This window comes from Thiobacter subterraneus, from assembly GCF_055379455.1.
On record NZ_AP042402.1, the window covers coordinates 234546 to 1137218 of the forward strand.

General features: G+C 66.9%; 845 protein-coding genes, 14 tRNA genes, 1 other RNA gene, 10 pseudogenes and 1 CRISPR repeat array (2 of these 871 running past the window's edge). Of the genes and pseudogenes, 371 read left to right on the plus strand and 499 right to left on the minus strand.

Annotated features, from left to right (window positions below; genetic code table 11):
• The 3 genes in view from sdhA to sdhC are tightly spaced (at most 8 nt apart) and all read right to left on the minus strand, a layout consistent with a single transcriptional unit that may run on beyond the window.
• Nucleotides 1–263, minus strand: partial view of a succinate dehydrogenase flavoprotein subunit gene (gene sdhA, locus ACZ42P_RS01335; protein ID WP_464898310.1) — the 5' portion only. The gene continues 1501 nt to the left of window position 1, outside the view; only the first 263 of its 1764 coding nucleotides appear in the window; the start codon lies at nt 261–263; the stop codon falls past the left edge of the window.
• Nucleotides 260–595, minus strand: a complete 336-nt coding sequence (sdhD, locus tag ACZ42P_RS01340; protein WP_464898311.1) for a succinate dehydrogenase, hydrophobic membrane anchor protein — start codon at nt 593–595, stop codon at nt 260–262. The genes sdhA and sdhD overlap by 4 nt, the downstream gene beginning before the upstream one ends.
• Before the next feature lie 8 nt (nt 596–603).
• Nucleotides 604–969 carry a succinate dehydrogenase, cytochrome b556 subunit gene (sdhC, locus tag ACZ42P_RS01345; protein WP_464898312.1) on the minus strand — a complete coding sequence of 122 codons (366 nt, stop codon included), beginning with the start codon at nt 967–969 and terminating at the stop codon, nt 604–606.
• Between the two features lie 120 nt (nt 970–1089).
• Between sdhC and ygfZ the strand changes: the two genes are divergently transcribed.
• The gene (ygfZ, locus tag ACZ42P_RS01350; protein WP_464898313.1) at nt 1090–2127 is read left to right on the plus strand and encodes a CAF17-like 4Fe-4S cluster assembly/insertion protein YgfZ; all 1038 of its coding nucleotides are present in this window, start codon (nt 1090–1092) and stop codon (nt 2125–2127) included.
• A 10-nt stretch (nt 2128–2137) separates the two neighbouring features.
• Entirely contained in the window at nt 2138–2419 is a 282-nt protein-coding gene (locus tag ACZ42P_RS01355) for a DUF4936 family protein (protein ID WP_464898314.1), read from the plus strand.
• A gap of 4 nt (nt 2420–2423) precedes the next feature.
• On the opposite strand, the gene ftsB is transcribed toward ACZ42P_RS01355, so the two are convergent.
• From ftsB to ACZ42P_RS01375, 4 genes are all read right to left on the minus strand, one after another.
• Nucleotides 2424–2762: a cell division protein FtsB gene (gene ftsB / locus ACZ42P_RS01360; protein ID WP_464898315.1), complete on the minus strand. Its 339-nt coding sequence runs from the start codon at nt 2760–2762 to the stop codon at nt 2424–2426.
• 49 nt (nt 2763–2811) lie between these two features.
• Entirely contained in the window at nt 2812–4095 is a 1284-nt protein-coding gene (gene eno / locus ACZ42P_RS01365; protein WP_464898316.1) for a phosphopyruvate hydratase, read from the minus strand.
• Nucleotides 4096–4177: 82 nt separating this feature from the next.
• A complete protein-coding gene (gene kdsA, locus ACZ42P_RS01370) occupies nt 4178–5020 on the minus strand; it encodes a 3-deoxy-8-phosphooctulonate synthase (protein WP_464898317.1) in 843 nt (280 codons plus the stop codon).
• Nucleotides 5017–6663: a CTP synthase gene (locus ACZ42P_RS01375; protein ID WP_464898318.1), complete on the minus strand. Its 1647-nt coding sequence runs from the start codon at nt 6661–6663 to the stop codon at nt 5017–5019. Before ACZ42P_RS01375 ends, kdsA begins: the two co-directional genes overlap by 4 nt.
• Nucleotides 6664–6867: 204 nt before the next feature.
• Here ACZ42P_RS01375 and ACZ42P_RS01380 point away from each other — a divergent pair, with 204 nt between their 5' ends.
• Entirely contained in the window at nt 6868–7095 is a 228-nt protein-coding gene (locus ACZ42P_RS01380) for a FeoA family protein (RefSeq protein ID WP_464898319.1), read from the plus strand.
• Between the two features lie 2 nt (nt 7096–7097).
• Entirely contained in the window at nt 7098–8885 is a 1788-nt protein-coding gene (gene feoB / locus ACZ42P_RS01385) for a ferrous iron transport protein B (RefSeq protein ID WP_464898320.1), read from the plus strand.
• Here the strand turns inward: feoB and ppsA are convergent.
• On the minus strand, nt 8879–11245 hold the full coding sequence (ppsA, locus tag ACZ42P_RS01390) for a phosphoenolpyruvate synthase (protein WP_464898321.1): 2367 nt from the start codon (nt 11243–11245) through the stop codon (nt 8879–8881). The two genes, feoB and ppsA, sit on opposite strands and share 7 nt — an antisense overlap.
• Nucleotides 11246–11280: 35 nt before the next feature.
• On the opposite strand from ppsA, the gene ACZ42P_RS01395 reads away from it, so the two are divergent.
• Nucleotides 11281–12093, plus strand: a complete 813-nt coding sequence (locus ACZ42P_RS01395) for a pyruvate, water dikinase regulatory protein (RefSeq protein ID WP_464898322.1) — start codon at nt 11281–11283, stop codon at nt 12091–12093.
• Here ACZ42P_RS01395 and ACZ42P_RS01400 read toward each other — a convergent pair.
• A complete protein-coding gene (locus ACZ42P_RS01400; protein ID WP_464898323.1) occupies nt 12076–12864 on the minus strand; it encodes a TrmH family RNA methyltransferase in 789 nt (262 codons plus the stop codon). The genes ACZ42P_RS01395 and ACZ42P_RS01400 overlap by 18 nt on opposite strands.
• Nucleotides 12861–13769: a pentapeptide repeat-containing protein gene (locus tag ACZ42P_RS01405; RefSeq protein WP_464898324.1), complete on the minus strand. Its 909-nt coding sequence runs from the start codon at nt 13767–13769 to the stop codon at nt 12861–12863. Before ACZ42P_RS01405 ends, ACZ42P_RS01400 begins: the two co-directional genes overlap by 4 nt.
• Before the next feature lie 101 nt (nt 13770–13870).
• Here ACZ42P_RS01405 and senB point away from each other — a divergent pair, with 101 nt between their 5' ends.
• Entirely contained in the window at nt 13871–14839 is a 969-nt protein-coding gene (gene senB, locus ACZ42P_RS01410; protein WP_464898325.1) for a selenoneine biosynthesis selenosugar synthase SenB, read from the plus strand.
• Here the strand turns inward: senB and ACZ42P_RS01415 are convergent.
• The 18 genes from ACZ42P_RS01415 to rpsB all read right to left on the minus strand — a co-directional run bounded on the left by ACZ42P_RS01415 (nt 14821) and on the right by rpsB (nt 31501).
• Complete coding sequence (locus ACZ42P_RS01415; RefSeq protein ID WP_464898326.1) at nt 14821–15555, minus strand: class I SAM-dependent methyltransferase; 735 nt, start codon at nt 15553–15555, stop codon at nt 14821–14823. The two genes, senB and ACZ42P_RS01415, sit on opposite strands and share 19 nt — an antisense overlap.
• A 13-nt stretch (nt 15556–15568) precedes the next feature.
• A complete protein-coding gene (gene motB, locus ACZ42P_RS01420; protein WP_464898327.1) occupies nt 15569–16504 on the minus strand; it encodes a flagellar motor protein MotB in 936 nt (311 codons plus the stop codon).
• Nucleotides 16505–16510: 6 nt separating this feature from the next.
• On the minus strand, nt 16511–17371 hold the full coding sequence (gene motA, locus ACZ42P_RS01425; RefSeq protein WP_464898328.1) for a flagellar motor stator protein MotA: 861 nt from the start codon (nt 17369–17371) through the stop codon (nt 16511–16513).
• Nucleotides 17372–17525: 154 nt separating this feature from the next.
• A complete protein-coding gene (gene rnhB, locus ACZ42P_RS01430; RefSeq protein WP_464898329.1) occupies nt 17526–18125 on the minus strand; it encodes a ribonuclease HII in 600 nt (199 codons plus the stop codon).
• Nucleotides 18118–19272, minus strand: coding sequence for a lipid-A-disaccharide synthase (gene lpxB / locus ACZ42P_RS01435; protein ID WP_464898330.1), 1155 nt, complete (start codon nt 19270–19272; stop codon nt 18118–18120). The genes rnhB and lpxB overlap by 8 nt, the downstream gene beginning before the upstream one ends.
• Before the next feature lie 17 nt (nt 19273–19289).
• Nucleotides 19290–20063, minus strand: coding sequence for an acyl-ACP--UDP-N-acetylglucosamine O-acyltransferase (gene lpxA, locus ACZ42P_RS01440; protein WP_464898331.1), 774 nt, complete (start codon nt 20061–20063; stop codon nt 19290–19292).
• A complete protein-coding gene (gene fabZ / locus ACZ42P_RS01445; RefSeq protein ID WP_464899344.1) occupies nt 20060–20497 on the minus strand; it encodes a 3-hydroxyacyl-ACP dehydratase FabZ in 438 nt (145 codons plus the stop codon). The genes lpxA and fabZ overlap by 4 nt, the downstream gene beginning before the upstream one ends.
• A 5-nt stretch (nt 20498–20502) precedes the next feature.
• The gene (gene lpxD / locus ACZ42P_RS01450) at nt 20503–21555 is read right to left on the minus strand and encodes a UDP-3-O-(3-hydroxymyristoyl)glucosamine N-acyltransferase (RefSeq protein ID WP_464898332.1); all 1053 of its coding nucleotides are present in this window, start codon (nt 21553–21555) and stop codon (nt 20503–20505) included.
• 28 nt (nt 21556–21583) lie between these two features.
• Entirely contained in the window at nt 21584–22090 is a 507-nt protein-coding gene (locus ACZ42P_RS01455; RefSeq protein WP_464898333.1) for an OmpH/Skp family outer membrane protein, read from the minus strand.
• Between the two features lie 9 nt (nt 22091–22099).
• Nucleotides 22100–24376 carry an outer membrane protein assembly factor BamA gene (gene bamA / locus ACZ42P_RS01460; RefSeq protein WP_464898334.1) on the minus strand — a complete coding sequence of 759 codons (2277 nt, stop codon included), beginning with the start codon at nt 24374–24376 and terminating at the stop codon, nt 22100–22102.
• Nucleotides 24377–24380: 4 nt separating this feature from the next.
• Nucleotides 24381–25718 carry an RIP metalloprotease RseP gene (gene rseP, locus ACZ42P_RS01465; RefSeq protein WP_464898335.1) on the minus strand — a complete coding sequence of 446 codons (1338 nt, stop codon included), beginning with the start codon at nt 25716–25718 and terminating at the stop codon, nt 24381–24383.
• Nucleotides 25715–26896, minus strand: coding sequence for a 1-deoxy-D-xylulose-5-phosphate reductoisomerase (gene ispC / locus ACZ42P_RS01470; RefSeq protein ID WP_464898336.1), 1182 nt, complete (start codon nt 26894–26896; stop codon nt 25715–25717). The genes rseP and ispC overlap by 4 nt, the downstream gene beginning before the upstream one ends.
• A 10-nt stretch (nt 26897–26906) precedes the next feature.
• Complete coding sequence (locus ACZ42P_RS01475; protein ID WP_464898337.1) at nt 26907–27734, minus strand: phosphatidate cytidylyltransferase; 828 nt, start codon at nt 27732–27734, stop codon at nt 26907–26909.
• On the minus strand, nt 27727–28476 hold the full coding sequence (gene uppS, locus ACZ42P_RS01480; protein WP_464899345.1) for a polyprenyl diphosphate synthase: 750 nt from the start codon (nt 28474–28476) through the stop codon (nt 27727–27729). The genes ACZ42P_RS01475 and uppS overlap by 8 nt, the downstream gene beginning before the upstream one ends.
• A 15-nt stretch (nt 28477–28491) precedes the next feature.
• Nucleotides 28492–29055 carry a ribosome recycling factor gene (gene frr, locus ACZ42P_RS01485; protein WP_464898338.1) on the minus strand — a complete coding sequence of 188 codons (564 nt, stop codon included), beginning with the start codon at nt 29053–29055 and terminating at the stop codon, nt 28492–28494.
• A gap of 26 nt (nt 29056–29081) precedes the next feature.
• Nucleotides 29082–29798: a UMP kinase gene (gene pyrH / locus ACZ42P_RS01490; RefSeq protein ID WP_464898339.1), complete on the minus strand. Its 717-nt coding sequence runs from the start codon at nt 29796–29798 to the stop codon at nt 29082–29084.
• Between the two features lie 4 nt (nt 29799–29802).
• On the minus strand, nt 29803–30681 hold the full coding sequence (tsf, locus tag ACZ42P_RS01495) for a translation elongation factor Ts (RefSeq protein ID WP_464898340.1): 879 nt from the start codon (nt 30679–30681) through the stop codon (nt 29803–29805).
• A gap of 73 nt (nt 30682–30754) precedes the next feature.
• On the minus strand, nt 30755–31501 hold the full coding sequence (gene rpsB / locus ACZ42P_RS01500) for a 30S ribosomal protein S2 (protein WP_464898341.1): 747 nt from the start codon (nt 31499–31501) through the stop codon (nt 30755–30757).
• A gap of 261 nt (nt 31502–31762) precedes the next feature.
• Here rpsB and map point away from each other — a divergent pair, with 261 nt between their 5' ends.
• Both map and ACZ42P_RS01510 read left to right on the plus strand, forming a co-directional pair.
• A complete protein-coding gene (gene map / locus ACZ42P_RS01505) occupies nt 31763–32578 on the plus strand; it encodes a type I methionyl aminopeptidase (protein ID WP_464898342.1) in 816 nt (271 codons plus the stop codon).
• Nucleotides 32565–35153: a [protein-PII] uridylyltransferase gene (locus ACZ42P_RS01510; RefSeq protein WP_464898343.1), complete on the plus strand. Its 2589-nt coding sequence runs from the start codon at nt 32565–32567 to the stop codon at nt 35151–35153. The genes map and ACZ42P_RS01510 overlap by 14 nt, the downstream gene beginning before the upstream one ends.
• A 6-nt stretch (nt 35154–35159) precedes the next feature.
• On the opposite strand, the gene ACZ42P_RS01515 is transcribed toward ACZ42P_RS01510, so the two are convergent.
• The 19 genes from ACZ42P_RS01515 to smc form a co-directional block, all read right to left on the minus strand.
• Nucleotides 35160–35438, minus strand: a complete 279-nt coding sequence (locus ACZ42P_RS01515; RefSeq protein WP_464898344.1) for an EscU/YscU/HrcU family type III secretion system export apparatus switch protein — start codon at nt 35436–35438, stop codon at nt 35160–35162.
• Nucleotides 35431–36510 (minus strand): flagellar hook-length control protein FliK, encoded by a 1080-nt coding sequence (gene fliK / locus ACZ42P_RS01520; protein ID WP_464898345.1) that lies wholly within the window; start codon nt 36508–36510, stop codon nt 35431–35433. The genes ACZ42P_RS01515 and fliK overlap by 8 nt, the downstream gene beginning before the upstream one ends.
• A 27-nt stretch (nt 36511–36537) precedes the next feature.
• Nucleotides 36538–36909, minus strand: a complete 372-nt coding sequence (locus ACZ42P_RS01525) for a DUF2802 domain-containing protein (RefSeq protein ID WP_464898346.1) — start codon at nt 36907–36909, stop codon at nt 36538–36540.
• Nucleotides 36910–36965: 56 nt separating this feature from the next.
• Entirely contained in the window at nt 36966–37148 is a 183-nt protein-coding gene (locus ACZ42P_RS01530; RefSeq protein ID WP_464898347.1) for a hypothetical protein, read from the minus strand.
• Nucleotides 37149–37157: 9 nt separating this feature from the next.
• Complete coding sequence (locus ACZ42P_RS01535) at nt 37158–37490, minus strand: flagellar protein FliT (RefSeq protein WP_464898348.1); 333 nt, start codon at nt 37488–37490, stop codon at nt 37158–37160.
• 2 nt (nt 37491–37492) lie between these two features.
• Nucleotides 37493–37942 (minus strand): flagellar export chaperone FliS, encoded by a 450-nt coding sequence (gene fliS, locus ACZ42P_RS01540; protein WP_464898349.1) that lies wholly within the window; start codon nt 37940–37942, stop codon nt 37493–37495.
• Between the two features lie 24 nt (nt 37943–37966).
• Nucleotides 37967–39328, minus strand: a complete 1362-nt coding sequence (gene fliD / locus ACZ42P_RS01545) for a flagellar filament capping protein FliD (RefSeq protein ID WP_464898350.1) — start codon at nt 39326–39328, stop codon at nt 37967–37969.
• 73 nt (nt 39329–39401) lie between these two features.
• Nucleotides 39402–39785 (minus strand): flagellar protein FlaG, encoded by a 384-nt coding sequence (locus ACZ42P_RS01550; protein ID WP_464898351.1) that lies wholly within the window; start codon nt 39783–39785, stop codon nt 39402–39404.
• A 95-nt stretch (nt 39786–39880) separates the two neighbouring features.
• Nucleotides 39881–40735: a flagellin N-terminal helical domain-containing protein gene (locus ACZ42P_RS01555; RefSeq protein ID WP_464898352.1), complete on the minus strand. Its 855-nt coding sequence runs from the start codon at nt 40733–40735 to the stop codon at nt 39881–39883.
• A 189-nt stretch (nt 40736–40924) separates the two neighbouring features.
• On the minus strand, nt 40925–47176 hold the full coding sequence (locus ACZ42P_RS01560) for a glycosyltransferase (protein ID WP_464898353.1): 6252 nt from the start codon (nt 47174–47176) through the stop codon (nt 40925–40927).
• Nucleotides 47177–47744: 568 nt separating this feature from the next.
• A complete protein-coding gene (gene gmhB / locus ACZ42P_RS01565; RefSeq protein ID WP_464898354.1) occupies nt 47745–48287 on the minus strand; it encodes a D-glycero-beta-D-manno-heptose 1,7-bisphosphate 7-phosphatase in 543 nt (180 codons plus the stop codon).
• On the minus strand, nt 48287–48820 hold the full coding sequence (gene def / locus ACZ42P_RS01570) for a peptide deformylase (RefSeq protein WP_464898355.1): 534 nt from the start codon (nt 48818–48820) through the stop codon (nt 48287–48289). Before def ends, gmhB begins: the two co-directional genes overlap by 1 nt.
• Before the next feature lie 2 nt (nt 48821–48822).
• Nucleotides 48823–49569 (minus strand): S-methyl-5'-thioinosine phosphorylase, encoded by a 747-nt coding sequence (locus tag ACZ42P_RS01575; RefSeq protein WP_464898356.1) that lies wholly within the window; start codon nt 49567–49569, stop codon nt 48823–48825.
• A 217-nt stretch (nt 49570–49786) separates the two neighbouring features.
• Entirely contained in the window at nt 49787–50335 is a 549-nt protein-coding gene (locus ACZ42P_RS01580; protein ID WP_464898357.1) for a hypoxanthine-guanine phosphoribosyltransferase, read from the minus strand.
• A gap of 401 nt (nt 50336–50736) precedes the next feature.
• Complete coding sequence (locus ACZ42P_RS01585; protein ID WP_347306109.1) at nt 50737–51105, minus strand: DsrE family protein; 369 nt, start codon at nt 51103–51105, stop codon at nt 50737–50739.
• 17 nt (nt 51106–51122) lie between these two features.
• Complete coding sequence (gene galU, locus ACZ42P_RS01590) at nt 51123–52007, minus strand: UTP--glucose-1-phosphate uridylyltransferase GalU (RefSeq protein WP_464898358.1); 885 nt, start codon at nt 52005–52007, stop codon at nt 51123–51125.
• Between the two features lie 10 nt (nt 52008–52017).
• Nucleotides 52018–54039 carry an NAD-dependent DNA ligase LigA gene (gene ligA, locus ACZ42P_RS01595; RefSeq protein WP_464898359.1) on the minus strand — a complete coding sequence of 674 codons (2022 nt, stop codon included), beginning with the start codon at nt 54037–54039 and terminating at the stop codon, nt 52018–52020.
• Between the two features lie 15 nt (nt 54040–54054).
• Nucleotides 54055–55158: a cell division protein ZipA C-terminal FtsZ-binding domain-containing protein gene (locus tag ACZ42P_RS01600; protein ID WP_464898360.1), complete on the minus strand. Its 1104-nt coding sequence runs from the start codon at nt 55156–55158 to the stop codon at nt 54055–54057.
• A 32-nt stretch (nt 55159–55190) separates the two neighbouring features.
• The gene (gene smc, locus ACZ42P_RS01605) at nt 55191–58706 is read right to left on the minus strand and encodes a chromosome segregation protein SMC (protein WP_464898361.1); all 3516 of its coding nucleotides are present in this window, start codon (nt 58704–58706) and stop codon (nt 55191–55193) included.
• A 117-nt stretch (nt 58707–58823) separates the two neighbouring features.
• Here smc and queF point away from each other — a divergent pair, with 117 nt between their 5' ends.
• From queF to ACZ42P_RS01625, 4 genes are all read left to right on the plus strand, one after another.
• Nucleotides 58824–59243, plus strand: coding sequence for a preQ(1) synthase (gene queF / locus ACZ42P_RS01610; protein ID WP_464898362.1), 420 nt, complete (start codon nt 58824–58826; stop codon nt 59241–59243).
• A gap of 288 nt (nt 59244–59531) precedes the next feature.
• Nucleotides 59532–60788 carry an FGGY-family carbohydrate kinase gene (locus tag ACZ42P_RS01615; RefSeq protein WP_464898363.1) on the plus strand — a complete coding sequence of 419 codons (1257 nt, stop codon included), beginning with the start codon at nt 59532–59534 and terminating at the stop codon, nt 60786–60788.
• Between the two features lie 7 nt (nt 60789–60795).
• Nucleotides 60796–61305, plus strand: coding sequence for a PilZ domain-containing protein (locus ACZ42P_RS01620; protein ID WP_464898364.1), 510 nt, complete (start codon nt 60796–60798; stop codon nt 61303–61305).
• 148 nt (nt 61306–61453) lie between these two features.
• Nucleotides 61454–63727 carry a TonB-dependent receptor gene (locus tag ACZ42P_RS01625; protein ID WP_464898365.1) on the plus strand — a complete coding sequence of 758 codons (2274 nt, stop codon included), beginning with the start codon at nt 61454–61456 and terminating at the stop codon, nt 63725–63727.
• Here ACZ42P_RS01625 and ACZ42P_RS01630 read toward each other — a convergent pair.
• Together ACZ42P_RS01630 and ACZ42P_RS01635 are read right to left on the minus strand one after the other, a co-directional pair.
• A complete protein-coding gene (locus ACZ42P_RS01630; RefSeq protein ID WP_464898366.1) occupies nt 63711–64091 on the minus strand; it encodes a VOC family protein in 381 nt (126 codons plus the stop codon). The genes ACZ42P_RS01625 and ACZ42P_RS01630 overlap by 17 nt on opposite strands.
• The gene (locus ACZ42P_RS01635) at nt 64088–64978 is read right to left on the minus strand and encodes an EamA family transporter (protein WP_464898367.1); all 891 of its coding nucleotides are present in this window, start codon (nt 64976–64978) and stop codon (nt 64088–64090) included. Before ACZ42P_RS01635 ends, ACZ42P_RS01630 begins: the two co-directional genes overlap by 4 nt.
• Nucleotides 64979–65074: 96 nt before the next feature.
• On the opposite strand from ACZ42P_RS01635, the gene dapC reads away from it, so the two are divergent.
• The 5 genes from dapC to prmB all read left to right on the plus strand — a co-directional run bounded on the left by dapC (nt 65075) and on the right by prmB (nt 69621).
• Nucleotides 65075–66265: a succinyldiaminopimelate transaminase gene (gene dapC / locus ACZ42P_RS01640; RefSeq protein ID WP_464898368.1), complete on the plus strand. Its 1191-nt coding sequence runs from the start codon at nt 65075–65077 to the stop codon at nt 66263–66265.
• Between the two features lie 91 nt (nt 66266–66356).
• Nucleotides 66357–67181, plus strand: a complete 825-nt coding sequence (gene dapD / locus ACZ42P_RS01645; RefSeq protein ID WP_464899346.1) for a 2,3,4,5-tetrahydropyridine-2,6-dicarboxylate N-succinyltransferase — start codon at nt 66357–66359, stop codon at nt 67179–67181.
• A gap of 54 nt (nt 67182–67235) precedes the next feature.
• Nucleotides 67236–67583: an ArsC family reductase gene (locus ACZ42P_RS01650; RefSeq protein WP_464898369.1), complete on the plus strand. Its 348-nt coding sequence runs from the start codon at nt 67236–67238 to the stop codon at nt 67581–67583.
• Nucleotides 67580–68713: a succinyl-diaminopimelate desuccinylase gene (dapE, locus tag ACZ42P_RS01655; protein ID WP_464898370.1), complete on the plus strand. Its 1134-nt coding sequence runs from the start codon at nt 67580–67582 to the stop codon at nt 68711–68713. Before ACZ42P_RS01650 ends, dapE begins: the two co-directional genes overlap by 4 nt.
• The gene (gene prmB, locus ACZ42P_RS01660) at nt 68704–69621 is read left to right on the plus strand and encodes a 50S ribosomal protein L3 N(5)-glutamine methyltransferase (protein ID WP_464898371.1); all 918 of its coding nucleotides are present in this window, start codon (nt 68704–68706) and stop codon (nt 69619–69621) included. Before dapE ends, prmB begins: the two co-directional genes overlap by 10 nt.
• A gap of 134 nt (nt 69622–69755) precedes the next feature.
• Here prmB and ACZ42P_RS01665 read toward each other — a convergent pair whose 3' ends face one another.
• The 18 genes and pseudogenes from ACZ42P_RS01665 to ACZ42P_RS01750 form a co-directional block, all read right to left on the minus strand.
• Nucleotides 69756–70274, minus strand: coding sequence for a DUF302 domain-containing protein (locus ACZ42P_RS01665; protein WP_464898372.1), 519 nt, complete (start codon nt 70272–70274; stop codon nt 69756–69758).
• 125 nt (nt 70275–70399) lie between these two features.
• Nucleotides 70400–71158: pseudogene (rluB, locus tag ACZ42P_RS01670) on the minus strand (23S rRNA pseudouridine(2605) synthase RluB); the annotation flags it as partial.
• Nucleotide 71159: 1 nt separating this feature from the next.
• A complete protein-coding gene (scpB, locus tag ACZ42P_RS01675; RefSeq protein ID WP_464898373.1) occupies nt 71160–71915 on the minus strand; it encodes an SMC-Scp complex subunit ScpB in 756 nt (251 codons plus the stop codon).
• Nucleotides 71890–72732: a segregation and condensation protein A gene (locus ACZ42P_RS01680; RefSeq protein WP_464898374.1), complete on the minus strand. Its 843-nt coding sequence runs from the start codon at nt 72730–72732 to the stop codon at nt 71890–71892. The genes scpB and ACZ42P_RS01680 overlap by 26 nt, the downstream gene beginning before the upstream one ends.
• A 340-nt stretch (nt 72733–73072) precedes the next feature.
• The gene (locus ACZ42P_RS01685) at nt 73073–73768 is read right to left on the minus strand and encodes a hypothetical protein (RefSeq protein WP_464898375.1); all 696 of its coding nucleotides are present in this window, start codon (nt 73766–73768) and stop codon (nt 73073–73075) included.
• 43 nt (nt 73769–73811) lie between these two features.
• On the minus strand, nt 73812–74540 hold the full coding sequence (locus ACZ42P_RS01690) for a hypothetical protein (protein ID WP_464898376.1): 729 nt from the start codon (nt 74538–74540) through the stop codon (nt 73812–73814).
• A 43-nt stretch (nt 74541–74583) separates the two neighbouring features.
• Nucleotides 74584–75276 carry a hypothetical protein gene (locus tag ACZ42P_RS01695; RefSeq protein WP_464898377.1) on the minus strand — a complete coding sequence of 231 codons (693 nt, stop codon included), beginning with the start codon at nt 75274–75276 and terminating at the stop codon, nt 74584–74586.
• 1 nt (nt 75277) lies between these two features.
• Entirely contained in the window at nt 75278–76609 is a 1332-nt protein-coding gene (locus tag ACZ42P_RS01700; protein ID WP_464898378.1) for a LysM peptidoglycan-binding domain-containing protein, read from the minus strand.
• A complete protein-coding gene (locus ACZ42P_RS01705) occupies nt 76606–79257 on the minus strand; it encodes a type VI secretion system Vgr family protein (protein ID WP_464898379.1) in 2652 nt (883 codons plus the stop codon). Before ACZ42P_RS01705 ends, ACZ42P_RS01700 begins: the two co-directional genes overlap by 4 nt.
• Before the next feature lie 88 nt (nt 79258–79345).
• Nucleotides 79346–80614, minus strand: a complete 1269-nt coding sequence (locus tag ACZ42P_RS01710) for a T6SS immunity protein Tli4 family protein (RefSeq protein ID WP_464898380.1) — start codon at nt 80612–80614, stop codon at nt 79346–79348.
• A 34-nt stretch (nt 80615–80648) separates the two neighbouring features.
• Nucleotides 80649–81071, minus strand: coding sequence for a hypothetical protein (locus ACZ42P_RS01715; protein ID WP_464898381.1), 423 nt, complete (start codon nt 81069–81071; stop codon nt 80649–80651).
• Nucleotides 81068–81778, minus strand: a complete 711-nt coding sequence (locus ACZ42P_RS01720) for a DUF3304 domain-containing protein (protein WP_464898382.1) — start codon at nt 81776–81778, stop codon at nt 81068–81070. The genes ACZ42P_RS01715 and ACZ42P_RS01720 overlap by 4 nt, the downstream gene beginning before the upstream one ends.
• Before the next feature lie 228 nt (nt 81779–82006).
• On the minus strand, nt 82007–83272 hold the full coding sequence (locus ACZ42P_RS01725) for a T6SS immunity protein Tli4 family protein (RefSeq protein WP_464898383.1): 1266 nt from the start codon (nt 83270–83272) through the stop codon (nt 82007–82009).
• Nucleotides 83203–84957: an alpha/beta hydrolase gene (locus ACZ42P_RS01730; protein ID WP_464898384.1), complete on the minus strand. Its 1755-nt coding sequence runs from the start codon at nt 84955–84957 to the stop codon at nt 83203–83205. Before ACZ42P_RS01730 ends, ACZ42P_RS01725 begins: the two co-directional genes overlap by 70 nt.
• 441 nt (nt 84958–85398) lie before the next feature.
• Entirely contained in the window at nt 85399–86601 is a 1203-nt protein-coding gene (locus ACZ42P_RS01735; RefSeq protein WP_464898385.1) for a tryptophan--tRNA ligase, read from the minus strand.
• A gap of 11 nt (nt 86602–86612) precedes the next feature.
• Nucleotides 86613–87275 carry a site-2 protease family protein gene (locus ACZ42P_RS01740; RefSeq protein WP_464898386.1) on the minus strand — a complete coding sequence of 221 codons (663 nt, stop codon included), beginning with the start codon at nt 87273–87275 and terminating at the stop codon, nt 86613–86615.
• Nucleotides 87275–87904 carry an L-threonylcarbamoyladenylate synthase gene (locus ACZ42P_RS01745; protein ID WP_464898387.1) on the minus strand — a complete coding sequence of 210 codons (630 nt, stop codon included), beginning with the start codon at nt 87902–87904 and terminating at the stop codon, nt 87275–87277. Before ACZ42P_RS01745 ends, ACZ42P_RS01740 begins: the two co-directional genes overlap by 1 nt.
• 38 nt (nt 87905–87942) lie before the next feature.
• Nucleotides 87943–88794 carry a 3',5'-nucleoside bisphosphate phosphatase gene (locus ACZ42P_RS01750; RefSeq protein WP_464898388.1) on the minus strand — a complete coding sequence of 284 codons (852 nt, stop codon included), beginning with the start codon at nt 88792–88794 and terminating at the stop codon, nt 87943–87945.
• Nucleotides 88795–88980: 186 nt separating this feature from the next.
• On the opposite strand from ACZ42P_RS01750, the gene ACZ42P_RS01755 reads away from it, so the two are divergent.
• The 5 genes from ACZ42P_RS01755 to ACZ42P_RS01775 all read left to right on the plus strand — a co-directional run bounded on the left by ACZ42P_RS01755 (nt 88981) and on the right by ACZ42P_RS01775 (nt 91928).
• On the plus strand, nt 88981–89520 hold the full coding sequence (locus ACZ42P_RS01755) for a septation protein A (RefSeq protein WP_464898389.1): 540 nt from the start codon (nt 88981–88983) through the stop codon (nt 89518–89520).
• Complete coding sequence (locus ACZ42P_RS01760; protein WP_464898390.1) at nt 89520–89822, plus strand: YciI family protein; 303 nt, start codon at nt 89520–89522, stop codon at nt 89820–89822. Before ACZ42P_RS01755 ends, ACZ42P_RS01760 begins: the two co-directional genes overlap by 1 nt.
• Nucleotides 89819–90082, plus strand: a complete 264-nt coding sequence (locus tag ACZ42P_RS01765) for a BolA family protein (protein WP_464898391.1) — start codon at nt 89819–89821, stop codon at nt 90080–90082. The genes ACZ42P_RS01760 and ACZ42P_RS01765 overlap by 4 nt, the downstream gene beginning before the upstream one ends.
• A 22-nt stretch (nt 90083–90104) precedes the next feature.
• On the plus strand, nt 90105–90932 hold the full coding sequence (locus ACZ42P_RS01770) for a peptidylprolyl isomerase (RefSeq protein ID WP_464898392.1): 828 nt from the start codon (nt 90105–90107) through the stop codon (nt 90930–90932).
• Between the two features lie 156 nt (nt 90933–91088).
• Nucleotides 91089–91928: an HDOD domain-containing protein gene (locus tag ACZ42P_RS01775; protein WP_464898393.1), complete on the plus strand. Its 840-nt coding sequence runs from the start codon at nt 91089–91091 to the stop codon at nt 91926–91928.
• 10 nt (nt 91929–91938) lie between these two features.
• Here ACZ42P_RS01775 and purL read toward each other — a convergent pair whose 3' ends face one another.
• Together purL and ACZ42P_RS01785 are read right to left on the minus strand one after the other, a co-directional pair.
• Nucleotides 91939–95889: a phosphoribosylformylglycinamidine synthase gene (gene purL / locus ACZ42P_RS01780; protein ID WP_464899347.1), complete on the minus strand. Its 3951-nt coding sequence runs from the start codon at nt 95887–95889 to the stop codon at nt 91939–91941.
• Nucleotides 95890–95968: 79 nt separating this feature from the next.
• Complete coding sequence (locus ACZ42P_RS01785; protein ID WP_464898394.1) at nt 95969–96175, minus strand: DUF3330 domain-containing protein; 207 nt, start codon at nt 96173–96175, stop codon at nt 95969–95971.
• An 88-nt stretch (nt 96176–96263) separates the two neighbouring features.
• Between ACZ42P_RS01785 and ACZ42P_RS01790 the strand changes: the two genes are divergently transcribed.
• Nucleotides 96264–97760 carry an NAD(P)H-hydrate dehydratase gene (locus tag ACZ42P_RS01790; RefSeq protein ID WP_464898395.1) on the plus strand — a complete coding sequence of 499 codons (1497 nt, stop codon included), beginning with the start codon at nt 96264–96266 and terminating at the stop codon, nt 97758–97760.
• On the opposite strand, the gene ACZ42P_RS01795 is transcribed toward ACZ42P_RS01790, so the two are convergent.
• The 4 genes from ACZ42P_RS01795 to ACZ42P_RS01810 are packed head-to-tail and all read right to left on the minus strand — an operon-like array spanning nt 97750 to nt 100575.
• Nucleotides 97750–98505, minus strand: a complete 756-nt coding sequence (locus tag ACZ42P_RS01795; protein ID WP_464898396.1) for a sulfite exporter TauE/SafE family protein — start codon at nt 98503–98505, stop codon at nt 97750–97752. The two genes, ACZ42P_RS01790 and ACZ42P_RS01795, sit on opposite strands and share 11 nt — an antisense overlap.
• 7 nt (nt 98506–98512) lie before the next feature.
• Nucleotides 98513–98836, minus strand: a complete 324-nt coding sequence (locus ACZ42P_RS01800; RefSeq protein WP_464898397.1) for a DUF190 domain-containing protein — start codon at nt 98834–98836, stop codon at nt 98513–98515.
• 4 nt (nt 98837–98840) lie between these two features.
• The gene (crcB, locus tag ACZ42P_RS01805) at nt 98841–99224 is read right to left on the minus strand and encodes a fluoride efflux transporter CrcB (protein WP_464898398.1); all 384 of its coding nucleotides are present in this window, start codon (nt 99222–99224) and stop codon (nt 98841–98843) included.
• 37 nt (nt 99225–99261) lie between these two features.
• Nucleotides 99262–100575, minus strand: a complete 1314-nt coding sequence (locus tag ACZ42P_RS01810; protein ID WP_464898399.1) for an arsenic transporter — start codon at nt 100573–100575, stop codon at nt 99262–99264.
• Between the two features lie 167 nt (nt 100576–100742).
• Between ACZ42P_RS01810 and ACZ42P_RS01815 the strand changes: the two genes are divergently transcribed.
• The 15 genes from ACZ42P_RS01815 (at nt 100743) to ACZ42P_RS01885 (ending at nt 111775) form a co-directional block, all read left to right on the plus strand.
• Nucleotides 100743–101132, plus strand: coding sequence for an ArsR/SmtB family transcription factor (locus tag ACZ42P_RS01815; protein ID WP_464898400.1), 390 nt, complete (start codon nt 100743–100745; stop codon nt 101130–101132).
• Nucleotides 101129–102049 carry a sulfurtransferase gene (locus ACZ42P_RS01820; protein ID WP_464898401.1) on the plus strand — a complete coding sequence of 307 codons (921 nt, stop codon included), beginning with the start codon at nt 101129–101131 and terminating at the stop codon, nt 102047–102049. Before ACZ42P_RS01815 ends, ACZ42P_RS01820 begins: the two co-directional genes overlap by 4 nt.
• 169 nt (nt 102050–102218) lie before the next feature.
• Nucleotides 102219–103283: a permease gene (locus ACZ42P_RS01825; protein ID WP_464898402.1), complete on the plus strand. Its 1065-nt coding sequence runs from the start codon at nt 102219–102221 to the stop codon at nt 103281–103283.
• Between the two features lie 10 nt (nt 103284–103293).
• On the plus strand, nt 103294–103584 hold the full coding sequence (locus ACZ42P_RS01830) for a hypothetical protein (RefSeq protein ID WP_464898403.1): 291 nt from the start codon (nt 103294–103296) through the stop codon (nt 103582–103584).
• Nucleotides 103585–103601: 17 nt separating this feature from the next.
• Nucleotides 103602–103898, plus strand: a complete 297-nt coding sequence (locus tag ACZ42P_RS01835; protein ID WP_464898404.1) for a thioredoxin family protein — start codon at nt 103602–103604, stop codon at nt 103896–103898.
• Between the two features lie 160 nt (nt 103899–104058).
• Nucleotides 104059–104358: a thioredoxin domain-containing protein gene (locus tag ACZ42P_RS01840; protein WP_464898405.1), complete on the plus strand. Its 300-nt coding sequence runs from the start codon at nt 104059–104061 to the stop codon at nt 104356–104358.
• Between the two features lie 120 nt (nt 104359–104478).
• On the plus strand, nt 104479–105015 hold the full coding sequence (locus tag ACZ42P_RS01845) for a hypothetical protein (RefSeq protein ID WP_464898406.1): 537 nt from the start codon (nt 104479–104481) through the stop codon (nt 105013–105015).
• 8 nt (nt 105016–105023) lie between these two features.
• Nucleotides 105024–105266: a DUF2789 domain-containing protein gene (locus ACZ42P_RS01850; protein WP_464899348.1), complete on the plus strand. Its 243-nt coding sequence runs from the start codon at nt 105024–105026 to the stop codon at nt 105264–105266.
• Between the two features lie 81 nt (nt 105267–105347).
• The gene (locus ACZ42P_RS01855; RefSeq protein ID WP_464898407.1) at nt 105348–105659 is read left to right on the plus strand and encodes an ElaB/YgaM/YqjD family protein; all 312 of its coding nucleotides are present in this window, start codon (nt 105348–105350) and stop codon (nt 105657–105659) included.
• Nucleotides 105660–105665: 6 nt separating this feature from the next.
• The gene (locus ACZ42P_RS01860; RefSeq protein WP_464898408.1) at nt 105666–106103 is read left to right on the plus strand and encodes a phage holin family protein; all 438 of its coding nucleotides are present in this window, start codon (nt 105666–105668) and stop codon (nt 106101–106103) included.
• The gene (locus ACZ42P_RS01865) at nt 106081–106419 is read left to right on the plus strand and encodes a YqjK family protein (RefSeq protein WP_464898409.1); all 339 of its coding nucleotides are present in this window, start codon (nt 106081–106083) and stop codon (nt 106417–106419) included. The genes ACZ42P_RS01860 and ACZ42P_RS01865 overlap by 23 nt, the downstream gene beginning before the upstream one ends.
• A gap of 76 nt (nt 106420–106495) precedes the next feature.
• Nucleotides 106496–106801, plus strand: a complete 306-nt coding sequence (locus ACZ42P_RS01870; RefSeq protein ID WP_464898410.1) for a hypothetical protein — start codon at nt 106496–106498, stop codon at nt 106799–106801.
• A gap of 106 nt (nt 106802–106907) precedes the next feature.
• A complete protein-coding gene (locus ACZ42P_RS01875) occupies nt 106908–107972 on the plus strand; it encodes a TDT family transporter (RefSeq protein WP_464898411.1) in 1065 nt (354 codons plus the stop codon).
• 21 nt (nt 107973–107993) lie between these two features.
• Nucleotides 107994–110501: a cation-translocating P-type ATPase gene (locus ACZ42P_RS01880; RefSeq protein ID WP_464898412.1), complete on the plus strand. Its 2508-nt coding sequence runs from the start codon at nt 107994–107996 to the stop codon at nt 110499–110501.
• Nucleotides 110498–111775 (plus strand): hypothetical protein, encoded by a 1278-nt coding sequence (locus ACZ42P_RS01885; RefSeq protein WP_464898413.1) that lies wholly within the window; start codon nt 110498–110500, stop codon nt 111773–111775. Before ACZ42P_RS01880 ends, ACZ42P_RS01885 begins: the two co-directional genes overlap by 4 nt.
• A 6-nt stretch (nt 111776–111781) precedes the next feature.
• Here ACZ42P_RS01885 and speE read toward each other — a convergent pair whose 3' ends face one another.
• The 3 genes from speE to ACZ42P_RS01900 form a co-directional block, all read right to left on the minus strand.
• Nucleotides 111782–113047: a polyamine aminopropyltransferase gene (gene speE / locus ACZ42P_RS01890; RefSeq protein WP_464898414.1), complete on the minus strand. Its 1266-nt coding sequence runs from the start codon at nt 113045–113047 to the stop codon at nt 111782–111784.
• Between the two features lie 139 nt (nt 113048–113186).
• On the minus strand, nt 113187–114458 hold the full coding sequence (locus tag ACZ42P_RS01895) for an ABC transporter ATP-binding protein (RefSeq protein ID WP_464898415.1): 1272 nt from the start codon (nt 114456–114458) through the stop codon (nt 113187–113189).
• Nucleotides 114459–114461: 3 nt separating this feature from the next.
• Nucleotides 114462–116177 (minus strand): ABC transporter permease, encoded by a 1716-nt coding sequence (locus tag ACZ42P_RS01900; protein ID WP_464898416.1) that lies wholly within the window; start codon nt 116175–116177, stop codon nt 114462–114464.
• 162 nt (nt 116178–116339) lie between these two features.
• On the opposite strand from ACZ42P_RS01900, the gene merT reads away from it, so the two are divergent.
• Together merT and merA are read left to right on the plus strand one after the other, a co-directional pair.
• Nucleotides 116340–116684 carry a mercuric ion transporter MerT gene (gene merT / locus ACZ42P_RS01905; protein ID WP_464898417.1) on the plus strand — a complete coding sequence of 115 codons (345 nt, stop codon included), beginning with the start codon at nt 116340–116342 and terminating at the stop codon, nt 116682–116684.
• 39 nt (nt 116685–116723) lie between these two features.
• Nucleotides 116724–118420, plus strand: a pseudogene (gene merA, locus ACZ42P_RS01910) (mercury(II) reductase).
• Nucleotides 118421–118434: 14 nt separating this feature from the next.
• Here the strand turns inward: merA and ACZ42P_RS01915 are convergent.
• The 7 genes from ACZ42P_RS01915 to ACZ42P_RS01945 form a co-directional block, all read right to left on the minus strand.
• The gene (locus ACZ42P_RS01915) at nt 118435–118854 is read right to left on the minus strand and encodes a DsrE family protein (RefSeq protein ID WP_464898418.1); all 420 of its coding nucleotides are present in this window, start codon (nt 118852–118854) and stop codon (nt 118435–118437) included.
• Between the two features lie 8 nt (nt 118855–118862).
• A complete protein-coding gene (locus ACZ42P_RS01920) occupies nt 118863–119558 on the minus strand; it encodes a cytochrome c biogenesis CcdA family protein (protein ID WP_464898419.1) in 696 nt (231 codons plus the stop codon).
• A gap of 3 nt (nt 119559–119561) precedes the next feature.
• A complete protein-coding gene (locus ACZ42P_RS01925) occupies nt 119562–120176 on the minus strand; it encodes a hypothetical protein (protein ID WP_464898420.1) in 615 nt (204 codons plus the stop codon).
• Entirely contained in the window at nt 120173–120445 is a 273-nt protein-coding gene (locus tag ACZ42P_RS01930; RefSeq protein WP_464898421.1) for a thioredoxin family protein, read from the minus strand. Before ACZ42P_RS01930 ends, ACZ42P_RS01925 begins: the two co-directional genes overlap by 4 nt.
• Entirely contained in the window at nt 120442–120885 is a 444-nt protein-coding gene (locus tag ACZ42P_RS01935) for a heavy metal-responsive transcriptional regulator (protein ID WP_464898422.1), read from the minus strand. Before ACZ42P_RS01935 ends, ACZ42P_RS01930 begins: the two co-directional genes overlap by 4 nt.
• Before the next feature lie 133 nt (nt 120886–121018).
• On the minus strand, nt 121019–123505 hold the full coding sequence (locus ACZ42P_RS01940; protein WP_464898423.1) for an arsenate reductase (azurin) large subunit: 2487 nt from the start codon (nt 123503–123505) through the stop codon (nt 121019–121021).
• An 11-nt stretch (nt 123506–123516) separates the two neighbouring features.
• Nucleotides 123517–124035: an arsenate reductase (azurin) small subunit gene (locus ACZ42P_RS01945; protein ID WP_464898424.1), complete on the minus strand. Its 519-nt coding sequence runs from the start codon at nt 124033–124035 to the stop codon at nt 123517–123519.
• Between the two features lie 124 nt (nt 124036–124159).
• Here ACZ42P_RS01945 and ACZ42P_RS01950 point away from each other — a divergent pair, with 124 nt between their 5' ends.
• The 3 genes from ACZ42P_RS01950 to ACZ42P_RS01960 are packed head-to-tail and all read left to right on the plus strand — an operon-like array spanning nt 124160 to nt 127778.
• Nucleotides 124160–125050, plus strand: a complete 891-nt coding sequence (locus ACZ42P_RS01950; RefSeq protein WP_464898425.1) for a substrate-binding domain-containing protein — start codon at nt 124160–124162, stop codon at nt 125048–125050.
• Entirely contained in the window at nt 125047–126462 is a 1416-nt protein-coding gene (locus ACZ42P_RS01955; protein ID WP_464898426.1) for an ATP-binding protein, read from the plus strand. Before ACZ42P_RS01950 ends, ACZ42P_RS01955 begins: the two co-directional genes overlap by 4 nt.
• On the plus strand, nt 126459–127778 hold the full coding sequence (locus ACZ42P_RS01960; protein WP_464898427.1) for a sigma-54-dependent transcriptional regulator: 1320 nt from the start codon (nt 126459–126461) through the stop codon (nt 127776–127778). The genes ACZ42P_RS01955 and ACZ42P_RS01960 overlap by 4 nt, the downstream gene beginning before the upstream one ends.
• Before the next feature lie 23 nt (nt 127779–127801).
• Here the strand turns inward: ACZ42P_RS01960 and ACZ42P_RS01965 are convergent, their stop codons facing one another.
• The 8 genes from ACZ42P_RS01965 to ACZ42P_RS02000 all read right to left on the minus strand — a co-directional run bounded on the left by ACZ42P_RS01965 (nt 127802) and on the right by ACZ42P_RS02000 (nt 131735).
• A complete protein-coding gene (locus ACZ42P_RS01965) occupies nt 127802–128209 on the minus strand; it encodes an arsenate reductase ArsC (protein WP_464898428.1) in 408 nt (135 codons plus the stop codon).
• On the minus strand, nt 128206–128703 hold the full coding sequence (locus ACZ42P_RS01970) for a hypothetical protein (protein WP_464898429.1): 498 nt from the start codon (nt 128701–128703) through the stop codon (nt 128206–128208). The genes ACZ42P_RS01965 and ACZ42P_RS01970 overlap by 4 nt, the downstream gene beginning before the upstream one ends.
• A gap of 47 nt (nt 128704–128750) precedes the next feature.
• Nucleotides 128751–129095 carry a winged helix-turn-helix domain-containing protein gene (locus ACZ42P_RS01975; RefSeq protein WP_464898430.1) on the minus strand — a complete coding sequence of 115 codons (345 nt, stop codon included), beginning with the start codon at nt 129093–129095 and terminating at the stop codon, nt 128751–128753.
• Nucleotides 129092–129547 (minus strand): molybdopterin synthase catalytic subunit MoaE, encoded by a 456-nt coding sequence (gene moaE / locus ACZ42P_RS01980; RefSeq protein WP_464898431.1) that lies wholly within the window; start codon nt 129545–129547, stop codon nt 129092–129094. Before moaE ends, ACZ42P_RS01975 begins: the two co-directional genes overlap by 4 nt.
• 1 nt (nt 129548) lies before the next feature.
• Nucleotides 129549–129806 (minus strand): molybdopterin converting factor subunit 1, encoded by a 258-nt coding sequence (moaD, locus tag ACZ42P_RS01985; RefSeq protein WP_464898432.1) that lies wholly within the window; start codon nt 129804–129806, stop codon nt 129549–129551.
• A complete protein-coding gene (locus ACZ42P_RS01990; RefSeq protein WP_464898433.1) occupies nt 129803–131026 on the minus strand; it encodes a molybdopterin molybdotransferase MoeA in 1224 nt (407 codons plus the stop codon). The genes moaD and ACZ42P_RS01990 overlap by 4 nt, the downstream gene beginning before the upstream one ends.
• A complete protein-coding gene (gene mobB, locus ACZ42P_RS01995; protein WP_464898434.1) occupies nt 131023–131532 on the minus strand; it encodes a molybdopterin-guanine dinucleotide biosynthesis protein B in 510 nt (169 codons plus the stop codon). Before mobB ends, ACZ42P_RS01990 begins: the two co-directional genes overlap by 4 nt.
• 80 nt (nt 131533–131612) lie before the next feature.
• The gene (locus tag ACZ42P_RS02000; protein ID WP_464898435.1) at nt 131613–131735 is read right to left on the minus strand and encodes a 30S ribosomal protein THX; all 123 of its coding nucleotides are present in this window, start codon (nt 131733–131735) and stop codon (nt 131613–131615) included.
• Between the two features lie 139 nt (nt 131736–131874).
• Between ACZ42P_RS02000 and moaA the strand changes: the two genes are divergently transcribed.
• Entirely contained in the window at nt 131875–132852 is a 978-nt protein-coding gene (gene moaA / locus ACZ42P_RS02005; RefSeq protein WP_464898436.1) for a GTP 3',8-cyclase MoaA, read from the plus strand.
• Here the strand turns inward: moaA and glk are convergent.
• Nucleotides 132830–133786, minus strand: coding sequence for a glucokinase (gene glk, locus ACZ42P_RS02010; RefSeq protein WP_464898437.1), 957 nt, complete (start codon nt 133784–133786; stop codon nt 132830–132832). The genes moaA and glk overlap by 23 nt on opposite strands.
• Before the next feature lie 199 nt (nt 133787–133985).
• The gene (merR, locus tag ACZ42P_RS02015) at nt 133986–134399 is read right to left on the minus strand and encodes an Hg(II)-responsive transcriptional regulator (RefSeq protein ID WP_464898438.1); all 414 of its coding nucleotides are present in this window, start codon (nt 134397–134399) and stop codon (nt 133986–133988) included.
• 178 nt (nt 134400–134577) lie between these two features.
• On the opposite strand from merR, the gene ACZ42P_RS02020 reads away from it, so the two are divergent.
• The gene (locus ACZ42P_RS02020; RefSeq protein WP_464898439.1) at nt 134578–135420 is read left to right on the plus strand and encodes an MlaA family lipoprotein; all 843 of its coding nucleotides are present in this window, start codon (nt 134578–134580) and stop codon (nt 135418–135420) included.
• Here the strand turns inward: ACZ42P_RS02020 and ACZ42P_RS02025 are convergent.
• The 7 genes from ACZ42P_RS02025 to ACZ42P_RS02055 all read right to left on the minus strand — a co-directional run bounded on the left by ACZ42P_RS02025 (nt 135379) and on the right by ACZ42P_RS02055 (nt 143823).
• Nucleotides 135379–136668 (minus strand): DEAD/DEAH box helicase, encoded by a 1290-nt coding sequence (locus ACZ42P_RS02025; RefSeq protein ID WP_464898440.1) that lies wholly within the window; start codon nt 136666–136668, stop codon nt 135379–135381. The two genes, ACZ42P_RS02020 and ACZ42P_RS02025, sit on opposite strands and share 42 nt — an antisense overlap.
• Nucleotides 136669–136772: 104 nt before the next feature.
• Entirely contained in the window at nt 136773–137177 is a 405-nt protein-coding gene (locus tag ACZ42P_RS02030; protein ID WP_464898441.1) for a thioredoxin family protein, read from the minus strand.
• Nucleotides 137174–137560: an HIRAN domain-containing protein gene (locus tag ACZ42P_RS02035; protein WP_464899349.1), complete on the minus strand. Its 387-nt coding sequence runs from the start codon at nt 137558–137560 to the stop codon at nt 137174–137176. The genes ACZ42P_RS02030 and ACZ42P_RS02035 overlap by 4 nt, the downstream gene beginning before the upstream one ends.
• Nucleotides 137560–139515, minus strand: coding sequence for an ATP-dependent DNA helicase (locus ACZ42P_RS02040; RefSeq protein WP_464898442.1), 1956 nt, complete (start codon nt 139513–139515; stop codon nt 137560–137562). Before ACZ42P_RS02040 ends, ACZ42P_RS02035 begins: the two co-directional genes overlap by 1 nt.
• Before the next feature lie 85 nt (nt 139516–139600).
• Complete coding sequence (locus tag ACZ42P_RS02045) at nt 139601–141103, minus strand: M48 family metallopeptidase (protein ID WP_464898443.1); 1503 nt, start codon at nt 141101–141103, stop codon at nt 139601–139603.
• Nucleotides 141100–141489, minus strand: a complete 390-nt coding sequence (locus ACZ42P_RS02050; RefSeq protein ID WP_464898444.1) for a hypothetical protein — start codon at nt 141487–141489, stop codon at nt 141100–141102. The genes ACZ42P_RS02045 and ACZ42P_RS02050 overlap by 4 nt, the downstream gene beginning before the upstream one ends.
• 609 nt (nt 141490–142098) lie before the next feature.
• The gene (locus tag ACZ42P_RS02055) at nt 142099–143823 is read right to left on the minus strand and encodes a CHASE2 domain-containing protein (RefSeq protein ID WP_464898445.1); all 1725 of its coding nucleotides are present in this window, start codon (nt 143821–143823) and stop codon (nt 142099–142101) included.
• Between the two features lie 229 nt (nt 143824–144052).
• Here ACZ42P_RS02055 and ACZ42P_RS02060 point away from each other — a divergent pair, with 229 nt between their 5' ends.
• Nucleotides 144053–144937 carry an alpha/beta hydrolase gene (locus tag ACZ42P_RS02060; RefSeq protein WP_464898446.1) on the plus strand — a complete coding sequence of 295 codons (885 nt, stop codon included), beginning with the start codon at nt 144053–144055 and terminating at the stop codon, nt 144935–144937.
• On the plus strand, nt 144937–147168 hold the full coding sequence (locus tag ACZ42P_RS02065) for a putative bifunctional diguanylate cyclase/phosphodiesterase (protein WP_464898447.1): 2232 nt from the start codon (nt 144937–144939) through the stop codon (nt 147166–147168). Before ACZ42P_RS02060 ends, ACZ42P_RS02065 begins: the two co-directional genes overlap by 1 nt.
• On the opposite strand, the gene ACZ42P_RS02070 is transcribed toward ACZ42P_RS02065, so the two are convergent.
• From ACZ42P_RS02070 to ACZ42P_RS02105, 8 genes are read right to left on the minus strand one after another with little or no spacing between them, the layout of a single operon-like run.
• A complete protein-coding gene (locus ACZ42P_RS02070) occupies nt 147157–147939 on the minus strand; it encodes a secretin N-terminal domain-containing protein (protein WP_464898448.1) in 783 nt (260 codons plus the stop codon). The two genes, ACZ42P_RS02065 and ACZ42P_RS02070, sit on opposite strands and share 12 nt — an antisense overlap.
• Nucleotides 147936–148400: a hydrogenase maturation protease gene (locus ACZ42P_RS02075; RefSeq protein ID WP_464898449.1), complete on the minus strand. Its 465-nt coding sequence runs from the start codon at nt 148398–148400 to the stop codon at nt 147936–147938. The genes ACZ42P_RS02070 and ACZ42P_RS02075 overlap by 4 nt, the downstream gene beginning before the upstream one ends.
• A complete protein-coding gene (locus ACZ42P_RS02080; protein WP_464898450.1) occupies nt 148397–149695 on the minus strand; it encodes a Ni/Fe hydrogenase subunit alpha in 1299 nt (432 codons plus the stop codon). Before ACZ42P_RS02080 ends, ACZ42P_RS02075 begins: the two co-directional genes overlap by 4 nt.
• The gene (locus ACZ42P_RS02085) at nt 149679–150461 is read right to left on the minus strand and encodes an NADH-quinone oxidoreductase subunit B family protein (protein WP_464898451.1); all 783 of its coding nucleotides are present in this window, start codon (nt 150459–150461) and stop codon (nt 149679–149681) included. The genes ACZ42P_RS02080 and ACZ42P_RS02085 overlap by 17 nt, the downstream gene beginning before the upstream one ends.
• Complete coding sequence (locus tag ACZ42P_RS02090) at nt 150461–151297, minus strand: FAD/NAD(P)-binding protein (protein ID WP_464898452.1); 837 nt, start codon at nt 151295–151297, stop codon at nt 150461–150463. The genes ACZ42P_RS02085 and ACZ42P_RS02090 overlap by 1 nt, the downstream gene beginning before the upstream one ends.
• The gene (locus ACZ42P_RS02095) at nt 151287–152396 is read right to left on the minus strand and encodes a 4Fe-4S dicluster domain-containing protein (RefSeq protein WP_464898453.1); all 1110 of its coding nucleotides are present in this window, start codon (nt 152394–152396) and stop codon (nt 151287–151289) included. Before ACZ42P_RS02095 ends, ACZ42P_RS02090 begins: the two co-directional genes overlap by 11 nt.
• Nucleotides 152397–152444: 48 nt before the next feature.
• Nucleotides 152445–154124, minus strand: a complete 1680-nt coding sequence (locus ACZ42P_RS02100; protein WP_464898454.1) for an ABC1 kinase family protein — start codon at nt 154122–154124, stop codon at nt 152445–152447.
• On the minus strand, nt 154124–154786 hold the full coding sequence (locus tag ACZ42P_RS02105) for a DUF6781 family protein (protein ID WP_464898455.1): 663 nt from the start codon (nt 154784–154786) through the stop codon (nt 154124–154126). The genes ACZ42P_RS02100 and ACZ42P_RS02105 overlap by 1 nt, the downstream gene beginning before the upstream one ends.
• 128 nt (nt 154787–154914) lie before the next feature.
• Here ACZ42P_RS02105 and ACZ42P_RS02110 point away from each other — a divergent pair, with 128 nt between their 5' ends.
• The 6 genes from ACZ42P_RS02110 (at nt 154915) to ACZ42P_RS02135 (ending at nt 163066) form a co-directional block, all read left to right on the plus strand.
• Nucleotides 154915–155418, plus strand: a complete 504-nt coding sequence (locus ACZ42P_RS02110; protein WP_464898456.1) for a C40 family peptidase — start codon at nt 154915–154917, stop codon at nt 155416–155418.
• A gap of 64 nt (nt 155419–155482) precedes the next feature.
• Nucleotides 155483–156175 (plus strand): hypothetical protein, encoded by a 693-nt coding sequence (locus tag ACZ42P_RS02115; protein ID WP_464898457.1) that lies wholly within the window; start codon nt 155483–155485, stop codon nt 156173–156175.
• 72 nt (nt 156176–156247) lie between these two features.
• Entirely contained in the window at nt 156248–157243 is a 996-nt protein-coding gene (locus ACZ42P_RS02120) for a Fe(3+) ABC transporter substrate-binding protein (protein ID WP_464898458.1), read from the plus strand.
• 105 nt (nt 157244–157348) lie between these two features.
• Complete coding sequence (locus tag ACZ42P_RS02125) at nt 157349–158923, plus strand: ABC transporter permease (RefSeq protein WP_464898459.1); 1575 nt, start codon at nt 157349–157351, stop codon at nt 158921–158923.
• Between the two features lie 2 nt (nt 158924–158925).
• Entirely contained in the window at nt 158926–159972 is a 1047-nt protein-coding gene (locus ACZ42P_RS02130) for an ABC transporter ATP-binding protein (RefSeq protein WP_464898460.1), read from the plus strand.
• A gap of 46 nt (nt 159973–160018) precedes the next feature.
• Nucleotides 160019–163066 (plus strand): hybrid sensor histidine kinase/response regulator, encoded by a 3048-nt coding sequence (locus ACZ42P_RS02135; RefSeq protein ID WP_464898461.1) that lies wholly within the window; start codon nt 160019–160021, stop codon nt 163064–163066.
• 11 nt (nt 163067–163077) lie between these two features.
• Here the strand turns inward: ACZ42P_RS02135 and ACZ42P_RS02140 are convergent, their stop codons facing one another.
• The 6 genes from ACZ42P_RS02140 to ACZ42P_RS02165 all read right to left on the minus strand — a co-directional run bounded on the left by ACZ42P_RS02140 (nt 163078) and on the right by ACZ42P_RS02165 (nt 166798).
• Nucleotides 163078–163455, minus strand: coding sequence for a DsrE family protein (locus ACZ42P_RS02140; protein WP_464898462.1), 378 nt, complete (start codon nt 163453–163455; stop codon nt 163078–163080).
• A 72-nt stretch (nt 163456–163527) separates the two neighbouring features.
• Nucleotides 163528–163797: a hypothetical protein gene (locus tag ACZ42P_RS02145; RefSeq protein WP_464898463.1), complete on the minus strand. Its 270-nt coding sequence runs from the start codon at nt 163795–163797 to the stop codon at nt 163528–163530.
• 175 nt (nt 163798–163972) lie between these two features.
• A complete protein-coding gene (locus ACZ42P_RS02150) occupies nt 163973–165163 on the minus strand; it encodes an iron-containing alcohol dehydrogenase (RefSeq protein ID WP_464898464.1) in 1191 nt (396 codons plus the stop codon).
• A complete protein-coding gene (locus ACZ42P_RS02155) occupies nt 165160–165465 on the minus strand; it encodes an antibiotic biosynthesis monooxygenase (protein ID WP_464898465.1) in 306 nt (101 codons plus the stop codon). Before ACZ42P_RS02155 ends, ACZ42P_RS02150 begins: the two co-directional genes overlap by 4 nt.
• An 11-nt stretch (nt 165466–165476) precedes the next feature.
• The gene (locus ACZ42P_RS02160) at nt 165477–166376 is read right to left on the minus strand and encodes an ankyrin repeat domain-containing protein (protein WP_464898466.1); all 900 of its coding nucleotides are present in this window, start codon (nt 166374–166376) and stop codon (nt 165477–165479) included.
• A 2-nt stretch (nt 166377–166378) separates the two neighbouring features.
• The gene (locus ACZ42P_RS02165; RefSeq protein WP_464898467.1) at nt 166379–166798 is read right to left on the minus strand and encodes a secondary thiamine-phosphate synthase enzyme YjbQ; all 420 of its coding nucleotides are present in this window, start codon (nt 166796–166798) and stop codon (nt 166379–166381) included.
• A gap of 87 nt (nt 166799–166885) precedes the next feature.
• Here ACZ42P_RS02165 and ACZ42P_RS02170 point away from each other — a divergent pair, with 87 nt between their 5' ends.
• A complete protein-coding gene (locus ACZ42P_RS02170) occupies nt 166886–167449 on the plus strand; it encodes a hypothetical protein (RefSeq protein WP_464898468.1) in 564 nt (187 codons plus the stop codon).
• Between the two features lie 56 nt (nt 167450–167505).
• Here ACZ42P_RS02170 and clpB read toward each other — a convergent pair whose 3' ends face one another.
• Nucleotides 167506–170103, minus strand: a complete 2598-nt coding sequence (clpB, locus tag ACZ42P_RS02175; protein ID WP_464898469.1) for an ATP-dependent chaperone ClpB — start codon at nt 170101–170103, stop codon at nt 167506–167508.
• A gap of 182 nt (nt 170104–170285) precedes the next feature.
• Between clpB and nadC the strand changes: the two genes are divergently transcribed.
• Nucleotides 170286–171125, plus strand: coding sequence for a carboxylating nicotinate-nucleotide diphosphorylase (gene nadC, locus ACZ42P_RS02180; protein WP_464898470.1), 840 nt, complete (start codon nt 170286–170288; stop codon nt 171123–171125).
• 13 nt (nt 171126–171138) lie between these two features.
• Here the strand turns inward: nadC and thrC are convergent, their stop codons facing one another.
• The 3 genes from thrC to alaC all read right to left on the minus strand — a co-directional run bounded on the left by thrC (nt 171139) and on the right by alaC (nt 175173).
• Entirely contained in the window at nt 171139–172557 is a 1419-nt protein-coding gene (gene thrC / locus ACZ42P_RS02185; RefSeq protein WP_464898471.1) for a threonine synthase, read from the minus strand.
• A gap of 9 nt (nt 172558–172566) precedes the next feature.
• On the minus strand, nt 172567–173880 hold the full coding sequence (locus tag ACZ42P_RS02190; protein WP_464898472.1) for a homoserine dehydrogenase: 1314 nt from the start codon (nt 173878–173880) through the stop codon (nt 172567–172569).
• 108 nt (nt 173881–173988) lie between these two features.
• The gene (gene alaC, locus ACZ42P_RS02195; protein ID WP_464898473.1) at nt 173989–175173 is read right to left on the minus strand and encodes an alanine transaminase; all 1185 of its coding nucleotides are present in this window, start codon (nt 175171–175173) and stop codon (nt 173989–173991) included.
• Between the two features lie 100 nt (nt 175174–175273).
• Between alaC and ACZ42P_RS02200 the strand changes: the two genes are divergently transcribed.
• A complete protein-coding gene (locus ACZ42P_RS02200) occupies nt 175274–175642 on the plus strand; it encodes an Mth938-like domain-containing protein (protein ID WP_464898474.1) in 369 nt (122 codons plus the stop codon).
• 19 nt (nt 175643–175661) lie between these two features.
• Here ACZ42P_RS02200 and yrfG read toward each other — a convergent pair whose 3' ends face one another.
• The 15 genes and pseudogenes from yrfG to ACZ42P_RS02275 form a co-directional block, all read right to left on the minus strand.
• Nucleotides 175662–176312, minus strand: a complete 651-nt coding sequence (yrfG, locus tag ACZ42P_RS02205; RefSeq protein ID WP_464898475.1) for a GMP/IMP nucleotidase — start codon at nt 176310–176312, stop codon at nt 175662–175664.
• Nucleotides 176312–177259: an RNA polymerase sigma factor RpoS gene (gene rpoS / locus ACZ42P_RS02210; protein WP_464898476.1), complete on the minus strand. Its 948-nt coding sequence runs from the start codon at nt 177257–177259 to the stop codon at nt 176312–176314. Before rpoS ends, yrfG begins: the two co-directional genes overlap by 1 nt.
• 16 nt (nt 177260–177275) lie before the next feature.
• On the minus strand, nt 177276–178241 hold the full coding sequence (locus ACZ42P_RS02215) for a peptidoglycan DD-metalloendopeptidase family protein (protein ID WP_464898477.1): 966 nt from the start codon (nt 178239–178241) through the stop codon (nt 177276–177278).
• Nucleotides 178242–178266: 25 nt separating this feature from the next.
• Nucleotides 178267–178908 (minus strand): annotated as a pseudogene (locus ACZ42P_RS02220) (protein-L-isoaspartate(D-aspartate) O-methyltransferase); the annotation flags it as partial.
• A 27-nt stretch (nt 178909–178935) separates the two neighbouring features.
• Nucleotides 178936–179679, minus strand: a complete 744-nt coding sequence (surE, locus tag ACZ42P_RS02225) for a 5'/3'-nucleotidase SurE (protein ID WP_464898478.1) — start codon at nt 179677–179679, stop codon at nt 178936–178938.
• Nucleotides 179680–179739: 60 nt separating this feature from the next.
• Nucleotides 179740–179816 (minus strand) — tRNA-Pro (locus tag ACZ42P_RS02230).
• A 128-nt stretch (nt 179817–179944) separates the two neighbouring features.
• Nucleotides 179945–180310, minus strand: a complete 366-nt coding sequence (locus ACZ42P_RS02235) for a MerR family transcriptional regulator (protein ID WP_464898479.1) — start codon at nt 180308–180310, stop codon at nt 179945–179947.
• Between the two features lie 50 nt (nt 180311–180360).
• The gene (locus ACZ42P_RS02240) at nt 180361–180723 is read right to left on the minus strand and encodes an integration host factor subunit alpha (protein ID WP_464898480.1); all 363 of its coding nucleotides are present in this window, start codon (nt 180721–180723) and stop codon (nt 180361–180363) included.
• A 22-nt stretch (nt 180724–180745) separates the two neighbouring features.
• Nucleotides 180746–183103 (minus strand): phenylalanine--tRNA ligase subunit beta, encoded by a 2358-nt coding sequence (gene pheT, locus ACZ42P_RS02245; RefSeq protein WP_464898481.1) that lies wholly within the window; start codon nt 183101–183103, stop codon nt 180746–180748.
• A 1-nt stretch (nt 183104) separates the two neighbouring features.
• A complete protein-coding gene (gene pheS / locus ACZ42P_RS02250; RefSeq protein WP_464898482.1) occupies nt 183105–184094 on the minus strand; it encodes a phenylalanine--tRNA ligase subunit alpha in 990 nt (329 codons plus the stop codon).
• A 115-nt stretch (nt 184095–184209) separates the two neighbouring features.
• Entirely contained in the window at nt 184210–184569 is a 360-nt protein-coding gene (rplT, locus tag ACZ42P_RS02255; RefSeq protein ID WP_464898483.1) for a 50S ribosomal protein L20, read from the minus strand.
• Nucleotides 184570–184581: 12 nt separating this feature from the next.
• Nucleotides 184582–184779 (minus strand): 50S ribosomal protein L35, encoded by a 198-nt coding sequence (gene rpmI, locus ACZ42P_RS02260; RefSeq protein WP_347306343.1) that lies wholly within the window; start codon nt 184777–184779, stop codon nt 184582–184584.
• A 101-nt stretch (nt 184780–184880) separates the two neighbouring features.
• On the minus strand, nt 184881–185462 hold the full coding sequence (gene infC / locus ACZ42P_RS02265) for a translation initiation factor IF-3 (protein WP_464898484.1): 582 nt from the start codon (nt 185460–185462) through the stop codon (nt 184881–184883).
• Nucleotides 185463–185524: 62 nt separating this feature from the next.
• On the minus strand, nt 185525–187432 hold the full coding sequence (gene thrS, locus ACZ42P_RS02270; RefSeq protein ID WP_464898485.1) for a threonine--tRNA ligase: 1908 nt from the start codon (nt 187430–187432) through the stop codon (nt 185525–185527).
• Between the two features lie 68 nt (nt 187433–187500).
• Nucleotides 187501–187577 (minus strand) — tRNA-Val (locus ACZ42P_RS02275).
• A gap of 250 nt (nt 187578–187827) precedes the next feature.
• On the opposite strand from ACZ42P_RS02275, the gene ACZ42P_RS02280 reads away from it, so the two are divergent.
• The 12 genes from ACZ42P_RS02280 (at nt 187828) to ACZ42P_RS02335 (ending at nt 204428) form a co-directional block, all read left to right on the plus strand.
• A complete protein-coding gene (locus ACZ42P_RS02280) occupies nt 187828–188817 on the plus strand; it encodes a helix-turn-helix transcriptional regulator (protein ID WP_464898486.1) in 990 nt (329 codons plus the stop codon).
• 474 nt (nt 188818–189291) lie between these two features.
• Nucleotides 189292–191856, plus strand: a complete 2565-nt coding sequence (gene cas3, locus ACZ42P_RS02285) for a CRISPR-associated helicase Cas3' (protein WP_464898487.1) — start codon at nt 189292–189294, stop codon at nt 191854–191856.
• Nucleotides 191837–193462, plus strand: coding sequence for a type I-E CRISPR-associated protein Cse1/CasA (locus ACZ42P_RS02290; protein ID WP_464898488.1), 1626 nt, complete (start codon nt 191837–191839; stop codon nt 193460–193462). Before cas3 ends, ACZ42P_RS02290 begins: the two co-directional genes overlap by 20 nt.
• A complete protein-coding gene (gene casB / locus ACZ42P_RS02295) occupies nt 193459–193989 on the plus strand; it encodes a type I-E CRISPR-associated protein Cse2/CasB (protein WP_464898489.1) in 531 nt (176 codons plus the stop codon). Before ACZ42P_RS02290 ends, casB begins: the two co-directional genes overlap by 4 nt.
• Before the next feature lie 4 nt (nt 193990–193993).
• Nucleotides 193994–195127 carry a type I-E CRISPR-associated protein Cas7/Cse4/CasC gene (cas7e, locus tag ACZ42P_RS02300; protein WP_464898490.1) on the plus strand — a complete coding sequence of 378 codons (1134 nt, stop codon included), beginning with the start codon at nt 193994–193996 and terminating at the stop codon, nt 195125–195127.
• Nucleotides 195128–195130: 3 nt separating this feature from the next.
• Nucleotides 195131–195862, plus strand: coding sequence for a type I-E CRISPR-associated protein Cas5/CasD (gene cas5e / locus ACZ42P_RS02305; protein WP_464898491.1), 732 nt, complete (start codon nt 195131–195133; stop codon nt 195860–195862).
• A complete protein-coding gene (locus ACZ42P_RS02310) occupies nt 195859–196557 on the plus strand; it encodes a type I-E CRISPR-associated protein Cas6/Cse3/CasE (RefSeq protein ID WP_464898492.1) in 699 nt (232 codons plus the stop codon). Before cas5e ends, ACZ42P_RS02310 begins: the two co-directional genes overlap by 4 nt.
• On the plus strand, nt 196554–197453 hold the full coding sequence (cas1e, locus tag ACZ42P_RS02315) for a type I-E CRISPR-associated endonuclease Cas1e (protein WP_464898493.1): 900 nt from the start codon (nt 196554–196556) through the stop codon (nt 197451–197453). Before ACZ42P_RS02310 ends, cas1e begins: the two co-directional genes overlap by 4 nt.
• Nucleotides 197425–197781, plus strand: coding sequence for a type I-E CRISPR-associated endoribonuclease Cas2e (gene cas2e / locus ACZ42P_RS02320; protein ID WP_464898494.1), 357 nt, complete (start codon nt 197425–197427; stop codon nt 197779–197781). Before cas1e ends, cas2e begins: the two co-directional genes overlap by 29 nt.
• A gap of 42 nt (nt 197782–197823) precedes the next feature.
• Nucleotides 197824–202427: a CRISPR direct-repeat array (repeat unit 28 nt; unit sequence GTCTCCCCCGCGCACGCGGGGATCGACC).
• Between the two features lie 292 nt (nt 202428–202719).
• Nucleotides 202720–203253 (plus strand): HD domain-containing protein, encoded by a 534-nt coding sequence (locus tag ACZ42P_RS02325; protein WP_464898495.1) that lies wholly within the window; start codon nt 202720–202722, stop codon nt 203251–203253.
• A gap of 178 nt (nt 203254–203431) precedes the next feature.
• On the plus strand, nt 203432–203959 hold the full coding sequence (locus ACZ42P_RS02330; RefSeq protein ID WP_464898496.1) for a hypothetical protein: 528 nt from the start codon (nt 203432–203434) through the stop codon (nt 203957–203959).
• Nucleotides 203952–204428, plus strand: coding sequence for a hypothetical protein (locus tag ACZ42P_RS02335; protein ID WP_464898497.1), 477 nt, complete (start codon nt 203952–203954; stop codon nt 204426–204428). The genes ACZ42P_RS02330 and ACZ42P_RS02335 overlap by 8 nt, the downstream gene beginning before the upstream one ends.
• A gap of 48 nt (nt 204429–204476) precedes the next feature.
• Here the strand turns inward: ACZ42P_RS02335 and metK are convergent, their stop codons facing one another.
• From metK to ACZ42P_RS02355, 4 genes are all read right to left on the minus strand, one after another.
• Nucleotides 204477–205649 carry a methionine adenosyltransferase gene (metK, locus tag ACZ42P_RS02340; protein WP_464898498.1) on the minus strand — a complete coding sequence of 391 codons (1173 nt, stop codon included), beginning with the start codon at nt 205647–205649 and terminating at the stop codon, nt 204477–204479.
• Between the two features lie 103 nt (nt 205650–205752).
• Nucleotides 205753–206304, minus strand: a complete 552-nt coding sequence (locus tag ACZ42P_RS02345; protein WP_464898499.1) for a DUF3293 domain-containing protein — start codon at nt 206302–206304, stop codon at nt 205753–205755.
• Nucleotides 206305–206549: 245 nt separating this feature from the next.
• Nucleotides 206550–207535 (minus strand): IS630 family transposase gene (locus ACZ42P_RS02350; protein ID WP_464898500.1). Its coding sequence is split into 2 segments (ribosomal slippage): nt 206550–207064 and nt 207064–207535, totalling 987 coding nucleotides; the frame shifts between segments, so codons are not numbered across the junction.
• 184 nt (nt 207536–207719) lie between these two features.
• Nucleotides 207720–209939, minus strand: coding sequence for a RelA/SpoT family protein (locus ACZ42P_RS02355; protein WP_464898501.1), 2220 nt, complete (start codon nt 209937–209939; stop codon nt 207720–207722).
• Between the two features lie 70 nt (nt 209940–210009).
• Between ACZ42P_RS02355 and ACZ42P_RS02360 the strand changes: the two genes are divergently transcribed.
• Nucleotides 210010–211275: a phosphate/phosphite/phosphonate ABC transporter substrate-binding protein gene (locus ACZ42P_RS02360; protein ID WP_464898502.1), complete on the plus strand. Its 1266-nt coding sequence runs from the start codon at nt 210010–210012 to the stop codon at nt 211273–211275.
• Nucleotides 211276–211282: 7 nt separating this feature from the next.
• Here ACZ42P_RS02360 and typA read toward each other — a convergent pair whose 3' ends face one another.
• Nucleotides 211283–213106, minus strand: coding sequence for a translational GTPase TypA (typA, locus tag ACZ42P_RS02365; protein ID WP_464898503.1), 1824 nt, complete (start codon nt 213104–213106; stop codon nt 211283–211285).
• A gap of 145 nt (nt 213107–213251) precedes the next feature.
• Between typA and ACZ42P_RS02370 the strand changes: the two genes are divergently transcribed.
• Nucleotides 213252–214823 carry a bifunctional aminoglycoside phosphotransferase/ATP-binding protein gene (locus tag ACZ42P_RS02370; protein WP_464898504.1) on the plus strand — a complete coding sequence of 524 codons (1572 nt, stop codon included), beginning with the start codon at nt 213252–213254 and terminating at the stop codon, nt 214821–214823.
• Here the strand turns inward: ACZ42P_RS02370 and ACZ42P_RS02375 are convergent.
• Nucleotides 214820–216130 (minus strand): vWA domain-containing protein, encoded by a 1311-nt coding sequence (locus tag ACZ42P_RS02375; RefSeq protein WP_464898505.1) that lies wholly within the window; start codon nt 216128–216130, stop codon nt 214820–214822. The two genes, ACZ42P_RS02370 and ACZ42P_RS02375, sit on opposite strands and share 4 nt — an antisense overlap.
• Before the next feature lie 8 nt (nt 216131–216138).
• Nucleotides 216139–217188, minus strand: a complete 1050-nt coding sequence (locus ACZ42P_RS02380; protein WP_464898506.1) for an AAA family ATPase — start codon at nt 217186–217188, stop codon at nt 216139–216141.
• A gap of 142 nt (nt 217189–217330) precedes the next feature.
• Here ACZ42P_RS02380 and ACZ42P_RS02385 point away from each other — a divergent pair, with 142 nt between their 5' ends.
• Nucleotides 217331–217870, plus strand: coding sequence for an NUDIX hydrolase (locus ACZ42P_RS02385; RefSeq protein WP_464898507.1), 540 nt, complete (start codon nt 217331–217333; stop codon nt 217868–217870).
• A gap of 29 nt (nt 217871–217899) precedes the next feature.
• On the opposite strand, the gene fliR is transcribed toward ACZ42P_RS02385, so the two are convergent.
• The 16 genes from fliR to ACZ42P_RS02465 form a co-directional block, all read right to left on the minus strand.
• The gene (fliR, locus tag ACZ42P_RS02390; protein ID WP_464898508.1) at nt 217900–218691 is read right to left on the minus strand and encodes a flagellar biosynthetic protein FliR; all 792 of its coding nucleotides are present in this window, start codon (nt 218689–218691) and stop codon (nt 217900–217902) included.
• Between the two features lie 34 nt (nt 218692–218725).
• On the minus strand, nt 218726–218995 hold the full coding sequence (gene fliQ, locus ACZ42P_RS02395; RefSeq protein ID WP_464899350.1) for a flagellar biosynthesis protein FliQ: 270 nt from the start codon (nt 218993–218995) through the stop codon (nt 218726–218728).
• The gene (gene fliP / locus ACZ42P_RS02400) at nt 218995–219831 is read right to left on the minus strand and encodes a flagellar type III secretion system pore protein FliP (RefSeq protein WP_464898509.1); all 837 of its coding nucleotides are present in this window, start codon (nt 219829–219831) and stop codon (nt 218995–218997) included. Before fliP ends, fliQ begins: the two co-directional genes overlap by 1 nt.
• Complete coding sequence (gene fliO, locus ACZ42P_RS02405) at nt 219755–220180, minus strand: flagellar biosynthetic protein FliO (protein WP_464898510.1); 426 nt, start codon at nt 220178–220180, stop codon at nt 219755–219757. The genes fliP and fliO overlap by 77 nt, the downstream gene beginning before the upstream one ends.
• On the minus strand, nt 220177–220632 hold the full coding sequence (fliN, locus tag ACZ42P_RS02410; protein ID WP_464898511.1) for a flagellar motor switch protein FliN: 456 nt from the start codon (nt 220630–220632) through the stop codon (nt 220177–220179). Before fliN ends, fliO begins: the two co-directional genes overlap by 4 nt.
• Before the next feature lie 20 nt (nt 220633–220652).
• Entirely contained in the window at nt 220653–221627 is a 975-nt protein-coding gene (fliM, locus tag ACZ42P_RS02415) for a flagellar motor switch protein FliM (RefSeq protein ID WP_464898512.1), read from the minus strand.
• Between the two features lie 9 nt (nt 221628–221636).
• Nucleotides 221637–222149: a flagellar basal body-associated protein FliL gene (gene fliL / locus ACZ42P_RS02420; protein ID WP_464898513.1), complete on the minus strand. Its 513-nt coding sequence runs from the start codon at nt 222147–222149 to the stop codon at nt 221637–221639.
• Nucleotides 222150–222346: 197 nt separating this feature from the next.
• A complete protein-coding gene (locus ACZ42P_RS02425; RefSeq protein ID WP_464898514.1) occupies nt 222347–223399 on the minus strand; it encodes a flagellar hook-length control protein FliK in 1053 nt (350 codons plus the stop codon).
• A 71-nt stretch (nt 223400–223470) separates the two neighbouring features.
• Nucleotides 223471–223932 carry a flagellar export protein FliJ gene (fliJ, locus tag ACZ42P_RS02430; protein WP_464898515.1) on the minus strand — a complete coding sequence of 154 codons (462 nt, stop codon included), beginning with the start codon at nt 223930–223932 and terminating at the stop codon, nt 223471–223473.
• A gap of 11 nt (nt 223933–223943) precedes the next feature.
• Nucleotides 223944–225365, minus strand: coding sequence for a flagellar protein export ATPase FliI (fliI, locus tag ACZ42P_RS02435; RefSeq protein WP_464898516.1), 1422 nt, complete (start codon nt 225363–225365; stop codon nt 223944–223946).
• Complete coding sequence (locus ACZ42P_RS02440; protein ID WP_464898517.1) at nt 225346–225966, minus strand: flagellar assembly protein FliH; 621 nt, start codon at nt 225964–225966, stop codon at nt 225346–225348. Before ACZ42P_RS02440 ends, fliI begins: the two co-directional genes overlap by 20 nt.
• 61 nt (nt 225967–226027) lie before the next feature.
• Nucleotides 226028–227023 (minus strand): flagellar motor switch protein FliG, encoded by a 996-nt coding sequence (gene fliG / locus ACZ42P_RS02445; RefSeq protein WP_464898518.1) that lies wholly within the window; start codon nt 227021–227023, stop codon nt 226028–226030.
• The gene (gene fliF, locus ACZ42P_RS02450) at nt 227020–228636 is read right to left on the minus strand and encodes a flagellar basal-body MS-ring/collar protein FliF (protein WP_464898519.1); all 1617 of its coding nucleotides are present in this window, start codon (nt 228634–228636) and stop codon (nt 227020–227022) included. Before fliF ends, fliG begins: the two co-directional genes overlap by 4 nt.
• Nucleotides 228637–228847: 211 nt before the next feature.
• Nucleotides 228848–229168: a flagellar hook-basal body complex protein FliE gene (fliE, locus tag ACZ42P_RS02455; protein WP_464898520.1), complete on the minus strand. Its 321-nt coding sequence runs from the start codon at nt 229166–229168 to the stop codon at nt 228848–228850.
• Between the two features lie 71 nt (nt 229169–229239).
• Complete coding sequence (locus ACZ42P_RS02460) at nt 229240–230589, minus strand: sigma-54-dependent transcriptional regulator (protein WP_464898521.1); 1350 nt, start codon at nt 230587–230589, stop codon at nt 229240–229242.
• Nucleotides 230590–230604: 15 nt separating this feature from the next.
• Complete coding sequence (locus tag ACZ42P_RS02465; RefSeq protein WP_464898522.1) at nt 230605–231762, minus strand: sensor histidine kinase; 1158 nt, start codon at nt 231760–231762, stop codon at nt 230605–230607.
• 157 nt (nt 231763–231919) lie between these two features.
• On the opposite strand from ACZ42P_RS02465, the gene ACZ42P_RS02470 reads away from it, so the two are divergent.
• The 8 genes from ACZ42P_RS02470 to ACZ42P_RS02505 all read left to right on the plus strand — a co-directional run bounded on the left by ACZ42P_RS02470 (nt 231920) and on the right by ACZ42P_RS02505 (nt 241072).
• Nucleotides 231920–233560, plus strand: a complete 1641-nt coding sequence (locus tag ACZ42P_RS02470; RefSeq protein WP_464898523.1) for a methyl-accepting chemotaxis protein — start codon at nt 231920–231922, stop codon at nt 233558–233560.
• Between the two features lie 37 nt (nt 233561–233597).
• Complete coding sequence (locus ACZ42P_RS02475; protein WP_464898524.1) at nt 233598–234725, plus strand: methyl-accepting chemotaxis protein; 1128 nt, start codon at nt 233598–233600, stop codon at nt 234723–234725.
• Between the two features lie 15 nt (nt 234726–234740).
• Nucleotides 234741–235706 (plus strand): chemotaxis protein, encoded by a 966-nt coding sequence (locus tag ACZ42P_RS02480; RefSeq protein ID WP_464898525.1) that lies wholly within the window; start codon nt 234741–234743, stop codon nt 235704–235706.
• Nucleotides 235707–235733: 27 nt separating this feature from the next.
• Nucleotides 235734–236669 (plus strand): chemotaxis protein, encoded by a 936-nt coding sequence (locus ACZ42P_RS02485; RefSeq protein ID WP_464898526.1) that lies wholly within the window; start codon nt 235734–235736, stop codon nt 236667–236669.
• Nucleotides 236670–236730: 61 nt separating this feature from the next.
• The gene (cheY, locus tag ACZ42P_RS02490; RefSeq protein WP_464898527.1) at nt 236731–237126 is read left to right on the plus strand and encodes a chemotaxis response regulator CheY; all 396 of its coding nucleotides are present in this window, start codon (nt 236731–236733) and stop codon (nt 237124–237126) included.
• A 128-nt stretch (nt 237127–237254) separates the two neighbouring features.
• Nucleotides 237255–237875 carry a protein phosphatase CheZ gene (gene cheZ / locus ACZ42P_RS02495; RefSeq protein ID WP_464899351.1) on the plus strand — a complete coding sequence of 207 codons (621 nt, stop codon included), beginning with the start codon at nt 237255–237257 and terminating at the stop codon, nt 237873–237875.
• A gap of 30 nt (nt 237876–237905) precedes the next feature.
• Nucleotides 237906–239777 carry a chemotaxis protein CheA gene (locus ACZ42P_RS02500; protein ID WP_464898528.1) on the plus strand — a complete coding sequence of 624 codons (1872 nt, stop codon included), beginning with the start codon at nt 237906–237908 and terminating at the stop codon, nt 239775–239777.
• Nucleotides 239778–239824: 47 nt separating this feature from the next.
• The gene (locus tag ACZ42P_RS02505) at nt 239825–241072 is read left to right on the plus strand and encodes an EAL and HDOD domain-containing protein (RefSeq protein WP_464898529.1); all 1248 of its coding nucleotides are present in this window, start codon (nt 239825–239827) and stop codon (nt 241070–241072) included.
• A 19-nt stretch (nt 241073–241091) separates the two neighbouring features.
• Here the strand turns inward: ACZ42P_RS02505 and ACZ42P_RS02510 are convergent, their stop codons facing one another.
• From ACZ42P_RS02510 to ACZ42P_RS02580, 15 genes are all read right to left on the minus strand, one after another.
• Complete coding sequence (locus ACZ42P_RS02510; protein ID WP_464898530.1) at nt 241092–242321, minus strand: nucleoside recognition domain-containing protein; 1230 nt, start codon at nt 242319–242321, stop codon at nt 241092–241094.
• A complete protein-coding gene (gene mltB, locus ACZ42P_RS02515) occupies nt 242315–243340 on the minus strand; it encodes a lytic murein transglycosylase B (protein ID WP_464898531.1) in 1026 nt (341 codons plus the stop codon). The genes ACZ42P_RS02510 and mltB overlap by 7 nt, the downstream gene beginning before the upstream one ends.
• On the minus strand, nt 243337–244179 hold the full coding sequence (locus ACZ42P_RS02520) for an SDR family NAD(P)-dependent oxidoreductase (RefSeq protein WP_464898532.1): 843 nt from the start codon (nt 244177–244179) through the stop codon (nt 243337–243339). Before ACZ42P_RS02520 ends, mltB begins: the two co-directional genes overlap by 4 nt.
• Before the next feature lie 13 nt (nt 244180–244192).
• Nucleotides 244193–244897, minus strand: coding sequence for a hypothetical protein (locus tag ACZ42P_RS02525; protein ID WP_464898533.1), 705 nt, complete (start codon nt 244895–244897; stop codon nt 244193–244195).
• Nucleotides 244898–244946: 49 nt separating this feature from the next.
• Nucleotides 244947–245612: an SOS response-associated peptidase gene (locus ACZ42P_RS02530; protein ID WP_464898534.1), complete on the minus strand. Its 666-nt coding sequence runs from the start codon at nt 245610–245612 to the stop codon at nt 244947–244949.
• A complete protein-coding gene (locus ACZ42P_RS02535) occupies nt 245612–247009 on the minus strand; it encodes an MBL fold metallo-hydrolase RNA specificity domain-containing protein (protein ID WP_464898535.1) in 1398 nt (465 codons plus the stop codon). Before ACZ42P_RS02535 ends, ACZ42P_RS02530 begins: the two co-directional genes overlap by 1 nt.
• Nucleotides 247010–247017: 8 nt before the next feature.
• Nucleotides 247018–248196, minus strand: a complete 1179-nt coding sequence (locus ACZ42P_RS02540; protein WP_464898536.1) for a pyridoxal phosphate-dependent aminotransferase — start codon at nt 248194–248196, stop codon at nt 247018–247020.
• Nucleotides 248197–248351: 155 nt separating this feature from the next.
• On the minus strand, nt 248352–250046 hold the full coding sequence (locus tag ACZ42P_RS02545) for a putative bifunctional diguanylate cyclase/phosphodiesterase (RefSeq protein WP_464898537.1): 1695 nt from the start codon (nt 250044–250046) through the stop codon (nt 248352–248354).
• 104 nt (nt 250047–250150) lie between these two features.
• Nucleotides 250151–250627 carry a hypothetical protein gene (locus ACZ42P_RS02550; protein ID WP_464898538.1) on the minus strand — a complete coding sequence of 159 codons (477 nt, stop codon included), beginning with the start codon at nt 250625–250627 and terminating at the stop codon, nt 250151–250153.
• A gap of 10 nt (nt 250628–250637) precedes the next feature.
• The gene (locus tag ACZ42P_RS02555) at nt 250638–252077 is read right to left on the minus strand and encodes a DNA recombination protein RmuC (protein ID WP_464898539.1); all 1440 of its coding nucleotides are present in this window, start codon (nt 252075–252077) and stop codon (nt 250638–250640) included.
• Between the two features lie 143 nt (nt 252078–252220).
• Nucleotides 252221–252532, minus strand: coding sequence for a glycine zipper domain-containing protein (locus ACZ42P_RS02560; protein WP_464898540.1), 312 nt, complete (start codon nt 252530–252532; stop codon nt 252221–252223).
• 83 nt (nt 252533–252615) lie between these two features.
• Complete coding sequence (locus ACZ42P_RS02565) at nt 252616–253020, minus strand: group II truncated hemoglobin (protein ID WP_464898541.1); 405 nt, start codon at nt 253018–253020, stop codon at nt 252616–252618.
• Between the two features lie 334 nt (nt 253021–253354).
• Nucleotides 253355–254677, minus strand: coding sequence for a sigma-54 interaction domain-containing protein (locus ACZ42P_RS02570; RefSeq protein WP_464898542.1), 1323 nt, complete (start codon nt 254675–254677; stop codon nt 253355–253357).
• Nucleotides 254678–254698: 21 nt separating this feature from the next.
• Entirely contained in the window at nt 254699–255967 is a 1269-nt protein-coding gene (locus tag ACZ42P_RS02575; protein ID WP_464898543.1) for an FCSD flavin-binding domain-containing protein, read from the minus strand.
• Complete coding sequence (locus ACZ42P_RS02580; RefSeq protein WP_464898544.1) at nt 255964–256257, minus strand: c-type cytochrome; 294 nt, start codon at nt 256255–256257, stop codon at nt 255964–255966. Before ACZ42P_RS02580 ends, ACZ42P_RS02575 begins: the two co-directional genes overlap by 4 nt.
• Nucleotides 256258–256521: 264 nt before the next feature.
• On the opposite strand from ACZ42P_RS02580, the gene ACZ42P_RS02585 reads away from it, so the two are divergent.
• The 5 genes from ACZ42P_RS02585 (at nt 256522) to ACZ42P_RS02605 (ending at nt 261860) form a co-directional block, all read left to right on the plus strand.
• On the plus strand, nt 256522–257877 hold the full coding sequence (locus ACZ42P_RS02585; RefSeq protein WP_464898545.1) for an FAD-dependent oxidoreductase: 1356 nt from the start codon (nt 256522–256524) through the stop codon (nt 257875–257877).
• 63 nt (nt 257878–257940) lie between these two features.
• Complete coding sequence (locus tag ACZ42P_RS02590; RefSeq protein ID WP_464898546.1) at nt 257941–258639, plus strand: Rieske (2Fe-2S) protein; 699 nt, start codon at nt 257941–257943, stop codon at nt 258637–258639.
• A gap of 285 nt (nt 258640–258924) precedes the next feature.
• Nucleotides 258925–260205, plus strand: a complete 1281-nt coding sequence (locus ACZ42P_RS02595) for an NAD(P)/FAD-dependent oxidoreductase (protein ID WP_464898547.1) — start codon at nt 258925–258927, stop codon at nt 260203–260205.
• 29 nt (nt 260206–260234) lie between these two features.
• Nucleotides 260235–260558 (plus strand): c-type cytochrome, encoded by a 324-nt coding sequence (locus ACZ42P_RS02600; RefSeq protein ID WP_464898548.1) that lies wholly within the window; start codon nt 260235–260237, stop codon nt 260556–260558.
• 21 nt (nt 260559–260579) lie between these two features.
• Complete coding sequence (locus tag ACZ42P_RS02605) at nt 260580–261860, plus strand: FCSD flavin-binding domain-containing protein (RefSeq protein WP_464898549.1); 1281 nt, start codon at nt 260580–260582, stop codon at nt 261858–261860.
• An 88-nt stretch (nt 261861–261948) separates the two neighbouring features.
• Here ACZ42P_RS02605 and ACZ42P_RS02610 read toward each other — a convergent pair whose 3' ends face one another.
• Both ACZ42P_RS02610 and ACZ42P_RS02615 read right to left on the minus strand, forming a co-directional pair.
• Nucleotides 261949–264420: an ABC transporter permease gene (locus ACZ42P_RS02610; RefSeq protein WP_464898550.1), complete on the minus strand. Its 2472-nt coding sequence runs from the start codon at nt 264418–264420 to the stop codon at nt 261949–261951.
• On the minus strand, nt 264417–265091 hold the full coding sequence (locus ACZ42P_RS02615; RefSeq protein ID WP_464898551.1) for an ABC transporter ATP-binding protein: 675 nt from the start codon (nt 265089–265091) through the stop codon (nt 264417–264419). The genes ACZ42P_RS02610 and ACZ42P_RS02615 overlap by 4 nt, the downstream gene beginning before the upstream one ends.
• Here ACZ42P_RS02615 and ACZ42P_RS02620 point away from each other — a divergent pair.
• The gene (locus tag ACZ42P_RS02620; RefSeq protein WP_464898552.1) at nt 265090–265719 is read left to right on the plus strand and encodes an arylesterase; all 630 of its coding nucleotides are present in this window, start codon (nt 265090–265092) and stop codon (nt 265717–265719) included. The two genes, ACZ42P_RS02615 and ACZ42P_RS02620, sit on opposite strands and share 2 nt — an antisense overlap.
• A 3-nt stretch (nt 265720–265722) precedes the next feature.
• On the opposite strand, the gene ACZ42P_RS02625 is transcribed toward ACZ42P_RS02620, so the two are convergent.
• Genes ACZ42P_RS02625 through ACZ42P_RS02635 form a run of 3 tightly spaced genes read right to left on the minus strand, consistent with a single transcriptional unit; the run spans nt 265723 to nt 268133 of the window.
• Nucleotides 265723–266028 carry a putative signal transducing protein gene (locus tag ACZ42P_RS02625; protein ID WP_464898553.1) on the minus strand — a complete coding sequence of 102 codons (306 nt, stop codon included), beginning with the start codon at nt 266026–266028 and terminating at the stop codon, nt 265723–265725.
• The gene (locus ACZ42P_RS02630; protein WP_464898554.1) at nt 266028–267410 is read right to left on the minus strand and encodes a HAMP domain-containing sensor histidine kinase; all 1383 of its coding nucleotides are present in this window, start codon (nt 267408–267410) and stop codon (nt 266028–266030) included. Before ACZ42P_RS02630 ends, ACZ42P_RS02625 begins: the two co-directional genes overlap by 1 nt.
• A gap of 6 nt (nt 267411–267416) precedes the next feature.
• Nucleotides 267417–268133, minus strand: coding sequence for a response regulator transcription factor (locus ACZ42P_RS02635; RefSeq protein WP_464898555.1), 717 nt, complete (start codon nt 268131–268133; stop codon nt 267417–267419).
• A 150-nt stretch (nt 268134–268283) separates the two neighbouring features.
• Between ACZ42P_RS02635 and ACZ42P_RS02640 the strand changes: the two genes are divergently transcribed.
• Nucleotides 268284–268451 (plus strand): hypothetical protein, encoded by a 168-nt coding sequence (locus ACZ42P_RS02640; RefSeq protein ID WP_464898556.1) that lies wholly within the window; start codon nt 268284–268286, stop codon nt 268449–268451.
• A 37-nt stretch (nt 268452–268488) separates the two neighbouring features.
• On the opposite strand, the gene selD is transcribed toward ACZ42P_RS02640, so the two are convergent.
• Nucleotides 268489–269529, minus strand: a complete 1041-nt coding sequence (selD, locus tag ACZ42P_RS02645; RefSeq protein ID WP_464898557.1) for a selenide, water dikinase SelD — start codon at nt 269527–269529, stop codon at nt 268489–268491.
• A 109-nt stretch (nt 269530–269638) separates the two neighbouring features.
• Between selD and mnmH the strand changes: the two genes are divergently transcribed.
• Together mnmH and ACZ42P_RS02655 are read left to right on the plus strand one after the other, a co-directional pair.
• Nucleotides 269639–270700, plus strand: a complete 1062-nt coding sequence (gene mnmH, locus ACZ42P_RS02650; protein ID WP_464898558.1) for a tRNA 2-selenouridine(34) synthase MnmH — start codon at nt 269639–269641, stop codon at nt 270698–270700.
• Nucleotides 270701–270755: 55 nt separating this feature from the next.
• Nucleotides 270756–271187 carry a host attachment protein gene (locus ACZ42P_RS02655; protein ID WP_464898559.1) on the plus strand — a complete coding sequence of 144 codons (432 nt, stop codon included), beginning with the start codon at nt 270756–270758 and terminating at the stop codon, nt 271185–271187.
• 55 nt (nt 271188–271242) lie between these two features.
• Here ACZ42P_RS02655 and thpR read toward each other — a convergent pair whose 3' ends face one another.
• The 3 genes from thpR to ispD are packed head-to-tail and all read right to left on the minus strand — an operon-like array spanning nt 271243 to nt 272955.
• Nucleotides 271243–271776 carry an RNA 2',3'-cyclic phosphodiesterase gene (thpR, locus tag ACZ42P_RS02660; RefSeq protein WP_464898560.1) on the minus strand — a complete coding sequence of 178 codons (534 nt, stop codon included), beginning with the start codon at nt 271774–271776 and terminating at the stop codon, nt 271243–271245.
• Between the two features lies 1 nt (nt 271777).
• Nucleotides 271778–272257, minus strand: a complete 480-nt coding sequence (ispF, locus tag ACZ42P_RS02665) for a 2-C-methyl-D-erythritol 2,4-cyclodiphosphate synthase (RefSeq protein ID WP_464898561.1) — start codon at nt 272255–272257, stop codon at nt 271778–271780.
• Nucleotides 272254–272955 carry a 2-C-methyl-D-erythritol 4-phosphate cytidylyltransferase gene (gene ispD / locus ACZ42P_RS02670; protein WP_464898562.1) on the minus strand — a complete coding sequence of 234 codons (702 nt, stop codon included), beginning with the start codon at nt 272953–272955 and terminating at the stop codon, nt 272254–272256. Before ispD ends, ispF begins: the two co-directional genes overlap by 4 nt.
• A gap of 213 nt (nt 272956–273168) precedes the next feature.
• On the opposite strand from ispD, the gene amrB reads away from it, so the two are divergent.
• The 7 genes from amrB to ACZ42P_RS02705 all read left to right on the plus strand — a co-directional run bounded on the left by amrB (nt 273169) and on the right by ACZ42P_RS02705 (nt 280693).
• Nucleotides 273169–273975, plus strand: coding sequence for an AmmeMemoRadiSam system protein B (gene amrB / locus ACZ42P_RS02675; protein ID WP_464898563.1), 807 nt, complete (start codon nt 273169–273171; stop codon nt 273973–273975).
• On the plus strand, nt 273965–274546 hold the full coding sequence (amrA, locus tag ACZ42P_RS02680; RefSeq protein ID WP_464898564.1) for an AmmeMemoRadiSam system protein A: 582 nt from the start codon (nt 273965–273967) through the stop codon (nt 274544–274546). Before amrB ends, amrA begins: the two co-directional genes overlap by 11 nt.
• Nucleotides 274543–275640 (plus strand): AmmeMemoRadiSam system radical SAM enzyme, encoded by a 1098-nt coding sequence (gene amrS / locus ACZ42P_RS02685; protein ID WP_464898565.1) that lies wholly within the window; start codon nt 274543–274545, stop codon nt 275638–275640. Before amrA ends, amrS begins: the two co-directional genes overlap by 4 nt.
• 75 nt (nt 275641–275715) lie before the next feature.
• A complete protein-coding gene (locus ACZ42P_RS02690; protein WP_464899352.1) occupies nt 275716–276354 on the plus strand; it encodes a dienelactone hydrolase family protein in 639 nt (212 codons plus the stop codon).
• A gap of 53 nt (nt 276355–276407) precedes the next feature.
• On the plus strand, nt 276408–277118 hold the full coding sequence (locus tag ACZ42P_RS02695; RefSeq protein ID WP_464898566.1) for an ABC transporter ATP-binding protein: 711 nt from the start codon (nt 276408–276410) through the stop codon (nt 277116–277118).
• Nucleotides 277115–279490, plus strand: coding sequence for an ABC transporter permease (locus ACZ42P_RS02700; protein WP_464898567.1), 2376 nt, complete (start codon nt 277115–277117; stop codon nt 279488–279490). The genes ACZ42P_RS02695 and ACZ42P_RS02700 overlap by 4 nt, the downstream gene beginning before the upstream one ends.
• 9 nt (nt 279491–279499) lie before the next feature.
• Nucleotides 279500–280693, plus strand: a complete 1194-nt coding sequence (locus tag ACZ42P_RS02705; RefSeq protein ID WP_464898568.1) for an efflux RND transporter periplasmic adaptor subunit — start codon at nt 279500–279502, stop codon at nt 280691–280693.
• Between the two features lie 15 nt (nt 280694–280708).
• Here the strand turns inward: ACZ42P_RS02705 and ACZ42P_RS02710 are convergent, their stop codons facing one another.
• Nucleotides 280709–281341 (minus strand): phosphoribosyltransferase, encoded by a 633-nt coding sequence (locus ACZ42P_RS02710; protein WP_464898569.1) that lies wholly within the window; start codon nt 281339–281341, stop codon nt 280709–280711.
• A gap of 221 nt (nt 281342–281562) precedes the next feature.
• On the opposite strand from ACZ42P_RS02710, the gene mfd reads away from it, so the two are divergent.
• Nucleotides 281563–284985, plus strand: coding sequence for a transcription-repair coupling factor (gene mfd, locus ACZ42P_RS02715; protein WP_464899353.1), 3423 nt, complete (start codon nt 281563–281565; stop codon nt 284983–284985).
• Nucleotides 284986–285073: 88 nt separating this feature from the next.
• A complete protein-coding gene (gene serB, locus ACZ42P_RS02720; RefSeq protein WP_464898570.1) occupies nt 285074–285907 on the plus strand; it encodes a phosphoserine phosphatase SerB in 834 nt (277 codons plus the stop codon).
• A gap of 6 nt (nt 285908–285913) precedes the next feature.
• Here serB and ACZ42P_RS02725 read toward each other — a convergent pair whose 3' ends face one another.
• Nucleotides 285914–286984 (minus strand): PA0069 family radical SAM protein, encoded by a 1071-nt coding sequence (locus ACZ42P_RS02725; protein WP_464898571.1) that lies wholly within the window; start codon nt 286982–286984, stop codon nt 285914–285916.
• A gap of 111 nt (nt 286985–287095) precedes the next feature.
• Here ACZ42P_RS02725 and ACZ42P_RS02730 point away from each other — a divergent pair, with 111 nt between their 5' ends.
• The 4 genes from ACZ42P_RS02730 to ACZ42P_RS02745 all read left to right on the plus strand — a co-directional run bounded on the left by ACZ42P_RS02730 (nt 287096) and on the right by ACZ42P_RS02745 (nt 290342).
• The gene (locus tag ACZ42P_RS02730) at nt 287096–287338 is read left to right on the plus strand and encodes a hypothetical protein (RefSeq protein ID WP_464898572.1); all 243 of its coding nucleotides are present in this window, start codon (nt 287096–287098) and stop codon (nt 287336–287338) included.
• Between the two features lie 177 nt (nt 287339–287515).
• Nucleotides 287516–288394, plus strand: a complete 879-nt coding sequence (gene dapA, locus ACZ42P_RS02735; protein ID WP_464898573.1) for a 4-hydroxy-tetrahydrodipicolinate synthase — start codon at nt 287516–287518, stop codon at nt 288392–288394.
• 35 nt (nt 288395–288429) lie between these two features.
• Nucleotides 288430–289575, plus strand: a complete 1146-nt coding sequence (bamC, locus tag ACZ42P_RS02740) for an outer membrane protein assembly factor BamC (protein WP_464898574.1) — start codon at nt 288430–288432, stop codon at nt 289573–289575.
• On the plus strand, nt 289575–290342 hold the full coding sequence (locus ACZ42P_RS02745; protein WP_464898575.1) for an MBL fold metallo-hydrolase: 768 nt from the start codon (nt 289575–289577) through the stop codon (nt 290340–290342). Before bamC ends, ACZ42P_RS02745 begins: the two co-directional genes overlap by 1 nt.
• A 58-nt stretch (nt 290343–290400) precedes the next feature.
• Here ACZ42P_RS02745 and ACZ42P_RS02750 read toward each other — a convergent pair whose 3' ends face one another.
• From ACZ42P_RS02750 to ACZ42P_RS02760, 3 genes are all read right to left on the minus strand, one after another.
• Nucleotides 290401–290670, minus strand: coding sequence for an endopeptidase (locus ACZ42P_RS02750; RefSeq protein ID WP_464898576.1), 270 nt, complete (start codon nt 290668–290670; stop codon nt 290401–290403).
• A gap of 124 nt (nt 290671–290794) precedes the next feature.
• Nucleotides 290795–291286 carry a DUF7931 domain-containing protein gene (locus ACZ42P_RS02755; RefSeq protein ID WP_464898577.1) on the minus strand — a complete coding sequence of 164 codons (492 nt, stop codon included), beginning with the start codon at nt 291284–291286 and terminating at the stop codon, nt 290795–290797.
• Nucleotides 291279–292418: a JmjC domain-containing protein gene (locus tag ACZ42P_RS02760; RefSeq protein WP_464898578.1), complete on the minus strand. Its 1140-nt coding sequence runs from the start codon at nt 292416–292418 to the stop codon at nt 291279–291281. The genes ACZ42P_RS02755 and ACZ42P_RS02760 overlap by 8 nt, the downstream gene beginning before the upstream one ends.
• 152 nt (nt 292419–292570) lie before the next feature.
• Here ACZ42P_RS02760 and ACZ42P_RS02765 point away from each other — a divergent pair, with 152 nt between their 5' ends.
• Together ACZ42P_RS02765 and ACZ42P_RS02770 are read left to right on the plus strand one after the other, a co-directional pair.
• On the plus strand, nt 292571–293050 hold the full coding sequence (locus ACZ42P_RS02765; protein ID WP_464898579.1) for a peroxiredoxin: 480 nt from the start codon (nt 292571–292573) through the stop codon (nt 293048–293050).
• Entirely contained in the window at nt 293038–293520 is a 483-nt protein-coding gene (locus ACZ42P_RS02770; protein ID WP_464898580.1) for an FKBP-type peptidyl-prolyl cis-trans isomerase, read from the plus strand. Before ACZ42P_RS02765 ends, ACZ42P_RS02770 begins: the two co-directional genes overlap by 13 nt.
• A gap of 63 nt (nt 293521–293583) precedes the next feature.
• Here the strand turns inward: ACZ42P_RS02770 and mutS are convergent, their stop codons facing one another.
• Both mutS and ACZ42P_RS02780 read right to left on the minus strand, forming a co-directional pair.
• On the minus strand, nt 293584–296133 hold the full coding sequence (mutS, locus tag ACZ42P_RS02775) for a DNA mismatch repair protein MutS (protein WP_464898581.1): 2550 nt from the start codon (nt 296131–296133) through the stop codon (nt 293584–293586).
• Nucleotides 296133–296921: an inositol monophosphatase family protein gene (locus ACZ42P_RS02780; RefSeq protein WP_464898582.1), complete on the minus strand. Its 789-nt coding sequence runs from the start codon at nt 296919–296921 to the stop codon at nt 296133–296135. Before ACZ42P_RS02780 ends, mutS begins: the two co-directional genes overlap by 1 nt.
• A gap of 95 nt (nt 296922–297016) precedes the next feature.
• Between ACZ42P_RS02780 and ACZ42P_RS02785 the strand changes: the two genes are divergently transcribed.
• From ACZ42P_RS02785 to motD, 17 genes are all read left to right on the plus strand, one after another.
• A complete protein-coding gene (locus ACZ42P_RS02785; protein WP_464898583.1) occupies nt 297017–297784 on the plus strand; it encodes an RNA methyltransferase in 768 nt (255 codons plus the stop codon).
• Nucleotides 297785–297840: 56 nt separating this feature from the next.
• Complete coding sequence (gene cysE, locus ACZ42P_RS02790) at nt 297841–298593, plus strand: serine O-acetyltransferase (RefSeq protein WP_464898584.1); 753 nt, start codon at nt 297841–297843, stop codon at nt 298591–298593.
• Between the two features lie 137 nt (nt 298594–298730).
• Nucleotides 298731–299204, plus strand: coding sequence for a Fe-S cluster assembly transcriptional regulator IscR (gene iscR, locus ACZ42P_RS02795; protein ID WP_464898585.1), 474 nt, complete (start codon nt 298731–298733; stop codon nt 299202–299204).
• A gap of 46 nt (nt 299205–299250) precedes the next feature.
• Entirely contained in the window at nt 299251–300462 is a 1212-nt protein-coding gene (locus ACZ42P_RS02800) for an IscS subfamily cysteine desulfurase (protein WP_464898586.1), read from the plus strand.
• Between the two features lie 34 nt (nt 300463–300496).
• Entirely contained in the window at nt 300497–300916 is a 420-nt protein-coding gene (iscU, locus tag ACZ42P_RS02805; RefSeq protein ID WP_464898587.1) for a Fe-S cluster assembly scaffold IscU, read from the plus strand.
• A gap of 20 nt (nt 300917–300936) precedes the next feature.
• On the plus strand, nt 300937–301260 hold the full coding sequence (iscA, locus tag ACZ42P_RS02810; protein WP_464898588.1) for an iron-sulfur cluster assembly protein IscA: 324 nt from the start codon (nt 300937–300939) through the stop codon (nt 301258–301260).
• Nucleotides 301261–301341: 81 nt separating this feature from the next.
• Entirely contained in the window at nt 301342–301872 is a 531-nt protein-coding gene (hscB, locus tag ACZ42P_RS02815) for a Fe-S protein assembly co-chaperone HscB (protein WP_464898589.1), read from the plus strand.
• A gap of 63 nt (nt 301873–301935) precedes the next feature.
• Nucleotides 301936–303798: a Fe-S protein assembly chaperone HscA gene (gene hscA / locus ACZ42P_RS02820; RefSeq protein ID WP_464898590.1), complete on the plus strand. Its 1863-nt coding sequence runs from the start codon at nt 301936–301938 to the stop codon at nt 303796–303798.
• Between the two features lie 25 nt (nt 303799–303823).
• On the plus strand, nt 303824–304162 hold the full coding sequence (fdx, locus tag ACZ42P_RS02825) for an ISC system 2Fe-2S type ferredoxin (RefSeq protein WP_464898591.1): 339 nt from the start codon (nt 303824–303826) through the stop codon (nt 304160–304162).
• Nucleotides 304162–304356, plus strand: a complete 195-nt coding sequence (gene iscX / locus ACZ42P_RS02830; protein WP_464898592.1) for a Fe-S cluster assembly protein IscX — start codon at nt 304162–304164, stop codon at nt 304354–304356. Before fdx ends, iscX begins: the two co-directional genes overlap by 1 nt.
• Before the next feature lie 141 nt (nt 304357–304497).
• The gene (flhB, locus tag ACZ42P_RS02835) at nt 304498–305640 is read left to right on the plus strand and encodes a flagellar biosynthesis protein FlhB (protein WP_464898593.1); all 1143 of its coding nucleotides are present in this window, start codon (nt 304498–304500) and stop codon (nt 305638–305640) included.
• A 35-nt stretch (nt 305641–305675) separates the two neighbouring features.
• Entirely contained in the window at nt 305676–307721 is a 2046-nt protein-coding gene (gene flhA, locus ACZ42P_RS02840) for a flagellar biosynthesis protein FlhA (protein WP_464899354.1), read from the plus strand.
• A complete protein-coding gene (gene flhF, locus ACZ42P_RS02845; protein ID WP_464898594.1) occupies nt 307718–309013 on the plus strand; it encodes a flagellar biosynthesis protein FlhF in 1296 nt (431 codons plus the stop codon). The genes flhA and flhF overlap by 4 nt, the downstream gene beginning before the upstream one ends.
• A gap of 15 nt (nt 309014–309028) precedes the next feature.
• On the plus strand, nt 309029–309907 hold the full coding sequence (locus ACZ42P_RS02850) for a MinD/ParA family ATP-binding protein (RefSeq protein WP_464898595.1): 879 nt from the start codon (nt 309029–309031) through the stop codon (nt 309905–309907).
• A gap of 27 nt (nt 309908–309934) precedes the next feature.
• Complete coding sequence (locus ACZ42P_RS02855) at nt 309935–310633, plus strand: RNA polymerase sigma factor FliA (RefSeq protein ID WP_464898596.1); 699 nt, start codon at nt 309935–309937, stop codon at nt 310631–310633.
• Nucleotides 310634–310680: 47 nt separating this feature from the next.
• Entirely contained in the window at nt 310681–311421 is a 741-nt protein-coding gene (locus ACZ42P_RS02860) for a flagellar motor protein (RefSeq protein WP_464898597.1), read from the plus strand.
• A 47-nt stretch (nt 311422–311468) separates the two neighbouring features.
• Nucleotides 311469–312287 carry a flagellar motor protein MotD gene (gene motD / locus ACZ42P_RS02865; protein ID WP_464898598.1) on the plus strand — a complete coding sequence of 273 codons (819 nt, stop codon included), beginning with the start codon at nt 311469–311471 and terminating at the stop codon, nt 312285–312287.
• Between the two features lie 138 nt (nt 312288–312425).
• On the opposite strand, the gene ACZ42P_RS02870 is transcribed toward motD, so the two are convergent.
• The 3 genes from ACZ42P_RS02870 to flgA all read right to left on the minus strand — a co-directional run bounded on the left by ACZ42P_RS02870 (nt 312426) and on the right by flgA (nt 314342).
• Complete coding sequence (locus ACZ42P_RS02870) at nt 312426–312923, minus strand: flagella synthesis protein FlgN (RefSeq protein WP_464898599.1); 498 nt, start codon at nt 312921–312923, stop codon at nt 312426–312428.
• 178 nt (nt 312924–313101) lie between these two features.
• Entirely contained in the window at nt 313102–313416 is a 315-nt protein-coding gene (gene flgM, locus ACZ42P_RS02875) for a flagellar biosynthesis anti-sigma factor FlgM (protein WP_464898600.1), read from the minus strand.
• 221 nt (nt 313417–313637) lie between these two features.
• Nucleotides 313638–314342 (minus strand): flagellar basal body P-ring formation chaperone FlgA, encoded by a 705-nt coding sequence (gene flgA, locus ACZ42P_RS02880; RefSeq protein ID WP_464898601.1) that lies wholly within the window; start codon nt 314340–314342, stop codon nt 313638–313640.
• Nucleotides 314343–314474: 132 nt separating this feature from the next.
• Between flgA and ACZ42P_RS02885 the strand changes: the two genes are divergently transcribed.
• The 13 genes from ACZ42P_RS02885 (at nt 314475) to ACZ42P_RS02945 (ending at nt 327203) form a co-directional block, all read left to right on the plus strand.
• Nucleotides 314475–316271 (plus strand): GGDEF domain-containing protein, encoded by a 1797-nt coding sequence (locus ACZ42P_RS02885; RefSeq protein WP_464898602.1) that lies wholly within the window; start codon nt 314475–314477, stop codon nt 316269–316271.
• A gap of 156 nt (nt 316272–316427) precedes the next feature.
• A complete protein-coding gene (gene flgB, locus ACZ42P_RS02890; RefSeq protein WP_464898603.1) occupies nt 316428–316829 on the plus strand; it encodes a flagellar basal body rod protein FlgB in 402 nt (133 codons plus the stop codon).
• 12 nt (nt 316830–316841) lie between these two features.
• Nucleotides 316842–317255, plus strand: a complete 414-nt coding sequence (flgC, locus tag ACZ42P_RS02895; protein WP_464898604.1) for a flagellar basal body rod protein FlgC — start codon at nt 316842–316844, stop codon at nt 317253–317255.
• Between the two features lie 13 nt (nt 317256–317268).
• A complete protein-coding gene (locus tag ACZ42P_RS02900) occupies nt 317269–317916 on the plus strand; it encodes a flagellar hook assembly protein FlgD (protein WP_464898605.1) in 648 nt (215 codons plus the stop codon).
• A 25-nt stretch (nt 317917–317941) separates the two neighbouring features.
• Nucleotides 317942–319177, plus strand: a complete 1236-nt coding sequence (gene flgE, locus ACZ42P_RS02905) for a flagellar hook protein FlgE (RefSeq protein ID WP_464898606.1) — start codon at nt 317942–317944, stop codon at nt 319175–319177.
• A 16-nt stretch (nt 319178–319193) separates the two neighbouring features.
• Complete coding sequence (flgF, locus tag ACZ42P_RS02910) at nt 319194–319937, plus strand: flagellar basal-body rod protein FlgF (RefSeq protein ID WP_464898607.1); 744 nt, start codon at nt 319194–319196, stop codon at nt 319935–319937.
• A 4-nt stretch (nt 319938–319941) separates the two neighbouring features.
• Nucleotides 319942–320724, plus strand: coding sequence for a flagellar basal-body rod protein FlgG (flgG, locus tag ACZ42P_RS02915; RefSeq protein ID WP_464898608.1), 783 nt, complete (start codon nt 319942–319944; stop codon nt 320722–320724).
• A gap of 11 nt (nt 320725–320735) precedes the next feature.
• Nucleotides 320736–321395: a flagellar basal body L-ring protein FlgH gene (locus tag ACZ42P_RS02920; protein WP_464898609.1), complete on the plus strand. Its 660-nt coding sequence runs from the start codon at nt 320736–320738 to the stop codon at nt 321393–321395.
• A 12-nt stretch (nt 321396–321407) separates the two neighbouring features.
• On the plus strand, nt 321408–322514 hold the full coding sequence (locus ACZ42P_RS02925) for a flagellar basal body P-ring protein FlgI (protein WP_464898610.1): 1107 nt from the start codon (nt 321408–321410) through the stop codon (nt 322512–322514).
• Nucleotides 322514–323449, plus strand: coding sequence for a flagellar assembly peptidoglycan hydrolase FlgJ (flgJ, locus tag ACZ42P_RS02930; protein ID WP_464898611.1), 936 nt, complete (start codon nt 322514–322516; stop codon nt 323447–323449). Before ACZ42P_RS02925 ends, flgJ begins: the two co-directional genes overlap by 1 nt.
• A gap of 79 nt (nt 323450–323528) precedes the next feature.
• Nucleotides 323529–325463, plus strand: coding sequence for a flagellar hook-associated protein FlgK (gene flgK, locus ACZ42P_RS02935; RefSeq protein ID WP_464898612.1), 1935 nt, complete (start codon nt 323529–323531; stop codon nt 325461–325463).
• Nucleotides 325464–325475: 12 nt separating this feature from the next.
• On the plus strand, nt 325476–326381 hold the full coding sequence (gene flgL / locus ACZ42P_RS02940) for a flagellar hook-associated protein FlgL (protein WP_464898613.1): 906 nt from the start codon (nt 325476–325478) through the stop codon (nt 326379–326381).
• Between the two features lie 45 nt (nt 326382–326426).
• Complete coding sequence (locus tag ACZ42P_RS02945; RefSeq protein WP_464898614.1) at nt 326427–327203, plus strand: glutaminyl-peptide cyclotransferase; 777 nt, start codon at nt 326427–326429, stop codon at nt 327201–327203.
• A 38-nt stretch (nt 327204–327241) separates the two neighbouring features.
• Here ACZ42P_RS02945 and htpG read toward each other — a convergent pair whose 3' ends face one another.
• The 22 genes from htpG to rnr all read right to left on the minus strand — a co-directional run bounded on the left by htpG (nt 327242) and on the right by rnr (nt 351983).
• The gene (htpG, locus tag ACZ42P_RS02950) at nt 327242–329122 is read right to left on the minus strand and encodes a molecular chaperone HtpG (protein ID WP_464898615.1); all 1881 of its coding nucleotides are present in this window, start codon (nt 329120–329122) and stop codon (nt 327242–327244) included.
• A gap of 144 nt (nt 329123–329266) precedes the next feature.
• On the minus strand, nt 329267–329953 hold the full coding sequence (locus ACZ42P_RS02955) for a hypothetical protein (protein ID WP_464898616.1): 687 nt from the start codon (nt 329951–329953) through the stop codon (nt 329267–329269).
• On the minus strand, nt 329950–331122 hold the full coding sequence (locus tag ACZ42P_RS02960) for an O-succinylhomoserine sulfhydrylase (RefSeq protein ID WP_464898617.1): 1173 nt from the start codon (nt 331120–331122) through the stop codon (nt 329950–329952). Before ACZ42P_RS02960 ends, ACZ42P_RS02955 begins: the two co-directional genes overlap by 4 nt.
• A gap of 33 nt (nt 331123–331155) precedes the next feature.
• On the minus strand, nt 331156–332673 hold the full coding sequence (purF, locus tag ACZ42P_RS02965) for an amidophosphoribosyltransferase (RefSeq protein WP_464898618.1): 1518 nt from the start codon (nt 332671–332673) through the stop codon (nt 331156–331158).
• A gap of 8 nt (nt 332674–332681) precedes the next feature.
• A complete protein-coding gene (locus ACZ42P_RS02970; protein WP_464898619.1) occupies nt 332682–333173 on the minus strand; it encodes a CvpA family protein in 492 nt (163 codons plus the stop codon).
• 49 nt (nt 333174–333222) lie between these two features.
• Nucleotides 333223–333858, minus strand: a complete 636-nt coding sequence (locus ACZ42P_RS02975; RefSeq protein ID WP_464898620.1) for an SPOR domain-containing protein — start codon at nt 333856–333858, stop codon at nt 333223–333225.
• A gap of 15 nt (nt 333859–333873) precedes the next feature.
• Nucleotides 333874–335172, minus strand: coding sequence for a bifunctional tetrahydrofolate synthase/dihydrofolate synthase (folC, locus tag ACZ42P_RS02980; protein WP_464898621.1), 1299 nt, complete (start codon nt 335170–335172; stop codon nt 333874–333876).
• A gap of 6 nt (nt 335173–335178) precedes the next feature.
• On the minus strand, nt 335179–336045 hold the full coding sequence (gene accD / locus ACZ42P_RS02985; RefSeq protein ID WP_464898622.1) for an acetyl-CoA carboxylase, carboxyltransferase subunit beta: 867 nt from the start codon (nt 336043–336045) through the stop codon (nt 335179–335181).
• A gap of 15 nt (nt 336046–336060) precedes the next feature.
• Nucleotides 336061–336876: a tryptophan synthase subunit alpha gene (trpA, locus tag ACZ42P_RS02990; RefSeq protein WP_464898623.1), complete on the minus strand. Its 816-nt coding sequence runs from the start codon at nt 336874–336876 to the stop codon at nt 336061–336063.
• 16 nt (nt 336877–336892) lie between these two features.
• Nucleotides 336893–338086, minus strand: a complete 1194-nt coding sequence (gene trpB / locus ACZ42P_RS02995) for a tryptophan synthase subunit beta (RefSeq protein ID WP_464899355.1) — start codon at nt 338084–338086, stop codon at nt 336893–336895.
• The gene (locus ACZ42P_RS03000; protein ID WP_464898624.1) at nt 338079–338756 is read right to left on the minus strand and encodes a phosphoribosylanthranilate isomerase; all 678 of its coding nucleotides are present in this window, start codon (nt 338754–338756) and stop codon (nt 338079–338081) included. The genes trpB and ACZ42P_RS03000 overlap by 8 nt, the downstream gene beginning before the upstream one ends.
• Entirely contained in the window at nt 338687–339493 is an 807-nt protein-coding gene (gene truA, locus ACZ42P_RS03005; protein WP_464898625.1) for a tRNA pseudouridine(38-40) synthase TruA, read from the minus strand. Before truA ends, ACZ42P_RS03000 begins: the two co-directional genes overlap by 70 nt.
• Nucleotides 339490–340095: a hypothetical protein gene (locus tag ACZ42P_RS03010; RefSeq protein WP_464898626.1), complete on the minus strand. Its 606-nt coding sequence runs from the start codon at nt 340093–340095 to the stop codon at nt 339490–339492. Before ACZ42P_RS03010 ends, truA begins: the two co-directional genes overlap by 4 nt.
• Nucleotides 340096–340179: 84 nt before the next feature.
• The gene (locus tag ACZ42P_RS03015) at nt 340180–343176 is read right to left on the minus strand and encodes a motility hub landmark protein FimV (protein WP_464898627.1); all 2997 of its coding nucleotides are present in this window, start codon (nt 343174–343176) and stop codon (nt 340180–340182) included.
• A 76-nt stretch (nt 343177–343252) separates the two neighbouring features.
• Nucleotides 343253–344287 (minus strand): aspartate-semialdehyde dehydrogenase, encoded by a 1035-nt coding sequence (locus tag ACZ42P_RS03020; protein WP_464898628.1) that lies wholly within the window; start codon nt 344285–344287, stop codon nt 343253–343255.
• 60 nt (nt 344288–344347) lie between these two features.
• Nucleotides 344348–345457, minus strand: a complete 1110-nt coding sequence (gene asd, locus ACZ42P_RS03025; protein ID WP_464899356.1) for an aspartate-semialdehyde dehydrogenase — start codon at nt 345455–345457, stop codon at nt 344348–344350.
• Nucleotides 345458–345558: 101 nt separating this feature from the next.
• Nucleotides 345559–346620: a 3-isopropylmalate dehydrogenase gene (leuB, locus tag ACZ42P_RS03030; protein ID WP_464898629.1), complete on the minus strand. Its 1062-nt coding sequence runs from the start codon at nt 346618–346620 to the stop codon at nt 345559–345561.
• Between the two features lie 43 nt (nt 346621–346663).
• Entirely contained in the window at nt 346664–347302 is a 639-nt protein-coding gene (gene leuD, locus ACZ42P_RS03035; protein WP_464898630.1) for a 3-isopropylmalate dehydratase small subunit, read from the minus strand.
• Nucleotides 347302–347427: an entericidin A/B family lipoprotein gene (locus tag ACZ42P_RS03040; protein ID WP_464898631.1), complete on the minus strand. Its 126-nt coding sequence runs from the start codon at nt 347425–347427 to the stop codon at nt 347302–347304. The genes leuD and ACZ42P_RS03040 overlap by 1 nt, the downstream gene beginning before the upstream one ends.
• Nucleotides 347428–347447: 20 nt before the next feature.
• Entirely contained in the window at nt 347448–348875 is a 1428-nt protein-coding gene (leuC, locus tag ACZ42P_RS03045; RefSeq protein WP_464898632.1) for a 3-isopropylmalate dehydratase large subunit, read from the minus strand.
• Between the two features lie 76 nt (nt 348876–348951).
• Complete coding sequence (rlmB, locus tag ACZ42P_RS03050) at nt 348952–349692, minus strand: 23S rRNA (guanosine(2251)-2'-O)-methyltransferase RlmB (protein ID WP_464898633.1); 741 nt, start codon at nt 349690–349692, stop codon at nt 348952–348954.
• Complete coding sequence (rnr, locus tag ACZ42P_RS03055) at nt 349689–351983, minus strand: ribonuclease R (protein WP_464898634.1); 2295 nt, start codon at nt 351981–351983, stop codon at nt 349689–349691. The genes rlmB and rnr overlap by 4 nt, the downstream gene beginning before the upstream one ends.
• 37 nt (nt 351984–352020) lie before the next feature.
• Here rnr and ACZ42P_RS03060 point away from each other — a divergent pair.
• Nucleotides 352021–352107, plus strand: a tRNA-Leu gene (locus ACZ42P_RS03060).
• A 49-nt stretch (nt 352108–352156) separates the two neighbouring features.
• Here ACZ42P_RS03060 and ACZ42P_RS03065 read toward each other — a convergent pair.
• The 17 genes and pseudogenes from ACZ42P_RS03065 to ndk form a co-directional block, all read right to left on the minus strand.
• Nucleotides 352157–353449 (minus strand): adenylosuccinate synthase, encoded by a 1293-nt coding sequence (locus ACZ42P_RS03065; protein WP_464898635.1) that lies wholly within the window; start codon nt 353447–353449, stop codon nt 352157–352159.
• A 31-nt stretch (nt 353450–353480) separates the two neighbouring features.
• Complete coding sequence (locus tag ACZ42P_RS03070) at nt 353481–354647, minus strand: ATP phosphoribosyltransferase regulatory subunit (protein WP_464898636.1); 1167 nt, start codon at nt 354645–354647, stop codon at nt 353481–353483.
• Between the two features lie 3 nt (nt 354648–354650).
• Entirely contained in the window at nt 354651–354836 is a 186-nt protein-coding gene (locus ACZ42P_RS03075; RefSeq protein WP_464898637.1) for a DUF2065 domain-containing protein, read from the minus strand.
• Nucleotides 354837–354840: 4 nt separating this feature from the next.
• A complete protein-coding gene (gene hflC / locus ACZ42P_RS03080) occupies nt 354841–355719 on the minus strand; it encodes a protease modulator HflC (protein ID WP_464898638.1) in 879 nt (292 codons plus the stop codon).
• Nucleotides 355719–356885 (minus strand): FtsH protease activity modulator HflK, encoded by a 1167-nt coding sequence (hflK, locus tag ACZ42P_RS03085; protein ID WP_464898639.1) that lies wholly within the window; start codon nt 356883–356885, stop codon nt 355719–355721. The genes hflC and hflK overlap by 1 nt, the downstream gene beginning before the upstream one ends.
• Before the next feature lie 45 nt (nt 356886–356930).
• On the minus strand, nt 356931–358061 hold the full coding sequence (hflX, locus tag ACZ42P_RS03090; RefSeq protein ID WP_464898640.1) for a GTPase HflX: 1131 nt from the start codon (nt 358059–358061) through the stop codon (nt 356931–356933).
• A gap of 4 nt (nt 358062–358065) precedes the next feature.
• Nucleotides 358066–358302 carry an RNA chaperone Hfq gene (hfq, locus tag ACZ42P_RS03095; RefSeq protein WP_347308657.1) on the minus strand — a complete coding sequence of 79 codons (237 nt, stop codon included), beginning with the start codon at nt 358300–358302 and terminating at the stop codon, nt 358066–358068.
• Nucleotides 358303–358730: 428 nt separating this feature from the next.
• Nucleotides 358731–360050: pseudogene (gene der / locus ACZ42P_RS03100) on the minus strand (ribosome biogenesis GTPase Der); the annotation flags it as partial.
• A gap of 16 nt (nt 360051–360066) precedes the next feature.
• Complete coding sequence (bamB, locus tag ACZ42P_RS03105; protein WP_464898641.1) at nt 360067–361245, minus strand: outer membrane protein assembly factor BamB; 1179 nt, start codon at nt 361243–361245, stop codon at nt 360067–360069.
• Nucleotides 361242–361877, minus strand: coding sequence for a YfgM family protein (locus ACZ42P_RS03110; RefSeq protein ID WP_464898642.1), 636 nt, complete (start codon nt 361875–361877; stop codon nt 361242–361244). Before ACZ42P_RS03110 ends, bamB begins: the two co-directional genes overlap by 4 nt.
• Nucleotides 361878–361907: 30 nt before the next feature.
• Nucleotides 361908–363170, minus strand: a complete 1263-nt coding sequence (gene hisS / locus ACZ42P_RS03115) for a histidine--tRNA ligase (protein WP_464898643.1) — start codon at nt 363168–363170, stop codon at nt 361908–361910.
• A gap of 29 nt (nt 363171–363199) precedes the next feature.
• The gene (locus ACZ42P_RS03120; RefSeq protein WP_464898644.1) at nt 363200–363994 is read right to left on the minus strand and encodes a DUF3050 domain-containing protein; all 795 of its coding nucleotides are present in this window, start codon (nt 363992–363994) and stop codon (nt 363200–363202) included.
• Nucleotides 363995–364100: 106 nt separating this feature from the next.
• On the minus strand, nt 364101–365225 hold the full coding sequence (gene ispG, locus ACZ42P_RS03125) for a flavodoxin-dependent (E)-4-hydroxy-3-methylbut-2-enyl-diphosphate synthase (protein ID WP_464898645.1): 1125 nt from the start codon (nt 365223–365225) through the stop codon (nt 364101–364103).
• Between the two features lie 2 nt (nt 365226–365227).
• Nucleotides 365228–366055: a helix-turn-helix domain-containing protein gene (locus tag ACZ42P_RS03130; RefSeq protein WP_464898646.1), complete on the minus strand. Its 828-nt coding sequence runs from the start codon at nt 366053–366055 to the stop codon at nt 365228–365230.
• Nucleotides 366052–366837: a type IV pilus biogenesis/stability protein PilW gene (gene pilW / locus ACZ42P_RS03135; protein WP_464898647.1), complete on the minus strand. Its 786-nt coding sequence runs from the start codon at nt 366835–366837 to the stop codon at nt 366052–366054. Before pilW ends, ACZ42P_RS03130 begins: the two co-directional genes overlap by 4 nt.
• Nucleotides 366834–367922: a dual-specificity RNA methyltransferase RlmN gene (gene rlmN / locus ACZ42P_RS03140; protein ID WP_464898648.1), complete on the minus strand. Its 1089-nt coding sequence runs from the start codon at nt 367920–367922 to the stop codon at nt 366834–366836. The genes pilW and rlmN overlap by 4 nt, the downstream gene beginning before the upstream one ends.
• Before the next feature lie 48 nt (nt 367923–367970).
• Nucleotides 367971–368399, minus strand: a complete 429-nt coding sequence (gene ndk / locus ACZ42P_RS03145) for a nucleoside-diphosphate kinase (RefSeq protein WP_464898649.1) — start codon at nt 368397–368399, stop codon at nt 367971–367973.
• A gap of 204 nt (nt 368400–368603) precedes the next feature.
• Between ndk and ACZ42P_RS03150 the strand changes: the two genes are divergently transcribed.
• A complete protein-coding gene (locus tag ACZ42P_RS03150) occupies nt 368604–369287 on the plus strand; it encodes an SPOR domain-containing protein (RefSeq protein WP_464898650.1) in 684 nt (227 codons plus the stop codon).
• On the opposite strand, the gene ACZ42P_RS03155 is transcribed toward ACZ42P_RS03150, so the two are convergent.
• The 8 genes from ACZ42P_RS03155 to ACZ42P_RS03190 all read right to left on the minus strand — a co-directional run bounded on the left by ACZ42P_RS03155 (nt 369288) and on the right by ACZ42P_RS03190 (nt 377305).
• Entirely contained in the window at nt 369288–370583 is a 1296-nt protein-coding gene (locus ACZ42P_RS03155; protein WP_464898651.1) for a TRAP transporter large permease, read from the minus strand. It abuts the gene before it with no gap.
• On the minus strand, nt 370580–371107 hold the full coding sequence (locus tag ACZ42P_RS03160; RefSeq protein WP_464898652.1) for a TRAP transporter small permease: 528 nt from the start codon (nt 371105–371107) through the stop codon (nt 370580–370582). Before ACZ42P_RS03160 ends, ACZ42P_RS03155 begins: the two co-directional genes overlap by 4 nt.
• A gap of 6 nt (nt 371108–371113) precedes the next feature.
• Nucleotides 371114–372130, minus strand: a complete 1017-nt coding sequence (locus tag ACZ42P_RS03165) for a TRAP transporter substrate-binding protein (protein WP_464898653.1) — start codon at nt 372128–372130, stop codon at nt 371114–371116.
• A gap of 98 nt (nt 372131–372228) precedes the next feature.
• Nucleotides 372229–373581, minus strand: a complete 1353-nt coding sequence (gene tilS / locus ACZ42P_RS03170) for a tRNA lysidine(34) synthetase TilS (RefSeq protein ID WP_464898654.1) — start codon at nt 373579–373581, stop codon at nt 372229–372231.
• Nucleotides 373550–374518 carry an acetyl-CoA carboxylase carboxyltransferase subunit alpha gene (locus tag ACZ42P_RS03175; RefSeq protein ID WP_464898655.1) on the minus strand — a complete coding sequence of 323 codons (969 nt, stop codon included), beginning with the start codon at nt 374516–374518 and terminating at the stop codon, nt 373550–373552. Before ACZ42P_RS03175 ends, tilS begins: the two co-directional genes overlap by 32 nt.
• Nucleotides 374519–374580: 62 nt before the next feature.
• Nucleotides 374581–376269, minus strand: a complete 1689-nt coding sequence (gene ggt / locus ACZ42P_RS03180; protein WP_464898656.1) for a gamma-glutamyltransferase — start codon at nt 376267–376269, stop codon at nt 374581–374583.
• 8 nt (nt 376270–376277) lie between these two features.
• The gene (locus ACZ42P_RS03185) at nt 376278–376766 is read right to left on the minus strand and encodes a hypothetical protein (protein WP_464898657.1); all 489 of its coding nucleotides are present in this window, start codon (nt 376764–376766) and stop codon (nt 376278–376280) included.
• A complete protein-coding gene (locus ACZ42P_RS03190) occupies nt 376748–377305 on the minus strand; it encodes a chorismate--pyruvate lyase family protein (RefSeq protein ID WP_464898658.1) in 558 nt (185 codons plus the stop codon). Before ACZ42P_RS03190 ends, ACZ42P_RS03185 begins: the two co-directional genes overlap by 19 nt.
• A gap of 128 nt (nt 377306–377433) precedes the next feature.
• Between ACZ42P_RS03190 and msrA the strand changes: the two genes are divergently transcribed.
• The 3 genes from msrA to ACZ42P_RS03205 are packed head-to-tail and all read left to right on the plus strand — an operon-like array spanning nt 377434 to nt 379908.
• Complete coding sequence (gene msrA, locus ACZ42P_RS03195; RefSeq protein WP_464898659.1) at nt 377434–377988, plus strand: peptide-methionine (S)-S-oxide reductase MsrA; 555 nt, start codon at nt 377434–377436, stop codon at nt 377986–377988.
• The gene (locus tag ACZ42P_RS03200; protein WP_464898660.1) at nt 377988–379040 is read left to right on the plus strand and encodes a glycosyltransferase family protein; all 1053 of its coding nucleotides are present in this window, start codon (nt 377988–377990) and stop codon (nt 379038–379040) included. The genes msrA and ACZ42P_RS03200 overlap by 1 nt, the downstream gene beginning before the upstream one ends.
• 1 nt (nt 379041) lies before the next feature.
• A complete protein-coding gene (locus tag ACZ42P_RS03205; protein WP_464898661.1) occupies nt 379042–379908 on the plus strand; it encodes a PfkB family carbohydrate kinase in 867 nt (288 codons plus the stop codon).
• Here the strand turns inward: ACZ42P_RS03205 and ACZ42P_RS03210 are convergent.
• Both ACZ42P_RS03210 and ACZ42P_RS03215 read right to left on the minus strand, forming a co-directional pair.
• Nucleotides 379886–380209 (minus strand): hypothetical protein, encoded by a 324-nt coding sequence (locus ACZ42P_RS03210; RefSeq protein ID WP_464898662.1) that lies wholly within the window; start codon nt 380207–380209, stop codon nt 379886–379888. The two genes, ACZ42P_RS03205 and ACZ42P_RS03210, sit on opposite strands and share 23 nt — an antisense overlap.
• Nucleotides 380206–380805: an NUDIX domain-containing protein gene (locus tag ACZ42P_RS03215; protein ID WP_464898663.1), complete on the minus strand. Its 600-nt coding sequence runs from the start codon at nt 380803–380805 to the stop codon at nt 380206–380208. The genes ACZ42P_RS03210 and ACZ42P_RS03215 overlap by 4 nt, the downstream gene beginning before the upstream one ends.
• Nucleotides 380806–380941: 136 nt before the next feature.
• Here ACZ42P_RS03215 and ACZ42P_RS03220 point away from each other — a divergent pair, with 136 nt between their 5' ends.
• The gene (locus ACZ42P_RS03220; RefSeq protein ID WP_464898664.1) at nt 380942–381394 is read left to right on the plus strand and encodes a hypothetical protein; all 453 of its coding nucleotides are present in this window, start codon (nt 380942–380944) and stop codon (nt 381392–381394) included.
• A gap of 78 nt (nt 381395–381472) precedes the next feature.
• Here the strand turns inward: ACZ42P_RS03220 and nuoN are convergent, their stop codons facing one another.
• The 23 genes from nuoN to ACZ42P_RS03335 form a co-directional block, all read right to left on the minus strand.
• On the minus strand, nt 381473–382921 hold the full coding sequence (gene nuoN / locus ACZ42P_RS03225; RefSeq protein ID WP_464899357.1) for an NADH-quinone oxidoreductase subunit NuoN: 1449 nt from the start codon (nt 382919–382921) through the stop codon (nt 381473–381475).
• Between the two features lie 14 nt (nt 382922–382935).
• Nucleotides 382936–384432: an NADH-quinone oxidoreductase subunit M gene (locus ACZ42P_RS03230; protein ID WP_464898665.1), complete on the minus strand. Its 1497-nt coding sequence runs from the start codon at nt 384430–384432 to the stop codon at nt 382936–382938.
• 77 nt (nt 384433–384509) lie between these two features.
• Entirely contained in the window at nt 384510–386507 is a 1998-nt protein-coding gene (gene nuoL / locus ACZ42P_RS03235) for an NADH-quinone oxidoreductase subunit L (RefSeq protein WP_464898666.1), read from the minus strand.
• Nucleotides 386508–386511: 4 nt separating this feature from the next.
• Entirely contained in the window at nt 386512–386817 is a 306-nt protein-coding gene (gene nuoK, locus ACZ42P_RS03240) for an NADH-quinone oxidoreductase subunit NuoK (protein ID WP_347308630.1), read from the minus strand.
• Between the two features lie 5 nt (nt 386818–386822).
• Complete coding sequence (locus ACZ42P_RS03245; RefSeq protein WP_464898667.1) at nt 386823–387455, minus strand: NADH-quinone oxidoreductase subunit J; 633 nt, start codon at nt 387453–387455, stop codon at nt 386823–386825.
• Nucleotides 387456–387538: 83 nt separating this feature from the next.
• Complete coding sequence (gene nuoI / locus ACZ42P_RS03250; RefSeq protein WP_464899358.1) at nt 387539–388027, minus strand: NADH-quinone oxidoreductase subunit NuoI; 489 nt, start codon at nt 388025–388027, stop codon at nt 387539–387541.
• A gap of 13 nt (nt 388028–388040) precedes the next feature.
• Nucleotides 388041–389081 carry an NADH-quinone oxidoreductase subunit NuoH gene (nuoH, locus tag ACZ42P_RS03255; protein WP_464898668.1) on the minus strand — a complete coding sequence of 347 codons (1041 nt, stop codon included), beginning with the start codon at nt 389079–389081 and terminating at the stop codon, nt 388041–388043.
• A complete protein-coding gene (nuoG, locus tag ACZ42P_RS03260) occupies nt 389081–391426 on the minus strand; it encodes an NADH-quinone oxidoreductase subunit NuoG (protein ID WP_464898669.1) in 2346 nt (781 codons plus the stop codon). Before nuoG ends, nuoH begins: the two co-directional genes overlap by 1 nt.
• Nucleotides 391427–391438: 12 nt before the next feature.
• The gene (nuoF, locus tag ACZ42P_RS03265; protein ID WP_464898670.1) at nt 391439–392713 is read right to left on the minus strand and encodes an NADH-quinone oxidoreductase subunit NuoF; all 1275 of its coding nucleotides are present in this window, start codon (nt 392711–392713) and stop codon (nt 391439–391441) included.
• A 3-nt stretch (nt 392714–392716) separates the two neighbouring features.
• On the minus strand, nt 392717–393190 hold the full coding sequence (gene nuoE / locus ACZ42P_RS03270; RefSeq protein ID WP_464898671.1) for an NADH-quinone oxidoreductase subunit NuoE: 474 nt from the start codon (nt 393188–393190) through the stop codon (nt 392717–392719).
• Nucleotides 393190–394443, minus strand: coding sequence for an NADH-quinone oxidoreductase subunit D (locus ACZ42P_RS03275; protein WP_464898672.1), 1254 nt, complete (start codon nt 394441–394443; stop codon nt 393190–393192). Before ACZ42P_RS03275 ends, nuoE begins: the two co-directional genes overlap by 1 nt.
• Nucleotides 394436–395029, minus strand: coding sequence for an NADH-quinone oxidoreductase subunit C (locus ACZ42P_RS03280; RefSeq protein ID WP_464898673.1), 594 nt, complete (start codon nt 395027–395029; stop codon nt 394436–394438). The genes ACZ42P_RS03275 and ACZ42P_RS03280 overlap by 8 nt, the downstream gene beginning before the upstream one ends.
• Nucleotides 395030–395046: 17 nt before the next feature.
• The gene (locus tag ACZ42P_RS03285; RefSeq protein WP_464898674.1) at nt 395047–395523 is read right to left on the minus strand and encodes a NuoB/complex I 20 kDa subunit family protein; all 477 of its coding nucleotides are present in this window, start codon (nt 395521–395523) and stop codon (nt 395047–395049) included.
• A 451-nt stretch (nt 395524–395974) separates the two neighbouring features.
• Entirely contained in the window at nt 395975–396331 is a 357-nt protein-coding gene (locus ACZ42P_RS03290; RefSeq protein ID WP_464898675.1) for an NADH-quinone oxidoreductase subunit A, read from the minus strand.
• 169 nt (nt 396332–396500) lie between these two features.
• A tRNA-Leu gene (locus ACZ42P_RS03295) sits at nt 396501–396585 on the minus strand.
• 25 nt (nt 396586–396610) lie between these two features.
• Complete coding sequence (gene secG, locus ACZ42P_RS03300) at nt 396611–396949, minus strand: preprotein translocase subunit SecG (protein WP_464898676.1); 339 nt, start codon at nt 396947–396949, stop codon at nt 396611–396613.
• Between the two features lie 18 nt (nt 396950–396967).
• Nucleotides 396968–397729 (minus strand): triose-phosphate isomerase, encoded by a 762-nt coding sequence (gene tpiA, locus ACZ42P_RS03305; protein WP_464898677.1) that lies wholly within the window; start codon nt 397727–397729, stop codon nt 396968–396970.
• 46 nt (nt 397730–397775) lie between these two features.
• Nucleotides 397776–398492: a phosphate signaling complex protein PhoU gene (gene phoU / locus ACZ42P_RS03310; protein WP_464898678.1), complete on the minus strand. Its 717-nt coding sequence runs from the start codon at nt 398490–398492 to the stop codon at nt 397776–397778.
• A 10-nt stretch (nt 398493–398502) separates the two neighbouring features.
• A complete protein-coding gene (pstB, locus tag ACZ42P_RS03315; protein WP_464898679.1) occupies nt 398503–399342 on the minus strand; it encodes a phosphate ABC transporter ATP-binding protein PstB in 840 nt (279 codons plus the stop codon).
• A 29-nt stretch (nt 399343–399371) separates the two neighbouring features.
• On the minus strand, nt 399372–401027 hold the full coding sequence (pstA, locus tag ACZ42P_RS03320; protein WP_464898680.1) for a phosphate ABC transporter permease PstA: 1656 nt from the start codon (nt 401025–401027) through the stop codon (nt 399372–399374).
• A gap of 10 nt (nt 401028–401037) precedes the next feature.
• Nucleotides 401038–403311, minus strand: a complete 2274-nt coding sequence (locus tag ACZ42P_RS03325; RefSeq protein ID WP_464898681.1) for an ABC transporter permease subunit — start codon at nt 403309–403311, stop codon at nt 401038–401040.
• Between the two features lie 97 nt (nt 403312–403408).
• Complete coding sequence (locus tag ACZ42P_RS03330; RefSeq protein ID WP_464898682.1) at nt 403409–404005, minus strand: hypothetical protein; 597 nt, start codon at nt 404003–404005, stop codon at nt 403409–403411.
• A 53-nt stretch (nt 404006–404058) separates the two neighbouring features.
• Nucleotides 404059–405045: a PstS family phosphate ABC transporter substrate-binding protein gene (locus ACZ42P_RS03335; RefSeq protein WP_464898683.1), complete on the minus strand. Its 987-nt coding sequence runs from the start codon at nt 405043–405045 to the stop codon at nt 404059–404061.
• A 254-nt stretch (nt 405046–405299) separates the two neighbouring features.
• On the opposite strand from ACZ42P_RS03335, the gene pstS reads away from it, so the two are divergent.
• The 5 genes from pstS (at nt 405300) to ACZ42P_RS03360 (ending at nt 410230) form a co-directional block, all read left to right on the plus strand.
• Complete coding sequence (gene pstS / locus ACZ42P_RS03340) at nt 405300–406334, plus strand: phosphate ABC transporter substrate-binding protein PstS (RefSeq protein ID WP_464898684.1); 1035 nt, start codon at nt 405300–405302, stop codon at nt 406332–406334.
• 74 nt (nt 406335–406408) lie between these two features.
• Nucleotides 406409–407371, plus strand: a complete 963-nt coding sequence (pstC, locus tag ACZ42P_RS03345) for a phosphate ABC transporter permease subunit PstC (protein ID WP_464898685.1) — start codon at nt 406409–406411, stop codon at nt 407369–407371.
• 1 nt (nt 407372) lies between these two features.
• Complete coding sequence (gene pstA, locus ACZ42P_RS03350; RefSeq protein ID WP_464898686.1) at nt 407373–408218, plus strand: phosphate ABC transporter permease PstA; 846 nt, start codon at nt 407373–407375, stop codon at nt 408216–408218.
• A 10-nt stretch (nt 408219–408228) separates the two neighbouring features.
• Entirely contained in the window at nt 408229–409044 is an 816-nt protein-coding gene (gene pstB, locus ACZ42P_RS03355; RefSeq protein ID WP_464898687.1) for a phosphate ABC transporter ATP-binding protein PstB, read from the plus strand.
• Nucleotides 409045–409186: 142 nt separating this feature from the next.
• Nucleotides 409187–410230, plus strand: coding sequence for a polysaccharide pyruvyl transferase family protein (locus ACZ42P_RS03360; protein ID WP_464898688.1), 1044 nt, complete (start codon nt 409187–409189; stop codon nt 410228–410230).
• Here ACZ42P_RS03360 and ACZ42P_RS03365 read toward each other — a convergent pair.
• From ACZ42P_RS03365 to ACZ42P_RS03385, 5 genes are all read right to left on the minus strand, one after another.
• Nucleotides 410205–412502, minus strand: coding sequence for a putative bifunctional diguanylate cyclase/phosphodiesterase (locus tag ACZ42P_RS03365; protein WP_464898689.1), 2298 nt, complete (start codon nt 412500–412502; stop codon nt 410205–410207). The genes ACZ42P_RS03360 and ACZ42P_RS03365 overlap by 26 nt on opposite strands.
• A 60-nt stretch (nt 412503–412562) precedes the next feature.
• Nucleotides 412563–413924 (minus strand): phosphoglucosamine mutase, encoded by a 1362-nt coding sequence (glmM, locus tag ACZ42P_RS03370; protein WP_464898690.1) that lies wholly within the window; start codon nt 413922–413924, stop codon nt 412563–412565.
• The gene (gene folP, locus ACZ42P_RS03375) at nt 413921–414748 is read right to left on the minus strand and encodes a dihydropteroate synthase (protein WP_464898691.1); all 828 of its coding nucleotides are present in this window, start codon (nt 414746–414748) and stop codon (nt 413921–413923) included. Before folP ends, glmM begins: the two co-directional genes overlap by 4 nt.
• A gap of 94 nt (nt 414749–414842) precedes the next feature.
• Nucleotides 414843–416735 (minus strand): ATP-dependent zinc metalloprotease FtsH, encoded by a 1893-nt coding sequence (gene ftsH / locus ACZ42P_RS03380; protein WP_464898692.1) that lies wholly within the window; start codon nt 416733–416735, stop codon nt 414843–414845.
• 76 nt (nt 416736–416811) lie between these two features.
• A complete protein-coding gene (locus tag ACZ42P_RS03385; RefSeq protein WP_464898693.1) occupies nt 416812–417438 on the minus strand; it encodes an RlmE family RNA methyltransferase in 627 nt (208 codons plus the stop codon).
• 42 nt (nt 417439–417480) lie between these two features.
• On the opposite strand from ACZ42P_RS03385, the pseudogene yhbY reads away from it, so the two are divergent.
• Nucleotides 417481–417744 (plus strand): annotated as a pseudogene (gene yhbY / locus ACZ42P_RS03390) (ribosome assembly RNA-binding protein YhbY); the annotation flags it as partial.
• A gap of 41 nt (nt 417745–417785) precedes the next feature.
• Here the strand turns inward: yhbY and ACZ42P_RS03395 are convergent.
• The 6 genes from ACZ42P_RS03395 to ACZ42P_RS03420 all read right to left on the minus strand — a co-directional run bounded on the left by ACZ42P_RS03395 (nt 417786) and on the right by ACZ42P_RS03420 (nt 424656).
• Nucleotides 417786–418232, minus strand: a complete 447-nt coding sequence (locus tag ACZ42P_RS03395) for a DUF4149 domain-containing protein (RefSeq protein ID WP_464898694.1) — start codon at nt 418230–418232, stop codon at nt 417786–417788.
• 27 nt (nt 418233–418259) lie between these two features.
• Complete coding sequence (greA, locus tag ACZ42P_RS03400; RefSeq protein WP_347309035.1) at nt 418260–418736, minus strand: transcription elongation factor GreA; 477 nt, start codon at nt 418734–418736, stop codon at nt 418260–418262.
• Nucleotides 418737–418766: 30 nt separating this feature from the next.
• A complete protein-coding gene (gene carB / locus ACZ42P_RS03405) occupies nt 418767–421979 on the minus strand; it encodes a carbamoyl-phosphate synthase large subunit (protein WP_464898695.1) in 3213 nt (1070 codons plus the stop codon).
• Nucleotides 421980–422046: 67 nt separating this feature from the next.
• Nucleotides 422047–423183 (minus strand): glutamine-hydrolyzing carbamoyl-phosphate synthase small subunit, encoded by a 1137-nt coding sequence (gene carA, locus ACZ42P_RS03410; RefSeq protein WP_464898696.1) that lies wholly within the window; start codon nt 423181–423183, stop codon nt 422047–422049.
• A 142-nt stretch (nt 423184–423325) separates the two neighbouring features.
• Nucleotides 423326–424126 carry a 4-hydroxy-tetrahydrodipicolinate reductase gene (gene dapB, locus ACZ42P_RS03415; RefSeq protein ID WP_464898697.1) on the minus strand — a complete coding sequence of 267 codons (801 nt, stop codon included), beginning with the start codon at nt 424124–424126 and terminating at the stop codon, nt 423326–423328.
• Between the two features lie 59 nt (nt 424127–424185).
• Nucleotides 424186–424656, minus strand: coding sequence for an outer membrane protein assembly factor BamE (locus ACZ42P_RS03420; RefSeq protein ID WP_464898698.1), 471 nt, complete (start codon nt 424654–424656; stop codon nt 424186–424188).
• A 124-nt stretch (nt 424657–424780) separates the two neighbouring features.
• On the opposite strand from ACZ42P_RS03420, the gene fur reads away from it, so the two are divergent.
• Entirely contained in the window at nt 424781–425209 is a 429-nt protein-coding gene (gene fur / locus ACZ42P_RS03425) for a ferric iron uptake transcriptional regulator (RefSeq protein ID WP_464898699.1), read from the plus strand.
• A 122-nt stretch (nt 425210–425331) separates the two neighbouring features.
• Here the strand turns inward: fur and recN are convergent, their stop codons facing one another.
• A complete protein-coding gene (gene recN, locus ACZ42P_RS03430; RefSeq protein WP_464898700.1) occupies nt 425332–426987 on the minus strand; it encodes a DNA repair protein RecN in 1656 nt (551 codons plus the stop codon).
• Between the two features lie 34 nt (nt 426988–427021).
• The gene (locus ACZ42P_RS03435; protein ID WP_464898701.1) at nt 427022–427894 is read right to left on the minus strand and encodes an NAD kinase; all 873 of its coding nucleotides are present in this window, start codon (nt 427892–427894) and stop codon (nt 427022–427024) included.
• A gap of 100 nt (nt 427895–427994) precedes the next feature.
• Between ACZ42P_RS03435 and hrcA the strand changes: the two genes are divergently transcribed.
• From hrcA to dnaJ, 6 genes are all read left to right on the plus strand, one after another.
• On the plus strand, nt 427995–429011 hold the full coding sequence (gene hrcA / locus ACZ42P_RS03440) for a heat-inducible transcriptional repressor HrcA (protein WP_464898702.1): 1017 nt from the start codon (nt 427995–427997) through the stop codon (nt 429009–429011).
• Nucleotides 429011–430108 (plus strand): ferrochelatase, encoded by a 1098-nt coding sequence (gene hemH / locus ACZ42P_RS03445; protein WP_464898703.1) that lies wholly within the window; start codon nt 429011–429013, stop codon nt 430106–430108. Before hrcA ends, hemH begins: the two co-directional genes overlap by 1 nt.
• 72 nt (nt 430109–430180) lie before the next feature.
• The gene (locus ACZ42P_RS03450; RefSeq protein ID WP_464898704.1) at nt 430181–431164 is read left to right on the plus strand and encodes a hypothetical protein; all 984 of its coding nucleotides are present in this window, start codon (nt 430181–430183) and stop codon (nt 431162–431164) included.
• 164 nt (nt 431165–431328) lie between these two features.
• Entirely contained in the window at nt 431329–431883 is a 555-nt protein-coding gene (gene grpE, locus ACZ42P_RS03455; protein ID WP_464898705.1) for a nucleotide exchange factor GrpE, read from the plus strand.
• Nucleotides 431884–431972: 89 nt separating this feature from the next.
• Nucleotides 431973–433892 (plus strand): molecular chaperone DnaK, encoded by a 1920-nt coding sequence (gene dnaK, locus ACZ42P_RS03460; protein ID WP_464898706.1) that lies wholly within the window; start codon nt 431973–431975, stop codon nt 433890–433892.
• 89 nt (nt 433893–433981) lie between these two features.
• A complete protein-coding gene (gene dnaJ / locus ACZ42P_RS03465; RefSeq protein ID WP_464898707.1) occupies nt 433982–435088 on the plus strand; it encodes a molecular chaperone DnaJ in 1107 nt (368 codons plus the stop codon).
• 154 nt (nt 435089–435242) lie between these two features.
• Here the strand turns inward: dnaJ and ppa are convergent, their stop codons facing one another.
• Both ppa and queD read right to left on the minus strand, forming a co-directional pair.
• Nucleotides 435243–435791, minus strand: a complete 549-nt coding sequence (gene ppa, locus ACZ42P_RS03470; protein ID WP_464898708.1) for an inorganic diphosphatase — start codon at nt 435789–435791, stop codon at nt 435243–435245.
• A gap of 15 nt (nt 435792–435806) precedes the next feature.
• Nucleotides 435807–436256 (minus strand): 6-carboxytetrahydropterin synthase QueD, encoded by a 450-nt coding sequence (queD, locus tag ACZ42P_RS03475; RefSeq protein ID WP_464898709.1) that lies wholly within the window; start codon nt 436254–436256, stop codon nt 435807–435809.
• 143 nt (nt 436257–436399) lie between these two features.
• Between queD and ACZ42P_RS03480 the strand changes: the two genes are divergently transcribed.
• Complete coding sequence (locus tag ACZ42P_RS03480) at nt 436400–437257, plus strand: radical SAM protein (RefSeq protein ID WP_464898710.1); 858 nt, start codon at nt 436400–436402, stop codon at nt 437255–437257.
• A 9-nt stretch (nt 437258–437266) separates the two neighbouring features.
• On the opposite strand, the gene ACZ42P_RS03485 is transcribed toward ACZ42P_RS03480, so the two are convergent.
• Nucleotides 437267–437578, minus strand: coding sequence for a helix-turn-helix domain-containing protein (locus ACZ42P_RS03485; protein ID WP_464898711.1), 312 nt, complete (start codon nt 437576–437578; stop codon nt 437267–437269).
• A 282-nt stretch (nt 437579–437860) separates the two neighbouring features.
• Between ACZ42P_RS03485 and ACZ42P_RS03490 the strand changes: the two genes are divergently transcribed.
• The 3 genes from ACZ42P_RS03490 (at nt 437861) to ACZ42P_RS03500 (ending at nt 439531) form a co-directional block, all read left to right on the plus strand.
• Nucleotides 437861–439084 (plus strand): aspartate kinase, encoded by a 1224-nt coding sequence (locus ACZ42P_RS03490; RefSeq protein ID WP_464898712.1) that lies wholly within the window; start codon nt 437861–437863, stop codon nt 439082–439084.
• A gap of 47 nt (nt 439085–439131) precedes the next feature.
• Nucleotides 439132–439225, plus strand: a tRNA-Ser gene (locus tag ACZ42P_RS03495).
• A 229-nt stretch (nt 439226–439454) separates the two neighbouring features.
• Nucleotides 439455–439531: transfer RNA gene (locus tag ACZ42P_RS03500), tRNA-Arg, on the plus strand.
• A gap of 428 nt (nt 439532–439959) precedes the next feature.
• Here the strand turns inward: ACZ42P_RS03500 and mscL are convergent.
• From mscL to ACZ42P_RS03515, 3 genes are all read right to left on the minus strand, one after another.
• Entirely contained in the window at nt 439960–440418 is a 459-nt protein-coding gene (mscL, locus tag ACZ42P_RS03505; protein WP_464898713.1) for a large conductance mechanosensitive channel protein MscL, read from the minus strand.
• 609 nt (nt 440419–441027) lie between these two features.
• The gene (locus ACZ42P_RS03510; protein ID WP_464898714.1) at nt 441028–441792 is read right to left on the minus strand and encodes a hypothetical protein; all 765 of its coding nucleotides are present in this window, start codon (nt 441790–441792) and stop codon (nt 441028–441030) included.
• Nucleotides 441793–441872: 80 nt separating this feature from the next.
• Nucleotides 441873–441963, minus strand: a tRNA-Ser gene (locus tag ACZ42P_RS03515).
• 323 nt (nt 441964–442286) lie between these two features.
• Between ACZ42P_RS03515 and ACZ42P_RS03520 the strand changes: the two genes are divergently transcribed.
• Entirely contained in the window at nt 442287–442979 is a 693-nt protein-coding gene (locus ACZ42P_RS03520) for a Bax inhibitor-1/YccA family protein (protein WP_464898715.1), read from the plus strand.
• Nucleotides 442980–443031: 52 nt separating this feature from the next.
• Here the strand turns inward: ACZ42P_RS03520 and rlmD are convergent, their stop codons facing one another.
• From rlmD to ACZ42P_RS03535, 3 genes are read right to left on the minus strand one after another with little or no spacing between them, the layout of a single operon-like run.
• Nucleotides 443032–444324 carry a 23S rRNA (uracil(1939)-C(5))-methyltransferase RlmD gene (rlmD, locus tag ACZ42P_RS03525; protein ID WP_464898716.1) on the minus strand — a complete coding sequence of 431 codons (1293 nt, stop codon included), beginning with the start codon at nt 444322–444324 and terminating at the stop codon, nt 443032–443034.
• The gene (locus ACZ42P_RS03530) at nt 444321–444716 is read right to left on the minus strand and encodes a VanZ family protein (protein WP_464898717.1); all 396 of its coding nucleotides are present in this window, start codon (nt 444714–444716) and stop codon (nt 444321–444323) included. Before ACZ42P_RS03530 ends, rlmD begins: the two co-directional genes overlap by 4 nt.
• Nucleotide 444717: 1 nt before the next feature.
• On the minus strand, nt 444718–445491 hold the full coding sequence (locus ACZ42P_RS03535) for a 3'-5' exonuclease (protein ID WP_464898718.1): 774 nt from the start codon (nt 445489–445491) through the stop codon (nt 444718–444720).
• A gap of 137 nt (nt 445492–445628) precedes the next feature.
• On the opposite strand from ACZ42P_RS03535, the gene ACZ42P_RS03540 reads away from it, so the two are divergent.
• Nucleotides 445629–445907 (plus strand): hypothetical protein, encoded by a 279-nt coding sequence (locus tag ACZ42P_RS03540; protein ID WP_464898719.1) that lies wholly within the window; start codon nt 445629–445631, stop codon nt 445905–445907.
• Here ACZ42P_RS03540 and ACZ42P_RS03545 read toward each other — a convergent pair.
• Genes ACZ42P_RS03545 through ACZ42P_RS03570 form a run of 6 tightly spaced genes read right to left on the minus strand, consistent with a single transcriptional unit; the run spans nt 445897 to nt 451865 of the window.
• Nucleotides 445897–446316 carry a YdbL family probable chaperone protein gene (locus ACZ42P_RS03545; protein ID WP_464898720.1) on the minus strand — a complete coding sequence of 140 codons (420 nt, stop codon included), beginning with the start codon at nt 446314–446316 and terminating at the stop codon, nt 445897–445899. The two genes, ACZ42P_RS03540 and ACZ42P_RS03545, sit on opposite strands and share 11 nt — an antisense overlap.
• The gene (locus ACZ42P_RS03550; protein WP_464898721.1) at nt 446316–446498 is read right to left on the minus strand and encodes a hypothetical protein; all 183 of its coding nucleotides are present in this window, start codon (nt 446496–446498) and stop codon (nt 446316–446318) included. The genes ACZ42P_RS03545 and ACZ42P_RS03550 overlap by 1 nt, the downstream gene beginning before the upstream one ends.
• Before the next feature lie 10 nt (nt 446499–446508).
• Nucleotides 446509–448515 (minus strand): hypothetical protein, encoded by a 2007-nt coding sequence (locus tag ACZ42P_RS03555; RefSeq protein WP_464898722.1) that lies wholly within the window; start codon nt 448513–448515, stop codon nt 446509–446511.
• The gene (gene cysM / locus ACZ42P_RS03560; RefSeq protein WP_464899359.1) at nt 448499–449389 is read right to left on the minus strand and encodes a cysteine synthase CysM; all 891 of its coding nucleotides are present in this window, start codon (nt 449387–449389) and stop codon (nt 448499–448501) included. The genes ACZ42P_RS03555 and cysM overlap by 17 nt, the downstream gene beginning before the upstream one ends.
• Nucleotides 449386–450375, minus strand: coding sequence for a GGDEF domain-containing protein (locus tag ACZ42P_RS03565; protein WP_464898723.1), 990 nt, complete (start codon nt 450373–450375; stop codon nt 449386–449388). The genes cysM and ACZ42P_RS03565 overlap by 4 nt, the downstream gene beginning before the upstream one ends.
• Nucleotides 450372–451865 (minus strand): mannose-1-phosphate guanylyltransferase/mannose-6-phosphate isomerase, encoded by a 1494-nt coding sequence (locus tag ACZ42P_RS03570; RefSeq protein WP_464898724.1) that lies wholly within the window; start codon nt 451863–451865, stop codon nt 450372–450374. Before ACZ42P_RS03570 ends, ACZ42P_RS03565 begins: the two co-directional genes overlap by 4 nt.
• A gap of 178 nt (nt 451866–452043) precedes the next feature.
• Here ACZ42P_RS03570 and ACZ42P_RS03575 point away from each other — a divergent pair, with 178 nt between their 5' ends.
• Entirely contained in the window at nt 452044–452241 is a 198-nt protein-coding gene (locus ACZ42P_RS03575; protein WP_464898725.1) for a hypothetical protein, read from the plus strand.
• 17 nt (nt 452242–452258) lie between these two features.
• On the opposite strand, the gene icd is transcribed toward ACZ42P_RS03575, so the two are convergent.
• Nucleotides 452259–453500, minus strand: a complete 1242-nt coding sequence (icd, locus tag ACZ42P_RS03580) for an NADP-dependent isocitrate dehydrogenase (RefSeq protein WP_464898726.1) — start codon at nt 453498–453500, stop codon at nt 452259–452261.
• Between the two features lie 65 nt (nt 453501–453565).
• Here icd and ACZ42P_RS03585 point away from each other — a divergent pair, with 65 nt between their 5' ends.
• Genes ACZ42P_RS03585 through ACZ42P_RS03610 form a run of 6 tightly spaced genes read left to right on the plus strand, consistent with a single transcriptional unit; the run spans nt 453566 to nt 457143 of the window.
• The gene (locus tag ACZ42P_RS03585; protein ID WP_464898727.1) at nt 453566–454138 is read left to right on the plus strand and encodes an rRNA large subunit pseudouridine synthase E; all 573 of its coding nucleotides are present in this window, start codon (nt 453566–453568) and stop codon (nt 454136–454138) included.
• 26 nt (nt 454139–454164) lie between these two features.
• Complete coding sequence (locus tag ACZ42P_RS03590; protein ID WP_464898728.1) at nt 454165–454803, plus strand: MarC family protein; 639 nt, start codon at nt 454165–454167, stop codon at nt 454801–454803.
• Entirely contained in the window at nt 454800–455255 is a 456-nt protein-coding gene (locus ACZ42P_RS03595) for an NUDIX hydrolase (protein WP_464898729.1), read from the plus strand. The genes ACZ42P_RS03590 and ACZ42P_RS03595 overlap by 4 nt, the downstream gene beginning before the upstream one ends.
• A gap of 2 nt (nt 455256–455257) precedes the next feature.
• Nucleotides 455258–455803 (plus strand): hypothetical protein, encoded by a 546-nt coding sequence (locus tag ACZ42P_RS03600; RefSeq protein ID WP_464898730.1) that lies wholly within the window; start codon nt 455258–455260, stop codon nt 455801–455803.
• Nucleotides 455796–456848, plus strand: coding sequence for a tRNA 2-thiouridine(34) synthase MnmA (gene mnmA / locus ACZ42P_RS03605; RefSeq protein ID WP_464898731.1), 1053 nt, complete (start codon nt 455796–455798; stop codon nt 456846–456848). Before ACZ42P_RS03600 ends, mnmA begins: the two co-directional genes overlap by 8 nt.
• A gap of 7 nt (nt 456849–456855) precedes the next feature.
• Nucleotides 456856–457143, plus strand: a complete 288-nt coding sequence (locus tag ACZ42P_RS03610) for a hypothetical protein (RefSeq protein WP_464898732.1) — start codon at nt 456856–456858, stop codon at nt 457141–457143.
• On the opposite strand, the gene ACZ42P_RS03615 is transcribed toward ACZ42P_RS03610, so the two are convergent.
• The 6 genes from ACZ42P_RS03615 to ACZ42P_RS03640 form a co-directional block, all read right to left on the minus strand.
• Nucleotides 457127–457639: a class I SAM-dependent methyltransferase gene (locus ACZ42P_RS03615; RefSeq protein WP_464898733.1), complete on the minus strand. Its 513-nt coding sequence runs from the start codon at nt 457637–457639 to the stop codon at nt 457127–457129. The two genes, ACZ42P_RS03610 and ACZ42P_RS03615, sit on opposite strands and share 17 nt — an antisense overlap.
• Nucleotides 457636–458835, minus strand: coding sequence for a GGDEF domain-containing protein (locus tag ACZ42P_RS03620; protein WP_464898734.1), 1200 nt, complete (start codon nt 458833–458835; stop codon nt 457636–457638). The genes ACZ42P_RS03615 and ACZ42P_RS03620 overlap by 4 nt, the downstream gene beginning before the upstream one ends.
• A 7-nt stretch (nt 458836–458842) precedes the next feature.
• Nucleotides 458843–459454 (minus strand): glutathione S-transferase, encoded by a 612-nt coding sequence (locus tag ACZ42P_RS03625; RefSeq protein WP_464899360.1) that lies wholly within the window; start codon nt 459452–459454, stop codon nt 458843–458845.
• 101 nt (nt 459455–459555) lie between these two features.
• Nucleotides 459556–462117: a bifunctional aconitate hydratase 2/2-methylisocitrate dehydratase gene (acnB, locus tag ACZ42P_RS03630; protein ID WP_464898735.1), complete on the minus strand. Its 2562-nt coding sequence runs from the start codon at nt 462115–462117 to the stop codon at nt 459556–459558.
• Nucleotides 462118–462187: 70 nt separating this feature from the next.
• On the minus strand, nt 462188–462892 hold the full coding sequence (locus ACZ42P_RS03635; protein ID WP_464898736.1) for an alpha/beta fold hydrolase: 705 nt from the start codon (nt 462890–462892) through the stop codon (nt 462188–462190).
• Nucleotides 462889–463470, minus strand: coding sequence for a uracil-DNA glycosylase family protein (locus ACZ42P_RS03640; protein WP_464898737.1), 582 nt, complete (start codon nt 463468–463470; stop codon nt 462889–462891). Before ACZ42P_RS03640 ends, ACZ42P_RS03635 begins: the two co-directional genes overlap by 4 nt.
• A 123-nt stretch (nt 463471–463593) precedes the next feature.
• On the opposite strand from ACZ42P_RS03640, the gene ACZ42P_RS03645 reads away from it, so the two are divergent.
• The 4 genes from ACZ42P_RS03645 to ACZ42P_RS03660 all read left to right on the plus strand — a co-directional run bounded on the left by ACZ42P_RS03645 (nt 463594) and on the right by ACZ42P_RS03660 (nt 467273).
• Entirely contained in the window at nt 463594–464106 is a 513-nt protein-coding gene (locus ACZ42P_RS03645; protein WP_464898738.1) for a DsrE family protein, read from the plus strand.
• Between the two features lie 64 nt (nt 464107–464170).
• Entirely contained in the window at nt 464171–465541 is a 1371-nt protein-coding gene (purB, locus tag ACZ42P_RS03650; RefSeq protein WP_464898739.1) for an adenylosuccinate lyase, read from the plus strand.
• A gap of 57 nt (nt 465542–465598) precedes the next feature.
• Nucleotides 465599–466453, plus strand: coding sequence for a thioredoxin (gene trxA / locus ACZ42P_RS03655; RefSeq protein WP_464898740.1), 855 nt, complete (start codon nt 465599–465601; stop codon nt 466451–466453).
• Nucleotides 466454–466511: 58 nt separating this feature from the next.
• Nucleotides 466512–467273: a GAF domain-containing protein gene (locus ACZ42P_RS03660; RefSeq protein WP_464898741.1), complete on the plus strand. Its 762-nt coding sequence runs from the start codon at nt 466512–466514 to the stop codon at nt 467271–467273.
• Nucleotides 467274–467282: 9 nt separating this feature from the next.
• Here the strand turns inward: ACZ42P_RS03660 and ACZ42P_RS03665 are convergent, their stop codons facing one another.
• The 4 genes from ACZ42P_RS03665 to glgC all read right to left on the minus strand — a co-directional run bounded on the left by ACZ42P_RS03665 (nt 467283) and on the right by glgC (nt 473115).
• Complete coding sequence (locus ACZ42P_RS03665) at nt 467283–467774, minus strand: FKBP-type peptidyl-prolyl cis-trans isomerase (protein ID WP_464898742.1); 492 nt, start codon at nt 467772–467774, stop codon at nt 467283–467285.
• Between the two features lie 213 nt (nt 467775–467987).
• Complete coding sequence (locus ACZ42P_RS03670; protein WP_464898743.1) at nt 467988–469997, minus strand: alpha-amylase/4-alpha-glucanotransferase domain-containing protein; 2010 nt, start codon at nt 469995–469997, stop codon at nt 467988–467990.
• Nucleotides 469998–470036: 39 nt separating this feature from the next.
• Nucleotides 470037–471782, minus strand: coding sequence for a glycoside hydrolase family 57 protein (locus tag ACZ42P_RS03675; protein ID WP_464898744.1), 1746 nt, complete (start codon nt 471780–471782; stop codon nt 470037–470039).
• Nucleotides 471783–471807: 25 nt separating this feature from the next.
• On the minus strand, nt 471808–473115 hold the full coding sequence (gene glgC, locus ACZ42P_RS03680) for a glucose-1-phosphate adenylyltransferase (protein WP_464898745.1): 1308 nt from the start codon (nt 473113–473115) through the stop codon (nt 471808–471810).
• Between the two features lie 182 nt (nt 473116–473297).
• On the opposite strand from glgC, the gene glgB reads away from it, so the two are divergent.
• Together glgB and pgi are read left to right on the plus strand one after the other, a co-directional pair.
• Entirely contained in the window at nt 473298–475484 is a 2187-nt protein-coding gene (glgB, locus tag ACZ42P_RS03685) for a 1,4-alpha-glucan branching protein GlgB (protein ID WP_464898746.1), read from the plus strand.
• Nucleotide 475485: 1 nt separating this feature from the next.
• Nucleotides 475486–477126 (plus strand): glucose-6-phosphate isomerase, encoded by a 1641-nt coding sequence (pgi, locus tag ACZ42P_RS03690; RefSeq protein ID WP_464898747.1) that lies wholly within the window; start codon nt 475486–475488, stop codon nt 477124–477126.
• 3 nt (nt 477127–477129) lie between these two features.
• On the opposite strand, the gene ACZ42P_RS03695 is transcribed toward pgi, so the two are convergent.
• The 4 genes from ACZ42P_RS03695 to ACZ42P_RS03710 all read right to left on the minus strand — a co-directional run bounded on the left by ACZ42P_RS03695 (nt 477130) and on the right by ACZ42P_RS03710 (nt 480078).
• On the minus strand, nt 477130–477939 hold the full coding sequence (locus ACZ42P_RS03695) for a cobalamin-binding protein (RefSeq protein ID WP_464898748.1): 810 nt from the start codon (nt 477937–477939) through the stop codon (nt 477130–477132).
• 65 nt (nt 477940–478004) lie between these two features.
• Nucleotides 478005–478613 (minus strand): histidine phosphatase family protein, encoded by a 609-nt coding sequence (locus tag ACZ42P_RS03700; protein ID WP_464898749.1) that lies wholly within the window; start codon nt 478611–478613, stop codon nt 478005–478007.
• Between the two features lie 9 nt (nt 478614–478622).
• Nucleotides 478623–479546: a CobD/CbiB family protein gene (locus tag ACZ42P_RS03705; protein WP_464898750.1), complete on the minus strand. Its 924-nt coding sequence runs from the start codon at nt 479544–479546 to the stop codon at nt 478623–478625.
• A 1-nt stretch (nt 479547) separates the two neighbouring features.
• Nucleotides 479548–480078, minus strand: a complete 531-nt coding sequence (locus ACZ42P_RS03710; protein WP_464898751.1) for a GyrI-like domain-containing protein — start codon at nt 480076–480078, stop codon at nt 479548–479550.
• A gap of 155 nt (nt 480079–480233) precedes the next feature.
• Here ACZ42P_RS03710 and ACZ42P_RS03715 point away from each other — a divergent pair, with 155 nt between their 5' ends.
• The 3 genes from ACZ42P_RS03715 to lplT all read left to right on the plus strand — a co-directional run bounded on the left by ACZ42P_RS03715 (nt 480234) and on the right by lplT (nt 484877).
• A complete protein-coding gene (locus tag ACZ42P_RS03715; protein ID WP_464898752.1) occupies nt 480234–481181 on the plus strand; it encodes an MBL fold metallo-hydrolase in 948 nt (315 codons plus the stop codon).
• Nucleotides 481182–481415: 234 nt separating this feature from the next.
• Nucleotides 481416–483554 carry a bifunctional acyl-ACP--phospholipid O-acyltransferase/long-chain-fatty-acid--ACP ligase gene (gene aas, locus ACZ42P_RS03720; protein WP_464898753.1) on the plus strand — a complete coding sequence of 713 codons (2139 nt, stop codon included), beginning with the start codon at nt 481416–481418 and terminating at the stop codon, nt 483552–483554.
• Between the two features lie 93 nt (nt 483555–483647).
• Nucleotides 483648–484877, plus strand: a complete 1230-nt coding sequence (lplT, locus tag ACZ42P_RS03725) for a lysophospholipid transporter LplT (protein WP_464898754.1) — start codon at nt 483648–483650, stop codon at nt 484875–484877.
• Nucleotides 484878–485016: 139 nt separating this feature from the next.
• Here lplT and pbpG read toward each other — a convergent pair whose 3' ends face one another.
• From pbpG to apbC, 4 genes are all read right to left on the minus strand, one after another.
• Nucleotides 485017–486000 (minus strand): D-alanyl-D-alanine endopeptidase, encoded by a 984-nt coding sequence (gene pbpG / locus ACZ42P_RS03730; protein ID WP_464898755.1) that lies wholly within the window; start codon nt 485998–486000, stop codon nt 485017–485019.
• A 191-nt stretch (nt 486001–486191) separates the two neighbouring features.
• Nucleotides 486192–488435: an Orn/Lys/Arg family decarboxylase gene (locus tag ACZ42P_RS03735; RefSeq protein WP_464898756.1), complete on the minus strand. Its 2244-nt coding sequence runs from the start codon at nt 488433–488435 to the stop codon at nt 486192–486194.
• 138 nt (nt 488436–488573) lie between these two features.
• A complete protein-coding gene (dcd, locus tag ACZ42P_RS03740; RefSeq protein WP_464898757.1) occupies nt 488574–489140 on the minus strand; it encodes a dCTP deaminase in 567 nt (188 codons plus the stop codon).
• Nucleotides 489141–489223: 83 nt separating this feature from the next.
• Nucleotides 489224–490315: an iron-sulfur cluster carrier protein ApbC gene (gene apbC, locus ACZ42P_RS03745; RefSeq protein WP_464898758.1), complete on the minus strand. Its 1092-nt coding sequence runs from the start codon at nt 490313–490315 to the stop codon at nt 489224–489226.
• A 193-nt stretch (nt 490316–490508) separates the two neighbouring features.
• Here apbC and metG point away from each other — a divergent pair, with 193 nt between their 5' ends.
• A complete protein-coding gene (metG, locus tag ACZ42P_RS03750; RefSeq protein WP_464898759.1) occupies nt 490509–492602 on the plus strand; it encodes a methionine--tRNA ligase in 2094 nt (697 codons plus the stop codon).
• Between the two features lie 95 nt (nt 492603–492697).
• Here the strand turns inward: metG and ACZ42P_RS03755 are convergent, their stop codons facing one another.
• Entirely contained in the window at nt 492698–493138 is a 441-nt protein-coding gene (locus ACZ42P_RS03755; protein ID WP_464898760.1) for a DsrE family protein, read from the minus strand.
• Between the two features lie 161 nt (nt 493139–493299).
• Here ACZ42P_RS03755 and ACZ42P_RS03760 point away from each other — a divergent pair, with 161 nt between their 5' ends.
• Nucleotides 493300–493614, plus strand: a complete 315-nt coding sequence (locus tag ACZ42P_RS03760) for an acylphosphatase (protein ID WP_464899361.1) — start codon at nt 493300–493302, stop codon at nt 493612–493614.
• On the opposite strand, the gene ACZ42P_RS03765 is transcribed toward ACZ42P_RS03760, so the two are convergent.
• Nucleotides 493581–494060, minus strand: coding sequence for a WbuC family cupin fold metalloprotein (locus tag ACZ42P_RS03765; RefSeq protein ID WP_464898761.1), 480 nt, complete (start codon nt 494058–494060; stop codon nt 493581–493583). The genes ACZ42P_RS03760 and ACZ42P_RS03765 overlap by 34 nt on opposite strands.
• Nucleotides 494061–494456: 396 nt before the next feature.
• A complete protein-coding gene (gene dnaE, locus ACZ42P_RS03770; RefSeq protein ID WP_464898762.1) occupies nt 494457–497930 on the minus strand; it encodes a DNA polymerase III subunit alpha in 3474 nt (1157 codons plus the stop codon).
• 55 nt (nt 497931–497985) lie between these two features.
• Between dnaE and trhP the strand changes: the two genes are divergently transcribed.
• Nucleotides 497986–499332, plus strand: coding sequence for a prephenate-dependent tRNA uridine(34) hydroxylase TrhP (gene trhP / locus ACZ42P_RS03775; protein ID WP_464898763.1), 1347 nt, complete (start codon nt 497986–497988; stop codon nt 499330–499332).
• 99 nt (nt 499333–499431) lie between these two features.
• Here trhP and pgl read toward each other — a convergent pair whose 3' ends face one another.
• The 3 genes from pgl to gnd are packed head-to-tail and all read right to left on the minus strand — an operon-like array spanning nt 499432 to nt 502542.
• The gene (gene pgl, locus ACZ42P_RS03780) at nt 499432–500133 is read right to left on the minus strand and encodes a 6-phosphogluconolactonase (protein WP_464898764.1); all 702 of its coding nucleotides are present in this window, start codon (nt 500131–500133) and stop codon (nt 499432–499434) included.
• Between the two features lie 7 nt (nt 500134–500140).
• Nucleotides 500141–501628, minus strand: a complete 1488-nt coding sequence (gene zwf / locus ACZ42P_RS03785) for a glucose-6-phosphate dehydrogenase (protein WP_464898765.1) — start codon at nt 501626–501628, stop codon at nt 500141–500143.
• Nucleotides 501625–502542 carry a phosphogluconate dehydrogenase (NAD(+)-dependent, decarboxylating) gene (gene gnd, locus ACZ42P_RS03790; protein ID WP_464898766.1) on the minus strand — a complete coding sequence of 306 codons (918 nt, stop codon included), beginning with the start codon at nt 502540–502542 and terminating at the stop codon, nt 501625–501627. The genes zwf and gnd overlap by 4 nt, the downstream gene beginning before the upstream one ends.
• 125 nt (nt 502543–502667) lie before the next feature.
• Between gnd and glgA the strand changes: the two genes are divergently transcribed.
• Nucleotides 502668–504122: a glycogen synthase GlgA gene (glgA, locus tag ACZ42P_RS03795; RefSeq protein WP_464898767.1), complete on the plus strand. Its 1455-nt coding sequence runs from the start codon at nt 502668–502670 to the stop codon at nt 504120–504122.
• 66 nt (nt 504123–504188) lie between these two features.
• Nucleotides 504189–505112, plus strand: a complete 924-nt coding sequence (locus ACZ42P_RS03800; RefSeq protein WP_464898768.1) for a GGDEF domain-containing protein — start codon at nt 504189–504191, stop codon at nt 505110–505112.
• Nucleotides 505113–505119: 7 nt separating this feature from the next.
• Here ACZ42P_RS03800 and glgP read toward each other — a convergent pair whose 3' ends face one another.
• The gene (glgP, locus tag ACZ42P_RS03805) at nt 505120–507675 is read right to left on the minus strand and encodes an alpha-glucan family phosphorylase (protein ID WP_464898769.1); all 2556 of its coding nucleotides are present in this window, start codon (nt 507673–507675) and stop codon (nt 505120–505122) included.
• A 106-nt stretch (nt 507676–507781) separates the two neighbouring features.
• On the minus strand, nt 507782–508333 hold the full coding sequence (gene orn / locus ACZ42P_RS03810; RefSeq protein ID WP_464898770.1) for an oligoribonuclease: 552 nt from the start codon (nt 508331–508333) through the stop codon (nt 507782–507784).
• 44 nt (nt 508334–508377) lie between these two features.
• Here orn and ACZ42P_RS03815 point away from each other — a divergent pair, with 44 nt between their 5' ends.
• The 12 genes from ACZ42P_RS03815 to ACZ42P_RS03870 all read left to right on the plus strand — a co-directional run bounded on the left by ACZ42P_RS03815 (nt 508378) and on the right by ACZ42P_RS03870 (nt 521065).
• Entirely contained in the window at nt 508378–509634 is a 1257-nt protein-coding gene (locus ACZ42P_RS03815; RefSeq protein ID WP_464898771.1) for a M48 family metallopeptidase, read from the plus strand.
• 12 nt (nt 509635–509646) lie between these two features.
• Nucleotides 509647–509949, plus strand: a complete 303-nt coding sequence (locus ACZ42P_RS03820; protein WP_464898772.1) for a cytochrome c family protein — start codon at nt 509647–509649, stop codon at nt 509947–509949.
• Nucleotides 509950–509959: 10 nt separating this feature from the next.
• Nucleotides 509960–510301 carry a 4a-hydroxytetrahydrobiopterin dehydratase gene (locus tag ACZ42P_RS03825; protein WP_464898773.1) on the plus strand — a complete coding sequence of 114 codons (342 nt, stop codon included), beginning with the start codon at nt 509960–509962 and terminating at the stop codon, nt 510299–510301.
• Between the two features lie 10 nt (nt 510302–510311).
• Nucleotides 510312–511208, plus strand: a complete 897-nt coding sequence (rsgA, locus tag ACZ42P_RS03830) for a ribosome small subunit-dependent GTPase A (RefSeq protein ID WP_464898774.1) — start codon at nt 510312–510314, stop codon at nt 511206–511208.
• 198 nt (nt 511209–511406) lie between these two features.
• A complete protein-coding gene (locus tag ACZ42P_RS03835; protein WP_464898775.1) occupies nt 511407–512990 on the plus strand; it encodes an alpha/beta hydrolase in 1584 nt (527 codons plus the stop codon).
• Nucleotides 512991–513094: 104 nt separating this feature from the next.
• Nucleotides 513095–514363: a T6SS immunity protein Tli4 family protein gene (locus ACZ42P_RS03840; RefSeq protein ID WP_464898776.1), complete on the plus strand. Its 1269-nt coding sequence runs from the start codon at nt 513095–513097 to the stop codon at nt 514361–514363.
• A 229-nt stretch (nt 514364–514592) separates the two neighbouring features.
• A complete protein-coding gene (locus tag ACZ42P_RS03845; RefSeq protein ID WP_464898777.1) occupies nt 514593–515303 on the plus strand; it encodes a DUF3304 domain-containing protein in 711 nt (236 codons plus the stop codon).
• Complete coding sequence (locus ACZ42P_RS03850; RefSeq protein ID WP_464898778.1) at nt 515300–515722, plus strand: hypothetical protein; 423 nt, start codon at nt 515300–515302, stop codon at nt 515720–515722. The genes ACZ42P_RS03845 and ACZ42P_RS03850 overlap by 4 nt, the downstream gene beginning before the upstream one ends.
• A gap of 34 nt (nt 515723–515756) precedes the next feature.
• A complete protein-coding gene (locus tag ACZ42P_RS03855; protein WP_464898779.1) occupies nt 515757–517025 on the plus strand; it encodes a T6SS immunity protein Tli4 family protein in 1269 nt (422 codons plus the stop codon).
• Nucleotides 517026–517169: 144 nt separating this feature from the next.
• Nucleotides 517170–518096, plus strand: a complete 927-nt coding sequence (locus tag ACZ42P_RS03860; RefSeq protein WP_464899362.1) for an AAA family ATPase — start codon at nt 517170–517172, stop codon at nt 518094–518096.
• Nucleotides 518097–518106: 10 nt separating this feature from the next.
• Nucleotides 518107–519057: a DUF58 domain-containing protein gene (locus ACZ42P_RS03865; protein ID WP_464898780.1), complete on the plus strand. Its 951-nt coding sequence runs from the start codon at nt 518107–518109 to the stop codon at nt 519055–519057.
• Nucleotides 519050–521065, plus strand: a complete 2016-nt coding sequence (locus ACZ42P_RS03870) for a transglutaminase TgpA family protein (RefSeq protein ID WP_464898781.1) — start codon at nt 519050–519052, stop codon at nt 521063–521065. Before ACZ42P_RS03865 ends, ACZ42P_RS03870 begins: the two co-directional genes overlap by 8 nt.
• On the opposite strand, the gene ACZ42P_RS03875 is transcribed toward ACZ42P_RS03870, so the two are convergent.
• Nucleotides 521011–523416, minus strand: a complete 2406-nt coding sequence (locus tag ACZ42P_RS03875; RefSeq protein WP_464898782.1) for an EAL domain-containing protein — start codon at nt 523414–523416, stop codon at nt 521011–521013. The two genes, ACZ42P_RS03870 and ACZ42P_RS03875, sit on opposite strands and share 55 nt — an antisense overlap.
• Nucleotides 523417–523423: 7 nt before the next feature.
• A complete protein-coding gene (locus ACZ42P_RS03880; protein ID WP_464898783.1) occupies nt 523424–524329 on the minus strand; it encodes a phosphate/phosphite/phosphonate ABC transporter substrate-binding protein in 906 nt (301 codons plus the stop codon).
• A 303-nt stretch (nt 524330–524632) separates the two neighbouring features.
• On the opposite strand from ACZ42P_RS03880, the gene ACZ42P_RS03885 reads away from it, so the two are divergent.
• The 3 genes from ACZ42P_RS03885 to ACZ42P_RS03895 all read left to right on the plus strand — a co-directional run bounded on the left by ACZ42P_RS03885 (nt 524633) and on the right by ACZ42P_RS03895 (nt 526459).
• A complete protein-coding gene (locus tag ACZ42P_RS03885; protein WP_464898784.1) occupies nt 524633–525214 on the plus strand; it encodes a sigma-70 family RNA polymerase sigma factor in 582 nt (193 codons plus the stop codon).
• Nucleotides 525211–525921 carry an anti-sigma factor gene (locus ACZ42P_RS03890; RefSeq protein ID WP_464898785.1) on the plus strand — a complete coding sequence of 237 codons (711 nt, stop codon included), beginning with the start codon at nt 525211–525213 and terminating at the stop codon, nt 525919–525921. Before ACZ42P_RS03885 ends, ACZ42P_RS03890 begins: the two co-directional genes overlap by 4 nt.
• A 79-nt stretch (nt 525922–526000) precedes the next feature.
• Complete coding sequence (locus ACZ42P_RS03895) at nt 526001–526459, plus strand: group I truncated hemoglobin (RefSeq protein ID WP_464898786.1); 459 nt, start codon at nt 526001–526003, stop codon at nt 526457–526459.
• A 448-nt stretch (nt 526460–526907) separates the two neighbouring features.
• Here the strand turns inward: ACZ42P_RS03895 and pgeF are convergent, their stop codons facing one another.
• Nucleotides 526908–527636, minus strand: a complete 729-nt coding sequence (gene pgeF / locus ACZ42P_RS03900) for a peptidoglycan editing factor PgeF (RefSeq protein ID WP_464898787.1) — start codon at nt 527634–527636, stop codon at nt 526908–526910.
• Nucleotides 527633–528586, minus strand: a complete 954-nt coding sequence (gene rluD, locus ACZ42P_RS03905) for a 23S rRNA pseudouridine(1911/1915/1917) synthase RluD (protein ID WP_464898788.1) — start codon at nt 528584–528586, stop codon at nt 527633–527635. Before rluD ends, pgeF begins: the two co-directional genes overlap by 4 nt.
• On the opposite strand from rluD, the gene ACZ42P_RS03910 reads away from it, so the two are divergent.
• Nucleotides 528585–529373 carry an outer membrane protein assembly factor BamD gene (locus ACZ42P_RS03910; RefSeq protein ID WP_464898789.1) on the plus strand — a complete coding sequence of 263 codons (789 nt, stop codon included), beginning with the start codon at nt 528585–528587 and terminating at the stop codon, nt 529371–529373. The genes rluD and ACZ42P_RS03910 overlap by 2 nt on opposite strands.
• A gap of 4 nt (nt 529374–529377) precedes the next feature.
• Here ACZ42P_RS03910 and ACZ42P_RS03915 read toward each other — a convergent pair whose 3' ends face one another.
• The 9 genes from ACZ42P_RS03915 to ACZ42P_RS03955 form a co-directional block, all read right to left on the minus strand.
• Nucleotides 529378–529716, minus strand: coding sequence for a P-II family nitrogen regulator (locus ACZ42P_RS03915; protein ID WP_347307034.1), 339 nt, complete (start codon nt 529714–529716; stop codon nt 529378–529380).
• A gap of 13 nt (nt 529717–529729) precedes the next feature.
• Nucleotides 529730–531349 (minus strand): NAD+ synthase, encoded by a 1620-nt coding sequence (locus ACZ42P_RS03920; protein ID WP_464898790.1) that lies wholly within the window; start codon nt 531347–531349, stop codon nt 529730–529732.
• Nucleotides 531346–532218 carry a succinate--CoA ligase subunit alpha gene (gene sucD, locus ACZ42P_RS03925; RefSeq protein ID WP_464898791.1) on the minus strand — a complete coding sequence of 291 codons (873 nt, stop codon included), beginning with the start codon at nt 532216–532218 and terminating at the stop codon, nt 531346–531348. Before sucD ends, ACZ42P_RS03920 begins: the two co-directional genes overlap by 4 nt.
• Before the next feature lie 81 nt (nt 532219–532299).
• Nucleotides 532300–533187, minus strand: a complete 888-nt coding sequence (gene rfbD / locus ACZ42P_RS03930; RefSeq protein WP_464898792.1) for a dTDP-4-dehydrorhamnose reductase — start codon at nt 533185–533187, stop codon at nt 532300–532302.
• On the minus strand, nt 533184–533729 hold the full coding sequence (rfbC, locus tag ACZ42P_RS03935) for a dTDP-4-dehydrorhamnose 3,5-epimerase (RefSeq protein WP_464898793.1): 546 nt from the start codon (nt 533727–533729) through the stop codon (nt 533184–533186). Before rfbC ends, rfbD begins: the two co-directional genes overlap by 4 nt.
• Before the next feature lie 84 nt (nt 533730–533813).
• Nucleotides 533814–535061, minus strand: a complete 1248-nt coding sequence (locus ACZ42P_RS03940; RefSeq protein WP_464898794.1) for an ATP-grasp domain-containing protein — start codon at nt 535059–535061, stop codon at nt 533814–533816.
• A gap of 8 nt (nt 535062–535069) precedes the next feature.
• Entirely contained in the window at nt 535070–536449 is a 1380-nt protein-coding gene (locus tag ACZ42P_RS03945) for a CUAEP/CCAEP-tail radical SAM (seleno)protein (protein WP_464898795.1), read from the minus strand.
• Nucleotides 536450–536573: 124 nt separating this feature from the next.
• Nucleotides 536574–537077, minus strand: a complete 504-nt coding sequence (locus tag ACZ42P_RS03950; RefSeq protein ID WP_464898796.1) for a TlpA family protein disulfide reductase — start codon at nt 537075–537077, stop codon at nt 536574–536576.
• Nucleotides 537074–537613: a hypothetical protein gene (locus ACZ42P_RS03955; protein WP_464898797.1), complete on the minus strand. Its 540-nt coding sequence runs from the start codon at nt 537611–537613 to the stop codon at nt 537074–537076. Before ACZ42P_RS03955 ends, ACZ42P_RS03950 begins: the two co-directional genes overlap by 4 nt.
• A 127-nt stretch (nt 537614–537740) precedes the next feature.
• On the opposite strand from ACZ42P_RS03955, the gene ACZ42P_RS03960 reads away from it, so the two are divergent.
• Genes ACZ42P_RS03960 through ACZ42P_RS03975 form a run of 4 tightly spaced genes read left to right on the plus strand, consistent with a single transcriptional unit; the run spans nt 537741 to nt 541785 of the window.
• A complete protein-coding gene (locus ACZ42P_RS03960) occupies nt 537741–538694 on the plus strand; it encodes a phosphoribulokinase (RefSeq protein ID WP_464898798.1) in 954 nt (317 codons plus the stop codon).
• Nucleotides 538691–539098, plus strand: coding sequence for a hypothetical protein (locus tag ACZ42P_RS03965; RefSeq protein WP_464898799.1), 408 nt, complete (start codon nt 538691–538693; stop codon nt 539096–539098). Before ACZ42P_RS03960 ends, ACZ42P_RS03965 begins: the two co-directional genes overlap by 4 nt.
• Nucleotides 539095–539856, plus strand: coding sequence for a flagellar brake protein (locus ACZ42P_RS03970; RefSeq protein ID WP_464898800.1), 762 nt, complete (start codon nt 539095–539097; stop codon nt 539854–539856). Before ACZ42P_RS03965 ends, ACZ42P_RS03970 begins: the two co-directional genes overlap by 4 nt.
• Nucleotides 539857–539862: 6 nt before the next feature.
• Nucleotides 539863–541785 carry a sensor histidine kinase gene (locus ACZ42P_RS03975; RefSeq protein WP_464898801.1) on the plus strand — a complete coding sequence of 641 codons (1923 nt, stop codon included), beginning with the start codon at nt 539863–539865 and terminating at the stop codon, nt 541783–541785.
• Here the strand turns inward: ACZ42P_RS03975 and ACZ42P_RS03980 are convergent.
• A complete protein-coding gene (locus tag ACZ42P_RS03980; protein WP_464898802.1) occupies nt 541739–543277 on the minus strand; it encodes a 2-isopropylmalate synthase in 1539 nt (512 codons plus the stop codon). The two genes, ACZ42P_RS03975 and ACZ42P_RS03980, sit on opposite strands and share 47 nt — an antisense overlap.
• A gap of 272 nt (nt 543278–543549) precedes the next feature.
• On the opposite strand from ACZ42P_RS03980, the gene ACZ42P_RS03985 reads away from it, so the two are divergent.
• Nucleotides 543550–543735 carry a hypothetical protein gene (locus ACZ42P_RS03985; RefSeq protein WP_464898803.1) on the plus strand — a complete coding sequence of 62 codons (186 nt, stop codon included), beginning with the start codon at nt 543550–543552 and terminating at the stop codon, nt 543733–543735.
• Nucleotides 543736–543877: 142 nt separating this feature from the next.
• On the opposite strand, the gene ACZ42P_RS03990 is transcribed toward ACZ42P_RS03985, so the two are convergent.
• From ACZ42P_RS03990 to ACZ42P_RS04010, 5 genes are all read right to left on the minus strand, one after another.
• Nucleotides 543878–545170 carry a TolC family protein gene (locus tag ACZ42P_RS03990; protein WP_464898804.1) on the minus strand — a complete coding sequence of 431 codons (1293 nt, stop codon included), beginning with the start codon at nt 545168–545170 and terminating at the stop codon, nt 543878–543880.
• Nucleotides 545167–545469: a DUF3240 family protein gene (locus tag ACZ42P_RS03995; RefSeq protein ID WP_464898805.1), complete on the minus strand. Its 303-nt coding sequence runs from the start codon at nt 545467–545469 to the stop codon at nt 545167–545169. Before ACZ42P_RS03995 ends, ACZ42P_RS03990 begins: the two co-directional genes overlap by 4 nt.
• Nucleotides 545466–548549 (minus strand): efflux RND transporter permease subunit, encoded by a 3084-nt coding sequence (locus ACZ42P_RS04000; RefSeq protein WP_464898806.1) that lies wholly within the window; start codon nt 548547–548549, stop codon nt 545466–545468. The genes ACZ42P_RS03995 and ACZ42P_RS04000 overlap by 4 nt, the downstream gene beginning before the upstream one ends.
• A 3-nt stretch (nt 548550–548552) precedes the next feature.
• Nucleotides 548553–549653, minus strand: coding sequence for an efflux RND transporter periplasmic adaptor subunit (locus tag ACZ42P_RS04005; RefSeq protein WP_464898807.1), 1101 nt, complete (start codon nt 549651–549653; stop codon nt 548553–548555).
• Nucleotides 549654–549814: 161 nt separating this feature from the next.
• Nucleotides 549815–550603, minus strand: a complete 789-nt coding sequence (locus ACZ42P_RS04010; protein WP_464898808.1) for a polyamine aminopropyltransferase — start codon at nt 550601–550603, stop codon at nt 549815–549817.
• A 136-nt stretch (nt 550604–550739) separates the two neighbouring features.
• Between ACZ42P_RS04010 and ACZ42P_RS04015 the strand changes: the two genes are divergently transcribed.
• The 3 genes from ACZ42P_RS04015 (at nt 550740) to ACZ42P_RS04025 (ending at nt 554345) form a co-directional block, all read left to right on the plus strand.
• Nucleotides 550740–551921 carry a methyl-accepting chemotaxis protein gene (locus tag ACZ42P_RS04015; RefSeq protein ID WP_464898809.1) on the plus strand — a complete coding sequence of 394 codons (1182 nt, stop codon included), beginning with the start codon at nt 550740–550742 and terminating at the stop codon, nt 551919–551921.
• Nucleotides 551922–551985: 64 nt separating this feature from the next.
• A complete protein-coding gene (locus tag ACZ42P_RS04020; protein ID WP_464898810.1) occupies nt 551986–553698 on the plus strand; it encodes a proline--tRNA ligase in 1713 nt (570 codons plus the stop codon).
• Nucleotides 553695–554345 carry a lytic transglycosylase domain-containing protein gene (locus ACZ42P_RS04025; protein WP_464898811.1) on the plus strand — a complete coding sequence of 217 codons (651 nt, stop codon included), beginning with the start codon at nt 553695–553697 and terminating at the stop codon, nt 554343–554345. Before ACZ42P_RS04020 ends, ACZ42P_RS04025 begins: the two co-directional genes overlap by 4 nt.
• A 7-nt stretch (nt 554346–554352) precedes the next feature.
• Here the strand turns inward: ACZ42P_RS04025 and ACZ42P_RS04030 are convergent, their stop codons facing one another.
• Genes ACZ42P_RS04030 through ACZ42P_RS04045 form a run of 4 tightly spaced genes read right to left on the minus strand, consistent with a single transcriptional unit; the run spans nt 554353 to nt 557411 of the window.
• A complete protein-coding gene (locus ACZ42P_RS04030) occupies nt 554353–555099 on the minus strand; it encodes an efflux RND transporter periplasmic adaptor subunit (RefSeq protein ID WP_464898812.1) in 747 nt (248 codons plus the stop codon).
• Entirely contained in the window at nt 555096–556409 is a 1314-nt protein-coding gene (locus ACZ42P_RS04035; protein WP_464898813.1) for a TolC family protein, read from the minus strand. Before ACZ42P_RS04035 ends, ACZ42P_RS04030 begins: the two co-directional genes overlap by 4 nt.
• Nucleotides 556406–556924 carry a thioredoxin family protein gene (locus ACZ42P_RS04040; RefSeq protein ID WP_464898814.1) on the minus strand — a complete coding sequence of 173 codons (519 nt, stop codon included), beginning with the start codon at nt 556922–556924 and terminating at the stop codon, nt 556406–556408. The genes ACZ42P_RS04035 and ACZ42P_RS04040 overlap by 4 nt, the downstream gene beginning before the upstream one ends.
• Nucleotides 556925–556949: 25 nt before the next feature.
• Nucleotides 556950–557411, minus strand: coding sequence for a TlpA family protein disulfide reductase (locus ACZ42P_RS04045; protein ID WP_464898815.1), 462 nt, complete (start codon nt 557409–557411; stop codon nt 556950–556952).
• Between the two features lie 49 nt (nt 557412–557460).
• Between ACZ42P_RS04045 and ACZ42P_RS04050 the strand changes: the two genes are divergently transcribed.
• Nucleotides 557461–558846, plus strand: coding sequence for an aspartate ammonia-lyase (locus ACZ42P_RS04050; RefSeq protein WP_464898816.1), 1386 nt, complete (start codon nt 557461–557463; stop codon nt 558844–558846).
• A 27-nt stretch (nt 558847–558873) separates the two neighbouring features.
• On the opposite strand, the gene ACZ42P_RS04055 is transcribed toward ACZ42P_RS04050, so the two are convergent.
• On the minus strand, nt 558874–559764 hold the full coding sequence (locus tag ACZ42P_RS04055; RefSeq protein WP_464898817.1) for a hypothetical protein: 891 nt from the start codon (nt 559762–559764) through the stop codon (nt 558874–558876).
• A 34-nt stretch (nt 559765–559798) separates the two neighbouring features.
• Nucleotides 559799–560194 (minus strand): DUF3568 family protein, encoded by a 396-nt coding sequence (locus ACZ42P_RS04060; protein WP_464898818.1) that lies wholly within the window; start codon nt 560192–560194, stop codon nt 559799–559801.
• Between the two features lie 119 nt (nt 560195–560313).
• Between ACZ42P_RS04060 and ACZ42P_RS04065 the strand changes: the two genes are divergently transcribed.
• Nucleotides 560314–560523 (plus strand): hypothetical protein, encoded by a 210-nt coding sequence (locus ACZ42P_RS04065; protein WP_464898819.1) that lies wholly within the window; start codon nt 560314–560316, stop codon nt 560521–560523.
• A gap of 95 nt (nt 560524–560618) precedes the next feature.
• Nucleotides 560619–560930, plus strand: a complete 312-nt coding sequence (locus ACZ42P_RS04070; protein WP_464898820.1) for a PsiF family protein — start codon at nt 560619–560621, stop codon at nt 560928–560930.
• Here the strand turns inward: ACZ42P_RS04070 and ACZ42P_RS04075 are convergent.
• Nucleotides 560902–563292 (minus strand): DNA internalization-related competence protein ComEC/Rec2, encoded by a 2391-nt coding sequence (locus tag ACZ42P_RS04075; protein ID WP_464898821.1) that lies wholly within the window; start codon nt 563290–563292, stop codon nt 560902–560904. The genes ACZ42P_RS04070 and ACZ42P_RS04075 overlap by 29 nt on opposite strands.
• Before the next feature lie 9 nt (nt 563293–563301).
• On the opposite strand from ACZ42P_RS04075, the gene ACZ42P_RS04080 reads away from it, so the two are divergent.
• Nucleotides 563302–563853, plus strand: a complete 552-nt coding sequence (locus ACZ42P_RS04080) for a DUF2062 domain-containing protein (RefSeq protein WP_464898822.1) — start codon at nt 563302–563304, stop codon at nt 563851–563853.
• An 82-nt stretch (nt 563854–563935) separates the two neighbouring features.
• On the opposite strand, the gene ACZ42P_RS04085 is transcribed toward ACZ42P_RS04080, so the two are convergent.
• The 4 genes from ACZ42P_RS04085 to ACZ42P_RS04100 all read right to left on the minus strand — a co-directional run bounded on the left by ACZ42P_RS04085 (nt 563936) and on the right by ACZ42P_RS04100 (nt 569200).
• A complete protein-coding gene (locus ACZ42P_RS04085; RefSeq protein WP_464898823.1) occupies nt 563936–565450 on the minus strand; it encodes a SpoVR family protein in 1515 nt (504 codons plus the stop codon).
• Nucleotides 565447–566715: a YeaH/YhbH family protein gene (locus ACZ42P_RS04090; RefSeq protein WP_464898824.1), complete on the minus strand. Its 1269-nt coding sequence runs from the start codon at nt 566713–566715 to the stop codon at nt 565447–565449. The genes ACZ42P_RS04085 and ACZ42P_RS04090 overlap by 4 nt, the downstream gene beginning before the upstream one ends.
• Nucleotides 566716–566725: 10 nt before the next feature.
• Nucleotides 566726–568645: a PrkA family serine protein kinase gene (locus tag ACZ42P_RS04095; protein ID WP_464898825.1), complete on the minus strand. Its 1920-nt coding sequence runs from the start codon at nt 568643–568645 to the stop codon at nt 566726–566728.
• 231 nt (nt 568646–568876) lie between these two features.
• Nucleotides 568877–569200, minus strand: a complete 324-nt coding sequence (locus ACZ42P_RS04100; protein WP_464898826.1) for a c-type cytochrome — start codon at nt 569198–569200, stop codon at nt 568877–568879.
• Nucleotides 569201–569294: 94 nt separating this feature from the next.
• Here ACZ42P_RS04100 and ACZ42P_RS04105 point away from each other — a divergent pair, with 94 nt between their 5' ends.
• The 5 genes from ACZ42P_RS04105 (at nt 569295) to ACZ42P_RS04125 (ending at nt 574970) form a co-directional block, all read left to right on the plus strand.
• A complete protein-coding gene (locus ACZ42P_RS04105) occupies nt 569295–569531 on the plus strand; it encodes a hypothetical protein (protein WP_464898827.1) in 237 nt (78 codons plus the stop codon).
• 2 nt (nt 569532–569533) lie between these two features.
• Nucleotides 569534–570214, plus strand: coding sequence for a class I SAM-dependent methyltransferase (locus ACZ42P_RS04110; RefSeq protein ID WP_464898828.1), 681 nt, complete (start codon nt 569534–569536; stop codon nt 570212–570214).
• 164 nt (nt 570215–570378) lie between these two features.
• The gene (locus ACZ42P_RS04115) at nt 570379–571266 is read left to right on the plus strand and encodes a GGDEF domain-containing protein (RefSeq protein WP_464898829.1); all 888 of its coding nucleotides are present in this window, start codon (nt 570379–570381) and stop codon (nt 571264–571266) included.
• 88 nt (nt 571267–571354) lie between these two features.
• Nucleotides 571355–573772, plus strand: coding sequence for a DEAD/DEAH box helicase (locus tag ACZ42P_RS04120; protein WP_464898830.1), 2418 nt, complete (start codon nt 571355–571357; stop codon nt 573770–573772).
• Nucleotides 573759–574970: a ribonuclease H-like domain-containing protein gene (locus tag ACZ42P_RS04125; RefSeq protein WP_464898831.1), complete on the plus strand. Its 1212-nt coding sequence runs from the start codon at nt 573759–573761 to the stop codon at nt 574968–574970. Before ACZ42P_RS04120 ends, ACZ42P_RS04125 begins: the two co-directional genes overlap by 14 nt.
• On the opposite strand, the gene ACZ42P_RS04130 is transcribed toward ACZ42P_RS04125, so the two are convergent.
• From ACZ42P_RS04130 to cydP, 9 genes are all read right to left on the minus strand, one after another.
• Nucleotides 574937–575737, minus strand: a complete 801-nt coding sequence (locus tag ACZ42P_RS04130; RefSeq protein WP_464898832.1) for a hypothetical protein — start codon at nt 575735–575737, stop codon at nt 574937–574939. The two genes, ACZ42P_RS04125 and ACZ42P_RS04130, sit on opposite strands and share 34 nt — an antisense overlap.
• Nucleotides 575738–575741: 4 nt before the next feature.
• The gene (locus ACZ42P_RS04135; protein WP_464898833.1) at nt 575742–576629 is read right to left on the minus strand and encodes an AEC family transporter; all 888 of its coding nucleotides are present in this window, start codon (nt 576627–576629) and stop codon (nt 575742–575744) included.
• A 30-nt stretch (nt 576630–576659) separates the two neighbouring features.
• On the minus strand, nt 576660–577931 hold the full coding sequence (locus tag ACZ42P_RS04140; RefSeq protein WP_464898834.1) for an NAD(P)/FAD-dependent oxidoreductase: 1272 nt from the start codon (nt 577929–577931) through the stop codon (nt 576660–576662).
• Nucleotides 577932–578025: 94 nt separating this feature from the next.
• Nucleotides 578026–578313, minus strand: a complete 288-nt coding sequence (locus tag ACZ42P_RS04145; RefSeq protein ID WP_464898835.1) for a cyd operon YbgE family protein — start codon at nt 578311–578313, stop codon at nt 578026–578028.
• Nucleotides 578314–578318: 5 nt separating this feature from the next.
• Nucleotides 578319–579455 (minus strand): NAD(P)/FAD-dependent oxidoreductase, encoded by a 1137-nt coding sequence (locus ACZ42P_RS04150; RefSeq protein WP_464898836.1) that lies wholly within the window; start codon nt 579453–579455, stop codon nt 578319–578321.
• Nucleotides 579452–579574, minus strand: a complete 123-nt coding sequence (gene cydX / locus ACZ42P_RS04155; RefSeq protein WP_464898837.1) for a cytochrome bd-I oxidase subunit CydX — start codon at nt 579572–579574, stop codon at nt 579452–579454. Before cydX ends, ACZ42P_RS04150 begins: the two co-directional genes overlap by 4 nt.
• Before the next feature lie 15 nt (nt 579575–579589).
• Nucleotides 579590–580729, minus strand: coding sequence for a cytochrome d ubiquinol oxidase subunit II (cydB, locus tag ACZ42P_RS04160; RefSeq protein ID WP_464898838.1), 1140 nt, complete (start codon nt 580727–580729; stop codon nt 579590–579592).
• 10 nt (nt 580730–580739) lie between these two features.
• Nucleotides 580740–582332, minus strand: a complete 1593-nt coding sequence (locus ACZ42P_RS04165; RefSeq protein WP_464898839.1) for a cytochrome ubiquinol oxidase subunit I — start codon at nt 582330–582332, stop codon at nt 580740–580742.
• 9 nt (nt 582333–582341) lie between these two features.
• Entirely contained in the window at nt 582342–582503 is a 162-nt protein-coding gene (cydP, locus tag ACZ42P_RS04170; RefSeq protein ID WP_464898840.1) for a cytochrome oxidase putative small subunit CydP, read from the minus strand.
• Nucleotides 582504–582690: 187 nt separating this feature from the next.
• Here cydP and ACZ42P_RS04175 point away from each other — a divergent pair, with 187 nt between their 5' ends.
• Nucleotides 582691–583971 (plus strand): sigma-54 interaction domain-containing protein, encoded by a 1281-nt coding sequence (locus ACZ42P_RS04175; RefSeq protein WP_464898841.1) that lies wholly within the window; start codon nt 582691–582693, stop codon nt 583969–583971.
• Between the two features lie 7 nt (nt 583972–583978).
• Here the strand turns inward: ACZ42P_RS04175 and ACZ42P_RS04180 are convergent, their stop codons facing one another.
• From ACZ42P_RS04180 to imuA, 3 genes are all read right to left on the minus strand, one after another.
• On the minus strand, nt 583979–587071 hold the full coding sequence (locus tag ACZ42P_RS04180; protein WP_464898842.1) for an error-prone DNA polymerase: 3093 nt from the start codon (nt 587069–587071) through the stop codon (nt 583979–583981).
• 139 nt (nt 587072–587210) lie between these two features.
• Entirely contained in the window at nt 587211–588680 is a 1470-nt protein-coding gene (locus ACZ42P_RS04185) for a Y-family DNA polymerase (RefSeq protein WP_464898843.1), read from the minus strand.
• Nucleotides 588665–589396, minus strand: a complete 732-nt coding sequence (gene imuA, locus ACZ42P_RS04190; RefSeq protein WP_464898844.1) for a translesion DNA synthesis-associated protein ImuA — start codon at nt 589394–589396, stop codon at nt 588665–588667. The genes ACZ42P_RS04185 and imuA overlap by 16 nt, the downstream gene beginning before the upstream one ends.
• A 131-nt stretch (nt 589397–589527) precedes the next feature.
• On the opposite strand from imuA, the gene ACZ42P_RS04195 reads away from it, so the two are divergent.
• On the plus strand, nt 589528–589863 hold the full coding sequence (locus tag ACZ42P_RS04195) for a hypothetical protein (protein ID WP_464898845.1): 336 nt from the start codon (nt 589528–589530) through the stop codon (nt 589861–589863).
• A gap of 21 nt (nt 589864–589884) precedes the next feature.
• The gene (locus tag ACZ42P_RS04200) at nt 589885–590262 is read left to right on the plus strand and encodes a hypothetical protein (protein WP_464898846.1); all 378 of its coding nucleotides are present in this window, start codon (nt 589885–589887) and stop codon (nt 590260–590262) included.
• 39 nt (nt 590263–590301) lie between these two features.
• On the opposite strand, the gene ACZ42P_RS04205 is transcribed toward ACZ42P_RS04200, so the two are convergent.
• The 3 genes and pseudogenes from ACZ42P_RS04205 to ACZ42P_RS04215 form a co-directional block, all read right to left on the minus strand.
• Nucleotides 590302–590928 (minus strand): ceramidase domain-containing protein, encoded by a 627-nt coding sequence (locus tag ACZ42P_RS04205; RefSeq protein ID WP_464898847.1) that lies wholly within the window; start codon nt 590926–590928, stop codon nt 590302–590304.
• A gap of 16 nt (nt 590929–590944) precedes the next feature.
• A complete protein-coding gene (locus tag ACZ42P_RS04210; protein ID WP_464898848.1) occupies nt 590945–591247 on the minus strand; it encodes a hypothetical protein in 303 nt (100 codons plus the stop codon).
• Nucleotides 591248–591435: 188 nt separating this feature from the next.
• Nucleotides 591436–592298 (minus strand): annotated as a pseudogene (locus tag ACZ42P_RS04215) (transposase family protein); the annotation flags it as partial.
• 87 nt (nt 592299–592385) lie between these two features.
• Between ACZ42P_RS04215 and ACZ42P_RS04220 the strand changes: the two are divergent.
• The 10 genes and pseudogenes from ACZ42P_RS04220 to ACZ42P_RS04265 all read left to right on the plus strand — a co-directional run bounded on the left by ACZ42P_RS04220 (nt 592386) and on the right by ACZ42P_RS04265 (nt 602168).
• The gene (locus ACZ42P_RS04220) at nt 592386–593099 is read left to right on the plus strand and encodes a DUF3304 domain-containing protein (RefSeq protein ID WP_464898849.1); all 714 of its coding nucleotides are present in this window, start codon (nt 592386–592388) and stop codon (nt 593097–593099) included.
• Nucleotides 593096–593518, plus strand: coding sequence for a hypothetical protein (locus ACZ42P_RS04225; RefSeq protein ID WP_464898850.1), 423 nt, complete (start codon nt 593096–593098; stop codon nt 593516–593518). Before ACZ42P_RS04220 ends, ACZ42P_RS04225 begins: the two co-directional genes overlap by 4 nt.
• Before the next feature lie 109 nt (nt 593519–593627).
• Nucleotides 593628–594817: pseudogene (locus ACZ42P_RS04230) on the plus strand (T6SS immunity protein Tli4 family protein).
• 143 nt (nt 594818–594960) lie between these two features.
• Nucleotides 594961–596124, plus strand: a complete 1164-nt coding sequence (locus ACZ42P_RS04235) for a hypothetical protein (protein WP_464898851.1) — start codon at nt 594961–594963, stop codon at nt 596122–596124.
• Between the two features lie 86 nt (nt 596125–596210).
• Nucleotides 596211–596711, plus strand: coding sequence for a hypothetical protein (locus tag ACZ42P_RS04240; protein ID WP_464898852.1), 501 nt, complete (start codon nt 596211–596213; stop codon nt 596709–596711).
• Between the two features lie 9 nt (nt 596712–596720).
• Nucleotides 596721–597059 carry a DUF2934 domain-containing protein gene (locus tag ACZ42P_RS04245; protein ID WP_464898853.1) on the plus strand — a complete coding sequence of 113 codons (339 nt, stop codon included), beginning with the start codon at nt 596721–596723 and terminating at the stop codon, nt 597057–597059.
• A 23-nt stretch (nt 597060–597082) separates the two neighbouring features.
• Complete coding sequence (locus ACZ42P_RS04250; RefSeq protein WP_464898854.1) at nt 597083–598087, plus strand: ribose-phosphate diphosphokinase; 1005 nt, start codon at nt 597083–597085, stop codon at nt 598085–598087.
• An 83-nt stretch (nt 598088–598170) separates the two neighbouring features.
• Nucleotides 598171–598521 (plus strand): hypothetical protein, encoded by a 351-nt coding sequence (locus tag ACZ42P_RS04255; RefSeq protein ID WP_464898855.1) that lies wholly within the window; start codon nt 598171–598173, stop codon nt 598519–598521.
• 165 nt (nt 598522–598686) lie between these two features.
• Nucleotides 598687–600348, plus strand: coding sequence for a thiamine pyrophosphate-binding protein (locus tag ACZ42P_RS04260; RefSeq protein WP_464898856.1), 1662 nt, complete (start codon nt 598687–598689; stop codon nt 600346–600348).
• A 5-nt stretch (nt 600349–600353) separates the two neighbouring features.
• Nucleotides 600354–602168: a hypothetical protein gene (locus ACZ42P_RS04265; RefSeq protein WP_464898857.1), complete on the plus strand. Its 1815-nt coding sequence runs from the start codon at nt 600354–600356 to the stop codon at nt 602166–602168.
• A gap of 9 nt (nt 602169–602177) precedes the next feature.
• Here the strand turns inward: ACZ42P_RS04265 and ACZ42P_RS04270 are convergent, their stop codons facing one another.
• Nucleotides 602178–602909, minus strand: a complete 732-nt coding sequence (locus tag ACZ42P_RS04270; RefSeq protein ID WP_464898858.1) for a hypothetical protein — start codon at nt 602907–602909, stop codon at nt 602178–602180.
• A gap of 156 nt (nt 602910–603065) precedes the next feature.
• On the opposite strand from ACZ42P_RS04270, the gene ACZ42P_RS04275 reads away from it, so the two are divergent.
• A complete protein-coding gene (locus ACZ42P_RS04275) occupies nt 603066–603308 on the plus strand; it encodes a hypothetical protein (RefSeq protein WP_464898859.1) in 243 nt (80 codons plus the stop codon).
• Between the two features lie 301 nt (nt 603309–603609).
• Here ACZ42P_RS04275 and ACZ42P_RS04280 read toward each other — a convergent pair.
• The 4 genes from ACZ42P_RS04280 to gltX (ACZ42P_RS04295) form a co-directional block, all read right to left on the minus strand.
• Nucleotides 603610–603685: transfer RNA gene (locus ACZ42P_RS04280), tRNA-Glu, on the minus strand.
• A gap of 22 nt (nt 603686–603707) precedes the next feature.
• Nucleotides 603708–603854 (minus strand): hypothetical protein, encoded by a 147-nt coding sequence (locus tag ACZ42P_RS04285; protein WP_464898860.1) that lies wholly within the window; start codon nt 603852–603854, stop codon nt 603708–603710.
• A gap of 53 nt (nt 603855–603907) precedes the next feature.
• Nucleotides 603908–603983, minus strand: a tRNA-Ala gene (locus tag ACZ42P_RS04290).
• A gap of 47 nt (nt 603984–604030) precedes the next feature.
• On the minus strand, nt 604031–605419 hold the full coding sequence (gltX, locus tag ACZ42P_RS04295) for a glutamate--tRNA ligase (RefSeq protein WP_464898861.1): 1389 nt from the start codon (nt 605417–605419) through the stop codon (nt 604031–604033).
• A gap of 103 nt (nt 605420–605522) precedes the next feature.
• On the opposite strand from gltX (ACZ42P_RS04295), the gene ACZ42P_RS04300 reads away from it, so the two are divergent.
• Nucleotides 605523–605597 (plus strand) — tRNA-Val (locus ACZ42P_RS04300).
• Between the two features lie 74 nt (nt 605598–605671).
• On the opposite strand, the gene ACZ42P_RS04305 is transcribed toward ACZ42P_RS04300, so the two are convergent.
• Genes ACZ42P_RS04305 through ACZ42P_RS04330 form a run of 6 tightly spaced genes read right to left on the minus strand, consistent with a single transcriptional unit; the run spans nt 605672 to nt 612576 of the window.
• Nucleotides 605672–607750, minus strand: coding sequence for an EAL domain-containing protein (locus ACZ42P_RS04305; RefSeq protein WP_464898862.1), 2079 nt, complete (start codon nt 607748–607750; stop codon nt 605672–605674).
• On the minus strand, nt 607747–608655 hold the full coding sequence (locus ACZ42P_RS04310) for an ABC transporter substrate-binding protein (RefSeq protein ID WP_464898863.1): 909 nt from the start codon (nt 608653–608655) through the stop codon (nt 607747–607749). Before ACZ42P_RS04310 ends, ACZ42P_RS04305 begins: the two co-directional genes overlap by 4 nt.
• 13 nt (nt 608656–608668) lie before the next feature.
• Nucleotides 608669–610645: a TonB-dependent receptor plug domain-containing protein gene (locus ACZ42P_RS04315; RefSeq protein ID WP_464898864.1), complete on the minus strand. Its 1977-nt coding sequence runs from the start codon at nt 610643–610645 to the stop codon at nt 608669–608671.
• Between the two features lie 23 nt (nt 610646–610668).
• Nucleotides 610669–611373: a DNA polymerase III subunit epsilon gene (gene dnaQ, locus ACZ42P_RS04320; RefSeq protein WP_464898865.1), complete on the minus strand. Its 705-nt coding sequence runs from the start codon at nt 611371–611373 to the stop codon at nt 610669–610671.
• Nucleotides 611370–611834 carry a ribonuclease HI gene (rnhA, locus tag ACZ42P_RS04325; protein ID WP_464898866.1) on the minus strand — a complete coding sequence of 155 codons (465 nt, stop codon included), beginning with the start codon at nt 611832–611834 and terminating at the stop codon, nt 611370–611372. Before rnhA ends, dnaQ begins: the two co-directional genes overlap by 4 nt.
• A complete protein-coding gene (locus ACZ42P_RS04330; protein WP_464898867.1) occupies nt 611827–612576 on the minus strand; it encodes a class I SAM-dependent methyltransferase in 750 nt (249 codons plus the stop codon). Before ACZ42P_RS04330 ends, rnhA begins: the two co-directional genes overlap by 8 nt.
• Before the next feature lie 116 nt (nt 612577–612692).
• Here ACZ42P_RS04330 and gloB point away from each other — a divergent pair, with 116 nt between their 5' ends.
• Both gloB and ACZ42P_RS04340 read left to right on the plus strand, forming a co-directional pair.
• Nucleotides 612693–613463, plus strand: a complete 771-nt coding sequence (gene gloB, locus ACZ42P_RS04335) for a hydroxyacylglutathione hydrolase (protein ID WP_464898868.1) — start codon at nt 612693–612695, stop codon at nt 613461–613463.
• A 173-nt stretch (nt 613464–613636) separates the two neighbouring features.
• Nucleotides 613637–615202, plus strand: coding sequence for a LysM peptidoglycan-binding domain-containing protein (locus tag ACZ42P_RS04340; protein ID WP_464898869.1), 1566 nt, complete (start codon nt 613637–613639; stop codon nt 615200–615202).
• Nucleotides 615203–615224: 22 nt separating this feature from the next.
• Here the strand turns inward: ACZ42P_RS04340 and ACZ42P_RS04345 are convergent, their stop codons facing one another.
• The 4 genes from ACZ42P_RS04345 to ACZ42P_RS04360 form a co-directional block, all read right to left on the minus strand.
• Nucleotides 615225–617216: an ABC transporter ATP-binding protein gene (locus ACZ42P_RS04345; protein WP_464898870.1), complete on the minus strand. Its 1992-nt coding sequence runs from the start codon at nt 617214–617216 to the stop codon at nt 615225–615227.
• Between the two features lie 145 nt (nt 617217–617361).
• The gene (locus tag ACZ42P_RS04350) at nt 617362–618765 is read right to left on the minus strand and encodes an ABC transporter permease (protein WP_464899363.1); all 1404 of its coding nucleotides are present in this window, start codon (nt 618763–618765) and stop codon (nt 617362–617364) included.
• Complete coding sequence (locus ACZ42P_RS04355) at nt 618765–619742, minus strand: ABC transporter permease (protein ID WP_464898871.1); 978 nt, start codon at nt 619740–619742, stop codon at nt 618765–618767. The genes ACZ42P_RS04350 and ACZ42P_RS04355 overlap by 1 nt, the downstream gene beginning before the upstream one ends.
• A gap of 3 nt (nt 619743–619745) precedes the next feature.
• Nucleotides 619746–621905, minus strand: a complete 2160-nt coding sequence (locus tag ACZ42P_RS04360; RefSeq protein ID WP_464898872.1) for an ABC transporter substrate-binding protein — start codon at nt 621903–621905, stop codon at nt 619746–619748.
• A 120-nt stretch (nt 621906–622025) separates the two neighbouring features.
• On the opposite strand from ACZ42P_RS04360, the gene fabI reads away from it, so the two are divergent.
• From fabI to ACZ42P_RS04415, 11 genes and pseudogenes are all read left to right on the plus strand, one after another.
• Nucleotides 622026–622805, plus strand: a complete 780-nt coding sequence (fabI, locus tag ACZ42P_RS04365; RefSeq protein ID WP_464898873.1) for an enoyl-ACP reductase FabI — start codon at nt 622026–622028, stop codon at nt 622803–622805.
• 82 nt (nt 622806–622887) lie between these two features.
• Complete coding sequence (locus ACZ42P_RS04370; protein ID WP_464898874.1) at nt 622888–623196, plus strand: STAS domain-containing protein; 309 nt, start codon at nt 622888–622890, stop codon at nt 623194–623196.
• Nucleotides 623197–623207: 11 nt separating this feature from the next.
• Complete coding sequence (locus ACZ42P_RS04375; RefSeq protein WP_464898875.1) at nt 623208–624947, plus strand: SpoIIE family protein phosphatase; 1740 nt, start codon at nt 623208–623210, stop codon at nt 624945–624947.
• Nucleotides 624948–625235: 288 nt separating this feature from the next.
• Nucleotides 625236–628082, plus strand: coding sequence for a methyl-accepting chemotaxis protein (locus ACZ42P_RS04380; protein WP_464898876.1), 2847 nt, complete (start codon nt 625236–625238; stop codon nt 628080–628082).
• A gap of 723 nt (nt 628083–628805) precedes the next feature.
• A pseudogene (locus ACZ42P_RS04385) lies at nt 628806–629117 on the plus strand (methyl-accepting chemotaxis protein); the annotation flags it as partial.
• Nucleotides 629118–629485: 368 nt separating this feature from the next.
• Complete coding sequence (locus tag ACZ42P_RS04390; RefSeq protein WP_464898877.1) at nt 629486–629851, plus strand: response regulator; 366 nt, start codon at nt 629486–629488, stop codon at nt 629849–629851.
• A gap of 25 nt (nt 629852–629876) precedes the next feature.
• Nucleotides 629877–631985 (plus strand): chemotaxis protein CheA, encoded by a 2109-nt coding sequence (gene cheA, locus ACZ42P_RS04395; RefSeq protein ID WP_464898878.1) that lies wholly within the window; start codon nt 629877–629879, stop codon nt 631983–631985.
• A gap of 21 nt (nt 631986–632006) precedes the next feature.
• Complete coding sequence (locus ACZ42P_RS04400) at nt 632007–632498, plus strand: chemotaxis protein CheW (protein ID WP_464898879.1); 492 nt, start codon at nt 632007–632009, stop codon at nt 632496–632498.
• A complete protein-coding gene (locus ACZ42P_RS04405; RefSeq protein ID WP_464898880.1) occupies nt 632488–633417 on the plus strand; it encodes a CheR family methyltransferase in 930 nt (309 codons plus the stop codon). The genes ACZ42P_RS04400 and ACZ42P_RS04405 overlap by 11 nt, the downstream gene beginning before the upstream one ends.
• Nucleotides 633418–633430: 13 nt before the next feature.
• On the plus strand, nt 633431–634045 hold the full coding sequence (cheD, locus tag ACZ42P_RS04410) for a chemoreceptor glutamine deamidase CheD (RefSeq protein WP_464898881.1): 615 nt from the start codon (nt 633431–633433) through the stop codon (nt 634043–634045).
• Nucleotides 634042–635124, plus strand: a complete 1083-nt coding sequence (locus ACZ42P_RS04415) for a protein-glutamate methylesterase/protein-glutamine glutaminase (protein ID WP_464899364.1) — start codon at nt 634042–634044, stop codon at nt 635122–635124. Before cheD ends, ACZ42P_RS04415 begins: the two co-directional genes overlap by 4 nt.
• 62 nt (nt 635125–635186) lie before the next feature.
• On the opposite strand, the gene ACZ42P_RS04420 is transcribed toward ACZ42P_RS04415, so the two are convergent.
• The 9 genes from ACZ42P_RS04420 to ACZ42P_RS04460 all read right to left on the minus strand — a co-directional run bounded on the left by ACZ42P_RS04420 (nt 635187) and on the right by ACZ42P_RS04460 (nt 644101).
• Nucleotides 635187–637085 carry a SurA N-terminal domain-containing protein gene (locus tag ACZ42P_RS04420; RefSeq protein WP_464898882.1) on the minus strand — a complete coding sequence of 633 codons (1899 nt, stop codon included), beginning with the start codon at nt 637083–637085 and terminating at the stop codon, nt 635187–635189.
• A 203-nt stretch (nt 637086–637288) separates the two neighbouring features.
• Nucleotides 637289–637365: transfer RNA gene (locus ACZ42P_RS04425), tRNA-Asp, on the minus strand.
• A 35-nt stretch (nt 637366–637400) separates the two neighbouring features.
• A tRNA-Val gene (locus tag ACZ42P_RS04430) sits at nt 637401–637476 on the minus strand.
• A gap of 70 nt (nt 637477–637546) precedes the next feature.
• Nucleotides 637547–637837, minus strand: coding sequence for an HU family DNA-binding protein (locus ACZ42P_RS04435; RefSeq protein ID WP_464899365.1), 291 nt, complete (start codon nt 637835–637837; stop codon nt 637547–637549).
• Between the two features lie 216 nt (nt 637838–638053).
• Entirely contained in the window at nt 638054–640471 is a 2418-nt protein-coding gene (gene lon / locus ACZ42P_RS04440) for an endopeptidase La (RefSeq protein WP_464898883.1), read from the minus strand.
• Between the two features lie 247 nt (nt 640472–640718).
• Nucleotides 640719–641972, minus strand: a complete 1254-nt coding sequence (gene clpX / locus ACZ42P_RS04445; RefSeq protein WP_464898884.1) for an ATP-dependent Clp protease ATP-binding subunit ClpX — start codon at nt 641970–641972, stop codon at nt 640719–640721.
• 31 nt (nt 641973–642003) lie between these two features.
• Nucleotides 642004–642651 (minus strand): ATP-dependent Clp endopeptidase proteolytic subunit ClpP, encoded by a 648-nt coding sequence (clpP, locus tag ACZ42P_RS04450; RefSeq protein ID WP_464898885.1) that lies wholly within the window; start codon nt 642649–642651, stop codon nt 642004–642006.
• A 6-nt stretch (nt 642652–642657) separates the two neighbouring features.
• The gene (tig, locus tag ACZ42P_RS04455) at nt 642658–643959 is read right to left on the minus strand and encodes a trigger factor (RefSeq protein WP_464898886.1); all 1302 of its coding nucleotides are present in this window, start codon (nt 643957–643959) and stop codon (nt 642658–642660) included.
• Between the two features lie 57 nt (nt 643960–644016).
• A tRNA-Leu gene (locus ACZ42P_RS04460) sits at nt 644017–644101 on the minus strand.
• 203 nt (nt 644102–644304) lie between these two features.
• Between ACZ42P_RS04460 and hpnC the strand changes: the two genes are divergently transcribed.
• The 4 genes from hpnC to ACZ42P_RS04480 are packed head-to-tail and all read left to right on the plus strand — an operon-like array spanning nt 644305 to nt 648033.
• Nucleotides 644305–645123 (plus strand): squalene synthase HpnC, encoded by an 819-nt coding sequence (gene hpnC / locus ACZ42P_RS04465; protein WP_464898887.1) that lies wholly within the window; start codon nt 644305–644307, stop codon nt 645121–645123.
• Between the two features lie 8 nt (nt 645124–645131).
• On the plus strand, nt 645132–645962 hold the full coding sequence (gene hpnD, locus ACZ42P_RS04470; protein ID WP_464898888.1) for a presqualene diphosphate synthase HpnD: 831 nt from the start codon (nt 645132–645134) through the stop codon (nt 645960–645962).
• Nucleotides 645959–647287 carry a hydroxysqualene dehydroxylase HpnE gene (hpnE, locus tag ACZ42P_RS04475; RefSeq protein WP_464898889.1) on the plus strand — a complete coding sequence of 443 codons (1329 nt, stop codon included), beginning with the start codon at nt 645959–645961 and terminating at the stop codon, nt 647285–647287. The genes hpnD and hpnE overlap by 4 nt, the downstream gene beginning before the upstream one ends.
• Nucleotides 647284–648033 (plus strand): YciK family oxidoreductase, encoded by a 750-nt coding sequence (locus ACZ42P_RS04480; protein WP_464898890.1) that lies wholly within the window; start codon nt 647284–647286, stop codon nt 648031–648033. The genes hpnE and ACZ42P_RS04480 overlap by 4 nt, the downstream gene beginning before the upstream one ends.
• Here ACZ42P_RS04480 and ACZ42P_RS04485 read toward each other — a convergent pair.
• Both ACZ42P_RS04485 and ACZ42P_RS04490 read right to left on the minus strand, forming a co-directional pair.
• Nucleotides 648026–648721 carry an FHA domain-containing protein gene (locus ACZ42P_RS04485; protein WP_464898891.1) on the minus strand — a complete coding sequence of 232 codons (696 nt, stop codon included), beginning with the start codon at nt 648719–648721 and terminating at the stop codon, nt 648026–648028. The genes ACZ42P_RS04480 and ACZ42P_RS04485 overlap by 8 nt on opposite strands.
• Before the next feature lie 9 nt (nt 648722–648730).
• The gene (locus tag ACZ42P_RS04490) at nt 648731–649543 is read right to left on the minus strand and encodes a PP2C family protein-serine/threonine phosphatase (protein WP_464898892.1); all 813 of its coding nucleotides are present in this window, start codon (nt 649541–649543) and stop codon (nt 648731–648733) included.
• 378 nt (nt 649544–649921) lie between these two features.
• Here ACZ42P_RS04490 and ACZ42P_RS04495 point away from each other — a divergent pair, with 378 nt between their 5' ends.
• The gene (locus ACZ42P_RS04495; RefSeq protein WP_464898893.1) at nt 649922–651493 is read left to right on the plus strand and encodes a protein kinase domain-containing protein; all 1572 of its coding nucleotides are present in this window, start codon (nt 649922–649924) and stop codon (nt 651491–651493) included.
• Nucleotides 651494–651502: 9 nt separating this feature from the next.
• The gene (locus ACZ42P_RS04500; protein WP_464898894.1) at nt 651503–651919 is read left to right on the plus strand and encodes a TssQ family T6SS-associated lipoprotein; all 417 of its coding nucleotides are present in this window, start codon (nt 651503–651505) and stop codon (nt 651917–651919) included.
• A gap of 9 nt (nt 651920–651928) precedes the next feature.
• Here ACZ42P_RS04500 and ACZ42P_RS04505 read toward each other — a convergent pair whose 3' ends face one another.
• The 11 genes from ACZ42P_RS04505 to aroC all read right to left on the minus strand — a co-directional run bounded on the left by ACZ42P_RS04505 (nt 651929) and on the right by aroC (nt 661560).
• A complete protein-coding gene (locus ACZ42P_RS04505; RefSeq protein WP_464898895.1) occupies nt 651929–652693 on the minus strand; it encodes an FHA domain-containing protein in 765 nt (254 codons plus the stop codon).
• A gap of 8 nt (nt 652694–652701) precedes the next feature.
• Nucleotides 652702–653505: a PP2C family protein-serine/threonine phosphatase gene (locus ACZ42P_RS04510; RefSeq protein WP_464898896.1), complete on the minus strand. Its 804-nt coding sequence runs from the start codon at nt 653503–653505 to the stop codon at nt 652702–652704.
• A gap of 117 nt (nt 653506–653622) precedes the next feature.
• Nucleotides 653623–654990 (minus strand): DNA repair protein RadA, encoded by a 1368-nt coding sequence (radA, locus tag ACZ42P_RS04515; RefSeq protein ID WP_464898897.1) that lies wholly within the window; start codon nt 654988–654990, stop codon nt 653623–653625.
• A 1-nt stretch (nt 654991) separates the two neighbouring features.
• Nucleotides 654992–656071 carry an alanine racemase gene (alr, locus tag ACZ42P_RS04520; protein WP_464898898.1) on the minus strand — a complete coding sequence of 360 codons (1080 nt, stop codon included), beginning with the start codon at nt 656069–656071 and terminating at the stop codon, nt 654992–654994.
• Between the two features lie 48 nt (nt 656072–656119).
• Entirely contained in the window at nt 656120–657484 is a 1365-nt protein-coding gene (locus ACZ42P_RS04525; protein ID WP_464898899.1) for a replicative DNA helicase, read from the minus strand.
• 162 nt (nt 657485–657646) lie between these two features.
• The gene (gene rplI / locus ACZ42P_RS04530) at nt 657647–658093 is read right to left on the minus strand and encodes a 50S ribosomal protein L9 (RefSeq protein WP_464898900.1); all 447 of its coding nucleotides are present in this window, start codon (nt 658091–658093) and stop codon (nt 657647–657649) included.
• 11 nt (nt 658094–658104) lie between these two features.
• The gene (gene rpsR / locus ACZ42P_RS04535) at nt 658105–658332 is read right to left on the minus strand and encodes a 30S ribosomal protein S18 (RefSeq protein ID WP_347306677.1); all 228 of its coding nucleotides are present in this window, start codon (nt 658330–658332) and stop codon (nt 658105–658107) included.
• Between the two features lie 9 nt (nt 658333–658341).
• Nucleotides 658342–658641 carry a primosomal replication protein N gene (priB, locus tag ACZ42P_RS04540; RefSeq protein ID WP_464898901.1) on the minus strand — a complete coding sequence of 100 codons (300 nt, stop codon included), beginning with the start codon at nt 658639–658641 and terminating at the stop codon, nt 658342–658344.
• A 1-nt stretch (nt 658642) separates the two neighbouring features.
• Nucleotides 658643–659032, minus strand: coding sequence for a 30S ribosomal protein S6 (gene rpsF, locus ACZ42P_RS04545; protein WP_464898902.1), 390 nt, complete (start codon nt 659030–659032; stop codon nt 658643–658645).
• Nucleotides 659033–659197: 165 nt separating this feature from the next.
• Nucleotides 659198–660376 (minus strand): MFS transporter, encoded by a 1179-nt coding sequence (locus tag ACZ42P_RS04550; RefSeq protein WP_464898903.1) that lies wholly within the window; start codon nt 660374–660376, stop codon nt 659198–659200.
• Between the two features lie 83 nt (nt 660377–660459).
• Nucleotides 660460–661560 (minus strand): chorismate synthase, encoded by a 1101-nt coding sequence (gene aroC, locus ACZ42P_RS04555; RefSeq protein WP_464898904.1) that lies wholly within the window; start codon nt 661558–661560, stop codon nt 660460–660462.
• 70 nt (nt 661561–661630) lie between these two features.
• Between aroC and ACZ42P_RS04560 the strand changes: the two genes are divergently transcribed.
• The 3 genes from ACZ42P_RS04560 to ACZ42P_RS04570 all read left to right on the plus strand — a co-directional run bounded on the left by ACZ42P_RS04560 (nt 661631) and on the right by ACZ42P_RS04570 (nt 665987).
• Nucleotides 661631–664312 carry a cation-translocating P-type ATPase gene (locus ACZ42P_RS04560; protein WP_464898905.1) on the plus strand — a complete coding sequence of 894 codons (2682 nt, stop codon included), beginning with the start codon at nt 661631–661633 and terminating at the stop codon, nt 664310–664312.
• Between the two features lie 77 nt (nt 664313–664389).
• Entirely contained in the window at nt 664390–665391 is a 1002-nt protein-coding gene (locus ACZ42P_RS04565; protein ID WP_464898906.1) for a zinc-dependent alcohol dehydrogenase family protein, read from the plus strand.
• A 2-nt stretch (nt 665392–665393) separates the two neighbouring features.
• Nucleotides 665394–665987 carry a hypothetical protein gene (locus ACZ42P_RS04570; RefSeq protein WP_464898907.1) on the plus strand — a complete coding sequence of 198 codons (594 nt, stop codon included), beginning with the start codon at nt 665394–665396 and terminating at the stop codon, nt 665985–665987.
• 66 nt (nt 665988–666053) lie between these two features.
• On the opposite strand, the gene ACZ42P_RS04575 is transcribed toward ACZ42P_RS04570, so the two are convergent.
• On the minus strand, nt 666054–667508 hold the full coding sequence (locus ACZ42P_RS04575) for a M17 family metallopeptidase (protein ID WP_464898908.1): 1455 nt from the start codon (nt 667506–667508) through the stop codon (nt 666054–666056).
• A 252-nt stretch (nt 667509–667760) separates the two neighbouring features.
• On the opposite strand from ACZ42P_RS04575, the gene pdhA reads away from it, so the two are divergent.
• The 6 genes from pdhA to ACZ42P_RS04605 all read left to right on the plus strand — a co-directional run bounded on the left by pdhA (nt 667761) and on the right by ACZ42P_RS04605 (nt 676166).
• Nucleotides 667761–668762 carry a pyruvate dehydrogenase (acetyl-transferring) E1 component subunit alpha gene (gene pdhA / locus ACZ42P_RS04580; protein ID WP_464898909.1) on the plus strand — a complete coding sequence of 334 codons (1002 nt, stop codon included), beginning with the start codon at nt 667761–667763 and terminating at the stop codon, nt 668760–668762.
• Nucleotides 668763–668772: 10 nt separating this feature from the next.
• A complete protein-coding gene (locus ACZ42P_RS04585) occupies nt 668773–669756 on the plus strand; it encodes an alpha-ketoacid dehydrogenase subunit beta (RefSeq protein ID WP_464898910.1) in 984 nt (327 codons plus the stop codon).
• A 78-nt stretch (nt 669757–669834) separates the two neighbouring features.
• A complete protein-coding gene (locus tag ACZ42P_RS04590) occupies nt 669835–672816 on the plus strand; it encodes an FAD-dependent oxidoreductase (RefSeq protein ID WP_464898911.1) in 2982 nt (993 codons plus the stop codon).
• 220 nt (nt 672817–673036) lie between these two features.
• Nucleotides 673037–674701: an energy-dependent translational throttle protein EttA gene (gene ettA / locus ACZ42P_RS04595; protein WP_464898912.1), complete on the plus strand. Its 1665-nt coding sequence runs from the start codon at nt 673037–673039 to the stop codon at nt 674699–674701.
• A gap of 11 nt (nt 674702–674712) precedes the next feature.
• Nucleotides 674713–675561 carry a 23S rRNA (adenine(2030)-N(6))-methyltransferase RlmJ gene (locus ACZ42P_RS04600; RefSeq protein ID WP_464898913.1) on the plus strand — a complete coding sequence of 283 codons (849 nt, stop codon included), beginning with the start codon at nt 674713–674715 and terminating at the stop codon, nt 675559–675561.
• Nucleotides 675558–676166 (plus strand): class I SAM-dependent methyltransferase, encoded by a 609-nt coding sequence (locus ACZ42P_RS04605; RefSeq protein WP_464898914.1) that lies wholly within the window; start codon nt 675558–675560, stop codon nt 676164–676166. Before ACZ42P_RS04600 ends, ACZ42P_RS04605 begins: the two co-directional genes overlap by 4 nt.
• Before the next feature lie 6 nt (nt 676167–676172).
• Here ACZ42P_RS04605 and ACZ42P_RS04610 read toward each other — a convergent pair whose 3' ends face one another.
• The 8 genes from ACZ42P_RS04610 to ccoS all read right to left on the minus strand — a co-directional run bounded on the left by ACZ42P_RS04610 (nt 676173) and on the right by ccoS (nt 681836).
• Nucleotides 676173–676433 (minus strand): hypothetical protein, encoded by a 261-nt coding sequence (locus ACZ42P_RS04610; protein WP_464898915.1) that lies wholly within the window; start codon nt 676431–676433, stop codon nt 676173–676175.
• Nucleotides 676434–676457: 24 nt separating this feature from the next.
• Nucleotides 676458–676949, minus strand: coding sequence for a FixH family protein (locus tag ACZ42P_RS04615; protein WP_464898916.1), 492 nt, complete (start codon nt 676947–676949; stop codon nt 676458–676460).
• A gap of 8 nt (nt 676950–676957) precedes the next feature.
• On the minus strand, nt 676958–678334 hold the full coding sequence (gene ccoG, locus ACZ42P_RS04620; protein WP_464899366.1) for a cytochrome c oxidase accessory protein CcoG: 1377 nt from the start codon (nt 678332–678334) through the stop codon (nt 676958–676960).
• Nucleotides 678335–678439: 105 nt separating this feature from the next.
• Nucleotides 678440–679342, minus strand: a complete 903-nt coding sequence (ccoP, locus tag ACZ42P_RS04625) for a cytochrome-c oxidase, cbb3-type subunit III (RefSeq protein ID WP_464898917.1) — start codon at nt 679340–679342, stop codon at nt 678440–678442.
• 18 nt (nt 679343–679360) lie between these two features.
• Nucleotides 679361–679534 (minus strand): cbb3-type cytochrome oxidase subunit 3, encoded by a 174-nt coding sequence (locus tag ACZ42P_RS04630; RefSeq protein ID WP_464898918.1) that lies wholly within the window; start codon nt 679532–679534, stop codon nt 679361–679363.
• A gap of 5 nt (nt 679535–679539) precedes the next feature.
• Nucleotides 679540–680154, minus strand: a complete 615-nt coding sequence (gene ccoO, locus ACZ42P_RS04635) for a cytochrome-c oxidase, cbb3-type subunit II (RefSeq protein WP_464898919.1) — start codon at nt 680152–680154, stop codon at nt 679540–679542.
• An 18-nt stretch (nt 680155–680172) separates the two neighbouring features.
• Entirely contained in the window at nt 680173–681588 is a 1416-nt protein-coding gene (gene ccoN / locus ACZ42P_RS04640) for a cytochrome-c oxidase, cbb3-type subunit I (protein ID WP_464898920.1), read from the minus strand.
• 74 nt (nt 681589–681662) lie between these two features.
• Nucleotides 681663–681836, minus strand: a complete 174-nt coding sequence (ccoS, locus tag ACZ42P_RS04645) for a cbb3-type cytochrome oxidase assembly protein CcoS (protein ID WP_464898921.1) — start codon at nt 681834–681836, stop codon at nt 681663–681665.
• Nucleotides 681837–681975: 139 nt separating this feature from the next.
• Here ccoS and aat point away from each other — a divergent pair, with 139 nt between their 5' ends.
• Genes aat through ACZ42P_RS04680 form a run of 7 tightly spaced genes read left to right on the plus strand, consistent with a single transcriptional unit; the run spans nt 681976 to nt 687342 of the window.
• Nucleotides 681976–682698: a leucyl/phenylalanyl-tRNA--protein transferase gene (gene aat / locus ACZ42P_RS04650; RefSeq protein WP_464898922.1), complete on the plus strand. Its 723-nt coding sequence runs from the start codon at nt 681976–681978 to the stop codon at nt 682696–682698.
• Entirely contained in the window at nt 682688–683407 is a 720-nt protein-coding gene (locus ACZ42P_RS04655) for an arginyltransferase (protein ID WP_464898923.1), read from the plus strand. The genes aat and ACZ42P_RS04655 overlap by 11 nt, the downstream gene beginning before the upstream one ends.
• Nucleotides 683407–684219: a hypothetical protein gene (locus ACZ42P_RS04660; RefSeq protein ID WP_464898924.1), complete on the plus strand. Its 813-nt coding sequence runs from the start codon at nt 683407–683409 to the stop codon at nt 684217–684219. The genes ACZ42P_RS04655 and ACZ42P_RS04660 overlap by 1 nt, the downstream gene beginning before the upstream one ends.
• 21 nt (nt 684220–684240) lie before the next feature.
• Complete coding sequence (locus ACZ42P_RS04665) at nt 684241–685035, plus strand: thymidylate synthase (protein WP_464898925.1); 795 nt, start codon at nt 684241–684243, stop codon at nt 685033–685035.
• A gap of 20 nt (nt 685036–685055) precedes the next feature.
• A complete protein-coding gene (locus tag ACZ42P_RS04670) occupies nt 685056–685559 on the plus strand; it encodes a dihydrofolate reductase (RefSeq protein ID WP_464898926.1) in 504 nt (167 codons plus the stop codon).
• Nucleotides 685560–685604: 45 nt separating this feature from the next.
• Nucleotides 685605–686423 (plus strand): metal-dependent hydrolase, encoded by an 819-nt coding sequence (locus ACZ42P_RS04675; protein ID WP_464898927.1) that lies wholly within the window; start codon nt 685605–685607, stop codon nt 686421–686423.
• Between the two features lie 4 nt (nt 686424–686427).
• Nucleotides 686428–687342: a GIDE domain-containing protein gene (locus ACZ42P_RS04680; protein WP_464898928.1), complete on the plus strand. Its 915-nt coding sequence runs from the start codon at nt 686428–686430 to the stop codon at nt 687340–687342.
• On the opposite strand, the gene ACZ42P_RS04685 is transcribed toward ACZ42P_RS04680, so the two are convergent.
• From ACZ42P_RS04685 to acs, 7 genes are all read right to left on the minus strand, one after another.
• A complete protein-coding gene (locus ACZ42P_RS04685; protein WP_464898929.1) occupies nt 687333–687959 on the minus strand; it encodes a LemA family protein in 627 nt (208 codons plus the stop codon). The genes ACZ42P_RS04680 and ACZ42P_RS04685 overlap by 10 nt on opposite strands.
• A 65-nt stretch (nt 687960–688024) precedes the next feature.
• On the minus strand, nt 688025–688474 hold the full coding sequence (locus tag ACZ42P_RS04690; protein WP_464898930.1) for a DUF2934 domain-containing protein: 450 nt from the start codon (nt 688472–688474) through the stop codon (nt 688025–688027).
• A 411-nt stretch (nt 688475–688885) separates the two neighbouring features.
• Nucleotides 688886–690364 (minus strand): metalloprotease TldD, encoded by a 1479-nt coding sequence (gene tldD / locus ACZ42P_RS04695; RefSeq protein ID WP_464898931.1) that lies wholly within the window; start codon nt 690362–690364, stop codon nt 688886–688888.
• A gap of 7 nt (nt 690365–690371) precedes the next feature.
• A complete protein-coding gene (locus tag ACZ42P_RS04700) occupies nt 690372–691259 on the minus strand; it encodes a carbon-nitrogen hydrolase family protein (protein ID WP_464898932.1) in 888 nt (295 codons plus the stop codon).
• Entirely contained in the window at nt 691256–691600 is a 345-nt protein-coding gene (locus tag ACZ42P_RS04705; protein ID WP_464898933.1) for a hypothetical protein, read from the minus strand. The genes ACZ42P_RS04700 and ACZ42P_RS04705 overlap by 4 nt, the downstream gene beginning before the upstream one ends.
• Nucleotides 691597–695418, minus strand: coding sequence for a YhdP family protein (locus ACZ42P_RS04710; RefSeq protein ID WP_464898934.1), 3822 nt, complete (start codon nt 695416–695418; stop codon nt 691597–691599). The genes ACZ42P_RS04705 and ACZ42P_RS04710 overlap by 4 nt, the downstream gene beginning before the upstream one ends.
• Nucleotides 695419–695505: 87 nt before the next feature.
• On the minus strand, nt 695506–697470 hold the full coding sequence (acs, locus tag ACZ42P_RS04715) for an acetate--CoA ligase (protein WP_464898935.1): 1965 nt from the start codon (nt 697468–697470) through the stop codon (nt 695506–695508).
• An 84-nt stretch (nt 697471–697554) separates the two neighbouring features.
• On the opposite strand from acs, the gene glnE reads away from it, so the two are divergent.
• From glnE to waaF, 4 genes are read left to right on the plus strand one after another with little or no spacing between them, the layout of a single operon-like run.
• On the plus strand, nt 697555–700251 hold the full coding sequence (gene glnE / locus ACZ42P_RS04720) for a bifunctional [glutamate--ammonia ligase]-adenylyl-L-tyrosine phosphorylase/[glutamate--ammonia-ligase] adenylyltransferase (protein ID WP_464898936.1): 2697 nt from the start codon (nt 697555–697557) through the stop codon (nt 700249–700251).
• A 33-nt stretch (nt 700252–700284) separates the two neighbouring features.
• A complete protein-coding gene (locus ACZ42P_RS04725; protein ID WP_464898937.1) occupies nt 700285–701205 on the plus strand; it encodes a branched-chain amino acid transaminase in 921 nt (306 codons plus the stop codon).
• Nucleotides 701198–701410, plus strand: coding sequence for a zinc-finger domain-containing protein (locus tag ACZ42P_RS04730; protein ID WP_464898938.1), 213 nt, complete (start codon nt 701198–701200; stop codon nt 701408–701410). The genes ACZ42P_RS04725 and ACZ42P_RS04730 overlap by 8 nt, the downstream gene beginning before the upstream one ends.
• 2 nt (nt 701411–701412) lie before the next feature.
• The gene (gene waaF / locus ACZ42P_RS04735; protein WP_464898939.1) at nt 701413–702432 is read left to right on the plus strand and encodes a lipopolysaccharide heptosyltransferase II; all 1020 of its coding nucleotides are present in this window, start codon (nt 701413–701415) and stop codon (nt 702430–702432) included.
• 144 nt (nt 702433–702576) lie between these two features.
• Here waaF and ACZ42P_RS04740 read toward each other — a convergent pair whose 3' ends face one another.
• The 3 genes and pseudogenes from ACZ42P_RS04740 to hemN form a co-directional block, all read right to left on the minus strand.
• On the minus strand, nt 702577–703086 hold the full coding sequence (locus ACZ42P_RS04740; protein ID WP_464898940.1) for a DUF6933 domain-containing protein: 510 nt from the start codon (nt 703084–703086) through the stop codon (nt 702577–702579).
• A 235-nt stretch (nt 703087–703321) separates the two neighbouring features.
• Nucleotides 703322–703861 (minus strand): annotated as a pseudogene (locus ACZ42P_RS04745) (transposase).
• A gap of 177 nt (nt 703862–704038) precedes the next feature.
• On the minus strand, nt 704039–705406 hold the full coding sequence (hemN, locus tag ACZ42P_RS04750; protein WP_464898941.1) for an oxygen-independent coproporphyrinogen III oxidase: 1368 nt from the start codon (nt 705404–705406) through the stop codon (nt 704039–704041).
• 60 nt (nt 705407–705466) lie between these two features.
• On the opposite strand from hemN, the gene ACZ42P_RS04755 reads away from it, so the two are divergent.
• From ACZ42P_RS04755 to ACZ42P_RS04765, 3 genes are read left to right on the plus strand one after another with little or no spacing between them, the layout of a single operon-like run.
• On the plus strand, nt 705467–705886 hold the full coding sequence (locus tag ACZ42P_RS04755; protein WP_464898942.1) for a YybH family protein: 420 nt from the start codon (nt 705467–705469) through the stop codon (nt 705884–705886).
• Nucleotides 705886–706926, plus strand: a complete 1041-nt coding sequence (locus ACZ42P_RS04760; RefSeq protein ID WP_464898943.1) for a hydrolase — start codon at nt 705886–705888, stop codon at nt 706924–706926. Before ACZ42P_RS04755 ends, ACZ42P_RS04760 begins: the two co-directional genes overlap by 1 nt.
• A gap of 12 nt (nt 706927–706938) precedes the next feature.
• Complete coding sequence (locus tag ACZ42P_RS04765) at nt 706939–708315, plus strand: phosphomannomutase/phosphoglucomutase (RefSeq protein ID WP_464898944.1); 1377 nt, start codon at nt 706939–706941, stop codon at nt 708313–708315.
• Between the two features lie 7 nt (nt 708316–708322).
• On the opposite strand, the gene ACZ42P_RS04770 is transcribed toward ACZ42P_RS04765, so the two are convergent.
• Complete coding sequence (locus tag ACZ42P_RS04770) at nt 708323–708550, minus strand: hypothetical protein (RefSeq protein ID WP_464898945.1); 228 nt, start codon at nt 708548–708550, stop codon at nt 708323–708325.
• Nucleotides 708551–708634: 84 nt separating this feature from the next.
• Between ACZ42P_RS04770 and ACZ42P_RS04775 the strand changes: the two genes are divergently transcribed.
• The 12 genes from ACZ42P_RS04775 (at nt 708635) to ACZ42P_RS04830 (ending at nt 720239) form a co-directional block, all read left to right on the plus strand.
• Entirely contained in the window at nt 708635–709699 is a 1065-nt protein-coding gene (locus ACZ42P_RS04775) for a quinone-dependent dihydroorotate dehydrogenase (protein ID WP_464898946.1), read from the plus strand.
• Entirely contained in the window at nt 709696–711573 is a 1878-nt protein-coding gene (locus ACZ42P_RS04780) for a potassium transporter Kup (protein WP_464898947.1), read from the plus strand. The genes ACZ42P_RS04775 and ACZ42P_RS04780 overlap by 4 nt, the downstream gene beginning before the upstream one ends.
• Nucleotides 711574–711607: 34 nt before the next feature.
• Nucleotides 711608–712723 (plus strand): alanine dehydrogenase, encoded by a 1116-nt coding sequence (gene ald, locus ACZ42P_RS04785; protein ID WP_464898948.1) that lies wholly within the window; start codon nt 711608–711610, stop codon nt 712721–712723.
• A gap of 96 nt (nt 712724–712819) precedes the next feature.
• A complete protein-coding gene (rsxA, locus tag ACZ42P_RS04790; RefSeq protein ID WP_464898949.1) occupies nt 712820–713395 on the plus strand; it encodes an electron transport complex subunit RsxA in 576 nt (191 codons plus the stop codon).
• A gap of 148 nt (nt 713396–713543) precedes the next feature.
• On the plus strand, nt 713544–714092 hold the full coding sequence (rsxB, locus tag ACZ42P_RS04795; protein ID WP_464898950.1) for an electron transport complex subunit RsxB: 549 nt from the start codon (nt 713544–713546) through the stop codon (nt 714090–714092).
• A 3-nt stretch (nt 714093–714095) separates the two neighbouring features.
• A complete protein-coding gene (gene rsxC, locus ACZ42P_RS04800; RefSeq protein WP_464898951.1) occupies nt 714096–715733 on the plus strand; it encodes an electron transport complex subunit RsxC in 1638 nt (545 codons plus the stop codon).
• Nucleotides 715730–716758, plus strand: a complete 1029-nt coding sequence (locus ACZ42P_RS04805) for an RnfABCDGE type electron transport complex subunit D (protein ID WP_464898952.1) — start codon at nt 715730–715732, stop codon at nt 716756–716758. Before rsxC ends, ACZ42P_RS04805 begins: the two co-directional genes overlap by 4 nt.
• On the plus strand, nt 716755–717402 hold the full coding sequence (gene rsxG, locus ACZ42P_RS04810) for an electron transport complex subunit RsxG (protein WP_464898953.1): 648 nt from the start codon (nt 716755–716757) through the stop codon (nt 717400–717402). The genes ACZ42P_RS04805 and rsxG overlap by 4 nt, the downstream gene beginning before the upstream one ends.
• Entirely contained in the window at nt 717399–718079 is a 681-nt protein-coding gene (locus ACZ42P_RS04815) for an electron transport complex subunit E (protein ID WP_464898954.1), read from the plus strand. Before rsxG ends, ACZ42P_RS04815 begins: the two co-directional genes overlap by 4 nt.
• Nucleotides 718076–718714, plus strand: a complete 639-nt coding sequence (nth, locus tag ACZ42P_RS04820; protein ID WP_464898955.1) for an endonuclease III — start codon at nt 718076–718078, stop codon at nt 718712–718714. Before ACZ42P_RS04815 ends, nth begins: the two co-directional genes overlap by 4 nt.
• Nucleotides 718715–718723: 9 nt before the next feature.
• Nucleotides 718724–719815, plus strand: coding sequence for an FIST N-terminal domain-containing protein (locus ACZ42P_RS04825; RefSeq protein WP_464898956.1), 1092 nt, complete (start codon nt 718724–718726; stop codon nt 719813–719815).
• The gene (locus tag ACZ42P_RS04830; protein WP_464898957.1) at nt 719808–720239 is read left to right on the plus strand and encodes a DUF1841 family protein; all 432 of its coding nucleotides are present in this window, start codon (nt 719808–719810) and stop codon (nt 720237–720239) included. The genes ACZ42P_RS04825 and ACZ42P_RS04830 overlap by 8 nt, the downstream gene beginning before the upstream one ends.
• 47 nt (nt 720240–720286) lie before the next feature.
• On the opposite strand, the gene ACZ42P_RS04835 is transcribed toward ACZ42P_RS04830, so the two are convergent.
• On the minus strand, nt 720287–720613 hold the full coding sequence (locus ACZ42P_RS04835; protein ID WP_464898958.1) for a c-type cytochrome: 327 nt from the start codon (nt 720611–720613) through the stop codon (nt 720287–720289).
• 15 nt (nt 720614–720628) lie between these two features.
• Complete coding sequence (locus ACZ42P_RS04840; protein WP_464899367.1) at nt 720629–720919, minus strand: c-type cytochrome; 291 nt, start codon at nt 720917–720919, stop codon at nt 720629–720631.
• Between the two features lie 245 nt (nt 720920–721164).
• On the opposite strand from ACZ42P_RS04840, the gene ACZ42P_RS04845 reads away from it, so the two are divergent.
• The 8 genes from ACZ42P_RS04845 (at nt 721165) to ACZ42P_RS04880 (ending at nt 729465) form a co-directional block, all read left to right on the plus strand.
• Complete coding sequence (locus tag ACZ42P_RS04845; RefSeq protein WP_464898959.1) at nt 721165–722970, plus strand: SulP family inorganic anion transporter; 1806 nt, start codon at nt 721165–721167, stop codon at nt 722968–722970.
• A gap of 71 nt (nt 722971–723041) precedes the next feature.
• Entirely contained in the window at nt 723042–723374 is a 333-nt protein-coding gene (locus tag ACZ42P_RS04850) for a hypothetical protein (protein WP_464898960.1), read from the plus strand.
• A gap of 16 nt (nt 723375–723390) precedes the next feature.
• Nucleotides 723391–724467: a sulfite exporter TauE/SafE family protein gene (locus tag ACZ42P_RS04855; RefSeq protein ID WP_464898961.1), complete on the plus strand. Its 1077-nt coding sequence runs from the start codon at nt 723391–723393 to the stop codon at nt 724465–724467.
• A 74-nt stretch (nt 724468–724541) separates the two neighbouring features.
• Nucleotides 724542–725234, plus strand: a complete 693-nt coding sequence (locus tag ACZ42P_RS04860; RefSeq protein ID WP_464898962.1) for a response regulator transcription factor — start codon at nt 724542–724544, stop codon at nt 725232–725234.
• Entirely contained in the window at nt 725215–726501 is a 1287-nt protein-coding gene (locus ACZ42P_RS04865) for a sensor histidine kinase (protein ID WP_464898963.1), read from the plus strand. Before ACZ42P_RS04860 ends, ACZ42P_RS04865 begins: the two co-directional genes overlap by 20 nt.
• A gap of 84 nt (nt 726502–726585) precedes the next feature.
• Nucleotides 726586–728385, plus strand: a complete 1800-nt coding sequence (locus ACZ42P_RS04870; protein ID WP_464898964.1) for a SulP family inorganic anion transporter — start codon at nt 726586–726588, stop codon at nt 728383–728385.
• A gap of 2 nt (nt 728386–728387) precedes the next feature.
• A complete protein-coding gene (locus ACZ42P_RS04875) occupies nt 728388–728849 on the plus strand; it encodes a universal stress protein (protein WP_464898965.1) in 462 nt (153 codons plus the stop codon).
• Between the two features lie 55 nt (nt 728850–728904).
• Nucleotides 728905–729465 (plus strand): LbetaH domain-containing protein, encoded by a 561-nt coding sequence (locus ACZ42P_RS04880; RefSeq protein ID WP_464898966.1) that lies wholly within the window; start codon nt 728905–728907, stop codon nt 729463–729465.
• A 15-nt stretch (nt 729466–729480) separates the two neighbouring features.
• Here ACZ42P_RS04880 and ACZ42P_RS04885 read toward each other — a convergent pair whose 3' ends face one another.
• The gene (locus ACZ42P_RS04885; protein ID WP_464898967.1) at nt 729481–729672 is read right to left on the minus strand and encodes a CopG family transcriptional regulator; all 192 of its coding nucleotides are present in this window, start codon (nt 729670–729672) and stop codon (nt 729481–729483) included.
• Between the two features lie 104 nt (nt 729673–729776).
• On the opposite strand from ACZ42P_RS04885, the gene hyfB reads away from it, so the two are divergent.
• From hyfB to ACZ42P_RS04930, 9 genes are all read left to right on the plus strand, one after another.
• Complete coding sequence (hyfB, locus tag ACZ42P_RS04890) at nt 729777–731765, plus strand: hydrogenase 4 subunit B (RefSeq protein ID WP_464898968.1); 1989 nt, start codon at nt 729777–729779, stop codon at nt 731763–731765.
• Nucleotides 731766–731768: 3 nt separating this feature from the next.
• Nucleotides 731769–732713: a respiratory chain complex I subunit 1 family protein gene (locus tag ACZ42P_RS04895; protein WP_464898969.1), complete on the plus strand. Its 945-nt coding sequence runs from the start codon at nt 731769–731771 to the stop codon at nt 732711–732713.
• The gene (locus ACZ42P_RS04900) at nt 732713–733375 is read left to right on the plus strand and encodes a formate hydrogenlyase (RefSeq protein ID WP_464898970.1); all 663 of its coding nucleotides are present in this window, start codon (nt 732713–732715) and stop codon (nt 733373–733375) included. The genes ACZ42P_RS04895 and ACZ42P_RS04900 overlap by 1 nt, the downstream gene beginning before the upstream one ends.
• Before the next feature lies 1 nt (nt 733376).
• Complete coding sequence (locus ACZ42P_RS04905) at nt 733377–734828, plus strand: hydrogenase 4 subunit F (RefSeq protein ID WP_464898971.1); 1452 nt, start codon at nt 733377–733379, stop codon at nt 734826–734828.
• A gap of 4 nt (nt 734829–734832) precedes the next feature.
• Complete coding sequence (locus tag ACZ42P_RS04910) at nt 734833–736371, plus strand: hydrogenase large subunit (RefSeq protein ID WP_464898972.1); 1539 nt, start codon at nt 734833–734835, stop codon at nt 736369–736371.
• Entirely contained in the window at nt 736372–736914 is a 543-nt protein-coding gene (locus ACZ42P_RS04915; protein WP_464898973.1) for an NADH-quinone oxidoreductase subunit B family protein, read from the plus strand.
• A 54-nt stretch (nt 736915–736968) separates the two neighbouring features.
• The gene (locus ACZ42P_RS04920; protein ID WP_464898974.1) at nt 736969–737286 is read left to right on the plus strand and encodes a DUF3579 domain-containing protein; all 318 of its coding nucleotides are present in this window, start codon (nt 736969–736971) and stop codon (nt 737284–737286) included.
• Nucleotides 737287–737355: 69 nt separating this feature from the next.
• Entirely contained in the window at nt 737356–737904 is a 549-nt protein-coding gene (locus ACZ42P_RS04925) for a cob(I)yrinic acid a,c-diamide adenosyltransferase (RefSeq protein ID WP_464898975.1), read from the plus strand.
• A 105-nt stretch (nt 737905–738009) separates the two neighbouring features.
• Nucleotides 738010–739326: an EAL and HDOD domain-containing protein gene (locus ACZ42P_RS04930; RefSeq protein ID WP_464898976.1), complete on the plus strand. Its 1317-nt coding sequence runs from the start codon at nt 738010–738012 to the stop codon at nt 739324–739326.
• A 28-nt stretch (nt 739327–739354) separates the two neighbouring features.
• On the opposite strand, the gene ACZ42P_RS04935 is transcribed toward ACZ42P_RS04930, so the two are convergent.
• The 9 genes from ACZ42P_RS04935 to gltX (ACZ42P_RS04975) all read right to left on the minus strand — a co-directional run bounded on the left by ACZ42P_RS04935 (nt 739355) and on the right by gltX (ACZ42P_RS04975) (nt 750860).
• Complete coding sequence (locus ACZ42P_RS04935) at nt 739355–739669, minus strand: hypothetical protein (RefSeq protein ID WP_464898977.1); 315 nt, start codon at nt 739667–739669, stop codon at nt 739355–739357.
• A gap of 74 nt (nt 739670–739743) precedes the next feature.
• On the minus strand, nt 739744–740643 hold the full coding sequence (locus tag ACZ42P_RS04940) for a CoB--CoM heterodisulfide reductase iron-sulfur subunit B family protein (protein ID WP_464898978.1): 900 nt from the start codon (nt 740641–740643) through the stop codon (nt 739744–739746).
• Nucleotides 740644–740655: 12 nt separating this feature from the next.
• Nucleotides 740656–741279: a 4Fe-4S dicluster domain-containing protein gene (locus ACZ42P_RS04945; RefSeq protein ID WP_464898979.1), complete on the minus strand. Its 624-nt coding sequence runs from the start codon at nt 741277–741279 to the stop codon at nt 740656–740658.
• Nucleotides 741280–741289: 10 nt separating this feature from the next.
• A complete protein-coding gene (locus tag ACZ42P_RS04950; RefSeq protein ID WP_464898980.1) occupies nt 741290–743491 on the minus strand; it encodes an FAD-dependent oxidoreductase in 2202 nt (733 codons plus the stop codon).
• Nucleotides 743492–743495: 4 nt separating this feature from the next.
• Nucleotides 743496–744782 carry a CoB--CoM heterodisulfide reductase iron-sulfur subunit A family protein gene (locus ACZ42P_RS04955; RefSeq protein ID WP_464898981.1) on the minus strand — a complete coding sequence of 429 codons (1287 nt, stop codon included), beginning with the start codon at nt 744780–744782 and terminating at the stop codon, nt 743496–743498.
• Between the two features lie 248 nt (nt 744783–745030).
• Nucleotides 745031–745588, minus strand: coding sequence for a metallophosphoesterase family protein (locus ACZ42P_RS04960; RefSeq protein WP_464898982.1), 558 nt, complete (start codon nt 745586–745588; stop codon nt 745031–745033).
• 28 nt (nt 745589–745616) lie between these two features.
• Nucleotides 745617–747920: a putative bifunctional diguanylate cyclase/phosphodiesterase gene (locus ACZ42P_RS04965; protein WP_464898983.1), complete on the minus strand. Its 2304-nt coding sequence runs from the start codon at nt 747918–747920 to the stop codon at nt 745617–745619.
• Nucleotides 747921–748079: 159 nt separating this feature from the next.
• Complete coding sequence (cysS, locus tag ACZ42P_RS04970; RefSeq protein ID WP_464898984.1) at nt 748080–749447, minus strand: cysteine--tRNA ligase; 1368 nt, start codon at nt 749445–749447, stop codon at nt 748080–748082.
• Nucleotides 749448–749453: 6 nt separating this feature from the next.
• The gene (gene gltX, locus ACZ42P_RS04975; protein WP_464898985.1) at nt 749454–750860 is read right to left on the minus strand and encodes a glutamate--tRNA ligase; all 1407 of its coding nucleotides are present in this window, start codon (nt 750858–750860) and stop codon (nt 749454–749456) included.
• Between the two features lie 91 nt (nt 750861–750951).
• Here gltX (ACZ42P_RS04975) and ACZ42P_RS04980 point away from each other — a divergent pair, with 91 nt between their 5' ends.
• The 7 genes and pseudogenes from ACZ42P_RS04980 to ACZ42P_RS05010 all read left to right on the plus strand — a co-directional run bounded on the left by ACZ42P_RS04980 (nt 750952) and on the right by ACZ42P_RS05010 (nt 756856).
• Nucleotides 750952–752019: a nuclear transport factor 2 family protein gene (locus ACZ42P_RS04980; RefSeq protein WP_464898986.1), complete on the plus strand. Its 1068-nt coding sequence runs from the start codon at nt 750952–750954 to the stop codon at nt 752017–752019.
• Between the two features lie 2 nt (nt 752020–752021).
• The gene (locus ACZ42P_RS04985; protein WP_464898987.1) at nt 752022–753284 is read left to right on the plus strand and encodes a L,D-transpeptidase family protein; all 1263 of its coding nucleotides are present in this window, start codon (nt 752022–752024) and stop codon (nt 753282–753284) included.
• Between the two features lie 111 nt (nt 753285–753395).
• Nucleotides 753396–753965: pseudogene (locus ACZ42P_RS04990) on the plus strand (peptidylprolyl isomerase); the annotation flags it as partial.
• A 40-nt stretch (nt 753966–754005) separates the two neighbouring features.
• Nucleotides 754006–754503: a peptidylprolyl isomerase gene (locus ACZ42P_RS04995; RefSeq protein ID WP_464898988.1), complete on the plus strand. Its 498-nt coding sequence runs from the start codon at nt 754006–754008 to the stop codon at nt 754501–754503.
• Between the two features lie 73 nt (nt 754504–754576).
• A complete protein-coding gene (locus tag ACZ42P_RS05000) occupies nt 754577–755299 on the plus strand; it encodes a UDP-2,3-diacylglucosamine diphosphatase (RefSeq protein ID WP_464898989.1) in 723 nt (240 codons plus the stop codon).
• A gap of 10 nt (nt 755300–755309) precedes the next feature.
• On the plus strand, nt 755310–756428 hold the full coding sequence (locus ACZ42P_RS05005; RefSeq protein WP_464898990.1) for a hypothetical protein: 1119 nt from the start codon (nt 755310–755312) through the stop codon (nt 756426–756428).
• Nucleotides 756429–756430: 2 nt separating this feature from the next.
• Nucleotides 756431–756856, plus strand: coding sequence for a GlcG/HbpS family heme-binding protein (locus ACZ42P_RS05010; RefSeq protein ID WP_464898991.1), 426 nt, complete (start codon nt 756431–756433; stop codon nt 756854–756856).
• A gap of 41 nt (nt 756857–756897) precedes the next feature.
• On the opposite strand, the gene ACZ42P_RS05015 is transcribed toward ACZ42P_RS05010, so the two are convergent.
• From ACZ42P_RS05015 to gyrA, 18 genes are all read right to left on the minus strand, one after another.
• Entirely contained in the window at nt 756898–757332 is a 435-nt protein-coding gene (locus tag ACZ42P_RS05015; RefSeq protein WP_464898992.1) for a hypothetical protein, read from the minus strand.
• 22 nt (nt 757333–757354) lie between these two features.
• Nucleotides 757355–757585: a hypothetical protein gene (locus ACZ42P_RS05020; protein WP_464898993.1), complete on the minus strand. Its 231-nt coding sequence runs from the start codon at nt 757583–757585 to the stop codon at nt 757355–757357.
• A gap of 13 nt (nt 757586–757598) precedes the next feature.
• Nucleotides 757599–758609, minus strand: a complete 1011-nt coding sequence (gene rfaD / locus ACZ42P_RS05025; RefSeq protein WP_464898994.1) for an ADP-glyceromanno-heptose 6-epimerase — start codon at nt 758607–758609, stop codon at nt 757599–757601.
• 22 nt (nt 758610–758631) lie between these two features.
• Entirely contained in the window at nt 758632–759564 is a 933-nt protein-coding gene (gene rfaE1 / locus ACZ42P_RS05030) for a D-glycero-beta-D-manno-heptose-7-phosphate kinase (protein ID WP_464898995.1), read from the minus strand.
• 2 nt (nt 759565–759566) lie between these two features.
• Nucleotides 759567–760889, minus strand: coding sequence for a UDP-glucose dehydrogenase family protein (locus tag ACZ42P_RS05035; protein ID WP_464898996.1), 1323 nt, complete (start codon nt 760887–760889; stop codon nt 759567–759569).
• Complete coding sequence (gene pyrF / locus ACZ42P_RS05040) at nt 760886–761599, minus strand: orotidine-5'-phosphate decarboxylase (RefSeq protein ID WP_464898997.1); 714 nt, start codon at nt 761597–761599, stop codon at nt 760886–760888. The genes ACZ42P_RS05035 and pyrF overlap by 4 nt, the downstream gene beginning before the upstream one ends.
• 3 nt (nt 761600–761602) lie before the next feature.
• Nucleotides 761603–762787 (minus strand): lipopolysaccharide assembly protein LapB, encoded by a 1185-nt coding sequence (lapB, locus tag ACZ42P_RS05045; RefSeq protein WP_464899368.1) that lies wholly within the window; start codon nt 762785–762787, stop codon nt 761603–761605.
• A gap of 12 nt (nt 762788–762799) precedes the next feature.
• The gene (locus ACZ42P_RS05050; RefSeq protein WP_464898998.1) at nt 762800–763090 is read right to left on the minus strand and encodes a lipopolysaccharide assembly protein LapA domain-containing protein; all 291 of its coding nucleotides are present in this window, start codon (nt 763088–763090) and stop codon (nt 762800–762802) included.
• Between the two features lie 91 nt (nt 763091–763181).
• Nucleotides 763182–763496, minus strand: a complete 315-nt coding sequence (locus ACZ42P_RS05055; protein ID WP_464898999.1) for an integration host factor subunit beta — start codon at nt 763494–763496, stop codon at nt 763182–763184.
• Between the two features lie 16 nt (nt 763497–763512).
• Entirely contained in the window at nt 763513–765246 is a 1734-nt protein-coding gene (rpsA, locus tag ACZ42P_RS05060) for a 30S ribosomal protein S1 (RefSeq protein WP_464899000.1), read from the minus strand.
• A 129-nt stretch (nt 765247–765375) separates the two neighbouring features.
• Nucleotides 765376–767370, minus strand: coding sequence for a bifunctional 3-phosphoshikimate 1-carboxyvinyltransferase/cytidylate kinase (locus ACZ42P_RS05065; protein ID WP_464899001.1), 1995 nt, complete (start codon nt 767368–767370; stop codon nt 765376–765378).
• A complete protein-coding gene (locus tag ACZ42P_RS05070; protein ID WP_464899002.1) occupies nt 767367–768227 on the minus strand; it encodes a prephenate dehydrogenase in 861 nt (286 codons plus the stop codon). Before ACZ42P_RS05070 ends, ACZ42P_RS05065 begins: the two co-directional genes overlap by 4 nt.
• 76 nt (nt 768228–768303) lie before the next feature.
• Nucleotides 768304–769320: a 3-deoxy-7-phosphoheptulonate synthase gene (gene aroF, locus ACZ42P_RS05075; RefSeq protein WP_464899003.1), complete on the minus strand. Its 1017-nt coding sequence runs from the start codon at nt 769318–769320 to the stop codon at nt 768304–768306.
• Nucleotides 769317–770435, minus strand: coding sequence for a histidinol-phosphate transaminase (hisC, locus tag ACZ42P_RS05080; RefSeq protein WP_464899004.1), 1119 nt, complete (start codon nt 770433–770435; stop codon nt 769317–769319). The genes aroF and hisC overlap by 4 nt, the downstream gene beginning before the upstream one ends.
• A gap of 137 nt (nt 770436–770572) precedes the next feature.
• Complete coding sequence (gene pheA, locus ACZ42P_RS05085) at nt 770573–771640, minus strand: prephenate dehydratase (protein WP_464899005.1); 1068 nt, start codon at nt 771638–771640, stop codon at nt 770573–770575.
• 9 nt (nt 771641–771649) lie between these two features.
• On the minus strand, nt 771650–772828 hold the full coding sequence (locus tag ACZ42P_RS05090) for a phosphoglycerate dehydrogenase (RefSeq protein ID WP_464899006.1): 1179 nt from the start codon (nt 772826–772828) through the stop codon (nt 771650–771652).
• Entirely contained in the window at nt 772821–773903 is a 1083-nt protein-coding gene (serC, locus tag ACZ42P_RS05095) for a 3-phosphoserine/phosphohydroxythreonine transaminase (protein WP_464899369.1), read from the minus strand. Before serC ends, ACZ42P_RS05090 begins: the two co-directional genes overlap by 8 nt.
• An 84-nt stretch (nt 773904–773987) precedes the next feature.
• Nucleotides 773988–776534 (minus strand): DNA gyrase subunit A, encoded by a 2547-nt coding sequence (gyrA, locus tag ACZ42P_RS05100; protein WP_464899007.1) that lies wholly within the window; start codon nt 776532–776534, stop codon nt 773988–773990.
• Nucleotides 776535–776813: 279 nt separating this feature from the next.
• Between gyrA and ACZ42P_RS05105 the strand changes: the two genes are divergently transcribed.
• The 4 genes from ACZ42P_RS05105 to ACZ42P_RS05120 are packed head-to-tail and all read left to right on the plus strand — an operon-like array spanning nt 776814 to nt 780220.
• Nucleotides 776814–777485 (plus strand): OmpA family protein, encoded by a 672-nt coding sequence (locus ACZ42P_RS05105; RefSeq protein ID WP_464899008.1) that lies wholly within the window; start codon nt 776814–776816, stop codon nt 777483–777485.
• 58 nt (nt 777486–777543) lie between these two features.
• Nucleotides 777544–778860, plus strand: a complete 1317-nt coding sequence (locus ACZ42P_RS05110; RefSeq protein ID WP_464899009.1) for a TRZ/ATZ family hydrolase — start codon at nt 777544–777546, stop codon at nt 778858–778860.
• Nucleotides 778857–779552: a bifunctional 2-polyprenyl-6-hydroxyphenol methylase/3-demethylubiquinol 3-O-methyltransferase UbiG gene (ubiG, locus tag ACZ42P_RS05115; RefSeq protein WP_464899010.1), complete on the plus strand. Its 696-nt coding sequence runs from the start codon at nt 778857–778859 to the stop codon at nt 779550–779552. The genes ACZ42P_RS05110 and ubiG overlap by 4 nt, the downstream gene beginning before the upstream one ends.
• Before the next feature lie 14 nt (nt 779553–779566).
• Nucleotides 779567–780220, plus strand: coding sequence for an HAD-IA family hydrolase (locus tag ACZ42P_RS05120; protein WP_464899011.1), 654 nt, complete (start codon nt 779567–779569; stop codon nt 780218–780220).
• An 88-nt stretch (nt 780221–780308) separates the two neighbouring features.
• Here ACZ42P_RS05120 and ACZ42P_RS05125 read toward each other — a convergent pair whose 3' ends face one another.
• On the minus strand, nt 780309–780521 hold the full coding sequence (locus tag ACZ42P_RS05125; RefSeq protein ID WP_464899012.1) for a hypothetical protein: 213 nt from the start codon (nt 780519–780521) through the stop codon (nt 780309–780311).
• Nucleotides 780522–780643: 122 nt separating this feature from the next.
• On the opposite strand from ACZ42P_RS05125, the gene ACZ42P_RS05130 reads away from it, so the two are divergent.
• The 5 genes from ACZ42P_RS05130 (at nt 780644) to ssrA (ending at nt 785236) form a co-directional block, all read left to right on the plus strand.
• Entirely contained in the window at nt 780644–781108 is a 465-nt protein-coding gene (locus ACZ42P_RS05130; protein WP_464899013.1) for a (2Fe-2S)-binding protein, read from the plus strand.
• Entirely contained in the window at nt 781105–783273 is a 2169-nt protein-coding gene (locus ACZ42P_RS05135) for a xanthine dehydrogenase family protein molybdopterin-binding subunit (protein WP_464899014.1), read from the plus strand. Before ACZ42P_RS05130 ends, ACZ42P_RS05135 begins: the two co-directional genes overlap by 4 nt.
• Nucleotides 783270–784235, plus strand: coding sequence for an XdhC family protein (locus ACZ42P_RS05140; RefSeq protein ID WP_464899015.1), 966 nt, complete (start codon nt 783270–783272; stop codon nt 784233–784235). The genes ACZ42P_RS05135 and ACZ42P_RS05140 overlap by 4 nt, the downstream gene beginning before the upstream one ends.
• Nucleotides 784232–784810 (plus strand): nucleotidyltransferase family protein, encoded by a 579-nt coding sequence (locus ACZ42P_RS05145; protein WP_464899016.1) that lies wholly within the window; start codon nt 784232–784234, stop codon nt 784808–784810. Before ACZ42P_RS05140 ends, ACZ42P_RS05145 begins: the two co-directional genes overlap by 4 nt.
• A 62-nt stretch (nt 784811–784872) precedes the next feature.
• Nucleotides 784873–785236: a transfer-messenger RNA gene (gene ssrA, locus ACZ42P_RS05150) on the plus strand.
• Between the two features lie 272 nt (nt 785237–785508).
• On the opposite strand, the gene cadR is transcribed toward ssrA, so the two are convergent.
• Nucleotides 785509–785928 (minus strand): Cd(II)/Pb(II)-responsive transcriptional regulator, encoded by a 420-nt coding sequence (gene cadR / locus ACZ42P_RS05155; RefSeq protein ID WP_464899017.1) that lies wholly within the window; start codon nt 785926–785928, stop codon nt 785509–785511.
• A gap of 139 nt (nt 785929–786067) precedes the next feature.
• Here cadR and ACZ42P_RS05160 point away from each other — a divergent pair, with 139 nt between their 5' ends.
• A complete protein-coding gene (locus tag ACZ42P_RS05160) occupies nt 786068–786964 on the plus strand; it encodes a cation efflux transmembrane domain-containing protein (RefSeq protein ID WP_425592673.1) in 897 nt (298 codons plus the stop codon).
• 255 nt (nt 786965–787219) lie between these two features.
• The gene (locus ACZ42P_RS05165; RefSeq protein WP_082438493.1) at nt 787220–787609 is read left to right on the plus strand and encodes an EAL domain-containing protein; all 390 of its coding nucleotides are present in this window, start codon (nt 787220–787222) and stop codon (nt 787607–787609) included.
• A 199-nt stretch (nt 787610–787808) separates the two neighbouring features.
• On the opposite strand, the gene ACZ42P_RS05170 is transcribed toward ACZ42P_RS05165, so the two are convergent.
• Nucleotides 787809–789191: a heavy metal sensor histidine kinase gene (locus ACZ42P_RS05170; protein ID WP_464899018.1), complete on the minus strand. Its 1383-nt coding sequence runs from the start codon at nt 789189–789191 to the stop codon at nt 787809–787811.
• Complete coding sequence (locus tag ACZ42P_RS05175; RefSeq protein WP_114649349.1) at nt 789192–789875, minus strand: heavy metal response regulator transcription factor; 684 nt, start codon at nt 789873–789875, stop codon at nt 789192–789194. It abuts the gene before it with no gap.
• A gap of 155 nt (nt 789876–790030) precedes the next feature.
• On the opposite strand from ACZ42P_RS05175, the gene ACZ42P_RS05180 reads away from it, so the two are divergent.
• The 7 genes from ACZ42P_RS05180 to ACZ42P_RS05210 all read left to right on the plus strand — a co-directional run bounded on the left by ACZ42P_RS05180 (nt 790031) and on the right by ACZ42P_RS05210 (nt 797299).
• A complete protein-coding gene (locus ACZ42P_RS05180; protein WP_464899019.1) occupies nt 790031–791845 on the plus strand; it encodes a copper resistance system multicopper oxidase in 1815 nt (604 codons plus the stop codon).
• A 23-nt stretch (nt 791846–791868) separates the two neighbouring features.
• On the plus strand, nt 791869–792786 hold the full coding sequence (locus tag ACZ42P_RS05185) for a copper resistance protein B (protein WP_165908662.1): 918 nt from the start codon (nt 791869–791871) through the stop codon (nt 792784–792786).
• A 54-nt stretch (nt 792787–792840) separates the two neighbouring features.
• A complete protein-coding gene (locus tag ACZ42P_RS05190; protein WP_464899370.1) occupies nt 792841–793353 on the plus strand; it encodes a cupredoxin domain-containing protein in 513 nt (170 codons plus the stop codon).
• 24 nt (nt 793354–793377) lie between these two features.
• Entirely contained in the window at nt 793378–793860 is a 483-nt protein-coding gene (locus tag ACZ42P_RS05195; RefSeq protein ID WP_464899020.1) for a DUF411 domain-containing protein, read from the plus strand.
• Nucleotides 793861–793895: 35 nt separating this feature from the next.
• Nucleotides 793896–794231, plus strand: coding sequence for a DUF2933 domain-containing protein (locus tag ACZ42P_RS05200; RefSeq protein ID WP_459551233.1), 336 nt, complete (start codon nt 793896–793898; stop codon nt 794229–794231).
• Nucleotides 794232–794235: 4 nt separating this feature from the next.
• The gene (locus tag ACZ42P_RS05205; protein WP_464899021.1) at nt 794236–796593 is read left to right on the plus strand and encodes a heavy metal translocating P-type ATPase; all 2358 of its coding nucleotides are present in this window, start codon (nt 794236–794238) and stop codon (nt 796591–796593) included.
• A gap of 409 nt (nt 796594–797002) precedes the next feature.
• A complete protein-coding gene (locus tag ACZ42P_RS05210) occupies nt 797003–797299 on the plus strand; it encodes a CopK family periplasmic copper-binding protein (protein ID WP_019562338.1) in 297 nt (98 codons plus the stop codon).
• A gap of 363 nt (nt 797300–797662) precedes the next feature.
• Here ACZ42P_RS05210 and katG read toward each other — a convergent pair whose 3' ends face one another.
• The 3 genes from katG to ACZ42P_RS05225 all read right to left on the minus strand — a co-directional run bounded on the left by katG (nt 797663) and on the right by ACZ42P_RS05225 (nt 801928).
• Nucleotides 797663–799837, minus strand: coding sequence for a catalase/peroxidase HPI (gene katG, locus ACZ42P_RS05215; protein WP_464899022.1), 2175 nt, complete (start codon nt 799835–799837; stop codon nt 797663–797665).
• 136 nt (nt 799838–799973) lie between these two features.
• The gene (locus tag ACZ42P_RS05220; RefSeq protein ID WP_464899023.1) at nt 799974–800384 is read right to left on the minus strand and encodes an EamA family transporter; all 411 of its coding nucleotides are present in this window, start codon (nt 800382–800384) and stop codon (nt 799974–799976) included.
• Between the two features lie 158 nt (nt 800385–800542).
• On the minus strand, nt 800543–801928 hold the full coding sequence (locus tag ACZ42P_RS05225) for a sigma-54 interaction domain-containing protein (RefSeq protein ID WP_464899024.1): 1386 nt from the start codon (nt 801926–801928) through the stop codon (nt 800543–800545).
• 181 nt (nt 801929–802109) lie between these two features.
• Here ACZ42P_RS05225 and ACZ42P_RS05230 point away from each other — a divergent pair, with 181 nt between their 5' ends.
• Genes ACZ42P_RS05230 through ACZ42P_RS05240 form a run of 3 tightly spaced genes read left to right on the plus strand, consistent with a single transcriptional unit; the run spans nt 802110 to nt 803199 of the window.
• On the plus strand, nt 802110–802439 hold the full coding sequence (locus tag ACZ42P_RS05230; RefSeq protein ID WP_347306915.1) for a DUF2173 family protein: 330 nt from the start codon (nt 802110–802112) through the stop codon (nt 802437–802439).
• Nucleotides 802440–802449: 10 nt separating this feature from the next.
• Nucleotides 802450–802779 (plus strand): DUF2173 family protein, encoded by a 330-nt coding sequence (locus ACZ42P_RS05235; protein WP_464899025.1) that lies wholly within the window; start codon nt 802450–802452, stop codon nt 802777–802779.
• Between the two features lie 48 nt (nt 802780–802827).
• On the plus strand, nt 802828–803199 hold the full coding sequence (locus ACZ42P_RS05240; RefSeq protein ID WP_464899026.1) for an SCP2 sterol-binding domain-containing protein: 372 nt from the start codon (nt 802828–802830) through the stop codon (nt 803197–803199).
• Nucleotides 803200–803579: 380 nt separating this feature from the next.
• On the opposite strand, the gene soxA is transcribed toward ACZ42P_RS05240, so the two are convergent.
• From soxA to ACZ42P_RS05255, 3 genes are all read right to left on the minus strand, one after another.
• Nucleotides 803580–804464, minus strand: a complete 885-nt coding sequence (gene soxA / locus ACZ42P_RS05245) for a sulfur oxidation c-type cytochrome SoxA (RefSeq protein WP_464899027.1) — start codon at nt 804462–804464, stop codon at nt 803580–803582.
• Nucleotides 804465–804480: 16 nt separating this feature from the next.
• The gene (gene soxX / locus ACZ42P_RS05250; RefSeq protein ID WP_464899028.1) at nt 804481–805029 is read right to left on the minus strand and encodes a sulfur oxidation c-type cytochrome SoxX; all 549 of its coding nucleotides are present in this window, start codon (nt 805027–805029) and stop codon (nt 804481–804483) included.
• Between the two features lie 182 nt (nt 805030–805211).
• Nucleotides 805212–806585, minus strand: coding sequence for a sigma-54-dependent transcriptional regulator (locus ACZ42P_RS05255; RefSeq protein ID WP_464899029.1), 1374 nt, complete (start codon nt 806583–806585; stop codon nt 805212–805214).
• 42 nt (nt 806586–806627) lie between these two features.
• Between ACZ42P_RS05255 and ACZ42P_RS05260 the strand changes: the two genes are divergently transcribed.
• Nucleotides 806628–808277, plus strand: a complete 1650-nt coding sequence (locus ACZ42P_RS05260; protein ID WP_464899030.1) for an ATP-binding protein — start codon at nt 806628–806630, stop codon at nt 808275–808277.
• Here the strand turns inward: ACZ42P_RS05260 and ACZ42P_RS05265 are convergent.
• Entirely contained in the window at nt 808253–809179 is a 927-nt protein-coding gene (locus ACZ42P_RS05265; protein ID WP_464899031.1) for a type 2 periplasmic-binding domain-containing protein, read from the minus strand. The two genes, ACZ42P_RS05260 and ACZ42P_RS05265, sit on opposite strands and share 25 nt — an antisense overlap.
• Nucleotides 809180–809328: 149 nt before the next feature.
• Between ACZ42P_RS05265 and ACZ42P_RS05270 the strand changes: the two genes are divergently transcribed.
• Nucleotides 809329–809778, plus strand: a complete 450-nt coding sequence (locus ACZ42P_RS05270) for a copper chaperone PCu(A)C (protein ID WP_464899032.1) — start codon at nt 809329–809331, stop codon at nt 809776–809778.
• A gap of 66 nt (nt 809779–809844) precedes the next feature.
• On the opposite strand, the gene ACZ42P_RS05275 is transcribed toward ACZ42P_RS05270, so the two are convergent.
• Together ACZ42P_RS05275 and ACZ42P_RS05280 are read right to left on the minus strand one after the other, a co-directional pair.
• Nucleotides 809845–810312: a cyanophycin metabolism-associated DUF1854 family protein gene (locus ACZ42P_RS05275; protein WP_464899033.1), complete on the minus strand. Its 468-nt coding sequence runs from the start codon at nt 810310–810312 to the stop codon at nt 809845–809847.
• Complete coding sequence (locus ACZ42P_RS05280; protein WP_464899034.1) at nt 810309–812564, minus strand: cyanophycin metabolism-associated ABC transporter; 2256 nt, start codon at nt 812562–812564, stop codon at nt 810309–810311. The genes ACZ42P_RS05275 and ACZ42P_RS05280 overlap by 4 nt, the downstream gene beginning before the upstream one ends.
• 234 nt (nt 812565–812798) lie before the next feature.
• Between ACZ42P_RS05280 and ACZ42P_RS05285 the strand changes: the two genes are divergently transcribed.
• The 5 genes from ACZ42P_RS05285 to ACZ42P_RS05305 all read left to right on the plus strand — a co-directional run bounded on the left by ACZ42P_RS05285 (nt 812799) and on the right by ACZ42P_RS05305 (nt 819194).
• On the plus strand, nt 812799–814976 hold the full coding sequence (locus ACZ42P_RS05285; protein ID WP_464899035.1) for a cyanophycin synthetase: 2178 nt from the start codon (nt 812799–812801) through the stop codon (nt 814974–814976).
• Nucleotides 814977–814986: 10 nt separating this feature from the next.
• Entirely contained in the window at nt 814987–817566 is a 2580-nt protein-coding gene (gene cphA, locus ACZ42P_RS05290) for a cyanophycin synthetase (protein WP_464899036.1), read from the plus strand.
• A 128-nt stretch (nt 817567–817694) separates the two neighbouring features.
• Nucleotides 817695–818102, plus strand: coding sequence for a DUF1924 domain-containing protein (locus tag ACZ42P_RS05295; protein WP_464899037.1), 408 nt, complete (start codon nt 817695–817697; stop codon nt 818100–818102).
• Entirely contained in the window at nt 818099–818587 is a 489-nt protein-coding gene (locus ACZ42P_RS05300) for a diheme cytochrome c (RefSeq protein ID WP_464899038.1), read from the plus strand. The genes ACZ42P_RS05295 and ACZ42P_RS05300 overlap by 4 nt, the downstream gene beginning before the upstream one ends.
• A gap of 1 nt (nt 818588) precedes the next feature.
• Nucleotides 818589–819194 (plus strand): cytochrome b/b6 domain-containing protein, encoded by a 606-nt coding sequence (locus tag ACZ42P_RS05305; protein ID WP_464899039.1) that lies wholly within the window; start codon nt 818589–818591, stop codon nt 819192–819194.
• Here ACZ42P_RS05305 and ACZ42P_RS05310 read toward each other — a convergent pair.
• From ACZ42P_RS05310 to ACZ42P_RS05335, 6 genes are all read right to left on the minus strand, one after another.
• On the minus strand, nt 819191–822286 hold the full coding sequence (locus ACZ42P_RS05310; protein WP_464899040.1) for a PAS domain-containing hybrid sensor histidine kinase/response regulator: 3096 nt from the start codon (nt 822284–822286) through the stop codon (nt 819191–819193). The two genes, ACZ42P_RS05305 and ACZ42P_RS05310, sit on opposite strands and share 4 nt — an antisense overlap.
• A 91-nt stretch (nt 822287–822377) precedes the next feature.
• Nucleotides 822378–822722: a copper-binding protein gene (locus tag ACZ42P_RS05315; RefSeq protein WP_464899041.1), complete on the minus strand. Its 345-nt coding sequence runs from the start codon at nt 822720–822722 to the stop codon at nt 822378–822380.
• Nucleotides 822723–822738: 16 nt separating this feature from the next.
• Nucleotides 822739–824103 carry a multicopper oxidase family protein gene (locus ACZ42P_RS05320; RefSeq protein WP_464899042.1) on the minus strand — a complete coding sequence of 455 codons (1365 nt, stop codon included), beginning with the start codon at nt 824101–824103 and terminating at the stop codon, nt 822739–822741.
• Between the two features lie 61 nt (nt 824104–824164).
• The gene (locus tag ACZ42P_RS05325; RefSeq protein WP_464899043.1) at nt 824165–825580 is read right to left on the minus strand and encodes a TolC family protein; all 1416 of its coding nucleotides are present in this window, start codon (nt 825578–825580) and stop codon (nt 824165–824167) included.
• An 11-nt stretch (nt 825581–825591) separates the two neighbouring features.
• Nucleotides 825592–825873, minus strand: coding sequence for a hypothetical protein (locus ACZ42P_RS05330; RefSeq protein WP_464899044.1), 282 nt, complete (start codon nt 825871–825873; stop codon nt 825592–825594).
• Between the two features lie 71 nt (nt 825874–825944).
• Nucleotides 825945–826343, minus strand: a complete 399-nt coding sequence (locus ACZ42P_RS05335; protein ID WP_464899045.1) for a hypothetical protein — start codon at nt 826341–826343, stop codon at nt 825945–825947.
• 350 nt (nt 826344–826693) lie between these two features.
• Here ACZ42P_RS05335 and ACZ42P_RS05340 point away from each other — a divergent pair, with 350 nt between their 5' ends.
• Both ACZ42P_RS05340 and ACZ42P_RS05345 read left to right on the plus strand, forming a co-directional pair.
• Complete coding sequence (locus tag ACZ42P_RS05340; protein ID WP_464899046.1) at nt 826694–828190, plus strand: DEAD/DEAH box helicase; 1497 nt, start codon at nt 826694–826696, stop codon at nt 828188–828190.
• Nucleotides 828191–828259: 69 nt separating this feature from the next.
• Nucleotides 828260–829783, plus strand: coding sequence for a B12-binding domain-containing radical SAM protein (locus ACZ42P_RS05345; RefSeq protein WP_464899047.1), 1524 nt, complete (start codon nt 828260–828262; stop codon nt 829781–829783).
• Between the two features lie 6 nt (nt 829784–829789).
• Here the strand turns inward: ACZ42P_RS05345 and ACZ42P_RS05350 are convergent, their stop codons facing one another.
• From ACZ42P_RS05350 to ACZ42P_RS05360, 3 genes are all read right to left on the minus strand, one after another.
• Nucleotides 829790–830974 carry an HD-GYP domain-containing protein gene (locus ACZ42P_RS05350; RefSeq protein WP_464899048.1) on the minus strand — a complete coding sequence of 395 codons (1185 nt, stop codon included), beginning with the start codon at nt 830972–830974 and terminating at the stop codon, nt 829790–829792.
• A gap of 346 nt (nt 830975–831320) precedes the next feature.
• Complete coding sequence (locus ACZ42P_RS05355) at nt 831321–833123, minus strand: putative bifunctional diguanylate cyclase/phosphodiesterase (protein WP_464899049.1); 1803 nt, start codon at nt 833121–833123, stop codon at nt 831321–831323.
• Between the two features lie 123 nt (nt 833124–833246).
• Nucleotides 833247–833642, minus strand: coding sequence for a TraR/DksA family transcriptional regulator (locus tag ACZ42P_RS05360; protein WP_464899050.1), 396 nt, complete (start codon nt 833640–833642; stop codon nt 833247–833249).
• 234 nt (nt 833643–833876) lie between these two features.
• Between ACZ42P_RS05360 and ACZ42P_RS05365 the strand changes: the two genes are divergently transcribed.
• Nucleotides 833877–833952: transfer RNA gene (locus tag ACZ42P_RS05365), tRNA-Arg, on the plus strand.
• On the opposite strand, the gene ACZ42P_RS05370 is transcribed toward ACZ42P_RS05365, so the two are convergent.
• Genes ACZ42P_RS05370 through ACZ42P_RS05385 form a run of 4 tightly spaced genes read right to left on the minus strand, consistent with a single transcriptional unit; the run spans nt 833953 to nt 838322 of the window.
• Nucleotides 833953–835638, minus strand: coding sequence for an FAD-dependent oxidoreductase (locus ACZ42P_RS05370; protein WP_464899051.1), 1686 nt, complete (start codon nt 835636–835638; stop codon nt 833953–833955).
• On the minus strand, nt 835629–836615 hold the full coding sequence (locus tag ACZ42P_RS05375; protein WP_464899052.1) for a thiamine pyrophosphate-dependent enzyme: 987 nt from the start codon (nt 836613–836615) through the stop codon (nt 835629–835631). Before ACZ42P_RS05375 ends, ACZ42P_RS05370 begins: the two co-directional genes overlap by 10 nt.
• Nucleotides 836612–837781 (minus strand): pyruvate ferredoxin oxidoreductase, encoded by a 1170-nt coding sequence (gene porA, locus ACZ42P_RS05380; RefSeq protein WP_464899053.1) that lies wholly within the window; start codon nt 837779–837781, stop codon nt 836612–836614. Before porA ends, ACZ42P_RS05375 begins: the two co-directional genes overlap by 4 nt.
• Nucleotides 837765–838322 carry a 2-oxoacid:acceptor oxidoreductase family protein gene (locus ACZ42P_RS05385; RefSeq protein ID WP_464899054.1) on the minus strand — a complete coding sequence of 186 codons (558 nt, stop codon included), beginning with the start codon at nt 838320–838322 and terminating at the stop codon, nt 837765–837767. The genes porA and ACZ42P_RS05385 overlap by 17 nt, the downstream gene beginning before the upstream one ends.
• A gap of 39 nt (nt 838323–838361) precedes the next feature.
• On the opposite strand from ACZ42P_RS05385, the gene ACZ42P_RS05390 reads away from it, so the two are divergent.
• Nucleotides 838362–838979: a 2OG-Fe(II) oxygenase gene (locus ACZ42P_RS05390; RefSeq protein ID WP_464899055.1), complete on the plus strand. Its 618-nt coding sequence runs from the start codon at nt 838362–838364 to the stop codon at nt 838977–838979.
• Here the strand turns inward: ACZ42P_RS05390 and ACZ42P_RS05395 are convergent.
• On the minus strand, nt 838951–839082 hold the full coding sequence (locus ACZ42P_RS05395) for a hypothetical protein (protein ID WP_464899056.1): 132 nt from the start codon (nt 839080–839082) through the stop codon (nt 838951–838953). The two genes, ACZ42P_RS05390 and ACZ42P_RS05395, sit on opposite strands and share 29 nt — an antisense overlap.
• Before the next feature lie 50 nt (nt 839083–839132).
• Between ACZ42P_RS05395 and ACZ42P_RS05400 the strand changes: the two genes are divergently transcribed.
• The 5 genes from ACZ42P_RS05400 (at nt 839133) to ACZ42P_RS05420 (ending at nt 842163) form a co-directional block, all read left to right on the plus strand.
• A complete protein-coding gene (locus tag ACZ42P_RS05400; protein ID WP_464899057.1) occupies nt 839133–840488 on the plus strand; it encodes a cyclic 2,3-diphosphoglycerate synthase in 1356 nt (451 codons plus the stop codon).
• Nucleotides 840489–840551: 63 nt separating this feature from the next.
• Entirely contained in the window at nt 840552–841091 is a 540-nt protein-coding gene (locus ACZ42P_RS05405) for a glycine cleavage system transcriptional repressor (protein ID WP_464899058.1), read from the plus strand.
• Between the two features lie 6 nt (nt 841092–841097).
• On the plus strand, nt 841098–841415 hold the full coding sequence (locus tag ACZ42P_RS05410; protein ID WP_464899059.1) for an AF1514 family protein: 318 nt from the start codon (nt 841098–841100) through the stop codon (nt 841413–841415).
• A gap of 18 nt (nt 841416–841433) precedes the next feature.
• Nucleotides 841434–841784, plus strand: coding sequence for a hypothetical protein (locus ACZ42P_RS05415; RefSeq protein WP_464899060.1), 351 nt, complete (start codon nt 841434–841436; stop codon nt 841782–841784).
• A 67-nt stretch (nt 841785–841851) separates the two neighbouring features.
• Complete coding sequence (locus ACZ42P_RS05420; RefSeq protein ID WP_464899061.1) at nt 841852–842163, plus strand: hypothetical protein; 312 nt, start codon at nt 841852–841854, stop codon at nt 842161–842163.
• Nucleotides 842164–842170: 7 nt separating this feature from the next.
• Here the strand turns inward: ACZ42P_RS05420 and lolD are convergent, their stop codons facing one another.
• Complete coding sequence (gene lolD / locus ACZ42P_RS05425; RefSeq protein WP_464899062.1) at nt 842171–842860, minus strand: lipoprotein-releasing ABC transporter ATP-binding protein LolD; 690 nt, start codon at nt 842858–842860, stop codon at nt 842171–842173.
• On the minus strand, nt 842853–844097 hold the full coding sequence (locus ACZ42P_RS05430) for a lipoprotein-releasing ABC transporter permease subunit (protein ID WP_464899063.1): 1245 nt from the start codon (nt 844095–844097) through the stop codon (nt 842853–842855). Before ACZ42P_RS05430 ends, lolD begins: the two co-directional genes overlap by 8 nt.
• Before the next feature lie 235 nt (nt 844098–844332).
• Between ACZ42P_RS05430 and ACZ42P_RS05435 the strand changes: the two genes are divergently transcribed.
• The 3 genes from ACZ42P_RS05435 (at nt 844333) to ACZ42P_RS05445 (ending at nt 847694) form a co-directional block, all read left to right on the plus strand.
• Nucleotides 844333–844671, plus strand: coding sequence for a hypothetical protein (locus ACZ42P_RS05435; RefSeq protein WP_464899064.1), 339 nt, complete (start codon nt 844333–844335; stop codon nt 844669–844671).
• Nucleotides 844668–846785, plus strand: a complete 2118-nt coding sequence (locus ACZ42P_RS05440) for a putative bifunctional diguanylate cyclase/phosphodiesterase (RefSeq protein ID WP_464899065.1) — start codon at nt 844668–844670, stop codon at nt 846783–846785. The genes ACZ42P_RS05435 and ACZ42P_RS05440 overlap by 4 nt, the downstream gene beginning before the upstream one ends.
• Nucleotides 846786–846911: 126 nt before the next feature.
• A complete protein-coding gene (locus ACZ42P_RS05445) occupies nt 846912–847694 on the plus strand; it encodes an oxygen-binding di-iron domain-containing protein (RefSeq protein WP_464899066.1) in 783 nt (260 codons plus the stop codon).
• 331 nt (nt 847695–848025) lie between these two features.
• Here the strand turns inward: ACZ42P_RS05445 and ACZ42P_RS05450 are convergent, their stop codons facing one another.
• On the minus strand, nt 848026–848475 hold the full coding sequence (locus ACZ42P_RS05450; RefSeq protein ID WP_464899067.1) for a SixA phosphatase family protein: 450 nt from the start codon (nt 848473–848475) through the stop codon (nt 848026–848028).
• A 55-nt stretch (nt 848476–848530) separates the two neighbouring features.
• Here ACZ42P_RS05450 and ACZ42P_RS05455 point away from each other — a divergent pair, with 55 nt between their 5' ends.
• The 9 genes from ACZ42P_RS05455 (at nt 848531) to lysS (ending at nt 861164) form a co-directional block, all read left to right on the plus strand.
• Nucleotides 848531–849562, plus strand: a complete 1032-nt coding sequence (locus ACZ42P_RS05455; protein WP_464899068.1) for a hypothetical protein — start codon at nt 848531–848533, stop codon at nt 849560–849562.
• A 30-nt stretch (nt 849563–849592) separates the two neighbouring features.
• Nucleotides 849593–851290 carry a single-stranded-DNA-specific exonuclease RecJ gene (gene recJ / locus ACZ42P_RS05460; RefSeq protein ID WP_464899069.1) on the plus strand — a complete coding sequence of 566 codons (1698 nt, stop codon included), beginning with the start codon at nt 849593–849595 and terminating at the stop codon, nt 851288–851290.
• Between the two features lie 22 nt (nt 851291–851312).
• Complete coding sequence (locus ACZ42P_RS05465) at nt 851313–852575, plus strand: MgtC/SapB family protein (RefSeq protein ID WP_464899070.1); 1263 nt, start codon at nt 851313–851315, stop codon at nt 852573–852575.
• 47 nt (nt 852576–852622) lie between these two features.
• Nucleotides 852623–853727, plus strand: a protein-coding gene (prfB, locus tag ACZ42P_RS05470; RefSeq protein ID WP_464899071.1) for a peptide chain release factor 2 whose coding sequence is annotated in 2 segments (ribosomal slippage) — nt 852623–852703 and nt 852705–853727 — 1104 coding nt in all. Because the reading frame shifts where the segments join, the coding sequence is not laid out codon by codon here.
• Nucleotides 853727–854989, plus strand: a complete 1263-nt coding sequence (locus ACZ42P_RS05475) for a hypothetical protein (RefSeq protein ID WP_464899072.1) — start codon at nt 853727–853729, stop codon at nt 854987–854989. The genes prfB and ACZ42P_RS05475 overlap by 1 nt, the downstream gene beginning before the upstream one ends.
• Nucleotide 854990: 1 nt before the next feature.
• Complete coding sequence (locus tag ACZ42P_RS05480) at nt 854991–855650, plus strand: hypothetical protein (RefSeq protein WP_464899073.1); 660 nt, start codon at nt 854991–854993, stop codon at nt 855648–855650.
• Complete coding sequence (locus ACZ42P_RS05485; RefSeq protein ID WP_464899074.1) at nt 855650–858433, plus strand: AAA family ATPase; 2784 nt, start codon at nt 855650–855652, stop codon at nt 858431–858433. The genes ACZ42P_RS05480 and ACZ42P_RS05485 overlap by 1 nt, the downstream gene beginning before the upstream one ends.
• The gene (locus tag ACZ42P_RS05490) at nt 858423–859604 is read left to right on the plus strand and encodes a DUF2399 domain-containing protein (protein ID WP_464899075.1); all 1182 of its coding nucleotides are present in this window, start codon (nt 858423–858425) and stop codon (nt 859602–859604) included. Before ACZ42P_RS05485 ends, ACZ42P_RS05490 begins: the two co-directional genes overlap by 11 nt.
• 54 nt (nt 859605–859658) lie before the next feature.
• Nucleotides 859659–861164 carry a lysine--tRNA ligase gene (gene lysS / locus ACZ42P_RS05495; RefSeq protein WP_464899076.1) on the plus strand — a complete coding sequence of 502 codons (1506 nt, stop codon included), beginning with the start codon at nt 859659–859661 and terminating at the stop codon, nt 861162–861164.
• A 34-nt stretch (nt 861165–861198) separates the two neighbouring features.
• On the opposite strand, the gene ACZ42P_RS05500 is transcribed toward lysS, so the two are convergent.
• Both ACZ42P_RS05500 and ACZ42P_RS05505 read right to left on the minus strand, forming a co-directional pair.
• Nucleotides 861199–862434 carry a beta-ketoacyl-[acyl-carrier-protein] synthase family protein gene (locus tag ACZ42P_RS05500; protein WP_464899077.1) on the minus strand — a complete coding sequence of 412 codons (1236 nt, stop codon included), beginning with the start codon at nt 862432–862434 and terminating at the stop codon, nt 861199–861201.
• Nucleotides 862431–862688 carry a phosphopantetheine-binding protein gene (locus ACZ42P_RS05505; RefSeq protein ID WP_464899078.1) on the minus strand — a complete coding sequence of 86 codons (258 nt, stop codon included), beginning with the start codon at nt 862686–862688 and terminating at the stop codon, nt 862431–862433. The genes ACZ42P_RS05500 and ACZ42P_RS05505 overlap by 4 nt, the downstream gene beginning before the upstream one ends.
• A gap of 244 nt (nt 862689–862932) precedes the next feature.
• Here ACZ42P_RS05505 and ACZ42P_RS05510 point away from each other — a divergent pair, with 244 nt between their 5' ends.
• From ACZ42P_RS05510 to ACZ42P_RS05525, 4 genes are all read left to right on the plus strand, one after another.
• The gene (locus ACZ42P_RS05510; RefSeq protein ID WP_464899079.1) at nt 862933–865374 is read left to right on the plus strand and encodes a heavy metal translocating P-type ATPase; all 2442 of its coding nucleotides are present in this window, start codon (nt 862933–862935) and stop codon (nt 865372–865374) included.
• Nucleotides 865375–865385: 11 nt separating this feature from the next.
• Complete coding sequence (locus ACZ42P_RS05515; RefSeq protein WP_464899080.1) at nt 865386–865592, plus strand: heavy-metal-associated domain-containing protein; 207 nt, start codon at nt 865386–865388, stop codon at nt 865590–865592.
• Nucleotides 865579–865908: a metal-sensitive transcriptional regulator gene (locus ACZ42P_RS05520; protein ID WP_464899081.1), complete on the plus strand. Its 330-nt coding sequence runs from the start codon at nt 865579–865581 to the stop codon at nt 865906–865908. The genes ACZ42P_RS05515 and ACZ42P_RS05520 overlap by 14 nt, the downstream gene beginning before the upstream one ends.
• A gap of 79 nt (nt 865909–865987) precedes the next feature.
• Nucleotides 865988–866284, plus strand: coding sequence for a hypothetical protein (locus ACZ42P_RS05525; RefSeq protein WP_464899082.1), 297 nt, complete (start codon nt 865988–865990; stop codon nt 866282–866284).
• Nucleotides 866285–866528: 244 nt separating this feature from the next.
• Here the strand turns inward: ACZ42P_RS05525 and ACZ42P_RS05530 are convergent, their stop codons facing one another.
• Together ACZ42P_RS05530 and rimO are read right to left on the minus strand one after the other, a co-directional pair.
• On the minus strand, nt 866529–867569 hold the full coding sequence (locus tag ACZ42P_RS05530) for an Sfum_1244 family protein (RefSeq protein WP_464899083.1): 1041 nt from the start codon (nt 867567–867569) through the stop codon (nt 866529–866531).
• 85 nt (nt 867570–867654) lie between these two features.
• Nucleotides 867655–868983, minus strand: a complete 1329-nt coding sequence (gene rimO / locus ACZ42P_RS05535; protein WP_464899084.1) for a 30S ribosomal protein S12 methylthiotransferase RimO — start codon at nt 868981–868983, stop codon at nt 867655–867657.
• Nucleotides 868984–869037: 54 nt separating this feature from the next.
• Between rimO and ACZ42P_RS05540 the strand changes: the two genes are divergently transcribed.
• Nucleotides 869038–869244, plus strand: coding sequence for a hypothetical protein (locus tag ACZ42P_RS05540; RefSeq protein ID WP_464899085.1), 207 nt, complete (start codon nt 869038–869040; stop codon nt 869242–869244).
• On the opposite strand, the gene ACZ42P_RS05545 is transcribed toward ACZ42P_RS05540, so the two are convergent.
• The 7 genes from ACZ42P_RS05545 to ACZ42P_RS05575 form a co-directional block, all read right to left on the minus strand.
• Nucleotides 869179–869955 (minus strand): ZIP family metal transporter, encoded by a 777-nt coding sequence (locus ACZ42P_RS05545; RefSeq protein WP_464899086.1) that lies wholly within the window; start codon nt 869953–869955, stop codon nt 869179–869181. The genes ACZ42P_RS05540 and ACZ42P_RS05545 overlap by 66 nt on opposite strands.
• Nucleotides 869956–870011: 56 nt before the next feature.
• Nucleotides 870012–872768, minus strand: coding sequence for a bifunctional diguanylate cyclase/phosphodiesterase (locus ACZ42P_RS05550; protein WP_464899087.1), 2757 nt, complete (start codon nt 872766–872768; stop codon nt 870012–870014).
• Between the two features lie 185 nt (nt 872769–872953).
• The gene (gene pssA, locus ACZ42P_RS05555; RefSeq protein ID WP_464899088.1) at nt 872954–873718 is read right to left on the minus strand and encodes a CDP-diacylglycerol--serine O-phosphatidyltransferase; all 765 of its coding nucleotides are present in this window, start codon (nt 873716–873718) and stop codon (nt 872954–872956) included.
• A gap of 34 nt (nt 873719–873752) precedes the next feature.
• Nucleotides 873753–874406 (minus strand): phosphatidylserine decarboxylase, encoded by a 654-nt coding sequence (locus tag ACZ42P_RS05560; protein WP_464899089.1) that lies wholly within the window; start codon nt 874404–874406, stop codon nt 873753–873755.
• Between the two features lie 66 nt (nt 874407–874472).
• A complete protein-coding gene (gene ilvC, locus ACZ42P_RS05565) occupies nt 874473–875489 on the minus strand; it encodes a ketol-acid reductoisomerase (protein WP_464899090.1) in 1017 nt (338 codons plus the stop codon).
• Between the two features lie 91 nt (nt 875490–875580).
• Nucleotides 875581–876072, minus strand: a complete 492-nt coding sequence (ilvN, locus tag ACZ42P_RS05570) for an acetolactate synthase small subunit (RefSeq protein ID WP_464899091.1) — start codon at nt 876070–876072, stop codon at nt 875581–875583.
• Nucleotides 876073–876081: 9 nt separating this feature from the next.
• The gene (locus ACZ42P_RS05575; protein ID WP_464899092.1) at nt 876082–877788 is read right to left on the minus strand and encodes an acetolactate synthase 3 catalytic subunit; all 1707 of its coding nucleotides are present in this window, start codon (nt 877786–877788) and stop codon (nt 876082–876084) included.
• Between the two features lie 213 nt (nt 877789–878001).
• Here ACZ42P_RS05575 and ACZ42P_RS05580 point away from each other — a divergent pair, with 213 nt between their 5' ends.
• The 3 genes from ACZ42P_RS05580 to ACZ42P_RS05590 are packed head-to-tail and all read left to right on the plus strand — an operon-like array spanning nt 878002 to nt 879406.
• Nucleotides 878002–878580 carry an RNA polymerase sigma factor gene (locus ACZ42P_RS05580; protein ID WP_464899371.1) on the plus strand — a complete coding sequence of 193 codons (579 nt, stop codon included), beginning with the start codon at nt 878002–878004 and terminating at the stop codon, nt 878578–878580.
• Nucleotides 878577–878954, plus strand: a complete 378-nt coding sequence (locus ACZ42P_RS05585) for a DUF3619 family protein (protein ID WP_464899093.1) — start codon at nt 878577–878579, stop codon at nt 878952–878954. Before ACZ42P_RS05580 ends, ACZ42P_RS05585 begins: the two co-directional genes overlap by 4 nt.
• Nucleotides 878927–879406, plus strand: a complete 480-nt coding sequence (locus ACZ42P_RS05590) for a DUF3106 domain-containing protein (RefSeq protein WP_464899094.1) — start codon at nt 878927–878929, stop codon at nt 879404–879406. The genes ACZ42P_RS05585 and ACZ42P_RS05590 overlap by 28 nt, the downstream gene beginning before the upstream one ends.
• Before the next feature lie 6 nt (nt 879407–879412).
• Here ACZ42P_RS05590 and ACZ42P_RS05595 read toward each other — a convergent pair whose 3' ends face one another.
• Genes ACZ42P_RS05595 through ACZ42P_RS05605 form a run of 3 tightly spaced genes read right to left on the minus strand, consistent with a single transcriptional unit; the run spans nt 879413 to nt 880560 of the window.
• The gene (locus ACZ42P_RS05595) at nt 879413–879745 is read right to left on the minus strand and encodes a DUF2173 family protein (RefSeq protein WP_464899095.1); all 333 of its coding nucleotides are present in this window, start codon (nt 879743–879745) and stop codon (nt 879413–879415) included.
• A 10-nt stretch (nt 879746–879755) separates the two neighbouring features.
• Nucleotides 879756–880100 (minus strand): DUF2173 family protein, encoded by a 345-nt coding sequence (locus tag ACZ42P_RS05600; protein WP_464899096.1) that lies wholly within the window; start codon nt 880098–880100, stop codon nt 879756–879758.
• A gap of 52 nt (nt 880101–880152) precedes the next feature.
• A complete protein-coding gene (locus ACZ42P_RS05605) occupies nt 880153–880560 on the minus strand; it encodes a DUF2173 family protein (protein WP_464899097.1) in 408 nt (135 codons plus the stop codon).
• Between the two features lie 82 nt (nt 880561–880642).
• On the opposite strand from ACZ42P_RS05605, the gene ACZ42P_RS05610 reads away from it, so the two are divergent.
• The gene (locus ACZ42P_RS05610; RefSeq protein WP_464899098.1) at nt 880643–881083 is read left to right on the plus strand and encodes an RDD family protein; all 441 of its coding nucleotides are present in this window, start codon (nt 880643–880645) and stop codon (nt 881081–881083) included.
• On the opposite strand, the gene lptG is transcribed toward ACZ42P_RS05610, so the two are convergent.
• Nucleotides 881080–882153: an LPS export ABC transporter permease LptG gene (gene lptG / locus ACZ42P_RS05615; RefSeq protein WP_464899099.1), complete on the minus strand. Its 1074-nt coding sequence runs from the start codon at nt 882151–882153 to the stop codon at nt 881080–881082. The two genes, ACZ42P_RS05610 and lptG, sit on opposite strands and share 4 nt — an antisense overlap.
• Complete coding sequence (gene lptF / locus ACZ42P_RS05620) at nt 882150–883232, minus strand: LPS export ABC transporter permease LptF (RefSeq protein ID WP_464899100.1); 1083 nt, start codon at nt 883230–883232, stop codon at nt 882150–882152. The genes lptG and lptF overlap by 4 nt, the downstream gene beginning before the upstream one ends.
• 144 nt (nt 883233–883376) lie before the next feature.
• On the opposite strand from lptF, the gene ACZ42P_RS05625 reads away from it, so the two are divergent.
• Genes ACZ42P_RS05625 through ACZ42P_RS05640 form a run of 4 tightly spaced genes read left to right on the plus strand, consistent with a single transcriptional unit; the run spans nt 883377 to nt 888850 of the window.
• Entirely contained in the window at nt 883377–884867 is a 1491-nt protein-coding gene (locus ACZ42P_RS05625; protein ID WP_464899101.1) for a leucyl aminopeptidase, read from the plus strand.
• 14 nt (nt 884868–884881) lie between these two features.
• Complete coding sequence (locus ACZ42P_RS05630; RefSeq protein WP_464899102.1) at nt 884882–885307, plus strand: DNA polymerase III subunit chi; 426 nt, start codon at nt 884882–884884, stop codon at nt 885305–885307.
• A 6-nt stretch (nt 885308–885313) separates the two neighbouring features.
• Nucleotides 885314–886054, plus strand: coding sequence for a hypothetical protein (locus tag ACZ42P_RS05635; protein ID WP_464899103.1), 741 nt, complete (start codon nt 885314–885316; stop codon nt 886052–886054).
• Nucleotides 886055–886105: 51 nt separating this feature from the next.
• Entirely contained in the window at nt 886106–888850 is a 2745-nt protein-coding gene (locus tag ACZ42P_RS05640) for a valine--tRNA ligase (protein ID WP_464899104.1), read from the plus strand.
• A 58-nt stretch (nt 888851–888908) separates the two neighbouring features.
• Here ACZ42P_RS05640 and ACZ42P_RS05645 read toward each other — a convergent pair whose 3' ends face one another.
• On the minus strand, nt 888909–889094 hold the full coding sequence (locus ACZ42P_RS05645; protein ID WP_464899105.1) for a hypothetical protein: 186 nt from the start codon (nt 889092–889094) through the stop codon (nt 888909–888911).
• A 144-nt stretch (nt 889095–889238) separates the two neighbouring features.
• Here ACZ42P_RS05645 and ACZ42P_RS05650 point away from each other — a divergent pair, with 144 nt between their 5' ends.
• Nucleotides 889239–889517, plus strand: a complete 279-nt coding sequence (locus ACZ42P_RS05650; protein WP_464899106.1) for a hypothetical protein — start codon at nt 889239–889241, stop codon at nt 889515–889517.
• 3 nt (nt 889518–889520) lie between these two features.
• Here ACZ42P_RS05650 and ACZ42P_RS05655 read toward each other — a convergent pair whose 3' ends face one another.
• From ACZ42P_RS05655 to ACZ42P_RS05665, 3 genes are all read right to left on the minus strand, one after another.
• Nucleotides 889521–892703, minus strand: a complete 3183-nt coding sequence (locus ACZ42P_RS05655; RefSeq protein WP_464899107.1) for an AsmA family protein — start codon at nt 892701–892703, stop codon at nt 889521–889523.
• A 205-nt stretch (nt 892704–892908) separates the two neighbouring features.
• Nucleotides 892909–893772: a tetratricopeptide repeat protein gene (locus ACZ42P_RS05660; protein ID WP_464899108.1), complete on the minus strand. Its 864-nt coding sequence runs from the start codon at nt 893770–893772 to the stop codon at nt 892909–892911.
• Nucleotides 893773–893817: 45 nt separating this feature from the next.
• Nucleotides 893818–894207, minus strand: a complete 390-nt coding sequence (locus ACZ42P_RS05665) for a DUF302 domain-containing protein (RefSeq protein ID WP_464899109.1) — start codon at nt 894205–894207, stop codon at nt 893818–893820.
• Between the two features lie 136 nt (nt 894208–894343).
• Here ACZ42P_RS05665 and ACZ42P_RS05670 point away from each other — a divergent pair, with 136 nt between their 5' ends.
• From ACZ42P_RS05670 to pbpC, 3 genes are all read left to right on the plus strand, one after another.
• Nucleotides 894344–895789, plus strand: a complete 1446-nt coding sequence (locus tag ACZ42P_RS05670; RefSeq protein WP_464899110.1) for an EAL and HDOD domain-containing protein — start codon at nt 894344–894346, stop codon at nt 895787–895789.
• Between the two features lie 209 nt (nt 895790–895998).
• Entirely contained in the window at nt 895999–901086 is a 5088-nt protein-coding gene (locus ACZ42P_RS05675; RefSeq protein ID WP_464899111.1) for an alpha-2-macroglobulin family protein, read from the plus strand.
• Between the two features lie 137 nt (nt 901087–901223).
• On the plus strand, nt 901224–902673 hold the 5' portion of the coding sequence (pbpC, locus tag ACZ42P_RS05680; RefSeq protein WP_464899112.1) for a penicillin-binding protein 1C. Its footprint extends 902 nt past the window's final position; the window shows 1450 of its 2352 coding nt (coding positions 1–1450); its start codon is at nt 901224–901226; its stop codon lies beyond the right edge, outside the window.

The window sequence follows — 902673 nt, forward strand, 5'->3', positions numbered from 1 at the left end:
ATGAACTCGATGGCATCCTGGTCCCCCAGGTAGTCGGAACCCTTCACCGTGTCGTACATGTGCCAGTACCAGTTGTCCGGCGTGACATTGCCCAGGGCGGCATTGATGCCCCCCTGGGCCGCCACGGTATGGGAACGGGTGGGAAACACCTTGGACACCACGGCCACCTTGAGATCGGCGTCGGCCAATGCCAGCGCCGCACGCAGCCCGCCGCCGCCGGCCCCCACCACGAGGGCATCGAAGGTGCGCTTCCTGAGCTTCATGGCTGGCCCCACAGGATGCCCGCCGCCCACAGGAGGCAGGCGAGCAGGAACATGAGGGTGAGGGCATGGGCGGCCAGGCGCAGGCCGGTGGGCTTCAGGTAATCCATGTAGATGTCGCGCATGCCGATCCAGGCGTGCCAGCACAGCGCGAGAACGAACAGCAGCGTGGCATGGCGCATCCACGCGGGCTGGAACAGGGCGCGCCAGGCAGCGAAATTCAGTTCGGGGGTGAGCCACAGGCGCACCCCGAGCAACGCACTGTAGGCCAGCAGCACCAGAGCGGTGAGACGCTGGGCGAGCCAGTCCACGATGCCATAGTGGGCGCCCGTCACGCCGTTCTTCACCATAGCTCGAGGCCCACGACCAGGGCGATTAGCGCGGCACCCAGGAGTACCAGCCGCGCGCTGCTGCGCGCGTGGCGATACAGGCCCGGTCGGTGCAGGTCGAAAATCAGGAAACGCACGCCCGCGAGCAGATGGTAGGCGTAAAACGCGGCGACCAGTCCCAGGCCCAGGCGCACCAGGGGCTGCTGGGTCACGCGGGCAAAGCCCGCCTCATCGGCAAGGGAAAGCTCGAAGGCGTGGAGGAGGAAGGGCAGCAGCAGAAACAAAAACGCGCCGCTCACCCGGTGCAGGATGGACACCACCGCGGGCAGCGGCTGACGGATCCGCAACAAATCGAGATAGACCGGGCGGCGCTCAGGCATCAGGCTTGCAAAACGGAAGATGCGCCATTATGTTTCGCCAACGCCGGGGCGAGTTGAAGCGTCATTTTTGCCCCTTTGCGCAGCATGAGTTTCCCTCCGACATTTCCACGGGCTTCAGACATGAACAACGACTGGCAGCAGTTTCTCCAATCCCGCGGCGCGGTCATCGAGAACGGGCAGGTGGCCCATTTCGGCGATCCGCTGGAGGACATCCGTCGTTCGGGAAGCGAGCCCATTTTAGCCGATCTCTCCCACTTCGCGCTGATCCGCTTCGCCGGCGAGGATGCCCAGGCTTTTCTCCAGGGACAGCTTTCCAACGACGTGCGCCTGCTCAACGGGCGCAACAGCCAGTGGGCGGCCTATTGCACCCCCAAGGGACGCATGCTGGCCACCTTCCTGCTGTGGCAGGACGGCGCCGACGGTTACCTCATGCAGCTGCCCATGAGCCTCGCGGAGGCCATCCGGAAACGCCTGTCCATGTTCGTCCTGCGTTCCAAAGTCAAAATCTCGGACGAGAGCGACCAGTGGGTGCGGCTGGGCGTGGCGGGACCGGGGGCGGCGCGCATCGTCGAGTCGGTGCTGGGAAGCGTGCCCGCGGCGGCCCATGACGTGCTCGCCACCGGGCGGGGCAGCGTGCTGCGCCTGCCCGGCGACTGTTTCGAGATCCTGTGCGCACCCGGCCAGGCAGCCGAGCTTTGGAGCGCCCTGGCCGCCCACTGTCGTCCCGTGGGCAGTGGGCGCTGGGACTGGCATCTCATCCGTGCCGGCATTCCTGTGGTGCTGCCCGCCACCCAGGAGGAATTCGTGCCCCAGATGGCCAATTTCGAACTGGTGGGCGGCGTGAGTTTCAAGAAGGGCTGCTATCCCGGCCAGGAGATCGTGGCCCGCACCCAGTACCTGGGCAAGCTCAAGCGCCGCATGTATCTCGCCCACCTCGACGGTGATCAGGCGCCGGCACCGGGGGATCCCCTGTACAGCGCCGACATGCAGGAACAGGCCAGCGGCATGGTGGTCAATGCCGCTCCCGCCCCCGAGGGCGGTTACGATCTGCTGGCGGTCATCCAGACCGCAAGCGTGGAGCGCGAACCCGTCCACTGGAAGACCCTGGATGGCCCGGTGCTGAGCCTGAAGGAGCTGCCCTACCCCATCCCGGTCTGAGGGCGCTGCCGTGTTCCACTATTACGTGTATTACCGTATCGCCCCCCGGCGCGAGGCGGAAGCGGCGGCGGCCGTGGATCAGCTGCTGTTCGAGATCGCGGCGCAGACCGGCGTGCAGGGCCGGCTGCTCAGGAAACGCGACGAGCCGGCGCTGTGGATGGAAGTGTACGCAGACGTGCCGGGGGACTGGCTGGAAGCGCCCCTGGCGGCGGCCGCTGCGCGGCTTCAGTTCGAGCGCTTCCTGCAGCCGGGCTCCAGCCGGCGCGTGGAGTGCTTCCAGGAACCCCTGTAACCCTTCAGCGGGACGCCGGCGGGGCCGCTGCGCCGGGCTGGGGCGGCGGCGCGCCGGGGCCCGGCGCCGCCGGCTCATCCATCACCTGGAAGAAGATCTCGTCCTGGCGCACCATGCCCAGCTCGCTGCGCGCCCGTTCCTCGATGGCCTCGTAACCGGTCTTGAGATCCTTCACCTCGGCCTCGAGGGAGGCGTTGCGGCTGCGCAGCCGCTCGTTTTCGGCGAGCTGTTTCTTGAGTGCCTGATCCACTTCCCACACCTTGAGCCAACTGCCCTTGCCCAGCCACAGGGGATACTGCAGCGCCAGGATGAGCAGGGCGAGGATCAGGGTGAGCCAGCGCACGGGTCAGGAGCCCTCGCGGGGTGCCGCTCGCAGCGCGCCGGCAGGCGCGTCAGCCGAGTTGATGAAACGCCTCGCGTCCCGCATAGGCGGCATTGTCGCCCAGCTCTTCCTCGATGCGCAGGAGCTGGTTGTATTTGGCGATGCGCTCGGAACGGGACAGGGAGCCGGTCTTGATCTGCAGGGCATTGGTGGCCACCGCGATGTCGGCAATGGTGGTGTCTTCGGTCTCGCCGGAGCGATGGGACACCACGGCGGTATAGCGCGCCCGCTTGGCGGTCTCGATGCACTGGAAGGTCTCGGTGAGGGTGCCGATCTGGTTGATCTTGATCAGCACGGAATTGGCGATGCCCTGGGCGATCCCTTCCCTGAGAATGCGGCTGTTGGTGACGAACACGTCGTCACCCACCAGCTGGATGCGGCGTCCGAGACGTTCCGTGAGCAGCTTCCAGCCGGCCCAGTCGTGTTCGCTCATGCCGTCCTCGATGCTGATGATGGGATAGCGTTCCACCAACCCTGCCAGGTAGTCGGCGAACTCCGCCGAGGTCATGGAGCGGTTTTCCGACTCCAGCACGTATTTGCCGTCGTGGTAGAACTCGGAACTGGCGCAGTCCAGGCCGATGGCCACGTCGGCGCCCGGCAGGTAACCCGCCGCCTCGATGGCCTCGACGATGAGTTTGAGTGCGGCCTCATTGCTCTCCAGGTTGGGGGCGAAGCCACCCTCGTCGCCCACCGTGGTGACGTGGCCGCGATGATCCAGCAGTTTCTTCAGGGCATGGAACACCTCGGCGCCGTAGCGCACGGCATCGCGGAAGCTGGGGGCCCCCAGCGGGATGATCATGAACTCCTGCATGTCCACGCTGTTGTTGGCGTGGGCGCCGCCGTTGATGATGTTCATCATCGGGACCGGCAGCAGCATGGGACCGGCGCCGCCCAGGTAGCGGTAGAGGGGCAGGCCCGATTCCTCGGCCGCCGCCTTGGCCACGGCCAGCGAGACGGCGAGGATGGCATTGGCCCCCAGGCGGCCCTTGTTCTCGGTGCCGTCCAGCTCGATCAGGGTGCGGTCGATGAAGGTTTGTTCCTCGGCATCGAGACCGATGATGGCCTCGCAGATTTCCGTGTTGACGTTCTCCACGGCCTTGAGCACGCCCTTGCCGCCGTAGCGCTGGGCATCCCCGTCGCGCAGTTCGATGGCTTCCTTGCTGCCGGTGGAGGCACCGGAGGGGACCGCGGCGCGCCCGATCACGCCGGACTCCAGCAGAACGTCCGCTTCCACGGTGGGATTGCCCCGGGAGTCGAGAATCTCGCGGGCGATGACATCAACGATTGCACTCATTTACTTTTCCCTTGACCAACGGCTTCCACGCGCGGGTTGCAAAGCAGTGCCGAAACGCTCCGCGTCCCCGGTGTGGGAAGCGCTACATGAATTCGTTTTCGACGAAGCCGGCGCGCTTCACCAGCGCGTCCAGCTCTTTCAGCGTGGCCAGCAGTTCCTTCATGCGCCCCAGGGGCCAGGCATTGGGGCCGTCCGACAGGGCGCGCTCCGGATCCGGATGGGTTTCCATGAAGATGCCCGCCACGCCCGAGGCGACCGCGGCACGCGCCAGCACCGGCACGAACTCGCGCTGTCCGCCGCTCCTTGTGCCCTGCCCGCCCGGCTGCTGCACCGAATGAGTGGCATCGAACACCACGGGACAGCCGGTTTCGCGCATCACCGCCAGTCCGCGCATGTCCGAAATCAGCGTGTTGTAGCCGAAGGAGACCCCGCGCTCGCACACCAGGATGGTGTCCGCGCCGCCGTTGGCCGCCTTGGCTTTCTCCACCACGTTCTTCATGTCCCAGGGCGCGAGGAACTGTCCCTTCTTGATGTTGACCGGCTTGCCGGTGGCGGCCACGGCCTGGATGAAATCCGTCTGGCGACACAGGAAGGCCGGCGTCTGCAGCACGTCCACCACTGCCGCCACCTCCGGAATCTCCGCTTCCGTGTGCACGTCCGTGAGGACCGGCACGCCGATCTGGCGGCGTACCTCTTCCAGGATGCTGAGCCCCTGGGCCATGCCCAGGCCGCGGAAGGAGGCGCCGGAACTGCGGTTGGCCTTGTCGTAGGACGACTTGTAGATGAAGGGAATGCCCAGTTCGGCGCAGATCTCCTTGAGGGCGCCCGCGGTGTCCAGGGCCAGCTGGCGCGATTCGATGACACAGGGACCGGCGATCAGGAACAGGGGGTGTTCCAGACCGGCATCGAAACCACACAGTTTCATGGAGCGTCTTTCCGGGTCTGCGCACGCTGGGCCAGGGCGGCGCGAATGAAGGCGGTGAACAGCGGGTGGCCGTTGCGCGGAGTGGAGGTGAATTCCGGATGGAACTGCACGGCGACGAACCAGGGATGATCCGGCAGCTCGATCATCTCGCACAGGTGCTCTTCGCCAGTGGAACGGCCGCTCACGCGCAGCCCGGCCTGTTCCAGTTGCGCAAGCAGGGTGTTGTTCACCTCGTAGCGGTGCCGGTGGCGCTCCACGATGAGATCCCTGCCGTAGGCCGCATGGCCGCGGCTGCCGGGTACGAGCCTGCACTCCTGCCCACCAAGGCGCATGGTGCCACCCAGGTCGGAGGTGGCGGAACGGCGCAGGAGTTCGCCGGAGCGGTCGCGCCATTCGGTGATCAATGCCACCACCGGATAGGGCGTGTCCGGATCGAATTCCGTGCTGTGGGCGCCTGCCATGCCGGCCACGTGGCGCGCGAACTCGATCACGGCGAGCTGCATGCCGAGGCAGATGCCGAGATAGGGGATCCGCTGTTCCCGCGCAAAGCGGATGGCGTTGATCTTGCCTTCCACGCCGCGCTTGCCGAAACCGCCGGGCACCAGGATGGCATCCATGTTCGCAAGCACGCCCAGATCGCCGCTTTCCAGCTTCTCCGAGTCGATGTAGTGGATGCGCACCCGGCTGCGGGTATGGATGCCGGCATGGATCAGGGCTTCCGAGAGGGACTTGTAGGACTCGGTGAGATCCACGTACTTGCCCACCAGGGCGATGTCCACCTCGTGCTGGGGATGTTCCAGGGCATAGACCAGTTCGTCCCACACGCGCAAATCCGCCGGCGGGGGATTCAGGGCCAGCTTGCGGCAGACGATGTCATCCAGATGCTGGTCGTGCAGGATACGCGGAATCTTGTAGATGCTGTCCACGTCGATGGCGGAAATGACCGCTTCCTCCGGCACGTTGGTGAACAGGGCGATCTTGCGCCGCTCGTCGTCCGGCAGGGGACGGTCGGCCCGGCACAGCAGCACGTCGGGCTGGATGCCGATTTCGCGCAGCTCCTTCACCGAATGCTGGGTGGGCTTGGTCTTGATCTCGCCGGCGGAAGCGATGTAGGGCACCAGGGTGAGGTGGATGAAACAGGCGTTGTCCCGCCCCACTTCGATCGCCATCTGGCGGATGGCTTCCAGGAACGGCAGCGACTCGATGTCGCCCACCGTGCCGCCGATCTCCACCACCGCCACTTCCGCATCGCCCGCCCCCAGGCGGATGAAATGCTTGATCTCGTCCGTGATGTGGGGGATGACCTGTACCGTCCCGCCCAGATAGTCGCCGCGGCGCTCCTTGCGGATCACGCTTTCGTAGATCTGGCCGGTGGTGAAATTGTTGCGCTTCGTCATCTTGCGGTTGATGAAGCGCTCGTAGTGGCCCAGGTCGAGATCGGTTTCCGCGCCGTCCTCGGTGACGAATACCTCGCCGTGCTGGAAGGGGCTCATGGTGCCCGGATCCACGTTGATATAGGGATCCAGCTTGAGCATGGTGACCCTGATGCCGCGGGATTCGAGGATGGCGCCGAGAGACGCGGCGGCGATGCCCTTGCCAAGAGAAGAAACGACCCCGCCTGTGATGTAGATGAATTTGGTCATGGAAGAGGCTGAAACAGACGGGAGCCCATCATACCGCAAAAGCCTGTCCCGGCCAAAAAAAGTTGGCGGCGAGGCGCCGCGCAGGGGTCAAACATGCGCCAGGGCGCGCGGCTTGGCCACACTGAGGATCAGGCAGGGCTTGCCTGCCCCTACTCGGCGTGGCAAAATCAGGAACAATTCTCATTTGTAAATAAGCGAAGTCTCATGGACACCCTGGCCAGCCTCAAACCCGGCGAGACGGCGATCATCACCGGCCTGCATTTCGACGACGCGCTCAAGGCGCGTCTCGCGGCCATGGGGCTGCGCGTCGGCCGCCGTGTGGCCCTGATCCGCCGGGCCTGTTGCGCGGGGCCGCTCCAGGTACGCGTGGGCAGCACCGATGTCATGCTGCGTCCACGCGAAGCCCGCCACATCGACGTCGCGCGCGCCTGACCGTGAAGCGCGTCGCCCTTCTGGGCATGCCCAACACGGGCAAATCCACCTTCTTCAATCGTCTCACCGGCGCCTCCGCCCGCGTGGGCAACTGGCCCGGCGTCACCGTGGACCTCCTGGGGGCCCGCGTGCTCCTCGGCGGCGACATGGTGGAGGTGGTGGACCTGCCCGGCATTTACGATCTGCACGGGTTCTCCGAAGACGAAATGGTGGTGCGCCATTTCCTGGAGCACAACCTGGTGGATCTGGTGGTGATCATCCTCAACGCCACCCAGCTCGACCGTCAGCTCGCCCTCGCCCTGCAGGTGAAACAGCTGGGCCTGCCCGCGGTGGTGCTCCTCAACATGGCGGACGAGGCGGCGAAATTCGGGATCAGCATCGACACCCGGCGCATGACGGCGGAGCTGGGCATGCCGGTGGCCCTGCTCTCCGCCAAGCATGGTCAGGGTTTCGCGGCGGCGGTGGAGACCATCCGCCAGCGGCTCGCGCAGAGCCGGCCCGTGCAGCTTGAGAATCTGCGCGAGAGGCTGGCAGGCGAGACTTCCATCGAGCAGCAGATGGAGCGCGTCCTGGCCCGGGCCGTGCACATTCCGCCCCAGCTCGACGACAACGTCACGGCGCGCCTGGACCGCGTCCTGCTGCATCCCGTGTTGGGTTTGCCCATCTTTTTCGCGGTGATGTACGGCCTGTTCCAGGCCATCTTCACTCTGGGCAAACCCCTGCAGGATGGGGTGGCCTGGCTGCTGGCCGGCTTCAGCGAAGCCGTGCTCACGCCGCTTTTGAGTGGCGCACCGCCCTGGCTGTCCGGCCTGCTCATCGACGGCATCTACAACGGCGTGGGAACCGTCGCCGCCTTCGTGCCCATCATCGTGCTGTTCTTCCTGTTCATGGCCATTGTCGAGGACACCGGCTATCTCTCCCGCGCGGCGTTTCTCATGGATGCGCTCATGTCGCGCCTGGGCCTGGATGGACGCAGCTTCGTGATGCTGCTCATGGGCTTCGGTTGCAACGTGCCGGCCATCATGGGCACCCGGGTGATGCGCTCGCGTGCCCTGCGCCTGCTCACCATGCTGGTTATTCCCTTTTCTTTGTGCTCGGCGCGCCTGCAGGTCTTCCTGTTCATCACCGCCGCCCTGTTTTCATCCCGCACGGCGCCCCTGGTTTTGATGAGCCTGTACCTGCTGAGCTTCGCCAGCGCCATGCTCACGGCCCTGCTGTTCAAGGGACGCTTCCGCAGCCACGAACCCTTCGTGCTGGAGCTGCCGCCCTATCGGTTTCCCACCCTGCGCCAGATGGTGCTGCGCGGCTGGCAGGAGGTCCGGCACTTCCTGCACCGGGCCAGCAAGTTCATCGTCGCGGGGGTGGTCATGGTCTGGCTGCTCACCCATTTCCCTGCGGGGGCCGCCCCGGGCAGCAGCGCCACCTGGGCCGGACAGATCGGAACGTGGCTGGCGCCGGTGCTGGATCCGGTGGGCATCGACGGCCAGCTCGCCATCGCCCTCATCTTCGGTTTCGTGGCCAAGGAGATCGTGGTGGGTTCGCTGGCAGTGATCTACGGTCTGGAAGGAACGGCGCTCACCCAGCACATGGCGCAGCATCTGAGCTGGGTGCAGGCCTACAGCTTCATGCTGTTCACCCTGGTCTATACACCCTGTCTTTCCACCATCGCCACGCTGCGCAGCGAATCGCGCGACTGGCGCTTCACCCTGGCCACGGTGGGCTGGTCCCTGGTGCTCGCCTGGCTTCTGAGTTTCACCTTCTACCAGACGGCGCGCTGGCTGGGTTACTGAGCGCGCGCCAGCGCCAGCCAGGTTTCCACGACCGTGTCCGGATTCAGGGACAGGCTGGCGATGCCCTGCTGGACCAGCCACTGCGCCAGATCCGGATGGTCTGACGGGCCCTGGCCGCAGATGCCCACGTATTTGCCGGCCTGGCGGCAGGCGCCAATGGCCTGGGCGAGCAGCGCCTTCACCGCGGGATTGCGCTCGTCGAAGGAGGCGGCCACCAGTGCCGAATCCCGGTCGATGCCCAGGGTGAGCTGGGTGAGATCGTTGGAGCCAATGGAAAAGCCGTCGAAGTGCTGCAGGAAATCCGCGGCGAGCAGGACGTTGGAGGGAATCTCGCACATCATCACCACGCGCAGGCCGTTCTCTGCGCGCACCAGACCCTGTGCGGCAAGCAGCTCCATCACCGCGCGCGCTTCCTCGACGGTGCGCACGAAGGGGATCATGAGCTCCACGTTGGTGTAGCCCATCTCGCCGCGCACCTTTCTCATGGCCCGGCATTCCAGCGCGAAACAGTCGCGGAAGGCCGGCGAAACATAGCGGGCGGCCCCGCGGAAACCCAGCATGGGGTTCTCCTCACGGGGCTCATACCGGTCGCCGCCGATCAGGTTGGCGTACTCGTTGGACTTGAAATCCGACAGGCGCACGATCACCGGCTTGGGCCAGAAGGCGGCGGCGATCGTGGCCACCCCTTCGGCGAGGCGCTCCACGTAGAAGCTCACCGGGTCGGCGTAGCCGGCGGCCTGGGTTTCCACCGTATGCCGGAGGGGTTCGGGCAGGGCCGGATAATCGAGCACGGCCCGGGGATGCACACCGATCATGCGGTTGATGATGAACTCCAGGCGCGCCAGCCCCACGCCATGGTTGGGCAGTTGCGCGAAGTCGAAGGCCCGTTCCGGATTGCCCACGTTCATCATGATTTTGACCGGCGGCTCCGGCAGCTTGTCCAGGCTGAGCTCGCGCACCTCCGCTTCCAGCAGCCCCTCATAGACCTTGCCGGTATCCCCCTCGGCGCAGGAGACGGTGACGGCCTGGCCTTCCGCCAGCTTCTCGGTGGCGTCGCCGGTGCCCACCACGGCGGGGATGCCCAGCTCCCGGGCGACGATGGCGGCATGGCAGGTGCGGCCGCCGCGATTGGTGACGATGGCCGCCGCGCGTTTCATGACCGGCTCCCAGTCCGGGTCGGTCATGTCGGTGACCAGCACGTCGCCCGCCTGCACCCGGTGCATTTCCGCGGCGGACAGCACGCGCCGCACGGGACCGGCGCCGATGCGGTTGCCAATGGCGCGGCCGGTGACCAGAACGCGCCCCTGACCCTTCAGGTGATACTGCCGCAGCACTTCCCGTGAGGCGCGGGATTTCACCGTTTCCGGCCGCGCCTGAACGATGAACAGTTCCTGGCTGATGCCATCCTTGGCCCATTCGATGTCCATGGGCCGTCCATAGTGGTTTTCGATGACCACGGCCATGCGCGCGAGCGCCCGAACTTCCTCATCGGCGAGGCAGAAACGCCGGCGCTCGGCTTCAGGCACATCCTCGATGCGCGTGCCGCGCCCGCCTTCGCCGTACACCATGCGCCGCGCCTTGCTGCCCAGTGACCGGCGCACGATGGCGGTCTTGCCCTGGGCGAGCATGGGTTTGTGCACGTAGAACTCGTCCGGGTTGACGGCCCCCTGCACCACCATCTCGCCCAGTCCCCAGGAACCGGTGATGAACACCACGTCGGGAAAGCCCGATTCGGTGTCGAGGGTGAACATGACGCCGCTGGAGGCGAGATCGCTGCGCACCATGCGCTGGACGCCCGCCGACAGGGCCACGTGGGCGTGGGTGAAACCATGGTGCACGCGGTAGGCGATGGCCCGGTCGTTGTAGAGGGAGGCGAACACTTCCTGCACCGCCTTGAGCACATTGGGCAGCCCCACCACGTTGAGCAGGGTTTCCTGCTGGCCGGCGAAGGAAGCGTCCGGCAGATCCTCGGCGGTGGCGGAGGAGCGCACCGCGACGGACAGCTCGCCGGAGGTTGCGTCAGCCATTTTCTGCCAGGCTTCCGATATAGCCTGCTCCAGTCGGGGGGGATAGCGGCCTTCGCTCACCCAGGCGCGAATCTGGCGCCCCGTCTCGGCCAGCGCCACCACGTCGTCCACGTCCAGCCGGTCGAGGGCCTGGGTGATGCGTTCGGCAAGTCCGTTGTACGCAAGGTAATCCCGGAAGGCCTGGGCGGTGGTGGCGAAACCGCCGGGCACGCGCACGCCCAGTTGCGACAGGGATCGGATCATTTCCCCGAGGGACGCATTCTTGCCGCCCACCCGGTCCACGTCGTGCATGGACAGTTCTTCAAACCAGATGATGTAAGATGGTTCGGTCATAGCCAGATCCCGTCGGCAACGGCGGGTGCATGCCCATGTCTGCACGACGCCGCGTCTTTTTCGTCTCGGACCACACCGGGATCACCGTGGAAACCCTGGGCCGTGGTCTGCTCAGTCAGTTCGATCATATTGAGTTTGTGCGCGAGACGCTACCCTTCGTGGACGAGGCCGGCAAGGTGGATGCAGCAGTGGCCCGGATCGATGCCGCGGCGGCCGGGGATGGCGTGCGTCCCATCGTGATTAGCTCCCTGGCGGACCCGGCGCTGCGGGCGCGCCTGGCGCGCGCCCGGGCTCTGGTCATGGATGTGTTCGATCATTTCCTGCCCGGGCTGGAAGCCGAGCTGGGCACCTCTCCGGCCGGGGCCGTGGGCCGGCTGCACGGGGTGGGCGGCGCCTACGGCAGCCGCATCGACGCCGTGAATTTTGCCCTGGCCCATGACGACGGGCTGGGACAGCACCTCGATAAGGCGGACGTGGTGTTGATCGGCGTGTCGCGCTGCGGCAAGACGCCCACCTGCCTGTATCTCGCGCTGCAGTATGGACTGTATGCGGCCAACGTCCCCATCACCGAGGAGGATTTCGAACGGGGCCGTCTGCCTTCCCCACTGGATGCCGTCCGGTCCAGGCTGTTTGCGCTGTCCATCCGTCCCGAACGTCTGCACCAGATCCGTGAGGAGCGGCGTCCCGGCAGCCGCTACGCTGCGCTTGCCACCTGCCAGCGCGAGGTGCAGGCGGCGCAGGTTCTGTTCCAGCGCCTGGATGTTCCCTGTCTCGATTCCACCAACATGTCGGTGGAGGAGATCGCCTCCACCATCGTGCACCGGCTGGGACTACGGCCGCGCCTGTAACTGACGCACCCGCTCGAACAGACACACCGCCACCGCCGCCGCGGCGTTGAGGGATTCCATCTTGCCCGGCATGGGAATGCGCACGCGGCGATGCGCCGCCGCGAGCAGATCGCTACCCAGGCCGGCCCCTTCGTTGCCAAAGGCAAAGGCAGTGGGGCCGCGCAGATCCAGATCGAACAGGGACGCGTCGGCCGCGAGGCTGGTGGCGATCACCTCTCCGGGAAACGCCCGTGCCACTGCGCATAGATCGGCATCCTCGTGGATCGCGAGCTGAAACTGCGCACCCATGCCCCCGCGCAGGGCGCGCGGTGACCAGACATCGGCGCAAGCCTTGGACAAATACACCGCCTCTGCACCCGCTGCGGCGGCACTGCGCAACATGGAGCCCAGATTGCCCGGATCCTGGATGCCCTCCAGCAGCAGGGCGCAGTGGACTTCACGGCGCGGGACGGGTGGAATGGCGATCAGCGTGAGCACACCGGTGGGCGTGTCCACCGGTGCCAGGGCATCGAACAGGACATCGTCGAGGACGGCGATGCGCCGGGCGTCCAGTCCCGCCAGTGCAGTGCCCGTGGCCGGTGCTGCCTGCACCCGTGCCGCCAGCAGCACCCGTTCCGGCACACCGCCGGCGCTGCGGAAAGCCTCCAGCAGGTGCCACCCGTCCAGGACGGCCCGCCGCTGGCGCCGCCGTTCCCGCGCCGAGGCCAGCAGTTTGCGCACGCTGCGCACCAGCGGATTGTCGGGGGAGGTGATGCGCGCCGGCTGGCTCACGGCAGGCAGACTCCCACCGATCCGGCCTGACAGGTCCGGCCATCGGTCCAGAGGGCGAGCCCCAGCTGCGCCCCGGTAAGATCCGTGGCCTCCAGACGGGCCCCGCGCAGGTCGGCCCGGGTGAGGTCGGCCTGCTTCAGGGTGGCGTAGGCAAGCGTCGCACCCTGCAGGCTGGCAGCCTGCAGATTGGCCCCTTCGAGATTCGCGTAGCTCAGATCGGCGCCGGCCAGGTTGGCATAGGTCAGGCGCGCAAGACTCAGGTTGGCGCTGTTGAGATGAGTGCCGGCGAGCACTGCGCTGGACAGATCCACGCCCCGCAGCCAGGCCCCGTTGCGGTCACAGCCGGCCCAGTTCACCTGGGGCATGGCCGGTGCGCGGCAGTCCGGCGCCACAGGGGCGAGATGGACATCGATGGGACGCACCGGCGCAAACCGGCTCGCCGCCCACACCGCCAGCACCACCAGCATGACGAGCACCAGCGCCACCCCCAGGAATCGCTCGCGGCGTTGGGCGAGGGCCTGCTCCAGCTCGGCATGACGCTGGCGCAGGAGCACCAGCTCCGCGCGCTCCGGAGCGCGGCGGTCGCGGCTCCGTTTTTCGGCGGCGTTGGGGCGCGGTAGCGTCTGGCTTCCGCGCCGGTCGGGCAGGCGCCGTTCATCCAGCCAGCGCAGCCGCGCCCGGCGTCTTTCCTCCCGCCATTCCGGCAGGTCGGCCGGCGCGGCCTCGGCTTCCGAGCCGAGCCAGTCGGTCCGTTCCCGCAAGGGGATCCAGGCGAGCTGGTCGGGGCTGATCTCGTCCTCGGGTCGCAGCCGTCCCAGGGCCAGATCGCGGCGGATCCACTTCTCCGGGAAAGGTCCGCTGATCTTGCCCTCACGCTTCACATACCAGAGATTCTGCAGCTTCATGTCCGACCTGGGGGGCACGGGGCAGGAAACATTGGGTATAGTGGCGCACGCACTGCAGTTTAACTCGGATTGTCCATTGGGCCGGCGCCTTGGCTGTCTCCATGAGAATCGTCATCGTCACCCCTGCCGGACCGCGTTTGCGCACCGGCAACCGCCATACCGCCCTGCGCTGGGCTCGTTTCCTGCGCCAGTTGGGGCATCGGGTGCGCGTCGTCACGCGCTGGGACGGGCAGCAGGCGGACCTGATGATCGCGCTCCATGCGCGCCGTTCCCACCGGTCCATCCAGCGTTTCCATCTGTGTTTTCCCGGGCGGCCGCTGGTGGTGGTGCTCACGGGCACCGACCTCTACCGCGACCTCGCGCAGGACGCGGCGGCGCGCCGCTCCCTCGACATGGCCAGCTGGCTGGTCGTGCTGCAGGAGGAAGGGCGGCGGGCCCTGCCCGGCCGCTGGCGGCGCAAGACCGGCGTGGTGTATCAGTCCGCGCCCCCTGGCCTGCCCCTGCCGGCGCGGGAGGGCTTCCCGGTCTGTGTCGTGGGCCACCTGCGCGCGGAGAAGGATCCCTTTCTGTGCGCCCTGGCCCTGACCCAGTTGCCTGCGACTTCGCGCATCGAGGTCTGGCATCTGGGGCGGGCCCTGGATGTCGCCCACGGTGCACAGGCCCGTCAGTGGAGTGCCGCCCTGCCCCGCTACCACTGGCTGGGCGAGGTGACGCCAGCGGCCGTGCGCACCACGATGCGCGAATGCCGTCTGCTGGTGTTGAGTTCGCGCATGGAAGGAGGCGCCAACGTGATTGCCGAGGCCCTGGCGGTGGGGCTGCCGGTGCTGGCCTCGCGCGTGCCGGGCAATGTAGGCATGCTGGGTCGGGATTACGCGGGCTATTTCCCCGCGGGGGACGACAAGGCGTTGGCGGCCCTCATGCTTCGGGCGGAATCCGACCCGGACTTCCTTGCCCTGCTGGCTGCCCAGTGCCGGCGCCGGGCCCGGCTCATGAGGCCGTCCCGCGAGCGGCGCGCGCTGGCACGGGTCATCGTCGCCGCCCGGCATCGCGCTCACAGGCGCCACAGGTAGAGCCGCTGACGGCCGCCGGTTTCGATGATCTCGTCCGGCGCCACGCCGGGCACCGGAAATTCCACGCTGATGAAGAGGCTCCCCGGACGCATCTCCGCGCGCACCTTGTGCCACAGCCGGGGCATGGCGGCTGGCGAGAGATAGGCGAACACCAGGTCGTAAGGTCGAAGATCGTGGTGCCAGAAGGAACCCCGGTGTAGGCGCAGGTTGGCGATTCCCCGCGCCCGCAGGCGGCTGACCAGCCAGGGCAGCGGCGCGGCCTCGATGCCCTCGAACTGGAGATCCGGCCGGCACCGGGCGAGATACAAGAGGGGGCCGCCCAGTCCCGCACCCAGATCCAGCACCCGGCCGGCGGTGGGGAGCCGCGCTTCGATGGCCTGCCACACCGGTGGCCCAGACAGATAAAGGGGCACCCGGGTGCGCCAGGTACTCCAGTAGATCAGGGTGAGCAGAACGAACCCGGCGAGGAACCACTCGGAGGCAATGTCCAGGGTGGCCACCAGGATGAGCGCGGGGGCGAACAAGAACTGGATGGGCAGCCACCACCAGGGCAGGCGCAGGGCCGCGGCCAGTGCCGTGGCCCCGAGACTGTGCAGCAGGAGCCAGACCCCGGCAGGCAGGGTCAGGAGGGACGCCAGCGCGGTCACCGCCAGACCCGCGCCTACCTGGGCCAGGGCCGCGCGCAGCGCCACCGGCCAGGATCGCGGTGCATTCACGGCGGATGCGGTCTCACGGAGCAGGCTTGAGGGCGGCAGCACCGGCGTCACCCTTGAGGGTTTCGGCGGAGACTTCGAGTTTGCCGCCATCGCTGCGCACCGCTTCTTCCGTGCGCTTGTTCATGACGATGATGCTGATGCGGCGGTTGATGGGGTTGTAGGGATCGTCCCTGTCGAAGGGCACCGCGGAGCCCAGCCCCACCACGCGCAGGATCTTGCCCTCGTTGATGCCGCCCGCCACCAGCTCCCGGCGCGAGGCATTGGCACGGTCCGCCGACAGCTCCCAGTTGCTGTAGCCGCGCTCGCCCCCCGAGTAGGGGGTGGCATCGGTGTGTCCCGACAGGCTGATGGTATTGGGCACGTCGTTCAGCACCTTGGCGATTTCCGTCAGGATGTCCCGCGCATAGGGTTCCAGCACGGCGCTGCCCACCTTGAACATGGGGCGGTTCTTCTCGTCCACGATCTGGATGCGCAGGCCCTCGCTGGTGATGTCGATCAAAAGCTGTTTCTTGAAGGGCTTGAGGGCCGGGTTGCTGTCGATCAGTTTTTCCAGCCTGTCCTTGAGCGCCTGGAGCTGCTGGCGTTCCAGCCTTTCCTGCTCGGCGCGCGCGGCCTCCAGATTGACGGTTTTCTTCTTCTGGGGGGTGTCGGTTTTTTCCACCTGGCCGGTCTTGCGGGAGACATCGGTGCCGCCGCCCTTGATCACCGAGGAGGCATCCCCTGCTCCGCTGCCGCCCGACAGGGAAATCTTGAGAGGGGCCTTGAAGTATTCCGCAATGCCTTCGCGCTGGGCCTTGGTGGTGGAGCCCAACAGCCACATGAGCAGGAAGAAGGCCATCATGGCGGTGACGAAGTCGGCATAGGCGATCTTCCACGCCCCGCCATGGTGGCCATGGGCCGTCTTCTTGACCCGCTTGACGATGATTGGACGCTGGGAGTCGTCGCTCATGGCCGGTCACTTGCCCTTGCGGCTCTTCACTTCCTCTTCCAGCTCGCTGAAGCTGGGCCGTTCGGTGGAGTAGAGCACCTTGCGCCCGAATTCCACGGCCATCTGTGGCGCATAGCCGTTGAGACTGGCCAGCAGGGTCACCTTGATGCACTCCAGGAACTTGGTCTGCTCCGCGAGGCTGTGTTCGAGGCGCGTGGCCAGCGGTCCCACGAAGCCATAGGCAAGCAGAATACCCAGGAAGGTGCCCACCAGCGCATGGGCGATGAGCATGCCCAGCTCGGAGGGCGGCAGGCCCACGGATTCCATGGTGTGTACCACCCCCATCACGGCCGCCACGATACCGAAGGCCGGCATGGCGTCCCCCAGCTTGCTCAGGGCATTGATGGGCACCTCGCCCTCGTGGTGGTGGGTTTCGATTTCATTGTCCATCAGGTTTTCGATCTCGAAGGCATTCAGGCTGCCGCTCACCATGAGGCGCAGGTAGTCCGTGATGAAATCCATCACGTGGTGATCGGAGACGATGGACGGATATTTGGAAAACAAAGGGCTTTCCTGGGGCGATTCCACGTCGCTCTCGATGGACATCAGGCCTTCCTTGCGCACCTTGGCCAGCACTTCGTAGAGCATGGACAGCAGGTCCATGTACAGGGCCTTGTTGTACTTGGAACCCTTGAACAGCTGGGGCAGGGCCTTGAGGGTCGCCTTCAGGGGCTTGCCGCCATTGGCCACCACGAAGGCGCCGACGGCCGCCCCGCCGATCATGAGCAGTTCCAGGGGTTGCATCAGCGCGGCGAGGTGACCGCCGGAGAGGACGAAACCTCCCAGCACCGAGCCGATGACGATGATGTAGCCGATGATGACAAACATGAGCGGGTCTCTGCAGCAAACGACGGGATGGCAGCTTGTCTGGTTGGGCCGTGCCCCTGTGGATGGACGGCCTGGAGACAACTACGGCAAACCAACCACGATCTTTAGGGTTGGGTTGCCCAGGGCGCTCCCGGCCCCTTGACCACCCGATCCCTCAATCCCTGCTGACGGCCGCGAGCACCCGTGCCACCGGTGCGAAACTCCTGCGATGCTCCGGACAGACGCCATGACGGCGCAGGGCCTCCAGGTGGTCCGGTGTGGGATAGCCCTTGTGCCGGGCGAAGCCGTAGGCCGGATAGAGCCGGTCCAGCCGGACGAGGGCGCGGTCGCGCGCCACCTTGGCCAGGATGGACGCCGCGGAGATCTCCGCCACCGTGGCATCGCCTGCCACCACGGTCTCCACGCCGGCAACGAGCCCCACTGGCAACACGGGCGCCCGGTTGCCATCCACCCGCACATGGTGAGGCGCCACGGGCAGATACGCCAGCGCCCGCTGCATGGCCAGCAGGCTGGCCTGCAGGATGTTGAGGCGGTCGATCTCCCAGGCCTCGGCGCGGGCAATGGCCCAGGCGACGGCCTGACGCATGATGTCCCGGCAGAGGGACTCGCGGCGCGCCGCCGTGAGCTTCTTGGAATCCGCAAGGCCCGCGATGGGACGGCCGGGATCGAGAATGACCGCCGCAGCATAGACGGGGCCGGCCAGAGGGCCCCTGCCCGCCTCGTCCACGCCGCATACCAGCAGTCTTTCAGCCACGCCTGCCCTCCAGATAAGCGGCGATGGTGGCGGCCACCCGTTCCGCATTGGATTGACGCAGCAGCTCGTGCATGCGCAGGAACTCGGTTTCCAGCGCCGCCGTGAAGCGGGGATGGGCGAGCAGATTGCACACGGCCTGGGCGAGGTTCTCGGGCGTTGCGTCCTCCTGGAGCAGCTCGGGCACCAGAAAGCGTTCCGCGAGCACATTGGGCAGGCCCACGTAGGGCAGATAGCGGCGCGGCCACATAAGCCGGTAGGTGAGCGCCGGTACCCGGTAGGTGATCACCATGGGGCGTTTCAGCAAGGCTGCCTCCAGGGTCGCCGTGCCGGAGGCCACCAAAACCACGTTGGCGGCCGTCATGGCGGCATGGGCGTGGCCGAACAGGATGCGCAGGGGCAGATCCCAGGCCTGCCGGCGATACAGGGCCGCCTCGAAGCGCTCGCGCGTCTCGCGCGTGACCAGGGGCACCAGGAAAGACACGCCGGGCCGCAGGCGCAGGATGGCCTGGGCGGTCTCGACGAAGAGATCGCCCATCAGCTCCAGTTCGCTTTGCCGGCTGCCTGGCAGCAGGGCCACGATCTCCCCTTCCGGCGGCAGGTGCAGGGCTTCCCGGGCCGCGGCGCGGTCCGGTGTCAGGGGCAGCATGTCCGCCAGGGGATGCCCGACATAGGTGGCGGGAATGCCCGCCGCCTCGTAGATGGCCGGCTCGAAGGGAAACAACAGCAGCATGTGGGAGACCGCGCGCCGGATCTTGCGCAGGCGCCCCGCGCGCCAGGCCCACACGGAGGGGCCGACGTACTGGAAGGTGGGGATGCCGGCGGCCTTGAGGGCGCGTTCCAGTCCCAGATTGAAATCCGGGGCGTCCACGCCGATGAACAAATCCGGCCGGGTCGCGAGAAAATGCCGGCGCAGCCGGCGCCGGATGCGCAGGATGGCAGGCAGGCTTTTGACCGCCTCCACATAACCGCGCACCGCCAGCGTCTCCATGGGAAACAGGGAACGCACGCCGGCGGCGATCATCTTCGGCCCGCCGATGCCCTCGAAGGTGGCGCCGGGCAGACGCGCCCGGAGGGCGGCGACCAGATGGCTGCCCAGCAGGTCGCCGGACGCTTCTCCCGCCACGATGCCGATGCGCACCTGCTCCATGGATGGGGAGGCGGGATTTAGCGGATGATGCCGCGCGTGGAGCGGGCGAGGAAATCCACCAGGAGCTGGATCGCCGGCTCCGTGCCGGCCTGTTCGGCCAGCCTGGCCTTGGCTTCCTCCAGGGTGAGGCCGGAGCGGTAGAGGGTCTTGTAGGCCTGCTTGAGCGCCGCCAGTGTCCCGGGCGAAAACCCCCGCCGGCGCAGACCTTCGGTATTGAGCCCGTGGGGTCTGGCACCATCGCTGCCGGCGGCGGTGACATAGGGCGGGATGTCCTTGAAAACGGTGGTGTTCACCGCCGTCATGACATGGGCGCCGATCTTGCAGAACTGGTGCACGCCGGTGAACCCGCCCAGGATGGCGTAATCGTCCACTTCCACGTGGCCCGCGAGGTTGGTGCAGTTGGCGAAGATGGTGTGGTTGCCGACGATGCAGTCATGGGCGATGTGCACGTAGGCCATGATCCAGTTGTCGCTGCCGATGCGGGTGACGCCGCCTCCCTGGACCGTCCCCACGTTGAGCGTGGTGAACTCGCGGATGGTGTTGCGGTCGCCGATTTCCAGGCGCGTGGGCTCGCCCGCGTATTTCTTGTCCTGGGGAATTTCGCCGATGGAAGCGAACTGGAAGATCCGGTTGTCGCGCCCGATCCGGGTGTGGCCCGTGATCACCGCATGGGCGCCGATGCGGGTACCGTCGCCGATTTCCACGTGTTCACCCACCACGGCATATGGACCAATCTCCACATTGGCGCCCAGACGCGCACCCGGATGAACGATGGCGGTGGGATGGATCATACGACCTTGCGCACCGTGCACATGAGCTCGGCCTCGGCGGCCACCGCCTCCCCCACCCGCGCCCTGCCGGCGAACTTCCAGATGCCCTTGATGGCGCGCAGGAACTCCACTTCCAGCATGAGCTGGTCGCCGGGCCCCACCGGCCGCTTGAAGCGCGCGCCGTCGATGCCCACGAAGTAATACACGGAATCGGCATCCGGCGTGGTGTTCTCGCTCTTGAAGGACAGAATCGCCGCCGCCTGGGCCATGGCCTCCACGATCAGCACGCCCGGAAACACCGGTCGGTTCGGAAAATGTCCCTGGAAGAAGGGTTCGTTCACGCTGACATTCTTCACCGCGACGATCCTCTTGCCGGGCTCGATTGTCTCCACCCGGTCCAGCATCAGGAAGGGGTAGCGGTGGGGCAGATATTTCATGATCTCGTTGATGTCCATGGCGCTCATGGCTGTTTCCTTTCCAGTTCCTGAATCTTCTGTTCCAGCGCACGGATGCGGCTCGCCATCTCCTCCACCTGGCGCAGACGCGCCTGCATGTGCATCCATTCCCTGTGGGGCTGGGCCGACCACACGCCGGTATAGGTGCTGCCCGGTTCGGTGATGGACTTGGTGACGAAGCTGCCCACCGAGATGGTCACGTTGTCGGCGATGGTGAGATGCCCGATGATCCCCGCCGCGCCCCCCACCATGCAGTGACGGCCGATGGTGGTGCTGCCCGCCACGCCCACGCAGGCGGCCATCACGGTATGGGCCCCGATGCGCACGTTGTGGGCGATCTGGATCAGGTTGTCGAGCTTGACGCCCTCCTCGATCACCGTGTCGTCCACGGCGCCGCGGTCGATGGTGGTATTGGCGCCGATTTCCACGTCATCCCCGATCACCACCCGGCCGATCTGGGGAATCTTCAGCCACCGCTCCTCCTCCGGCGCGAAACCGAAGCCGTCGGCACCGATCACCGCACCGGCATGCACGATCACGCGCCTGCCCAGCACGCAGCGGTGATAGATGGTGACACCGGGGTAAAGCAGGCAATCCTCGCCCAGCACCGCCTCCTCCCCCACATGGCAGCCGGCGCCGATGCGGCAGCGGGGCCCAATGCGTGCACCCGCCGCGACGTGCACCAGCGGACCGATGGAAGCAGTGGCATCCACCTGGGCGCCGGGGTCCACCACCGCGCTGGGATGCACACCCGGCCGCAGCGGCGGGGGCGGATGGAGCAGCGCCAGCGCCCGCGCCAGATAGGCGTAGGGATTGTCCACGACGATGCGCGGCAGGGTCGTGGCCTCCCGGTCGCGCGGCCCCAGGATGACCGCCGCGGCTTTCGTGGTGGCCAGCTGCGCGCGGTATTTGGGATTGGTGAGAAAGCTCAGCGTCCCCGGCCCCGCCTGGGCCAGGGTGGCGATTTCCCGGATGTGCACCGAGCCGTCGCCCACCACCTCGCCACCGAGGCGCCGGGCGATTTCGGCAAGGCTGAGGCCGGCGGACGCATCGGGCATGGTTGCAACGCTGGGGGAACGGCCTGCGTCACTTGTCCGCCAGGGCCTTCAGGATCTTGTCGGTGATGTCGATGCGGTTGCTGACATACACCGCCTCCTGCAGGATGAGGTCGTATTTTTCCTTCTCGGCCAGCTCACCGATGGCCTTGTTGACCCGCTCCTGGAATGCAGCGCGCTCCTCGTTCTGGCGGATGTTGAGGTCCTCCCGGAATTCGCGCTGGGCACGCTGCAGGTCCCGGTTGAGATTGGCGAGCTCGCGCTCCTTGTTGCGGCGCTCGGTCTCGCTCAGGGTGACGCTCTCCTTCTCCAGATAGGCCTGCAGCTCACGGAACTGCTTGGCCATTTTCTGGATTTCGGCATCGCGCGCGGCGAATTCCTTCTCCAGCTTCTTGCTGGCCCGGATGGCCGGCGCCGATTCGCGGAAGATGCGCTCCACGTTGACGAAACCCACCTTGAGCTCCGCGGCCGGAACCGGGGCGGTGAAACCTGCGGTCGCCAACAGCGCGACCGCCATGATCTGCCTGACTCTTTTCATACCTGCTCTCTAGAAAACGGAACCCAACTGAAACTGGAACACTTCGGTCTTGTCGTCCGGCTTGGCGTTCAGGGCCTTGGCCAGACTGAACTTGAGCGGTCCCACGGGCGACACCCAACTCAGGGCAATGCCCGCCGAATAGCGCAGATCGCCCAGACTCACCTTGGCGCCCTCGCCATAGACGGCACCGGCATCGACGAAGGCACTCAGGCGCGCCGACTTGTCGTTCTTCATGCCGGGGACGGGAAACAGGTATTCCGCATTGCCCACCAGACGGCGTGTGCCGCCGATGGCCTGCCCGAGGTTGTCCTTGGGACCAATGGTGCCGGCCTTGTAGCCGCGCACCGAAGTCACGCCCCCCGCGTAATAGTTTTTGAAGAAGGGAAAGGGATCGCCGCCCAGACCCTTGGCCCAACCCACTTCGCCGTTGAGCAGCAGGGCCGTCTCCCGTGACAGGGGTTTGAGCCACTGGTGCTGATAGGTGAGCTTGACGTAATTGAGTTCACCCCCGGGCAGGCCGATCTCACCCACCGCGCGCTGCAGCATGCCCTTCATGGGATAGAGACGGCTGTCCCGCGTGTCCCGCGCCCAGGAGGCATCACCCCGCAGGATGGAATAGCTGTTGCCGAAGGTGGAAACGAACTGGGCATAAACCGGCGAGGCGGTGGTGTCCACGGTGGACTTGGTGTGCTCATAGCCCAGCCCGAAGCCCACGGTGTCGGTTTCCGTGATGGGGACGCCCAGACGCAGGCCCAGCCCCTGGCTGGAGGTGGTGTACGTGGTCACGGACAGTGCAGTGGAATCCACCTTGCGGGTGTAGATGTCGAAGCCCAGGCTCAGCCCCTCATCCGTGTAATAGGGATTGGTATAGGACAGGGCATAGACGGTGTTCACCTTGCTGGTGTTGGCCTGCACCGCCAGGAAGTTGCCCGAGCCCAGCACGTTGGCCTGGGACACGGAACCACTCAGGATGAGACCTTCGCCACTGGAGAACCCGGCACCGGCCATGATGTTGCCCGTGGGCTTTTCCTCGACACGCACGTTGACGTCCACCTGGTCGGTGGTGCCCGCCACGGCGGGCGTTTCCACGTTTACTTCCTTGAAGTAGTCCAGCTTGTCGAGGCGCTCCCGGGAGCGGTTGATTTTCGCCGCAGAGTACCAGCCGCCCTCGATCTGGCGCATCTCGCGCCGGATCACCTCGTCGCGGGTGCGCGTGTTGCCGGTGATGCGCACGCTGCGCACATAGACACGCCGGCCCGGGTCGATGAAGAAGGTGAACGCCACCCGCTGGTGCTCCCGGTCCACTTCCGGCACTGCGTTCACGTTGGCAAAGGCGTAGCCCTCGTTGCCCAGCCGGTCGCTGATTGCCTTGGTGGTTTCGGTGATGCGCTCCCGGGAGAACACCTCACCGCTCTTGACGGTCACCAGCTTGCGCAGCTCGTCTTCGGGAATCAGCAGCTCGCCCGCGACCTTGATGTCGGACAGGGTATAGCGTGGGCCCTCGTGGATGTTGATGGTGATGTAGATGTCCTTCTTGTCCGGCGTGATCTGCACCTGGGTGGATTCGATGGCGAAATCCATGTAGCCCCGGTTGAGATAGAAGGAGCGCAGGGTTTCCAGGTCGCCCGCCAGCTTCTGCTTCGAATACTGGTCGTTCTTGGTGTACCAGGACAGCCAGTTGGGCGTGGACAGGTTCATCAGATCCAGCAGGTCCTTCTCGCGGAAGGCCTGGGCGCCGACGATGTTGATCTGGCGGATCTTGGCCACCTCCCCTTCCGAGATGTCGAACCGGATCGCCACCCGGTTGCGCTCCAGGGGCGTGACGGTGGTCTTGATCTCGACCCCATACTTGCCGCGCGCGAGGTACTGGCGCTTGAGTTCCTGTTCGGCCTTGTCCAGGAGCGCCCGGTCGAATATGCGCGACTCGGCCAGCCCCACTTCCTTGAGGCCGGTCTTGAGCTGATCCTTGCTGAATTCCTTGGCGCCGAAGATGTCGATCTGGCCGATGGCGGGCCGCTCCTGGACCTGGACGATGAGCACACCGTCCTGGACTTCCAGGCGCACGTCGCTGAAGAAGCCGGTGGCGAACAGCGCTTTGATGGCGGCGGCGGATTTTTCCTCGTCGAAGGTTTCTCCCACCTTCACCGGGAGATAGCTGAACACCGTGCCCGCCTCGGTGCGCTGGATGCCTTCGACGCGGATGTCCTTGACCACGAAGGGTTCGAAGGCGAACGCCGCCCGGCTCAGCCCCGCTGCCAGCAGCCACACCAGGAGGGAAGGTCTCATGCGATCACGGCCCAAGCAAGCGGTTGATGTCGTTGTAGAGGGCGAACAGCATCAGGGTGAACAGGAGCGCCATGCCGATCCGCTGCCCGAGCATGAGAATTTTCTCGGAGGGTGGGCGTCCCGTGATGATTTCGCCCACATGATACAACAAATGCCCGCCATCCAGCACCGGCACCGGCAGCAGGTTGAGCACACCCAGACTCACGCTGAGCAGGGCGAGAAAGAGCAGCCAGGGCATCCAGCCCAGCTGGGCCGTCTGTCCGGCATAATCGGCGATGGCCACCGGACCGCTCAGGTTGCGCCACGACACCTCGCCCCAGATCATTTTCCAGAGAAGCTGCACACTCAGCACGGCACCGTCCCAGGTCTTGCGTGCACCCGCCGTGAGCGCACCCAGCACACCGTGGCGCACCGTGGTGAAGGCGTAGGCACTGGCGCCGATGCGCCCGATGGCTTCCCCGTTGACCCGCTCCGGGCGCGGCGTGACCACGATCTCCAGAGACCGGCCTGCGCGCAGTACGCGCAGGGTCAGCGCCTCGCCGGGATGGCGGCGGATCTTTTCCACCAGTGCCTGCCAGCTTGCCACCGGCTCGCCATTGACCGCCGCCACCCAGTCTCCCGTTTGCAGGCCCGCGGCGGCAGCCGGTGAATCCGGCAGCACCTCGCCGATGCGCGGCTGGGCGAAGCGCGCGGGGGTGAGCCCAAGACGGGCGAGAAACTCGCGGCCCTGGTCCGCGCCATCGTCGGCGGTCAGGTGCAGGACATGCACCGCCCGGCCCCCGTCGGCTTTGCGTACCCAGATCTCCAGCTCGCCCGCGCGTCCCAGCTCGGCCAGCAGCGCCCAGTGCACGTCATCCCACACCGTCACCGGCGTGCCCCCGATGACCTCCAGGGTATCGCCCTTTTCCAGCCCCGCCGCGGCGGCGGGGGTGCCGGGCGCCGGCGCATCGATCACCGGCCGCAGGCCCGGCATCCCGTGCAGGAACAGGGCCCAGTAGATGAAAAGCGCCAGCAGAAAATTCGCGAGCGGGCCCGCCGCCACGATGGCCATGCGCTTCCACACCGGCTGGCGGTTGAAGGCCTGGGGTAGCGCCGCGGGCGGCACCGGGCCTTCGTGTTCGTCCAGCATCTTCACATAGCCCCCCAGGGGAAAGGCCGCGATCACCCATTCCGTGCCTTCCGGGTTGAAGCGGCGCGCCCACAGGGGCCGCCCGAAGCCCACCGAGAAACGCAGCACCCGCACGCCGCAGGCCCGCGCCGCCAGATAGTGGCCAAACTCGTGCACCACGATGAGCACGCCCAAGGTGACCAGGAAGGCGACGGGTGTGATGAGCCAGCTCATGCCGCTTCGCTCTGGGACAGCAGCCGGCGGGCGAGTGCCCGGGCCTGCGCATCGGCCGCCAGCACCGCTTCCAGACTGTGTGCCGGCTCGGCGGGCAGGCGCGCCAGCACGGTCTCGATCAGGGCCGGAATGCGCCGGAAGGGCAGCGTCTCGGCGAGAAAGGCTTCCACCGCCACCTCGTTGGCGGCATTGAGCAGCGCAGGCGCGGTGCCGCCCGCGCGCAGCGCGTCATAGGCGAGTGAGAGGCAGGGAAAGCGCGCAGGGTCGGGGGCTTCGAAATCCAGGCGAGCGACGCGGAACAGGTCGAGGGCCTCCACCCCGCTGTCGATGCGCTCCGGATAGGCCAGGGCGTGGGCGATGGGGGTGCGCATGTCCGGATTGCCCAATTGCGCCAGCACCGAGCCGTCCACGTATTCCACCATGGAATGGATCACGCTCTGGGGGTGGATCACCACCTGGATCTGTTCGGGCGAGGCACCGAACAGCCAGTGGGCCTCGATCACCTCCAGCCCCTTGTTCATCATGGTGGCGGAATCCACGGAGATCTTGCGTCCCATCACCCAGTTGGGATGGGCGCAGGCCTCGGCAGGCGTGACGTTGTCGAGGGACTCCGGCGCGCGGGTGCGAAACGGTCCGCCCGAGGCGGTGAGCAGGATGCGCCGAACCCCGCGCGCGGAAAGCCCGCCGCCTCCCGGAGGCAGACACTGGAACACGGCATTGTGCTCACTGTCGATGGGCAACAGTTCCGCGCCGCTGGCCCGCACCGCCTCCATGAACAGGGCGCCGGACATCACCAGCGCCTCCTTGTTGGCGAGCAGGATGCGCTTGCCGGCGCGCGCCGCCGCCAGGGTGGGCACCAGACCCGCGGCCCCGACGATGGCCGCCATGACCGTGTCCACCTCCGGTGCGGCGGCCACCTGCGCCAGTGCCGCCTCCCCCGCCAGCACCCGGGTGGGCAGGCCTTCCGCGCGCAGCGCGGCCGCCAGGGCATCGGCCGCGTCCGGGCGCATCAAAACCGCATAAACGGGACGGAAGCGCCGGCACTGCTCCAAAAGCCGCGGCCACTGTGCCTGCGCGGTCAGGGCGAAGACCTGGAAGCGGTCCGGATGGCGTGCCACCACATCCAGCGTGCTGGTGCCGATGGAGCCGGTGGAGCCGAGGATGGTGAGTCGCCGCATGACGTTCCTGCTAGTTGCCGAGCCGCCCCAGATAGGCCAGGGCGAGCAGCAGGAACACGGGCAGGGCCGCGGTCTGGCTGTCGATGCGGTCCAGCACGCCGCCATGGCCCGGGATCAGATGGCTGCTGTCCTTCACGCCCGCCAGGCGCTTGATGTGGGATTCGAACAGATCGCCCTCCACGCTCACCGCCACGACGAAGACGCAGGCCGCGATCAAAAGCGGCACCGACACCCCATGGCCGGCCAGGAGGAGGTTGGGGCTCGATGCCCCCACCAGCAGGGCCAACAGGGCCCCCGCCCCGAGCGCCCCGGCCACGCCTTCCCAGGTCTTGCCGGGGCTGATCCGGGGCGCGAGCTTGCGCCGTCCCCAGCGGTGGCCGGCGAAATAGGCGGCGCTGTCCGCGAGCCAGACCAGACCCATGACGAACAGGACCAGCCCCGGTCCGATCAGGCGCAGCTCCAGCAGGGCCACCCAGGTGGGCACGAGCAGCAGCCAGCCCGTGAGCATGCGCAGCAGGCGCCCCTCGGCGCGCCAGCCCCCCGCAAGCCAGAGGGGCGCCACTCCCAGCCAGAACAGGGTGGCCAGCACGGCGAGCGTCCGGGTGAGCGCCGCGCCGGTTTCCAGCAGGTGATAACAGGCAGCCAGAATGAGCGCGGTGAGAGTCAGATAGGCCCGTTCCCACCCCGCGCCGAAACCCGACAGCCGCGCCCATTCGTGGGCGGCGAGCAGGACCACGGCGCCCAGCAGCGCCGCCCATGCCCATTGCGGCAGCAGGAACAGCGCCGCCAGGAACAGCGGGATCAGGATCAGCGCGACGAGCAGGCGCTGTCTAAGCATTTTCCTTGAGCTGCTCGCTGGTGCGGCCGAAACGCCGCTCCCGGCGCTGGAAGGATGCAATGGCCGCATCGAAGGCCCTGGCATCGAAATCGGGCCAGAGCGTGTCGGTGAAATAAAGCTCGGTGTAGGCGAGCTGCCAGAGCAGGAAATTGCTGATGCGCTGCTCACCGCCGGTGCGTATGAAGAGATCGGGTTCCGGCGCGTCGGCCAGACAGAGGTAAGGCGCGAGATCCTCCTCATCGAAGCCGTGCACCAGTTCCGGGTGTTCCGCCAGCATGCGGTTGGCGGCCTGGAGGATGTCCCAGCGTCCGCCGTAGTTGGCGGCAATGGTCAGCGTCAGTCGGGTATTGTTGGCGGTGAGGGCCTCGGCATCGGCGATGAGTTTCTGCAGCCGCTCGTCGAAACGCGACACATCGCCGATGAGACGAAAACGGATGTCGTTCTCGTGCAGCTTGGTCACTTCCTGCTCCAGGGCCACCACAAACAGCTGCATGAGCAGGGAGACCTCCTCCGGCGGGCGGCGCCAGTTTTCGCTGCTGAACGCGAACAGGGTGAGGTACTGCACGCCGCGCTCGATGCAGGCGCGAATGATCTCGCGCACCGTTTCCACGCCCTTGCGGTGCCCCGCCACGCGCGGCAACATGCGCTGCCGGGCCCAGCGGCCGTTGCCATCCATGATGATGGCCACGTGGCGCGGCACATGGCTGGGTTCCGGAATGGCGCGGGTGGAGCTGCGGAACAGGGACACGGCCCCGCCTCAGATCGCCAGCAGATCGGCTTCTTTGGCCTGGAGCAGCTTGTCGATCTCGGCGACGAAGCGGTCGGTGAGCTTCTGCACGTCCTCTTCCGCGCGCCGTGCCTCGTCCTCGCTGATCTGCTTGTCCTTGACCATCTCCTTGAGGGTGTTGTTGGCATCGCGCCGCACGTTGCGCACCGCCACCTTGGCCGTCTCACCCTCGTGCTTGACCACCTTGATCAGCTCGCGCCGCCGCTCTTCGGTGAGGGGCGGCATGGGCACGCGGATCATGTCGCCCTGGGAGGCGGGATTGAGGCCCAGATCGGATTCGCGAATGGCCTTTTCCACCACGGGCAGCATCTTTTTCTCCCAGGGCGTGACGCCGATGGTACGGGCGTCCACCAGGGTGACACTGGCCACCTGGTTCATGGGCACCTGGCTGCCGTAATAGTCCACCATGATGTGATCCAGCAGGCCGGTGTGGGCGCGGCCGGTGCGCACCTTGCCGAGATCCGCCTTGAGCGCCTCGATGGCCTTCTGCATCTTCTGTTCGGCCTGTTTCTTCACTTCGGCAACGGAACTCATGTGTTCATTCCTCTCCGATCGATGGTTCAGTTCACCGTCACCAGGGTGCCCTCGTCCTCGCCGCGCACCACACGCTCCAGCGCGTCCGGCTTGAAGATGCTGAACACGCACACCGGCAGCTTCTGCTCCCGGCACAGGGCGAAGGCGGTGGCGTCCATCACACCCAGATTGCGGGCGATGGCCTCGTCGAAGGTGAGGGTGCCGTAACGCCGGGCATTGGGATCCTTCTTGGGGTCCGCGCTGTAGATGCCATCCACCTTGGTCGCCTTGAGCACGATGTCGGCACCGATTTCGGCGCCGCGCAGGGCGGCGGCGGTATCGGTGGTGAAGAAGGGATTGCCGGTGCCGGCGGCGAAGATCACCACCTTGCCCTCTTCCAGATAGCGCAGGGCCTTGCCCCGGATATAGGGCTCGGCCACCTGTTCGATGGTGAGGGCCGACTGCACACGGCACTCCACGCCCAGGCGGCGCAGGGCGTCCTGCAGCGCCAGGGCGTTGATCACCGTGGCCAGCATGCCCATGTAGTCGGCCTGGGCACGGTCCATGCCGGCCGCCCCCGCCGAGACGCCGCGGAAGATGTTGCCACCGCCAATGACGATGCCGATCCTCACCCCCAGCGCGGCGGTGCGTGCCACCTGGGCGGCCATGCCCTCCAGCGTCGCGCGGTCGATGCCGTAGCTGCCCTCGCCCATCAGGGCCTCGCCGGAGAGCTTGAGCAGGATACGCCGGTAGCGCAGCGCCATGAGCTCAGACTTTTGCTGCGGCGGCCACTTCGGCCGCGTAGTCCACGACCTTCTTCTCGATGCCCTCGCCCACGATGAACAGGGTGAAACCGTTCACGCTGGCCCCCTTGGACTTGAGCAGCGCCTCCACGGTCTGGTCCGGATTCTTGACGAAGGGCTGCCCCAGCAGGGTCACTTCCGCCAGGAACTTGGCCACGCTGCCTTCCACGATCTTGTCCACGATGTTGGCGGGCTTGCCGGATTCCAGCGCCCGGGCCTTGGCGATCTCGCGCTCGCGCTCGATGGTTTCGGCCGGCACCTGGTCCTTGGACACCGCGATGGGTTTGGAAGCCGCCACGTGCATGGCGATGTCCTTGCCCAGGGTCTCGTCGCCGCCGTTCAGGTCCACCATCACGCCGATCCGGTTGCCGTGCAGATACACCGACAGCCTGCCGGAGGTGGCGAAGCGGGCGATGCGACGGATGGTCATGTTCTCACCCAGCTTCATGATCAGCGCCTGGCGCGCTTCCTCGACGGTCTGACCGGAGGCCATCTTGAGCTGGGACAGGGCCGCCACGTCGGCGGGATCATGCTCGGCCACCAGTTTGGCGCACTCCTTGGCGAAGTTGACGAATTCCTCGTTCTTGGCCACGAAGTCGGTCTCGCAGTTGACTTCCACCAGGGCACCGATTTTGCCGTCCGGGCTCACGTAGCTGCCGATCACGCCTTCCGCCGCCACGCGGCCGGCAGCCTTGGAGGCCTTGGCGCCGCTCTTGATGCGCAGCAGGTCCTCGGCCTTGTTCATGTCGCCATTGGCCTCGGTGAGGGCTTTTTTGCATTCCATCATGCCGAGCCCGGTGCGCTCGCGCAGTTCCTTCACCATACTTGCGGTGATTTCAGCCATTGTGTGCTCCTAATGACAGATTCGAGAGAGGGGAGGTCCGGGTGAAACGAAAAAGGGGCTTGCGCCCCTTGCCTCAGGCGGCGGGCTGTTCCGTGTCCGCGACCTCGATGAATTCCTCGCCGCCGACGATTTCACTGATGATCTGGGCCTTGCCCTCCAGCACCGCGTCGGCCACGCCGCGCGCATAAAGCCGGATGGCACGGCTGGAGTCGTCGTTGCCCGGAATGAGGTAGTCCACTCCTTCCGGCGAGCAGTTGGTATCCACCACGGCCACCACCGGAATGCCCAGCTTGCGCGCTTCCGTGACGGCCCCCTTGTGGTAGCCCACGTCGATGACGAACAGGGCATCCGGCAGGTTGTTCATGTCCTGGATGCCGCCCAGGCTGCGCTCCAGCTTCTCCAGCTCGCGCCGGTAGCCCAGGGCTTCCTTCTTGGCCATCTTGTCCAGGGTGCCGTCCTCGGCCATCTGCTGCATTTCGCGCAGACGCTTCACCGACTGCTTGACGGTCTTGAAGTTGGTGAGCATGCCGCCCAGCCAGCGATGGTTGACAAAGGGCATGCCGGCCCGGCGCGCCTCTTCGGCGATGATGTCCCGGCCCTGGCGCTTGGTGCACACGAACAGGATGGTGCCCTTGTTGGCCGCCAGCTGGCGCACGAATTTGAGCGCCTCCTCGTACAGGGGGAGGGTCTTTTCCAGATTGATGATGTGGATCTTGTTGCGTTCCCCAAAGATGTAGGGAGCCATCCTGGGGTTCCAGTAGCGGGTCTGGTGGCCGAAATGGACACCCGCTTCCAGCATCTGACGCATGGTGACGGACATGGGAATACTCCTAGCCAAAGGGTTGAGCCTCCACCCGCCGGGCCGACACCGGCGCGCTGCACCGGCACCCTTCTGGCCCGCCGTCTTGCACACGGCGACGGCAGGTGTGGGAATTTTCGCGGTCGGGGACCCTCCCCGGCCTGGCGAAGCCGGGCATTATAGCGGGGCGGCGCTAATTCGTTCAAGGGAAAGCGCATTTTTTGGCGTGCCGGGGGCGGGCAGGGTATAATCAACCTTTTTCGTCAACTATTCGACCGTTGCATGGCCATCTCCATCAAGACCCCCGAGGAAATCGAAAAAATGCGCGTCGCCGGGCGCCTCGCCTCCGAGGTGCTGGATTACATCGCGCCGTTCATCCAACCCGGCATCACCACGGGGGAGATCGACCGCCTCTGCCACGACTACATGGTGAACGTGCAGGGCACCATCCCGGCGCCCCTCAACTACGCCCCGCCCGGCTATCCCCCCTACCCCAAGTCCGTGTGCACCTCGGTCAACCACGTGATCTGCCACGGTGTGCCCTCGGACACCAAGAAGCTCAAGAACGGCGACATCATCAATGTGGACGTCACGGTCATCAAGGACGGTTTCCACGGCGACACCAGCCGCATGTTCTACGTGGGCGAGCCCTCCATCCTGGCGCGCCGCCTGTGCGAGGTGACCTTCGAATGCATGTGGCTGGGCATCGAGGAGGTGGCGCCCGGCAAGCACCTGGGCGATATCGGCCATGCCATCCAGACCCACGCCCATGCCCACGGCTTCTCCGTGGTGCGCGAATTCTGCGGCCACGGCATTGGCCGCAATTTCCACGAGGAGCCCCAGGTGGTGCACTACGGCAAGCCCCACACAGGCGTGGAAATGAGGCCCGGCATGATCTTCACCATCGAGCCCATGATCAACGCCGGCAAGCGCGACATCCGCCAGCTCGCCGACGGCTGGACCATCGTCACCAAGGATCACAGCCTGTCGGCCCAGTGGGAACACACCGTGCTGGTCACGGAAACCGGCTACGAGGTGCTCACCCTCTCCGCCGGCGCGCCGGCCAAACCGGCGCGGCTCAGCCGTGTCGCGGCCTGAGCCGCTGCCCGGCGAATCCCTCGACCTTTCCGCGCTGCGCGCGGCCCTGAGGAACCAGCGCGCGCGCCTGCTCGCCGCCTATCAGGCGCACCCCCGCCCCCGCGCCTACTTGCGTGCCCACAGCGATCTTTTGGATGGCGTGCTGATCCGCCTCTGGCAGGCGGCAGCCCTGCCGGGTGAGACGGCCCTGGTGGCGGTGGGCGGCTTCGGACGGCGGGAGCAGTTTCCCCACTCCGACGTGGACCTCCTGATCCTGCTGCGGGAGGAGCCGGAGGCGCGGCTCGCCGCCGCCATCGAACGGCTGGTGGGCAGCTTCTGGGACGTGGGGCTGGAAATCGGCCACAGCGTGCGCACGCTGGCGTCCTGTCTGGAGGAGGCCGCACGGGACGTCACCGTGGCCACCAATCTGCTGGAGGCGCGCCGCCTCGCGGGCTCGCCCCGGCTGTTCCGGGACTTCCGCCAGGCCTTCGCGGCTAGCCTGGACGTGCCGCGCTTCGTGGCCGCCAAGCTGCTGGAACAGCAACAGCGCCACGCCCGTTTCCAGGACAGCGCCTACAACCTGGAGCCCAACGTCAAGGAAAGCCCGGGCAGCCTGCGCGATCTGCACAACTGCCTGTGGCTGGCCCGGGCCCTGGGAATCGGCCAGGGCTGGCAGGCCCTGGCCCGGCAGGGGCTCCTGACGGGGGCCGAGGTGCGGCGCCTGCTGGCGCTGGCAGCCCGGCTCCAGGATCTGCGCATCCGGCTGCACCGCCTGGCGGGACGGCGCGAAGACCGTTTGCTGTTCGATTTCCAGGACAGCCTCGCCCGCGAGCTGGGCTGCCGGCCGCGCGCCGGCCACGCCGCCAGCGACGTGCTGATGCAGCGCTACTACCGCACCGCCAAGCAGGTGCGCCTGTTCAACCACGCCCTCATCATCGGCCTGAAGGCGCGTCTGGAGCCGGTGGCCGGCGAACCCGTGCTCATCAACGCCAGTTTCTCCCGCCGCCGGGGGCTGCTGGAACTGAACGCGCCGGACGTGTTCGAGCGGCATCCTGGGGCCATCCTGGAGGCCTTCCTGCTGCTGCAGCAACGCACGGATTTGGACGATCTGAGTCCCGCCACGGTACGTGCCCTGCTGCGCGCCCTGCCGCGCATCGATGCCGCCTTCCGGCGCGCGCCGGAGAACCGTGCCCGCTTCCTCGCCATGCTGCGCGCGCCGCGGGGCCTCACCCACGGCCTGCGGCGGATGAATCTTTACGGGGTGCTGGGGCGCTACCTGCCGGTGTTCGGCCGCATCGTGGGCCAGATGCAGCACGATCTGTTCCACGTCTATACCGTGGACGAGCACATCCTCATGGTGGTGCGCAACCTGCGCCGCTTCACCCTGCCGGAATACGCCCACGAATATCCCCTCTGCTCCCGCCTCATCGCCAACTTCGAGCGGCCCGAGGTGCTCTACATCGCCGCCCTGTTCCACGACATCGCCAAGGGCCGTGGCGGCGACCATTCCCTGCTGGGCGCCCGCGATGCGCGCCGCTTCTGCCGCGAGCACGGCCTGCCGGAGGAGGACACCGAGCTGGTGGTGTGGCTGGTGGCGGAACACCTGACCATGTCCGCCACGGCCCAGAAGCAGGATCTCTCCGACCCGGCCGTGATCGCCGCCTTCGCGGCGAAAGTGCAAACCCTGCGCCGGCTCACGGCCCTTTATCTGCTCACGGTGGCCGACATCCGGGGCACCAGCCCCAAGGTGTGGAATGCCTGGAAGGGCAAGCTGCTGGAGGATCTGTTCCGCGCCACCGAGCGCCATCTCACGGGCGGTCGGGTGAGCCCGGATGAGCAGATCGAGACGCGCCGGCGGGAGGCGCTGCGTCTGCTGGCCCTGGAGGCGGTGGCCCCGGAAGTGCCGCAGGAAGTATGGCCGGCGCTGGGGGAAAACTATTTCCTGCGCCACAGCGTGCAGGAAATCGCCTGGCACACACGCATGCTGGCCCACAGCCTCTATACCGGGTCGCCGCTGGTGCGGGCCCGCGTCGCCCCTCATGGAGAAGGCATCCAGGTGATGATCTACACCCTGGACCGGGACGACCTGTTCGCGCGCATCTGCGCCTTCTTCGAGCGCATGAACTACAACGTGGTGGAAGCCAAGATCTACACCACGCCCCGCGGCTTTGCCCTGGACACCTTTCTCATCCTCGACCTGGGCGGCATCAGCCAGAGCTATCGCGACCTGCTGCCCTTCATCGAGTACGAGCTGGCGGAACGGCTGGCCTCCTCCACACCGCCGGAGCCGCCCCTGGCGGGCCGGGTGAGCCGCCAGGTACGCCATTTCCCCATCGAACCAAGGGTGAGTCTGGCGCCGGACGAGCGCGGCCAGTATCACGTGCTGTCGGTGACGGCAAGCGACCGGCCCGGGCTTTTGTCGCGCATCGCCCAGGTGCTGCTGCGCCATGGCATCCGGCTGCACATGGCCAAGATCGCCACCCTGGGGGAACGGGCGGAAGACACCTTCCTGGTGCGCGCCGACGACGACCGGCTGAGCCACCCGCGTCAGGTGGTGCAGCTGGAAGCCGACCTGGTCGCGGCCATCAGGCACTGACGGCGCTCAGCCGGCGCCAGCCTGCTCCTGTTCCAGCCGGTAGAGCCAGGCCAAAAGCTCGGCCACGGCCAGGTAGAGCTCGGGGGGAATCTGCTCGTCCAGATCCACCTGCATCAGCAGCGCCACCAGCGCCGGCGACTCGTGGACATACACCCCTGCCGCGCGGGCACGCTCGATGATGGTCTCGGCCAGGACGCCGCGCCCCTTGGCCACCACGCGCGGCGCGGCCATGCCCTCGCGGTAGGCCAGGGCCACGGCACTGCGGCGCATTTCCGGCTTATCCATGGTCCCTCACCCGGAACTGGGCAAGACGCAGCCCCGCCCGCTCAAACCCTTCTGCCAGGGCTTGCGCCCCTGCCTCCAGGGCGGTGCGTGCCTGGTCTTCGCCGGCCAGCAGATCCACATGCACCCCCAGGGCATCGAGTCGCAGCCGCGCCTCTACCCCGCCCAGGCTGGGCAGGGTGAGCGCCAGCCGGGTGACCCACTGCCGCTCCGCCGGTGCGCCCTCCCCTCCCCCTTCACGCTCCTCGATTTCCCAGCGCAGGGTTTGGCCGGGCCAAACCTCGCCCTGCCAGATGAGCTGGCGGGTATCCAGCGCTTCCAGTTGCTGCTGCACCAGGGACGCCGCCTGGGGATGAACGGGGTCCCGCAGTCCCGGCAGGCCCTCCGCCGCGCGTGCCGGCCCGCTTCCGGTGTCGGGCAACGGGGAGGCCGCCGGGGGCACGGGCTCACCATTGCCGGCCGCCGGGGCCGGCCGGCCCGCGTCAATATGGGCGGCGGCGAAGGCACGCGGCTGCGACAGCTGACCCTGGGGTTCCCGCAGCAGCGCCGCCAGGCTGCGCTCCCCCGCCACCCACTGCGCCTGGTGGGATTCATAAAACAGCCCGCTCTCGGCCAGGGCCGTCTTGAGGGCCACGGCAAGCTTCTGGGGATCGCTGGGCGGCGCGTTGAGCACCGGCGTGGCGGCGGTGGCTGGGGCACTCTGGGCGGCCAGGTTGCTGGCCCGGGCGAGCAGGGCACCGATGTAGCGGGCGGTGTCGCTCAGATTGACCGGGGAGCGGTTGGGCGCCGCGGGCTCGCCGGCCAGCATGAAGGTCAGGCGCGGCTGGCTGCCCACGTAGCGCAGCTCCACCTGACTGCCGGGCTGGGTGTCGCGGGGCAGGTTGAGGTCCAGGTGCTGGTCGTTGACCTGCACCAGAAACCGCCCGCTGGGCAACTGGGACAGCACGGTGGCGCGCACCTGCTGCCCCGGGGTGAGCTTGAGGAAGGTTTCGGGCAGGCGCTCCGCCCCTTCCACCAGGGGCGTGGTGCGGCGCAGCAGCTGCTGGAGCTGGGCGAGGACGTCGTTGACCGGCATCTCAGCGTCCCCGCGATGCGGAGAGGGTCAGAGGTGCCCGCCCCGCTGCATGGCGACGATGAGTTCCGCCTCGGCGCGGGAAATGCCGCAGGAGGCTGCCACTTCCGCCACGTCCAGCCCCTGCTTGGCGAGCTGGAAGGCTTTGGTATAGGGCGTGACGGGCGTTTCCTCGGTGGCGCGGCTCGCAGCCTGTTCCAGCCGGTTCACACGCTCCCGGAGCTCGGCCACCTCCCGGCGCAGCTCCATGAGTTCCCGCGCCTGGGCACCCCGTCGCCAGAGTGTCCTGCCCTGGCCACGGGAGCCGTGCATGAGGAGCAGCAGCTCGGCGATGTACACGCCCAGCACCACGATCGCGCCGATCAGGATTTCCTTCCAGGTGAGAACGAACGCGCCTTCCATGACCACTTCCTCGCAGGGCAGTCGCGACGTGAAGGATTATAGCCCCTCCCTTTTTCTCAGGCGTAGTCGTCCACGTGGCCGGGCGGCGTGGGGGCCTGGGGCGTGGGGGATGGCGGCTGGCGGCGGCGCTGGCGCTGGCGCGGCCAGTCGGGACGGCGCGGCAGCCGGTCAGGCTTGACGGGGACAAGATCCGGCACCTGCCCCAAGGGCCCGGTTTGCGCCAGCCTCTGCCCGTCCACGGCGCCGCCTCAGCCGCCCGCGCCCGACCCATGGTGATACGCCTCGGCGAGCTTGCGCTGGGCACGCAGGGTGGCCAGCATGTCCTGCATCTCGTCCATCCAGGCGCGGGTGAGGCGGGTGATTTCCTGGTCGGCCTTGAGGATCGCCCGGATGCAGCCATCCTTCTCGGCGGCGCGGGGGCCGAAATCCACTTCCTGGGCGGTCACGCGTTCGATCATGGCCTTGCGGTCGGTTTCCAGATTGACCAGGGTGTCCCAGTCCCCTGCCCGGGCGGCAGCCAGCATGCGCCGCGTGGTCTCCTCGATCACGCGGTACTGGTCGAGCGCCTCGGTGGCATCCATGGTCACGCCCTCAGGCTCACGCCGCTGGCCGCCTCGGTGAGCCTGGCCGGGGCCGCCTGCTGGCGTTCCTGCGCGGCCAGCTCCACCCAGGCCTCGCGCAGGCTTGCGAGCAGGCCCATGACTTCGTCCAGCATGGCGGGGTCGTTTTTCAGGTTGGCAGTGGCCATGCGCCGCTTCATGTAGTCGTAGAGATCATCCAGGTTGCGCGCGATCTCGCCGCCCTTTTCGTGGTTGAGCACCGAGCGCAGCCCCTCCACGATGCCGATGGCCTTGGAAATCAGGGCGCCCTTCTCGGCGAGCTTCATCTCCTGCATCCGCCCCTTGGCCGAGGCGAGGGCCGCCAGCGCCCCGTCATAGAGCAGCACGATGAGCTGCACGGGGCTCGCCGTGGAGACGGCGGTTTGCAGATCCACGTCCGCATAGGCGTTGAGAGCCCGGTTCATCGTGTTCATGGTGGTCGTCCGTCCTTTCGTCGGTCAGCGGGGAAGTGAGGAAAGCGCGCGCATGAGCTGGCTGCTGGTCTGCTGCATGCTGCCCAGCATGGCATCCAGCGCGGCAAACTGGGCGCGCAGGCGCTGCTCCATGCGATCGAGCCGCACCAAGAGCTGATCCTTGCGCCGCTCGATCTCCGAGATGTTGGCATTGAGACCCTGCGTGGCGGCATCCAGCACGCCGTTGGTCTGCAGCAGGTTGCCCAGTTCGGTGTACAGCCGCTGGCCGAAGCCCTGGGTGTCGTCCGTAAACAACCGGATCACGCTGTCCAGTTTGCCGGTGACGGCGGCATCGAAGTCGCTGGCATTGAGGGCCAGCTTGCCGTCCTTCTGGATGCTGATGCCGATCTGGGACAGGTAGTTGAAATCGTTTCCGGTCAGATTAACGGAAGCGTTGAATACGCCCAGGATCTGGGACCGGATCGTGAGCACCGTGTTGCGTCCTTCCAGGGTGCCGCCCTTGCGGTGCAGCTCGTCCATGTCGCTCACCAGCTTGTTGTAGGCGCTGATGAAATCGTTGACCTTGCCCTTGATCGCCTCCTTGTCCACGGCCACCGTGAGTGTGGTGCTGCCGGTCGCCTTGAGATTCAGGGTGACGCCCTGGATCACGCGGCTCACCGTGTTGGAGGCGCTGGTGATGCCGGTGAGTCCGTCCACGGTGAGGATGGCATCCTGCGCCGCCACGGTCTGGCTGAGGTTCTGCGCGCCCGGGACGTAGGAAAGGCGGGACAGGCCCAGGTTGTCCGTGTTGTTGCCGTCGCCGGTGTCGTTCACGGCCACCGTGATGGCCTTGGCCGCGCCCGTGTCCCGGGGCGAGAGCACCAGGCGGTAGCCGCTGCCATCGTTGAGCAGGGTGGCGGAGACGCCGAAGTTGCCCGTGGCGGAGTTGATGGCATTGGCGATGCCCGCCAGGGTGTTGTTGCTGCTGTCGATGGTGACGGAAAAACTGTCCGTGCCGTTGCTCAGGGTCAGGGTGCCCTCGCCCACCGGCGTGGTGTTGGTGTCGGCGAAGGCCGCGGACACCAGCTTCTGTGCCTGGGCGAGCTGGGTCACGGTGATGGAATGGGTGCCCGCCAGCGCGGTGGCATCCGCGGAGGCAGTGAAATAGCCGTCACTGGCCGGCGTGGCCTTGAAAACCTGAAAATCGGCCGCGTCCTTGAGCGCACCGATGGCGCTCTGCAGGGCGGCGAGGTCGCTCTTCAGCCGACCGTAGGCGGAAATCTCGCTGTTGAGCTGCGATTTCTTCTGGTCGAGGACGTTGAGCGGCTTGCGCTCGATGGCCATGAGCTGGGAGACCAGCCCGTTGACGTCCAGATTGGAACCAATCCCGGCCGATGAAATCGCCATGACACTCTCCTGTATTGCCTGTTTTCCCCGAAGGAACGGCATGGCGCACGAAGCGCCATGCCGGACTGCCCGATCAGACCTTGGACCGGAACAACACGCCCTGCGCCGAATCCAGATGCTTCGCGATGTTGAGCGCCTCTTCCGGGGGAATCTGGCGGATCACCTCGCCGGTTTCCCGATCCACCACCTTCACCACCACCATCTTGGTGTCCTTGTCCACCGAGATTTTGAGATCGCTCTGGGCGGACTGGATGAAGGCATTGATGCGCTCCACCGCCTGCTTCACCGCCTGGGCATCGGCCTGCTGCTTCTGCCCGGGCAGCGCCTGAACCGGCGCGGGTACGGCTATCGGCGGCGGTGTGGAAACCGGCAGCTCCGCCGGCGGGTTCTGCGCCGCAGACGGGGCACCGGTCATCCCCACCGACTGGCCCAACGGGGAAATGGGACCGTTTGACATGGCCTACCCTCCGTGCATGAGGGGATCAGATGGAGGAAAAGGCCGCCGGCGTGCGCCTTTGGCCCCTCCCGTCCTCATGCTCCCCTGTTCCGGATTTACCGCAGGAGCGTCAGCGCCGTCTGCGGCAGGGCATTGGCCTGGGCCAGCACCGCGGTGCCCGCCTGCTGCAGGATCTGGCCGCGGGTGAGCGCGGCGGTCTCGGCCGCGAAGTCGGCATCCATGATGCGGCTGCGGGAAGCCTCCAGGTTCTCCACATAGTTCTGCAGGTTGGCGATCACCGCCTCGAACCGGTTCTGCACCGCACCGAAGGTGGAGCGGATGGTGGAAATCTGGGCGATGTCCGCGTCGAGGTTTGCCAGTGCCGCCGAGGCAGTCGTCTGGCTCGTGACGTCGATGACTTTCGTTGCAGTGAGGGAGCCACTGTAGGTATAGAGACCACCCGCACCGTTTGTGGCCAGGTTGGTCGTCGTCACAGTGACCTGGTTATCGGCGGTACCGCTGGCACCGACCTGGAACGTGAGTGTATTGCTGCCAGACAGCAGCAACGTGCCATTGAACTGGGTGGTCTGCACGATCCGGGAAATCTCCTGGGTCAGCTGGTCCACCTCTTTTTGCAGCTGTTTCCGGTTGTCATCGCTCAACGTGCCGTTGGCCGCCTGCACCGCGATCTCGCGGATGCGCTGGATATTGTTGGCAATCTGGCCCAGGGCGCCCTCGGCGGTCTGGCCCAGGGAAATTCCGTCGTTGGCATTGCGCACCGCCTGGTTGTTGCCCCGGATCTGGGCAGTCAGGGCCTGGGAAACCGCCAGACCCGCCGCATCGTCCTTGGCGCTGTTGACGCGCAGACCCGAGGACAGCCGCTGCAGCGTGACCGCCAGCTGGCTGCTGTTGGTGGCCAGGTTGCGCTGGGCGTTCAGGGAGGCAATGTTGGTATTGACGATCAGAGCCATTTTTCATCTCCTTGACAGGTAAACCCGCATGGCGGCGGGCGCGGCGACAGGTTGGATGCGTCGCCGTCAAGCCCTTTAACGGAGAGGGGGGGCGAAACTTTAGCCTGGGCGGGCAGGAAGTGTGGACCTAGCTACGGGTGGACGCACGGCGCCCGGCCGCGCGCCCACCCGGCACTCCGGCACTGAACCTTACCGCGTCAGCGCCCGCAGCCATTCGCCGAGGTGGTCTTCCAGGATGTAATGCTGCAGAACCCATTGGCGAAGGCGCTCGCCTTCCCTTTCTGCGGCGTCCAGATCGTAAATCCGCTCGCGGATCGCCTCGATCCAGGCCTCCGGCGTATTGGGCACCCGTTTGACCGGTGCCTCCCGGTACGGATAAATGTCAGTGCAAACCACTGGCCAGCCCAGAATGCCGTATTCCAGAAGCCGCAGATTGCTCTTGGCTTCATTGAACGGGTTGATGGCGAGGGGCGCCACGGCCAGATCGAGGTCCAGGCTCGCCAGCTTGGCGGGATAGTCGTAAAACGAGACCACGAAGTCGTGATACTCCCTGACGAACGGCCGCAGCGCCTCGGGACACATGCCGAAGAACACCCAGTCCACCTCCTGCGCAGTGGCCTTGACCACCTCCACGATGAGGGCAAGGTCACCAGCGTGCTGCTGGGCGCCCGCCCAGCCAACGCGGGCCCTGGTGCCCCGCCGCCGGCGGGAAGACAATCCTCCCCAGATCGCCTTTTCGAGCCGGTTGGGGATGACGCGCACGTCCCCATGCATGGCGCGGCAAAGTTCGGCAATGGGTTCCGTGCTGACCACCACCCGGTCGCACAGGGAGAGCGCCTTCCGCAGCCGAGGCTTGACATCCCGCGGCGCGTGGCGAAAGAAAGGGTTCTCGGGCGGCATTTGGGTGACCAGATCGTCCAGGGCAAAAACCAGCATGACGTCGCCGTTGAACTGTCGGTAGTCAGCCATGGCCTGGAGCGCCGGATCCCCCAAGGCGGCCTGCAGCACCAGGGTGTCGGGCTTGGCGCGCTCGAGCTCCACCGGCGTGGGCAGGCGACTCTCGAAATATTTGCCGGTCTGAACCACATCACCGTGGGCCAGCGCGGCCCGGCTCAGGGCCCGGAAGGGGCTGATCACACGATATTCACCGGAGCCGCCCGAGAGAGGCAGGCCCAGCAGGCGGGGCCGATCATGGAAATAAGGATCCCAGTCGATGACGATGGCGGTTTCCACCTCGTATCCCGGAGGCTGGAGGCTGAGATGACGGTTGTAGGCAGGGTCGTTGGCCAGAGTGGGAAGCCACTTGGCCAGCATGGCACGGTGTTCTGCCTCAAACCGCTGGACCTGCATGGCCTGCGCGACCACATCTCCGCCGCCCGCCTTTTGGGAAGCAGAGCCGTGATGCACCACCGTCGCATAGGGGGTCCAGACGACCTTGTAGCCACGTATGCCGATCTTCAGGCAGAGATCCACATCGTTGAAGGAAACTGCGAAACGCTGTTCGTCAAACCCGTCCACTTCCTCGAAAACTGAGCGCCGTACCAACATGCACGCCGCCGTGACGGCGGAATAGTTCTGGTCCACCAGGGCGCGGTTCATGTAACCGGGATCGGTCAGGCCGAGCTCTCCAGTGAACACGTGCTCAGCCACCCCACGTAAACCCAGCACAACGCCTGCGTGCTGCAGTTTGCCGGTTTCGGGATAGACGAGGCGGGCACCTACGACGCCGACCTCCGGGCGCTGCCCGTGGGATACCATGCGCTCCAGCCATTCCCCCTGAACGATCTGGGTATCGTTGTTGAGCAGCAGCAGATATTCTCCCCGCGCCTGCCGCGCCGCCTCGTTGTTCATTGCGGAAAAATTGAACGGCGCGTCGTAGGCAAGTATTCGAACACGCTCCCCCTGGGTCTGCTCGAGATCACGGTAGTACTCGAGGAGATCCGGATCCGTGCTGCCGTTGTCAACGATCAGCACCTCATAGTTCGGATAGGTGGTCTTTTCCAGCAGGCTCTCGACGCAGGGCTGGAGATACTCCAGCTTGTCCCGATTGGGAATGATGACAGAGACAAGGGGGGTGCTCGTATGCCGGTACACGATTCTGTGCGTGCCCGGGATGTATCCGGGCAGCACGTCTCCACTGATGCCAGCCCGGACCAAATGCTCCCGCACTGCCTCCATGGCGGCCTCTGCCGACCAGGTAAGGATCCCGGTACCCGGCAGGTGCAGCAACACGTCAGCGACATGCCCAATGCTCGCCTCACCAAAGCGATCGAGGACCCTCAACAGGAGGTCATAGGATTCCGCCCCCTCCAGCCCGGAATAGCCTCCCGCTTCCAGCAGGGCATCTCCGCGCACAAGAAATGGTCCCACGTAGTCCATGGAGCGGAGCAGGTCCAGGTTGAAATCGGGTTTGAACCAGGGGTCGCCAAAATTGCCGTCGGCCAGGATGCGGTCGTCGTCGCAGTAGATGACCCGCCACTCCGGGTGCAAATCGATGTAGTCGCCCCAGCGCAGCAGCGCGTGCGGTTCTATTTTGGCTCCGCCCGGAAGCAGCCAGAGCCAGTCGCCAGCTCCTTCGGCAGCCAGGGCGTTGACTGCACGCACCCGTTCCTCGGAAGAATGCGCTTCGACCCAGCCGAGCTGCTCGACTTCGTTGAATGCCGGATCCGGCGCAGCAAAAGGCGCGACGACGACCAGGCGCCAGCCCGGGTAAAGCTGGCTGGCAAGCGAATCGATCGTGTCCGCCAGCTGGGTCTCCTGCCCAGGCTGCAGCATCAATACCAGGCGAAAAGTCGGCCGCTGCTTCCATTTGCGCATCATCCGCTCCGCGAAAGTCTGGGCATGTACCTCCGTCAAGGACTGTTTGGACCGCCACAGTGCATAGGATTCATCCCGAGGCGCACTGTGAGCCACACCCGCACTCAGGCTCTCGTGCTTGGGCGGCATGAACCTGCGCGCTTCCCAGATTGCCTTCAGCTCGCGCAGGAACAAGGCGCCCTGGGCAAGCTTCTGGTGTGCCTGCATTCGCGCCCGAGCCCGTTGCCCCTTTTCCACTCGCAATTTCTCGTCCTCGAATAGCTGGCGCATCCAGGCTGCCGCATCAGCAACCGAGGGTTCGGCCCATACACAGTCACCTCCGACAAACTCAGGGGTATAAACACGAATCGTGCCGTTCAATGGACGCAGCCTGTAACGTACCAGACAGGCCGACTCATGATCCATGAACGACATGTTCCCCGACCACGCCGTGGCAATGACCGGTTTCCCCAGGGCCATGGCCTCCATCAGTCCCAACCCAAGCCCTTCCGACCGATGCAACGAGACAAACACGTCGCAACTGGCATAGAGCTCAAGTGCGGTCCGGTAATTCATTTTTTCTACGACCAGAATGATTCTCGGATCGCGCTCCGCCGCAACCCTCACCTGCTCCGCGGCGGGATGAAGTCTTCCATTGATGTAAGCGTTGTTTATTTTGAAAACAAGCCTTACGTTTGGCTCGGACGGGAAAGCCAGCTTGAAAGCCTCGAGGACTGCGAACGGATTTTTTCGCGCGGGATCGCTGTGCGGCTCAAAGCTGTTGATGAAAACGAGGCAATCTTCCGGCAAACCGAATCTCGCACGATCACCCCGAATCCCATCCGGGAGGTACAACGGATGATGCGCGAGCAGGGTAAAGACGCCCGACAGGTTGAACTCGAAGGCATAACGAATGAACTCCGACTCTGCCAACAAGACATCCATGCTTTCCAAGGCGCCCCGCCATGCTTTGGGCACCACCGGAAGCTCCCACATGGACAGTCCCACCAAAAGTCGGGCCCGGTCAAAGAGCCGCGGCGAAGTACGCGCCAGGTATGCAATAGTTTCTGGGGGCAAGATAAAAATACTCACCTGATGTGTCAGATCCCTTTCGCTGGCCACCTCATAGTGCGCGTATGTCAAATCGGCACGCCAGCGCCCCAATCCAGGGTCAATGTCTAGGATTTTGACAGGTATGTTGTGTTCCAGCAGTAGCGCGATAAAATTCCTTGCGGTCACCCCGATACCAAGATTTCCGCTTACATGCCCGATAATATTGACGCCGAAACCAGGGCTTTTGCCTTGGCCTAGGCTATCAGATGGCTCGACAGCAATTTTTGCAACCGGTTCAGGATCGGCCACCTTCTTTTGCAGCTCTAATGAGAGCCCCTTGAACCGAAAACTTTCGCCTAGTGTATGGGCAATCTCCGCAATCAGGCGCGCCCCAACACCTTCCCAACTGAAATTGGCCCGCGCGTGTGCATGGCCCGCCTCGACCATACGGGCAACCAGCTTGTCGTTGGTGCTGCTTGTCAATTCGCGAATTGCTGCCGGAAACTCCGCAACTTCCCTGATCCTGCAGTGTATTCCGTCAACCAGCCCGAGCCCTCTGGCACCAAATGGCGTCGTGACCAGCGGCACTCCCGCAGCGAGAAATTCGATTGTTTTTAAGTTGGTCCCCGACCCAATCTCCATGGGGTTGACAGCCACCGCGGCTATTGCAAGCAGCTCCTTTTTCTCTTCCTCGCTTATCATCCCCACCAAATGTACATTGCTGCGCCTGGATCCATTTGGGAAAGCGTCGCAAACCGACCCGGCTGCGATAAATTGTATTTCCGGCAGTTGATCGGCTATGCGAAAAACGCTTTCTAATGCATGCACATTTGGAAGATGGTTTGACCCTATGAATACCGCGATTTTCGGCAAATTGCTGGTATCGCGTAGTCGTACGCGCTCCCCGAGGCTGACGAACTCAATCTCTGCTTCCGAATAGCCATTTGGCGCAACGAATATTTTTTCCAAGGGAGTGTTATAAAGCTCGCTTAGCCGTTTTCGGTCCTCTTCAGAACAGCAGTACACCACCTCGCTGCGTTTGCAGCAGGCTTTCTCCACCTCCTCGACAACCTTGAGCAGCACGTCACGTATCGGGGACTCTGGGAGCATCTGGCGTTTTAAATCAAATTCCACGTTGTGTGCGTCGTAAAAAATCGGTCCGTTCCACACCGCCGCTACAGCCGGATAGAGATACGGATGGCTCAAACAGACAAAATTAGCACCCTTTACAAGATCGCGAAGCACATCCATAAACTCCGGCGTATCAAATATGTGGGACGTCATTCCGATGTCCTCTGTCGACAGAGACGCCGCATTATTTAGTTCAACTTCGTGCGCAAGCTGCAGGATGCTCTTGGCCACCCTTATCTCCCTGTAGCCGGGCTGGATAACATATGTCCCAGGCGGCTTGTCCGGTCCAGAAATGGTCAAAAGCGTCACCTCAAATCTTCCCAACAAGGACCTATACAAATAAAAAACTCGGCGCTCACCCCCGGAAATTGCCGGATAAACCGGGAATGGGGCAGCAACCACGAGGCAAGGCTTTGTTTTCCCTGCCGCTTGGTCGATCGCGTGAAAACTGAATCCGTGTGTACGAGGACCTGTAGCGCCTGCGTCTACCCCGGTAGCAGGGTTTAGCAATGTTTCTAGATGGCTCAACTGCGCTGCATTGTACCCGTGGTTGGCAAACAGTCTTAGTACCTGATCCGCGCGGCGGATAAATCTTGCCACCTCGCGCGGATGGCGCTCATGCCGAGGCATGGCGCAGTCGTCGAAGGTAAGGTGCGCAATTCCCAGTTTAGCCAGGGATTCGAGGATGGTTTTCCGGTAGGCGGCGCTGCTGCTCAGCAAATCCATGGAAATCGTTACGTCACACCGGGGACCGGCTTCAAGCATGGCATAACACCACAGCCCTAAGAACGCGGTAAGGCGTGTATCCGAGTCCAACTCCAGTTCCTGATATTGACGGATAGCATCCCGTGGGTCGGTCTCCGTGAGGGCGGGGACGGCCAATCGCTCGCGTAACGCTTGCATCACCGGAGGCGCGAAGCTCGACCGCAATATCAGCAGAGAGGTCGCATCAAAATAGGAATTGACCTGGTACGAACGCCACTGATCATAGGGCGATCGCCACAAGAACACATTTACTGCCCGGAAACGATTCGTGATCCATGCCAAGCGTCCGGTGGAGCGACAGCATTGCAGGACGGGACGGCGTGGGGCTTTCGTGCATAGAAGTGAAAAATACCTCTCCAAATCGGGCGCGGCCGAGTGAGAATCCATGAAGTAAAGGTCATAAGAAAATTCTGGTCTGAAGACCCGGCCAATTTCTTCTGCTAGTGGCGCATACTCCTCAAAATATGCTTTCTCGAGCGCAGGGTGGCGCAACCCTGCGGCTAGACGCTTACTCTCGGTAAGATCTTGCAGCCAAGCAACCTCTTGGGCACACCTGAGCAGCTGTTCGTGCAATGGCTCCTGATAGCAATAATACTTGCTGCCACCGCCAGCACGCCTGAACACGTCGAAAATATAGGTGCTGCCCGAGCGAAAGAGAGAATGAACAATGACGGGGAGGTCAGTGGCTGAAACCATAGTGGCTATCCCTATAGTGACTTTGAACGCTCAGTCGGACAATCCTTACAATCCGCTCGATTACGTTCGGAAGCACGGCCTTAATTTGGCTGTAGCAGCAGCGAGTTACCATACTCAAACCATACCCCACCCCGTGCCAACCCAACAGCCGAGATTCACGCACATTTACGCTATTTGAATGAGGCACAAACAGGGAGACTAGAGGCTGTGCTCACTTGAATTTATTTAAGTCATGGTGCCTGGAAACCTAACAGGTTGGTAAAAACCGGGTCCATCTGGGCAGGCGGTGAAATTGGTTCACTGGAAATCCTGACACCCTGACCCCGATGCGAGGCAAGACGATCAATCAAGGCGCGATGTTCTCCTACGTGAGCCTGGAAGACCGTATCCATAAAACCCGTCCCCTGAGCAAGCTGCGCCTTCTGCTCGATGGGATGCCTGCACCCCTTGCACCCGTGCCGGCAGACCTTGCAGGGGCGAGGGCTTTCAGCCCGGCATGCTGGGCCCGTGGTTGACTACAGACCCATTGCGGCAGTCTGGCGCGGAACTTGAGGATTTTTTGCAAGTGTTACTGGAGAATCCACTCCACCGCCCGCCCCACGTCCTGGACGATGACGGTGGCCGGGGGGACGTTTTTCTGCTCCTCCACCCCGTAGCCGGTCAGGACGAGGATGGGCATGGCGCCCACGGCGAGGGCGGCTTCCACGTCCGCCGCCTTGTCGCCGATCATGTAGGAGCGGGTGAGGTCGATGTCATGTTCCCGCGCGGCCTGGAGGAGCATGCCGGGCTCGGGCTTGCGGCAGTCGCAGTCGCGGTTTTCACCGTACTGGGGATGGTGGGGACAGTAATAGTAGGCGTCGATGCGGGCACCGTGGCGTTTCAGGTCTTCGTCCACCCGCTGGTGCAGGGCGAGCACGTCGGCCTCGGTGTAGTAGCCGCGGGCGATGCCGGACTGGTTGGTGGTGACGATGACCAGGAACCCCGCCTCGTTCAGACGCCGGATGGCGTCGATGGCACCCGGTATCCATTCCCAGTCCTCCCAGCGGTGGAGGTATTCCTTCTCCACGTTGAGCGTGCCATCACGGTCGAGAAAAACGGCGGCCTTGCCCATCAGTCGTCCTGCAAATGCTGGCCCGGAAAGAGCACATCGGTGAAGCCGAACTTGCGCAAATCCCGCATGCGCATGGGGTAGAGAATGCCATAAAGGTGGTCCACCTCGTGCTGCACCACGCGCGCGTGGAAGCCTTCCACCGTGCGGTCGATGGGGGTGCCGCGGGCGTCGAACCCCTGATAGCGCAGGCGCCGGTAACGGGGCACCAGACCGCGCAGGCCGGGCACCGAGAGACAGCCCTCCCAGCCCTCCTCCATTTCATCGTCGAGCTTGGTGAGGGTGGGATTGATGAGGACGGTGTAGGGCACTTCCTCCGCGTCCGGATAGCGTGGATTGCGGCGCACGCCGAAGATCACCACCTGCAGGGGCACGCCGATCTGCGGGGCGGCCAGCCCCGCTCCGTCGTAGGCTTCCATGGTGTCGTGCATGTCCTGGATGAGTGCGTGCAGCTCGGGGGTGTCGAAACGTTCCACCGGATCCGCCACCCGCAGCAGCCGCGGATCGCCCATGCGCAGGATTTCCCGGACGGCCATGGTCAGCTCGCGTGCAGGCTCACCAGGTGCTCGAGAATGGTGCGCACCCGCTGCATGGCACCCTTGAGCACCGACTCGACATCGGTGAGACGGATCCCCTGGGCGCTCGAGCCGCGGCCTGCGGCATAGTTGGCCACCACGCCCAGGTGGGCGTAGCACAGGCCCAGCTCCTTGGCGAGAATGGCTTCCGGCATGCCGGTCATGCCCACCATGGTGGCACCATCCCGCTCCAGCCGGTCGATCTCCGCCTTGGTTTCCAGCCGGGGTCCCTGGGTGCAGGCATAGACCCCGCCGGCGACGTAGCTCTCCCCCGCGGCTGCCGCCGCCTGCATGCAGAGGTGGCGCATGTCCTCGCAATAGGGCTGGGTGAAGTCGAGGTGCACCACGGGCGTGTCGTTGCCTTCCCGGTAGGTGCTCTTGCGGCCCCAGGTGTAGTCGATGATCTGGTCCGGAATGACGATGCGTCCCGGGGTCAGGTCCGGGTGAATGCCGCCCACCGAGGCCACGGACACCACGTCCTTCACGCCCCGCGAATGGAGCGCCCACATGTTGGCGCGGTAGTTCACCTCATGGGGCGCGATGGTGTGGCCGTAACCGTGCCGCGCGAGGAAGATCACCTCCTCGTTTTTGATGCGGCCGAAGGTCAGCGCGCCGGAGGGCTCTCCGTAAGGCGTGCGGATGACCTGCCGGTGGGTGATTTCCAGATTGGCGAGCTGGGTGAGGCCGGTGCCTCCGATGATGGCGAGCATAATGCGGAATTCCGTGGCTGACTGCCGGCGACGCAACGATGCCGGCATTTTACCCGGGTTTCGCCGGCCCGGCTTGCGGGTGCACCAGGCGCCGCAGGCAGCGTTTCGGCGCGGGCGCGCCTTCGCCACGGCAGCTCTTCACCCGCCACGCTGGCCGCTGCAGGAACACGCTCCCGGGAGGCGGAAGGGGTGCCGAGCCTTCCGCAACGCTCAACGATCAGCCTTCCCGCAGGGCGTAGATCTCCGGCAGATTGCGCCAGGCACCATGGGCGTCCATGCCGCAGCCGAACACGAAGCGGTTGGGCAGCCGAAGCCCCACGAAATCGGCGTGCAGGGGCTTGTCTCGCCCGGTGTCCTTCTCCGTGAGCACGGCGCAATAGACTTCCGCCGCACCCATGTCCAGGAGTTTGTCGCGAATGGCGGCGAGGGTGCGGCCCTCGTCGAGAATGTCGTCCAGCACCAGCACCACCCTCCCCTTCACGCTTTCGCCGGGCAGCACTTTCCACAGGAGCTCGGCCCCTTGGGTTGCCCGGCCGTAGCGGCTGGCGTGCACGTAGTCGAAATCGAGGGGGAAACGCAGCAGGGGCAGGAGCTGCCCGGTAAACACCACCGCGCCCCCCATGACCGAGAGCACGAGGGGATAGCGCTCACCCAGGCGGGCGGTGATCTCGGCCGCCACCCGCTGGATGGCGGCAGTGACCTCGTCTTTGGAGTAGATCAGCTCCGCTTCCCGGAGCATGGCCCAGGCTTGTTCGGCAGTCAGCACGGATGGTCCTCGATGGAATGGATGCGGCCGAAAAACCTGCTCAAAGATTTTTCCGGCCCGTTTCATGCTTTTTGGCTTCGTCGGTGGCTGCCCCGGCCATCGCGGCTGAAGCCGCTCCCACATAGCCCCAGCCCCCACTGTGGAAGGCGCTTTGGCGGCGACCGGGGGGCCGGCTCCCAAAAGGCTGCTTCCATGGCCATCGCGGCTGAAGCCGCTCCCACACAGCCCCAGCCCCCACTGTGGGAGGCGCTTTAGCGGCGACCAGGGGGTCGGCTCCCAAAAGGCTGCCTCCATGGCCATCGCGGCTCAAGCCGCTCCCACCAGGGCCTGTGTCGCGGCTCAAGCCGCTCCCACAAGTTGCGCTGATCGCCGCAGGAGCGCGGTACCTGGGTCTCTTTCCCTCAATAGGTGAAGGTCACGGTGTCGTCATCCATGGCCCGCTGGATGAGGTAGGCACCGCCCACGGTTTCCTCGATCTCCGGGATCAGGTCCTCGCCCCACAGTTCCAGGGTTGGGGTGCACACCTTGAAGCGCACGCCGGCCTCATGGGCATCCCGCATGAAGTCGTACACGGTCTTGCCGCTGCCTTCCTTGATCTGGATGCGCTCGGCCACGCCGCGCTTGGCCAGTTCGCCCGCCCCCGCGGTCAGGATGATCTCCACGTCGTATTCCATGGCCGCGGCGACGGTGGCCTGGAAAAACGGCGCCCCCAGCTCCGCCGGATTGCGCGGGTCGGTGTTCACCATCACGATCATCAGCTTGTCGGCCATGATGCCCTCCTTGGCAGTCACCCGGGCAGGCGGCCCTGCAGGGAAAGCAGGTAGTCCCGGAACGCCCCGCCCACCTCCGGATGCTTCAAAGCATAGTCGATGGTCGCCTTGAGATAGCCCAGCTTGCTGCCGCAGTCGTAGCGGGTGCCCGTAAATTCGTAGGCGAGGATGGGTTCCTCGGCGAGCAGGGCGGCGATGGCGTCGGTGAGCTGGATTTCGCCGCCGGCGCCGGGCTGCACCTCCCGCAGCAGGTCGAACACCCGGGGGGTGAGGATGTAGCGGCCCACCACGGCCAGGGTGGAGGGCGCCTCTTCCGGTTTCGGTTTCTCCACGATGCCCTTCACCCGCCACAGGCGTTCAGCCGCGGGCTCGGCATCCACGATGCCGTAGAAGCGGGTGTGGGCGCGTTCCACCCGCTGTACCCCCAGAACGGAGCAGCGGTGCGTCTCGTACAGGGCCACCATCTGGGCCAGGGCGGGCGGCGTGCCGTCGATGAGGTCATCGGCGAGGATCACCGCGAAGGGTTCGCCGTCCACCACCGGCTGGGCACACAGCACCGCATGGCCCAGGCCCAGGGCCTCCGGCTGCCGGGTATAGACGCAGCTCACCGCAGGCGGGAGCATGGCGCGCAGGGTGGCAAGCACGTCGTGCTTGCCCCGTGCCGCGAGCTCCGCCTCCAGTTCGTAGTTCTTGTCGAAATGATCCTCGATGGCGCGCTTGCTGCGTCCGGTGACGAATACCATTTCCGTGAGCCCCGCGGCAATGGCCTCCTCCACGGCGTACTGGATGAGGGGTTTGTCCACCACCGGCAGCATTTCCTTGGGGCTCGCCTTGGTGGCCGGCAAAAAGCGCGTGCCCATGCCCGCCACGGGATAGACGGCCTTGGTGAGTTTTTTCTGCATGTCTCCTCGCTCAGGTTTCGCCCAGCAGGGCCTTGAGACCGTCCTCGTCCAGCAGGGGGATGCCCAGCGCCTCGGCCCGGGCCAGCTTGCTGCCGGGATCGGCGCCCACCACCACGTAGTCGGTCTTGCTCGACACACTGCCCGTGACCTTGCCGCCGGCGGCCTCGATTTTTTCCTTGGCTTCCTCCCGCGTCCAGTGGGGCAGCGTGCCGGTGAGGACGAAGGTCTTGCCCGCCACGCCGGCCACGGCCGCGCGCTGCCTGGGCCGGCCCTCCTGCCAGCGCACGCCCAGGCGGCGCAGATCGGCGATCACCTGCCGGTTGTGGAGTTCGGCGAAAAACTGGGCGATGCTCTCCGCCACCACCGGCCCCACCTCCGGCACCTGCATGAGCTCTTCCGTGCTGGCATGCATGAGGGGCTCCAGGGCACCGAAGTGACGGGCCAGATCCCGCGCCGTGGCCTCTCCCACGTTGCGGATGCCCAAGGCGTAGATGAAACGCTCGAGCGTGGTGTGCTTGCTTCTTTCGATGGCATCGAGCAGGTTCTGCGCGGATTTCTCGCCCATGCGCTCCAGGCCCGCCAGGGTGGGCAGGTCGAGCCGGTAGAGATCCGCCGGGGTCTTTACCAGTCCCTTGTCCACCAGCTGATCCACCAGCTTTTCGCCCAGGCCTTCGATGTCCATGGCGCGGCGGCTGGCGAAATGGAGCAGGGCCTGCTTGCGCTGGGCGGGACAGTACAGCCCCCCCGAGCAGCGGGCGATGGCCTCGCCTTCCAGACGCACTACCCGGGAGCCGCACACCGGACATTTCTCCGGCATGCGGAAGGGCCGCACGTCCTTGGGGCGCCGCTCCCTGACCACGCTCACCACTTCCGGAATCACGTCGCCCGCGCGGCGCACGATCACGTAGTCGCCGATGTGGATGTCCTTGCGCCGGATTTCGTCCTCGTTGTGGAGGGTGGCATTGGTCACCGTCACGCCGCCCACCTGCACTGGCCTGAGGCGCGCCACCGGCGTGAGTGCGCCGGTGCGTCCCACCTGCACCTCGATGTCCAGGATCTGGGTGATTTCCTCCTCGGGCGGATACTTGTGGGCGATGGCCCAGCGTGGGGCGCGCGCCACGAAGCCCAGCTCCTCCTGGGCGCGCAGGTCGTTCACTTTGTACACCACGCCGTCGATCTCGAACGGAAGACCGGGCCGCCGTCGGCCCATTTCCCGGTAATAGCCCAGAAGCCCCTCCAGGCCCGCCACCACGCGCCGGTCGGCGGTGACCGGGAAATGGAGCTCGGCCAGCCAGTCCAGCACCCCGCTCTGGGTGCGCGGCAGACGCGCCCCCTCCACCGCGCCCAGGGCATAGGCGAAGAAGGTGAGCCGGCGCGAGGCGGTGATGCGGGGATCGAGCTGGCGCAAAGAGCCCGCCGCCGCGTTGCGCGGATTGGCGAATTCCTTCTCCCCCTTTCGTCGCTGCTCGGCATTGAGCTGCTCGAAATCCTGCTTGAGCATGAGCACCTCCCCGCGCACTTCCAGCAGTGCAGGCGGATGGGCCGTGTGCAGGCGCAGGGGAATGGCGGGAATGGTGCGCACGTTGGCGGTGACGTCCTCGCCGGTGGTGCCGTCGCCGCGCGTCGCAGCCGTAGTCAGCAGGCCCTTTTCATAGACCAGGCTGATGGCCAGCCCGTCGAACTTGGGCTCGCAGTTGTATTCCACCTGTGCCTGGCCCAGGCCCTCGCGCACGCGCCGGTCGAAGTTCGCCACGTCCTCGTCGGTGAAGGCGTTGTTGAGGGAGAGCATGGGCACCCGGTGCCTCACCTCGCGAAACTCCGCCGCGGGCGCACCGCCCACGCGCTGGGTGGGCGAGTCCGGTGTCACCAGCTCGGGATGGCGGGCCTCCAGCTCCTGCAGTTCGCGGAACAGGCGGTCGTATTCCGCATCCGGAATCTCGGGCGCGTTGAGGACGTAATACAGGTAATCGTGCCGCGCGATCTCTTCCCGGAGCTTGCGGATCCGTTCGACGATCTCACGCGGCGCGGTCATGGAAGCGCATCCGGCTCAGGAGAACAGGCGCAGGGCCTGGGGACTTCCGGCGGGGATGCCGCGCGCGTCCATCTTCGCGTAAAGGGCAGAGAGCTGCTGCCGGATCCTGGCCACGCCCTCGTCGCTCAGGGGACGCAGATTGTCGTCCACCAGCGTCCCGGGCAGGGTGTCCGCGAGGTGGCGCGCGAACTGCATCATCTGGTCGAACACCCGCAGGCCGTGGGCCACCCGCGGCACGTCGAACAGCAGCGTCACGCCATGGGTGGAAAACTGGCGCAGGGTCTCCGCCTCGAAGGGCGCAGGCTCCTGATTGGCGAGCGCATAGAGGGTGTTGCCCTGCTCATCGCGGTACTGGAAGGTGCCGTCGGCGGCAAGCTGCAGGCCGGCGGCCTCCGCCAGGCCGCGCAGCTTGGTGCCGGGAAAGCTCCCCTGCCCCACCGCCACCACGTTCACACCCACCAGCACGTCCACGTCGGCGCAGAATTCGTCCAGGGCCCGGGCGGCTTCCAGCGTGGGCCCCTTCTCTGGCAGCTGGGCCACGGCCATCAGGCGGGCGGCGGCCTCCTGGGCCTGGTTGAGGAAGCGGTCCAGGGTTTCGGCGGGCACGGCGCCGGCCCGGTCCGCAAGCTGCAGCGCACCCACGACCACCGCGAACTCCGCCGACTCGCGCGCATCGGCCACGTTCAACCACTCCCCCGTGACGGTGCGGCCATACCAGGTGCAGGGCTTGTCCCAGGGCATGTCGGTGGCGAGGGCCGCCTGCACCGCAGCGGCCGTGCGCGGCTCGGCGAGCTCCAGACGCACCACGCAGGCGATGCGGCGGTCCACCTCCGCCGGCCATTCCCTGTCCGCCGCAGCCTGCGCTGGGGCGCCCTCTGTTTCGGCCGGTGCCGGTTCGGTGGGCGCCTCTTCCGCCGGGGCCGAGACGGTGGGTTCGATGCGCGTCCCGGTGACCGCCCCCGCGCCGCGGCCGGCGCCAAACAGGACGTCGTCCCCCTGGGCCTGAAAGCGTTGCTGGGCGAGCTTGCGGAAGCGCCGTTCCTGCCAGGCGTTGTAGGCCACCACGCCGAGGATCACCACCACCCCCAGCGCGAGCAGGCTCAATTGCAGATCGTTCATCGTTGCATCCCCTTCGGCGTGCGGCGCACCGCTTAGGCCACGGCCTTTTGCTGCATCTTCATGGCGTCTTCCACGTCCACCGCCACCACACGCGACACGCCCGGTTCGGGCATGGTGACGCCAATGAGCTGCTGGGCCATTTCCATGGTGATCTTGTTGTGGGTCACGAACAGGAACTGGGTATGCTCGGACATGCGCTTGACCAGTTCGCAGTAGCGCAGGGTGTTGGCGTCGTCCAGGGGCGCGTCCACCTCGTCCAGCAGACAGAACGGCGCCGGATTCAGGCGGAACAGGGAAAACACCAGCGCCAGCGCAGTGAGGGCCTTCTCACCCCCCGAGAGCAGATGCAGGCTGTTGTTGCGCTTGCCCGGCGGCTGGGCCACGATCTGCACCCCGGCATCCAGCAGATTGTCGCCGGTGAGGATGAGCTCGGCGTGCCCGCCGCGGAAGATGGAGGGGAACAGTTCCCTGAAGTAGCCGTTCACCGTGTCGAAGGTCTGCTGCAGGCGCTCGCGGGTCTCCCGGTCGATGCGGGCAATGGCGGTTTCCAGGGTTTCCACGGCCTGGGCCAGGTCGGCGGCCTGCGCGTCCAGATAATTCTTGCGCTCCGTCGCGGCTTCCAGTTCCTCCAGGGCCGCGAGGTTGACCGCTCCCAGCGCCTCGATCTCCTGCTTGAGCCGGCCGATTTCCCGCGCCAGCTGATCGGCCCGCGCACCCTTTGCCACCTGGGCGGCCAGGGCCGCGAGGTCGGCCTGGGCCTCCCGGAGCTGGGCTTCCGCCTGCTCGTTGCTCAGGCGCGCCTCCTGCTCCTTGAGCCGCGCCTGTTCCAGCCGGTCGCGCAGGGGCCCCAGCCGCTGCTCGGCGCTGGCCCGCTCCTGTTCCACCGCCTGCAGGGCCTGGGTGGCCTGACCCAGGGCGTCGCGCGCAGCCGCCTGCAGCGTTTCCGCCTGACGGCGCGCCTCCAGCGCCGCGTCCAGGGCGGCGCGCAGGGGCGCCTCGTCGAGCCCGGCCAGCTCCGCATCCAGGCGTGTCAGTTCCGCCGCGAGCCGCTCCGCCTCGTCCCGGGACAGGCGCAGCAAATTCTCCAGCTCCGCCACCTTGGCCGCACAGCTGCGTTCGCCGAACACGGCCTCCTGGGCCGCGCGTTCCACTTCCCCCAGCCGGCTGCGCTGGCGGTTCAGGGCCTCTTCGGCTTCGTCCCGGGCGTGCTTGGCATCCTGCAGGTGTTCCAGCAGTTCCTCCATGCGCAGGCGCAGTTCCCGCAGGGCCTTGGCGCTCGCCTGTTTCTGTTCCTGTTCCCGCTCGATGGCGCTGCGCACTTCCGCGAGCTCCCGTTCGATGGCCTGGGAACGCTGGTGGGCCTGGGCTTCGAGCTGGGCGAGCTTCTGGACCTCCAGCTGGAGCTGATGCAGATCCTGCTGCATGCGGCTGATGTCGGCCTGTCGCGCGGCCATTTCCGCCTTGTGGGCGGCGAGCCGGGCTTCCGCCTGTTCCACGGCCTCCTCCAGCTCGCCCTGGCGCGCACGCCGGGTTTCGATCTCCTGGGTGAGCTGCTCGATCTCGCGCTGCCGCAGCAGCACCCCGTGCAGGGCCGACTGCTCGCCGTGAAAGCTCAGGCCGTGGCGGGTGATCACGTGACCGGCCTGGCAGACGATGGCTTCGCCCGGCGCAAGGCGCTCGCGCAGGGCCAGGGCCTCGGCGCAGTCGGCCACGGCATAGACGCCGGTGAGCCAGTCCGCGAGGCAACCGCCGCCTTCCCCTTTCCAGCGCACGTACCGGGACAGCGGGGTGAGATCGGACCGGGGGCTTGCCCCAGCGCCGGCGGCCGTTTCCGCCAGCACCACCGCGGCGGGGGGAAGATCGGCCAGCCACGCGCCGGCCCGCGTCACGTCTTCCACCACCAGCGCGTGCACGCGCTCGCGCAGCACGCCTTCCAGCGCCACGTCCCAGCCGTTGGCAATGTCCAGCTTCTGCCAGAGGCGGGCGAGGTGATCGAGGCCGTGGCGGGCGAGCCATTCGGCGAGCTTCTCGTCCTGATCGGCGGCGGCCTGCAGCTGTTCCAGGGCCTGCCGGCGTGCTTCCAGCGCCGCCAGCTCGCGCACGCCCTCCTGGACCCTGCGCTGGGCTTCGCGCACATTACGCTCCAGATCCGGCTGGCGCTGGTGCATGTCGGCATAGGTCCGGCGCGCTTCCTCGAGCACCCGGGCGGCGGCCTCCGCCTCCCCCCGCAGGCGCGCGAGGCGTTCGGAATCCGGCACCTGCAGCCGGCTGCGCTCGTCCTCCAGACGGCTCAAGCGCAGGTTCAGCTGTTCCAGCGCCTTTTCCGCATGGGCGTAATGGGTCTCCTCCACGCGGCGGTTCTGCTCGGCATCCGTGAGGCTGCGCTGCAGCTCGCCGTGGCGCTGTTGGGCGGCCTCGAACACCGCGCGGGCTTCGGGCAGCGCCGCCTTTTCCGTGGCGACCACCTCCTCGGCACGGGCCACGGCCTCCCGTGCGGCGACCAGCTTCTCCCGCCAGTCCGCCAGCTCCGCCTCGGCTTGCTCCTGACGGGCCCGGCTGTGCGCCAGCTGCTCCACGAGGTGTGCCCGCTGCTGGGTCATGCGGCTGCGGCTGTCGCGCTGGTGCTCCAGTTGCTGCTCGATCCTCGCCACTTCGCTGTTGGCCGCGTACACCTGACTCTGGACCTCGTGCAGGCGGTCGCTCGCCTGGTAGTGGGCGGCCCGCGCCTCCTCGAGCCGGGCCTCGGCTTCGCGCAGGTGTGCGGTCTCCGCCTCCAGTTCGTTCACCAGGCGCTCCACTTCGCGCGCCATGCGTTCCCAGAGCGCCTGGGCCTCCTGCTTGCGCAGAAACCAGAGCATGTGCTGGGCAGCGGTCAGCTGGTCGTTGAGGGCGTGGTACTGGCGGGCCACCTCGGCCTGGGCGGCGAGTTTTTCCAGCTGGCCGGCGAGTTCCTGGCGGATGTCATCCACACGCAGCAGGTTCTCCCGCGTATCGCGCAGGCGCAGCTCGGTCTCGCGCCGGCGTTCCTTGTAGATCGAGACACCCGCCGCTTCTTCCAAGAACACGCGCAGTTCCTCCGGCTTGGCTTCCACCACGCGGGAGATCATGCCCTGCTCGATGATGGCGTAGGCGCGCGCGCCCAGGCCGGTGCCCAGGAACATGTCGGTCACGTCCCGCCGCCGCACGTGCATGTTGTTGATGTAGTAATTGGAATCGCCGTTGCGGTCGAGCACCCGCTTGACGGAAATTTCGGCATAGGCCGACCACTGGCCATGGGCACGGCCCAGACTGTTGTCGAACACGAGCTCCACGCTGGCGCGGGAGACCGGCTTGCGGCCGCCGGAGCCGTTGAACAGGACGTCCTGCATGGACTCGCCACGCAGATGCTTGGCGGAGGATTCCCCCAGGACCCAGCGCACGGCATCGATGACGTTGGACTTGCCGCAGCCGTTGGGGCCGACGATGCCGATGAGCTGTCCGGGAACGTGGATGGTGGTGGGATCGACGAAGGACTTGAAGCCCGCCAGCTTGATGTGGGTCAGTCGCACGGATGTCTTGTTCTCGATCGGGGAAGCGCGTCGCGCGCCTCGTGGTGATGGTGGGCGGCGCGGAGGCCGCCGCGGGATGGCGTATAATTCTACCCCAATTCCCGCGAGATTCGATCCATGCCCAGCCAGCCCTCCAAGTCCCTGGAAACCTTCGACAATCCTTATTCGGACCGGGACTACCACATCCACATGGAAATTCCGGAATTTACCTGCCTCTGTCCCAAGACCGGGCAGCCGGACTTCGCGACCCTCTTCCTCGACTACATCCCGGACCGCAAGTGCGTGGAGCTCAAGAGCCTCAAGCTCTATATCTGGTCCTACCGCAACGAGGGCGCGTTCCACGAGGCCGTCACCAACCGCATCCTGGACGACCTGGTCGCGGCCACCCAGCCCCGTTTCATGCGGCTGACGGCGAAGTTCTACGTGCGCGGCGGGATTTTCACCAACGTGGTGGCGGAACACCGGCAGCCCGGCTGGCAGCCGCAGCCCGTGGTGGAGCTCACCGCCTTCCCACCCCAGTCCAACATTCGGGGCTGAAGCGCCCGCCACGGCGGCTCGCCCGGGCGACCGCCGCCGCAGGGGCCTGCCCGAAAAAAACGGCCGCCCTGCCCGGATCAACGACAGCAGGGGGTGACAGTGCCATTACGGGATGGGTACTGCGATCAAAGCGGGCCCGAATGCCGTCCGCCGCGCAGGAAACGAGCCCATGCGAGAAGCGCCGCGCCATCCAGCCATCTGTCCCCTTTGGCGGCAATTTGTCTGCCGTGTTTTCCCGGTTCGCGTTACTATACTGGCTTAATTTAACAAGAAAAGAACATTGGCGTAATGAGCAACGATCTTTCCCTGGGCCTGGATTTCGGCACCAGCGGCGCCCGGGCGTGCGTCATCGACGAGGGAGGACGCGTCCTGGCCCGGGCCCATGCCCTCTACGACGTGCACGACTGGATGAGCTGGTTGAAGGCGCTCGCCTGGCTGGTGGCGGAACTGCCCAAGAACGTGCGGCACCGGCTCGGCGCCATTGCAGTGGCGGGCACCTCGGGAACCGTGCTGCTCACGGACGCCACCAACCGGCCCCTCACCGCGCCCCTGCTCTACAACGATGACCGCGCCCGGGAGGAGGCCGAGCGCATTCGCGCCGTGGCCCCCGCCGGCCATGCGGCGGCCATGGCCAGTTCCGCCCTCGCCAAGCTGCTGTGGCTGCGTGCCCAGCCCGGTACCGCGCGTGCCCGCTATTGCACGGACCAGGCGAGCTGGCTTGCGGCCATGCTCACCGGCCGTCCGGGCCTGAGCGATTACCACAACGCCCTCAAGCTGGGATACGACGTGGAAAACCTCAGCTGGCCCGACTGGGTGCGGGGCTTGGGCATCGCCTCCCTCCTGCCGCGGGTGGTCGCCCCGGGGGAGAGCCTGGGCATGGTGCCCCTGGAAGTGGCGGTGAAGCTGGACATCCCGGACGACTGCCTGGTGCGCGCGGGCACCACGGACAGCATCGCGGCCTTCATGGCGGCGGGCGCCTCGGAGAATGGCGACGGCGTGACCTCCCTCGGTTCCACCCTGGCGCTGAAGCTGCTCTCCGCGCGCCCGGTCCAGGATGCCGACAGCGGCGTGTACAGTCACCGCTATGGCAGCCGCTGGCTCGCGGGCGGGGCCTCCAACACCGGTGGCGCGGTGCTGCGCCAGTTCTTCGACGACCGGCGGCTGGCCGAGCTGTCGGAAAGCATCGATCCCAACGTGCCCAGCGGGCTCGACTACTATCCCCTGCTCGCGCCCGGTGAGCGTTTCCCCGTCAACGACCCCAACCTCCCGCCGCGGATGGAACCGCGCCCCGAGGACGACGTCCGTTTCCTGCAGGGGCTTCTGGAAGGCATTGCCCGCATCGAGGCGCAGGGCTACCGGCGGCTGGTGGCGCTGGGCGCCAGCCCCCTGCGGCGGGTGTACACCACCGGCGGCGGGGCACGCAACGCCGCCTGGACGGCGATCCGCGCGCGTTTGCTGGGCGTGCCGGTCACCGCGGCGCGCCACACCGAGGCTGCCTACGGTGCGGCACGCCTGGCCCAGCAGGGCACGCGCCTGTTGGCTTGAGACCGGCGTGGAAACGGGCGTCACCCTCGAGCTCAGCCTGCCGCTGGCCTTCACGCCCCAGGCCTCCTTCAGTCCCCAGCAGCTCGCCGAGTGGATGCGGGACAACGTCACCCTGCTGCAGGCCCTTGCCAGCCTGGAATCCGCCCGGGAACGGGACGGCGACGGCGGCGATCCCGCCCTGGCGCGGCTGGAAGCCAAGGTCGATCTCGCCCTCCAGCTGATTGCTGAGCTCCTGCGGCGCGAAGCGCGCCTGCCCGATCCCACCGCGGTCAGCCTGAGCAGCAGTGGGCTGTCCTGGCACGGCAGCGCGCCCCTGCACAGCACCGGGGTGGTCGCACTCTATCTTTCGCCCCGTCTGCCCTGGCCCCTCATGCTGCCGGTGCAAATCACCGGGGTCGCAGGCGAGCGCGTGCAGGCGCGCCTCCTGCACCTGGACGAGGACAGCCAGACCTGGCTCGACCGCACGCTCTTCCGCCATCACCGGCGCAGTGTCCAGGCACGGGGCCGCACCGCCTGACTCCCCGCCCGACGATGCCTTGCAGAGGCGCTCCCATCAGGCCCCGCACCGGTACGCGACCCCGGGTGCGACACTGTGCCGCATTCCGCGCCGCAAGCGCCCCTTCTACACTCGCGCCTGTTCTCGCAACGTTAGGACAGGAGCAACCATGCCCGAGCCTTCCGCCCCCCGTCTGCTGGCCTTCCTCGTCGCCGGCCTGTTTCCCGCCGTCCACGCCCCGGCCCACGCAGCAGACACGCGCCTGCCCACCCTGGAGGTCACGGCCACACCCCTTGCCGAGCCGGCGCAGACACGCCTGAGCGGTGACGCCCTGGCAGCCTCCGCGGCCGCGAGCCGGGACACTGCACGGCTGTTGAGCGAACTGCCCGGGTTCTCCCTGAATCCTGCCGGCGGCATTTCCGGCCTGCCGGCCTATCACGGGCTGGCGGATGACCGGCTGCGGCTGACGGTGGATGGGGCCGACCTCATCGCCAGCTGTCCCAACCACATGAATGCGCCGCTGTCCTATGTGGATCCCGGCCAGATCCACGAAATCCGCGTCTATTCCGGCATTGCGCCGGTCTCCGCCGGCGGCGACAGCCTGGGTCCGGTGGTGCAGGTGGAAACCCGCGGCCCCGAATTCGCCAAGACCGGGGAACGCCTGGTCAAGGGCCGCGTGGGCGCAAACTACGGCTCCAACGCCAATGCCCGCGGCGTCAACGCCTCGGCCGTGCTGGCCAATGACAGCCTGTCTTTGAGCTACACCGGCGCGGCGAGCCAGGCCGACAACTACACCGCGGGCGGTGAGTTCAAGACCTATGATTTCACCGGCCGGCTCGGCCACACCCTGCCGCGGGACGAAGTGGGCTCGACTGCCTACAAGGCCGTGAACCACCAGCTGGGAATGGGCTGGAAAAGCGGCGAGCACCTGCTGGAGGCGAAGTTCGCCTTCCAGGACGTGCCCTACCAGCTCTATCCCAACCAGCGCATGGACATGCTGGACAACACCGAGCACCGGGCCAGCCTGCGCTACCGGGGACGCTTCGGCTGGGGTGAGCTGGAGGCGCGCCTGTACCGGCAGACGGTCGACCACTACATGGATTTTGGGCCGGACAAGCGGTTTTATTACGGCACGGCCTCCGGGGGCGGCAGTGCAGTAAATGGCACGGCCTGCAGTCCGATCAGCCCCAGCTGTGCCTGGGGCATGCCCATGTACACCGAAAGCCGCACCACCGGTGGCAGCGTGAAAGCCGACGTGGCACTGGCCGCGCGCGACCTGCTGCGGGTGGGGGCAGAGTTCCAGCGCTACCGGCTCGACGACTGGTGGCCGCCTTCAGGCGCGGGCATGTGGCCCGGCAGCTTTTGGAACATCAACGACGGCCAGCGTGACCGCACAGGCGTGTTTGGCGAATGGGAACGCAAGTGGAATGGTCAATGGAAGACCCTGGCGGGACTGCGCTACGAGCATGTGAGGGCCGATACCGGGCCGGTGGTGGGATACAACCCGGCTGGCATGGGCAATCAGGGGCGTGACGCGAGCCTGTTCAACGCCATTGATCACAAGCGCACCTTCAACAACTGGGATGTGTCCCTGATCGCCCGCTACACGCCAGGCGCCACCCGGGACATCGAGTTCGGCTTTGCCCGCAAGACCCGCGCGCCGAGCCTCTACGAGCTCTATCCCTGGTCCACCTGGTCCATGGCCGCGGTGATGAACAACTTCGTGGGCGATGGCAACGGCTACATCGGCAATCCGGACCTGAAGGCGGAGAAGGCCCACACCGTCTCCGCCACCCTCGACTGGCACGCGCCCGACCGCGCCTGGGAATTCAAGGCCACCCCCTACTATAGCCGCGTGACGGACTACATCGACGCCATCCAGTGGAACGCGACGGCGAATGCCCCGGCCACCACGCTGGCCACCAACCAGTTCGTCACCCTCCGATACGTCAACCAGACGGCGCGCCTCTATGGCCTGGATCTTTCGGGCAAACTGCCGCTCGCGCACAACACCCTGGGCGACTGGGGTTTGAAGGGCGTGCTGGGTTACACCCGGGGCAAGAACCTGGATACCGGCGACGACCTGTACAACATCATGCCCCTCAACGCCAGGCTCAGCCTGACCCAGAAGCTCGGACACTGGAACAACGGTATCGAGGTGGTGGCGGTGCGTCGCAAGGACGCGGTCTCCGACGTGCGCAACGAAATGAAGACGCCGGGCTACGGTCTGGTCAACCTGCGCGCCTCCTACACATGGAAGCAGGCACGGCTGGACTTTGGGGTGGAAAACCTGTTCGACCGGCTCTACTACCTGCCCACCGGCGGTGCCTACCTGGGCCAGGGCACCACCATGGCCATCAACCCTGCGACCCAGCCGAAATGGGGGACGCCGGTACCGGGCATGGGACGCAATTTCTACGCGGGTCTCACCCTGGATTTCTGACTTCGATGAACTCCAGCGCGTTGCCGTCCGGGTCGCGGCAGAACACTGCCGGGCGGCCCGAGCGGCTGGCGGTGTAGGCGACGCCGGCGGCAGCCAGCGCCTGCTTCAGTCCTTCCAGGTCATCCACCGCCAGCGCCACGTGCCGGTCCCGCCCGCCATGGGCGGGGCGTCCCGTCACCGGGTCCGGATTGGGCAGCAGCATCAGATGGAGCTGCTGGCTGCCCACGTCATACCACACGCCGGGATAGCCCAGATCAGGACGCAGCGGGCTGGGAACGAGACCCAGCGTCCCTTCGTAGAAGGCGCGGGCCCGGGCGAGATCCGCCACCAGCAGGGACGCGTGCAGGATGGCCCGGATGCTCACGGACGCTCCGATGCGGGTTTGGGTTGCATGTGGCCGGACAGCAGGCTGGCGGCGACGATCATGGCACCGCCGATCCAGTCCCGCAGCGCGAGCTTCTCGTCCACCAGAAACCACGCGGCCACCGCGGCCACCACCAGCTCGAACAGCAGAATCACGATGGCCTGGTTGGCGGGCGTGTGGGTGAGACCATACTGCATCACCGCCGTCACGCCACACATGAGCAGACCCAGCCCTGCCACCAGCGGCCCATGTTCCAGCGCCGTGGCCGCGACGGGCAGGTCCGGTGCCCCCTGCAACAACGCCACGATCAGCGCCACCACGACCACGCCACTCCAGACCGAAAGCGACTTGGCCGCCACCGACAGGGCCTGTGCCCTGCGGCTCAGCACATTGGAACAGGCGAAGGCGAAACCGGCGGAAAGGCCCAGCCATTCCGCGCCGTTCTTCGGCCAGGGCAGGCCCATGTCCGGGTGCCAGAGCATGATGAGCGCCCCGGCAAGCGACAGGGCGATCACGCCGTAGCCCGCAAGCAGCAGACGCTCACCCAGCAACAGCCGCGACAGCAGAACCGTCCACAGGGGGGCGAGGTAGAAAAGGAGCAACACCCGCACCACCTCGCCGTGGATCACCCCCAGCACGTAGGCCAGATTGGCCCAGCCGGCGGCAAGTCCGATGCCCAGCAACAGCGCCGTGCCCACCCGAAACTCGCGCCACGCGCGCCAGGTAAACGGCAGCCCCAGCACCAGGGCGATGAGGAAGATGGTGAGAATGGCCGACGGCCCCGCGAGCCCGGCCTGCTCCAGCAGCCGCAGGGGATACCAGACCAGACCCCAGGTGGTGGCGCCGGCCAGCAGGCCGCCAATGGCGAGCGGTTTGGCTTTGGTCACGGTGTGGTCGCCCCTTATAATCCGGTTCTTTGCTGCGTGCCGCCTGCCAGCCCCTGTCTGGCGGGTCTTCCTGCGAGCGTTCCCCAGGAGCGTGTGTTGAATCCCGATCTCGCCAAACTCAAGCCCTACCCGTTCCAGCGTCTGCGCACTTTGCTGCATGGGCTCACGCCGCCCGCGGATTGTACCCCGATCAATCTGTCCATCGGCGAGCCCAAGCATCCCACGCCGGCCTTCATCCGCCAGGCCCTGGTGCAACATCTCGACGGACTGTCCGGCTATCCCGCCACCCAGGGCATGGACGAGCTTCGGCTTGCCATCGCCCACTGGCTGGAAAAACGTTATGCCCTGCCCTACCTCAACCCCCAGACCCAGGTGCTGCCGGTGCTGGGCAGCCGTGAGGCCCTGTTCGCCTTCGCGCAGGTGATCGTGGACCGGGGCCGGCGGCCGGTGGTGATCTCACCCAACCCCTTCTACCAGATCTACGAAGGGGCCGCCCTGCTGGCAGGCGCGGAGCCCTACTATCTCAACACCACGCCGGAGAACGGCTTCCGCATGGATCTGCGCCAGGTTCCGGAGCACATCCTGGAACGCACCCAGTTGATCTACGTGTGCTCCCCGGGCAATCCCACGGGCAGGGTCCTGAGCATGGACGACTGGCGTGAGCTGTTCGAGCTGTCCGACCGCTACGGCTTCGTCATCGCGGCCGACGAGTGTTATTCGGAGATCTACTTCGACGAGTCGGCTCCGCCCCTTGGGGCGCTGCAAGCGGCACATCGCCTGGGACGGCGGGACTTCGTCAATCTCGTGGTGTTCAGCAGCCTGTCCAAGCGCTCCAACGTGCCGGGCATGCGTTCCGGCTTCGTCGCCGGGGATGCCGAGATCCTGGAAAAATTCCTGCTCTACCGCACCTATCACGGCTGCGCCATGAGCCCCACCGTCCAGCATGCCAGCGCCGCCGCCTGGCGCGACGAAACCCATGTCGCGGAAAACCGCCGCCTCTACCGCGCCAAGTTCGAAGACTTCCGCGCCATCCTCGGCGACGCGCTGCCCCTTGCCCTGCCCGACGCCGCCTTTTACTACTGGGTACGCACACCCATTGGGGACACGGCCTTCGCCCAAGGGTTGTACCGCGAATATAATGTCACGGTTTTGCCCGGCAGCTTCCTCGCGCGCGAGGCCCATGGCGTAAATCCCGGCGCGAATTTCGTACGCATCGCGCTGGTGGCCTCGGAGGCGGAGTGCCGCGAGGCCGCCAGGCGTATCAGGGAATTCGTGAAAGGCCTTTGAAAGTGACGGCACAGGAGACGCCGGGGAAAGCCGGTCAGTCCCTGTGACGTTGCGTCTTCGCGTTGAAAACCGCCAATCGAAAGGATCCTCCATCATGCAGGAACTGCAAAGCATCATCGACGAAGCCTACGAGCGCCGCGCCGACATCACGCCGCGCACGGTGGACGCCAAGACCAAGGAAGCGGTGAACACGGTGATCGACCATCTCGACCGTGGCACGCTGCGCGTGGCGGAGAAAATCGACGGCCAGTGGGTCACCCACCAGTGGATCAAGAAGGCGGTGCTGCTGTCCTTTCGCATGGAGGACAACTTCTTCATCAAGGGTGGGTTCACCAACTACTTCGACAAGATTCCCTCCAAGTTCGCCGACTACAACTCCCGGGATTTTCGTGAAGGGGGCTTCCGCGTGGTGCCGCCCGCCGCGGCGCGGCGCGGCGCCTACATCGCGAAGAATGTGGTGCTCATGCCGTCCTACGTGAACATCGGCGCCTACGTGGACGAAGGCACCATGGTGGACACCTGGGCCACGGTGGGTTCCTGTGCCCAGATCGGCAAAAACGTGCATCTGTCGGGCGGTGTCGGCATCGGTGGCGTGCTGGAACCGGTGCAGGCCAACCCCACCATCATCGGCGACAACTGCTTCATCGGTGCCCGTTCGGAGATCGTCGAGGGCGTGGTGGTGGAAGACAATTGCGTCATCTCCATGGGCGTCTACATCGGCCAGAGCACCAAGATCTACGACCGTGAGACCGGCGAGATCCACTACGGGCGCGTGCCCGCCGGCTCGGTGGTGGTGTCCGGCAGCCTGCCTTCCAAGGATGGCAAGTACAGCCTCTACTGCGCGGTGATCGTAAAAAAGGTGGACGAGAAGACCCGCAGCAAGGTGGGCATCAACGAGCTGCTGCGGGGCGTCTGAAAGCGAAAGCCTTCCCCTGGATCAGCGCCCGCAATCCCCAGGAGTTTTTCCGTCATGAAACTGTATGGCATTCCCAACTGCGACACGGTGAAAAAGGCCCGCGCCTGGCTGGAGGCCCACGGCGTTCCCTACGAGTTCCACGACTGGAAGAAAAACGGTGTGGATGCCGAGCTGCTTGCGCGCTGGATGGACGCCGTGGGCTGGGAGCAGGTGGTGAACCGCAACGGCATCACCTGGCGCAAACTGCCGGAAGAGGAAAAGGCCCGGGTCAGGGACAAGGCTTCCGCCATCGCCTTCCTCCAGGAAAAACCCAGCGCCATCCGCCGCCCTGCGTTCGAATATCAGGGCAAGCTGGTGATTGGCTTCGATCCCGACACCTACGCCCAGGTGTTCGGCAAATGACCTCTCCCACCCAGGCGCTGGCGGAGGCCCTGATCCGCCGTCCGTCGGTCACGCCGGACGATGCAGGCTGTCAGGATTTGCTGGCCGAGCGCCTCGCCCCTCTGGGCTTTAACATCGAGCGCCTGCGTTTCGGACAGGTGGAGAATCTCTGGGCGCGGCGCGGAGACAGCCGTCCGGTCCTGTGCTTCGCCGGCCATACCGATGTCGTGCCGCCGGGGCCGCGCGAAGCGTGGCGCAGCGATCCCTTCACCCCCACCGTGCACGAAGGTCGCCTGTATGGCCGCGGCGCGGCGGACATGAAGACGTCTCTCGCCGCCTTCGTCACTGCCATCGAACGCTTTCTGGAGGTGCACCCGGATCACGCCGGTTCCATCGCCCTGCTCATCACCTCGGACGAGGAAGGCCCGGCGGTGGATGGCACGCTGAAGGTGGTGGAAACACTCGCGGCCCGCAACGAGACCCTCGATTACTGCGTGGTGGGGGAACCCACGGCGGTGAACCGCACCGGCGACATGATCAAGAACGGCCGCCGCGGCTCCCTCTCCGGTCGGCTGGTGGTGAAAGGCGTGCAGGGCCACGTGGCCTATCCCCAGCTGGCGAAGAATCCCATTCATCTCGTCGCTCCCGCCATCGCCGAACTGGCGGCCACGGAGTGGGACCGGGGCAACGAATACTTCCCGCCCACCACATTCCAGATTTCCAACATCCACGGCGGCACGGGTGCCACCAACGTGATTCCCGGCAGTGTGGAGATCCTGTTCAACTTCCGTTTTTCCACCGCCAGCACCGTGGAGAGCCTGCAGCAGCGCGTCCAGGCCATTCTCGACCGCCACGGGCTGGAGTACGAACTGGTGTGGGAGTGTTCGGGGGAGCCCTTTCTCACGCCCCGGGGCGAGCTGGTGGCGGCGGCGACGGAGGCCATCCGCGCGGTGACGGGACTGGAGCCGGAACTGTCCACCACCGGCGGCACCTCCGATGGCCGTTTCATCGCCCGCATCTGTCCCCAGGTGGTGGAGGTGGGACCGCCCAACGCCACCATTCACAAGGTGGATGAATGCGTGGCGCTGGCGGACATCGAGCCGCTCAGTGCCATCTACACGGGCATTCTGGAGCGTTTGCTGTGCCGGTGAAGGCGCTGTTTGCCCAGGCACGCAGGCAGCTCGTCACCGTGCGCGACCTGCTGCGCTTCGCGGTGAGCCGGTTCAACGAGGCCGGGCTGTTTTTCGGCCATGGCACCAGCAACGCCCACGACGAAGCGGCCTATCTCATCCTGCACACTCTGCACCTGCCGCTGGACCAGCTCGAGCCCTACCTGGACGCACGCCTGCTGCCCGCCGAGGTCGAGGCCGTGCTGCGCATCGTCGAGCAGCGTATCACCACCCGCAAGCCGGCCGCCTATCTCACCCACGAGGCGTGGCTTGGGCCCTACCGGTTCTACGTGGACGAACGGGTGATCGTGCCCCGGTCCTTCATCGCCGAGCTGCTGCAGGAAGGCCTGGCGCCCTGGGTGGACGATCCGGCGTCGGTGGAATCGGCACTGGATCTGTGCACCGGCTCCGGCTGCCTGGCCATCCTGTTGGCGGAAGCCTTTCCCCAGGCCAGGGTGGATGCGGCGGACGTTTCGCCGGAGGCGCTGGAAGTGGCGGAACGCAACGTCACCGACTACGGTCTGGATCAGCGCGTGACCCTGATCCGGTCGGATCTGTTCAAGAGCCTCAAAGGACGGCGCTACGACGTGATCGTCAGCAATCCGCCCTACGTGGATGCCGCCGCCATGCGGGCGCTGCCTGCGGAATACCGGGCAGAACCCCGCCTGGCCCTGGCCAGCGGCGAGGACGGCCTGGACCACGTCCGCGTGATCCTCAAGCAGGCTTTCCAGCACCTCAACCCGGGGGGACTGTTGATCGTCGAGGTGGGCCACAACCGGGCGCGGCTGGAACAGGCCTTTCCCAATCTGCCATTCACCTGGCTCGAGGCCGGCGGCAGTGACGAGTACGTCTTTCTGCTTACCCGCGAGCAGTTGCGGGCACACCATTGAGCATTGCGTAAACGCCTGCCCCGACCTCTCCCTGCCCCACCAAGAGGGAAACAGCCGCGGGATCACAAGGCGGCAGCCCGTGTGGCGGCCGGGATGGCGAAGAGCCGGCAGCCATTTCCGCAAAGCTCGGGCAATCAGAGCTCACCGTTGGCGCCGGCGCGCATGATGCTCTCCAGCATGTCGCGCACCTCGATGGCCTTGGCCTTGAGTTCCGGCTTCAGGTTGGCGGCATTGATGAGCATGTTGAGATCCATCATCACCAGCCAGCCCTGCCCCTTCTCGTCCTCCACCAGGGCGATGCGGCAGGGCAGATAGGCTGCGAAGTCGAGGCTGTAGTCCAGCATCTGGCGCGCCGTCATGGCGTCGCAGAACTGGAAGATGGTCGCGTGACGCGAGGGCTTGCCGGTAATCGCCTCCACCTGCTTGGACAGGGGCAGCTCGGCCACCAGCTTCATGTTGAGCGCATTGGCCCGCAGCTTGAGGGACTGTTCCGCATCCTCCAGCGACACGCCCTTGGCCAGGGGCATCTTCACCACCGTTTCCGAAATCGATCCCAGACGCGGCGGCTGCCCCTTGCGAACCCCCTGGGCGGCATGGACGGCCGAGCAGGCCATCAGGCTCACTACGACGATCAGAACGGACAATGGGCGCATAAGACCTCCGATACAGTCGATGACACCACGCGCCAGACCCGGCGCCATTCCACTAGCATAGCGAATGTTTCCGGTGCCAGCGAGGATCAGTGCCCCGGACCTTTCTTGCCGGACACCCGGCCCGTGCGCCGGCGGGCTCCTGCCCCCCGCGATGCACCACCCAGCCCGACTTCCGCGAGCAGGGCGGACACCTCGTCCCGCGTAAGTTCCACGAAACGGCCGCGCCTGAGACGGGGCGGCAGACGCAGGCTGCCATAGCGGACGCGGATCAGACGGGAAACCAGGAGCCCCACCGCCTCGAACATGCGCCGCACCTCGCGGTTGCGTCCCTCGCGGAGCACCACGTGATACCAGTGGTTGGCCCCTTCGCCGCCCCGGTCTTCGATGCTCTCGAAGCGGGCCGGCGTGCCGTCGATGTCCACCCCCTCGCGCAACCGCTGGGCCTGCTCGGGAGTGAGCCGGCCCATGACGCGCACGGCATATTCCCGTTCCACCTCGTAGCGGGGATGCATCAGCCGGTTGGCAAGCTCGCCCGAGGTGGTGAACAGCAAGAGACCGCTGCTGTTGAAATCCAACCGGCCCACCGCGAGCCACTTGGCGGTGCGCATGGGCGGCAGATGGCGGAACACGCTGGGACGGCCCTGGGGATCGGAGCGGCTGACGATTTCCCCTTCCGGTTTGTTGTAGAGCAGCACCCGCGGCACGCGCCTGGATTCGAGCTGCAGGCGCACCGGTTTGCCGTCCACGAAGATGCGGTCGCGCGGCCCCACGCTCTGGCCGAGCACCGCCGGCTTGCCGTTGACCTGCACGCGCCCGGCGCGGATCCACGCCTCCATTTCCCGCCGCGAGCCGAGACCCGCCGCCGCCAGCACCTTCTGCAGGCGTTCAGACATCGGTACCCGCCGTCTCAGCGCCGCGTACGCCCAGATCCTCGATCACCGCTTCGATGGTCTCGCCCTCCCGCGCCGGGAAGGCTTCCTCACCCTCGATACTCTCGCGCCGCACCGGCTCGCCGTCCACCGCCGCCGTGGTGGATGCGGGCGCCTCCTGCGCAGGCGGCTGCGCATCGTCTTCATCCCCCGGCACCAGATCCGGCATGAGCAACTGTTCGTTGACCACGAACTGATCCAGCGAAGGCAGTTCCTGGAGGGAACGCAGATTGAGATCGTCCAGGAACTGCTTGGTGGTGGCATAGAGCGCGGGCCGGCCGGGCACGTCGCGGTGCCCCACCTGATCGATCCAGCCGCGCGCCTCGAGGGTTTTCAGGATGTGGGGTGAAACCGCCACCCCGCGGATGGCCTCGATGTCGCCCCGCGTGACCGGCTGGCGATAGGCGATGATGGCCAGGGTCTCCAGCACAGCGCGGGAATACTTGGGCGGCTTCTCCGGGTTCAGGCGGTCGAGATAGACCTGGTACTCGGGCTTGCTCTGGAAACGCCAGCCGCTGGCCACCTGGACCAGCTCCACGCCCTTGTCCGACCAGTCGGCACGAATCTCGTCCAGCACCTTGCGCAGGTTGTCGTGATCGATTTCCGCGTCGAACAGTTTGGCGAGCTGCTGCAGCGAAAGGGGCTCATGACTGGTAAGAAGCGCCACCTCCAGCACCCGCTTGACTTCATTCAGGTTCAGGTTCTCGTTCATCCGGATCGGCTTCGGCCAGTTTGACGTAGATGGGGGCATACACTTCGGCCTGGGTGATCTGGATCATGCGCTGTTTCGCCAGTTCCAGAATGGCCAGGAAAGTCACCACCAGTTCGGGCACGCCGGCGGCGGGATCGAACAGCTCGCTGAATTCCCTGTAGCCCTCGACGGACAGCACACGCAGCACCCGGCTCATGTGCTCCCTCACCGAGAGCTCCTCGCGTGTGATGCGGTGATGCACGTTGCGCCGCGCACGCGCGACGATGGCCTCCCAGGCGGCGGCGAGATCGGCCACGCTCACCTGGGGCAGACGCTCCGCCGCCACCTTTTCCATGTAAACGTGGACCAGATGCAAATCCCGGCCCACCTGGGGCAGCTCCTCCAGTTGGCGCGCGGCAAACTTCATCTGCTCGTATTCCAGCAGCCGCCGCACCAGTTCCGCGCGCGGATCTTCGGCCGGCTCCTCGCCCTCCTCGCGCGGCGGCCGCGGCAGCAGCATGCGCGACTTGATCTCGGTGAGCATGGCCGCCATCACCAGATACTCGGCTGCCAGCTCCAGCTGTCTGGCGCGGATGCGCTCCACGTACTCGATGTACTGGCGGCACAACTCGGCCATGGGAATGTCCAGGATGTCCAGGTTGTGCTTGCGGATCAGGTAGAGCAGCAGATCGAGGGGGCCCTCGAAGGCTTCGAGGATCACCTCCAGCGCGTCGGGCGGGATGTACAGGTCCGGCGGCAGCTCCACCAGCGGCTCGCCATAGACCCGGGCGCGGGCTTCGATGGGCGCAGACGCTGGCGCGGCGGTGGCTTCGGTCATGATCCGGCGATTTTACCGGATCGGGCCCGCCCCGCCCAATCCGAAGGAAGGCGCGCGCCTTCAGCTTCCGGTGTCGGGCCGGCCTGCCCCGTAGGCCCCAGGACCCGGCGCCACCGACGGGGATGTTGGGCCGGCCCCTCGTGACAGCGGCAAAGGCGGCATTGCGTTCTGGAGGGCAGACAATGTCGCCCTTAAGCCACCCGTGTCGAAGGCAGACGCCAAGGCACGGGCGTTACGCGCCGAGGTCTTGTTTAGGCGTCCTGACCCGGCCGGCTCCCTCACACAGCGCCGCCCCGGACCGGCAAGAGACCGCCGAGTCACCGCAGATGCTTCGCCTTGCTCAGCGCGCCGGCTGTCCCGTCGCCACACAGCGGGCCAGCGCCTTCTGCGCCAGGGGCGTTCGGCTGAATGAGTTGGGGTTACCCAGACAACTGTCGTCCTGCCGCAAAACGAGCTTCCCGTCCCGCTCCTCGAAACGCACCAGCACGGTCATCTCCCGATCCTTGGCCGATGGCCGACTCGCCGGCAAGTAGCCCACACCCATCACGACGCCCGGAATGCCCGATCCGGCGGCATCGAGCCCCCAGGCCTTGTAACACCATGTGTCATGGTTTGCCTCCGGAAGATCGATGGTGAGGGAGGCCAACTTCCTCAGCCCCTCATCGAAAACATAAAGAGCGCAGATGCTCCCGCCCGGAAGACGACGGCTGTCGCGGCGCTCTTCGAGCGCCGCCTGGTACTCCCTGTATTGGGCCGCCACCGCATAGGCCACGTTCCAGGCGTAGTAGTGCTTGCCGTTCCAGAGGATGTGATAGGCGCCCCCCACATGCGGTGGGGGGGGCTCCATCCCGTCGTTATCCTGGGCGATCTCGCGTTTGAGTATCTTTTCCCATTTCACGAAGAACGGATGGACGGTGCGGTTCCATGGCTCTACGGGATGGCCGTTGAAACGATTGTCCACGATGAACTCCGCCCGGCTGGGCGAAAGGCTCAGCAGACACACCAGGCCAAGCAGAATGGTGAATGGATTTCTCACAAGCTTCCTCCGTAAAAAATGCCTATCCGGTCACCCACGGCATCTAGCGTGGCATCGCCTCACAGCGCGCCAGCACCTGGCGCGCCACCGGAATCTCGCCGACCCGGTTGGGATTGCCCAGACAACTGTCGTCCTGCCACAAAATCAGCTTACCGTCCCGCTCCTCGAAGCGAATCAACACCGACATGTAACGCCAGCCCTTGCCAATGTCCTCTATCCGCTTGGCCGGCGGCTTGTCGGTGAGGTAATAGCTCAAACTCACCAGCACACCCTCGATGCCCCCACCGGCTGAACCAATGCCATTAATCCCATTGCACCAGGTGTGATGGTCCGCCTCCGGCAGATCGATCCTGAGCGCCGCCAAAGGGTTCAGATCCCGGTCGAATACATACAGCGCACAAATGCCGCCACCGGGGATCGCCCTCGCGGATTCCCCGGGCCTCCGATTCCGGAGAATTTGCTCTGCGGACAAATAGCTTACCGCCCAGGCATAGTAATCCCGGCCATTCCAGCGGATATGGCCCCTATGAAGGGTAGCAAAACCATAACTATCATCTTCGACCCCTTTGTTGTCCCGGGTGATCTCCCGCACCAGGATCTTGTGCCATCTGTCGAGGAACGACTTGGTAAACAGATCGCTTTCCTCTGGGGTCAGTCGCTCGATATCCGCGGGCGCGCCGTTGTAACGCTTGTCCACGATGAACTCCGCCCGGCTGGGCGAAAGGCTCAGCAGACACACCAGGCCAAGCAGAATGGTGAATGGATTTCTCACAAGCTTCCTCCGTAAAAAATGCCTATCCGGTCACCCACGGCATCTAGCGTGGCATCGCCTCACAGCGCGCCAGCACCTGGCGCGCCACCGGAATCTCGCCGACCCGGTTGGGATTGCCCAGACAACTGTCGTCCTGCCACAAAACCAGCTTACCGTCCCGCTCCTCGAAGCGAATCAACACTGACATGTAACGCCAGCCCTTGCCAATGTCCTCTATCCGCTTGGCCGGTGGCTTGTCGGTAAGGTAATAGCTCAAACTCACCAGCACACCCTCGATGCCCCCACCGGCTGAACCAATGCCATTAATCCCATTGCACCAGGTGTGATGGTCCGCCTCCGGCAGATCGATCCTGAGTGCCGCCAAAGGGTTCAGATCCCGGTCGAATACATACAGCGCACAAATGCCGCCACCGGGGATCGCTGGAGTTGCACCAGGCCTCTTGTACAATGCAAGCTGCTCTGCGGACTGATAAAACACCGCCCAGGCATAGTAATCCCGGCCATTCCAGCGGATATGCATCGTATGAACGTCTCCAATGAATCCATCCTGCTCGACCCCACTGTTGTCCCGGGTGATCTCCCTTCGTATGATCTTGTGCCATCTGTTCCAGAATGGCTTGATGAACAGATCACTCTCCTCCGGGGTCAGTCGCTTGATATCCGCGGGCGCACCGTTGAAACGATTGTCCCCAATGAACTCCGCCCGGCTGGGCAGCGGGGTCAGCAGAAATGCCATGCTAAGCAGAATTGCGATTGAGTTTTTCATAAGCCTCTTTGAGTTTGACATCGTATTGATTCGTCCGGTATTCCTTTCCATTGTAGTAATAGGCGATCCGCACCCAGTCCTTTGCCTTCACCGCTTCCCACAAGGGTTTTTTGTTCCGGATGAAGTAAGCCAGCAGCTCCACCTGCCCGGCTTCGTTTCGGCACATCTTCGCAACGAAATCATCCAACTTGTCCGTTGCGCAGAGCTCATAGTTGAATCCCATGATCTGAAACTTGCCCCAGGAAGTCGCCTGGATGGCCGCCACCTCCGTTCCGTCCTTCAACGACCAGGCCTTCACCAGGCGCATGTAGGCCTGGTGCTCATCGTACAGATCCTCCGGATCCACACGTTTGTCATGGAGGGAGGCATTGGGACTTCCCACCGGAGCTTGGCTCCTGCTCAGGTAGCGCGTTGGCCATGAAATATCCGGGTTCGTCTGGTCGTATTTCCTGGCCGTCAGTCGGCTGAAGTGATGCCGCTCGAAGTTGATCTTCGGTGCGTGGACCTTGTGGCCCGCCTGATCGTTGACGACCCAGAAGGCCGAATTCCCACCCGATTCCACGATGGCGAAGGCCTTGAGTACATTCACCTCACACTCCACGATCTCGGCGAAGTTTTCCCACTGGGCTTCAGTGATAGGCTCGCCGTCATAGGCCGCCATGAAGTTCAGCAGCTTTTGCGGCAGCACGACGCCGATTTCCATGACGGATTCGCCATGCTGGCCTTTCCTGGTGTTCGTTCGGACGGCGGGGTTGTTTTTGGTCGGCTCGCCCTTGGGCGCCGCAGGCCGCTGCGGTATCTTCGACGCGCCCCCGGCAGCCGGTGCCGGAGGCTGCGTGAAGGGCGCGCCCGGCGGATGGGGTTCCAGCTTGCCGCTGAAACAAATCGCGGGACTGCGCAGGCTGATGAGCTTGAATCCCACCCCCGACACCGTGCGCACGAGACAGCGCCAGGCATCCGATACAACATCCCGGACCCATACCTCGACGGAGGATGTCCCGTCCTGCGTCACGATCTTGCCGCTTAGGCCATTGGATCCGGTGCGTCCCTCCTCGGTCTTGCCGTCGTAAACCAGACGGTAAGGCAGGTTGGCAATGGGATGGTGCAGCGCATCCAGGAACAGGGCCTGCACCCCAAAGGCCCGCTCCTCAGTGAGGTAGAGCACCTGCCCCACCTGCAGCCGGTCCGGGTTTTCGAGACCGTTGAGCCGCACCAGCTCCGGCACGCTCCTGCCGGTGGCGCGGGCGATGGCAGTGAGGGTATCCCCCGCCTTCACCCGGTAGATGCCGCTCGATGCCTTCATGCGTCCTCTCCGGAATCGTCCAGTGGCTCCTCGATTTCTTCCGTCACCCGCCAGTCGTCATGGAGCATGGCCACGTAGCGCACCACATCGCCGCTGTCGGACACCACGGCGCGTGTGAACGGCTGCTCCTCCCGGGCTGTCAGGACACCCAGCACCGCCTCGCCCTTTTGCACCACACTCTCCCACGCCCGGGCGCAAGGCAGCCACGCCAGCGGGAAAGACGTCCAGTCCAGGCGCTGGCTGAACGCCCCCTGGAAGCTTTCCGGCACATCCAGGGGCGGCAGGTTCACCCCCGCAGGTCCCGTCATGGGATGCCGGGCCGCATGGCGCGTATGAGCTCCCAGGGTGCGGGAGCTGATTCGTCCCTCGCCCATGTCGTAGGCCGCGCCCTCGGCCACCAGCCGTACCCGCGGCGCCTGCAGGCGCACACCGTCGAGCCCCGTGATCACGATGCGGCGGGCGGCGAGGATCTCCACATCATCCCCCTGCGCCTCGATGCGGAGCTTGCCGGCGGCGGCGACGAGGGTGAGGCCCAGGCGCCGGGCGAAGAGGGAGATGGCCTCTTTGGCCCGCACGGCCAGGCGCCGGCCCAGGCTCAGGTTGGCATCCTGCTGGGCGACGAGGTCCAGCTGACCCGCCGCCAGGTTCATGTCCGCCGGTGTAGCCAGGGCCATGCCCCCGGGGCTGCTCGCCGCGATCAGCGGCTGACCCCCGCCCTGGCCTTCGGGGGCGGTGTTGGAGCCCCCCTCCCACTGGCGCAGGGCGTCGTGGAGGCGGTCCTGCAGGCTGGTGTCGGTCTCCCCGGCCCGGTGGACCTGGGCCTCGCGGGCGAGCGCCCGGGTGAGCGCCGCGGCGGCCTCGAATTCGGCCAGGAGTCCCGCCCGGGCGAGCTGAGGCCCCTGGCCCCGGGGCTGGGCCTCGGTGGACAGCAGCAGCCCCCGCCCGGCCCGGAGGGCGCCACTGGCATCGGTGCGCAGCTCGAAGCCCTCGCCCCGGGGAGTGCCTTCTCCCTCCCGCCGGGGGTGGATGAGCCAGCCCTGTTCCAGACTGGTGGCCCCATGGTCGGTGGCCAGCCGCACCCGCAGCTGGCCGGTGGTGTCGTCGAAGAGGAGTTCACTGGCCCCGCCGCCCCGGTATTCCCGGCTCACCATGCCCGAGAGGGTCTTGTGGGCAGGCAGACTGCCCTGGTGGCTGAAACGGGGCGGGGGCTGGCGGCCGTTGTGCAGCACCCCCACCACCACCGGCCGGTCGATGTCGCCTTCCAGGAAGTCCACCAGCACTTCCTGCCCCACCCGGGGCAGGCTCTGCCAGCCATAGCCGGCCCCGGCCGCGGGGGTGGCCACCCGCACCCAGGTGGAGGCGGTCTCGTCGCGCAGGCCATGGCCGTCTTCGGGCCGCTGCCAGTGGAAGCAGATGCGCACCCGGCCCAGGGCATCGGTGTAGATCTCCTCCCCCGGCGGGCCCACCACGGTGGCGGTCTGGGGCCCCCGGCTGGTGGGCTTGGCGTGGGACGGCCCATACTCGGGCACCGCCGCCGTGCCCGCAGGCAGACAGCTGGCCTGCAGGTCATACAGGGGGGTGTCCTCGGCCGTGAGGTTGTTGCGGGCGGCAATCTTCAGCGCCGTGACCAGGAAGCGGCCCGCCTGGACGGGGTGGTCCAGCAGATCGAAGTGCACGCCCACCCCCAGGGCGCGCACGTGGCCGCGGGCGGTAAAGCGCCGGGCGGCGGCCTCACGCGCGGCCTGGCGCAGCCGGGCATAGCGGGCAAGCTCGGCGGCATCGCCATAGTAGAGGGTCTGGGGGTCGTAGGCTTCCAGGTGGGCTTCGATGGGCCGCGCCCGCAGGCTGTCCGCCTCACCCTGGAGGCGGGCCACCTGTTTGTATTCGAAACTCGCCAGGCGACTGGTGCCGCTTTGTACGCGCTGGTCCTCCCAAAAGCCGGTGAGGCCGTCTTCGGTCTCGGCGGCATCCTGGCGGTGAAAGCGCACACCCCCCAGGTGGGGCAGCACCGCCTCGTCGTCGAACAGAATGAGGGTGTGGCGGGGAATCTCGCCGGTGGTGTCGAAACGGTAGGTGGTGCGGATGCCTTCTTCCCGCAGCAGGCGGTCGAGGAAGGCCAGGTCGCTTTCCCGGTACTGGAGGCAATAGGAGCGCCGGGGGTAGGAGCCGGTGAGTCGGTCTTCCAGGGTGAAACAGGCACCGATCAGGGGCTGGGCCCGGTGTTCGGCCAGCACCGCCGCGACGATCTCGGGCACGCTGCGGTCCTGGAACACCCGGCTGCCCCAGCGCTGGCCGGTAAGCGCCAGGGCAGGCTCCACCACCAGACGGTAGCGCCCGAAGCCGCCGTCACTGCCCAGCCGGCCGGCTTCGGTGATGAGGCCGCACAGGGGGCGGTGGCGGCCGTCGGGCAGCAGGATGTCCACCCCCAGGGCCTGGCCCAGCCAGGCTTCGGTCTCAAGCCCCGCATCGGGGCTGAGGCAATGGAGCTCATAGCGATAGCCCCGGTTGAAGGCTTCAAAGCCTGCCAGCCGCTCGATGACAAGCCCACCCGGGGCGATGCCCATCCCCGGGCCGCAACGCAGGCCGAGCAGCCGGCCGTGATCGAGGAAAGGACTGGCAAAGTCCGCAAGCAGGGAGGAGAGATCCATGGGCGCCTCGTTCGAGGCGGCCATTGTCTATGACAGCGGGTTATGATGCAAGCATGATGATTGCGGCTGGCGCCTGGCCATTCCAGGCTCAGCCTTGCGGGGGATCGTCGCCGTAGTCCACCAGCTGCCAGGTGACCTCGACGGGGGTGTCTTCCATGCCGCCCAATAGTCCCCTGAGCCCTGGCGCGGGGCGGCTGGCCAGGCCATAGGGCATGGGGGCGCCGCGGGGGATGAAGCGGCGGCGGGGGGTGAGGCTGACGTCTTCGTTCAGACACTGCCACAGGCCGCTTTCGGGGCAGAGGGCGCGGCTGGTGACCCGGGTGCCCAGGGGCAGGCGCGGCGGGGTGGCGGCCGCGCCCTTGCCGGGCCCCGTGGGCCGCAGGCGGATGGAATTGACGATGGCGTCGAACAGGCGGATGGCCTGCTCGTCGGTGAGGGAGGGGGGGACATGACGGGCCCATTTGTCCACCTTGCGCGCATCGCCGGTGGCGAATTCCAAATGGATCTGGGGCCGCCAGATGGAGCGGGGCTCACCCAGCGCCTCCCAGACGAAGTGATGGGTGGAGTAACCCTGCCCCGTGGGCAGGGTTTCGAGCACCTCCTGTCCGGCAAATGGTCCCACCATCCGCTCTCCCTTGCGCAGCATGCCGATGTGGCTGGCGGCCCAGGCCAGGGCGGCAGGAAAGGGCTTGCTGATGCGGGACAGCAGCGGGGGATCCAGCTTTTCCCCATTGGTGCGTGCATACACGGTGATCAGCACATCTGGCCAGCGGGGGATGCGGAAGCTGATGCCTGCCCGCTCGTAGTGGAACTCATCGCCGGCATCGGCGATGAAGCCCTCCTCGAGGCAGAAGCCCGGCTCGGTGGGGATTTCCTCCGGCAGGCGGTAGCGCAGCTTGGGGAGGAGTTTGGTTTCCAGGCGGGTTATGACCGGGGTCATTTTGGATTCGTCAAATGCCGTCTCCGACATGGAATACAACATGCCCTTGTCCAGGCGGTAGGCTTCGAAACCGAAGGTGGTGAGCTTGATGACCCATTTGGACAGCTTGAACACTTGCGCATGGGGAAAGGGGCGGCGGGATTCGACTAGGCTAAATTCTTCTTCGTGCTTGCCCGCCCGAAGCTTGGCCTCCCGCTCGGCCATGCGCTGCTCGAACAGGGCGGGGCCACCGCCCAGCCGCTCGCTTCGGATCTCTCCGAACATGTACTCGTAGCTTTGGCCGCTCACCACGGCCTCCTGGGGCACGTCGATGAGAAAGCGCCCAAAACAGACGGTGCGCATGCCGGTCATGTCATCAGCGCCCCAGGCGAGGGGGCCGAGGAGGCAGAGGACGAGCCAGCAGAGCCATCGGGACATGGGAAGCGCTCCTTCTTCGATTGGGGCAGTTCAGTCACGGGTGTGCCCTGCGCCACCAGGCGGGCGATGCAGTAGCAGACGTCGTTCCACAGCCCAGGCAAAGAACATAGACGCGGAAGAAGTTGGGATAGCGCGCCTCGTCGGGCCAGCGGATGTCAAACCGCAGCAGTTCCCGCGGCGCAATGGTCTGGCCCGGATAGGCATCGAACAGCCGGGCCACATTGCTGTGGCTGCGATCCTGCCTCTCCTCGCTCACCGCATAGTTGTTGCGCGTGCCGTCGAAGAAAAACCCCAAAAACAGATTCTCCGTGCAGGATTCCCGAAAATCACACACAGGCGGGTGCTCCCGGAGTTCGAAGGCGGCTAAATCCTCACGGTCTTTTTTGGTAAAGAACACTTCCATCACGCTCGGATCCGCCGCGCTGAAGGGCATGGGCTTCGCCAGTGTCGCTCTCATGGCCGCTTCTCCTCCAGTTGCTTGATCCACTGCCGGGTCCGCTCGGCTGCCTTGGCAAAGCGTTGTTTGCGCCACTCGGCAAACGCCGGGTCATCGGGCCCGCTGAACCCTCGAACCGATTCCGGTTCCCACTTTTGGTAATGTTCCCAAGACTCCTGGATCTCCTCTGCTGTGCCCCCCTTGGCTGCGCTTTCGAAATCCGCCAGATCCCGTTTCAGCCGGTCCATCTCCTGCTGCCACAGCTTGCGCCTGTAGGCGAGGCTGGGCTGGGGCCAGTGCTTGAGCCGTCCCGGCCAGTCCACATGCCCCGGGTCCACATCACTCACCACCACCTCCACATCATCACCCCCGTAAAACACCGCCCACAGCATCCCCACCCGGCCCCCCGCATAAGGCGGCAGCTCAAACTCCCGCTCCGTGTCGGGCACATTTTCCGAGCCGTAGTACCAGTAGTACCGCAGCCGCACCTTGATCCCCGGCCGCCACTGCCTGGGCAGCTTGTAGCAGCACATGGTCCCACCCGCTTCATAGGGCGCCAGCCCCGGTCCCCCTGCCGGGATTTTGGTTTCCGGGTGGATGAACAGAAACGATCCCAGCTCCTGCTCCGTGTAGTTGATCGCCGACACCGGCACCGCCACCTCGTCATCGGGCACGGAACAGCCCGCCAAGCACCCCAGCACCACCCCCACCACCCAGACGCGTGTCATAGGCTTGCTCCTTTTCCGGTAAGACGCGTCAGCACCGCCTCCACCCGCCCCCGCCGCCCGGCCGGGGGCACGCAAGCCGAGCAGCCGGCCGTGATCGAGGAAAGGACTGGCAAAGTCCGCAAGCAGGGGGGAGAGGTCCATGGGCGCCTCGTTCGAGGCGGCCATTGTCTATGCATCGGGTTATGATGCAAGCATGATGATTGCAGCTGGCGCCTGGCCATTCCAGGCTCAGCCTTGCGGGGGATCATCGCCGTAGTCCACCAGCTGCCAGGTGACCTCGACGGGGGTGCCTTCCGTGCCGCCCAATAGCCCCCTGAGCCCCGGCGCGGGGCGGCTGGCCAGGCCATAGGGCATGGGGGCGCCGCGGGGGATGAAGCGGCGGCGGGGGGTGAGGCTGACGTCTTCGTTCAGGCACTGCCACAGGCCGCTTTCGGGGCAGAGGGCGCGGCTGGTGACCCGGGTGCCCAGGGGCAGGCGCGGCGGCGGGGTGGCGGCCGCGCCCTTGCCGGGCCCCGTGGGCCGCAGGCGGATGGAATTGACGATGGCGTCGAACAGGCGGATGGCCTGCTCGTCAGTGAGGGAGGGGGGACGCTCAGGGTCGGGCTCGCCGATGACATAACCCGTCTCCAGCTGCAGGTAGAAGGCCGGGTTGGTCAACGACCGGCGCTCACCCTGGGTGTCCCACACCAGATGGTGAGTGTAGAAACCGCCCTCGGTGGGATAGGCCTGGAGCAGTTCCTCGCCGCGCAGGGGGCCGACGTCGTGCCTGCCGGCGCGCAGGGTCCTGATCCGGCTGGCCAAAGCCAGCAGTTCGGCGGGAAACGGTTTCTTGGTACGGGAGAGCAGGGATTCCTCCAATTTGTCCCCGTTGGTGCGGTAGAAGACCCGGATGCTGACGTCCGGCCACTGGGGGAAACGGAAGTTGATGCTTGCCCGCTCGTAGTGGAACTCATCGCCGGCATCGGCAATGAAGCCCTCCTCGAGGCAGAAGCCCGGCTCGGTGGGGATTTCCTCCGGCAGGCGGTAGCGCAGGTTGGGAAGGAGTTTGGTTTCCAGATCCTGGAGCACCGAGTCGATTCCGCTGGCGCTGACGGCGATAGCCGCAGTCGAATACAACATGCCCTTGTCCAGGCGATAGCCCTCGAAGCCGAAAGTGGCGCGCGTGATGAGTTGTTTCGTTAACTTGAACACCCGCGCATGGGGAAAGGGACGGCGGGACTCGACTAGGCTAAATTTCTCTTCGTGCTTGCCCGCCCGAAGCTTGGCCTCCCGCTCGGCCATGCGCTGCTCGAACAGGGCGGGGCCACCGCCCAGCCGCTCGCTTCGGATCTCTCCGAACATGTACTCGTAGCTTTGGCCGCTCACCACGGCCTCCTGGGGCACGTCGATGAGAAAGCGCCCAAAACAGACGGTGCGCATGCCGGTCATGTCATCAGCGCCCCAGGCGAGGGGGCCGAGGAGGCAGAGGACGAGCCAGCAGAGCCATCGGGACATGGGAAGCTCTCCTTCTTCGATTGGGGCAGTTCAGTCACGGGTGTGGCCTGCGCCACCAGGCGGGCGATGCAGTAGCAGACGTTGTCCCACACCTCGGGATGGCGGTAGCTCGAGGCATGCTCCACGCCCTGCAGGCGGAAGCTGGCCCTGAGGCCGGCCCGTTCCACCTGGGCCCCCGAGGGCTCGGGCACCGTGCCATCGCCGGGGCCGTCCTTGGCCCCCAGCCGGAAGGGCACGGTGTCCTCGCCCAGGGCCACCTCGCAGCGTCCCAGCCCGTCCCAGTCCGTGGCCCGGGCCTGGCGGAGCCGCTCGCCCGCTTCCGGGCCGAGTTTCACGGGGCCGTCCTCGAACCGGGATGTGGCCTCCCAGCAGACCGTGTGGAAGGTGGGCAGACAGGGATCCACCCCGAAATAGGCATAGGTGTGGGGGTGGAAATAGAGACCCAAGGTGTCGTGGAAAGCCCGTGCCTCCGTGAGAGCGTTCTCATAGGCGTCAAACGGCGTAAGCTTTTTGTCCACCAGCCCCGCCGGATCGATGAGGGTTTCGTCCACCATGCCCCACCAGACGTCCTGCACCCGCTTGGCGTAGATCTCGCTGTAGGGGTCGGTTTCGGGCAGGCTCAGGAGGGTGTGGGTGCCCGCCTTCACCCGGAGCCAGCCCGGGGGATAGTCCCGGGTGGGCAGAAGCTCCAGGGCGCCGGGGGAGTGGGCCAGCACGCAGGTGGTGTCCGCCGCACTCCAGCCCAGCACCACGGCCGTGAGCTTGCCCACGAGGTCGAACAGGCCGTTGCTTTCCGTGCCCGCCCGGAAGCGGCGGTAGGTCACGGGCGCCCCCAGCGCGGGCAGCACCCCGTGCACCACCCCCAGGATGCGCTCGGGGGCCTGCTGGGCGGCGCGCCGCGCCACCAGCCCGCCCATGGAGTGGGTCACCAGGATCACCCGGCCTTCCGGGATGAAGAAGTCGCTTGCCTGGTAGTGCGCCAGGATGGCCTCGATGCGTTCGAGCAGGCGCCGGGCGGAGCGCTCGTTGCTTTCCATCCAGTTGTAGCCGCAGGCCCAGACGGGGTAGTAGTAGTCGTCCAGGCGCTGGAAGGCCGCCGGGCTCAGGGGAGGGGCCTCGCCCCGGGCGCCCCAGCGGCGGCGGGTGTCCTCATCGAGCCGCTGGGCCCGCTGCCAGACGGCAAGCGGCGTGGCGGTGGGGCGGCCGCAGTCTTCGTACTGGTCGTTGAGGGCGCGTTCCAGGGTGAGCAGAAAGGGGCCGTAGGACTCCCAGTGCACCTCCCCCCAGCCGCGCCGGCGGGCTTCCCGGGTGTCCAGGTTGTAGCAGTCGCGGGGGATCGAGACAAAGCCGCCGTCGTCCACTTCGACCCGGCTGGGGTGGAGTTGGAGCTGCCGGGCCTCCGGTTTTTGTTTTAACCGCATGCGTACTTCGCCCAAGCTTTCCCATAACCCGTTGGGCGGCCGCCAGGCAGGGACGGTTTTACCGTTTATCCGCTTCAACGACCGCAGATTGCTCCCCATGATGCCCGGCACGAACACGATGGGGATGACGTGGCGGGGTGGGGCGACACACAGGGCCCGCTGGCAAAAGTCCTCCGGGCTCAAGGTGGAGTGGAATTGCGGATTGCCCCGCTCATCGAAGCACAGCGCCACACGCCGGGTGGCAAAGGGGTTGACCGTTCCCATGCAGCTTCCTGGCTATGCAGAAAGCATACAGTATCCATGACGAAGACATAGCTCGCAAGAGGGCAGACCACTGGGTTGCCACGGGCCCGTGTTTGCGGGGGCGCACGAGTGGCGCCGCTTTCCGGGGACGGCGAGCAGTCCACACGCTTGCGCAACAGGGTGGGGGAAGTAATCCGGCAAGAGGCGCCTTCGCGACGTTCAGGCGTAACGCCGTGCCTGCCAGTCGAGGCGCTCGCGCACGATGGCCTGATAAGCAGCCGCCTGCAGCGATAAGCCCGGTTACAGCAATTCACACGCCCGGCGCGGCACGCAAGGCGAACCGCCGGCTGTGATCGAGGAAAGGGCTGGCAAAGTCCGCAAGCAGGGGGACAGATCCATGGGCGCCTCGTTCGAGGCGGCCGTTGTCTGTGACATTGGGTTATGAAGCGAGCATGACGGCCGTCAACCGTAGGACAGTCCCATGGCGTCGCGCACTTCGCGCAGGGTCTCCTGGGCCAGCTCGCGTGCCTTCTCGCAACCGTCGGCCACCAGGTTGCGCACCAGGGTGGGGTCTTCCTCGTAGGGACGCGCCCGCTCGTGCATGGGTTTCTGTTCCTCCAGCACGGCATCGATCACGGGCTGTTTGCATTCCAGGCAGCCGATGCCGGCGCTGGTGCAGCCATCGCGCACCCACTGGCGCGTGGCGTCGTCGGAATAGACCAGGTGGAACTGCCACACCGGGCATTTGTCCGGATTGCCGGGATCGGTGCGCCGCACCCGTGCCGGGTCGGTGGGCATGGTGCGGATCTTTTTCACCACGCTGTCGGCCGCTTCCCGCAGGCCGATGGTGTTGTGGTAGGACTTGGACATCTTCTGGCCATCCAGCCCGGGCATGCGCGAGGCCGCGGTGAGCAGGGCCTCCGGCTCCGGCAGGATCATCTTGCCGCTGCCTTCCAGATAGCCGAACAGGCGTTCCCGATCCGCCACCGACAGATTCTGCGCTTCATTGATGAGCGCCTTGCCGGCTTCCAGCGCCTCGACATCGCCTTCCTGCTGGTAACGGGTGCGCAGCTCCTCGTACAGGCGGGCCTTTTTGGAACCCAGTTTTTTCACCGCGAGCCTGGCCTTGTCCTCGAAGCCCGGCTCCCGGCCATAGAGATGGTTGAAACGCCGGGCGATCTCCCGCGTGAATTCGATGTGCGGCACCTGGTCCTCCCCCACCGGTACCCGGTTGGCCCGGTAGATGAGGATGTCCGCGCTCTGCAGCAGCGGGTAGCCGAGGAAGCCGTAGGTGGCCAGATCCCGGTCGGCCAGCTTTTCCTGCTGATCCTTGTAGGTGGGGATGCGCTCCAGCCAGCCCAGCGGGGTCATCATGGACAGCAGCAGATGCAGCTCGGCATGTTCGGGCACACGCGACTGAATGAACAGCGTGGCGTTGGCAGGATTGACGCCGGCGGCGAGCCAGTCGATGACCATGTTCCACACGTTCTCACCGATGGTGTGGGGACTGTCGTAGTGGGTGGTGAGGGCGTGCCAGTCCGCCACGAAGAACAGGCATTCGTATTCGTTCTGCAGGCGGATCCAGTTTTTCAGGACGCCGTGATAATGCCCCAGATGCAGACTGCCCGTGGGGCGCATACCGGAGAGGACACGTTCAGCGAACATGGCAGGAGATCCTAAGCAGCAAAAATCATGAGCAGAAGGCGGGTGGTCAACCCCACCAGCGGCCACAACAGCGCGCCCAGCACACCGGTGACCAGCAGCACGACCAGGATGAGCATGCCGTAGGGTTCGATGCGGGCGAAGCGCCAGGCATAGGGATTGGGCAAAAGGCTCACCGCGATGCGGCCGCCATCCAGCGGCGGCAGGGGGAACAGGTTGAGCACCATGAGAATGACGTTGATGAGAATGCCCTTTTCCGCCATGGCATAAAACCACGCGCCCACGCTGTCCCCAGGCAAACCGCTGCTGACGTTGGCCACCAGGATCCACAGCACAGCCATCACCAGGTTGGCCATGGGACCGGCCGCCGCCACCCACAGCATGTCACGCTTGGGCTGGCGCAGGCGGCTGAAGTTGACCGGCACCGGCTTGGCCCAGCCGAACAGGAAGCCCTGGCCGGCCAGGGCCGTGGTGAAATAGATGAACAGCGGCACCAGGATGGTGCCCACCGGATCGATGTGGCGCAGGGGGTTGAGACTGATGCGTCCTGCCTGCCAGGCAGTGGGATCACCGAAATGGCGCGCAACGTAGCCGTGGGCCGCCTCGTGCAGGGTGATGGCGAACAGCACCGGCAGCGCCAGCACCGAAATTTCGCGCAGGATCGCTTCCAGCTCCATCAGTGCTCCAGTCCGAAGGGGGCGAGACTGCCCTTGCCCTTGCGCAGCACCTGGGGGGTCTCGCCGGTGAGATCGATCACGGTGGTGGGCTCCACGCCGCAGGGGCCGGCATCCAGGATCAGGGCCACGCGTTTCTCCAGCCGTTCCCGGATCTCCTCGGGATCGTTGAGGGGCATGCCATCGCCCGGCAGGATCAGCGTGGTGGACAACAGCGGTTCACCAAGCTCGCTCAGCAAGGCCAGCGCCACCGGATGATCGGGAACGCGGATGCCAATGGTGGCCCGCCTGGGATGTTGCAACCGGCGCGGCACCTCCCGTGTGGCTTCCAGGATGAAGGTGTAACTGCCCGGTGTATTGGCCTTGAGCAGGCGGAACTGGCGGTTGTCCACCTTGGCATAGGTGGCGATCTCCGACAGGTCGCGCACCATCAGGGTCAGATGGTGATGTTCATCCAGGCCCCGGATCTGACGGAGCTGGCGCTCGGCATCCTTGTCACCCAGATGGCAGCCCAGCGCGTAACAGGAGTCCGTGGGATAAACGATCACGCCGCCGGCGCGCACGATGTCCGCGGCCTGGCGGATGAGCCGCGGCTGGGGATTCTGGGGGTGGATGGAAAAAAACTGCGCCATGGAGAAAAGACATCGCGCCCGCAACGGGCGGCCCGAATTCAGGCCGCTGCGGGCAGCACCTCGGGCCAGTCGTGCCAGACCGGAAGGCAGCCGGCGGGCAGCGGCGCGAGACGCCCCATCTCCACATAACTGTGGCCGGGACCGTGATAGTCGGAGCCGCGCGAGGCCCTGAGCCCGAACTCGCGCGCGAGCTGCGCGAAGCGCAGCGTTTCGTCCTGGGAATGGCTGCCGGACACCACCTCCACCGCGCTGCCGCCCAGATCGCGGAACTCGGCAAACAGCTCCCGCACAAGCCGCGGACCGAGATCATAGCGGCCAGGATGGGCGATGACCGCGGTGCCGCCTGCGCCGTGGATCCAAGCCAGAGCCTCGTCGAGCGCCGCCCAGGTGTGTTCCACGTAGCCGGGCCTGCCCTTCACCAGATATTTGCGGAACACGCCGCGCATGTCATCGGCATAACCCTGCTCGATCAGGAAGCGCGCGAAGTGGGTGCGGCTGATGATGTGTTCGCTGGCGTAGGCCATGGCCCCTTCCAGGCTGCCGACAATGCCGACACGCTCCAGCTCCAGCGCCATGCGCCGGGCCCGCTCGAAACGGGAGGCCCGCAGACGGGCCAGTCCCGCCAAAAGCGCCGCATTCGTCTCGTCGATGCGCAGCCCCACGATATGGACGGTGCGGCCGCGCCAGGTGACGGAAATCTCCACCCCGCTCACGAGCTGCAGGCCGTGGATGGCGGCCTCCTCGCGCGCTTCGCCAAGCCCCGCCACGTCGTCGTGGTCGGTCAGGGCGAGCACCTGCACGCCCTGGGCGGCAGCGTGGCGCACCAGCTCGCGGGGCGCGAGCAGCCCGTCGGAAATGCGGGAATGGGTGTGGAGATCGACGTGAAGCATGAAGTCTGCGCAAAAATGTCGGAGGATCATAGCAAAAATGCAGGTATGCTGTCTTGGGCGTCCGTGCTACACTTTTTGCGCCCACGAAAACCGGCCTGCGCGCCCCCCTGTGCTGGAACCCCCTGTGCTGGAACCCCCTGTGCAGGAACCCATCGTGCGCGGGTGTGTCCAACGCCGCAATCATCCGTGAAATTCTTTTTCGACCTGTTTCCCATCCTGCTGTTCTTCGTGGCCTACAAGATCTACGGGATCTTTACCGCCACGGCAGTGGCCATCGCCGCCACCTTCGCCCAGATCGGCTGGGTGTGGTGGCGCCGCCGCCACGTGGACGCCATGCTGTGGGTGAGCCTGGTCCTGATAACCGTGTTTGGCGGAGCCACCCTGTTCCTCCATGATCCGCTGTTCATCAAGTGGAAACCCACCGTGCTCTATTGGCTGTTCGCGGCGGTGCTGCTGGGCGCCGATCTCCTGTTCGGACGCAACCTGATCGCAGCCATGATGCGCCAGCAGATCAAGCTGCCCGAGTCCGTGTGGCGGCGGCTCAATTTCAGCTGGGCCGGTTTCTTCGCCCTGATGGGTGGGCTCAATCTGTTCGTCGCCTACCGTTTTTCGGAAGCAGCGTGGGTGAACTTCAAGCTGTTCGGCTTCCTCGGCATCATGCTGGTGTTCGTGCTGCTGCAGGCGCTGATGTTGGCGAAATACGTGGAGGAAGGAGAGCGTTCCTGATGCTTTACGTGATCTGGGGCGAGGACGTGCCGGACAGCCTGTCCCGCCGGCAGGCGGCACGTCCGGCGCATCTGGCGCGGCTGCAGGCGCTGCAGAACGAGGGCCGCCTGCTTTTGGCGGGCCCCTGCCCTGCCATCGACAGCCCGGATCCGGGACCGGCCGGCTTTTCCGGCAGTCTGATCGTGGCCGAATTCCCGTCGCTGGAAGACGCCCGCGCCTGGGCCGAAGCCGATCCCTATGTCAGCGCGGGCGTGTATGCGCGGGTCACCGTGAAACCGTTGCGCAAGGTCTTTCCCGCATGAGCACGGTGGAACGCATCCGGGAGCGCCTCGCGGCACTCGCGCCCCAGCATCTGGAGATCGGCGACGACAGTGCCCTGCATGCCGGCCATGCCGGCGCCCGCGAGGGTGGGCACTATCGCGTCACCATCGTGTCCGAACGTTTTGCCGGGCTGCCCACCCTGGCGCGCCACCGCCTCGTCTATGACACCCTGGGCGAATTGATGCGCACCGAGATCCACGCCCTCAGCATCACCGCCGCCACCCCGGACGAATTCTTCTGACCAACCCCAAAGAGGACCTTTCATGAAAGCCATGACTTCCCGCGTGTTGTTCGCTCTGTTCGGCAGCATGCTCACCCTGGGTGCGTGCAATGCCCAGCCCGCCGCCAAGACCGGCAATGAGGCCGTCGCCGCCACCGTCAATGGCACGCCCATCAAGCAGGCCGTGATCGACACCTTCATGCAGCAGCGCGCCGCCCAGGGTATGCCGGATACGCCCGAAGTGCGCAAGGCCGTGCTGGAGGAACTCATCAGCCGCGAGGTGGTGCGCCAGGCCGCGGTCAAGGAAGGCATCGACAAGCGGCCAGATGTGCAGATGCAGATGGATCTGGCGCGCCAGAACATCCTGCTCAATGCCTATGTGCAGGACTACGTCAAGAAGCATCCCATCACCGATGACATGATCAAGGCCGAGTACGACAAGATCCGGGCCCAGATCGGCGACAAGCAGTATCACGCGCGCCACATTCTGGTGGCGGACAGGAAAGAGGCCGAGGCCGTCATCGCCCAGCTGGCCAAGGGTGCGAAATTCGAGAAGCTGGCCCAGCAGAAATCCAAGGACTCGTCCGCCCAGAACGGCGGCGATCTGGGATGGAACGTGCCCAATGCCTACGTGAAGCCCTTTGCCGACGCCCTGGTGGCCCTCAAGAAGGGCGAATACACCAAAACGCCGGTGCAGAGCCAGTTCGGCTGGCACGTCATCAAGCTGGAAGACGTGAAGGATGCGCCCAAGCTGGAGGAGATCAAGCCCCAGCTGGTCCAGCGCCTGCAGCAGCAGCAACTGCAGCAGATGGCGGCCGAGCTGCGCGCCAAGGCCAAGATCGAATATCCCGCCCCGGCCGAAACCAAGTAAAACCCGTCGCCCGGAAACCCGGGTGCATTCCCGTTCACGAGACCGCGCCGCTCATCGCGGCGCGTTTATGCTCGCGGCCGGGGGCTGCCCGGGGCTAAAGGAAGTCGGAGAAAGGCCGATACTGTCCCCGCCTGCAAAACATTCCAATGTCGTGCCATGGTTCAGTCGCCCTCGCCGCCTCCCGACCAGGAAATCGAAGCCCTGCTCGCGCGGGGCGTCAATCTGCCACCGCAGCCGCGCATCCTCCAGGAAATCGACGCCCTGGCGCAACGCGACGATGTGAGCCTGCGGGCCATCGCCGGGCTGGTGGGCAAGGATGCCGGCCTCACGGCCCGCATCTTCAAGGTGGCACACTCGCCGGTGTTCGGCCTGCGGCGGGAAGTGGACAGCCTCGACCAGGCGCTCTCGCTGATGGGACTGAAACCGGCACTCACCGTCATCAAGAGTGCCGCGCTGCGTGATGCCCTTGGCACTGACAGCGCCCAACTGGACGCCTTCTGGGAGCGTGCCAACGACATCGCGCTGCTGTGCAGCCTGATCGTCCGGCGCCAGCAGGACGTGCTGCGCATTGCCCCGGAACACGCCCACATGGCGGGCCTGTTCCACGATTGCGGCGTGCCCATCCTCATGCAGCGTTTTCCCGGCTACTGTCGGGATATCGCCCGGACCTGGCCGGATCTGGAGCAGGAAGACGCCGCCCACAACACCAGCCACGCCGTGGTGGGCTATCTCCTGGCACGCAACTGGAAACTGCCGGAGCCGGTGTGCCAGGCCATCCGTCATCATCACGACCCCGGGCAGGGTCTCGCGACAGAGACGCCACTCATCGCCGTGCTGCTATTCGCCACCCACCTGCGCAACCTGTTCTGCGGCTACGGCGATCCGGGCTGGGCGGCAGTGGAGACCAACATCCTCGCCGAACTGGGCATCAGCCCGCTCACCCGGAACGAGTTCACGGACGAGATCCTGCACCAGTTCCAGGACAGCCTGAACTGACGCCCGCGCTTCAGCCGAGCCAGCGGCGCGCGTTGCGGAACATGCGCAGCCAGGGCCCGTCCTCCCCCCACTCCGGGGGATGCCAGGAATGCTGCACGGTCCGGAACAGGCGTTCCGGATGGGGCATCATGATGGTGAACCGGCCATCGCCGGTGGTGAGACCGGTGATGCCCTCCGGCGAACCGTTGGGATTCAGGGGATAGGTCTCCGTGGGCCGGCCGTGATGGTCCACGTAGCGCAGCGCCACGTGGGCGCGGGCGCGCTGCTCGGGGCTTGCGAATTCCGCATAGCCCTCGCCATGGGCCACCACGAGGGGCAGCCGGCTGCCCGCCATGTCCCGCAGGAAAATGGACGGGCTGTCCGTCACCTCCACCAGCACGAAGCGGGCTTCGAACTGCTCCGAGCGGTTGCGCACGAAGTGAGGCCAGTCAGCCGCCCCCGGAATGATCTCGTGCAGGTTGCTCATCATCTGGCAGCCATTGCACACGCCCAGGGCGAAGGAATCCCCGCGCCGGAAGAAGGCTTCGAATTCCTCCCGGGCCCGGGGGTTGAACAGGATGGACTTGGCCCAACCCTCCCCCGCCCCCAGCACGTCGCCGTAGGAAAAGCCGCCGCAGGCGGCGAAGCCGGCGAAGTCCTGCAGGGACACACGGCCGCCGATGATGTCGCTCATGTGCACGTCCACCGCCTCGAATCCGGCGCGGTGGAAGGCGGCCGCCATCTCCACCTGGCCATTCACACCCTGCTCGCGCAGGACGGCCACCCGCGGCCGGGCGCCGCGGGCGATGAAGGGCGCGACGATGTCCTCGGCGGGGTCGAAGGTGAGCCGCACGTTGAGCCCGGGATCGTCCACTTCCAGCAGCCGGTCGAACTCCTCCTGCGCGCACTGGGGATTGTCCCGCAGGCGCTGCATGTGGAAGCTGGTCTCGGCCCAGATGCGCTGCAGATGTGCGCGGGGCGTTGCATAGATCTCCGCGCCGTTGCGCAGCAGACGAATGGTATCGTCTGCGTTCAGGGTACCGATCACGTGCAGCTCGCTGCGCAGGCCCGCGGCGAAGAAGGTGTCCAGCACCACCCGCGTGTCGGTGCGACGCACCTGCAGCACTGCGCCCAGTTCCTCGTTGAACAGCACCGGGTAGATGTGGGGCGAGTAAGCACCGGGGGGCAGCTCCGGTTCCGGCTCGCCACGCCGCTCCACGCCCGCGCGGATCTGGTCGAAGCAGAGTTCGTCCAGATCCACCGTGATGCCCGTGTGGCCGGCGAAGGCCATCTCGCACAGGGTCACCAGCAGGCCACCGTCGGAGCGGTCGTGGTAGGCCAGGATCTTGCCCGCCCGGTTCAAGTCCTGCACGGTCTCGAAGAAGGCCCTGAGCTTGCCTGGGTTGACCACGTCAGGGCAGCGGTCACCCAGCTGGCCGTACACCTGGGCCAGCGCGGAGCCCCCCAGGCGGCCGCGCCCCGCCCCCAGGTCGATGAGGATGAGGTCGGTCTCGCCGCAGTCGGTGCGCAGCTGGGGCGTGAGGGTGCGGCGCGCATCGTACACCGGAGCGAACCCCGACACGATCAGCGACACCGGTGCCGTGACTTCCTTGCGCCGGCCGTTCTCCTCCCAGACGGTCTTCATGGACAGGGAATCCTTGCCCACGGGGATCGAGAGCCCCAGCGCGGGACACAGATCCATCCCTACCGCGCGCACCGTGTCGAACAGGGCTGCATCCTCGCCCGGATGGCCCGCGGGAGCCATCCAGTTGGCGGAGAGCTTAATGTCCGAGAGCTTCTCGATGGGCGCGGCGGCGAGATTGGTGATCACCTCCCCCACCGCCATGCGCCCGGAAGCCGGTGCGTCGATGAGGGCGAGGGGCGTGCGCTCGCCGAGGGCGAAAGCCTCGCCCAGGCAGGTGTCGTAGCCCATGAGCGTGACGGCGCAGTCCGCCACCGGCACCTGCCACGGCCCCACCATCTGGTCCCGTGCAGTGAGGCCGCCGACGGTCCGGTCACCGATGGTGATGAGAAAGGTTTTGGCCGCCACGGCAGGCAGACGCAGCACCCGCTCCACGGCCTCTTCGAGGCGCATGGACGAGAAATCCAGGGGCGGCAGGCTGCGCGCCACATGAGTCACGTCGCGGGTCATGCGCGGCGGTTTGCCCAGGATGATCTCGAGATCCACGTCCACCGGCAGATTGCCGAAATGGGGATCTTCCACCCGCAGGTGGGGCTCGGCGGTGGCGCTGCCCAGCACCGCGAAGGGACAGCGCTCCCGTTCGCAGATTTCCCGGAACCGCTCCAGGCTCTCGGGACGGATGGCGAGCACGTAGCGTTCCTGCGCCTCGTTGCACCAGATCTGCATGGGCGACATGCCGGGTTCCTCGATGGGAATCCTGCGCAGATCGAGGCGGGCCCCATGGTGGCTGGCATGCACCAGCTCGGGCAGGGCATTGGACAGGCCACCCGCTCCCACGTCGTGGATGGACAGGATGGGATTGGCCTCGCCCAGCTGCCAGCAGCGGTCGATCACCTCCTGGGCGCGGCGCTGCATTTCCGGGTTGCCCCGCTGCACCGAGTCGAAATCGAGATCTTCGGCATTGGCGCCGGTGTCCATGCTGGAAGCCGCGCCACCGCCCAGGCCGATCAAAAGCCCCGGTCCGCCCAGCTGGATGAGCAGCGCACCCGGCACCACCTCGCGCTTGTGCACGTGGGCCGCGGAAATGTTGCCGATGCCGCCGGCCAGCATGATGGGCTTGTGATAGCCCCGCATCTCCCCCGCCACCCACTGTTCGAAGGTGCGGAAATAGCCCGCCAGATTGGGACGGCCGAACTCGTTGTTGAAGGCCGCTGCGCCGATGGGCCCCTCCAGCATGATGGACAGCGCCGAGGCAATGCGCGCCGGCCGCCCGTAGGGATTCGCCTCCCAGGGCTGTTCAAAGCCGGGTATGGCCAGGTTGGACACGGAAAAACCGGTGAGCCCCGCCTTGGGCTTGGAGCCCGTGCCGGTGGCACCCTCATCGCGGATCTCGCCGCCCGCCCCCGTGGCTGCACCCGGGAAGGGCGAGATCGCGGTGGGGTGGTTGTGGGTCTCCACCTTCATCAGAATGTGGGTGAGCTCCCTGTGGAACTCGTAGCGGCCCGTGACCGGATCCGGATAAAAGCGTGCCACCGGGGCGCCCTGCATCACGGCCGCGTTGTCGGCATAGGCCACCACCGTGCCTTCCGGATGCTGCTCGTGGGTGTGGCGGATCATGGCGAACAGGCTCTTGTCCTGCCGGCGGCCGTCAATGATCCATTCCGCATTGAAGATCTTGTGCCGGCAATGCTCGGAGTTCGCCTGGGCGAACATCATCAGTTCCACGTCGGTGGGATTGCGCTCAAGCCGCGTGAAGTTCTCCACCAGGTAATCGATTTCGTCCGGCGACAGGGCGAGCCCCATGTCCCGGTTCGCCGCCACCAGCGCCTCGCGCCCACCCCCCAGGATGTCCACGGTGGCGAGGGGCCGGGGGCTGTGGTGGGCAAAAAGTTCGTTCACCCGGTCCAGCTCGGTGAGCACGGTTTCGGTCATGCGGTCGTGGATCAGGGGAAACAGCGCACGCCGCTCCTCCGCCTCCAGCGGCGCCCAGCCCGCCTTGCGGAAATACCAGGCCACACCGCGCTCGATGCGCTCCACTGCGCCCAGGCCGCAATGGTGGGCGATGTCCGTGGCCTTGGAAGACCAGGGGGAAATCGTGCCGATGCGCGGCACCACGAGGAACAGGTCACCCCGTGCGTCCCCGGGCTCGCCGGCCGGGCCATAGGTGAGCAGGCGTTCCAGCCGGCTGCGTTCCTCCGGCGTCAGCGGCCGGCTCACCGCGGCAAAGTGCCAGAATTCGGCATGGACCGCGGTGACCGAGGGCACCGCGGCGGCGAGGCTTTGCTTGAGCTTGTCGAGACGAAAAGGGGAGAGGGCGCTGCGTCCACGCAGCTGGATGATCTGGGACATGTTCCGGATTTCGCAGGGGAAACCGGAATTTTACCCGAAACGGTCAGGCGCCGGGCGCGCGCCGCAGCGGTCACTGCGGCTTACCGAGCTTTTCCTTCCAGCGTGCCACGCAGTCCAGGCCGCAGAAATACTGGACGTAGTCCGGTCCTTCCGCGGTGAGCGCCACGTCCGCCGGAATCTCGGCCAGACAGGTGGCACAGGACACGATCTCGCAGGCGTCCGTCTGGTCGCAGTTGACGATGGGCGCGCCCGCCGGGTTCACTTTTTCGCTTGCCATAATCGCCTCCTTGCGCAGGCGGGGGCTTGCGTCCCCATGCTATATTGCGGCAGCCCGCCGCAAAACCTTAGACCGCACGATTGGCCGAATGTCCCCGCCCCTGCCCATTTATCCCACCGCCGGTATCCGTGAAATCGAGCGTGGCGTCGTCCCGGCCCCGGACCAGCCGCCGCTCATGGAGCGCGCGGGTCTGGCCGCCGCCGAACTGGCCCGGGCGCTGGCGGCGGACGGACGTCCCATCCTCGTCCTGGCCGGTCCCGGCAACAACGGCGGCGATGCCCTGGTGGCGGCACGCTGGCTCAAGCAGTGGTTCTACCGGGTGGAGGTGGCGTTCCGCGCGGACGAGGCCCGGCTGCCACCGGACGCCGCGGCAGCCCTCGCCGCCTGGCGCGCGGCGGGCGGCACCTGTCGGCCGGCTCTGCCCGACGACCGGAACTTAGGGCTCGTCATCGACGGGCTGTTCGGCATCGGCCTGACCCGCCCGCTCGAGGCCCCCTATTCCGACTGGGTGCAGCGTGTGAACGCACTGGGCGTGCCCATCCTGGCGCTGGACGTCCCCAGCGGCCTGGACGCCGACAGCGGCTGCGTGCACGGTCCGACCATCCGCGCGCGGCACACGGTCACCTTCCTCGCCCTCAAGCCGGGGCTGCTCACCGGGGACGGTCCCGATCATTGCGGCGAGCTCCACTTGCGCACCCTGGACGTGCAGGCCCCCATGTACCACCCGGCACCGGGCTGGCTGCTGGATGCCACCCTGGTGCGAAGCCTGTTGCCGCCGCGCCCCCTCAACAGCCACAAGGGCCTGTTCGGCTCGGTGGGCGTCCTGGGTGGTGCACCGGGCATGACCGGTGCCGCTTTGCTTGCGGGACGCGCGGCCCTTCATGCCGGCGCCGGCCGGGTCTATCTTGGGCTCATCAGCGACGCGGCGCCGGCCGTGGATGCCCTGCAGCCGGAACTGATGCTGCGGCCCGCGGCCCACCTGCTGGATGCCCCCCATCTCACCGTCCTGGTGGCAGGTCCCGGCCTGGGCCGCTCGGCGGCCGCCGGCGCCCATCTGGAACAGGTGCTGGCAAGCGACAGGCCGGTGGTGCTGGACGCGGACGCGCTCAACCTCATCGCCGCAAGCGCCACCCTGCAGGAACTGACAGCCCAGCGCAGGGCGCCCACTCTGATGACGCCCCACCCCGCGGAAGCGGCGCGCCTGATCGGCGCCGGTGTCGGTGACGTCCTGTGCCAGCGGGTGGAAGTGGCCAGCCTGATCGCGGCGCGCTTCAACGCCTTCGTGGCCCTCAAGGGCGTCGGCACGGTATGCGCCATGCCCAACGCCACCTGGTTCATCAACACGAGCGGCAATCCGGGGCTCGCCAGCGCCGGCACCGGCGACGTGCTGGCTGGCCTCATGGGTGCCCTGCTCGCCCAGGGACTCGCGCCGCGCGATGCCCTGCTGCTGGCGGTGCACCTGCACGGTGCCGCCGCCGACCGGCTGCGGGACAAGGGCATCGGCCCGGTGGGCATGACCGCCACCGAGGTGATCGGCGCGGCGCGCGACCTGCTCAACGAATGGGTGTACGGCGTCAGCCGATGATGAGACGGGCGCCGATGAGGAGGGTCACCCCCTCGAAGGCACGCTTGATCCAGACATTGCCCTTCTTCAGGGCGAAATGGGCGCCGGCATAGCCGCCGAGCAGCGAGCCGGCGAGCAGGGCCGGCATCCAGTCCCAGGCGATGCGCCCGATCCAGCCCAGCACCAGGGCGCCGGTCCCGTTCCAGAACACCCCACACAGCACCAGGGTGTAGGCCACCGCCCGCCTGTAGTCCAGGCCGAACCAGCGGACCAGCCACAGGGTGAGGAAGAGCCCGGTGCCGGACGTGATGGAACCGTTCAGGAAGCCGACGCCAAACAGCCCGAGCATGCCCGCCGCCAGTGCCCGCCCTTCCCGGTTGCGCGGCGCATGCTCCAGCCCCAGCCGGGGTTTGAGCGCGGAATACAGGCCCAGGCCCATGGTCAGCACACCCAGCGCCACCGTGGCCCAGCGTTCCGGCACACGCAGGATGGTGTTGGCCCCCAGCACCACCCCTGGCAGCCCGGCCCCGAGGATGAGCAGGGAGAAGTGCCGCTCCAGGGTGCTCTCCCGCAGGTGACGCAGGGTCGCCCCCAGACCCAGGGCGACGCTGGCCACCTTGTGGGTGGCGAGCGCCACCCCGAAGGGCAGCCCCAGGAAGATCAGCATGGGAAACTGGATGAGCCCCGCCCCGCCGCCGGACAGGGCGGAAAACCAGTTGGCGACGAAGGAAGCGACGAAGAGGACGAGATGGCCGAAAAGATCCATCGGCCCGTCAGCCGGTCCGGCCGGTGACCCCGTGCTGGGCCGGCAGTATGGCGTAGAACAGGCTGAGTCCCTCCTCGCCGATCCTGTCCAGAAGACGCTGCGCCGCCTCGTCCGAGGTGACGAAGCCCACCTCCACCGGCACGTCGCCCGCCAGCTCGAAGAAGCTCTCCTCGTGCATCACGCCATGGCGCCCGTAGCCCGCGATGGCGCGAAAGGCGGACCCGCCGGGAATGCCCAGGGCGTGGGCCTGTTCCAGTAGCCACTCATAAAGCAGCCGGCCGCGGTGGCGCTGCTTTTCCTCGGTGTAGATCTTCAGAAACACGTCGGCCACGGGATCACCCCCTGATCAGTTTGAAGGTCCAGATACCCACCGCCGTGAGGCTCAGGGAACCCAGCAGATGCGCCGCGGCGGTGGCGAACGCCCAGCCAAACTGCTCCCGCAGCATGAGGGTCACCACCTCGGCGGAAAACGTGGAAAACGTGGTGAGCGCGTCCAGGAAGCCGGTCACGGCGAACAGCCGCCATTCCGGTGCCAGTCCTGCGTGATGGCCGAAAAAGGCCACCGCCAGCCCGATGAGATAACCGCCCAGAAGATTGGCCGCGAGGGTGCCGAAGGGCAGCGTCGGAAACACCGGGTTGAGCCAGAGGCCCAGGCCCCAGCGCAGCCACGCGCCCAGCACGGCACCCACCGCCACCGCCAGCAGCGCATACAGATTCATGGATCGTCTCCAGAAAAACGCAAGGATAACCCGTCCCTCAACGAATCAGGGCGAGCCAGCCCGCCAGGGCCAGCAGGGTCACTCCCAGCACGGGCAGCGTGAGCAGCACCCCCAGCCGCAGATATTCCAGCCAGCCGATGCGCATACCGCGCTGGGCCAGCACATGCAGCCAGAGCAGCGTGGCAAGGCTGCCGATGGGCGTCATCTTGGGGCCGATGTTGCAGCCCACCACGTTGGCGTAAATCATGGCCTCGCGCAGCAGGGACGGCAGCGCTGCATCGTGGATTGCGAGACTGCCCACCAGCACCGCCGGCAGATTGTTCATGACCGCCGAGAGCAAGCCGAACAGCAGGCCACTGACAAGGGTGGCGAGCAACAGGCCGTGGGATGCCAGGGCTTCCAGGGCCTGCGTGAGCAGGAGGGTCAACCCGGCGTTGCGCAGGCCGAACACCACCAGATACATGCCCAGGGAGAAAATCACCACCTGCCACGGCGCCTCCCGCACCAGTGTCCAGAGGGGGATCACCGCCTTCGGTTGGCGCCGCAGGAAATGCTCGCGGCCCGCGGCCAGCAGCAGTACCAGTGCGCCGCTGCCGGTGATGGCGGCCGTGGGCAGCCTCAGGGCATGGGCGGCCAGATAGCCCGCAAGCACGGCCGGCAGAACCAGCCAGCCGGTGCGGAAGACCACCGCATCGCGAATGGCCGCAGCCGGTTCGTCCAGGGTGCCGGCATCGAAGCGTGCCGGCACGTCACGCCGGAACACCAGCCACAGCACCGCCAGGCTCGCCGCCAGCGCTGCCAGGTTCACCACGACCATCACCGCCGCGTAGTCGAGGAAGCTCAGCCCGAAATAGTTGGCGACGATGATGTTGGTGAGATTGGAAACCTTGAAGGGCAGGCTCGCCGTATCCGCCACGAAGCCGGTGGCCAGCACGAAGGCCAGCATCGCCCGCGGCGTGAAACGCAGCGCGTGCAGCATCTCCAGCACCAGCGGCGTGAGGATGAGGATGGCCCCGTCATTGGCAAGCAGCGCCGCCACCGCCGCGGTGAGCAGGGCCAAAAGCAGAAACAGCCAGGGTCCCCGTCCCCCCGCCCAGCGTCCCACCGTGAGAGCGGCCCATTCGAAGAAACCCGCCGCATCCAGCACGAGGGAAATCAGGATCAGGCCCACCAACGTGAAAGTGGCGTCCCAGACGATGTCCCATACCACCGGCACGTCCGCCGGATGCACCACGCCCAAGGCGAGAGCGACCAGTGCCCCGCCCACGGCGGTCCAGCCAATGGGCAAGCCGCGCGGCTGCCAGATCACCAGCACCAGGGTGATGAGGAACAGCGCGAAGGCGAGCGTCATCGGCAAGGTTTCCAAGAGGGTCGGGGGCGCGCGGCGAAAACGCGCGCCACTCTACCGGAGTCAAAGTCGGGCAACAAGGCGGACGGCGAAAGGGAACGTCATTTTCTTTGGCCATGGCAGCAGCACCGCGCTTGACTTCATTTCAATGTTTGTTGTATCGTTGAATCGTGAACAACGAGACCGCCATTCCCATCCTGGAGTCCCTCGCCTCGGCCCCGAGGCTCAACATCTACCGGCTGCTGGTGCGCTACGGCAGTCAGGGGCTGGTGGCGGGCGAGATCGCCGGCATTTTGGGCCTTGCGCCCAGCAATCTCTCGTTCCATCTCAAGGCATTGGCCCAGGCGGGGCTGGTGACGCCGGTGCAGGAGGGCCGCTTCGTGCGCTACCGCGCCAACATTCCCCTGATGCTGGAACTGATCGCCTACCTCACCGAGGAATGTTGCGCCCACCAGCCCGGCGAATGCGCCAGCCTGCGCGCCGCGTCGCCCTGCCCGCCCCAGGTCCTGCCTCCCCTTGCCCGCCCACGTGCCAAACGCAAATCCGGAGTCAAAGCATGAAACGCCTGTTCCTGCTGTTTGCGGCCCTGCTCGCTTTCGCTCCGGCTGCCTTCGCCGACCGTTCCTTCCTGGTGGATGCGGACTGGCTCGCCAGCCAGATGAAAAATCCCAAGCTGGTGGTGCTGGAGGTACGCTACCACCCCCACCGCCACTTCACCGTGGGCCACATCCCGGGCGCGGTGCAGGTGCAGCGCTTCAAGGATCTGGGCGACAACGACGGCCGTTCCATCATGCTGTTTCCCAGCCGGGAGAAATTCCAGGCCACCCTGCGCCGCTGGGGCATCGACGACGACTCGCTCATCGTGCTCTACGACGATTCCCGCACGGCCCTGACCGCACGGCTTTATTTCCTGCTTGCGCTCTACGGCTACGACATGAGCCGGGTCAAGATCCTCGATGGTGGCACGGTGGAATGGACGGCCTTCAACGAACTCAGCCGCACGCCGACGCCGCCGCGCAGGCCCGGCAAGGTCACCCTCAAGCCCGCCGACCGGCGTCTGTTCGCGGAATGGCCGGAGGTCTATGACCAGGTGGTGTCGCGGCGGGACCCCAATATCGTGCTGGTGGATGCGCGCCCCCATGACATGTACACGGGCAAGGTGGTGCGCCACGCCGTGCAGGCCGGCCACATCCCGGGTGCCATCAACGTGGTGAGCCTGGACGGCACCGACGCCCAAACCCAGAAGTGGCTGTCCGAGGATCAGCTCGCGGCCCTCTACAGGGACGTGCCCAAGGACAAGACCGTCTATCTCTACTGCCATGACGGTTTCCGCATGAGCCTGGGCTGGCTGCAACTCAAATCCTTGGGTTATCGGGATGTGCGTGTGCTCAATGGTGGCTGGAGCATCTGGGACCGTGCCATGACCCTGCCCGTGGTGGAGGGCGAGGCCCCCTACGATGCCGATTTCGCGCTGTGATATGGGCACCCCCTCCCTTGATGGGAGAGGGCTGGGGAGAGGGTGAAACGATGGCGGACCGATTGCAAGTTGGCGAGATTGAGCCGCCGCCCCCTCACCCTGCCCCGCTCCCACAAGGGGAGAGGGAATATCCTCAATGCAGTCTTCGACCCATAAGGAGGGAGTCGGCATGAACACTGTTGAAACCGCGGCCGGCAAAGCGCCCCAGCCCATGGGCCTGGGCGCCTGGATCGCCGCCATTGCCGCCGCGGCCGCGCTCTGGCTGCTGGCCTACGCGCATCTGACCGAGTTCGCCGATTTCGTCGTCGGCGCCCTCGGGCTTTCCCGCAGCACCCATCTCGGCGAGGCGGTGCATTTCTTTTTCTACGACACGCCCAAGGTGCTGCTGCTGCTCGTCGGCATCGTGTTCCTGATGGGTATCATTCAGACCTTCTTCGCGCCGGCGCGCACCCGCGCCCTGCTGTCCGGCAGAAAACTCGGCATCGGCAACGTGCTCGCCGCCAGTCTGGGCATCGTTACCCCCTTTTGCTCCTGTTCCGCCGTGCCGCTTTTCATCGGCTTTCTCTCCGCCGGCGTGCCGCTAGGGGTGACCTTTTCCTTCCTGATTTCCGCGCCCATGGTGAATGAGGTGGCGCTCGCCCTGCTGTTCGGCCTGTTCGGCTGGAAGGTGGCGGCGCTGTATCTGGGCCTGGGCCTCACGGTGGCCATCGTCGCCGGTCTCGTCATCGGCGAGCTGAAAATGGAGCGCCACCTGCAGGACTGGGTGCGCGGCATCCACATGGGTGAAGCCGCCGCCGTCACCGGTGAAACACTCGACTGGCCGGCCCGTTTCCGCGCCGGGCTGCATCACGTGAAGGAGATCGTCGGCAAGGTCTGGCCCTACGTCCTGCTCGGCATCGCCGTCGGCGCCGGCATCCACGGCTATGTCCCGGAGGACTTCATGGCCTCCATCATGGGCAGGGACGCGCCCTGGTGGGCGATGCCGGCGGCGGTGGCCCTCGGCGTGCCCATGTACACCAACGCGGCCGGCATCCTGCCGGTGGTGGAGGCCCTGATCGGCAAGGGCGCGGCCCTCGGCACGACGCTGGCCTTCATGATGAGCGTCATCGCCCTGTCGCTGCCGGAAGTGCTCATCCTGCGCAAGGTGCTCAAGCTGCCCCTCATTCTCACCTTCGTGGGGGTGGTGTCGGCGGGCATCCTGCTGGTGGGCTACGTGTTCAACGCCATTCTGTAAAGGAGTTCCCATGAGTGAAGCGACCCTGCACCCCTCCATCGTCGCCCTGGTGTCGCTCGCGGCCAATATCGCGGCCAACCATCCGAAACAGGGCCTGTGCCAGGTGGACAAGCTCAAGTCCTACGGCGTCGCCAAGGAGCAGATCGACCTGGTGATCGAGATCGCACGTCATATCCGCGACGAAGCGGCGCAGATGCTCGACGCCCGTTTCGACGAAGCCTATGCCGGCACCACGCCGGCGGCGCCCGAGCCCGCGGCCGCCTGCTGCACGCCCACCAAATCCGGCGCATCCTGCTGCTGAATCAAGGAGACCTCCCAATGATGAACATCAAGGTACTGGGTACCGGCTGTGCCAACTGCAAAACCACCCTCAAGCTGATCGAGGACGCCGCCCGCGCCAAGGGCGTGGCCGTGCAACTGGAGAAGGTGGAAGACATCGCCGAGATCATGAAATACGGTGTGATGACCACCCCGGGTGTCGTCATCGACGGCAAGGTGGTGCACGCAGGCGGCATTCCCTCCAAGGAAAAGATCGACGGCTGGCTGGCAGGCAACGCCACGGCTGCCGCAACCGGCGCCGCGGGCGGCTGCTGCAGCGGCGGCAAGTGTGGCTGACAGGCCGTTGAAAAACGCAGCGGGCATGGCCCGCCGCGGGGCGCACGACGCGCGGCGACCGAAAGACAACGAGCCGTTGGGCGGGGGCGCGAACACTGCGCCGCTGATGGTACCCCACGGCGGTTTTGCAACGGCCTGCCCCAGCGTGTGATCCCACAACGTGCCTGCCTGCAGCCCCCCTTCCCCCGACGCTCCGCGCCTTGCCCTGACCCTGGTGGGTCGCGGCGAGCCCCTGTTGCGTCTGGAGAAGCGCCTGCACTGCGCGGCTGCCGGGCTGGGGCTGGCGGTGGATCTGGACATCCGCAAGGATGCCGAGGCGCTGGGCATCGCCCACGAACGCACGCCCGTCGTATTGCGGAACGGAGAGGTGGTGCTGGAGGGATTGCCGCGCACGGAAGACATCGAGGCCTGGCTGCGCGGGATTTTCCCGGCTGTGGCATGCGGCGTTCGGCGGACGTAGCCAAACCCCGGTTCCGCCATGTTATGCTCCATGGCCGTCACACCGCTGCCGGTTAAGTTTCGCCATGTTCCCCGATCTTGCATGCCCCAGGCCACCCATGACCTCCCGGAGACGCCACGCGTGAGCGACCCGTCCGAACCCGTCACCCTGCAGCGGGCCCGTCTGGAAGGCGCTCTGGACGCCCTTGCCGAGTTGCACGAGGAGCTCACCCTGCGCCGTGACGAGGCGCAGAGCGAAGCGGCCCGGGATGCCTATGACGAAGTGCTCACCGTGGTGGAAGCCCGGCAGGCCGAATATCGCCGCCGCCACGATGCCCTTCCGCCGGTGACGGGCCGTCATGCGAGTTTCATCTTCCTCCTGGACGAGACGGGTCGAGTGCATCCCCTGCCCCACACCCTGTATCTCGCCCTGGTCCGCCGGGTGGCGACTGCACCGGAATTCGCGGGGAAAATGCTGCGCGTGGCGGAATGGTACGTGCGCCTGAAGCATGATGAGCCGGAGGCGGTGGTCAACGAGCACTATGGTTTCCTTGCCTTCGACGAGGAGGGCCGCCTCGACCGGGAGCACAGCCGCCCCGCGGCGGAAGAGGCGCTGCCCACGCGGGAAGAGCGTGCCCGCATCGAGACCGTACTGTTTGCATCCAGCCGGGAGCAGTGAACATGGTCATGGAACACGGTTTCCACCCTTTCCACGAGCTGTTCGAACAACTGGGGCTGCCCAGTGATCCGGAATCCATTCGCCAGTTCATCGCCCGCCACGCGCCCCTGCCCCATGACGTGTCCCTGCCGGAAGCGCCCTTCTGGACGCCCGCCCAGGCCGCCTTTTTGCGGGAAGCCATCGAGGCCGACAGCGACTGGGCCGAGGTGGTGGACGAACTCAATGCCGCCCTGCGGGAGCCCGCCGCCTGAGGCGGGCCTTGAAAAGCCGACTGCGCGCCCCTATTCGCATGTAACTTCCGTTCCCCTTCCACCTGAAAGAAAGGTCCCATCATGGCAACCGAAGAACTCAATGCCCAGGAAAAACTCGTCGCCGACATGAAAGCCGTCATCAGCGACGCGGAAGAAGTCCTGAAAGCCACGGCCGACCAGACCGGCGAGAAAATCGCCTCCCTGCGGGCCCGCGTGCAGGAACGTCTGCAGGCCGCGCGGGCGCGTCTGGCCGCCGCCGAAGCCGTGCTGGTGGAAAAAACCCGGGCGGCCGCCCGTGCCACCGATGCCTACGTCCATGAAAATCCCTGGAAGGCGGTGGGCATCGCCGCCGGCATCGGCTTCCTGGTGGGCTTCATCCTCGGTCGTCGCTGATCGTCCATGCCGGGCACGACCGGAGGTGAAGGCCTCTTCGCCTCCCTGAAGACCCTGGCGGCCACCCTGGTCGCCATGGGCAAGACCCGTCTCGAGCTCCTCTCCACGGAAATCGCCGTGGAGAAGGCACGCTTGCTGCGCCAGCTGGTGCTGGTGCAGCTCGCCGTGTTTTTCCTGATGCTGGCCATCGTGTTCGGCGCCGGCCTGCTGGTGGTGCTGTTCGAGGCCCAGCGCGTCATCATCCTCGCCCTTCTCGGGCTCGTCTTCCTGGCGGCGGCCGGCCTGTGTGCCTGGCTTCTCGCGCGCACCACCCGGGACGCCGCCATCCCGCTGGCCGACACCCTGGCTGAACTCGAGGAGGATCTCGCCCGGCTCAGGGCTGCCAGCCACGACGGGCAGTCGCCCCGTGGCCAGTCACCCCATGACCAGTCACAGGGAAGCTGAACTCCTCGCGCGCCGCGCCATGCTGCGGGAACGCATCCGCGCCCAGCGGCAGGCCCTGGCGCATGCAGCACAGCCCCTGGCCGCAGCCTGCGCCCGCGTGGACGCGGCGCATGCATGGACCCTGGCGGTTTTTCATCGGCTACGGGAATTCCCTTTACGCCATCCCCTGGCCATCGCAGTCGGCGTCGCCCTGCTGGCCGCGCTGCGGCCCCGGCGCGTGTGGCGCTGGGGGGCCCGCCTGTTCTGGATGTGGCGCGCCAGCCGTCCGCTGCGCGCGCTGCTGGCTTCCTTCCTGCGGAAAGCGCCGGGAATGTAGTCTTTCTGTGCTATAAGAAAATGCGGGGCAGCCTCAGTCTGTTCCGTGATAGGTCAAACTACACAAGGAGTTCACCATGAGAGTCCCTCTTCTGCTTGCCACCGCCATGCTCACCCTAACCGTGTCCGGCACCACGCTGGCGCAGGGCCCACGCTATCGCTTCAACCAGAACAACACCCCGGGCTGGACCCTGATGACACCCGAGGAACGGGCAGAACATCAGAAAAAAATGCTCGCCGCCAAGACCTACGAGGAGTGCAAGCAGATCCAGGAAGAACATCACAAGATGATGGAAGCGCGCGCCAAGGAGAAGGGCGTGACCCTCAACGCGCCGCGCTACAATGCCTGCGACCGCATGAAGGCACGCGGTTTCTTCAAGTAACGGGCTTTTACGCGGCCTTCGGGTCTGCGCGATAGACTCCGTTTTTCCGTGGACGTCCGCCCGCCATCGCGGGCGGCGTTTTTTTGTGTCGAGGATCGAGCAGAACATGAACGTGTCAGCTTCCGCAGCCGGCGGTTTCCGGCGCGTGGTGCGCAACTTCGCCCCTTCCTGGTTCGCCGCCGTGATGGGCACCGGTGTGGTGTCCATGACCAATTTCCACTATGGAGACACCTTCCCCGTCCTGCGCAGCTTCGGCGGCTGGGTGCATGGCCTCAACCTGCTGCTGTTCGTGCTCCTGTTCGTCCCCTGGGCGCTGCGCTGGCTGCTGGCACGCGAGGCCGCCCTGGCCGCCCTGCGCCATCCGGTCATGGGGCAGTTCTATGCCACCTTCGGCATCGCCCTCCTGGTGCTCGCCGGCGCCTGTCTGCTCTACGGCCAGCCCTATGCCTTGGCACTCAGCCCGTGGAGCGTGGGCGTCGTCGCCAGCCTGCTATTCAGCTTCACCAGCTTCTGGCTGCAGTTCCAGGGGGAACAGACCGCCCTGGAGCATGTCACGCCCGGCATGTTCATTCCGCCCGTGGGCCTGGTGGTGGTGCCCCTGGCCGGCCAGGCCCTGCTGCCCCAGGCGCCGGAAGGCTGGCGTGAACTGATGCTGGTGATCAACGTGGCCAGCCTGGGCGCCGGCAGTTTCCTGTGGCTGGGCCTGCTCGCCCTCACGGTGCACCGTTTCATCCTGGGCAAGCGCATGCCCGGGATGCTGCTGCCCACGGTGTGGATCAACCTGGGGCCCATCGGCGTGATCAGCCTGGGCCTCGTCGGGCTGGCCCAGGCGCTGCCCCTTTCCGGCGTGCGCGAAACCTTCCCCGTGCTGGCCCTGCTGCTGTGGGGCTTCGGACTGTGGTGGTTCATCATGGCGCTGTTCATCACCCTGGCCTACTGGCTGCGGGGCGAGCTGCCCTTCTCCCTCACCTGGTGGGCCTTCACCTTTCCCCTCGGCGCCTACGCCGCGGCCAGCCACCGCCTGGGCACTCTGTTCGGGCTGGACAGTGTCTGGGGCATTGGCTTCGCAGCCTTCATCCTGCTCCTCGGCCTGTGGGCCGCGGCCTTCCTGGGCAGCCTGCGCGGTGTGTTGAGCGGCAGGCTGTTCGCCGACCCGCCGCCTGCGCCCTGAGCAAGAGGCCCCGTCTGGTTCATGACCACGCCTGATCCGGTCACCGGCCTCGCGGCGGCAGAAGCCGCCCGGCGCCTGCGCGAGGAGGGCCCAAACGCTCTCCCCGGCGAGACACGGCGCGGATGGGCTGGCCTCCTCGGCGCAACCCTTGGTGAACCGATGTTCCTGCTCCTGATTGGAGCGGGAATCCTGTATCTGGCCTTCGGCGAGCCCCAGGAAGGCCTGCTCCTGTTTGGCTTCGTGCTGCTCACCCTGGGACTGACCCTCTACCAGGAGGGACGCAGCGAACGTGCCATCGCCGCCCTGCGCGATCTATCCAGTCCGCGCGCCCTGGTGATCCGCGACGGACTGCGCCAGCGCATACCCGGACGGGAGCTGGTGCGCGGCGATCTGGTGGTGTTGAGCGAGGGCGATCGCGTCCCGGCGGACGGCTTGTTGATCGAAGGCAGCGGCCTCATGGTGGACGAATCCCTGCTCACCGGTGAGGCGGTGCCGGTGCGCAAGCTGCCTGCCTCCGCCGGCGTCCCGCCGGGACGGCCCGGCGGCGAGGACACGCCCTTCGTCTATTCCGGCACGCTGGTGGTGGCGGGCCGCGGCATTGCCTGCATCACCGCCACCGGGCCGCGCAGCGAAATGGGTCGCATCGGTTTAAGCCTCCTTGCCCTGCCGCGTGAAACCTCCCCCCTCAGGCAGCAGACCACGCGCCTGATTCGCACCCTCGCCCTGCTCGCCCTCACGGCCAGCGGCCTGTTGGCCCTGCTCTACGGCTTCACGCGCGGTGACTGGCTGGCGGCGGCCCTGGCCGGGATCGCTCTGGCCATGGCCCTGCTGCCGGAAGAGTATCCGGTGGTGCTCACCCTGTTTCCCGCCCTGGGCGCCTGGCGGCTGGCGCGCCAGAAAGTGCTCACCCGCCGCGTGAGCGCCATCGAGACCCTGGGGGCGGTGTCGGTGTTGTGCGTGGACAAGACGGGCACCCTCACCCAAAACCGCATGCAGGTCGCCGAACTGTGGACGCCCGGGGGCGGCCTCGACCTGACGCCGCATGGGGACAGCCTGCCGGAACCGTTTTATGCCCTGGTGGAATTTGCCATTCTGGCGAGCGAGGAGGATCCCTTCGATCCCATGGACCAGGCGTTCCACGCCCTGGGTGAACGGTTTCTGCAGGGCACGGCGCGCCTGCACCGGGACTGGCGCCTCGTGCACGACTACGGCCTCAACCCCCAGCTGCGCACCATGGCCCATGTCTGGCGTGCGCCCAGCGGCGAGGCGCTGGTGGTGGCGGTGAAGGGGGCGCCGGAAGCGGTGGTGGACCTGTGCCACCTGTCGCCCGAGCAGGCGCGCACGGTGGAAGCGGCAGCCCAGGCCATGGCGATGCGGGGCCGGCGCGTGCTGGCCGTGGCGGCTGCCAGTTTTGCCGGCGCAACCCTGCCCACGCTGGAGCACGACTTCGATCTGCGCTTCCTCGGCCTGCTCGGGCTCGAGGACCCGCTGCGCCCGGAAATCCCGGCTGCCGTGGCCGAATGCCAGCGGGCGGGCATCCGGGTGGTGATGATCACGGGGGATTATCCGGCCACCGCCTGCGCCGTCGCCCGCCAGGCCGGACTGCCGGCGGAAGAGGTGCTCTCCGGCGATGAGCTCGCCACCCTCGACGACCGCACGCTGTCCGAACGCCTGCGCTCGGTTTCCGTTTGTGCGCGCATTGCTCCCGAACAGAAGCTGCGACTGGTGCAGGCCTTTCGCGCCCAGGGCGCCATCGTGGCCATGACCGGCGACGGCGTGAACGACGCGCCGGCGCTCAAGGCCGCCCACGTGGGCATCGCCATGGGCAGCCGCGGTACCGACGTGGCGCGGGAGGCGGCCGCCCTGGTGCTGCTCGACGACAATTTCGCCGCCATCGTTCAGGCCATCCGCCAGGGACGGCGCATCTTCGACAACCTGCGCAAGTCCATGTCCTACATCATGGCGGTCCACGTGCCCATCGCGGGCATGGCGCTGATGCCGGTGCTCGCCGGACTGCCGCCGGTGCTCTATCCCGCCCACATCGCCTTCCTGGAACTCATCATCGATCCAGCCTGTTCGGCGGCCTTCGAGAACGAGCCCGGGGAGCCGGAGCTCATGCGCCGCCCACCACGGGAGCCCGGAGCGCTTTTATTCGGCGGCGCCTCCCTGACACGCGCCCTGGTCCAGGGGCTGGCCGTGCTGGCGGTGGCCACGGCAGCCCAGTTTTGGGCCGCGGCGCAGCTCACGCCGGAGCTGGGACGGGCCTTCGTCTTCACCCTGCTGGTGGCGGCCAATCTCGGTCTCATCTTCGCCAACCGGGGCGTGGCCATTTTCGCCCCCAACCGGGTGCTCGTCCTCGTGGTGGGAGCCACGCTGTTTCTGCTCGTGAGCGCGCTCTATCTGCCAGGCGTCGCTGCGCTGTTCCGTTTCGCAGCCCCCTCCCCCCTGCTGTTCCTCCTCGCCTGTGGGCTGGGGCTTGCCGCGGCCCTGCCCCTGGCCGTGCTCGCCCGACCGGGGAAAAAACCATGACCACGCTGCCCGTGACGGCGGAAGCCCTGAACCGCGGCTGTGGCTGCCGCACCCTGGATGCCGACCGGCTGCGCCAGCAGCTGGAGGCGGACCCCACCCTCGCCGGACTCTACCAACGCATCCAGGCAAGCCGTCCCCATCTCTTCTCCGCCACCGCGGTGTTCATCTCCTCGCGCCAGGCCCGCGCCATAGCGGAACTGGTACGCACCGTGGAGTCGGTGGTGGCCCTGCCCGCCTACCGGGAGGCGGTCCTCGCCCGCGCCCCCGCCATCGCGCGGCCCGACTTCGGCCCCCGTGGCGCGTTTCTCGGTTTCGATTTCCATCTCGGGCCGGCGGGTCCGCAGCTGATCGAAATCAATACCAATGCCGGCGGAGCCCTGCTCAACGCCGTGCTGGCGCGTGCCCAGGCCGCCTGCTGCCGGGAAATGGAATGGGCCTTCACGCCGCCAGCCGATCTGGAGCGCATCGAGGACCGTTTCGTCGCCATGTTCAGCGAGGAGTGGCAGCGCCAGCGGGGCGCGGGCGCGCCGCAGACAGTGGCCATCGTGGATGACCACCCCGCGCAGCAATATCTCCATCCGGAGTTCGCGCTGTTCGAGCGGCTGTTCCGGCGCCAGGGGTGGCAGGCTGCCATCGTGGATGCGGCGGAACTCGGCTTTGACGGCACGCGGCTTCGTCATGAAACGGCGGCCATCGATCTGGTGTACAACCGGCTCACCGATTTCCATTTCGAGGACGCGCGCCACGACGCGCTGCGCAGAGCCTATCTGGCGGGCGCGGCGGTGGTGACGCCCAATCCGCGCGCCCATGCCCTCTATGCGGACAAGCGCAACCTCGTGGGGCTGTCGGATCCCGGCTGGCTCGTGGCTTGTGGCCTGCCCCGGGAATCGGCGGAATTTCTCGCGGCCCACGTCCCGCGCACGGTGGAAGTGAATGAAAGCAACGCGGAGGAACTCTGGGCGACCCGCCGGGAATGGTTCTTCAAGCCCGCCACGGGTTATGGCAGCAAAGCGGCCTACCGCGGCGACAAGCTCACGCGCCGGGTGTGGCTGGAAATCCTTGCCGGCGGCTACGTGGCCCAGGCCATCGCCCCGCCCAGCGCGCGGCTTGCGCCGGTGGAGGAAGGCACGGCCGAGCTCAAGCTCGACGTGCGGGCCTATGCCTATGCAGGCGAAGTGCAGCTGCTCGCGGCGCGCCTGTATCGTGGGCAGACCACCAACTTCCGCACCCCCGGCGGCGGCTTCGCACCGGTATTCGTGGTGCCCGAAGGCTGAGGGGGTTCAGCCGACGGCGCGCTTCGCCTCGGGCCGCGCCGGCGCCTGGACCAGGGCGCGATAGTAATTGGGCAGCGCGAACAGCGCGTAGTGCACGTCCGCGTTGTAGTAGGACAGGTCGGGCAGCGCGGCCGCGCGCTGCTCCACCACGGCCCGCTCCACCGCCGTGGGATCGAGCGTGTCGGAAGCGAGCGCGAAACCCCAGTAGGCGCCATAGAGGGGCACATAAAGCCCGAAGCAGTGCACCTGGGGAAAAACCCGGCGCAGGCCGTGCACGATGGTGCGCACCTGTTCGCCCTCGAACACCGGCGTGCCCACGTGCAGCACCACCGCGGCGCCCGGATTCATCACCCGGCGCAGGGTCTCGAAGAACGCTTCGGTATAGAGCAGGCCGGCGGGCGTTTCCGGATCGGTGAGATCCAGCAGCACCAGGTCGAAACGGTCGCCGGTTTCCCGCACGTAGGCAAAGCCGTCGCCGATGCGCAGGGCAAGCCTGGGGTCGTCGAAAACGCCGCGGTGGATGGCGCCCAGATGCGTTTTCGCCACCTGCACCACTTCGGCATCCAGCTCCGCCAGCACCACCTGGCGCACGCTCTCGTGCTTGAGCACTTCCTCGGCGGCACCGCCATCGCCGCCGCCGATGATGAGCACCCGCTCCGGGTTGCCGTGGGCCACGGCGGCGGGATGCACCAGGGCCTCGTGATAGAAGAATTCCTCGCCTTCGGAGGTCATGAAATGACCATCGATGCGCAGGGCACGACCGAATGCGGGCGTATCCAGCACTTCGATGGTCTGATGGGGACTGCGCTTGATGAGCAGTCGCTCGCGGCTGCGAAATCCATAAACGGCATCGCCCGCCGCGTTGAGGGGCTCCAGGATGGTTTCATCCGGCGGCCGCTGTTCGCCGCCGCGTTCCAGATGATGGATCTCGCTCTTGCCGGGCTCGAAGGCCGCGACGATCTCGCGCAGCAGGGCTTCCGCCTTGCCGGAGTTGTCGGTGGTGAAGTTGCACACGTACACGTCCAGCGTGACGGCGCGCTTTTCCGGCCAGGTATGCACGGCCAGATGCGATTCGGCGAGCAGCAGCATGCCGGTCACGCCGCCGGGCTGGCCGTTGTAGGGTGGGAAGGCGTACCACTTCTCGTCCACGAGCGTGAGGCCCGCGGCGAGGGTGTGCTTGCGACACAGATCGGCAAGCTGTTTGGCGTCGGTCATCAGACCGTCGGCACACCGGCAGTCATACAGATCAGCCGTCAGATGAAGCCCTTGCATGGCTCAATCCCCCATCCAATCGGTTGCACCACCAGACCGAAGCGGCCTGGACGAAAAGCCGCTGATTATATCAGCGGCTCCCCCAGCGGGGAAAGGGTCATGACGGCCAGAATGGGGGCGGCGGACGGAAATTCCAGAGTCAGTCCGCTTCCAGATAGAGCTCGTGGCTGTCCTGGTCGTAGGCGAACAGGTCGGCGAAGCGGCCCCAGCTCACGGCGATGTCTAGCTGGGTATCGGCGTCCATGCCGAATTCCGGCCGCAGGCGCTCCAGGAAATAGTCCCGGTCCACGCGCTGGTTGTCGTCCTGTTGCAGGATCTCATAGATCCAGCGAACGAGGGGCACGCGCAGCAGGCGCCCGGCGATGATCTCCTTGCGCACGGGGATGCTGGCCTCGGCATATTCGTGTCCCAGGGGGGTGAGCATGATGTCGCCCGCCTCGACCCGGGCGAAGCCGAGACGTTCCGCCGCTTCCACCAGGGGCGCCAGGGCAGTGAAATCGGAGCCGATCAGTTGGGCCAGCCGGGGGAGGTCGGCGCGACCGTTTTCCGCGGCGATCTTTTCCACGAGGCCGGCCAGGGCGTCTAGATGCGTCGCGGGCAGCCGCCGTGGCGCGCCGCCGGTGCCGGGGGCCGGCCCCTGCACTTCCGATTCGCTGCCGGTGCGCCCGGTGACCGCCGCATAGACGCGATCCACCATGGCCTGGAAGGCGGTGTCCTTGCGGTTTCTCGGATGGCGCAGGGAGACCGCGATCTCCGTCAGCACCCGCCCTGGATCCTTGGCCATCACCACGATGCGGTCGGCGAGTTCCACCGCCTCCTCGATGTTGTGGGTGACCATCAAAATGGCCTGGGTCGGCATGGAACGCGCGAGCCACAGTTCCAACAGTTCACCGCGCAGGGATTCCGCCGAGAGCACGTCGAGCGCGGAAAAGGGCTCGTCCAGGCACAGCAGTTCGGGCTCCACCGCCAGCGCGCGGGCAAACCCCACCTTCTGGCGCATGCCCCCCGAAAGTTCGCGGGGATAGGCGGACTCGAAGCCGGACAAACCCACCAGCTCCACCAGTTCCCGGGCGCGCGCTTCCCGCCGCGCGCCGTCCACCCGGCGCGCCTTGAGCGCCACTTCCACGTTTTCCAGCACGGTGAGCCAGGGAAACAGCGCGAAGGTCTGGAACACGATGGCCGTGTGCGGATTCACGCCGTGCAGGCGCTGGCCGCGGTAGAGCACCTCGCCGTGGCTGGCCGCCGTGAGACCGGCGATGATCCGAAGCAGCGTGGACTTGCCGCAACCGGATGGCCCCACCAGACAAACCAGCTCACCTGGTTCGATGGTGAGGCTCACGTCCCGCAGGGCATGGAAGTGGCCGAAGGTTTTGCCCACGCGCTCGAGGGCGACGAGAGGGTTGGCAGTCATGCTTTATTCCAGACGGTAACGGGCCTCGGCCAGACGGTAGAGGCGCAGCCAGAACAGACGGTTGGCCAGCACCACCGCGAGCACCATGACCAGGGTAGCGGCAGCGAGCAGCGGGAAATCGCCCTGCTCGGTGGCGCGGGCGATCACCGCGCCGATGCCCACCGTGGCATGGGTGGTGCCTGCGAATTCCACGTATTCGGCCACGATGCTGGCATTCCAGGCACCCCCCACCGCGGTGATGGCACCGGTGATGGTGTAGGGAAACAGGGCCGGCAGGTAGAGCGTGCGCCAGCGGGCCCAGCCGGTGAGCCCGAGCAGTTCCGTGGTGTCGCGCAGCTCGCGGGGAATGGCAGAGGCCCCGGCGATCACGTTGAACAGTAGATACCACTGGCTGCCCAGCAGCATGAGCAGCACGGCGGAGACATCGAGCCCGCCCGGCAGGTGCAGGAAGGCGAGCAACACGATGGGAAAGAGCGCCGTGGCCGGCACCGAGGCCGCGACCTGCGCCACCGGCTGCAGCACGGCGGCCAGGCGCGGGCGCGTGCCGATGGCCACCCCCACGGGCAGCGTCCAGGCAAGCGCGATGAGGAGCGCCGCCGTCACGCGCAGGAAGGTGGTCAGCAACCCCAGCCCAATGTCCGCCCAGGCCGTGGCGGACAGTGCTGTGAGCAGTTCCAGGAGGCGCAGCAGGCCATAGGCGAGGCCGCCTGCGAAGGCGAACCAGAGCAGGCGCTGGCGCCAGGCGCGGCGCCCGTGCCGGCCTTCGAGGTGAATGGGTGCATCGGGGTCCTGCCAACGGCAGTCGAGCCGCGCCAGCAACGGCGCCCACACCCGTTTTACGAAGCGCGCCACCAGCACGGAATGGGACAGGGCATCGTACACCCAGGAGGTGGCGGAGCGCTCGCCCTCCACGGCCTGCAGCTTGAAGCGCTCGGCCCAGGCAAGCAGCGGCCGCCAAACGAGCTGATCGAGCGCGACGATCAATCCAATCAGCGTGGCAACACCGAGCAGCAGGGCGTGCACGTCGCCTGCGTGGGCCGCGGTCTGCAGGTAGCTGCCCAGTCCGGGCAGGCGGTAGTCGCGGCTGCCTACGGTGAACATTTCCGCGGCCATGAGAAAAAACCAGCCGCCCGCCCAGCTCATGATGCTGTTCCAGATCAGCCCCACGGCCGCGAAGGGCAACTCCACGTACTTGAAGCGAAACCAGCGCCCGAAGCGGAACACCGCCGCCGCCTCCAGCAGTTCGCGCGGCACGGTGCGCGCGGACTGATACGTGCTGAAGGCCAGATGCCAGGCCTGGGAAGTGAAGATGAGCACGATGGAGGCCAGCTCCACCGCCACACCGGTGGGCAGCACCACGGTGAGGGACAGCAGCACCACCGGCAGAAAGGACAGGATGGGCACACTCTGCAATACATCGAGCAGGGGCAAAAGCACCCGCTCCGCGCGCCGGTCGTGGGCTGCGTAGAGGCCGTAGCTCAGGGCAAACGCCAGGGAGAGCGCGTAGGCCGCCAGCATGCGCAGAAGCGACAGCGCGGCATACCAGGGCAGGGCCGCGGCCGACAGGGAAATGTCCGGCCCCTTGACCACGGCCGGCGCGTGGAAGGCAAGCTGCGCCCCGAGCCAGATGACCGCCGCGATGGCCGCCAGCACCAGGGCATCGCCCCAGGTGAGGGGCGGCCGGGCAGCAAGCATGAGACCGAAGTCGGGGCGGCGCATGGGTGTCGGGGCAAGAGGGAGGCGGCATGGTACCCCGCAGCGGGCCCAGTCTGCCACCGCCGGCCGGCCGGGGTGGCGCCGCAGCGCAGCCGGCACCCCGCTTGACTCCGTACCGCGGTACAGGGTCTAGCCTGTGACCCGTCTGGTCATCAGGAGTCCGTTATGTCCTCCAACCCGAAACTGCCTCTGGTCGGGGGCGTCATTGCCGCCATCGCCGCCTCACTCTGCTGCCTCGGCCCCCTGGTGCTGGTGCTGCTCGGCGTGGGCGGCGCGTGGGTGGCCAATCTCGCCGTGCTGGAACCCTTCCGACCCTATTTTCTCGCCGCGGCGGTGATCGCCCTCTGGTTCGCCTGGAGGAAGCTCTACTGCAAGCCCGCGGCCTGCACGCCCGGCTCCCTTTGCGCCCGCCCCACCACGGACCGTCTCTACAAGATCCTGTTCTGGCTGGTGGGGGCGCTGGTGCTGCTGGCCTTCCTCTTTCCCTATCTCGCCCCCCTCTTCTATTGATCAGGAGTCACCATGCTGAAAAAGCTCGTTTCCGTCTGTCTGCTCGCCCTCGGTCTCACCGGCCTCGCCCACGCTGCCACCCGCACCGTGACCCTGTCCGTGCCCGGCATGTATTGCGAGGTGTGCCCCATCACCGTGAGGAAGGCTCTGGAAAAGGTTCCCGGCGTGAGCAAGGTCAGCGTCTCCTTCGAGAAGAAGGAAGCCGTGGTGACCTTCGATGATGCAAAAACCAGTGTCAAAGCCCTTGAGGACGCGACCTTCGAAGCGGGCTACGAATCGAAGGTGAAGGACGGTCCCCGATGAGTACTGCCTGCCACTGCGAGATTCCCCCGTCCGCCAGCCGGCCGCTGTCCGTCGCCATCATCGGCAGCGGCTCGGCGGCCTTCGCCGCCGCCATTCGCGCGGCGGAGGCAGGCGCGGAGGTGACGGTGATCGAGGCGGCCACGGTCGGCGGCACCTGCGTCAACGTCGGCTGCGTGCCCTCGAAGATCCTGATCCGCGCGGCCCATGTGGCCCACCTTGCGGCGCGGCATCCTTTCGCGGGGCTTGAGCGGCATGCGCCGGCGCTGGACCGCAGGGCGCTGCTGGCGCAGCAGCAGGCGCGGCTGGCGGAACTGCGTCACGCCAAGTACGAAAGCATTCTGGAAACCAACCCCGGCATCCACCTGCTGCGCGGCTTCGCTTTCTTCGCGGATGCGAAGACCCTGGTGGTGCGCCACGCCGACGGAACGGAAAGGCGCCTGACCCCCGATCGCATCCTCATCGCCACCGGCCGCGCGCCGCAGATCCCCGACCTGCCCGGTCTGGCCGGCACACCCTTCTGGACGTCCACCGAGGCGCTGGTCGCCGAGGACACGCCGGACCATCTGATCGTGTATGGCGGCTCGGTGGTGGCGTTGGAACTGGCGCAGGCCTATCTGCGCCTGGGCTCGAAGGTCACGCTCGTCGCGCGCGGCGCGCTGCTGTCGAAGGAAGACCCGGCCCTCGGCGCAGGACTCAAGGCGGCGCTGGAGGAAGAAGGCATGCGGGTGCTGACGGGTATCGCACTGGAAAGCGTGCGCTTCGATGGCAAGGCGTTCGAGCTGGAAACCAGTGCGGGCACCCTGCGTGGCGACAAGCTGCTCATCGCCACCGGCCGCAAGCCCAACACCGCGGGCCTGGCGCTGGAGCGCGCCGGCGTGGCCGTGGATGCCAGCGGCGCCATCGTCGTGGACGATCACCTGCGCACCTCGGTGCCGCATATCTATGCGGCCGGCGACTGCACCCACTTGCCGCAATTCGTGTACGTGGCGGCCGCAGCCGGCACCCGCGCGGCCATCAACATGACCGGCGGCGACGCGGCGCTGGATCTTTCCGTGGTGCCCGCGGTGGTATTCACCGATCCCCAGGTGGCCACGGTGGGGCTTACCGAAGCGCAGGCAAAAAAACTCGGCATGGAAACCGACAGCCGCACCCTGACGCTGGACAACGTGCCCCGGGCGCTGGCCAACTTCGACACCCGCGGCTTCATCAAGCTGGTGGCGGACAAACCCAGCGGACGCCTGCTGGGCGCGCAGGTGCTGGCGGCGGAAGGCGGCGAGATCATCCAGACCGCCGCGCTGGCCATCCGCAACCGCATGAGCGTGGCCGATCTGGCGGGGCAATTGTTCCCCTACCTCACCATGGTGGAAGGGCTGAAGCTGTGCGCGCAGACTTTCACCAAGGACGTGAAGCAGCTGTCCTGCTGCGCGGGATAGCGCCGCCCTGGCGCTCAGGGGCGCCAGTAGCGGTAGCCCTGCATTTGCAGGCGGATCACCTCCGGCGCGCCCGCCGGCACGAATTCCACCTCCAGCGGAAAATCGGCGTCGGTGTAGCCGTGCCCCCGCATGCTGATGCGGCAGGCCTTGAAGCGCACGCCCTGGCGCGCCAGCGCGGCAAGCAGGGTCGCCGTGTCATTGTTGTCGGCCAGCAGCGAGGCAATGCCACCCTCGTAGGCAACGACCTCGATCTTCACCTTTTTCGGGCCGATGTCTTCCAGCACCTTGGCGATCTGCAGAAATGCGCGCCGCTGGGCATCCGAGTCGCCCACGGTCATCTGCATGACGAAGGGCACCGGCTTTGGCTCGGCCGCCTCGGCGCTGATGGCCCATAGCCCGAGCATCAAAAGCCACGCATGCAATGCAAGTCTCATGCATCCTCCTAAGCGGCAAGATCGGGAATGAAAAAGAACCAGGCGTTCAGCATGTAAAGCCCGGAGAGGATCAGCAGCAACGCGCCGATGAGCTCGAAGGCCTTCTGCGCATGCGCAAGCGGCTTGAGGCCTTCCAGCCAACCCATCGCCCACGCGCCCAGAATGATCGGCACCGCGCGTCCCAGGGCAAACGCCAGCAGCAGCGTCGCGCCGAACAGCGGCGAACCGATGCCGGTGGCCACGCCCAGCAGGATCACCAGGGCCGGCGTGCAAAATGGACAGACCGCCACCGAAAACGGAATGCCCAGCACGAAGGCACCCCAGCCGCTCTCGGCGCGCTTCGCACGAAAACGCAACACGGGCAGCGGCAGCCTGATCCAGCCCGGCCACATCAGGCCCAGCAGGATCAGCAGCGGCCCCAGCACCAGCCCCCATTCGCGGCCCAGAAGTTTTTGCACCCACTGCCCGCCCAGCCCGGCCGCCGTCCCCAGCAACACATGGGTCAGCACCATGCCGGCGATGAACATGGCACCGAAGCGCACGGCGCGCTTCGTTTCGTGGGCCTTGGTCACATAGGCGAGGGAAACCGGAATCGCGGCCAGGGCCACGGGGTTGAAACTGAAGATGAAGCCCGCGCCAAAGCCCACGCCGAGGGACGCCAGGCTCGCCTGCTCAAGTGTCGCTTTCAGCGTGACGAGGTCCATGGTTCAGCTTCCTGTTCGCCACAGTAAAAGAGCGCCGCCCCACAGCAGCGCGGCAGTCACATAGGGGGTGGCGGCAGCGGCCTTGCTCAGAAAGACGCGGTGCGCCGCGCTCAGGCCGTGCAGACTGTCCCACACCGTGGGCAGCGAGAACAGGCCGGCGAAGGCGAGCCCCGCCAGGATTGCGCTGTCGATGCGTTGCGCAAGGGCGGCGATGACGCCCACCACCGCCACCAGCGGCAGGGTGCAGGCCGGCAGCGTCAGCCCCAGCTTGAGCGCCTGGGGCAGGCGCTGCCCGCCCGGAAGCAGGCGAAAGCATTCGAGATGGGGCACCGGCAAATAGACACGGCGGCTCAGCAGATAGACCGCGCCGATGACGCCGAGCACGAGGCTCGCCTTGGGTGCGGAGAGCCCATCGAGCCCGATGGCCGCCGCGAGGGTGAAAATCGCCGCGAGGAGAACGGCACGCGACAGCAGCAGCTGGACGAGCGCGGTGCGCCGCCTGCGCGCGGCGTCCTGGTTGGCGCGGGCGGCGAACAGGGTGTGGGTGGCGATGGTGCAGGGCTCGAAGAAGGCCAGCAGACCGAGCCCCGCCGCCGCCACGAGCAAGAGCGCGCTCATGTTGCGTTTCCCTGTTTCAGCCGCCTGTCGAGTTCCGCGCGCAACCTGGCCGCACTGGGCAGCGAGGCGAATACCAGCTCGCCGTCGATGGCGATGGCGGGCGAGGCCATCACGCCCAGGTCCACGGCGTAATCCATTTCTTCCAGGATGTTCACCTCGCGCCAGACGATCTTGTCCGCGCCCAGTTCTTCGGCCACCGCCTTGAGCATGGCCTTGGCCTGGTAGCACTTGCCGCAACCCGGCGAGGAAAACACCTCGACCTTGATCATCGCTTCTTTCCCTTGCCCTGATTCGCCAGGCTGTTTTCCAGCGCGGCGAGGATGGGGCATTCGTCCAGCGACCGGGTCTCGGCATTGCAGGCGGCGATCAGCTCGGAAAGCGCGCCGGACATGAGCTGCAGCGCGCGGATCTTGTGCTCCAGCTGCAGCTTCTTGGCGATGGCCACGCTTTTCACGTCCCTGCAGCAGGCGGCGTCGCTGTTTTTCAGCATCAGCAGTTCGCGAATTTCCGTCAGGCTGAAGCCGCACTGCTGCGCCTGTTTGATGAAGCGCAGACGGCGCAGCGCATCGCCGTCGTACAAGCGGTAGCCCGCCGCCGTCCTGGCGGCAGGCGCAAGCAGGCCTTCCTTTTCGTAGTAGCGCACGGCGTCTGCCGTGACGCCGGCCTCGGCCGCGAGCCTGCCGATGGTGTAGGTGACGGTCGCTTTCATGAGGTCGAAGTGTAAACCCTGGAGTGGGGACCAAGGTCAAGGGGTGCGACCGCCAGGAAGAAACCCCGTGGCGCGGAGCAAAAAAAACGGCGGCGGGCCGCGAAGCCTGCCGCCGTCCGTGTGGAGCCTGCTTTCAGGTCTGATACCGCCGCGACTTGAACGACGTCCCCTCGCGGAAGTGATCGCCGCCGCCGATCCTGCGAATGTCCGCCCAGGTGCCCTTGTAGTAGGGAATGTAGTTGCGGTCGGTCCAGTCGGTGACCACGTCGCCGGCAATGCCGTTGAACCATCCGAACTGCATGAAGGTATGGTTGCGCTTGATGGCGGCATCGGGGTAGGCCATGGCGTAGGTGGCGCCGTAGTCGTTGTACAGCTCGACGATGTCCCCCGGCGCCACACCCAGCTCCTTCGCGTCCTGCGGATTGAGCTCGATGATGGCCATGGGGTAGCGATCCTTGACGTGGGGATCGTACTTGTTGTGATACCCGGTCTGCCACACTTCGTTTACCCGCCCCTGGTTGATGTAGAAGCGGTATTTCTGCTTCTGCAGGGCCACCGGCTGCGGCAGGCCGGGCCAGGGAGCGGGCAGGAAGCGCGCCTTGCCGTCCTTGGTGTCGAACTTGTTGTCGGTGTAAAGCATGGGCGTGCCGATCAGCTTGCCGTCCCTGTATTCCCTGATCGGCAGCTGCACGCCATTGTTGCCTGCTTTGCGCAGCCGCTCGTAGGTGGCCAGGTGGCCGGTGGGTCCGCCCTGGCTGTCGATGGGCCCGGCGCCCGGCTGGCCGGCGCGGCGGAAGCCGTCGTTGAAGGCGTCTTCTTCGGTCTTCCAGTCGAAGCCCGAGAAGCGCGCCGCCATGGTGCGGTTGCCTTCTTTCTCGTAGAGCGCCTTCATGGTATTGGCGATGTCGGCGGCGATGAGGCAGTCCGGTTTCGCCACGCCCGGAGGATCCATGAACTTCTCGGACAGGCGCAGGCGCCGCTCGCCGTTCATGGAAGTGAGATTCATCTCACCCGGATGGGCCGCCGGCAGCGCCACGTGGGCAGCGTCCATGATCATGGTGGGATAGATGTCGATGAGCGTGACGAACAGACCGCCCTTGTTCATCACGGCATCGACGATGGCGTTGACCATGCCGTCGGTGTCCGCCCCCCGCGCCTTGCGCATGGCCTCCTTGACGATCTCGGAGCGGCGCAAAACGGCATTGCGGTAGGCTTCTGCATTGAGCGTGGTCTGGAAGCTGTTGCAGCCCCAGAAGGTCAGCGTGCGACCCTTGCCGGCAATGATCTCCCGGTCCACATACACCATTTCCTTGCCGGGATAGGGCGGCCGGGTGTAACCCTCCTGGTGGCCGCCCATGCGCACACAGCCGGTCCCGCGCCGGCCCACGTTGTGGGTGGCGAGCACCAGATCCAACAGCGCGGACTGGATGAGGTAGTTGTCATTGCCCCAGATGATGCCCTTCTCATAGGTGTGACAGGTGCGCTTCAGCATGCCCGGCGCCTTGGGCTTGTAAGCCCACTCCGCATACTGCCTGAGCTTTTCCACCGGCACGCCGGTGATGCGGCTGGTTTCCTCCAGGCTCATCCGGTTGGCCTTGACGGCCTCCTCGAAACCCGTGGTGTGCTTGGCGATGAAATCGCGGTCGATCCAGCCCTGCTCCACCACGTAGGTGAACACGCCGTTGAACAGGGCGATGTCGGTGCCGGGCTCGAGCTCCAGGTGCAGGATGCGATCCTTGCCCACGGCGGTTTCCAGGATGGTGATGGTGGGCGTGCGGCGCGGGTCGATGAACACCACGCGGGTGTCCGGCGTCGGCTCGTTCTTGGCGAAGAACTGCTTTTTCTTGTCCCTGGTCGCGCCCTGCATGTTGGGCAGCAGGTGGGCCAGGAAGTAGTTGGTCTGGGTTTCATACTGGTTGGCCCCCACGGAGACGATGCAGTCGGCGATTTCCGTGTCCTCATAGGAGTTGTTGAGTTCGCCGATGCCCATGTCGCGCGTGGCGTGGCATTCCGAGTTGTAGGCCGGCCGGTTGTGGATACGCACGAAGGGTGTCTGGAAGGCGCTGAACATCAGCTTGCCGGTGCCCCAGGTGTTCTCGAAGCCACCGCCGGCGCCGCCGTGGTCGAAGCAGTTGAAGCCGATCCACTGCGGACCTTCCCTGTCCAGGATCGCCTTGTGCACGCCGGCATAGACGGCGAGCGCCTTTTCCCAGGTGGTATCGAGCCACTGGTCACCGCTGTGAAGTTTGGGATAGGCGAGGCGCTCCTTGGTCAGCCCCTCGGGCTGATACATGTAGGACGCCATCTTGCCGCCGCGGGTGGAGGACAGGCCCTGGTTCACCACGCAATCCTTGTCCGGCACGATCATGATGTTGTAGCGCCTGCCGTCACGGTCCGTGATGGCATTGGTCATGGCCGGCGTCAGCGTGGTGGCGAAGGCGGGCAGCTGCTTGCGGAAGTCCAAGCCCAGGGCGTTCTGGTGCGGGGCCCGGCCGCCCTCTTCGTTCTCCGGCCACTTGTACACATGGTAGCCGCAGCCCACGATGCAGAAATGGCACACCATGTTGGTCTTCTGGGCCGTAACCGGAGGCAGCGCAATGCGATCGGAACGTTTACTCATGGTTCACCTCCTCACAGCACGTTGGCCTGACGGCCATAAATGAGTCCCTCGACGGCCACCGCCGTCACCGTGCCCGCCTTGGCGTCGTATTTGAGAACGATGCGCGGCAGATCCTCGGTCGCCTGCCCGCAGACCATCTGTCCGCCCATCTCGGCGTCAAAGGTGCTGTAATGGCAGGGACAACGGAAGGTGCGGGTGGCGGTGTCGTAACTCACCGGGCAGCCCATGTGGGTGCACAAGCTGCTGTAGGCGACGATGTCCCGATCCGGCCCCACGCCGCCCGGCACGGGCCGTCCCATCTTCACCAGGGTGCAGGGCGAGGCGGCATCCGGATAATTGAAGCTCACGGGCACATTGACCTTGAGGTCGGACACCTTGGCCACGGCCTTGTGGGGATAGGGCAGCGTGACCCGTCCCACTTCGGCATTGTCGGCTGCGGCGGCGGTGGCGGGCACGGCCACCGTGGCAACGGTGCCGGCGGCGGCCGCCCCGCCCAGTTTCAGGAAGGTCCTGCGGGATATCTCACTCATGTGTGGCTCCTCCGGGGATGGTTTGTTCGAAGGCGCGTCGGCGCGCCCAACCCGTGTCAAGCAACCCCCATGCCCAAGCGGGGCGTTTGCAAAATCAATAGGTTGCAGCATGGTTTGCCAGCGCATGTTTCGGCTGGGTAACATGGCGCGTCACGATGCCGTAACGGGAGTGAACTTGGGCCTGCGCCTGCTCGCGCTTTTCCTCACGCTCGTGTTCGGGTTTGGCCCCGCCGCCGCCGAGCCGGCGCTCCGCATCGGGACCACACCAGTCTTCCTCGACGACCAGATCGGGTTTCTCCAGGCCTGGGCACGCTATCTGGAGCAGCGCCTCGGTCAGCCCGTGCGCTTCGTGCAGCGCGCGAGCTACCGTGAGATCGTGCAGGCGCTCAAGGACGGCGGCGTGGATTTCGCATGGATCTGCGGCTACCCCTTCGTGCGCGAGGAGAAACGCCTGCACCTGGTGGCCGTGCCGGTCTATCAGGGCGAGCCGCTTTACCGCTCCTATCTGATCGTGCCGCGGGAGGACGAGGCGACGCGCAGCCTGGCGGATCTCAAGGGACGCATCTTCGCCTTTTCCGATCCCCTGTCCAATTCCGGCTGGCTCTATCCCCAGTCGCGCCTGAAGGAGCTGGGCACCGATGCCCGCCACTTCTTCCGCCGCAGCTTTTTCACCTGGTCCCACCGCAAGGTAGTCGAGGCCGTCGCCAGCGGTTTCGCCGATGCGGGCGCCGTGGACGGCTACGTCTACGACACCCTCGCGCGCCTGCATCCGGAACTTGCGCAGCGCACCCGGGTAGTGGACCGTTCCCCGCCCTTCGGCTTTCCGCCGGTGGTCGCCGGCCCCCACACCGCCGAGGTGGATCGCCTCCGTCTGCGCTCCGTGCTGCTCACCATGGTGGACGATGCGGAGGGACGGCGTCTGCTTGCCCATCTGAACCTGGATGGATTCGCGGCGGGGAATCCGCGGCTGTTCGAGGGCATCCGGCGAGCGCGCCGCGTGGTGGAGGGCCCATGATGCGCTGGCGCGATCTCTCCTACCGGCACAAGGTGCCCCTCGCCCTCTCGCTGGTGATCGTGGTCACCGGCGGGATCGTGGCGCTGATCCTGCTCGCCCATGCCTGGCGCGACGCCCGGGAACAGTTCGCCGCCAACGCCGCCAGCCTGGGGCGGGTGGTGGCGCGAAGCCTGGTGCCTTCCCTGCTCCATGATGACCCCTGGGGCGCCTTCGAAATCCTGCGCACCCCGCTGGAGCCGGGGGAGACGCGGCGCTTCCTGCTGGTGCTGGACCGCGCCGGGCGCATCTACGCGGCGAGCGAACCGAAACGCTTTCCGGCGCTCTCCCCGGCAGCCGGGACGCCGCTGCTGCGTCCCCTCGCCCTATCCGCCGCCGAGACCCCTGCCGTCGAGGCGATGCGCGAGAGCGAGGACTGGATCCTCATCCAGCAGCCCATCCGGGCCGAAGACGGCACCCTCCTCGGCCGCCTCGTGCTGGGCTACCACCGGGATCTGGTGCTGCCCCGCTTTCACGGCGTGGTGCGGCAGGTGGGGATCGCCCTTGCGGCGGCGCTGCTGGTGCTGCTGCCCCTGGGCTGGTATGCCGGCAATGCCCTGGCGGTACCGCTGTTGCGGCTCGCCGAATGTTTCTCCCTGGCGGGACGCGGGCCGGTGGCCCCCGAGCAATGCCAGCTCGACGACGGTGCCGACGAAATCGGGCTGGTGGGCCGGCGCTTCCGGGAAATGCTGATGGAACTGGAGGAAAAACGCCGCCTGGAAAAGCAGATGGTGGCCACCCAGCGGCTGGCAGCCATCGGCCGGCTCACCGCCGGCATCGCCCACGAGGTGAACAATCCCCTGGGCGGCATGCTCAACGCCATCAGCACCTACCGCCGTCATGGCAGCGCCGATCCCCTGGCGGAACGCACCCTGGGACTCATCGAACGTGGCCTGACCCAGATCCGCGAAACCGTGGGCGCACTGCTGGTGGATGCCCGACTGGAATCCCACGCCCTCGTGCCCCAGGACCTGGACGATCTGCGAACCCTGATCAGCGCCCAGACCCACGGCCGTCTCACCCTCGACTGGAACGTCCACCTGCCCGGGCCGATTCCCCTGCCGGCCACGCCGATACGCCAGATTCTGCTCAATTTGCTCCTCAATGCCGCCCAGGCGGCGGAGACGCGGGTGGCCCTGGAAGTGGCTGCAGGGAACGACGGCCTCGGCATGGCAGTGGAAAACGACGGCCGGCCCTTTCCACCCCAGCGCATGGAGCATCTCTACGAACCCTTCGTGGAAGAGGAAGGCGAAGGCCGCGGCCTCGGCCTGTGGATCGTCTATCAGCTGGTCCGCCAGCTCAATGGCCGCATCGAAGTCAGCAGCGTGCCCGGCCACACGCGCTTCACCCTGTTTCTGCCTTTGGAGGGTGCATGAATTCCGAGCCCCTGCTCTGTCTGGTCGAGGACGACCCCATCATGGGCGAAAGCCTGCTCGACCGCTTTACCCTGGAGGGACTGCCCACCCACTGGTTCCGGACCGCGGGCGAGGCCCTGGCCGCCCTCTCCGAGCGGGAATACTCACTGGTACTCTCCGACATCCGCCTGCCGGACCAGGACGGTGCCACTCTGTTCAGGGAAGCCACGGCGCGCCTGCGCGCCGTCCCACCCTGGGTGTTCATCACCGGTTATGGCAACGTGGAGCAGGCCGTGGCCCTGCTCAAGCTCGGAGCACGCGATTACGTCACCAAGCCCTTCGATCTCGACCAGCTGGTCACCAAGCTGCGCGCCCTGTGCGAACCCTGCCGCGCCGAAGTCCATGATCGGCCGGAGCTGGGGCCTTCCGCCGCGATGCGGCGCATCGCGGAAGTCCTGCCCCGGCTGGCGCGGGAAGCGCGTATCGTGCTGCTCACGGGCGAGTCCGGCGTCGGCAAGGAAGTGGTGGCGAAGGCCCTGCACGGACTCGCCGGCGTGGAGAGTCCTTTCGTCGCGGTCAACTGTGCGGCCCTCACGGAGAGCCTGCTCGAGGCGGAACTCTTCGGCCACGAGAAGGGCGCCTTCACGGGTGCAACGCGCACCCGGCGCGGTGTGTTCGAGCAGGCCGACGGCGGCACCCTGTTCCTGGACGAGGTGGGTGACATGCCCCTGTCCATGCAGGCCAAGCTGCTCCGGGTGATCCAGGAACGGCAGGTGGTGCGGGTGGGCGGCGAGCATCCAGTTCCGGTGGATGTGCGCCTCATTCTCGCCACCCATCGCGATCTGCGCCAGCTGGTGCAGGAAGGGCGATTCCGCGAGGACCTCTACTACCGGGTTCACGTCATCCAGCTGCGCATTCCCCCACTGCGGGAACGCCGCGAAGACATCCTCTGGCTTGCGCGCCGCTTCCTTGCCGACTACGCCCAAAGCCACGGCGGAGTCCCCAGGGGCCTCACGCCCGCTGCGGAGCAGGCGCTGCTCGAGCATACCTGGCCGGGCAATGTGCGCGAGCTCAAACACACCCTGGAGCGCGCCTGCATCCTGAGCGCCGGTCCCCTGATCGGCCCCGAGGACCTGTTCCAGGACGGCGAGCCGCCGGGCGGCAGCCACGAACCCCTGGCAGCCCTGGAGGATTACCTGCGCCAGTGCGAGCGCGCCTACCTCAAGCGCGCCCTGGCCCGGCACGACCACCAGATCGGCCGCACGGCCCAGGCCCTGGGCATCAGCCGCAAAACCCTGTGGGAGAAGATGAAGAAGCTGGACCTGGGAGAGGAGTAGCCCCCGCGTCGAAGGCGGCGCGATCAGCCCAGCAGCCGCCGCTTAACCTCGGGTACCAGCCGCGCGCGGATCTCGTCGCGCACGCGGATAAAGCTGTCCAGCGGCTCCCCGTGGGGATCATGGAAAGGCATGTGGAGGCTGGGAATGGGACGCGGGAAGACCGGGCAACTTTCCTTTGCGTTGTCGCAGACGGTAATGACGAGATCGACGGGCTCGTTCATCACCGCCTCCACATCCTTGGGATAGAGGTTGTCGGTGGGAATGCCCGCCAGGCGCAGCGCCTCGATCGCCCCTTGCGCCACCCTTGGCTGGGGCCGGGTCCCCGCGGAAATCGCGCGCACCGCAGGGCCAAGGTCGTGGTTGACCAGGGCCTCCGCCATCTGACTGCGGCAGGAGTTGCCCGTGCAGAGAATCAGCACGGTCCTGGTCATTGCAGCGCCTCCTCGACGATGCCCCGCAGCAGGCTTTCCACTTCTTTGAGGGCCGCGCGCGCGGCCTTGGAACCGGCGGGTGTGGGCCGGCGGAAGGAGACATAGGTCCGGTCCGCCTGCTGGGGCAGCACGTAAATCGAAATCACGTAGGGGCAAAACACGATGTGGTGGGGGTCGGCCTCCATCATGCGGCGCGAAACCGCGGCGCTGCAGAATTCGATGCCCTCCGCCCTGACATACACCTGCCGGGTGACGCCCAGGTCCTTGCCGGTGCGTTCCAGCATGTCGCCGATATGGGCCACGTTGTTCACCACCAGGCCGCGGCTGGTGAGCGCCTCCTCGATCAGGGTTTTCACCGTGTCGAAGTCGTCCCGTGCCACATAGGTCACCCGCACCGGCGTTTCCTCCACGGGTCTGGGCGCGGCCGCGAAGGCCGTCTGCGCCGCCAGGAGGAGCGCCAGCAGACCGGTGCGCAGAATGTTCCACCTGTTCATCGACTGTTCTCCCGTGCAAAAAGCCGCAAGCATAGCACCGCTTTCGGTCAGGACGCCCGGCGCAACAGGGCATCGAAGCGTTCCAGATCGGCCTCGATGGCCTTGTGCGCCTTGGCTTCCATGGCCCGGTAGCGGCGCAGCACCTCGCGCCCGAAATCCGTGACCGCCGCGCCACCGCCGCCGGCACCACCGGTGGCAGTGGTGACCAGAGGCTCACGGAAAGCGGTGTTCATCGCGTCCACCAGCAGCCAGGCGCGCCGGTAGGACATGCCCATGGCCCGCGCCGCGGCCGAGATGGAACCATGGCGCCCGATCTCCTCCAAGAGCGCCACCTTGCCCGGACCGAGGGAACTGGCGCCTCCCAAGAGGATGCGCAACCTGGGTCCTGTCATGACCGTTCCCAGCGGGCGGCGGCCGCGTCATCGGAGGCGCGCGCCTCCACCCAGCGGCTGCCTGCCGGCGTCTGCTCCTTCTTCCAGAAGGGCGCACGTGTCTTGAGGTAATCCATGATGAATTCGCAGGCGGCAAAGGCCTCGCCCCGATGGGCCCCCGTCACCGCCACCAGCACGATCTGGTCGCTGGGCAGAAGCCTCCCTACGCGGTGGATCACCAACGCATCGAAAATGTCCCACCGGCGGCGCGCCTGCTCGACGATGGCCTCCAGCGCCTTTTGTGTCATGGCGGGATAGTGTTCCAGCACCATTTCCTCGACCGTGCTGTCGCCACTGACGTCGCGCACCAGCCCCACGAAGGCGGCAACGGCGCCGATGTCGCGCCGGCCCGCGCGCAGGGCGGCGAGCTCGGCGCCCACGTCGAAATCGGCTTCCTGCACCCGCACCGGCATGTCAGCCTCCGGTCACCGGCGGGAAAATGGCCACCTCGTCGCCCGTCTTGAGCGGCGTTGCGGCATCGCCCATTTCCTGGTTCACCGCCAGGCGAAACGGCCGCTCCGACAGCTCGCGCGCCCACACTTCGCCCCGCGCGCGCAGGACATTGAGCAGATCACCCGCCGTGGCCGTGCCGGCCGGCAACTCCAGCTCTTCCTCGCTGCGCCCGAAGGCCTCCCTCAGCCTCGCGAAATAGAGGACTTTCACGCTGATCATCGCAGAAGCTCCGCAAAGGGGATGAAGCGCACCCGCTCGCCCCGCCGCACCGGTGTGGCCGCCGGAACGTCCACCAGGCCGTCGCCCCAGACCGTGGAGGTGAGCACGCCCGAGCCCTGATGGGGATAGATCTCCACCCGGCTCGGCGCCTCCCCGTCGCGCACCAGCCGCGCGCGCAGGAACTCGCGGCGCTTGTCCGGACGGGGCCAGTCGAAGGCCGCCTCCACCCAGAATGCCGCGGGCATTACCTGCTGCACGCCCTGCATGCGCAGCAGGAAAGGCCGCGCGAACAGGCAGAAGGTGACGAATACCGAAACCGGATTGCCGGGCAGGCCGATGAAGGGCTTGCCCAGCACCTCACCAAACGCGAGGGGCTTGCCCGGTTTTACGGCAATGCGCCACATGTCGAGCCGGCCATGGCGCTCCACCGCAGCCTTGACGAAATCCGCCTCGCCCACCGAAACCCCCCCGCTGGTGATGACCACATCGGCCAGCTCCGCCGCCTGCCGCAGCACCCCTGCCGTGGCCTCCAGGTCGTCGGGCACGGTACCGAGATCCACCACCTCGCAGCCGAGGGCGGCGAGCAGACCGTTGATGGTATAGCGGTTGGAGTCGTAGATCTGGCCCGGCGCCAGGGGCTGGCCGGGCGCCACCAGTTCATCGCCGGTGAAGAAGCTGGCGACCCGCAGCCGCCGCACCACCGGCAGCCGGGCAAGTCCCACCGAGGCCGCGAGCCCCAGATGCTGGGGTGCAAGCCGCGTACCCGCCGCGAGAATGGTGGTCCCGGGCGCGATGTCCTCTCCGGCGCGGCGGATGTTGGTGCCCGCCGCCACGGCCCGGTGGATCACCACGGCATCGCCTTCGGCGGTGGTGTTTTCCTGCATCACCACGGCATCGGCACCGGGCGGCACGGGCGCGCCCGTGAAAATGCGCGCCGCGGTGCCCGGTGCGAGGGGCCCACCCACGCTGCCCGCGGCGATGCGCTGGCTCACGGGCAGGCGGGTGTCACCCGTGGCAGCCAGATCGGCGGCACGCACTGCATAGCCATCCATGGCGCTGTTGTCCAGCGGCGGCACGGCGATGGGCGAGATTTGGGATTCCGCCAGCACGCGTCCCAGGGCACTGATCGTGTCCACCGTGTCCACCTCCGCCAGCGGGCGCGCCGCGGCCAGCAGACGGTCCAGGGCCTCATCGACGGAAAGCAGGGGGCGTTCGCTCATAGGGGTCGTCCGTGTTCGAGAATGAAGTCGGCAATGGCGGCCACGTCGTCCAGGTGAAACCAGGTGAGCGGCGCAGCCACAGGCACATCCGAGGCGATGGCCACGATGTGGGAATCCTCCGGATAGATGAGAGGCTTGCCCAGCGCCGGGCGATGCACCTCCAGCTTGGGGATGGCCTCCCGCTTGTAGCCCTCCACCAGCACCAGATCACAGGGCGCAAGCCGCGCCAGATGGGCGTCCAGGGAGGGCGGCGGCTCGTCGCGCAGTTCGTGCATCAATACCCAGCGCCGGTCCGAGCTCACCAGCACTTCGGCTGCGCCCGCCTGGCGGTGGCGCCAGGAATCCTTGCCCGGCCGGTCGATGTCGAATTCGTGGTGGGTCTGTTTGATGACCGATACCGTGAGACCGCGCTGCCGGAAGACCGGAATGAGTTTCTCCAGCAGCGTCGTCTTGCCTGCCCCGCTGAACCCGGCCAGCCCGAACACCCGCCCCGCGCCCTTCGCCATGGGTTATATTCTGGCCGATATAACGATCGCTGCCAAGCCTGGCAGGCAACAAAAAACCCCGGCGGGAACCGGGGCGGACATCATTTGCGCTTGGCGGCAGGCTGCGGGGTTTCCTGTTTCTTCTTGACCTTGTGGGGCCGGCTCACGCCGTAGGAGCCGTTGTAGATCTTGCCGCGCCGGGTGCGCAGGTCGCCTTTGCCCATGGATACCTCCTGTCGTTCAAGTGGAAAAAGCGGGGCGCGTATTGTACACCGGGGCCAGCCCGCGCCCCCTGCAAGAAAATGGTTGTCTTCCCGCGCGCCGCTGGCTATATTCGCTGGGATATAGCGCACGGAGTCCCCCATGAGCGCCCTCACCGACCGCTACGGCCGCCGTATCGAATACCTGCGTCTGTCGGTCACCGACCGCTGCGATCTGCGCTGCAGCTACTGCATGCCCAAAGGTTTCAAGGGCTTCGAGGAGCCGGAACACTGGTTGAGCTTCGATGAAATCGAGCGTCTGCTGGGGGCCTTTTGCCGTCTGGGGCTGCGCCGGGTGCGCCTCACCGGGGGCGAGCCGCTGCTGCGGCGCAATTTGCCGGAGCTGGCCGCGCGCCTCGCCGCCCTGCCGGGCATCGAGGATCTCTCCCTGAGCACCAATGCCACCCAGCTGGCGAAACATGCGGCTGCGCTGCGGGCGGCGGGGGTGACGCGGCTCAACGTGAGCCTCGATTCCCTGCGTCCGGAACGCATCGCGCGCATCGCCGGCCGCGACGTGCTGGGCCAGATCCTGGCGGGACTGGATGCCGCGCAGGAGGTGGGCTTCCTGCCCATCAAGATCAACATGGTGGCCATGCGCGGGGTCAACGACGATGAGATCGAGGACATGGTGCGCTTCTGCATGGCGCGCGGCTTCGTGCTGCGCCTGATCGAGACCATGCCCATGGGCGAGACCGGCCGCAACGCCCAGTATCTGGACCTGCAGCCCATCAAGGCAACGCTGCGTGCCGGCTTTGGCCTGGTGGAAGGCGGGGTGCCGGGCGGTGGGCCCGCCCGCTACCTGCAGACGCCGGACGGTCGCTTCAGCATCGGCTTCATCACGCCCATCTCCCAGCATTTCTGCGCCACCTGCAACCGGGTGCGGCTGGCCGTGGATGGCACGCTGTTTCTCTGCCTGGGGCAGGAGGATCGCTTCGAATTCCGGCCCCTGTTGCGGCGCGGAGCCAGCCAGGAGGAACTCACCCAGGCCATCCACCAGGCCATCGCCCTCAAGCCGGAGCGTCACGAATTCCGTGAACAGCCGGGCAAGATTCTGCGCTTCATGTCGATGACCGGGGGCTGAGCATGCGCGCGGCCACACGCATGGCGCCCAGCAGCCCCACCCGCGGCTCGAGCACCACGCGCACGGGCATGCGCGCTAGGCTCGTGCGGAAGCGCCCCTTGTCGAGAAAGGCGGCGAGAAATGCACCCTCCTGGAGGCGGGACAGGATGCGGGGCGCGATGCCGCCGGCGATGTACACGCCGCCGGTGGCCCAGAAGGTGAGCGCGACGTTGCCCGCCACGGCCCCGTAGAGGCGGCAGAACAGGCGCAGGGCGTGCGCCGCGCGCGCCTCCCCTGCCTCGGCCGCCGCCGTCACCGCCGCCGGATCTTCATCCTGCCCGCCCAGAAAACGGTAAATCGCACCCAAGCCGGCACCCGACACCACCCGCTCCCAGGAGACGTGGCCGTAGCGGGCGGCGAGGAAACGCCACAGGGCCACCTGTTCCTCATCGGCGGGGGCGAAATCGGCATGCCCTCCTTCGGAGGGCAGCACCCGCTCGCCGCTCTCCGCAGGCAGGAGGCAGGCCATCCCCAGTCCCGTGCCCGCCCCCAGCACCACCCGCGCCCCCCCGGGCTCCGCCACGCCCTCCTGCAGGCTGAGCAAATCGCCGCCACCCAGGGCAGCGATACCGTGGGCGACGGCGATGAAATCGTTGACCACGCTCACGCGGGCAATGCCCAGGCGTTCCCTGATTTCGTCGGCGTCAATGACGAAGGCGAGATTGGTCAGGTTGAGCCGCCCTCCCGTCACCGGCGCGGCGACAGCGAAGCAGGCGGCCGCGGGGTGCGGCCGGTCCCGCAGGAAATCCGCCACCAGGGCGGCAAGCCCCGAATAGTGCGCGGTGGGGACGGTCACCTCGTAGGCCGGCGCATCGGCGGCGCCTGGCACCGCCAGGCGGAGCAGGGTCTTGGTGCCGCCAATGTCGGCGGCAAGACAATAGGGAAGCCCGGTCATGGGCCGAATTTACCGGATCGCGGGGAAACCTGCCATGGGATGGCGAGCGCCGTGGATCGTTTTGGGGGACCCACTGTCACCGGCCGCCCCCGCTTTCTCACGGTCAATGCCTGTCAGGCAAGAGTTGGCCGCGCAACAGGCCTGGCGCGGAACGAGCCGGGCAACCGCCCAAGCCACGCCGGCCCGCGCCCAGGGTGGCTTAGCGCCTGTCGAATTCCCGGTCCGCCAGGCTGGAGACGATGGGACAACCGGCCGTCGCCGCACCGGACTCGCACTGCTGCACGAGCTCCTGGAGCGTGCGCCGCATGCGCTCCAGATCCTCCAGCCGGCTTTCGATGGCCGACAGTTTCTGCAGGGCCAGGGCCTTGGTCTCGCTGCAGTTGCCCTCGCCCAGCTTGAGGAGATGGATGATCTCCTCCAGGCTGAAGCCCAGCCGCTGCGCGCGCTTGATGAACAGCACGCGGGCCACCGCCTCCAGGGGATAGAGCCGGTAGCCTTCGGCAGGTTTGGGGGGTTCCTGCAACAGTCCCCGCCGCTGATAGTAGCGGATGGTTTCGATGTTGACGCCGGCCTGGCGCGCCAGGGTGCCGATGGTTATGCCTTTGATCGCCATGTGGGCCAGTAGCGGCAGCCCGGAACAAACCTTTAGGGCTTGCCTGGCCCGCCACCCCCCTTCAAGATGGCCGCAGCCCTGCCGTTATGGAGACAGGCCGGCGGAGTTCCCCCGCCGGCGTTGAGCTGCTATCATCAGCCGGCTTTTGCCGACAAAAAGACGAACGGAAAACCACACCATGCGCCTTTTTTCGTCCCTGACCCTGCCCGCCGCGTCGCTGGCCTGTGTGCTCGCCCTGTCCGGCTGTGCCACGGCCACCGACCCGCGCGATCCCCTGGAGCCCATCAACCGGGGCATCTACAAGTTCAACGACACGGTGGACAAGGCCGTGCTCAAGCCCGTGGCCCAGGGCTACAAGGCCGTGCTGCCCCAGCCGGTGCGCACCGGCGTGACCAATTTCTTCTCCAACATCGAGGACGTGCTGATCGCCCTCAACAACCTGCTCCAGTTCAAGTTCCATGCGGCCGCCTCCGACGTGGCGCGGGTGGCCTTCAACACCACCTTCGGCATAGCCGGTATCTTCGACGTGGCCACCTCCTTCGGGCTGGAAAAGCACGACGAGGATTTCGGCCAGACCCTGGGCTACTGGGGCATCGGTGATGGGCCGTTCCTGATGCTGCCCCTCCTGGGACCCAGCAACCTGCGTGATACCGTGGGCCTGGCGGCTTATTACCAGCTCGACCCGGTCCTCAATCTGGACCACGTTCCCACGCGCAACACCCTGAGCGTTTTGCGCTTCGTGAACCGCCGCGCGCAGCTTCTGGATGCAGAGAAGGTGCTGGACGAAGCCGCGCTCGATCCTTACACCTTCCTGCGTGATGCCTATATCCAGCACCGCCGCAGCCTAGTCTATGACGGCAATCCGCCGCGGGAGAAACTGCTGGATGATGAGGAGCCGGCGCCCCGGCCCGCACCCCGCTCGGAAGCGCCTGCGGTTCAGGAAGCGGCCGCGCCGGCAGCCCCGGAGGCCGCGCAGGAATCAGTCGCCATCGCCGGCGAGATGGCGGGGCGGCAGGAGTAAGGCGGGAATCTCCCGCTTGCGCGCCGCAGGCCGCGGCGGCGCGGACGGTATAGCCGGCGGGGCAGGGGCACGCCGCTCATCCCGCGGCCGGCTCCCCTGCCCCGTGCCCACTTCCACCGGCGGCGGGGCCTCCAGGGGCAGCTCGCGCTTGATGAACTTCTCGATCTCGGCGAGCAGTTTCTTCTCCTCCGGACTCACCAGGGAAATCGCCAAACCCTTGGCCCCCGCGCGGCCGGTGCGGCCGATGCGGTGCACGTAGTCCTCGGCGTTGTAGGGCAGCTCGTAGTTCACCACGCAGGGCAAATCGTCGATGTCCAGGCCGCGGGCGGCAATGTCGGTGGCCACCAGCACCGTCACGCGCCCGGCCTTGAAATCCTCCAGGGCCTGCATGCGCGCCTGCTGGGTCTTGTCCGAATGGATGGCGGTGGCGGCGATACCCACTTTCTCCAGCTCGCGGGTCAGCCGGTCGGCACCCACCTTGGTATTGACGAACACCAGCACCTGCGACAGCCCGCGGCTCTGCACGATGTCCACCAGGACGCGCCGTTTCTGCTCGGCGGGCACCCGGTAGGCCAGCTGGGTCACGGTCTCCGCCGTGGTGTTGCGCCGCGCCACCTCGATGGTGACCGGGTCGCGCAGGAATTCCCGGGCGAGTTTCTTGATCTCCTCGGGGAAGGTGGCGGAAAACAGCAGGGTGCGCCGCTTCGCCGGCAGGTGGGTAAGGATGCGCCGGATGTCCGGCATGAAGCCCATGTCCAGCATGCGGTCGGCTTCGTCCAGCACCAGGAATTCCACCTGGGAGAGCATCACGCTGCGGTTCTGCAGGTGGTCCAGCAGCCGCCCGGGCGTGGCCACCAGGATCTCCACCCCCTTGCGCAGCTCGACGATCTGGGGATCCATGTTCACCCCGCCATAGACCACGGCGGCACGCAGGGGCAGATACTTGCCGTAGGTCTTGACGCTCTCGTACACCTGCGCCGCCAGTTCCCGCGTGGGCGTGAGGATCAGCGCGCGCACCGGATGCCTTGCCGGCGAGGTGCTGGTGTTGGCGTGCACCCGCAGGGTGTGCAGCATGGGCAGGGTGAAGCTGGCCGTCTTGCCGGTGCCGGTCTGGGCACCGGCCATCACGTCGCGGCCGGCCAGCACCACGGGAATGGCCTGGGCCTGGATGGGCGTGGGTTCCACATAGCCCGCCTCCGCGACGGCGCGGAGGACTTCAGGACACAGGCCGAGTTCTTCGAAAGTCATGGAGGGTGACTGGCTGCCTCGTGGAAATATCGAACCCGGGCGCGGCGCGCCCGCCGGCGCCCATTATAGGGGGTTTTCCTGATGTCTCAAGGATTTGGGCCGCGTCACAGGCCCGCGTGCTGGTGCAGGAAGTCCCGCACCCAGCCCTCCGGCCGCGCACTGGCGAAACGCGCCTTTTCTTCGCCGTCGATGAACAGAAGCACCGTGGGAAACCCGCGCAGGCCATAGCGGCCGGCGAGCTTCATGTTGTCGCCCTCGTCCACCTCCACCTTGGCCAGGCGGACCTTGCCGCCGTGGGCCTGGACGACCTTTTCCAGGATGGGCGCGAGCACGATACAGGGGGGACACCAGTCGGCCCAGAAGTCCACCAGAATGGGCGTCTTTCGCGAGGCGGCGATCACGTCCTGCTCGAAGTTTTCCAGGGAGGTGTCGAAGATGAGCGGTGCCGGTGTATTCATCACGAAGGGGCAGGAGCAAAACCCCGCATTGTAGCGGATCGCAGGCGTCACGGCTCGATCACCACCTCGAACTGGATGCGTGCCCAGTGGGACCGTCCCGGCTGCAGGTGGGTGATGCGGCCCGACAGGCGCACACCCTGATCCATTAGGCGCGCCACGGTCTCATTGCCCGCCCGGGGCACGTAGCCCAGCATCTCCCCCTGCCAGAGCACACGCACCGCGCGCGGGTCGTGGGGATTGTCCGGCTCCCGCTCCAGGGTCAGGGCATCGCCCACCCGCAACTGGCTCCAGACACGCTTGCCGGCGTGGTATTGGTAGCCCGCCAGCGGCAGGGTGGCGAGCACCATGCGCGCCTGGACCTGGGCGGCCAGGATGGGCGCTGTCGCGGCCAGCCAGGCCCCAGCCAAAAGCCAGCGCAGACGGCGTCCCGCCATCACGTCCCCGCCTCCTGCGCCCGAGGCTGACATGCCGCACCGAAGAAACCCTCGGCCTCCGTCTGTTCCCGGGTGCGCCGCATGGGGGGCAGGCTCTGCCAGATGCGCCGGCCGTAGGGTTTGTCGATGAGGCGCGGATCGCAAATCATGAGCACGCCACGATCGGTCTCGGAGCGAATGAGCCGCCCCGCGCCCTGCTTGAGGGTGATCACCGCATGGGGCAGCTGGAATTCCATGAAGGCGTTGCGCCCCGCCCGGTTCATGCGCTCGATGCGTGCCGCCAGCACCGGATCGTCTGGCGGCGCAAAGGGCAGACGGTCGATGATCACCAGGGACAGCGCGGCGCCCGGCACATCCACCCCTTCCCAGAAGCTTTGGGAGGCCACCAGCACGGCGTTGCCCAGGCGGCGGAAACGCTCCAGCAATTCCGTGCGGGACCCCTCCCCCTGGCGCAGCAGGGGAAAATCCAGCGCCTCTTGGGCAAATGCCTCCTGAAACAGGGCATGGGCCTCGTTCATGGCCTTGAGGCTGGTAAACAGCGCGAAGGCGCGCCCGCCTGCGGCCCGGATGATGGGCAGGGCCGCCTGCACCACCGCCTGCGTGTAATCACCCCGGTTGGGGTCCGGCAGCCCCTGGGGCACGTAGAGCAGCGCCTGACTGGCGTAATCGAAGGGGCTGTCGAAGGCGGCGGTGCGCGCCTCCTCCAGCCCCATGGTGTGCTGGTAATGGGAAAAATCGCCCTTCACCGCCAACGTGGCGGAAGTGAAGATCCAGGCGCGGGGCGGCCCCTCCATGGCGCCACGCAGGGCATCCGCCACCGACAGCGGGGTGGCATTGAGCTGGAAGCCGTGGGCGGAAGCCTCCACCCAGCACACCGCCTCGGCCGCCGATTGCGTGCGCCACTGGCGCAGGCCTTCGCCCAGGGATTGCGCCCGCAGCCGGCAGTTTTCCAGCCCGGGGGCGCGTTCCGCCTGGGCAGCCAGTATGGCTTCCAGCTCGCCAAGGCGCGCCGCCAGCCCTTCCAGTCCCTGTGCGAAGCCTTCCATGCCCAGGGCCCGTTCCAGTGGCGCGCGCCAGCCCTCCCGCGGCAGGGTCAGGCGCACGTCGCGCACCGCCTTTTCCAGTGCCTGTGCCGCCTCTGGCAGGGCGGCCGCATCCCGGGCATGGGTCAGCGCTTCACTGCGGGTGTCGCGGGCGAGCTCCAGGAGCTGGCCTGCCGTCACGCTGCTGCCGAAGAACAGGCTGGCGATCTCCGGCAGCTGGTGCGCCTCGTCCAGGATCACGGTATTGGCCGCAGGCAAAAGCTCCGCCACGCCGCCTTCGCGCAACGCGAGATCGGCGAAAAACAGATGATGGTTCACCACCACCACGTCCGCAGCCAGCGCCCGCCGCCGGGCTTCCATCACGAAACATTCGCCATGGTGGGGACAGTCGCTGCCCAGGCAATTGTCGCGGGTGGAGGTGACGTAGTTCCACACCGTCGCGGTCTCCGGCACGTCGGCGCACGCCGCCTTGTCGCCGGTATCCGAGCTCAGCGCGAAACGCTCGATGCGCGGCAGATACTGGGCGTCACGGCGATCGAAAAAGCGGCCCTCCGCCATCGCCCGCGCCAGGTGATAGTGACACACGTAATTGGCACGTCCCTTCAGCATGGCCACCGTCACCGGCACGCCCAGTGCCTCGCGCACCGCGGGAATGTCCCGCAGGAAGAGCTGGTCCTGCAGCGTCTTGGTTCCGGTGGAAATGATGACCTTGCCCCCCGCCGTCAGGGCAGGCACGAGATAGGCGAGGGTCTTGCCGGTGCCGGTCCCCGCCTCCACCACCAGCCGCGCGGCATCGGCAATGGCCTCGGCAATGAGGCGCGCCATGGCGATCTGCTGGGGGCGGGAACGAAAACCGGCGATGGTCCGGGCGAGCGGCCCGTCGGCAGCGAAGAAGGGGGCGGGGTCGGTCATGGTCACCGGATGCTACCACGGAGCCGCCCAGTCGCCTTGCCCGACACTGGAGCACCGGGCACAACAGCCCCGCCAGCTTTTCCAGTCAGGGATTGCCCGGAGGCTTGCCGCCTTCTGCATTGAGACAGGCACGCCTGAGTTGCGGTGCCTCGGCAGAACACTTGAGCGCCAAAAGTGCTGCTTCCTGGTCCCGTTTGGCCTTTTTTAGCAATCCGATTTTGCGCGGGTACCACGTTGGCGAACCGCCAAATTTGCCCTGAACCAGATCCACCAGTTCAATTGCCCGCTGCAGGTTGCCACTTGATTCTTCAAGCGTGATCATGTCTTCGTATAGCTGTCTCACCGGCTGGCCTGCCTGAACGGCGCGCTGGTAAGCCGCCCTGGCCGCTGCATAATCACCCTTCGCCAGACTACAACGTCCCAAGACCCAATTCGGATAGGCGTGCTGCTGTGTGATTCCGGAGTTCGCAATTTTTGCGAATTTGTGAGCCTTGTCGATATCTCCCTTTCTCAAAGATATCTCTGCACTGAACGCTCGATCATAATTCTCCAGCACTTCATTCACTTCCTTTTGGCTGGCAACGGCTCTCCAGCCCTCCCGGTGCAGTGGCCTTTCCGCCTCGGCCTGGTAGAAGCGATCAATATAGTCCGCAACCTTTTCCAGGCGCAGCTTCGTTGCCCCATGTTTTGCACCAAGCTGCGCGCGCATGCGTCTAACCAGCAATTCGAGCCCCTGCCGGAGGTCGCGCATGCCGGTCTCCACCAGGCGCTTTTGAAAATCAGCGTCGGTTTCCTGGTGCGACTCTTCCCACACCCTCAACCGGTCCAACATCACTATGGCCCCCGTGGGAGAATAGCCAGCTTTTACCAGCAGATCGACCGCCAGCAGGTCCGCATCTTCTTCCTGCCCCCGACTCCATGCCGGTATTAACGCACTGTCCGTCAGTGCCTTCGTGATCGATAGCTGCTGGGCAAGCCGAAGTTCCTTCGAGCCCAGCACACCGCCGCCCTCGAATCGACTCTTCGCCGCAAGGCCAACTTCCACCATGAAATTGAGACGCTCCTGCGCTTCGGAAATGAGATCGGCGCTGAAATGGTGCAGAAGCACATGTGAAAGCTCATGGGCGATCACCGCAGCCAATTCATCTTCACTTTCCGAAAAGAGCAGCCAGCTCATCGCCACGAGAATGTTTCCGTCTGGCGTCGCCGTCGCGTTGAAATCACTTGTTGCAACGACCCGGGTGGAACCCGGAACCTCTGTTACGCCGGACGCCGCTGTAAGCCGCTGACGAATCCGTTGCAAGTAAGCTTCCAAAGGCTCTGAAGGAATCAGTACGACACCGTCGCTGTTCTTCCGCGCCAAATCCAGTTCGGAGCCAACCGCCAGCGGCGACGGTTGATAGGGACCAGGCTTAAGGCGGGCTATGATCGGTTGCTCGCTTTTTCCAATGCCCAGCCATTGTGAAATGGTCGAGAAAAAAGATTCTCCGGATTGCGCATTGTCCTGGCCCGCTGCGCATATTCCCCATATCGAATACAGCAATGGCAGACAGAAGCTCAGCAGGAATTGGTTAATCCTCTTGTTCATTTCACACATTCCTCGCCAAGCCCACGCGTGCTTCCATATTTTGGTGCCGAACGGGCAACAACAGCACCACACTCCGCAGGCACCCGGTAGGAGTGATTGGTCTGCACCGCGTAACCCCATACCCAGTAGGATTTGCCGTCAACGACCACTTCCAGTCTCGGCCCGTCGGTGCTTCGAACCGGCCAGGGCCCCACAAACTCGTCCTTGCTCACATCCCTGACTTTTTCGTACCGGGTAGCCCCGTCCCCGCCTTTTCGCTCGAAAAGCGTCACTTTCGAGGCACGCAGCTGTATGACACTGACGTCTTGCCCGCTCACTGGGAACGCAATAACACTGAACACGACACCCAGCAACCATGCCCCTCCCAAACCGTAAACATATTTCATCGATCGTCCTCCCTGACAATTTCCAGCTGCGGTCTTCCACAAGGTTTTCCACCCGCGGTTCACCCAGAGAATTGGAGATGCGAACCAAACCAATGCCCGGGGGATCCCGAGTGAACAGCGACAAAAGTGCCGAATCAACCGTCCACAGTCGAGCTTGCTGGCAGAACCAGCATTGTAAAAAGGACGGCCCGCCGACCTCACGGGCGTCTGCAACCGCACCGCCGAGAAGCAGCGGTAGCGGTTCCGCGAGGAAGCGCTCTCCGGCCTGCAGGACCGCAGCTGCCGCGCCCGCCCCTGCCCCTATACCACGCCATGGTCGCTCGTCCACCAGGGGTCAACCGGAACCTGCTCGCAATACTTCCGCGTGGCTATACATGACCACAGTCCCAGGGTGTTCGCCCCGCCCTCGCCAGGGCGGCCCGTAGCGCCTGCCTGGCGCTCGCCAAGGCGGTGCGCGGTTACGCCTCGCTTGGCATCCAGTTCAGCATGTCCTCACTAGCCATAGCAGCGCCCACTGCCCCGGCGGTCGGGCGACTCTGTAGCTGACTTGGCTTGCATCATCGCCCCACCCAGTCCGGTAAGCCGCGCACCAGCGCCAAGGCGGCCCTCTTATCCAGACCGCCCTGCGTCAGTGGGCCTATGGCCGCGCCTGCGACACCGCCCAACACCGGGCGAACTGTCTCTCCCATTGGCGTCAGCACGCGAACTGGGATCGCCATCACGCCAGCCCGGCCTACCGCCCCCCAATGACCCGGCTACCAGCGCTTGCCGATCTGGTGATTTTACGCAGCCAGCCTCACTGAAAGTGTCAAGCACAAACCAAGGCAACCACAGCAACAGCTTCCTGATTCCGGATGTGGTTTTCCATTCCTCGAATGCATCCAACCACTCACCGGAGAGCCGCGCCAGACGCTTCTGGAGAAACCGCACTAATTCAGCAAATATCATGAATGCGAGAAAGTTACGCGGCCCCAGATTCAATACAAAAAAGGATAGGACGGCAACGAAACCCGAAGCCAAAAAGATACCCGCGTATGCACGATCCTCAAGCACAAAGACTCTGGCCAAAAAGTAAAGAGACATGGACACTACGAGCAGCTCATCCAGGTCCAGGATGAAAGCAGCGCTGAACACGACTATCCCCGCCGCAACACCGAATATCGTCCAACGCTTTACCATCATCAGGTACCGCTCGACCCGATTCCTTTCTTCGCTATCGCGAAACGCCTGATCAGGGCCCGGACCCCACTGGCCTCGTCTGAAGAACGTCAGCAAGCTCGCGATAAAAACAAGCAGGAACAAATCCAGGGTGACGTAAGCCACCCCCGTCTGGCTTGCGCGTTTGTATCCGCTGCCGAACGTCACTAGGTTGTCGAAAGCCATTGCATGCACGTACACCGCAGGCAGATCCTCATAGACAGGTGATCGTGCAAAATCGCCAGCCAGAGTAAAGGCCCCACCATAAAATACTACACGCCTCTGGAACGCATCGACTAGATCCTGATCACCGGTGTTTCCCAAAAGATCCGCCACAAAGATAGTCCGGGTGTACGGACAACGCCGCTTCATCGCCAGCGGTTGCCCTGCCAGAAGACTTGGTAGAGCTGCCCCAAGAGACGGCCGCCCGCAATCCATCCAACGCGTATTCAGCGATGCGTTGCCGTTGGCCCACACGATCTCCATGTCCTCAGTGTTCCCAGGAGTCCCCGCATTACCGTTGGGGGCGTAGGCAGAGTAGTTCTCAAACGCGGCAAACGCGGCCGTCGGTAGACACTTCCCGTCCGGGTAGCACTCTGTTGCGGGGTAGGTGAGAGTGCCAGCCTGGCCCTCATCTGGCCCAATGCTGGCGCTCACTGGCTTTGCGCAGCGCTCCAGCTCAGGCATTAGCAAAGTTCGCCCGGTTTGCACCGGGTTTACGACCATCAGAACAGTAGTACCGCTTTCCGTCAAGGTACAAATACTATCGGCAAGCGCTGATACCTCTTCCTGCGCTCTCCGATCAACAAAAGCGAAATCGATGACGACTATTGCCGGATGGTAAGTCGCCAAGGCTGACAGGACATCCGCGTGCAGCTGCCACGGTGGCGGATAGAAACTACCCAGCTTTGCAAGATCGGTCTCCGTAAACAGAAGGACCGTGGTCTCGTTCTGTTTAGAGGTGTCGTAGAAGTGCTTGGCAGCGCCATTCACGATAACCTGGGACCATTCCGTGACGCCAACGAAGAGATTGGACAAAATGAGGATGGCACCCAGGATCGTGAGAACCAGGATCTGCTTCAGACATCTTTTTTTTGCACCAAGCCAGTCGCCTACTGCGGCAGTCCAGCGTCCCACAGCTGCATTACCTTAGCAAATGAAGAACGGCAGGCAAGACACACAGCCCACTGTGTGCGCTCATGGCGTGAATCTAGATGATCCAGTGAAAACCCGTCAATTAAATCAGTAGGGGGCTGGACGCGAGGCTTGGGCCAGTAAGCGCCTGAGAACGATAGACGAAGCATAGAGAGTCCGCATGCCACCAGCCCTTCTCCTGCGCCTCGCGACCGCGTAACATCACGTGCCCATGTCGGTCCGCCCATCGCCCCGTACCTCGCTCCGGCTTTTGCTGCTGGTCAATCTGCTCGTCTGGCTGCTCGTGTGGGCGCTTCCCGGGCAGGGGGCCGTGGTGAGCCTGACCGCCCCCAATGGGCGCGAGGCCACGGCCGATTACCGGCCCGGGCGCGCGGATCTGCCCGCGGTGATGATCGTGCACGGCTTCCTGCAGACGCGGGAATTCTCCACGGTGGCGGCTTTGGGCAACACCCTGGCTGACGCCGGCTACACGGTGCTTGCGCCCACCCTCACCCTCAATGTTTCGCGGCGCAAGCGCAGCCTGCCCTGCGAGGCGGTTCACAGCCACACGTTCCAGATGGACGTGGACGAAGTCGCCGCGTGGACGGCGTGGCTAAAGCGCAGGGGACACCAACGCGTGGTGCTCATCGGGCACAGCCACGGTGCCCTGGCCATTGCTGCCTATCTCGTGCGCCCTGCTTCGGTGGTGAAACAGGCCCTGCTGTTGGGGCTCTATGATGCCAAGCCGGAATTCCGCCCGGGTGAACAGGCCCGTCTGGTGCGCGATCTCGAGGCACGTGCGGCCAGGCAAGACCCCTCCCTGGTAACCCTCCCCTACACCTTCTGCCGGCGATACGTGGGCCCGCCCGCGGCCGTCCTGAGCTACGTGCGCATCACGCGCCAACAGGTTTTGGACTGGCTTGCGGCGAGCCGCGTGCCCGTGACGGTGATCATGGGCGCCCGGGACGAGCGGGTGGCGCCGGACTGGGTGGCGGTTTTGCGCCGGCAGCGTGTGGAGCTGGAAGTCGTGCCAGGCGCCAACCATTTCTTCGACGGCACCAGCGAGTTCGATCTCCACGACCGGGTGCTCGGCCGGCTCCAACGCAACGGAAATTGATGGCACGCGAAACCACCACCAAAAACGCCCCGCGTCTTCCCACGCTGGGGCAGTACCTGCTGGGCTTCTTCCTGTTCACGGCACTGGGCCTTGGCCTGTTCGCCGCCTTCGTCTGGCGGGATCTCCATGGTCTGACAGTGCAGATGCGCACGAGCGACCGGGCGCTCGCAGCCGGTGAACTGGAGCAGGCGCGTCTCCTGCTCGCCCACCGTGTCGATGACCTGGTGGCAGCGCTGGAGTCGTGGGACGAAGTCAGGGCACAGCTGGAGGATCCCGCCTATTACGCCTACTGGCGGGACAGCCGGGCCACCGCCTACGAGGATCTGCCCTTGCGTCCCCAGGACCTGGAGCTCTACGACGTTTCCGGTCGTCCCCTGGCGCGGGAGCCCAGCCCCGGCTTGCCGGCAATCGTGGAAGACAATGGCCGGCGGGCATGGGTCGCGCGGCAGGGAGACAGGGTGTACGCCCATTTCACCGCCCCCCTCGTGGATGGGGACAGGCACCGGCCCATGGGCTATGTGGTGGTGCGGTTCATCCTGCCCGACACCCTGCTCACGATCCACCCGCCGCGTTATCTGGACGGGGGCAGCTTGCGCCTGCGCGTTCCGCCGGGCGTGCAGGTGCCCTACGGCGCGCTGCTCCAGTATGCCGATTTCAGCGCACGCCCCAACCCCTACGAGACGCGGCTCACGGAACTCGCCCACCGCGCAGGGATGCAGCTCGCCCTGGGTTTGCTCCTGGTTCTCGCCCTGGCCTATTTCCTGGTTCGGAGCCTGCTCCTGAAGCCCCTGCAGCGGCTGAGCGGCCATCTGGAGGCGCTGCGCGCGGGCCATGCCAGCCTGCTGGCGGGTGAGGCCGGTCGGCTGCGGGTGCGCGAGACCGAGCTCCTGCGCGAGGCCCTCAACGACTACCAGCTGCGTCTCGAGCAATTGCATGGCGATCTGGCCAACAAGAACCAGGAGCTCTGGCGCATGGCCCATCACGACCCGCTGACCGGCGTGTTCAACCGGCGTGCGCTGGAGGACGACTGGCGTCAGATGCTCGCATCGGCCGGCAGCCAGCAGCTGCCGGTGAGCCTCACCCTGTTCGACTGTGATCACTTCAAGGCCATCAACGACACCTACGGCCACCACGTGGGCGACGAGGTGATCCAGGCGCTGGCCCGCTGCCTGAAATCGGCTCTGCGCGGCAATGACCGGCTCTACCGCCTGGGCGGCGACGAGTTCGCCACCGTGCTGTGGAATACGCCAGCCGAAGAAGCGGCACGTCTCGCCCAGCGCTGCCTGGAGGCCGTGGCGAGCCACGACTTCACGGTGCACGGCGTGAAGGAACCGGTGCGCATGAGCGCAGGCATCGCAGAGGCGCGCAGTCTGGACGAGAACACCCGGCTGGAACTGCAGCGGCGCGCCGATCTGGCCATGTACGAGGCGAAACGCCCGGGCGCCGGCAAGATCGTGGTGTATTCCGAAACCCTCGAGGACCGGCAGGCCCTGCTGTCCCATCCGGAAACCCACGCCGTCTGGCGCGCCATGCACGAGCGGGAGCGCCTGGAGCTGCACTACCAGCCGGTGTTCGATGTCGCCACCGGCGCGCTCTCCCATTACGAGGCGCTGCTGCGCATACGCGACGGGGAACGCCTGGTGCTGCCTTCGGTGATCCTGCCGCTGGTGGAAATGCGCGGCTGCGAGTGCGAGCTGGATCTCGCGGTACTGGATCGGCTGGAGCAGGATCTCCAGACCGGGCGCATTCCGGCGGGCACCGGCGTGGCGTTCAACGTTTCCGGGCCGGGCATCGTGCAGAGCCGGGTAGTGGAGCGCGTTCTGGCCCTGGCCGGCTTCCTGCCCCAATGCCGGCTCGTGCTGGAAATCACCGAAACCTCTCTCATCACCCGCATCACCGAAGCCTCGGATTACCTCGCGCGGCTGCGCGAGGCGGGTTTCACCATCGCCCTGGATGATTTCGGCAACGGCTATTCCTCCCTGCGCTATCTCGCCCACATGCCCGTGGACTTCGTCAAGTTCGACCGGGAAATGGTCCAGGCCCTCAGGGGACAGGATCGTCAGGCCGTGCTGGTGAGGGATCTGGCACGGCTGATCGCCGACGCCGGCTACCGGCTGGTGGCCGAGGGTATCGAATCCGAGGACATGCTGGAGGCGGTCAGGGCGGCCGGCTTCCATCAGGCCCAGGGCTATCACCTGGGCCGGCCCGCGCCCCTCACCTCAGGGCACTAGCTCCACCTTCACCGCGATGCGCGCCTCGCGCGCCTCCCGTCCCCGCGTGGCATAGGCAATGCCCCGGCCATCGCCCACCGCGCCAGCCGTCACACCACCCAGCTCGATCCATTCCCCCAGCCGCCCCGAGACGGTGGTGGCAGCGGCCTCGACCGCCACGCCCTGACCGTCCACGAGCCGGCTGCGCCTGGGATGAATGTCCAGCAGCACCTGATCGCCCGCCAGCCGCGGCACCACGTCGAAACCCGTGTCCACGTCGCGAAAGTCGGTGCTTTCCTGCACCACCGTGCGGCCCCAGGCATCGCGGGTCACCACCTGGGTGCGGTAGGGCACGCTCACGCCGGTGCGGATGAAGGCCCGGTTGCCCTCCAGCACCTGGATGCGCTGCTCGTCCCGCCGTTCCGTCTGGTCACGGCTGGACCAGACGCGCGCCTCCACCCGGCCGCCCGGCCCCACCGTGCCCGAGACGGCGCCCCCCGCCTCGTCTCCCGAGGCAGTGCCCCCCATGCGCACGGTGATCAGCAGGCGCCGGGGGGCGCTGTCGAGGCTGGCAATGAGCTGACGGATCTGGGCCAGGCGCTCGGGCGTGGTGCGCACGATGAGCTTGTTCTGCATGCCCGTCACCACGCCGTCCGGCCCCACCAGCGGCTTGACCAGGGGAATCACCTGCTCGGCGCTGCGCCAGTGCAGGGGAATCACTTCCAGCCGTTCCTGGGCCTGGGCCGCAACCGTCACCAGGCCCGCCAGCAGGGCCATCAGCCACGCCTTCATGCTTCGTCTCCTTCCTGTCGTTCGAATTCCGCACACACGGCCGCCACCAGGGTCGGCAGCGCCGCGCGGATGGCCGCGTCCAGGCCGAAGCCACCGCGCGGGCTGGTGATGGCCAGCCCGTACAGCACCCAGCGCCGCGGCCCCCGCCCCAGCCGGCGGCTCAGGGCGAGCGCCTCCGCCAGTCCAAAACCGTGGGTGGAAGTATGACGCGCCACCTGGCGCAGCACCGCTTCCTCCTCCAGCCGGTGCAGGGTGCCGGCGGGGGCGCCGCTCACCACCGCATCCACCAGGATCACCTCGTCCAGTCCCTCCAGGGCCTGCACCAGGCGTGCACCGGGGCGATCCAGCGTCCACACCGGAATGCCCAGCGGCGCGAGCCGCGCTTCGATGAGGGGCGCCGCCGCGAAACCCAGGGCATCGTCACCGAAGGGCGAACCCACGCACACCACCGCGCGCTTCATGCCCGCGTAAGCCGCAAGCGCAGGAAATGGGTGGCGCAGGAGATGCAGGGATCGTAGTTGCGGATCACCTGCTCGGCCCGCAGGCGCAGGGCAGTCTCGTCACGCTCCAGGCCGAAGGCGGTCAGATTGGCGGCGAGGTCTTCCTCGATGCGTGCCTGGTTCTGGCTGGTGGGCGGCACGATGCGGGCTTGCCGCACGTATCCCGCGCCATCGAACACGTAGTGGTGCCAAAGCAGCCCCCGCGGGGCCTCGCTTGCGCCGAAGCCCTCCGCCGCCCGGGGCGTCACCATGACGGCGGGCTGGTCCGTCTCCCGGTAGTGGGCGAGCAGGTCGATGGCCTCGCGCAGGGCGAACAGGATTTCCACCGCCCGGGCCACCACGCTGTGGTACATGTTGCGCGACGGCCAGCGGATGCCCGTGGCCTGCGCCCGTTCGCGCACCGCCGGCGGCAGCTGCCCCAGATGCAGGTTCAGGCGGGCAAGGGGGCCCACGAGATAGGGCCGGCCCCGCAGCAGACAGTGTAGCGCCGTGGAATGGGGCACCTGCCGTTCCTCGAACACCTGGGCAAAGTCGGTGATGGGAATGTCGAGCCCCCGGTCGGAGACGATGCGCTCGCCCATCATGGGATAGCGCCCGCTTTCCGCCAGGCTCACGCATTCGAAATCCTGTTCGTCCCCGGGCAGGGGCAGCGCGGCGCACCAGCTCACCAGCGCCTCCGCCTCGGGCAGCGCCTCGATGAGCCGCTGCCGCAGTGTCGCGGCCTCGGCAGCCGTGGGACTGCGGTGAAAGCCGCCGGGGCACACGCCCACCGGATGCACGGACCGCCCGCCCAGGAAGCGGATGATCTCGTTGCCCAGTGCCTGCAGGCGCAGGCCGCGCCGCACCGCCTCCGGCTCCTTTTCCGCCAGCGCCACCACGCTGTCGCAGCCAAAGAAGTCCGGGGCCGCCAGCAGGTGGATGTGCAGCGCGTGGGATTCGATCCATTCGCCGCAATAGAACAGGCGCCGCATCGCCTCCACCCACGGGGTGACTGCCACACCGAAGGCCGATTCGATGGCGCGCACCGCACTCATCTGGTAGGCCACCGGGCAGATGCCGCAGATGCGGGCCACCGCGTCCGGCACCTCCCGGAAGCTGCGGCCCTCCAGCAGCTTCTCGAACAGCCGTGGCGGCTCGTAGATACGCAGCCGCAGCTCGGTGATGCGTCCTTGCCCAATGGCGAGATCCAGGGCCCCCTCGCCCTCCACCCGGGCGAGCACCGGCACTTCGATGCGGATTTCACGCCGTTCCGTCATGATCCTCCCCTGCAGCATGGCGGAAGGCGGGCGCCCCTGCAGCGATGAACAGGAAGCGCCGCCGGGCCTCCCCGCCAGCAAGCCCCAGCGCCTGGAACCGGGCCAGAAGCGCCGCGCCGTTGACCTGTTCGGCCGGCCCGAAGCAGCCGTAGCAGGCACGCCCCTGGCCGGGACACAGGGCGCCACAGCCGCCATGAGTGACCGGCCCCATGCAGGCTTCCCCCTTCGCCACCAGGACACAGGCATGGCCGGCGCGCTTGCATTCGAGGCACACGGGGTCGGCATCGCTGCGCGGCCGCACGCCGATCAGCAGGTCCGCCATGGCCGCCAGCACCTGGCGGGGGGACACCGGGCAGCCCGCCAGCTCCAGATCCACCCGGACATGGGCCGACAGCGGCGTGGACGTATCCAGCGCCGAAAGGAACTCCGGGCGGGCATAGACTGACGCGAGCCAGTCCCCACCCTGCATGGATCCGTTGCGCAGCGCCTGGATGCCGCCTGCGGTGGCACAGGCCCCCATGGCCACCAGATAGCGGCTGCGTTGGCGTATGGCCTGGAGGCGGGCCACGTCGTGGCCGGTGGTGATGCTCCCCTCGACGAAGGCGATGTCGGCCTCCGCTTCCGGAGCGACGATGCCTGCCTCCGCGAAGTGCACGAAATCCACCCGGCGCGCGAGGGCAAGCAGGGCTTGACCGGCATTGAGGAAGGCCAGCTGACAGCCATCGCAGGAGGCAAACTTGTGCACCGCCACCCGTGGTTTGTCCATCAGAATCCCCGTATCCCCAGCAGCTCCCGCACCTCCGCGAAGCTGAACACCGGGCCGTCGCGGCAGACGAAGTGGCCGCCGATCTGGCAGTGGCCACAGTGGCCGATGCCGCACTGCATGTTGCGCTCGAGAGACAAATAAAGCGCCCCCTCGGGCATGCCCTTTTCCAGCAGGATACGCGCCGCCGCCAGCATCATGCCTTCCGGGCCGCACATCATGGCAATGGTACGGTGCGGGTCGGGCGCGGCCCGTTCGATGAGTTCCGTCACCGGACCCACGTGCCACGGCCAGGGACCATGCACTGCATTGGCCGCCACGTGCACCTCGGTGTTGGGCAGTTGGCCCCAGGCCTCGTACTGGTCCCGGTAGATGAGATCGTCGCTGTGTTTCACCCCCTGGATGATGGTGAGCCTGCCGAACCGTCGCCGACGGCGGATGACGTAATGGATCACGGACACCACGGGCGCGCAGCCGAGGCCACCGGTAATGACCAGCACGTCCCGTCCCTCCGCCAGCGTCAGCGGCCAGCCGCGTCCGTAGGGTCCCCGTATGCCCACGCAGTCGCCTTCCCGCAGGGCGGCGAGACCCTCGGTGACACGGCCCACCCGGCGGATGGTGTGGTCGAACACCCCTTCCGTCTCCGGATCCGAGACGATGGAAATCGGCACGTCCCCCACGCCGAACAGATACACCATGTTGAACTGCCCGGGGGCGAAGCGGTAATGCTCCCGCACGGCGGCTTCCTCGAACCGCAGGCGCAGGGTGAAGATCGTGTCCGACTCCTGACGCCGCTCCAGGATGCGCGCCGGGTGCGGGACATAGGGATTAGGCATCATGGGCCGTCTCCCCCAGCAGGGCCGCCACTTCCTCCGTGAGGTCGATGCCCACCGGGCACCAGGTGATGCAGCGGCCGCAGCCGACACAGCCGCTGCGCCCGAACTGCACCTGCCAGCCGGCGAGCTTGTGGGTGAGCCACTGCCGGTAACGGTGGCGAATCTCCGGGCGCACCTGGAACCCGTGCAGCCAGGCATGGCCTGCACTGAAGCAGGAATCCCAGTGCCGTTCGTGCAGGGTGACCCCACCGTCCAGGGCGGGCACGTCCTGCTCGGCGTGGCAGAAGCAGGTGGGACAGACCTGGGTGCAATTGCCACAGGCCAGACAGCGTGCCGCGACGTCCTCCCAGCGCGGATGATCGAGCCGCTCGTAGAGGCCACGCATGTCTTCGGCCGCGGGCAGGCGCCGCCGCTGGCCGGCCGCCGCCTGTTCCAGCGCCTGCGCCGCCGCAACCGTCTGTTCCGGGGTCGCCGGGGCCAACGCCAGGGCCAGCAGGAGTGCCCGCCCCTCCCCGCTAGCTGCCTCGGCGACGAAGCCATCATCCAGTTCCGTGAGGGCGATGTCGAACCCCGCCCGGGCACGCGGCCCGTCGCCCGTGGCCGCACAGAAACAGGTGTCGGCGGGATGGGTGCAATTCACGGCGATCACCAGCATCTCTTCGCTGCGCGCCGCGTAACAGGGATCGGGATGGCTGCCCGCGAGGAAATGCCGGTCCTGGAGGGCCAGCGCCGCCAGGTCGCAGGCACGCACCCCCAGAAAGGCCAGGGGTCGCGCAGGCGGCACGATGGCCTCCACTTCGAGACAGCCCCCCACCCGGCGCGCCCGCCACAGGGGTTCGCGCGGTGCGAACAGAAACGGTTTGATGGCCTGCGGGCCATTGGCCCAGGCAAAGCAGCGCGTGCCCTTGGTCCTGTCGAGCTGGTAGCGGCCGGGCCCCTGGCTGTCCTGCCAGCCCCAGGGCAGGTCCGCCGCGGCGGTGAGGGTGTCGTAATTGATCACGCCCGCGCGCACCTGCGGCCCGATCACATGAAAACCCTGCTCGGCCAGCAGCCGGATCAGATCGTCGAGGCGCCCGTGGGGCAGAAACTGCAAGCCGTCCATGATTCCATCATCCCCTGCCCGTCTGACCCGCTGATGACATGGCGCGACTCAGTCCCGTCCGGAGCGCCAGATGGAAAACACCAGCCAGATGCTGTTCATGACCGCGAGCACGAAACCGAAGAAGCCCAGTACCGGCATGCCGAAGATCTTCGGCCCGCCCTCGATGGTCATGACGATCGAGGAACCGATGATGAGGCTGGCGGTGAGGATGCCCAGGGTCAGGCGGCTGGCGCTGCGGTCGATCCGGTTGCCGAAACGCTCCAGCCGTTTGAGATCCAGATCGATGTGGGCACGCCCCTTGCGCAGCTCCTTGAAGAAACGCGAAAGATCCCGGGGCAGCCCCGCGAGCAGACCGGCCATTTCCCGCACGCCATGCTCGGCGCGCTTGGCCATGGCCTGGGGCGAGTAGCGCAGGGGCAGCACCTGACTCATGAAGGGCTCCACATGCTCGCCCATATCGAATTCCGGGTCCAGCTGGCGCCCCAGCCCTTCCAGGGTGATGAGGGCCTTGAACAGCAGGGTGAGGTCCGGCGGCAGGACCAGATGATGCTCCCGCATGATGGCGGTAAGTTCCCCCAGCAGCCGCCCCATGCTGATGTCGCGCAGCTGGACGCTGGAATAATTGAACACGAATTCGATCAGGTCCGAGGCCAGGCGCGCCTCGTCCACCGGGCCATCCCCGCTCCACTCCAGGATCACTTCCAGAAGGGCGCGCTCATCCTTGCGCAGCAGGGCCAGCAGCAGATCCGTGATCTCGTTGCGCCGCTGGGTGGTGAGCATGCCGGTCATGCCGAAGTCGATCAGCCCCAGGCGGTGGCCCGGCAGATAGAACACGTTGCCCGGGTGGGGGTCGGCGTGGAAATAGCCGTGGATCAGGATCATCTTCAGCACCACGTTGGCGCCGCGCACCGCGAGCAGGCGCCGGTCGAGACCGGCGGCGTCCACCAGGTCCAGGCGGTTGCCCGGGATGCCCTCGATGCGGTCCTGCACGTTCATCACCGCGCTGGTGTAGTCCCAGTAAACGCGCGGGATGACTACCGTGGGATCGTCGGCGAAGAGTTCGCCGAAACGTTCCACCGCACGCGCCTCGGCGGCGAGATCCAGTTCCCGGCGCAGCGACTTGGCGAACTGCTGCATCACCCGCCGGGGCTGGTAGCGGCGCGATTCCGGAATCTCGCTTTCCATGAGCGCCGCCAGATGGCTCATGATGCGCAGGTCGGCCTCCACCCGGGGCACGATGCCCGGACGGCGCACCTTGACCACCACCGGGGTGCCATCCGGCAGCAGCGCATCGTGCACCTGGGCAATGGAGGCCGCTGCGCGCGGCTGGGGCTCGATGGCGGCGAACACCTCCTGGGGCGGGCGCCCCAGCGCCTGGGTCATGTCCGGCAGCAGCGCCTCGAAGGGCACCGGCGGCACCTGGTCCTGCAGCCGTTCCAGTTCGGCGATCCATTCCGGCGGCAGCATGTCCACGCGCGTGGCGAGCACCTGGCCCAGCTTGACGTAGGTGGGGCCCAGCTCCTCCAGCATGCGCCGGAAGCGTTGCGGCGGCTCCAGCCGGGTGATTTCGCTCTCCTCCTTCCAGTGGAGCATGCGTCCCGCCCGCTCCAGAGCGGTGACCAGACCCATGCGCCGCACCAGATCGCCCAGGCCATGGCGGATGAGAACGGAGCTGATCTCGTGCAGGCGGGGGAAATCCCGCACCACACTGATCGTCTCCCAAAGCATCAGTCGCCCTTCCCGCTGTCGCCGGCTTTTTCCTGGAGCGCCTGGGCCATGCCGGCGAGGATGCCACTGGCCACCAGGGCCAGCCGCCGCGCCAGCTCGCCGGCCGCAGCCCTGCCCGCTGCGGCACTGTTTTGGACGACCGGCGCGGCGCGATTGGTGAGGGTCTCCACGGTTTCCGCCACCATGCGGCCGGTGTCCGTGCCCGCGCGCCGCGCGTGCGTGACGAGATCGGCGAACGCCTGTTTCACCCGCTCCTGGGCTCGCTCGCTGCCCCGGGCCACCGCCTCCAGCAGTTCCCCTTCCAGGCGGCGCAGATCCGCCAGCACCGGCTGCAGGTCTTCGCGGGTGAGGGCCCTGCCCTCGGCCATGAGCTGCTCGGCGGCCAGCTTCGTTGCCTCGGCGGATTTGCGCACGGCCTCGTCCAGGCCCTTCAGCGCATCGGCCGCGGCCGCCCGGAGCTCGCCGCTGCGCTTTGTCAGCCCCAGGCTCACGCCTTCGGTGACGGCGGCCAGCACGGTGCGCAGCTGGCCGGCCTCCAGCGAGCGCGACTGCAGGGCGCGCAGGGTGAGATCGCGCACCGCGGCACGCAGATCCGCGGCCTGCTCGGCCTGTGCCGCGGCTTGCTCTCGGATGTGTTCGACAGGGGTGGGTGTCGCGTCCATGGCGGGCTCCTGTTTGCGCAAGGGTCATGGCCAATCATAGCGGAAATGCCGGACCGCAGCCCGGCAGCCACGCCCCGGGGGCGGAGCCCGGTTTTGACTTCCCGCCGGAAGTTCCGTTTAATTGGCCCATGGCGGCCAAACTTCATGCCTTCGTCCTGATCCTGGGCCTTCTTGCCCTGCCCTGCCGGGCCGAGCCCGGGGCGGAGGATGGGACATCATCCAGGGAAGCGCCGGTGGCGGCCGGCCCCGCCTCGGATCTCACCCTCTATGCCCTGAGCCTCAACGGCACGGCCTACCGGTTCGGCGGCAGCGATCCCGACAAGGGTCTCGACTGCAGCGGCTTCGTGGGCCACGTCTTCCGTGAGGTGGCGGGCATCGATCTGCCCAGGAGCGCCCAGGCCATCAGCCAGCTGGGGCGCAAGGTCGGGATCAATGAGCTCAAGCCCGGTGATCTGGTGTTCTTCAACACGCTGCGCCGGGCGTTTTCCCACGTGGGCATTTATTTGGGCAACCAGCAGTTCATCCACGCCACCAGCAGCCGCACCGGCGAGGTCCTCATCTCCAGTCTGCGCGAGGCCTACTGGGCGCGCCGCTTCGACGGGGCGCGCCGCATCGATCTCGCCGGCCAGTGACCGGCGCGCCGCGGCGGATGCCGGCGGCTCCGGGGGCGCCCGCAGACGACACACGGAGACAGCCATGGCTCGATCGTCCGTCCTTGTCACCCTGATTCTGGCCCTGGGCCTGCCACTCACCGGCCCTGCCCGGGATATGACCCCCGAGGAGCTGGAAGACTGGTTCAACGACGATACCAGCGCACGCATCGCCGCCGTCAACGAGGGCGAGCTGGTCTTCCTCGCCACCCCGCCCGCCAGCCCCGTGCATCACCACCACAACATCCTCACGCTGGACGACCGCACCCTGGAGACGGGCTGGGCGGAACTGCGCCAGTGCCACGAACATCTGGACCGCGTGCCGGCCACCCAGATCGTGTTCCGTGCGGAGCGGGTGCGGGACCTGGAAATCCTGAGCCAGGAAGGCATCGCCCAAGCCTGGGTGGAAGGCCCCACGGTGCAGCTGCGCGGCGTGGGTCCCGCCGCACGCATCTGCCTGCGCCTGCAAAGCCAGGTGCTCATGCGCAACACGGACGGCACCTATCACGTGAACAGCGGACCCTTCATGCGCCGCTTTCTGGATGGCTACTATCCCATGCACGTGAGCATGGAGGTGCGCCTGCACACCCGCCGTCTGCGCTTTCTCGACATCACGCCGGCCCGCCAGCAGGGTTTCCAGGTGTCGGTCACCCCACGCCGGGTGCGCTTCGACACCTGGTTCGAAGGCCGGCTTAAGACCCTGATCCGCTTCACCCCCGCCGGCGCACCGCCCGGCTGAGCGTTTCGCTATTGCGAATTATTCGCGTTTGCGTTAACATGGCCTCACGTTTCCCACCCGGAGGTCAAGTTCATGTTTTTGCGCATCCTTTTCTCCCTGACGCTGCTCGCCGCCGCCCTCGCCCCTGCCCGGGCGGAGGAAGTGGTGGTGTATTCCGCGCGCAACGAGCAGCTCATCAAGCCCGTGTTCGATGCCTACACCCGCGCCACGGGGGTGCAGGTCAAATTCATCACGGACAAGGAAGGGCCGCTGCTGGCGCGCCTCAAGGCAGAGGGCGCCAACACGCCGGCCGATCTCCTCCTCACGGTGGACGCAGGCAATCTCTGGCAGGCGGCGCAGGAAGGCGTGCTGCAGGCGGTGGATTCGCCGGTGCTGGAGCGCAACATCCCCGCGAGCCTGCGCGACCCCGGCAAACGCTGGTTCGGCCTGTCGGTGCGCGCCCGCACCATCGTTTACAACCCGGCGCGGGTGCGGCCCGAGGAGCTTGCCACCTACGAGGATCTCGCCAACCCGAAATGGAAGGGCCGCCTGTGCCTGCGTACCTCGAAAAAGGTGTACAACCAGTCCCTGGTGGCCATGATGATCGCCGAGCACGGTGAAGCCAAAACGGAGCAGATCGTGCGCGGCTGGGTGGCCAATCTCGCCACCGATCCCTTCCCGGACGATACCAAGATGATGGAGGCCATCGCCGCCGGCCAGTGTGATGTGGGCATCGGCAACACCTACTATTACGGCCGGCTGATGCAAAAGAAGCCCGGTCTGCCCCTGGGACTGTTCTGGGCGAACCAGCAGGGTTCCGGGGTCCACGTGAACATTTCCGGCGCAGGCGTCACCCGCTTCGCCCGCAACCGCACAGGGGCCATCCGGCTGCTGGAGTGGCTGTCCTCCCCGGACGCCCAGAACCTGTTCGCCGACGTCAACCTGGAATATCCGGTGAGCCCCGCCGTCAAGCCGGATCCGGTGGTCGCCGCCTGGGGCACGTTCAAGCGCAATCCCATCAACGTCGCCAAGGCTGGTGAGCTCCAGGCGGCAGCCGTAAAATTGATGGACCGCGCCGGTTACCGATAACACGCCACGATGTCCCCCGACGCCCTGTCCGGGGCCAAAGCGCCGCAAGGCGCTTTTGCCTTTTTCCGCCCCCGGAAACTTCTCCCTCCCTGGCGCCTGTTCGCCGTGGCGGTCACGCTGCTGGTGGCCGTCCCGCTGCTGGTGGTGGCTTCCGCCATGCTGCATCCGGACCGGGAGACCTGGCGGCATCTCGCGGAGAACGTGCTGGCCGATTTGGTGGCCCACACCCTCATGCTCACCGTCGGGGTGAGCCTGGCCACCGCCCTGCTGGGCACGGCGCTCGCCTGGCTCACGGCGGTGTGCGAATTTCCCGGGCGCCGCCTGTTTTCCTGGAGCCTGATGCTGCCCCTGGCGGTGCCCGCCTACGTCACGGGCTTCGTACTGGTGGGCCTGCTGGATTTCACGGGGCCGGTGCAGACCCTGCTGCGTGAGGCGTTCGGTCCCGACCTGCGCCTGCCCCCCATCCGCTCCGGCGGCGGTGTGGCCCTGGCGCTCACCCTCGCCCTCTACCCCTACGTCTATCTGCTGGCGCGCAATGCCTTTCTGAGCCAGGGACGGCGGGCGCTGGAAGTGGGGCAGAGCCTGGGGCTCGACCGCCGCCGGGGCTTCCTGCGCATCGCCCTGCCCATGGCGCGGCCCTGGATCGCCGGTGGCGTGGCCCTGGTGGCCATGGAAACCCTGGCGGATTTCGGCACCGTGGCGGTATTCAATTACGACACCTTCACCACCGGCATCTACAAGGCCTGGTACAGCCTGTTCTCCCTGCCGGCGGCCGCCCAGCTCGCCTCGGTGCTCATGCTCATCGTGCTGGGGGTGCTGCTCGTGGAGCAGCACATGCGGGCCGGCATGCGCTACACCCAGGCGGGACGGGCCGCCCAGGGCCGGGAGCGCATCGTCCTGCGCGGGGCGGCCCGCTGGGGCGCGACCCTGTTGTGCGGCGCGATACTGGCCGCCGCCTTCCTGGTTCCCGTGGGACAGCTCGCCCTGTGGGCGCTGGAGGTGGCGGTGCGTGACCTGGACAGCCGTTACTGGGGCTATCTCGCGCGCTCCCTCCTGCTCGCGGGCAGCGCCGCCCTGATGATCGCCGGCGTGGCGCTGCTGCTCGCCTATGCGCGCCGGCGCCACCCGGACACCCTGATGAACCTCCTGGTCCGCATCGCCACCCTGGGCTATGCCGTGCCGGGCGCAGTGCTGGCCATTGGCATCTATCTGCCCATCGCCTGGTTCGACCGCGCCTTTGTCGCCTTCATGGGCGAAATCCTGGGCCGCGAGGCCGGGCCGCTGTTGTCGGGCACCCTGCTGGCCATGCTGTCGGCCTATCTGGTGCGCTTCCTGGCGGTGGCCCATGAACCCGTGGGCGCAGCCCTGCAGCGCGTCACCCCCAGCATGGACGAGGCGGCGCGCAGCTTCGGCCTCACCACGCGCCAGCTGCTCGCCAGGGTGCATCTGCCCCTGCTGCGGGGCGGCATGCTCACCGCCGTGCTCCTCGTGTTCGTGGACGTGATGAAGGAAATGCCCATCACCCTTATGACCCGTCCCTTCGGTTGGGACACCCTGGCCACGCGCATCTTCGAAATGACATCGGAAGGGGAATGGGAGCGGGCCGCCCTGCCCGCGGTGGCTCTGGTGCTGGCCGGTCTCGTGCCCGTGATCCTGCTCACGCGCCAAACGGAGCGCTGAACATGGCGGCCCAGCTCGAACTCAGGGAAGTCGGCAAGCGCTTTGGCACCACGGTGGTGGTGGAGGGTCTGTCCTTCCATCTGGCGCGCGGCAGCATCGGCTGTCTGCTGGGCCCCAGCGGCTGCGGCAAGACCACGGTGCTGCGCCTCATCGCCGGCTTCGAGGACGTCAGCGCCGGCGAGATCCTGATCGACGGCAGCGTGGTGAGCCAACCCGACCGCACACTGCCGCCGGAGCGGCGAAAGGTGGGCATGGTGTTCCAGGACTACGCCCTGTTTCCCCACCTGAGCGTGGAACAGAACATCGCCTTCGGTCTTTACCGCTGGCCTGCCGCCGCGCGGCAGGCGCGTGTGCGGGAGCTCATGGAACTGGTGGGCCTCACGGCGCATGCCCGGGCCCATCCCCACGAGCTGTCCGGCGGCCAGCAGCAGCGGGTGGCGCTGGCCCGGGCGCTCGCGCCGCGTCCCGAACTGCTGCTCCTGGACGAGCCCTTCTCCAACCTGGACGTGGAGCTGCGCGAGCGCCTCGGCCTGGAACTGCGCCAGATCCTCAAGCATGAGGGCATGACCGCCATCCTGGTCACCCACGACCAGCAGGAAGCCTTTGCCATGGCCGACGAGATCGGGGTCATGCACGAAGGCCGCATCCAGCAATGGGACACGGCCTACCGGCTGTACCACCAGCCGGCGACCCGGTTCGTCGCCGACTTCATTGGCCAGGGCGTGTTCCTCCCGGGCACGGTGCTCAACTCCCATCAGATCGAGATCGAATTGGGCATCCTGGATGGGTCTTTCCCCAGCGAATGCAGCAGGGGCTGCCCGGTGGACGTGCTGATCCGTCCCGACGACATCGTCCACGACGACGCCAGCCCGCTCCTCGCGGAAGTGGTGCACAAGGCCTTCCGGGGCGCCAGCATCCTCTACACCCTGCGCCTGCCCAGCGGGGGCACGGCCCTCTCCCTGGTGCCCAGCCACCACGACCACGCCCTGGGCGAGAAGATCGGCATCCGTCTCGACGTGGACCACGTGGTCGCGTTCAAGCGCATATAATGGACTTCCCGCGGGCCCGGCCCGCAATCCCGCGCAAGTCCTGCCGATGGTGAAGCCCGCGCGTCTGTTTTCCAACCGCATGGCCGTCAGCGTCGCCGCCGGCTTTGCCCTGGTGCTGACGCTGATGGTGTCTCTGGCCGTGGTCGGCCTGCGCGAGATGGCGTCCATCAACGGCCACCTGGAGCGCATCGTCAACGAGAACAACGCCAAGGTGGAGCTCGCCACCGCCATGCGCGATGCCCTGCGCCAGCGCATCATCACCATGCACAGCATCGTCATCGCTCCCGATCCCTTTGAGCGGGAGGAGGCGCTGCAGCGCTTCTACGAATACGGCATCCAGTTCAACAACGCCCGTCAGAAGCTGGACCGCCTCGCCTCGAGCCGAGAGGAAAAGGCCGTGCTGGAACGCATCCGCACCCTGGCCAACGTGGCCCAGCCCAAGGTGGTGAGCGGCATCGAGCACGCCATGAACGACGAGCAGGAGGCGGCCCTGCGCATCCTGCGACAGGACGCGATTCCCTCCCAGCAGCAGTTGGTGGCGCAACTGGAGGCCATGGTGGATCTGCAGCGCCAGGCCAGCCGGCGGGCGGCGGAGGAAGCCGCCCAGGCCTACCGCCACACCGTGTGGCTCATGATCGCCCTGGGCACCAGTCTGGTGCTGCTGGGCATCGCCGTGTCGGGCTGGGTGGTGCGCCGCATCAGCCAGCAGACCCAGCAGATCGTGCGCGAGCAGGTGAAGTACAAGACCCTGTTCACCACCAATTCCGACGGCATCGTGCTGGTGGCCGACGGCCGGTTCATCGACTGCAATCCCGCCACCCTCACCATGTTCGGCTACGACAGCGTGGAAGCCTTCTGCCGCACCACCCCGGCCGAGCTGGGACCGCCCAGCCAGGCGGACGGCACGCCCTCCGGCGAGTACGGCATGCGCCAGATCGAGAAGGCCATGCGCGAAGGCCACTGCCAGTTCGAGTGGCTGGGCCGGACCCGCGACGGGCGCGTGTTTCCCGTGGAGATCGCGCTGCACGCCATGACTTTGGACGACAAGGTGGTGGTGCAGGCCATCATGCGCGACATCACGGAGCGCAAGGAAAACGAGGCGCGCCTGCGTGCCGCCTACGACGCCGCGCTGGAAGCCTCGCGCGTCAAGTCCCAGTTCGTGGCCAACGTCAGCCACGAGATCCGCACCCCCCTGAACGGCATCATCGGCATGGTGGGCCTGCTTTTGGATTCCCGCCTGGATCCGGAACAGCGGGATTACGCCGAGACCATCCGCTTGTCCTCGGAAGCCCTGCTCACCATCATCAATGACATCCTCGACTTCGCCAAGATCGAGGCGGGACGCATGGAGCTGGAGATCGTCCCCTTCGACCTGCGCGAAACCGTGGAGGAGGCGCTGGAACTGTTCGGCGAGCGGGCCCATGCCAAGGGGCTGGAACTCGTCTGCGATCTGCCGCCCGACCTGCCCGCGCAGGTGTTGGGCGATCCGGCACGCCTGCGCCAGATCCTCATCAACCTGGTGGACAATGCCATCAAGTTTTCCCATCGCGGCGACGTGCTGGTACGCGGCCGCCTCACCCCGGTGAGCGAGACCGAGCTGGAACTGCGGGTGGAGGTGAGCGATGCCGGCATCGGCATCAGCCCGGAGGGCATGCAGCGCCTGTTCCAGGCGTTCTCCCAGGCGGATGGCTCCACCACACGCCGGTATGGCGGCACCGGTCTGGGACTCGCCATCTCACGCCAGCTCGCCCAGCTCATGGGGGGCGACATGGGAGCGGAAAGCACCCTGGGGGTGGGCAGCACCTTCTGGTTCACCGCCCGGCTCAGGCAAGCCGGCCCCCCGGTGCCGGAAACGCCGGCCGCCCTGCGCAACGTACCGGTCCTGCTCGCGGTGCCCAACACCCGCCTGCGCGAAGTGCTGGCGCGCCAGCTCGCCCACTGGGGCATGCAGGTGCAGGCCGTCCCCGGCAGCGTGGACGCCTACGCCAAATTGAGCGCGGCGGCGCACCGCGGCACGCCTTTCCGCGTGGTCCTAATCGACGCCCAGCTCCTGGAGGAGAGCGGCGGGGAACTGCTGCATGCCCTCGATCAGGACCCCGCCCTGGCGGGACTGGCCCAGATCCTGCTCACGGGCATGGCCCCCCGGCCTGCCTGGCGAACCTGGCTGGCACCGGGACGGCGCGTGCATCTGCCCAAGCCGGTGCGCACGGCGCGTCTGCAGGCCCTGCTGGGCGAACTGCTGGGCTTTGCCCTGCCCGCCCCCGCCCGCCCCACTCCGGGGGAACGCTCCGTGCCGGTGCGCGTGTTGGTTGCGGAGGACAACGTGGTCAACCAGAAGGTGGTCAGCCACATGCTGCGCAAGCTGGGGGTGCGCGCCGACGTGGTGGCCAATGGCAGGGAGGCCGTGGAAGCCATGGCGCGCATTCCCTACGACCTCCTCCTCATGGATTGCCAGATGCCGGAACTGGACGGGCTGGAAGCCACCATCGAAATCCGGCATCGGGAACTCACCCTGCCCCAGCCGCGACGCACGCCCATCGTCGCCATGTCCGCCGATGCCCGCCCGGAAGCCCGAGCACGCTGCATCGAGGTGGGCATGGATGATTACCTGGTCAAGCCGGTGCGACTGCCCCAGCTCGAGGAAACCCTGCGCGCCTGGGTACCGGTGTGGCAGCAGCCGGTCCAGGCCCCCGCGACCGATGCCGGCACATCCGGCGAGGCCATCGATCTCGCCAAGGTGCGGCACATGATGAAGCACGACCGCGCCGCCGAGCAGGAGTTGCTCAGCCTCTATCTCTCCAGCACCCAGACCCTGCTGCAGGCACTGACGGATGCGGCGCAGCGGGAAAATGCCGCCACCTGCGCCGCCAAGGCCCACGAGATCAAGGGCGCGTCGGCCTACGTGGGGGCCCGTGACATGCAGCAGCTTGCGCAGAGAGTGGAGCAGGCCGCACGCAGGGGAGAATGGGAAGCCGTGCGCACCGCAACGGAGGAACTGGAAGCCGCCTTCATCCGGGTCTGGGCCCAGGTCAACGAGGTGGAGGCGGGAGAAGAGCCGGCGGCGTATGCGCCCGCCCGGGAAGGTTCGTCCTGACGGCGCTGCCCTCAGTAGGTGATGGTGCGCCAGTCATCATCCATGACGCGGGAGATGAAGGTCGTCCCGCCCGCCAGCCCCGTCACTTCGGGAATCATTTGCTCGCGCGTGATGCCCAGGGCGTTGAGGGAGCCGTTGCAGACATAGAATTTCACACCCAGCTCGGCGGCATCCCTCATGAAGCCATACACGGACTTGCTGCGGTTGTCCGAGGGGTAGATGGCATCCGCCACGCCCGCCACCACCAGGCGCGCCGCCCGGCTGGCAAAAAAGATCTCCACCTCGAACCCCATGGCGGCCGCGGTCGCGGCCTGGAAGAAGGGCGTGCCACACAGATGGGGCTGTTCCGGGTCCGTGTGCAGGAGCATGATGGCGAGTTTGTCGGCCATGGGGACGGCAGAGGCAGGACAGGCAACGAATTATCGCACAGCCTTGCCCCCCCGGCCGCACGGCCGATGGGGTCATTGGCGCGCAGGCTGGGGACGCAGACCGGGGAAGTTGCCTTCCACCACCCGCCGCGAAGCGGGGCTGAGATCACGCACCTGGGTGCGTTTCAGGCTGGTCTTCACCTCGGCCTGATACACGGTCTGGATGAGCTGCGAAGCCAGGGCACGGGCCTCCTGCGGGGTGAGATGGAGCGCCGTGCCGCCGAAATCCACCCGTATCCGTTCGCCGTCCTCGGCTTCGGTCACGCTGACGGCCACGGCCGGGATGGTCTGGTCCTGATTCATGGATTGATCCCTCCTCTTCTGGCAGTGATGCTTGCAACCCGGCTTTTGCAAGCACCGTGCCAGCGTCCCGCATGCCGGCATCATGCTGATTCCTATAGTGTTTCTGAATCGGAGGAGAAAACGCCGCGAAAGCGGCGCGTCGAAGGGGTGACAGGGGCGTCGGCCCACCGTCCGGTCACAGACGCTTCACGAGAATGTCGCGCACCTCATCGTCCGTGAGCACGATGGGGTTGGTCTTCATGCTGGAGCCCCGACAATGGGCGACGATGCGGGGCAGGTCGGCCTCGGTCACGCCATAGGCGGACAGGCGCGGCAGATTGAGGGCGCGCGTGAGCTCCGTGAGGCTGTGCACCAGGAACACCCGCGCCCCCACCGGCTCCAGATGGGTCTTGTTGCGGAACAGGCGGCCGGCCTGGGCGTATTTCACCAGCGCGGGATTCTCCGGGTCGCGCTTTTCCATGATGTCGATGTTGGCGCGCGTGGCCTCCGCCACCAGGGTACCGCACACCACGCCATGAGGAATGGGAAAGAAGGCCCCCAGGGGCGAAGCCAGCCCGTGCACCGAGCCCAGCCCCGCCTGGGCCAGGGTGATGCCGGACACCAGGGCGGCATAGGCCATCTTGGCGCGGCCCTCGGCCGCCCGCGGGCCGCCCTCATACCATTGCAGCAGACCATCGCGCGCCGCGGTGAGGCCGCTTAAGGCGAGCGCATCGGTGAAGGGGTTGGCCTTGAGCGACACGAAGCTCTCCAGAAGCTGGGTCAGGGCATCCATGCCGTTGGCGGCGATCAGTTCCGGCGGGCAGGATGCGAGCAGGTCCGGATCCACCACCGCGTATTCCGCCACCAGCTTCTCGTCGCGGAAGGATTTTTTGTAACCGTTCTCACCGCGCACCGAGAGCACGGCATTCTTGGTGGCCTCGGAGCCGGTGCCCGCCGTGGTGGGTACGGCGATGAAGGGGGTGGCAGGCCCCTGGTAGGGTTTTTCCGGCCCCACGCCCTCCAGATGGTCCAGCACGGAATTGCCGGGCTTGAGTAGCCCGGCGATGGCCTTGGCGGCATCCAGCACGCTGCCGCCGCCGATGCCCAGCACCACGTCCACCGCCTCCCCGCGGAAACGCGCCACCGCCTCGTCCACCAGCTGGGGCGAGGGTTCCCCGGTGACGGTCAGACGCTGCCAGGTCACTCCCGCCTCCTTCAGGCCAGCCTCCAACCGTTCCCAGTGGCCCGCCGCCTCCAGGGATTGGCCGCCGGTGACGACCAGGGCACGGCGGCCGAAACGCGCGGCGAGCGCCGGCACCCGGGCGAACACGCCCGCCCCGAACTCGATGCGGGGCAGGCGCGAAATGGAAAAGGGCGCGAAATTCATGACGCAATTGCCTCCGGGAAGAGCAGACGATGGGCCACCCCCTGGCGGGGCTCCGCCATCCAGGGCGCCACGGTATCACGCCACCTGAGATAGTGGGCCGTCTGCTTGTGGGCCGCGGCCGCCTCGGCGTCGCGGAACACCTCGAACAGCACGAAGCGGGTGGGATCGTCCGCCTGCTGGAGCACATCGAAGCGCAGGTTGCCGGGCTCGGCCACGCTGCCCAGATGGTTCTCCCGGGTGGCGGCGATGAAATCCGCCACGTGTTCCGGCTTGACATGGACATGGACCAGGGTCACGTGCATGGGGGTCTCCTTCAGTCTTGCAGAAGCGCCAGGATGTCGTCGCGCCGTGTCTTGCGCGCCAGGGTCACGGGTGTGTCACCCGCCCGCGTGGTGGCCCTGCGGTCGGCACCGCGCCCAAGCAGAAAGCGCACCACTTCCAGATGGCCGTTGGCACATGCCTTGTGCAGGGGCGTGAAACCCTCGTGGCCGGCCTGGTTCACCAGCGCACCGCGCTGCACCAGCATCTGCACGATGGCCAGATGGCCGCGGCTTGCCGCCTGCATCAGCGGCGTGAAGCCGTAGTCGGTCATGGCATTGGGGTCTGCGCCCTTGTTGAGGATGAACAGCGTGGCACGCTCATAGCCGTTGAGGGCCGCCCAGTGCAGGGGCTCGTAGCCATGCCGGTCCCGGGCGCGCACGCTGGCGCCGCGGGAGAGCAAGAGCAGCGCGGTCTCCTCGCGGCCGTTGAACAGGGCCACCATGAGGGGCGTCCATTCATCGGCGCGGCGCACGTCCACATCCATGCCGGCGCGCAGGAACAGCAGCACCTCATGGGTCTGCCCCGCCTCCACCCGACGGAACAGGGCGTCGGGGACAAAGGCTTCGCCGCGCCGGGCGAGGTCCTCCAGGAAACGCGCGCGCTCCGCGTCGTCCATGGGCCGCTCATGGGCCCAGGGATCGGTGATCTCCGCCTGCCGCGACCGCCAGCGCTCGTGGGCCAGGGACAGGCGCAGGATCTCCCGCGCCACCTCCGGTGGAAAGCCCTGGCGGGTTTCCGTATCGGCCACCGCCAGCTCGGCAAGATAGGCATCGCAGGCTTCCGTACCCCACAGCTCCACGATGCGTTCCAGGATGCGGGGATAGTCCCGCGCCAGGGCGTGGGGATAGCGATCCGGCTGATCCGCCAGCCACCCCGCGAGTCGCTGGTCCATGCTCATTCCCCCAGCAGATGCAGCACCACCTGCCGGCGCTGGGGCGCGCTGCGGTGCTCGAACACGTAGATGCCCTGCCAGGTGCCCAGCACCGGCGCGCCGTCCGCCACGGGGATGGACAGGCTGGTCTGGGTGAGTGCGGCGCGCACGTGGGCGGGCATGTCGTCCGGCCCCTCGATTACGTGCTGGAACAGGGGATCGCCGTCCGGCACCAGGCGCGCGAAGAAGCGCGCAAGATCGGTCTGCACGTCCGGGTCGTAGTTCTCCTGGATGAGCAGGCTGGCCGACGTGTGGCGGATGTAGAGAGTGAGCAGCCCGGACCCGATGCCCGTGCCCCGCACCCAGCGCAGGACCGGCTCGGTGCAGGCATAAAGCCCCTTGCCCCGGGTGGCAACCTCGATGACATGACTGGCCTGGCGCATGGCGCGATTGTACTGCGGGAAGCGGCCGACCGACGTCCCTCGGGAGCCCATGTTAACATCGCGCCATTCCAAGCCGCGAAACACGCCATGAGAAACCCCGCCTGGCTTGCCCTGTGCCTGCTCGCCGGTTGCAGCGCCCTGCTGCCCAAGGGCGAAAGCATCGTCCACGGTCCCTGGAAGAGCTACCAGGAGGCCGAGGCGGCCTTCGAACGCATCATTCCCTATCAGACCGACGTGGAGGGCCTGCGCCAGCTGGGCATCGTGCCGGGCAGCACGCCCAATCTGACCCTGCTCAACTACGCCGACGTGCTGCGCCGCTTCCTGCCCAGCCCGGCCTCCAATCCGGATGATCTGGATCGCGGCGTGCGCGAATGCATCGCCGCCAAGACGGCCTGTTACGGCCTGGAGGTCAGCCAGCGGGTGATCCAGCGCCGCCGCTACGGCAGCTTCCTGGCGGATTTCCTCAACTTCGAGCGCAAGGTGGACGTCACCGGCTGGCATTTCACGGGACTGCTGCTGATCCGGGACGGCAAGGTGATCTATAAGCTCACGGGCGGCCAACCGGTCATCAAGGAACACGAGGAAAACCGCAATCCCCTCGGCCCCCTGCAGGGCAGCGGCGAGGCCGCGGCGCGCAGCGTGGTGCAGTAGCCCCGAAAAAAGAAACGCCCGGTGGCTCAAGCCACCGGGCGTTTCTGCCCAAGCCATCAGGCGGCCTGGGCGAGGCTGCCCTTCTCGAACACGATCTCGCCGCCCCGGACATCCACCCGGACCACATCCTTGGGCCCGAAATGCCCCGCCAGGATTTCCTTCGCCAGCGGGTTTTCGATGCGGGTCTGGATCGCGCGCTTGAGAGGCCGTGCGCCATACACCGGGTCGAAGCCGGCCTTGGCGATTTCTGCCAGCGCCGCATCCGTGACCTCCAGCCCCATGTCCATGGCCGCCAGCCGCTTGGACAGGTAGCCAAGCTGAATCCGGGCAATGGACTTGATGTGCTCCTCGCCGAGGGGATGGAACACGACCACCTCGTCGATGCGGTTGATGAACTCCGGGCGGAAATAGTTCTTCACCTCTGCCAGCACCGCGAGCTTGATCACCTGGTAATCGTCCCCCGCCATTTGCTGGATCATCTGGCTGCCCAGGTTGGACGTCATGACGATCACCGTGTTGCGGAAGTCCACCGTGCGTCCCTGTCCATCCGTGAGACGCCCGTCATCCAGCACCTGCAGCAGCACATTGAACACGTCCGGATGGGCTTTCTCCACCTCGTCCAGCAGGATCACGCTGTAGGGCTTGCGCCGCACCTGCTCGGTGAGATAGCCGCCCTCCTCGTAACCCACGTAGCCGGGAGGCGCGCCGATCAGCCGGGCCACCGAATGCTTCTCCATGTACTCCGACATGTCGATGCGGATGAGGTGGTCCTCGGAATCGAACAGGAAGGCCGCCAGCGCCTTGCACAGCTCGGTCTTGCCCACGCCGGTGGGGCCCAGGAAGAGGAACGAGCCATAGGGCCGGTTGGGATCGGACAGGCCCGAGCGGGAACGGCGGATGGCATCCGACACCACGCGCACTGCCTCGTCCTGGCCCACCACCCGTTCGTGCAGGGCCTCTTCCATGTGCAGCAGCTTGTCGCGCTCGCCCTGGAGCATCTTCGCCACGGGAATGCCGGTCATGCGCGACACCACCTCGGCGATTTCTTCCGCGCCCACCTGGGTGCGCAGCAGCTTGAACTTGCGTTTCTCGCTGCCGGCGGCCTCGGCCTGCCTGAGCTGGGCTTCCAGCTGCGGCAGCTTGCCGTACTGGATCTCCGCCACCTTGTCCAGCTGTCCCTTGCGCTGCAGATCGGCCATCTCGGCGCGCAGGCGCTCGATCTCTTCCTTGATGTGCTGGGTGCCCTGCACCATGGCCTTTTCCGCCTTCCAGATTTCCTCGAGGTCGGAATATTCCTTCTCCAGCTTGCGGATCTCCTCCTCGAGCAGGGCGAGCCGCTTTTGCGAGGCCTCGTCTTTTTCCTTGCGCACCGCCTCCCGCTCGATCTTGAGCTGGATCAGGCGCCGCTCCAGCTTGTCCATCGCCTCCGGCTTGGAGTCGATCTCCATTTTGATGCGCGCAGCCGCCTCGTCGATCAGGTCGATGGCCTTGTCCGGCAGGAAGCGGTCGGTGATGTAGCGATGGGACAGCTCCGCCGCTGCCACGATGGCGGGGTCGGTGATCTCCACCCCGTGATGAACCTCGTACTTTTCCTGGAGACCGCGCAGGATGGCGATGGTGTCCTCCACCGAAGGCTCGTCCACCAGCACCTTCTGGAAGCGGCGCTCCAGCGCCGGATCCTTCTCGATGTATTTGCGGTATTCATCCAGGGTGGTGGCGCCGATGCAGTGCAGCTCGCCCCGGGCGAGCGCCGGCTTGAGCATGTTGCCGGCGTCGATCGCGCCCTCCGCCTTGCCCGCCCCCACCAGGGTGTGGATCTCGTCGATGAACAGGATGATGCGCCCCTCTTCCTGGGCGATTTCCTTGAGCACCGCTTTCAGGCGCTCCTCGAACTCACCGCGGTATTTCGCACCCGCCAGCAGACCCGCCATGTCCAGGGACAGCACGCGCTTGTTCTTGAGGGTTTCCGGCACCTCGCCGTTGACGATGCGCTGGGCCAGGCCTTCCACGATAGCAGTCTTGCCCACGCCGGGCTCACCGATTAGCACCGGATTGTTCTTGGTGCGCCGCTGCAGGATCTGTATGGTGCGGCGGATCTCGTCGTCGCGCCCGATCACCGGATCCAGCTTGCCCTGGCGGGCACGTTCGGTGAGGTCGATGGTGTATTTCTTCAGGGCTTCGCGCGCGCCCTCGGCTTCCGGATTCTGCACGGTTTCACCTCCTCTGATGGCATCAATGGCTTTTTCGACCGCGGCACGGCTGGCACCGGCATCCTTCAGGGCGCGGCCGGTGTCACCCTTGTCCTCGAGCGCTGCGAGCAGGAACATTTCCGAGGCAATGTACTGGTCGCCGCGTTTCTGCGCCTCGCGGTCGGTGAGGTTGAGCAGGTTGTTGAGGTCGCGGGAAATGTTGACCTCGCCCCCATGGCCCTCCACCTTGGGCAGGCGGTTGATGGACGCCTGCAGGCTCGCGCGCAGCGCCGACACGTTGGCGCCCGCCCGCTGCAGAATGGACGCCACACTGCCGTCCTCCTGGTTGAGCAGGGCCAGGAGCAGGTGCTGGGGCTCGATGTAAGGATTGTCGTTGCCCACCGCCATGCTCTGGGCGTCGGCGAAGGCCTGCTGGAACTTGGTCGTGAGTTTGTCGAAACGCATGGATGTCCTTTCGGAATTTTTGGGATTGCTCCCAATATAGGGGGCGGGGACCGGATTTCAACCCACGCAGGGCCTCCCGATGGCCGCCCCTGCATTCGCACCGACTCCAGGCAGGCTGCCAGCATGTGCCGGCCCAATGGACCATCCGGGTTCAATGGCGATTGGCGCTACAATCCACTGCCATGACCGAAGCCGACCTTGAAAGGGCCATCGAGGCCAATGTCAGCGCCGCCCTGGCCGAAGACCTGGGCAGCGGCGACCTCACCGCTTTGCTCATTCCCGCCGACCGGCGCGCCGTGGCCACCCTGGTCACGCGCGAGGACGCGATCCTGTGCGGGCTGCCCTGGTTCGAAGCCTGTTTCCGCCGGCTGGATGACAGCGTCGGCTTCCGCTGGAAGGCCCGGGAAGGCGCGGCGGTCGCTGCCGGCAGCGTGCTGTGCGAGATCGAGGGTTTGGCGCGCGCCCTGCTCTCCGCCGAGCGGCCGGCCCTCAATTTTCTGCAGACGCTTTCCGCCGTGGCGACCGCCACGCGGCGCTACGTGGAGGCCGTGCGCGGCACGCGCGCAGTGATCATGGATACCCGCAAAACTTTGCCGGGCCTGCGTATCGCGGAGAAGTACGCGGTAAGGGTGGGCGGCGGCGTCAATCAGCGCGTGGGGCTGTTCGACGGGATTCTCATCAAGGAGAACCACATCGCCGCGGCGGGGGGCATCCGCGAGGTGCTGGCGGCGGCGCGGCGGCTGGCCCCGCCGGGCGTGCCGGTGCAGATCGAGGTGGAGAATCTGGCCGAACTGGAACAGGCCATCGAAGCAGGGGCCCGTCTGATACTGCTGGACAATTTTTCCCTGGAGGACCTGCGCACGGCGGTGCGCATGACGGCAGGCCGGGCGGCACTCGAGGCCTCCGGCGGAATCACCCTGGACAACGTGCGGGCGGTGGCCGAAACCGGGGTGGACCGTATTTCCGTGGGCAGTCTCACCAAGAACGTGCGCGCCGTGGATCTTTCCCTGCGCATCACATAAGCGCAAGCGCCCGTCAGGCGTGGGCGGCGATGTAGCGCTTCACCGTCTCCACGTCCGCATCCACCACTTCCACCCGCTGCGGCCGCTGCTCCAGGTCCGCCAGATCCGCGGGGCGCTCGGGGGCGCGGCCCAGCGCCTCGCGGATGGTCTCCTCGAACTTGGCCGGCAGCGCGGTCTCCAGACAGACCAGCGGCACCCCGGGCTCCCGGTATTCCAGCCCGACCTTCACGCCGTCCGCGGTGTGGGGATCGATCATCTGGCCGTATTGCTCGAACACCCTGCGGATGGTGGCGATCCGGTTGGCATGGGTGCTGCGGCCGGACACGAAGCCGAACCCACGCACCCGCGCGAACTCCGCCGCCGACAGGGTGATGCCCTCGCCCCGGTCCACGCGGGCCCACAGCTCGCGGATGCGCGCCGCATCCCGGTCCACCGCGTCGAAGATCATGCGCTCGAAGTTGGAGGCCTTGGAAATGTCCATGGAAGGGCTGGAAGTGCGCACGGTATGGGCCCGCGGGGCGTAGCGGCCGGTCTTGAAGAATTCGTCCAGCACGTCGTTTTCGTTGGTGGCGACGATCAGCCGGCGGATGGGCAGGCCCATCATGCGCGCGATGTGGCCCGCGCAGACGTTGCCGAAATTGCCGGAGGGCACGGCGAAGGAGACTTCCTGGCCGACCGTGTCCGCCACCGCGAGATAGGCCTTGAAGTAATAGACCACCTGGGCCGCGATGCGTCCCCAGTTGATGGAATTGACCGCGCCGATGTGATAGCGCGCCTTAAATTCGAGATCGTTGGAGACGGCCTTGACGATGTCCTGGCAGGCATCGAAGGAACCGCGCACCGCCAGGTTGTGGATGTTGGGATCCTGCAGGGAATACATCTGCGCCCGCTGGAAGGGACTCATGGCCCCGTGGGGCGAGAGCATGAACACCCGGATGCCACGCTTGCCCCGCATGGCATATTCCGCCGCCGAGCCGGTATCACCCGAGGTGGCGCCCAGGATGTTGAGCTGGTCTCCCGTGCGGGCCAGGGCATATTCGAACAGCTGACCCAAAAGCTGCATGGCCATGTCCTTGAAGGCCAGGGTGGGCCCATTGGACAGGGCGAGGATGTGCAACCCCGGTTCCAGGGTGCGCACCGGCGTGATGTCGGCGGCGTTCTCCCCCGGCCGGGTGTGGCAGAACACTTCAGGCGTATAGGTGCGCTCCACCAGGGCTCTCAGCTCATCCGCCGGAATGTCGGGCGCGAAACGGGCCAGCAGCTCGAACGCCAGCCCGGCGTAGCTCAAGCCCCGCCAGCCCGCCAGCTCGTCACGGCTGACCGTGGGATAGCGTTCCGGCACGTACAGCCCGCCATCCGGCGCCAGCCCTCCGAGGAGAATCTGCAGAAAACGCTGCGGCTCGGCATGGCCGCGGGTGGAGACATAGTGCATGGGCGATCCTCAGCCGAGATGTTCGAGGCGCAGCTTCACCACCGGGCCGCTCACGCTGGCCAGGCCCTCGATGCGGGCGATGGCGGCGAGCACGTGCTTTTCCAGTGTCTCGTGGGTGAGCATGATGACGTCCACCTGCTCCTGCCCTTCCGCCGGTTCCTTCTGGATCATGGCGTCGATGGAGATACCCAGGTCGGCCAGGATGCGGGTGATGTCCGCCAGCACCCCCGGCCGGTCGTAGGCCCGCATGCGCAGGTAGTAGGACGTGCGCACCTCGCCCATGGGCAGGATGGGTTCGTCGGACAGCGCATCCGGCTGGAAGGCGAGATGGGGCACGCGGTTTTCCGGATCGGCGGTGGCCATGCGGGTGACGTCCACCAGGTCCGCCACCACGGCCGAAGCAGTGGGTTCGGCGCCCGCCCCCCGGCCGTAGTAGAGCGTGGCCCCCACGGCATCCCCCTTCACCAGCACCGCGTTCATCACGCCCTCCACATTGGCGATCAGCCGCCGCGCAGGAATCAGGGTGGGATGCACCCGCAGCTCGATGCCCTGCCCGGTGCGCTTGGTGATGCCCAGCAGCTTGATACGGTAGCCCAGCTCCTCGGCGTAGCGGATGTCCTCCTTGGTGAGCCTGGAGATGCCTTCCGTGTAGGCCTTGTCGAACTGCATGGGAATGCCGAAGGCGATGGCGGCCAGGATGGTCAGCTTGTGGGCGGCATCGATGCCCTCGATGTCGAAGGTGGGATCCGCTTCCGCGTAGCCCAGGCGCTGCGCCTCCGCCAGCACTTCGTCGAAGGGCAGCCCCTTGTCGCGCATCTCGGACAGGATGAAATTGGTGGTGCCGTTGATGATGCCCGCCACCCATTCGATGCGGTTCGCAGTGAGCCCTTCGCGGATGGCCTTGATGATGGGGATGCCGCCCCCCACCGCCGCCTCGAAGGCCACCATGATGCCCCGCGCCTGGGCCGCGGCGAAAATTTCGTTGCCGTGCTTGGCGATCAGGGCCTTGTTGGCGGTCACCACGTGTTTGCCGTTGGCAATGGCCTGCAACACCAGGGTGCGTGCCGGCTCCGTGCCGCCGATGAGCTCCACCACGATGTCGATTTCCGGGTGGTTGACGACCGCCTGGGCATCGTCCGTGATGACGAGATCCGCCGCGCCATACTGCTGGCGCGCCCGCTCCACGTTGCGCACCGCCGCCATGGTCACGCGGATCTCCCGTCCCGCCCGGCGGGTGATTTCCTGGGCATTGCGCCGCAGCACGGTGAGGGTGCCGCCACCGACGGTGCCCAGTCCAAGCAAACCTACGTTGATGGGTTTCATAGTCTTTCCACAAAGCGAAGAACGGCGAGGAGGCGAAGGCAACCGGAACGGTTCGGGCCCGCCCGGGCGGAGACCTCTGCGTTCCCTGAACCCTCCGCGTGCATGCTTCTACAGCAGTCCGTCTTTTTTGAACATTTCCCTGAGCCCGCGGATGGCCTGGCGCGTGCGCGCCTCGTTTTCGATGAGGGAGAAGCGCACGTGGTCGTCGCCGTACTCACCAAAGCCGATGCCCGGGGAGACGGCGACCTTGGCCTCCGCCAGCACCTTTTTGGAGAACTCCAGCGAGCCCATGGCCCGGTAGGGTTCCGGAATCGGCGCCCACACGAACATGGTGGCCTTGGGCACCTCCACCTGCCAGCCGATGGAATGCAGTCCCCTGCACAGGGCATCGCGCCGCCGCTGATACATCTGGCAAATCTCGCGCACGCAGTCCTGGGGACCTTCCAGCGCCAGGATGCTGGCCACCTGGATGGGGGTGAAGGTGCCGTAGTCGTGATAGCTCTTGATGCGCGCCAGCGCCGCAACCAGGTCCTTGTTGCCCACCATGAAGCCCACGCGCCAGCCCGGCATGTTGTAGCTCTTGGACAGGGTGAAAAACTCCACCGCGATGTCCTTGGCCCCCGGCACCTGCATGATGGACGGCGCCGTGTAGCCATCGAACACGATATCGGCATAGGCGATGTCGTGCACCACATAGATGCCCTGCTCCCGGCACATGGCCACCACTTTTTCGAAAAAAGGCAGTTCCACGCACTGGGTGGTGGGATTGCTCGGGAAATTGAGGATGAGCATCTTGGGCTTGGGGTAGGAGGTCTTGATCGCTTTCTCCAGCTCCTCGAAGAAATCCAGCCCGGGCCGCATGGGGATGTACTGGATGTCGGCGCCGGCAATCACCGGCCCGTAGATGTGGATGGGGTAGCTGGGATTGGGCACCATCACGATGTCGCCCTTGTCCAGGGTGGCGAGACACAGATGGGCAATACCCTCCTTGGAGCCGATGGTGACGATGGCTTCCGTGTCCGGATGGATGTCCACCCCGTAGCGGGTCTGGTACCAGTGGCTGATGGCGCGGCGCAGCCTGGGAATGCCCTTGGACACCGAGTAGCGGTGGGTGTCGCCGCGCTGGGCACTCTCGATGAGCTTGTCCACGATGTGGCGTGGCGTGGGCTGGTCGGGATTGCCCATGCCGAAGTCGATGATGTCCTCGCCGCGCTTGCGCGCGGCCGCCTTCAGTTCGCCCGTGATGTTGAACACATAGGGCGGCAGGCGCTTGATGCGGGGAAACGCGTCCATGGTGCGCAAAATGGCCAAAAAGCCAAAAAAGTTATAATCTTACAGAACCACACCCGGCCCCGCAACGACGCCGGGGAACAGGCCACGCGGCGATGCCGTCATGAAACTCCATCTTGCGCAATTCTCCGGGCAGAACGCCTTCACCGGCTATGGGGCAGGCTACGTCCAGATCAATGCCCAGCGCTACGAGCGCAGCCTGATCGTTTTGCCGGACCGGCTGATCAGCGACTGGGCGCCCCGCAGCGTGGCGGAACTCACGGAACAGGATTTCCTCTCCCTGGCGTCACTGGGCGCCGACATCGTGCTGCTGGGCACCGGGCCCCGGCTGTGTTTCCCGTCCCCCCGTCTGGTGCAGACTCTGCCCCGCCAGGGTATCGGCCTGGAGGTGATGGACAGCTTCGCCGCCGCCCGCACCTACAACATCCTCCTCAGCGAAGGCCGGCGGGTCGCCGCCGCCCTGCTGCTCTAGCGAGTCCACACCATGCCAGTCACGGCGTGATGTCGGCAAAACCGGCCAGCGCCGGGAATTCCGCCACCTCCTTGCGGGGCGCGCGGCTATCGGGCTGGGCCACGGCCAGCAGATGCCGGATGCCGTAGGCCCGCGCCGAACGCAGCACGGGCAGGCTGTCGTCGATGAGCAGGGTACGTTCCGGCGCGAAGGGTTCGCGCGCCTGCAGGTGCGGCCAGAAGCTCGCCTCCTCCTTGGGCACCCCGAACTCGTGGGCGCACACGATGCGGTCGAACAAGGGTGCAAGCCCCGTCTGTTCCATTTTCAGGGTGAGGCTTGCATGGTGGGCATTGGTCACCAGCACCACCCGTTTGCCAAGCGAGCGCACCCGCTCAAGAAAGGGCACCACGTCCGGGTGCACGGCGATCAGGTGCGCCACCTCGCGCTTGAGCTGGGCGATGTCCAACTCGAGCTCGCGGCTCCAGTAGTCCACGCAATACCACTGCATGGAACCCGCCACCCGGTTGTAACGCGCAAGCAGGTGGTCGCGCGCCGCCGCCGGCGCCATGCCATGCTTCTCCGCATAGCGCCGGGGCACGTGCTCCAGCCAGAAATGATTGTCGTAGTGGAGATCGAGGAGGGTACCGTCCATGTCCAGCAGGACGGTATCGATGTGCTGCCAGTCCAGCATCAGAGCAGCGCGTCCTTGGACACACCGGCGCGGCGCAGGATCTTGCGCAGGGCCTGGAGGGCTTCCATCTGGATCTGGCGTACCCGCTCCCGGGTGATGCCGTGGGCCTCGGCCACTTCCTCCAGCGTGCTGATCTCGTGGCCGTTGAGGCCGAAACGGCGCTCGATCACGCTGCGCTGCTTGTCCGTGAGCTGGTTGAGCCACTCGTGGACGTGTTGCTCCACCTCCGCCTGCTGCAGCCAGGTCTCCGGCAGGACCCCCTGCTCGTCGGGTATGGCCTCGCCGATGGACAGGTTGGGATCGATGTCCAGGGGCGCGTCCAGGGAGGCCATGCGTTCGTTGAGGCTGAGGATGTAACGCACCTCTTCCACGTCCCGTCCCAGCAGATGGGCCACGTCCTCGGGGGTGGGGTCGGGCTTGCCGTGGGCTTCCAGGTGCCGCTGGGCGCGCAGATAGGTATTGAGTTCCTTGATGATGTGCACCGGCAGGCGGATGGTGCGCGACTGGTTCATGATCGCGCGCTCGATGTTTTGGCGTATCCACCAGGTGGCATAGGTGGAGAAGCGGAAACCCCGTTCGGGGTCGAACTTCTCCAGGGCATGGATCAGGCCGAGGTTGCCTTCCTCGATCAGGTCCAGCAGGGGCAGGCCGCGGTTGACGTAGTGCTTGGCGATGTTGACCACCAAGCGCAGGTTGCATTCGATCATGCGCTGGCGCGCGGCGAAATCGCCCTGGACTACCCGGCGGGTGAGCTCCAGTTCCTCCTGGGCGGTGAGCAGGGCGTTGTGACCGATCTCGTTGAGATAGAGCTGGGTGACGTCGGCATTGAGATCGGAGAGGAAACCCTCGCCCTCCGCAGGCACCTCGGAACGTGCCTCGCGCGCCTCGTCGGCCCCTTCCAGGCCACCTTCGAGGGGGTCGTTCTCCGACGCGTCGCTGTCGTGCATCTTCGGCGCTCCAGGCTCAGGGCGGTCTGTCGTTGGGAAGGTATTTCAAGGGGTCCACGGGCTTGCCGAGGCGCCGGATCTCGAAGTGCAGTTTGACGCGATCGGCATCGCTGTCCCCCATCTCGGCTATTTTCTGGCCACGCACCACGTTCTGGCCTTCCTTCACCAGGATCTGGCTGTTGTGGGCGTACACGCTGAAATAGCTCTTGTTGTGCTTAATGATGATGAGTTTGCCATAGCCTCGCAAGGTGGTTCCCGTATGGACCACCTTGCCCGTGGCGGCGGCGAGCACCGGCTGCCCCAGGCTGCCGCCGATGTCCAGTCCCTTGCTGCCCCCCTCGCCGAAGGCGGCAAGGAGCTTCCCGTTGGCCGGCCACGCCCATTCCACCCGGTCCGGGTCGTCCTCCTCCGCCGCAGCGTTGTCCGGTGCTGCAGGCTTTTCGCCCGCGGGTTTTTCAGCCGGGGATCTTTCCGGGGGCGTGCGTGCCGCGCCATTGGCGGCACCGGCAGCCTCGGGCTTCGCGGGCGCCGGTTTCTCCAGTCGCGCCAGAGCCTGCTCGGAATAGGGTTCGCGCACCGCCTTGGGTTCGGTCTTGAGGACGGGGGCCGCCGCCAGGGGCTTGGGTTCGGGAACCGCCGGCGCCTTCAGCGGCTGCGCCCCCTCGCCACCCGGCGGCGTCAGGCGCAGCACCTGGCCGACGCGGATGAGGTAGGGCTCGCCGATGCCGTTCCACTCGGCTAGCTCCCGGTAGTCCAGGCCGAAATCCAGGGCGAGACTGTAGAGAGTATCCCCCTTTTTCACCGTGTAGGTCGCAGGTCGGGTATCCGGCTCCCGCTGGACGGCCCTGGCAGGCCTCGGCTGGGGCTGGGGTTGGACCTGCGCCGGCTGGCGTTCCACCACCGGCGCGCGGGTCGGCGTCGCGGAGCAGCCTGCCAGCAGCATGCCAAGGAGGATCACCCTCAGCCACAGTTTCGGGGACATGGCTGCCGGACTCCCGCTCATCGCCTCACGCCACGCCCGGCAGCAGGGGCACGAACTTGACGTCCTCCAGGTCGGACTGCTGGAAGCCGTGCACGGTGCGTTCCACCACGGTGAGGCGCTGGCTGTCCGTCCCGAGGGGCATCACCAGTCGTCCGCCCACGGCGAGCTGCATGAGCAGCTGCTGGGGGATGTGGGTCGCCGCGGCGGTCATGACGATGGCGTCGAAGGGTGCGAGCTCCGGCAGCCCCAGGCTGCCATCGCCGTATTTCACCTTGACGTTGTAGAGGCGCAACGCCCGCAGGTTCTTGCGTGCCCGGGCGATGAGGGGCGCAATGCGTTCGATGGTCAACACTTCCTTCGCGAGCTTGGCCAGGATCGCCGCCTGGTAGCCACACCCGGTGCCGATCTCCAGCACCCGCGTGAGTTCCCGGCCGTTGCGCGCGAGCTCGGTCATGCGCGCCACGGTGTAGGGTTGGGAAATGGTCTGTCCGAAGCCGATGGGCAGGGCCACGTCCTCATAGGCCCGACTGGCCAGTGCCTCCTCGACGAAGATGTGGCGCGGCACCACCCCCATGGCGGCCAGCACCACCTCGTCGGCGATGCCCTGGGCGCGCAGGCGCTCCACCATGCGCGCCCGCGTGCGCTGGGAGGTCATGCCGATGCCGGAGAGCTTGGGATCCATGGTGTCGGGAGGTCAGCCGTCGAGCCAGGCCCGCACGGCATCCAGCTGGCCGAAATGGGTGAGGTCCATCTGCAGCGGCGTGACCGAGACGAAGCCGTTGGCCACTGCGTGGAAATCGGTACCCGGCCCGGCATCCTGGGCGCTGCCGGCAGCCCCCACCCAGTACACGGTTTCACCGCGCGGGCTCTGGCTCTTCACCACCGGCTCGGCCTTGTGGCGCTTGCCCAGGCGCGTGACCTGCAGGCCCCGGATGGATTCGAAGGGCAGGTCGGGCACGTTGACGTTGAGCAGGAAAGGCTGGGAAAGCGGCCGCACCTTTAGCCGCTGCACCAGTTCCAGCGCAATGCGGGCGGCCGCCGGATAGTTGCCCTGGCTGACGCTGGCCAGGGACACCGCCATGGCCGGAATGCCCAGGAGGAAACCCTCGGTGGCAGCGGCAACGGTGCCGGAATAGATGGTGTCATCGCCCATGTTGGCGCCGTGATTGATGCCGGAGATCACCATGTCCGGCTGTTCGGCGAGCATGCCCGTGACGGCGAGATGCACACAGTCGGTGGGCGTGCCGTTCACGTAGTAGAAACCGTTGTGCGACCGGCGCAGACTCAGGGGACGGTCGAGGGTGAGGGAATTGCTGGCGCCGCTGCGATCACGCTCGGGCGCCACCACGGTGATTTCGGCTATCGCCGACAGTGCCTCGGCGAGAGCGGCAAGACCTGGGGCGAAGTATCCGTCGTCATTGCTTAGCAGGATGCGCATGCTCGAAATGGAAATCCGGCCCCAGACGGATGGCCCCGGATGGGGCCGTGATTGGAAGTCTGGTCGGGGCGAGAGGATTTGAACCTCCGACCACCTGCACCCCATGCAGGTACGCTACCAGGCTGCGCTACGCCCCGAAGGCCCGCATTATAGCGGAAAGGTTCAAACGGAGAAACTCCACCGGCCGCCCGCTGCCCACGGGAATGCCCGGCGGAGGCGGCGATGCAAAACCCCCCGGCGCGCCCCCGGCGGCCGGACACCGCCATCAGGTGCGCAGCAGCTCGATGACTTCCTGGATCTCGCGCCGCAGGGCGGCGAGATCCACCTTGGGGGCTGCGCCCCTGTCGGCCTCCCCCTCGTCCACCAGGCCGGCCTCGAGCCGGTTGCGCGCGCCGCTGATGGTGAAGCCCTGCTCGTAGAGCAGCTCGCGGATGCGCCGGATCAGCAGCACTTCGTGATGCTGGTAATAGCGGCGGTTGCCGCGCCGCTTGACCGGCTTGAGCTGGGTGAACTCCTGTTCCCAGTAGCGCAGCACATGGGGCTTCACGCCGCACAGCTCGCTCACCTCACCGATGGTGAAGTAGCGTTTGGCGGGAATGGGCGGCAGGGCGTCGGTCTTGGTGTTCTGCATGAAGGGGCGAAGACGGGGATGACGGCAGGTGCGTCAGGCCGCAGGCAAACCTACTCGCCCGCCACCTGGACCTGGGGTTCGCCCTGGGTCTGCTGCGCCGGTGCGGCCTGCTCGCGCTGCTTGCGGGCGTAGGCCTGCTCCACCAGCGCCTTGAGTTTCTGGCTGGCGTGAAAGGTGACCACCCGCCGGGCGGTGATGGGAATCTCGGCCCCGGTCTTGGGATTGCGTCCGGGGCGCTGGGGCTTGTCGCGCAGCTGGAAATTGCCGAAGCCCGACAGCTTGACACTTTCGCCGGACTCCAGGGCGAGGCGCACCTCCTCGAAGAAGGATTCCACCATGTCCTTGGCCTCGCGCTTGTTGAGCCCCACCTTCTCGAAGATCAAGTCGGCCAGTTCGGCTTTTGTTAGTGTCATACGGCTCCCTCGCGATGCGCGCCTACTGCCGCAGTCTGGCCCCGAATCGGTCGGCCAGGACCTGGGTCAGGTGGGCAATGACCGCGTCCACTTCCGGGTCGGTCAAGGTCTTTCGAGTATCCTGCATTAAAACCCTGAACGCAAGACTTTTCTTTCCAGAATCAATACCTTTGCCCTGATAGAGGTCGAAAATCGCGATCTCCGTCACCTGTTCCGGCGCAGCCGCGCGGCAGGCGGCCAGCATGGCGCCGGCTTCCACGTTTTCATCGACGATCACGGCAAGATCGCGTCTGACCGGTGGGAATTTCGACACTTCGGTGTAAGTGGGCAGGGGTCGCCTCAAAAGCGGCGCCAGGGCCAGCTCGAACAGCACCGGTGCCGACGGCAGCTCGTATTTCTGCACCCAGCGGGGATGCAGGCTGCCCAGCCAGCCCACGGACTGGCCCTGGTAAAGAATCTCGGCGCAACGTCCCGGATGCAGGGCCGGATGGTCGCCCCGCCGGAATTCAAGCGCGGCGCCCGCCGCGAACAGGCTTTCCACGTCGCCCTTGACGTCGAAGAAATCCACCGGGCGGCTGGCCACGCCCCATTGTTCCGGCTCGGCCGGGCCGAAGGCAATGCCGCCCACGCGCTGGGGCTGCTCGAAGCCGCCCGCCACCGCGTGGAAGGTGCGGCCCAGCTCGAACAGGCGCACCCGCGTCTGGCGCCGGTTGACGTTGAAGCGCAGGCAGTCGAGCAGCCCACCCCAGAGGGTGGTGCGCATCACGCCCATCTGCGCGGCGATGGGATTCTTGAGGGGCACGGCGCCGCCGCGGCCGAGATCGGCCTCCCACTGGGCATCCACGAAGCTGTAGGTCACCACCTCGTGGTAGTCCCGCAGCACGAGATGCTCGCGCACGGCGTCCTCGCCGCGCCGGGTCTCCGGCACGGGCAGCAGGGCGGCAGGCGTCACCGGCCGCCGCGCGGGGAGGTTGTCGTAGCCGGCCAGGCGCGCGATTTCCTCGATCAGGTCTTCCTCGATGGCCAGATCGAACCGGTGACTGGGCGGAATCACCCGCAAGCCCTCGGCCTCTTCCTGCAGCACCAGTCCCAGCCGCTTTAGCAGGGACACCATGGAGGCGTCCGCGAGCTCCATGCCCAGCAGACGCCGCACCCGTTCCGGACGCAGGCGGATGGGCCGCCGCGCCGGCAGCGGCCCCTGCACTTCCGTCACGGGGCCCGGTGCCCCGCCGCAAATGTCCAGCACCAGGCGCGTGGCGTATTCCAGGCAGGCGCGGGTTGCGCCGAAGTCCACGCCGCGCTCGAAGCGGTAGGCGGAAGCCGTGGACAGCCCCAGCCGCCGCGCCCGGCCCATGATGGCCGCGGGGTCGAAGAAGGCGGCCTCCAGGAACACGTCCACCGTGCCCTCGCCCACCGCGGTCTCGGCGCCGCCCATGATCCCCGCCAGGGCCACGGGCCGCGCGGCATCGGCGATCACCAGCATGTCCGGCGCGAGGGGCACGTCTTCGCCGTTGAGCAGCACGAGACGCTCGCCCGGCGCGGCGAAGCGCACGCTCAGCCCGCCCGTAAGCCGGGCGAAATCGAAGGCATGCATGGGCTGGCCGCGTTCCAAAAGCACGTAGTTGGTGATGTCCACCAGCGGATGGATGGCCCGCAGGCCGCTTCGCTCGAGCCGGCGCACCATCCAGTCGGGCGTGCGTGCCCGGGGATTGACGCCCCGGATGAGGCGGCCGCAGTAAAGGGGGCAGGCCTCGGCTGCGGCCACCGTCACCGCCAGTGTGTCGCCATGGGCCGGCGCCACGGGTTCCGGCCGGGGCAACGCCAGGGGCGTGGCGGTCATGGCCGCCACCTCGCGTGCCACCCCCACCACACTCAGGCAATCCGCCCGGTTGGGCGTGAGCTTGAGGGTGAACACCCGGTCGTCGAGCTCCAGATAGGCGCGCAGGTCCGCCCCCACCGGTGCTTCCGGCGGCAGGACCAGCAACCCCTCGCTTTCCTCGGCAAGCCCCAGCTCCCGGGCGGAACAGAGCATGCCCAGGGATTCCACGCCGCGCACCCGGGCTGCCCGGATGGTCATACCCGGAAGCGCCGCCCCCACCCGCGCGCAGGGCACGCGCAGACCCGGTGCGACATTGGGCGCCCCGCACACGATCTGGAGCGGCGCCCCCTCGCCCACATCCACTTCACACAGTTTGAGCCGGTCGGCATCGGGATGGCTGCGCACGGCTTTCACTTCCGCCACCACTACGCCGGTGAAGGGCGGCGCGGCGGGTTCCAGCGCTTCCACCTCCAGGCCGGCCATGGTCAGCACATGGGCCAGCTCCTCGCTGGAAAGCGGCGGATTGACGAAGTGGCGCAGCCAGTTCTCGGAAAATTTCATGTCAGGCGAATTGCTTGAGGAAGCGCAGGTCGTTCTCGAAGAACAGGCGCAGATCGTTCACCCCGTAGCGCAGCATGGCCAGCCGCTCCACCCCCAGCCCGAAGGCAAAGCCCTGGTAACGCTCGCTGTCGATGTCGCCATGGCGCAGGACATTGGGATGCACCATGCCGCAGCCGCCGATCTCGAGCCAGCCGCCGTTCCAGCTCATGTCGATCTCGGCGGAGGGCTCGGTAAAGGGAAAAAACGACGGCCGGAAACGCACCTCGAGATCGTCGCGCTCGAAGAAGCGCTGCAGGAACTCCTGCACCACGCCCTTCAGGTTGGCGAAGCTCACCTGTTCGTCCACCCAGAGCCCCTCCACCTGGTGGAACATGGGCGAATGCGTGGCGTCGGAATCCACGCGGTAAACCCGCCCCGGCGCCACGATCTTGATGGGCGGCCGATGCTTTTGCATGTAGTGGACCTGCACCGGCGAGGTGTGGGTGCGCAGCACGTGCTCGTCGTCCACGTAGAAGGTGTCGTGCATCGCCCGCGCCGGGTGGTTTTCCGGGATGTTGAGCGCGGTGAAGTTGTAGAAATCCGTTTCGATCTCCGGGCCGTCCGCGACCTCGAAACCGATGGAGCGGAACAGCGCCTCGATGCGGGCCAGCACCCGCGTCACCGGATGCAGGCTGCCCATGCCGCGCCCGCGTCCCGGCAGGGTCACGTCGAGCGCCTCTTCGGCGAGCTGGGCCATGAGCGCCTGCTCCCGAATGGCCTCGCGCCGGGCCCTGAGGGCCTCCTCGATGCGCGCCTTGGCCGCGTTGATGCGCGCCCCGGCCCGGGGACGCTCCTCGGGCGACAGGCGGCCCAGGGTCTTCATGAGTTCGGTGAGCCGGCCGGTCTTGCCCAGCCAGCGCGCCTTGACCTGCTCCAGCTCGGCGGCCGAGTCGATGCGGGCAAGGGTATCGAGGGCTTCCTCGACGATGGCATCCAGGTTTTCGATGGACATGACTTCCCCGGAAACAGAAAAGGAGGCGTCACGGCCTCCTTTTCGCCCTCGCCCCGGGCTCGCGGCGGCGCCGGTTACGCCCGGCGCCAGGCCCGGAGGCGAATGGATGCGCGGCTTACGCCGCGAGACTGGCCTTGGCCCGTTCCGCCAGCTGGGCGAAGGCGGGTTTGTCGAACACGGCCAGATCCGCCAGCACCTTGCGGTCGATCTCGATGGCAGCCTTCTTCAGGCCGTTCATGAAGCGGCTGTAGGTCAGGCCGAACTCGCGGGCACCGGCGTTGATGCGGGCAATCCAAAGGGCGCGGAACTGGCGCTTGCGCTGACGCCGGTCACGGTAGGCATACTGGCCGGCCTTCATCACCGCCTGCTTGGCGACGCGATAGACGTTCTTGCGGCGGCCGCGGTAGCCCTTGGCCTGCTCCAGCACCTTCTTGTGACGGGCACGCGCCGTCACACCACGTTTGACGCGGGGCATGTGCGGTCTCCTTTACACGTAGGGCATCATGGCACGGATGCGGCGGGCATCGCTCGCATCCACGAGCGTCATGCCGCGCAGGTTGCGCTTGCGCTTGGTGGTCTTCTTGGTGAGGATGTGACGCAGGTTGGCATGCGTCCGCTTCACGGCACCGCTGCCCAGCGCCTTGAAACGCTTGGCCGCGCCGCTCTTGGTCTTCATCTTGGGCATTTTCGCTACTCCGCATTCGGGGGAAACGGGATCACCCGGCTTCCCTGACCACGCCCGCTCGCGCGGGGGGCCGATTCATCAAAACAAGCCGCAGGCAGAAGTCAGCCCCCCTTGGGCGCCGCTTCCTTTTTACCGGCCTTGTCCGGCTTGTGCTTTTTCAGGGGCGCCACCACCATCACCATCTGCCGCCCTTCCAGTTTCGGGTACTGCTCCACCTGGCCGTATTCCGCCAGATCAGCCTCGACCCTTTTCAGGAGCCTCAAACCCAGCTCCTGGTGGGTCACTTCCCGTCCCCGGAAGCGCAGCGTGATTTTGGTCTTGTCGCCTTCCTGCAGGAAACGTATCAGGTTGCGCAGTTTGACCTGATAATCTCCCTCGTCCGTGCCCGGACGAAACTTCACTTCCTTGACCTGGATCTGCTTCTGCTTCAGCTTCGCCTCGTGCCGCCGCTTGCTTTCGCGGTACTTGTACTTGCCGTAGTCCATCAGCCGGCACACCGGCGGCTGAGCGGTCGGCGCGATCTCCACGAGGTCGATGTCGTTTTCTTCGGCGAGCGCCAGCGCCTGTTCGCGACTGACGATGCCCAACTGCTCGCCGTCCATTCCGATGAGGCGAATCTGTGGCGCGGTGATCTCTTCGTTCACACGCGCCTCTTTTTCCTGAGCGATAGCAGAAACCTCCAATCAAGTTAAAGCGAGGAGCCCGCCGACCCGGAGGTCAGCGGGCTCCTCGCCGAATCCGGCCGTCAAGCCTTGGCCGCGATCTCCCGGCGCACACGCTCGATGAACGCCGGCACCGTCATCTGGCCCAGGTCCTCGCCCCTGCGGGTGCGCACGGCCACCTGGTTTGCCTGCACTTCCTTGTCACCGCAGATGACCTGGTAGGGCAGCTTTTGCAAACTATGTTCGCGAATTTTATAGCTTATTTTCTCGTTTCTCAAGTCCGTTTCGACGCGTAGCCCCGCGGCACGCATTTCCGCGGCCACCCGCTCGACGTATCCGGTCTGGGCATCCGTGATGCTCATCACCACCACCTGCACCGGCGCCAGCCACACCGGCATGGCCCCGGCATGGTGCTCGATGAGGATGCCGATGAAGCGTTCCAGGGAGCCGAGGATGGCCCGGTGCAGCATCACCGGCACACGGCGGCTGTTGTCCTCGGCCACGTAGTGGGCCCCCAGCCGCTCCGGCAGGGCGAAGTCCAGCTGGATGGTGCCGCACTGCCAGACCCGTCCCAGGCAGTCCTTGAGGGCGAACTCGATCTTGGGCCCGTAGAAGGCCCCCTCCCCCGGCTGCAGCTCATAGGCAAGCCCTTTGGCCCTGAGGGCCGCCTCCAGGGCCGCCTCGGCCTTGTCCCAGGTCTCGTCCGACCCCACGCGCTTTTCCGGCCGCGTGGACAGCTTCACCAGCACCTCGTCGAAGCCAAAGTCCTTGTAGACCTTGAGCAGCAGGTCGATGAAGGCCGAGACCTCGTCCTGGATCTGCTCCTCGGTGCAGAAGATGTGGGCATCGTCCTGCACGAAGCCGCGCACGCGCATGAGCCCGTGCAGCGCGCCGGAAGGCTCGTTGCGGTGGCAGGCCCCGAATTCCGCCAGCCGCAGGGGCAGGTCGCGGTAGCTCTTGATGCCCTGGTTGAAAATCTGGATATGCCCCGGGCAGTTCATGGGCTTCACCGCATAGTCCCGGTTTTCCGAGTGGGTGGTGAACATGTGGTCCCGGTAGTTTTCCCAGTGACCGGATTTCTCCCACAGCACGCGGTCCATCACCTGGGGCGTGCGCACCTCCTGATAGCCGTGGGCGCGCAACTGGGCGCGGATGTACTGCTCGATCTCCTGCCAAATGATCCAGCCCTTGGGATGCCAGAACACCATGCCGGGTGCCTCGTCCTGGAGATGGAACAGGTCGAGCTGCCTGCCCAGCTTGCGGTGGTCGCGCTTTTCCGCCTCTTCCAGCCGGTGCAGATAGGCATCGAGATCCTCCTTGCGCGCCCACGCCGTGCCATACACCCGCTGCAGCATTTCATTACGAGAATCGCCGCGCCAGTAGGCGCCCGCCAGCTTCATCAGCTTGAACACCTTGAGCTTGCCGGTGGAGGGCACGTGGGGCCCGCGGCAGAGATCGGTGAAGTCGCCCTGGCGGTAGAGGGAAATCTCCTCCCCTTCCGGGATGGACTCGATGATCTGGGCCTTGTAGTGCTCCCCCAGATCCTTGAAGTACTGGATGGCCTCCGAGCGCGGCATCACGATGCGGGAAACCGGCAGATCCTGCTTGGCGAGTTCCTGCATCCGCTTCTCGATGGCCGCCAGATCCTCCGGCGTGAAGGGGCGCTTGTAGGAGAAGTCGTAGTAGAAGCCGTCCTCCACCACCGGGCCGATGGTGACCTGGGCCTCCGGGAACAGCTGCTTGACCGCCTGGGCCAGCAGATGGGCGGTGGAGTGGCGGATCACCTCCAGCCCTTCCGGGTCCCGGTCGGTGACGATGGCCACCTCGGCATCGTCTTCGATGCGATAGGAGGTATCCACCAGCCTGCCGTTCACCCGGCCTGCCAGGGCCGCGCGTGCCAGCCCCGGCCCGATGGCGGCCGCCACTTCGGCCACGGTCACGGGATGATCGAAACTGCGCTGGGACCCATCGGGCAGGCGAATCGTAGGCATGACGGCAAGGGCGTTTCCGGCTATTCAAACAACAAGAGCCAGGCAGGGCCTGACTCTCGCGGGGTAACTGGTAGGCGCGATTGGACTCGAACCAACGACCCCCACCATGTCAAGGTGATGCTCTAACCAGCTGAGCTACGCGCCTGGGGAGGGCGGATTATAGCGGAGCCGGGGGTTTAAAACAAACCCCTGTATTCGTCCAGTACCCTGGGCACTCGGGGCGCTGGAGGCGGAATCGGCGGGTCCCGGAGAACGGCTTTCCTGATAACGATGCGCCCGTAGACGGCCCGGTTCCTGCCCCGCGCGGGTATTGTGCTTGACTTGGATCGCGTTTTTCCGTCACCAGAGACGTAAATTTTCAGCAACTGCACGCACCAGCCGCCCGGGTGGAGGCCATGGACCGCACCGAACGTTTCTACCGTATCGACCAGCTGTTGCACGAACGGCAGGTGGTGCCGCTAGACGTGTTCCTCAGCGAGCTTGGGATCTCCCGCGCCACCTTCAAACGCGATCTCGAATACCTTCGGGAGCGGCTTCACGCGCCCATCGTCTGGGACCGGGACGCAGGGGGCTACCGTTTCGGGGGCGCATCGCCCGAGGGACCGAAATATGAGCTGCCCGGTCTGTGGTTTTCCGCGAGCGAGCTTCACGCGCTGCTCGCTGCGCAGAAGCTGCTTTCCGACATCGAGCCAGGCCTACTGGCCGCCCACATCGCCCCCTTGCAGGCGCGTCTGACCGCCCTGCTGGAGACGGGTGGCCAGCCGGCGGCCCAAATCATGCGTCGGGTGCGGCTGCTTTCCATGGCCAAACGGAGCGTCGAGCCGCGCTGCTTCGCCGAAATCGCCCGCGCCCTCATCGAGCGCCGCCGCCTCGAAATCGAGGCCTTCAGCCGCGTCCGCAACGAAGTCAACACCCGTGTGCTTTCGCCCCAGCGCCTGGTGCATTACCGCGACAACTGGTACCTGGATGCCTGGTGCCACTGGCGCCGGGCCCTGCGCACCTTCGCACTCGACACGATCCGGCGGACCCGTCCTTTGCAGCAGCCGGCACGTGAAGTGGCAGATGCCGTCCTCGATGCGCATTTGGCCTCCGCCTATGGGATCTTCGCCGGTCGACCCAAAGCCACGGCCGTGCTGCGCTTCACGCCCGAGCGTGCCCGCTGGGTGCGGGATGAATGCTGGCACCCGGATCAGCAGGGGGAAAGTCTGCCCGATGGGGGCTACCGCCTCAGAGTGCCCTATGCCGACGAGCGCGAACTTATCATGGACATCCTGCGCCACGGACGGCACGTGATGGTGGAAGCCCCTCGATCACTGCGGCAGCGTGTGGCCCAGGAAGCGGCAGCGATCCTGGCGCATTACGTTCAACCTAGAAACCTCAGTTGACCGCTCCATTGGCTTTGTAACGTCATGCTCGCATTGAGGATTTTGCCTTCGTGCAAGATCACCCGGAAGGTGGGCCCGCTACACACCCGCTTGCCGGCCCAAACGGGCGCCTGGCTTTGTCGCGCCTCCTTGCAGGGGGCGGCCCTGCGGCGTCGTCGCTTGTGGGCCTGCGGCCCATCCCTCGCTGCACTCGGGACCAGCGCTGCGCGCTGTCCTGCGCCCTGCGGGCGGGTCGCGCCAGCCACCCGTTTGGTCCGGCCCTCGGGCGCGTTCAACTGAGGTTTCTAGGTTCAACCGCCCGGCTGATGCGCTCGGTTGCCCCTCCGGCCAGCTTCAGGGCTCACACGGCGGCCCGCCGGCAGTGGCGCGGAGGCATCTTGCGGCCGCAGGCTCATTTCCTGAGCCACCCCCATGGGATAATCGCCGGCGGTGGGCCTGCCGCGCGGCTGCCCGGCTTACTCGAGAGGAGGAGCGATGACGGCCTGGGGAAAATGCAATTCCGGGGGAGAACGGCTTTCCCTGGAGGATCACTGCGCCGACGTGGCCAGTGTCTTCAGGGCACTGATCGATATTCCGTCGGTGCGCGGGCGCCTCGACGGGGCTGCAGGACTGGCGGTGTCCGAGGCGCAGCGGGACCGCCTGGCAATCCTCGCCTTTCTCCACGATTTCGGCAAATGCAATCGCGGTTTTCAGGCCAAGGCCGATCCGTCGGCTAAAGAGACAGCCGGACACATCATGGAAGGCGTGGCTCTGCTGCTCGAGCTGCAAGACCGGTGGCCGCGCGGCTGGCAAGCACTCATCACCGACATCGTTGGCTGGTTCGAGGCCGAAGAGCAGGCCACCCGGATGCTGCTTGCCAGCCTCTCCCACCACGGTCGGCCAGTGTCCTTAAACGATTACGGCAAATCGGGCGTTGAGCGAACCGCCAAGAAATGGTGGGCAGCGAGCGAGGGCTATGACCCGCTCGCCGCCCTCGATTCGCTGGCCGCGGCGGCAAGGGAAGCGTTTCCGGGCGCCTTTGCAGCCAATGTGGAGCCCATCGACGCCACCCCCGCCCTGCAGCAACGCTTTGCCGGTCTGGTGATGCTGGCCGACTGGATCGGCTCGGACACGCAGTTTTTCCCCTATCACACGCCACACGGCCAAGCGCGTGTGGATTTTGCCCGCAAAGCCGCACATCAGGCCTTGAAGGCCATCGGCCTCATCCCGCCCGAACCACGCACCGCCAGGCCTTTCGCCCAAGTCTTTGGTTTTCAACCCTCAGCCTTGCAAGAGGCCCTGGGGCATACCCTCGAACCTGGCGAGGCCGCCCGGTTGTTGCTCGTCGAATCCGACACGGGCTCAGGCAAGACGGAGGCGGCGCTCGCCTGGTTTTTCCGTCTGTACGCCGAGGGCCGGGTGGACGGGTTGTATTTCGCCCTGCCGACCCGGGTGGCCGCGCGCGAGCTCTACGAACGGGTGCAACGGGCCATCGAGGCAGCCTTTGAGCCCGATGCGCGCCCCCGCCCTGTGCTTCTGGCTGCGCCGGGCTATGTAAAAGCCGATGGCATGGCAGTGCCCGCGGCGCTCACCGACCCGCAGGGCGTGCTTTGGGATGACAGCACGCAGGATCGCCAGCGCGAACGACTGTGGTCGGCGGAGCGACCCAAGCGGTTTCTTGCCGCGCCCATCGCGGTGGGCACCATCGACCAGGCGTTGCTTTCGGTTCTTCAAGTCAAGCATAGCCTGCTGCGCTCGGTGTGTCTGGACCGTCACCTCCTGGTGGTGGACGAAGTGCACGCCTCCGACCCCTACATGCGCGAGGTGCTGCAGGTCCTGCTGCGCGCCCATCTGGCGCGGGGCGGCTGGGCCTTGCTGCTTTCCGCCACCCTGGGAGAAACCGCGGCTGCTGCCTTCTTCGAAAGGCCGGCCGCCAAACTGGATGATGCGATCCTGCGCCCTTATCCGCTGATTTCTGCGCGAGCGACCGCCTGGCCACAGCCCTACGCCCGCGAACGTCGCATTGAGGTTGAGCTTGCCTCCAACCTGACCGATGACGAGGCACTCTTGCCGACGCTGATCCAGGCGCTGGAAGAAGGCGCCCGCGTGCTCGTGGTCTGCAACACGGTCGCGCGCGCCAACACCCTGTTTCGGCGGGTGGAGGCGGCCATGGAAGCGGGGTATCCGCATCTTTTGCCCGCCCTCTTTTCACTGGACGGCGTGCGCTGCCCGCACCATGGCCGCTTTGCCCGCGAAGACCGGGAGCGGCTCGATGCTGCGGTCACAGCACGACTGGGCAAGGGCTCGCCAGCCGGCGCGCGACTGCTCATCGGCACCCAGACGCTCGAGCAAAGCCTCGATATCGACGCCGACTGGCTGGTGACCGATCTTGCGCCGATGGACGTGTTGATCCAGCGTCTTGGACGGCTGCACCGGCATCTGCGGGATGAGCGCCCGCCGGGGTTCGCGACACCCAAGGCCCTGGTGCGCGTGCCGCCGAAAAATCTCGCGGAATTCCTCAATGAGGAGGGCGAGCTGCACGCCCCCGCCGGGTTGGGCAGCGTCTATGCCGACGGGCGGGTGCTCGCGTGCACATGGGAAAGTCTGAAGCAAAACCCGGTGCTTGATCTGCCCCGACAGGCCCGGGAACGCATCGAGCGCACCACCCACCCGGAAGCCCTTGAGGCGCTGCCCGACGCCTGGCGCCGTCACGGCGGCCAGATCGATGGCATCGTGCGGGCCGAGATCGTGCAGGCCCTGCGCTCGGTGCTCGACGATCAGCCCTTTGGTGATCTGCATTACCCCGACAAAGGCGAGCGCATCCTCACCCGGATGGGCGACCCCACCTACGAGATTCCCTTCGACAACCCCATACGCTCGCCTTTCGCCACAACGATTCGGCGCGTGGCAATTCCGGCGCGCTGGCTTAAGGAGAAAGAAGTTCCCGAAACCCTGCGCCCCGAAGTCGTCGAGGGGGGTTTTCGTTTCCAAATCGGTGAGACAGCATTCCGCTATACCCGCTTCGGACTGGAGAAAGACGATGCACGACCTGCTCAATGACCCGCTCATCGGCGTGCGTACGCCCCAAGGCGAGCGCCGCGTGAACCTGCCCGAGCTCCTCGCCGGGCTCTCGGCCAACGAAGTCGAGGGGTACACGGGCCTGCGCGCCCATCAGGCCGACCCCTGGCATGTGTTTCTGGTCCAGTTGGCCGCCAGCATCCAGGCGCGCCGGCCGACTGAAACACTCCCCACCGACCCCAGCTACTGGCGCGACGGCTTACTTGATTTGGCAGATGGGATGGCAAGCGCCTGGCATCTGGTCGTGGAGGATGTCACCAAACCTGCGTTTATGCAGCATCCGAAGAACCAAGAGGTAAATTACAAAGCGGAGGCAATTTCTCCCGATGAAATCGACGTGCTTTTTCTTTCAAGAAATCATGATATCAAACGAGCCAGGATGACCTCCCAGAATCCAGAGGGGTGGATTTACGCCTTGGTGACACGCCAGACAGTAACTCCCTACAGAGGAGGCGGAGGAAAACTAAATGGCATTGCAAGGATGAATAGCGGTTCCGGCAGTCGCCCTATCGTTGCATGGGTACGCGACCTGCATCCTTCCAAGCGGTTCATCGATGAAACGACAAAATTGAGATCACTGCGCCACAAGGTATTGGCTGCTGGATTCAACTTGAAAGACCGCGGCATTGTTTTGACATGGATAAAGCCATGGAATTGTAATGAGCACCAATTTTATCTGAAGGATCTCGAGCCTTGGTTTATCGAAGCAGCGTTACTGGTTCGATTGCAACTACATGATGATAAAATCATTGCACTGCAAGGGGTTACGGCTGAGCGGCAAATTGGCCCGAAAACGCCACATAGCGGTGATGTTGGCGATCCATGGATACCAATCACCAGCGATGGGAAAGCTATAACCATAAGCCATCCAGGCTTCACACCAGAAATCCTGTGCAGACTCCTTTTCAAACAGAAAATAGAAAACACACCCAATTTACTTGAACCCGACTCGACCGACGATTGTGCTTGGCTGGTTGGGAGCGTCCTCATATCTGGGGGAAATTGCAAAACCAGTGGATTTTCTCATGTCGAGCTGCCCGTGCCGCCAAGGATTCGTCCTTTGTTACTGCATAGAGAGCATCGCGTGACGCTAGGACATCTTGCAGAGAAACTGCTAAAGGACGCCCAAAAAATACAACAAATGTTATCAAACTCTCTCAATATGCTCTTTTTCTGGGAGTTCCAACGGCTATTAGGACCTGATAAGCGTCTTGATAGGGATTTATCTGAATTGCTTCAGGCTATGAAAAAACACAAGCATTTCCTTGATAGAGTCAAACCTTTCATTGAATCTATAAACACCGGGTTCGTAAAACGGTGGGAATTATCCTACTTCCCCACCCTCTGGCGCGGCGCCGAGGAGGAACACGACGCCGTGCGAGCGGACTGGCAGCAGCAGCTCGTCAATGCGGCGCAGGAGCTGCTCGATGAAGCCACCGAGCGCCTGCCGCTGCCCGCCAACCGCACCTGGCGCGCCATCACCCAGGCCCAGCGCGCCTTTATTGGCATGCTGCGCAAGAGCGGCCTGCCCCTGCCCACCCGGACCCCTTCCCAACCACCTGAAATCCTGGAGGAGACCCTCGCATGAGTACCACGCTGACCGCATCCGCCGAGGCGCCAGACCTGGCCTCCCGCATCGGGCGCCTCACTGGCGTCATCGGACAGGATCACTACCCAAGCGGCGACCGCGCCGCCCTGCGTCGCTGGGCGCCGGGTCAACGCATCCCCTTGGCCTTCTACCGTTTGTGGCTGCGCCACCTCGGCGATGAGCTGCCGCGCGAAGCGGAAACCGAAGCCTGGATGGCCCTCGCCTGGGGAATCGCCACCTGCGGCAGGGACTGCCACAACCCCAGGCGCCCGTGGGGACGGGCCCTTGCCGAAAGCGAGTTTGCCGAAGGCCGCCTGGAGCGGCTGCTTTCCGCCCCGGAGGATGTGCGCGTCGATCTCTTCATGAGCGCCGTGCGTTTTCTCGCCGCCAAGGGCGAAGCCTTCGACTGGGGCGAGGCAGCCCAGTTCCTGCTCACCCAAGATGCCACCAAGCGCGACAGCCTCAACCGCCGCATCGCCGCCACGTACTACCGTCATCTGTCCCAGGAATCCAACACCAAGGAGTGAAACCATGTTCCTGCAAATCCATACCCTCACCAGCTATCCCGCAAGCCTCTTAAACCGCGACGACGCGAACCTTGCCAAGCGCATTCCCTTTGGCAACACCATCCGTCTACGGGTGTCGTCCCAGTGCCTCAAGCGCCACTGGCGGGAGGACATGACGGCACGACTGCCCGATCTGCCTGACGGGCAGCGTACCCGCTCCTTCTTCACGCGCACCGTTCTGCCGAGAGTTACCGCCGCCGGTGTCCCGGAAGAAGTGGCCAACGCGTTGATCGAGCCGCTCGCCAAGGCCGTCATCGAGGGGGGCGTCAAGGAAAATGGAGATCTTAACCAACCCGTGTTGTTTGGCCTGCGCGAAGCGGATTACTTGGCTCAGATGCTGGTCGAGGCGAGTCGCGAAGAAGACCCTGCCAAGGCGCTCGCGGAGCGCCTCAAGTCCAAGGAAGAAAAAGAAAACATCAAAGCCATGAGCAAGGCCGCGGCCGGGCTCACCGCCGCCCTCTTCGGCCGCATGGTCACCTCCGACGTGCTCGCCCGCGTCGATGCCCCCGTGCACGTCGCGCACGCCTTCACCGTGCATGCCGCCAACACCGAGATGGATTACTTCACGGTGGTCGATGATCTCAACCGCGAGGATGAAACAGGAGCGGCGCATGCCAACCAGACCGAGCTCGGGGCGGGTCTCTTTTACGGCTATGTGGCCATTGACGTACCGCTGCTTGTCGCCAACCTGACGGGCTGTGAGGCCAAGGCGTGGAAAAGCCAGGATGCCACGACTCCCCGGCGTGTGATCGAGGCGCTCATCACGAGCATTACCCAGCAAAGCCCCGGTGCCAAAAAAGGCAGCACCGCCCCCTATGCCTGGGCCGATCTCCTGCTTTTGGAGGTGGGCAGCACGCAGCCGCGCACGCTGGCCAATGCCTTCCTCGACGCGGTGCCCTGGAAGGACGCAAAGCAGGACCTGCGCGTCATGGCCATGCAGCGGCTTGCCGACTACCTGAACCGGCTCGACCAGATGTATGGCGGCCCGAATGGCTATCGCGGGCTGTCGACCACGCTCGACCCAGTCCCCGCGAAGCTGCCGGCACCCGCCACCGTCGCGGACAACCTCCGGGCGGCGCTGGATGCGGTGTGGAGCTGAGCCATGGATTGCCTGCTCCTGCGCTTTGATGCGCCCCTCATGAGTTTTGGCGGCGTGGTGGTCGATCAGATCAACCCCACCTGGCGCTTTCCCGGCAAATCGCTGCTCACGGGTCTGCTCGCCAACGCCCTCGGGTGGGATCACCGCGATACTGACAAACTCCAGGCTTTGCAAGATCGATTGCGTTTTGCTGCGCGCTGGGACGCCGAGCCCGAGCTGCTGACCGACTACCAGACGGTAGAACTCGGACACGAGTTTCTCCGGGGCACTGGATGGACAACACGAGGAAGGATCGAAGAGCGAACTGGCGATGTGGAGAATCAGATTCGGCAAAAAGGGAGATACACCCACGAACGCCTCCGCGACTACTGGGCCAACGGTGTTGCCACGGTCGCACTGGCGTTGGACGGCGAAGGCGAGCCAAACCTGGACGCGCTGGAAAACGCCCTGCGTGTCCCAGCACGGCCGCTCTTCATCGGCCGCAAGCCGTGTCTGCCGGCAGCCCCCATCCTGGTCGGACGCCGCCATGCCCAGGGTGTGCGGGCCGCGCTTGCGGCGGAACCCCTGGCCGACATCGGCCCACGCAAACGCCCCTACCCCATCCCCGCGCTTTGGCCTCTGGACGAGGGAACAGGCGCCAGCACGGAAGAGCGCTTTGATGCGCGTGACTGGCGTAACAACATCCACCTCGGCGCTGAACGCTATGCGGTAGGCATTTTGGAGCTCGTCCCATGAGCGGTCTTCATCTCATCCGTATCCCTGTCGATGCGCCGCGCCTGTTGCGTTTTGCCGCCGAGCACGGCATCGCCCAGGAAGACGAAACGCTGGGCTATACGCTGCATGCCTGGTTCGCCGCACTCTTCGGCGCGGCGGCGCCCAAACCCTTTCGCTATTTCGAGCGACGCCACGAAGTGCTCGGCTACACGATGCACCCCGCCACCGAGCTGCTCGAACGGGCGCAGGCCTTCGCGCCGCCCTTGGCCTGGGCGGCGCTCGATCTTGACGGCGTTGCGAGCAAACCGATGCCGGCAAGTTGGCGCCAAGGCCAGCGGCTGCATCTCAAGGTGCTCGTCTGCCCGGTATCGCGTAAGGATGGTGAGGAAAAGGACGTCTATCTGCGAGCCCTCGACCGCATGGGCGAAGCCGCCCCGCCGCGTGCCGAGGTCTATCGCGACTGGTTCCTGCGCCAGTGGGAGGGCGCCGCGCAACTCCAGGGCGTACGGCTTTTGGGCATGGGCGCACGCAGCCGGCTGCTGCGGCGCGATCACTCCTCGGACAGGCGCTTGCGCACCGTCGAACGGCCGCAGGCGCTCTTTGCCGCCGAGGCCGTCATCGCCGATCCGGCCCGCTTTGCCGAGCGGCTCGCCCGCGGCATCGGCCGGCACCGGGCTTTCGGATTTGGCATGGTCTTGCTCGCCCCGCCGCGATGAGCCCTAACCCTGGTCTGCTCCCGGGGCGGCTGGGGCTGGCGGCCTCCCGCATCCCCCATGCCGACCGGCATGGTCTGCTTTATCTCGAATATGGCAGGCTCTCGGTAGAGGATGGCACGTTGCGCTTCGTGGCGGCCAAAAGCGAAACGCTTGATGCCGGCGACTACGCCATTCCCTACCAGGCGGTCTCGATGATCCTGCTCGGGCCCGGGACGAGCATCACGCAGGACGTGCTGCGCCTGTGCGCCCGCCATGGCACCTTGATTGCCGCCGTGGGGGAGGGCGGAGTCAAAAGCTATACGGCGCCGCCCATGGGACAGGGGCGCTCCGATGTGGCACGCGCCCATGCCCAAGTTTGGGCCGACCCCCAAAAACGGCTCGACACCGCGCGGCGGCTCTATGCCTGGCGCCTGGGGCGCGTGCTGCCGCACCGGGACATCGAAACCCTGCGTGGCATCGAAGGCGCGCGCATCAAGGAAAGCTACCGGCTTCTGGCGCAGCGCTTCGGCATCGACTGGAACGGACGCCGCTACGACCGGGACAACCCCACCGCCGCCGATTTGCCCAACCAGGCCATCAACCACGCCGCGACCTTCGTCGAGGCCGCGGCCGACATCGCGGTTGCAGCCACCGGAGCCTTGCCGCCCCTGGGGTTCATCCACGAGGACTCGAGCAATGCCTTCACCCTCGACATTGCCGACCTGTGGCGCATCGAACTCACGGTACCGCTCGCCTTCGGGGCCGTGCGCGCCATGCGGGAGGGCAAGGCGGACAACCTCGAGCGCGAGGTGCGCAAGCGTGCAGCCGCCGAATTCCGGCGGCTCAAGCTCATCCCGAACATGATCGAGCGCATCAAGGAGCTGTTCGATGTCCATGACAGTGGTGGTGACGCGTAACGTATCGGCACGCGTGCGCGGCTTCCTCGCGTCTGTGATGCTCGAGCTGGCCCCGGGCGTCTATAGCGCCCCCCGAATCAACCCGGCCGTCCGTGAGCGTATCTGGAGCGTGCTCGAGGACTGGTTTCCCAACGAGAACGATGCTTCGATCGTGCTCGTGTGGGAGGAACGCGCCATGCCGGGAGGGCAAGCGGTTCGGGTGCTGGGGGCGCCACCCGTGCAACTGCTGGAGCTCGACGGGCTCATCGTCGCGCGACGCCCCGTGACGGCAACGCCTGAGCCAACAGGGCCGGATGGCCCAAGCAAGAATAAGGCCAGCGATCTTTAAAAATCTGGTTTATCCTTGGCGGGCGAGCAGTTAGTCGCAAGAGTCTCCCCCGCGCACGCGGGGATCGACCCCTGAGCCTGCTGGATAACAACAATGTTGTGCGGTCTCCCCCGCGCACGCGGGGATCGACCCTGAAGATCGTCGAGATTTGCATTTTCGACGTGGTCTCCCCCGCGCACGCGGGGATCGACCTCGCGTTTGTGGACGAAGACCAAAGAATCCGATGTCTCCCCCGCGCACGCGGGGATCGACCTGTACATGGTTGCCGCTGTACCGGCCGCAGAAGGTCTCCCCCGCGCACGCGGGGATCGACCTCGTGAGGCTCTTACTGCCCCGCACGTGGATGAGTCTCCCCCGCGCACGCGGGGATCGACCCCCAGTCGCGGCCGTCACAGTCGGGCTCACACCAGTCTCCCCCGCGCACGCGGGGATCGACCCTGACGGGCCTCCTTGTCGGTCATGCCGATTTCGTCTCCCCCGCGCACGCGGGGATCGACCCTACCTGGACGTGCTGCTCTATTCCGGCACGCTGTCTCCCCCGCGCACGCGGGGATCGACCCTACGTGGTGGCGAGCCGCGCCACCGGCGCCGTGTCTCCCCCGCGCACGCGGGGATCGACCCGCCAAGAGCTTTGACGAGCTCAAGGGCAAAGGGTCTCCCCCGCGCACGCGGGGATCGACCTTTGCGGCGTCAACGGAATCTGGCTCGCGACCGGTCTCCCCCGCGCACGCGGGGATCGACCCTTGGAAAGGGCCGGCGTCACGCCGGTGACGGCGTCTCCCCCGCGCACGCGGGGATCGACCTCAGCGCGGCGCCTGCGCAGACTGCTGCCTGGCGTCTCCCCCGCGCACGCGGGGATCGACCCCGCCACGTGCTGGGGCAGCGCGCGGAAGCGGAGTCTCCCCCGCGCACGCGGGGATCGACCGTTCACCATCAACGGCATTACGCCGCTGCTCACGTCTCCCCCGCGCACGCGGGGATCGACCCCTTGCGCGAAGCGGTCGAGACATCCAATGTTCGTCTCCCCCGCGCACGCGGGGATCGACCCACCGCGCGGCTCGCTGCCGCTGCCGCTGCCGTGTCTCCCCCGCGCACGCGGGGATCGACCTTTCGATGCCCCACCAGCGCTGGTAGGGCGTCTGTCTCCCCCGCGCACGCGGGGATCGACCCGCCCGGGTGGGCGCGGCCAAGATGGGCTTTTTGTCTCCCCCGCGCACGCGGGGATCGACCACCTTGATCGTGCCGAAGGTGGCGTCCAGCTCAGTCTCCCCCGCGCACGCGGGGATCGACCCGGCCGGGTGTGGGCCGCGCCGGCGCAGATCGGGTCTCCCCCGCGCACGCGGGGATCGACCCACCATGACTGGCGAAGTATCCGTAGCACCTGCGTCTCCCCCGCGCACGCGGGGATCGACCCCACAGGCCGATGGCAGCTTGACCCAGTGGACTGTCTCCCCCGCGCACGCGGGGATCGACCTGCTCATCGACGCGCCATGCCCGCCATCCTTGCGTCTCCCCCGCGCACGCGGGGATCGACCTGAGCTGCGCGCGCGGGAATTCGGCGGCGCGCCGTCTCCCCCGCGCACGCGGGGATCGACCTTGGGAGAAATACCGCCCGGCATCGCCGCCCTCGTCTCCCCCGCGCACGCGGGGATCGACCGCTCGTTGGCCGTGACCTCTTTCTGCGCCTGCGGTCTCCCCCGCGCACGCGGGGATCGACCCAAAAGATCGCCCTGCTCAATGCGCGTTTCAGCGTCTCCCCCGCGCACGCGGGGATCGACCCGGGCTTGTCGGTGTGCTTGCCTCCGCCGTCACGTCTCCCCCGCGCACGCGGGGATCGACCTAGAGCTGGCCCTGTTCGGAACCGCGGCGATATGTCTCCCCCGCGCACGCGGGGATCGACCCGGTCTCAGTGTTAAAGAGGCCGCGGCCCTGTCGTCTCCCCCGCGCACGCGGGGATCGACCCCAATCTGCTCTGGGGCCTGCATCAGACACCATGTCTCCCCCGCGCACGCGGGGATCGACCCCGATCTATAGACGGCAGACGCAATGCCGGCTCGTCTCCCCCGCGCACGCGGGGATCGACCTCGTCATACCGCAAATTGACATTGTGCGCCTGCGTCTCCCCCGCGCACGCGGGGATCGACCCCACGACAGCCGTTTCGAGACTTACCTTGCGTCGTCTCCCCCGCGCACGCGGGGATCGACCCGTTTTATGGTCCGGATAAATTGCCAAGCATATGTCTCCCCCGCGCACGCGGGGATCGACCCTGTTGCGCCATCGCGTGGTCGAGCATCTCAAGGTCTCCCCCGCGCACGCGGGGATCGACCCGAAGAGGAGTCCCTAAAGGTTAAGGCTATCCTGTCTCCCCCGCGCACGCGGGGATCGACCTCGCGTCGATTTTTTCTTGACCGTTCCAAACGCGTCTCCCCCGCGCACGCGGGGATCGACCTTTAAATCGGTAGACGCCAGCGCGGTTGCCGCCGTCTCCCCCGCGCACGCGGGGATCGACCCCTGAAATGAAAAACCCTTTGAAAACCGGTTATGTCTCCCCCGCGCACGCGGGGATCGACCCCTAAAATGGGCTGTAAATGATCCTAATGATAAGTCTCCCCCGCGCACGCGGGGATCGACCCTTATCAGGCTTGGGCATGAGCTGGATATGACGGTCTCCCCCGCGCACGCGGGGATCGACCTTTTGCACGCCCAGGACAGGGCGGCGGTGTTAGGTCTCCCCCGCGCACGCGGGGATCGACCCTGCATCATCTGATCGTTTTGACGGCGTGCAGCGTCTCCCCCGCGCACGCGGGGATCGACCGCTCTCCGCTCATGGCGTCAGCCCTGAGTCGGCGTCTCCCCCGCGCACGCGGGGATCGACCCAAAGACGATCTATGAAAAGGGTGGTTCGTCAAGTCTCCCCCGCGCACGCGGGGATCGACCTCTGCCAGTCTATGGGCTGGCGTATCATGCTGAGTCTCCCCCGCGCACGCGGGGATCGACCGCAAGCTGTTCATTTTTTCATGAGAACAGAAGCGTCTCCCCCGCGCACGCGGGGATCGACCCTCAATGCGCCGCCACACCGATTTTGAGAGAGAGTCTCCCCCGCGCACGCGGGGATCGACCGTTGCATCAGGCTTTGTAGTGGTCGACTGTCCAGTCTCCCCCGCGCACGCGGGGATCGACCTCCGCGCCACCGGGCGGGACGCCCACAACATCCGTCTCCCCCGCGCACGCGGGGATCGACCTGCCATATACGGACGAAGCTTTTTCAGCGCAGCGTCTCCCCCGCGCACGCGGGGATCGACCCCCTCGCCGCGGCGGCGGTAAAAAGATACCTGCGTCTCCCCCGCGCACGCGGGGATCGACCTCAGCATCGCCCCCTCTTCACCGGACAGTCTGGGTCTCCCCCGCGCACGCGGGGATCGACCTTACCACTACCGATGATTAGCCAATTTTCAGGCGTCTCCCCCGCGCACGCGGGGATCGACCTGAGAATTTTGACCCGGAGAATCCTCAGCATGTGTCTCCCCCGCGCACGCGGGGATCGACCCGCGCCCATTGACTTGTGTCATGCCGGTGGCAAGTCTCCCCCGCGCACGCGGGGATCGACCCACCTCCTCCGCAAGGGCGCTTCGACCAAAGCGGTCTCCCCCGCGCACGCGGGGATCGACCCGAGACGGCCTACCGCGTCACGCTCGCGGAGCAGTCTCCCCCGCGCACGCGGGGATCGACCCTCAGAGGAGGTGTACCGCTGGCTGCTCAAGTGGTCTCCCCCGCGCACGCGGGGATCGACCTGATCGGCGGTGGTGCCCTTTTGTCTGACGCCGGTCTCCCCCGCGCACGCGGGGATCGACCCGCTGCTGAGCTTGTCGCGTTTCGTAGTCTTGCGTCTCCCCCGCGCACGCGGGGATCGACCCGCCGCCCCGGTACTGGATGACCTCATCCGGCAGTCTCCCCCGCGCACGCGGGGATCGACCTCAGCATTAAAAATAGAGCCATGAAGTTTCGCTGTCTCCCCCGCGCACGCGGGGATCGACCTGAGAATTTTGACCCGGAGAATCCTCAGCATGTGTCTCCCCCGCGCACGCGGGGATCGACCCGGTGAGGTCTCGCTTCTGCACTTCGACCGGGAGTCTCCCCCGCGCACGCGGGGATCGACCTCAAAGTATGCCGTATTGGGCAACAAACGCGAGGTCTCCCCCGCGCACGCGGGGATCGACCCGCCCCGGGCGGACGGGGTTGGAGAGAGACAATGTCTCCCCCGCGCACGCGGGGATCGACCGCTCGACCAGGAGGCGCGGCGTTGCGCCGCGCTGTCTCCCCCGCGCACGCGGGGATCGACCCGACTGGCGTCTGACATTCACCATCGCCTACGAGTCTCCCCCGCGCACGCGGGGATCGACCTTGTCCGAGCCGGTGCCGCCGGCGTCAATGATGGTCTCCCCCGCGCACGCGGGGATCGACCCGTACTCATCGCCGTCGACCAACTGCTGTGGGTGTCTCCCCCGCGCACGCGGGGATCGACCAGTACTGTGCCGTTCAGCACTTCGAGCTCAACGGTCTCCCCCGCGCACGCGGGGATCGACCCTATGTTTCCGTTCTGACGGGCGGTCCTGGCGTGTCTCCCCCGCGCACGCGGGGATCGACCCAAACGAAATCGTCGCGGCCTGCCAGGCCGCGCCTCGCCGGTACGATCACTCCTCACCCATCACCCCGAGTGCCAAAGGTGCTGGACGAATACAAAGGGATTGACAACAAGCGATGTCTTTGTCTATCGTTAGCGAAACAGCGCCGATTTGATATTCAGCTTGCGGGCGCTCTACAAGTGCTGCTAAAGCGAGGCTTGGGAAGAAGCCCCCTTTGGCGTGAGCAGTCGAAGCGGGGCTTTTTCTTTTGCCCGTTGCAGCCTGCTCATGCCCCGTAAGAAAGGGAGTGACTGGATGAACGAAGACGTGATACTCCTTGCGCGGGCGCTTGACTTCGCCGCGCGCAAGCACGTGGATCAGCGGCGCAAAGGGCTGGCGGCAGAGCCTTACGTCAACCATCTCGCCGAGGTGGCCCGGCTGCTGGCCGAAGCGACGTGTGGAACGGATGTCAACCTGGTCTGCGCGGGGCTGCTTCATGACACGATCGAAGATCAGGGCGTGCGGCGCGACGACCTTGCCATCGCTTTCAACGAGGACATCGCGGCGCTGGTCGAGGAGGTGACCGATGACAAGAGTCTGGAGAAACAGGAGCGCAAGCGGCTCGCAGTAGAAAAGGTCGGCGCCATGAGCGCGCGGGCGCGGCTTCTCAAGCTTGCGGACCTGACGAGCAACCTGCGTTCCCTGGCGGGAAGTCCGCCGCGGGAATGGCCTCCGGAGCGGCGGCGCACCTACTTCGACTGGGCGCGCGAGGTGGCCGCCGGCTGCCGGGGCCTGAATTCCCATCTGGATGCGGCCTTCGACGAGGCCTGGCAGCGCGGCGTCTACTGAAGCATCGGAGGCTGCCACAGCCAGAACCAGACAAACCTTTCGGGACTTCGGTCCCGTCGCCGAGTTAATCGACAACTTGCGGGGCGACTCACCAAGTACCGCTAAAGCGTCGCTGATGGCCTCCATCCTCCCCGGGCCCGGCTTCGCTTGGCTGGTTGGGGAGGCAAGGAGGCATCACATGAGTGAAACCACATCCCAGGGAAATGACAGCCCGGTCGTACGCCGGGGCCCCTATCCCTACATCATCGTCCGCATCTATGCTTCGGTGTTCCAGCGGGAACCCGTGGCGGTGCGCTGGGGGCCACCCGCGGCCCACGTAGGCTACCGAAAGAGCTTTGTACAGCACCCGCGGCCTCGGGGACCCAATGGGCTCACGCCGGAGGCGCGCTGGCTGCTCATCCGGGCCACACTGGAGGCAGTCAAGCGCACGGGCTTCCGGATGTGTGTCGTGTGGGGACCCGAAAGTTGCAGCTATTGCGAACGCGACGGAAGCGTCAATCACTCGTCTGATCCGCCGAGCGGCGGCATAGGCGGCGCCGACGGCGGCCAGCCGATGGGCGCTGTGCTCGCGCGCGCCATGGGGATCGATGTCACGAACGTTCCCCGCGAGCGTCTGGAGGTCCGTTACGAATTCGATGCGGTACCAACCGCCCCCCGCTCTGACGGCCAATCGCCCCGTCCGGAAGGAGATGTCTTCTATGTTTGAGGACTTCCACACAAAATGGCTCACTGATCCGCGGATGCTGGCGCGCCTCACCGTGCGCGAGCGGGGCATCATTGAAGGCCGGCTGCCATGCAACGATTTGGAGCCGGAGGAATGGTTCTGGAACGAGATTCTCCTGCATGGGGAAACGGTCCTCACCGTGTCATGGGACGGACACATGCCCGGTCATAGTGGGGCGGTCTGGTACCGCTGCTGGCGGGGGATCTTCTACGGGAGCTGTTCCGATATGGATCCGGAGGGCCCCTACGACACTCTTGACGAGGCAATGCAGCGCTACGGCGCCGAGCTCTACGAGGCCTACGATGTCTACTGTGACGTCCTTCCCGAGGACGAGCTCATTGCGCTGGTGACACGTCACCTCGCCCGCGATGCGCATGGGGTTGCCATCAACGACAAGACCTACGTGGTCCGAAACGGCGTGCTCGTGCCGGAAGAAACCAAGCCCGCGTGAGCCTGAGAACTGCCCGCCGGCGCCCCTAGCGCCGGCGGGCCACCCCTGTCAGGCGGCGCGGCTCTCGGTCGGCAGGTGCCCGGCCTCCCAAGGCAGCGCGAGGTCATCCCGTCCGAAGTGGCCGTAGGCGGCCGTGGGATAGTAGATGGGGCGCATCAGGTCGAGCCCGTGGATGATGCCAGCCGGGGTCAGATCGTATTCGGTGGCCAGGGTCTCGGCCATCTCGCGGTTGCGCGCCGCACTTGCGCCCTCCGCGTGGACCAGGAAGCTCACGGGTTCCGCTACGCCGATGGCGTAGGCGATCTGTACGAGGCAGCGCCGGGCCCATCCGCGCGCCACCACCTGCCGCGCCAGAAAGCGTGCCATGTAGGCCCCGGAACGGTCCAGCTTGGACGGGTCCTTGCCCGAAAAGGCGCCACCGCCATGGGGCGCCGCGCCTCCGTAGGTGTCGACGATGATCTTGCGCCCGGTGAGCCCCGTATCGCCCTTGGGCCCGCCAATGACAAAGCGGCCGGTCGGGTTGATCAGCTCGCGGTATCCGCTGCTGCGCAGTGCCAGTGGGATCACGGCATCGATGATCTCACGACGTACTGCCTCGCGGACCGTTTCGATATCGACATCCTCGGCATGCTGGGTGGAGAAAACGACGGCCTCCACGGCCACCGGCTGACCATCCTCATAGCGGAAGGTCACCTGCGACTTCGCATCGGGTCCCAGCCATGGCAGGCGGCCAGACCGGCGCAGCTCGGCCTGGCGCCGCACCAGCCGATGGGCATGGACGATGGGCGCAGGCATAAGCTGCGGTGTCTCGTCGCAGGCATAACCAAACATCAGCCCCTGGTCGCCGGCACCGAGGATGCCGTCTGCCCGGTCCACTCCCTGGCTGATGTCGGCAGACTGGCCATTGAACCGCACCTGGATCTCGCACCGTTCCGGGTCGATGCCGGTGCCACTGTTACGGTATCCTGCGTCGCGCAGTACACCGGCAACGATCGGCACCACCCGTTCGCGTACCGCCCGGAACACCTCCGGCTCACGGGTGCGGAACTCGCCGGCCACCACCACACACTGGTCGGCTAGCAGGGTCTCGCACGCCACACGGGCGGCGGGCTCGCGTTCCAGGAACGCATCGAGTACCGCGTCGGAAATGCGGTCGGCGAGTTTGTCAGGGTGGCCTTCGGAGACCGATTCCGAGGAAAACAGGCCTTCTTGCAGGAACATTGCACGACTCCTCTTTAGCCGCGTTTGACGACATGTCGGGGCCGGCAAGCTGGATCAAATCCCCCCGGTCCTTCGCCCAGCGGGCAGGCGGACCACTCCTTGGTCAACGAAGCAGAATCAGGCGGGGCACGGCATCTCCGCCGCTCCAGATAATGGCATTCTGTCCTGTTTCACGCCCAAGCGTTGACGCATCTTCCAGCGAAAGACCGAGTACGAGATAGCCTGGCTCGGCAGGCCAGCCATTCGACGGATGCCGGCCGAGTCCTTCCAGGCAGCGGTATCCCGCGCGTGCCAGCCGTGTGCCCAGTTCCGCGTGCAGGCGGGCGTTCTCGACGGGATCCAACAGATGGCTGCCAGGATTGCAGGCCGTGACGAAAGCACTGCAGTCCGTGCCAAATTCCCGGTGAAGCCTCGCGAGCTCCGCGCTGGGGTGGTCCACGTACAGCGTGAAGGGCACTGCCTCCTGTACGTGGTAATGCGTGGCCCGGTATGCCTCGAGAAGACCCGGGTCGATCCCCCGGTTGTCAGCTTTCGACTCGCTGTGCATTTTCAATTGGTGCCAGCCAGAGTCAAGCGGGGGTTCCCCCATCGCGAGCCGTGAATGGTTTCCGGGCAAATCTTCCGCAACCGCCTGCAGACCCGCGACGCCCGTCACAACCGTTTTTCATCTCCGCCTTGCACCAGCCTGAAACGCCTGTAATCGCTCAGAATTATACGCAATGCATAAAACCAGAGTCGTGTACTTGCGTCCGGTTCCGTTGATTCGCGCTGTTTTTGCAATCCCGCCATCTTTCGCCAGATGAACGTTTGACGGACCAGCCTGTGCACCTTCAGCCCCCGGAAGCCCGTCGGATTTATTGAGTGTTACATAAGTAGATGACATCATATCGGCAGCTCGGCCTATTTCCAGAAAGCGGCGACCAGTTGCGGGCGGCGCTGCATGGATTTGAGCCGGCGCCGGGCGAAGTCGGAGACCTCATGGAGTTGCGCGGCGCACAGGTTGGCGATCTCCCGGTTCTTGAGATAGCCCCAGATGTACTCGACCGGATTGAGTTCCGGCGCGTAGGCCGGCAGGTAGTCAAGGACGATACGGTCGCCCTGGGACTCGACGAATTCGCGCACCAGTCGGCTCTTGTGGGCCTTGAGGCCGTCCCAGACGATCAGCAGCTTGCCCTTGATCTGGCGCGTGAGCGCGCTCAAAAACTCGACCAGCTGTGGGCTCTTGATGCTGCCGGGGAAGAGCCGGAAGTAGAAGTTCCAGAAGGTCACGCCGGCAATGGCGGAGAGCTGCTGCCAGGTGAAGCTGTATTGCAGCACCGGCGTTTGCCCCTTGGGTGCCCAGGTGCGCACCCGGGTAGGCCGTTCGCTCAATCCCGATTCGTCGATGAAGACGATGGTGCGCCCCTCGCGGCGGGCTTTTTTTTGAGCAGGGGCCAGCGCCTGGCCTTCCACTCGGCGATGGCGGTCTCGTCGCGCTGCAGCGCGCGCTTCTCCGGTTTCTGGCAGGAGAACCCCAGTTCCCGCAACAGACGCATGACATGGACGTTGCTGTATGAGGGTCCGAATTCGCGGGCAATGAGTTTGCCCACACGGGCCAGTGTCCACAACTCCGTGGGGAAGCCGTTGGCAACCGCCCCTTTGATCAGCAGCTTCGCCAGCTTCCGCTTGTCGGCATCTGTCAGTCCGCCCGGCCTGCCCAAAGGACGCCAGCGCCAGGCTTGCGGGTCGTCTGCCAACCGCCTGGCCCACGTCGAGGCGGTCTGCCGGCTCACCCCGAGCCTGCGCGCCACTTCCGCCTGCGCAATGCCACGCTTGAGCATGCGCATGCCGCGTCGCCGCCGTGCTTCCATCTCCTGCAAATTCCGTTTGTATCGCTTGGTCGCCATAGCTCCTCCTCGAATCATGCCTGATTCGAGTAACGCACGACCACCTCAAACGGTTGTCATCCATTATGGTAATTCTCAATAGTCCACACACCGCTCACTGGAGCGACGCTTCGGGTAAGACGCGTAATTCACGGCCTGCAAGGACTTTCATGGTCACTGAAGGTTTCCGAACGCATGCAGATATTCAGATCCCACCGCCCTGCCCCGTCCGCCGCGCAAGGCGCACGCCGCGCACGGCCGAAAGAGCCGCGAGCAGGCGCTGTAGCTGCTCCAGATCGCGCACTTCGACGGTGAGGCGCAGGTCGGTGAGCCCGCCGCCCGTGACCGCATTGACGGCGAGGGGGTTCATCTTCTCGGCCGCGAGCACCGCCAGCAGATCGCGCAGGAGGCCGGGCCGGTCATCGCCGCGCACCAGCAGGTCCACCGGATGCAGGCTGTCCGCCCCCGCCGCCCAGCTCGCCGCCAGCAGGCGCGCGCCACGCTCCGGCCCAAGGCCGCGCACGTTGGGGCAGTCCTGGCGGTGGACCACCGCGCCCCGCGCGCGTGTGAGATAGGCCACGATGGGATCCGGCGGCACCGGCCGGCAGCACTTGCCATAGCTCACGGGCAGGCTGCCCACCCCTTCGACCAGCACGTCGCCGCGCGCAGCGCGCGCCGGCGCACGGCGCGCGGAAGGCGCCGGCGCAGCTTCCCGCGCCGGCGCGGGTACGAGACTGCGGATGGCCTGTTCCAGCTGCACCTGCCGGTATTCGCCCCGGCCCAGGGCGACGAGGAAGTCCTCCAGCCGCCCATGGCCGAATTTCTGGGCAAGCTTTTCCTGATTGAGGCCGCTCACCCCGAGCCGGGTGAGTTCCTTCTCCAGGAGCTCCCTGCCCTGGGCCAGATGGGCATCGTGGTCCTGGGCATGGAACCACTGGCGCACCTTGGCCCGGGCGCGCGAGGTGGCCAGATAGTCACCGGACAGCCAGTCGCGCGAAGGCGCGCCCTGCCTGGCGGTGAGAATCTCCACGCGCTGGGCGTTCTTGAGCTTGTAATTGAGCGGCACGATGTGCCCGTCCACCTTGGCGCCCCGGCAGCGGTGGCCGAGATCCGTGTGCACAGCGTAGGCGAAGTCGAGGGGTGTGGCGCCCTGGGGCAGGTCGATCACCTTGCCCTGGGGGGTGAGCACATAGACACGGTCCCGGAACAGTTCGGTCTTGAACTGCTGCACCCATTCCCCGGCATCGCCGCCGCTGGCGGCCACCTCGTCGCGCCAGGCGAGCAGCTGGCGCAGCCAGGCGATCTTTTCGTCGAAGCCATGGCTTGCCTTCACCCCTTCCTTGTAACGCCAGTGGGCCGCTACCCCGAACTCGGCGTGACGGTGCATCTCGTGGGTGCGGATCTGCACTTCCAGCGCCTTGCCCTCGGGCCCGATCACGGCCGTGTGCAGGGAGCGGTAGTCGTTGGCCTTGGGGTGGGCGATGTAGTCGTCGAATTCACCCGGAATGGGCTGCCACAGGCCGTGCACGATGCCGAGCACGGTGTAGCAGTCCCTGACGTCGTTGACCAGCACCCGCACTGCGCGCACGTCATAGACCTGCTCGAAATCCAGGTGCTTGAGCTTCATCTTGCGCCAGATGCTGTAGATGTGCTTGGGCCGGCCGGTGACCTCGGCCTGGATGCCGGCGCGGGCGAGTTCTTCGCGCAGCCGTTCGATGACGCGGGCAATGTATTGCTCGCGGTCCAGCCGCCGCTCGTCCAGCAGGCGCGCCATGCGCCTGTAGAGCTCGGGCTCCAGGATGCGCAGGGCGAGATCCTCCAGCTCCCACTTGAGCTGCCAGATGCCCAGCCGGTTGGCGAGGGGCGCGAAGATTTCCTGGGCCTCACGGGCCACCTGCTGGCGCGCGGGGTGCTCGCTTTTCACCAGCTCGCGCAGCAGCTGCACCTGCTCGGCCAGGATGATGAGCACCACCCGGATGTCCTCGGCCATGGCCAGCAGCATCTTGCGCAGGGACTCGGCCTGGTTCACGGGTTCGCCGCGCCCGGTCTCGAGGCTGAGCACGCCCCGGTGTACCTGGTCCATGCGCCCCACGCCCTGCACCAGGCGCAGGATGTCGTCACCGAGTTGTGCCGCCAGAGTTTCCGGCGCCAGCCCCGCATCCAGCACATGGGCCAGCAGCGCGGCGGCCACGGCCTGGTAGTCGAGCTGCAGATCGGCGATCGCCCCGGCCACCGCCAGCGCGTGCAGGAACAGGGGCTCGCCCTGGGGCGTGCGCCGCTCTCCGTAGGCCTGCCGGGCGAGATCGAAGGCGGTTGCCAGGGCCGCGCGGGCGGACTCGTCGTAGGCGGCGGCATGGGTGGCAAGCCAGTCTTCCCGTGTGGGAAGCGGCGCGCCGGGAGCCGGGGTACGGGCAGTGGAAACCATGGCCGGATTATGAAGGAAACGCCCGGCGCCCTGTGCTAGACTCGGGCGCCCAAGGTCTTTCTGCCCCGCCATGGCCCCTGTCCGCCGCCTGCTCGCCGCCGTCTGCCTGGCGCTGTCCGGTCTGCTCGTGATGGTGCAGGCCGCCCAGGCCGCGGACCGGCTGGTACGCATCGGGGTGCTGGCCCATCGCGGCAAGGAGGAGGCGATCCGTGTCTGGACGCCCACGGCCCATTATCTCTCCAGCGAGATTCCGGGCCACACCTTCGTCATCGTGCCCCTCACCAACGACGACATCGGTGCCGCGGTGGAATACCGCGACGTGGAATTCGTGCTCACCAATCCCGGCTCCTACGCGGAGCTGGAGTTTCTCTACGGCATCACGCGCATCGCCACCCTCAAGAGCCGCACGCCCCACGGGGGCCTGAGCCGCTTTGGCGCCGTGATCTTCACCCGTGCCGACCGGCGGGACATCCGTACCCTGGCCGATCTCAGGGGCAGGCGTTTCATGGCCGTGCATCCCAACGCCTTTGGCGGCTGGTGGCTGGCCTGGCGCGAGTTCAAACGCCAGGGCATCGATCCGGCGCGGGACCTGGGGGCGCTCGTCTTCTCCGGTTTCCCCCAGGACGAGATCGTGTTCGCGGTGCGCGATGGCAGGGTGGATGCCGGCACGGTGAGAACCGGCCTGCTGGAGAGTCTGGCGCTGGAAGGCAAGATCAGTCTGCGGGATTTCCATGTCCTCAACCTGCGCCCCGTGGAGAATTTCCCCTATGCCCTGAGCACGGAGCTGTATCCGGACTGGGCCTTCGCCGTGGTGCGCCACACCCCGGACGATCTGGCCCAGCAGGTGGCCATCGCGCTTTTGAAAATGCGCCCCGATCACCCCGCCGCCCAGGCCGCGGGTTATCACGAATGGACGGTGCCCCTCGACTACCACAACGTGCATCAACTCATGATGGAACTGGGCGTGGGGCCGTATCGCCACTACGGACGGCCCGATTACCGCGAGCTCGCCCGCCGCTACTGGGGCTGGCTGGCGGGCGCGGCCCTGTTGCTGCTGGGACTGGCGGCCGGCTACGGCTATACCCTGCGCATGAATCGCCGGTTGCGCGCCATTCGGCGCGAGCTGGAAGCCGAGATCGCCCGCCGCCAGGCGTTCGAACAGGCGCTGCAGCAGGCGCGCGACGAGCTGGAGCGGCGCGTCGCCGAGCGCACGGCGGAGCTCGCGAAGATCAACGAGGAGCTGGAGTCGCGCGTGGCCCATCGCACCGCGCAGCTGCTGGCCGCCATGCAGAAGCTGGAGGCAGGGCTGCGCGCGCCGCGCAACGGCCGGCAGTAGGCAGGGCTTACGCCACGTTTTCCAGCCGCGCCGCGCGCCGGCGTTCGTGTTCCTGCAGGTGGCGCTTGCGCAGCCGGATCGACTTGGGCGTGATTTCCACCAGCTCGTCGTCCTCGATGAATTCCACCGCCGACTCCAGTGTCAGCCGAATGGGCGGAGTGAGGCGCACCGCCTCGTCGCTGCCCGAGGCGCGGATGTTGGTGAGCTTCTTGCCCTTGATGGGGTTCACCACCAGGTCGTTGTCCCGGCTGTGAATGCCGATGATCATGCCCTCGTAGAGCTTGTCGCCGGGGCTTATGAACATGCGGCCGCGATCCTCCAGGTTCCACAGGGCATAGGCCACGGCCTCGCCGTTCTCCTGGCTGATCAGCACGCCGTTGCGGCGGCCGGGAATGTCCGGCTTCACCGGGCCGTAGTCGTCGAACACATGGGCCATGATGCCGGTGCCGCGGGTGAGGGTCATGAACTCGGACTGGAAGCCGATCAGCCCGCGGGCGGGAATGCGGTATTCCAGCCGGACGCGGCCGTTGCCGTCCGGCTGCATGTCCAGCAGGTCGCCCCGGCGCCGGCCCAGTTCCTCCATCACCGCCCCCTGGTGGGCTTCCTCCACGTCCACCGTGAGCAGCTCATAGGGCTCGCATTTCACCCCGTCGATCTCCTTCATCACCACCCGCGGCTTGCCCACGGCCAGCTCATAGCCCTCACGCCGCATGTTTTCGAGCAGGATGGTGAGGTGCAGCTCACCCCGGCCGGAGACCAGGAACACATCGGCATCCGCCGTATCCTCCACGCGCAGGGCGACGTTGGTGAGCAGCTCCTTTTGCAGCCGCTCGCGAATCTGGCGGCTGGTGACGAACTTGCCTTCGGTGCCCGCCAGGGGCGAGGTGTTGACCTGGAAGGTCATGGTGAGGGTGGGTTCGTCCACCTGCAGCAGCGGCAGCGGGCGGGGGTCGTCGCGGTCGGTGACGGTAACGCCGATGCCGATCTCCTCGATGCCGGTGATGAGGACGATGTCGCCGGCCTCGGCCTCTTCCACCGGCACCCGCTCCAGCCCGCGGAAGCCGAACACCTGGTTGACGCGCCCGTTCTTCACCTCGCCGCCGGGACCGGCCACCACGGCCACCTGCTGGCCCGGACGGATGCGCCCGTTGGCGATGCGGCCGATGCCCATGCGGCCCACGAAGGACGAGTAGTCCAGCGCCGCGATCTGCAATTGCAGCGGTGCATCGGAGTCGCCCTTCGGCGGCTCCACGTGACGCAGCACGGTGTCGAACAGGGGGCGCATGTCGGAGGACGGTTGCCGCAGGTCGAGGGTGGCCCAGCCATTGAGGGCGGAGGCATAAACCACCGGGAAATCCAGCTGCTCCTCGCTGGCGCCGAGGCGGTCGAACAGATCGAAGGTCTGGTTCACCACCCAGTCCGGACGGGCGCCGGGGCGATCCACCTTGTTCACTACCACGATGGGCTTAAGGCCCAGGGCGAGCGCCTTTTTGGTGACGAAGCGCGTCTGGGGCATGGGGCCTTCCACCGCGTCCACCAGCAGCAGCACGCCGTCCACCATGCCCAGCACGCGCTCCACCTCGCCGCCAAAATCGGCATGGCCCGGGGTGTCCACGATGTTGATGTGCGTCCCCTGGTAGTCCACCGCGGTGTTCTTGGCGAGGATGGTGATGCCCCGCTCCCGCTCCAGGTCGTTACTGTCCAGCACCCGTTCCCCCACCTGCTGGTGGGCGGCGAAGGTACCGGCCTGGTGCAGCAGCTTGTCCACCAGGGTGGTCTTGCCGTGGTCCACGTGGGCGATGATGGCGATGTTGCGAAGGGCGCGGGGCATGGGCGAACCTGACTTTCCGAAGACTGCCAAAAAGGCGGGCGATTCTAACACAGACAGCCTGCGACCCCGGCTGCCGGGAAAAATTCCCCCATCGTGCCGGGTTTTCGCTAATGTTGAAAAATCCGCAGCCTCACCGAAGCCCCCCATGCCGGACGCCGCCCGTCTGCACCAGATCCTGGTGCATGCCCTGCTCGACCCGCGCCGCTATCCCCACCCGGTGGAGCGCGTGGAACGGGTCGAGACGCACATTTCCAGCGTCCTGCTGGCCGGGGAGTTCGCCTACAAGATCAAGAAGCCCTACGACCTGGGTTTCCTCGACTTCACCACCCTCGCCGCCCGCCGCCATTACTGCGAGGAGGAGCTGCGCCTGAACCGCCGCTTCTCCCCCGAGCTCTATCTGGAGGTGGTGCCCATCACCGGCAGCCACGAGGCGCCGCGCCTGGGCGGCGACGGCCCGGTCATCGAATACGCCCTCAAGATGAAACGCTTCCCGCCCGGCTCGCTGCTGCCGGAGGTGATGGCCCGCGGCGCGCTCACGGAAGGCGAGATCGACACCCTGGCGCGGGACGTGGCCGCCCTGCATGAACGCATCGCCGTGGCCGCGCCGGACACGCCCTGGGGCACGCCCGCCGCCCTGGCGGCCCAGGCGCGCCAGAACGTGGAGCAAATCCGGCCGCTGCTCGCCAGCGACGCCCAGCGGGAGGCCTTGCAGGCCCTGGCGCGCTGGACGGAGGCGGAATTCGCCCGGCTCAAGCCCCTGTTCCTGCAGCGCAAACAGGAAGGCTTCGTGCGCGAATGCCACGGTGACATGCACACCGGCAACATGGTGGTGATCGACGGCAGGATCCGGCTGTTCGACTGTATCGAGTTCAACGAATCCTTCCGCTGGATCGACGTCATGAGCGAGGTGGCCTTCCTGGTCATGGATCTGGCAAGCCGGGGCCACCCGGAGCTAGGCTGGCGTTTCCTCAACGTCTATCTGGAGGAAACCGGCGACTACCCGGGGCTGCGCCTGCTGCGCTACTACCTGGTGTTCCGCGCAGTGGTGCGGGCCAAGGTCGCCGCCTTCGAAGCGGCCCAGCCGGGCATGGAGGAACACGCGCGTCTGGAAGCCTGGAGCCGCTATGCCCACTACATGGCGCTGGCGCGCAGTTTCCAGGTGGCCAGGCCGGTGCTGCTCATCGTCATGCACGGGCTGTCGGGTTCGGGCAAGAGCACGCTGGCGGCGCAGCTGGCCGGCAGGCTTAACGCCATTCGCATCCGTTCCGACGTGGAACGCAAACGTCTGTTCGGCCTCAAGCCCCTGGAACGCAGCACGGGTCAGGACATCTACACCGCGGAAGCCACCCGCCGCACCTACGCACGCCTGCACGAACTGGCGCCCCTCGTCCTGGAGGCAGGCTTCAGCTGCATCCTGGATGCGACCTATCTCAAGAGAAGCGAGCGGGAGGCGGCACGCGCCGCGGCGCAGGGCCATGCCTGCGTGATCCTCGCCTGCGACGCGGCGCCGAAGACCCTGGAGGCGCGCGTGGCGGCGCGCCACGCGGCGGGGACGGATGCGGCGGAAGCCGATCTGCGCGTGCTGGCCCTGCAGCGCCAATGGGTGGAGCCGCCAGCTGCCGACGAGCCCGTGCTCACGGTGGCAACGGATGCCGGGGTCGATCTCGACGGCCTGGTGGCGCGCCTGCGCGCCCGGGCCGAAGCAACGCGCCTTTAGTTGAGCTGGATGCGCTGGCCCCAGGGCACCGGCGCCTTGCCCTTCACCAGCCAGATGACGGGATAGGGAGGCTCCAGGGTCGGGAACTCGCCCTCCGCGTCCGTGAAATAGACCAGCACGTCCGGCCGGATCTGTTCCCGCTCCAGCCACTCAAACACCGGCCGGAAGTCGGTGCCGCCGCCCCCGGTGAGATTGCGCGGCAGCGTGAGCGGCTCCCACACCTCGTAGAGCCAGGGACCGTTCTCGCACAGCCGGTCGTCGCAGGCATGGAGCGTGACGCGGGCGCGGATCTGGCCCTTGATCACGTCCACCTCGGAAAGGAATTCCCGCAGCTCCTCATCGTCGATGGAGCCGCTGGTGTCCAGCACCACCACCACGTCGATCATGCTGGAGGCGAGGCTGGGCATGATGGCGTCGCCCTCGCGCCGGGAAGGCTTCTGAAAGCTGTAGTCGTCGCGCGCCGCGGTCTTGAGATAGCGCGCGAGGAGCATGCGCCAGGGCAGCTGCGGCTGGAGCAGATTGTCCACCATGCGCGCCAGCATCTTGGACAGCTTGCCCGCCATGGCCGCCTGCTGAGCGGCGGCGGCCAGCCGCTGCTGCCACTGCCGGCCCAGTTCCTCCTTTTCCGTCTCGCTGAGGCCCTCGATCTGGGGCTGGCTGCCGGCAGCCTGCTGCTGCTTCGCCGCCTGGCCCGGTGAGTCCCCCTGGCGCTGGTCGGGCGGCGGTTCCTCGCCGCTGGCCTGCCCCGCGCCCCTGCCCGCGTCCTGCTGCGACTCGCCCCGGTCGGAGGCAGACTGCTGGTCGGGACGGCTTTGCGAGCCGCTGCCGGACTCGCTGTCGTAGAGGTGACTGTCGAGGGTCTCCTCGTTGGGGTCGGGCGGAATCAGGGGATAGATCTCCTCCGCCGTGAGCCCGTGATATTCGGGATTCATGAGGGCGCCGGGCGGCGGCTGCAAACCTTCTTCCCACAGGATGAGGTTCACCGCGTGGTCGCAGGCCACGTCCCAGCGCTTGAGCTCGCGATGATGGCGCCGTGCGAAATGGGCGAGCGCGCAGTGCATGGCCTCGTGGGCCAGCATGAACTGGGTCTGGGCCAGACTCAGGTGACGGATGAAGCTGGGGTTGTAGTAGAAGTGCCGGGCATCGGTGCCGGTGGAGCGGCACACGGAGGGATCCACGGGCTTCAGTTCCAGGTGCATGACCAGCGCACCCAGGAAGGGCTTCTCCAGGATGAGGCGGGTGCGCGCCGCCGAGAGCTTGGTCTGGAGCGCCTCCAGGTCCGGCACCTCGGGCAGGGGGGAGGACATGGCCGATCCTACTTGAGATCGTAGAGCATGAGATCCGTGATGCTGTTCGCCCACTCGGCAAACTCCGGCACCGCAAAGAGCGGCTTGCCCACCGCGCGGTGCAGGTCGGTGACCAGCATCACGCCCATTTCCCGCTGGGGAAAGCGGCGCGCGTATTTCAGGACGTTGCCCAGCACCCGGTTGGCCTCCGGCGTGCCCTTGGCCAGCACGGCGCGGCGCACCAGCGCAGCCGCCACGCCGTATTGCAGATCGATGCCATTGGGCACGTGGCTGTCCTGGCCATTGACGATCGCATCGATGTCCGGCAGCTGGTCCATGCTGTCGATGAAGGCCTTCACCTCCACCCCCGCCGCCGGTCCCACGCAGGCTTCCAGCGTGTCCCGCAGCAAATCCGGCATGTGGCCGAATTTCTTCACCGCGCGATGGGCGAACTCCCAGGAGCGCGGCGAGGGAAAGGCGATGGGATTGTGCGCCGGATCGAAACGGAACAGCAGATCGGGACGGAAACGCAGGAAACCGATGATGCGCTCGTCGATCTGGTTGGCGTGGGCCCAGGCGACCCAGTCATCCAGATGGGCCTCCATTTCGTAATGGGTGAAGCGGTTGGCCAGCGGCGCGGGCATGGTGTAGGTCACGCCCCGGTCGCCCTGGCGGTTGCCCGCAGCGAAGATCGCCCAGCCGTCCGGGATCTGGTATTCGCCGAGACGCCGGTCCAGGATCAGCTGGTAGGCCGCGGTGGACACCGTGGGCGGCGCGGAGGTGATCTCGTCCAGGAACAGGATGCCCGCGGGCCCGTGGCGCTTCGCATCCGGCAGCATGGCGGGCACCGCCCATTCCACGTAGTCGTCCTTTCGGAAGGGAATGCCGCGCAGGTCGGTGGGCTCCATCTGGGACAGACGGATGTCGATCAGGGGCACGCCATGCTTTTTGGCGATCTGGGCGATGATCTGGGACTTGCCCACGCCGGGCGGGCCCCACAACATGACCGGGGTGTGCTGCCCGCTGAGCGTGGCTTGAAATTCCTGATCGAGAATGGCGGCAATGTGGGCGGGACGCATCGATACTCCAGCTTGAACGAAAGGCACGCGGCAGCCTGCGCGCGCTCGTGAATTTTAACCGCAATCCCCTGTCGATTGCGGAAAGCCCCTACACCATGTCCCGGAATTTTGCTACTTTGGCAGTTCGCCCAGGTGCCTACCCATGAATTTCTGCAGCCAGTGCGGCAACCGCGTCATCGTCACCATTCCCTCGGGGGACACCCATCCGCGCCACGTGTGCCCCGCCTGCGGCACCATCCATTACCAGAACCCGAAGATGATCGTGGGCACCATCCCCGAGTGGGAGGACAAGATCCTGCTCTGCCGACGCGCCATCGATCCCAAGCGGGGCCTGTGGACCCTGCCGGCGGGTTTCATGGAGAACGGCGAGACCACCGCCCAGGGTGCGGCGCGGGAAACCCTGGAGGAAGCCAACGCGCGTGTGGAGGTGGGCGAGCTCTACAGCCTGTACAACCTGCCCCACATCAACCAGGTGTATCTGATGTTCCGCGCGCGCCTGCTGGATCTGGATTTCGGGCCCGGCATGGAGAGCCTGGAGGTGGCGCTGTTCGAGGAGAAGGACATTCCCTGGGACCGGCTCGCCTTCCGCACCGTGGAAGCCACGCTGCGCGCCTATTTCCATGACCGGCGCCAGGGCCGCTTCCGCTTCCACATGGCCGACATCGGCCCGCCGCCCAAATAGCGGGGCACGATCATGGCACCCGTCCTGCCCTAGCGCGAGCCCGCCAGGGCCGCCAGGATCTTCATGGTCATGGCCAGCCCCTCCTCGTACAGGCGCACGAAGTGGGGCGCGAAATAGGGCAACGCCAGAAACAGCACCGCAAAGCCCGCGATCAGGGTGAGGGGAAACCCCACCGCGAACAGGTTGAGCTGGGGCGCGGCACGGCTCATCACCCCCATGGCCACGTTCACGATCAGCAGCGCCGCCAGCACGGGCAGCGCCAACAGCACGCCGATGACGAACAGTTGCCCCCCGGCCAGGGCCACGGCCTGGAAACCGCCCGCCGCCAGGGGGGTGGGTGAGATGGGCAGGATGCGGAAGCTCTCCGCCAGGGCGGCGATGACCATCAGGTGCCCATTGATGGCGAAGAACACCAAAATCGCCATCAGGCCCATGAACTGGCCCAGCACGGGCACCTGGGCCGAATTCTGGGGATCGTAGAAGACGGCAAAGCCAAGCCCCATGGACAGGCCGGCGACCGAACCCGCCATTTCCACCGCCGCCAGCAATAGCCGCATGGAAAAGCCCAGGGTCACACCGATCAGGATCTGCTGGACCGCGATGAGCAGCCCTTCCGCCGAAGCCAGCCCCACCGGCGGCGGGGGCGGCAGGACCGTGGCCAAGAGCCAGGCCAGCACCAGGGCGAAGGCCATGCGCGCGCGGATGGGGATCGCGCGATGACCGAGCAGGGGTTCGGAAACCAGGAGCGCCGCAATCCGCAGGAAGGGCCACAACAGGGTGGCCAGCCAGGCTTCGAGCTGGGCGCTGGTGACGGTGATCATGGGCGTGCGGAAGGCGCGCCGGGGCGCGGCACCCTCAGCGGATGATTTCCGGAATGCTGGCGAACAGCCGCGTCATGTAGTCCGTCATGGTGCCCAGCATCCACGGTCCGGCCAGGATCATCACCACGAACATCACCAGCAGCTTGGGAATGAAGGAAAGCGTCATCTCGTTGATGGACGTGGCCGCCTGGAAGATGCTCACCAGAAGGCCGGTGGCAAGCGCCGCGAGGAGGAGCGGCGCCGAAACCAGGATGGTGACTTCCAGCGCCTGCTGGCCGATGTGGATCACGGTATCCGCAGTCATCATGGATTGAAACTCCGCACGAGGGACGCCAGCAGCAACCCCCAGCCATCCACCAGCACGAACAGCATGAGCTTGAACGGCAGGGATATGAGCACCGGCGAGAGCATCATCATGCCCATGGACATGAGCACGCTGGCCACCACCATGTCGATGATCAGAAACGGAATGAACACCAGGAAGCCGATCTGGAACGCGGTCTTGAGCTCACTGGTGACATAGGCGGGAATCAGGATCTTCATGGGTACCGCCTCCGGTCCCGGCATGGGCCCCACCCTGCCCAGCTTGGCGAACAGGGCCAGGTCCTCCTGCCGCACCTGGGCCAGCATGAACTGCCGGAGGGGCTGGGACGCCTTGTCCAGCGCCTGGTCGAAGGGCAGCCGGTTCTCCATGTAGGGCTGATAGGCTTCCACGTAGATGCGGTCGAGTACCGGCGACATGATGAAGAAGGTCAGAAACAGGGCGATGCCCACGATCACCTGATTGGGCGGCGTCTGCACCGTGCCGATGGCCTGGCGCAGCAGCGACAGCACGATGACGATACGCAGGAAGGAGGTCGTCATCAGAAGCAGCGCGGGGATGAAGGTCAGCGCCGCGATCAGGATCAGGGTCTGGACGCTGAGCGTATAGGTCTGGCCACCCCCCGGCGCCGGGGTGCTGGTGAAGGCGGGCAGGCCGGTCTGGGCCCAGGCTTGCCCTCCCAGCAGCAGGAGGGGCAGGCCAAGGATCAGGAGCGCTCTGGCAAGCCGCACGGCGCCCTCCTCAAGCGCGCCGGCTGGCAAGCAGCTGGCGCAGGCGTTCGGCAAAGGGCGAGGTGGGCACACTTGCCTGCAGGGCATCGGCGTCTTCCGGGCGCGGCATGCTGTGCACGGCGCTGACCCGGCCCGGCGCCACGCCCACGATGAGCCAGGTCTGCCCCACTTCCACCAATACCAGCCGCTCCCGCGGCCCCACCGCGACGCTGCCCAGCACCTTCATGGCGCCGCCGCCCGCGAGCTGGCCGGGACCGAGCCGGCGCATCAGCCAGGCCGTGGCAAAAATGGCGGCCAGCACCAGCGCCAGTCCCAGCAGCATCTGCAGGAGACTGGCGAAGGACGTGGCGACAGGAGGGGGGGTCGTGTCGGCGGCATGCGCCGCCGTGGACACGAGCGCGGGCAGCCCGGCCAGCGCACGGAACAAAGGGCTCATCGCTGGAGTTTGCGGATGCGCTCGGCGGGCGTGATGATGTCGGTGAGACGGATGCCGAACTTGTCGTTGACCACCACCACTTCGCCCTGGGCGATCAGACAGCCGTTGACCAGCACGTCCATGGGTTCGCCGGCGAGGCCGTCGAGCTCGACCACGGAACCCTGGGCAAGCTGCAGCAGATTACGGATGGCGATCTTGGTGCGACCCAGCTCCACGGTGAGATTCACCGGGATGTCCAGGATCATGTCGAGATTGTTGGCCGCGGCCGGGGCCGAGGCGCCGGCATTGTCGAACACCGGCATCTGGGCGGGTCTGGCGGCTTCCGCCTGGGCCTGCTCGGCAAGGGCCGCGGCCCAGTCCTCACCGCTGCCCGCCGCCGCCTTTTCCTGCTCGGCGAGTGCCGCCGCCCAGTCGTCCGCGGTGATCTGTTCCTTCGCCTCGTCTTCCGCCATTGCCGCCTCCCTGGAAAGCCTCAGCCTTCCGTGCCGCTCACGACGCGCTTCACCTTCAGGGCGTACTGGCCGTTATGCACGCCGTACTGGCATTCCAGGACGGGCACGCCGTCCACCTCGGCCAGCACCGCCTCGGGCACGTCGAGGGAAAGGACATCCCCCACCTTGAGATTCATGATGTCGCGCAGGGTGACGCGCGCCGAGCCCAGATTCGCCACCAGGGTGACCTCGGCCTGCTGGATCTGCTCACGCATCAGACGCTCCCAGCGCTCGTCCACCTCGAGCCGCTCGCCCTGCATGGTCGAGCTGAGAATATCACGAATGGGCTCGATCATGGCATAGGGGGTGCAGATGTGGAAATCGCCACCCCCCTCGCCCAGCTCGATGTTGAAGGTGGTCACCACCACGACTTCGCTGGGGGTGGCCACGTTGGCGAACTGGGGGTTCATTTCCGAGCGGACGTACTCGAATTCGATGGGATAGATCGGCTCCCAGCATTTTTTGTATTCTGCCGTGGCCACTTCCAGCATGCGCTGGATCACCCGCTGCTCGGTGGGGGTGAAGTCACGCCCCTCCACGCGCATGTGGAATCGGCCATCGCCGCCGAACAGGTTGTCCACCACCAGGAACACCAGGTTGGGATCGAAGATGAACAGCCCCAGGCCGCGCAGCGGCTTGAAGCGCATCAGGTTGAGATTGCTGGGCACCACCAGGTTGCGCATGAACTCGCTGTACTTTTGGACCTTCACCGGACTCACCGAAATCTCGGCAGTGCGCCGCATGAAGTTGTACAGCCCGATGCGCAGGTTGCGCGCGAAGCGTTCGTTGATGATCTCGAGCGTGGGCATGCGCCCACGCACGATGCGTTCCTGCTTGCCGATGTCGTAGGAGCGAACCCCGCCCTGCTCTTCAGCCGGCTTTTCCTCTTCGGTCTCGCCGAGCACGCCCTTGAGCAGGGCGTCCACTTCGTCTTGGGAGAGGATCTCGTCGGCCATGGGGCCCCGTCACTGGATCACGAACGCGCTGAAGTACACGGCCAGCACACCCTGCTTGGGATCCTTCACACCCAGGATCTGGTTGATCTGGGCGACCATGTCACTGGCGAGTTTCTGTTTGCCCTCCACCGGCGCGAGTTCTTCCGCCGTTTTGCTGGACATGAGTAGGAGCGTGGCGTTGCGGATCTGCGGCATGCGCAGCTTGACCTGCTCGATCACTTTCTCATTGGCCACCTGCAGGTCCACTTCCGCCTGCAGATAGTGGTCCTCGCCGTCGGCGCCGCGCTGCAGGTTCACCGTGAACTGGTCCAGCCGCGTAAAGACCGGCGGCTTTTCCGCTTCCTCCTTGTGCGCCGCCTCGTGCGCCGCGCCCCCCTTGGAGCCGGCGAGAAACCACCAGGCCGCGCCTCCGCCTCCGCCGGCCAGAAGCGCCGCCACGGCGATGATCAAAAGTTTGCTTTTCTTCTTGGGCGCCGCAGCACCGCCCTCTGCGGGCGGTGGGGCGTTCTTCGCTTGCGCCATGGGTGTCCTCACATGCCTGCCGCAGCCGCGGCCTTCCAGGCTTTATAACCTCAAACCCACGACGGATCAAGTAGTTTGGAGACGGAATTTAGGCAGTTTGTCAGTTTGTGACGCAAACCCTTGGCGAACATTGGCGTTTGAGCGGCAGACAAAAAACGGGCCCGCAAGGCCCGTTTTTTCCGCCCGCGGCAGGGGAATCAGGCAAATACGTCCACCAGCCCTGCCCGCCCCTGCCCGATCCGCCCGCCGGGCGCCACCCCCGGCAGCGGCGCCAGGGAGGTGGCGGCAGCGTGGGGGCCGGGCCGGGAACCGGGCTCGCCGTCCTGGCGCGCCCCCTGGCCAAAGGAATGGGCCGCCACTTCCACGTTGCCGAGCTGGATGCCGCTTTCCGCGAGCATCTCCCGCAGGCGCGGCAGAGCGGCTTCGATGGCTTCACGCACCGGGGCGTGGGACGAGACGAAGGTCATGCTCGCCTGGTCCTGGCCCAGCGCGAGATGGATCTCCACCGGTCCCAGCTGGGGTGGGGTGACCTGGATCTGGGCGAACTGCTGGCCCTGGTGGCTCACCCACACCACCTTCTGGGCGAATTCGCCGGTCCAGCCCGGACTGCCCACCGGCTGCTGCACGGTCGCCGCAGGCACGGTCTCGCTCCGGATGGGCGCCGTCCCCTGGCCGTGCCACGGCCCTGGGGCAGACTGAGGCGCTGCCGCGTTCGTTGCCGTCGTGGGCAGCTCTTCGGGTGCCGCAGGCCCCCGGGCCACCGGCAACGCCTCCTTGCCCGTATCCTGCGCCGCCGGCAGGGGCGGATCGGCAAGTTTTGCCGGGGCGGCATCCGTCTGCGGCAAACCCGGCGCCTGGGAAGCGGACGTGCCACCCGGCACCCCGCCACCCGGCCCCCCAAGGGTGAGCACCCGCACCCGCGGACCGTCCTCCGGCCGCCCGGTCCCCACCGGACCCGGGACCGGCTGCACGCTCACCGGCGCCACGGGCAGAGCGGTGATGGGCTGCAACAGGGCAGCCGGATCCGCTGCCGGCAGGGCTGGCACGTCGCCGCTCTCGGCCTTGAGGGGCGGCTCGCCGGTCTCCACGGCCCCTGGCAGCGGCGCGCTGCCGGCCTCGATCTGGCGCGCCAGCAGGGTGGCAAAGGAGGCGGCGTCGGTGGCCGGAAGCGGCTGGACCCCGGCTGCCTCGGCGGCCGCTGGCGCCACCGCGATCACGGTGATGTGGGAAGAAACAGGCATGTTGGACATGAGACCGGCTCCTGCAAGGCCCGTCAGCCGGGCGACACCAGCCGTTTAGCAAACGGCGTGCCAGAAAGCGGTCAGTCCTCGCCGCGGGGCAGATGGGGGGCGCCGGCACGGGCGCGTCGGGCGTGCTCGTCCTGCTCGCGCTGCTCCAGACGGGTTTCCCGCACCCGCTCCCCTGCGGCATGGCGTGCCCTGAGGACTTCGTAGGTCTTGAGCTTGCGCCGCTCCTCGAGCCAGACCCGCTGACCCTGTTCCCAGGCCTGGCGACAGCGTTCCACCTCGGCCTGCTGGTGGCGGATGGCGACCTCGATCTTGGCGAGAAAGGCATGGAAATCCCGCATGCGGTGCGCATCAAGCCCCTCCTGCACCGCCTGGCCCAGGCGCTCGCGGTATTCCTGCTGGTAGCCGCGCAGTTGGGCGAGCTTGTCCTCGGCGGCCTGCCACGCCTGCTTGAGCTCGGCGAGGCGCCGGGTGGCGGCCTCCAGCCGGTCGGCGGCGAGATCGTGCAGGGGCTGCAGCGGAAAGCGGCGCGCCATGGCTTACGGCTTCACAGACGCAGGAGCTGTTGAAGACGCAGGATACTGTCGCTGTAGCTTGCGCGCTCGCGCATGTCCTGCACCAGGAACTGCTCCAGTTTGGGATACATGGCGATGGCTTCGTCGAGCAGGGGGTCGGATCCCCGCACGTAGGCGCCGACAGTGATCAGGTCCCGGCTGCGCTGGTAGCGGGAATAGAGATTCTTGAAGCGCCGGACCAGCTCCAGCTGCTGCGGCGAGACGATCTCGGTGATGGCGCGGCTGATGGAGGCTTCGATGTCGATGGCCGGGTAGTGCCCCTGGTCGGCCAGGCTGCGCGAGAGCACCACGTGGCCGTCGAGGATGGCGCGTGCGGCATCGGCGATGGGATCCTGCTGGTCATCGCCCTCGGTGAGCACGGTGTAGAAGGCGGTGATGGAGCCGCCCCCTTCCCGCCCGTTGCCGGCCCGTTCCACCAGCTGGGGCAGCTTGGCGAACACCGAAGGTGGATAGCCCTTGGTGGCGGGGGGCTCGCCGATGGCCAGGGCAATCTCCCGCTGGGCCATGGCGAAGCGGGTCAGGGAATCCATGATGAGCAGCACGTGCTTGCCCTGGTCGCGGAAATACTCCGCGATGGCGGTGGCGTAGGCCGCCCCATGCAGGCGCAGCAGGGGCGGCGTGTCGGCGGGGGCGGCCACCACCACCGCGCGGGTGCGGCCCTCGTGGCCCAGGATGTTCTCGATGAATTCCTTGACCTCGCGGCCCCGTTCGCCGATCAGTCCCACCACGATGACGTCGGCGCTGGTGTAGCGCGCCATCATGCCCAGCAGCACGCTCTTGCCCACCCCGCTGCCGGCGAACAGGCCCATGCGCTGGCCGCGGCCCACGGTGAGCAGGGCATTGATGGCCCGCACGCCGGTATCCAGCACCTCGCGGATGGGGGCGCGCGCCAGAGGGTTGAAGGGACGGCTCTGGAGGGGGACGCGGGTTTCCGTCTCCACCGGGCCGAGGCCGTCCAGGGGGCGGCCCGCGCCGTCCACCACACGCCCGAGGAGTTCCGGCCCCACCGCCACCTGCCGCGCCCGGTCTTCCGCACGCCGGCGCCGGATCAGCGTGCCCCGCGGGCGCGGCACCGTAAGCTCGCTTTCCACGGGAATCACACGGGCGCCGGGCACCAGGCCATAGACGTCGGTGGAGGGCATGAGGAACAGACGCTCGCCGGAAAAGCCCACCACCTCGGCATCCACCGTGAGACCGTTGGGCAGTTCCACCAGGCAGCTCGACCCCACCGCGAGTTTGAGGCCCACCGCCTCCATGACCAGGCCTGCCACCCGGGTGAGCCGCCCCGTCATGGCCCAGGGCCTGACCGCGCTCACCACGTCGCGGCAGTCGCGCAGGAAGGCACGCCAGTGGGCGAGCTGCCCGTCCTCGGCTTCAATCGTTCCAGTCTGCATCGCTGCCCAGCGCCGACACGATTCGTTTCCAGCGGGTCTCGAGGGTGGCGTCGAGCTCGCTCTCCGCGGTCTCGATGCGGCAGCCGCCGCGCGCCATGTGGGGATCCTCCACCACCCGCCAGACCGATTCCTGATACTCGTAGGCGAGCATCTGGCGCACCAGGTTAGCGTCTTCCGGGTGCAACACCAGTACCGGATGCTCCGTGAGCTGGGGCAGGCTCTCGATGGCCTCGCGCACCACGTCCAGCACCCGCTCCGGTTCCAGCGCGAGGGCCCGCCGGGTGAGCTGGCGGGCGATTTCCAGGGCGAGATCCAGGATCTGGTCGGCCATGGCTCGCTCGAAGCCCTCCAGGGCCTGCTCCAGCCGGTGCATGAGCTCGCGCATGCGGCGCGCGTCCGCCTCGCCCTGGGCCCGCCCGTCGCGCATTCCCGCGGCGAAGCCTTCCTGGTAGGCCTGCTGGTGCATGCGCTCCAGTTCCTCGGCGGTGGGAAGCTTGACCGCCGGCTCCGGGGGTGGGGCCGGCTTTTCCTCCAGGGACGCGAGCTCCCAGCGCTGGTAGGCGGACAGCTGTTCCTTGGGAATGATGGGTTTGGAGGCCATGGGTGCGCCGCGCAACGGTTACCCGATCATTATGGGGCCGCAGGCAGCGCAGGCAAAGGGGTCAGATGAAGGCTTCCTCGCCCTTGCCGCCCAGGGCGATCTGGCCTTCGTCGGCAAGCCGGCGCACGATCTTGAGGATTTCCTTCTGCTCGGCCTCCACTTCCGAGACCCGCACCGGGCCCTTGGCCTCGAGGTCGTCGCGCAGCATCTCCGCCGCGCGCTGGGACATGTTCTTGAAGATCTTCTCGCGCAGTTCCGGGCTCGCGCCCTTGAGGGCGATGATGAGGCTTTCGGACTGCACCTCGCGCAGCAGGAGCTGCACCGCCCGGTCGTCCAGGTCCAGGATGTTCTCGAAGGTGAACATCTCGTCCTGGATCTTCTGCGCGAGTTCCGGATCGAAATCGCGCACCGCCGCCAGCACCGAGGTCTCCACCGCGCCGCTCATGAAATTGAGGATCTCGGCCGCCACGCGGCTGCCCCCCATGGCACTCTTCTTGATGTTGTTGGGCGAGGTGATGAGCTTGGTGAGCACGTCGTTGAGATCACGCAAAGCCTGGGGCTGGATGCCATCCAGGGTGGCAATGCGCAGGATCACGTCGTTGCGCAGGCGCTCGGTGAAATGCCCCAGGATTTCGCTTGCCTGGTCGCGGTCGAGATGCACCAGGATGGTGGCGATGATCTGCGGGTGTTCGTTCTTGATGAGTTCCGCCACTGCGGCGGCGTCCATCCACTTCAGGCTTTCGATGCCCGCGGTGTCGCCGCCGTGGAGGATGCGGTCGAGCAGGCTGGCGGCGCGGTCGGAGCCCAGGGCCTTGGTCAGCACGTTCTTGATGTAGGCCGCGGAATCCGCGCCGAGGGCGGTCTGCCCTTCCGCCTTCTGGCGGAATTCCGCCAGCACCTGCTCCACCTTTTCCCGGTTGACGGTGGTCAGGCTGGCCATGGCCGCACCGAGCTTTTGCACCTCCTTCGGCCCGAGGTACTTGAACACCTCGGCCGCCTCCTCCTCGCCCAGGGCGAGCAGCAGAATGGCGCTCTTTTCGATGCCTTCCTCGTTCACGCCCCCTCCTTGCCTACCCACTCCCGTACCACGTTGGCCACCACGCTGGGATTCTGGCGCGCCAGCTCGCGCACCGCAGCAAGATTCTGTTCATAGCCCGCGGGCTGCGCGCCCGGGCCGGCCTCCTCCGGCGCGGCCATGCCTTCCGGCAGGGGTGGCGGGGCGGGCAGCCGCGCCAGCTCGCGCAGGATGGGACGCAGCACCACGAACACGATCACCCAGATGATGGCCGCGATGGCGAGAAACTTGAGCAGACCCAGCCCCGCGCTCTGCACCCAGGGGTTCTCATAGAAGGGCGCGGCTTCCACCTTCTCCGCGGGCGGCAGGTTGAAGGCGGCATTCACCACGTTCGCCGTATCGCCGCGCTGGGCGTTGAAGCCCATGGCTTCCTTGACCAGGTTGTTGATCTGGGCGAGTTCCCCCTGGGACAGGGGGGCGAGACTCACCTTGCCGTCCTTGCCGGTGATTTTTCGATAGTTGACCACCACCGCCGCCGACAGCCGCTTCACCGCGCCGGGGGGCAGGCGGGTATGGCGCACGGTCTTGTCCACCTCGTAGTTGACCGTCTGCTCCTTCTGGGACGGCACCACCGCCTGGGCCTGGCCGGCTCCCGGCGCGCCGGCCGGGGCCGTGATGGGCGCGCTGGCGGCGCCCGGCGGCTGGTTGGACAGCGCCCCGGGCACCCCCGCAGGCCCCCCCGCGGCGCCGAGGCTCTCGCGGCTTTGCAGGCTGCGTACCGCCGCCTCCTGGGGCGCCGGATTGGGCTTGTAGGTCTCCGCCGTCTGCTCGGTCTGGGAGAAGTCCAGCTCCGCGGTCACCTGCGCGCGCACGTTGTCCGGCCCGACGATGGGCGCGAGAATGGCCTCGATGCGGCGGGCGAAGCTCTCCTCCACCTGACGCACATACTCCAGCTGGGTGGCATCCAGCCCCGCCTTGCGGAAGGCCGTCTCGGGGCCGGTGAGCAGGTTGCCGTTCTGGTCGATGACCGTGACGTTCTCCGGGGGCAGGTCGGGCACGCTGGAGGCCACCAGATGCACGATCCCGGCCACCTGCGCCGGCTCGAGCCGGCGCCCGCCCCCCAGGTTGACGAGCACCGACGCCGAAGGTTTCTGCTGGTCGCGCAGGAACACGGACGGCCGGGGTATGGCCAGATGCACGCGCGCCCCCTGCACCGCCGACAGGGACTGGATGGAGCGGGTGAGCTCCCCCTCCAGGGCGCGCTGGTAATTGACCTGTTCCACGAACTGGCTCACGCCCAGCTTCTGCCCCTCCATGAGCTCGAAACCCACCACGCTGCCCTTGGGCAGGCCCTGGGAGGCAAGCTTCAGGCGCACCTCGTACACCTGCTCCATGGGCACGAGGATGGTGCTGGTGCCCTCGGTTTTGTAGGGCACGTTCATCTGCTGCAGCGCGGCGATCACCGCGCCGCCGTCACGATCCGACAGATTGGAGAACAGGACCTGGTAGGTGGGCGTGCGGTACCACAGCACCCCGGCCACGACCAGGGCGATGATGGCGGCGATGCCGATGATGAGACCCAGCTTCTGGCTGTTGGAAAGCTGGTTGAACGCCGAAAGCTGGCTGAGCAGGGAGGACTGGGCGGCCAGGGCCATGGTTCAGCCTCCCGCGGCAGACGGGGCGCCGCCCGCCGGGGGGGCATCGGCAGCCCAACCGGGGCGGCGGACCTTGCCCAACACGCCGGTGGTCATGGCTTAGCCCTCGGTGCCGGGACGGGGACGCGGTCCCACCCATGAAAAAGCGGCGGCGGCGACACCGCCGGGGTGAAAAGCCCCGTGATGTCGCCCGGCCTGCCGCTTCGCGTCATCAAACCTGGAGGTTCATAATCTGCTGGTAGGCCTCCACCAGCTTGTTGCGTACCTGGACCATGGTCTGGAACGAGACGTCGGCCTTTTGCAGGGAAATCATCACGTCTTCCAGACTCACGTTGGGCGCCCCCTGTTCGAAGGCCTGGGCGAGCCGGCTGGCCTCCGCCTGGCTCTGGCTCACCTGTTCCAGGGAGGCCTTGAGCAGGGCCGCGAAGTCGCTCCCTTCCACCCCCGCCGGCTGCGTGCCCTGCCCGCCCGTGGCAAGCTGGGAGGCGGCACGCATCTGGCCCAGCAGCTGATCGATCCCTTTGGCGTCCATGGCGTCGTCCTTCCTTGCAGTTCAACTCACTATCGGCATTCGGGACAAAAAATGCAAGATCCATGCCGACTTCAGGAGGAGCGGTCGCCCCCCGCGGCGGCGTCCTCTTCCCGGTAGCGGGCGAGTTTGTAGCGCAGGGTGCGCTCGCTCATGCCCAGGCGCTGCGCCGCGCGTTTGCGGGAGCCCCCCTCTGCCGCCAGCGCTTCCATGATGTGCCGGCGCTCCAGGGACTTGATGTCGGTGGGGCCTTCCGCGGGCGCCTGCGCCACGGGCGCCGCCGTTGCCGCAGCGGCAATTTTTGCCGCCGGCAGGTGCAGATGGGACGGCTCGATCACGTGCCCGGGGGCGAGGATAAGTGCCCGTTGGATCACGTTTTCCAGCTCGCGGATGTTACCGGGCCAGGCATACTGCGTCAATTCGCCGAGAGCCTCGGGCGAAAAGCTCATGCCATGGCGCCCCGCCTGTTTCGCCAGCCGGGCGAGGATGTGGCGCGCCAGCGGCGCGATGTCCTCACGCCGCTCCCGCAAGGGGGGCAGGTGCAGCGGGAAGACGTTGAGCCGGTAGTAGAGATCCTCGCGGAAACGGCCGGCGGCGACTTCCGCCTCCATGTCGCGGTTGGAGGTGGCAATGATGCGCACGTCCACCGGAATGGGGCCCCTGCCCCCGAGCCGCTCCACCTCCCGTTCCTGCAACACGCGCAGCAGCTTGGCCTGGAGGGAAAGGGGCATTTCGGAAATCTCGTCGAGGAGCAGGGTGCCACCACTGGCCTGCTCGAACTTGCCGGCCTGGGAGGTGGTGGCGCCGGTGAACGCGCCCTTCTCGTAGCCGAACAGGGTGGATTCCAGCAGGTTGTCGGGGATCGCCGCGCAGTTGATGGCCACGAACGGCCCACCGGCGCGGGGCGAATGGCGGTGCAGATAGCGGGCCATGACTTCCTTGCCGGTGCCGGACTCCCCGGTGATGAGCACGGTGGCATGGGAGGCCGCCACCCGCCGCGCCAGGGCCAGGAGTTCCCGTGACATGGCGTCCTCCGCCACCACGTCGCCCTCGGCCGCGGGCGTGAGCATGTAACGGGCCACTTCGGCGAGCAGCCGGTCGGCCTCGAAGGGTTTGGTCAGGTAATTGCAGGCGCCGTCGCGCATGGCCTCCACCGCCTTCTCGATCATGCCGTAGGCCGTCATGAGCAGCACGGGCACCTCGGGCCAGCGGGCCTTGATGGCCTTGAGCAGGGTGTGGCCGTCCATGGGACGCATCTGCACGTCGGACACCACCAACCCCACCGCTTCGCGCTCCAGGATCTGCAGCGCGGCGCTGCCGTCTTCCGCCACGCGCACCGTGTAGCCTGCGAGCTCCAGGGTGTCGGTCAGGGCTTCGCGCAGATCCCGGTCGTCTTCGACGATGAGTATGGGCAGGGCGGACATGGGCTGGCTTCCAGTTCAAACGATTGTAGCCAAGGGCAGACTCAGGGTGAACGTGCTGCCCTGCCCGGGCCGGGAGTGAACCGCGACGCGGCCGCCGTGGGCTTCGGCCACGCTGCGCACGATGGCAAGCCCCAGCCCCGTGCCCTCGGCGCGGGTGGTGAAGAAGGGCTCGAAAATGCGCTCGAGATGCGCCGGTTCGATGCCGGGCCCGCTGTCTTCCACCTCAAATGCGACCTCATCACCCTCCACCCGGGCCGCCAGACGCACCCGGTCGCCCGCCTGGCAGACCTGCATGGCGTTTTCCAGCAGGCTCATGAGGGCGCTGCCCAGGGCCTCGCGGCTGCAGGTCAGGCTGGCGCCCTGGGCCTCATTTTGGACCGTAAACGCCAGGCCCCGCGCCTGCATCTGGGGCTCCAGCATCTGGGCCAGATCCGCGAGCAGAGTGGAAACGGCCAGGGTTTCCCGGCCCGCCGCCTCCCCGCGCACGAACAGCAGCATGTCCTGGATCAGGTGTTCCAGATGGCGCAGCCGCTCCAGCACCTTGCCGGCAAAACGCAGGCGCTCGGCCTCCGCCAGCGTGGGACGGTTGAGGTGGGAAGCGTAAAGCAGGGCGGTGGCCAAAGGCGTGCGCAGCTGATGGGCCAGCCGCGCGGCCACCTCACCCATGGCCGACAGGCGCTGGTGGCGTGCCAGCTCACTGCGCAGGGCGTGGGCCTGGGTGACGTCGTGCACCAGCAGCAGGTCGCCGCCGTAGGCCGGCAGGGCCTGGGCGGAGATGCTCAGGCGCCGGCCATCGCGCGTCTCCCATTCGTCCGGGGCGGTCGTGGCGGCCAGGCGCGCCGCCCGCACGCCGGCCCAGGATTCGCCCACCAGGGGCTCCCCGAGCAAGCGCCTCGCCGCCGGATTGACCTGCAGGATGGTGCCCTCCCCGTCCAGCACCACCACGCCCGCAGGCAGGGCATCCAGGAGCCCCGCCAGCCGTTCCGAAAGGGCCTCCTTTTCCTCGTACTGGCGCTTGAGCGCGCCGTTGGCCAGGGCGAGCTCCTCGGTGAGGCTGGCCACCTTCTGCTGCAGCTCGGCATAGGCACGGGCGAGCTGCTCGGAGGCGACGCTGAACAGGGAAAAGGCCTGCTCCAGCTCCCGTGGGTCGATGGGCGGTGTCTGCTCGGACATGGCGCGGCACGCAAAGGCAATGGCGGATTATAGCCCTGCCCCCTCTCCCGGCAGGGAAAACCGGGCGGCCGGGTGCAACGAAAAGGAGGTGCAGTCACCCCTAAAGTTTTCGACACCACCTGCCGCTATAGGGGCACAACCCGTCCCAGTGGAGTCAATGATGTCCGTTTTCAACCAGCTCACTCTGCGCACCAAGCTCACCCTGCTCGTGGTTTCCAGCTCGCTGCTCATGCTGGCCGTGGGGGTGACCGGTCTGTGGGGGCTGCATCAGTCGAACCGGGTGGCGGAGTCCATTTACAGGGAACGGCTGGTCGCCATCGACCTGCTCAACACCATCCGCAACTACCAGATGCAAAACCGCATGGAGCTGCTGGCCGCGCGCCATGAGCAGGACGCCTTCGAAATCCTGGCCCACGCCGACCGCGTGCGCAGCAACATGTACAAGGTGCAGCAGCTGGTGGATGCCTACGCTGCCCGCAAACCCGCCGGCGAGGAAGCCAAACTGTTCGCCGCCTTCGTGGAGGCACGGCGCGTCTTCGGGGAACAGGGCCTGATGCCCCTGATGGATCTTCTGCAGGCGGAAAAATTCGCCGAGGCCGACCGCCTGCGCAGAACGACTGTGGACGCGCTCTACGCCACCCAGTCAGCGGCCATCGACGAACTGATCACCCACCAGACCCGGGCGGCGGAGCGCGACTTCGGCCGCGCCCAGGCGCGGGCGCGGCTGGTGGACGGCATCGCCATCGGCGCCATCGTCCTCGGCGTGGTGCTCTCCACCCTGCTGGGCCTGTTCCTCACCCGCTCGGTGAACCGGGGCGTGGCGCGGCTGGAACAGGCCGCGGCGCGCCTGGCCCAGGGCGACCTCACCACCCGTGCGGATGCCGAAGCCGACGACGAAATCGGTGCCGTGGCCCGGAGCTTCAACCGCATGACCGACCAGTTCGCCGGCATCGTGCGCGAGGTGAGCCAGGCCAGCCACAGCGTGGGCAGTACGGCGGAGCGTCTGTCCGGCGTGGCGGAACAGGTGACCGCCAGCTCCCGCAGCCAGTCCCGGGAGGCGGCCCAGGCGGCGGCGGCCATCGAGGATCTCAACCGGGCGTTCCAGCACATCGCCGTCACCGCCGAGCAGATCGAGGCGGTCGCCAGCGAAGCGCGTGCCCTGGCCGAACAGGGCAACGGTGTGGTCACCAGCGCGGTCAAGGGTATCGAGGAGGTGGCCGCGACGGTGGGCGAGTCGGCGCAGATGATCGGGAAGCTGGGGGAACGTTCCACCCAGATCGGCCAGATCCTGGCGGTGATCAAGGACATCGCCGATCAAACCAACCTGCTCGCCCTCAACGCCGCCATCGAGGCGGCGCGGGCCGGCGAGCAGGGGCGCGGCTTCGCGGTGGTCGCCGACGAAGTGAGGAAGCTCGCGGAGCGCACCGCCCAGGCCACCAATGAGATCTCCGGGATGATCGAGGCCATTCAGTCCGAGACCGCCCGCGCCGTGGCCACCATGGAAAAAGGCAGCCAGCAGGTGGCCGAGGGCGTCAGCCAGGCCAACCAGGCTGGCCGGGCCCTGTCCGACATCAACCGCAGTGTGGCGGACGCCGTGAGCCGTATCCACGAGATCGCCCTCGCCACCCGCAGCCGCACCGGCCAGAGCGACCAGATCACGGCCCAGGTGGAACGGATCGCGGCCCTGGCCGAATCCAACCGCGCCGCCCTGGAGGAGACCACCCAGGCCGTGCATGCCCTGCTGGCGCAGGCCAAAAACCTGGAACAGGTGGTGAACCGCTTCCGCCTGGCATCCTGAATCCCGGACAACGCGCAACAACAAGGAGAGGTGCAGCATGTTTGGCAAGAGCAAGGAACTCATCAAGAAGCTGAGGGCCCAGCTGGACGCCATGACCGCCGAGAAAAGCCGGCTGGCCATGGCCCTGGACAAGGCAAACCAGGAGACTGGCACCCTGGCCGCACGGGTGGCCGAGCTGGAGGCGGAGCTTAAGTTTCAGCGGGGCATGTTCGAGAACATGCAGCGTTTCGGCGCTTCCTTCCTGGAAATGCAGCGCACCCTGGCCGGACTGGCCCAGAACATGAAGGCGGAAAAGGAACATGCCGTCACCGCCGCCAGCGCCTCCGGCGCCAGTCGGGCGGTGATGCAGGACATCGCCTCCAACCTGCAGTCGGTGGCGGAGAAGACCCAGCAGACCGCCGTGAGCGTGGAGCGCCTCAACGAGCGTGCCGGCCAGATCGGCGGCATCGTCAAGCTGATCAAGGAAATCGCCGACCAGACCAATTTGCTCGCCCTCAATGCGGCCATCGAGGCGGCACGCGCCGGCGAGCAGGGTCGCGGCTTCGCCGTGGTGGCGGACGAGGTGCGGAAACTGGCAGAGCGCACCGCCAGCGCCACCAATGAAATTTCCACCCTGGTGGGCGCCATCCAGAGCGAGATCCAAGGCACCAAGGGCCAGATGGAGGCCGAAGCGCGGGAATCCCAATCCTTCAGCCGCAAGGGCGAGGAAGCCACCCAGGCCCTGAAACATCTCATCGAGCTTTCCCGGGACATGGAAGGCGCCATTGCGGCCTCTGCCCTGCGCAGTTTCGTGGAGCTGGCCAAGCTGGACCACCTGGTTTACAAGTTCGAGGTTTACAAGGTCTTCATGGGTCTGTCCGAGAAGCGGCCCCAGGATTTCTCCAGCCACACCGCCTGCCGCCTGGGCAAGTGGTATTACGAAGGCGACGGACACGCCTGCTTCAGCCAGCTGCCCGGTTATCGGGAGGTCGAGGCGCCCCACAAAACCTTCCACACGCACGGCGTGGCGGCGGTGGAAGCCTTTTATGCCGGGGACAGGGGCGGCGCCCTCTCCCACATGCAGAAGATGGAAGAGGCAAGCATGGAGGTGCTCGCAAGCCTTGAGCGCATGGCCGCCAGCGGCGAGGCGGACAGCAGCATCCTCTGCGTCAACCACGGCCACTGAACCGGGAGTCCCGCCATGTCCGAGCTGCTCAAGAACATCGACGCCCGCACCAAGCTGGCCGGTACCAACAAGCTGGAAATCCTGCTTTTCACCCTCGGGACCGATGCGCGCACCGGCCGCCGGGAAACCTTCGGCATCAACGTGTTCAAGGTGCGGGAAGTCATGCGCGTGCCCGAAATCACCCGGGCGCCGGAAATGCCACCGGCAGTGGAGGGCATGGTGAGCCTGCGCGGGGTGCTGGTGCCGGTGGTGGACTTGGTCAAGTTCACCGGCATTCAGACCGAGAACAAGCCGGAAATCATGATCGTCACGGAATACAACGGCCACACCCAGGGCTTCCTGGTGGAGGCGGTGGACACCATCCTGCGCCTGGACTGGTCCTCCATCAAGGTGCCGCCGGAAATGTTCGCCGGGCACATGGGCGGCCTGGTCACCGCCGTGACGGAGCTCAATGACGGGCGTCTGGTCATGCTCATGGACGTGGAGAAGATCCTGGCCGACACGATTCACACGGACGACGATTTCCTCTACAACGCGGTGCAGCCGCTGCAGGTGGAGCACCCGCCCACCATCTTCTTCTGCGACGATTCCGCCATCGCCCGCAAGCAGATCGAGAAGACGCTTCAAGCCATGGGCGTGCACTACCACATGGCCAACAACGGCCGCCAGGCCTGGGAGGCACTGCTCAGGATCGCGGAACAGGCCGAGGCCGCCGGTCTGCCGGTAAGCCATTTCGTCCAGCTCATCCTCACCGACGTGGAAATGCCGGAAATGGACGGCTACATGCTGACCAGGAACGTCAAGAGCGATCCCCGCTTCGCCGGCATTCCCGTGATCATGCATTCCTCGCTGTCCGGGATGTCCAACCAGCAGCTTGGCCGCTCCGTCGGGGTGGATGAATACGTTTCCAAGTTCGAGCCGCAGCGGCTGGCGGAAACGCTCGCCCGCATCCTCAAGGGCAACGTGCGCGCCGCGGCCTGACCCCAATCTGACAACGGAAAGTCGATCATGGATATGCCTGCCAACCCTGCCCTCCTGGAAAGCATCGACGCCCGCACCAAGCTCGCGGGCTCGAACAAGATGGAAATCCTGCTGTTCTCGCTGGGTACCGGCGAGGTGTTCGGCATCAACGTATTCAAGGTGCGCGAAGTGTCCCAGACCCCGCCCATCACGCGCACGCCCAACACGCCGCCCGGGGTGGAAGGCGTGATCTCCCTGCGGGGTAACATCATCCCGGTGATCAACCTGGCCAAATTCGTGCACATCGACGGCGCGCCCGAGAACAGCGGCCAGACCATGATCGTGACCGAATTCTCCCGCCACACCCAGGGCTTTCTGGTGCATGACGTGGACCGCATCATCCGCGTGGACTGGGACAAGGTGAAGCCGCCCACCTCCATGCTCACGGGACAGGATTCCATGATCACCGCCATCACGGAGCTCCCGGACGGCAAGCTGGTGTCCATCCTGGACGTGGAACAGATCCTGGCCCAGGCCCTCGGCGAGGAAGAGGTGCCGCCCCTGGAGCCGGTGCAGTCGGAGAAGGAACACATGGTGTTCTTCGCCGACGACTCCCTGGTGGCGCGCAAGGAAATCGTGAAGGTGCTGGAGACCCTGGGCGTCAAATACCAGCAGGCCACCAACGGCCTGGAAGCCTGGGAAAAACTCCAGGGCCTGGCGGCACGCGCCCAGGCGGAAGGCGTGCCCCTGCGGGAACAGATCAGCCTCATCCTCACGGATGCCGAAATGCCGGAAATGGACGGCTACGTGCTCACCAAGCAGATCAAGTCCGACAAGCGGTTCGAGGGCATTCCGGTGATCATGCACTCCTCCCTCTCGTCCGAGGCCAACCGGGCCATGGGCCAGAACGTGGGCGTGGACAACTATGTGGCGAAATTCGACCCGGCAGTGCTGGCGGAGACCCTGCGTCCCTTCCTGCACTGAAATCACACGACGATGACAATGAACAGAGAGCCTCACATGCAGATGAACCAAGGAGCGCCGCATGGCTGATCCGAACATGAAATTCCTGGTGGTGGACGATTTCTCCACCATGCGCCGCATCGTGCGCAACCTGCTCAAGGAGCTGGGCTTCACCAACGTGGAGGAAGCCGAAGATGGGGTGGTGGCGCTGCAGAAGCTGCGCAACGGCAAGTTCGACTTCGTGGTCAGCGACTGGAACATGCCCAACATGACCGGGCTGGAGCTGCTCAAGAATATCCGCAGCGACCCTGCGCTCAAGCATATCCCGGTGCTCATGGTGACCGCGGAGGCGAAGAAGGAAAACATCATCGCGGCGGCCCAGGCCGGCGCCAGCGGCTACGTGGTGAAACCCTTCACCGCGGCCACCCTCGAGGAAAAACTCAACAAGATCTTCCAGAACCTAGGAGGTGCCAAGTGAGCAACACGGCAAGCGGTGACAGCGACGAACTGGAAGCGCTGTTCGACAGCATCGTGCGCGCCAACGCCCTGGCCGAGGCCGGGCAGGCGCCGGCGCCGGTCGAAGAGGCCCCCGCCCCGGCCGGCCCGGTGGAAGGCGGCATCACGGAGCCCTATTACAGCCAGCTGGGCCAGCTCACGCGCAAGCTGCACGACACCCTCAAGCAGCTGGGCTACGACAAGAGTCTGGAAAAGGCGGTGGATTCCATGATCCCGGATGCCCGCGACCGCCTGGCCTACATCGCGGCGCTCACCCAGCAGGCGGCGGAACGCGTGCTCAACGCCACCGACGTGGCCAAGCCCATCCAGGAAGAGCTGGAATCCAAGTCCAATGCCCTGTCGGCGCGCTGGGACAGCCTGTTCCGCAACGAGCTGTCGGTAGAGGATTTCAAGCAGCTGGTGCACGAGACCCGGGGCTTCCTGCAGGACGTGCCGCGCATGACCTCCGCCACCAATGCCCAGCTGCTGGAGATCATGATGGCCCAGGATTTCCAGGATCTCACCGGGCAGGTGATCCGCAAGATCATCGACATGGCCCAGGAGATGGAAAACGAGCTGCTCAAGGTGCTGGTGGCCAATACGCCCGCCGAGAAGCGGCCTCACCTGGAGTCCGGTCTGCTCAATGGCCCGGTGGTGAATGCCGAGGGCCGCAGCGACATCGTCACCAGCCAGGAACAGGTGGACGAGCTGCTGGAAAGCCTGGGCTTCTGAGGTCACGACACAACGGGAGGACAAGCCCCCATGAGCGCATTCGAAGGCATGGAAGATCTGCTCCAGGACTTCCTCACGGAAGCCACGGACCTCCTGTCCGAGGTGGACAACCGGCTGGTGGAGCTGGAGAAGTCGCCGCAGGACCGGGATCTCCTGAACCAGATTTTCCGCGGCTTCCACACCATCAAGGGCGGCGCGGGCTTCCTCAACGCCACCCCCCTGGTGGAACTGTGCCACCGCACGGAAAACCTGTTCGACAAGCTGCGCAACGGGGAGATGTCCCTCACCCCGGAGATCATGGACGTGATCCTGGCCGCCACCGCGGCGGTGCGCGAAATGTTCGGCTTCCTCGCCCAGGGCCGCATGCCGGAACCCGCCGACAAGGATTTGATGCTGGAGCTGGATGCGGTGCTGGCCGGTGACAAGGCGATGCAGGTGTGGCAGAACCAGGCAGCCCACACGCCCCAGGAGCCGGTGGAGGACGCGGCCGCGCCGGCCCCCTCCGGCCCGGGGGTGCAGGAACAGGGTCCCGACTGGCGGCTGCTCTATCACGCCCTGCTGGGCACCCGCCCCGAGGAAAACGTCACCCCGGCGCAACGTTCGGCCCCGGCGGCCGCGGCGCCCGCCGCCTCGCCGGCTCCTCCCACGCGGCTGGAACCGAGAACGTCACCCGCCAAGGGCGCGGCCCCCAACTCGGCCAAGGAAACCACCATCCGCATCGACACGGCGCGGCTGGACCAGGTGCTCAATCTCTCGGGCGAGATCGGCCTCACCAAGAACCGCCTCAACTGCCTGCGTGCGGACATCCTCGCCGGCAAGACCGATGCCGCCACCCTCAAGGCCCTGGACGAGGCCGTGAGTCAGCTGGATCTGCTGGTGGGCGATCTGCAGAACGCCGTGATGAAGACGCGCATGCAGCCCATCGGCCGCCTGTTCCAGAAGTATCCGCGGCTTGCGCGCGATCTGGCGCGCAGCCTGGGCAAGGACGTGGAGCTGGTGCTGGAAGGGGAAGATACCGAGATCGACAAGACCATGATCGAGGATCTCAACGATCCCCTGGTGCACCTGGTGCGCAACGCGGTGGACCACGGCGTGGACAGCCCGGAGGAACGGCTCGCCGCGGGCAAGCCGGCCAAGAGCGTGATCAAGCTGTCGGCCCAGCAGGTGGGCGACCACATCGTGATCGAGATCGCCGACGATGGGCGCGGCATCCGCCCCGACGTGATCCGGCGCAAGGCCCTGGAGAAGGGTCTGATCGACGTGGAGACCGCCAACAGCCTGGACGAACGCCAGAGCCTGAATCTCATCTTCCTGCCCGGATTCTCCACCAAGGACCAGATCTCGGACGTCTCGGGCCGCGGGGTCGGCATGGACGTGGTGAAGACCAACATCACCCGCCTCAACGGCCGCATCGACATCCGCTCCGTGGTGGGCCAGGGCACCACCTTCACCATCACCCTGCCCCTGACCCTGGCCATCCTGCCGGTGCTGATCGTGCGCCTGGGCAGCCAGCCCTTCGCCGTGCCCCTGTCCATGGTGCGCGAGATCATTCCCATCCGGCCCGACGAGGTGCAGCAGGTCTCGGGGCGCGCCACCCTGGTGGTGCGTGACGAGGTGCTGCCGGTGAAGACCCTGGCCGGCATCATCGGCTGGCCGGAGGAGGGACCGCCCGCCTTCGGCGTGCTCATGCAGTCCGGCGAGTCGGCCTTCGTGCTGGCCATCGACGGTTTCATCGGCCGCGACGACGTGGTGATCAAGCCGCTGGAGGGCATCAAGCCCCATGGCGTGGCGGGTGCGACGCTCTCCGGGGATGGTCAGGTGGTGCTGGTGCTGGACATGGAAGCGCTGCTCGCCGGCGACACGCCCAGCCCCCAGGCCAGTCTGTTCCGCGCCGCCGGCTAACCCCCAGCGGGGCCTGAACGACCGCGACCTCCCGTGGAGAGCAAGCCATGAATCCCTTCGCGCCTGCCGCCCTCACCCGCAGCACCGAGGAAGTCTTCGTCGGCCGTCAGCCCATCGTGGACAGCCAGCAGCGCATCGTCGGCTACGAGCTCCTGTTCCGCGAGGAGGCCGGCGCCACCCGGGCCGACGTCACGGACGACCTGCTGGCCGGCACCCGGGTGCTGGTCAACACCCTGAACAACATGGGGACGGAATGGCTGTTCGGTGACCGGATCGCCTTTCTCAACGTCTCCAATGCCATGCTCGAAAGCGATTTTCTGGAACTCCTGCCGCCCCGTCGGGTGGTGCTGGAAATCCTGGAAGACGTGGCACCCACACCGGCCCTGCTGCAGCGACTGGGCGACCTGCGCGCCCGGGGCTTCACCTTCGCCCTGGACGATTACGACGGCAATCCCGCCCTCGATCCCCTTCTGCCCCTGGTCAGCTACCTGAAGATCGACGTGCTGGCCACGCCCCCGGAACGGCTGCCGGCGCTGGTGAGCGCCGCACGCCGGCACCCGGTGAAGCTGGTGGCGGAGAAGGTGGAAACCCGCGGCATGTTCAATACCTGCCGCAACCTCAAATTCGACCTGTTCCAGGGTTTCCATTTCGCCCATCCGGAAACCCTCACGGCGCGGGTGATCAACCCCGGTCAGGCGCTGGTGCTGGAGCTGCTCAACAAGGTGCGCGCCAACGCCGACATCGCCGAGCTGGAAAAGGGTTTCAAGCGCGACGTGGCCCTGTCCTTCAAGCTGCTGCGCTACATCAATTCCGTGGGCTTCGGCCTCTCCTGCGAAATCCAGTCCATCCGGCATGCCCTGGCCATCCTGGGCTACCAGCAGCTCTACCGCTGGCTCACCCTGCTGGTGGTCACCGCCAACGAGGGCTCGACGCCACCCGCGCTCATGAAGACGGCGGTCACCCGCGGCCGCCTCACGGAACTGCTGGGCATGGAGCTGCTGGACAAGCACGAGCGGGACAATCTGTTCATCGTGGGCATCTTCTCGCTGCTGGACGCGATGCTGGAGATGCCCATGGAGCAGATCCTGGAAAAGCTGCACCTGCCGGAGCCCATCGCCGACGCTCTGCTGCACCGGGAAGGGGTGTATGGTCCCTTCCTGCAGCTCGCGGAAGCCTGCGAGGGGGCCGACATCCCGCGCATCCGCGCCCTGGCCGAATCCCTCACCCTAGACCCGGAACGGGTGAACGCGGCGCACCTGCAGGCCCTGGCCTGGGTGGAGGAACTGGGCGTCTGACGCCTGCCGCCGGCAGGCTTCAGCCGAAGAACAGATAGGTCACGGCGATCGCCGCGGCCACGCCCGCGAGATCCGCGAGCAGGGCGCAGCCCACCGCGTGGCGCGCGCGCCGGATGCCCACCGCGCCGAAATAGACTGCCAGCACGTAGAAGGTGGTCTCCGTGCTGCCCTGGATCACCGCCACCAGACGTCCGGCGAAGGAATCGGGCCCGAAGGTGCGCATGGTCTCCACCATCATCGCCCGTGCCCCGCTGCCCGAGAGGGGCTTCACCAGCGCCGTGGGCAGGCCGTCCACGAAACGCGCATCCAGCCCCGCCCCCGTCACCAGACCCCGGATGCCGTCCAGCACCAGCTCCAGGGCCCCACTGGCCCGCAGCATGCCGATGGCGACCAGCATCGCCACTAGGAAGGGAATGATTCCCACCGCAATCTGGAAACCCTCCTTTGCTCCCTCGATGAAAATCTCATAGACCGGCAGCCGCCGGCGCAGCGCGCCCAGCAGGAAGACGGCGATGAGCCCAAGCAGGATGGCATTGGTGGCGATGGCCGACTGACGCTGCATCTCCGCCGCGGGCAGGGACGCGAAATAGGCGGCCATGCTCCCCACCAACGCCGTGGCACCCCCCAGATAGAGCATCACCACGGGATCCCACAGGCGGATGCGCTGCACCGCCGCCACCGCCAACAGACCCGCCAGGGTGGAGCACCAGGTGGCAATAAGGATGGGAATGAACACGTCGGTGGGATCGAGCGCCCCCAGCTGGGCGCGGTAGGTGAAGATGGTGATGGGAAAGACCGTCACCGACGAGGCGTTGAGCACGAGAAACAGAATCTGGGCGTTGCTGGCCGTCTCCGGGTGGGGGTTGAGGCCCTGCAGCTCGCGCATGGCCTTGAGTCCCAGCGGGGTGGCGGCATTGTCCAGTCCCAGCACGTTGGCAGCGAGATTCATGACCACTGCCCCCTGCGCCGGATGACCGGCGGGCACTTCCGGCATCAACCGGGTCAGCAGCGGCGACAGGAACCGGGTGAGCAGCATGAGCACGCCGCCCGCTTCGCCGATGCGCATGAGCCCGAGCCACAGACTCATCACGCCGGTGAGTCCCAGCGCCACCTCGAAGGCCAGGCGGCTGCTGTCGAACATGCTCTTCATGAGGGCGGCGAACACTTCGCCGTGGCCCAGCAGCGTGACCTGCACCAGGGCGGTGGCCAGCGCCACCAGCAGAAAACCCGCCCAGATGGCGTTCAGCATTGACGCGCGGCGGCGCGGCCGTTGCAGGCGGTGGCGCGGGCGGCGGCGATGGCCGTGGCCAGCTGGTGCACCGCCAGGGCATACTGGAAGCTGCGGTTGTAGCGGGTGATGACGTAGTAGTTCTGGAAGGCGAGCCAGAATTCCGGACCCACCGTGGTGTCCAGGCGCACCAGCATGGCCTCGGCCTCTTCGGGCACCGCCTCGCCCGGGGTGACGCCCCGCCGGCGCCACTCGGCGACGCTGCGGCGCGTGCTCCAGCCCGTGTTGGCGAACTCCCGCGTCTCCTCCCCCGCCACTTCCACGGGCACCGCCACCGGCCCGCCTGGCTGCCAGCCGAAGGCCTGCAGATAACGGGCCACGCTGCCGATGGCATCCACCGGATTGCGCCAGAGATCGGCCTGACCGTCGCCATCGAAATCCACGCCATACTGGCGGCAGCTGCTGGGCATGAACTGCCCCAGCCCCATCGCACCCGCGTAGGAACCCTTCACCGCCAGGGCATCGAATCCCTGCTCCCGGGCGAGCAGGAGGAACTGCCCGAGCTCGCGCCGGAAATAGTCGGCACGGGGGGGATAGGCCACCGCCAGGGTGGTGAGGGCATCCAGCACCCGCCAGCCCCCGGTGTTGCGACCATACTGGGTCTCCACCCCGAGGATGGCCACGATCACCGACTCCGGCACGCCGTAGGTTTGCCGCGCCCGGGCCAGGGTTTCGGCATGGGTCTGCCAGAAGCCCACGCCCCCCTGGATGCGCGTCTCGTTGAGGAACAGGGGACGATACTGGTCCCAGGGCCGCGCCTCTGCGGGGAGCGAAATGGCGCGCACGATCTGGGGCTTGAGATGCACCTGCCGGAACAGCCGGTCGAGTTCCTGCACGTCCAGCGCCAGCGTGTCCGCCATTTCCTGCACGAAGGCAGCGTAACCGGGCTGCGCGGCGAACAAAGGGCCGGGATCCGGCGCGCGCCGCGCCGCCACGGGCAGACTCACGGCCAACAGCACCGCCCAAAGCAGCGCCCTCATTGCGCCTCCCCCCTGCCCACGCCGAGCAGCAGGCGGTCCAGCCAGCGGTCGGGCAGCCAGCGCCGCGCATACCAGAACAGGGTGGCGGGCACCGTGACGCGATAGCGGGTCCGGGGCCGGCGCGCTTCCAGGGCCCGTAGGGCGGCTCCCAGCACGGCCTCGGCGGGCAGGGTGAAGGGGGCGGCGGAGCCTGGCTTGGTCAGACGGCGCTCCATGGCCTCGTAGCGTTCCCGGTGCGCGCTGTGCAGCTTGTCGATGTTGCGCTGGTAGGCGGCGAAGGCGTTGGCACGGAAGCGGCTTTCGATGGGTCCGGGCTCGATCAGCACCACGTGGATGCCAGTGCCCGCCAGCTCCAGGCGCAGAGTGTCGCTGATGCCCTCCAGCGCGTATTTGGAAGCAATGTAGGCGCCGCGGTAAGGCAGCGCCACATAGCCCAGCAGCGAGCTCACCTGCAAGATGCGCCCGTGACCCTGGCGGCGCATCACGGGAATGATGCGGTTGGTGAGTTCCACGGTGCCGAACAGGTTGGTCTCGAACTGTTCCCGCAGCACCTCGCGGCGCAGATCCTCCACCGCCCCAGGCTGGCCATAGGCGCCGTTGTTGCACAGGGCGGTGAGCCGGCCTCCGGTCTGGGTCAGCACGCTGTCCACGGCCGCCGCGATGGAACCGGAATCGGCGAGATCGAGGGACACGGCCGGGAAACCCTCTTTGGCAAGGCGCGCCACGTCCTCCGCCTTGCGCGCGCTGGCGAACACCCGCCAGCCCCGGGCCGCAAGACCGCGCGCGAGGGCGAGGCCAATACCGCTGGAACAGCCGGTGATGAGTATGCTCTTGTCCATGACGGTGGTCAGACTATATGGGTAGAAAGACGGCCGTGGCGAGATTCTGGATGACACGCACGATGGTGCGCTGGGTGCGGCCCGCGACGATGCGCGCCATCATGTCCGTCTCGCCGATCAGCTTGCCGAACTCGCGCTCGAAGGAAAGATTGCGCACCTCCCCGCCCATCTCGTTGGAAAGCAGGTAGGGTTCGCCCCGGGTATCGCGCGCGTTCGCCAGCTTCCAGGCCGCGATCTCGTAATTGCGCGCGGCGTTGTAGAGCTTCTGGGGATCCAGCTCGTCCAGCGCGTAGAACTCGGTGCGGTCGTTGTAGGCCGCCAGGGTCATGGTGGCCAGCCCCCAGATGAAAGCCAACACCCGGTCGCCACCGTAATCGTCACGGAAGGCCAGGTGCACCGCCTCGGTGCCGCGCCTGCCCTGCAACGCCGTTAGCTCCCGCTGGAAGCCCCCCTCGAACAGGTACGCCATGGCCTGTTCCAGGGACGCCTGCCCGCCCTTGCGCCATTCGCGCGGATTGCGCCGGTAGAGTTTTTCCGCCAGCACGCGCAGGTGGTCGAAGGCTGCCTGCACGTGCAGCTCGGCCACATTGTCGATGTCGGTCTTGGCCAGGGACGCGACGCGGAATTCGGCTGGGGCGGGCCGGGCGGCCGGTGGACCGCCGGCATGGGTGCAGGCAAGCAGAAAACAGGCAAAGAAGGCAGGTAGGAGCCAGCGCATGTGGCGCCAGTGTAGCCCGAAACCCGCTGCCGGTGACACCGCGAAGCCCTCACGGCACCAGGGGACGGATCAGCTCCGGGCCGTCGTTGCGCGGATTGTTCACCCGCGTGCTCACGGGTTCGGCCACCAGCTCATCCCCGGCATAGGGAGCGAGCAGGGCAAGACACGCCTGCGCCGGTGTGGCCGGGTCGAGCCAGGTGCGGTAGCTCTCCGGCGGCAGGATCACCGGCATGCGCTCGTGGATGGACCGCATCCATGCGTTGGCTTCGGTGACGATGATGGTGCAGGTTTCCAGCACCGCCTCCCCACCCTGCCAGCGTTCCCACAGCCCGGCGAAGGCAAAGGGTTGACGGTCCCTGCGGTGGATGTACCAGGGTTGCTTGGCCGTCCCCTGCTTTTGCCATTCGTAGAAACCGTCGGCCGGGATGAGGCAGCGTCGGCGCCGGAAGGCGTCGCGGAAGGCAGGTTTCACCGCCACCGTCTCCGCGCGGGCATTGATGGTGCTGTAGTCGCTGCGGGGTTCCTTCGCCCAGTGGGGAACGAGCCCCCATTTCACCCAGGCGAGCTCATAGCCGCCCGTGGCACCGACGCGGATGATGGCCACCGGCAGACTGGGCGCGATGTTGTAGGAAACGGGCACAAGCGGCAGGCTCACGCCCAGCACCGCGCCGATCGGGGAGAGATCCGGGGTGGTGAGCGTATAGCGGCCGCACATCAGAGTCGCTCCAGATGGAGCCGCTGGCCGGCTTGCGGCGTGTGCACGCGTGCGCCGAGGCTGGTGCGCAGATGCTGGGCCAGGGCATCCATGGCCGAGGGCTCGCCGTGCACCAGGGCCACGGGCGGCCGGCCGCGGAAATGGGCATACCAGGCGGCGAGTCCTGCCTGGTCCGCATGGGCGGACAACCCGCCCACGGTGTGGATGCGGGCCCGCACGGGCACCTCCTCGCCGAACAGATGCACCTTTTTTGCGCCATCCACCAGCGCCCGGCCCAGGGTGCCCTGGGCCTGGAAGCCGACGATGAGCACATGGGACTGGGCGAAGGGCAGGTTGCGCTTGAGGTGGTGCAGAATGCGCCCACCGGTGCACATGCCACTGCCGGCGATGATGATGGCCCCCGCGCGGATGTCATTGATGCGCATGGATTCCTCTGCCGTGCGCGTGAGGCGCAGGTTGGGCAGGGCGAAGGGATCGCCGTGATGGGCCACGATCTCCCGCGCCGCCTTGTCGTACACGCCCTGGTACTTGCGATAGAGTGCGGTGGCCTCGATGGCCATGGGACTGTCCAGGAACACGTGCCACTCATCGAGGTGCCAGTCCCGGTAGTGGCGCGCGAACACGTAAAGCAGCTCCTGGGTGCGCCCCACGGCGAAGGCCGGCACCAGGATGTTGCCCTTGCCTGCGCGGGCGCTGCCGACGATCTCGCCCAGCTCTGCCCAGGTGGCGTCCCAGGGTCGGTGGCAACGGTCGCCGTAGGTGGATTCCATCACCACCAGATCGGCCTCCTCGAGCGGCGTGGGATCGGCCAGGATGGGCGCCCCCGCATGCCCCAGGTCGCCGCTCACTACCACGCGCCGGGTGAGACTGCCCTCCTGCATGCGGATGTCCACCATGGCCGAGCCCAGGATGTGTCCCGCGTCGTGCAGGGTGATGGTGACGCCCGGCAGGATGTCCACGGGCTCGCCGTAATCGATGGGCTGGAAATGGCGCTCGGTGGTATAGACGTCGTCCTGGTCGAACAGGGGGTCGAGGCGCGGTTTGCCCCGCCCGGCCTGATAGCGGTTGTAACGCTCCGCTTCCTTCTCGTTGAGATGGGCCGCGTCCTCCAGCATCACGCGGCACAGGGCAGCGGTGGCGCGGTGGGCATAGACAAAGCCGCGGAAGCCGGCCTTGATCAGCACCGGCAGACGGCCGGAGTGGTCCAGATGGGCATGGGTGAGCACCACCGCGTCGATCTCGCGGGCATTGAAGGGCAACGGCGCCCGGTTGAGCTTTTCGTGCTCGGGCGAACCCTGGATCAGTCCGCAGTCCACCAGGAAGCGGTGGCGTCCCACCTGGAACAGGTGGCAGGAGCCCGTGACCTCGCGCGCCGCGCCGTGGAACTCGATGTGCATGGGGCACCCTATCCAAGTATCCGGGCCAGTCGTGCCACGCCTTCCTGCAGCCGATCCATGCCGGTGGTGTAGGCAAAGCGCAGGTGGTGCTGCGCCCCGTGGCTGCCGAAGTCGATGCCCGGTGTGACCGCCACCCCGCCCGCCTCCAGCAGCCGCCGCGCCAGGGCCATGCTGTCGTCGGTGAAGCGCTCGCACCCTGCATAGACGTAGAAGGCGCCGTCCGGCGCGATGGGCACGCCAAACCCCAGCTCGCGCAGTGCCGGCACCAGGAAATCCCGCCGGCGCTGGAATTCCCCGCGCCGTTCTTCCAGGATGGCCAGGGTCTCGGGCCGGAAGGCGGCCAGGGCCGCGTGCTGGGCAAGGGTGGAGGGCGCGAGGAACAGGTTCTGGGCCAGGCGTTCCAGAGCCGGCACAAAGTCCGCCGGCGCGACCAGCCAGCCCAGCCGCCAGCCCGTCATGCCGAAATATTTGGAAAAGCTGTTCACCACGAACACCTCGTCGCTCACGGCGAGGGCGGTGCACGCCTCGCAACCATAGGTGAGCCCCTGGTAGATCTCGTCCACGATGAGGGCCCCACCCCGCGCGGCCACAGCCGCGTGCAACGCAGCCAGCTCATCGAGCGGAAGCAGCATGCCCGTGGGATTGCCGGGTGTGGCCACCAGCAGCGCACGGGTGCGGGGCTGCCAGTGGGCGGCAATGGCGTCCGGGGTGGGTTGGTAGCGGGTATCCGGGCCGACCGGGATACTGCGCGCCCGTGCCTCCAGGAAGCGCGCGAAATGCCGGTTGCAGGGGTAACCTGGATCCGCCAGGAGCAGCTCGTCATCCCGTCCCAGCAGCACCCCGAGGGCGAGCAGCAGGGCGCCGGAAGCACCGGGCGTGACCACGATGCGCGCCGCCGGCACCCGCACGCCGTAGCGGCTGTGGTAGAAGTCGGCGATCGCCTCGCGCAGGGCAGGCAGCCCCAGCGCCGGCGTATAGTGGGTATGGCCCGCACGCAGCGCCTGGATGCCCGCCTCGACGACGGGTGGAGCAGTGGGGAAATCCGGTTCGCCGATTTCCATGTGCACGATGTCGCGTCCCGCGGCCTCCAGGGCACGGGCGCGCGCGAGGATGTCCATCACATGGAAAGGCTCAATAGCCTGGACGCGGCTGGCGGGAGTTGGCACGGACATGGGCGGACTCGGCATCTGCGAAGGACGTGGCTGGCCGACGCCATTATCCCGGAAACCCGGCCCTCACGGCAGCGGGCCGTGGCAGGCGCTTCAGCGGCGACCCATGGCCTTGTTCAGGGCCCCCTCATCGCGGCTGAAGCCGCTTTCCCCACTGCTGCCACACTCCGCGCTCAGCCTCCAGCCGGCGCTGCGGCGCTGTCACGCACCAGCCGGATGCGGCCATTTTCCACGGTCATGCTCCCCGCTTGGCGCATGCCTTCGATCCAGGCAGCGAAATCCGCCGCACCCAGCGGCCGCGTCATGAAGTAACCCTGGGCCGCGTCGCAGCCCAGATCGCGCAGCCGCTGGAACATGGCGGCATCTTCCACGCCTTCGCCGATCACCGCCAGCCCAAGGTTGTGCCCCAGCTCGATGGTGGCGTGCACGATCACCGCATTGGTGGTGTTCTCCGCCATGTCGAGCACGAAGGACTTGTCGATCTTGATTTCGTCCACCGGCATCTTGGACAGATAGGACAGGGAGGAATAGCCGGTTCCGAAATCGTCGATGGCGATGCGCACTCCCATGTCCGAAATGCGCGACACGATCAGCATGGCGCGGTCCCTGTCCACCATGATGGCGCTTTCGGTGATTTCCAGGATGAGCCGCTCCGGCGCCACGTCGCGCGCGGCCAGCGCGCCGGCGACGACGTCCGGCAGGTCCAGATCGAACAGCACCTGGGCCGAGATGTTCACCGCCACCCCCAGATCCAGCCCGCGTTTCTTCCAGGCGCTGGATTGGTCCAGGGCGTGGTTCAACACCCACAGGGTGAGCGGCTTGATGAGCCCGGTGCGTTCCGCCAGGGGGATGAATTCGTCCGGATACATGAGGCCGTGCCTGGGATGGTTCCAGCGCACCAGCACTTCCACCTCCTCCACCCGGCCGCTCTTGAGATCCACCTTGGGCTGGTAATGCAGCACCAGCTGGTCGTTCTCGATGGCGTGGCGCAGCTCGCCCATGAGGGTGAGCCGCTGGGGACTGTACTCGTCGTATTTGGGGGAATAGACGAGAAAGCCCGCGCGGTTGCGCTTGGCGGCATACATGGCCACGTCCGCGCGCTGCAGCAGGGTGTCGGGATCGGTGCCATGCTCCGGATAGATGGCGATGCCGATGCTGCCCCGCACGTCGAGCTTGAGCTGCTCCAGCATGAAGGGCGTTTCCATGGCCTTCTCGATCTTCTTCACCACCGCCCCCACCGCCCTGATCTCGGACAGGTCCGGTGCCAGTACCGCGTATTCGTCGCCGCCCAGGCGCGCCACACTCTCCGGTTCCTGCAGCGCCGAATGCAGGCGGGTGGCCACCTGTTTCAGCAGCCGGTCGCCGTTGTAGGGTCCCATGGCCTCGTTGATTTCCTTGAAGCGGTCGATGTCCATCACCAGCACCGCCACATGCTTCTGCTGCCGTGCCGCGGCCAGCAGCGCCTGGGCCAGCCGGTCCTTGAACAGGAAGCGGTTGGGCAGCCCGGTGAGCTGGTCGTGGGTGGCGTTGCGCGTGGCCTGGGCTTCCAGGGCTATGGTCTGGGCCCGCAGCTCGGAAGTCTGGTCCACCAGCATCGCCCCGGCCTCGTAGGCGATCAGGGAGCTCACATATTGTCCCCACAGCGCGAACACGAAAGGCATGGCGTCCAGGATCCACAGCGTGACGTTGGTGCGCTGCGCGTCCAGGATGGTCTCGACACTGATGCGGCCGGTCTGGGTGAAGGCCACCCCCAGGGTGGCGATCACGATTGCCGCGAAGGCGATCAGCACACCGTAGATGGCATGCCTGCTGGCCTTGGCCTTGAGCAGATCGGCATTGGTGGTGAAGACCTGGCTCGCCTGGGCCATCTCGGAGTACCCCGGGGGATTGTTGGTTGCGATTGCCGCCTTTGGCAATAGCGGCAGGCCGACTGCCGACTTTAGGGGTGGTTGCCAGCCCGTGGGCTGGGGTCTCAGCGGATACCGGCGCGGGCGAGTGCGGCCCTGACGTCGAAAGCCGTGGTGCGGCGCCAGCCTTCCTCCAGTTTGCTCACATAGCCCTGGATGGGATAGCGCGCCGCCAGCGCCGCCAGAGTGCAGCGCGCCACGGCCGCCTCGTCCGGCCCGCTGCAGGTGCCCTTGCGCCGCGCCAGGATCACGGCGAAATGACGCTGGCCGTCCGGACCCTTGATGTTCTCCACGTCGTAGTTCTCCACCAGGGCCAGGTAGAGAAACGCGAAATCGTGCAGCACGGGCAGCGCGTCCCGGCCTTCCAGAATGAAGCGCAGGCAGGTGTCGTCTGGACAGTGCTCGACGACGGCCTGCCGGCTGGTCTGCACCATGCCCACGTTCTTGGCGCCGAACACCTGCTTGAGGGGCCAGCCCGCGCCCTCCGCGCTTAAGGCCGGCGCGAGCATCAGTCCAAGCAGCAGCGCAAGCATCCCGCGCATGCCGGTTGCCTCAGTTGAGCGGCCGCGCCGCCTCCTCGTCCTCCTCCACCTGCAGGAGTTCGAGGCGGGCTGCGGCTTCGTCGTGTTCCAGTTCCACCGCCTCGATCTGGGCGAAGCGGCGGCTGATCTTCTGGCTGGTGATGTGCACCTTTTCGGCGTCCTCGTGGGCCTGGCGGATGTGGTCGGCAAGTTTCTTCATGCGGACGTCGAACAGATGGAAATCCTTGGACAGCTTGGCCAGGGAATCCTTGATGATGTGCACCTGCTTGCGGGTCTCCACATCCTTGATCACGGCACGCGCGGTGTTGAGGATGGCCATCATGGTGGTGGGGGAGACGATCCATACCCGCTTCTGCATGGCGTAATCCACCAGGTCCGGGTGATAGCCGTGGATCTCGGCAAACACGGCCTCCGCCGGCACGAACATGACGGCCCCGTCCGCCGTCTCGTTGGGAATGATGTATTTGGCGGCGATATCGTCGATGTGCCTTTTCACGTCCTGCTTGAACTGGCGCTGGGCCGCCGCCCGCTCCACCTCGGACAAGGATTTGTCGAACATGCGGTGGTAGTTCTCCAGGGGGAACTTGGAATCCACCGCGATGGTGCCGGTGGGCTCCGGCAGGAACAGGGCGCAGTCCACGCGCGTGCCATTGGACAGCTTGTGCTGCATGGCGTAGATGGGTTGCACCGGATTGTTGGGCAGGATGTTGCGCACCAGGGTTTCCAGCTGCACCTCGCCGAAGGCGCCACGCGCGCGCTTGTCGCCCAGGAGCTCCTGCAGGCTCACCACATTGGTGGTGAGCCCGTCGATCTTCTTCTGGGCTTCGTCGATGGTGGCCAGCCTGGCCATGACCTGGGTGAAGGTCTCGTTGGTCTTGCGGAAACCCTCGTCCAGCCGCTCAGAGACCTTGCCCGAGATTTGCTCCAGACGGCTGTCCGTGGTCTTGGTGAGGGCTTCCATGGCGCTCATGAGCTGCTGGGTCACCGCCGCCATGGTCTTGGCGATGAGCTCCTGATCGGCCCGCCCCTGCTCGGTCATGGTCTGGACCAGGCGCGCCATCACCTCCTCGCGCAGGGCATTGAGCCGGTCCTGGGTGGCTGCGGCCGTCTCCATGAGGCTGCGCGCCATCATCTCCCGCAACTGGCCGAGGCTTTCCGTCTGCGCCACCTGGAGCTGGTGCATGGCCTCGCGCGTGAGCTTGAGCTCCAGGGAAATGACATTGCGCTGGCGTTCGGCGTTGTCGGCGATCACCTGGTTGATGCGGTCACCCTGCTTGTTGAGGCCGTCGTTGAGGTCGGCCAGCATCAGCCGGTGCTTGTCCTCCAGCATCTGGCCGATCTCCACCGGGAAATGCTCCTGCAGGCGCGCCATGTGTCCCAGGCGCAGCCCGATCCAGAATGCGCCCAGCACGACGAACAGCAGCAGGACACCGATCAGGATTTCCAGCATGGACACTCCACCCTTCCCGCGCCAAGCGGCGCCGGTCCAGTATAACAAGGCCGCGCCTTCTGCGCGCAGCCGGGGCGACCAGCCGGCCGGACCCCTAAAAAGAAACCCGGCACTGGGCCGGGCTTCGGAGCGGGCGTTGGGAGTCAGTCGTCCCAGCGGTGACGGTGTTTGTGCTTGTGATGGCCGAGATGGAGGCCGTGGTCGTGGTGTTCTTCCACGTACACGACTTCCTTCTTCACGCGCCTGGGACGGTCCTGGGTGGCAATGGCCGCGCCGGCTGCGCCGCCCAGACCTGCGCCGATCACCGCGCCTTCACGTCCAGCCACGGCCGACCCCACCGCCGCACCGGCGGCACCCCCGAGGGCCCCCCCGACGACGGCGTCCGTGTCCAGCGCATGGGCCGTGGAAACCAGGCCGGCAGAAGCCAGCACCACTGTCAGCAAAGTCCGTTTCATGGTCCATCCTTTCATAAAAATCCGCGCGCCCTGTATACCATTCCCCGTGCCCGCAGACAATGAATCTTCTGTCAGGAAGACCCTCACCCCGGCACGTTGCGCATATGATCGGCCGTGCGCGCAAAAGCTTGAGCCAGTTCCCGGCGCAGTTTTTCCTCCACCCCCACCTCTTCCATGGCTCGGACCATGCAGGCCAGCCACTGGTCGCGCTCCGCCACCCCGATGGGAAACGGCAGATGCCGCGCCCGCAGCCGGGGATGGCCGAAAGCCTCCACATACAGTGGCGGGCCACCCATCCAGCCCGAGAGGAACATGAAGAGCTTCTCCCGGGAGCCCGTCAGGTCGCGCGGATGCAGCTTGCGGATGCCGTGGTAGTCCGGATCCTCGTCCATGAGGTCGTAGAAGCGGTCCACCAGCTCGCGCAGCTTCGCTTCGCCGCCGAGCCGCTCGTAATGGGTTTGCATCATGGCGCGGTGAATCATGGTCATCGCAGACTGTCCCAGTCACCTGACCCAGTCACCCGAATGGTACCGCACCCGAGGCAATCCCCGAAGGGCTGCCCGGCCGTGGCAATCCCTGCGGGGGACGGGGCACCAGTTCTGTGGCAACCTTGGGGGAGCGGCTTCAGGCGCCATGGCTGCCGTGGGAGCGGCTTCAGCCGCGACCAGAGCCGCAAACCGGGAAATTCTGCCCTGAACCTCCCCTGCAACGTGCGGGCTAGCGCCACACGCAGTGGAGCAGCGAGGCCCCTGGATTTTTAAGCGGGCGCTGCCCCGGGAATCCGGCGTCAGACCCAGCGGCTGCGACCGCCGTTTCGGCGCCTCAGCGCAGTTGGTAGCGCGCGAGTTTGCGGTAGAGGGTGCGTTCGCTGATGCCCAGTGCCTGGGCGACGCGCCGCCGGTTGCCCTGATGGCGGGTGAGCATTTCGGCGATATGGCGTGCCTCCACTTCCGGCACCTTCTTCAGCAGCACGTTGGGCAGCGGCGCCTCGACCCGACCCGGCGACGTGGCCGTCTCCCGCTGGAAGAGTATGTGTTCGGCGTCGATGAGCCCGTTGGGGCTCAGGGCGGCCGCCTTCTGCAGCACATTGCGCAATTCGCGCACGTTGCCCGGGTAGTGGTGTTGCATAAGCTGCGCCAGCGCCCCGTCGGTAAGCCGGTAACGCCGCCCCGCCCGCTGGCCGATACGGGTCAGCAGGGCCTCCGCCAACACGGGAATGTCCTCCCGGCGCTCCCGCAGCGGCGGCAGGCGCACGTCGATACCGGCGATGCGGTAGTAGAGGTCCTGGCGGAAGCGCCCTTGGTCCACCATGGCCAGCAGATCCCGGTTGGTGGCGGACACCAGGCGCACGTCGGCATGGAGAATCTCCCGCCCCCCGACCCGCCGGAACTCGCCGGTTTCCAGCACCCGCAGCAGCTTGGCCTGCATGGCCAGGGGAATTTCGCCGATCTCGTCCAGGAACAGCGTGCCGCCATGGGCCTGTTCGAACAGCCCTTCACGCCGGCCGACGCAACCGGTGAACGCCCCGCGCTCATGGCCGAACAGTTCCGCCTCGAACAGCGTTTCCGGAATGGCCGTGCAGTCCAGGGCCACGAAGGGCCTGGCCGCCCGCGACGACCGGCGGTGCACGAACTGGGCGGCGAGCTCCTTGCCCACGCCGGACTCGCCCAGAAGCAGCACGGGGGCTTCGGACAGCGCCGCGGCGGTGAGATGCTCGACGCAGTTCAGGAAAGCCGGCGAGCGGCCAATCATGCGCAGCTCGTCGCAGTCCAGCTCTGCCGCCCCCAGGCGGGTAATGGCCTCGCCCAGGAAGCGGCGCCCGTCCCGGGCCACCACGCGGTGCCCCACCAGTTTCACGTGCTCCGGATTGCCCAGCGCGTCGAAATGGGTGTGCACCAGCTCCACCCGGCCTTCCCCGCCGAACACCCGGCGGTGCGGGCAGTCCTCGCCATTCTCGTGGCACGGCACGGGGGAATGGTGGGACACCTCGTGGCAGAAACGGCCCCGGATCGCTTCCCGCTCCACCCCGTAGGCGGCGCAGTAGGCCCCGTTCGCCGCCACGATGCGGTAATCGGCATCGATGAGCACGAACGGGCTGTCCTGCAGGTCGATGATCTGCTGCCAGTCGATGTCGGGTTCTTCCATCCGCCGCTCTCTGCCCCTTTTTCAGGCGAACAGGTCGTTCATGATGTTGAAATACCAGGCCATGGCCAGAAACCCCTCGTCGGCGCTGGGCCCGGGTGACACGCCGCCGGCACCCTGGACGGGCACCATGGTCCTGGCCGCGGCATCGTACCGGTACACCGCCGCGACGTGAATCGCCTCGCGCTTCGAGACGAAACTGTAGCAGGTGTTGGCCATGATGGGGGTCTGGTCCGGGGCCTCGCCGGCCATCAGGCGGGCGATGGCCGCGGCGGCAACCTTGGCCTGCTGGTTGGCCATGTGGCCAGACTTGGGCATGCCCTTGGCCGCGAGCAGCGCGTCCCCCAGGACGTGGATGCGGGGCACGTTGCGCGACTCGTAGGTCAGGAAGTCCACTGCCGCCCAGCGGGCATCGCCCTTCTCCCCGGTGGCCTTGAGCACAAAGGCGGGCGCCCGCTGCGGCGGGATCAGGTTCAGCACATCGGCCTTGTGCCTGCCCTGGACGCCCATGTCCACTTCCCCGGTGGCGAGGTTCACCGCCTTCAGCTCCGCACTGGGGAGATATTCCAGCACCCCCTTCAGGCGGCTGTCCCAGTACTGGCGGAAAAGATCGCGCTTGGCCTGGACATCGGCGTTGGCATCGAACACGAGGAGTTTCGAGCGGGGCTTGAAATTGGCCAGGAAATCACCGATGAGTGTGGCCCGCTCATAGGGTCCCGGCGGACAGCGGAACGGCGCCTTGGGCACATACAGGGCCACCACCCCGCCCGGTGCCAGGGTGTGGATGCGCTTGCGCAGCTCCATGGTCTGGGGCCCCGCCTTCCAGGCATGCAACACCTTGTCCGGCGTGTTTTCCGCGCCGGGCAGCCCGGCGAAGTCGAACTCCACGCCCGGTGCCAGCACCAGGCGGTCAAAGCCCACGACCCCGCCCCGGGCCAGGCGCACCTGACGCTTGTCGGGATCCACGGCGACCACCGCATCCTGGATGCGCTCGACACCGGCTCCCTCCACGGTCACATAGTCCCGGGTGATGTCGTGCATGGACAGGGTGCCGTAGATGACCCGGTTGCTCATGGGACAGGAAATGAACTGGCTGGCCGGCTCCACGAGGATGATGCGCAGACCCGGGGCCCAGCGCTTGAGGTAGCGGCAGAAGGTGACGCCGGCGAATCCCCCGCCCACGACCACCACGCTGCCCTGGGCGGCCCGGGCCCAGCGGGGAAGCGTCAACCCCAACGCCAGCGTGCCGCCCAGGGCAAGAAATCGCCGGCGGGATGCATCGCGTGCGCTCATCGTACGCCTCCTTTTGCCCATACCTCGGCGATTTGTTGGATCTCCTGATCGGTGTAGCCCTTCATGAGCTGGGGCATGACCGTGCCCTGCCGACGTCCTTCCCTGAAGGCCTTCATGTCCTCCGCCAGATCCCGGGCGCTGTGGCCCGCGAGCGAGGGCATGCCGCCCTCGGACCGTCCCGTCGGTCCATGACAGGCGGCGCACGCCGCCGCCCAGGTGCGTGCCTGCTGGTCCTGCGCCCAGGCCGCCAGGGGCGCCAGGGCCAGAACAGCGAGGCCAATCGTGGTCATCCGCATCACTCCTCCTCCGTGTCAGGGCTGAGGGCTGCCCCTCCGGCAAGTAGAGCCCGGCAGATTCAAGTCTGTCAAGACTAGTGCTGGGTAAGCTGTCAGTACTTGTGACAAGCTCTGCCATTATGGCATGTCATAACAGCCCCAAAAGCTGGGCTCGCGCACGGAAAAACCTGAGACGCCCTGGCTGGCACGGTTTTGGCTAAAACCACTGCGTCCCTCGGGGACGAAGTGTCCACCAACCCTAGACAGAGGAGGATTTTCATGGACGATACCCCCCAAATCACACGGCGCAATTTTCTCAAACTAGGCAGTGGCGCCATCCTGGCGGCCGGTACCGCCGGTGCCGTTGCCCCGGGCGCGGCTGCGGCGACGACACTGATGGTCGCCAGCGGTACCAAAGCCGACCTACCCAAGGCCAAAGGGCCGCGGCTGGTGGTGGTGGGCGGCGGATCATCCGGCCTCACCATCGCCAAATACGCGAAGAAGGCGTATCCGAAGTTCGATGTGGTACTGGTGGAAAAGCGGGACATGTATTCGTCCTGTTTCGTGAGCAATCTGTGGTACGCAGACCTCATCAATCTGGAATTCCTTGCCGACCACAGCTTCCTGGACGCAGCACGCAACAACAACTACATCTTTTTCCAGGCCACCTGCATCGGCCTCGACCGCGCCTCCCGCAAGATCGTGACGGACAAGGGCGAGATCGATTACGACTATCTGGTGCTGGCACCGGGCATCGACTACGACTACAGCCGCATCGGCGTCAAGGATGCGGATACCGAAACCCGTCTGCGCATCGAGTATCCCGCGGGATGGGTCATGCCCACGGAGCACGTCACCATCCGCAACAAAATCCACGGCTTCGAGGGGGGCATCTTCATCCAGACCGTTCCCAGCGGGAATTATCGCTGCCTGCCGGCCCCCTATGAGCGGGCATGCATGATCGCCTCCTACTTCAAGAAACACAGGATCAAAGGCAAGGTGCTGGTGCTGGACCACAACCCGGACATCGTCATCAAGGCGAAGGGGTTCCACGCCGCATTCAGCGAGCTTTTCAAAGACTACATCGAGTACAAACCCTCCCAAGAAATCAAGGGCGTTGATCTGGACCGAAAACTAATCAAGACCGAGTTCGACACCTACCAGTTTGACGACGCGGCGATTTACCCGGGTGTCCGCGGCGCACGCATGCTGGAAACCTTCGGGCTGGTCGATCCCAAGAGCTCGCAGAAAGAAGCCAACATCGACATCTTCAAGTATCACGTCGTGGGCGACGACCGGGTGTTCGTCGCTGGCGACTCACGGCCAATGCCCTTTTCCAAGAGCGCGAACACCGCTGTGTCGGAAGGCAAGTATGTGGCCAGCGTGATCGCAGCGCGCGCACAGGGTAAAGACATCGGCAAAGGCTTCAACTGGGCCAGCCCTCATACCATCTGCTACTCCATGGTCAACGCAGACCCGATGCAGGCCATCAGCGTGGACGCGCACTACGCTTTCGACGAGGCGAAGAAGAGTTTCGCCTTTGCCAACGTCAAGATGGATGAAAACCGGGACACGGCCAAGGGCAAGGCCACCCTTGAATGGGCGCAGGGCATCTATCGCGACCTGTTCGCCTGACATTTGTCCTCCGTTGCACGAAGCTTGCGGGGCGTCACGCCCCGTTTTTTTGTGGAGACCGCCATGAATCGTCGCCGCTTTCTTGAAACCTGTGGCCGCACCGTCCTCCTCGCGAGCACGGCACCGGCCGTTCTGTCCACCGCATTCGCCCAACCGGCCACGCCCTTTCCACGGGCACGCCTGATCAACCCGGATGGCAGCGCCTTCAAGGCAACTACTCTAGCGCCGGACGAGTATCGGTTGTTCTACTACCCCTATCGCAGTACACCCTGTCTGCTGATCCGCCTTGGGCAGGCCAAGGCCGAGCCAGGCCGTTTCACCACGGCCACGGGCGAGGAGTACCAATGGAACGGGGGCGTGGGACCGGGAAATGCCATTGTGGCCTATAGCGCCATCTGCGCGCACCAGCTGGCCTATGCCAAACCGGATGCGTCCATTCTCAGCTACAGCGCCAAGAAAAGCGCAATGGCTGGCAGAAGCGGCGTCATCACCTGCTGCGCCCACGCCAGCATTTACGATCCCGCCCACGGCGCGCAAGTCATCGGCGGCCCGGCGGCCGGACCGCTGGCAGCCATAGCGCTGGAATACGACGCGACGGGCGATGAGCTGTGGGCGGTGGGTGTTCATGGCGGCGCCCTGTTCCAGGACTTTTTCAAAGCCTACCGCACGGACCTCAACAGCGCCTACGGCCCGGGCAAGTACCGCGAATTTGTCGAAAACGGCACCACGGTCGTGAACGTGGACATGGCCATCACCTGCTGAAGTTGCCAGCACGCACGCGTGGCCATCGGCCATGGCAGAAGCCGGCGCCGGCTTAACATATTTTTGACTTTGTACGCGCAGCGGGGATAGTATCGAATCATGGCAGACCTTCCAATCCGACCTGTCACACGTTCTGCCATAGTGACATGCCTGTCAGTGCCCGAGGCCGGCAAACGCCTTGTGGAGAATCACAGAGCCGACGACAAAACAAGGCCCTGACCAAGATGGCACAGCGCTTGCTCTCAAGCCGGCTGCCTGTCACCAGTGAACAAGGAGCACAGAACCATGACCCACATTGTTATCATGGGCGCCGGCATCGGCGGCCTGCCCATGGCCTACGAAATGGCGGAGCTCGCCCGCAAGGGCGACCGCATTACCGTCGTTTCCAACACCCCCAATTTCCACTTCGTGCCGTCCAACCCGTGGGTCGCCGTGAACTGGCGCACGCGCGACGACATCGAGTTCCCCATCGGGCCCTATCTCGCGAAAAAGGGCATCGAATTCGTTGCCACCGGGGTAAAGCGCGTGCACCCCCAGGAAAACCGCCTGGAACTCAACGACGGGTCCAGCCTGACCTACGATTTCCTGGTGATCGCCACCGGGCCCAAACTCGCCTTCGAAGAGGTGGAAGGGCTGGGCCCCCAAGGCCACACCCAGTCCATCTGCCACGTGGACCACGCGGTGCAGGCGGCACGAGCCTGGGAGCAGTTCGTGCGCGACCCCGGCCCGGTGGTGGTGGGAGCGGTCCAGATGGCCTCCTGCTTCGGCCCGGCCTACGAGTTCGCCATGATCATGGACACCGACTTGCGCCGGCGCAAAATCCGCGACAAAGTGCCCATGACCTTCATCACCTCCGAGCCCTACATCGGCCATCTGGGGCTGGGCGGCGTGGGCGATTCCAAGGGGCTGCTGGAATCGGCCATGCGTGACCGGCACATCAAGTGGATCACCAATGCCAAGACCACCCGGGTGGAGGCGGGCAAGATCCACGTCACGGAATACGACGAGGACGGCAAGGAAAAGAAGCAGCACGAAATTCCGTTCAAGTACGGCATGATGCTGCCTGCCTTCAAGGGCGTGGATGCGGTGTTCGGCATCGAGGGGCTCACCAACCCGCGCGGCTTCATCATCGTGGACGAGCACCAGCGCAACCCGAAATACCCGAACATCTACGCCGTCGGGGTGTGTGTGGCGATCCCGCCGGTGGAACAGACGCCGGTGCCCACGGGGGCGCCCAAGACCGGCTACATGATCGAAACCATGGTCACCGCCACCGCCCACAACATCCGCGCCGAGCTGGACGGCCGGCAACCCACTGCCAAGGCCACCTGGAATGCCATCTGCCTGGCGGACTTCGGCGACACCGGCGCAGCCTTCGTGGCCCTGCCCCAGATTCCGCCGCGCAACGTCAACTGGTTCAAGGAGGGCGCGTGGGTGCACCTGGCCAAGGTCGCCTTCGAGAAATATTTCATCCGCAAGATGAAGAAGGGCACCACCGATCCCCTGTACGAGAAATACGTGCTGTCCGCGCTTGGCATCAAGAAGCTCAAAGAACCCGTTCAATGACCCACCAACCCAAAAGGAGGTACGACACCATGAAGCGAAGCCTGCCACGCATCGCCCTGGGGGTCGCCTTCGGGATCGCCTTTGCGATTCCGGGCGCCCATGCCCAGGAAGTCAACAAGCATGCGCGCATCCTCGCCGCGCCCTGCGCCGCCTGCCATGGCACCAATGGCAACAGTGTGGGTGGAACGCCTGTGCTGGCCGGCGCCGACCGCGCCCACTTCATCCTGCAGATGAAGGAATTCAAGTCCGGCGCCCGCCCTGCCACGGTGATGCACCAGCACGCCCGCGGCTACAGCGACGAGGAAATCGAAATGCTGGCGGACTTTTTCGCGGCCCAGAAACGCGCCCAATAACGGATGAAGGAGGACAACAACATGAGTCTCGATCGTCGTTCGTTTCTGAAACTGGCGGCCGGTTCCGGGCTGCTCGCCCTGTCGCCCGCCGCCGTGCAGGCCGCCGAAGCCCTGCGCAAGGTCAAGCACAAACCGCGCGTGGTGGTGATCGGCGGCGGTTTCGGCGGGGCCACCTGCTCCAAGTACCTGCGCATGTGGAGCAACAATGCGGTGGAAGTGGTGATGGTGGAACGGCAGAAGCAGTTCATCTCCTGCCCCATGAGCAACACCGTGCTGGGCGGTTCCCGCACCATGGCCGACATCACCCACAACTATGACGGCCTGGTGCGCAAGTGGGGCGTCAACCGCGTCGAGGCGGAAGTCACCGCCATCGATCCGGCGAAAAAAACCATCCGCACCGCGCGCGGGGAACTGGCCTATGACCGCCTGGTGCTGGCGCCCGGCATCGACTTCCTCTATGACCAGGTACAGGGCACATCCCACGAGCTGGCCGAGACCAAGGTGCCCCACGCCTGGAAGGCGGGCAAGCAGACCGCCCTTTTGCGCAGCCAACTGGAAGCCATGGCGGACGGCGGCGTCTATGTCCTGGCGATTCCCAAGGCACCCTACCGCTGCCCGCCCGGACCCTACGAGCGCGTGTGCCAGGTGGCCTTCTATCTCAAGCACCACAAGCCCAAGTCCAAGATCATCGTGCTGGACGCAAACCCGGACATCACCTCCAAGAAGGGCCTGTTCATGAAGGCCTGGAACGAGCTCTATCCCGGCATGATCGATTACCGGCCCAACGCCCAGGTGGTGCGCGTGGATGGGGCAACGCTCACCGCCCACACCGAGTTCGATGCAGTCAAGGCCGACGTGCTCAACGTGGTGCCGCCCATGCGCGCCGGCAAGGTGGCCGACCTGGCGGGCGTGGTCACGGCGGACAACCGCTGGTGCGGCGTGGACTTCCTGTCCTTCGAATCCACCGCCCAGCCGGGCATCCACGTGATCGGTGATGCGGTCTCCTCCGGCCTGCCCAAGTCCGGTCACATGGCCAATACCCAGGCCAAGGTCGCCGCGGCCGCCATCCTCGAGCTTCTGGCCGGCAACCAGCCCGACCCGGACCCGGTACTGGGCAACACCTGCTACAGCATGGTCTCCGACAAGGAAGCCATGCACGTGGCCAACGTGTTCAAGTACGACAAGGAGAAAAAGCAATTCGTCGCCGCCCCCGGCGGCGGTGTCTCCGAGAAGCACTCGGAGACCGAGGGCAGCTATGCCAAGTACTGGGCCATGAATATCTGGTCCGACGTGCTGAAGTAATTCATCTGTCGAGAGCCTCTCGGGCCGCGCAAGCGGCCCTTTTTTTATGCCGGCGCCGACAGCCTGCGTGCGTGGGCGTTGCGCCGGGTCAGCCCCGCAGCACGATGAGCGGCGGGGTATCCAGCACCCGGCGCGTGGTGAATGTCCCGGCCAGCGCCACGCCCAGGCCGCCGGCGGCCACGCCCACCAGCCAGAGCAGTGGGTTGAAGGCGTAGGCGACATCCAGCAGCCGCTCCGCCAGGACCCAGGCCACCAGCCCCGCGCCCGCCGCGCCCACCACCCCGGCCAGCGCGCCGATCACGGCGAATTCGATCCACTGTGCCCCGACGAGCTGACGCCGACCCGCCCCCAGCGCGCGCATCACCGCGGCTTCGTACATGCGCTCATCGCGCGTGGCCACCAGTGCCGCGTAAAGCACCACCAGACCGGCGAGCAGGGTAAACAGGAACACGAATTCCACGGCCTGGGCCACCCGCCCCATGATGCCGCGCACTTCTTCCAGGATGGCGGCCACGTCGATCACGGTGACGTTGGGAAAGGCACGCACCAGGGCATCGAGCACCCCCTCGCGCCCGCGGGGCAGATGGAAGCTGGTGATGTAGCTGGCCGGCTGGCCGGCGAGCAACCCGGGCGTACCGATGACGAAAAAATTGACGCGCATGGAGTCCCAATCCACATGGCGCAGGCTGGTGACGGGCGCCTCCAGGACGCTGCCCGCCACATCGAAACTCAGCCGGTCGCCGAGACGAATGCCCAGCCTCCGGGCAATGCCCTCTTCCACCGACCACTGGGGCGTCGCCGCCTGCCCCTGCCAGAAGCGCCCCGCCACCAGCCGGTTGTCGGCGCGCAGCCCCTCCGCCCAGGAAAGATTGAATTCCCGCTCCACCAGCCGCTGGCTGCGCTCGTCCGGATAGTCGCGCGCGGACACGGGCCGGTCATTGATGGCCACCAGCCGCCCGCGCACCATGGGATGAAAGACCGGCTGCGCAAGCCCCTGAGCGGCCAGGAAGGCAGCGAGCGCCGGCACCTGGTCCGGCTGCACGTTGATGAGGAAGCGATTGGGCGCATCCGCCGGCAGCGCGCGCTGCCAGCTCGCGAGGAGATCGCCACGCACCAGCGTGAGCAGGAGCAGGGCCATGAGCCCCAGGGAAAAGGCCACGATCACGAGCCGGCTCGACTCGCCCCGGCGCGTGACCGAGGCCAGACCGTAGAAAAACACGCCGTGGGCCCGCGCGCGCAGACGCGCCACGCTCCACAGGAGCGCCGCGGCGGTCAGCCAGGCCGCCGCAAAGACCACGGCCAGCCCCGTGCCCATATAAACCGCCAGCCGCCACTCCCCCGCCTTCCACAAAAAGAGCGCCGCGAGCACCGCCACGGCGAGGGCCTGCCCTGCGCGTCCCAGCCCGGTGGGGGACGCGAGTTCGCGACGCAGCACACGCAGGGTGGGCACCCGTGCCAGGCGCGCCAGGGGCACCGCGCCAAAGGCGGTCAAAAGCACCATGCCCAGCAGCACCCCTTCGCCCAGGGGCGCTGCGCCAGGCGGGGGCAGGGCAACCCCGAGCTGCCCTGCCAGCAGCCGCGCCAAAACCTCCTGGGCGGCGAGCCCCAGGAGACTGCCCGCCAGCCCAGCCAGCGCGCCCAGCAGGAGAAACTGGACGAAATACAGGCCGAAGATGCGCCGCTGAGCCGCACCCAGACAGCGCATGATGGCGCAGGCGTCGAGATTGCGCGCGGCGAAACGATGGCCCGCCAACGCCACCGCCACGCCCGCCAGCACCGCCGCCACCAGGGCCGCCAGCCCCAGGTATTTGCGCGCCCGTTCCAGGGCGGAGCGAATCTCGGGACGCGCATCGGTCACGCCCTCCAGCCGCTCGCCCCGCTTCAGCCCCGGCTCGATCAGGCGCCGGTAAGCCGCCACCGCCCCCGGCTCACCCGCCACCAGCAGCCGGTGGCTCACCCGGCTGCCCACCGTGACGAGACCGGTGGCGGCGAGATCCGCCTCGTTGATCATCAGGCGCGGCGCGATGCTGAAAAAATCGCCCGCACGGTCCGGCTCGCGCTCGATCACGGCGGCGAGAAGGAGCCGCTTGCGACCCACCTCGATGGCATCCCCAGGGGCAAGGCCCAATTCCAGGAGCAAGCGCGCATCCGCCCAGGCGGTCCCCGGTGCCGGACCCCGGGCCACCTGCCTGGGCTGGCCGCGCACCTCGGCGATCTCGAGCCGGCCCCTCAGGGGGTAGCCTTGGCTCACGGCCTTGATTTCCGCCAGGCGCGCACGCGCCCCCGCCACCACCATGCTCGGAAAGACCGCGCTGTGGGCCACCGTCAGGCCCAGCGCACGGGCCGCGGTCTGCCGCTGCGCCTCGACCGGATGGTCGCTCACCAGCACCAGGTCGGCGGCGAGGAGCTCGCTTGCCTGACGGGTGAGCGCCTGATTGACGCGGTCCGTGAAGAAGCTCACGGTGCTCACCGCCGCCACCGCCACTAGCAGGGCGACGGTGAGCACGGCGAGTTCACCGGCGCGCCACTCGCGCAAAAGCAGGCGCAGCGCGAGCTTCATGCCTCCCCCACCAGACGGCCCGCGTCCAGCACCAGGCGGCGCTCACAGCGCTGCGCCAGGCTGGCATCATGGGTGACCAGGATCAGGGTGGTGCCCCGTTCCCGGTTGAGATCGAACAAAAGCTCGATCACCCGCGCGCCGGTGGCGCTGTCCAGGTTGCCCGTGGGTTCGTCCGCGAACAGGATGGCCGGCTCGGTGACGAAGGCACGGGCGATGGCCACACGCTGCTGCTCGCCGCCCGAGAGCTGGCGAGGGTAGTGGTTGAGGCGCGCCGCCAGCCCGACACGGTCGAGGATGGTCTGTGCCCGGCTGCGGGCCTGAGCCACCCCCGCGAGTTCCAGGGGCAGCATGACGTTCTCCAGCGCGGTGAGCGCGGGCAGCAGGTGGAACGACTGAAACACGAAACCCGCCAGCCGGCCGCGCAGGGCGGCGCGCGCGTCTTCGTCCAGAGCGAAGATGTCCTGGCCGTTCCAGTGCACCTGGCCGCGGCTGGGCACATCCAGCCCCGCAAGCAGACCCAGCAGCGTGGACTTGCCCGAGCCCGAGGCTCCCAGAATGGCGAGGGACTCCCCCCCTTTGACTTCGAGCGACACATCGGCGAGGATCGCAAGCCGCCCGCCTTCCAGGGGCACGTCCTTGCCAAGGGCGCTGGCGCGAATGATGGGATTCATGAGATTTCTTGTGTGGCTTGCAAGCTTCGCGATTGTCGCCGCCCTGGTCATGGCCGGCAACGTCGCGCAGGGCGCGCAACCGCCGCGCATCCTGGTGCTGGGAGACAGCCTGTCCGCCGCCTATGGACTGCCCCGCGAGGCGGGTTGGGTGGCTTTGCTGCAGACCCGCCTCAAGGCACAAAAGTTTCCCCACCGGGTGGTGAATGCCAGCATCAGCGGCGAGACCACCGCGGGCGGACGCACGCGGCTGCCCGCCTTGCTCAGGGAATATCGGCCGCAAGTGGTGATCCTGGCCCTGGGTGCCAACGACGGCCTGCGCGGCCTCAGTCTCGAGCAGACCCGGGACAACCTGGATGCGATGATACGCAGCGCGAAGGCAAGCGGCGCACGGGTGCTGCTGATCGGCATGCGGCTGCCTCCCAACTACGGCCCGGCCTATACCGAGCGCTTCCACGCCCTGTATGGCATGTTGGCCCGCCGCCACCACCTGGCCTTCGTGCCCTTCCTTCTCGAGCGCATCGCAACGGAACGCGCCTGGTTCCAGGCCGATGGGCTGCATCCCACGGCGCAGGCGCAGCCCCTCCTGCTCGACACCGTGTGGCCGGCCCTCGAGCCTCTCCTCCGGTGAGGCTCAAAGCGCGCCGCCGCAGTGCCAGCAGACTTCGAAGGAGGCCGGGGACGCCTCGCCGCAATGGGGACAGCGCAGACTGCCTGGCGCGGCCTGCGCCGACTCATAGCCCTGCACCACGGCGCGCGCCCGCTCGAAGTTCCTGTCGTCGTCGATCCACACTTCGGGCCAGGTCTCGCCGAAGGGCAGCTCGCCTACCCCGCCCCGGGCATGTTCCCCGAGCACGCGCGCGGCGATGCCCTGCTGCGTGAGCAGGCCGAGGAGAATGTGGGCATCCGCCAGGTCGGCGGCAGTATAGACGCGGCGCATCACTGCACCGGCAGCAGGATGGTGAAGGCGGCGCCGCCGAGCCGGCTGTCCGACAGGCTCACCGCGCCGCCATGCAGTTCCACGAAGGCTTTCACCAGGGACAGGCCCAGGCCGGTGCCCGGCAGGGTGCGGCTGGGATCGAGACGCACGAAGCGGTCGAACACCTTGCTGCGCATCTCGGGCACGATGCCCGGCCCGCTGTCGGCCAGGACGATTTCCACACGCTCGCCCCGGCGCGCCATGGCCAGCTCGATCACGCCCCCGGCAGGCACGTACTTGATGGCATTGTCGAACAGGTTGGAAAACACCTGGGCCAGCAGCTGGCGGTCGCCGCTGATCATCACGCCGGGTGGAATGCGCGTGGTGAGGGTCTGCTCCTTCTCTTCCATGAGCGGCCCATAGAGTTCCACCACGTCTTCCAGCAGGGCCGAGAGATCCAGGGGCTTTTTGCGAATCTGCAGGCTGCCCGCCTCCGCCTGCCCGAGGGAGAGCAGGGACTGGAAAATCTCCTGCATTTTCTGCAATTCCTCCAGTGCCCGCCCCAGGGTCTCGCGGTATTTGGCCGGGTCGTCCTGCTGCAGCGCCACTTCCACGTCGGCGCGCAGTCGGGTGAGGGGACTCCTCAGGTCGTGGGCAATGTTGTCGCTCACCTGGCGGATGCCCTGGAACAGCTTCTCGATGCGGTCCAGCATGGCATTCATGTTGCTGGCCAGTGCGGCGAACTCGTCGTCGCCACTCACCGGCAGACGGCTGGAGAGATTCGCCGAATGCACGATCTTCATGGCCATCTGGTTGAACGCCTCGATCTGGGACCAGAAACGGCGGCCCAGCCAGTAGCCCAGCCCCAGCCCCACCAGGAGGATGAGTACCAGGGCCTGGATTAAGGCCATCCAGAACCCCTGCATGGTGCGGTCGATGGACTGGGTGCTGTGGGCCAGATAGACCGTGTAGCGGTCGCCGAGGCGGAAACTCACGGCGCGCGCATGCCCCCCGGGCTCGCCGCCCACGGGCGGGATTTTCATGTCCTGCACGCCCTTGAAGGGTTTCACCTCGGGCAGGGTGAGCTCACCCGCCTCGAACACCACCCGGCCGTTGCGGTCCAGGATGCGGTAATTGCGCTCGCGCTTGCCCTTGGACAGAAGCTCGCTCTCGATGGCACGGAACAGCCCGGCGGCGCCACTGTCCCGGTATTGCACCGTGAGCAGGCTCTGCTGGTCGAGCAGCGCCTTGTCGATCTGGGCGATGAGGGCCGCCTTGATCTGGAAGCTCAGGTAGGCGAAGACAAGCAGCGTCCCCACCAGGAAGAGGGAAACGAAGCCGACGGTGAGGCGGGCGGGTGTGGACCGGAAAAAACGCAGAAAGGAAGCCAGGGGCGGCGGCACCGGCCTTTATTCCCCGTTCCTGCCGGCGTCCTGCGGCGCATCGTCGGCCGCGCGCAGCACGTAGCCCGTGCCACGCACGGTGTGCAGCATGGGCTTTGGGAAATACTTGTCGATCTTGTAGCGCAGGCGGCTGATGTGCACGTCCACCACGTTGGTCTGGGGATCGAAGTAGTAATCCCAGACGTTCTCCAGCAGCATGGTGCGCGTCACCACCTGGCCGGCGTGGCGCATGAAATATTCCAGCAGCCGGAATTCCCGCGGCTTGAGATAGATCTCCTGTCCGGCGCGGGTCACCTTGCGGCTCAGGAGGTCCATGTGCAGGTCGCCCACGGTGAGCTCGGTCTCCGGATGCTTGCCGTAATTCTTTGCCCGCCGCAAAAGCGCCTCGATACGCGCCTGCAGCTCGTTCAGGGCATAGGGCTTGACCACGTAGTCATCGCCCCCGGCGCGCAGTCCCTCCACCCGGTCATCCACCTGGCCCCGGGCCGACAGGATCAGCGCCGGCACCTGCTTGCCTTCGTCACGCAGGGACTTGAGCACCGACAGACCGTCCCGCTTGGGCAGCATCACGTCGATCAGCCACAGGTCGTAGTCGTTTTTGCGGGCCATGTCCAGCCCTTCTTCGCCGTCGTGGGCCACGTCCGCTTCGTAGCCGAAATTGCCCAGCCCCTGGCGCAGGAAATCCGCGGCGGAATTGTCGTCCTCGATGATCAGGAACTTCATGGCGTTTCCCCCTGCCGAATGGATGGCCTGATTCTAATTCAGGCTGCTTGCGCGGCGGAAATTACAAAGGGGTTAAGTGACTGCCTTTTAACCCTTTTTCCACAAACCCCGGTCTATCATCGGGAGCGATGGCCTTTCCGGGACGAAGCGATGAAAAGCCCTGTCCTGCCCGTTTACGAGGTGGAATACCTGCCGGTGGAGCGGCGGCTGGGTGAACGCCGCCGCAATCCGCCGGGTGTGCGGCCGCCGGCGCAGGAACGCCGCCGGGGCGAGCGCCGCCAGCCGGAGGGCGCCGCCAGCCTGTCTGCCGGGGCGTGAGGCCGGCGGGCCTCCAGGCCGGGCGCCCGCCGCGGCTTCAGACCACCTGCACCGACACCTCGCCCGCGCTGAGCGTGCCGATTTCGGCGGCATGGGCGAAACCTTCGCGCGCGAACAGCGCCATCACCTCCTCCACCGCCTCCGGCGCACAGGCCACCAGCAGGCCGCCACTGGTCTGGGGGTCGCACAGGAGCTTGCGCCGCCACTCGGGAAAATCCGCCGGCAGGCGCACCGCCTGGCCGTAACTCGCCCAGTTGCGGTCCGCCGCCCCCGGGGCAAAACCTGCCTGCACCAGGGCCGTGACACCCGGCAGGATGGGCAGGCGGTCCCATTCCAGGCGTGCGCCCAAGCGGGAGCCCCGGCAAATCTCCAGCAAATGGCCCAGCAGGCCGAAGCCGGTCACGTCGGTCAGGGCGTGCACGCCCGGCATTTCGGCGAGCAGGGCACCCGGCGTGTTGAGCTGGGTGGTGCTGGCCACCATCTCCCGGTAGCCTGCCTCGTCGAGTCTGCCCTTCTTGAGGGCGGCGCTCATGATGCCGATACCCAGGCCCTTGCCCAGAATCAGCCGGTCACCCGGCCGGGCCTGGTCATTGCGCTTCACCCGCTGGGGATGCACCACCCCCAGGGCCACCAGGCCGTAGATGGGCTCCGGCGCGTCGATGGAGTGTCCCCCGGCGATGGGAATGCCTGCCGCGGCACACACGCTCTGCCCGCCTTCGAGGATGCGCCGGATCACCTCCACCGGCAGCTTGTCCACCGGCATGCCCACCACCGCCAGGGCCAGGATGGGCCGGCCGCCCATGGCATACACGTCGGAGAGGGCGTTGGTGGCCGCGATGCGCCCGAAGTCGTAGGGATCGTCGACGATGGGCATGAAGAAGTCGGTGGTCGCCACGATGGCCTGCTGGTCGTTGAGCCGGTACACCGCGGCATCGTCGCTGGTTTCGGTGCCCACGAGCAGGTCCGGAAAGGCGTGGCTCGCGGACACCTGGCCGAGGATTTCGGAAAGCAGGGCGGGGGCGATCTTGCAGCCGCAGCCGCCGCCATGGGAATACTGGGTGAGTTTGATGTCAGTCATAGGCAGGAAAAAAGCGGGAAAAACGGGCCGGGACGGAATCACCGTCGTGCCGGGCCGTCCCTCGGGTTAGAATGGCGGTTTTTCGCGCGCAGAAAAGCAGAAACGGGCCATGACGGGCGTCGTTACCGTAGCACAGCTCACCGGCTTTGACGAGATCATCGACGTGCGCACCCCCACGGAATTCCGGGAGGATCACATTCCGGGTGCGGTGAACCTGCCGGTGCTCTCCGACGAGGAGCGCGCGCGCGTGGGCACCCTGTACAAGCAGGTCTCGCCCTTCGAAGCCCGCAAGGTGGGGGCGGCGCTCATCTCCCGCAACATCGCCGACCACATCGAGCAGCGTCTCATGGACCGGCCGCGCGACTGGCGTCCCCTGGTCTATTGCTGGCGCGGCGGCAAGCGCAGCGGCGCCATGTCCCACATCCTGGGCGAAATCGGCTGGAAAGTCGCGCGCCTGGAAGGGGGCTACAAGGCCTACCGGCGGCGCGTGATCGAGGAGCTCGCCACGCTGCCGGCCCGTTTCCAGTTCCATGTCATCTGCGGCCCCACCGGCTCCGGCAAGAGCCGCCTGCTGGCTGCTCTCGCCCGCAGGGGCGCGCAGGTGCTGGACCTGGAACGGCTGGCCGCCCACCGTGGCTCGGTGCTGGGCGGTCTGCCCGATAGACCCCAGCCCAGCCAGAAATGGTTCGAAAGCCAGGTGTGGCACGCCCTGTCCGGCTTCGATCCGGCCCAGCCGGTGTTCGTGGAGGGCGAGAGCAAGAAAATCGGCAACCTGCGCGTGCCCGAGGCCCTGATCCAGCGCATGTGGGCCAGCGGCCTGTGCATCCGGCTGCAGCTCACCGCCGCCCAGCGCCTGGCCCTGCTCAAGGAGGAATACCGGCATTTCCTGGAACGGCCGGAGACGCTGCTGTCCCGGCTGGACGCCCTCACCGCCCTGCACGGCGGCGCCCAGATCGCCGCCTGGCGGGCACTCGCCGGCGCCGGCCGGTGGGACGAACTGGTGCTGGATCTCCTGGAAAAGCATTACGATCCCAGTTACGCGCGTTCCATGGCGCGCAACTACCCCCAGCTGGAGGCTGGGCCCGTCCTGCACCCCCGGGACATTTCGGAAGCGGCCTATGACGCCCTGGCTGCGGGACTGATGGCCGAAAACCGGATGTCTTCGTCTTGAATGGGACGCCGCCTGCCTGTAGGCTATAGTCAAACTTTCATCAAAGGAGCACAGCATGAGCATCACCTGGGTCGTCGTGGCCAATGCCAGCATCGCCCGCATCTTCGAGCGCAACAAGGGCCTGCATCTGGTGACCGAGCTGGAACATCCCCAAAGCCGCATGAAACGCGCCGACCTGGTCACCGACCGTCCGGGCTACATGCAGAGCGTGGGCAATGGCCACGGGTCCCGTCAGCCTCCTACCGATCCCAAGACCCACGAGGCGGAGGAATTCGCCCTGGAGGTCGCCAAGCTGCTGGATCACGAGCGGGCGGCGGGCAAGTTCAACCGGCTGGTGCTGGTGGCTTCCACCCCCTTCATGGGCATGCTCAGGCAGCGCCTGCCCGCCCAGACCGCGGAACTGGTCACCGATACCATCGAGAAGGACTACACCAAGGATTCGGACAAGGAGCTGATGGAGCGCCTGAAGGCACAGATCGTCATTTGAGCGGCGCAAGCCGCCGTGAAACAGGGGGCCGCAAGGCCCCCTTTTCGTTTGCGCGTTAGACCGGCGCGGCCAGAGGCCAGGCCGCGATCTGCTCGTAGGACACCCCCTCCTGGCGCAGGGTGGAGGAAACCAGGACGAACGAGGGAACGGACCAGACGATGCCCTCCAGCGTCGGCGTCTCACCGCGGCAGCGCGCCTGGCGCAACAGGGTGAGATGGGGCACGTAGGGACGGGGGTCGAGGGCGAATCCCTGCGCCGCCAGCGCCGTCTCCAGGGCCGAGACCAGATCGAACAGGGCCCGCGGCGGCTCGGCGGGCGCAATCCAGGCAATGCGCTGGCGCGGCCAATAGCCCAGCTCGCGCAGGTCGAGGCGGAAAGCAGGGATGGTCACGCCGTCGGCGGCGGCGCGCACCGCGGGCAGGCGCGCCGCCTCCACCTCCCCCAGGAACACCAGGGTGAGATGCAGGTTTTCCGGGCGGGTGGGCCGGCCGCCACAGGTCTCGCCCATACGCCGGGCGGCGGCCTCCAGCCTGGCACGCACCTCTGCATCGGGCCAGAGGGCGAAGAACAGGCGCAAAGCCCTGGCCAAATCAGGTTTCCCGTGTAATGAGGCAGACGGCCTGGGCGGCGATGCCCTGGCCGCGGCCCGTGAACCCCAGTTTCTCGGTGGTGGTGGCCTTGACGTTCACGCACGCTTCGGCCACTTCCAGATCGGCGGCGATGTGGCGCACCATGTCCGGAATGTAGGGGGAAAGCCGGGGGGCCTGGGCCACCACGGTGGCGTCCACGTTGCCCACCCGCCAGCCCTTTTCGGCCAGCACCGCCCGCACCCGGCGCAACAGCCGCCGGCTGTCGATGCCCCGATACTGGGGATCGGTGTCCGGGAAATGGCGGCCAATGTCCCCCAAGGCGGCCGCCCCCAGCAGCGCATCGCAGATGGCGTGGAGCAGCACGTCCGCGTCCGAGTGGCCTTCCAGCCCCAGGGGGAAGGGAATCTCCACGCCCCCGAGGATGAGCTTGCGGCCTTCCACCAGGGCATGCACGTCGAAGCCTTGGCCGACACGTATCATGGGTGGGTCTCCCTGTCGCTGAGGATCAGTTCCGCCAGCCGCAGATCGCGCGGCCAGGTGACCTTGAGGTTGCTGGCATCCCCCTGCACCAGCCGGGGCCGGTATCCCAGCGCCTCCACCGCGCCGGCCTCGTCGGTGGGCTGCTGCGTCCCCACTGCCTCCAGGGCGCGCAGCAGCAGACCGTGGCGGAACATCTGGGGCGTCTGGGCCTGCCACAACCCTTCCCGCGGCGCGGTGCCGGCGATCCTCCCCGCCTCGTCGGCCCGCTTGAGGGTATCCGCCACCGGGATGGCGAGAATCCCGCCCACGGGGTCGTGCGCCAGGGCGGCGATCAATTCATCCACATGCCGCGCTTTTAGACAGGGGCGCGCCGCGTCGTGCACCAGCACCCAATCCTCCGCCGCCACCTCGGCGGCCATGGCGCGCAGGCCGTTGAGCACACTCGCCGCGCGCGTGTCACCGCCGCAGCGCAGGGGGCTCAGTCGGGGGAAGTCCTGTTGCCAGTTCCAGGCATCGAAATGGCGATCCTCCGGGGCCAGCACGACATAGACGCGCCGGATGCGCGGATGCTCCGCCAGGGTGCGCACCGCGTGCCACAAGAGCGGCCGGCCGGCCACGCTCAGGTACTGCTTGGGCCGGCCTGCGCCGAAACGGCTGCCGCTGCCGGCGGCGGGTATCAGGGCAATGCAGTCGGACATGGGTTTTGCAGCGGCCGGGATCTATAGTTGAATCCGGATCGTCCATTGGGCCGGCGCCCGCCTCGGGTGCGCATCGAGCCGCGGCCCATGCACGGGGCCATGGAGGCCCGGTGTGCCTTCGCCGGTGTCATGCGCCCCAATGAAGACAATCCGGGTTGAAAAGCCCTCCCGCGGCCCCATTCCCCGGACCAGCATCAGACTGAGGAGAGGACCATGGCGCACGCCGTCCGCCACCCCGCCGTCGCCGGCACCTTCTATCCGGGTCATCCCGGCAAGCTCGACTACGATCTGGACAATCTGCTGCGTCAGGCGCGCAGAACCAGCGGGCCGGTGCCCAAGGCCGTGATTGTACCCCACGCGGGTTACATCTATTCCGGCCCCATCGCCGCCACCGCCTACCAGCGCATCGCCGCCGGGCGCGACCGCATCCGCCGCGTGGTGCTGCTCGGTCCCGCGCACCGGGTGCCCGTGCGGGGGCTGGCCCTGCCCGGGGTGGAAGCCTTCGAAACCCCGCTGGGCACCGTGCCCCTGGACCGGGACGCCATGGCGCGCCTCGCCACGCTGCCCCAGGTGGTGGAGAGCGCCCCGGCCCATGCCTGGGAACATTCCCTGGAAGTCCAACTGCCCTTCCTGCAGAAGGTGCTGGACGATTTCACCCTTGTGCCCCTGGTGGTGGGCGATGCCACGCCGGAGGAAGTGGCTCAGGTGCTGGAGCAGGTATGGGGCGGGCCGGAGACCCTGATCGTGATCAGCTCGGATCTCTCCCACTATCTGCCCTACGACCTGGCGCGGCGCATCGATGGTCAAACCGCCCAGATGATCCTGGATTTGCGCCCGGTGACCCACGAGCAGGCCTGCGGCGGCACCCCAGTCAACGGTCTTCTGCTCGCGGCGCGCCGCCATGGACTCCAGCCGGAACTCCTCGATCTGCGCAACTCCGGCGATACGGCGGGCGATCACGATCACGTGGTGGGCTATGCCGCGTTTGCCTTCGTGGAGGGGCAGCAGGATGTCCACTGAAAACCGCGAAGACCGCGGGCTCATCCTGCTGCCGCTGGCGCGCGGCAGCATCGCCGAAGCCCTGGGACGCCCCTATCCCCTGCCGGATGACGCCCAGCCCTGGCTCGACGAGCCCGGCGCCACGTTCGTCACCCTCACCCGCGACGGCGAGCTCAGGGGCTGCATCGGCAGTCTGGAGGCCCGCCGTCCCCTGCGCGAGGACGTGCGCGCCAATGCCTTGAACGCCGCCTTTCGCGATCCGCGTTTTCCGCCGCTCACCAGCCGGGAGTGGCCGGACATCCGCATCGAGGTGTCGCTGCTTGCGCCACCGGAACCGCTGCCGGTGGGATCGGAGCAGGAGGCCTGGGAGAAGCTGCGGCCCCATGTGGATGGCGTGATCCTGGAATATGGCCCCTACCGCAGCACCTTCCTGCCCCAGGTGTGGGAGCAGCTGTCGGAGCCCGACCGCTTTCTGGCACATCTGAAAATGAAGGCGGGTCTGCCCTGGGACTTCTGGGCCCCCCAGATCCGGCTGGCGCGCTACACCGTGCAGAAGTGGAAGGAACCCGAACAGGAGATCATCGAACCATGAGCCACGTTCCGGAATCCCATCACCCCGCCCGCTGGTGGCACAAGCTGCCGGACGGACGCATCCAGTGCGACCTGTGCCCCCGCGACTGCAAGCTGCACGAAGGCCAGCGGGGCGCCTGCTTCGTGCGCAAGATGGAGGGTGGCGAGATGATTCTCACCACCTACGGCCGCTCCTCCGGCTTCTGCATCGATCCCATCGAGAAGAAACCCCTCGCCCATTTCTATCCCGGCACCAGCGTGTTCTCCTTTGGCACCGCCGGCTGCAACCTGGCCTGCAAGTTCTGCCAGAACTGGGACATCAGCAAGTCTCGGGAGATGGACCGGCTCATGGACCGGGCGGCGCCGGCGGAAATCGCCCGGGCGGCCCAGCGCCACGGCTGCAAGAGCGTGGCCTTCACCTACAACGATCCGGTGATCTTTGCGGAATACGCCATGGACACCGCTGACGAGTGTCACAAGCTGGGCATCAAGACCGTGGCGGTCACCGCGGGTTACATCCACCCCGAACCCCGGCGCGAGTTTTTCGCCAAGATGGATGCCGCCAACGTGGACCTGAAGGCCTTCACTGAGGACTTCTATTTCAAGATCACCGGCGGTCACCTGCAGCCGGTGCTGGATACCCTGGTTTACCTGAAGAAGGAAACCGGGGTCTGGCTAGAAATCACCACGCTGCTGATCCCCGGCAAGAACGACTCCGACGAGGAAATCACGGCGCTGTCCCGCTGGATCGCCCGGGAGCTGGGGCCCGATGTGCCCCTGCATTTCTCCGCCTTCCACCCGGACTACAAGATGCTGGACGTGCCGCCCACGCCCGTGTCCACCCTGGTACGCGCGCGGGACATCGCCATGAAGCAGGGGCTCCACTACGTCTATACGGGCAACGTGCACAACGTGGAAGGCGACACCACCTTCTGCCCCAACTGCCATGCGCCGGTGATCGTGCGTGACTGGTACGCCATCCGCGACTACCAGCTCGACGATTCCGGTCACTGCCGGCAGTGTGGCACGCGTATCGCCGGCCATTTTCAGCACTTCGAACTGAAGCGGCAATTCGGCCCGCGCCGCATTCCGGTGGCCATGCATCCGGTGGCGTGAGGCCCGGCCGCCCCGGCGCGCAAATTCCTGCCAGGGACGGCCCCACCGGCGCCGGCCGTGGTCTATACAGAAACCATGGTCGGCGAGCTCGTCCACATTCCGGATGGAGCGGCGCGCATCGAAGGCATGCTGGAGCTGCCGGAGACGCCCCGCGGGCTCGTGCTGTTCGCCCACGGCAGTGGTTCCAGCCGCCACTCCCCGCGCAACAACTACGTGGCGGGCGTGCTGCGCGGGGCCGGCATCGGCACGCTGCTCATGGACCTCCTCACGGTGGAGGAGGACCGGGACTACCGGACCCGCTTCGACATTCCCCTGCTCACCCGCAGGCTGGCGGTGGCCACCAGCTGGGTGATGAGCCACCCGGGTGCGCGCGGCCTGCCCGTGGCCTATTTCGGCGCCAGCACCGGTGCCGCCGCGGCCCTGCAGGCGGCGGCCCAACTGGGACGCAGCGTGGCCGCCGTGGTGTCGCGCGGCGGGCGCCCCGATCTCGCGGGGGGTAGCGCCCTGCGCCAGGTGGTCTCGCCCACCCTGCTCATCGTCGGCGGCCTGGACGACGTGGTGATCGAGCTCAACCGGGCGGCCTTCGAAGTCATGACCTGCGAAAAGGAGCTTACGATCGTTCCGGGTGCGAGCCACCTGTTCGAGGAACCGGGCACCCTGGAGGAGGTCGCCCGCCTGGCCACCGACTGGTTCCTGCGCCACCTGCCCGCCTGACTTTCCCCGAGGCGGGCGGCCCCCCGCGCGCCCGCTGTGGCATGATGCCGGCCATGGACAGCCAGGCCGTCTTCGTCGCGCGCGGTCTCACCAAGGTCTATCCCATGGGCGAGGTCGAGGTGCAGGCGCTGCGCGGCATCGATCTCGACCTCTACCCCGGGGAACTGGTCGTGCTGCTGGGCCCTTCCGGCAGCGGCAAGTCCACCCTGCTCAACATCCTGGGTGGGCTGGATACGGCCAGTGGCGGCGAAGTGCGTTACCTGGGACGCCCCCTCACGGGCGCCAGCGACGCCGAGCTCACACGCTTCCGCCGGGAGCACGTGGGGTTCGTGTTCCAGTTCTACAACCTCATTCCCAGCCTGACCGCGCGGGAGAACGTGGCCGCGGTCACCGAGATCGTGAGCCATCCCATGACACCGGAGGCGGCCCTCGCCCTGGTGGGCCTGCAGGATCGCCTGGACCATTTCCCCGCCCAGCTCTCCGGCGGTGAACAGCAGCGCGTAGCCATCGCCCGCGCCATTGCCAAGAATCCCGCCGTACTCCTGTGCGACGAGCCCACCGGGGCGCTGGATTCCCAGACCGGCGTGGTGGTGCTGGAAGCCCTGGAAAAGGTGAACCGGGAACTCGGCACCCTGACCGTGCTCATCACCCACAACGTGGGCATCGCCGCCATGGCCGACCGGGTGATTCGTCTCTCCGACGGACGCATCGTGGAGGTGCGCCCCAACCCCCACCGCAAGGCGGCGCGGGAGCTGAGCTGGTGAGACTGCGCGCCCTCGACCGCAAGCTGCTGCGGGAACTGGCCCACATGAAAAGCCAGGTGCTGGCCATTGCCGCCGTGATCATGGGCGGCGTGGCCACCCTGGTGATGTCCCTGTCCACCTACGATTCCCTGGTGGGCACGCGGGACCACTTCTATCGGCAGTATCGTCTGGCCGACGTGTTCGTCGCCCTGAAGCGCGCGCCCGAACCCGTGGCGCTGCGCCTGCGGGAAATTCCCGGCATCCAGACCCTGGAGACCCGGGTGGTGAGCCCCGTCAAGCTGGAAGTGGCGGGTTTCACCGACCCGGTCACCGGGCTTTTGCTGTCCCTGCCGGACGGCCGCGAGCCCCTCCTCAACGGCCTGCACCTGCGGCGGGGACGCCTGCCCCAGGCCGGCAGCCCCGACGAGGTGGTGATTTCCGATACCTTCGCGGAGGCCCATGGACTGGGGCCGGGCGACCACCTCGCTGCCATCGTCCGGGGCCGGCGCCAGCGTCTGGTGGTGGTGGGGGTGGCCGTCTCCCCCGAATACGTGTACCAGATCGCGCCGGGGGCCATGTTCCCGGATTTCAAGCGCTACGGTGTGCTTTGGATGGGACGGCGCGCCCTGGCCGCGGCCACCGACATGGAGGGCGGCTTCAACCAGGTGAGCGCCACCCTGGTGGCAGGCGCCCGGGTGGAAGACGTGCTCGACCAGCTGGATGCGGCCCTCGCCCCCTATGGCAGCCGGGGGGCCTACGCGCGCCGTGACCAGTTCTCCAACCGTTTCCTCTCAGAGGAGCTCAAGCAGCTCAAGACCACAGCCACGGTGTTTCCCGCCATCTTCCTGGGCGTGGCGGCCTTTCTGCTGCACATCGTGCTCAGCCGCCTGATCGCCCTGCAGCGCAGCCAGATCGGCATCCTCAAGGCTTTCGGCTACACGGACCGCGCCATCGCCCTGCACTACGTGAAATTCGTGCTGGTGGTGGTGATCCTGGGCGTGGCCCTGGGCGTGGCCCTGGGTACATGGTTCGGCGAGTCCCTCTCCCGGGTGTATCAGGAGACCACCTTCCGCTTTCCGTACCTGCACTACCGGCTGCGGCCGGCCGTGGTGGCCATTGCCTTTCTGCTCGCCGGCGCTGCCGCGCTCCTCGCCACCCTGTGGGCGGTCTCCCGGGCGGCGCGGCTTGCACCGGCGGAGGCCATGCGCCCGGAAGCCCCGCCCGTGTACCGCGCCACGCTGCTGGAGCGGCTGGGTTTCCAGCGCTGGCTGGCAGCACCCTCGCGCATGATCCTGCGCCACATCGAGCGCCGGCCGGTGAAATCGCTGCTCACCGTGGTGGGCATCGCCTGCGCCTGCGGCCTGATGATGGTGGGCTACTACCAGAAGGGCGCCATAGACTTCATGGTGGACGTGCAGTTTCGTCAGTCGGCGCGGGAGGATCTGGCCCTCAGCTTCATCGATCCGACCCCGGACCGGGTGCGCCATGAACTGGCCGCCCTGCCCGGCGTGACCTACGTGGAAACCTTCCGCGACGTGCCCGCCATCCTGCGCTTCCGCAATCACAGGCACCGGGGGGCCCTTTACGGCATCCAGCCGGAAGGCGTCCTGCACCGGGCGCTGGATACCCGCCTCAAGCCGGTGACGGTCCCGCCCGGCGGCGTGATCCTCACCGATTACCTGGCGCGGGAGATCCTGCACATCCGGCCGGGCGACACCCTCACGGTGGAAGTGTTGGAAGGACGCCGGCCGGTGCTCGAGGTGCCGGTGCTGGCCATCACCCGCCAGTATCTCGGTCTCGCGGCCTACATGCAGCAGGAGACCCTGAACACCCTGTTGCGGGAAGGACCGGCGGCCACCGGTGCCTATCTCGCCGTCGAACCGGGTCGGGAGACGGAGGTCTATGCCCGGCTCAACGAACGGCCACGGGTGCTGGGCATGGTGGCCCACGCCGCGGCCATCCGCAGCTTCTACGCCACCATCGGCGAGTTCGTGCTGTTCTACAACCTGGTGGCCACGGTGCTGGCCGGCGCCATCGGCTTCGGCGTGGTGTACAACAGCGCGCGCATCGCCCTGTCCGAGCGGGAGCGGGAACTCGCCAGCCTGCGCGTGCTCGGCTTCACCCGCGGCGAGATCGGCTATATCCTGCTGGGGGAGCTCGGCCTGCTCGCCCTGCTGGCGATTCCCGTGGGCATGGCGGTGGGCGTGGGGCTGGTGGGCATCGTGGTGGTGGCCCTGCAAAGCGAGCTCTACCGCCTGCCCCTCTTCCTCACGCCGGACAATTACGCCATGGGCGCGCTGGTGGTGGTGGCCTCGGCCCTGGCCTCCGGGCTCATCATCTGGCGCCGGCTGGGGCGCCTCGATCTGATGGCAGTACTCAAGACACGGGAATAGAACCGCCCCATGAACCTGCGTGCCCGCATCGGTCTTTCCCTGCTTGCCCTGAGCATCGCGGCGGGCCTCACCTACGGCTTCCTGCCGCGGCCCATCCCCGTGGAAGTGGCCACGGCGGCGCGCGGCCCCCTGCGCGTCACCGTGGAAGAGGAAGGCAAGACCCGGGTCAGGGAACGCTACGTCATCGCCGCGCCCATGGCCGGCCAGCTGCGGCGCATCACTTTGAAGGCCGGCGACGCAGTGACGGCAGGCGAGACGCTGGCGGTGATCGAGCCGGCGCCCGCCGCCGTGCTGGATCCGAGAAGCCGCGCCCAGGCCGCTGCCCGCCTGGAGGCCGCCCAGGCGGCGCTGGCCGCCGCCGAGGAAAACGTCCGGGCGGCGCGGGCCGAAACGGCCCTCGCCCGCCAGAACCTGGATCGCCTGAAAGCGCTGCGCGCCGCGGGCTACGTCTCGGCCCAGGCCCTGGACCAGGCCGCGGCGCAGGCCGAACGCAGTGCGGCGGCCCTGGCCGCCGCGGAGCACAACGCGCGCGCGGCCCGCTTCGAGCGCGACACCGCCCGGGCCGCCCTGCTGGAAGGCAGCGGCGGCGCCGCGCGCAGCGCCTTCGCCGTGCGCGCCCCGGCAAACGGCCGGGTGCTGCGGGTGCTGCGGGAAAGCGAGGGCCCGGTCCCGGCCGGCCAGGCGCTCCTGGAGCTGGGAGATCCCCACGCCCTGGAAGTGGAAGTGGAGGTGCTCTCCACCCAGGCCGTGACCATCGCGCCCGGGACCCGGGTGGAATTCGAGCGCTGGGGCGGCCCGCCTTTGGCAGGCCGGGTGCGCCGGGTGGAGCCCACCGGCTTCACCAAGGTATCGGCCCTGGGCGTGGAGGAACAGCGGGTGCGGGTGATCGTCGATTTCACCTCACCCCCTGAAGCATGGCGCAACCTGGGCGACGGCTACCGGGTGGAGGCGCGCTTCCTGGTGTGGGAGGGCGAGGACGTGCTGCAGATTCCCGCGAGCAGCCTGTTCCGCCACGACAGCGGCTGGGCGGTGTACCGCATCGAGGCGGGACGGGCGCGGCTCACGCCGGTGTCCCTGGGCCACCGGGCCGGGCTGACGGTGGAGGTGTTGGCCGGACTCCAGGCGGGCGACCGGATCGTCGGCCATCCCAATGACCAGGTGCGCGACGGCAGCCGGGTGAGCCCCCGGGCCAGCGGAACCTGAAGGGCGGATGGGCTCTCAGGCGCGTGCAGACTCGCGCAGGATGCGCACCACTTCCTCGTCTGCCACCTGGGGAAACTCGGCGTAGAACTGGCCCACGGCATAGAAGTCGTAGGGCGTTTCCAGGCAGACCACCTCGTCGCAGTAGCCGCGCACCTTTTCCACCGTCTCCGGCGGCGCCACCGGCACCGCGCAGATCAGCCTGGCGGGCCCCCTGGCGCGCAGCGCGTGGAGCGCGGAAATCATGGTGGCACCGGTGGCCAGCCCGTCGTCCACCACGATCACGATCCGGCCGGCGGGGTCGATGGGGGGACGCACGGGCGTGTACTGCGCCCGGCGCTGGCGCATGATCTCCATCTGGCGCGCCTTCTCCCGCTCGATGTATTCGGGCGTGGCCCCCGCCGCCGCGGCATAGTCCGCGATGTAGGTCCAGCCGGTCTCGTCCACCGCACCGATGGCGAATTCCGGATTGCCCGGTGCGCCCAGCTTGCGCACCAGCACCACGTCCACCTCGCCTTCCAGCACGTCGGCGATGCGCCTGGCCATGGGCACGGCCCCCCGGGGAATGGCCAGCACCAGCGGGTTTCGTCCCTTGTAGGCAATGAGCCGCTGGGCGAGACGGTCGGCGGCTTCGAGACGGTTGCGAAACATGGGATGCCCTCCTCGACCTCACGATAGCACAGGGGTGGCGCCAGCCCGACGCAATCGAAGAAAAAAGAGGCGGAACCCGTCCGCCTCCCAAGGAGAGCCCCACTCCGTCCCGAGTAGGTGGGTCTTGTATCGGCCGCCTGCGCCGCCACTTTAGGGAAAATTCGCAGCGCCCCCGGCCCCGCCGCCCGCCTCGCTTATAATCCGCAGTTTTTGTCTTGCCCATGCTGTTCGACGCGCCCCTCCCCCACCCGGGCCAAAGCCAACGCTACACGAACCTCGCCGGCTCGTCGGATGCGCTCGCCCTGGCCCAGCTGGCGGCCGGCGGGCGGCGGCTGGTGGTCATTACGGAAACGGCCCACGAGGCCCAGCGTCTGCGCGACGAGATTCCCTGCTTCGATCCCGCCCTGTCCGTGCACCTGTTTCCGGACTGGGAAACACTGCCCTACGACCAGTTCTCGCCGCACCAGGATCTGGTCTCGGAACGGCTTGCCACCCTCTACCAGCTGGACAGCCGCGCCTTCCATGTGGTCATCGTGCCCGTCTCGACGGCCCTCTGCCGGCTGCCTCCCAAGGACTTCCTCGCCGCCCACACGTTTTTCCTGAAACAGGGCGCGCGGCTGGACTTGAACGCCCTGCGCCGCCAGCTCACCCTGGCGGCCTACACTCCTGTCAGCCAGGTGCAGGCGCCGGGGGAATACAGCGTGCGCGGAGGCGTGATCGACCTGTTTCCCATGGGCAGTCCGGTGCCCTACCGCATCGACCTGTTCGACGAGGAAATCGAGAGCATCCGCACCTTCGACGTGGACACCCAGCGCTCCATCTATCCGGTGCCGGAGGTGCGCCTGCTGCCGGCGCGGGAGTTTCCCCTCAACGAGGCCGGCATCGCCCGTTTCCGCCAGGCTTTCCGCGAGCGCTTCGAAGGTGATCCCTCGCGCAGCCGCCTGTACAAGGACGTGAGCAACGGGCTCGCCCCGCCCGGCGTCGAGTACTACCTGCCCCTGTTTTTCGAGAACACCGCCACCTTCCCCGATTATCTGCCGGAGGATGCACTGATCTGCCTGCACCACGGGGTCCAGGCGGCCGCCGAACAGTTCTGGCGCGACACCCGCTCCCGCCATGCCCTGCTGGGTGGGGATGCGGAACGGCCGCTGCTGCCCCCGGAGGATCTGTTCCTCACCGCCGACCAGCTGTTCGGGGCCCTCAAGGCCCACCCGCGTATCGAAATCCTGGGGCCGGACGCGCCCGCCTCCAGCCGCACGGCACGCTGCGCCACGGCGCCCCTGCCGCCGGTGCATGTGGACCGGCGCGCGGAAAAACCGCTGGCGCGGCTCACGGCTTTCCTGGACGAATACCCGGGGCGCGTGCTGCTCGCCGCGGAGAGCGCAGGCCGACGCGAGACCATGGCCCAGATGCTGGCCGAGCACGGCCTGCGCCCCGCGCCGGTGGCAGGCTTCCAGGCCTTCCTCGCCCAGGGAGAACGCTTCGCGCTCACCACCCTGCCGGTGAGCCAGGGCTTCGTGCTGGTCGAAGCGGGCATCGCCCTCATCACCGAGGCGGAGCTCTATGCCCTGCAGGTGCGCCAGTCGCGCCTGCGGGAAGCGAAGAAGACCGGCTCCGAACACATGCTGCGCGACCTCTCGGAAGTGCGCGTGGGCGACCCCGTGGTGCACGAGGATCACGGTGTGGGCCGCTACCAGGGCCTGGTGACGCTGGATCTGGGCGAGGGCGACACGGAATTCCTGCTGCTGGAATACGCGGGCGGCGACAAACTCTACGTGCCGGTGGCCAACCTGCACCTGATCAGCCGCTACAGCGGCGGCCCGCCGGAGACGGCGCCGCTGCACCGCCTGGGCAGCGGCCAATGGGAAAAGGCCCGGCGCAAGGCGGCGCAGCAGGTGCGCGACACGGCGGCCGAGCTGCTGGATCTCTACGCGCGGCGCGCAGCGCGTGCGGGCCACGCCTTCCGGCTGAAGCGGGAGGACTACGAGGCCTTCGCCGCCGGCTTCGAATTCGAGGAAACGCCGGACCAGGCCGCTGCCATCCGGGCCGTGATCGAGGACATGACCTCGGGCAAGCCCATGGACCGCCTGGTCTGCGGCGACGTGGGCTTCGGCAAGACGGAAGTGGCGCTGCGGGCCGCCTTCATCGCCGTGGCGGACGGCAGGCAGGTGGCGGTGCTGGTGCCCACCACCCTGCTCGCCGAGCAGCACTATCACACCTTCTCCGACCGCTTCGCGGACTGGCCGGTGAAGGTGGCGGAAATCTCCCGCTTCCGCACCGCAAAAGAGCAGGCCGAAGTGCTCAAGGGCGTGCGCGAAGGCAGAATCGACATCCTGATCGGCACCCACCGTCTGCTCCAGAAGGACGTCGCCTTCAAGAACCTGGGACTGGTCATCATCGACGAGGAACACCGCTTCGGCGTGCGCCAGAAGGAACGCCTGAAGGCTCTGCGCGCCGAGGTGGACGTGCTCACCCTGACCGCCACACCCATCCCCCGCACCCTGTCCATGGCGCTGGAAGGGCTGCGCGACTTTTCCGTGATCGCCACCGCGCCCCAGCGCAGGCTCGCCATCAAGACCTTCGTCCATCCCTGGAACGAGGGTCTGATCCGGGAAGCCGTGCTGCGGGAGCTGAAGCGTGGCGGCCAGGTGTATTTCCTCCACAACGAGGTGGAGACCATGGCCCAGATGCACGAGCGGCTTGCGCGCATCGTGCCCGAGGCGCGCATCCAGGTCGCCCACGGCCAGATGCGCGAGCGCGAGCTGGAGCACGTGATGCGCGACTTCTACCACCAGCGCTTCAACGTGCTGCTGTGCACCACCATCATCGAGACCGGCATCGACATTCCCACCGCCAACACCATCATCATCCAGCGTGCGGACAAGTTCGGCCTGGCGCAGCTGCATCAGCTGCGCGGCCGGGTGGGACGCTCCCACCACCAGGCCTATGCCTATCTGCTCACCCCGGAGGGTGCCGTCACCGGCTCGGCCAGGAAGCGGCTGGAAGCGATCCAGATGATGGAGGACCTGGGCGTGGGCTTCCACCTGGCCATGCACGATCTGGAAATCCGCGGCGCCGGCGAGCTTTTGGGTGAATCCCAAAGCGGCGAGATGCAGGAAATCGGTTTCACCCTTTATGCCCAGATGCTGGAGCAGGCCGTGAAGGCGCTCAAGTCCGGCCGGGAACCGGCGCTGGACGCGCCGCTGAACGCCACCACCGAGATCAACCTGCACGCCCCGGCCCTGCTGCCCGCCGATTACTGTGGCGACGTCCACGAACGTCTGGTGCTTTACAAGCGTCTCGCCCACTGCGAGACCCTGGACGAGCTCGATGCCATGCAGGAGGAACTGGTGGACCGCTTCGGACTGCTGCCGCCCCAGGCGAAAACCCTGGTCGCCACCCACCGCCTGCGCATCCTGGCCAAGGCAGTGGGGGTGGCGCGCATCGACGCCAACGGCGAAAGCATCAGCCTGCAATTCGTGCCCAATCCGCCCATCGACGCGGCGCGCATCATCGGGTTGATCCAGACCCGGAAGAACTACAAACTCGCGGGTCAGGACAGGCTCAGGGTCATGCTGGCGACCGCCGATGCCGAGCAACGGGCGCAGGCGGTGCAGCAAATCCTGCGGGAGCTGATGGCGTGAGTTGGCAGCCGGCAGGGCGGCCCGGGCGCCCGGTCCGAAGCCCGGATTGCGCCGGGGTCGATCCGGCCTCACTTTTTGGAAAGCATCGATGAATCTCGTCATCCAGGGCCTCGACGTCGAGACCCAAGACCTCAAGACGCTGGCCAAACTCACCCAGGCCAACGGCATCGAACAGGTGCGGCCGAACGTGTTCCGCCTCGCCCACTGCACCCCCCATCCGGACGTGCCGGCCCTGTGTGAGCGGGCGCGGCTCGATTTCGGCTACGTGCCCGAGGGTCAGAAGCTCAACCACATCGGCCTGGTGGTGATGGATATGGATTCCACCCTCATCGCCATCGAATGCATAGACGAAATCGCGGACATGCTGGGCCTCAAACCCCAGGTGGCCGCCATCACCGCCAGCGCCATGCGCGGCGAGATCGAGTTCGCCGAGAGTCTCACACGCCGCGTGGCACTGCTTGCCGGCCTGGAGGAAAGCGCCCTGCAACGGGTCTATGACGAGCGGCTGCGACTGTCGCCGGGGGCGGAGCGGCTGCTCGCCACCCTCCGCGCCCACGGCATCCGGACCCTGCTGGTCTCCGGCGGCTTCACCTTCTTCACCGACCGCCTGAAGGCGCGCCTGGGCCTGGATTACACCGCGGCCAACACGCTGGAGATCGTCGGCGGCAGGCTCACCGGCCGGCTCCTCGGCCCCATCCTGGATGCCCAGGGCAAGGCCGACTGGCTCAACCGCGTGCGTGCCGAGCTGGGGCTGGCGAAGGAGCAGGTGGTGGCCATTGGCGATGGCGCCAACGACCTGCGCATGCTCGCCGCCGCGGGCATCAGCGTGGCCTATCACGCCAAGCCCGTGGTGCGCGAGAAGACCACCTACGCCATCAACTACGTGGGGCTCGATGGCGTGCTCGAGTTCTTCGAATACTGAAACACGTCAAAACAGGCTCATCTGCCCACCCGCCGGCGGCCGGAAGCGGTCGGTTCTTAGCGGCGGCAGGCCGGGAAAACCCAGCCGCCGGTAGGCGAGCCGAAAGCGGTCGCGCAGAAATTGCGCGTAGGTGCCGCTGCCCCGCAGCCGCAGGCCGAATTCGGGCTGATAATTCCGGCCGCCGTGCACCTCGCGCACGCGGTTCATCACATGCTCCGCCTTGAGGGGTTCGTGGGCGGCGAGCCATTCCCGGAACAGGTCCTTCACCTCGTGGGGCAGGCGCAGCACGACATAGCCCGCCTCCTGCGCGCCCGCGGCACGGGCCCGTTGCAGGATGCGTTCCATTTCGGGATCGGTCAGCACCGGCACCACCGGCGCCACCATCACGCCCACCGGGACGCCCGCCCCCGCCAGGGTCTCGACCACCGCCAGCCGCCGTTCCGGCTGGGGGGCGCGCGGCTCCAGCCGGCGTGCCAGTTCCCGGTCGAGAGTGGTGAGGGAGACGAACACGTGCACCAGATCGTCCCGTGCCAGATTCGTGAGCAGATCGAGGTCACGCTCGATCAGCGCCGACTTGGTGACGATGGAAACGGGATGCCGGCACTCGGCGAGCACCTGCAAAAGCCGCCGCGTCAGGCCGAGCCTGCGTTCCACCGGCTGCCAGCCATCGGTGTTAATGCCCAGGGCAATGGGCTGACAGGTATAGCGGGGATGGGCCAGCTCCTCGCGCAGACGTTCCGGCGCATCGGGTTTGTGAAACAGCCGGCTTTCGAAGTCCTGGCCCGGAGACAGCCCCAAATAGGCATGGCTGGGCCGTGCGAAACAATAGATGCAGCCATGCTCGCAGCCACGGTAGGGATTGACGGAGCGGTCGAAGGGAATGTCCGGCGATTCGTTGTAGGTGAGCACCCGCCGGGCGCGGTCCACCTCCAGCACCGTGGCAACGGTCACTTCCTGTTCCAGACTGCCCCAGCCATCGTCCTCCGCCTCCCGGCGCAGGGACTCGAAGCGTCCCCCCGGATTGCTGACCGCTCCGCGCCCCTTCACCAGGGTGCGGAATTTCATGGATTCGTTCATGGACCCAGCCCAGGACAATGGCAAAAAGCTTACGCCCCCCTCAAGCTTTTGCAAGCGTGGCCGCTATAGTCAAAGCAGGCGGCAATGCTTCGCCGCCCAAGGAGGTGCATCATGCTGATCGTGAAAGACATGGGCTCCGGCGCCATCGAGGAACGCATCGGCCCGGCAGACGACGCATCCACGGACGATTACGAGGCCGCCCTCTCCTCCGGCTGGGATCCGGTGATGGCAGAGGTGATCCACCGGGAACTCGACCGCTACGAAATTTCCCGGGCGGAGGCGCCGATGCCCGCCGACCTCAACGACGTGGACATCGACAGCTTCCTGGACCGCATGTACACCTACATGGGCTGAGCCCGGCGGGCGCACGCGGCCGCATCGGCCCCGGCAAACGGGGCGGGCGGCCGTTTTTCTTTGACGCCGCCCCCCGGCGCCGACCCTGGGCGCCGGCCGCGGCGCGCGGGGCGGAGCCGCCCGTTTCCGCGGCGCACCGCCGTGGGGTAGAATGAGGTTTTTCCCCAAGAAGCCGACATGATCAAAGGCAGTCTGGTGGCGCTGGTCACCCCCATGCACGAGGATGGCAGCCTCGACTGGGACGCCTACCGCGCCCTCATCGAATTCCACATCGCCCAGCAAACCGACGGTTTGGTGGTGGTCGGCACCACCGGTGAGTCCCCCACGGTCGATTTCGACGAACATCGCCGGCTCATCGAGGACGCGGTGAAAATCGCCGCCGGCCGCATTCCGGTGATCGCCGGCACCGGCGCCAACTCCACCCGCGAGGCCATCGAACTCACCGAAGCGGCGAAACGGGCCGGCGCCGATGCCTGCCTGCTGGTGGCGCCCTACTACAACAAGCCCGGGCAGGAAGGACTCTACCGGCACTACCGGGCCGTGGCCGAGGCGGTGGACATCCCCCAGATCCTCTACAACGTGCCCGGCCGCACCGCCTCCGACATCGCCAACGACACCGCCCTGCGGCTGGCCCAGATTCCCAACATCGTGGGCATCAAGGATGCCACCGGCAACCTGCAGCGGGGCACCGACCTCCTGCTGCGTGCTCCCGAGGGCTTCGCCGTCTACAGCGGCGATGACGCCTCGGCCCTGGCCCTCATGCTCCTGGGCGGCCATGGCGTGATCTCGGTGACGGCCAATGTGGCGCCGCGTCTCATGCACGACATGTGCGAAGCGGCCTTCCAGGGCCGCCTGGCGGAGGCGCGTGCCATCAATGCGCGGCTGTTCCCGTTGCACGACAAGCTGTTCGTGGAGGCCAACCCCATTCCGGTGAAATGGTGCGTGGCCGAGATGGGGCTCATCCGGCCCGGCATCCGCCTTCCCCTCACGCCCCTCTCCCCGGCCCACCACGACACCCTGCGTGCCGCCATGCGCAGCGCCGGCGTGCTCGGCTGACGGCGGGAGCCGCCCGCCCCAAGGAAGAACGCAGCATGAAACGAGGTTTCACATCCGGAATGGCGCTGCTGCTGGCCGCCACCCTCGGCTTCGGCGGCTGTTCCATGTCGCTGGAGACCAAAAAGATCGACTACAAGTCCGCGGGCAAGATCCCGCCCCTGGACGTCCCGCCCGATCTCACCGCCACCACCCCGGACGACCGCTACGTGGTGCCCGACATCACGCCGCGGGGCAGCGCCACCCTGTCGGCTTACCAGCAGGAACGCCAGGGACGGCCGGCCACCGCCAGCGCCACGGCAGGCAACCTCCTGCCCGACCTGGCCAACGTCCGCGTGGAGCGGGCGGGCAGCCAGCGCTGGCTGGTGGTCAAGGCCCCGCCGGAACAGGTCTGGCCGGTGGTGCGGGACTTCTGGCAGGAGCTGGGCTTCATCATCAAGACCGAACAGCCGGAAGCGGGCATCATGGAAACCGACTGGGCGGAAAACCGGGCCAAGATTCCCCAGGATTTCATCCGCAACATCCTGGGCAAGGTGCTGGACAGCCTCTATTCCACCGCCGAGCGGGACAAGTTCCGCACCCGCCTGGAGCCGGGCAAGGAACCGGGCACCACCGAGGTCTATATCAGCCACCGGGGCATGTATGAAGTCCTCGAGGGCGGCGATGGCGGCCAGCGCACCATCTGGCAGCCCCGGCCGCCCGATCCCGAGCTGGAGGCGGAAATGCTGCGTCGGCTGATGGTGCGCTTCGGCGTCGAGGAAAGCCGCAGCAAGACCCTGCTCGCCACCAGCAAGGACGTGGACCGCGCCCGGCTCGACCGCGGCACCGACGGCAGCACCAGTCTGGTCCTCGATGACGCCTTCGACCGGGCCTGGCGGCGCGTGGGTCTGGCCCTGGACCGGGTCGGTTTCACCGTGGTGGATCGGGACCGCTCCCAGGGCATCTACTACGTGCGTTACCTGGACCCGGAAGCGGAAGACACCAGAAAGAAGGACGACGGCTGGTTCTCCAAACTCGCCTTCTGGCGCAGTCGCGACAAGCAGCAGAAACCCGAAGAGTTCCGCGTGCGCGTGACGGAAGGCAACGAAACCACCCGCGTCAGCATCGAGGACAAGCAGGGCGTGCCGGACAAATCGGAAACCGCCGGCAAGATCCTCAATCTCCTGTATGAGCAGCTGAAGTAATGCGTTTCGCCTGCCTCGGCAGTGGCAGCGAGGGCAACGCCCTCCTGGTCGAGTCGGGTGATACGCGCCTGCTTCTGGACTGCGGCTTCAACCTGAGGGAAACCGCGGCGCGGCTCGCCCGCCTGGGCCGCACGCCCGCCGACCTGAGTGCGATCCTGGTCACCCACGAACATGGCGACCACGTCCGGGGCGTGTTCCGGCTCGCGGCCAAGTTTGGCCTGCCGGTGTGGTTGAGCCACGGCACCCATCTGCACCTGGCGGCGACGGGCCAGCTGCCGGAGGAATTCCACCTGTTCGACACCCACCACCCCTTCGCGGTGGGTGATCTCTTGATCCAGCCCTTTCCCGTCCCCCATGATGCGCGCGAACCCGCCCAGTTCGTGTTCAGCGACGGCACGCGCCGCCTGGGCGTGCTCACCGACGTGGGCCGCAGCACGCCCCACATCGAAGCCATGCTCGACGGCGTCGATGCCCTCGTCCTGGAATGCAACCATGACGCGGACCTGCTCGCCGCAGGCCCCTATCCGCCCGCCCTCAAGCGGCGGGTGGCGGGTGACTACGGCCACCTGAGCAACGCGGCGGCGGCAGCGTTGCTGGCGGGGCTCGACACGCGGCGATTGCAGCACATCGTCGCCGCCCATCTTTCGCGCACCAACAACCGGCCGGCCCTGGCGCGGCAGGCCCTGGCCGGGGTGCTAGGCTGTGAAGCGGACTGGATCGCCATCGCCGACCAGGATGCGGGCCTCGACTGGCGGCAGGTGCTATAGGAAAAAGGCATGAAAAAAGCCGGGCAGGGCCCGGCTTTTTTCTGCTCCTGGAAGGAGATTACTTCTTCTCTTCCGCGGGAGCGGCCGGCGCGGCAGCGCCTCCGGCAGGAGCGGCCGGCGCGGCAGCGCCCTCGGCAGGAGCGGCCGGCGCAGCAGCCTCGGGAGCCGGAGCAGCGGGCGCCGGCGCCGGAGCCGGAGCAGCGGCGGGCGCGGGCGCTTCCGCGGCCGGCGCGGGCGCTTCCGCGGCCGGCGCAGCAGCTTCTTCTTTCTTGCCGCAGGCAGAAAGCGACACGGCCAGCAGAGCAGCGAGCAGGACGGAGTATTTCATTATGTTTCCCTTTAGCTAAAGTTAAAACAAAGCGAACCTGATCGGCCTTCGTACTACGCAATCCTCGACCGACGCGCGGAATTATAGCAACCTGCCGGGAAAATGTAAGTGGCAAGCGCCCGGTTTACAGGCCGAGGGTGGTGGCGGCCAGCGCCGGCCGGGACGCCTGCCAGATTTCCTCGAAGCGGCGGCTCAGCGCCTGGGCACGCTCCGGCTGATCGAGGCCCCAGGTCCCGCGCGGGTGGTCGAAATGAAAGCGGTGCACGTAATGCACCGCGTCCGCCACCATGATGCCATCGTAGAGGCTGCGGGCCTCGCGCTCCGTTTCGTGGATGCTGATGGCATGACTAAACTGGCGCAACAGGTTCATCAGACGCGGTTCGCGGCGGGGCAGCGCTGCCGTGTCGTGGAGGACGATGCGCAGGCGGTTGTCGCGACCCATGAGCAGGAACCGGCGCAGGGCCTCGCTGCGGTCGGGATCGTTGAAGCCCGCCCCGGCCAGATCGCGGTCGAAGATGCAGATCTGCCGGCGCGCCGCCAGGACCAGGCGGTCGATGGCGGCGCGGTAGCCCGAGGGAAGGCCGAACGTCCCCTCGCTCGCCCCGTCTTCAGCCATGCCGCCCCCGCGCCGGTGCCGGCTCAAGCCACCCGTCCCGGTACCATTCGTGGAGAAGCTTTAGCAGCGCCTCGGGTGCTTCCCCTAGCCCGGCCAGCTCGCGCGTGTCCGCGAGACGGGCGAGCCAGGGGCGCAGGGCGGCCGAGACACGCAGCGCCTCGCCATTGATGAACACGGTGGCGCCGTGAAACAGCATCAGGCTCTTGAGGGACAGCCGCACCCCCCGCGCCCGCGCCGCGCGCGCGAAGGCGGCGTAGCCGAGCGGCCGCGACGGCGGCTCGAAAAACACGTAGGGCTTGGGTTCGGTCAGGTAGCGCCCCAGGAAGTCCGCCACCTGCGCCCGGTCCCAGCGGATGGCCTCGAGCATGTGCGCCACCCTGTCCAGCATGGCCTCCCCGATTTCGGCCGGATGCCGCTGGGTTGCGAGATCCGGGTCCTCGTACATGCCCGTGACCTGCAGGTTTTCTTCCAGGTAGGCGAGAAACTGGGTCACCAGCTCCTGGGCGGAAGGCGCACGAAAGCCGATGGAGTAGGTGAGACAGTCGTCCAGTGCCACCCCGTAATGGGCATACTTGGGAGGCAGGTAGAGCAGGTCGCCGGCACCCACCGTCCATTCCTGTTCCGGACGGAAACGCCGCAGGATGCGCAGGGGTGCATCAGGCACGAGGCTGCGGTCGTGCTGGCCGCTAATCTGCCAGCGTTTGTGGCCCAGCCCCTGGAGCAGAAACACGTCGTAGGAATCGAAATGGGGCCCCACCCCGCCCCCTGCCGGCGCGAAGCTGACCATGAGATCGTCCAGCCGCGCGTGGGGAATGAAGGAGAAGGCCTGCAAAAGGGCCTTGCCTTCCGGCAGCACCTGATCGATGCCCTGCACCAGCAGGGACCAGCGCGCCCCCTTCAGCCCGCCGAAATCCCGGGCGGACAGCGGCCCATGGCGCACGCTCCAGACCCCGTCGCGCTCCGTGACCAGACGCGCCTGGACGTCGTCCCGCCCAGCCAGCGCCATCAGCTCGCCGGGCGTTAAGAGATCGCGAAAGTCCGGCAGGGCCCGGGGCACGAAAAGCGGTGCTTTCTGCCAGTGGCGCGTCAGGAACTGACGGGGTGTGAGGGCGCCAAGCAATCGTTTGGTCATGGGCGCATTATACGGTGCGCCTTTGCCCGACCAGGGGTGCCGCGGGTTTTCTTGTGCGCCCCCGGAAATGGTTTAGAATGGCCCGAGACTTGGGCTGCAACGCCCGGCGTAACCGGGGGCTCGCGGCAAAAGTCACCCAGGCAGGGGATGTTATGTTGCAGGCAGGAAGCACCGCACCCGATTTCGATCTTCCCGACGCGGACATGGAGATGGTCAAGCTGTCCGACTTCAGGGGAAAGAAGAACGTGGTGCTCTACTTCTATCCCAAGGACGACACCCCGGGCTGCACCATCGAAGCCATCGAGTTCAGCGACATCGAAGACGAGCTGGCCAACCTGGACACGGTGGTGATCGGGGTGTCGCGCGACGACTGCATCAGCCATGCCGCCTTCCGCGACAAGCACGGGCTCACCGTGCGTCTGCTGGCCGATACGGAAGGCGAAGCCTGCCAGAAGTACGGCGTGTGGCAGGAGAAAGAGAAGGACGGAGTGAAGAAAATGGGTATCGTTCGCTCCACCTTCATCATCGACAAGAAAGGCATCGTCCGGCATGCCCTCTACGGGGTCAATCCCAGGGGCCATGCGCAGGAGGTGCTGGCACTCATCAAGGAAATGCACTCATGCAAATCGTGAAAAATTCCGTGGTCAGCCTGACCTATTGCCTCTCCGACAGCAAGGGCAACGTGCTGGAGGAATCCAAGGAACCCATCAGCTACCTGCACGGCGGCTACGACAACATCTTCCCTCTGGTGGAAGAAAAGCTGCAGGGCATGCAGCCGGGTGACACCCTGTCCGTGACCCTGGAACCGGAAGACGCCTTCGGCGAGTACGATGCCTCCCTGGTACGGGTAGAGCCCCGCAGCGTGTTCCCGGTGGCCGACATCCAGGTGGGCATGCAGTTCGAGGGCGGCGCGGAGGGTTCCGACGAGATGATTCTCTACACCGTCACCGACGTGACCGAGGACACCGTCGTGGTGGATGGCAATCATCCCCTCGCGGGCCGCACCCTGCACTTCTCCTGCACGGTGACCGACGTGCGTCCGGCCACGCCCGAGGAGATCGCCCACGGGCATGTGCATGGTCCCCACGGACATTCCCACTGACCGGCACACTCACTGGCCGCCAGAAAAACGCCGGGCATGCCCGGCGTTTTTTTGCACCCGCCTTCAGTCGAGCAGGGCGCGCAGCTGATAGACAAGCTCCAGTGCCGCGCGGGGTGACAGCGCGTCCGGATCCACCTCGCGCAGTCGCTCCAGGATCGGATGGGGCGCCGGCGCCGGCACATTGGCGAACAGATCGCCCTGGCCGCTTTCTGACACGGCCTGGTTCTCCAGGCTGACGAGATAACGCCGCGCCTGCTGGATCACGCTGGCGGGCACGCCGGCGAGTTGGGCCACCTCCAGTCCATAGCTCTGGCTGGCGGGCCCCTCCTCCACGGCGTGCAGGAACACGATGCGATCCCTGTGCTTCACCGCCGACAGGTGCACGTTGGCGATCTGGGGAAATTCCTGGGCGAGCCGCGTCAGTTCGAAATAGTGGGTGGCAAACAGCGTATAGCAGCCCACCTTCCCGGCCAGATGGCGCGCCACGGCGTGGGCCAGGGCCAGACCGTCGAAGGTGGACGTGCCGCGCCCGATCTCGTCCAGCAGCACCAGGCTCTCCTTCGTGGCGTTGTTCAGGATGTTGGCGGTCTCGGTCATTTCCACCATGAAGGTGGAGCGGCCGGAGGCCAGGTCGTCGGCAGCGCCGATGCGGGTGAAGATGCGGTCCACCGGCCCGATCAGCGCCCGCTGCGCGGGCACGAAGCTGCCGATGTGGGCCAGCAGGACGATGAGGGCGGTCTGGCGCATGTAGGTGGACTTGCCACCCATGTTGGGGCCGGTGATGAGCAGCATCTGGCGCGCGGGCGAGAGCACGAGATCGTTGGGGATGAAATGGTCCACCTGCCGCTCCACCACCGGATGCCGCCCGCCCGTGATCTCGATGCGCGGCGCATCCGTGAATTCCGGCGCCACGTAGCCGTAGGCCAGGGCGCGGTCGGCCAGGGCGCACAAGACGTCCAGCTCCGCCACCGCCTGCGCCAGGCGCTGCAGCGACGCGATCTCCGGCTGCAGGCGCTCCAGCAGGTCTTCGTAGAGCTGGCGCTCGCGCGCCAGCGCCCGCTCCTGGGCCGAGAGCGCCCTGTCCTCGAAAGCCTTGAGTTCCGGCGTGATGTAGCGCTCCGCGTGCTTGAGGGTCTGCCGCCGCCGGTAATCCTCCGGCACCCGGTCCGCCTGGGCCTTGCCAACCTCGATGTAGAAGCCATGCACCCGGTTGAATTCGACCTTGAGATTGGCGATGCCGGTGCGAGCCTTCTCGCGGGCTTCCAGCTCCAGCAGGAAATCGCCGCAGTGGTTCTGCAGCGCGCGCAGCTCGTCGAGCTCGGCATCCCAGCCGTCCTTGATCACACCGCCATCGCGCACCGAGGCCGCCGGTTCCGCCTGCAGCGCCTGCGAGAGCAACGTGTGCAGGGCTTCGCGCGGCACGCTGTCTCGGGCAAGCTGCACGAGGCGCGGACTGTCGAAGCGCTTGAGCACAGCCGCCAGGTCCGGCAGCACGGCAAGACTGTCGCGCAGGGCGGCGAGATCCCGCGGCCGCGCCGAACGCAGGGCGATGCGTCCGGCGATGCGTTCGATGTCGGCGATGCGCGCAAGGCGCTGCCGGATCGGTTCCGGTCCCGCTTCCACCAGCGCCCCCACCGCATCGAGGCGCGCGCGCAGCTCCAGCCGGTCGCGCAGGGGATGATGCAGCCAGTGGCGCAGCAGCCGCCCGCCCATGGCGCCCGAGGTGGCATCCAGCACCGACAGCAGGGTAGGCTCGCGCTCACCGCGCAAAGTCTCCGTGAGTTCCAGGTTGCGGCGGGTGGCCGGATCCAGCAGGACGTAGGTGGCCGGCTGCTCGACACGCAGGTTGGTGATGTGGGGCAGCGCCGCAAGCTGGGTCTGGCGCAGGTAACCCATGAGCGCGCCGGCGGCGGCGATGGCGGCTTCCAGCCCCTCCGCACCGAAGCCGGCCAGATCGCGCGTGCCGAACTGCTGGCACAGCAGGGCCCGCCCGCCGTCCGCATCGAACTGCCAGGGCGGCAGGCGACGCAATGCGGCGCGCGTGGCCGGCGGCTCGGCCAGGGTCTCCGGCAGCAGCAGCTCGGCGGGGCGCACCCGCTCCAGCAGGGCAGCGAGCTCCCCGGGCGCCACTTCCGCCACCCAGAAGCGGCCCGCCGCCAGGGACAGCCAGGCCACCCCCCAGCGTCCCGGCGCCGGCGCCAGGGCCATCAGGTAGGCTTCCTGCCGGTCGTCGAGGAGCGCCGCATCGGTGAGCGTGCCCGGTGTCACGACCCGGGTGACCTTGCGCTCCACGGGCCCCCGGGCGCCCGTGACCTCGCCCACCTGTTCACAGATGGCCACCGACAGTCCCAGCTTCACCAGCCGGGCCAGATACTGTTCCACCGACTGCACGGGCACCCCGGCCATGGTGATGGGCTGGCCGGCGGACATGCCCCGGGTGGTCAGGGTGATGTCCAGGAGCTGCGCGGCGCGCTCGGCGTCCTCGTAGAACAGCTCATAGAAGTCGCCCATGCGGTAGAACAGGAGCGTGTCCGGATACTCCGCCTTGATGCGCAGATACTGCTGCATCATGGGCGTATGTTGGGCCAGCGTCCCGTCCATGATGCGGGCCATCACGCTCCCTGGGTGTGGCTCTGGATCACCTGCAGCAACTGGGCAAACACCTTGGGATTGCCGCCCACCACGTTGCCGGTTTCCAGGTAGCCGTCTTCGCCCTGGAAATCACCGATCAGGCCGCCGGCCTCCAGGATCAGCAGGGCGCCGGCGGCCATATCCCAGGGCTTGAGCCCGGCCTCGAAGAAGCCGTCGTAGCGCCCCGCCGCCACGTAGGCCAGATCCAGCGCCGCCGAGCCCGGGCGACGCAGCCCCGCGGTCTTGGGCAGAAGCTCGCCGAAAATCCTGAGATAGGGTTCGAGAAAGGACAGCTCCCGGAAAGGAAAGCCGGTGCCGATCAGGGCTTCCTGCAGCTTGGTGCGGCGGCTGACCCGGATGCGCCGGTCGTTGAGGAAGGCGCCCCGTCCCCGGCTGGCGGTGAAGAGCTCGTTGCGGGTGGGATCATAGACCACCGCCTGGGTGAGCACGCCCCGGTGGCTCAATGCAATGGACACGGCATACTGGGGAAAGCCGTGGAGGAAATTGGTGGTGCCATCCAGGGGATCGATGATCCAGACGTAGTCCGAGCGGCCTTGGGCACCACGCTCCTCTGCTAGAATCGCGTGATCCGGATAGGCGGACAGCAGGGTCTCCACGATCACCTCCTCCGCCGCGTGATCCACTTCGCTCACGAACTCGTTGTGACTCTTGCTGCGCACCGTCAGCAGATCCAGGTCCTGGGAGGCGCGGTTGATGATGTGGCCGGCACGACGCGCGGCCTTCACCGCGATGTTGAGCATGGGATGCATGGGAGACCTTCGGCTTGTGTGCGCCCGGGATGCTGCGGCCCACCTGGACCGCGCCGCGTGCCGGGCCCGGAAAAGAACGAGCTGCGCATTGTAAATTGAATCCCACCCCAGAGGAACTCGCCCGGGAGGCCCGTCTCGCGGCCCTCGCCCGGGTGCACGTGGTGCTGTGCCGTCCCAGCCATCCCGGCAACATCGGCGCCGCCGCGCGCGCCATGAAGACCATGGGTCTTAACCGTCTCAAGCTGGTGGCACCCCGGCATTTTCCCCATCCGGAGGCCAATGCCCTGGCCGCGGGAGCAACCGACATTCTGGAAGGGGCCGAGGTCCACGCGACCCTGGAGGAGGCCCTGCAAGACTGCGTGCTGGCGGCCGGGCTCACCAGACGCACGCGGGAACTCGCCCAGCCGCCCCTGGAGGCACGCCAGGCCGCCCCGGAGCTTCTGGCCCTGGCACACAGCCAGCCGGTCGCCCTGGTGTTCGGCAACGAGACTTTCGGGCTGTCCAACGCCGAGCTCTCCCGCTGCCAGCGCCTGGTGACCCTGCCGGCCGATCCAGCGTATCCCTCGCTCAATCTCGCGGCCGCGGTGCAGGTCATGGCCTATGAGCTGCGCCTGACGGCCCTGGGCGAGACGCCCCTGCCTGCCCCGCTGGCCCGGGTGAGCCTTGCCGAGATGGCGTATTTCTACCGCCGTCTGGAGGAAACCCTGATCGCCATTGGGTTTCTGGATCCGGCCCATCCCAAGCGGCTCATGCCCCGCCTGCGCCGCCTGTTCGACCGCTGCGGGCTGCAAAAAGAGGAGCTCTCCATCCTGTTGGGGATCCTCAAGCAGGCCCATCCAAAGGGCAAAGGGAAAGTGGACTGATTTAGTCAACTTCCCTATAATAGACTTTTACCTCTGGATAAGGCCTGGCCCCTGCCGTGTTCAAGCATCTGCGCGAAGACATTGCCGTCGTTTTCGAGCGCGATCCCGCAGCGCGCTCCACGTGGGAAATTCTCACCACCTATCCGGGGGTGCACGCGCTGCTCATCCACCGCCTCGCCCACCGTCTGTGGAATCTGGGCCTGAAATGGCTGGCCCGTTTCGTGGCCCACATCAGCCGCTGGCTCACCGGGGTGGAAATCCACCCGGCGGCGGTGATCGGCCGCCGGGTGTTCATCGACCATGGCATGGGCGTGGTCATTGGGGAGACGGCGGAAATCGGCGATGACTGCACGCTCTATCACGGCGTCACCCTGGGGGGCACGACGTGGAAGAAAGGCAAGCGCCACCCCACCCTGGGCAAGGGCGTAGTCATCGGCGCCGGCGCCAAGGTGCTGGGCCCGATCCAGATCGGCGACGGCGCCAAGATCGGCTCCAACGCGGTGGTCGTGAAGGACGTGCCGGCGGGGGCGACCGCGGTGGGCATCCCGGCGCGCATCCTGGACAGCGAGCAGGCGCGGCAGCGGGCGGCCACGGCGGAAAAGATGGGCTTCTCCGCCTATGCCATCAGTCAGGACATGAACGATCCGATGGTGAAGGCGATCCACGCCATCCTGGACCACATCGCCGCCAACGACCGGCGCATGGAGGCGATGCTCAAGGCCCTGCAGCAGCTGGGGGTTTCCCTGGACCCGTCGGCGCTGCCGGAGGACCGGTTCGACGTGAACTATTTGAACAAAATAGTTGACTAAAATGCTCGGGAACGGTAGCTTAAGAACACTCTGGAAGCGACCGTCACCCACCCCAGCGGCGGGCGGCGGTGCCCAGACAGGCTTTCGTGATGCCGCCCCTTTGGGGCATTGATGTCAGACAAACCGGGGAATTTGCCATGAGACTCACAACCAAAGGACGCTTTGCGGTCACTGCCATGCTGGATCTCGCCCTGCGCGACGGGAATGGTCCCGTCACCCTGGCCGGCATCAGTGAGCGCCAGAAAATCTCCCTTTCCTACCTGGAGCAGCTGTTCGGCAAGCTGCGCCGCCACAACCTGGTGGACAGCGTGCGCGGACCGGGTGGCGGTTATACGCTGGCCAAGGCCACCTCGGCGGTGTCGGTGGCGGATATCATCCGCGCCGTGGACGAGCCGGTGGATGCCACCCAGTGCGGCGGGCTGGGCGACTGCCTGGAAGGGGAACGCTGCATGACCCACGAACTGTGGACCAATCTGAACCGCCACATCTACAACTATCTCGAGTCGGTGACCCTGGCCGACCTGGTGGCCGCCCAGCAGGCCCAGGCCGCCAAGGTGGCGGTGATGCGTGACGCACGCGAGGCTTCCGACAACAAGGCGGCCGTCGCCTGAAACCGGTGACGGCGGGCATGGACAGAGCAGGAAAGGACCGATCCCGATGCTGAAACTTCCGATTTATCTGGACTACTCGGCCACCACGCCGGTGGACCCGCGGGTCGCGGAAAAGATGATTCCCTACCTCACGGAGAAATTCGGCAATCCGGCCTCGCGCTCCCATGCCTTCGGCTGGGAAGCGGAAAAGGCCGTGGAGCACGCCCGTGAACAGGTGGCAGCCCTGGTCAATGCCGATCCCAAGGAAATCATCTGGACCTCCGGCGCCACCGAGTCCAACAACCTGGCCCTGAAGGGCGCGGCCCATTTCTACAAGGGCAAGGGCCGGCACATCGTCACCGTGAAAACGGAACACAAGGCGGTGCTGGACACCTGCCGCGAGCTGGAGCGTCAGGGCTTCGAGGTGACCTACCTCGCCCCCGAAGCCAACGGCCTGCTGGACCTGGAAAAATTCCAGGCCGCCCTGCGCCCGGACACCATCCTCGCCTCGGTGATGTTCGTGAACAACGAAATCGGGGTGATCCAGGACATCGAGAAACTGGGCGAGATCTGCCGCGAGCGCGGCGTGATCTTCCACGTGGATGCGGCCCAGGCCACGGGCAAGGTACCCATCGACCTCAGCCGGCTGAAGGTGGACCTGATGTCTTTCTCGGCCCACAAGACCTATGGTCCCAAGGGCATCGGCGCCCTCTACGTGCGGCGCAAGCCGCGGGTGCGCCTGGAGGCGCAGATGCACGGCGGCGGCCACGAACGCGGCCTGCGTTCCGGCACCCTGGCCACCCACCAGATCGTGGGCATGGGCGAAGCCTTCGCCATCGCCCAGGCGGAGATGGCCACCGAGAACGAGCGCATCCGCATGCTGCGGGACAAGCTGTGGAAAGGCCTGAGCGAGATCGAGGAAGTCTATGTCAACGGCGACATGGAACGGCGCGTGCCCCACAACCTGAACGTGAGCTTCGCCTACGTGGAAGGCGAATCCCTGATCATGGCGATCAAGGACGTGGCCGTCTCCAGCGGTTCCGCGTGCACCTCGGCGAGCCTGGAGCCCTCCTACGTGCTCAAGTCCCTGGGGCGCAGCGACGAACTGGCGCACAGCTCGATCCGGTTCACCATCGGGCGCTTCACCACCGAGGAGGAGATCGACTACACCATCGACTTGGTCAAGCGCAAGATCGCCAAGCTGCGCGAGCTTTCGCCCTTGTGGGAGATGTACAAGGAAGGCATCGATCTCAATTCCATCCAGTGGGCCGCCCACTGAGTGTTATCACCGACCCTGTTGAAAGGAGTACGTCATGGCATACAGCGACAAGGTTCTCGACCACTACGAAAATCCCCGCAACGTGGGGTCCTTCAACAAGGATGACGAGTCGGTCGGCACCGGCATGGTCGGCGCGCCGGCCTGCGGCGACGTGATGAAGCTCCAAATCAAGGTCAACAAGGACGGCATCATCGAGGATGCCCGGTTCAAGACCTATGGCTGTGGCTCGGCCATCGCCTCCAGCTCCCTGGTCACCGAGTGGGTGAAGGGCAAGACCCTGGATCAGGCGCTGCAGATCAAGAACACCCAGATCGCCGAGGAGCTCGCCCTGCCGCCGGTGAAGATCCACTGCTCCATCCTGGCGGAGGACGCCATCAAGGCGGCCGTGGCCGACTACAAGAAGAAGCACGGCCTGGACAGCGACGCGCCGGCGGAAGCGGCAGCCGCCAAGTGAACGTCCCGGAGAGGCAGGACATGGCCATCACGTTGACGGAAAAGGCGGCGACCCACGTCAGGAATTTCCTCGCCAAACGCGGCAAGGGACTGGGACTGCGCCTGGGTGTGCGCACCACGGGCTGCTCCGGTCTGGCCTACGTACTCGAGTTCGCCGACGAGGAGCGGCCCGAGGATCAGGCCTTCGAAAGCCATGGCGTGAAGATCTTCGTGGATCCCAAGAGCCTGGTCTATCTGGACGGCACGGAGCTCGACTACGCGCGCGAGGGGCTGAACGAGGGGTTCAAGTTCAACAACCCCAACGTCAAGGACACCTGCGGCTGCGGCGAATCCTTCAACGTGTGAGGGTCCGCCGCCCCGCATGGACGCAAGGCTGCCGCCGTTTCGCTGCGGGCCGCGCCCGTTGCCTGCTGCAATTGAAGGCCGATGATCGACTTCTCCCGCAACCATTTCGAACTGTTCGGCCTGGAACCCGCCTTCGGCATCGATCCGGGGCGGGTGGATCAGGCCTTCCGTGACCTGCAGGCGCAGGTGCATCCGGACCGGTTCGCCCATGCCTCGGATGCGGAGAAAAGGCTTTCCATGCAGTGGGCCACCCATGTCAACGAGGCCTACCGGACGCTGAAGGACCCCGTGGCGCGGGCCCGTTACCTGTTGCGGCTCCACGGCGTGGAAACGGAAGAGGAAACCAACACGGCCATGCCGGCCGATTTCCTGATGGCGCAGATGGAATGGCGGGAAGCCATCGGCGAGGCGCGGGAAGCCGGCGAGATCGGCGAGCTCGATCACCTGGCCGCCAAGCTGCGCAAGGAAATGCACGAGCTGGAAAGCGAGCTGGCGCGGCAAATCGACGTGCAGCACGACTATGCCGGCGCCGCCGCCACCGTGCGCAAGCTGCGCTTTTTCGAGAAACTGAAGGACGAGATCCACACCGCCCTCGAGGCGCTGGAAAGTTGAGGAACCGCCGCGCGCCCGGCCTGCGCGAAAAGCGTCCCCATTTCCCACCCACTCAGGAAAACCATGGCACTGCTACAAATCGCCGAACCCGGCATGAGTACCGCCCCCCACCAGCACCGGCTGGCGGTGGGCATCGACCTGGGCACCACCAATTCCCTGGTGGCCACGGTGCGCAGCGGCCTGGCCGTGGTGATCAACGACGAGCAGGGGCGCAGCCTCCTGCCCTCGGTGGTGCGCTATCTGCCGGACGGCCGCACCGAGGTGGGTTACGAGGCGCAGTTGCATCAGTGCCTGGATCCCCGCAACACCATCGTCTCGGTGAAACGCTTCATGGGACGGGGCCTGAAGGACATCGAACACATCCACGAATTGCCCTACCAGTTCGTGGATGCGCCGGGCATGGTGCAGTTGCGCACCGTCGCCGGGGTGAAGAGTCCGGTGGAGGTGTCGGCGGAAATCCTCAAGGTGCTGCGCCAGCGTGCGGAGAAGGCCCTCGGGGGCGAGCTGGTGGGCGCGGTGATCACCGTGCCCGCCTATTTCGACGATGCCCAGCGCCAGGCCACCAAGGACGCTGCGCGGCTGGCCGGACTCAACGTGCTGCGGCTGCTCAACGAACCCACTGCCGCGGCCGTGGCCTACGGCCTGGACAATGCCTCCGAGGGTATCTATGCGGTCTATGACCTGGGCGGCGGCACTTTCGACATTTCCATCCTGCGCCTGCAGAAGGGCGTGTTCGAAGTGCTCGCCACGGCGGGGGATTCGGCCCTGGGCGGCGACGATTTCGACCGCCGCATCTACTGCTGGGTGCTGGAACAGGCCAACCTGTCCCAGCTCAACGCCGAGGACAACCGCCTGCTCATGACCAAGGCACGGGAGGTGAAGGAGGAGCTCACCTTCCATCCGGAGACGCGCTTCACCGCGGTGCTCTCCACCGGCGAGACGGTGGATCTGGTCCTGACCAGTGAGCGTTTCGCCGAGCTCACCCGCAGCCTGGTGCAGAAGACGCTCGTCCCGGTGCGCAAGGCCCTGCGCGATGCCGGCCTCACACCCAAGGACATACAGGGCGTGGTGATGGTGGGCGGCGCCACACGCATGCCGCCGGTGCAGCGGGCGGTGGCCGAGTTCTTCGGCCAGGAGCCCCTGAACAACCTGGACCCGGACAAGGTGGTCGCCCTGGGGGCTGCCATCCAGGCCAACGTGCTGGCCGGCAACAAGGCCGACGACATGCTGCTCCTGGACGTGATTCCCCTGTCCCTGGGCATCGAGACCATGGGCGGGCTGGTGGAGAAAATCATTCCCCGCAACTCGCCCATTCCCATCGCCCGCGCCCAGGACTTCACCACTTTCAAGGATGGCCAGACCGCCATGAGCTTCCATGTGGTGCAGGGGGAACGGGAGCTGGTGAGCGATTGCCGGTCCCTCGCCCGCTTCGAGCTGCGCGGCATCCCGCCCATGGTGGCGGGTGCGGCACGGGTGCGCCTCACCTTCCAGGTGGACGCCGACGGTCTGCTGTCCGTTTCGGCGCGGGAACAGACCTCGGGAGTGGAAGCCGCCATCACGGTCAAGCCCTCCTACGGGCTCACTGACGAGGACATCACGCGCATGTTGGCCGCTTCCCGCGACCACGCCTCGGATGATATGCTGGCGCGCGCGCTGCGCGAGCAGCAGGTGGAAGGCCAGCGCCTCCTGGAGGCCGTGCAATCGGCCCTGGCCGAGGACGGCGCCACCCTGCTCGACGACCGCGAGCGCGCCGAGATCGAGGCGGCCATGGAACGGTTGCGTGCCACCCTGGGCGGCAACGACCACCGTGCCATCAAATCCGCCATCGACGCCCTTAACAAGGTCACCGAGGGCTTCGCCGCGCGGCGCATGGATGCCTCCATCCGCAAGGCGCTCGCGGGCCAGAAGCTGGCGGACGTGAGTTAGCCGGGCCCTCCATCCCGAACAAGCCATGCCCCAACTGATCGTTCTCCCCCATGAGGAACTCTGCCCCGAGGGCGCAGCCATCGACGCCATCCCGGGCAAGACCATTTGCGACACGCTGCTGGAAAACGGCATCGAGATCGAACACGCCTGCGAGAAATCCTGCGCCTGCACCACCTGCCACGTCATCGTGCGCGAGGGTTACGAATCCCTGATTCCGCCCGAGGAGCAGGAAGAGGATCTCCTGGACAAGGCCTGGGGCCTGGAGCCCACCTCGCGCCTGTCCTGCCAGGCCATCATCATGAACCAGGATCTCGTGATCGAGATCCCCAAATACTCCATCAACATGGTGAAGGAGGGCCACTGATGAAATGGACCGACGTGCGTGACATCGCCATCGCCCTGGCGGAAGCCCACCCGGACGTGGACCCGCAATACGTGCGCTTCACCGACCTGCACCGCTGGGTGATGGAACTGCCGGGGTTTGCCGACGACCCCAATGCCTCCAACGAGAAAATCCTGGAAGCCATCCAGATGACCTGGCTGGAGGAAGCCGAATAGGGCTGCCGCCCGCATCCGGCTTTTTCCGGTTTTTCCCCCTTTTTCCGCCTCCCTGGCAGCCCGGAGCCCACCCCTGGCCCGACCACAATATCTTGTGTTTTTCCCCCAGCTGATACACTATAGCTCCGTTGGGGGACGGGGATGGCCGAAGACAGCGATCTAGAACGAACAGAAGCCGCAACCGGCAGACGCATCCAGCGTGCACGGGAGGAGGGGCAGGTCGTCCGCTCCCGGGAGCTCTCCACCTTTTTGGAGCTGCTCACCGCCCTGGGTGTGCTCATGCTGCTGGGCAACCATTTCATGGCGGCCCTCTCCCGCCTGATGGCAACGGGCTTCACCCTGGACCGGGCCAGCGTGTTCGACCCCGGGCTCATGCTGGCCCGTCTCTACGCCCAGTTCCTGGACGTGCTGCTGGCCTTTCTGCCGCTTTTGCTGGCCCTGCTGCTGGCCAGCGTGCTGGCACCACTCCTGCTGTCCGGCTGGAACTTTACCCTCAAGCCTCTGACGCCCAATTTCTCCCGCCTCGATCCCGTTGGCGGCCTGCGCCGCATGTTTTCCGTGAACGCGCTGGTGGAACTGGCCAAGGCAGTCCTCAAAAGCCTGCTCATCGGCGGCGTGGCGGCCTGGGTCATCTGGCAATCCATGGACAGTTTCTTTGCCCTGCCGGGCGAGCCGCTGCCGGTGGCCATCCGTCACGTGGGTTCCCTGGTCGCCTCCACCGCGCTGATCGTAGTGGGCGCCTTCGTCTTTCTGGTGATCGCCGACGTGCCCTTTCAGTTCTGGCATTACGCCAAGAGCCTGCGCATGACCAAGGAGGAAGTGCGGCAGGAGGTGAAGGAATCGGAAGGCGATCCCCAGATCAAGAGCCGCATTCGCGCCATGCAGCGGGAGGCGGCACGCCGGCGCATGATGGCGGAAGTGCCCAAGGCCCAGGTGGTGGTGACCAACCCGACCCATTTCGCCGTGGCCCTGCGCTACGAGGAAAAACGCATGGCCGCGCCCCAGGTGGTGGCCAAGGGCTCGGCCCTGCTCGCCAGCCGCATCGTGGAGCTGGCGCGGGAGCACCACGTGCCCGTGGTGGAGGCGCCTGCCCTGGCGCGCGCCCTGTACCGCCACACGGAGGTGGGCGACGAGGTGCCCCAGCGGCTGTACACGGCGGTGGCCCAGGTGCTCGCCTATGTCTACCAGCTGCGCCAGGCCGCCACCCCGCCGGAGCCGCCGCGCGACCTGCCGGTGCCGCCGGACATGGATCCCCAGTCTGCCCGTGAGGAGGCCCGCGCGTGAACGCCCGTGCCGGTACCCTGGATCTCCTCGGCGGCATGAGCCTGACCCGCCTGGCGGGTCCCATCCTCGTGGTCATGATTTTGGCCATGATGGTGCTGCCCCTGCCGCCCTTCCTGCTGGACGTGCTGTTCACGTTCAACATCGCGCTGGCGATGATCGTGCTGCTCATCAGCCTGTACGTGACCCGGCCGCTGGATTTCTCGGTATTCCCCACGGTGCTGCTGCTCACCACCCTGCTGCGCCTGTCCCTCAACGTGGCCTCCACGCGTGTGATCCTGCTGGAGGGCCACACCGGCGGCGATGCGGCGGGCAAGGTGATCGAGGCCTTCGGCCACTTCCTGGTGGGCGGCAATTACACCGTCGGGCTGGTGGTGTTCATCATCCTGGTCATCATCAACTTCGTGGTGATCACAAAGGGTGCGGGGCGGATCGCGGAGGTGGCGGCACGCTTCACCCTGGACGCCATGCCGGGCAAGCAGATGGCCATCGACGCCGACCTCAACACTGGCCTCATCGGCGAAGACGAGGCCCGCCGCCGGCGCGCGGAGGTGGCGCGCGAGGCCGAGTTCTACGGCGCCATGGATGGTGCCAGCAAGTTCGTGCGCGGCGATGCCATCGCAGGCGTGATCATCATGGTGATCAACATCGTGGGCGGCCTGCTGGTGGGCATCTTCCAGCATGACCTGTCCCTCGCCCAGGCCGCCAACAACTACACCCTGCTCACCATCGGCGACGGCCTGGTGGCGCAGATCCCGGCACTGGTGATTTCCACCGCCGCGGGCATCGTCGTGGCGCGCGTGTCCGCGGAAACGGACATGAGCGAGCAGCTCGTGGCGCAGATCTTCGAGCGCCCCCAGGTGCTCATGCTGACCGCAGCCATCCTCGCCTTCCTGGGCATCATTCCGGGCATGCCCCATGTCGCCTTCCTGCTGCTGGCCACCGCCCTGGCGGGCGTGACCTGGTTCCTCACCCAGCGCGAGCGGGCGGCCGCCGCCCGGGCCGAGGAGGCCGCCCCGGCGCCCGTGCCGGAAACGGTGGAAGTGAGCTGGGACGACGTGCAACCGGTGGACACCCTGGGACTGGAAGTGGGCTACCGCCTGATTCCTCTGGTGGACCGCAGCCAGGATGGGGAGCTTTTGCGCCGCATCCGCGGCATCCGCAAGAAATTCGCCCAGGACTGGGGCTTTCTGGTGCCTGCCGTGCACATCCGCGACAACCTGGAACTGCGGCCCAATGCCTACCGCATCACCCTCAAGGGCGTGGAGGTGGGCAGGGGCGAGGCCTTCGTGGGTCAGTATCTCGCCATCAATCCGGGGCGTGTGCTGGGCAGCCTGCCCGGCACCCCCACCCGCGACCCCACCTTCGGCCTGCCTGCCATCTGGGTGGACGCCAGCCTGCGCGAGCAGGCCCAGACCTACGGCTATACCGTGGTGGATGCCAGCACGGTGATCGCCACCCATCTCTCCCACATCATGCAAAGCCATGCCGCCGAACTGCTGGGGCGGGAGGAAGTGCAGCAGTTGCTCGACCACATCGCCAAGGAGTCGCCCAAGCTGGTGGAAGAGACCGTGCCCAAGCTGGTCTCCCTGAGCCTGTTGCAGAAGGTGCTGCAAAGCCTCCTGGAAGAAGGCGTGCACATCCGCGACATGAAGACCATCCTGGACACCCTGGCCGACCATGCCACGCGCACCCAGAACGCCGATGAGCTCACCGCCGCGGTGCGCATCGCCCTGGGCCGTTCCATCGTGCATGGCCTGTATCCGGGCAGCGACGAACTGCAGGTGATCGCCCTCGACCCCACCCTGGAGCACCTGCTCATGCAGGCGGTGCAGGTGGGCGAAGGCCAGGGCCCCGGGCTGGAACCGGGGCTGGCGGAGCGCCTGCTCACCCAGACCCGCCAAGTGGTGCAGCAGCAGGAGGCCCAGGGGCTGCCGCCGGTGCTGCTCGTCCCTGCGCCGCTGCGCACGCTGCTGTCGCGCTTCCTGCGCCGCGTGGCCCCCCAGCTCAAGGTGCTGTCCCACGCCGAAATCCCCGACACCAAGACCGTCAAGGTCACCGCCGTTTTGGGAGCTAGCGCATGATCGTCAAGAAATTCTCCGCGCCCACCACGCGCGAGGCCCTGCGTCAGGTACGCGATGCCCTCGGCCCGGATGCCCTGATCCTGAGCAATCGCCCGGTTCCCGGGGGCGTGGAGATCATGGCGGTGGCGGAAGAGGACGTGGCCTCCCTCACCGGCCCGGTGCCGCCGGCGCGGCCAGCCCCCAGCGTGCGCCACGAGATCCCGGGCGTCACCATCCCTGCCCCCGGCCCCAGGCCCGCGCCGCCTGCCCCGGAGCGCACGGCCCCGGAAGCGCCCGCACCGGCCAGGACGCGCGAGGCCGCCCCCGCCGCGGCAGCCGAGCTGGTGCAGGGACTGGCGCAGGAACTCAGGACCATCCGCATGATGCTGGAAGGGCAGCTCGCCGGTTTTGCCTGGAACGAACTCAAGGGGCGCGAGCCCTTCAAGCTGGAAGTGATGCGCAGTCTGCTCGCCGCGGGCTTCAGTCCCCTGCTGGCACGCCAGCTCATGGAAGCTATGCCCCGCGAGCTCGACTTCGAGCGCGGCCTGCGCTGGGCCAAGGCGGCGCTGACGCGCAACCTGCGCTGCGTGGCCGCCGGCGAGGATCTCATCGAACAGGGGGGCGTGTACGCCCTGGTGGGTCCCACGGGAGTGGGCAAGACCACCACCGTGGCCAAGCTGGCGGCACGCTGCACCCTCAAGCACGGACCGTCACGCCTGGCGCTGGTCACCACCGACACCTACCGGATCGGCGCCCACGAGCAGCTGCGCATCTACGGCAAGATTCTCAACGTGCCCGTGTTCTCGGTGAAGGATGAGACCGACCTTAAGCTCACCCTCACGGACCTGGCGGACCGTCATCTGGTGCTCATCGACACCGTGGGCATGAGCCAGCGCGACCGGCGCATCGCCCAGCAGATCGCGCTGCTCTCCGGACAGGGGCGCGAGGTGAAGCGTCTCTTGCTCCTGGCCGCCACCGCCCATGGCAGCACTCTGGACGATGTGGTCACCGCCTACCGGGGCCACGGCATGGCGGGCTGCATCCTGACCAAGGTGGATGAGGCCATGAGTCTGGGGCCGGTGCTGGATGTCGCGATCCGCCACAAACTGCCGGTGCATTTCCTCACCAATGGCCAGCGCGTGCCGGAGGATCTGCATCTCGCCCACGCCGGCTATCTCATCGACCGAGCCTTCCGCCCGCCGCGGGAGGATCCGGCCTTCACGCCGCGCCCCGAGGAATTCTCCCTGGTGGCCGCGGCCGCCAGCCTGGCCGAAGACAGTCCAGCCGGAAGCGTGGCACCCCCGACGTGGTGAGGATGGGCCGCTGACATGGGGCCCTTCGTCCACGACCAGGCCGAAGGTCTGCGCCGGCTGCTGCGCCCGGACTTCCTGCGTGTGGTCGCGATCACCGCCGCCCTCGAAGGCGTGGGCCGCACCCTGGTGCTGACGACGCTTGCCGCCAGTCTGGCCCAGCGTGGCCGCCGCGTGCTGGTGGTGAGCGAGCGTCGGCACCGCATTCCCAGCGATCTCGCACCGCCCCCCCGCCACGACCTGGCGGCCGTGCTGCGTGGCCAGCGGACCCTGCAACAGGTGGTGAGTGAAGGTGCTGCGGGGGTGGCCTGGCTGGAGCTGGGCGATGCCCTCGCCCGCCTGCCGGCACTCGACCCCTCGGCCCAGGAAAACCTGGGCACCGCCTTTGCCCAGGTGGCGGAGGCCATGGACGTTCTTCTGTTGGACCCCTTCCCGGGCGACCGAGCCAGCAGCCTGGCCCTGCAGCTCGCCGCCCAGGAACAGGTACTCGTCGTGTCCTGCGCGGCCGATGCCATCACGCAAACCTATGCCCTGATCAAGCGTCTTGCGCGGGACTTCGCCCAGCGGCGCTTCCATCTGGTGGTGGCCAAGACCGGCTCTGGTGCGAAGGCGCGGGCCATTTATAATAATCTCGCGCAGACAGCGGCCCGCCACCTGGGTGTCCGGCTGGAATGGCTGGGCGAATTCCCGCTGGATGCCCAGGCGCGACAGGCCGACCGCCTGGGACGCAGCGTGGTCGATGCCTTTCCCGACAGTCCCGCCGCAGGCGCCGGCCGCCTCGTCGCGGAAGCCATGAATGGCTGGCCCTGGCCCGATGGGGAGGCGGGACGCCCCGGCGCCTTTCTGCACAGACTCGTAATGACCAGCCGCCTCGCGGCCGAAAACGCCCACCTCTGAGGGCCCCGCATACGGCAAGGGAAGCGCTTGAAAAAAGAGGAATACGTCCAGAAGTTCGCGCCGCTGGTGAAGCGCATCGCCTACCACCTCATGACGCGGCTGCCGGCCAGCGTGCAGGTCGACGATCTCATCCAGGCAGGCCTCATCGGGCTGCTCGATGCAGCCGAACACTACGACGGCAGCCAGGGCGCCCAGTTCGAAACCTATGCCGTGCAGCGCATCCGCGGCGCCATGCTGGACGAGCTGCGCCATGCCGACTGGCTGCCGCGCACGGTGCGCAAAAACCTGCGCCAGATCGAGGCCGCCATGAGCAAGCTGGAACAAGCGCTCGGCCGCCCCCCCACGGAATCGGAACTGGCCCAGGAGCTCAACGTGTCCCTGGCCGACTACCAGCAGATGCTGCTGGATGCACGGGGCCACCAGCTCGTCTACTACGAGGATCTGCAGGATTCGGAGGGGGCGGATTTCCTGGAGCGCCACCACGCCACGGATGCCGACAATCCCCTGCGCATCCTCGAGGATCAGGGGTTCCGGCAGATGCTGGTGGAGGCGATCAAGAGTCTGCCGGAGCGGGAGCGCCAGATGATGGCCATGTACTACGAGCAGGACCTCAATCTCCGTGAAATCGGCGAGGTGCTGGGTGTGAGCGAATCCCGCGTCTGCCAGCTGCATACCCAGGCGGTCGCGCGGCTGCGCGCCAAGCTGCGCGAGTGGCTCGAGAGCTGACCGTGTCGTTCTTTTCCCTGCGCATCCCGCGCTTTGGTTGAACCCCCATGGATTTCATCAGCCTCATCGGCATCCTGCTCGCGCTCACCGCGGTCATCGGCGGCCAGATCCTGGAAGGCGGCCATGTCGGCTCACTGCTGCAGATCACCGCCTTCGTCATCGTCATCGGCGGCACGGCGGGGGCGGTCATGCTGCAAAGCAGCCTGCCCACCTTCCTGCGCGGCATGCGCATGGTGAAATGGGTGTTCGTGCCGCCACCCCTGGACGCCGAACCCTTGATCCAGCGCATCACCCAATGGAGCGCCACCGCGCGCAAGGGCGGACTGCTGGCGCTGGAGCCCCTGATCGACGACGTGGCCGACCCCTTCACCCGGAAGGGCCTGCAGATGCTGGTGGATGGCGCGGAACCGGAAACGCTGCGCGACACCCTCCAGGTGGAAATCGACGCCTATGAGGACCGGCAGCGCCAGGCCGCCCGGGTCTGGGAATCTGCGGGCGGCTATGCCCCCACCATCGGCATTCTGGGCGCCGTGCTGGGTCTGATCCACGTCATGGAAAATCTCTCCGACCCTTCCAAGCTGGGCGCGGGCATCGCCGTTGCCTTCGTGGCCACGGTTTATGGCGTGGGTTCCGCCAATCTGCTGTTTCTGCCCATCGCCAACAAGCTCAAGAGCCTGATCGCCCGGGAGATCACCCTGCGCCACATGCTGGTGGAGGGACTCATTTCCGTGGCCAACGGAGAAAACCCGCGCCTGATCGAACGCAAGCTGCGCGGCTATCTTGCCTGACCCGGCCCCCTCAAGACCGCGGGCACGCGGCCGATAATGCAGGGACCATGAGCCCCCGCACCCGGCGCAAACGCCCCGAAGACCACGAAAACCACGAGCGCTGGCTCGTTTCCTACGCGGACTTCATCACTTTGCTGTTCGCCTTCTTCGTGGTGATGTACGCCATCTCCTCCATCAACGAGGGCAAGTACCGGGTGCTCTCCGATGCCCTCCTCAATGCCTTTCGCAACGCCCCCTCCTCCCTCAACCCGGTGGAATTCGAGGCGCGGCTTTCGCCGGGCACCGGCACCCAGCCCATCAAGGCCGCACCGGTGAAAAAACCCGACAGCGAGCCAGATCCGCGCCTGCGCAGGCAGACCGAAAGCATGAAGAAAATCGCCCAGGACCTGCTGCAGGTGATGGCGCCCCTGATCAAGGAAGGCCAGGTACGGGTCACCCAGAGCCAGCGTGGCGTCACCATCGAGATCAACGCCGCCGTGCTGTTTCCGCCCGGGTCCGCCACCCTGCAGGGTGAGCCGGTCAAGGTGCTCGCGGCCGTGGCGAAGCTGCTGGCCCAGGTGCCCAACAAGATCCAGGTGGAGGGGCACACCGATGACAGCCCCATCAACACCGCGCTCTACCCCTCCAACTGGGAGCTTTCCACGGCGCGCGCCGCCAGCGTGGTGCGCCTGTTCGAGGCCAACGGCGTGAGCCCGGACCGGCTGGTGGCGGTGGGCTATGCCGACAACCGGCCCCTTGCGCCCAACACGGATGAGCAGAACCGGGCACGCAACCGCCGGGTGACCCTGCTCGTGATCGCGGAAACGCCTGAGAAGGTAAAGGACATTCCCATCGCCGGCGTGCTGGACGGCGGCAAGGGACACTAGGCCTGCCGGGAAGCTTCCGCGACGTCCCCCTTGCCACCGGCTCTGCCAGCCCCGGTCGCGCAAGGGTGCGCGCCTCCGGACCGTCCCCGCCAAGGCGGGCGTCACGACATTGGAGCAGACAGGAAAAAGGCGGCGGGACTAGGCTCTGCCCAAGGGACGGCCCGTGGGCGCAGGACAGGGTTGGCCGTCCGGCCCGTAGGCCTGCGCCACCTCCTGGGCCGCGCCACGCAGGACCGCCAGGGCCTGCTGGTTGTGCTGCAGGCGGGCCTGGATGAGCGCGCCGTTCTCCTCGTTGAGGGCACGCGCCGCGCGCGCAGCCTCGATGAGTGCCTGCCAGAGCGCGTTTACACCACTGGCCTGTGGAGCGAAGCGATGACACCAGGCGCTGATTCCCGCCTGATCCACCTGCCCCGTGAGGTTCATGAGCTCACGGTTGCGGGCCTCGGCCAGTTGCGCCAGATGCACGACCTGCGCCGACTTGCGTTGCGCCAGCGCCACCAGCGCGTCGGCATCGCCACGCAGAAGGGCGGCATGTTCTTCCTCAAGCAGCGCGTGCAGGGCCTGGTAGCCCGCCCGCTCCGCCTGCAGCATCGCGGTCAGGGTGTTGGGGGCTTGCGGGGAGGAATCCCGGGTCATGGTTGGGAAACGGCCGCGACCTGCCTGCTAGCGTCGAAAGGCTTGCCCCCACTCCGGGAATGGGACACCCAGGCGGTCGCCTTGCGGGGGGCAGCCAGCGGAGCTGCCGGGAGGGAGACGATGTCAACCATTTGCGCAGGGCTCCATACACGCCAGGGGGTGGCCGCGCAGCCTGACGCTAGCCCTTGCGGCTCAGCACCATTTCCTTCACGGTGGCGATGAGCCGGTCGGCGATCGCGTCCGGATTGACCTTGAAGCGCCCTTCGCTGATTGCCTGCTTGATGGCCTCGACGCGGGCGGTGTCCACCACCTCCACCCGCTCCAGCTCGCTTTCCAGGGCCTGCAGTTGCGAGGACAGGGGATTGATGTCCACCTTTTCGGAGGAGGTGGAGGAGGAAGCTGGGCGCTTGGCCGCGCCCGTCCCGGCTTTCTTGGCCGGGGCCTGGGTGGCCTGGGTCTTGCCCACCGGCTTGGACGAGTTGTCGATTTTCAAGGCATTTCCCTTCGCTGTCAGTGGAGCGGGAAAGGCAGCCCGCCTTGCCCAGGGTTTTCGGCGGCAAACCCGGAAACTTGAGCACCCCGCATGACGATCGTGCAATGCAGGCGATGGGCAGAGAGCCCACGTCAAGCAAGGCTTCCCGGGGCGGGACCGGGCTCGACACCCGGACTTCGCAACGCTCGAGTTTACCACCAAGCCGGGGGGCGCCGGCGTCTTCAGTAGCTGACCTCGACAGTGCCGTCCGGGCGTGCCACCCCGGTTACCGTCTGGCCCGAGGCGGTACGTACCTGCACGGTCTGACCGGCACTGGCATTGGTGACTGCCCGACCCTCGGCGCTCACCCGGAAACCCTCGCCCTGGACGATGAGCTTCACGGTCTGTCCCTGGCGAATCACGAGCGGCGGGCGCAGCATGTCCTGCCGCAGGGGATAGCCCGGAAGCAGCCCCACGGTGAGGGTCTGCCCCACCGCCTGGGCCGGATCCGTGAGCACCCCCGGCGGCAGTTGGGTGAGATCCAGGGTCTGCAGTGCCAGATCCTCCGCCGCGAGCGGACGTCCGGCGGCAAGGGGACGGGCCGCCGTCACCACCGGCGCATGCACACGCACCGTCACCGGCACATAGACCGTCCAGGCTGCGCCGGCGGCACAGCGAACCCCCACGTTGACGGTGCCCCAAAGACGGACCCCCGGTGGCAGGAACACCTCCAGCCGCTGGCAGCGGGGCAACGCCAGCCCCGGATCCAGCGCACCCACCTCGACGCGGACCTCGCCCGGCTGCCCCGCCAGCTGCTGGTATGCGAATTGCTCCACCTCGCGGCGCAGGGCATCGGGCGCGGCCGGTGCGGCGAGCGCGCTCCATCCCGGCAGCAGCCACAGGCCAAAGGCGAGCAGGCGCGGCAGGTGCGCTAAAGTTGCACCCATGACGCGCCGCAAATGGGACAGAACTAAGGCGAACACAACACGATTGTAGCAGGCCGCGAAGGCGCCCCCCTGACCCGACCGACAGGGGACGCGCAGCCGAACCGCGGCCCGGACAAGAACCGAGCAGCATCCATGCCCCCACTCAGCAATCCCACCGAGCTTGCGCGCGAGACGCTCAAGCAGCTCGCCGCGCGGCGCATCGCCCCCACACCGGAAAACTACCAGCGCATTTACCGGGAACTGGCCGGCGCCGCCCCGGAAACCGCCGCCTCGGAAGCCGTGGAGGAAAACCTCGCGCGCATTCTGGAAAACCTGGGTCCCCGTCTGCCGGCCCAGGCCCCCCGCCTGCGCGAGCTGGCCAAGGCCGTGGAGGCCCGAGACTGGGAAACCTTTGGCGCCACACTGGAGGGACTCGTCGCGCCCCAGGGCGGGGAGGCGGCCAACTGGGCAGAGATCATCCGGGAGCTGATCCGCCAGTGGGATCTCAAGCAGGCCGGGCTCACCACGCCCCGCAAGAGGGAAGCCCTGGAGCGGGTACTCATCAATTTCGGCCGCAATCCCGCAGAGCTGGCGCAAAAGCTCGCGGCCCTAACCCGCGCCTGGTCGGAGGGTGCCGTCGGGCCCTCCGACATCGAGCTCGCCCCCGCGGCCCCGGAGCCGGCGCCCGACCGGCGTGGCACGCCGATCACGGCCGCCGTGCCGGAAGATCTCCCGGCCATGCTGGCGGAACTGCTAGCCCAGGCGCTGGTGCAGGGCGTGCTGCCGCGCCTGTCCCACGTGCCCGGTCTGGCCGCAGAAGCCCAGCGCCTGGCCGACCAGGCCCGCAGCGCACGCACTCCGGAGGCCTTCGCCACGCTGTCCCGGGCCCTGCGCCAGTTCTGGATCCAGGTGGAACTGCAGACCCAGGCGGAAACCGGCGTGTTGGACGGTCTCATGCGGCTGCTCAGGCTGGTGATCGAAAACATCGGCGAACTGCTGCTGGATGACCAGTGGCTGCGCGGCCAGCTCACCGTGGTGCAGGAAATCATCAGCCGGCCGCTCGATGCGCGCGTCATCGCCGATGCGGAAAAGCGCTTCAAGGAAGTGATTTTCAAGCAGGGCACCCTCAAGCACAGCCTGAACGAGGCCAAGACCACCCTCAAGAATCTGGTGACGGTGTTCATCGAGCGCATCGGCGAGATGTCGGAGAGCACCGGCGGCTACCGCAAGAAAATCGAACGCTATGCGGAAATCCTGAGTGGCACCGAGGATCTGCCCACCCTGAACCGGATCCTGCAGGACATTCTCGCCGACACCCGGAGCATGCATCTGGACATGGTGCGGTCCCACGACGAGCTGGTGGCGGCGCGCCAGCAGGTCGAGGCGGCAGAAGCCCGGGTCAAGCAGCTGGAGGCGGAGCTCGACCAAGTCTCCGAGCTGGTGTACCAGGACTACCTCACGGGCACGCTGAACCGGCGCGGTATGGAAGACGCCTTCGAGCGGGAATTCGCCCGTGCCGAACGCCATGGTCTGCCCCTTTCCATCGCGCTGCTGGACGTGGACCACTTTAAGCGCCTCAACGACACCTATGGCCACGAAGCCGGCGACCAGGCGCTGGTACACCTGGCGCAGACGGTGAAGGACATCCTGCGTCCCACCGACGTGGTGGCCCGCTACGGCGGGGAGGAATTCGTCATCATCCTGCCGGACACCACCGCCGAAGACGCCGTCAAGATCATGACCCGGCTGCAGCGGGAGCTCACCAAGCGTTTCTTCCTCCACGACAATCAGCGCATCCTCATCACCTTCAGCGCCGGCGTGGCCCAGCGCGAGGGCCGCGAGAGCGCCGAGTCCATGATCGCGCGAGCCGACGAGGCCCTCTACCGCGCCAAGCAGGCCGGCCGCAACCGCGTCTTCCTCGCCCAGCCGCTGCAATCCGCTGCCGGCTGAAGCGGCAAACTTTGCCGCCGCCTCCCTCCCGCCTGCCGGCAGGGCTTGCCGGCACCCGGGGCGAAAGGCCACCGTTAGGGCCCTCGCGCCCGCCGCCGCGGGTTGGCACGGTTGCTGCTTGTCACTGGTCGCCCAACCAGGAAACACGCAGCCATCATGGACAAGCTGGATCACCTGTTCCAAGGCCACGCAGCGGCCCTCAAGCTCGCAAGCTTCCGCCAGCAGCTTCTGGCCTCCAACATCGCCAACGCCGACACGCCCCATTACAAGGCGGTGGACATCGATTTCGCCGCCGAGCTCTCCCGCGTCATGAGCGGGCGCGCCGCCCCGGGCACACTGGCCACCACCCACCCGCGCCACCTGCCGGCGCCCGGTGCCAATCCCCTGGGGGCCCGGGTGCTCTATCGCAGCGACGTGCAGGGCAACATCGACGGCAACACGGTGGACATGGACCGGGAGCGCGCCCAGTTCATGGAGAACGCCCTGCGCTATGAAGCCATCGTGCGTGTGCTCAACACGGAAATCCAGCACATGAAGGCCGCCCTGCGCACGCAGTAACGAGGAGCCAGCATGTCCCTGTTCAATGTGTTCAACATCGCCGCCAGCGCGCTCACCGCCCAGTCCCAGCGCCTCAATGTGGTGGCGAGCAATCTCGCCAATGCGGAAAGCGCCACCAGTGTCAACGGCGGCCCCTACCGGGCCAAACAGGTGGTGTTCCAGGCCGTTCCCATGGGGACGCCCAGTGTCACGGCCGGCGCAGGCGTGGTGGTGCGCGAGGTGGTGGACGACCCCTCGCCCCTGCGTCGCGTCTATGACCCGCGTCATCCTGCGGCGGACAAGGATGGTTACGTCACCTACCCCAACGTGAACGTGGTGGACGAAATGGTGAACATGATCTCGGCCTCCCGTTCCTACCAGAACAACGTGGACGTGATGAACACCACCAAGGCCATGATGCTCAAGCTGCTGACCCTGGGCCAGTGAAAGGACCAATGCCATGACACCTGCCGTCTCTGCCGTTGCTTCCGCCGCTGGCGCGCGTGCCGCCGACAGCGTGGCCGCCACCGAGGACCGTTTTCTCAAGCTGCTGGTGGCGCAGATGAAGAACCAGGATCCCCTGAATCCACTGGACAATGCCCAGGTCACCAGCCAGATGGCCCAGCTGTCCACCGTCACCGGCATCAACAGGCTGGCGGATCTGGTGGAAAAAATCTCGGGCGCGCTGACCCAGGCCCAGTCGCTGCAGGCTGCCGCCATGATCGGCCGCGGCGTGCTCACGGAGGGCAGCACCCTGCTCCTGCGCGACGGCACGGGGCTGGCCGGGTTCGAGCTCGCCGCGCCCGCGGACCAGGTGCTGGTGGCCATCAGGGATGCCGCGGGCCAGCCCCTCTACAGCGCCAATCTCGGGGCCCAGCCTGCCGGCGTGAATGTGTTCCAGTGGGACGGCGTGCGCGATGATGGCCAGGCCGTCCCCAGTGGGGCCTACCGCTTCGAGGTGCAGGCACGCGCCAACGGCCAGCCGGTGACGGCCACCGCCCTGTCCCATGGCACGGTGGCCAGCGTGAGCCTGAACCGGGGTCAGGTGGAACTGAATCTTCTCGATCTGGGGGCAGTGACGCTGTCCCAGATCAAACAGGTCATGTAAGCCCAGCAAGCGAAAGGAGAATGCGATGAGCTTCCAGCAGGGTCTTTCCGGTCTGAACGCCGCAGCGAAAAGCCTCGATGTCATCGGCAACAACGTGGCCAACGCCTCCACCGTGGGCTTCAAGGCCTCCCAGGCCCAGTTCGCCGACGTCTATGCCGCCTCCCTCGCCGGGGCGACGGGTCTGGCCGCCGGCATCGGCACCAAGGTGGCCACCATTGCCACCCAGTTCACCCAGGGCAACATCAGCGTCACCAACAATCCCCTGGACATCGCCATCAACGGTCGGGGCTTCTTCCGGGTGGACCAGCAGGGCACCATCTTCTACACCCGCAACGGCCAGTTCCAGCTGGACAAGGACGGCTATATCGTCACCGCCGCCGGCGAAAAACTCACGGGCTACGCCGCCAATGCCACGGGCCAGATCCTGCCGGGGGCGCTGGTGAACCTGCAACTCTCCCAGGCCGACATCGCTCCTTCCGCCACGGCCAACGCCAACGTGCTGGTGAACCTGGATTCGCGCGCCACGCCTCCCACGGCGGCGTTCAACTACCTGGACCCCACCACCTACAACAGCTCCACGTCCATGACGGTGTATGACAGCCTGGGCAATGCCCAGACCTACACCTTCTACTTCCGCAAGACGGCAGGCAACACCTGGGACGTGTACAGCAGCCTGACCAATCCGGCGGGGACCACCACCCTGCAAAACGGTGGCAGTGCCATCACCACCCTGGTCTACAACACCTCGGGTGTGCTCACCGGTGGTGCCGTGGTGACGGCCAATGTGCCCGCCGGCGATTTGGGCACCGGGGCCGCCGCCCTGTCTTTCACGCTGGATTTCACCGGCTCCACCCAGTTCGGCAGCCCGTTCTCGGTGAACGCCATCACCCAGGACGGCTACACCTCGGGCCGTCTCACCGGCTTCTCCATTGACGACAACGGCATCATCCAGGCCCGCTACTCCAACGGGCAGAACAAGGCCCAGGGGCAGATCGTGCTGGCCAACTTCACCAATCCCCAGGGCCTGCAGCCCCTGGGCAACAACCTGTTCGCCGAGACGGCGACTTCCGGCCAGCCCCTGGTGGGCGCTCCGGGCAGCGGCGCCCTCGGGGTGCTCCAGTCCTCGGCTACCGAGGATTCCACGGTGGACCTGACCGCGGAACTGGTATCCATGATCACCGCCCAGCGCGTCTATCAGGCCAATGCCCAGACCATCAAGACGCAGGACGCAGTGCTGCAGACGCTGGTGAACCTGCGTTGAGGACTGAATCTTCGCCATGGACCGTCTCATCTACATCGCCATGACCGGCGCCCGCAACGTGCTGGCGCAGCAGGCCACCAACAGCCACAACCTGGCCAATCTCAGCACCAGCGGCTTCCGTGCCCAGCTGGACAGCTTCCGCGCCGTGCCGGTGGTGGGGGCGGTGCTGCCCACGCGCACCTATGCCGTGGATGCCACGGTGGGCACGGATTTCCGGCCCGGCGTCGTCCATACCACCGGCCGCCCGCTGGATGTGGCCATCCAGGGCCGGGGCTGGATCGCGGTGCAGGCACCCGACGGCTCCGAGGCCTACACCCGCAACGGCAGCCTGCAGCTCAATGCCAACGGCGTGCTGCAGACCCGGGACGGTTTCAATGTGCTGTCCGACGCCGGTCCCATCACGGTACCGCCGGATACCGAGCTCACCATCGCCAAGGATGGCACCCTGTCCACCGTGCCCGGCACCAACCAGAAGAACCAGATCACCGAGGTGGGCCGCATCAAGCTGGTCAACCCGCCCGAGGCCGATCTGGTGCGCGGCGAGGACGGGCTGTTCCGCCTTGCAAACGGTGGCCGGGCACCGGCCGACGACACGGTGGTGTTGCACACCGGCGCGCTGGAAACGAGCAACGTGAACCCCGCGGAAGTGCTGGTGAACCTGATCTCCCTGCAGCGGCAGTTCGACCTGCAGATGAAGCTGATCCAGAACGCGGAACAGAACGCCGCCAAGGCCGCGGCCCTCCTCAACCTGAACGGATGACGCCATGATTCGCTCCCTGTGGATTGCCAAGACCGGGCTGGACGCCCAGCAGATGAACATCGACGTGGTGGCCAACAACCTGGCCAACGTCAGCACCACCGGCTTCAAGCGCAGCCGGGCGGTGTTCGAGGATCTGCTCTACCAAACCCTGCGCCAGCCTGGCGCCAAGTCCTCCCAGCAGTCGGAGATTCCCTCGGGCCTGCAGCTGGGCACGGGGGTGCGCCCCATTGCCACCGAGCGCATCTTCACCCAGGGCAATCTCACCCAGACCGGCAATCCCCTGGATCTGGCCATCAATGGCAACGGTTTTTTCCAAATCACCCTGCCCGACGGCACCACCGCCTACACCCGTGACGGCTCCTTCCAGATCAACAGCCAGGGCCAGGTGGTCACCGCCAGCGGCTACACCGTGGCCCCCGCCATCACCATTCCCGCCAACACCGTGAGCATCACCGTGAGCGCGGACGGCATCGTCTCCGTGCAGCAGGCGGGCAACCCCGCCCCGGTGCAGGTGGGGCAGCTGCAGCTGGCGAGCTTCATCAACCCCGCCGGCCTGCAGAGCATGGGTGAAAACCTCTACCTGGAAACCGCCGCCTCCGGCGCGCCGTCCACCAACACGCCGGGCACCAACGGGCTGGGTGTGCTCAACCAGGGGTATCTGGAGACCTCCAATGTCAACGTCTCCGAGGAACTGGTGAAGATGATCGAGGCCCAGCGTGCCTTCGAGCTGAATTCCCGCGCCATCAGCGCCTCCGACCAGATGCTACAGCGTCTGGCCCAGTTGTGAGGAAGTTTTCCATGAAACGCCTGCTCCTGCCCCTGGTCGCTGCGCTTACGGCCGCCTGCGCCACGGTGCCGCCCACCAACGTGCATCAGCCCATGACGGCACGGCCCGCGCCCGCACCTGCACCGGCGCCGGTGGACGGCGCCATCTACCACGCCAATGCGCCCCTCAACCTGTTCGAGATGAAGCGCGCACGCAACGTGGGCGACATCCTCACCATCCAGATCAACGAAAAGACTTCCGCCACCAAGAAGGGCAACAGCGCGGCCTCGCGCCAGAGCAGCAACAGCGTGGCGGTGCCCACCATCCTGGGGCTGCCCGGCAAGTCCTTCCAGGGCATGGAGCTGTCCACCTCCGCCAACCACAAGTTCGAAGGCAAGGGCGAAAGCAACAGTAGCGACAGCTTCACCGGGACCATCACGGTCACCGTGATCGAGGTGCTGCCCAACGGCAACCTGCTGGTCTCCGGCGAGAAGCAGCTGGGCATCAACCAGGGCACGGAATACATCCGCTTCTCGGGCGTGGTGGATCCGGCCACCATTGGCTTTGGCAACACGGTGTCCTCCACCCAGGTGGCCGATGCACGCATCGAATACCGGGGCAATGGCTACGTGGACGAGGCCCAGATCATGGGGTGGCTCGCCCGCTTCTTCCTGACCTTCCTGCCCTTCTGAGGAGCAACCGGCATGAAAGCGCGTTGGCTTCCCCTGCTGTTTCTCGCCGCCCTCGTGAGCGGCCCCGTCGCGGCGGAGCGCATCAAGGACCTGGCCATGGTGCAGGGTGTGCGCAGCAACCAGCTCATCGGCTATGGCCTGGTGGTGGGTCTGGATGGCAGTGGTGACCAGACCACCCAGACGCCCTTCACGGTGCAGAGCATCGCCAACATGCTCACCCAGCTGGGCGTGAACCTGCCGCCTTCCGCCGCGAGTGGACTGCAGCTCAAGAACGTGGCCGCGGTAATGGTCACGGCGAGCCTGCCTCCCTTCGCCCGCCCGGGCCAGACCATCGACGTCACGGTTTCCTCCCTGGGCAATGCCAAGAGCCTGCGCGGCGGCACGCTGCTCATGACACCCCTCAAGGGCGCCGATGGACAGGTCTATGCCATCGCCCAGGGCAACGTGCTCGTCGCCGGGGCAGGCGCGGCCGCCGCGGGCAGCAGCGTCACGGTCAACCACCTGAGCGCCGGACGCATTCCCGCGGGGGCCACGGTGGAACGTCCGGTGCCCAGTCCCATCAATCAGGGTGACACCCTCCAGTTGGAGCTTAACCAGACCGATTTCACTACCGCCAACCGCGTGGTGCAGTCCATCAACAACGCCTTCGGTCCGGGCACTGCGGTGGCGCTGGATGGCCGTCTGGTCCAGGTGCGCGCGCCGCGCGATCCCGGCGCGCGGGTGGCCTTCCTCGCCCAGGTGGAAAACCTCAACGTGATCGCCGGCGACGCCCCGGCCAAGGTGGTGCTCAACGCGCGCACCGGCTCGGTGGTGATGAACCAGGCGGTGCAGGTGGACACCTGCGCCGTGGCCCATGGCAATCTCTCGGTGACCATCACCAGCGAACCCCGGGTGAGCCAGCCTGCGCCCCTCTCCGGCGGCCAGACCGTGATGACCCAGCAGGCCCAGATCGAGATCAAGGCCGACAAGGGCAACCTGGTCACCATTCCCACCAGCGTGAATCTGGCGGAAGTGGTGAAGGCCCTCAATGCCGTGGGGGCCACACCCCAGGATCTGCTGGCCATCCTGCAGGCCATGAAAGCCGCGGGGGCGCTGCGCGCGGAGCTGGAGATCATCTGATGTCTGCCGCCCTCGCCCTGGATCCCCGTGCCCTCGCGCACCTGCGCCAGGCGGCCAAGGCCGACGCACCGGCTTCCCTGGCCGGGGTGGCGCGGGAATTCGAGGGACTGTTCCTGGGTATTCTGCTCAAGAGCATGCGCGCCACCGCGCCCGAAGGTGGCCCCTTCGACAGCGAGACGACCCGTCTCTACCGGGAACTCTCGGATCAACAGCTCGCCCGGACCCTGGCCACCTCCGGCCGGGGTCTGGGGATCGCCGACATGCTGCTCGCCCAAATGGAGCGCGCAACCCTGCCGGCGACCAACGGGGTCACGGCCGAGGCAGCGCCCCGGCCCCTGCAGCGCGAGGCCGTCCCCATCGCCCTGCAACGGGAACGCCCCGCCCTGCCCCTCAAGGCCAGTCTGCCCGGCAGCGACATGATGCCCCTGGGGCGCGTGCCGGTGGCGCCGGCAGCCGCAACGGCCCCGAATCCCAGGGCCTTCGTGTCGGCCGTGTGGGATCACGCCGTGGCGGCAGGACGCGAGCTCGGTGTGCCGCCGGCGTTTCTGGTGGCCCAGGCCGCCCTGGAATCGGGGTGGGGCGCGCGGGAAATCCGCCTGCCCGACGGCCGCCCAAGCCACAACCTGTTTGGCATCAAGGCCGGGGCGGACTGGACCGGCCCCACGGTGGACGTGGCCACCACGGAGTATGTGAATGGCCAGCCGGGAAGCCGGGTGGCCCGCTTCCGCGTCTATGGGTCCTATGCCGAGGCCTTCGCCGACTATGCCCGCCTGATCGGCCGGTCCGAGCGCTACCAGGCGGTACGGCAGGCCGGGGACTTCACGGCCTTCGCCCAGGCCCTGCAGCAAGCGGGCTATGCCACGGACCCCGCCTACGCCACGAAACTGGCGCGGGTGATGGCCAGCCCCGTGTTCCGGGAGGCGCTGGCGGCATGAGTCAAGAAACCCGCCCGCCTGCCGTTAATGACCAACAGGCCGGTTTGGGGATCGTCCCCGGACCGGCGGGAGCAGCCTCATGACCAGCAGCATCATCGACATCGGCGTGCGCGCCCTGAACGTGGCCCAGTACGGGCTCGTCACCACGCAGCACAACATCGCCAACGTCAACACGCCGGGTTTCCACCGCCAGGAAATCCGCCAGTCCACGCTGCTGCCCTTCGGCACCGGCGCCGGCTGGCTGGGCCAGGGCGCCAAGGTGGACACGGTCCGGCGCATCTACAGCGAATTCCTGGACAACCAGGTGCTGGCCACCACGGCCCAGAGCGCGTTTTTCGACACCTACTCGTTCCAGGTGCGCCAGCTGGACAATCTGCTGGGCGATCCCAATTCGGGCCTGTCGCCCGCCCTGCAGCAGTTTTTCACCGGCGTGCAGACAGTGGCCAACGATCCCGCCTCGGTGCCGGCCCGCCAGTTGCTGCTTTCCAGCGCCCAGGCCCTGGTGGCCCGCTTCCATGCCATCTACGAACGCATCCAGGGCATACGCGAGGGCGTCAACACCCAGCTCAAGGGGGTAACCGCCGAAATCAACGCCTACGCGAGCCAGATCGCCCAGCTCAACGAAAAGATCGTGCTCGCCCAGAACACCAATCGCCAGCCGCCCAACGACCTGCTGGACCAGCGCGACCAGCTCATCGCCGAGCTCAACGAGCGGGTGCGTGCCACCGTGGTCAAGCAGGACGACGGCACCTTCAACGTCTTCATCGGCAACGGCCAGCCCCTGGTGGTGGGGCAGGTGGCCTTCCGGCTCGCCATGGTGCGTTCCCCCCTGGATCCGGACAATCTCGACGTGGTCCTCGAAACGGGGGGTGGCGGGCAGATCGCCCTCAACCAGAACGATCTCACGGGAGGGAAGCTGGGAGGGCTGCTCGCCTTCCGGCGCGAGGCCCTGGACCAGGCGCAAAACGGCCTGGGACGCGTGGCGCTGACCCTTGCCGAAACCTTCAACAACCAGCACCGGCTGGGGCAGGATCTGCTGGGCGCCCTGGGCGGCGATTTCTTCAGCCTGGCGGCCACCAGCCCCACGGTCAAGGCCGGCGACACCAACACCGGCACCGGCGTGCTTGCCGCCAGCCTCGTCACCACCAACGCCGGCGCGGCCGCCCTCACCACCGGCAGCTACAAGCTCACCTACCAGGCAGGCAGCAATACCTACGTGGTGGAGGACCTGGTCAACCAGGTGAGCAGCACTGTGCCGGCCGGCTCGCTGGCCACTGCCATTCCGGGGCTCAGCCTCACCATGACGGGCAGCCCGGCCGATGGCGACAGTTTCCTGGTGCTGCCCAGCCGCTATGGCGCGCGCGACATCGGGCTTTCCATCGACGACGTCAACCGCATCGCCGCAGCAGCTCCCATCCGCGCCAGTGCCGCGCCCGGCAACACCGGCAGCGCCACCATCACCCCGGGCACGGTGGATGCCAGCAGCCAGCCGCCCCTGAACACCAACCTGCAGCAACCGGTAACCATCACCTTCACGAGTCCCACCACCTACGACGTGACCGGCGTGGGCACCGGCAATCCCACCGGGCTCAGCTACACCTCCGGCGGCAACATCAGCTACAACGGCTGGATCGTCCAGATCAGCGGCGTGCCGGCGGCGGGTGACACCTTCACCATCGGTCCCAACACCGGCGGCATCGCGGACGGCCGCAATGCCCTGGAACTCGCCGCCCTGCAGATCCGCAACCTGGTCGCGGGCAACACCACCACTTACCAGGGCGCCTACAGCCAGATGGTGAGCGCGGTGGGCACCCGTTCCCAGGAAGTGCAGATCAACGCCAAGGCCCAGTCCGCTCTGCTCACCCAGACCCGACAGGCCCAGCAGGAACTCTCCGGTGTGAACCTGGACGAGGAAGCCGCCAACCTGCTGCGTTACCAGCAGGCCTACCAGGCTGCGGCCAAGGTGATCCAGACCGGCAGCATCCTGTTCGACACCATTCTGGGCCTGCGTTAAGAGGAGCCGATCATGCGCATCAGCAGCACCATGATCTATGAGCTGGGCGTCTCCGCCATCCAGAACCGCATGGCGGAACTGGTCAGGACCCAGCAGCAGCTCGCCGCCGGCCGGCGCCTGCTGACCCCCAGCGACGATCCCGTGGCCGCCGCCCAGGGTCTGGAAATCGGCCAGTCCCTGAGCGTCACCCAGCAGTATCAGGCCAACATCGTTCGCGCCACCCAGGCCCTCTCCCTGGAGGACAACGTCCTGTCCCAGATCGCCCGGGTGCTCCAGGATGCCAAGGTCGCCGCGGTCAACGCCGGCAATCCCACCCTGTCCCCGGCCAATCTCCAGGCGCTGGCCACCGAGCTCACCGGCCGCTACCAGGAGCTGCTGGGCCTGGCCAACACCCAGGATGGCCAAGGCCAGTACCTGTTCGCGGGTTATCAGAGCAACGTGCGACCCTTCACCCAGACCAGCGGGGGCGGTGTCTATGCCGGCGATCAGGGCGTGCGCAGCGTGCAGATCTCCGCCTCGCGCCGCATCGCCATCAACGACAGCGGCCAGGAAGTATTCCGCCCGGGTGTGGCGGGACAGGACGTGTTCCAGACCCTGGACACGCTCATCAACCAGCTCAACACCGGCAGCATCACGGGCGCCCAGCTGAGCGCCGCCCTGTCCGGGCTGGACAATGCCCTCAACAACGTGCTGCGGGTGCAGGCCTCGGTGGGCGCACGCCTGCGCGAGCTGGATGCCACCGACGGCACCCATGGTGACAGCGTGCTGCAATACCAGACGACCCTGTCGGAACTCACCGACCTGGACTACACCAAGGCCATCACCGACCTCACCCGCACCCAGACGGCACTGGAGGCGGCCCAGAAATCCTTCGTGTCCGTAAGCCAGCTGTCCCTGTTCAACTACATCGGCGGCTGATTCCGCCGCCTTGACCGTGCCCTGTCCCTGGGCAATGCTTCGCCCATGGCCGGCCTGCCCCCATTCCTCCTGCTCCTGGCATGGTTTGTCGCCATCTCCCTTCCGGTTCTGGCCACGGAGCGAGCCGCGCCCGTCCTGCGCCCGGTGGTGCTCGAGCGCCTGCCCCACGATCCGCAGGCCTTCACCCAGGGGCTGGTGTGGCATGCCGGCACCCTCTACGAAAGCACCGGCGGCTATGGGACATCGAGCCTGCGCCAACTCGACGCGCACAGTGGCCGGGTGATGGCCATGCGCCGGCTGGCACCGACCCTGTTCGGCGAAGGCCTGGCCCGGGTAGGACGGCAGCTGTTTCAGCTCACCTGGCAGGAAAACCGGCTGCTGGTCTACGACATCGCCGACCTCACCCCGACCCGCACCCTGCCCTATCCCTACGAGGGCTGGGGCGCCACCTGGGATGGCCGGTATCTCATCGTGAGCGATGGCAGCGCCAGCCTGCGCTTCCTCGATCCCCACACCCTCGCCCTGCGCCGCACGCTGCTGGTGCGCGACGGCGCCACACCCGTCACCCGCCTGAACGAGCTGGAGTGGGTGAACGGCGAGATCCTCGCCAACGTGTATGGCGAGCCCCGCATCGCCTGCATCGACCCCGCCACCGGGCAGGTGCGTGCCTGGCTAGACCTTTCACCGCTCATCCCTCCCGGCACGCTGGCCGACCCCGAGGCCGTGGCCAACGGCATCGCCTACGATCCCCGCCGGCAGGCCCTCTATGTCACGGGCAAACGCTGGCCGGTGCTGTTCCGGCTCGCCTGGCCCGGCCCGTAAAAAAGCCCGGCGGCTGCCGGGCGGATGACGGTTTTGCCTCACCGTGCCGCGAGGGTGAGCATGAGATCGTTGAGCCTGCGCACGAAGCCTGCCGGGTCCTGAAGCTGCCCGCCTTCCGCCAGCTGCGCCTGGTCGAACAGGATGCGGCTCCAGTCGGCGAAGCGCTGGGCATCCGTTTCCTCGCGCAGGCGCGCCACGATGGGATGGTGCACGTTGATCTCCAGCGTGGGCTTCACCCCCGGCACGTTCTGGCCCGCGGCCTTGAGCAGGCGCTCCAGGTTCATACTCATCTCGTGCTCGCCGGTGACCAGGCAGGCGGCGGATTCGGTCAGGCGCTGCGATACCCGCACGTCCTTCACGGCATCGCCCAGTGCCTCCCGGATGCGCGCAACGAGATCCTTGAACTGCTCCGCTTCCTCCTCGTGGCTCTTCTTCTCGGCCTCGTCCGCCAGCTTGCCCAGATCCAGCTCGCCCTTGGCCACGGACACCAAAGGCTTGCCCTCGAATTCGTGGAGATAGGAGAGCATCCATTCGTCCACCCGGTCCGACAGCAGCAGCACCTCGACCCCCTTCTTGCGGAACACTTCCAGATGGGGGCTGCTCTTGGCCGCGGCGTAGCTGTCGGCCGTGACGTAGTAGATCTTCTCCTGCCCTTCCTTCATGCGCGCCACGTAGTCGGCGAGGGACACGTCCTGGGCATCGCCCTCGGAGACGGTGCTGGTGAAACGCAGCAGGCGCGCCAGGCGCTCGCGGTTGGCAAAGTCCTCGCCCAGGCCCTCCTTGAGCACCCGGCCGAATTCCTTCCAGAAGCGGGCGTACTTCTCCTTCTGGTTTTCCGCCAGATCTTCCAGCAGGTCCAGCACCTTGCGCGTAGCGCCGGCACGGATGGCGTCGATGTCCCGCGAGTGCTGCAGGATCTCCCGGGACACGTTGAGGGGCAGGTCATTGGAATCGATCACGCCGCGCACGAAGCGCAGGTAGTGCGGCATGAGCTTCTCCATGTCCTCCATGATGAACACGCGCCGCACGTAGAGCTTGATGCCGTGGCGCTGCTGCCGGTCCCACAGATCGAACGGGGCATGCTGGGGAATGTAGAGCAGCAGGGTATATTCCTGCTTGCCTTCCACCTTGCTGTGCACGTAGGCCAGCGGCGGCTCGAAGGCATGGGCCACGTGCTTGTAGAACTCCTCATACTGTTCCGGCGTGATCTCGCTCTTGGGCCGGGCCCACAGGGCGCTGGCCTGATTGACCCGTTCCTCTTCCTCACTGCCTTCTTTCTTCATGAGGATGGGCAGGGCGATGTGGTCCGAATATTTGTGGATGATGGAGCGGATGCGCCAGGGCTCGAGGAATTCGTCCTCGCCCTCGCGCAGATGCAGGATCACGTCAGTCCCGTGGCTGGCCTTCTCCAGGTTCTCCAGGGTGTATTCCCCTTCGCCGGTGGATTCCCACTTCACGCCGTGCTCGGGCGTGAGACCGGCGCGGCGGGTGATGAGCGTCACCCTGTCGGCCACGATGAAGGAGGAATAGAAGCCCACCCCGAACTGGCCGATCAGGTGTGCGTCCTTGGCCTGGTCGCCCGTGAGTTTCTCGAGGAATTCCCGCGTGCCCGAGCGGGCGATGGTGCCGATGTTCTCGATCACCTCGGCGCGGGACATGCCGATGCCGTTGTCGGAGATGGTGATGGTGCGGGCCGCCTTGTCCACCGAGACACGGATCCTGAGATCGGTGTCGCCTTCGTAGAGGGCGGGGTCTGACAGGGCCTCGAAGCGCAGCTTGTCACAGGCATCGGAGGCGTTGGAAACGAGTTCCCGCAGGAAGATTTCCTTGTTGCTGTACAGCGAATGGATGACCAGGCGCAGGAGTTGTTTGACTTCCGCCTGGAAACCCAGGGTCTCTCGGGTGGCATCCACGGTCATGGTTCTCTCCCTCGTCTTGGCAAAAACGCGGGAGAGATGGGGATGGACCGCGCCAGCTTCAAGTCCCCGTCACTTGAGCCGCACCGGGGCCGGCGGGGCCCGCCGGCGCGGGGAGAAGCCCACGCCGGCACGAGCCCGTGTGCCTCAACGTGCCGGCTGTGCCACGCCCTGCAGGTCTTTGAGGCGCACTGTCCGGTACTGGCTGGGCAGGGCGAACAGCAGGCGCCGCTCCGGCAGGCCGGTCTGATAACCCAGCAGACGGCGCACCGAACCATCGGCGTCCGCCTCGTACAGGGGCAGGCCGTTTTTGAGCCAGGCCCCGTGATCGAACACGAAGCGCGCCAGATCGCAGGGATGGCGCAGCTCCGGCGGGGTGGCCAGATAGGTGGCGCTTTGGCTCGCGGTCATCAGGGCATTGAACTCGCCCAGGGCCTGGGCCACTTCCGGCAGGAAGGTGGGAGAGGCGGTGATGCGGCTGCAGTGCTGGCCGTTGACCCGGATGTCGAAGGTGCGCCGCCCCCTTTCGTCCGACAGCATGTCCTCCTTCACCTCCCACTCAGCGGGCCGTGGGATGTCCACGCTGCCCGGCTCGATGAGGAGAATGGTGCGCTGGTCGTGGGTGACGTTGTAGGCCAGCCGCTTCTGACGGTCGAACAGCACGAAATCATCGCGGTCCTGGCCGTAGTCCATACGCAGGTAGCGCTCGGTGACCAGATAGCGGGTGACGTAGCCGCCGCCGTCCCGCGGCTGATCCATGAAGCTCACCTCCACCATGCCCTCGGCGCGCACGGCGCAACTCGCCAGCGCCAGAAGGGATATCAGCCATTTCATGCGCCCAGCCCCCGCGCCAGGTCGGCCTGGATGTCCTCCACCGCTTCCAGCCCCACGGCGATGCGGATGAGCCCGTCGCTGATGCCCGCCGCCGCACGCTGCTCAGGCGTCAGCCGCCCATGGGTGGTGGTGGCGGGGTGGGTGATGGTGGTCTTGGTGTCGCCCAGGTTGGCCGTGATGGACAGCAGCCGGGTGGCGTCGATCACCCGCCAGGCCGCCTCCCGCCCCCCCTTCACCTCGAAGGAGACGATGCCGCCGCCGGTCTTCTGCTGGCGCATGGCCAGCGCGTGCTGGGGATGGGACGGCAGCCCGGGATAGAGCACGCGCGCCACCTGGGGCTGCTCCTCCAGCCAGCGCGCCAGGGCCAGGGCATTGGCGGAATGGGCCTCCATGCGCAGGCGCAGGGTTTCCAGGCCCTTGAGGATCACCCAGGCGTTGAAGGCGGACAGCGTGGGCCCGGCCGTGCGCAGAAAAGTGTACACCCCTTCCAGCAGCGCCTTGCTGCCCAACACCGCGCCGCCCAGCACGCGGCCCTGTCCGTCCAGATACTTGGTCGCGGAGTGAATCACGATGTCGGCCCCCAGTTCCAGGGGACGCTGCAGAACGGGCGTGCAGAAGCAGTTGTCCACCGCCAGCCAGGCCCCGTGTCGGTGGGCGATGTCGGCCAGCGCGGCGATGTCGCACACCTCGGTGAGGGGATTGGAAGGCGTCTCGGCGAACAACAGTCTGGTGTTGGGCCTGACCGCCGCTTGCCACTCGCCCACGTCGGTGGGCGAGACGAAGCTGGTCTCCACGCCGAAGCGCTTCAGGATGTTGCCGAACAGCTGCACCGTGGCGCCGAAAATGGCGCGCGAGGCGACGATGTGATCGCCCGCCGAAAGCAGCCCCATGACGCAAGCCAGGATGGCCGACATGCCGGAGGCGGTGGCCACACAGGCTTCCGCCCCTTCCAGCGCGGCGAGACGCTCCTGAAACATGGTCACCGTGGGGTTGGTGAAGCGCGCGTAGATGTTGCCCGGTTCTTCGCCGCTGAAGCGCTTCGCCGCCTGCTCGGCGGAATCGAACACAAAGCTGGAAGTGAGGAAGAGGGCCTCGGCGTGCTCGTGGAACTGGCTGCGCTGGATGCCAGCGCGCACCGCCAGCGTGTCCAGCCGGTATGCTTCGCTCATGGTCTGCTCCTTGTCGGAATGCACGGCGTGAGATCAGGCCGTGCGCAGGTTGAGATCGAGCTGGCGGGTGCCCGCCCCGTCCGGATCCGGGGCCGCTCCGCTGCGGCTGGCCTCCAGGCGCGCCAGGTATTCCTCCGTCACGTCCCCCGTGATGTAGTCCCCGTCGAAGCAGGAGGTATCGAACCGGGGAATGGCCGGATTCCCCTCGCGCACCGCCGCCACCAGAGCATCCAGATCCTGATAGATCAGCGCGTCGGCGCCGATTTCCCGCCGGATTTCCTCGTCCGTGCGCCCGGTCGCCAGCAATTCCGCGCGGGTCGGCATGTCGATGCCATAGACGTTGGGAAAGCGCACCGGCGGCGCGGCCGACGCGAAATAGACCTTGCGCGCCCCCACCTCGCGCGCCATCTGGACGATCTGGCGGCTGGTGGTGCCGCGCACGATGGAATCGTCCACCAGCAGGACGTTCTTGCCCTTGAACTCCACCGCCATGGCGTTGAGTTTCTGGCGCACCGATTTCTTGCGCACCGCCTGGCCGGGCATGATGAAGGTGCGGCCGATGTAGCGGTTCTTGATGAACCCTTCCCGGTAGAGGATGCCCAGCTCGTTGGCAAGCTGCAGGGCACTGGGGCGGCTGGTGTCCGGGATGGGGATGACCACGTCGATGTCCAGATGGGAAAACTCGCGCCGGATCTTGTCCGCGAGACGCTCGCCCATGCGCAGCCGGCTGCCATAGACGGAGATGCCGTTCATCACGGAATCCGGGCGGGCGAAATAGACGTATTCGAAGATGCAGGGGCTCAGGAGGGGCCGCTCCGCGCACTGCTGGCTGTAGAAATTGCCCTCTTCGTCCACGAAGATGGCCTCCCCCGGCTCCACGTCCCGCAGCAGGGTGAACCCCAGGGCATCCAGGGCCACGCTCTCGGACGCCACCATGTATTCCGGCCCCTGCTCCGTTTCCAGCCGGCCCACCACCAGGGGCCGAATGCCATAGGGGTCGCGGAAGGCCAGCATGCCGTAGCCGGCGATCATGGCCACCACGGCGTAGGCGCCCCGGCAGCGCCGGTGCACCCCCGCCACCGCCTGGAAGATGTTGGCCACGTCCAGCCGGTGATGGGTGGTGCTCTCCTGCAATTCGTGGGCAAGGACGTTGAGCAGCACCTCCGAATCGGAGTTGGTGTTGACGTGGCGCAGATCCTGCCGGAACAGCTCCTGGCGCAGGGCGTCGGTGTTGGTGAGATTGCCGTTGTGCCCCAGCACCACGCCGAAGGGTGAATTCACGTAGAACGGCTGGGCCTCGGCGGACGAGGAAGCACTGCCCGCGGTGGGATAGCGCACGTGGGCGATGCCCATGTTGCCCAGCAGATCGCGCATGTTGCGCGTGCGGAACACGTCGCGCGCGAGCCCGCTGCCCTTGTGCATGTGGAAGGTGCGTCCCTGGGAGGTGACGATGCCGGCTGCGTCCTGCCCCCGGTGCTGCAGAAGCTGCAACCCGTCATAGAGCAGCTGGTTGACGGGGGAATGGGAAACGACCCCGATGATTCCGCACATGGCTCATCCTACTCGTACTTGATCTCTCGGCCGATGGCTTCCGGCAGCCAGGGGCGCAGCAGGGCGACCAGCGCCTCCAGCGGCGCGCTGAAAGTCGCGTTGCGCCATTCCGGATGGCGCGGCAGGCTGGTCAGGCCGGCCACCACCATGAGCGCCAGCACGATCACCAGGCCCCGCGCGAAACCGAACAGCGCGCCCAGCAGGCGGTCCAGCGGCCCCACACCCAGCAGCCGGAGAAACTGCCCCACGGTGATGGACAGCAGGGTCATGGCCAGCAGCGCCGCGAAGAACACCAGCAGCCAGGCGGCGAGCATGCGCAGCTGCCCGGTGGGAATGGTCTCGGGCAGAAGGGGCGCCACTTCCGCTGCATACAGGCTCGCCATCCAGAAGGCCACCACCCAGGACAGAAGCGCCATCACTTCCCGCAGAAAGCCCCGCATCACGCTGAGCAGCACCGACACTCCGATGATCAGCAGGACGGCGTAATCGAACAGCGTCATGGGCGGGCCCGGCGCAGAGTCAGCAGACGCAGGCGATGCGCGTTGAGGCTCACCCCTTGCCCGCCGGCACCAGCTTGGAATCCAGCGGCTTGGCCTTGTGCTGGATCTTTTCCGCCGCCTCGCGCGTGTCATAGGGCCCGCTGCGCACCCGAATCTTGTCACCGGAAGAGGTCTTCACCACCTCGGTGAAGGTGGCGATGCCCTTGGCCTTGAGTTCGGCCTGCCGCTGCGCGGCATTCTTCGCCTCGGAAAACGCCCCGTACTGCACGTAATAGCGCTCGCCGCCTGCATCGGCTGGCGGCGTTGCCTGGACCGCAGCCTTGACCGCAGCCGCTTCGGTCTTGGGCGCGGCGGACGCAGGCTGGGCGGGGGCCGCCTGCTGGGGTGCCTGGACAGGTGCCGGCTGGGAGGGTGCCGCCTGGACGGAGACTGCACCGGTGCCCAGGGACGGGGCGGCTGCCTGCGGTGCAGGCGCCGGCAGGACCTTGGGCGCAAAGCCCGTGGCGTCCCGCGCCGGAATGTGGATGTCGATGGGTTGAGCGTCCTGGGGCGGCTGGTCGGCCGGCAGCAGCCAGGGCACCACGACCACCACCAGCAGCACCAGCACCACCGCCCCCACCAGGCGGCGGCGGGCACGCTTGCGGAACTGGATTTCCTCGTCGCTGAGCTGGGGAGCGTTGGCCATGGTGGAGGATCCTGGCTAGGCGGAGCGGGCGAGTTCCGCCAGCACCGCAGCGACCGTGTAAAACGATCCGAAAATCAAAATTCTATCATCTTGCGCCGCGGCCATACAGGCAGCCCTGTGGGCACTTGCCACATCCGCGAAGCCTGAGCATTCAGTTGCCGGCGCAAAGCGGCGCACCACCTCGGCCAGGGCCTCGGCACTCGCGCCCCGGGGTGGCGGCAGTCCCGCCACGAACCAGGCATCCACCTCGCCTGCCAGGGCCTGCACCACGCCTGCCATGTCCTTGTCCGCCAGCATGGCAACTACCGCCAGGGTGCGGCCCGGCACGGGCTGCTGGCGCAGATTGGCGGCCAGCATGCGCGCCCCCTGGGGATTGTGGGCGACATCGAGAATGCGCCGCGGACGGCCCGGCAGCACCTGGAACCGGCCAGCGAGACGCACACCGGAAAGCCCCGCCCGGATCGCCCGTTCATCCACGGCAAGGCGCGGCGCCAGGGCCCGCAGCGCCTCGATGGCCGCCGCCGCATTGGCGTACTGGTAGGCACCGGTCAGCGCCGGTGCGGGCAGCGCTCCGAGTTCGGCGTAGGTCCCGTCCGCGCGCCGCCAGAAGCGCCAGCCATCCCCACCCTGCTCCCAGCCGAAATCACGTCCCACGCGGCGCAAGCGGGCGCCAATGGCTTGGGCGTGGGCCAGCAGGCTGGCCGGTGGGTCCGGATCGGCGCAGATCGCCGGCCGCCCGGCCCGGTAGATGCCGGCCTTTTCCCGCCCGATGTGTTCCCGGTCCGGCCCCAGCCAGGCCATGTGATCGAGATCCACCGTGGTGACCACCGCCACGTCGGCATCGAACACATTGACTGCATCCAGGCGTCCCCCCATGCCCACCTCGAGCACCGCCACCTCCACGCCGGCCTCGAGGAAGCACCACACTGCGGCCAGGGTACCGAATTCGAAATAGGTGAGCGAAACCTCGCCGCGCGCCGCCTCCACTGCGGCAAAGGCGCGGCACAGCATGTCGTCCGTCACCGGCACGCCGTCGATGCGCACGCGCTCGTTGTAGGCCAGCAGGTGGGGCGAGGTGTAGCAGCCCACCCGGCGCCCCGCCGCCACCAGCATCGCTTCCAGGAAGGCGCAGGTGGACCCCTTGCCGTTGGTGCCGCCCACGGTGATGATGGGGAAGGAGGGGTCGAGGCGCAGGCGTGTGCGCACCGTGCGCACACGCTCGAGCCCCAGCTCGATGGCGGTGGGATGGAGCCGTTCCAGATAGGCGAGCCAGTCCGCGAGGGTGCGCGGCGGCAGGGGCGGCCGCCCGGACATGGCGGATCAGGCTGCGGCGGGCAGCCGCATGAGCAGCGTGATGAGATTGGCGAGGCGGTCGCGCATCTGGCGCCGGTCGACGATGAGGTCGATGGCCCCGTGTTCCAGCAGGAATTCCGCCCGCTGGAAGCCCGCCGGCAGGGTCTGGCGCACGGTCTGCTCGATCACGCGGGGACCGGCGAAGCCGATCAGCGCCCCCGGCTCGGCCACGATCACGTCGCCCAGCATGGCAAAGCTCGCGGACACGCCGCCCATGGTGGGATCGGTGAGCACCGATATGAAGGGCAGGCGTTCTTCGGCCAGCTGGGTGAGTGCGGCGGAGGTCTTGGCCATCTGCATCAGGGACAGCAGGCCCTCCTGCATGCGCGCGCCGCCGCTGGCGGCGAAGCTGATCAGGGGCAGGCGCTGCTCGCAGCACACCTGCACCGCCTCCACGAAGCGCTCACCCACCACCGAGCCCATGGAGCCGCCCATGAAGCGGAACTCGAAGGCCGCGGCCACTACCGGCACCGACTTGATGCTGCCCTGCATGACCACCAGGGCATCGGTCTCGCCGGTTTCCTGCTGGGCCTCCTTGAGCCGGTCCGTGTATTTCTTGCTGTCCTTGAACTTGAGGGTGTCCACCGGCAGGATCTGGGCGCCGATCTCGTAGCGTCCCTCCGGATCCAACAGCATGTCCAGGCGCTCCCGCGCGCCGACACGGTGGTGGAAATTGCACTTGGGGCAGACCTGCAGGTTCTTTTCCAGATCGGCCCGATAGAGCACCGCCTCGCAGGACGGACACTTGCTCCACAGGCCTTCCGGCACGGCCTTTTTGTTGCCCTCGACCTTGCGCTTGATCTTGGGTGGCAGCAGTTTCTGGAACCAGCTCATGGTCTCTCCTTTTCCTTACGCGCCGACCGCCGCCGGCGCATCCATGGCCTGGCGGATCGCCCGCACCAGGCCTTCCACACGCGCTTCCAGTTCCGCGCGCGGTGTCGCCTCCACGGCCTGCACGATGCGGCTGCCGATCACCACCGCATCGGCGAATTCCGCCACGGAACGCGCAGTGGCCCCATCGCGGATGCCGAAGCCGACCCCAATGGGCAGGTCGATCATGCGCCGCAGCGCGGTGAGCCTCTGCCTGACGTCTGCGAGATCGAGATGGCTGGCGCCGGTCACGCCCTTGAGCGACACGTAATACACGAAGCCCCGCGCCAGCCGCGCCACGGCCGCCACCCGCTCCTCGCGACTGGTGGGCGAAAGCAGGAAGATGGGGTCGATGCCGCGATCGGTGAGAAGCGCGGCGAACTCCGCGCATTCCTCCGGTGGATAGTCCACCGTGAGCACCGCGTCCACGCCGGCTTCCTGGGCGCGCCGGGCGAAGGTTTCATGGCCCATGGCCTCGATGGGATTGGCGTAGCCCATGAGCACCACGGGTGTGTGGCGGTCCGTGCGACGGAACGCCACCACCATCTCCAAGACGTCGGCAAGCCCCACGCCATGGGCCAGGGCCCGTTCGCTGGCACGCTGGATCACCGGGCCGTCCGCCATTGGGTCGGAAAAAGGCACCCCCAGCTCCAGGATGTCCGCGCCCGCCCGGACCAGGGCATGCATCAGGGGCACGGTGGCCGCGGGCTCGGGGTCGCCGGCGGTGATGAAGGGAATGAGCGCCTTGCGTTCCTGCCGGCGCAGTCGGGCGAAAGTCTCAGCAATACGGGACATGGAAGTTCGCTGCCGGTCAGAGGGTGATGCCGGACAGGGCCGCCACGGTGTTGAGGTCCTTGTCCCCCCGGCCGGAAAGATTCACCAGCAGCACCTGGTCACGGCTCAGGGTGGGGGCGAGTTTCGCCGCATAGGCGAGCGCGTGGCTCGATTCCAGGGCGGGGATGATGCCCTCGAAGCGGCACAGGTCATGGAAGGCGGCCAGGGCTTCCTGGTCGGTGACGGTGACGTATTCGGCGCGTCCGCTGTCCTTGAGCCAGGCGTGCTCGGGGCCCACGCCGGGATAGTCGAGGCCGGCGGAAATGGAATGGGTCTCCAGGATCTGGCCGTTGGCGTCCTGCATGAGATAGGTGCGATTGCCGTGCAGCACGCCCGGCCGCCCTGCGGCAAGGGGCGCGGCATGGCGGCCCGTTTCCAGACCCAGGCCGCCCGCCTCCACCCCGATCAGGCGCACGTTTTCCTCCGGGATGTAGCGATAAAAGATGCCCATGGCGTTGGAGCCGCCTCCCACGCAGGCGATGACGGCATCGGGCTGCCGGCCGATCAGCTCCTGCATCTGGGCATAAGCCTCGTGGCCGATCACTGACTGGAAATCGCGCACCATCATGGGATAGGGATGGGGGCCGGCCACGGTGCCGATGATGTAGAACGTGCTGTCCACATTGGTGACCCAGTCGCGCATGGCCTCGTTGAGGGCGTCCTTGAGGGTGCGTGAACCGGACTCCACGGGCACCACGGTGGCCCCCAGCATCTTCATGCGGAACACGTTGGGCGCCTGGCGCTTGACGTCCTCGGCCCCCATGTACACCACGCACTCCATGCCCAGGCGGGCCGCCACGGTGGCCGTGGCCACGCCGTGCTGGCCGGCCCCGGTTTCGGCGATCACCCGCCGCTTGCCCATGCGCCGGGCCAGCAGTGCCTGGCCGATGGTGTTGTTGATCTTGTGGGCGCCGGTGTGGTTGAGATCCTCGCGCTTGAGATAGATGCGCGCTCCGCCCAGATGTTCGCTCCAGCGCCGGGCGTAGTACACGGGACTGGCACGTCCCACGTAGTGCTTGAGGTCGTGGGTGAATTCCGCCTGGAAGTCGGGATCGAAGCGGTAGCGCTCGTAGGCTTCCTTGAGCTCCTGCAGCGCCTCCATCAGGGTCTCGGCGACGAAGATTCCCCCGTAGGGACCAAAATGGCCGCGCTCATCCGGCAGGTCATACATCTGCATTGCGCACTCCTTGCATGAACGCCGCGATCTTCGCCGCGTCCTTGATTCCCTTGGCGGCCTCCACGCCGCTGGAGACATCCACCGCCCACGGGCGCACGCGCCGGATGGCTTCGCCCACGTTGGCGGCATCGAGTCCGCCCGACAGCACGACGGGCAGGGGCAGCCCGGCGGGGATCAGCGACCAGTCGAAGCTGCGCCCGGTGCCACCCGGCACACCCTCCACGAAGGCATCCAGCAGGAGCCCCCGGCTGTCGGCGAAACGGGCCGCCCATTCTACCAGATCGACCCCCGGCCGGACCCGCACCGCCTTCAGGTAGGGACGCCCGAAGGCGCGGCAGTATTCCGGCGTCTCGTCGCCATGGAACTGCAAAAGATCCAGCGGCAGCGCCGCCAGCAGCGCGCGCACCGCCTCCGCCGGCGCGTTCACGAACAGCCCGACCGTGGTCACGAAGGGCGGCAGCACCGCGAGGATGGCGCGCGCCCGCTCCAGGTCCACGTGGCGCGGACTGGCTTCATAGAACACCAGACCGATGGCATCGGCCCCGGCCTGGCTTGCCGCGAGGGCATCCTCCGGGCGGGTGATGCCGCAGATCTTCACACGGGTCGGCACATCAGCGCTCCAGGGGTGAAGGTAAAAGCGTCCTCGGGCGCAGGCAGCCCCCATTCCGGGTCGTAGTCGGCACCCGTGAAATACAGGCCATCCGGGGCAAAGGTGGGGGCGGCCAGACGGCGGTCGCGCCCTGCCAGCACTTCGGCCAGCCAGCCGGGCGGATGCTTGCCGGCCCCCACATAGACCAAACAGCCCACCAGGTTGCGCACCATGTGATGGAGGAAGGCATTGGCGGCGAAGTCGAATACCACCACCTCCCCTTCCCGGCGGATGTCCAGGCGGGTCAGGGTGCGCACCGGTGAGCGGGCCTGGCATTCCGCGGCGCGGAAGGCGCTGAAATCGTGCTCGCCCAGCAGATGTCGCGCCGCCTCGGCCATGGCCGCCACGTCCAGGGGCGCGTGATACCACCCTACCCGGCCGGCGAGCAGGCCCGGCCGTGTCGGCCGGTTGAGCAGCAGGTAGCGGTAGCGCCGTCCCCGGGCGGAAAAGCGGGCATGAAAGCCCGGCCCCACGACACGCGCCCAGCGCACCGCCACGCTGGCGGGCAACAGGGCGTTGACGCCGCGCGCCCAGGCCGTATCGGGACGCCTGGCCTCAGTGTCGAAATGCACCACCTGGGCCACGGCATGCACGCCGGCATCGGTGCGCCCCGCCGCAATGAGCTGCACGGCATGGCCGGCGATGCCGGCCACGGCCCGCGCGAGGACATCCTGCACGGCGCAGCCCGCGGGCTGGGTCTGCCAGCCGCAGAACCGGCTGCCGTCATATTCCACGCCCAGGGCGATCCTCACGCCAGCAGCCCCGCCAGCACGAGGGTCGCTGCCGCCAGCGCCACGCCGTCACGCCAGCTGAAGGGCGCCAGTTCGATCACCACCCGGTCGGCCCCGCCTGCGGGCGGCGCCTCCCACAGGCCGGCAAGCCCCCCGCCCCGCAGGCGTGCCACCGGCGGTTCCTGCTCGAGCACCAGGGCCAGGCGCACCACGAAGGCCTGCACCGGCACGCCCACGCGCGCCAGGGGCATGAGCGCGGCGTACAGGCCGCTCATCAGCCCCGCGCGGCCCAGACGCGCCCACACCCAGGCCAGACTGGCCAGAATCAGGGCCAGGCGCGCGGCCTGGAGCAAGCCTTCCGCCAGCCCTGCCACGCTGGGGCTCCAGGGGAGCGCCTCGATCAAGGGTTGGCCCGGCGTGGCGGCGCCATAGACGAGCGCCAGCATCAACAGCAACACGCGGCTGCGCCGCACAAGCTTCAAAAAATGACCGCGCGCGGCAGGCTGGGCGAGTGCTGCGAGCAGCAGGCCCCCTCCGGCCAGGGCAAGACTTGCGCCACTCAAACGGGGCAGGGCGAGCACGAAGGCCATCCAGAGGCCCAGCACGGTAGCGGGATGGAGCATGGCGCCGGAATCGTCGCAGAAACAGATGGGAAAAACGCCCGGGGCCGCTTGCGCGGCCCCGGCCCGACGGAAGCGTTGGGAAGTTTACGCCAAACTGGCCAGCAGTTTCCGGGCGTCGGCCTGCTGTTCGGGACCCCCCTCCTGGATGACTTCCTCGAGGATCTCCCGCGCGCCTTCCCTGTCGCCCATCTCCATGTAGGCACGCGCCAGGTCGAGTTTGGTGGAGGCTTCCTCCCAGGTGTCGGGGACCGGCGTCTCACCCGGCGTGCCCGCCACCGTGACGGCCTCCTCCAGCGCCACACCCTCGGCCGCGGGGGCGGGCGCCTCCGCCAGCTCGCGCGCCATCTCGCCCGGCATTTCCAGCTCCAAACCGGACAGATCGAGCTCCGGCAGCAGAGCCTCGGTGGTGGGCTCGGCGGCCGGCGCCGCTTCGGTGGGCGTCTCGAATTCGAAGTTGAAGTCCAGCCCTTCCAGGGATTCTGCGGGGGCCTGCGCGGGCGTCTCGGCAGGAGCCTCAGCCAACGCCTGCCCGCCCGGCGCAGCCAGCTCACCCAGCTCCGGCAGTTCGAGGGACAGTTCCTCCCCGGCCGGTGCCTGACCTTCCTGTTTCTCCACCGCCTTGGGGATGATGGTGTCGAGATCGAAAGCCAGCCCCTGCTCGGCCTCGCTGGCTGGCGCGTTGCCGGCGGGCGCCGTCGCTTCCGCGGCAGCCTGCGCCAGTTCCGGGGCGGCGGTGTCCAGGTTGAACTCCAGCGGCACCTCCGTGGCGAGCCCGCCCGGCACGGTGGCCTGATCCAGGGGCATGCCGCCGGCCGTATCCAGATCGAGGGCGAAATCCAGCGGCGGCGCGCCGCCCTCTTGGGCAGGTGTTGCCGCTGCCGCCGCGGCGGTGGCGGCGGCAGCCGCCCCGGCCATGGCCGCGCCCGCCTGGCTGGTCGCCGGTGCACCGCTCGCGGCATACAGGGGATTGTCCGGATCCAGGCTGCGTCCCATTTCCGCCGCCTTCTCCCAGATCGGACCCTGACCCGCGGTGGCCGCGTAGAGTTCGCTCGCCACGGTCTCGAAGGCTTCCTTGTTGCGGCGGCCGAAATAGATCTCCAGAAGCTTGAGCTGCACCTCGTGGCGGCTGGGATCCTTGCTGATCGCTTCCTTGAGGATCTCCTCCGCCTGGGCGTCGCGCCCATAGGCCATGTACACCTCGGCCTCGGCGATGGGATCCACGTCATTGGTATCGATCGCGCCCATGCCCCCCTGGCTGAAATCCGTCAGGAAGGAGGTATCGCCGGTATCGATCTGACCGCCGCCCGTGTTGCCGAACACCGTGTTGGCCTTGAGATCGCCGCCGGTCATGATGGAATCCTCGAAGCTGGCGAGGCTCTTCTTGCGCCGCCGGCCCACGGCCCACAGGGCGGCAAGCAGGCCGCCGATGGCCACGGCCCCGCCCCCGGCCAGGTAGAGGGGGTTGCCGAGAAGCTCTTCGACGAAGGAAGGCTCGGGCACCGGTTCCACCACCCGGGGCGCCTTCTTCACCGGCTGCGGCTTGGGTGCGGGCGGCACCTGCGCAGGCTTGGGCGCCTCCGTGGGCGCGGCAGCCTCTTCGGCCTTGGGCGCTTCGGCAGGCTTGGCGGCTTCCGCGGGCGGGGCCGCTTCCGGCGCCTTCGCGACGGCTGCGGGCGCGGCGGCCTCGGGTTTGGCGGGTTCGGGTTTGGCCACCTCGGGTTTCGCGGCGGCGGCCTGTTTCTGCAACGCGGCGAGCTGCTGGTTCTGGGCCTCCAGCAGACGTTTCATGTCCTGGATGTTTTTCTCCAGGTCGGCGATGCGCGAATTGGCCTCCTTGAGTGCCTTGTCCTTGGCCGCCGCCTCTTCCTGGGCCGCATTGAGCTTCTCCTGGAGATCCTTGAGCTCGGCCCCGGCACGCGCGCCGGCTGCGGCTGCGCCCTTGCCGGCCTCGGGCGTTTCGCCCTTGGACAGCTTGAGCACGTCCCTGGGCCCTTCGGCAGCCTTGGGTGCCTTCTCTTCCACCTTGGCCGTGATCTTGCCGGATACCTCCTGGGCCGCTTCCGCGGGCTGGCTGGCTGCCGCAGCGGCGAGCTTCTGGCGATAGGCGTTCCAGTCCGCCGCGTGAGCCTTCACCTCCCGCACTGCCTCGTTGCGGCTGACGGCGCCCACCTCGGCCCCTTCGGGCACACGCAGGATCTGCCCGCTCTTGAGGCGGTTCATGTTGTTGCCCTCGAAGGCCGGGCGGTTGGCCTCGAACAGCGCCACCAGCATCTGTTCGAGACTGTAGCCTTCCGGTTTGAACTGCTGGGCGATCCGCGCCAGGGTGTCACCCGGCTTGACCTTGTAGGTCTTCGGTTCGGCGGCTGCCGGAGCCTGGGCGGCAGGCGCCGGCGCGGGCGCGACTTCACGCCCTTCGTCGAAACGGGGGAAGGTCTGCTCGGCCGGGGTGAGGCTTGGCTGGGCCCGGACCAGGACTTCCGGCTTGGGCTCGGGCTTCGGAGCTTCGGGCTTGCGGGCTTCGGCCGCGGGGGCAGCCTTCTGCGCCGCCTTTTGCGCCGGCCGGGTTGCGGGCGCGGGTTTCGGCACAGGCTCGGCCCTGGGCGGCACCACCGCCGGCTCCGCCGCGGGCGCGGCCACGCTGGGGGCGGTGACGGCGGCGACGGCCGGCCGCTCCTGCAGGCCCGGCGGATCCAGCAACAGGGTGTAATTGCGCAGCACGCGCCCGGCAGGCCATTCCAGCTGGACGAGCAGCTGCAGGAAGGGTTCGTTCACCGGCTGCAGGGAGGTGACCTTGAGGTAAGGCTGGCCATTGGGACGCTTTTCCACGGAAAAACGCAGGCCGGAAAGACCTTCCGCCCGGTCCAGTCCGGCCCGGCGGTATTCCTCGGCCGAGGCCAGCTTGGCGACCAGGAGATCCACCTCGTCCTTGGGCACGGCGATCAAATCGATTTCGGCGCGCAGGGGCTGGCCCAGTGCGGAAATCACCGTGATGTTGCCCAGTCCCGCGCCATGGGACGCCCAGGGCATGGTCAACAGCGCGCCCGCGATCAGCCAATGCTTTAGAGTATGTTTAGGTTTCATGCCACCCTCATGAATGTCCTGGCCGGGTTATCCACGGTAACATCAAATAGTTATGGATGCAAGCTGATGCACCACATTACATCAGCGGCAAATTCTGGAGATTCTGGATTAACTTTTCGGCAATCTGCACGCAATTGAGCGCAGCACCCTTGCGCATGTTGTCAACTACGGCCCAGTAGGTGATTCCTTTAGCATTTTCTGCAGCCGCGAGACGCACCCGGCCCACGAACACCGGATCGTTGGTGGCCGCTTCCACCACGGGCGTGGGACAGCCGCCGGGCTCCGGCCGGTCGTAGAGCACGATGCCCGGGGCCACGTCGAACAGGCGCTGGGCCGCCTCGCGGCTCAGGGGACGCTGGGTGCGCACCTGTGCCACCAGGGCATGGCCGTAGAACACGGGAACCCGCACGCAGGTGGCATCCATGGGCAGATCCGGCAGCTCCAGCAGGCGGCGCGTCTCCTCCATCAGCTTGCGCTCCTCCGTGGTGTAACCCGTGGCATCCTCACTGCCGATCTGGGGCAGAAGGTTGAAGGCAATCTGCTTGGGATACACCTCGCATTCCAGCGGGTTCTGGTTGAACAGGGCCATGGACTGGCGGGCGAGTTCCTCCACCGCCGCCCGCCCGGTACCGGAGACGGACTGGAAGGTCACCACCCGCACCGCCTCCAGTCCGAAGGCATCGCGCACCGGCTTGAGGGTGAGGGCCAGGAGGGTGGCGCAGGTATTGGGACTGGCAATGACGCCCCGCGGCGGCAGCGTGGCCAGGGCGTCCGGATTGATCTCCGGCACCACCAGGGGCACGTCCGGCTCGCGGCGGAAGGCTTCGCTGTCATCGATCACCAGACAGCCGGCCGCCGCGGCCCGCGGCACCTGCTCCCGGGCCGTCGCAGCATCGGTGCAGAAGAAGGCGAGGCGCACCCTGGCGAAATCGAATTCCGCGACATCGCCCACGCTGTAGTCGGTGCCCTTGAAGCTCACCGTCTCCCCGACGCCATCGCCCGTATCGAGCAGGTGCAGATCTTTGATCGGGAACGCCCGTTCTTCCAGGATTTCCAGCAGGGTCTCCCCCACCAGGGTGCGCGGGCCGACCACGCAAACGTCGTATTTCATGCTGATCCCCGCAAGGACACGCCCGGGGCGCACCACCCCGGGCGGGTGTGACGACAGGAATTACCGTTCCAGCAGGATGCGCACCATGCGGCGGAGGGGCTCGGCGGCGCCCCACAGGAGCTGGTCCCCGACGGTAAAGGCGGACAGGTACTGCGGTCCCATGTTGAGCTTGCGCAGCCGGCCCACGGGCACCGTCAGGGTACCGCTCACCGCGGCCGGCGTGAGCTCACGCATGGTGATCTCTCGCTCGTTGGGCACCACCTTCACCCAGGCATTGTGGGCGGCGATGATGTCGTGGATGTCGGCCAGGGGCACATCGCGTGTGAGCTTGATGGTGAGGGCCTGGCTGTGGCAGCGCATGGCGCCGATGCGCACGCACAGACCGTCGATGGGAATGGGATGGTCGCTGCGCCCAAGGATCTTGTTGCACTCCACCTGGGCCTTCCACTCCTCCCTGCTCTGGCCGCTTTCCAGCTGCGCGTCGATCCAGGGAATGAGCGAGCCCGCAAGGGGCACCGGCCAGGCATCCAGGGGATAGCGGTCGGAGCGCATGAAATCCGTCACCCTGCGGTCGATTTCCAGAATCGCCGACGCGGGATCGTCGAGCAGATCCTTTACCTCCTGGTGGATGGCCCCCATCTGCTGGATGAGTTCGCGCATGTTGCGCGCGCCCGCACCGGAGGCGGCCTGATAGGTCATGGGACTGATCCACTCCACCAGGCCCTGCTCGAACAGGCCGCCGATGGCCATCAGCATCAGCGAGACGGTGCAGTTGCCGCCCACATAGGTTTTAATGCCCCGTGCCAGGGCGGCGTCGATCACCCTCCGGTTGACCGGGTCGAGGATGATCACCGCGTCGTCCTGCATGCGCAGGGTGGAAGCGGCGTCGATCCAGTAGCCCTGCCAGCCGGCCGCACGCAGGCGGGGATAGACATCTTTGGTGTAGTCTCCTCCCTGGCAGGTGACGATGGCGTCCATGGCCTTCAGGGCAGCGAGATCCTGGGCGTCCTTGAGAGGCGGCACCTCCTTGCCCACGTCCGGACCCTTGCCACCCGGATTGGAGGTCGTGAAGAACACCGGCTCGATGAGTGCGAAGTCCTTCTCCTCCCGCATGCGCTGCATGAGTACCGAACCCACCATGCCGCGCCAGCCGACAAAGCCTACCTTCATCATGACTCGTTTCTCCTGAAATCGGATTCGCCGAAAGACACGGAAATCCCACCGGCCCGATCTGGGTTTGCGCTGGATCTCCGTGTAGCCATGGCAGTCCCTTACAGCGCGGCGACCACCGCGTCACCCATCGCGCTGCACGAGACCTTCTTCGTGCCCTCGGTATGGATGTCGGCCGTGCGCAAACCCTGGGCGAGCACCCTGCGCACCGCTTCCTCAACGCGACGCGCGGCGTCCTCCTGGTTCAGACTGTAGCGCAGCATCATGGCCACCGACAGGATGGTGGCCAGGGGATTGGCCACGTCCCGCCCGGCAATGTCCGGCGCCGAACCGTGGATGGGCTCGTAAAGCCCCTTGCCCTGGTCGTCCAGGGACGCAGAGGCCAGCATGCCAATGGAGCCGGTGAGCATGGCCGCCTCGTCCGAGAGGATGTCGCCGAAGATGTTGCCGGTGACGATCACGTCGAACTGCTTCGGATTCCTCACCAGCTGCATGGCGGCGTTGTCCACGTACATGTGGGACAGTTCCACCTCCGGGTAGTCGCGGGCAACCTCGGTCACCACCTGACGCCACAGTTCGGAGCACTCGAGGACGTTGGCCTTTTCCACCGAGCACAGCCTGCGGCTGCGCTTCATGGCGATGCCGAAGGCCACGTGGGCCACGCGGCGGATCTCCGACTCTGAATAGATCATGGTGTTGAAGCCGACCCGCTCGCCATTGCGCACCTCGATGCCCCGCGGCTGACCGAAATACACGTCACCCGTGAGCTCGCGCACGATCATCAGGTCGAGACCGGACACCACCTCGGGACGCAGGGTGGACGCCCCTACCAGTTCGGGATAGAGCACCGCCGGGCGCAGGTTGGCGAACAGGTTGAGTTCCTTGCGGATGCGCAGCAGGCCGCGCTCCGGACGCTTGTCCCGGGGCAGACTGTCGTATTGGGGACCGCCCACTGCACCCAGCAGCACCGCGTCCGCCTGTTTGGCAAGCTGGAGCGTGGCTTCCGGCAGCGGGTCCCCCGCCGCGTCATAACCGGCCCCGCCGATGGGTGCCTCCTCCAGTTCCAGGGCCAGGCCGTCGCGGGCCAGGGCCTGCATCACCTTCACCGCCTGGGCGACGATTTCCGGGCCGATGCCGTCGCCCGGTAGGACTGCGATCTTCATCGAAAAATCTCCCTAGCAGGCTGTGCCTTCCATGGCGCAGCCTTCAGCTGAACAGCCACGGCGCCTCGATCCTGCGCCGCTCCTCGTAGGCCCGGATCTTGTCCACGTGGCGCAGGGTCAGACCGATGTCGTCCAGCCCGTTGAGCAGGCAGTATTTGCGGAATTCGTCCACCTCGAAGCGGAAGACCTGACCGGACGGCGTGGTCACCGTCTGGGCCGCGAGATCGATGTCGAGGCGATAACCCTCCTGCGCCTCGGTCTCGCGAAACAGCTGGTCCACCACGGCCGCATCCAGCACGATGGGCAGCAGGCCATTCTTGAAACAGTTGTTGTAGAAGATGTCGGCGAAGCTGGGCGCGATGATGGCGCGGAAGCCGTAATCGAGCAGTGCCCAGGGCGCGTGTTCGCGGCTGGAGCCGCAGCCGAAGTTCTCCCGGGCAAGCAGGATCTGTGCGCCCTGATAGCGCGGCTGGTTGAGCACGAAATCCGGATTGAGAGGCCGCTTGGAATTGTCCATGCCCGGCTCGCCGTGGTCGAGATAGCGCCACTCGTCGAACAGGTTGGGCCCGAAACCCGTGCGCTTGATGGACTTCAGAAACTGCTTGGGAATGATGGCATCGGTGTCCACGTTGGCGCGGTCGAGGGGCGCCACCAGCCCGTTGAGACGCACGAAGGGTTCCACTACTTGGCCGCCTTCTCGATGATCTCGCCGCCCTTCTTGATGTCCTTGCCCATACCTTCGATGGTATTGCAGCCGGACAGGGACACCATCCCGAGTAGCAGGAACAGCAGGCTCAGCTTCTTCATGACAGGCTCTCCTCGATGAATCAGGCCGCGTCGCGGGGCGTTTCCATGAAGGTGCGCACGTCCACGAAGTGGCCGGCGATCGCCGCCGCCGCAGCCATGGCAGGACTCACCAGATGCGTGCGGCCGCCAGGTCCCTGGCGGCCCTCGAAATTGCGGTTGGAAGTGGAAGCGCAGCGCTCGCCGGGCTCCAGCCGGTCCGCGTTCATGGCCAGGCACATGGAGCAGCCGGGTTCACGCCATTCGAAGCCCGCCTCGATGAAGATGCGGTCCAGCCCTTCCGCTTCCGCCTGACGCTTCACCAGCCCGGAGCCCGGCACCACCATGGCAAGCTTGACGTTCCTGGCCACACGGCGCCCCCGGACCACGGCCGCCGCCGCGCGCAGGTCCTCGATGCGGGAATTGGTACAGGAACCGATGAACACCTTGTCGATGGCAATGTCCGTGATGGGCGTGCCCGGTTCCAGCCCCATGTAGGCAAGCGCCCGTTCCATGCTGGCGCGCTTGACGGGATCCGGTTCCTGCGCCGGATCCGGCACCCGACCGTCGATGGTGGTGACCATCTCCGGAGAGGTCCCCCAAGTGACCTGGGGCTTGATGGCACTGCCGTCGATTTCCACCACCTTGTCGAAGCGCGCATCCGGATCGCTCACCAGGGTGCGCCAGTAGGCCACCGCCCGCTCCCACATCTCGCCCTTGGGCGCGAAGGGCCGGCCGCGGAAATATTCGATGGTCTTGTCGTCCACCGCCACCATGCCGGCACGGGCCCCCGCCTCGATGGCCATGTTGCAAACGGTCATGCGTCCTTCCATGGACAGCTCGCGGATCGTGCTGCCGGCGAATTCGATGGCATAGCCCGTGCCACCCGCGGTGCCGATCCGGCCGATGATGGCCAGCACCACGTCCTTGGCACTGACGCCGGGGGCAAGCCTGCCTTCCACCTTCACCAGCATGGACTTGGATTTTTTCTGCAGCAGACACTGGGTGGCCAGCACATGCTCCACCTCGGACGTGCCGATGCCATGGGCGAGCGCCGCGAAGGCGCCGTGGGTGCTCGTGTGGGAATCGCCGCATACCACGGTCATGCCCGGCAGGGTGGCTCCCTGCTCCGGCCCCACCACGTGCACGATGCCCTGGCGCACGTCGTTCATCCTGAACTCGGTGATGCCGAACGTCTCGCAGTTCTTGTCCAGGGTTTCCACCTGCAGCGCGGACACGGGATCGGAAATGCCCGCGTCGCGGCGCGTGGTGGGCACGTTGTGATCGGCCACCGCCAGGTTGGCCTCCACCCGCCACGGTTTGCGGTGGTTGATGCGCAATCCCTCGAAGGCCTGCGGACTGGTCACCTCGTGCAGCAGATGACGGTCGATGTAGAGCAGCGTGGTGCCGTCTTCCTCGACGTGCACCACGTGGGCATCCCAAAGCTTGTCGTAGAGGGTCTTGCCACCCATGCGTCACCCGAAAGCGCGGAAAATTCGGAATTATACCGGACTGCCGCAGCCTCGGGGCGGCCCGGGAGGAGTTTGCTCAGGCGGCGTGGCGCTGGCGCCGGGTTTCGTACAGGCAGATGCCGGCCGCCACCGAGACGTTGAGGCTTTCCACTGTGCCGAACATGGGAATGCGCACCAGCTCGTCGCACAGCTCCCGCGTGAGGCGGCGCAGCCCCTCGCCTTCCGCGCCCAGCACCCAGGCCAGCGGGCCGGCGAGACGTGTCTGGAACAGGTCCTGCTCCGCCTCCCCCGCCGCGCCCAGCAGCCAGACCCCCTGGTCCTTGAGCTCGCGCAGGCTGCGGGCGAGATTGGTGACCGGGATGAAAGGCACGGTCTCGGCGGCGCCGCTGGCCACCTTGCGCACGGTGGCATTGAGGCCCACGGCGCGGTCCCGGGGCGCCACCACGGCATGGGCGCCCATGGCATCGGCCACGCGCAGGCAGGCGCCCAGATTGTGGGGATCCTGCACGCCGTCCAGAACGAGAAGCAGCGCGGGCTCCGTGAGGTTGGCCAGCACGTCGTCCAGATGCACCGGCAGCGGCACCGGCCGCGCCCGCGCCAGCACACCCTGATGGGACGCCCGCCCCGCCATGCCATCGAGGCGCGCCCGTTCCACCAGAATCACCCGCACCCCGGCCTGCCGGGCGGACGCCAGCAGGGCCTGGGCGCGCTTGTCCTGGCGCGCCTCATCGAGATAGATCTCCTGGATACTGGCCGGATGGGCACGCAGCCGGCTCGACACGGCATGGAAGCCATAGATGAGGGAAGTCTGGCTCATGAACCGCGGCGCCTGCGTTTCTGCCGGGCTTCACCGCCCGCGGGCCCGCCCTGGCGGGATTCGGCACGGCCGCGGCCTTTGCCGCTACGCGCCCTGCCCTCGCCCCCGGCCTCGATACCGGTATCCACGGGCACGAAGTCGATGCGGCTGGTTTCCAGGCTGACACGGGCCACGCGCACGCGCAGCCGGTCGGCCAGGCGGTACACCTTGTGGGTGCGTTCGCCGATGAGCCGGTGCTGGGCGGCGTCGAAGGTGAAATAGTCGTTGCCCAGCTCGGACACGTGCACCATGCCCTCCACGTACACGCCATCGAGGGCGACGAACAGGCCGAAGCTGGTGACACCGCTGATGGTGCCCTCGAACTCCTCGCCGATCTTGTCCTGCATGTAGTAGCACTTGAGCCACTGTTCCACGTCGCGGGTGGCCTCGTCGGCGCGCCGCTCCGTCATGGAACAGTGCATGCCCAGCTCGTGCCAGTCGCCGGGCTGGTACTGCCGACCCGCCAGCACGGCCTTGATGGCACGGTGGATGAGCAGATCGGGATAGCGCCGGATGGGCGAGGTGAAATGGGTGTAGGACTCGTAGGCCAGGCCGAAATGCCCGACGTTGTCGGGACTGTACACCGCCTGTTGCAGGGAGCGCAGCATGACGGTCTGCAAAAGCTGGGCGTCGGGCCGGCCCTTGATCTTCTCGAGCAGTTTCGCGTAGTCCTTGGCATGGGGATGGTCGCCGCCGCCCAGGGTGAGGCCGAAACTCTTCAGGAATTCCCGCAGGGCCTCCAGCTTCTCCGGCGTCGGCCCTTCATGGATGCGGTAGAGGGCGGGGTGCTTGTGGCGCTGGAGAAAATCTGACGCACACACGTTGGCCGCCAGCATGCACTCCTCGATCAGACGGTGGGCGTCGTTGCGTTCCACCGGCACGATGCGTTCGATCTTGCCCTGGTCGTTGAAGATCATCTGGGTCTCGATGGTCTCGAAGTCGATCGCGCCGCGCTTGGCGCGCGCCTTGGCCAGCACCTGGTAGAGCTTGTGCAGGTTCTGCAGATGGGGCAGCACCTGGGCATGGTTGCGGGCGGTCTCGCCCCGGGGATGCTGCAGCATGTCCCACACCTGGTTGTAGGTGAGCCGGGCATGGGAGTGCATCACCCCGGGATAGAAGCGGTATTTTTTGATCTCGCCGCTGCCGCTGATCTCCATGTCGCACACCATGCACAGCCGGTCCACCTGGGGATTGATGGAGCACAGGCCGTTGGAGAGCACCTCGGGCAACATGGGGATGACGCGGCGCGGGAAGTACACCGAGTTGCCGCGGTTTAGCGCCTCCCGGTCCAGGGGGTCGCCGTGCTGCACATAGTGGCTGACATCGGCGATGGCCACCACCAGCCGCCAGCCGCGCCAGCGTTTCTGGCAATACACGGCATCGTCGAAATCGCGCGCGGTCTCGCCGTCGATGGTCACCAGGGGCAGGTCGCGGATGTCCTCGCGGCCGGCGAGATCCTCCTTGCGCACACCCTTGGGAAATTTTTTGCACAGGCGCTCGATCTCCCGGGAGAATTCGTAGGGCAGATTGTGTTTGCGCACGGCGATCTCGATTTCCATGCCCGGATCGCCATAGTCGCCCAGGACCTCGACGATGCGGCCGATGGGCTGGCCGTAGCGCGACGGCTGTTCCGTGAGCTCGATCACCACCACCTGGCCGGGCTTGGCCTTGCCGGCGCCCTTCGGCTCCACCAGGATATCCTGGGTGATGCGCTTGTTTTCGGGCACCACGAACAGGATGCCGCGCTCGGCCATGAGGCGGCCCACGACGCGCTTGTTGGCACGCTCCAGCACCTCCACCACGGTGCCCTCTGGGCGGCCGCGGCGATCCGTGCCCGTGACGCGCACCATCACCAGGTCGCCGTGCATCACCCCCTGCATTTCCCGGGGCGAGAGGAAGACGTCCTCCCCGCCGGCTTCCGGCACCACGAAGCCGAAGCCATCGGGGTGGCCCTGCACCCGGCCCTTGATCAGGTTGAGCTTGTCCACCATGCACAGCGCCCCCTTGCGGTTGCGCATGAGCTGGCCCTGACGCTCCATGGCGTCGATGCGCCGCGCGAAAATGTCCATCTCGTCGGGCTGGATGCCCATCAGCCGGGCGAACGCCTCGAACGGAATGGGGACGCCGTGTTCCTCCAGCTTCTGCAGGATGTATTCGCGGCTGGGAAGGGGATGACCGTACTTTTCCTTCTCCCGCTCGTAATAGGGATCGGCCAGACGCACGGCCGGCAGTTTTGCGGGCTTCTTCTTCATTGACATCGGTCTCTTTTTCATTACAATTGCGACTCTTGCCCAGGTGGCGGAATTGGTAGACGCACTAGGTTCAGGTCCTAGCGGTGGCAACACTGTGGAGGTTCGAGTCCTCTCCTGGGCACCAAAACACGAAGGGCGGTTGGTTCACCAACCGCCCTTTTTCTTTGCCGGCATCAGTCGTAGGGATGACGCAGGACGATGGTCTCCTCCCGGTCCGGCCCGGTGGAGATGATATCCACCGGCACTTCACACAGTTCTTCCATGCGCTTCAGATAATTGCGCGCCGCAGCCGGCAGGTCCTGGTAGCGGCGGATGCCCACCGTGCTCTCCTTCCAGCCCGGCATTTCCTCATAAATCGGCTCGCATTCCGCCAGCGTCTCGGCGCCCACCGGCAGGATGTCGCTGGTGCCGCCCGGCAGGCGGTAGCCCACGCACAGGCGCAGGGTTTCCATGCCATCCAGCACGTCCAGCTTGGTCACGCACAGCCCGGACACGCCGTTGATCTGGATCGAACGCTTGAGTGCGGCGGCATCGAACCAGCCGCAGCGGCGCGCGCGCCCCGTGGTGGAGCCGAATTCGTGGCCCCGCTCCGCCAGATGACGCCCCGCCTCGTCGAACAGCTCCGTGGGGAAAGGACCGGAACCCACGCGTGTGGTGTAGGCCTTGGTGATGCCCAGCACGTAATGCAGGGTGTGGGGACCGACACCAGCGCCGGTGGCGGCGCCCCCCGCGGTGCAGTTGGAGGAGGTGACATAGGGATAGGTCCCGTGGTCGATGTCCAGCAGCGTGCCCTGGGCGCCTTCGAACAGCAGGTTCTGCCCGGCCCTGTTGGCCTCGTAGAGCAGGCGCGGCACGTCGCCCACCATGGGCCGCATGCGCTCGGCCAGCGCCATGGTCTCGTCCAGGGTCTGCTGGAAGGACACGGTGGGCGCGTGGTAGTAGTTCTTCAGCATGAAGTTGTGCAGATCCAGCACCTCGCCCAGCTTGGCCGCGAACAGGTCGCGGTGGAACAGATCCTTCATGCGGATGGCGCGGCGCGCCACCTTGTCCTCATAGGCGGGGCCGATGCCGCGCCCGGTGGTGCCGATCTTGGCCGCACCCTTGGCCGCCTCGCGGGCATGGTCCAATGCCACATGGTGGGGCAGGATCAGGGGGCAGGCTTCCGAAATGGTGAGCCGGCTCACCACGTCGATGCCCGCCCGCTCCAGCATGTCCACTTCCTCCATCAGCGCCTGGGGCGAGACCACCACACCGTTGCCGATGTAGCAGCGCACGTTCTCGCGCAGGATGCCGGAGGGAATGAGGTGCAGCACGGTTTTCCTGCCACCCACCACCAGGGTGTGGCCGGCGTTGTGCCCCCCCTGGAAACGCACCACCCCCTGGGCCCGATCGGTCAGCCAGTCCACGATCTTGCCCTTGCCTTCGTCACCCCACTGGGTGCCGATCACCACCACGTTTCTCGTCATGAGCGCCTGTCCTCTCCCTGTTTCATCGATGTCATGCGTCGCGTGCCAGGGCCACCACCTGCCAGCCCCCCTCGCGGGCCACCAGCTGGCGGTCGCAACCCGATTCGGCACGGTGTGCTTCCTGCCCCGGCAATTCCACCACCACCACCTCGCCCGCCGCGCGCAGTTCCTCGATGCGTGCCCGCAGCGCCGGGTCCCCGCCCCAGGGGGCGAGGATGGCGCCGCGCAGCGCGGGCGCGGGCAGCAGGGGCAGCAGGTTGCGCAGATCCATGGAAAAGCCGGTGGCGCTGCGCGCGCGGCCGAACACCCTGCCGGCGCCGTCGTAGCGTCCCCCCTGGGCCACGGCGCGCGGGCATTGGCGCAGGTAGGCCGCGAACACCACGCCGCTGTGATAGTGGTAGCCGCGCAGTTCGGCCAGATCGAAATGGAGCGCCGTGCCCTCCTCCTGCAGGGCATCGGCCAGGGTCTGCAGGGCATCCAGGGCCGCGCCGATTTCCGGGTAGGCCGGCAGCCGTTTCGCGGCCTCCTCAAGGATCGCGCGGGGGCCGTAGAGATTGGGCAGCACCTGCAGGGCATCGCGGATCTCCCCCGGCAGATCCGCCGCCAGTTCGCGCAGGGTGGGCACGTCCTTCATCTGGAGTGCCTGGAACAGATCCGCCTCCCGCTCCCCGTCGAGACCCGCGCGGCGCGCCAGGGCCCGGAAGATGCCCACGTGGCCCAGGGCCAGCAGCACACCGGAAAGCTTGAGCCGCGCCAGCAGCGCAAGCATCAGGCGCTGGATTTCCAGATCGGCTTCCAGCCCAGCGTGGCCGAACAGTTCGGCGCCCACCTGGAAGGGCTCGCGACTCTCGTCCACCGCCGCGGGGCGCGTGTGGAGCACGCTGCCCGCATAGCACAGGCGGGTCACACCCTGGCGGTTGAGCAGATGCGCATCGATGCGCGCCGCCTGGGGCGTGATGTCGGCACGCACCCCCAGCGGGCGCCCGCTCAACTGGTCCACCAGGCTGAAGGTGTCTAGGCGCATGTCCCGCCCGGTGCCGGTGAGGAGCGACTCCAGGAATTCGATCAGGGGCGGCTGGATCAGCTGGTAGCCGTGGCTGGCGAACAGATCCAGGGCGGTGCGCCGTGCCTGCTCCAGCTGCCAGGCCTGGGGCGGCAGAAGGTCCTCGATGTTCTCGGGCAGCAGCCAGGTATGCATGGTTCAGGCGGCGAGCCAGGTGAGCGCGAGACCGATCAGCATGGACAACAGGCCCATGAAGCGCAGCTGGCCGTCGCTCAGGGCCGTAAGGCGGCGGAAGGCGTCACGCCAGAGGCCCGGGGCGGCGAAGGGCAGCACCCCCTCCAGCACCAGCATCAGCCCCACGGCCATGAGCAGACTCACTCCCATGGCCCTACTTGGCGCCCCGGCCGGGGTTCCTGAAGTACTTGAAGAACTCGGAGTTGGGATCCAGCACCAGGATGTCGCTGCGGTTCTTGAAGCTCTCCCGGTAGGCATCCAGGCTGCGGTAGAAGGCGTAGAACTCCGGGTTGAGGGAATAGGCCTGGGCATAGATGGCGGCGGCCTTGGCATCGCCCTCGCCCTTGATGCGCTGGGCATCGCGATAGGCCTCGGAGATGATGATCTGGCGCTGCTTGTCGGCGTCCGCCTGGATCTTTTCCTTTTCCGCCGCGCCGGTGGATCGGCGCTCGTTGGCCACGCGCACCCGCTCCTGCCGCATCTGCTCGTACACCGAATCGGCCACCTTTTCCGAATAGTCGACGCGCTTGAGCCGCACGTCCACCACCTGGATGCCCAGGGCTCGCGCCTCACGGTCCACGTTGGCGCGCAGGCTCTCCATCACCTGTTCCCGCTGGCCGGAGACCACGTCATCCACGGTACGCTTGTTGAATTCCGCACGCAGACCGTCGCGCACCAGCTGCAGCAGGCGCGCCTCGGCGCTCTTCTCGTCGGCGCGCACGCTCACGTAGTACTGGCGGGCGTCGGCCACGCGCCACTTGACAAAGGAATCCACCAGCATGTTGATCTTTTCCGCCGTGATGATGAGGTCGGAATCCGGCGTATCCAGCGTGCGCACCCGCCGGTCCACGTAGATCACGTTCTGCACCAGGGGCGCCTTGAAGTACAGGCCGGGCTGCGTCCTGACGGAGACGATCTCGCCCAGCTGGAGCACCAGCGCATTCTGGCGCTGGTCCACGGTGAACAGGGTGAAGCTCGCGAGCACGAGCAGGACCAGTCCCGCGACGAGCAAGGTTGCGGCATTGGGCTTCATCAGCGGCCCTCCCGGTTGCGCAGCAGTTCACGCATGCGGGTGTCGTCCGCGGTGGCGCGGGGCGCCTCCGGCGTGGCGGCAGGTTTGGACGCCGTCGTGGCAGCCTCGGGCGCGGCCTGCTGCATGAGCTTGTCCAGGGGCAGATAAAGCAGACTGCCGCCGGATTTCTGGTCCACCACGATTTTCGTGGTGTTGCTGAGGATCTGCTGCATGGCCTCGAGATAGAGCCGGTCACGGGTCACGGCGGGCGCCTTGTTGTATTCCGCCACCAGGGCGCGGAAGCGTGCCGCATCGCCCTCGGCATTGGCGATCACACTCTGGCGGTAGCCTTCCGCCTCCTGCAGCAGGCGCGCGGCGGTACCCTTGGCCTTGGGAATCACGTCGTTGGCGTAGGCCTCGCCCTCGCTGCGCATCCGCTTGCGGTCCTGATCGGCGCGGTTGGCATCGTCGAACGCCGCCTGCACCTGCTCGGGCGGCTGGACCTGGCTGATGGTCACGTTCTGCACCGTGATGCCGGACTGATAACGCTCCAGCATCTGCTGGATGAGCTCGCCCGCCTTGTTGGCCACCTGCGTGCTTTCATACAGCACCGAGTCGATCTTGGTCTTGCCCACCACTTCCCGCATGGCGCTTTCCGCGATCTGGCGCACGTAGGCCTGATCGTCGCCGATCTGGTTGTTGAACAGGAACTGCCGGGGATCCGTCACGCGATACTGCACCGCGAACAGCACGTTGACGATGCTCTTGTCGCCGGTGAGCATGGTCGCCTCGTGGGCCTGTCTGTTCTGCACGTTCTGGCGGTAGCCGATCTCGGTGATGCGGTTGCCCTCGACATCGACGATCTCCACTGTCTCGATGGGATAGGGCAGATGCCAGCGCGGTCCCGGCATGGTGAGCTCGACGAACTTGCCGAAGCGCAGTACCACGCCCCGCTCGCGCGCATTGACGATGTAAAAACCGCTGCCCAGCCAGATCGCCAGGATCAGGGCGATGAGCAGGGGCGCGCCCCGGAAGCCCGGCTGGCCCGTTTCCCCGGCAGGGGGGCGCCCGCCGCCCTTGCCGCCGAACATGCGGTTCAGCCGGGCGTTGAAATTGCGCCAGAGTTCATCCAGATCCGGCGGACCGCCAGTCGTTTTCTTGCCCCAGTCGGGGTCGTTCCAGGCCATGCAGATTCCAGTGCAGATGCTCGTGAGGGATGGATCGGGGACGCTCTAGCACGCGGCTTCCGCCCGCGCCTCGGGGCGGGCCGCCGCGGCCGCCTCGGCGATGGCCAGCCGCAGGCCATCCAGGCCCGCGCCCGTGTGGGCGCTGAGCCAAACGCGCGAAATCTTACCACACTCGTCCCGCTCGACGCCCGGCGCCAGGCCGCGCGCATCGATCTTGTTGTACACCAGGATCTGGGGGATGTCCTGGGCGCCGATCTCGGCCAGCACGGCATTGACCTGTTCGATGCGTTCGTCGCGCACCGGCGAGGCCGCGTCCACCACGTGCAGCAGCAGGTCGGCCTGCACCGCTTCTTCCAGGGTGGCGCGGAAGGCCTCGATCAGGGTGTGGGGCAGCCGTTTGATGAAGCCCACCGTATCCGACAGCACCACCGGACCGACCTCCGGCAGGAACAGGCGGCGCGATGTCGTGTCCAGGGTGGCGAACAACTGGTCCGCGGCGTAGGCGCGGGCGTGGGTCAGACGGTTGAACAGGGTGGACTTGCCGGCGTTGGTATAGCCCACCACGGACACCGAAAACACCTCACGCCGGCCCCGGGCGCGGCGCTGGGTCTGCCGCTGGCGGCCCAGCCGCGCCAGCCGCTCCTTGAGCAGTTTCACCCGCTTGGCGAGCAGCCGGCGGTCGGTTTCCAGCTGCGTCTCGCCGGGACCGCGCAGGCCGATGCCGCCCTTCTGCCGTTCCAGGTGGGTCCAGCCGCGCACCAGGCGGGTGGTCAGGTATTCCAGCTGGGCGAGCTCCACCTGCAGCTTGCCCTCGTGGGACTGGGCGCGCTGGGCGAAGATGTCCAGGATCAGGCTGGTGCGATCGATCACCCGGCACTTGAGCCGGCCTTCCAGATTGCGCTGCTGGCCCGGGGAGAGTTCGTGATTGAAGATCACCACGTCCGCGCCCGTCTGCGCCACGCGCTCCGCAATCTCCTCCACCTTGCCGCTGCCGGCGAACAGCGCGGCGTCCGGGCGGCTGCGCCGCCCGGTCACCACGGCCAGGGGCATGGCCCGCGCGCTTTCGGTCAGGCGGCGCAGTTCCTCAAGGCTTTCTGCCTCGTCAGGGTCACCGAAGTCGATGCTGACCAGCACCGCCCGGTTGAGGGACGGTGCGGTCGCGGGAACGGACGCCAATCCTTCAGGCGTCGGGGGCATCGTGGGAAATGTGCACCGGACGGGTGGGAACCACGGTGGAGATGGCGTGCTTGTACACCATCTGGGTCACGGTGTTCTTGAGCAGCACTACGTACTGGTCGAAGGATTCGATCTGGCCCTGCAGCTTGATGCCGTTCACGAGGTAGATCGAGACCGGGATATGCTCTTTGCGTAAAGTGTTCAGAAACGGGTCTTGTAACAATTGCCCTTTGCCGCTCATGGCTACTCCAATGCTTTGTTGTCTGGTTTCCAGATCCGGCCTCCCGGGATTCGCGCCGGCGCGTCCCCGGGAACCCCCCGTGGTCACATGATAGAACAAAAGCCGTGACCTGCCTAAAATCGGGCCGTTTCCGGCCGTTTCAAGCACACGTGTGACGCTTTTGTGCTGCCCGGAGTTCCGGGTCCGAGCCCGAAAATGCCCGGATGGCTGAAAACACGCCTGGAAAAACATGCAGCACGCCCAAGGCGGGCTGGGGCAAATCGCTGTGCGCCCCGGCAATTTCCTTGATGAGTGCCTCATGACGGGGGACGGCCCGCAGCACGGACACCCGCCTTTTCCCCAGGCCGTCAGTCGCGCCCGAATTTCTTTTTGAGATAGCGCCGGTGGCGGCGTTTCTTGGCTTCCTGACGTTTGGTGAGGGGCGCGGGCTTCTTTTCCGCGTAGGGGTTGTGCCCCTGCCGGAATTCCACCCGCAGCGGTGTGCCGCGCAGTGCAAAGGCCTCGCGGAAGGTGTTTTCCAGATAGCGCCGGTAACTGTCGGGAATGGCCAGGACATTGGTGCCGTGAATGACGATCACCGGCGGATTGGTCCCACCCTGATGGGCATAGCGCAGCTTGGGACGGAACTGTCCGGCGCGAGGCGGTGCATGGGCCAGCACCGCCTCCTGGAGCACGCGCGTGACCTGGGGCGTGGGCAGTTTTGCCATGGCCGCGGCATAGGCTTCGTCGATGGACCTGAACAGCGCCGCGAGCCCCGTCCCCTGCAGGGCCGAGAGGTAATGCACGCGCGCGAAGGAAAGAAACGCCAGGCGATGGGCCACTTCCCGTTTCACCTGCTCCCGCCGATAGTCGTCCAGACCATCCCACTTGTTGACCGCCACCACGACCGCCTTGCCCGCTTCCAGCACGAACCCGGCGAGATGGGCATCCTGGTCGGAAATGTCCTGGCGCGCATCCAGCACCAGCACCACCACATTGGCGTCCTCAATGGCCTGCAAGGTCTTGATCACCGAGAATTTCTCGATGGCCTCGAACACGCGGCCCTTGCGCCGCACGCCCGCGGTGTCTATCAGGGTGTAGTGCCGGTCGTTGCGGGTGAAGTCCACGTAGATGCTGTCCCGCGTCGTGCCCGGCTGGTCGAAGGCGATCACGCGCTCTTCCCCCAGCAGACTGTTGAGCAGCGTGGACTTGCCCACGTTGGGCCGACCGATGATGGCGATCTTGGGGTGCTCGGGCGGGGATGCCTCCTCTTGGTCCGGGAAGGGCTCCAGCACGATCTCCATCAGCTCGCGCACGCCGTCGCCGTGACTGGCGGAAATGGGCAGCGGATCACCGAATCCCAGCTCGTGGAATTCCGCCGCCACGGTGGTACGGTCCATACCCTCCGCCTTGTTCACCGCGAGATACACCGGGCGGCCGGCGCGGCGCAGCGTCTCGGCGATGGTCTTGTCCTGATTGGTGAGGCCCTGGCGCGCATCCACCAGGAACACCACCGCATCCGCCTCATCCACCGCGAGCAGGGTCTGGCGCGCCATCTCGTGCAGGATGCCGTCTTTGGCCACCGGTTCGAAGCCACCCGTGTCCACCACCAGATAGGGCTTGTCGCCGACGCGCCCGTGGCCATAGTGGCGGTCGCGGGTGAGGCCCGGCAGATCGGCCACCAGCGCGGCGCGGGAACGGGTGAGCCGGTTGAACAGCGTGGACTTGCCCACGTTGGGCCGCCCGACGAGGACGATGGTGGGTTTCATGACGGGGCGGCCGACTTCAATCGAGGCCGATCAGGTAGAGATTGCCCTTGAGGGTCTGCACCACCACACCCTGGGGCGTGATCTGGGGCGTGGCGCGAATGGGGCTGCCGTCGGTGGCGATGCGTGCGGCGAAAGCGCCGTCCTCCCGCGACAGGAAATGCACGTATCCCTGGAGATCGCCCACCACCACGTAGCCCCGGTAGACCGCAGGCCCCGAGAGCTGGCGGAAGGCGAGCTTGTCCTGCTTCCACACGGAAGCACCGCTGGCCTTGTCGAAGGCGTGCACCGCGCCGCGCACCTCGGTCACGTAGAGATTGCGCGCATCCAGCGCCACCCCGGTGAAGCTGGAAAGTTCGCGCCCCCAGACCGGGGCACCGGTGTTGATGTCGAAGCAGGCCACGCGTCCCTGGAAGGCCGCGGCGCAAATGAGCTGGCCATCGGTGACGGGAAGGCTGGTGACGTCGGCGATGCGTTCCAGCTCGCTCACCCCGCGCGGCTGGGCCACCGTGGCCTCCCAGGCCACCATGCCGGTGGCCGCTTCCAGCGCCACCAGCTTGCCGCCCCCGAAGCCGGCGAACACGCCGTTGCGGTCCGCAAGCAGGCCGGCCGTGTTGCGCACCGTGAGGGCGGGAATGGCCCGCTGATAAAACCACCGGCGCTGGCCGGTGGCGGGATCCAGGGCATGGATGCGGCCATCCAGGCTGCGCACGTACACGCTGTCCCGGGTCACCACCGGCACCGCGAGCACCTCGCTGGACACCCGCGCGGTCCAAACCGGCTTGCCCTGGTGATCGTAGGCGAACACATCGCCCTTGGGTCCGGCCACCACCACCAGCCCGGGCCCCACGCCGACGCCCGCGGACAGGCGCTGCTTGAGTTCCACCTTCCACACCTCGTGCCCGGCGGGAAGCTCGAAGCGCGCCAGGCGCCCGTCGGCCGCGGCGGCGAATACCCCATCCTGGCTCACCCCGGGCACGAACACGGCATTGCCCGCGCTTCCCACCTGGGTCTGGGCACGCACGGTCACCCGGGCGCCGGGCGTGAATTCCACCAGGGGGGCGGGGGTGTCGCGCCGGGCCGAGGTGCCGAACCAGTCATCCCACAGCTCGCCCACGCTGGCGCAGCCGGCGGCCAGGAACAGCAGGCCCACGGCGAGGCCCACACCCGCCAGCAGGCGATGCGCGCCGGTGTTCATCCGTGGCTCTCCAGAAAATCCAGCTTGATTTCCAGAATGGCCCGCGCCGGCGCGTCCTGCGCCAGCCGCGCGAGCGCCGCGCGGTAGGCGGCGGCCGCCTCGCCGCGCCTGCCTTGGGCGGCCAGCACATCGCCGCGGCGTTCCTGGAACAGCACCTCGAAGGCGGCATCGTGGGGCGCATCGAGGATCTTGAGCGCGGCGTCGTACTGCTTCTCGTCGAGGAGGATGGCCGCCAGGTTGAGCCGGGCGAGATCCCGGCTCACGTTGTCACGGGCACGATCGATCACCCACTGAAGCTGGCTTTGCGCACTCTTGCGGTCCCCCGCCTGGGCATTGGCCCTGGCCGCGAGCAGCGCGGCATCCAGCGCGTAGGGCGTGCGCGCGTATTTTTCCATGAGCTCGCCGGCCACTGCGCGCACTTTTTTCGTGTCGCCGCCGGTGAAGGCCTGCTCCAGAACCTGGTACAGGCGCGCGGCCTCGCTGCGCTGGCGCGCCTCATACCAGGTCCAGCCCCGGTAGCCCGCCACCGCCAGCACGAACACCGCCACCCCGGCGACCACTTTGGTGCCATGGGCCTTCCACCAGGCCTTGAGGGCCTCCAGCTGTTCCTGTTCCTGCAGATCCAGTGCCATCTCTTCTTTCCTTCCCGCGCCCTGGGTGCTTCAGGCCCGCCGCAGCAGATCCGGCAGCTCCTCCGGCGTCGCTTCCACCTGTTCCGCCGCTTCCCTGAGCGCCTTGACGCCCACCACCCCGCGTACCATCTCGTCCTCCCCGATGATGAGCGCGAACCGGGCGCCGCTGGCATCGGCTTTCTTCATCTGCGACTTGAAGCTGCCCCCGCCGCAATGGAGCACCACCCTGAAGCCCGCCTCGCGCAAATCTTCCGCCAGGCGCAGGGCATGGCTTTCCACGCCGCTTCCCGCGTGGACCACATAGGCGTCGGGCACGGGCGGGCTCACCTGCCGCCCCTCTTCCTCACGCAGGGCGAGCACGCGCTCCACACCCAGGGCGAAACCGCAGGCCGGGGTGGGCCGGCCACCCAGCTGCTCCACCAGCCCGTCGTAGCGGCCGCCGGCACAGATGGTGCCCTGGGCGCCCAGCCGCTGCGTGACCCACTCGAACACGGTGAAGTTGTAGTAGTCCAGCCCGCGCACCAGCCGCGGATTGATGACGAAGGACACGCCGGCCTGCCGCAGGAGCGCCTGCACCCCTTCGAAATGACGCAGGGACACCTCGTCGAGATCGTCCAGCAGCTTGGGCGCCGCGGCCACCAGTTCCTGCAGGGCCGGATTCTTGGTATCGAGGATGCGCAGGGGATTGGTGTAGAGGCGCCGGCGCGCGTCGTCGTCCAGGGCATCCTGGTGCCGTTCCAGGTAATGGATGAGGCGCGCCCGGTGCCGCGCCCGGTCCTCTGCCGTGCCCAGGGTGTTGATCTGCAGCTCCACGTCCGTGATGCCCAGCAGCCGCCACAGCCGGGCGGTCATCAGGATGTGCTCCACGTCCATGTCGGGCCCGGGCCAGCCCAGGGCTTCCACGCCCACCTGATGGAACTGGCGATACCGTCCACGCTGGGGACGCTCGTGACGGAACATGGGGCCCAGGTACCACAGACGCTGGGGCCCCTGGGCCAGCAGGCTGTGCTGCAGCACGGCGCGCACGCAGGCCGCGGTGCCTTCCGGACGCAGGGTGAGACTCTCCCCGTTGAGGGCGTCCTCGAAGGTGTACATCTCCTTCTCGACGATGTCCGTGACTTCGCCGATGGCGCGCCGGAACAATGCCGTGTGTTCCACGATGGGCGTGCGGATGCCGCGATAGCCGTAGGATGCCAGCCAGTCGCGCACCGTATCCTCGAACCATTCCCAGGCGTGCACCGCCTGGGGCAGGATGTCGTTCATCCCGCGGACCGCTTGAAGGCTGCCTGCCATGGGTCGGATTTCCGTGAAAAGGCGGCATTCTACCCGATTCGGGCCACGGCCGACGTCTCCAGTGCCGCCAGCACGCCATCCCAGAAGCGGATGCGGGCAGCAAGCGCCGCACAGGCCGCCTCGCGCGCTTCCGCGATACGCGCGGCATCGCCGGCACACAGGTTTTCCAGCAGCCGGAGGGCGAGGGGCGCGTGGCTGCCTTCGTCCAGGTGGATGTGGCGCTCCAGGTAGTAGTGGAAGGCGGGGGCCTGCTCCCGCGTCACGCCCATGCGTTCCAGCAGCGCACGAAACATGGGCGGGATCACGCTCTCCCGCCCCAGGGAAAACGCCGCCGCCACCACGTGGGGCTTGCCGGTGGCGATGAAGCCGAAGGTGGCGCGCATGAATTCCCGCGCCGGTTCCGGCACCCTGCCCGTCGCCAGGGCGGACTCGATGCCACGGCTCGCCGCCAGCTCCACGAAGGCGCGTGCCGGCGCAGGGTCGGCCCCCACTTCGGCCATGGCCGCGCAATAAAGCTCGAAATGGCTGGCGTAGTTGTAGTCCCCAGGCGTCCCCGGCACGCCCTCGTCCGACTCCTCCTCCAGCACGATTTCGTTGATGAAGCGGCGCACCGCGGCATCGCCCCGCGGCACCCAGGGCACACTGGTCGGGGCGATGACCGCCTGCAGCGATTTCACCAGGGACATGAAATCCCACACCGGATAGACATGGTGTTCCATGAAGACGCGCAGATCCTGCGCATCCCGCACCCGTTCATAGACCGGATGCTGCGCCAGCCGGCTGCGCAGCGGCTCCACGCCGCTCAGATCCAAAAGCTTTGCCATCGCTCGTTTTTCCTGGACAAGATTGCTCCCTGACGGGCGCTGCCCGCCGCCCATGCGTCGTCTCTTCCGGGAATCGCCGCCTTCTGGCGGGCGGCGTGGGGATGGCCTAACCTGCGGCCTTGATGGGGATGGTGCGCGGCGCGCCCCCGCCCGCCTCCTTCCGGGCGGCGAGATGAGCCCGCACCTGGCGCTCCAGTTCGTCCACCAGGGCGGCCGCCTCCACCTTGTGGCTGGGCTTGCCGCCCACGTAGAGCAGGCTGGGCGAACCACCGGCCAGGCCGATGTCGGCCTCGCGCGCTTCGCCGGGACCATTGACGCAGCAGCCGATCACCGCCACGGTGAGGGGCTCCAGCACGTCCTCCAGGCGCGCCTCCAGCTCGTTGACCGTCTTGATCACGTCGAATTCCTGGCGGGAGCAGGACGGACAGGCGACGATGTTCACACCCTTGTTGCGCAGATGCAGGCTCTTGAGGATGTCGAAGCCGACGCGGACTTCCTCCACCGGATCGGCCGCCAGGGACACCCGGATGGTGTCACCAATGCCCTCGGCAAGCAGCATGCCGATGCCGATGGCGGATTTCACCGTACCGGAACGCAAGCCCCCTGCCTCGGTGATGCCCAGATGCAGGGGCTGCTCGATCTGGCGCGCCAGCAGGCGGTAGGCCTCCACCGCCATGAACACGTCGGATGCCTTCACGCTGACCTTGAAATCGTGGAAATCGAGCCGGTCGAGGATCTCCACGTGGCGCAGTGCCGATTCCACCAGCGCCTGGGGGGTGGGTTCACCGTATTTCTTTTGCAGATCCTTTTCCAGGGAACCGGCATTGACCCCAATGCGGATGGGGATCCCGTGATCCCGGGCCGACTGCACCACCGCCCGCACCCGATCTTCGCGACCGATGTTGCCCGGGTTGATGCGCAGGCAGTCGGCGCCCAGCTCGGCCACGCGCAGGGCGATGCGGTAATCGAAATGGATGTCGGCCACCAGGGGCACCGGCGAGCGCCGACGGATGGTCCCGAAGGCTTCCGCCGCTTCCATGCTGGGCACGGATACCCGCACGATGTCGGCGCCGGCCTTGGCGGCTCGCTCGATCTGCGCCACGGTCGCCTCCACATCGCAGGTTTCCGTGTTGGTCATGGTCTGCACGGAGATGGGCGCACCGCCGCCCACCGGCACGTCGCCCACCATGATGCGGCGGCTGAAGCGTCTGGGAATTTCGAAGGAATGCATGGCTACTCCAGGGTGAGGCGGGCGACGTTGACCTTGATGTGAGGGGTCAGATCGACCGGCTTGCCATTATAGGTGAGACGCACATGGGCGGCGTTGCCCACCACGATGCCGAACGGCCCCTGTCCCGTCAGGGTTGCTTCGCTCCCCTTGCGGTTGAGCTGGGACAGAAGCTTGCGCCCCTGGGCATCGCGCACTTCCACCCAGGCATCCTCGTCGAAGGCGAAGTGCAGGGTGGCGGCCGCCGACGCCGTCCCCTCCCCTGCCTGGCCCGCCGCCGGGGCGGGCGCCGCCTCCGCGGGCAGCGGTAAGCCGGCAGGCAGCGGCACTTCCACCGGCTGGGCCGCGCCGGGCGCGGGCGGCGCGGGAGCAGGCACCGGCGCAGGCGCGGGGCCGGCGCGGGGCAGACTGCGCCCGTCGTCGCGCAGCAGGGCATAAATGGCCAGCGGCACCCCCACGAGGACCAGCAGCGCCAGCAGCAGATAAATCAGCCAGCGCCGCGAGGGCTTGGGCGAAATGTCGATGGACTGTCGCCGCGGCGGGGGAAGCGGGGAAGTGTCCCGGGGTTGCGCCGCCTCGTAGGCGGCGAGCAGAGGCGCGGGGTCGATCTGCAACAGCCGCGCATAGTTGCGGATGAAGCCGCGCACGATGGTGTGGCCGGGCAGCGCGGCGAAATCGTCGGCCTCCAGCGCCTCCACCTGTCGCAGGCTCAGGCGCAGGTGCCGCGCCACGTCCGCCGCGGAGAGCTGCCGGCGCCCCCGGGCCTGGCGCAACATCTCGCCCACCGTGGGCGCGGTGGGCACGCTGTCCGGTGAGGCTTCCTGTTCGCTCATTCGTAGCGTTCGGCCTTGAGCAGCTGGGTCTCCGGCGCCTCCGGATAACGCTGGCGCAGCATCTGGGCATAGCTCGCCTCGGCGCTGCGGTCACCCAGGCGCCGCTCCACCCGCACACCGAGCCACAGGGCCTCCGCAGTGGGCGGGTTGGCCTTCATGTAGCGCAACAGCAGGCTCTTCGCAGTGGCCAGATCGCCCCGGCGGTAGTGAATGTCCGCCAGATGGTAGAGGGCCAGCGGATTATTGGGCTGCACCTTGAGGGCGCGCTCGAAATAGTCCACCGCCGCGGCCTCGTCGTTGCGTTTGCGCGAGCAGATGCCGGCATTGACGTAGGCCTTCTCCGGGGTTTCGTAGCGGGGGTTCTTGAGGGCGAGGGTGAACTGCCGGATCGCCTCGTCGATGCGGTTGCGCTGGCACAGGAACCAGCCGTAGTTGTTGTAGGCCTCGGAGCTTCCGGGATCCAGCTCGATGGCGCGGCGGAAGGCGGCCTCGGCCTGGGCATCCTCCTTGAGTTCCATGTGCACCAGACCGAGCATGTAATGGGCTGGTGCATATTTGGGATAGATCTGGATGGCGATGGTGAATTCCTCCAGGGCCACGCCGACCTGGCCCGCGCCGAAATAGGCCGAACCCAGCTCGGTGTGGGCGCGTGCCGCCTCCAGCCGGGCGTTCTCCTCCTGGCTCAGGTTCGGTGTCTGCACCGGCTGCTGGGCACAGGCGCCCCCAAACAGGACCAGCAGGAAAGCGAACAGGATGCGTTTCGAACGGCTTGCCAGAGTCATATGGTCACTCCCGTTGCCAGACGCAGGACGCGCCGCCTCCTGTCCTGCACCCTTCCCGCCAGCTGCCCGCAGGCGGCGGCGATGTCGTCGCCCCGGGTCTTGCGCGTGGTGACCACGTGGCCCGCTTCCTGCAGGATGTCCCGGAAGCGCCGGATCGCCTCGGGGCTGGAACGGGCGTAGCCCGCCTCGGGAAAGGGATTGAAGGGGATCAGGTTGAACTTGCAGGGCACGTCCCGGGTCAGGGCGATGAGCTCGCGGGCATGGGCGGGCGTGTCGTTGACACCGTCCAGCATCACGTATTCGAAGGTGATGAAGTCGCGCGGCGCCCGGGCCAGGTAACGCTGGCAGGCCGCCATCAGCTCGCGCAGGGGGTATTTGCGGTTGATGGGAACGAGCTCGTCGCGCAGGGTGTCGTTGGGTGCATGCAGGGACACCGCCAGGGCCACCGGGCAGGTCTCGCGCAGGCGATCCATGGCCGGCACGATGCCGGACGTGCTCACCGTCACGCGCCGGCGCGACAGACCATAGGCGTGGTCGTCCAGCATGATGTTTAGCGCCGTCACCACATTGTCGAAATTGGTGAGGGGCTCGCCCATGCCCATCAGCACCACGTTGGTGACGGGCCGCTCCCCAAGCCCCGCCGCCCGCAGCGCCCGGTTGGCCAGCCACAGCTGGCCGATGATCTCCGCCACCGAAAGATTGCGGTTGAAGCCCTGGCGGCCGGTGGCACAGAAGGTGCAGGCCAGGGCACAGCCCACCTGGGAGGAGACACACAGGGTGCCCCGGTCCGCCTCCGGGATGAACACCGTCTCCACCGCGTTGGCACCACCGGTGTCCAGGAGCCATTTGACCGTGCCGTCGGCGGAGCGGTGCTCGGAGAGAATGGCAGGCGGCGTGACCGTCGCGCTCGCGGCGAGTTTTTCCCGCAGCGACTTGGCCAGGTCGGTCATGGCGGCGAAATCCTGCGCCCCGGCCTGGTGCACCCAGCGCATCACCTGCCGGGCACGGAAGGGCTTCTCGCCCAGCGTCTCGGCGAAATGGCGGGTGAGTCCCGCGAGGTCGAAGTCGAGCAGATTGACGGTCACGCAGCCGAACTCCTCACAAGGTCGCGCCGGCCGGCGCGGCGCCGGCCGTCAGCGGCCGGAATACACTTCCATTTCGGGGAAGAAATAGGCGATCTCCGCGCGAGCGGTGTCCGGGCCGTCCGAGCCATGCACCGCGTTGGCGTCGATGCTCTGGGCAAAGTCCGCACGGATGGTTCCGGGCGCGGCCTTCTTGGGATCGGTGGCGCCCATGAGCTCGCGGTTCTTGGCGATGGCATTCTCCCCTTCCAGCACCTGGATCATCACCGGGCCGGAGGTCATGAAATTCACCAGATCGTTGAAGAATGGCTTGTCGCGGTGCACCGCGTAGAACCCTTCCGCCTCGGCCCGCGACAGCCAGCGCATGCGCGCCGCGACGATCTTGAGGCCGTTGCTCTCGAAACGGGAATAGATCTTGCCGATCACGTTCTTGGCGACGGCGTCCGGTTTGATGATCGACAAGGTGCGTTCGATGGCCATGAAACTGCTCTCCCTTGGGTAAAAGGTCTGGGGGTAAAAGATCTGGTCGGAAATTCAGAATAAAAACAAGCCGCTAAATATACCCTGTTCGGGCAGGCAAAGAAAGCCCGCCAGGGCCATATGACCGCTTCGTCACGCGTTTGCCGCCGATCCGCCACGGAGTGCTAACATCGCGGCAAACCACTCGCGTGAAGGGGGGAACGGATGGCGGAGCCGATGGCCGAGGACGAGATCAAGAAACGCGCGACCCGCCGCCTGATCGTGGCGGTGAGCCTGGTGGCCCTGGCGGCGGGGATCCTCACCTGGCTGTCCCATTACAAGCCCACCCCGCCGGTCACCCGACCGGCGGCGGAAACCGTGCCGCCCCCGCCCATCATCGCGCCCGCGCCGGAACCGGCGCCGGAGGCGACACCGGTCACACCCGCCCCCGGCGAGCCGGTGGCCGAGAGCGGGCAGCCACCGGAGCCGCCGCCTGCGCCCCCCGCCACGGCCACGCCTTCGCCGTCCGCCGGTCTTCCGCCCACCCTGGGCGCGCCGCCCCCGCCCCGGGTGGCGAGCAAGCCCCTGCCCCCGCCCGGGCCCAAAACCCCGCCTGCCGAGGTGGTGAAACCGCTGGTCAAGGCCGAGCCGGCGGCACCCGCCGCCCCGGCCGCCGTCCCCGCCCCGGCAGCGGCACCCCATGGACCCAGCGGCTATGTGGTGCAGTTTGGCGTGTTCGCCAATCCCCAGAACGCCCTGCAGCTGGTGGAGCGCCTGCGCGCGGCCGGTATCGAGGCCCAGACGGAAACCCGGGTCATCCTGCCTCCCTTCAAAAGCCGCGCGGAAGCCGAAGCGGCGCTGGCCCGGCTCAGGGCGAAGGGCATCGACGCGGTGGTGGTGGCGCGCTGATCAGGGGCGTGGATAGAGCAGGTTCGGCAGCCACAGGCTGATCGCCGGCACGTAGGTCACGAGGAGCAGCACCGCCGTCACCACCAGTATCCAGGGTGCGGCGGCGCGGGTGACCTCGGTGAGGCCCATCTTCGCCAGCCCGCTCGCCACGTACAGGTTGAGGCCCACCGGCGGCGTGATCATGCCCAGCTCCATGTTGATGGTCATGATGATGCCGAGATGCACGGGGTCGATGCCCAGCTGCACCGCCACCGGCAGGAACAGGGGAGCCAGGATGAGGATGATGGAGGAGGGCTCCATGAAGTCGCCGGCGAAAAACAGCAGCACGTTCACGAACAGCAGAAACATCCAGGGCGAAAGCCCCTGATCGATGATCCACTGGGCAAGCTGCTGGGGAATGTTCTCCGTGGTGAGCAGGAAGGAGAACAGAATGGCGTTGGTGATGATGTAGAGGAGCATGGCGCTCATGTTCGCCGCTTCCAGCAGCACCCGCGGCACCTTCCGGAGGGGCAGCTCCCGATACACGAACACTGCCACGAAGAAGGCATACACCGCGCTCACCGCAGCCGCCTCGGTGGGCGTGAACAGCCCGCCATATATGCCGCCGATCACTACCACGCCCAGGATCAGCCCCCATGCCGCCTCGCGGAACGCCCGCCAGACCTCCCCCAGGCTGGCACGGGGCAGCGTGGGGAAGCCATACCGGCGCGCCACGCCATAGGTCACCGCCAGCAGCGCGAGGGCCATGACGATCCCCGGCACGATGCCGGCGATGAACAGCTTGCCGATGCTCTCGGAAGTGGAGACGCCGTACACCACCAGCACGATGGAGGGGGGAATCAGAATCCCCAGTCCGCCCGAGGTGGCGAGCACGCCCACCGAAAACTTTTTCGTATAGCCCTGTTCCACCATGGCAGGCAGCATGATGGAACCAATGGCCACCACCGTGGCGGGACTGGACCCGGAAATGGCGGCGAAGAAGGCGCAGGACAACACCGCCGCCATGGCAAGCCCCCCGTGCATCCAGCCCACCAGCGTGGTGGCGAAGCGGATGATGCGCCGCGCCGCACCCCCCGCGGAAAGAAATGCGCCGGACAGGACGAACAGGGGAATGGACATGATCACGAAGTTGTCCAGCCCGGTGAACAGCTTCTGGGAGACGATGGCGACGGTCTCCAAAGACAAGGAGGACACCAGCGCCAGGAACGCGAGCACGGTGAGCCCCAGGGCGATGGAAATGGGCATGCCCGTGAACAGGAGCGCAAACAGGATGGCAAAGATGACGAAGGCGCTCACGGGGCCGCACCGTAGTGATGACTGGGTTGCACGCCCGTGCGCCGATAGCGCACCAGCACCTGCAGGAAGCGGTAGCACATGAGGCCGGAGCCCAGAGGCACCGCCAGATAGACGATCCACATGGGCAGCTCCAGGTCGGGCGAGACCTGCCCGGAATCATGGATGAACAGCACGAAGCGCAGCCCCAGCGCCGCCACCACGAAGGTGAAGAAGGCGCCGGCAGCTAGGGAGAACTGGACGAAGAAATGCTGGCGCCGCGGCGGAAGCCTGCGCACCAGCATGTCCACGCCCACGTGGATGCCGGTGCGCACGCCGTAGGCAGCGCCGAACTTGGCCATCCAGATGAAAAGGTAGATGGCGAGCTCCTGGGCCCAAGTGAAGCTGATCCGACCCGTGTAGGGCGATAGCCAGCTCACGCCCAGGGAATAGCGGTGAAGGACGCTGAGAAAAATGACGAGGGTGGCCGCCGCCAGGAAACTGGCGATCAGGCCCTCCTCCAGCCGGTCCAGGATGCGGTCGAGCATCGGCCGCTACTTCTTGGCGGCCTTTTCCTTCTCCACCTGGGCGGCGATGGCGTAGATGGCGTGGATGGTGTCGCGCCCGATCACGTCCATGAACTGCTCATGCACGGGCAGCAGCACCTTGTGCCAGGCCAGCCGTCCCTCCAGGGGCAGCACATAGACCTCCGTGGTCCCTGCGGCCTTCACCCGGGCCAGGGCCTCGTCGTTTTCCTTCTGGGCGATGTCACGCTCGTATTCCGTGGCCTCCTTCATGGCCTGCTCCAGCGTGGCGCGAATGTCGCGGGGCAGCCCTTCCCAGAAGCGCTTGTTGACGATCACCGCATAGCCCAGATAACCGTGGTCCGAAATGGTGAGATGCTTCTGCACCTCATGCATCTTCTGGGTGTAGAAATTGGACACCGGATTCTCCGTGCCATCCACCACACCCTGCTGCAGCGCGGTATAGACCTCGGAAAAGGCCATCACCTGGGGATTCGCGCCCAGCGCGCGCATCTGCGCCTCCAGCACCTTGGAGGACTGGATGCGCATCTTGAGGCCCTTGAAATCCTCCACGGTGCGCAAGGGACGGTTGGCGCTCATCTGCTTGAAGCCGTTGTCCCAATAGGCCAGCCCCAGGATGCCCTTGCTCTCCAGCTTGGCAAACAGCTTCCGGCCGATCTCGCCATCCATGGTGCGGTAGAGGGTTTCCTTGTTGGGGAAGATGTAGGGCAGATCGAACACTTCGAATTCGCGCACCCCCAGCGGCCCGAATTTGGACAGGGAAGGCGCCAGCATCTGCACTGCACCCAGCTGCAGCGCCTCCATTTCCTCCCGGTCCTTGTAGAGCTGGCTGTTGGGATAGACCTCCACACGCACCCGGCCGTTGGTGCGTTCCTCCGCCAGCTGCTTGAAGCGTTCCGCGGCCTTGCCCTTGGGCGTGTTGGGCGCCACCACGTGGCTGAACTTGATGACGATGGGCTCGGCGGCGAGCACCGGCGTGAGGATGCCCGCCAGCAGCGCGAGGACGATGGTGCGCAGGAATGTCATGGTGGTCTCCCTGAAACGTCGTGACGAAAAGCTTCGCCGCCAGCGGCACTTTGCCCGCCCCGCAGCGCCCCGGGGTGCGCACGGCTAGCGGCCTGCTCTCACGCAGTATAGAGAGGACGCACGGCGAGCGCCAAGCCGGTCTCGTCAGGCGCCGCCTGCCAGCCGCAGTCCACCCCGATGCCCGGCACGGCCACCAGCATCCCGCCGCACCACACCAGGGGCAGACGCGCCCGCAGCCAGGGGGGAATACCCGCCTCCTGCAACAGTTTCTTCAGGCTGCGCCGGGGCCGGCGGCAGTCCGGACGCAACCGTTCGCCCCCCTGGCGCAGACGCAGTTCCAACCGGTGTTCCGCCACCAGACGGGCGGAGAGCCCCGCCCCGGGCGTGGGCTGGCACTCCAGCACGCAGCCCAGTTCCGGCAGTTCCAGGCGGGGCTGGCCGTGCCAGACACGCGTCCAGCCCTGGGGGGGCAGGGGGCGATGGTTTTCCACCCAGGCCTGGCCCCGCCAGCGGCGCAGCACGAAGTCGCCCCACTGGATCTCGATGCGCGCATCGGCGGCGGCGGACAAAAGCTGGTGCCACATCTCGTTGAGGCGCGCCGCATCGGGCATGGGCGCGCCCTGTGCCTGCAGGAACACGCGCAACAGGTTTTTGGCGCGCGCCGCGGACAGGGTGGCGAGGCCGGCCACCTCCAGCCGCCCGTCGCGCACATGGCGCTGGAAATCGAGCGCCCCCAGTTCGTCCAGGAGACTGTCCGCCTCGGCGAGATGCTGGCTGGCGCGCAGAACCGCCTCGCGGTAGGCCGGAAAGCGGCTTTCGATCAGGGGCAGCACCTCCCGGCGCAGGAAATTGCGGGCAAGCCGCGTGTCCTGGTTGCTCTCGTCCTCCACCCAGGCCAGCCTGCGCCGCCGGGCATAGGTGAGGATCACCGTGCGCGGCACGTCCAGCAGGGGCCGCAAAAGGCGCGGCCCCGCCGCCTGACGCAGCGCCGGCATGCCGGAAAGACCGCGCACGCCGCTGCCCCGCAGAAGATTCAGGAACACGGTTTCCACCTGGTCGTCCAGGTGATGGGCGAGCAGCACGTAGTCGGCGGGCTGGGCAGAGAGCACTTGATAGCGTGCCTCGCGCGCTGCGCCTTCCGGGCCCAGTTCCCGCCGCCGGCGCACGCGCACCCGCTCAACCTGCAGGGGTATGCCGCGGGCCTCGCACAGACGGGCGCAAAAGGCGGCCCAATCGTCGGCGCGGGGACTCAGCTGGTGATGGACGTGGACGGCGCTCAGGTTGAAATCCAGTTCACGGCGCAGGCGGTCCAGGATGTCCAGCAGGACCACGGAATCCACCCCGCCCGACAGGGCGAGGCACAGGCGCCGTCCCGTTTCGAGATAGCCGATGAGGGCCTGGCGGACGTGCTCGTGAAGCCTAGCGGGCGCCGGCTTCCTTGAACCTGCCATAGCTCATGAGCCGGTCGAAGCGCCGCTTGAGGAGCTCGTCCACCGAATAGTCCTGCAGGTCGCGCAGGGTTTCCGTGAGCACCTTGCGCATGGACTGCATCATGGCGTCCGGGTCGCGGTGGGCGCCGCCCAGGGGCTCGTTGATGATGCGGTCGATCAGACCCAGGGTCTTCAGGCGGCTGGCGGTGATCCCCAGTGTCTCGGCCGCTTCCGGTGCCTTTTCCGCGCTCTTCCACAGGATGGAGGCACAGCCCTCGGGTGAGATCACGGAGTAGGTGCTGTACTGCAGCATGAGCATGGCGTCGCCCACGCCGATGGCCAGCGCCCCACCGGAGCCCCCCTCGCCGATCACCGTGCAGATGATGGGTATGCGCAAAGTGGACATCACATAGAGATTGCTGGCGATGGCCTCGGACTGGCCCCGCTCCTCGGCGTCGATGCCGGGATAGGCGCCAGGGGTGTCGATGAAGGTGAACAGGGGCAGGTTGAATTTTTCCGCCTGCTTCATCAGACGCTGCGCCTTGCGGTACCCCTCCGGCCGGGGCATGCCGAAATTGCGGTAGATCTTTTCCTTGGTGTCGCGCCCCTTCTGATGGCCGATCACCATCACCGGCTGGCCGTTGAAGCGCGCCAGACCGCCCACGATGGCCGGATCGTCGGCAAAGTGCCTGTCGCCGTGGAGCTCCTCGAAATCCGTGAACAGGGCGTTGATGTAATCCAGGGTGTAGGGCCGCTGGGGATGGCGCGCCACCTGGGAAATCTGCCAGGGCGTGAGCTTGGCGTAGATGTCCTTGGTGAGTGCCTTGCTCTTCTTCTGCAGGCGTTCGATCTCCTCCGAGATGTCCAGGGCGGAATCGTCCTGGACATAGCGGAGTTCCTCGATCTTGCTCTCGAGTTCGGCGATGGGTTGTTCGAAATCCAGAAAGGTCGTCTTCATGGGGCGGCCCGCCGCAAAAAAAGTGGCGTAATGATACCCCACGGCACGGGCGCCGGGACGGGTCAGTACCAGGCGAGGCCGCTGCCCTGCCCGCGCGGGTCGCTGGCGGCAAGGGCCCGGCCGCTGCGCCGGTCGAGCCAGACCGCCTGCATGTTGCCCCATTTGCGCTCGCTCACCTGCACCAGATGCCCGCGCAGGGTGAGATCGTCCAGCACCTCCTGGGCAAAACCTTCGGGCTCCACCTCGATGCGGTCGGGACGGTACTGGTGGTGATAGCGGGGGGCACTCACCAATTGCTCCAGATCCACGCCGGGCGCGCCGGCGTAACGCAGGATGGCCAGGAGCACCATGCTGATGATGCGCGAGCCTCCCGGCGTGCCCAACACCAGCACGCCCCGCGCATCCTCCACGAAGGTGGGTGACATGCTGGAAAGCGGCCGCCTGCCCGGCGCAAGCAGATTGGCGCGGCTGCCCGCGAGTCCGTAGGCATTGGGCCGGCCGGAACCGAGACTGAAGTCGTCCATCTCGCTGTTGAGCAAAACGCCGGTGCGGCCCGCCACGAAGCAGGCACCGAAGGGCAGGTTGACGGAGAGCGTGGCCGCCACCCGGTTGCCCTCGCCATCGACGATGGAGAAGTGGGTAGTGTGATGGCCGCCGCCGGCAAGCGGCGTGGCATCGAGGTCGTCGCTCGCGGTGGCGCGGGCGTCGTCGATCCCGGCGCTGCGCGCGGCGAGATAGGCAGGGCTCATGAGTCGCCCCAGGGGCATGGCGACGAAGTCCGGATCGCCCAGGAAGCGGCGGTCGTGGTAGGCGCGGCGCAGCGCCTCCACCACCCAGTGCATGCGCTGGGCCTCGCCGGCGCCGGCCAGATCGAACCGGTCGAGCATGGTGAGACTCTGGGCCAGGGCGACACCCCCCGCGGAAGGCGGCGGCGCCGTGACGACGCGCATGCCCCGGTAGGCAAACACCAGAGGAATGCGCTCCCGCACCCGGTACGCCGCCAGATCCCGCAGGCGCCAGAAGCCGCCGGCACGGCGCACCGCCGCCACCATTTCCCGCGCCACTGGCCCCCGGTAGAAGCCGGGCCGGCCCTGCCGCGCCAGTCTTTCCAGGGTGCGCGCGAGGGCCGGCTGGCGCAGGCGCGTGCCCGCGGCAGGCACTGCGCCCTGGTCCAGGAACTGGGAGGCCGCCTCTTCCTGGCCGTGGAGACAGGCGAAACGCACCTTGGCCATGGTGCGGTAGCGCTCGTCCACCGGGAAGCCGTCCCGCGCGAAAGCGATGGCCGGCGCAAGCGTCCGGGCCAGGGGCAGGCGCCCGTAATGCCGGGCGAGATGGACCAGGGCCGCGGGCAGCCCCGGGATGGCGGCCGCCCTGGCGCCTTCCGTGGTCGCCCGGGGCAATGGCCGACCCTGGGCATCGAGATACCGGTTTACCGACGCCCCCGACGGTGCCGTCTCTCGGGCATCCAGGAAAACCTGGCGGCCATCCGCGGCCCGGTGCAACAGGAAAAAGCCGCCGCCCCCGAGGCCGGAACTGTAGGGTTCCACCACGGCGAGCACCGCGGCCACCGCCACCGCCGCATCGAAGGCATTGCCGCCTTCGGCAAGAATGTGGCGCCCGGTCTCCGTGGCGAGGGGATGGGCCGTGGCCAGCGCCCCCGTGCCCTGCGCCCAGGCCGGCCAGAGGGTCAGGAGCCCCAGCACCCAGCCGGCCAGCCAGCGGCCGGGCCACAGACGGAACCCCTGCAACATGCGCATCCTCAGCGGGGAATCTGCCAGCAGTTGTTGGGCGCCTCGTACACCAGCATGAGGCTTTCCACCGGCGCGGTGGTGACATAGCGCACGCCGATCACGTCCGGACCCTTGCGCCAGTGGAAGGCCAGTTCGTTGCGCTCGCCGATGCTGGTGACGTTGGTGTTGGCCACCACCCGCACCGGCTGCCCGTAACGGCCGTTGTAGTTGTTGACCACGATCACCAGATTGCGCAGGGATGGCGCCACCTCCTGCTGCAGTCCCACCAGCCGGTCGTTGCAGAAATCGAAGACGAACTGGCGGTGGCTGGCGCGCTCGGGCGTGTCGTAGGCGATCAGGGTACTGGGCGGGAAATCCTGCACCCGCTCGAAGTCGTAACTCGCCAGCGCCTGCCGCACCTGCTCGCGGCTCATGCCGCTGCGAAAGGCATCCACCTCGAAGGCAGCACAGGGTTGCGCCAGCAGCGCGCAGACCATGGTCAGCGATAGGGTTCGCATGGAAAGGTCTCGCTGATGAGGATGGCCGGCTCGCCGTGGATCATGATGCGGTAGGTGCGATAGACGGCATCCGGCCCCGCGCGGCCCAGGTCGAGGATCTCCCGGTAGGTTTCCAGCCCCCGTTCGCGCAAAAGCTCGCCGATGCCGATGCGTCCCGCCACGAGTTCGCCCCTGAGCCGCTCCGGCAGACAGGGCAGCCGGATCAGGGACTCGGCCTCGCCATAGCAGCGCCCCGATGCCCGGCCCACCAGCCGCACCCGGCGCTTGAGCACCCGCTCACCGGCGCCCAGCGCCAGCGCCGGCACGGCCGTCTCCAGGGTCACCTCCGTCTGCCCCAGGTTTTCCACGGCGACCTCTTCCCAGAAGTAGGCTTCCAGGTGCTTGGTCACCGTGCCGTCGGTCACCAGCAGGGTGCGCAAAAAGGGCGGCAGCGCCTCCATGTGCAGGCTTTCCGCGCGCGCATTGGTGATCACGCCGCCCGGCACGAAGCCGCGCGTCCGGAAGTAGGTGCGGGAAAGGGAACCGGAGGAAGGGGGCATGGCCGGCCAACGGGAAGACAGGGACCAATGGTAAAGGGCTTTGACCCGGCCTGCCAATGGCGGCGGCCGACGCCGGTTGCCGGGAATGTGGTTACAATGCAGGGCCACTTGCCGAGAGGAGAGCCATCATGGCCGATCAACCAGCCGGCACGCTCGCGGTCGCCACCCTGGGGGGCGGCTGCTTCTGGTGCCTCGAGGCCGTGTTCGAACAGGTGCGCGGGGTGGAACGGGTGGTCTCCGGCTATGCCGGCGGCACCGTGGCAAACCCCACCTACGAACAGGTTTGCACGGGCACCACCGGCCACGCGGAGGTGGTGCAGATCCACTTCGATCCCCGCGTGGTGCCCTACCGCACCCTGCTGGAAATTTTCTTCACCATCCACGATCCCACCACGCCCAACCGTCAGGGCAATGACCGGGGCCCGCAATACCGCTCCATCATCCTCTATCACGATGCCGAACAGCAGCGCATCGCCAAGGAGGTGATGGCAGCGGTGAGCCAATCCGGCCAGTGGCCGGCGCCGCTGGTGACCGAACTGAAACCGCTCAACACATTCTGGCCGGCGGAGGACTACCACCAGGGCTACTTCCGGGCCCATCCCCACCAGCCCTATTGCCAGTTCGTGGTGGCCCCCAAGGTGGACAAGTTTCGCGCCCGCTTCGGCGACTGGCTCAAGGCTTGATGCACCTCTACGTCGATGTCTCCGGCCATGGTTTCGGCCATCTGGCCCAGACCGCGCCCGTGCTGGATGCCCTCGCAGCCCGGCTGCCGGGACTGCGGCTCACCCTGCGCTGCAGCCTGCCGCGGGAACGCATCGCCCGCCGTATCCGTGCGCCCTTCACCCATCTCGCCGGCGCCAGTGACTTCGGGCTGGTGATGAAAAACGCCCTGGAAGTGGATAGAGCAGCCAGTCTGGCCGCCTACCGGGCCTTCCATCGCGGCTGGGCGCGCCGGGTGGAGGAGGAAGCCGAGTCCCTGGCGCGCCTGGCGCCGCGCCTGGTGCTGGCCAACGTTTCCTATCTGACTTTGGCTGCCGCGCGGCGGGCGGGCATGCCGGCGCTGGCCATGAGCTCCCTCAACTGGGCCGCCATCGCCGGCGCCTACCTGAAGGGTGAGCCTGGCTTCGCGGCGATCCACGCCGAGATGCTCGATGCCTACCGGGCCGCGCAGGCCTTCCTGCGGCTCACCCCCGGCATGCCCATGCCGGAGCTGGAAACCGTCGTGCCCATCGGCCCGGTGGCCCAGCCCGGCCGCAATCTCCGGGAGGCGCTGCCAGCCGGGCGGCTGGTCCTGGTGGCCATGGGTGGCCTGCCCCTGCGGCTGCCCGCCCGCTGGCCCCGGCTGCCCGGGGTGCGCTGGCTGGTGCCCCGCGCCGCAGGCCTGGTGCGCGCCGATGTGAGCTTCATCGAGGACACGGGTCTTTCCGTGAGCGACCTCATTGCCTCCGTGGATGCGGTGATCACCAAGGCAGGCTACGGCACCTTCGTCGAGGCGGCGGCCGCCGGCACGCCGCTCCTTTACGTGGAGCGCCCGGACTGGCCGGAGGAGGCCGCACTCACGGCCTGGCACGGGCAGGTGAGCCGGTCGCGGGCAGTGGCACGCGCCGCCTTCGAGGCGGGCCGGTTCGGCGACCAGGTGCTGGAGGTGCTGGCCGGCCCGCGCCCTGCCCCGGTCGCCCTCACCGGCATCGGGGAGGCGGCCGATTTTCTCGCGCGCCGGCTGCTCGAGGGATGACATGGCACGCATTCTCTGCGTGGGCATCGCCACCCTGGATCTCGTCTTCACCGTGGATCACTACCCCCGCGAAGACGAGGAAATGCGCGCCCGGCGTCTGCGCGTGGCCCGTGGCGGCAATGCCGCCAACACGGCCGTGGTGCTGGCCGGGCTCGGCCATCACGCCGCCTTTGCCGGCGTCCTCGCCGAAGCGGAGGAAACCGCCATCCTGGTGCGCGACTTCCGGCGCCAGGGGGTGGACATCGGCCCCTGTATCACGCGCCCGGGCAAGCCGCCCACCTCCTCCATCCTGCTGGCACCGTCGGGCAGTCGCACCATCGTGCACTACCGCGACCTGCCGGAACTCACCTGTGACGATTTTGCCCGGATCGATCTGAATGCCTTCGACTGGATCCATTTCGAAGGACGCCAGCCGGAGGCCCTTGCCTGCATGTTCGACCACGTGCGGCGCAACCATCCCCGCCTGCCCATCTCCCTGGAAGCGGAGAAGCCGCGCCCGGGCCTCGACGCCCTGCTCGACCGCGCCAACGTGCTGCTCACGGGACGCGCCTTCGCCCGCGCTCTGGGCCATGACGAACCCACGGCCTTCCTGCACGCCCTGCGCAGCCGGGCCCCGGGGCCGGTGATTTTTGCCGGCTGGGGGGAAGCCGGGGCCTGGGCGCTGCAGGGGCCGGACACCTTCCTGCACACGCCCGCCTTCCCGCCGCCCCGGGTGGTAGACACCGTGGGGGCCGGTGACACCTTCAATGCCGGCGTGATCCACGGTGTGTTGATGGGCTGGCCGGTGGACGTCACCCTGCGCGAGGCGGCACGTCTGGCGGGCCGCAAGTGCGGGCAGGAAGGGTTCAGTCCAGACCCAGGGTCGTGAGGAAGCGCTGGCGCGCGGCATAAAGGCGGGCCCGGGCCTCAGCCGGTGGCTCGTCCAGGGCGGCGAGGCATGCGCCGAAGAAGGCATCGAAAGCCGCGCGGAGCTGGACAGTGGACGGCGTGCCAGGCCGCGCATCGGGCGCTTTGTCGGCTGCGGCGTCCACCGGGCGCAGACGGGCATAACGGGGGATCATGCGCAGCCGGCCCGTGGCCTCCTCCCGCGCGGACACCGGCCCCAGCTTGACGTAGACGGCGCCTTCCCACTCGAAGCGCTCACCCGGTCCCAATTCCGAGAATTTCATGCCCCCTCCCCGGCAGGAACGTTCCCGGCTGGCTCGGGCTGAGGACGCCAGCTGCCGGCAAGCAGCTTCTCCAGCCAGAGCAGCCCCGCCACCGTCTTGGCCTCGCAGATCCGCCCTTCCTGCACCCAGGCAAGGGCCTCGGCCACGGGCAGGGAAAAGACTTCCAGGAACTCGTCGTCATCGCGCCGGTGCCCCTGGAAGCTCAGCCCGCGGGCGAGGTAATAGACCAGCCGCTCATCGGCATAGCCGATGCAGGGATAGACCGTGGTGACGTAAAGCCAGTCACGGGCGGTGTAGCCGGTTTCCTCCAGCAGCTCGCGCCGGGCACAGGCGGCCGGTGTCTCGCCGGGGTCGATCTTGCCGGCCGGCAGTTCGACGAAGGCCCGCCCCAGGGGATAGCGGAACTGGCGCTCCAGCAGCAGGCTGCCGTCGTCCTGCAGGGCCAGGATCACCACCGCCCCGGGATGGCGGATGTACTCCCGGACCGAAGGCCGTCCGTCCGGCAGACGCACCTCGTCCCGGTGGACTTCCAGCAGCCGCCCCTGCCAAACCACCTCACCGGCAACAGGGGCTTCATAAAAATCTTTTCTCGCCATATTGAAACTTTCACATGCGCCTGCTATCTTAGGAACAAGCCCGAGTGATTTAGTCAGCTATTTACAGGCTGCTGATTATTGGGCTTTTTTTGGATCCCCTAATTTAGCATCTGCTAACTTTCTAAAGGAGTAAGCCATGAGCCTGATCAATGGACTGGACAGCAACGGCGTGGTGACCGTCAACCGAGTGATCCTGCGTCCCGAATACACCGTGGACGACCTGGAAGAACGGGTCGCCGAACTGTGCGAAAACGTGAAAACCTATCATTCGGACACCGGCTTCATCGGTGGCTTTGTGATGATCAATACCGGGATGGTGTCCAACGAGGGTTCCACCATCGGCCAGGCGGTGGAAAGCCCCCTGAAAGGCCGTGAAGCGCTCATCGTCACCTTCTGGCGCAGCATGGAGGACCACGAGCAGTCCCACCGTTCCGACACCTTCCAACCCCTGTTCAAGAAGGTGCTGGAACTGTGCGAGAACGGCAACGAGGAAATCGCCTACCAGCTGCTGTGGCAGGGCAAGGCCTACGATCCGGAAACCGCCCGGGCCGCCCGCGAAGCCAAGGAAAAATACAGCAAGGCCGCGTAAGATACGGCGGATACGCAGGCCAGGGCAAGGTCCCTGGCTTTTTTTCGACCGTAGCGGGCGGGCGCCCCCCGGAAAGGCTCACACCATCTGCCGGATGGCCGTGGCACACAGGGCCATGAGGGGCTGGGGCATCAGTCCCAGGGCGAGCACGGCCAGCCCGTTGGCCGACAGGAGCACCTGCATGCCGGGATTGGCGCGGGGGGCGGCGGGCTCGGCCGGGGCGTCGAAATACATGAGCTTGACCACCCGCAGGTAGTAGTACGCGCCCACCACCGACATGAGCACCGCGAATACCACCAGCCACAGGTAGCCCGCATCCAGCGCCGCCTTGAGCACCGCCAACTTGGCGTAGAAGCCCAGGGTGGGCGGCACGCCGGCCATGGAGAACATGATGAGCAGCATCAGAAAGGCGTGCCACGGACTGCGCTGGTTGAGCCCCTTGAAGTCCTCCAGCCGTTCCGCCTCGAAGCCCTCCCGGGACAGGAGCAGGATCATGGCAAAGCCCCCCAGGCTCATGAGCACATAGGCGGCCACGTAGAAAAAAGCCGCGCCGTAACCCGCCTCGCCCGCGGTGAGGAAACCCAACAGCACGAAGCCCATGTGGGAGATGGTGGAGTAGGCCAGCATGCGCTTGATGTTGGTCTGGGCAATGGCCGTGACGTTGCCCAGGGCGATGGACAACAGGGCCATGAGCGCCAGCATGGGCTGCCAGTCGGCGGCCAGGCTCTCCAGCCCATCCACCAGCAGGCGCATGAAGAAGGCGAAGGCCGCCAGTTTGGGGGCCGAACCGATGAACAGGGTAATGGCGGTGGGCGCCCCCTGATAGACATCGGGGATCCACATGTGGAAGGGCACCACGCCCAGCTTGAAGGCAAGCCCCGCCACCAGGAATACCAGGCCGAAAACGAGCACCGGATCCACAGCCGCGCCCGGCAGGGCCGCCGCGACCCGCGCAAGTTCCAGGGAGCCGGTCACCCCGTAGAGCAGCGACATGCCGTAGAGCAGCAGGCCGGAGGCCAGCGCCCCCAGGATGAAATACTTCATCGCCGCCTCGCTCGCCACCGGATTGTCCCGCTGCAGCCCCACCAGGGCATACAGACACAGGGACAGCAGCTCCAGCCCCAGGTAGAGGGTCAGGAAATGACTGGCCGAGATCATGATCATCATGCCCAGGGTGGCGAACAGCACCAGCGCGTAGAACTCCCCCCGGTCCATGCCCCGCGCGCGCAGGTAGTCGCGGGCATACACCAGCACTGCCGCCACCACCCCGTAGAGCATGAGCTTGAGCACGTCGGCCAGACGATCATCGACGAAGGTGTTGCCAAAGGCCAGGACCGGCACCGGGTCCAGGGTCCCCAGGGTGGCGAGCGCGGTGCCGCCCAGGGCCGCCAGCGCCAGGCCGAAGGTGATCCAGCGCAGGTCGTCGGAGAGGAACAGATCCAGGATCAGCACCACGCAGGCGCCCCCCAGCAGGACCAGTTCCGGCAGGGCGGGCAGAAGGTCGGCGAGCACGAAATCAGCCATCATCACGGATCAGCCCCTTACCAGGCACAGAAGTCGCCGCACTTGCTGACGGCGACGTGGTTGAGCAGATGTTCCACGGAGGCGTGCATCACCCCGGTGAAGGGCGCGGGATAGAGGCCCATGCCCAGCACGGCCACGGCGAGCAGTCCCAGCACCAGGAACTCCCGGACGCTCAGGTCCTGCAGGGCCGCCACCTGGGGATGGACCACCGGCCCGAACACCACCCGTTTGATCATCCAGAGGGTGTAGGCGGCGCCAAAGACCAGCGTCGTGGCCGCCAGGAAGGCATACCAGAAATTGACCCTGATCGCCCCCATGATCACCAGGAATTCGCCGACGAAGCCGCTGGTACCCGGCAAACCGGCATTGGCCATGGCGAACAGAACGAAGAAGGTCGCGAACACCGGCATGGTGTTGACCACCCCTCCATAGTCGGCGATGTTGCGGGAATGCAGCCGGTCATAGAGCACGCCCACACACAGGAACAGGGCGCCCGAGACGAAGCCGTGGGAGATCATCTGCACCAAGGCCCCTTCCACCCCGAGGGGGTTGAACAGGAAAAAGCCCAGCGTCACGAAACCCATGTGGGCGATGGACGAGTAGGCGATGAGTTTCTTCATATCCCCCTGCACCAGGGCCACCAGGCCGATGTACACCACCGCGATCAGGGACAGGGCGATCACGAAACCGGCCAGGGCATGACTGGCGTCCGGGGTGATGGGCAGGGAGAAGCGCAGGAAACCATAGGCCCCCAGCTTGAGCATGATGGCCGCCAGCACCACGGAACCCCCGGTGGGCGCCTCCACGTGGGCATCCGGCAGCCAGGTATGCACCGGCCACATGGGCACCTTCACCGCGAAGGCGGTGAAAAATGCCAGGAAGATCAGCACCTGCTCGCGATAGCCGAGGGGCAGGCGGTGCAGTTCCAGGATGTCGAAGCTGCCCGCCTGCTGGTACAGGTAGATGAACGCCACCAGCATCAGCAGCGAGCCCAGCAGCGTGTAGAGGAAGAACTTCACCGCCGCATAGACCCGGCGCGGTCCGCCCCAGATGCCGATCACCAGGAACATGGGAATCAGCATCGCCTCCCAGAACACGTAGAACAGCACCGCATCCAGGGCCGCGAACACACCGATCATCAGGCCGGACATGATGAGAAAGGCTGCGAGATACTGGGCGACCCGCGTCTCGATCACCTTCCAGCCGGCCAGCACCACCAGCACCGTGGTGAAGGCGGTGAGCAGGATGAACAGCAGCGAAATGCCGTCCACGCCCAGGTGATAGTCCACATTGAAGGCTTCGATCCAGGGCACCCGCTCCACGAACTGCATGGTGGCGGTGGCGGTGTCGAAGTGGGTGTACAGGGGCAGAGTCACTGCGAACCCGGCCAGCGCACCGATCAGGGCCAGCCCGCGCGCCAGGGGCGCGTTGCGGTCCGGGCCGGTGGCGAGTACCAGCAGGCCGAACACGATCGGCACCCAGATGGCGAGACTCAACAAAGGCATTCCCGACATGGCGTCACCCGCGAGCGGTGAGGCGGGGTCTGCTTCCCCCTCCCGGCGCCTCCCCTCTCACGCCTCTCCTTTTCTTGTCAGACTTTCACGAACCAGGTGATGAGCACGAACACTCCAATCAGCATGGCGAAGGCATAGTGGTAGATGTAGCCGGACTGGAAGTGGCGGATCACGCCCGCCAGCCGCCCCACCAGACGCGCCGTGCCATTGACCAGCCAGCCATCGATCACGGTCACGTCGCCCCCCTTCCACAGCCAGGTTCCCAGCCTGCGGGCGCCGCCGGCAAAGAACCAGTCGTTGAACTGATCGAAACCGTATTTGTTTTCCAGAATGCGGTAGACCAGCCGGAACCGCCCGGCGAACCAGTCCGGCAAATCGGTGCGCACCTGGTACAGGAACCAGGCGCTGGCCACACCGGCGACCGCCAGCCAGAACGGCAGGGTGGACAGGGCATGGAGCGCCATCGCCCCCGCCCCATGGAAATGGGCGGCGAGCTCGGCCAGCGCCGGATGCTCCCTCGACACATGAATCGCCTCGCCGAAGGCGCTGCCGTCCAGCACGGCACCGACCGTGAAATAGCCGATCCCCACTGAGGGGATGGCGAGCAGCACCAGGGGCAGCCACACCACCCAGGGTGATTCATGGGGCTCGCCGGCGGCATGGTCTCCGTGGCCGCCGTGGCCGCCGTGGGCGAGGTGCTCCCGGAACCGTTCCGGGCCGTGGAACACCAGGAAGTACATGCGGAAGGTGTAGAAGGCCGTGACGAACACGCCCGCCACCACCGCGAAATAGGCGAAGCCCGCGCCCGGCACGTTGGCCGCACGCACCGCCTCGATGATGGAATCCTTGGAATAGAAGCCGGAGAAGAAAGGTGTGCCGATCAGCGCCAGCGAGCCGATCAGGGCCGTGATCCAGGTGATGGGCATGTACCTGCGCAGGCCGCCCATGTGGCGCATGTCCTGGTCGTGATGCATGCCGATGATGACCGAGCCGGCGGCGAGGAACAGCAGCGCCTTGAAAAAGGCATGGGTCATGAGATGGAACACCGCCACGGAATAGGCGGAGGCCCCCAGCGCCACCGTCATGTAGCCCAGCTGGGACAGGGTGGAATAGGCCACCACGCGCTTGATGTCGTTTTGCACGATGCCCAACAGGCCCATGAACAGGGCGGTGATGGCGCCGATCACCAGCACCACGGACAACGCCGTGTCGGACAATTCGAACAGGGGGGACATGCGCGCCACCATGAAAATGCCCGCGGTCACCATGGTCGCGGCGTGGATCAGGGCGGAAATGGGCGTCGGCCCTTCCATGGAATCCGGCAGCCACACGTGCAGGGGAAACTGCGCCGACTTGCCCATGGCGCCGATGAACAGCAGGATGCAGATGACCGTGATCAGGGACCACTCCCGGCCCGGCAAAAGCTCGATGGTGCGTGCCGCCAGATCTCCCGCCCGGGCGAACACCGTCCCATAGTCCAGGCTGCCGGCATAGGCCAGCACCAGTCCGATACCCAGCAGAAAGCCGAAGTCACCCACGCGGTTGACGAGAAAGGCCTTGAGGTTGGCATAAATGGCGGAAGGCCGCGTGTACCAAAAGCCGATCAGCAGGTAGGACACCAGGCCCACGGCTTCCCAGCCGAAGAACAGCTGCAGGAAATTGTTCGCCATCACCAGCATCAACATGGAGAAGGTGAACAGGGAAATGTAGGCGAAAAAGCGCTGGTAGCCCGGATCGTCGCTCATGTAGCCGATGGTGTAGATGTGCACCATGAGAGAGACGAAGGTCACCACCAGCATCATCATGGCGGAGAGCTTGTCGATCAGGAAGCCAATCTCGAAGGAGACACCGCCGCTGGTGAGCCAGGTATAGACGGTGCCATTGAAGGTATGGCCGGCCTGCACGTCCCGGAACACCAGCCACGATGCAAAGCAGGAGATGGCCACGCCCAGGATGGCGATGCGGTGGGTCCACACGCGGCCGATGTACCAGCCGAACAGGCCGGCGATGAGCGCGCCCACCAGGGGCGCCAGGGGCACGATCAGGTACAGCGTCTGCATGTCCGGCGCGGCCATCGTTCTACCCCTTCAGCTCGTCCAGGTCATCGACGTTGATGGTGCGCAGGTTGCGGAACAGCACCACCAGAATCGCCAGGCCGATGGCGGACTCCGCCGCCGCCACCGTGAGCACGAAGAACACGAATACCTGCCCGGCCACATCGCCCAGGTAGTGGGAGAAGGCCACGAAGTTCAGGTTCACCGCCAGCAGCATGAGCTCGATGGCCATCAGCAGCACGATCATGTTCTTGCGGTTGAGGAAAATGCCCAGCACGCTAATGGCGAACAGAATCGCGCCCAGCACCAGGTAATGGGACAGGGTAAGCATGGTGGTCAGTTCTCCCTTCCGGCCTCCGGCTGCTCATCCGGCTTCTCGGCCGGCATGGCGATGAGCCGCACGCGCTCCGAGCGTTTCACCCGGATCTGGCGCGCGGGATTCTGATACTTGGTGGTCTTGCGCCGGCGCAGGGTGAGGGCAATGGCCGCCACGATGGCCACCAGCAGGATGACCGCCGCGATCTCGAAGGGATACACGTAGTCCGTATAGAGCACCCGCCCCAGTTCCCGCGTGTTGCTGTACTCCACCCCGTGGGGCATGGGTGCCGGATAGCGGTCGGCACCGAAATGGCGACCTCCCAGCACCACCACCATCTCCAGCACCAGCAGCGCCGCCACCGTCGCGGCCAGGGGCAGGTAGTCCCAGAAACCTTCGCGCAGGCGCGCGAGGTTGATGTCCAGCATCATGACCACGAACAGGAACAGCACCATCACCGCGCCCACATAGACCAGCACCAGGGCGATGGCGAGAAATTCCGCCTCCAAAAGCAGCCAGAGGCCGGCCGCGGTGAAGAAGGCCAGCACCAGGAACAGGGCGGCGTGCACCGGGTTGCGCACGGTGATGACGCGCAATGCGGCGAACAGCAGGATCGCTGCCAGGAAATAGAAAACGAAGGTTTCGAAATTCATGTTTTTAGAAGTCTCACCGCAAGGACACGCAGGCGCAGCGCGGGTCCGTGATTTTTTGCGCCGGGGCGCCCGTGCGGTTCAGATCACCTGTATTTTGCATCGGCCGCCCGGTCGGCCGCGATCATTTCTTCGTACTTGTCGCCAATCGCAAGCAGCATGGGCTTGGTCAGGTAGAGATCGCCCCGCTGCTCGCCGTGGTATTCGAAAATGCGCGTCTCGACAATGGAATCCACCGGACAGGATTCCTCGCAGAAGCCGCAGAAGATGCACTTGGTCAGGTCGATGTCGTAGCGGGTGGTGCGCCGCGTGCCGTCCTCCCGTTCCTCGGATTCGATGGTGATGGCGAGGGCCGGACAGACCGCCTCGCAAAGCTTGCAGGCGATGCAGCGCTCCTCGCCGTTGGGATAGCGGCGCAGGGCGTGCAGGCCGCGGAAGCGCGGGCTGAGGGGTGTCTTCTCGTCCGGATACTGCACGGTGATCTTGCGCGCGAACAGATGCCGCCCCGTGAGCATCATGCCCCGCAGCAGCTCCAGCAGAAGGAAGCTTTGGAAGAAGTCCTTGAGGCGTTCGATCATCCTGCTTTCCTCAGTGGAAAAGGTGACCGTAGGGGGTCTGCATCGCCACGCCCATGACCACGATCCAGACCAGCGTCACGGGGATGAACACCTTCCAGCCCAGGCGCATGATCTGGTCATAGCGGTAGCGCGGGAAAGTGGCCCGGAACCACAGGAACAGCAGCAGCACGAACATGACCTTGAACACCAGCCAGTGGAAGCCGTCCGGGATCCAGCTCACCGGGGACAGCCAGCCACCCAGGAACATGATGCTGGTGAGGGTCGAGACCAGGATCATGTTGGCATACTCCGCCAGGAAGAACACGGCGAAGGCCATGCCCGAATATTCCACGTGGAAGCCGGCGACGATCTCGGACTCGCCTTCCGCGACGTCGAAGGGCGCGCGGTTGGTCTCCGCCACCCCCGCGATGAGATACACCAGGAACAGGGGCGCCAGGGGCAGCCAGTACCAGTGCAGGATGCCACCCGCCTGCGCCTCGACGATGTCCACCAGGTTCAGGCTCTGGGCGGCCATCAGCACACCCACCAGGGCAAAGCCCATGGCGATCTCGTAGGAGACGATCTGGGCTGCCGAACGCATGGCCCCCAGGAAAGCGTACTTGGAATTGGAGGCCCAGCCCGCCAGGATCACGCCATACACACCCATGGAGGTGATGGCCATGACGTAGAGCAGACTCGCATCGATATTGGCCAGCACCAGCTCGGGCGAGAAGGGCACCACTGCCCAGGCGGCCAGCGCGGGGCCGATGGCCAGCACCGGTGCCAGCAGGAACAGGAACTTGTCCGCCCCGGCAGGAATGACGATTTCCTTGAACAGCAGCTTCAGGGCATCGGCAATGGGTTGCAGCCAGCCCTTGGGGCCCACCCGGTTGGGGCCGAGGCGCACCTGCATGTAGCCGATGATCTTGCGCTCGGCATAGGTGAGGTAGGCCACGCACAGCAGCAGGGGCAACACGATGGCGACGATGCCAAGCAGGGTCTTCACCAGGAGGAAGACCTGCGGGCCCCAGACGGGACCGAACCAGCTCTGGAAGGAGGCGGCGAAATCCATTAGGCCCGCTCCACCGTGATGGCATCGAACATGGCGCCAAGTCCCACCGTGAGGGGATGGGCGGCGGCGACGTGGACGCACTCTTCAGGCACACCGGGATCCGCCACCGCGGGCAGCGTGGCCTGACCAGGCCCCTGGCGCAGCACCACCGTGTCCCCCGGCTTAAGGCCGAGACGCTCCAGGAGCCGCGGATGCAGCCGCGCCACGGGCGGACGGGCATCGCGCGTGGCCTGCAGGGCGGCGGCACGCCGGGTCAGGGCGTCGAGCTGGTAGATGGGGACCTCGCCGATGCGGCACAGGCCCGCGACCCGGGGGGCGGGATCCTCCAGGACCGGCACCGACAGGCCATTGTCCAGGGGCAGCGGCAGCGCGCCGTCCGGACCCAGCACTTCCCGCCGCACCGCTTCCGCGCTGTCCTGGTCGAAACCGGGCAAATCGAGCAGATTGCCCAGCACACGCAGCACCTTCCACGCGGGGCGGGCCTCGCCCGGGGGTTTCACGGCGGCGGCGAAGCTTTGCACACGGCCTTCCATGTTCACGTAGGTGCCTGCGGTCTCGGCAAAGGCCGCCACCGGCAGAATGACATGGGCGTACTCCAGGGCCTGGTCCCGGAACGGGGACAGCGCCACCACCAGTTCCGCCTGCTCCAGGGCCGCACGCGCCGTGCGGGAATCATGGGCATCCAGCTCCGGTTCGGCGTGGAGCAGGAGATAGGCGCGCCGCGGCGCCTGCAGCATGGCGGCGGCGTGGCGCCCGCCCGCGCGCGGCAGGGCCCCCGCGCAGTATGCGCCGACGCTGTTGGCGGCTTCGGCCATGAATCCCCAGCGCGCCCCCGTGATGCGGGCCAGTTCCGCCGCAAGGCTGGTCAGTTCCGCGGCGCGGGGATGATGCTGGGCCAGGTTGCCCAGCAGGATGCAGGGCGTCTCCACGGCACACAGCGCCTCCGCCACGGCCTGGGCTTCGGCCCCCACCTCGACCCCGGCCAGTCTCTCGGCATAGCCGTCTGCCAGGGCCACGCCCCTGCGCGCGGCGGCCGCCTTCAAAACCTGCGCGAGCGCCTGCACCAGGGCCGGCGGCGGCACGATGAGCTTGTGCGCCACGGGACACAACATGTCCACGTCGAGGGGGTTGATCACGTTGAGCCGCGCGCGGTGCTTCACCGCCTGCCGCACGCGGTGGGCAAGCAGCGGCTGTTCCTTGCGGATGTTGCTGCCCACGAGCAGGATGGCCTGGGCTGCCTGCACGTCCTCGATGGACTGGCCCAGCCAGGGCACGCCACGGCGGCATGCGTCGGCCCGGAAATCGCTTTGACGCAGCCGGTGGTCCACGTTGTCGCAGCCCAGGCCGCGGACGAGTTTCTGCAGCAGGTGCAGTTCCTCCAGCGTGCTGTTGGGGGCCGCCAGGGCCCCCAGCGCATCCGGCCCGTGGCGGCTGACGATGTCGCGCAGCCCGTTGGCCGCGTATTCCAGCGCCGCCTGCCAGTCCACCTCGACCCATTCGCCATGGTGTCGGACCAGGGGACGCAACAGGCGCGTCTCGCTGTTCAGAGCCTGATAGGAAAAACGGTCGCGGTCGGCCAGCCAGCATTCGTTGACCGCCTCGTTTTCCCGCGGCAGCACGCGCATCACGCGATCCTGCCTGGCCTGGATCAGGAGATTGGCGCCCAGCCCGTCGTGGGGGCTGATGCCGGCGCGGCGGCTCAGCTCCCAGGGGCGCGCGGTGTAGCGGAAGGGCTTGGAGGTGAGCGCCCCCACCGGACAGAGATCGATCATGTTGCCGGACAGTTCGGAATCCACCGTCTCGGCAATGAAAGGCATGATCTCGGAATGCTCGCCGCGGAAAGCCTGGCCCAGCTCCATCTGGCCGGCGATTTCCTGGCCGAAGCGCACGCAGCGCGTGCAGTGGATGCAGCGGGTCATATCGGTGGCGATGAGCGGCCCGAGATTCTTGTTCACCACCACCCGCTTCTCCTCCCGGTAGCGGGAAGCACCGGCCCCGAAACCCACGGCGAGGTCCTGCAGCTGGCACTCACCTCCCTGATCGCAGATGGGGCAGTCCAGCGGGTGGTTGATGAGCAGGAACTCCATCACGCCCTTCTGGGCCTGGATGGCCTTGTCGGATCGCGTGGAGACCTTCATGCCATCAGTGACGGGCGTGGCGCAGGCAGGCAGGGGCTTTGGGGCTTTTTCCACGTCCACCAGACACATGCGGCAGTTGGCCGCCACGGAAAGCTTGCGGTGATAGCAGAAGCGCGGCACGTAGATGCCCAGCAGGTCGGCGGCATCCATCACCGTGGAGCCTTCCGGAACCTCGATTTTCTTGCCGTCGATTTCGATGGTCAGCATGTGCCGTGGCTCTCAGTGGCAACCATCGAGGCATTTGCCGTGCTCGATGTGGTATTCGAATTCATGACCGAAATGCTTGAGGAAACTTTGCACCGGCATTGCCGCCGCATCACCCAGGCCGCAGATGGTGCGCCCGCCGATGTTGCCCGCCACGCTGCGCAAAAGCTCCAGGTCCTCGGGGCGGCCCCTGCCGTGCTCGATGCGGTGGATGATGCGGTAGAGCCAGCCGGTCCCTTCCCGGCAGGGCGTACACTGGCCGCAGGATTCCTCGAAGTAAAAATACGACAGGCGTTCCAGGGCGCGCACCATGCACACACTGTCGTCGATGATGATCACCGACCCGGCCCCGAGCATGGACCCCGCCTTGGCGATGGAATCGTAGTCCATGGTGCATTCCATCATCACTTCCGCCGGCAACACCGGCGTGGATGACCCACCGGGGATGACGGCCTTCAGGCGATAGCCCTCGCGCATGCCCCCCGCCATGTCCAGCAGCTCAGCAAAGGGTGTGCCCAGGGGAATCTCGTAGTTGCCGGGACGGTTCACCCTGCCCGACACGGAAAAGATCTTGGTCCCGCCATTGTTGGGCTTGCCCAGTTCCAGGAATTTCTGCCCGCCATGGCGCACGATATAGGGAATGCAGGCGAAGGTTTCGGTGTTGTTGATCACCGTCGGTCGCCCATAGAGGCCGAAACTCGCCGGAAAAGGCGGCTTGAAGCGGGGCTGCCCCTTCTTGCCTTCAATGGATTCCAAGAGGGCGGTTTCCTCGCCGCAGATGTAGGCGCCGTAGCCGTGGTGCGCGTGGATCTCGAAGTCGAAGCCCGACCCAAGGATGTTGCGGCCGAGGTAGCCGGCGGCACGGGCCTCCTCCAGGGCCTTCTCGAAGGCTTCGTACAGCTCGAAGATTTCGCCGTGGATGTAGTTGTAGCCGGTCTGCGCGCCCAGGGTGTAGCCGGCAATGATCATGCCCTCGATGACGCTGTGGGGGTTGTAGCGCAGGATGTCGCGGTCCTTGAACGTCCCGGGCTCGCCCTCGTCACTGTTGCACACGATATATTTCGGGCCCGGCAGGTGGCGCGGGATGAAGCTCCACTTTAGCCCCGTGGGGAAGCCCGCGCCGCCCCGTCCGCGCAGGGCGGAAGTCTTGATCTCGGCGATGATGGCTTCCGGTGCGATCTTTTCCGTGAGGATGCGGCGCAGGGCTTGGTAGCCGCCCACGCTCTCGTAGGTAGCCAGGGCAGCCGGATTCGGCTTGTCCAGGGTGGTGAGAATGACTTTTTCGGCCATGCCCTATTCCAGCTCCGACAGCAGCTTGTCCACCGCCTCGGGCGTGAGATGGCTGCACATCCTGTGATTGTTCACCAGCATGAGCGGCGCCCCGTCGCAGGAACCCATGCACTCTCCCTGCACCAGCGTGAACCGGCCGTCTTCCGTGGTCTCGCCCCAGCCGATGCCCAGTTTCTGCTGGAGATAGGCGCCGATGTCATGACGCTGGGTGAGCTGGCACGGCAGGTTGGTGCACACCGTGAGCTTGTACTTCCCCACCGGCCGGGTGTTGTACATGTTGTAGAACGTGGCCACCTCGTAGGCGGCGATGGGCGGCATGCCCAGATACTCGGCCACGAAGCGGATGGTATCCTCGGCCAGCCAGCCCTTTTCCTCCTGGGCAATGCGCAGGGCGGACATGATCGCCGACTGTTTCTGGTCCGGCGGATACTTGGCGATCTCGCGGTCGATGCGGGCGAGGGATTCGGCGGACAGCATCAGCGGTCGATCTCCCCGAACACGATATCCTGCGTGCCGATGATGGCCACCACGTCGGCGATCATGTGACCCCGCGCCATCTCGTCCATGGCCGCCAGATGGGCAAAGCCGGGGGCGCGGATCTTGAGCCGGTAGGGCTTGTTGGCGCCATCCGAGACGAGATAAATGCCAAATTCGCCCTTGGGATGCTCCACCGCGGCATAGCACTCGCCCCTGGGCACGTGGAAGCCCTCGGTGAACAGCTTGAAGTGGTGGATGAGTTCCTCCATGTTGGACTTCATGGCCTCCCGCGAAGGCGGTGCAACCTTGTGATCGTCCGTGATCACCGGCCCGGGATTCTTGCGCAGCCAGTCCACGCACTGCTTGATGATGCGGTTGCTCTGGCGCATCTCCTCCATACGCACGAGATAGCGGTCATAGCAGTCACCATTGACTCCCACCGGGATGTCGAATTCGAGCCGGTCATACACCTCGTAGGGCTGCTTCTTGCGCAGATCCCAGGCGACCCCGGAGCCGCGCAGCATAGGGCCGGTAAAACCCAGGGCGATGGCCCGCTCCGGCGAGACCACGCCGATGTTAACCAGCCGCTGTTTCCAGATGCGGTTGTCCGTGAGCAGTGTCTCGTATTCGTCCAGCAGCGCGGGGAAACGGTTGGTGAAATCCTCGATGAAATCCAGCAGGGACCCCTGGCGGTTCTCGTTCAGGCGCGCCACCTCGCGTTCGCTGCGGAAGCGCGAGGGCTGGTACTTCGGCATGCTGTCCGGCAGATCGCGATAGACCCCACCCGGCCGGTAGTAGGCGGCATGCATGCGCGCGCCCGACACCGCCTCGTAGCAGTCCAGCAGGTCCTCCCGTTCGCGGAACGCATACAGGAACACCGTCATGGCGCCCACGTCCAAGGCATGCGCCCCCAGCCAGAGCAGATGGTTGAGGATGCGCGTGATCTCGTCGAACATCACGCGGATGTACTGGGCGCGGATGGGCACCTCGACACCCAGGAGCTTCTCGATCGCCATCACATAGGCGTGCTCGTTGCACATCATGGACACGTAGTCGAGCCGGTCCATGTAGGGCACGGACTGCAGATAGGTCTTGTGTTCGGCGAGCTTCTCGGTGGCCCGGTGCAAAAGCCCGATGTGGGGGTCGGCGCGCTCCACCACCTCACCATCCAGCTCCAGCACCAGGCGCAGCACCCCGTGGGCGGCAGGATGCTGGGGTCCGAAGTTCAGCGTGTAGTTGCGAATCTCAGCCATGGAAGGTGTCCTCGCGGATCACGCGCGGCGTGATCTCGCGTGCCTCGATGCTCACCGGCTGATAGACCACGCGCTGCTGGTCCGGGTCGTAGCGCATTTCCACATAGCCGGTGAGGGGAAAATCCTTGCGGAAGGGATGGCCGATGAAGCCGTAGTCAGTCAGGATGCGCCGCAGGTCCGGGTGACCCTCGAACACGATGCCGAACAGGTCGAATGCCTCCCGCTCATACCAGTTGGCCGAGGGCCAGATGTCCACCACGGAATCCAGCACCGGAAATTCGTCATCCGGACAGAACACCCGCACCCGCAGGCGCTGGTTCTTGCCCAGCGCGAGCAGATGATAGACGGCGGCGAAGCGACGCCCCTGCCACGTCCCTTCCCCGTAGGTGGAATAATCCACCCCGCACAGGTCGATGAGCTGGTCGAAACGCAGGTCGTAGTCGTCGCGCAGCAGGCGCATCACCTCCAGCATGCCTTCGCGCGGGATGACCAGCGTAAGCTCCCCCACCTGCTCGGTGAGGGTGTAGTCACGTCCCTCCAGCAGCTTTTCGAGACGCGCCGCAATGGCGGCCAGTTTCGCGTTCATCAGGGAATCGGCTCCGGCTAACGCGCAATGGTCTGGGTGCGCCTGATCTTGTTCTGCAGCTGGACCAGGCCGTAGAGCAGGGCTTCCGCTGTGGGCGGACAGCCCGGCACATAGACGTCCACCGGCACGATACGGTCACAGCCGCGCACCACGGAATAGGAATAGTGGTAGTAGCCCCCGCCGTTGGCGCAGGACCCCATGGACAGCACCCAGCGCGGCTCGGCCATTTGGTCATACACCTTGCGCAGCGCCGGCGCCATCTTGTTGCACAGGGTGCCGGCCACGATCATCAGGTCCGACTGGCGCGGGCTGGGACGGAACACGATGCCAAACCGGTCCAGGTCGTAGCGCGAGGCGCCGGCGTGCATCATCTCCACCGCACAGCAGGCCAGCCCGAAGGTCATGGGCCACAGCGAGCCGGTGCGGGTCCAGTTGATCACCGTGTCCAGGGTGGTGGTGACGAAACCCTTCTGCAGGACACCTTCGATGCTCATCCGCTGCAGACCTCCGTGGCACGACATGAACGAGCGGGCCGCAACCCGCCGGCGCCCGGCGATAACCGCCTGCCTCGCATCCCCGCTGCGCGGGGCCCCTGCTCAGTGGCTCGCCCCCGCGCCTCCCCAGACCACCCCGCCGCCAGCACCGCCGTCGCGTCGGCGCAAAGCGATGCTCGCCTGCCTCGCATCCCCGCTGCGCGGGGCCCCTGCTCGGTGGCTCGCCTCCGCGCCTCCCCAGACCACCCCGCCGCCAGCACCGCCGTCGCGTCGGCGCAAAGCGATGCTCGCCTGCCTCGCATCCCCGCTGCGCGGGGCCCCTGCTCGGTGGCTCGCCTCCGCGCCTCCCCAGACCACCCCGCCGCCAGCACCGCCGTCGCGTCGGCGCAAAGCGATGCTCGCCTGCCTCGCATCCCCGCTGCGCGGGGCCCCTGCTCGGTGGCTCGCATCGCTACTCCCATTCCAGCGCGCCCTTGATCCATTCGTAGATGAAGCCGATGACGAGGATGCCCAGGAACACCATCATGGCGACGAAGCCAAACAGGCCGATTTCTTCCAGGACGATGGCCCAGGGAAAGAGGAAGGCGATTTCCAGGTCGAACAGGATGAACAGGATGGCCACGAGGTAGTAGCGCACGTCGAATTTCATGCGCGCGTCCTCGAAGGCCTCGAAACCACACTCGTAGGGGGAGAGTTTTTCCGCGTCCGGGCGGTTGGGAGCGAGAACGTACCCCAGCCCCATGGAAATCGCGCCGACGGCAAGGCCGACGAGGACGAACATGAGAATGGGGAAATAGTTGGCCAGCATGCTCCACCCCGACGCCTTGGCGGACGGCGTCTCTTGTTATGGCAACGGATGGGGCAGTTTAGAGGGGCTTGCAGCGCAGTGTCAAGGCTGCAATTTTTTATTTTTCTTTTTTGAATCAGCGCATTACGCGATTATGTGGGCTTATTGTCGCATAATGGCTGTTTATGTTTGGTGCCGACGATGAGACTCGAACTCATACGGCTTGCGCCACCGCCCCCTCAAGACGGCGTGTCTACCAATTCCACCACGTCGGCCGATACGAGCCGAACCGAGCAGTCCTCAGTTCGGGATTTCCTGTGCCTTGCCGCCCGCCGGAGGCTGGGACGGCGCCGGCACCTGGCTGGCAGGCGCCTGCTGCTGGGCCGGCACCGCCAGGGGTTTTTGATGTTTGCTCACCGAAAAATAGGTGAGGCCCATGCTCGTCAGGAAAAAGACGATCACGAGAATCTTGGTCGCGCGGCTCAGGGCATTGGCCGCCCCCGTGGCCCCGAACAGGCTGCCGGAGGCGCCACTGCCAAAGGCCGCCCCCATGTCGGCGCCCTTGCCGTGCTGCAGCAGCACCAGGCCGATGATTCCGAGGGCAGCCAGAACGTGTACGATCCAGACCAGGGTTTCCATGAACGGTTCCTGCGGCAGTCAGCGCTGGGCAGCCTTGCAGATGGTGACGAATTCCTCGGCATTCAAGGAGGCGCCGCCGATCAGGCCGCCGTCGATGTCGGGCATGGCAAACAGTTGAGCGGCATTCGCGCCCTTGACGCTGCCGCCGTAGAGGATCAGCAGGTTTTGAGCCAGCGTCGCGTCGTGGGGAGCGAACAGGCCGCGAATGAAGGCGTGCACCTCCTGCGCCTGCTCCGGGGTGGCGGTCTTGCCGGTGCCGATGGCCCACACCGGTTCGTAGGCAATGACGCAGTGACGGAAGCCCTCCAGCCCAGCCTTGTCCACCACCGCCTGGATCTGGCGCTCCACCACCTGCTGGGTGATGCCCTGCTCCCGCTCCGCCAGGGTCTCGCCCACACACAGGATGGGCGTGAGCCCCCCGGCCTGGGCCGCCACGAACTTGGCGGCGACGGTGGCATCGTCCTCGCCGAACAGGGCGCGCCGCTCGGAATGCCCCACGATCACGAAGGTGCAGGCGAAATCCCGCAGCATGGCGGCGGACACCTCGCCGGTGTAGGCGCCCTTCTCGTACTGGCTCAGGTTTTGGGCGCCCCACTGGATGGGCGTATTCTGCAGGGCGAACTGGGCCTGGAACAGGTAGGGAAAGGGCACGCACACCGCGCAGCGCACGCCCTGGACGGAAGCGAGCCCGGCCACCACCCCGTCGAGAAGCGCCTTGTTCTCGACCAGGCTGCCGTGCATTTTCCAGTTCCCAGCGACCAGACGCTCGCGCATTGCCAACCCCGGTGTTAAAAACCGGCAATGTTAGCGTTGAAGGGCGGCGTGGTCAATGTGCAGAGCTTTCCGCCCCGGGCGGGACCGTGGTGTCCACCCGGGGACGCGGCCCCTGCAGGGGAATGCCGGTCACCATCAGGTAGACCTCCTCGGCGATGTTGGTGAGATAGTCGCCGGCGCGTTCCAGTCCCTTGGCGATGAGCAAAAGCTGCACGCCGTCCGCGACGGCCGCGCTGTCATGACGCATGCGCTCCAGCAGGGCGCCGAAGATTTCCCCGTAGACCATGTCCAGCTCCACGTCGCCTACCCACACCACGTTGGCGGCCTGGGCGTCGCGGCGGGCATAGGCGTCCATCACCTGCTGCAGGGTCGCCTGAATGCGGTCGTTCATCCAGCGCAGGCGATCCCCGATGCGGGCTTCGATCGTGTCCGTCAGCTTGGTGGCGCGCTTGGCGATTTGCTTGGCCTGGTCGCCCAACCGCTCCAGGTAGTCCGCAATGCGGCCGGCAGCAAGGATTTCCCGCAGGTCGTCCGCCATGGCCTGCTGGCGTGCCAGCACCACGGTCATGTGACGGTGAATGCGTTCCTGGAGGTGATCGGCGTTGAGATCTGCGTCGATCACTTCCCTGGCGCGCGCCCCGTCGCGGCCGAACAGGGCGATCATGGCGGCATCCAGTTCTTCTCCCGCCATGGCCGAAAGATTGAGGACTTCCTCGCGCAGCAGGTGCAGGTCCTGGTCGAACAGCTCCAGCGTGTGTTTCCCGGGCATGGTCTTCTCCTCAACCGAACCGGCCGGTGATGTAGTCCGCCGTGCGCTGATCCTGCGGCCGCGTAAACAGGGTATCGGTGTCGGCAAACTCCACCATCTCGCCCAGATGCATGAATGCCGTGTAATCGGACACGCGGGCCGCCTGCTGCATGTTGTGGGTGACGATGACGATGGTGTAGCGATCCTTGAGCTCGTAGAGCAGCTCCTCGATCTTGGCCGTGGCGATGGGATCCAGCGCCGAGGCAGGCTCGTCCAGGAGCAGCACTTCAGGTTCCAGGGCGATGGCACGGGCGATCACCAGCCGCTGCTGCTGGCCGCCGGAGAGCGACAGCCCGTTGGCGTCGAGGCGGTCCTTGACTTCGTCCCACAATGCGGCGCCACGCAGCGCCCGTTCCACCGTTTCCGCCAGCACCCGCTTGTCCTTCACGCCCATGATGCGCAGCCCGTAGGCCACATTTTCGAAAATCGACTTGGGAAAGGGGTTCGGTTTCTGGAACACCATACCAACCCGCCGGCGCAGGAGGGCGACATTGACCTTCCTGTCGTAGATGTCTTCCCCGTCGAGCAGCACCTTGCCCTCGATGCGTACCCCATCGACCAGGTCGTTCAGGCGGTTGAAGCAGCGCAGCAGAGTGGATTTGCCGCAACCGGACGCGCCGATGAAGGCCGTCACCCGGTGGCGGGGAATTTTCAGGCTGACATTGAACAGCGCCTGGGTCTGGCCGTAAAACAGGTTCAGGTTCCTGGTCTCCAGGCAAATATCATCGGTGGCACCGCCCCGGCCCAAGTTCTGGCCGAGGGCGGCACGCACGTCCACTCCCGCCCCCTGGCGTTCGCTGACAGTATTCATGGTTGACTCCGGTTCGAGGGTTGCGAGGTTCATATGCCTTCCAGACTACGGTATTTCTCACGCAGACGGTTGCGCAGGGACACTGCGGTGAGGTTCAAAACGACGATCACCAGGACCAGGAGCAGCGCCGTGGCATAGACCAGTGGGCGCGCCGCCTCCACATTGGGGCTTTGGAACCCCACATCGTAGATGTGAAAACCCAGGTGCATGAACTGGCGCTCCAGGTGGAAATACGGGAAGTGGCCGTCGAGGGGCAGGTTGGGCGCGAGCTTCACCACGCCTACCAGCATGAGCGGCGCCGTTTCCCCCGCCGCCCGGGCCACCGCCAGGATGAGCCCCGTCATCATGGCCGGACTGGCCATGGGCAGCACCGTACGCCACAGGGTCTCGGCCTTGGTGCCCCCCAGCGCCAGGCTGCCCGCGCGCAGGCTTTCGGGCACGCGCGCCAGCCCCTCTTCCGTGGCAACGATCACCACTGGCAAAGTAAGAATGGCCAGCGTGAGCGACGACCACAGAATGCCCGGGCTGCCGAAGGTGGGGGCAGGCAGGGCTTCCGGAAAGAACCAGTCGTCGATATGGCCGCCCACGAAATAGACGAAGAACCCCAGACCGAACACGCCATAGACGATGGAAGGCACCCCCGCCAGGTTGTTCACGGCGATGCGGATGATGCGGATCAGGGGACCCTGTTTGGCGTACTCGCGCATGTACACGGCGGCCATCACACCCAGGGGCATGACCAGGATGGACATCAGGATCACCATCATCACCGTCCCGAAAATGGCTGGGAAGATGCCTCCCTCGGTGTTGGCCTCGCGCGGATCGTCCGTGATGAATTCCTTGAGCTTACTGAAATAGAAGCCCAGCTTTTCCCAAGTGGAGAGCGCGTTGGCGCGGTAAACCTTGGCCACCTTGGCCAGGGGCACTTCCACCAGCGTGCCGTCCGCGACCTCCGCCACCAGGCTGTCGCGGGCAATGTCGGCCCGCAGCTTCTCCAGCCGCTCCTGCAGGCTGGCGAAACGCGCATTGGCGGCCGCACGTTCTTCCTCGATTTCCGCCTTGGCCGCCGGGTTGAGCCGGCCCTCCAGTTGGAGGCGACGTTCCCTGAGCCGCAGCCGTTCCAGGGTGTAGTTGACATCACCGATGTCGTACTTTTCGATCCGGAAGATTTCCCGGAACAGCAGCAGGGCCCGGTCCGCCCGCTTGGTCAGTTCCGGCCAGGCCGCCTCCCCTTCCGCCACCACCTGGCCTGCCTCCTTTACTGCGCGCAGGTGGCCGTAAAAGTTACCCCATTCGTGACGCTCCACGGTGAGGACGTCCCTGGGATAGGTGAAAGTCCCCAGCAGGGGCTGGGGAAACCATTTGAAGTCCTGCCCCGTGAGGTCGCGGTTGCCCAGCTTGAACAGCACCCGCGTGGCAAAGGGTGCATCGCCCGGGATCTGGAAGCCGGCCTCGCGCAGGCGGCGCACCGCCACCTCTTCCTCCTCCTTGATCTCACCGATGATGCGTACCGTGCGTCCATCCTTTTCCACGTAGGTGGTTTCCACCACCGGTGAGGGCCAGAAATAGACCAGGCCGCGTGCGGCGGTGAGCCAAAGCACGCCCAGCACCAACACCAGGGCCAGAGCCATGCCGCCGGCACTGAACCAGATCCAGGGATCCCCCGATTTGAACCAGTCTTTCATCGTTGTTCTCTCACAAACTCGCGTATCTCTTACGCAACCGCTGGCGAATGATTTCCGCGCCCGTGTTCACAACGAAGGTGAATCCAAACAGCACCAGCGCGGAAACGAACAGCAACCGGAAATGGGTGGTGCCCACCGCTGCTTCCGGCATTTCCACGCCGATGTTGGCGGCCAGCGTGCGGAAGCCCGTGAAGATGCTCCAGTCCATTACCGCGGTGTTGCCGGTGGCCATGAGCACGATCATGGTCTCCCCCACCGCGCGGCCCATGCCGATCATCACGGCCGAGAAGATGCCGGGACTGGCGGTGAGCAACACCACGTTCTTCAGGGTCTGCCAGCGAGTCGCCCCCAGGGCGAGGGATCCCGCGGTCAAATGCTTGGGCACGCTGAAGATGGCATCCTCTGCAATGGAGAAGATGGTGGGCGTGACCGCGAAACCCATGGCCAACCCCACCACCAGGGAGTTGCGCTGTTCGAAGGTGATGCCGTGCAGACTGAGCCAGTGGGGCATGTCGCCGCCGAAAAAGCGCGCTTCCAGCGGGTGGCCCAGCGTGAATGCCACCCAGATGCCCAGGGCCACCACTGGCAACAGCAGCACCGCCTGCCAGCCCTCCGGTACCCGCCCCTTCCAGCTTGTGGGCAGGCGATGCCACACAAACGCCGCCACCAGCACGGCGATGGGCACGGTCACGAAACTGCCGAGGGTTCCCACCAGGTTGTTTTCCACCAGCGGCGCGAGCCACAGTCCGGCCAGGAAACCCAGGATCACGGTAGGCAAAGCCTCCATGATCTCGATGGTGGGTTTCGCCAGGCGCCGGGTGGCCGGTGACATGAAATAGGCGGAATAGATCGCCGCGAAAATGGCCAGGGGGGTCGCCAAGAGCATGGCGTAGAAGGCCGCCTTCAGGGTGCCGAGGGTGAGGGGCGCGAGGCTGAACTTGGGCTCGAAGTCGTTGGTGGCCGCCGCCGACTGCCACACATAATCGGGCTTCTCGTAGCTTTCATACCACACCCGCTGCCAAAGGGCCGAGAAGGACACCTCCGGATGGTCGTTCTCCACATGGGCGGTGTGCAGCCGGCCGTCACTCCCCTCCACCAGCAGACCATTGGCGCGCGGGGTCATGGCCCCGGCGTGCACCGCACCCTGGGTCACCGTGTCCTGCCACAGCAGACGCTGCGAGGTGGCGTAGTAGAGGCCGACGTTGCCCTGGCGGTCGCCCACGAGGAAGCCCTTGCGGAAATATTCCGGCGCGATGCTGGTGACTGCCGCCGGCATGGGCCTGAAGTCGCGGATGTGGGTCAGGTGGTAGTTGTTTTCTGCATCCCGCACCAGGAACCATTGCGCCAGTCGCCCCTTGTCGGTGCCCACGATGAGGGAAAAACCGCCGGACAGGATCTCGAGGGCGGTCATCGTCTCGCCGTCGGCCACCACCTGCTTTTCCTGCACGAAACGGGGTGCGGCCTTGTTGGTGATGTCGTAGTGGCGGATGAAGCGCCCACCATGGCCGATGTACAGTTCCCGCTGCTTGATCTCCACGATCAGACGGTCCACGCGGCCGCTGAAATCCGGCAGCACACCACCCTCGCGCTCGATGGTGGTCTCGCCGGTCACCATGTTCTGGCGCGCGCTGAAGCCCGCCACCACGATCCGCCCGTCCTGGGTTTGGGCCGCCAGGGTGGTGGTGCCATCGGCACTGGCCACGGCCACCTGCGCCAGCGGATTGCCCCCTTCGTCCAGCACCACCGCTTCCTCGCCCAGGGGGTATTCGAGGCTGGGCGTGATCACGCGCCGGTTGTCGTGGTTGGCGTCGAATTCCACCTTGTACTGCTCGCGCACGACGAGGGCCCGGCCATTGGACAGCCCGAGAACGTTCGTATAGTGGGAAGGGTCGCCGGCACCGAAGGCCGTGATGCGCACCCCCGGGGGAAGGGGAAGCCTCACCTCCTTGAGCAATTTGCCCGTGCGCAGGTCGAAAAACGCCACGCTGCCGCCTTCGGTATAGCGGGCGCCGATCTCCCGTTGCTCTTCGGCCGAATAATGGAGCGTGCGTCCGCTTTGTGCGGCAGGCAGGGCCGTCACCTGCCACGCGTCGAGCCGCACCGGCTTGACGAGGGGCCAGGCCACATAGGCGAGATAGAAGAAGATCACGCTGATGGCGACGATGACACTAATGCCGCCCAGCGTCATGACCTGGCGGAAAAGCCAGTCCTTGAGCAGGCGGGCACGCATGGCGCCGGCTATGGTCTGCTCGTTGGCTGTCAGTTCCGGGGTGGAGACGCTCATTGTCAGAAACCCGTTGGTCCGAGAAATTCGTTACGAGTGAACATGGAACATGGGCCGGCCACGGGGGCCGGCCCGTCCCACGCAGGCCGCGTCGTTTCTATTTCGCTTCCTGCTTCGGATGGAGCGCGTGGAAACGCTTGATCGCCGCTTCCGGCCGCCCCTTCTTGGCAGTTTCCTTGTTCAGGGCATACACCACGGTTTCCCCTTTGGGACCGACGCCAATCTCGGTGTAGGTCAGAGGCACCTCGCCATGCTTGAGATAGTCCGCCATGTCCTGCCACGTAAAGAAGACGTAATAGCGGCCATCCTTCAGCACTTCGCCATAAAAGGGGCCGGCGGGTTTCACCTCCCCTTTGTAGAGCCGCTCAGCGGGTGTGGGGCCGCCGCGCTTGGCGTCGTCTTTGGTCATGCCGAAAATGAGGGAGGTACCGTCAGGCCCCGCGCCGATGAAGCTGCGGGTCATGGCCACCTCATCGGTTTCCAGATAAATCCGGTAAAGCTGCGGGTCGCCGAAGATGTAGTAGCGCCCCAGGTCCTCGTTGAAGACGATGAACAGGTTGGCTTCCCCTTGGGTGGCCGCGGCAGCCTGCTGGGCGTCCGGCTTTGCGGCAGGCTGCGGCCCGGTTTGCGTGGCGCACCCGCTGACCACAAGGATGCCTGCCAGGGCAAGACTGGTCATGATGGTTTTATGCATAATCGATCCCCTGAGTGGCCCGGCGGGGCGGGCCCCCGCCGGCATCGTTGGCATTACTTGAGGATTTCCGCCAGCGCCTTTTCGGCCATCTTGGCCGGCAGCGGCACGAAGCCGTCCTTCACGACCACGGTCTGCCCCTGCTTGGAGAGCACCATCTTGAAGAACTCACGCTCCATGGGCGGCAGCGGCTGGTTGGGTTTCTTGTTCACGTAGATGTAGAGCACACGCGCCAGGGGATAGGTGCCATCGACGGCATGCTTGGCGTCGGCCTCCACGAAGGGGGCGCCCTCCTTGGCGGCCAGGGGCACGGCGCGCACACCGGAGGTCTTGTAACCGATGCCGGAGTAACCGATGGCGTTGAGCTGACCAGTCACGCTCTGCACCACGGAGGCAGAACCCGGCTGCTCGGCCACGTTCTTCTTGAAGTCACCCTTGCACAGGGCGTGTTCCTTGAAGTAGCCGTAGGTGCCGGACACGGAGTTGCGCCCGTAGAGAGCGATGGCGCGATCGGCCCACTCACCGGTCATCCCCACCTGGCCCCATTTGGTGATGTCGGTGGGATGACCGCACTTGCGGGTCGAAGAGAAGATGGCGTCCACCTGGGGCATGGTGAGCCCCTTGATGGGATTGTCCTTGTTCACGTACACCGCCAAGGCGTCGATGGCCACCGGCACAGGGGTGGGCTTGTAGCCATGTTTCTTTTCGAACGCCTCCACTTCCTTGGCGTTCATGAGACGGCTCATGGGCCCGAAGTTGGACGTGCCCTCGGTCAGGGCGGGTGGCGCAGTGGAGGAGCCCGCCCCCTGGATCTGGATGTTCACATTGGGATAGAAGCGCTTGAACTGCTCGGCCCACAGGGTCATGAGGTTGTTGAGGGTGTCAGAGCCGATGCTGGTGAAATTGCCTGCCACACCGGGCGCCTTTTCATAAGTGGGCAGTGCCGGATCCACCTGAACGGTGGCGGCTGGCACGGGAGCGGTGGCGAAGCTGGCCAGCAGCCCCAGCGCAGCGAGAAGTTTTTTGGGAGTGGCTTTGATCATGCGTCTGGCTCCTAAGACAAGGTTGTCGGGTGTTCCTGCTCAGGCGACCCGGGGGATGCCCCCAAGGCTGCCACGGCCGCCATTGTGGGCGGGGCGTGTTACAGCTTGATGACAAGTCACACAGCGCCACGAGTCGACGAGCCACAAACGGATCAATCACTTAGCGAGCGCGATGGGGCGTAGCGCCGCCAGGCCTGTCACAAACGGGCAAGAGTTTTGTAACATTCGGGTTTTTCCGCCTGGAGCCGTCACCGATGAAACGCTTCCTCTTCCTGCTGCCTGTGCTGAGCCTCGTGGCGCTCTCCGGCCTGGCCCGCGCAGCCGACATCACCGGCGCCGGTTCCACCTTCGCCTACCCCATCCTGGCGAAGTGGGCCCAGGCCTACAAAACCCGGACGGGTGTGGGCCTCAACTATCAGTCCATCGGCTCCGGTGGCGGCATCAAGCAGATCCAGGCCAGGACAGTGGATTTCGGCGCATCGGACAAGCCGCTGCCCCTGGCCGAGCTGGAGAAGAATGGCCTGGTCCAGTTCCCGGTCATCATGGGCGGGGTGGTGCCGGTGGTGAATCTGCCGGGCGTGACTCCGGGGCAACTGCGTCTGACCGGTCCGGTGCTGGCCGACATCTTCCTGGGCAAAATTAAGCGCTGGAACGACCCCGCCCTGGCCGGCCTCAATCACGGTGTCGCCCTGCCAAACCAGGCCATCACCGTGGTGCACCGATCGGATGGGTCGGGTACCACCTTCATCTTCACCAATTACCTGTCCAAGGTGAGCCCGGAGTGGAAAAGCAAGGTGGGCGAGGATGCCTCGGTGGCGTGGCCGGCCGGCGTGGGCGGCAAGGGCAATGAAGGTGTCGCCTCCTACGTGAGGCAGATCAAGGGCGCCATTGGCTACGTGGAATATGCCTACGCCCTGCAGAACAAAATGACCTACACCCTGCTGCAGAACCGTGAGGGGGTGTTCGTGGCCCCCAACGAGGAGAGTTTCAAGGCGGCCGCCGCCAATGCCGAATGGGAAAAGGCGCCCGGTTTCCACGAAATCCTCACCAACGAACCGGGCAGGCAGAGCTGGCCCATCACCGGCGCCACCTTCGTGCTCATGCACAAGGTCCAGACCAGGCCCGAGATCGGGCGCGCCGTGCTCGCCTTCTTCGACTGGGCCTATCGCGAGGGAGACAAGCTGGCACTGGAGCTCGATTACATCCCCATGCCGCCCAAGGTGGTGAGCCTGGTACAAAAGACCTGGAAGGAACAGATCAAGGACCCCGCGGGCAAACCCATCTGGTAAGACAGCGGGGCGCGCCAACCTGAAACGGCTCTGCCCAGGATCTGCGGCATGCCACCGCGAGAGAGCCGGATACCATGTCCAAAATCATCAGCGATGCGACCCTGAAACGCCAGCACCTGCTGGACCGGCTGTTTCGCGCCACCACCTGGCTGTTCGCCTTGCTGGTGCTGGCGGTGCTGCTGGCCATCCTGGTCTCCCTTGTCTGGGGTGCCTGGCCGGCCATCCAGGCCTTCGGCGTGCGTTTCCTGGCGAGCAGGGAATGGAATCCGGTGACCGACGAGTTCGGCGCCCTCGTTCCCATATTCGGCACCCTTGCCACGTCCGCCATCGCCCTGCTCATCGGCGTGCCGGTGAGTTTCGGCATCGCCCTGTTCCTGACGGAACTGTCGCCGCTGTGGCTGCGCCGCCCCCTGGGCATCGCGGTGGAGCTGCTGGCCGGCATTCCCAGCATCATCTACGGCATGTGGGGGCTGTTCGTGCTGGCGCCGGTGCTGCAGGAAACCATCCAACCCTGGCTGATCGAAAACCTGGGGGACAAACCCGGCATCGGCTTCCTGTTCCAGGGCGCGCCCATGGGCATCGGCGTATTCACCGCGGGCATCATTCTCGCGATCATGGTCATTCCCTTCATCGCCTCGGTCATGCGCGACGTGTTCGAGATCGTGCCGCCGATGCTGAAGGAATCCGCCTACGGCCTCGGCGCCACCACGTGGGAGGTGGTGCGCCACGTGGTGCTGCCCTACACCAGGATCGGCGTGGTGGGCGGCATTATGCTCGGCCTCGGCCGCGCCCTGGGCGAGACCATGGCCATCACCTTCGTCATCGGCAACGCCCACCAGTTCAGCACCTCGCTCATGATGCCGGGCAACAGCATCGCCTCCGCCCTGGCCAATGAATTCACCGAGGCAACCACCGACTTGCATGTTGCGGCCCTGATCGAGCTGGGCCTGATCCTGTTCATCATCACTTTCATCGTGCTTTCCCTGTCCAAGCTCCTGCTGCTGCAGCTGGCCAAGCAGGAAGGCAAGCAGACCTAGCATGATTTCCCTATACGCCCGCAGGCGCTTCATCAACGCCTTCAACCTCACCGTGTCCCTGCTCACCATGGCCTTTGGCCTGTTCTGGTTGGCATGGATTCTGTGGACCCTGCTCCGGCTTGGCATTTCCGGCTTGAGTCTCGCCACCTTCACCGAAATGACGCCGCCACCCGGCAGCCCGGGCGGCCTGCTCAACGCCATCGCCGGCAGTCTGATGATGACCACCCTCGCCACCCTGATCGGCACGCCGGTGGGCATCCTGGCAGGCGTGTATCTGGCGGAGTTCGGCCAGGGCAGTCGGCTGGCCGCCGTCACCCGTTTCGTCAACGACATTCTCCTGTCGGCACCGTCCATCGTCATCGGCCTGTTCATCTACGAGGTGTACGTGGTCAAGGTCGGCCACTTCTCGGGCTGGGCCGGGTCCTTCGCGCTGGCCCTGATCGTGGTGCCGGTCGTGGTGCGCACCACCGAGAACATGCTCAAGCTGGTACCCAATAGCCTGCGCGAGGCCGCGGCCGCCCTGGGGGCGCCCCAGTGGAAGATCATCCTGCTGGTCACCCTGCGTGCCTCCCGCGCCGGCATCCTCACCGGGATCCTGCTGGCGGTAGCGCGCATCGCCGGCGAAACTGCGCCGCTGCTGTTCACCGCCCTCAACAACCAGTTCTGGAGCACCAACCTGAACGCGCCCATGGCCAATCTTCCGGTGGTCATCTTCCAGTTCGCCATGAGTCCCTACCAGGACTGGCAAAAGCTCGCCTGGGCCGGCGCGCTGCTGATCACCTTCAGTGTCCTGATCCTCAACATCATCGCCCGCGTCGCCTTCCGCCAGCGGGGCGGGCTCGGCTAGGCTGAGAACCATGCAAAGCAAACTGTCCTCTGTGCCTCCCCTGGAGGAAACGCGGCCGCCGCGGTTGCAGCCACCGGCCAAGCTCACGGTGCGCAATCTCAACTTCTACTACGGCAAATTCCACGCCCTGAAAAACATCAACCTGGAGATCCCGGAAAACCGGGTCACCGCCTTCATCGGGCCGTCCGGCTGCGGCAAATCCACCCTGCTGCGCACCTTCAACCGCATGTACGCGCTCTACCCCAACCAGCGCGCCGAAGGCGAGATCATTCTGGACGGCGAGAACATCCTGGATCCGCGCCAGGATCTCAACCGACTGCGGGCCAAGGTGGGAATGGTGTTCCAGAAGCCGACACCCTTCCCCATGTCCATCTACGACAACATCGCCTTCGGCGTGCGCCTCTACGAACGCCTGTCCCGGCACGAGATGGACGAGCGGGTGGAATGGGCCCTGAGGAAAGCGGCCCTGTGGAACGAGGTGAAGGACAAGCTCAAACAGTCCGGCAACAGCCTCTCCGGCGGGCAGCAGCAGCGTCTGTGCATCGCCCGGGCCATCGCCGTGAAGCCGGAGGTGGTGCTGCTGGACGAACCGGCCTCGGCGCTCGACCCGATCTCCACTGCCCACATCGAGGAGCTCATCCACGAGCTCAAGGTGGACTACACCATCGTCATCGTCACCCACAACATGCAGCAGGCGGCCCGCGTGTCGGATTACACTGCCTATATGTACATGGGTGAGCTCATCGAGTTTGGCGACACCGACACTGTCTTCACCACTCCCAGGCAGAAAGCCACCGAGGACTACATCACCGGCAAGTTCGGCTGATGGGGCGCGGGCGCGTCCCCTGACCCAGCGCCCGCCAGTCGTCCTGTTCGGCGCCTGTGACCGCCACAATCTGGGGGATCTGCTGTTCCCCCACGTCCTCGCCGCCCTGCTGCCGGCTCCGCCCCGGGCTGTGGCCGGCCTCGTGTCACGCGACCTGCGCCCCTTTGGCGGACATGCGGTGCGCGCCCTGTCCGAGCTGGCGGCAGAGCAAAGCGAGCCCCCTGTGCTCGTACACGTGGGTGGTGAGACGCTCACCTGCTCCGTCGAGGATGCGGCCCTGATGCTCGCCACCCTTGAGGAACCGGCCAGGATCTTGCAGGCGCGGCTGGCGGCTGCGGGAGCGGCACCCTACGTGGCCGGCCGCGAACGTGCGGGGCGGCAAGCCCGCATCGTGCACTGTGCGGTGGGCGGCTGTGAGCTGGACGACGCCCCGGCCGAGTTGCGACGCACCGTCCTGGCGGCCCTCGCCGAGGCCGACTGGGTGGGCGTGCGGGACCGTTTGACCGAGGCGGCGTTGCGCCACCATGGGCTCGACTGTGTGCTGATGCCGGATGGGGCGGTGCTCACGCGCGCCCTGTTTGGCCCGCGCATCGCGCAACATGCCGCCCAGGGGGAAGTGGCCGGGCTCAGGCAGCGTTTTCCCGAAGGCTGGCTCGCGGTGCAGTTCAGCCTGGATTTCGCCGATGGGGCGAGTCTGGCCGCGCTCGCCGCCGCCTGTGACCACTTGGCGGCCCGCACCGGGCTGCCCCTGGTGCTGTTCCGCGCGGGTGCCGCCCCCTTGCACGACGATCTGGCCCTGTATCGAGCCGTGCTGGCGCGTCTCGCACCCGGCACCCGCGCCCGCCTATTCCAGTCCCTCGACATCTGGGACATCTGCGCCGTGATCGCGGCAAGCCGCGGCTATCTGGGCAGCAGCCTGCACGGGCGCATTCTCGCCTTGCTTTACGGCCTGCCGCGCGTGAGTCTGGGACTCGATCATCGGCGTCCGCGCAAGCTGCATGCCTTCGTCACCACCTGGGAAAGACCGGACGTGCCCAGCGTGCTGCCGCCGGGGGAGGCCGCCGAGGCACTGCTGGCCCAGTTGGACGCGCCGGCGGCGCCAAGCCTTGCCCAGGCGGACGCCCTCGCCGCCCGCTGCCGCGTCGCCATGGCCGCCTGGATCAGGCGCCTGGTGACGGCCGCCTGACGCCGCGCGCCCGCACGAAGCGTTCGAAGGCCGCCGCGTCCAGGGGGGGCGCGGCGAGATGGCCCTGATAGCTGTCGCACCCGGCGCCCCGCAACCAGGTGAGCTGGGCCTCGGATTCCACGCCTTCCGCCAGCACCCGGAGGCCGAGGCTGTGCCCCAGGGTGATCACCGAGCGCACGATGGCGGCGTCGTCCTCGTCTTCCGGCAGGTGGTGGATGAAGGACTGGTCGATCTTGAGCTTGTCCAGGGGAAAGCGCTTCAGGTAACTGAGCGAGGAAAAGCCGGTCCCGAAATCGTCCACCGCGAGTCCCACCCCGAGCGCCTTGAGTTCGTGCAGCAGCGCAGTGGTGCGCGCCACATCCTGCATGGCGGTGGTCTCGGTGATCTCGATTTCCAGGTTCGCGCTGGCAAGGCCGGTGTCCCGAAGCACCTCGGCTACCTGCTGCGGCAGGGTTTCCAGGGCAAACTGCCGCGCCGAAACATTCACCGCCACCACCAGGCAGTCCAGCCCCTGATCGCACCAGCGGCGCACCTGGGCGCAGGCGGTGCGCAGCATCCAGGTGCCCAGGCGGTTGATCAGTCCCGACTCCTCCGCCAAGTGCAGGAACTCGGCGGGTGCCAGCAGACCGCGTCGGGGATGCTGCCAGCGCAGCAGCGCCTCCATGCCGATGACGCGCCCGCTGGCCACGTCCAGCTGCGGATGGTAGAACACCTCGAGCTCACCCAGCTCCTCCGCATGGCGCAGTTCGTTCTCCAGTTGCAGCCATTCCCCCGCGCGCTCGTTCATGTCGCGCGTGTAGCATTCGAGGCGGTCGCCCCCCTGCTTGCGTGCCCGGTCCAGCGCAGCATCGGCATTGCGAACCAGGGCAGCCCCATCCTGGCCGTCCAGGGGAAACACGCTGATGCCGATGCTGGCGGCGAGATTGACCTCGCGCCCCTCGACGTAGAAGGGCAGGCGCATCGCCTCCAGCAGCTTCTCCGCGAGCAGGACCGGTGTCTCTTCCTTGGCGAAGGCGGGCAGCAGCACACAAAATAGCGGGCCGCCGAAATGGTAGAGGGCCGCCCCCTGCGCATGCTCCCGCTGGGCCGCCAGGGCCTCACCCAGCCGGACACCCACGGCCCGCAGCAACACATCCCCGGCACCATGGCCGAGGCTGTCCACCACGAACTTGAACCGGTCCACGCCCACAAGCAGCAGCGCAGCCCGCGCCGCAGGCCGGTCCGGCGGGTAGAGGACGGCCTGCACGGTCTCCTGGAACATGCGGCGGTTGGGCAGGTCGGTGACGGGATCGTGATAGGCCTGGCGAATGGTGCGTTCCTCCGCCAGCCTGCGTTCCGTGACATCGGCGATATAGACATGGAACACCTGGAGGTCCGCCAGCCAGTACAGATGGCACTCGAGGTGAATGCCGGGCCGCACCTCGTACGCCCAGAATTCGGCCTGGTCGTGACTGCCGCGCAGACTCTCCAGACGGCCCATGAGATCCGGCGGCAGCAGGGCACGTGGATCATCCTCCCCGGCGCCGATGCGCGCGAGCAGTTGCCGGGTGGCGGGATTGGCGTAGAGCACTCGGCCGGCGGGTGACAGCCGGATCACCGGGTCGGGATTGCGTTCCGGAAACTCGGCCAGCAGCTGGCGCTCGCGCTGTTCGCGCAGGTAGCTGTCGATGTAATGACCGACGAACAGGGAAACGATGAAGATGGCGGCCGCCAGCAGTCCCACCATGAGCTGCATGCGCCGCGCCGCGGCTTCCACCTGGCGCACCGCCCGGTCCATGCGCTGTTCGGCGTCTGCGACGAGCTCGCGCAGGGTCGCGTCGATTTGGGCCACCCGGCTACTGGCCCGGGCCAGGGCGGCACGGGCCGCCGCCTGGTCGGTGGGCGACCGGGCGAGCGCCGCCTCCAGGTCACGCGCCGCCTGCCGCAGCTCGCCGTAGGCTTGCACCACCGTGTCCCTTTGCCTGCTGGGGGCTACCCGCAAGCCCTCCAGACCCTGGCTGCAGCGCCGGTCCAGTTCCGCGACCCGGGCAGCGAGCAGGCTGCGGTCGGCGGCGGCAAAGGCCACATAGAGCAGGACTTCCTGCTCCCGCAGGTCGCGCTGTAAGCCGCTCATGGCGCGCAGCGCCGGCCCTTCCCGCTCGGCCACGGCCAGGGCGGCGGCGCGCACCTGTTCGCCACTGTGAATCGCCCAGCCAGCCAGGAACAGCCCCAGGAGCAGCACCACCAGATAGGCGGCGAACAGGCGCGTGCGAAAACTCGGGGAAAAGGCCATGGTTGTCTCTATGGCCGCGCTGCGGCCACGCAGGGAAGATGCGGAACGAGGCGCAGGAGGTCAGGCGGCGCCGGCCGCCTGCTTCACCACCTCGGCGATGTGGCGGGCCCAGCGCTCCACCTGTTCCGGGTCCCGTCCTTCCACCATGACGCGCACCAGGGGCTCGGTGCCGGAATTGCGCAGCAGCACGCGTCCCTGCCCCTGCAGTTCGGCTTCCGCCTCCACCACTGCCGCCTGAACGGGAATGCTCTCCCGGAAATCGAAGCCCTTGGCGATCTTCACGTTGATCAGGCGCTGGGGATACAGGGTGACGTCACGGGTGGCCTCGCGCAGGGTCTGCTTGTGGGCGCGCAGCGCATGCAGCACCTGCAGCGCGGAGATGATGCCATCGCCCGTGGTGTGCCGGTCGCGGCAGATGATGTGGCCGGAAGACTCGCCGCCCAGCTGCCAGCCCTTTTCTTCCAGCATCGCCAGCACGTAGCGGTCGCCCACCGCGGCCCGCGCGAAGGGAATCTTGTGTTTCCTGAGGGCGTGCTCCAGCCCCAGGTTGGTCATCAGCGTGCCCACCACGCCCCCCTTGAGCGTACCCTGGCGGGCACGCTGGCGGGCGATGACGTAGAGCAGGAGATCGCCGTCGTAGAGGGTGCCGTCGCCATCCACCATGATGACACGGTCACCGTCGCCATCGAAGGCGATGCCCAGATCCGCACCCTGTTCCTGCACGGTGCGCTGCAAAAGCTCGGGATGGGTGGAGCCACAGCCGGCATTGATGTTGAGACCGTCGGGTTTGACGCCGATGGCAATCACCTCCGCCCCCAGCTCGTGGAACACATGGGGGGCGATGTGGTAGGTGGCGCCATGGGCGCAATCCACCACGAGCTTCAGCCCGCGCAGGTCCATTTCGTTGGGGAAGGTGCTCTTGCAGAATTCGATGTAGCGGCCGTCGGAATCGTCCACCCGGCGCGCCTTGCCCAGCCGGTCGGCCGGCATGCACTGCAGGGGCTCGGCGAGGGCTTTTTCGATGGCCTGCTCGGTACGGTCCGGCAGCTTGAGCCCGCCCGGACCGAAGAACTTGATGCCGTTGTCGGGATAGGGGTTGTGGGACGCGGAAATGACGATCCCCGCCTGGCAACGCAGGGCCCGGGTGAGATAGGCCACCCCCGGCGTCGGCATGGGGCCCAAAAGCAGCACGTCCACGCCCGCCGCGGCAAGACCGGCTTCCAGCGCCGATTCCAGCATGTAGCCGGAAATACGCGTGTCCTTGCCGATGATCACCGACGGGCGCTCGGTTTTCATGCGCCGGTCGGCCTCGGCGAGAATGCGTCCGGCGGCATAGCCCAGACGCATGACGAAGTCCGGCGTGATGGGTTCCTGGCCCACCGTGCCGCGCACACCATCGGTGCCGAAATATTTTCTGGTCATGCTCCCCATCCTTCCACCGCAGCGGCCACCGCGAGGGCTTCGCGCGTCGGGCGCACGTCGTGCACGCGCAGGATGCGCGCGCCCTTGAGGGCGGCCAGCAGCGCCGCCGCCACACTGGCGTGGAGGCGCGCCTCCACCGGCGCGCCGGTAATGCTGCCCAGCATGGATTTGCGCGACAGACCCGCCAGCACGGTCACACCCAGGCTGGCCAGGTCCCCGAGATGCCGCAGAAGCTCCAGATTATGCTGAAGATTCTTGCCGAAGCCAAACCCGGGGTCGATGACGATACGGTCCTGGGCAATGCCCGCCGCCCGGGCTGCAGCGATGCGCGCCGCGAGGAAGGCACGCACCTCGCCCACCACGTCTTCATAGCTGGGATTGATCTGCATGGTGCGCGGCTCGCCCTGCTTGTGCATCAGGCACACCGCTGCATTGCTTGCCGCCACCGCCTCCAGCGCCCCCGGCGCGAGCAGGGCGTTGACGTCGTTGATCATGTCCGCCCCGGCCGCCAGTGCCGCCCGCATCACCGCGGGCTTCTGGGTATCCACGGACAGGGGCACGCCTGCGTGGATCAGTCCCTCCACCACCGGCAGCACCCGGTCCAGTTCCTCGGCTTCGGACACCGGTGCCGCCCCCGGACGGGTGGATTCGCCGCCGATGTCCAACAGGTCCGCGCCCTCCGCCACCAGGGCGAGCCCGTGCTCCACCGCGCGCGCGTCGTCGAAAAAACGCCCGCCGTCGGAGAAGGAGTCGGGCGTGACGTTGACGATGCCCATGATCAACGGGCGCTCGAGGGAAAGGACAAAGCGGCCGCAGCGCAACATGGGGGCGGGTCAGGGGTTGCAAGTCACAAGTTGCAAGGCGGGCCCGACTTCTCGTTTCCGGCTTGCAACTTGAATCTTGGAACTTGCAACTGCCTTATGCTTCCTCGGCCGGCTTGGTGGTGGGCGCCGCGGCGCTGGGCGGGGCCTTGTCGGCCGGCGTGGACACCGGGGTCACGGGCTTGGGCGGACGCGGCGCGCGGCCTTCCATGATGTCGTTGACCTGGTCGGCGTCGATGGTCTCCCATTCCAGCAGGGCCTGGGCCATCATTTCCACCTTGTCCCGGTTTTCCTCGATCAGCCGGCGCGCCAGCGCATATTGTTGGTCGATGATGCGGCGGATCTCCGCATCCACCTTCTGCATGGTGGCTTCCGAGACGTTCTTGTGGGTGGTGATGGACCGCCCCAGGAAGACCTCACCCTCGTTCTCGCCATAGACCATGGTGCCCAGGTTCTCGGACATGCCCCACTCGGTCACCATGCGCCGTGCGAGCTCCGTGGCACGCTGGAAGTCGTTGGACGCACCGGTGGTCATCTGATTCATGAACACCTCTTCCGCGATGCGCCCGCCGAACAGCACGGCGATGTTCTGCAGGATGGTGTCCCGGTCCATGCTGTAGCGGTCTTCGGTGGGCAGCTGCATGGTCACGCCCAACGCGCGCCCGCGCGGGATGATGGTGACCTTGTGCACCGGATCAGTCTTGGGCAGGAGCTTGGCCACCACGGCATGACCCGCCTCGTGATAGGCGGTGTTCCGGCGCTCGTGTTCCGGCATGACGATGGACTTGCGCTCCGTGCCCATGATGATCTTGTCCTTGGCGCGCTCGAAGTCCTCCATGTCCACCAGGCGCTTGTTGGCGCGGGCAGCGAACAGGGCCGCCTCGTTGACCAGATTGGCCAGGTCCGCGCCCGAGAAGCCGGGCGTACCCCGCGCCAGCACATCGGCGCGCACGTCCGGCGCAATGGGCACCTTGCGCATGTGCACCAGAAGGATCTGCTCGCGGCCGCGGATGTCCGGCAGCGGCACCACCACCTGCCGGTCGAACCGGCCCGGGCGCAGCAGCGCCGGGTCCAGCACGTCCGGCCGGTTGGTGGCGGCGATCACGATCACGCCGGAATTGGCCTCGAAGCCGTCCATCTCCACCAGGAGCTGGTTCAGGGTCTGCTCGCGCTCGTCATTGCCGCCGCCGAGGCCCGCACCGCGCTGCCGGCCCACGGCGTCGATCTCGTCGATGAAGATGATGCAGGGGGCGTTCTTCTTGGCCTGTTCGAACATGTCGCGCACGCGCGCGGCACCCACGCCGACGAACATCTCGACGAAGTCCGAACCGGAGATGGAGAAGAACGGCACCTTCGCCTCGCCGGCGATGGCCTTGGCGAGCAGCGTCTTGCCGGTACCGGGCGAGCCCACCATGAGCACGCCGCGGGGAATGCGCCCGCCCAGTTTCTGGAAGCGGCCCGGATCACGCAGGAATTCCACCAGTTCGGCCACCTCCTCCTTGGCCTCGTCGCAGCCGGCGACATCGGCGAAGGTCACCGTATTGGCCGACTCGTCCAGCATGCGCGCGCGGCTCTTGCCGAAGGAGAAGGCGCCGCCCTTGCCTCCACCCTGCATCTGGCGCATGAAGAAGATCCAGACGCCGATCAGCAGCAGCATCGGGAACCAGGAAATGAAGATGCTGGTGAGCATCGACGGTTCCTCGGGCGGTTTGGCGTCGACGCGCACGTTGTATTTGAGCAGGTCGTCCACCAGCCATAGGTAATTGGACGGCGCATAGCTGGTGAAGGTGGTGCCGTCGGTACGCCGGCCCTTTATGGTATTGCCCTCGAGCTGGACGCGCTCGATGGCCCCGGCCTTCATCTCCTGGACGAAGGTCGAGAACTCCATGTGGCTGGCGACCACGCGCCGCTGGCCGAACTGCTGGAACACCATCATCAGCACCATGCCGATGATGAGCCAGATGGCGACGGTTTTGAACACGTTATTCAAGAGAACACCCCGCTAGACAAAAAACCGGACCGGCTGTGCGACCCATTCTAAACCCATTCCCCGCCCCGTGGGACGCTCAGGCGTCGCCGCGCGGCTGCCGCGCCAGGAGGTACACCTCCCGGCTGCGCGGGCGGGAGGCCTGCGGCTTGCGCAGCGCGACCTGCCTGAACCGCCGCCGCGCCTCGCGCACGAAGTCTTCGAACCCGGATCCCTGGAAAAGTTTTACCAGAAAGACCCCATCGGGTTTGAGCCATTGCAGCGCGAAATCCATGGCCAGTTCCGCCAGATGCTGGCTTCTCGCCTGGTCGGCGATGCCGATGCCGCTGATATTGGGCGCCATGTCGGACATTACAAGGTCGGCCCGGCGCCCTGCCAGGCGCCGTTCCAGCGCCGCGAGCACCGCCTCCTCGGTGAAATCGCCCTGGATGAACTCCACCCCGGCCAGGGGCGCCATCTCCAGCAGGTCCAGCGCCAGGACACGGCCGGCCGGGCCCACCCTGCCTGCCGCCACCTGACTCCAGCCCCCCGGGGCGGCCCCCAGATCCACCACCAGCGCACCGGGTTTCAGCAGGTGGTCGCGGGCGTCGATTTCCAGGAGCTTGAATGCCGCCCGCGAGCGGTAGCCGAGCCGCTTAGCCTCCCGGACGTATGGGTCGGTGACGTGCTCGGTCATCCAGGCCTTGCTGGTCTTGCTGCGCTTCATGCGGTAGACTGGCGCGCTTTCCGCGCATCCCACGAAACCACGATGTTGTCCCTTACCTCCGCCCAGCGTCGCTTCCTGCGTGCGCAGGCCCATGGTCTGTCCCCGGTGGTCCTGCTGGGCGAGGCCGGCCTGTCAGAGGCCGTGCTCAAGGAAATCGACGCGAGCCTCAAGGCCCACGAGCTGATCAAGATCAAGGTGGCGGGAGAAGACCGGGCAACGCGCGCCCGGCTTCTGGAAACCATCTGCGGAACCCTGGGCGCGGCACCGGTGCAACACATCGGCAAGATCCTGGTCATCTACCGTCCGGCCGCCACACCCCGTCTGGTGCTGCCGGCCTGACGGCGGCTTCAGCGGCTGCGCAACACCAGCACCAGCCCCAGCACACTCTGGATGACGAACAGCACGCTGGCGATACCGTGCCAGCGGGCGAAGCGGTCGGCCACCACACCCTGCATCACCTGCGCCGCGCCGCCCTGCAGCTTGAGTGCCTCGAGAACGGGCTGGATGCCGAAGTGACCGATGAGGGTGAGCAGGAGCATGACGAACACCACCCAGAATACCAGCTGCCTGAAGGCCGCCACACCGTGGCTGATGATCCGGTACAGGATTAGGTAGGCACCGCAGGCCATACCCAGGTAGGCCGTGACGGTGAACATGCGGCCCGCGAGCATGCCCGCGAGCTGACGGTCGGAGAGGCTGGAGAACAGCGTCGGCGCGGCGATGAAGCCGATCGCCCACAGGCTGCCCACCCACAGCACCGCGGCGATGGCGGCCAGTTTCTGGAAATTGTTCATGGCAGGGGCGGGTATCCGGCCGCCGGTCTAGATGTAGCGCACGTCCAGGATTTCGTATTCGCGCACGCCACCCGGCGCCTGCACCTCCGCCACGTCGCCCGGAAACTTGCCGATCAGGGCGCGGGCGATGGGCGAGCTGATGGAAATCTTGCCCTGGCGCAGGTCCGCCTCGTCATCGCCGACGATCTGGTAGGTCACCTTCTGGCCGGTTTCCAGATCCTCCAGATCCACCGTGGCGCCGAACACCACGTTCCCCTCCGCATCCAGCAGCTTGGGATCGATGATCTGGGCGTTGGCCAGCTTGCCCTCCAGCTCGGCGATGCGTCCCTCGATGAAGCTCTGACGTTCCTTGGCCGCATCGTACTCGGCGTTCTCCGACAGGTCGCCGTGGGCGCGCGCCTCCGCGATGGCGCTGATGACGGCCGGGCGTTCCACAGTCTTGAGGTGATGCAGTTCGGCGCGCAGTTTCTCGGCGCCGGTGACGGTCAGCGGGATCTTGCTCATTATTGCGTACTCCTTAGACAAGGGGGCGGCTTACGCACCCTGTTTCAGGCGGGCGTGCAGGCCCTGCAGGTCGAACACGGTCAGTTCGCGCATGTGCTGCATGCCGGTGACAGCGGCGCGCGCGCCCGAAAGCGTTGTGAAGTAGGTGACGCGGTGGGCGAGCGCGGCGGCCCGGATGGCTGCCGAATCCTGGATCGCGCGCTTGTCCTCCACGCTGTTAATGATCATGGCGATTTCGCGGTTCTTGATCATGTCCACGATGTGCGGGCGACCCTCCGGCACCTTGTTCACGACCTGCACCGCCAAGCCCGCGCCCTGCAGCACCGCGGCGGTTCCCCGGGTGGCACACAGGGAAAAGCCCAGCTCCGCCAGTTTGCGCGCCACCTCGATGGACTTGACCTTGTCCTGGGGCTTGACGCTGATGAACACCTTGCCGCCGGTGGGAAGCCGGGTACCCGACGCAAGCTGGGACTTGACGAACGCCTCGCCGAAAGTGGCGGCAATGCCCATCACCTCGCCGGTGGACTTCATTTCCGGTCCCAGCATGGGGTCCACACCCGGGAACTTGACGAAGGGGAACACGGCCTCCTTCACCGAGTAGTAGGGCGGCACCACTTCCTTTTCCACGCCCTGCTCCTTCAGGCTCTTGCCGGCCATGCAGCGCGCCGCGATCTTGGCCAGGGGCAGGCCGCAGGCCTTGGACACGAAGGGCACGGTGCGCGAGGCACGCGGATTGACCTCCAGCACGTAGATGGTGTCGTTCTGGATGGCGAACTGGATGTTCATCAGCCCGACCACGTTGAGCGCGCGCGCCAGTTTCACGGTCTGGTTGCGCAGCTCGTCCTGGATTTTCTGGCTCAGGCTGAAGGGCGGCAGCGAGCAGGCGGAATCGCCGGAATGCACGCCTGCCTCCTCGATGTGTTCCATGATGCCGCCGATGAGCACGTCGCGTCCGTCGCACACCGCATCCACGTCCACCTCGATGGCATCGTTGAGGAAGCGGTCCAGCAGCACCGGCGAATCGTTGGACACCTTCACCGCCTCACGCATGTAGCGTTCCAGGTCGGCGGCTTCGTGCACGATTTCCATGGCGCGGCCGCCCAGCACGTAGGAAGGCCGCACCACCAGCGGATAGCCGATCTCCTCCGCCAGCCTGAGCGCCTCCTCGGCGCTGCGCGCAGTGCGGTTGGGCGGCTGCCTGAGCCCCAGCTCGTGCAGCAGTCGCTGGAAACGCTCCCGGTCCTCGGCGCAGTCGATGGCATCGGGCGTGGTACCGATGATGGGCACACCGTTGGCCTCCAGATCGCGGGCGAGCTTGAGGGGTGTTTGGCCGCCGAACTGGACGATGACGCCCTTGGGCTTTTCCACCCGCACGATCTCCAGCACGTCCTCCAGCGTGAGCGGCTCGAAATAGAGACGGTCCGAGGTGTCGTAGTCAGTGGACACGGTCTCCGGATTGCAGTTGACCATGATGGTTTCAAAGCCGTCCTCGCGCATGGCCAGCGCCGCATGCACGCAGCAGTAGTCGAACTCGATGCCCTGGCCGATGCGGTTGGGACCGCCGCCCAGCACCATGATCTTGTCCCGGCTGGTGGGGTTGGCCTCGCACTCCTCCTCGTAGGTGGAGTACTGGTAGGCCGTGTCCGTGGCGAACTCGGCGGCGCAGGTATCCACCCGCTTGTAAACCGGGTGGATGCCCAGCGCCCAGCGCCGCGCCCGCACCGCGTGCTGGTCGGTGCCCAGCAGACGCGCCAGACGCCGGTCGGAAAAACCGCGCCGCTTCAGCTCCCACAGCTCGTCCCGGGACAGGGAATCGAGGCTGCGCCCCCGGAGCGCCTCCTCGCGCCGCACCAGGTCCTCGATCTGCGCCAGGAACCAGGGATCGATGTGGGTGAGCTGCTGGATTTCCTCGAAGGGCATGCCCCAGCGGAAGGCATCGGCGATGTACCAGATGCGCTCCGCCCCCGGGTTGCCCAGTTCCGCTTCCAGGGTGTCGGGGTCGCTGGTCTTCTCGTCCAGGCCGTCGGCGCCGGTCTCCAGCCCGCGCAGGGCCTTCTGCAGCGATTCCTGGAAGGTGCGGCCGATGGCCATCACCTCGCCCACGGATTTCATCTGGGTGGTGAGGCGGTCGTTGGCCTGCTTGAATTTCTCGAAGGCGAAACGTGGAATCTTGGTGACCACGTAGTCGATGGACGGCTCGAAGGAGGCCGGGGTCCGGCCACCGGTGATGTCGTTCTTGAGCTCGTCCAGGGTATAGCCCACCGCCAGCTTGGCGGCGATCTTGGCGATGGGAAAACCCGTGGCCTTGGAAGCCAGCGCCGAGGACCGGGACACGCGCGGGTTCATCTCGATCACCACCATGCGCCCGTCCTTGGGATTCACCCCGAACTGGACGTTGGAGCCACCGGTCTCCACACCGATCTCACGCAGCACCGCCAGCGAGGCGTCGCGCATGATCTGGTATTCCTTGTCGGTGAGCGTCTGGGCCGGCGCCACCGTGATGGAATCGCCGGTGTGCACCCCCATGGGGTCGAAGTTCTCGATGGAGCAGACGATGATGCAGTTGTCGTTCTTGTCCCGCACCACCTCCATCTCGTATTCCTTCCAGCCGATCACCGATTCCTCGATCAGCAGCTCCCGGGTGGGTGACGCCTCCAGGCCGCGTTCGCAGATGGCGACGAACTCCTCCATGTTGTAGGCGATGCCGCCACCGGTGCCCCCCATGGTGAAGGACGGCCGGATGATGGTGGGGAAGCCCACCATGGCCTGCACCTGCAGGGCTTCCTCCATGGAATGGGCGATGGCCGCGCGCGGGCACTGCAGCCCGATGCGCTCCATGGCCTGCTTGAACTTCTCGCGGTCCTCCGCCTTGTCGATGGCCTCCCGGGAGGCCCCGATCATCTGCACCCCGTATTTGTCCAGCACCCCATGCTTGGCCAGATCCAGGGCACAGTTGAGCGCGGTCTGACCGCCCATGGTGGGTAGCAGCGCATCCGGACGTTCCCGCTCGATGATCTTTTCCAGCACCTGCCAGGTGATGGGTTCGATGTAGGTCACGTCCGCCATCCCCGGGTCGGTCATGATGGTGGCCGGGTTGGAGTTGACCAGGATGACCTTGTAGCCCTCCTCCTTCAGCGCCTTGCAGGCCTGGGCGCCGGAATAGTCGAACTCGCAGGCCTGGCCGATGATGATCGGGCCGGCGCCGATGATGAGGATGCTGTGGATGTCGGTACGTTTGGGCATAGCTGTCTTCAGCACCAGGAACGGGGAGGAAAGGCGCACTGCCCGCGTCCTCCGCGACCTTTGCGCGTCATGCTTTGTTTCGCTCCTGCATCATGCTCACGAAGCGGTCGAACAGATAACCCACGTCATGGGGCCCGGGGCTGGCCTCCGGATGTCCCTGGAAGCTGAAGGCCGGCACATCGGTGCGCGCGATGCCCTGCAGGCTGCCATCGAACAGGGACACGTGGGTGGGCCGCAAATGGGCAGGCAGGGTATCCGCATCCACGGCGAAGCCATGGTTCTGGCTGGTGATCAGGACGCGCCGGGTGTCCAGATCCTGGACCGGATGATTGGACCCATGGTGGCCGAATTTCATCTTCACGGTCCGCGCACCGGAGGCCAGCGCGAGCAGCTGATGCCCAAGACAGATGCCGAAGATGGGCATCTGTACTTCCAGCAGGGTGCGGATGGCGCGGATGGCGTAGTCGCAGGGTTCGGGATCGCCGGGCCCGTTGGACAACAGCACCCCATCGGGCTTGAGGGCGAGCACCTCCTGCGCCGGGGTCTGCGCCGGGACCACCGTCACCCGGCAACCCCGCGCCGCCAGCATGCGCAGGATGTTGCGCTTCACGCCGTAGTCGTAGGCCACCACGTGGTGCCTGGGCGCCTCCAGGCGGGGATGGCCCACGCCCCGCACCCAGGTCTGCTCGTCCCATTCATAGGGCGCGCGGCAGCTCACCACCCGGGCCAGATCCATGCCTGCCAGACCCGGGAAGGCGCGTGCCATGTCGAGGGCGCGCACCTCGTCCACCTCGCCCGCCATCAGGCAGCCGTTCTGGGCACCCTTCTCGCGCAGGATGCGGGTGAGCCTACGCGTGTCGATGCCGGCAATGGCGGGCACGCCGTGCCGGCGCAAATAGGAGCCGAGATCCTCCCGGCTGCGCCAGCTGCTCGGCCGCAGGGACAGATCGCGGATCACCAGACCCGCGGCGTAGATGCGGTCGGCCTCCTCGTCTTCGGGATTGACCCCCACGTTGCCGATGTGGGGGTAGGTCAGGGTGACGATCTGGCGTGTGTAGGAAGGATCGGTGAGGATTTCCTGGTAGCCCGTCATGCCCGTGTTGAACACCACCTCGCCGGTGGTGACCGTCTCGGCGCCAATGGAGACACCCCGGAAAACGGTCCCGTCGGCGAGAACGAGCAGGGCGGGGGCGGGCGTGGACACGGGCAAACTCCAGTACCAGATACACAAGAAGCGGGAAAGGCCATGCGCCTTCCCCGCTTCCCGAAGCGTCGGAATTATACCGGATTGTGACAGGGACTGACAACGCGACGGGCGCGCACGCCCCGGCTCGTCCCTTCCCGCCCTAGCGCAGACCCAGGACGTCCTGCATGTCGTACAGGCCGCGCGGATGGTCGGCCAGGAACCGCGCCGCGCGCAGCGCCCCCATGGCGAAGGTGGCGCGACTGGAGGCCTTGTGGGTGATCTCGATGCGCTCGCCGATGCCGGCGAACAGCACGGTGTGATCGCCCACGATGTCGCCGCCGCGCACCGTGGCGAAGCCGATGGTGCTGGGCAGGCGCTCGCCGGTCACACCCTCCCGCCCATACACCGCGCACTGGGCGAGATCGCGCCCCAGCGCCGCGGCCACCACTTCACCCATGCGCAGGGCCGTGCCAGAGGGCGCATCCACCTTGTGCCGGTGGTGGGCCTCGATGATCTCCACGTCGTAGCCTTCGGCCAGAACCCGTGCGGCCATGTCCAGCAGCTTGAGCACCACGTTCACGCCCACGCTCATGTTGGGCGCGAACACGATGCCGATCTCCTCGGCGGCCTCCCGGATCAGGGTCTTCTGCTCGGGCGCAAAGCCCGTGGTGCCGATCACCATGGCGATGCCCCGGTCCCGGCACAGGGCGAGGTGCTTGAGCGTGCCTTCCGGCCGCGTGAAGTCGATGAGCACCTGGCTGCCGGCCAGCGCCGCTTCCGGGTCGGTGCGCACGGTCACCCCACAGGGCGTGCCCACCAGCTCGCCGGCATCCCGTCCGGCAAAGGGGCTGCCGGGCCGTTCCAGGGCGGCGCTCAGGCGCAGGTCCGCGGCCTGGGTGACGGCCTCGATGAGGGCCCGGCCCATGCGGCCGGAGGCGCCGGCAATGGCGACGTTGAGCATGAATCCATCCGTTCGGTGAAGAACCGGCACCGGCAGACGGCCCGGCCGGTTCGGGTTGGTCAGAAACCGATTTTCTCCAGCATGCGACCGAAAAAGCCCTTCTCCTCCGGGGCCGGCGCCGGCGGCGCATCGGGATCGGCCTTTGACAGCACGATCTCATTGACGCCCCGCACGGGCTGCTTCTCCGCCTGGGCCCGGTCTTCGGCGGTGAGCGGCACCACGTCCCCGGCCACCCGCACGAGCTGGTCGTTTTCGAAAAACAGCGTGAGCTTGCGTTCCTCCATGAGTTTGCCGCCCTTGGCCAGGCGGTACACGTAGTCCCAGCGGTTGGCGTGGAAGGGATCGGTGATGGGCGGCGAACCCAGCAGGAAGCGCACCTGGGCACGGGTCATGCCGGGTGCCAGGCGGGCCACCATGTCCTGGGTGATGACGTTGCCCTGCTGGATTTCCACCTTGTAGGGTTCGGGGGCAATGGACGTGAGCGAACAGCCCGCCAGCCACAAAACCGAGAGCAAAGCAATGCGCCGCATGGGGAAGGCCCGCAGTGAAAGCGGCCATTATAGCGGCTCGCCCCCGCCCTGGGCAGCACGCCGGCTGGCAGCCGCCGGGCAAACGGCCTATCATCTGAGCGGTCAGTGCTTGCCGGACATACCCATGAGCGATCCCAGGGAACTCAAGAACGCCGGGCTCAAGGCCACCCTGCCCCGCCTGAAGATTCTCAGCCTGTTCGAGACCAGTGAGGTCCGCCATCTCACCGCCGAGGACGTTTACCGCATGCTGCTGCAGCAGGGCGACGCGGACATCGGGCTGGCCACCATCTACCGTGTGCTCACCCAGTTCGAACAGGCCGGGCTATTGATCCGCCACCATTTCGAAAGCGGCAAGGCGGTGTTCGAGCTGAACCAGGGGGGACATCACGACCATCTGGTGTGCATGCAGTGCGGACGGGTGGAGGAGTTCTACGACGCGGAAATCGAAAAGCGTCAGGAAAGAATCGCCCGGGAGCGGGGCTTCTCCATCCACGAACACTCCCTCTACATCTACGCCGACTGCACCAAGGAAAACTGTCCCTACCGGCGCTAGGAAAGCGCTTAAGGATCCCGCAGGCCCAGTGGCCGCGGTTTCAGCCGCGATGGGGCGCGACCGCATGCGAGCCCGTTTTCGGCCCAGGCCTGGTGCGGGCCCGGCGCGGCGAAGCCCTTCCATCAGCGGTCGAGCATCTCCGCGGCGTGGGCGCGTGTGGTGTCCGTGATGTCCACACCCCCCAGCATGCGCGCGATTTCCTCCACCCGTGCGTCCCGGTCCAGGGGGGCGATGCGGGAGACGGTCGCCCCGTCCCGCGTCTCCTTCCACACCCGGAGGTGATGGTCGCCTTGCGCCGCCACCTGGGGCAGATGGGTGATGCACAGCACCTGCCGGCTTTCCCCCAGCCGCTTGAGGAGGGCGCCGACGATCTCGGCCACCCCCCCGCCGATGCCCACGTCCACCTCGTCGAAGATGAGGGTGGGCACCGGCGTCACGTCCGCCGCGACCACCTGGATGGCCAGGCTGATGCGGGAGAGCTCGCCACCGGAGGCCACCTTGGCGAGGGGGCGCAACGCCGCCCCGGCATGGGCCGCCACCCGGAACTCCACGTTCTCCAGACCGAAGCTGCCTGCCTCCGGCGCCGGCACCAGCGCCACCTCGAAGCGCGCGCCTGCCATGGCCAGGGTCTGCAGGGTCTGGGTTACCTTGCGGGAGAGCTCCGCCGCGGCCTTGGCCCGTTCCGCGCTGAGTTTTTCCGCCTCGGCACGATAGCGTGCCTTAAGCGCGTCCTCGCGCTGGGCCAGGGCAGCGGCATCCCCGGCCTGCGCCAGCTCGGCCAGCCGCTCGCGCGCGCCTTCCAGCAGCGCCGGCAGGCGGTCCGGGGTGACGCGGAACCTGCGTGCCGCCCGGTGGATGGCTTCCAGCCGCGCCTCGCACTCCGCGAGGCGTTCGGGGTCCAGGTCCAGCCGCTGGCGATAGTGGTTCAAGGCATAGGCCGCCTCGCGCAACTGGATTTCCGCCGGCTCCAGGATGGCCAGCACTTCTTCCAGGGCCGGGTCGTATTGCCGCAGCTGCTGCAGCCGGTCGATCACGCCGGCCAGCTGGGACAGCAGCGACAGATCGCTCTCGGAGAGCTGTTCCACCGCCTCCCGCGCGCCTTCGATGAGACTGGCGGCATGGGCCAGCCGGCTGTGTTCCGCCTTAAGCGCAGCCCACTCCTCCTCGCTGAATTGGAGCGCCTCGAGCTCCTTCACCTGCCATTCCAGCTCTTCCCGTTCCCGGGCGAGCTGCGCCGCATCCCGTTCCGCCAGCTGCCGCTGCCGGCGGATTTCCTGCCAGTCCCGGTACAGGTCGGCCACCAGGCCGGCCAGCACATCCAGCGCCGCGTAGCCATCCAGCAAGGCACGCTGGGCCGCCGGCCTGAGCAGGCTCTGGTGGGCATGCTGGCCATGGATGTCCACCAGCCGCTCCCCCACCTCGCGCAGCTGCTGCAGGGTCGCCGCATGGCCATTGATGAAGGCACGGGAGCGGCCCGAAGCATCCACCACCCGGCGCAGCAGGCACAGACCTTCGTCGCCTGTCAGGTCGTGGGCCGCCAGCCACTCGAGGAGTTCCTGCTCCCGGGAAATGTCGAACTGGGCGGCGATCTCGGCCCGGGCACAGCCCTGCCGCACCACGGAAGCATCGGCGCGGTCGCCCAGCACCAGGGCCAGGGCGTCGATGAGGATGGACTTGCCGGCACCGGTCTCGCCGGTGAGCACGGTGAAACCGGGCTCGAAATCCAGCTCGACCCGGTCGACGATGACGAAATCGCGGACGGAAAGATGGACCAGCACGGTCAGCCGTCGCCCCCGAGAAGACCGGTGTGCCTCACAGCTTTTCCCCCCAGTGCAGTTTCTGGCGCAGCATGTCGTAATAGCTGTGGCCCTTGGGATGGAGCAGGCGCACCGTTTCCATGGATCCACTCACCTGCACCCGGTCGCCCACCTTGAGGTCCAGCCGGTGCTGGCCATCCAGGTTGGCGCAACAGTCGTCGGCATGGACGATCAGCACCTCCACCTGGGAGTGGCTGTTCACGGCGATGGGCCGGTTGGACAGGGTGTGGGGGCAGATGGGCACGAGGGCGATGGCCTCCAGGGTGGGATGGAGGATGGGGCCGCCCGCCGACAGGGCGTAGGCCGTGGAGCCCGTGGGGGAAGCGATCACCAGGCCGTCGGAGCGCTGGCTGTACACGAACTGGCCGTCGATGAACACCTCCAGCTCGATGAGCCGCCCCGCCGCCCCCTTGGACACCACCACGTCGTTGAAGGCACGGGCTTCGTGGAGGATTTCGCCGTTGCGTTTGATCACCGCATCCAGCAAAAAGCGATCTTCCACCACGAACTCCCCCGCCAGCATCTCGTCCAGGGTCTGGATCATGGTGTCGAGGGAGACGTCGGTGAGAAAGCCCAGCCGCCCCTGGTTTACGCCCACCACCGAAACGTCATGGGGCGCCAGGATGCGCGCAATGGAAAGCATGGTGCCGTCGCCGCCGAACACCACCACCAGGTCGGCGATATGGCCGATCTCGGACAGGGTCGCGGTCTCGAAGCCGGCAATACCCACCCGTTCCGCGGTCTGGGTGGCGATGATGACACGCAGCCCCCGCTGTGACAGGTGGTCCGCCAGGCGCAGCAGGGCGCTGCCGATCTCCCTGCTGTTGTACTTGCCCACCAGGGCCGCGGTCTTGAAAGGGAAGCGCATGATGCCGAAATTATAGCGGTGGCCCCACGCTTTGTCCGGGCGGCAGCGGGCGGCGTCGATGGAACTTCATAACGGGTCAGGAATCGGTAGAATCGTGACCATGCTCGACAAGCGCTCCCTCGTCCTGCTCAAGACCCTGGTGGAACGCTACATTGCGGAAGGCCAGCCCGTGGGGTCGCGCACCCTGTCCCGTTATTCCGGGCTGGACGTGTCCCCCGCGACCATCCGCAACGTGATGGCCGACCTGGAGGAACTGGGCTTCGTCACCAGCCCCCACACCTCGGCGGGGCGCATCCCCACGCCGCGGGGCTACCGCCTGTTCGTGGACAGCCTGCTCACGGTGCAGCCGCTGCCGAGCCAGGCCGTGCAGGCGCTGGAGAGCAAGCTGGACACCTCGGATCCCCAGCGCCTGATCGCCTCCGCCTCGCGCCTGCTGTCGGACCTCACCCATTTCGCCGGTGTGGTGATGGCGCCCAAGCGCAGCACCGCGGTACGCCATATCGAATTCCTGAGCCTGTCGGAGCGGCGCATCCTGATGATCCTGGTCGCCACGGACGGCAACGTGCAAAACCGCATCCTCATTCCCGCCAAGGCTTACACCGCGGCGGAACTCACAGAAGCCGCCAATTTCTTCAACCAGAACTATGCCGGCCGCACCCTGGACGAGGTGAAGCAGACCATTCAGGACGAACTCAAGGCCCTGCGCCAGGACGTCACCGCCCTGATGACCGCGGCGCTGGAGGCCGGCAGCGCGGCCCTTTCGGAAGCGGAAGGCCAGTGCGTGCTGTCCGGTGAGGGCAAGCTCCTGGAGGTTCAGGATCTGTCGGCCAACCTGGACCGGCTCAAACGCCTGTTCTCCATCTTCGAGCAGAAGACCGAGCTCATGCAGCTGCTGGCCCTGGGGCAGCAGAGTCAGGGCGTGCAGATCTTCATCGGTGGCGAGTCCGGCGTCATGCCCCTGGACGAATGCAGTCTGGTCACCGCGCCCTACGAGGTGAACGGGCAAGTGGTGGGCACGGTGGGGGTGATCGGCCCGACGCGCATGGCCTACGACCGCGTCATCCCCATCGTGGACATCACGGCCAAGCTGCTGTCCAGCGCCCTTTCCTATCACTGATGCATTATCTGCCGGAACCCCCCTATCGCCACGGCACGGTTCCCCGCGTCGGCGTGCTCCTGGTCAACCTGGGCACCCCCGCCGCCCCCACGGCGGCGGCCCTGCGGCCGTATCTGCGCCAGTTCCTGTCCGATCCAAGGGTGATCGAGATTCCCCGGGCCGTCTGGTGGCCCATTCTCCATCTCATCATCCTCAACACCCGCCCGCGCAAGTCGGCCCAGAAATACGCCAGCATCTGGACGCCGGAGGGGTCACCCCTGCTCGTCCACACCAAGCGGCAGGCGACACTGCTCAAGGGGTATCTTGGCGAGCGCACCCGCACGCCCCTGGTGGTGGATTACGCCATGCGCTACAGCGAACCGTCGGTGGAACAGGGGATCCTCCGGCTCAAGGCGGCCGGCTGCGACCGGCTGCTGGTGCTGCCCCTCTACCCCCAGTACGCCGCCAGTTCCACCGGCAGCGTGTTCGATGCGGTGGCGGCCACCCTGCAGCGGCTGCGCAACCCGCCCGAGCTGCGCCTCGTCAAGCATTTCCACGACCATCCGGGCTACATCGCCACCCTGGCGGAATCGGTGCGCGCCCACTGGGCCGCCCATGGCCGGCCGGACCGGCTCATCATGAGCTTCCACGGGGTGCCCCGCTTCACCCTGGAAAAGGGCGACCCCTACCACTGCGAATGCCAGAAGACCGCGCGCCTGCTGGCGGAAAACCTGGGGCTTGCCGCCGACGCCTGGCAGGTGACCTTCCAGTCCCGCTTCGGCCGCGCCGAGTGGCTCAAGCCCTACACCCAGCCCACCCTGGAGGCCCTGGCCCGCCAGGGCGTCGGCCGGGTGGACGTCATCTGCCCCGGCTTCGTCGCCGACTGCCTGGAAACCCTGGAGGAAATCGCCGTCGAGGCCAAGACCGCCTTTCTCGCCGCCGGCGGTCGTGAGTTCCACTACATCCCCTGCCCCAACGACCGGCCGGACTTCATCCGGGCGCTTGCCGACCTGACCCTGGGCCATCTCGCGGGCTGGCTCGACGAGGCGCCAGACCGGGCGGCCCGCGCGGCCGAGGCCTCCCGTACCCGTGCCCTGGCCCTGGGTGCGGCCCAGTAGGGCCGCCCTGCCTCAAGGGCCGCGCCGTTCTACCGTTAATTCCCTCCATCCCCCCGTGAACGGAGAGCTGCGATGCGCGTGGAGCAGGCCTGGGTCGATCTCGCGGCCCGCCATGAACGGACCGAGCGTTTCACCATGCGGGAACGGCTGAGCGTGCAAGCCGTGCCGGGGCGTGCCGCCGGGACGCCCGACCGGGTGGATCTGTCGGACGGCGGCCGGGCGGCGGCAGCGGCCGAGCAGATCCGCAAGGCCGGTGACGAAGCCGCCCGGGACCCGCGCGTGACCCTGCTCATCGCCCTGCTGGAACGCCTGACGGGCCGCTGCGTGTGCCGCCTGCGCCCTGTTTCCCAGGACACGCCAGCCCGCTCCGAGGCGACCCCTGCCGAAGGCGCAGCCGCCGGGCCCTCCTTTAGCCTGCGCTATGAACTGGACGCCGAACGGCAGCTCAAGGAGCAGGTGACGTTCCAGGCCCGGGCCCTGGTACGCACCCGTGACGGGCGCGAGATCGCGGTCCAGGTGGCGTTTTCCCTCGCGCGGGAGGAAGCCGAGCGCCTGTCCCTGCGCGTCGGGATGGGCGAGGAGGTCGCCGCCAAGGACCCCCTCGTCCTCAATTTCGCGGGAACCAGCGCCCAGCTCACGGAGGGACGGTTCGCCTTCGACCTGGATGGGGATGGGCAGACCGAGGCCATGCCCTTCCTGGCCGCCGGCAGCGCCTTCCTGGCCCTGGACCGCAACGGTGACGGCCGGATCACGGACGGGCGCGAACTGTTCGGCCCCGCCAGCGGTGACGGCTTTGCCGAACTGGCAGGCTTCGACGCGGACGGCAACGGCTTCATCGATGAGGCCGACCCGGTCTTCCGCCGGCTGCTGCTGTTCAACCGGACTGCCCAGGGCGACTGGGTGCTGCCCCTGGCCCAGGCAGGGGTCGGCGCCATCCATCTGGGGCGCATCGCCACCCCCTTCGAGACGGCCGGTGGCTGGCTGCGCACCAGCAGTTTCTATCTCACCGAGGCCGGCAGTGCCGGCACGGTGCAGCAGGTCGACGTAAAGATCTAACCCGGATTGTCCATCGGGCCGGCGCCTGTCCGGGATCCCCCTCGGGTCACCGCCCCTGCAGGGGGGCCCGGGAGGCCGGCGCGCCCCGCGCCTCACCGGGGTGCCCCCCCTCTTGAAATGGGGCCAGCCGCCCCCATACGCGATCGGAACCCTTGGAGGAACCCATGTCCGATCAGGAAACCACCCAGACGCAGAAGCAAGACCAAACCGAAGCGACCCAAAACGAACCCGCCGCCCATCCCGCACCGGAAGTGATGCCCAGCCTCGAGGAAATGCTGCGGGAGGCGGAGCGCAAGGCCCAGGAACACTACGACGCCTGGATGTACGCCAAGGCGGAAACCGAGAACGTGCGCCGCCGCAGCGCCGAGGAGGTGGAAAAGGCACGCAAGTTCTCCATCGAATCCTTCGCCCGGGAGCTTTTGCCGGTCAAGGACGCCCTGGAGATGGCCCTTGCGGTGGAGAACGCCTCCGTGGAGAGCCTGCGTGAGGGCGTGGAGCTCACGCTGAAACAGCTCAACCGGGTGTTCGAAAAGTTCCACATCCAGGAAGTCAACCCGGCCGGCGCGAAATTCGACCCCAATCTGCATCAGGCCATGGCCATGGTGGAGTCGGAACAGGAGCCCAACACCGTCACCACGGTGATGCAGAAGGGCTACCAGCTCCACGAGCGCCTGCTGCGCCCGGCCCTGGTGACCGTGGCCAAGGCCAAACAGGACTGAAACAGGGGGCGGCTTCGGGTTGAAAGCGCGCCTCAAGCCCCCATTTAGCCGGTAACCGTATTTCGAGACCACTGCAAAAGGAAAACATCATGGGAAAGATCATCGGCATTGACCTCGGTACCACCAACTCCTGCATGGCCATCATGGAGGGGGGCAAGCCCAAGGTCATCGAGAATTCCGAGGGTGCACGCACCACACCCTCCATCGTCGCCTACACGGAAGACGGCGAGATCCTGGTGGGTGCGCCGGCCAAGCGTCAGGCGGTCACCAACCCGCAGAACACCCTGTTCGCCGTCAAGCGCCTGATCGGCCGCCGCTATGACGAGGCCTCGGTGCAGAAGCACATCAGTCTGGTGCCCTACAAGATCGTGAAGGCCGACAACGGCGATGCGTGGGTGGAAGTGCGGGGCAAGAAGATGGCACCGCCCGAGGTGTCGGCCCAGGTGCTGCGCAAGCTCAAGCGCGACGCCGAAGCCTATCTGGGCGAGCCGGTGACGGAGGCCGTGATCACCGTGCCGGCCTACTTCAACGACTCCCAGCGTCAGGCCACCAAGGACGCGGGGCGCATTGCCGGCCTGGAGGTGAAGCGGATCATCAACGAGCCCACCGCGGCGGCGCTGGCCTTCGGTCTGGACAAGAAGGAAGGCGACCGCAAGATCGCGGTGTATGACCTGGGCGGCGGCACCTTCGACATTTCCATCATCGAAATCGCGGAAGTGGAAGGCGAGCACCAGTTCGAGGTGCTGTCCACCAATGGCGACACCTTCCTGGGCGGCGAAGACTTCGACCAGCGCCTGATCGACTACCTGGCTGACGAGTTCAAGAAGGAACAGGGCATCGACCTGCGCAAGGACATGCTTGCCCTGCAGCGCCTGAAGGAAGCGGCGGAAAAGGCCAAGATCGAACTGTCCTCCGCCCAGCAGACCGAGGTGAACCTGCCCTACATCACGGCGGACGCAAGCGGTCCCAAGCACCTCAACGTGAAGATCACCCGGGCCAAGTTCGAAAGCCTGGTGGAAGATCTCATCGAGCGCACCATCGAGCCGTGCAAGATCGCCATCAAGGATGCGGGCATCAAGATCTCCGACATCGACGACGTGATCCTGGTCGGCGGCCAGACGCGCATGCCCAAGGTGCAGGAAAAGGTGAAGGAGTTCTTCGGCAAGGAGCCGCGGCGTGACGTGAACCCGGACGAGGCAGTGGCCATCGGCGCCGCGATCCAGGCCGGCGTGCTGCAGGGCGAGGTGAAGGACGTGCTGCTGCTCGACGTCACGCCCCTCTCCCTGGGCATCGAAACGCTGGGCGGCGTGATGACGGTGCTCATCCCCAAGAACACCACCATCCCCACCAAGGCCACCCAGGTGTTCTCCACGGCGGATGACAACCAGACCGCGGTGACCATCCACGTGCTGCAGGGTGAGCGGGAAATGGCGGCGGGCAACAAGAGCCTCGGCCAGTTCAACCTGGAGGGTATTCCGCCCGCACCGCGCGGCGTGCCGCAGATCGAGGTGACCTTCGACATCGACGCCAACGGCATCCTGCACGTGTCCGCCCGCGACAAGGCGACCGGCAAGGAGAACAAGATCACCATCAAGGCCAACTCCGGTCTGACCGAGGAGGAAATCCAGCGCATGCTGAAAGATGCCGAGGCGCACGCCGCCGAGGATCACAAGCAGCGCGAGCTGGTGGAGGCGCGCAACCAGTGCGACCAGCTCATCCACTCGGTGAGAAAGACCCTCGCTGAACAGGGCGACAAGATCGGCGCCGACGAGAAGGCCAAGATCGAGGCCGCGATCAAGGACGCCGAGGAAGCCATCAAGGGCAACGACAAGGACGCCATCCAGGCCCGGATGAACGCCCTGGCCCAGGCCTCGCACAAGCTGGCCGAGCAGATGTATGGCCAGCAGCAGGCCGCGGGCGGTGGGCAGGCCTCCGGCAAGGCCGGCGGGGGTGCCAAGGCGGACGAGGACGTGGTGGACGCCGAGTTCGAGGAAGTCAAGGACAAGTGAGCCGGAAGCAGGCAGCGGTGAGCGGGACCACCCGCCACCGCTTTTTTGCGTTTACTGCCCACTGCCAACCGCTTGCCCTTCACTGACCCATGTCAAAACGCGACTACTACGAAGTGCTCGGCGTCGGCCGCGACGCCTCCGAAGACGAAATCAAGAAGGCCTACCGCAAACTGGCCATGAAATACCACCCGGACCGTAATCCGGGCAACAAGGAGGCGGAGGAAAAGTTCAAGGAAGTCAAGGAAGCCTACGAGACCCTCAGCGACCCCAACAAGCGCGCGGCCTACGACCACTACGGTCATGCCGGTGTGGATCCCAACCTGGGCGGCGGCTTCCAGCACGGCTTCGGGGGCTTCGCCGACGCCTTTGCAGACATCTTCGGCGACCTGTTCGGTGGCGGGCGGCGCAGCAACGTCTACCGCGGGGCCGACCTGCGCTACAACCTGGAGATCACCCTGGAGGAGGCCGCACGCGGCACGGAAACCCGCATCCGCGTCCCCACCATGGAAACCTGCCCCACCTGCGGCGGCAGCGGGGCCAGGCCCGGCACCCAGCCCCTGACCTGCTCCATGTGCGGCGGTCACGGCCAGGTGCGCATGCAGCAGGGCTTCTTCTCCATCCAGCAGACCTGCCCCACCTGCCACGGCAGCGGCAAGACCATTGCCGAGCCCTGCCGCGACTGTCACGGCGCGGGACGGGTCAAGAAACACAAGACGCTGGCGGTGAAGATTCCCGCCGGCGTGGACGAGGGCGACCGCATCCGCCTCGCCGGGGAGGGGGAAGCCGGCATCAACGGCGGTCCGCCGGGCGACCTGTACGTGGTGGTGCATCTCAAGGAGCACCCGGTCTTCAAGCGCGACGGCAACGACCTGCACTGCGAAATGCCCATCAGTTTCACCACCGCCGCCCTGGGCGGGGAACTCGAGATTCCCACCCTGGACGGTCACGCCCGCATCAAGATTCCGGAAGGCACCCAGAGCGGGCGGGTGTTCCGCCTGAGCGGCAAGGGCATCAGGGGCGTGCGCAGCCATGCACCGGGCGATCTCTACTGCCACGTGGTGGTGGAAACCCCGGTCAATCTCAATGCACGCCAGAAGGAACTGCTGCGCGAGCTGGAAGCCATCAGCCGCGGCGAGGAAAACAACCCGCGCGCCAAGCGCTGGATGGACAAGGTGCGGGAGTTCTTCGGGCAGTAAGCCCGGCCCGCGCAGGCGCCCTGGCGGCGCACGCTTGCGCGCCCGCAGGAAACGCCATTTCCGGAACGGTGTGGAGGCGGCCGCCGCTCCCCGCCCCTGCCCGTTTGATGCAGGCCGGTCGCCTGGCCGTGACGGCGGTTTGCGCCGCGCCCCCTCAGAAGTTGGGCTTGGGGGAAGCCTGCTGGTAACGCTCAACCCCTGCGACGATTTCGGCCTTGGCCGCCTCGGGTCCCACCCAGCCTTCCACCTTGACCCACTTGTTGGGCTCCAGGTCCTTGTAGTGCTCGAAGAAGTGGCTGATCTGCGCCAGCAGCAGCGGCGGGAAATCCTCGGGTTTCTCGATTTGGCGATACAGGCCGCACAGCTTGTCCACGGGCACGGCAATGACCTTGGCATCGATCCCGGACTCGTCGACCATCTTCAGCATGCCCACCGGGCGGCAACGCACCACGACCCCGGTAATGAGGGGCACCGGCGTGACCACCAGCACGTCCACGGGATCGCCGTCCTCGGACAGGGTGTGGGGAATGTAGCCGTAGTTGCAGGGATAGCGCATGGCGGTGGACATGAAACGGTCCACGAACATGGCGCCGGTTTCCTTGTCCACCTCATACTTGATCGGCTCCCCGTGCTGGGGAATCTCGATGATGACGTTGACGTCGTTCGGCACATCCCGGCCGGAGGTGACCTTGTCCAGATTCATGGGGCTGTCCTTTTTTCAAATTTGGCCGCGCACTGCGTCGGCCCAGTTGTTGGGGGTTTCGTAAATGCGGACCCGCTCCAGCCGCAGGTGATTGCCGAACACGTCCACATAGGCCTCGTCCAGGATGCGGAAGGCCTCCGCCGCCAGGTTTTCTGCCGTGGGCACGCTGTCCAGCACCACGGTCTTGTGCCCCGGCAGGCTTTCCAGGAACTGGCGCACCACGGTGTCGCCGCGCCAGACCAGGAAGGCATGGTCCCAGGCCTGCACCAGGCGCTCCATGGCGATGCGCTTGACGTCACCGTAGTCCATCACCATGCCCTGTTCGGACACGCCTTCGGTGGTGATGATGTCCCCGGAAAGGGTGATTTCCAGCGCATAGCGGTGGCCGTGCAGATGCCGGCACTGGCTCTTGTGATGGGGAATCCGGTGACCGGCATCGAACTCGATTCTGCGGGTGATGAGCATGGCGGGTCCAGCAAGGAAGGGCGCGATTATCCCAGATTTTTCCTCGCCTTGCGCGCCCGGTGCCGGGCTCGGCGCGGTGCGGCCCCGGGCCGCCGCGGCCGACCTTTCCCGGGCACTGCGCCCGCAGCCGGTACAATGAGCCCATGACGCAGCCCCCCCTTTCCACGACCGACCACCGGCGCGACGCCGCCGGCATGACCTATGTCTACCCCGTGGTGTCGCGCCGCGCGGGCGGCGTCTCGGTGGGCATCAATCTCAACCCCAACAATGCCTGCAACTGGCGCTGCATTTACTGTCAGGTTCCCAATCTCACCCGAGGCTCGGCACCGCCCACCGACCTCGCCCTGCTGGAGACGGAATTGCGCACCCTGCTTCAGGACATCCTGCACGGCCGGTTCATGGAGGAAAGGGTGCCGGAAGGAGCGCGCCGGCTCAATGACATCGCCCTCTCGGGCAATGGCGAGCCCACCAGCGCGCGGGCGTTTCCGGGAGCCATCGAATGTGTGGGCCGGGTGATGGCTGGCTTCGGACTGGTGGGGGCCATCCGGCTGGTGCTCATCACCAACGGAAGCCTCGTGCACCGGGCGGGTGTGCAGGCGGGGCTCGCCCGCATGGCGGAACTGGGCGGCGAGGTCTGGTTCAAGCTCGATGCCGCCACGCGCGAAGGCATCCGGCGCATCAACGGAACGGATCAGACCCCGGCCCGGACCCTCGGAAATCTCGCCACGGCGGCCGGCCTGTGCCCGACCTGGATCCAGACCTGCGTGTTCGCCCTGGACGGCGAACCGCCCGCCGTCGGCGAGCGCCAGGCCTACCTGGATTTCCTCGCCCAGGCCCTGGAGAAGGGGGTGAGCATCCAGGGCGTGCTGCTCTACGGCCTGGCACGCCCCTCCCTGCAACCGGAGGCGCCGCGGCTGTCCGCCCTGCCCGCTCCCTGGCTGGAGGCTTGGGGCGAGGAGATTCGCCAGCGGCTCGGCCTGCCGGTAAAAGTCACCCCGTGACCGGGCTGGTCAGGACGCGCTGCCGTCCTTGTCCTTCTTGCCGGCCTTGGCCGCCTTGCGCAGGCTCTTGTAGAGGTCAGGGTGGGATTCCTTGAGATAGTCGAGAATCTCCACGTCTTCCTTCTTGATGCGGCTGATGTCGATCTGCTCCACATGCACCAGCCGAAGCAGTTCCCGCACCGGCTTGGGCATCTTGCGCCCGCTCTCGTAACGCGAGCCGCCGCTCTGGGTCACCCCGATCTTGGTCCAGAATTCCTGCTGGTTGAGGCCCAGCTTGCGCCGGATCTCCCGCGGATTGAGCACCTTGTCTAACATTTTCATCTCATGCGCCTTTGTGGTCGAAGTCGGTTGATTATGCTTTTTTAGCAACCTTGCAAGAAAAATGCCAGGTTTCGCTCCGAAAATGGCATTCTAGCAAGACGTCCCGGCGGCGCCAATGCGCGCCGCGGCCGTCCGTCCCTTGCCGCGATAGCGGCCGCGCTCCCGGCATCTTTAGGGATTCGTCATCCGTTCCCCGCCGGCTGCCATTCCTTCGACATAGTCGGCGGCAATTTGTTTCCCGCCCCTTTTCCGGTAGACTTTTACCTTTTTTCGGGACTGCCCATGGCACTCATCGTACAAAAATACGGCGGCACCTCGGTCGGCAGCGTCGAACGCATCAAGAACGTGGCCCAGCGCATCGCGCGCTTCCGCGCCCAGGGCCATCAGGTGGTGGCAGTGGTCTCCGCCATGAGCGGCGAAACCAACCGCCTCATCGCCCTGGCCAAGGAAATCCAGCCCCAGCCGGATCCGCGGGAGCTGGACGTGCTGGTCTCCACCGGCGAGCAGGTCACCATCGCCCTGCTGTCCATGGCCCTCATGGAAATGGGCCTGAAGGCCCGCAGCTATACCGGGGCGCAGGTGCGCATCCTCACCGACAATGCCTTCACCAAGGCGCGCATCCTCAGCATCGACGAGGACAAGATCCGCGCCGACCTGGACAACGGCTATGTCGTGGTCGTGGCAGGCTTCCAGGGTGTGGACGAGCAGGGCAACATCACCACCCTGGGACGCGGCGGCTCGGACACCACCGGGGTAGCCCTGGCAGCGGCGCTCAAGGCCGACGAATGCCAGATCTACACGGACGTGGACGGAGTCTATACCACCGACCCACGCATCGTGCCCGAGGCACGCAAGCTCAGCACCATCACCTTCGAGGAAATGCTGGAACTGGCCAGCCTGGGTTCCAAGGTGCTGCAGATCCGCTCGGTGGAATTCGCCGGCAAGTACAAAGTCAAGTTGCGCGTGCTTTCCAGCTTCGAGGAGGAAGGCGAAGGCACGCTCATCACCTTCGAGGAAGACGCCATGGAAAAACCCATCATCTCCGGTATCGCCTTCAACCGTGACGAGGCCAAGCTCACCGTGCTGGGCGTGCCGGACCGGCCGGGCATCGCCGCCCACATCCTGGGCCCCATTGCCGATGCCAACATCGACGTGGACATGATCGTCCAGAACGTGGGCCACGACGGCACCACCGACTTCTCCTTCACCGTGCACCGCAACGAGTTCAAGAAGGCCATGGATGTCCTGCAGACGGTGAAGGCGGAAATCGGCGCCCGGGAAATCATCGGCGACGACAGGATCGCCAAGGTGTCCCTGGTGGGGGTGGGCATGCGCAACCACGCGGGCATCGCCGGCAAGATGTTCAAGACCCTGGCCGACGAGAACATCAACATCCAGATGATCTCCACCTCGGAAATCAAGATCTCCGTCGTGGTGGAGGACAAGTACATGGAACTGGCGGTGCGGGCCCTGCACCAGGCCTTCGAGCTCGACAAGGCGGCCTGACGGTTTGACCGCCGCGGGATGCCTCGGGTATCCTAGCGCCCTTTTTTGGAGACGTGGCCGAGAGGTCGAAGGCGCTCCCCTGCTAAGGGAGTATACGGGCCAAAACCTGTATCGAGGGTTCGAATCCCTCCGTCTCCGCCAGACAGGAATGGGACCCTCGTGGTCCCATTGTCGTCTTGCACAGAAGGAGGCTGCTTCGAAAACCCCGCGGGGCCCGGCAGGCGGGGGCAAGCCGCGCCGACGGGTTCGGTGCGTCCGGGCCGGTGCCGGCTGGCCGACTCTGCGCTCGTCGAGCCCCGGGACCTGAAATTGACCGGTCATTGCCCGGTCGTTGTTTGAAAAGCCGTTTTTCTCTATAATCGCGCCTCTCGCGCCCGTAGCTCAGTTGGATAGAGTGCCTGGCTACGAACCAGGAGGTCAGGAGTTCGAATCTCTTCGGGCGCGCCAGACAGCAAGGGCTGCCAGCCGGCAGCCCTTTTTCTTTTGCGGTGCCGTCGTCTGCCGGGGCCCGGACACTCCGTCAACGCAGGATGCGCATCGCCACCGCGCAAAGGAAAAAGGGAATGCCGCCCCTGGCGCAGTACGACGGAGATCGAGCGGGGACGTGGGGAGGAAGAGGCCGTGCCCGCCTTTTCCGCAAGGCCCAATAACCAGAGCGGCGTTGGTGCGGATCTGCCCGGCCACGACGCCCCGCCGTTCGTGCTCATGGTCCGGGGCGACAACGGGCTTCCGTGCTCATCCCAAGCGTTGGGGAGATGGACCGTCCGTGTCTGCCGCCGGGCTTCGCAAACGCTTCCTGTTCCTCAGCCCGCGCCGCGCCTTCGACTTTCCTCCAACCCGCCGGGAGCAGGACTGGAAAGGCGTCGCGGCGCCGCTCAGGAATGGCCCAGGTCAGAGGTGCAGTGGGGACAGCGGGTGGCCTTGAGGGGGATGGCCGACGCGCAGAAAGGGCATTCCTTCGTGGCAGGTGCCGGCACCGCGGCTTCCTCCCGGCGCTTCAGGCGGTTCATGGTGCGCACCAGCAGGAACACCGCAAAGGCCACGATCAGGAAGGAAATGACATGGGTAATGAATAGGCCGTAATTCAGGGTGACCGCACCGGTTTTCCTGGCCTCGGCAAGCGACATTCCGGCCAGCACGGGGCTACTGCCTTCCCTGAGAACCAGATACAGGTTACTGAAATCCACGCTGCCCAGCAGCAGGCCAATGGGTGGCATGAGCATGTCCGCCACCAGGGAATCGACGATTTTGCCGAACGCCGCCCCAATGATGATGCCCACTGCCATGTCGACCACGTTGCCGCGCAACGCGAATTCCCTGAATTCCCGAATCATGACGTTCCCTCCCCGTGAATGACCGACCGAATGGCGGAACCCGCCAGCCGTGGTGCCCTTCATCGCCCGCAGAAACGGGCATGAATAAAGCGTTCTAGAACAGGTTTCCACGATGCGCTGGCCACGGCGCTCCCTGCCTACACCATGAGACCGCAGGCGTGTAAATCGGGTTGACGCGGCAGCACGCCCCAGGGGGGGAGCATGCTGTCACTCCCGCCTGCCGACAAGCGGCGTCCTGGAGAACGCTCCCTTGAAAACCCCTGCAAAAATACCGGGTTCGCGGTCAAATGCATCCAGGCAATCCCGTCCCTCCGCGGAAACCGCTACATGGGTGCCGATGTCCAGACCCCTGCACGTCACGTTTCCATCCACGACGCTGAAACCACTCAGGCGGCATCCCCTCACCTCGATGCCATGCAGGTCTGCCTTCAGGCCGTCTGCAAAAGTCTCCTGCCCCCGGTAAATTCCGTTCTCTTTCCAAATCTTGATGCGCGACCTGCCATTTTCCGCGGGCGCAAACCACGGCAGCTCGATCTGGACATCATAAAACCCGACGAAGGGATCTTCCGCGGCGCTGGCAAGCTGTGTTTCCTTGCGGGCGTCCTCGGCCTAGATCGCATCGAGGGCGATGCGTGCCGCGGCCGCGTGCCGGCCATTGGGGTAATGTTTGAGATAGGCGGCAAAGGCTTCCCGCGAGCCGTATTTCTTCGCCATGAGCCAGGCTTCCTCTTCCCCATCGGGTATGGGCGCCCCGGGAAGCGATGATGGCGGAATCGTCGCGGGAGCGGCCCTGGGTGTGGATTGGACCGGGGCCTTTGGCTGGGCACCATCCGTCTGGACAGGCGGCATGCCAGGCAGGGGCGGCCCTTCCCCGGCCGACAGTCGTGCCAGGCGCTGGCGCAGCGCCACAATCTCGGCCCTGATTGGGGCGGCACGCCTTTGCCGCTCCGCCTGTTCCTGCTGGCGGGCCTGGGCCTCGGCATTGAGCTTGCAAAGCTTTTCGTCGCTTTCGCATTTGCGCTCACACGCCGCGCTTGTCTCGGGGGCCTGCAGGGCGGTCTCCATCCTTTGATTGACAATCAAGTCCGAGGCACCAATGACGAGCCGGGCCGCGAACTGCTGGTCACATGCGTTTTCACAGCGTGCTCTGCTGACACTGCAGCTGCCGTAATCCGGCTGAACGAGGATCGTCGCATTGATATTGTCCAACTCAGCTTGCAACGCAACGATGCGCTCCTTCACGGACTCGATCTGCTGTTTTGCAGAGAGCCCGGCCGGGCCGGGCGCGGCTCGCCCGACTTGCTGCGTCCATCCCGTGGAGCAAGACAGGATGCCCAGGACTGCGCCCATCGCGCATACCATCAGCCTTCTCATGACCAACCCACAATGCCTGTCTGGATGCCCGGACACCGCGTCGGGCAGATTTCCGAACGCCCAGCCCTTGAGACACTATCTGGCGGAGGCGGTGAGATTCGAACTCACGAGGGGCGCAAAGCCCCTGGCGGTTTTCAAGACCGCTGCCTTAAACCACTCGGCCACGCCTCCGATCGACCGCCGTTCCTGGCGGTTTTAGCTCCGGCATCACCTGCTGCGCAGGTGAGCCTGCGCTGGCGCAAGCTTCGCGTGCGCCAAGACCGCTGCCTTAAACCACTCGGCCACGCCGACGCGAGGGAGATTCCCGTTGGCCGTCACCGACGGCGGACGGGGATGATACCGTGGAATCTCGCGGGCGGCACGGGTCAGCTCCCACCCAGGCATTTCCGGCGGCGTCCCCGCCGTTGAAACTTTGACGTCCCTTGGCTAGTCTATCCCCTCGTCAGCCAACCTTTCCCTCTTCTGCATACCAGAACATCAGTCAAGGAGACGCCATGCAAGCCGAATTTCCGTCCACGCTCACAGGCACTTCGATCGCCGCCGCCAGCGCGCAGAAGGTGCTGCGCAACACCTACATGCTGCTGGCCATGACTCTGCTGTTCAGCGCCCTGACCGCGGGGGCCGCCATGGCGCTGCAAGTTCCCTACGGCGCAGGGTTGGTGAGCAGCCTGATCGCCCTCGCGCTGCTGTGGTTCGTGGTGCCGCGCACGGCCCATTCCGCCGCAGGCATCGGGGTCGTTTTCGCGATCACGGGTCTCTTGGGCTTCGGCCTGGGTCCCGTGCTCAACCACTACCTGAGCCTCGCCAACGGCGCGCAGATCGTGATGTTGGCGCTGGGTCTCACCGGCGTCACTTTCCTGGGACTGTCCGCCTATGCGCTCACCTCGCGCAAAGACTTCAGCTTCATGCGCAGCTTTCTGGTGGCCGGTGTGCTCGTCGCCTTCATTGCCTCCATCGTCTCTTTGGTGGCGGCGCTGCTGGGCCATCCCCTGCCGGCGCTGGCGCTGACCGTCTCGGCCATGTTTGCCGTGCTCATGTGCGGCATGATCCTCTATCAGACCGGCGAGATCGTGAACGGCGGCGAAACCAATTACGTGCTGGCCACCATCGGCCTGTACGTCTCCCTGTACAACCTGTTTACCAGCCTGCTGCACCTGCTGGGTGCCTTCATGGGTGAGCGGGAGTAACCTGTCACGTTTCCAACGGGCAGCGGGGCGGCTTGGCCGCCCCGCTGCTTTTTCAGCGCTCGAACAGCGCAATGGATTCCACGTGTCCGGTGTGGGGGAACATGTTGACCACGCCGGCCGCCCGCAGGCGATACCCTTTCTCGTGGGCAAGCACCGCCGCATCCCGTGCCAGCGTGGCCGGACTGCAGGAGACATAGACGATGCGCGCCGGCGCATCGTCTCCCAGCGCCTTCACCACCTGGATCGCGCCGTCGCGCGGCGGGTCGATGAGCATCTTGTCGAACCGCCCCCATTGCGCCAGGCTCTCCGGGGTGACCTCGAACAGGTTGGCCGCAAGGAAATGCGTGCCTTCGGCCAGCCCGTTGTGCACGGCATTGGCCCGCGCACGCGCCACCAGGGTGGGACTGCCCTCCACCCCCACCACCGTGGCGCCGCGGCGCGCCATGGGCAGGCTGAAGTTGCCCAGGCCACAAAAAAGATCCGCGATGCGCTCGCCCGGCTGCGGGTCCAGCAGACCCATGGCACGCCGCACCAGCACGCGGTTGATGGCGGGATTGACTTGGGTGAATTCCGTGGGCGAGAACGGCATGTCCAGCCCGAACTCCGGCAGCGTGTAGCTCAGGTGCGGTGCATCGAGGGGATAAAATGGGAACACGCTGTCCGGCCCCTTGGGTTGCAGCCACCACTGGATGCCGTGGGCATCGGCGAAATCGCGCAGCCGGATTTCGTCGTCTGGGCTCAGGGGTTCCAGGATGCGCAACACCAGCACGTCCACCCGCTCCCCGAGGGCGATTTCCACCTGGGGAGCGCGATCGCGCACCGACAGCCCGGCGATCAGTTCACGCAGCGGGTCGATCAGCCGGGATATGCGGGGCGGCAGGATCTCGCAGCGATGCATATCGGCGATGAAACTGCTTTTGCGCTCGTGGAAGCCCACCAGCACGCCGCCCTTCTTGGGGACCAGGCGCACCGACATGCGCGCCCGGTGGCGATAGCCCCAGCCCGGCCCATGGATGGCAGGCAGCATCTGCTCCGGCCGCACCTTGCCGATGCGCGCCAGGTTGTCTTCCAGGATGCGCTGTTTCGCCGCCACCTGCGCGGCGGGATCCATGTGCTGCAGCAGACAGCCGCCGCACACGCCGAAATGGGGGCAGCGTGGAGACACCCGCATGAAGCTCGCCTCGACCACGCGGGTGACGCTGGCCAGCTCGTAGCTGGGCTTGCGGCGCAAGGTGCGGATCTCCACGCATTCCCCGGGCAGCGCGCCTTCCACGAACACCACCTTGCCTGCCACGTGGGCGACACCGCGCCCCTCGTGGTCCAGGGATTCGATGCGCACGCTCATGCCGGCATCCTCCAGCCGTCGAGACGCCGCTCCAGGGCGATCAGCAGGCGGCCGGCCCGGGTGGCCGCTAGGCGTGCGCCGAGCAGAAGGCCCACGGTATCCGCCACGACGTCGGCCGCCTCGGGCGAGCGGGTCGGCGTAAAAGACTGGGCGATCTCGATACCCACCCCCAGCGCCAGCAGCGCCGCCATCACAGCCAGGGTATGACGCGGTGCGATCTGCAGGAACCACAAGGCAAGCCAGGCGAAGGTGACGCCATGTTCCAGCTTGTCGGCATGGGCAAACGCCAGGGGCTCAGGGGGCGCAGACATGAGGGACAGATGGAGCACGACGGCCACCATCAACAGCCCCAGAAGCCACCACAGACCCCGCCGGTCCAGCTGTGCGTCCATGTCAGCCCCAGGCCGCAAGGTATTCCTGCCAGTGGGCATCCGGCAGCCCCGCCAGATGCTCGCGCACGCGGGCCACTTCCGCCTCATAGGTTTCCCGTGTCAGGGCGCCGCGCAACAGCTGGAAACGCAGATAGACAAGGAAGGTATTGACCACGTCGGTCTCGCAATAGGCGCGGATGGCCTGGATTTCGCCGCGGCGCCACGCGGGCCAGACCTGGCTGCCGTCCATGCCCAGCTTGCCCGGGAAGCCGATGAGCCGCGCCAGTTCGTCCAGGGGGGCATTGGCCCGCGGCTGGTACAGGGCGAGCAGGTCCATGAGATCGAGATGCCGGGTGTGGTAGCGGCTGATGTAGTTGTTCCATTTGAATTCGCGGTCATCGTCGCCCATGTCCCAGTAGCGGGGCGCAGACAGACCATGGATGAGCGCCCGGTAATGGAGCACGGGCAGATCGAAGCCGCCCCCGTTCCAGGAGACGAGCTGGGGCGTGTATTTCTCGATGCCGTCGAAAAAGCGCTGGATCAGCTCCGCCTCGGGCGCTTCCGGCGTGCCCAGGGACCAGACACGGAAACCCTCGTCATTGCGCAGCACGCAGGAGATGGCGACCACCCGGTGCAGATGATGGGGCAGGAATTCGCTGCCCGTCGCCTGGCGTCGGCGCTGGAAGGCGATTTCGGCGATCTCCTCCGGGCTCGCCGCCGGATCGAGATCCCACAGGGTACGCAGCCCGTCGGTGTCGGGAACGGTTTCGATGTCGAAGACCAGAACGGGGATCATGCCTGCACTCCTCGCCACCGCCTCTCCAGCCGGGCGGAGGGGGCGGCGGCTTGACTTGCCGGGGCAACGGGGGACAATGCCGGGTGAATGGCCCACGCCGGAGGGGCTTGCACCCGGACCGTCATGGGAGGATCGCCATGGAAAGCGCGCTCGAACTCCGTTTTCCCCACATCGTCAGCCACCTGGTGGAAGTCTGGCCGCGTGAGGCGGAGGCCGCGCGCTACCTGCAGGACCTGCTGTTCGTCAACCGCCAGCGGCCCGGACGCCATGGCTTCGACGAGGCGACCTGGGCCGAGCTCACCTTCCTCAACGATCTGCTGCAAAGCCGCTGCCCGCTCACGCCTTCCCAACAGGGCACCGACATCTGGGCCATTGCCTGGGATGCGCAGCAGAGCACGCCCGACACTACTTCCTGACCCATTCGCCGTTGGCATTCTGCACATACCAGCCGGCGGGCGCCTTGGCGATCCAGCGGCTGGCGAAGGTGGCGCGGATGTCCGCCTCCCATTCCGGGTGACCGTTGGCGCGGGCGATTTCGCGATAGAGTGCGGCGCGGTCGCGGTTTTCTTCCGCCACCAGGGACTGGATCAGCGCGCGCTGGGCAAGCGGCACCAGCGAGGCATCACGCAGGGCGATCAGGCCGTCCCGGGTGAGCCCGATGGCACCGTTGTCGTAAAAGGGTTTGAGCTGCAGGTGACGGGCCTGCTGCGCAGTCTTGATGGCCGCGATGGCAGGCGTGTCGATATCCAGATTGGCGCCCTGGGCGAAGGCGGAAAAGGCCGCCACCAGCAGCCAGAGTGAAAACAGGGACTTCAGGCCGCGCATCACTTGCTTTCCTCCCGGGCAGCGCCCGGCCCACGCTCGGGCTTGAGCTGCCAGACCTCGTCGATGATCTTGTCCGCCGCCTTTTCCGCGGCGGCGGCGGGAAAGTAGATGTTGATGGTGACGCAGCCGGCAAGCAGGACGCCCGTCAGCAGGATGCCACTCGCGCGCGACAACAGGCGCATGATTTCTTCCTCATTTGACCACGGCAGGCCCGCCTTGCCGGATGCGCGCCAGCCGTTCCACCAGTTCGTTCCAATCGACCCGGCGATTGTAGCCGATGACGCTGAGGGCGGGAATCCCGCCGCCTTCCACGATGAGGAAGCCGCCGTTTTTTTCGGTCAGACCGCTCAAGCTGAGCACGTTGCGTTCCAACCGTCCCGCAAGGCCGATGCGCCGGTAACGGAAGTCTTCGAAGAACCGCAGGAAGCTCTTCTGCAACGCAGCCGTGGCGCTGCCACCACCGAGAGCGGCGATGTTGTCCACGGCCCGTTGGGAGATGCGCCGCGGATAGTCGCCGGGACTGCTTGCCACCGATGCGCTGAAACGCAGCAGGCGGCCGTTTTCCAGCACCAGATCCCGCACCACGGCATCCACCCGCCCTTCCATGCGGCCGAAGGAAAAGGTGCGGGTAAGCAGATCGAGATCCAAACCTCGCATGTCCACCTCGGCCTCAGCGCGGCTCACCGGCCCGGCCAATCCTTCCACACGCAGGTCCCTGACCACCGCAGTGCCGTCAAAGACCCGGAACAGCAGCGCACCATCCACGCTCAGGACGCCCTCGCGCCAGCTCGCACGCGGCACGACAGCGGAGAGGCTGCCATGCATGCGCGGCCAGCCCAGTGCCGCCGACAGACTCTCCATGGAAACGGGACGCAGGCTCGCCTCCCCCGCCGCCTCCCAGCCCGCCGTACCGCGCCGCAGCGCCAGATGGGCAAGCTGCAGCACACCGTCCAGCAGCGGCAGTTCCAGCCGGTCCACCGCCGCGCCGCCCGGGTCGAGACGCACGTCGGCAGTGAAGGGGCCCAGCGGCAGGGCGCGCAGGCGGCCACCGGTCACTTCGAGTCTGCCCAGCGACGGACCCTGGGCACGCCAGGGAAGAAGGGCGCGGATGCCCTCCAGCGCCAGCACACCGCGGCGGTGGGCCACGCTGCCTTGTTCGAGATCGAAATCGAAGCGGGTGAGGCGCCCGCCGTCGACTTCCAGACTACCGCGTGCGCGCCCGCCAAGCGTCAGCTCCGCGGCGAAACCGCCGGCCAGAAGCGGCTTCACGAACTGGTCGTAGGCAGGTCCGAGGGCCACCCCGTCGCTTTCCAGCGCAAGCTGTTCCACGCGCCGCGCCAACAGGTCCCAACGCGCCCTGACCAGAAGGCGGCCGATGCCTTCCAGGGTCAAGCGTGAGTCGGTGAGCTGCAGAAAGCGGCCGTCATAGCTGCCGTGAAACGCCAGGCGCCGCGGCCGGGACGCCAGGTAAAAAGGCGACCAGAAGACTTCACCGCCCTCCCAGAGGAGCTCGCCGCTGCCCTTCCAGTCCGCCTCGCGCCGGGCCTGCAGGGTGAGTGCGAGCGTCAGCCCCTCGCCCGCGTGCAGGCCGGCCGCGTCGCTGAAGGCGGCCTCCCGCACCCGGCCCGTCGCAGCGACCTCGAGGCGCCGGGCCGCATCGAGCGCAAGCCGGATGCGTCCATCGAGCCGCCCGGCGGACACACGCGGCCCGTCCGGGGGAAGCCAGGGGGCGAGACGCGTGAGCAGGCCGTTGCCGACCTCGATTTCGGTCAGGGCGAGCGCGCCCCGTTTGCCATGACTGAGACGCCAGCGTTCGCCATCCGGCCCGGTGAGCTCGAGTTCCAGGGCACGCTCCCGCAGGCGGTAGTGAAATTGCACGGCAAGCCCGGGCAGGGCATCGAGCCGGCCGTCCCGGCAGACGATGGCGTCCGTGGCAATGCGTGTGCGGGCACAGTGCAAACGGAGGTTCTGCCAGCGGCGCGTGCCCAGGCGCGCATCGCCAATGTGCAGGTCCAGGGGTTGGCCGCCCGCCAGGAGGACACGTGCCGTGATGTCCTGCACCAGCAGGCCGGGCGCATCGAGCCGCTCGAGACTCAGCTCGAGGGTCTGGGCACACAGCGGCAGGGCGCAGAGGGCGAACAGAAGGAGGAGCAGCCCGCGCGCCGCCCGCGGCGCGCGGGCCTCAGGCGGGGAACACACCCGTGGAGAGATAACGGTCACCCCGGTCGCAGACGATGGAGACGATGACGGCGTTCTCCACCTCCGCCGACACCCGCAGCGCCGCCGCCAGCGCGCCCCCGGAGGAGATGCCCGCGAAGATGCCTTCCTCACGCGCCAGGCGGCGGGTCATCTCCTCGGCCTCCTCCTGGCTCACATAGAGGAGCCGGTCCACCCGGCTGGGATCGTAGATTTTGGGCAGGTATTCCTGGGGCCACTTGCGGATGCCCGGAATCTGGGCCCCCTCCTCCGGCTGCACGCCGATGATCTGGATCGCCGGGTTGCGTTCCTTGAGATAACGGGAGCAGCCCATGATGGTGCCCGTGGTGCCCATGCTGGATACGAAGTGGGTGATGGTGCCCTGGGTGTCGCGCCAGATTTCCGGCCCCGTGCCCTCGTAATGGGCCTGGGGATTGTCCGGATTGCCGAACTGGTTGAGGATGCGCCCCCTGCCCTCGGCCTGCATGCGGTTGGCCACGTCGATGGCTTCCTCCATGCTGCCCTCGCGCGAGGTGAGCACGATTTCCGCGCCGAAGGCGCGCATGATCTGGCGCCGCTCCACACTCATGTGCTCGGGCATGACCAGGATCATGCGGTAGCCGCGGATGGCCGCCGCCATGGCCAGGGCAATGCCGGTATTGCCGCTGGTGGCCTCGATCAGGGTGTCGCCGGGCTTGATCTCGCCGCGGGCCTCGGCGCGCATGATCATGGAGAGAGCAGGACGATCCTTGACCGAGCCTGCCGGGTTGTTGCCCTCCAGTTTCACCAGGATGGTGTTGCTGGTCTTGCCCGGCAGGCGCTTGAGCCGGACCAGCGGCGTGTTGCCCACGAAATGTTCGATGGTGTGAAACATCAGGCCTCCGAACGCTGCTTGAGCGCGCTGTCCCCCTGGTAGAGATGGTCGCATTCCGGCACCACGCCGGCCATGGTGACGCAATTCTTGCCATGGCTCTTGGAATGCTTGAGCGCACGCCAGGCCCGCGCGTAAAACTCGGCGCGGGACTCGCCGCCGATGTAGGTGGCGGCGCCGAAGCTCGCCGTCACGGGTTCCAGTACCGGCAGGATGAGCTGGCTTTCCAGCTCCATGCGGATGCGCTCGGCGACGATGATGGCGCCCATCTCATTGGTTTCGGGCAACAGCAGCGCGAATTCCTGGCCGCCGTAGCGCACCGCCAGATCCACGCCCCGCACCGCCTGCCTGAGCAGGGTGGCGATGTGCCCAAGGATTTCGTCGCCCACCTCGCGGCTGTAGTTTTCGTTGATCGCGGTGAAATTGTCGATGTCCATGAGCAGCAGCGCCAGCGGGCGGCGCGAGCGCTCCCAGCGCCGGATCTCGTCTTCCATGCGCTGGTCCAGCACCGCCCGGTTGGCCAGCCCGGTCACCGTATCCAGGCGCTTCAACTGGGCGATCTCCTCCAGGGCCTGCTGCAGGGCGTGGCTGCGCCGGGTGAGCACACGCCGTACCTCGTCCAGTTCCTTTTTGGTCTGGACGAGTTCCGCGTTCGTTTCCTCGAAGGCGCTGATGTCCATTTCCGCCACCAGGAACAGCAGCCTGTTCACGCGGTACACCCGCCCCGCGAAGGCGCGCTGCGGACCCTCGGGCGCACCGAGACGGATCAGTCCCTGATACACCAGCCCATCCCCCTGGGCGGGTGAGGCCGCCAGCAGGCTGAAACCGGGCTCGATGAAGCCGGCCGTCGGGGTGCCTTCAGTGAGGCCCGCCAAGGTGGCGAGGAACCCCTCATTGGCCTCGATGATCTGCCCATCCTCCGACAGGAGAGCCAGCGCAACCGCGCGCAGTTCCCTGAGCCAGGAGGGCAGCAGCGCGAAGCCCGCGTTCAACGCGGACTCCCGCCATCGCAGTCGCGGCCATAGACGTCATCGAAGCGCACGATGTCGTCTTCCTCCAGATACGGCCCGCTCTGGATTTCGATGATCTGCAGCGGAATACGCCCGGGATTCTCCAGCCGGTGACGGTGCGTCTTGGGAATATAGGTGGACTGGTTTTCCTCCAGGTAGATCTCCGTCTCGCCGTTGGTGATGCGCGCGGTGCCCGCCACCACCACCCAGTGTTCGGAACGGTGGTAGTGCATCTGCATGGACAGCTTGGCGCCCGGGTTCACCACGATGCGCTTGATCTTGTAGAACGGCCCCTCCTCCAGCACCGTATAACTGCCCCAGGGACGGGTCACGGTGAGATGGGTTTCCGCCAGGTGGGCATGGCGTTCCCTGACCAGGGCCACCAGCTGCTTGAGATCCTCCACCCGTTCCCGCGGGCAGACCAGGGTGGCATCCCGCGTCTGCACCACGGCCAGCCCCTCGATTCCCAGGGTGGCCAAGAGCCCATGTTCGCTCCAGAGCAGGTTGTCCCGGCTGTCCAGCGCGAGCACGTCACCCTGGACCATGTTTCCCTGCGCGTCCTTGTCCCGCTGGCGGTAAATGGCCTCCCAGGAGCCCAGATCGCTCCACCCCATGTCCACCGGCACCACCGCCACATCCGGTGTGAGTTCCAGCAAGCCATAGTCGATGGACACATCGGGCATGGTGCCGTAGAGCTCGGCGGGTGCGCTGGTGGCGCCCAGCGCGGCCAGTTGCCGGGCGGCCTCGTAAACCGCGGGCTGATGGCGCTGGAGCAGTTCCTGGAAGCGGTCCGCCCGGAACACGAACATGCCGCCATTCCAGAAGTAGCCCCCCTGCTGCAAATACTGGCGGGCCGTCTCCAGGTCCGGCTTCTCCACGAAACGGGTGGCCTTCTGAACGGCGGCGATGGGTCCACTCTCCCCGGCCGCCAGCGCCGGACCCGCCTGGATATAGCCATAGCCCGTGGCAGGCTCGGTGGGCTTCATGCCGAACAGGGTAATGTAGCCCCGCTGGGCGCCGGCCTCCGCGGACTCCCAGGCCTTGAGGAAGGCCTGCCCGTCCGCCACCGCATGGTCCGAGGAGAACACGCCGACGAGGGCATCCGGCGTCTCCTGGGCGATGCGCGCACAGGCCCAGGCAATGGCCGGCAGCGTGTTGCGTCCCATCGGCTCGGCCAGCACCCCGCCCGCCAGGGCCGGATGCACGGCGTGGAGCTGGCCGGCGACCTCGAAGCGGTATTCGTGCGAGGTCACGGTGAGCACGTGGGCCGGGTCCACCATGGGCAGCAGGCGGCGCAGGGTCTGCTGCAGCAGGCTCTCGCCGCCGTTGAGGCAGAGCAGCTGTTTCGGCTTGCTGGTGCGCGACAGGGGCCACAGGCGTGTGCCGGAGCCCCCGGCGAGTACGATGGCATAACGCTTGGCCGCGGGCAGACGCTCCGCGGCGGGATGCAGCTTGACGTTGCTGGCTGGCATGGCGTCCTCCTCCGCTCCCGGGGCCGTGGCCGGGATGAAAACGATACCACAGTCGCCCGTGACCCTGGCCATCCGCCCTTTTCTGTCCTATGCAGAATCATGGAGGAACGGGCCGCTTTGAGCCTCCCCGTCCCGGCGTGGGGCAGGCGTCCCGGGCCTTGCGGCGAGGACACGGCAAATGGAACCAGGCGGCACCGGCGATGGCCGGGGCCCGGCGCAGACAGGCATCAGCGCGACCCTGCTGGCCGCACTGGAAGCCCTGCGCGCGGATCTGGGGGAGACGGCGGAGGAGCTGATCGCCCTGCTGCGTGCAGCCGGAATCACCCCGGGGGCAGTTCCGTCGCAAGCCGGGCGGGATGACGGCGAGGCGGGCTGAGCCCCGTGGCCTTGCCGCTACATGTGGTCGATGATGCTCTGTCCGAAGGCGGAGCAGGAGACCTGGGTCGCGCCCGGCATGAGGCGCGCAAAGTCGTAGGTGACGCGGCGCGCCTCGATGGCGCCTTCCATGCCCTTGATGATGAGATCGGCCGCTTCGGTCCAGCCCATGTGGCGCAGCATCATCTCCGCAGAGAGCACCAGCGAACCGGGGTTGACGTAGTCCTGGCCGGCGTATTTGGGGGCGGTGCCATGGGTGGCCTCGAACATGGCCACGGAATCCGAGAGATTGGCGCCGGGCGCAATGCCGATGCCGCCCACTTCCGCGGCCAGGGCATCGGAGATGTAGTCGCCGTTGAGGTTGAGGGTGGCGATCACGTCGTATTCCTCCGGCCGCAGCAGGATCTGCTGCAGGAAGGCATCGGCGATGACGTCCTTGATCACGATGCCGTTGGGCAGCTCCATCCAGGGGCCATCGCCGATGGGCTTCGCGCCGAACTCCCGCGCCGCCAGCTCGTAGCCCCATTTCTTGAACCCGCCCTCGGTGAACTTCATGATGTTGCCCTTGTGCACCAGGGTCACCGACTTGCGGCCGTTGTCGATGGCATAGCGGATGGCCTTGCGGATCAGGCGCTCGCTGCCTTCGCGCGAGACGGGCTTGATTCCGATGGCGGAGGTTTCGGGGAAACGGATCTTGCCGCCCACGCCCATTTCGTCCGTGAGGAAGGCGATCACCCGGCGCACCGCCTCGCTGCCCGCCTCCCACTCGATGCCGGCGTAGATGTCCTCGGTGTTTTCGCGGAAGATCACCATGTCCACCTTTTCCGGCGCCTTCACCGGACTCGGCACGCCGCGGAAATAGCGCACGGGGCGCAGGCAGACGTAGAGGTCGAGCTGCTGACGCAGCGCCACGTTGAGGGAGCGAATGCCGCCCGAGGTGGGCGTGGTGAGCGGCCCCTTGATGGACACCACGTATTCCCGGGCGGCCTCGACGGTCTCCTCGGGCAGCCAGACATCCCCCCCGTAGAGGCGGTTGGCCTTCTCCCCGGCATAGATCTCCATCCACTGGATGGCGCGCCGACCGCCGTAGGCTTTGGCCACGGCCGCATCCACCACCTTTTTCATCACGGGCGTGATGTCCACGCCGGTGCCGTCGCCCTCGATGAAGGGAATGATGGGCCGGTCCGGCACGTTCAGGCTGAAATCGGGATTGACGGTGATCTTTTCGCCCTCGGCGGGCACCTGGATATGGCGGGTCATGAATTCATCCGGACAAAAAAACGGATCTCGCCGGGGCGGACGATCCAGTCTATGCTGCGCAGCCGATGCCGCGTCTGATCCTGCTCAACAAGCCCTATGGCGTGATCTGCCAGTTTCGCCCCGACGGGCTGCACCCCACGCTCAAGGACTACGTGCCGGTGCCCGGCGTCTATCCCGCGGGCCGTCTCGACACGGACAGCGAAGGCCTGGTCATTTTAACCGATGACGGCCGGCTCCAGCACCGCATCACCGATCCCCGCCACAAACTGCCCAAGACGTACTGGGTGCAGGTGGAGGGCATTCCGGATGACGCGGCCCTTTCGCGGCTCGCCAGGGGCGTGCCCCTGGGGGATTACGTCACCCGTCCCGCGCAGGTGGCGCGCATAAATGAACCGGCGGGCTTGTGGCCGCGCGATCCGCCCATCCGCCAGCGCCGACACATTCCCACCAGCTGGCTCACCATCACCCTGCGCGAGGGCAAGAACCGTCAGGTGCGCCGCATGACGGCGGCGGTGGGTCATCCCACCCTGCGGCTCATCCGCTGGTCGGTGGGGGAATGGACTCTGGCGGGCCTTGCGCCCGGTCAGTGGCGCGAGGTACCGGTGCCCGGGCCCCGGCGGCGGCCCGGCGGCGGGTAGAATAGCGCCTTGCGCGCGGACTCCCCATGCACGAGTGGCAACAACTGTTCAAGATCACGGTGGCCCTGCTGGCCATCGTCAATCCCTTCGGCGGCATTCCCGTCTTCATCGGCGCCACCCAGGGCTGGCGGCCGCGCGAGCGTGCCCGTACCGCGCGCACCGTCGCCCTCACCGTCTTCTGCGTGCTGGCGCTGGCGGCCTTCACCGGCGACCGCCTGCTGGATTTCTTCAATGTCAGCATCGGTTCCTTCATGGTGGGAGGCGGCATCCTGATCCTGCTATTGGCCATTTCCATGCTCCAGGCCAGGGAGAGTCCCATCCGCCAGACCCCCGAGGAAGCGGTCGAGGTGGCCGACCGTCAGGCAGTGGGCGTGGTGCCCCTGGGCGTGCCGCTGCTGGCCGGACCCGGCGCCATCTCCAGCGTGATCATCGCCGCCCATCAGTTCCGTCACGGTGATTTCCTGGGCCACGTCATGCTGCTTGTGCCCATCCTCGTGGTCACCCTGGTGGTGTGGGGCGTGTTCCTCTTGGGCAGCCGCATCGCCCGGCGCCTGGGGCGCACCGGCCTCAACATCGTCACCCGCCTGATGGGTCTGGTGCTCGCCGCCATGGCGGTGGAAACCATCGCCCGTGGTCTGATGGAACTGTTTCCCAAGCTCGCGTGAGTGCCATGATCTGGAAACCCCATGTCACCGTGGCCGCCGTCGTGGAACAGGATGGCCGCTTCCTGCTGGTGGAAGAAGAGGCCGGCGGCCAGCTCGTGCTCAACCAGCCCGCCGGCCACTGGGAACGGAACGAAAGCCTGGTCGAAGGGGCCGTGCGCGAGACCCTGGAGGAAACCGGCTACGATTTCGAGCCCAGCGCGCTGGTGGGCATTTACCGCTGGCCCCATCCCCAGAAGGAGGTCACCTACCTGCGTTTCGCCTTCGCCGGCCGCATCACCGGTTACCACCCGGAACGGCCGCTGGATGCGGGCATCCTGCGCCCGCTGTGGCTTACGCCGGAGGAACTGATGGCCGATGCGGCGCGTCACCGCAGCCCGCTGGTGGCGCGCTGTGTAGCGGATTATCTCGCCGGCCGGCGTTATCCCCTCGAGCTGCTCACCCACTTCGACTGAACATGCGGCCCTGGTATCTTCTCCTGCTGGCCCTGCTGCCGGCCGCCGCCCATGCCGACGAGCAGGTGGACATCTGCTACAACTGGGGCTGTCAAACCCGCGCGGTGGTCGTGTTCGACGTCAACGACCTGCTGCGCATCGCCGACCTGTTCGAGGGGGCCGACACCCCCGCGCTGGAACGGAGCGCGATCCAGCTCGCCATCGGCCTCATGGAACGCATCGCCGGCGAGCAGACACCCACCCGCAATGACCGGGGCGGCAATCTCGACGACGACGGCGTGGAGGGACGCATGGACTGCATCGACCATTCCCACAACACCACGGCCTATCTGCGTCTCCTCGAACGGCGGGGCCTGTTGCGCTTCCACGAAGTGCTGGAGCCGGTGGAGCGGGCCCCGTGGCTGCTCGACGTACACTGGGCGGCGCGCATCCGCGAGCGCGCCGGCGGCGAGGAATACGTGGTGGATTCCTGGTTCTTCGACAACGGGCAGCCGGCGGCGGTGTTCACCCTGCGGGAATGGAAGAAGGGAGCGCAGCCCCATGGCTGAGCGTGTCGTGGTGGGCATGTCCGGGGGCGTGGATTCCTCCGTCGCGGCCCTGCTGCTCAAGCGCCAGGGTTACGACGTGGTGGGCCTGTTCATGCGCAACTGGGAGGACGACGAGGAATGTCCCGCGCGCCAGGATTTCCTGGACGTGCTGGCGGTGGCCGACGTGATCGGCATCGAGGTGGAAGCGGTGAATTTCGCGCGGGAATACAAGGAACGGGTGTTCAGGTATTTCCTGCAGGAGTATGAGGCCGGCCGCACCCCCAACCCGGACGTGCTGTGCAACTCGGAAATCAAGTTCAAGGCCTTCCTGGAGCACGCCCTCAGCCTGGGGGCCAGCCGCATCGCCACCGGACACTATGCGTCGGTGCGCGAGCGGGATGGCCGCTTTGAGCTCGTCAAGGCGCGGGATGCCGCCAAGGACCAGACCTATTTCCTCTATCGCCTGAACCAGGCCCAGCTCGCCCGCACGCTGTTTCCCCTGGGCGGGCTGCTCAAGAGCGAGGTGCGCGCCATCGCCCGCGAGGCGGGCCTGCCCACCCACGCCAAGAAGGACAGCACGGGCATCTGTTTCATCGGCGAGCGGAATTTCCGTGAATTCCTGGCGCGCTATCTGCCCCGGCAGCCGGGGGACATGGAAACCCCGGACGGCCGCTGCGTGGGCCGCCACGAGGGCCTCATGTACTACACCATCGGCCAGCGCCAGGGCCTGGGCATAGGCGGGCCCGGTGCCCCCTGGTATGTGGCAGGCAAGGATCTCGCCCGCAACGTGCTCATCGTGGTGCAGGGCCATGACCACCCCCTGCTGCTCAGGGACCGGCTGGAAGCCTCGGCGCTCTCCTGGATCGCCGGCACACCGCCCGACCCCCGCCACGCCTACGGTGCCAAGACCCGCTACCGCCAGGCCGATGCCCCCTGCCACATCGAGCGCCTCGCGGACGACCGCATGCTCCTGCGTTTCGACAGTCCCCAGTGGGCCGTGACACCCGGCCAATCGGTGGTGCTGTACCGGGACGAGGTCTGCCTGGGGGGCGGCATCATCCAGTGAGGGCGCCATGGCCCTGAACCCCGAGCCCGAATGCTGGAACTGTCGCCACTTCCGGATCGACGCCCGGCGCAAGGTCTGCGCGCTGCACCAGGTGGTGCTGCCCATGGAACGGGGGCCGCACCTGGTCTGCACCCGCTGGCAGCATCCCGGCGATGGGCGCGGTGCGGTGGTGTGGTGGCACAGGCGCTACCTGCGCTACGACAGCCTGCTCTACCGCTATGCCCCCTTCGGCGCGGAAATACCCCGGCCGGTGGCACCCTTCCGTGCCCTGCCGGTGGCTAGCGGCGTGCGCTGAGGCGCTGCATCATCGCCGGACGCGGGCTGGCCGTGTAGCCCTGGCCGAAGGCCAACACCGACAGCCGGGGGAAGGCCTGCAGCAGTTCGTTGCGCCGCAGCAGGAAATCCGGGTTGGTGGGACGGCCGAAGGCCTCGTTGCCCACCATGAAGGTTTCGTAGATGAGCAGCCCGCCGGGCACGAGGGCCGCCTCGATCCGGGGAAACAGCGGCCGATGCAGATAGCAGGTGACGACGATGGCGTCGAAGGCCCGGTCCCCGTAGGGCCATGCCCCCTGCTCCAGGTCGGCGCAGCGCGGCGTGATGCCGGGCACGTCTGCCAGCGCCGCGAGCGCCCCGGCATCGCGGTCCACCGCTTCCACCCCGAAGCCCCGGGCCGCCAGCCAGCGCGCATGGCGCCCGCTGCCCGCGGCGAGATCCAGCACCCGCGCGCCAGGGGGCAGCAGGCGTGCCCAGCGCACCACCCAGGGCGAGGGCGGCAGTCCCTCCCCACTCATAGTGTCCCGACCCTGTGACCCCGCCGGCGCGCCTTGGCCTGATAGCAGGCCTGGTCCGCCTGATGCACGAGCTCGGTGGCAGTGAGAGCCGGATCGATGGCCACCACGCCCCCGCTCATGCCCACGCGCAACACGTGTTCGCCCCAGGGCAGGCAGAACTCCGCCACGACCCGGCCCAGGTCCACCACGATGGCTTGCGCCTCTTCCAGCCGATGCCCCGGCAATAACAGACCGAACTCGTCACCGCCCAGTCGAGCGAGGGTCGCTCCTTCCGGCACCCGGGCCTGCATGGTGCGGGCAATACCTTTGAGAAGCTGGTCGCCGGCCTCGTGGCCGTGGCGGTCGTTCACGGGCTTGAAGTCGTCGAGATCCAGGTAGGCAAGGGCGTGACTGCCCTGCCCGTTTCGCGCCCGCTGCATCACCTCATGTAGCCGGATTTCGAACATGCGCCGGTTGGGCAGGCCCGTGAGGGCATCGTGGCTCGCCGCCCAAGAAAGCTTCTGCGCGGCCTCTTCCGCCCGTCGTCTGGCCTCCTGCAGAAGGGTCTCGTTGCGGACGGAGCGGCGGGTGACATGGATGGCCGTGGCCAGCATGACGGCAAGGGTGAGCCCGGTGAGCAGCACCAGCAGCAGCCAGGTACTGCGGTAGCGATCGTTGGCATCGGCGAGCAGACGCTGGGTTTCGGCGCGCTCGATTTCCAGCATGCCATCCAGCGTCTCGATGAGACGCGCCTCCAGGGGCAGGATGTCCCGACGGATGATACGCGCGGCCTGGTCGAGGCGCTCTGCCACCATGGCATCCAGCGCCTGTTCATGCAGCTTCTCATCCTCCACGATCAGGGCGCGGGCCTGTTGCCACGCCTCACGTTGGGCCGCCCCGGGATTGAGACCCAGCAGGGTGTCCCGGGCCTGGATGAAAGCGAGTGCCATGCGGTCGTAGCGCAGCCGCTCCTCGTCCCGCTCGAAGGGATCATGCATGAAGAACATGCTCTGCAGGCTGGCGAGCCGGTCGCGCGCCACCACCCGCATGGTGTACACCGCTTCGGCACGGCGGAAGGTGCGGTTGGCGAGTTCGTCCATCTGGGCATTGATCTCCGCCAGGCGGCTCAAGCCCAGCCCCAGCATGACGAGCATAAAGACGGCAACGCCGGCAAAGCCGGCGAGAATGACGTGCCTGCTTGGCAGATGGGCCGCCACGGGAAGTTCAGGCCACGGGGACCGTCACCTGGAAGGGCTCCATGGCGAACAGTTTTTCCGCGAGCCTGCCCAGGTTGGGATGGGCCTCGCGCCACTGGATTTCCGGGAAGCGGAAATCCAGGTAGCCGAGGCAGCAGCCGACGGCGATGTCGGCGAGGTTCATGGTCTCTCCGGTGCAGAATTTCTTCTCGCCGAGCTCCTCGGACATCGCTTCCAGGCCGCGGAACACCTTCTGTTCCTGGCGCACGATCCAGTCATGGCTCTGGCATTCCGGGCTGCGCCGGGTACGCTCCAGATAGATGAGCGCCGCGGCATCGGCGATGCCGTCTGCCAGCGCCTCCCATTTCTTCACCGCGATGCGCTGCCGGTTACCCTCCGGAATGAGGCGCGAGACGGGGGTGACGCTGTCCAGGTACTCGGCGATCACGCGCGAGTCATAGAGGGCCGTGCCGTCGTCCATCACCAGGACCGGCACCTTGCCCAGCGGGTTGGCATCCGGCACCCTGGTCTCCGCCGCCCACGGCACGTCCACCACGAATTCCAGCTCGATGTGTTTTTCCATGGCCACGATGCGCACCTTGCGCACGAAGGGACTCGTCAGCGAACCGATCAGCTTCATCATCTATTCCCACGAAAAAACCGAAACGCGGAAGTCGCGCAGTCTGGGATGACGCCCACCCGGCATGCGCCCGGTGCGGCTGCCACCCTCGCCCTTTGCTGCTAGGCCTGTACCAGGGGAATGACCTTCCCCGGCCTAATGTATTGCTCCATCTGGTGGAAATTCAGGTAGCGGTAGATGTTGTCCGCCAGCGGCGCGATTTTCTGCTCCACCACCGCCAGGTATTCCTCCACGCTGGGGATGCGTCCCAGCCGGGCGCACACGGCGGCGAGCTCCGCCGAACCGAGATAGACACGCGCACCCTTGCCCATGCGGTTGTCGAAATTGCGGGTGCTGGTGGAGAACACGGTGGCATTGTCCGCCACCCGTGCCTGGTTGCCCATGCACAGGGAACAGCCCGGCATCTCCGTGCGCGCGCCCACCCGCCCGAAGATGGCATACACGCCCTCCTCGCGCAGCTGGGCCTCATCCATGCGCGTGGGCGGGGCGATCCACAGCCGTGTGGGAATGAGGCCGGCATCCTCCAGCACGCGCCCCGCCGCACGGTAGTGGCCGATGTTGGTCATGCAGCTGCCGATGAAGACCTCGTCGATCCTGTCACCGGCCACGGCCGACAGGGGTTTGATGTCGTCCGGATCGTTGGGACAGGCCACCAGCGGCTCCCGGATCTCATTTAGGTCGATCTCCAGCACGTAGGCGTATTCCGCGTCGGGATCGGGCTCCAGCAGCTCCGGTTTGGCGAGCCAGGCGCGCATGGCATCGATGCGCCGCTGCAGGGTGCGCGCGTCCTGGTAGCCACGTTCGATCAAATGTTCCAGGAGGACGATGTTGGAGTTGAGGAACTCGATGATGGGCTCCTTGTTGAGCCGCACCGTGCAGCCGTTGGCGGAACGCTCCGCGGATGCGTCGGCGAATTCGAACGCCTGCTCCACCTTGAGATCCGGCAGCCCCTCGATCTCCAGGATGCGGCCGTTGAAAACATTCTTCTTGCCCTGCTTCCCTACCGTGAGCACACCCTGCTGGATGGCCACGTAGGGGATGGCATTGACCAGGTCGCGCAGGGTGATGCCGGGTTGCATCTTGCCCTTGAAGCGCACCAGCACCGATTCCGGCATGTCGAGCGGCATGACACCCATGGCGGCGGCGAAGGCCACCAGCCCGGAACCCGCGGGGAAGCTGATGCCGATGGGGAAGCGGGTGTGGGAATCGCCCCCGGTGCCCACGGTGTCCGGCAGCAGCATCCGGTTCAGCCAGGAATGGATCACGCCGTCGCCCGGCTTGAGGGACACGCCGCCGCGCGACGAGATGAATTCCGGCAGCTCGTGCTGCAGCTTGATGTCCACCGGCTTGGGATAGGCCGCGGTATGGCAGAAGCTCTGCATCACCAGGTCGGCCGAAAAGCCCAGGCAGGCCAGCTCCTTCAATTCGTCGCGGGTCATGGCGCCGGTGGTGTCCTGGGAGCCCACGGTGGTCATTTTCGGCTCGCAGTAGGTGCCGGGGCGCACCCCCGCCACCCCGCAGGCGCGGCCGACGATCTTCTGCGCCAGGGTAAAGCCCTTGCCGGTGTCCTTGGGCGCCACCGGCCTGATGAACGCTTCGGAAGGAGGCAGCCCCAGCGCCTCACGCGCCTTGTTGGTCAGGCCACGGCCGATGATGAGGGGGATGCGCCCCCCGGCGCGGATCTCGTCCGGCAGCGTGCGCGGTTCCAGGCGGAAGGTGGCGATGACCTGCCCCGCCTCGTCCGTGATTTCGCCCCGGTAGGGATGGATGGTGATGACCTGCCCCATCTCCATGCGTGTGACGTCGCACTGGATGGGCAGCGCCCCGGAATCCTCGGCCGTATTGAAAAAGATGGGGGCGATCTTGCCGCCGAGCACGATGCCGCCGGTACGCTTGTTGGGCAGGTGGGGAATGTCCTGCCCCATGTGCCACTGCACGGAATTGATCGCCGACTTGCGCGAGGAGCCCGTGCCCACCACATCGCCCACGAAGGCCAGCGGAAGGCCCTTTTCCTTGAGTTTGGCGATGATTTCCAGCGCATCCGGCATCTTGTTGCTGAGCATGGCCCGGGCATGCAGGGGAATGTCCGGACGCGACCAGGCTTCCTGCGCGGGAGAAAGATCGTCGGTGTTGGTTTCCCCCGGCACCTTGAACACCACACAGCGGATGGCCTCGGCCAGCGGCGCGCGGGTGGTGAACCACTCCGCCTCGGCCCAGGATTCCAGGAGCGCCCGCGCGTGGGGATTGCCCGCTTTGAACTTGTCCACCACGTCGTGGAAGGCATCGAACATCAGGATGGTGTGGGACAGCGCCTGTACCGCATCCGGCGCCAGGGTGGCGTCGTCCAGGAGCTCGATGAGGGGCGCCACGTTGTAGCCGCCCAGCATGGTGCCCAGGATCTGCACCGCGTGCTGGCGGCAGATGAGGGGCGACTGTGCCCGGCCCCGCGCCACGTCGGCGAGGAAGGCCGCCTTGACGTAGGCCGCCTGGTCCACGCCGGGCGGCACGCGGTTTTCCAGGAGGTCGAGCAGAAAATCTTCCTCGCCGGCGGGGGGATTCTTGATGAGTTCCACCAGGGCGGCGACCTGTTCGGCGTTGAGGGGAAGCGGCGGCAGCCCCTGGGCCGCGCGCTCCGCGACATGGGCACGGTAGGCTTCGAGCATGGGTGTGGGTTGGCAGGCTGAAAAAAGAACGCGGATTATACCATCCGGGCATCACCGCCCCTGCTTGGGCTCAGGCGAGCCCGTGCCGCGCCAGGAAATCCAGCGTGACCTGCACCGCCTCGCGCGCGTGGGTCTGCAGCAGCATGTGGGGCGCCGGCAACTCCACCACCTCCAGGCTGGGACACGCCCGGCGCAGGGCCGCTACGGCCTGCGGTCCCACCAGACGGTCGTCGCGGGCGCGCAGATAGAGGAGCGGCAGCCTCACGTCCGCCAGGCGTCCACACAGATCGGTGCGGCGGATGTCCGCCACCCGCCGCGCCAGCACCTCCGGACGCACCGCAGCGGCGGAGGCCTCGAGATCCTCCAGCAGCCCGGGGGATGCGGCGTGGCCGAGAAAATAATGGCGCAACAGCCAGCGCGGCGGCGGCAGCCGGAACAGCCAGGCTCCCGGCACTGCCGTCAGCAGGCGCAACGGCCCCGTGAGGGGACAGGCACAAAAACCCGCCGCGAACACCACCGCGCGCAGCCCCGGCACCCGCCGGGCCGCGAGTTCGATGGCGATCAGCCCGGAAAAGGACTCCGCCAGGGCCACCCAGGCGGTCTCCGCCTGCACCTCGGCGGCCACCCGCGTCACCAGCTCCGGGAGCGCGAGGGCCTGCTTCGGCGGATAGGACAGCGCGCGGTGGGGAATGCCGCGTGCCTCGAGTTCGGCCCGCAGCGTGCGAAAACGGCCGATGCCGTCCAGCCCGGGCAGCAGGATCCAGGTGGGCCTCATGCCAGTGCGGCGCGGACCTGCGCCCGCAACAGCGGCAGCACCTCCGCCTCGAACCAGGGATTCTGCCTGAGCCAGAGCTGGTTGCGCGGACTGGGATGGGGCAGGGGAAAATAATGGGGCAGGTATTCCCGGCAGGCCGCCACCGTCTCGCGCAGGGTGGGCTTGCGCCGCGGACCGAGATAGTAGGCCTGGGCATATTGCCCCACCAGCAGGGTGAGCCGGATGCGGGGCATGAGGGCGAGCAGGCGTGGATGCCACAGGGGGGCGCACTCGGGGCGGGGCGGGGCATCCCCGCGCGGACCGCTGCCGGGGTAACACAAGCCTGCCGGGACGATGGCGATGTGGCGCCCGTCATAGAACCGTTCGCGGTCCATGTCCAGCCACGCCCGCAGACGGTCACCGGAAGGATCGTTCCAGGGAATGCCGGTCTCGTGCACCCGCCGCCCCGGCGCCTGCCCCACGATGAGCAGCCGCGCCGTGGCCGACGCGCGCAACACCGGCCGTGGCCCCAGCGGCAGGTGGTCTTCGCACAGGCGACAGGCACGGATTTCGGCGAGAAGTCGGTCGAGCGCGGCCATGGCCCATTGTAACGGCCCTGATGCGTTGGCCCGGGAACGGCGCACCCTGTTGACGGCTCCAACGAAGCGGCTGCGCCGCCATGCCTGCGCCCGGCGCTGCCACCAGCCATGGAGATCATTGCCATGCCCAAGACCCTCGTGCCCGCCCTGGCCTGCCTGTTTGCCTCCCTGTGTGCCTGGGCCGCCGACCACCCGGTGGTGGCGCGCCTGCTGGCGGAGAACGAGCCGCCCCCGGGCGTCGTGTTCGAAATCGTCACCGCCGATCCCCAAGCGCTTGCCTGGGCGGTACCCCAGGTGAGCGACTACGCGCGGCGGCTGCGGGCGCGCTTTCCCGACCTGCCGCTGGCGGTGGTGAGCCACGGGCGGGAAATGTTCGCCCTCACCCGCGAGGGCCGTGCCACGGCGTCCGAGGTCCATGGCGGCATCGAACGCCTGTCCCGCGTGGAGGGCATCCCGGTCCATGTGTGTGAGACCTATGCCGGCTGGCGTGGCGTGGGAGCGGAAGCGTTTCCGGACTACGTGAGCGTGTCGGCCGCCGGACCGGCGCAGGTCAACGACTACCGGGCCCTGGGCTACGTGCTGGTCAGGATCACCGGCCCGGCCCCCCGGGGTGGGCCGCCTGATCGGGTAGAATAGTTGTTTTTGCCCGCCCGCCGGACGGGCCGCCCCCGTTGCCGACAACGCATTCCGATAGGCCACCATGGAACTGTCCCCTCTCACTGCCCTGTCCCCCCTCGATGGCCGTTATGGTTCCCGCATGGCGGGTCTGCGTCCCCTGTTTTCCGAATTCGGGCTGATGAAGCACCGGGTGCAGGTGGAGATCGAGTGGCTCAAGGCCCTGGCCGCCGAGCCGGCCATCAAGGAGGTGCCGCCATTTTCCCCCGCCACGGTGGCCGAGCTCGATGCGCTGGCAGCCAATTTCAGCGAAGCGGATGCCCAGGCGGTGAAGGACATCGAGGCCGTCACCAACCACGACGTGAAGGCCATCGAGTATTTCCTCAAGCAGCGCCTCGCTGGCAATGCCGAGGTGATGCGGGTGGCGGAGTTCATTCACTTCGCCTGCACGTCCGAGGACATCAACAACCTGTCCCACGCCCTGATGCTCAAGGCAGGGCGCGACCAGGTGCTGCTGCCGGCCCTGGACCGGCTTTTGGAAAAGCTCACCGAGCTGGCCCATGCCTGGGCCGATCTGCCCATGCTGGCCCATACCCACGGCCAGCCCGCCTCCCCCACCACGGTGGGCAAGGAATTCGCCAACGTGGCGTACCGGCTGAAGGCGGCGCGCGAGCGCTTCGCCGGGGTGGTCATGCTGGGCAAGATCAATGGCGCGGTGGGCAATTACAACGCCCATCTCGTGGCCTATCCGGACTTCGACTGGGAAGGCTTCGCGCGCCGCTTCGTGGAAAACCTCGGTCTGCGTTTCAATCCCTACACCATCCAGATCGAGCCCCACGACTACATGGCCGAGCTGTTCGACGCGCTGGCGCGCGTCAACACCATCCTGATCGACCTGGACCGGGACGTGTGGGGCTACATTTCCCTGGGTTATTTCAGGCAGAAGGTCAAGGCCGGTGAGGTGGGTTCCAGCACCATGCCCCACAAGGTGAACCCCATCGACTTCGAGAATTCCGAAGGAAACCTGGGGGTGGCCAACGCCCTGCTGCGTCACCTCGCGGAAAAGCTGCCGGTGTCGCGCTGGCAGCGCGATCTCACCGATTCCACCGTGCTGCGCAACATGGGGGTGGCCCTGGGCTATGCCCTGCTGGGCTTCGAGTCCTGCCTGCGCGGCCTGAACAAGCTGGAGGCCAACGCGCAGCGCCTCGACGAGGATCTGGACGCCAACTGGGAAGTGCTGGCCGAGCCCATCCAGACCGTGATGCGCCGTTACGGCGTGCCCAATCCCTACGAGCAGCTCAAGGAGCTGACCCGCGGCAAGAGCGGCATCACGCGCGAAACCCTGGCCGCCTTCATCCGGCAACTGCCCATTCCCGAGCCGGAAAAGGCGCGCCTGCTGGCCCTCACCCCGCACACCTACACCGGCATGGCCGCCATCCTCGCGCAGCGTGTCTGACGGTTGAAACAAGCCCGGGCCGACATCACATAACGAGGATCGACTTGGGAGAACATCATGGGAAGCCATTCTTTCGACGTCACCGCTGCCAACTTCAAACAGGTCGTGCTCGATGCGCCGAAGAACGTGCCGGTGCTGGTGGACTTCTGGGCCACCTGGTGCGGTCCCTGCCGCGTGCTCAAGCCCATCCTGGAAAAGCTCGCCGATGAATACCAGGGCCGCTTCATCCTGGCCAAGGTGGAGACGGATGCCAATCCGGAACTGGCCGCTCAGTTCGGCATTCGCGGCGTGCCCACGGTCAAGGCCTTCCTCAACGGCGAGATGGTGGATGAGTTTTCGGGCGCGCTGCCCGAATCCCAGGTGCGCGCCTTCATCGACGCCCTGATTCCCTCCCCCGGCGAGGCCCTGCGCCAGCAGGCGCAGGCCGTCTACGCCAGCGGCGATGCGGCGCAGGCGCTGAAACTGCTGGGCGAAGCCTCCAAACTCGACCCCCGCAACGAAAAGATCCGCATCGACGCCGCTGCGATCATGGTGGACCTGGGCGAGATGGCGGAAGCCGGCCGGCTGCTGGCCAGCCTGTCCCCGAATACGGCGCAGGAGCCGAGGGTGCAGGAACTGCTCGCCCGTATCGAATTTGCCGAAAAAGCCAAGGGCCTGCCCGACGAGGCAACCCTCCGGTCACGTATCGCGGCCAACGAGAACGACCTGGAGGCGCGCCTGCAGCTTGCCAATCTCCATATAGCGCAGGGACAGTACGAACCGGCACTGGAGCAGCTGCTGGAGATCGTGCGCCGCGACCGCAGCTTCCAGGATGACATCGGCCGCAAGACCATGATTTCCGTCTTCAATCTCCTCGGCGGCGGGGAGCTGGTGTCGAAATACCGGCGGCTCCTGGCGAGCGCCCTCAACTGAGCCGCAGCATCGCCGCTATTGCCTATACTGGGCTTTGGTGCCCGGTCTGGGGGTCGAGATGGGCGATGCCGAGACGGTACTGCTGCGGCTGCAGGATTTAAGCCGGGTCCTGGATTTTAGCCGTGGCTTGCAGGAAAGCCTGCAGCAAATGGCGGCGACGGCGGCGCGCATCCTCAACGCGCGGCGCTGTTCCATCATGCTGCTCGACGAACACGAGGAACGCGAGGTGCGCCTGCGCGTGTTCGCCAGTCACGGCGAGCTGCCGGAAGCGGCCTTCCGGGAGACGACCCGGGCGGGCGAGGGCATCGCCGGCCACGTGCTGGCCAGCGGTACCCCGCTGCTGGTGGAGGACATCGCCCGTTCCGAGTTCGTGCGGGTGGCACGCCGGCTCACCGAGGGTGGGCGCAGCCTGATCTCGGCGCCCATCGTCATCGACGGCCACATCATCGGGGTGATCAACGTCAGCGACCCCCATGCCCCCCGCCCCTTCAATCTGGACGACCTCCATCTGCTGGAGGTGGTGGCCCTGTTCATCGGCAAATCCATCCAGGTGGTGCAGCTGCAGGGGGTGCTCAATTCCCGGTTCGCGCAGATGGCGCTGGCCCGGGAGGCAGAGACCAATGTCAGTGGCGCGGTGGCCGCGCTGGGGCAAAACCCCAATCAGCTCGCCAAGATCCTGGCCAAGTCCTTCTTCAAGGAAATGATCCGCGCCGGATTCACTGCCAGCCAGATCATCCATGCGGCGTCCGAAATCATCACCCAGCTCAACGCCCATCTCGGGCGCCTCAAGCGCCTGCAGAAGGAGCGCGGCCTGAAGTAGCGCCCCGGTTCAGTGCAGGGTGGGCGGCGTGCCGTCGCAGGGCCGCCCCTGGGCGATCTCCTCCGGTGTGGCATCCCGGATGGCAACCACGTTGACCACGAAGGTGACAGTCTTGCCGGCCAGGGGGTGGTTGGCATCGATGGTGAGCTTGCCATCCTCGATGCGCGTCACGCGGAATGTGAGGCTTTCCCCCTTTTCGTTCTCGAATTCCACCTCCGCCCCCAGACGGCGGTACTCGGGCGGCACGTTCTCGATGTCGTCGGTGTAGGTCAGGCGCGCATCGTGGGGCCCAAAGGCCTCCTCGGGGCTCAAGGTCACCTCGCGCCGGTCACCCACCCGCGCCCCCTCCAGGGCCTGCTCCACGGGCTCGAACAGACCGCTGTCTGCGCCATGCACGTAGCCGACGGGCAGATCCGACTGCTCATAGACCTCGCCACCATCGGTGAGGATGGAATAGGTGATGTACACCGCCTTGTTCTTGCTGACCACGGGTTCGGACACAGGGAATTCCTCGAAAGACGACAAAGCTCAGGTGACGGACGCCGCGGCGGCCCGCCGGCGAACGGGAGACGGATGCGCCGCCGGGAATGCACAGGGAGAACGCCGCCCGGCGCGCCCAGGCATGACGCAAACCGTGCTAGTCTAACCCATCCCGCAAGGCCGATCCACGCGCTGCCCCGTCGGCCGGGCCGGGCAGCAGCCGGGCGCCCGCGATCAGGCATGGCGCCGCACCTCGAGGGAAATCACCAGCCGCTCGCCCACCGCCGCCACCGGCCAGGTGAGCCGCAGGGCCACCGCCTGCATGATTTTCTCGAAACCTGCCTCGCTCTGGGAAACCGTGTGGTGCGGCCGCGCGTCGAGTTCTGCCGGCTGAGTGACCCGCAGCACCAGACTGCCGCCCAGCACGTCATCGGACAGCTCGATTTCCTCCAGGGCGTGCACCGCGAGAGGCTGGCCAAAGCCGCCGGGAATGCGCCCTGCCAGCACGTAGCGTCCGGCCGGACCGTCGCAGCTGGGCAGGGCGAGATTGAGCTCGGTGGTGAAGCGTCCGCGCAGGCTGCCGCCGAAGCGGTATTCCACCTCGAGGCGGCTGCCATCGAGGGTGTAGGTTTTGCGCACCTGCATGAGCTCCGTATCGGCCTCGAACACCGCGCCTGCACCGTCGAGCATCCGATACTGCAGGGGCTGCCCGCCTTCCTCATCGAGCCAGCCGTCACGGAACGAGCTGCGCCAGTGGGCATCCGGCGTCAGGTCCTCGGCCCGGATGGCGTGCTTGAAGCTCACGCGGTCATGGGCCGAGGCGATGCCCTCGCCCACATGGGGTGCATGCACGCTGTTGCCTGCGTGAATCCTGCGGTAGTAATGCTCGGTTTGGCGCGCCAGCGTGTCGCCGAAATTGTGGCCGAGATCGTAGGCATCCAGCTCGCACAGACTGGCGCTGCCGTCCAGCTTCACCACGGCCTGCAACGCGGCATTGTGCAGGAAGAGTTCGTCCACGCCGTCGAGATCCAGGTCTTTCCTCTCCAGCGCCGGGCGGGGCGCGGCCTGGTCCAGCAGTGCCTCCAGCCGCACGATGGCGTGATAGACCGCACGCCGCAGATGGGGCAGATACAGGCCACCGAACAGACCATGCCAGTAGGCATCGTTGGCCTGGGCCTGGTAGAGCAGATGGTGCATTTCCCCATGGCGCCCCGGCAGCGCATGCAGCCGGCGGGAGAGCTCCAGCATGCGCTTGTGCATCCAGTTGGATTCGGGATAGCGGCTGAAGAAATTCTTCCAGATGCCTCCGCGCAGAAAGGGCTTGTCGCGATCGAAGCGCCCTTCCTGTTTGGCCCGGGCCACGAGGTCCGCGTAATGGTTGGCCGCCTCGGCCGGCAGGGTCCATTCGTTCATCTCGATATAGGAAGTCGTGGGCACATAAATCACGCCTCGGGTGCGTTCGCGCGCCCGGTATTCGTCGAAGCGCATGGGCCGGATCACCGGCGAGGCCAGCACGCCCTGGATGAACTCGGTGAGCCAGCCGCGCTCATAGACCCATTCGTAGGTCTCGGGCCAGATTCCGAATTTCTCGATGTCGTCGAAATAGATGGCGGCCGGCTGGCCGGCGCCAGCCTGGGCCAGCCCCTCGATGTAGCGGACAGCCTCCGCTGCGGGCGCAAAGGGCAGGCGGTAACGCAGGGCCTCGGAAATGGGAAACAGATCGAGCCGGCGTCCGTCCTCCTCGGTGGTGTAATAGCCGGTCAGCTCGCCGGCTTGGCGCCCCGTGCACAGAAAGTGGTAGTCGTCCACGGTGACGTATTCGATGCCGGCCTCCGCCAGCGCCGGCACCACGGTGGCCTCCCACACACGTTCCGTGAGCCAGGCCCCACGGGGTCTCGCCCCGAAGCGGCGCTCGAGCTTGTCGGACAGCGCACGCACCTGTCCGACGCGGTCGCGCGCCGGGATCACCGCCAGCACCGGTTCCGTGTCCCCCGCCCCGAACAGCTCCACCTGGCCGCGCGCCACCATTTCCTGCAGCAGACGCATGTCCTCCGGGAATTTCTCCAGCAGATAGTCGAGCAGCCAGCCGGAGAAGTGCGCGGCAAAGCGGAAGGCCGGATAACGGTGCAGGGTGTGAATGAAGGGCCGGTAGCAGCGACGGTGGGCGTCTTCCAGCACCTCCGGAAAGTTGCCCACCGGCTGGTGGGCGTGGACACCGAACAACAGGGCGACGGTCTGGGTCATGCAGACAACCTTTGCAGAATGGCAGAAAACGGCGCAGCCTCAGCTGCCCCGGCGCATGGTACCGCCTGCCTCCACGCCCGGTGCGCCGCCCGCGTGGCCGGTGCTGATGGGATGCTCCAGCGCCGGCGGGGCGGGTAGATCGAGCAGGCGGTAGAGATTGGCGAGATTCTCGCGGAACAGACGGTCGAAACTCGCCACGCTGGCGGCGGGATTGTAGTCGCCGAACCACCAGAACCAGTCCGAGCTCTCGCAGTCCGCAAGCTGCTTGGCGGCGGCACGGCGCCGTTCTTCCGGCAGGCCACCCCGCGCCATGACGAGATCATAACTGGTCTTGGCGGCGCACAGCAGATCCCAGGCCCGGTTCTTGTCCGGCGAGCCGATCCAGGTGGAGAGCGTGCCATACACCCAGCTGCCGGCAACCACGCGTGGCAGCCGCCCGGCCACGGCGCAGCTTGCGCCGGTGGCCTGGGCGCCGCACTGGGCGAGGTAGTCGGAAAACGTCGTGGTGCGGATGAAGGGATGCCGGCTCAGCGCCTCGTAGAGCTCGGACAGGAAGTAATAGCCGTTGTAGGGGTAGTATTCCCAGGCGTTCTCACCGTCCAGGATCACGCTCACCACGGGGCTTTCGTGATCTTCGGTCTGGTGGTAGATCTGCTCCAGTTCCGCGATGAAGTGATTCACCGCGTCGCGTCCGAACCACTTGCCATACTCGAAACCGATCAGGTCGGACAGGCGGTCATCGCGAAAGAATACGCGGATGCGCAGCTCGCCCGTCTCGTCCTGCACTTCATAGGGCCGGTACATGTAGTCACGCTTCTGGGGCAGGGGCTGGCCGGTGGCACGCAGGCTGTTGACCAGCACCCCTTCGCCGCTCGCGGCCCAGGTCATGCCGTGACGCGCGAGCTGCAGCAGGACCGCGTGGGACACCGCGCCCTCCGCCGGCCACATGCCGGCCGCCGGCCGTCCAAAGCGCTGCTGGTGGCTGGTCCGGGCCGCATCGATGTGGAAAGCCAGACGCTCGGTGCCCCCGGGATAGGCCGGCGCTTCCGGCAGCAGCGCCTCGGGCCAGGCTTCGCGCGCACTCCTGAAATCCACCAGCAGCGGCGCGATGGGATGGTAGTAGGGGGTAGTGGACAGTTCGATGCGCCCCTCTTCGGCCAGCCGCCGGTAACGGGGGATGATGCCTGCGATCAGGTCGCCGATCAGTTCGAACAACTGCAGGCGGTCGGTGTAACTGAACAGGGTCCCCTGACTCATGAGGCGGGGCACCAGCTCGGTGCTGCGGCGCACCGTCTCGCCCATCCAGCTCAGGTGATACCAGGTGAGCAGATCGGAAAGATACTGGGACGACAAATAGTCGAAATGCTGGCCGCCATGGCTTTCGATCTGGCGGAACAGCTCCCGCAGCCGGCGATAGGCGGGATAGGGGTCGATCATGCTGGTGTGGTTGCAGCGGAAGCAGCGGTCCAGGATGAGATCCCGTTCGGCCGGGGTGACCGTCGACAAGTCCTCCCGCGCCAAGAGCCGCAGGAGGGGGTCGCGTATGGCGCCGGTGCGGAACTGTTCCGCGTAGTCCTCGAGCTGCTCCAGCAGGATGGGCACGAAATTGACCACCGCACGCATGCCCGGGTTCTGCTCCAGGTGCCAGGCCATGTCCGTGTAATCCTTGGTGGCGTGGAGATAGGTCCAGGGCAGGGCGAATTCCCGGCTGTCGTAACGCCGGTAATCCGGCTGGTGCATGTGCCAGCACAGGATCAGATTGAGGACGCGCCGGGGTTGATCCATGACAGGAATGCCCGGGGCCGGGCCTTCAGCGAACGTGGTGGATGTATTGCCCCAGCATCTCGGGCGTGATCAGGGTGATGCCGCGCTCCGTGACATAGAAGCGCTGGCGGTCCTTTTCGTGATCGAAGCCGACCTCCAGGCCGTCAGGAATGCGGCAGTGCTTGTCCACGACCACCCGACGCAGACGCACGTGCTTGCCAATATCCACCCGGGGCAGGATGACGGAATCGGTGATCTCGCTGTAGGCATCCACCCGCACGCTGGAGAACAGCACCGAGGAACGCACCGTGGCGCCGCTGATGATGCAGCCGCCGGAGACCATGCTGTCCACTGCCATGCCGCGCCGGTCCGGATCGTCGAACACGAACTTGGCGGGCGGCAGCTGTTCCTGGTAGGTCCAGATCGGCCATTTCTCGTCGTACAGGTTGAGGTCCGGCGTGATCTTGGCCAGCTCCATGTTGGCTTCCCAATAGGCATCCACCGTTCCCACGTCGCGCCAGTAGGGCACCTCGCCCGGCGCGCCCACGCAGCTGTCGGCGAAGCGGTGGGCGAACACCCGGTAGCGGCTCACCAGATAGGGAATGATGTCCTTGCCGAAGTCATGGGAGGATTCGGGATCGTCGGCATCGCGGATCAGCTGCTCGTACAGAAACTTGGCATTGAACACGTAAATGCCCATGCTGGCGAAGGCGCGCGTGGGGTCGTTGGGCATGGGCGTGGGGTTGGCCGGTTTCTCCTCGAATGCGATGATCCGGTTGTATTCGTCCACGCTCACCACACCGAAGGCCTTGGCATCCTCGATGGGCACTTCCAGGCAGGCGATGGTGACATCGGCCGCGGACGCGGCATGGGCCGCCAGCATCTCGCCGTAGTCCATCTTGTAGATGTGATCCCCGGCCAGGATCAGCACGAACTCCGGCCCGTAATGGCGCAGGATGTCCATGTTCTGGAACACCGCGTCGGCCGTGCCCTTGTACCACTCGTCCTCGCGGATGCGCTGCTGGGCCGGCAGCAGATCGATGAATTCGTTGAACTCGCCGCGCAAAAAGCCCCACCCACGCTGCAGATGCTGGATCAGGCTGTGGGCCTTGTACTGGGTGATGACACCGATGCGGCGGATGCCGGAATTGACGCAGTTGGAGAGGGGGAAGTCGATGATGCGGAACTTGCCGCCGAAGGGAACGGCGGGTTTCGCCCGCCAGTCGGTGAGATGTTTGAGGCGGCTGCCGCGCCCGCCGGCCAGGATCAGCGCCACCGTGTTCTTGGTGAGCAGACTGACGAAGCGGGGATACTCCTTTTGCCGCGGCTGCGGTCGGTCCTGAACGGCGTCCATTTCAACTGACCCGGGAAACGAGGTTGACAACTAAAACCGCGATGATTGTTTCTGCTCTGCCGCGCGAACCGGTACGTCTGCCGGGTTTGCGTGGCGGCTCGGCATTGTGTCTATAATCCCGTTACGCCTCAATGACGCCGGGCCTTCGGGCACCGAGCTCGTCCACATGCACTTTCCGGAACATGAAACACGACATCCCCAGCAAAGTCAATCCGGTTTACGACGCACTGCACGAGGCGCGGCTGCACGACCCCTTCGCCCATCTGGGCCTGCACCATACCGGCACGGAGTGGCTGGTGCGCGTATTCGCGCCCCACGACCAACGGGTTTGGCTCGAAACCGCCGCCGGCTGGCAGCCCCTGGAAAGGATGGATCCCCGCGGCGTGTTCGAATGGCGTTCGTCCGAGCGCCCACCGCTTCCCTACCGGCTGCGTTTCGACGATGGCTCGGCCAGCCGCGAAACCTACGATCCCTATGCCCTGCCCAACCCCATCGGCGAGCAGGATCTGTACCTGTTCAACGAGGGGCGGCTGCTGCAGGCCTGGCGCACCCTGGGCGCCCACGTGATGGAGATCCAGGGGGTGAGCGGCGTCAACTTCGCAGTCTGGGCACCCAATGCGGAACGGGTCAGTGTGGTGGGCGATTTCAACCACTGGGACGGGCGCGTGCATCCCATGCGTGTATTGGGTGCCAGCGGGGTCTGGCAGTTGTTCATTCCGGGGCTGGGCGAGGGCGCGCTGTACAAATTCGAGATCCGCAATCGCGACACCGGCAGTGTGTTCCTGAAAACCGATCCCTATGCCCGCGCCATGGAGCTGCGTCCGGGCACTGCCGCGCGCGTGGTGGGCCCCAGCTGCCACCGCTGGGGGGATGCCGCCTGGCTCGAGGCGCGCGCCCGTCACGACTGGCTGCACGCGCCCATGAACATCTACGAAGTGCATGCCGGTTCCTGGCGGCGCAAGGCCGACGGCGGTTTCCTCGGCTACCGGGAGCTGGCCGAGGTGCTGGTGCCCTATGTGAAGGAGATGGGCTTCACCCACATCGAGCTGATGCCCATATCGGAACACCCGCTGGACGAGTCCTGGGGCTATCAGACCACCGGCTATTTCGCTCCCACCTCCCGCTACGGCACACCGGACGATTTGCGGGCCTTCGTGGATCACTGTCACCAGGCCGGCATCGGCGTGATCCTCGACTGGGTGCCGGCCCACTTTCCCCGCGACGACTGGGCGCTGGCCCGTTTCGACGGCACCGCCCTGTACGAACACGAGGATCCGCGCCTGGGCGTACACCAGGACTGGGGCACCCTCATCTTCAACTACGGCCGCCATGAGGTGAAGAGTTTCCTGCTCTCCTCCGCCCACTACTGGCTGTCCGAATTCCACCTGGACGGGCTGCGCGTGGATGCGGTGGCCTCCATGCTCTACCTCGATTACTCGCGCAAGCCGGGAGAGTGGCTTCCCAACCGCTATGGCGGGCGGGAGAACCTGGAAGCGATCGACTTCCTGCGCGAGATGAACGTCATGGTCCACGAGGCCTTCCCGGGAGCGCTGACCTTCGCGGAGGAGTCCACCGCCTGGCCCATGGTGTCGCGGCCGGTCTATCTGGGCGGCCTCGGTTTCTCCATGAAATGGAACATGGGCTGGATGAACGACACCCTGAGCTATTTCGCCCACGATCCCGTGCATCGCCGCTACCACCACGACCAGCTCACCTTCGGCCAGCTCTACGCCTATACGGAGAATTTCGTGCTGCCCTTCTCCCACGACGAGGTGGTGCACGGCAAACGCTCCCTGCTCGACAAGATGCCGGGTGATGCCTGGCAGAAATTCGCCAACCTGCGTCTGCTGTTCACCTACCAGTTCACCACCCCGGGCAGGAAGCTCAATTTCATGGGCAACGAATTCGGCCAGGGCCGGGAATGGAACGTGCGCGACGGGCTCGACTGGTCCCTGCTCGAGGTGCACTGGCATCAGGGCATCAAGGCCTGTGTCCGGGATCTGAACCGCCTGTACCGGGAACTGCCTGCCCTGCACGAACTGGACTTCTTCCAGGAGGGCTTCCAGTGGATCGACTGCCACGACGCGGACCAGTCCACCCTGAGCTTCCTGCGCCGCGCGCGCAATGGCGAGTTCCTCGTGGTGGTGCTCAATTTCACGCCGGTGCCGCGCCAGGGTTATCGCATCGGCGTGCCCCAGGGCGGGTATTACGGCGAAATCTTCAACAGCGACTCCCTCTACTACGGCGGCAGCAACCTGGGCAACGGCCACGGCCTGCCGGCGCAGGCCGTGCCCTGGATGGGGTTTCCCCACTCCCTGGAACTGACGCTGCCGCCCCTGGCGGGCATCATTCTCAAGCGGGAGGGCTGACATGAGCGCTTTGACGCGCAGTCCGGCCTGGCGGGCGCTGAAGGCCCACCACCGGGAAATGGCCGGGGTGCACATGCGCGACCTGTTCGCGCGCGACCCCGACCGCTTCGCCCGGTTTTCCCTGCGCCTGGGCGACCTGCTGCTGGACTACTCCAAGAACATCATTACCGAACGCACCATGGCGCTGCTGTTCGATCTGGCGCGTCAGGAAGGCGTGACGGAACAGGCGGCGCGCATGTTCGCCGGCGAGAAAATCAACTTCACCGAAGGGCGGGCGGTGCTCCACGTGGCGCTGAGGAACCGCAGCAACCGGCCCATCCTGGTGGACGGTCAGGACGTGATGCCCAAGGTGAACAGGGTGCTGGCCCACATGCGCCAGTTCTGCGACCAGGTGCGCAGCGGCGCCTGGCGCGGCTACACCGGCAAACCCATCACGGACATCGTCAACATCGGCATTGGCGGCTCCGATCTGGGGCCGGTGATGGCCACCGAGGCGCTCAAACCCTGGTGGGGACCGATCAAACCCCACTTCGTCTCCAACGTGGACGGTACCCATCTGGCGGAGACCCTGAAAACACTCGATCCCGAGACGACCCTGTTCATCGTCTCGTCCAAGACCTTCACCACCCAGGAAACCCTCACCAACGCCCGCTCCGCGCGCGACTGGCTGCTCACCGCCGCTGAAAACGAAAAGGCCGTGGCGCGTCATTTCGTGGCGGTGTCCACCAATGCCGGGGAGGTGAAAAAGTTCGGCATCGACACCCGCAACATGTTCGAATTCTGGGACTGGGTGGGGGGCCGCTACAGCCTGTGGTCCGCCATCGGCCTGTCCATCGCCCTCACCATCGGCATGGACGCCTTCGAATCCATGCTCGCGGGCGCCCACGAAATGGACGAGCATTTCCGCACCGCCCCGCTGGAGCACAACCTGCCGGTGATCCTGGCCCTGTTGGGCATCTGGTACACGGATTTCTTCGGGGCGGAAACCCATGCCGTGCTGCCCTACGACCAGTACCTGCACCGGCTGCCGGCCTACCTGCAGCAGCTGGACATGGAAAGCAACGGCAAGCGCGTGCGGCGCGACCGCAAGGCCGTGGACTACGCCACCGGCCCGGTGCTGTGGGGCGAGCCCGGCACCAATGGCCAGCATTCCTTCTACCAGTTGATCCACCATGGCACGCGGCTGGTGCCGGCGGACTTCCTGGCTCCCATCGAAAGCCACAATCCCCTGGGGCAGCATCACATGATCCTGCTGTCCAACTTCTTCGCCCAGACCGAGGCACTGATGCGGGGCAAGACCGAGGAGGAAGCGCGGGCGGAACTGGAAGCCGCCGGCGTCCGGGGGCGCCGCCTGAAACAGCTGCTGCCCCACAAGGTGTTCCCGGGCAACCGTCCCACCAATTCCATCCTGTTCCAGAAGCTCGACCCGCCCACCCTGGGCAAGCTGATCGCCCTCTACGAACACAAGGTGTTCGTGCAGGGGGTGATCTGGAACATCAATTCCTTCGATCAGTGGGGCGTGGAACTGGGCAAACAGCTCGCCCAGACAATCCAGCCGGAGCTTCAGGGCCCGGCACCCGTGACCAGCCACGACAGCTCCACCAACGGGCTCATCAACTACTACAAGAGCCGGCGGCGCTGAACCCTAGCGGCGTGCCCGCTCGAGATCGGCGCAAAGCTGCCGGATTCCCCCGACCATGCGTGGCGTGGCACGGTGCATGAGGTCCGCATCGGCAAAATAGACGTGGCCCCGGGCCGCCGCGGTGGGCCGGTTCGCCCCGCGCCACTGGGCGAGGAGGCGGTCGCGGCGTGGGCGTTCGCCGCTCACCACGATCACCTCCGGGTCGGCCTCGAGCAGAGCTTCCATGGACACCGTCGGGGTGAGGGGGGCAAGCCCGGCGAACACGTTGCGGCCGCCGCACAGCGCGATCGCCTCGCTGATGATGTGACGGCCGTTCACCGTCATCAGCGGCTCATGCCAGATCTCGTAGAACACCCGCACGGGAGGGCGGTCCGCGTAGCGGGCCTTAAGGCCGCGCAGCGCCTCCCGCACCTGGAAGGCGGCGCGTGTCGCCTCGTAGCCGGTGCCGGCGAGCCGGCCGATGAGCTCGATGTGACGCGCGATGTCGTCCAGCCGCCGCGGTTCGGTCACCACCACGGGAATGCCCAGAGTGGCCAGGCGTTCCACCTCCGCCCGCTGCCCCCCCGAGGCCCAGGCCAGGACCAGATCCGGTTTCAGGGCCAGAATGCGTTCCATGTCCACCCGGCCCGCGCCACCCACCACGGGCAGCGCCGCCACCGCCGGGGGATGGTCGCTGTGGGCGGAGACGCCCACCAGCCGGTCTCCGGCGCCCGCGGCGAACACCAGCTCCGCCAGGTGGGGGGCCAGGGTGACGATGCGCCCCACCGGAATCGTCACGGTCACCGCGCGCCCTGCGTCATCGACGACAGGCACCTGCCCGGCGGGGGCCGCCGCAGGGATCCACAGGAGCGCGGCAAGGAGGAGTAAACGGGCGGCGCTCAAAGGGAGCCGGCGTGGAAACGCAGCTGGGCCAGGGCGTCGGGGCCGCTGCCCTCGACCGTGATACGGGTGATGCCGGCGCTGGGCACGTCGATGCGATAGGCACGCGCGAGGGGAATGCCCAGCACGTGGGCAAGGGCCATGCGAATCACGCCTGCATGGCACACCACCAGGAGATGCTTGCCGGCGTGAGTCGCGACCAGCTCGTCCCAGGCGGCGGCGACCCGCGCCAGGAAATCCTCCAGGGGTTCCGCGCCGGGGGGACGCTGGGTGACGGGATCGCGCCGGAAGCGGGCGATGATGTCCGGATCGCGGGCGCGCAGCTGATCCGGCGTCTGACCCTCCCAGTCTCCGAAACCCACTTCCATCAGGCGTGCGTCCACCGTGAGGGGCAGCCCCTGCTTGCGCGCCAGTTCCTCGGCGAAGGCGCGGCAGCGTGCCAGGGGCGAGCTCACGATGTGGTGCCACGGCCGCTGCTCGCCAATGGCCGCGTGCATCTGCGCCCAGCCCTTTTCGCTCAGGGGGTCATCGGTCTGACCGCGGTACTTGCGCCCCCCCACGGGTTCGCCGTGGCGCATCAGATCGATGGTGGTGACGGGTTGATACATGCCCCCTCCCTAACGCGCCGCGATACCGGCCAGCGTCCACAGCAGGAGCACGGCCAGCCACAGCACCACGGTGCGCCACACCAGCCCCACCGCACCGTCCACGTGCTCGGCGTCGGCGGCGGCCCCGACCCCCAGCTCGGGCCGCACTTCCACGCGGCCGGGATATTCCAGGGGTTCGCCCAGGCGCACGCCCAGCGCCCCCGCCCCGGCAGCCAGCACCATGCCCTGCAGGCGCTGCGCCCAGGCCGCTGCCTGCTCGCGCCAGCAGTAGATGGCGTCCTCGAAGTTGCCCATCACCGCGAAACTCAGGGCGAGCAGGCGCGCCGGCAGCCAGTCCAGCCAGCGGAAGGCATCCAGGGCAAACAGGCCGAAACGGCCGAACTCCTGCGGATCCAGCACACCCCATTTCTGGTACAGCACGTGGGCCAGACGATAGAGCACTGCGCCCGCGGGACCCAACAGCACGAACCAGAAGGCCACCCCGAAGAACTGCCGGTGGGCACAGGAGAGCAACTGCTCGATGGTCAGCCGGGACAGGGCATTGGCATCGAGTCCCTCCGTGACCGTGCCGTGCCAGTTCCGGAGTTCCTGGCGGGCGGCTTCCACCTCGCCGGCGCGCAGCTTTTCCGCGATGCGCGCCGCCGTGTCCGTGAAGTGGCGCAGGCCCAGGGTGATGTAGAGCACCGCCACATCCAGTGCCAGGAGCGGCAACGAACCCCCCTTGGCGGCGAGTACATGCCCGGCCGCCACCAGAAAAACGGGGGGCAGCACCGCCAGGGCCCAGGCGAGCACGCCGTAGCGGTAGCGTCCGCCATTGAGTTGGCGCTCCAGGAAATTGGCGTAACGGGCGAATTGGACATAGAGCTGGAGACGGTGGCGCAAGGGCTGGAAGTGTTCCAGCACCAGGACCGCCACCAGACTCAGGAAGGACATGTCAGCGCTCCATTTCCACCGACAGTTCGCCCACGCGATAAACCTCGGGCGGGCTGTCGTAGATCTCCACCGTGGGCATCCGGATGTCCCCGTTCTGCATCGCGAGATGATCGTGCAGGGCCTGGTAGGCCTTGCTCGGCGCCAGCAGCGCCGCTGCCCGCACCCGCGCGACGAGCACCCGCCGGGCGGGAATCTCGCCCAGAAGCAAAGGCGCCGCCGGCTGCACGCCGGGGCCGATGAGATAGCCGGTGCGCGCCCGCAGCTGGCTGCGCGCCACCTTGCGCGGATCGTCCAGCAGCACCGTGATGGCGGCACCAGCCGCGAGGTTCTGCTGCGCCATCAGGGCGCGCACCCGCGCCTGGGTTTCGGGCAGGCGGGCATAGTCGCCCGTGTGATCCAGATAGGCAAAACGGTAAGGCCCCCGCTCCGCCTCGCTGATCTCCACCCGGTTGAAGCCGCCCCACCAGGCGAACACCGCGACCAGGGGCAGCACGAAAGCAAGAAGGATGATCAGCCAGTGTTTCTTGAGCAAGGGAGACTCCGGCGGGAGGGACCCCGGCGGGCAGTTGTCAGTCCGCCGTCGGCACACCATGCCGGCGTTGGGCTTGAATGCCCCCAGCCCGCACGCGTCCGCAGCGGTGCCTATAATACCCCATTCCTTTTTTTGGCTCACCAGCGAGGGACACGATGCTGCGCACCTGGCTTCTGCTTTGGCTCATTCCTGTCTTTGCCGGCGCCGCCCAGGAGGCCCCGGTGACGGTGAAAATGGATCCGGTGCGCGTGGGCAGGCTGAGCTGGTATGTACAGGGGCTGCCGGGCGCGGCATCGGCCGCGAACCAGGGCTTCATGTCCAATGCCGGCTTCGTCGTGACGCCCGCTGGTGTGGTGGTGTTCGATGCCCTGGGCACGCCGCCCCTGGCGGCCGAGCTCCTCAAGCGCATCCGGCGCATCACGCCGGCGCCCATCCGCTATGTGATCGTCAGTCACTACCATGCCGATCACATCTACGGGCTGCAGGTATTCAAGGCCGCCGGTGCCGAGATCTGGGCACACGAGGATGCCCGCCACTACCTGAACAGCCCCGAGCTGGAGGCGCGCCTCGCCCAGCGGCGCGAGGAGCTGTTCCCCTGGGTGGACGAAAACACGCGCGTACTGCCGCCGGACCGCTGGCTGGCGGGTGACACCGATTTCGAGCTGGGCGGTGTGCATTTCTCGCTGCGCCACGTGGGTCCGGCCCACTCCCCCGAGGACCTGGCCCTCTACGTGCACGAGGACCGGGTGCTCTACGCGGGCGATCTGGTGTTCAAGGGACGGGTGCCCTTCGTGGGGGATGCCGACAGCCGCTCCTGGCTCACCGCCCTGGACAAGCTGCTGGCCTTCGATGCCCGGGTGCTGGTGCCGGGCCATGGCGCCGTTTCACGCAATCCCCGCGCCGATCTCACCCTGACGCGGGATTATCTGCGTTTCCTGCGCCAGGCCATGGGGCAGGCGGTGGCGGACATGGTGCCCTTCGAGGAAGCCTACGCCCGCACCGACTGGTCGCGGTGGCGCAGGCTGCCCGCCTTCCAGGAAGCCAACCGCATCAACGCCTACAACACCTACCTGCTGATGGAAAAGGAAGCCCTGGGGCAGTGAGGGAGCCGCCCCGCGCTCGAAGCCTTCCGCCATCCTGCCTTTCGCGCCCCGCCCGGGCCTCCTGACAGCCCGCCCCGCGCGTGCTATGCTTCCCGCATATTTTGACGTTTGAATGTCATTACTCCGGCATGGCCGCTCGGACCGCCCCATGCCCGGGCGTGGCCGCTTGCGGCGGGAAGCCACGCACCGGGTGTCCTGGCGCACCCCGGGTCTGACGGAAGGGAGCACGGCTGAATGAGAACCTTATTGCGCGTCTTGTGCCGACTGTTGTTTCGCATCGAGATTCGAGGGCTGGAACATCTGCCCCAGGGGGGCAGGCTGCTCGTGGTCGCCAACCACGAATCCTTCCTGGACGGCCTGCTGCTCGGCCTGTTTCTGCCCTTCCCGATGACCTTCGTGGTCCACACCACGGTATTGCGCAACCCCCTGTTTCGCCTCTTCCTTTCCCAGGTACCCTACCTGGCGGTGGATCCCACCAGCCCCCTGGCCATGAAACGGGTCATCAGGCTTTTGGAAGCCGGCCAACCCGTGGCCATCTTTCCGGAGGGTCGCATCACCCTCACCGGTAGCCTGATGAAGGTCTACGACGGCCCCGGTTTCGTGGCCGCCAAGACCGGGGCCACCATCCTGCCGGTCCGTCTCGATGGTGCGGCGCGCTCCTACTTCAGCCGTCTGTCCGGAGACTACCCGCGCCGCTTATTCCCGAAAATCACGCTCGCCATTCTTCCGCCCACCTCGATCGCAATGCCGACGGCCCCCACCGCGAAACTGCGGCGCAATCTGGCGGGCAAGGCCATGCGGCGCATCATGCAGGAGATGATATTTGCGTCGCAGCCGGTCCAGACCCTGTTTGGCGCCCTGCTCGATGCCATCAGGATCCACGGACGCCGCAGGCGCGTCCTGGAAGACGTGCGCCAGGTGGAGGAGAGCTATGGGCAGGTGCTGACCCGGGCGCTTGCGCTGGGACGGCTGGTCACCAGGATCAGCGAGCGGGGCGAAAACGTCGGCGTGCTGCTGCCCAATGCAAGCAGCACCCTCTGCCTCATTTTCGGGATGAGCGCCATGGGGCGTGTCCCGGCCATGCTCAACTACACGGCCGGCGCGGCGGGCCTGCGCAATGCCTGCATTGCCGCCGGCGTGCGCACCATCGTGACCTCCCGCCAGTTTGTGGAGACGGCGAAACTCGGTGCGGTCCTGGGCGAGCTCACCGACCTGAAGGTCGTCCATCTGGAGGATCTGCGCAGCCGCTTCACCGTTTGGGACCGGCTATGGCTTGCCGCCTTCGCGCGCTGGCTGCCCTCCCTCGCCACCGTCGAGGGACATCCGGACGATATCGCCGTGGTGCTGTTCACTTCCGGCTCAGAAGGCAAACCCAAGGGAGTGGCCCATACCCACCGCAGCATTTTGTCCAACATTGCGCAGATCCGGGCCGTCATCGAATTTTCCCCCACCGACAAGTTCATGATCATGCTGCCGCTGTTCCATGCCTTCGGCTTCACCTGCGGCGGCATCATGCCCCTCGTGACGGGCTCCCGGGTATTCCTCTACCCCTCTCCCCTGCATTACCGAATCATTCCCGAACTCATCTACGACCGGGGCTGCACCGTCCTGTTCGGCACCAGCACTTTCCTGGGTCATTACGCCCGCTTCGCCCATCCCTACGACTTCTACAAACTGCGCTACGTGGTTGCGGGCGCGGAGAAGCTCAAGGACGAAGTGCGCACGACCTGGATGCAGAAATTTGGCATTCGCATCCTGGAGGGTTATGGCGCCACCGAGTGCGCCCCGGTACTGGCCGTGAACACGCCCATGGCCCACCGCACGGGAAGCGTGGGCATGCTGCTTCCCGGCCTCGAGGCCAGGCTCGATCCCGTCCCGGGCATCGACCGCGGCGGCGTGCTCAGTGTGCGTGGCCCGAACGTGATGCAGGGCTATTACCTGTTCGACCAGCCGGGCGTGCTGCACCCCCCGGCCGGGGGCTGGTACAACACCGGCGATGTGGTTGAAATCGACGCGGACGGCTTCCTGCACATCCTGGGCCGGGTAAAAAGGTTCGCCAAGATCGCCGGGGAAATGGTCTCCCTCGAGCTCGTCGAGCAGATTGCCCACCGGGCCTCACCCACCCACCAGCACGCCGCCACCACCCAGCCGGATGCCCAGCGGGGTGAGAGCCTGGTGCTCTTTAGCACCGATTCGGGCCTGAGGCGCGAAGCCCTGCTGGTGGCTGCGCGGGAGCTGGGCAGTCCCGAGCTCGCCGTGGCCCGCCGCATCATCCACGTGGCCGCATTGCCGCTATTGGGCACGGGCAAGGTGGACTACGTCGCCCTGCAGCGCATGGCGGAAGGCGAGCGCGCGGAGGCCGTCTGTTCCTGAACCGAGCTGCCGCCTACCCCGCATGCGGCGGGCGACTTCGCGCCACCCCTGTCCGGGGACGTTGACGCCCGGGCGCCTGCTGCAGGAGACCCCATGACTGCCCTGGTTCCCCCGAATGGCCGGACCCTCACCCCTGGCCTGGCCGCCGTGCTGGTGGCGCAATTTTTTTCCGCGCTGGCCGACAACGCGCTGCTGTTCGTCGCCATCGCCCTGCTCAAGACCATGCAGGCCCCCAACTGGCAGGAGCCGCTGTTGCAGGAATTCTTCGCCCTACCCTTCATAGTGCTGGCGCCCTTCGTCGGCCCTTTTGCGGACGGCTGGTCCAAGGGCCGGGTGATGCTCCTGGCCAATGCCATCAAATTCGCCGGCACCCTGGCCATGCTGCTGGGGTTGCATCCCCTGCTTGCCTATGGCCTGGTGGGTGCCGGCGCCGCGGCCTACTCCCCGGCCAAGTACGGCATCCTCAGCGAGCTGGTGAGCCCGGCGCGGCTGGTCAAAGCCAACAGCATGATGGAAGGCTCGACCATCGTTGCCATCCTGCTGGGTGCGGTCTCCGGCGGTATGCTGGCCGACTGGTCGGTGCGGGTGGCCCTGGCCGGGGTCGCAGCATGTTATGGCATCGCAGCCCTGGCCAACCTGATGATTCCCCGGCTGCCGCCGGCCCACGTCCTGCCCACCTGGTCACCCCCGCTCCTTGTGCGTGACTTTTGGCTGGCCCTAGTCGCCCTGGTCAAAAATCGGGATGCGCGCTTTTCCCTGGTGGGAACCAGCCTTTTCTGGGGCAGCGGCAGCACCCTGCGGTTTCTTTTGGTGGCCTGGGTGCCGGTGGCGCTGCGCATCGACGATAACGGCACGGCAGCCCAATTGAGCGGCGTGGTGGGGATCGGCATCGCCCTGGGTGCGGCGGCGGCGGCGAAATTCATTACCCTGGAAAACGTGCAGCGTGCCCTTCCGGCCGGCATCCTGATCGGGCTCCTGATCCCCGCCCTCGCCCATGGCACCAGCCTGCTTCCGACCATCGTCCTGCTGGTGTTGATCGGCATCTGCGGGGGCTTTTACGTGGTGCCCCTCAATGCCCTGCTCCAGGAACGCGGCCACGAAACCGTGGGCGCGGGACATGCCATCGCCGTTCAGAATGCGTTCGAAAATCTCGCCATGCTGGTAATGGTGGGTATCTATGCGCTGATGACCAAAGCGGGGCTGGCCGTGGTCACGGTGGCCACCCTGTTCGGGATCGCGGTGTTCGTCGCCATGGCCGCCCTGGCGTGGACGCGCATCCGTGGCCAGGGCACGGAGCTTGCTGCGGCCACGCGCGAACGCTGAATGGCCGGCTGAAACCCGGCGGGGGCGCATCGCGGGCGCCCGCTCCTGCCGGCTTGGAGATGCTTCGGGTCGTCCGGCGGGAAAGGCACAGTGGGCGAGGGGAAGCTCGCCTGACGCCGGGCGTCAGGCCGGCACAGCGTCAGCTGTCGCCGCGCAGGCTGGCGACGCTGCTTTCCACCCAGCGCTTGATGCGGTTGGCGTCAGTGATGCGGGTGAATTTCCCGTCGCCATCCAGCAGCACGATGATCAGCGGCTGGTTGGCGATCTGCGCCTGCATGACCAGACAGTGGCCGGCTTCGGCGATGTAGCCGGTCTTGGACAGACCAATCTCCCATTCCTTGTCGCTCACCAACTTGTTGGTATTGCGGTAGGCGATGCTGCGATGCACCACGCCACCCCGCGCCAGCGCTTTGTGCCGCTTGTACACCGGCACCTCCACGTCGTAGCTCGCGGTGGTCGTGATCTCGCTGATGGTGGGATAGCCATGGGCCGCCTTGACCATCTTGGCCAGATCCTCGGCAGTGGACTGGTTGCCCGGACGCAGGCCGGTGGAATCGACGAAGCTGGTGTCGCGCATGCCCAGCTGCCTGGCCTTGCGATTCATGGCCGCCACGAAGGCGGCCGTGCCGCCGGGATAGGTGCGCGCCAGCGCCGCCGCAGCCCGGTTCTCCGAGGACATCAGGGCAAGCTGCAGCAGCTGGTAGCGCGTGAGCACCGTGCCCACGGCGAGCCGGGAGTGGGTGCCCTTGACGCGGTCCACGTCGTCCTCGGAGATGGTGATCTTCTCACCGAGCGGCAGGCGCGCGTCCAGGGTCACCATGGCCGTCATGAGCTTGGTGATGGAGGCGATGGGGGTGCGCACATCCGGATTCTTGGCGTAGATCACGCGCCCGGTGCGCTCGTCCATGACCAGGGCCATGGAGGAACGCAGCTCGGGGTCGCCGCGCAGACGGTCGGCGAGCTCGCTTTCGTACTGTCGGATGCGCGCGGCAATGGGGTCGTCCGCCGGGGAGGCGGCAGCGGTGCAGGGGACCGCACCTGCCGGACCCGGCATGGCGCAGGGGTCGGCGCCAGCCGCTGCGGAGACCAGAAACAGGCACAAGGCCGGAAAAAGGGTGTTCATGCTCCGCATTAGCGTCGTCCTCCCTGCGTTCTTGAGCTTACAGGTTGTTCAGTCGAGGCAGCGCGCCGCGCCCTGCCGTAACCTTACCGCCGGCCGGCCCGGATGGCAAGGGGGTTGTCGCCGATTTTTTTACTTTCGGCTCAGGCCCTTACGGACAATTCTTGAGGCGGGGTTGAGGTTTGCCGGCCGCCCTACGCCACGACGCAGTCCACGAAGTAGCGTGTCCGCCCATTGGCCTCCTCGGTCACCAGGCCGTGGATGTCGGTCTCAAAGCCCGGGAATTTCTCGTTGAATTCCCGCGCGAACTGCAAATAGCGCACGATGGTGCCGTTGAAGCGCTCGCCCGGGATCAGCAGGGGAATGCCGGGCGGATAGGGGGTGAGCAGCACCGCCGTAATGCGCCCCGCCAGATGGTCGATTTCCACGCGTTCGATTTCCCGGTGCGCCATCTTGGCGAAGGCATCGGTGGGCTTCATGGCCGGCGCCATTTCCGACAGATACATCTCGGTGGTCAGGCGCGCGATGTCATTGGCCCGGTAGATGCCGTGGATGGAATCGCACAGGTCGCGCAGGCCCACCCGCTCGTAACGGGGATGCTTGGCCACGAATTCGGGCAACACACGCCACAGGGGCTGGTTGCGGTCGTAATCGTCCTTGAACTGCTGCAAGGCGGTGAGCAGCGTGTTCCAGCGCCCCTTGGTGATGCCGATGGTGAACATGATGAAGAAGGAATAAAGCCCCGTCTTCTCCACGATCACACCGTGTTCGGCCAGGTATTTGGTGACGATGGCGGCGGGGATGCCCGACTCCGCGAAATCGCCCTCCACATCCAGTCCCGGGGTGATGATGGTGGACTTGATGGGATCCAGCATGTTGAAGCCGGGCGCCAGATTGCCGAAGCCGTGCCAGCGCTCGTTGGCGCGCAGCATCCAGTCCTCGCGGCTGCCGATGCCCTCCTCCGCCAGGTGCTCCGGCCCCCACACCTTGAACCACCAGGAGCCGCCGAACTCCTGTTCCACCTTGCGCATGGCGCGCCGGAAATCCAGCGCCTCCAGGATGGATTCCTCCACCAGCGCGGTGCCGCCCGGCGGTTCCATCATGGCGGCGGCGATGTCGCAGGAGGCGATGATGGCGTACTGGGGACTCGTGGACATGTGCATGAGGAAGGCCTCGTTGAACACGTCCCGGTCCAGTTTGCGCTCCACCGAATCCTGCACCAGGATCTGGGACGCCTGGCTCAAGCCCGCAAGCAGCTTGTGCGTGGACTGGGTGGAGAACAGCATGGATTTCTGGGGCCGCGGCCGGTCGCGGCCGATGGCATGCATGTCCTTGTAGAAGCTGTGGAAGGCTGCATGGGGCAGCCAGGCCTCGTCGAAGTGCAGGGTGTCGATCTTGCCGTCGAGCATGCCCTTGATGGTCTCGACGTTGTAGAGAATGCCGTCATACGTGCTCTGGGTAATGGTGAGCACACGCGGCGGGCGCTTCACGTCGCGCGCGAAGGGATGGGCCTCGATCTTCTTCTGGATGTTCTCCCAGCGGAACTCGTCCAATGGAATGGGCCCGATGATGCCGTAGTGGTTGCGCGTGGGTGTGAGGAACACCGGGATGGCACCCGTCATGGTGATCGCATGGAGAATGGACTTGTGGCAGTTGCGGTCCACCACCACCACGTCGCCCGGCGCCACCGTGGAATGCCAGACGATCTTGTTGGACGTGGAAGTGCCATTGGTGACGAAGAACAGGTGATCGGCATTGAAGATGCGGGCCGCATTGCGCTCGGACGCCGCCACCGGCCCGGTATGGTCGAGAAGCTGCCCCAGCTCCTCCACGGCGTTGCAGACGTCCGCCCTGAGCATGTTTTCCCCGAAGAACTGGTGGAACATCTGTCCCACCGGGCTCTTGAGGAAGGCCACGCCCCCGGAATGGCCCGGGCAGTGCCAGGAATAGGAACCGTCTGCCGCGTAATGGGTGAGTGCCCGGAAAAAGGGCGGCGGCAGCGAATCCAGGTAGGCACGCGCCTCGCGCACCACGTAGCGGGCGATGAATTCCGGCGTGTCCTCGAACATGTGAATGAACCCGTGCAGCTCCTTCAGCACGTCGTTGGGAATGTGGCGCGAAGTGCGGGTCTCGCCGTAGAGGAAGATGGGGATGTCCGCATTGCGGAAGCGGATGCCCTCCACGAAGGCCCGGATCTGGGACACCGCATGCTCGGCCAGCTCGGGGGTGGAGAACTCCTCGTCATCGATGGACAGGATGAAGGCCGAGGCGCGGCTCTGCTGCTGGGCAAAAGAGGCCAGGTCGCCGTAGCTGGTCGCGCCCAGGACTTCCATACCCTCGTCCTCGATGGCCTTGGCGAGCACGCGGATGCCGATGCCGCTGGCGTTCTCGGAGCGGAAGTCCTCGTCGATGATCACGATGGGGAAACGGAAGCGCATGGTTCAGTCCGGAAGGGGTGGAATTGCCGGGACGCGCCGGCGCGCGGTTTCGGGTGGCAAGAATGTATCACAGGCGCCGGCCCGCGGTGGCGGGGGCGGCAGGGTTGGTGGCAGCGCTCACGGGCGGTTGCCCAGGCGTCAGATGCGCGGCAGGGTGACGCCGCGCTGCCCCTGATATTTGCCGCCCCGGTCCTTGTAGGACACCTCGCAGGGCTCGTCGGACTCGAAGAAGATCACCTGCGCCACGCCTTCGTTGGCGTAAATCTTGGCCGGCAGGGGCGTGGTGTTGGAAAACTCCAGGGTCACATAGCCCTCCCATTCGGGCTCGAAGGGCGTCACGTTGACGATGATCCCGCACCGGGCGTAGGTGGACTTGCCCAGGCAGATGGTGAGCACGTTGCGCGGAATGCGGAAATATTCCACCGTGCGCGCCAGCGCGAAGGAATTGGGCGGAATGATGCAGTAATCGCCCGTCACCTCGACGAAGGAATTGGGATCGAAATTCTTGGGATCGACGATGGTGGTGTTGATGTCGGTGAACAGGCGGAATTCGTTGGAGCAGCGGATATCGTAGCCGTAGCTGGACGTGCCGTAGGAGACGATGGGCCGACCGTTGACTTCCCTGATCTGGTTGGGCTCGAACGGCTCGATCATGCCGTATTCGAGCGCCATGCGGCGGATCCACTTGTCCGATTTGATGCTCATGTCGTTCCTGCCCAAAAAAATAGCAAGGCGCGGGGCCCCCATTGTAAAACAACCCGGGGCCGCCGCGCCTGGCCGTGGCAACGTCAGGTGTTCTGGATGACGATGGTGGGGAACTTGGCGGAGTGGTCCGCGGCCAGCTCGCCGATCTTCACCGCCACCCGGCGCGCGATCTGCCGGTAGATCTGGGCCGCGCGGCTGTCGGGATCGGCCACCACCGTGGGTTTGCCGGAATCGGCCTGCTCCCGGATGTGGATGTCCAGCGGCAGGGCGCCCAGGAATTCCACGTTGTAATCCTTGCACATGCGCTCGCCGCCGCCCTCGCCGAAGATGCGCTCCTCGTGGCCGCACTTGGAGCAAATGTGGATGCTCATGTTCTCCACCACGCCCAGGATGGGAATGTTCACCTTCTCGAACATCTTGAGGCCCTTGCGGGCGTCGATCAGGGCGATGTCCTGGGGGGTGGTAACGATCACCGCGCCGGTCACCGGCACCCGTTGCGCCAGGGTGAGCTGGATGTCCCCGGTGCCCGGCGGCAGGTCCACCACCAGGTAGTCGAGGTCGTCCCACTTGGTCTGGTTCAGCAGCTGTTCCAGGGCCTGGGTGACCATGGGACCGCGCCAGACCATGGGCGTCTCCACGTCGATCAGAAAGCCGATGGACATGGCCTGCAGGCCGTGGCCCATCATGGGCAGCAGGTGCTGGCCGTCCTCGGCGGCCTCGGGCTTGCCGGTGATGCCCAGCATGGTGGGCTGGGAAGGACCGTAGATGTCGGCATCCAGGATGCCCACCCGCGCCCCCTCGGCGGCCAGGGCCAGGGCCAGGTTAACGGCGGTGGTGGACTTGCCCACCCCACCCTTGCCGGAGGCGACCGCGATCACGTTGCGCACGCCCGGGACGGGCTTCACGCCCCGCTGCACCGCGTGGGCGACGATCTTCCAGGAGACATTGGCCGTCACCTTGCCCACACCCGGGATGCTCTTCACCGCATTCTCCGCCAGGGCACGGATCTCCTCCTGCACGGTCTTGGCGGGATAGGGCAGGACGATGTCGAAGCTGACGTCGTTACCCTCGATCCTGATGTTGCGCACGGTCTTCGCGCTCACGAAGTCCTTCTGCAGGTTGGGATCCACCGCGCCCTTGAGGGCTTCCTGGACTTGGCTTTCGGTAATGGACATGCTGGCTTTCTCCCTACTCAAGGACAACCGGAAAAGACGGCCATTCTATAGCTTTCGCCCGCGCCGGGCAAAATTTTCCTGAAAAATCATGGAATAACCCCAAAGGAGCATGGGGCAAGCGGCAGGCGCGGCAGAATCCCGCTGCGGGCGGCGCACGGGGCGGCTAGAATACGGGCTTTTCTCCAAGGCTGTCATGTCGCGCAAGATCCTGGTCACCTCCGCCCTGCCCTACGCCAACGGCAGCATCCATCTCGGCCACCTCGTGGAATACATCCAGACGGACATCTGGGTGCGCTTCCAGAAGATGCAGGGGCACACCTGCCATTACGTCTGCGCCGACGACACTCACGGCACCCCCATCATGCTGCGCGCGGAAAAGGAAGGCATCAGCCCGGAACGCCTTATCGAACGCATGCACGGGGAACACCTGCGGGACTTCACCGGCTTTCACATCGGTTTCGACGAATACTATTCGACCCACTCCCCGGAAAACCGCCGTCTGGCCGAAACCATCTACCGTACCCTGCGGGATGAGGCGAAGCTGATCGAGGTGCGCACCATCGAGCAGTTTTACGACCCGGAACGGGAAATGTTCCTGCCGGACCGTTTCATCAAGGGCGAGTGTCCCCGCTGTCACGCCAGGGATCAGTACGGGGACAGCTGCGAGGTGTGCGGGGCAAGTTACAGCCCCACTGAGCTGATCCAGCCCTACTCCGCGGTGTCCGGCGCCACGCCGGTGCGCCGGCAGTCCGAACACTATTTCTTCCGCTTGAGCGACCCGCGTTGCCGGGCCTTCCTGGAGAGCTGGACCCAGGCCGGCCACCTGCAGGAGGAAGCCGCCAACAAGATGCGGGAATGGTTTGCTGCGGGCCTGCAGGACTGGGACATCTCCCGCGATGCGCCCTATTTCGGTTTCGAGATTCCGGACGCGCCGGGCAAATACTTCTACGTGTGGATGGATGCGCCCATCGGCTACATGGCGAGCTTCGCCCACCTGGCGCAGCGGCTCGGCCTGGATTTCGACGCCTACTGGAAGGCGGGCGCGCAAAGCGAGCTCTACCACTTCATCGGCAAGGACATTCTCTATTTCCACGCCCTGTTCTGGCCGGCCATGCTCCACTTTTCCGGCCATCGCACGCCCACCCGGATCTTCGCCCACGGCTTCCTCACCGTGGACGGCCAGAAAATGTCCAAGTCGCGCGGCACCTTCATCACCGCCCGCAGCTACCTCGAGCAGGGGCTGGACCCGGAATGGCTGCGCTATTACTACGCAGCCAAGCTCAACGCCACCATGGAGGACATCGACCTCAGCCTGGAGGACTTCGTCGCCCGGGTGAACAGCGATCTGGTGGGCAAATACGTCAACATCGCCAGCCGCAGCGCGGGCTTCATCAGCAAGCGCTTTGGCGGACGCCTGGCCTCCCCGCTGGAGCGTGCGCCCGTGCTGACGGAGGTGAGCGCAGCGGCCCCGACCCTGGCCGCCCTCTATGAGGCGCGGGAATACGGCAGGGCGGTGCGGGAAATCATGCGGCTTGCCGACCTGGCCAACCAGTATGTGGACGAGCACAAACCCTGGGAGCTCGCCCGCGACCCGAATCAGGCGGCGCGCCTGCACCAGGTCTGTTCCGTGAGTCTCAACCTGTTCCGCCTGCTCACCCTCTACCTGAAACCCGTGCTGCCCCGGGTGGCGCAGGATGTGGAGCGTTTCCTCGCCATTGCGCCCCTCACCTGGGCAGACGCCGGACAACTGCTGGAAGGGCATGTCATCGAGCCCTACCGCCATCTCATGACGCGGGTGGACCGGAAACAGATCGACGCCCTGCTGGAAGCGAACAGACAAACCCTGGAAAGCCCCAAGCCCGACACCCATTCCCAAGCCCGGCATGCGGAGAAACAGCAGCATGCGACCTCCCCCTCTCCCGCGAGGGCAGAGGGGGCGGGCGTGATTGCCGGCGGGCCGACCATTTCCATTGACGACTTCGCCAAGGTGGACCTGCGTATCGCCCGCATCCTGCGCGCCGAAGCCGTGGAAGGGGCGGACAAGCTGCTCAAACTTATCCTGGACGTGGGCGAGGCGCAGCCGCGCACGGTGTTTGCCGGCATCAAGTCCGCCTACGATCCCGCCGCGCTCACCGGCCGTCTCACGGTGATGGTGGCCAATCTCACGCCCCGCAAGATGAAATTCGGGGTTTCGGAGGGCATGGTGCTCGCTGCCTCCGGGGAAGGTCCGGGTATCTTCCTGCTCAGCCCGGATGCCGGTGCCCAGCCCGGCATGCGGGTGAAGTAGCCGCGACGGGCGCAGCCGCACGGTGGCGGCTGCCTGGAAAACCCGCGCCCATAAAAAAAGCGGCCCGCAGGCCGCTTCGGGGAGAGTGGCTCCGCTCAGGGCTTGACGTACACGTAACCTTCCTGGGCCTGCAGTTTGGCCAGCTCGGCCACGCCGGAGGGCACGATCTTGGCGCCCGGCAGCACCTTGCTCTTGTCGATCTTGCGGCTGGTCAGGGTGTTGTTGCAGACGCGGAAGTCCACACCCTTGGCCATCAGCTCTTCCACCGGAATGTTGTACGGGTTGCCGTTCTTGTCCGTTGCGCCGTCCAGCAGGAAGTCGATGCCGTTGCCGTGGGTCACCACCGTGATCTTGGCCTTGGGATCGGCATTGAGGTGGTTGTTGATGTTGCGCAGAGCGGCGGTGGCAGTGCTGCTGTCGTTGATGTGATAGACCGCCTTCACCGGCGCATTGGCCGTCTGCTGGCTGGCACAGCCGGTCAGGGTCAACACCGCGACCGCGGCCAGAACCGTAAGGTACTTGATTGGATTCAGCATGGTTGTCTCCTGTTTTGGTTGAAACGATTGGTTGAAACGATACCGAAGCGCGCCCGCACCTCGATGGTGTAACCTTGGCCCAGACACCGGGGTTCTGTAAATAGTTCTTTTTTACCGCTGGGACCGGTTCAAAATAGGTAGGGTCGAATACCATGAGCGACATGGCAAAAATCACGCGCCACCTCAGGATCCACGGCCGTGTGCAGGGCGTCTTCTTTCGCGAATCCATGCGCCGGCAGGCGCTCACCCTGGGCGTGACCGGCTGGGTGCGCAACTGCTCGGACGGCAGCGTGGAGGCCATGGTCCACGGCGCGCCCGAGGCCGTGGCGCAGCTCATCGCGTGGGCGCGCCGCGGACCGGAGGCGGCGCGTGTGGAAGGCATCCAAGTGGAGCCGGCCGAGGGAGTGTTCGAGGATTTCCGGCGGCTGCCCAGCGCCGACTGTCAGCCAGCCGTGAAACGCACCAGCAGGGACTGAAGATAGTCCTGCCAGCCCGGCGCGCCCTCCTGGGGCGCCCAGGGGGCACGTTCTTCCGCCGTCAGGGGCTCGTAGGGCCCCGCCTTGGCCTCGAAAAACACCGTGCCGGGCTCCAGGGCCATCAGCGTGTGGTAAGTGCCATGGGGAATGTTGACCAGCGCCACGCCACCCGGCGCGAGCACCCCCGTCTCCCGCACTACGCCCCCTTCGTCGAAGATCACCACGCCCAGACGCCCGCGCAGGGCGATGATGGATTCGTCCTTGGCAGGATCCAGATGCCGGTGGGGTGGGACATAGCTGCCGGGCTCGATGGCGTTGAGCAGACGCTGACAGGGCGCGTCGGCGCTGGCGTGGAAATTGAGATTCCGGCGCCCGCGGGGATGGGCGCGCGCCTCCCGGCTCAAGGCGTCCAGCAAGTCCGCATCGACGAGGCAGGGGCCGCTCATGTTTCCTCCGCAAAAGCGCCATGGTAGCGGCACATTGCCGGCGCGCGAAAGGCGGCGAAAAAAAAGCGCGGGGGGAACCCGCGCTTAAATCCACCAAAGGAGGAGGATGGAGGAGGAGACAACGCCAAATCGCTCGCAGACGCGCAAGCACGACTTGGTATAAGCATTATCTAATATTCTAACCCTTCCTGCAACTCTTTTTTGCGCCCCGGGGACGGTCCCGGCTCTGGCCTGGGGTATCGGCGCACACGAGGAAAACTTGAGGGCAGCAGCCAGCCGGGGATGCTCCCGCCGCGGGACGGGCAGCGCACGCGGCAGCCGGACCGCAGCCTGACGCGGGAGGCGCCTTCTGCCGCCGGGGATTGGGCCGGCTCCCAGGCACTGCGCGGCCGGCTCTCAGCCGTAGAGGACGCTCACCGCGCCCTCGCTGAGCCAGGCGCGCAGCCCCTGCAGCAGGTCGTCGTCCAGCCGGACCCGCCAGGCATCCCCCAGGGCGAGCTCGCACTGGCCCACGCCGTTGTGATAGCGCACCAGGACCGGACAACCGGCCACCTCGTCCTCCGGGCCGGGGGGCTTGCGGTAGGGCGCCAACAGCTCTCGCAACTTCTCTGCGCTGGCCTGGCCGTTCATGGCCAGGCAGATGCCACGGGCAAAACGGGTGCGGGCCTCACTCACGCCGTAGAGCCGATCGGCGCTGACGCGCAGCCCACCCGAGTACTCGTCGCGCACCACTTTGCCCTCCACCACCAGCAGCTGGTCCTCGCGCAGCAGGTCCCGGTGTTTCTCGTAGAGCTCATTGAATACCGCGACCTCCACCTGGGCCTCGCCGTCATCCAAAACGACGAAGGCCATCTTGCCGCGACGGGTCATCATGGTGCGGATGGAATGGATGATGCCCGCGAGGAGCTGTTTCTCCTGCTGGGGCACGAGCTGCCCGAGGCGGGTTTTGACGAACGCGGACACCTCGTCCCGATAGGCGTCGAAGGGGTGGCCGCTCAGGTAGAAGCCCAGGCTTTTCTTCTCCTGCTGCAGCAGCTCCTTTTTGGACCAGCGGGGCACCTCCACCAGGGTTTCCTCGGCGGGCGCATCGCCCCCCTCGTCCAGCCCGAACAGGCTGGCCTGACGGGCATGGGCGGCGGCCCGCTCCGCCGCTTCCAGCGCCTGCCCCACCGAGGCCATGAGGCTCGCCCGATGGTCGTTGAGGCTGTCGAAGGCGCCGGCCAGGATCAGCGCTTCGATCACGCGCCGGTTCACCTGGCGCCGGTCCACGCGCCGGCAGAAATCGAACAGGCCGGTGAAGGGTCCGCCGCTCTCGCGCGCCCGCACGATGGCCTCGATGGCAGCATGGCCGGTCCCCTTGATCGCGCCCAGACCGTAGCGGATGCGGCGTGCGTCCAGCGGCACGAAACGGTATTCGCTGGCATTGATGTCCGGTGGCAGGATTTCCAGGCCGTTTTCCAGACAGTCGCCGTAGAGATTGAACACCTTGTCGGTATCGCCCATGTCGGCGGTGAGGGTGGCCGCCATGAAGGCCGCCGGATGATGCGCCTTGAGGTAGGCCGTCTGATAGGCGACGAGGGCATAGGCCGCCGAGTGGGACTTGTTGAAGCCGTACTCGGCGAACTTCTCCATCAGGTTGAACAGCTCGGTGGCGAGCTTCTCGTCCACCCCCCGTTCCACCGCCCCCTGGACGAAGATGGAACGATGCTTGGCCATCTCCTCCGGCTTCTTCTTGCCCATGGCGCGGCGCAGCAGGTCCGCGGCGCCCAGGGTGTAGCCCCCCAGGATCTGGGCGATCTGCATCACCTGCTCCTGATAGACGATGACGCCGTAGGTGGGCTTGAGCACCGTCTCCAGCCGGGGATGCATGTAATCGACCTTGGCCCGGCCGTGCTTGCGGTTGATGAAGTCGTCCACCATGCCGGACTGAAGCGGGCCGGGGCGGAACAGGGCCACCAGGGCGATGATGTCCTCGAAGGTATCGGGCTGCAGGCGCCGGATGAGATCCTTCATGCCGCGGCTTTCCAGCTGGAACACGGCGGTGGTGTTGCAGGCCTTGAGGAGCTTGTAGGTGGCCGGATCGTCGAGAGGGATGGCCTCGATGCGGAAGGCCTCATCCCCCGGGGCCAGCGCCAGGGCGCGCACGAACTTCACCGCCCAGTCGATGATGGTGAGGGTGCGCAGTCCCAGGAAGTCGAACTTCACCAGGCCAACAGCTTCCACGTCGTCCTTGTCGAACTGGCTCACCACCGAGTCGGAGCCCTGGGCGCTGTAGATGGGGCAGAAATCCGTGATGCGGCCGGGTGCGATGAGCACCCCGCCCGCATGCATGCCCACGTTGCGCGTCAGTTCCTCCAGCTTCTGCGCCAGATCGACGAGGGCGCGCACCTCTTCCTCGTTTTGGTAGCGTTCCTTGAGCTGGGGCTCCATCTCCAGCGCCTTGGCCAGGGAGACCGGCTTGACGCCCTCCACCGGAATCAGCTTGGAGAGCTGGTCGCAGAAGTTGTAGGGCAGGTCCATCACCCGCCCCACGTCGCGGATCACCGACTTGGAGCCCAGGGTGCCGAAGGTGGCGATCTGGGACACGCTTTCCTCGCCGTAGCGGCGGCGCACGTAGTCGATCACCCGGTCGCGCCCGTCCTGGCAGAAATCCACGTCGAAGTCGGGCATGGACACCCGCTCGGGGTTGAGGAAACGCTCGAACAGCAGGTCGTAGCGCAGGGGATCGAGGTCGGTGATGCCCAGGCAGTAGGCCACCAGGGAGCCGGCGCCGGAGCCGCGCCCGGGGCCCACCGGCACGCCGTTGTTCTTGGCCCAGTTGATGAAGTCGGCCACGATCAGGAAATAGCCGGAGAAGCCCATCTGGATGATGGTCCGGGTCTCGAAATCCAGCCGTGCCTCATAGGTCGGGCGCATGGCTTCGCGCGTGGCGGGCTCCGGGAACAGTTGCGCCAGCCGCTGCTCCAGTCCGGCTCTGGCCTGCGCCACCATGAACTCGTCCAGACTCACACCGGGCGGGGTGGGGAACAGGGGCAGCTTGGGCTTGCCCAGCTCGATGGTGAAGTTACAGCGCTTGGCGATTTCCACGCTGTTGGCCAGGGCCTCGGGCAGATCCGCGAACAGCGCCGCCATCTCCGCCTGGGTCTTGAAATACTGCTCCTCGGTGAAGGGACGCGGCCGGCGTGGGTCGCCCAGCACGTAACCCTCTGCGATGCACACGCGCGCCTCGTGGGCCTGGAAGTCTTCACGCCGCAGGAACTGGATGGGATGGGTGGCCACCACGGGCAGGCCCAGCCCCCGCGCCAGAGCCACGGCGAAACGCACGTGGCTGTCCGCCTGGGGCGTGCCGGGCCGCTGCAGCTCGAGATAGAAAGCCCCCGGGAACCACGTGGCCCATTCGGTGGCGAGCTGGCGTGCCCGTTCCCAGTTTTGCTGCAGCAGGGCCTGTCCCACGTCGCCGAGATGGGCGCCGGACAGGGCGATGAGCCCCTCGCCGCCTCCATCCGCAAACCACTCCCGGCGCAACTCGGCCCGCCCCCGGTAGGCGTTCTCCCGGTAGGCGCGCGAAAGCAATTCACACAGGCGGTGATAGCCCTCTCGGTTGCGACACAGAAGCAGCAGGCGGAACGGCTGGTCGCGGTTGGCGTCGTTGCTCACCCAGACATCGCAGCCGATGATGGGCTTCACGCCCCGGCTGCGCGCAGCCTTGTAGAACTTCACCAGGGCGAAGACGTTGGCGAGGTCGGTGAGGCCCAGCGCCGGCATGCCATCCGCCCGGGCCTGCTCCACCGCATCGTCCACGCGCACGATGCCGTCCACCACGGAAAACTCGGAATGCAGACGCAGATGGACGAAGGTGGGATCGGGCATGGGGTAAAATTTTACTCCGTTTGTCCCTGCCACCGGCCCGTTTCTGTCCCCTGCCATGCCGCGCCCGCCCGAACTGCTCTCTCCCGCCGGCAGCCTGGAGAAAATGCGCTATGCCTTCGCCTATGGCGCCGACGCGGTTTACGCCGGCCAGCCCCGCTACAGCCTGCGCGTGCGCAACAACGAGTTCGACCTCGAAGCCCTCGCCGAGGGCATCGCGGAGGCCCACCGGCTGGGCAAAAAGTTCTACGTGGCGAGCAACCTCATGCCCCACAATGCCAAGGTGCGCACCTATCTCGCCGACATGGCGCCGGTGATCGCCATGGGGCCAGACGCCCTGATCATGGCCGATCCCGGCCTGATCCTGATGGTGCGCGAAAAATGGCCGGAGCTGCCCATCCATCTCTCGGTGCAGGCCAACACCGTGAACTACGCCGCGGTGCGCTTCTGGCAGCAGCTGGGCCTGAAACGGGTGATCCTGTCACGCGAGCTGTCTCTTGATGAAATCGCCGAGATCCGCCAGCAGTGCCCGGACATGGAGCTGGAAGTGTTCGTGCACGGGGCCCTGTGCATCGCCTATTCCGGCCGTTGCCTGCTGTCCGGCTACTTCAACCACCGCGACCCCAACCAGGGCACGTGCACCAATGCCTGCCGCTGGGAGTACCGGGTGCACGCGGCCAGTGAGACCGACAGCGGCGACTGGCAGAAAATCGACCTGGATTTCCGTGCCGCGATGAGCGCGCCCGCCCTGGCAGACTGCGGTGGGCAGTCGCGCCATCCCCTTGCCGACCGGGTCTATCTGGTGGAGGAAGGCGAGCGGCCCGGCGAGTTGATGCCCATCCTGGAAGATGAGCATGGCACCTACATCCTGAATTCCAGGGATCTGCGTGCCATCGAACACGTGGCGCGGCTGGTGGCCATCGGCGTGGACGCGCTCAAGATCGAGGGGCGCACCAAGTCCGTCTATTACGTGGCGCGCACCGCCCAGGCCTATCGCCGCGCCATCGACGACGCCGTCGCAGGCCGCCCCTTCGATCCCGCCCTGCTCGGCAGCCTCGAAGGACTCGCCAACCGCGGCTACACCGATGGCTTCTACCAGCGCCACCACAGCGCGGAATACCAGAACTACCTGCGCGGCCATTCGGAATCCGGACGCAGTCAGTACGTGGGCCGGGTGGCCGCCCAGGATGCCGCCGGCTGGGCCGAAATCGAGGTGAAGAACCGCTTCGCGCTGGGGGACCGTCTGGAAGTGCTGAGTCCGGCCGGCAACCACGAGCTTCGGCTGACCCGGATGGAAGATTTGACGGGCGCACCCCTCCAGGTGGCGCCGGGAGCCGGTCACCGGGTGCGCATTCCCCTTCCGGCCCCGGCCCCCATGGGACTGGTGGCGCGGCTTTTGACCTAGCTCCTTCCGTCTCTGCCGCCGCGCCTGTCGAAACCGGAAACCCCAGGCCGGAAGACTATCCGCGCGTGCCCCACTGCGCGGGATTCGGGACGGGCCCCCTCAAGCAGGCGGGCGTGTCTCGCCTGCGGCGGCTTCGTCCAGAAACACATCCACCCCCGCCGCCGGCCTGATGGCCGCGGCCGGAACGGACTCGCCACGCCGCCAGCGCGCCACTGCCTCGCGTTTTGACGCACCCGTCACCAGAAACCACACGGCGCGTGCCCGCGAAAGCCTTGCCGCGGAAAGGGAGACGCGCTCGGGCGGCGGTTTGGGGGCATCCTGCACGGCCAGCACGTCCGGCGCGCCCGCGTCCGCCCCCCAGTCGTGGCCGGGAAACAGGCTGGCCGTATGTCCGTCCTCCCCCAGCCCCAGCAGCACGACATCGAAATCGGGAATGCCCGCCAGCGCCTGCCGGTAGGCCGCCACCGCGGACTCGAGTCCCCGCTCCGTGGGAATGACGTGGATCTGGGGCGTCGGAATGGCCACATGGTCGAGCCAGGCCTCCCTGGCCATGACGCTGTTGCGCTCGGGATGATCGGCCTCCAGCACCCGTTCGTCGCCAAACCAGATGTGCCAGTGCGCCCAGTCGGCCGATGCGTCCACCAGCGAGGCATAGAGCAGGCGCGGCGTGGCGCCGCCGGCCAGCACCAGGTGGAAGCTTCCCCGTCGGTCGATGGCTTCCTGCGCTGCGGTCAAAAGCCGCCGGCGCACCTCGGCCGCCACCGCGGCGGCGTCGGGCAGCAGGTGCCAGCGCATTTCCATCAGACCGTCACACCTCGTTGCGCCATTCCTGATCCTCGCCGTCGAACAGGCGGTTAGCTTCCTGCAGCCCCCAGCTGCCGGCGGGATAGGTATGGATGTAGTCGCGCTCCATGGCCCAGTGCTTGAGAATGGGATCCACCACGCGCCAGGCCCATTCCACTTCGTCGTAACGCAAAAACAGCGTGCGGTCGCCCTCGATCACATCCAGCAGCAGGTTCTCGTAGGCGTCGAGGGACTTGGCACCCGGTTCCTGGTAGAAGGCGTTCATCTTCAGCACCCGTGTCTGCATCTCCAGCCCCGGCTGCTTCACGTGCACCTCCATGTGCATGCTTTCCTCGGGCTGCAGGGAAAGCACGATCCAGTTGGGGGCGATAGAGGTGAGGGGTGTTTCCCGGAACAGCTGCTGGGGCGGGTGCTTGAAGCGGATCGCGATCAGGGAGAGCTGCTTGGCCATGCGCTTGCCGGTGCGCAGGTAAAACGGCACATCACGCCAGCGCCAGTTGTCGATGTAGAACTTGGCGGCGACGAAGGTCTCGGTGACCGAGCCCGGCTCCACGCCCTCCTCCTCCTGGTAGCCGGGCACCGGCTCGCCATTCATGAAACCGGCTGCATACTGGGCGCGGAAGGCGTGGGCGTTGACCGAACGCTTGGAAATGGGGCGGATGGAGCGCAGCACCTTCACCTTCTCGTCGCGCACTGCGTCGGCATCCATGTTGGCAGGCGGCTCCATGGCCACCACGGTGAGCAGCTGCATCAGGTGATTCTGCAGCATGTCGCGCAACGCCCCGGCGCGCTCGTAGTAATCCGCCCGCTTGCCGATGCCCACCTCTTCGGCCACGGTGATCTGCACGTGATCGATGAAATTGCGGTTCCACAGGGGTTCGATCAGGGTGTTGGCGAAACGGAATACCAGCAGGTTTTGCACCGTCTCCTTGCCCAGGTAATGGTCGATGCGATAGACCTGCTCCTCGTCGAAATGCCGGTGCAGCACCTGGTTGAGCATCTCGGCGCTCTCGATGTCCTCGCCGAAGGGCTTCTCCACCACGATGCGATGCAAACCGCGCGGCTTGTTGAGTCCGGCCCGGTCCAGGTTGTTGATCACCGCGGTGAACTCCGCCGGCTTGATGGCAAGGTAGAACACCACATTGGTGCACGCGCCCATCTTGGGGGTGGCCAGCGCCTGCTTGAGTTTCTCGTAGTCTTCCCGGCTGTGCAGCTCGCCCTGGACGTAGGTGAAGCGCTGGGCGAATTGTTCGAACAGGGCGGGATCGAAGCGCTCCTTGAGCTTGCGCTCCAGCGCCTCGCGCATGAAGGCACACCAGTCCGCATCGGTGAAGGGACGCCGGCCGAAGGCGAACAGGCTCATGTGGGGCGGCAGCCTGCCTGCGCGCTCCAGATGATAGAGGGCGGGCAGAAGCTTGGTCTGGGACAGATTGCCGGTGGAGCCGAAGATGACGAAGCTACAGGGCGTATCCGGGCTGCCGTTCGCGCTCATTTGTCACCTCCGGTCTTCACCGCATGGCCGCCAAAGCCTTTGCGCATCATGGCCAGCAGCTTGGCGGGAAAATCGTTGCCCCCCTGGGTGGCGAAGCGCATCATCAGGGCCAGGGTCATCACCGGCGTGGGCACCCCCTGCTCCACCGCCTCCAACGCCGTCCAGCGGCCCTCGCCGGAATCCGGGACATAGGGCTCGATGCCGGTGAGCTGCTGATCCCGGGCCAAGGCCTCAGCGGTGAGGTCGAGCAGCCAGGAACGCACCACGCTGGAGTGGCGCCACAGTTCGGCAATGGCGGCAATGTCCAGCGCGAACTCGCGCTTGGCCTTGAGCAGGGCAAAGCCCTCCGCCAGGGCCTGCATCATGCCGTACTCGATGCCGTTGTGAACCATCTTGGTGAAATGCCCGGCACCCACCGGCCCGCAGTGCAGCCAGCCGGTATCCGGCGTGGGCGCCAGGACCCGCAGGTAGGGGATGACCCGCGCTGCCGCTTCCGGCTCACCGCCGAACATCAGGCAGTAGCCGTTGGTAAGCCCCCAGATGCCGCCGGACACCCCGCAGTCGATGAACTGCAGTCCCCGTGCCTTCAGCATCGCCCCGTGGCGAATGGCATCGCGGTAATAGCCGTTGGCACCATCCACGATGAGATCATTGGGCGCAAGCAGGGCAGCCAGTTGCTCGATGGCCGCGTCAGTGGCCTGCCCCGCCGGCAGCATGAGCCAGACGACGCGCGGCGCGGGCAGGGCCGCCACCAGTTCCTCGAAGCTGCGGGCCGGCTGGGCACCGGTTTCCTGGGCCAGTGCCTCGGTCACCTCGAAACTGCGGTTCCAGGCCACCACCTCGACGCCACCGCGTCGCAGGCGCCGCACCATGTTACCGCCCATGCGGCCCAAACCCACCATGCCAATCTTCATCGGAACCTCTCCCCTGGTTGCGCTGATGCGGAAATTGCAATGTGCCCGTCATTGCCCCGGCGCAGGCCGCGGCAAATCTGGGATAATCCAACCTCCACTATAGAAGAACAAGAAACGCCGCCGGAATGTCCTTACCCATTCTCTTTGCCACTTCGGAAATCCATCCCCTGATCAAGACCGGGGGGCTCGCCGATGTCTCCGGCGCCCTGCCTGCCGCGCTGCGCGCCCTGGGTGCCGATGTGCGGGTGCTGGTTCCCGGTTATCGGCAGGTGCTCGAGCGTGTGCCGGACGGGCACGCGGTGGCCTGGTTCGACCATCCCTACACGGCGGGACGGGTGGAACTGCGCCAGGCGCAGGTGCCGGGCAGCGGTGTCCCCCTCTATATCGTCGTCTGGGATGCCTACTTTAACCGCGACGGCGGGCCCTATCAGGCACCGGACGGGCGGGACTGGGGCGACAACGCCCATCGCTTCGGCCTGCTTTCTCACGCCGCCGCCCTGCTCGCCTCGGACGCCAGCCCCCTGACCGACTGGCGGCCCCGCATCCTGCACTGCAATGACTGGCAGACCGGCCTTGCGCCCGCCTACCTGCGTTTCCGTGGCGGCGGCGCAGCAACGGTGATGACCATCCACAATCTCGCCTACCAGGGCAATTTCGACGCCGGCCTGCTCGGGGCCCTGCGTCTGCCGCCGGATAGTTTCAGCCTGCACGGGCTGGAATATTACGGCCATCTCTCCTTCCTCAAGGCGGGCCTGTATTACGCCGACTGGCTGACCACGGTGAGCCCCACCTACGCCAGGGAAATCCAGGAGGAAACTTTGGGTTTCGGCATGCACGGCCTGCTGCGGGAGCGGCGCGACCGGCTGACGGGCATCCTGAACGGCATCGACGTGAGCGAGTGGGACCCGGCCCGTGACCCCCATCTGCCGCAACCCTTCGACGCAGAACATCTGGAAGGCAAACAGGCCTGCAAACGCGAACTCCGGGAGCGCCTCGGGCTGGCGCCCGACGCGAACCGGCCACTGGTCGCGGTGATCTCGCGCATCACCTACCAGAAGGGGTCGGACGTCGTGCTGGCCATCACGCCGGAGATCCTGCGCCAGGGCGCCCAGGTGGCCGTGCTGGGGACGGGCGAGGCGGAACTGGAAACGGCCCTGCGCACCCTCGCTGCACGACATCCGGGCGAGCTTTCCGTCACCATCGGCTTCGACGAGGGCCTGTCCCATCTCATGGAAGCGGGGGCCGACCTGTTCCTCATGCCGTCCCGCTACGAGCCCTGCGGTCTCAACCAAATGTACAGCCAGCGCTACGGCACGCCGCCCGTGGTCCACGCCACCGGCGGACTGGCGGATACTGTGGTGGACGCCACGCCGGAGCACATCGCCGCCGGCACGGCCACCGGTTTCGTGTTTCACGACATGCACTACGCCACGGTGCTCGAGGCCGTCCGCCGGGCGCTCGCCGCCTGGCAGGACAGGCCCCTGTGGCGGCGCATCCAGCAGGCGGGCATGCGTATGGATTTTTCCTGGGAACGCAGCGCCCGCGCCTATCTGGAACTCTATCGGCGGCTCGCCCCCTGAGGGACGGGTCCGGACAAGCTGCGGCAGAAGATGTAACATTGCCCCACGACGCTCGCGGAACCCCCCATGACTCCACCTTCCGTCGCCGATCTCGCCCGCGCCACCCTGCTCGCCCTGGCGGAGCGCCAGCTGCCCGCCACGCCGGAAAACTATGCCCGGGTGTACGCGGAGATGGCGGGCACGCCCCTGCCACCGCCCGCCTTCCCGGCGGCGGAGGCTTCCCGGGAAATCGTGGACATGGTGCGCCAGCTGGTGGAGATGGTGATCCGCCGCACGAACAAGCTCAGCGGCGAACTCGAGGCTCACAATGCAGACATCCGCGCCACGGTGAACGAGCTGGACAGTGCCCAGGAGAAGGACCTGATCCTGCGCCTGGCGCAGGCGCTCACGGAAAAAGCGGATCTGATCCACCAGTCGGTGGCACGCACCCAGGATGAGCTCGCCGTCACACGCTCCACCCTGGAACGCATGGCCTCGGAACTCAGCGAGACCCGCCAGTCGCTGCTGGAGGATGCCCTGACCGGCGCCCAGAACCGGCGCGGCATGGACGCGGTGCTCACCCGTGAAGTCGCACGGGTGCGGCGCCACGGCGGCCGCCTCACCGTCGCCATGATCGACATCGACCATTTCAAGACGGTCAACGATCAGTACGGCCATGATGCGGGCGATGCCCTGCTCGCCCACATCAGCATGGTGGCGCGCTCGGTGCTGCGGGAGTCCGATGCCTTGGTACGTTACGGGGGCGAGGAGTTCCTCCTGATCCTGCCCGATGCCGATATCCAGGGCGCGCAATTCGTGGTGGATCGCCTGCGTGACGTGATCGCCCGCTCGCCCCTCATCTACGACCAGCACCGCATCGAAGTGACGTTCAGTTGCGGCATCGCCCGCCTCGAGGAGGGTGAGAACGGCCACAGCCTGGTGCTGCGCGCCGACCGCGCGCTCTACGACGCCAAGCGCGCGGGCCGCAACTGCACCCGCATCGCGCAGTAGGGTCGGCCTACAGCCAGACCATCAGGCCCATCTCCAGGGGATGGGTGAGCAGGGGGTGGGCGGGATAGGCGCGAATGCGGTAATCCAGCCGTCCGCACAGGCTGGGCGCAAGGTCGAGCACGAAGCGGTGCTCGCCGGTCTCCGGATCCACCCGGTCGAAGCTGAAACGGTAGTGGTGCGCGTCCTTCACGTGATACTTGTTGGCGCGGGTCATGAGCATTTCCACCACCACGTCCTGGGGTTCCAGGCCATTGAGCCGGGCCGCCACCTCGAAACGCACCTCGTCTCCGAAACGGATGCGGCGTTTCGGCGTATCCAGGCGTCGCAGCGCCACACCACCCCAGGCCGCCCGCACGCGCTGCTTCCAGGCTGCCAGCGTGCGCGCGTTGGCAAAGCCGCCCTCCGCGTAATGGCGCCCGGCCTTGGCCGCCGGCAGGTAAAACCGACTCACGTATTCGCCCACCATGCGGCCGGCATTGAAGCGGGGCAGCAGCGTGGCAATGGAAATCTTGGCCATCTTCACCCACTCCGGTGAATAGCCGAACCTGTCGCGCTTGTAGTAGAGCGGAATCACCTGATCCTGGAGCAGCTCATAGAGGGTTTGGCTGTCCTCCTTGTTGCGCCGATACTCGTCCATGTTCTCCGGCGCGGGTTTGATGGCCCAGCCATTCCTGCCGTCGTAGCCCTCGCCCCACCAGCCATCCAGCACGGAGAGGTTGAGCACGCCGTTGATGCCGGCCTTCATGCCCGAGGTGCCGCTCGCCTCCAGCGGATAGACGGGATTGTTGAGCCACACGTCCACACCCGCCACCAGCCGCCGCGCCATGTTGAGGTCATAGCCTTCCGCGAGCAGCACTTTGCCCACGAATTCCGGCATGTGCATGATGTGGTAGATCTGACGGATCAGCTCCTGCCCAGGCAGGTCCGCGGGGTGGGCCTTGCCGGCAAAGATGAACAGCACCGGCCGCTCGGCATCGGCCAGGATCTCGCGCAGCCAGTCCAGGTTCTCGAACAGCAGCGTGGCGCGCTTGTAGGTGGCGAAGCGGCGCGCAAAGCCGATGGTGAGCACGTTGGGGTTGGCCGGATCGGCAAAGCGGAACATACGGTCCAGGTGGGCCTGGGAGCCATGGTTGCGCAGGTGCTGGTGGGCGATGCGGTGGCGCACCAGCTGCAGCATCTGCGACTTGAGCGACTGGTGCACGCTCCAGAACAGGTGATCCGGGATCTGGTCGATCTTCGACCAGTAGCTCACGTCGGACATGCGGTGGCGCCATTCATAGCCGAGGAACTGGTCGAACAGTTCCGCCCACTCCAGCGCCAGGAAAGTGGGCACGTGCACGCCGTTGGTGACGTAGCTCATGGGGTTTTCCGCGGGATCGATCTGCGGCCAGAGATCGGCGCAGATGCGCGAGGACACCTCGCCATGGATGCGCGACACGCCGTTGTGGTGGCGGGAGCCGCGGATGGCCAGGGCGGTCATGTTGAAGTCCGGCGCGCCGTCCTTGCGCCCCAGGGCCATGAATTCCTCGCGGCTGATGCCCAGCTCCGGGAGGAAGTCCCGGAAATAGGCCTCGATCATGTCCTGGGCGAAATGGTCGTGACCAGCGGGTACCGGGGTGTGGGTGGTAAACACCGTGTTGACCGCCACTGCCTCCAGGGCGCTGGCGAAATCCAGCCCGGCCGCGCGCAGCATGCGGATGCGCTCCAGGATCAGAAAGGCGGCATGTCCCTCGTTGATGTGCCACACCGTGGGCTTGAGTCCCATGGCGGCAAGCGCCCGCGGCCCGCCGATGCCCAGGATGATTTCCTGGCGGATGCGGGTGTGGCGGTCACCGCCGTAGAGCTGATGGGTGATGTCCCGGTCTTCCGGCGTGTTCTCTTCCAGGTCCGTATCCAGCAGCACCAGACGCACATGGCCGATGGTGGCCTCCCACACCTTGACCGCCACCTGGCGTCCGGCGAGAGGCACCTTCACGTGCAGCTCGTTGCCATCGTCCTGCAGCACCGGCGTGATGGGCAGGTCGTCGAAGTCGGCATCATGATAGGTGGCGACCTGCTGGCCCTCGCTGTTGATGGTCTGGGTGAAGTAGCCCTGGCGGTAGAGCAGCCCGACGGCAACGAAGGGCAGGCGCATGTCGCTCGCGGCCTTGCAATGGTCCCCCGCCAGGATGCCCAGGCCACCCGAGTAGATGGGGAAGCTCTCGTGCAGGCCGAACTCGAAACAGAAATACGCCACCAGGTCGTGCTCGCGCAGGGTTTCCTGCCCGGTGGCGCGCATGGGCTCCGAATGATAGGTGTCGTACGCGGACAGCACACGGTTGTAGGTGGCGAGGAAGACCTGATCGTCCACCGCATCCACCAACCGCTGTTCGTCGATGCGCCGCAGGAACAGCTTGGGGTTGTGCCCCACCGCGTCCCACAGACCGGGGTGCAGGCGCGCAAACAGGGTGCGTGTGGGCCGGTCCCAGCTGTACCAGAGATTGGTGGCGAGTTCCTCCAGCCGCGCCAGCCGGCGCGGAATCCTGGGATTCACCTCGATGGTGAAGGTATGGCCATTGCTCATGACTGCTCCGCTCTTGAAGGCTCACTGGGGAATGGACACTTCCATCCGGCCGGCGCGGGGCGCGCGGGACCAGCGCCGGGGGCGCAGCCCGCGCCACGCGGGAACCTCAGGCCCTGATGAAATGCTCCCGGTAGTACTTGAGTTCGTTGATGGATTCGTAAATGTCGGCGAGCGCCGTGTGCCTGCCTTCCTTCACCACGCCGGACGCGATCTCCGGCTTCCAGCGCTTGACCAGCTCCTTGAGCGTGCTCACGTCCAGGTTGCGGTAGTGGAAGTAGGCTTCCAGTTTCGGCATGTAGCGGGCCAGGAAACGGCGATCCTGGCAGATCGAGTTGCCGCACATGGGCGACTTGCCCGCCGGCACCAGCGGCTCCAGGAACGCAATCATCTGCGCCTCGACTTCCGCCTCGCTCAACGTGGATGCACGCACCCGCTCGATGAGTCCGCTCTTGCCGTGGGTGCTCTTGTTCCAGTCGTCCATGGCGTCCAGCACCTCGTCCGGCTGATGGACCGCCAGCGCAGGCGATTCCGCCACTACGTTGAGCTGGGCATCGGTGACCACCAGCGCCACTTCGATGATGCGGTTCTGCTCCGGATACAGTCCGGTCATTTCCATGTCGATCCAGATCAGGTGATTCTCGTTTGGCGCCTGTGCCATAATTCCTGTTCTCTTCCGGGCCCGGAAAAACCCTTTCCAAAGCCATGATTATTCCTGCGCAGACGGTGACGGCCGTATTCCTGTCCGCCCTCGCAGCCAGCGTGCTCGTCCAGCTCTGGCTTGCGCGCCGTCACGTGGCACACATTCTAGCGCATCGGGACCACGTCCCGGCGGCCTTTGCCGGGCGCATCGCGCTCGCGGACCACCAGAAAGCCGCCGACTACACCGTGGCCAGAACCCGCCTCAACATGGTGCAGGCGGTGACCGATGCCCTGGTGCTGCTGTTCCTCACCCTGGGCGGCGGTCTCGATGCGCTGGACGGCTTCTGGCGCAGCGCAGTGGCCGCGGAACTGCCCCGGGGGGCGCTGGTCGTGACCAGCGTGGTGCTGCTGCTCGGCGTGTCGGAACTGCCCTTTTCCCTGTACCGCACCTTCGTGATCGATACCCGCTTCGGCTTCAACCGCATGACCCCGGCGCTGTTCGTGGCGGATCTCTTCAAGGGCACGCTGGTCATGCTGGTGCTGGGTCTGCCCCTGGTGTTCCTGCTGCTCTGGCTGATGCGTGCTGCGGGTGAAACCTGGTGGCTGTATGCCTGGGGCGTGTGGGCGGCTTTCAACCTGCTGGTTCTGACGCTTTATCCCACCGTGATCGCGCCCCTGTTTAACCGCTTCACCCCGCTGCCGGAAGGCGAGCTGAAACGGCGCATCGAAGCCCTGCTCGCCCGCTGCGACTTCACGCCCCGCGGCCTGTTCGTGATGGACGGCTCGCGCCGCACCAGCCACGGCAATGCCTATTTCACGGGCTTCGGCCGGGCGAAGCGCATTGTCTTCTATGACACCCTGCTGGAAAAACTCGCGCCGGAGGAAGTGGAAGCCGTGCTCGCCCACGAGCTGGGCCATTTCACGCGCCGCCACGTGACCAAGCGGCTGGTCTGGCTGTTCACCCTGAGTCTCGCCGCCCTGTGGCTGCTGTCCCGGCTGATGGAGACCGAAGGTTTCTTCAAGGGGCTCGGGGTCAGCCAGCCTTCCACCTACATGGGACTCACGCTGTTCATGCTGGTGGCACCGGTGGCCGGCTTCCTGCTGCATCCGCTGGCGTCCCTCTATTCCCGTCGCCATGAATTCGAGGCGGATGCCTTCGCTGCGCAGCATGCCAGCGCCGGTGCCCTCGTGGCTGCCCTCACCAAACTCTATCAGGACAACGCCGCCACCCTGACGCCGGATCCACTTTATTCTGCTTTCTACGATTCCCACCCGCCCGCGGCATTGCGCATCGGCCGCCTGGAAACCGCCGCCCACTGAAAGGAGTCCACCATGATCCGCCTGCTGCCTGTGCTGCTGCTCGCCGCCACAACCGTCCATGCAGAACCTTTCGCCGGCGGTGACGCGAAAAAGGGCAAGCGTCTGCACGACGCCAAATGCACGGCCTGCCACGTCTCCCTCTACGGGGGAGACGGCTCCGGCATCTACACCCGTGCGGACCGCAAGGTGAAGAGCGCGGCGGCGCTGGCCTCACGCATCTCCGCCTGCAATGCCAACACCGGCGCCGGCTGGTTCCCGGAGGACGAGCGTCACGTGGGCGCCTATCTCAACCAGACTTTCTACCACTTCCAATGAGGAGCCGATCATGAGCACCGTCGTCTGCGATCTGACCAAGGGTCACTGCAAACCGTGTGAAGGGGGTGTGCCGCCTCTCACCCCCGAGCAGGTCAACACCTACCTGGGACAGGTGAAGGGTTGGGAACTCAGCAATGGCGCCATCAGCAAGACCTATCAGTTCAAGAACTATCACGAGACCATGGCCTTCGTGAACGCCACTGCCTGGATCTCCCACCGCGAGGACCATCACCCGGACCTGGAGGTGGGCTACAACAAGGTGACCGTGCGCTACATCACCCACGCCATTGGCGGACTGTCCGAGAACGACTTCATCTGCGCCGCCAAGATCGACGCCCTGTTCGACCTCTGACCCGTACACCATGGCGCAGGGGCGCATGGCCGGTCGTGTGGTGGCAGCCCACGGCAAGCGCTACCAGGTGGAACTCGGGGATGGCCGCATCTTCGGCTGTGTGACCCGGGGCAAGAAAACCGGCGTGGCCTGCGGCGACCGGGTGGAGATCACGCCCACCGGACCGGCGGAAGGCGTGATCGAAACCGTCGCGCCACGCAGCAGCGTGCTCTACCGCTCCGACCCCTGCCGCCAGAAGATTCTGGCCGCCAACGTCACGCAGGTGATCGTCGTGGTGGCGGCCGTGCCCAGCTTTTACGAGGAGCTGCTCAACCGGGCACTGGTGGCCGCCGAGGCGGCGCATCTCAAGAGCGTGATCGTCCTCAACAAGACCGATCTGCCGGAAACGGCGCAGGCGGAGGAGCGCCTCGCCCTCTACGGCGGGCTGGGCTATCCCCTGGTGAAGCTCTCTGCGAAGACGGATGTCTCGCCCCTGCGCCCCTATCTCGCGGGCCAGGTAAGCGTGCTGGTGGGACAGTCCGGCATGGGCAAGTCCACCCTGGTGAATGCCCTCGTGCCCGGTGCCCACGCCGCGACCCGGGAGATTTCGCAAGCCCTCGATTCCGGCCGCCACACCACCACCCATGCCACGCTCTACCATCTGGACGGCTCGAGCGACCTCATCGATTCCCCGGGGCTACAGGAATTCGGCCTTTACCACCTGAGCCCGGAGGAAGTGGCGCAGGCCTTCATCGAGTTCCGGCCCCATCTCGGCCACTGCCGGTTCCACAACTGCCGCCATCTGGTGGAACCGGGTTGCGCCATTCTGGAAGCCGTCCAGAGCGGCACCGTGTCGCCTCGGCGGCTGGCTGCCTATCAGGCCATCGTGCGCGAGCGCCTCGACTGGCAGGCACGGCGTTACGCCTGAACGTCGCGAAGGCGCCTCTTGCCGGATTACTTCCCCCACCCTGTTGCGCAAGCGTGTGGACTGCTCGCCGTCCCCGGAAAGCGGCGCCACTCGTGCGCCCTCGCAAACACGGGCCCGTGGCAAGCCAGTGGTCTGCCCTCTTGCGAGCTATGTCTTCGTCATGGATACTGTATGCTTTCTGCATAGCCAGGAAGCTGCATGGGAACGGTCAACCCCTTAGCCACCCGGCGTGTGGCGCTGTGCTTCGATGAGCGGGGCAATCCGCAATTCCACTCCACCTTGAGCCCGGAGGACTTTTGCCAGCGGGCCCTGTGTGTCGCCCCACCCCGCCACGTCATCCCCATCGTGTTCGTGCCGGGCATCATGGGGAGCAATCTCAAAAGCAAACCCGCCCAGGGCGGGGAGAAACCCAAAGCCGTCTGGCGACCGCCCAACACCCTGGGTGAAAAGCTGAGCGAGGTACATGCGCGCTTTCGCCAAAGCCCGGCCGCGCGGCAACGGGAACTCCACCCCTCCCTCACTGAAGTGGACGACGGCGGCTTTGTCTCGATCCCCCGCGACTGCTACAACCTGGACACCCGGGAAGCCCGCCGACGCGGCTGGGGGGAGGTGCACTGGGAGTCCTACGGCCCCTTTCTGCTCACCCTGGAACGCGCCCTCAACGACCAGTACGAAGACTGCGGCCGCCCCACCGCCACGCCGCTTGCCGTCTGGCAGCGGGCCCAGCGGCTCGATGAGGACACCCGCCGCCGCTGGGGCGCCCGGGGCGAGGCCCCTCCCCTGAGCCCGGCGGCCTTCCAGCGCCTGGACGACTACTACTACCCCGTCTGGGCCTGCGGCTACAACTGGATGGAAAGCAACGAGCGCTCCGCCCGGCGCCTGCTCGAACGCATCGAGGCCATCCTGGCGCACTACCAGGCAAGCGACTTCTTCATCCCGGAAGGCCGGGTGATCCTGGTAACCCACTCCATGGGCGGGCTGGTGGCGCGGCGCGCCGCCCAGCAGGCCCCCGAGCGCATCCTGGGGGTAGTGCACGGGGTGCTGCCCGCGCTGGGGGCGCCCGTGACCTACCGGCGCTTCCGGGCGGGCACGGAAAGCAATGGCCTGTTTGACCTCGTGGGCAAGCTTACGGCCGTGGTGCTGGGCTGGAGTGCGGCGGACACCACCTGCGTGCTGGCCCACTCCCCCGGCGCCCTGGAGCTTCTGCCCACCCGAGACTATCCCCCGGGCTGGCTCCGGGTGAAGGCGGGCACCCACACCCTCCTGAGCCTGCCCGAAACCGACCCCTACAGCGAGATCTACGCCACGCGGGTGCAGGACGTCTGGTGGGGCATGGTGGACGAAACCCTCATCGATCCGGCGGGGCTGGTGGACAAGGATGAGACACCCTATGAAGCGTTCCTAAAACAACTCGCTCAGGCGGAAGAATTCCATTCCACCCTCGGCCTCTATTTCCACCCCCAGACCTATGCCCATTTCGGGGTGGATCCCTGTCTGCCCACCTTCCACACGGTCTGCTGGGAGGCCACCTCCCGCTTCGAGGACGGCCCCGTGAAACTCGGCCCGGAAGCGGGCGAGCGGCTCCGCCAGGCCCGGGCCACGGACTGGGACGGGCTGGGACGCTGCGAGGTGGCCCTGGGCGAGGACACCGTGCCCTTCCGGCTGGGGGCCAAGGACGGCCCCGGCGATGGCACGGTGCCCGAGCCCTCGGGGGCCCAGGTGGAACGGGCCGGCCTCAGGGCCAGCTTCCGCCTGCAGGGCGTAGAGCATGCCTCGAGTTAACGCCATCCCGAGGTGTGGGACAACGTCTGCTACTGCATCGCCCGCCTGGTGGCGCAGGCCACACCCGTGACTGAACTGCCCCAATCGAAGAAGGAGCGCTTCCCATGTCCCGATGGCTCTGCTGGCTCGTCCTCTGCCTCCTCGGCCCCCTCGCCTGGGGCGCTGATGACATGACCGGCATGCGCACCGTCTGTTTTGGGCGCTTTCTCATCGACGTGCCCCAGGAGGCCGTGGTGAGCGGCCAAAGCTACGAGTACATGTTCGGAGAGATCCGAAGCGAGCGGCTGGGCGGTGGCCCCGCCCTGTTCGAGCAGCGCATGGCCGAGCGGGAGGCCAAGCTTCGGGCGGGCAAGCACGAAGAGAAATTTAGCCTAGTCGAGTCCCGCCGTCCCTTTCCCCATGCGCAAGTGTTCAAGCTGTCCAAATGGGTCATCAAGCTCACCACCTTCGGTTTCGAAGCCTACCGCCTGGACAAGGGCATGTTGTATTCCATGTCGGAAACGGCCTTCAACGAGAAGAAAATCGACTCCGTGCTTGCCCGCCTGGAAACCAAACTCCTCCCCAACCTGCGCTACCGCCTGCCGGAGGAAATCCCCACCGAGCCGGGCTTCTGCCTCAGGGAAGGGTTCATTGCCGACGACGGCTCCACACCCCAATACGAATGGGCAGAGATTCGCTTCCACTTCCCCCAATGGCCCGATGTGTCCGTCTCCGCCCTGGTACACACCAACGGCGCCAAGCTGCAACCCTCCCTGCTCGAGCGCATGAGCAAACCCTTCCCCCTCGAATTGCTCTCCCTTGCCCAAGGCATCAGAACGCTGCGCAAGGGCAGCCGCCAGGTCGGCCCCTTCCCCGGTGAGGAGGTGCTGGACGTCCTGCCCACCGACAACGGCTACGGGGTGCACCAGTTCGTCTGGGAAGCCCGGGGGCGACCTGGCTCCGACGTATTCGCACCCCTGATTCACATCGAGCTGGAAACGGGCGATGGCAGCAGCGTTTACCAGCGTCACATGCCCCCCTCCCTCACCGACGAGCAGGCCATCCGCCTGTTTGACGCCATCGTCAATTCCATCCGCCTGCGGCCCACGGGGCCCGGCAAGGGGGCGGCCGCCACCCCGCCGCCGCGCCTGCCCCTGGGCACCCGGGTCACCAGCCGCGCCCTCTGCCCCGAAAGCGGCCTGTGGCAGTGCCTGAACGAAGACGTCAGTCTCACCCCCCGCCGCCGCTTCATCCCCCGCGGCGCCCCCATGCCCTATGGCCTGGCCAGCCGCCCCGCGCCGGGGCTCAGGGGGCTATTGGGCGGCACGGAAGACACCCCCGTCGAGGTCACCTGGCAGCTGGTGGACTACGGCGACGATCCCCCGCAAGGCTGAGCCGGGAATGGCCAGGCGCCAGCTGCAATCATCATGCTTGCAGCATAACCCGCTGTCATAGACAATGGCCGCCTCGAACGAGGCGCCCATGGACCTCTCCCCCCTGCTTGCGGACTTTGCCAGCCCCTTCCTCGATCATGGCCGGCTGGCCGGCCTGCGTGCCCCCGGCCGGGCGGCGAGGGCGGGTGGAGGCGGCGCTGACGCGTCTTACCGGAAAAGGAGCAAGCCTATGAGGCGCGGCTGGGTGGTGGGGGTGGTGCTGGGGTGCCTGGCGGGCTGTTCCGTGCCCGATGACGAGGTGGCGGTGCCGGTGTCGGCGATCAACTACACGGAGCAGGAGCTGGGATCGTTTCTGTTCATCCACCCGGAAACCAAAATCCCGGCAGGGGGACCGGGGCTGGCGCCCTATGAAGCGGGTGGGACCATGTGCTGCTACGAGCTGCCCAGGCAGTGGCGGCCGGGGATCAAGGTGCGGCTGCGGTATTACTGGTATGAAGGTTCCTTGCAGGCACCCCGCACGGAGCGGGAGTTTGAGCTGCCGCCTTATGCGGGGGGCCGGGTGGGGATGCTGTGGGCGGTGTTTTACGGGGGTGATGATGTGGAGGTGGTGGTGAGTGATGTGGACCCGGGGCATGTGGACTGGCCGGGACGGCTCAAGCACTGGCCCCAGCCCAGCCTCGCCTACAGGCGCAAGCTGTGGCAGCAGGAGATGGACCGGCTGAAACGGGATCTGGCGGATTTCGAAAGCGCGGCCAAGGGGGGCACAGCAGAGGAGATCCAGGAGTCTTGGGAACATTACCAAAAGTGGGAACCGGAATCGGTTCGAGGGTTCAGCGAGCCGGATGACCCGGCGTTTGCCGAGTGGCGCAAACAACGCTTTGCCAAGGCAGCCGAGCGGACCCGGCAGTGGATCAAGCGGCTGGAGGAGAAGCGGCCATGAGAGCGACACTGGCGAAGCCCCTGCCCTTCAGCGCGGCGGAGCCCAGCTTGAAGGAGGTTTTCTTCACACAAGAGCAAAGGGACACAATCGCCGCCTTCGAACTGCGCGAGCACCCGCCTGTGTGTGATTTTCGGGAATCCTGCACGGAGAATCTGTTTTTGGGGTTTTTCTTCGACGGCACGCGCAACAACTATGCGGTGAGCGAGGAGAGGCAGGATCGCAGCCACAGCAACGTGGCCCGGCTGTTCGATGCCTATCCGGGCCAGACCATTGCGCCGCGGGAACTGCTGCGGTTTGACATCCGCTGGCCCGACGAGGCGCGCTATCCCAACTTCTTCCGCGTCTATGTTCTTTGCCTGGGCTGTGGAACGACGTCTGCTACTGCATCGCCCGCCTGGTGGCGCAGGGCACACCCGTGACTGAACTGCCCCAATCGAAGAAGGAGCGCTTCCCATGTCCCGATGGCTCTGCTGGCTCGTCCTCTGCCTCCTCGGCCCCCTCGCCTGGGGCGCTGATGACATGACCGGCATGCGCACCGTCTGTTTTGGGCGCTTTCTCATCGACGTGCCCCAGGAGGCCGTGGTGAGCGGCCAAAGCTACGAGTACATGTTCGGAGAGATCCGAAGCGAGCGGCTGGGCGGTGGCCCCGCCCTGTTCGAGCAGCGCATGGCCGAGCGGGAGGCCAAGCTTCGGGCGGGCAAGCACGAAGAGAAATTTAGCCTAGTCGAATCCCGCCGCCCCTTTCCCCATGCGCAAGTGTTCAAGCTGTCCAAATGGGTCATCAAGCTCACCACCTTCGGTTTCGAAGCCTACCGCCTGGACAAGGGCATGTTGTATTCCATGTCGGAAACGGCGTTCAACGAGAAGAAAATCGACTCCGTGCTTGCCCGCCTGGAAACCAAACTCCTCCCCAAGCTGCGCTACCGCCTGCCGGAGGAAATCCCCACCGAGCCGGGCTTCTGCCTCGAGGAGGGCTTCATCGCCGATGCCGGCGATGAGTTCCACTACGAGCGGGCAGGCATCAGCTTCCGCATCCCCCGCTGGCCAGATGTGCTGATCACCGTGTATGCACGCACCAATGGGGAAAAGCTGGATCCCCCGCTGCTGTCCCGCATCAGCAAGCCCTTTCCTGCCGCCCTGGCCTGGGCCGCCAGCCACATCGGCATGCTGCGCAAGGGAGAGCGGATGGTGGGACCATTTGCCGGACAGGAGGTGCTCGAAACCCTGCCCACGGGGCAGGGTTACTCCACCCATCACTTCGTCTGGGAGGCGCTGGGTGAGCCCCGCTCCATCTGGCGGCCCCAGATCCATTTGGAATTCGCCACCGGCGATGCGCGCAAGGTGGACAAATGGGCCCGTCACGTCCCCCCCTCCCTCACCGACGAGCAGGCCATCCGCCTGTTCGACGCCATCGTCAATTCCATCCGCCTGCGGCCCACGGGGCCCGGCAAGGGCGCGGCCGCCACCCCGCCGCGCCTGCCCCTGGGCACCCGGGTCACCAGCCGCGCCCTCTGCCCCGAAAGCGGCCTGTGGCAGTGCCTGAACGAAGACGTCAGCCTCACCCCCCGCCGCCGCTTCATCCCCCGCGGCGCCCCCATGCCCTATGGCCTGGCCAGCCGCCCCGCGCCGGGGCTCAGGGGACTATTGGGCGGCACGGAAGACACCCCCGTCGAGGTCACCTGGCAGCTGGTGGACTACGGCGACGATCCCCCGCAAGGCTGAGGGGGGCAACGGCGCTCCCTGAGGGCACGACTCCAGCCAGTGGCCCAAAGCCGCGGCCAGGCGGGCTGCACCTTGTCCCACGGCGGCAGAATTAGGTGCAGGGAAATCAAGTCCGCGCCTGTGCTGCCGCTATACTTCCCCACCATGGAAGCCAAGGCCCCCCTGCCCCTGCGTCTTGCCGCTGCCCTGCGTCAGGTAGGCGAAATCGTGCTGGGCAAGGAACGTGAAATCCGCCTGGCCTGCGCCTGTCTGCTAGCGCGGGGTCATCTCCTCATCGAGGATCTGCCGGGCATGGGCAAGACCACGCTGGCCCACGCGCTGGCGCGCACCCTGGGACTCGACTTCAACCGCATCCAGTTCACCGCCGATCTGCTCCCGGCGGACATCGTCGGGGTATCCGTGTGGGATCGCGCGGAAAACCGTTTCGTGTTTCACCCGGGGCCGGTGTTCGCCCACGTGGTCCTGGCCGACGAGATCAACCGCGCCACACCCAAGGCGCAGAGCGCCCTGCTGGAGGCCATGGAGGAGCGCCAGGTCACCGTGGATGGCGTCACCCGTCAGCTGCCAGAGCCGTTCTTCGTGATCGCCACGCAAAATCCCCAGCACCAGGTGGGCACCTTTCCCCTGCCGGAATCCCAGCTCGACCGTTTCCTGATGCGGCTCGCCCTGGGCTATCCCGAGCCCCGCGCGGAACGCGCCCTGCTGGCAGGCTCGGACCGGCGCGGCCTGCTCGCCCGGCTGACAGCTTTACTCGATCCCGCCAGCCTGCTCGACGCGCAGCAGGAGGTGGCGCGTGTGTTCGTCGCGGAGCCGTTGCTGGATTACGTGCAGGCCCTGCTGGCCCACTCCCGCAGCGGGCCCTACGGGACGGGCCTCTCGCCGCGTGCGGGGCTTGGCCTGGTCCAGGCCGCACGCGCCCAGGCCTATCTCGCAGGCCGCGATGCCGTTTTGCCCGAGGACGTGCAAACCGTGCTGCCGGCCGTGGCCGGTCACCGCCTGCACGATCCCACGGGCACCCGGACCGGCGAGGAACTGGCCGCGGCCTTGCTTGCCGCGGTACCCCTGCCCTGACCCTGGGCCCATGGGCGGCAGCGTGCTGTTTCCGCGGCTTGCGGCTCTGCTGCGGCCCCTGCCGGCGGAGAGCGGACCGGTGGCGATCACCGCCCGACGCATCTACATTCTTCCCACCCGGCACGGCGTGCTGTTCGCGCTGTTTCTGCTCGCGATGCTCGCGGGGTCCATCAATTACGCCCTGAGCCTGGGCTTTCTGCTCGTATTCCTGCTGGCCGGCGTGGGGCTCGCCGCAATGCTCCACACCTGGCGCAACCTGCGCGACGTGGTGATCACTCCCCTGGGCGCGACCCCCGCTTTCGCGGGCGGCGAGGTGCTGTTCCATTTCAGCCTGGCCGCGCCCTCGGTGCGTCCCGCCCTGTGCCTCGCTCTGCCCGGTCAGGCCGGGCTTTGCTTCGACGTCACCGGGGCCACCCCAGTGAGTCTGGCCGTGCCCGCCACGCGCCGCGGCCGGCTGACGCTGGCGCGGCTTAGCCTGTCCACCGTCTATCCCCTGGGTCTGTTCCGGGCCTGGGCCGTCCTGCGCCCGTCCCTCGAAGCCATGGTCTATCCCCGTCCCCTCGCCCATGCACAGCCGCCGCCCGCACCCGGAGCGGGGGAGGGGCGTGCCCGCCGCCCGCTGGGCGAGGGGCGGGAAGATTTCGCGGGACTGCGTCCCTTCGTGCCTGGCGATTCACCCCGCCAGGTGGCCTGGAAGACGCTGGCCCGGGGCGGCCCCCTGGCCAGCAAACGCTTCCACGGGGAGGCTGCCGCAAGCCGCCTGCTCCACTGGGACGACGCGCCCGGGGACACGGAAACGCGGCTGTCCTGGCTCGCGCGGGCGGTGCTGGAGGCCGAGGAAGCAGGTGTGCCCTACGGGCTCACGCTGCCCGGCACACACATCCCACCCGGGCAGGGCGCCGCCCACCGGCAGGCCTGTCTGGCCGCCCTCGCCCTGTTTGGGGAGCCCGGCCATGGCTGAAGTGACGCTCGCGCGGCGGGAGAGCCTGGTGGTGGCACTGGGCATCCTTTCGGTGGCGGCGGGCCATGCCGCCCATGTGCCCATCTGGCTGTCGGGCCTCGCGGCCACCCTGCTGGGCTGGCGCATGGCCGCCAGCATGGGCTGGTTGCCCCTGCCCGGCCGGGCGCTGCTGATCCTGCTGGCGCTCGCCTGCGCCGCAGCCATTCTCGCCGCCTATCACACCCTGTTCGGTCGCGAGGCGGGTGTGGCCATGCTCAGCCTCATGGTCGCGCTCAAGCTGCTGGAGATGCGCACCCGGCGCGACGCCGTGCTGACGGTGTTCCTGGGCTGGTTTCTGGTGCTCACCCACTTCCTCTACGGGCAGGACATCGCGGCTGCGCTCTATCTGTTTGCCGCCGCAATCTGGCTGCTCATGGCCCTGGCATTGCTCACCCATCCGGCCCAGGGCCTGGCGGCGGCCACGCGCCTTGCTCTCCTGCTGGTCGCCCAGGCGGTGCCGCTGATGGTGCTGCTGTTCCTGCTGTTTCCGCGCCTGCCGGGCCCCCTGTGGGGACTGCCCAAGGATGCCTTCGCCGGCCGCACGGGCCTCGACGAAACCATGAGTCCGGGCAGCATCAGCCGTCTCGTGCAGTCGGACCAGGTAGCCTTCCGCGCCGAATTCAGGGGCGCGCCGCCACCCGCCGCACAACGCTACTGGCGCGGCCCGGTCCTGGAGCTCTTCGACGGCCGAAGCTGGCGGCCCCATCGCGACGCCGCCGCGCAGCCGGCTGTGGAAGCAACGGGTGCTTCCATCGCCTACACCCTCACCCTGGAGCCCCACGGCAAGACCTGGATCTTCGCCCTGGACGTGGCCGACCCCCTGAACCTGCCGCCCCACACCGGCCTTGCACCCACCCTGCAATTGCTGGCGGATCAACCCATCACCCAGCGGCGGCGCTTCGATCTCGTGGCCCTGCCCCGGCACCGGCTGGATGGAAACGCCGATCCGGAAACCCTCGCCCGCGCGCTGCAGCTGCCGCCTGCCGGCAATCCCCGCGCCCGCGCCCTGGCGCAACAGCTGCGGCGCGCCGCCCGCTCCGACCGGGACGTGGTGGAAGCCGTGCTGCGTCTGTTCCGGGAGGAGGATTTTCACTACACCCTCACCCCACCCCTGCTGGGGGTGGACGGCGTGGACGAATTCCTGTTCGACACACGCCGCGGCTTCTGCGAGCACTATGCAGGCGCCTTTACCTTCCTCATGCGCGCGGCGGGCGTGCCGGCCCGGGTGGTGACGGGTTATCAGGGCGGGGAATTCAACAGCCTGGGGGGGTATTACATCGTGCGCCAGTCGGACGCCCATGCCTGGAGTGAAGTCTGGCTGCAAGGACAGGGCTGGCTACGGGTCGATCCCACCGCCGCCGTCTCCGCCGCGCGCATCGAACAGGGCATCGCCGCCGCCCTGCCCGCGGAAGCGTCCCTGCCCTATCTCATGCGCACGCAATGGACCTGGCTCAGGACTCTGCGCCTGAACTGGGACGCTCTCAACAACCGCTGGAACCAGTGGGTGATCGGTTTCGACCAGGAACGCCAGGTGGGACTGTTCGCACGCTTGGGGCTGGGCATCGTCTCCTGGCGCGAGCTGGGCTGGATGCTGCTGGGGGCGCTGGCGCTGACCCTCGGCCTGCTCGCCGCCCTCACCCTGCGCCAACGGACCCCGGCGGACCCGGTCCAGGCCGCCTGGCTGAAGCTCAACCGCAGGCTCGCCCGGGTGGGACTGCCGCGCGCGCCCCAGGAAGGTCCGCTGGCCTATGCCGAGCGGGTGGGCCGGGCGCGGCCCGATCTGGCCCCGCCGGTGGCGGCCCTGGCCCACCGCTATGCGGCGCTGCGCTACGGCCGTGCAACCGATCCCGGCGCGGTGGAGGATTTCCGGCGCGCGGTCGCCGCCTTCCACCCCCGCCGCCTGACCCAGACGACTCAGGCCACACCGTCCAGCGGCACCGGCCGTCCCACCGCCCAGCCCTGGGCATAGTGGACGCCCAAGTCGCCCAGCATGGCGAGGATGGCCTCGGTCTCCACGTACTCCGCCACGGTCTCGATGTTCATCACCCGCGCCACGTCGCGCACCGCCTCCACCATGGCACGGTCCACCGGATCTTCCACGATACGGCGCACGAAGGCACCGTCGATCTTGACGAAATCGATGGGCAGGTTGCGCAGGTAGGCAAAGGACGAGAGCCCCGCGCCGAAGTCGTCCAGGCTGAAGCGGCAGCCCAGGCGCCGGAGCGCGTCCATGAAGGAAATGGCCCGCTGCAGGTTGGCGATGGCCGCAGTCTCGGTGATTTCGAAACAGATCCTCGGGCAGGGCACGCCATAGTGCTTGAGCCTCTCCTCGATCCAGGAAAGCAGCCCATCGTCCGTGAGGGACTGACCCGAGAGATTGATGGACAGACACAAATCCCCCGGATGCCCGGCCAGCCACCGGAAGGCATGCTCCATTACCCAACGGTCGATGCGGCCCATGAGCTGGTAGCGTTCCGCCGCAGGCAAAAAGGCCCCGGGTGGAGTCAGGCTGCCGTCGGCCTCGATGAGCCGTAGCAGCACCTCGCCGTGACGCAGCGGCTCCTCGCCGTTCACCGGCCGGATGGGCTGCCAGAACAGACGAAAGCGGTCCTGGTCCAGGGCCTCGGTGAGGCGCGCCACCCAGTCCATCTCCTCGGCCCGGCGCCGGAAATCCACCGACTCCGCCACGTATTCCACGATGCGGCCGCGCCCCTCCTCCTTCGCCGCATAGCAGGCCGTATCCGCCGCGGACAGCAACTCGGCCACACTGTGCCCGGGCCCGTCTATGGCCACCAGCCCGACGCTGGCGCCCGTGGTGAAGGTGCGGCCTTCCCACAGGAAGCGGTGGTTCTGCAGCAGGCCAAGCAGCGCCGCGCCGATCTCCCGGGCGCGGGTGCGGCTGGTATAGGGCAGAAGCAGGCCGAACTCGTCGCCCCCCAGGCGGGCCAGCACGTCGTGCAGGCGCACCTGGGTCTGCATCTCCAGGGCCAGGCGGCGCAGGAGCTCATCCCCTGCCGTGTGACCGCAGGTGTCGTTCACCACCTTGAACTGGTCGAGGTCCACGTAGAGCAGGGCGTGATGATCGCCGGGCCGGGTGACTTCCAGAAGCGCCTGGAGACGCGCCTCGAATTCGGCGCGGTTGTAGAGGCCGGTAAGGGGATCGTGACTCGCGGCCCAGCGCAGCTTGGCCTGCAGGGCATGGGCCTCGGTCACGTCGTGGAACACCAGGACCACCCCCAGGATGTCGCCTTCGCGGTCGCGAATGGGCGCGGCGGAATCCTCGATGTTGAGCTCCCGGCCGTCGCGGCTGATGAGCAGGGTGTGGTTGCCCAGGCCCACCACTTCCCCCGTGGAGAGCACCGTCTCCACCGGATTGACGATGGGCACGCGGCGGGCTTCGTCCAGGATGCGGAACACCTGGGTGAGGGGCTTGCCGCGTGCTTCTTCCTTCTGCCAGCCCGTGAGGCGTTCCGCCACCGGGTTCATGAAGGTCACCTGGCCTGCCACGTCGGTGGTGATCACGGCATCGCCAATGGAGGTGAGGGTGACCTCGGCGAGCTCCTTCTCCTCCCACAGGCGCGCTTCCAGTTCGTCGCGCCGCGCCCGCTCGGCACGCAGGGCCCCCACCATCACGCGAAAATCGTGGGCCAGCAGGCCCACCTCGTCCGGCTGGTCATCGCCTTCTATGGGCACGTCCAGATTGCCGCTTGCCACGGCATCGGCCGCGGCAGACAGGCGCGCCAGCCGCCGCGTCACCGCCTGGGTCACCCCCCACGCCACGAATCCCCCGAGCACGATGGCCAGCACGGTGAACCCCACGCCCCGCCAGACCAGGCGGGTCACGGCGGCATCCAGGCTGGCGCGGGAAAACGCCACCCGGGCCCAGCCCACGGTACGCCCTGCCACCTGCACGGGATGGACCGCATCCACCACCCCGCCGTGCTCCAGCACCTGCGCTCCGCCCGCGCCGAACAGCCGACGGCTCGCCTCATCGCCCAGCACCTGGTCGAACAGGCTGTCATCGCTGCTGGCGCGCACGCGTCCCGTCTGGTCGGTGACCAGTGCGAAGGCAAGATGGGGAACCTGGCGCAGGGCATCGGTGAGGGCGTCGAGGGTATCCAGGTCGCGGCTCACCAGCGCCGCGCCGCCGCTGGTGGCGAGATTGCGGGCCAGGGCCGCGGCCTGGGCGCGGAACTGCTCGCCCAGCAGCGATTTCTCCCGCGTGACCGAATCCCAGGCGATGTAGCCCGACAGGCAGGCATGAACCAGGATCACGCTGGCGAGGATGCGCCCGCGCAGGGAATGCCAGAACCGTGCCATCGGCCGCCTACCGCGCGATCACCGGCTTGAGGGCGGCGGGCAGGCCGATCTCCGCGTCATAGCGTTCGAGAAAGGCCCGGAAGGGACGGTAGCTCTCGTCGGATGCACGCTGGAAACGGTGCTGCCCGAGCTTGAAGCGCGCCGCGTCCACCGTGGGGTCGCGGGCCATGGCCGCCAGGGTGGCGGCGACCTTCTCCCTGAGTGCCGCCGGCACGTCGTCCCGTGCGACGATGGCATTGTGGGGCGAGGGCTCGGTGACGAACAGAACGGCGAGACGCGCCGCCTTTTCAGGCTCGTCCCGCTGGAACGCCCGCAGGAAGCGCGCCGACACGCCACAGGCGGCCGCATCGCCGGACACCGCATTGAGCAGGGCCGCCACCTGGGTGCCGGTGTACTGGAAGCGCAGCGTTTTCACGTCCACGCCATGCCGGTGCAAATGCCACAGGGGCAGCAGGGTGGCGGCCACGGCGGTTTCCGACGGGAAACAGAGGGTCGCACCCGACAGCTCGCCCAGGCGGCCGATGCGACCCTGGCGGGTGACCAGCGCGCCGCGAAAATCCTCGTCCGGGAAATTCTTGGCGATCACGTGGTAGCCGGCGCGCTGGGCGATCAGTGTCTGCACGGGATTGGGCAGCGCGAAATGGTAACGCCGCGCGGCGAGTCTGGCTTCGAATTCCGGATAATCCTTCGCGCCCTCCAGCTGGAACCGGGTGTTCGGGATGTGCTGCTCCAGGTAATCGAGGATGGGCTGGTAGGCCGCCACCAGCTCCTGGGGATTGAGATGGGGATGGAAGCCGAACACATAGCTCACCGTCGCCCCCGCACCCCCGGGGATGGCAGGCGCCGGCCGGTATTCGGCGGCGTGGCTCGCCACCAGGGCGAAGAAAAAGAATCCCGCCAGAAAAAGTCTCATGGGTCTCCCCTTGTTGGCTTCGTGTGACGCCGCACCCCGTGCGGCCCGGACCTCATGGAAGGCATGGTAGCAAAAGACGCCCCGACCCGGACAGCATGGCGCATGGTGTGGCATGTGGACCAGCCGGAAGGACCCTGGCTCCCACCGGGCCCAGCCCCATGGAGTCGCCCCGGATTGACGCTTGTTGCGCACCGCTGGACCATTGTGCATCCACGAGGCCGGGTCGAACGTAGAATGCCTAAAGCCCCTGTTCCCCCGGGCGCCACCCCAGATCCGCCGACGAAAAGCCTCGCACGACCGACCATGCCAGACGACAACCCTGCCGAGATCATGGCTACCGATACCGAGGCACTTATAACGGATCTTCTCATCCGCTGCGCCCAAGGGGATCGGCAGGCGTTCGCCAAACTCTACCGCCACGCTTCGCCCCGCCTTTACAGCCTGGCGCTGCGCATCCTCAGGCGCCGCGACTGGGCCGAGGACGTGCTGCAGGACTGTTTCATCACCATCTGGCGCCAGGCGGAAGCGTTCAGGCCGGACCGGGGTCCTGGATTGGCATGGATGGCGGCGATTCTGCGCAACCGGGCAATCGACTGGTTGCGTCGGGCGGACAGGTTGCGCGAGGAAGATGAAGAGATGGCAGACACGCAGGAGCCCCCGGGGGAAGACGGCCCCATGGAGAAAGCCCTGGCGTCCGCCACCCTTGGCGCATTGAGGGAGTGCATGGCGCAGCTGAAAGCGGTGCAACGCCAGGTCATCGCGTTCGCCTACTATCATGGCCTGACCCATGAGGAAGTGGCGCACAGGCTTGGCCAGCCGCTTGGCACAGTCAAAAGCTGGATCAGGCGTGGCCTGGACGAACTCCGGAAATGTCTTGCGCTATGAAATACCAAGATCCTCGTTTGCGCGCCCTGCTCGCCGGCGAATACGTGCTGGGGACCCTTACCGGCCGCGCCCGCCAGCGTTTCGAGAGGTTGCTGATACGTGATGCCGGGCTGCGGGAACTGGTTGGCAGGTGGGAGATGCAGCTCAATCGCCTGGCCATCGCGGCACCGCCGGTCAAACCACCGGCCCGTGTGTGGCGCATGATCCAAACCCGGCTTGGTTTCGGGTGGTCGCCCGACAGAATGTTTTCGTGGTGGGACCGGGTGAACGTCTGGCGCGCCATAGCGGGCCTGGCAGTCGCCGCAGCGGTCGTCCTGACGGTTCAGGTTGTACGTCTGGCGCCGGAAACACCGGGCCCCATGCTGGGAGCCGTCCTGGCCGACGCCGGCAATCAGCCGGCATGGGTGGCCGTCGTCGCGGCAGGAAACCACGGCCGGCCCGTCCTGAAAATCACCGCGTTGCGACCGCTATCGCCCGGTGCCGGTCAATCGTTCGAGCTGTGGCTGATTCCCGCCGATGCCACCCGGCCCATATCCCTGGGTTTGCTGCCAGGCAACGGTCAGGCGTCGTTCGAGCTGCCGCCGGAGGTCGTTCGCGGGCTTCGGGCTTCAAGCACCATCGCGGTCAGCCTGGAGCCGGCGGGCGGGTCACCCAGCGGTCTGCCCACCGGCCCAATCCTTTATCAGGGGAGCACGCAGGCACTGTGATGCATCCAAACGCGTCTCCCGTGCGTAAATGGGAGACAGGGGACGTCCCTGTGTCAACCTGCACAGAAGGAGTAACGACATGCACAGTCCAATCAATCGCGTTTTCGCTCCCACACTGCTCACGGTCGGGCTTTTGTTCGGCTGCGCAGCCGATGCCGGAATGGGGGCCAAGCACCACGACAAACCGCTGTATGACCGCCTGGGCGGCAAGCCTGCCATTCAGGCAGTGGTGGACGACTTCGTCGGCAACGTGGCGGCAGACTCGCGCATCAATGGTTTTTTCGCCAACACCAACATCCCCCATCTGAAGAAAATGTTGGTCGATCAGATCTGCGAAGCCAGCGGTGGTCCATGCAAATACACTGGCAAGAGCATGAAGCAGGCTCACGCCGGAATGGGCATCACCGAAGCGCACTTCAATGCCCTCGTGGAGGACTTGGTCAAGAGTCTCGACAAATTCAAAGTGCCGGAGCGGGAGAAGAAGGAGCTGCTTGGCGCCCTCGCCAGCATGAAGGGTGACATCGTCGAGAAAAAATAGCCATCCCGCCAACCCCGCAGGGACACGGTTTGCCCTACTGGGGCCCACCCCCAGGCGAGGGCAGGCCGTTCCCGGCGGAGTCCGGCGGAACTGGAGCCGCTCCGCGTGCAATGGCGCCTTGGTTGTGCCTGGCCCCTCTGGTGACCAAGCAAATGATGCCGGTGCCCAAGCCGGCCCGGTCGGTATCGGCACGACCAACCCTTGCATATACCTTTTCCGATGGACACTGGTGGACGGTGCCTACCCAGGTACCTCACCACGCCGCCCATCTCGCATGATGAAGTCATGGTCTCTTCGCCCCGTTTTCTGTGCCCATCCCTCACGCCGATCTCGTTGCAGGCCAGGAACGGCCCTGCTCGCGCCAGATTTCCACCGGCCTCGTCACGGCCTGCTGCCTTCATCGCGGGGAAGGAGGAATCTTTGCCGTGGGAGATAATGGCTGCATCGTTCACCCGGAAAGCCAGATGAGGCTCGCCATGCGTCCGGTGGTGCCGTCGCGGCGGTAGGAGAAGAAGCGCCCGGGATCGGAGAAGGTGCACAACCCACCGCCATACCGCGCCTGCACCCCGGCGCGCGCGAGGCGCTGGCGGGCGAGTGCATAGAGATCGGCCCGCCATTTGCCCGGGCCGTCGGGGCGAAACGCCGCCGCCGCAGCAGCATCCACCGCGAGGAAGGCCGCCCGCACCTCATCCCCCACCTGGAAGGCTTCGGGTCCGATGGCCGGTCCCAGCCAGGCGAGGAGCTGGCCGGGATCGGTGTCCATCGCCGCCACGGTCCGTTCCAGCACGCCCGCACACAGCCCGCGCCAGCCCGCATGGGCGGCCGCGACCACGGTGCCCGCACGGTCGGCCAGGAGAACCGGCAGACAGTCGGCGGTGAGCACGGCACACACCGTGCCCGGCGTGCGGCTCACGGCGGCGTCGGCCCGGCGCGCGCCGCCCGTTTCCACGCACAGCACGTCCGTGCCGTGCACCTGTTCCAGCCAGACAGGCTCGGCCGGCAGCAGCGCACGCAGCCGGGCACGGTTTGCCCTCACAGCGGCGGGATCGTCCCCCACGTGGTCAGCGAGGTTGAGGCTGGCATAGGGCCCGACGCTGGTGCCGCCGGCACGGGTGGTGATCAGGGCGCGCACCCGTGCCGGCACGGGCCAGTCCGGAACGAGGCAGACGGGATTCATGGTGTGCGCAGACGGGCGAGGAGTGCCGCCATGTCTGCCGGCAGGGGTGCTTGCCAGGTCATGGCGACACGGGTCAGCGGATGGACGAGGGAAAGTTCCGCGGCGTGCAGGGCCTGGCGGTGGAACGGGCGCCGTCCCTCGCGCGATCCATAGACGGGATCCCCCACCAGGGGGTGGCCGATGGACTGCATGTGGACGCGGATCTGGTGCGTGCGCCCCGTCTCCAGCCGGCATTCCACCAGGGTGTGGCGGGACAGTGCCTCGATCACCCGGTAATGGGTGACGGCGGGCTTGCCACGCTCCACCACGGCCATTTTGGTGCGCTCCCGGGGGTGGCGGCCGATGGCAGCCTCGATGCGTCCCTCCCCTGCGAGACGGCCTTCCACCACCGCGAGATACACGCGGCGCACACTGCGCGCGGCGAGCTGGCGCACCAGATCGGTCTGGGCCTCCACGGTCTTGGCCACCACCATGAGGCCGCTGGTGTCCTTGTCGAGGCGGTGCACGATGCCGGCACGGGGCACGTGCGCGAGTCCGGGCGCGTGATGCAAAAGCGCATTCATCAGGGTGCCGCGCCAGTTGCCGCTGCCCGGATGCACCACCAGTCCGGCGGGTTTGTCCAGCACGAGGATGGCCTCGTCCTCGTACACGATGGACAGGGCCATGGCCTCGGGCTCGGCCTGCACCTCCGAGGGGTGCACGAGCGGCACCACGTCGATGTGCGCCCCCGGCCAGACCTTCTGCCGTGCTTTGGCCGCCGTTCCGTCCAGGGTGACGCGGCCGGCCTCGATCCAGGACTGGATGCGGGAACGGGAATACTCGGGCATGAGCTGCGCCAGCGCCTGGTCCAGGCGCCGGCCGGCGAGGACCTCGGGCACCACGAAGCGGCGCGGCGAAAGCGCCGCGGGGCTTGCGCTATAATCCTCCGACTTTCTTGCGGATACCACCATGCGCCTCAGTTTAGCCTTGATCCTCACCCTCTGGCTCGCGGGCTGCAGCCTGTTGCCGGAAGTGCAGGACGAAACCCGCGGCTGGTCCGCCCAGAAGCTCTACGCCGAGGCCAAGGCGGCACTGGGCGAGGGCGATTACGAAAAGGCCATCAAGTACTACGAGACGCTGGAGGCCCGCTATCCCTATGGCCGCTACGCCCAGCAGGCCCAACTGGAAATCGCCTACGCCTATTACAAGGACCGCGAGCCCGCGTCGGCACTGGCGGCCTGCGACCGCTTCATCAAGCTCCACCCCAACCATCCCCACGTGGACTACGCGTATTACCTGAAGGGGCTGATCAACTTCAACGACGATCTGGGCTTTCTCGGCTACGTGGTGCAGCAGGATCTGTCCGACCGCGATCCCCAGGCGGCGCGCGATTCCTTCGAGGCCTTCAAAGAGCTGGTGACACGTTTCCCGGACAGCAAGTACACGCCGGACGCGCTGGCGCGCATGCAGTATCTGGTGAATGCCATGGCCCGCCACGAGGCTGCCGTCGCCCATTATTACTACCGGCGCGGCGCCTACGTGGCGGCGGTGAACCGGGCCAAGGAGCTCATCCGCCAGTATCCCCAGGCTCCCGCCAACGAGGATGCCCTGGCCATCCTGTGGCGGGCCTACGAGAAGCTGGAGCTTTCTGATCTCGCCGCCGACAGCCGGCGCGTGCTGGAACGCAACTTCCCGGACAGCGCCTACCTCAAGGGCCGCCAGCCCGGCAACGCGCGGCCCTGGTATCAGTTCTGGTAGGCGATCAGATCGCCGCCTCGTTGGTCTCGCCGGTGCGGATGCGCACCACATGCTCCACCGGCGTGACGAAAATCTTGCCGTCGCCGATCTTGCCGGTGCGGGCGGACTTGACGATGGCCTCGATGGCGGCGTCCACCTTGTCGGCAGCGATCACCAGTTCGATCTTCACCTTGGGCAGGAAGTCCACCACGTATTCCGCCCCGCGGTAGAGCTCGGTGTGCCCCTTCTGGCGGCCGAACCCTTTGACCTCGGTGACGGTGAGCCCGGTCACCCCCACTTCCGCCAGCGCCTCGCGCACCTCGTCCAGCTTGAACGGCTTGATGATGGCCTCGATCTTTTTCATGGCTTTTCCTCGTCTAGAACCTGGGACGGTAACGGTTGGTGATGGGATAGCGCCGGTCCTTGCCGAATCCGCGCGGTGTCACGCGCACACCCACCGGCGCCTGGCGGCGCTTGTACTCGTTGCGGTCGATGAGGGTGACCACGCGTTCCACGTCCTCGCGCCGGTAGCCCAGGGCCACGATGTCCTCGGGACACAGATCCCGCTCCACATAGGCCTCCATGATGCCATCCAGCACGTCGTAGGGCGGCAGGCTGTCCTGATCGGTCTGGTTGGCGCGCAGCTCCGCGGAGGGGGCGCGGGTGATCACCCGCTGGGGAATCACCGGTGACAGGCCGTTGCGGTAATGGGCCAGGCGATAGACGAGGGTCTTGGGGATGTCCTTGAGCACGGCGAAGCCCCCCGCCATGTCGCCGTAGAGGGTGGCGTAGCCCACCGCCAGCTCGCTCTTGTTGCCCGTGGTGAGCACGATGGTGCCGTACTTGTTGGACAGGGCCATGAGCAGCGTGCCGCGAATGCGCGCCTGGATGTTTTCCTCGGTGGTGTCGAAAGGCAGATCCCGGAACTCGTCCGCCAGGCTGTTCAGGAAAGTATCGTAGATGGGTTTGATGGGAATTTCCGAGTAGCGCACCTTGAGGGTGTGGGCCATTTCCCGCGCATCCTCCAGACTCATGTCGGCGGTGAACTGGGAGGGCATCATCACCGCATGGACGCGCTGGGCGCCCAGGGCATCCACGGCGATGGCCAGGGTGAGCGCGGAATCGATGCCTCCGGACAGCCCCAGCTCCACACCCGGGAAGCCGTTCTTCTCCACATAATCCTTCACGCCCAGACACAGGGCGCGATATACCAGCTCCTCCAGCGGCGGTTCCGGCACGATCTCGCCGGTCTGGGGCACTGCGCCCTCGAGCTCCACGAAACCCAGGGTTTCCTCGAAGAAACCGAAGCGGTGGGTGAGCCTGCCCGCGGCATCGGTCACGAAGGACGCGCCGTCGAACACCAGCTCGTCCTGTCCCCCCACCAGGTTGCAGTACACCACCGCCAGGCCATTTTCCCGCGCCCGCTGGGCCACCACCTGTTCGCGGCTCGCCTGCTTGTTCATATGGTAGGGCGAGGCATTGAGCACCAGCAGAAGCTGCGCACCGGCCTCCCGCGCGCGCCGGGCAGGCTCGGTCTCCCAGATGTCGGCGCAAATGTTGATACCGATGTTCACGCCGTCCACGGCGAATACGCAGGGTGCCTCGCCCGGGGTGAAATAGCGCACCTCGTCGAACACCGTATGGTTGGGCAGCTTGTGCTTGTGATAGGTGGCGACGATGCGTCCGTCCTGCAGCACGGAAGCAGCGTTGTAGCGGTTTTCGTCCACCAGGTCCGGATGTCCCACCACCACCGTGATGCCGCTGATCTCGCGTGCGAGCCCCCCGAGGGTGTCGAGACAGGCCTCGCAGAAACCCTGGCGCAACAGCAGATCCTCCGGCGGATAGCCGGACAGGGCGAGCTCCGGTGTAACCAGCAGGCGCGCGCCCGCGGCCTGCGCCGCGCGCGCGGCCTCGAGGATGCGGCGGGCATTGCCGGCCAGATCCCCCACCACCAGGTCGAGCTGCGCGATGGCGATTTTCACGGCCTGCGTCCTCACCGGCCCAGCGCGGCCTGCATGGCGAGGCCGATTTCCGCGGGCGAGCGCGCCACCGTGACGCCGGCCGCCTCCAGGGCGCGGATCTTGTCCGCTGCCGTGCCCTTGCCACCGCTGATGATGGCGCCGGCGTGGCCCATGCGCTTGCCCCGGGGCGCACTCACGCCGGCGATGTAGGCGGCCACGGGTTTGGTGACGTGGGCCCTGATGTATTCCGCCGCTTCCTCCTCGCGTGTGCCGCCGATTTCACCCACCAGCACGATGCCTTCCGTGGCGGGATCCTGCTCGAACATCTCCAGGCAGTCGATGAAATCGAGCCCCTTGATGGGATCGCCGCCGATGCCCACGCAGGTGGTCTGCCCCAGACCAAGCTGGGTGGTCTGGTACACGGCCTCGTAGGTGAGCGTGCCGGAACGGGAGACGATGCCGATGCGGCCGGGCTTGTGGATGAAGCCGGGCATGATGCCGATCTTGCATTCGCCGGCGGTGATGATGCCGGGACAGTTGGGGCCGATGAGCTTGGCGCCATTGGCGCGCAGGGCGGCCTTGACATTGAGCATGTCCAGCACCGGGATGCCTTCGGTGATGCAGACGATGATCTCGATGCCGGCATCGGCGGCCTCCATGATGGAATCGGCCGCGAAGGGCGACGGCACGTAGATCACGCTGGCATTGGCGCCGGTGGCGGCCACTGCCTCGCGCATGGTGTTGAACACCGGCAGGCCGAGATGGGTCTGGCCGCCCTTGCCCGGCGTGACGCCCCCCACCATGCGGGTGCCGTAGGCGATGGCTTGTTCGGAGTGGAAGGTGCCCTGCTTGCCGGTGAAACCCTGACACAGGACCTTGGTGTGCTTGTCGACGAGAATGCTCATGGCGTGCGGCTTCCGGAGTGGCGCGGCAAGGCGTCTATTCTACTGGCGAAGCACGCGGGCTTGCACGCGCCCCGGATGCCCTCAGGATGCCATGTCCGCCAGGCAGTCCAGCAGGGAAGCCTGCCAGTCCGGCAGGGCCACGCCGAACACGCGCGCCGCCCGGCTGCTGTCCAGCACGGAGTAGGCGGGACGCGGCGCCGGCAGCGGATATTCGCGGCTGGGGATGGGCGCAACCGGCGGCCGCCGTTCCAGCATGGGGGCATGGGTGACGATGGCCTGGGCGAAACCGCACCAGCTGGTCTGGCCGCCGGCGGCGAGATGGTAAAGCCCGCCCTTGTCCGCCAGGAATTCGGCGATGCCGCCATGGGCATGGGCCTGGGCGACGATGGCGGCGCTGGCTTCGGCGATGAGCCGGCTCCAGGTGGGCGCCCCGATCTGGTCGTCCACCACGCGCAGACTGTCCCGCTCCTTGGCCAGGCGCAGGATGGTGAGCAGGAAATTGCCGCCGCGCAGCCCGTACACCCAGCTCGTGCGCAGGATGAGATGGGGGGCCGCCACCGCCTCGATGGCGCGCTCCCCCTCCAACTTGGATTCGCCGTAGACGTTGAGGGGACGCGGCGCATCGATTTCCCGGTAGGGTGCGTTCTTCGCGCCGTCGAACACGTAATCGGTGGAATAGTGAATGAGCGCCGCGCCGAGACGCTTCGCCTCCTCGGCCAGGACGCGCGGCGCCACGGCGTTGATGGCAAAGGCCGTCTCCCGTTCCTGCTGCGCGCGGTCCACGGCCGTGTAGGCCGCGGCGTTGACGATGAGCGCGGGACCCGCGTGGCGCACCGCCTGGCGGATGGCCTCGACATCCGCAAGATCCAGCTCCTGCCGTCCCAGGGCGGTCAGGCGCCCCAGGGGCGCGAGCGTGCGCTTGAGCTCCCAGCCGAGCTGACCGTTGCGGCCGATGAGCAGGATGTTCACGGATACACCTCCGCCTCTGCCAGGGTCAGTCCCTGGCGATCCTTGGCCGACAGCAGCGGCTCACCCGCCAGGGGCCAGTGGATGCCCAGGGTGGGGTCGTTCCAGCGCAGGCAGCGTTCGTGCTCGGGCGCGTAATAATCCGTGGTCTTGTAGAGAAACTCGGCCACGTCCGAAAGCACCAGAAAGCCGTGGGCGAACCCGGGCGGAATCCACAGCATGCGCTTGTTTCGGGCCGACAGATGCACGCCCGTCCAGCGCCCGAAACGGGGCGAGGAGCGGCGCAGGTCCACCGCCACGTCGAACACCTCGCCCACCACCACGCGCACGAGCTTCCCCTGGGGCTGCCGGATCTGGTAGTGCAGGCCGCGCAGGACATTCCGGACCGAACGGGAATGATTGTCCTGCACGAATTCCGGATCGACCCCGGTCGCCTCGGCAAACGTGCGCCGGTTGTAGCTCTCGAAGAAAAATCCCCGCTCGTCGCCGAACACCCGCGGTTCCAGCACCAGCACTTCCGGCAACGCAGTCTTCACCACATGCATGGGGGTCAGATCTTTATCGGACGGGGTCAGGTCTTTACTTTATAGCGACATACCGGCAGGACCGCTGCCTGCGCCGCGCCTATCTTACCGCCCGCCGGGAACCAGCTCCACTTCCGGCCGGATGCGGAAGGCAAGTTTCGCGTGGGCCTGCCGCAGCGCCGCCTCCGCAGCCTCGGGCGTGTCGCACCGGGCAAAAATGAAACCCAGATAGGCTGCGCCCTCGGGCACGGGCTTGAGCAGCGTCCCCGCTTCCACGCTGATCTGGATGTCGGTGATGCCGGGCACGGCGGCCGCTTCGGCGAAATGGTCCACCCCCTGGTAGATGCCACGCCGGGGAATGGGAATCATCATGACTCCCGAGCCCTCCCCCGCCGCCGGTTGGGGCAGTTTCTCCCCCAGTGCATGGCGCAGGATCAATTCCTCCAGGCTCATGCCCAGGGCATGCCGCAACACCCGGCCACACAGGCCGCCAATGGAACGGGGCGCGATTTCCAGCAGCCACACGCCGGCGGGGTTGACGCGCATTTCCGCATGCACCGGCCCTGTCACCAGTCCTGCCGCACGACAGGCCTGCTCCACCGCGCGGGCGATGGACCGCTGGGTTTCTTCGGGCAGACGCGAGGGCGTGACGTAGATCGTTTCCTCGAAATAGGGTCCGTCCAGGGGATCCGGCTTGTCGAACAGGGCGAGTACGCGCAGACGCCCCGCGTCGAGCAGGCCTTCCAGGGCATATTCACGTCCCGGGATGAAGGCTTCCACCACCAGCCCCAGCTGCGCGGCCTCGCGGTCGGCGCGGCGCTGGATCTCCCGCGCCAGGCGCACCGCGGCCCGGAACGAGGCGGTATCGTCGGCGCGCACCACGGCCCGGCTGGCGGACAGCCGGCGTGCCTTCACCACCACCGGAAAACCCCAGGGCGGCTGCCAGCCCGCGGGATCCACCGTGTCCGGCAGGTGGGCGAAGGGGGGACAGTTGAGCCCCGTTTCCTGCAACAGCTGGCGAAAGCCGAGTTTGTCCCGCAGGCGCGCCACCGCCGCCGGGGGATTGCCCGGAACACCGAGACGTTCGCGCAACAGTGCAGCCAGTTCCACACCGTGATCGTCCGCGGCGAGCACGGCATCGGGCCGAGCCGGCAGGTGCTTGAGCACGATCTCGGCGGCGATCGCGGGGCGGTCGAAGGGCACCGCCAGCAGGGGCGGCAGCCCCCAGCGGGGCGCCAGGCGGGGACAATAGTCCGCCACCCCAATCACTTCCGCACCAAGGCGCCGTGCCGCCTCGAGAAAATCCTCGTTGCGGTAGCCAGCCACCGGCAGCAGCAAAAGCACCCGCCGCATGCCCGCCCTCAGAAGGACTGCAACTGCTGCGCCGTGGGCTCGGCACAGCAGTACCAGGGTTCGGACAGATGGGGAATGGGTTCGCCCAGATCGCGCCCGGCCAGGCTGGGGGCAGGGCGGCCCAGGGCGCGGTGCGCCGCCTGCCAGATGGACTCGAAAATCTCGCGCCGGGGCGTACTGGCCTGCTCCCCCGCCGCCGCCAGTGCCTCCACCTCCTGCTGCAGGGCATCCACGCGGGGATCGGCATGGCGCCAGGGATACCCCAGCAGCCGGGCGTCGAAGGGCAAGAGTTGATCCCGGAAGCCCGGCAGGTCGAGGAGGCGCGAGCCGGCGGGCACCAGCAGGCGGATGGCAAGCTGCACCGGCGGCACCGCCTCCACCAGGCGCAAGTCCACCAGGGTCTCCAACAGGTCGAGGTAGCCTTCCAGCGTGGACCAGGGATGGAAAGCCACCCAGGTGGGGGCCAGGGCCAGCCCGACCTCCCGCATCAGCGCCACCGCACGCCGGAAATCCGCGCGGGTGTGGTTCTTGGCGAGGTGCTCCAGCACCCTGTCGTCCACCGACTCCACCGCGCTGATGACGAAGGCACAACCCGCCGCCTTCAGCTCCGGCAGGAGCTCGCCGTGGCGGATGAGATGCTCGATCTTGATGGTGGCGTCGAAGCTCAGTTGCGGAAAGCGTGCATGCATGGCGCGCACCACCTTCAGGGCATGGCCGGGACCGTTCAGGAAATCGTGGTCCGTGAAGGAAATGTGCTCCGCCCCCATGGCCACCTGCTGTTCGATGTCCGCCATCACCACCGCCAGGGGCACGGCGCGGAAGCGTCCCTCGTACACCGGCACCACCGGGCAGTGGCGGCACAGGTGCTTGCAGCCGCGCGTGGTCTCGACGAAACCCGCGGTGCGCCGGCTGCCATCCGGCAGCACCAGGTGGGCGTAGCGCGCCAGCGGCGGCAGCCCCGTGCGGTCCGGCACCAGGAACTCGATGCGTCCGGTATGCACCCGGGTCGTGCGGGGCGGGCCCTGGCCCGCGCGCACGGCTTCTGCCCACTCCAGGAGATCCGGTTCCGATTCGCCGCCGAACACCGCCGCAACGCCCAGATCCCGCAACAGACTTTCGTTCACGGGCGCGTACAGACCGAAGGCGGCGAAGGCCGCATGGGGAGCCAGGGCACGGGCCCGCGGCAGGGCTTCCATGGCGATGCGGGTGGCGGTATGCATGCCCAGGTAGAAGGCCACCACCCGGGCGCTGGCAAGGCGCACGGGGTCGAGCTTTTGAAGGGAAAGATCGAGGCAGTCCACCGTCATGCCGGCGCGCCGGAGCCAGGCGGCGGCCTGCGCCAGGGCAACCGGCTGGCGGCCGAGTTCGTAGGGGCTGATGAGCACCACCCGGAAAGGCTCCGCATCCGACGACGCGGGGGCACAGGCAGCAGGCAAAGGGTCGCGACGCACGGCATTCGTCCAGGAAACAGGCGCCCAAGCCTACCGGCCGGAACGCCAGGAGGCAATCGCCCTAGGGAGTAGTGAGCCCCCGCAGGAATGCCCGATAGGCCGGGGCGGACCAGTCACGCCCACCCAAGGCGAGATAGCGCAGGCGACCCTCGGGATCCACCAGGAAAGTGGAGGGCAGGCCCCGGGGCTGCCAGCGGGCGGTGACCTGGCCGTCCCGGTCCAGCAGGGTTGAGAGTTCCGGCGCCACACTGGCGAGAAAGGCGAACACGTCGTCCTCGTTTTCGGCGGTATTCACGAGGAGCAGCGTGAGACGCTCCGGCGGGTGGGTGTGTAGGACGCTGACCAGCGTCGGCATCTCGCGCCGGCAGGGACCGCACCAGCTCGCCCAGAAGTGCACCATCACCCAGCGGCCGCGCAGGGTGGCGAGATCCACCGTCCGGCCGTCCAGGTCCGGGAGCACCAGGGCCGGCGCAGGGCGGCCGTCGAGGCGCATCAGCCCGGGCGGCGGTTCGGCGGCATGCACCGCCATGGCGGCGCAAAGCAGAACCAGCCAGAGTCCCCTCACGGCCTGCTCCCCGGACAGACGAGCCCGTCCACCGTGAGCTCGATGGGGGGACCGCTGCGGTCGCTTTCCGTGGGAAAGCGCGCGATCAGCCGGAAAGGCCCTGCCGGCGCTTCCACCGTGACATTGCCTCCCACCGGCTCGCCCGGCTGCAGATCACGGCTCTCCGGCAGCTGGGTCCAGCCGAAGGTGGCGCGCTGGCCGAGGGGGACTGCCAGGCGCTCGAACCGGGCTTCCCACTCGTCGCGGGCGATGCGCCGCACGGGGCGGCCGTCCAGCGTTTCGAACCGCCAGCGCGCGGGCTCAAGCCAGACCACGCGGCTCCCACGGTTGAGAATCCCCACGGTGAGAAAACAACTGGCCGTGATCACCTCCACCGCCTCCGGTGCAAAGCCGCGCGCCGAATAGAAGGCGACGAGCTGCTCCGGCGTGCGGGGAGAGATGGAGAAATCCAGGCCGGCCTGGCCCAGACGTTCTCCGCGCGCACGGGCAGGGCGGCCAGGAGCAGAAGGAACAGCAGCAGGCGGGGCATGCCCCATTTTACCCGCGCCCACCCCTTCCCGTGCGACGGCGCTAACTCCCTCTTTCGGCTTGCTAATCGGCTTTCGCTTGGCCTATCCTGTGGCATTGCCACGCGCTTGCAATCGAGCATCGCCAGGGGGACACGTGTCAGCGAAACATCCCATCGTCGCCATCACCGGCTCGGCCGGCGCCGGCACCACCACCGTGCGCCACGCCTTCGCGGACATTTTCCGCCGTCAGGGCATCACCCCGGCAATGGTGAAGGGAGACAGCTTTTTCCGCTACGAGAAGCCGGAGATGGACCGCTTCATCGAGGAATCCACGGCCCAGGGGCGGCCGGTGAGCCTGTTCGGTCCCGAGTGCAACCTGTTCGACAAACTGGAAGAGCTGTTCGCCACCTACTCCAGGACCGGGGGTGGCATGATCCGCCATTACGTGCGCGACGAGGACGATGCGCGCCGCTTCAACCGGCCGGTGGGCACCTTCACCCCCTGGGAGCCCATCCCCAAGGGCACCGATCTCCTCTTCTACGAAGGGATGCACGGCGGTGTGGCAGCCCACACCTGGACCCGGCGCCGGGCGAGCCCCGCCCACCTGCCTGCCGACTTCCGCGACCGGCGTGGCAATGGCGCCAAGGGCGTGAACGCTGCCCAGTACGTGGACCTGCTGATCGGCATCGTGCCTGCCGTGAACCTGGAATGGATCCAGAAGATCCACCGCGACTGTTCCAAGACCGGCTGCACCGTGGAGGAAGTGACCACCACCATCCTGCGCCGGCTGCGCGACTACATCCATTTCATCGTGCCCCAGTTCGGCATCACGGACATCAACATCCAGCGCATGCCGCTGGTGGACACCTCCAACCCCTTCATTGCGCGCGACGTGCCCAGCGCGGACGAGAGCATCCTGGTCATCCATTTCCGCGATCCCAAGCGTTTCGACTTTCCGGATCTCCTGCGCCGCATCGGCGGCTCCTTCATGTCGCGTCCCAACACCATGGTGGTGCCGGGAGGCAAGCTGCGGCTGGCGCTGGACGTGATCTGCACGCCGCTCATCCAGGCGCTCATCGAGGGGCGGCGCGCCAAGAGGCGGGCATGAAATCCCTTCTGCCGCTGGCGGGGGTCTGCCTGCTCGCAGGCTGTTCCACCCTCGACCTGCCCAATCTCTCCAACAAGGAAGCCCTGGCCGTGGCGGCCGTGGTGTACTACACCCACGATGGCTTTCGCTGGGACGTGGAGGACCGGCGCATCGCCCCCGACCGTTACCGCATCACCGTGCGCCAGGGCAAGCTCACACGGGGAGGACAGGGCGAGGCCGAGCCCATCTTCCGGCGCCGTGCGGAGGAGATCGCCGCCATCCAGGGTTGCGCCGGCTATACGATTCTCGAATACACCCAGGCACTGGCGCACGATTTCCTGGGAGTGCCGCAGCGGGTATCCGAGGGCGTGATCCGCTGCGACACGGCACCCGCAGGCGCCGGGGCCGGTGAGCCGCGCGCATGAGCACGCCGGAAACCTCCCTGCGGCCCATCGACCCCGAGCAGGATCTGGGTCAGTACTGGCTCGAATCGCGCACAGAGGTGGTGCAAATCCTGCGCAGTCTGAACAACCATGCGGATTCGCTGGCCGTGTATTTCGACCAGGGACGCAACTTCATCCTCACCGCCCTCCTGGACGTGCGTCCGGCGCAGGAAACCTTCGTGTTCGACCTGGGCAGCCAGGCGGAAATGAACGAGCGTCTGCTGAAAAGCGAGCGTCTGCTGTTCGTGGGCATGCAGGACGGCATCCGCGTGCAGTGGAGCACCGGGCCCGCGGCCAAAACCCAGTTCGGCGGCAGTCCCGCCTTCGTGGCCTGGTTGCCCGAGGCGGTGCTGCGTCTGCAGCGGCGGGATTACTTCCGGGCGGTGGTACCCCTTTCCTTGGATGCGCGTGCCCATCTGCCGGCGGTGCAGAGCGGCCGCGAGGGACTGCGCATCCACGACATCAGTGTGGGCGGCGTGTGCGTGATCGCCAACGAGGCCCTGGCGCGTGCCCAGGTGCTGGACCGTTTCGACGACTGCACCCTGAGCCTGGGAGAACCTTTGGGCGATCTGCGCGTCGCGGTGGAAGTACGCCATCTGACCCCGGTCAACCTGCGCGGCGGCCGGGTGGAAACGCGGGTGGGTCTGCGCTATCTCGATCTGGCTGCAGCCGACCAGGCCCGGCTGCAGCGCTTCCTGGTGAAGGTGGAGCAGACCAAGCGCGCCCTGGTCGGCGATTGAGGTTCCATGTCTTTGCCCGAGGCGAAATCCGTCCCGCCTGCGCCCACGCCGACTGGCCTGGCGCGGCTTGCCCCGCTCACCGCCGAGTTTCGCGACCCCGAACTGGAACAGCGCTACCGGCAGGACGCCTACCCCGCCCTGCGCACGGATTTCCGCATGGCGGTGGCGGTGGGCGCGTTTTTCTACCTGTCCTTCGCCATCCCCGATTATGCCTCCCTGGGCAATACCCCGGCCTTCTGGCGGCTGTTCCTCCTGCGGCTGGCCATCACCGCGCTCGCCATCGGCCTGCTCAGGTGGGTGGAGCGCCGTCCCGCCTGGGTGAGCAACGGCTGGGCCGCGAGCTTCATCGAGCTGGTGGCCATCGCCGGCAATTTCGTCATCCTCATCACCCGGCCGGGTGACCTCGCCGCCCACGCCGCCGCCATGATCGTGATCCTGGTGGCGGTCTATGTCTTCCTGCCCAACCGCTTCCTGCTGGCATCGGGCGTGGCCCTCGCGGGCACCGCCTCTTTCCTGGTTTACCTGTTTGGCTGGGCGCGGCCCGACCAGACCACCCTGATCTCCCTGCTGGGAGTGCTGCTGCTCAGCAACAGCTTCGGCACCGTGGCCGCCTACCGCTTCAGCCAGCTGCGCCGGCGCGAGTTCGCCGCGCGGGAGGCCCAGCGCCTCAGCAACGAGGCCCTGCTGTCGGAGATCGCGCGGCGCGAGGCGCTGGAGACCGCCCTCACCGTGGAAAAAAACGCCGCGGAGCGGGCGCGCGACCAGGCGGAGGCGGCAAGCCGCGCCAAGTCCCGCTTCCTGGCCGCGGCCAGCCACGACCTGCGCCAGCCCATGCACGCCCTGAGCCTGTTCGCCGCCACCCTGGTGGAGCGGCTGCGCTATCCCGAGGTGCGTCACATCGCCGACCAGATGCAGGCTTCCATCATCGCCCTCACCAGCCTGTTCGATTCCCTGCTGGACATCTCCAAGCTGGATGCGGGAGCCATCCAGGCGCGGGTGGTGAGCTTTCGCCTGCATGACCTGTTCGACAACGTGCGCCGGGATTTCACCGGCAAGGCCCATCACAAGGGCATTCGTTTCCAGGTGGTGGACACCGCCCTGGTGGTGCGCAGCGACCCGCTGCTGTTGGAACGCATCGTGCGCAATCTCGCGGCCAACGCGGTGAACTACACCGAGCAGGGCGGTGTGGTGATCGGCGCCCGCCGGCGCGGCAAGCTGGTGCGCATCGAAGTCTGGGACAGCGGGCCCGGCATTCCGGAAGAGGAACAGCAGCGGGTGTTCGAGGAGTTCTACCAGATCGCCAATCCGGAACGAGACCGCAGCAAGGGGCTGGGGCTCGGGCTGGCCATCGTCAAGCGCCTGGCGGAGCTTTTGCACCATCCCATCGACGTGCGCTCACGCCCGGGGCGCGGCGCCTGCTTCGCCGTGACCGTCCCGCGCGGCGTGTTGCGCCAGCAGGCACCGGCCGAGGATACGGCACCCGCTCCCGAGTTCCTGCGCGCCTCGGCGGAACGGCTGGTGGTGCTGATCGAGGACGAGCGCATCATCCGGGAAGCCACCCAGACGCTGCTGTCCGACTGGGGCTGCAAGGTGATCGCCAGCGCCTCGGCGGAGGAGGCGGTGGCGCAGCTTGCGCAGTCCGACCGCACCCCCGATCTGGTGATCGCGGATTACCGCCTGGCAGGGGGACGCACCGGCATCGACGCCATTCACACGGTGCAGGAGGCAGTGGGCGCACCGGTGCCGGCGGTGTTGATCACGGGCGATGCTGCCGCCGACCACCTCAAGCGCGCCCGGGAACACGGCTATCCCGTTCTGCACAAGCCGGTGCCGCCGGCCAAGCTGCGCGCCCTGGTGGCCAGCATCCCGCCGCGGGCGGCACTCAAACCTGGGGATGCGCCCGCTCCAGCCGGGAGTGCAGCCGATTGAGGGCGTGGATGTAGGCCTTGGCAGAGGCCACCACGATGTCCGTGTCCGCGCCCTGGCCGTTGACGATGCGACCGCCCTTGGACAGCCGCACCGTCACCTCGCCCTGGGCATCGGTGCCGCTGGTGATGTTGTTCACCGAATAGAGCAGAAGCTCCGCGCCACTTTTTACCACTGCCTCGATGGCCTTGAACGAGGCATCCACGGGGCCGCTGCCATCGGCCTCGGCCGCCTTCTCCACACCATGTTCGGCGAGCACGATGCGGGCGTGGGGAATCTCCCCCGTCTCGGAACACACCCGCAGGGAAACCAGCCGGTAGATCTCGCTTTCCAGCAGCTGCGCCTCGTCGCTCACCAGGGCGTGCAGGTCCTCGTCGAAGATTTCGTGCTTCTTGTCGGCGAGCTCCTTGAACCGCGCGAAGGCCGCATTGAGGGCTTCCTCGGACGGCAGTTCGATGCCCAGTTCCTTGAGGCGAGTCTTGAAGGCGTTGCGACCGGAGTGCTTGCCCAGCACCATCCGGTTGGCGCTCCAGCCCACGTCCTCGGCACGCATGATCTCGTAGGTCTGGCGGTGCTTGAGCACGCCGTCCTGATGGATGCCCGACTCGTGGGCGAAGGCATTGGCGCCGACGATGGCCTTGTTGGGCTGCACCGCGAAGCCGGTGATACTGGCCACCAGGCGCGAGGCCGGCACGATCTGGGTGGTGTCGATGGTGGTGTCGCAGGGGAACACGTCCTGGCGCGTGCGCACCGCCATGACGATTTCCTCCAGCGCGGCATTGCCGGCACGTTCCCCCAGGCCGTTGATGGTGCACTCCACCTGGCGCGCGCCGTTGAGCACCGCGGACAAGGAATTGGCCACCGCCAGCCCCAGGTCGTTGTGGCAGTGCACGGAGAACACGGCCTTGTCGGAATTGGGCACCCGCTCCCGCAGCTGCCGGATCAACTCGCCGAACTGGTGCGGCAGGTTGTAGCCCACGGTGTCCGGAATGTTGATGGTGGTGGCGCCGGCGTCGATCACCGCCTCCAGCACGCGGCACAGGAAATCGAGTTCGGAGCGGCCGGCATCCTCGGGTGAGAATTCCACGTTGTCCGTCCACTTGCGCGCCCATTTCACCGCCTGCACCGCCTGCTGCAGCACCTGCTCCGGGCTCATGCGCAGCTTCTTCTCCATGTGGATGGGGCTGGTGGCGATGAAGGTGTGGATGCGGCCGGACACCGCGCCCCGCAGGGCTTCGCCGGCGCGGTCGATGTCCCGTTCCAGGGCGCGCGCCAGGCCGCACACGGTACTGTCCTTGATGACATCGGCAACGGCCTTGACCGCCTCGAAATCGCCGTTGGAGGCGGCCGGAAAACCGGCCTCGATCACGTCCACGCGCATGCGCTCCAGCTGGCGCGCGATGCGCACCTTTTCCTCCTTGGTCATGGAGGCGCCGGGACTCTGCTCGCCGTCACGGAGGGTGGTATCGAAAATGATGAGCTTGTCTTTGGCCATGGTGGGCTCCCAACTTGGGCGCACGCCCGTCGAGCGTGCAAAAAATTCAATCAAACCGGCAGTTTAGCCGATCCGGTGAATACAGCGAAGGGGAAAGGTCGGAGTCTTCAGCGCGCAAGGCGCAGCAGCAGCGCGGCCAGCAGGACGTTGGCCGGAAAGGAGACGAAGCGGTGAAGATGCGCGTTCGACATGGTTCCGAATATATCGGCTTTGCGCGGCCGCCGCAAGACTCTGCTACCCTTGTTTCCTCGCGCAGGTCGAGGAGGGAGACGATGCAAAAAATACTGGGCGGGTTGGGCAGCGCCGTGGGCGCGCTGGGGGCGCTCCTCTGTCTGCTGGCGGGTGCTGCGCGCCTGGCCGGCCACTTTTATCTCGGCGGCTTCGAGGCCATGACCCTGTTCAACGGGGGTGTCGGTCTCATGGTGGCGGGCTGTCTGGCCCGCCTGCACGCCCGCTAGCCGCGCTTTCCCCGGCAGGCGGCCGGGCATCCCCGTCCCCAGCCGCCACACGCGCCGCGCGGACGCCGGCATTCCGCCCATGGAAAAGGCAGGCCGACGGCGAGCGGATGGCCTGCCCCAGCCCGGACCTGGGCCCGCACTGTCAGGGGCTTGTTCCAGCTGGCTCGGCGTGGGACTCCCCGTGCTCGTGCTCATCGGGACTGATGGGCCAGAGGCGGTGGGCGTCCAGAAGCAAACGATAGCGGGCTTCGTTGGCTTCCAGGGTGGCGAGGGTGGCGGCGAGCCTGGCCTCCAGCGCGAGCCTGCGTGCCGTCAGCACATCCGGCAGCGTGCCTTCGCCCAGGGCGTAGGCGCGCGCCGCCAGCTCGGCCGCCTCCTGCATTTGCCGCGCCGCCGAGGCCTGGGCCCGGGCCGCGGTGGAGGCAGCCTGGGCGCCATGGAACAAATTCTCGGCTTCCGCGGCGAGCTTGGCTGCCACCAGGGCTTCGCGCTGGGCGGCCATGTCGGCTTCGGCGCGGCTTGCGTCCACCGCGGCGGCGCGTCCCGCGCCGCCGAAGGGGATGGCCAGGGTCAGGCCCAGGATGCGTTCCTCGCCGCCCCGCTCCCGGGCGGCACGCAGGCCCAGGGTGGGGTCTGGCGTCCGCTCGGCCTCGGCGCGCGTCAGCGCCAGGCGGGCGCGCCGGGCGTCCGCCTGGGCGGCGGCCAGCTCGTGATTGTGGGCCAGCACCTGTTCCCGCCAGTGGGCCGCATCGCCTTCCACCGGCACGGGTTGCGCAGGCTGCACGCCGGCAGGCAACGTAAGCCCCGGATAGCGGCGCAGAAGCTCGGTGGCCGCCGCCTGCTCGCGGAACCGCGCCTGGGCGAGCCCGGCCTGTGCCTGGGACAGGGCCGCCTGGGCGGCCAGCCGGTCCAGGCGCGGGGCATCGCCCGCGCGGATGCGTTTGTCCACCACCGCGAGCTGTTCTTCCAGCAGCGCCACCTGTTCCTGCCAGAGTGTGGTCTGGGCCCGTTCCCTGAGCCAGGCAAACCAGCCCCTGAGCAGGCCGCGTGCCGCCTCGTGCAGGGCATCCCCCAGGGCGAGGCGCGCCTGGGTGACGCCCTGCTCCCCCAGGGCGGCGTCCAGCGCCGCCTTGCCCGGCAGCCGCAGGGCACGCTCCACGCCCACGTCCCACTCCGCAAAGCGCTCGCCGGGCCCGACGCGCACGTCGCGCTGCTGGCCGGTCAGGCGCAGCACCGTTTCGTGGGGACCGGCGGCGAGCCGCGCCCGGTTGGCCTCCTGCAGCCGGATGCCGGCGCGTGCCGCCACCACACTGGGCACCCGCTCCAGCACCTGCGCCACCTGCGCCGGCGGCGGCAGGTCGGCGGGAATCTGCCCTTCCACGGCATGGGCGGAAGCGGCGACCATCACCAACCACAGCAACGGTGCGGGTCTCATGCAAACCTCCCGAAGCCGGACACCGGCACCGTCCACCAGGCGATTTCGGGACTCCGGAGACTCTCGCGCAGGTGGGTGAGCAGCGCCTCGGCCTTGTCGCTTTCGGTAACGATCTGCACCATCACGCGCGCCACCCGCCCTCGCACTTGCTCGGCGCTGGCGCGGTACACCACACCGTGGCCGTGACCATCCACCGGGCAGGTGGTGAAACCGGGCACCCATTCCGGATGTTCCAGCAGATGGTCCACCAGGGCCTCCTCCAGGGAACGGGGCAGGACGAGGGTGAGACAGGTCATCATGACAGACGCTCCTTGGCGCTTTCCACGCCGAACCGGGAGAACAGGATGGGCAGCAGCACCAGGGTGAGCAGCGTGGAGGTGACCAGCCCGCCGATGACCACGATGGCGAGGGGACGCTGGATCTCCGACCCGGGTCCGCTGGCGAACAGCAGCGGCACCAGGCCGAAGGCGGCGATGGAAGCCGTCATCAGCACCGGACGCAGGCGGCGCCGGGCGCCTTCCACCACCGCCTGCCTGAGCGTCATGCCCTGGGCGAGGAGCTGGTTGAAGTAACTCACCATCACCACGCCATTGAGCACGGCGATGCCCAAGAGGGCGATGAAACCCACCGAGGCCGGCACCGAGAGATACTCGCCCGAGATCCACAGGGCGAACACGCCACCGATCATGGCAAAGGGAATGTTGGTGAGCACCAGCAGCGCCTGGCGCACGGAACGGAAGGTGGCGAACAAAAGCAGAAAGATGAGCAGCAGGGCCACGGGCACGACGATGGACAGACGCGCTGCGGCCCGTTGCTGGTTCTCGAACTGTCCACCCCATTCCAGGCGATAGCCGGCAGGCAGCGGCACGCGGGCCGCCACCGCCGCCCGGGCATCGGCCACGAAGCCCACCAGATCCCGCCCGCGCACGTTGGACTGGATCACCGCCATGCGGGTAGCGTTTTCGTGCTCGATTTTCACCGGGCCGTCCGCGCGCCGGATGCGTGCCACGGCAGCCAACGGCACCACGTCGCCGGCAGGCGTCACCAGCTGGACGCGGGTGAGGGCGTCCGACGCGGCACGCATGCCGTCCGCGCCCCGCAGCAGAAGCGGTGTACGCCGGCCCGGTTCCACCACCACGCCCACCACGCGGCCTTCCACCAGGGCCCGCAACGCATTCTGGATGTCCTCCACGTTGAGGCCCAGCCGCCCGGCCGCCAGTCGGTCGATATCGATCTGCAGATACTGGACGCCCTCGTTCTTCACCGTATAGACATCCTGGCTGCCCGGCACCTGGCGCAGCACCTGCTCGATTCTGCGTGCCAGCCCGTCCAGGGTCGCGGCGTCCGGCCCGAACACCTTCACCGCCACGTCGCCGCGCACGCCGGTGAGCATCTCCGACACCCGCATCTCGATGGGTTGGGTGAAATTCACCGCCACGCCGGGGAAGTCCGCCATCACCCGGCGCAGCTCATCCGTGAGCCATTCCTTGTCCGGATTGCGCCACGTGTCCCGGGGCTTGAGCACCAGGAAGCTGTCGGTGTCATTGAGGCCCATGGGATCCAGTCCCAGCTCGTCGGAACCGGTGCGGGCCACGATGCCGCGCACCTCCGGCACGCGCGCGAGCACCGCCCGCTGCACGGCGAGATCGAGGCTCGTGGATTCCTCCAGACTGATGGAAGGCAGCTTCACCAGCTGCATGATGAGATCGCCCTCGTCCATGGTGGGCATGAAGGTCTTGCCAATGCGCGTGTAGACGACCGCAGTGGCCGTGAGCAGCACCAGCGCCGTCACCACGACCGGCTTCTGGTGAGCCAGCGCCCAGCTGAGCACGGGACGGTAGAGTGCCGAAAGTTTGCGCGGCAGCCAGGGGTCCGAATGACCCACGCGTGTGAGCAGAAACGAGGAGGCCACCGGAATCACGGTGAGGGCGAGCAGCAGCGAGGCGGACAGGGCGAACACGATGGCCAGCGCCACCGGAATGAACAGCTTGCCCTCCAGGCCCTGCAGAGTGAGCAATGGCAGAAAGACGATGACGATGATGGCAATGCCGGAGGCGACCGGCAGCGCCACCTCGCGCACGGCACGATAGACGAGATGCAAAAGGGGCACCGGGCTGCCCGGCGGGCGTTGGGCGAGATGGGTCACCACGTTTTCCACCACCACCACCGCCGCGTCCACCAGCATGCCGATGGCGATGGCCAGCCCGCCCAGACTCATGAGATTTGCCGACATGCCGGCAAGCCGCATCAGGATGAACGTGGCCAGAGCCGCCAGGGGCAGGGTCAGCGCCACCACCAGCGCCGCGCGCAGATTGCCCAGGAACAGGAGCAGCAGGATGAGCACCAGCACGATGGCCTCTCCCAGAGCGCGCGCCACGGTGCCCACCGCCCGCTCCACGAGACGCCCGCGGTCATAGAACACCTCGATGCGTACGCCCGGCGGCAGGGTTTTCTGGATTTCCGCCAGTTTTGCCCGCACGCCCTGAACCACCTGCTGCGCGTTGGCGCCGCGCAGCCCCAGCACCAGCCCTTCCGCCGCCTCGCCGCGTCCGTCGCGGGTGACCGCGCCATAACGGGTCAGGCTGCCCAGGCGCACCGTGGCCACGTCGCCCACCCGCACCACCTGGCCGTCACGCCGGGCCACGACGATGGCGGCGAGATCCTCCAGGGTCTTCACGGCGCCTTCCGCGCGCACCACCAGCACTTCCTCGCCGTCGAGCACGCGCCCCGCACCATCGTTGCGGTTGTTGTTGGCGAGCGCAGCTTCCAGCTCCGCCAGGCTCACGCCGCGCGCCGCCAGCCGCACGGGATCCACCGCCACCTCGAAGGCACGGGCATAACCGCCCAGGGTGTTCACGTCCGCCACACCCGGAAGCGTGCGCAGCTGCGGGCGGATCACCCATTCCAGCAGGCTGCGCCGCGCCTCCAGGCTGAGGCCGCCGCCTTCCACCGTGAACATGAACATTTCCCCCAGCGGCGTGGTGATGGGCGCCAGCCCGCCACCCACACCCGGCGGCAGCGCGCCCAGGATGCCGTTGAGACGTTCCGCCACCTGCTGGCGTGCCCAGTAGATGTCGGTGCCATCCTCGAAATCGATGGTGACGTCGGCCAGGGCATATTTGGAAACCGAGCGCAGCACCCGCTGGCGGGGAATGCCCAGCATCTCCAGCTCAATAGGGGTGGTGATGCGCGCCTCCACCTCCTCCGGGGTCATGCCCGGCGCCTTCATCACCACCTTCACCTGGGTGGTGGAGACATCGGGAAAGGCGTCGATGGGCAGTTCCCGGAAGGCGATCACGCCCGCCCCCGCGAGCAGCAGGGTGAGCACCACCATGAGCAGGCGCTGGGTGAGGGCAAACTCGGTGAGGCGGGCAAGCATGCCTCACTCCTCGCCCACACCGGTCACCATGGCCTTGAGCGCCACCACGCCCTTCACCGCGACCCGCGCCTGTTCGGCCAGGGCACCACTGACCACCACCTGGCCAGCACCCTCCTCCAACACCGTGACCGGCGTCATGGCGAAACCCTCGCTGGTCTGCACGAACACATAGGGCCGTCCCTGATGGCGCACCACGGCCGCTGCCGGCAGCCGCCAGGCGCGCCCGGCGGCCGCGGTTTCCACGCGCGCCTCCACGAACTGGCCGGGACGCAGGGCGTCGAGTCCCGTTGTCATCTCCGCACGCACCGGCAGCGACTGGCTGGCCGTATCCACGCTCGCTCCCACGGCCACCACCCGTCCCCGGGCGCCGCCCACACTCACACCCGCACCCGGACGGATGGCCGCGGCATCGGCCAGGCCCGCCTGCAACTCGATCCAGAGGGGCGCCAGCCGCGCGATGCGGAACAGGGGCGTGTGGGCTTCCACCCGCTGGCCGGGATTGACCATCTGCTCCAGGACCACGCCGGTGACCGGCGTGGTGAGGGTGAGGGTGCCCGACAGCCCGCGCGCGGAGGTGAGCGCGGCGATGGCCGGCTCATTCATGCCATAGAGGCGCAACACCTGGCGCCGCTCGGCAGCCGCCGCCTGGGCCTGGGCATGGGCCGTGCGCGCCGCGAGCAGGCGCCCTTCGGCGATGATGCCTTCTCGATGGAGGGCCTCCTCGCGAGCCAGGGTGGTCTCGGTCAGACGCAGCTGGCTTTTGGCCTGCAGGTATTCGCGCTGCGCCTCGAGCAGCATGGGGCTCGCCAGCACGGCAAGCGGTGCGCCCGCCCGCACCGTCTGCTGCGCCGCCACACGCACCTCCTCCACCAGCCCGGCCAGGGGCGCGGCGACGACACGGATCTGGGACGGCGGGATGGTCACGCGGCCGGGCAGCACACGCACCGTGGCGGCCTCGGCGGGCGGCAGGGGCTGGGTGACGATGCCGAGGGACTGGATTTGGGCGGCGCTGAGCGGCACCGGGCGGGGCGCTTCTTTGGCCTGCACCGGCAGCGCGGCCGCGACGAGGACAAGCAGCAGGCAACGCGCAAACACGACGGACATGGGATTCCTTTCCACGATGGCAGGCGAAAGGCTGCCATTCTAGCCTCGGCGTGTGCTGGAAGGCTTACGCGGGGCTTAAGGGCGGGCGCTCACGGGCAGCAGCACGGTGAAAAGACTTGGGCGCCTGCGGGCGGCGGGACGGCAAACGCCGGCCCGAATCGTCAGATGAGGAGCCGGCGCAGGTTGTGCAGGTTGAGCCGGCGCAGGCCGTCCACCCAGACGCGGAAATCCATGCCGTGGCGCGCCCCCAGCTCGAGGGCACGCTGGCGCAGATCATCCCATTTGGGATGGTTCGGGCTTCTGGCAAAACACAGGGCAATCACGTTGCTGTGGCTGCCGGCCGGCAGAAGCAGAACCAGACCGTCGAAAACCTCGAACAGACGTTCCACCAGGGTGTTGAAATTGCCGTCGGAACTCCAGAGATTGATGACCAGGATACCGTCGTCGGCCAGCGCCGCCCGGCAGTCCCCGTAGAACCCGCTGGTGGTGAGGGCTTCCACCTGGCAGTGCTCATCGTAGCCATCCACCATCAGGATGTCCCATGGCCCGGGATGTTCCTGCACATACCGGGCGCCATCCCCCACCACCACGCGGAAACGCCCATCGTCCGGGGGAACGTGGAAGAACTGGCGGGCCACGGCCACCACCTCCGGATTGATCTCCACCACCGTGACGTCCGCCTCCGGGAGATGTTTCCACACCCACTTGGGCACCGAGCCGCCGCCCAGCCCGATCATCAGGAAACGCTGCGGCGCGCGGTGGAACAGCAGGCAGGCCAGCATGGCCCGGGTGTAGGCGAGCTCCAGTTCAAAGGGCGCCTTAATGCGCATGGCAGACTGCACCGTGTCGTTGCCCAGATGCAGCGTGCGCACGCCGTCCTTCTCGCTCACCTCCACCCGGTTGCCGGAACGCACCTGCCGGTGGATGCGCCATTTCGCCAGGAATCCCATGGCGCGCTTTATACCATCCCCCTCCCCGTCCTCAAAGGTCGATCCCGGGCGCCCCCGCGTCGCGGGCTGTGGTGGCTCAAGTTTTATCGCTCCCTGCCGTTAACGGCGATGTCTGCAACTTTTTACGGAATCTGCCATGCGCCCCAGCATTCTGCGCAAACTGCTTTTTTCCTATTTGGCCTTTGGTTTCGCGGTCGCCTGCGTGTTCCCCTTCTATGCCCATTTCTTCGTGGAATGGAAGCCGGGCATGCTGCCCTGGTTCGTGGTGGGCTGCCTGGTGGCAGGCCTCGTGATCGGGGTGGCCAATTACTGGCTGCTCAATCTGGTGCTGCTCACGCGACTGCGGCGCATCGCCGAAGTCTCCCATGCCATTTCCGCCAAGGACCTGACTTTCTCCTGCTCCCTGCAGAGTGCCGACACCATCGGCGAGATCGTGGAAAGCTTCAACCGCATGACCCAAACCCTGCGTGAACTGATCGGGGACACCGTCTCCCTCGCAGGCCAGGTGCGCAGCACCGCCGGCGGGGTGAGGGAAGTCATGGATGCGGTGCGCCGGAACGTGGAAACCCAGACCGGACGCGCCACGGATATTCATGAAGCGATGAGTCATCTCACCGCCACCGTGCATGAGATCGCCCAGCGCTCGGAAGAGGCGGCCCGGCGGGCGGCGGTGGCCGGCACCGAAGCGCAAGGCGGACAGGAGGTGGTGCGCGCAACCGTGGCAAGCATGGACCGCATCCATGGCGCGGTGGTCGCTGCCACCGACACCATGCACAGGCTGGGGTCGAGCTCCCAGGCCATCGGCGCCATCGTCGCGGTGATCCGCGAGATCGCCGAGCAGACCAATCTTCTTGCCCTCAATGCCGCCATCGAGGCGGCCCGTGCGGGCGAAGCCGGGCGCGGCTTCGCCGTGGTGGCAGACGAAGTGCGCAAGCTGGCGGAGAAGACCAGCAGCGCCACCGCGGAAATCGCCGGCATGATCAGTGCCGTGCAGTCGGAAACCGCCCAGGCGGTGGCAACCATCGAAACCGGCCGCAACGAAGTGGCAAGCGGCGTGGAACGCGCCCGCCAGGCGGGGGCCGCGCTGGAACGCATCGTGGAACAGGTCTCCGGCCTCGCCCAGCGCCTGCAGGAAATCGCCGGCGCCACCCAGAGCCAACAGGCCGACGCCGTCTCCGTCAAGGAAAATGTCGCAGCCATCACCCGTCTCATGGAAGACACACTGCAATCCGTCACCCAGGGCACGGCGGCCGCGCATCATCTGACCGGGGAGTGCGAGCGGCTGGAGGCGGCGGTGCGCGAATTCCGCCTGGCCTGACACGCCCGGACTGGCCCGGGTCTACGCGCTATAATGCGGGTCTTTTCCCCTGACCAGCAAAACCATGCGCGTAAGCCATTTCTTTCTATCCACCCTCAAGGAAGCGCCCGCCGAAGCGGAACTGGTGTCCCACAAACTGATGCTCCGGGCGGGACTGATCCGGCGCCTGGGCAGCGGGCTCTACACCTGGATGCCGCTGGGTCTGCGCGTGCTGCGCAAGGTGGAAGCCATCGTGCGCGAGGAGATGGACAAGGCCGGTGCCATCGAACTGCTGATGCCCGCCGTGCAGCCGGCGGAGCTGTGGCAGGAGACCGGACGCTGGGACGTGTTCGGCCCCCAGATGCTGAAAATCAAGGACCGCCACCAGCGTGACTACTGCTTCGGCCCCACCCACGAGGAAGTGATCACCGACATCGCGCGGCGCGAGATACGCAGCTATCGCCAGCTGCCCGTGAACTTCTACCAGATCCAGACCAAGTTCCGCGACGAAATCCGGCCCCGCTTCGGCGTGATGCGCGCGCGGGAATTCGTCATGAAGGACGCCTATTCCTTCCACGCGGACTTCGCCAGCCTGGAGGCGACCTACCGGGTGATGTACGAGACCTACACGCGCATTTTCGAGCGTCTGGGTCTCAAATTCCGCGCCGTGGCGGCGGACACCGGCGCCATCGGCGGCACCGGCTCCCACGAGTTCCACGTCCTGGCGGATTCGGGCGAGGATGCCATCGCCTTCTGTCCCACCTCCGATTACGCCGCCAACGTGGAGCTGGCCGAGGCGCTGGCACCCGCCACGCCCCGCCCCGCCCCCGCTCGCGCCATGGAAAGGGTGGCCACCCCCGGCGCCCACAGCATCGCCGAAGTGTGCGCCCAGCTCAACGTCTCCCCGCAACAGGTGGTGAAGACCCTCATCGTGGAGGGCGACCAGGGCTTGGTCGCCCTGCTGCTGCGGGGCGATCACGAGCTCAACGAAGTCAAGGCAGGCAAGCTGCCGGAGGTGGGCCAGTTCAGGGGCCTCGCCTCCGAGGCGCGCATCCGCGAGGTGGTGGGCTGCGGCCCCGGCTCCCTGGGGCCGGTGGGCCTGTCGCTGCCCGTGGTGGCGGACCGCTCGGTGGCGGTGATGGCAGATTTCGTGTGCGGCGCCAACCAGGACGGCTTCCATCTCACGGGGGTCAATTTCGGCCGCGATCTGCCGGAACCCCGGGTGGCGGACATCCGCAACGTGGTGGCGGGCGACCCGAGCCCGGACGGCCGGGGCACGCTGGAAATCTGCCGCGGCATCGAGGTGGGCCACATCTTTCAGCTGCGCACCAAGTACTCCCAGGCCATGAATGCCACCTTCCTGGACGAGGAAGGCAAGACGCGGGTCATGGAAATGGGCTGCTACGGCATCGGCGTGTCGCGCATCGTGGGCGCCGCCATCGAGCAGAACCACGACGAGCGGGGCATCATCTTCCCCCGGGCCATGGCCCCCTTCGACCTGGCCATCGTGCCCATCGGGCTTTCCAAGTCTCAAGCCGTGCGGGAAACTGTCGAAAAACTTTACAGCGAGCTCACCCTGGCGGGGCTGGAAGTCCTTTTGGATGATAGGGATGAGCGACCTGGCGTGATGTTTGCTGATATGGAGCTGATCGGCATTCCCCACCGCATCGTGGTGGGGGAACGCAACCTCAGGGAAGGCCGCATCGAGTACCAGGGACGCCGCGATGCCGCGGCCACGCCGGTAAGCCTGGCCGATGCGGTGGCCTTCCTGAAAACCAAAGTGCTGTCGGAGGCATGAGCACCGTGATCGTCTGGCGCATCCTGGTTATGGCCTTGGCCCTCGCCCTGCCGGGCGTGAGCCTGGCCGGGGCCCAGGTTTATGAGGAACTCTCGGCCAGCGTGCGCGCCGCCCTGTCCAAGAGCGTGGCCGACACGGCCGCGCCCCGCATCGTCACGCGCGATCCCCGGGAAGCGGAAGCCTGGCTGGCGGCCATGTCCCAGCGCCTGGAGCGCTTCATGCCGGATCCGGCGGAGCGGCGCGATTTCCTGATCACCGTGCACTACGAGGCCACCCGGGCCGGGCTGGACCCCCAGCTGGTACTGGGCCTCATCCAGGTGGAAAGCGGCTTCCGCAAGTACGCCGTGTCCTCCGCCTCGGCGCGGGGCTACATGCAGGTGATGCCCTTCTGGGTGAAGCTCATCGGCACGCCGGAGCACAACCTGTTCCACCTGCGCACCAACCTGCGCTACGGCTGCACCATCCTGCGCCATTACCTGGACGTGGAAAACGGCAATCTCTTCCGCGCCCTGGGCCGCTACAACGGCAGCCTGGGCCAGCCCGACTATCCCAACATGGTGGTCGGCGCGTGGAAGACGCGCTGGGCGTGGAACTACCAGGAGAACCGGCGCACCGCCGAGCAGGCGCTGCCGCGCCAGCCAGGCTGACGCCGGCTCAGGGCAGGCGGATCACGGCGGGGACACCGGCACGCAGGGTTTCCTGCACCGGGAAGGCCACCTCGATTGCATACTCGCCCTTGGGGCCTACCGGTTCCAGCCCCAGCAGGCGCACCCGGCCCGGATAACGGCGTCCGTCCACCTCCACCTCCACCGCCTGGCCGGGTTTGAGTTTTTTGACCTCGGCCAACCCCGCCAGCCCGCGCGCCACCATTTCTCCCGCCCGCGCCAGGACCACGAGGGGTTCCGGCTTGAGCTGGCTGGCCACCACCTGTCCCGGCTCTACCTGACGCTCCAGCACCACGCCATCGAAGGGCGCGCGCACCGTGGCGTCCCGCAGCTGCTTCTGGGCCGCCGCCAGGCGCGCGCGCGCGGCGTCGAGCTGCGCCCTGGCGCGCACGTGGCGCAACTGTGCCGCCTCCAGTTCCGTGGCGGCGATGACGGTGCGGTTGTAGAGTTCCTGCACCCGGTCCAGGTTGCGTTTGGCGTCTTTTTCCTCCTCGTCGGCCTGGGCGACGTTCGCCCGGGCCTCCGCCACCTGGGCGCTGAAGGCGCTCGCGTCCAGGCTCACCAGGGCCTGCCCCTTCTTCACCCGGTCGCCCGGTTGCACCGCGACCGTCTGCACGATGCCGGACACCGCCGTGCCCAATTCCACCCGCTGAGCCCACTGCAGGGTGGCGGCGAGATCCGCGGCCCAGGCCGGCCCGGCGGCGAGGGCCAGCAGCCAGAACGAATGTTTGATCACGGTTGCGCTCCTTTCTTGTCCGCCAGCTGGGCGAGGGGACGGCCCACCAGGGCCTCCAGTTTGGCCAGCGCCAGGGCGAGACGGTATTCCACGCTGCGGCTCTGGAGCTTGGCCTCCATGGTCTTGGCCATGGAATCGCCCAGGTTGGTGCGATACTCCATTTCGTACTGACCGCGTGCCCGCTCCAGGGCGAGATCGCGAAAGTCGGTCTCCACCTTGGCGGCGCGCCGCGCGATGCGCCGCAGCTGGTCAGCGTCCAGCCAGGCCGCAAGCAGCGCCTGGGTGAGATCCCGCCTGAGCCGCTCGCTTTCCGCCTGCAGCTTCTGGAACTGGGCCTGCTCCCGCGCCAGCGCCGCAGATACCGTGCGGCCCTGGTAGAGCGGCCAGCTCAGCACCACGCCCGCGCGCGCCTGGTCCCGGCCGGACAGGGGACGCTGGGCGTAGTCGGCCAGCTCCAGCTCGGCATCCAGGCGCGGGCCCCGCTCGGCGCGTATGGCCTCCAGACGCTTCTGGGAAGCGGCCAGCAGCTGCTGCTGGGCCTTGAGCCGCGGATTGTGCTCGAGCATGGCAGCCAGCAGCACTTCGTAATCCGGCAGCGGCCGGTCATTGTCGGGCAGCGGGGGGTCCTCCAGTTCGGAGGGCAGTTCTCCCGGACGGTTCATGGCATCCGCGAGGAGGGCACGCGTCAGGCGCTGGCGCTTCTCGCTCTCGGACCGGCGCACCAGCCATTCCTGGGAGCGCGCCTCCAGTTCGGCCACGTCCACCTGGGAAACCAGCTTCTGCTCGGCCCGGTCCCGGGCCTGGTCGAAGGCCACATAGGTCACCGCCAGGTATTCGTTGTCCACGGCGTAGCGCAGATCGGCCAGCAGCACGTCGAAATAGCGGGCCATGATGTCCAGCCGGCGCTGGTCGCGCAGATCCAGCAGACTGAGGTCACGGGCATCCAGGGTCAGGCGGGCGGCCTCCTCGGCCCGGCCGGTACGTCCGAAATCCCACAGGTTCTTGCGCGCCACCAGACGCACGCTGTTGTCCGAGATGTAGTCGGTGTCGGCCGGACGCAGCGCCGGCCGCACCCGCTGCAGTCGCGCTTCCAGACTGAGGTTGGCATCGCTGCGCGCGGCGGCGAGCTCGACCTCGGCCGCCGCCAGGGACCGCTCCGCGCGGCCCGCCTCCAGCTCCGGATGGGGGGCATCGGCCGCCTTGAGCGCCTCGGCCAGGGTGAGCACGCCGCCCGCCGCGGCGGCAGGGGGTGCCTGAAGCAGACAGCACAGCGCCGCGAGTCCGCCCAGGACTTGCAGGACGGGCTTCATTGCACGCTGGCCTGGTTCTTGTAAACGTTGAACGGGGTGGTCTTATAGGTGCCTTCCACCACGTAGCGCCCCAGCAGCAGGAATTCGCGGGGATCTTTGGCCACGCCGGTGAAGCGGTACATGGGATTGCCGTCGAGATCGAAGAACAGGAACACCGGCGTGGCTCGCACGCGGTTTTCGGCGGCGAAGGCCTTCTCGGTGGTCTCCTTGCCCTTGAAGTCCACCATGGCCAGGTCGTTCTTGATGTCGATGGAATAGATCAGGAAGTGCTTCTTGAAGTAGTCCTGCACTTCGCTCTGGTTGAGGATGGTCTCCTTCATGCGGTGGCACCAGGGACAGTCCTCCTGCTCGAACATGAGCAGGATGCCCTTCTTGCCTTCGGCCCGGGCCGTGGCCAGCTCGGCCTTGAAATCCCCCAGCTTCTGGTCGAAGAAGTACTGGTTGACATCCCGCTTCTCGGCCAGCGTGGTGAAACTCACCAGCATCAGGCCCGCGACGAGCAGGGTACGCAGCATGGTTGTCTCCTCGTTTCGATGCGCCCTATCGCTTCGCGGGCGCCGATTTTTTCGCAATGTAACTTTCCACTTCCTGCCGCGTCAACGCACCCACGTTGTAGGCGGCAAGACGGCCCTCGGGATCATAGAGATAGGTGGTGGGCAGGCCGCGCACCTGGCCGATTTGCGCCGCGATCCGGGAATTGCCCAGCACGATGGGGAAGGTCACCAACAGGTCGTCGGCGAATTTCTTCACGTACTCCGGATCCCGCCAGTCCATGGCGATGCCGATCACCACCAGATCCTTGCGCGTCTCGTGCAGCGTTTGCAGATCCGGCATTTCCTCCAGGCAGGGCGGGCACCAGGTGGCCCAGAAATTGACCAGCACCCATTTGCCCCGGTAGTCGGCGAGCCGGTGGGTCCTGCCCTGGGTGTCGGTGACGGTGAAGGCGAAAGCGGCAAGGGGCAGCAGGCCCAGAAGGAGAATGACGGGAAGACGTCGCAACACGGCCCTGCTCCCTTAAAATGTGATTTTTTGACGCCGGAACGCTGCCACCATGAATTACCGCATCGAAAAAGACTCTCTGGGCGAGTTCAAAGTTCCCGCCGACGCCTGGTACGGCATCCAGACGGCGCGCGCGGTGGAAAACTTTCCCATTTCCGGCCGCGGGCCGGACGCGGATTTTATCAGGGCCCATGTGCTCATCAAGCTGGCGGCGGCGCGCGCCAACTGCCAGCCCGGCTGGCTGGACAGGGAACGCCGGGATGCCATCGTCGCGGCCTGCGAGCGCATCCTGGCGGGTGAATTTCTCGACCAGTTCGTGGTGGACCGTTTCCAGGCAGGCGCCGGCACCAGCCACAACATGAACACCAACGAGGTGATCGCCAACCTCGCCAATGTCGCCCTGGGTGGCAAGAAGGGGGAATACAAGCCCATCCATCCCAACGACCACGTGAACATGGGCCAGAGCACCAATGACACGATTCCCACCGCGATTCGTCTGGCCTGCCTGGCCAAGCTGCCGCGGCTGACGGCCGCCGTGGAGGCGATGGCCGCGGAATTCGAACGCATCGGCACTGAGGAACGGGATACGGTCAAGAGCGCCCGCACCCATCTGCAGGATGCGGTGCCCACCACCATCGGGCGCGAATTCGCGGCCTATGGCTGGACCCTGCGCCGGGTGGTGGCCGAACTGCAGGCGGTGCGCCCCCGCCTGTGTGAGATCGGACTGGGCGGCTCGGCGGCCGGCACGGGACTCAACACGGCGCCGGGCTATCCCCAACGGGTGGCGGAGGAGCTGGCCCGGCTCACAAATGAACCCATCGTGGCAAGCGAGCTCACCGCCCAGATGCAGTCCATGTACGACCTGCAGCGCCTGTCCGCGGCGCTGCGCGGCCTGGCGCTGGAACTCACCCGCATCAGCAACGACATCCGCCTGCTCGCCTCGGGCCCCCGCACCGGGCTGGGGGAAATCACCCTGCCGCCGGTTCAGCCGGGCTCCAGCATCATGCCGGGCAAGGTCAACCCGGTGATGTTCGAGATGCTCAACCAGGTCTGCTACCAGGTGCTGGGGCAGGACGCGGCGGTGGCCGCCATGACCCAGGCAGGCCAGCTCGAGCTCAACGTCATGATGCCGGCGCTGGGCTCCGCCCTGTTCGACGCCATGGACTGGCTCACCAACGCCATTACGGCGGCGACGGAAAAGAATCTGAAAGGGCTGCGGGTCAACCGGGAACGCTGTTACCAGTTCATCCACGCCAGCGTGGGCCTGGCGACCCTGCTCAACACGCGCATCGGCTACATGAAGGCGGCGGAGATCGCCAAGGAATCGGAAAAGACGGGCAGGCCGGTGCGGGAGATCGTGGCCGCCCACGGCATCATGAGCGCGGAGGAATTCGACGCCCTGGTGCTCAAGGCCGCGCGCGACGGGCGCATCGACTGACGGACGGCGCGCAGGCGTGGCCCCCGTTCAGCGGGCCTTGACATGGCCCGGTGCGCTGGCGGAATTGCCGTGGCTGCCACCGGCCGCGCTGACCGCGCCCGCCGCGGCGAGCCTGCCGCCGACATTCGCGCCGCCGGCCTGACCCTGGGCCGCCGCGCTTGCCTTGACCGCATGACCCTCGGACGAACCGTAGCGCTTGCCGTAAACCACGCCGCCGCCACTCACTGCCGTGGTAATTCCCCGTCCGTAGGCATGGCCCTGCCCGCTTGCGCGGCTGCCGGCCGGAGCGACGGTGGATGCAGGGAGGCTGGCGCTGCCCGGGGAGGCCAGGGCGCGCTGGGCCGACTTCATGCTGCTCACCACCTCCCCGAGCTTGAAGCCGTTGGCCTTGGCGATCTCGCCCCAGCCCATGCCGGCGGCCCGCTGGTTCAGGATGCCCTCCAGGGCGACGGTCTCGGTGGTGACGGTGCCATCTGCCGCCACCCGGGTCACGGTCAGGCTGCCGCCGGTGAGGGCCGCCTGCAGCTCCTGGGGTGTGGGCGCGGTGATGCCGTAGCTCGCGAGCTGGGCCTTGGCCAGGCTCAGGCTGATATAGGTGTTGCCATAGCCCATGGGCCGGGTGGGCGGCGTGATGGTGGTCGTGCCGACGGTCCCGCTGGCGGACGGGCTGGTCAGGGTAATGGGGGTGCCGCTGCGCAGGCCCGTGATGAGTGCCTCGGCATTCTCCTGGGAGCCGGCGAAGGTGGCGAAGTCGCCGGCAAACCGGCTCGTCACCCGGCTGGGTTCCTGGGTGGTGGCGAGCCGGTCCAGGGTGGCCGCCGCGCTGCGCAGATCGGTGTCCGTCGCGGCCCAGGCACTGCCCAGGCCCGCCAGCAGCAGGGCGACCATGACGCTTCGTAGGGGGAACCGTGGGGCCATGGTGAGCTCCTTTCGTCGTGGTTTCAGGCCGGCGTCACAGGAAACGCTCGGTCTGCATGATGATCTCGGTGGCGGTGGCGCTGTCCTTGAGCAGTCCCTGGGAGGCCGTCACCCGCATGCGGGTGGTGCTGGGGCTCAGGGCTTCCAGCTCGATGTCGATGTCACGGTCGGCGGCCTTGGCCTTGATGGCCTCCCCGTTCTCGATCCTGGACGACCCGGCGACCTTGATCTGCATGCGGTTCAGGGCCTTGAGGCTCGCACTCTTCACCTTGGGCAGGGGCTCTGCGAAGGTGCGGTAGGTGATGCCACTCAGGGTGTGGGAGACACCGGCCGAGGCACCCACCCCCAGGGCGGTCAGGGCCGCGGCCTCGCAGCCGGCCAGCACCAGCGCCGCCAGGGCGGCCAGGGCGGGGTTCAGTATGTGCGTCATGGGCTGCTCCTCCAAAATCGTGCGCCGGGCCGTCAACCATCCTGAAGCCGGCGCGTTAGTGAACTTAGCACGGTTCCCGTGCGATTCCGTTTAACGATTGTTTAGGAAAGGACTTTAGCATGAGCAAAATCTTCGCTGCCCTGATCGCCGCCTCCTTCGCGCTGGCCACCAGCGCCTTTGCCGCCGACGCGGCCGCGCCGGCCGAACCCGCCGCCGCCCCGGCCAAGAGCGCCAGCGCCCCGGCCAAGAAGCAGGCCCACAAGCGCAGCCACAAGCGCGTGCACAAGCCGGCCGCTTCCGGCGAAGGCAGCGCCCCGGCCGCCAAGTAAATCCGTCCAGGTTGCGGTAGAATGGCGGGTGATGACGTTGTCATCACCCGTTTTGCTTGCCCGTTTGTGTTTTCGACCCGCTGGAGGAGAAACCCATGAAGAAAATCCTGATCGCCCTCACCCTCGCCCTGGCTACCGTGTCCGCGGCCCATGCCAGGGAAGAAAAAGCCCCCACCCCGCAGCAGGAACGCATGCGCCACTGCAACGAGGAGGCGGGCAAACAGGGCCTGAAGGGGGATGCCCGCAAGGAATTCATGAGTCAGTGTCTCAAGGGCGGTGCCGAGCCCGCCAAGGCGCGCACCGAACAGCAGCAGCGCATGGCCGACTGCAGCCGCGAGGCCAAGGAAAAGGGCCTCAAGGGCGATGAGCGCAAAAAGTTCATGAGCCAGTGCCTGAAGAAGCAGTAAATCCCGCCCCGGTTCCCCCGCTGCGCCAGTAGCGGGGGTGCGCCCTTCTTTCCTCCGTCACCTCTACGCCTTCCGGCCCGAGCCGGAAGGTCACCGCCCCGCTTTCGTCACTGCGCAGCAGGCGGCTGCCGAACAGTCGGTAACGTTCCACGACGTCCGGCTTGGGATGACCGAAGCGGTTGCGGTAGCCCACGGTGAACACCGCCCAGTCCGGCGCCACACTGGCGATGAACTCCACGCTGGAAGAGGTGCGGCTGCCGTGATGGGGCACCACCAGCACCTCGCTGGCAAGCAGCGGCCCGAGCCGCGCCACCAGCTCCCGTTCCGCGCGGGCCTCGATGTCCGCGGCGATGAGGAGGCGGCGCCCGCCGGCCTCCACCTGCAGCACGCAGCCACGGTCATTGGCCTTGCGGTAGGCGGTGAGCGCCTGCGCCGAAGGGTGGAGCACGCGGAACTCCACGCCATCCCAGCGCCACCGGGCGCCGGCCAGGCAGGGCAGCGCGTCCGTGCGGCGCACAAGCAGGGGATCGCCCGCAGGCAGGGACGCCATGAACCAGCCCACGGGTACGCCATCCAGCACTGATGCCGCGCCGCCCGCGTGATCGTTGTCGGCGTGGGATACCACGAAGCCGGTTAGCCGCTTCACGCCCGCGGCGCGCAGATGGGGCAGGACGATGCGGCTGCCGCTGTCCACGTCCTGGCCGAAGCGGGGCCCCGCATCAAACAGCAGGGCGTGTTCGCGGGTGCGCAGCAGCACGGCCAGTCCCTGCCCCACATCCAGCACCGCGGCCTCCACCACCCCCGCCGGCAGGGGCGGCGGCGCCAGCAGGAACATGGGCAGGAAGGCACAGGCCCCGGCCCAGCGTCCGGGCACGCTGCGTGGCGCGAGCAGCCACGCCACACCGGCCATGGCCACGCCCGCGGTCCACAGGGGCGGCGCATGCTGCTGCCAGACGGCCGCAGGCAGCTCTGCAAGCCACAAGAGCGGCACCATGCCCAGGGCGAACACCCCGTGGGCCACGTGCAGCAGGGAATCCAGACCAAGAAACGCCCCGGCCAGGGTGAGGGGCACGACGAGGAAGCTCACCAGGGGAATGGCCAGCGCGTTGGCCACGGGCGCGACCAGGGAAGTCTGCTGGAACAGCACCAAAAGGGGCGGAATGAGACCCAGGGTCATGGCCCACTGCACCTGCACGGCTTCCGTGAGCCGTCCCGGCCGGCCGAGGCGATGGCTCGTGACGTAGAAAATGAGGGCCACCGCACCGAAGGAAAGCCAGAAACCGGGGGCCCGCACCGCCCAGGGGTCGAGCAGCACCACCACGGCAAGGGCCAATGCCAGCACGCGGGAAGGCGAGGTATGGCGGTCGCGCCAGACCGCCAGGGCGGCCGCCGCCACCATGTAGAAGGTGCGCTGGGCGGGCACGGCGAAGCCGGTGAGCAGCGCATAGACGAAGGCCGCGGCCACCCCCGCGGCCAGCGCCACCTTGCGCGCCGGCCAGCGCTGGGTGAGGCGCGCGCTCCGGCGCCAGCTCCACTCGACGAGGAGGAACACCAGCCCGGAAAACAGTGTCACGTGCAGACCGGAAATGGCCACCAGGTGGTTGATGCCAGTGCGGGTGAACACCCGCCACTGCTCCTGGGGAATGCCGCCCTGCTCGCCGATGGCCAGGGCGATCAGCACGCCCGCGTAGGGGGCGTCCGCCAGCGTGCGGCCCATGGCGCGGGCGATGTCGTCCCGGGCGCGGGCGACGAGCCAGGCGGGCCGCGGCACCAGGCTGTCGAGACGGAAATTTTCGGGGTCCTGGCGGATGTAGCCGGTGGCGCGGATGCCCCGTTCCAGCAGGTGGTATTCGTAGTCGAAGCCGTGGGGATTGGCCGTGCCGTGGGGCCGCTTCAGGCGCACCAGGAACTGCCAGCGCTCGCCGGCGCGCAGACGCGCCGGGTCGAGGTGCGCCCCCTCCTCCGCCTGGCTGCCGCGGTAGAACCAGAACAGCTGGAGCTTGCGCGGCACCCGGGCCGCCGGTGTGAGCACCTGCTCCACCTCGAACACGAAACGCAGCCCGCGCTCGGTGGTCTGGGGCAGGTCGGCCACCACCCCCACCAGGCGGATGTCGCGCCCCTCCCACGCCGGCGGCAGCGCGTCCGCCAGGCGCAGGGCTGCACGCCAGCCCGCATAGTGGTAACCCGCGCCCAACGCCGCCGCCAGCAAAAGCAGCCAGGCGGCGACCCGGGCACGGGAGAGGAGCGCCAGCCCCGCCAGGGCCGCCGGCACGACCCACAGGGCGCTGGATGCGTCCGGCAGCAGGGGCTGCTGCTGCAGCCACGCGACGCCCAGCACAAAGGCTACAATGAGCCCTCGCACGCCTCCCCCATGAAGCATTACCTCCGCAAACGTCTGCCCCACGCCCGCCACATCCGGGAACACCGCTCGGTGCGCTGGCTCGCGCCACTCCTGCGTCATCCCAACCTGTGGCACCTCAACCGGCGCTCGGTGGCGGGTGGCGTGGCGGTGGGGCTCTTTACCGGCCTCATTCCGGGTCCGGTGCAGATGCTGTTCGCCGCCATTTTCTCGGTGGTGTTCCGGGTGAATCTTCCGGTGGCGGTGCTCACCACCCTCTACACCAACCCCTTCACCTTCGTGCCCCTCTACCTGCTTGCCTACCAGATTGGCAGCCGGGTCTATCCCAACGCCGGTGGTCAGGCCACGGCCTTCGAGTTCGACTGGTCAGGCAACTGGCTGGAAGCCGTCCCCGCTTTCTTCCACTGGCTGGCCTCCCTGGGACCCACGCTCCTGGTGGGCGTGCTGATCCTGGGGGCGAGCCTGTCCCTCATCGGCTATTTCGGGGTGCGGCTTCTTTGGCGGCTGGGCGTGGTGATTCACTGGCGGCGCCGCAACCACCGCCGAAATGTACCACGTTCATGACAAAAGCATCACTGGCCGGCAGGACGTGACGACAGGGGAAGGCATGGGGCAGGCACGCGGCTTCGGCGCAGCCGCTTTCTGATCACACGCGGCACTCTTCCGCGTACTGGACTTCGCCGGTTTCGTCCACGCTTTCCAGATAGACGTCGTAGCCCCACAGGCGGGCCACGTGTTTGAGCATCTCGGGCGTGCTCTCGCCCAAGGGGCGGCGCTGGTGCATGAAATGGCGCAGGGTGAGGGAACGGTCGCCGTAGAGGTCGACCTGCCACACCTGGATATTGGGTTCCCGCTGGCCCAGGTTGTACTGGTCCGCAAGCCAGCGCCGCACCTGCTGGTAGCCGGCGTCATCGTGGATGGCCGCCACCTCCAGCTGATCCTCGCGGTCATCGTCCACCACGGCGAACAGGCGCATCTCGCGGATCAGATGGGGCGACAGATACTGGGCGATGAAGCTTTCGTCCTTGAAGTTGCGCATGGCGAAGTCCAGCACCTTGCGCCAGTCCGCTCCCGCCAGCTCCGGGAACCAGCGCCGGTCCTCCTCCGTGGGGTTTTCGCAGATGCGCCGGATGTCCCGGAACATGTTGAAACCCAGGGCGTAGGGGTTGATGCCGTTGTAGCCCCGGCTGTAATAAGGCGGCTGATACACCACGTTGGTGTGGGACTGGAGGAACTCGATCATGAAGCCGTCGGTGAGCCGGCCTTCCTCGTAGAGGTGGTTGAGCAGGGTGTAGTGCCAGAAGGTGGCCCAGCCCTCGTTCATCACCTGGGTCTGGCGCTGGGGATAGAAGTACTGGGCGATCTTGCGCACGATGCGCACGATCTCCCGCTGCCAGGGCGCCAGACGGGGCGCGTGCTTCTCGATGAAGTAAAGCAGGTTCTCCTGGGGTTCCGGCGGGAAGCGTTCCTCTTGTTGCTCCCGCCGCGCCGCTTCCTTGACCGGCAGGGTGCGCCAGAGCAGGTTCACCTGGGATTGCAGGTATTCCTCCCGCTCCCGCTGGCGCGCCTGTTCCTTGGCCATGGACAGCCTGGCGGGCCGCTTGTAGCGGTCCACGCCGTAGTTCATCAGGGCATGGCAGGAGTCGAGGATCTCCTCCACCGCCTCCTCGCCGTAGCGTTCCTCGCATTCGGCGACGTAGTTGCGCGCGAACACCAGGTAATCCAGGATGGCCTCGGCATCGGTCCAGGTGCGGAACAGGTAATTGCCCTTGAAAAAGGAGTTGTGGCCATAGCAGGCATGGGCGATCACCAGCGCCTGCATGGTCATGGTGTTCTCCTCCATCAGGTAGGCGATGCAGGGATTGGAATTGATGACGATCTCGTAGGCCAGCCCCATCTGGCCCCGCCGGTAGCTCTTCTGGATGGCCATGAACTGCTTGCCGAAGGACCAGTGGTGATAGCCCACGGGCATGCCCACGGAGGAATAGGCGTCGATCATCTGCTCCGAGGTGATGACCTCGATCTGGTTGGGATAGGTGTCGAGGCCGTAGTGGGCGGCAACCCGGGCGATCTCCCGGTCGTAGGCGCGCAGCAGGTCGAAGTTCCAGTCGGAGCCTTCGGAGATGGGACGGCGTTGGCTCACGGCCGTGTCCTCCCTCATGCCGCCACCTTCTTGCGGAACAGTTCCCGGAACACGGGGTAGATGTCCTCCAGGCCGCGGATGCGCTGCATGGCGAACTGCTGGGGATACAGTGACTTCACGTATTCGTACTCGTGCCACAGGCTCTGGGGATGTTCGGCCTCGATCTCCACATAGGCGTAGTACTGCACCAGGGGCAGGATGGATTCGAGCAGGAGTTCCCGGCAGCGGGGCGAATCCCCCTCCCAGTTGTCACCGTCGGAGGCCTGGGCACAGTAGATGTTCCAGGCGGCGCTGGGATAGCGCTCCCGGATGATCTCGTACATGAGCGTCAGGGCGCTGGAAGCCACCGTGCCACCCGTTTCCCGGGAGTGGAAAAAGTCTTCCTCGTCCACCTCCATGGCCACGGTGTGGTGGCGGATGAACACCAGGTCGATCTTCTCGTAGCTGCGGGTGAGGAACAGGTAGAGCAGCATGAAGAAGCGCTTGGCGATGTTCTTGCGCTGCTCGTCCATGGAGCCCGACACGTCCATGATGCAGAACATCACCGCCTGGCTGGTGGGCTGGGGCTGGTCGATGCGGTGCGCGTAGCGCAGATCCCAGGTATCGAGAAAAGGCACCGCTGCCAGGCGCGCGCGCAGGGCCTCTATTTCCCCGCGCAGCGCCTCCGCTTCCGGGCTTGCGCCCAAGCCCTGGGCCTCGAGCGCCTCCAGCGCCGCCTCCGCCTCGCGCAGGCGCTCCCGCGTCCCGGCGGACATGGCGAGCCGCCGGCCGATGGCCTGTTTCATGGAGCGCACCACGTGCAGGTTGGCGGGATTGCCCTGGCTCACGAAACCGGCCCGCACCCGCTTGACCTCGGGCACGGCGGTGAGCTGCTTCTTCACCAGATCCGGCAGGGCCAGATCCTCGAAGAAGTAGTTCATGAATTCCTCGCGCGACAGCTCGAACACGAATTCATCCAGCCCTTCGCCATCGGGCGAGCCACCGCGTCCCCCCTGGCCGGCGCCGCCCTCGGGGCGGTCGATGCGGTCACCTGTGACGAACTCCCGGTTGCCCGGATGCACGATGACACGCCGCCCGCCGGGGCCATGGTGGAATACCGGTTCCGAGAGATCCTTGGCGGGAATGGAAATCTTCTCGCCCCGTTCCAGGTCGGCCACCCGGCGTCCGGACACCGCATCGCGCACCGCCTGCCGGATCTGGCTCCTGAAACGGCGCAGAAAGCGCTGCCGGTTGACGGCGCTGCGATTCTTGCCGGACAGCCGGCGGTCGATGAACTGGCTCATGATGCCGGCCTCAGGAGGCCTTCCTCGCGCGCAGATACCATTCGGCCAGCAGGCGCACCTGCTTCTCGGTGTAGCCCTTGGCCACCATGCGCTGCACGAATTCCTGATGCTTCTTCTGCTCCTCGCTGGAGGCCTTGGCGTTGAAGGAGATCACGGGCAGCAGGTCCTCGGTGCTGGAGAACATGCGTTTCTCGATCACCGCGCGCAGTTTCTCATAGCTGGTCCAGGCAGGGTTCCTGCCGTGGTTCTGCGCCCGCGCCCGGAGCACGAAATTCACCACCTCGTGGCGGAAATCCTTGGGATTGGCGATGCCCGCAGGCTTCTCGATCTTCTCCAGCTCGGCGTTGAGCTGGGCGCGATCCAGCATCTCGCCCGTGTCTGGATCCCGGTATTCCTGGTCCTGGATCCACATGTCGGCGTAGGTCACGTAGCGGTCGAAGATGTTCTGGCCATACTCGGAATAGGACTCCAGATAGGCCGTCTGCAGTTCCTTCTCGATGAACTCCACGTAGCGCGGTGCCAGGTATTCCTTGATGAAGGCGATGTAGCGGCTCTCCACCTCGGGCGGCAGCTGCTCCTGCTCGATCTGGTTTTCCAGCACGTAGAGCAGATGCACCGGATTGGCGGCGACCTCGCTGTGGTCGAAGTTGAACACCTTGGACAAAATCTTGAAGGCGAAACGGGTGGAGATCCCCGTCATGCCCTCGTCCACCCCCGCGAAGTCGCGGTATTCCTGGTAGCTCTTGGCCTTGGGGTCGGTGTCCTTCAGGTTCTCCCCGTCGTACACCCGCATCTTGCTGTAAATACTGGAATTCTCGGGTTCCTTGAGGCGGGTGAGCACCGAGAACTGGGCCAGCATCTGCAGCGTGCCCGGCGCGCAGGGCGCATCGGCCAGGGAGCTGTTGCGCAAAAGCTTCTCGTAGATCTTCACCTCGTCCGACACGCGCAGGCAGTAGGGCACCTTGACGATGTAGATGCGGTCCAGGAAGGCCTCGTTGTTCTTGTTGTTCCGGAACGCCTGCCATTCGCTCTCGTTGCTGTGGGCGAGCACGATGCCCTCGAAGGGAATGGCGCCGAAACCCTCGGTGCCCTTGTAGTTGCCTTCCTGGGTGGCGGTGAGCAACGGATGCAGCACCTTGATGGGCGCCTTGAACATCTCCACGAATTCCAGCAGGCCCTGATTGGCCAGACACAGGCCGCCCGAGTAGCTGTAGGCATCCGGATCGTCCTGGGAGTATTTCTCCAGCTTGCGGATGTCCACCTTGCCCACCAGGGAAGAGATGTCCTGGTTGTTTTCGTCGCCGGGTTCGGTCTTGGCGATGCCCACCTGGCCCAGCACCGACGGCCAGCGCTTGACCACCCGGAATTTGGTGATGTCGCCGTTGTATTCGTGCAGCCGCTTGACGGCCCAGGGCGAGAGCACCTTGTTGAGGTAGCGCCGGGGGATGCCGTATTCCTGCTCCAGGATCTCGCCGTCCTCGTCGGCGGAGAACAGGGCCAGGGGCGAATCGTTCACCGGCGAGCCCTTGAGGGCGTAGAAGGGCACCCGTTCCATGAGATGCTTGAGCTTCTCGGCCAGCGAGCTCTTGCCGCCGCCCACCGGCCCCAGCAGGTAAAGGATCTGTTTCTTCTCCTCCAGCCCCTGGGCCGCATGGCGGAAGTAGGAGACGATCTGCTCGATGGTCTCCTCCATCCCGTAGAAGTCCTTGAAGGCGGGATAGACCTTGATGATCTTGTTGGAGAAGATGCGGGACAGGCGCGGATCCTGGCGGGTGTCCACCAGCTCCGGCTCGCCGATGGCCGCCAGCATGCGCTCGGCGGCGCTGGCGTAGGCCATGCGGTCGTTCTTGCAGAGGTTGAGGTATTCGTCGAGGGAGTATTCCTCCTCCTCACGACGGTAGCGGGCGATGTACTGGTGGAACAGGCTCATGGAGCACCCCCGTTGCACGATGGAGAACCGCGACCCTCACGGCAGGCAATTGCCGCCCTTGCGGGAATTTGGCACCGATCCTTGGACCGGGCCGAACGGGATTGGTGCCATGCACCCACGAATCCATTATCGGCCAGTTTCGTCCCGACTTGACCAAAATTATTTTGGGCCGGCATGAAATCGCGTTCATGCCTGCGCGCAGCAGGGGCATGGGCGTGCTGATAACGCGGCTCACTCTTTGAAGCGCGCCCCCGACTGGTTGAGCAGATACACCACGGCGCGTTCCACCTCCTCGTCGCTCAGGGCCGGATTGCCGCCGCGGGGCGGCATGCCGCGGATGCCCCGGATGGCCATTTTCACCATCATGCGCTTGCCCTCCCGGATGCGGGGCGCCCAGGCTTTTTTGTCGCCGATTCGGGGCGCACCGGCCGCGCCGGTGTCGTGACAGGCCGCACAGGTGCCGCGATAGACCGCTTCACCCGTGCGCCCTGGCTCGTCCGCCGCCAGGGAAAGCGGCGCCCAGAAGAGAAAAACCAAAAACCAGGAATGACGCATGTTCCCTCCTGCAAAAAACACGAGGTGTTGCCTGCGCTTGCCGGCCCCGGCGGCGCGGCACATAATCCCATCCCCCATCTGCCGGAATCATTCCATGAAAGGCTTGCAACTGGAAGAATCCGCAGGCGTCGCCGAACGCTACGCCGTGGTCTATGCACCGGGCAAGAACCGCAAGCGGTTTCCCGAAAACTGCGTCTATGTGAAGGACAGCGAGGCGGAGGCACGGCGCGAGGCGGACCCCGCCCAGGGCCGCTACGCCGCCGTGGTGATCGGACCCTCCCGCTCCAGCGAGGGCTTTCGCCTGTTCTACCTGAAGGCATGGCTGGATTGACGATGCCCCGCTGGGCATGGCTCGTCGCGGCGCTTTTGCTCCTTGCCGGGGCGCCGGCGCGCGCCGAGACCGGCGCCCGGCCGGAAATCAACGCGCCCTTTCTGGCGCCGGATTTCCAGAGCTGGGTGGAGCGCTTCGAACACGAGGGCCGCGAGGTCTATGACCGGCGCCACGACATCGTCGCCGCCACCGGCGTAGGGCCGGGCATGGTGGTGGCGGACATCGGTGCCGGCACCGGCCTGTTCACCCTGCTGTTTGCGCAAAAGGTGGGGCCCCAGGGGCGGGTGATCGCAGTGGACATCTCGCGTCCCTTCATCGACAACATCCTGCGCCGCGCCCGGGAACGGGGCTTCAGCCAGGTGACCGGGGTGGTCAACAACCAGACCGACACTGGCCTTGCGCCGGGTTCCGTGGACCTCGCCTTCGTGTGCGACACCTACCACCACTTCGAGCAGCCGGGCGCGATGCTCGCCTCCCTGCGACGGGCCCTGAAACCCGGCGGTGCGCTGGTGATCGTGGATTTCCACCGCATCCCGGGCGTGAGCACGTCCTGGATCCTGAGCCATGTGCGCGCAGGCAAGGAAACCGTCATCGCCGAAGTGGAGGCTGCAGGCTTCCGCCTGGTGGAGGACCGCCCCCTGCTGCGGGACAGCTACTTCCTGCGCTTCGTCCCGGCATCCTGAGGCTGTCGGAATTCCGCCCGGCCCGTCGGCCCCTTGCCAGCCACCGTCGCAACCCCGGCGCAATGCACTGATCCTCAAGGACTTTCTGGCACAACCCGGCGGGCATCGTTCTTGCTTGTTCGCCAGCGCCTGCCCAGCTCCAACGCCTGTGCAGGTCGTTTCCCATGCCCGGCCGCCCCACCCTGCGTCTGCTTCTGGTCGCCGCCCTGCTCGTCGCGGCCCTGGCCACCGTCGCGCTCCATGCCCTGGGCTGGCAGGCACAGCTGGCGGCGGCGGTGATCGTCGCGCCCCTCCTCGGTGTCGTCCTGGCCCGTCATCTCGCCCGGCCCATGGCGCGTCTCGCGCAGGCCCTGCGGCACCTGCCGGCCAGCGGCTTCCGCGGCGCCTTCGCACCCCTGCCCCGCTGCGGGCCACGGGAGTGGGAGACCCTCCAGCGCAGCGTGGCGGCGCTGGCGCGGGACGTGGCACGCCACCTCGGTGAGCGCGATGCCCAAATCGCGGAGCTGCGCCGGCAGCTCGCGGAGGCCACCCGCAACCTGGAACAGGCCAACCAGGAACTGGCCGCGCGCCGCTTCCTCGACGACCTGACCCAGCTTCCCAACCGTCGCGCCCTCTGGAAACGGCTGTCCGAGCTGGAACGCGCCCCACCCGAAAGCTATCTGCCGGTCCAGGTGCTGCTGTGCCGCCTGCACAACCGGGAAGCCATCATGCAGCGTCATGGTCCCCAGCTTGTGGACGCCGTGCTGGCCCAGGTGGCTGCGCGGCTGAAACGGGAAACCCGGGCGGACGACTTCGTGGCGCGCCTGGGCGAAGACGAATTCCTGCTGCTGCTGCGGCGCTGCCCGACCGCGGTGGCCGAAGAACGGGCGCAGGCCATACGCGCCGCCATCCTCGCCCAACCCCTGCGCGTGGCGGGCCAGACCATCCCGCTCGATCTCGGCATCGGGCTCGCGGAAGGGGACCGCCACCTCTCCCGCCCCGTCTTCTCCCGGCTGCTGCAGGCGGCTGGCCGGGCGGCTGACGCCGGGATCCACCGCCGTGCCCGTTCCTGAGTCCAACGCCAGCGTCGGTTCGTGGCCCCTTCTGGCGTGAACGATCGTTCGATATACTGGGGTGGATTCCCGTCTCAGGAACGATGCCGTGCACGCACCCGCCTCTCCCCACGAAGCTGCCCCTTTCCAGCCTGAAACCGCCAGCGCCATGGAAGGGTTCATCGCCCGCCTGGCACGCAAATACCGGGGACGCATCACCGGCCGCCTGTCCCTGCCGGCGCGCCCGGCACGCCTCGCCGATTTCCCGCCGGAACTGGACCCGCGCCTGGCCGCCGCCCTGGTGGCGCGGGGCATCCGGCAGCTCTACAGCCACCAGCGCGAAGCCTGGGATCACGTGGCCGCCGGCCGGCACACGGTGGTGGTGACCCCCACGGCCTCCGGCAAGACCCTCTGCTACAACCTGCCCGTGCTCGACGCCGCGCTCAGGACCGGCGCCAGGGCGCTCTATCTTTTTCCCACCAAGGCGCTGGCCCAGGACCAGGTGGCGGAACTCCTGGAGCTCAACGAGGCGGGCGGGCTGGGCGTGCGCGCCTACACCTTCGACGGCGACACGCCGGGGGATGCCCGAAAGGCCGTGCGCACCCGGGGCGACATCGTGGTCACCAATCCCGACATGCTGCACCAGGGCATCCTGCCCCATCACACCAAATGGGCCCAGTTCTTCGAAAGCCTCCGGTATGTGGTGATCGACGAGATGCACATCTACCGGGGCGTGTTCGGCTCCCATGTGGCCAACGTGATCCGGCGGCTGCTGCGGGTCTGCCGCTTTTATGGGGTGGAGCCGGTATTCATCCTGGCCTCGGCCACGCTGGCCAATCCCCGCGAGTTGGCCGAGACCCTGATCGGCGCGCCGGTGGCGGCAGTGACGGAAAGCGGCGCGCCCCAGGGGGAAAAGCACATCCTGTTGTGGAACCCGCCGGTGATCAACCCGGATCTGGGCATCCGGGCCTCCAGCCGCTCCCAGAGCACGCGCATCGCCCGCCTGGCGGTGAAGGCCGGCTTCAAGACCATCGTCTTCGCCAACACCCGGCTCATGGTGGAGGTGCTCACCAAATACCTGAAGGACGTGTTCGACCACGATCCGCGCAAGCCGGCCCGCGTCACCGCCTACCGTGGCGGCTACCTGCCCACGGAACGGCGCGCGGCGGAAAAGGACCTGCGCGCCGGCAGGATCGACTGCGTGATCGCCACCTCCGCCCTGGAGCTGGGGGTGGACATCGGCGCCCTGGACGTGTGCGTGCTGAACGGCTATCCCGGCACCATCGCCGCCACCTGGCAGCGCCTGGGACGCGCCGGCCGGCGCCAGCGGACCGCCCTCGGCGTGCTGGTGGCGGGCAGCGATCCCCTCGACCAGTACGTGGTGCGCCACCCGGAGTTCTTCTTCGGGCAGTCGCCGGAACATGCGCGCATCGACCCGGACCAGTTGCTCATCCTCATGGACCACGTGCGCTGCGCCGCCTTCGAGCTGCCCTTCGTCATGGGCGAGCGCTTCGGCCGGGAAAGGCTGGAAGACCTGCTCGCCTATCTGGAGGAACAGGGCGTGCTGCACAGGGAGGGCGGCCAGTGGCACTGGATGGCCGAGGGCTACCCTGCCAACAGCGTCTCCCTGCGCAGCGTGGCGGAGGGCAACTTCGTGGTGATCGATACCACGGACGGCAGACAGGATGTGATCGCGGAAGTGGATTATTCCTCGGCGGCCCTCACCCTGTACGAGGGGGCCATCTACATGGTGCAGGCGGTGCCCTACCAGGTGGAGCGCCTGGACTGGACCGGCCGCAAGGCCTTCGTCACCCGCACCCGGGCCGACTACTACACGGATGCCATCGACTACACCAGGCTCAAGGTGCTGGAAGCCTTCGAACAGGCGGACGCCGCCACCCGGGGCGAGGTGCATCTGGTGCGACGGGTGGCCGGCTACAAGAAGATCCGCTACTACACCCACGAGAACGTGGGCTACGGCAACGTGAACCTGCCGGATCAGGAAATGCACACCACGGCGGTGTGGTGGACCCTGGAGCCGGCGCGCCTGGCGGCCACCTTCCCCAGCCGCTGGCAGGCCCTGGACGGCTTCCTCGGCGCCGCCTACGCCATGCACCACGTGGCGGCGCTGCTCACCATGGCCGAGCCGCGGGACCTGGGGCGGGCCGTGGGCGATGCGGGCAGCACCTGGTTCGCCACCGTCGGTGCCGACGGCCGCGGCGCACCCAAGGCGTTCGACGGCGGGGATGTGGATCTCGACCGCATGGCGCGCGAATTCCGTCCCACGGTGTTCCTCTACGACAACTACCCGGGAGGCATCGGCCTGTCCACGCCGCTGTTCGACCTGCGGCGGCAAGTGGTGACCCGCGCCCACGCGCTGGTGGGCGCCTGCGAGTGCGCCCACGGCTGCCCGGCCTGCATCGGGCCGATTCTCGCCTCGGAGGAAGAGCGCGGGTTCTCACCCAAGCGCGCGGCGCTCGCGGTGCTCGAACTGTTCGGTGCAGACAGCCACCATGAGCCTGCGTGACCGCCTGCTGAAGCTCCAGGCCCAGCGCGGGCTGCAGCCGGTCGCGCCGCCGCAGCCGGGCGTGGCCGAGCGCCTGGCGCGCCTCACCCGCACCCATGCACGCCCCACCGAGCAGGAGGTGGCAAATGCCCTCGGCGGCGAACGCCTGGCCGCGGGTCTGATCGTGGTGGAACGCAGCCTGCCTCTTGCGTCCCGCCACGGCGCCACGCCCCTGGGGGACATCCTGGACGCGCCGCTGGACCTCCTCCACGGCTGCCCGGCCCGTCCCCACGAGCTCTTGTTCCTCGACACCGAAACCACGGGTCTGGCGGGCGGCACCGGCACCCTGCCCTTCCTCCTGGGGCTTGCCCGCATCGAGCACGACACCCTGCGCCTGCGCCAGTTTTTCCTGACGGGCTTTGCGGGCGAACGGGCCCTGCTCCACGAAGCCCTGCCCTGGTACCGTGAAGCCGCGCACCTGGTCAGCTTCAACGGCAAGCGCTTCGACCTGCCACTGCTCACCGCCCGCTACCGCCTGGCACGGCTGGCCGACCCGTTCGGCTCCCACGGCCACCTGGACCTGCTTTATCCCACCCGCACGGCCTTCGCCAGCCGCTGGCCCGACTGCCGGCTCCAGACGGCGGAACAGCGGCTGCTCGATTTCCACCGCACGGACGATCTGCCGGGCCACCTGGTGCCCCAGGTCTGGTTCGACTTCGTGCGGGCCGGGCATGTCACCCAAGTGCCGGGCATCCTGGCGCACAACCGCTGGGATCTGGTGAGTCTGGTGGCCCTGGCCGCCCGGCTGGCGGCGCTGTTCGCCTGCCCCCGGCATCCCGACGCCGACGTGCTGGCCATCGCCCGCCTCCTCCGCCGCCGGGGCGAGGACGATACCGCCCACGCCCATCTCCTGGGGCGGCAAACCGAGCTCACAATCAACGGCCAGTTGGAACTCGCGGCCCTGTACCGGCGCCGTGGGGACTGGCTGCGCGCCGTGGCGATCTGGGAGCGTCTGGCCGCCGCGGGCTGTGGGGAAGCCCTGGAGCGGCTGGCCAAGTATCACGAGCACATCAGCCGGGACTTTGCGCAGGCCCTCTATCACGCCCGGGCGCTCGCGGCGCGCCGGCCGGACGACCCAAACGTGGCGCGGCGGCTTGCCCGTCTTGCGCGCCGCCTTAACGCCGATCAGCCTCGGGTGTCTTCGTCCAGGGTCCAGTAGCGCAGGAACACTCTCCCGCCGCGCCGAATCTTTTCCGGGCCCCGGTTGGCGCCCGCGATGATACGGCCCAGGACCTCGTCGTTCATGAGCTGGCGGCCTTCCCGGAAGGGAATGGTGGACAGCTCGATGCTCCAGGGATGGGCGCCGTCGCGGCGGCCGAAGGAAAGCTCGAAATCCAGCACTGCGATAAGCTGTTCCCGGGTGAAGTTCTTCAGTTCCGCGAGCACGGCCAGGTTCTCCGCGCGCTGGGTCATGCCGTAGCGGTCGCGCACGTAGGCGAAATACGGCCCCACCACGAGGAGATAACCGCGGCATTCGTCACCGTGGGCCACGCCCACCTCCACGTCGTGGAAACGCAGGCCCACCACCCCGCCCCCGGGGCCGGCGAGTCGCTCCCACACGGCGGTTTGCCGCCCGTCCAGGCAGAACTCGTGCAACAGCTCGCGCTCCGGCTGCAGGCGGCGCAGGAAGGGCTGCCCCCGTTGGGGCAGATAGTCCAGCTGGCGGCGCCGGTGCAGCACGTCCCCGGCGGCAATGCACGCCCCCGCCACCCCGCCCTGGTGGGCCAGCACCATGAGCTCTTCGTCGCTGAACTGTTCCCAGGACGTGCGCCCGGAAAAATCCGGCCGGTCCGCGGGAATGTCGATCATGGCGTGCAGGCGCGTGGTCTGCAGCCACAGGCTGCGCGTGTCGGCCGCGCGCTTGCGCCAGGCCCCCACGTAGGCTGCGGGAACGTCGGTGTTGTTGGGCGGCAGTTGGACGGCCATGGCATCAGGACAGGGCAAAAGCCAATACTACCGGCATCACCGCCAGGGACGCCAGATTGCCCAGCAAAACGATGGAGGCCACCTTTTGCGGCTCCTGCCGGTACTGCTCTGCCATGAGGTAGTTCAGCACCGCCGGCGGCAGCGCGCCGAACACCAGCAGGATGGACTGCTGCACGGGGGCAAGGTCGAGCAGCGGTGCGACCAGCAACACCATGACGATCCCCGTCGCCGGCGAGACGATGCCGCTCCAGGCGCCGATGTGCCAGTCCTTGAACGACACCCGGTTCAGGCGCACGCCGAGCGCGAACAGCAGCATGGGAATGGAGGCGTCGCCCACCATTTTGATCGCGGTGTACAGCGGCTGGGGCACGGTCGTCCCGGACAGGCTGACCGCCACCCCCAGCACGGTCGCCGCCATCACCGGCGTCTTCACTAGCTGCAGCGGATGCAGGCGGTGGGCCAGCAGATAGGGGCCCAGGGAGAAGTGCAGGATCATCTCCACCAGGAACAGGATGATCGCGGCGGGCAGCGCCTCCTCGCCGAAAGCGAGCACGATGAGCGGGATACCCATGTTCCCCGAGTTGTTGAACATCATGGGCGGCACGAAGGTCTTCCCGTCCACCCCCAGCAGGCGCGCCACCGGCCAGGCGAGCAATCCCGAACCCAGGATCACCGCCACGCCGCCCAGGGCCAGCGGCCAGTAATGGGCGAAGTCGAAGGACTTGGACGCCAGCGCCGCGAACACCAGCGCCGGCACCAGCACGTCCATGCTGATCTGGTTGGTGACCTGGATGTCCGGGCGCTTGACGCGCCCGTACCACCAGCCGAGAGCGATGACGGCAAAGACGGGAAAGACGATGGAAAAGATGCGCAACCCCAGCATCCCGCCCATTGTACGGGACGCCGGGGACTGTGCGGCCGCCTATTTCAGGCGCTGGATTCCCAGGGCCTTGAGCATGTATTTCTCGTAGATGGGCTCGGAGTTGCCGGTCTTCATCTTGCGCAGGAAATACTTCTCGAAGGCGGCCTTGGCCAGATGCACCCATTTGCCCTTCTTGGCCCAGGTCACATTGCGCGGCGGGATCTGGGGAATGGCCACGAAGGCCGCACCCGTGTCGCCCATGTCGGCCAGGCAGATGGTGCTCCAGGTGCCGGTGTGGGTGGGCGGCAGACCGGCCAGTTCGTCGGCGATGTTGTGCGCGATGGCGGACACCATGGACTCGATCATGTAGCCGGTCTTCGGGGTGCCGGTGGGCACCGGCGTGGTCTCCACCGGGGCAATGGCGATGCCCACGCCCGCGGCGTAAATATTGGGATATTTCGGGCTGCGCTGTTGCTCGTCCACGATCACGAAACCCGCCGGATTGCACAGGCCCTCCACCGCGGCCACCGCGTCCACGCCGCGGAAGGCGGGCAGCATCATGGCGTATTTGAAGTCCAGCACCTGCTCGCGGATCTTCTCGCCCAGGTCGTTGTATTCCTCGATATGCATGCGCTGGGGCTCCACCGCCGTGACCTTGGCGTTGGTGATCCACTTGATGTGACGCTGGCGCATTTCCGCTTCCAGCAGTCCCTTGGAATCGCCCACCCCGCCCAGGCCCATGTGGCCGACGTAGGGCTCGGGGGTGACATAGGTGATGGGCACCTTGTGGCGCAGCTTGCGCCGGCGCAGGTCGGTCTCCAGCGCCATGGCGTATTCGTAGGCCGGCCCGAAGCAGGACGCCCCGGGCAGCGCGCCGACGATGACCGGGCCCGGATCCTCCAGAAAGGCCCGGTAGGCGTCATAGGCCCGCTGCGCGTGGGCCAGGGTGCACACCGACTGGGTGTGGCCGCCCTCGGGACCGGCGCCCGGGACCAGCTCGAAGGCCAGACGCGGCCCCGTGGTGAGCACCAGATAGTCGTAATCCACCGTGCTGCCGTCGGCCAGCGTCAACCGCTGGGCCGCGGGGTCGATGTGCTCCACGCGCCGGGCGATGAAGTCGATGCCCTTTTTCTCCAGATAGGGGCGCAGGGGAAAGCTCACCTGACTGCCGTCCCGCCAGCCCAGGGCCACCCAGGGGTTGGAGGGCACGAACTGGAAGTGCTCATGGGTGTTGATGAGGGTGACGCGATGCTGCTTGCCCAGCAGCGCGCGGATCTCGTAGGCGGCCGGCGTGCCGCCGGTGCCGGCGCCGATGATGACGATATGGGCCATTTGGGTTTCCTTTTTCGGATGCAAGGGATCGTTGGATATGCCCCACCCCTCCGGTGCGGGCCTGCCGCGCCGTTTCGGGCAGAGATCGACGGGGTCAGTTGATGAAATGCCGCAGGTAGAGGAACAGGGCCAGCCCCAGCAGCGGCCAGGCGGCGGGCGCGCCCAGCGCCAGCCGCAGCAGCGGATGCCGGGGCACGAAGCCCACACCGTGCACGAAGCCGGCGCACAGCCCCCACATCACCAGCATCAAGACGCCGTGGGGCAATGCCGCGCCGTCGCGGGTGAGTGCCGCCGGATACACCGTGACCAGCACCATCACCGTCAGGGCCGCCAGCAGCGAGCCCAGTCGCGCCAGCCCGCCGTACCAGAAGCGCGTGTCCATGCCGCTCAGGCCTGCCGGTAGGGACGTAGGTAGAGCCATTCGAAGAAGCGCTTCGCCCAGTGGAACAGGCGGCGGGGCGGCAGCAGCAGGGCGTGCTTCTCGTCGCGATAGACCAGGATGCCCGGGTCCAGGGTATCGACGATGCAGATGAGCTCGGGCTTGAAGCGCACCGTGGGCGGCCGGCCGTCGAGGGCGGCGAGCAGGTTTTCCACCGCGGTCTTCGCCTGCAGATCGGCCATGTGCGCCTGCTTGGGCAACCAGTCCGGCCCCGGATAGCTGCCGGCATCACCGGCCACGAAGACCTTGTCCGCGCCCTCGACACGACAGTGGGCGTCGGCTTTGAAGAAGCCGCCTTCCGAGAGGGCAAGCCCCGACTCGGTCGCCCAGGCGGGGCCGGTCATGCCGGGCATGAACAGGATCAGGTCGGCCGCGATGTCACCGCCTTCGGTCTTCACCCGGCCCGCCTCGAAGCCGAGGATTTTGTGGCCCAGATGGGTGACGATGCCGCGCTTTTCCATCTGCCGCAGCAGGCCCGCCACGGCCTTTTCGCCCAGGCGCTTGCCCGGCTCCCGGGCGGCATTGAAGAAGACCAGGCGGAAGCGGTCACGCCGGCCCTGGCGGCGCAACAGGGTGTCGATGCCGAACAGCAGTTCGAACATCGGGCCGCCGCGCATCGCCCCCTGCTCTTTGGGATGGGTGCCGAAGCCAAAGGCAATCGTGCCGCCGTCCAGGGCCTGCAGGCGGTCGCGGATCGCCTCCGCCGCGGCCACGCCTTCACAAACGGTCAGCGCGTGCTCGATGCCGGGCAGACGCTTCAGAAAGCGGCCCCCGCTGGCAATGAGCAGGGCGTCGTTGGCCACCTCGCCGCGATCCGTGATCACCCGCCGCCCGCCCTCCGCCAGGGCGGTCACCCGCCCCGCATGGAAGCACACCCGGTTGCGGTCGAGGAAGGCCTGCACGTCGATGCGCAGATCCTCCCCCTTGCGCAGACCGGCGGGCACCCAGATCAGGCTCGGGTAATAGAGCAGTCGGGGCTCGGGCGCGATGAGGGTGAGCTCCGCGTCGGGCGCGCGCCGCCGCAGCTCGCGCACCGCCGTCAGCGCGGCGAAGCCGCTGCCGATGATGCTGATGCGCCGGCTCATTGCTCGGCCTTGCGCCGTTCCTCTTCCAGGGCGCACTCCCTGGCATCACACATCATGGCGCTGATGGCCGCCAGCAGCACGGCCATGGTGACGCCGAGTATCCAGGCGAAATACCACATGGCGTTCTCCTTTGCTCAATAGACCGACTTGTCGTTGGCCCTGATGTAATCGGTGGTCACCTTGCCCCACATCACCCGGTAGGCCCAGGTGGTGTAGAACACGATCAGGGGCATGAACACCACCGTCGCACCCAGCATCAGCCCGAGGGTGAGGGGCGAGGACACGCTGTCCCACACGGTGAGGCTGGAGCGCGGGTCCAGGGAGGAGGGCATGACGAAGGGGAACATGGACACCCCGGCAGTACCGATGATGGCGGCACAGGTCACGCTGGAGGCCACGAAGGCCAGTCCCGGCCGGTTGCGCCAGGCAAACAAGAGGCCCAGGGCACCTGCGACGAAGGCGGTCAGAGGCACGAGGCGGGTCCAGGGATACTGTCCGTAATTGGCGAGCCAGGCTCCGGTTTCCCGCGCCACCGTCTTGTTGAGGGGATCGGGCATGGCATTGGGATCCACCGTGCTGGTGATGACATAACCGTCGAGGCCCTTCATCACCCACCAGCCGGCCAGGGCGAAGCTGACGAGGGTGAGCGCGCCGAACATCAGGCTCGCGGCGCGAGTGCGGCGGTAGATGTCGCCCTCGCTGCGCATCATCAGGTAGTTGGCGCCCTGGAAGGTGAGCATGGACAGACTCACCACGCCGGCCAGCAGCCCGAAGGGATTGAGCAGCTGCCAGAAGGTCCCGGTGTAGGTGGACACCAGGCTGTCGTCGAAGCGGAAGGGCACGCCCTGCAGCAGGTTGCCAAAGGCCACGCCGAAGATGATGGGCGGCACCGCTCCGCCCACGAACAGGCCCCAGTCCCAGGTGGCGCGCCAGGTGGGGTTCTGGATCTTGGAACGGTAGTCGAAGCCCACCGGCCGGAAGAACAGCGCCCAGAGGGCCGCCATCATCGCCCAGTAGAAGCCGGAGAAGGCGGTGGCATACACCAGCGGCCAGGCGGCAAAGATGGCGCCGCCGGCGGTGATGAACCACACCTGGTTGCCGTCCCAGTGGGGCGCCACCGTGTTGATCACCGCGCGCCGTTCCAGATCGTTCCTGCCCACGAAGGGCAGCAGCGTCCCCACGCCCATGTCGTGACCATCCATGATGGCGAAGCCCACCAGGAGCACCCCCACCAGCAGCCACCAGATCAGTTTCAGGGTTGCGTATTCCAGCATGGTTCTCTCCTCAGACCTTGGCCGCGGGCGCGTTGGCAGCGAGCGCACCGCCGCCGGTTTTTTCATGGTGATACTTGCCCAGCCCCAGGCTGGAGGGCCCGAGCCGCGCGTACTTCACCATCAGATAGAGCTCGATCACCAAAAGCAGGGTGTAGAAGCCGATGAAGCCGGCCAGCGAGCCGTAAAGGGCGCCCGGCGTGAGGTTGGATACGGACAGGTGGGTGGGCAGGACGCCGTAGATGGTCCACGGCTGGCGCCCGTATTCCGCGACGAACCAGCCCAGCTCGGCGGCGATCCAGGGCATGGGAATGAACCACAGCGCCCACTTGAGCAGCCAGGTCTTGCTGATAAAGGTACCCTTGATGGAGTAGAACAGCGCCAGGGTAAACAGCACGAGGAAGGCAAAACCCAGCGCCACCATCAGGCGGAAGCTCCAGAACAGGGGCGCGACACGGGGGATGGTGTCGTTGACCGCCTGTTCGATCATCTGCGGCGTGGCCTTGGATACGTCCGGCGTGTATTTCTTGAGCAGGAGCCCGAAGCCCAAATCGTCCTTGTGCGCCTCGAACAGGGCCAGCGCCTCCTGGTCGTTCCGGTCGCGCCGCAGCCGCTCCAGCGCCCCCACCGCGACGATGCCGCGCTCGATGCGCCTCCTGTTCTTCTCCTTGATCTCGTCGATGCCCGGCAGGGTCTGGGTGACCGAGCGCGTGCCGATCAGGCCAAGCAGATAGGGAATCTTGATCTCGTAGTGGTTGCGCTGGGCTTCCTGGTCGGGCAGCGCGAACAGCACGAAGGGCGCCGGCGCGGGCTCGGTCTTCCACATGGCCTCGATGGCGGCCATCTTCGTCTGCTGCGCCTCGCCCACGGTGTAGCCGGATTCGTCGCCAAGCACGATCACCGACAGCGCGGAGGCGAAGCCGAAACCGGCGGCGATGCGGAAGGAGCGGCGCGCGAATTCCAGGTCGCGGCCCTTGAGCAGATACCAGCTGGAGATGCCCAGCACGAACAGCGATGCGGTGACGTAGCCGGCGGAAACCGTATGCACGAACTTGGCCTGGGCATCCGGATTGAACACGATCGCCCAGAAGTTGGTCATCTCCATGCGCATGGTGGTGAAGGAGAACTCCGCCCCCACCGGGTTCTGCATCCAGCCGTTGGCGATCAGGATCCAAAGCGCGGAGAGATTGGAGCCCACCGCCATCAGCACCGTCACCAGGAAGTGCTGCCACTTGTTGAGGCGGTCCCAGCCAAAGAAGAACAGGCCGATGAAGGTGGATTCGAGGAAGAAGGCCATCAGCCCCTCGATGGCCAGCGGCGCGCCAAAGATGTCGCCCACGTAGTGGGAGTAGTAGGCCCAGTTGGTGCCAAACTGGAATTCCATGGTGATGCCCGTGGTGACGCCAAGGGCGAAGTTGATGCCGAACAGCTTGCCCCAGAACTTCACCATGTCCTTGTACACCGGCCGCCCGGTGATGACGTAGGTGAGCTCCATGATCACCAGGATGAACGCCAGCCCCAGGGTGAGGGGCACGAACAGGAAGTGGTAGAGCGCCGTGACAGCGAACTGCAGGCGCGACAGATCGACGAGTTGCTCGGTCAGCATGGATGCTCCTTATTGCGCAGACTGGACGGTGAGATGGCGGGCGACGGCCTCGGCGCCGGGCTGCGGCGGGCCACCGCTGAAAAACGCCCAATAGAGTCCGGCGATGAAGGCAAGCTTCACCACCAGGGCGACGGCGATTTCCAGAACCAGCGGATTGCGGGGAATCTTCATGGGCACCTCCTTCGCGGGGACTGACATTGCAAAGACCGTGCCATGTCTGGCAACGGTCACGGGCGAAGTATAGAGTTGCGTGAAATCAGCGGCTTGCGACTTATCGCCGCAGGCAGGAGAAGAGCGGACTGCCTTTTTTGGCAGCCTTCGGCTTTACAACTGCCTTATTTGACAGTAAGGTGGCCGCATGCGCCCGCTGCACGAACTCATCAGTTTTCTGGAAACCCAGCCCGATCCCCAGATCGTGATGGACGCGGACTACCGCATCGTGGCGGCCAACGCGGCCTATCGCCGCCAGTTCGGACAGGGCGAGGTGGTGGGCAAGACCTGCTATGCGGTATCCCACGGCTACAGCAGACCGTGCGACGAGTGCGGCGAGTCCTGTCCCCTGGCTGCCAGCCGCGCCACCGGCGAGCCGGTGCGGGTGCTGCACCTGCATCACACACCCCGGGGCGAGGAACACGTGGATGTCCTGCTCACACCGGTTCGGGACGCGCGCGGCCACATCACCCATTTCGTGGAGCGCATGCAAGTGGTGCGCGAGGCGAGCAGCCTGCCGGCGCAACGCGGCCTGGTGGGCAAGTCGCCGGCCTTCAACCGCATGCTGGAGCTGGTGCGGCGGGTGGCGCCCTCGGACACCACCGCCCTGCTGCTGGGGGAATCGGGCACCGGCAAGGAACTGGTGGCCCAGGCCATCCACGAACAGAGTCCTCGTCGCAACGGCCCCTTCGTGGTGGTGGAATGTTCGGGTCTCACCGAGACCCTGTTCGAGAGCGAACTGTTCGGCTACGAGAAGGGCGCCTTCACCGGCGCCAGCCAGCGCAAGATCGGCCTCGTGGAAGCCGCTGCCGGCGGCACCCTGTTCCTGGACGAGGTGGGCGACATTCCCCTTGCGCTACAGGTCAAGCTGCTCAGGCTGCTGGAGACCGGCACCTTCCGGCGTGTGGGCGGTGTCGAAACCCTGCGTGCCGATTTCCGTCTGGTGGCCGCCACCCACCGGGAACTCAAGGCCATGGTGGAGCGTGGTGCCTTCCGCACCGATCTCTACTACCGCCTGAGCGTCTTCCCCATCGTGCTGCCGCCCCTGCGGGAACGGCGCGGGGACATCCTGCTCCTCGCCGAGACACTGGCCGCGCGTCTCGCCCCGGGGCGCAGGCTCAACATGAGCCCCGGTTTCCGTGAACGGCTGCTCGCCCACGACTTTCCGGGCAATGTGCGCGAGCTGCGCAACATCATGGAACGTGCCCTGCTCATGGCCGACGGCGACACCCTGTTGCCGGAACACCTGCCGCCGGAGGTGGGTGCCCATCCACCACCGGCACCGCTGGTGGACGAGATCGTGCCCCTCGCCACGGCAGAACTGCGCTATCTGCAATGGGCGCTGGCGCACCATGACGGCGACCGGAAATCCCTGGCGCGGAAACTCGGGATCAGCGAGCGCACGCTCTATCGCAAGCTGGCAGGGTAAGGCTTGCTCAGCGGAAGTCCCGCGAGCGCGCCTCCAGCTGCCCCAGCAGCTCGCTGTAATCCACCAGCCTTCCCGCAATCAGATGCACCACCTCCCCCTGCCGTTCCAGCCGGCCGTGGACGGCGAGCAGGCTCGACTGCATGAGCTCGCGCCGCTGCCTTTCCGCCACGGTTTTCCACACCACCACGTTCACGTGGCCGGTTTCGTCTTCCAGGGTGAGGAAGATCACGCCGCTGGCGGTGTCCGGCCGCTGGCGGTTGATGACCAGTCCCACGGCGCGCGCGAGCCTGCCGTCCGGCAGACGGCGAATCTGTTCCGCGGTGAGCATGCGCCGGCCGTCGAAGAAAGGCCGCAGCAGGGCCAGGGGATGGCGGCCCAGGGTGAGGCCGAGGCTTCCGTAGTCGGCCACCAGGTCCTCGGCCTCGCTGGGCGGCGGAAAGGCCACCGGCGCTTCCGCCCGGCCCACGTCGCGAAACAGGGGCGGCCGCTCCTCGATGCCGGCCACGGCCCACAAGACCTGGCGGCGATGGCCGCCGAGGGCCGCCAGCGCCCCGGCGGCGGCCAGGGCATGGAGATCGCGCCGGTCGAGACGCGCGCGTTGGGCCAGATCCTCCACATCGGTGAAGGGGGCGGCGGCGCGCGCGGCCACGATGCGTTCCGCCCCGGCGCGGGACAGGCCCTGCACCATGCGCAGCCCCAGGCGCAGGGCGGGGGCCTCTCCCGCCTCCATCGAGGGGGAAGGGGGTTCCAGCGAGCAATCCCACCCGCTCACCGTCACGTCCACCGGTCGCACCTCGACGCCGTGCCGCCGCGCGTCCTGCACCAGCTGCGCCGGCGCGTAGAACCCCATGGGCTGGCTGTTGAGCAGGGCGCAGGTGAAGGCGGCCGGCTCATGGCACTTGAGCCAGGCGGAGACATACACCAATAATGCAAAACTCGCGGCATGGGATTCGGGAAAGCCATACTCCCCGAAGCCCAATATCTGCTGAAAGATCTGGCGCGCGAAGTCTTCCGTGTAGCCGCGCTTGCGCATGCCGCTGATGAGCTTTTCCTCGAAGTGGGCGAGCCCCCCGCGCCGCTTCCACGCCGCCATGGAGCGGCGCAGCTGGTCCGCCTCGCCCGGGGTGAAGCCGGCGGCGACCATGGCGATACTCATCACCTGTTCCTGGAAGATGGGCACGCCCAGGGTGCGCTCCAGTACGCCCTTCACCGCCTCCGAGGGATAGCTCACCGGCTCCAGTCCCTGGCGCCGGCGCAGATAGGGATGCACCATGCCCCCCTGGATGGGACCGGGCCGCACGATGGCGACTTCGATCACCAGGTCGTAGAAGCAGCGCGGCTTCATTCTTGGAAGCATCGCCATCTGCGCCCGGGATTCGATCTGGAACACGCCCATGGTGTCGGCGCGCTGGATCATGGCATAGACCTGGGGGTCTTCCGCCGGGATGTCGGCCAGGCGCAGGGGCCTGCCGTGCCAGGCGCTCGCCAGGTCCAGCGCGCGGCGGATGGCGGTGAGCATGCCCAGCGCCAGCACGTCGATCTTGAGCAGTCCCAGGGCATCGAGATCGTCCTTGTCCCATTGGATGACGGTGCGCTCGGGCATGGCCGCGTTCTCGATCGGCACCAGGCGCGAAAGAGCATCGCGGCTGATGACGAAGCCGCCCACGTGCTGGGAGAGATGGCGGGGGAAGCCCACCAGTTCGTTGACCAGGGCGATGAGCTGACGGATGCGGGGGTTGTCCGGGTCGAAGCCCGCTTCCTGCAGGCGCTCCGGCCGGACCTTTCTGCCATCCCACCAGCTCAGGCTCCTGGCGAGGCGGTCCACCTGGTCGAGGTTCAGCCCCAGGGCCTTGCCCACGTCGCGCATGGCGCTCCTGGGCCGGTAGGAGATCACCGCCGCCGCCAGCGCGGCGCGGCTGCGGCCGTATTTCTGGTAGAGATACTGGATGACCTCCTCGCGCCGCTCATGCTCGAAGTCCACGTCGATGTCCGGCGGCTCGTTGCGCTCGCGGGAAATGAATCGCTCGAACAGCATCTCCATGCGCGCGGGATCCACCTCGGTGATGCCCAGGGCGTAGCACACCGCGGAATTGGCCGCGCTGCCCCGCCCCTGGCACAGGATGCCGCGGCTCTTCGCGAACACGACGATGTCGTGCACGGTGAGGAAATAGGGTTCATAGGCGAGCTCGGCGATCAGGGCGAGCTCGTGCTCCACCAGGCGGCGCACCCTCTCCGGCACACCGTTTGGATAGCGTTGGCGCAGGCCCGCCTCCGTCAGCCGGCGCAGATGGCTGGTGGCCGTCTCCCCTGGCGGCACCAGCTCGCTGGGGTATTCGTAGCGCAGGCTGTCCAGGGAAAACCCGCAGCGCGCCGCCACGTGCAGCGTCTCCGCCAGCAGCGCCGGCGGATACAGCTTCGCCAGCCGCGCGCGGGAACGCAGATGACGCTCGCCGTTGGGGAAGAGGGCGAAGCCGGCTTGCCTCACCGGCACGCCGAGACGAATCGCGGTGAGGGTGTCCTGCAGGACACGGCGACTGCGCACGTGCATGTGCACATCGCCCGCCGCCACCAGGGGCACGCCGCAGGTCTGGGCAAGCTGCTCTGCCTGCTGCAGGCGCTGAGCGTCATCGGCGCCGAGCAGACGCTCGTAGGCGATCCAGCAGGCATTGGGAAAACGTTCCGCCAGCCAGCGTACATCCTGCGGCCCGGTGTTTCCATCCGGCAGCAGCAGGGCAAGGCAATCGCCCAGCCCCTGTTCCAGATCGGCACGGTGCAGGACATAGCCGCCCTTCGCCGCTGCCCGACGTCCCTGGGTGATGAGCTGGGAGAGATTGCCGTAGCCCTCGCGGCTGGTGGCGAGCAAGACCAGGCGCAAACCGTCTTCGAGCCTGATTTCGCTGCCGACGATGAGCCTGAGTCCCACCGCCTTCGCCGCCACATGCGCCCGCACCACGCCGGCAAGGGAACATTCGTCGGTGAGCGCGAGCGCCGCGTAACCCAGCTCGTGGGCGCGCGCCACCAGCTCCTCCGGATGGGACGCCCCGCGCAGGAAGGTGAAGTTGCTCACACAATGGAGCTCGGCGTAGCCAGGCAGGGTCATCGCAAAACGGGCTGTTTGCTTTCAAGGGGGGAAACGACGGGCGCAGGGATTTGGGTTTCCCGGGAGGGCCGTGTGCGCCCTTCACGCTTTCGTCCCGGGGGCCTCCGTGTTTCCCGTGGGCTGCCCTGCCCTCCGGGCCTCACGCAAAAATCCCCTGCAGGAACCAGCGCTCCGCCTCCGCTGCTTCCCGGTACACCCAGTAGCGCGCCCCGCCGGGGGCTTGCGCCACGAAGTAGTCCCGTGCCACGGCCTGTCCATCCCACCAGCCGGTTTCGATGCGTTCCGGACCCGTCTCGAGACGCAGCGGTGCGCCCAGGCAGGGCACGCCGTGGCGGCAGGCCAGCGGCCGGGGCCGGGGCAGCAGCCACAGGGGACGGGAGGACCGGCCCGCTCCCCGGGTGGCGCCGGGCTCGCCCACCTGCATCGCCCGCTCGGGTCGATGGTCGGCCACGCATGCCAGGCCATACACCCGGCCCTCCCCCAGCCGCGCGCGCAGCCGCTCGATCAGGGCCTCGGTGTGTTCCGCCTCGTTTTGGGCCGTGGGAAACAGTTCGAGATTGCGCGGCCGGCTGGGCAGGAGCTGGGCTGCCTCCAGCACGATCTCCCGCACCGGCTGCGCCAGGGTCAGCCGCTCCAGACGCTCGCGCAGCAGTTCCAGCAGATGCCGGGCATCGTGACGCGCCCGGACCAGTCCCACCGTCACCCGTGTGGGCGGTGCCTCCCCGTGCAGGAGATCGAGCCGGAACTGCTGCACACCTGCACCGCGCCCACGCAGGAAACCCTCCAGCTCGTTCAGGAGGCGGCGCGCGGCGAACAGCAGGGCATCGGCGGCATGCACTTCCGCCGGCAGCTCCAGCCGGGCGGCGAACTGGGGCGGCGGCGTAAACCACACACGCGGGTCGGGCACGCGGCCCAGGGCGGCATCCAGTTCCTCCAAGAGCGCCGCCCCGAAACGCCGCTCTATTCCCGCCCGCGGCAGGGCCAGGCACTCGCCCAGCGTGGTCAGCCCCAGGGCCGCCAGCAGATCGGCGTGGGGACGCGCCGCCTCCGCCAGCAGCAGGGGCAGGGGCGCCAGGGCCTGGGCGAGCCGTGTGGAATCGGGAACCACCCCGCAGGCGCCGGCGCGGGCCAGCCAGCTCGCCGCCCGGGGAGTGGGTGCCACGGCACAGCGGGCGTGGTAACCCAAGGCGCGGACTTCCCGCTCCACCCGCTCCCGCAGCTTTTCCGCGCCGCCGAAAAGCCGGAGGGAACCCGCGACCTCCAGCAGCACGCCATCGTCCTCCAGGCTGACGTGGGGGGTGAACTGGCCCGCCCAGGCGGCCAGCCCCGCGACAGCCGCCGCTTCCCGCCGGGGGTCGCGCCGGAACACCGCCAGCTCCCGGGCCAGGGCCCGCGCCGCCTCCACCGTCATGCCCGGCCGCACCCCCAGCTTCTCCGCGGCGCGACTGGCCATCACCACCCGCCCCCGGCCGCCCGCCTCCGCCACCAGCGCCGGGCCCCAGGCCGCCAGCCCGCGGGTGAAGACCTCGAGGGAAAGACGGGGCAGATGCAACGCCAGCCACAGCATGATGCGCGAAGAAAAAAGCGCCGGGATCAGACGTGTCGGCAATGGCTCCCTCCCCCTCGATGGGGGAGGGCTGGGGTGGGGGTGAAGGCGGCATGGTTCGCCCCCTCTCCCCCACCCTCTCCCACGAGGGGAGAGGGAGCAGAAAAACGCAGCCGGAAGGGAATCGTCGCCGCGGCACCGCGGCGCTTGAGGATGCGGATCGAGAGCGCATCTTCCTGCGGCGCAAGCGCCACGCGCAGGGCGGCAGGCGAGGCTTCGCCCGCCACGCGCAGGGGACGATAGAGAAAGCCCGCCGCCCCGCCCGCTTCGGCCGCGAGCTGCAGGCGGCGCGCCGCGCGGGCATCGAGCTCGCCAGGCCAGAACAGCACCGCACCCATGCTGCCCGCGCGCAGGGCCTGCTCCGCCGCCCAGAGATCATCGCGGGGGGAAACCGCGCCGATGACGAGCAGGCGCGCCAGATCGATGCCCGCCGCCGCCAGGGCCGGCGCATAGGGCAGATGGGGCGGCGCCACCCAGGCCACCCAGCGCCCCGCGCCGGTGAGCCGCGCCAGCGCCGGCAGCAGCAGACGCAGTTCACCGATGCCCTCCCGCTCGTGGAGCAGCTCGGTGAGCGCCCCCACCGGCCAGCCGCCGCCCGGCAGTTCCCGGTCCAGCGCCTCGAAGCCGCTGGCCAGGCTGGGCTGGGCCACCTGCGCAAGCTGGTCGCCGCGCCAGAGGGCCGGATGCTGCAGGAGGGTGTCGAGGGAGGAAGCCGCCATGCCCCCAGCTTATCGAACGATCGTTCGATGGTCAAGGCAACCCTCAAGCCCCACCGCCCCCGGCCGTAAAATGCGGAAACTTCCCGCCCCCCCGGCGGGTCGCTGCTTCAGGGAAACAGGAGAGGGGAACGATGCGCTTTCCGGTGGATCCGCTGCCTCCCATCGGGGTGACGGAAGACGCCTACGAAATCCAGGAAACCGCCGGCATCCGGCCGTTGCGGCCGGTAGGCCCGCCTTTGAGCCAGCAGCGCCTGCTGGCGCGCCGTCCCCGCCCCCTGGCGGCGCCGCCCGCTCCACCCCGGCCGGCGCCCCCGCCGGTGGAGCGCCGCAGCGGCGAGGACCGGCGCAAGGGCGACCGTCGGGTGGCCAACCTCCCGGTCCTCATCGACACCCGCTCAGGCGTGGACCGCCGCCGCGCCAAACGGCGGGCGACCGATCCCACCACCCGCATCGACGAAAAGGCATAGCCCCGCGGCTGCCCCCAGCGCATGTCCTCCGCCAAGAAACTGCTCACCCTGGTGGAATTCATGGGCCATGCCCGGCTGCCCAACCTGTACCGGGAGCTGGGCTTCGAGGTCACCACGGAATTCCAGGCGCGCAAGGCCGTCTCCCTGGTGCGCCGGCTCAGGCCCGACGTGATCGTGGCGGATTTCTATTTCCAGGCGGACTTCCGTGACCGCCTGAGCAATCTCGAATCCCTGCTGGCCACCGCCCAGCCCCTTCCCGACACGAAAATCCTGGTGCTCTACGAACCGGCCAGCCAGGCCGCCCTGGACAAGGTGCGCGCCCGTCTGCGCATCGACGAGGCGCTGACGATACCGGTGCAGGAGGACGCGCTGCGCAGCGTATTGCGTGGCTGGCGCTGAACCGCCGCAGGGTGCAGGCTGCAGGCCGCGCACCGGTCTTCAGGCGGGAACCGTGGCGCGCACCAGGACAAACAGCGCAGCCGCGGCAAGCAGATGCCACAGGAAATGAGTGCCCATGGGCAGGCTCTCGCACAGGGGCCAATCCAGCAGGCGGGCGGCGATGGCCGCCGCAAACAGGAAGGCGGCCTGCGCGAAGGCACGTCCTTCGCGCCGTCCCAGGGTGGCAAGCCACGCACTCATGGCGAACAGGGCCACGAGTCCCGGCAGGTAAAAGCCCACGCCGTTGAGCAGATCCGGGGGCAGCAGCGGGGCAAGCGCGGCTTCCACCGTGAGAAAGGCCGCAAACAGTGCCGCGGCCCGCGGCCGGGTGAGGTGTGCCACGTGGCGCAGAAACACCCACAGGTACGCCCCCATGAAGAGGGCGATGGGCAGCACGTCGAACCACAGGGCCCAGGGTTGGGCGATGGCATGCCAGAGCACGCTGCCTGCGCCGATGAGGACCACGAGCCCAACGAGCAGCCGCGTGGCTGTGCCGCCCTGCCCGGCCGGCGAACGCCACAGCAGCCAGGCGGCGAGGAAGAACGCCAGGTTGCTGAGGGTGTTCACCGGCTCGCCCAGGAGGCGGGGCTGGCTGCGTTCGCAATACTGGGGCAGATAATCGAACATGGCGCGCTGCTGCCGTTCAGCGCAAATCCGCGCTCTCCACCCTCACGCCATGGACCGTACCGCAGATGCCCGTGACACCCCCGCCGCAGGGGAAGGGCGTGTACGCCACCCGCACGGGCACCTGGCGGAAGAACCCCGCAAGCAGCACGTCCCGGTAGGCGCCGCTGGCGTAGAGGTTGAGTTTCTCGCGTTGCGCGAGAAAACGCGCGCCGTCGGCCTTCACCTCCACCAGATCCAGCCTGCCAATGAAGTCGTCCCCCCAGGCGGCGCATGCCACCGCCAGCAATAGCGCCGCCAGCACGCCCTGTCTCGTTCGCATTGCCGTCTCCTTCAGCTTTGTCGCGGCTTCATCACAAGATAGACACCCAGTGCCACCAGGGCAATGCCGGCGACCTTCACCGCGCCGAGGGGCTCGTCGAAGAGCAGCCAGGCTTCCAGCGCCGTGGCGGGCGCGAAACAAGTCAAGCTAGTTGCCGCCTGATTCATGCAACAAACTGCCCTGTATCTTCGGCATGTACGTGGCCGCGCACGACGGCATCGCGCTCCGGATTGAGCGTGACCGCACCGCTGGAAGCTCGATTCGCTGGCGATATAGATCCCTTCGTCGGCGAGCGTCGGCACGATGCGCGCGGGGGGTTGGTCGGCGAAACGCGCCTCGTTGGCCACCGCCAGGATGCGGGCGCGCTCCTCTTCGGTGAGCGCATGGGCGGGTGTCGGGCGCTTGGCCATGGGCCGGCGATCGCCGACGCGCAGGCCGTCCTCGGCCTTCCAGCGTTGCAGGGTGCGCACGGTGATGCCAGCAACCTCGCATGCCGGGCGCAGGCGCGCCCCCGCGGCATGTGCGGTGTCGATGTGGCGGACGATTGTTTGGCGATCTTCCCGGCCGATCATGCGTCCTCGTCCTTGTCCTTTGGAAAGATCGCCTCGAGCTTTTTTGACAGCACCAGCAGCGCGGCGGCTTCGGCCAAGGCCTTCTCTTTGCGGCGCAGGTCGCGCTCGAGTTCCTTGATACGTCGCCGGTCGGCCTTCTTGTCGCGGAGGCCGAGCCGCGCGGTGTCCTCGGGGTCGGCCAGCGCTTGTGTCGCCGCTGCACGCCATTGCTCGAGTTCCTGCGGATACACGCCGTTCTCGCGGCACCAGGCGCTCTTGCTGGCTTCATCCATTGCGGCGGTGACCAACACGGCCTCGAATCGGGCCGGCCCTGTCCAGGCCCGCGTGCGAGCGGGCTTGGACAGGGCATCCGCGCGCCACCTCTCCAGCGTCGCCGTTGAAAGACTCAGTTCGCGGGAAACCGTCTCCACCGATGCGCTCTCCGGGGGCAACAACCGTGCTACCGCTTTGTCCTTGAATGCTTGTCCGTATCTGGCCACTTTGTTCTTCCCTTATCGCCCTCAGGTTTCAGATTCTATCGAGGCGACAACTATTCTGACTCAGAGGGCCGGAAAAGGAGCAAGCCTATGAGGCGCGGCTGGGTGGTGGGGGTGGTGCTGGGGTGCCTGGCGGGCTGTTCCGTGCCCGATGACGAGGTGGCGGTGCCGGTGTCGGCGATCAACTACACGGAGGGGGATTTGAACAGTTTTCTGTTCATCCACCCGGAAACAAGGGTGCCTGCGGGCGGCCCCAGTCTTGGGCCCTACGAGGCGGGGGGCACGATGTGCTGCTACGAGCTGCCCAGGCAGTGGCGGCCGGGGATCAAGGTGCGGCTGCGGTGGGACTGGTGGACGGGCTCGGAGGTCAACCGGGAATATCGCGAGCGGGAGTTTGGGCTGCCGCCTTATGCGGGGGGCCGGGTGGGGATGCTGTGGGCGGTGTTTTACGGGGGTGATGATGTGGAGGTGGTGGTGAGTGATGTGGACCCGGGGCATGTGGACTGGCCGGGACGGCTCAAGCACTGGCCCCAGCCCAGCCTCGCCTACAGGCGCAAGCTGTGGCAGCAGGAGATGGACCGGCTGAAACGGGATCTGGCGGATTTCGAAAGCGGGGCGCGCGGCCTGACGGAGGAAGAAATACGGGAGGCGTGGGAGGGTGACCAGAAACGGCGCCCCGATACGCTGCACGGTTTCACGGGCCCGGGTGATCCCGCGTACGCCGCGAAGCTGAAGCGCGATTTCGCGACGGCAGCCGAGCGGACCCGGCAGTGGATCAAGCGGCTGGAGGAGAAGCGGCCATGAGAGCGACACTGGCGAAGCCCCTGCCCTTCAGCGCGGCGGAGCCCAGCTTGAAGGAGGTTTTCTTCACACAAGAGCAAAGGGACACAATCGCCGCCTTCGAACTGCGCGAGCACCCGCCTGTGTGTGATTTTCGGGAATCCTGCACGGAGAATCTGTTTTTGGGGTTTTTCTTCGACGGCACGCGCAACAACTATGCGGTGAGCGAGGAGAGGCAGGATCGCAGCCACAGCAATGTGGCCCGGCTGTTCGATGCCTATCCGGGCCGGACCATTGCGCCGCGGGAGCTGCTGCGGTTTGACATCCGCTGGCCCGACGGGGCGCGCTATCCCAACTTCTTCCGCGTCTATGTTCTCTGCCCGGGCTGTGGAACGACGTCTGCGACTGCATCGCCCGCCTGGTGGCGCAGGCCACACCCGTGACTGAACTGCCCCAATCGAAGAAGGAGCGCTTCCCATGTCCCGATGGCTCTGCTGGCTCGTCCTCTGCCTCCTCGGCCCCCTCGCCTGGGGCGCTGATGACATGACCGGCATGCGCACCGTCTGTTTTGGGCGCTTTCTCATCGACGTGCCCCAGGAGGCCGTGGTGAGCGGCCAAAGCTACGAGTACATGTTCGGAGAGATCCGAAGCGAGCGGCTGGGCGGTGGCCCCGCCCTGTTCGAGCAGCGCATGGCCGAGCGGGAGGCCAAGCTTCGGGCGGGCAAGCACGAAGAGAAATTTAGCCTAGTCGAATCCCGCCGTCCCTTTCCCCATGCGCGGGTGTTCAAGTTAAACAAGCCCCTTATCACGTTAACCACCTTCGGTTTCGAAGCCTACCGCCTGGACAAGGGCATGTTGTATTCCATGTCGGAGACGGCATTTGACGAATCCAAAATGACCCCGGTCATAACCCGCCTGGAAACCAAACTCCTCCCCAACCTGCGCTACCGCCTGCCGGAGGAAATCCCCACCGAGCCGGGCTTCTGCCTCGAGGAGGGCTTCATCGCCGATGCCGGCGATGAGTTCCACTACGAGCGGGCAGGCATCAGCTTCCGCATCCCCCGCTGGCCGGATGTGCTGATCTCGGTGGAAACCCTTACCAACCGCGACAAACTCAGCGAACCGCTGCTAACCCGCATCAGCAGGCCTTTCCCCGATTTCCTCGCCCAGGTCGCGTTGCAGCTGCGCGTGTTGCGCAAGGGTAACGGAACGTGGGACCCATTGCCGGGCAGGAGGTGCTCGACGCGCTGCCCAGCGGCAAAGGCTATGCGATCCACCATTTCGTCTGGGAAGCGGGCGGGGAACCCCGCTCGGTGTTGCGTCCTTCGATCAGCCTGGAATTTATGACCGGCGACGGACGCGAGACGGGCGAGCGTTATGTCCCCCCCTCCCTCACTGACGAGCAGGCCATCCGCCTGTTCGACGCCATCGTCAATTCCATCCGCCTGCGGCCCACGGGGCCCGGCAAGGGCGCGGCCGCCACCCCGCCGCCGCGCCTGCCCCTGGGCACCCGGGTCACCAGCCGCGCCCTCTGCCCCGAAAGCGGCCTGTGGCAGTGCCTGAACGAAGACGTCAGCCTCAACCCCCGCCGCCGCTTCATCCCCCGCGGCGCCCCCATGCCCTATGGCCTGGCCAGCCGCCCCGCGCCAGGGCTCAGGGGACTATTGGGCGGCACGGAAGACACCCCCGTCGAGGTCACCTGGCAGCTGGTGGACTACGGGGACGGCAGCAGCCAGCGTTGACATACCCCGTCTCTGCGTCGGGCCAGGGAGGAAGCACACACCCCTTGGGGTGCCGCCCTTGAGGCAGCCGGGACTGCCGCAATGCTTTCACCCCACGGACGGGATGGGCTACCATGGGGCGTTTGCCACCCGAGCCCGATACCATGCAGTCCGGACCCCGCGAGATCGTCACGCCTTTCCGCCCCATTCCCCTGGAAGTGCCGGAGGGAATGAAGCCCAACGAATTCTTCAACAGCACCGAGAATCTCAACGATCTGGTGCACAACAACGGCCTGCTCAGGAACCCGGAGGATCTGCTGCTCTACCGCAAGGCGCTGGGTCACAGCAACGTGTTCGATGCCTCGATCATCTACAACACGTCGCAGCGCATCCTCGATCCTTTGGGACGGCCGGTGCGCCGCACCCAGGTGCCGGACCCGGTGAAGCGTGTCTGGAACCGCATGAACCAGATTCTCATCGACTACATGCTGGAGCGCTATCCCGACCCGGCGCGGCACCTGGTGCTGGCGGGCGAGGCCAGCCTGGACGCCACCTGGCCCCTCACCTCGCCCGGGGTGCCTTCCATCCGCATGCTGCACAACCATTTCATCGTGTTCGACAAGCAGGCGCTGGAAGAAGCCCCGCTGGCCGATCCCGACAACCCCAATCTCACTGACGGCGGCCAGCATTCCCTGTTCCAGGCCTACATGCGGGAGGTGTACCGGTCCTTTTTCAGCGAGCTGGATTTCCACCTGCTCAAACCCTGCGAGGACAGCGCCTGCCGGCTCGCCCTGACCGGCTATCCCCAGGGCCTGCCCAGCTGGCAGGTGGTCGGCGGTGCTGCGGCGCTGCGCGAAGTGGCTTTCTGGAAGGACTACGACACCCTGCTCAAGGGCTTTCTTGACTTTTACCGCACCTTCTTCGGCCAGGTGTCCACGCGCAATTCGCCGCCCCCGCGCGACCTTTACTTCCCTGAGCTCGTGGAGGAGAAGCTGCTGTTCAACAACGACTTCCTGCGCACCGCCAAGATGGTGCGCGACCGCTGCATCCGCGATGCGAAATACGCCAACTCCATCCGCTGGCAGCCGGCGTTCAAGCAGCTCATCTACCGCAACGACGAGGGCGAGCTCATCGTCACCATCAGCCAGAACTCCATTGGCAATGCCATCACCGAGCTCCTGGGCGTGGTGGTGCGGAGGGTGCCGGACGCGGAAGCCTACGCCAGCTTCGAGCCGCGCCTGATCGAACAGCTCCTGGAAGTGCGCCGGCGCCTGGTGGAAGCCGACCTGGGCGAGCCCATCGCCACCCCCCACTGGGGCACGGACTGAGGCTTGGGCGACCCCACCGCCAGCAGGGCTGCTATATTGCCAACAGGCGGGCCCGTCGGCCCGCCATGGCTCGACGAGGAACCATCATGATCCGAAATCCCCTGGACGTTTCCACCCTGGTTTCGCCCCGCCTGTCCGCCCTGCTGGAAAGGCTGGTCAACGACCCCAATGCGGACGAACCCCCCACCCTCGCCACGGCGCGCGACTTCCTCATGGGCCTGCTGCCGCCTTCCTTCAGCGAGGCGGAGCGGCTGCACCATTTCGACGTGAGCGAATCACTCCTCGATGAGCTCAACACGCTGATCGAGGAGTACGGCCCGGACGCGCCCGCCGCGGACTTCGTGCGTGCCACCGCCAGCGAGGCCCTGTCGCGGGTCATCGAAACCGTGATCAACGACGAAAACCGGGAAGGGCCGCCCACCCTGGAAACCGTGCGCGAGGCCATCGTGGAGGGCATCGGGGCACGGCTGGTGGGCGAGGGTGTGCTGGACGAGGACGAAGACGAGGGCCTGCTGGAGGAAATCGACGGGCTGATCGACGAATACGGTCCCGACGCCCTCGCGGAGAATTTCGTGCGCTACGAATAGGAGGATGCCATGCCGGAAGCCATGCAAGGCCCGCAAGCCGCCGCGGGCGTCACCTGGCGCGGCCTGCCGCTGGAGGTGCGCGAGGCCATGATCCGCGAGGCCGCCTATTACCTGGCGGAAAAGCGCGGCTTCGCCCCGGGCCACGAGCTGGACGACTGGCTTGCCGCGGAGGCGGCCCTCGACCACGACTTCCCACCGCAGCCCGGGCCGGAGGCCGAAATCCAGCAAAGCAGCGTCCGGGGCCCCGGCGTGGATGATGCCCTCAAGCGCATCCTGCGCCAGCATCCCGCCAAGGCCATTCCCCAGGTGGAGGGCATCGACCCGGAGCTGGCGCCGCCGCGGGAGTAAGCTGCCTCCTGTCCTGCGCCCCGATGAGCCGGACCGACCCACTGCTGTTTGCGCCAAAGGCCGGGCGGGGACTGGCCCAGGCCATTGCCCAGGAACTGGGTCTCGAGCTCGCACCGTTGGAGGAGCGCGAATTCGACGACGGTGAGCACAAGAGCCGCCCCCTCACCGGTGTGCGGGGCCGGGACGTGTATCTCATCCAGTCCCTGCACGGGGACGCCACGGGCAGCGTCAACGACCGGCTGGTTCGGCTGCTGTTGCTGATCCAGGCTCTCAAGGACCAGGGGGCGGCGCAGGTCACGGCGGTGCTCCCCTATCTCGCCTACGCCCGCAAGGACCGGCGTACCCAGCCCCGCGACCCGGTGAACACCCGGACCGTGGCCCAGCTGTTCGAGGCCGTGGGCACCGACCGGGTGCTCACCCTGGACGTACACAATCTGGCCGCCTACCAGAACGCGTTCCGCATCCCCGCCGACCACCTGGAAGCCAGACCCCTGTTCGCCCGGCATCTCGCGCCCCAGCTCGCCGGCGAGGACGTGGTGGTGGTCTCGCCGGACGTGGGTGGGGTCAAGCGTGCCGAGGCCCTGCGGGAGACGCTGGGCGGCCTGTTGGCGCGCCCGGTGGGCAGCGCCTTCGTGGAGAAATACCGGGCCCGCGGCGAGGTGTGGGGCGAGGCCGTGGTAGGCGACGTGTCGGGGCGCGTCGCCCTGATCCTGGACGACCTGGTGGCAAGCGGTACCACCCTGGCCCGCGCCGCCCGTGCCTGCCGCGCCCGGGGCGCCCGGCGGGTACTCGCCGCCGTCACCCATGGGCTGTTTGGCGTCGGCGCAGCCGAGACCCTGGCCGAGCCGGCGCTGGAACGGCTCATCATCACCGACAGCGTTTGGCCGCCGCGTCCCCTGCCGCCGGACGTCGCCGCCAAGCTCACGGTGCTGGAAATCGCACCGCTCCTGGCCGAGGCCATCCGCCGTCTGGCCGCGGGCGGCAGCCTCACCGCCCTGCTGGAACCCCCGTCTCCCCGCCTGGCCTGAGTCCAGCCCCACAGCAAGTGGGGTGAAACCGCGGCCCCCTGCCGCGGGTCGAAGCTTCCCGCCATCCAGAGGAGGAAGCTGCCATGAACGATGTCCGTCCCTACGTCCTGGTCCTCGTTTTGATTGGGCTTGCAGCCGCCGCCTGGGCCGCGCTGCTGCCCCATTATGAGGCGGGCTTTCACCTGCACGCGAGCATCCTGGTGGGACTCATGCTGCCCTTCGTCGCCTACGGCAGCCTCACCGCGAGCCTGCGGCCGGGGTGGCTCCTGATCACAGGCCTGGTAATCACCGGCGTCACGCTCGCTTTCGTGATTGTCCTGCGCGGGATGCGCCCGCAACCGCCGGAAGAGCTGTCCGCCTACGCCATCCCCCTGGTGGTCGCCGGGGTGCTGCTGCCCCTGGCCTTTGCCCTGGGCAAACGCCGGGAAACCTGAACCCGGACGGTTTCTCAGGCCGCTGGCTGGCCATGGGCTGAACCGGTGACCCCGCCGGTGGACCGGGCGGGCCGCTGGTCTGCGCGGGTTTCCTTCGCGGCGCAAGCCCATTATCCTATCGCCGGTGCGGGCCCGCCCGCCCCGACTGCTGGCGCTCCCTTCCCGATGCAAATACCGGTCGCCGAACTCATCGTGCGCTTCATGGAGCGCCTGGGCATTCGCCGCATCTTCGGCCTGCCGGGCTCCCACATCCTCCCCGTTTACGACGCCCTGCGCGCCTCCCCCATCCGCACCGTGCTGGCCAAGCACGAACAGGCGGCAGCCTTCATGGCCATGGGCCATGCGCGCGTCACGGGCGGTATCGGCGCCTGCATCACCACCGCCGGTCCCGGCGCCACCAATTTGGTCACCGCCATCGCCAGTGCCTATGCCGACCGCCTGCCCATTCTCGCCGTCACCGGCGAGGCCCCCACCCACATCTTCGGCCGTGGTGGCCTGCAGGAAAGTTCGGGCGAAGGCGGCAGCGTGGATCAGGTGGCGCTGTTCGCCGGCATCACGCGCTACCACCGGCTGGTGGAGCGCACCGACTACCTGGCCAACGTTCTGATCCAGGCCGCCAAGTGCCTGCTCGCCGACACGCCCGGACCGGTGGTGCTGAGCCTGCCCTTCAACGTCCAGAAGGAGCCGGTGGAAGACGCCGTGCTGGATGCGATCCGCTTTTCCCGCGCCGAGCGGGCCTGTCCCCCTGCCCCCGGAGATGTGCACGCGAGCGTATCCCTGCTCGCCCGATCGCGGCGGCCCATGATCATCGCCGGCCACGGTGTGATCCGTGCCGGTGCGAAGTTGACGCTGACGCAGTTGGCAGAGCGCCTCAACATTCCCGTGGCCACCAGCCTGAAGGCCAAGGGCGCGCTGGACGAACGCTCACCCCTGGCACTGGGCAGCCTGGGTGTGACCTCGGCCGGGCACGCCCTGCGCTATCTCAGGGAGCAGGCGGACCTGGTGCTGATCCTGGGCGCCACCTTCAACGAACGCACGAGCTATGTCTGGGACCGTACCCTGCTCGCAGGCAAGACCGTGATCCAGGTGGACAACGATTCCCAGCAACTGGAAAAGGTGTTTCGCGCCGACCTGGCGATCCATGCGGATCTCGCGGCCTATCTCGGAGCTCTGGCGCAGGCCACGGGAAACCTGCCGCCCCGTGAGAGGGTGGACATCCCGGCTTTCATCACCGCCAATCAACGGCACCTGGATGCCAGCGGTGAGGCAGTGTTCGATGCCCGCTTCGAGCACGTGCGTGCCTTCTTCGCCTGGCTGGAGCGCAGGTTTCCGGAGGGCCTCGCGCTGTTCGACGACAACATCGTTTTTGCCCAGAGCTTCTACCGGGTGGGACGCCACGACCGCTTCCATCCCAACACCGGCATCTCCTCGCTCGGGCACGCCATTCCCGCTGCCATCGGTGCCGGCTTCGCGCTGGAACAACCCCTGTTCGCGCTGATCGGCGACGGGGGCTTCCACATGTGCGCCATGGAACTGATGACGGCGGTGCACTACGGCATTCCCCTCAACGTGGTGCTGTTCAGCAACGGCACGATGGGTCTCATCCGCAAGAACCAGCTGCACCTCTACGGTGGACGCTTCATCGACTGCGACTTTCCCAACCCGGATTTCGCCCTGCTCGCCCGGGCCTTCGGCATTCGCCACTGCAGGGTGGAGTGCGCCGACCATCTCGCCCGCCTCGACGAACTCGACTGCCGCGGGGAAATCAACCTGATCGAGATCGCCGTGGCGCGGGATGCCTATCCCAACTACTCGTCACGACGCTAGCGCTCATGACAACCCCCGTCACCGCGGCGCTGGCCGCCTGCGTAAAACGCCACAGGGCGCGCATTCCGGCCCTCGCCGACATCGGCCGGAGACTCGCGACCCTGGAAGGGGCCGACCCCACGCAGCTGGCGCCCCTCTATGAAAGCGCGCAAACCCTGCTGGAACGGGCCATGTGGTCCGAGCCACAGGATTTCGACGCCCTGTGTGCCGATTACGAGGCCCTGTTCCGGGAACAGGAGGAGCTGATCGCCGCCCACGGCGCGGACCCGCGCCATCACTTCATCATCGGCATTCCGGTGGCGGACCGTCCGGCCCATCTGCACACCTGCCTGGAAAGCATCCTGCAGGTCTGCCGGCGCTATGACTACGGCGGCCGGCAGGAGGGCAGCTGGCAACGCATCCAGGTGGTGGTGGGGGAGGACAGTCGCGATGAGGCCCACCGCCAGGCACACCGCGAACTCGTGCAGGCGTACCGCGCCCGGGGTTTGCGTGTGCATCACCTGGATTTTGCCGAGCAGCATGCCCTGCTTTATGCCCTGCCCGTCTCCCTGCGCGGACGGCTTGAGCGGCTGCTGACGAACCAGCCGCTGGAACGCTTTCACCACAAGGGCCAGGCCGCCAACCGCAACCTTCTCTATCTCAAGTTCCGCGAGCTCACCCGCGCGCCTGAGCGAACGCTCTACCATTTGCTGGACAGCGACCAGGCGCTCTATGTGAACCGCGTCACGCCCGAGGGCGGCGAGACGGTGCACGCCCCACCCTATTTCCACCTTTGGGACCGCATCTTCCGCACTTCCGACGTGCTGCTGCTGAGCGGCAAGATGGTGGGCGACCCGCCCGTGTCGCCCGCGGTCATGGCGGTCAATTTCGTCCAGGACGTGATCGCGTTTTTCACCCGCCTCAGCGAGTACGGCCCGGCCGGCCCATGCCGCTTCCACGGCAGCCGTGACGCAGCGGCATCGGAGGCGGCCTATCACGATCTCGCCAGCCTGTTCGGTTTCACGCCGCCGGCGGACGCTTTCGACTATCCCTGCCGGCTTGGCGGCAGCCATGACCACCGCGCCTGTCTCGAGGATTTCGCGCGGCGTCTCAACCGTTTCTTCCATGGCGAACATCTCACCCGCCGCACCTGGTTTAACTACGGCGCGGGTTACGCGGGCCTGCGTCCCGCGCGCACCATCTATCCCGGCAATTACGTGGCCCGCCATGCAGGCCTGCGCTACATCATTCCCTTCGGGCACCTGCGCCTGCGCATGTCCGGCCCCACGGCGGGCCGTCTCATCGCCGCCGAGATCGGCCCCCGCTTCGCCACCTGCAATCTGCCCAACCTGCACCAGCGGGGAAGCGGTCAGGACGACTTCCGGCCCGGGGTGGAAGAACGTGGAGGGCGCATCGACCTGTCGGACGAGTTCGAGCGTCAGTTCTTCGGCGACCTCATGCTGTTTTCGGCAGAGGCCTTGGTGCAGGTGGCGGACGTGCGCAAACCCTTCGCGCCGGATTTGGTGCGCACGGTGGTGACGGAAACCGAAGCAAAACTGCTGACCCTTTATGCCGAAAAACATGCCGCCCTTGGCCGGGCGCGCGCCCTGCTTGCCGATCTCGTGTTCGATGACCGGCACTGGTGGCGGGATGCGCCGGCACTGGCCGAGGTGCGTCGTTTCCTCGACAATCTGCAGCACAACTTCGGCGATACCGCGCCGGGCTGGCTGGCCATCCAGTCGGCCGGGCACCGCGCCCGCCGGCGCGCCCAAATCATCGATGCCCTGGTCTCCTACCGCGCCGAGCGCGACGCCTGGGACAGTCTGTTTCCGGGGGCGTGAGCAGGCCTCTCAATCATCTCGCACCACCCATGCGGCGTGGTGGACGAGCACGCTGCGGCAGGCTTCATAGGCCGACTGCGCCGCCTGCAGCAGCGCCCACGGCAGCTCCACGTCGGCGTGGCGACTCGGTGTGCGCTCGATGCGTCCGCTGTGGATGCGGGGTGAGGAGTCTCCCGCCCCCGGCTGGCCGGTGAGGGAAAAGATCCGGTACTCACCACGCAGGGGGGTGGCGAGTTCCAGCCTCAGGGTGAGCTGGGCCAGCAGGGTTTCCGGGGCGGCCTGCCACAGTTCCGCGTCGAAGTAGCCATAACGCCCGGCGTGCTCCCGCGCAAACCGGGCCAGCGTGGCAAGACGCCCCTGGTAGTAGGCCGCGGCCTGCTCCGGTTGGGCAAAGCCCGTCAGCCCAGGCCGCCGGGCGAACAGGCGCACCATGCTGGCCAGGGTGGCGGCCGGACGGCGCAGACAGAGAAGCAACCTGAGATCGTGGATGCCCAGCCGTTCCGGCAGCAGCCGGTAGTCGTCGTGCAGCAGCTTGTCGAACAGGAAACGGCTGCCGGGCTTGAGCCCGTCCTGGCGGGCAAGGGCCTCGCGCTGGCGGTCGAGGTCGGCCGGCCCCTCGTAGCTGCGGTGCAGCTCGTAATAGCCGTTGATCTCCGGGTGGGAACCCAGCACGTGCCCCGCCAGGGTGGTAAAAGCCCGCATGTGGCTGAGGAGGAAAATGCGCCCGTAGGCATCCGGCATGGCAGAATGTTCCCCGAATCCCGGTGTACGGCAGGACGGTCCCCGACAGGAGACGCCACCCCCTTTTCCGCTCTTCGACCCACGGGAAGGGACGCCCCGGCCTGTTTCCGGAATTGTATGCGTCCCCTGCCACGCCCGGCTCATCCGGAGGTGCCCATGGATACCGCTCTCGAAGAGGCCCTGGCCGCCACCCGCAACGGGGACTGGCACCGTGCCCACCAGATCGTGCAGGCACGGGACGATGTCCTCGCCTGCTGGCTGCATGCCATCCTGCACAAGATCGAAGGCGACGCGGGCAACAGCCGCTACTGGTATGCCCGCGCCGGCCGGCGCTACGAAGACTTCAGTGACCCCGCACTGGAACTGGATGCGCTAAAACAAACGCTCGCCGAAACCTGAGAGGTTGATCCGGCCATCCCGCCCTACGCCTGGAACGCGCGGGCACGCTGGTCGAACCCGACGGGGTTCGGCCAAGCCGGTCACACCCCCATTCAACGCTGACACGCCAAGGCGAGGTGTCCCCACGGGGATTGTGGCCGTCCCGCCTGCGGCGCGCCGGCCATCCCTCGCCTTCGCTCGGGACCGCCCTGCGGGCGTCCTGCGCGCGCCCGCGCGCGGGCGCGCTGGTCGAGCCCGACGGGGTTCGGCCAACCCATGGGAAAGCCAAACAAAAAAGCCACCCTGCGGTGGCTTTTTTGTTTGGCGTCCCCACGGGGATTCGAACCCCGGTTACCGCCGTGAAAGGGCGATGTCCTAGGCCTCTAGACGATGGGGACTAAACGCTGCGCTTAGTCGGTGTTACTTTCTGGTGAGCTGGGTGGCCGCGATGCCAAACAGCATCAGGGCGAATCCCAGTGGTACCAGACTGAGCCACGGTCCGGCTTTGGCGTCCTCTCCGGTGATCAGGTCGGCAAACCCGACCACCAGACCGAGCGCGCTGGCCAAGATGCCAACCCACACCGAGATGACGCCTAGCCGGTGCACCGTGCCTCGGAATTTGGTGGAGATGAGCGGGATCGAACCGCTGACCTCTTGCATGCCATGCAAGCGCTCTCCCAGCTGAGCTACACCCCCGGAAAGCGCGCCATTATAGGCAGCGACGGCGCGCTTGTAAAGCGGTTTCAGGCCGGATAACGGCCCAGATGGTCGCGGATGCGGCGCATGGTCTCCTCGCGTCCGATGAGTTCCATCACGGCGTCGATGGAAGGGGTCTGCGTCTCGCCGGTGACCATCACACGCAGCGGCATGGCCAGCTGCGGCAGCTTCAGTTTGTGGGCGGCGACCACGTCTTTCAAGAGGCGGTTGATGGCGTCCCGGTTCCAGTCGATCGCCTCCAGCTTACAGGCGAATTCCTCCAGCACCGGGCGAATCTCCGCAGTCAGGTACTGGGCCCGCAGCTCGGCGTGGGGCTCGAGCTGGCGGTAGAAATAGACGGCGGCATCGGCGAGCTCCACCAGGGTACTGACCCGGGTCTTCAGGAGATCCACCACCCTGACCGGATCGGGTCCGCGCGCGGGGTCACAGCAGTCGGCCTCCATGAAGGGCCGCGCGAGCTCCACCAGACGGGCGCTGTCGGCAGCCTTGATGTACTGGGCGTTGACCCAGGTGAGCTTTTCCGGATCGAACTTCGCCGGCGACTTGCTGATGTCCGCAAGATCGAACCATTCGATGAACTGATCCATGGTGAAGATTTCGTCGTCGCCATGGGCCCAGGACAGGCGCGCCAGGTAGTTGAGCAGGGCTTCCGGCAGGTAGCCCTCGTCCCGGTACTGGGTGACGCTCACCGACCCATGACGCTTGGACAGCCGCTCCCCATCATGACCCAGGATCATGGGCACATGGGCATACTGGGGAATGGGCGCGCCCAGCGCCTTGAGTATGTTGATCTGACGCGGCGTGTTGTTGAGATGGTCGTCACCGCGGATGACGTGGGTCATGGCCATGTCCCAGTCGTCCACCACCACGCAGAAATTGTAGGTGGGCGTGCCGTCGGCGCGGGCGATGATGAGGTCGTCCAGCTCGGCATTACTCACCACCACCCGTCCCTTGACCAGATCATCGATGATGACCTCGCCGTCGAGGGGATTTTTGAAACGCACCACGGGATTCACGCCGGGCACCGGCGCGGTGCGATGGCGGCAGCGGCCGTCATAGCGCGGCTTGAGCCCGCGGGCGCGCTGTTCCTCGCGCATGGCATCGAGCTCTTCCTTGCTGCAGTAGCAGTGGTAGGCCTTGCCCTCGTCAAGGAGTTGCTGGATCACCTCGCGGTAGCGTGCCATGCGCTGCGTCTGGTAGAAGGGCCCCTCGTCGTAATCGAGGCCCAGCCAGGCCATGCTGTCCAGAATGGCCTGCACCGATTCCTGGGTGGAACGTTCCAGGTCCGTGTCCTCGATGCGCAGGATGAAACTGCCGCCGTGCTTGCGCGCGAAGGCCCAGGAAAAGAGCGCAGTGCGGGCGCCGCCGATATGCAGATAGCCGGTCGGGCTGGGGGCGAAACGGGTGCGAACCATGACTGACCAGAAAAAACGCGCATTTTACGCGAAAGGTCCACCCACACCCAAACCGTATTTGACCCGGCACGCGCGATTGTGGTTAAATTGCGCACCCGCTCAGGGGCGGTTAGCTCAGTGGTAGAGCACTGCCTTCACACGGCAGGGGTCGCTGGTTCGAACCCAGCACCGCCCACCAGATCCTGGTTTTCTCCCCTCCCCGTTCCAGCCCAGCCTCTGCGGCGCCCCATGCCGCCGGGGATGCTGTTGGCTTCACACCGCGCAGCCACGGCCGCCGGTGATGTCGGTAAGTGGCACGGGCGCGGCGAGCCACTCCCCCTGCACATAATCCACCCCGATGCCGCGCAGTCGCTCCAGGATGGCTTCGCTCTCCACCGACTCGGCGATGGTGCCCAGTCCCATGACGCGGCCGATGCGATGGATGGCCTCCACCATGGCATGATCCATGGGGTCGGCATCCATGTCGCGCACGAAGGCGCCGTCGATCTTGATGTAGTCCACCGGCAGGTTCTTCAGATAGTTGAAGGAGGACAGCCCGCTGCCGAAGTCATCCAGGGAGAAGGTGCAGCCTCTCGCCTTCATTGCCTCGATGAAGTGCACCGCCTCGCGCAGATTGGTGATGGCGGCCGTCTCGGTGATTTCGAAGCAGATGCGCCGGTGTGGCACCTGATTGAGTTCGAACTGGCGGTGCACGAAGGCGAGGAAACTCTCATCGCACAGGGAATGGCCCGACAGGTTCACGGTGCAGACCGGTCCCCCCGCCTCGCTCCCGAAGCATTGGTGGAACAGGGAAAACACCTTGCTCAGTACCCAGCGGTCGATGGCCGGCATCAGGTTGTAGCGTTCCGCGGCGGGAATGAAGGCCATGGGCAGCACCAGCTCGCCGTCATCCGAGAGCATGCGCAGCAGAATTTCGTGGTGGGGCTCAAGCCCCCTGTCCGGGTCGGCAGGGATGATGGGTTGCCGGTAGAGGCGGAAACGGTTTTCCTCCATGGCCTGGCCAATGCGTGTCGCCCATTGCATTTCGCCGCGCCGGCGCTGCACTTCGCCATCCTGTTCCTGATAGACATGCACCCTGTTGCGGCCCCGGTCCTTGGCCGCATAGCAGGCCGCGTCGGCAGCACTCAGCAGGCTGGCGAGATGGCCGCTGTCGCGGTTGATCTCGACCATGCCGATGCTGACTCCCACGCCGAAGGCACGGTCCTGCCACAGGAAACGGTAGTCCTTCACCGTCTGGCGCAAGGCTTCCGCCACGGGTTCGGCAGCGGCCAGATCGCAGTTCTCCAAAAGCACGCCAAACTCGTCCCCGCCCAGGCGCGCCAGGGTGTCGCTCTCCCGCAGCCGCGCCTGGAGCAGGTTGGAAAGCTGTCGCAACAGTTCATCGCCGGCCACATGCCCGCAGGCATCGTTCACCACCTTGAACTGGTCCAGGTCGAGGTAGCACAGGGTGTGGACCTGGCCGTGCTGGCGGGCGCTGGCCAGGGCGCGCTCCAGCCGCGCCTCGAACTCGCGCCGGTTGATGAGCCCGGTCAGCGCGTCGTGGCTGGCCTGATGACTCAGGCGCTGCGTGGCATCGGCGATGCGCTGCTGCAGATTCTCGTGGGAAGCCTCAAGGGAGGCAGCCATCCGGTTCACCCCTTCCTCCAGCAGCTTAAGCTCGCCGCCGGACTCCTCGGGCACACGCAGATCGAGCCGCCCTTCTCCCATCTGCCGGAGCACCTGGGCGAGGCGCAGGATGGGGCCGGTGACCCGGCGGCTCATGCGCAGTGCCACCAGCGCGGCCAGGACGAGCCCAATGGCCGTGATGACCAGTCCGTTGCGCAGCACCGCCTCCTTGGCACGCAGGGTCGGGCCCCGGTCGAGCTCCACGGTGACGCGCCCGATCACGCGCCGCGCGGGTGGCGCCTGGCCCCACTCTTCTTCCACGGCCAGCTGGGTCACCACGATGGGCGCGCTGAAGTCGATGGCCGTGGGGGTGGCCGCCACCGCCACATTGAGTCCCTGCATGCCCGTCAGGGCGGGCAGGACGACGGAGTCACCACTCGCCGCCAGGACTTCGCCGTTGAGATCGGTGATCGCCACCCATTTCACATCGGCTTCCGCAGCGGCCGCCTCGGCCAGCCGGCGCAGGATCTCGCGATTGCCCGAAAACACCCCGTACTCCGCCGCGGGTGCCAGTTGCCGGGCAATGGCCAGTCCGCGGTTGTTGAGCGCATCGTCGAGCTCGCTCAAACCCCGCTGGATGAAATACCACGCCAGTCCCAGCGCGATCAGCGCCGCCGGCATCAGCGCCAGCAGCAGCACCTGCCACTTGATGCTCAAGCCTTTCATTCCTCGCCTCCCGGCCCACCCAGTCTTTCCAGCAACACCCGCTCCGGCTCCACGGCAATCCCGAGGGAACGTGCCACCTGCCCATTGACCGCCACGGAAAAATAGCGGGGATACTGTGGTGGCGGCAGCGCCGCCGGTGACGGCAGCGCCGCGATCAGCTCCGCCGCCTGGCGGGCGATCTGCGCCGGCGTGGAATAGACCGCCACCATCGCCCCGGCGTTGACGTACGCCTGGGAATAGCCCACCACCGGCTTCTGCGCCCGGTAACTCGTGAGCAGGATGGCCTGGGCGGTGTTGCGGTTGAAAACGAGGGGATCGGGCAGCGCCAGCAGGAGGTCGGCCTCCGACAGCACCCGCCTGAGGGCGGGCAGCAGCGCATCGGCCTCGTCGATGCGCTCACTTACCAGATGCAGGCCGCGCTCCCGGGCCGCGGCCTGCAGGCTCCGGAGCTCGCCGGCGGACTCGGGGCCCAGCACCACGCCCACCCGTTTTCGATCCGGAAAGGCCTCCCCGATCAGGGCGAGACGGCGTGCGGGAGGCTGGTCCAGGAAAATCGCCGAGAAGGGCTGAGTGACGCCGCGGCGCAACTGCAGGTAGGCGGCGCGTGGCAGCAGCACCGCCAGCACGGGCAGCGGGGGATTGAATCTGAGGGCCTGTTCGGTGGCACGCAGGCCCACCGCCACCACGAGGTCGGCCTGGGACGGCACCGTCCCGCCGGACTGGACGGAAAGGTTGACCGGGCGGGACTGCAACTCCACCCGCAGCCGGTGCGCAAACTCCTGGTAGGGCGCGGCCTCGTCGCTGAGAAGAACGGCCACATTGACCGGCGCCGCCGTGGCGGCGGCAGCCATCAGCCAGAGGGCGAACAACAGCCAGCGCGACCCACGCCAGTCCATGACCGTCATCCGCCCATGTCCGTCAGAACTCCGCCTTGAGCGTCACCAGCGTGCGGCGCACGAATTCGTTCCGTTGCAGCGGCTTGTTGGGATCCCAGAAGAATTCGCGATAGGGTTCGCCGACGTTCTGCGTGACCAGGGCCAGCTCGGCGAAACCCGTCCCCAGCCTGAACCGTTTCGCCAGCCGGATATCCCGGCGGCTGTAGGCCCGGATGAAGTCGCCGGTGTTACCGAAGGGTGTCATGTCATCGTAGTAGTAATAGCCGAAGCTTGCCTCGATGCCATGGGGAAACCGGTGGGCAAGCAGGCCGCCGAAGGTGTGGCGGGGGTCGGCCCGTTTGAGATCGCGCTCCGCATCCCTAGCCGGCCCACCCATGCTCCGGGTTTGGGTGAAGGAGTGGGCCACTGTCAGGCGCGTGTCACCCACGTGCCAGTTCAGCTGGGTCTCGACGCCGCGCCGTGTCAGCCAGTTGCCGCCGAGGAAGGACCAGGAACCGCCACCCAGGGCGTTGGGCAGAATGACGTCCCGGATGCGGTCTTCGTAGAGACGCACATCGAGGTTCAGACCGATACCCGGCCAGGTGCCGAGATAGGCCATTTCCCGGGTCGTGATCCGCTCGGCCGCAGGGGGCTGGGTCGTCAGGTACCACTGGAAGGGCAGTGTGCCGCCGCCTGGCAGGTTCAGGATGATCTTGTAGTCGGCTGCATATTCGAGCAGGGTGGGCGCGCGCTGGGCTTGGGAGACGCCCACCCGCAGGCTGTGCCGGGGGAGGAAGTGCCAGGTGGCGGAGACCCTCGGCGCGGCATCCGTGCCGGTGAGATCGTTGTGCTCCACCATGACGCCGCCGTTCAGGGTCCAGCTGGACACGGGCCGCCACTCGGCATGGCCGAAAACACGCTGCAGGCGCACCAGCCGCGTGTCATCCGTTCCGAGATAAGCCGGCGCGTGAATGCGGTCGTGACGCAGGCCGCCGCCCCACACGATGCGCCAGTCCGTGCCCCAGGCCTGGGTGCGCTGGACTTCGATGTCGTAGCGCTGGGCATCCTCGGTAAGCCGCAGGGTGGTGGGGACGCCCGTGTCCCAGGTCACGAACTGTTCCCGGTTTTGATCGAAGCTGTAATAGAACTGCACCGCCAGCTCGTCGTCCGGGGCCCGGTTGCGCTGCCAGCGGATCTGGGCAAAACCGTTGGCCGCATGGCGGTCCCGGGGCGGGTTGCGGGTATCCCCGAACCATCCCACACCCAGCCGGCCGCCGCGGTACCCTGCCTGGAGCTGGAGGCTGTCCGTGGGATCGAGAACGCGCTCGCCGCGAAGCAGCACGAAATCCGTGTCCTGGCTGTCGTTGCGCGTGGCAAAGCCTGTATCCTCGCGATGGCCCGCGCTGACCCGGAACTGCCAGCCGCCCAGCGCGCCCGCATGGCGCACGAAGCCATCCCTGACGTCCGGATCGCCGCTGGTCACCGACACCAGGGTGCCCTTGTCCTGGGCGGGATGCCGGGTGATGATGTTGATGATGCCAGTAAAGGCATTGGCCCCATAGGAGGCCGAATTGGGCCCGCGCGTCACCTCGATGCGGTCCACGTCTTCCAGGGTGACGGGCAACATGCTCCAGCGCACCTGACCCCACGCCGGGGTATAAACCGAACGCCCGTCCACCAGCACCTGCAACCGGCCGAAATAGGGATTGGTGATGCCATGGGCCACCACCACGTCGTTACCGGACACATAGCCCACGTAAAAACCGGGCACCAGGCGCAGGACATCGGCGATCTCCCGGAATCCGGAGGCGATGATGGTGTCCCGGTCGATCACCGTCACCGCGCTGGGTGCATCCTGCACCGGCTGAGACAGACGCGACACCGACAGCACCATGGGCACCTCACCCAGAAATTCCGCCTCCGACAGGCCCGTCTCCGCTGCGTGCAGCGCCGGGCTTGCCGCCAGGCACGCCATCCATCCCAGCCGGGCCAGAGCCCGGAGGTCGGGTCGTCTCCTCATGTTTCCTCCCTGCGCCGGGTGATTCAGGTGGCCGGGCTTGCGCGCCAGAGGCACGCGCCCTTGCTCTCCTTGTCGAGTTCCGTAAGCAGCGCCTCATGGGCTGCCAGTTCCTCTTCGGTGGCCCGCAGCACCACCAGCGGGGCATCGCTGGCCCAGGCTTCCAGCACCTCCGGGCGTGCCGCGGGCGTGTTGAGTTCGATCATCAGGCTGTCCTGGCCACGGGTCATGGCGAGATAGACTTCCGCCAGCAGTTCCGCGTCCAGCAGTGCGCCGTGCAGGGTACGGTTGGAGTTGTCCACGCCGTAGCGCTTGCACAGCGCGTCGAGATTGTTCTTCTGCCCCGGGTGCATGTCGCGCGCCATCCGGAGCGTGTCCACCACCCCCGCACAGTAGTGCACCAGGGGCTCCCGGCCGAGCAGGGCAAGCTCATGGTCGAGAAATCCCACGTCGAAGGGCGCGTTGTGGATGATGAGCTCCGCATCCTTGATGAAGGCCAGGAATTCATCCGCGATGTCGGCAAAGCGGGGTTTGTCCGCGAGGAATTCCAGTGTCAGGCCATGCACCTGCTGCGCGCCCTCTTCGATCTCCCGTTCCGGGTTGAGATAGCGGTGGAAATGGTTGCCGGTGAGGCGCCGGTTCACGAGCTCCACCGCCGCCACCTCGATGATGCGATGGCCAAGCGCGGGCTCGAGGCCCGTGGTTTCCGTATCGAGCACGATTTGTCTCATCTGCTGTGTCCTGTCTCCTGAGTGCCGCCGGCGCAGCCCCGGTTGGCCAGCGCATCGGCCCGCTCATTGCCATCGTGGCCCGCATGCCCGCGCACCCACACCCACTGGATGTGGTGCCGGGCCGCCAGCTCATCCAGCGCGCGCCACAGGTCGGCATTCTTCACCGGCCTGTTGTCTGCCGTGCGCCAGCCGCGTTTCTTCCAGTTGGGCAGCCACTCGGTGATGCCCTTCTGCACGTATTGCGAATCCGTGTGCAGCCGCACCCGGCTGGGCCGCTTGAGGGCCTCCAGCGCCCGGATGACGGCAGTGAGCTCCATGCGGTTGTTGGTGGTGGCCGGCTCACCGCCCCACAGTTCCCGCTCGTGGTCCCCATAGCGCAGCAGCGCGCCCCAGCCGCCGCGACCGGGGTTGCCCTTGCAGGCGCCATCGGTGTAGATCTCCACCACCTTCGCTTCAGACATGGAGCCTCCGCTCCCGGTGGCGATTCAGGGTGGTGGCGCGCCGCTGGGGCGCGGCAGCCAGACGCCGGCGCGCCGCCAGCCGTTCGTTCCAGCTGGGCAGGATGAGACGCATGCCGGGCACGCGCTTCTTCGCGACCAGGAAATACACGCCGCCGCCCAGGGGCCACCAGCGGTCCCCCGCTTTCTCCATGAAAGCAAAACGCTCGCGCCAGCGGCTGCCGGCGAAGGGCGGTGCATAACAGCACATGCGTCCACCGGTCATTTCGAAATTGAGCAGCGACAGCCAGTCCTTCATGCGCACCAGCGAAATGAAACGCCCGTTCCAGGGATAGGCGCCGTGCGCCCGGCTGAGGACGCGCTTCACGCCCCACAGACTCAGGGGATTGAAGCCGCTGATCACCAGATGGCCTTCCGGCATCAGCACCCGCTCCACCTCGCGCAAAATCTGGTGGGGATCGGCGGCGAATTCCAGCACGTGGGGCAGCAACAAGAGATCGATGCTCTGGCTGGCCACCGGCAGGAAATGCGGATCCGCCACCACGCGCACACCCGGGCCGGTGCCGATGGCGGCGCGCAGGGGGATACGGCAGGCACGCAGGAAGTCGAACTGGACCAGTCCCAGCTGCAGGGCGTTGAAACCGAATATGTTGCTGACGGTCTCGTCGTACCAGGCCTGTTCCCGGGCCAGGAGGTCGGCACCCAGCGGTGTGGCGAACCAGTCTGCTGCGCTCGAGGTTGACATGCGATGGTCCGGGTCCGATAGTTGAGGGAGTACCCCGCCCCGCATCAGGCCCTGGTGCAGTGGGGTGAGTTGCGCAATGTTCGTTCTACGGCCCGGTTGTCCACACCGCTACCGCCATGCTGCAGGTCATTCCACTGCCCGCTTTCCAGGACAACTACATCTGGCTCCTGCACAATGGCCGTTCCGCGGCCGTGGTGGACCCGGGCGACGCGGGCCCGGTGCTGGATTTCGTGACGGCCAACGGCCTTCGGCTCACGGCCATCCTGGTCACCCACCATCACCACGATCACGTGGGTGGCGTGGCCGAGCTTGCACAGCGTTTCCAGGCGGCGGTGTACGGCCCCGCCGGGGAACCCGTTCCCGCGCGCACGCAGGCTGCGGACCCAGCGCAGCCGGTGTGTCTGCCGGCGCTCGACATCGAGTTCCAGGTGCTGCCCGTGCCGGGTCATACCCGCGGGCACGTCGCCTATTATCGCCCAAAGCTGCTGTTCTGTGGCGATACGCTGTTTGGCTGCGGCTGCGGCCGGCTGTTCGAAGGCAGTGCGCAACAAATGTATGCCTCCCTCGCCCGTCTCGCCGCGCTGCCGGACGACACCGGCGTCTATTGCGCCCACGAATACACGCTGGCCAACATCCGCTTCGCGCGCCAGGTGGAGCCCGACAGCGACGCCCTGCGGGCGCGCGAGGCGGAAACCCGCGCCACGCGCGACAGGGGGCTGCCCACGGTGCCCTCCACCATGGCCCTGGAACGCGCCACCAATCCTTTCCTGCGTGTGCACGAGCCCGCCGTGCGCGCCGCCGCCGAGGCCCATGCCGGTCATTCCCTGCCGGACCCGGTGACGGTGTTCGCTGCCCTGCGCGCCTGGAAGGATCACTTCCGCGCCTGAGTCCGGGCAGTTCGTTGCCGTCCTGCCACGCGCCGGGACCGGCTTGACCCTGCCCGGTGTGGCCGTTACCATGCCGCATCCCCGCAACGACAAGAACCACAAGCATTTCCCCGATGCGACACGGCCTCCTCCGCCGCACTGTTGTGTGCACGCTGCTCATCGGCGCAGGCCTGATGGCACCGGCGCTGCACGCCGATGACGCCCTGCGCGTGGCCCAGGTCAGCGACATGACGCTGCCGGAAGCCGCCGCCGGCAGTGACGAGGCGCCGAGCATCATCAGCATCGAATCCGCACCGGATACCATAGAACCCCTGCTCAAGGCGATCGATGAGCAGGGCGATCCCCGCACCGATCTGTGGGCGCGCGTGCGCGCAGGCTTCGCACTGCCGGAACTGGACACGCCCCTGGTGGCGGAGAACGAAGCCTGGTATGCGGAGCGTCCCGACTATGTGGCGCGCATGCTGGAACGCAGCCGGCGCTATCTCTTCTACATCGTGGAGGAGGTGGAGCGGCGCGGCATGCCCACCGAGATCGCCCTGCTGCCCATGATCGAGAGCGCGTTCAACCCCCATGCCCTGTCCCGCGCCAAGGCGGCGGGCATCTGGCAGTTCATGCCCGCCACCGGCCGCACCTTTGGTCTGCAGCAGAACTGGTGGGTGGACGAGCGGCGCGACGTACTCGCCGCCACCCGGGCCGCGCTCGATTATCTGCAAAAGCTGTACGCCATGTTCGGCGACTGGCATCTGGCGCTGGCCGCCTACAACTGGGGCGAGGGCAATCTGTCCCGCGCCATCGCACGCAACCAGGCCCAGGGGCTGCCCACGGATTACGTCAACCTGCGCATGCCGGTGGAAACCGCCAACTACGTGCCGCGCCTGCTGGCGATCAAGCATCTCATCGAGCGGCCGCAGGAGTTCTCCGCCAGGCTGGGGCCCCTGCCCAACACGCCCTATTTCGCCCAGATCACGCTCACCCGCCACATGGACGTGGCCCTCGCCGCGCGGCTGGCGGAGATTCCCCTCACGGAATTCCTGTCCCTCAATCCCCATTACAACCGCCCCGTCATCCACGCCCAGGAGCCCACCACGCTGCTTCTGCCCGTGGACAAGGCCGAGGTGTTCGCGCGCAATCTGGAAGGACACAAAAAACCCCTGGTCTCCTGGCAAACCTATCGGGCAGGCAAAGGGGAACGTCTGGAAACCATTGCCCGGCGTTACGGCATCACACCGACGCGGCTGCGGGAGGTGAATGGCCTGAGCCCGACCGTGCGCAGACTCGCCCATGGCCAGCTCCTGCTGGTGCCGGGCTCGGCGGGGACCCTGCCGAAGGAGCCGCCGGCGCTGGCGCGGACAGAAGCCCCGCGGCTGAGTCACACCGTGCGCCGGGGCGAGACGCTTGCCGCCATTGCCCGCCGCTATGACGTGAGCGTGGCTGAGCTCAAGGCCTGGAATCGCCTTGCCTCCATGCGCCTGACCCCGAACCAAAAGCTCCTCGTCAGTCCACCCGAGGCGCGCACGGCGCAGCGCGAGCGTGCCGCGCGGGTCAAGGTCGCCGCAGCCAAATCCGTCAAACGCGAACCCATGCGCTACACGGTCAGGCGGGGCGATACCCTTTATGGCATCGCCCAGCGCTTCGATGTGGACGTGGACGATCTGCGGCGCTGGAACAAGCTGGGCCGCAGTGCCCATCTGCGTCCCGGCGACACCCTGCTGCTCGCCCGCGCCGACCACGGCGGCTGAGCCCCGCGCGCCGTCGCGCCAATCACGGATAAAGGTGGCAGGCCACCTGCCGCCCATCCACCTCTCTGGTCTCCGGATAGCGTTCCCGGCACACGGGCATCGCCTGCGGACAGCGGGGATGGAAATGGCAACCTTGGGGCGGATGGGCCGGGGAAGGCAACTCCCCGGTGAGACGGATCACCGCACGGCCTGTGGGCTCCAGGGTGGGCACGGCGGAGAGCAGCGCCTGGGTGTAGGGATGGGCGGGCGCGTCCAGAACGCGATCCACCGGCCCCTTTTCCACGATGCGCCCCAGATACATCACCGCGACTTCCTGGGCGAGGAATTCCACCACCGACAGATTGTGGGTGATGAACAGATAGGCAAGCCCCAGCCGCTGCTGCAGGTCGCGCAGCAGGTTGAGGATTTGTGCCTGGACTGAGACGTCCAGCGCGCTGGTGGGTTCATCACAGACGATCAACTGCGGCTGCACCGCCAGCGCGCGGGCAATGGCGATGCGCTGACGCTGGCCACCGGAGAACTCGTGGGGATAGCGCAGCCGGGCCTCCCGCGGCAGACCCACGGCCTCCAGCAGACCCTCCACTTCCCTTTGCCGCGCCGCGGCATCCGTCCCCACTCCCAGCGCGGCCATGCCTTCCTCCAGAATGTCCGCCACCGTCATGCGGGGGTCGAGGGAGGAGAAGGGATCCTGGAACACGATCTGGAACCGGCTGCGCAGGCGGCGCAGGGCCCCACCCCTCAGGCCCACCAGCTCCCGGCCTTCGAACAGCACCGAGCCGCCCGTCACGGGCACGAGCTGCAGGATGCCCTTGCCCACCGTGGTCTTGCCGCAACCGGATTCGCCCACCAGGGCCAGGGTGCGGCCGGCACGGATGTCGAGGCTGACACCATCCACCGCCCGCACGTGGCCCACGGTGCGCTGGAACACACCGCGCCGGATGGGGAAATGCACCCTGAGATCGCGCACCCTGAGAAGCGGCTGCGGTCCATCCGGCAGCAGCTGTGTCCCCCGGAGAGTCCGTGCCGGAGGCGGTGCCTGTTCCGCGGCTGGTCCCGCGAGCCCCAGGTGGCAGCGCACACCGTGGCCATTGGTTTCCACCCAGGCTGGTGATTCCTCGCGGCAGCGTGCCCAGGCGAACTCGCAACGCTCCGCGAAACGGCAGCCGACGATGGGCCGGTCTAGTGCCGGCACCATGCCGGGAATCACCGCCAGGGGTTCACCGCGCCGTTCCCGTCCAGGCAGGGAGGCAAACAGCTTGCGTGTGTAGGGATGCCGCGGCGCACGGAAGAAGGCTTCCCGCGGCGCACTTTCCACCACCTGGCCGGCATACATCACCGCCACGCGGTCGGCCATCTGCGCCACCACGCCGAGATCATGGGTGATGAACAAAAGCCCCGTGCCCGTGGTGCGCTGCAGGTCCCGCAGCAGAGCCAGCACCTGGGCCTGGATGGTGACGTCCAGCGCTGTCGTGGGCTCGTCGGCGATGAGAAGCTGCGGCTCGCAGGCCAACGCCATGGCGATCATGGCGCGCTGCTTCATGCCGCCGGAAAGCTGGTGGGGGTAGGCCTGCATCATGCGCGCCGGATCCGGGATGTTCACTGCCTCCAGCAGCGACTGCACCCGCGCCCAAAGCGCCGCCCCGGCGAGTCCCCTGTGGCGCGCCAGGGGTTCGGCGATCTGCTGGCCGATGGTGAGCACGGGATTGAGACTGGTCATGGGCTCCTGGAAGATCATCGCCACCCGCGCGCCGCGCACGCGCCGCATGGCGACCTCCGGCAAGCCCATGAGCTCCGTGCCATCCAGGCGCACACTGCCGCCCACGATGCGCGCCGCAGGCGGCAGCAGACGCATCACGGACAGGGCCGTCACCGACTTGCCGCAGCCGGACTCCCCTACCAGCGCCAGCGTCTCCCCGCGCCCGATGGCAAAGCTCACTTGATCCACCGCGCGCAGGATGCGACTGCCGACGGTGAAGTGGACACTGAGGTTTTCTACGGCAAGCAAGCTGTTCATGCGCCCGCCTGCAACGCGGGGACTGGGGAAGTCCCGGCCGAAAAGCCCGGCCGGATCCCCACCCGCAGCCTGATTGCGCCGGGATGATGAACCCTGTCTTTCGCTGGTTCTGCGCCCCGTCCTCCACAGGCAACCTTGTTTTCCATCATCCACTCACCCTTGGGTCGAAGGCATCGCGCACGGCATCGGCGAACACATTGGCCGCCAGCACCAGTGCAAACATGAAAGCAAAAGCGGCTGCCAGCAGCCACCACACGACCGGTTCCCGCGCCAGCTCGAGACGGGCGCCGTTGATCATGTTGCCCCAGCTTTGCATGGAGGGGTCCACACCCACCCCGACATAGGCGAGCACCGCCTCGGCCAGCACCAGTCCGCTGAATTCCAGGGTGATGGTGATGAGCACGATGTGCATCACGTTGGGCAGCACATGACGCAGCATGATGCGCGCCGGCCCCACGCCAAAGGCCTGGGCCGCCTGCACGAATTCCATCTCCCGCAGCTTGAGCGTCTCCGCCCGCAGCAGCCGGCACAGCCCGGTCCAGCTGGTGATGCCCAGGATCATGCACAGGAACAGAAGCCTGAGATCCGCCCGCTCAACAAGGGTGAGATCCGGCAGCTGATCCATGCGCACCTGCAGCACCAGGACCGCCGCGGCGATCAGCAGCACGCCCGGAATGGAGTTGAGGGTGGTGTAGAGATACTGGATCACATCGTCCACCCAGCCGCGAAAGTAGCCCGCCATGATGCCCAGGGCCAGGGCGAAGGGCAGCATCACCAGAGTGGTCAGGGTGCCGATCACCAGCCCCGTGCGGATGCTCTTGAGGGTGAGATAGAACACATCCTGCCCCACCTTGTCGGTGCCGAAGATGTGCCACTCGGGCACCCAGTGGGCGGCCAGCAGGGCCAGCCAAAGCAGGACACCGAAGGTGGCGAGCATGGTGCGCCAGGGCAGGTCGGTCTCACCCCGCAACAGCCGGCGCAGGCCCATGGTCAGGGTGCGGGGCTCGGCGCGCCCCAGCCGCCATGCCACCAGGACGGAAACGGCGAGCCAGACGCTGAGCGTTATCAAGGTGGCGCGCAGCGCCCGCAGCAGGATGTCGGCGCCGCGGCGCTGCAAATCTTCGCCCAAATGGGCCCCACCATAGCGCAGCCTGGGATGGAGGCGCTGGATGCGTCCATCGGGGCCCTCCACCGTCTCCATGGCGTAGAGGTGCGTGGCAAAGGGGGCGGAATAGGTCTTTTCCTTCTGGTCGCGCAGGGGCTTGAGCGCGAGATCGAGCAGGCTCAGGGTTTCCGGGGCAAACTGGCGCGGCGCGCCCGGTAACTGCTCCGGCAACGGCAGGCGGAAATGCACGGAGTCCACAAGCCCCACCAGCACGAACGCGGCGAGGATCACCGCGGCCGCCATGGCGCCGGGGCGGCGCGCCAGACGCCGCCAGGGCGTGGCCAGATGCGGCCGGCGCCGCGCCTGCCAGGCATACAGGATCACCACCAGCAGGAGCAGGTAGATGAGCAGGTCGGTCCACAGCAGGACGGGCTCAACAGGCATCATGACAGTCGGATGCGGGGATCGACCAGGGTGTAGGAAATGTCGGTGAGCAGCAGGCCCACGATGTAGAGGACGGCACCCAGATACACCATGGCATGCACGATGGCGAAGTCCTGCTGCCGGATGGCGTCGATGGTGTAACTGCCCAGTCCCGGGATACCGAAGAAGGACTCCAGGATCAGGCTGCCCATGAACAGGGTGGGAATCACCACCACGGCACCGGTGAGGATGGGGATCATGCCGTTCTTGAGCACGTGCCGGAACAGCACCACCGATTCCGCCAGGCCCTTGGCGCGCGCGGTGCGCACATAGTCCTTGCCCATCTCCTCCAGGAATATCGTGCGGTACCAGCGCGTGCCGCTGCCGATGCCGGAGACCACGCCCACTGCCACCGGCAGCACCACGAACTTGAAGGCATCCAGCCCGTCCTGGTAGCCCGAGATGGGCACCAGATGCCACAGCTTGCTCACCAGGAACTGGCCGCCGATGATGTAGAACAGCCCGGAAACGGACATCATGGCCACACACAGCACCACCCCCGCGGCATCCACGTAGGTGGCGCGGAAGAAGGCCAGGACCAGGGCGAAGGTGATGTTCACGAGCAGGCCGATCACGAACACCGGGACCGCGACGGCGAGGCTGGGCCACATGCGGGTGCGGATCTCGCGGCTGATGTCACGCCCGTCGTCGGCTGCGCCGAAACGAAAGGCAAACATGGGCACGGCACGCTGGGCGAAGATGGTATCGGTGAAGCGCGCGAGGCCCTGGGCCTGGGCATTGAAAAACAGGGGCTTGTCATAGCCCCGCTCCGCCTTCCACTTGGCGATTGCCTCCGGCGTCACGTGCTTCACCCCCAGATGCAGGCGCGCCATGTCATCCGGCGTGTTCACCGCGAAGAACAGGGCGAAGATGAGCACGTTCACGCCGATCAGGATGGGGATGGCGTAGAGCACACGCCGGATGACGTAGGCGAGCATGGGCTAGTCCTTCCCGGGCGGACGATGCTCCCGCCGCCAGTAGCTCACCGCGGCGGGCACGAGCCCCGCCATGAGCAGCGCAAGTCCCGTCCACACCGGCCACAGCACGGGCGGATTCCATTCCCGCCGTCTGCGTTCGCGCAACGCGGGGTCGATGCGCAGGTACTTGAGGCCGTTGTTGGCCATGAGGTTGGGTTTGGCGTTGGTGAGCCAGCCATGGTAGAGCCCGAAGGCCTTGGGATAGAAGCCCCACACCCACGGTGCATCCCGCCGCACGATTTCCAGCATCCGGTCGATGATGGCCTGACGTTCCGGCCCGTTGTCCATGTTCTTCATCTGTTCGAACAGACGGTCGAATTCCGGGTTCTCGTAATTGGCCGCATTCTCGCCGTTCATGCCCACCTTGCGGTTGGGGCCGTAGAGCAGGAACAGGAAATTCTCGGGATCTGGATAGTCCGCATTCCAGCCCCACTCGAAGATCTGCGCCGTCCCCTTGAGCATCTTGTCCTGGAAGCGGTTGTAGTCCGTGGCACGTATCACCAGCTCGATGTCCAGCTTGCGGAACTGCTTCACCAGCCATTCCAGGCGCGACTTGGCATCCGCGCCCACCGCCGCGGTGTCGAAATAAAGCACCAGGGGACGCCCGGTGCGGACATCCCGTCCGTTGGGATAGCCGGCCTCCGCCAGCAGGCGCCGGGCTTCCGCAATGGACTTGCGCTGGGCCCGGCCGTTCACCCAGTCGTACACGTAAGGGTTGAGGCCCGCCCGGCCGTCACGGTAGCCGAAGATACCCGGAGGAATGGGGCCCATGGCCGGAATGCCGCGGCCGTTGTTGAAGATGGAGATGCGCTCCTCCGTGTCCACCGCAATGGAAATGGCCTGGCGCAGCTTGCGTGCCTGGTCCGTGAGCCCGCCCACCACTGGATCCTGCATGTTGAAGCCCATGTAGCCGATGGTGGTCATCACCGTGGTCACCAGCCGGATGTCCTTGCGGCGAAGCTCGTCGGTCAGCGCCGCATCCCCGGTGGCGCCGATGCGGATGGCCTGATCGAAGGTATCGGAGCTGATGCCGGAGCTGTCGTAATAGCCCTGGAGAAATTTGTTCCAGTAGGGAATGTCCTCCTTTTCCAGGCTGAACACGGCCTTGTCGATGAAAGGCAGCGGCTTGCCCGCATCGCGCAGCAGCCCCGCCTCCCGGTCGCCGGGCTCGCCCTCGGTGGGATAGGTCTCACCGTGGAAATGGGGATTGCGCTCCAGCACCATCTGCCGATTGGGGTCGTTGACCGTCAGCATGTAGGGCCCGGTACCCACCGGGAACCAGTCCAGCACCAGGTTTTTTTCCTTCATGCCGGGCTGGCTGTAGAAGCGGTCCGCCTCCCACGGCACGGGCGCGAAAAAGGGCATGGCGAGCCAATAGGTGAACTGGGGATATTTGCCCCGGATGCGGATGCGGTAGGTGTAGCGGTCCACCACCTCCGCTCCCGCCAGGGGAATCCTGCGCAGATCCAGCCAGGCCCCGGCCGGCGCCTGTTTCAGGCGCCGCTCCAGCTCGGCGGCGAATTCGCGCAGGCCCACGATGTATTCGCCCATCAGGCCGTAGATGGGAGAATTCAGGCGTGGGTCCGCCAGCCGCTTGATCTGGTAAACGTAATCCTCGGCTGTGAGCTCGCGCGTGCCCGTGACGGGGAAATCGCCCGGTTTCTCCACCCGCGCCAGGATCGCCGGGGGAATGGGGTCGTAGAGCGCCCGGCCCGTCTGGTCCTTTGCGAAGGCCGGATGGGGCTGATAGTGGATGCCCGGCCGGATCCGGATCTCGTAAACGCTGTAGGCAATCTCCGCCACGGGGGCGTCCGCGGGCAGGAGCCGCCCGTTGGCGTCGTAATAGCGTGGCTGGGGCACGGCGACGGCCGTGAGGGGAATGAGCTGGTAAGGCCGCTTGAGGTAGTGATACTGCAGGGGCGGCTCGTAGATCTGGCCGATGAACTCCACCTCGTTGGAACTGTAGGAGCGCGCCGGATCGAGATGCTTGGGCCGTTCCGAGAACGCCGCATAGCGGATGTTCTGGCCGCGCTCCGCCGCCGGATAGGGATCGTTCCAGGGCGGCTCGCCGCAGGCGGTCAACAGCATCAGCGAAACCAGCAGGGCCAGGCGCAGCACGCTCATGGCCAGCAAGTGTAGCCCAAATGCCCCGGCCGCGGCGCCGACCGCGCCGGAAACGATCCCGCAGGCGATGTTTTATAATGCCTGGCTTCTCCCCGTCATCCACTCGCAAAAGGACGTTTCATGGGTTTCCTCGCAGGCAAGCGCATCCTCGTCACCGGCATGCTCTCCAACCGTTCCATCGCCTACGGCATCGCCAAGGCGTGTCAGCGCGAGGGGGCGGAACTCGCCTTCACCTACCAGGGCGAGCGCACGCGCGAGCGCGTGCTCGGGCTCGCCCAGGAATTCGGCTCCGGCCTGGTGTTCGAGCTGGATGTGGCCTCGGACGAGCAGATCGACCAGGCCTTCGCCCAGCTGGGCCGGCACTGGGATGGGCTGGATGGGGTGGTGCATTCCATCGCCTTCGTGCCCAAGGCGGCGCTGGCGGGGGACTATCTCAGCTCCGTCAACCGGGAATACTTCCGCATCGCCCACGACATCAGCTCCTACAGCTTCACCGCCCTGGCCAAGGCGGCCCTGCCCCTGATGGAAGGCCGCCCCGGCGCCCTGCTCACCCTCTCCTACCTGGGCGCAATACGTTCCGTGGCCAATTACAACGTGATGGGTCTGGCCAAGGCCAGCCTGGAGTCCAGCGTCTATTACCTGGCCCAGAGCCTGGGGCCCCGGGGTATCCGGGTCAACGCCATCTCCGCGGGCCCCATCAAGACCCTGGCCGCCTCCGGCATCACCGACTTCCACAAGATCCTGGAGCACGTGGAGCGCAATGCCCCGCTGCGTCGCAACGTGACCATCGAGGAAGTGGGCAACACCGCCGCCTTCCTGCTGAGCGACCTCGCCTCCGGCATCACGGGGGAAATCACCTACGTGGACGCCGGCTTCAACACCACCGTGGGCGCCGGCTGAGCCCGGCACGCCACTCTGCCTCAAGATTTCCCGCAGGCGGCCGCTAATGCGGCCATCGCATTGACTGCTGCGGGAGACAGACGTGACCACCATCACCCATCGCATCGCCGAGCACCGGGCCACGCTGGCCGTGACCGGGCGTTTCGACTTCAGCATCCACCGGGATTTCCGGCGCGCCTACGAGGAGGTTCTCGCCACCCCGGGCGTACGGGAAATCGGCGTGGACCTGGGCAAGGTGGATTACATCGACAGCTCTGCCCTGGGCATGCTGCTCCTCCTGCGGGAAAAGGCCCTGAACCAGAACGTCCGGGTGGATCTGGAACATGCCCAGGGCCCGGTGCGCCAGGTCCTGGACGTGGCCAATTTCGGGCGGCTGTTTCAAATTTCCTGACTGGCGCCACCATGGAAGCTGTACTCCCGGCGGGCACGCCGGCTGGTGCCCCGGCGCTCGTGCTCGTCGCCGATGACAAACCGGAAAACCGGCTGCTGCTGACCACCTTCCTGAAACGGGAAGGCTATGCCTGCGTCACCGCCGCCAACGGCCGCGAAGCCGTGGAAGCCTGCAGAAGGCGCGCGCCGGACATCATTCTCATGGACGCCGCCATGCCGGACATGGATGGCTTCCAGGCCACGCAGGAAATCCGGCGGCTGTTTCCCGACCGCTGGATTCCCATCATCTTCGTCAGCGCTTATTCCAGCACGGAAAACCAGGCACGCAGCCTCAGCGCCGGCGCCGACGACTACATCTCCAAGCCGGTCAACCTGGCGGTGCTTGCGGAGAAACTCAGGGCCATGCAGCGCATCGCCGCCATGCAGGCCCGTATCGCGCAATACGCGGCCCAGCTGGAGGCAAGCCTGGAGCGCAGTCGCAGCGACCAGGAATTCGCCCGCCATCTGCTGACTCACATGGCGGGCCGGATGGCGCCCCGGGAAGAACTGGGACTTGCGTACTGGGCCGAGGCAGCCGCCGAGCTCAGTGGCGATATCGTGGCCGGCAGGCGCGGTCCTGCGGGCAAACGCTACCTCATGGTGGCCGACGCCGCCGGCCATGGCCTGGCGGCGGCCATCAGTGTGCTGCCCCTGGTGGAGGCGTTCTACCGGCTTGCAGAAAAAGGCTTTTCCGTCGCCTCCCTGGTCAGCGAGCTCAATGCCAAAGCCCGCGGTCTCCTTCCGCGGGACCGCTTCGTCGCCGCCCTGATCGTCGTGGCCGACGAGTCGGAAAACAGCCTCCAGGTCTGGAACGGCGGCCTGCCTGAGGCCTTGTTCCTGGACGATGCCGGCGAAGTGCTGCGCAGGTTTCCGTCCCGGCATCCGCCGCTGGGCATGCTCAGCGTGGAGCAGCTGCAGCTTTTGCCCGAACTTTTTGCCTGGCCGGGCCCGGGGCAGCTGATCATCCACACCGACGGTCTGAACGAGGCGGAAGACAGGACCGGCGACCCCTTTGGGGCGGCCCGGCTGGAGGCCGCGCTGGGCCGCAACCCCCCGGCCGCACGGTTGGATGCCGTGCGCGCCGCGGTTCTGGCACATCTTGGCGCTGCTTCGCCCCACGATGACATCACCCTCGCCATTCTGGACTGTCCTGCGCCCGGGTCGCCGCCGCCCCTGCCGGTGGCAGGCAAACAGCCGTCCGCCGGAACCCCGGCCACCGGCTGGCGCAGCACGCTGCGCCTCGATGCCCGGCAGCTCCGAACCCTGGACGTGGTGCCCCTGGTCATGAACTGGATCGAGCAGCTGCAGCCGCTGCAGCAGATGCGGGGGCTCGTGTTCACGGTGTTGGCGGAACTCGTCAGCAACGCCATCGAGCATGGCCTGCTGGGCCTTGATTCCGGTCTCAAGCACACGCCGGACGGCTTTGAGCGCTACATGGAGGCCCGCACCGAAGCCCTGGCGTGTCTGACCGAAGGGTGGATCGAAATCGCCGTGGAATGCGCCGGCGGCGCAGACACACCGGGACTGACCATCACCGTCACCGACAGCGGGCCCGGCTTTCCCTACGCGGATTACCTGGATCGCCTGCAGGGTTCGGACACCCTGCCGTCGGGCCGGGGGATCGCCCTAGTGCGCCAGCTCACCACCGAGCTGCGCTATGAGGGGCGGGGCAACCGGGTCGTGGCGCGTCTGTCGTGTTCGTCCTGCCCCTGAAACCCATGCCGCAATGGGCCCAGCCCCGCCCCGGCACGTCAGCCCCCCTGCCTGTCCACGAATCTTCACAGAAAGCCGGCCTAAAGTCCGGACGTGGCCCGCCGTTATAGGCGGAGCAGGGACAAAAAGATCGCCTACCCCCCCGCCGGTGCACTGGCCATACGCAGGATGGCCGGGACGCCCGGCGAAAGCAGGAAGGGCCTTCTGCCGGGGTGAAGCACGGTCGGCCGGAGGCTTGCAACGAACGGCCCCACGCGGGCCCCACCGCTTGACGCAAGGGAGAACACCATGCGCGTGAACATGCCGGTCACCAATGTCGAGGTCCAGCTGAGACCCGGGGACATGATCGTCTCGAAGACGGATCTCAAGGGGATCATCACCTATGTCAATGAAGACTTCATCCGCATCAGCGGTTTCACAGAAAGGGAACTGCTCGGGCAACCCCACAATATCGTGCGTCATCCCGACATGCCGGAAGAGGCCTTTGCTGACCTGTGGAGCAGCCTCAAGGCAGGCCGTCCCTGGACCGGCTACGTGAAAAACCGCTGCAAAAACGGCGATTACTACTGGGTACTGGCGAACGCCACCCCCATCCGGGAGAACGGCCAGATCACCGGTTACATGTCGGTGCGCACGGCCCCGTCCCGCGCCGAAATCGCCGAGGTGGAGCGGCTCTATCGCCTGTTCAAGGAAGGCAAGCAGGGCAACCTGGTGATTCGCGACGGCAAGGTGGTGAAAGGTGGCTGGCGGGAAAAACTGAACCCCTTCCGCCACGCCACCCTGAAGGCCCGCATGCTCACCATGCTGGGTCTCGTCGCGGTGCTGCTGCTGGCGGTAGGAGGCATGGGCCTGCTCGGACTGGCGCGCTCCTCCGACAGTCTCAAAACCGTCTATGAAGACCGCACGGTCCCGGTGGGGCAGCTGGCGAGCATCGACCGCCTGATCCTGCAGAACCGTCTGGAGATCGACGCGGCCGTGTTGGACCCCGCCAGCGCCGGCAGGCACGCCGACCAGGTGGAACGCAACATTGCCGAAATCAACAAGCTATGGGAAGCCTTCATGGCGACCCAGCTCACGCCCGAGGAGAAGCGGCTCGCCGAGCAATTCGCCGCGGATCGCGCGCGCTTCGTGGCAGAGGGACTCAAGCCCGCGATGGCGGCCCTGCGGGCAGGCAAGACGGCGGAGGCCAAGGCCCTTTCGGAAGGCAAGCTTCCGGCACTCTATGCCCCCGTGGGCGAGGGCGTACGCAATCTGACCCAGGTGCTGCTCAATGAAGCGCGCCAGGCTTACCAATCGGCCCAGGGCCGTTATCAGTTCAACCGCAACCTCGCGATCGGCCTCATCGTCGTGGGCATCGGCCTGGCCCTGTGGATGGGCCTTGCCCTGCTGCGTGCCATCACCCGACCACTGGCCGTGGCATCGTCGGTGTTCCAGCAGATCGCCCAGGGCAATTACAACAATGCCATCGACGTGGAACGCCGGGACGAAATCGGTCAGGTGCTGGAGGGGCTGAAGTCCATGCAGATCAAGATGGGCTTCGACGTGGCCGAGACCATCCGTGTCTCGAACGAGAACCTGCGCATCCGCAACGCCCTGGACAATGTCAGCACCAATGTGATGATCGCGGACAACAACCGCAACATCATCTACATGAACAAGGCCATCGTGCCCATGCTCACCGCCGCCCAGGACGACATCCGCAAGGAAATTCCCCACTTCGACGTGAAGAAGCTGATGGGTGCTTCCATCGACAGCTTCCACAAGAATCCGGAACACCAAAAACAGCTGCTGGCCACCTTCACTTCCACCCACCGTGCCCAGATCAAGCTTGGGGGCCGCACCTTCGCACTGGCCGCGAGCCCCATCATCAACGAAAGGGGCGAGCGTCTTGGGGCGGTGGTGGAATGGACCGACCGCACCGCCGAGGTGGCGACCGAGGAGGAGGTCGCCGCCATCGTCGAGGCCGCGGCCAATGGCGACTTCACCCGCCGCATGGATCTTGCCGACAAGTCCGGGTTCTTCCGCAAACTGGGTGAAGGCATCAACCGCCTGCTGGATACCGCCGACAAGGGTCTGGCGGAAGTCGCCCAGGTACTGGGCGCGCTCGCCCAGGGCGATCTGACGCAGAAAGTCACGGGCGAATACGCTGGCACCTTCGGCAAGCTCAAGGCCGATACCAACACCACAGTGGACCGTCTGCGCGACATCGTGCGCCAGATCAAGGAGGCCACCGACGCCATCAACACCGCGGCCAAGGAAATCGCCGCGGGCAATGCCGACCTGTCCCAGCGCACCGAGGAACAGGCTTCCAGCCTGGAGGAGACTGCCTCCAGCATGGAGGAGCTGACCTCCACGGTGAAACAGAATGCCGAGAACGCCCGTCAGGCCAACCAGCTTGCCAAGGGTGCATCGGAGGTGGCCACCAAGGGTGGTCAGGTGGTGCGCGAAGTGGTTTCCACCATGAGCGCCATCGACGAATCCTCGCGCAAGATCGTGGACATCATCAGTGTCATCGATGGCATTGCCTTCCAGACCAATATCCTGGCGCTCAATGCTGCGGTGGAAGCCGCCCGCGCCGGCGAGCAGGGCCGTGGTTTCGCGGTGGTGGCGGGCGAAGTGCGCAATCTGGCGCAACGTTCCGCCGCGGCGGCGAAGGAGATCAAGGCCCTCATCAACGATTCCGTGGAGAAAGTGGCCGGCGGCACGCGCCTGGTGGAGGAAGCGGGGCGCACCATGGAGGAAATCGTCACGTCGGTCAAGCGCGTCACCGACATCATGGGCGAGATTTCCGCGGCTTCGCTGGAGCAGAGCAGCGGCATCGAGCAGGTCAACCAGGCCGTGGCCCAGATGGACGAAGTCACCCAGCAGAATGCCGCGCTGGTGGAGGAAGCCGCCGCCGCGGCCGAGTCCATGGAGGAACAGGCCCAAAACCTGGCCGCGGCGGTGGCGGTGTTCAAGCTCGACGATGGCGATGCCCGGCCGGTCCAGGAGTCCGCGGCACGAACCGCCGGCGCGGTCCGCCCGTCTCCTCCGCCGCGTCCCGCCCCGGTGCCCCGCGCGGCGCCGGTGCCCCGCGTGGCCGTGGCCAAACGCCGCGCGGCATCGGATGACGAAGACGACTGGACCGAATTCTGAGGGTGACCAAGCCACCTGCCAGGCCTGCTCACCCCGGGCCGGCCGGCGCCGGTGGCACAGTAACCCGGCAAGCCCTTTAGCGAGGACGAGAACATCATGGCCCCAAGCGCCGTTCGTGCCTTCCGTGGCAAGGATCCTGCGGGAATCTCCCCGGCCGCCGTGCTGGTTGCCCTTGGTGCGGCGGCCGGTGTGGCCTGGCTGGTCGCCCTGGTCACCGGCAGCCTGCCGGGCATGACCGGCTGGCACTGGCTGACAGTGGCCGCCGCAGCGCTGGCTGGCACTTTCGTCGTTCTGTGGCATAGCCGTCGGCTCGTGCGCCGTGCGGTCGAAGGGCGTGAAGCGGCCCTCAATGCCCTGGCGGACGTGCAGCGCGACGTGGCCCAGGTCATGCGCGATTTCTCCGCGACCTACACACCCCACTTCAATGAGATTGGGCAGGAGGTGGAACAGATCAAGTCCCTCCTGGCGGATGCCATCAACAAGCTGGTGGACAGCTTCACCGGCCTGGAGGCACAAACCCGCCGCCAACAGGAACTGGCCTTCATGCTGATTGGCCAGCAGCAGGGCGCCAGCCGCGACGCTGGCCACGTGGACTTCGAGGATTTCGTGCGGGAGATCTCCACCACCCTCGCCATCTTCGTCGAAAACACCGTGGAGACCAGCAAGGTGGGCATGCAGCTGGTGGGCATGATGGATGACATCGTCGGCCGGGTCGCAGCCATCGTCGGCGTGCTGGGCGAACTGGAAGCGATCGCCAAGCAGACCAACATGCTGGCCCTCAACGCCGCCATCGAAGCGGCGCGTGCGGGCGAGGCGGGGCGCGGTTTTGCCGTGGTGGCCGACGAGGTGCGCAATCTGTCCCTGCGTTCCACCCAGTTCAGCGACCAGATCCGTGCCTACATGGAAGCCATGCGCAGCTCGGTGCACGAGGCGGAACAGGCCATCAACGGCATGGCCTCCAAGGACATGCAACTCGCCCTGACATCGAAACAACGGGTGGAGCACATGCTGGCAACCCTGCAGGCCATTAACCGGGAAATGGGCGAGACCGCCAACGACCTTTCGGCCATCGCCACCCACGTGGAGGAAGACGTGCGTCAGGCGGTGACCTCCCTGCAATTCCAGGATCTGGCCACGCAACTTCTGAGCCGGATCGATGGGCGCGTCCGGGCCTCCAGCGTGATTTTGGGCGAACTCGGTGCCCTGGGTGAATCCGTGGCCCGCGCCGCGCCCAGTGACCTCGAGCAGCTGGACCGGTTCCTCAAGGACTGTCTGGCCGTCGTGGCCAGGGCGAAAACAGCCCTGCCCGACACCGGCGCAAGTCCGGTGCGCCAGACCGAAATGGCCGCCGGCGACGTCGAACTCTTCTGATTCCATGCAACCGTTATCTGGAAGGAAACCCCATGGCGAAATCAGTTCTGGCAGTCGATGACTCCCCCTCCATCCGACAGATGGTGGCATTCACCCTAAAGGGCGCGGGCTATGAAGTCGTCGAGGCAGTGGATGGGCAGGATGGCCTCAACAAGGCCAAGGCCCGCACCTTCAATCTGGTACTCACCGACCAAAACATGCCCCAGATGGACGGGCTCACGCTCATCCGCTCCCTGCGTGCCCTGCCCCAGTACAAAACGGTCCCCATCCTGGTGCTCACCACGGAGGCAGGCGAGGCCATGAAAACCCAGGGCAAGGCGGCCGGCGCCACCGGCTGGCTGGTCAAACCCTTCGATCCCCAGAAGCTGATGGACGTGGTGAAGAAAGTCATCGGCTGAAGCCGGGCACGCAGCGGAGATCCCCATGTCCATCGACATGAGCCAGTTCTATCAGGTGTTCTTCGAGGAAGCCGCCGAACACCTGTCCAACATGGAGACGCTCCTGTTGGGGCTGGACCTGGCCGCGCCGGACCCGGACACCCTCAACGCCATCTTCCGTGCGGCCCACTCCATCAAGGGCGGTGCCGGCACCTTCGGCTTCACCGACATGACCGAGGTGACCCACATCCTGGAGACCCTGCTGGATCGCATCCGGAAAAACGAACTCGCCCTGCGCGAGGACATGGTGGACGCCTTCCTCCAGGCAGGGGATGTGCTGCGCAATCTGCTCGAGCATCACCGTGACGGCACACCCGCGGACGACGACGCCATGCGCCACGTCTGCGCTGTCCTCGAGCAGCTGGCCCAAGGTGAGGCGGGCCCCAACCGGGTGCCCGCGGATATGCCGCCCACCGCTTCCCGCCGCTACCGCCTTTCCTTCCGCAAAGTGGCGCGCAAGAAGCTGGATCCCCTGCTCACCGAGCTGGCACGCCATGGCAAAGTCTCCCCCACCGATCCCGATGCGGGTGCCACCTGCACACTGGAGCTCGAAACGGTACTCGACGAAGGGGCACTGTGGGACCTGCTGGATTTCGTGGTAAGCCGTCGGCAGGTCGAGGTGACGTGCCTGGACACCTCCACCGGGACAGCCGATGACAGCTTCGGCTTTTTCGATGACGCTCCCGGTGCGCCGGCTGCCAGTCCGGTGGCCGAGGAGGGTGACGGTTTCGGGCTGTTCGTCCCCGCAGAGGAAATCAGGCGTCAGACAGAGGAAGCCCAGGGCTTCGGCTTCTTCGAGGGCGCCCCGGGCACGCCGGACAGCGCCCCGTCGCCCACGCCGGCAGCGCCTTGCGCACCTGCCGCGCCCGGCACGCCGAACGCGGCTGCCCGCACGCCTCCGGCATCCGCGGAAAGTTCCTCGATCCGTGTCAGTGTGGAAAAGGTGGACCAACTCATCAACCTGGTGGGCGAGCTGGTGATCACCCAGTCCATGCTGGCCCAGACTGCGGCCCGCGCCGATCCCGTGCTCTACGAAAGCCTGCTCAACAGTGTGGCCCAACTGGAACGCAACACCCGGGATCTGCAGGAGGCCGTCATGTCCATCCGCATGCTGCCCATCAGCTTCGTCTTCAGCCGCTTCCCGCGGGTGGTCCGGGATGTGGCCGGCAAACTGGGCAAGCAGGTGGAGCTGCGCACCATCGGCGAAGGGACCGAGCTCGACAAGAGCCTGATCGAGAAGATCGCCGACCCCCTCACCCATCTGGTGCGCAACAGTCTCGACCATGGCATCGAAACACCGGACAAGCGCCTGGCGGCCGGCAAGCCGGCCAAGGGAACCCTCACCCTGCGCGCCTCCCACCAGGGCGGCAACATTGTGATCGAAGTAATCGACGATGGTGCCGGTCTCAATCGCGAACGCATTCTGGCCAAGGCGCGGGAACGTGGTCTGGCAGTGAGCGACACCATGAGCGACCAGGAAGTCTGGCAGCTCATCTTCGCCCCCGGTTTCTCCACGGCGGAAGTGGTCACGGATGTTTCGGGCCGTGGCGTGGGCATGGACGTGGTCAAGCGCAACATCGAAGGCATGGGAGGCCGCGTGGAGCTGTCGTCTGTGCCGGGCCAGGGCACCACCGTCACCATCCGGCTCCCCCTCACGCTGGCGATTCTGGATGGCATGTCGGTGGCGATCCAGGACGAAATCTTCATCATTCCCCTGGGCTACATCGTCGAATCCCTGCAGCCTGCTGCCAGCGACGTGAAAACCGTGGCCGGTGACGGCCGGGTGGTGGCGGTGCGCGGCGAATATCTGCCGGTCGTCGCCCTCCACCAGGTGTTCAACATCCGCCCCCGCACCGAGCATCCCCATGAGGGAATACTGGTGGTGGTCGAATCCGAGGGCAAAAAGGCGGCCCTGTTCGTCGATGACCTGGTCGGCCAGCACCAGGTCGTGATCAAGAGTTTGGAAACCAATTACCGAAAGGTGCCGTGCATTTCCGCCGCGACCATCATGGGTGATGGTCGCGTGGCTTTGATCCTGGACGTGGCGGCGCTGGTACGCCTGTCCCGTACGCCAGCGGCAGCTTTGGCCGCATGACCCCAGAAAGAGGATCGTGACATGAACAGCCCTGTCCTGGAAAACCCCGAGACACCCGCCCTGGCAAACGGCCTCGAATGCCTCACCTTTACCCTGGGCAACGAGGAGTATGGCATCGACATCCTGAAGGTGCAGGAAATACGTGGTTACGATGCCGTGACCCGGATCGCCAACACGCCGGATTTCATCAAGGGGGTGATCAATCTGCGTGGCGTGATCGTGCCCATCGTGGACCTGCGCATCAAATTCAACGTCGGTCAGGCCGAATACAATCAGTTCACCGTGGTCATCATTCTCAATGTGGGCAAGCGTGTGGTGGGTATCGTGGTGGATGGTGTGTCCGATGTCATCAACCTCACACCGGACCAGATCCGTCCCGCACCCGAGCTGGGCACGGCGCTGGATACGCGCTTCATTCGTGGCCTGGGCACCGTGGATGAGCGCATGATCATCATCGTGGACATCGAGGGACTCATGCTGAGTCCGGCACTGGAGCTGGTGGATGCGGCCTGAGCGTCTCCCTTTGCGCCGCGCAAGCGGGCGCACGGAGGGCACATCCGCAAACCTGCCAGCAGCCAGCCGCGAAATCGAGGGTCGCGAGTTTCCCTTCACCGACCAGGATTTCGAGCGGGTGCGCAAGCTCATCTATGAGCTGGCGGGCATCTCCCTGTCGCCCATCAAGCGCGACATGGTTTACAGCCGCCTCGCCCGCCGCCTGCGCGCCACCGGACACCGCAGCTTTGGTGAATATCTCGCGCACCTGGAACGGGGCTATCCGGAAGAGCTGGAAGCCTTCACCAATGCCCTCACCACCAACCTGACGGCTTTCTTCCGCGAGGAACACCATTTCCCCATCCTGCAGGAATTCTTGCGGCCGCGCATGGGTCAGCCGCAAATTGCCATCTGGTCTTCCGCCGCCTCCACCGGGGAGGAGCCCTACTCCATCGCCATGACCGTGGCGGAACTGTTTGGCGGCATTCCGCCCCACGTGAAGATCCTGGCCTCCGATGTGGATACCAACGTGCTGGAAAAAGCCCGCGCCGGGATCTATCCCATGGAGCGCATCGAGAAGCTGCCCGAACACCTGGTGCGCAAATACTTCCTGCGCGGCCAGGGCAGTCAGGCGGGGCTGGTCCGGGTGAAACCGGAGCTGCAGAGCATGATTACCTATCGCCGCATCAACCTGCTGGACGCGAGCTGGCCCATGCGCGGGCCCTTCGATGCCATCTTCTGCCGCAACGTAATGATCTACTTCGACAAGCCCACCCAGCGGCGCATCCTGGAAAAATTCGTGCCGCTGCTGGCGCCGGATGGACTGCTGTTCGCCGGGCATTCCGAGAGCTTCCACCACGCCACGGATCTGTTCAAGCTGCGCGGCCGCACCGTGTATGAACTGGCACCCGAAGCGCGCAAGCGGGCCTGGCGGGGCTGAAGGAAAGATGCTCATGGCAGAACCGGCTTACGCGGAAACCCTCGCCCCCACCCTTTACTTCGACCGCAATTTCGGCATGCAGGCGGCGAAGATCCTACCGGGGGAGTATTACGTCACCACCCGCGACATGCTCATCGTCACTGTGCTGGGTTCCTGTGTCTCGGCCTGCATCCGCGACCGGGTGACGGGTATCGGCGGCATGAACCATTTCATGCTGCCGGACAGCGACAACGACCCGGACAACCCCCTCAGCACTTCCACCCGCTATGGCACCTATGCCATGGAGGTGCTCATCAACCACCTGCTCAAGCTCGGTGCGCGCCGGCAGAACCTGGAAGCCAAGGTATTCGGGGGCGGCAACGTGCTCAGGGGCTTCACCGCCACCAACGTGGGGGCGCGCAACGCCGACTTCGTGCTGCACTACCTGGAGCGGGAACAGATTCCCCTGGCGGCGCGGGATCTGCTGGGCATGTATCCGCGCAAGGTTTATTTCTTTCCCAAAACGGGCCGCGTCCTGGTGAAGAAACTGCGCAACCTGCACAACACCACCGTGCTCGACCGGGAGCGCGAATACAAGACACGCATCGTGCAGGCCCCCGTGGCCGGCGAAGTGGAGCTGTTCAGCTGAACATGACCATACGCGTCCTGGTAATCGACGATTCCGCCCTGATCCGCAGCCTGCTCAAGGAAATGCTGGATCGCCAACCGGACATCGAGGTCATCGGCGCCGCACCCGACCCCATCGTGGCGCGGCAGATGATCCGCGAGCTCAACCCGGATGTGCTCACCCTCGATGTGGAAATGCCCCGCATGGATGGCCTGGACTTCCTGGAAAAGCTCATGCGCCTGCGGCCCATGCCGGTGGTGATGATTTCCTCTCTCACCGAAAAGAGTTCCGAGGTCACCCTGCGCGCCCTGGAACTGGGTGCCGTGGATTTCGTCACCAAACCCCGACTCGACATCGCCAGTGGCATGCAGGAGTATGCCGACCTCATTGCCGACAAGATCCGCGCCGCCTACCACGCCCGGCTGCGCCGTCCCGCCGCGCTGCAGGTGGAAAACCGCCACACGGCGGATGCCGTGCTGCCTCAAGTCAACAGCCGGATCGCCTCCACCGAGAAGCTCATCGTCGTGGGCGCCTCCACCGGCGGCACCGAGGCGATCAAGGAATTCCTGATGCAGATGCCCGCCGACAGTCCGGGTATCCTCATCACCCAGCACATGCCGGAAGCCTTCACCGCCTCCTTCGCCAGGCGCCTGGACGGCCTGTGCAGGGTGCGTGTCAAGGAGGCCGCCCATGGCGACCGGGTGCTGCCCGGCCACGCCTATGTGGCGCCCGGTCACTCCCATCTGCTGGTTGCGCGCAGCGGCGCCAATTACGTATGCGAGCTGTCCCAGGGGCCGCCCGTGAACCGGCACCGTCCGTCGGTGGATGTGCTGTTCCGCTCGGCCGCCAACTGCGCCGGCCCCAATGCCATCGGCGTCATTCTCACCGGGATGGGCAAGGATGGTGCCCAGGGTATGCTGGAAATGAAACGCGCGGGGTCCTACAACTTCGCCCAGGACGAGGCCAGCTGCGTGGTCTATGGCATGCCCAAGGAAGCCGTCGCCCTGGGCGCAGTGGACGAAATCGTGCCCCTGGCGCAGATGGCCAGCCGCGTGCTGGCGCGGCTGGCCCAGCAGGGTCCGCGCGCCATCCGCGTCTGAACCCCCCTGGGCCCATGCAAAAAAGGGGGCTGAAGCCCCCTGTTTGACCGCCCCCGCCGCGCTCAGCGTTCGCTCTTGTCCAGCACCCCTTGGCGGATGGTCACCTTGGCCTGCTGACGCAGGCTGTCAACGAAGGCCTGGGTGAGCAGGGAAGCCTCGGCGCGCTGCAGCGCGGGGGCAATCTGCAGACCCGTCCTGACACGATCCTCCGCTGTGAACACGCGCGAGATGCGATAGATGACGAAACCGTCCGCCGTGGCCTGCCCTGCGTAGGCCGGCAGGGTATCGGCGCGGGTGGCAAACACGGTGTGTACCGCCTGGGCATCTAGTCCTTCCGGCGCGCGCCGGTCCACGACGCGTGGCGCATCGAACTTGAGACCCGCGGGCGTCTCCCCCTTGCGCAGACGCTCCAGCAGGGCCTGACCCTGCTCCTGGGCGCGCTTGACCGCCTGCTCCCGGGCGAGTATACGGCCGATCTCCGCGCGCACCTCGGCCAGGGGACGCTGCCCCGCGGGTTTGTACTCCAGCACGCGAGCCGCCACCAGGGTATTGGGCGCCACCTCGATGGCTTCCGTGTTGCGCTTTTCCTTGATGGCCTCTGCACTGAACAGCGCCGCCCGCAGACGCTCGTTGTCGAAGGGCGGCGGGACCCTGCCGTCGCGGGTGATCCAGTCCGTGGTCTGGATCTTGAGCCCGTACTGGCTGGCGGCGGGCTCCAGCGAGCCGAATTGGGCATACACCAGGTCGCCGAATTTTTCCGCTTCCTCGTTGAAGCGGCGCAGGGCCGCCTCGCGCCGCGCCGCCTGCGCGACCTGCTCCCGCACCTCCTCGAAACTGCGTCCGTGCGCAGGTTCCACGGCTTTCAACCAGAGGATGTGCAGGCCCGCCGGCGAGCGGATCGGCCCGGCCACCTCGCCCGGCTTCATGCCGAACAGGGCGCGCTCCAGCTCGGGAAACAGGGAACCCGGCGTGACCGTTCCCAGATCGCCCCCCTCCCGGGCACTGGCCGGATCCTGGGAATAACGCCTGGCCAGCTCACCGAAACGGTCGGGCGCCGCCTTCGCCTGGGCAAGAAGGTCGGCGGCCTGCTTCTGCATCGCCTCGACTTCCTGTGCCGGCGCATCCGGGCGCAACCGCAGCAGGATATGGGCCGCCCGGCGCTTTTCGGGCTCGGCAAAGTCGGCGCTGTGACGCTGGAAATAATCGCGCAGCGCGGCCTCGTCCAGCGCGATGCCGGACAACAGTGCCTCCGGCGAAAACACCACGTAGGCCGCACGCAGCTGCTCGGGGGTGCGGCCGAGTTCCGGATGCGCCTTGTAATAGGTCTCGATGGCCGCTTCATCCACCTGGACCTGCCCGAGGAACGCCTCCGCCTCGATGCGCGCGCGGCTCACTTCCCGGCTTTCCGCCAGCGCCTGCGCCAGCTGCTGCGCCGCCGCCTGGGGCACGATCGCGGACGCCACCGCCACGCCCAGCATGTGATTGCTGAGTGCATCCTGGCGCAAAAGCTGCAGGAACTGGGCGCGGGACAGGCCGCGTTGGGCCAGGAAAGCCTGCAGACGCTGCTCGGAGAAGCGGCCGTCTTCCTGGAAAGCCGGCTCGCTGGCAAGCTGGGCGAGCAGGGCCTCCTCGGGAACGTCATAGCCCCGGGCCAGCGCCGCCTGAACCAGGACGCGACTGCGGATCAGCTCGTCCAGCACCCGCTGGCGCAGCTCGGCGGATTCCAGGCGCGCGGGATCGCGTTCGCCCATGTCGCGCAGGCGCGCCTGTTCCCGCTTGAGCAGCTCATCGAATTCGAGCGCGGAAATTTTCTGACCATCCACCTCGGCCACCCACTGGGCGCCACCGGTGCCGCGGAAATAGGCGTCCACGCCGAACAGGGCGAAGGAGATGATGATGAGGCCGAGCAGGATGCGGGCGAACCAGCCCTTCATGCGCTCGTGAATGGTATCGGACAGCATGGCTCCCATCCCGAGAGGCGCGCAACGCGCCCCAACAATCCCGGATCAACCGCCAGGACGCGGGTATCGCGCGCAGACAGGCAGACAGACGGACCCGCCATGGCCAGGTGCAGGTGCCGTGACTGGATGCGGACCACCCGCACACGCCGGCTCAATGGACAATCCGGGATAAGGAAAAGGGCGAGACTGGCTCGCCCTTAGTTTGGCGGAGTGGACGGGACTCGAACCCGCGACCCCCGGCGTGACAGGCCGGTATTCTAACCGACTGAACTACCACTCCTGAAACGGTTGCACCGCGACGGCGCCCTGGTGCGCTGGTGGGTGCTGACGGGATCGAACCGCCGACATTCGCCTTGTAAGGGCGACGCTCTACCAGCTGAGCTAAGCACCCGACCCCGGCTCCAGCGCCGCCGGAACCCGGTTTGCCGCAGCCCTTTCTAGCCGGGCTGCGCCAAAGCCCCTTAGTTTATCGCATCTTTCAGCGCTTTGCCAGCGCGGAATTTCGGCACCTTGGCAGCCTTGATCTTGATGGTGGCGCCGGTGCGGGGATTGCGACCGCTGCGGGCGGCACGCTTGCCCACGTAGAAGGTGCCAAAACCCACCAGGGTGACGCTGTTGCCCTTCTTGAGCGTCTGCTGAACGGCGGCCAGCACCGCGTCCAGGGCGCGGCCGGCGGCGGCCTTGGAAAGATCGGCGTTCTTCGCGATCGCCTCGATCAGTTCGGATTTGTTCACGTGAAGTCCCCTTTCGATTTGGAATGATGTGGCAGGCGTGACGGTGACTGCAAAGCGCTTTATAGCAGCGCGTAAAAAGGGGTGTCAAGCAATTCGCCCGGGCACACGCCAGGCGTGGGCGACATCATCCACGCAGGTCAGAAACGGCATCAACAAGCTGCGGCAAGGCATTCAGCGAACATGAAAACGGGCGCACGAGGCGCCCGCCTTCAGGGTTACGCTGCGTACCGGGACTCAGTGCTTGATCACCGCCTCCGCCTCGACCTTGGCTTCCGCCTGGGCGACCTGCACCGCCGGCGCACTCACCTCGGGCAGCGGCGTCGGCTTGCGTTCCAGCGCCGTCTCCAGCACCTGCTCGATCCAGCGCACGGGCTGGATGTCCAGCTTGTTCTTGATGTTGTCCGGAATCTCCACGAGATCCTTCACGTTTTCCTGGGGAATCAGCACTGTCTTGATGCCGCCCCGGTGCGCCGCCAGGAGTTTTTCCTTGAGGCCGCCGATGGGCAGCACCTCGCCGCGCAGGGTGATCTCGCCGGTCATGGCCACATCGGCACGCACCGGGATGCCCGTGAGCACCGACACCAGCGCGGTGCAGATGGCGATGCCGGCACTCGGCCCGTCCTTGGGCGTGGCGCCTTCGGGAAGGTGGATGTGGATGTCGTTGTTTTGGTAGAAGTCCACCGGAATCCCGAGCGCCGCGGCGCGGCTGCGCACCACGGACAGGGCCGCCTGGATGGACTCCTGCATCACCTCGCCCAGCTTGCCGGTGGTGATGGTCTTACCCTTGCCGGGCAGACGCACCGCCTCGATGGTGAGCAGTTCGCCGCCCACTTCGGTCCAGGCCAGCCCGGTGACCTGGCCCACTTGGTTGGTCTTCTCCGCCATGCCGTAGGTGAAGCGGCGCACACCAAGATAATGCTCCAGGTTGCGGGAGCTGACCGTGATGCGGGACTTCTTCTTCGCCGTGAGCAGGGTCTTCACCACCTTGCGGCAGATCTTGGCGATCTCCCGGTCCAGATTGCGCACGCCCGCTTCCCGCGTGTAGTAGCGGATGATGTCGCGGATGGCGCTTTCCGTGACATTGATCTCCTCCGGCTTGAGCCCATGCGTCTTCATTTGCTTGGGCAGGAGGTAGCGGGTGGCGATGTTGATCTTCTCGTCTTCCGTGTAGCCGGCCAGGCGGATCACTTCCATCCGGTCCAGAAGCGGCGGCGGAATGTTGAGGGAGTTGGCCGTCGCCACGAACATCACGTCCGAGAGGTCGTATTCCACCTCAACGTAGTGGTCCACGAAGGTGTGGTTCTGCTCCGGATCCAGCACTTCCAGCAGCGCCGACGAGGGGTCACCGCGGAAATCCATGCCCATCTTGTCCACTTCGTCGAGCAGGAACAGCGGGTTGCGCACGCCCACCTTGGCCATGCTCTGCAGGATCTTGCCCGGCATGGCCCCGATGTAGGTGCGCCGGTGTCCCCGGATCTCCGCCTCGTCACGCACGCCGCCGAGGGCCATGCGCACGAACTTGCGGTTGGTGGCCTTGGCAATGGACTGGCCGAGGGAAGTCTTGCCCACGCCGGGCGGGCCCACCAGGCACAGGATGGGCGCCTTCAGCTTGTCCACCCGCTGCTGCACCGCCAGATACTCGATGATGCGCTCCTTGACCCGCTCCAGGCCATAGTGATCCTGGTCGAGGATTTCCTCGGCCTTGCGCAGATCGTTGCTGATCTTGGTCTTCTTGCGCCAGGGCAGGCTCACCAGGGTCTCAATGTAGTTGCGCACCACGGTGGCTTCCGCCGACATGGGCGACATCAGGCGCAGCTTCTTGAGCTCGGCCATCGCCTTGTTGTGGGCTTCCTTGGGCATGCGCGCCGCCTTGATGCGCTTTTCCAGCTCGTCTAGGTCGGCACCTTCCTCCAGCTCCCCCAGCTCCTTCTGGATCGCCTTCACCTGTTCGTTCAGATAGTACTCGCGCTGGCTCTTCTCCATCTGGCGCTTGACGCGGCCACGGATGCGCTTTTCCACCTGCAGGATGTCGATCTCGGTGGAGAGCAGGCTGAACAGGTGCTCCAGCCGGGCGCGCACGTCCATCATCTCGAGGATCTGCTGCTTCTGCTCGAGCTTGATGGGCAGATGCGCGGCGATGGTGTCCGCCAGGCGACCGGCATCGTCGATGCTCGCCAGGGAGGTGAGGATCTCGGGCGGAATCTTCTTGTTGAGCTTGACGTACTGATCGAACTCCGAGAACACGCTGCGCATGAGCGCCAGCGTCTCGTGGTCGCTGGGAGCCTCGATCCGGCGGATCACCGCCTCGGCGGCGAAATGGGTCTTCTCGTCGAGGAACTGGGTGATCTCGGCGCGGTGGTTGCCCTCCACCAGCACCTTCACCGTGCCGTCCGGCAGCTTGAGCATCTGCAGGATGCTCGCCACGCTGCCCACGCGGTAGAGGTCGTCGGTGGTCGGTTCGTCCTTGGAGGCCGATTTCTGCGCCACCAGCAGGATGTGCTTGCCCGCTTCCATGGCGGCCTCCAAGGCCTTGATGGATTTCGGACGGCCCACGAACAGCGGAATGACGATATGGGGATAGACCACCACGTCACGCAGCGGCAGCAGGGGGAGGGTCACGTGTTCGGCGAGCGTTTCGGGTTGCGTGCTCATGTCTGGTGTACCTATAAGTAAGTGTTACGGCCCGGGGATGGGGGCATGGGAGGGGAATTCAAGGGGCTCCCGGCCCGGGGCAAGCCCCGTTCGGGCACCCGGGGATGCGTCATGGGTCAGGTTCAATGGCATCCCCGCCCCTTTCTTGACAGGAAAGATCCGGAAACGTTCTCCGCCGGCGGCCGCCCGGCCGGCAGTCCCGGCAGCTTCACCCCCAGGCGGGCGTGCCGCCCGGGGCACGGCACACTCAGGCGACGCGCGGCTGGTCGGCGTAGATCAGCTTGGGCGGCGCGTTGTGGGTAATGACATCCTCGTCCACCACCACCTTGGTGACATCCTTCTTCGAGGGCAGCTCGAACATGATGTCGAGCAGGGCATGTTCCAGGATGGAGCGCAGACCGCGCGCCCCGGTCTTGCGCTGCAGGGCCCGCTTGGCGATGGCGGTGAGCGCCTCTTCCCGGAATTCCAGTTCCACGCCTTCCATTGCGAACAGCTTCTGGTATTGGCGGATGAGGGCATTCTTGGGTTCGGTGAGGATCTGCACCAGGGCCGCCTCGTCCAGCTCCTCCAGGGTGGCCACCACCGGCAGGCGGCCGACGAACTCGGGAATGAGGCCGTATTTGATGAGGTCTTCCGGCTCGACACCGCGCAGCACCTCGCCGATTGCCTTGCGGTTGTCACGGCTTTTCACTTCGGCGCCGAAGCCGATGCCGCCCTTCTCCGAACGGTTGCGGATGATCTTTTCCAGACCGTCGAAGGCGCCGCCGCAGATGAACAGGATGTTGGTGGTGTCCACCTGGACGAATTCCTGGTTGGGATGCTTGCGGCCACCCTGGGGCGGCACCGAGGCAATGGTGCCCTCGATCAGCTTGAGCAGGGCCTGCTGCACGCCCTCGCCGGACACGTCGCGGGTGATGGAGGGGTTGTCGGATTTGCGGGAAATCTTGTCGATCTCGTCGATATAGACGATGCCCTGCTGCGCCTTCTCCACGTTGTAGTCGCACTTCTGCAGCAGTTTCTGGATGATGTTCTCCACATCCTCGCCCACGTAGCCCGCCTCGGTGAGGGTGGTGGCATCGGCCATCACGAAGGGCACGTTGAGCAGGCGCGCCAGGGTCTGCGCCAGCAGGGTCTTGCCGGAGCCGGTGGGACCGATGAGCAGGATGTTGCTCTTGGACAACTCCACATCATCGGCCTTGGCGCCGGTCTTGAGCCGCTTGTAGTGATTGTAGACCGCCACCGAGAGGATCTTCTTGGCGTGGTCCTGGCCGATCACATACTGGTCGAGGATCTTGCGGATCTCCGCCGGCACCGGCAGCTCGGAGCTGCCTTTGGCCGCCTGTTCGCTTTGCACCTCCTCGCGGATGATGTCATTGCACAGGTCCACGCATTCGTCGCAGATGAATACGGAGGGGCCCGCGATGAGCTTCCTCACCTCATGCTGGCTCTTGCCGCAGAAGGAGCAGTAGAGAAGCTTTTCGTTGCCGGATTTGTCGCTCATGGCGTCGCCCTTCGATTACCGTTTGGAGACATTAAACCGAACTTTCGTTCCGGTTGACAAGCACCTTGTCCACGAGGCCGTAGGCGACGGACTGCTCGGCGCTCATGAAGAAATCCCGGTCCGTATCGCGCTCGATGACCTCCACCGGCTGGCCCGTGTGCTTGGACAGCAGCTCGTTGAGGCGGGAACGCAGGTAGAGGATCTCCCGGGCGTGGATCTCGATGTCCGAGGCCTGACCCTGGAAGCCGCCCAGGGGCTGGTGGATCATGGTGCGCGAATTGGGCAGGCAGTAACGCTTGCCCTTGGCGCCCGCCGCCAGCAAAAACGCCCCCATGCTGGCCGCCTGGCCGATGCACAGGGTGGACACGTCGGGTTTGATGAACTGCATGGTGTCGTAGATGGCCAGACCCGCCGACACCGACCCGCCGGGCGAGTTGATGTAGAGGAAAATGTCCTTGTCCGGATTTTCCGATTCCAGGAACAGAAGCTGCGCCACCACCAGGTTGGCGGTCATCTCGTTGACGGGACCGACCAAAAAAACCACCCGCTCGCGCAACAGGCGTGAATAGATGTCATACGCCCGCTCGCCGCGGCCGCTCTGCTCGATCACCATGGGGATATAACCGAGCCCCTGCGGTTCCATCCTGCTGCGGTCGATCATGTCGAAATACCTGTCCATATCCGTTTACCTGGCAATACCCATCAACTCGTCAAAGGTAATGGGCTTGTCCGTGACTTTGGCGACACCCAAAACCCAATTTACCACATTCTGTTCCAGCGCCAAGGATTCGGCCTCGGCCAGCCGCCCCGGTTCCTGGTAATACCACTGCACGATCTGCTCCGGGTGTTCGTAACTCTGGGCGAAGTCTTCCACCACCGCCTTCACCTGTTCCGGCGTGGCGTGAAGATCGTGGGTCTTCACCAGTTCCGCCAGGATGAGGCCCAGCCGGACGCGCCGTTCGGCCGATTCCCGAAACATTTCCGGCGGCAGCGTCAGGTCACCCTTGAGACCGCGGCGCATCAGGTCCTCGCGCAAACGCTGCTCCAGGCGCTGCGCCTCGATCTCCACCAGTGCCCGGGGCAGCTCCACCGGCGTGGTATCCACAAGCGCCTGCATGACCTGCTCCTTGAGCCGCGCCTCGATGCGTTTCTTCACCTCCCGTTCCAGGTTGGCACGAATCTCGGCGCGCATTTTGGCGACATCGCCGTCTTCGACGCCGAGCGCCCTGGCAAAGTCGGGGTTCACTTCGGGCAGCCGCGGTTCGAGCACCCGTTTGAGGTGAAGTTCAAAGCGTGCCGTCTTGCCCGCGACCTCGCGACCATGGTAGTCCGCGGGGAAGCTCACCTCCACCGACTTGGTCTCCCCGGGTCGCATGCCGACGATGGCGTCCTCGAAGTCCTTGAGCGTGTGCCCCTCCCCCAGCACCAGGGCATAGTCCCGGGCCTCGCCACCGGGGAAGGGCTTGCCATCGATGGTGCCGCGGTAATCCAGTTCCACGCGGTCACCGGCCTGAGCCGGGCGGTCCACCGGCTCGAAGGTGGCCCGCTGCTTGCGCAGGATTTCGATGGTCTTGTCCACGTCCTCCTCGCTGACCTCGACCTGGGGCCGCTCGATGCTGACGCCACTCAGATCACCCAGCTTGACTTCCGGATAGATCTCGAAGGTGGCGCTGAATTCCAGCGCATCCGCCCCCTGCTCCGACACCGACTCCAGACGCGGATAGCCGGCCACCCGCAGCTGCTGTTCCCGCAGGGCTTCGGCGATGCTGCGCTCCATGGTCTGGCCGATGACTTCCCGCCGCACCTCGCCCCCGTATTGCTGGGCCACGATCTTCAGGGGCACTTTGCCCGGCCGGAAGCCGTGTACCTTGACCGTCCTGGCCAGCCGCTTCAGACGCGCCTCCACCTCGCTGTCGATTTCCGCGCGCGGCACGGTGATGCGGATACGCCGTTCCAGCTGGCTGATGTTTTCAACGGTTGCTTGCATGTCGAGTCCCCAAAGAATGCGGTTGGATCAAGTGCGGAGGGCCGGCGGCCCAAGCGATGGTGCGAAAGGCGAGACTCGAACTCGCACGCCTTGCGGCGCTGGAACCTAAATCCAGTGCGTCTACCAATTCCGCCACTTTCGCGAAAATGTTCCATTTTAACCGCTCGGCCCTGCCCTGTCACCGCGCCCCCGCCGCGTCGAACCCATCCCCACCGCGTGCATGGCCTCGGGGGCGGCTGCCCGGAGGCGTGCCCGGCAACCTGCGCCCCACCGAGGGGTTTGGGCCGGCGCCGGCGCGGCGATCCGTCGCGGCCCCCGGCACACAATCTGGGATAATCTCCCTGCATGTTCAATAGCGTCCATCACTACGAAAACTTCCCCGTCGCTTCCCTGCTCCTGCCACGCCGGCTGCGCGAGCCGGTGCGCCGCATCTATGCCTTCGCGCGCCACGCCGACGACATCGCCGACGAGGGCGATGCGCCGCCGGCGTCGCGCCTGGCCCGGCTCGCCGCGCTGCGGCAGGATTTGGCGCGTATCCAGGCAGGCGCAACCCCGGAGTCGCCCCTGATGCAGGCGCTTGCCGAGACGATACACACCCACCGCCTGCCCCTCGAACCCTTTTACGATCTCCTCGATGCCTTCGGCCAGGATGTCAGCAAGCACCGCTATGCCCATTTCGGCGAGGTGATGGAGTACTGCCGGCGCTCGGCCAATCCCGTCGGACGCCTGCTGCTCGCCCTGTCCGGGGAACAGGACCGGCGCGCGCTGGCCCAGTCCGATGCCATCTGCGCGGCGCTGCAGCTCATCAATTTCCTGCAGGACGTCGCGGGGGACTACACACGCGGACGGATCTATCTGCCCCAGGACGAGATGGACAAGTTCGGCGTGACCGAGACCCAGATCGCGCAAGGCGACGCGGGCGGCACCTGGTGGCCGTTCATGCGTTTCCAGATCGAGCGCGCACGCAAGCTCCTCCAGGCCGGGGCCCCACTGGGCAGGCGGCTGCCCGGCCGGCTGGGCCTGGAGCTGCGGCTCATCATCCTGGGGGGCGAGACCATCCTGCGCAAGCTCTACGCCGTCCACGGTGACGTGTTCCGCAAGCGGCCGGTGCTCACGGCTGCCGACTGGCCACGCATGCTGTGGCGTGCCCTGCGCGCCCAATAGGAAATTTCATGACGCCCGATCAGTATTGCCAGGAACGGGCCGCGCAGAGCGGCTCCAGCTTCTACTACTCCTTTCTGTTCCTGCCGAAGGAAAAGCGTGCGGCGATCACCGCCCTCTATGCCTTTTGCCGGGAAGTGGACGACGCCGTGGATGAATGCAGCGATCCACAAATCGCCCGCATCAAGCTCGCCTGGTGGCGCGAGGAGCTCGGCAATCTCTACCGGGGCCAGCCGCAGCATCCCGTCAGCCGCGCCCTCCTGCCCGCCGTGCGGCACCATGACCTGCCCCGGGAACAGTTTGAGGAAATCATCGACGGCATGGAGATGGACCTGGAACATCACCGCTATGCCGATTTCAAGGCTTTGCAGCTCTACTGCTACCGTGTCGCCTCGGTGGTGGGCCAGCTCGCGGCCACCGTGTTCGGGGCCAGTGACCGGCGCACCCTCAAATACGCCCATGACCTGGGGCTCGCCTTCCAGCTCACCAACATCATCCGCGACGTGGGGGAAGACGCCCGGCGCAACCGGATCTACCTGCCGCTGGACGAGCTCGCCCGCTTCGGCGTGTCCGAACAGGACATTCTGGCCGGTCGCCACACACCGGCCTTCCGTGCCTTAATGGCCTTTCAGGCCAGCCGGGCGCGCGAGCTCTATGCCCGGGCGCTGGCGCAACTGCCCGCCGCGGACCGCCGCAACCAGCGCCCCGGCCTGGCGATGGCGGCCATCTATCAGGCGCTGCTCACGGAAATCGAGCGCGACGGCTTCCAGGTGCTGGACCGGCGCACCGCCCTCACACCGCTGCGCAAGCTTTGGCTCGCCTGGAAGACTTGGGTGGCATGACTGCGCCACAGCGGCCGCCGGCGCATCGCGTGGCGGTGATCGGCGCCGGCTGGGCCGGACTCGCGGCGGCCGTGCATCTGGCCGCCCACGGCGTGCCGGTGACCGTGTTCGAAAGCGCCCGCGAACCCGGCGGGCGGGCCCGAAGTTTCACCCGGCACGGCGTGGAACTGGACAACGGCCAGCACATCCTGCTGGGTGCCTACCACGAGACGCTGGCCCTGCTCGACCGGGTCAATCCCCGCTGGCCCACGCAGCTCGCGCGCCTGCCCCTGCAGCTTTCGTTGGCGCCCGACTTCGTGCTGAAGGCACCCCGGCTGCCGGCGCCCTGGCATCTGGCCGTGGCCCTGCTCACCGCCCGCGGCCTGGGCCCAACCGACCGCCTGGCTGCCCTGCGTCTGGTGGTGAGCCTGCGCCGGCGCGGCTTTCGCCTCGACCGCGACCAACCCGTGAGCGAGCTGTTGCGCCACCACCGGCAGACCCCCGCCCTGTGCCGGTCCCTGTGGCACCCCCTGTGCCTGGCCGCCCTCAACACGCCCCCCCATCAGGCTTCGGCACGCGTGTTCGTGAACGTGCTGCGCGATGCCTTTGCCCGGGATCGCGCCGACAGCGATCTGCTACTGCCGCGGGTGGGTCTGTCGCGACTTTTTCCGCAACCTGCCGCCGAATTTCTGCGCCAGCGCGGCAGCACCCTCCTGTGTGGCCAACGGGTCACGCGTCTCGAACCGGCACTTGCCGGCTGGCGCGTCTTCACCGCCCGGGATGCAGGGGAGTTCGGCCAGGTGGTCTGCGCCCTGCCCCCGCCACGGGCGGCGCAGCTCCTCGAGACGCTGCCCGCCCTGGGGGAAATGGTGACAGACCTGCGCCAGCTCGATCATGAGCCCATTTATACGGTCTACCTGCGCTACCGGGACCCGGTGCGACTGGAGGCGCCCATGGTGGGGCTGGGAGAGGGGCCGGGACAATGGGTGTTCGACCGGGGACCGCTCACGGACGCCTCCAGCCTGCTTGCAGTGGTGATCAGCGCGCGCGGCCCCCACGAGGCGCTGGATCACGCCCGGCTGGGCCAGGCCGTCGCGCACCAGCTTTGCCAGGTGCTGGGCATTTGCGTAGCACCCCGGGACGTCTGGGTAATCGCCGAAAAACGCGCCACCTTCGCCTGCACGCCCAATCTCGCCCGGCCCGGCCCGCGCACGCCGCTTCCCGGTCTGTTCCTCGCAGGCGACTGGGTGGCAGGCGCCACGCGCGAGGCGGACTATCCCGCCACCATCGAGGCCGCCGTGCGAAGTGGAGTACAATGCGCGCGCCACATTCTGGAGTGCCGATGAATTCCTACCAAGCCCCGCCCGACCTGCTCAAGGACCGGGTCATTCTCGTCACCGGTGCAGGCCAGGGCATCGGCCAGGTGGCGGCGCGCACCTTCGCCGCCCATGGTGCCACGGTGATTCTTCTCGGTCGCAACGAGCAGCGCCTCAACACCACCTACGATCTCATCGCCGATGCCGGCCATCCGGAACCGGTGCTGTTCACCCTCGATCTGGAACAGGCCGGTGACCGGGAGTTTGAACAGATGGCCGATGCCATCGAGGGTCAGCTGGGGCGGCTGGATGGCATCCTGCACAACGCCTCCCGCCTGGATGCTCTCGCCCCCCTGGAACTGGAAACCCTGGAACAATGGCTGGGCATCCTGCGCGTGAACCTGGTGGCGCCCTTCGCCCTCACACGCGCCTGTCTGCCCCTGCTCAAGGCCGCGCCCGATGCCTCGGTGGTGATGACCTCGGAAACTCATGGCCGCAAACCCAGCGCCTACTGGGGCGCCTTCGGCGTGTCGAAATGGGCGCTGGAAGCCCTGGTCAAGACCTGGGCGCAGGAGCTGGAAATCACGCCCCAGGTGCGGATCAATGCCCTGGTGCCGGGCCCGGTGCAGTCGCCCCAGCGGCGCAAAACCCATCCCGCGGAGGTGCCGGCCACGCTGCCGACGCCGGAGGCGATCATGCCGGCCTATCTGTATCTCATGGGTCCGGACAGTCGCGGAGTGAGCGGCCAGATCCTCGACGCCCAGGGCGTCACTTGAGAAAAAACTGCAGCTTCTCGCCGTCGATCTCGACCTGATCGAGGTTGTCCAGCGCCTGGGGTTCGGCACCCAGCGCGCGGCCGTTGACCACCGGTGGCCGCCGGCCGCTGACATGGGTGACGAAATAACCGTGGGGGCGGCGGCTGATGATGGCCCGGTTGCCCGGGCGGCCGAAGGCGGTGATGGGCCGGACGAGCTCGATCTCCTGGCCTGCCCGGGCACCGGACAGCACCCGCACCGCTCCCAGGGGGAACACGTTCCTGACCGCGCGCGCCGTGGCCACCGCGGTCTCCACCCGCAGCCCGGTGTTGATGGCCAGATCCACGCCCGCCTCCTTGAGCCGGCTGCGGTCGAAGGCCGGGATCAGCAGGGTCTTGTCGAAATCCATGTCGGGCAGCGCCTTCTGGTTCACGTACTTGATCTTGTAGCGCCCCACCTCGATCACGTCGCCGTTTTGCAGGATGTGCCGCTGGATGCGCCGGCCGTTCACCTGCGTGCCATTGGTGCTCTTGAGATCCTCTAGGATCTGGTCGTTGCCCACGGTGAGGATCACCGCGTGTTCCTTGCTCACGCCCTGATCGTTGATCTGGATGTCACAGGTGGGCCGGCGCCCGATCACGAAGCGCTCCTTCTCCAGGAAGTAGTTGCCGAGCACCGTGCCATTGAGGCTCAGGACCAGCTTCGCCATATGCCCTCCTCAACCACGCCGCCAAGCGGACCACAGGCGCGCCCAGAGACCCCGCCGCGCGGGGAAGGGACGATCCACCCGGATCGCGGCCACCGAGATGTTGTCATGACCCCCATTGTCGTTGGCCATGATCACGAGCTGTTTCACCAGCAGCGGAATGTTTTCCTGCAGCGAGACCATGGCCAGTTCGATGTCTGCATCGTCCACCATGTCATTGAGTCCGTCCGTGCACAGCAGGTAGATGTCGCCCGGCAGGGCGCGTTCCTGGCGCACGTCCACGACGATGTTCTGGTTCACCCCCAGGGCGCGCGTGACCAGATTGCGGTTGTGGGAGACGCGCGCATCGTCGGCGCTGATCAGCCCCATTTCCAGCTGCTCCTGGAGCAGGGAATGGTCCACCGTGAGCTGCTCCAGCTTGTCATGGCGCAGCCGGTAGGCGCGGGAATCGCCCGCATGGGCGATGGAGACCATGTCATCGTGGAACAGCGCCATCACCAGCGTGGCGCCCATGCCCTGGAACTGGGGCCGGTTGTGGGCGGCATGGTGGATGGACTGGTTGGCGCGGTTGACGGCGGCACGGATGATTTCCGTGGATACCGGCCGCCCGTTCAGGTGGCTGCCGCCAAGCTGGCTTTTGAGTTCGTTGGCCACGATCATGGTGGCCATGCCGGCGGCCACGTCACCCGCCTTGTAGCCGCCCATGCCGTCTGCGACGATGACGAGGCCGAGCTCCTCGTCCACGGCCACGCTGTCTTCGTTGAAATTGCGTACCAGGCCCGCGTCGCTCAGGCTGGCGATGGTCAAGGCATTCCGGATCTTCATCTCCCACTCTATGGTGTTCCCGACGGCCCGTCTCCGAGGCGGCCCTACCGCCTTGCGCGGTCGGCACGCAGCCCGCAGGGCCCTGCGGTGCCATCAGGATATTTACAGGATATTACTGTCGCGGGCAGGGGCCCGGACTTAACTTTTTGTTCACTTTGACGCTATTGGCATGGGGCCCGGGCCCGTCCGCGGCGACCGGTTTTCGTCAATGGCTGCCGGCACATAGCCCACCCGCCGGTTAACGGCCGCACCGCGCCGGACTTGAGAGGAAAGATGAACGCGAACCGCGCCGCGCTTGACACGGGCCAGGGGAAAAAACTACCGTTAGTTCCTTCACTTGCAGCGCCGCCGCGCTGCCCGGACAGGGCAGGTTCCGCCATGGTCATCGAGAAACTGGGTCGTTACATCATCGTCGAGGAGTTGGGCCAGGGCGCCATGGGTGTGGTGTACAAGGCCGTGGACCCCTTGATCGACCGCACCGTCGCCATCAAGACCATCAATCTCGACCTGTCGCGCGACGAGCTGGAAACCTTCGAAAGACGTTTCCAGCGCGAGGTGCAATCCGCCGGCAAGCTCAACCATCCCAACATCGTCACCATCTACGACGTGGGCCGCACCGAGGGGGTGGCCTACATGGCCATGGAGTTCCTGGAGGGCAAGGAGCTGCGCGAGATCCTCGATTCGGGCGTGGTTCTGCCCCTGGACAAGGTGGTGCACATCGCCGCCCAGGTGTGCGACGGTCTCGCCTTTGCCCACGAGCATGGCATCGTCCATCGCGACATCAAGCCGGCCAACATCATGGTGATGAAGAACGGCATGGTGAAGATCACCGACTTCGGCATCGCCCAGGTGTCGTCGGCCTCGCGCACCATGGCCGGCATGGTCATGGGCTCGCCCAAATACATGTCGCCCGAACAGGTGGTGGGCCAGACCGTGGATGGCCGGTCGGACATCTTCTCCCTGGGCGTGGTGCTGTACGAGATGCTCACCGGCAAGACACCCTTCGTGGGCGAAAACATCAGCGCCATCATGTACCAGATCCTCAACGAGGAGCCCATTCCGCCCAAGGCCTTCAATCAGAACGTCCCGGATTCCCTCAACTATATCGTGCTCAAGGCGCTGGCCAAACACCCGGATGCCCGCTACCAGACGGCCAAGGAAATGGCGCGCGATTTGCGCAAGTACAAGACGCTGCAGGTGCCGGCTCCGGGCGAGGCGCCGCCGGCCCCGCCCATGGAGCGGCGCAAGGTACCGCGCGACAGCCTGGGAGAGGCCACCCAGGTCATCGCCCGTCTCACCGACGGCGACACCCCGGCGCCGCCGCCCGCCGCGCCCGCCCCCACCCCCTGGCCACGGTGGGCGCTGCTGGCGGGCATTCCCCTGCTGCTGGCCGTATTCGTGGCCGTGATCCTGAACCGCACGCCGGGGCCATCCGTGCCTGCGACTGCCTCCACGCCTCCCGTCGCTGCCGAGGCTGCGCGCCCCCCGGCATCAGCCGCGCCGGCAGCCGTGCCGCCCGTGGCCGAACCCGCGCCCACGCACGAAGCGCAGCAAGCACCGGCCGGCCCCTCCGTGACTCCGGAGGCACGGACCGAAGCCAAGCCCGCCGGCGCGAGCCCCCAGCCGGTGCCGGAACGCAAGGCAAAGGCAGTCGCCCCGGCACCCGCCAAGGCCGCTCCCCTGACCTCCACCGCCGAGACCCGCGTGGTCGAGGACGCGGCCAAACCCGCTGGCGCGGCGAGCGGGACCCTGCAGCTTGCCATCGCCCCCTGGGGGGAAGTGTTCGTGGACGGGGTGCGCCAGGGGGTGAGCCCGCCCCTGCGGGAAATCAAACTGCCGCCCGGCGAACACACCGTCCTGGTGGTCAACCAGACCTTCGCGCCCTATTCCCAGACCATCCGCGTGGAGCCGGATGGTACCCACAAAATCAAATACAAGTTCAGCAAATAGGTCGTCGCCATGATGCCGTTACGCTGGATGCCCCTTCTGCTGGCAGCCGTCCTCGGCGCCGGCTGTGCCAGCCAGACCGTGCGTGAGCTGGGCATGGACAAGCTCGCCCCACGCAAGGCGGAAAAGCTGCTGGCCACCGGCATCAGCCAGTACGAGGACGGCAATTACAAGGCGGCCCAGAAGAGCCTCAACGATGCGCTGGATGCGGGACTCACCTTCCAGTCGGACAAGGTCGCGGCACGCAAATATCTGGCCTTCATCTACTGCTCCTCGGGACAGGAGCGGGCCTGCCGCGACGAGTTCCGGCGCATCTTCGAGCTGGATCCCCAGTTCACCCTCGATCCCACCGAGGAGGGACATCCCATCTGGGGTCCCATCTACCGGGCGGTGAAGGCGGAAATGGCGGCGCGCAGCCGCGCCCGCTGAGCACGCCCGTCAGCGATAAAAGAATTCCAGCCGGGTGCCGGCCACGTCGAGGATGTCGTGGTCGTTCAGGGGATGCGGGGTTGCGCCCACTTCCACCCCATTCACCTGGGGATAGCTGTCGCCTTCCGCGAAGGTCAGGAAATAGCTGCCCCCACGGCGGCTGATGATGGCCGTCTGGATGCCGGGCTTGCCCAAGGTGGTCACGGCCCGGGTCAGCGCCGTCTCCCGTCCCGCGCCCGGGCCGGCAAGCAGGCGCAGGTGGCCCACGCCGGCGGGGCGGGGCTCCCCCAGCAGGGTGGTGGGCGCTTCGGCCGACGGGCTTGCCTCGATGCGCGTGTCCGCGAGCTCGCGCGTGAGGGCGAGCTCTCCCGGCACTGCCACATCGAACAGGGTATCCCCCGCTTCCGGCGCCACCGCCCGCACCGTGTCCTCCTTGAGGGGACGGGTGTCCGGGGCGCGCCAGGAAGGCGCGGGCTCCACCCAGGGTTCGTGCACGTAGCGCAGGGTAAAGGTGCCGATGCTCACTTCGTCCCCGTCCTGCAGGTGGTGGTGCCGGATCAGGCGGCCGTTCACCCGCACGCCGTTCATGCTGTTCAAGTCCTGGATGAAGGAATCGTTGCGGATGGTGATGACCAGGGCGTGCTCGCTGCTCACCGAGAGATCGTCGAGCACCACCTCGTTGTCGGCACGGCGGCCGATGCGGATGCGCTCCCGGTCCAGCAGGCGCTCGCCCCGGACATCGCCCGCTGCATCGAGGATGACGAGCCTGGACACGGCGGGCCTCAGACGAGACGGACCAGAATGACGGAAACGTTGTCGTAACCGCCGGCCCGGTTGGCGGCCGCCACCAGTTCCCGCGCGCCCGCCTGCACGTCGTCCCGGGTGGCGGCCAAAATGGCGGCGATGTCGGCATCGGCGATCATGTCGAACAGGCCGTCGGTGCAGAGAAGGTAGAGGTCACCCGCCAGCAGCGCCTGTTCCTGCACGTCCACCTCCAGCCCCGGCTCGACACCCAGCGCCCGGGTGATCAGGCCCCGGCCGCCCATGAGGCGCGCCTGCTCGGGGGTGATGAGGCCGAACTCGATCTGCTCCTGGAGCACCGTGTGGTCCACGGTGAGCTGTTCCAGCTGCCCGGCGCGATAGCGGTAGACACGGGAATCGCCAATGCTGGCGATGACGGCCCGCTGGCCGTGGAACAGCACGGCCACCAGGGTGGTGCCCATACCCGCGTATTCCGGCTGTTGCAGACTGGCTTCGAAGACGGCGCGGTTGGCCTTGAGGATGGCGCTGCACAGGCGCATGGCGGGCGGACTCAACACGGGTACGCAACCCTCCTGCGCCGGCAGGGTGAGGGGCAGCTGGCGGAATTCCGCCAGCACCATGCGCACGGCGAGCCGGCTCGCCACCTCGCCCGCGTTGCAGCCGCCCATGCCGTCGGCGACCAGGAACAGGCCGGCATCGGCATCCCAGGCCAGGGCATCCTCGTTGTTGCTGCGCAGCCGGCCGGCATCGGTCAGTGCCGCGCATTCCACATGCAGAGCCTGGTTGGTCGGAGCCGGCCGCTCCATGCCTGTGTGCATTTGCATGTCACGCAACCCAGTCGATCCCGCCCCGGGGTCGGTCCCGCGCGGGCAATTCAGCGCCGATACAGCTGCCGCCACCGGTTGCGCCTGCCGGCACGACGGAAATATTACGTCGTCATTCTAGAAGCCCTGCCGCAGACTGGCAACCGCTTCTTCCACCCGGTCCACCGCGAGGATTTCCAGACCGGCCGGCGGCTGGCGGGGAACGTTGGCACGCGGCACGATGGCGCGCTTGAACCCCAGTTTAGCCGCTTCCCTGAGGCGTTCAAGACCGCGCTGGACGGGACGCACTTCCCCCGCCAGCCCGACCTCCCCGAACACCACCAGCTTGGCGGGCAGGGGCTGGTTGCGCAGGGAGGAGACGATGGCGAGCAGCACCGCCAGATCGGCCGCCGGTTCGGTGATGCGCACCCCGCCCACGGCGTTGACGAACACGTCCTGGTCGAAGCAGGCGATGCCGGCATGGCGGTGCAGCACCGCCAGCAGCATGGCCAGCCGGTTCTGCTCCAGCCCCACCCCGAGCCGGCGCGGATTGGGGGCGTGGGCCTCGTCCACCAGGGCCTGCACCTCCACCAGCAGGGGGCGCGTGCCCTCCTGGGTGACCATGATGCAGGAGCCCGGCACTTCCCGGCCATGGTGAGAGAGAAACAGCGCCGAGGGATTGCTCACCTCGCGCAACCCCTTCTCCGTCATGGCGAACACGCCCAGCTCGTTCACCGCCCCGAAGCGGTTTTTGAAGGCCCGCACCAGGCGGAAGCTGGAATGGGTGTCGCCCTCGAAATAGAGCACGGTGTCCACGATGTGCTCCAGCACCCGCGGGCCGGCCAGGGCGCCCTCCTTGGTGACGTGGCCCACGAGGAGGATGGCAGTGCCGGTCTGCTTGGCGTGGCGGGTGAGCTGGGCGGCGCATTCCCGCACCTGGGCCACGCTGCCGGGGGCCGACTGCAGGGCCTCGGAGTAGAGGGTCTGGATGGAGTCGATGACCGCCACCTGCGGCGCGTGGGTGCGCAGCGTGTCGAGAATGCGCTCCAGGGTGATTTCCGCCAGCAGCGTGACCCGTGCCGCGTCCAGCGCCAGGCGCCGCGCGCGCAGGGCCACCTGCTGGGCCGACTCCTCGCCGCTCACGTAGAGCACTTCCCGCTCGCCGCTCATGTGGGCCAGCGCCTGCAGCAGCAGGGTGGATTTGCCGATGCCCGGATCGCCCCCCAGGAGCACCACCGCGCCCGGGACCAGGCCACCGCCCAGCACGCGGTCCAGTTCCGCCACGCCGGTGGGCCAGCGGGGTGCCTCCGCCGCCTGCACCTCCGCCAGGCGCTGCAGCCGGCCGTCGGCCGCCAGGGCCCGGTAGCGGTGGCCAGCGGCCGCGGGCGCCTCGGCCACGGTTTCCACCAGGGTGTTCCAGGCGCCGCAGTGGGGGCACTGCCCCTGCCATTTCACGCTCTGGCCGCCGCACTCGGTGCAGACGTGGACGGTGCGCTGCCTCGCCATGTCAGGCCTCCCTGAGGGGCACGCGCTCGGCGCGTCCCGTGAGCAATTCGTAGCTGATGGTGTCGGCGGCGCGCGCCACCTCCTCCACCGGCAGCCCCTGCCCCCACAGGGTGACCGGTGTGCCCACACCGGCCTCAGGCAGATGGCTGAGGTCCACGCACAGCATGTCCATGGAGACCCGCCCGAGGGTGCGGCTGCGCTGCCCCGCCACCAGCACCGGCGTGCCGGTGCCGGCATGGCGGGGATAGCCATCGGCATAACCGCAGGCGACGATGCCCACGCGCATGTCCCCCTCCGCCACGAAGGTCGCACCGTATCCCACCGCATCGCCGCGCCGCAGCCGTTGCACGGCAATGATGCGCGAGACCAGGGTCATGGCCGGCTGAAGACCGAGCGCCGCGGCCGGGACGTCTTCGAAGGGCGACGCCCCGTAGAGCATGATGCCGGGCCGCACCCAGTCGCCGTGGGTGTCCGGATGGCGCAGGAGTGCAGCGGAATTGGCGGCACTGAAGGGCATGGTGGGGCCGATCAGGGCCCGGAAACGCTCGAACTGGCGGCCCGGGCCGGCCAGTTCGTCGGCCGTGGCGAAGTGGGTCATCGCGGTCAACCGGCCCACCGCGCGACAGGCCCGCAGGCGCGCCTGCACCATGGCAAAGGCGTCCGGCGCGAATCCCAGCCGGTTCATGCCCGTGTTGACCTTGAGGAACACGTCCAGCGGGCGCGGCGGAGAAGCTGCCTCCAGCATGGCCACCTGCTCCTCGCTGTGCACGACGATGGCCAGCCCCAGGCGCGCGGCCTCGGTGACGTCCGCGGCGGCAAACGGCCCCTCCAAAAGCAGGATGGGATGGGCAAAGCCCGCCTCGCGCAGACGCACCGCCTCGTCCAGCCCCAGCACGCCGAAGCCATCGGCCTCGGCCAGCGCACGCGCCACCGTGAGCAGGCCGTGACCATAAGCATTGGCCTTCACCACCGCCAGGATGCGGGCGTTCGGGGCGGCGGCGCGTGCGCGGCGCAGGTTGTGCACCAGCGCCTCCCGGTGGATGAGGGCGGTGAGGGGACGGGACGGAGCCAAAGAGGACATGGGGAAACGCGAAGGGCTTGCGGCCGCGGCAGGCACCCCGGCTGGCGGTCAGTAGGAGCCCGGGTGGGCCAGATTCTCGAAGCGGGTGTACTCGCCCAGGAAGGCGAGCCGGACGGTGCCGATGGGGCCGTTACGCTGCTTGCCGATGATGATCTCGGCAATGCCTTTGTCCGGCGTCTCCGGGTTGTACACCTCGTCGCGGTAGATGAACAGGATCACGTCGGCGTCCTGCTCGATGGCGCCGGACTCGCGCAGATCCGACATCACCGGCCGCTTGTTGGGACGCTGCTCCAGGCTGCGGTTGAGCTGGGACAGCGCGATCACCGGCACCTCCAGTTCCTTGGCCAGCGCCTTCAGGGAGCGCGAGATCTCGGAGATCTCCGTGGCGCGGTTCTCGCCCTGGCCGCTGCCCGACATGAGCTGGAGATAATCGATCACGATCAGGCCCAGGCGACCGCACTGGCGGTGCAGGCGCCGGGCCCGCGCCCGCAGCTCCAGCGCCGACAGCGCGGCCGTCTCGTCGATGTAGATGGGTGCGTCGTTGAGCCTGCCCACGGCATAGGTGAGACGCTGCCAGTCCTCGTCCTGCAGGCGGCCGGTGCGCACGCGATGCTGGTCCAGTCTGCCCACCGAGCCCATCATGCGCATCACCAGCTGGGTGCCCGCCATCTCCATGGAGAACACCGCCACCGGCAGGCGCGTATCCAGGGCCACGTGTTCCGCGATGTTGAGGGAGAAGGCGGTCTTGCCCATGGAGGGCCGCCCGGCGACGATGATCAAATCACCCGGCTGCAGACCGGAGGTCATGCGGTCCAGGTCGGTATAGCCGGTGGGAATGCCGGTGACATCATTGGGATTCTCCCGCTGGAACAGCATGTCGATCCGTTCCACCACCTGGGTGAGCAGCGGCTGGATCTCGCTGAAACCCTGCTTGCCCCGGTTGCCCATCTCGGCGATGTGGAAGACCCTGGCCTCGGCCTCGTCGAGCAGCTCGGAGGCGGAGCGCCCGCCCGGCGCATAGGCCGAATCGGCGATGGCCGTGCCCACCTCCACCAGCCGGCGCATGATGGAACGGTCGCGCACGATCTCCGCATAACGGCGGATATTGGCGGCGGAGGGGGTGTTCTGGGCCAGCGCGGCCAGATAGGCGAGCCCGCCCACGGTGGCGAGTTCGCCGGCATTTTCCAGGGCCTCGGCCACGGTCACCACGTCCGCCGGCTTGTTCTCCTCCAGCAGCCGGACGATGTGGCGATAGATGAGGCGGTGATCGTAGCGGTAGAAATCCTCTTCGCCGAGGAGGTCACCGATGCGTTCCCAGGCACTGTTTTCCAGCAAAAGCCCGCCGAGCACGGCCTGTTCCGCCTCCACGGAATGGGGCGGGAGCTTGACGGCGTCGAACTGTTGATCACCCATGGAATCGGGAGGCGAGGTGGAATGGCCGGGATGCCGCCACAGGCTGCGGAAACGGCCGCGTTCGCGGCCGGGGCAGCCTGGGCAGAGGTTGACTAGTATAGCCCGCGCCCAGCAAAAAGGGCTGCACGCGGCAGCCCTTTTTTTGCCGGCGCCCGGGCGTGCTCACTGGGGGACGACGGTCACGGTGATGGAGGTGTGCACGTCCGTGTGCAGGACCAGCTCCACCGGGTATTCGCCGATGGCCTTGATCGGCCCGGCAGGCATGCGGACCTCGGACTTGGCCACGGTGATGCCCCGGGCCTTGAGGGCCTCGACGATGTCCACCATCCCCACGGAGCCGAACAGCTTGCCGTCCACGCCGGCCTTCTGGCTGATTTCCACGACCATGCCTTCCAGCTGGGCGGCACGGGCCTGGGCAGCGGCCAGCTTTTCCGCCTCCTGCCGTTCCAGCTCGGCACGCCGCTCGGCAAAGGCCTTGATGTTTGCCTCCGTGGCGCGCTTGGCCTTGCCCTGGGGAATCAGGTAGTTGCGGGCATAACCGTCCTTGACCTTGACCACATCGCCGAGCTGGCCCAGCTTGTGGACTTTCTCCATCAGAATCACTTGCATGGCTCGACTCCTCAGTGCTGGTCGGTATAGGGCAGAAGCGCCAGGAAGCGCGCCCGCTTGACGGCCGTGGACAGCTGCCGCTGGTAACGCGCCTTGGTGCCGGTGATGCGGGCGGGAATGATCTTGCCCGTCTCGCTGATGAAGTCCTTCAGGAGATTGACATCCTTGTAATCGACTTCCTTGATGCCTTCCGCCGTGAAACGGCAGTACTTGCGACGCTTGAACATTTGCCGGGACATGGTTCACCTCTATTCGGTCAATTCGATGATTTGCACGTGCAGCACCAACTGCGTGTCCGTGCGGCTCTTTCGCGCCAGGTAGCCTTCTGCTTCCACCTGCGCATCCCGCGGCCAGCCGGCGATGGTTTCGGCCAGGGCCTCGAACGCCACGGCCGGGATCACACATTCCACCTTGCGCCTGCCTTTCCCTGCCGGCTGCTCCGAACGGTGCAGAAGGGTGAAGGTCAGGACCGGCACGCCGGCCGGTGTGTGGCGCAGGCTGTCCTTCTCGACGATCCGGCCGCTGATGCGCGTCCGGTTGGTCGCCACTTCAGGCGCCGGCCGGGGGTGCCGCCTCCGCGGCGGTTTCCGGCTTGTCGCCCGTGGGCACCGCCTTGGCCTTCTCCTCCTTCATCATGGGCGAAGGCTCGGTAACCGGGCCCTTCATGCGGATGATGAGATGACGCAGCACCGCATCGTTGAACTTGAATGCGTGTTCCAGCTCGTCGAGGGTTTCCTGGTCGCACTCGATGTTCATCAGCACGTAGTGGGCCTTGTGCACCTTCTGGATGGGATAGGCGAGCTGGCGCCGGCCCCAGTCTTCCAGGCGGTAGATGCGGCCGTTGCGGCCGGTGATGGTGGCCTTGTAGCGCTCGATCATCGCCGGCACCTGTTCGCTCTGGTCCGGATGAACGATGAAAACGATTTCGTAATGTCGCATGCACGCTCCTTGTGGGTTGCAGCCTGCCGCGGTGCGCACGGTCAGGCAAGGTTGCTGGAAATTTCCCGGCCCAGCCGGAAAAGGGCCGCATTGTACTGATTTCCCAGGCAAAGGGCAACGCGCCCGGCAGGACGTGTCGGAGAACAGGGGCTGGCGGCGGCAGCCTCAAGCCTGCGCCGGCGCGGGCTTGAGCTGCCACAGCAGCAGCCCAAGGGCCAGCAGGGCGCAGCCGGCGGCCAGGGAATAGGTGACCGCCGCCCCCCAGAGATCCCAGCTGTAGCCGGCGTAGAGGCTGCCCAGGGTGCCCCCCGCGCCGAAGGAGATGCTGTTGTAGAGGGCCTGCCCCCGCGCCTGCAGGCGGCCCGGGAAGAAACGGTGCACCAGGGCGATGGCCGAGGCGTGATAGGCACCGAAGGTGGCGGCGTGCAGGGTCTGGGCGAAAAGGATGAGCAGGGGCTCGCCCACGCCCCAGGCGATGATGAGAAACCGCACCACCGCGAACCCGAAGCTCGCCTTGAGCACGGTTTCCAGACGGAAGCGTGCAAACAGCCGCGCCGACCAGAGAAACACCCCGATCTCGCAGATCACGCCGAGGGCCCACAGCCAGCCGATGCCGCTCTTGCTGTACCCATGGGACTCGAGATAGATCGAGTAGAAGGTGTAATAGGGTCCGTGGGCGGCGGACATCAGGAAACAGGCTGCAATCAGGGCCACTACCCGCGGCTGGCGCAGGACCTGCCAGACGGAATCGTGTCCGTGGGCGTGCTGCATCACCTCCGCTTCCGGAATGTGACGGGAAAACAGGGCGACGCCCAGCAGCGTGGCGAACACGATGGCCGGCAGCCAGTGGATGGCGATGTGGTCGAGCAGCATGCCCACGCCCACCACCGCGAGAATGAAACCCACCGAACCCCACACGCGAATGCTGCCGTAGCGGTCGGTGCGTTCCCCGAGGTGGCTCAGGGTGGTGGCCTCCACCAGGGGCAGCGAGGCGCTCCAGAAAAAACTCAGTAGCGCCATGGAGGCAAACAGCAGCCAGAAGCTGGTGCCCAGGAACACACCGGCGAAGGCGACCAGGCTGGCGAAGGCGGCGATCTGCACGATGAACACGCGCTTGCCAGACCGGTCCGCGAGATGACCCCACACGTTGGGCGCGAACATGCGCATTACGGAGAGGAGCGACATCAACACGCCGATCTGGAAGGCGGTGAAGGCCAGCGATTTGAGGTAGAGGCCCCAGTAGGGGGAAATCACGCCCACGAAGGCGAAATAAAAGAAATAGAAGCCCGAGAGCTCCCAGTAGGGCAGTCTGCCGTGGGCAAGTCCAGGGGACGCTCTGCGCATGGAGGAATCGGCGCCGGGTCGCGGGAAAAGGCAGGACGGGATCGGACCGCGCGCCGTCCGGGCGGCGCGCGTGCGCCGTTCCTTCAAGCCGCCCCACCCGGAATGCGCGGGCTGGGCGGCACCACGTCACCGTTCTGGGCCCGGTGACGCAGGGCGTGGTCCATGAGCACGATGGCGAGCAGCGCCTCGGCGATGGGCGTGGCGCGGATGCCCACACAGGGGTCGTGGCGGCCGGTGGTGGCCACCTGCACCGGCGCACCGGACAGATCCACCGAACGGCGCGGGATGGCGATGCTCGAGGTGGGCTTGATGGCGAGGGATACCTCGATGTCCTGCCCCGAGGAAATGCCGCCCAGGATGCCCCCGGCGTGATTGCTGAGGAAACCCTGGGGCGTGAGCTCGTCCCCATGCTCGCTGCCGCGCTGGGTGACGCTGCGGAACCCGGCACCGATCTCCACGCCCTTCACGGCGTTGAGCCCCATCATGGCATGGGCGATATCGGCATCCAGCCGGTCGTACAGGGGCTCGCCCCAACCCGGGGGCACGTTGTGGGCCACCACCCGCACTCTGGCGCCGATGGAATCCTTTTCCCTGCGAATGCCGTCCAGGTAGGCCTCCAGCTCCGGCACCATGGCGTTGTTGGGGGCAAAGAACGGATTCTGCTCCACCTCCTCCCAGCTCACGAAGGGAATCTCCTTTTCCCCCATCTGGGCCAGGTGGCCGCGGATGACGATGCCGTATTTCTCATGGAGCCACTTGCGCGCGATCGCCCCGGCTGCCACGGTGGGGGCGGTGAGGCGCGCCGAGGAGCGGCCCCCGCCCCGCCAGTCCCGGATACCGTATTTCTGCCAGTAGGTGTAGTCGGCATGCCCCGGCCGGAAGGTGCCGGCGATGTTGCCGTAATCCCTGCTGCGCTGATCCTCGTTGCGGATCAGCAGCGCAATGGGCGCGCCCGTGGTCCTGCCCTCGAACACCCCGGACAGGATCTCCACCGTGTCCGACTCGCGACGCTGGGTGACGTGGCGCGACGTGCCGGGCTTGCGCCGGTCGAGATCGCGCTGGATGTCCTCGGCGCAGAGGGCCATCCCGGGCGGGCAGCCGTCCACCACACAGCCGATCGCCGGCCCGTGGGATTCGCCAAAATTGGTGACGCAAAACAGCTTGCCGAGAGTATTGCCGGACATGGGAAATGCACCTGGGAAGATTCGGGCGCCGGGGGACTCGGGCGCGGAACGGTTTTGGTCTAAGTTTAACATGTCGTCCGCCGCCATTCCCCCCATGAACATCCACCAGCTCGATGCCGCCCAGGTGCTGGCACGCCTCGGCACCACGCCCCACGGACTGTCTAGCGCCGAGGCACGCCGGCGCCTTGCGGAATTCGGTCCCAACGTGATCGAAGCGGCCCGGCGGGCGCCGCTCCTGTGGCATCTCCTGCATGAATTCCTGCACCTGTTCGCCCTGGTCCTGTGGGTGGCGGCGGCGCTGGCCTTTTTCGCCGAATGGCGCATGCCGGGCCAGGGCATGGGTCGCCTCGGGGTGGCCATCGTGTGCGTGATCCTCCTCAACGGTCTGTTTTCCTTTTGGCAGGAATATCGCGCCGAACGTACCCTCGAGGCCCTGCGCCGGCTGCTGCCCCGACGCGTCAAGGTCTGGCGCGGGGGCATGCTGGAGGAACATGCGGCCGAAGAGCTGGTGCCGGGCGACGTGATCCAGCTTGCCGCCGGTGATGCCGTGCCGGCGGATGGGCGCCTGATCGCCGCGCAGGGACTGCGTCTGAACGTCGCCGCCCTCACCGGCGAATCCCTCCCGCGGGCGGCCGATGCGGCCCCCGCGCAGGCAGAGGCGCTCATCGACAGCACGAACGTGGTGCTGGCGGGTACCACCGTGCAGGCGGGCGAGGGGACCGCCGTGGTGTTCGCCACCGGCATGCGCACCGTGTTCGGCGGTATCGCCCACCTGAGCCAGGTCGAGCCCGACGTGCCCTCGCCGCTCATGCGCGAGATCGCGCGCATGAGCCGGCTGGTGGCCCTGCTGGCCACCGTCCTCGGCGTGGCCTGCTTTCTGGTGGGGCAGGCAGCAGGCATGCCGTTCTGGGCAGACTTCATGTTCGCCATCGGCATCATCGTGGCCAACGTTCCGGAGGGACTCCTGCCCACCGTGACGCTGTCGCTCGCGCTTGCCACCCAGCGCATGGCGCGCCGGCGTGCCCTGGTGCGCCATCTGCCGGCCGTGGAGGCGCTGGGCGCGGCCACGGTCATCGTCACCGACAAGACCGGCACGCTCACGGAAAACCGCATGGACGTGGCCCAGGTGTTCCTGGGCGATGCCGCCCATCCCGCCACCATGGCACAGCCCCTGCCTCGGCCGTTGCTGGAAGTGGCAGCCCACTGCCACGAGCTTGCGCAGGTGCGCGAAGGCGGCGCGGCGGTACTCCAGGGCGACCCCATGGAACAGGCGCTGGTGCGTTTCGCGCAAGAACGCGGCATCACGCCGCACCTGCCCCGGTGCGACGTCATTCCCTTCGACAGCGAACGCAAGCGGCTTTGCACGGTGCACGCCGCAGCGCAAGGCCCTGTCCTCTACTGCAAGGGCGCGCCGGAGACCGTGCTGCCCCTGTGCACCCAGCGTGCAGACGACGGCCCGCTGCGCGGGCTCGATGCCGGGGCGCGCAACCGGCTGCTGGAGGCTGCCGCAGGGCTTGCCCAGCAGGGTCTGCGTGTGCTGGCGCTCGCCTGGCGGCCCCTGCCGGCGGATCTGGCGCGGGAGGGCTGGGAAAGCGGGCTCGTCTTCCTGGGGCTGGTGGCGCTACGCGATCCGCCGCGTCCCGAGGTTCCTGCCGCCATCCGCACCTGCCGTGAGGCAGGCATCCGCCTGGTCATGGTGACCGGCGATCATCCCCAGACGGCGCTCGCGGTGGCGCGCGAAATTGGCCTCGTCAGCGGCGACGACGCGCGTGTCATCAGCGGCGCGCAGCTTGCGCGTATGACCGCGGCAGAGCTGCAAATCGCCCTGGACGCGCCGGAGATTCTGTTCGCGCGTCTGGGTCCCGACCAGAAGACGCGCATCGTCCAGGCACTGCGCCGCAAGGGCCATGTGGTGGCCGCCACCGGGGATGGCGTGAACGACGCGCCGGCCCTGCGCGCGGCGGACATCGGCGTGGCCATGGGGAAAAGCGGTACCGACGTGGCCCGGGCGGCGGCCGACGTCGTGCTGCTCGACGACAATTTCGCCACCATCGTCGCCGCCATCGAAGAAGGCCGGGCAGTCTATGACAACATCCGCAAGTTCCTGACCTACATCCTGAGTTCCAACATTCCGGAGATCGTGCCCTATCTCGCCTTTGCCCTGTTCGCCATTCCCCTGCCCCTCACCGTGATGCAGATCCTGGCCGTGGATCTGGGCACCGATCTGCTGCCGGCCCTGGCGCTGGGTGCCGAACGGCCCGATCCCGCCATCATGAAACGTCCACCCCGGCCGCGCCACGCACGTCTGCTCGATGCGCCCCTTTTGGCCCGCGCCTATCTCTGGCTGGGCATGATGGAAGCGGCAGCGGCGCTGACGGCGTTCTTCCTGGTGCTCAGCGCGACGGGCTGGCACCCGGGCCTGATGCCGGGCTTCGACGATCCGGGCTACCGTGCCGCCACCACTGCCTGCCTTGCCGCCATCGTCGTGATGCAGGTGGCCAACGTCTTCCTCTGCCGCAGCCCCCAGCGTTCCCTCCTGGAAACGGGCGTGGGCGGCAATCCCCTGCTCCCGCTCGCCCTGATCGTGGAGCTGGGCCTGTTGATGGCGATCGTGTACACGCCCCCCGGGCAGAAGGTGTTTGCCACGGCGCCACTGCCCGCCGGCGTGTGGCTTGCGCTGCTGCCCATGGCGGTTTTCATGGTGCTGGCCGAGGAGGCACGCAAGGCCTGGCGACGGCATCAGGGCCAATGATTCCCAAGGACGGGCGGCGCGGATAAACTTGCCCGCTTCACATTGCCCTCCTCCGGGGGGCCGCCACGGGAGGTGTCATGAAAGCCATTCTGATGACTGCCGCGGGTGGGCCCGAGGTGCTAAAGCCCGCCGAGCTGCCGATGCCGGAACTGCCGGGCCCCGATTACGTGCGGGTGCAACTGCATGCCGCGGGGGTGAATCCGGTGGACACCAAGTTGCGCAAGACGGCCGCCTATTATCCCGACCGCCTGCCCTGCGTGCTGGGTTGCGACGGCGCGGGTGTGGTGGAAAGCGTGGGTGCCAACGTGCACCGCTTCACCCCCGGCGACGAGGTCTATTTCTTCAACGGCGGCATCGGCGCCGATCAGGGCAATTACGCCGAATACACCGTGGTGCACCAGGATTACGTGGCCTTCAAGCCCCGTCACGTCACCATGGAAGAGGCCGCGGCCCTGCCCCTGGTGCTGATCACGGCCTGGGAATCGCTGGTGGACCGTACCTGCCTGGCGGAAGGTCAGACCGTGCTCATCCACGCGGGTGCCGGCGGCGTCGGCCACATTGCCATCCAGCTTGCGAAGCAGATCGGCGCCACCGTCATCACCACCGTGGGCACCCCGGAAAAGGCCGCGTGGGTGACCCATCTGGGCGCCGAGCGGGTGGTGGCCTACCGCGACGCGGATTTCGTCCAGGCGGTGCTGGACTGGACCCATGGCCGCGGTGTGGACGTGGTGCTGGACACGGTGGGGGGCGATACCCTGTGCCGTTCCTTCGCCTGCACCCGCGTCTATGGGCGGGTGGTCACCCTGTTGCAGATGGACTGCGCCGCGGAAGCCATCAGGCTGGCGCGGCTGCGCAACCTCGCCCTGGTGCAGGAACTCATGCTCACGCCTTCCCTGCTCGGCCTCCACGACCAGCGCGTCCACCAGCGGCGCATCCTGGAGGAGGGCGCCCGTTTGGTGGAAGCCGACAGGCTCAAGGTGAAGGTGTCCCACGTGCTGCCCCTGGAAGAGGCCGCGCGTGCCCACCGCATGATCGAAGAGGGTCACACCACCGGCAAGATCGTGCTCAGGATCGCCTGAGCATGGGCCGGGCGCCGCTGGCGGCACTGGCCTTCGTGCTTGCCTGTGCCGCCCACGCCGACACCTTCGTGCGCGAGGACATCATCACCGAGCCCACGCCGGCGGCCTACTCGCTCTGTTACGACCACGGCTGCGCCAGTCTCGCCACCCTCTCCCTCACGCCAGGACAATGGGCCTCGGTGCGCCGGCTGTTCCGGGGCCCCGTGCCCGATCCCGCCGTGGAGCGCGCCCGCATCGCGCAGGCCATCGCCCGCCTGGAGAGCCTGAGCGGACGCATGACCGGGACCGACCGCGACAGGGGTGGCGACCTCAAGGGACTGGGAGAGCCGGGCCAGATGGACTGCATCGACGAATCCATCAACACCACCACCTATCTGCGCATGTTGGAGAGCGCCCGGCTGCTGCGCTGGCACAGGGTGGAAGACCGGGCCACCCGGGGCTGGTTCATCCGCGGCTGGCCCCATACCACGGCCGTGATCCGCGAGACGCGCAGCGGCGAACGGTATGCCGTCGATTCCTGGTTCGAGGACAACGGCCAGCCACCCCACATCGTGCCCCTGCGCCAGTGGCAGGACGGCTGGGAGCCAGGTCCTTGAGCGCCCTGCGGGCCGAAATGCGGAAAGTTGCTGCAGCCGGCCGCGCCACGCTTGTTCCACGGCCCTTCAGAGCCGGTGCAGCATCTCCACGCCCCATGCCACACCGAAGCCGGTGACCTCGCTGGCGACCGCACCGAGCCCGCCCTCGCAGTCGTCCGCGGACAGGTCCATGTGCAGCCAGGGCCGGTCCCCGATGAAGCGCATCAGGAAGCGCGCCGCCAGGATGTGGTCGGCATCGCCTTCCATGGTGCACTGCTTGATGTCGGCCACCTTGCTTTCCAGGGCCGCCTCGTAATCGGCATCGATGGGAAAAGCACACACCCGCTCGCCGGTCGCCTGGCCGGCGGCGATGGCCGCGTCCAGAAGCTTCGGGGAATTGGACAAAACGCCGCTGTAGCGGTTGCCCAGGGCCACCTTCATGCTGCCGGTGAGGGTGGCGAAATCCAGCATCCAGTCCGGTTTCCGCCTGGCTGCCAGGGTCAGGGTGTCTGCCAGCACCATGCGTCCTTCGGCGTCGGTGTGCACGACCTCGATGGTGGTGCCGTTCAAGGCCGTGACCACGTCGTTTTGCTTGTAGGCGGCGGGGCTGATGTGGTTCTGGGCGATGGCGAGCCAGGCATCGAGGCGCACCGGCAGCCGCAATTCCGTGGCCGCCTGCAAAATGCCCAGCACCACGGCGGACCCGTTCATGTCCTTGTGCATGCCGTGCATGTGACGCGCGGGCTTGAGGTTGTGCCCGCCGGTATCGAAACAGATCCCCTTGCCCACCAGGGCCACCGACCGCTTCGCCCCACGGGGGGCATAGGCGAGATGCACCACGGCGGCATCCCGCTCCAGACTGCCCTGGGCCACCGCACAGAAGGCGCCTGCGCCCATGCGCCGTAGGCGTTCGAAATCGAACTCCTCGATCTTCCAGGCGTGGCTGCGCGCCAGGGCGCGCACCCGTTTGCGATACAGCGCCGGCGTGAGCTCGTTGGGCGGCAACTGGGTCAGCGAGCGGGTGAGCGCGCCACCATGGGCCACCGCACGCACCCGGGCCAGCGCCCCCGTATCGCTTGCCCCGTGGAGCACGACCGCCGCCACGCCCTTGCGCCGGTCCTTGCTCTTGTGACTGGGCAGCGCCACCCCATTCACCAGCGCCACGTAGGCGGCCAATGGCGCTGCGTGGCCACGCTGGGCTGCGCTGCCATACAGCGCGAGCGTGACCGTATCCGGTTGTTCCGAGAGCAGCGGCGCCAGCCCCTTGCGCAGCAGGGTGTGCTGCTCGAACACCGGGCGTGAGTCATCCAGCATCACCCAGGACAGCAGCGTCCCCGTCCCGGTCTCGCAGGTCACCCCATCGCGGGTGAGATCCGCGAGCTTCCCACGCCGGCGTGCCAGGGTAGCCTGCAGTGCCTGCGCAAAGGGAATGCGCGCGGCAAACGGATCCATGCCCGCGGGCAGGACCATCAGCACATGCCGCGCACGCTCGAGTATGCGTTCAGTGGCGGGCGCGGGATGTGTGGCGAGTCGGGGCAACATGGAAACTCCTCTGAATCACGTGTAAATGCATGTAAAACCTGATGAATCACTTGACGCATGGCAATGATTTGGCGATGATAGCAGACTTTGTTCGGGCCCAATCCGGGGCACAAAAAGCGCCGTCGCACGACAACGAATGGTTCCCGAAATACGCTCAACGGCACGGCCCCGTCTCCCCTCTGTTTCCGCGTCCGCCGTGCCTGCGCGGCCGGATGCCCCCAGGAATCGGACTCAACTGTCAAGGAACCGCGAATGAAACTGGAAGACAAGAAACGCGTCCTGCGCGAAATGGTGCTGGCGCGCCGCTTCGAGGAGCGCTGCTACCAGGCCTACATGGAGCGCAAGATCGGCGGCTTTCTCCACCTCTATCCCGGTCAGGAAGCCTGCTGCATCGGCGTGATGGAAGCGGCGCGCCCCGGCTATGACTACGTGATCACCGGCTACCGCGACCACATCCATGCCATCAAGTGCGGCGCCGATCCCAAGGAAGTGATGGCCGAGCTCTACGGCAAGGAAACCGGGTCGAGCAAGGGCCGCGGCGGTTCCATGCACATCTTCGACGTCAAGCACCGCTTCATGGGCGGCTATGCGCTGGTGGGCGGGCCCTTTCCCCTGGCCGCCGGGCTGGGCAAGGGCATCCAGATGAAGGGCGGCGACGAGATCGCCATCTGCTTCCTGGGCGATGCCGCCAACAATCAGGGCACCTTCCACGAGACCATGAACATGGCGGCACTGTACAAGCTGCCGGTGCTGTTCGTGTGCGAAAACAACCACTACGGCATCGGCACCGCCATCGACCGTTCCACCGCCGTGGTGGACCAGTACAAGCGCGTATGCGGCTATGGCATCGAGTCCGCCCAGTGCGACGGCCAGGACGTGGAGGTCGTGTATGAACACGCCCGGCGCGCGGTGGATTACGTGCGCTCGCGCAAGGGGCCCTACTTCCTGGAACTCATCACCTACCGCTACCGCGGCCACTCCATGTCCGACTCCCGCTCCTACCGCACCCGCGAGGAAGAGGAGATGTGGAAGAAACGCGATCCCATCTTCATCCTGCGCGACCGGCTGATCGAGGCGGGCGCCCTGACCATGGAGGAATTCCAGAAGCTGGAAAAGGAAATCGACGACTACATCGAGAACGAGGTGGTCCGGTTTGCCGAGGAATCCCCGGAGCCGGACGTGAAGGATCTGGAAAAATACGTGCTGGCGGACCGGGAGACGCAACTGCCCTGGCTCACCGGCAAAGTCGCGTGAGGACGCAATCATGGCTGAGATGATGTATTGGGAGGCGATCCGCCGCGCCCACGACGAGGAAATGGCGCGCGATCCCATGGTGATCTGCCTGGGCGAGGACATCGGCGTGGCCGGGGGCACCTACAAGGCCACCAAGGGCCTCTATGAGAAATACGGTCCCCTGCGTGTGATCGACACGCCCATTTCGGAAAACGGGTTCACCGGCCTGGCCATCGGCGCGTCCTTCATCGGCGTGCGCCCCATCGTGGAGATCATGTCCGTGAACTTCGCCTGGCTCGCCATGGATCAGATCTTCAATACCGCCGCCAAGGTGCGCTACATGTCCGGCGGCCAGCTGTCCGCACCCATCGTGATCCGTTCCCCCGGCGGCACCGCCCATCAGCTCGGTGCCCAGCACTCGGCGCGCATGGAAAAGGTGTTCATGGGCGTGGCGGGCATCCGCGTGGTGACCCCCTCCAACCCGCGCCAGGCCTATGGCCTGCTCAAGTCTGCGGTGCGCTGTGACGACCCCGTGTTCATCAACGAGCACGAGCTCATGTACAACATGAAGGGCGAGGTGCCGGACCACGAATACTTCCACCCTCTGGAGGGCTCGGAAATCGCCCGCAGCGGCACCGACGTCACCCTGTTCGGCTACAACATTTCCGTGCACTGGTGCCTCAAGGCCGCGGAGATCCTGGACAAGCAATACGGCATAAGCGCCGAGGTGGTGGATCTCTATGCCCTCTCCCCCCTGGACCGGGAAGGCATTCGCCGCTCCGTGGCCAAGACGCACCGCGCGGTGATCGCCGAGGAAGATGAAGGGCCGGTGGGCGTGGGTGCCGAGATCATCGCCATCATCAACGAGGAATGCTTCTTCGATCTCGACGCCCCGCCGGTGCGCGTGCATTCCGCCAACGTGCCCCAGCCCTACAACCACAAGCTGGAGCAAGCCGCGATTCCCGATCATGAAGACGTGGTGAACGCGGTGCTGAAGCTGTTCGGAAAAGCCTAATCAAACGCAGGGACGCAGGGAAAGACCGGATCCTCTCTGCCCGCCCGGCGGCCCTGCGCCGGAAACCAAGGATCGAGAATGTCCTCACATTTCGTCATCACCATGCCCCAGCTCTCGGACACCATGACCGAGGGCGTGGTGGTCACCTGGGAAAAGAAACCGGGTGACCGCGTGGAGCGCGGCGACATCGTGGCCACGGTGGAGACCGACAAGGCCATCATGGACGTGGAGGTGTTCAAGGCCGGCTATCTGGCCGGCCCCCTCGCCGAGGTGGGTTCCACCGTGCCGGTGGGCGGGGTGCTCGGTTACATCACGGACACGCCCGGGGATCTCGCCATCGGCGCCGACGAAGTGGTGACCGAGCAGGCGCCTTCGGAAATGATCCCCCACCATGCCGGCACCGCCATCGTCATGCCCCAGCTTTCCGACACCATGACCGAAGGCGTGGTGGTCACCTGGGAAAAGAACATCGGCGATCCGGTCAAGCGCGGCGACATCGTGGCCACGGTGGAGACCGACAAGGCCATCATGGACGTGGAAGTGTTCCAGGAAGGCTACCTGTCCGGCCCCCTCGCCGACGTGGGCAGCACGGTGGAAGTGGGTCATCCCATGGGCTTCATCGTCAGCGACCCGTCCAAGGTGGTGGACACGGCGGTCACCATCACCGCCGACCACAAGGTGAAGGACGTGCACCACAAGGCGCCGGTGCCGCCCAAGCCCGCCGCACCTGCCGCTGCGCCGAAACCCGTCGTCACCGCCACCCCCAGCGTGAGCGCCGAGGCCAAACCCGTACCGCGCGTGCCGGGGCGCAAGGCGTCGCCCTATGCACGCAAGGTGGCGGGCGCCCTGGGTGTGGACATCAGCACCCTCGCCGGCAGCGGTCCGGAAGGCGTGATCGTCGCCGCCGATGTGCAGCGCGCCCGCCCCAGCATGGCGGAAGTGGCGCACAGCCTGCCCCAGGTGGACGTGCCGGGCCAGGGCCGCCCCATGACTTCCATGGAGAAGGCGGTGGCCCATGCCATGACGGCCTCGCTCACCCTGCCCACCTTCCACGCCACCATGAACATCGACACCACGCGCCTGATCGCCGCGGCCAAAGCCAAGGGCGTATCGGTGACCGTGGCCATCGCCAAGGCCTGCTCGGTGGCGATGCAAAACCATCCGCGCATGAACTGGGCCTACCAGCCCGTGGACAAGATCGTGGAGCGGCCCAACCACGACTTCGGCATCGCGGTGAAGAGCGACGACGGCGGCCTGGTGGTGCCCATCCTGGCGGGCATCGAGCGCAAAAGTCTGGAGGAGCTGCAGGCGGCGTGGAACGATCTCGTGCCGCGGGCGCGCATTCGCAAGCTCGCCCCCCGGGAGTTCGCCAATCCCACGTTCACCATCTCCAACATGGGGATGTTCGGCATCACCCACTTCACCGCCATTCCCACGCCGGGCATCGCGGCCATCCTGGCCATCGCCGCCGCGGGTCCCCAGGGCACGCCCTTCACCATCACCGCGGACCACCGGGTGCTCAACGGCGCCGACGTGGCCGCCTACCTGGTGGAGCTGAAGAAGATCATCGAACAGCCGGAAAGCTGGATGCACGCCGCCGGTGCGGAGGCGCCGCCCGCTTCGCCCATTCCCGAAGGCAACTGGGACACCCAGGTGCTGGTGATCGGCGGCGGCCCGGGTGGCGAGGATTGCGCGCGGGATCTGGCCGATCACGGCATCCAGGTGGTGATGGTCAACGATGCGCCCCTGCCGGGCGGCGAGTGCCTGTGGCGCGGCTGCATTCCCTCCAAGGCCTGGCGTCACGCCGCGGACTTGATCCGCGACCGGGCCCACGACGCGGCCAAGGGTGTGTCCGGCACGGATCGGCCCCGCCTGGTGTGGGAGACCCTGGAAGCCCACCGCAGGCAGGTGCTGCAGACCCGGGGCGAGCTGGCCCTCAAGACGGACAAAGGGGTGAAGATCGACGTGCGCCAGGGCTTCGCTCGTTTCGTGGATGCCCACACCGCGGAGATCACCCCGCCCCAGGGCGAACCCTACCGGCTGACCTTCGGCGCGGCGGTGATCGCCACCGGCGCCCCACCCTTCGTGCCGCCCATTCCCGGGGCCCAGGAGGGGCTGGCCAACGGCGGGGTGCTCACCTCGGACACCATCTGGAACCTGGAGAAACCGCTGACCCGTCTGGGCATCGTCGGCGGCGGCGTGATCGGTGTGGAAATGGCCCAGATCTGGAAGGATTTCGGCGCCGACGTCCTCATGCTGGAAGCGCGCGACCGTATCCTGGCCGAGGTCGAGGAGGAAATCGCCAAACAGCTCACCGCCATCCTGGTGAGCGAATTCCCGGTGGTCACCTCGGCCCGGATCACCGCCATCACCGGCGAACCCGGCGCCATGCGCATCCAGTACACCGACGGCGCGGGGGCAAGCCACGAATATGCCTGCGACTACGTGCTCATGGCCACCGGCAAGCGTCCCGACACCTCACGGCTGGGACTGGAGCGCGCCGGTGTGGAGTTCGACGGCGCCGCGATCCGGGTGGACGCCCGCTGCCGCACCAGCCAGCCCCACATCTATGCCGTGGGCGATGTCATCGGCGGCTACATGCTGGCTCATACCGCGGCCACCCAGGGACGGATCGCCGCCCACAACCTCACCGGCCATCCCGCGCAATACAACCCGGATCTGGACTGCGGTGTCACCTTCTCCCGTCCCCAGGCCGGCTTCGTGGGACTGTCCCTGGCGCAGGCCAGGGCCCGGGGCATCGATGCCGTGGAGGCCAAGATCCCCATCAACATCGACGCCAAGGCGATGATCAGCCTGGAAACCCACGGCATGATCAAGCTGGTGGCCGACAAGGCCACCCAGAAGATCATCGGCGTACATTTCCTGGCCGACCACACGGACACCCTGATCGGCGCGGCGGTGATGATGGTCTCGGGCGGCATGACCCTCATCCAGGTGGCGAACGCCATCTTCCCCCACCCGACACAAACCGAGCTGTTCGGCGAGCTGGCGCGGCGGCTGCTGGCGCGGCTGCGGCGCACGGCCAAGGCAAAAGCCTGATCGCCCGGGAACACGGCAGGCATGCCCTGCCGTTTTGGGTCGTCCCGACACGCCGCAAAAAGGGCGCCGGTGTGGCGATGCCACTGCAGGCTGCATCGCGCGGCCCTTGTTTTTTCTGCGCCCGCACCCACCTTCGGGCCACTCCGGTGACGGGGTAGAATAGCGCCCCGGGGCCGCGTCTGCGGCCCCCACCGTTTTCTTCTTCCGAGGTAACCCCAGCATGGCCCAATACGTCATGTCCATGCTCCACGTGAGCAAGACCGTGCCGCCCAAGCGGCAGATCATCAAGGACATCTCCCTGTCCTTCTTCCCGGGCGCCAAGATCGGGCTTTTGGGCCTCAACGGCGCCGGCAAGTCCACCGTGCTGCGCATCATGGCCGGCGTGGACAAGGAATACGAAGGCGAGGTGCAGTGGCAGCCCGGCATCTCCATCGGCTACCTGCCCCAGGAACCCCAGCTCGATCCGGAAAAGACCGTGCGCGAGGAAGTGGAGGCCGGACTCGGCCCGGTGCTGGAGGCGCGGCGCAAGCTCGATGAAATCTACGCCGCCTATGCCGAGCCGGATGCGGACTTCGAGAAACTGGCGGAGGAGCAGGCGAAATACGAGGCGATTCTCGCCGCCGCGGGGTCGGATCTGGAAAACCAGCTGGAAATTGCCGCGGACGCCCTGCGCCTGCCCCCCTGGGAGGCGAAGATTGCCCATCTGTCCGGCGGCGAGAAGCGGCGGGTGGCCCTGTGCAAGCTGCTGCTCTCCAAGCCGGACATGCTGCTTTTGGATGAGCCCACCAACCACCTGGACGCGGAATCGGTGGAATGGCTGGAGCAATATCTGACGCGCTTCCCCGGCACCGTGGTGGCGGTGACCCACGACCGCTATTTCCTCGACAACGCCGCCGAGTGGATCCTGGAACTGGACCGTGGCCAGGGCATTCCCTGGAAGGGCAATTACTCGTCCTGGCTGGAACAGAAGGAACAGCGCCTGGAGCAGGAGCAGAAACAGATCGACGCCCACATGAAGGCCATGAAGCAGGAGCTGGAATGGGTGCGCAGCAACCCCAAGGCGCGTCAGGCCAAATCCAAGGCACGCCTCGCCCGCTTCAACGAGCTCGCTTCGGTGGAATACCAGCGCCGCAACGAGACCCAGGAAATCTTCATTCCCGTGGGAGATCGTCTGGGCGACCAGGTGATCGAGTTCCGCAACGTGAGCAAGGGTTATGGGGACCGCCTGCTCATCGACAATCTTTCGTTCACCGTGCCCCCCGGTGCCATCGTCGGCATCATCGGCCCCAACGGCGCCGGCAAGTCCACCCTGTTCCGCATGATCCTGGGCAAGGAAAAACCGGACGCGGGCGAGATCATCATCGGCCCGACAGTGAAGATCGCCGCCGTGGACCAGACCCGCGAGGGGCTGGAGAACGACAAGACCGTGTTCGAGGCCATCTCCGGCGGCTCGGACGTGATCACGGTGGGCAAATACCAGACGCCGGCGCGCGCCTACCTCGGCCGCTTCAACTTCAAGGGGGCGGATCAGCAGAAGATCGTGGGCAACCTCTCCGGGGGCGAGCGGGGACGCCTGCACCTGGCCAAGACCCTGATTGCGGGCGGCAACGTGCTGCTCCTGGACGAGCCCTCCAATGATCTGGACGTGGAAACCCTGCGTGCCCTGGAGGATGCCCTGCTCGAGTTCGCCGGCTCGGTGCTGGTGATTTCCCACGACCGCTGGTTCCTGGACCGCATCGCCACCCACATCCTCGCCTGCGAGGGCGATTCCCAGTGGGTGTTCTTCGACGGCAACTACCACGAATACGAGGCGGACAAGAAGCGGCGCCTGGGCGAGGAAGGCGCGCGGCCCAAGCGCATCCGCTACAAACCCCTGACCCGCTGACGCCCCGGGTCGTGCTGAGTTACCGCCACGCCTTCCATGCGGGCAACCACGCAGACGTGCTCAAACACGTCGTGCTGGTGCAGATCCTGCGCCATCTCGCGCGCAAGGACACCCCCTTCTGGGTGATCGACACCCACGCCGGGGCGGGCCTCTATGCCCTGGACCGCGAACCCGCGGCGCGCCTGGCGGAATACCGGGACGGCATCGGCCGGCTGTGGGCGCCGGCCCGCCTGCCGGCCGCCGTCGCCGACTACGTGGAACTGGTGCGCGCCGCCAATCCGCAGGGCACGCTGCGCACCTATCCCGGCTCCCCGTGGCTCACCCGCCAGCTGCTGCGGCCCCGGGACCGCCTCTACCTGTTCGAGCTGCACGGCACGGACGCCGCCCTGCTCAGGGAACACTTTCGTAACGGGGGCCGCCAGGTGACGATCACCGCCGGTGACGGTTTCACCGGCATGAAGGCGCTGCTGCCGCCCCCGCCGCGCCGTGGCCTGGTGCTGATGGATCCCGCCTATGAACGGCGCGAGGAATACGCGCGCGTGGTCGAGGCCCTGCGTGACGGCCTGAAGCGTTTCGCCACCGGCACCTACGCCATCTGGTATCCCCGCTTGGCCCGGGTGGAGGCCCAGCGCCTGCCCCAGCGGCTCAAGGCCGCGGCCCAGGACCGTCCCTGGCTGCATGCCAGCCTCAGCGTGTGCGCGCCCCCTCCCGACGGACTGGGCCTCTACGGCAGCGGCATGTTCGTGGTCAATCCACCCTGGACGCTGCACGACACACTCGCCGAGTGTTTGCCTTGGCTGGCAGAGGCCATGGCACAGGATGCCGCGTCGGGTTACAGTCTCGAGCAGGAGGCGTCATGAATCGCGAAGACAACCCTTCGGTGGCCTTCTTCGAGCGCCAGTTTCGGCAGCAGACGCAGACGGGGGACTACGCCCTCAATCCCTTCGAGCAGGCCGTGCTGCCTTACCTGTTCGGCGAGGTGCTGGACCTCGGCTGCGGGCTGGGCAATCTCAGTCTGGCGGCAGCGCGGCGCGGCTGCCGTGTGCGCGCCCTGGATGCCAGCCCCACGGCGGTGGCCGACCTTGCCCGGCGCGCGGCCCAGGAAGGTCTGCCCATCGAGGTGGCCCAGGCCGACCTGCGTGGCTGGCACGACGAGCGCCGCTATGACTGCGTAGTGTGCATCGGCCTGCTCATGTTCTTCGCGCCCAACGAGGCGCGCGCGGGGCTTGCGGCGATCCGGGAGGCCGTGCGCCCGGGCGGCATCGCGGCGGTGAATGTCCTGATCGAGGGCACCACCTTCATGGACATGTTCGATCCCCGGGCCCACTACCTGTTCGGTGAAACGGAGGTGGAGGCGGCCTTTCCGGCCTGGCGCCTGGAATATGCACGCACGGAAGATTTTCCCGCGCCCGGGGACACGCTCAAGCGCTTCCGCACCGCGGTGATGCGCCGGCCGGCGGGGTGAAGACGTTCAGGAAGCCTGGGGAGGCTGGCAGCCCCCTGCCTCGTCCTTGCGCAGGGTGCTCTGGAGATAGCAGGTGAGGGCGCTGGAGCCCGCGGCGAACAGCCAGAACACGAAGAAAGCCACGCTGTAAGCTGCGAGCCGGTTGTCGAACAGCGGTTCACCGCCGTAGCTCAGTTCCAGGGGATCGAAGCTGGAGAACAGCACGCCATCCATGGCGATGGCGACCAGAAATGAAGGCCACAGAACCCACATCAGGCGCTTGAGCATGGCAGTCCCCTCCCGTTTTTTGGCCTATTGTACCGGCGCCAGCTGGGCAGTGGCCTCGCCGGGCCCGATCTCCCCGGAGAGGCGCCAGTGCCGGCCTGCGTCCTCCAGCACCAGCTTCCACTTGCCGCCCGCAAGCCCGCGGCACGCACCCTGGTACAGACCTCCCCCCTGGCTCACCAGGGTCACGGTCTGATCCCGCCCCGCGCGCGTGGGATGCAGCACGCGCAGCACCAACTGCTCCGGCCAGGCGTCCGGATGGCCGGACAGCCGTAACGTCACCGTCTCACCACTGAACCGGGCCACGCCGGACAAACCCGCGGCCGCCGCCACCTGGCCCCGCGCCAGCACCCGGTTGATGGCCAGCCCCTGCTTGTAGTAGTCGTCCTCCACCACCCCGTCGTCGCTTTGGGCGGCGATCCTGAAGGTGATGAAACCGGCTACCACCGCGGTGGCCGGAAACAGCATGAGGAACCAGGGCCAGAATTCGCGATACCAGGGGCGCGGCGGTTTTTCCATGGTAAGCACTAGCGGGCGAAGAAGGTGGATTTCTGGCTGCGGGCGATGCGGGCATCCTCCTGCGCCTCCAGGCGGAACGCCAGCCGCGTGGTGCGACCGGGCACGGCGGCAGGATCGGCCTTCACCCGCACCGACACCAGGCGCGAAGCCAGCCCCGGCACCGTCAGGGGTACCGCATCCACCTCCACGGTCGCCCCCGGGATGCCGTCCACCGTGAGCCGGTAGGTGTGATCCCGGTCGTCCATGTTGATCACGTTGAGGCGGTAGCTGTTCTCCACCAGCCCCTCCACGGTTTCCCGCACCAGGGCATTGCGGTCGCGGATCACGTCGAACTGCAGAGGGATGCGCAGGGTGAGCGCGCCCAGCCAGAGGCCGATGACGGTGAGCAAAAGCACGCCATAGACGATGACCCGCGGGCGGAACACGTGCCGGGCGATCTCCCTGTCGTCGTACTTGTGCTTCATCACGTTCTCGGTGGAGTAACGGATGAGCCCGCGCGGATAACCCATCTTGTCCATCACCTGATTGCAGGCGTCGATGCAAGCACCGCAACCGATGCACTCGTACTGCAGACCATTGCGGATGTCGATGCCGGTGGGACAGACCTGCACGCAGATACCACAGTCCACGCAGTCGCCCAGCCCCTTGGCGCGGGGGTCTTCGCCCTTGCGGCGCGGGCCGCGCGGTTCGCCGCGGGTCGCGTCATAGGTGATGATCAGTGTGTCCGGATCGAACATGACGCCCTGGAAGCGCGCATAGGGGCACATGTATTTGCACACCTGCTCGCGCATGAAGCCGGCATTGCCGTAGGTGGCAAAGCCGTAGAAAAAGATCCAGAAGGTCTCCCACGGCCCCAGGTCGAAATGCAGGAGCTCCAGCCCCAAGGTCTTGATGGGCGTGAAATAGCCGACGAAGGTGAAACCGGTCCAGAACGCCACTGCGATCCAGGCCGCGTGCTTGGCGAACTTGATGGCGAACTTGCGCGCCGACATGGGCTGCTGGTCCAGCTTCATGCGCTTGGGCCGGTCACCCTCGATCACGCGCTCGATCCAGAGGAAGATTTCCGTATAGACCGTCTGGGGACAGGCATAGCCGCACCAGAGGCGCCCGGCCACCGCAGTGAACAGGAACAGCGACAAGGCGGCGATCACCAGCAGCCCCGTGAGGAAAATGAAATCCTGGGGCCACAGCACCAGGCCGAAGATGTAAAACTTGCGGTTGACCAGATCGAACAGGACCGCCTGACGCCCATCCCAGTTGAGCCAGGGCAGGCCGTAATAGATCGCCTGGGTGAGAAACACCGCCGCCCAGCGCAGGTTGGCGAACAGACCCGTGACGGCGCGCGGATAGATCTTCTGGCGCACCGCGTAGAGCGCCTGTTCCATTTCCTGTTTGGTTGCGGTATCGGCTGTGGTCTGGGTCACACGCTTTCCTTCGCAAAAAAGCCGCGGCGTGAAGCTTGCGCCGCGGCTTTATTATGGTCCCGCCAGTCAGTGTTTGGACAGTCCGTACACGTAGGCCGCGAGCAGATGGATCTTGGCCGGGGACAACTTGTCCTTCTGAGCCGGCATCTGGCCGCTGCGGCCCTTGGTGATGGTCTCGATGATGGCCGCCTCACTGCCGCCATAGAGCCACACGTTGTCGGTCAGGTTGGGCGCACCGATGGCCTGGTTGCCCTTGCCATCCGGTCCATGGCAGGCGGCGCAGACGGCGAACTTCTCCTTGCCTGCCGCGGCCAGCGTGGCATCGTGGGGCCGGCCGGACAGGGAGAGCACATAGTTGGCCACCTCCTTCGCCCCCTGTTCGCCCCCCACCGCCGCGATCATGGGCGGCATCATGCCGTTGCGGCCCTCGGTGATGGTGGTCTCGATGGTTTTGGGATCCCCGCCGTAGAGCCAGTCGTTGTCGGTGAGGTCAGGGAACCCGCGCGCGCCCCGTGCATCGGAACCATGACACTGGGAGCAGTAGGTGAGGAACAGCCGTTGCCCCATCTGGCGCGCCTCCGGATCGGCCGCCACTACCTGCAGATCCTGCTGCAGGTACTTGTTGAAGATGGGGCCGTAGGTCGCCTCGGCCCGGGCCATTTCCTCCTCGTACTGGCCCCGCGAGGACCAGTTGCCCATCCCGTTGAACACGCCCAGGCCGGGATAGTAGGCGAGATAACCCAGGGCGAAGATCACCGTGAGATAGAACAGCCAGGCCCACCAGCGTGGCAGCGGGTTGTTGTATTCGGCCAGGTCCTCATCCCACACATGACCCGTGGTGGCCGCCTTTTCCCCCGGGGCGAGCCGCCGGATGCTCATGGCCTTGAGGAAGACCGCGCAGCCGATCACGCTCACCAGGGTGATGACGGCGATGTAGGGTCCCCAAAATCCACTGATGAAGTCTGCCATTTTCGTTCTCCTCGCTTCTTAGCGGCGTACCGCCGGGCGGTTTTGCACGAACTCGTCTTCCTCGTCGAACACCAGACGGGCGGCCTCGTCGAAGGCGGCCTTCCTGCGGCTGCTCCAGGCCCACAGGACGATGCCCACGAAGGTCAACAGGGAGACGACGGTCATGAGGCTGCGCAGATCGTTGATGTCCATGGCGCTCACCTCGAGGTCTTGAGGGCGGTGCCCAGGCTCTGCAGATAGGCGATCAGGGCATCCTCCTCGGTCTTGCCCGCCACCGCCTCCTTGGCGCCGGCAATGTCCGCGTCGGTATAGGGCACGCCCACCAGCCGGAGGCCCCGCATGTGGCGCGCGATGGCATCCCCGTCCACCATGGCGTTCTGCAGCCAGGGATAGGCCGGCATGTTGGATTCCGGAACCACGTCACGGGGCATGCGCAGGTGCGCCCGGTGCCAGTCGTCGGAGTAGCGTCCGCCCACCCGCGCCAGATCGGGTCCGGTGCGCTTGGACCCCCACTGGAAGGGATGGTCATAGACGAACTCCCCCGCCACCGAGTAATGCCCATAGCGTTCCGTCTCGGCGCGGAAGGGCCGGATCATCTGCGAATGGCAGACATAGCAGCCCTCGCGCTGATAGACATCGCGCCCGGCCAGCTGCAGCGCGGTATAGGGCTTGAGCCCCGCCACCGGCTCGGTGGTGGATTTCTGGAAGAAGAGCGGAACGATTTCCACCAGTCCACCCACGCTCACCACCAGCAGGATGAGCACCATCATGATGCCGATATTTTTTTCGATGACTTCGTGTGCCGTACTCATGTCAGTCTCCTTCCTGCATCAGGCGTGGGCCGGCGCCGGGATGGGCGCATCCACGGCTTTCTGGCCGGCGATGGTCTTGACCACGTTGTAGGCCATGATCAGCATGCCGGCGAAGAACAGCACCCCGCCCAGCAGACGGATCATGTAGTAGGGATACATGGCCTTCACCACCTCGGCGAAGCTGTACTTGAGCGTGCCGTCCACATTGAAGTCACGCCACATCAGGCCCTGCATCACGCCCGCGATCCACATGGCGGCGATGTAGAGCACGACACCGATGGTGGCGACCCAGAAATGCACGGTGATGAGGCGCGTGCTGTACATCTCGGTGCGCCCAAACAGGCGCGGGATCAGGTAGTAGAGCGAGCCGATGGAGACCATGGCCACCCAGCCCAGGGCCCCGCTGTGGACGTGCCCGATGGTCCAGTCGGTGTAGTGGGACAGGGCATTCACCGTCTTGATGGACATCATCGGCCCTTCGAAGGTGGACATGCCATAGAAGGACAGCGAGGTGATCAGGAACTTGAGGATGGGATCGGTACGCAGCTTGTGCCAGGCGCCCGACAGGGTCATGATGCCGTTGATCATGCCGCCCCAGGAAGGCGCCAGCAGGATCAACGAAAACAGCATGCCCAGGCTTTGCGCCCAGTCCGGCAGCGCCGTGTAGTGCAGGTGGTGCGGACCCGCCCACATGTAGGTGAAGATCAGGGCCCAGAAGTGCACCACCGACAGGCGGTAGGAATAGACCGGCCGCTGCGCCTGCTTGGGCACGAAGTAATACATCATTCCCAGGAAGCCGGCGGTGAGGAAGAACCCCACCGCATTGTGGCCGTACCACCACTGGATCATCGCGTCCTGCACGCCGGCATAGGCCGAGTAGGATTTCATCGGCCCCACCGGGATCTCGATGTTGTTGACGATGTGCAGCAGCGCGATGGTGATGATGAAGGCGCCGAAGAACCAGTTGGCCACGTAGATGTGGGGCGTGCGGCGTTTGGCAATGGTGCCGAAGAAGACGATGGCGTAGGCCACCCAGACCACCGCGATCAGGATGTCGATGGGCCACTCCAGTTCCGCATACTCCTTGGACGTGGTGTAGCCCAGAGGCAGGGTGATCGCCGCCAGCACGATGACGAGCTGCCAGCCCCAGAAGGTGAATGCGGCGAGACCATCCGAGAACAGGCGCACATGGCAGGTGCGCTGCACCACGTAGTAGGACGTGGCGAACAGGGCGGAGCCGCCGAAGGCGAAGATGACCGCATTGGTGTGCAACGGTCGCAGCCGCCCGTAACTCAACCAGGGGATGCCATAAGTCATGTCCGGCCAGATCAGCTGGGCGGCGATGAAGACCCCCACCAGCATGCCGACGATGCCCCACACCACCGTCATCAGGGCGAACTGCCGGACCACCTTGTAGTTGTATGTGGCTTCCATGCGCACCTCTCCTTTTGTTGTCAGGTCATACCGTGCAGGCGGCGGTGAGCCACCGCCTGCACGCTGTCACCTGTTCAGCGGCCAGCCGGCGGCGTGGCCTGGGGCGGCGTGTCGTCGTCCATCACCACGCGATAGGCCGGCCCCTCCAGATCCTCGAACTGGCCTGCCTTGACCGCCCACCAGAAGGTGACGCCCACCAGCAACACGAGGACCAGACTCAGGGGGATCAGCAGGTAAAGGGTTTCCACGACCGCTTCCTATCGGGATATTCGTATCTTCTTTTCGACAATGTTAGGCAATGCGACCGATTGTCGCAAGTCCCTTTTGTCTATAGCACCGTTTTTGCCCGAGTAAGCCAGTCGGGATTTGCACCGCTAGAATGGGGCCATGATTCCCTGGCTCGACCCGGACACGCCCTTCCCGCCGGTCAGCGCGGCGCTGCGCGACCCCAACGGCCTGCTCGCGGCCGGCGCCGATCTCAGCCCCGGACGGCTGCTCGACGCCTACGCCCGCGGTATCTTCCCCTGGTTCAATCCGGGCGAACCCATCCTCTGGTGGAGCCCCGACCCACGCATGGTCCTGTTCCCGGATGAATTGCGTGTGACACGGTCTCTGGCCAAGGTGCTGCGCAACCGGCCCTACGAGATCCGCTTTGACACGGCCTTCACCCGGGTGATGGAGGCCTGTGCCGCGCCGCGTCCGGGCCAGACCGGCAGCTGGATCGGCCCCGCCATGATCGAGGCCTACACGCGGCTGCATCACCTGGGCTATGCCCATTCGGTGGAGACCTGGATCGACGGTGAACTGGCGGGCGGTCTCTACGGCGTGGCCATGGGCGGCATGTTCTATGGCGAATCCATGTTTTACCGGGTGCGCGACGCCTCCAAGATCGCCCTCGTGCATCTCGTCCTGCAACTGAAACACTGGGGTTTCGGTCTCATCGACTGCCAGATGAAGACGGCGCATCTGGCCTCCCTGGGCGCGCGCGAGATCCCCCGTGCCGAGTTCCTGCGGCTGGTGCGCAAGCTGATAGAATCTCCCCATCGCCCCGGCCCCTGGCGGCCGGACCTCACCTGGAAGGATGCTGTCGGCCGGTCCGATGCTGAATGATTTTCCCGCCCACAAGCTCCAGTTCTATCTGACCTCGCCCTATCCCTGCAGCTATCTCGCGGGCCGGGTGGCGCGGTCCCAGGTGGCCACTCCCAGCCAGCTCATCACCACGCCCCTCTACAGCCGGCTCATCCATCTCGGCTTCCGCCGCAGCGGCACCTATGTGTATCGGCCCCTGTGTGACCGTTGTCGCGCCTGCGTGCCGGTGCGGGTGCGCGCCGCGGAATTCACACCCAACCGCGCCCAGCGCAGGGCCGCGGCGCGGCACGGCGGTCTCGCCGTGAGTGTGGGTCCCCTGCGTTACGAGGACGAGCATTTCGCCCTCTACCGCCGCTACCAGGCCCGGCGCCATCCCGGCGGAGGCATGGATCACGACGACAGTCACCAGTACCGCCAGTTTTTGCTGGAAAGCGGTGTCACCACCACCCTCGTGGAATTCCGGGAACAGGGGGTACTGCGCATGGTGAGCATCGTGGACGAGCTGGAGGACGGCCTGTCAGCGGTCTACACGTTCTACGATCCGGACGTTCCCCGGGCGAGCTTCGGCACCTACAACATCCTGTGGCAAATCGGGGCCTGCCGGCAGCGCGGTCTGCCCTATCTCTACCTGGGCTACTGGATCGCCCACAGCGACAAGATGGCCTACAAGATCCGCTTCCGGCCCCTGGAGGGGCTGGTGGACGGCTCCTGGCGCCTGCTGGAGCCGTGATGTCGCTGCGGCTTGCCGCGGCGTGGCTCGCCGCGACACTGCTGACTCTGGGCTGCGCCATGCAGCCTGCGCGCCCGCCGGTTTCCTTCGCGGTGCTGGAGGAGGAGCCCCGGGTGCGCTTCGAGCCGGGCGCCGAAGCCCATGCCCGCCAGGTGGCAGCGCTCCTGCCCCAGGCCGTGGCGCAGGTGGAGGAAGCGCACTACCTGCCCTTCGCCGACGGGGTCACGGTGCACGTCTGTGGCACCGAAACCTGTTTCGATGCCCACGTCACCAGCCGCAACGTGAGCGGCGCCACCGTGCCGGACAACCGGGTCTTCCTTGCGCCGCGCCTGTTCGACCGGGAAACCCAGCGGCTGCCCATGATCCTCACCCACGAGCTGTCCCATCTGCACCTGGGCCAGCGTCTCGGCCACTACACCCACGAGGTGCCGGTGTGGTTCCACGAGGGACTGGCTGCCCTGGCCTCGGGAGGCGGCGGCGCAGACTACGCCACTGAGGAGGAGGCGCGTGCGGCGCTGGCGGCCGGACGCGCCTTTTCGCCCGCGACCCTGGATACCCCCGAGCACCGTCACCGGCCGGAGGACTGGGGACTTTCGCCCTACCTTTTCTACCGCCAGGCCATGATGTTCCTGCAACACCTGAAAGCCGAGAGCGAGGCGCGCTTCCGCGACTTCCTGTTGCGGGTGCAGGCGCGCGAGAATTTTGCCGAGGCCTTCAGCCGCACCTACAATAGGTCCCTGATCGAGGCCGGGCAGCGCTTCCTCGAAGCCGTGGCACCGGTCGCGGCGGCGCCCGCCCGGCCCGCCGACTGAAAACCGGGAGCGTTCCACCCCATGCAGCAGTATCTCGACCTCATGCGCCACGTGCTCGAGCACGGGCATCGAAAGAGCGACCGCACCGGCACCGGCACCCTGTCCGTGTTCGGCTACCAGATGCGCTTCGATCTCGCCCGCGGCTTTCCTTTGGTGACCACCAAGAAGGTGCACCTGCGCTCCATCATCCACGAGCTCCTGTGGTTCCTGAAGGGCGACACCAACATCAGGTATCTCCACGAAAACGGCGTCACCATCTGGGACGAGTGGGCGGACGAAAACGGCGATCTCGGGCCCATCTACGGCTACCAGTGGCGCTCCTGGCCCACGGCGGATGGTCGCCACATCGACCAGATCAGCCAGGTGATCCAGGAGATCCGCAGCCATCCGGATTCGCGCCGCCTCATCGTCTCCGCCTGGAACGTGGGCGAGCTGGACAAGATGCGTCTGCCGCCCTGCCATACCCTGTTCCAGTTCTATGTGGCGGATAAGCGCCTGTCCTGCCAGCTCTACCAGCGCAGTGCCGACATCTTCCTCGGGGTGCCCTTCAACATTGCCTCCTATGCCCTGCTCACCATGATGGTGGCCCAGGTCTGCGGGCTCGCGCCGGGGGAATTCGTGCACACCCTGGGTGATGCCCACCTCTACCTCAACCACCTCAGCCAGGCCCGGGAGCAACTGTCGCGCACGCCGCGGCCCCTGCCCACCATGAAGCTCAACCCCGCGGTAAAGGACATCTTTGCCTTCCGTTACGAGGACTTCACCCTCGAGGGCTACGACCCCCATCCGCCCATCAAGGCACCGGTCGCCGTCTGAGTGCGGCAGGAGCGAACCCCATGTCCAGCCAGAAGCCCCGTGTCTCCATCATCGCCGCCATGGCCGCCAACCGTGTCATCGGTCAGGGCAACCGGCTGCCGTGGCATCTGCCGGAAGACCTGCAGCACTTCAAGGCCCTCACCATGGGCCATCACATCGTCATGGGGCGCAAAACCTATGACTCCATCGGCAGGCCCCTGCCCGGCCGCACCACGGTCATCGTCACGCGCCGGCCCGACTACACGGCGCCCGACTGCATCGCCGTCAATTCCATCGACGCCGCCCTGAGTGTCTGCCACGGCGACCCGGAGGTGTTCTTCGTGGGCGGGGCGGAGATCTATGCCCAGGCGCTGCCCATCGCCGACCGCCTCTATCTCACGGAAATCAAGCGCGACTTTCCCGGCGATGCGCATTTCCCGCCCTTCGATGCGGGACAATGGCAGGAAGTGTCCCGGGAGCGTCACGTCAAGGAAAACGGCGAACCCTTCGAGTATCATTTCGTGGTCTATGACCGCAAGCGCTGACCCGGCGCACGACCCCGGAATGAACCCATAACGAAAGGAGACATCATGCTGTTCCGACTGCGCGTGTTGATCGCCGCCTCCCTGTTGCTCTTCGTCCAGGTGGCCGCCGCCGGCCAGACCGAACTCACCTGGTACGGGCACGCCGCCTTCAAACTGAAAACGCCCACCGGCAAGATCCTGCTCATCGATCCCTGGCTCACCAATCCTGCCAACAAGAACGGCAAGGAGGATCTCGCCAGGCTGGACAAGGTGGACCTGATCCTGGTCACCCACGGTCATTTCGACCATGTGGGCAACAGCGTGGAAATCGCCAAGAAGACGGGCGCCCGGCTGGTCTCCACCTTCGACCTGGGACGCGCCCTGGTGCAGTATGGCGGCTACCCCAAGGACCAGATGGGCTTCGACACCCAGGGCAACTTCGGCGGGACCCTCACCCTGCTCGACGGGGAAGTGAAGATCACCTTCATTCCCGCCGTACACAGCTCCACGGTGATGGCACCCGAGGGCAGCGCCGACAAGGACATCCACGACGGCGGCCATCCGGGCGGCTTCCTCATCGCCGTCCGCGGCGGCCCGACCTTCTACCACACCGGGGATACCGACGTGTTCTCCGACATGGCCCTGATCAGCCGCTTCGCCAGGGTGGATGTGATGCTCGCCTGCATCGGCGGCCACTTCACCATGGACCCGGAACGCGCCGCGCACGCCGTGCGGCTGGTGGGACCGAAGACCGTGATCCCCATGCACTTCGGCACCTTCCCCGTGCTCGCCGGCACGCCCGAACGGCTGGCCACGGTGCTTAGGAGCCAGGGCTCCCGGGCCCGGGTGCAAGTCATGACGCCGGGCCAGACGCTGGCCTTCTGAACCGGTGCGCCTCGCCCCCTGGCTGCTTGGCCGACTGCTGGCACAGCGGGCCTGGTGGGGCAACACCGGCCTCCTGGCGCTGGACGTCGCCGCCCTGGGGCTGGCCCATGACGCGGGCGGGCGTCCCGCCTGGCTCGCCGGCCTGGCCTTCGTGTCCGCCAGCGGCCTCGCTGCCTGGGCAGGCAACCTGCGGCGGGCCCGTCTGATCGACGACGTCCCCACCTCGCGCATCGCCTCCGCCGCCCAGGGCTACGTGGAACTGCGGGGGCTGGCGCGCCAGTTCCCGGATCACCTGCTGCCCGCGCGCCTGAGCCAGACACCTTGTGTCTGGTACCGCTACCAGATCGAGACGCGCGATGCCGGCGGCAACTGGCGGGTGGAGGAATACGGCGAGGCGGACGACACCTTTCTGCTCGAGGACGATTCCGGACGATGCATCATCGACCCGGAGGGCGCGGAGATCCTCACTTCGCGGCGCCGCAGCTGGACCGAATCGGACCAGCGCTACACGGAATGGCTGCTGCTGCCGGGGGACACCCTCTACGCCATCGGCGAGTTTTCCACCCTCGCCCATCCCGCCTCCCCCGCCGATCTGAAAGCCGACGTGGGCGCCCTGCTCGCGGACTGGAAACGCGATCCGACCGCCTTGAGGCGGCGCTTCGATGCCAACGGTGACGGGGAAATCGATCTGACGGAATGGGAGGCGGCGCGCGCCGCAGCGCGCCGGGAAGTGGAGGTGCGGGAACAGGCGCGTCTGGCGGCCGGGCCCCTGCACCTCCTGCGCAAGCCGCGGGATGGACGACCGTTCCTGCTCTCCAACCTGGAACCGCAACGGCTGGGGCGGCGCTACCGGCGCTGGGCCTTTGCCCATCTGGCGGTGTTTCTGGCCGCCTGCGCGGGCCTGGCGGGCTACCTCTGACTGCCTGAGCCGAACAGCTGGCGGAGATCCACGTCCTGCTTTTCGGCGCTGGCGAACTGCAAAAGCTCGGCAGGCCCGAAACCGAACAGCCGGGCCACGATCACGTCCGGGAACTGTTCGATACGCACGTTGTTGACGTTGACGCTCTCGTTGTAGAACTCGCGCCGGTCGGCGATGGCATTCTCCAGCTCCGTGATGCGGGCCTGGAGATGCCGGAAGGCCTCGTTGCCCTTGAGCTCGGGATAGGCCTCCGCCACGGCGAACAGGTGTGCCAAGCCGCTGCGCAGATCCCCCTCCGCCTGGCCCAGGGCCCCCACGTCGTGGGCTTCCCGTGCGGCCGACACCCGCGCCCGCGCCTGCATCACCCGTTCCAGCGTCTCCTGCTCGTATTTCATGTACTGGCGGCAGGTCTCCACCAGCTTGGGCAGCTCGTCGTGGCGCTGCTTGAGCAGCACGTCGATGTTGGCCCAGGCCTTGGCGACGTTGTGCTTGAGCTGCACCAGCCCGTTGTAGACCAGGACGGCATAGAGCGCCGCCGCCGCGGCCAGCCCCAGCATCACGTATCCCAGCATGCCTTCCTCCCTGTCCTGCGCCCCGAGCGGGACGCCGCGGGCCATGGTAACCGCGCCCGCCGGGCCGGACAAGCGGCGCAGGGGAAGGCCCTGCCGGGACGGGAGAGGCTTTATTCCTGCATCTCGCGCAGCAGGGCGTCGATCTCGGCTTCCGCCTCCAGCCAGTCCTGCAGCGCGCTGCCGCCCACGAACCCGCGGCGTTCCGCGCGGAAATAGGCTGCGTCGCAGATCATGCGGTAGCGCTGCTCGGGGGTGACCACCCCCAGCTTGGCCGCCTGGGGCGCAGGCGTCTGGGCCGGCACCGCTTCCCCGTTGCCCTTGCCCCGGGCGGCACGCGCGGGCGTCTTGCGGGCGGTCTCGTGAGCGGCCGCCTTGGAACGGGACGAAGAGGCGGTTTTTGCGGGGGATTTGGCCGGCGCCGGGGCGGAAGACTTCACCGGGGACTTGGCCCCGGCAGCCGTCTTGCCCTTGGCAGTCTTGCCGGACTTGGTTGCGGCAGTGGAAGGCGTCGCGGCCGCAGCCTTCGCTGCGGGGGTGGTCTTGCCAGGGGACTGAGCCATCGGAATACCTCCAGTCAAGAGCGTACTAAAGTCCGGACTATAGCACGATCCCATGACGTTAACATGAACGTTTCGGGGATGCGCGCGGTTCGAGTTGCAAGAGACGTGCCATGGGGCGCACGCCCCGGGCACCCCGCGCACACCCGCGTTGGACAGGCGCAAGCGGCGAAGGTGCCGCACACGGGCACCGCCGTGGGTCACGGCCACCAGGGACGCGCCGCAACGGTGCGGGCGGGACGGTCACCCCCGGGACGCGAGAGGTCAGGATGCGCGGGTCAGATCATTGGGCGATGCGCAGATGCCTGGGACCGTCTTCTCTGTCCCTCCCCCGGGGCGAAGGGAACAGGCGACGGCAGGCCATCGGCAGGGCCAACGGGTGGTGTCCGGCCTCGCCACAAAGGGCGACAGCGCCTACAGCGTGCCGCCCACGGTGAGGCCGTCGATGCGCAGGGTGGGCTGGCCCACCCCCACCGGGACACTCTGGCCTTCCTTGCCACAGGTGCCCACGCCCGGGTCGAGCTGGAGATCGTTGCCGATCATGGAAACGCGGGTGAGCACGTCGGGGCCGTTGCCGATCAGGGTGGCGCCCTTCACCGGGTAGGTGATGCGTCCATCCTCGATCATGTAGGCCTCGGCGGCGGAAAAGACGAACTTGCCGCTGGTGATGTCCACCTGGCCGCCGCCGAAATTGACGGCATAGAGGCCGTGTTTCACGGAGCGGATGATTTCCTCCGGGTCCTTGTCGCCCGCCAGCATGTAGGTATTGGTCATGCGTGGCATGGGAATGTGGGCGAAGGACTCGCGGCGCCCGTTGCCGGTGACCGGCATGCCCATGAGGCGCGCGTTGAGGCTGTCCTGCATGTAGCCCTTGAGGATGCCGTTTTCGATGAGCACGGTGCACTCGGTGGGGTTGCCCTCGTCGTCCACGTTGAGGGAACCGCGCCGGCGGGCCAGCGTGCCGTCGTCCACCACCGTGACGCCGGGGGCGGCCACGCGCTCGCCGATGCGGTTTGCAAAGGCGGAGCTGCCCTTGCGGTTGAAGTCGCCCTCCAAGCCGTGGCCCACGGCCTCGTGCAGGAGAATGCCCGGCCAGCCCGGCCCCAGCACCACGGTCATGGTGCCGGCGGGCGCGGGACGCGCCTCCAGGTTGGTGACGGCCTGGTGTACCGCCTGGCGCGCGTAGCCTTCCAGCACCTCGTCGGTGAAATAGCCGTAGTCGAAGCGTCCGCCGCCGCCGGCACTGCCCTGCTCGCGCCGGCCGTTGGCCTCGGCGATGACCTGCAGCGACAGCCGCACCAGGGGCCGCACGTCCGCCGCCAGCAGGCCGTCGGAACGGGCGATCAGCACCACCTCGTATTCCCCCGCGAGGCTGGCGATCACCTGGGTGATGCGGGGGTCGCAGGCCTTGGCCATGCGCTCCAGCTTTTCCAAGAGAGCCACCTTGCGCGCGTCCGTGAGGCTGGCGATGGGATCCTCGGGCAAATAGAGGGCCGGCCGCGCCAGCCGCGACCCGTGCCCCAGGGCCGGCACGTGTACCCGCGCCTGGGCCCCGGCGCGGGCGATGGCGCGGGTGGCGGCCGCAGCCCGCTCCAGCGCCTCGAGATTGATGTCGTCGCTGTAGGCGAAGGCCGTCTTGTCCCCGTGCACCGCCCGCACACCCACGCCCTGATCGATGCTGAAGCTGCCCGCCTTGACCTTGCCCTCTTCCAGCTGCCAGCCCTCGCTGCGGCTGTACTGGAAGTAGAGATCGGCGAAATCCACGCCCCGCTGCAGGATGCCGTCCAACACCGTCTGCAGCGCGCCCCGCTCCACGCCGAAGGGCGCCAGAAGGCTTGCCTCCGCCGTGCCGAGCAGGGTTTCCTGGGGAATCACTTGGGTCGGTGTGGTCATTGGGTCCTCAACACTTGTGCAGGGTGCGATGCTTGAGTGCCGGCAGGCTGTTGCGCAGACTCTTCTGGTAACTGGGGTTGACGCCGGCGATCACAACCCCCGAGCCCCGCGGCAGGCGATCCAGGATCACGCCCCAGGGATCGACGATCATGCTGTGGCCGTGGGTCTCCCGCCCGGACAGGTGGTAGCCTCCCTGGGCGGGCGCCAGCACGTAGGCCAGGTTTTCGATGGCACGGGCGCGGATCAGGGTCTCCCAATGGGCCTTGCCCGTGGTCTCGGTGAAGGCCGAGGGCACCACGATGATGTCCACCTCGCCCATGGCCCGGTAGAGCTCCGGGAAACGCAGGTCATAGCAGATGGACAGGCCCAGCCGGCCGAAGGGCGTGTCCACCGTCACTACCTCGCGGCCCGGCTCGATGGTCTGGTCTTCGTGGTAGTGCTCATTGCCCAGGTCGAGATTGAACAGGTGGATCTTGTCGTAGCGCGCCACCTGCCGGCCCTTGTCGTCGTACACCAGGCAGCTGTTGCGCACCTTGGTCTTGGCCCGGGCGACCAGGGGAATGGAGCCGCCCACCAGCCAGATCTTGTGTTTTTTCGCCTGGCTGGCGAGGAATTTCTGGATCGGCCCGCGGCCCTCCTCCTCCCGCACCTCCACCTTGTCCGTGTCCTTGAGTCCCATGATGGGGAAATATTCCGGCAGGGCCACCAGGCGCGCGCCCTGCTCCACCGCCATCTCGATGAGGCGCTCGGCCTCGGCCAGATTGGCCGACACGCTGGGGCCGGAAGCCATCTGGATGGCGGCGATCTTGAAGATCCCGGGCTGGGGCTTGCTCTTGACGTAGGTGGTGCGGGTCTTGCGTTTGGCGAAACCGGAGGTGGTCTTGGCTGCGGTCATTGAGGGACTTTCGCTTGGGTGGGTGAAGTGACTTCGATACGCAGGGCGCGGCCCCCGGCGCCGTCCGGCACGAGCTCGATGGCCGAGGCCTCGAGCCCGAGGGCGATCAGCCAGCCGCGCAACTCCTCGGCCTGGGCGCTGGCCTCGTCGCCCCGTGAGTGGTGCAGGACGAGCCGCGCCCCGGGCCGATCCAGGAAACGGGTCACCGCCTGGGCGATGGCCGGCTCGGCGATGACGGCCGGCCCGCTGCGGGGCGCGAGCCAAAAGCTTTCCGGCAGGGTGAAGTCCTGGGCCAGGGCAAGGGACGGCAGCAGGCCGAGCAGCCAGCGCAGGCGCATCATGGCCGGCCCTCGCCGCCCACGGCTTCCTGCGCGGGCACCTGCCCCAGTTTCACCACCTGGGGGTCGTCCCAGGTGCCGGTGACCTGGTATTCGTAGGCAATCAGCTGTCCCACCGGATCCTTGAGCAGTTTTTGCAGCAGCAGGGCGGTCACCCCGACCACGGGGCCGCCCAGGAAGGCGCCCGCCACCGCGACCCCTTCGCCCAGGGACGGCACCACACGGATGCGCAGATTCTGGGTCTCCCGCACCAGATCGGTGCTGCCGGCGATGGTCACCAGGGCGGCGGGCCCCTGCATCACGAAATCCCGGGTGGTGAGCACGCCATTGGTGATGAGGGTCGTGCCGGCAATGTTATCAAACGCGAACCCCTCGCTGAACACGTCGCGGAAATCCAGGGTCAGGCGCCTCGGCAGCGACTGCAGGCTCAAAAGCCCCAACAGCTTGCCGAGCCCCGGTTCGATCTTGAGGAACTGCCCGCTGTGGGCCTCCAGCTGCAGGTTGCCGGAGAGAGTGGCGAGATTGAAGGAGGCCGGACCGCCGCGCCAGGCGATCTCGCCCCTGACGCGGGCATTGCCGCGGCGGATGCGGTCCGGGTGGCCCATGCGCGCGAGAAAACGCCCCAGGTCCTTGACGTCCAGATCCACGTTGAGCCGGGTGGCGGGCTGGGCCAGCCAGCTCTGCCAGGTGCCGCTGCCGGTGAACACGGCATCCGGATTGGTCAGCCTGAATTTCTCGATGCGCCAGTCCTGGCCGCGCTTGGCTGCCGCGAGCTCCAGCCGTCCCAGCTTCAGGTGCGCGATGTCCAGGTCCTCCACCACCACGTCCAGCCCGGGCAGATCCACGTCGCGGCCCCCGGCGGGGGCGACCCGCCGCTCCGGCAGGGGATCCGGCACCGCCAGACGCTTCAGGCGCGCCTGCAGCCTGCCGCCGTCGTGACTGCGCCAGGACGCCTCCCCCTCCAGCGCGTCGCCATCCACCGTGGCCTGCCACTGGCTGCCCTGGCTCCAGGCATTGAGATGCACCCGCCCGAAGCGCCGGCCCAGGAAATCCAGCGCCGCCACCCGCAGGTGCACGCCCGCCAGCGGCGGCGCGCCGCCGCCTGCGCCGTCCAGCACCGCGCGCCAGGCGTCCACGTCGAGGGCCGGCAGTTCACCGTCCACCCACACCCCGGGATGCACCGGCGTTGGCGCCGCCGCGCCCCCCAGTCGCACCGTGCCCTTCTCGACGACCGTCTGTCCGCCCTCGAGCCGGCGCACCAGCTGGGCCGAGAGCAGCTTGTCCAGGGTCACGCCGATGGCTTCCTGGTGGGCGTTCAGCGCCCGCCTCTCGATTCTGAGGGGCAGCGAGTCGGCGGCACGTTTGGCCAGGGGCGCCGGCAGGGCGCTTTCCATGCCCACCAGATCGGAGGTGAGGTTGACGTTGGCCAAATGGTTGCGCAGCGCGAGACTCAGACTCCAGCCCGTGCTGCCCCGGAGGGCGGCATCCAGGGGAGGGGGCAGGAAGCTTCGGAGCGCCTCCGCCGTCAGCCGGCCGCTGGCCGTCGCCCGCAGCGTGCCGTCCGCCAGGGTCGCCAGGCTCAGGCTCGCGGGCCCTCCCAGGGTCTCCAGGGTGAGGCGGCTGGCATTGAGGCTTTTCTCGGTGAAATCCAGGCGCCCATTCACCTGGCGCAGCTCGGGCAGGTCAGGCGCAAGCCGCAGGGTGTTGTTGAAGAACTGGTAACTCCCGGTCACCCGGGCGGGGTCGCTGCCCCGCAGGGGCAGGGTCAGGCGCAGCGCCAGCCGCCCGCTGCCCTCCGCCGTGGCGTGATCCAGGAAATGATCGGTCCATTCCGCGAGCGGACTTTCCCGGATGAAACGCAGCACTTCGGAGGTTGCTCCCTGGGCCTCCCCTTCCAGCTGCAGGATTTCCACCGGCGCGCTGAGATCGGGAATCACGGCCCTGACGCGGGGCAGGCGCACCTGGGACAGCACGGCCTGGCTGGCCAGGATCTCCATGCGGCTGCCACGGAATTCCAGACTGCCGGTGATGTCGGCCGCTTCCGGCCAGCCGGGGGCGTAGGCCAGACGCACCCCCTGGGCGCGCCCCGTTACCTGGAACAGGCCCTCGTCCCGTTGGTTGGGCCAGGGGAAGCCGGCGAGATCGCCCCGGATGCGCACCTTGACGTCCGCGACCTGCCCCGCCAGCAGGGCATCCCGCAGCCAGTCGTGGGTGTCATTTCCGACCACCCGGGGCAGGTAGAGGTGCACGGCGCGGGCATTGGCGCGGGACAGGGCGCCTGTGAGATCCACCCGTCCCGGCCCCCCGGGCACCGACTCGTAGCTGCCGCTCAGGGTGCCCGCGGCATCGGCATTGGCGAACACGGCGCGGGAGAGGGTGACACTCACCCGGCCATCGCGCACGCGCCAGCTGGCGGCGGCCTCCAGGGTGTCGAAGCCCACCGGATTGCGCATCACCAGCGGCAGGTCGAAGGCGGTGTTGCGCCCGACGATCTGGACGGTGCCGCCCTCCTCGTCCAGGTCCAGGCTGCCGGTGAGATTGGAAAAGCCCGGCAGCTTGCGCCAGGGATTGACGCCCAGCCCGGAGAAGCTTGCCTTCGCGCTGTAGCGGGCCGGCGCCTCGAGCGGCCCCTCCCAGGTCAGGGCAAGCGCGCGCAGCAGACCCCGCGGCGCCACCTCCTGCAGCGCGGTGCGCTGGGTCGGCCCCAGGGGCAGGTGCATGGCGAGCTGCAGCAGGGGCTCCAGGGCCAGGCCCTCGGCCTGCAGCCGTCCCTTTTCCGGCTGGCGCCCCTGGGCGCCTTCGTAGCGCAGGAGCAGGCTGGCGGCAGGAAAACGCAGGCCCGGTCCCTGCGCCGCCAGTCCCCGCGCCGCCAGCTCGAAGCCTGTGGCCAGCTGCTTCCAGGCGATGCGCCCGCTCAGGCTGTCCAGGTCCAGCTCCGGCAGCTCCCGCGCCAGGCGGGTGCGCACCGCCGTCAGCGCCAGGTCCGCGGTCACCCCCGTGATGCGGCCATGGTCGATGTCCAGCCAGGCCTGCACGCCCCCCCTGCCCTGACGCAGGGGATAGGGAAAGCTCAGCCATGCCGCCCAGGCCGCGAGGTCGGTGGCGGGCACCCGGGCGTAGAGAGTGCCGCGCCAGCCTGTGAGGTCGTCGAAGGAACGTCCCCGCAGATCGCCGCGCAGATCCAGCCCGGAGGCGAGGGCCGCGGGGGGGCGCGCCACCAGGCCGAAACGGTGACGCCCCAGCAGGGGATCGTTGTCGAGGCTCAGCCCCACCTCGTCCAGCACCAAGGGCGGTGCGCCCCGCAGCCGGTCATCCCATTCCACACGGGCGTGGCGGATGTGGATCTCCCCCTGGCGCAGAATCCAGTCGGCAAGCCCTGCGCGGGCGCCCGGCCGGTTCACCGGGACACCCGAGACATAGATCAGGCCATCGGGGTCGCGCCGGATGGCGAGGCTGGGGGCGTCCAGCTCCAGGCGTTTGAGGCGCAGTTCCGCCGCCAGCAGCGACTGCCAGGAAAGCAGGGTGTCTACCCGTTTCAGGGTCAGGGCCGGCAGGCCCTGGTGGTCCCGCACCGTCACCTCCACCAGGGTGAGGCGCGGCCAAACCCCCTGCCAGTCCCCCTCGAGACCGCCGATGCTGATGGGCTGACCCACCGCGCGGGACAGGGCAGCGGCGAGATCCTCGCGGTAGCGCCCCAGATCCGGCAGCACCCAGTAGCGCAGCACCAGCACCGCTAGCGCGGCGAGGACGGTGAGCAGCACCGTCGCGCCCAGCAGGGCCCGCCAGGCCCAGCCCACTGCTTTGAGGGAAAAGGCCTTCATCACAATGGGTCAGGCCCGCGCCGCGGCCGCGCCGGGCGGGACCTCAGTGTGCCTCCTTTGGCGGGCGGCGCGGGTGGCGGCGGCGCTTCACACCACTTCCTTGAGCTGCTCCAGGATGGCAGGGTTCTCCAGGGTGGAGACGTCCTGGGTGATTTCCTCGCCCTTGGCAATGGCACGCAGCAGGCGGCGCATGATTTTGCCGGAGCGGGTCTTGGGCAGGTTGTCGCCGAAACGGATTTCGTCAGGCTTGGCGATGGGGCCGATTTCCTTGGCCACCCATTCGCGCAGCTCGGCAACGATCTGTTTCGCCTCCTCGCCGGTGGGGCGGGCACGCTTGAGCACCACGAAGGCCACCACCGCCTCGCCCTTGATCTCGTGGGGCTTGCCCACCACCGCCGCCTCCGCCACCAGGGGATGGGCCACCAGGGCCGATTCGATTTCCATGGTGCCGAGACGATGGCCGGAGACGTTGAGCACGTCGTCGATGCGGCCCATGATCCAGAAGTAGCCATCCTCGTCGCGGCGGGCGGAGTCGCCGGCGAGATAGGTCCTGCCGCCCAGCTCTTCCGGGAAATAGGCCTTTTTGAAACGCTCCGGATCACCCCACAGGGTGCGCAGCTGACTGGGGAAGGGCCGTTTGATGACGAGGTAGCCGCCGGCATTGACCCCCACGGGATGACCATGTTCGTCCACCACCTCGGCCATGATACCCGGCAGCGGCAGGGTGCAGGTGCCGGGCTTGAGGGGGATGGCCCCCGGCAGGGGCGCGATCATGTTGGAGCCGGTCTCGGTCTGCCACCAGGTATCCACGATGGGGCAGCGCGACTGTCCCACCACCTCGTAGTACCACATCCACGCCTCGGGGTTGATGGGCTCGCCCACCGTGCCCAGCAGGCGCAGGCTGGACAGGTCGTATTGCTTGGGCAGATCGGCCCCCAGCTTGATCAGGGAGCGGATGGCGGTGGGTGCGGTGTAGAAGGTCGTCACCCGGTGTTTCTGGATGAGCTCCCAGAAGCGGCCCGGATGGGGATGGGTGGGCACCCCTTCGAATACCAGAATGGTAGCCCCCAGGGCCAGCGGTCCGTAGGCCACATAGGTGTGACCGGTGATCCAGCCCACGTCGGCGGTACACCAATAGATGTCGCTGTCCTTGTAGTCGAACACCCACAGCATGGACAGGATCGCCCCCAGCAGATAGCCGCCGGTGGCATGCTGCACCCCCTTGGGCTTGCCGGTGGAGCCGGAGGTGTACAGGATGAACAGGGGATCCTCGGCATTGAGCCATACCGGCTCGCAGCTCGTGGCCTGTCCCTCGCAAAGCTCGTGCCACCAGACGTCGCGCCCCGTGTTCCAGGCGATGGCGTTGCCAGTGCGCCGGAACACCACCACCTTCTCCACCGTGTCGCAGCCGCCCAGGCCGAGCGCCTCGTCAACGGCATCCTTGAGGCGCACCGCCTTGCCGCCGCGCAGCCCCTCATCGGCCGTGACGATGATCTTCGCGCCGGCGTCGATCACCCGTTCGTGCAGGCTCTTGGCGGAGAAGCCACCGAACACCACGGAATGGATGGCACCGATGCGGGCGCAGGCCTGCATGGCGATCACCGCCTGCGGTCCCATGGGCATGTAGATGACCACCCGATCCCCCTTGGCCACCCCCAGGGATTTCAGCCCATTGGCGAACCGGCACACCTCGGCGTGGAGTTCCCGGTAACTCAACCGGCTCACCTGGCCATCGTCGCTTTCGAAAATGATTGCGGTCTTGTCACCCTTGCTGGCCAGATGCCGGTCCAGGCAGTTGTAGGAGACGTTCAGCTCGCCGTCGTCGAACCAGCGGTAGAAGGGCGCGTTGCTCTCATCCAGCACGCGGGTGAAAGGCTTGTGCCAACTGATGTGTTCCCGCGCCCGTTTCGCCCAGAAGCCTTCGTAGTCCTGCTCCGCTTCCCGGCACAGGGCCCGGTAGGCTTCCATGCCCGGCACATTGGCCTGTTTCACGAAGGCCTCGCTGGGCGGGAAAACACGGGTTTCCGTCAGCACGGATTCGATGGTGGCCATGACTTCCTCCAGTGGGTTCTTGGTTGGGATCGAGGTGGGGTAGGATGGGGCCCTATCTTACCAAAACCCCTTCCGGGACACTGCATGCCCATGGACCTTGCGCCCGATCTTGCCCGCGCCCTCGCGCCTTCCCGCTATGCCCGGCGCCTGCTCGCGGCCGAGCCCGGCCTTGCCGCGGCACTGGCCGCCGGACTGGAACAGCCCTTCACCCGCGACGCCATGAGCGCCTTCCTCGCCGGGCACGACTTGTCGGGCGAGGCGCAGCTCAAGGCCGCCCTGCGCGCCCTGCGCAAGCAGGTCTATCTGCGTGTGATCGCGCGTGATCTCACGGGGCGGGCCAGTCTGGAGGAAGTGATGGGCACCATGACCACGCTGGCCGAGGTGTGCATCCAACAGGCCCTGCCCCGCCTCGACCAGTGGCTGGCCGAAATCCACGGCGAACCCGTGGGCGCCGAGTCCGGCACCCGCCAGGACCTGATCGTGGTGGCCATGGGCAAGCTCGGCGGCGGGGAACTCAATGTCTCCTCGGACGTGGACCTCATCTACCTCTACCCCGAGGACGGCGAAACGAGCGGTCCGCGCCGGGTCTCCAACCACGAGTATTTCACCCGCCTGGGCCAGAAACTCAGCCAGGTCCTGGCCGAGCTCACGCCGGAAGGCTACGTGTTCCGGGTGGACACCCGCCTGCGGCCCTGGGGTGAGTCCGGCCCCCTGGTGGCGAGCTTCGCCGCCCTCGAGGAGTACTTCGTGGCCCACGGGCGGGAATGGGAACGCTATGCCTGGCTCAAGGCGCGCGCCCTCACCGGCGACGAGGCGGGCCTCATGACCCTGGTGCGGCCCTTCGTTTACCGCAAGTATCTGGACTACGACGCCATCGCGGCCCTGCGCGGGATGCATGCCCAGATCCGGCGCGAGGTGGCGCGGCGGGATATGGCCGACAACATCAAGCTCGGGCCCGGCGGCATCCGCGAGATCGAATTCACCGCCCAGGTGTTCCAGCTGATCCGGGGCGGCAAGGACCCGCTCCTGCAGGTACGCGCCACGCGCACCGCCCTGGAGCTGATCCGCACCCGCCGCCTGCTGCCCGACGAGACGATAGATGCCCTGCAGGCCGCCTATGCCTTTCTGCGCCGGCTGGAACACCGGCTGCAATATCTCGACGATGCCCAGACCCAGATGCTGCCGGAGGACCCCCAGGACCGGCAGCTCATCGCCGGGGCCATGGACTGCGCCGACTGGGCGGCACTGCGCACCCGCCTCGATGGCCACCGTGCCCGTGTGGAGAGCTGCTTCCAGACGGTCTTCGCCGATGACGGGGCGCAGGCGGCGGAGGACGCCATCCTTTGGGCCGCCGACACGCCGCGGGAGGAGGCCCTGGCCCGGCTTGCGGGCCTCGGCTTCCGCCAGCCGGAAACGGTGTGGCAAGCCCTGCAGCGGCTGCGCAGCACGGCCCGCTACCAGAGCCTGCCGGAAAACAGCCGCGCCCGCTTCGACCGGCTGGTGCCCCTGATGGTGCGCACGGCGGCGGGCTTTCCCGATCCCGAGGCCACCCTCGCCCGCATGCTCACCCTGCTGGAGACCATCGCCCGGCGCAGCAGCTACCTGGCCCTGCTGGTGGAATATCCGGAGTCCCTCACCCACCTGGCGCGGGTGTGCAGTGCGAGCCCCTGGGCGGCGGACTATCTCACGCGCCATCCCGTGCTGCTGGATGAACTGCTGGACCCCACCCAGCTTTTGGAGGCGCCGGACTGGCGCGCCCTGGCCGATGCCCTGCGTGGGGAGCTGGGCGAAGGCGTGGACCCGGAGCGCCAGATGGACGTGCTGCGCCATTTCAAGCACGCCTGGACCTTCCGCATTCTGGCGCGCGATCTGGAAGGCCTGCTGCCCATCGAGAAACTGGCGGACGAACTCACCGCCCTGGCCGACCTGCTGCTGGCCGAGGTGCTGCGCCTGTGCTGGCTGGGACTGCCGCGCCGGCACCGGGAAGACGCGCGCTTCGCCATCATCGGCTACGGCAAGCTGGGCGGCAAGGAAATGGGCTATGCCTCGGATCTGGACATCGTCTTCCTCTACGACGATGCCGCGGAAGCCGCCCAGGAGACCTACAGCCGGCTGGCCGCGCGCATCAACACCTGGCTCACCACCATGACCCCCGCCGGCGTGCTCTACGAGACGGACCTGCGTCTGCGGCCGGAAGGCGCCTCCGGCCTGCTGGTGAGCTCCATTGAGGCCTTCCGCACCTACCAGGAACGGCATGCCTGGACTTGGGAACACCAGGCCCTCACCCGTGCCCGCTTCGTGGCCGGCGATGGGGCGGTGGGCGCCGCCTTCGAGGCGATCCGCCGCGACATCCTGTGCCGCGAACGCGACCTGGCCAGGCTGCGGGAGGACGTACTCGCCATGCGGCACAGGATGCTCAAGGCCCATCCCAACGACTCCGGCCTGTTCGATGTCAAGCACGACCCGGGTGGCCTGATCGACGTGGAATTCATGGTCCAGTTCCTGATCCTCGCCCATGCCCACCGCCACCCGGAACTGGCCGACAACGTGGGCAACCTGGCACTGCTGGCTCGCGCCGCAGAAGCCGGCCTCATCGATTCCGAGGCCGCGCAGCGGGTGCAGGCGGCCTACCGCACCTTCCGGCGCCTGCAGCACAACCTGCGCATGGCGGGGGCCAGCCGTGCCCGGGTACCCCCGGCGGAGGTGGCCGAACACGTGCAGGCGGTGACCGCGTTGTGGCAGGCGCTGTTCGGCGCGCCGCCGGCAAATCCGCTAGAATGATGCTTTTTTTGACCGGTTTCAGGAGCGCACAAGATGTCGATGGCGGACCGCGACGGGTTGATCTGGTACGACGGCAGGCTGGTGCCGTGGCGCGAGGCCACCACCCACGTCCTCACCCACACCCTGCACTACGGCATGGGGGTGTTCGAAGGCGTGCGCGCGTACAAGACCGACCGCGGCACGGCCATCTTCCGGCTCAGGGAACACACGGAGCGCCTGTTCCGCTCCGCCCACATCCTGGGCATGAAGCTGCCCTTCGACAAGGAAACCATTTCCCAGGCGCAGCTCGCCGCGGTGCGGGAAAACGGCCTGGATGCCGCCTACATCCGCCCCATGGCCTTCTACGGCGCGGAGGCCATGGGCATCTCAGCGAAGAACCTGTCGGTGCACGTGATCGTGGCCGCGTGGAAATGGGGCGCCTACCTGGGCCAGGAGGCGCTGGAGAAGGGCATCCGCGTCAAGACTTCCTCCTTCGCGCGCCACCATGTGAACATCACCATGTGCAAGGCCAAGGCCAACGGCAACTACATGAACTCCATCTTGGCGCACAAGGAAGCGGAGCAGGACGGCTACGACGAGGCCCTGCTGCTGGACGTGGACGGCTTCGTGGCGGAAGGCTCGGGCGAAAACATCTTCATCGTGCGCAACGGCAAGCTCTATACGCCCGATCTCACCTCCGCCCTGGAAGGCATCACGCGCGACACCATCATCCAGCTCGCGGCGGAAATCGGCGTGCCCGTGATCGAGAAGCGCATCACGCGCGACGAGGTCTATTCCGCCGACGAGGCCTTCTTCACCGGCACCGCGGCGGAAGTCACGCCCATCCGCGAACTGGACAACCGCACCATCGGCGAGGGGCGCCGCGGCCCCATCACCACCCAGTTGCAGACCCTGTTCTTCGACTGCGTCACTGGACGCGATCCCAAGCGCCAGGAGTGGCTGACCTATGTCTGAACCCATGGCCGAAAAACCCAGGGCGCCCAGCCGCTACGTGGAAATCACGGAAGACGATCTGCCCCTGCACTGCCCCACGCCGCAGATGGCCCTGTGGAACGCCCATCCCCGGGTGTTCCTGCCCATCGGGGAAACCGGCGAAGCGCTCTGCCCCTATTGCGGCACCCTCTACCGCCTGCGTGGGAAAGCGCCCCACCACCCCTGAGCGTGCCCCGCATCCTGGTCATCGCGCCGGCCTGGGTGGGCGACACCGTCATGGCCCAGCCGCTGTTCATGCGCCTCAAGGCGCGGGCCCCCGACACCCGGCTGGAGGCGTTCGCTCCCGCCTGGGTCGCGCCCATCCTGACGCGCATGCCCGAGGTGGACGAGGTGCTGGAAAACCCCTTCGGGCACGGCGAACTGAGGCTCGCCGAGCGCTGGCGCCTGGCGCGCCGGCTGAAACCCCGCCGCTATGACCAGGCCATCGTGCTGCCCAACTCCCTGAAGTCTGCCCTGATACCCTTCTTCGCCGGCATTCCCCGGCGCACGGGCTTCGTGGGCGAGGGCCGCTTCGGCCTGCTCAATGACCTCCGCCGCCTGGATGGGGCAGCCTACCCCCTCATGGTGGAGCGCTTCGCCCTGCTGGCGGAGCCGCCCGGTGCAGTGCTGCCGCGGCCCCTGCCCACGCCGCGCCTGGCCGTGGACCCATCCCGCGCGCGCGCCACGCTCGACCGCCTGGGGCTCGCGGCCGACCGCGACCCCGTCGCCTTCTGCCCCGGCGCGGAATACGGTCCCGCCAAACGCTGGCCGGCGCACCATTTCGCCCGGCTCGCCCAACTGCTCGCCGCGCGGGGCCACGCGGTCTGGCTGCTGGGCTCCTCCCGGGATGCCGCCATCGGGGCCGCCATTGCCGCGGCGAGTCCCGCACGCAACCTGTGCGGCCACACCACCCTGGATGAAGCGGTGGATGTCCTGGCCAGCGCCCGCGCGGTGGTCAGCAACGACTCGGGCCTGATGCACGTGGCCGCCGCCGTGGGCACGCCCCTGGTGGCCCTTTACGGTTCGTCCAGTCCGGGCTTCACCCCGCCCCTCTCCCCTGCCGCCCGCATCCTGAGTCTCGGGCTGCCCTGCAGCCCCTGCTTCCAGCGCACCTGTCCCCTGGGGCATCTCGACTGCCTGGAAAAACTCCTCCCCGAATCGGTGCGGGAGGCCCTGGACGCCCTCCCGCTGCCGGCACGGAATACTTGACTGCGCCACTGACCCACGCCGGCCAGACACCCCTGACCCTGGGACTGGAGAACTATATCTCCGCCGCGCGAGGCAAAACGTCCACGAGCGCGGGGACGCGGCGGACGCGCACGCGGCCAACGGGCGTCGGCTCCAAATGCCTGGTTAGCCAGCCCATTTTTGGGCTAGCAATTCTGCGGTCTTTCTATACGGGAATATGAGCCGATCAGGGCCTTTCCTTGCATGGCATGGTCTTTCTGACAGCCGGTCTTCGACCATGCGCAGCGAAGCCTCGTCCCAGGCTCCAACATTGAGGAAGTACGGCACAGCCTTCGCGAAGTCCACCATGATCCCGAGCACGGAGCGGTCGATGGTGACATCGATGTGGACTGGACTCATCACCGCGGTCTCGGCGCGGATAAGCGACGGAGCAATGCCCATGCGAGCCAAGCGGTCCGCGACGACTTCGACCAGGCGATTTGGAAGAGTCCGAGCGTCACGCGCCGGCAACAAAATCGGCAGCAATGAGGTTGAGCTTACAAGAAGGAGGAGCGGCCGCCGATCGACGACGAGCCGATTGACATACCAGTCCCCGAGTGTGGTGTCTGAATGAGCCGCCGCTGTCATCGGGGGTAGCACCGATTGGAGCTCCCGGGTCGGTCGGAGCGTCACCATCTCTGTCGATTTCAGCGGTTGATGTTGGCCGGTGAACGCTTCGGTTCATCAGAGGCGGAAGGCCGTCTGCTGCAACTGGTTGTTAGCAGGCCGTTGCAAAATCCCTACCGAAGCGGCCACCTGCCCGTTGGCGTTGTCCCGAAGCCAGCGCAAGGCATTTTTCTCGGCCCCGACAGCAGCTTCGGCCCCTCTTTTGGGGGCTGCCCGCCCATTTTGGGCGCACTGACCCCCTGATTTACACATGATGCGCATCCCACCAGCCGGCAAGGGAGCCCATGCGCACCAGGTTATACGCAGCAAAGCACAGCAGCGCCTGGCCCGTGAGCTTCGCATGCCCGATGAGCTTGGTCTTGGCCAAACCGCCCACGGCCCAGCTGGCGGCAGCCCCGGGACAAAGGCGCGGCAGTCATAGCCCTTGTCCGCCCCCACGGTGGGTCGGCGGGCTTTGCGCTTTCGGCGCGCAAGCATCCTGAATGCGGCCTCGCGCTCTGCCGTGCCGCTGGTATGGGTGATCTCGACATCCACGATCAGGCCGTGGCGGTTGTCCATCAGCCGCTCGCTGCGGGTGGAAAAGAGAATCTGCAGCAGCAACGCCTTGAGCAGCATTTCGGGCGCACCGAAGGACGGCCGCGGCGGGCATAGACCGCTTCAAACCCACGGTTCATCGTTGCCAGCAAGGCATCAACCAGCGCGCGCAGCGGCACTTGGCCGGGACCCGCTCTTCGAGGCTGATGTCGCTGAACATCGCGCCCTGGAAGTTCTGAGTGGCTCTCATCTTCGCTGTGTCCTGTCTCGTCGTCGCCGTGGCCTACATGCTACCGTCAGCACGGGCGGCCCCGGGGGATTTTTTCAACGGCCTGTCAAGGAAATCGGCGTGGATTACGGCCAGGGCTTCTACCTGCACGTGCCCGAGCCGCTGCCCGCGCCGGCCGCTGAGCACCGCCTTGGCGACTCAGACCGTGCGTGAATAGCGCGGCTGCTGCAGGGGCTGTTTCAGGTAGGCGTCGAAGCACATGGCGATGTTGCGCAGGAAGATGCGTCCCAGTTCCGTGACGCGGATCCAGTCGGGCGCAAGCTCCACCAGGCCGTCGGCGGCCAGTCCGGCCAATTCCTGCAGACTGTCGGCGAAATAGGCATCGAAGTCGATCTCCCATTTCTGCGCAAAGGCCGCGCGGTCGAGCGCCAGGTCACACATGAGGGAGAGGATGGCGTCGCGCCGGATGCGGTCGTCGCGCGTGACGCGCACGCCCCGTTCGGTGGCGAGCCGGCCTTCCCTGATGCGCGCCTCGTAGTCCGACAGACGCTTGCAGTTCTGCACATAGACTTCGTCGGTTTGGCTGATGGCCGAGACGCCGAAGGCATAGATGTCGCAATCCCTGTGGGTGGTATAGCCCTGGAAGTTGCGGTGCAGGGTGCCGTTTTGCTGCGCCTTCACCAGCTCGTCACCGGGCCGGGCGAAATGGTCCATGCCGATATAGACGTAGCCCGCTGCGGTGAGCCGTTCCAGCATCAGCTGCTGCAGGCGGATGCGGGTGGCGAAGTCCGGCAGGTCGGACTCGCTGATGAGTTTCTGGTGTTTCTTGAGCCAGGGCACGTGGGCGTAGCTGAACACCGCCAGCCGGTCCGGCCCCATGTCGATCACCTTGTCCAGGGTGGCTGCGAAGCTCTCCACGGTCTGGTGCGGCAGGCCCACCATGAGATCCATGTTGATGCTGGCGAACCCGGCCTCGCGCATCCAGCCATAGACCTCCCGCACCAGGGCTTCGGGCTGCACGCGGTTGACCGCCCGCTGCACACGTTCGTCCAGATCCTGCACCCCCAGGCTTAAGCGGTTGAAGCCGGCCTCGCGCAAGGCCACGACATGGTCCCGCGTGAGCTCGCGGGGGTCCACCTCACAGCCGGCTTCCACGTCCTCGGCGAAGGCAAAACGGCTGCGCAGACAGGCACCCAGGCGGCGGATGTCATCCGGATGGAGATAGGTGGGCGTGCCGCCGCCCCAGTGCAGCTGTTCCACGCGCCGCTGCGGCGCCAGCAGTGCCGCCACCCGCCCGATTTCCTGCTCCAGCACCTCGAGATAGCGCGACGCCTTGCTGTAATCATGGGTGGCCACCATGTTGCAGCCACAGTAGTAACAAAGGGTGTCGCAGAACGGAATGTGGACGTACAGGGATAGGCCGCGGCCGTCGTTCTGGGTGCGGGCGATTTCCTCACGCCATTCCCTTTCCCCGAACGCCTCCGTAAAATAGGGCGCGGTTGGATAGGAGGTGTAGCGGGGCCCGGGCTTGCTGTATTTCTCGAGCAGTTCAGGCGCGATGCGCATGGTTTCGTTCGCCAAACAGGATAGCGTCATCCATTATAGCGGAACGCCGGGAGCCTCCCAATGAACGTCCGTTTTCCCTCCCCCGAGGAAGCCGAGGCCGCCTTTTACCGCGCCTTCGAGCAGAACGACCTGGATGCCATGCTCGCCGTCTGGGACGAAGCGGAGGACGTGGTGTGCGTGCATCCCATGGGCAGCCCCCTCAGGGGCGCGCGCGCCGTGGCCCAGGGGTGGCGGGAAATCCTCGGCGCACAGGTGGCCATGCGCTTCGGCATCGAACCCGTCCAGATCACCCGCCGCGGGGGCCTTGCCATCCACATCGTCAAGGAACACATCATGGTGCCGGACGGCAAGCCAGTGGCCCCCATGAGTGCCACCAACGCCTATCGCGAAACCCCCGCCGGCTGGCGCATGATCCTGCACCACGCCTCGCCCGCGCCGGGCGTGCTGTCCGCCCAGCGCACCGGCCACGCCCTCCACTGATGCCAGGCCACGTCGAGCCCTCCACCTATCGCGCGCCGCGCTGGCTGCCCGGCGGGCATGCGCAGACCCTGTACGCCGCGCTCGCCTTGCGTCTGCCCCACATTCCCTACCGGCGCGAGCGTTGGGTGCTGCCGGATGGCGATTTCCTCGATCTGGACTGGGTGGACGGCCCGCCGGAAGCACCACTGGTGGTGCTGTTCCACGGCCTGGAGGGCAGCTCGCGCGGCCACTACGCGCGGGCCCTCATGCAGGCGGTGCGCCGGCGGGGCTGGCGCGGCGTGGTGCCCCATTTCCGCGGCTGCAGCGGCGAACCCAACCGCCTGCCCCGCGCCTACCACTCGGGCGACGCCGCCGAGATCGATCTCATCCTGCGCCGCTTCCGCAGCGAATTTCCGGGTCGCGCCCTGTTCGCCGTGGGCGTCTCCCTGGGTGGCAACGCCCTGCTCAAATGGCTGGGCGAGTGGGGGCCGGAATGCCTGCCCGTGATCGATGCCGCGGCGGCGGTGTCGGCCCCCATGGACCTGATGGCGGCCGGCCGGGCGCTGGACCGGGGCCTGAATCGCCATCTCTACGTGCGCCATTTCCTCGCCACACTGCGGGCCAAGGCCCTGGACAAGATCGCCCGCCACCGTCTGCCCGTGAGTCCGCAGGCGATCCGCGCGGCGTCCACCCTCTACCGCTTCGACGATCTGTTCACGGCGCCCCTGCACGGTTTCCGGGATGCCACCGAGTACTGGACCCGGGCGTCGAGCAAGCCCTGGCTCAATTCCATTTCCGTGCCGACCCTCATTCTCAACGCCCGCAACGACCCCTTCCTGCCGGCCCACGCCCTGCCCACGGCGGAGGAGGTGAGTCAGGCCGTGACCCTGGAATTCCCGGCCCAGGGCGGGCATGTGGGTTTCGTCAGTGGTCCTTTTCCCGGCACCTTCGACTGGCTGCCGCGACGGCTGCTGGAACATTTCGCCGCCCATCTGCGGCGGCCTGCGTCGACCGCGACCCGGTCGAACCGTCACAATGCCCCTGCATCCTGTGCAGTCTGAAACGGAGCTTCCATGCAAAATCTTCCCCCGGAAATCTTCAAGGCCTACGACATCCGCGGCATTGTCGGCAAGACCTTCACCCCGGAAATCGTCGAAGCCATCGGCCATGCCATCGGCTCGGAGGCGCAGGCCCGCGGGCAGCGCGCCATCGTCATCGGCCGCGACGGCCGCCTGTCGGGGCCGGCGCTGGCCGAAGCCCTGGCGCGCGGCCTGCGCAAGGCGGGTATCGACGTCATCGACATCGGCATGGTGGCCACCCCCATGACCTATTTCGCCGCCTTCGAGCTCAACACCCATTCCGCCGTGATGGTCACCGGCAGCCACAATCCGCCGGACTACAACGGACTCAAGATGGTGCTGGGCGGCGAGACCCTCGCGGGGGAGGCCATCCAGGCGCTGCGCCGACGGCTCGTGGACAACGCGCTCAGCCACGGCGCGGGGAGCTATCGCCAGGAAGACATCGCCGAACGCTACATCGAGCGCATCGTCTCCGATGTCAAGCTCGCGCGTCCCATGAAGATCGTCATCGACTGCGGCAATGGCGTGCCCGGCGCCTATGCGCCGCGCCTGTATCGGCGCCTGGGCTGCGAAGTGACCGAACTCTTCTGCGAGGTGGACGGCACCTTCCCCCATCACCACCCGGACCCGTCGCAACCCAAGAACCTGCAGGACCTCATCGCGCGCCTGAAGGGCGGCGATGCGGAAATCGGGCTGGCCTTCGACGGTGATGGCGACCGCCTGGGCGTGGTCACGCGGGAAGGCCAGATCATCTTCCCGGACCGGCAGCTCATGCTGTTCGCCGACGACGTGCTGGCGCGCAATCCGGGGGCGAAGATCATCTTCGACGTGAAATCCACGCGCAAGCTGTTCGACTGGATCCGTGCCCGCGGTGGCGAACCCATCCTGTGGAAGACCGGCCATTCCTTCATCAAGGCCAAGATGAAGGAGACCGGGGCGCTGCTCGCCGGCGAGATGAGCGGCCACATCTTCTTCAAGGAACGCTGGTACGGTTTCGACGACGGCCTCTATGCAGGCTGCCGGCTGCTGGAATACCTGTCACGCCAGCCGGATGTGAGCGCCACCCTGCACAGCCTGCCGGACACGGTGAACACCCCCGAGCTCAACATCAGGATGGCCGAGGGCGAGCATTACGCGCTGATGGAAAAACTCAAGACCACGGCGCGCTTTCCCGATGCCAAAGAGATCATCACCCTGGACGGGCTGCGCGTGGAATACGAAGACGGCTTCGGCCTTGCGCGGCCTTCCAACACCACACCGGTGATCGTGCTGCGCTTCGAGGCCGACAATCCCGCGGCGCTGGAACGCATCCAGGCCGACTTCCGGCGCGTGCTGCGGGAAGCCGCGCCGGATCTGCAGCTGCCTTTCTGAAAGGCTTTCAGTCCCCCCCGCCCACCACGTCCGGCCGCCGCGCCGCGTACGCCATGTCCCGCTCGGGGGGCGCGAGATCGGCCTGGAAACTGGTGGGCGCCTGGTCGCGCGGCCGGCGGTCGCGCTGCCACCAGTAGGCCCAGTTGCGCCTGCGCTCGGCTTCGATTTTCGGGTCCTCGCGCAGGGTGCGAATCAGGATGTCCACCTCGGATTCGTACGGATTGCCCTTGCTCATGGTCGTTCTCCCGGTGAGGCGCCAACCTTAGCGAAAACTGTGCACGGCCACAACCGTTTGGGCATCTGCCGCAAGGGGACTAAAATGGCGCCCACCTTTGCCCCGGACGCCCGCATGCTCTACTGCCTCGCCCGCCCGCTGCTGTTCAGTCTCGATCCGGAAACCGTCCACGACCTGACGCTGCAGGGACTGGCCCGCGCCGGCAGTCTGCTCCGCCTGGCCATGCCCCAGGTGCCCTGTGCGCCGCGCACCGTCATGGGCATCCAGTTTCCCAATCCCCTGGGGCTGGCCGCCGGACTGGACAAGAACGGCGAGGCCATCGACGGCCTGGCGGCACTGGGCTTCGGCTTCCTCGAAATCGGCACCGTCACGCCCCGGCCCCAGCCGGGCAATCCCCGCCCGCGTCTGTTCCGCATTCCGGAAGCGCAGGCCATCATCAACCGCATGGGTTTCAACAACCACGGCGTGGATGCCCTGGTGGAGAACGTCCGGCGCGCCCGCTTTCGGGGCGTACTGGGCATCAACATCGGCAAGAATTTCGACACGCCCATGGAACGGGCGGCGGACGACTATCTCTTCTGCCTGCGCAAGGTCTATCCCCACGCCAGCTACGTCACCGTCAACATTTCCTCGCCCAACACGCGCAACCTGCGTGAGCTGCAGGAGGCCCGGGAACTCGACGGCCTGCTGGCGCGGCTCAAGGCCGAGCAGGCCCGGCTCGCGGAGGAGCATGGACGCTATGTGCCGCTGGTGCTCAAGATCGCGCCCGATCTCACCCCCGAACAGCTGGTGGACATCGCCGACCGCCTGCTCGCCCACCGCATCGACGGCGTGATCGCCACCAACACCACCACCGGCCGCGAGGGCGTGGCCCATCTGCCCCACGGCCAGGAGGCGGGCGGGCTCTCGGGGGCGCCGCTGCGCGAGAAATCCACCGCCGTGATCCGCGCCCTGCACGCGCAACTGAAGGACACCGTGCCCATCATCGGCGTCGGGGGCATCCTGAACGGCGCGGACGCCCTGGAAAAGATCCAGGCCGGCGCGAGCCTGGTGCAGGTCTATACCGGCCTCGTCTATCGCGGACCGGACCTGGTCCGTGATGTCCTGAAAACGCTGTGTGCATCCCCGGCGCAGGCGGGCACGTCATGAGCAGCACCTTCCGTCCGGCCAGCACCGCCAGTCTGGCCCTGGGTGCCATCGGCGTGGTGTTCGGCGACATCGGCACCAGTCCCCTCTACACCATGAAGGAGGTCTTCGCGGGCCACCATCCCCTGGTGCCCACCAGCGAAAACGTGCTGGGCATTCTCTCCCTGGTGTTCTGGGCACTCACCATCGTGGTGTCCATCAAATACGTGGCCTTCATCATGCGCGCCGACAACAACGGCGAGGGCGGCATCATGGCCCTCATCGCCGTGGTACAGCGCGCCGTGCCGCCGGCCACGCGCTTGAGCGGGCTGCTCGCGGTGCTGGGCATCTTCGGCGCTTCCCTGTTCTACGGCGACGGCATGATCACCCCGGCCATCTCGGTGCTGTCCGCGGTGGAGGGCCTGCAGGTGGCGACGCCCGCCCTGCGCCCCCTGGTGGAGCCCATCGCCCTGGTGGTGCTCATCGTGCTGTTCGCCATCCAGCGCCATGGCACGCATCACGTCGGCCGGTTCTTCGGGCCAGTGATGAGCCTGTGGTTTTTGACCCTCGCCGTGCTGGGTCTGTCCAACATTGCGACCGCACCCCAGGTGCTCACGGCCCTCAATCCGGTGCACGCCCTGGATTTCTTCGCCCGCCATCAGGGCTATGCCTTTCTCACCCTGGGGGCGGTGGTGCTGGCGGTCACCGGCGCCGAAGCCCTTTACGCCGACATGGGCCATTTTGGGCGGCGCCCCATCCGGCTCGCCTGGTTCGCCTTCGTGCTGCCGGCGCTGCTGCTCAACTATTTCGGCCAGGGCGCCCTGCTCATCCGGGATCCCGCCGCGATCCGCAATCCGTTCTATCTGCAGGCACCGGAGTGGGCCCTGTATCCCCTCATCGGCCTGGCCACCGCCGCCACCATCATCGCCTCCCAGGCGGTGATCACCGGTGCCTTTTCCGTCACGCGCCAGGCCATCCAGCTGGGCTATCTGCCCCGCATGCAGGTCGTGCACACCTCGGAGCACGCCATCGGCCAGATCTACATTCCCTTCATCAACTGGGCCATGCTCACGGGCATCGTGCTGCTGGTGCTCATGTTCGGCTCCTCCAGCAACCTGGCCGCGGCCTATGGCATCGCGGTCACCGGCACCATGCTCATCGATACCCTGCTGGGCTTCGTGGTGGTGATCCTGCTGTGGCGCTGGAACCGCTGGCTGGCAGTGGCCGGTCTGCTGGTCTTCCTCACCGTGGACCTGGCTTTCTTCGGCGCCACTTCGCTCAAGATCGTGGAAGGCGGCTGGTTCCCCCTGCTCGTCGGGCTGATAGTGTTTACCCTGCTGTCCACCTGGAAACGGGGCCGCCAGCTCCTGCTCATCCGCCTGCAGTCCGGGGCCATTGCCCTCAGGCCGTTCATCGAGGGGCTGGTGGCCCATCCGCCGGTGCGTGTGCCGGGCACGGCGGTGTTTCTCACCGCGAGCAAGGAAGGGGTACCCCATGCCCTGTTGCACAATCTAGCCCACAACAAGGTGCTCCACGAGCGCGTGGTCTTTCTCACCGTGACCACGGAAAACCGTCCCTACGTGCCCACCGAGGAACGACTGCAAATCGAGGACCTGGGGCACAATTTCTATCGCCTGGTGGTCCACTACGGTTTCAAGGACGCGCCGGACATTCCTGCCGCCCTGGCCCTGTGTGCGGAGAAGGGACTCAAATTCGAGATGATGGAGACCTCCTTCTTCCTGTCACGGGAGACCCTCGTCGCCACCGGCTTGCCCGGCATGGCCCCCTGGCGTGAGCAGCTGTTCATCCACATGGCGCGCAATGCGGAGAGTGCCATGAGCTTTTTCCGCATTCCCACCAACCGCGTGATCGAACTCGGCACTCAGGTGGAGATCTGAGGTTTTGGCAGAGAAGGATTAGGGGACACAAGCCATGCGCATCGGCATTCCCAAGGAAATCAAGGATCACGAATACCGGGTCGGGGCCACGCCGGCCGGCGTGCACATGCTGGTCGCGGCCGGTCATGAGGTATGGGTGGAAAGCGGCGCCGGCGCCCACATCGGCTTCGGCGACGACCAGTATCGCGCCGCCGGTGCCCGCATTGCGGCCAGCGTCGCCGAAGTCTATCGCTGCCCCCTGGTGGTGAAGGTAAAGGAGCCACAGGCGAGCGAAATTCCCCTGCTGTGGGAAGGTCAGGTGGTGTTCTGCTACTTTCACCTGGCGGCCTCGCGGGAACTCACGCAGGCGCTGCTCGACCGCAGGATCATCGCCGTCGCCTACGAAACGGTAACAGACGAACACGGGGCCCTGCCGCTGCTCATTCCCATGTCGGAGATCGCCGGCCGAATTGCCGTGCACGTGGGCGCCCACTGCCTGCATTTCGCCAATGGTGGCAGTGGCGTGCTGCTGGGTGGGGTGCCCGGTGTGTCGCCCGGGAAGGTGCTGGTGATCGGTGCCGGGACCGTGGGCACCCAGGCCGCACGCATGGCGCTGGGCCTGGGGGCGGATGTCACCATCCTGGACGTGAACCTCACCCGCCTGCGCCAGCTGGACGACCTGTTCGGTCCCCACCTCAAGACCCGCTATTCGGAAAGTCATGCCATCGCCGAGCTGGCCACCGAGGCGGATCTGGTGGTGGGTTCGGTGTACATCCCGGGCAAGCGCGCGCCCAAGCTCATCACCCACGATACGGTGCGGCACATGAAACGCGGGTCGGTCCTGGTGGACGTGGCCATCGACCAGGGTGGCTGTGCGGAAACCTCGCGTCCCACCACCCACACCAGCCCCACCTATATCCACGATGGCGTCGTGCACTATTGTGTGGCCAACATGCCGGCCGCGACCGCCCGCACCTCCACCCAGGCCCTCACCAATGCCACGCTGCCCTACACGCTGGCGCTCGCCGCCGATCCCCTGGGTGCGCTGAAAACCCGCCGTGACCTGCGCGCCGGGCTGCAACTGTGCCTGGGGCGCGTCACCCACCGCGCCGTGGCGGAGGACCTGGGCCTGCCCTACAGCGAGCCGGAGGATGCCCTCGCCACCGCCTGACCGATACGCGCAGGCGAAAACCCGCGCCCGTTCAGGGTTGCAGGGCCATGGCCCAAAGCGGATAATTTGGTCGTTTTTTCGTCGCCCCAGGCCATCGTGGAAACCTATTTCCTCATCCTCATCAGCACGGTGTTCGTGAACAACATCGTGCTGGTCAAGATTCTCGGTCTGTGTCCCTTCATGGGGGTCTCCAAGAAGCTCGAACCGGCCATCGGCATGGGGCTGGCCACCACCTTCGTGCTCACCCTCGCCTCCGGCGCCAGTTACCTCATCAACGAATACCTGTTGGGCAGCGAGCTTTTCTACCTGCGCACGCTTTCCTTCATCGTGGTCATCGCCGCCATCGTGCAGCTGACCGAGATGTTCCTGCACAAGATGTTCCCGCTGCTCTACCAGGTGCTGGGCATCTACCTGCCCCTCATCACCACCAACTGTGCGGTGCTGGGCATTCCCCTGCTCAACGTGCAGGCACGGCACGATTTCGTGGAGTCCCTGTTCTTCGGGCTGGGGGGTGCGCTGGGTTTCTCCCTGATCCTGGTCGTGTTCGCCGCCATGCGCGAACGGCTGGAAGGCGCGGACGTGCCGGCACCTTTCCGTGGCAGCGCCATCGCCATGGTGACGGCAGGGTTGATGAGCCTTGCCTTCATGGGATTCTCCGGCCTGGTGAAATGAAAGCCGGGTTTGCCATGGAAGCGGGGGAACACAGCAAAGGTCCCGGGCCCATCTGCATCGGCGAGCAACCGATGCGCCAGGCCCCTTTGCCTATGCACTGCCCTGTCCGTCCCGGTGTCGCCGTGGCGGCGTGGTGAAACAGACAGCCATGGTCTCCGCACTTCTCGTCATGTCCGCCCTGGCCCTGGCCCTGGGACTCGCGCTGGGCTATGCGGCGGTGCGCTTCCACGTGGAATCGAGCCCCCTGGTGGACAAGATCGATGCCATCCTGCCCCAGACTCAGTGCGGCCAGTGTGGCTATCCCGGCTGCCGTCCCTACGCCGAGGCCATCGCCAGGGGGGAGGCGGACATCAACCAGTGTCCCCCCGGGGGCGAGGAAGGCATACGCAGGCTTGCGGAGCTGCTGGGGGTGGAACCCAAACCCCTGAACACCGCCCACGGGGTGGAGAAGCCCAAGTCGGTGGCAGTGATCGACGAAAACCTGTGCATCGGCTGCACCCTGTGCATCCAGGCGTGCCCGGTGGATGCCATCGTCGGTGCCGCGAAGCAGATGCACACCGTGATCGCCTCCGAATGCACCGGCTGTGAGCTGTGCGTGCCGCCCTGTCCGGTGGACTGCATCCACATGGTGCCGATCCAGGAGGACATTACCACCTGGAAGTGGAAATATCCGGTGATTCCCCTCAAGGCCGCCTGACCCATGCGCGAGCTTTACGGCTTTCCCGGCGGCGTGCATCCGCCCGAACACAAGACCGAATCCAGCGGCCGTCCCATCGCACCGGCGCCGCTGCCGGCGCGGCTCGTCGTGCCTCTCATGCAGCACATCGGCAATCCTGCCAAACCCGTGGTGCAGCCCGGACAGCAGGTGCTCAAGGGCGAACTCATCGGCAAAGCCGACGGCTACATCTCGGCGAGCGTGCATGCCCCCACCTCGGGCCGGGTGCTGGCCGTGGAACCGCATCCCGTCCCCCATCCCTCCGGCCTGCCGGCCCTGTGTGTAGTGATCGAGGCCGATGGCGAGGAACGCTGGGTGGACAAGACCCCCATCGAGTATCTCGACCGCGATCCCAGCGAGGTGCGCAACCGCCTGCGCGACATGGGGCTGGCCGGCCTGGGCGGGGCGGTGTTCCCCACCCATGTCAAGCTCAATCCGGCACCCGAGCCCAGCATTCCCCTCCTGGTGCTCAATGGCTGCGAATGCGAGCCCTGGATCACCTGCGACGACCGCCTGATGCGGGAACGCGCCCCCAGCATCGTCGCCGGTGCCCGCATCATGCGCCACCTGCTGGGCGCGCGCGAGGTGATCGTTGCCATCGAGGACAACAAGCCGGAGGCCATCGCCGCCATGCGCGACGCCTGCCGCGACACGGATTTCGAACTGGTGGTGGTGCCCACCCTCTACCCTTCCGGTAGCGGCAAGCAGCTCACCCAGCTGCTCACCGGGCGGGAGGTACCCAGTGGCGGACGTTCCACCGATGTGGGCGTGCAGATCTTCAACGTGGGCACCGCCCATGCCCTGGACCGGGCCGTGCATCACGGGGAGCCCCTCATCTCGCGCGTGGTCACCGTCACGGGCAATGTGCGGCGCCCCCAGAATTTCGAGGCGCCCATCGGCATGCCGCTGGCGGAACTGGTGGCCCTGGCCGGCAGCCCGCGCGAGGACACCACGGGCTACATCATGGGCGGGCCGATGATGGGCTTCGACCTGCACACCGACCAGGTACCCGTGGTCAAGGCCATGAACTGCGTGATCGCCCGTTCCGACAGGCTGTTCCCACCGCCGCCGCTGCCGCTACCCTGCATCCGCTGCACCCGCTGTGCCCAGGTCTGCCCGGTGCGGCTGCAGCCCCAGGATCTGTACTGGTTCGCCCGTGCCCGGGACTTCGGCAAGGCCCAGGAGCACCACCTGTTCGACTGCATCGAATGCGGCTGTTGCGCCTACGTCTGTCCCAGCCACATTCCCCTGGTGGATTACTACCGTTTCGCCAAAAGCGAGATCTGGGCACGGGAACGTGAAAAGAAGGCGGCAGACCGGGCACGGGAACGGCACGAGTTCCGCCTGCAGCGGCTGGAGCGGGAGAAGAAGGAACGCGCGGAAAAGCTGGCCCAGAAGGCCGCCGCATCCAAAGCCACGGCGGCCATGCCCACGCCGGATGCGGACGCCAAGCGCGCCGCCATCCAGGCGGCCATCGAACGGGCCCGCGCCAAGCGGGCGGGGGTGGAACCACGCAACGTGGATGACCTGCCGCCGGACAAGCTGAAGGAAATCCAGGAAATCGAGGCACGCCGGGCCAAGCTGCGCGAGGCCATGCAAAACCCGCCTGAGAATACGCCATGACCTACATCTCGCAACCGGCCAGCGTCGGCCTCATCATGGGCAAGGTGCTGCTGGCCCTAGGGCTGGGCATTGCCGCCTACGTGGCCTATTTCGGACCGGCCATCCTGGTGAGTCTCACCCTTGCCTCCCTCACCGCGCTCCTCTGCGAGGCCCTGATGCTGCGCCTGCGGGGCTATGCCATCGCACCCTTCCTCAAGGATGGCAGCGCCCTGGTCACCGCATGGCTGCTGGCCCTGTCCCTGCCGCCGCTCGCCCCCTGGTGGGTGGTGGTGGGCGGTACCGCGTTCGCCATCGTAGTGGCCAAGCATCTTTACGGGGGGCTGGGCAGCAACCTGTTCAATCCCGCCATGGCGGGCTACGCCCTGCTTCTGGTGTCCTTCCCCGCCCACATGACCCAATGGCCGGCGGTGGACATGCTGGCCCACGCCCACCTCTCCCTGCCGGATGCGGTGGTCTATGTCTTCACCGGTCATCTGCCGGCAGGCGTGACCCTCGACGCCATCACCATGGCCACCCCCCTGGACCTGCTCAAGACCCAGCTCAGGCTGGGCCACACGGTCAATGAGATCACCCGTGCCCCGGTTTATGGCCATGTGGGGGGACGGGGCAGCGAGCTCATCGCTCTCGCCTGGCTGGCCGGCGGCCTGTTCCTGCTGCAGCAGCGGGTGATCACCTGGCACGTGCCGGTGGCCATGCTGGCCGGCCTGTTCGCCGCTGCCCTCTGGTTCCACGTGTACGACCCCGACCGCTACGTGGCGCCCTGGTTCCACCTGGCCACCGGTGGCGCCATGCTGGGTGCCTTCTTCATCGCCACCGATCCCGTGACGGGGCCCACCACCCCCCTGGGCAAGCTGATCTTTGGCGCGGCCATCGGCCTGCTCGTCTATCTCATCCGCACCTTCGGCGGCTACCCGGACGGCGTGGCCTTTGCCGTGCTCATCATGAACATGGCCGCGCCCCTCATCGATATCTATACCCAGCCCCGGGTGGTGGGGCACGGCCCAGAGAAATCCGGCAAGCCATGAACCCCGCCCTGACCAACGCCCTGCGCACGGCCCTGATCCTGCTTGCCTTCGCGGTGTTGGGCACGGCCATCCTCGCCTACAGTTTTCAGCTCACCCGGGGCATCATCGCCGCCAGCGAGGAACGGGAAAAACTCGCCCTCATCACCCAGACCCTGCCGCCGGCGCTGTTCGACAACGACATTCTGGCCGATGTCATCGAACTGCCGCCCACCCAGGCCCTGGGCACCACACAACCCTCCCTGGTGTACCGCGCCACCCTCCGTGGCCAGCCAGCCGCCCTGGTGTTCGAGGCCGTGGCGCCGGAAGGCTACGGCGGGCCCGTGCGCCTGCTGGTGGCGGTGAAGGCCAACGGGGAAGTGGCGGGCGTGCGGGTGGTGTCCCATAATGAAACGCCGGGGCTGGGCGATTACATCGAGGTCAGCCGATCCGACTGGATCCGTGTGTTCGAGGGCGCCTCGCTGGCCAAGATCCCGCCCCTGCAATGGAAGGTGCAAAAGGACGGGGGCGTGTTCCCCTATCGCGCCGGCGCCACCATCACCCCGCGCGCGGTCGTCAAGGCGGTGCAGGGTGTGCTGACTTTTTACGAGAAGGAAGGGCCTGCGCTGTTTGCGCGGCCCGTAGCGCGCAAGGAGCGAAAACCATGAGCGAAACCAGCCTGCGTGAAATCGCTGCAAACGGTTTGTGGAAGCAGAACACGGGACTCGTGCAGCTGCTCGGGCTGTGCCCGCTGCTGGCCATCAGCAACAGCGCCGTCAATGCCCTGAGCCTGGGGCTGGCCACCAGTCTGGTAATGGCGGTGGCGAGCGGCAGCGTGTCCCTGATCCGCAGCGTGGTGCCCAAGGAGATCCGCATCGCGGTGTTCATCCTCATCATCGCCGCGCTGGTGACGGCCATCCAGCTCCTGATGAATGCCTTCGTGCACCCCCTCTATCTGGTGCTGGGCATCTTCATCCCCCTCATCACCACCAATTGCATCGTGCTCGCCCGCTGCGAAGCCTTTGCTTCGCGCAACCGCTTCCTGCCGTCCGTGTTCGATGCCCTGATGATGGGCATCGGTCTCACCCTGGTGCTGGGTGTGCTGGGAGCCTTGCGTGAAGTGGTGGGCAAGGGGACGCTGTTTTCCGGTCTCGATCTGGTGTTCGGGCGGGCCGCCCGTGACTGGGTGATTCACGTGCTGCCGGCCGACTACCCCGGCCTGCTCGCCGCGGTGCTGCCGCCCGGAGCCTTCATCGCGCTGGGCTGCCTGATCGCCTTCAAGAACTGGCGCGATGCTCGCGCGGAACAGCGGCGCGCCGCACCGGCAAGCCTCAAGGCCGCATGAACGCGCGCAAGCGGCGGGAAATTTTCGAGCGGTTCCGGGCCTGGAATCCCCATCCCACCACCGAGCTGGAATACCGCACGCCCTTCGAGCTCCTCATTGCCGTGATCCTCTCCGCCCAGGCCACGGACCGTAGCGTGAATCTCGCCACCCGCAGGCTGTTTCCCAAAGCCAACACGCCGGAAGCCATGCTGGCGCTAGGGGAAGAAGGGCTCATTCCCTATATCCGCAGCATCGGTCTCTACCCCACCAAGGCCAAACACATCATCGCCACCTCCCGCATCCTGGTGGAGCAATACGGCGGTCAGGTTCCCGCCACGCGCGAGGCGCTGGAAAAGCTCCCGGGCGTGGGACGCAAGACGGCCAACGTGGTGCTCAACACCGCTTTCGGTCAGCCCACCATTGCGGTGGACACGCACATCTTTAGGGTCGCCAACCGCACCGGCCTGGCACCGGGCAAAACACCCCTGGAGGTGGAACGCGGGCTGCTAAAATTCGTACCGGATGAATTCAAGCACGATGCCCACCATTGGCTGATCCTGCATGGACGCTACGTATGCACCGCGCGCAAGCCGAAATGCCCCGAGTGCCTGATTCGCGACCTGTGCGAATACCGGCACAAGACCCCTGCCCCATGAGGGGATGCCATGTCCATTGCCAGCGCCCTTGCCACCGGCCGCACCGCCCATGAAGATCTGGCCCGCGAGGCCGTGTCCGCCGCCATGGCGCGCGCGGGGCTCAACCACGCCAACAGCGTGCTGCTCTTCCTCACGTCGGAATTCGCACCCGATCCGCAACCCGCCCTGCGCGCCGCCTCCCGTGCCGCCCGCTGCACCCAGGTGGTGGGCTGCTCCGCGGCGGGCATCTTCACCGAACAGGAATGGGTGCTGGACGCGCCGGCCGCCGCGGCCATGGTGTTCGGCGGCGACGTCTCCCTGCTGCCCAGCCACGGCAGCGCGCCAGACGAACTGATTCTGGCCCTGGCTGCGCCCAACGCCATCAACAGCACTTGGATCCGGGCGCCGGGCCTGCGCTTCGGCGGGGTGTCCGGTGATGCCACCGGCCAGGGGCCCTTCAAGGTCTGGTGCGGGGGACGGGTGGCGGCCAATGGCCGGTGCGAGACGGTCATCAGGGGGGCGCGTGGCGCGGTAGGGGTGTCCCAGGGCGTGCGGCCCCTGTCTCCCCCGCTGGAGATCACCCAGGTGAGTGGCTACGACGTGATCAGCCTGGGCACCCAACCTTCCCTCAACAGCCTGGCACGCGAACTGCCGCTGGAGGTGCGTGAGCTGGACCGCATCCCCCTGCACCTGATCCTCGCCGGCGTGGTCTTCGGGGATCCGGACACCGCCATCCAGGAGGGACGCTACCGCCTCGCGCCGATCATTGCCGCCAACAGCGACGACCGTTCGGTGACCCTCTCCGCACGCCTGGCGCCAGGCGAACACCTGTTCTGGGCCCTGCGTCAGCCGCTGGCGGCGGAACGCGACATGCGCCTCACGGTGGAGCGCGTGCGGCGGGAGCTGGGCCGCGAGCCCGACTTCGGCCTGTTCTTCCCCTGCATGGGGCGTGGCCCCTATTTCTATGGCGGGATCGACCGCGATCTCGAACTCCTCAAGGCGCGTTTCCCGGGACTGCCGCTGATCGGCTTCTACGGCAATGGCGAAATCGCGCCCCTCGACGGCAGCAACGAGCTCTTCCAGTACTCGGGCGTCCTGGGCCTGTTCAGCACCGATGTTTGATCCGGACCGGGAACAGGTGCGCCGGTTCTACTTCGATACCTGGCGCAAGTATCGCAACCGGGAGCCGCTGCAGGGCAGCGAGACACTGGCCATCGAGGTCATCCTGCTCCATCCGGAATACCACACCATCCTGGAACAGCCGGAGCGCTACACGGCGCGCGACTACCTGCCGGAGATGGGGGAGACCAATCCCTTCCTGCACCTGAGCCTGCACCTGGCCATCCTGGAACAGCTCTCCATCGACCAGCCTGCCGGCATCCGCAGCCGCTACCAGCAACTCCTCGAGCGCGGCCTTGCAGTCCACGACGCCCACCACGTCCTGGCGGAGTGTCTGGCGGAAATGATCTGGCAGGCCCAGCGCAACCACGCGCCGCCCGATCCCGCCCTCTATCTGGGCTGTCTCGACGCCAGACTGCGCCCATGAAAAAACCCGGCCAGGCCGGGTTTTTTCATGGCCGGGAAGGACCCGCGTCAGCGCTTGTATTTCAAGCCGGACTGGCTGGCGAAATAGGCAGCCAGATCGGCGATGTCCTGATCCGACAGATTGGCGGCCTGGCCGTTCATGATGGCGTTGACGCGGCTCTTGTCCCGGTAGGCCTTGAGGGCGTGCACCAGGTAGTCGTCGTTCTGCCCCGCCAGCTTGGGAAAGGCGGGCGTGGGGCTGTTGCCGTCGGCACCATGGCAAGCGGCGCAGGCGGCGCTCTTGGCCTTGCCGGCCGCGGCATCGCCGGCGGCCGCCGCAGGCAGGTTTACGCCCAGGGCGAGGATGGCGGTGGTGAGGAGGAGGCGCATGTTCATGGTTTCCGTCCCTTCTTATTTGGCGTCGGCATAGTAGGCGGCGAGATCGGCCATGTCCTGGTCGGACAGACTGCCGGCGATCGCGCGCATGGTGGCGTGCTTGCGCTCGCCCGCCTTGTAGGCCTTGAGCGCGGCAACGATGTATTCGGCATGCTGGCCGCCGATCTTGGGCACCCGATAGGTGTCGGGATAGACGCTGCGGTAGCCTTCGATGCCGTGGCATCCGGCGCACATGGAGCTTTTGTTCTTGCCCGCGGCGGCATTGGCTTCCGCCAGGACACTGCCGCTCATCGCGGCCGTCAGCATCACGAGCAGGCTGGCTAGGACGTGTTTGCTCATTTTCCTCACTCTTTCGGGTGGTTTGAAAAGGTTCTGCAAAACCGGACGGACCGCGCTCTCTTTTGTCTTTGACGGGCACGCCCGCGCGCGGCGCAAACGAATTGCGCCGTATTCTACGCGCAGGCGGCCCGGCCGGGCAACCACCGCGGATTTGCCCGGCGCGCGTAAATATTAGATACTCCTAATGTTTTTGCCCACCGGACGACGATTTCATGAGTCTTGCCTCCCGCTTTTCCGACACGCTCGCCTGCAATCTGTGGCTCTACCGCGTGCTGCCCTTCCTGCGCTGGTGGCCGCGGGTGGACCGGCGCACGCTGCGGGCGGATGCGATTGCCGGCCTCACCGGCGCCCTCATCGTCCTGCCCCAGGGCGTGGCCTTCGCCACCATCGCCGGCCTGCCTCCCCAGTACGGCCTCTACGCCGCCATGGTGCCCGCCGTCATCGCCGCCCTGTTCGGCTCCAGCTGGCATCTCGTCTCCGGCCCCACCACCGCCATCTCCATCGCGGTGTTCGCCTCCGTCGCCCCCCATGCCACCCCCGGCAGCCCCGAGTTCATCAAGCTCGTGCTCACCCTCACCTTCCTGGTGGGCGTGTTCGAACTCCTCCTGGGACTCGCCCGCATGGGCACCCTGGTCAACTTCATCTCCCACACCGTGGTCATCGGCTTCACCGCCGGCGCCGCCCTCCTCATCGCCGGCAGCCAGATCAAAAACTTCTTCGGGCTGGACATTCCCCGCGGCACACCCTTTCACGAGACCCTGCGCCAGCTCTTCCTGCATCTTGGCGACATCAATCCCTACGTGACGGCGGTGGCCGTGGTGACCCTCCTCTCCGGCATCCTGGTCAAGCGCTTCCTGCCGCGCATCCCCTACATGATCGCAGCCATGCTGGTGGGCAGTTTTTTCGCGGCGTGGCTCAATGGATTGCTGGGCGAGAGCATCACCCAAATCAAGACCGTAGGCGCGCTGCCCGCCGGCCTGCCGCCCCTGTCCATGCCGGATTTCTCGCTCAAGGCCCTGCACGACATGTTCTTCCCGGCCCTGGTGGTGACCATGCTGGCGCTCACCGAGGCAGTGTCCATCTCCCGTGCCATCGCCGCCAAGTCCGAGCAGCGCATCGACGGCAACCAGGAATTCATCGGCCAGGGCCTGTCCAACATCCTGGGCAGCTTCTTCTCCAGCTACGCCTCCTCCGGTTCCTTCAACCGCAGCGGCGTCAACTACGCCTCCGGCGCCCAGACCCCCCTCGCCGCGGTGTTCGCCTCCCTCGCCCTGGTCCTGATCCTGCTCCTGGTAGCACCCCTCGCCGCCTACCTGCCCACCGCCGCCATGGCCGGCATCCTGTTCCTGGTGGCCTGGGGACTGATCGATTTCCATCACATCGCCACCATCCCGAAAGTGAGCCGCAGCGAATCCCTCGTACTCTGGGTGACCCTGATCGGCACCCTCATCAACCTGGAGAAGGGCATCTTCTTCGGGGTGCTGCTGTCCCTCATGTTCTACCTCTACCGCACCTCCCGTCCCCAGGTGCAGGCGGTGGTGCCAGATCCGGAGCCCGGCAGCTACCACTACATCGACGCCACCGGCCGTCCCGAATGTCCCCAAGTCAAGATGCTGCGCATCAACGGCTCCATCTTCTTCGGGGCGGTGGACCACGTGCAGTCGCGCCTGCACGAGGTGGACGCAGACAACCCCCAGGCCCGACACCTGCTCATCGTGGCCACCGGCATCAACTTCGTGGACATCGCGGGCGCGGAAATGCTCGCCCAGGAGGCCAAGCGCCGCCGGCGCATGGGCGGCGGGCTGTATCTGTACCGGGTCAAGGAAGGCGCCTGTGAAATGCTGCGGCGGGCCAGCTACGCCGAGGAGATCGGCAGGGAAAACGTCTTCCCTGCCAAGAGCCGGCCCATCGAGACCATCTATCCCCGACTCGACGCCGACATCTGCGCGCGCTGCAGCGCGCGCATCTTCCCCGAATGCCAGGAGCGGCTGCCGGACGGACGCCCGCGACAGGACTGATGATCTTTGCCCAAGCGCCCAAAAACGCTACAATTTGACGCTTTCTTGACATTCGTTTTCGGGAGCCAAGCATGGCAGAAGTCAACACGCGCTGGAGCAAGACCCTGTTCTGGGGCGCGCTCGTGGCCCTGCTCTACTGGGGGCTGTTCCATTTCCAGGACGACATCGTGCGCCTGGCCCACACCACCACCCAGTCCTGCCTGGTGGTGGAAAATGGCAGGGAGATCTATTACCACAAACCCACCCCCGAGGCCTGCGCCGCCAAGGGCGGCACCCTTCTGGAAGGCAACTGGATGAACGTGCTGGTCCCCATCGTAGTCGCCTTCGTCATGTCCTACGTCCATGGGGCGTTCACGGCAATGTTCTGGGATTCCCTGGGACTCAAGGCCGCCAGCAAGAAATGAGGGGGAGCACGGCCAAATGGAATTGATCCAGTTCATCGACCTCGACCTCACGGGCGCGATCCTGCTCATCCTCATCGGTTTCGTGGGCGGCATGGTGTCCGGCTTCATCGGCTCCGGCGGCGCCTTCGTGCTGACGCCGGCCATGATGACCCTGGGTGCGCCCGGCATCGTGGCGGTCGCCTCCAACATCTGCCACAAGTTTCCCAAGGCGCTGGTGGGCGCCATCAAGCGGCACAAATACGGCCAGGTGGACGTCAAGCTGGGCCTGGTGATGGGTGTGTTCGCAGAGCTGGGCATGCTCTACGGCAAACACGTGATGACCGGCATCAAGGACCGCTTCGGCGCGGTGGGAACCGATCTCTACGTGTCCGCCATATTCGTGGTGGTGCTAGCCATCGTGGGCGGTTTCGTCTATCGCGACTACCGCAAGCTCAAAAGCCATCCCCATGGCGAGGAGCACCGCATCACCCGTCTCGCCAGGTGGGTGCAGTCAGTGCACATTCCGGGCACCATGATCTACTTCCCGGGCGCCAAGGCAAAGATTTCCTTCCTGTTCGTCGCCCCCATGGGCTTCGCCACCGGCATGCTGGCCTCCACCATCGCCGTCGGCGGCTTCATCGGCGTGCCCGCCATGATCTACATCTTCGGCGTGCCGGCCCTCATGGCTTCGGCCACGGAGTTGGTCATCGCCTTCGTCATGGGGTTGGGCGGCACCATCTTCTACGGGCTGGAAGGCATGGTGGACCTGCGCCTGGCCATGCTGATCCTGCTGGGCTCCCTGTTCGGCATCCAGCTGGGCGCCATCGGCACCACCTATGTGAAGGATTATCAGGTCAAGCTCACCATGGCGGTGATCATGCTCACCGTCCTGTTCAGCCGCTTGTTCTACATTCCGGGCTATCTGTCCAAGCTCGGACTGATCGAGCCCCTGCCCGAAACCACGCTCAAGACCCTCAAGATGGCGGGTGACGGCGTGCTGGCCCTGGCCCTGCTGCTGGGGGCGATCACCGTGCTCACCGCCCTGATCCGGGGCATGGCGGAACACCGCCGGCAGCACGAAGTGCTGAGCGAGACCCAGGGCATCGTCCAGTAAGGCCGTCGGGCCGGGGATGCGCGAAGGCAGCCGCTGGCTGCCTTTGCTTTTTGACGGGGTTAGAATGACGCGCCATGCGCATCCTCATCATCGAAGACAACCCCGATCTTGCCGCCAATCTGGTGGAATACCTCACGGACCGGGGCCATGCCGCGGACGTCGCCGGTGACGGGGTAACCGGCCTGCATCTGGCCACGGTCAACGACTACGATGCCATCGTGCTGGATCTGATGCTGCCCGGCATGGATGGCATCACGCTGTGCCGCAAGCTGCGCGAGGAGGCTCACAAGACCACGCCAGTGCTCATCGTCACCGCGCGCGATGCCCTGGACGACAAGATCGTGGGCCTGGAATCCGGCGCCGACGATTACGTGGTCAAGCCCTTCGCCCTGCGCGAGGTGGAAGCGCGCCTCAAGGCGCTGGCGCGCCGGGCCCAGAGCCAGGGGCTGCAGACAAGGCTGCGCGTGGGCGACCTGAGCTTCGATACCGACACCCTCAGGATCACCCGCGGCGAGCGCCCCATCCATCTGCCGCCCATTCCCCTGCGCCTGCTGGAGGTCCTGATGCGCCATTCCCCCCGGGTCGTAAGCCGCAGCGAACTGGAACATGCGGTGTGGGGCGACACACCGCCGGACAGCGACGCGCTGCGCGCCCACATGCATCTGCTGCGCCGCGCCATCGATGCCCCGGGCGAGGTGCCGCTGCTCCACACCGTGCGCGGAATGGGCTATCAGCTGGCGGAAGGCGATGCGGCCCCTGCCCCGTAGCCTGCGGCTGCGGGTCGCGTTCGCCTTCGCCTGGTTCGGCGCGCTGATCAGCCTGCTGCTCGCCACCGGCCTTTACCTCTCCGCACGCGACCTGGGCACGCGCCTGATGGACGAGACCCTGAACGCCGAGCTGGAAGACTACCTGGCCCGCCGCGCGCGCAATCCCCATTCCCTGCCGCCCCACACCCTCATGCTGCGCGGCTACGTGATCTCCCCGGCGCTCCCCGCGGGGGACGTGCCTGCGGCCGTGCGCAACCTCCCACCGGGCCGCCACGGGCTGCGCCTGGAGGGGCGCCCCTACCGCGTCGCGGTTGCCGAGCGGGGCGGTGAGCGCTACGTGATGCTGTTCGACGAGACGCCGCACATCGAGCGGGAACGGCGCTTTCTGCTGGTGCTGGGCGCCGCCGTGCTGATCATGACCCTGGTCTCCGCAGCCGGCGGCTACTGGCTCGCAGGGCGCGTGGTGGCGCCGGTCACGCGGCTGGCGCGCGAGATTTCGACGGCCAGCCCCGAAGCCCAGGCACCGACACTGGCCAGCCATTTCGGTGACGACGAGGTGGGGGACATGGCGCGCGCTTTCGATGGCTACATTGCGCGCCTGCGTGCGTTCATCGACCGGGAACGCGCCTTTACCGCCGACGTCAGCCACGAGCTGCGCACGCCCCTGGCGGTGATCCAGGGCGCGGCGGAGGTGCTGGCGGAGGATTCCACCCTGAGCGACCGGCAGCACGCGCGCATCGAACGCATCGCCCGCGCCAGCCGCGACATGGTGGAACTGATTACCGCCCTTTTGCTCCTGGCACGGGAGGAAACGGCCCGCGCCCGTCCCGACGAGCAATGTCCGGTGAAGGAGGTGCTGCTGGAATGCGTGGACCGTCACCGTCATCTCATCGAAGGGCGTCCGGCCCGGCTGGAACTGGAGATCGTGGGCGAACCGGTCCTGCCGGCCGAACGCACCCTGCTCTCCATCGTCATCGGCAACCTGGTGCGCAACGCCTTCGCCTATACCGAGCGGGGACGGGTGGAAATCCAGCTCCTGGCGGATCGCCTGGTGGTGCGGGACACCGGCATCGGCATCAAGGCCGATGAGCTGGCACGGGTGTTCCAGCGCTACTACCGCGGCGCGGCCAGCACCGGCGCGGGTATCGGCCTGTCGCTGGTCAAGCGCATTTGCGACCGCTACGGCTGGCAGGTGCTGATCGACAGCCGCGAGGGAGAAGGCACCACCGCCCAGCTGGTGTTTCAGAGCGTTTCCGGCCTGCCTTGACGGCCTCTTGACACAAACTTGACCCGAGTTTGACGGGCCGCCGGCTACCATGGAAAACCGTTTCCAACGAGCCGCGCGCTTTTCATGCTCCCTCGCACCGCCCCGCTGGACCGTTTCCTGCCCTTCCTGCGCTGGTGGCCGCGGGTGGACCGGCGCACGCTGCGGGCGGATGCGATTGCCGGCCTCACCGGCGCCCTCATCGTCCTGCCCCAGGGCGTGGCCTTCGCCACCATCGCCGGCCTGCCTCCCCAGTACGGCCTCTACGCCGCCATGGTGCCCGCCGTCATCGCCGCCCTGTTCGGCTCCAGCTGGCATCTCGTCTCCGGCCCCACCACCGCCATCTCCATCGCGGTGTTCGCCTCCGTCGCCCCCCATGCCACCCCCGGCAGCCCCGAGTTCATCAAGCTCGTGCTCACCCTCACCTTCCTGGTGGGCGTGTTCGAACTCCTCCTGGGACTCGCCCGCATGGGCACCCTGGTCAACTTCATCTCCCACACCGTGGTCATCGGCTTCACCGCCGGCGCCGCCCTCCTCATCGCCGGCAGCCAGATCAAAAACTTCTTCGGGCTGGACATTCCCCGCGGCACACCCTTTCACGAGACCCTGCGCCAGCTCTTCCTGCATCTTGGCGACATCAATCCCTACGTGACGGCGGTGGCCGTGGTGACCCTCCTCTCCGGCATCCTGGTCAAGCGCTTCCTGCCGCGCATCCCCTACATGATCGCAGCCATGCTGGTGGGCAGTTTTTTCGCGGCGTGGCTCAATGGATTGCTGGGCGAGAGCATCACCCAAATCAAGACCGTAGGCGCGCTGCCCGCCGGCCTGCCGCCCCTGTCCATGCCGGATTTCTCGCTCAAGGCCCTGCACGACATGTTCTTCCCGGCCCTGGTGGTGACCATGCTGGCGCTCACCGAGGCAGTGTCCATCTCCCGTGCCATCGCCGCCAAGTCCGAGCAGCGCATCGACGGCAACCAGGAATTCATCGGCCAGGGCCTGTCCAACATCCTGGGCAGCTTCTTCTCCAGCTACGCCTCCTCCGGTTCCTTCAACCGCAGCGGCGTCAACTACGCCTCCGGCGCCCAGACCCCCCTCGCCGCGGTGTTCGCCTCCCTCGCCCTGGTCCTGATCCTGCTCCTGGTAGCACCCCTCGCCGCCTACCTGCCCACCGCCGCCATGGCCGGCATCCTGTTCCTGGTGGCCTGGGGACTGATCGATTTCCATCACATCGCCACCATCCCGAAAGTGAGCCGCAGCGAATCCCTCGTACTCTGGGTGACCCTGATCGGCACCCTCATCAACCTGGAGAAGGGCATCTTCTTCGGGGTGCTGCTGTCCCTCATGTTCTACCTCTACCGCACCTCCCGTCCCCAGGTGCAGGCGGTGGTGCCAGATCCGGAGCCCGGCAGCTACCACTACATCGACGCCACCGGCCGTCCCGAATGTCCCCAAGTCAAGATGCTGCGCATCAACGGCTCCATCTTCTTCGGGGCGGTGGACCACGTGCAGTCGCGCCTGCACGAGGTGGACGCAGACAACCCCCAGGCCCGACACCTGCTCATCGTGGCCACCGGCATCAACTTCGTGGACATCGCGGGCGCGGAAATGCTCGCCCAGGAGGCCAAGCGCCGCCGGCGCATGGGCGGCGGGCTCTACTTTTATCGCATGAAGGACAGCGTGCGGGAGATGCTCGCCAGAGGCGGATGGCTCGCTGAGATCGGTGAGGAAAACCTGTTCCCGGCACGCACCGATCCCATGCAGCGCATCTACCCCATGCTCGATTCCGGGATCTGTGCGCGTTGCGACAGGCGCATCTTCGCCGCCTGTCGCGCCGCGGCGACCTCGGGTGAAATGGCGGAACCGGCGCTGCGCCGCGTCGCAGGCTGAGCATGCAGGGCTACCGGCGCATCCTCGCCCTGATCGAGCTCACGCCGGATGGCGAGCAGGTGGCACGGCGCGCCACCGCCCTGGCGCACGCCACCGGCGCCCGCCTGGCCCTGGCCACGGTGGCCGATACCACCGACGAGGAAACCAGCCTGGCGCCCGTGCTCACGCCGGGTCAGGCCCGCGCGGCCCTGGCCGCGACCCTGGAACGCCGTCTCGCACATCTCGCCGCGAGGATCGGCGCATCCCAGGCAGAGGTACTTGCGCTGGCCGGGCCGCGCACTGTCATGCTCGACGAACTCCTGGAACGCTGGCAGCCGGATCTGGTGCTGGCCGCGGCCCAGCCGGGCCTTGGGCCGGGCTGGCGCCCGCGCCGCGATGCACCCTGCGACCTGCTGCTGGTCCGGCTGCCGCCGCCGCGCACCCTCACCGGGCGGCTGGTGCGCGCCCTGGCTGCCGCCCTCTGATTCCCCGCGCCCGCGTCTCGGGCTAAAATAGGGCGATTTATTCCGCGCGCCCAACATGATCCGCAAGAACCCCCGGGGCGACCTGCCCGTCGTCGCCGCCTCCGCCTTCGTCGATCCCACCGCCATCCTGTGCGGCAAGGTGATCGTGGGCGACAACGTGTTCATCGGTCCCTATGCGGTAATCCGCGCCGACGAGGTGAACGAGGCAGGCGACATGGAGCCCATCATCATCGGCGCCAATTCCAACATCCAGGACGGGGTGGTCATCCACTGCAAGGCCGGCGGCGGCGTCATCATCGGCGAAGGCACGTCGATCGCCCACCGCTCCATCGTCCATGGCCCATGCCGGGTGGGCAACAACGTCTTCATCGGTTTCAACTCGGTGCTGTTCAACTGCACCGTGGGCGACGGCTCGGTGGTGCGCCACAACTCCGTGGTGGAGAACTGCACCGTCCCGCCCGGCTTCTACATTCCCTCCACCGTCAACATTCACTCCGATGCCGAGCTGGCCCACATCGAGCCGGTGAGCCCCGACGTGGCCGGCTTCTCCGAATCCGTCGCGGAAGCCAACCGCGAACTGGTCAAGGGCTACAACCGCATCCGCAACGAGTTCTGAGCGGGGTCCCGCAAATCAGCCCCGCCCGCTGCCCCGGACGAGCCAGTCGGGCAGCTTGCGGTCGCCCGCGTGTTCGATGATGTACTGCCGGATCAGACGCCGCACCACTTGGGACGGCGTGAGGTCCTGCTGCGCGCAGATCTCCTCGAACAGCTTCTTCTTGCGCGGGTCGATCAGGATGGTCAGGCGGGCAGTGCGTTGTTCCATGGCAAATCGTGCAGGACGGGACGTGGCTGTATGTTAATATGATTAACATTGAAGCTGCAAGTCATTAACACTAGAATCACCACAACCGTCCGCGAAGATTTCCCATGGCGTCCACCGCCCCCGCACTGTCCCTGCAGCTGACCTGGGGTTGCCTGCTGGCCTGGCTGGCCCTGGGCGGGCTGCAGCTTTTCACCGGCTGGCGTCGGCTCTACGCCGCTTCCGCCCTGGTGGCCCTGTTTCTTGCAGGCATCAGTCTGACTACCCTCGATGGCCCACCCCAGACCATGATCCTGCCCCTGGGGTTGCCGAGCCTGCCCTTCCACCTGCGCCTGGACGCCCTGTCCGCCCTGTTTCTCGCCGTGCAGGGCCTGGCGGCCTTCGGGGTGAGCGTCTATGCCGTGGGTTATTTCCGGAGTCTCGACGGCGCCACCGCACGCACCACCGGCCTCTGGTACAACCTGTTCCTGGCAGGCATGGCGCTGGTGGTGCTGGCAGACGATGCCTATGCCTTCATGGTGGCCTGGGAGCTGATGGCGCTGGCATCGTATTTTCTGGTCACCACCGATCACGCCGTGGATGAGATCCGGCGCGCCGGCTTCCTGTACCTGCTCATGGCCCACGTGGGCGCCGTGGCGTTGCTGCTGGCCTTCGGCGTGATTCAGGGCGGCCAGGGCGCCTACACCTTCGATGCGATGCGCGCGGCCACGCCCACGCCGTTCTGGGCGGCGGTGGCCTTCCTGCTCGCGGTATTCGGCTTCGGCGCCAAGGCCGGGCTGGTGCCGGTGCACGTGTGGCTGCCGGAGGCGCATCCGGCCGCGCCGTCTCCGGTATCGGCCCTGATGTCGGGCGTGATGCTCAAAACCGCCATCTACGGGCTTCTGCGCATCACCCTGGACCTGCTGCCGGCACAGCCCGCCTGGTGGGGCACGCTGCTGATTCTGCTGGGTCTCGTCTCTGCCCTCTATGGCGTGATCTTCGCCGCGGTGCAGTCCGACATCAAACGACTGCTGGCCTGGTCGTCCATCGAAAACATCGGCATCATCGTCACCGGCCTTGGCCTCGCCCTCATATTCCGCGCGGAAGACAAGGCGGCGCTGGCCGCCCTGGCCCTGACCGCCGCACTCTACCACGTGCTCAACCATGCGCTCATGAAAGGTCTGCTGTTCGTGGGCACCGGCTCTGTGCTGCACGCCACGGGCACGCGCCTGATGGGCGGGCTGGGCGGGCTGATCCGTGCCATGCCTTGGACGGCGACTTTGATGCTGATCGGCGTGTTCGCCATCGCGGGGCTGCCACCCCTCAATGGTTTCGCCTCGGAATGGCTGCTTTTGCAGGCCTTCCTGTTCACGCCGGGGCTGACCCAACCCTATCTCAACATGATCATCCCGGTGGCGGCCGCCGCCGTGGCGCTCGCCGCGGCGCTCGCCGCCTACGTCATGGTCAAGCTCTATGGCGTGACCTTCCTCGGCCAGCCGCGCAGCCCGGAACTCCAGCGTGCCCACGAGGCGGGCTGGCCGGAGCGCTTCGGCATGCTCTGGCTCGCGGCCGGCTGCATCGTCCTGGGGCTCGCTCCTTCGGCGGCCCTCACCCTCATCGCCCCCGCCAGCCGGTTCCTGCTCGGCGCGTCCCTGCCCGTCGGGGACGGGCTGTTCCTGACGCCCATCGATGCCGAGCGGGCGAGCTACGCGCCAGGCATGCTGCTGGCGGTCATCGTGATCGTGCTCCTGCTCGCGGCGCTCGGGGTACGCCTGCTCTACCACGGCCGGGTGCGCCGCTCGGCGGCCTGGGACTGCGGCTATCCGGAACAGGACGCGCGCATGCAGGATACGGCGGAAGGGTTCGGACAACCCATCCGCCACGTGTTCGAAAGCTTCATGAAGGTGGAGCGCGAAGTGCCCGATCCCTTCGATCGCAGGCCGCGCTACCGCGGCGCAACGCTGGATCGGCTGTGGTTTCTCCTGTATGCACCGCTGGCACGGGTCGTGGCCTGGCTGTCGGAGCAGGCGGCGCGCGTGCAGCAGGGCCGCATCCAGTGGTACCTGTTCTACAGCTTCGCGACCCTCACCTTTCTGCTGTTCTTCGTGAGCCGCTAGCCCATGGAAAGCGGAATCGCCCTGCAACTGGGCCAGACCCTGCTGGCGGTGCTGGCCGCCCCCCTGCTCCTGGGTTGGGTCAACGCCTGCCGCGCCTGGCTGTCCAACCGCCGCGCCCCTTCGCTGCTCATGCCCTATCGCCAGCTGCGCCGCCTGTTCCACAAGGACGTGGTGCTGGCGAACCAGGCCTCGCCCCTGTTCCGTCTGGCTCCCTACGCCATCTTTGCCTGCATGGTGCTGGCCGCAGGCATCGTGCCCACGCTCATGAACGATCTGCCCTTTTCGCCCGCCGCGGACGCCATCGCCCTGGTGGGCCTGTTCGCCATGGCACGCATGTTCCAGGCCCTGGCCGCGATGGATGTGGGCACCGCCTTCGGCACGCTGGGGGCACGCCGGGAAATGCTGGTGGCGTTCCTGGCGGAACCGGCCCTGCTCATGGTGTTCTTCACCGCCAGCCTGATCGCCCGTTCCACGGCGCTGCCCACCATCGTGGACGTGTTCGCCCACCAGCAGTTTGCCATCTATCCCAGCCTGGCCTTCGCCGCCGTCGCCTTCTGGATGGTGTCCACCGCGGAAAACGCACGCATCCCGGTGGACAACCCCACCACCCATCTCGAACTCACCATGATCCACGAGGCCATGATCTTGGAATACTCGGGGCGGCATCTGGCCCTCATCGAATGGGCGGTGGCCCTCAAGCTGTTCACTTATTCGGCGCTGGGCATCGCCCTGTTCCTGCCCTGGGGGATCGCCCCCGTCGGCCATTGGGCAGGGTTGCCGCTGGCGGTGGCGATGCTGGCTTTGAAACTGGCGCTGGGCGGCTTTGTCCTCGCTCTCCTGGAAACCCTCAACGCCAAGATGCGGCTGTTCAGGGTGCCGGAGTTTCTGGGCACGGCCTTCCTACTCGCAGTGCTGGGCATGCTGGTGCATTTCCTGCTGGAGACGTGATGGCCCTGGCGCTGCCCCTGCAACTGGTCAATCTGCTCGCAGCGACCCTGCTTCTGATTGCGTTTGCAATGTTGTCGCAGCGGCGCATCATCGGGCTGATCACGCTGTTCGCCTGGCAGGGCCTGGCGCTGGCCCTGTCCACCACACTGGTCGCCGTGCATACGGCCCAGTCCCACCTGCTCGCGTCGGCGGGACTCACCCTGCTGCTCAAGGTGATCGTGCTGCCCTGGATCTTTTTCCGCCTGGTGCGACGGCTCAACGTGGAGCGCGACGTGGAGCCCGTCATCAACATTCCCACCACCATGCTGATCGGCATCGTGCTGGTGATATTCGCCTTCAACCTGGCTCAACCGATTTCCGCTCTGGCGGGGACCGTCACCCGCTCCACCCTGGGGATCGCCATGGCGGTGGTCCTGCTGTCCTTTCTGATGATGATCAGCCGACGCCAGGCCATCGCCCAGGTGATCGGTTTCCTGGCCATGGAAAACGGCCTGTTCTTCGCAGCCACCAGCGCCACCTACGGCATGCCCCTGGTGGTGGAGCTGGGCATTGCCCTGGACGTGCTGGTGGGTGTGTTCGTCCTGGTGATTTTCTTCTTCCAGATTCGGGAAACCTTCGAATCGCTGGATTTGCGCCACCTGGAAAAACTGAGGGAACGCTGACATGGCCCTGATCTGGGTACTCGTGCTGCCCCTCCTGGGCGGCCTGGTGCTGGCCCTTTTGGGACACCGGCGCATCGCGCCCGCGGTGAATGTCCTGTTCTCCCTGGCCACCTTCCTCGCCACCCTGGCGCTGGCCCATGACGTGGCCCGCCATGGCCCGTTCACCTTCGCCCATGACTGGTTCTTCATCGATCCCTTCAATGTGTTCCTGGTGGCCCTCACCGCCTTCGTCGGTTTCACCACGGCGGTGTTCTCCCGCCCCTACATGCGCATCGAGGAGGATCATGGCCGGGTCGCTGCCGCGCGCCTGCGCATGTACCACGCGAGCTATCAGGTCTTCCTCGCCATGATGCTGCTTGCACTCACCACCAACAACATGGGTATCCTCTGGGTGGCCATGGAGGGTGCCACCCTCGCGACGGTGCTGCTGGTCTCCCTCTATCGCACGCCGGCCTCCCTGGAGGCCGCGTGGAAATATTTCATCCTGTGTGGCGTGGGCATCGCCCAGGCGCTGTTCGGCACCATCCTGCTCTATTTCGCCGCGGAGCGCGTGCTGGGGGAAGGCGGCACCGCCCTGTTGTGGACCCACCTGGACGCGGTGAAGGGCCAGCTGGAACCGGTCGTGCTGCAGCTCGCCTTCATCTTCCTGCTGGTGGGCTACGGCACCAAGGTGGGGCTGGTGCCGCTGCACAGCTGGCTGCCGGACGCCCACGCCGAAGGCCCGACACCGGTGTCGGCGGTGTTGTCGGGCCTGCTGCTCAACGTGGCCCTGTACGCCGTGGTGCGCGGCAAGGTGCTGGTGGACGGCGCCCTGCACACCGAGCTGGCCGGCAATCTGATGATGGGTTTCGGCATCGCCAGTGTGGGGCTCGCCGCTCTGCTGCTCAAACGTCAGATGGACGTGAAGCGCATGTTCGCCTACTCCTCCATCGAGCACATGGGCCTCATCACCTTCGCCTTTGGGATGGGTGGGGTGACCGCCAGCTTCGCCGGCCTGCTGCACATGACCATGCATTCCCTTACCAAATCGGCAATCTTCTTCGCCGTGGGCCATGCCACCCAGAAGGCCGGTACCCAGGTCATGGACGACATCCGTGGACTGCTCCGCTCCAACCCGACCATTGGCTGGGGGCTGCTGCTGGGCACCGTGGCCATCCTCGGTGTGCCGCCCTTTGGCGTGTTCGCCAGCGAATTCCTCATCATCACCACCGCCATGCACGACCATCCCTGGGCCACGCCCTTCCTGATCGCGTCCTTGGGCATCGCCTTCGCTGCCATTTTCGGGCGCGTGCAGCCCATGGTGTTCGGTGAGGCGCGTCTGCCCCGCCTGCGTCATCAGCCGGCGCTGCTGCCCGTGTTCCTGCATCTGGGACTGGTTTTGCTGCTGGGCCTGTACATTCCGGAGTTCCTCGCGGACTGGTATCACCAGGCCGCGCGCATGCTGGGAGGCTGATGCCATGCCCCACCACATCGATCTCAAACTGCAGCCCCAGCACGGCGCGGGGCCGGTCTGGCAGTTCGAGCTCGGACGCGAGCGACTGGCCGCCTTCGCCCGCGGCATCCGGGAGGAAGGGGGGCAGCTGCTTGCCCTGTGGGGCAGCGATGACCGGCATCTCGGGGCCGGCTTCACCCTGCACACCGCCTATCTCTCCGCGTTGGGTCTCATCTGGGCCAGGACGCCACTGGATGGGCACGCGCCCAGCTACCCCGACCTCGCCCATATCTTTCCCCAGGCGGCACGCATGCAGCGCGCCAGCTACGACCTGCTGGGCCTGACCGCGCAGGATGCAGACGATGGGCGCAAGTGGCTACGCCACGCCGCCTGGCGGGCCGGAGACTTCCCCCTGCGGCGCGACTTCGCCGGAGCAGGGGCCGAGGCTATGGATGCCTACCCCTTCGTGCGCGTAGAGGGTCAGGGTGTGCACGAGATCCCCGTGGGCCCGATCCATGCCGGCGTGATCGAGCCCGGACACTTCCGCTTCTCCGTGATCGGCGACCGGGTGCTGCGGCTGGAGGAACGCCTGGGCTACACCCACAAGGGCGTGGAGAAACGATTCGAAGGACTGGATCCGGCCACCGGGGCACGGCTGGCGGGACGGGTATCCGGCGACAGCCACAGTGCCTTCGCCTGGGCCTTCTGCATGGCGGTGGAAACCGCGCTGGAGACCACGCCACCGGTCCGCGCCCAGTGGCTGCGCGCCCTGTTCCTGGAAATCGAGCGCCTGGTCAACCATCTGGGCGATCTGGGTTATCTCGGCAACGACGTGGCGCTTGGCTTCGGCTTCAACCAGTTCTGGCGCATCAAGGAAACCTGGCTGCGTGCCTGCCGGGAGTGGTTCGGTCACCGCTATCTGTTCGACTGCATCGTGCCCGGCGGTGTCGCCTGCGAGCTCACGGCGACCGCGGCGCAGGCGCTCGTACGCCTTGCCCGGGCGACGCGCGACGAGGTGCAGCCGCTGCTCGAGCTCTACGAAGAACATGCGGGTGTGCAGGACCGCTTCACGGGCACCGGGGTCCTGACGCCGGCCCTGGCGGCCCAGCTTGGGGCCATCGGTCTCGCCGGCCGGGCAAGCAGCCAGGCCTGGGATGCCCGTGTGCAGTTTCCCTGGCCGCCCTACGATGCGCTGGAGGTGCAGATGGTGCTGGAAGGCAGCGGCGACGTGGCGGCACGGGCGCGGGTGCGTGCCGGCGAGCTGCTGGAATCCCTGCGTTTGCTCGAGCGCATCACAGACAACCTGCCGCCCGGGCCGCTGGCTCAGGCGCTGCCCACGCCGGAGCGCGTGTGCGAGGGGCTGGGCTGGGTGGAAGGCTGGCGCGGGCCGGTGATCGTCCACGCGCGCATGGGGGCCGACGGCCGTCTGGACCGGGTGCATCCCCATGATCCCTCCTGGCAGAACTGGCCGCTGCTGGAACTGGCGGTGCTGGGCAACATCGTGCCGGACTTCCCCCTCATCAACAAATCCTTCAATCTGTCCTACAGCGGAGCGGACCTGTAGATGCCTGCCCGGATCATCCTGCGCCAGCTATTCAAGACCGGCATCGTTTCGGAACCGCCACCGGCGCCCGACACCCTAGCAGCGCAAACGCGCGCCCTGAACGAGGAGATCCTCAGGGTCTTCGGGCGCGCCGTAGTGGTGCGCCATGTGGATGCCGGCTCCTGCAATGGCTGCGAACTGGAAATCCACGCCATGAACGGCCCCCACTACAACATCGAGGGTGCCGGCGTGAAGTTCGCGGCCAGCCCCCGGCACGCGGACGTCCTGCTGGTGACCGGCCCGGTCTCGGTCCATCTGGAAACGGCACTGCGCCGCACCTTCGAGGCCACCCCGGACCCGAAATGGGTGGTGGCCGTGGGCGACTGCGCCGCCGACGGCGGCCTGTTCGGCGAGTCCTACGCCAGCCGCGGACGCATCGCCAACGTGATTCCGGTGGACGTGGTGGTGCCGGGCTGCCCGCCCGACCCGCGGCAGATTCTGGCGGGCATCCTCAGCGCCGTGCGCGCCAGCCCGGCCAGCCGCGCCGAGGCGGCCGGGGCCTAAAGTCGCGGTCCGGGCGGCCGTAAATCCTGGCAGGTGAACCGGGAGACGAACGCCATGGACGACCCCGAAGACTACCTGATCATCTCCAGCCTGCAGGAGGACGGGCGCAAGCTGCGTCCCGGGGACTGGGTGGAGCGCATTTCCTCCGCCCTGGCGAGTTTCGACGAGAACCGGCGGCTGCACTATTCCGCCAGCGTGCACCCCTGCATCATCGACGGGGAGAAATGCCTGGTGGTGGCGCGTGGCCTGGAGCAGGCCGACCCCGCAGCTTACGCCTTCGTGATGGAATTCGCCCGCGCCAACCGCCTGCGCATTCTCGCGGACCGGCGCAGCGGCGCGCGCGCCCTGCCCCTGCCACCCGCCAGCGCCTGACGGCCGCGCCTTTGCGCCTGCGCGGCCCTGTGGGACAATCGGGCCGGTCTCACCTTGGAAGCCGTGTCCATGGGCCACCGCCTGAGCCGCATCACCACCCGCACCGGAGACGACGGCACCACCGGCCTCGGTGATGGCAGTCGTCTGCCCAAGCACGCCCCCCGCATCGCCGCTTTGGGGGACATCGACGAACTGAACAGCACCCTCGGCCTGCTTCTGGCGGAACCGCTGCTTCCCGCGGAGTTTCGGGCGCTGCTTACGCGCATCCAGCACGAGCTGTTCGAGCTGGGCGGGGAGGTATCCATTCCCGGTCACACGCGCATGACCGATGCCATGGCGTTGCAACTGGAGCAGGACCTGGAAGCGCTGAACGCGCCACTGCCCCCCCTGCGCGAGTTCATCCTGCCCGGCGGCAGTCCGCCGGCTGCGCTCTGCCACCTCGCGCGTGCGGTATGCCGGCGGGCGGAACGCAGCCTGGTGGCCCTCGCCGGCGGGGAAGCCGTCTCGCCGGCGGCGCTGCGCTATCTCAACCGACTGTCCGACCTGCTGTTCGTGCTGGCACGGGCCATCAACCGCCAGCTCGGCCAGCCGGACGTGCTGTGGCAGCCGCGCGGCTGACCGCCGCCACCTGCCGCACCGCCGCCATGACAATGTTGTCATGGATAAAACGCTCAAGATCCCGGATATCCGGACGTAAAAGGCGGCATAAGCGGAGCGTTTCCCATGCCCTGGACATTCCCACCCCGGCCGCCCGAGCGGCCTGGGACAGCCGCCCCACCCCAGTCGGATCCGTCGGCCGGCGACGCCACCGGAAGCGGTCGGGAACAGCCCCGGACCGTTTTCCTCGCGCGCGAGCCCGTGTTCGACGCCACGGAACGGGTGGTGGGCTACGAGCTGCTGGTCCGCCCCGGCGGGATGGTGCCCCCGGCGCCGCCGCGCGACCCCGACGAGGAGATCAGCCTCCTTGTGGACACCCTGACCCGGTTCGGCGTGGAGCAGGCCCTGGGCGACAAGATGGGTTTCCTGCGCCTCGGCCTGCCTGCCCTGTTCAGCGATCTGGTGGAGCTCATCCCGAGGCAGCGTTTCGTACTGGAATACACCCTGCCCGAGGCGCTGGACGATGCCCTCCTCAGCCGTCTCGCCACCTTGCACGGGCGTGGCTTCCAACTGGGCCGGCGCTGGATGGGGAACGAGCCGGGGCTGCTCGAGGCGCGCAAGACCGCGAGTCTCGTGGTCTATGACCTCGCTCTCACGCCCCTCCAGGAAATCGCGCGCATCGATCGCCTGGCCAGACCACAGCACCTGCAGCGCCTCGTGCGCAACGTGAACAGCCGCACCGATTTCGAAGCCTGTCGCGCCTTCGGCTTCGAGTTCTACCAGGGACGGCTGCTCGCCCCCGCCCAGACCCTGGCAGTCAACCGGCTCGACCCCAGCCGCGCGCGGGTGATGGAAATCTTCAACCTGGTGATCGGCCAGGCCGACGTGGCCAGAATCGAGAACGCCTTCAAGCACGACGTGGCCCTGTGCTACAGCCTGCTTTGCTACATCAATTCCGCGGGCATCGGGCTTCAGTACAAGGTATCGTCGATTCGCGACGCAGTCATGCTGCTGGGCTACGATTTCCTCTGGCGCTGGCTCAGCCTGCTCATCTTCGCCGGCGTGGATCTCACCGCGGCCCAGCGCCTGCTGCTCAACACCGCGGTGATTCGCGGTCGCCTGGCCGAGCTCCTGGGCCAGTCCCGGCTGTCCAGCCGGGACGGCAACTACCTTTTCATCACCGGCATGTTCTCCCTGCTGGATACCCTGCTGGGGATGCCGCTGTCCGAGGTGGCCGCGCGCCTGCATCTGCCGGAGGAAGTGACCCAGGCTCTGGTGCACCGCCAGGGCCGTTATGCGCCCTATCTCGAGCTGGCGCTGGCCTTCGAGAACGATGACGGGCAGCGGGCCGCCCAGCTTTGCGCCGCGCTCCAGCTGGACATGAACGAGGCCAGCCGCGCCCACCTTGCCGCGATCGAATGGGCGGGCGTGCTGGCGAAATGAGCGCAGCCGCCGCGGGCACGGCCTGCGCTCATTCCTGGGCCAGGCCCTCGCGGTGGGTCCGGTTGATGACTTCGAGCAGGCCCCGGAAGGGAATGAAGCGCCCGTACTGGCGCACGAGGGGCATGAAGGGGAGATCCTCCGCGGCCGGGAACTGGTAGCGACCGGCCGTCATGGCGTCGTAGAGTTCGCGCAGGGACTTGTCGAGGGGGCCGAGGTACTGGTTGTACAGGTCCACATCGTCCAGCTCCTCCTCGTCCAGGAGGCAGGCCCGCAGCTCGTCCACCTCGTACACTGCCTGGTGCACCAGGTCCAGGTACTCATCCCAGGTCTTGGGACCTCTCATCTGCATGGTTCGCCTCTCAAATGAAACGGGGGCGGCCCGACAACCGCCCCCCATTGCCTACACGCCGTGCCGGATCACTTCTTGGCCGCAAAGGCTTCCAGCTTGGGCGCACGGATCACCTGACCATCTAGGCCCGCGTCCTTGGCCGAGCCCCCATAGGCCAGGGTCATGAGCTGGCTGTAATACAGCACGGGCATGTTGAACTTGGTGCCGTAGCGCTTGTTCACCTCGCCCTGGTAGATCTCCACGTTGGCCTGACACAGCGGGCACGGGGTGACGATGAATTCGGCTCCGTGGTCATAGGCCGACTCGACGATGTCCTTGATCTGCTTCTGGCTCTTTTCCGGTTCCGAAAAGGCCAGGGCGCCGCCGCAACAGGTCACCTTCTGGTCGTAGGGCACGGCCTCGCCGCCCATGGCTTCCACCAGCTTGTCGAGATAAACCGGATTCTCGAAGGACTCGCCATGGATGCCGAAGGGGCGGTTGGTCTGGCAGCCCACGTAGCCGGCGAATTTCATGCCCTCCAGGGGCTTGACCACGGGCTTTTTGAGTTCCTCGTAGCCGAAGTCCTCCACCAGCACTTCCACCATGTGGCGCACCTCGACCTTGCCCTGATACTGCAATCCCGCTTCCTTGAGCGCCTCGTTGGCATCATTGAACAGCGTGCTGTTGTGGGCCAGCCGCTCCTTGGTTTCCCGCGCCGACAGCCAGCAGGCGGCACAGGTGGCCACCACCTGCTGCCCCGGCAGCTCTTTTTCGGCGAGTGCCAGGTTGCGGGCGTTCATCACATGGCGGGGCAGTTCGCCGCCCTCGGCATAACCGATGGACGCCCCGCAGCAGTTCCAGTCCGGAATCTCGTTGAGCTCGATATCCAGCACCTTGCACATGGACTGGACCGAAGTCAGATAGTTGGAGGCCGAGGCGCCCTTTTGCGATGAGCACCCGGGATAGAACGCGTATTGCTTTTTCGCCATCTTCCTCTCTCCTTAGGCCGCGAAGCCCTTGCGCCGGTCTTCGATCTCCCGGGCCTTTTTCAGCATGGCATGGATGCCCCTGGTGTCCTTGCAGCCGTGGCCCTTGACCAGCTCCAGGGGATTGAGACGCTTGGCCTTGAGCATGCCGAGCCCAATGTCCTTCATCGCCAGCGCGGTCTTGATGCCGGGGCCGATGCCGTCCTTGAAATACAGGCCCAGGGACAGCTTGAGTTCGTTCACACGCCCGGTCTTGACGATGTTGTCCCAGAACATCTTGGCGAATACCCGGGTGGGCTGGTTCTTGGGCGCCAGTCCCAGACGGTGCGCATAGTTGGCCAGGCCGTGCATGATGTGGGTGATGGGCAGCTTGCGCGGGCAGCGCACGATGCAGTTGTAGCAGGAGGTGCACATCCACATGGAATCGGAGGTCAGCACCTCCTCGCGCTTGCCCGCCCGGATCATCATGAAGATTTCCTGGGGCGGATGCGCCCAGTGGGGCCCGAAGGGACAGGAGCCCGAGCACACGCCGCACTGCATGCACATCTTGACCCATTCGCCCTCCTCGACGTTGGCCTCAACCTCCTTGAGGAAGTTGTTGCCGTATTTCTTGATGGCCTGGGCATTGAGATCGCTCATCATCCGCCTCCTAGAACTTGAACGGGCTCATGCCGATTTCCTTGATCTTCTCGGCATAGTCGTTGATCAGCTGCGGCACGCGCTCGATGTCGGTGATCGCCACTTCATAGTTCTGCACCCGCTCCGTTTCCAGGTTCAGGCTCTTCAGGGTGTCGTCCACCTTGGACAGGCGATAGCTCGCCATTTCCGAGCCCTTCACGAAGTGGCACTGGTACTGTTCGCCATGCTTGCAGCCCATGAGCATCACGCCATCGTAGCCGCTGTTGAGGGCGTCCGTGATCCAGATCAGGTTGACCGAACCCAGGCAGCGCACCGGGATCACCCGCACGAAGGCGCTGTAGGTCTGGCGCTTCATGCCGGCCATGTCCAGCGCCGGGTAGGCGTCGTTCTCGCAGGCAAGCACCAGGATGCGCGGCTTTTCCGAGAATTCGTCCGGAATGTCCACCGCCTTGATCTGGGAACCCACGGTATCCACCGAGTAGTTCTCGAAGGAGATCACGCGCACCGGGCAGGCGCCCATGCAGGTGCCGCAGCGGCGGCAACGGCTTTCGTTGAATACCGGATAACGCTTCTCGTCCTCGTCGATGGCGCCGAAGGGGCACTCCACGGTGCAGCGCTTGCACTGGGTGCAGCCCTCCGCCCGGAAGGTGGGATAGGAGAGGTCCCCGGAACGGGGGTGGGCGGCACGGCCGGCGGCCGCGTTTTCGATGGCCTGGATCGCCTTGAGCGCCGCACCGGTGGCATCTTCCATGGCCTGGGCGATGTCCATGGGACGGCGCACCGGCCCCGTGGGATAGATACCCGTGCGACGGGATTCGTAGGGGAAGCAGATGAAATGGGAATCCGCAAAGCCATGCACCAGCTGGGGCACGTCCGGGCCCTGGCGGTAATTGAGGTTGAGGATGGAAATGGGCTTCACGTCCACCCCCTCTTCCCGCGGCTGGTCGATGTTCACGCCGGAATTGGGCACCTGGCCGGTGGCGAGCACCACCAGATCGGCGTCGATGGTGGCGTTTTTGTCGTCCAGGATCAGATCGTGGAAGGTCACCTTGAGGCCATTGCCCGCGCTGACCACGCTGGACACCTTGCCCTTGGTGAAGGTCACACCCTTGCGCTGGGCGCTGCGGTAGAAATCCTCGCCATTGCCGGGCGTGCGCAGGTCATCGAAGATGACCACGGTGTCCACGTCCGGATTGCGATCCTTGAAGTACATCGCCTGCTTGATGCTGGTCAGGCAGCAGTGGCCGGAGCAGTAGGCCAGGTGCGTGCCGCTGGGATCCCGCTGGCCGGCACACTGGACGAACACCACGGTCTTGACCTCGACCCCGTCGGCGCGCTTGATGGGGCCCCCGTTGGCGGCACGGGCCAGCTCCTCCAGCCCCAGCTGATCCACCACGTGGGGCAGCCCGCCTCCCAGCTCGGGGAGTTTTTTCATGTCGTACAGCGTGAAGCCGGAGGCCTGGACGATGGAACCCACATGTTCCTGGCTGATGCTGCCGGACTCGGTGGCGATGTCGATGGTGAAGCGCCCGGGCGCGCCATCGGTTTTGGCGACCGTGGCGTTGAGATAGACCTTGATGTTCTTGTCGGCCTGCACCCGGGCGATCAGGTCATCCACCCCGGTGTCGGCCGGGTCCGCGAAGGGTTCCTTGTAGGCGACCCGCTTCCAGAGCTTCGCGGCCATGCCGCCCAGGGCCCCGGTCTTCTCCACCAGCACCACGCGATAACCGGCCTTGGACGCTTCCAGGGCGGCCGTCATGCCGCTGATGCCGCCGCCCACCACCAGCACGGTGTCATTGCGCGCCGCCGCCGGATTGCCGGCGGGCTGCACCATTTTCTTGACCTCGGCGCAGGCCATGCGCACGTAGTCGTCGGCCATCTCCTGGGTGGTTTCCTGATGCTCGTCCCCCTCGGGACGGATCCAGATCACGCCCTCACGCAGGTTGGCGCGGGACATGGCCACGGTGGGAAAGTGGAACGCCTCGGTCTTGGCACGCCGGGAACAGGCGGCGATGGCGATGTGGGTCACCCCTTCGTTTTCGATGTCGTTCCGGATCATCGCCACCCCTTCGCTGCTGCACAGGAAGGGATGCTCGCGCACCAGATTCATCTTGCCGTCGCGCTGGGCCACCTGCGCCAGCTGGCGGGTGTCCAGCCGCTCGCCCAGACCGCAGCCCTGGCAAATGTATGCTGCCGTTTTCTGATCTGCCATTTTCTCAAGCCTCCGCCCTTGCCACCTGGTTGACGACCTGGATCGCGCGCAAGGCGCTCGCCGTCGCCGATTGCACCGCCCGGTTCACGTCCAGCGCGTTGCTGGCGCAACCCGCCGGGAAGATGCCGCCGTTGGCCTCGTCCACCTGGATGAAGCCGCTGGAATCGGCCACCACCTGCACCGGGAGGCTGCCCGCCGGCACCGACGGTTCCATGCCGATGGCCAGCACCACCAGATCGTGCTCGTTGGCATAGCGGTGATAGCCCTCGGTGTCCACGCCGTGCAGGATGGGGTTGCCGGTCTTTTCATCCTCGACGATGCGCGCCACCTTGGATTTGATGAACTTCACGTTGGGGTTGGCCTTGACCTTGGCGTAGAAGTCCTCGAAACGGTCGATGGCGCGGATGTCGATGTAGTAGATGGTGGACTTGGCCTCGTCGCCGAATTTTTCCGTCACGTAATGGGTTTGCTTGAGGGACGCCATGCAGCAGATGCGCGAGCAGTGGCGCAGGTGGTTTTCGTCACGCGAGCCGGCGCACTGGATGAAGGCGATGTTCTTCGCCTCCTTGCCGTCCGAGGGACGCAGGATGCGCCCGCCGGTGGGACCATGGGGATCGGCCAGCCGCTCGAATTCCACGCTGGTGATCACATTGGCGTAACGGTCGTAGCCGTAGGGCTGGATCTTGGCCGCGTCATAGGGACGCCAGCCGGTGGCCCAGACCACGGCGCCCGCCTTGAGCTGGATGTGCTCTTCCTTCATGTCCAGGTCGATGGCGCCGTATTTGCAGGCCGCCTTGGCCTTTTCCGCATCCGGCGTGCCGATGGCGGAGGGATCCAGCACATAGCGCATGGGGTAGGCCATGGCATGGGGCAGGTAGGCGACCTTGGTCTTGCTCAGGCCATAGTTGAAGGCATCCGGAATCTCGCCCTCCACGGCCCGGGCGCAGTCCCCGCAGGCGGTGCAGTTCTCGTTCACGTAGCGGGGAGAAAGTTTGACGTCCACCGTGTAATCGCCGGGGCCGCCGCTGATGCCCGTCACCTCCGCCAGGGTGAATACGCGCACGCGCTTGTTGCCCTTGATGCGGCGCAGGTTGATCTCCAGACCGCAGGTGGGATGGCACAGTTTGGGAAAGTAGCGATACAGCTGGGAGACGCGGCCGCCCAGGGAGGGATTCTTCTCCAGCAGGATGACGTCCTTGCCGCATTCGGCCGCCTCCAGGGCCGCCGTCATGCCGCTGATGCCTCCGCCCACCACCAGGATCGTCTGGTTGGTTGCCACTACGTCCGTCATGAGGTCTCCTCCAAACACGGATGGGTTGACGACCCGCGGCCTGCGCCGCCGACCGTTGGGAACTCGGATCTTTTCGTCGCCCGCCGGGCATCGCAGGCGCTGTTTGTAGCCGTCGAATGTTACTCCCGTTTATGCGGCGCTTCCAGATTCCCTCCGGCCAAAGACAATTCAAATTTCTTATGTGCCGATAGACCCCCCAAATTTGACCGGGCAGCCCGGATTTTCCCGTTGCGAGAACGACTTGGCACTCAGGTATGGGGCGTCACGCGCGGCATGTTGCAAAGCTCGCCGGGCTGCGCCGGCACGTCGCGTACTTGGAATTCCATGGAGGCGAGATCCCCCAGCACATAGGTTGGAGGATTGCCCACGCCCCCCACCGTGCCCGGGTTGATGAGCAGGGTGCGGCCGCCCTTGATGTTGGGCAGCCAGGCGATTTCGGGGCGGTGTTCGTGGCCGCAGCAGACCAGGTCCCACTCACCGGTGGCGGCCATTCCCCGTGCGTAGTGGGGGTAATGCACGAGGAAGATGTTGCGCCCACCCAGCACGATGCCGGCATCGGCCCCGTAATAGTGGATCAGGCTGCCGGGCTCCTGGGCGAGCCTGCTCATGCTGAAGGTGTCCCCCATGTTGTTGCCGTGGATGACATGCACCGGCAGGCCATGCTTCTTCAGCACGCGCAGGGTGGTGGGCGCCACCACGTCGCCGCAATGGAGCACCGCCTCGGCGCCGCGCGCCCTGGCGTCCTCGACGGCATGGTCGAGCAGACGGCGGTTGTCGTGGCTGTCGGAGAGAATGCAGATTTTCATCACGCACCCGTGGCAAAAAGTGCGGATATTACTCCAGCCGCGGCCGCGAGAAGTAATAGCCCTGTGCCCAGTCCACGCCGATGTCGCACAGGACCTGGGCGGTTTCCGCGGTCTCGACACACTCGGCGACGGTGATGATGTCGAACCGGCGTGCAGTAGCCACCAGGGTCTCCACCAGCTGGCGCACGCGCGCATCCTGGATGATGCGGCTCACCATCCAGCCCTCGATCTTGAGGAAGTGCACCGGCAGCTCCGCGAGGTAGAGAAAGGAGGAATAGCCGCTGCCGAAGTCGTCCAGGGCCAGCCGGAAGCCGAAGTCGGTGAGGGGCTTCAGATGCCTCTTGAGGGCCAGGATGTCACCCGACTGCCGCTCGGTGATCTCGATCACCAGGGGCTTCACCGCCTCCTCCGTCAGACCGCAGCCCTGGCAATAGCCGCGGGCCCGGGCGAGCAGCCCCTCCACCTCCTCTGCGTTGGCGAGAAACTGGGGGGAGAGGTTGATGAAGTGGGCCAGGCGCTCCCCCTGCCCGACACTGCGGGCACAGCGGTCCATGGCGGCGGAGGAGATGGTCTGGTCGATGGCGGCCACCAGGTGCAGCGCCTCCGCGGCCTGGATGAAACCCTGCGCGGGGATGAGAGTGCCGTCGGCCGCGCGGATGCGCGCCAGGGCCTCCTCGGCCACCACCTGGCCGGTGCGCAGATCGACGATGGCCTGAAAGGCGGGCACCACCCGACCCTCGCGCAGGGCGCTCTGCACCTGGCTGCCTTCCCAGATCACGCCCCCCTTGCGCTGGGTGGTGGAGCGGGCGCACACCACCCGGTCGCGACCGCCCACCTTGGCCTCGTAGAGGAGGGCATCGGCCTGGGCCAGCATGGCATCCACGTGAGCATGTTCCGGGCCGTAGAGGGATACCCCCATGCTCACCGTCACCGGCAGCTCGCCCTGGGGCAGGCGGATGGGCCTGGCCTTCACCTGCTTGCGCAGCCGCTCCGCTGCCGCCTGGGCGCCCCGGCAGTCGAGGTCATGGAAGCAGACGATGAATTCCTCGCCGCCCCAGCGTGCGACCCAGTCGCCGCCACGCAGGGTGGCTGCCATCACTTCGGCCACGTGGCGCAGCACCTCGTCCCCCACGTGATGACCGTACTGGTCGTTCACCAGTTTGAAGCGGTCGATGTCGACGATGGCGATGGCGAAGGTGCCGCGCTCGCGGCGCGCCCGGTTCCATTCCAGTTCCAGCCGGTCCTCCGCGGCGCGCCGGTTGGGCAGGCCGGTGAGGTGATCCTCCAGCGCCATGCGCGCGATTTCCTGCTCGGCCTGCTTGCGCTCGGTGATGTCCATCTGGCTGGACACGTAGTGGGTGATCTCCCCCTGCTCGTCGCGCACGGGCACGATGGACAGGTCCAGCCAGTAGGGGCTGCCGTCCTTGCGGTAGTTGAGGATTTCCACGTGCACCGGCTTGCCCGCGGCCAGGGCCTCGCGGATGGCCATGCGCGTCGCCTGGCTGGTGTCAGGCCCCTGCAGGAAGCGCGGATTCTTGCCCAGCACCTCCTCCACCTCGTAGCCGGTGATGCGGGTGAAGGCGGGGTTGGCGTAGATGATGCGGAAGTCGGCATCGGTGATGAGCACGGCCTGGGCCGACACCTCCATGGCCGTGGCCAGCAGCCGCCGCTGCTGGGCGGCGGCCTCCGCCTCGGTGACGTTGAGGGCGAAGGCACGCAGGATTTCCTCACCGTTCTCCCTTTCGATGAAGGGCGTGAGTTCCAGCACCACCGCCTCGCCGGTACGGTAGCGCGCCTTGACCGACACCCGTCCGCCGCCCTGCGCGGCCTCCAGCACTCGCTCCCAGGCACGCTTGCCGAACAGTCGCTCTACCGTGTCGCCCACCAGTTCCTCGCGGGCATAGCCGCAGAACTGGAGGAAATTGTCGTCGGCATCGACGATCACCAGGTCGGCAAGGCGCACCGCGAAGCGCCCCATGTGGGCGGCCTCGAGGAACTCGTTCTCGTAGCGGGCGGCGAGCTGACGCTCGTGGATCTTGATCTGGTGCAGAAGCTCCGCCATGGCGCCGCCCACCAGCAGCCCGGTGAGCTCGTTGGAGGCGGCGAAGGCCTCGTCGAGCAGCGCCCGCGCCCGCGGCTGGTCGCCTTTGGCGGCCGCTGCCAGCGCCCCCTCGGCGGCCCGCAGGAAGCGCCGGTGCACGCGCCCGAGGCTTTCCCAGGCCTCGCGCAGCTCGGCCGTGGGCAGCGCCTTGACCAGGTCGGCATCCACGCTTTCGTACCAGCTCCAGTAGGCCGGGGCCGGCAGCTCCCCGGCAGGGCCGCCCGTCAGCACCCGGTCCACCACCTGTTTGAGATAGAGCAGGTGGTGCTGGATCTCGATCAGCAGCGGGGGGAAGACGGTCTTGAAGGTGGCGATGGTCAGACTCTCCGCGGCATGGATGCAGGATTCGGCGACATCCCGGCCACGCCCTTGCGCGGGCCCGGCCGGCGCTCAGGCGCGCCGCCAGGTGGTGCCCTGGGCCCCGTCCTCCAGGACGATACCCGCCTGCGCCAGCTCGGCGCGAATGGCATCGGCGCGGGCGAAGTCCCGGGCCTTGCGCGCGGCCAGACGCTCCGCGATGAGTGCCTCGATCTGCTGCGGCGCATAGCCCAGCACGGACGGGTCGCCGCGCAGATGGCTGGCCGGGTCGTTCTGCAACAGTCCGAGTGTGCCCCCCAGGGCGCGCAGCAGCCCGGACAGCCGGCCGGAGCGGGTCTTGTTCGCCTCGCGCGCCAGCTCGAACAGCACGGTGATGGCACCGTGGGAATCGAAGTCGTCGTCCATGGCCTGTTTGAACCTGGCCGCGTAAGGATCGCTCCAGTCGAGCGCCACCTCCGCCGGCGGCACGTCGCGCAGCGTGAGATAGAGGCTGTCGAGGGACTGTTTGGCATCCCGCAGATGCTGATCGGAGTAATTGAGCGGACTGCGGTAATGGGCGCGCAGGATGAAGAAGCGCACGGTCTCCGGGTCGAACTTTTCCAGCACCTCGCGAATGGTGAAGAAATTGCCCAGGGATTTGGACATCTTCTCGTTGTCCACGCGCACGAAGCCGATGTGCATCCAGTAATTCACGAAGGGGTGGCCGTGGGCCCCCTCGGACTGGGCGATCTCGTTTTCGTGATGGGGAAACTGCAGATCCTGGCCGCCGCCGTGGATGTCGAAATGCTCGCCCAGGTAATGCTCGCTCATCACCGAGCACTCGATGTGCCAGCCGGGCCGGCCCGGCCCCCAGGGCGAATCCCATTGCGGCTCGCCCGGCTTGGCCGCCTTCCACAGGACGAAATCCAGGGGATCGCGCTTGTTGGGGTCCACCTCCACCCGCTCGCCGGCACGCAGGTCCTCCAGGGACTTGCCCGACAGCTTGCCATAGCCCGGGAAGCGCGCCACCGCGTAATAGACGTCGCCGTTGGGGGCGCTGTAGGCCAGTCCCTTGTCGATCAGGGTCTGGATCATGCGGATCATGCCCGGCACGAACTGGGTGGCACGCGGCTCGTGGGTGGGGCGCAGCACGCCCAGCCGCGCCTCGTCCTCGTGCATGTAACGGATGAAGCGGTCGGTGAGCTCGGCGATGGATTCGTGATTTTCCGCCGCGCGGCGGATGATCTTGTCGTCGATGTCGGTGATGTTGCGCACGTAGGTGACGTCGAAGCCGCTCGCCATGAGCCAGCGATAGACCATGTCGAACACCACCATCACGCGGGCATGGCCCAGGTGGCAGTAGTCATAGACCGTCATGCCACACACGTACATGCGCACCTTGCCGGGCTCGATGGGAACGAATTCCTGCTTGGCGCGGGTCAGGGTGTTGTGGATCAGCATGGCAACTTAAGTGGAAAGGACGTGTTGCACCAGACGGTGGCGGGCCCGCTCGTAGCCCATGAGCCGGAACAGGGGCGGCATTTCCGGCCCGAAGGTCTGGCCCGTGAGCGCCGCACGCAGGGGCAAAAACAGCTGCTTGCCGGACCGGCCGCTGGCCGCCTTCACCCGCTGCGCGAAGGCATTGAAATCCATGTCCTCCAGCAGCGCATCGGCGGCGATGCGGAACAACTCCGGTGGCGCCTCCTCCAGCACCTGGCGCGCCGCCTCGGAAATGGGCAGGGCATCGGCATAGATCGCCTCGGCCCACAGGCGCGCATCATGGGGGAACATCACGTTGGCGCGCACCGCGAGGGCGAAGGCCTGCAGGTCCGCCTCCGGCACCAGGCCATGCACGGCGGGCGCCAGCCAGGCCGTGAGCGCATCGGCATCCGCATGCTGCACCGCCTGGGCCTGCCAGTGATCCAGCTGGGCGCGGTCGTAGCGCGCCGGGGCACGCCCCAAGTGGTCCAGCTCGAACGCCTGGGCCAGCCCCTCCAGGGTGAGCAGTCCGGTCTCCTCCAAATGGTGACCGAGACGGGCCAGATAGTTGTTGACGGCGATGGGGAAGTAACCGAGCTCGCGCAGTTCCTGCACCGACAGGCTGCCGGTGCGCTTGGACAGGGGCGCGCCATGGCTGTCCACGATCAGGGAAATGTGGCCATACTGGGGCACCGGCAGCCCCAGCGCCTGCAGGATCGCGATCTGCCGCGGCGTGTTGGCCAGGTGATCCTCGCCCCGCAGCACATGGGTCACCCCCATCAACGCGTCGTCGAGGGCGTTGACGTAGAAGAAGGCGAAGGTGCCGTCGGAACGGCGGATGATGAAGTCGCCGATGTCCTCGCTGGGAAATTTCTGCGGGCCGCGCACCAGATCGTCGAAGGCCAGCACGGTGTCCGCAGGCATGCGGAAACGCAGGGTATAGGGCAGCCCTTCCGCCTGCTTGCGCGCCACCTCCTCCGGCTTGAGATGGGCGCACTTGCCCGAGTAGCGGGGCGGCTTGCCCGCCGCCGCCTGCACCTTGCGCGACACCTCCAGTTCCAGCGCACTGCAGAAACAGGGATAGACCCGCCCCTGGGCCTCGAGCTGCTGCAGATAGTGGCTGTAGATGTCGCCCCGCCGGGACTGACGATAAGGCGCGGCCGGCCCGCCCTCGCCTTCACCCTCCTGCCAGTTAAGGCCGAGCCAGCGCAGATCCTCCTTCAGGGCCTCGATGAATTCCTCGCGGCTGCGCTCGAGATCGGTGTCCTCGATACGCAACAAAAAAGTGCCGCCCGCCTTGCGCGCGAACAGGACATTGAACAGGGCAGTGCGTACGTTTCCGAAATGGATGAGGCCGGTGGGGCTGGGAGCGAAGCGGGTCTTGACGGACGCCATGGGAGATCGCGGCACGCAGATTGTCGGGGCTTGGAGCTTGTGGTTAAAATGTTGGAATTACAAAGAAATTATTGGGCCCGAGTATAACACAATGACCTTGCGCACCGCTTGCACGCTGATCAGTCTGTTCGCCTCCCTGTGGCTTGCCGCAGCCTCTTTTCCCGCATTCGGCGACGAAATCGACGATGCCCAGCAGCTCGTGCGCCAGGGCAATCTCAACCAGGCCCTGGAGCGGGTGAATGCCTATCTCGCCGGCCGGCCCAAGGACGCCCGCGCGCGTTTCCTCAAGGGGGTGATCCTCACCGAACAGAACAAGACCGCGGAGGCGATCAGGATCTTCACCGCCCTCACCGAGGACTACCCGGAACTGCCGGAACCCTACAACAACCTCGCCGTGCTCTACGCCCAGCAGCAGCAGTACGACAAGGCGCGCCGCGCACTGGAGATGGCCATCCAGACCCATCCCTCCTATGCCACCGCCCACGAAAACCTGGGCGACATCTACGCCAAGCTGGCAAGCCAGGCCTATGACCGCGCCCTGCAGCTGGACAAGAACAACACCGCAGCGCAGATGAAACTCTCCCTGATCAAGGAAATCTTCCCCATCAACAGCCGCCTGCAGCGCCCTGCCGCCAAGGCCGAAGCCGCGCACCCGGCCGCGCCGCCGGCAGCTGCCAAACCTGCGCCGGCCACCCCTGCGGTGGCGACACCGGCGACTGCGCCTGCCCCGGCCGCCGCCGAGAAGGCGCCCGCCCCCGCGCCGGCGGAAAAAGCACCGGAGAAGGCGCCCGAACCCTCCACCAAGGCCCGGCCGGACGCCACCGAGGGCGCACTCAAGGCGGTCCATGGCTGGGCCCGTGCCTGGTCGGCGCAGAACGTGGCCGAATACCTCTCCTACTATGGCCCTGACTTCAAACCGCCGCGCGGGCAAAGCCGCGGAGAATGGGAAAAGACCCGGCGCGAACGGATCACGGCCCCCAAGCGCATCCAGGTCACGGTCTCCGATGTCAAACCCCGGGTGCTGGGCGACGACCGCATTGCGGTCACCTTCCGCCAGCGCTATGAGGCGGAACGGCTGGATTCCACCGTGACCAAGACCCTGGTGCTGAAGCGCCACGGCGAGAAATGGCTGATCGAGCAGGAACGGGTCGGCGGCTGAGCATGCGGGTGACTCACCGCTTGCGGTCCTCCTCCTGGCGCGATGCCCTGTCCGCCCACCGGGGCAAGCTCACCGTCCTGTTCACCTGGCTCCTCCTACTACCCCTGGCGGAACCGCCGGCCACGGCCATGGGCAGCCGGCCGCGCGCCGTGGCGGCCACGCCCGCCCCGGTAGCGCGCACCCCCGAAGCCCTGCTGGTGCAAAGCCTGCTGGACATCCAGAACAACCGGCTGGATCAGGCCCTTGCCAATATCGACACCCTGCTCAGCCTTCGCCCCAATTTCCGGCTGGCGCATCTCATCAAGGGCGATCTCCTGATGGCGCGGGCACGTCCCATCGCCACCCTGGGCGACGTGGCCGACCAGCGGGTGCCGGATTTCCGCGAGGAGGCACGCGTGCGCCTGCAGCGCTACCTGGAGCCCGTGCCCCAGGACCGCATCCCGGAATACCTGCTCAAGCTGGATCCGGCCCAGAGCCATGCGCTCGTGGTGGACACCAGCCGCTCCCGCCTCTACCTGTACCGCAACGACCAGGGCGAGCCCCGCTACGTCACCGACTTCTACGTCACCGTGGGCAAGCGTGGCGCGGACAAATATCGCGAGGGCGACCAGCGCACGCCGCTGGGCGTGTATTTTGTCACCGAGGAACTGCCGCCGGCCAGGCTCACCGATTTCTACGGCGCCGGCGCCTTCCCCATCAACTATCCCAACGAATGGGATCGCCGTCAGGGACGCAACGGCTCCGGCATCTGGCTGCACGGGGTGCCCAGTGACACCTACAGCCGCCCGCCCCGCGCCAGCAACGGCTGTGTGGTGCTGAGCAACGAAGACATCAACGCCCTGCGCCAGTATCTGAACGTGGGCCACACCCCCGTGATCATCACCGACGGCATCACCTGGATGGACCGCAGCCGATGGCACGCCGAGCGGGAGGCCGTCAGCCGCGAAATCGAACGCTGGCGGCGCGACTGGGAAAGCCTGGACACGGAACGCTACCTCGCCCACTATTCCCCCGCCTTCAGCAATGGCAAGCTGCATTTCGCCGCCTGGGCGGCCCAGAAGCGGCAGGTGAACGCCGGCAAGACCCACGTGCGCATCACGCTTTCCAACCTGAGCATCCTGCGCTATCCGGGGCGGGAAAAACTGGCGGTGGTCACCTTCGACCAGGACTACCGCAGCAACAACCTGACACACACCATGCGCAAGCGGCAGTACTGGCGCGAGGAGAACGGCGTGTGGAAGATCGTCTATGAAGGGGCAGCGTAAGCCGCGCCCAAGGCACGTCCGGCCGCCGGCCCAATGCAAATTTTGGTAATTGTCAGCGCCCGACGAACGGGATAAAACATTTGCCTCACCCTGCGCAAAAAGGAGGCTGCCATGAGAAACCTGCTGCTCGCATCGCTCGCCCTGCTGCTGGTCTGCGCCCTGCCGGCCCGGGCTGCCAACCCGCGTGTGGAGGTGGTGACCAGCCACGGCAACATCGTACTCGAGCTCTATCCCGACAAGGCGCCGGTGACCGTCGCCAATTTCCTGAACTACGTCCAAGCCGGTTTCTACGAAGGCACCATCTTCCACCGGGTGGTGAACGACTTCATCGTCCAGGGCGGCGCCTTCACGCCGGATTTCACCCCCAAGCCCACCCTGCCACCCATTCCCAGCGAGGCCAAGAACGGGCTCACCAATGAGGCCTGGACGGTGGCCATGGCGCGCGGCCGGGAGATCGATTCGGCCACCTCCCAGTTCTTCATCAACCTGGACAGCAACAAGTTCCTCAACCACTACAAGGACGATCCGGACTACTATGGCTATGCCGTGTTCGGCAGGGTGGTGAGCGGCTTCGACGTGGTGAAGAAAATCGCCGCCCTGCCCACCGGCGCCGCCGGCCCGCTGAGGGAAGACGTACCCCTGGAGCCGGTGGTGATCGAAAAAGTGGCGCTGCTGCCACCGGCCCCGTCCGCCTCAACCCCCCAACCCAAAGGAAAAGCCCATGGCAAAGGTAAGACTCAACACAAACCTCGGCAGCATCTTGCTGGAACTTGACGCGGAGAAGGCGCCGCTCACCACCGCCAACTTCCTGGAATACGTCAACAGCGGTCACTACAACGGCACCCTGTTCCACCGGGTGATCGACGGCTTCATGATCCAGGGTGGTGGCTTCGCCCCGGGCATGGTGCAGAAACCCACACGCGCGCCCATCCGCAACGAAGCGGACAACGGCCTCAAGAACGAGGCCTACACCATCGCCATGGCCCGCACACCCGATCCCCACTCCGCCACCGCCCAGTTCTTCATCAACGTGGCCGACAACGACTTTCTGAACTTCACTGCGCCCACCCCCCAGGGCTGGGGCTATTGCGTATTTGGGCGCGTGATCGAGGGCCAGGACGTGGTGGACAAGATCAAGAAGGTACGCACCGGCAGCCGCGCGGGCCATCAGGACGTTCCGCTGGAAGACGTGGTGATCGAAAGCGCCGAAGTCGTCTGACCAGGCGGGGCACCGCGCGCCCTGCGCGGGGCTTCCCCCGGTGCGGCCCCTGCCGCCTCCCAGGCTTTCCCCCGTGTTCACGCTGTTCATCTCCGACCTGCACCTCTCCCCGGAGCGGCCCGCCATCACCGCCCTGTTCGAGCGCTTTCTGGACCACGCGCCCGGGGACGCCGGGGGCCTGTACATCCTCGGCGACCTGTTCGAAGCCTGGGCGGGGGACGACGATCTTTCCGAGCCCTTCAACGCCCGCGTCGTCAACGCACTGGCCCGGGTCGCAGCACGCATGCCCCTGTACGTCATGCATGGCAACCGGGATTTCCTGTTGGGCCCGGCCTTCGCCCGGGCCAGCGGGGCACGTCTGCTCCCCGATCCCAGCGTGATCAGCCTCCATGGCACGCCCACGCTGCTCATGCATGGGGACACCCTGTGCACGGACGACACGGACTACCAGCGCTTTCGCGCCCAGGTGCGCGATGCCCGCTGGCAGGCCGACTTCCTGGCCCAGCCGTTGGCGGCACGCAAGGCACAGATTGCCGCCCTGCGCAGCCGAAGCGAAACCGAAAAGGCCGGCAAGCCCGCGGCCATCATGGACGTCAATCCCCGGGCGGTGGAAGCGGCCTTGCGCCAGCATGCCACGCCCCGACTCATCCATGGTCACACCCACCGGCCGGCACGCCACGCGCACCGCGTGGATGGTATGCTCTGCGAGCGCTGGGTGCTGCCGGACTGGTACGAGCAGGGCGGCTACCTGCGTTGCGATGCCAACGGCTGCACCCTGCATGCGCTGACCCTGTGAAAGACCCTGCATGATCCTGATTCTCACCCCAGACGTTGACCTGCACGCGCCGGAGTACCGGCAGCTGCTGGACTACCTCGACCGTCTGCCCAACGTGGAGTATCGCGTCCACCACGAGCAGGGCGCCCACCAGCGGCTGACCGAGATCTACCTCATCGGTGACACTGCCACCCTTTCCATGGACTACATGAGAAGCCTGCCCTGCGTGGAGCGGGTGGTGCGCGTGTCGGAGGAATACCGGGTGCTGGGGCGGCACAAGGACGATACCCGCCCCACCCATTTCGAATACAACGGCGTACGCTTCAGCCAGGACAACCTCAACATCTTCGCCGGCCTGTGCGCGGTGGACACGCGGGAACACGTGGAGCTCATGCTTAGGGCGCTCCATGCCCACGGCCAGGTCTGCACCCGCATGGGCGCCTACAAGCCCCGCACCAGCCCCTATTCCTTCCAGGGCCACGGCAAGGCCTGCCTGCCCTATGTGTTCGAACTGGCGGGGAAGTACGGGATCAAGGTGATCGCCATGGAGGTGACCCATGAATCCCACGTGGACGAAATCCGGGAAGCCCTGCGCCTGACCGGCAACCCCACCGGCGTGATGCTGCAGATCGGCACGCGCAACACGCAGAACTTTGAACTGCTGAAGATCGTGGGACGCCAGCAGGAATTTCCGGTGCTGCTCAAGCGCGGCTTCGGCATCACCCTGGACGAATCCCTCAACGCCGCCGAATACCTCGCCTCCGAGGGCAACCGGAGGGTGGTGTTCGGGCTGCGCGGCATGAAGACCAACATGGGCGATCCCCACCGCAACTTCGTGGATTTCGCCCACGTGCCGGTGGTCAAGCGCCTCACGCGCATGCCGGTGTGCATCGACCCCTCCCATTCCGTGGGCGCGCGCGGAGCCGATCCGGACGGCATTCTCGACATCCAGCACGCCGTGGCCCAGGGCGTGATCGCCGGCGCCAACATGATTCTGGTGGACTTCCACCCCGCCCCGGCCAAGGCGCTGGTGGATGGGCCCCAGGCCCTCACCCTGGAGGAGCTGCCGGCTTTCCTCGAGGACGTGGCCATCGCCCGCGAGGCCTACGAAAAACGACGCGCCCTGGCGCTGCGCAACAAGGCCGCCTAGCCATGTCCCGCAAGTCCCCTCTGCCCCTGCTGGCCAAGCACACCCTGACCCTCGCCGCCGCACGCAAAATTTCCGCCGCAGCGGAAGGCTATGCCCGCCGGCGCGGCTGGAATGTGGTGATCGCGGTGGTGGACGACGGCGGTCATCTGATCCACCTGGTGCGCATGGACGGCACCCAGATCGGCAGCATCGAGGTGGCCCAGGCCAAGGCCCGCACGGCGCTTGCCTTTCGACGTCCCAGCAAGTCCTGGGAGGAGGCACTGGCCGGTGGCCGTCGGGCCGTCCTGGGCCTGCCCGGGGTGACGCCGGTGGAAGGAGGCCTGCCCCTGGTGGTGGCGGGCGAGATCGTGGGCGCCATTGGCGTGAGCGGCGTCACCTCCGAACAGGATGGACTGATCGCCCGGGCGGGCGCCGCCCGCCTGGCGTAGGAAACCCGGCGCGCCACGGCCGGGTGGCGCAGGTCGGCGCGTCAGCGCCAGGGCCGCGGCTCGAAGGCCCGAATCGCCGGCAGCAGGTCCTGGTAGGGCAGCTCATCCAGGCTGCCATAGCGGGCCAGCGCCGTCCGCAGGTCGGCGGCCACGCTGGGCGTCCCCGCCTCCCCCACACAGGCTCTCAGCCCCGCCAGGCCGCCGCACTGGAGCTTGAGCTCCTTGGCATGGGGCAGCGGGTCATCCGGGTGGGTCACCTTGAGCACGAACATGGCGGCGTGCTTGAGCCGCTCCTTGAAACCCTTGCACAGGGCATGGGCGGCCTGGTCGCGGCAGCCCACCGCCTCCCGTTCGGCAATGTTGCGCCGCACCCCCAGCTCGCAGTCCACGCAGCGCCTGAGCATGCTCCGCTCGAATACGCACTGGAGCGAATTGACCTCGGAATACGTCTGCCGGTAGGCGTTCTCGTCGTACATGCCGGACCGCGGCGTGGGAGCCTCAGTAGTCGTCGCCGATGCGGGGCGGCGCTTCGCGCACCTGGGACAGCAGATCCTCGGCGATGAGCTCGTTCTCGGCAAAGATCACCTTGATGATCACGCCTTCGGGCAGGTTCTGGCTCGCCCGCTGCTGCTTGGCAAAGGCGCTCGCCTCCTTGAACACCTCGAACATGCTGAGCTTTTCCAGACGGCGGATGGGCTGGTTCTCGACTCGGTACACGAAATACGGCATCACGGCTCTCCCTTCAGTTGGTCTGGCCTTCACCCTGGGCGAGGCGGTATTCCACGTAGCGGGCAACCCCTTCCTCCACGGTGAGGAAGGGCTCCTGGTAGCCCGCGTTGCGCAGGCTGGAAATGTCCGCCTCGGTGAAGCTCTGGTATTTGCCCCTGAGCGCCTCGGGGAAGGGAATGTATTCGATGATACCGCGGCTCTGCAGCTCGGCAAGGGTGAGCGGTGCCTCGCCGCGTGCGCGGCGGCAGGCATTAATGGTGGTCACGGCGACATCGTTGAAGGTCTGGGAGCGACCGGTACCCACGTTGAAGATGCCGGAATATTCCGGATGGTCGAGGAAATAGAGGTTGACCTTGACCACGTCCTCCACGGATACGAAATCCCGCCGCTGCTCGCCATTGCCGTAGCCGGCGCAACCCTCGAACAGCCTCACCCGGCCTTCGCTCATGTACTGGTTGAAGAAATGATAGGCCACCGAGGCCATGCGCCCCTTGTGCTGTTCCCGCGGACCGTACACGTTGAAGTAACGGAAACCCACCACCTGGCTGGTGAGGTTTTGCCAGTGGCGGCGCAGGTATTGATCGAACAGAAACTTGGAATAGCCATAGACGTTGAGGGGCGCCTCGAACTGGCGCTCCTCGCGAAACACGAGTCCGCTGCCATAGACGCTGGCAGAAGAGGCATAGAGCAGGGGAATGTCCTCCGCCTGGCAGTGCTCGAACAGGGTGACGGTGTAGCGGTAGTTGTTGTCCATCATGTAGCGGCCGTCGGTCTCCATGGTGTCGGAGCAGGCCCCTTCATGGAACACCGCGGCGATCTCCCCCTCCCAGGCCCCGTCCAGCAGCATGTCCAGGAAGACCTGCTTGTCGATGTAATCGGCGATCTCGCAGTCCACCAGATTGCGGAACTTGTCCGCCCGCGCGAGGTTGTCCACGCAGATGATGTCGGTCTCGCCCCGCTCGTTGAGGGCCTTGACGATGTTGGCACCAATGAAACCGGCGGCGCCGGTGACGATGTAATACATGGCTACTCCTTGGGTTGCTGCCTCAGCCGAACAGTTCGTGGTGGTGCACCACCGCCGTCCCCAGCTTGCCCACCACGATGCCCGCCGCGCGGTTGGCGGTGCGCATGGCCTCCTCCAGCCCGGCGCCGCAGGCCAGCATCAGCGCCAGGGTGGCGATCACGGTATCCCCCGCGCCGGAAACGTCGTACACCTCGCGCGCCTGGGTCGGTTCGTGCAGACGCCGGCCGTTGCGGAACAGGGTCATGCCCTCCTCGCTGCGGGTCACGAGGAGCGCATCCAGTTCCAGTTCCCGGCACAGGGCGTGGGCCTTGCGTTCCAGCTCCTCCTCGCTCTTCCAGCTGCCGGCCACCTCGCGGAACTCGGCACGGTTGGGCGTGAGCAGGGTGGCTCCCCGGTAGCGGGCATAGTCATCGCCCTTCGGGTCCACCAGCACCGGCTTGCCGGCCTCCCGGGCCAGGGCGATCATGCGTTCAATGTGCATGAGGCCGCCTTTGCCGTAATCCGACAGCACCACCACGTCGCACTCGGGCAGCAGGCGTTCGTAGTCCGCGAGCTTGGCGGCGAGGATCTCGTGGCTGGGTGGCGTCTCGAAGTCGATGCGCAAAAGCTGCTGCTGACGGCCGATCACGCGCAGCTTGATGATGGTGGAGATGCTGGCATCCGTGTGCAGGTAGGCCTGGACCCCTTCCGCCTCCACCAGCCGGCGCAGGCTGCTGCCCGCTTCGTCCGCGCCCACCACTGACAGCAGCCAGGCCTGACCGGTCAGCGCGGTGATGTTGCGCGCCACGTTGGCGGCGCCGCCCGGCCGGTCCTGACTGGCCGTCACCCGCACCACCGGCACCGGAGCCTCCGGCGAGATGCGGCTCACCTCGCCGAACCAGTAGCGGTCCAGCATCACGTCGCCCACCACCAGGACGCGCGCCCGTTGCAGAATGTCCTGCCGCACCGGCTGCATCCTCACTGCCTGCCGATCGGAAAATATTCGAAGCCCGCCTCGCGCACCACCTTCGGCTCGTAGAGGTTGCGTCCGTCGAAGATCACGGGCTGTTTCAGGCGCGCACGCATCGCCTCGAAATCGGGGCTGCGGAACACCTTCCACTCGGTGACGATGACCAAGGCGTCCGCGCCGTCCAGCGCCTCCATGGGCGTGTCGGCATAAGTGAGGCGCGGCTCATCCCCGTAGATGCGGCGTGCCTCGTGCATGGCCACCGGATCGTGGGCATGCACCGTGGCGCCGGCCCGCCACAGTCCTTCCATGATGACGCGGCTGGGCGCCTCGCGCATGTCGTCGGTGTTGGGTTTGAACGCAAGACCCCAGAGGGCGAAGCGGCGCCCCGACAGATCGTCGCCGAAACGGCGCTTGATCTTGCCCAGCAGCACCTGTTTCTGGTGCTCGTTGGCCTGTTCCACGGCATTGACGACACGCAGGGTGACACCATGCTCCTGGGCCGTGCGCTGCAGGGCCTGCACGTCCTTGGGGAAGCAGGAGCCGCCGTAGCCCACCCCCGGATAAAGAAAGTGATAGCCGATGCGCGGGTCGGAGCCGATGCCCTGACGCACGTGTTCGATGTCGGCACCCAGCTTTTCCGCCAGCAGGGCCAGTTCGTTCATGAAGGAAATGCGGGTGGCGAGCATGGCGTTGGCGGCATACTTGGTGAGTTCCGCCGACCGGACGTCCATGGCGATGAGCCGCTCGTGGTTGCGCTGGAACGGTGCGTAGATAGTGCGCAGAATCTCCAGTGCGCGCCCATCGTCGGTGCCGATGACGATGCGGTCCGGACGCATGAAGTCCTCCACCGCGGCGCCCTCCTTGAGGAATTCCGGATTGGAGGCCACCGAGAAGGGAATGTCCACGCCGCGCCGCGCCAGTTCCTCGCGCACCGCCGCGCGGACCTTGTCGGCCGTGCCCACCGGCACCGTGGACTTGTCCACGATCAGCTTGTAGTCCTCCATGTGGCGGCCGATGTTGCGGGCCGCAGCCACCACGTACTGCAGGTCGGCCGAACCGTCCTCGTCCGGCGGCGTGCCCACGGCGATGAACTGCACCTGGCCGAAGGCCACGCTCTTCGCCACGTCGGTGGTGAAGTGCAGGCGGCCGGCCGCCACATTGCGCTTGACCAAGTCCTCCAGACCGGGCTCGTAGATGGGAATGCCGCCCTGGTTCAGCAGCTCGATCTTGCGTGTATCCAGATCGAGGCACATGACCTCGTTGCCCACTTCCGCAAGACAGGTGCCGGTCACGAGGCCCACGTAGCCCGTGCCGATGATGGTGATTTTCATGGCTTGAGTCCTTCGATTTCGGATTCGATTCGTGTCAGCGCCGCCAGGGGATCCGGGGCCTGGGTGATGGGCCGGCCGATCACCAGATGGCTTGCCCCGGCGCGCAGCGCCTCGGCGGGCGTGGCGATACGCACCTGGTCCTGGGCGCCGGCCCACGCCGGCCGGATGCCCGGCGTGACCAGCAGGAACCCCGGCCCGTGCGCCGCGCGCAGCGCCGCCGCTTCCCGGGCCGAACATACCACACCATCGAGTCCACAGTCGTGGGCGAGGCGCGCAAGGCGCAGCACCGCTTCCTCGGGTGTGTCCCTGACGCCCACTTCCAGCAGATCCCGGGCGCCCAGGCTGGTGAGCACCGTGACGGCGACCAGACGGGGTGGGCGGGGCGCTGCCGCCACGGCCTCCGCCGCCGCGGTGAGCATGGCGCGTCCGCCCAGGGCATGCACGTTGACCATCCACACGCCCAGCCCGGCCGCGGCGCGGCAGGCTGCCGCCACGGTGTTGGGAATGTCGTGGAACTTGAGGTCGAGGAACACACCGAAACCCGCTGCCACCAGTCGTTCCACCAGGGCGGGGCCGGCGGCGGTGAAAAGCTCCTTGCCCACCTTCAGGCGGCAGCGGGCGGGGTCCAGCCGCTGCGCCAGCGCCAGGGCAGGCGCGGCAGCGGCGTAGTCCAGGGCGACGATGATGCGGGGTTCGGTGGGCTGGGACATGGATCACGCGGTGGCGGACTGGGCCTGGCGTTCTTCCAGACGGCGCGGCGGCATGGTCTCCCAGCCGCCGCAGGCGGGACAGCGCCAGAAGAACTGGCGTGCCTTGAAGCCGCAATTGTCACACTGGAAGAAGGCCAGCCGGCGGGCGTGCTGGTGCACCAGATTGCGGATGGCTTCCAGATCCTGGCGCGCCTCGGGGGCCGCCTCGTAGAGCTGCGCCTCGAGGATCTTCTCCAGCCCCAGCAGGGTGGGATTGCGGCGCAGCTCCTCGCGGCCCAGGCGGTAGGCCGCCTCACTGCCCTCCGCCTCCAGCACGGCCTGGAAGGCGGCGCTGAAGAGGTCCACGGACGGATGGTTGGCGAGCCAGCCCTTGAGCAGGAGGGCGGCATCCTGGACCCGCTTGAGATCCCGGTAGCAGGCAAGCAGTTTTTCCGCCACCAGCGGCAGATAATCCGGATTCTGGGCCTCCACCCGCTTCCAGGCGGCAATCGCCTCCTCCGGCCGTTTCTCGGCCAGGGCGAAATCGCCGGCGAGCAGGGTGGCCCGCACGTTGCGACGGTTGACCCGGAGGGCTTCCTCCAGTTCTGCCCGCGCGGCGTCGAAGCGGCCTTCCACTGCGGCGGCCGCGGCCTTTTCGCAATGGAACTGGCTTATCTCCACCACGCAGGCGGCAGCCGAGGTCTCGGCGAGCGCCCGGGCCATGGCGATGGCCTTGTCCCATTCCTTTTCCTGGACGTAGATCTCCATCAGCGCGCGCCGCGCCGCCTCGGCGTAGCGGGTGGACAGCAGGGTCTGGAACAGTTGTTCCGCCCGGTCCAGGAGTCCCGCCTTGAGGAAGTCCTGGCCCAGCTCGAGCTGCGCCGCCAGACGCTGTTCCTGGCCCAGATCCGGCCGCTCCACCAGCCCCTGGTGCAGCTGAATGGCCCGCTCCACCTCGCCCCGGCGCCGGAACAGGCCGCCGAGGGTGAAGTGGAGTTCCACCGTTTCGCTGTCGGCGCGGGCAGCCTCGGTGAAGGCCTCGATGGCCTTGTCCGGCTGCTGGTTGAGGAGGAAATTGAGACCCTTGAAATAGGATTCGGGTAGCTGACGCGACTGGGAAATCACGTGCCGGATGTCGATGCGTGCCGCCACCCAGCCCAGCAGGAAAAAGAGGGGGAAGGCCAGCAGCCACCAGTATTCGAAGTCCATGCCCATGGACCCTCAGGCGCCCCCACCCTGGGGTTCCTGGGCACGGCTGCCCTCCTGGGCCCGGCTGCGCAGCTCGCGCTTTAGGCCCAGGATTTCCCGCCGGCTGCGCAGGAGGTAGGAAAAACTCGCCGCCACACCCGCCGCCACACCCAGCAGGAACGCCAGGAGCAGCACCACCACCAGCGGTGCCTGCCACGCCGCGCCCAGGTAGTAGCGCACCGTCACCACCTCGCTGTTCTTCGCGGCGAACCCCACCGCCAACAGGAACAGGAAGAGTCCGAGGATGGGGGTCACGAAACGCATGGCTGCATGCTCCGTCTGCGCAGGATTTCAGCCGGCAAAGAAAAGGCGGCACCATCTCGCGACGCTGCCGCCCTGCCCTGCCATGCCGGGCTCACGCGGGATTGCTTTCCCCGGCGGCCGCCCGTTTGCGGTTGTCCACCCGGTCCCTGAGCTCCTTGCCGGCCTTGAAATGGGGCACATACTTGGCCGGCACCTCCACCCGGCCGCCCGTCTTGGGATTGCGCCCGATCCGGGGCGGCCGGTAGTTGAGGCTAAAGCTGCCGAAGCCGCGGATCTCGATGCGCTGCCCCTCGGACAGACTCTTGGCCATGGCATCCAGGATGGTCTTCACCGCCAGTTCCGCATCCTTGGCCACCAGCTGCGGATAGCGCGCCGACAGCCGCATGATGAGTTCCGATTTGGTCATGGCCGACCCCCGGTGCTCACTGTCCGGTGCTCTTGGTATCCAGCTTGGCCTTGAGGAGTGCGCCCAGATTGGTGGTGCCGCTGCTGGCGGACTGGTCGCTGGCCATCTTCTGCATGGCTTCCGCTGCCTCCGCCGCTTCCTTGGCCTTGATGGACAGGTTGATGCTGCGGTTCTTGCGGTCCACGCTGATGATCATGGCCTCGACCTCGTCGCCTTCCTTGAGGTGGGTGCGGATGTCCTCCACCCGGTCACGGGAGACTTCGGAGGCACGCAGGTAGCCTTCCACGTCATCGGCGAGCTGGATCACGGCACCCTTGGCATCCAGGGATTTCACCGTGCCCTTGACGATGGCGCCCTTGTCGTGGCTCATCACGTAGTTGTTGAAGGGATCGCCCTCGAGCTGCTTGATGCCCAGGGAGATGCGCTCCCGCTCGGGGTCGATGGCGAGCACCACGGCTTCCACCTCGTCGCCCTTCTTGTAGTTGCGCACGGCTTCCTCACCGGGCTGCGACCAGGACAGGTCGGACAGATGCACCAGCCCGTCGATGCCACCGGGCAGGCCGATGAACACGCCGAAATCGGTGATGGACTTGATCTGCCCCCTGACCTTGTCGCCCTTCTTGTAATTGGCGGCGAACTCTTCCCAGGGATTTGGCTTGCACTGTTTCATGCCCAGGGAGATGCGGCGGCGTTCCTCGTCGATTTCCAGGATCATCACCTCGACCTCGTCGCCCACCTGCACCACCTTGGCGGGATGCACGTTCTTGTTGGTCCAGTCCATCTCGGAGACGTGCACCAGCCCCTCGATGCCCGGCTCGATCTCGACGAAGGCGCCGTAGTCCGTGAGATTGGTCACCTTGCCGAACAGACGCGTGCCCGGCGGATAGCGGCGGGAGATGTTGACCCAGGGATCGTCGCCCAGCTGCTTGAGACCCAGGGAGACCCGGTTTTTCTCCTGGTCGAACTTGAGCACCTTGGCTTCCACCTCGTCGCCCACGGAAAGCACTTCCGAGGGATGCTTGACCCGGCGCCAGGCCAGATCGGTGATGTGCAGCAGGCCATCGATGCCCCCCAGATCCACGAAGGCACCGTAGTCCGTGATGTTCTTGACGATGCCCTTGACCACCATGCCTTCCTTGAGGTTTTCCAGCAGGGCCTGGCGCTCGGCGCCCAGAGTCGCTTCCAGCACCGCCTTGCGCGAGACCACCACGTTGTTGCGCTTCTTGTCCAGCTTGATGACCTTGAACTCGAATTCCTTGCCCTCGTAGGGAGTGGTGTCCTTCACCGGGCGGATGTCCACCAGGGAGCCGGGCAGGAAGGCACGGATGCCGTTGATCATGACGGTCAGACCGCCCTTCACCTTGCCGGTGATCACGCCCTTGACCAGCTGATTGTTCTCCATGGCCTGTTCCAGCTCCTGCCAGGCGGCGATGCGCTTGGCCTTCTCGCGCGACAGGCGCGTGGAGCCGTAGCCGTCTTCCAGAGCCTCGATGGCGACGGTGACGAAGTCGCCTTCTTTCACCTCGAGTTCGCCGCGGTCATTGCGGAACTCGGAGGCGGGAATCACGCTTTCGGATTTGAGACCGGCATTGACGATGACCTCGTCGCCTTGAATGGCCACCACCTCGGCGGTGATGAGTTCGCCCACGCGCATTTCCTGGCGGGCAAGGGATTCTTCGAACAGGGCGGCAAAGCTTTCGTTGCTGTTGGGCGCAGCCTGGCTGGTGGAAGTTTGGGAAGTCGCCATCATGAATTGGTACCTGAAAAAGCCGTCCTTTGGTCGAAGACGGGTTGGTTCACACAACGTCGCCGGGGTGAAAAAGGAAAAACCCGACCCGCGGCACGTGGCCCGCACGTGCCCGGCCGATCCGCCTTTCCACTAGCCGGCGACACCCGGTCCGGATGAGGCCCGATACTGCTGCAGCACCGCTTCGACCGCCTGGTCGATGGTGAGGGAACTGGTATCCAGCAGGCTCGCATCCGCGCACTTCTGCAGGGGGGCGGCGCTGCGCTGGGAATCCCGTGCGTCACGCGCCCGAATGTCCTGCAAAAGAGTTTGGATGTTAGCAGACATTCCTTTTTCCATCAACTGTTTATATCGCCGCTCGGCGCGCACCTCGGGGCTCGCGGTGAGGTAGATCTTGAGCCGGGCGTCGGGAAACACCACCGAGCCCATGTCCCGGCCGTCCGCCACCAGGCCCGGCGGTTGGCGGAAGGCCCGCTGCCGGTCGAGCAGCGCGTCGCGCACGGCCGGCCAGTGGGCGACACTGGAGGCCCCCTGGCTCACTTCTTCGGTGCGGATGGCGTCCGTCACCTCTTCGCCGGCCAGCCACACCCGGCCGCCGTCGAAGCGGACATCGAGGTCCCGGGCCAGACGGGCAAGCGCCGCCTCGTCGTCCCAGGCCACCCCCCCGCGCAGGGCCGCGAGCGCCACCAGGCGGTACAGGGCGCCACTGTCCAAATAATGGAAACCCAGCCGCGCCGCCACGCGCTGCGCCACCGTGCCCTTGCCGGACGCGGCAGGGCCGTCGATGGCGATGACCGGCACGTCGGGCTGGGCGAGACTCAGAAACACCCGGAAATAATCCGGGAAGGTCTTGGCCACGCAGCCGGGATCGAGGATGCGCACCGGCACGCCCCCCAGCGCCACCAGGGAAAAACACATGGCCATGCGGTGGTCGTCATAGGTCTCGATCACCGCGCCGGGCGTGAGGCCCCCGGCGGGCGGGGTGATGCACAGGTAATCCGGTCCTTCCTGCACGGTGGCGCCCACCTTGCGCAGTTCATTGGCCATGGCGGCGATGCGGTCGGTCTCCTTGACCCGCCAGCTGGCGATATTGCGGATGGTGGTGGGCCCCTGGGCGAACAGCGCCGCCACCGCCACCGTCATGGCGGCGTCCGGAATGTGATTGAGGTCGGCATCGAGAGGCTTGAGCCGGCGCGGCCCGCAGGCTTCCACCCAGTCGTCCCCCATGCGGATCAGCGCGCCCATTTGGGCCAGCGTGTCGGCGAAACGGATGTCCCCCTGGATGCTTTCGCGTCCCACGCCCATCACCCGCACCGGGCCGCCGCCGATGGCGCCCGCCGCCAGGAAATAGGAAGCGCTGGAGGCATCGCCCTCCACATGGATGATGCCCGGACTGCGATAGTGCCTGCCGCCCGCCACGCGGAAAATGTGCCAGCCTTCCCGCTCCACTTCCACGCCGAAGCGGCGCATCAGATTGAGGGTGATCTCCACGTAGGGCTTGGAGATGAGCTCACCCACCACCTCGACCGTGGTGGTCTCGCCGGTGAGGGGCAGGGCCATGAGCAGGGCCGTGAGGAACTGGCTCGACACATTGCCGCGAATGCGCACCCGGCCGCCCGCCTGGATGTGCGCCTCGTGGATGGCCAGCGGCGGATAGCCGGCCTCGCCCAGATAGTCGATGCGGGCCCCCAGCTGGCGCAGGGCCTCCACCAGATCGCCGATGGGGCGTTCGTGCATGCGCGGCACGCCGGACAGCCGGTAGCGTCCCCGGGAGAGGGCGAGCACCGCGGTGAGGGGCCGGAAGGCGGTGCCGGCATTGCCCAGAAAGAGCTCGGCTTCCTTGACCGGGAACGGCCCTCCCACACCGGTGACACGGCAGTCGCTCTCCCCCACCCGCTCCCATTTAACGCCCAGACGTCGCAGCGCCTCCAGCATCACGCGCGTGTCGTCGGAATCCAGCAGCCCCTTCACCTCGGTCACACCCTCGGCGAGGGCCGCAAGCAGGAGCGTGCGGTTGGAGATGCTTTTGGAGCCGGGCAGGACCACCGTGCCGGCCATGCGGGCGATGGGTTGGAGATCGAGATAGTCCATGTTCGTTTTTTGCCGCCCCGGAAAGCGGAGCGTCATTCAGCTTTCAAGAATGTGTGGCGCGCGTCCCGTGCCTGCCGGAACACTTCCATCAGACCCGCGCCGTCACCCGCCTCGATGAGCGTCCGGATGCGGGCCAGTTCCCCCTCGAAGCCGGCGATTTCCCGCAACAGGGCTTCGCGGTTGGCGAGGCAGATGTCCCGCCACATCTCGGGGGAGCTGCCGGCAATCCGGGTGAAGTCCCGGAAACCGCTGGCGGCAAAGGCAAACAGGCGGGGCGCATCGGCCCGTCCGGCGATGTAATCCACCAGCGCGAAGGCCAGCACATGGGGCAGGTGGCTCACCGCGGCAAACAGGGCGTCGTGTTCCTCCGGCGTCATGTCCGCCACCTGGGCGCCACAGGCAGTCCACAGCGCTTTCACCAAATGGCAGGCCGCGGGATCGGTCTCGGGCAGCGGGGTGATCACCACCTTACGCCCCTGGAACAGGTCGGCGTGCGCCGCGCCGGCCCCGCTTTTCTCGGCGCCGGCGATGGGATGCGCCGGCACGAAGCGCGCGAGCCGGCTGCCCAGGTGGGCACGCGCCAGTGCCACCACGTCCTGCTTGGTGCTGCCCATGTCCGTCACCACGGTCTGCGGCCCCAGGTGGGGCGCAATGGCCGCGAAAATGTCCGCCATCTGGCCCACGGGCACCGCCAGCACCACCAGATCGGCATCGCCCACCGCGGCGGGATCGCTGCCGATTTCGTCGATCACCGAGGCGGCGCGCGCCGCCTCCAGGTTGCCGGCGCTGCGGCCGAAGCCCACCACCTGGCGCACCATCCCGGCCTCGCGCAGCGCCAGGGCGAAGGAGCCGCCGATCAGGCCGACACCAAAGATGACGAGTTTGTTCAACATGGATGGCCACGCAGAAGACGCCGGGGTGCCGGAAAATCCCGGACGATGCCGTCCGTGCCCGCTGCGTTCATGCTGTTTAGATGCTGCGTCCCAGGACCGTGGCAATACCCCTGAGCTCGCCCATCAGGCTCTTCAGCTCCTCCGGGCTCAGGGCCTGGTCGGCATCGCACCAGGCTTCGCAGGGGCGGGGATGGGATTCCACCAGCAGGCCGTCGGCGCCGGCGGCGATGGCCGCCCGCGCCAGCGCCGGCACCATCCAGGCCTTGCCCCCGGCATGGGAGGGATCGATGATCACCGGCAGGTGGGTCTCCTTCTTCAGCATGGGCACGGCGGTGACATCCAGCACATTGCGGTAGGCCGTTTCATAGGTGCGGATGCCGCGCTCACAGAAGATGATGTTGTGGTTGCCGCCCGCGGCAATGTATTCCGCCGCCATCAGCCATTCGGAGATGGTCGCGGCCATGCCGCGCTTGAGGATCACCGGCTTGTTGATGCGCCCCACTTCCTTGAGCAGGTCGAAGTTCTGCATGTTGCGCGTGCCGATCTGGATCACGTCCACGTCGTACTCCAGGAAGGTGTCCAGCATGCGCACGTCCATCAATTCGGTGACGATGGGCAGGCCGTATTTGTCCGCCGCCCTGCGGAACATGGCCAGTCCTTCCACGCCCCGTCCCTGGAAGGTGTAGGGACTGGTGCGGGGCTTGAAGGCACCGCCCCGCATCAGGCGGCAGCCGGCTTCCTTGACGAAGCGCGCGGATTCGTCCATCTGCTCCTGGGTCTCCACCGAGCAGGGGCCGCTGATCACCTGGATCTGGTTGCCCCCCAGCGGCACGCCGCGGATGTCGATGACCGTGTTCTCCCGGTGCCATTCCCGCGCCACGATCTTGTAGGGCTTGACGATGTGCATGGACTGCTCGACCCCGGGCAGGGCGTCGATGGCCTCCTGGTCGATCTTGCGCTCGTCGCCGATGGCACCGATCACGGTGCGCTCCGTCCCGCGCGAGACATTGGCCTCGCAGCCGTATTCCTTGATCTTGCGCACCACCGCTTCGATCTGTTCCTCGGTGGCGCCGTTTTCCATCACGATGATCATGCCGATTCCTTTCGCTGTTCCTCGAGGGCGCTCGCGAGCGCCGTCAAAAACCGTTCGTTTTCCCGTTCCAGGCCGATGCTCACGCGCAGATACTCCGGCAGTCCGTAGTTGGCGATGGGCCTGACGATCACACCGCGTCTCAGCAGGCGTTGATACATGGCCGTGGCGTTGCCGATGTGGAAGCTCAGGAAGTTGCCGTAGGAGGGAATCCACTCCAGCCCCAGCCTGGCGAGCCCTGCGGTGATCTGGTCCATGCCGGCACGGTTTACGGCGACACTGCGCGCCAGGTGATCGGTGTCGGCAAGTGCCGCCTGTGCCGCCACCTGCGCCGCCGTGCTCACGTTGAACGGCTGGCGCACCCGGTTCAGCATGTCGGCCACGTCCGGGTGACACAGGGCGAAGCCCACACGCAGTCCCGCCAGGCCATAGGCCTTGGAAAAGGTGCGGGTGAGCATGAGGTTGGGAAAGCGCGCCAACCACGCCACGCTGGGCGGGGCCACGGCTGCATCCAGGTACTCATAGTAGGCCTCGTCCAGCACCACCAGCACGCGGCGCGGCACTTCCTCGAGCAGGGCCAGCAGCGCGTCGGGGGCCAGCACCGTGCCGGTGGGATTGTTGGGGTTGGCCAGGAACACGATGCGCGTGTCGTCCTCGATGGCTTCCAGCAGGGCGGCGGGGTCATTGCCGAAATCCCGGGCCGGCACCTCGATGGCCCGCGCCCCCACCGCCTGCACCACCAGGGGATAGACGGCGAAGGCATGCTGCGAGAACACGGCAGACGCGCCGGGCGCGAGAAAGGCGCGGGCGGCGAACTCCAGTACGTCGTTGGAGCCGTTGCCCAGCACGATCTGGTTCATGGCGACGCCGTACTTCCGGGCCAACGCCGCCTTGAGCTCGTAGCCGGCGCCATCCGGGTAGCGGGCCAGCTCAGACAGACACGCCCGCACCGCGTCCAGGGCCAGCGGGCTCGGCCCCAGGGGATTTTCGTTGGAAGCCAGTTTCACGATGTCTGCAGGATCGAGCCCCATCTCCCGCGCCAGCTCGCCGATGGGCTTGCCGGGGGGATAGGGCGCAATCGCCCGGACATAGGCTGGCGCCAGATCACACAGTTCCATGTTCGAATCCGGTCATGGCGGTAAGCAGCAGGATGGACAAGCGGCGGCCGGTGAACGGTCAGTGGCGGCCCCGACACAGGCGCCCTGCCGCCCGCCGGTTCCGGCCCACCGCTATCCGCTTCCTGCTCACCGCGCCCTCACAATACGGCAACCGGGTAGGAACCCAGCACCTTGAGCAGGGACGCCAGGTTTTTCAGTTCCGCCAGGGATCGGGCCACGGCTTCGTCTTCACGGTGTCCCTCCACGTCCACGTAGAACACATAGTCCCACAGGGTGGTACCCGAGGGCCGGGACTCCAGCTTGGTCATGGACACGCCGTGGCGGGCGAAGGGTCCCAGCAGTTCATACACCGCCCCCGGACGGTTGGGTGCGGACATCACCAGCGAGGTCTTGTCCTGGCCGGAAGGCGCCGCGTCATGGCTGCCCAGCACCAGGAAGCGCGTGGTGTTGTTGGGATCATCCTCGATGTTGCGTTCCAGCACGACGAGCTGGTAGATCTCCGCCGCCATCTCGCCGGCGATGGCGGCCGCGTTGGGCTCCGCCGCCGCCAGGCGCGCCGCCTCGGCGTTGCTGGACACGGGCACGCGCGCCACCCCGGGCAGGTGCTGGTTCAGCCATTCGTGGCATTGCGCGAGCGACTGGGGGTGGGAGTAGACGCGCTCGATGCCCTCCCGCGTCGGCTCGCGCCGCAGCAGACACTGGTGCACCCGCACCACGGTCTCGCCGCAGATCCTGAGGGGCGTGTGGAGCAGCAGGTCCAGGGTGCGGCCGATGGCCCCCTCGGTGGAGTTCTCCACCGGCACCACGGCGTAATCCACCATGCCGGCCTCGGCCTGGCGGAACACGTCGTCGATGGAGGGACAGTCCACCGTCTGCGCCGCGTGGCCGAAATGCTTCACCGCCGCCGCCTGGCTGAAGGTGCCGGGCGGCCCCAGGTAGGCCACCTTGAGGGGTTGCTCCAGGGCAAGACAGGCCGACATGATCTCGCGGAACAGACGCGCCACCGCCTCGTCCGACAGCGGGCCGGGATTGGCCGCTTTGACCCGGCGCAGCACCTGCGCCTCCCGTTCCGGCCGATAGACATGGTTGCCCTGCTTGAGCCGCCCCACTTCCTGGGCAAGCTGCGCCCGCTCGGCGAGCAGGCGCAGCAGCTCGTCATCGACGGCATCGATGCGCTGTCTCAAAGTTTGCAGGGCATCCGACATGGCCGCGGTTCAGGCAGGAATGGCACGCACCATGAGCACACCCTTGATGGCGGCGATGCGGTCGATCACCGCCTGGGGCGGCTCGCTGTCCACGTCCACCAGGGTGTAGGCCATCTCGCCCTTGGACTTGTTCACCATGTTGTGGATGTTGAGCCCTGCCTCGGCCATGGCCGTGGAGATCTGGCCGACCATGTTGGGCACGTTGGCATTGGCAATGGCAATGCGCCAGGCGGATTCCCGCGCCATGGAGACGTTGGGGAAATTCACCGCGTTCAGGATGTTGCCGTTTTCCAGGTAATCGCGCACCTGTTCCGCCACCATCACGGCGCAGTTTTCCTCCGCCTCCTGGGTGGAAGCGCCCAGGTGCGGGAAGGTGACGATGCGCGGATTGCCCTTGAGGGCATTGGCCGGAAAATCGCAGACATAGCCACGCAGGCGGCCCGCATTGATGCCTTCCACCACCGCATGGTCGTCCACGATCCCCTCGCGCGCGAAGTTGAGCAGCACCGCGCCCGGTTTCATGAGGGCGATGCGGGCCGCGTCGATCATGTTGCGGGTCTTGTCCAGGAGCGGCACGTGCAGGCTGATGAAGTCGCTGTTTTTCACCACCTCTTCGACACTGGCCGCCCTTTTCACGCTGGCAGGCAGGCGCCAGGCGGCATCCACCGTGATCTCCGGATCGAAGCCGATCACGTTCATGCCCAGCCGGATGCCGGCATCCGCCACCAGGGATCCGATCGCCCCCAGGCCGATGACACCGAGGGTGCGCCCCGGCAGCTCGATGCCGGTGAACTGCTTCTTGCCCGCCTCCACTGCCTTGGCGATCTCCGCGTCGTCGCCAGCGAGGGACTCGGCAAACCGCCAGGCAGGCATGAGATTGCGTGCGGCGATCAGCATGCCGGCGATCACCAGTTCCTTGACCGCATTGGCATTGGCGCCGGGCGCGTTGAACACGGGCACCCCGCGTTCGCTCATCTTCGCCACGGGAATGTTGTTGGTGCCGGCGCCGGCGCGGCCGATGGCCTTCACGCTGGGCGGAATCACCATGTCGTGCATCTTGGCCGAGCGCACCAGGATGGCGTCGGGCTCCGTGACATCGCTGCCGACGATGTAGCGCTCGGACGGCAGGCGCGCCAGCCCCACCGGCGAGATGTTGTTGAGGGTGAGGATGCGGTATTTCTCAGCCATGTTGCTTCTCGAAGGCTTTCATGTATTCCACCAGCGCCTTCACCCCCTCGATGGGCATGGCGTTGTAGATGGAGGCACGCATGCCGCCCACCGAGCGATGCCCCTTGAGCTGCACCAGCCCGTGCTCCTTGGCCCCCTTGAGGAAGGCTTCGTCCAGAGCAGGGTCCCTGAGGGTGAACGGCACGTTCATGCGTGAGCGGTTCTCGCGCGCCGTGGGGCAGCGGTAAAACTCCGTGCTGTCCAGATAGTCGTAGAGGATCTTCGCCTTGGCGATGTTGTATTCCTCCATCGCCTTGAGGCCGCCGCGCCGCTTGAGCCACTTGAACACCAGCCCCGCCATGTAGATGGCGAAGGTGGGCGGCGTGTTGTACATGGAATCGTTATCGGCGTGGGTCTTGTAGTCCAGCATGGTGGGCGTGCCGGCCAGGGGTTGGCCCAGCAGATCCTCGCGCACGATGACGATGGTGAGCCCTGCCGGACCGATGTTCTTCTGGGCGCCGGCGTAGATCAGGCCATAGCGCGACACGTCGATGGGACGCGACAGGATGTTGGAGGACATGTCCGCCACCAGGGGCACGTCGCCGGTATCCGGCGTCCAGAAGATCTCCACCCCGCCGATGGTTTCATTGGGCGTGTAGTGGACGTAGGCCGCGTTCGGATCCAGCCGCCACTGATCCTGGGTGGGCGCATAGGAGAAATTGCGGTCCTCGGAGCTGGCCACCACGTTGACCGAGCAGAACTTCTTCGCTTCCTTGATCGCCTTCTTGGACCACTCGCCGGTGTTGAGATAGTCCGCCGACGTTTTGCCGCGCAGCAGGTTCATGGGCACCATGGCGAATTGCAGGGACGCCCCGCCCTGCAGGAACAGGACCTTGTAATTCGCCGGGATGTTTAGCAGCTCCCGCAGGTCGGCCTCCGCCTGGGCGGCGATGCCCATGAATTCCTTGCCGCGATGGCTCATCTCCATCACGGACATGCCACACCCCTGCCAGTTGATGAGTTCGTCGCGCGCCTGCTCGAGCACTTCCAGGGGCAATGCCGCAGGTCCGGCGCTGAAGTTGTAAACCCGTTCCATCATTCGACCTTCATGGTTCAAGAATCATCATTGGCCACAGGCGCCGTAACACGGGCAGGGTGCCCGCGTCTGCCCGGTGCCCGGTCACTCGTCCTCGTCGCGCTCCACGATGCGCTGCACGCCCACCAGCTTCTCGCCCTCGTCCAGGTTGATCAGGGTCACCCCCTGGGTGGCGCGCCCCATCTCGCGGATTTCCCGGACGCGGGTGCGGATCAGCACCCCGCCGGTGGTGATGAGCATGATCTCGTCGTTCTCGTCCACCAGCGCCGCCGCGACCACCTTGCCGTTGCGCTCGGTGGTCTGGATGGCGATCATGCCCTGGGTGCCGCGGCCGTGGCGGGTGTATTCCGCAAGGGGCGTGCGCTTGCCGTAGCCGTTCTCGGTGGCGGTGAGCACCGACAGATTCTCCTCGCCCGCCACCACCATGGAAATGACTTTCTGCCCGGGCAACAGCTTCATGCCGCGCACGCCGTGGGCATTGCGGCCCATGGGACGCACGTCGTTCTCGTCGAAGCGCACCGCCTTGCCCCCGTCCGAGAACAGCATGACGTCGCAGCGGCCATTGGTGATGTCCGCCCCCACCAGGTAGTCGCCATCGTCGAGGTTGACCGCGATGATGCCGGTGGAACGCGGACGCGAAAACTCCGACAGGGGCGTCTTCTTCACCGTGCCCATGGCGGTGGCCATGAAGACGAAATGTTCGTCGTCGAATTCCTTCACCGGCAGCACGGCGGTGATCTTCTCGTGCTCCATCAGGGGCACCAGGTTGACGATGGGCTTGCCGCGCGAGGTGCGGCTGCCCTGGGGCACGTTGTAGACCTTGAGCCAATACACCCGCCCGCGGTTGGAGAAGCACAGGATGTGGTCGTGGGTGTTGGCGATGAACAGCTTCTCGATGAAATCGTCTTCCTTGGTGGCGGCCGCCTGCTTGCCGCGGCCGCCGCGTTTCTGGGCACGATAGTCGGCGATGGGCTGGGCCTTGATGTAGCCGGAGTGGGACAGGGTCACCACCACGTCCTCGGGCGCGATCAGGTCCTCCAGGGAGAGATCCTGGGCATCCACCACGATCTCGCTCTTGCGCCGGTCGCCGTACTGCGCCTTGATCTCCGCCAGTTCCTCCCGGATGATCTGGGTGATGCGTGCCGGCTTGGCCAGGATGTCCAGGTAATCGGCGATCCTGTCGATCACCTCGCGGTATTCGGCCAGGATCTTGTCCTGTTCCAGCCCGGTGAGGCGCTGCAGCCTGAGCTCCAGGATCGCCTGCGCCTGGGCATCCGAGAGCCGGTAGCCCTGGGCAGACAGGCCATATTCCGGCAACAGTCCCTCGGGTCGGGTGGCGTCGGCCCCGGCGCGGGCCAGCATCTCCTCTACCAGCGGCGAACGCCAGGTCTTGCCCATGAGGCGCTCCTTGGCCACCGCCGGGGTCTCGGAAGCCTTGATCAGGGCGATGATCTCGTCCACGTTGGACAGCGCCACCGCCAGACCCTCCAGGATGTGCCCCCGCTCCCGTGCCTTGCGCAGTTCGAAGATGGTGCGGCGGGTGACCACCTCGCGCCGGTGGCGCAGGAAGGCGTCCAGCATCTGCTTCAGGTTGAGCAGACGTGGCTGGCCGTCCACCAGGGCCACCATGTTCATGCCGAAGCTGTCCTGCATCTGGGTGAGCTTGAACAAATTGTTCAGCACCACCTCCGGCATTTCGCCGCGCTTGAGCTCGATCACCACGCGCATGCCGGACTTGTCGGATTCGTCGCGCAGGTCGGAGATGCCCTCGATCTTCTTCTCGCGCACCAGCTCCCCGATGCGCATGAGGAGGTTGGCCTTGTTCACCTGGTAGGGCAGCTCATCGATGATGATGGCCTGGCGGTTGCCCGATTTGTCCAGATCCTCGAAGTGGGTGCGGGCGCGGATCACCACCCGTCCGCGGCCGGTGCGGTAGCCCTCGCGAATCCCGGCCACGCCGAAGATGATGCCCGCGGTGGGGAAATCGGGCGCGGGGACGATGTCGATCAGTTCGTCCACCTCGATCTCCGGGTTGTCGAGCAGCGCCAGACAGGCATCCACCACCTCACCCAGGTTGTGGGGCGGGATGTTGGTCGCCATGCCCACGGCGATGCCCGCCGAACCGTTGATGAGCAGATTGGGAATGCGCGTGGGCAGGACCGTGGGTTCCCGCTCCTTGCCGTCGTAATTGGGAACGAAATCGACGGTTTCCTTGTCGATGTCCGCCAGCATCTCGGAGGCGATGCGCTCCAGCCGGCACTCCGTGTAGCGGTAGGCGGCGGGGGAATCCCCGTCCACCGAACCGAAGTTGCCCTGGCCGTCGATCAGCGTGTAGCGCATGGAAAAGTCCTGGGCCATGCGCACCAAAGCCTCGTAGGTCGCGGTGTCCCCGTGGGGGTGGTACTTACCCAGCACGTCACCCACCACCCGCGCGCATTTCACGTAGGGGCGGTTCCACACGTTGTTCGACTCGTGCATGGCGAACAGCACGCGCCGGTGCACGGGCTTGAGACCATCGCGCACGTCGGGCAGGGCCCGGCCCACGATCACGCTCATGGCGTAATCGAGGTAGGAATTGCGCATCTCCTCTTCGAGGCTGACGGGGATCGTTTCTTTGGCGAATTGGTCCATGTTTTCAGCAGCTTGGCAGGGCCCGCGGCGAGCCGTGCGAGGGGAAAAAATAGGGGCAAGTCTAACATGGCCGGCCGGTCCGGGCCACTGGCCCGGCCACCGGGCAGCCGGTCGTTGCACCGGGAGAGCCCCTGCGCGCCTTGTATTTACGTGACTTTGTGTTTATCCTTGGCAAGAAGTGCGCGGCGCCTGCCGCGCTACACGGACTTCACGGAATCTTCACCAAAAAGAAAGGCTCGAACGATGGCTATTTCCTCGCGTGCAAAAACTCTCTCGGGTATGCTCGCGGCGCTGACCCTGGCGGCGGCCGGCCTGGTACCGGCACAGGCCGCGGAACGCTCGCCCGGCTACTGGTACGACAACAGCGGCAATGTCTGGAAGAACAACTACAACCAGTGCTGGCGCGCCGGTTACTGGACCCCGTCCATGGCGATTCCCGAATGCGATCCCGACCTGGTCAAGAAGGAAGCGCCCAAGCCGGCCGCCAAGCAGGACACCGTGCCGGCCGCGCCGCTGGTGCCGCCCACCGGCCCCGCCAAGCCCGCCTTCGCCAAGGTGACCATCCAGGCGGAAGCCCTGTTCGACTTCGACAAGGCCGTGGTGCGCCCGGACGGCAAGGAAGTGCTGGACCGGGAAGTGGTGGCCAAGATGAAGCAGTATCCCCAGGTGGAAGTCCTGCTCATCACCGGTCACGCCGACCGCATCGGCAGCGAAAAGTACAACATGAAACTGTCCGAGCGGCGCGCCAATGCCGTGAAGGACTACCTGATCTCCCGGGGCATCGAGGCCAGCCGGCTGGAGACCGCCGCCAAGGGTGAATCCGAGCCGGTGGTGGACTGCAAGAACATCAAGGGTCCGGAAAACCGCCGCAACAAGAAGCTGGTGGAATGCCTGCAGCCCAACCGCCGCGTGGTGGTGGAAATCAAGGTGCAAAAGTCCTCCGCCGACTGAGTGATCCGCATCCCAACCAGCCCCGCCCTGCGCGGGGCTTTTTTTTGAGCCTGCTCCCATGACCGCAAGCCACCTCCTCAGTGCCCGCTGGATCGTGCCCGTGGAGCCGCCGGGGGTCACGCTGGAGCACCACAGTCTGCTCGTGGAAAACGGCGTGATCGCCGCCCTGCTTCCCTCGGCGGAGGCCCGCCGGCTTTATCCCGACGTGGCGGAAACGCGGCTGGATTCCCACGTGCTGATCCCGGGGCTTATCAACCTGCACACCCACGCCGCCATGAGCCTGATGCGCGGGCTGGCCGACGACCTGCCACTGATGACCTGGCTCAAAGAGCACATCTGGCCCGCGGAAAACCGCCATGTGTCGGCCGACTTCGTGCGCGACGGCAGCCTGCTCGCCTGCGCCGAGATGCTGCGGGCCGGGATCACCTGCTTCAATGACATGTATTTCTTCCCCGAGGCCACGGCAGAAGCGGTGCTGGCCAGCGGCCTGCGGGCGGCGCTGGGCATCATCGTCCTCGAGTTTCCCAGTCCCTATGCGGGCGATGCCGAGGATTACCTGCGCAAGGGCCTGGGGGTGCGCGATGCCTTCAAGGGCGAGCCCCGGCTGACCTTCACCATGGCGCCCCACGCACCCTACACGGTGAGCGACCGCAGCCTGGCCAAGATCCTCACCCTGGCCGACCAGCTGGAACTGCCCATCCACATGCACCTGCACGAGACGGCCGACGAGATCGCAGCCAGTCTCGCCGAAAACAAGCTGCGACCCCTGGCCCGCCTGGAGGCGCTGGGACTGTTGGGCCCCAGTCTGATCGCGGTGCACATGGTGCACCTCAACGAATCGGAAATCGAACTCATCGCCCGCACCGGTGTGCACGTGGCCCACTGCCCGAGCTCCAACCTCAAGCTGGCGAGCGGCATCGCCCCCGTGGCCGCCCTGCTCGCCGCGGGCGTCAACGTGGCCCTCGGCACCGATGGCGCCGCGAGCAACAACCGCCTCGATCTCCTCAACGAGGCGCGCACCGCGGCGCTGCTCGCCAAGGGCAGCACGGGCGATCCCACCGCCGTCGATGCCCACCAGGCCCTGGCCATGGCTACCCTCCACGGCGCCCGCGCCCTGGGCCTGGACGGCCGCATCGGTTCCCTGGTGCCGGGCAAGGCCGCCGACATCGTGGCGGTGGATCTCTCGGGGCTGGAAACGCTGCCCTGCTATGATGTCGTCTCCCATCTGGTTTACGCCGTTGGCCGCGAGCAGGTGAGCCACGTCTGGGTGGATGGGGAACTGCTGCTCGACGCCCGGGCTCTCACTAAACTGGACGAACGCGAGCTCATGGCCAAGGCGGGCCACTGGCAGCGCATCCTGGGAGCCAAGACATGAACGCCGACGAAGTGGAACTGCAGAAATTCGCCGCACTGGCCCACCGCTGGTGGGATCCCAACAGCGAGTTCAAGCCGCTGCACGACATCAACCCCCTGCGCCTGGAATGGATCGACCGTCAGGTGGGCCTGGCCGGCAAGAAGGTGCTGGACGTGGGCTGCGGCGGCGGCATCCTCGCCGAAGGCATGGCGGAACGCGGGGCGGAGGTGATGGGCATCGACCTGGGCGAGAAGGCGCTCAAGGTGGCGCGGCTGCATCTATTGGAATCCGGCCGCAGGGTGGATTACCGCCTGATCTCGGCGGAGGCCCTGGCGGAGGAAATGCCCGGAGCCTTCGACGTGGTGACCTGCATGGAAATGCTGGAGCACGTGCCGGATCCGGCGAGCACCGTGCGCGCCTGCGGCCGGCTGGTGAAGCCGGGCGGCGCAGTGTTCTTCTCCACCATCAACCGCAATCCCAAGTCCTACCTGTTCGCCATCATCGGCGCGGAATACGTGCTGGGCCTGCTGCCCCGGGGCACCCACGACTACGCCAAGTTCATCAAGCCCTCGGAGCTGTCCCGTTTCTGCCGCGAGGCAGGCCTGGCCGTGACCGACATCATCGGCATGAGCTACAACCCCTTTACCCGGGTCTATTCCCTGGGACGTGACACGGATGTCAACTACCTGCTGCAGGCCCGGCGGAAAGCCTAGCAAGGTGAGCCGGCGTGGCCGTTGAAGCGGTGCTATTCGATCTGGACGGGACGCTGGCCGACACCGCCCGCGATCTTGCCTTTGCCCTCAACGAGCAGCGGCGGCTCCATGGCCTGCCGCCCCTGCCCTTCGAGACCATCCGGCCGGTGGCGTCCCACGGGGCACGGGGGCTACTCGCCCTGGGCTTCAACCTCACTCCGGAGGCGCCGAATTTCCCCAACCTGCGCGCCCAGTTCCTGGACATCTACGCGCGCCACCTGTGCGAGCAGACGGTGCTGTTTCCGGGCATCCCGGAGACCCTGGCGCAACTGGAGGCACGCGGGCTGCGCTGGGGGGTGGTGACCAACAAGCCGGCCCGCTTCACCCTGCCCCTGATGGAGGCGCTGGGGTTGGCCGCCCGGGCCGCCTGCATCGTTTCCGGGGATTCCACCGCCAACGCCAAGCCCCACCCCGAACCCCTGCTCGAGGCCGCGCGCCGACTGGGACTGCCCGGCAGCCGCTGCCTGTACGTGGGGGACGCGCAGCGGGACGTGGCCGCCGCACGGGCGGCCGACATGCCGGTGCTGGTGGCGCGTTATGGCTATCTCGCGCAGGACGACGATCCCGCCGCCTGGGGCGCCCTGGGCCTGATCGATGCGCCCCCGGAGATTTTCCGCTGGCTCGGCTGACCCGAACGCTCCAACGAAAAAGCGGCCTTTCGGCCGCTTTTTCGTTGCTTTGGGAGCCCGTCAGGGGGAGCCCGTCAGGGGGCGCCCTTCAGGCCGCCTTCTGCTGGCTGGGACCGACCCAGTACTTGAGCTTGGGCAGGAGCTGGTCTTCCACTTCCTTCACGCGCTTGCGGTAGCTTTCATACCAGCTGCCGGGAGAGGGCGCGCAGTACTCGTTGTAGTCGAAGCCGTGCTCCTTGATGTAGGCCTGGAGCTCCGCGTCGAGCTTCAGCTTTTCCTGAATGAGCTGGGACTGGTCCATGGTTTCCTCCAGAGAAAGTTGAACGCGTTCAAGAGAAAAGCACAGTGTTGCCGGGGCCGGATTATAGCAAAACCGTCCCCAGGCTTGCCTATACTGGGGACGTTGCATCAGGCGGAGGTCCCATGATCCAGTTCAAGCTCAACGGCAAAACCCACAGCCTCGACGTGGACCCGGACATGCCCCTGCTCTGGGTCCTGCGCGACCGGCTGGGGCTCACCGGCACCAAGTATGGCTGCGGCATGAGTCTGTGCGGTGCCTGCACCGTGCACCTCGACGGCGAGCCGGTGCGTGCCTGCGTCACGCCCGTCTCGGCGGTGGCCGGCCGCAGCGTCACCACCATCGAGGGGCTCAAGTCCCGCATCGGCCGCGCCGTCCAGGCAGCCTGGGAAAAGCTGGACGTGGTCCAGTGCGGCTATTGCCAGTCCGGCCAGATCATGGCCGCCAGCGCCCTGCTCGCCCGCAACCCCCGTCCCAGCGATGCCGACATCGACGCGGCCCTCGCCGGCAACCTGTGCCGCTGTGCCACCTACCAGCGCATCCGCGCCGCGGTGCACGAGGCGGCCCGCTCCCTGCGGAGGCCGGCATGAGCACCCTGGTCAATATGAGCCGCCGCGCCTTTCTCAAGGGCGCGGGCGGGCTGTGTCTCGCGGTCTATCTGAAGCCGGTGCTGGCCGCGGCGGAAGCAGGCCGGCCCTTCGAGCCCAACGCCTTCGTGCGCATCGCGCCGGACGATACCGTGACCATCATCGCCAAACACCTGGAAATGGGGCAGGGCACCTACACGGGGCTCGCCACCCTGCTGGCGGAGGAGCTGGATGCGGCCTGGTCCCAGATCCGGGTGGAGGGCGCGCCGGCCGATGTACGCCGTTATGCCAACCTGCTGTGGGGTGCCCAGGGCACCGGCGGCTCCACCGCCATGGCCAATTCCTTCGAGCAGATGCGTCGGGCCGGTGCCGCGGCGCGCCACATGCTGGTCGCGGCGGCCAGCCGCGAGTGGGGCGTGCCCGCGGCAGAAATCACGGTCAGGGCGGGCGTGGTGAGCCACAAGGCCTCGGGCCGGCAGGCGCGCTTCGGTGAGCTCGCCGCCCAGGCAGCCCAGGAGCCGGTGCCGGAACCGGAGGACATCCGCCTCAAGGATCCCCGGGATTTCGTCTACATCGGCCGCCATGTGCCGCGCAAGGACAGCCGCGACAAGATCACCGGCCGCGCCCTGTTCACCGCCGACGTGCAGCTGCCGGGCATGCTCACCGCCCTGGTGGCCCACCCGCCCCGCTTCGGCGCCCGGCTGAAAAGCTTCGATGCCACCGCCGCCAGGGCCGTCCCCGGGGTGGTGGACGTGGTGGCCATTCCCCAGGGCGTGGCGGTACTGGGTCGGGACTTCTGGTCCGCCAAGCGCGGGCGGGATGCGCTCCGGGTGGAGTGGGACGAGTCGCGGGCCTTCCGCGGCAGCACCGCCGAGATGCTGGAGCACTACCGCAATCTCGCCCGTTCCCCCGGCGTGGTGGCGCGCCGCGAGGGGGATGCGGAAAAGGCCCTGGGCCGGGCGGCCAAACGGCTGACCGCCGAGTTCGAGTTTCCGTATCTCGCCCATGCGGCCATGGAACCGCTGAACTGCGTGGTCAGGCTCGGGCCCGACGGCTGCGAGATCTGGAACGGCGAGCAGATGCAGACTGGCGACCAGCAGGCCGTGGCCCGGGTTTTGGGCATTGCGCCGGAGAAAGTTCAGCTCCACATGCTCTATGCGGGGGGCAGCTTCGGTCGCCGCGCCAACCCCCACGCCGATTATCTGATCGAGGCCGTCTCCATCGCCAGGGCCATCGGCGGCCGCGCGCCGGTGAAGATGATCTGGACCCGGGAGGACGACCTCCGCGCCGGCTATTACCGTCCCCTGTTCTACCACCGGATCGCCGCGGGGCTCGATGCCCAGGGGATGCCCGTGGCCTGGCAGCACCGGCTGGTGGGCCAGAGCATCGCCGCCGGCACGCCCATGGAAGGCGCCATGGTGAAGAATGGCATCGACGCCATGAGCGTGGAAGGTGCGGCCAACCTGCCCTATGCCATTCCCAACCTGCTGGTGGACCTGCATTCGCCCCGCTACCCCGTGCCGGTGCAATGGTGGCGCTCGGTGGGCTCCACCCACACCGCCTTTGCCACCGAGGTGTTCATCGATGAGCTCGCCCACGCCGCCGGCATGGATCCCGTGGCCTACCGGCTGCGCCTGCTGGCAGGACACCCCCGCCATCAGGCCGTGCTCCGGCTCGCCGCGGAAAAAGCCGGCTGGGGCACGCCGCTGGCTGCCCAGCCGGGTTTGAGGCGGGGCCGCGGGGTGGCGGTGCACGAGTCCTTCGGCTCGGTGGTGGCGGAGGTGGCCGAGGTGAGCGTGCAGGCGGATGGGCGCTTCCGCGTGGAGCGGGTGGTATGCGCGGTGGACTGTGGCATCGCCATCAATCCGGACATCGTGCGTGCCCAGATGGAAGGGGGCATCGGCTTCGCCCTGTCGGCGGCACTCTTTAGCGCGGTGACGCTCAAGGATGGGCTGGTGGAGCAATCCAACTTCCACGACTACCCCCTGCTCACCATCGCCGACATGCCGCGGGTGGAGGTGCACATCCTGCCTTCCAGCGCCAATCCCAGCGGGGTGGGCGAACCGGGGGTGCCGCCCCTGGCACCCGCGGTGGCCAATGCCCTGTTCGCCGCGACCGGGAAACGGCTGCGCCGGTTGCCCTTCGACACCCAGTCGCTGCGGACATGAACGCGCCTGCCCCGGTTTCCTCCCCGGAAGCGGTGTGGCAGGCCCTGCTCGACTGGAACGATCCCCGCGCGCGGCTGGCTACCGTGTTGGCCAGCTACGGCTCCAGTCCGCGCCCGCCCGGCAGCATGGCTGCCATCCGCAGCGATGGTGCCGTGGTGGGCAGCGTCTCCGGCGGCTGCATCGAGGCCGATCTCATGCAACGGCTCGATACTGGTGGCCCCATGCTGCTTCACTATGGCGGCACGCCCGAGGAAAACCGGCGCTGGCAACTGCCCTGCGGCGGACGGCTTACGCTCCTGTGGGAGCCGGCTCCGCCCCGCCCCCTGGTGGTGGACCTGCTGGCCGCCCTGCGCGCGCGCAGACCCATCGCCCGGGCGGTGGATCTGGGCAACGGTTCATCACGGCTGGCACCCCCACGCCAGGAGGACGTGTGCCTTACGGACGCGGCAGTGACCATCACCTACCGGCCGGCGCTGCGCCTAGTGCTGGTGGGCGCGGTGGACATTGCCCGCCATCTCGCCGCCATGGCCGGGGCGCTGGGTTGGGAAGTATGGGTTTGCGAGCCCCGTGAGGAGTACCGCGCTACCTGGCCGGAAAACCTGGCCCGGCTGACGAAGGCCATGCCGGACGATGCATTGCGCGACCTAACGCCGGATGCCGCAACCGCCGTGATCGCCCTCACCCACGACCCCCGGCTGGACGACATGGCCCTGATGGAAGCCCTGCCCTCCCGTGCCTTCTACGTGGGCGCCCTGGGCTCACGCCGCAACCAGGCACGCCGGCGCGAGCGGCTCGCCCTGCTGGATCTCGCGCCGGAGGCCATCAACAGGCTGCGCGGCCCGGTGGGCCTGCCCATCGGCTCCAAACGTCCGGCGGAAATCGCGGTGGCCATCCTGGCCGACCTGATCGCCACGCGCAATGGCGTGCAGCTCGTGCCGGCCGCCGGCGCCGCACAACCATGATCGCCGGTCTCCTCCTCGCCGCAGGTCGGGGTCGCCGCTTCGGCAGCGCCAAGCTGCTTGCGCGCCTGCCTGACGGCCGGCCCATTGCCCGGGCCGCCCTGGAGGCCCTGGCCCCGGCGGTGGACTGTGTGTATGCGGTGGTGAGACCGGACGATGCCGCCCTCACCGCGCTTCTCGCCACCGCCGGCGCCCGGGTGCTGCCCTGCCCAACCGCCGACGCGGGCCTCGGCGCAAGCCTCGCCTGGGGCGTGGGCCACACGGCACACGCCGCGGGCTGGCTCATCCTGCCGGCCGACATGCCCTGGCTCACCCCCGCCACCACCCAGGCGGTGGCCGCAAAGCTGGCGACCCAGGGTGGCATCGTCGCCCCCTGCTACCGGGGTCGCCGCGGCCATCCGGTGGGCTTCGACCGCCGCTTCCTCGCCGAGCTCGCCGGCCTGTCCGGAGACCTGGGCGCGCGCGGCATCATCGAGCGGTATCGGGCCTGCCTGCGCCTGATCGACACCGACGACGCCGGTGTGGTGCGTGACGTGGACCAGCCGGCGGATCTCCTGGCTGCGCCGGGCGGGATATAATTGCGGGGCTTTGGGAACTTTCGCGCCGGAAAGGGCTCAGAGCCAGCGACTTTCTGCTTCAAGGGGGCGACCCGGTTTCGACGTGGGTTGCGAAGCAGTCAGGGCATACCGAGGGTCGGAGTACCTCGTTAATCCAGCCGAATCAAAGATAGTCGCCAACGACGAATCTTACGCTCTGGCCGCTTAAGGCCAGACGCTGCACCGGTCGGCCTGCGGGCCGGGCTGGGTCACACCAGCAGCAGCGTCATGAACAGCAGGAAGTAAGCCTGGCCCACGCCGCGGGGGCCAGGACGAAAATCCAGCGGATCGCCCGCAACCAGCCTGCCCGTCGGCGGGGTGCGGGTCAAATCAAAAGACGAGGCTAAGTATGTAGAACTGGCTGTGTAGGACTTGCGGACGCGGGTTCAATTCCCGCCGCCTCCACCATAATGTGAAATCCCAACCCTTATCGGTTGGGATTTTTTTGCCCTGAGCGCCAGTGTTGGCGCGGTTCCGGCCCGTTGCCTCGTGAGCGCTGCACCGCCAAACGACGCCGTTTCGGAGTACTTCTCGCCTCTCTGCTGCCGTTTTTCTCTGCTGGGCTCGTGAGCGTTCACCGAGCCAGAGCCAGCACTGGCGCGGGTTTCCGGCTTCCGGGTTGCGATTGTGAATTGGTCGGCCGTTGGTTACCGAATCTGCACTGCTCACCTCGTCTTGCATCAAGGTACGGCGAGCTCGGCGGCAGATACTGGTTGAGACAGTTCGCACAGGATGCCGCACTGTTCGGCGCTTCTGCCTTCGGAACACATTTCCCTCAAGGATCTGAGCTGCTGCCCAAGTGCGCTCAGTTCCTGGATACGCACCGCGACCTGCTCGATGTGTGCCTCAAGAACACGGTTGACCTCACTGCAATCTTGGGTTGGCACGTTCTTGAGGCGCAACAGCACACGAATCTCGTCGAGCGTCATGTCCAGCGAACGACAGCGGCGAATGAAAAGCAAGCGTTCGACGTGCGCGTCGCCATATAAGCGGAAATTGCCCGCGCTCCGGGACGGGGGCGGCAGGAGTCCTTCCTGCTCATAAAAGCGAATCGTTTGAATCGGACACCCGGTTTGCCGGGCAAGCGCTCCGATCTGCATAGCTGCAACCCCTTTTTATCATCGACTTGACTCTATAGTAGCTATAGAGTGTTAAATCTCAAAATACCCTCCGGATGCTTGCTGGTTTCTGCAAGAGCCTCGCCGGATCAGGAACGAGAAGAATCAAGGACCAATGACTATGACTGATGAATGCCAGAAATCCTGCGGATGTGCGTCCGAGCGGAAGGCGGAGTCCATGACGGGTGCCACGCCGACCGGGACGGGAAGGATGAGTCTGTTCTCGGTGCCGAAGATGGACTGCCCTTCGGAGGAGCGCATGATCCGGCTCGCGCTCGAGAATACGAGCGGGCTGGCCGCACTCGAGTTCGATCTTGGCGAGCGCGAGTTGCGTGTTTTTCACGACAGCCCCGTCGAACCCATTGCAAGCAAGCTTGAAAGTCTCGGCTTGGGCGCCCGTCTCATTGCGTCAACTGAATCGAATGGCCCGCACACTGTCGATGGGCAAAGCGACAGCCAGCCGTCCTCCGAGCAAGAGTCTCGCGCTCTCAAATGGTTGCTTGCCATCAACGCCGCCATGTTTGTCGTCGAAGTGACGACCGGGTGGATTGCGCAGTCCACGGGGCTCATGGCTGACTCACTGGACATGTTCGCGGATGCCGCCGTCTACGGGCTCGCGCTCTACGCCGTCGGCCGTCATACCGGGCACCAGCTGAAGGCGGCGCGGTTGTCAGGCTGGCTGCAACTGTTGCTCGCGCTCGGCGCAATGTCCGAGGTGCTGCGCCGCTTCGTCTTTGGTAGCGAGCCCGAGCCACCGCTCATGATGGGGATCGCGCTCGTTGCGCTCATTGCAAACGTTACCTGCCTTGTCTTGATCTCCAGTCATCGAAAAGGCGGCGCTCACATGAAGGCAAGCTGGATTTTCTCCACGAACGACGTGCTGGCAAACCTGGGGGTGATCGCGGCCGGGGCGTTGGTCGCCTGGACAGGATCGCGTTACCCCGATTTGGTGATTGGCTCGCTCATCGCGCTGCTGGTATTGAACGGTGCGCGGCGCATCCTGCGCCTCGGTGCCTGAAGCAGCGAGCGCGGGACATGCCGCCCCGGCAATATCAACGACTGAATTCCCGCCCTGGAATTTCACGCTGCGCTGCCCAATCCAATGGCAAGGCTCGCCGGATCAGGCGCTCCAGCACAAGCCCGACTGCCTTTTCCACCACGCACGCCTCGACGATGTCAGGTGCAAGCCGGGTCAGTTGCGCGATCCGACTTGCATGCCCCCGGTCAATGCTCTCGGCTGCCGCGATCTCGGTGATGGAGGGTCACGCGCGCCCTGACCTCGGCCGGGTTTGCGCTGTCCATCGATGATTTCGGCACCGGGTATTCCTCACTGGCTTACCTCAAGCGATTTCCCGTTCATAAACTGAAGATCGACATCTCGTTCGTGCGGGACATGCTGACCGATCGCAACGATCTCGCCATTGTGTCCGCCATCGTTGCCATGGCGAAGAGCCTCGGCCTCAAGACCCTGGCCGAAGGTGTGGAAGAGGCAGCGCAGGCGGAACACTTGCTGGCATTGGGTTGCGACGAAGCACAGGGGTATTACTTCGCCCGTCCGGAGCCGGCCGAGGTTTTCGCGCGCAGGTGGTTGCAAAGCGCATGTCCGAGTCATGATCTCGGTCAGGACGTGGATCGCCAAGAGCAAGGCCACCTCGGTACATGACGGCAAAGCCGCTCCATGGCACCGGGCCCCGGCGCATGATCACGCCCCCGAGTTCTCTCAAACTCTTCGTAGCGTTCACGCTGATCCGTGATCGGGAGCCGTCAGCCCGGTCGGTTCAACAGCGATCGGGGCCATTGCCTCTGCGAAAGCGCACAGACCAAAGGCACTTGGGCTGGCTCGCCCCAACTGCTTCACCTCATCAGGTTCCGCCTGGGAACTCCAGGCAGAACCGGGTCCTGCCCTGCGCGGACGTCACGCTGATCGATCCTCCATGGGCTTGCATGATGGCACGGGTAATCGCCAATCCCAGCCCTGCGCCGTCGGTTTCCGGATGTGACCGCGATGGGTCGGCACGGTAAAACCGATCGAACAGGCGCGGCAGTACCTTCGGGTCGATGTCCTCGCCAGTGTTCTCGACGCTCACCCGGGTGGCTTGGGAAGACTGGCTGATCTCGATCGTGACCTCGCCATGGGGCGGGGTGTGGTGCAGCGCGTTCGAAAGCAGATTGCTCAGGGCACGGCGGAACATCAAGCGATCACCGACGATCTCGCCCTCACCACGCTGAGCCAGTCTGACGCCCTTCTCCTCGGCGACCGCCTCATAGAACTCGATCAGGGCGTGCGTTTCTTCGGCTGCCGAGAAACGTTCCCGGTTCGGCAGCATCATCCCGCGTTCGGCCTTGGCCAGGAACAGCATATCGGACACCATGCGGCCCAGACGCTGCAGTTCCTCGGCATTGGAAGCCAGGATCTCCCGGTAGGCATCGGCATCGCGCCGGGTAGCCAATGCGACCTGGGTCTGGGTCAGCAGGTTGCTCAGGGGGGTGCGCAGCTCATGCGCCAGATTCGACGAGAACTCCGACAGTCGCGTGAACGCGTCTTCCAGCCGGTCCAGCATCTTGTTGAGTTCGTGCGCCAGATCGGCCATTTCGATGGGTACCGCATCGACCGGCATGCGCTGGTGCAGCCGCTGGCTCGTGAGCGTGGTCGCTCTGGATTTCATGGCACGCAATGGCGCCAGCCCCTTGTACGCGGCAAGCCAGCCGAGCACGCCACAGATGACGATCGTCACGACGGCATAGGTCATCAGGGTGCGCCGCAACTCCAGCATGAACCGTGTGTGATGCGCCGTGTCCATGGCAACGAGGATGTCCAGCCGCGTCGTTGCGTCATAGGCTGGAATAACCCGGACAAGCATCCCGCGAAACGCCTGCCCTTCGTCGGCCCAATGGATCAGCGCGTCGTTGCCGTTGCCTTCATCCGCCGGTGACAGTTCGCGCGGGAGGCGAAATCCTTCGGACTGGAAGAGCGTTTCACCTTTCGAATCATGGACGCTGACGTACAGCCCGTGATGGTGGCTCAATGCCTCACGCAGCAGCCACTTGGCGTCCTCGGCCGAATTGGATCGCGCCAAAATATCCTCGATCAGGTGCTGCTTGTCCTGCAGCGCCATGTGATCCAGCTCGATGAAATGCCGCTCGGATGCAGCGATGACCAACAAGGCCAATCCAAACACCACAGCCGCAGCCGCCAACGTAAAGAAGAGGGTGAGCCGGGTCGTCAGTGACAGGGAGCGAAACATTCAGTGCTCCTCCGGCGCTTCCAATACGTAACCCATGCCACGTACGGTGTGGATCAGCTTGACCTCATGCCCCTCATCAATCTTCGCGCGCAAGCGCCGGATGGCCACCTCGATCACATTGGTGTCGCTGTCGAAATTCATGTCCCAGACCTGCGAGGCGATCAGCGAGCGGGGCAGGACCTCGCCATGACGGCGCATCAGCAGTTCCAGCAAGCCGAACTCTTTGGCAGTCAGACTGATCCGCCGGCCGCCGCGTGACACGCGTCGGCGCAGCAGGTCCAGTTCGAGGTCGGCCACGCGCAGCACGGTGCTCTCGTTGCCACTGCGCCCCCGGCGCAGGATCGTGCGCACGCGGGCCAGCAATTCGGCAAAGGAGAAAGGCTTGACCAGATAGTCGTCCGCTCCGAGCTCAAGGCCTTTGACGCGGTCTTCCACCTGATCGCGTGCAGTCAGGAACAGCACTGGCATCTGCAGGCCGCGACGGCGCAAGGACTGGAGTACCTGCCAGCCGTCGAGGCCGGGCAACATCACATCCAAAATCACCAGGTCGTATTCGCCCTGCAAGGCCAGGTGCAGGCCATCCGTGCCGTCCTGCGCCAGATCAACCACGAAACCCGCTTCGCTCAAGCCTTGACGCAGGTACTCGCCCGTTTTGGGTTCATCTTCGACGATCAGTATTTTCATGAGGGTGCTCCGCCATATCGAATAGCCGCTAGTGTGACGATTTTGGGCGCACCTGACACGATGATAACAAAAATGTAATCTGACAGACAGCTTCCTAACAGGGGTGGCCCTCTAGCATGTCATCCACGAAATCAGCAATTCATTGCGAGGAGCCCATGCCACCCTTGAGACCGTTTCATTCACCGTTGCCGTTGGTGCCCGCTCGGCGGCGTTTCGTGCGCGGCTTGGTCGCTGGCGGCGTCATGATCGGCCTGTCACCCTGGCTGCGTGCTGCGGCGCAGGGGCTGTCCGACACGCGCACGGGTGCAGCGCCCGTGCTCAGCGGCACGAACATCGACCTGGTGGTCGGCGAATCGCCGGTCAATTTCACCGGTAAGCCACGGATGGCGACCACCATCAATGGCTCCATCCCGGCGCCGACGCTCAAACTGCGGGAGGGCGACACAGTCACCATCCGCGTCACCAACCGCCTGCGCGAAGCCACGTCGATCCACTGGCACGGGATCATCCTGCCCTACCAGATGGACGGGGTACCCGGTATCAGTTTTCCGGGCATCCCCCCGGGCGAAACCTTCACTTATCAGTTCCGCCTCGAACAAACCGGCACCTACTGGTATCACTCGCACTCCGGCATGCAGGAGCAGACCGGCATGTACGGGGCCTTGATCGTCGAGCCGCGTGAGGCAGACCCCATCCGCGCCGACCGCGACCATGTCGTGCTGCTGTCCGACTGGACCGACGAAGACCCCATGCGGGTGCTCGCCAAGCTCAAGGCGCAAAGCGACTACTACAACTTCAATCAGCCGACGGCCATTGACTTCTTCCGCGACGTCGCCGACATGGGGCTTTCCCGCGCACTCGACAAGCGTGCGATGTGGAACCAGATGCGGATGAACCCGACCGATCTGGCCGATCTCTCGGGGGCGACATTGACCTACCTGATGAACGGCGTCACCCCTGCCGGCAATTGGACTGGCCTGTTCCGGCCGGGCGAGCGCGTGCGTCTGCGGTTCATCAACGGCGCGGCCAACACCTTCTACGACGTGCGCATCCCGGGGCTCAAGATGACGGTGGTGCAAAGCGACGGGCAGAACGTCGAGCCCGTGACCGTCGATGAGTTCCGCTTCGGGCCGGGCGAGACCTACGACGTGATCGTCACGCCCCGAGAGGACGCCTACACGATCTTCGCGCAATCGATGGATCGAACCGGCTTCGCCCGCGGCACGCTCGCGGTGCGCGAGGGCTTGAGCGCCGCCGTGCCTGCGCTCGATCCCGTCGAATGGCTCACCATGGCCGACATGATGGGCGCGATGGACCACGCGGCGATGGGCCACGACATGCCGGGCATGAAGCACGACATGTCCGGCATGAACCATGGCGCGATGGCCATGGATCACGGCCAGCACGCGATGCATGGCATGACCGGCGGCGCGATGGCCAAGCCCAGCGCCACGGTCCGTCACGCACGCACGGAATACGGCCCAAGCACGGATATGCGGGTGGACATGCCGCGCACCAATCTTGACGATCCGGGCATTGGCCTGCGCAACAACGGCCGGCGCGTGCTGACGCTGGCGGATCTCAGGACGATCGGTGGTCCTCTCGACCCACGCGGAGCCGAGCGCGAGATCGAGCTGCACCTCACCGGCAACATGGAGCGCTATACCTGGTCGCTCGACGGCCTCGAGTTCGGCAAGAGCACGCCGGTGCACCTGAAGTACGGCGAGCGGGTGCGCGTCATCCTGCACAACGACACGATGATGACGCACCCGATGCATTTGCACGGGATGTGGAGCGAGGTGGAAACGCCCGACGGGCAGTTCCTGGTGCGTCGCCACACCATCCCGGTTCAACCCGCGCAGCGCGTCAGCTTCCTCGTGACCGCCGACGCCCTGGGTCGCTGGGCCTGGCACTGCCACCTGATGTTGCACATGGACATGGGCATGTTCCGCGAGGTGGTCGTGTCATGAAACTGATCAAAAGAAGATTCGCCATGAAACCCTGTTCTCTCTTCACTGCGGCGCTGGTGTTGCTCGGTGCGGCACCCGTCTGGGCGCAAACAACGATGGAAGGCGGCGGCCATGCCGGGCACCCGGGCACGGCTCCAGCCCCAACGCGAGCCGAATCGCCCGCGAGCGCCACCATGGACTACGGCAGCATGAACATGCAGGGCGGCCCCGCCCCCGCCGATGCCCGTGATCCGCACGCGTATTCCAATGGCTTGACTTTGGAGTCGGGCCCTTACGCACTCCCCGGGCCACGGCAACTTCGGCTGTCCGATGAACATGCGTTCGGCAGCGTGCTCCTCGATCGCCTGGAGCGCGTTTACACGAAGGACGGGAACGCGACCGCCTATGACGCGCAAGCCTGGTTCGGCGGCACCTACGACCGCCTGGTCCTCAAGGCCGAGGGTGACGTCGCCAAAGGCAAACTGGAGGAGGCACGCACGGAGGTCCTGTGGGGCCATGCGATCGCCTCGTACTGGGACACCCAACTCGGGGTGCGGCAGGACAGCGGCACGGGGCCTGACCGGACCTGGCTCGCTTTCGGCATCCGGGGACTCGCGCCGTACTGGTTCCATGTCGATGCCACCGCCTACGTCGGCAGCTCGGGACGCACGGCACTGCGCCTGTCGGGCGAGTACGAACTCCTGCTCACCCAGCGCCTGATTCTGCAGCCCCGCATGGAAGTCAATCTGTATCGCCAGCGCGATGAAGCGCGTGGCCTGGGAAGTGGGCTGGCCGATGCGGCGGCAGGCCTGCGCCTGCGTTACGAGTTCTCGCGCCAGTTCGCGCCCTACGTCGGCGTCGAATGGGCTGGCAAGTTCGGACAGACCGCCGATTTTGCGCGCGCCGAAGGACAGCGTACCCGGGAAACGCGTTATGTGGCGGGTGTGCGGCTGTGGTTCTAGAAGCCGCCACGCGCAACTCCGATCTTATTCACCAACCCTAAGGAGAAACCGATGATGAAGAAAACCTTGAGCGTTTTGGCGCTGAGCGCGTTGCCTGTGTTGGCGCTGGCCGCCGGCAATCATCAGGGCGGCCATGGCATGGCCGGGCACGACATGCAAGGCATGCACGGTTCGATGCACGGTGGCGCATCACACTCCAACGTCGGCAAACCAGGCGATCCCGCCAAGGTCGACCGCACCATCGAGGTGGTCATGGACGACTCGATGCGGTTCACGCCGGCGAACATCGCGGTCAAGAAGGGCGAGACCATCCGCTTTTTCGTCAAGAACACGGGCAAGGTGCCGCACGAAATGGTGATCGGCTCAATGAAGGAACTCAAGACGCACGCCGAGATGATGCGCAAGATGCCCCAGATGCAGCATGCCGAGCCGAACATGGTGACGCTCCAGCCTGGCCAGCGCGGCGGGCTGGTTTGGCAGTTCGATCAGCCCGGTACGGTGGACTTCGCCTGCCTCATCCCCGGCCATATGGAAGCGGGCATGGTGGGCAAGATCGTCGTCGAGTAAGCAGCGTCACCGGGGGTCCTTGTCATGCACCAAACCGGTGATCAACCGTTCCCCCGGCGGCGCAGGCTGCTGCTGGCGGTGCTTGCGCTGAGTCTTCCCTCCCTGGCACCAGCCGCCGCACCGCAGACGCTTGCCGTGCAGGTGTGGAAGGACCCGAACTGTGGGTGTTGCAAGGACTGGATTGCCCACCTGGAGAAAAGCGGATTCCGCGTGAGTGCCGTCGACCAGGGCAACAGCGCAGCCCGCACTCGCCTCGGGATGCCGCAGAAATTCGGTTCCTGCCATACGGCCCTGATCCAGGGCTATGTGATCGAAGGCCACGTACCCGCAACGGACATCCAGCGGCTGCTCAAGGAAAAGCCCCAAGCCCTGGGCTTGGCGGTGCCGGGCATGCCCATTGGTTCACCCGGCATGGACGGGCCGGTGTATGGCGGCCGACGTGATGCCTACCAGGTCTTGCTGGTTGGGAAAGACGGAGCAGCGCAAGTTTTCGGTTCTTATCCGTGAAGAAACCATGCACTGACCGTGTGCCGATTGGATCCATGAGGCGCAGCAGCGGTCTTGCAACCTGGAACAGGAGGCCGGCGCCGACCGCGCCGATCCTCGATGAAGGGAACACCGCGATGAACGCGACTGACCAAGAACACCTCCACGACACGCGCGGCCAGTCCGGCCTGAATCGGCGCATGAGGACCGCGTTGCTGATGGTTGCCCTCATCGGCGGCTTCTATCTGCTGCGCGAGCACTGGATCCATGTCGCAGGCAATTGGGTGTACCTGTTGCTGCTGGCGTGCCCGCTGATGCACCTGCTGCATGGCCACGGTGGCGATGGCGGGCATGGTGCGCCGCCCGACAAACCCGCCAACAGGGAGGCGTGAAGTCATGGACCTGCGATCAGACCACGAACACCGCCGACACGCCCACGACCACCCGAGCGCACTGCAGTGGGCCGAAGGTCTGAAGGACCCTGTCTGCGGCATGGACGTGACCGCGCAGTCCGAGCACCACGTCGAGCACGCAGGCCGACTCTTTTACTTCTGCAGCGCCAAGTGCCGGGCGAAGTTCGTCGCCGAGCCGGCGCGCTATGCCTACAGCGGCCATGAGCCTTCGTCTGTCGAAGCGCCGGCGCTGGCGGCAGGCACGATCTACACCTGCCCCATGCACCCCGAGATCCGGCAGGATCACCCCGGCTATTGTCCGAAGTGCGGCATGGCGCTGGAGCCGGTGCTGCCGGATCTCGAAGGAGAAGAGAGTCCCGAGCTGCGCGATTTCCAGCGCCGCTTCTGGTGCACCCTGCCGCTGACCGTCATGGTCACTGTGCTTGCCATGTTCGGCCACCAGTTGCATTGGTTCGAGGCGCGCACACAGACCTGGATCGAACTCGTTCTGTCCCTGCCCATCGTCCTGTGGGCGGGTCGGCCGTTCTTCGTGCGCGGCTGGCAGTCCGTGGTCCATCGCAGCCCGAACATGTGGACCCTGATCGGGCTGGGCACCGGGGCGGCGTTCGTCTACAGCGTGGCGGCGACCGTGGCCCCACAACTGTTCCCGGACTCGTTCGTGTCCATGGGACGGGTCGCGGTGTACTTCGAGGTGGCGGCGGTGATCATTTCCCTGACCCTGCTGGGGCAGGTACTGGAACTCAAGGCGCGTTCGCAGACCTCGGCCGCCATCAAGTCCTTGCTCGGACTGACCCCCAAGACCGCCCGGCGCCTTCGCGACGATGGCACGGAAGAGGACGTGCCCCTGACGCACATCCATGTCGGCGATCGGCTGCGCATTCGACCCGGCGAAAAGGTTCCGGTAGATGGTACGGTAATCGAGGGCAGCAGCGCTGTGGACGAATCGATGCTGACGGGGGAGTCCCTGCCCGTGACCAAGCGGGTGGGCGACAAGGTCATCGGTGCGACGCTCAATACCAGTGGCGCGCTCGTCATGGTCGCCGAACGTGTCGGCTCGGCGACCATGCTGTCCCAGATTGTGCAGATGGTGGCGCAGGCGCAGCGGTCCAAGGCGCCGATGCAGCGCATGGCCGATGTCGTGGCGGGCTATTTCGTGGTCGCGGTGGTGTCCATCGCCGTGCTGACCTTTTTTGCCTGGGGCCTGTTCGGGCCGGAACCGCGTTGGGTTTTTGGCCTCATCAACGCCGTGGCTGTGCTGATCATCGCCTGCCCCTGCGCGCTGGGCTTGGCCACGCCCATGTCGATCATGGTGGCGACCGGGCGAGGGGCTACGCAGGGGGTGCTGTTTCGCGATGCCGCCGCGATCGAGAAAATGCGCCAGGTCGATACCCTGATCGTCGACAAGACCGGCACATTGACCGAGGGCCGGCCGCGCTATCAGACGACGATCGCAGCCGAAGGCTTCACCGCCGGCGAAACCTTGCGACTGGCTGCCAGCCTCGACCAGGGCAGCGAGCACCCGCTGGCGGAAGCCATCGTCACGGCCGCGCGCGAGCAGGGCCTGGTGCTCTCACGCGCCGAGGAGTTCGACTCGCACTCAGGCATCGGCGTGCGCGGGCGCGTCGATGGACATGCCGTGGCACTGGGCAACACCGCGCTGATGGAACAGCTCGGTGTGGACGTGCGGCCATTGGCCGAGCGGGCGGAGGCGCTGCGCGGTGAGGGTGCCAGCGTGATGCATCTGGCCGTCGATGGCGTGCTCGCCGCAGTCCTGGCCGTCGCCGACCCGGTGAAGAAGACCACACCGCAAGCGCTGGCGTCGCTGCGCGCGGAGGGCTTGCGCGTCGTCATGGCCACGGGCGACGGTCTGACCACGGCCAAGGCCGTGGCGGCGCGCTTGGGCATCGATGAGGTGCATGGCGAGGTCAAGCCCGCCGACAAACTGCAACTGGTGGAGCGGCTGCAGCGCGAGGGGCGTATCGTTGCGATGGCTGGTGACGGCATCAATGATGCCCCGGCCTTGGCAAAGGCCGACGTCGGTATCGCCATGGGCACCGGCACCGACGTGGCGATGAACAGCGCACAGATCACGCTCGTCAAGGGTGACCTGCGCGGTATTGCGGTGGCGCGCGCCTTGTCAGTGGCCACGGTCCGCAACATGAAGCAGAACCTGATGTTCGCCTTTCTCTACAACGCACTGGGCATTCCCATTGCGGCCGGCGTGCTGTATCCGCTCACCGGTTGGCTGCTTTCACCGTTGATCGCCGCCCTGGCGATGAGTTTCAGCTCCGCATCGGTGATCGGCAATGCGCTGCGTTTGCGCGGCGTCCGTCTTGTCTGAACACGAGGATCGTCGCGCGTGCCGTGGTGGGTGCTGGTTGCACTCCCAGATCGCTGGGTCTGTCGTATCGGTTGCCACCCGACGTTGGACACCTGATCCCTATCGAGGCCTGGAATGCTCTCGACCACGGCACCTGAGCCGCCTCACACCGATACCGCACTTGGCGCCCAGTCGGCATCGCCATAAGCACTTGCACCGATGTGGCGATGAGTCCGCGCCCCGCCTCGGTGAGCAGGAATGCATTGAGATTGGCACACGATTAATCCCGATCCCATCCCGAATGGAATCTGATATATACGTAACGGCCGTCTCATCTTCCCGTCAGCGGTGACTTCGCAGAATACATACTGTGCAGTCGCACAAGGCATTGACAGAAATGCCTTCACGTTTGATTGAAAGGAGTGTAGAGATGAAAGCCAGGATTACCGCTGTTGTCGCCGCCACCGTGCTGAGCGCCATCGTAACCCCATCGTTCGCTGGTGACGCGGCAGCGGCCAGCGCCAAGAAAATGTTCCTCCTCAAGGACGGTGGAACCCTGTATGTATTCGAGGACGGCAAGACGGCGCTGGAAGACAAGTTCGGACGGGCTATCAACCTGAAAGAGGGGCAATCGCTCGAAACGGTCGATGGCCAGAAGATTACAGCCAACGGCAACGAGGTCGCTCGACTCGATGGTCTTCTCCGTCAGGGTCATTCCGGCGGTTGACTACTCGATTCAATTCGTGAACTGCACGCCAGCGGATGTCGGGCCAACTCGTTGACCAACACGCGCTGGCGGGCCATCGGTCATAGCTGGGGCTAACCACTCGATGGTAGGCTGCGACGCTACCGGTCAATCGGCGCCGCACAAGGTGAGAGTCCGCCCTGCACTGACTGACCGGCGTTCATTGCCGAGGCCATTGCGTCCACAACAACCCGCAGGATTGCCCGGGATTGCTCAATCGTTGAGAGAGTGGGTTGGATTCCGGTCGCGTCTGCACCACCAATGACCAAACCCCAACCACGCCCGGTTGGGGTTTTTGCTTTGCGGGACCTGGCCGGGCCGACCGCGGCCGGCCCGGCGTGGGCGTCAATGCCAGACCACATCGAAGCGGTCCAGCATCATCACCTTGTGCCACGCGGCCACGAAGTCGTGCACGAATTTTTCGCGGGCATCTGCCGCGGCGTAGGCTTCGGCCACGGCGCGCAGCTCGGCATTGGCGCCGAATACGAGGTCGACACGGCTGGCCGTCCATTTCAGCCGGCCCGTCCTGCGGTCCCGCCCTTCGAACCGGTGGTGCGCGGCATCGATCGGCGTCCACCGGGTGCCCATGTCCAGCAGGTTGACGAAGAAGTCGTTGCCGAGCACGCCCGGGCGGGTGGTGAACACGCCGTCCCGGCTGCCGCCGTGGTTGGCTTCCAGCACCCGCAGGCCACCCAGCAGCACGGTCATTTCGGGCACGGTGAGGTTGAGCAGCTGGGCGCGATCCACCAGCAGATGCTCGGCGGGGACGCTGGAGGGCGCGCGCAGGTAGTTGCGGAAACCGTCGGCGAAGGGTTCCAGCACCGCGAAGCCCTCGATGTCGGTCTGGTCCGGCGTGGCGTCGGTTCGGCCCGGGACGAAGGGTACGCTCACGGCTACCCCTGCCGCGCGCGCGGCCTGTTCCACGGCCGCGCAGCCGCCCAGCACGATGAGATCGGCGAGGGACACCTGCCGCCCGCCGGGCGCCTCCCGGTTGAAGGCCGCCTGGATTTCCGTGAGTCCTGCCAGCACGCGCGCCAGGGTGGCCGGTTCGTTCACGGGCCAGTCCTTCTGGGGGGCGAGCCGGATGCGCGCGCCGTTGGCGCCGCCCCGTTTGTCGGAACCGCGGAAGGTCGCGGCGGCGGACCAGGCCACATAGACCAGGTCGCGCATCGCCAGACCGCTGGCGAGCACGCGCGCCTTGAGGCGGGCAATGTCGTCCTCGTCGATCAGGGGGTGCGTCACCGGCGGTAGCGGATCCTGCCAGAGAAAATCCTCCTGCGGCACTTCAGGCCCCAGATAGCGACTCTTGGGCCCCATGTCCCGGTGCACCAGCTTGAACCAGGCGCGCGCAAACGCGGCTTCCAGTTCCTCCGGATGTTGCAGGAAGCGCCGGGCGATTTTTTCGTAGGCCGGATCGAAGCGCAGGGAAAGGTCCGTGGTCAGCATGGTGGGACGATGCTTTCTTTCGGGATCGAAGGCATCCGGGATGACCGCCGGTGCGTCCTTGGCCACCCATTGCCATGCGCCCGCGGGACTTTTGGTGAGTTCCCACTCGTAGCCAAACAGGTTTTGCAGGAAGTGATGGCTCCAGCGCGTGGGCGTCTGGGTCCAGGTGACTTCCGGCCCGCCGGTGATGGTGTCCGGCCCCTTGCCGCTGCCAAAGCTGGACAGCCAGCCCAGCCCCTGCTGCTCGATGGGGGCCGCCTCCGGTTCGGGTCCGAGGTGACTCGCGGGGCCGGCGCCATGGGCCTTGCCGAAGCTGTGTCCGCCGGCGATGAGGGCCACGGTTTCCTCGTCGTTCATGCCCATGCGCCGGAAGGTATCGCGAATGTCGTGGGCGGCGGCCACGGGATCCGGATTGCCGTTGGGTCCTTCCGGATTGACGTAGATGAGCCCCATCTGCACGGCTGCCAGCGGATCCTCCAACGCGCGGCCCTGGTGGCGACGGTCCTCCAGCCACCTGCCCTCGGGGCCCCAGTAGACGGACTCGTCCGGTTCCCAGGCATCGACACGGCCGCCGCCGAAGCCGATGGTCCGCAAGCCCATGTCCTCCAGGGCCACGTTGCCGGCCAGGATCATGAGGTCGGCCCAGGAAATTTTCCGCCCGTATTTCTGCTTCACCGGCCACAGTAGGCGGCGTGCCTTGTCCAGGTTGGCGTTGTCGGGCCAGCTGTTGAGGGGCGCGAAGCGCTGCTGACCGCTGCCGGCGCCGCCGCGGCCGTCACCGATGCGGTAGGTGCCGGCGGAATGCCAGGCCATGCGGATGAACAGGGGCCCGTAATGGCCGAAGTCCCCGGGCCACCAGTCCTGGGACTCGCGCATCACCCGGCGCAGGTCGGCCTTGACTGCGGCAAGGTCGAGGCTTGCGAATTCGCGGCGGTAATCGAACTCGGGCCCCATGGGGTCGGAGCCGGGCGCAGGCGCGCGCAGGATGCGCAGATTGAGCCGCTGCGGCCACCAGTCTTCGAGGGTCTTGGCTTCCGCGGCGACGTGGAAGGGACATTGTGCAAGCTGGGACATGACTGCCTCCTGGGTTGGGGTTGCGGAACTGGCGGCGCACGTTCTGCATGCGCCGACCACGACCGCACCTTAGGCCCGTTTCAGTCATGGAGCCAATGGATTGTTTGCCAGATGACGATCGATGCAGTCGATGGGCTCAGCCGGCCATGAGGGCCATGGCGACCAGGGCCAGCACGATGCCGGCCCACTGGCGCAGGCTCACCGCCTCGCCCATGAAGGCCCAGGCAAGCACCACCGTGAGCAGGGGATAGAGCGCGGTGAGCACCGACACCAGCATGGCCGGGCCGCGGGAGATGGCAAACATGTAGGCGATGCCGCCGGTCATGCCCAGTGCGCCGGTGAGCAGCGCCAGCGGCACTGCCCGGGCATCCCACTGGGGCCGGAAGTTGAGGGTGGCCAGCACCACCAGCGCCACGCAGAACGCCCCCAGCGCCTGGAAGAAAAGCGCGCTGCGAGGGTCGATGAGGCTGGTCGTGATCTTGGGGAACAGGGCCCACAGGCCCCAGAAGACGAAGGCGAGAAAGGCCGGCAGATACCAGGTTTGCATGACTGATTTCCTGTTGTTGGAGGTTACCTGAATGCTTGGCTCCCCACCGTGGTTCTACCCCACCGGGGAGAGAGCCGGACCGTGACGGCGGTGCGTCGCGGATGCGGGATGTCAACCCTCTTTGCAACGCGCAATGCGATGGTGCGAAACGGGCCCCGTCATGCCAGTCCCAGCCGCCGCATGCGCCGCCACAGGGTGGTGCGGTCGATGCCCAGCATCTTGGCCGCCGCGGCCTTGTTGCCCTCGCAGCGTTTGAGGGCGAACAGGATCTGGCCGCGCAGGTGGCTGTCTGCATCCTCGCTGCGGGGCAGGGTGGCGGGCAGCGCGCCCTGGCTGTGGTAGTCACGGATGTCCTGGGGCAGACTCTCCGGCTGGATCACGCCGTCCACCGCGCAGATGAGGGCGTGCTCCAGGGCGTTTTCCAGCTCGCGCACATTGCCCGGCCAGGGATAGTCCAGCAGCAGACGCAAAGCCTCGGGCGCGAGCACGGCGCGGGCATAGCCGCGCGTATAGAGCCGGTCGAGGAAGTGGTCGATGAGCAGCGGAATGTCCGCCTTGCGGGCGCGCAGCGGCGGAATGTGCAGGGTGATCACGGACAGGCGGTAGTAGAGATCGGCGCGGAACTGGCGTGCCTCCACCGCATCCTTGAGGTTGCGGTTGGAGGCGGAGACGATGCGCACGTCCACCGTCTGGCTGCGGTTCGAGCCCACGGGCTCGAAGCTGCGCTCCTGCACCGCCTTGAGGAATTTCGCCTGCAGGTGGAGGGGCACCTCGCCCACCTCGTCGAGGAACAGGGTGCCGTGATCGGCGGCGGCGAAACGGCCGGCACGGTCGCTGGCCGCACCGGTGAAGGCGCCCCTGACGTGGCCGAAGAATTCCGACTCCAGGAGTTCCGAGGGAATGGCCGCGCAGTTCACTTCCACCAGGGGCTGCGCGGCACGGGGACTCAGGCGGTGCAGCTGGCGCGCCAGCACATTCTTGCCGGTGCCGGATTCACCCTGCATGAGCACGTAGGCCTCGGTGGGCGCGGCCTGACGCAGCTGACGCAGCACTTCCAGCATGCGCGGATCGCGGGTGATGAAGTCCTGGGCGGCGCCGCCCTCTGCCCCTTCGCGCAGCCGGGCCATTTCCGTCACGTCGCGCAGCAGCACGAGCCGCACCGCGCCGCCCTTCTCGCGCTCGATGATGCCGGTGCGCAGGCGGAAACAGCGCCGGCCCGAGGGCAGATCCAGCCAGCGCTCCAGTTCCACCACCCCTTTCTGGCGCCGGCTGACGGCATCGTCGAAACCCCGTTCGATCAGCCCGCGGGTGATGGCGAGCTTGAGGTTGACGCCCCCCACGTCATTGAGATTGCGCGGGGTCTGCCCGGCGGGCAGCTCCAGGAGCTGCCGCAGGGCGTCATTGGCAAACAGCACCTGGCCCTCCACCGTGGCGAGCAGCACCCCCTGGTCGATGCCGGCCAGGAGTCCCTCCAGGATGGCCTCGTTTTGCAGCAGCTCCCGCATGGCGCCATGTTGCACCACGGCAACATGCGATTCAACCATCTGATAAACAATGCCTTTCATATCTGCAGCGGCGGGCGCGCAACGCTTTTATGCAACATCGCCGCCGCGCCTGTCTCGTAACCAATTGAATTTACGTTGTATTCGACTCTGGCACGGGTGTTGCTGGACGGTCGGGTGCAGGGGTCATCCCTGTGTCAGACCAACCCAAGGAGAGTCAACAATGGCAGACCTCATGAAAGCAATGAGCATCCCGGGGGCGTTCGCCGCCGGGGAGTTCTCCCCCACCGGCGAGCTCATCAACTACGTGGGCAACATCCCGCTGCAGGCGGCGAAGATGGCGGCCCAGATGTGCGCGGCCAACATGCTCATGGCCAAGATGGAAGCCTCGGGCTGGACGGCCTACACCGGCAAGGACGGCTTCGAGCCGGCTCGCGGTTTCGCCGTCTCGGGTCCCGAGAACTCCGCCCTGATCGTGGGCAACGTGGGGGTGTTCGTGAAAAACAAGGACACCGATTTCGACAAAGCCTTCGCCACCCTGGCGTCCCTGTGAGGAGACTGACATGGCCGATCTCAACGCACTGCTGAAAATCAAGGGCGTGTTCGCCGCGGGCACCTTCTCCGACGACGGCAAGCTCACCGGCTACGCCGGCGACATCACCGAGGACGAGGCCGCCATGGCCGCCGCCATGTGTGCCGCCAACATGCACATGGCGCGCATGCAGACCGACGGCTATACGGCCATGAGCGGTGAATCCGGGTGGACCCCCGCCACCGGCTTTGCCGTGGCCGGGCCCAAGTATGCCGTGTGCGTGATGGGCAATACGGGTGTCTTCGCCCGCATCGGCGAAGCCTCCTTCAACGAAATCTTCAAGGCGCTTTCCGCGGCCTGAAGCCGCGTCCGGCCGGGGAAACCCGGCCGGCTTTTTTTTGGAGGAACGATGGACGATTTTCTGTCGGCCGCCTGGGCCGAGCGTTACAAGGACATGTGGAACCGCAACGAGGCGCTGGTGTCGGGGCTCAAAGGATTTTCCGCCCTGATCGAATACGGCTGGGAGGATGGTTCCCGCCCCAGCGCCTTTCTCGAGGTGCACGACGGCCGGGCCGTGGGCACCGCCTTCGGCAGCCCGCCGCGCAAGCCGGATTTCGTGATGAAGGCCAGCGCGGAGAACTGGCAGCGCCTGCGCGAGGGTTCCCTCTCGGGCCGCGCCGCCCTCCTCACCAAGAAGCTCAAGTTCCAGGGCTCCATGATCACCGCCATGAAATACATGGGGCCCTTCGAACAGAGCATCGCCCTGCTGGGCAAAGCCTGAGCCCCGCTCCCGAAGCCCCTCCCCAGTCCTGCGCCTTCCCCTGGCGGAGGGGCCTTGTGCGGGCGCGGCCTCAGCCGCGATCACCAAGCTGTTTGCTGCCACCGGCTCGCCGCTGAAGCGCCTCCCACAATATGGCCCGACCCTTGTGGCAGTGGCTTCGTGGGCGCGGCTTCAGCCGCGATCACCAGGACTTTCTGCTGCACCGGCTCGCCGCTGAAGCGCCTCCCACAATATGGCCCCGACCCTTGTGGCTTCGTGGGAGCGGCTTCAGCCGCGATCACCAGGACTTTCTGCTGGCCCGGGTCGCCGCTGAAGCGCCTCCCGAGAAAAAATGGCGGCACGGGGCCGCCAAAGGCTCTCTTGGGCTGAGAGGAGGGACTTCAGTCGCGAGTGCTGGGCAGCACCACCGGATAGCCGTTGCTCAGGGCGGTCAGGAAGACCTCGAGATCCGTGTATTCCTGGCTGCCGATCTTGAGCGGCTGCACCCCGCTGTTGCGGTTGCATTCGGTGAAGCGCACATGGAGCGACTGCAGTTCATCCTTGCCGCGCCAGGTGGGCCAGTGTCCCGCGTCCCCGTAATGGGTGGTGGGCGTCTGGCCGCGCAGGTTCTTGCCCGCCAGCGAGACATGGCAGGTGGCGCAGGAGAAATTGGTCCAGCCAGCCCTCATGTGGAAGAGCTTCTTGCCCCGCTCGAAGGCGCTCTTCATGGGCTCCCTGCTCACATCGAGGTTGACGGGCATGCCGTTGCTGAAGGTGCCGATGTAGATGGACACTGCGGAGTTGTCGTAGCTGCCGTTCTCCAGCTTCATGCCCTGCTTCGCAGCGCAGTACTCGATGCGCGCCTCCATCCCCACGATGCGTTTCATGTCCTCGTCGTAGCGGGGATAGGTGAGACGAAGCCCCTTGAGATCCCCGTTGCGGGCGCCCATGCAGCGGGCGAATTCGCCGTTGGCGTTGAGTTTCTTGTACAGCTCTTCGCCCCGCGCCTCCGCTTCGTGTCCGCCATGCAGGCTGTCGTTGAAGGGGGGGTCCTTGAATTTCCAGTTCACCGTCCAGGAGGTCGTGGCGCCATAGGCCCGGTCCGTATCGATACGCCTGGGATCCTTCCAGTACTGGTAAGTGTTGGTGTGGCGCGCATCATCCGCTGCCTTGGGCTGCGTGCCGTAGTCAAGGAAGGGCGTGTATTCGCGGTACACGCCGTCCGCCGCGGCCGCCCCCCCGGCCATGGCCAGGGCCAGGGAAGTGGCGAGAATCGTCTTTTTCATTTGCATCCTCCGCGCATCACTTCAGGGTTTGCAGGAAGGCCACGATGTCCCGGATCTCCTGATCCGAGAGCACACCGTTGGTGCCGTAGGGCGGCATCACGGTGTCCGGATTGGCCACGCGCCGGTCCCAGATCTGCTGGTAGAGGTGGGCATCGCTATAGCCCCAGCTGCCAACCTTGAGCAAGGAAGGACCGCCGCTGCCGGGTTGGGCATCGCCGGGCAGGGCATGGCAGGCCCAGCAGTTCCCCTTCTGGGTGTTCATGGCCAGCTTCTTGCCGTTCTCCGGATTGCCATTGAGGGGCGCCTTGAATTCGACCTTCTGCGGCTTGCGAGTGGGCATCCGGTCTTCGTAGCTCAGGGACGGCCAGCGGGAGAGGTCCTGGCGGTGCTCCTGGTACTTGAGCGTGCCGCTGTTCTTTACCGGAAGGGGCCACAAGGTCTTGTTCCGACCTTCGGGGTTGTAGAGGATGTTGGATGGCCGCGCGGCGGTCTCCCCGCCGGTGCTGGCGCAGCCGGCGAGCATCACGCCCACGGCCACGGCGGCAAGGCCTTGCTGGATTTTCATGGGTGTCGTCTCCTCTTCGCGTCAAAAGACACCCTTTCCTAGCAAGGGGCGTGCCAAGCGCGAACCCGCGCGGCAAGGTGTTGATTCAGCACGCCCGGAGCAAAGAAGGGCGGGACGCGCCTGATCGTCTGACGGGTCATCCTGACCCGCCGGGCTGCGGCCCATGGGTCAATTTGACCCAGTCAGCAAGATTCCTGGCCGGCGAGCTTGCGCAGCAGGGTCTTGTAGCCGATCCCCAGCACGCGCGCGGCCTCGGCCTTGTTGTGTCCGCAGCGCTCCAGGATGGTGTGGATGTAGCGCAGCTCCATTTCGGCCAGCGTCGCGGGCCGGTCGGGGCTGCTGCCTTCCTCGAGCCAGCCACGGCCGCCCAGGTTTTCGGGCAGCACGGCAAGGGGCAGTTCCAGCGCGCCTTCGGGACAGAGGATCACGGCCTGTTCGATGACGTTTTCGAGTTCCCGCACGTTGCCCGGCCAGTCGGCCTGCGTCAGGGCAAGCAGGGTCTCCGGCGCGAGCCGGCGGACCCGCCGGCCATGGGCGCGGGCGTAGCGGTGGAGGAAGGCCTCGGCCAGCAGGCCGATGTCCTCGCGCCGCTCCCGCAGGGGCGGCAGACGCACGTAGAGCACCTTGATGCGGTGGTAGAGATCGCGCCGGAAAGCTTCCTGGGCGACCTTTTCTTCCAGGGAGACGTTGGCCGCCGCGAGCAGGCGGAAATCCACCGGGTATTCCCGCTCCGCGCCCAGGGGGCGCACCCGCCTGTCCTGCAGCACCCGCAGCAGCTTGGCCTGCAGCAGGGGACTCATGGCGTGGATCTCGTCGAGGAACAGGCTGCCGCCGTCGGCCTCCCGGATGAGGCCCGGCCGGTCGCGGCTGGCGCCGGTGAAGGCACCCTTCACGTAGCCGAACAGCTCCGCTTCCGCCAGCGTGTCGGGAATGGCGGCCATGTTGAGGGCCACGAAGGGCCCCTGACCGGCATGCAGGGCGCGCGCCACCAGCTCCTTGCCGGTACCGCTTTCCCCCTCGATCAGGACGTTGGCGCGGGTGGCGCGCACCTGGCGGATCCAGGCCTTGAGCCGCGCCATGGCGGGGCTTTCTCCCAGCAGGGCTTCCAGCTCTGGATCGCGCGCGGCCAGGCGGGCTTCCCGCTCCCGCGCGGCGATCTCCCGGCCGGCCTTGGCCAGCACCAGCTCCACCGCATCCAGCCCGAAGGGTTTGGCCAGGAAGTCGAAAGCCCCCGCCTTCACGGCGCGTACCGCGTTGTCCAGGGTGGCGTGGGCACTCACCACGATCACCGGCAGGCCGGGATCGTGGGCCTGGCAGGCACGGATCACCTCGAAGCCGTCCGCACCGGGCATCATGAGGTCCGTGAACACCACCTGCGGGCGCGCCTCTTCCAGGAGCAGCCGGGGCTCCTCCACGGCATTGACCACGGTCACCTGATGGGGCCCGCAGGACGCCAGCATGCGTGCCAGCAGCGCGGCCACGTCGGGCTCGTCCTCCAGCACGAGGATGCGGTAACCGGTCCCGGACGGTGACTGGGTTTCAGCAGACTGCGCCATACGCTACATTGCCGGAATCATCGTTTCAGCCCGCATTGTGCCATGAGCGAAACCCTTGCCGCGCCGCTCAAGCCCAGCCTGTCCCGCCCGCTGCGTCCGGGCCTGGTCACCGAGCTCATCCTGGCGGCCGTCGCCAGCGTGCTTTTGATCGGTGGTCTGCTGTTTTTGGGCATCGACCACTTCGTGAGCCAGCGCTTCGCTGAATTCGCCGCCCAGCGCCAGATGCGCGCCGGCCAGCAGGTCCAGGCCGCCATCGGCCGCGAACTGGCCGCCCTGGACCATCTGGCGGAACTGTTGAGCCACGACGCGGAACTGGCCAACGCGACCTACTACCACCTCTACCTGGAAGGCGAGGCGAGCCACCCCGCCGAGGCCGTGGCACGCATTGCCCGGACCTTCCAACTGGATGCGGTGCGACTGTGGGAATCCACCGGCCGTCTGATCGCCGCCGCGCCGGCCCTCACGCCCCCCGTGAGCCCACCCAGCGACCTGGACCGGGGCGAGGCGCGGGTGGTATGGATCGACGGCGCGCCCTGGCTCGCCGCCAGCGCCCCCGTGAGCCGGGCCGGCAACCCCATGGCCCTGCTGTGGCTCGCCCGCCCCCTGGGCAGCGTGGTGGCAGAAATGTATCCCCCCCAGGGCGAGATTCGCGTCGCCCTGGCACGCCCGGATACCCCCGCCAGCGGCCAGCGCGTGACGCTGCCCACCGCGGGGAGTCCGGTGTGGCTGGACGTGCGCGTGGACGACAGTGTGGAACGGGCGCTGGCCCAGGTGAAAAGGCTGCTGGCGTGGCTCATGCCCAGCGCAGGCGCCCTGCTGGCGCTCATTTTGGGAATCACCCTGCGCCGCCGCCTGGCCCCCCTGGCGGAGCTCACCGCCGCCGTCGGCGCGGTGGGGCGCGGCGAGTTCCGACCCGTGGCCCCCGTGGCAGGCAACAACGAAATCGCCCGGCTGGTGATGGCCTTCAACACCATGACGGCAGATCTGGCACGTTTGCGGGAGCTGGAACGCCAGATGGAACAGCAGGCGCGCCTGTCGGCCATCGGCCGCATGGCGGCGCGCGTGGCCCACGACATCAACAACCCCCTGTCGGTGATCCGCGGCGTGGCGGAGCTGGATGCGCGCGAGGCGGAGCGCTCGGGCAACGAGGCACGCCTGAAGGATGCGCGTCTGGTGCTGCACCACGTGGAACGCTGCATGCGCACCGTGGACCAGCTGCTTGCCTATGGCCGCCCGGTGCGCCTGCAGACGGAGTCCACCGATCTCGTCCCCCTCTGCCGCGCCATCGTCGGCCGCTGGCAGGCCCGCCACCCGGATGTCACCCTGGAGTGGAGCGACGAAGGCGAGCCCCTGCCGGTGAGCGTGGATGCCTATCAGCTGGAACGGGTGCTGGACAATCTGCTGGACAATGCCCGCGACGCCGCGCCCCACACGCCGATCAGCGTCAGGCTTGCACGGGAGGACGACCACGCCGTGCTGCGGGTGCGCGACCAGGGACCGGGCTTCTCGGCGGAAGCGCGCGCCCACCTGTTCGAGCCCTTCTACACCACCAAGCGCGGCGGCAGCGGCCTGGGGCTGGCGAGCGCCGCCGCCATCGTGCACGCCCATGGGGGCAGTCTGGCCCTGGGCGAAGGCCCGGGCGGAGAACTGATCCTGCGCCTGCCCCTTCAGGTCCAGCGCAGCGGCCGATAGTCCGCCTCCTCGGCGGAAACCGGCACTAGGGCACGCGCCACAATGGCCTGCCCCTGGGGCCCGTAGAGGAAGTCGAACCAGGGGCGCATCTCCGGCCGCCATTCCCGCCAGATCACGGACAGCGGACCGTGCAGGCGGTACCGCCCGCTTTTCACGGCCCACGCGCCGGGCCGCACGCCGTTGACCGCCAGCAGACGCAGACGCCCGGCCTCCACCAGCGGTTTGGCGAACACGTAACTGACGATGCCCAGGCTGCCGGGAAAACGTGACACGAGCTCGGTGATCTGCTCATCCCGTTCCACGAACAGGCCGCGCGGTGACCAGTCGGCGCCGCGCCCGATGATGAGCTCCCGCACCGGTTCGAAATAGTCCGGGCAATGCTTGCGCGCCACCAGGGCGATGGCGCGGTCCTCGCCGCCCAGCTCGCGCCAGCGGGTGACGCGCCCGCGGGCGATGGCGCGCAGGGCGTCGAAGCTCACGTTTTCCAGGGGATTGCCGGGATGCACGATCACCACCTTCATGTCCCGGGCCACCAGCAGCCAGGGCAGCCCTTCGCCCCGCGACCCCTGCACCGGGCAGCACATGCCTCCCAGTTCCGCCAGGCCCCGGCGCACGGTGGTGATGCCGTCATCGCAGCCGCCGCCCGCCACCCACACACGCTCACCGTGGGGACCGCGGTAGGCATCGGCCAGCTCGCGGAAGGCACCGTGGGTGAGGATGTGGGTGCCCTGGTAGCGCAGCACCCCCGGCCGGGGCGGTGGCAGGGAGGCGGGCATGAAGCCGGCCGGGCGGGTGCGGCAGACGCTTTCCGCCAGGAGATCTTCCACCCCGGCACGGGACCGGCCGGCCGGGGGGACCGCCAGGGCCAGTGCGGAGAGCAAAAAATGTCGGCGGTTCATCATGGGTGTTCCCGGGTCACCCCCCATTATCGCGCAAATCCCCTGGCGGGCCATGCGCGCCGGGCCGGCCCCTGCGACAATTGGTCGCAAGCCGGCGGCAGTGGTTCTGGCATCATGAAAGGCTCTTCACCATTTGCGCAAGGAGAACATACATGAACCGTCTCGCCCTCATGGCCGCCCTGACCGCCTTCGTCGCCACCGGCGCGCTCGCCCAGGTGGACGTCAAGGATCCCTGGGTGCGCGCCACGGTGCCGGCGCAGACCGCCACCGGCGCCTTCATGGAGCTCACGGCCAAGGAAGACGCACGCCTGGTGGCGGCACGCTCGCCCGTGGCCCGGACCGTGGAGATCCACGAAATGAAAATGGAAGGCGGCGTCATGAAAATGCGCGCCATCCCCGGCCTGGAGCTACCCGCGGGCAAAGCCGTGGCACTCAGTCCCAGCGGTTACCACATCATGCTCATGGGTCTGAAAGGCCAGGTCAAGGCAGGCGACAGCGTGCCCCTGACTTTGGTGGTGGAAACGAAGGGCGGCAGGCAGGAAATCGAGGTCAAGGCGCAGGCCAAGGCCCTGGCCGAAGCCCACGGGCATCACCACCACTGAACCGGCGCGGCGGCCGGATGCCGCCTCCCGCCTTCATTCATGGTCGGGTTTGACCCCGGTCCCCCCTCACAGGAAACGGTCCAGGATGCGCCGGCTGGCCCGGTCCAGCTGCATCAGGTCGCGAATGAAGAACTGGATGCCGTGGCTGTCCACCACGATCAGGCTGTGGGCGCCCAGGGGACGCAGGTCTTCCTCGCCCTTGAGGGTGAGTTGGGTGCGGCCCCGGTCGGTCTCCACCTCCCATACGCTGGGCGTGGCGAAGCTGGAGACTTTCACGATGCGCCGGATCTCCGGCATGAACTCCCGGCTGGCCAGGGCCTCTTCGATCAAAGCCCGGCGGGGGGCGTCCAGCTGATCCAGGGCGGGAATCCACAGGCGTTCGTGGCCATCGCTTCCCACCAGGGCCACGCCCTCGCGCGGCGCGGTGATGGGAAAGGCACGCACCGGCACCACGCCCTCGTAGCGGCTGCCATCCGGCAGGACCAGCACCAGACGGCCGAAGGCATTGCGGGTGAGCTGGAATTCCGGGCTCATGGCGCGCTGGCCGCCTTCACCACCGCCGGGATCTCCGGCTCCATTTCATCCGGCTCGGTATCCACGTTGCGCGCCTGGGCCTGATACAGGCGCCAGTAATGTCCCTGGTGGGCCATGAGTTCGTCGTGGGTGCCGATCTCCACGATGCGGCCCCGGTCCATCACCACCAGTCGGTCCGCCCGGCGCAGCGTGGACAAACGATGGGCGATGGCGATGGTGGTGCGTCCCGCCACCAGGTTGTCCAGGGCCTTCTGGATTTCCTTTTCGGTTTCCGTGTCCACTGAGCTGGTGGCCTCGTCCAGGATCAGGATGCGCGGGTCGATGAGCAGCGCGCGGGCGATGGAGATGCGCTGACGCTCGCCCCCGGACAGGCCATGCCCCCGCTCGCCCACCAGGGAATCGTAGGCCTGGGGCAGGCGCAGCACGAATTCGTGGGCATGGGCGGCCCGCGCGGCGGCGACGATCTCCTGGCGTGTGGCGGCGGGTTTGCCGTAGGCGATGTTCTCGGCGATGGTGCCGAAGAACAGGAAGGGCTCCTGCAGCACCAGGCCGATGTGGCGCCGGTATTCGGCGATGGGCAGCTGGCGCACGTCCACGCCATCCACCAGGATGGCGCCTTCGCTCACGTCGTAGAAGCGGCAGATGAGGTTGACCAGGGTGCTCTTGCCGGAACCGGAGTGACCCACCAGGCCGATCATTTCGCCGGGTTCGATCACCAGATTGATGTCGTGCAGCACCGCGCGGTTGCCGTAGCGGAAGCCCACCTGCTTCAGTTCGATGCGCCCCTTCACTTCCGGCAGATGTACCGGGCGCGCCGGTTCCGGCACCGTGGAGACGTGGTCCAGAATGTCGAAGATGCGCTTGGCGCCGGCGGCCGCCTTTTGCGTGACGGAGACGATGCGGCTCATGGAATCGAGGCGGGTGTAGAAGCGCCCGATGTAGGCCAGAAAGGCCGTGAGCACGCCCACGGTGATCTGATTGCGGGAGACCTGCCAGATGCCGAACGCCCACACCACCAGCAGACCGATTTCCGTGAGCAGGGTCACGGTGGGCGAGAACAGGGACCAGGTGCGGTTGAGGCGGTCGTTCACCACCAGGTTGTGGCGGTTCGCCTCGCGGAAACGCTCCGCCTCCCGTTCCTCCTGGGCGAAGGCCTTGACCACCCGGATGCCCGGAATGGTGTCGGCCAGCACGCTGGTGACCTGGGACCAGACGCGGTCGATCTTTTCGAAGCCGGTGCGCAGCCGGTCGCGCACCAGATGGATCATCCAGGCGATGAAGGGCAGCGGCAGCAGGGTCACCAGGGCCAGCCAGGCATTGATGGAAAACAGGATGGCCGCCGTCATCAGGATCATCAGCACGTCGGTGGCGAAATCCAGCAGGTGCAGGGACAGGAAGACGTTGATGCGGTCGGTCTCGGAGCCGATGCGGGCCATGAGATCGCCGGTGCGCTTGCTGCCGAAATACTCCAGGGACAGGCGCAGCAGGTGTTCATAGGTGGTGGTGCGCAGGTCCATGCCGATGCGCTCCGACACCAGCGCCAGGATGTAGGTCCGGGCCCAGCCCAGTGCCCAGGCTAGCAGTGCCGCGCCCAGGAGCCCCGCGAGCAGGAGGATCACCAGGCGGGTGTCGATGGGCTGGCCGTTCTGGTAGGGAATCAGCACGTCGTCCATCAGGGGCATGGTGAGGTAGGGCGGCACCAGCCCCGCCGCGGTGGAGGCCAGGGTGAGCAGGAAGGCGGCGAACAGCCGGTCCCGGTAGGGGCGCGCGAAGCGCCACAGGCGCAGCAGCACCCAGGTGGACGGCGGCTCCTCCGTCTCCCGGGCGCACAGGGGACAGGCCTCGGCCTCCGGGGGCAGGGGCGCACCGCAGGTGGGACACAGGCTTTCCGTCTCGGGCGCCAGGGGCTGGCGCTTGAGCCAGGCGGCCAGCGCCCGCCCGAACTGGCGCACCAGGCGGGTGGCGGCGAGATTGTGCCCCAGGGTGTAATGCCACACCGCGAGCCGGCCATCCTCATCCATCAGCTCCAGCGTGCCCACGCCGGCGTGGTCCGACTGCTCCAGCCGCAGCCCCGGCCGCAGGTCCCAGGCCTGCCAGTCGGCTGCTTCGGGGGGCCGCGCCAGCAGGCGCCGGTCGGTGACGGCCAGCCAGCCGCGCCCGAAGTTGAGCCCCGCGTCCAAGTCGAGCTCGAGGGTCGCAAGGAGGGTTTCCCCTCCCTGCAGGGGAGGATCGGGTTGGCGGGGTGTTGTCATCGGAAAGTGCAGGCTGTGCGTTAGATGCTCGAAAAACGGGTGGCGCAGCCGGTGGTTGACCGGGATGGGCCGCCTGCCGGACACGACCCCCAGGCCATGTAGGAAAGGCGCTTTTCGGTTATGCTTCGCAATTTTTCGCAGGAGCGGCCCTGTGCCGCATTATATCCCAGTGCTTCCATCCTCCTTCGTCTGGCCGATGCCCACGCAACGGACTGCGGCCAGAGACGCCCCATCATGACCAGACGATCCATCGAATTTCTGCGCATCATCCATCTGCGCGGCCCCAACATGTGGACCTACCGCCCGGTGCTGGAAGCCTGGGTGGACATCGGCGATCTGGAAGACGCCCCCTCCAACACCATCCCGGGCTTCTACGAACGCCTCACCGGCTGGCTGCCGGGACTGGTGGAACACCGCTGCGGCGTGGGTGAACGGGGCGGCTTCCTGCTGCGCCTGCGGGAAGGCACCTGGCCGGCCCACATCCTGGAGCACGTCACCATCGAGCTCATGAATTTGGCGGGCATGAAGGTGGGCTTTGGCAAGGCCCGCAGCACGCCGGTGCGCGGGGTGTACAAGGTGGTGGTGCGCACCCGCCACGAGGAAGTGGGCCGCGCCTGCCTGGAAGCCGGGCGCGACCTGGTGATGGCCGCCATCGAGGACACGCCCTTCGACGTGGCGGGCACCATCGCCCGCCTGCGCGAGCTGGCCGACCGGCTGTGCCTGGGACCTTCCACCGCCTCCATCGTCGATGCCGCCACGGAGCGCGGCATTCCCCACATCCGCCTCACCGACGGCAACCTGGTGCAGCTCGGCTACGGGGCGCAGAGCCGGCGCATCTGGACCGCCGAGACCGACCGCACGCCGGCCATCGCCGAATCCATCGCCGGCGACAAGGATCTCACCAAGCGCCTGCTCGCCGCCTGCGGCGTGCCGGTTCCCCAGGGCAGCATCGTCAAAACGCCCGCGGAGGCCTGGGAAGCGGCCCAGGACATCGGTCTGCCGGTGGCGGTGAAACCGGTGGATGCCAACCACGGCCGGGGCGTGTCCCTCGATCTCAGGACCCGGGAGGAAATCGAGGCCGCTTTCCATCTCGCCGAACGGGAGGGCAGCGAGGTGATCGTGGAGCGCTTCGTGCCCGGCAACGAACACCGCCTGCTGGTGGTGGGCGGCAAAGTGGTCGCCGCCGCCAAGGGGGAAAGCGCCTGGATCACGGGTGATGGCCGTTCCACCGTGGCGGAACTGATCGACAGCCAGATCAACACCGATCCGCGCCGCGGCACCACCGAGGACTATCCCCTGAACGTGATCCGCATCGAGGAGGATCCGGCCGTGGAACTGGAGCTTTTGCGCCAGGGTTGGCGCGGCGGGGACGTGCCTCCCGCCGGCGCGCGCATCCTGGTCCAGCGCAATGGCAATGTGGCCTTCGACGTCACCGACCGGGTGCATCCGGAAGTGGCGGCCGCGGCCTCCCTGGCGGCACGCATCGTGGGGCTGGACGTGGCGGGCATCGACCTCGTGGCGGAGGACATCTCCCGGCCCCTGGAGGAACAGGGTGGCGCCATCGTGGAAGTCAACGCCGGGCCCGGCCTGCTCATGCACCTGAAGCCGGCGGAGGGCCAACCGCGCCCCGTGGGACGCGCCATCGTCGCTCACCTGTTCCCGGACAACAGCACCGGCCGCATTCCCATCGTGGGCGTCACCGGCCGGCGCGGCACCACCCTGATCGCGCGCCTGACCACCCTGCTTTTGCAGCTGGCCGGCCGGCGCACGGGCCTTGCCTGCCGCGACGGTGTGTTCTTCGACCGCCGCCATGTGAGCAGCCATGACGGCTGCCGCTGGATCGCCGGGCACCAGCTGCTGATGAACCGCATGGCCGACGCCGCGGTGTTCGAAAGCCCCGCCGAACTGATCCTCGACGAGGGTCTGCCCTACGACCGCTGCCAGGTGGGCATCGTCACCGATGTCTCGGGGTGGGAGCGCCTGGCGCGCTACTACATCCAGGATGCGGACCAGCTCTACACCGTACTGCGCACCCAGGTGGACGTGGTCCTGCCCCAGGGCGTGGCCGTGCTCAACGCCCACGATCCCCTGGCCGTGAAGATGGCACAGCTGTGTGACGGCGCCGTCATCCTCTACGCCCGCGACGGCGGTATCGAGGCCCTCGCCCGGCATCGCGCCCAGGGCGGTCAGGCACTGTTCGTGCGCGAGGGTCACATCATCCGTGCCAATGGGCTCGAGGAAAGCGTGTTCACGCGGCTCGACGGCATCGCCCTCCTCGCCCATGCCGGGGACACGGAACGGGAGGCGGTGCTCGCCGCCATCGCCGCCGGTCTCGCCCTCGGCCTGCCGGAGGATCTCATCCGCACCGGCATCGAAACCTGCGAGCCGGCCCAAGTGGGCCTTTCCGCCTGAAGGATACGCCATGGAAATCCAACGCGTGCGCGCCCTGCGCGGCCCCAATCTGTGGAGCCGCCACACCTCCCTCGAGGCCCTGGTGGTCCTTGCGCCGGATGAAATCCGCATCGGCGAAATCCCTGCATTCGAAACCCGGTTGCGGGCGCGCTTTCCGGACATCGGTGCCATGCGTCCCATAGGTTTCGAGGGCGACATCTCCCTGGCCCATGCCCTGGGTTTCGCTGCCCTGGGGCTGCAGGCCCAGGCCGGCTGTCCGGTCAGTTTCTGCCACACGGCGCCGACGGTGGAGCCGGGCACCTATTTGGTGGTGTTCGAATATACCGAGGAGGCCGTGGGCCGCCTCGCCCTGGAGCTCGCGACACGATTGATCCAGGCCGCGCGGGAGGATGCCCCGTTCGACCTCGCCGAAGCGCTTTCCCGCCTGCGGGAGCTGGACGAGGACGTGCGCCTGGGGCCCTCCACCGGCGCCATCGTGCAGGCGGCGCTGGCCCGCGGCATTCCCTACCGGCGGCTCACCGAAGGCAGCATGGTGCAGTTCGGCTGGGGCGCCAGGCAGCGGCGCATCCAGGCCGCGGAGACCGACTGGTCCAGCGCCATCGCCGAGGACATCGCCAAGGACAAGGATCTCACCAAGATGCTGCTCGAGGCCGCCGGCGTGCCGGTGCCAGCCGGCCGGCCGGTGAGCGACCCCGACACCGGCTGGCACATCGCCCAGTCCATTGGTCTGCCGGTGGTGGTGAAGCCGCGCGATGGCAACCAGGGCAAGGGGGTGACGGTGAACGTCACCGACCGCGAGCAGTTCCTGCGTGCCTTTGCCGCCGCCGCGGAATTCGGCCCGGAGGTGCTGGTGGAACGCTTCATCCCGGGCCACGACCACCGCCTGCTGGTGGTGGGACACCAGATGGTGGCTGCCGCCCGGCGCGAGCCACCCCACGTGATCGGCGACGGGGTGCACACCGTGCGCGAGCTGGTGGATCAGGTGAACGCCGACCCACGCCGCGGCGAAGGGCACGCCACGCTGCTCACCAAGATCCGCTTCGACGACATCGCCCTCGCCCAGCTCGCCGCCCAGGGGTTGAGTGCCGACTCCATCCCGGAGAAGGGCCGGCGTGTACTGCTGCGCAACAACGCCAACCTGTCCACCGGCGGCACCGCCACCGACGTCACCGACGACGTGCATCCGGAAGTGGCGGCGCGTGCGGTGGAGGCAGCGCAGATGGTGGGGCTGGACATCTGCGGCGTGGACGTGGTGTGCGAGACGGTGATGAAGCCACTGGAGGAACAGGGCGGCGGCATCGTGGAAGTGAATGCCGCCCCGGGACTGCGCATGCATCTCGCCCCCTCCTTTGGCAAGCCCCGCCCGGTAGGGGAAGCCATCATCAACTGGATGTTCCCGCCGGGGGAGGATGGCCGCATCCCGCTGGTGGCCGTCACCGGCACCAATGGCAAGACCACCACGGTGCGCCTCATCGCCCACCTGCTGACCCTGGCCGGGCATCGCGTGGGCATGGCCCTCACCGACGGTGTGTTCGTCAACGGCAAACAGATCGACAGCGGTGACTGCAGCGGCCCGAAGAGTGCACGCAACGTGCTCATGCATCCAGACGTGGATGCCGCGGTGCTGGAAACCGCCCGCGGCGGTCTGCTGCGCGAGGGACTGGGCTTCGACCGCTGCAAGGTGGCCGTGGTCACCAACGTGGGCAGCGGCGACCATCTGGGCCTCAACTTTATCCAGAGCGTGGAAGAGCTGGCGGTCTTGAAACGGGTGATCGTGCAGAATGTCGCGCCGGATGGCGTGGCGGTACTCAATGCCTGCGACGCGCGCGTCGCCGAGATGGCGAGCCACTGTCCCGGCAGCATCACCTTCTTCGCCCACGATGTGCACCATCCGGTGGCGGTGGCCCAGCGGGCACAGGGCAAGCGCCTGGTGTACCGCGAGGGGGGCGACATCGTCGCGGTGGAAGGCGCCTTCGAGCTGCGCATACCCTTGAGCGAAGTGCCCCTCACGCGCCATGGCAGCATCGGTTTCCAGGTCGACAATGCCATGGCCGCCATTGGGGCGGCCTGGGCGCTGGGCCTCGACTGGAACGTCATCCGCCGGGGGTTGGCCAGCTTCGTTTCCGATGTCTCGCGCACCCCCGGCCGTTTCAACGTGTTCGACTACCGTGGCGCCACCGTGATCGCCGACTACGGCCACAACGCGGACGCCATGCACGCCCTGGTGCAGGCCGTGGAAGCCATGCCGGCGCGGCGCCGCAGCGTGGTGCTGAGTGCCGCCGGAGACCGTCGCGACGAGGACATCCGGGCCCAGGCGGAGATCCTCGGCCATGCCTTCGATGACGTGATCCTCTACGAGGACGCCTGCCTGCGGGGACGCGCCCCCGGCGAAACCTTCGTGCTGTTGCGCGAGGGCCTGGCCCGGGCCCGTCGCGCGCAAAACATCCGGGAAATCCGCGGCGAGTTCGCCGCCATCGACCAGGCCCTGGCACAACTGCAGCCGGGCGACCTCTGCCTCATCCTGGTGGACCAGGTGGAGGCTGCGCTCGCGCACCTGCAAAGCCGCATCGCGCACGCCCAAGTGGCCTGATTGCCGACCCGCCGCACCCACCTCGGCGGCCCCCTCCGTTAAGCGGCGGTTAAGCCAACGCTCAGGCTGCTTTAAGGCGGCTGCGGCAGACTCCCGTTGCATGTCTCACGCAACCGGGGAGTCTCGTCATGAAAGCCGCCACCTTCACCCTTCTGCTGTTCACTGCGGGGAGCGCCCTTGCGGCACCGCCTGCCGAGCTGCTCGCCCACTATCGCGCCGAAGCCATGGGCTCGGCCCCCCAGTTCGTCCCTTCGGCCCAGCGCGGCGCCGAGTTCTACGCGCGCCGCTTCAACGTGTCGCCCAGGATGCCGGCCTGCGTGAGTTGCCACACCGACAAACCGACCCAGCCGGGCCGTCACGTGGTCACCGACAAGGCCATCCGGCCCCTCGCCCCGGCCGCCAATCCGGAGCGCTTCACCGATCTGGCCCGGGCGGAGAAGTGGTTCGGCCGCAACTGCAGGGAGGTGGTGGACCGCGCCTGCACCGCGGCGGAGAAGGCCGATTTCATCGCCTTCATGCTGGAGGCGCGGCCATGAAAGCGCATGTCCTGACCGGCCTCGTGCTCGTCTCCCTTTGCAGCCCGGTGCTGGCCGACAGGCAGGGGCTGCCCGCCGGTGCGCCGCCGGCCTTTCCGACCGAGTGCGGAAGCTGCCACGTCGCCTATCCACCGCAGTTTCTGCCTGCAGACGACTGGCGGCGCGTGATGGCGGGCCTCGACAAACACTACGGCGACAACGCCAGGCTCGATGAGCCGACGCGGCGTGCCATCGAAGACTTTCTCGTGCGCAATGCCGGCAGTCCGGCGAAGCTTGGCCGCAGCAACACGGCACGACAGCGTGAGTTGCCGCGGCTCACTGAGACGCCCTGGTTCCAGCGCGAGCACCAAGAGGTCCCCCCTGCCGAGTGGCGGCAGGTCAAGACACCGGCCAACTGCGCCGCCTGCCACACCCAGGCCGCGCAGGGCAGCTTCCGGGAGCGGGAAATCGTCATGCCAGGCGGCCGCCATTGGGAAGGAGATTGAAATGGAGAAGATCCTCGTCTGGGACTGGCCGGTGCGCATCGGCCACTGGCTGCTGGTGGCCGCCTTTGCCGTCGCCTGGCTCACGGGCGAAAGCGAAACCTGGCGGCGGGTCCATGCCTTTGCCGGCGGTGCGGTGGTGGGCGTGATGCTGTTCCGTCTCCTGTGGGGCTTTCTAGGCACCCGGCATGCACGCTTTGCCCGCTTCGTGAAAGCGCCGTCGGCCGCCCTCCTCTATCTCAGGGGTCTGCTCACGGGCCGTGCAGCGCCCACCACCGGCCACAATCCGGCAGGCGCCTGGGCGATCCTGCTGCTCCTTGGTCTGGGGCTCGCCACCGGCGGCACCGGCTGGCTGATCTACAACGATTGGGGCGGTCACTGGCTCGGGGAACTGCACGAAGGGCTCGCGAATACCCTGCTGATGGTCGTCGGCGTGCATGTCGCCGGGGTGGTCGTCGGCAGCCTCGTGCATGGGGAAAACCTGGTGCGGGCGATGATCACCGGCATGAAGCACGGCAGGCCGGAAGAGGCGATCGCCTCGGCGCGCGCCTGGGCAGTCCCGCTGCTCCTCGCGGGCACCCTGGCGACGGCGTGGTTCCTAACCCGTTAGCGGGCGGCCAGCAGGCGCTCCACGACTTCGTAGAAATGGCGCACGTCGAGGGGCTTGGTGAGATATTCGGCGAAACCCGCCGCCCGTCCCCGTTCCACCTCCCGCGGGGTGGCGCCAGCAGTGAGCGCCACCACGGGCACGGCAGCCATGCCCGGCAGGGCACGCAGGCGCGCAAGCAGGGCATAACCGTCCATTTCCGGCAGGTTGATGTCCAGGAGCACCAGATCGGGCACGCGCGCCGCAGCGATATTGAGGGCCGCCTGGGGAGTGGCGGCACCGAAGAATTCCACACCGGGCCGGCGTGCGAGGAGCTGGGCCACGAGGCGCATGTTGGCCGGATTGTCCTCCACGTAGAGTACCGCCAGGCGCCGCGCTTCGGCCGCCGGCGCCGCCGTCCGGGCGGTTTCCCGACTGCCCCTTGGTGCCTGCGCCGGTGTGGCCGCCGGCAACCACACCCAGAAGGTGCTGCCGCGACCGGGTTGGCTGTCCACACCGATGCGCCCGCCCATCATTTCCGTGAAGCGGCGCGCGATCACCAGCCCAATGCCGGTGCCCTCCACGTCAGTGCGTTCCGCCCCCAGGCGGTTGAAGGCCTGGAACAGCTCATGCTGTTTTTCCGGGGCGATGCCCGGCCCCGTGTCGCGCACGCTGATGCGCACACCGTGGCCCTCCGGGGCTGCCTGCAGGTGCGCCTCGCCACCCTTGCGGTTGTACTTGATGGCATTGGTGAGGAGGTTGGCCACCACCTGGCGCAGGCGCAGCCGGTCGGCCTGGACCACCAGGGGAACGGGTTCCACCCGCAGCGTCACCTCGCGCTCGGCCGCCTGGGCTGACACGAGGCTTGCGCACTCCCGGAACAGTTCGTCGCAGGGGACCGGCTCCAGGGAGAGGTCCACCCGCCCCGCCTCCACCTTCGCGAGGTCGAGCACGTCGTTGATGAGTCCCAGCAGGCGCCGGCCGGCCCGCAGGATTTCCTGCACGGCCTGCCGGTGTTCCTCGGGCAGGGCGGCATCCATGTCCATGAGCTGGGCGAAACCGAGAATGGCGTTCATGGGCGTACGCAGTTCATGGCTCATGCTGGAGAGGAACTCGGACTTGGCCCGGTTGGCCCGCTCCGCCGCTTCCCGGGCCTGTTCCGCCTGTTCCTTCGCCGCCACCAGCGCAAGCTCCGTTTCCTTGAGGGAGGTCACGTCCTGCACCGTGCCGATCAGGCGCACCGGGCGCCCGGAAGCATCCCGATGAAACTGGGCGAGTTCCCGCACCCAGCGCACCGTCCCGTCCGGACGCACGATGCGGTGCACCACGTTGTGGACCCCAGTCTCGGCGGCCCGCCGCTCGCTGGCGCGCACCTTCTCCACGTCGTCCGGATGCACCGCGGCATAAAAGGCCTCCACGCTGGGCGTGAAGGTCGCGGGATCGTAGCCGAAGATCTCGAATACCTGTTCCGACCAGAACAGGCTGCCCGTGACCAGGTCCGCTTCCCAGTGTCCGAGCCGGGCGATGCGCTGGGCCTCCTCCAGCCGGCCGCGGCTTTCGGCCAGCGCAAGTTCCGCCGTCTTGCGGGCATGAATGTCCTGCACCACGCCCAGCATGTGCAGCGGCGTGCCATCGGCTGCCCGCCTGACCGCCCCGCGTTCCAGCAGCCAGCGAACGCTGCCGTCGGGCCACACCACGCGGTGTTCGATCTCGTAGGGCACGTCCCGCTCGACCGCGGAATTGATGGCCTCGATCACCCGCTCACGGTCATCCGGATGCACCGCGGCCAGGAAATTCTCATAGGAAGTCTCCAGCGCCCCCTCGGGATAGCCGAACAGCGCCGGAATGCGTTCCGACCAGTACAGCTCGCCGGTCTGGATGTTCCAGTCCCAGGTGCCGATGTTGGCATAGCGCTGGCTGCGGCGCAGCCGCTCCTCGCGCTTTTCCAGATCCCGCTGCAGTTTTACGAGGCCCGACACATCGGTGCCGGTACCGATCAGCACCGGCCCGGATTCCGTCTCGAAGCGGGAGGACTGGAACAGAAAGGGAATGCGCCGGCCGTCCCGGGTATAGAGATCCGCCTGCACCTCGCACTGGCCTTCGGCGAAGCCCCGCTGGGCCATGGTGCGCACCAGTTCCCGCTGCTCCGGCGCCACCAGTTCCCAGGCGGGCAGGGCCGCCAGCTCCTCCCGGGAATATCCCGTCAGCTCGGGAAGCTGCCGGTTGAAGCGCAGAAGACGGCCCGCCTGGTCCACCACCTGGAAGGTGCCCCGGATGGCGTTGATCGCCGCGTCAAAGAAATCCCGCTCGGCCCGCAGTTGCTCCTGGGTCTCGACCAGATCCGTGACCTCGGTGCGGATGGAAATGTACTGGCGGGGTTTGCCCGCCTCGTCGAGGATGGGCACGATCGAGGATTCCACCCAGTACAGGCTGCCGTCCTTGCGCCGGTTGCAGATCACACCCTGCCACACCCGGCCGGCGGAGATGGTCTGCCACATTTCCGCGTAGAAGCTGTCCGGGTGCCGGCCGGATTTGAGCAGACGGTGGGTCTGGCCGATGAGTTCGTCACGGCGATAGCCGCTGATGGTCTCGAACTTGGCATTGACGTCGAGGATCACGCCCCGGGCGTCGGTGATGCTCAGGATGGCGTGCTGGTCGAGGGCGAAGCGGAAGTTGGCGGTTTCCCGCACCGCCTCGCGCAGGCGTTGCTCCATCTCCCTGCGCTTGGTGACGTCGGTTTCGATGGCCAGGAAACCTTCCAGCCGGCCGTTCTCGTCGTAGAGGGGCGAGCAGCGGATCTCCACCCAGTAGGCCCGTCCCTCCCGGTCGTAGTTGACCAGTTCCGACGTGAATCCCCGCCCCGCCTCCAGCGCGGCATGGATGCGGGCCACCTCGTCCCGGTCGGTGTCCGGCCCCTGCAGGAGCTCCCCGGGCTTGCGTCCCCGCAGATCCTCCAGCCGGTAGCCGCAAAGCCGGTAGAAGCCGTCGTTCACCCATTCGGTGCGGCCTTCGGCATCCGTGATGATGACGGCATTGGTAGTATCGCTCGCGATGCGGGAAAGCAGCCGCAGGCGGCGTGCCAGGTCGTGGGAAAGGAGCGATTTGTCGTCGGGCATGGATACGGTCCGTGCCGGCGGCGGGCGGCAGTCAGGTCGTCCGCCCTGTATCGGCGGGCGGCGCCCAAACTTGAGGCCGCCCCGGGGGTTGTCAGGGCGCCGGCTCCAGCCGGGTCACCGTGAGCGCGCCGTCTATGCGTTCGGCGTGGAAGCGCACCCGATCCCCCACCTTCAACCCTTCCAGCAGGCGGGGATCGGCGACCCGGAACACCATGGTCATGGCACCCATGCCCAGGTTTTCCAGGGGGCCGTGGCGCAGGGTGAGCCGGTTGCCGGCGCGGTCCACTTTGCGCACCTCGCCTTCGGCGAGAAACGACCCGGTGGTGGGTGCCACGTGTTCGTGCGCGTGGACATGTTCCTGGGCGGCAACCGGAGCAGGCAGGGGCAGCAGCGCGGCCAGAACGGCGGTGAGTACGAGGCAATGCTTGCCAGACATGTATGACTCCTTATTCTCAATGGTGACGATGACCGCCGGGCTTGACCACGCTGAGCGGGGCCGTGCCGGCCGCCTGGGATTCCCTGCGTGGCGGTTCGGGCGTGTCCTGCGTCCATTCCCGCGCCAGGGTGCCCGGCGGATGGCGGTACCAGCCGGGATCACGGTAGTCACCGGGCTTCACGTCCGGGTGCACCTTCACCACACTGAACATGCCTCCCATCTCGATGGGACCGAAGGGCCCCTGTCCCGTCATCATGGGCAGGGTGTTGTCGGGCAGGGGCATTTCCATGCTGCCCATCTCGGCCATTCCCGCCGACCCCATGGCCATGTAGTCCGGCACGAGCTTGAGGATTTTTTCGGTGATGCCCTTCTGGTCCACCCCGATGAGGGTGGGCACGGCGTGGCCCATGGCGTTCATGGTGTGGTGCGACTTGTGGCAGTGGATGGCCCAGTCCCCCGGATGCACGGCATCGAACTCGATGGCCCGCATCTGACCGACGGCGCAGTCCACCGTCACTTCCGGCCAGCGGGCGGACTTGGGCACCCAGCCGCCATCGGTGCCGGTGACCTCGAAATCGTAACCGTGCAGGTGGATCGGATGATTGGTCATGGTGAGATTGCCGAAGCGGATGCGCACCCGGTCGCCCAGGCGCACCACGAACGGGTCGATGCCCGGAAACACCCGACTGTTCCAGGTCCACAGGTTGAATTCCAGCATGGTGTTGACCTTGGGCGTGTAGCTGCCGGGCTCGATGTCGTAGGCGGTCATGATGAACAGGAAGTCCCGGTCCACACGGTGATGGGCGGGATTGCGCGGATGCACGATCAGGCCGCCATACATGCCCATGGCCATCTGCACCATCTCGTCCGCGTGGGGGTGGTACATGAAGGTGCCGGACTTCTTCATTTCGAATTCATAGACGAAAGTCTTGCCGGGCTGGATCTGGGGCTGGGTGAGCCCGCCCACGCCGTCCATGCCGTTGGGCAGGAGGATGCCGTGCCAGTGCACGGTGGTGTGCTCGGGCAGCCGGTTGGTGACGAAGATGCGCACCTTGTCGCCTTCCACGCACTCGATGGTGGGGCCGGGGCTGGAACCGTTGTAGCCCCACATGTTGACCTTCATCCCCGGGGCGAACTCGCGCACCACCGGCTCGGCCACCAGGTGGAATTCCTTCCAGCCGTTCTTCATGCGGAAAGGCAGGCTCCAGCCATTGAGGGTGACGATGGGCCGGTAAGGTCGCCCGGCCGCGGGCATGGCCGGCGGCTGGGTGGCGGGATCGCTGTGGCTCGTCACTTCGGGCAGGGCCGCCAGCGCCGCCCTGCCCACCACGCCGCCGCCCAGCAGGGCCGCGGCCTTCAGAAACTTTCTGCGTGTCGTCATCTGTCCATTCCTTTTCCCGTCCGCCGGTGCCCGGCCAGGCTGCGGCACCGGGCAAACCGTCTCAATGTCCGCCGTCGGCCGCGGCGACCGGCGCGGCAAAGGCCACCCCGCGCACGCCACCCACGGCGAGGGCGGTGTTCAGGTCCGTCTCGGCCAGCCAGAAGTCCCGCAGGGCGGTGATGGAGGCACTCACCGCGGCGATTTGGCTGCGTGTGTCGGCCAGCAATTCGAACACACCGATCAGCATGCCGTTGTAGCGCAGCAGCTGTTCCTCCGAGATGCGTTTGGCTGCGGGCACGATTTCGTCGCGGTAATGGCGGGCGAGATCGTAGGCGGTGCGGTAGGCGTTGTAGGCCTCGCGCACTTCCGAGCGGGCGTTGACGGCGATCTCCACGAGCCGGTTCACGGCCTGCATGTACACCGCCTCGGCCCGGGCCACCTTGGCCTCGCCGAAATCGAACAGGGGAATGGAGAGTTCGATTTCGTAGCCGGTCTGGCGCGGCTCGCCGGTGGTGCTGTTGCGCAGGTAACCAGCTTCCAGCACGTTGACGAAACGGGTGGCGCGGGTGAGGCCCAGGGAAGCCGCCAGGCCGTCCACCTCCCGGCGCGCCATGGCGATGTCCAGCCGGCGCCGGAGGGCGGCTGCCTCCAGTTCCCTTTCCTCCCGGACCGCGGCCGGCAGCTCCGGCAGCCGCTCAGGCAGGCGGAAGGCGGTCTGCTCGCCAAACAGCCCCAAAAGGCGGATGAGCCGCTCGCGGCTGCGCAGCGCCCGTTCCCGGGCGCGGGCGAGCTCGGCCACCGCCTCGGCATAGAACACCTGCTGGCGCAGGGCGTCGAGCCGATTGAGATTGCCCACCGCCGCCATGCGCCGGGCAAGTTCCGCCCCGGCGTCCGCCGCTTCCTTCACGCTTTCCAGGTAATGCACGGCCTGCTCCGCGGCCACCGCCTCATACCAGGCGCGGCGGGTGTCGGCGGCCAGCCGCAGCACTTCGCGGCTCACCCGCAACTTCGTCTGCTCGAAACGGCGTGTCTCGATCTGGGTGCGGGTGGAAAGGGTGAGCAGGCCCAGCACGTCGAACAGGAACTTGCGCTCGATGTCCACGATCTCGCCGTTTTGGCCGTCGCGTGCGAGGCGCGTGAAGGTGAAACCGGGATTGCGCAGACGCCCCGCCTGCACCAGCGCGGCCTCGGCGATGCCCAGCTCGGCGTAGGTGGCCTGCAGCCCCCGATTGTTGAGCAACGCCACCTGCACCGCATCGTCCACGGACAGGGGCTGGGCGAGCAGGCGCTGCACTTCCTCGCGCAGAGTCTCCCGCTCGGCATCGCTGCGGGCCCAGCGCACCGTCTTGCCCAGTTCGGCCGAGGCGTGTGCCGCCACGGCATCGAACCCGTGATCCGGACTGAGACTCGCGCAACCGGCGAGCCCCCCCAGCAGCGCGGCCAGCGGCAACGCGCCCAGGAATCTTGTCCTTGCCATGCCTGCGCTCCTCAGTGGTGATGGGGGTGCGGGTGATGATGGTCCATCGGCGCCTCCCGGGACGCGGCATCGGCGCCGGCCGCGGCCGGCGCGCCGGCGCCGGTCACCCCGGCATTGGCCGCGCGCCAGTCGAGGCGCTCGGGCTCCGCCAGCGGACGGTAGTCGGCAAAGGCGGACACGTACTGCCATGGCGGCACCGGCAGGGCCGGATCGGCAGGATCGGGAACACCGGCGAGCGCCGGCAGGGCAGCCGCCAGACAGGCAGCCACCGGGATGCGTTTGAGCGTCTTCATGAAGCACTCCGTTACCTGAAACGCGGGCGCAGGCCCGCTCCCCGACCGGCAGCGCGTGCCGGTCACCCGGGTCAGAGGGCAACGGTGTGCCGGGGAGGACGCTCCGGACCTTCGGGGTGAAAGCCCGTATAGGGCTGGACGAGGAAGACGGGCAGGACGGCCTGCCCCGGCATTCCCGTCAGCGGCGGTGTCACGGGCATGGCGTTGACGTAGAGACAGCAGTCGCCGCACACCTGGCAGCCTGCCCACCCATGGCCGCCATGGGCACCGTCGTGGGATGGCAGGGGATGGGAATGGGCGGCACCGTCATGCCCGTGCTGCGGGGCGTGGGCCGCCGCGGCATGTCCCACCGCGGCGGCGGCCACCCCCCCGTGACCTGCACAGCCCAGCATGGTCACTGCCCCCACCGCCCGCAGGGGCAGGGTGAGGACAAGCACCAACAGGACAAACAAGGCAGGCGTGCGGGACATGGCAGCCGGTTCCCAAGGCAGTGGACCGAGTCTAGCAATGCCGGCGCGGCCGCGGCAAGGCCGACCGCAAAATATCGCTGGACACGCCCGCTGCGGGTGCGTAGGATGCACAGCCTCGTGCCGCGCCGGCCCGTCCGTGTGCGGCACACCATCGTCCCCGACCTCTTTGTCACCGCCCGCGCGGTGCACGCCGAAACGGTTGGCGCCGGTGTAAAACGCCAATCGGCCGTTCCCGTTCCTGATTCCGAATCAAGCCGGGCTGCACGATTGTTTTCGGGGCACCCCGGTTTTCCGGTCAGCCCTCATCTGGCGCGCCGCCATCGGCATGCGCCGCATTCTTGAAGGTAACCATGACTTTTGCCGAACTCGGCCTCGATGAGGCCCTCCTGAACGCTTTGGCCGCGAGCGGCTACCAGCAGCCCACCGCCGTGCAGGCGCAGGCCATTCCCGCGGCGCTGGCGGGCCGCGATCTGCTCGTTTCCTCCCCCACCGGCAGCGGCAAGACCGCTGCCTTCCTGCTGCCCGCCCTGCAGCGGCTGGCCCGGCCTGCCGCCGGTGCGGGGCGGGGCCCCCGCCTGCTGGTGCTCACCCCCACGCGCGAGCTCGCCCTGCAGGTGGAAAAGGCCGCGCGCACCTACGGCCGGCATCTGCACGGCCTGCGCAGCGCGGCGCTGGTGGGCGGCAGCCCCTATGGACTTCAGCTCAAGGCCCTGTCCCAGCCGGTGGACATCGTCATCGCCACCCCCGGCCGTCTCATGGATCACCTGGAACGCGGCCGCATCGATTTCGCGCGCCTGGAAACCCTGGTGCTGGACGAGGCCGACCGCATGCTGGACATGGGCTTCATCGACGACATCGAGACCATCGTGGGCGCCACGCCCGCCACGCGCCAGACTGTGCTGTTCTCCGCCACCCTGGACGGCGTGGTGGGCAAGCTGGCGCGCCGCCTCACCCGCGACCCGCAGCGCATCGAGATCACCGCCACGGAGGGTGCCCGCGCCAGGATCGACCAGCGCCTGATGTTCGCCGACGACGCGCGCCACAAGTCGCGCCTGCTGGACCATCTGCTGCGCGATGCCGGTCTCACCCAGGCGGTGGTGTTCATCGGCACCAAACGGGGGACGGAGGAACTGTCGGGCCGGCTGCGCGAGCAGGGCTTCGCCAGCGCCGCCCTGCATGGTGACATGCAGCAGCGGGAACGCAACCGCACCCTGGATGAGCTGCGGCGCGGCGCCACCCGGATCCTGGTGGCCACCGACGTGGCGGCGCGGGGCATCGACGTGGCGGGCATCAGCCACGTGATCAACTTCGAGCCGCCGCGCCAGGCGGAGGACTATGTGCACCGCATCGGCCGCACCGGCCGCGCCGGACGCAGCGGGGTGGCCATCACCCTGGCCACGCCCGAGGAACGGCGCATGATTCGCGAGATCGAGCGCTTCACCGGCGCACCCCTGGCCATCACCGCCATTCCGGGCCTGGAACCCAGGCCCCGGGCGGAACGTCCGGAAGGCCCCCGCCCCGGCTCCCGGCGCCGCCCGGCCGGCACCTTCAGACCCGACGGAGGCCGCGAGGGCTCAAGACGCGAAGGAGACGGACGCCTCGGCGCAAGGCCCGAGCCGGGCCATGCCCGCGACACGCGCCAAAGACCGGAAGACCGGCGTGCTGCCGAGGCCATCGGCAACCGCCCTGCCCGCCCCGAAGGGGAACGCGCCGGCCATGGCTTGGGCAGCCGCCGGCTCACCGGCTCCGGCCCCCTGCCCTCCGACTTTGGCGACCGCCGGGCCTACGGCCGCGGGGACCGCGGCACACGCAGCGGCCCGCGCGCCGCGGGACGCCGCGGGCGCTGACCCCCTTTCCGCCCGGAACCGAGCCGTGCCCGAAGGGGGCTAAAATGCCCCTTTGCGCACGGCTTTTCCATGCCCGCCATCGTCCTTGCCACCCTCAACGCCCGCCATGCCCATGCCTCCCTGGGCCTGCGCTGTCTGCTCGCCAATCTGGGATCGCTGGCGGGCGAGGCCACGCTGATGGAGTTCACCATCGCCCGCCCCGCGGCGGAAATCGTGGAAGCGATTCTGGCGGCCCGGCCGCGCATCGTGGGGCTGGGGCTGTACATCTGGAACGTGGCCCAGACCACGGAAGTGGTGGCGCTCCTGAAGACCGTCGCGCCGGAGGTCACGGTGGTGCTGGGCGGCCCGGAGGTGAGCCACGAAACCGACAGCCAGCCCATCGTCCGGTTGGCCGACTACGTGATCACGGGCTGGGGGGAAGTGAGCTTCCGCGTCCTGTGCGAGGGGCTGCTGTCCGGCCGGGCCCCCGCGCAGAAGATCATCCCGGGGGTGCAGCCGCCCCTCGACGAGATCCGGCTCCCCTATGCCCTCTACACGGAGGCGGACATCGCCCATCGCTTCCTCTATGTCGAAGCCTCACGCGGCTGTCCCTACAAATGCGAGTTCTGCCTGTCCGCCCTGGACCGGACGGCCTGGGCCTTTCCCCAGGAAGACTTTCTCGCGGCGCTGGACGATCTCTACCGGCGCGGCGCGCGCCATTTCCGCTTCGTGGACCGCACCTTCAACCTCAACGTGAAGACCAGCCTGCGCGTTCTGGAATTCTTCCTCGCCCGCCTGGACGAGCGGCTGTTTCTTCACTTCGAGGTGATTCCGGATCATCTGCCGGAAGCCCTGAAGGCGGCGCTGGCGCGCTTTCCGCCGGGCAGCCTGCAACTGGAGATCGGCGTGCAGACTTTCGATCCCGCGGTGCAGGCCCTCATCTCCCGGCGCCAGGACAATGTGCGCACGGAAGAGAACCTGCGCTGGCTGCGGGCGCACACCCATGCCCATCTCCACGTGGATCTCATCGCGGGGCTGCCGGGGGAGGATCTGGCGGGCTTCGGCGCAGGCTTCGACCGCCTGGTGCGCCTGAAGCCCCACGAGATCCAGGTGGGACTGCTCAAACGCCTGCGCGGTGCGCCCATTGCGCGCCACACGGAGAGCTTCGGGCTGCGTTTCAATCCCCACCCGCCCTACGAGATCCTGGCCACGGACCGCATTGACTTCACGGACATGCGCCGGCTGGCGCGCTTTGCCCGCTACTGGGATCTCCTCGGCAATTCGGGGCGTCTGCCGCGCACTCTGCCGCTGCTGCTGGGCGAGGCCCCCTTTGCGCGTTTCCTCGCCTTCAGTGACTGGCTGTGGCAAACCACGCAGCAGACCCATGGCTTCGCTCTGGAACGCCTGTTCGGCCTGGTGCAGGCGGGTCTCACCCAGGTGCTGGGTGTGGCGCCGGATGCCGCCCGTGCCGCGCTCGCCGAAGATTACGCCGCGGCCGGGGCCGGCGCCCTGCCCGCCTTTCTGCGGGCATCCCCGGTCACGAAGCCGGACGGCCCCGACGCCCGCCGCGCGCGCCAGATGCGTCACCGCGTCGCGGGGGCCGGGCGTCCCTGAAGTCGCTCACACGCCCAGCCTGGACAGATCGAATCCCCAGTGGCCCGCGTCCTCGACAGCCTCGATGGCATCGTGGCTGCGCTTGAGATCCACGATCTGGATGGGAATCGGTCCGCCGGACTTGCCGGAAAAGAAAACCTTCACCCGCGGCGTGAGCAGGTTGTCTTCGGCCTGTTCCACCACCACCCCGAGCCGGCCCGAGCGCAGGCGCACCAGCGTACCGATGGGATAGATGCCCACGGTCTTGAGAAAGGCCTGGAACACACGCTCGTCGAAGTGGCCGTGGCGCCAGGAGGCCATTTTCTGCAGGGATTCCCCGGGCGACCAGGGACGCTTGTAGCAGCGTTCGGAGGAAATCGCGTCATAGACGTCGCACACCGCGCCCATGCGCGCGAACAGGGTGATGTCGTCCGCAGAGAGTCCCTCCGGATAGCCCTTGCCGTCCATGCGCTCGTGGTGGTGCAGGCAAACGTCGAGCACGATTTGGTCATCCATGCGCGCGTTCTGCAGGATTTCCCAACCCTGTCGGGGATGGCGCCGCACGATGGCGAATTCCTCGTCGGTAAGCCGCCCCGGCTTGTTGAGCACCTCGGGCGGCACGGCCATCTTACCGATGTCGTGGAGCAAACCGGCCGTGCCCGCCCGCTGCAGGGTGTCCCGGTCCAGCCCTAGGGTACGGCCCAGGGCGATCATGAGGGCACACACCGCCACGGAGTGCATGTAGGTGTAATCGTCCGCGGTCTTGAGGCGCACCACGCTCAACAGGGCGTGGGCATTGCGTTCGATGGAACTCTGGATGTCCTCCACCAGGGGCGCCACCGTCTCCACGTCCAGGGCCTTGCCCATGCGTGCCTCGTGAAACAGTGTGGTGACCTGGCGTTTGGCCCGGGCGTGGATCTGCCGCGCCCGCTCCAGCTCCTCGTCCAGGGAAACCCGCGGTGGCACGGCCGGCTGGGCAGGCGGCGGGGCAGCCGGTGTGGCGGATGCAGGCGTAGCAGGGTCTGCCACGTCCAGCCCGCGGCTCACGTCGATCACCACCTCCTTCAGGCCGCAGGTCTTGAGCAGCCGGAGATCCTCCGGGTCGGTGAGGAGAAACGACGTGCGCCAGAAGGGGTGGTCCAGCCACTTCCCGCACAGCCGCTCGATATACATGCCCAGGCGTAGTCGTTCGACAGGAATGGTCTTGCGCATGGCCGGATTCCGTCGGAGTTGAAACCCGTATCGGCAGCAGGGCCTTTTTCTTGAGACCAAAAAAAACCCACGCATCGTTGGAAAACGAAACGTGGGTCAGGAGGCGCAGAGGATGAATCCGTTCCGGTCTCCGGCAGGCGCCCGTGCCGGGCCGGCCGTTGGAAACCGGAAAACGGCGGTGGCGGAAGCCCCTGACGGAGAACCCACCACCCTGGGCAAGCCACCCGAACTTGCCCACTGCCGGCGGCAAAGTCGCCCGCCGGGTGGGGTCATCATCGCCAAGGCGGTGCCGCGACGGAATTCGCCGAAGGGTATATGCCGAAAGTTATAGGTTGATGACAGGGAATCAGTGGCGCGCGGCGGGGTTGCCGAAGGGCAGGTTCACGTAGTAACCCGCCAACCCCTGCAGCACGTGCATGCTGCGCCCCTCGCGCAACAGGCGCTCGAATTCCTGCGCGGTGAGGGGATAGCTAAAGGAATAGCCCTGGATCTCGTTGCACCCCTGGGCGCGCAGGAAGCTGAGCTGGGCCTCCGTCTCCACGCCCTCCGCGAGCACGTTGAGGCGCAGGTTGCAGGCCATGGCGATGATGGCCGAGACGATGGCTGCACCATCCGAATCCAGGGTGATGTCGCGCACGAAACTCTGATCGATCTTGAGGGTGTGGATGGGCAGGCGCTTGAGGTAGGACAGGGAGGAATAGCCGGTGCCGAAATCATCGATGGCGATGTGCACCCCCAGGGCACGCAGGCGCTCCAGGGTGGCGGCGTTGCCGGCGGTGTGTTCCAGCAGCACCTCCTCCGTGATTTCCAGTTCCAGATAGGCTGCGTCGAGTGCGGTTTCCGCCAGGACGAGATCCACGAGGCCCGCCAGGTCCCTCTGCACGAACTGGCGCGCCGAGAGATTCACCGCCATGCGCACCGGCGGCAGGCCCAGGTCCTGCCAGGCACGGTTCTGGCGGCACGCCTGCCGAAGCACCCATTCCCCCACCGGAATGATGAGACCGGTCTCCTCCAGGATGGGCACGAACTCGCGGGGCGGCACCAGGCCCAGCTCCGGATGCCGCCAGCGCAAAAGCGCCTCGGCGCCGATCACCCGGCCGCTCCGGAGATCCACCCGCGGCTGGTAATAGAGCACGAACTCCTCGCGCAGCAGCGCCCGGCGCAGGGCGTTTTCCAGCAGCAGGCGTTCCCGCGCCCGCACGTTCATTTCCGGCATGTAGAACTGGTAGTTGTTGCGGCCGTATTCCTTGGCCCGGTACATGGCGGCGTCCGCATTGCGCAGCAGATGGTCCAGATGCTCGGCGTCATCCGGATAGACGGTGATGCCCACGCTGGGGGTGACGAACACTTCGTGTCCGCCCAGATGGAAGGCCTGGCCGAAGGCGTCGATGATCTTCTGCGCCACCACCGCCGCGGTGTCCCGGTCTCCCACGTCCTCCACGATCACGGTGAACTCGTCGCCCCCCAGACGCGCCACGGTGTCGCATTCGCGCACACATTTTCGCAGGCGGTCCGCGGCCTGGCGCAGCAGCTGGTCGCCCACGTTGTGGCCCAGGGTGTCGTTGATGGCCTTGAAGCGGTCCAGGTCCAGGAACATCACCGCCAGCTTCTGCTGGTAGCGGTCCGCCTGGGCCATGGCATGGGTGAGCCGGTCGCGGAACAGGGTGCGGTTGGGCAGATCGGTGAGGGCATCGTGGTGCGCCATGTGGCGCATGGCGCGCTCGGTGCGCTTGCGTTCCTCCAGGTCGTGGCGCAGCCGCTCGTTGGCCTGCTTGAGCGCCGCCGTACGCTCCGCCACCTCGCGCTCCAGCGCCTCGTTGGCGGCACTCAGGGCGTTGCACGCCTCCTTGAGCTGGCGCACCAGCGGCAGCCAGCGCCAGAAGCCCAGCGCCAGAAGCAGATTGCCCCCCACCCAGGCGCTGTAGCGGGTGATCTCCACCAGTTCCGGGAAGGGTGCCGGCCACAGGGAGCGCCCGGCCTCGCCCCAGGCCAGGTTGAGCACGTCCCCCAGCAGGACGATGAGCAAACCAGTGAGCAGCATGCCCCAGCCGGGATGCCGCGCGACATCGGGCTCGCGCCGGCTCATCCAGAAAAGCGCCAGGGCGATGGCGGTCACCACCGCCACCTTGAGCGCCTTCAGTGCCAACACTTGGTCTGGAAACACAACGCCTCCCCCGGCGTCGCCGCATGCGTCCGGCCGCGTTCACGTGCCGCGGCTCTCATTGTCGCTGTTTCTGCGTACCGGCCCCGGCCCGCGCCGGTGCGGCCGCCGCTACAGCTTGGGCCGGCCCTCGTGGGCGTAGAGCTGGTCGCGTTTGCTCTGGCAGACCAGACAACGCGCCGCCGCCGGATTGGCCTTGAGACGCTCGTAACCCACCGGCGCGCCGCAGTCCACGCACACGCCGTAGGTTCCCTGGGCGAGACGCGCCCTGGCCGCCTCCAGCTCGCGCAGCTCGCGCACGTGACGGTCGATCATGGCGGCATTGAGATCGGCCAGCATGTCGGCCACGGATTCGTCCCCCGGATCGGTCACCCGCCCCGCGAGTTCCACATACTGCTGCTCGCCGGAGCGCTCCAGCTCATCGCGCACCTCTTCCAGCAGGCGCCGGTATTCCTCCTGCAGACGCTTCTCCAGGGTTTGCAATTCCTTCTTGGTGAGGACAGACATGATCGTTCCCGGGTTACCCAAAAAATTCGCCCCATTCTCGGCCCAAGGGCGGCAAATTTCAACCCGGATCGTCCCCAGGACTGTCCATTGCGACGCGGGATGGTGCCCAGAGCCTCCCGAGTCCCCTGGATTGGCGCTGACTCGCTGAAGACCCCAAGCCTGCGCCGGCCTGCCGCACGATCCGGCTTGAACCCCGGAACGCGGCCCCGCTTATGGGCTACAATACGCGGCCCCGCCCCGGTAGCTCAGTGGATAGAGCAACCCCCTCCTAAGGGGTAGGTCACACGTTCGATTCGTGTTCGGGGCGCCATCATTCCTCGGCCACCATCCCGATGTAGCCCACCGGGCACTCATGGGCGCACAGGCCGCAGCCCTTGCAGTAGTCGTAGTCGAACACGTAGTGGGAACCGTCGGCGGCACGCTCGCGCGTCTTGAGCACGGCGTTGTCCGGACAGAGCGTGAAGCAGTTGTCGCAGGCCATGCAGTTGCCGCAGGAGAGGCAGCGCTGGGCCTCGGTATGGGCGCTGCGTTCGTCGAAGCCGCCCTGCACCTCCCGGTCGCCCGCACGTTCGGCCACCGGCAGCACGGCCGGCTCCTGGCGCGGCGCATGGTCGAAGTAGTGGAGATTGAGCCGGTCGAGGCCGACCAACGCGCCGCGTGGGGCCGGGGTTTCCGCACGCCCCAGCAGACGGGCGATGGCCACCGCCGCGCGGGCGCCATCGAAGATGGCCGCCGCCACGGTGCCCAGCCCGGGCCGGCAGTCGCCCCCGGCGAACACGCGGGCCGTGCCGGGCACGCGCCCATCCGCCTCCACACGCAGGAATTCCCGCTGCCCCAGGAGGTGGGCAAGCCCTTCCTCGTCCACCACCTGGCCGATGGCGGGAATCACCTGATCCACCCGGAACACGGATTCCGTGCCCTCGAAGGCCTGCACATGCACCCGCTCGCCTTCCCGGAGTTTGCGGGCATGGACGATTTCCACGCCCACCACCCGTTCGCCGCGCAGGATGAGCCGGCGCACCATGCGGTTTTCGTGGATCCGCACGCCCTCTTCCAGCGCCTGGGCAATCTCGTCCGGCGCGGCGCGCATGCGCTCGTGCTCGGGCACCTCCGGCCCGGGAATGCGTTCATGGGTAATGACATGCACCTCGCGCACCCCGGCGCGGCGCAGGATGCGTGCCACGTCCACCGCGGTGTTGCCGCCGCCGATGATGGCCACGCTGTCCATTTCGGGCACCGTCCCTTCGGCGATCCAGTGGCGCAGCAGGTCGAGACCGAAGCGCAGGTCCCGCGGCACGGCCCCTTCCACGCTGAAGGCCCGGCTCTTTTGCGTCCCCACCGCGAGGAAAACGGCGGGGAACTCCCTTTCCAGTTCCTCGAAGGAGAAATCCCGGCCCAGGCGCTGATGGGGCCGGAAGTCGATGCCGGTGGCGAGCAGGCGTTCGATTTCCTGGTCCAGCACGGCCCGCGGCAGCCGGTAAGGGGGAATGGCGGTACGGGGCACGCCACCCGCCTGGTTGAGGGCCTCCAGCAGCACCGGCCGGATGCCGCGCCGAACCAGCTGCCAGGCACAGGACAAGCCCGCCGGCCCCGCGCCCACCACCGCCACCTGGGGCGCGTCCGGGGCAAGGGGTGGCGCGGGAGGGCTCCAGCCGGCGGCCAGTGCCGCATCCCCCAGCCAACGCTCCAGGCTGTGGATGTTGAGGGCCGCGTCATAGCCGCCGCGGTTGCAGGCCGCCTCGCAGGGATGGGGACAAACGCGGCCGGTGCTGGCCGGCAGGGGATTGGCAGCCACCAGGGTCTCCCACGCCCCCGCCGCATCGCCCTCGGCGAGCCGCGCGATCCAGGCCTGGGGATCCTCCCCGGCGAGGCACACGTGATGGCACGGCGCGATCCCGTGCACGTGGACGGGACGCTGGATGCGCCAGGTGCCCGTGAGGAAGCGGCTGGCGGTGCCTGGCAGGGCGAAGCCGCCGGGCGTGACCTTCACGCCCATTGGCCGCCTCCCCGCCGGACGGTGTCTGCGCTCTCCGTATCGAGGCCGCCACCGCCTGCACGCAGGCCGTAGCGCTCGATGTTGGCATCGGCCAGGGCCTGCAGGTGGGCGAGTTCCTCCCGTGCCCGGGCGTCGTCGGCGAACAGGTGGGCAAAGCGTCCCTGCAGCCGGAGGTAATCGGTCACCGGTCTGGGCGCGCGCAGGGGCAGCACCCCCACCAGGGCGCCCCGTTCCATCTCGACCAGGGGGAAGAGGCCCGTCTCCACGGCAAGCCGCGCCACCTCGATGGACAGGGCCCCATCATGGCCCCAGCCCAGGGGACAGGGCGAATGCACCAGGAGAAAGCTCGGCCCCGGCACCGCCAGCGCACGCCTGACCTTCTTGCGCACGTCGGCAGGGTAGGCCACGGAAGCCGTGGCGGCATAGGGAATGTGATGGGCGGCGATGATGGCGAGGATGTCCTTCTTGAGATGGCGCTTGCCCATGCGCGCGCGGCCGGCGGGGGACGTGGTGGTGGCCGCGGCATGGGGCGTGGAGCTGGAACGCTGGATGCCGGTATTCATGTAGGCCTCGTTGTCGTAGCAGACGTAGAGCACTTCGTGCCCCCGCTCCAGCATGCCGGACAGGGCCTGGAAGCCGATGTCGAAGGTGCCGCCATCGCCGCCGAAGGCGAGCACCTTGGTGGACTTGCCCTGGACCTTGAGGGCGGCCTCCATGCCCGCCGCCACCGCCCCCGTGTTCTCGAACAGGGAATGCAGCCAGGGCAGGCGCCAGGCCGATTCCGGCCAGGGGGTGGTGAAGATTTCCAGGCAGCCGGTGGCATTGGCCACGATGACGTCAGGTCCTGCCGCCTCGGTGACCAGGCGTGCCGCCAGCGCCTGGCCGCAGCCGAGGCAGGCACGGTGGCCGGCGGTGAGGCCGGAATAGCGGGGCTGGCTGGCGCGCAGCGCCTCCAGGGAAACGGTCTGCCCGTTCATGGCGCCTCCTCCGGGAGTTTGTCCGGGTCGAGATCGAAGATGCGGAAGGGACCGGGTTGCGCCGGCAGGCTGGCGAGCAGGCGCGGCAGCAGGTCCAGGGGTACGTCGCGCCCCCCCAGCCCCACGGCGAAGCCGTGTACCTGGGGCGGCCTGGGCAGTTCCGCCAGCGCCGCGCGCACCTCGGCGGTGACGATGCCGCCGGCACCCGGCGACAGGGCCCGCTCCAGCACCACCAGCCGTTCGAGTCCCCCACAGGCCGCGCGCAGGGCCGCCGCCGGAAAGGGCCGGAAGCTGCGCAGGTGCATCAGCCGCACCGGGCCACAGGCCGGCTCCTGCGCCACCGCATCGGCCAGGGTGCCGAAGATGGAACCCAGGGTGAGGACGCCGGTGGGCGACTCGGGATCGCCCTCCACCCTCAGCAGGCCGCCGCAGCGGCGTCCGGCCAGCGCCGCCCACGCCGCGTCCACCTCCGGAATCAGATCCAACGCCGCGAGCAGGGCCCGGTGGTGCAATTCCCGCATCTCGGCGTAGTACTCGGGCGCCACCAGAGTGCCGAAACTCATGGGCCGCCGGGGATCGAGGGTGCGCGAGAAGCGGTAGGGGGGCAGGAAGCGGTCCACCAGTTCCTGCTCTGGCAGGTCGATGGCCTCCAGGGTATGGGTGAGGGTGAAGCCGTCCACGCACACCATCACCGGCACTTCCAGGGTCTCGGCGATGCGGAAGGCCTGCACGGTGGTGTCCACCGCTTCCTGGTTGTCGCTGCAATAGAGCTGCACCCAGCCCGCATCGCGCATGGCCATGGAATCCTGCTGGTCGTTCCAGATGGACAGGGGGGCGGAGACGGCGCGGTTGGCCACGGTCATCACTAGCGGCACGCGCAGGCCCGCGATGTTGTAGAGCACCTCGCCCATGAGCAGCAGCCCCTGGGAGGCGGTGGCGGTGTAGGCGCGCGAGCCCGCCATGGCCGCGCCCAGCACCACCGAGGCGGCGGAAAACTCGGACTCCACGCTCACCAGCTCGCAGGCGGCGGCCCCGTCGGCCACCAGTTGGGCGATGTGTTCGACGATGTGGGTCTGGGGCGTGATGGGATAGGCCGCCACCACCTGGGCCCGCGCCGCCACCACGGCGCGGGCGATGGCCTGGGACCCTTCAAGCGGCAGCCGCATGGATGCGCTCCTGCCAGCGCCCGGCCTCGACCTGGCCCGCCGCCGCCTCGATCAGGCGCAGATTCTTTTCCAATACCGGCCCCCGAAAACGGGCTTCCAGGGCATGGGCCAGGGCGGACAGGGGCATGAGCCCGGTGAGGGTGAAGAACGCCGCCGCCAGCGCCGTGTTGGGCACCGGGCGGCCCAGGTATTCCTGGGCGAGCCGGGTGGCGGGCAGCGCCACCGCCTCCACCCCCGGCGGCACCCGACTGCCGTCCACCAGTACCGCGCCGCCGGGCTTGAGGCCCTCCAGGACGCCGGGCACGTGGAGCAGCGCCGGATCCTGGATGATGAGAAAATCCGCCTGCACGATCTGGTTGCGCCGGCGGAAGGGTTCGCGCGCGATGCGCACGAAGGCCGTCACCGGCGCGCCGCGGCGCTCCGCGCCAAAGGCGGGGAAGGCTTGGGCATGCCAGCCCTCGACGATGGCGGCGGTGGCGATGAGATAGGCCGCCACCACGTTGCCCTGCCCCCCGCGCCCGTGGATGCGCATTTCGATCATGCGCCAATCGTGCCATGTTCCCGTGACCCGAACAACCGCATGAGCGAAACCACTCTTTGCCCGAACGATGAGGCGCTCGCCGGGGAGCTGGTGGAGCGCGGCCATCTGATCCTGCCGGCCTTCCTGCCGCCCGGGGAAGTGGCCGCGCTGCGCCACGAGTTGCGCACGGTGCTGGCTGCAGGCGGCTTTCGTCCCGCCACGGTGGCCCGCCACCGCCAATACGCCCCGGAGATCCGCAGCGACCTCATCCACTGGATCGAGGAAGACCAGGCCGGCCCCGCCACCCGGGCCTGGCTTGCGCGTCTGGAGCGCCTGCGCCAAAGCCTCAACCGCGTGGCCTACCTGGGCCTGCTGGATTTCGAAGCCCACTACGCCCTCTATCCGCCGGGCGCCCGCTATGCCCGCCATCGGGACCGGCTCCGGGACGATGCACGCCGGGTGCTCACCAGCATCCTGTACCTGAACGAGGGCTGGCAGGCCGAAGACGGCGGCGCATTGCGCCTGTGGCTGGATGAGGAAGGGGTGGGCGAGAGCTTGGAAGTGCTGCCCCAGGGCGGCACCCTGGTGCTGTTCTTCAGCGCCCGCTACTGGCACGAAGTAAAGCCCGCGCGCCGGGAGCGCCTGTCCCTCACCGGCTGGTTCCGCGCCCGGGCCTGAAGGGCCGGCGGCTGCCCGGCAGGCGCGGCAGGGGCGGGCTGGGCGGCACCGGCCGGCGCCGGTGGATGGGCTTCTGGCGGTTGTCCATGCGGCGGTTGGCCATGGCAGGCTCCTTCACTGGCGATGAGCGGCCGTCTGGTCCACAATGGGGGCATGGATGCACGCGCCGGCGCGCGCACCCGCGTCCTCATCATGGGGGCGGGCGGGCGCGATTTCCACAACTTCAATACCGTCTTCCGCGATCGCCCGCAATACGAGGTGGTGGCCTTCACCGCCACCCAGATTCCGGACATCGCCGGCCGCGTCTATCCCGCTGCCCTGGCCGGCAGCCTCTATCCGGATGGCATTCCCATCGTGGACGAGGCGGACCTGCCGCGCCTGCTCAGGGAACAGGCGATCGACGAGGTCGTGTTTTCCTACAGCGACGTCTCCCACGAGCATGTGATGCACGTGGCCTCGCGCGTGCAGGCCCTGGGGGCGGCCTTCCGCCTGCTGGCGCCGCGCCAGACCATGCTGCGGAGCAAAAAGCCCGTGATCAGCATCACCGCGGTGCGCACCGGCTGCGGCAAGAGTCCGGTGGCGCGCCATGTCGCCGCCCTGCTGGATCAGGCGGGCCTGCGGCCGGGCATCGTGCGCCATCCCATGGCCTATGGCGATCTGGTGGCCCAGGCGGCGCAGCGGTTCGCAAGCCTCGCGGATCTTGCGCATCAGCACTGCACCATCGAAGAGATGGAAGAGTACGAACCCCACCTGGCGGCGGGCCACCGCATCTACGCCGGGGTGGATTACGCCCGGGTGCTGGCCCTGGCCGAGGCCGAAGCCGACGTCATCGTCTGGGACGGGGGCAACAACGATCTGCCGCTGATCGCCCCGGATCTGGACATCGTGCTGGTGGATCCCCACCGCGCGGGGCATGAGCGCAGCCATTTCCCCGGGGAGGCCAATCTGCTGCGCGCCCAGGTGGTGGTGATCACCAAGACCGACACCGCCGGCAGCGGGCAGGTCGAAGCCGTGCGCGCGGGCATCCGGCGCGACAACCCCGCCGCCGTCGTGATCGAATCGGCGATGCCCATCACGGCCGATGCGCCCCACGAGGTGCGCGGCCGGCGTGTGCTGGTGGTGGAGGACGGTCCCACCCTCACCCACGGCGGCATGGCCTATGGCGCAGGCACCCTGGCCGCGCGCAGTCTCGGCGCCGCGGAACTGGTGGACCCACGTCCCCACGCGGTGGGCAGCATCCGCACCGCCTTCGCCCAATATCCCCACCTGGGGCCGGTCCTGCCGGCCCTGGGCTACAGCGCGCACCAGATCGGGGAGCTGGAACAGACCATTGCCGCCACGCCCTGCGATGCCGTGCTCATCGCCACGCCCGTGGATCTAGCGCGCATCCTGCGCGTGAACCGGCCGGTGTGCCGCGTGCGCTACGAATACGCGGACCGCGGACAGCCCACCCTGGGCGAGGTGGTGCGCGAGTGGCTGGCCGACTTGGCACAACGGTCCGCCCTGTGAAGTCCTCGCCAGCGCCGGGGTCACGCAGTAACATAGTCCCGTCTTTCATCGTCCCGTTCCCTCATGCAAGCGAGCAACGACTATCTCGTGATCACCGCCGCCGGCGACGACAAGGTGGGGCTGGTGGAAGCCTTCTCCGCCAAAATCACCGAAACCGGCTGCAACATCGAACAGAGCCGCATGACCGTGCTGGGCGGCCAGTTCGCCATCCTGATGCTGGTGTCCGGCCCGTGGAACGCCCTGTCCAAGCTGGAAGGCCAGCTCGATGCCCTGGGCCGTCAGCTGGGACTCACCATCACTCACAAGCGCACCCGGGCGCGGGAACGGCACGAGCCCACCCTGCCCTATCACGTGGAGGTGGTGGCGCTGGACCATCCGGGCATCGTGCACAAGCTGGCGCGCTTTTTCGCCAGCCACGGCATCAACATCGAGGAACTGTCCACCGACACCTATGCCGCGCCCCATACCGGCACACGCATGTTCTCGGTGCACATGGAAGTGGGCGTGCCCGCCAGCACCCACATTCCCAACCTGCGTGCGGACTTCTTCGATTACTGCGACGACCTGAACCTGGACGCCACCTTCGAACCCTCCCGGGCTTGAGCAGCCATGGCCGAGCTTCCTGCCTGTCCCCTGCGTTCGCCGCCGGATCTCGCCGGCGTGGAGGTGGTGCACCTGACGGGCGCCCCCGATCACGCCACGGCGCTCGCCCGTGCCAACGAAGAGGCGGCGCGCCGGCTGGCCGAACCCATGCTTTTGTCCTGGTATGACCGCGACCGGGATTTCGAGGCGCCCCAGCACGTCTCCGAGTGCCATCAGGATGCCGCGGTGCCGGGCTACGTGGATTACGCCCTGGCACGCGGCGCGCGCCTGAAGATCGACTTCGACGACGGGCGTTTCGTGTTCTTCTACCGCGATTCAGCCTGAGCCCCGGTGAGCCTTGCCATGGCCGACGACACCCTGGTCTGCTGGCGATGCGGCGCGTCCCTCGCGGACCAACCGCTGCCCCTGTCCCGTCTGGCCGAATGCCGCGCCTGCGGCGCGCCGCTCCACGTCTGCCGCATGTGCCGCTTCTACGATCCCGCGGTGGCGCGCCAGTGCCGCGAGCCCGTGGCGGAAGAGGTGCGGGACAAGGAACGGGCCAATTTCTGCGGCTACCTTGAGCCCCGCCCGAACGCCTTCACGGCGCGGCCGGCGGCAGCCGCTGCCCGTGCCGGCCTGGAGGCCCTGTTTGGCGGGGAGGCCGCGCCCGCCCCCCGGGCCAATCCCCTGGACGAGCTGTTCGGCCGGGACTGACGGTGCAAGCGCCCCGGCTTGGGCGTAGAATGATGGGTTTCCGATTGCTTCCCTGAAGACCATGCCCATGATGGACAGCCCTGAACAAGAGCCTTCCCTGTTCGACGACGCGGCCGCGGCAGTGGTGGATCTCGGCAACCGCCTGATGGACCAGCACCGCGACGCGGACCCGTGGGACGTGGCCTCCGGCCTGCTCGCCGGCGCCATCCAGTACTGGCTTTACGCCCACCAGCCCTGCGCGGATCCCTATTGCGAATCCTGCGCGGAGGTGGCGACGGCGGAACAGCGCATGAAGCTTCTGCAGCAGGAAATCCGCGAGTTCGCGGAGGAAAGCGACTACTACCACAGCCCCACCGACAGCAACGTCGGCCGGGCGTGAAGTTCCCTCAGGCGGGCCTGAGCACCCCGTCCTCCAGCGCCAGCACGCGCTGGGCCCGCGCCGCCAGCTGGGGATCGTGGGTGACGATGACGAAGCTGGTGCCGAGGGTCTCGTTCAGACTCAGCATCAGATCGAACACCACGGCCGCGGTCTTGCGGTCCAGGTTGCCCGTGGGTTCGTCGGCGAGCACGCAGGCGGGCCGGGTCACCAGGGCGCGCGCCACGGCCGCCCGCTGACGTTCCCCCCCTGACAGCTCCCCCGGCTTGTGCGCCAGGCGGTGGGCAAGCCCTACACGGGCGAGCATGTCCGCCGCCGCCGCGCGGGCCGCGGCCGGGCTTTCCCGCCGGATGAGCAGCGGCATCATCACGTTTTCCAGCGCCGTGAATTCGGGCAGCAGGTGGTGGAACTGATAGACGAAGCCGAGGGCCTCGTTGCGCAGCCGTCCCCGTTCGGCATCGTTCAGGGCCTGCATGTCCCGCCCCAGGATGCGCACCTCGCCCCGGTCCGCCGCGTCGAGGCCCCCCAGGAGATGCAGGAGCGTGCTCTTGCCGGAACCGGAGGCGCCGACGATGGCCACGCGCTCCCCCCGCGCCACCTCGAGATTCACATCCAAAAGCACCGGCACTTCCACCCGCCCCTGCCAGTAGGACTTGGCCAGCCCGCGGCAGGCGAGCACCGGCCCCTGCAACTCACTCATAGCGCAGGGCCTCCGCCGGGTTGGTGCGTGAGGCGCGCCAGGAAGGATACAGGGTTGCCAGCAGGGACAGGAGGAAGGACACCCCGCCGATGGCCACCACGTCCCAGGTCTCCACGCGCGAGGGCAGCTCCGAGATGTAATAGACGTCCTTGGCCAGGAAATGCACGCCGAACAGGCGCTCGATGGCAGGCACCACGACGTCGATGTTGGAAGCCAGCAGAACACCCCCCACCAGGCCGGCGACGGTGCCGATGGCGCCGATCAGCGTGCCCTGCACGATGAAGATCCTCATGATGCTGGCGGGTGTTGCGCCCAGGGTGCGCAGAATGGCGATGTCGGCCTGCTTGTCCGTGACCACCATGACCAGGGTGGAGACGATGTTGAAGGCCGCCACCGCGACGATGAAGAACATGATCACGAACATCACGCGCTTTTCCATCTGGATGGCGCGGAAGAAATTGGCGTTCTGCTGGGTCCAGTCGCGGATGAGCAGGCTGCCCGGCAGCCGGGCGGCGAGCTCGCGGCTCACCTCTGGCGCGGCGAACAGGTCGGTGAGCTTCAGGCGCACGCCGGACACCGCATCGCCCATGCGGTAGAGCCGCGCTGCGTCGTCCAGGTGGATCAGCGCCAGCCCGGCATCGTACAGGTTCATGTCCACCTCGAAGATGCCCACCACGGTGAACTGCTTGAGGCGCGGCAGAATGCCCGCCGGCGTGACATTGCCCTGGGGCGCGATCACCGTCACCTTGTCGCCCACGCGCACGCCCAGCGCCTGGGCGAGCTCGATGCCGAGGACGATGCCGAAGCGGCCGGGCGCGAGATCGGTGAGCCGGCCGCGCTTCATGTGGCGGCCAATGTCCGCCACCGTCTCCTCCTGTTCCGGCAGGATGCCGCGGATGAGTGCCCCCTGCACCGCATCCCCGGCCGCGAGCATGCCCTGGGCCAGGATGTAGGGCGCCGCCCCTTCCACCCGGGGATCGGCGCGCGCCTCCCGCGCAACCTGCCGCCAGTCGGCAAGCGGGCCGCCGAAGGCCGAGATTTCCACGTGGGACGCCACCCCCAGGATGCGCGCACGCAGCTCCTCCTGGAAGCCGTTCATCACCGACAGCACCGTGATCAGCACCACGATGCCCAGCGCGATGCCCAGCATGGAGATGAGCGAGATGAAGGAGATGAAGTGGTTGCGACGCTTGGCGCGCGTGTAGCGCAGGCCGATGAAGAGTTCGTAGGGTTGCATGGGCGCGGACACCGGCCGGGAGTGTGCCACAGGCCCCCGCTCCTGGCCAGCCTCGTGCCCGCGCCCGGCGTCCCGCTTGCCCGCCGCACCGGAAGAACGGTGCGGCCGCCCCCTTCGGGATAACCGGAACGGGGGGCGGCCGGCCTAAAGTCCCGCCTTTGACAGCCGTTAACAAAATCAGGACAATCCGATCCGCTTACCTGCAATAGGCGCCGGGTCCGTCCGTTCATAGCCCATGAAGCACAGCCATACGATACACGCCACCATCTCGGAATTCACCCTGCCACCCATCGAGGACGTCCTGGTGATGGGCTGCCGGTCAGCCATCGGTCACGTGGCCATGACCCGCGCGCTGGATCTCATCAGCACCACCCCCTACCGCCACGTGGCGGTGGAGGACGATGTGGTGGCCGACATCATCGTGCGCGAGCCCATCCTGCGCCGCCTGGACGAAAGGGAACTGGTGGCGTTCGTGCTGGGCCATGTCAAACCCTACATGGGCGCGGACGACGTGCTGCACGTGCGCCTGGAAGTGCAGACCCAGGTCACGGTAGAGCCGGAGGACCCGCGATGAATCCCCTGCCGGAAGTGGGGCAGGGGCTCGCCACCGTGGCCGACTGCCTGACCGGGGACTGCCTGCGTGTGACACCGGAGGCCCGCTACCGGGATGTCGTGCGCGAGCAGGATGCAAAGAGCGTGTTCGTGGTGATGGACGGCGAGCGCTTCCTGGGGCTGGTGAGTCCGCAACAGGCGGCGCTGTTCCCCAACCGGCTGTTCGCCGATTTGCTGGTGACGCGCCAGCCGCCGCCGTTGCGTCCGGAGGACAGTCTGGAGCACGCCCTCGACCGGCTGGAGGCGGAAGACGCCAGCCACATGGCCGTGGTCGATGCCCAAGGCCGGTTTCTCGGGGTCACCTCACGCCTCATGGTGTTCCGCTGCCTAAGGGACCGCGAGCGGCTGTTGCATGCCCGGCTGCAATCCACGGTGCGGCTGTTGGAGGAGGAACTGACCCACCACCAGATCGCCAGCATGGTGTTCGACACCACCAGCGAAGGCATCATGGTCACGGACGCGGACGGCACCATCCTGGTGGTGAACCGCGCCTTTTCCTTGACCACCGGCTACGCGCCGGACGAGGTGATTGGCCAAAAGCCCTCCCTGCTGGCCTCCGGCCGCCACGATGCGGCGTTCTACGCCCGCATGTGGAAGAGCCTCGACCGGACCGGCCACTGGTCGGGTGAGATCTGGAACCGCCGCAAGAACGGCGAGATTTACCCGGAGTATCTCCACATCGATGTCATCCGGGGCAAGGACGGCGGACCGCTGCGTTACGTGGGCGTGTTCTCCGACATGACCGAAGACCGGCAGCTCCAGGCCCGCCTCTACGATCTGGCGTTCCACGATCCCCTCACCGGCCTGCCCAACCGGGCCCTGTTCGACGAGCGCCTCAAGGCCAGCATCAACCATGCCCACCGCACAGGTTCGCCGTTCGCCCTGCTTTATCTGGATCTGGACCGCTTCAAGGTGGTAAACGACACCCTGGGCCACGCCGCGGGCGACGAACTGCTGCGTCAGGTGGCCGGGCGCCTGCGTGAGACGCTGCGGGAGACCGATACCGTCGCGCGTCTGGGGGGAGACGAGTTCGCCGTGATCCTGTGCAGTGTCCGGGAGCGGGAAGGCATCCTCTCGGCCGTGCGCAAGCTGCTGGCCAGTCTGCGCCGGCCCCTCGAGGTGTCGGGCCGGGAAATCTGGCTGGATGCCAGCGTGGGCATCGCCCATTTCCCCGCCCATGGCGACACCCCGGAAAAACTGATGCAACACGCGGACACGGCGCTCTACGCCGCCAAAAGCGAAGCCGGGCCGCGCTGGTGTTTCTATGAGCCGGGCATGGGCCGTCGGGCTTACGAGCGCCTGGAGCTGGAAAGCGCCCTGCGCAGCGCCCTGGAGACAGGGGTAGGACTGCACCTCGCCTGGCAGCCTCAGGTGGACATGGCCACGCAAAAGCCCCGCGGACTGGAGGCGCTCGCGCGCTGGACCCATCCCAGCCTGGGCCCGGTCTCCCCCGCCCGTTTCATTCCGCTGCTGGAGGAGGCCGGACTGGCCGTGCGCTTCACCGGCTGGCTCATCGAAGCCTGCTGCGCGGACATCGCTGCCCTGCCGGACGCCGTGCGCGCGCGGCTGCGCTTCGCCCTCAACGTGTCCGCCCGCGCCCTGCACGCGGCGCAACAGTGGCTGCCGCTCCTGGACGAGGGCATGCAGAAGTTGGGGCTTGCACCCCACCAGATCGACGTGGAAATCACGGAAAGCAGCCTGATGGACGAGGACCGGCACGCGGCACCGCTGCTCGCCCTGCGGGAGCGCGGCTTCCAAATCTCGGTAGACGATTTCGGCACCGGCTATTCCAACCTGGGCTACCTCATGCGCTTCTCGGTGGACCGCCTGAAGATCGACATGAGCCTGATCGACGGCATCGCACTCAACGCCACCAGCCGCCAGATCGTGACCGCCATCCTGCGCATGGCCGAAGCCCTGGAAGTGGACGTCGTCGCGGAAGGCGTGGAAACCGAAGCGCAGCGCCGCATCCTGGCCGAGCTGGGCTGTCACGAAGCCCAGGGCTATTACTTCGCGCGGCCCATGGCCATGAACGAACTGGCCCGGCTGCTGGAAACCGAAACCCACCGACCCTGAACCGGCGCCGGACATGATGACCGTGAACCCACCGGGCAGCACAAGACGCACCGCCGGCACGCACCGGTGCCGGCGGCCTTGCCCGTTTACGGTCGCGCCCGATTCATCCAGCCTGGAGTTTGCCCCATGCCCCTGACCCTCTATGACGACGGCAGGCACACCTGCCTGGCCTTCACCGATCTGGTCCAGGACGAATGCGCGGTGGATCACTGCGCCGTGCAGAGCAACCAGTTCCTGATCGTGGACGATCACACCGGCGCGCTCATCGATCCCGGCGGCAACATGACCTACAACAACCTGTTCATGGCCATGCATGCCTACTTTCCGCCGCGCCGGCTGGCCTACGTCCTGGCTTCCCACGCCGACCCGGACATCGTGGCCTCGGCCAACAAGTGGATGGTGCACACGGATTGCAAGATCTATATCTCGAAACTGTGGGCCCGCTTCGTGCCCCACTTCTGCAGCGTGGGCAACACCGCGGGACGCATCGTGGCCATTCCGGACGAGGGCATGCGCATCCCCCTGGGCAAAAGCGAGATCGTCGCCCTGCCGGCCCACTTCCTCCATGCCGAGGGCAATTTCCACTTCTACGATCCCAGGGCGAAGATCCTTTTCTCGGGGGACGTGGGGGCTTCGATGGTGGAGGTGGCAGAGGCGGGGCAGCCGGTGCAGGACTTCGACGCCCACATTCCCCACATGCAACCCTTCCACCAGCGCATCATGGTGTCCAACCGCGCCGCGCGCGGCTGGGTAAAGATGGTGCGCCAGCTGGATGTGGAATGGCTGGTGCCCCAGCACGGGCCACCCTTCCGGGGCAAGGCCATGGTGCAGCGCTTCCTCGACTGGTTCGAGCAGCTTCCCTGCGGCACCGACCTCCTGGGGCCGGAGATCTACCGCGTCCCCGCCTAGCGGCCGGTCGCCGCTGAAGCGCCTCCCACGACCCAGCGGCCTGGCTGTGCTGTGGGAGCGGCTTCAGCCGCGACAGGCATGGATCCGCCTGCGGCTGGCTGCGCCAGTGTTTTCCAACCACCCCCACCCCAGCCCTCCCCCATGAAGGGCGAGGGCGTTCCCAAATCGCTTCAGCCGCGATGGGGACCTTTTGAGCCGCGTCGGTCGCCGCTGAAGCGCCTCCCACGACCCAGCGGCCTGGCCGTCCTGTGGGAGCGGCTTCAGCCGCGCCAGGCGGTTTGCCATGCAGGCAGCCGCACCCCTTTGCCTGCGCGGTCCGCTCGCGCGGCACTCACAGCAGGTCGGGGGCCATGACCGCACGCAGAATGGTCTGGGGTTCGCCACCCCGCACCCGGTTGCTGAACCACCAGACCGCCCCCTTCTTCACCGACCAGTCCTGTTCCTCGCCGGCCAGAAGCAGGGCCGCCACCCGTCCCAGGGTGGGCTGGTGACCCACCACGACCACCGTGCCGTTGTCCGGCCAGCCCGCGGCGGCGAGGATCGCGGCGGGACCCGCCCCCACGTCCAGCGCCGGGACGATGCGGGGTTCGTCCACCAGCGCCGCCGCCGTCTGCCGGGCGCGGGTGGCGGGACTCGACAGGACTTTCGCGTCCCGCGGCAGACGCTCCTTGAGCCACTCGGCCATGGCGCGTGCCTGCTTCTCGCCCTTCGCAGTGAGTTTGCGCGTTTTGTCCGGCAGGCCGTCCTCGGCCTCCGCGTGACGCCAGAGGATTAAATCCAATTCATCCCTCCATGAAAAATCCAGCAGTGTAAAAACTGGATGTTACATTTGCCCCATGCGTCTGACACTGGTGGTTCCCGACCTCATTCTCCCCCGGCCCGCCAGCGCCCTGGTGGACGTATATCGCGATCTGCAGGCGCCGGCTCTCGCCTTTCTCCTGGGCCGGGCGGCGCGGCGCAGCGTCCCGGGCGCTTCCCTGGAAACCTGGTTGTGCCGCGCCTTCGGCCTGCCCGGCGACGGCAGTGCGCCGGTGGCGCCCCTGAGCCTGCTGGCGGAGCACGGCGATCCGGGAGATGCCTGGTGGCTGTGTGTGGACCCGGTGCATCTGGCGGCGCGCCAGGATGCCCTGCTGCTGGTGGGGCCGGAGGGGCTCGCCGTGTCGCGGGCAGAGGCGGAACAGTGGCTCGAGGCCCTCAACCGGCATTTCGCCGGGGAGGGTGTGAGTTTCCACCACATTCGCCCCGATCGCTGGTACGCGCGCTTCGCCGCGCCCCTGGAAGTGGAGACCCATGCCCTGATGGAGGTGACTGGCCGACCCATCAATGACTGCCTGCCCCGGGGCCGGCAGGCACGGCGTCTTCTGCGCCTCGTGAACGAGATCCAGATGCTGCTGTTTGCCCATCCCCTGAACGCGGCACGCGAGGCGCAGGGCCAGCCCACGGTGAACAGCGTATGGCCCTGGGGTGGGGGGCGCCTGCCCACGGTCGAAGCCCACCCCGGCGGCCGCCTGTGGGCGGATGATCTGCTGGCTCAGGGGCTGGCGCTGGCCGCACGCATGCCCCACGCCGGCCTGCCGCGGGAAGCCCACGCCGTGCTGGAAGCGGAAGGTCTCCAGCTGGTGGTGCTGGACACCCTGCGCACGCCGGCGGCCCACGGCGACGCAGAGGCGTGGCGCCGCAGCCTGCACAGTCTGGAGCAGAGGTGGTTCGCGCCGCTTGCCCAGGCTTTCCGCAAGGGACGGCTCGCGGAGCTCACCCTGCTCGCGCTGGAACCGCGCCACACCATGGTGTTCACCCTCACGCGCCGGGACCGCTGGAAATTCTGGCGGCGCATCCGTTCCCTGGCCCATTACGCACGGCCCGGCTGAGCCGCCGTCGGCCCGTGGCATAATCCGCCCATGACCCGCATCACCGTGCGCGAGGCACCACCCCATGCCGTCGAACGTCTCAGCCGCCACGGTGTGCCGCCCCTGCTTGCGCGCCTGTATGCGGCACGGGGCATCGAGGATCCCGGCCAGCTGGAACCCTCGCCCGAGCGTCTGCTGCCCCCCCACACCCTGACCCACGCCGACGCAATGGCGCGCCGCCTGGCAGACGCCATTGAAGGACAGAAGCGTCTGCTCATCATCGCGGACTACGATGCCGACGGCGCCACCGCCTGCGCCGTGGCCCTGCGGGCCCTGCGGGCCTTCGGCGCCCGGGTGGACTACCTGGTGCCCAACCGTTTCGAGTACGGCTACGGACTCACGCCGGAAATCGTGCGGCTGGCGGCCCAGCGCCAACCGGACATCCTGATCACGGTGGACAACGGCATCGCCAGCCACGCCGGTGTGGCGGAAGCCGCCCGCCTGGGCATGAAGGTGTTCATCACCGACCACCATCTGCCGGCCGCGAGTGGCGGGCTTCCCGCCGCGGCGGCCATCGTCAACCCCAACCAGCCGGGCTGCGGCTTTCCCAGCAAGCACCTGGCCGGGGTGGGCGTGATCTTCTACGTGATGCTGGCCCTGCGCGCGGAGCTGCGGGCGCGCGGGGCCTTTGCGCCCGACGCCCAGCCCAATCTGGGCCGCCTGCTGGATCTGGTGGCCCTGGGCACGGTGGCCGACGTGGTGAAGCTGGACGACAACAACCGCCGGCTGGTGCGCGAGGGGCTGCTGCGCATGCGCAGAGGGCAGGCCTGTGCCGGCATCGACGCCCTGTTTCGGGTCGCCGGACGCTCGCCGAGTCATGCCGCGCCCTGGGATCTGGGCTTCGTGCTGGGACCGCGCCTGAATGCGGCGGGCCGCCTCACCGACATGTCCCTGGGCATCGAACTCCTGACCACGGACGATCCCTTGCGGGCCCTGGAACTCGCCCAGCAGCTGGATGCGCTCAACCGGGAACGGCGCGAGATCGAGGCGGACATGCACGACACGGCGCTCGCCACCCTGCAGGGCATCGAGGTCGCCGACAGCCACAGCCTGGTGCTGTACGATCCCGGCTGGCATCAGGGGGTGATCGGCATCCTCGCCTCCCGCCTCAAGGAAAAATTCCACCGTCCCGCCATTGCCTTCGCCCCGGCAGAGGGAGGCGAGCTCAAGGGCTCCGGCCGTTCCATCCCGGCCTTTCACCTGCGCGATGCGCTGGATCTGGTCGCCAAGCGGCACCCGGACCTGCTCAGGAAATTCGGCGGCCACGCCATGGCGGCGGGGCTCACCATTGCCGAAGGCGATTTTCCGCGCTTCGCCCAGGCCTTCGAGGCGGTGGCGCGCGAGCTCATCCCGCCCCATGCCCTCACGCGCACCCTGGAAACCGACGGCAGCCTGCCGCCGGAGGAAGCCACCCTGGCGCTCGCGCGCCGGCTGGCGGACGAGGTGTGGGGACAGGGCTTCCCCCAGCCCAGTTTTTTCGACCGCTTCCGCGTGGAAGCCCAGCGCATCGTCGGCGAGAAGCACACCCGGCTCACCCTGGCCCGCGGCGGGCGGCGCTTCGAGGCCATGCTCTTTTTCCAAACCGAACCGCTGCCCGATGAAATCGAAGCCGTCTATCGCCTGGACGTGAACCACTACAATGGCAACGAGAGCCTGCAGCTGATCCTGGAACACTGGCAGGCGCCCTGATTCCCCCATCCTTTGCCCAGCCGTGGATACCCTGTTCGCCCCGGACTCCCCCTTCGGCCAGGTCTTTCCCTTCCTCCTGAGCCTGGCGCTGGGCCTGCTCATCGGCCTCGAGCGGGAACGCAATCCCCGCGCCAAGGCCGGCCTGCGCACCTTCGCCCTCACCGCCCTGCTGGGCACGCTGTGCGCCATGCTGTCGGAACAGGTCGGCTCCCCCTGGCTCCTGGTGGTGGGCTTCGCCGCCGTGGGGGCGATCATCGTCACCGCCTATCTGGGCGAAAGTCCGCCGGCAGCCGAGCCGGGCACCACCACGGAAGCGGCACTGCTGGTGAGTTACATCCTGGGTGCCCTGGTGTGGGAAGGAGAGCGGGAGCTGGCCATCACCCTGGCCATCATCACCACGGTGCTGCTCTACTTCAAGCCGGAAATGCAGGGCATCGCACGACAGCTGACCCGGCGCGACCTGGTCTCCATGCTCCAGTTCGCGGTGCTCAGCTTCGTCATCCTGCCCATCCTCCCGGACCGGGACTTCGGCCCCTACCACGCCTTCAACCCCCACCAGACCTGGCTCATGGTGGTGCTCATTTCCGGCATCAGCCTGGCCGGCTACGTGGCCCTGCGCCTGTTCGGCCAGCGTTATGGCACGCTGCTGCTGGGCCTGCTCGGCGGTCTCGTCTCCAGCACCGCCACCACCCTGGTCTATGCCCGCCACGGCCGCAGCCATGACGAGCTGCTGCCCCTTGCCGCCACCGTGATCGCCCTGGCCAATCTGGTGGTGCTGATCCGCCTCGCGGTCCTGGCCGCCGCGGTGGCGCCGGCCATCCTGCCCACCCTGCTGCCCGTGCTGGCCAGCGCCCTGGTGCTGGGGCTGGCCGTCACCGGTCTGCAGTGGCACCGCACCGTCGCCCCGGGGGAGCTGCCCCTGCCGGAAACCGCCAATCCCACCGAACTGCGCACCGCCCTGGGCTTCGGTCTGCTCTACGCCCTGATCCTGTTCGTGGCGAGCTTCGTGGCGGCCCGGGGCGATGCCACCAGCCTCTACGGCGTGGCCGCGGTGGCCGGCATCACGGACGTGGATGCCATCACCCTGTCCAGCCTGCGCCTGTTCAACCTGGGCAGCCTGGGCGCGCCGGAGGGCGTGCGGGTCATCCTGGTGGCTTTCCTGTCCAACCTGCTCGTCAAGCTGGGGCTCGCCTTCGCCGTGGGCGGACGCCGGCTGGGGTTCCGCTGCCTGGCACCCCTGCTGGCCACCGGCATCGGCGCCGCCGTGGCGCTGACTGTCGCCTGAGCCGCCGCCTTCGCGGTAGAATTCCCGGTTTTTGCGGAGTAGATGCCATGGAAGCGGAACGCCTCAATCTCCTCGCCCACCGGCTCGACGATCTCGCCCAGCGCACCGCCGAGCTACGGAGGTATCTTTGACTTCGACGGCAAGCAGACCCGCCTGGCCGAAGTCGCCCAGCAACTGGAAGACCCCAACGTCTGGAACGACCCGAAACTCGCCGAATCCCTGGGCCGCGAGCGGCGCAGCCTGGAGGCGGTCGTCCACACCCTGAGCCAGCTCGACAGCGAGCTGCGTGACGCGCGCGAGCTCTTCGAAATGGCACGCGCGGAGCGCGATGACGCCACCCTGGAGGCGATCGACGCCGATACCCGCCGCCTGGAACAGACCGTCGCCGATCTGGAATTTCGGCGCATGTTCTCCAACCCCATGGATCCCAACAACTGCTTCATCGACATCCAGGCGGGGGCCGGGGGGACCGAAGCCTGCGACTGGGCGGCCATGCTGCTGCGCCAGTATCTGAAATACGCCGAGCGCAAGGGCTTCAAGACGGAAATCCTGGAACAGACCGAAGGCGACGTGGCGGGCATCCGCTCCGCCACCATCAAGGTGGAGGGCGACTACGCCTACGGCTATCTGCGCACCGAAACCGGCGTGCACCGCCTCGTACGCAAGTCGCCCTTCGATTCCGCAGGGGGTCGGCACACCTCCTTTGCCAGTGTGTTCGTCTATCCGGAGGTGGACGAGTCCATCGAGATCGACATCAACCCCGCGGATCTCAAGATCGACACCTTTCGGGCCTCGGGCGCCGGCGGTCAGCACATCAACAAGACCGACTCCGCGGTGCGCATCACCCACATCCCCACGGGCATCGTGGTGCAGTGCCAGAACGACCGCTCCCAGCACCGCAACAAGGCCGAGGCCATGGCCATGCTCAAGTCGCGCCTGTACGAGCTCGAGCTGCGCAAGCGCCAGGCCGAGCAGGAAAAGCTGGAGGCGGCCAAGTCCGACGTGGGCTGGGGCCACCAGATCCGCTCCTACGTGCTGGACCAGTCGCGCATCAAGGATCTGCGCACCAACGTGGAAATCTCCAACACCCAGAAGGTGCTCGACGGCGATCTGGACGCCTTCATCGAGGCGGCTCTGAAACAGGGCGTGTGATGGCAGACACACCCGATCTCTCCGCCTTCCTGGCGCCCGGCGTCGAAGCGGGGGATGTGCCGTCCCTGTTTCCCCTGCTCGCCGGCCGCCGGGTGATCGGCGCGCTGATCGCCCTGTTCCGGGGCGGGGACGAGGAAGTGCTGATTCGCCTGGCGGTGCTGCGGGAAATCGGGGCGCGCGCCGGGGCGCCGGAATGGAGCCCACGCGAACTGGAGACACACCTGGGTTTCATCGATCCCACCAAGCTGGACACGGTGCTCAAACGCCTGCGCGAGCACGATCTCCTGGTGTGGGACGGTGAGCGGCGCCTGTATCAGCTCTCACCGGTGGGACGCATGGTACTCGCGGCGCTCTCCACTTTGCTTGCTTTCGCCACGGAGGAAGACAGCGAGCTGGGCTTCCTCGCCTCCCAGGTGGCGGCGGGCGGCGCCACGGGGCGCCTGTCCGGGGAGACGCTCGCCCATCTCGCAGCGCGCCTGGCCGAGCTGGAAGAGGAATTCTCCCAGGCCGTGGCTTCCGGTTCGGAGTTCCGTCTGCGCGCCGCCCAAAAGCGGCTCGCTTCCGTCTGGCGCTGGATGGAAAAGGGCACCGAGATCATCGCCGCGCTGTCCGAGGAGGGTTTCCCCGACGACGCAAGCTGGCGCCTGGCCCAGGACATCGGCAGTCGGCAGTCGCGCATGATGCGCATGGCCAGTGTGTTCCAGCGCGAACTGGCTGCCATCGCGCGCCAGCGCGTACACCTCTCGGAAGGTGGCCTCACTTCGTCGGAACTCGCCGCCTGGCTGCGCGGGCTGGCGCTGGATGAGCTCGCCGCCCTGGCCGGCAGAGGCCCCGCCATCGTCCCGGAGACGACTTTCCTGCTGTCGGACGTGATGCTGGACAACACCGAGGACTTCCTGGAACGCACGCGTCCCACGCGGCGCGCCTCGGCGCTGCCGCCGCCAGCCGAGGTACACGAGACCACGGAAGTCCCCAGCGAGCCGCCTCCGCACCTGGCCACGCTCACGCGCCTTCTCACCCACACCGAGCAGACAATGCCTCTGGCAGACGCGGTGGTGGGCGAGGACTTCAGCGCCGCCTCCTACCGCCTGTCGCTTCTGTCCTTCCTGGGCGAACAGAATGTAGATCCGGAGCTCGCGCCGCTGGCGCAGCTGCCCCTCCAGGTGGTGTGGGAGCCGGGCGATGACCTGGTGCCGGTCAACCGGGGTGAGGTGGCGGCCATGACACCGGGCCGGATCGAGCCCACGCAACGAAGAGGCTGACATGGAACAGGACGCCCACGCACGCCTGATCGCCCGTCTGCTGGCCCTACGCTGGCTGCCGCGGGAGGATGTCGATGCCCGCCGGCTGCTCACGGACCTGGGGTTCCGCGAGGAGGTGGAGAACCGGCTCGCCGCCTGCGGCCTGCGCCTGCTGGACCACCCCTTCGCCGATCACATCGCGCTCGCCCTGGCCCCGTCCTCGGAAAGTGCCGTGTTCGAGACCGGCGGCCAATGGCAGGCCACCAACATCGCCTTGCCCAAAGACGCCATCGCCCTCCTGGTCATTCTCTGGGCCCTCATCATCCTGCCCAAGCGCGAGCGCCAGCTCACGCGCGCCGGCGGCGACGACACCCAGGCGGACCTGTTCGGCGGCAAACCCGCCCAGGCCAGCAGCGAGGCTTCGCGCGGCATCCCGGAGAACGTCCTCCTGGAGGACTATGCCAGGCTGGTGGGAGGCCGCGCCCGCATCACCCAATTCATCCTGCCCCAGCTATCGCGTCTGGGTTTCATCGAACGGCGCAACAAGATCATCTATGAAGGCCCCCTGCTGGATCTTGCCTTCGACTACGGCGAAATGGCGCCGCGCATCCTGCAGGGTGCCCTGGCGGATCTGCTGCGCAAGCAAAGAGAAACCGGTGATGCCGAAGGAGGGCCGGCCTGATGTTCCGCCTGCTGGAACTGGAGGTGGTGCACTGGGATTTCTGGCAACGCTTCCGCCTACCGCTGGACGCATCCATCATCACCATCGTCGGTCCCAATGGCTCCGGCAAGACCACCCTGCTCGACGCCCTGCGCACCCTGCTCGCCCTGGAATGCTCGCGCAAGCGCGACTACAAACGCTACGTGCGGCGCAACGGCGAGGATTTCTGCTGGCTTCGGGGGGTGGTGGACAACCAGCGGCCTCAGGGCAGCAGCCGCCGGCCCTTCGGCCTGCCCTTCCAGCATGACCGCATCACCCTCGCCTGCCGCATCGACCGCAAGGGCGGCGACTGGGTCCGCAAATACTGGGTGGCGGAAGGCGATACGCCCATCGAAGCCATGGAAAGCCAGGGGCAGGAATTCGGCGTCCGGGATTACCAGCGCCTCCTGCAAAGCGCCGGCCTGTCGCCGGCCATTGCCCGGGTGCTGTCCCTGGAACAGGGCCAGACCGACAAGCTGACGGAACTGGCGCCGCGGGAACTGCTGGACCTGGTGTTCCAGGTGTTCGGCGACAAGGAGGTGCTCGACCGTTACCAGGAGGCGCGCCACCACCAGGAAGCCACGACGCGGGAGCTGAACGAGGTGGAACGGCAGCTGGAGATGCTGGCGGCCAGCCTGGAGCGCCACGAAACCAGGGTGAACCGCTATCTGGAATGGCGCCGCCTGCGCGACGAACAGACCCTGCTCACTTCGGAAGTCCTGCCCCGCCTGGAATACCACGGGCTGGAACGGGAAGTCCAAAACGCACGCCGCGTGCTCGCTGCCCAGCGCCGGGAATGGCGCGAACTGCGCGCGAAAAGCCACGCCCTCGGCGAAAGGATCGGAGCCCAGCGGCAGGTGATCGAAGACGCCCGCGCAGCCCGGCAGGCGGCAGAAGCGCTGGAACAGGTTCGCTACGAAGAACTCAACGAAATCAACCGCGCGCTGGGCAAATATCAGGCGCTGGTGGAACAGCACGACATGCTGCTCGCCCAGGCGGCCGCGGGGGCGGGCGATCCGGGCACGGACCCGGCCACGCTGGAGAGGCTGGAAGACGAACGGGACCGCCTGCGGCTTGAGCTTGCCACCCTGAGGCAGGAGCAGGCCGCCACGCGTGAGCTGCTGGAAAACCTCGCCGCCGGACGTCGGGCCGATCCCGCCGACGTGGCGGCGTTCCGGCAGGCATTGTCCCAGGCCGGCATCGCCCACGATCTGCTCACGGATCTGGTGGAAATCCTTGATCCCGCCTGGCAGGCGGCGGTGGAGGCGGTACTCGCCCCCTTCGCCCACATCGTCCTGCTGGCCCGCGAGCAGGATGCCGAACGCGCCTTCGCCCTGGGCGAACAACTGCGCTACCGCCACTACATCGTGCCGGACCGCGGCGTGCCGTCTCTGCCTCCCCAGGGCTCGCTGTTGGAAGTGGTGAGCTTCAAAAAGCCCGTTCCCGAGTGGCTGATCCGCCTGCTGGAACGCACCCAGCGCGTGGAAGATGCCGCCGCCGGCGCAAAACTTCCCCGCGCCCAGGACTGGGTAACCCGTACGGGCTACTTGCGCGAGCGCCGCGGGGCACGCCACGCCGCCCCGGAGCAGGCCCGCTTCGGCCAGGCCCGGATCGAGGCGCTCCAGACCCGGCTCAGGCAGCTCGACGAGGCGTGTGCGCCCCTCGTGCAACGTCTGGACGGCATCGGGCGTGAGATCGCCGCCCTGCGCAGCCGGCTGGCGGGCATCGACGCCGGCGCGCAGCTTGCTGCACGGGCCGCGGAATTCGCCGATGCCCGGCGCCAGCACGAAGCTCTGACCGCCCAGCGGCGCGCCGTGGGCGAGGCGGTCCACGCGGCACGGGAGGCGCGCAGCCGGGCCGAGGCGGCCCTGCAGGCACATCTGCAGGGACTCCACCGGATGGAGCTGGAACTCGGCCAGGTGGAGCGCGAGCTCAACCAGCGCGCCAACTGGGCTGCGCGCGCCGAGCAGGTGGAACGCCTGCGCCGCCTGCGTCACCTGCGCCGGACGCTGCCCGTCAGCTGGCGTGATGGTGAAGCGAACCAGCAGCTCCTGGAGAAATGGCGCGACACCACCAATGTGCGCCGGCGCCTCGAGGAAATCGAGGCGCGCTTCGCCAGTGAATCCTGGGAGACGGACGAATCGGTGATCGCCCTGCGCGACAAGATCCGCGCCGATCACGAACGCCAGAGCCGGGAGCTTGCACAGCGGCGCCAGGACAACGCCATGGCCCAGGCCCAGACCGACGCCGCACGCGCCCAGTACAGCAAGGTGCTGGCCCATACCGTGCGCCGCTACGGGCGCAATCTGCGCACCTTGGGCGAGCTGGCGGGCGTACGGGTGGAATATGAGCCGCTGGGCAGCGATCTCAGCGACCTGGCCCTCGCCCAGGCGGGGCTCGTGGTCAGGTTCGACTTCGACGAGAAGGGTTTCATGGGCCTCAACGACGGGGATGCCTCGGGTGGCCAGCAGGTGATGAAATCGCTGATCCTGCTGGTCGCCCTGATGATGGAGGAATCCCGGCCCGGCGGTTTCGTCTTCATCGACGAGCCCTTCGCCCATCTCGACATCGTCAACATCGAGCGCGTCGCCAGCTTCCTCAAGGCCACACGCGCCCAGTATCTGCTCACCACACCCGTCACCCACAATGTCAACGTCTATGACCCCAGCATGCTCACCCTGGTGACCTTCAAGAAGCGGCCGGGCGAGACCTGGGCACCGCGGGTGGGTGTGTTGAGGCGCGACACCGCCGGCCATGGATCCTGATTCCGTCATCGTCGAGCCACTGGATGCCTCCCCCCTGCCCCGGCGCCGGCGGCGCTACCGGACGGGACGCGGCGCTGGAGTCGCCGCACTCCCGGAATCCTGGCGCGCGCTGCTCACGCGCTGGATTGCCCGGGGTGGACGCAGCCGCTGGGACACGCTGGCCCGGGACGCCGGGGCGGCCCAACTCCAGACCGCGACCGCCCTGCTCGACTGGCTGGTGCGCCAGGGCTGGGCACAAGTGGAAGAGGAGCGGCGTCATGGCGAGTGGTGGCCGACGCGCGTGGAACTCATCGACCTGCCCGCGCTGCGCGTCGGCCTGGGACTCCCGGACGAGGAGGCGCTGGCCGCGCAATGGCACGCGCTGCGCAGCGCGCTCGCGGCAGACGCCGATCCCATCGTGAGCGAAGCGCTGACGGCATTGGATGCCCTGCCCGCGGCCCGCGCGCTCGCCCGCGGGCAGCTGCTGGCAGCCGCCCTGCGCTGGCGCGACCAGCAGCGCAGCGGCACGCGGCGCGACTTCGCCCTGTATGCGCGGGGCGGCACCAAGGCCATCAGCGATGCCGAATGGCGCTGGCTGGAGGAGAACGTGGACCTGGCCGAGCTGGGCATCGAACGCCACACGCCGCTGCTTTTCATCGCCGCGCCACTCGCCCTCACGACCCCGACCGGCCACCTGGAGCTATCGGCGGGCACGGATTTCTGCGCCGTGACGCCCGCCACCCTGGACGCGACGTGTGAGGCTCACCACACCCTGAAGCGCTGGCGGCTGGTGGAAAACCGCACCAGCTTCGAACGCCTGGCGCGGGCGCGGGAAGCCGACACCGGCGTGGTCTGGCTGCCAGGCTTTCCCCCCGCCTGGTGGCGGCAAGCCATGGCGCGCCTGCTCGCGCTGGCGCCCGCCCCTGCCGAGATCGCCTGCGATCCGGATCCCGCCGGCATCGAGATCGCCTTGAGCGCGGGGGCGCTGTGGGAGGAGCGGGGGCTTTCCTGGCAGCCCTGGCGCATGGGGCCGGCCGAACTCGCCGCACTGGCCACGCGCGCCCCCCTCACCGCGCGCGACCGCGAGCGCCTGGCGGCGCTCGACACGGCACGCCTGCCGGTGCCGCTGGCGCAGCTTGCCCAGTGGATGCTCAGCCACGGCGAGAAGGGCGAGCAGGAAGGCTTGCTGTAACATGCTGCCTGTTGCGCGATACGCCACCCCAGTCCAGTTTGTACGAGATTTGCCATGACCCAAGACGAAGCGATTCCCAGCCACGATGACAACCCCCTCATCGCCGAGCGGCGCGCCAAGCTCAAGGCCCTGCGGGAACAGGGGGTGGCCTTCCCCAACGATTTCGAGCGGGAGCACCTGGCGGAAGCGCTCGCCGCCGCCTATGAGGACAAGTCCAGGGAGGAGCTGGAGGCCCTGGCAGTACCGGTGGCCGTGGCCGGCCGCATCATGCTCAAGCGCGTGATGGGCAAGGCCAGTTTCGCCACCCTGCAGGACATGAGCGGCCGCATCCAGATCTACGTCTCGGACGACCACACCGGCGCCGCCGCCCACGAAGCCTTCAAACATTTCGATCTGGGCGACATCATCGGCGTGCGCGGCACCCTGTTCAAGACCAACAAGGGTGAGCTGTCCGTGCGGGCGAAGGAAGTGCGGCTGCTCACCAAGGCCATCCGGCCCCTGCCGGACAAGTTCCATGGCCTGGCCGACCAGGAGCTCAAATACCGCCAGCGCTACGTGGACCTCATCATGAACGAGGACACGCGGCTCACCTTCGTCATCCGCTCGCGCATCATCCAGGCCTTCCGCGACTTCCTCAACGCGCGCGGCTTCCTGGAAGTGGAAACGCCCATGATGCACCCCATTCCCGGCGGTGCGGCGGCGCGTCCCTTCATCACCCACCACAATGCCCTGGACATGCCCCTCTACCTGCGCATCGCGCCCGAGCTGTATCTCAAGCGCCTGGTGGTGGGCGGCTTCGAGCAGGTGTTCGAGATCAACCGCAACTTCCGCAACGAGGGCCTGTCGCCCCGGCACAATCCGGAATTCACCATGCTGGAGTTCTACGCGGCCTACAAAGACTACCGCTTCCTCATGGATTTCGTGGAAGAGATGCTGCGCGACATCACGGCCCGGGTGCTGGGCCGCACGAAGATCGAATACCAGGGGCGGGGCATCGACTTCGGCCGGCCCTTCCAGCGCATGACCATGGTGCAGGCGGTGCTGCACCACCATCCGGAATTCACCGGCGCAGAGCTCAACGACCGTGCCTTCCTCGTGGACTACTTCGAGAAGCACGGCATCGAGTACCGCAGGGAAGACGGTCTGGGCGGACTGCAGACCACGCTGTTCGAGGAGACCACCGAGCATCTGCTGTTCGAGCCCACCTTCATCGTGGACTACCCGGCGGAGACCTCGCCCCTTGCCCGGCGCAGCGACAAGCACCCGGAAATCACCGAGCGTTTCGAGCTGTTCGTCGCCGGCCGGGAACTGGCCAACGGTTTCTCCGAGCTCAACGATCCGGAGGATCAGGCGGAGCGTTTCCTGGAACAGGCCCGGCAGAAGGAAGCGGGCAACGTGGAAGCCATGCACTATGACGCGGACTACATCCGCGCCCTGGAATACGGCCTGCCCCCCACCGCCGGCTGCGGCATCGGCATCGACCGCTTCGTCATGCTGCTCACGGACAAGCCCAACATCCGCGATGTGATCCTCTTCCCCCACATGCGGCCGGAGAGTTGAGGCCTGTCCAGCCGGCACGGCTGCGGGGCCGCAATCACTCGAAGCGGCGCGCCACCAGGACCGCGTTGCTGCCGCCAAAGGCGAAGGAATTGGACATCACGGTGTCGAGCGCGACGCCGGTGCGACCCACGTGGGGCACGTAGTCCAGATCGCAGGCGGGATCCGGCACATGGAGATTGGCCGTGGGCGGAATGGCCTGGCGTGCCAGGGCAAGCAGGGTGACCACCATTTCCAGCGCCCCCGCGGCCCCCAGGGTGTGGCCGTGCATGGACTTGGTGGAGCTCACCGCCAGCCGGTAGGCATGGGGGCCGAACACTTCCTTGATGGCGGCGGTTTCGGATTCGTCCCCCACCTGGGTGGCGGTGCCATGGGCGTTGATGTAGCCGATGGCTTCAGGCGGAAGCCCGGCATCCTTTAGCGCGCCGCGGATGGCGCGCACCTGTCCCTCTGCCGAAGGCTTGGTGATGTGGGCGGCATCGCTGGAGACACCGTAACCCACCATTTCGCCATAGATCCTGGCGGCCCCCCGCGCGCGGGCATGCTCGAGGGCTTCAAGGATCAGCATACCCGCCCCCTCGCCCAGCACCAGCCCGGTGCGGTCCTTGGCGAAGGGACGGGAAGAGGCCTCCGGCCCCTCCGGGGCTTCCAGCGCCAGGGTGTGTAGGGCCTGCCAGGCCTTGACCACGCCGTAGGCGAGCAGGGCTTCCGTGCCCCCCGCCAGCACCACGTCCGCCTGGCCGTGCTGGATGAGCCGCATGGCCTCGCCGATGGCCACCGCAGAGGAGGCACAGGCCACGCTGTAGGTGAGCGTCGGGCCCTTGAAGCCATAGGCAAGGGAAATGTGGGCGGTGGGCGCGTTGTTCATCACCCGCAGCACCGTGGTGGGCTTGAGACGCGCAGCCTTCTTGTCGTAGATCTCCCGGTAGGATTCGTCCAGCGTGGTGGCCCCGCCCATGCCCGTGCCCAGATACACCCCGACGCGCTCGGAATCCAGGGCGGCCGGATCGAGACCGGCATCGTTCAGGGCCTCCCTGGCGGCGATCATGGCAAGCTGGGTGACGCGGTCGGTGCCCACCGCCTCCGTGGGCAGGTGTGGCGCGAGATCCTCGGTGATGCGCGCCGCCACGCACTGCATGGGATGCGGCCCCATGTCCACGGGCAGGCGGCTCACCCCGGAACGGCCGGCCATCAGGTTGGCGAAGAAGGGCTCGCAGCCGATGCCGCAGGCCGATACCACGCCCAGGCCGGTGACCACCACACGACGTGTCATGCTGGCGTCCCCCCACCGGCCTGTTTCGCGGCCAGCAGCCGGTCCACCATGTTGACGATGTCCTGGAGGGTGTTGATCTGCTCCCGTTCCTCCGAGAGCACGATGTCGAACTCGGTCTCCAGGGTGAACATGAATTCGATCACCGAGAGGGAGTCCAGGCCGAAATCCTCCAGCCGGCTGTCGGGCTTGAGATCGGCCTCGTTGAGATTGAATTCCTTGGCGATCAGGCTGCGGATGCGTTCATAGGTGTCCATGGTTTCCCTTCCTGAGCATGGCATGGTGGGGCGCCGGCAGGCAGGGCCGTCATACCCCCGCCGTATGCCGGTACGGTACCGATGCCATTGTCAAGCATAGTCGGTCCCGGAGCAACCGGCCACGGCGGGCGACGGGCCGTGTCTCTGCTGCAAATATCGGCAGCCGGCGCGACACCTTTAACGGCGCCCGCACCCGCCATGCGGCTTGACCATCCGTGGCTTTGCACATACCCTAATGGGGTATATGAACGACCCCGCCATCGCCGCCCGTCGGGAAACTGAATCTGCCTGCACCCTGGACGTCCCGGTTGCAGGCATGACCTGCGCCGCCTGCGCGGTGCGCATCGAAAAGGCCCTGAACCGCCAGCCCGGTGTCAAAGCCCAGGTCAATCTCGCGGCGGAGAGGGCACGCATCGAATACGATCCGGCCGCCACCTCGCCGGCCGAGCTCATCGCCCTCATCCGCAAAACGGGCTATGACGTGCCTAAGCAGCGGGTGGAACTCGCCCTCACCGGCATGACCTGCGCCGCCTGCGCCGCACGTCTCGAGAAGGTGCTCAATGCCCTGCCCGGCGTGGAAGCCCAGGTGAACTTCGCCGCCGAAAAGGCGGTGGTGTACGTCACGCCGGGCATGGTGACGGTGCGCGATCTCATCGGGGCCGTGGAACGTGCAGGCTACGGCGCGCGGGAACTGGTGGGCGCCGAACGCGAGGCCGTGCGCCGCGAGAAGGAAGCCGCCTGGCGGCGGGAACTGCGACTGTTCTGGCTGGCCGCCGCCCTCACTGCGCCGCTGCTGTTGCAGATGGCGGGACCGCTGTTCGGTCTTGCCCATGAGATCCTGCCCCGCTGGATCCAGCTCGTCCTGGCCACGCCAGTGCAGTTTTTGGCCGGACGCCGCTTCTACGTGGGGGCCTGGCATGCCCTGCGCGGTGGCGGCGCCAACATGGACGTGCTGGTGGCACTGGGCACCAGCATGGCCTGGCTCTATTCCACCGTGGTCACCCTGTTCGGGCTCGATCATCTGCACGTGTATTTCGAGGCGGGCGCGGCAGTCATCACCCTGGTGCTGCTGGGCAAGCTTCTGGAAGCACGCGCCAAGAGCAAGACCTCCGCCGCCGTGGAGGCCCTGCTGCGCCTTGCGCCCCGCACCGCCTGGGTGGAACGGGAGGGTCAGACCCAGGAGGTACCCATCGAAATGATCCGCGTGGGCGACGTGTGCCGGGTGCATGCGGGCGAACGCATTCCGGTGGATGGCGAGGTGCTGGAAGGGGATTCCAGCGTGGACGAAGCCATGCTCACGGGGGAGAGCCGGCCCCGGCGCAAGACGGCGGGCAGCCGGGTCTATGCAGGCACCCAGAATCTCGAAGGCACGCTCAAGCTGCGCGCCGAAAGCGTGGGCGCGGACACCCAGCTCGCCCACATCGTACGCCTGGTGGAGGAAGCCCAGGGCTCCAAGGCTCCCATCGCGCGGCTCGCCGACCGCATCTCCGGCATTTTCGTGCCAGTGGTGCTCGCCATCGCCGCCGCCACCTTCGGCCTGTGGTGGAGTCTCGCGGGCGATTTCACCCAGGCACTCATCAACGCCGTGGCGGTGCTGGTCATTGCCTGTCCCTGCGCGCTGGGGCTGGCCACGCCCACCGCCATCATGGTGGGCATGGGGCGCGGCGCCCAGGCCGGTATCCTGGTGCGCGATGCGCGTGCCCTGGAGCTTGCCGGACGCATCGACACGGTGATCCTGGACAAAACCGGCACCCTCACCGAAGGCCGGCCCGGCCTCACCGATCTGGTGCCCGCCCCCGGCGTGACAGAGGAACAACTGCTGGCCACTGCCGCCGCGCTGGAAGAAGGCTCGCGTCATCCCCTGGCCCTGGCCATCGTCGGGGAGGCACGCCGGCGCGGGCTTACCCTGCCTGCCGTCACCGGGTTCCAGAGCGTCGCCGGCAAGGGTGTATCGGGCCGGGTGGGCGACGAAACGCTTTACCTGGGCGCTCCGGCCTGGCTCGCGGAGCAGGGCATCGCGGTGGCGCCACCGGATGCAGCGCTGGCCGGTCAGGGCAAGACCGTGGTCGGGCTGGGCAGCGCCAGGCGTTTTTACGGTTACCTGGCGGCGGCGGACCGGCTGCGGCCGGATTCTTCGGCGGCCGTGGCCCGCCTCAAGGCACTGGGGCTGGAAGTCGTGATGCTCACCGGCGACAACGAGGCCACCGCGCGCGCCATCGCCGCCCAGGCAGGCATTCCCCACTACGTGGCCGAGGTCCTGCCCCAGGACAAGGCCGCGGAAGTCAGCCGGCGCCGGCAGGCGGGGCGGCAGGTGGGCATGGTGGGCGACGGCATCAACGATGCCCCGGCGCTCGCCGCGGCGGATGTGGGCTTTGCCATCGGCGCGGGAGCCGACGTGGCCATCGAGGCCGCAGACATCACCCTCATGGGCAACAGCCTGATGGGCGTGGCGGACGCGATTTCCCTGTCCCGCGCCACGCTGCGCAAGATCCGCCAGAACCTGTTCTTCGCCTTCATCTACAACGTGCTGGGCATTCCCCTGGCGGCGCTGGGCATGCTCAATCCGGTGATCGCGGGCGCCGCCATGGCCATGAGCTCGGTATCGGTGGTGACCAATGCCCTCCTGCTCCGGCGCTGGCGCCCGGCGACGGAGCAGGAACGCGCGAGTTTCCAACCTGACCCATGAAAGGAGTATCCATGGAATCCCTCACCCTCGACGTCAAAGGCATGACCTGCGGCGGTTGCGTCAACAGCGTCAAGCGCGTGCTCACCTCCATCGACGGTGTGTCCCTCGTGGAAGTGAACCTGGACAGCGGCAAGGTGCAGGTGAGCTATGACCCCGCGCGCGCCCGGCCGGAGCAGTTCAAGACCGCCATCCGGGACGCGGGCTATGAAGTCAGCTGAGCCCCCCTGCCATGGCAGCGCGCCCGCTCCGGCCCACGCGGGCAAGAGCGTGGTGCAGCCCCACAAGCGGGATCTGATCAGGCGCCTGAACCGCATCGAAGGCCAGGTGCGGGGCGTGGCGCGCATGGTGGAAGAAGACCGCTACTGCATCGAGATCCTCACCCAGATCTCGGCCATCCGCTCCGCCCTGGACGCCGCGGCCCTGGTCATCCTCGAGGATCACACACGCGGCTGCGTGCAGAACGCGATCCGTCAGGGTTCCGGCGAAGCCGCCATCGGCGAGCTGATGGACGTGGTGCGCCGCTTCGTCAAATAGCGGCCGGCGCGCCCATGGACGCTCGCGTGGCAAGCGGGTAGAGTGTGTCGTTTTCCAGCATCCAGCGAGGAAAGACCCCATGAACGACCCCACTTCCACCCATGAGCTGACCAAGGAACAGCAGATCCTGCGCGTGATGCGCAAGGTGCTGGCAGCCGTGGTCAGGGACGTCACGCCCACCGCCGGTCGTCCCAATCCCCTGCGCGAGAGCACCATCCGCGACATTCGCGAATGCTTTGGCCTGATCGCCGCGCGGGAGCGGGAACTGGCCGAAATGCTGGGCCTTGCGCCCATGCGTCCCTTCTATCCGGACCAGGCCCCCAGGTCCGCCAAGGTGGTGCAGCTGGTCAAGCCCGCGAAAACGCAGGAAGAGTAGCCCCTCCCGGCGCTGTGGGCGCGGCGTGAGCCGCGGCAGGCGATGGGTTGGGCTGCGACCGGCTGCCTGAGGGCTTCCCGGCCAGCCCCACCCCGGCCCTCCCCCATCGAGGGGGAGGGGGTTCGTGGGAGCGGCTTCAGCCGCGATACGGCGCGCTTCGCCTGAAAGTCGCCGCCAAAGCGCCTCCCACTGCCCGCCGGGGCGCGGCCCTGTGGCAGCGGCGTGAGCCGCGATGGGACGGGATTCAGAGCACGGCTTCGTCCGCCAGGGCCGCCAGCCTGCGGTCGGCATCGGGGTCGCTGCGGTCGAGGGCGACGATGCGGCGGGCGATGGCTTCCCAGTGTTCCCGCCCGCGGGCGGCCATGTCTTTCAGGGCCTGCCAGTGGCCCGCTTCCACGCCCTGCCGGTAGGCCTGGTAGGCACTGGGGAAGAGTTTGAGGCGCATGCCCGTGAAGTTGCCGAAATAGAAGTGGATGGAACTGTCCATGCCCCGTTCCAGGAGGGTGGGCAGGGTCATCATGCAGTCGGCCAGGTTGTCGCGCACGGCGCGCGCCACGATCTCGGGCTTGTGGCGGCTGCAGCCCGCGAGCACTGCCTGCCAGCGGGCCTCACCCAGGAGCTCGCCTGCCAGGGCTTCGCCCAGCTCGTGCAGGATCATGGCCTCGCCTTCCACTTCCGTCATGCGTTCCAGGGAGGCATCCGGCTGGCCATCGAAGTCATAGCAGGCGAAAGCCCGTCCCAGCGCGTTGTCCTGACGCTTCCAGTTCCATTCCTCCAGCTTGCTCCAGAGGAAATCCTGGACCGCCTCCCGGCGCAGATAGATGGTGCGGTCCAAAAGCGCCGCCGGCGGCGCGATGAGATCGCGGGCGTACTCGCAGTCGGCGACGAGCACGGTGACGCCGTGCCGCACCTCGCGCCGGCCGAGCCGGGCCAGGAAGAAATGGGGCCGGTTGAAGCGGCCGATGCCGCCGCCATAGACATAGCCCTCCGGCACCAGATCGGCGTTGATGGCCTCTGCCTCGAAGGGATCGCGCGGACCGGAGGCCACGGGCACCGGACGGTAATCCTGGTTTTCCAGCCCCTGCCAGAGGGCCTCCCGTTCGGTAAGCCACGCCCCCAGTTCGTCCTTGGGCAGCCGGCAAGAGTAGGGCAGACTGTGTTCCCAGCGGTAGAACTGGCGCATCTCCAGGAGATAGGTGCACATGGTCATGTCCTGGGCATGACGCGCATCGTTGATGTAGCAGTTGGTCTGGACGGCGTCCACGATCTGGTGGAAGTTTTCCATGGCAGCCCCGTTGCAACGTTGCCGGAAGATTTCCGGGAATGCTAACACCGGCGGCGCCGTTTGCGGGGAACACCCCTGATGGCGCTCAGGGCATGTCGCCGGCAGGCGCCCGCCGGGCCCACAGGTCGTGCACGTCGCTGTCGGTGACGATGACTTCGGCGAACTCCCCGGGCTTCAGGGCTTGGCCGTCCGTGACGTACACCAGACCGTCGATCTCGGGCGCATCGGCGAAGGAACGGGCCACCGCGCCCTCCCCGTCCACCTCGTCCACCAGCACGCGCAGGCGGCGTCCCACCCGTGCTGCCAGGCGTTGGGCGCTGATGTCCTCCTGCACCAGCATCAGGCGCTGGCGGCGTTCCTCCTTCACCTCCTCGGGCACCGGATCGGGCAGCGCATTGGCCGCGGCCCCTTCCACCGGCGAATAGGTGAAGCAGCCCACCCGGTCCAGCCGGGCTTCTTCCAGGAACTGCAGCAGCAGCTGGAAGTCCCCCTCCGTCTCGCCGGGGAAGCCCACGATGAAGGTGCTGCGGATGGCGAGATCGGGACAGGTTTGGCGCCAGCGCTCGATACGCCGCAGGGTGTCCTCCGCCGCGGCGGGACGCTTCATGGCCTTGAGGATGCGTGGACTCGCGTGCTGGAAGGGAATGTCCAGATAGGGCAGGATCCTGCCCTCGGCCATGAGGGGGATCAGTTCGTCCACGTGGGGATAGGGATAGACGTAGTGCAGGCGTACCCACACCCCCAGCTCGCCCAGAGCCTCTGCCAGTTCCGTGATGCGCGTGCGCAGGGGGCGGCCGCCGTGGAAGCCCGTGCGGTATTTCACATCCACCCCGTAGGCGCTGGTGTCCTGGGAGATGACCAGGATCTCCCGGACGCCGGCGCGCACCAGACTCTCCGCCTCGCGCATCACCTCGTGCACGGGCCGGCTCACCAGGTCCCCGCGCAGGGAGGGAATGATGCAGAAGGTGCAGCGGTGGTTGCAGCCCTCGGAAATCTTGAGATAGGCATAGTGGCGCGGCGTCAGCCGCACGCCCTGGGGCGGCACCAGGTCGGTGTAGGGATCGTGGGGTTTGGGCAGATGGGCATGCACCGCCGCCATGACTTCTTCCGTGGCATGGGGGCCGGTCACCGCCAGCACCCGGGGATGGGTGGCGCTCACCACGTCCCCCTTGGCGCCCAGACAGCCGGTGACGATCACCCGGCCGTTTGCCTCGAGCGCCTCGCCGATGGTGTCCAGCGACTCTTCCACGGCGGCGTCGATGAAGCCGCAGGTGTTGACGATCACCAGGTCCGCCTCGGCGTAGCTGCCCACGATGTCATAGCCCTCCGCCCGCAGCCGGGTGAGGATGTGCTCGGAATCCACGGTGGCCTTGGGACAGCCGAGGGAGACGAAACCGATGCGCGGGGTCTTCATGACGCCCCTCGCGCGGCAGGTAAAATCGGCAGGCGTTCCCGCCGGGAGTCGGACATGTACCTCATCGTCATCGGTTGGCTGTATGTGGTGCTCATGATGGCGCTCACCGCGAAAAGTTTCGCGGCCGGTCTTTCGGTCTTCCTGGGCTGGGGCCTGGCACCGGCGGCCCTGTTCCTGTGGTTCCTGGGCCGCCGCCTACGCAAGGTGACCCACCAGCGCATCCGCCCCCAGGATGGACGCCACACCGAGGGCGATCAGTAGCACCTGCTGCAGGGTGGCGCGCAGCTCGGCGCGCCGGTGCAGGCCCGGGATGAGGTCCGCCACCGCCACGTAGATCATGCTCGCCGCCGCCAGCGCCAGGGCGAAGGGCACCCAGCCCCGCACCGCCTCCAGGGCGTACCAGGCCAGCACCCCGCCCACCAGGGTGGCCAGGCTGGAAAGCAGGTTGAGGGCGAAGGCCTTCGCCCTGCTGTAGCCCGAATGGAGCAGGATCAGGAAATCGCCCACTTCCTGGGGGATCTCATGGGCGATGATGGCGAGCGCAGTGATCATTCCCAGGGGCGCGCTGGTGAGAAAGGCGGCGGCGATAATCACGCCGTCCACGAAATTGTGGAAGGTATCGCCCACGGTGATCATGAGCCCGCTGCGACCATGGTCGTGGCCCGCCTGCTCCGGCGCGTGGGCCTCGCAGGCGTCGGTGTGGCAGTGGCGCCAGAGCACCAGTTTTTCCAGCAGGAAGAAAAGCAGGATGCCCACCAGCAGGGTGGCGCTCACCGCGCCCACGCTGGGCCCCTCCTCCAGGGCATGGGGCAGGATTTCCAGGAAGGCCGCGCCCAGCAGCGCGCCGATGGCATAGCTCACCAGCACCGGCACCAGCGCCGCGCTGGCGGAAAAGGCCACCGCCGCCGCCACCAGGAGGCTCAGTACGCCGCCGGCGACGCTGGCGAGGATGATGTAGGTGAGACTGGTCACGACGAGCCCGGCAAAAACCGGGGATTATCCCAGTTTTGCGGGAGGTTGTGGAACGATCAGGCGGGCGCGGCAAGGCCCGCCGCCGCCGTCAGGTGCGTCTCGATTTCCGCCGCAGGCATGGGCCGGCCAAACAGGTAGCCCTGGGCGAGGTCGCAGCCATGCTCCCGCAGCCACTGCCACTGGGCCGGCGTTTCCACGCCCTCGGCCACCACCGACAGCTTCAGGCTGTGGGCCAGGTCGATGATGGCCGCGGCGATGGCGGCATCGTTGGGGTCGTCCACCACGCCGTCGATGAAGGAGCGGTCGATCTTGAGGGCGGTGAGGGGAAAGCGCTTGAGGTAGGCCAGGCTGGAATAACCGGTGCCGAAATCGTCGATGGCGAGCTTGAGCCCCAGGGCACGCAGGCCCTCCAGGTGGGCCACGCTTTGCAACTGGTCGCCCATCAGGATGCTCTCCGTGACTTCCAGCTCCATCTGTCCGCCACACCGGTTCATGCCCGCCCCCGCCAGGATGGCCGCCACGTCCTCCACCAGGGCCGGTTTGGCGAACTGGCGTGCCGAAAGGTTCACCGCCACCCGCAGGGGCGGCAGACCCCGCCGGTTCCAGTCCATGATCTGCCGGCACACCGTGGCCAGCACCCACTCGCCGATGGGCTCGATGAGCCCGCTGTCCTCCGCCACGGGAATGAACTCGCCGGGACTCACCAGCCCCCGTTCCGGATGCCGCCAGCGCAGGAGGGCCTCCAGTCCCACCCAGCGCCCGGTGTTCACCTCCACCTGGGGCTGATAGAACACCTCGAACTGCTCTTCCCGCAGGGCCTGGCGCAAGCCCGTCTCGATCTCCAGCCGGCGGCGCACTTCGGCATTCATTTCCGCCGTATAGAAGCTGTAGCGGTTGCGTCCGTCCGCCTTGGCCCGGTACATCGCCGTATCCGCGTTGCGCAGCAGATGCTCCGCATCCGCGTCGTCGATGGGATAGAGGGTGATGCCCATGCTCGCCGTGACATTCACCTCCCGCCCGTCGATCTCGTAGGGTTTGGCCACCACCGCCAGCAGCTTGTCCGCCACGCGGGTGACGTCCGGAATCTGGCGGATGCCCGACAGCAGCAGGGTGAATTCGTCCCCACCCTGACGCGCCACCACGTCCGAGGCCCGCAGCGCGCCGCGGATCCGGTCGGCCACCTGCACCAGCAGGGCATCGCCGGCACGGTGCCCCCAGGTGTCGTTGATGGTCTTGAAGCCGTCGAGGTCCAGAAAGGCCACGGCAAGCAGGGTCTCGTCCCGTTGCGCCTGCACCATCGCCTGCTCCAGCAGCTGCCGGAACAGCACCCGGTTGGGCAGGCCGGTGAGGGCGTCGTGGGTGGCCTGGCGCAGGATCTCGGCTTCGAACTGCTTGCGCTCGCTCACATCCCGCACGGCGGCGATCACGAACCGCCCCTTCTCCGTCTCGAGGGGCGCGAGGCTCACCTCCACCGGGAAGGTGCTGCCATCCCGGCGCCGCGCCACGAGATCCACGCTGGGCGATCCCATTTCCCGGACCCGGGGCGCGGCCAGATCGCGGCGCCGCAGGACCTCGTGCGCCTTGCGGCGGTCCTCCGGCAGCAGAAGCTCCACGGACTGGCCCACCAGTTCCCCACGGGGGTAGCCGAACAGGGTTTCGCACCGGGCGTTGGCCATGACGATGTGCCCGGCGCGGTCCATCACCAGCACGCCGTCCGGCACCACGTCCATGATGCCTTCCATCTCCAGGCGGGAGGCCTGCAGCGCCCTGGCCATGGTGTCCAGGCTCGCCGCCAGCTCCCCCAGCTCGCCGCGGTTGCGCACCCCCGGGCGGGCGGCGAGATCCCCGGCCGCCATCCGGCGCGAGAAATCCCGCAGACGGCGCACCGGCGCCAGCACGGCTTTGTCCGCAAACACCCAGCCCAGGGCGAACACCGCCAGCGTCATGCCCAGCACCAGCGCGAGCCGCCAGTGCAGCGCCTGCCGAAGGGGTGCCTCCACCACGTGGACGGGCACACTGGCCGCCACGTAGGCAAGGACCTGTCCGTGCCAGACGATCGGGCTGTAGGCGATCAGCCTGCGCGTCTCGGCCTCGGTCTCCAGCACCCCGGCGGGGGAACCCGCCTGGATGGCCCGCGCAAGCGCCACGGCCGGATGGGGTTTGCCCAGGGCTTCGGGCTCGGCCGGCGCGCGGGCCACCACCGTGCCATGGCGGTCCACCAGGCTGAGCGCGGTGTCGGCCGGCAGCGGCCTGGCGTTGAGCAGGGCCGACAGCCAGTCGGCCCCCACCGCGGCATAGACGACACGCGTGACCTCGCCCTGGGCGTCCAGAACGGGGTAAGCCATGGGCAGAACGGCCTGTCCCGAGACGCGGCCGATGATGTAATGCCCCGCCACGAAATCGCGCCTGGCGCGCGCCGCCTGGAAATAGTCCCGGTCGCCCAGAAAGGTGCCGGCACCCCCCAAAAGGTCGCACAGGAGCCGGCCATCGGCCCCGATCACCCCCACGTTGACATAGCCGCGGCTGCGGGGGTCTAAAGAAGCCAGCCGGGCCGCACAGGCCCTCGCATCGCCCTGCGCCACGTCCGGCAGGTTGGCGAGAAGGGCGAACAAAAGGCGGGCCTCGTCCACCACCTGGCGCTGCTCCCGCGCCGCCTGGGCGGCGAGTGCCTGCACCTGGGCCGCGGCGGCCGCGCGCGCACCGCGCCAGTCCTGCAGCAGGTCGTAGCCCAGCGCCGCCAGCCCTGGCAGGACGGCGAGCAACAGCAGAAGCAGGAGCCGGGCCCTGAGGCCGTGGAAATTGGGAGTCCGCATGATCTTGGGTCGCTGAAAGGGTGATAGCGACCCAAAACGCAGGGACTTGAGCCTTGGGGGGCGCTGGCGGCTCGCCTGACGGCCGGGGCCCGTCATGGCGGCGGGCGCCGCCCGGGACTTCGGGCCCTGTCGCCCGGGTCAGGACGCTGCACGGCCTGCCGCAAAGGCGCGGTGGCGGCCGGCGCTCAGCGCGGGCCGCGTCCGGCGGCGCTTCGGCGCCGGGCCAGGGCGAGGAGGGCCAGGACGTAGCCGGACAGGGCGTAGGCGACGAAGAACAGGAACAGCACCTGGGCGGTCTTGTACACCAGCAGGGCGAAGCCGACCACGATGAGCAGGAGCGCCACGAAGGGGATGCTCTTGCGCATGTTGATTTCCTTGAAGCTGTAGTAGCGCAGGTTGGACACCATGCTCAGGCCCGCGAACAGGGTGAGCGCCCAGGCCCCCCAGACCACGTCGCGCCCGACGATGTCGTAATCCGTCATCACCCACACCAGCCCCGCCAGCAGCGCCGCCGCCGAGGGGCTGGGCAGGCCCTGGAACCAGCGCTTGTCGGCCACGTCCAGCTTGGTGTTGAAGCGCGCCAGGCGCAGCGCCGCCCCCACGCAGAAGACGAAGGCGGCGATCCAGCCCAGCTTGCCCAAGTCCCGGAGCGCCCAAACGTAAATCACCAGCGCCGGCGCCACGCCGAAGGACACCATGTCCGACAGGCTGTCGTATTCGGCGCCGAAGGGGCTCTGGGTCTTGGTCAGCCGCGCCACGCGGCCGTCTAGCCCATCCAGGATCATGGCCACGAAGATGGCCACGGCCGCGTGCTCGAAGCGGCCGCTCATCGCCTGGACGATGGCATAGAAGCCTGCGAACAGCGCGGACGTGGTGAACAGGTTGGGCAGCAGGAAGATGCCCTTGCGGCGCAGGCTGGGGTCGATCAGGGGACGATGGGGGCCGGGCATGGTGCCGGATTAAACCACAGCGGCCCGGCGCCGACTAGCGCAGCGGCAGACGGGCGAGCACCGTCCGTCCCGCATAAACCTTCTCGCCCAGGGAGACCTGCACGGCGCTGTCCGGCGGCAGGTACACGTCGAGACGGGAGCCGAAGCGGATGAAACCGTAGCGTTGCCCGAGATCCAGATGGTCGCCGGGGCGGGCATCGCACAGGATACGGCGCGCGATGAGGCCGGCGATCTGCACCACGGTGATCGGCACACCGCAGTCGGCGGTCATCAGCACGGCATTGCGCTCGTTCTGGGCCGAAGCCTTGTCGAGCGCGGCATTGACGAAGGCACCCGGGAAATAGCGCACCTCCTCCACCGTGCCGGCCACCGGGCTGCGCTGGGAGTGGGCGTTGAACACGTTCATGAACACGCTGATCTTGAGCGCGGGCAGATCGCGGTAGGGATCCGTGGTCTGCTCCACCACGATCACCCGGCCGTCTGCCGGGGAGAGCACCACGTCCGCGCCGGTGGCCGCGGGCACGCGGGGCGGGTCCCGGAAGAACTGCAGCACGAACACCGCCCACATCCAGAAGGGAAACGCCGCCCAGCGTCCGGCGAACAGGTGCACGCCCAAAGCGACCAGGAGCGAGCCGGCCAAAATGGCCCAGCCCTCGCGCGCGATGATGGGATGGGGGTAGCGGGACATCACGGGCCTCCGGAGGGGGCGGGCTCGGGGCACTGGCCGCGAGCCCGCTGGGGGGCCATCCGGGGTTCAGTTCTTGGAGGTATCGACCAGCTTGTTCTTGGCGATCCAGGGCATCATGGCGCGCAGCTTGGCCCCCACCACCTCGATGGGATGTTCCGCGGTGAGGCGCCGGCGCGCGGTCATCTCGGGATAACCCATGCGCCCTTCCAGGATGAATTGCTTGGCATAGCTGCCGTTCTGGATGTTGGCCAGGGCTTCGCGCATGGCCTGGCGCGAGTGCTCGTTGATGACCCGCGGACCGGTGACATACTCGCCATACTCCGCGTTGTTGGAGATGGAGTAGTTCATGTTGGCGATGCCGCCTTCGTACATGAGGTCCACGATCAGCTTGAGCTCGTGCAGACACTCGAAATAGGCCATCTCCGGCGCGTAGCCCGCTTCCACCAGGGTCTCGAAGCCCGCCTTCACCAGTTCCACCACACCGCCGCACAGCACGGCCTGCTCGCCGAACAGGTCGGTCTCACATTCCTCGCGGAAGGTGGTCTCGATCACACCGCCGCGGGTGCCGCCATTGGCCGCGGCATAGGAGAGGGCGATGTCACGCGCCTTGCCGGAAACGTCCTGGTGCACCGCAATCAGCGAAGGCACGCCGCCCCCCTGGGTATAGGTGGAGCGCACCAGGTGCCCGGGCCCCTTGGGCGCCACCATGATCACGTCCAGATCGGCGCGCGGCTGGATCTGGCCATAGTGGATGTTGAAGCCGTGGGCGAAAGCCAGCGCGGCGCCCTTCTTGATGTTGGGCTCGATCTCGCTGGCATAGACCATGGGCTGCTGCTCGTCCGGCACCAGCACCATCACCACGTCGGCATCCTTTACCGCCGCACCCACTTCCTTCACGCTGAGCCCGGCCTTCTTCGCCTTGTCCCAGGATGCGCCGCCCTTGCGCAGGCCCACCGTCACCTTGACACCGGAATCCTGCAGGTTGAGGGCGTGGGCATGACCCTGGGAGCCGTAGCCGATGATGGCGACCTTCTTTTTGCGGATGATGGAGAGGTCGGCGTCCTTGTCGTAATACACTTTCATTGCGGTCTTTCCTTTCAAAATCAACCACGGAGACACAGAGGCACAGAGCAGAGCAGGAAGGCTCCGTATTCCCTGTGCCCCGGTGGTGAAACTAAATCTTCAGCACGCGCGCGCCGCGTCCGATGCCGCAGGCGCCGGTGCGCACGGTTTCCAGGATCAGCGCCGGATCCAGGGCCTCCAGGAAGGCATCCAGCTTGCTGCCATTGCCCGTGAGCTCGATGGTGTAGGTATTGTCGGCCACGTCGATGATGCGGCCGCGGAAGATGTCGGACATGCGCTTCATTTCCTCACGCCCTTCGCCTTCCGCCTTGACCTTGACCAGCATCAGCTCGCGCTCGATGTGGGCGCCTTCGTTCAGGTCCAGCACCTTGATCACGTCGATCAGCTTGTTGAGCTGCTTGATGATCTGCTCGATCACCTCGTCCGAGCCACTGGTGACGATGGTCATGCGCGACAGGGAGGCGTCTTCGGTGGGGGCCACGGTGAGCGATTCGATGTTGTAGCCCCGCGCCGAGAACAGTCCCGCCACGCGCGACAGCGCCCCGGCTTCGTTTTCGATGAGGATGGAAATGATGTGGCGCATGATGGTTCTTCAGAGGTCTTCGGCCAGGATCATCTCGGACAGGCCCTTGCCGCCCGGCACCATGGGATAGACGTTCTCGGTCTGGTCGGTGACGAAATCCAGGAACACCAGCTGATCCTTGAGCTTGAAGGCTTCCCTCAGCGCACCTTCCACATCCGCGGGTTTCTCGATGCGCATGCCCACATGGCCGTAGGCTTCCGCCAGTTTCACGAAGTCCGGCAGGGCATCCATGTAGGACTCGGAATAGCGGTTACCGTGGAAGAACTGCTGCCACTGGCGCACCATGCCCATGTAGCGGTTGTTGAGGTTGATGATCTTGATGGGCAGGTGGTACTGCTTGCAGGTGGACAGTTCCTGGATGTTCATCTGGATACTGGCCTCGCCCGTGATGCAGGCCACGGTGGCGCGCGGGAAGGCCAGCTTCACGCCCATGGCCGCCGGCAGGCCGAAACCCATGGTGCCCAACCCGCCGGAATTGATCCAGCGGCGCGGCTTGTCGAACTTGTAGTACTGCGCCGCCCACATCTGGTGCTGGCCCACGTCGGAGGTGATGTAGGCGTCCCCCTTGGTCACCTCCCACAGTTTCTCGATCACGAACTGGGGCTTGATGATCTTGGCCGCGCGGTCGTACTTGAGGCAGTTCTTGGCGCGCCACAGCTCGATCTGGGTCCACCAGGTCTTGAGGGCGGCCGGGTCGATCTTTTCCTTGGAGGTCTGCACCAGCTTCAGGATCTCGTCCAGCACGTTGCCCACGTCACCGACGATGGGCACATCCACCCGCACCCGCTTGGAAATGGAGGACGGGTCGATGTCGATGTGGATGATCTGGCGCTTTTCCTGGTAGAAGTGCTGGGGATTGCCGATCACGCGGTCATCGAAACGGGCGCCCACGGCCAACAGCACGTCGCAATGCTGCATGGCCATGTTGGCCTCGTAGGTGCCGTGCATGCCCAGCATGCCCAAAAACTGGGGATCGGTCTCCGGGAAGCCGCCCAGGCCCATGAGGGTGCCGGTGCAGGGCACGCCCAGGGTTTTCACCAGCCGGGTCAGCCGGTCCGCCGCATTGCCCAGGATCACGCCGCCGCCGAAATAGACATAGGGCCGCTTGGCGGAGAGCAGAAGCTGCACCGCCTTCTTGATCTGCATGGGATGGCCCCGGGTCACCGGATTGTAGGAGCGCAGAGTGATTTTCTTGGGATAGTCGAACTCGGCCTTCTGGATGGTCACATCCTTGGGAATGTCCACCACCACCGGGCCGGGGCGGCCGCTGGCGGCGATGTGAAAGGCCTTTTTCAGGGTGAGCGCGAGATCGCGCACGTCCTTCACCAGGAAATTGTGCTTCACGCAAGGACGGGTGATGCCCACCATGTCCACTTCCTGGAAGGCGTCCATGCCGATGGCCGCGGTGGGCACCTGGCCGCTGAGGATCACCATGGGGATGGAGTCCATGTAGGCGGTCGCGATGCCGGTCACCGCATTGGTGGCACCCGGACCGCTGGTCACCAGGGCCACGCCCACCTTGCCCGAGGCCCGGGCGAAACCGTCGGCGGCATGGACCGCCGCCTGCTCGTGGCGCACCAGTACGTGCTTGATCTTATTCTGCTTGAAAATCTCGTCGTAGATGAACAGCACCGCGCCGCCCGGGTAGCCGAAGACGTATTCCACGCCTTCCTCCTGCAGGCAGCGCACGACGATCTCGGCGCCCGTCAGCTCCATGATGTGATTGCCCTGAATCTGGGAAAAATTTGGAAAAGAACGTGAAACACTATCGTTTGGCCGTCCCGCGGTCAAGGGGAACCCCGCGCCAGCCCCGCGTGCAGGCTTGCGCGCGGGGCCTTCCCGGCTCGGAACACCCGTGCGCCAGGCTGGCGGCGCAGGCCGGTTTTGTTACCATTGCGCCTTTCCCTGGCTGCACCGGAAGGCACTACCCTGGCCACCCCGCACGAACTGTCCGAGTTCCTGAAATCCGTGGAGCGGCGCGCCTACAAGCAGGCGCAGTTCGCCGTGGGGGACAGCCATCTCGCCCTGGATGTGGTGCAGGATGCGATGCTCAAGCTGGTGAGCAAATACGCCGACAAACCGGCCGAGGAGCTGCCCCTGCTGTTCCAGCGCATCCTGCAGAACGCCATCCGCGACCATTACCGGCGGCAGAAGGTGCGCAACCTGTGGGTCACCCTGTTTTCCGGCCTGTCCGCCAGGGAGGACGAGGACTCGGAACACGATCCGCTGGAGACCCTCCAGTCGGCAGAGCAGCCGGACGCGGACAGCGTGGGCGCCAATCCGGCGAGCACCATGGAACGCATGCAAACCCTTGCTTTGATTGAGGAAGCGCTGCAAACATTACCGCTGCGTCAACGTCAGGCCTTCCTTCTGCGTTATTGGGAAGGCCTTGATGTGAGCCAGACCGCCCAGGTCATGGGCTGCTCCGAAGGCAGCGTGAAGACCCACTGTTCGCGCGCCACCCACGCGCTGGCCGAGGCCTTGAGGGCGAAAGGAATCGAGCTATGAACGAGACCGAATTTGCACGCAGGATCCGCGATCATCTGAACTTCGGCGTGCGGCATCTGGACCGGAAAATGCTCATGCGCCTGGAAGCCGCGCGGCGCCAGGCCCTGGCCGGTCTCCAGGCCGAACCGGCCCACGCGCCTGCCTGGCAATGGGTCAGCGCCGGTCCCGGCGGGCATCGCGGCCATCCCGTCCTGCGCCGCTGGCTGCCCCTGCTCATGCTGCTGGCCGTGCTCGGCGGCGCCCTCTATTGGCAACAGACGCTCCACGACCAGGAAGACGACGTGGACGCGGCCCTGCTCGCCGACGAGCTGCCCCTCGACGCGTATCTGGACCACGGCTTCCAGGCATGGCTCGAACGCTCCTCGCAGCGCTGATCGCGGCTTGCCTCACCGCCGGTGCCCTGGCGGCGGGGCCCGGCACGCCGTCCCCGAATCCGCCGCCCCCACCCGCGCCGGCCAAGCCGGCCCCCGCCTGGCATCAGCTCACCCCGGCACAACGCCAGGTGTTGGCCCCCCTCGCGCCGCAATGGGACCGCATGCCGGACCGGCAGCGCCGGCGGCTCGTCGTCGTGGCCGACAGGTATCCGAAAATGACGCCCCAGGAACAGCAGAGGGTGCGGGAACGGCTCGCGGAGTGGGCGCGTCTGACCCCCGAGCAACGGGAACTGGCGCGCGAACGCTACCGCAAACTCAAGCAGCTGCCGCCGGAGAAACATCGGGAAGTGAAGCAGAAGTGGCAGGAATACCAGGCTCGCAAGCAGGCCCCGGCCACACCCGAGGCAGGCCCGCCCATCCCCTATGTCACCGGGGGTGAGCCCGACGAGTGAGCCCGCTCACTCGTGGGAGATTTCCTCCAGGAGCCGCATCACTTCGTTGACCCGGGCGTCCTTGTTCTCCAGCATGGCCACCACGTTGCCGATGCTGCACACGCTCAGCCGGTCCCCGCGCACGATCCAGCCCTTTGCCGGGGTCCAGCCGTTCATCTGGGAAAACAGGGAAAAGACGTCGGTATTGCCGGAAATCATGCGGCGATACCAGTGGGCGAAGCGCGCCAGGTTGGTGAGCGTCTCGTCCGGAATCACGCCCAGGCCTTCGATGATGCTGCCATCATCCTGAAATCGGCAGACGGCAAGCACGCCGTCCAGCACCAGCATCCGTTTCAGCATCGGCCGCCCCTCAAGCCTTGCACTCGGCCAGCGCCGCGAAGGCGGCTTCGTAGTCGGCGTCGCGGTTGCGCACCACCACGCCGTAATTGCCGTCCACCACCGCGGACCAGTCCAGCCCCACCAGGGAAAAGCCCTGTAGCGGCTCGAACCCGGTCTGGCCGGTGAGCGCCTCCCAGCCGCGTGCCTCCAGGGTGGCCACCGCGAGATTGGCCACGCAGGTGTGGGCGAGCAGGTCCAGCACCTGGGGCGTGAACTCCGTGCCCTCCTTGATCTGGTGGGCAACCAGATCGCCCTTGTCGGTGTACTGGAAGGCGGCCAGCGCGCCAGGCACTTGCATCAGACGGTCGAGACTCATGGATCACTCCTGGGAATAAAGCGACTGGAAATTGCCGGAGCCGGCAGGCGGCTCAGTACAGCTTCTCGTGCACGTCGCCGCCGATCTTGGCGTACATGTAAACGAGCGGGTTTTCCTCGATGTCCCCCACCTTGGCGCGCATGATGGTCATCACGTCGTTGAGCAATCCCGGCGTGTTCTGGCAGAAGCAGAAAATGTTGCCCACCACGCACACCGACACGTCGCGCCCATGCACGATCCAACCCTGCAGGGGCTTGCAGCCGCAATCCTCCGGGGCAAAAGAGGAGAACAGCTCCACCTGCATGTTCATGCTGAGGGTGTTGGCACGGCACAGGATCGAGGCCATGCGCGCGTGCTCCGAGGAAATGTTGCCTTCGTAGGAATAGCGGTCGCCCCGGTAGGCGTATTCGCCGGCGGCGATCACGCCCGGGATCTGCATGAGCTGCGAGATGATGCGCATTGACTTCCTCCCATCCTGCCGCTACCGTCGCGGGCTGGCCGCCTGCGGGCATGGCACCTTTTGACTACCGTTTGTTAGTCCCATGATAGAGAGCGCGACAAATTGTCGCAATCCCCCACCGGGCCTGCTGCGCCGCCTCGCGAGCATGGTCTATGAATGCCTGCTGGTGCTCGCCGTGCTGTTCGCCGCGGCCCTGGTCTATATCCTGCTGCGCAACCCCCAGGCCCCGGGGGGCATGCTCTTTTTCCGCCTCTATCTTGCCCTGGTGATCGCCGGCTATTTCCTGTGGTTCTGGACCCACGGCGGCCAGACCCTGGCCATGAAGACCTGGCGCCTGCGCCTCGTGGCGGCGCAGGGCGGGCCGGTGCGCGCCGGGCAGGCCGCGGCGCGCCTGCTGTTCGCCACGCTGGGCATCGCCGCCTTCGGGATCGGCCTGCTGTGGGCGTTATGGGATCCGGACCGACAGTTCCTGCACGACCGCCTGGCGGGTACCCGCCTGGTGCGCGAGGGGCCCGCCGGCTAGCGCCGCTCGGTCCAGGTCATCAAACCGAGGGCGAGGCCCAGGAAGAACAGGGTGGGGAATACGGCCGCGAACAGGGGCGGCCAGTCCTGCAGCAGACCCAGATTGGCGAACACCCGGTTCAGCAGGTGGAAGAGCAGGCCCAGCATGATGCCGCCGAACACCCGCCCCCCCACCCCCCCGGCACGCGGCCTGTGCAGGGCGAAGGGCACCGCCAGCAGCACCATCACCAGGATCGCCAGGGGATAGACGAACTTGCTCCAGAGGGCGATTTCGTAGCGCGCGGTGCGCTGCTTGTTCTCCTGCAGGTGGCGCACGTAGGCATACAGATTCCAGGCGGACATCTGCTCCGGCACCACCAGCAAAACACTCAGCATGTCCGGATTGAGGGCCGAGGTCCAGTAGGCCTGGGGCAGACGCGCCACGCGCACGCCGCCCGCCTCGAAATGCGTCTGCTCCACGTTGGTCAGCCGCCAGCTGGAATCCGAGAGGTGCCGGCCCTCCTGGGCGTAGCTGATGGTGCGCAGGTTGTAGGCGGGGTCGAATTCGTAAATCTTCACGCCCATCAGGGTGGAATCCGGCAGCACTTCGCCCACGTTGACGAAGCTCGAGCCATCCTTCATCCACAGGCCGGAGCGGAATTCCTGGGCCACCACGGTGTTCATGGCCCGCGTGCGCAGCTGGGTGGCGGTGCGCTCGGCGGCGGGCACGACGAATTCCCCCACCACGAAGCTCAGCAGCACGAACAGGAGCCCCACCCGCAGGCCGGACAGCCCGATGCGGAACACCGAGAAGCCGGAGACCCGCATCACCGTCAGCTCCGAGTGATGGGCAAGCTGGGCCAGGCCGTAGAGCGCGCCGATCAAGACGGCGATGGGAAACAGCTCATAGACATGGCCGGGCACCGTGAGCAGCACGTAGGCGAGGATCTGCCCCAGTCCGTAATTGCCCCTGCCCAGGTAGGAAAGCTCGTGGATCAGGTCGAAAAAGGCGAACAGCACCACCAGGGCGGAGAACACCAGCGCGGTGCCGCCCAGAATGGCATGGGCGAGATAACGGTCGAGGATCTTCACCGACGCCTGCCCGCAAACAGGGGCACCACCGACAGGCGCCGGTAGAACAGGAAACTCACCACCAGCGCCATCACCAGGTGCACGCTCCACAGTCCCACCCAGGGCGACAGCTTGCCCTGGGCCACCCAGGCCTGGGCCACGGACAGCAGGTTGCTGTAGATCATGTACACGAACACCGCCGCGATCAGGTGCAGGGACCGGCCGCTTCGCGGATTGACGTAGCTCATGGGAATCGCCAGCAGGGCCAAAAGCACGGCGCCGATGGGCAGAGCGGCGCGCCACTGGAGCTCGGCGTTGCCATCCGGCGTAGGGTGCACGAGCAGGGCCAGGGTGGACATGCCCTTGATACCGGCGTCCACCATTTTCGCCTCGTAGGGCTCCACCCGCAGCAGGTAGCGCTCGAACTGCAGGATGCGGTAATCCAGGCGACCGGCCACGCCCTCGTAGCGCCGGCCGTGCTCCATGATCAGGAAACGGTCGCCATTGGGCGCAAGCCACTGGCGCCCCTCGCCGGCCACGATGATGCCCAGCCGGCCGTGCTGCTCCGAGCGCACGAACACGTTGCGCACCGTGTCACCGGCCAGGCCCAGACTTTCCACGAAATAGACCCGGTCCGCGGTTTTGCTCTCGCGGAAGAGGCCGGGTGCGATGGCCGAGACTTCCTCGCGGCTTTCCACCTGGCTGCGGTATTCAGCGCTCTTCCGCACGGCCCACGGCCCCACGCCCAGGCTGATCACCGCGATCAGCAGCGTCAGCGGCAGCGCCACCGTCAAAAGGGGCTTGATCCACGCCGTCGCCCCCAGCCCCACGCTTTGCCACACCACCAGCTCGTGGTCGCGCGCCATGCGCGTGAGGGTCAGCAGCGTCGCCACGAACAGGGTGGCGGAGAGCAGCACCGGCAGATAGTTGATGATGCTGAAGCCCAGGATGACCAGCACCGCCTCGGGCGGCATGACCCCGCTCGCGGCCCGCCCCAGGAAGCGGATCCACAGGGTGGTGACGAAAATGCCCGCCAGCACCGCGAACACCGCTACACAATTGATCAGCAACTCGTTGACGAAGGCCCGGCGGTAGAGCATGCGGCGGCAAACTTTGACTTTTGGCGGGAAAGACGCGAATAATTCGGGGAGAACCCTGGTTTGAGCAAGTTTCCGGCGCGGCGCGCCGTCTGGCGCTGGCGCCGGTCCCCGAAACAACCTGTAGCGAGCATCGAGGAGTGCGAGGTGGAATTTAGCATAAAAAGCGGCAGCCCCGAGAAGCAGCGCTCGGCCTGCGTCGTGGTGGGCGTGTACGAGCCGCGCAAGCTTTCCCTGGCGGGCGAGATGATCGACCGCGTCGCCAATGGCTACCTGTCCGACATCCTGCGCCGTGGCGACATGGAAGGCAAGGTGGGCAGCACCCTGCTTTTGCACAACGTGCCCAACACGCTGTGCGACCGCGTGCTGCTGGTGGGGCTGGGCAAGGAGCGGGAATTCCGCGAGAACGAATACCGCAAGGCGGTGCGTGCCGCCATCAAGACGCTCAACGAAACCGGCTCCATGGAGGCGGTGCTTTATCTCACCGAACTCAACGTGCGCCGGCGCAGCGTGGAGTGGCGGGTGGAGCAGGCGGTGCTCGTGGCGATGGAGGCCGTCTACCGCTTCGACCGCATGAAGAGCAAGCAGGAAGAGGTGCGCCGGCCGCTGCGCAAGCTCACCCTCGCAGTGAGCCGCCGCAACGAGATCGCCGGCTGCGAGGAAGCGGCCCGGCGTGGCGAGGCCATCGCCCAGGGCATGAATCTGGCGAAGGATCTGGGGAACCTGCCGGGCAACGTGTGCACGCCCGCCTATCTGGCCGACCAGGCGCTGGGGCTAGGGCACACCTACGGCTTCAAGGTGGAGGTGCTGGAGCAGCCGGATCTGGAGAAGCTCAACATGGGCGCCTTCCTGTCGGTGGCCAAGGGCAGCCGCCAGCCGCCCAAGCTGATCGTGCTGCGCTACGACGGTGCCGACAAACCGTCCAGGCCGCTCGTGCTGGTGGGCAAGGGCATCACCTTCGATGCCGGGGGGATTTCCCTGAAGCCCGCCGCCGAGATGGACGAGATGAAATACGACATGTGTGGTGCCGCCAGCGTGCTGGGCACCTTCAAGGCCCTCGCCCTGAACCGCCTGCCCCTCAATGTGGTGGGCATCATCCCCACCTGCGAGAACCTGCCGGACGGCAATGCCAACAAGCCGGGCGACATCGTCACCAGCATGTCGGGCCAGACCATCGAGATCCTCAACACCGATGCCGAGGGCCGGCTGATCCTGTGCGACGCCCTCACCTACGCGGAACGTTTCGAGCCCGAGGCAGTGGTGGACATCGCCACTCTCACCGGTGCCTGCGTGATCGCCCTGGGGCACCACGCCTCGGGGCTGTTCAGCACCAGCGACGCGCTGGCGCGGGAACTGCAGGCCGCGGGCGACGAAGCCTGGGACCGGGCCTGGCACATGCCCCTGTGGGACGACTACCAGGAACAGCTCAAGAGCAATTTCGCGGACATGGCCAATATCGGCGGGCGCGCCGCGGGCTCCGTCACCGCCGCCTGTTTCCTGTCCCGTTTTACCAAGAAATACGACTGGGCGCACCTGGACATCGCCGGCACCGCCTGGAAATCGGGCGCCGAAAAAGGCGCCACCGGGCGGCCGGTGCCGCTCCTGGTGCACTGGCTGACGCGCCGCGCAGCAGACTGAAGGAGCAGGCGGGCGTGACGCGCATCGACTTTTACACCCGCGTCGAGGACCGCTTCCGTTTCGCGTGCAAGCTGTGCACCAAGGCAGTGGCCAACCGGCTGCGGGTGGCCGTGCTCACCGCCGACGAGGCCGCCACGGAACGGCTCGACCGTCTCCTGTGGACCCTGCCCGCCACCGGCTTCGTGCCCCACGTGCGCGCCGACTCGGCCCTGGCGCCGGTCACGCCGGTGCTCATCCACCACGAGCCCGCGGGCTTTTTGCACGACGATCTGCTCATCAATCTCAGCGACGAGCGGCCTGCGGTGTTCGCGCGTTTCCGACGGCTGATCGAAATCGTGAGCACGGACGAGGAGGACGTGCGCCGGGCGCGGGAACGCTTCCGCTTCTACCGCGACCGCGGCTACGAGCTCGCCACCCACGACATGAGCGGCCGCGAGTGAGGCACCATGAGTGAGGCCGACGACGTCCTGGGCAAGCTGGATGCCCTCCTGAAGCGGCATCAGGCGCCGTCCGAGCCCGACATCCCGGTGCTCACCGAGGTGGTAGTGCCCTCGCCGCTGGACTTGGAGGCCATTCCCATCCTCACCGAGGAGGTGATCGAATACCAGCTCCCTCCCGGTGAAGCCTCCAGCCCGGCGGGGGAAGGAGCGCCGGAAGAGCCGCCTTTCCCGGAACTCCTGCCGGCGGTCCCCGCCGAAGCCAGCGCCCCCGCCCCCCTGCCCGTGCTGGAATTCGAGCTGCCGGCGGATGCGCGCTGGGTGTCCCTGGTGGAAACCGGGGCCGCGCCAGCCACCGAAGTCCCCGCCGAGACCGTCCCCGCCGAGACCGTCCCCGCCGCACCGGCACCTGCACCGGAACCCGGTGCGCCCATCGCGCCCGGCGCCGGATCCCCCGCCGCCGTCGAGCGGCCACCGGGGGAGGTCCCCGCGGCGGTGCCGTCCGTGCTGTCGCAGGAGACCATCCAGCTCATCGCCGACACCATCAAGGCGGACGTCGCGAAAATCCTGGATGAGCAGCTGCAGCAGGCCCTTGCCCAGCAACTGCAGACCAGCCTGCACGTGGCCCTGGACCGCGCCCTGGCGAGCATGCTGGACCAGTTCGTGATCCACATCGAGGAAGTGGTGAGGGTGTCCATCGCCAGCGAGCTCGAGAAGCAGCTCGAGCAACTGCGCAAATCCCTGCCCTGATTCCCGGGCGCCGGTATAATTCTGCGTTTTTCTGCGCGCCCAAGGCCTGTCATGGAACTCGCCAAGAGCTTCGAACCCCACGAGATCGAACGACGCTGGTATCCCATCTGGGAAGAACGCGGCTATTTCACCGCCACCCTGGACCCCGGGCGTCCCGCCTACTGCATCATGCTGCCGCCGCCCAACGTCACGGGCACGCTGCACATGGGGCATGCCTTCCAGCACACCCTGATGGACGCCCTCATCCGCTATCACCGCATGAAGGGCGACAACACCCTCTGGCAACCCGGCACCGATCACGCCGGCATCGCCACCCAGATCGTGGTGGAGCGCCAGCTGGAGCGGGAGGGCAAGACCCGCCACGACCTGGGACGCGAGGCCTTCGTCAAGCGGGTGTGGGAGTGGAAGGAGGAATCGGGCTCCACCATCACGCGCCAGATGCGCCGCCTGGGCGCCTCGCCGGACTGGTCCCGCGAGCGCTTCACCATGGACGAGGGCCTGTCACGCGCGGTGACCGAGGTGTTCGTGCGTCTGTACGAGGAGGGCCTGATCTACCGGGGCAAGCGCCTGGTGAACTGGGATCCGGTGCTCATGACCGCGGTCTCCGATCTGGAAGTGATCTCGGAAGAGGAAGACGGCTATCTCTGGCACATCCGCTATCCGCTGGAGGACGGCAGTGGTCACGTGGTGGTGGCCACCACCCGTCCCGAGACCCTGCTGGGCGACGTGGCGGTGGCGGTGCATCCGGAAGACGAACGCTACCAGCACCTGATCGGCAAACACGTGCGGCTGCCGCTGGCCGAGCGTTCCATCCCCATCATCGCCGATGCCTACGTGGATCCGGCCTTCGGCACCGGCTGCGTGAAAATCACCCCCGCCCACGACTTCAACGACTGGCAGGTGGGCCAGCGTCACGGCCTGATTCCCATCAACATCTTCACCCTGGATGCCAGGCTCAACGACCTCGCGCCGGCGGAATACCAGGGACTGGACCGCTACCAGGCCCGCGCGCGCATCATCGAGGATCTCGAGGCCCGCGGCCTGCTCGCCGAAACCCGCAAACACAGGCTGATGGTGCCGCGCGGCGACCGCACCCATGCGGTGATCGAGCCCATGCTCACCGACCAGTGGTTCGTGCGAATGGAAGGGCTCGCGCGCCGGGCGCTGGAAGTGGTGGACAGCGGGGAACTGCGCTTCGTGCCAGAAAACTGGACCACCACCTACCGGCAGTGGCTGGAAAACATCCAGGACTGGTGCATCTCGCGCCAGCTCTGGTGGGGTCACCGCATCCCCGCCTGGTATGACGAGGACGGCAACGTCTATGTGGCACGCACCCGCGAGGAGGCAGAGGCCAAGGCGAACTGCAAAACCCTCACCCAGGACGAGGACGTGCTGGACACCTGGTTCTCCTCCGCCCTGTGGCCGTTCTCCACCCTGGGCTGGCCCGACGACACCCCGGAGCTCAGGCTGTTCCTGCCCACCTCGGTGCTGGTCACGGGCTTCGACATCATCTTCTTCTGGGTGGCGCGCATGGTGATGATGTCCCTGCATTTCACGGGCAAGGTGCCCTTCCGCGAGGTCTATGTCACGGGACTGGTGCGCGACGCCCAGGGCCAGAAGATGAGCAAGTCCAAGGGCAACATCCTGGATCCCCTGGATCTCATCGACGGCATCGACCTGGAGCACCTGGTGGCCAAGCGCACCGCCAACCTGATGAACCCGAAGCAGGCCGCCTCCATCGAGAAGGCCACGCGTCTGGAATTCCCCAAGGGCATCCCGGCCTTCGGCGCCGATGCCCTGCGCTTCACCTTTGCCAGCCTTGCCACCCACGGCCGGGACATCAAGTTCGACCTGCAGCGCTGCGACGGCTACCGCAACTTCTGCAACAAGCTGTGGAACGCCTCCCGCTTCGTGCTGATGAACTGCGAGGGCCACGACGTGGGGCTTGACGAGGCCAAACCGCTGCAGTATTCCGACATCGACAAATGGATCATCGGCCGGTTGCAGCAGGCGGAACAGGAGGTGGTCGACGCCTTCGCCCAGTACCGCTTCGACCTCGCCGCCCAGGCCATCTACCAGTTCGTGTGGGACGAGTATTGCGACTGGTATCTGGAGCTCGCCAAGGTGCAGCTCGCCCGCGGCAACGAGGCCGAGACCCGCGCGACACGCCGCACCCTGATCCGGGTGCTGGAAGCGACCCTGCGGCTCGCCCATCCCCTGATTCCCTTCATCACCGAGGAGCTGTGGCAGAAGGTGGCACCCCTGGCCGGCGTGCAGGGAGAAAGCATCATGCTGCAACCCTATCCGGAGCCCCAGCCGGCCCGCATCCACCCCGAGGCCATGGAGAAAGTGGCCCTGCTCAAAGCGCTGGTGGGCGCCTGCCGCACCCTGCGCGGTGAAATGAATCTGCCCCCCTCCCAGAAGGTGCCCGCGGTGGCCCTGGGCGATCCCGCCATGCTGGCGGCGCTCGAGCCTTACCTCGTGGCCCTGGCCAAGCTGAGCGAGCTCACCATCGAAACCGAGGCCCTCCCCCATTCGGTGGCGCCGGTGCAGATCGTGGGCGACTACCGCATCATGCTGAGGATCGAGGTGGATGTGGCCGCGGAACGGGCCCGCCTAGAGCGGGAGATCGCCCGCGTGCAGGCGGAAGCCGCCAGGGCCGAGGCCAAGCTGGCCAATCCCGCCTTCGTGGAACGGGCGCCCGCCGCGGTGGTGGAGCAGGAAAGGCAGCGTCTGGCGGGCTTCCAGGCCACCCTGGAAAAACTCACTGCCCAGCGTGCCGCCCTGGGTGCCTGAGTGGCCCCGCCGACCGGCGGGCGCCGTAATCATGACATGACTGTCCGCTTTTTGGCGCTCAGGCGGAAGGATCGTTCCGGCGCAACAGGCGCAGAAATTCCTCCGGGCTCAGCTCCTCGACCACGATGCCTTCCCGGGCCGGGGGCTCGGCGGGCAGCTGTTTTTGCTCTTCGAGCCGCGCCCGCGCCCGCAGTCTGGCGTTTTCCAGGGTCTGGGATTTGTGGGGGTTGAACCAGCTCAACATGGGCGTCCTTCCTGATTCTCGTCTGGCCTGAGGTTTTGCACACTCCCTCATGCAAGACCCGTGCCAGCCCTTCCGGGCGCGTTGACAAGCTCCGGCCCCATCCCCCAACATCGGCACTCCCAACCGCAGCCCAGGGAGAAGGCCATGCCCCACGAGATCATCCAGCTGAAAGACGAGGAAATCGCCATGCTGCGCAAGGAGCTGGAGCTCCTCATGGGCGAGCGCGAGCTCCTGCTGCGCATCGCCGGCGCGGCCGCTGCCTTCGTGGCGGAGCTGGATACATCCAAACTGCCGCCGGAAACCTACGAGGCGGCGGAACTGCTGGCGGAATTCCTCAACGAAACCACGGAAGAAACCCTGCGCGAGGCGCTGGAGGCCGTCAAAGCCCACATCGTGACCGACGGCGACGAACGGCGCGTATAGGCCTCAGGGCTGGGTTTCGGCCGGTGCCTGCGCCGGTGCCGGCCCGGCCCGGGACGTCCCCCTGCCACGCAGCGTCGGCGCCTCGAGGGTTCCCTCCACCGTCAGGGGCACGCGCAGGGTCGCGCTGCGGGAGCGCAATTCGGTGACGACATCGCCGGCAAGCCTGCCGTCGGCCTCGATGACGGCACTGCCGGCCGCGCTCAGCATGCCCAGATTCAGCCGTAGCTGCTGGTAGCGGTAGCGCCCACCGGCCAGCTCCAGATAGCCGGAAAAGCCGTTGAACCGGGTCTCGCCACCGGTCACCGCGCTGCGTGCCGCGGCATTGATGGCCCGCACCAGATCCACGTTGCCCAGCGTGCCCTCCTGGGCTACGAAGGTGGCGCGCACCGTGGGCGAGGCGGTGAGCAGACCCAGCCGGTCGGCAGCGAGCTGGAGCCGCGCCTTGGCGGCAAGCGTGCCCTCCGCGCGCAGGGCGCGGGTGAAGGCAGGCAGGGCGGCGGCGAGATTCACCCCGGCGACGTCCAGGTCGAACAATGCCTCCCAGCCGCGCGTCCAGCTCACCCGCCCGCTGCCTGCCACCCTGCCGCCATACAGTTCGCCATCGAGGGCGGTGATCTCCAGCGTCTGGTCCCGCGCCACCCCCTGCACGTCGAGCCGGTCGAATTCCAGGTTCACCCCCAGGGGCGGTATCCAGCGTCCCGCCGTGAGCTGCACCCGCCAGCCGCCCGCCAGCGGCTGTACGTTCAGGGTCGCCCGCCGGTCCGCGGTGGTGAGCACGGCCTCGCGAACTTGCCCATGGTCCCACCCCACTTGTCCGCCGAAGGGCGGCAGTTCCATCCCCGGCACCAGCAGCCTGACCTGGGCGAGGTCCACCCGACTCACCACCAGGGGCGCCGCCTGCTGACGGGCGCCCCAGGCCGCCAGGCGCGTCAGGGCATCCGCCTCCAGACTCACGCCGTCCAGGACGACACGATCGAGCAGCATCCGCTCCCGCCCCCAGTCCGTGAAGCGCGGCGTGAGTTCGGCCCGGGCGATGCGGATGTCCTGGAGCACGCCGATATTCACCTGCTCCAGTTTCCAGCGGGGCGCGGGAAAGGCGGCAAAGCGCAGCCCACCGATGTGCACCGGTTCACCCAGGCTGCGTGACAGGCGGGCCTCCAGCCGGGGGGCATAGAAGTTGAACGAAACGAGATGGGCCAGCACCAGGGTGGCGAGCAGGCCGAGCGCGAGCCCGGCCGCCCCGCGCCGCACCCCCTTGCGCCAGTCGATGCGAAAGCGGCGCAGCCCCCCTCCCCAGAGCAGGCGTGCCAGCGCCGCCTCCTGGGCGGTTTTCATGCGTGCCAGGGCCATGGCGCGCGCCTCGGCCTCGGCCCGCTCCCGCTCTTCCTCCTCCATGAGCCGGCGCGCCTGTTCCTCCGCGAAGCGGCGGGCTTCCTCGGCAGCTTCGCGGGCCGCCTGTTCCGCCGCGGCCTTGGCCGCCGCCCGCTCCGCTTCCCGGGCCGCCGCCGCTGCCTCCGCCGCGGCGCGGCTTTCGGCCAGCTCCCGAGTGCGACGGGCCGCCTCTTCCCGGGCCAGGGCCTGCGCTGCCGCCTCTTCCCGCGCCTGGGCTTCGGCTTCCGCCCGGCGCCGGGCTTCCTCCTCTTCCCGGGCACGGCGCTCGGCTTCTTCCCGGCGCCGCGCTTCCTCTTCCAGACGGGCCCGGGCTTCCGCCTCCTCCCGTGCCCGGCGCTCGGCTTCGAGACGGGCCTCCAGTTCGGCCCGGGCACGCGCCTCGGCCGCCAGACGGGCTTCCGCTTCCGCCTTCGCGCGCGCGTCCTCCTCGGCCCGGCGGCGGGCTTCCTCCTCTTCCCGGGCGCGGCGCTCGGCCTCTTCCCGACGCCGCGCCTCCTCTTCCAGACGCGCCCGGGCTTCGGCTTCCGCCCGGGCCCTGGCCTCGGCCTCCGCGCGGGCCTGGGCCTCGGCCGCCTCCCGGCGCCGCGCCTCCTCTTCCAGACGGGCCCGTGCCTCGGCTTCGGCGCGGGCCTTGGCCTCCGCCTCTTCCCGTGCCCGGCGCTCGGCTTCGAGACGGGCCTCCAGTTCGGCCCGGGCACGCGCCTCGGCCGCCAGACGGGCTTCCGCTTCCGCCTTCGCGCGCGCGTCCTCCTCGGCCCGGCGGCGGGCTTCCTCCTCTTCCCGGGCGCGGCGCTCGGCCTCTTCCCGACGCCGCGCCTCCTCTTCCAGACGCGCCCGGGCTTCGGCTTCCGCCCGGGCCCTGGCCTCGGCCTCCGCGCGGGCCTGGGCCTCGGCCGCCTCCCGGCGCCTGGCCTCCTCTTCCAGCCGCGCCCGTGCCTCGGCTTCGGCGCGGGCCTTGGCCTCCGCCTCTTCCCGTGCCCGGCGCTCGGCTTCGAGACGGGCCTCCGCTTCCGCGCGGGCGCGCGCCTCCGCTTCCGCCCGCCCGCGCGCTTCCTCCTCGGCGCGGCGCCGCGCTTCTTCCTCTTCCCGGGCGCGCGCTTCGAGACGGCGCTTGACGCGGGCCTCCAGCTCGGCAGCCAGACGGGCTTCCCTGAGCTGGCGCGCGAGGGCCTGACGTTCCGAGTCGGCCCGGGCCCGCGCCGCCTCCACCTCCCGCATGCGCGCCTCCAGTGCCGCGCGGGCCTCTTCCCCGGCGGCATCCGGTTCGGATCGGAGCGGTTTCTGCCTGTCCGGCGGCGATGGCGGCGGGCCGGGTGGCGGCGCCGGCTGGGTGCCGGATGCAGGCCTGGTGGGTTCCCCGGCGGGCGCCGGTGCCGGCGCAGCCTGCTCCGCTTTCAGTTCGTCGAGCAGCGCGGCACGCTGCTTTTCCTTTTCTGCCTGGGCACGCTGGGCCTCCTGGCGCGCGCGCCGCTCCAGTTCCCGCTGGGCTTCGATGAACGCCTGGGTGTTCGCCTCATCGACGATGATGGTGGAGGAAAAGCCCAGCTCGTCGGCCAGTACCGTAGGCGGGGCGGCGCGCACGCTGCGCACGAAGCCCTCGGCTTCCAGCGTGGTCAGCACGCGCTCCAGGCGCGCCTGGGACAGACGCCCGGCACGCTCCAGCATCTGGGCCAGGTTGGAGCGGCCATCCACCAGGGCGAGCACACGCGCCTGCTCGCGGTTGAGCAGACGGGTCCTGCCGGCCGCCTCCAGGGCACCCTTGGACGTCTTGGTGAAAACGATGTTGGGATCCATCGCGCTCAGGTCTCGGCCCCGCCGCCGGCGCGGCGGGGCAGCTTTGTCATCGTCCCGTCATGGCCTTGCTTTAGGCGCAACGGGTCATTATAGACAGCCCGACGCCCGGGCCGGCGCCGGTCCGGGCGCAAAAGTGACGTCGTTTCAGGAGCTTGGCCACGTGGCCCGGGCTGCGGCCGGCCCGTGAATCTTTGGTCATGGAATCTCAGCGGTGCAGGAGCTCCGCCAGACGCCGCCGGCACGCCGCCGCGTCCGCCGGTGGAAACGCCGGCAGCTCCAGCACGGCGAGGAGTGCGCGGTGCGCCCGGCCCTGCCGCCACTTGGGCTCAAGGGCAAGGATGGCCAGGAGGTCCTCGGCGGCGCCGGTGAAGTCATCGGCCACCAGCCGGCGCGCGGCGCGGGCGAAGCGGGCCTCGCAATCGTTGGGGTCGGCGGCAAGCTGCGCGTCCAGGACGGCGGAGTCGGGCGCCTCCTCGGCGGCAATGATCAGGCCCAAATGCACGAACAGCCGCTGGATCTCCGGGTGACTGGCGGCAGGCTCGGGCAGGTTGGCGAGCAGGGCATGGGCGCGGGCGTGCTCGCCGTTTTGCACCATCAGGCGGGCGAGCTCCAGGGGCAGAAGGGGGTTGTCCGGGTCGTCCAGGGCGGCCCGGGCCAAGCGGGCGTAGGCGGCCTCGGCCTGTCCCGCCTGGAACAGACGCCAGGCCTCGACCCGCTGCGGGTCCGGCGGGCGGGGCAGATGCCATTCCAGCGCGGCGCGCAGGCTGGCTTCCGATTCGGCCCCATGGATGGTGTGCACCACTTGGCCGTGACGGAAGAACTTCACCGTGGGCACGCTGGCCACGCCCCAGTCGCGGGCCAGGCGCGCCAGTTCGTCCACGTTGACCCGCACCAGCAGAAAGCGCCCTCCAAAATCCTCGGCCAAGTGCAGGAGGCGCGGCATGAGCATCATGCAGGGCGCGGCACGGGGTGACCAGAACAGCACCACCACCAGGCCGCGCCCGGAATTCTCCAGCACCAGGGTGGGGAACGTCTCGGCGCTGGCATCGAATACGAAGCGGGCGGCCATGACCGATGATAACCCGCGGCCATCCCGCCCGGACAGCCGGGGGGATCAGGCGGCGAGGGCGGCCTTGACCCGGTCCAGCCGCGCGCGGGCCTCCTGCGCCACCTCGCACACGGCCTTGTTGCTCACCAGCTCCACCATCAGGTTGGGATCGAGAAGGAGGATGGTGACCTTGCCATCCGGCTCCTGGCGCACCACCACGTTGCAGGGCAGCAGCAGGCCGATGTCGGGTTCGAGGTCGATGGCCTTGTTGGCGAGCACCGGATTGCATGCGCCCAGAATGCGGTAGGGCAGACGCTCCACGCCCAGCTTGGCCTTGAGGGTGGCCTGCACGTCGATGTCCGTGAGCACCCCGAAGCCTTCCTTCTTGAGTTCCTCGGTCACGCGCGCCACGGCGGCGTCGAAGGGCATGTCCACTGTCACACTCAATCCGTACATGGCACTCTCCTCGCAAAAGTTTGGGATTATAGCGCCTGCCGGGTGACGTTTCGGTCATGCACGGCCGGCTCAAGATTCCGGCAGCCACCGCCGTTATTGGGGGCAGAGACAGTCTTGCCTTCACCTCCGGAATCCCATGCTGCGCAAATATCTCAAGCTGTTCGGCGGCGACCGGCAAACCGACACGGCCTCCGCCCCGGCGCCGTCGCAGCCGCCCCCCATCGACGAACTGGTGCCCCTCCTGGACAAACCGCCGCGCGCCGCGGCAACCGTGGGACAGACAGTGGACACCACCGCGGCCGAGTCGGTGGTGAGCGATGTGCTGCCCGTCGAAACCCACGGGCGACGCACCCAGGTCTCGGAGCTCTTGCAGCGCTTCCTGGGCCGCCAGCCGGTGCTGGAGGCCGACGGCCGCGTGCTGGGCTACGAACTGCGCCTGAAGAAAAGCCTGCCGCCCGACAGCCCGCCGGGTCCCACCCTGATGCAGATGATGGACGAAATGCTGCTCGCCAGCCTGCTGGACCTGGACATCCACGCCCTGCGTGGCGGGCGTCTGATCTTCGTGCCCCTGACCGTGCACACCCTGGACAGCGGCTTCCTGCAGCGCCTGGCGGGCGAAGGTCTGGTCCTGGCGCTGCGTCCGGAAGGCGACGTGCCGGCCCTGGCTGCGCGGCTCGCCGAACTCAAGCGCATGGGCTATGCCATCGCCCTGGATGAGGTGGAACTTGACGCCGCCGCGCGTCCCCTGCTGGCGCTCGCCGATTTCCTGCGCGTCGACGCCCACGGCCGGGATGCCATCGCCCTGGGCGAATTCGCCGTGGCGGCACTTAGGCAAAGCCGCGCCCGCCTGGTGGCCACCCAGGTGGACGCGGAGGAACTGTTCGAAGTCTGCCGCAAGCTGGGGTTCAAGGCCTTCCAGGGCTATTCCTTCACGCGCCTGAAGCCCAGCCAAAGCGGCCGCCTCGACGCCCAGCGCCTGCGCATCATGGAGCTGCTCAACCTCACCCTCAACCGTGCCGAGATCGGCGAACTGGAGGCCGTGTTCAAGCGCGACCCCGCCCTCTCCTACCGGCTGCTGCGCTACATCAACTCGCCGGCCAACGGCCTCATGCAGCCCGTGCGCTCCCTCGGCCATGCCCTCATGGTGCTGGGCTACGACCAGCTCTACCGCTGGCTCACGCTGCTCCTGTTCGCCAGCGGCGAGCCCGACTTCCGCAGTCTCGGCCTGCTGCGCACGGCGCTGGTGCGCGGGCGCTTCGCGGAACTGCTGGGGCAGGGCCGGGTGCCGGCCGAGGCACAGGGCGGCCTGTTCATCGTCGGCATGTTTTCCCTGCTGGACGCCCTGCTCAACCTGCCCATGGAGCAGGCCCTGGCGGGACTCAAGCTGCCGGGTGAGATCGTCCAGGCCCTGCTCAAGCGCGAAGGACTCTACGCCCCCTATCTGGAACTGGTGCTCGCCACCGAGGAAGGCGAGGAACACATTCTGGCGACCTACGCAGCCGTGTGCGGCATCGGCGCCCGGGACCTCAACGCGGCCCACGCCCAGGCGCTGCTCTGGGCAGACCAGGTGGGTAAGGCCTGAGCAGGCCGGCGCACCGCCGCGTCCCCCGTCTGCCACGCCCGGCGGACCGACCGTTTCGGCTCCACTGAACGCCCACCCCTGCGGGCCGTGCAGGCCCGCCCGCTTTTGCTCTGCCGGTCTCATCCCCGATGACCCGCGCCTTGACACCCGGATACCCCCGTCCAATAGAATGCCATGACAATGGAATCGCTTCCGCATCTGGACTGGACATGAACAAAAAACACCTTGGCCTGCTCGCCGTCGCCCTCGCCCTTGCCGCCGCCGTTGTCCACTGGTGGCCGCTCTATCGTCCGCAACCGCAGACACCCGACTCCCACGAGCCCTTCAGCCTGGCCGACGCAGGCGACCGAAGCTTCGACGGGGCGCCCGCGCTGGCGTTGACCTTCACCCGGCCCCTGGATCCAGGCATCCACTACGACAAATACATCCAGGTGTACGAAATGCCGCCGAGGGCGGGTGCAGCGGCGAGACCGAACGACGATGAGCGGGCGGAAGAAGGCCCGAGGTCAACGGACGGTGCCTCGCGGGTGAGCACCAGGCCGGAAGATACCCGCACCGAGGGGGGCCGGGCGGTGTCCGGCGCCTGGGTGGTGGGCGACAACCCACGCCTGCTGTTCTTCCCCCACATCAAGCCGCAGACGCGCTATGTGGTGCGCGTCGATGGGAAGCTCCCCGCCCGGGACGGCACTCTGCTCGGCGCCGAAGCCCGCTATTCGGTCCTCACCGCGGCGGTGGCGCCGGCCTACTATTTCGCCAGCCGGGGCATGGTGCTGCCGGCCAAACAGAACGGCGGCCTGCCGGTCGTCACCGTCAACGTGCCCGAAGTGGACGTGCAGTTCATGCGGGTACGGGACGACCAGCTGCCCAACTTCCTCGATCAGGTGATTGCCGCCGCACCCCGGAAGCAGGACGCGAATCCCCCCGGCGATGAAACCGACGCCGACGAGGAGGTGGAGGACGACGTCACCCATGACCGCCTGGGCGCCCTGCGTGGCGCCGTCTCCAACTGGGAGCTGGATCGGCTGCACAAGCTGGCCGACAGCGTCTATCTCGGCCGCTTCCTCACCGAACAGCAGAAAAACAAGCGCAGCGTCACCTATCTGCCGGTGGAGCACATCAAGGCGTTGCAGGAGCCCGGCATCTACGTGGCCATCATGAGCCAGCCGGGGCGCTTTCGTGGCGATTTCCAGGTCACCTATTTCTATGTCAGCGACATGGGCCTGCACGCGCGCCTGTACGACAAGGGCGCGGAAGCCTTCGTGAGTTCCCTGACGGACGGCCGGGGCATGCGCGGCGTGGAAGTATCCTGGCTGGACGGCACCGGGAAAACCCTGGCCCGCGCCGAGACCGACGGCGATGGCCGGGCGAGCTTCGCCGAGCGTCCCCAGGGGGCGCGTGTGCTCCTGGCACGCAAGGGCAGGCAGGTGTCCATGATCGCCCTCCGGGAGCCGGCGCTGGACCTGTCCGAATACGACGTGACCGGCGACCCCTACAAGCCGGTGCGCCTGTTTGCCTATGCCGGCCGCAATCTGTATCGCCCGGGCGAAAGCTTCCAGCTATCGGTCCTGGCGCGCGACGCGGATGGCCATCCGGTGCCTGCCACGCCGGTGCAGGCCATCCTCAAGCGCCCGGACGGACGCACCCAGTTCAGCGCCGCCTGGCAGCCGGACCGGCGCTTTCCCGGCTATTACCTGCGCCGCATCGATCTGCCTGCGGACGCACCCACCGGGTTCTGGACGCTGGAGTTGCGCGCCGATCCGGCGGACAAGGTGCCTGCCACGGTCTTCCGGTTCGGCGTGGAGGAATTCCTGCCGGAACGCATGAAGCTGGAACTGGACGCCCCCCAGACAATCGCCGGCGCCCTGAGTGTGGATGTGCGCGGCAGCTATCTCTACGGCGCCCCGGCGAGCGGCAACCGTCTCCTCGCGGTGGTCCAGTACGAGCGCAACCGCAATCCGCTGGCACAGAAGTATCCGGGCTTCGAATTCGGCGACTTCGCCGAGGACAGCGCCAGGGCGCGCCAGGAACTTCCAGAAGCCACGCTCGACGAGGCAGGCCGGGCCCGGCTCGACATCGACCTCGCGCCCGTCGCCGATCGCCACTCACCGTTCACCGTGCGGGCGACGGTGAGCCTGCTGGAATCGGGTGGCCGCCCGGTGGTGCGCAGCCTCGAGCGGGTGGTGTGGCCGGCGCCGACCCTGGTGGGCATCCGCCCCCTCTTCACCGGCGAATACGCGCGTCAGGATGCGCCCGTGGAGTTCGAGGTGATCCGGGTGGACCGCTCCGGCACGTCCCGCCCAGCCCGGGCTCTGCCGGTGCGGCTGTTTCGCGAATATCGCGACTACTACTGGCGCTTCGATGATCAGCGCGGCTGGCATTCGGGGTTCAATGAAAGCGACGAGCTGGTGGAAACCGCCAGCGTGAGCATCCCGGCCTCCGGCCGCGGCAGACTCACCCTGCCCGTGCGCCATGGCCGCTATCGCGTCGAGATCCTCGACCCGGAAACCCGCCAGACTCTACGCTACCGGTTCTACGCAGGCTGGAGTGCCAAAGAAGACGAGAGCCAGGGCAGCCGTCCCGACCGGGTGGCCCTCAAGTGGGACAAGCCCGCCTACCGGGAGGGCGATACCGCCCGGCTCACCATCCAGCCTCCCCATGGGGGCGACGCTCTGATCACCGTGGAGGGCGACCGCCTGCTGTGGCTTAAACGCACGGCCATCGGCGCCAAGGGGGACACCATCGACATCCCCCTCGCCCGGGACTGGCGGCGGCATGATCTGTACGTCTCGGTGATGGTGCTGCGCCCAGGCAACGAGGGCGACCAGGTGACTCCCGCGCGGGCGCTGGGGCTCATCCATCTGCCGCTGGAACGCAGCCCGCGCAGGCTCGAGGTCGCCCTCCAGGCGGTGGCCAAAACACGGCCCGACACGCCTCTCAGGGTCCGGGTGCGAGCGCCCGAGGCCAGGGGCCAGAAGGCCGTCGTCACCCTGTCCGCCGTGGATGCGGGCATCCTCAACATCACGCGCTTTACCACGCCGGATCCTTTCGGCTTCTTCTTCGGCAAGCTGCGCTACGGCGCCGACCTGCACGACGTGTACGGCCGGCTGATCGAGAAAATGCCGGGCCGGCAAGGCAAGCTCAAGTTCGGCGGCGATGACACGCCGCGTCCCACCCGGAGCCTGCCCAGGAAAGTCAGGCTGGTGGACCTGTTCAGCGGCCCGGTCGCCCTCGATGCCAACGGCGAGGCGGAAATCACCCTGCCGCTGCCGGATTTCAACGGCACGCTGAGGCTGATGGCCGTGGTCGCCACGGCCGACCGCTTCGGCTCCCGGGATGGGGAAGTGGTCGTGGCCGCGCCGCTGGTGGCCGAGCTTGCCACGCCACGCTTCCTCAACTTCGGCGACAGCGCCACCGTGGCACTGGACCTGCACAACCTGTCCGGCGCCGCCCAGACACTGAAAGTCTCCGTCAGCGCCGCAGGCGATACCCGCATTCACGACGGCGGCCGCACCCTTTCCCTGAGGGACCAGCAGAAAGCCACGCTGCGCTTTGCCGTGGAAGCCGGCACCAGCGTCGGCCTCACCGATGTCGTGGTCAGGGTCGAGGGCCGGGACCTCGCGCTGGAGCGCCGCTTCCCGCTGATGATCCAGGCACCCACGCCCCAGCAGCACGTGTCGCGCCGCTACAGCGTGGCGCCCGGTGAAACGGTGGAAGTGCGCGAGAGCGAACTGGCCAGCTTCCACCGCAACGCGCTCGCCGCCCATCTGGTGATTTCGGACAAGGCGCCCATCGACGTGCGCTCGGCGATCCAGGGCCTGCTGCGCTATCCCTATGGCTGCGCCGAGCAGACCACCAGCACGGCCTACCCGCACCTGTTCGTGGACGAGGAGGCCGCGCGCCGCTTCGGCCTCACGCCCTACACGCGGGAACAGCGGGAACAAATGCTGGAGTCCGCCATCGCCCGCCTCGCCACCTATCAGGCGCCCGGCGGCGGCTTCAGCCTGTGGGGCAACGTCTCCGAGTACGAATACTGGCTGTCGGCCTACGTCACCGGCTTCCTGCAGGATGCGCGCGGGCAGGGCTTCCAGGTACCGGATGTCATGTACAAGAAGGCCATGGATTTCCTGCTGCGCGGCCTGCAGGAAGGCGTGCCCCGCATGCGCGCCACGGCCGGTGCCCGGAGCGAAGCAGGGCAAAACCAGCCCGGCTTCTGGGCAGATGCCCGCCAGCGGGACAATGCCCGCTTCGGCGTATTGAGCTGGGGCGCCTACGTGCTCGCCCGTGACGCCCGGGCGCCCCTGTCCACCCTGCGCCAAATGTTCGAAGCGCGCGCCCACGCCCATTCCGGGCTTTCGCTGGTGCAACTCGGCATCGCCCTCAAGCTCATGGGCGACGATGCCCGGGGCGACACCGCCATCGCCGAGGGTCTGGCAAAGCCCCGGGAGAACGGCGCCTGGTGGGGCGACTACGGCAGCAACCTGCGGGATGCCGCCCTGTCCTACGTGTTGCTGGAGCGGCACAAGCTCAGGCCCAAAGGCATGGACGACCTGGTGGGGGTGATCGCCGACGAAATGGAGCGGCAGCGCTACTACAGCACCCAGGAGCAGATGGCGCTGTTCCTGGTGGGACGCTCGTTCGCCAGCGGCGGCGGTGAATGGACGGCCGAAATCCAGTCACGGGGCAGGAGCGAGGGGCTCAAGGGCAAGGGTTCCCTGTTCCGCGAACTGGGGGCGGAGGAGGTGACCGGCGGCATCAGGCTCACCAACCGGCATCGGGAACGTCTGTACGTGGAGCTGGCCCTGACCGGCTTCCCGGTGAAGTCGCCGCCGGAACGCAAAGATCCCATCCTGCTCACGCGCAGGATCTACCATGCCGATGGCACCCCCCTGGGGGACCGTGCCCTCAAGGTCGGTGACACCCTGCTGGTGAGGATCAGCGCCCGTTCCAGCGCCGCCATTCCCACCGGCCTGATCGTGGACAAGGTGCCCGCGGGTATCGAGATCGAAAACCTCAACATCGTGCAGGGCGAGCAGATGGGCTCCATCAAAATCGACGCCATCGATCCGGCCGAAGCCATGACGGACAGCCGCATCCGGCACGTGGAATGGCGCGATGACCGCTTCGTGGCCGCCGTGCGCCTCGACGGCTTTCGCGAGCTGAACCTGTTCTACCGGGCACGGGTGGTCACGCCAGGCAGGTTCGTCGTGCCGCCGGTCTATGCCGAGGACATGTATCGCCCGGAAGTGTTTGGCCTCACCGGGGGCGGCGACGTGCTGACCGTGGTGGAGCCCCGGTGAACCCGGCCCTGCCCGCCCCCTCCCGGATCGCGCGCAAACCGCCTCGCCGTAGCGCCTGCCTTCCCCACCTTGGGCAGGGACTTGCCCACGGCCGGCACGCCCCACGCTGAAACGCGCGGCACGGGCTGGGAGTCGGCATGAAGGACGCATTTCCACGACTTGCGGGGACACGGCCCGGCCGCCTGTTCATTGGGGCCACGGGTGTGCTGGCCGTTCTGCTGCTCGCCGACTGGCTGTTCCCCCTGCCCACACCCGGACGCGCCTCGCCCTACGCCGTGACAGTGGTCGCACGCGACGGCACACCCCTGCGTGCCTTTCCCGACCGGGATCATGTCTGGCGCCATCCGGTCACCCTCGATCAGGTTTCACCCCTGTATCTGGAAGCCCTGCTCGGCTACGAGGACCGTTGGTTCTGGTGGCATCCCGGCGTGAATCCCGTGGCCCTGGCCCGTGCGGCCTGGCAGCGCCTGCGCTACGGCCGGGTGGTCTCCGGTGGCTCCACCCTGACCATGCAGGTGGCGCGTCTCATCGATCCCACGCCACGCACCGTGGCCGGCAAGTTGCGCCAGATCGCACGGGCCCTGCAGCTGGAGTGGCATTACTCGAAAAAGGAAATCCTCACCCTCTATCTCAACTACGCACCCATGGGTGGCGTGCTGGAAGGCGTGGAGGCGGCCAGCCGTGCCTATCTGGGCAAGTCGGCCCGCCAGCTCAGCCATGCCGAGGCCGCGTTGCTGGCGGTGCTGCCCCAGTCGCCGTCCAGGCTGCGGCCGGACCGCTTTCCCGAGGCGGCGCGCGCTGCGCGCGACAAACTGCTCAGGCGCCTCGCGCCGCGCTGGGGTGAGGCCGCGCTGCGGGATGCCCTGAGCGAGCCGGTGATCGCCCAGACCCTGCGCACACCCGTGAGCGCCCCGCTGCTGGCGGAACGTCTGCGCAGACAGGCCGGCGGCAAACTGCGCATCGACACCACCATCGACGCCACCACACAAACCCTGACCGAGGCCCTGCTCCTGGACCGGGCCCGCAGCCTGCCGCCGCGCGTCTCCCTGGCGGCGCTGGTGATGGACAACACCACGCTGGAAGTGCTGGCCTATGCGGGCTCCGCCGATTTCGGCGACGCCGAGCGCTTCGCCCATGTGGACATGGTGCGCGCCTCACGCTCGCCCGGTTCCACACTCAAGCCCTTCCTGTACGCCTTCGCCCTGGATGAGGGACTCATCCACTCGGAATCGCTGCTCGCCGACGTGCCGCAGAATTTCGATGGCTACGAGCCGGGCAACTTCCAGCAGTCCTTCCACGGTCCGGTGAGCGTGTCGGAGGCACTGGTGAAATCCCTGAACGTGCCGGCCGTGCAGGTGCTGGACGCCCTGGGTCCCAGGCGCTTCGTGGCCCTCCTGCGGCAGGGCGGTCTCAGGCTGGACTTTCCCCGCGGGGGCGAGCCCAATCTCAGCGTGATACTGGGCGGCGCGGGCACCACACTGGAACAACTGGTGGCGGCTTATTCCTCCCTCGCCCGGCGCGGCCTGGCCGGCACGCCGCGCTTTACCCCGGACGCGCCCGTAGAGGAGCGGCGCATGATGAGTGAAG

Bases quoted from the DNA above. Each gene is read 5' to 3' on its own strand.
- sdhC (WP_464898312.1), bottom strand. From the start codon at position 969: ATGCCTGAGCGCCGCCCGGTCTATCTCGATTTGTTGCGGATCCGTCAG.
- ygfZ (WP_464898313.1), top strand. From the start codon at position 1,090: ATGAACAACGACTGGCAGCAGTTTCTCCAATCCCGCGGCGCGGTCATC.
- eno (WP_464898316.1), bottom strand. From the start codon at position 4,095: ATGAGTGCAATCGTTGATGTCATCGCCCGCGAGATTCTCGACTCCCGG.
- kdsA (WP_464898317.1), bottom strand. From the start codon at position 5,020: ATGAAACTGTGTGGTTTCGATGCCGGTCTGGAACACCCCCTGTTCCTG.
- ACZ42P_RS01375 (WP_464898318.1), bottom strand. From the start codon at position 6,663: ATGACCAAATTCATCTACATCACAGGCGGGGTCGTTTCTTCTCTTGGC.
- ACZ42P_RS01380 (WP_464898319.1), top strand. From the start codon at position 6,868: ATGGACACCCTGGCCAGCCTCAAACCCGGCGAGACGGCGATCATCACC.
- ppsA (WP_464898321.1), bottom strand. From the start codon at position 11,245: ATGACCGAACCATCTTACATCATCTGGTTTGAAGAACTGTCCATGCAC.
- ACZ42P_RS01395 (WP_464898322.1), top strand. From the start codon at position 11,281: ATGTCTGCACGACGCCGCGTCTTTTTCGTCTCGGACCACACCGGGATC.
- ACZ42P_RS01405 (WP_464898324.1), bottom strand. From the start codon at position 13,769: ATGAAGCTGCAGAATCTCTGGTATGTGAAGCGTGAGGGCAAGATCAGC.
- senB (WP_464898325.1), top strand. From the start codon at position 13,871: ATGAGAATCGTCATCGTCACCCCTGCCGGACCGCGTTTGCGCACCGGC.
- motB (WP_464898327.1), bottom strand. From the start codon at position 16,504: ATGAGCGACGACTCCCAGCGTCCAATCATCGTCAAGCGGGTCAAGAAG.
- motA (WP_464898328.1), bottom strand. From the start codon at position 17,371: ATGTTTGTCATCATCGGCTACATCATCGTCATCGGCTCGGTGCTGGGA.
- lpxB (WP_464898330.1), bottom strand. From the start codon at position 19,272: ATGGAGCAGGTGCGCATCGGCATCGTGGCGGGAGAAGCGTCCGGCGAC.
- lpxA (WP_464898331.1), bottom strand. From the start codon at position 20,063: ATGATCCATCCCACCGCCATCGTTCATCCGGGTGCGCGTCTGGGCGCC.
- fabZ (WP_464899344.1), bottom strand. From the start codon at position 20,497: ATGGACATCAACGAGATCATGAAATATCTGCCCCACCGCTACCCCTTC.
- lpxD (WP_464898332.1), bottom strand. From the start codon at position 21,555: ATGCCCGATGCGTCCGCCGGCCTCAGCCTTGCCGAAATCGCCCGGCGC.
- ACZ42P_RS01455 (WP_464898333.1), bottom strand. From the start codon at position 22,090: ATGAAAAGAGTCAGGCAGATCATGGCGGTCGCGCTGTTGGCGACCGCA.
- bamA (WP_464898334.1), bottom strand. From the start codon at position 24,376: ATGAGACCTTCCCTCCTGGTGTGGCTGCTGGCAGCGGGGCTGAGCCGG.
- rseP (WP_464898335.1), bottom strand. From the start codon at position 25,718: ATGAGCTGGCTCATCACACCCGTCGCCTTCCTGGTCACCTTGGGCGTG.
- ispC (WP_464898336.1), bottom strand. From the start codon at position 26,896: ATGCGGCGACTCACCATCCTCGGCTCCACCGGCTCCATCGGCACCAGC.
- ACZ42P_RS01475 (WP_464898337.1), bottom strand. From the start codon at position 27,734: ATGCTTAGACAGCGCCTGCTCGTCGCGCTGATCCTGATCCCGCTGTTC.
- frr (WP_464898338.1), bottom strand. From the start codon at position 29,055: ATGAGTTCCGTTGCCGAAGTGAAGAAACAGGCCGAACAGAAGATGCAG.
- pyrH (WP_464898339.1), bottom strand. From the start codon at position 29,798: ATGGCGCTGCGCTACCGGCGTATCCTGCTCAAGCTCTCCGGCGAGGCC.
- tsf (WP_464898340.1), bottom strand. From the start codon at position 30,681: ATGGCTGAAATCACCGCAAGTATGGTGAAGGAACTGCGCGAGCGCACC.
- rpsB (WP_464898341.1), bottom strand. From the start codon at position 31,501: ATGTCCGTCACCATGCGTCAGATGCTGGAAGCGGGTGTCCATTTCGGC.
- map (WP_464898342.1), top strand. From the start codon at position 31,763: ATGGCCATCTCCATCAAGACCCCCGAGGAAATCGAAAAAATGCGCGTC.
- ACZ42P_RS01515 (WP_464898344.1), bottom strand. From the start codon at position 35,438: ATGGATAAGCCGGAAATGCGCCGCAGTGCCGTGGCCCTGGCCTACCGC.
- fliK (WP_464898345.1), bottom strand. From the start codon at position 36,510: ATGCCGGTCAACGACGTCCTCGCCCAGCTCCAGCAGCTGCTGCGCCGC.
- ACZ42P_RS01525 (WP_464898346.1), bottom strand. From the start codon at position 36,909: ATGGAAGGCGCGTTCGTTCTCACCTGGAAGGAAATCCTGATCGGCGCG.
- ACZ42P_RS01535 (WP_464898348.1), bottom strand. From the start codon at position 37,490: ATGGATGCCACCGAGGCGCTCGACCAGTACCGCGTGATCGAGGAGACC.
- fliS (WP_464898349.1), bottom strand. From the start codon at position 37,942: ATGAACACGATGAACCGGGCTCTCAACGCCTATGCGGACGTGGATCTG.
- fliD (WP_464898350.1), bottom strand. From the start codon at position 39,328: ATGGCGATTTCATCGGCCGGGATTGGTTCCAATCTGGACGTCAACGGG.
- ACZ42P_RS01550 (WP_464898351.1), bottom strand. From the start codon at position 39,785: ATGTCAAACGGTCCCATTTCCCCGTTGGGCCAGTCGGTGGGGATGACC.
- ACZ42P_RS01555 (WP_464898352.1), bottom strand. From the start codon at position 40,735: ATGGCTCTGATCGTCAATACCAACATTGCCTCCCTGAACGCCCAGCGC.
- ACZ42P_RS01560 (WP_464898353.1), bottom strand. From the start codon at position 47,176: ATGGTTTCAGCCACTGACCTCCCCGTCATTGTTCATTCTCTCTTTCGC.
- gmhB (WP_464898354.1), bottom strand. From the start codon at position 48,287: ATGGGCAAGGCCGCCGTTTTTCTCGACCGTGATGGCACGCTCAACGTG.
- def (WP_464898355.1), bottom strand. From the start codon at position 48,820: ATGGCCGTCCGGGAAATCCTGCGCATGGGCGATCCGCGGCTGCTGCGG.
- ACZ42P_RS01575 (WP_464898356.1), bottom strand. From the start codon at position 49,569: ATGCTCGCCATCATCGGAGGCACCGGCCTCACCCAGCTCGCCAATCTG.
- ACZ42P_RS01585 (WP_347306109.1), bottom strand. From the start codon at position 51,105: ATGGCCGACAAGCTGATGATCGTGATGGTGAACACCGACCCGCGCAAT.
- galU (WP_464898358.1), bottom strand. From the start codon at position 52,007: ATGCAGAAAAAACTCACCAAGGCCGTCTATCCCGTGGCGGGCATGGGC.
- ligA (WP_464898359.1), bottom strand. From the start codon at position 54,039: ATGACCGCGCCGCGTGAGATCGTCGAACGGATCCGCAAGCTCCGGGAA.
- ACZ42P_RS01600 (WP_464898360.1), bottom strand. From the start codon at position 55,158: ATGAACGATCTGCAATTGAGCCTGCTCGCGCTGGGGGTGGTGGTGATC.
- queF (WP_464898362.1), top strand. From the start codon at position 58,824: ATGCCCAGCCAGCCCTCCAAGTCCCTGGAAACCTTCGACAATCCTTAT.
- ACZ42P_RS01615 (WP_464898363.1), top strand. From the start codon at position 59,532: ATGAGCAACGATCTTTCCCTGGGCCTGGATTTCGGCACCAGCGGCGCC.
- ACZ42P_RS01625 (WP_464898365.1), top strand. From the start codon at position 61,454: ATGCCCGAGCCTTCCGCCCCCCGTCTGCTGGCCTTCCTCGTCGCCGGC.
- ACZ42P_RS01650 (WP_464898369.1), top strand. From the start codon at position 67,236: ATGAAACTGTATGGCATTCCCAACTGCGACACGGTGAAAAAGGCCCGC.
- dapE (WP_464898370.1), top strand. From the start codon at position 67,580: ATGACCTCTCCCACCCAGGCGCTGGCGGAGGCCCTGATCCGCCGTCCG.
- ACZ42P_RS01665 (WP_464898372.1), bottom strand. From the start codon at position 70,274: ATGCGCCCATTGTCCGTTCTGATCGTCGTAGTGAGCCTGATGGCCTGC.
- scpB (WP_464898373.1), bottom strand. From the start codon at position 71,915: ATGAACGAGAACCTGAACCTGAATGAAGTCAAGCGGGTGCTGGAGGTG.
- ACZ42P_RS01680 (WP_464898374.1), bottom strand. From the start codon at position 72,732: ATGACCGAAGCCACCGCCGCGCCAGCGTCTGCGCCCATCGAAGCCCGC.
- ACZ42P_RS01695 (WP_464898377.1), bottom strand. From the start codon at position 75,276: ATGGCATTTCTGCTGACCCCGCTGCCCAGCCGGGCGGAGTTCATTGGG.
- ACZ42P_RS01700 (WP_464898378.1), bottom strand. From the start codon at position 76,609: ATGAAGGCATCGAGCGGCATCTACCGGGTGAAGGCGGGGGATACCCTC.
- ACZ42P_RS01705 (WP_464898379.1), bottom strand. From the start codon at position 79,257: ATGGATCTCTCCTCCCTGCTTGCGGACTTTGCCAGTCCTTTCCTCGAT.
- ACZ42P_RS01710 (WP_464898380.1), bottom strand. From the start codon at position 80,614: ATGTCCCGATGGCTCTGCTGGCTCGTCCTCTGCCTCCTCGGCCCCCTC.
- ACZ42P_RS01715 (WP_464898381.1), bottom strand. From the start codon at position 81,071: ATGAGAGCGACACTGGCGAAGCCCATGCCCTTCAGCGCGGCGGATCCG.
- ACZ42P_RS01720 (WP_464898382.1), bottom strand. From the start codon at position 81,778: ATGACACGCGTCTGGGTGGTGGGGGTGGTGCTGGGGTGCTTGGCGGGC.
- ACZ42P_RS01725 (WP_464898383.1), bottom strand. From the start codon at position 83,272: ATGTCCCGATGGCTCTGCTGGCTCGTCCTCTGCCTCCTCGGCCCCCTC.
- ACZ42P_RS01730 (WP_464898384.1), bottom strand. From the start codon at position 84,957: ATGGGAACGGTCAACCCCTTTGCCACCCGGCGTGTGGCGCTGTGCTTC.
- ACZ42P_RS01735 (WP_464898385.1), bottom strand. From the start codon at position 86,601: ATGTTCGCTGAACGTGTCCTCTCCGGTATGCGCCCCACGGGCAGTCTG.
- ACZ42P_RS01740 (WP_464898386.1), bottom strand. From the start codon at position 87,275: ATGGAGCTGGAAGCGATCCTGCGCGAAATTTCGGTGCTGGCGCTGCCG.
- ACZ42P_RS01745 (WP_464898387.1), bottom strand. From the start codon at position 87,904: ATGGCGCAGTTTTTTTCCATCCACCCCCAGAATCCCCAGCCGCGGCTC.
- ACZ42P_RS01750 (WP_464898388.1), bottom strand. From the start codon at position 88,794: ATGCTTCACGTCGATCTCCACACCCATTCCCGCATTTCCGACGGGCTG.
- ACZ42P_RS01760 (WP_464898390.1), top strand. From the start codon at position 89,520: ATGCTTTACGTGATCTGGGGCGAGGACGTGCCGGACAGCCTGTCCCGC.
- ACZ42P_RS01765 (WP_464898391.1), top strand. From the start codon at position 89,819: ATGAGCACGGTGGAACGCATCCGGGAGCGCCTCGCGGCACTCGCGCCC.
- ACZ42P_RS01770 (WP_464898392.1), top strand. From the start codon at position 90,105: ATGAAAGCCATGACTTCCCGCGTGTTGTTCGCTCTGTTCGGCAGCATG.
- ACZ42P_RS01775 (WP_464898393.1), top strand. From the start codon at position 91,089: ATGGTTCAGTCGCCCTCGCCGCCTCCCGACCAGGAAATCGAAGCCCTG.
- ACZ42P_RS01785 (WP_464898394.1), bottom strand. From the start codon at position 96,175: ATGGCAAGCGAAAAAGTGAACCCGGCGGGCGCGCCCATCGTCAACTGC.
- ACZ42P_RS01790 (WP_464898395.1), top strand. From the start codon at position 96,264: ATGTCCCCGCCCCTGCCCATTTATCCCACCGCCGGTATCCGTGAAATC.
- ACZ42P_RS01795 (WP_464898396.1), bottom strand. From the start codon at position 98,505: ATGGATCTTTTCGGCCATCTCGTCCTCTTCGTCGCTTCCTTCGTCGCC.
- crcB (WP_464898398.1), bottom strand. From the start codon at position 99,224: ATGAATCTGTATGCGCTGCTGGCGGTGGCGGTGGGTGCCGTGCTGGGC.
- ACZ42P_RS01810 (WP_464898399.1), bottom strand. From the start codon at position 100,575: ATGACGCTCGCCTTCGCGCTGTTCCTCATCACCCTGGTGCTGGTGATC.
- ACZ42P_RS01820 (WP_464898401.1), top strand. From the start codon at position 101,129: ATGAAACGCCTGTTCCTGCTGTTTGCGGCCCTGCTCGCTTTCGCTCCG.
- ACZ42P_RS01825 (WP_464898402.1), top strand. From the start codon at position 102,219: ATGAACACTGTTGAAACCGCGGCCGGCAAAGCGCCCCAGCCCATGGGC.
- ACZ42P_RS01830 (WP_464898403.1), top strand. From the start codon at position 103,294: ATGAGTGAAGCGACCCTGCACCCCTCCATCGTCGCCCTGGTGTCGCTC.
- ACZ42P_RS01835 (WP_464898404.1), top strand. From the start codon at position 103,602: ATGATGAACATCAAGGTACTGGGTACCGGCTGTGCCAACTGCAAAACC.
- ACZ42P_RS01850 (WP_464899348.1), top strand. From the start codon at position 105,024: ATGGAACACGGTTTCCACCCTTTCCACGAGCTGTTCGAACAACTGGGG.
- ACZ42P_RS01855 (WP_464898407.1), top strand. From the start codon at position 105,348: ATGGCAACCGAAGAACTCAATGCCCAGGAAAAACTCGTCGCCGACATG.
- ACZ42P_RS01860 (WP_464898408.1), top strand. From the start codon at position 105,666: ATGCCGGGCACGACCGGAGGTGAAGGCCTCTTCGCCTCCCTGAAGACC.
- ACZ42P_RS01865 (WP_464898409.1), top strand. From the start codon at position 106,081: ATGACCAGTCACAGGGAAGCTGAACTCCTCGCGCGCCGCGCCATGCTG.
- ACZ42P_RS01870 (WP_464898410.1), top strand. From the start codon at position 106,496: ATGAGAGTCCCTCTTCTGCTTGCCACCGCCATGCTCACCCTAACCGTG.
- ACZ42P_RS01875 (WP_464898411.1), top strand. From the start codon at position 106,908: ATGAACGTGTCAGCTTCCGCAGCCGGCGGTTTCCGGCGCGTGGTGCGC.
- ACZ42P_RS01880 (WP_464898412.1), top strand. From the start codon at position 107,994: ATGACCACGCCTGATCCGGTCACCGGCCTCGCGGCGGCAGAAGCCGCC.
- ACZ42P_RS01885 (WP_464898413.1), top strand. From the start codon at position 110,498: ATGACCACGCTGCCCGTGACGGCGGAAGCCCTGAACCGCGGCTGTGGC.
- speE (WP_464898414.1), bottom strand. From the start codon at position 113,047: ATGCAAGGGCTTCATCTGACGGCTGATCTGTATGACTGCCGGTGTGCC.
- ACZ42P_RS01895 (WP_464898415.1), bottom strand. From the start codon at position 114,458: ATGACTGCCAACCCTCTCGTCGCCCTCGAGCGCGTGGGCAAAACCTTC.
- ACZ42P_RS01900 (WP_464898416.1), bottom strand. From the start codon at position 116,177: ATGCGCCGCCCCGACTTCGGTCTCATGCTTGCTGCCCGGCCGCCCCTC.
- merT (WP_464898417.1), top strand. From the start codon at position 116,340: ATGTCCTCCAACCCGAAACTGCCTCTGGTCGGGGGCGTCATTGCCGCC.
- ACZ42P_RS01915 (WP_464898418.1), bottom strand. From the start codon at position 118,854: ATGAGACTTGCATTGCATGCGTGGCTTTTGATGCTCGGGCTATGGGCC.
- ACZ42P_RS01920 (WP_464898419.1), bottom strand. From the start codon at position 119,558: ATGGACCTCGTCACGCTGAAAGCGACACTTGAGCAGGCGAGCCTGGCG.
- ACZ42P_RS01925 (WP_464898420.1), bottom strand. From the start codon at position 120,176: ATGAGCGCGCTCTTGCTCGTGGCGGCGGCGGGGCTCGGTCTGCTGGCC.
- ACZ42P_RS01930 (WP_464898421.1), bottom strand. From the start codon at position 120,445: ATGATCAAGGTCGAGGTGTTTTCCTCGCCGGGTTGCGGCAAGTGCTAC.
- ACZ42P_RS01935 (WP_464898422.1), bottom strand. From the start codon at position 120,885: ATGAAAGCGACCGTCACCTACACCATCGGCAGGCTCGCGGCCGAGGCC.
- ACZ42P_RS01940 (WP_464898423.1), bottom strand. From the start codon at position 123,505: ATGAGTAAACGTTCCGATCGCATTGCGCTGCCTCCGGTTACGGCCCAG.
- ACZ42P_RS01945 (WP_464898424.1), bottom strand. From the start codon at position 124,035: ATGAGTGAGATATCCCGCAGGACCTTCCTGAAACTGGGCGGGGCGGCC.
- ACZ42P_RS01950 (WP_464898425.1), top strand. From the start codon at position 124,160: ATGTTTCGGCTGGGTAACATGGCGCGTCACGATGCCGTAACGGGAGTG.
- ACZ42P_RS01955 (WP_464898426.1), top strand. From the start codon at position 125,047: ATGATGCGCTGGCGCGATCTCTCCTACCGGCACAAGGTGCCCCTCGCC.
- ACZ42P_RS01960 (WP_464898427.1), top strand. From the start codon at position 126,459: ATGAATTCCGAGCCCCTGCTCTGTCTGGTCGAGGACGACCCCATCATG.
- ACZ42P_RS01965 (WP_464898428.1), bottom strand. From the start codon at position 128,209: ATGACCAGGACCGTGCTGATTCTCTGCACGGGCAACTCCTGCCGCAGT.
- ACZ42P_RS01970 (WP_464898429.1), bottom strand. From the start codon at position 128,703: ATGAACAGGTGGAACATTCTGCGCACCGGTCTGCTGGCGCTCCTCCTG.
- ACZ42P_RS01975 (WP_464898430.1), bottom strand. From the start codon at position 129,095: ATGACAGGACCCAGGTTGCGCATCCTCTTGGGAGGCGCCAGTTCCCTC.
- moaE (WP_464898431.1), bottom strand. From the start codon at position 129,547: ATGCCGGTGCGGGTGCAGGAAGCCGATTTCGACGTGGGCGCCGAGCTC.
- moaD (WP_464898432.1), bottom strand. From the start codon at position 129,806: ATGATCAGCGTGAAAGTCCTCTATTTCGCGAGGCTGAGGGAGGCCTTC.
- ACZ42P_RS01990 (WP_464898433.1), bottom strand. From the start codon at position 131,026: ATGAGCGAACGCCCCCTGCTTTCCGTCGATGAGGCCCTGGACCGTCTG.
- mobB (WP_464898434.1), bottom strand. From the start codon at position 131,532: ATGGCGAAGGGCGCGGGGCGGGTGTTCGGGCTGGCCGGGTTCAGCGGG.
- ACZ42P_RS02000 (WP_464898435.1), bottom strand. From the start codon at position 131,735: ATGGGCAAAGGCGACCTGCGCACCCGGCGCGGCAAGATCTACAACGGC.
- moaA (WP_464898436.1), top strand. From the start codon at position 131,875: ATGAGCGCCCTCACCGACCGCTACGGCCGCCGTATCGAATACCTGCGT.
- glk (WP_464898437.1), bottom strand. From the start codon at position 133,786: ATGACCGGGCTTCCCTATTGTCTTGCCGCCGACATTGGCGGCACCAAG.
- merR (WP_464898438.1), bottom strand. From the start codon at position 134,399: ATGGCGATCAAAGGCATAACCATCGGCACCCTGGCGCGCCAGGCCGGC.
- ACZ42P_RS02020 (WP_464898439.1), top strand. From the start codon at position 134,578: ATGCGCCTTTTTTCGTCCCTGACCCTGCCCGCCGCGTCGCTGGCCTGT.
- ACZ42P_RS02025 (WP_464898440.1), bottom strand. From the start codon at position 136,668: ATGACTTTCGAAGAACTCGGCCTGTGTCCTGAAGTCCTCCGCGCCGTC.
- ACZ42P_RS02035 (WP_464899349.1), bottom strand. From the start codon at position 137,560: ATGGCGGGACGCCGTCTGCGCTGGCTTTTGGCTGGGGCCTGGCTGGCC.
- ACZ42P_RS02040 (WP_464898442.1), bottom strand. From the start codon at position 139,515: ATGACCGACCCCGCCCCCTTCTTCGCTGCCGACGGGCCGCTCGCCCGG.
- ACZ42P_RS02045 (WP_464898443.1), bottom strand. From the start codon at position 141,103: ATGAACAAGAGGATTAACCAATTCCTGCTGAGCTTCTGTCTGCCATTG.
- ACZ42P_RS02050 (WP_464898444.1), bottom strand. From the start codon at position 141,489: ATGAAATATGTTTACGGTTTGGGAGGGGCATGGTTGCTGGGTGTCGTG.
- ACZ42P_RS02060 (WP_464898446.1), top strand. From the start codon at position 144,053: ATGTCGGTCCGCCCATCGCCCCGTACCTCGCTCCGGCTTTTGCTGCTG.
- ACZ42P_RS02065 (WP_464898447.1), top strand. From the start codon at position 144,937: ATGGCACGCGAAACCACCACCAAAAACGCCCCGCGTCTTCCCACGCTG.
- ACZ42P_RS02070 (WP_464898448.1), bottom strand. From the start codon at position 147,939: ATGAAGGCGTGGCTGATGGCCCTGCTGGCGGGCCTGGTGACGGTTGCG.
- ACZ42P_RS02075 (WP_464898449.1), bottom strand. From the start codon at position 148,400: ATGAAGCGCGCGGTGGTGTGCGTGGGTTCGCCCTTCGGTGACGATGCC.
- ACZ42P_RS02080 (WP_464898450.1), bottom strand. From the start codon at position 149,695: ATGACGGAACGGCGTGAAATCCGCATCGAAGTGCCGGTGCTCGCCCGG.
- ACZ42P_RS02085 (WP_464898451.1), bottom strand. From the start codon at position 150,461: ATGGACAAACCACGGGTGGCGGTGCACAAGTTTGCCTCCTGCGATGGC.
- ACZ42P_RS02090 (WP_464898452.1), bottom strand. From the start codon at position 151,297: ATGATGCCTAATCCCTATGTCCCGCACCCGGCGCGCATCCTGGAGCGG.
- ACZ42P_RS02095 (WP_464898453.1), bottom strand. From the start codon at position 152,396: ATGGACGGCTTGCAGTTTCTGCCCCACGGGCGCCTCGACGATCTGATC.
- ACZ42P_RS02100 (WP_464898454.1), bottom strand. From the start codon at position 154,124: ATGCTTTGGGAGACGATCAGTGTGGTGCGGGATTTCCCCCGCCTGCAC.
- ACZ42P_RS02105 (WP_464898455.1), bottom strand. From the start codon at position 154,786: ATGGACGCGACACCCACCCCTGTCGAACACATCCGAGAGCAAGCCGCG.
- ACZ42P_RS02110 (WP_464898456.1), top strand. From the start codon at position 154,915: ATGGCGGCCAAACTTCATGCCTTCGTCCTGATCCTGGGCCTTCTTGCC.
- ACZ42P_RS02115 (WP_464898457.1), top strand. From the start codon at position 155,483: ATGGCTCGATCGTCCGTCCTTGTCACCCTGATTCTGGCCCTGGGCCTG.
- ACZ42P_RS02120 (WP_464898458.1), top strand. From the start codon at position 156,248: ATGTTTTTGCGCATCCTTTTCTCCCTGACGCTGCTCGCCGCCGCCCTC.
- ACZ42P_RS02130 (WP_464898460.1), top strand. From the start codon at position 158,926: ATGGCGGCCCAGCTCGAACTCAGGGAAGTCGGCAAGCGCTTTGGCACC.
- ACZ42P_RS02135 (WP_464898461.1), top strand. From the start codon at position 160,019: ATGGTGAAGCCCGCGCGTCTGTTTTCCAACCGCATGGCCGTCAGCGTC.
- ACZ42P_RS02140 (WP_464898462.1), bottom strand. From the start codon at position 163,455: ATGGCCGACAAACTCGCCATCATGCTCCTGCACACGGACCCGGAACAG.
- ACZ42P_RS02145 (WP_464898463.1), bottom strand. From the start codon at position 163,797: ATGAATCAGGACCAGACCATCCCGGCCGTGGCCGTCAGCGTGACCGAA.
- ACZ42P_RS02150 (WP_464898464.1), bottom strand. From the start codon at position 165,163: ATGAATTTCGCGCCCTTTTCCATTTCGCGCCTGCCCCGCATCGAGTTC.
- ACZ42P_RS02155 (WP_464898465.1), bottom strand. From the start codon at position 165,465: ATGCACGTGACCCTGGTCCATGTCCATGTCAAGCCGGAACACGTGGCG.
- ACZ42P_RS02160 (WP_464898466.1), bottom strand. From the start codon at position 166,376: ATGGACCAGCGACTCGCGGGGTGGCTGGCGGATCAGCCGGATCGCTAT.
- ACZ42P_RS02165 (WP_464898467.1), bottom strand. From the start codon at position 166,798: ATGCGCCAGGCCAGTCATGTCATCGAGGTTGCCACCCGGGGCAAGGGG.
- ACZ42P_RS02170 (WP_464898468.1), top strand. From the start codon at position 166,886: ATGAGAAACCCCGCCTGGCTTGCCCTGTGCCTGCTCGCCGGTTGCAGC.
- clpB (WP_464898469.1), bottom strand. From the start codon at position 170,103: ATGCGTTTCGACAAACTCACGACCAAGTTCCAGCAGGCCTTCGCCGAC.
- nadC (WP_464898470.1), top strand. From the start codon at position 170,286: ATGACCGAAGCCGACCTTGAAAGGGCCATCGAGGCCAATGTCAGCGCC.
- thrC (WP_464898471.1), bottom strand. From the start codon at position 172,557: ATGCACTATGTCTCCACCCGCGGCCATGCCGAGCCGCAGCGTTTTCTG.
- ACZ42P_RS02190 (WP_464898472.1), bottom strand. From the start codon at position 173,880: ATGAAACCCATCAACGTAGGTTTGCTTGGACTGGGCACCGTCGGTGGC.
- alaC (WP_464898473.1), bottom strand. From the start codon at position 175,173: ATGGACGCGTTTCCCCGCATCAAGCGCCTGCCGCCCTATGTGTTCAAC.
- ACZ42P_RS02200 (WP_464898474.1), top strand. From the start codon at position 175,274: ATGAAACTCCATCTTGCGCAATTCTCCGGGCAGAACGCCTTCACCGGC.
- yrfG (WP_464898475.1), bottom strand. From the start codon at position 176,312: ATGCTGGACTGGCAGCACATCGATACCGTCCTGCTGGACATGGACGGT.
- rpoS (WP_464898476.1), bottom strand. From the start codon at position 177,259: ATGCACGACAGCGACGCGTCGGAGAACGACCCCCTCGAAGGTGGCCTG.
- ACZ42P_RS02215 (WP_464898477.1), bottom strand. From the start codon at position 178,241: ATGTCCCCGAAACTGTGGCTGAGGGTGATCCTCCTTGGCATGCTGCTG.
- surE (WP_464898478.1), bottom strand. From the start codon at position 179,679: ATGCGCATCCTGCTAAGCAATGACGACGGATACTTCGCCCCAGGTCTT.
- ACZ42P_RS02235 (WP_464898479.1), bottom strand. From the start codon at position 180,310: ATGCAGAACACCAAGACCGACGCCCTGCCGCCCATTCCCGCCAAACGC.
- ACZ42P_RS02240 (WP_464898480.1), bottom strand. From the start codon at position 180,723: ATGACACTAACAAAAGCCGAACTGGCCGACTTGATCTTCGAGAAGGTG.
- pheT (WP_464898481.1), bottom strand. From the start codon at position 183,103: ATGAAATTTTCCGAGAACTGGCTGCGCCACTTCGTCAATCCGCCGCTT.
- pheS (WP_464898482.1), bottom strand. From the start codon at position 184,094: ATGTCCATCGAAAACCTGGATGCCATCGTCGAGGAAGCCCTCGATACC.
- rplT (WP_464898483.1), bottom strand. From the start codon at position 184,569: ATGCCCCGCGTCAAACGTGGTGTGACGGCGCGTGCCCGTCACAAGAAG.
- rpmI (WP_347306343.1), bottom strand. From the start codon at position 184,779: ATGCCCAAGATGAAGACCAAGAGCGGCGCGGCCAAGCGTTTCAAGGCG.
- thrS (WP_464898485.1), bottom strand. From the start codon at position 187,432: ATGCCTACGATTCGCCTGCCCGATGGGTCCCAGCGCAGTTTCGATCAT.
- ACZ42P_RS02280 (WP_464898486.1), top strand. From the start codon at position 187,828: ATGGACCGCACCGAACGTTTCTACCGTATCGACCAGCTGTTGCACGAA.
- cas3 (WP_464898487.1), top strand. From the start codon at position 189,292: ATGACGGCCTGGGGAAAATGCAATTCCGGGGGAGAACGGCTTTCCCTG.
- ACZ42P_RS02290 (WP_464898488.1), top strand. From the start codon at position 191,837: ATGCACGACCTGCTCAATGACCCGCTCATCGGCGTGCGTACGCCCCAA.
- casB (WP_464898489.1), top strand. From the start codon at position 193,459: ATGAGTACCACGCTGACCGCATCCGCCGAGGCGCCAGACCTGGCCTCC.
- cas7e (WP_464898490.1), top strand. From the start codon at position 193,994: ATGTTCCTGCAAATCCATACCCTCACCAGCTATCCCGCAAGCCTCTTA.
- cas5e (WP_464898491.1), top strand. From the start codon at position 195,131: ATGGATTGCCTGCTCCTGCGCTTTGATGCGCCCCTCATGAGTTTTGGC.
- ACZ42P_RS02310 (WP_464898492.1), top strand. From the start codon at position 195,859: ATGAGCGGTCTTCATCTCATCCGTATCCCTGTCGATGCGCCGCGCCTG.
- cas1e (WP_464898493.1), top strand. From the start codon at position 196,554: ATGAGCCCTAACCCTGGTCTGCTCCCGGGGCGGCTGGGGCTGGCGGCC.
- cas2e (WP_464898494.1), top strand. From the start codon at position 197,425: ATGTCCATGACAGTGGTGGTGACGCGTAACGTATCGGCACGCGTGCGC.
- ACZ42P_RS02325 (WP_464898495.1), top strand. From the start codon at position 202,720: ATGAACGAAGACGTGATACTCCTTGCGCGGGCGCTTGACTTCGCCGCG.
- ACZ42P_RS02330 (WP_464898496.1), top strand. From the start codon at position 203,432: ATGAGTGAAACCACATCCCAGGGAAATGACAGCCCGGTCGTACGCCGG.
- ACZ42P_RS02335 (WP_464898497.1), top strand. From the start codon at position 203,952: ATGTTTGAGGACTTCCACACAAAATGGCTCACTGATCCGCGGATGCTG.
- metK (WP_464898498.1), bottom strand. From the start codon at position 205,649: ATGTTCCTGCAAGAAGGCCTGTTTTCCTCGGAATCGGTCTCCGAAGGC.
- ACZ42P_RS02355 (WP_464898501.1), bottom strand. From the start codon at position 209,939: ATGGTTTCCACTGCCCGTACCCCGGCTCCCGGCGCGCCGCTTCCCACA.
- ACZ42P_RS02360 (WP_464898502.1), top strand. From the start codon at position 210,010: ATGGCCCCTGTCCGCCGCCTGCTCGCCGCCGTCTGCCTGGCGCTGTCC.
- typA (WP_464898503.1), bottom strand. From the start codon at position 213,106: ATGCCCCGCGCCCTTCGCAACATCGCCATCATCGCCCACGTGGACCAC.
- ACZ42P_RS02370 (WP_464898504.1), top strand. From the start codon at position 213,252: ATGCCGGACGCCGCCCGTCTGCACCAGATCCTGGTGCATGCCCTGCTC.
- ACZ42P_RS02375 (WP_464898505.1), bottom strand. From the start codon at position 216,130: ATGTCCTCCCCCCTGCCCGAGGTGCCGGACCTGGAGGCGCTCCAGACC.
- ACZ42P_RS02380 (WP_464898506.1), bottom strand. From the start codon at position 217,188: ATGCGTCCCGCCCACATTGCCGCCATTCTCGATCAGGAATTTCAAGCC.
- ACZ42P_RS02385 (WP_464898507.1), top strand. From the start codon at position 217,331: ATGAATTTCTGCAGCCAGTGCGGCAACCGCGTCATCGTCACCATTCCC.
- fliR (WP_464898508.1), bottom strand. From the start codon at position 218,691: ATGATCACCGTCACCAGCGCCCAGCTCGAAGCCTGGCTGGCCACCCTG.
- fliQ (WP_464899350.1), bottom strand. From the start codon at position 218,995: ATGACTGCGGATACCGTGATCCACATCGGCCAGCAGGCGCTGGAAGTC.
- fliP (WP_464898509.1), bottom strand. From the start codon at position 219,831: ATGCCCTGCAGGCAAGTGTGCCCACCTCGCCCTTTGCCGAACGCCTGC.
- fliO (WP_464898510.1), bottom strand. From the start codon at position 220,180: ATGAGCCCTTTGTTCCGTGCGCTGGCCGGGCTGCCCGCGCTCGTGTCC.
- fliN (WP_464898511.1), bottom strand. From the start codon at position 220,632: ATGGCGGAAGACGAGGCGAAGGAACAGATCACCGCGGACGACTGGGCG.
- fliM (WP_464898512.1), bottom strand. From the start codon at position 221,627: ATGGCCGACGAGATCCTCTCCCAAGACGAAGTGGACGCCCTGCTCAAG.
- fliL (WP_464898513.1), bottom strand. From the start codon at position 222,149: ATGGCGCAAGCGAAGAACGCCCCACCGCCCGCAGAGGGCGGTGCTGCG.
- ACZ42P_RS02425 (WP_464898514.1), bottom strand. From the start codon at position 223,399: ATGTCCAACATGCCTGTTTCTTCCCACATCACCGTGATCGCGGTGGCG.
- fliJ (WP_464898515.1), bottom strand. From the start codon at position 223,932: ATGGCGCGCCGCTTTCCGCTGCAGCCCCTGCACGATCTCGCCGCCGAC.
- fliI (WP_464898516.1), bottom strand. From the start codon at position 225,365: ATGCAGACTGGAACGATTGAAGCCGAGGACGGGCAGCTCGCCCACTGG.
- ACZ42P_RS02440 (WP_464898517.1), bottom strand. From the start codon at position 225,966: ATGGCCTCCAAACCCATCATTCCCAAGGAACAGCTGTCCGCCTACCAG.
- fliF (WP_464898519.1), bottom strand. From the start codon at position 228,636: ATGGCCCTGGCCGCCCAGTCCTCCCTGCTCAGCCAGCTTTCGGCGTTC.
- fliE (WP_464898520.1), bottom strand. From the start codon at position 229,168: ATGGACGCCAAAGGGATCGATCAGCTGCTGGGCCAGATGCGTGCCGCC.
- ACZ42P_RS02460 (WP_464898521.1), bottom strand. From the start codon at position 230,589: ATGTCCGCCCTGCCCATACTCATCGTCGAAGACGACCGGGATCTGCGC.
- ACZ42P_RS02465 (WP_464898522.1), bottom strand. From the start codon at position 231,762: ATGTCCGAGCAGACACCGCCCATCGACCCACGGGAGCTGGAGCAGGCC.
- ACZ42P_RS02470 (WP_464898523.1), top strand. From the start codon at position 231,920: ATGATGTCCGTTTTCAACCAGCTCACTCTGCGCACCAAGCTCACCCTG.
- ACZ42P_RS02475 (WP_464898524.1), top strand. From the start codon at position 233,598: ATGTTTGGCAAGAGCAAGGAACTCATCAAGAAGCTGAGGGCCCAGCTG.
- ACZ42P_RS02480 (WP_464898525.1), top strand. From the start codon at position 234,741: ATGTCCGAGCTGCTCAAGAACATCGACGCCCGCACCAAGCTGGCCGGT.
- ACZ42P_RS02485 (WP_464898526.1), top strand. From the start codon at position 235,734: ATGGATATGCCTGCCAACCCTGCCCTCCTGGAAAGCATCGACGCCCGC.
- cheY (WP_464898527.1), top strand. From the start codon at position 236,731: ATGGCTGATCCGAACATGAAATTCCTGGTGGTGGACGATTTCTCCACC.
- ACZ42P_RS02500 (WP_464898528.1), top strand. From the start codon at position 237,906: ATGAGCGCATTCGAAGGCATGGAAGATCTGCTCCAGGACTTCCTCACG.
- ACZ42P_RS02505 (WP_464898529.1), top strand. From the start codon at position 239,825: ATGAATCCCTTCGCGCCTGCCGCCCTCACCCGCAGCACCGAGGAAGTC.
- ACZ42P_RS02510 (WP_464898530.1), bottom strand. From the start codon at position 242,321: ATGCTGAACGCCATCTGGGCGGGTTTTCTGCTGGTGGCGCTGGCCACC.
- mltB (WP_464898531.1), bottom strand. From the start codon at position 243,340: ATGAGGGCGCTGCTTTGGGCGGTGCTGTTGGCCGTGAGTCTGCCCGTG.
- ACZ42P_RS02520 (WP_464898532.1), bottom strand. From the start codon at position 244,179: ATGGACAAGAGCATACTCATCACCGGCTGTTCCAGCGGTATTGGCCTC.
- ACZ42P_RS02525 (WP_464898533.1), bottom strand. From the start codon at position 244,897: ATGCGCTGGCTCCTACCTGCCTTCTTTGCCTGTTTTCTGCTTGCCTGC.
- ACZ42P_RS02530 (WP_464898534.1), bottom strand. From the start codon at position 245,612: ATGTGCGGCCGCTATACGCTCACCACCCCGGATCTCTCCCCGATCGGC.
- ACZ42P_RS02535 (WP_464898535.1), bottom strand. From the start codon at position 247,009: ATGCACATCGAGTTCCACGGCGCGGCGCGCGAGGTCACGGGCTCCTGC.
- ACZ42P_RS02540 (WP_464898536.1), bottom strand. From the start codon at position 248,196: ATGCCGAGTCCGCCCATGTCCGTGCCAACTCCCGCCAGCCGCGTCCAG.
- ACZ42P_RS02545 (WP_464898537.1), bottom strand. From the start codon at position 250,046: ATGGCCCAGGCGAGCCAGGTCTTCACCACCAATGCCGATCTGCTCAAG.
- ACZ42P_RS02550 (WP_464898538.1), bottom strand. From the start codon at position 250,627: ATGCGCGGGATGCTTGCGCTGCTGCTTGGACTGATGCTCGCGCCGGCC.
- ACZ42P_RS02555 (WP_464898539.1), bottom strand. From the start codon at position 252,077: ATGCTGGAAATCCTGATCGGTGTCCTGCTGCTGTTCGTCGTGCTGGGC.
- ACZ42P_RS02560 (WP_464898540.1), bottom strand. From the start codon at position 252,532: ATGAAACGGACTTTGCTGACAGTGGTGCTGGCTTCTGCCGGCCTGGTT.
- ACZ42P_RS02565 (WP_464898541.1), bottom strand. From the start codon at position 253,020: ATGACCATGATTCACCGCGCCATGATGCAAACCCATTACGAGCGGCTC.
- ACZ42P_RS02570 (WP_464898542.1), bottom strand. From the start codon at position 254,677: ATGGAAGAACCCGACATCGACTGGCAGCAGATCATCGACCTGCAGGAC.
- ACZ42P_RS02575 (WP_464898543.1), bottom strand. From the start codon at position 255,967: ATGAGCGCACGCGATGCATCCCGCCGGCGATTTCTTGCCCTGGGCGGC.
- ACZ42P_RS02580 (WP_464898544.1), bottom strand. From the start codon at position 256,257: ATGACCACGATTGGCCTCGCTGTTCTGGCCCTGGCGCCCCTGGCGGCC.
- ACZ42P_RS02585 (WP_464898545.1), top strand. From the start codon at position 256,522: ATGGACGATACCCCCCAAATCACACGGCGCAATTTTCTCAAACTAGGC.
- ACZ42P_RS02590 (WP_464898546.1), top strand. From the start codon at position 257,941: ATGAATCGTCGCCGCTTTCTTGAAACCTGTGGCCGCACCGTCCTCCTC.
- ACZ42P_RS02595 (WP_464898547.1), top strand. From the start codon at position 258,925: ATGACCCACATTGTTATCATGGGCGCCGGCATCGGCGGCCTGCCCATG.
- ACZ42P_RS02600 (WP_464898548.1), top strand. From the start codon at position 260,235: ATGAAGCGAAGCCTGCCACGCATCGCCCTGGGGGTCGCCTTCGGGATC.
- ACZ42P_RS02605 (WP_464898549.1), top strand. From the start codon at position 260,580: ATGAGTCTCGATCGTCGTTCGTTTCTGAAACTGGCGGCCGGTTCCGGG.
- ACZ42P_RS02610 (WP_464898550.1), bottom strand. From the start codon at position 264,420: ATGAAGCTCGCGCTGCGCCTGCTTTTGCGCGAGTGGCGCGCCGGTGAA.
- ACZ42P_RS02620 (WP_464898552.1), top strand. From the start codon at position 265,090: ATGAGATTTCTTGTGTGGCTTGCAAGCTTCGCGATTGTCGCCGCCCTG.
- ACZ42P_RS02615 (WP_464898551.1), bottom strand. From the start codon at position 265,091: ATGAATCCCATCATTCGCGCCAGCGCCCTTGGCAAGGACGTGCCCCTG.
- ACZ42P_RS02625 (WP_464898553.1), bottom strand. From the start codon at position 266,028: ATGCGCCGCGTCTATACTGCCGCCGACCTGGCGGATGCCCACATTCTC.
- ACZ42P_RS02635 (WP_464898555.1), bottom strand. From the start codon at position 268,133: ATGAAGTTCCTGATCATCGAGGACGACAATTCCGCCGCGGATTTCCTG.
- ACZ42P_RS02640 (WP_464898556.1), top strand. From the start codon at position 268,284: ATGAAAAGCCCTGTCCTGCCCGTTTACGAGGTGGAATACCTGCCGGTG.
- selD (WP_464898557.1), bottom strand. From the start codon at position 269,529: ATGACTGACATCAAACTCACCCAGTATTCCCATGGCGGCGGCTGCGGC.
- mnmH (WP_464898558.1), top strand. From the start codon at position 269,639: ATGACGGGCGTCGTTACCGTAGCACAGCTCACCGGCTTTGACGAGATC.
- ACZ42P_RS02655 (WP_464898559.1), top strand. From the start codon at position 270,756: ATGAGCATCACCTGGGTCGTCGTGGCCAATGCCAGCATCGCCCGCATC.
- ispF (WP_464898561.1), bottom strand. From the start codon at position 272,257: ATGATACGTGTCGGCCAAGGCTTCGACGTGCATGCCCTGGTGGAAGGC.
- ispD (WP_464898562.1), bottom strand. From the start codon at position 272,955: ATGTCCGACTGCATTGCCCTGATACCCGCCGCCGGCAGCGGCAGCCGT.
- amrB (WP_464898563.1), top strand. From the start codon at position 273,169: ATGGCGCACGCCGTCCGCCACCCCGCCGTCGCCGGCACCTTCTATCCG.
- amrA (WP_464898564.1), top strand. From the start codon at position 273,965: ATGTCCACTGAAAACCGCGAAGACCGCGGGCTCATCCTGCTGCCGCTG.
- amrS (WP_464898565.1), top strand. From the start codon at position 274,543: ATGAGCCACGTTCCGGAATCCCATCACCCCGCCCGCTGGTGGCACAAG.
- ACZ42P_RS02690 (WP_464899352.1), top strand. From the start codon at position 275,716: ATGGTCGGCGAGCTCGTCCACATTCCGGATGGAGCGGCGCGCATCGAA.
- ACZ42P_RS02695 (WP_464898566.1), top strand. From the start codon at position 276,408: ATGGACAGCCAGGCCGTCTTCGTCGCGCGCGGTCTCACCAAGGTCTAT.
- ACZ42P_RS02705 (WP_464898568.1), top strand. From the start codon at position 279,500: ATGAACCTGCGTGCCCGCATCGGTCTTTCCCTGCTTGCCCTGAGCATC.
- ACZ42P_RS02710 (WP_464898569.1), bottom strand. From the start codon at position 281,341: ATGTTTCGCAACCGTCTCGAAGCCGCCGACCGTCTCGCCCAGCGGCTC.
- mfd (WP_464899353.1), top strand. From the start codon at position 281,563: ATGCTGTTCGACGCGCCCCTCCCCCACCCGGGCCAAAGCCAACGCTAC.
- serB (WP_464898570.1), top strand. From the start codon at position 285,074: ATGAATCTCGTCATCCAGGGCCTCGACGTCGAGACCCAAGACCTCAAG.
- ACZ42P_RS02725 (WP_464898571.1), bottom strand. From the start codon at position 286,984: ATGAACGAATCCATGAAATTCCGCACCCTGGTGAAGGGGCGCGGAGCG.
- ACZ42P_RS02730 (WP_464898572.1), top strand. From the start codon at position 287,096: ATGCTGATCGTGAAAGACATGGGCTCCGGCGCCATCGAGGAACGCATC.
- dapA (WP_464898573.1), top strand. From the start codon at position 287,516: ATGATCAAAGGCAGTCTGGTGGCGCTGGTCACCCCCATGCACGAGGAT.
- bamC (WP_464898574.1), top strand. From the start codon at position 288,430: ATGAAACGAGGTTTCACATCCGGAATGGCGCTGCTGCTGGCCGCCACC.
- ACZ42P_RS02745 (WP_464898575.1), top strand. From the start codon at position 289,575: ATGCGTTTCGCCTGCCTCGGCAGTGGCAGCGAGGGCAACGCCCTCCTG.
- ACZ42P_RS02750 (WP_464898576.1), bottom strand. From the start codon at position 290,670: ATGAAATACTCCGTCCTGCTCGCTGCTCTGCTGGCCGTGTCGCTTTCT.
- ACZ42P_RS02755 (WP_464898577.1), bottom strand. From the start codon at position 291,286: ATGGCTGAAGACGGGGCGAGCGAGGGGACGTTCGGCCTTCCCTCGGGC.
- ACZ42P_RS02760 (WP_464898578.1), bottom strand. From the start codon at position 292,418: ATGACCAAACGATTGCTTGGCGCCCTCACACCCCGTCAGTTCCTGACG.
- ACZ42P_RS02765 (WP_464898579.1), top strand. From the start codon at position 292,571: ATGTTGCAGGCAGGAAGCACCGCACCCGATTTCGATCTTCCCGACGCG.
- ACZ42P_RS02770 (WP_464898580.1), top strand. From the start codon at position 293,038: ATGCAAATCGTGAAAAATTCCGTGGTCAGCCTGACCTATTGCCTCTCC.
- mutS (WP_464898581.1), bottom strand. From the start codon at position 296,133: ATGGCCCGCATCATGGACGGGACGCTGGCCCAACATACGCCCATGATG.
- ACZ42P_RS02780 (WP_464898582.1), bottom strand. From the start codon at position 296,921: ATGCATCCCATGCTCAACATCGCGGTGAAGGCCGCGCGTCGTGCCGGC.
- iscR (WP_464898585.1), top strand. From the start codon at position 298,731: ATGAGACTCACAACCAAAGGACGCTTTGCGGTCACTGCCATGCTGGAT.
- ACZ42P_RS02800 (WP_464898586.1), top strand. From the start codon at position 299,251: ATGCTGAAACTTCCGATTTATCTGGACTACTCGGCCACCACGCCGGTG.
- iscU (WP_464898587.1), top strand. From the start codon at position 300,497: ATGGCATACAGCGACAAGGTTCTCGACCACTACGAAAATCCCCGCAAC.
- iscA (WP_464898588.1), top strand. From the start codon at position 300,937: ATGGCCATCACGTTGACGGAAAAGGCGGCGACCCACGTCAGGAATTTC.
- hscB (WP_464898589.1), top strand. From the start codon at position 301,342: ATGATCGACTTCTCCCGCAACCATTTCGAACTGTTCGGCCTGGAACCC.
- hscA (WP_464898590.1), top strand. From the start codon at position 301,936: ATGGCACTGCTACAAATCGCCGAACCCGGCATGAGTACCGCCCCCCAC.
- fdx (WP_464898591.1), top strand. From the start codon at position 303,824: ATGCCCCAACTGATCGTTCTCCCCCATGAGGAACTCTGCCCCGAGGGC.
- iscX (WP_464898592.1), top strand. From the start codon at position 304,162: ATGAAATGGACCGACGTGCGTGACATCGCCATCGCCCTGGCGGAAGCC.
- flhB (WP_464898593.1), top strand. From the start codon at position 304,498: ATGGCCGAAGACAGCGATCTAGAACGAACAGAAGCCGCAACCGGCAGA.
- flhA (WP_464899354.1), top strand. From the start codon at position 305,676: ATGAGCCTGACCCGCCTGGCGGGTCCCATCCTCGTGGTCATGATTTTG.
- flhF (WP_464898594.1), top strand. From the start codon at position 307,718: ATGATCGTCAAGAAATTCTCCGCGCCCACCACGCGCGAGGCCCTGCGT.
- ACZ42P_RS02850 (WP_464898595.1), top strand. From the start codon at position 309,029: ATGGGGCCCTTCGTCCACGACCAGGCCGAAGGTCTGCGCCGGCTGCTG.
- ACZ42P_RS02860 (WP_464898597.1), top strand. From the start codon at position 310,681: ATGGATTTCATCAGCCTCATCGGCATCCTGCTCGCGCTCACCGCGGTC.
- motD (WP_464898598.1), top strand. From the start codon at position 311,469: ATGAGCCCCCGCACCCGGCGCAAACGCCCCGAAGACCACGAAAACCAC.
- ACZ42P_RS02870 (WP_464898599.1), bottom strand. From the start codon at position 312,923: ATGACCCGGGATTCCTCCCCGCAAGCCCCCAACACCCTGACCGCGATG.
- flgA (WP_464898601.1), bottom strand. From the start codon at position 314,342: ATGGGTGCAACTTTAGCGCACCTGCCGCGCCTGCTCGCCTTTGGCCTG.
- ACZ42P_RS02885 (WP_464898602.1), top strand. From the start codon at position 314,475: ATGCCCCCACTCAGCAATCCCACCGAGCTTGCGCGCGAGACGCTCAAG.
- flgB (WP_464898603.1), top strand. From the start codon at position 316,428: ATGGACAAGCTGGATCACCTGTTCCAAGGCCACGCAGCGGCCCTCAAG.
- flgC (WP_464898604.1), top strand. From the start codon at position 316,842: ATGTCCCTGTTCAATGTGTTCAACATCGCCGCCAGCGCGCTCACCGCC.
- ACZ42P_RS02900 (WP_464898605.1), top strand. From the start codon at position 317,269: ATGACACCTGCCGTCTCTGCCGTTGCTTCCGCCGCTGGCGCGCGTGCC.
- flgE (WP_464898606.1), top strand. From the start codon at position 317,942: ATGAGCTTCCAGCAGGGTCTTTCCGGTCTGAACGCCGCAGCGAAAAGC.
- flgF (WP_464898607.1), top strand. From the start codon at position 319,194: ATGGACCGTCTCATCTACATCGCCATGACCGGCGCCCGCAACGTGCTG.
- flgG (WP_464898608.1), top strand. From the start codon at position 319,942: ATGATTCGCTCCCTGTGGATTGCCAAGACCGGGCTGGACGCCCAGCAG.
- ACZ42P_RS02920 (WP_464898609.1), top strand. From the start codon at position 320,736: ATGAAACGCCTGCTCCTGCCCCTGGTCGCTGCGCTTACGGCCGCCTGC.
- ACZ42P_RS02925 (WP_464898610.1), top strand. From the start codon at position 321,408: ATGAAAGCGCGTTGGCTTCCCCTGCTGTTTCTCGCCGCCCTCGTGAGC.
- flgJ (WP_464898611.1), top strand. From the start codon at position 322,514: ATGTCTGCCGCCCTCGCCCTGGATCCCCGTGCCCTCGCGCACCTGCGC.
- flgK (WP_464898612.1), top strand. From the start codon at position 323,529: ATGACCAGCAGCATCATCGACATCGGCGTGCGCGCCCTGAACGTGGCC.
- flgL (WP_464898613.1), top strand. From the start codon at position 325,476: ATGCGCATCAGCAGCACCATGATCTATGAGCTGGGCGTCTCCGCCATC.
- ACZ42P_RS02945 (WP_464898614.1), top strand. From the start codon at position 326,427: ATGGCCGGCCTGCCCCCATTCCTCCTGCTCCTGGCATGGTTTGTCGCC.
- htpG (WP_464898615.1), bottom strand. From the start codon at position 329,122: ATGACCGTGGATGCCACCCGAGAGACCCTGGGTTTCCAGGCGGAAGTC.
- ACZ42P_RS02955 (WP_464898616.1), bottom strand. From the start codon at position 329,953: ATGAAATGGCTGATATCCCTTCTGGCGCTGGCGAGTTGCGCCGTGCGC.
- ACZ42P_RS02960 (WP_464898617.1), bottom strand. From the start codon at position 331,122: ATGAGCGAAGCATACCGGCTGGACACGCTGGCGGTGCGCGCTGGCATC.
- purF (WP_464898618.1), bottom strand. From the start codon at position 332,673: ATGTGCGGAATCATCGGGGTCGTTTCCCATTCCCCCGTCAACCAGCTG.
- ACZ42P_RS02970 (WP_464898619.1), bottom strand. From the start codon at position 333,173: ATGACGCTGTTCGATTACGCCGTCCTGCTGATCATCGGAGTGTCGGTG.
- ACZ42P_RS02975 (WP_464898620.1), bottom strand. From the start codon at position 333,858: ATGGCCAACGCTCCCCAGCTCAGCGACGAGGAAATCCAGTTCCGCAAG.
- folC (WP_464898621.1), bottom strand. From the start codon at position 335,172: ATGTCCGGGCGGCCGCCCCTGCCGCCGCGCACCCTCGCGGACTGGCTC.
- accD (WP_464898622.1), bottom strand. From the start codon at position 336,045: ATGAGCTGGTTCCAGAAACTGCTGCCACCCAAGATCAAGCGCAAGGTC.
- trpA (WP_464898623.1), bottom strand. From the start codon at position 336,876: ATGTCCCGTATTGCTGAGACTTTCGCCCGACTGCGCCGGCAGGAACGC.
- trpB (WP_464899355.1), bottom strand. From the start codon at position 338,086: ATGTATGACCTGCCGGATGAGCGCGGCCATTTTGGTCCCTACGGGGGA.
- ACZ42P_RS03000 (WP_464898624.1), bottom strand. From the start codon at position 338,756: ATGGGGGCTGCCTGCGCCCGAGGACGCTTTTACCTTCACCCCTGGAGC.
- ACZ42P_RS03010 (WP_464898626.1), bottom strand. From the start codon at position 340,095: ATGCTCCATCCCGCTACCGTGCTGGGCCTCTGGATGGCCTTCGTGCTC.
- ACZ42P_RS03015 (WP_464898627.1), bottom strand. From the start codon at position 343,176: ATGAAACCTAAACATACTCTAAAGCATTGGCTGATCGCGGGCGCGCTG.
- ACZ42P_RS03020 (WP_464898628.1), bottom strand. From the start codon at position 344,287: ATGAAATACGACGTTTGCGTGGTCGGCCCGCGCACCCTGGTGGGGGAG.
- asd (WP_464899356.1), bottom strand. From the start codon at position 345,457: ATGAAGGTAGGCTTTGTCGGCTGGCGCGGCATGGTGGGTTCGGTACTC.
- leuB (WP_464898629.1), bottom strand. From the start codon at position 346,620: ATGAAGATCGCAGTCCTACCGGGCGACGGCATCGGCCCGGAAATCGTC.
- ACZ42P_RS03040 (WP_464898631.1), bottom strand. From the start codon at position 347,427: ATGAAGAAGCTGAGCCTGCTGTTCCTGCTACTCGGGATGGTGTCCCTG.
- leuC (WP_464898632.1), bottom strand. From the start codon at position 348,875: ATGGGTGGCAAGACCCTCTACGACAAGCTTTGGGATGCCCACGTGGTG.
- rlmB (WP_464898633.1), bottom strand. From the start codon at position 349,692: ATGAGCCAGACTTCCCTCATCTATGGCTTCCATGCCGTGTCGAGCCGG.
- rnr (WP_464898634.1), bottom strand. From the start codon at position 351,983: ATGAAGAAGAAGCCCGCAAAACTGCCGGCCGTGCGTCTGGCCGATCCC.
- ACZ42P_RS03065 (WP_464898635.1), bottom strand. From the start codon at position 353,449: ATGACGAGAAACGTGGTGGTGATCGGCACCCAGTGGGGTGACGAAGGC.
- ACZ42P_RS03070 (WP_464898636.1), bottom strand. From the start codon at position 354,647: ATGCATACCTGGCTGCTGCCCGAGAACATCGAGGACCTTCTGCCGCCC.
- ACZ42P_RS03075 (WP_464898637.1), bottom strand. From the start codon at position 354,836: ATGGGAGTGAGTCTGCTCATGGCCGTGGGGCTGATGCTGGTGCTGGAG.
- hflC (WP_464898638.1), bottom strand. From the start codon at position 355,719: ATGAAGCCCAATGCCGCAACCTTGCTCGTCGCGGGACTGGTCCTGCTC.
- hflK (WP_464898639.1), bottom strand. From the start codon at position 356,885: ATGGCCTGGAACGACCCCGACTGGGGCAAGAAAACGACTGGCGGTCCG.
- hfq (WP_347308657.1), bottom strand. From the start codon at position 358,302: ATGAGCGGCAAAGGGCAATTGTTACAAGACCCGTTTCTGAACACTTTA.
- bamB (WP_464898641.1), bottom strand. From the start codon at position 361,245: ATGAACACCGGCGCGCATCGCCTGCTGGCGGGTGTGGGCCTCGCCGTG.
- ACZ42P_RS03110 (WP_464898642.1), bottom strand. From the start codon at position 361,877: ATGGCACTGGATCTGCAGGAACAGGAACAGCTGGAGGCCCTCAAGGCC.
- hisS (WP_464898643.1), bottom strand. From the start codon at position 363,170: ATGGCAGGCAGCCTTCAAGCGGTCCGCGGGATGAACGACATCCTGCCC.
- ACZ42P_RS03120 (WP_464898644.1), bottom strand. From the start codon at position 363,994: ATGGCAAAGCTTTTGGATCTGAGCGGCGTGGAGCCGCTGCGCAGCCGG.
- ispG (WP_464898645.1), bottom strand. From the start codon at position 365,225: ATGCATTCCTTCGAAATTCCCAGACGCTTCAGCCGCCGCATCATGGTG.
- ACZ42P_RS03130 (WP_464898646.1), bottom strand. From the start codon at position 366,055: ATGAGCGAACAGGAAGCCTCACCGGACAGCGTGCCCACCGCGCCCACG.
- pilW (WP_464898647.1), bottom strand. From the start codon at position 366,837: ATGACTCTGGCAAGCCGTTCGAAACGCATCCTGTTCGCTTTCCTGCTG.
- ndk (WP_464898649.1), bottom strand. From the start codon at position 368,399: ATGGCCATCGAACGCACCTTGTCGATCATCAAACCGGACGCCGTCGCC.
- ACZ42P_RS03150 (WP_464898650.1), top strand. From the start codon at position 368,604: ATGGCGGAGCCGATGGCCGAGGACGAGATCAAGAAACGCGCGACCCGC.
- ACZ42P_RS03160 (WP_464898652.1), bottom strand. From the start codon at position 371,107: ATGCTCGACCGCATCCTGGACCGGCTGGAGGAGGGCCTGATCGCCAGT.
- ACZ42P_RS03165 (WP_464898653.1), bottom strand. From the start codon at position 372,130: ATGACATTCCTGCGCACCATCGTCCTCGCGCTGCTGGCGGGCATCCTC.
- tilS (WP_464898654.1), bottom strand. From the start codon at position 373,581: ATGGCAGGTTCAAGGAAGCCGGCGCCCGCTAGGCTTCACGAGCACGTC.
- ACZ42P_RS03175 (WP_464898655.1), bottom strand. From the start codon at position 374,518: ATGAAGACGACCTTTCTGGATTTCGAACAACCCATCGCCGAACTCGAG.
- ggt (WP_464898656.1), bottom strand. From the start codon at position 376,269: ATGTTGCAGGGGTTCCGTCTGTGGCCCGGCCGCTGGCTGGCCGGCTGG.
- ACZ42P_RS03185 (WP_464898657.1), bottom strand. From the start codon at position 376,766: ATGCGAACCCTATCGCTGACCATGGTCTGCGCGCTGCTGGCGCAACCC.
- ACZ42P_RS03190 (WP_464898658.1), bottom strand. From the start codon at position 377,305: ATGCCCCCTTCCTCCGGTTCCCTTTCCCGCACCTACTTCCGGACGCGC.
- msrA (WP_464898659.1), top strand. From the start codon at position 377,434: ATGGCCGATCAACCAGCCGGCACGCTCGCGGTCGCCACCCTGGGGGGC.
- ACZ42P_RS03200 (WP_464898660.1), top strand. From the start codon at position 377,988: ATGCACCTCTACGTCGATGTCTCCGGCCATGGTTTCGGCCATCTGGCC.
- ACZ42P_RS03205 (WP_464898661.1), top strand. From the start codon at position 379,042: ATGGCACGCATTCTCTGCGTGGGCATCGCCACCCTGGATCTCGTCTTC.
- ACZ42P_RS03210 (WP_464898662.1), bottom strand. From the start codon at position 380,209: ATGAAATTCTCGGAATTGGGACCGGGTGAGCGCTTCGAGTGGGAAGGC.
- ACZ42P_RS03215 (WP_464898663.1), bottom strand. From the start codon at position 380,805: ATGGCGAGAAAAGATTTTTATGAAGCCCCTGTTGCCGGTGAGGTGGTT.
- ACZ42P_RS03220 (WP_464898664.1), top strand. From the start codon at position 380,942: ATGAGCCTGATCAATGGACTGGACAGCAACGGCGTGGTGACCGTCAAC.
- nuoN (WP_464899357.1), bottom strand. From the start codon at position 382,921: ATGATGGCTGATTTCGTGCTCGCCGACCTTCTGCCCGCCCTGCCGGAA.
- ACZ42P_RS03230 (WP_464898665.1), bottom strand. From the start codon at position 384,432: ATGTCGGGAATGCCTTTGTTGAGTCTCGCCATCTGGGTGCCGATCGTG.
- nuoL (WP_464898666.1), bottom strand. From the start codon at position 386,507: ATGGCCGCGCCGGACATGCAGACGCTGTACCTGATCGTGCCCCTGGCG.
- nuoK (WP_347308630.1), bottom strand. From the start codon at position 386,817: ATGCTTACCCTGTCCCATTACCTGGTGCTGGGCGCGATTCTGTTCGCC.
- ACZ42P_RS03245 (WP_464898667.1), bottom strand. From the start codon at position 387,455: ATGAATTTCGAAACCTTCGTTTTCTATTTCCTGGCAGCGATCCTGCTG.
- nuoH (WP_464898668.1), bottom strand. From the start codon at position 389,081: ATGGATTTCGCCGCCTCCTTCCAGAGCTGGTTCGGTCCCGTCTGGGGC.
- nuoG (WP_464898669.1), bottom strand. From the start codon at position 391,426: ATGCTGACCATCGAAATCGACGGCAAGAAAATCGAGGTTCCGGAAGGC.
- nuoF (WP_464898670.1), bottom strand. From the start codon at position 392,713: ATGGCCGAAAAAGTCATTCTCACCACCCTGGACAAGCCGAATCCGGCT.
- nuoE (WP_464898671.1), bottom strand. From the start codon at position 393,190: ATGCTGTCCGCCGAATCCCTCGCCCGCATCGACCGCGAGATCGCCAAG.
- ACZ42P_RS03275 (WP_464898672.1), bottom strand. From the start codon at position 394,443: ATGGCTGAGATTCGCAACTACACGCTGAACTTCGGACCCCAGCATCCT.
- ACZ42P_RS03280 (WP_464898673.1), bottom strand. From the start codon at position 395,029: ATGAACGCGAAACTGGCCGCCATTGCGGCGCGTCTCGAAAAGCTGCTG.
- ACZ42P_RS03285 (WP_464898674.1), bottom strand. From the start codon at position 395,523: ATGAGCATCGAAGGTGTCCTGCAGAAGGGTTTCGTCACCACCACCCTG.
- ACZ42P_RS03290 (WP_464898675.1), bottom strand. From the start codon at position 396,331: ATGCTGGCCAACTATTTCCCCATTCTCATGTTCGTCCTCGTCGGCCTT.
- secG (WP_464898676.1), bottom strand. From the start codon at position 396,949: ATGGAAACCCTGGTCTGGATCGTACACGTTCTGGCTGCCCTCGGAATC.
- phoU (WP_464898678.1), bottom strand. From the start codon at position 398,492: ATGCCCGGGAAACACACGCTGGAGCTGTTCGACCAGGACCTGCACCTG.
- pstB (WP_464898679.1), bottom strand. From the start codon at position 399,342: ATGAATACTGTCAGCGAACGCCAGGGGGCGGGAGTGGACGTGCGTGCC.
- pstA (WP_464898680.1), bottom strand. From the start codon at position 401,027: ATGAAAGACTGGTTCAAATCGGGGGATCCCTGGATCTGGTTCAGTGCC.
- ACZ42P_RS03325 (WP_464898681.1), bottom strand. From the start codon at position 403,311: ATGAGCGTCTCCACCCCGGAACTGACAGCCAACGAGCAGACCATAGCC.
- ACZ42P_RS03330 (WP_464898682.1), bottom strand. From the start codon at position 404,005: ATGCATAAAACCATCATGACCAGTCTTGCCCTGGCAGGCATCCTTGTG.
- ACZ42P_RS03335 (WP_464898683.1), bottom strand. From the start codon at position 405,045: ATGATCAAAGCCACTCCCAAAAAACTTCTCGCTGCGCTGGGGCTGCTG.
- pstS (WP_464898684.1), top strand. From the start codon at position 405,300: ATGAAACGCTTCCTCTTCCTGCTGCCTGTGCTGAGCCTCGTGGCGCTC.
- pstC (WP_464898685.1), top strand. From the start codon at position 406,409: ATGTCCAAAATCATCAGCGATGCGACCCTGAAACGCCAGCACCTGCTG.
- pstA (WP_464898686.1), top strand. From the start codon at position 407,373: ATGATTTCCCTATACGCCCGCAGGCGCTTCATCAACGCCTTCAACCTC.
- pstB (WP_464898687.1), top strand. From the start codon at position 408,229: ATGCAAAGCAAACTGTCCTCTGTGCCTCCCCTGGAGGAAACGCGGCCG.
- ACZ42P_RS03365 (WP_464898689.1), bottom strand. From the start codon at position 412,502: ATGGCCTTTTCCCCGAGTTTTCGCACGCGCCTGTTCGCCGCCTATCTG.
- glmM (WP_464898690.1), bottom strand. From the start codon at position 413,924: ATGACCAGAAAATATTTCGGCACCGATGGTGTGCGCGGCACGGTGGGC.
- folP (WP_464898691.1), bottom strand. From the start codon at position 414,748: ATGTTGCGCTGCGGCCGCTTTGTCCTTTCCCTCGAGCGCCCGTTGATC.
- ACZ42P_RS03385 (WP_464898693.1), bottom strand. From the start codon at position 417,438: ATGAAGCGCAGCAAGACCAGCAAGGCCTGGATGACCGAGCACGTCACC.
- ACZ42P_RS03395 (WP_464898694.1), bottom strand. From the start codon at position 418,232: ATGAACAATTTCCAGAAACTGGCCGCCATCGCCGCGGTGCTGTGGGTG.
- greA (WP_347309035.1), bottom strand. From the start codon at position 418,736: ATGAGCAAGATCCCGCTGACCGTCACCGGCGCCGAGAAACTGCGCGCC.
- carB (WP_464898695.1), bottom strand. From the start codon at position 421,979: ATGCCCAAACGTACCGACATCCACAGCATCCTCATCATCGGCGCCGGC.
- dapB (WP_464898697.1), bottom strand. From the start codon at position 424,126: ATGCTCAACGTCGCCATTGCCGGCGCCTCCGGCCGCATGGGCCGGGCC.
- ACZ42P_RS03420 (WP_464898698.1), bottom strand. From the start codon at position 424,656: ATGCGGCGCATTGCTTTGCTCTCGGTTTTGTGGCTGGCGGGCTGTTCG.
- fur (WP_464898699.1), top strand. From the start codon at position 424,781: ATGAGCGATCCCAGGGAACTCAAGAACGCCGGGCTCAAGGCCACCCTG.
- ACZ42P_RS03435 (WP_464898701.1), bottom strand. From the start codon at position 427,894: ATGCGCTTCCCTTTCAAGACCGCGGCCCTGGTGGGCAAGTACAACAGC.
- hrcA (WP_464898702.1), top strand. From the start codon at position 427,995: ATGCTCGACAAGCGCTCCCTCGTCCTGCTCAAGACCCTGGTGGAACGC.
- hemH (WP_464898703.1), top strand. From the start codon at position 429,011: ATGCATTATCTGCCGGAACCCCCCTATCGCCACGGCACGGTTCCCCGC.
- ACZ42P_RS03450 (WP_464898704.1), top strand. From the start codon at position 430,181: ATGCGCGTGGAGCAGGCCTGGGTCGATCTCGCGGCCCGCCATGAACGG.
- grpE (WP_464898705.1), top strand. From the start codon at position 431,329: ATGTCCGATCAGGAAACCACCCAGACGCAGAAGCAAGACCAAACCGAA.
- dnaK (WP_464898706.1), top strand. From the start codon at position 431,973: ATGGGAAAGATCATCGGCATTGACCTCGGTACCACCAACTCCTGCATG.
- dnaJ (WP_464898707.1), top strand. From the start codon at position 433,982: ATGTCAAAACGCGACTACTACGAAGTGCTCGGCGTCGGCCGCGACGCC.
- ppa (WP_464898708.1), bottom strand. From the start codon at position 435,791: ATGAATCTGGACAAGGTCACCTCCGGCCGGGATGTGCCGAACGACGTC.
- queD (WP_464898709.1), bottom strand. From the start codon at position 436,256: ATGCTCATCACCCGCAGAATCGAGTTCGATGCCGGTCACCGGATTCCC.
- ACZ42P_RS03480 (WP_464898710.1), top strand. From the start codon at position 436,400: ATGACGCAGCCCCCCCTTTCCACGACCGACCACCGGCGCGACGCCGCC.
- ACZ42P_RS03485 (WP_464898711.1), bottom strand. From the start codon at position 437,578: ATGAAAATGTTAGACAAGGTGCTCAATCCGCGGGAGATCCGGCGCAAG.
- ACZ42P_RS03490 (WP_464898712.1), top strand. From the start codon at position 437,861: ATGGCACTCATCGTACAAAAATACGGCGGCACCTCGGTCGGCAGCGTC.
- mscL (WP_464898713.1), bottom strand. From the start codon at position 440,418: ATGATTCGGGAATTCAGGGAATTCGCGTTGCGCGGCAACGTGGTCGAC.
- ACZ42P_RS03510 (WP_464898714.1), bottom strand. From the start codon at position 441,792: ATGAGAAGGCTGATGGTATGCGCGATGGGCGCAGTCCTGGGCATCCTG.
- ACZ42P_RS03520 (WP_464898715.1), top strand. From the start codon at position 442,287: ATGCAAGCCGAATTTCCGTCCACGCTCACAGGCACTTCGATCGCCGCC.
- rlmD (WP_464898716.1), bottom strand. From the start codon at position 444,324: ATGAGCGTGCGCATCGAATCCCTGGACCACGAGGGGCGCGGTGTCGCC.
- ACZ42P_RS03530 (WP_464898717.1), bottom strand. From the start codon at position 444,716: ATGGACGCACAGCTGGACCGGCGGGGTCTGTGGTGGCTTCTGGGGCTG.
- ACZ42P_RS03535 (WP_464898718.1), bottom strand. From the start codon at position 445,491: ATGATCCCCGTTCTGGTCTTCGACATCGAAACCGTTCCCGACACCGAC.
- ACZ42P_RS03540 (WP_464898719.1), top strand. From the start codon at position 445,629: ATGGAAAGCGCGCTCGAACTCCGTTTTCCCCACATCGTCAGCCACCTG.
- ACZ42P_RS03545 (WP_464898720.1), bottom strand. From the start codon at position 446,316: ATGCGCGGCCTGAAGTCCCTGTTTTCACTCTGGCTGCTGGTGGCGGCC.
- ACZ42P_RS03550 (WP_464898721.1), bottom strand. From the start codon at position 446,498: ATGCGCCTGTTGTCGCGCGCGAGTGGCATCCTGCTGACGGGCGTCCTG.
- ACZ42P_RS03570 (WP_464898724.1), bottom strand. From the start codon at position 451,865: ATGCCAGCCAGCAACGTCAAGCTGCATCCCGCCGCGGAGCGTCTGCCC.
- ACZ42P_RS03575 (WP_464898725.1), top strand. From the start codon at position 452,044: ATGGAACCAGGCGGCACCGGCGATGGCCGGGGCCCGGCGCAGACAGGC.
- icd (WP_464898726.1), bottom strand. From the start codon at position 453,500: ATGACCCGCCATATCCAGGTGCCCGCCGAGGGCGAAAAGATCACCGTC.
- ACZ42P_RS03585 (WP_464898727.1), top strand. From the start codon at position 453,566: ATGCCGCGTCTGATCCTGCTCAACAAGCCCTATGGCGTGATCTGCCAG.
- ACZ42P_RS03590 (WP_464898728.1), top strand. From the start codon at position 454,165: ATGCACGAGTGGCAACAACTGTTCAAGATCACGGTGGCCCTGCTGGCC.
- ACZ42P_RS03600 (WP_464898730.1), top strand. From the start codon at position 455,258: ATGCGGCCCTGGTATCTTCTCCTGCTGGCCCTGCTGCCGGCCGCCGCC.
- mnmA (WP_464898731.1), top strand. From the start codon at position 455,796: ATGGCTGAGCGTGTCGTGGTGGGCATGTCCGGGGGCGTGGATTCCTCC.
- ACZ42P_RS03610 (WP_464898732.1), top strand. From the start codon at position 456,856: ATGGCCCTGAACCCCGAGCCCGAATGCTGGAACTGTCGCCACTTCCGG.
- ACZ42P_RS03615 (WP_464898733.1), bottom strand. From the start codon at position 457,639: ATGAGTGGGGAGGGACTGCCGCCCTCGCCCTGGGTGGTGCGCTGGGCA.
- ACZ42P_RS03625 (WP_464899360.1), bottom strand. From the start codon at position 459,454: ATGAAGCTGATCGGTTCGCTGACGAGTCCCTTCGTGCGCAAGGTGCGC.
- acnB (WP_464898735.1), bottom strand. From the start codon at position 462,117: ATGCTCGAAGCCTACCGTGCCCATGTCGCGGAGCGCGCGGCCCAGGGG.
- ACZ42P_RS03635 (WP_464898736.1), bottom strand. From the start codon at position 462,892: ATGAGGCCCACCTGGATCCTGCTGCCCGGGCTGGACGGCATCGGCCGT.
- ACZ42P_RS03640 (WP_464898737.1), bottom strand. From the start codon at position 463,470: ATGGCCGCGCTCGACCGACTTCTCGCCGAAATCCGTGCCTGTCGCCTG.
- ACZ42P_RS03645 (WP_464898738.1), top strand. From the start codon at position 463,594: ATGCCCAAGACCCTCGTGCCCGCCCTGGCCTGCCTGTTTGCCTCCCTG.
- purB (WP_464898739.1), top strand. From the start codon at position 464,171: ATGGAACTGTCCCCTCTCACTGCCCTGTCCCCCCTCGATGGCCGTTAT.
- trxA (WP_464898740.1), top strand. From the start codon at position 465,599: ATGGGAAGCCATTCTTTCGACGTCACCGCTGCCAACTTCAAACAGGTC.
- ACZ42P_RS03660 (WP_464898741.1), top strand. From the start codon at position 466,512: ATGGGCGATGCCGAGACGGTACTGCTGCGGCTGCAGGATTTAAGCCGG.
- ACZ42P_RS03670 (WP_464898743.1), bottom strand. From the start codon at position 469,997: ATGACCCAGACCGTCGCCCTGTTGTTCGGTGTCCACGCCCACCAGCCG.
- ACZ42P_RS03675 (WP_464898744.1), bottom strand. From the start codon at position 471,782: ATGGATCAACCCCGGCGCGTCCTCAATCTGATCCTGTGCTGGCACATG.
- glgC (WP_464898745.1), bottom strand. From the start codon at position 473,115: ATGGACGCCGTTCAGGACCGACCGCAGCCGCGGCAAAAGGAGTATCCC.
- glgB (WP_464898746.1), top strand. From the start codon at position 473,298: ATGAAACACGACATCCCCAGCAAAGTCAATCCGGTTTACGACGCACTG.
- pgi (WP_464898747.1), top strand. From the start codon at position 475,486: ATGAGCGCTTTGACGCGCAGTCCGGCCTGGCGGGCGCTGAAGGCCCAC.
- ACZ42P_RS03700 (WP_464898749.1), bottom strand. From the start codon at position 478,613: ATGTATCAACCCGTCACCACCATCGATCTGATGCGCCACGGCGAACCC.
- ACZ42P_RS03705 (WP_464898750.1), bottom strand. From the start codon at position 479,546: ATGTCCTTCCTGAGTCTGGTGGCGGTCCTGGTGCTGGAACACTTCCAG.
- ACZ42P_RS03715 (WP_464898752.1), top strand. From the start codon at position 480,234: ATGCTGCGCACCTGGCTTCTGCTTTGGCTCATTCCTGTCTTTGCCGGC.
- aas (WP_464898753.1), top strand. From the start codon at position 481,416: ATGAGAACCTTATTGCGCGTCTTGTGCCGACTGTTGTTTCGCATCGAG.
- lplT (WP_464898754.1), top strand. From the start codon at position 483,648: ATGACTGCCCTGGTTCCCCCGAATGGCCGGACCCTCACCCCTGGCCTG.
- pbpG (WP_464898755.1), bottom strand. From the start codon at position 486,000: ATGAACACCCTTTTTCCGGCCTTGTGCCTGTTTCTGGTCTCCGCAGCG.
- ACZ42P_RS03735 (WP_464898756.1), bottom strand. From the start codon at position 488,435: ATGCGCTTCCGTTTCCCCATCGTGATCATCGACGAGGACTTCCGCTCC.
- dcd (WP_464898757.1), bottom strand. From the start codon at position 489,140: ATGAGCATCAAATCGGACAAGTGGATCCGCCGCATGGCGCTCGAATAC.
- apbC (WP_464898758.1), bottom strand. From the start codon at position 490,315: ATGTCCATTACCGAAAGCCAAGTCCAGGAAGCCCTCAAGGGCGCGGTG.
- metG (WP_464898759.1), top strand. From the start codon at position 490,509: ATGTCGCGCAAGATCCTGGTCACCTCCGCCCTGCCCTACGCCAACGGC.
- ACZ42P_RS03755 (WP_464898760.1), bottom strand. From the start codon at position 493,138: ATGCTGAATCCAATCAAGTACCTTACGGTTCTGGCCGCGGTCGCGGTG.
- ACZ42P_RS03760 (WP_464899361.1), top strand. From the start codon at position 493,300: ATGGCAAAAATCACGCGCCACCTCAGGATCCACGGCCGTGTGCAGGGC.
- ACZ42P_RS03765 (WP_464898761.1), bottom strand. From the start codon at position 494,060: ATGAGCGGCCCCTGCCTCGTCGATGCGGACTTGCTGGACGCCTTGAGC.
- dnaE (WP_464898762.1), bottom strand. From the start codon at position 497,930: ATGCCCGATCCCACCTTCGTCCATCTGCGTCTGCATTCCGAGTTTTCC.
- trhP (WP_464898763.1), top strand. From the start codon at position 497,986: ATGCCGCGCCCGCCCGAACTGCTCTCTCCCGCCGGCAGCCTGGAGAAA.
- pgl (WP_464898764.1), bottom strand. From the start codon at position 500,133: ATGGAAATGCGCTGGCACCTGCTGCCCGACGCCGCCGCGGTGGCGGCC.
- zwf (WP_464898765.1), bottom strand. From the start codon at position 501,628: ATGAGCGCGAACGGCAGCCCGGATACGCCCTGTAGCTTCGTCATCTTC.
- gnd (WP_464898766.1), bottom strand. From the start codon at position 502,542: ATGAAGATTGGCATGGTGGGTTTGGGCCGCATGGGCGGTAACATGGTG.
- glgA (WP_464898767.1), top strand. From the start codon at position 502,668: ATGTCCTTACCCATTCTCTTTGCCACTTCGGAAATCCATCCCCTGATC.
- ACZ42P_RS03800 (WP_464898768.1), top strand. From the start codon at position 504,189: ATGACTCCACCTTCCGTCGCCGATCTCGCCCGCGCCACCCTGCTCGCC.
- glgP (WP_464898769.1), bottom strand. From the start codon at position 507,675: ATGAGCAATGGCCATACCTTCACCATCGAGGTGAATCCCAGGATTCCG.
- orn (WP_464898770.1), bottom strand. From the start codon at position 508,333: ATGGCACAGGCGCCAAACGAGAATCACCTGATCTGGATCGACATGGAA.
- ACZ42P_RS03815 (WP_464898771.1), top strand. From the start codon at position 508,378: ATGATTATTCCTGCGCAGACGGTGACGGCCGTATTCCTGTCCGCCCTC.
- ACZ42P_RS03820 (WP_464898772.1), top strand. From the start codon at position 509,647: ATGATCCGCCTGCTGCCTGTGCTGCTGCTCGCCGCCACAACCGTCCAT.
- ACZ42P_RS03825 (WP_464898773.1), top strand. From the start codon at position 509,960: ATGAGCACCGTCGTCTGCGATCTGACCAAGGGTCACTGCAAACCGTGT.
- rsgA (WP_464898774.1), top strand. From the start codon at position 510,312: ATGGCGCAGGGGCGCATGGCCGGTCGTGTGGTGGCAGCCCACGGCAAG.
- ACZ42P_RS03835 (WP_464898775.1), top strand. From the start codon at position 511,407: ATGGGAACGGTCAACCCCTTAGCCACCCGGCGTGTGGCGCTGTGCTTC.
- ACZ42P_RS03840 (WP_464898776.1), top strand. From the start codon at position 513,095: ATGTCCCGATGGCTCTGCTGGCTCGTCCTCTGCCTCCTCGGCCCCCTC.
- ACZ42P_RS03845 (WP_464898777.1), top strand. From the start codon at position 514,593: ATGAGGCGCGGCTGGGTGGTGGGGGTGGTGCTGGGGTGCCTGGCGGGC.
- ACZ42P_RS03850 (WP_464898778.1), top strand. From the start codon at position 515,300: ATGAGAGCGACACTGGCGAAGCCCCTGCCCTTCAGCGCGGCGGAGCCC.
- ACZ42P_RS03855 (WP_464898779.1), top strand. From the start codon at position 515,757: ATGTCCCGATGGCTCTGCTGGCTCGTCCTCTGCCTCCTCGGCCCCCTC.
- ACZ42P_RS03860 (WP_464899362.1), top strand. From the start codon at position 517,170: ATGGAAGCCAAGGCCCCCCTGCCCCTGCGTCTTGCCGCTGCCCTGCGT.
- ACZ42P_RS03865 (WP_464898780.1), top strand. From the start codon at position 518,107: ATGGGCGGCAGCGTGCTGTTTCCGCGGCTTGCGGCTCTGCTGCGGCCC.
- ACZ42P_RS03870 (WP_464898781.1), top strand. From the start codon at position 519,050: ATGGCTGAAGTGACGCTCGCGCGGCGGGAGAGCCTGGTGGTGGCACTG.
- ACZ42P_RS03875 (WP_464898782.1), bottom strand. From the start codon at position 523,416: ATGGCACGGTTCTGGCATTCCCTGCGCGGGCGCATCCTCGCCAGCGTG.
- ACZ42P_RS03880 (WP_464898783.1), bottom strand. From the start codon at position 524,329: ATGAGACTTTTTCTGGCGGGATTCTTTTTCTTCGCCCTGGTGGCGAGC.
- ACZ42P_RS03885 (WP_464898784.1), top strand. From the start codon at position 524,633: ATGCCAGACGACAACCCTGCCGAGATCATGGCTACCGATACCGAGGCA.
- ACZ42P_RS03890 (WP_464898785.1), top strand. From the start codon at position 525,211: ATGAAATACCAAGATCCTCGTTTGCGCGCCCTGCTCGCCGGCGAATAC.
- ACZ42P_RS03895 (WP_464898786.1), top strand. From the start codon at position 526,001: ATGCACAGTCCAATCAATCGCGTTTTCGCTCCCACACTGCTCACGGTC.
- pgeF (WP_464898787.1), bottom strand. From the start codon at position 527,636: ATGAATCCCGTCTGCCTCGTTCCGGACTGGCCCGTGCCGGCACGGGTG.
- ACZ42P_RS03910 (WP_464898789.1), top strand. From the start codon at position 528,585: ATGCGCCTCAGTTTAGCCTTGATCCTCACCCTCTGGCTCGCGGGCTGC.
- rluD (WP_464898788.1), bottom strand. From the start codon at position 528,586: ATGGTGGTATCCGCAAGAAAGTCGGAGGATTATAGCGCAAGCCCCGCG.
- ACZ42P_RS03915 (WP_347307034.1), bottom strand. From the start codon at position 529,716: ATGAAAAAGATCGAGGCCATCATCAAGCCGTTCAAGCTGGACGAGGTG.
- sucD (WP_464898791.1), bottom strand. From the start codon at position 532,218: ATGAGCATTCTCGTCGACAAGCACACCAAGGTCCTGTGTCAGGGTTTC.
- rfbC (WP_464898793.1), bottom strand. From the start codon at position 533,729: ATGCATGTGGTGAAGACTGCGTTGCCGGAAGTGCTGGTGCTGGAACCG.
- ACZ42P_RS03940 (WP_464898794.1), bottom strand. From the start codon at position 535,061: ATGCGGCGGGTGCTTTTGCTGCTGCCGGTGGCTGGCTACCGCAACGAG.
- ACZ42P_RS03955 (WP_464898797.1), bottom strand. From the start codon at position 537,613: ATGGGGCATGCCCCGCCTGCTGCTGTTCCTTCTGCTCCTGGCCGCCCT.
- ACZ42P_RS03965 (WP_464898799.1), top strand. From the start codon at position 538,691: ATGAAATCCCTTCTGCCGCTGGCGGGGGTCTGCCTGCTCGCAGGCTGT.
- ACZ42P_RS03970 (WP_464898800.1), top strand. From the start codon at position 539,095: ATGAGCACGCCGGAAACCTCCCTGCGGCCCATCGACCCCGAGCAGGAT.
- ACZ42P_RS03975 (WP_464898801.1), top strand. From the start codon at position 539,863: ATGTCTTTGCCCGAGGCGAAATCCGTCCCGCCTGCGCCCACGCCGACT.
- ACZ42P_RS03980 (WP_464898802.1), bottom strand. From the start codon at position 543,277: ATGGCCAAAGACAAGCTCATCATTTTCGATACCACCCTCCGTGACGGC.
- ACZ42P_RS03985 (WP_464898803.1), top strand. From the start codon at position 543,550: ATGCAAAAAATACTGGGCGGGTTGGGCAGCGCCGTGGGCGCGCTGGGG.
- ACZ42P_RS03990 (WP_464898804.1), bottom strand. From the start codon at position 545,170: ATGAGACCCGCACCGTTGCTGTGGTTGGTGATGGTCGCCGCTTCCGCC.
- ACZ42P_RS03995 (WP_464898805.1), bottom strand. From the start codon at position 545,469: ATGATGACCTGTCTCACCCTCGTCCTGCCCCGTTCCCTGGAGGAGGCC.
- ACZ42P_RS04000 (WP_464898806.1), bottom strand. From the start codon at position 548,549: ATGCTTGCCCGCCTCACCGAGTTTGCCCTCACCCAGCGCCTGCTCATG.
- ACZ42P_RS04005 (WP_464898807.1), bottom strand. From the start codon at position 549,653: ATGTCCGTCGTGTTTGCGCGTTGCCTGCTGCTTGTCCTCGTCGCGGCC.
- ACZ42P_RS04010 (WP_464898808.1), bottom strand. From the start codon at position 550,603: ATGGGATTCCTGGCGAAATGGCGCATCCACCGGCAGGTGCGTTCCGGC.
- ACZ42P_RS04015 (WP_464898809.1), top strand. From the start codon at position 550,740: ATGCGCCCCAGCATTCTGCGCAAACTGCTTTTTTCCTATTTGGCCTTT.
- ACZ42P_RS04020 (WP_464898810.1), top strand. From the start codon at position 551,986: ATGCGCGTAAGCCATTTCTTTCTATCCACCCTCAAGGAAGCGCCCGCC.
- ACZ42P_RS04025 (WP_464898811.1), top strand. From the start codon at position 553,695: ATGAGCACCGTGATCGTCTGGCGCATCCTGGTTATGGCCTTGGCCCTC.
- ACZ42P_RS04035 (WP_464898813.1), bottom strand. From the start codon at position 556,409: ATGAAGCCCGTCCTGCAAGTCCTGGGCGGACTCGCGGCGCTGTGCTGT.
- ACZ42P_RS04040 (WP_464898814.1), bottom strand. From the start codon at position 556,924: ATGCTGCGTACCCTGCTCGTCGCGGGCCTGATGCTGGTGAGTTTCACC.
- ACZ42P_RS04050 (WP_464898816.1), top strand. From the start codon at position 557,461: ATGAATTACCGCATCGAAAAAGACTCTCTGGGCGAGTTCAAAGTTCCC.
- ACZ42P_RS04055 (WP_464898817.1), bottom strand. From the start codon at position 559,764: ATGGCCCCACGGTTCCCCCTACGAAGCGTCATGGTCGCCCTGCTGCTG.
- ACZ42P_RS04060 (WP_464898818.1), bottom strand. From the start codon at position 560,194: ATGACGCACATACTGAACCCCGCCCTGGCCGCCCTGGCGGCGCTGGTG.
- ACZ42P_RS04065 (WP_464898819.1), top strand. From the start codon at position 560,314: ATGAGCAAAATCTTCGCTGCCCTGATCGCCGCCTCCTTCGCGCTGGCC.
- ACZ42P_RS04070 (WP_464898820.1), top strand. From the start codon at position 560,619: ATGAAGAAAATCCTGATCGCCCTCACCCTCGCCCTGGCTACCGTGTCC.
- ACZ42P_RS04080 (WP_464898822.1), top strand. From the start codon at position 563,302: ATGAAGCATTACCTCCGCAAACGTCTGCCCCACGCCCGCCACATCCGG.
- ACZ42P_RS04085 (WP_464898823.1), bottom strand. From the start codon at position 565,450: ATGAGGGAGGACACGGCCGTGAGCCAACGCCGTCCCATCTCCGAAGGC.
- ACZ42P_RS04090 (WP_464898824.1), bottom strand. From the start codon at position 566,715: ATGAGCCAGTTCATCGACCGCCGGCTGTCCGGCAAGAATCGCAGCGCC.
- ACZ42P_RS04095 (WP_464898825.1), bottom strand. From the start codon at position 568,645: ATGAGCCTGTTCCACCAGTACATCGCCCGCTACCGTCGTGAGGAGGAG.
- ACZ42P_RS04100 (WP_464898826.1), bottom strand. From the start codon at position 569,200: ATGCGTCATTCCTGGTTTTTGGTTTTTCTCTTCTGGGCGCCGCTTTCC.
- ACZ42P_RS04105 (WP_464898827.1), top strand. From the start codon at position 569,295: ATGAAAGGCTTGCAACTGGAAGAATCCGCAGGCGTCGCCGAACGCTAC.
- ACZ42P_RS04110 (WP_464898828.1), top strand. From the start codon at position 569,534: ATGCCCCGCTGGGCATGGCTCGTCGCGGCGCTTTTGCTCCTTGCCGGG.
- ACZ42P_RS04115 (WP_464898829.1), top strand. From the start codon at position 570,379: ATGCCCGGCCGCCCCACCCTGCGTCTGCTTCTGGTCGCCGCCCTGCTC.
- ACZ42P_RS04125 (WP_464898831.1), top strand. From the start codon at position 573,759: ATGAGCCTGCGTGACCGCCTGCTGAAGCTCCAGGCCCAGCGCGGGCTG.
- ACZ42P_RS04130 (WP_464898832.1), bottom strand. From the start codon at position 575,737: ATGGCCGTCCAACTGCCGCCCAACAACACCGACGTTCCCGCAGCCTAC.
- ACZ42P_RS04135 (WP_464898833.1), bottom strand. From the start codon at position 576,629: ATGGGCGGGATGCTGGGGTTGCGCATCTTTTCCATCGTCTTTCCCGTC.
- ACZ42P_RS04140 (WP_464898834.1), bottom strand. From the start codon at position 577,931: ATGGCCCATATCGTCATCATCGGCGCCGGCACCGGCGGCACGCCGGCC.
- ACZ42P_RS04145 (WP_464898835.1), bottom strand. From the start codon at position 578,313: ATGGACACGCGCTTCTGGTACGGCGGGCTGGCGCGACTGGGCTCGCTG.
- ACZ42P_RS04150 (WP_464898836.1), bottom strand. From the start codon at position 579,455: ATGAGCCGGCGCATCAGCATCATCGGCAGCGGCTTCGCCGCGCTGACG.
- cydX (WP_464898837.1), bottom strand. From the start codon at position 579,574: ATGTGGTATTTCGCCTGGATACTCGGCGTCACCATGGCCGTGCTGCTG.
- cydB (WP_464898838.1), bottom strand. From the start codon at position 580,729: ATGCTGGAATACGCAACCCTGAAACTGATCTGGTGGCTGCTGGTGGGG.
- ACZ42P_RS04165 (WP_464898839.1), bottom strand. From the start codon at position 582,332: ATGCTGACCGAGCAACTCGTCGATCTGTCGCGCCTGCAGTTCGCTGTC.
- cydP (WP_464898840.1), bottom strand. From the start codon at position 582,503: ATGAAGATTCCCCGCAATCCGCTGGTTCTGGAAATCGCCGTCGCCCTG.
- ACZ42P_RS04175 (WP_464898841.1), top strand. From the start codon at position 582,691: ATGCGCCCGCTGCACGAACTCATCAGTTTTCTGGAAACCCAGCCCGAT.
- ACZ42P_RS04180 (WP_464898842.1), bottom strand. From the start codon at position 587,071: ATGACCCTGCCTGGCTACGCCGAGCTCCATTGTGTGAGCAACTTCACC.
- imuA (WP_464898844.1), bottom strand. From the start codon at position 589,396: ATGGCGGCTTCCTCCCTCGACACCCTCCTGCAGCATCCGGCCCTCTGG.
- ACZ42P_RS04195 (WP_464898845.1), top strand. From the start codon at position 589,528: ATGCGCTTTCCGGTGGATCCGCTGCCTCCCATCGGGGTGACGGAAGAC.
- ACZ42P_RS04200 (WP_464898846.1), top strand. From the start codon at position 589,885: ATGTCCTCCGCCAAGAAACTGCTCACCCTGGTGGAATTCATGGGCCAT.
- ACZ42P_RS04205 (WP_464898847.1), bottom strand. From the start codon at position 590,928: ATGTTCGATTATCTGCCCCAGTATTGCGAACGCAGCCAGCCCCGCCTC.
- ACZ42P_RS04210 (WP_464898848.1), bottom strand. From the start codon at position 591,247: ATGCGAACGAGACAGGGCGTGCTGGCGGCGCTATTGCTGGCGGTGGCA.
- ACZ42P_RS04220 (WP_464898849.1), top strand. From the start codon at position 592,386: ATGAGGCGCGGCTGGGTGGTGGGGGTGGTGCTGGGGTGCCTGGCGGGC.
- ACZ42P_RS04225 (WP_464898850.1), top strand. From the start codon at position 593,096: ATGAGAGCGACACTGGCGAAGCCCCTGCCCTTCAGCGCGGCGGAGCCC.
- ACZ42P_RS04235 (WP_464898851.1), top strand. From the start codon at position 594,961: ATGCAGTCCGGACCCCGCGAGATCGTCACGCCTTTCCGCCCCATTCCC.
- ACZ42P_RS04240 (WP_464898852.1), top strand. From the start codon at position 596,211: ATGATCCGAAATCCCCTGGACGTTTCCACCCTGGTTTCGCCCCGCCTG.
- ACZ42P_RS04245 (WP_464898853.1), top strand. From the start codon at position 596,721: ATGCCGGAAGCCATGCAAGGCCCGCAAGCCGCCGCGGGCGTCACCTGG.
- ACZ42P_RS04250 (WP_464898854.1), top strand. From the start codon at position 597,083: ATGAGCCGGACCGACCCACTGCTGTTTGCGCCAAAGGCCGGGCGGGGA.
- ACZ42P_RS04255 (WP_464898855.1), top strand. From the start codon at position 598,171: ATGAACGATGTCCGTCCCTACGTCCTGGTCCTCGTTTTGATTGGGCTT.
- ACZ42P_RS04260 (WP_464898856.1), top strand. From the start codon at position 598,687: ATGCAAATACCGGTCGCCGAACTCATCGTGCGCTTCATGGAGCGCCTG.
- ACZ42P_RS04265 (WP_464898857.1), top strand. From the start codon at position 600,354: ATGACAACCCCCGTCACCGCGGCGCTGGCCGCCTGCGTAAAACGCCAC.
- ACZ42P_RS04270 (WP_464898858.1), bottom strand. From the start codon at position 602,909: ATGCCGGATGCCTACGGGCGCATTTTCCTCCTCAGCCACATGCGGGCT.
- ACZ42P_RS04275 (WP_464898859.1), top strand. From the start codon at position 603,066: ATGGATACCGCTCTCGAAGAGGCCCTGGCCGCCACCCGCAACGGGGAC.
- gltX (WP_464898861.1), bottom strand. From the start codon at position 605,419: ATGGTTCGCACCCGTTTCGCCCCCAGCCCGACCGGCTATCTGCATATC.
- ACZ42P_RS04305 (WP_464898862.1), bottom strand. From the start codon at position 607,750: ATGAAAGGCTTGAGCATCAAGTGGCAGGTGCTGCTGCTGGCGCTGATG.
- ACZ42P_RS04310 (WP_464898863.1), bottom strand. From the start codon at position 608,655: ATGACGGTCATGGACTGGCGTGGGTCGCGCTGGCTGTTGTTCGCCCTC.
- ACZ42P_RS04315 (WP_464898864.1), bottom strand. From the start codon at position 610,645: ATGAGGAGACGACCCGACCTCCGGGCTCTGGCCCGGCTGGGATGGATG.
- dnaQ (WP_464898865.1), bottom strand. From the start codon at position 611,373: ATGAGACAAATCGTGCTCGATACGGAAACCACGGGCCTCGAGCCCGCG.
- rnhA (WP_464898866.1), bottom strand. From the start codon at position 611,834: ATGTCTGAAGCGAAGGTGGTGGAGATCTACACCGATGGCGCCTGCAAG.
- ACZ42P_RS04330 (WP_464898867.1), bottom strand. From the start codon at position 612,576: ATGTCAACCTCGAGCGCAGCAGACTGGTTCGCCACACCGCTGGGTGCC.
- gloB (WP_464898868.1), top strand. From the start codon at position 612,693: ATGCTGCAGGTCATTCCACTGCCCGCTTTCCAGGACAACTACATCTGG.
- ACZ42P_RS04340 (WP_464898869.1), top strand. From the start codon at position 613,637: ATGGCACCGGCGCTGCACGCCGATGACGCCCTGCGCGTGGCCCAGGTC.
- ACZ42P_RS04345 (WP_464898870.1), bottom strand. From the start codon at position 617,216: ATGAACAGCTTGCTTGCCGTAGAAAACCTCAGTGTCCACTTCACCGTC.
- ACZ42P_RS04350 (WP_464899363.1), bottom strand. From the start codon at position 618,765: ATGCCTGTTGAGCCCGTCCTGCTGTGGACCGACCTGCTCATCTACCTG.
- ACZ42P_RS04355 (WP_464898871.1), bottom strand. From the start codon at position 619,742: ATGCTCGCCTACGTCATCCGGCGTGTGCTCTACGCCATCCCCATCCTG.
- ACZ42P_RS04360 (WP_464898872.1), bottom strand. From the start codon at position 621,905: ATGAGCGTGCTGCGCCTGGCCCTGCTGGTTTCGCTGATGCTGTTGACC.
- fabI (WP_464898873.1), top strand. From the start codon at position 622,026: ATGGGTTTCCTCGCAGGCAAGCGCATCCTCGTCACCGGCATGCTCTCC.
- ACZ42P_RS04375 (WP_464898875.1), top strand. From the start codon at position 623,208: ATGGAAGCTGTACTCCCGGCGGGCACGCCGGCTGGTGCCCCGGCGCTC.
- ACZ42P_RS04380 (WP_464898876.1), top strand. From the start codon at position 625,236: ATGCGCGTGAACATGCCGGTCACCAATGTCGAGGTCCAGCTGAGACCC.
- ACZ42P_RS04390 (WP_464898877.1), top strand. From the start codon at position 629,486: ATGGCGAAATCAGTTCTGGCAGTCGATGACTCCCCCTCCATCCGACAG.
- cheA (WP_464898878.1), top strand. From the start codon at position 629,877: ATGTCCATCGACATGAGCCAGTTCTATCAGGTGTTCTTCGAGGAAGCC.
- ACZ42P_RS04400 (WP_464898879.1), top strand. From the start codon at position 632,007: ATGAACAGCCCTGTCCTGGAAAACCCCGAGACACCCGCCCTGGCAAAC.
- ACZ42P_RS04405 (WP_464898880.1), top strand. From the start codon at position 632,488: ATGCGGCCTGAGCGTCTCCCTTTGCGCCGCGCAAGCGGGCGCACGGAG.
- cheD (WP_464898881.1), top strand. From the start codon at position 633,431: ATGGCAGAACCGGCTTACGCGGAAACCCTCGCCCCCACCCTTTACTTC.
- ACZ42P_RS04420 (WP_464898882.1), bottom strand. From the start codon at position 637,085: ATGCTGTCCGATACCATTCACGAGCGCATGAAGGGCTGGTTCGCCCGC.
- lon (WP_464898883.1), bottom strand. From the start codon at position 640,471: ATGAGCACGCAACCCGAAACGCTCGCCGAACACGTGACCCTCCCCCTG.
- clpX (WP_464898884.1), bottom strand. From the start codon at position 641,972: ATGAGCGACAAATCCGGCAACGAAAAGCTTCTCTACTGCTCCTTCTGC.
- clpP (WP_464898885.1), bottom strand. From the start codon at position 642,651: ATGGACAGGTATTTCGACATGATCGACCGCAGCAGGATGGAACCGCAG.
- tig (WP_464898886.1), bottom strand. From the start codon at position 643,959: ATGCAAGCAACCGTTGAAAACATCAGCCAGCTGGAACGGCGTATCCGC.
- hpnC (WP_464898887.1), top strand. From the start codon at position 644,305: ATGTTCAATAGCGTCCATCACTACGAAAACTTCCCCGTCGCTTCCCTG.
- hpnD (WP_464898888.1), top strand. From the start codon at position 645,132: ATGACGCCCGATCAGTATTGCCAGGAACGGGCCGCGCAGAGCGGCTCC.
- hpnE (WP_464898889.1), top strand. From the start codon at position 645,959: ATGACTGCGCCACAGCGGCCGCCGGCGCATCGCGTGGCGGTGATCGGC.
- ACZ42P_RS04480 (WP_464898890.1), top strand. From the start codon at position 647,284: ATGAATTCCTACCAAGCCCCGCCCGACCTGCTCAAGGACCGGGTCATT.
- ACZ42P_RS04485 (WP_464898891.1), bottom strand. From the start codon at position 648,721: ATGGCGAAGCTGGTCCTGAGCCTCAATGGCACGGTGCTCGGCAACTAC.
- ACZ42P_RS04490 (WP_464898892.1), bottom strand. From the start codon at position 649,543: ATGAAGATCCGGAATGCCTTGACCATCGCCAGCCTGAGCGACGCGGGC.
- ACZ42P_RS04495 (WP_464898893.1), top strand. From the start codon at position 649,922: ATGGTCATCGAGAAACTGGGTCGTTACATCATCGTCGAGGAGTTGGGC.
- ACZ42P_RS04500 (WP_464898894.1), top strand. From the start codon at position 651,503: ATGATGCCGTTACGCTGGATGCCCCTTCTGCTGGCAGCCGTCCTCGGC.
- ACZ42P_RS04510 (WP_464898896.1), bottom strand. From the start codon at position 653,505: ATGCAAATGCACACAGGCATGGAGCGGCCGGCTCCGACCAACCAGGCT.
- radA (WP_464898897.1), bottom strand. From the start codon at position 654,990: ATGGCGAGGCAGCGCACCGTCCACGTCTGCACCGAGTGCGGCGGCCAG.
- alr (WP_464898898.1), bottom strand. From the start codon at position 656,071: ATGTCCTCTTTGGCTCCGTCCCGTCCCCTCACCGCCCTCATCCACCGG.
- ACZ42P_RS04525 (WP_464898899.1), bottom strand. From the start codon at position 657,484: ATGGGTGATCAACAGTTCGACGCCGTCAAGCTCCCGCCCCATTCCGTG.
- rplI (WP_464898900.1), bottom strand. From the start codon at position 658,093: ATGCAAGTGATTCTGATGGAGAAAGTCCACAAGCTGGGCCAGCTCGGC.
- rpsR (WP_347306677.1), bottom strand. From the start codon at position 658,332: ATGTCCCGGCAAATGTTCAAGCGTCGCAAGTACTGCCGTTTCACGGCG.
- rpsF (WP_464898902.1), bottom strand. From the start codon at position 659,032: ATGCGACATTACGAAATCGTTTTCATCGTTCATCCGGACCAGAGCGAA.
- ACZ42P_RS04550 (WP_464898903.1), bottom strand. From the start codon at position 660,376: ATGCGCAGAGCGTCCCCTGGACTTGCCCACGGCAGACTGCCCTACTGG.
- aroC (WP_464898904.1), bottom strand. From the start codon at position 661,560: ATGTCCGGCAATACTCTCGGCAAGCTGTTTTGCGTCACCAATTTTGGC.
- ACZ42P_RS04560 (WP_464898905.1), top strand. From the start codon at position 661,631: ATGTCGTCCGCCGCCATTCCCCCCATGAACATCCACCAGCTCGATGCC.
- ACZ42P_RS04565 (WP_464898906.1), top strand. From the start codon at position 664,390: ATGAAAGCCATTCTGATGACTGCCGCGGGTGGGCCCGAGGTGCTAAAG.
- ACZ42P_RS04570 (WP_464898907.1), top strand. From the start codon at position 665,394: ATGGGCCGGGCGCCGCTGGCGGCACTGGCCTTCGTGCTTGCCTGTGCC.
- ACZ42P_RS04575 (WP_464898908.1), bottom strand. From the start codon at position 667,508: ATGTTGCCCCGACTCGCCACACATCCCGCGCCCGCCACTGAACGCATA.
- pdhA (WP_464898909.1), top strand. From the start codon at position 667,761: ATGAAACTGGAAGACAAGAAACGCGTCCTGCGCGAAATGGTGCTGGCG.
- ACZ42P_RS04585 (WP_464898910.1), top strand. From the start codon at position 668,773: ATGGCTGAGATGATGTATTGGGAGGCGATCCGCCGCGCCCACGACGAG.
- ACZ42P_RS04590 (WP_464898911.1), top strand. From the start codon at position 669,835: ATGTCCTCACATTTCGTCATCACCATGCCCCAGCTCTCGGACACCATG.
- ettA (WP_464898912.1), top strand. From the start codon at position 673,037: ATGGCCCAATACGTCATGTCCATGCTCCACGTGAGCAAGACCGTGCCG.
- ACZ42P_RS04605 (WP_464898914.1), top strand. From the start codon at position 675,558: ATGAATCGCGAAGACAACCCTTCGGTGGCCTTCTTCGAGCGCCAGTTT.
- ACZ42P_RS04610 (WP_464898915.1), bottom strand. From the start codon at position 676,433: ATGCTCAAGCGCCTGATGTGGGTTCTGTGGCCTTCATTTCTGGTCGCC.
- ACZ42P_RS04615 (WP_464898916.1), bottom strand. From the start codon at position 676,949: ATGGAAAAACCGCCGCGCCCCTGGTATCGCGAATTCTGGCCCTGGTTC.
- ccoG (WP_464899366.1), bottom strand. From the start codon at position 678,334: ATGGAACAGGCGCTCTACGCGGTGCGCCAGAAGATCTATCCGCGCGCC.
- ccoP (WP_464898917.1), bottom strand. From the start codon at position 679,342: ATGGCAGACTTCATCAGTGGATTTTGGGGACCCTACATCGCCGTCATC.
- ACZ42P_RS04630 (WP_464898918.1), bottom strand. From the start codon at position 679,534: ATGGACATCAACGATCTGCGCAGCCTCATGACCGTCGTCTCCCTGTTG.
- ccoO (WP_464898919.1), bottom strand. From the start codon at position 680,154: ATGAGTACGGCACACGAAGTCATCGAAAAAAATATCGGCATCATGATG.
- ccoN (WP_464898920.1), bottom strand. From the start codon at position 681,588: ATGGAAGCCACATACAACTACAAGGTGGTCCGGCAGTTCGCCCTGATG.
- aat (WP_464898922.1), top strand. From the start codon at position 681,976: ATGATTCCCTGGCTCGACCCGGACACGCCCTTCCCGCCGGTCAGCGCG.
- ACZ42P_RS04655 (WP_464898923.1), top strand. From the start codon at position 682,688: ATGCTGAATGATTTTCCCGCCCACAAGCTCCAGTTCTATCTGACCTCG.
- ACZ42P_RS04660 (WP_464898924.1), top strand. From the start codon at position 683,407: ATGTCGCTGCGGCTTGCCGCGGCGTGGCTCGCCGCGACACTGCTGACT.
- ACZ42P_RS04665 (WP_464898925.1), top strand. From the start codon at position 684,241: ATGCAGCAGTATCTCGACCTCATGCGCCACGTGCTCGAGCACGGGCAT.
- ACZ42P_RS04670 (WP_464898926.1), top strand. From the start codon at position 685,056: ATGTCCAGCCAGAAGCCCCGTGTCTCCATCATCGCCGCCATGGCCGCC.
- ACZ42P_RS04675 (WP_464898927.1), top strand. From the start codon at position 685,605: ATGCTGTTCCGACTGCGCGTGTTGATCGCCGCCTCCCTGTTGCTCTTC.
- ACZ42P_RS04685 (WP_464898929.1), bottom strand. From the start codon at position 687,959: ATGGCCCGCGGCGTCCCGCTCGGGGCGCAGGACAGGGAGGAAGGCATG.
- ACZ42P_RS04690 (WP_464898930.1), bottom strand. From the start codon at position 688,474: ATGGCTCAGTCCCCTGGCAAGACCACCCCCGCAGCGAAGGCTGCGGCC.
- tldD (WP_464898931.1), bottom strand. From the start codon at position 690,364: ATGACCACACCGACCCAAGTGATTCCCCAGGAAACCCTGCTCGGCACG.
- ACZ42P_RS04700 (WP_464898932.1), bottom strand. From the start codon at position 691,259: ATGACCGCAGCCAAGACCACCTCCGGTTTCGCCAAACGCAAGACCCGC.
- ACZ42P_RS04705 (WP_464898933.1), bottom strand. From the start codon at position 691,600: ATGATGCGCCTGCGCTGGCTGCTCGGCCTGCTGCCGTCCCTTGCCCTG.
- ACZ42P_RS04710 (WP_464898934.1), bottom strand. From the start codon at position 695,418: ATGAAGGCCTTTTCCCTCAAAGCAGTGGGCTGGGCCTGGCGGGCCCTG.
- acs (WP_464898935.1), bottom strand. From the start codon at position 697,470: ATGGCCACCATCGAATCCGTGCTGACGGAAACCCGTGTTTTCCCGCCC.
- glnE (WP_464898936.1), top strand. From the start codon at position 697,555: ATGCCCATGGACCTTGCGCCCGATCTTGCCCGCGCCCTCGCGCCTTCC.
- ACZ42P_RS04725 (WP_464898937.1), top strand. From the start codon at position 700,285: ATGTCGATGGCGGACCGCGACGGGTTGATCTGGTACGACGGCAGGCTG.
- ACZ42P_RS04730 (WP_464898938.1), top strand. From the start codon at position 701,198: ATGTCTGAACCCATGGCCGAAAAACCCAGGGCGCCCAGCCGCTACGTG.
- ACZ42P_RS04740 (WP_464898940.1), bottom strand. From the start codon at position 703,086: ATGGTGACGCTCCGACCGACCCGGGAGCTCCAATCGGTGCTACCCCCG.
- hemN (WP_464898941.1), bottom strand. From the start codon at position 705,406: ATGCGCATCGCGCCTGAACTGCTCGAGAAATACAGCAAGCCCGGGCCC.
- ACZ42P_RS04755 (WP_464898942.1), top strand. From the start codon at position 705,467: ATGAACGTCCGTTTTCCCTCCCCCGAGGAAGCCGAGGCCGCCTTTTAC.
- ACZ42P_RS04760 (WP_464898943.1), top strand. From the start codon at position 705,886: ATGCCAGGCCACGTCGAGCCCTCCACCTATCGCGCGCCGCGCTGGCTG.
- ACZ42P_RS04765 (WP_464898944.1), top strand. From the start codon at position 706,939: ATGCAAAATCTTCCCCCGGAAATCTTCAAGGCCTACGACATCCGCGGC.
- ACZ42P_RS04770 (WP_464898945.1), bottom strand. From the start codon at position 708,550: ATGAGCAAGGGCAATCCGTACGAATCCGAGGTGGACATCCTGATTCGC.
- ACZ42P_RS04775 (WP_464898946.1), top strand. From the start codon at position 708,635: ATGGCGCCCACCTTTGCCCCGGACGCCCGCATGCTCTACTGCCTCGCC.
- ACZ42P_RS04780 (WP_464898947.1), top strand. From the start codon at position 709,696: ATGAGCAGCACCTTCCGTCCGGCCAGCACCGCCAGTCTGGCCCTGGGT.
- ald (WP_464898948.1), top strand. From the start codon at position 711,608: ATGCGCATCGGCATTCCCAAGGAAATCAAGGATCACGAATACCGGGTC.
- rsxB (WP_464898950.1), top strand. From the start codon at position 713,544: ATGGTCTCCGCACTTCTCGTCATGTCCGCCCTGGCCCTGGCCCTGGGA.
- rsxC (WP_464898951.1), top strand. From the start codon at position 714,096: ATGCGCGAGCTTTACGGCTTTCCCGGCGGCGTGCATCCGCCCGAACAC.
- ACZ42P_RS04805 (WP_464898952.1), top strand. From the start codon at position 715,730: ATGACCTACATCTCGCAACCGGCCAGCGTCGGCCTCATCATGGGCAAG.
- rsxG (WP_464898953.1), top strand. From the start codon at position 716,755: ATGAACCCCGCCCTGACCAACGCCCTGCGCACGGCCCTGATCCTGCTT.
- ACZ42P_RS04815 (WP_464898954.1), top strand. From the start codon at position 717,399: ATGAGCGAAACCAGCCTGCGTGAAATCGCTGCAAACGGTTTGTGGAAG.
- nth (WP_464898955.1), top strand. From the start codon at position 718,076: ATGAACGCGCGCAAGCGGCGGGAAATTTTCGAGCGGTTCCGGGCCTGG.
- ACZ42P_RS04825 (WP_464898956.1), top strand. From the start codon at position 718,724: ATGTCCATTGCCAGCGCCCTTGCCACCGGCCGCACCGCCCATGAAGAT.
- ACZ42P_RS04830 (WP_464898957.1), top strand. From the start codon at position 719,808: ATGTTTGATCCGGACCGGGAACAGGTGCGCCGGTTCTACTTCGATACC.
- ACZ42P_RS04835 (WP_464898958.1), bottom strand. From the start codon at position 720,613: ATGAACATGCGCCTCCTCCTCACCACCGCCATCCTCGCCCTGGGCGTA.
- ACZ42P_RS04840 (WP_464899367.1), bottom strand. From the start codon at position 720,919: ATGCTGACGGCCGCGATGAGCGGCAGTGTCCTGGCGGAAGCCAATGCC.
- ACZ42P_RS04845 (WP_464898959.1), top strand. From the start codon at position 721,165: ATGAGTCTTGCCTCCCGCTTTTCCGACACGCTCGCCTGCAATCTGTGG.
- ACZ42P_RS04850 (WP_464898960.1), top strand. From the start codon at position 723,042: ATGGCAGAAGTCAACACGCGCTGGAGCAAGACCCTGTTCTGGGGCGCG.
- ACZ42P_RS04855 (WP_464898961.1), top strand. From the start codon at position 723,391: ATGGAATTGATCCAGTTCATCGACCTCGACCTCACGGGCGCGATCCTG.
- ACZ42P_RS04860 (WP_464898962.1), top strand. From the start codon at position 724,542: ATGCGCATCCTCATCATCGAAGACAACCCCGATCTTGCCGCCAATCTG.
- ACZ42P_RS04865 (WP_464898963.1), top strand. From the start codon at position 725,215: ATGCGGCCCCTGCCCCGTAGCCTGCGGCTGCGGGTCGCGTTCGCCTTC.
- ACZ42P_RS04870 (WP_464898964.1), top strand. From the start codon at position 726,586: ATGCTCCCTCGCACCGCCCCGCTGGACCGTTTCCTGCCCTTCCTGCGC.
- ACZ42P_RS04875 (WP_464898965.1), top strand. From the start codon at position 728,388: ATGCAGGGCTACCGGCGCATCCTCGCCCTGATCGAGCTCACGCCGGAT.
- ACZ42P_RS04880 (WP_464898966.1), top strand. From the start codon at position 728,905: ATGATCCGCAAGAACCCCCGGGGCGACCTGCCCGTCGTCGCCGCCTCC.
- ACZ42P_RS04885 (WP_464898967.1), bottom strand. From the start codon at position 729,672: ATGGAACAACGCACTGCCCGCCTGACCATCCTGATCGACCCGCGCAAG.
- hyfB (WP_464898968.1), top strand. From the start codon at position 729,777: ATGGCGTCCACCGCCCCCGCACTGTCCCTGCAGCTGACCTGGGGTTGC.
- ACZ42P_RS04895 (WP_464898969.1), top strand. From the start codon at position 731,769: ATGGAAAGCGGAATCGCCCTGCAACTGGGCCAGACCCTGCTGGCGGTG.
- ACZ42P_RS04900 (WP_464898970.1), top strand. From the start codon at position 732,713: ATGGCCCTGGCGCTGCCCCTGCAACTGGTCAATCTGCTCGCAGCGACC.
- ACZ42P_RS04905 (WP_464898971.1), top strand. From the start codon at position 733,377: ATGGCCCTGATCTGGGTACTCGTGCTGCCCCTCCTGGGCGGCCTGGTG.
- ACZ42P_RS04910 (WP_464898972.1), top strand. From the start codon at position 734,833: ATGCCCCACCACATCGATCTCAAACTGCAGCCCCAGCACGGCGCGGGG.
- ACZ42P_RS04915 (WP_464898973.1), top strand. From the start codon at position 736,372: ATGCCTGCCCGGATCATCCTGCGCCAGCTATTCAAGACCGGCATCGTT.
- ACZ42P_RS04920 (WP_464898974.1), top strand. From the start codon at position 736,969: ATGGACGACCCCGAAGACTACCTGATCATCTCCAGCCTGCAGGAGGAC.
- ACZ42P_RS04925 (WP_464898975.1), top strand. From the start codon at position 737,356: ATGGGCCACCGCCTGAGCCGCATCACCACCCGCACCGGAGACGACGGC.
- ACZ42P_RS04930 (WP_464898976.1), top strand. From the start codon at position 738,010: ATGCCCTGGACATTCCCACCCCGGCCGCCCGAGCGGCCTGGGACAGCC.
- ACZ42P_RS04935 (WP_464898977.1), bottom strand. From the start codon at position 739,669: ATGAGAGGTCCCAAGACCTGGGATGAGTACCTGGACCTGGTGCACCAG.
- ACZ42P_RS04940 (WP_464898978.1), bottom strand. From the start codon at position 740,643: ATGGCGAAAAAGCAATACGCGTTCTATCCCGGGTGCTCATCGCAAAAG.
- ACZ42P_RS04945 (WP_464898979.1), bottom strand. From the start codon at position 741,279: ATGAGCGATCTCAATGCCCAGGCCATCAAGAAATACGGCAACAACTTC.
- ACZ42P_RS04950 (WP_464898980.1), bottom strand. From the start codon at position 743,491: ATGGCAGATCAGAAAACGGCAGCATACATTTGCCAGGGCTGCGGTCTG.
- ACZ42P_RS04955 (WP_464898981.1), bottom strand. From the start codon at position 744,782: ATGACGGACGTAGTGGCAACCAACCAGACGATCCTGGTGGTGGGCGGA.
- ACZ42P_RS04960 (WP_464898982.1), bottom strand. From the start codon at position 745,588: ATGAAAATCTGCATTCTCTCCGACAGCCACGACAACCGCCGTCTGCTC.
- cysS (WP_464898984.1), bottom strand. From the start codon at position 749,447: ATGCTGATCCACAACACCCTGACCCGCGCCAAGCAGGAATTCGTTCCC.
- gltX (WP_464898985.1), bottom strand. From the start codon at position 750,860: ATGGCGTCCGTCAAGACCCGCTTCGCTCCCAGCCCCACCGGCCTCATC.
- ACZ42P_RS04980 (WP_464898986.1), top strand. From the start codon at position 750,952: ATGACCTTGCGCACCGCTTGCACGCTGATCAGTCTGTTCGCCTCCCTG.
- ACZ42P_RS04985 (WP_464898987.1), top strand. From the start codon at position 752,022: ATGCGGGTGACTCACCGCTTGCGGTCCTCCTCCTGGCGCGATGCCCTG.
- ACZ42P_RS04995 (WP_464898988.1), top strand. From the start codon at position 754,006: ATGGCAAAGGTAAGACTCAACACAAACCTCGGCAGCATCTTGCTGGAA.
- ACZ42P_RS05005 (WP_464898990.1), top strand. From the start codon at position 755,310: ATGATCCTGATTCTCACCCCAGACGTTGACCTGCACGCGCCGGAGTAC.
- ACZ42P_RS05010 (WP_464898991.1), top strand. From the start codon at position 756,431: ATGTCCCGCAAGTCCCCTCTGCCCCTGCTGGCCAAGCACACCCTGACC.
- ACZ42P_RS05015 (WP_464898992.1), bottom strand. From the start codon at position 757,332: ATGTACGACGAGAACGCCTACCGGCAGACGTATTCCGAGGTCAATTCG.
- ACZ42P_RS05020 (WP_464898993.1), bottom strand. From the start codon at position 757,585: ATGCCGTATTTCGTGTACCGAGTCGAGAACCAGCCCATCCGCCGTCTG.
- rfaD (WP_464898994.1), bottom strand. From the start codon at position 758,609: ATGTATTACATCGTCACCGGCGCCGCCGGTTTCATTGGTGCCAACATC.
- rfaE1 (WP_464898995.1), bottom strand. From the start codon at position 759,564: ATGCAGCCGGTGCGGCAGGACATTCTGCAACGGGCGCGCGTCCTGGTG.
- ACZ42P_RS05035 (WP_464898996.1), bottom strand. From the start codon at position 760,889: ATGAAAATCACCATCATCGGCACGGGCTACGTGGGCCTCGTGACCGGC.
- pyrF (WP_464898997.1), bottom strand. From the start codon at position 761,599: ATGTCCCAGCCCACCGAACCCCGCATCATCGTCGCCCTGGACTACGCC.
- lapB (WP_464899368.1), bottom strand. From the start codon at position 762,787: ATGGACTTCGAATACTGGTGGCTGCTGGCCTTCCCCCTCTTTTTCCTG.
- ACZ42P_RS05050 (WP_464898998.1), bottom strand. From the start codon at position 763,090: ATGCGTTTCGTGACCCCCATCCTCGGACTCTTCCTGTTCCTGTTGGCG.
- ACZ42P_RS05055 (WP_464898999.1), bottom strand. From the start codon at position 763,496: ATGACCAAATCGGAACTCATCATGCGGCTGTCGGCGCGCTATCCGCAG.
- rpsA (WP_464899000.1), bottom strand. From the start codon at position 765,246: ATGATGGCGACTTCCCAAACTTCCACCAGCCAGGCTGCGCCCAACAGC.
- ACZ42P_RS05065 (WP_464899001.1), bottom strand. From the start codon at position 767,370: ATGACGCTCCGCTTTCCGGGGCGGCAAAAAACGAACATGGACTATCTC.
- ACZ42P_RS05070 (WP_464899002.1), bottom strand. From the start codon at position 768,227: ATGTTGAACAAACTCGTCATCTTTGGTGTCGGCCTGATCGGCGGCTCC.
- aroF (WP_464899003.1), bottom strand. From the start codon at position 769,320: ATGATCATCGTGATGGAAAACGGCGCCACCGAGGAACAGATCGAAGCG.
- hisC (WP_464899004.1), bottom strand. From the start codon at position 770,435: ATGGAACTGTGTGATCTGGCGCCAGCCTATGTCCGGGCGATTGCGCCC.
- pheA (WP_464899005.1), bottom strand. From the start codon at position 771,640: ATGTCGGATGCCCTGCAAACTTTGAGACAGCGCATCGATGCCGTCGAT.
- ACZ42P_RS05090 (WP_464899006.1), bottom strand. From the start codon at position 772,828: ATGGCTGAGAAATACCGCATCCTCACCCTCAACAACATCTCGCCGGTG.
- serC (WP_464899369.1), bottom strand. From the start codon at position 773,903: ATGGAACGGGTTTACAACTTCAGCGCCGGACCTGCGGCATTGCCCCTG.
- gyrA (WP_464899007.1), bottom strand. From the start codon at position 776,534: ATGGACCAATTCGCCAAAGAAACGATCCCCGTCAGCCTCGAAGAGGAG.
- ACZ42P_RS05105 (WP_464899008.1), top strand. From the start codon at position 776,814: ATGCTCGCGGCGCTGACCCTGGCGGCGGCCGGCCTGGTACCGGCACAG.
- ACZ42P_RS05110 (WP_464899009.1), top strand. From the start codon at position 777,544: ATGACCGCAAGCCACCTCCTCAGTGCCCGCTGGATCGTGCCCGTGGAG.
- ubiG (WP_464899010.1), top strand. From the start codon at position 778,857: ATGAACGCCGACGAAGTGGAACTGCAGAAATTCGCCGCACTGGCCCAC.
- ACZ42P_RS05125 (WP_464899012.1), bottom strand. From the start codon at position 780,521: ATGGACCAGTCCCAGCTCATTCAGGAAAAGCTGAAGCTCGACGCGGAG.
- ACZ42P_RS05130 (WP_464899013.1), top strand. From the start codon at position 780,644: ATGATCCAGTTCAAGCTCAACGGCAAAACCCACAGCCTCGACGTGGAC.
- ACZ42P_RS05135 (WP_464899014.1), top strand. From the start codon at position 781,105: ATGAGCACCCTGGTCAATATGAGCCGCCGCGCCTTTCTCAAGGGCGCG.
- ACZ42P_RS05140 (WP_464899015.1), top strand. From the start codon at position 783,270: ATGAACGCGCCTGCCCCGGTTTCCTCCCCGGAAGCGGTGTGGCAGGCC.
- ACZ42P_RS05145 (WP_464899016.1), top strand. From the start codon at position 784,232: ATGATCGCCGGTCTCCTCCTCGCCGCAGGTCGGGGTCGCCGCTTCGGC.
- cadR (WP_464899017.1), bottom strand. From the start codon at position 785,928: ATGCAGATCGGAGCGCTTGCCCGGCAAACCGGGTGTCCGATTCAAACG.
- ACZ42P_RS05160 (WP_425592673.1), top strand. From the start codon at position 786,068: ATGACTGATGAATGCCAGAAATCCTGCGGATGTGCGTCCGAGCGGAAG.
- ACZ42P_RS05170 (WP_464899018.1), bottom strand. From the start codon at position 789,191: ATGTTTCGCTCCCTGTCACTGACGACCCGGCTCACCCTCTTCTTTACG.
- ACZ42P_RS05175 (WP_114649349.1), bottom strand. From the start codon at position 789,875: ATGAAAATACTGATCGTCGAAGATGAACCCAAAACGGGCGAGTACCTG.
- ACZ42P_RS05180 (WP_464899019.1), top strand. From the start codon at position 790,031: ATGCCACCCTTGAGACCGTTTCATTCACCGTTGCCGTTGGTGCCCGCT.
- ACZ42P_RS05185 (WP_165908662.1), top strand. From the start codon at position 791,869: ATGAAACCCTGTTCTCTCTTCACTGCGGCGCTGGTGTTGCTCGGTGCG.
- ACZ42P_RS05190 (WP_464899370.1), top strand. From the start codon at position 792,841: ATGAAGAAAACCTTGAGCGTTTTGGCGCTGAGCGCGTTGCCTGTGTTG.
- ACZ42P_RS05195 (WP_464899020.1), top strand. From the start codon at position 793,378: ATGCACCAAACCGGTGATCAACCGTTCCCCCGGCGGCGCAGGCTGCTG.
- ACZ42P_RS05200 (WP_459551233.1), top strand. From the start codon at position 793,896: ATGAGGCGCAGCAGCGGTCTTGCAACCTGGAACAGGAGGCCGGCGCCG.
- ACZ42P_RS05205 (WP_464899021.1), top strand. From the start codon at position 794,236: ATGGACCTGCGATCAGACCACGAACACCGCCGACACGCCCACGACCAC.
- ACZ42P_RS05210 (WP_019562338.1), top strand. From the start codon at position 797,003: ATGAAAGCCAGGATTACCGCTGTTGTCGCCGCCACCGTGCTGAGCGCC.
- katG (WP_464899022.1), bottom strand. From the start codon at position 799,837: ATGTCCCAGCTTGCACAATGTCCCTTCCACGTCGCCGCGGAAGCCAAG.
- ACZ42P_RS05220 (WP_464899023.1), bottom strand. From the start codon at position 800,384: ATGCAAACCTGGTATCTGCCGGCCTTTCTCGCCTTCGTCTTCTGGGGC.
- ACZ42P_RS05225 (WP_464899024.1), bottom strand. From the start codon at position 801,928: ATGGTTGAATCGCATGTTGCCGTGGTGCAACATGGCGCCATGCGGGAG.
- ACZ42P_RS05230 (WP_347306915.1), top strand. From the start codon at position 802,110: ATGGCAGACCTCATGAAAGCAATGAGCATCCCGGGGGCGTTCGCCGCC.
- ACZ42P_RS05235 (WP_464899025.1), top strand. From the start codon at position 802,450: ATGGCCGATCTCAACGCACTGCTGAAAATCAAGGGCGTGTTCGCCGCG.
- ACZ42P_RS05240 (WP_464899026.1), top strand. From the start codon at position 802,828: ATGGACGATTTTCTGTCGGCCGCCTGGGCCGAGCGTTACAAGGACATG.
- soxA (WP_464899027.1), bottom strand. From the start codon at position 804,464: ATGAAAAAGACGATTCTCGCCACTTCCCTGGCCCTGGCCATGGCCGGG.
- soxX (WP_464899028.1), bottom strand. From the start codon at position 805,029: ATGAAAATCCAGCAAGGCCTTGCCGCCGTGGCCGTGGGCGTGATGCTC.
- ACZ42P_RS05255 (WP_464899029.1), bottom strand. From the start codon at position 806,585: ATGGCGCAGTCTGCTGAAACCCAGTCACCGTCCGGGACCGGTTACCGC.
- ACZ42P_RS05260 (WP_464899030.1), top strand. From the start codon at position 806,628: ATGAGCGAAACCCTTGCCGCGCCGCTCAAGCCCAGCCTGTCCCGCCCG.
- ACZ42P_RS05265 (WP_464899031.1), bottom strand. From the start codon at position 809,179: ATGATGAACCGCCGACATTTTTTGCTCTCCGCACTGGCCCTGGCGGTC.
- ACZ42P_RS05270 (WP_464899032.1), top strand. From the start codon at position 809,329: ATGAACCGTCTCGCCCTCATGGCCGCCCTGACCGCCTTCGTCGCCACC.
- ACZ42P_RS05275 (WP_464899033.1), bottom strand. From the start codon at position 810,312: ATGAGCCCGGAATTCCAGCTCACCCGCAATGCCTTCGGCCGTCTGGTG.
- ACZ42P_RS05280 (WP_464899034.1), bottom strand. From the start codon at position 812,564: ATGACAACACCCCGCCAACCCGATCCTCCCCTGCAGGGAGGGGAAACC.
- ACZ42P_RS05285 (WP_464899035.1), top strand. From the start codon at position 812,799: ATGACCAGACGATCCATCGAATTTCTGCGCATCATCCATCTGCGCGGC.
- cphA (WP_464899036.1), top strand. From the start codon at position 814,987: ATGGAAATCCAACGCGTGCGCGCCCTGCGCGGCCCCAATCTGTGGAGC.
- ACZ42P_RS05295 (WP_464899037.1), top strand. From the start codon at position 817,695: ATGAAAGCCGCCACCTTCACCCTTCTGCTGTTCACTGCGGGGAGCGCC.
- ACZ42P_RS05300 (WP_464899038.1), top strand. From the start codon at position 818,099: ATGAAAGCGCATGTCCTGACCGGCCTCGTGCTCGTCTCCCTTTGCAGC.
- ACZ42P_RS05305 (WP_464899039.1), top strand. From the start codon at position 818,589: ATGGAGAAGATCCTCGTCTGGGACTGGCCGGTGCGCATCGGCCACTGG.
- ACZ42P_RS05310 (WP_464899040.1), bottom strand. From the start codon at position 822,286: ATGCCCGACGACAAATCGCTCCTTTCCCACGACCTGGCACGCCGCCTG.
- ACZ42P_RS05315 (WP_464899041.1), bottom strand. From the start codon at position 822,722: ATGTCTGGCAAGCATTGCCTCGTACTCACCGCCGTTCTGGCCGCGCTG.
- ACZ42P_RS05320 (WP_464899042.1), bottom strand. From the start codon at position 824,103: ATGACGACACGCAGAAAGTTTCTGAAGGCCGCGGCCCTGCTGGGCGGC.
- ACZ42P_RS05325 (WP_464899043.1), bottom strand. From the start codon at position 825,580: ATGGCAAGGACAAGATTCCTGGGCGCGTTGCCGCTGGCCGCGCTGCTG.
- ACZ42P_RS05330 (WP_464899044.1), bottom strand. From the start codon at position 825,873: ATGAAGACGCTCAAACGCATCCCGGTGGCTGCCTGTCTGGCGGCTGCC.
- ACZ42P_RS05335 (WP_464899045.1), bottom strand. From the start codon at position 826,343: ATGTCCCGCACGCCTGCCTTGTTTGTCCTGTTGGTGCTTGTCCTCACC.
- ACZ42P_RS05340 (WP_464899046.1), top strand. From the start codon at position 826,694: ATGACTTTTGCCGAACTCGGCCTCGATGAGGCCCTCCTGAACGCTTTG.
- ACZ42P_RS05345 (WP_464899047.1), top strand. From the start codon at position 828,260: ATGCCCGCCATCGTCCTTGCCACCCTCAACGCCCGCCATGCCCATGCC.
- ACZ42P_RS05350 (WP_464899048.1), bottom strand. From the start codon at position 830,974: ATGCGCAAGACCATTCCTGTCGAACGACTACGCCTGGGCATGTATATC.
- ACZ42P_RS05360 (WP_464899050.1), bottom strand. From the start codon at position 833,642: ATGTCTGTCCTCACCAAGAAGGAATTGCAAACCCTGGAGAAGCGTCTG.
- ACZ42P_RS05370 (WP_464899051.1), bottom strand. From the start codon at position 835,638: ATGGGCGTGAAGGTCACGCCCGGCGGCTTCGCCCTGCCAGGCACCGCC.
- ACZ42P_RS05375 (WP_464899052.1), bottom strand. From the start codon at position 836,615: ATGAACGGGCAGACCGTTTCCCTGGAGGCGCTGCGCGCCAGCCAGCCC.
- porA (WP_464899053.1), bottom strand. From the start codon at position 837,781: ATGCGGCTGCCGCTTGAAGGGTCCCAGGCCATCGCCCGCGCCGTGGTG.
- ACZ42P_RS05385 (WP_464899054.1), bottom strand. From the start codon at position 838,322: ATGATCGAAATGCGCATCCACGGGCGCGGGGGGCAGGGCAACGTGGTG.
- ACZ42P_RS05390 (WP_464899055.1), top strand. From the start codon at position 838,362: ATGAGCGAAACCACTCTTTGCCCGAACGATGAGGCGCTCGCCGGGGAG.
- ACZ42P_RS05395 (WP_464899056.1), bottom strand. From the start codon at position 839,082: ATGGCCAACCGCCGCATGGACAACCGCCAGAAGCCCATCCACCGGCGC.
- ACZ42P_RS05400 (WP_464899057.1), top strand. From the start codon at position 839,133: ATGGATGCACGCGCCGGCGCGCGCACCCGCGTCCTCATCATGGGGGCG.
- ACZ42P_RS05405 (WP_464899058.1), top strand. From the start codon at position 840,552: ATGCAAGCGAGCAACGACTATCTCGTGATCACCGCCGCCGGCGACGAC.
- ACZ42P_RS05410 (WP_464899059.1), top strand. From the start codon at position 841,098: ATGGCCGAGCTTCCTGCCTGTCCCCTGCGTTCGCCGCCGGATCTCGCC.
- ACZ42P_RS05415 (WP_464899060.1), top strand. From the start codon at position 841,434: ATGGCCGACGACACCCTGGTCTGCTGGCGATGCGGCGCGTCCCTCGCG.
- ACZ42P_RS05420 (WP_464899061.1), top strand. From the start codon at position 841,852: ATGATGGACAGCCCTGAACAAGAGCCTTCCCTGTTCGACGACGCGGCC.
- lolD (WP_464899062.1), bottom strand. From the start codon at position 842,860: ATGAGTGAGTTGCAGGGGCCGGTGCTCGCCTGCCGCGGGCTGGCCAAG.
- ACZ42P_RS05430 (WP_464899063.1), bottom strand. From the start codon at position 844,097: ATGCAACCCTACGAACTCTTCATCGGCCTGCGCTACACGCGCGCCAAG.
- ACZ42P_RS05435 (WP_464899064.1), top strand. From the start codon at position 844,333: ATGAAGCACAGCCATACGATACACGCCACCATCTCGGAATTCACCCTG.
- ACZ42P_RS05440 (WP_464899065.1), top strand. From the start codon at position 844,668: ATGAATCCCCTGCCGGAAGTGGGGCAGGGGCTCGCCACCGTGGCCGAC.
- ACZ42P_RS05445 (WP_464899066.1), top strand. From the start codon at position 846,912: ATGCCCCTGACCCTCTATGACGACGGCAGGCACACCTGCCTGGCCTTC.
- ACZ42P_RS05455 (WP_464899068.1), top strand. From the start codon at position 848,531: ATGCGTCTGACACTGGTGGTTCCCGACCTCATTCTCCCCCGGCCCGCC.
- recJ (WP_464899069.1), top strand. From the start codon at position 849,593: ATGACCCGCATCACCGTGCGCGAGGCACCACCCCATGCCGTCGAACGT.
- ACZ42P_RS05475 (WP_464899072.1), top strand. From the start codon at position 853,727: ATGGCAGACACACCCGATCTCTCCGCCTTCCTGGCGCCCGGCGTCGAA.
- ACZ42P_RS05480 (WP_464899073.1), top strand. From the start codon at position 854,991: ATGGAACAGGACGCCCACGCACGCCTGATCGCCCGTCTGCTGGCCCTA.
- ACZ42P_RS05485 (WP_464899074.1), top strand. From the start codon at position 855,650: ATGTTCCGCCTGCTGGAACTGGAGGTGGTGCACTGGGATTTCTGGCAA.
- ACZ42P_RS05490 (WP_464899075.1), top strand. From the start codon at position 858,423: ATGGATCCTGATTCCGTCATCGTCGAGCCACTGGATGCCTCCCCCCTG.
- lysS (WP_464899076.1), top strand. From the start codon at position 859,659: ATGACCCAAGACGAAGCGATTCCCAGCCACGATGACAACCCCCTCATC.
- ACZ42P_RS05500 (WP_464899077.1), bottom strand. From the start codon at position 862,434: ATGACACGTCGTGTGGTGGTCACCGGCCTGGGCGTGGTATCGGCCTGC.
- ACZ42P_RS05505 (WP_464899078.1), bottom strand. From the start codon at position 862,688: ATGGACACCTATGAACGCATCCGCAGCCTGATCGCCAAGGAATTCAAT.
- ACZ42P_RS05510 (WP_464899079.1), top strand. From the start codon at position 862,933: ATGAACGACCCCGCCATCGCCGCCCGTCGGGAAACTGAATCTGCCTGC.
- ACZ42P_RS05515 (WP_464899080.1), top strand. From the start codon at position 865,386: ATGGAATCCCTCACCCTCGACGTCAAAGGCATGACCTGCGGCGGTTGC.
- ACZ42P_RS05520 (WP_464899081.1), top strand. From the start codon at position 865,579: ATGAAGTCAGCTGAGCCCCCCTGCCATGGCAGCGCGCCCGCTCCGGCC.
- ACZ42P_RS05525 (WP_464899082.1), top strand. From the start codon at position 865,988: ATGAACGACCCCACTTCCACCCATGAGCTGACCAAGGAACAGCAGATC.
- ACZ42P_RS05530 (WP_464899083.1), bottom strand. From the start codon at position 867,569: ATGGAAAACTTCCACCAGATCGTGGACGCCGTCCAGACCAACTGCTAC.
- rimO (WP_464899084.1), bottom strand. From the start codon at position 868,983: ATGAAGACCCCGCGCATCGGTTTCGTCTCCCTCGGCTGTCCCAAGGCC.
- ACZ42P_RS05540 (WP_464899085.1), top strand. From the start codon at position 869,038: ATGTACCTCATCGTCATCGGTTGGCTGTATGTGGTGCTCATGATGGCG.
- ACZ42P_RS05550 (WP_464899087.1), bottom strand. From the start codon at position 872,768: ATGCGGACTCCCAATTTCCACGGCCTCAGGGCCCGGCTCCTGCTTCTG.
- pssA (WP_464899088.1), bottom strand. From the start codon at position 873,718: ATGCCCGGCCCCCATCGTCCCCTGATCGACCCCAGCCTGCGCCGCAAG.
- ACZ42P_RS05560 (WP_464899089.1), bottom strand. From the start codon at position 874,406: ATGTCCCGCTACCCCCATCCCATCATCGCGCGCGAGGGCTGGGCCATT.
- ilvC (WP_464899090.1), bottom strand. From the start codon at position 875,489: ATGAAAGTGTATTACGACAAGGACGCCGACCTCTCCATCATCCGCAAA.
- ilvN (WP_464899091.1), bottom strand. From the start codon at position 876,072: ATGCGCCACATCATTTCCATCCTCATCGAAAACGAAGCCGGGGCGCTG.
- ACZ42P_RS05575 (WP_464899092.1), bottom strand. From the start codon at position 877,788: ATGGAGCTGACGGGCGCCGAGATCGTCGTGCGCTGCCTGCAGGAGGAA.
- ACZ42P_RS05585 (WP_464899093.1), top strand. From the start codon at position 878,577: ATGAACGAGACCGAATTTGCACGCAGGATCCGCGATCATCTGAACTTC.
- ACZ42P_RS05590 (WP_464899094.1), top strand. From the start codon at position 878,927: ATGGCTCGAACGCTCCTCGCAGCGCTGATCGCGGCTTGCCTCACCGCC.
- ACZ42P_RS05595 (WP_464899095.1), bottom strand. From the start codon at position 879,745: ATGCTGAAACGGATGCTGGTGCTGGACGGCGTGCTTGCCGTCTGCCGA.
- ACZ42P_RS05600 (WP_464899096.1), bottom strand. From the start codon at position 880,100: ATGAGTCTCGACCGTCTGATGCAAGTGCCTGGCGCGCTGGCCGCCTTC.
- ACZ42P_RS05605 (WP_464899097.1), bottom strand. From the start codon at position 880,560: ATGCGCATCATCTCGCAGCTCATGCAGATCCCGGGCGTGATCGCCGCC.
- ACZ42P_RS05610 (WP_464899098.1), top strand. From the start codon at position 880,643: ATGATAGAGAGCGCGACAAATTGTCGCAATCCCCCACCGGGCCTGCTG.
- lptF (WP_464899100.1), bottom strand. From the start codon at position 883,232: ATGCTCTACCGCCGGGCCTTCGTCAACGAGTTGCTGATCAATTGTGTA.
- ACZ42P_RS05635 (WP_464899103.1), top strand. From the start codon at position 885,314: ATGAGTGAGGCCGACGACGTCCTGGGCAAGCTGGATGCCCTCCTGAAG.
- ACZ42P_RS05640 (WP_464899104.1), top strand. From the start codon at position 886,106: ATGGAACTCGCCAAGAGCTTCGAACCCCACGAGATCGAACGACGCTGG.
- ACZ42P_RS05645 (WP_464899105.1), bottom strand. From the start codon at position 889,094: ATGTTGAGCTGGTTCAACCCCCACAAATCCCAGACCCTGGAAAACGCC.
- ACZ42P_RS05650 (WP_464899106.1), top strand. From the start codon at position 889,239: ATGCCCCACGAGATCATCCAGCTGAAAGACGAGGAAATCGCCATGCTG.
- ACZ42P_RS05655 (WP_464899107.1), bottom strand. From the start codon at position 892,703: ATGGATCCCAACATCGTTTTCACCAAGACGTCCAAGGGTGCCCTGGAG.
- ACZ42P_RS05660 (WP_464899108.1), bottom strand. From the start codon at position 893,772: ATGGCCGCCCGCTTCGTATTCGATGCCAGCGCCGAGACGTTCCCCACC.
- ACZ42P_RS05665 (WP_464899109.1), bottom strand. From the start codon at position 894,207: ATGTACGGATTGAGTGTGACAGTGGACATGCCCTTCGACGCCGCCGTG.
- ACZ42P_RS05670 (WP_464899110.1), top strand. From the start codon at position 894,344: ATGCTGCGCAAATATCTCAAGCTGTTCGGCGGCGACCGGCAAACCGAC.
- ACZ42P_RS05675 (WP_464899111.1), top strand. From the start codon at position 895,999: ATGAACAAAAAACACCTTGGCCTGCTCGCCGTCGCCCTCGCCCTTGCC.